Raw genomic sequence first — 922,746 nt, forward strand, 5'->3', positions numbered from 1 at the left:
GCAGCTACACAGCGATGTGATGCAAATCTCGAAAGCCGGTCTCAGTTCGGATTGGAGTCTGCAACTCGACTCTATGAAGCTGGAATCGCTAGTAATCGCGCATCAGCCATGGCGCGGTGAATACGTTCCCGGGCCTTGTACACACCGCCCGTCAAGCCATGGAAGTCTGGGGTACCTGAAGTCGGTGACCGTAAAAGGAGCTGCCTAGGGTAAAACAGGTAACTAGGGCTAAGTCGTAACAAGGTAGCCGTACCGGAAGGTGCGGCTGGAACATCTCATTTTAGAGCGTCTTTAAGACGATAAACAAAATTAGTACCGTAAGGTACATGCACTTACTTCAAAGTAAAGCTTTAGTTTTTTTATTGGTTGATTTATATTAAAAATACAAAACCCACTAGAAATTAGTATCAGGGAACAGAGAGACGGGGTACGAGTTAATGGATACGGATAACCCGGAACCAAAAACACGGAACTCGGAACACAAAGAGTCTCGTAGCTCAGCTGGTTAGAGCGCTACACTGATAATGTAGAGGTCGGCAGTTCGAGCCTGCCCGAGACTACTAATTAAAGCGGATAGCAATTAGCGACGAGCTTCTGGCCAAAAGCCAATAGCACTAAGCCAAAAGCTAAAAGCAACTAGAGGGGGAATTAGCTCAGCTGGCTAGAGCGCCTGCCTTGCACGCAGGAGGTCAAGGGTTCGACTCCCTTATTCTCCACCATCATGGATGGTTTAATTTTAAAAAAGCAGATAGAGCCAAAAACAATATTTGCGAATTAGATCAGAAATAGAAATAAGATCATTGACATTAACGGTAAAGACATCACAAAGAGAAAACCGAGCACTTATAAGTGCTTGAGTAACCTAAAAATAGGAAAGAAATCGTTAAGGGCGTATGGCGGATGCCTAGGCTTTCAGAGGCGAAGAAGGACGTGGTAAGCTGCGAAAAGCTCGGGGGATTGGCACACACGAATTGATCCCGAGATGTCCGAATGGGGCAACCCGGCATGTTGAAGACATGTCACCCAGCAATGGGAGCAAACCCGGAGAACTGAAACATCTAAGTACCCGGAGGAAAAGAAATCGAAGAGATTCCGTAAGTAGTGGCGAGCGAAAGCGGATTAGCCCAAAAGCTTTTATATGTTTAATAGAATGTTCTGGAAAGAACAGCCATAGAGGGTGATAGCCCCGTATATGAAAGGCATATTTAAGTGATAAATGAGTAGGGCGGGACACGTGAAATCCTGTCTGAATATGGGGGGACCATCCTCCAAGGCTAAATACTCCTGAAAGACCGATAGTGAACAAGTACTGTGAAGGAAAGGTGAAAAGCACTTCGAATAGAAGGGTGAAATAGAACCTGAAACCGTACGCCTACAAGCGGTCGGAGCAGATTAATTCTGTGACGGCGTGCCTTTTGCATAATGAGCCTACGAGTTAATTTTACTAGCGAGGTTAAGGACTTCAGGTCCGGAGCCGGAGCGAAAGCGAGTCTGAATAGGGCGCATAGTTAGTAGGATTAGACGCGAAACCTTGTGATCTACCCATGGGCAGGTTGAAGCTCTGGTAACACAGAGTGGAGGACCGAACCGGTTGACGTTGAAAAGTCTTCGGATGACCTGTGGGTAGGGGTGAAAGGCCAATCAAACTGGGAGATAGCTCGTACTCTCCGAAATGCATTTAGGTGCAGCGTCGTATATAAGTTTATTAGAGGTAGAGCTACTGATTGGATGCGGGGGTTTCATCGCCTACCAATTCCTGACAAACTCCGAATGCTAATAAATGTTCTACGGCAGTGAGGGCATGGGTGCTAAGGTCCATGTCCGAGAGGGAAAGAACCCAGACCAACAGCTAAGGTCCCCAAATATATGTTAAGTTGAAGCAACGCGGTTGGACTGCATTGACAGCTAGGATGTTGGCTTGGAAGCAGCCATTCATTTAAAGAGTGCGTAACAGCTCACTAGTCGAGCGGTCCGGCATGGATAATAATCGGGCATAAACATATTACCGAAGCTATGGATTTATAATTTTATTATATCTGGTAGGAGAGCATTCTGTTTGCGCCGAAGCAGTACCGTGAGGTATTGTGGAGCGGACAGAAAAGAAAATGTAGGCATAAGTAACGATAAAGGGGGCGAGAAACCCCCTCACCGAAAGACTAAGGTTTCCTCAGCCATGCTAATCAGCTGAGGGTTAGTCGGGACCTAACGCGAACCCGAAAGGGGTAGTGGATGGACAATGGGTTAATATTCCCATACTTGCTCACACTAAAAAGGGGACGGTTCGATGTAGCTACTAAAGACGGACGGAAGTGTCAAGGCCTAGCCTTCGGGCGAAGCTGCTGTAGTGTAATCGGATCCAAGAAAAGCCGAAGTGAAGCAACCCGTACCAAAACCGACACAGGTGGTCGAGGAGAGAATCCTAAGGTGCTCGAGTGAGTCGTGGCTAAGGAACTAGGCAAAATAGTCTCGTAACTTCGGAAGAAGAGACGCCATCAGCAATGGTGGCCGCAGTGAAGAGGCCCAGGCGACTGTTTATCAAAAACACAGGACTCTGCTAAATCGAAAGATGCTGTATAGGGTCTGACACCTGCCCGGTGCTGGAAGGTTAAGGAAGGGCGTTAGCGTAAGCGAAGCGTTTGACTGAAGCCCCAGTAAACGGCGGCCGTAACTATAACGGTCCTAAGGTAGCGAAATTCCTTGTCGGGTAAGTTCCGACCTGCACGAATGGTGTAACGATCTGGGCACTGTCTCAGCCACGAGCTCGGTGAAATTGTAGTATCGGTGAAGATGCCGATTACCCGCAATGGGACGAAAAGACCCTGTGAACCTTTACTATAACTTCGTATTGACTTTGAGTAAGTAATGTGTAGGATAGGTGGGAGGCTTTGAAGCAGGCACGCTAGTGTTTGTGGAGCCGACGTTGAAATACCACCCTTTACTTACTTGGAGCCTAACTTCCTTACGGAAGGACATTGCGTGGTGGGTAGTTTGACTGGGGTGGTCGCCTCCAAAAGAGTAACGGAGGCTTTCAAAGGTACCCTCAGCACGCTTGGTAACCGTGCGTAGAGTGTAATGGCATAAGGGTGCTTGACTGTGAGACCAACAAGTCGATCAGGTGCGAAAGCAGGACATAGTGATCCGGTGGTTCCGTATGGAAGGGCCATCGCTCATAGGATAAAAGGTACTCCGGGGATAACAGGCTAGTCTCCCCCAAGAGCTCACATCGACGGGGAGGTTCGGCACCTCGATGTCGGCTCGTCACATCCTGGGGCTGGAGAAGGTCCCAAGGGTTGGGCTGTTCGCCCATTAAAGTGGCACGCGAGCTGGGTTCAGAACGTCGTGAGACAGTTCGGTCTCTATCTATTGCGGGCGTTAGATGTTTGAGAGGGCTTGATTCTAGTACGAGAGGACCGAATTGAACAAACCTCTGGTGTATCAGTTGTACCGCCAGGTGCACCGCTGAGTAGCTATGTTTGGAAGAGATAAACACTGAAAGCATATAAGTGTGAAACTCGCCTCAAGATGAGACATCTTTTAAGGGTCGTGGGAGATGACCACGTTGATAGGCTACAGGTGTAAAGTTGGTAACAGCATAGCCGAGTAGTACTAATTACCCGTAGATTTATTGCCTATTGGTTCTCAATAAAGCCTTATAAGTGCAACCAAGGTTTTGCCTTTGTGATGAAATTTACCGATAAAAATGGTTCAAGGTTCAATGTTTAAGATTCAAGGTTAAAACTTTGAACATTAAACTGAAAAAACCTTAAACCTATATACAACCTTTAGGGTGGTTTTAGCGGTGGGGCTCACCTGTTCCCATTCCGAACACAGAAGTTAAGCCCACCAGCGCCGATGGTACTGCTAACGCGGGAGAGTAGGTCGCCGCCAGTTTTTTACAAACCTCATACAGCAATGTGTGAGGTTTTTTTCGTTTATAGCCATTCAACGTTCAACGTTCAAAGTTCAACGTTTAAAGTTTAAGGTTCAAAGTTCAGTGTTGAAGGTTCAGCGTTCAGGGTGCAAGATTCAAGGTTCAAGGTTCAGAATCTAGTTTAAGGGTTAGGTTTAGAGCCGTACCTGAAACACCAATCCTGATTTTATCCATGCTTTATCACTCATTACTCATTACTCATACTATAATAGGGCTACTGGCTCTCGTTACGACAACTGCCCTAGCCTCGATAGTAACGGTTACCCCGCAGTATGTATGAGCGCGTAATGGCCTAAAGTCAGGCCAAGGCTGGCACGAGGAGTAAAAGTGGATAGCGAGATGAAGCTCCTGAAGATATTCTAGAGTTTTATTTTGTACTTATCGAATGTTTCTGATCTTCTGATCCGTTTCGATAATTGTATGTGTTTAGGGGATATTCTTAGTTGCCTACAATAGGTGTTTTTTGGTATTTACTGAATGCTTTTGAAAATTAAAAAGAATATTTTTATATACGATTGGACAATAATAAAGTTATATTGATTTAATTTTGTTTGCTATTGTGGAGAATTAAAAAACCTTATACGATGGTATAAGGTTTATAAGATTAATTGCATGAATATATCATCAGCTCCAGTGCGGATCCGAAATTGAGGGTCTGCCGTTTTCCAGGCGACCTGCGAAATGCCAGATGTTTTCATCGGAAGTTATCTTAAGATCGTACCAGCCTTTAGTATTATTAAGATTGAGTTTTAATTTTTCAGTTGAATGTACAGTTATGTTTTTCTGAGTTTTTTCATATAAATCTTCTATCATAACAGAAACATTGATTTCGGAGGGCTTTTCAATCCATAATTCTACTAGATTTTTTGAAGGATTATGGATCAACGATATTTTCAGCTTCGGAATATCGTTGCCTTTGAACTTCCTGAAGAAACCGTTAGGACCAAAGATTTCATAGTCATAAGTCCCTGAACGTACAGAATGGGATAATTCCTGATGTGCATATAAGGCATACGAAAAATAAAAGTCATCTTCCTCGAATCTTGTTCTGTCATAAATAATAATCGGGACAGCTTTTTCTTTTAAATTTTTCATGCTGATTTTCCCGTTTTCGAAATTAACATGATAATGATAAGGAAGCGAGTGAGAAGGCTTAATGCCACGTTCCTGAATGGCAAGAAGGCCGGCATGCAGTTCGTTCTCCTTGTACCATTTTAAATTGGGTACGGGCTTATTTTTAGCGGCATTGATCGTTTTGGTATATTCTTTCTGATCCAGATAACGCATCTCCGGAATTTTTATATTAGGAGCATTGAATGCGGAAGTCAGATCACCGCAAATAGCCCTTCTCCAGTCGCTGATATTGTCTATGGTAACATCTTTATTAAATTTTTTATAAATAAAGTTTTCCAGGAACATCAGCACAGAAGTATGGTCTGAAACCTCGGAATTTACAAATCCGCCTTTTGTCCATGGTGATGCAATAATCATCGGTACTCTGTAGCCAAGACCAACGGTACCTTCTACTTTTTCGTGGTCTTTCAATGACGGAGAAGCCATATATTCCTGCTTGCTGCTCACATATTCAGCACCCTCTGGTCCGTTCATATTTACAGGCTGGCTTGGGTTTAAGGGTGGGGCAAAAGGCAGAACATGATCGAAATAACCATCATTCTCATCATAATTAATAATAAAGATTGTTTTTTTCCAGGTTTCAGGATCCTGCGTCAGGATATTCAGCACTTCGGAAATGTACCAGGCGCCATACCATGGAGAACCCGGATGATCTGAAAAATGCTCCGGAGCAATGAGCCATGATACCAAAGGAAGCGTTTTGTTTTCAACATCTTTTCTGAATTGGTGCAAGACGTCACCTTTCGGCACAACAAGCCTTTCTCCACTTTCATCATACCCGATTTCAAGACTATGGTAATCGGGATCATTTTTATTCGTAGTGAACGCTTTTTCGTGAAGCTTTTTTTCTTTCTTTGAAAGTTTTGAAAACTGGTCCGGATGATATTTTATCTGATCTTCCTCAAGTTCCGCGATCCTTTTCTCCAGGTTTTCTTTCTGATCCGGATTTTTTTCAATCTCTTTCTTCAGATAAGCAATGATGCTGGGAATATGCTCATGATATCCTTTAGAAAATTTTACGTTAAAATTTGCAAACCATTCAATAGGATTATCGGTAAAATTACTGAGCCAGGCTTCCTGTTCACCAGACATACCTTTTGGAAGACTTATTTCATTCTGATAAATTTTCCAGGAAATTTCCTGCTCTTCGAGTATTTCCGGAAAGCTCTTCCATCTTGCCTGGTGGTTTTTATCATAATCAATATTTTCATTATATACATTAGCCTTTACTTTACCGGTTTTCTGTTCACGTAATGTGCCTGACCAGTGGAAAAGCCTGTTGGGGGTAGTTCCTGTTAACGATGAACAAAAATACTGATCAAAGATTGTGAAGGCATCTGCCAGCTGATAATAAAAAGGCAGGTCTTCACGGTTATAGTATCCTAATGTTAATGGGATGTCTTTATAGTTTTTGTTGCCAGATGCTTTCGCCTGAAGCCAGCGGTCATATTTTCCCTTATTCAGTGCATGCTGCTGATTATCCCAGGAGTGGGGAAGCGAGCTCATCCAGGTAGATTTGGTATTTCTTAAATCCAGGCGGGCAGGGGCAGCATATTTCCCGTCATTGCTTTTCTGAAAAAAAACTGAATGACCGTCCTGTTTTTTGAAGGCTCTCCGGTCCAGAAAGCCCCGTACTCCTTTCAGGGCACCGAAGGCGTGATCGAAAGAACGGTTTTCCTGCATTAGGATAACAACATGTTCAGCATCATAAAAAGTAGACTGTGCGGCAGGTTCAATCATCAGTGCTTTCAGAATGGAAGGGTGTAAGACACTTGAAGTTCCAAGTCCGGCCAGTAAAATGCCTGATTTTTCCAAAAATTCTCTTCTGTTCATATGGATCGTAATAGAAAGAAACCGCAAGTTAATAGGTTTCCTGCGATTTCTTTGTTTTAATGTAAAAAATTAACTGTTTTACTTCAGCCACCATGGCTTTGCATTGATGTTGTCATTTCCACCGTATTGCGTAGCTAATGCAGCCTGAAGATTGGTATTGTTATAATTGTACTCCGACTGCGGATATCTGAAGCGGAGAGGAGCGGATACGCCAGCCTGTAAAGGGAAATTCGGGTATCCCGTTCTCAGATAATCATAATATGACGTCCATTGTGACTGATGAAACATGGTCATGTACTTTTGAGTCATTATTTTTTCCAGTTGCGTGGCCAGCGGCGCTGTACTGTCATAAATGACCAAAGGTGTCGCCAGATAACTGTTTACATTAAATCCTGTAAAATACTGACCCGGATTTTTTACATAAGTCTGATAAAACGTGAAGCTTGCTTTAATGGCACTATCGTAATGTGTTTTGGCAGAACCTGAGATCCATCCTCTGGCTGCAGCTTCGGCCAGAATAAATTCTAGTTCAGAATAACTGAGTATCGCGGAAGGCTCGTTGGTGGCGTCTTTATAGAACCTGTCGTTTACCTTGGAAATATTTTTTGAAGTGATCAGCGCCGCATTGTCTGAATACGGAGAAGTGGGATTTCCGCCGTTGTATCCTGTAAAATCAGTAATCGGTTTTCCTGCTTCTTTAGCTCCGGTAGTCTGTGCTGCAAAAGTAAACAGTCTCGGATCCTGTCTTTCTTTAAATAAATTGATAAAATAGTTGGCCATATAAAGACTGGAGCCATACCCGCTGTTGTTGAACATAGTATAACGGCTGTCTGCGGCATCTGCAAATTTCAATTCCCCGTTATCGGCAATGGAACCCATTAATGGCTGGCTTCCTGCAATAGATGCAAATTCTGTCGCAATATTGTAGCTTCCAACGGTTGTTTTTTTAGACAGGGTAATTAAAATTTTTAACCGGAAAGCATTGATTAATTTTTTCCATTTTGTGGCATCTCCGTTATAAATGATATCTCCTTCAATTTTGTCATTGGAATTAATTAAATCGTTGGCTTCCTTCAATTCTGTAAGAATTCCTGCCATTACAGTTTCCTGAGCATCATATTTCGGCTGGGTAATTCCCGCTTCCCCCTTTACCGCTTCCGAGTACGGAATACTTCCGAATTTTAAACTTAAATTGAAAAAATAATAGGCTCTGTAGAACTTCCCGATTGCCTGGTAATTTTTATTATTGATTTTCTCTGCTTCCTGCATCATTTTTACTGTATTGAGGAGCCCTTTTGAGTAGGTATCAAAGGATGCATCATTCCATTTCAGGTATTGATAAACATTTTCCCCGTCCGTACCGATCAGCATCCTGGAAGCGTACATATTATCTCCATTTACCTGGAAAGCATTTGAAGAAACATATGTAAGCAGATATTTCGGATCTACGCTGGCCTGGTCATTGGGATTTTCATTAATGGTATCAAGATTAGATTCACAGGATGTCAATGACACTATTCCTGCAATGAAGATCGATTTTATAATATTTTTCATAATGTACATTTTATTAAAATTTAAGATTAAACCCAACTCCGATCCATCTGCTTGAAGGATCCTGAATGTCATTTCCGGTCCCGATTTTATAATCAGGGTCAGAGTAAAGGTTTTTAGACTTTTTCCATACAGCGAGATTATAACCTGAAATGTTTGCTGTAAAGCTTTTTACCATTCCGTTCGGATTCAGTAAATAAGAGAAATCATACTCCAGAATTAAGGATCTCAGCTTTACGAATGTCCTGTCGAAAACATTGGCAAACAGCTCACTTTCATCTTCGGTTACTCTTGCCTGATAAGGATAGTTCTGTGCCCAGTCCTGGAAGCTGATAGCTTTGGTGTGCGGTGTGTATGTTCCTGTTGCAGCATTGTAATTCACGCCATCAGGTACGAAATAATAAGTTCCGGGATTGGCATATTCCAGATCTCTGTACGCGGTAGAATTAGGATGTTTGCCACCCCACCACATTTTTTCGACAACCTGGGATCGAATAACACCGCCTACACTTCCGTCGATTCCAATGTTTAAAGTGAACTTTTTATACTTAAAAATATTATTAAAACCAAAGGTCCAGTCCGGATTAAAATGCCCCAGATTGGTCGGGGTGTTTGCTCGGGTAGGCATTCCGGTATTGGCGTTCAGGATTACTTTTCCGTCCGGAGATTTTTGCCAGGTATAATCGTAGTAGCTGTCCATCCTCTCACCTAGTTTGATGTTGTTGTAATTGGGCATATCTGCGTAGATGGAAGTAAGTTTCTGCTCATAAGTACTCCAGTTGATCAATGATTTCCACATGAAATTTCCGGTTTTGAGGGGAGTAACCCCCAGTGAAATTTCCAATCCTTTCGTGGTATATTCATTTCCGTTGACATACTGCGAAGTGAAGCCTGAAGACTGAGCACTCGGGAACTGTAGAATATTGTTATAATCCAGTGTTCTGAAATAAGTTGCATCCAGCGTTATTCTGTTGTCAAACAATCCTGCACTCAACCCAAGCTCATATGATTTTGTCTGCTCCGGTTTTAGGGTATTTTCAACATTTAAAGTGGTAGGGTAGTAAAAGGTAGAATTTCCATTAAAAGTGATTCCGCTGTTGTTTGCATAATAATTGCGGATGGAATAAGGCTGAAAATCATACGCTACTTTTGCCCAGGAAGCAGATAATTTAAGCAAGCTGATGGATTCCGGCATTGTAACAAGGTTAGAAATCACTGCGCTTAAAGATGCGGAAGGATAGAAATACGATCTGTTGGCTTTCGGCAGGGTAGAAGACCAGTCATTACGACCGGAAACATTCAGGAAGAATGCATTGTACAACCCTACATCGATAGTGGTATAGGCACTGTAGATCAATTTTTCTTTTAAATAATCATAGTATTTTACAGCGCCGACAGAGTTGTCCAGCGTATACAGTTCAGGTATTTTCAATCCGTCCGTAGAAGCATTGTCTATATCATTTTTGTAGTAAAATGCAGATCCTCCGGCATTGACGGTAAAATCAAAATTTTCTGAAATTTTCTTTTTGTAAGTAGCAAGAACGTCATAATTTAGATTCCATGTTTTGGTATCATTCAGAATATAGCCGCCACTTCTAGGAGCGCTGTAATTGAAGTAGGAATATGGGCTCAGTATTTCCTGTTTGTTGTGGTTTTCAACAATGGAAATCTTGCCTTTCACCGAAAAATCTTTTGTTGCTTTATATTCTAAGCCGGTCTGCGCATTAATGATGTTTGTCCTGTTTTTATTCTTGTAAAATTGTGCTCCGAACCACGGGTTGTTGTACCATGCATAATTCCAGTTGGCCTGTGCAGTGCCTTCTTTTCCGGGAATCCATAGATGGTTTTTAAGATCCCTTCCGTCTACATCACCTCCCATCCAGATCAGGATCGTATACATGTGGCCACTCGGGTTGTAATCGTAGTTTGGGATATTCGGGGTAAATGTCTGATTAAAATTAAATTTTGTGTCGAAGATTAATTTTTCTCCCAGATGATTTTCTGAGGAGAAATTTACGCCGTAACGCTGAAGATAAGATTCCGGAACCCGGTCGTCATAATTCATGAAGTTCCCTGAAAGCCTGTAAACGTCTTTATTATTTTTATAGCTGATCGCAAAATTATTATTGTTAATAATCGCGGGCTTTAGAAAGATATCGAGGTTATCGTGGTATTTCCAGTCGATGGGTACTCTTTCGTATCTTGATTTATCGTCGTACTGGGTTCCGGTTACTGCGCCATACCATGGGACAATCTGTCCGGTCTGCTTATCACGGATTGGGCTGTTCCATTGGGCGATTTTTAATCCCGGAACAAATTTTGGTCCCCAGATCATGTCTCCGTCATTTACTCCTCCATCGGCACCGTCCCAGAACTCGTATTTTCCATGGGATCCGTTTCCATATTCCGTCTGTGTTTTGGGCAGATTGGTAAAACCTGCCGTCATCATTGTATTTTGAGAAAACTCTACGGTAAATCCTTTCTTTTTCGCACTCTTCGTAGTGATCAGAACGGCTCCGAATCTTCCTCTGGAGCCATACAGTGCGGATGCGGTTGCCCCTTTCAGTACGTTGATATTGTCAATATTATTAGGATCAAGGTTTTGGAAAACTTCTTTTTCAACAATAACGCCGTCAATCACAAAAACAAGATTGCTGTTTCCTCTTAATGTAAATTGGGGTGCCTGCTGCATTCCCGTAGGATTAGAAACATTTAAACCCGCTACCTGTCCCGAGAACAGGTTTCCGATACTTGGCGTGGTAATGGTTTCAAATTGTTTGGTCGCAACTTCCTGTGTAGCGTAACCGATTTTTTCTTTCTTTTTGGCAATCCCCAATGCAGTGATGACAACTCCTTCAATTTGCTTTTCATTAACTTTTTTTAAAACAACTGAATAAGTCCTTCTATTGGAAACTTCAATGTTGTAAGCGGTAAATTCCGGGGAATAGAATTCAAGAATATCTTTCGGATTGGCTGAAATAGTGAAATTACCGTTTTCGTCGGTAACTGCAGTTTTCCCTGTGTTTTTATCGGTAATGTTTACCCCAGAAACACTGGTTCCGTTTTCGGATTTTACGTTGCCCGAAATAGATATTTCCTGAGCTGTAAGGTAAAGAGGGAGCAGAAAAACCGCAAAAGTTGCTAAAGTCTTCTTCATTTTTTTTGAAGGCAAATTTAGACAGGCTTTGTTACCACAATTTTACGCGGATATTAAAATAAAAATATAATTTCAATGTGAGACAATGGTGAAATTTAATATATAAATAAAGTTTGAAAGTCCTCTTAATTCAGGAATTTTTACTTTTTTTTAATATATTATTTTAAGGTATGATGATGATTTTTTTTCTAAAATCTGCTTAAGATCCCCCAGTGGATTTTAATATCATTAAACTTAAAAGGATTTCCGAATTCATTACCGTTGGAAAGCTGAAAGCTCATGAGTCCGATCGGAATAAAGAAATTGAATCCTAGCCCGACACTGTAGAGCTTAGGTTTTACATTCAGAGATTTGTTATTGAGCTGCCCATATTGTCCGAAAACATCAAAAAAGGCCTGGCTTCCGATAAGATACCGGTATTCTAAACTTCCATAATAAAAGAAATCTGCTGCTAATGAATTTTCATTAAAACCGCGCATCGAGTTCCATCCGCCGAAACGGTATAATTCATTGGCGGAAAAATCAATCTTTGAATCCATCATGGCACCTTCTGCTTTGATGTTGAGGAAATGATTTCCGTTAATATGATAATTGTGTTCACCGAAAAAGTAAAACTGATTCTGCGGAGATGTAATATTGTCTTTGGTATATATTGTCGTAAGATAATCGTAGCCGGCGTTGATTCTTGTCTTGTACAGGAAAAGATCAATATCGGTAGGTTCTACCATTTCAAACCAGATCCCGATTCCTTTCTTGTTGTAATCTTTTCCCTGCACATATAGGGTATCAATAATGCTGGAGCTTTCAAAAGTTCCCCGGAGACCTATTTTGTTTCTCGCATTAAGATGATAATAAAAAGCGGGAAGCGCCTTTACATTGGCAAAAGTAGAATCCTGACGGAAAATATTGACCTTCATATTCAATCCTACATTAGATTTGAAAAGGTATGGAACGTCTGCCTGAAGATCAAAGGTCTGTCCTTTATCGGGGTTTCGCTGCCAGTAAAGATTAATGGTTTCAAAGCTGTTGAATATGTTTCTGAAATTCACATTCAGCGTACCATTCAGCGTAAATTTATCCGTTTTATCGTTTCCGAAACCAATAACACCGTCGAAACTGTTGGTTTTTTTCTTTTCCATGAAAAGGAAAATACTCGTTGAATCCTTCGTAAACATAGTCTGCGGAGGACGCTCAAGACTTATAAACGGTTGTCCCTGAAAGGATTTGTTAATTGCAAGAAGGTTTTTATCTTCATATGTTTTGCCTTTAAACTCTTTTTCAAGATTTTTGATGAATCTTTTGGGAACACTGGTGTAGCCTTTTACCACAAACCCGTCGATGGTTCTTTTATCATTTTTATTAATATCAAGCTCCACAACCGGATATCCGTTTTTCTGGCCCTTATATTTTGATTTTATTCTGCTGAATGCAAAACCGTCATCAATATAGGTTTTGTTGATACTCTTTTTAGTAGAGTCTAAGTTTTTGGTGAAAAACTCTTTTTTGACTTTTATTTTTGTAGATATTGAATCCGAAAGATTAACATAGGTCTGATTGAAGTTTTTTCCTTTATCATAAAATATTTCTGTGCTGTCGCCTTTTTTCTTTACCTCTTTCAATTGAGTGAAAAAATAATTATTCTGGGCCAGGGAATCCAGGAACTTTACTGCCGAAGCTGAATCTTTAACCTTTTTCCTAACCTTCGTTTCCGAATCAATCAGAAAATACGGTTTTTTCTGCGCCTGAATGAAAACGCAGAAGAGCATAAAAAATATTTTTAGAAATAATTTCAACGTTGATTTTTTTAAACCATTACGATCTTTTAAGTCATTAAGTCAAGTTAATATATTGTTCTGATATATTGGTATCTTAATAAGCTTAGATTCTTAAAATAAATCTTAATGGTTCAAAATGTATTTAATTTAAATTTTGTTCTAATAACTGAAACTAAGCAAGTTTATTGTATTTCTTCATCAGATTTTCATAAGTTCCCTGCGGAAGAATCCACTTCAGGGGCACACCGATCTTCTGTCCGAATTTTCCGAAATAGTAATGAGCTTTCCAGGTATTCTTCTGCAAAAGCCGGTCTACATATTCCGCAACTTCCAGAGGATCTGTTCCGTCTCCTACATGGCTGTTCATCAATGTATACACTTTATCAAAAACATTTTTATACGGTTCTGAAACTTTCGTTTTTACACGGTTTTCCGCAATATTGGTTTTAATATCACCAAGATGAAGAGAGCAGACGTGAATATTCCACGGATAGACTTCGTAGCGCATAGCTTCAGTCACTTTATCCAAAGCCGATTTCGATGCGGAATAAAATCCACGGAAAGGCAGCCCCATTTCACTTCCAATACTTGAAACATTGATGATCTGTCCAAATCTGTTTTCGCGCATTTTCGGCATTACGGCAGTCATCATCTGTACTGCACCAACCAAATTTAAATTAAATAACTTTAAAATGTCTTCCTTTGAAGAATCTTCCACGGCGCCTACCATTCCCATTCCGGCATTGTTGATTAAAACGTCAATTTTTGTCTCGGTTTTCAGTACTTCTGCAATGGCATTTTGTACCGCATCGTTATCCGTAACATCTGTTGGGATGGATGTGAAGTAACTGCTTTCAGTATGTTTTCGGCTGAGTCCATATACTTTATGGCCTTTTTTTCCGAAGTATTCTGCCAATACGAAACCTATTCCTGAGGAGGTTCCGGTGATGATTATTGTTTTTGTATTCATGAGTTTTCAGTTAAAATAATTTTTAAATCTTCCCAAAACATCGGGTAGGATTTTTCAACCACATCTTCCTCTTCGATCTCTAATTCCTGGATCAGGCAAAACGGTGCAAAGGCCATAGCCATCCTATGATCCTGATAGGTTTTAATGATGATGTTTTCTTCCGGTTTTCCAAAGCTGACAGATTGAATCGTAGAATCGGTGATTTCCGTTTTTGTTCCGAGTTTTAATAGCTCATTGAACAATGCCTGAAGCCGGTCGGTTTCCTTTACCCGTAAAGTTCCTAGTCCTGATATCTCAAAAGGAAGTTGTAACGCTGCTGCCGTCACGCAGAGTGTCTGCGCGATGTCAGGGCAATTGTTCATCTCTAAAATGATCTTTTCAGGGAAAGTAAATTCAGGATCCGGCTTTAGAGTGATAATATGCTCTGCATCGTTAAAAATAGTTTCAATTCCGAAATAGTCCTTATAAATTTTTACAATAGCAGAATCACCCTGGGTAGATTCCTGGTAAAAGCTCTTGAGATGGATGGTCCGTCTTCCCAACGCCGCAAAAGAGTAGAAGTATGAGGCAGAGCTCCAATCGCTTTCTACTTCATAATTAATGATTGTTGATTGATGATTGAAAGGTTTAACTTTGATCGTGTTTCCTACAAAGCTGTTTTTAATTCCGAATCGGGTTAAGATATTCAGAGTCATCCCGATATAAGACCTTGAGGTTACTTCGCCAACAAGGTTTATTTTCAGTCCGTTTTCCAATTTTCCGGCAATGAGCAGAAGAGACGTGATAAACTGGCTTGAAATATTTGCCGGAACATCCACTGTTTTTTGAGTGATCTTCTGACCATGAATTTTCAGTGGCGGAAAACCTTCATTCTCAAGATATTCTATTTTCACACCCAGGTTCTGTAAAGCCATGACAAGGTTCTTAATAGGCCTTTCTTTCATTCTTTTGGAGCCTGTCAAAACCGTTGTTTTTCCTACCTGAATGGAATAATATGAGGTCAGAAACCGCATTGCCGTTCCGGCGTGGTGAATGTCTACATTTCCGGTATTTTGTTCAGGAGATTCCTGATTTTTTTCAAGGTCTTCACGAACTTCTGACGAGGTTTCCGAAAGTGCTTTTTTCAACAGCTGTGTGTCCTGCGAATTAGACAGATTTCCGATTTTTATAGTATTGAACAGACTTTCTAAAATCAACAAACGATTCGAAATACTTTTCGAACCGCTGATCTGTATCGTCTGGTTTTCCTTTAACTCTGATTTTTTTAACTTCTTCATTATTTCTTCAGTAGCGAAGCTGGAGGCAGGAAGTTAAAGTCGTATTGATTTCTTGCTTCCTCATCCATCTTCCAGCATTATTTTAATTTTTCATTATTCTGATGCCGCTCTTTATCTCTGTCGGTTTTCAGTTTCATTTTTTTATCGAAAGCTTCCTGCAGATTGACGCCGGTTTGGTTGGCCAAGCATAATGTTACAAACAATACGTCTGCAAGTTCTTCGCCTAAATCTTTGCTTTTGTCGCTTTCTTTTTCACTTTGCTCACCATATCTTCTTGCGATGATTCTTGCGACTTCACCTACTTCTTCGGTCAGCATGGCCATATTGGTAAGCTCGTTAAAATAACGGACCCCAATTGTTTTGATCCATTCATCAACTTGCTGCTGCAGATTTGTAATTTCCATTAGAGTCTGGGATTGATCTGTTGTTCCAGATTGATGATCTTGGTATTCAATCTCTTAATTTCTTCTTGCATCTCTTCAGCCTGTCCATCAGGCTTTCCTATTCTTTCGGTAAAGTCAGCAAATTTGCTAAAAGCTTTTCTTATCACTACATATAATAAGATCAATACAATAAAGCCTCCTATTTTTACAATATTAAAATCCATTTTTCTATATATTACTGATATTGATAAGCGCCTAAAGTAGGATTTGAAGTTCTTGAATTACCTGCAATGTCTGTAGGAACCGTAGCTGCTACTGCTGCACTTCCTTTCCCGATAGCCGGCGAGTTCTGTTTAACTCTTAAATTCATGTGGGCTATAAAGTAATTAATAAACAGCGGGTCCTGATTTTTTACCAGTTGTATGACACTTGGTGCGGTATCCAGGAACCCTGCTTCCGATTGGTTAGAATATTTCAAAAGACAGTTTTCAAAAGTAAAATTGAACAGCTGTCCCGGAGTCTGCTCAAAGAACACCGAATTGTCGCGATCAGAGTACACGATACTGTTTCTGACGTTCATAATCAATGCACCTTGTTCGGTTTGGTTGGATTCGTTTTTCCATTCATTGGTTGCAAATATTCCGTTTCTGTTATAAGACTGCAGAAGATCAGAATAATTGGCAATCGTACAATGAGTAAGATTATAGGTTCCTCCTCTGAAGGCGCCTATTGCAGATTCTCCGCAGTTGTTCATCACAAGGTTTCTCGCTGTAATCGTTGACCCGATAGAATAAATCCCGTATTCCTGGAAAGTATGGATGAATGAATTGCTGATCGTTGCATTAGCCTGCTTCATTTCCAATCCTTTTGTTCCTCCGAAAAGTCTTGCATAATTCATATTTAAGGTAGAACCTGCTTCCATTTTAATAGAATTCCAGTTTTTAGGGATCGTATCGTATGCCGGATCGTTTCTGTCGCCGCGAAGCGTGACATTGTTGGCCAATGTTCCGTTGATATTTAGTGTAGCTCCTGAGAGTATTTTCATCCCGCTGTTCTTATGAAAATATACTTTTGTTCCCGGTTGTATATTCAGGATTCTGTTCTGGTCGACCGTCAGGTCACCGTAGATTATTTTCGCTTTATTATTTGTCCAGGTCGTATTAGAGCTGATAATATTTGGATTAGACGGAGTTTTAATAAAAAACTCAGCATCCTGAACTACGGAGAAGAGTACTACATTTTGCTGTCCGGCAGGACTTTCGAAAAGGATTTTATCTTCTGCAATCGCTTCAGGGCCTGTAGCTTCCGGAGCAATTTCCACAAAAATATAGAGGCTGTCTTTTTTTCTCAGGGCAACATCTTTAAAGTCATATCCCGGCTTTCCGTCTACATTGATTTTGTATAAAGATGAAGGTCCTTTTTCAAGATGTATTCTCGGGATCAGAATATCTTTATCTTCGTTATTATAGACTTTTACAGCATATGTTTCTGAACGTACCTGGTGATAAACCGTATCGCAAAAGACGGTGTCTTTCGAAAAACTTAATTTTTGCGAAGGAGCATCAAAGCTGATGTCATCTTTGTTACAAGATACAGCCATAACAAGCATCCAGAAAGAAAAAGCCAGTAGTAATTTGATTTTCATCGAGAGTAAAAGTTAAATAAATTTCAAATGTAACGAAAATACTTTGAATTTCTTATGAAGAAAAAAATATTGACAGGTGTTTGCAAATTCAAAAAAATATTGTACTTTTGCAACCTAAAATTAGCAGAGAAATATCCATTACTATTTCGGAAGCAAACTTTAATTTTTAACATTGTATTATGAAACCGCAAGGTTACATGTGACATTAACAAAAAAAGAAATTTACACATGAAAAACGGAATCCACCCAGAAAATTATAGACTTGTTGTTTTCAAAGATATGAGTAACGACGAAGTATTTCTTTGCAAGTCTACAGCAGAAACAAAAGACACGATCGAGTACGAAGGACAAGAGTATCCTTTGATCAAAATGGAAATCTCTTCAACCTCTCACCCTTTCTACACTGGTAAAGTGAAGTTAGTAGATACTGCAGGTAGAGTAGATAAATTCATGAACAAATACAAAAAATTCGCTAAGTAATTTTTTGAGATTAAAAATATTTAAAGCTTTTCAGGAAACTGAGAAGCTTTTTTTATTGTAATTTTGTTAGACTTTGAATTTTTAACATTAAACTTAAAACTGAACGATGCAACTAGTATTTTCAGATGCACAATATTGGGAAGATTTTCTTCCGCTTACTTTTACCCGTCCCGTTGCAGAAATGCGGTGCGGAATTCTCAAGTTTTCCGAAAGATGGCAGAAGATTTTAGAGAATACTGAAATTTCCTTTTTTACGGAAGCTTATTTACAGCAGAAATTTCCCGAACCTGAAAAAAAAGAAAGTCTTTTTCTGGTAACGAACTTTCTTCCGACTGAAAGCGTTATCCAACAGATTAAAGATCTTAAACAAGGAGAAGCTTTAGTATATGAAGATGAATTAATTGCCGCCAAAATCAATATGGATGGATTTTCCCTTCATCAGATTGAGAAGATGACTGATATTAAGGAAGATCTTGTGTTCTTTAAAAAGCCTTCGGATCTTTTCACGTATAATCAGAAAGCAATAGATTTTGATTTTGCTCTTCTTACAAAAGGAAGGGTTTCACAGGAGCTTTCCCCGACTAATGGATTTTTAGGGGATAAAAATGATCTTTTTATTGAAGAAGGTGCACAAATTGAATTTTCAACCCTTAATACCAAAACAGGAAAGATTTACATCGGGAAAAATGCTGAGGTAATGGAAGGGTGTAACCTTCGGGGCCCGATAGCGCTTTGTGAAGAATCCAAGTTTAATTTAGGCGCAAAAATTTATGGTGCCACAACGGTGGGTCCACATTCTAAAGTAGGAGGCGAGGTCAGCAATATCATTATTTTCGGATATTCTAATAAAGGGCATGATGGTTTTGTAGGAAATTCCGTAATCGGAGAATGGTGTAACCTGGGTGCCGATACCAATTCTTCCAACCTGAAAAATAATTACGGTAACGTAAAATTGTGGAATTACAGAACAAAAGCTTTTGAAGATACAGGACTTCAGTTTGCGGGCCTCATTATGGGTGATCATTCCAAAACGGCGATCAATACTCAGCTGAATACGGGAACGGTAATCGGTGTGGCATCCAATATCTTTAAAGAAGGATTTCCGCCGAACCTGATCGAAAATTTCTCATGGGGAGGCTTTAAAGGTGATGAAAAATTTAAGCTGGATAAGGCTTATGAAGTTGCAGAAAAAGTGATGGCACGAAGAAAATTGGCCTTAACTGATGAGGATAAAGCTATTTTTAAATATATTTTTGATACATATTAAATGCGATCAATAAAGGAAACTTCAAATTTTTTTGAAGTTTTTTCTTTTTGATGTAATAAAATGTAAAATCTGACTGTCTTACTTATAGAAACAAAACTTATGACCCAAGAAACTTTCAGAAGTACGGTATTCGTTCTCAAAAATGAGATGTATCGCTTTGCGAAAAGATTTGTCATGAGCAGTGATGAGGCGGAAGATGTAGTGCAGGACCTGATGATCAGGTTCTGGCAGAAGAAAGACGAGCTGGCGCAGTTTGGGAACTTAAAATCCTACGCATTGAAGGCGGTCCGCAACGAATGCCTGAACAGGCTGAAGCATCACGATGTAAAAATGGGATTTGCCGATATGCAGCTTCACCGGTCAGAACTTTACAGCATGGAAGTGAATAATCTGAAGGAACACATTATCGGTTTCATTAATCAGCTTCCTGAAAAACAAAAGATGGTTATCCATTTGAAAGATGTCGAAGAATATGAAGTTTCGGAAATAGCAGAAATGCTGGAAATGGAAGAAAACGCAGTAAGAGTAAATCTTATGAGAGCAAGACAGAAAGTAAAAGAGCAAATTTCACAATTGATGAGCTATGAGCAAAGACAAATTTCAAGATAAATATGATGAGATCTTCCAACATTTAAAGGAAGAAAAGATGGAGTGGGACTTTGAGGATTTCCTGAAGAAAGCGGAAGGTAAGGATGAGGTAAAAGAAGATCAGGCTCCCGTTATCCCGATCGACAGCAAAAATAAACCGGCTTTTCCAAAATGGTTCTGGATGGCGGCAAGCGCAGTAGTGCTTTTAACTGCAGGATTTATTTTTAATTATAATCACCAGAGTATTGAAGATCAGGCTCAGATGGTTGAAAATCAGATTAAACAACAGAAAAATAATTTCATCGAAGAAAATAGCGAGCAGCAGGCTCAGGTTGCAATAAACCAGACGTCAGATTCTGTTGCCGGAATAAAAAGCGATTCGGTATTTCAGGAAAATACAATCGCTGAAAAAGATTATTTAGATGAAATATTACCAAAAAGAGGAAGGCTTAAAAAAGAAAGAAAGCCGAGATATGTCCGTAACTCCTCTTATCCAAAAGCCATAAAAGATTCCACAGGCTACAAAGATTCTTACGTTATCGTAAACGGAAAAAGAATTGAAAATGTGGAAGAAGCCATTAATGTGACTAAGTATTCATTCCAGATATTTGCAAATAACGTCAGTGAAAAATTAGCAAAACCAACAGTCGTTGACGACAATTATTAATTCACCCTTAAAAAGATTATGCTCCTGATCAGGCAATAATAATCAAAAAAATAAAATTGACTCATGAAAAAAATATTCATCATATTCGCATTTGCCTTCTCACAGTTTTTTAATGTGTACGGGCAGGATAAATTAGACCAGCTTTTTGATAAATACCAGGAAGTGGAAGGTGTAACCTCTATTAAAATTGCAAAACCGATGTTCGGAATGCTCAGCAATCTGGACCTGGGAGATGCCGAACTCGATCAGATCAAACCTTTATTGTCAAAAATAAACGGATTAAAAGTTTTCATCGCTGAAAAACCTCAGGATGCAGGTTCTGTGAGCGGACAAAAACTGGCCCAGATCAACCGGGATATCAAATCATATTTGAGCAATCTCAATTACAGCGAGATTATGAGCATGAACAGCAATGGAGCAAAAATAAAATTCCTGTCTGCTGAAGAGAAAAATGGAATTCTCGATGATCTGCTATTGAGCATAGACAGCGGAGGCGAAGAAAGCATCCTGATAAAACTCGACGGAAGACTTTCTATGGATGATATCAATAAGATCATCAACTCTACCGAAACCAAAACAAATCCTGTTACCAATACCAAAAACAGTTTTGTTTCCCAGAATACCTCTTCTTATCTCAACGGAGAGTCCAGAAATGTAGGAGAATTTTCGGGAGTGCATGTAAGTACAGGTGTAATCGTAAACTTCAAACAGGAAAGTCCTACGACGGTAAAGGTAATTGCCGATGCAGACAAACTTCAGTATATCGTAACAAAAGTTGATAACGGTGTCCTGAAAGTATATGTTGATAACAAAGGACAGAGAAATTTAAAGTTCAAAAATATCAGCGTAAATGTTTCTTCGCCGAGAATAGACAATATTAAAACCTCTTCGGGTGCCATATTTAATGCCATCAATACAATTAATGAAAATGCCGTTTTGGTTGACCTTTCATCAGGATCTGTAGTGAACGGAAACTTTAATATCTCTGATAATGCGAAAGTGGAGCTGAGCTCCGGAGCCGTTATCAATTCTACCATTAACACGAAGCAGGCTAATATTAAAGCATCAAGCGGTGCGGTAGCCAACCTCAATGGAAGAGGTAATGCAGGCTTCATAGATGTAAGCAGTGGCGCAGTCTGTAATTCAGAAAAATTTCAGGTTAATGAGCTGGTGGCCGAGGCAACATCGGGTGGAATGATTACCAGCCATGCAGTAGACCGTTTAAAGGCAGCAGCGTCTTCGGGTGGAAGCATCAAGTACAAAGGAAATCCGAGAATAGAGTCGAACATCAGCAAAACGTCAGGCGGAAGCTTAAAACCAATTAATTAAAAACAAAAGCCATGAAAATAATAAAAAGCATTTTTCTGATCCTGTCCTTAATGTTCATTATGCAATCATGTGTAGTTTCAGAAAAACCCAATATTGCGTACTTTTCAGAATCCGGACGCAATTTTAAAGGGGCTAAATTCGTAAGCATCAATGTTCCGTTGTTTTTGGCTAAGCCTTACATCAAAAAAGCATTACGAGAAGACGGTGAAGATGAGGAGCTGATAAAACTGGTGAAAAAGGTTTCAAAAATAAGAGTACTGACCGTTGAAAATGGTGACCGCAATATGCTTCGAGATTTTGCGAGTTACCTGAACAAAAATAATTATGAAGAATGGGCAACCATAAGACACGATGGGGATAATGTCAATATTCGGGTAAAGCAGAAAGGAGATGCCATTAAAAATATGATGATCACGGTAAATTCAGATAAAGATCTCGTTTTTGTTGACATAAAAGGAAACTTTACGGCAGATGACATCTCCAGGATGATTTCTTCAGCAACAGATAAATAAGCATTCATATTCAAATCATATACTAAATTTTTATTTTGCAGAAAACCATTTCGTTTGAACGAAGTGGTTTTTTAATTTAAGTTATTGATTATTAAGTTTTATTTAAACTATGAAAATCGATTTTCGTAATTCATCAAAATACCTTAATTTTGCAAGAAAGTAAAGATGTCTATTCATAACAAAATTGTAGAGACAGCCATCACTTTCGATGACGTGCTTCTAGTTCCTTCTTATTCAGAAGTTTTACCTAATCAGGTTTCATTAAAATCAAGACTTACCGACAAAATTACGCTTAATGTTCCTATAGTTTCTGCGGCAATGGATACCGTAACGGAGGCTGAACTGGCCATTGCTTTGGCGAGAGTTGGCGGTTTAGGTTTTATTCATAAGAATATGACGATTGCCGAACAGGCCGCGCAGGTAAACCGTGTAAAGCGTTCCGAAAACGGAATGATCTCCGATCCTGTTACCCTTTCAAAAGATCATACCCTTGCTCAGGCTAAAGATACAATGGCCAAATATAAAATCTCCGGACTTCCTGTGGTTGATGCAGAAAATACCTTAATAGGAATCATCACCAACAGAGATGTAAAATACCAGGAAAATCTTGATATGAAAGTGGAGGAGATCATGACAAAAAATAATCTGATCACTTCCGACAAAAATACCAATCTTGAAAAAGCCAAAGAAATCCTTCTTAAAAACAGAGTGGAAAAACTTCCGATTGTTGATGCTGAGAATAAGCTTGTAGGCTTAATCACTATTAAAGATATCGATAATCAACTGGAATACCCTAACGCCAACAAAGATCAGAACGGCAGGTTAATCGTTGGAGCAGGCGTGGGTGTCGGCGAAGATACGCTGGAAAGAATTGAAGCATTGGTAAAAGCAGGTGTTGATATCATTGGTATTGATTCTGCACACGGACATTCTAAAGGGGTTCTGGATAAAATTTCAGAAATCAGAAGAACATACCCGGATCTTGATATCGTGGGCGGAAATATCGTAACTGCAGAAGCTGCAAAAGATCTTATCGAAGCTGGAGCGAATGTTCTGAAAGTAGGGGTCGGACCCGGTTCTATCTGTACTACAAGAGTGGTTGCAGGTGTCGGGGTTCCTCAGTTATCTGCTATATACAATGTTTACGAATATGCAAAAACCAAAAATGTCGCTGTAATTGCAGATGGTGGAATTAAACTTTCCGGGGATATTGTAAAAGCCATCGCGAGCGGAGCAGGAGCTGTAATGTTAGGATCTCTTTTAGCCGGAACTGATGAAGCACCGGGTGAGGAAATTATCTTCCAGGGAAGAAAATTCAAAACCTATCAGGGAATGGGAAGTCTTTCTGCCATGAAGAGAGGCGGAAAGGAAAGATATTTCCAGAGTGAGGCCAAAAAGTTCGTTCCGGAAGGAATTGAAGGAAGAGTTCCGAGCAAAGGTAAACTGGAAGACGTAATTTTCCAGCTGACAGGAGGTTTAAGAGCCGGTATGGGATACTGCGGCGCAAAAGATATTGAAGCGCTGCAAACGGAAACCAAAATGGTAATGATCACAGGAAGCGGATTGAAAGAATCTCACCCTCACGATGTGATTATCACTCAGGAAGCGCCAAACTATTCTTTATAAGAATTTATATAATATAAAATCAGGTTGTCTTTTAGACAGCCTGATTTTTATTTCGGGGACGCGGGCGAAGCCCGCGTCCCCGAAATAAAATAATCTGCCGCTATTCAATCTTTTTATATTTAAATTTCGGCTTAATCACATAGTTTAAAAACCTTCCTTTGGATTGCACTGTTTTAAAACGCTCAAAGATCTCTGGAGGCACCTGCAGGTAGTCATACACAGCTCCTGACTGATAGATAATTCTCAAAATCTCAGTCTCCGGGAAATACAGGTATTTATTGACTACTGATGAAGGCATGCGAAATACCGAACAAAAAATGTTCCTTTAACGATACAAAGCCATAAAAGCCTTGCGGATCAATATATCTGAGTTTCCGCGTCAGACTTCTTAATACATTAACTTACTTTTAGGTTTACGTAGTTTAAAAATAACTAACGCTCGCTTATACTAATGACGGCCTTTAAAAAAAGCAATAATACCTTCTGTGAAAAGTTTGTGGAGAGTTGCAGAGTTGTGTTTATATCATAATATTTTTTATCTTTGCCATTTAGAAAGTAATCTGGTATGGATTACTCAAAAAAAACACAAGATGAAAACATTTAGGACAAATCCCTTGCTTATTTTTCCTGTCTTTATACGTACAGATGGGGAATTTCCGGATACCTCTTAATATTCCGGTATTATTAATCTTATTATGCCTACCTATCCCGCATTTTATTTCCGAAGGCATATCCTCTATACCTAAGTTGGTCAATCTACAGCCAGACATCGCAACCGATCTTATACGTTAGCATAAAAAGCAAGTCAAATATAATTAAAGAGCTTTCTTAGTTTAAAGACCTTCCCATCATAAAGGATAAATATTAATAATCATAACAACATAAAACAGACAACAACACAATGACAAACTTAATTACCCTGGTAATGTCCTTATCTAGCTTTACTATTTTGAACAGGTTAGCATGAATAATGTTACTCCCAATATACTACTCGACATTAATGTCAATATCACATGCGAAACAATATAGTAACTTCTGCGCGTAAATAGACTGTCCACTTGCCTGCAAGTAGGGTGTCTGCCAGCATGCAAGCAGACGGTCTGTCAGGTAGCTGGCAGGGTATGTGTTAGCTGCCTGACAGGATGCATGTCCTTGAGACAAATCAGAATGAAGGGCCAAGAACTTCCTTACTGCTTTGTTTCAAACAAGAACAGATTATCATTAATTAAAATCAATAAAAACAAAACAACACAATGAAAAATTTTATTACCCTGGCTGTATCTTTGTTCAGCCTCAGTATTTTCGGGCAGGTAGGTATAAACAATGCTGCCCCGAATGCCACCCTTCACGTTAATGCTAAAACCACAGACGGAAGCAGGCCTGAAGGTTTTATAGCACCGCGATTAACGGGCGACCAGATTAAAGCAGGAGATGCGCAGTACGGAACGGCACAGAAAGGAGCAATAATTTATGCTACATCTGCAACCGCATCGCCCACTGCAAAAACCATCAATATTACTTCCGAAGGCTATTATTTCTTTGATGGAGTAACGTGGCAGAAGATTTCAGGAGCTGCTGCTGCGGATACTACCAATGATGCCTGGATCAATGATGACGCCAATTCAATGGTGAAGCTGGGAACCAACGCCAACGGTACGGCAAGAGCTACCGGAGCCGATTTTGTAGCCAGAGACAATGGCTCTGTAGGTATCGGAACCGGCAATCCTGATGCAAGTGCTGTTCTTGATATCAGTGCTTCCAACAAAGGAATGCTGATTCCCAGAGTAGCACTTACAAGCATAACAGATATAACGACAATACCTTCTCCGGCTACTGGGTTAATGGTGTATAATACCGGTACTGCCGCTCTTACCTACAAAGGATTCGTATTCTGGAATGGAACAGAATGGAGACAGATTGATGATAAAAGTTTAGTTAATCCTGTTATTACAGGATTAAACTGTAATACCGCTTCTGTCTCGCCGGCTGCATTTACTTCCGGTACACCTTATACCGGTACTTTAACAGTTTACTATTCCGGAGGAAACGGCGGTAGCTATTCTGGCGGTACAACATTTACCCAAAATGGATTGACATTTACACTGGATCAGGGAGTGCTTAATAAAGGCAATGGTTTTATTACATATTCTGTAACCGGTACACCCAACTTTTCATCACCTACTACGATTACAGTTCCTTTAAGTTTTTTAGGTTTTAGCTGCAATGCTACAATAGGTCTGAATTCCACCCCATTCGTGATCGGGGAAATCAGATCTGCAAGAATTATGGTTAATACGGCTTCTTTTACAGCCAACGGCGGATCAAGAAACGTAATGACCGGTAAGGCTGTAGGCAATACCTCCACAACAGATCGAAGAGCTGCTTATGAAGTGGCTGCTAATGATGAGAAAGTTAAATTCATTATAATTAATGGGTTGAGAATGGATTTTCTTGAAAGCGATGTAAATGGAAATGTTAGTCCGAAATTTTATAATACAACGGCTTCAGCGGTCAGTTATAATATAACCTCATTGTCTACTTTTGATCAGTACATTAGCGGGGTGGGAACTTCCATTGCTTCGGGACACTATAGTTATTTAATTGATGGTGATAATAATTTTAATGCTACTGTGGCAGATCAGGCCGAATATGTTAATGCAATGGTTACTTTTCCCAATGGCGAATGGTACAACTGCACTTGGCATGCCACAAGAGATGCCACTAACCATTATTTTTATATAACTGCACAACGTTTAAACTAACATCATTTACATTACACTTTACACAAAACATTGGATGTTAGACCTCGCATGGTATGAAGACCCTGCAGGGAATTCATTTGAGATCAGGTGAAGTATGGATGTAAATATTAATAAGAGAAAAGGCTGTATCATAATTTATGAAACAGCCTTTATTTTTTAGATGAAAGATCTTTTAGGATTATTTATTCAGATTATTTTTAAAATCATCGATCCTGAAATCGGTTAACGCATTTCCTTTTTCAATTTTCTCTTTTGAATAAAGCCGGAAATCGTTTTCTGTTTTTTCTAAGAGATAATCATAAGGACCCACGTGTGATATTAATTTAACCAAAACCGGAGAGATTTCAAGACAAATGAAAAGTCCCATGATGAAAGCGGCGGCCAGTCCGATAATGGCTGAATTTTTCCCCAGTTCATCAAGTGCCTGAAGTCTTGCCGCAAACCCGTTGAATTTATCTTCAAAAGTTTCGGTAGACTTTCTTTCTGTTTCTAAATTGGTGTACACTTTTGAAATCTCCTTATCAAGATATTCCAGTCTTGGAGCGACCTGCTTCTGGTAACTTTCCAAATCCTGGCGTCTTTGTTCCTTCAGTTCCTGTTTACGCTTCGCATTAGGTCCGAAGCCTTCTTTCCCGCTGGTCAGTCCGGACTGTTTTCCTAAGATTTCCTTTTCAAGTTCTACGGAAGCAGAATCATAGGATTTCTGGTAACCGGCAATTTTCTCGGTGATCTGTTTCTTTTCTGTTTCAAAAGGGCCGCTCTGCTGAAGAATCCTTCCGTTCATCTCGCCCTGCAGCTGCTTTTTATTTCTCTGGATAATGGTGTTCAGCTGTTTGTTGACTTCCTTTTCAAAGATTTTAAGCTCAAGTGGTTTTGAAATGATTATTCCCAGGAATGTCGCTAAAATAAGTCTTGGAACAGCCATTAATACCTGATTCCAGGTTCCTGTTTTTTTGATCGAAGAAACGATATAACGGTCAAGGTTAAAGATCATTAATCCCCATAAAACCCCGAAACCCATCGATGTCCAGATATTATCAAAGACGGTGTACATCGCGTATCCCGCAGAAAGTGTTGCAAAAACCGCGGTGAATAAAACAATTCCGCCGATCCCTGCAAACTTATTCCATTCGCTGGGGGTTTTCCTTAATATATGAATGTTTCCTCCGGAGCATACCATCAGAAATTTCTGGAACCAATTGATAGAATGATTCGCCTGATTTATAGTTTGTTGTTTGTTTTTCATGACAGAAAATTTATACAAATGTACTATTAAAAATCATACCAATGTAAAAGATAGTATTATGTTTTACCAAGTATGAATTGATGATTATTTATTTCATTGTGAATCAGGAGATTATTTATTTGCGAAAATATTTCTTATCTTTAGTATCAATCGCTTAAAAAATTTAATATGAAAAATGTAATCAGTCTTTCGGTGGTATGCCTTACACTGGCTTTAACTTCATGCAACAAAGAGAAAACGATAGATGATGATCTTAAAGAAGTTGCGGCCAATATCAACAAAACCACTCCTCAGAATTTAGCGGCCGGCGTGCGCCTGGACAGTGTATCTGCACAGCCGGGAAAAATCTTCCGGTACAATTATACGTTAACCGATGACGAAAAAGAAAGTGTAAGTTCTGAACAGATCGAAGCATTTAAAAAAACAGCGAAGGAAGGAGCATTACAGGTTATAAAAACTTCTCCGGAAATTAAGGAGTTTCGTGATAATGATGTAACTATGGTGTATACCTATTATGATAAAAACGGAAAGCCAACTGCCGACTTTAAAATTACTCCTGAAGAATACAAAACAAAATAACAGATTATTTCAGGCGACCGGGATTCTGCTTAAGGAAGCTTTCCCAGCCGGTATACGATTTTGTATCGGTAATGGTTCCTGAATTGAAATGATGACAAACCGCGACGGCCAGACCATCGGAAGCATCAAGATATTTTGTGGGAAATTCTTTTAGATTCAACAGGCTTTGCAGCATGCCGGCAACCTGCTCTTTACTGGCGTTCCCGTTTCCTGTGATGGCCATTTTTATTTTTTTTGGAGAGTATTCTGTGATCGGAATATTTCGGTGAAGGCTTGCAGCCATAGCAACGCCCTGCGCACGGCCCAACTTCAGCATACTCTGTACGTTTTTTCCGTAAAAAGGCGCTTCCAAAGCCACTTCATCAGGATGAAATTCATCAATCAGTGCTAAGGTTTTATCGAAAATGTATTTAAGCTTGGTTTCGTGGTTGGGGTATTTTTTAAGCAGCAATTCGTGAATGGATACCATTTCCATTTTCCCCTTTTTCACGGAAATAATACCAAAACCCATCACCGTAGTTCCCGGGTCAATTCCTAAAATTATTTTCTCGGCAATCATTGGCTCAAAGATATGATTTTATATGATGTTATCTTGTAAATCATCAAACATCCTATCATAATATAAGCTTTTTTTCTGCTATCGGAACCCAATGCTGATCATGTCGAAGTAAAATTATTTTATCAACTAAGAAATTAGTTTTATATTCTTTGTCTTTATAAACGTCCCATGCTTTGAGATAATTTTCCCATGTCAAATCTTTGTAACCTATTGTCATATGAGGATTAAAAGAATAATTCGTGAAATTAAATATGTCTTTTACTTTTTGATGCAGCATTCTTAATCGTTTATTGTCTTCGGGCTTTACGTAGATTACCGGGTTTTCAGGTTTTGCAAAACTCCCGAAGCCTTTGAGTGTGATTTCAAATGGCGCCATTTGCGTGTCTATTTTCTGAAAAGCATTGTGAATGTCTTCTTCCAAATCTACTTCTCGTGAAAAAGGAGGAAATAGAGTAACATGGGCTTCATTTTTCAATGCTTTTGAACTTGCGTAATTGAGAGCGAAATCCAGCTTGAATTTCTTTAGCTCATCAATAATTTGCTGAGGTGGATATATTGCTATGAAGTAAAGCTTTTTCATAGTGTTAAATTAAAAATATTAAAAGAAATATTTATGCATAAGAAAATTATGCATAAATTTGTTATGTATTAATTGCAGTGTATTGAAAAAGAACAGTCTTTATAAGGGAACTCTTCAGAATATTATTCTTAAGCTATTGGCTAAAGAAGTTAAAATGTATGGTTACCAAATCACGCAAAGGACAAAAGAACTTACGAAAGGAGAGCTAGAAATGACCGAAGGTGCTCTGTATCCTCTTTTGCATAAGCTGGAAGCTGAAGGAATGATTAGTTCCGAAATTCAAAAGACCAATGGAAGGGATCGGAAATATTATCTTTTAACAGATAAAGGAAAAAGAAAGCAGGCAGAACAGGAGGAAGAAATGAAAAGTTATTTATTTAATTTAAATACCATTTTTAATATATGATAACTAAAGCGCAGGAAAATCAGATTGATGTATATCTAAAGTCAAAAAAACTCTATTCACCGCTGCATCATGAAGTGAAGGATCATTTCATCTCCCAGATTTATCACCTTATGGAAGAGCAGTCTCTGAGTTTTCAGGAAGCTTTTCTGGCAACAAAAGTTAGCTGGAAAAACGAATTGAAAATGGTAAGGGCAGATATCTTTTCTTTCAAAAAAGTTGCAAGAATTGAAAAAATTATTTTACAACAGCAGTTTCATAAAATGACTGTTTTTTCTTTTATTTTTTCTGCTGTAGCGTTTGTATTTCTTATGTTAAATGAAGAGGCATTCACGACTTTGCAGATACTGCTGCTGCTAAGCTGGGTGTCGATACTCGGATATAGTTTTATAACCGGGAAAATGAAATTTTCAAATTATGCAATGTTAAGTTTTCATCCATTGCTGATCAGAAATATTCTGTTGGGAACCGCTGTGTTTTTTTTGGCGGGGACAATGAAATTTGGGTATTTAGAAATACAGAATTTAGCGATATCGAAAATATTTCTGGTTTATTGCTTAACCATCCAACTGCAGCTGATGTATTTTAATGCAAAGAAAATAAACGTTTTAATATAAAACTATACTCTGAAAATGATTGTAAAGGAAGAGGAACAGCAGGTTACCGATTATCTTATTTTTCACCGGCTGCCGCTGGATATCTTACTGGAAGTGAAGGATCATATGATTTCACAGATTTCAGATATTCAGCTTAATGAAAAGCTGAGCTTTGATGATGCTTTCCTTAAAACCAGAAAACTTTGGGAAGATGAGTTTAAAACAACAACCTATTATTTGCTTTACAGTGGAGAAATTCCAATGATTTTAAAAAAAATTGTCAAAGCAAAGTATAATAAAATCATCAGAAAATCTTTGCTGCTGGGAATTGTTGCTTCTCTCTTTAGTCTTTCTCTTGTGTTCCTATCTAAAGATCAGACAATGTATAATGATCTTTTCAGAATGTACAATCTTTTATTTATTTTGACTCCGTTTTTATTATGGGTTTTTAACAAAAAAATATGGAAACACGTCCGAAGAGATTTTAAATATGAGGGCAAGCTTTTCTTTACGATATATCAGCAAAACCTTGCCCTTTTTATTTCTTGTATCGGTTTAATGTTTCAGTTTGTGACAAGGGAAGATAAATATCTTTTCAGATTTTTCAGAACGGATGATCCGGTTTCTGCTTTTCCTTTAATGTTAACGTTTATTCTCCCTTATTCTATGTATTCCATGATAATTTTTATGATCGTCAACTTTTTAGAGCATAAAAAAACGCTGAATGGGTTGAAAGATTTCTTGGATATTTCTAAATAAAATTATTCTTTTGAATTTTCAGGAGGTATTTTTACAAAAACTATATAAATGCTTTCTACTTTTTCACTGTCGGTAAAGAACTTGGTAAAAGGTTTCGGAATATAATGTGTTTCATATTGATTACTGAATATAGAATAACTTTTATTATACAGCTTATAGTCCATTCTTTTTCCATGTAGAAAAACCAATGAATTTTCATTTGCATACGGCGGTCCGAAGCTTACTTCACCTAATTCTTTATATATTCCGTTATCCGGCAGCTTTATGATATTATTTTCCAGGAGCTCTTTCTTATTGAAAACCTTTAATTTCTGATCGATGTCATAAGAGAATGGCAGGAATTCTAATAAATAATTCTCTTCCTGAATCAGTTCTTCGGGGATTTCCAGCGAGTAAAAGCCGTTTATATCTGTTTCTGTTGAGTACACATTGTTTATTGTGATAAGGTTAACGTGTGCTTTTACTGGTTTTTCCTCTTCAGAGGTAATAATTCTTCCTGAAGTTATGAATTGATTATGTTCGTTTTTACTGTTCCCCTGCTGTCTTTCTACGGGTAAGTTTTTGTGAGTGAGGATCACCTCCGTTTTTGAAATGGTTTTTGTCTGCGCAGGAACAGTAATCATACTTGCCGTTAACGCAAATCCTGTTGCAACCTTAGTGATACTGATTTTTCCTGAAGAAATATTTTCGGTACGTTCAATACTTTTTTCAAAAGTTTTCTCCGGTTTTCTGTTAATAAGAATTCCACAAAAATGGCTGTCCTTATGATGTGTGATAACTTCTGAAATTTCAGAATGGGTGAGGTTGCTAAGATCATGTACCTTTTTTGAACACAGATCGCAAAATTTTCCTCCCGGAATATTGTGCATATTTTCTAATGATTCTCCGCAGGGCTTCTCAATTTTCAGATAAGGTCTCATAATTTTAGTATAACCGAAAAACGAAAACATTTAATAATTATTTTACAACCAGATCGCAGAACCAGAAAACGTATTCGCTGTCCTGAGTGTTTTCATCAGTTTTTGGTTTCGGATAGCCTTTCTTTATTGTTTCTCCGATATCAAATGAAATAGGATTTTTAAAAATCGGGCCGTCAAAAGTAAAGGTATGAAATTCTCCGTTTTCCCCGCAAGGATCTACATCTTCAGGTAAATCCTTTATAAAATCTTTATCAATGATTCTTCCCGCAAAACTTCTATCAAGATACGTTTCGTTGACGCAGGTTACGATCGTTTTGAATCCTAAATCCAGGAATTCGTGGATTAGAGCAGTGGTATTCTTTTCCCATAACGGGAAAACAGCTTTCATTCCGATGGTATCGAGTTGTTCTTCACGGTATTTTCTTAGGTCTTCCAGAAAAATATCTCCGAAAACTGAATGGGTAACGCCAGCAGATTTAATTTCACTCATGGTTTTTGCCATCATTTCGCGGTATTCTTCCATGGTCGGCTCTTTCGGAAGTTCCATTTTAATCAACGGAAATCCTAAACTTTCAGCCTGCTTTTCCAATAGAGAAACATGAACGCCATGCATAGAGATTCTCTGGAATTCTTTATTAATGCTTGTCAGTAAAGAAGAGATTTCATATTGGTCTTCTTTTAAAATTTTATACAGAGCCAAAGCAGAATCTTTTCCGCTGCTCCAGTTGAAGGTGGCTTTTGGCTTCATTAAAGGGATGATGTTAAAAATGGGTTTAAACCGTTCAATAGGATTTACTTATGATCCGGTTTTCCAAAGTTATTTTATGTAAATGATAAATCAAAAATAAGATCAGAAATTGATATAACTTCAATGGTTGATGATATTGATGAAGGTGAAATTCCTTTAGACGATTTTGTTAAAATTTCGGAAAAATTAATTTCAGAAATTTCATAATAGAAAAGCCGTAGATTGATTTCTACGGCTTTTTATTTAAATTGCCTGTCCGGCTACGGACTACATATTTCTTCGGTACTTCCCGCCCACTTCAAACAAAGCATTGGTAATTTGTCCCAAAGAACAGTACTTCACGGCATCCATCATTACTTCAAATAAATTTTGCTGATTGATTGCTGCGTGTTGTAAAGTTTTTAAGGCTTCTTCGGACTTTTCGTCATTAGACTTTTGGAAATTATGAAGCATTTCGATCTGGAACTGCTTTTCTTCCTCCGTTGAACGAATAACTTCTCCCGGACGCACCGTTGGCGAACCGTCTTTACCTAAGAACGTATTTACTCCGATAATCGGATATTCTCCGGTATGTTTCAGCCACTCATAATGCATTGATTCCTCCTGGATTTTTGAACGCTGATACATGGTTTCCATTGCTCCGAGAACACCGCCTCTTTCCGTAATTCTGTCAAATTCTGCATAAACGGCTTCTTCCACTAGATCCGTTAGTTCTTCAATAATAAATGAACCCTGAAGTGGATTTTCGTTTTTCGCCAATCCTAATTCTTTATTGATAATCAACTGAATGGCCATCGCTCTTCTTACAGACTGCTCAGTCGGAGTTGTAATAGCTTCGTCATAAGCGTTTGTGTGAAGAGAATTACAGTTATCATAGATTGCATAAAGCGCCTGTAAAGTTGTTCTGATATCGTTGAAATCAATTTCCTGAGCGTGCAGCGAACGTCCCGAAGTCTGAATGTGGTATTTCAGCATTTGGCTTCTTTCGTCGGCACCATATTTCAGTTTCATCGCTTTTGCCCAGATTCTTCTGGCGACACGTCCGATTACTGAATATTCAGGATCGATCCCGTTGGAGAAGAAGAATGATAAGTTCGGTGCAAAATCGTTGATGTCCATTCCTCTCGACAGATAATATTCAACATACGTGAAACCATTTGCTAAGGTAAATGCTAATTGAGAAACCGGATTTGCTCCCGCTTCTGCAATGTGATATCCTGAAATAGAAACCGAGTAGAAGTTTCTTACTTTTTCTTTGATGAAATATTCCTGAACGTCCCCCATCAGCCTCAAGGCAAATTCAGTGGAGAAAATGCAGGTATTCTGAGCCTGGTCTTCTTTTAAAATGTCTGCCTGAACAGTTCCCCGAACGGTTGCAATGGTTTTAGCTTTAATTTCGGCATATACATCGGCAGGAATCACTTCATCACCGGTAATTCCTAATAGTTTTAATCCTAAACCATTGTTGGAAGGGGGTAATTCTCCGTTATATTTTGGTCTTTTCAACCCTTTATCGTCGAATTTTGCCTTTAAAACGTCTTCAACTTTAGCCTCAAGATTATTTTCAAGAATATATTTTTCAACATTCTGATCGATCGCGGCATTCATAAAGAAGGCAAGCAACATCGGTGCAGGTCCGTTGATGGTCATTGAAACCGAAGTCAGTGCATTTACCAGATCAAATCCTGAATAAAGCTTTTTAGCATCATCCAATGTTGCAATAGAAACCCCCGCATTTCCGATTTTTCCGTAAATGTCCGGTGGCAGGGCAGGATCCTGTCCGTACAATGTTACAGAGTCAAACGCTGTAGATAAACGTTTTGCCGGCATTTCTGCAGAAACGTAGTGGAATCTCCTGTTGGTTCTTTCCGGGCCTCCTTCTCCAGCGAACATTCTCGTAGGATCTTCTCCGGTTCTTTTAAATGGATAAATCCCTGCTGTGTATGGGAAACTTCCCGGAAGATTTTCCTGGCCTTTCCATTTGATCAGGTCGCCCCAATCGTTGTATTTTGGTAATGCAATCTTTGGGATTCTCAAATGAGATAAAGATTCCGTTGAGGTTTCTACCTTAATTTCTTTCCCACGAACGAAGTAGGAATAGAATTCAGCTTTAAACGCCTCTTTTGTATCATCCCAGGTTTTAAGGAAATCGATATTTTCCTGCTGAAGTTCTTTTTCAGCTTTCTGGTATTCAGCATCTAGCGTTTCATTGGAGAGGAAATTTTTAACTCCTTCAATATGATACATTTTTCTTGCTAATTCAGCCTGTTTTTCAACATTCGCATCGTATTGTCTGTTGTTTTCAACAATTTCGGAAAGATAACGGACTCTTTTTGGAGGGATGATGGTTACTTCTTCCGTAATTTCCTGTTCAACAAAACCTTGAAATTGTGGTGCGTTGTCACCCTGAGTTTGTCGAAGGGTTTCATTAACTTTAGAAACCAGTCTGTTGTATAATTCTGTTGTTCCGTGATCATTGAACTGAGAAGCTTTTGTTGCATACACCGGCATTTCATCCAATGGCTGTTCCCACAACAAATGGTTTCTCTGGAATTGTTTTCTTACTGCCTGAAGAGCGTCAAGAGCACCTCTTTTATCGGATTTGTTTAGGGCAACCAAATCCGCATAATCCAGCATATCGATTTTTTCAAGCTGTGTGGAAGCTCCGTATTCAGGAGTCATCACATACATTGAAACGTCTGCAAAATCAGATACTTCCGAGCCGGATTGTCCGATGCCCGAAGTTTCAAGAATAATTACATCAGGATGTGCCAGTTTCAATACGTTCAAAGCAGACTGGATGAACGGGGAAACGGAAACGTTGTTCTCTCTTGTTGCCATTGAACGCATATAAACCCGTGGGTCATTGATGGCGTTCATACGGATTCTGTCTCCTAATAATGCTCCTCCTGTTTTCTTTTTGGAAGGATCAATAGAGATGATGGCAATCTTTTTATCGGTGTTGGAGCGTAAGAAACGTCTTACCAATTCGTCTGTTAATGATGATTTTCCGGCTCCTCCGGTTCCTGTGATCCCGATAATCGGAATGTGAAGGTCCTTTGATTTTTCGTCGATGGCAGCAACCAGTTCAGGGTTTTCATCTGAAAAATTTTCAACAGCTGAAATAATTTTCGCTATGCTTGTCGGATTTTCAAAACTAATTGAATCCAGATCATTAATGCTTACCTCTTTTCCTGTTGCAAAATCGGATTTTTGAACCAGATCATCAATCATTCCCTGAAGGCCAAGCTCACGGCCATCGTCCGGAGAATAAATTCTGTCGATCCCGTAATTCATTAAATCTTTAATTTCTTCAGGCAGAATTACACCGCCGCCACCGCCGAAAATTTTAATCTGCGGTGAATTTTTTTCTCTTAAAAGATCATAGATGTACTTGAAATATTCATTGTGGCCGCCCTGATAAGAGGTCAAAGCAATAGCATTGGCGTCTTCCTGAATGGCAGTATTTACAACTTCTTCAGCCGATTTGTCGTGACCAAGGTGAATGACTTCGCATCCTGTTCCCTGAATTACGCGGCGCATAATATTAATAGCAGCATCATGACCGTCGAATAACGACGCAGCGGTCACAATTCTGACTTTATTTTTTGGAGTATATTTTTGGGTTTCCATAAAAGATTTAGAAAATTTCTGAATTTCCAAATATAATAATAAAATAGGAACCTTTTGTCTGTGATTAATGGTTTGATTATTAATTGATTAAAGTGTACTGCTGTTTTAAGCAACCGCCGGATAGCAAACAGTTGTTAGTCCGGCGATACAGGTTTTCAGATTATAGGATTAATTCTCTACTTTTGTATTTTATTATATATGGTATGAAAAAAGCTTTGCTTTATTTTTTATTGGGAACTGTTCTGAGTTTTTTGATCAACTATTTTTTTTACAGTTCTGAAAACATCGGACTTGACATTTATTATGCAATTGCTTTCGGTTTCGCTTGGGGAATTGCTTATTATCTCGATACCCCAAATTTCACTTTAGCCAAAAAATTAGGGCTTTCTTTTGTGGCTATGGGAATTCTAGTTCTGGTGGGAACTTTGATTTTTAATCTTGAGCTGGCAATTCCTTCTATCTTGAAATTTTCCACTGTTTTCGTAGCGTATTATTTAATTGCAAGCTTCAGAGCCAATAAAACACTTCGTGATTAATGCATCATACGGAAACTTGCGTATACTAATAAAAGTAACATACACAAAAGCGCAAAGAAATTAATAATAAATAAAGATATTCCTTTAATTACGCTTATGCTTCTGGAATTTTCGTAGACCCTGTGATGGGCTATAAAGAAATAGATCAGCATGTACACTATAGCTGTTGTATAGATAAGAAAGTTCAATAGTTTAAAAATGGTGTGATCCGGGAGCAATGATAAGATTTCCGATGAAAATATCATCAGGAGGATTCCCAGCAGTAAGAATGAGAAATAATGGAGCGTGAAAATCCCGTTATCAAAAAACCACCATTTCTTTTTGTTATGGAAAATCCATAAGAAAAAAGCGAAAACCGGTAGGTAGATGAACAGCGCTTTAGGTAACGTATGCACAACGGTTTCGCTAAATTTCTCGAAAATCTGTTCTTTATTCAGTCCCTGTTCCTGTAAATGAAAGATCTTTTTTGCAACCGGCCTCATGAAATTAAACAAAGACTGTTTATTGGTGTTCTTAGCTGAAAGGGAATCAAACTGCTTCATATTTGAGGCTCCGAGAATACCTAGCTTTCCGTCTTCGGTTTCTTCGAAAGCATCTGTTTCAATATTATTTCCGTTGACCTCGGTTACTTTAAGATCCTTGATGACTTCAGGCTTTATGAGCATATTTTTATTCTCTTTATTGATGCTGTCGAGTAATTTTACGATTTTTTCTTTATTTGCTTTTTCCCTTTCTACTCTGTTTATATGGTAAACTTCCTTACTTTCCTGCTGTTCTTCTGAAGAGGAAAAAAGGGAAGGAAGAAAAAATGTAATGAAACTTATAAAAATATAGAGTTTAACCGGAGCTACATACGATTGTCTTTTTCCTGCAAGATATTCTTTGGTAAGCTTCCCCGGACGAAACAAGAGATATTTAATTGTTTTCCAGAACTGCCCGTCATAATGCGTGAAATCCTCAATAAAATGCGAGAATAAGTAATAGAAAGGCTGTTTGGGCTGAATATTTTCCTGTCCGCAGTGGGGGCAGAACCTTTCTTCAACCGTATGCCCGCAGTTCAGACAGGTTTTATCATCTCTTAGTTTACCGTGACTCATGATTAGTGACATTTTATTACCGCAAATATAAAAATTTAGTCGATACTATATATTTATTCATAAAATTTACTGTTAATATTTGAATAAAATTTAATACAGCCTAACAAAAAGCAGACTTTATGATTAAATTCGTCTTGAAAAATAATCAGCTTTAATATTTTATTGAGAATTTTACACAGTATGCTCTTTCGAGATGTATATGTTGCTTTTGTTATTCGAACTTATTTTCGTAAACATCTAAATATCTTAATTTTATGATTACAGAATAATTAATGCATGATATGTTTTTGGGATAAAAAAATAATTTGTACCTTTGCACACCCTTTTAGGGGAAAATTATGTTTAATCTTTAACTAAAACGTGTGAATACATTAAGTTACAAAACTGTTTCAGCGAACAAAGCTACTGCTAATAAAGAATGGGTTGTGGTAGACGCTGAAGGACAGCCGTTAGGTAGATTAGCTTCTACGGTTGCAAAGATTTTGAGAGGTAAGCACAAAACAAATTATACACCTCACGTAGATTGTGGTGATAACGTAATTGTTTTGAATGCTGGGAAAGTAACTCTTTCCGGAAACAAGTGGAACGACAAGACGTATATCTGGCATACAGGGTATCCTGGAGGACAGAAGTCTATGACTGCGGCTGAACTTCAAAAGAAAGATTCTTTAAAAGTATTGGAAAAATCAGTAAAAGGGATGTTGCCTAAAAACAGACTGGGAGCTGCTATCCTTAAGAATCTTTACTTATATGAAGGAACTGAGCACAAACATGAAGCTCAACAGCCTAAAACAATTAATGTTAACGAATTTAAATAATTAATATGTCTACAGTTCACAAAATCGGAAGAAGAAAAACTTCTGTAGCAAGAGTTTATGTGAAGCCAGGTTCTGGTAACATTACAGTAAACGGTAAAGATGCTAAAGAATACTTCTCTACAGATGTAATGGTTTACAAATTGAACCAACCATTTATCCTTTCTGAAACTGTTGGTCAGTACGACGTTACCGTAAACGTATTCGGTGGTGGAAATACAGGACAGGCAGAAGCTATCAGATTAGGTATTTCAAGAGCTTTATGCGAAATCAACGCTGAGTTCAGATTAGCTTTGAAACCAGCTGGTTTACTTACAAGAGACGCAAGAATGGTGGAAAGAAAGAAGCCAGGTCAGAAAAAAGCAAGAAAGAGATTCCAATTCTCAAAACGTTAAGATTTGCTGTTGGCGAATGGCTTATAGCTATTGGCTACAGAAATGTATTAAATTTTATTTAAACTTAATCTCGGCGCAAAGCCAATTGCCAAAAGCAAAAAGCAAACCGCCAATTGCCCGTTACGTTTAGCATCCAAACGCTTCTCCCATCTAAAGAAGTTGTTGATTGTTTAAAAGACGGAAAGTAAACTAACAAAAACAGAAAACATGGCAAAAGCAAATGTAAAAGACCTCCTAGAGGCTGGCGTACACTTCGGTCACATGACCAGAAAGTGGAACCCAAATATGGCTCCATACATTTTTATGGAGAAAAATGGTATTCACATTGTAGACTTACATAAAACAGCAGTTAAATTGGATGAAGCTTGCAGCGCTTTAGAAAAATTAACTTCTGCAGGTAAAAAAGTTCTTTTCGTAGCTACTAAAAAGCAGGCGAAAGAAGTTGTTGCAAAACACGCTTCTGAACTTAATATGCCTTATATTACAGAAAGATGGCCTGGAGGTATGTTAACGAACTTCGTTACAATCAGAAAGGCTGTTAAGAAAATGAACTCCATCGATAAAATGAAAAAAGATGGTACGTTCGAAACTTTATCTAAAAAAGAAAGATTACAGGTAGACAGACAAAGAGCTAACCTTGAGAAGAACTTAGGTTCTATCGCTGACATGGTAAGACTTCCCTCTGCTGTATTCGTAGTAGATATCATGAGAGAACACATCGCGGTAACTGAAGCTAAGAAATTAGGTATCCCAGTTTTCGGTATCGTTGATACAAACTCAGATCCTAGAAAAGTAGACTTCGTTATCCCAGGAAACGATGATGCTTCTAAATCTATCGACATGATCCTTAGCGTAGTTTCTGAAGCTATCAAAGAAGGTCAGTCTCAGAGAAAAGCTGATAAAGAAAAATCTAAAGAAGAAGGAGAAGTAGTATCTGCAGATAAAGATGCTGATTTCGACGGAGAATAATTGAGATTTTCTTACCATACAAAAACTGCTGAATCCTTGGATTCAGCAGTTTTATTTTTTCAGATGCTATGTCTATCTTTAAATTAGTTCGAAAGCTTTATTTCGTAAGGCCCTGATATAAATTTTGTTTTCTGGTAAACGGCATCGCAGATCATCCCGGAAAGATTGTAATTCTGGTTTTTAGGAACCATCACGGCTCCTATTTTACTGGCCGCGATAGGAACTTTCTTATAATAGTTGTTTCCGCTTATCGTAAGTACCATATTGCAGCGGGAATTATTTTCTACCGTAATAGAGGTTCTTGGATCGGCCGAAGAATCATTAAGTAAATAAGTTAGAACCTCCGCACTTTCAGATTTATAGGTTTTAATCAGCGCTTGATATTCTCTTTCAGCCTGTGCTGCAGAAATTGTACTGCTTCCCGTGATGGAAGGTTTCGCAACGGTTTTTCTGACCGGATATTTTCTTGTATTTACTGTGCTGCCACAACTGTTCAGAAGTAATATAACAGCTGCTGAAAATGAAATGTACTTCTTCATAACAATCATTATAAATACAAATGTAATCTTTTTTACTTTTTTCTTAATGTATTTCCCTGGGGAGGCCGGGGATTGCTAATCGTTAAAAATAGACTCTTGTTGATATCTTTTTTAGAAGAATACACCACGTCACAAACATTCCCCTGCAATGTGTACGTCCCCTTATTGATCACGATAAAGTTTTCGCCCTTAGCCGGAACAGCCATATTGTAAAAATCTTTCCCTTGAATCTTTAGAACGAGATTGCAATCAGACTGGTTCCTAAACAAAAGGATAATTTCCTTACTGTTGATATCTTCATTAAACATGGCGTTAAGCAGCTTTACCGTCTTTTCTTTATGTTCTGTTGAGGAGGAAGCAATCAGACGTTTAAACTCTTCTGCTTCGTCAGAATTAGGTTTTTTAAGGACTCCGTTAGGTATTTCGGAAATCACAGGTCTTGCTTCCATGGGTTTTGCATTCTTCTTGCCTTTAGTCCATTCAGCGTTTTTTAAAGCAATAAGTTTAGACTTCAGAATGTTTTTTTTAGGATCATCGGGGTGGATATTTTTTAGATAGTTTTCAATTTCATTAATATCCTTACTTTCTAAAATATGATGGAAAGTACTTGCTGTATTGGCGTTTTTGCATGCGAAAAATGAGAGCATCAAAACAAGTAAGATATTTTTTTTCATAAGCCGGACTTCAGATAATTTGTGTTATAGATACGATAAAAATATCAGAATGCAGTATAATTACATCCTTTGCTAGTTAAATACAATGTTATTCAGAAATGCTGGCTGGGTATTTTTTTCATCATGTGTGTGTTATTTAATTAATTTTAAATTTAATGTAAGTAATGGTTTTTCCTTTAGCAGAAAACAGTTCTTCATAATAAGTCCTGATATCTCTTAGATGCGGTGTACCAGGATCATATTCAGGAGCTCCGTAAATATCATGATGTGCAGTGATGATTTCATATCCTGCTCCCTGCAGAAAACCGAGCGTGTAACCGTGAAGAAATTCCGAGTCGGTTTTTAAATGAATAATTCCGCCGGGTTTCAGGAATTTTTTATATCTGTCTAAAAAATCAGGATGAGTAAGCCTGTGCTTTGTACGTTTGTATTTGATCTGAGGATCCGGGAATGTAATCCATATTTCATCAACTTCATTTTCCCCGAAAAAATAATCTACCAGTTCGATCTGGGTTCTCAGAAATGCGACATTCTGCATTCCGGTTTCATGAGCTTCCTTAGCACCAAACCAGAATCTTGCGCCCTTCACGTCGATGCCGATAAAGTTTCTGTCAGGAAACGCCTTTGCCAGTCCTACAGTGTATTCCCCTTTACCGCAGCCCAGTTCCAGTACGATAGGATTGTCATTCTTAAAGAATTCTGTTTTCCATTTTCCTTTAAGATTAAAGCCGTTCAGTGCCTCCTCTCTGGTTGGCTGAACAACGTTTGGCAATACCTTATTTTCCGCGAATCTTGCTAATTTATTTTTACCCATGAAACAGTTATAAAATCCTGCAAAAATAGCAAAATTTATAAAAGCTTTCCTTAAATCCTATGAATTTATTTCTTGGAAGAACTTCCGAGAGCGACCATTAGAGGCTTCTGTATTGTTTTTTGGGATGCATACTGCGCCCCGCAGACAATACTGGTGAAAAGATAATCTCCTTTCTGTACAACAACGGAGTTGTCTCCGTGGGCAGGAACGGGAAGCCTGTATTTTGTAATGCCGACGCCTTCCATTCTTACAATAATATTGCAGTCGGATTTATTTTCGATCATCACAATGCATTCTTTGGCGTTCGGATCGTTGTCGAAAAGTGAATTTAATATTTTTACGGTTTTATTTTTATGTTCTACGGGATTTTCCGCCATCAGCATATTAAACTCTGAAGCTTCAGTATCCGGTATTGCAGCGGCTGTTGTAGTAGCGGGAGTTGTAGGAGCTATGTAGACATTTTGCGGAGTACTTGGAGTATAAACAACCGCAGCCTGCCCAACCTGGAGTTCTTTCTGATATTTTGCAATCTGCTTTTTCTTGATGTTGGCATTCATCTCCTCGAAAGATATTTTGGTAGATGGCCGTCTTTTCAGCATTGCAAGCCAATCCTGCATCTGCTTTACCTTGGTATCACCTGGTTTTGCATTTTTAATATAATCTTTCATCATTTCCATAACCCTGGGCTTCAGTACTGATCTTCTGGGATCATCGGGGTGGGCATCTCTTAGAAAAGCATTGATTTCATATATGTTTTTGCTTTTTAAAATCTCACTGTAATCCTTGCCTTTTTTCTGGGCGGAAAAATTCACAAAAAGAATAGCGCTGAAAATCAGAAATATCTTCTTCATTCATTGATATTAAAACGTTGTTATTTTTTTAAGTGTCTTAATATGATAACGGAAACTAAATTACTTTCTGCTATAAGGCACTTTATTGTGATAAAAGTAAAAATAATCTGGCGAATACAAAAAAATGTATACTGAAACTTACAGTATACATTTTATAAATTATTTTACAATTTCCTGAAGGTGCGAATTTCTTAGCCTTCGCTGATAAATCGGGAGATATTTTTCAATCGGAATTTTTACCGCCTCAAAATTACCTGTCATAATATAAGGTTCAATATTTTCTGAAGTGTAAACAAACTGAAGGAAATTGTCAATAAGATTTTCAGGAATTTTAAACCGGGTAAAATAATCTTTTCCTAAATAATTCTTGATTTGTGTAACAGAATTGTTCATCCTTTCATATGCCATGTAGCGCTGCTTTTTCTTTCTTTCACCAGAAAGAATATCATAAATACTTTCCAGGCTAAAGGTTAAACCACCGTCCCGTAAGCCAGCAACAGGGAGCTGCGGCGGAGTGCCATCACCTTTAGGTTCGGGAAGTCCGATCACTTTTTTTATAGCAAGGGCTTTGTCTTCTTTCCTTAAAGCATTCACATCATACCTAAGATTTCCGGTAGGTTTGAATCTGTTGATCACCACTTCCTGAATATCGTGATAAGCGATTTTTAATTCAATCAAATTTCTTTGATCAATCATCTGTGGAGTTACTTTAATATCTTTCCTTTCCGTAACAATAGAAGTGAAGCGTATAACATCTCCTGTATTGGCAGAAATATTGAAATCACCATTGTAATCACTGAGAACGGTCTTCTGAGTAGTAAGATTGGTAACGTATACCTGGTTGAGATATAAAACAGAGTTGTCTCTTAAAAAAACTTCCCCGGAGTAAGACTGGGCGTTAATTTTTACCAGAAAAACCAACAGCGATAAGATAAATAGTTTCTTCATATAATAGGGCAAAATTACGCAGAATTGCATCAATTTATACCTATTTTAGTAGTGAAGGGTGGTTAAAATTATATTAAACTTTGAAATAAAATTGTTAACGAATGTTATAAATAATGTTTTTTTACTTAAAAACTAAGAAAAACATATGCGAATAATTTACAAATCAATAATTTTTTACCAGAAGCCAGCTTGTATATTTTACGGTAGTCGTTCCTTTAGATTCGGTCCAGCTTAAGAAATACCAGTAAGTTGCAGTATTTATCGGCCTTCCGCCTTGGATTTTTCCATCCCATATGAATTTGTTGGATTTTTCTCCCCTGAAAATTTCTGCGCCATACCGGTCGAAAATTCTGAAGACAATATTTTCTTTATTCATTAATGAAGAATAATCTATAGTGTCATTATAGCCATCAAAATTTGGTGTGATAGTGTTGATAAGATTAATGATGACAAAGGATTGTGTTACCTCATCACATCGGCTGGAATCCCGAACGTGAGCAATATAATTTCCGCGCGGTACATTGGTAAAAACGTTGGAATTTTGCCAGGTAACTCCGTCAATGGAATATTCATAAGGTGGTATACCGCCGGTTACGCCAATGGTTACTGTACTGCCATTTATTTCAATGGTGCTTATCACCGGAAGCACAGATTCCGTTACGGTTACATTCTGTCTGTAAGTACATCCGTCAAAGGTAAGATCCACCCAATAGTTACCCGGTCCAACATTGCTGATGGAAGGTGTCGTGGCGCCGGTGCTCCATAGATAGCCCGTAAAGCCTGGTCCTGCATCCAAAATCGTCTTTGTTTGCGGACAAATCACTTTGCTGACTAGTATATCAGAATGTTTAGGTGTTTTTACGTTGATGGTAATAGAAGCTATATTAGGACATATTCCGGGTTTTTCAAACCGTATATAAAGAGTTTGTACACCGGTAATATTGACAGGGTTTATAAGCGGAGAGGTATTATTCTGGGCGTCCAGCTGTGTAGCGAAGAAGGTAGGTGTTACCGCGGGATCTGCGGTAAACTGGCTGATATAAGGCAATAAATCAATTATTTTGGAACCGTCGAGATTATCATCACACATTGTTACAGAATGTGTAGCGTTATTCAGTGGAATTTTAGGTCCGATCGTAAAATTAATAGGCTTCACAACTGGTGCACATCCGTCCGGAGAATCCACTCTAATATAAATCGTTGTGGGAGCATTATAAGACCAGTTATTCGGAAGAGTATTGTTATTTCCGAGATTCGCATCCGCTATATTTGCATAGTATCTTACACCCGGAAAATAATTGGAATTTGATAAAACAATAGGGGTAATATTGGGTAAAATAACGTTAACAATGCCATCTAGATTATCATCACAGAAAGTTCCTGTATAATTATTGACAATTGTGGCAAAAGGATTAAGGTTAAGAGTAATCTGTGCAATACTTTTACATCCGATATTATTTTTTACCACTGCATAAACAATCGTTCCGTTTGCCGCAGTATAAGTGGCTGGCGTTGTTATCAGTGCTGCCGGAGTTTCATTCTGAGCATCTGATAGGGAGGGATAATAAGTAATCGTTACCGGAGAATTACCGGTGACATTGGCAGATGTTAAATTAAATACTCCCTGTCCGAAACCATTATTGCAAACGGTAAGGGTATCATTATTTACGGTCAGCGCCTGAATATTCACAGTTACGGTTACCGTTTCACAGTCGGTAAAGACAGGATCATTTCCACAGAATGTATAGCTGAATGTATCTGTTGCTGCTGCTCCCGGATTTGTAGCCGTATAGGTTATGGTTCCTGTTGCCGGGTTTACTGTTGCTGTTCCTAACGTTGGTGCCGTAACTATTGATACTGTTGAAGAAACAGGTGTCTGTGCTGAAGAGGTGAATAGAGGCGTAATTATTTTGGAGGTACAAATATCATAGGTTGCCGATGAAAGTTTCGTACAGTTCAGCACCTTAAATTGTTCTGTGATCAACGGAGCACAGCTTCCCATTGTAACCGAACATGTATAATATCCTGATTGAGTTGGAGATATTGAAGGTCCGGTAGCGCCTGGAATTAAAATTCCGTTGTTGTACCATTGGTAAGTGTCATAAATAACGGGATCAACCGTAAGAACAATACCGGGAGCACAGTCTCCACCTGTTTTAAGGATAACCGGTTGTGTCGGGAATCCTGCAAAAAATCCTCCGTAACCTACCGCATCACTTCCTGCTGTAATCCCAGCCGTAATGGCTTTTGAAGATACTACTGTTATGGTACCGGTTGTATTGGGAATACCATACGTCACCCAGTTTGTGGTACCGGTCATATTAAAAGGTCCGGTTGTAGCAGGCGGGGTCACCCCGTTTACAGTCACTACAGCGCCACGTTCCGTGATAAGGTTTAGTTTCGTGGGAATATTTAAAATTCCGGTTGGATTTCCATTTGAAAAAACAAAATTTTCATCAATGAGACCAAGTTCATTAATCTGCTTGGGAAGGTAACAGTTAAGAGAAGGAATAAAGTTGAATCCTCCGGTTGCAATTTCATTTCCTGCGTTGCTTGCTCCTGCAAGAACCTGGTAAACATAAGCATTTTTAGATGTTCTTATATACAGATTATAATGATCATTTCCCTGAAGCTGATATTTCGAACCTGGGATCATAAAATACTGACCTGTATTTAATGTTGCAATAGGCAATGTTTCATTGTTAACGCGGATTTCGGTGTTGTTTTCCGTAGCAATTACAAGAGCACCTTCCATATTTGAGGTGAGGCTTCCGTTACCTTTTACGAGGGCAAATTCGTTTCCGAGTCTTTCTACAGGAACAGCCTGATCCATAAGAATATCAGAACTGGTAGCAAAATTTCCTGCATACTGTCCGTTAAAGTTACCGTTTGTCACATTCACCGGCTTGTTGGATACAATTTTGGCACCAATAAAACCGTCAAAATTTCCGGGAATATTTCCTATCCCGTCAATAATGTATGATTGTCCTTTATTTAAGGTAAACGTCATGGTAGGATTTGTAATACCCGTTGTTCCGTTAGAAAACTGAACACCGGGCTTATATCCTGATACTGTTACGGTTGTATTGTCTTCTGTTGCCAGAACACTAGTCATGAAATTCAGGATGGTATTACTTACCGTAATTGGCGCATTTGCTGCGTAGAAAAGTTTTCCGGCAGAAGGGATTCCCTTTGAGGTTATGATTTCTGCATGATTAAAGACCGAAAATCTGAGGTTGGCATAAAATGGGAACTCTGCTTTCACATTCAGACCTTTAGTAGTGGTGGTAAAAAGATCGGCCTGTTGCGTAGTAATAATCATATCTCGAGGAATGTCTATTTTCTGAGGATTTCCTTTACTGATTGTTACGGTGGCGATTATAGTATTGTTGTTGTACACACTCACGGGAAACGGAGTAGTACGATTGGTAGAAAGATAGAGTTTTTGGTAAGGATTTGGGTTCGCGGTTCTATCTATCATGGGTGCAAACCAATGTTCTCTGTCAAGCTGGGAAAACACAGGGGTGAAGAAATAAAATATAAATAAAACAGATAGAAGTTTTTTCATTCAGTTATAGCCTTTATTACAAATTTAATAATAATATGTATTTGTTTTATTGAAAATACGCAAAAAAAGCAGCCTGTGATCATATTTTTTTAAGTTTTGGCTTGAATACAACAAAAAAAGACTGTCTGGCAAGACAGTCTTTTTAAACTTATAAAGTAATAGAGAGTTATTCCCTGTTTTTAACCATAATCCATCCGGAGTACTTAATCGGCGTATTTTTACTGTTAGGCTCATTCCAGCTGATGTCGAACCAGTAATTTCCTGTGGATACCTTTTTGCCTCCAATGGCTCCGTCCCATTTGTAGCTGTTGGCCTTATTTCCTTCATGGATTTTACTTCCGTACCGGTCATAAATATTAAAGGTAAAATTCTTTTTGTAGGCCAATGCCGAGTAATCAAGAATGTCATTTACTCCGTCTCCGTTAGGTGTGATGACATTAATTAAATTCGGAACGGTAACTTCTACGGTGATAGGATCGCATCCATAGTCATCTTTTACATAAAAAACCGTATTCCCTCTCGGTACGTTCGTGAATACATTTGAATCCTGCCAGTTAATATTATCTGTAGAGTATCTGTAAGGGGCAGTTCCTCCGATGGTATGTACGGTAACACTATTATTAGAAATTTCAATATTTGAAATAACCGGCTGTTCAGACGGATATACTTTTACGTTTTGTCTTGCTACACAGTCTCCTGTTTTAAGGTCTACCCAATAGGTTCCTACTGTTACATTGCTGATTGATTGAGTTGTTGCTCCGGTACTCCACTGATATCCGTCAAATCCTGTTCCGGCATCTAATGTTGTGGTGTCTTCCATACAGATGATTTTATCCTGAAGAACACTTGAGTACATCGGCGGCAATACGATTAAAGTAACTTTTGCTATTCTGAAACAGCCGTTAGTATTGCTGACTTTTATGAAAACAACACCGTTTGGCGCAATATACGTGTCAGGATTCTGGATTTCATTAGTGCCGTTCTGAGCATCGGTAGGAGATGGGTAATATTGTTTTACGACTCCGGTAGTCCCTGTTACAGGAGCGGTTGTAAGATTGAACAACGCGGTTGCGGGATTCGAAGCGATGAAACATGATCTTAAAGTAGCATCATTTACCGTAGGGCTTTCAGAAACAGTTAGCGTTAAAGTAACTTGTTCGCAGTCCGTAAATTCAGGATCGTTACCGCAGAATTTATAAACAATGGTATCAGTACCTGAGAATCCGAAATTAGGAGTATAAATAATTACCCCATTCGGGTCAATCACAGCTGTTCCGTTAGTTGGAGGGGTTACAATCGTTACCGTACTAGGAACATATGTCTGTGTTGAGCTGGTAAAATCCGGAATAATTGCCTTGAATCCTTCACAAACTGTCATATTGTTTGTTGTTTGCTGAAGGCATGTAAATACTTTGTATATGGGTGTTGTTGCCGGAGCACACGAACCGACCGTAATTCTTACGGTGTAGTTACCCGCCACCGTCGGTGTGTAACTATTGGAGTTAGCTCCTGCAATAGGATTTCCATTGAGGAACCATTGATAGGTCTCGTAGCTGTCATCCACTTCAAGTACAAGCCCTGGAATACAGTCCCCGGTTTGTTTTGCAATCAAGGGAATTGAAGAAAATCCAGCAAAGTATCCTCCGTATCCTGCCGTACTATACCCTCCGTTTACTCCTGCAGTTACCGCTTTGGTTGAAGTAACGGTTACATTTCCGGTAATTCCGGTAATAGCATAGGTTACCCATTGCGAATTTCCGGTAAGCGGATAAGGACCTTGTGCAGCAGTAGGAGTAACGCCGTTCACGGTAACAGCAGCTCCGGCTTCCGTTAAAATATTAAGCTTTAAATTGATAGCAGAAGTGATAGTAGGCATCAGGTGGATATTACCAATTTCATCAATTTTTCTGGGCAGGAAACAGTTTAACGGAGGTATATAATTGTATCCTCCGGTATTATTTGCAGAACCTGCACCCACCAGCTGGTATACATAAACATTTTTAGTAGTTTTTATATATAGGTTGGAATGGCCTCCGCCCTGATTTTTGTATTGATTGGCAAGAATTCTGTAATATTCTCCCTCATCAATTGTCGCAACAGGAGTTGTTGCATCATTCAGATAAATATCAGTTCCGTTTTCCGTACCGATTATAATTCCGCCTTCCATATTGTCGGGACTGGTGGAGATGCTTTTTACCATGGCGAATTCGTTTCCGAGACGGTCTGTAGGAACAGACTGGTCCATAATAAGATCGGAACCATCGTTGCTTCCGGTAGCATAGAAGCCGTTTGAATTTCCATTCGTTACAGAAATAGGTTTTGTGGCTTCTATTTTTGCACCGATAAAACCTTCTCTGTTAGCTACTGCATCGGCGTTTCCGGTAAGAATGTATGACTGGCCTTTATTTAAAGTAACAGTAAGTGTAAGCGGAGTTGGGGTAGGAATGTTGGTAAACACTATATTAGGATCATATCCGGATACGGTAACACTCGTGTTGTCTTCCGTTGCCATGATTCCTGTGGTAAAATTATACAGCGAACCGGTAGTGGTAATAGGTGTCGCTGCCGCATAGAATTTCGTGCCGATACCCGCCTTACCTTTAGAAGTGATAATCTCACCGTGTGAAGATATGGCAGCCCTCAGGGAAACAAAATAGGGTTTATCACCTTTGGTGTATACTCCCATATTGGTAGGGACACCTGCGCCTGAAGCATTTACAGTTCTTATTGCATTGGCATTAAGGGTAAAAACCTGCGGCGTCCCTTTGCTGATGGTCACGGTACCGATAACCGCGTTATTATTATATATCTTTACTTCAAATGGTGTTACAGAGTCTGTTGAGAAATATAAAGCATGGTTGTAATTTGAACTTGATATGTCAAAATAAGGAGCAAACCAGTGGTCTGTATCTCTTTGCGCAAAGATGGTATTAATGCTCAAAAACATTAATACGAAAGATAATAAAAATCTTTTCATAAATAGGAATTAGGATTGCTGCAAAAATAACAGAATATTTTAAAAGTTAATTATATTATTGTTAGAAAAAGATTATATAATAAACATATTGTTTAAAAAGCGGTCAATTACTTTTATAAAAGAATTAATTATTGCTGTCTTTTGGGCATATTCATAAAAAAAGTACTGTCTTTTGAGACAGCACTTTCGTTATTTTTTTCATTTCTATTAATCTATATTTTTAACTAATATCCAGCCGGTGTATCTGACCGGGGTATTCCTGTGGTTGGGTTCATTCCAGCTGATGTCGAACCAGTAGCTTCCTGTAGGAACTTTTCTGCCCACCATTGTTCCGTCCCATTTGTAGCTGTTGTCCTTATTTCCTTCATGAATTTTGCTTCCGTAGCGGTCAAAAATGTTAAATTTAAAATTCGGTTTGTAAGCTAACGCCGAATAATCAAGAACATCGTTTATTCCGTCTCCATTAGGCGTAATGACATTAATTAAATTAGGAACTGTAATTTCGACAGCAATGGGATTGCACCCATAATCGTCTTTTACATATACAATCATGCCTCCTCTGGGAACATTAGTAAATACATTAGAATCCTGCCAGGTGATATTATCTCTTGAATATTTGTAAGGAGCTGTTCCTCCGATCGTATAAACAGTAACGGTATTATTGGAAATTTCGATATTTGAAATAACCGGCTGTTCGGAGGGGTGTACTGTTACGTTTTGCCTTGTTACACATTCTCCTGTTTTAAGGTCTACCCAGTAAGTGCCTACTGTCACGTTGTTAATCGACTGCGTGGTTGCTCCGGTGCTCCATTGATATCCGTCAAATCCTGGTCCTGCATCTAATGTTGTTGTATTTTCCATACAGATAAATTTATCCTTTAGAATATCGGACTGAACCGGCGGCAGTACAACAAGTGTTATTTTCGCTATTTTGTAGCATAAGCTGGTTTTACTAACCCTCACAAAAACAACACCGTTTGGAGCAATATATGTTGCGGGATTTAAAATTTCATTAGTTCCGTTTTGTGCATCGGTAATAGATGGATAGTATTTTTTTATGACTCCTGTGCTCGTTGTTATAGGAGCAGTCGTCAGATTGAACGATGCAGTTGCAGGATTCGAGGCTATTGAGCATGATCTAAACATAACGTCAGTGACTGTAGGACTTTCAGAAACGTTTAGTGTTAGTGTAACTTCTTCACAGTCAGGGAATTCGGGGTCATTACCGCAGAACTTATATACAATAGTATCATTTCCTAAAAAGCCAGGATTGGGCGTATAGATAATAATTCCGTTCTGATTAATCGCTGTCGTTCCGTTAGCGGGAGGTGTTACAATCGTTAGTGTATTGGCCACATATGCCTGAGTAGAATTGGTAAATTCGGGAATAACGGGGTAGGAGGCTTCACACATAATTGCATTCTTTGTCGTTTTCTGAAGACATTTGTATACCTTGTATACTGGTGTTGTAGCAGGGATACATGTGCCCACCGAGACTCTGACGGTGTAATTTCCTGCAACAATGGGAGTATAGTTGTTAGAGTTAGCTCCTGCAATAGGATTTCCATTCAGAAACCATTGGTATGTCTCATAGCTGTCGGCAACTTCAAGTGAAAGACCGGGAATACATTCTCCTGACTTCTTTGTGATTACTGGTATTGAAGAAAAACCGGCAAAGTATCCTCCGTATCCTGCTGTGCCGTATCCTCCGTTTATTCCGGCAGTAACTGCTTTATTTGACGTTATAGTCACATTTCCGGTAATTCCGGTAATAGCATATGTTACCCATTGGGAATTACCGGTAAGAGGATAAGGGCCTTGTGCAACAGTCGGTGTAACGCCGTTTACGGTAACAGTGGCTCCAGTCTCAGTTAAAATATTAAGCTTCAATAATATGGGTGATGTGATATTGGGCATAAGGTTAATGTTGCCAATCTCATCAATTTTTCTTGGAAGAAAACAGTTTAAAGGTGGGATATAATTATATCCTCCGGTATAGTTTCCAGAGCCTGATCCAATAAGCTGATATAAGTAAACATTTTTGGAGGTTTTTACATAAATGTTAAAATGTCCTCCTCCCTGATTTTTATATTGATTGGCCAAAATTCTGTAATATTCTCCTTCATTAATGGTAGCAACTGGAGTTGTAGAATCATTCAAATAAATATCGGTACCATTTTCTGTCCCAATGATAATACCGCCTTCCATGTTATGAGGGCTTGTGGAGATACTTTTTACCATAGCAAATTCATTTCCAAGGCGTTCTGTGGGCACAGATTGGTCCATGATAAGATCCGAACCATCTACTGGTCCTGTGGCATAAAAGCCGTTAGAATTTCCATTAGTTACGGAAATGGGTTTTGTAGCTTCTATTTTTGCTCCTATAAAGCCTTCTTTATTTGCTGCAGTGCTGGCGTTTCCAGTAAGAATATATGACTGTCCTTTGTTTAGTGTCACATTAAGAACAAGAGGGGTAGGAGTGGGAATATTTTTAAACTTTACACCAGGATTATATCCGGATATAGTTACAGTTGTATTGTCTTCGGTTGCCATAATACCTGTAGTAAAATTATATATGGAACCCGAAGCCTTAATAGGTGCTGCGGCTGAAAAAAAATGAGTTCCAATCCCTGCTTTGCCTTTGGATGTTATTATTTCGCCATGGGCAATCAATGCTATTCTTAAAGATACAAAATAAGGACGTTCACCTTTTGTATATATTCCCATATTGTTAGGAACTCCGGCAGTGGCAGGGTTAGCTGTTCTTATAAAATTAGTACTCAGATTGAATATCTGTGGTGCGCCTTTACTGATTGTCACGGTACCAATAACCACATTGTTATTATAAATCTTTACTTCAAATGGATTGACAGAGTCTGTTGAGAAATATAATGCATGATTATAGTTAGAATTGGACGTGTCGAAATACGGGGCAAACCAATGCTCAGTATCTTTTTGAGCGAAGGTAATAGTAATGCCAAAAAGCAATACTAAAAAAGCAAATAATTTTTTTTTCATAACTCATGAATTAGTATTAATGCAAAAATAAATGATTATTTTGATATATTCCGCATAAAAAATAGAAAAAAACTATACAATAGATACCACATTCTCAATATGAATGTTAAATTAATTATTTGTAATAGATTGAACTAAATAATACTACATAAAAGTTAAATTCATTTTTGTATATTGCACGATTTTATAAAAAATTGCTGAGCGTATTTTCTTTTAAAAGTGTATAATATAAAAGGCTGCCCATTATAGGCAGCCTTTTATATTATACAGAACTTTGTATCAATTTATATTTTTCACTAATATCCAACCTGTATATTTGATCGGGGTTTTTTCTTTATTAGGCTCATTCCAATTGATATGATACCAGTAGGTTCCGGTTATCAGTTTTTTATCATAATGTTTCCCGTCCCATTTGTAGTTATTAAATTTATCACCTGTAAATATCTTATTTCCGTATCGATCGTAGACAACAAATGAAAGATTTTCTTTGTAAGCAAGCTCACTATAATCAATAAAGTCATTCTTATTATCACCATTAGGCGTAATTGCGTTAATAAGATTTGGTACAGTTACCTCAACAGAAACCGGGGTACAGTTGTAGGCATCTTTCACATAGAATACATGCTGTCCTCTGCTAAGTCCTGTAAATACATTAGAATCCTGCCAGTTATTAGGTGAATCTACGGCATATTGGTAAGGACCCTTGCCTCCTGTTACATGAACGGTTACGGTATTATTTGATATTTCAATCTCTTTAATGACCGGGGTGTCAGCTTTTTTCACCTTTACGGGCTGTTTTACAAAACATCCGTTATCTTCCAGAATTACCCAGTACTCTCCTACAGAAGCTCCTTCCAATACCTGTGTTGTGGCTCCCGTATTCCATTGATAAGAAGCATATCCCGGTCCGGCATCCAGATTGGTTCTTCCGTCAATACAAATAATCTTGTCGGTAAGTACCGCAGATCTTTTCGGAGGAATTACTTTTAGATTAACCTTAGCGATACTATAACACTGGTTGCTGTTGTATACTCTTATATAAGCAGTTCCGTCTCCGGATATATAGGAATCTGCATTTAAAATCTCATTGGTTCCGTTGCTGGCATCCACGAATGTCGGATAATACTTTTTCGTAACGGGATTTAATGTCGTTACATTTGCAATAGTAAGATTAAATTTTGCTTTGGTTTCATTATTTTCCAGGAAACATTCACTTAAAGTAGCTTCTGTTACAACCGGTGAAGGGTAGAATGATAATGTTATTTTTGCATTTCCTACGCATCCTTCATTAGTCGTTACTTTTACATAAACAAAGCCTTCTGCCGAAAAATAATTGGTAGGGTTATTTATTTGGTTTGTTCCTGCATTAAGGTCTGCTAAAGTAGGATAGAATTTCTTGATAACAGGGTCGTATAGTGTTACATTGGCTGTTGTAAGATCAAAAAATCCTTTTCCGTTATATTGGCATGTTTTAATAGTAGTATCTGTTAAAATGAAAGGAACGACATTTAAATTTAATGTTACATGCTCACAATCAACAAATTCCGGAGCATTGCCGCAGAACTGATAAACAATAGTATCAGGACCGATATATCCTGTATTCGGAATGTAAGTGATTTGCCCATTTGATGGGTTTAGTGTTGCTGTTCCGTGAGTAGGATATGTAAGAATAGTTACCGTGCTTGCTACAGGCGTTTGTGTAGTAGTGAATGAAAACGCTGGTGTGATAACCTTAGTAGCACATGCGCTAAGATTGGCTGTAGTATTCGTTATGCATGAAAATACTTTGTATATAGGAGTTGTTACCGGAGGGCACGTTCCCATTGTCACTTTTACGGTGTAATCTCCTGCCTGAGTAGGAGTGTATACGTTCTGTGTAGCGCCAGCGATGGCAACGCCATTTAAAAACCATTGATAGGTTTCAAAACTATCGTCCAATTCAAGAATAATTCCCGGAACACAGTCTCCTGTTTGCTTAGCAATTACCGGGACGGATGAGAAGCCTGCAAAATATCCCCCATAGCCTACAACTCCGCTTCCTCCCGCAATACCCGCGGTTACAGCTTTGGTAGAATTTACCGTAATATTACCCGATAACCCCGGAATAGAATATGATACCCAGTCGGTAGTTCCCTGAACCGGATATGGTCCTTGTGCTGCGGTTGGGGTAAAAGGTGCACCGCCGGTGTTGTAAGTAACAGTTGCTCCCGCTTCTGTCAGAATATTTAATTTAATATCATTTGTAACGCCATTCAGATCGTTGATTAAAGCAATCTCATCAATTTTTCTTGGTAAGAAACAGTTTAAAGGTGGGATGTAATTGTATCCTATGGTCGCAATACTTGTTGCAAGGCCCGCAAGAAGCTGATAGACATATACATTTTTAGACGTTTTAATATGCATATTATAATGTCCGTTACCCTGATCGATGTAATTGACATTATTGGCCGGGGCATTTACATTCGGCCCATTCACTCTGTAGAATTGTCCTTCGTTAAGGGTTGCTACAACGGGCCCTCCATTGATGCGTACTTCCGTATTATTTTCAGTGGCAATGATCAGGGCATCTTCCATCTTGGCATCTACATTACCATTTCCTTTTACCAAAACAAATTCATTTCCTAATCGCTCTACCGGTACAGACTGGTCCATAATGATGTCTGAGCTGCCTCCTACAGCTCCCCATGAAAACTGACCATTAAAATTACCGTTAGTAACCGATATAGGTTTGTCCGCTTCAATTTTAGCACCTATAAAACCTGTCGCATTTCCGGATTGGTTTCCTGCTCCTTCAATAATATAAGATTGGCCTTTGTTGAGTGTAAAAGACATAGATGGCGTAGACGCTCCGGTAACACCGTTTGAAAATATAACGCTGGGAGAATATCCTGAAACTGTAACAACGGTATTATTCTCCGTTGCAAGAATTCCTGTCGTAAAATTGTAAATGCCTCCTCCGCTGATATCTGTAATCGGTGCGGCAGCTGCATAAAACTTCTTACCGATTCCGGCTTTTCCTTTGGAGGTTATAACTTCACCGTGACTGGGAACCGAAATTCTGAAATTGGCATAATAAGGCTTGGAGCCTTTTGTATAAATTCCCTTTGTAATAGTTGTGAAGACATCAGTTTGTAATGATGTAACAAGGCTTGAGTTTCCAGTGTTTATAGGAAGATTGTATATTACCGGGCTTCCTTTAACAATATTCACGGTTTCAATTAAGGTGTTGTTATTATAAATCTCCACATCAAAAGGAACCGTGGAATCGGTAGAGAAATAAATAGACTGGCTGTTTGTACCACCGGTTAAACCTGTTTTGTTCTTCATCGGTGCGAACCAGTGTTCCGTATCTCTCTGTGCAAAAAGGGTATTAACAGCAAAAAGCATTAATACGAAAGATAATAGAAATCTTTTCATATGGTATGGATTATGATTTCTACAAAAATAAACTATTATTCAATATATTGTTAATAAAACATTAAAAAGTTGTTTTTATTCACGATTTTTAATTAAAAGCCATCCTGAATATGAAACCGGTAATTTGGTGTCAGGCTCAGTCCATTTTAATATATACCAGTATGTTCCCGTAGATAAGGGCCTTCCATCTATTTTCCCGTCCCAGATGTAGTTCTTATCTGTGGATTTGTAAACTGGAGCGCCATACCGGTCTACAACTTCTATAGAGACATTTTGTTTAATTTTTAGATCAGAATAATTCAGTACATCATTAATGCCGTCTCCGTTAGGCGTGATCGCATTAATTAAATTTAAAATTAAAAACTCTTTAATAACCGGAAAGCATCCGTCAGCACTTAAAACATAAACGCTGTGAAGTCCTCTGGATAAACCGGTAAAAACATTAGAGGTCTGATAATCAATTCCGTTTAATGAATATTTGTAAGGAGGCGTTCCGCCGGAAACAGAAACCGTGGCATTGTAGCCTGATACTTCAATTTTATTAATAACAGGAGATGTTGAAGTAGTAACATTTACAGACTGGCGGTAGATACATCCGTTGAACTCAAGATCGACATAATAACTTCCTGCTCCCACAGTGATAGTTTGAGTGGTTGCTCCCGTATTCCATTTATACGAGGTAAAGCCGGGGCCGGCATCCAGAATTGCTTTTTCGTTAGGACATACCGTCTGGTCTCTCAGAATATTAGATTTTTTCGGAGCTTTTAAATTAATCATTAAAACACCCGTGCTCGGACATTCCGATGCGCTTGTAAATCTTATATAAAAAGTAGTTAAAGGCGATGTAATAATCTGTGCAGGAGATATAGCATTGGTTCCTGCCTGTGCATTCGCCAGAGTATTATGAAAGATGAGCGTTACTCCCGCATTTGTGGTAAACTGATTTTTATAATCATTTAAGTTTATGCTTTCGGAGCCGTTGATATCATTATCACAGACATCAGCATTTACCGTTGAGGTTAGCAATGCAGTTCTGTTACCTATTTTAAAATTAATTTGTCCAAAAGCCGGGGGGCAGCTTCCTGTAAGTGCATCAACACGAACATAAACCGTTGTATTGGCAGTATAACTCCAGTTGGCTGGTAAGTTATTGGTATTTCCGGCATTGGCATCTGTCTGCAGAAGATAGTACCTTACATTAACGATAGCCGGATTAGGTACAATGGATGAAGTGACATTTTGAAAATTAACATTTACAATTCCGTCGAAATTATCATCGCAAAGAGTAGCATTGAAGTTGCCTGTATTTACAGACGGTGAGGGAGTTGTTGTTAATGTGATCTGTGCAGTTTTTGTACATCCATATTGAGAAGTAACATTAGCATAAACTGTTCCTGCAGGACCGTTATAAGCCGCAGTATTGGCAATAGGAGTACCGCTTAATGCAGCATTGGTGAAATACTGAACCGTAGTTCCGGAGTCGGGGGTAACATTTACTGAATTGAGATTGAATGTCCCGTTTCCGTTTTGATCCGTACATGATGTTAATGATCCGTTTACTGTTTGTAAAACATCTATATTGATAATGATTTTAAAGTATTCAAAATCAGCAGGGTTGCCGTTTCCTTCAGTGTAATAAATAAAAGTATCTGTAGCATCTGCCGTAAGACCGGGATTCGGAGTATAGGTGATTTGTCCTGTCGCAGGATTTACAGTTGCTGTTCCTGAGGTCGGCGCCAGAATAATGCTTGTATTGGCCGGCACAATGGATTGAGCGGATGTTGTAAAAGCTGGAGAAATAACTTTTGTATTACACGAGCCGATAGTATAAGTTGTAGTGGTAATGGGTGGACAAAGTGTGTAATTGTACCCGGTTGTCAGTTTCGATTCGCAGTTGTTTTTTGTAACAAGACAGGTATAAGTTCCGGCTCCGTACAATTCTGGATTAATTGAATATGAGGTTGCCCCCGGAATCGGGTTGCCGTTGAGGTACCACTGATAGGCGTCATAAGTATTGTCTACCTGCAGTAAAATTCCCAGATAACAGTCTCCGGTTTTTGAAATGACAGGGACTGATGAAAATCCTGCAAAATATCCGCCATATCCTACAGCGCCGCTTCCGGCTGCAATGCCGGCAGTAACAGGCTTGGTTGAATTTACCGTGATTGTCCCTGAAACGCTTGGGATAGAATATGTTACCCAGTTTGGGTTGCCGGTTACAGGAACCGGACCATTATTGGCAGCAATAGGATTTCCGTTTAAAGTAACTGTTGCGCCGGTTTGGGTGATGATATTAAGCCTGGTGCTGAACGTCTGGTTTCCAATTTTATTAATAAAGCCGATCTCGTCAATTTTATTCGGAAGAAAACAGCTGAGTGGCGGGATAAAATTCATTCCTCCCGTAGGATATTCGTTACCCCCTGAAACTCCTGCCAGAAACTGATATACGTATGCATTCTTATTGGTGGAAATCCCCATATTGTAGATCCCGTTTCCCTGGTTGATGTAATTGATGCTCGGAATCATATAATATTGCCCTTCATTCAGGGTAATTCCTGAATTGACCCCGTTGATTGTAATCTGGGTATTGTTTTCCGTAGCGATCACTAATGCAGATTCCATTTGTGAGGATACAGATCCATTACCTTTCACCAAAACAAAATCTTTCCCAAGCCTGTCTACAGGGACAGCCTGATCCATAAGAATATCGTTGTTGGTGAGGCCGTTTGCGGGATAATGCATCCCGTTAAAATTTCCATTGGTCACGGATATGGGTTTTGTTGCTACAATTTTAGCACCGATCAATCCATCCAGGTTGAAAGGGCTGTCTGCAGCGCGCATATCCATAATGTATGACTGTCCTTTATTTAACGTGAAATTTTTTGTAAGAGTTGAAGAACCGTCGGAAAAAATGACATTCGGATTATATCCTGAAACAATAACTGCTGTATTATCTTCAGTAGCCGTTACTCCAATTGTTGAATTGATAATCGGCGAACTTATATTCGGAGAATTGGCATTATTAGGAGCCATTGCCGCATAAAAAGTAGTGCCTAACCCTGCAAGACCTTTTGAAGTAATGATTTCTGCATGATTCTGCAGCGAGAATCGGTAGTTGGCAAAAAACTTTTTTGATCCTTTTACGTACATTCCCATAGAATTGGGGGTAAAAAGATCCTGCTGATCGGTACTGATCAGAAAAGAATTTGGGATGGCCACTTCTACGGGATTACCCTTACTTACCTGTACTGTTGTATATAATGTATTGTCATTAAAAATCTGAACACTGAATGGAGCTGTCTCATTCGTAGAAAGATATAGATATCCCTGCAATGCACTGTTTCCTACTCTTGATGACATGGGAGCAAACCAATGATCCGTATCCAGCTGGGCATTGAATAATAAACAAAAAAAAGTACAAATGGTTAGTAGAAGTTTTTTCATGTTTTTAGATAAGGGATGCAAATGTAAGTATTAAAAATCAATTATTTATATAAATTTAACAGATAAATTGTATAACCTTAACAATTATTGAATATTTAATATATTTTTAATGTGTCATAAGATCTCATAATTGTGAAATACAAAAAATCCCGGTGAAAGTCACCGGGATCTGTATTTTAAATTAAAAAAAAGATTATAAGCTTACTCTTACAAATCCGGTTACTTTAAGATCTGAATTTACAGATTTTACATAGTCAGCAACAGTCATGTTGGGGTCTTTAATGAAAGACTGGTGTACAAGAGTGTTGTCTTTGTAGAATCTCTGCATTTTACCTTTAAGGATGTTCTCAATAATATTTTCAGGTTTTCCTTCTTTAATAAGAAGTTCTCTTTCAATTTCCAATTCCTTATCAATTGTTGCCTGAGAAACAGAAGTTTCATCAAGAGCGATTGGGTTCATAGCAGCTACCTGCATAGAAACAGCCTTAGCAGCTTCAGAAGCTCCTTCTACATTAGCAGAAAGTGAAGTGATCGCAGCGATTTTGTTTCCAGCGTGGATATAAGCTCCTAAGAAAGGCCCTTCAATTCTTTCGAATGCACCGATCTCAATTTTTTCACCGATTACACCTGTCTGCTCAACTAATTTTTCAGCAACAGTAATTCCGTGGAAATCTGTAGCCAAAAGTTCTTCTTTTGTAGCAGCAAAGATCGCCATTTCAGCAAGTTCGTAAGCCAGTTCAATGAAAGCTTCGTTTTTACCAACAAAGTCAGTTTCGCAGTTTAATGAAATAACAGCACCTAAAGTGTTGTCTTCATTTACTCTTGCGATCACTGCTCCTTCAGTAGATTCTCTGTCTGCTCTGTTTGCAGCCACTTTCTGTCCTTTTTTTCTAAGGATATCTACCGCTTTTTCGAAATCTCCTTCAGCTTCTACTAAAGCTTTTTTGCAGTCCATCATACCTGCACCTGTTTGGTTTCTCAATTTTGCTACGTCTGCAGCAGCTGGTGTATAAGACATAATATCTATTATTTTTTTTATTTAGGATTCGTATTAATTTTTAGCTTACTTTTAAAGCTGTGCAAAGATAATGATTTTAATGATAAACTAAAAAATGACTTTTTGCGTTATTTATATATTTAATAAAATTTTAAATGTCTCTTTAATGAAAAAGATACTTCTCATTATATTTTTATGCGTATTCACCCTTGGTTTTTCACAGAAAAAGAAAAAAACAAAATCGAAAGCTATTGTAGAAAAGGAAACGGTAATTATTTACACCGAAAGTGATGCGGAAGCTACAGCTGAAGCCAGAGTTGTTGCAGGGTTTCTGAAACAGAACCCGGGGCATGCGAAGACCGATTATTTCAAAAGAAAACTCATGCAGATCGTTATGGCCAACAATTCTCCCGAAGCCAAGCCTACGATAAAAACGCTGAGTGAAGACAAGATCAAACAAATGGTTATTGATAACAATAATCTTAACAAAGGTAAAGCTATCGCTGCTAATGCAGGTAGTGCAACACCTGAAAGAACGGTAAACTACGCCAGTGTTGGCGGGGCAACAAGTAAAAAATCCGGAGCGAGCGAGCAGAATAAAAAAACTGCCGCAATGCTTACGCACTTGTTTAATAATGATCCGATGGATAAGGAAGCATACATTAATATCAAGAACAGATCAAAATGTAACCTGATTGTAAAGATCAACGGTAAAAAATATTATAATCTTGATGTTCCTGCCAACGGTCAGAATTTCCTGTTGGTAGAAAAGGGAGAATATATTCTTACAACAATGGTTTGTGATGCGAAATATTCATCTTTAAAGAAAATCAATAAAGATATTGAGATCGAGCTGAATTTAAGGGAAGATTAATAAGTTTTAGAATATATATAAAATAAAATCGGATGAGAAATTCTCACCCGATTTTTATTTTATCCTTTAAATTGCCCCATTGCAATGAATTTATCCTGTCTTTGGGTTTCAAGTTCCTGACCTGTAAATTTTGCGAAGGCTTTGATATTCTGTAAAATAGAAGTCTTCAGATTCTGAAAGGCACCCGCCGGATCATAGTGTGCTCCACCAAGAGGCTCTTCAATAATTCCGTCGATGAATTTCTCTCTTAAAGCATCTTTCGGGGTAAGGTTCAATGCATTGGCAGCATCTTCCTTATGATCCCAGTTTCTCCAGAGGATGGATGAGCAGCTTTCCGGAGCGATTACTGTGTACCAGGTATTTTCAAGCATGTATACTTTATTACCTACTCCGATTCCCAATGCGCCGCCACTAGCTCCTTCACCAATGATGTAAGTGAAGATTGGCGTTTTGAGCTGAACCATTTCAAAAATATTTCTGGCGATAGCTTCACCCTGGCCTCTTTCTTCAGCTTCCAGTCCCGGATATGCTCCCGGAGTGTCTACCAAAGTTACAACAGGGATCTGAAACTTTTCAGCAAGTTTCATTAATCGCAGGGCTTTTCTATATCCTTCAGGATTCGGCATTCCGAACCTTCTGTGCTGTCTTTCTTTTGTTGTTCTTCCTTTCTGAGTACCGATTACCATCACTTTTTGTCCGTCCAGTGTAAGTAAGCCGCCTACCATTGCAGGGTCATCAGCAAAGTTTCTGTCTCCGTGAAGTTCAAGGAAGCTGCCTTTATCTGCCATTCCGTTGATATAATCCAACGCGTAAGGACGATCCGGGTGACGGGAAAGTTGTACTCTTTGCCAAGGCGTAAGATTTGCGTAGATTTCTTTTTTCTTTTCTAAAATCTTATCCTCGATTTGGCTACATGCTAATTTTACATCAACACCACTTTCTTCTCCTACTAAAGAACAGGTCTGCAGTTGATCCATCAGGTCTTTGATAGGAAGTTCGAAACTTAAATATTCCATTTCTTGAAGTAAATTAAATCTTTCAAATTTATGAAAAATTATATGAATCTATTTAAAATTATTGATCGCATTGTTTATTCTGGAGATAGTTTCCTCTTTTCCAAGAAGTTCCATGATGTCAGGGACATCTGGTCCTTTTAGTTCGCCAACTAAAGATAAACGAAGTGGCATCATTACTTTACCCATTCCCAAACCTTTATTTTCCGCGAAATCATGAACAACATGCTTTAGATTTTCGGCACTGAAGTCAGCAGATGCTAAAGTCTGAGCTAATTCTCCTAAAATAGCCGAAGTCTGATCATTCCATGCTTTTTTTGAGGCTTTTTCATCATAAGAAACAGGTGCTTCGAAAAAGAATTTTCCTTTTTCGTTATCCAGTGTAAGATCTTTCACAAATGTCAGCCTTTCCTTCATTAATGAAATTATTTTCAGTAATTTTTCATCTGAAAGCGTTGTGTTAAAGTCTGAACTTTTTAAAATTTCAAGCAATTCTTCATCAGATTTCTGCTGAATATACTGATGGTTGAACCATTCTGCTTTTTCTTTACTGAATCTTGCCCCGGCTTTATGTACTTTATTTAAATCAAATTCTTTTGCCATTTCGTCCAGAGATAAAATTTCTTTATCGTCTGCAGGGGACCAACCTAAAAGGGCCACCATATTGATGAATGCTTCCGGAAGATACCCGCTTTCTCTGTAACCTTTGGAGACGTTTCCTGTTGCAGGATCCGTAAAATCTAATGGAAATACGGGGAATCCGAACTTATCACCATCTCTTTTACTAAGTTTACCTTTTCCTTCAGGTTTTAAAATTAAAGAAAGATGGGCAAACTGTGGTGCTTCCCAACCCATAGCTTCATACAACAAAGTGTGCAGACCTAAAGAAGGCAGCCATTCTTCACCACGAATTACGTGTGATATTTGCATTTCGTGATCATCGATAATATTGGCGAAATGGTAAGTCGGCATCCCGTCATTTTTTACCAGAACTTTGTCATCTAAGGTATTGGTATTTACAGAAAATTTTCCGCGGATAATATCTTCAAGGTTCAGCGTTCGGTCTACCGGCATTTTGAATCTTACTACATACGGCGTTTTTTCGTCGAGAAGATTCTGCACTTCTTCTTCAGAAAGAGCCAGGCTGTTTCGTAACTGGTTCCTTGTTTTGTTGTCGTAAGAGAAAACGTCACCTCTTGCTTCGTACTCTGCACGGATGGCGTCCAGTTCTTCGGCTGTATCAAAGGCAATGTAGGCATAATCCGTTTTCAGGATCTGTTCTGTATAACGATCGTAAATATCTCTTCTTTCAGATTGTCTGTACGGAGCAAATTTCCCTCCTTTTTTAGGGCTTTCATCGGCAATAATCCCGCACCATTCAAGGGCTTCCTCTATATACTCTTCTGCGCCTTCCACGTATCTGGCGGTATCGGTATCTTCAATTCTCAATACAAATTCACCACCCTGGTTTTTAGCAAAAAGATAATCATATAATGCGGTTCTTATGCCTCCCAAATGTAATGGTCCTGTAGGACTCGGAGCGAAACGTACTCTTACTTTCTCCATTGTAAATAATATTTGGTACAAATTTACTTAAAATTAAATGTTTTTAAGAATGTTTAATAGGCATTTCGCTTGGTTTTTTGTTCCGAATATTTACTTTTGTATAATATAAAAAGCAGTAAATTATGTTAGAAATAGGTGAAAGACCTTGGGGGAAATATTATGTTCTGGCAGATGAGCCGAATTATAAACTAAAGCGAATTGAAGTAAACCCTGGACAGAAATTATCATATCAGTATCATCACAAAAGACAGGAGCAATGGACCATTATAGAAGGTGACGCTACTATTGTTCTTGATGATAAGGAAATCAGCCTGAAATATGGTGAAAGTATTTTTATTCCGCTGGGAGCCAGACACCGAATGATGAACCTTTCCGACAAGCCTGTTGTTTTTATTGAAGTGCAGACAGGAACCTATTTCGGGGAAGATGATATTGTGAGGATCGAAGATGAATATGATAGAAATTAATTTTAAATAATAGTAAGCCGGAAAAGCTGTATGGATCACATATGGTTTTTTTTTATTTTTTAATTCCAAAAATTTTTAAAATTTTTTCAATTTTATATTTCATTGTTCTTTTGTAACCCAAAAGTTTTATTCTTTCCATCAGCTGATAGTTTTCATTCATTGAAGCTAAGAGATTTTGTTTGAAAAATTCTCTTAATATCTCTTTATCAGCAATAACTTCTTCTAGTTTTTTGATGGCTTTTGTTTTATTCTCATACATGAAGAACTCGTTGTTGGTCATCCCTGCAGAGCTCATACGGTAAGCAAGAAGGTATTCTTTAATAAAATATGTTTTCGGGTGATCTCCATATACCTGCAACCAGAAAATCCAGTCTTCTTTTGCTTTAAGATCTTCATTAAATCTGTATTTTTCTACAATATCACTTGAAAATAAGGCACAGTGAATCGGAATGGAAAATGTGTTGTCCCATTTCAGGAGAATATCTTTCTGATTAAAATAGCTGCTTTCCAGTGCACAGTGGGGAGGCAGGTCGGTCTTTGTTTGATTGTCAAAACGCTGGAAATCTGTAATAACAACAGTATTGACTGGCTGATTAATCTGATTTAAAGATTTTTCAAACTTTTCTTTATATAAAAAGTCATCGCAATCGAGAAACTGTACGAAATCTCCGGTTACGTTTTCTATGCCTTTATTTCTTGCAGAGCTTAGGCCTCCGTTGTGCTTTTTAATGTATTTTATTCTGCTGTCTTTTTTCTGCCATTCTAAAGCTTTTTCTTCAGTATCATCGGTGCTGCCATCATTCACAATAATGCATTCCCAGTTTTGATGGGTCTGGTCTATCAGTGAATTAATGCAGTCGTCTAAAAAGGATGCCTGGTTGTAGCAGGGAACAATAACGGAGATTTTTAAGGAGCTCTTCATTTTTAGGAATTATTTGCTTTTATAGATTTTCTTTCCATCTTGTATTCCTTTGATCATTTTGCTGATCAAAAGCTTTTTCTCTGAAAAAGAATACTCTTTTCCTGTCAGTACGGTCATTATTTTTGAAAAACAATTCTTATAGAGGGTGTTATAAAACATAGAGCTGAAACTTCCGGGAAAGTAAGGTTTAATATTTTTCCGCAATAAAAATATATTCCTGTATTCATAATAAGCCTGTAAAGGGCGGATTTTATCCGAAATGACTGTTCTCTTACGATACATAAGCGCCTTTTTAGTATACATAACGTTGGTATAAAAATTGGCAAGAATTCCGTATTCCGTATCATCTCCTGCGATAAAATATTCTGTTTTCGGAAATCCTATTTTTTCTACAATATCCCGATGAATCAGCATTCCTTCGAAACATGCTGTGTTGACATAGCAATAATCCTTGTTTTCAAGAGAAACATTATGCAGAATGATAGGCATACAAGTTCTGTGATCAAAATGATGTTCCCATTTAAAAACTTCATTATTGTCGCTAAAAATTCTTAGCGGATGTATGCATTTTGATTTTTCTTTAAATTGCAAAAGATTTTCAAGACAGTCACGGAAAGGTTCTACATCGTCATCCATCACCCAGATCCAGTCATAATTATATTCGTATGCCTTTTTGATACCGGTATGAAATCCACCGGCTCCGCCAAGATTTTCCTGAGTGATGATTTCTATCTGCGGCAAATTAATTGTTTCCAGATAAGCTCCGGTTCCATCTGTAGATCCGTTGTTTACAATAATAATTTTGTCAATAGGGCAGGACTGGTTCAGAATGCCTTGTATACATTCTTTTAAAAGCCCGAGCCTGTTATAAGTAACAACAACGGTACAAATGGTGTCAGAATTATTCATAAGCCTGAAATTAATTTTTGGATCCTCCCTACTGCTTTTTCGTAGCAGAGATTTTCAACAGCAAAATTATAAGCATTTTGTGTAATCTCATTATAATATTTTTCTCCCTGGTTTTCAGTAAACTGCATCTGTTCTATGAGGTCGGAAAGATCATTTTTTACAGGAATAAAATGTTTGTAAGGTTCCAGTTCAAAATGGTAATAAGATTTCCATTGCCTGTCCTGAATAAACAGAAGCCTTTTGGTGAATAGAAGCATCTTAATTCTTCCACTGTAGCCTCTTCCTTCAATATCAATCAGATATTTATATTTCGTATGATCTTTCAAAGAAATGTAAGGGATATCCTTTTTTCCGTCAACAGCCTGATCAACACACGTATCATACGCTTCAATAATGTCGGGGAATTCTTGAGAATACTGTATGATTTTATTTCTGGTATTATTGGTTTGTACATTACCAATCCACAACATCCTTTTATGGTCGTAGGTATTCTCAGCTGCCATAGAAATTTCTGAGACAGTCTTTTGGAAATCCGGAATGCCTGCCTGCTTCCAATGATCGAAAATAAAATCCGGAAACACAAAATCAAGATCTTCTTTTCTTTCACAGCAATAATAAAAGTTTCCCTTTACGAGCCTTTCTGTAGGAAAATCGCCGGTATGCAGGCTGAAACTAATTTCTTTTTCAGGAACTCCCATCGCGATGGCGTCCAAAACCTGTTTCAGAGAAGATTCTGCTCTTGTCTGGAAAGAGTTATGATTTTCAGCAAGCACAATCTGCCCATTGCGTATGGTTATATTTAATAATTCCTTTACCTGCTTTTCTGCTTTATTTTTTTTAAACCACATCTCAGACAAATTTTTTAGCAATTTCCAAAGCCTCTGCAATTACATGATGCATGTCCATGTAGCGATAAGTTGCAAGCCTACCAACAAATGTAATATCTGAAAGCTTATCTTTCTCCATTATATATTTTTCAAGCATTTCCATATCTCTCTGCAGTCTTTTAGGATAATAAGGAATGTCTGCTTCTTCTGTTTCTTTACTGAATTCTTTAAAATAGACAGTCTTTTCATGTTCTTCCCAAGGCGTAAAATGTTTATGCTCATGAACCCTTGTAAAAGGGATTTCCTGATCAGCATAGTTAATTACGGCGTTACCCTGATAATCGCCGTCTTCCGTATATTTCTCAAAATATACCGTTCTGTAGCCTAACTTTCCATACTTATAATCAAAATAAGCATCAATAGGGCCGGAGTAAAAAACATGATCATACTCTGAAAAATTGATCTCCTGAACAGAAATTTTCTTATTGAGTGTGACTGTAATATTGGGATGCTCAAGCATTTTCTCAAAAATCTCAGTATATCCGTGTCTGGGAATTCCCTGAAAAGGCATGGCATAATAGTTATCATTATAATTAAATCTCACGGGAAGCCTTTTGAGGATACTTGCCGGAAGCTCTGATGGTTCACATCCCCATTGCTTTTTGGTGTATCCGTAGAAAAAAGCTTGATAAAGATCCTTACCAACAAATTTTAGAGCCTGCTGTTCAAAGTTTTGCGGAATGTCTATGGAAGTGTCACTTAAAGAAACAATAAATTCTTTTGCTTCTTTTGGTGACAGGTTTTTTTGAAAAAACTGGTTGATGGTATGAAGATTAACCGGCATGGAATATACCTGTTTTTGGTAAACCGATTTTACACGGTTGATAAAAGGAACCATTTCGCAGAACTGCTGTATATAGTTCCACACCTCAATATTATCGGTATTGAAGATGTGAGGTCCGTATTTATGTACCGTAATTCCTGTTTCTTCATCCTTTTCCGTGTAGCAATTGCCGCCAATATGACTTCGTTCTTCCACAACGTGAACAATATGCTTTTTGCTGAGCTGCTCTGCAAGCACACTTCCTGAAAAACCGCTTCCTATAATTAAAAATTTTTTCATGTATTATTGTTTATGCTTTAATTTCAGCCTGTAATAACTTTTGTGATCCAACTGCTGAAACTATATTTTTTAACAATTTCTTCTGGCAGCTCGTGATAAGGCTGTTTTAAAAACGCGTCAATGTTTTTATAATTATTATTTTCTACGACAAAGATATTATCCGGATGATAAAAGTCATAATTTTTTACCGTGATATTATCGGTAATTACTTTTTTCTGATAATACAATCCTTCAAAAAACCTAATGGATAGTCCATTGTGTAAAGGGTCTACAAAATCTAAAAGAATATCTGCATTTTTTACAAGTTCCAGGTTTTCCGCAAAAGTAATCCGGTCTTTGATATAGGTAATTTTGCTGTTTTTCCGTTCCGGTTCTGTGAAGTACTGAATAAATATTGAAAGATTCACATTAAAGCAGGAAACCTCATCAATAAATGTATTAATCTTTTCTTCTCTGCTTTTCCAGTATAATCCGACAAAATAAAGTTTTGGATTTGTTGTATTATATTTTTTGTATAAAGGAGGAAGATGATCAAAGTAAAAATTGGTTATTTGCTTGATATTTTTGTGATTTTCTATCTTTTCGAAACATAAAAAAGTGTCAAAAAGATCAAAGTATTTTTTGATTTCTGGGAATTTTTCAATTCCGTCCCATTGATAGGCAATGAGTTTTGATGTTTTATCATTGAGTTTTTTAATAAAAGAGACGGGGAAATTATCGGGACGTATAACCAAAATATAATCCATCCGTTCTTTTATTGCAGAAAGTTTATGTTTCAGTTCCGCCTCAAAATGTTGGTTGATGAGGTTTTGCTTATAGTTTTTATTCCTGAAAATATTTTTTATGAAAAAGTTTGTAATGCTTTCAAATCCCTGGTATTTGAATTCAGTAACCTTATCTGTAATAAGAAAAGGCTCAAAGCCTGCTTTCTTAAGATTATCTACGAAAAGCTTTGGAAAATCGGAATAATCAGGCATTACCAAAAGAAATTTTTCCTTACTCATGATGGTGTTTTTGAATGAAAAAGACGGAACATGATGATTTTAAAATGCTTTCGCAGGCTGTTGACAGGACTGTTAAAATATTTTTTTCTTATAGTTTTGCTGTCCTGTAAACTGATTGTATTAATATACTTTAAGTAAGTTTTCTCAATATTCCTCAGGTTAATATGATCATTAAATTCAGGATTTACTTCTTGGAATGTCCTTTCCATTTCCAGCACCGCTTCATCGGAATAATTTGAATCATTTTTAAAGTTTCCTATAATTATTTTCTTCAAATAGGAAATGTAATACGCAATAACAGTTTTTTCTGGATATTTAAAATAATAGTTTTTGTAAACAGTTTTGATAACGCTTAAATATCCCAAAAGATTTTTGTCGCTTTTCTTTTTGGTTATCGACTGCGCATTGTCAACGGTATACAGATAAGTGATTTCAGGAATGAATGTTACAGTTTTTGCACTGAACATTGTTTCGAAAAACCATAATTCATCTTCATGGTAAATTCCGCTTAAAAATTTCAGATGATTTTCTTTTATAAAGTTTTTTTTATAAAGTTTATTCTGGGCAATCGGGCTTAAACCTTCAGTCATATTTTTAATAAGAACTTCAGAATGATTGTTTGTGATCATTTGCTTTTCCGAAGGATGAGGCAATGAAGAAATAATCTCTTTCTTATCCCATGAATAGGTGGCCGTCTTTCCAACAATGACATCTTCATTTCCGGTATAAGCCGAGACGAGGGTTTCAATAGCATTTGGCGAAAGCAGATCGTCACTGTCACAAAAAAGAATAAAATCTCCTTCAGCTTTTTCCAGTCCGAAATTTCTCGTGTCAGAAAGCCCTTTATTCTGCTGATCATATATTTCAAATCTTTTATCAGGAAAATTTTTAATAATTTCCAGCGTATTGTCCGTGCTTCCGTCATTGATCAGAATGGACTGAATGTTTTTATAAGTCTGATTCTGAATACTTAGAAGTACCTCCTGAATATACTGCGAAGCGTTGTAGCAAGGGACAATAATACTTACCAAAGGATTCATCTTAAATAATTTTTCAGAGTTTCACTTACTTCTCCGGTTGAAAAAGGCTTCAGGCTGTCCACTGAGTTTTCGCAGAGTGTATTCCATAGCTTTTCGTCATTATTCAGCCGGACAATGGCTTCTGCAAAGGATTTTTCATCATTGGCGATGAGAACGTTCTTTTCATTTACAAGCTGCATACCTTCGGCTCCGATTTCGGTAGTAATTACCGGCAGGAAATATTCAAAAGCCTGGCCTATTTTTCCTTTCACTCCCGCTCCGAAACGCAACGGGGCCACCATCAGTTTAGATTTCATAAAATGATCTTCAATACTTTCCACAAATCCTAAGAACTTAAATTTCGGATACTGTTTCAGATCAAGCTTTTCTGCTACGTTTCCGATTACGCTCACTTCTAGTTCCGGGTTTTCTTTCCACACCAGAGGCATTATTTTTTCATACAAAAACTTTACCGCATCGATGTTCGGCTCGTGAATGGATCCTATAAATATAATTCCGCTACTTGCTTCAAAGTCATTCCTTTCGGAGATATCAATTTTAGGATAGTGTATATTGGAAATGGTAAGGATTTTTTTTTCATCGGCATATTGTCGCATGATTTCCTTTTCCTTATCGGAAATAGCAATAATATAATCCAGCTGAGGAGCAACCACCGTTTCCAGATGATAAAAGTGCTTGTATTTTCGCTTTAATGAAATACGGTTCGGCTCTATCTCGATTGCTCTTTTATAGCGTAAAAAATGAATATCCACCATATCATAGATGAATTTCGCTGAAGGAAGAATATTTTTTATTTTCCGGTAAAATAAATTTAAAGCCAATGGACCGTTGAACCATACAAAGTCTACTTTTTTAAAGTCAGTAAGAAACTCGTAAATGTTTTTATATTTTGTGTTTTCTGCAAATACAATGATATCTTGCTTCTGGTAAAATTGTACATAAAAATTATCTTCAAAAACATGAGGCGCAAAAAGAATACAATTAAAGCCTGCCTTTTTATAAATCAGAATGATTTCTTTGAGCCTGTTGGACCCGGAATCCTTATCGTGGGAAGGAATATCTCTGGATACAAATAAAATAGTTCTTTTTGAAGAATCAAAAGATGTTATGTTAACAATCTCCTGTGTATTTAGAATTTTAAGCCTTTCCTTTCTTTCAAAGTGTTTTTTTATTTTCTTTATAATTCCCATTATTAAGTTTTTTTGTTGAGCCTGAACACTTTATCCGTCCAATGTTCCAGGGTGTAACTATAGTAAATCTCTTCCGGAACTTTTTCATACGGGGTTTCAAAAAAAGATTTTTCCAGGTTACTGCATGTTTCGTTTAAAACCAAAATATTCTGAGGGTTGTAAAAGTCATAGCCCTTAATCGATTCATTATCAGTAACAATTTTCTTTTCCAAAGCCATGGCTTCAAAAACCCTGAAACTCAGCCCATATTGGTTTTCACGGGTAAGATCAAGCAAAGCTCGCGAATTTTTATAATACTTCGGAAGCTTTTTATGATTTATTTTTTTTATACTGAAAGTAATGTGAAGGTTTTCGGGAATTTTGATAAAGACGTTTCTCAATTGATGTTTCCATGCTTTTTTCCCGATCACGATAATCTGAAATCTGGCCTGTATCTGGAATAATCTTTTAGAAAGCCGCTTGATGAATTCCACTCTTTTACTATCGTAGGAAGTGATATAAAAGAGATCTATTTCAGGCTGCTGTTTCTCTCCTGGGCAAAACGGAAGATATACATAGTTGGTAAGTTTTTCAAACCCGTATTTTTGTACATCGGCAACGTCAAATGAGAAAATTTTATCAAAAAGATGAAGCTTTTCTTCCTCCACCACTATGCGGTCGAGGCTGTCATAAAGATACGTAATAAGACAGTCTGTATATTTTCTGATTTCCTGAAGGGTAGAGAGATCAAAAGTATCAGGATTCATCACAAGAATCTGATCCTGGTGTCCCAGCTTTTCAAGAGAATCACTTACAAATCGCTGTCTTTTCTCTGTTTTCAGGTTTTTATTAAGAAAAATTTTGCTTACTGCATTCGTTGCCCTTTCACTAAAATTAGAATGGGTTACATCGCCTATTTTAATGTGATGGGCATCTATATTTTTAGAACGTAAAGCATCAACTATATAGTGGTCATATCCCCAGAAATCGAAACTAATTACACAAATTTTCATTCAGTCAGTTTTGCTCTTTTTTTAACGATTCATAAGTTTCAAAAACACTTAAGGACTGTAGATAGGAAAGCTGATAGCCTTCTTTTCCGTCAAGAATACCTAAACGCAAAATGTATGCCTTAAAAAATTTAAATACAGTTTTTGAATATTGTGCTACACGGCTGTATTTTTTTCCGAGGGCTGACATTTCCTGCCCTTTCAGTACTCCGTAGTGGAGCATTTTTGCCTTATAGGATTCGTAATCATTAACGGAGAAATGCAGGAGTTTATTTTTCATTTCTCCTATGGTGCCGTTTACGTGCAGGGTTTCGTGAACTTTTTTCCCGCTGATGTATCTGGCTTTAGACTTTCTGAAAAGCCTGAAATTCTTATCGGTTTGTGTTCCGGAGTAATGAATGGGTTTCCCGGCAAAATAGAATTTTCTGTAAAAATAATAAGCGTCTTTCTGAGCGGGCTTCTTTAATTCTTCTAAGATCTCCTTTTTTAAGGACGCAGTGATTCTTTCATCTCCGTCAAGAAATAATACCCAATCATTTGTTGCAGCGTCCAAAGCTATGTTTCTTTGCTTTGTAAAATCTTCAAACGCATTTTGAATTACTTTTACGTTAGAGAATTGCTGTGCGATTTCTAGCGTTTTGTCCGTACTGAATGAATCTACCACAATAATTTCTTCACAGAAATCAAAGCATTCCAATACCTCCCGAATGTTTTTTTCTTCGTTGTACGTTATGATTAAGCCGCTTACATTCATCATAACCTGTTCTGCCATTCCAATTAATTTATCTTCCTAAAACATTTTTAATCTTCCAAAGATAAGTTTTAATTTGAAATTTATCAGCGTGTCTTTACCCTTAATGTCAATTCTGCACAATTCATAAGGTTTCCGGGAAGGAAAAAAATTGATTTTATTTCCAATTCTTACGGCATAAAGAATATTAAGACGCTGTAAAACTGAAAAAACAGCCTGTTTCTCAGGATTCTTTTTAGGATACTTTCCGTAAGGGTAAGCCAGAACCTTAGAATATTCTATATTTTCTTCGTCAAGAATCTGCATATTTTTCTTAAGATCATTTTCTATAAAATCTGCAGAAACGGTTTTGAAGTTTTGATGAGAATGGCTGTGAAGACCTATCTCAAAATATTTTCTGTTCAGCCTGCGGATTTCTTCGAAAGACATCATCTGATTTTCTTTATATCCTTTACGGATAAATTCTGTAGGTATAAAAATGGTGGCTTTCAGATTATATTTTTCCAGCAATGAAGGAAGATATACTTCGTTGTTTTTGTAGCCGTCATCAAAGGTGATAACAACGCTTCGTCGCGATGGGATATTAAGTTCGCTGAAAAATTTTGAAGTATAATTTTTTCGCTGTAAATAGCTGAACTGTTCTTCAAGATTTTTCAGGCTTACCGTGAGATCATCATTACTTTCCTCCATGATCTGATGATACATTAAAATGATCAGCCGTTTTTTCGGAAAAAGGAAAAGATAAATCCGGAAATACAGAAACAGAAAGAGAATTATAATAATTATTAAATAAAATATCATAAAAAGTTGCCGTATTTCTGTTCCAGTTCTATCATCCGTATTTTTTCAAACAGTTTGATGTATTTAAGAAAAGTATAATAAGACATAGTTTTGGCTATATAGAAGCCCGGGAACCCATCCAGAAAACCAAGTTTAAAAATAAAAACTTTGATGAATACAAAAATAGGATTGATGATAATTTTGAAACGGTTGATCTTTTTGCCCCGCTCAAACATTTTTTCAGCCATCATATCAGAATACCTGTTGATTTTCGTAACGTGATGATGAATATTCTTATACGTGTAATGGTTGATTTTTCCTTCCAGAACGCCGGTTTTTTCCTGGGTTACTAAAAATTCGTGCACTTTGTCGTCAGAATATTTCGCAGAACCATTTCTGAAAAGTCTTTCCTTGCAGACATTTCCCCATCCTCCGAACTTGATCAGGTGAATGCCCAGATGATTATTGTACTTTGCCCGATAAACCGAAAATTCAGGATTTTGCTGAGATATTACTTTATGAACAGATTGTTTTAATTCTTCATCAGGAACTTCATCAGCATCCAGAAAAAGAATCCATTCGCCGGAACATAGCCCGAGCGCATGGTTTTTCTGCTCACCATATCCGTTAAATTTCTTTTCAAAAAACTGTACTTTAGGACACTGCTGCAGGCAGATCTCTTTGGTTCTGTCTGATGAATAACTGTCTACGACAATAATTTCATCAACAATTTCCGAAATTGAATTGAAAAGCCTTACAATATTATCCTGTTCATTGTAAGTAATGACTGCAAGTGAAAGTCTCATTTCTGCTGAAATGAAAGAATGGTTTTTTCAATAATTTTCACACAGTCTAGCAGTTGTTCTTCTGTAATCACCAATGGCGGTGCCAATCTGATGATATTTCCGTGGGTTGGTTTGGCCAGAAGCCCGTTTTCTTTTAATTGTAAACAGATATTCCATGCCGTCGAACTTTCCGGAGTATCGTTGATCAAAATAGCATTCAGCAATCCTTTTCCTCTTACTTTGGTAATAAGATCGCTCTTTCCGATTACTTTTTCAATTTCGGAACGGAATAATTTTCCAAGTTCTTCAGCTCTCTCAGATAGCTTTTCTTCCTTTACAACATCCAGTGCGGCAACAGCTACAGCACAGGCGATAGGATTTCCTCCAAATGTAGATCCGTGTTGGCCGGGTTTTATGACATTCATGATCTCATTATTAGCCAATACTGCCGAAACAGGATACATCCCACCAGAAAGGGCTTTTCCTAAAATTAAAATATCCGGCTGTACGTCTTCATGATGGCATGCAATTAATTTCCCTGTTCTTGCGATTCCTGTCTGAACTTCATCTGCAATAAAAAGAATATTATGTTTTTTACACAGTTCAGCAGCAGTTTTCAGATAGCCGTTATCAGGAACGTAAACTCCAGCTTCGCCTTGTATCGGTTCAACCAGAAATGCAGCAATATTATCTGACTCTCTGCTCAGAACTTCTTCCAGTGTAGCAACGTCATTGTATGGAATTTTAATGAATCCAGGTGTAAAAGGTCCGTAATTCTGCTTGGCATCAGGATCGTTTGAAAAGGAAACAATAGTGGTTGTTCTTCCGTGGAAGTTATTCTCACAAACAACAATTTTAGCAGCATTCTCTGAAATGCCTTTTACTTCATAGCTCCATTTTCTGGCCAATTTTACAGCGGTTTCCACAGCCTCAGCTCCGGAGTTCATCGGTAATACTTTATCAAAACCAAAAAGAGTAGTGATCTTTTGCTCATACTCGCCCAGTTTTGAGTTGTAAAAAGCTCTTGATGTTAAAGCCAGCTTTTTAGCCTGCTCTACTAAGGTTTCTACAATTTTTGGGTGTGAATGTCCTTGGTTTACAGCAGAATAAGCAGATAAGAAGTCGTAATATTTTTTACCTTCCACATCCCACACGAAAACACCTTCTCCTTTGTCTAATACAACGGGAAGAGGGTGGTAATTGTGTGCGCCGTGCTTGTCTTCAAGGTCGATAAAATATTGTGAATCTTTTACAATTTCTGCTGTTGACATATATTTGATTTTTCGCAAATGTAAACATTATAAATGAGATGGCTAAACAGAATTCTCATGCTGATAAAGTGCTTAATATAAGAGGTTTTAAGTCTATTGTAAAAATGAATCAGAAAATATTTCTTATACAGATAATCTGTTATAGGTATTCTATCTTTAAAGATATAAAATTAAATTTTCCTTAATTTAAAATTAAAATGTCAAATTTCAGCCAAACGTTGTTATAGCTCGGAACTTACAAAATTATTTAAGATCTGATGCATAAAAAAACCGCCTCTAAAAGGCGGTTACAAATTATATACAAATCAACCTAGTGATTGTCGTATTTTCTGTCCATTACAAAATCCTCCATGAATTTTGTAGTGTAGTTTCCTGAAAGATAAGCTTCGTTATCCATCAGCTGTCTGTGGAAAGGAATCGTAGTTTTCACCCCTTCAATATAAAATTCTTCCAATGCTCTTCTCATTTTTGCAATCGCTTCTTCACGGGTCTGTGCCGTTGTGATGAGTTTTGCAATCATGGAATCGTAATTAGAAGGAATCGTATATCCTGAATAAACATGGGTATCTACTCTTACACCATGTCCGCCAGGAATATTTAATCCTGTGATTTTTCCCGGAGAAGGTCTGAAATCCATGTAAGGGTCTTCTGCGTTGATTCTGCATTCGATGGAATGTAATTTCGGATAATAATTGATTCCTGAAATTGGAGTTCCCGCAGCCAGAAGGATTTGTTCTCTGATCAGGTCATAATCAATTACCTGCTCAGTGATCGGGTGTTCTACCTGAATTCTTGTATTCATTTCCATGAAATAGAAATTTCTGTGCTTGTCTACAAGGAATTCAATGGTTCCCACACCTTCATACCCGATGAATTCGGCAGCTTTTACAGCAGCTTCACCCATTTGCTCACGAAGCTCGTCAGTCATAAAAGGAGAAGGAGTTTCTTCCGTAAGCTTCTGGTTTCTTCTCTGAACGGAGCAGTCTCTTTCAGAAAGGTGACAAGCTTTACCAAACTGGTCTCCAGCAACCTGGATTTCAATATGTCTTGGCTCTTCTATCAGTTTTTCCATGTACATTCCTCCGTTTCCGAAGGCTGCAACAGCTTCCTGAATCGCAGATTCCCAGTGATCTTTAAGGTCTTCGGCTTTCCAGACTGCTCTCATTCCTTTACCACCACCACCGGCAGTAGCCTTTATCATTACAGGATAACCGATCTCTTCAGCCGTTTTGGCGGCAATTTCATAAGATTCGATTAATCCGTCAGAACCTGGTACACAAGGTACACCTGCGGCTTTCATGGTTGCCTTGGCATTTGCTTTGTCTCCCATTTTTTCAATCTGTTCAGGAGTAGCACCGATGAATTTGATGCCGTTTTTCTGGCAGATTCTGGAAAAGTTGGCGTTTTCTGATAAGAAACCGTAACCCGGGTGAATGGCGTCTGCATTGGTAATTTCTGCAGCAGCAATAATATTAGGAATTTTAAGATAGGAGTCTTTACTCATTGCAGGACCGATGCACACCGCTTCGTCTGCAAATCTTACATGAAGACTGTCTTTGTCTGCAGTTGAATAAACCGCTACGGTTTTGATCCCCATTTCTTTACAAGTACGTAAAATACGCATTGCAATTTCGCCACGATTGGCAATTAATATTTTTTTGAACATCTTAATGCTATTTTAAATTTGAAAATTTGAGAATTTGAAATTGATTTACAATCAATTGTCAATCATCATTAATCAATTATTATAATTAAGATGGATCTACTAAGAATAAAGGTTGGTCGTACTCTACAGGGGTAGCGTCATCCACTAAAATCTTAACGATTTTTCCGCTTACTTCAGATTCGATCTGGTTGAATAGTTTCATTGCTTCGATTACACAAACCGTTTTACCAACAGAAACTTCGTCACCTACGTTTACAAATACATCTTTATCGGGAGATGGTTTTCTGTAGAAAGTTCCGATCATTGGAGACTTTATGGTCACATATTTACTGTCATCAGATGCGGCTTCAGCTTTTTCGGCTGGGGCAGCTGCAGGGGCAAAAGCCGGCGCAGGAGCAGCAGCTACCTGCTGAGGAGCAGTGTGGTAAACTGCAGGTTGAGCATAAGCAACTTCGCTACCCGCTAATGGAGTTTTAATAGTGATTTCGAAATCTTTAGTTTTGTATTTTACTTCAGAAACTTCTGCTTTAGATACAAACTTGATAAGATTTTGTATGTCTTTAATGTCCATAAATTTGATATTTGATTTTGGGTCAAAGATACCAAAAAATCGTAAAAAACAACAAAAAACCGCCAAATTTTATAAAAATCGGGCGGTTTTTGTATTAAAACGAGTGTTTTCCGGGGAAAGCGACTCTTAGTTTTCTTCAGTAGCTGCTACTTCTTTTTCCAATACTACTTTACCTCTGTAGTAAAGTTTTCCTTCATGCCAGTGAGCTCTGTGGTATAGGTGAAGCTCTCCTGTTGTTGCATCTTTAGCTAATTGAGGAACTACAGCTTTGTAGTGAGTTCTTCTCTTATCTCTTCTTGTAGACGATTGTCTTCTCTTTGGATGTGCCATTTTCTAATAACTTTTTTAATTGATGAGCGATGAGATTCATCATCTCATCATTAAACTATTTAATTTTTATTCTTCAAATTTTTCAGTGCGTCCCATCTCGGGTCGATTTCATGCTCTTCTTCTTCATTTTCCTTCGGACTGAACTTCTCAAGTATTGCCAGATCTTCATCGCTTACATTCGGCGAAATCTTTTTCATCGGAATGGAGAGTGCAACGTTTTCATAAATTAATTGCGCAACGTTGAAAGCATGATCACTTGAAGGGATCGTAATTACATCTTCCTCGCTGTCGTCATACTCTTCCCCGAATTTCACCAATACCCTGATTTCATTTTCAATGGCATGGTCGAAATTTTCGTTTGTAATATCACAAACAAGCTCTACCGTACCCTTTACTTTTATCTCAAACTCCAGAAATGTAGAATGTTTGTCAAGTAAAACATCTACTGAGATTCTGGGATTTGTAAATTCCTGTTCAGTATCAAATAATTGAAAGAACTCTTTATCTATCTCAAACCTGAACACGTGCCTGCCGGTTTTCAACCCGGAAAAGCTTACGTCATAGTTTCTTAACTTGTCCATAAAATGAGTGTGCAAAAATATGCAATTTTTTTATAATAACAAATAATTTCTAAAACAAATTAACTTAAAATCCATATTAAAGATTTAGCCCTCAGATTCGTCCGGCAAATCTTCATCTATTCCGTTATCTACAGCCATTTTTCTCGGCTGCAGTCGGTTGGTCATCAAATCATTATATTCACTTCTGTTCCTGAAAATTTTAATCGCGGTAAAGATAGCTTCGGTAAAACTTTGCTCATCGGCTATATTTTTACCGGCAATATCATATGCTGTTCCGTGGTCAGGAGATGTTCTTATGAAAGGCAAGCCTGCTGTATAGTTTACCCCTTCTTCATAAGCTAATGTTTTAAACGGGGCGAGACCCTGATCGTGATACATAGCCAGAACCGCATCAAAACTTTTATATTTTCCCGGCTGGAAAAAACTGTCAGCAGGGAAGGGGCCAAATGCAAGAATTCCGTTGTCGGAAAGTTCTTTAATGGCCGGCGCAATGATTTCAATTTCCTCTTTTCCGATCACGCCTCCGTCACCGGCATGCGGATTCAGCCCAAGAACTGCAATTTTAGGTCTTGAAATATTAAAATCTTCAATTAAAGTCTGATTTAAAACTCTGATCTGCTTTTTGATTTTTTCTTTGGAAATATTTTCAGCAACTTCAGCAATCGGAATATGATGTGTAAGAACGGCTACCTTTAAATCTTCCGTTACCAGGAACATCAGTCCTTTTTTGTTAAACTTTTCTTCAAAATACCCGGTATGCCCGGCGTGTTTAAAGCCCATTTTTACCATTTCATCTTTATTGATCGGTGCTGTTACCAGTACGTCAATTTCTCCTTTTAATAAAGCTTCCGTGGCGGCTTCAAGAGAATCAATAGCCATTTTGGTAGATTCCTCCGTTGGGGTACCCAATTCTACTACAGAGTTTTCCTTTGCCAGATTCACCATATTCAGTTTTCCTGCCTGAGCCTGTGACGCTTCATTGATGTAGTTGAAATTCAGGTTCAGCTTAAAAATGTTTTTCTGATAGGTGAATAATTTTCCCGAACCAAAAATTACAGGGGTGAAAAAATCCGTAATGGTTTTGTCTGCAAGGGATTTCATGATGATTTCGGGACCAATGCCGTTGAAATCTCCTATTGAAATTCCTACTCGTACTTTATGGTTTTTTGGGCTCATTTTGATTATCTTTGAAGATTAATAAACTACAAATTTAGCAAAAAATAATATGTTCACAGGAATAATTGAAGCGGTGGGAGTAATTGAGAAGATTGAAGAAAACGGAAGCAATATTGATTTTACATTAACATGCCCTTTCACGAACGAATTGAAAATTGACCAGAGCTTGGCGCATAACGGCTGCTGTCTTACGGTTGTAAAGATTGAAGGAGATCAATATGTCGTAACTGCAATCAATGAAACGCTAGAAAAAACAAACCTCGGTAAATGGGAAGTGGGCACCGTGGTGAATCTGGAACGTTGTATGAAAATGGACGGGCGGCTGGACGGACACATTGTTCAGGGCCATGTTGATAAAACCGGTGAAGTAGTAAGCATTGAAAATAAAGACGGAAGTTATTTTATTACCATAGCATACGAAAGTAACGGTAGTTTTGTAACAGTTCCTCAGGGTTCCATTACCGTAAACGGGATCAGTCTTACGGTTGCAAAAAGTCAGGATAATCAGTTTTCCGTTGCTATTATTCCTTATACATGGGATTTTACCAACATGCAGTATTTAAAAAAAGGTGACAAAGTTAATTTAGAATTCGATATAATTGGTAAGTATATTGCTAGGTTAATTAATAAACAGAATGTCAATGATTATGTATAAAGGATATAGCTTAAGAAACCGTGTTTTTTTCGGATTCTTATTGGTATGTCTTTTAAGCGTAGTAGCTTCTTCGTTAGTTCCTTATTTTGTTTTAAGAGAAAATTCTATGACGAAAAGCAAAATTGATATGCGGGAAAAAACAGGAGCGGTGATCCGGTATCTGGATTATGCGGTGAGCATGAAGCATACCGAAACAAAAGATCTTCCCAGTCTTCTTGATAATAAGATTTTCGAAATCGCAGATATCAACCAGCACGACATAATTTTATACGATTTAAAAGGAAATTATTTACTTTCAAACAAAGAAGAAAGCCTTGTTGAGCAGAAAAAGGTTCCCATCACCATTGTAAACAGGATTCTTTCAACCAATGCAAGGGTAGACATAAGAGGCTACGACGCGTCTAAAGATGCAGTGCTTACATCGTCTTACCTGCTGTTAAAAAATAATGATCTTGAGCCTATTGCTATTGTGTATATTCCTTTATATCACAATGAATCTGCCTATCTGGATGTCCTTAATATTTATGTAAAATATATTCTCCTCGTTGATGTTTTTCTGATGCTGTTCAGCGTATGGTTCAGCTGGGTGATGTCAAATAGTCTTGCTAAAAATATCACGAAATTTTCTGATATGATAACCCGCATTACGCTATTTGAAAATGAAATGCGCCCGATCCGGTATTATAAAAACGACGAATTAAATGCTTTGGCAAGAGCCTATAACAGGATGATTCTTCAGATTCAGGATCAGAAGGAAAGACTCCGCTTTAAAGCTTCGGAAGAGGCATGGAGAGAAATGGCAAAACAGGTGGCCCACGAAGTGAAAAATCCGCTGACACCAATGAAACTTACCATCCAGAATTTTGAGAGAAAATTTGATCCTGAAGATCCGAATGTAAGGGAAAAAGTGAAGCAGATGAGCAAGACGATGGTGGATCAGATCGATCTTATCGCCACTGTAGCATCGGCGTTTTCTGAATTTGCCAAGCTTCCGGAAAAAAATAACGAGATCATTAACCTCAATAATGAAGTGGAAGATATTCTGCGCGTTTTCAATGACGACAGCATTTTTATACATTCCAATAAAAGTAATATTATGATTAATATGGACAGGATTTATCTGTCCAGAATCATTACCAATCTTGTTACCAACGCGAAACAGGCCGAAAGTGATGAGCGGAAATTAATTATTAATGTCGACGTAGAGCAGCATCAGAGAAGAGTGATGATCTCTGTTCAGGATAATGGAATAGGGATTCCCGAGAATGTATATGAAAGAATCTTTGAGCCTAATTTTACCTCTAAAAACAGCGGCATGGGCTTGGGATTATCCATGGTCAGAAAAATGGTAGAAGATTATAAAGGGGAAATTACCGTAAAATCTGAAGTTGGAAAGGGTTCTACATTTACCATTACTTTGCCTACAAACCTATAGTGAAACCTTTTAGCTTTAAACAATTTACCATTCAGCAGTCGAAAAATGTTTTTCGGGTGGGTACCGACGGTGTCCTGCTCGGTGTCCTTGCGGATGTTAAAAATGCCCTCAATGTTCTCGAAGTCGGAACAGGAACGGGGCTGATCTCTTTAATGCTTGCCCAGCGAAATCCTGAAGCGAAGTTCCTGGGAATTGACATTAATAAGAATGCTGCAGAGATTACAAAAGTTAATTTTCAAAATGCACCTTTTTTTTCAAGGTTAAAAAATATTCATCAGGATTTCAAAGATTTTGAAACGGGGCAGAAGTTTGATCTAATTGTTTCTAATCCTCCTTATTTTGAAGCTTCTGATTCTGAAAAGGACAAAATTGCCCGACAAACTGTAGAATTGAATTTTCTTCAGCTTATTGTAAAGTCTTCACAGATGCTTTCTGATGAAGGAATTTTGTCGGTAATTATTCCGGCTGAAGCGGGAAACGATTTCATAGCAATGGCTGATGAGAATAAAATGTTTCTGATCCGGAAAATCCACATAAAAGGAATTGAAAGCTCAAAAGTAAAAAGGCTGGTTCTTGAATTTTCCAAGTCTGAAAAAAGACTGGAAGAATCTGAATTGATTATAGAAAAAAGTCCGAGACAATACTCGGACCAATATCTTGAACTCACCAAAGAGTTTCATGTTTTTAAAAAAGAAAGTTAGATTTTAGGAATATCTTACTTTTTATTCAAATAGTTCTGCGGTATCAAGCACAGAAACTTTTCCGTCTTCACACCGGATCGCTTCACCCGGGAAGTTCTGTATCATGTGATAATCATGTGTTGCCATTACTACGGCTGCTCCGTTTTCAAGGGCGACCTGTTTTAAAAGGGTCATAATTTCATTAGATGTTTCCGGATCGAGGTTTCCGGTAGGCTCATCTGCCAAAATTAAGTCAGGATGATTAAGTAAAGCTCTTGCAATCGCCACACGCTGCTGCTCGCCACCCGAAAGTTCATGAGGCATCTTGTGTTTCTTGCTTTTCATGTTTACGCTTCCCAGCACCTCGTTGATACGGTCTTCCATTTTAATTTTGTCACTCCATCCTGTCGCTTCCAGTACGAATTTCAGGTTTTTTTCCACGGTTCTGTCGGAAAGCAGCTGGAAATCCTGGAAAACAATTCCTAATTTTCTTCTTAGGTTGGGAACGTCAGAAGCTCTGAGCTTGGCAAGATCAAAGCCAACCACAGCTCCGTGACCTGAAGCTAAAGGAATATGCCCGTACAAAGTTTTCAGCAGTGAACTTTTTCCTGAACCTGTTTTCCCGATAAGATAGCAGAAACGTCCTTTCTTAATGTTCAGATTTACATCGGAAAGCACCGTAAAATTTTTCTGTGCGATCTTGGCGTGCTGCAGGCTGATGATGTTGTCTCCGGCAATATTTGTATGTGGCATAATTCAGTTTTAAAAGTGCTTTTTCTAAAATTTTTTCAGATTTTAAAAATAGGAAAAAGAAGAATAAGGAACCTAAATTTTAGGAAATTTTAACAACAAAAAATGCCTGAAAAACTTCTTTTCAAGCATGATTTGTATATGATAATAAAAAAGATTATCTCTTAGCGCGTGATGCACTTACAGTTAAACTCTTTCTGCCTTTAGCTCTTCTCGCAGCCAAAACTCTTCTTCCATTTGGCGTAGACATTCTTTCTCTGAAACCGTGTTTGTTTCTTCTTTTTCTTTCTGATGGCTGGAATGTTCTTTTACTCATTACTATATGTTTAAATCGTAATTATCTATTAATTTTCAGGTTGCAAAGATATGCAATTTTTTAAAAGTTGCAAACTTTACTAATGTTTTTTTGAATTTTTTACCTTCCTTTCTTTGGAATTATTGCTAAGTCCCGCCAGATAAGAATTTATAAAGGTACAAAATAATAGGTAATGATTTATTTAAAAGCTCTATCTTTGGAAACTTAAATTTTAAAGAAAATAAAACATCCCATGTTTACACCCGCGGAACTTTTAGAAATCAATACGTTACTGACTCCGGAAAACAAAATCGTAATCCTTACCCATTACAATCCTGATGGGGATGCGATCGGTTCCAGCCTGGGCTTAAAACATTATCTGAAAGCAAGAGGAATTTTTGCGGAAGTGATCGTTCCGAACGATTTTCCGAAATTTCTGAAATGGATGCCGGAAGCTAAAAAAGTTCTGATAGGGGAGTACAAAAGAAAAGTAGCTTCTGACCTGATCAGTGAAGCGGATGTTATTTTCTGTCTTGATTTTAATGCCCATTCCAGGATTGGTCTGCTGGGTGACTGGCTGGCTCATGCAAAGGCAAAAAAAATTCTTATCGACCATCATCAGCAGCCTGAGCCGTTTGATTTTGTGTATTCAGACACGGTCATTCCCGCAACCTGTCAGATGGTTTATCATTTTATTGAAGCACTTGATGACGAAAATCTCGTTAATAAAGATATTGCTGAATGTCTTTATACAGGAATTATGACGGATACAGGAGGTTTCCGTTTCCGCTCTACCAGTTCGGCCACGCACAGGATTATTGCAAACCTTATTGAGCATGGAGCAGATCCTGCAATGATTACCTCGAATACCTGGGATACGAATACCGTTTCACGTCTTCATTTATTAGCCTTAATTTTAGGAAGAATCGAAGTGGTAAAAGACGGAAAAGTTGCTGTTCTTTATTTAACAAGGGAAGAATTAAAAGAATATGGTTTCCAGAAAGGAGATACCGAAGGTTTTGTAAACTACGGACTGAGTATTATGGGCGTGAAAATGGCGGCATTCTTCATGGAAGACCTGTATGAGAGTTTTATTAAAATCTCTTTCAGAAGCAAGGATGATATGGATGTTAATCAATTCTCAAGAAAATATTTTAACGGAGGAGGCCACATCAATGCAGCAGGAGGAAAATCTCATGAATCTCTGCCGGACACCATAGAAACGTTCAAAAATAAAATTGAAGCTGAAGAAAGTCTGTAATTAATATTTAGGTTAAGGTTTAGTCTAAGCAAATTGCGTTGGTTGTCATTCAGCGGCATCTCAGTGTTTAAATAATATACTCAGAATTCAAATTTTATTTGAGGATGCTTTGTCGTTTTGTTCCTCGCAACACACACTTTAACACACTAAACTCTCAAACTTTCAGTTTAGTTCTGAAACCGGGAGTATCCTTTTTCCTCAAGTTCTTTGCAGGTGTATTCATATACTTCCTGAAACATGATATCGAGGAATTTTTTGTTGAACAAACTGAACTTTGTCATTTTTGGCGGATCCAGAAAAATATCACAGGATTTTGCTTTGGAATAAACGGATTTTGCGATTGCTAAGTGTAAAATCCGGTCGAATTCCTTCATCAGGCTCATTTTTTCGAGGCTGTCATAGCTGATGGAATTAACGTGGGACGCAATGAGGAAATCACATTTATCTATGATAGGTTCAATGGGAAGGTTGTCTAAAACACCACCGTCTACATAGATTTTTTCACCCATTTTTACAGGGGGTAAAATAAAAGGCACGCTGGATGAAGCGAGTAGTGGCCCGAAAAGTTCGCCTTCCGAAAAGAAATCTACAATTCCATGAGTCATTTCGGTTGCTGCTACATATACCGGGATTTTTAAAATTTTAAAATCGTCTTCCGGAAAATGATCCATAAATAATTTCAGAATAAATTTCGAACTGAAAATTCCGTTTTTAGAAAGCTTTAAATACGATCTGGAGAAAAAAGTAGTCTGTTTTACAATTTCCATCATTTCGTCAGGCGATTTCCCCAGGGAATAAAATGCGCCTACAATAGATCCGGCGCTGGTTCCTGAGATGATATCCGGCTTAAGGTTGTATTCTTCCAGTGCTTTTAACACGGCAATGTGTGCAATGCCGCGCATTCCTCCTCCCGAAAGAGTAAGTCCGATGACCGGTTTCTTTTTTTTGAATAAGAAATCCAGCATATCAAAAAACTAAATGTTTCGGTAAATGATGGAGAAGCTCCGTATTGATGATTGCTGCACATATTTCAGGTTTCTCCCAATGACCGTTATGGCCGCAATCGAGAACATAAGACTTGATATTGGTTCGGTCCGGAAGATTCTTTATCATCGTTTCTGTTTTTACCGCATTGTCATGTTTTCCGGCCAAAACTAAAATCTTGCAGTCAAGGTTTTCGAGAATATGCTTTTTGTCTGTTCGTTCCACCATTCCTTTTACGGATGCCAGAGCGCCAAGGTTATTGGTAGAAAGGGCCACTTCAAGCGCTGTTTCTATTTTGCCTTCAAGAACATCTCTTTCATTCGGATTGAAAAGATTGGGAACTCCGGCTCTAACGTAGTGTGCAAAAGCATCTTCAATGATTCGGTAACTTTTGATGCGCTGCTCTTTTTTTTCAGCATCATCAGCAAGATAGGATGAGAAAAATAAGGTTACACTTTTCAGGTACTCAGGATATTTTTCAGCAAAACCGAGAGAAATATAGCCACCCATTGAATGTCCTAACAAATGAACTTTTTGTAAATTCTGATCGTCCAGAACTTTTTTTACCTCTTCTGCCATCAGTTCCATGGTCTGAACTTCCGCAATAATATCCGATTGCCCATGTCCCGGAAGGTCGATTTTCAGTAATGAAAAATTTTCGGAAAGATGAGGTTCCAAGTCACTCCAGATCGTAATGTTTTCCATAAAACCATGAAGTAAAACAAGTGTTTCCTTTCCGTTTCCTTTTCTCTTGAAGTTTAGCATAATTTCAGATTAAAAATGAATATCAATATGATCAACAAAACCCGAACCATTTACCATATTCTGAAGTCGGTATGTTTTGCCGCCGTCTTTAGACATGAATGTTTTGGTTCCCTTTCTGAGATCAGGCTTTCCATTTTCGTATTCGGAAATACTTTGTGAAATAGTTCCGGTAAAATTCATGTATTTATTGGAAACTACATCCATAAAACCTTTAATTTCAAGAGAATTTTTCGCTGATTTTATCTGACCGGAAACATTATAATGGTCTCTTTCACCATCAATTTTTTCGAATGAAATGGTTCCTGAGCTTTGTATGGAATTATGCGTGAGCTTGTGAGGTCCGCTGAAATCTTTGAAACGGTTGTTAGATTTAATGCTGTCGTTAATTTTTGTCCTTGCATCGTTAATGGAATCTACGATTTTTATGCTGTCGGTTTTATTTGATGCAGAAGTGGCTTCTTTTTTAGAGCAGGAAACAAACAAAGCCGTTGTCGCAAGAGCGGTTAAAAAGTTTTTCATTATATAAAATTATAGCCAAAAATAAATAAAAAAAGAGCATTTTGAAAATGCTCTTGGTTGTTATTGGGTTAATTCATCGTAAACTTTCTTTTCCCAGGGCTTGATGTCGGTAACGCCGTAACGTTCTTTTTTGGAGATCGCGATATTATCCAGAATATCGACGAAGTTTTTGTAATTGGCATCATCGGTAGGTTCGATGATAATGGTAAAGTTTTCTTTTTTAGGAGCGTTATTATACGCTTCGGAAATGATTTTAGTGATATTGATTCCGCTGAAATCGGTTTCTTTTAAATTGCTTTTGTCTAAATCTTCCTTCGTCTTCTGATGATAAAATACCCGGTCGTCTTTACCCAAAATAAATGTAATCTGATTATTAACATCTACAACATTTGTAGGGGGATTTGGTGATTTTCCAGGCAATCCCAGATCCATCACATTAGGTTTTGTGAAATTAGTGGTAAACATAAAGAAGGTAATTAAGAGAAATCCTAAATCTACCATTGGAGTCATGTCTACGCGGATCATTTTTTTTCTCTGCTTGCTGCCTCCCTGCTTTTCTTGTGCGATTACTTCAGCCATAGTTAATAGTTTTTAATTGTTAAACGGTTTTTAAATAAGCATGTCGAATTTGTACCTATTTGTAAATTTAATACAAATTGTATACCTTATTTTTAAATTAATTGTATATTTTATATTCTTCAAATAAGATATTTTGTATTTTTCTGCAAATCAGCATAATAAAAAAGCCTTACCAAGAATTGATAAGGCTTTACTCTATATTAATCGTACAATTATTTATTGTTCTTATAATAATTTACTCCGCATTCAAGGAATTTTTTGAAATCCTCTTTAGGCATGTATCCTGAAACGGGAGTATTGATTACTTTCCCGTCCGGAGTCAGTAAAACGTAATGTGGTTGAGAATTATTATTAAAATTCACCTGTTGGAATAAGCTCCATCGGTCACCGATTGTTTTTACCTTTTTTACCTGTCCGTCACCAAGATCAATTTTTGTTTTCTGATCTTCGGGAAGTTCTTCTTTGTCGTCTACATAAAGTGAAGCCAGGACGACATCATTCTGAAGAATCGGCAGGATATCATTTTCACTCCATACAAATTCTTCCATCTTTCTACAGTTCTCGCAACCATAACCAGTGAAGTCAATTAAGATCGGTTTGTCTTCTTTTTTAGCAAGTTCAACTGCTTTAAAGAAATCATGTTCCGGGTGCATTCCTAAAATTCCGTCTTTTTCATCATGGAAATAACTAACATTTAAAGGAGGTAAAATTCCACTTAATAATTGAAGCTTTGGACGCTCCGAAGGAATTAATCCCTGAATCAGGTAAATCACAAAACCTAATCCCAAAATACCGAGAATTTTTCGGGTAACGGAAATTTTCGGCTTTTTATCATCATGCGGAAATCTGATCACACCAAATAAATAGAGTGCTAAACCTAAAGCCACAAGAATCCAGATCAGAATGAAAAGTTCTCTTTTCAATAAGAATGTTTTGGAAACCAAATCTGCTTTTGATAAGAATTTTAACGCTAAAGCCAATTCTACGAAACCTAAAACAACTTTTACGGTATTCATCCATCCTCCGGATTTTGGAAGACTTTGCAGTGCCTGCGGGAATAAAGCCAGCAATCCGAAAATAATCGCCCACGCCAAACCAAAGCCAGCTAACGCAAAGGTCAGTAACATCGGAACATTAGCCGAACCTGTCACTGCACTTCCCAATAAGCTCCCTAAAATAGGACCCGTACAAGAGAATGAAACGATCACCAATGTTAAAGCCATAAAGAAAATCCCTACAATTCCGCCTGCTTCTTCCGCTTTTGAAGATTTGTTGGCAATGGCACTTGGTAAAGTGATGTCATAATATCCGAAGAAGCTTCCCGCAAAGAAAATGAATATGATGAAAAATGCGATGTTCAGCCATACACTGGTAGATATTTCGTTAAAAATATTTCCGGCAATGCCATCAATAATATGGAATGGAACACTCAGCAAAATAAAGATCAGGAAAATGAAAAATCCGTAGATAAAGGCATCTCTTTTTCCTTTGGCCTTATTCAGGCTGCCTTTCGTAAAGAAGGATACCGTAAGCGGAATCATCGGGAAAACGCATGGTGTAAGTAATGCAATCAGCCCTCCGATAAATCCTAGAAGTAAATACGTCCAGTAATTTTCAGATACTTTTTCAGCGGCAACTCCACAATCGGTGAGCGGTTTTTCAAAATTAATGGATTCTATTTTTAATTGTTTAGGGTCTAGTTTTGATGTTTCCGTTACAGTAGCGGCGCGTTTCGCAGGATTTTCCACCGGTGTTTCTGTTTTTACAGAATCTTTTATCGGTTCGGTAGTTTCTGCTGCTGTGTCTTCCGGAGCGCCTTTTGGTGTTACCTGTTTGTTGAATTCTAAAGTATTCGGTGCCAGGCAAACTCTGTCGTCACAGGTCTGATAAGTAATTTCTGCGACAACATCACCCGGTTTGGTACCGTCTTTAAGTTTAAACTTTTGCTTAAAACCTGCTGAATTAGAATAATACACAATCGTTCCTCCGAAAGCTTCTGAAAATTCTTCATGCTTTTTCCCAACTTCGGTAAATTTGCCGATCAGTTCAATATTTTTCCCGGAAACTTTATAATCAGTAGGAATTCCGGTATCTTCCGGAATGTCTTTTGAATAAATATGCCAGCCGCTTTCCATCGTAGCGTTTAGCACGGCTTCGTATTGATTGTCACCTAATTCGTTGATTGTAAATTTAAATTTTACAGGATTTTTGATTTGTGCATTAATTCCTGTTGCTAAAAACAGCAGAATTAATAAAAACCAGTTTTTAAATTTCATTTTGCTTCTTATTAAAAATTTTGAGAATGTGTCAGGACTTCTCACTCCCTGCGTGTTTCCGGTTCTGTCACTAGAATTATCCCGAATACAGAATCCACGATCGGCGCGCAACCGGATTTTTGTGTCGCTAAATTAGATATTTTTTCGTCCCTAAAAAACTTAGAAACTTTCTTTTTTTAAATAACAGTTATTTATAAAGCGTTATGGTAAGATTCAGGGTCTTAAAATCTATTCTATCTGTTATTTTTAATCATTAAAAATGATGTTATTAAAATTTAAAGCTGTACTCCAGATTGGCAATGAAGCTTCTCGTCAATCCGTCAGGCCGTGTGTCACGCACTAAAAACGGTACTCCGATATTAAGCTGCAAAGCATTGGTTTTGTTTAAGCTATAATCCAAAAATACATTTCCATTAATGGTTAAGCCGTCAGATCCGTCGATTTCCTGCTGAAAGCCGGCCGAATTGGTAAATTTATCTTTAGAAAGATGATAAATATTTAACAATCCAGGCGTTAATAATAGTTTTTCTGTGATTTTTACCGGATAAGAAGCCCTCAAAAGAACATCACCACTGCGTTTGAAATCTTTGGTACTCTGAAAATCTGCTAAAGCGGAATTGGCAGGGTAATTTTTGGCATTGAACTGGTTTTCATTTTGTGTTAAAGGCTGTTGTAAGGCTGCAACCAACTGTAGTCTTTTGATCTGATATCCAATTCCGGCAATAAGGTCAAAGGTTCCTAAGCTGGATTGATAATCCATGGGAAGAATGTTCCCGTTATCGGCTTTATTTCCGTTGTTCAGAGGAATTTTCGCGCCTAATGTGAATGTAAGGTTTTTGTTTGCCCGGTAATTTGAATTCAGGTAAATATCAGATAGTCCAAACACACTGATGCCATTTCCTGTTTGGGCAATAGAAGTAGCTTTGGCGCTAATGCCAAATTTAGAACTGATTTGTCTGTTATATTCCAGATATTGACCGTAAACCGTAACGGAATTATCAGCCTTTCCGAAAGAAAATCCTGCTTTCAGTTCATTTCTGTGACTATTAGCAGAGTCGGCAGCATTATGCGGCTTTAAACTGTTTACGGTACAAAAACCGGCGTCACTGCAACCCTGGGCATGTGAAATTCCGGGAATAGTCATCAAAAAAATGCTTAGAAAAGCGAAATAAAATGTTTTCATAAGGAGTGTTTTATTTTTATAATTGTTTTAAAATATCTTCTATTGATGCTCTTTCTTTATAATCCGGATTAAAATGTCGCCATGAGATGATTTTATTTTCATCCAGAATAAAAGTTGCGGAAACCGGAAGCCTCCCGGAATTATCAGATCTGCTAGTGGCAAAACCTTCTACCTTTGAATTGTAGAGATCCAGTATTTTTGCATCCGGAGTATAAAGTACATCAAACGCTTCGGCGATCTTGTAGTCTTCATCATATAAAACCGTATATGATGTTTTGGTTTTTTCGATGGTTTTTTCTATAAATTCAGGTTTCTCCGGAGATATAATCACCAGTTTTGCATTTTTAGCTTTTAATTCAGGAGAAATATTTTGAAGAGATTCTATATATCTGTTGCAGTAAGGACACCATTGCCCGCGAATGAAAACCACGACCAATTTTTCTTTTTGATTTGATAAAGAAAATGTATTTCCCAAATGATCTTTCGCAGAAAAGCCCGGAATTTTATCGCCTACCATCTTTCCTTTTACCGTATCAATTGTTTTCGGAACTGCAGAAGGTGAAATTTTATTTGCAACCGACATTCCTATGGCTGAGAATTGTGTGGCATTATAATAGCCAAAATCATACTGAACCAGTTTACCGCTTGCATCTAAAAACAAGAACGACGGGAAATTGACAATTTTAAACTCTTTTGCCAGTGCTACGCCTTCCTTTTCTGCATCTATGGCAAGATTCACAAAGTTTTTATTAAAAATTGCCCCAACTTTTGCATCAGTGAAAGTATTTTTCTGCATTAGCTTACAGGGACCGCACCATGTCGTGTAGAGGTCTATGAAGATGAGCTTGTTTTCTTTCTTTGCAATCTCTTTTGCTGTTTCTAAGTTGATCTTCTGAAAGTTAATTCCTTTTTTACCCTGTGCGTTTGCAACGATTGCTAATAAAAAGCACAGACTAAGTATTATTTTTTTTGTCATGATATTGTTACTTATTTATAAGTTCCAAAAACAAAAAAAAATCACCCGGTTTCGAATGATTTTTTATAACTATCAGTATTTCAGTGTTAAAAATTATCTTTGTCTTTAATTTTTCTGATTTGCTCTACACATTTATGCTTTTGGTTCTGTGCATTGTGCTTGCTGGAATATTTGTATTTGCTTTGAATTTCTTCAATGTTTTTATTATTCATAAAAATATCCTGGATCAAATTTTTGCAGTGCGAAGATATAGCATTCATATAATCATTAAGCTTATCCCAATAATCACGCTCATTTTCGATGGCGGTATTGATCTCTTCCTGATGGGTAATATAGTAATTGTCCGGGATTTCTGTTAAAAACTCTTTGTTTCTAAGCCTTTTTAGCCATAAATTTTTAGAAATTCCCGATAGATAATTGGCGAGGCAAGTATATGCTTTGAAATTATCGGCGTATAATTTTTCGTATAAAATAATAAGTGCGTCCTGAAAAATATCTTCAGCGTCTTCAAGGTTTCCGCTGTTGTTAAGAACAAACTTTTTTGTGTAGACAAAATATTTTTGATATAAAATAGCGAAAGCAACATTACTGTCCTTCCTGAAATCTTCTATTGCTAAAGTGTTTGTTGTTCTTTTATCCATCGTATTTGTAGTGTCTTCTGAGTGTGCTGCCCTGTGCAAAATCTCCTGTCCTGTCTATAAGGAAGTATTCCTAAAATCTGGTCTTTTGCGTCACACAGCAACCATGTGTTTTGTTTTTCTAAAATAGATAATTTTTCGTCCCGCAGGAATTTGGCGACCTTTTTTTTGCCTTTCATCCCAACAGGGAAAAATACGTCTCCTTCTTTTTTCTTTCTTAATTTTAATGGAAAGCTGATCTTTTCAGGATCTATAACCCAGTCGAACGGTTTTAAATCAATAAATTGATATTCCTTGTTTTCGTGGAGTAATATTTCATTATTATTGTTGTCCAAAATAATTTCTTCAGACTCTTTTAGAATATCTTCTTCAAGGCCTGTGATAACAAAAGCATTCCGGTCGACAGCTAACTGATACTCTTTCGAAAAAAATACACTTCCGTTTTCCGCTATAAAAATTTTTGCAATCTCTTCTTCGTGGGCAAAGCCGTACTTTCTTAAAATTTCAAATTTTACAAAATCGCTTTCCGCAGCAAGCTGTTCTTTCGATAATATTTTCTGGTACTGGTTAAAAACAGTAATGCTTTTTTCAATTTCTTCAATCTGCTGCTGAACAAAATGTCTTGTCCGGTTGAGGTATAATGAACTTTTTCTGAAATTTTCCAGGAAGTGTTCATTGGTTTCCATTAATTTAGGAACAATTTTATGTCGTATTTTATTTCTCAGATAATCATTTTTTGAGTTGGAAAGATCTTCCCGGTATTCAATATGATTTTCTTTGGCAAAAGCATAAATCTCTTCTTTTGAATAAGATAAAAACGGGCGTAAAATATTATTATCACTAGCCGGAATTCCACTGAGGCCATTGATACCTGCTGCTTTTGAAAGATTAATAATAAAGGTTTCAAGCTGGTCATTCAGATGATGGGCGGTTACCAGAAAATCAAGGTTTTCTTTTTCGCGGATTTCTTTAAAGAAATTATATCTCAGTTCTCGTGCCCACAGCTGAATGGAACCTGCAGGTTTATTATCCTTATCAGAAACTGTATATAGATGGAATTTGATATTGTTGTTCTGACAAAAATCCTGCACTACTTTTTGATCAAGGTCAGAGTCTTCACCACGCAGTCTATAATTGATATGAGCAACATGAAATGATGCTCCTAAATCATGAAAACAGCGGGCCAGGACCATAGAATCTGCGCCGCCGCTTACTGCCAGAAGATAAGTGCTTGTTTCGGAAGCCGGTACAAGGTTTTGCAATTGATTTTTTAGGTCAGACGTTTTCAATAGGTATGCTAAGAATTTCTTTGTGCAAAGATAATCGATATAATTAAAATGAATTTTGTTACCTTTGATCGTCTAAAAATGATTATTTATGAAAATTTTTAAAATCTTAGCAGTATCTGCAATGGTGTTGGGAATGACATCTTGTATCAGCAAAAAACAGTATGATGCACTGAGCTCAAATTACAAACAATGTATTGAGAACGTGGGAGAAAGACAGAGAGAAATTCAGGATCTGAAGTCTCAGAACTCTGCTTTGACGAGCGAAAACAACCTGTTGAAAAGTCAGCACGATGCTTTAAAATCTTCATTGGATGCATGTCTTTCCAATACAGGGAAAAGCTCTGCCAATATCGACAAGCTGGTGGGAGAGATCAACGCTTCAAACTCTTACATCAAGCAGCTGATCTCCAGCAATGCTAAAAATGACAGCCTTAATTTAGCTTTATCAAACAAGCTGAAGAGATCTTTGGATAATGTAGCAGACAGCGATGTTCAGGTGAAAGTTCTGAAAGGAGTGGTAATGATCTCTCTTTCTGACAAAATGCTTTACAAAACAGGAGATTACAACGTATTGCCTGCAGCACAGGAAGTATTAGGAAAAGTAGCGAAAGTAATCAACGATTACGACAAATATTCTGTACTAATCGAAGGTAATACCGACAATGCTCCTTTAAATTCTCCAAACCTGCCTAGAGACAACTGGGATCTTTCTGCATTGAGAGGTACTGCCGTTGCTAAAGTATTACAGACTCAGTTCGGAGTAGATCCAGCGAGAATCACAGCTGGTGGTAGATCAGAATACAATCCTAAAGCAACTAATATGAGCGTTTCCGGAAGAGCTGAAAACAGAAGAACGGAAATCATCATCATGCCGAAGCTGGATGAATTCATGAAATTAATGGACATAGCGCCTAAAAAATAATAAGAACAAACATTCAATCAATACAAATAAATCCCGAAGCAATTCGGGATTTATTTTTTTAATCAAATTAATTCTTCTTTTTTCAATAATGAAATAATTCGCTGTAAAAATGAATTGGATATTTCCGGCTTAGTTTTCTTCAGAGATTCTGTTCTGTCTTTAGATAGTGCATTCCTCTTTTTCTCCTGGTTAATTTGTTTTACTCCTGCATTCATTTTAGTTAGTGTTTTTACCCTGATCCAAAGGTATAGCTATTCCGAAAGCCAAAACATCCGTGTTTTTACGGTAATTTTTCCGGGGATTCTCCCATGACTCGGAATATTTGCGATTCGTTGGGCTTTTTGCTTATATTTAAGTAAATTTGAATCAACAAAATTTGTAGAATGAGCTTTTTTGAAGAAAAGAATCAGGAAATGGACCGCTATCTGGAAACCCATGCTTCATCGGAACCCGAAATACTGAAAAAGCTGAGAAGGGAAACCTATCAGAAAACAACTCAGCCCCACATGATTTCAGGATATCAGCAGGGAAGATTGCTGACAATTATTTCCCAAATGTTGCAGCCTGAAAATATTCTTGAAATAGGAACATTTACAGGATATGCGACGCTTTGCCTTGCATCAGGACTTAAAGAAAACGGCAGGATTACCACGCTTGACGTGAATGAGGATCTTGCTTATCTGCCTGAAAAGTATTTTGCAGAAAGCGGGCGTTCTTCTCAAATTGATTTTAGGCTTCAGGACGCAAAAGAATTTTTAAAAGAAACCGACCAGTTCTTCGATCTTGTTTTTATCGATGCAGACAAAGAAAATTACGCGGAATATTTCAGATTGATCAAGCCGCACACAAAATCCGGTTCTGTAGTAATGTTCGACAATGTTCTCTGGTACGGGAAAGTACTGGAAGAAAATCCCAAGCAGAAGTCTACACAGGCTATTAAAGAACTCAATGATCTGATCGCGAAAGATGATGATTTTGAAAATCTTATTTTACCTTTGCGGGATGGTGTAAATTTTTTACGCAGAAAATAAAATAAGGCTGAGTGTAAGGCTGAAATTTACTATGAATTTCTCAATCTTATCCTCATTCTAAACCTTTAATATAAATTAATGAATAAAGGAGTTTGTATTGTAACGGTGGCACCTGTGCGTGCGGAAAGTTCAGACAAGGCTGAAATTGTTACGGAAATACTTTTTGGCGAAAGCGCCGATATCCTCGAAGTGAATAAAAACTGGACCCGGATAAAAATGCATTATGACGGATATGAAGGCTGGATGGATACCAAACAGCTGAAACCCGTAACCGATGAAGAACTGGCGGCTCGAAAAGTAACAGTTGTAACCGAAGATTTCGCTTCCGTGATGATGAATGACGGCAAAACGCTGCTTTCTATGGGTTCTGAAGTGGAATTTCCGGTAGTAGCATCCAGAAGAAGCCACAATGTGCGGGAAAGTATAGCTTTAACAGCCAAGGAGTTTCTTAATGTTCCTTATTTGTGGGGAGGGAAAAGTTTTTTTGCGGTAGACTGTTCCGGATTTACACAATTGGTATACAAAATTCATAATATAAAATTACCGAGAGATACCTCGCAACAAGTAGAAGTGGGAGAGTCTTTAACCTTTGTTGAAGAAAGCCAGCCCGGAGATCTTGCTTTCTTTGAAAATCCTGAGGGCAAAATTATTCATGTGGGAATTATGCTTGATAATCAGAAAATCATTCATGCTTCCGGAAAAGTAAGAATTGATACGCTGGACTCTACCGGGATTTTCAATAAAGAAATGAATAAACATACCCACAAACTGAGAGTAATCAAAAGCATATTATAAATTTTTTAAACAAAATTGAAATGGAGAATATTCTGTTGCTGATTTTTGATATTTTAAATTTCGGGCTGCTTGTGTTTTTATGGTGGTTCAGTATTAAAAATTACAAAGCATTACCGAAGACCATTCCTATTCATTTTGATTTTGACGGAAAAGCAGATAATTTTGGAAATAAAAAATACTTTTATCTGATGCCTGGTGTACTCACGATTGTCTATTTTTTGTTTGCTTTTATTGTCCGAAGTCCGGAGTCTGCGAATTATCCTGTACAGATTACCGAAAAAAATGAAAATGCTCAGTTTCTCATTATGGGAATTTTCATAAGATGGCTTTTTCTTTTAGTAGCATTGATTTTTCTTAATAGTCAGGATTACATGCTCAGATATTCACTTAATGATAATGCAAAACCGCGGGTTGCATTTTCTACACTATTGTTTTCAATCATAGGCAGTCTGATTGCTCTGTTCATTTTTGTTGGTCTTTTTAAATGAAATTTAAGTAATGGCTTTTTTCTATAATGTATTTATCAGCTTAATGATCTTCGGAATGAAGGTTTTTTCTTTGTTTAACGAGAAAGCAAAAAAAGGAGTTCTCGGGAGAAAAGAATCGTTAAAAAAAATACAGTCGGCTTTTTCTGCAAATGATAAGGTAATCTGGATGCACGCCGCAAGTCTTGGCGAGTATGAACAGGGACTTCCGGTGCTGGAGCAGCTGAAGGAAAACTTTTCGGATCATAAGATTCTGGTTACTTTCTTTTCACCTTCCGGATATGAAAATGTTGTGAAAAAGAAAAATATTGCAGACGTTATTTGTTATCTGCCGTTCGATAAAAAGGCAGATGTTAACGAATTTGTCGTTCAGATCAACGTTACCTTGTTTTTCACCGTAAAATATGATTATTGGTATAACCTTTTAGAAGAGCTTAAACAAAAAGATATAAAAACGTATGTTATTTCGGCTCTCTTTTATGATACACAATCCTTCTTCACTTCGTACGGTAAATGGTTTGTAAAACAGCTGCAGAAAAATATTGACTGGTTCTTCCATCAGACAGAAATGTCATATGCATTGGCGAAAAGTGTGGGTCTTACTCAATCTTCCGTAACAGGAGATACACGTTTTGACCGCGTAAAGCAGCTCCGAAACCAGGATAATCATGTTGAATTTATTAAAGATTTCATAGGAAGGGATAAAGCTGTTGTTTTCGGAAGTTCCTGGCAGGCCGAAGAAAAAATGGCTGAAGAAGTCTTTCTGGGAACTCCGTATGCAAAACTGATTATTGCGCCTCACGATCTTAAAAGAGTCCAGCACCTGAAACAGATGTTTCCTGAAGCCATCTTGTACAGTACGATTAAAGATTCGGCAGAAAATTTTAACTCCAGAGTTTTAATCATCGATAGTATCGGTCTTCTTTCAAGATTGTATTCTTACGCAGATATTGCAGTAGTGGGAGGCGGTTTTCATGATGCGGGGCTGCACAACATCCTGGAAGCGGCAACTTTCGGTGTGCCTGTGATCTTCGGAAATCATTACCGCAAAAATCCGGAAGCCGACGAGCTGATCTCCGCAGATGGTGGTAAATCTTTTGAAAAAACAGGTTTGGCGGCAGATTTTGTGATGTTCCTGATCAATAATGAAGAAACCCTTCAGATGATGTCTTCAAATGCTAAAAAATTCGTTGATAATAAACCGGGTTCAACGGCATTGATTATCAATAAAATTTTATCGTAAAAATCCCTGACTTTTAATTTCTTTTATCACCTGATCAAAATTTTCCGGAATTTTATCGCTTTTAAGCCAGTTAAGGTCTATTCCGTTGTTAATGAAAAGTTTTGAGAGATAATGGTTCTGAAGAATTTTTCCTTTCAGTTCATCCAGATATTCATCAATTTCCATCCAGTAATCTACATCCAGCTTTTTGGTAAGAAGCAGAGCTTTTACGGTTTTATTAATAATATAGAGGTAAAGCTTATACACATTATCAAATCTCAGACGTCCAAGATCATCATTATAATTCAGGATTGTATTTATCAGCAAAAGATTAAGGCTTACTTCTCCGAATTTATCGGTCGTGATTTTTACATGTTCCGTGATTTCCGCACTTATTTTTCTGACGATGCTCAGGAAATATTTTTGATTGCTGATGTATTTTGAAGCAAGTATTACCTTCTCTTCAACAATATCTTCCATGGCGTCCCGCTTATTGTCAGTAGTTTCAGGATCAATAAGTTCGAAATATAATTTTTTGGATAAAAGTTTGTCTTTTTTCAATAACCTGAATATAAGCCTGTCCTTTTCTGCGGGAGAAAAGTTGCTTATTGCAGCTTTGAAATCTTTTGAATATTCCATTTTTTAAATTTAATTAAAAATTCTGGAATATTTTATAAATCCGTTTAATGCCCAATTCGCCGTATAATACAAAGATTTAATTGTAGAAAATCCCATAAAATCCTTATACACCAGATATTGATCTTTAATAATGTTTTGTTTCTTGCGGGAAACGCTGTTTTGTCGCATTCTGTATTTGGCAAGGGTCTTTTGTAAAGGATAGCCTTTCGGAATTTCCTTCAGAAGATTCAGCCACATTACATGATCTTCACGTTTGCTTTTTACTGGAAAGAAAAATTTGCCGACTCTCTTGGTATCGTACATCGTCGATACCGGCGCCAGTCTGCAGGTTTTAAGCAAATTTGAAAAAGTTACGATTTTATCTGCCTGGAAATCTTTTAATACAGGCTTCATGGTGTGTTCGTCACATCTCGAATAGTTACAGTAAACGAGTTCTGCATCATACTCTTTCATATAACGGATCATGGTTTCGAGATATTCCGGGTGCCAAAGATCATCGGAATCAAGAAAGGCAATATATCTTCCCTGAGCCCTTTCAAGGCTTTTATTTCTGGCATTGCCTGCTCCGCCATTCTGATCCAGAATGTGAAGCTGTATCCGCGGATCATTATATTTCTGCAAAATTTCGACAGTATTGTCCCGGGAAAGGTCATCCGTAATCAGCCATTCCCAGTTTTCGTAGGTCTGGCCAAGTACGCACTGTATTGTTTCCTCAATAAATTCTGCCGAATTGTATGAAGGTGTGATAATGGAAACAAGCTCTTTCATTTGTGTTTATTTTATAAAAATTTTTTCTCAAAAAAATGCCATGAGCAAATCCCTACTACAACAACAACAATCATACAGACTACCGCCATTACATAAGGATTGTAATCCTGAAAAAATCCCAATGTGGTAAAAACCCGGATAATGGGAAAATGAAAAATATAAATTCCGTAAGTGAAATCCCCGTATTTCCCAAAATTATTCAGGAATGAAAAAGAATAGGCAATATACAGTACAATAATGCCGATCATCATGGGAGAGAATAGTTTAAAATTAAAAAACAGATCAATCCAGATCGTGATTAAAGCAATAATAAACAGTGTGTTTTTATGTTTTATAAAATGATCAAAATTAAAATAGATCAGCATTCCCGGAATGAAATAAGAAAGTGATCCCGGGAGTTGCTTGGCTGCCGACATTTGATTTAAAGATTCAAAATAATTAAGATAAATTAGGGAAAAGAAGTAGATGATTACAAGGCTTATATTCCTGTACCTGTTATTTTTGCCGAACAACAGAAAAAGAAGCGGAACGCAGAAGTAATAGGACATTTCAACTTTCAGAGTCCACAACGCTCCGTTTACTGCCTGATTCCCGAAAACTCCGGGCAGCCATGGTGCTTTAAAATTCAGAAATAAAGAATTCCAGAAAAGATATTTATAAACCTGAGGATTGCTGAAATATTCAGCGAAAGAATAAGTGCTTACCAGACTCAGCAAAATAGCACACAGAAACACTACCAGCAGATACGCCGGAACAATTCGCCTGATTCTTTTTTCCAGATAGCTTTTTAAACCTGAAGAACGCTCATAGCTTCTTGCAATAAGAAAACCGCTTACAACAAAAAAACCGAAAACAGCTATTTCAATGGGACTGTATTGAAGGATTTTCAGCTCCGGAGAGACACTTAAAGTTCCAAGATGCCCCACAAAGACAATGAAGGCCAGGAGTACGCGGATAAAGTCGAAATTATTTTTCGTTATCATTTGTGTTGTTTTGTACAAAAATAACTTTTTCCTACAATATAGATACTTCTAAGCCCTAATATTTTTAAAAATATTAAGTTTACAATTATTTTTTGCAAAATATTATTAAATAAATCAAAAAAATTATAATTTTAGCACTTGAAAAATTTGATACATGAAGAAATTAGCATTACTATTTGCAGGTCTATCATTATTAGTAGCGACAGGATGTAATAACGACGACGATAACACAATAGAATATCCGATTGTGGGAACCTGGCAGCCCATGAAAGTGGTTGTTACCACTGTGCCAACAGCAGGAACTCCTGTTTCAGACGGAATTTCTTTTGATACCGACTGCCAGAAAACATCAAGATGGGTATTTGCAGCGGCAGGCTCAGGAAAAAGAACCGAAAACGGAGACGGATCTGCGCCGGGAACCTGCCAGCCAACTTTCGACAGAAATTTTACTTATACTTATGATAAAGATAGTAAGGCTATTCAGCTAAAATATCAGGGAATTGTTGAACCGGACAAAGGAAGCGTGGTTACCCTTAATGAAAATACTTTGAATATTAAGATAGAGGATACTTCAAACCCTACGAAATACCAGTCAAGAACTTATACCTTAAAGAGAATTCCTCAACAATAAAAGCTTTTTTCGCTAAAGCGTCAGGTCTCATCTTCGGATGAGATTTTTGTTTTATGAGATTTCATTTAAAATTAAATCCTATTTCTGTTAAAATCATTATTTTTGTGAATCTTGATTTTTAGAGTTAAACGAAATTTAATCTAAATATCGAAGTCTAACATCTAATCTAATTACAAAAAGTGTTTTACGATCATCAGCAGATAGAAAAAAAGTGGCAGAAATACTGGGAAGAAAACCAAACCTATAAAACTTCCGACAGCACTGATAAACCCAAGTTTTATGTTCTCGATATGTTTCCGTATCCTTCGGGCGCCGGGCTTCACGTAGGGCATCCTCTCGGATATATTGCGTCAGACATTTATGCGAGATATAAAAGACATCAGGGATTCAATGTGCTACATCCGGTAGGCTACGACAGTTTCGGGCTTCCTGCTGAACAGTATGCCATCCAGACCGGGCAGCATCCTGCCGTAACTACCGAACAGAATATTACCAGATACGAAGAGCAGCTTAGAAAAATAGGCTTTTCTTTTGACTGGAGCAGGGAAGTAAGAACTTCAGATCCTTCTTATTACAAATGGACCCAATGGATTTTTATTGAATTGTTTCATTCATGGTATAATAAAAATACAGATAAGGCAGAGCCGATTTCCACGCTGATCAAACATTTTGAAGATAAAGGAACGCAAGATTTACATGCGAACCAGACTGAAGAACTTCACTTTACAGCAGAAGAATGGAATACGGCTTCTGAAATAGATAAAGAAGATATTCTTTTAAATTATCGTTTGGCGTACAGAGCGGAAACTACCGTAAACTGGTGTCCTGCGCTTGGAACCGTACTGGCAAATGATGAGGTGAAAGACGGAAAATCCGAAAGAGGAGGTTTCCCGGTGTTTCAAAAGAAAATGATGCAGTGGAGCATGAGGATTTCCGCATACTCCGAGAGATTACTTCAAGGTCTTAAAAGTCTTGACTGGCCACAGCCTTTAAAAGATTCTCAGGAATACTGGATCGGAAAATCCCAGGGAGCACAGGTGAAATTTGAAATAGAAGGTTATCCTGATGAAGTTATTGAAGTATTCACCACAAGGCCCGATACCATTTTCGGGGCAACTTTTATGGTGTTGGCTCCGGAAAATCCTTTGGTAGAAACCATCACCACGCCGGATCAAAAAGCAGAAGTTGATAGCTATATTGAAGAAACCTCCAAGAAAACGGAAAGAGACAGGATGGCGGATGTGAAAAATGTTTCAGGAGCTTTCACGGGAAGTTATGCACTTAATCCGTTCAGCAATGAAAAAATGCCGGTCTATATTTCAGATTATGTATTGATGGGTTATGGAACAGGAGCCGTAATGGCAGTTCCGGCACATGATGAGCGTGATCACAGATTTGCGAAGAAATTTAATTTAGAAATAAAAAAGGTTGTAGAAACCGATGAAGATATTCAGGAAAAATCTTTCGATTCCAAAGATTCTGTATGCGTAAACTCTGATTTTTTAAATGGTTTAAAATATGACGAAGCAAAAGCTTTAATTATTTCCGCAATCGAAAAAAGAGGAATCGGGCACGGAACAACCAACTACCGACAACGCGACGCGATTTTCTCCAGACAAAGATATTGGGGGGAACCGGTTCCTATATATTATAAGGATGGAATGCCTTACACATTGCCGACTTCTGCGCTGCCTTTGGAACTTCCCGAAGTTGAAAAATATCTGCCTACTGAAGACGGAGATCCGCCATTAGGAAATGCAAAAACTTTTGCCTGGGACGAAGCGAATCAGAAAGTAGTTGATACAAATCTCATCGACGATAAAACAATTTTCCCTTTAGAATTATCTACGATGCCGGGTTGGGCGGGGAGTTCATGGTATTTCCTAAGATATATGGATCCTAAAAATAATGAGGTTTTTGCTAAAAAAGAACTTTCAGATTATTGGGGACAGGTAGATTTATATATCGGAGGAAGCGAACATGCAACCGGACATTTATTGTATTCGAGATTCTGGAACATGTTCTTAAAGGACAGAGAATACATCAATCATAATGAGCCTTTCCAAAAGCTGATCAATCAGGGGATGATTTTGGGGATGAGTGCGTTTGTGTATAGATTTAATTACATGTCGACTAGTGAATCTTTTTCCAAACCTATATTTGTTTCAAAGAGTATTGTTGAAAAAATTAACGAAGGAGAAAATTCAAAATTAATTTTCGATACTGTTTTGAAAAATTTTGGTTTAAATGATAACAGTAAAGTTATTTTGGCTAAAGAAAGTTTTCAACCAATCCACGTCGACGTTTCTTTATTAAAAGGGACATCCGACGAATTAGATATTAAAGCATTTAAAGCATGGAGACCAGATTTTGCGGAGGCGGAATTTATTTTTGAGAGCGGTAACAGCTCCCTCTCCCTTGGAGAGGGTTGGGGTGAGGAAAAATTCATCACGGAACGTGAAGTCGAAAAAATGTCCAAGTCAAAATACAATGTGGTAAACCCGGATGATATCTGTGAAGAATACGGAGCAGATGGATTAAGATTGTATGAAATGTTCCTGGGTCCGCTGGAGCAATCCAAGCCTTGGAATACACAAGGTCTAAGCGGAGTTTACGGTTTTCTTAAAAAATTCTGGAATTTATATTTTAATGGCGAAGTTTTTGAAGTGTCTGAGGAGGAACCGACAAAAGCAGAATATAAAGTATTGCACACCTTAATTAAAAAAGTAGTTTACGATATTGAAAACTTCTCTTTTAATACATCTGTTTCATCATTTATGATTGCAGTGAACGAACTGCAAAAAATAAAATGTAACAAACGCAATATTTTGGAACCTTTGTCCGTTATCATTTCTCCGTATGCGCCACACATTTGTGAGGAACTCTGGAGTTTGCTTGGCCATACAAATTCAATTGAATTTGAAAAATTCCCTGTGCTGAACGAGGATTATCTGGTAGAAGATGAATTTGCTTACCCGATCAGTATAAACGGAAAAACAAAGCATAAATTATCATTATCTGCGCAGCTTTCTCCTAAAGAAGTGGAAGATTTGGTATTGAAGGATGAAAAAGTTCAGCAGTTTCTGGAAGGTAAAACCCCGAAAAAAATCATTGTGGTGCCGGGAAGAATTGTGAACATTGTAATTTAAATAAAAATTAACATTGGCAAATTAAAAAAAATGAAGGCTGATATTTTTTAAATTTTTAATGTAATGCTAAAATTTAATGATTATTGCCAAAAAAAGAGAAAATAATTATAATATCGAAATCGTATTAAAATTTTATTGTCAAAAAAAACAGAAATGTTTATTTGAGACTCTTGCATTTTAATTAATTTTGCCTTTAATTTACACCTTGTAAAATTTTAAAACAATATAATTTAGTTAAATATGGAAATGAATGTTTCAAAAAATGATGAGCAAGTAGTTGCTAAAAAAGCGGGAGGTTTAAACCCAGCTGTAATTATTCCTATTATCTTAGCTATAGGAATTTGTATTTATTTATTCGTTTTGGGTAGCCCTGGAAACTTTAAAGATGCTGACAAATTAGGCGCAGGATCTGTAGCGTTTTCAGATGTTGAAGGAAAAGACATTCACCCAGATTCTTTCTTAGGTATTATCTACAAAGGAGGGGTTATCGTACCAATCTTGATTACTTTCATGCTTACCGTTATCGTGTTCTCAATTGAAAGAGCATTGGTTTTAGGAAGAGCAGCAGGAAAAGGAAATTTAGATAACTTCGTTGTACAGGTAAGAAGCTTACTAAACCAAAACAAAATTGATGAAGCTTTAGAAGAGTGCGACAGACAACAAGGTTCTGTTGGTAACGTAGTAAAAGAAGGTCTTACTACTTACAAAGCTTTATCTCATGATACTACGCTTAACAAAGAGCAAAAAATGGTAGCGCTTAACAAAGCAATCGAAGAAGCGACTACTCTTGAGATGCCAATGCTTGAGAAAAACATGATGATCCTTTCTACCTTAGGTACTGTTGCAACGTTAGTAGCACTTTTAGGTACGGTAATCGGGATGATCAAGGCGTTCTTCGCGTTAGGTTCAGGAGGAGGTACTCCGGATGCAGCTGCACTTTCTACAGGTATCTCTGAAGCTTTGATCAACACGGCTTTAGGTATTGGTACTTCAGCAATCGCTATCATCCTTTATAACTTCTTTACTTCTAAAATTGACGGATTAACTTATAAGATCGACGAGATCGCAATGAGTATCCAACAGTCTTTCGCTGAATTCAACTAAGAATTTTCAGCAAGGAATTTGCATTAAGTAAAAAGAAGTCTAATTAAAAATTATTAATAATAATGGCGAGAGTCAAACCAAAAAGACATGGAGTAGTAACGGATATGACGGCAATGTGTGACGTTGCGTTCCTGCTGCTTACATTCTTTATCTTGACCACTCAGTTTAAAAAACCTGACGTGGAGCAGATCAAACCGCCATCTTCAATATCAGAGAAGTTACTTCCTGATGCAAGTTTGATGACCATCAACGCTACTCCGGACGGAAAATTCTATTTCCAGCCCGTAGAAAATGCATCAGAGAGATTACAGCTTTTAGACAATATGGGTAAAAAGTATGGTATTACTTTTGACAATAAGGAAAAAGCTGCATTCCAGAAAGTACAGGCTATCGGGGTTCCTATGAACCAGCTGAAAAGCTATCTTGATTTGCCAGATGACGCGCAGAAGAATTTCAAGAGTCCTACGGGGATTCCTATGGATAGTACAAATAAGCAATTGGTAGACTGGGTAAAAGAAAGTCTTGCGGTTAATCCTGATTATAAATTGGCGATTAAAGGAGATGTTACTACAGAATATCCTAAAGTAAAAAGTTTATTTGAGGGTTTAAGAGATATGGATTTTCTTAAATTTTGGTTGATTACATCACAAGAAGGTAAACCTAACGAATAATATCGATTAGAAATGGCAGAAGTACAAGTACAGGAAAAAGGCGCCAAAGGCGGCAAGGTACGTTCCAAGAAACAAAGTACCAGAGTCGATATGACTCCGATGGTGGACTTGGGTTTTCTATTGATTACCTTCTTTATGTTCACAACCACATTCTCTAAACCGAATGTAATGGATTTGGGTCTTCCGGCAAAACCGAAAGATGAAACAAAAAAACCACCTCCAACAGAAATTAAACTTTCTAATTCAATCTCTTTATTATTAGGTAAAGACAATAAGATTTTCTGGCACCAACAGGATAATACTTCCTTAACAGATCAGAATCTTAATGAAACTAATTTTGATAGAGAAGGAATCAGAAAAGTAATTGAGCAGGCAAAAGCAAATGCAGCTGATAAATCCAAATTTACCGTGATTATCAAGCCTACTGACGATGCTGTATATAAAAACTTTGTAGATATTCTTGACGAAATGGCAATTACCAAAAGCGAACAGTACGGGGTTACCGATCTTAAGCCTTGGGAAAAAGCTATTTACGACAGAAAGGTTGGGAATTCAGGAGCTGCTGCAGCGCCGGCTACTAAGTAATTTAAACCATAAAATTGTAAATCTATGGCAAATGAAAATGTATACGATCAGAATCTTACTTTAGATGAGATTGTATTTGAAAATAGAAACAAGGAATATGGTGCATACGATTTAAGACATCAGTATCCAAAACTTCTGACAAAATCTTTCATCGTTGGAACAGCAATATTCCTGGTTCTGGCATTGTCTCCTTTTATTTATCTTACGATTAAGAGACTTACTGAACCACCTCCGCAAGAAGTAAAAGCAGATTTGATCAATATTCTTGAGGATGATCCGATCATTGAGCAGCCGAAAGAAGAAGAACCACCACCACCTCCGCCACCGAAAGAAGAGGAGAAAATTGAAATTATTCAGAACGTGGTTCCGGAACCTGTAAAAGCTCCGAAAATTGAAACACCGCCGCCGCCGATTTCTAAGCAGTTAGATACTCAGACAGGGTTGGAAAATCAAGCAGGTGTGAAAGTTCCAACTTACACACCGCCGCCGCCGCCGCCATCAACAGGTACAAAATCTTCAACAGCTGAAGTTAAGCCTCAGGTGAGTGATACCCAGGTTTATACAGAAGTAGAACAGACTGCTGAATTCCCTGGAGGTATCAATGCTTTCAGAAATAAAGTGGCAAGTAACTTCGACGGTTCTGCAATGAACGGAGACGAAGGTACTGTAAAAGCTGAAGTTACTTTCGTTGTAGAAAGAGACGGTAGTATTACAGACGTTAAAGCGAGCGGAGGAAATTCCGATTTCAATGCTGAAGCGATCAGAACTATTAAGTCTATTAAAAATAAATGGACTCCTGCCAAAATCAACGGACAATCTGTACGTTATAGATTCAGATTACCTCTGACTATGAATTTTGAAGGATAATTTATCTTTAAATAATAATTAAAAAAGAGAAGCATATGCTTCTCTTTTTATTTTTTTTGGTATTTTTGTTATATGATGTTCAACTGGTTATCCCTTGTAACGGGATTATTTTATATCGTTTTGGGAATTGTTGTCATTCTCTACAAATTCTTTTTTACTGTTCTGGAACCCGGCGTTGCGTATGCATTAGGAGGATTGCTCATTCTCTACGGTATTTTCAGAATCTACAGAGCCATTTCAAAAATTAAAAATACGGATCATGAGAAATAGTATTAAAATCATAATGCTGTCCTTTCTCAGTATAATAGCTATTGGCTGTAAAAAAGAAGAAAAATCTCCGTCTTATCACAAAGGAGAAATGACTATTCTTACCGACGAATCATTTAAAAGTGTTACTGAAGCACTTGCGGAGGGATATATGATCAATTATCCTGAAACCAAAATAAAAGTGGTTACAAAGAAGGAAGACCTGGGTTTTATTGATCTTCTCAATGACAAAGCCAGAATTGTAGTAATGTCAAGAGATTTGACTCCGGAAGAAATAAAGACTTATGAAGAGAGGGTAGATCTTAAATTTTTACCGGCTAGATTTGCGGCAGATGCAGTCGTTTTTGTTGTTCCTAAAGATTCACCTAAAGAAAGCATTTCCATGGAAGAAATTGAGCAGGGAATGCAGTCTGATGATAAAAAGTTTATCTTTGACGGTACCAACTCAAGCAATCTTAATTTTGTTGCCCAGAAACTAAAAAAACAGGCAAAAGATTTGAAATTTTCAATTATTCCCGGAAATGAAAATATTATTGAAGAGCTTACCAAATATCCTGACAAAATTGGCGTTATAGGTCTCAATACTTTCAGCCGTCCTTATGATAAAGAATCTGAAGCATTGAGGAATATGGTAAAGGTGCTTCCTGTAGAATATAACGGAAAGTTATACAATACCGATTTTGAAAATCTTCGCAAAATGAACTATCCTTTTACCAGAGTGATGTATTTCTTAACAAATGAAGGAAACTTTAATATTGCAAACGGCTTCATAAGATATTCCTGTACGCAACTCGGTCAGATGATTGTTCAAAAGGAAGGTTTACAGCCTTATAACATCTACAGAAGAGAAGTACAGATGCGTTAAAATATATTAAATAAGCATGTTACCCCAAAATAAATCCCTATTTTGGTCTGAAAATTGTGTACAATATAAATTGAAATTCGATTTGAAAATATAAAATGAGAGATATAATGAATATGAATGTAAAGAAGATTGCTTTTGGAGCAGCGGTGGTATTTTTTACCAATTTTGCCTTTGCGCAAACTGTACAGGATGGAATTAACAGTATGGACAGCGACAAATTTGCTCAAGCAAAAACTAATTTCACCAATATGATTGCATCGGCACCTACTGCCGAAAACTATTTCTATCTTGGAAATACATATTTAAAACAGGGAGAACCTGACTTTGCAGCAGCAACAGATAATTTTAACAAAGGTCTTGCAGCAGATAAAAAAAGTTATTTAAACAGACTTGGTCTGGCAACAGTAAAATTAGGAAAGGGAGATAAAAATGCAGTTGCAGAAATTCAGAATATTGTTTCGGATTCAAGAGAAAAAGATGCTGAAGTACTGTTCAGGGCTGCTGAAGCTTTAACTTTATTTGAAAAAAATAATTCCCCGGATTTAGCCATTCAATTCCTTAATAAAGCTATCGAAAGAGCTTCCAGAAAGGATGTTCCGGCACACTACTATTATACGCTGGGTGATGCCTACAGATTAAAGAGAATGCCGGGTGATGCAATGTCAGCTTATGACAAAGCACTTCCATTAGCCAAAAATAAAGCTTCCGTTTATACAAGAATAGGAACACTATGGATGGCTGCACAGCAATGGCAGCAAGCTAAAACAAGTATAGATAAAGCTATTGCTACGGATCCGACCTATGCACCGGCATACAAAGCGCTGGCTGCATATGATATCCGATATCAGCAAAATGCAAAAGCAACACAGGATTTGATCAACTATACCAAATATGCTGATGAAGATCCGTATACACAGTTAGAAATTTCTAAGCTTTACTTCACTAATGAAGATTATGCAAACTCGAAGCAGGTATTAGATAAGATTTTTGATAAAATCAATGATCCTATTAAATTTAAACTGAGAGCTTATCAATTGTATGCAGATGGCAAATATGCGGAAGCAAAACAAAATATTGATAATTTCGTTTCTCAGGCAGACAAATCAAGAGTACAGCCTGCCGACCAGGGATTAATGGGATTAATTGCTGCCGGACTAGCAAAAACGGAAACGGATGCAGCTAAAAAAACAGCTTTAACTACTGAAGCACAGCAGAAAATTGCTATTGCAAAAGCAGCTAAAGACGAAACAATGAAGTGGGATATGGAGCTCGCAAAAATCTCTGGTGGCGGAACTTCTCAGGCTGATGTTGATGCAGGACCTACAAACCCTGTAATTGAAGGTCTGAAGCAAAAAGTTGCCGCTAATGCTCAGGATACAGATTCTTTATTTAAGCTGGCCACTGCTTATCAGGAAGCCAAAAACTGGGGTGGTGCGATCCAGACATGGCAAAAAATGAATGCACTTCTTCCTGATTGGGCGCCGGGATTCTATAGCCTAGGATATTCTTACCAACAGGCGGGCAATAATGATGCTGCAAAAATTGCTTACGAGAAATTTATTACTACCGTAAAACCTGCAGATCAGGAAGCTAACAAGCAGACTCTTGCTTATGCTTATTTTGCTGTAGCTTATATGAGTAAAGATACTGATCTTGCAAAAGCTAAAGATTATGTTTCAAAATCAGTTCAGTTGGATCCTAGTTATCAGGATGCCGTTAAGCTGAATGCTGAAATCAATAAATAATTTAATTTTAAATAATAAAAAACTTCCCAATCATATAATGTTTGGGAAGTTTTTATTTAGATTTGTTAGGCTTTAATAATAGTTTCTATTAAAATTTGTACTTCATTTAGAAAAGAAAATGAGAGTGCTATTATTTTTATTAGAAATATTTAAGCTAACTCTCAAACAATGATCGAATTGTACTTTGAATTCATTATGATAAGGAGCTGTGAAATTTTATTATTAACTCAAAAGAGCCTTATCAATGTATTAAATACAATCTATTTCTTAATAATATTAGTGAATACTGTATTACCTTTTAAAACATAATGACCAGAAGGGATTCCCGCTAAATCGAGCAAGTTTTTTCCTTTGCTTAAAAACATATTCTTAATAATTCTGCCTGCGCTGTCATATAAATAAACTTTTTCATTTACAGTGGACTCAACAGTTATTAATCCTGTTGTAGGATTAGGATATGTTACTGTTTTTACTGCTTTTGGAACTTCTGTAGTCGCCAGATTACAGCTGGGATTGTAATTGTCACCAATAATATTAAAACCTTTATTAATTAGCTGAGCTCTCGCCACGATGGCTTGCGGGGTAGAATAAATAAGCCCTGTCGCATCTATGCTTCCCGATGTTATTGTTGAGATTGGCCATGTAGTATTATTGTTTAGTGCAATCAGAAATTTATTATAATTTGTACATGATAGACCTGAATTTTTGAAACCGAAACCTATTGAATTCCATGTGAAATTTTGAAGTTTGATATTCCAGTTTGAAATATCCTGGTCAAATAGCACAGCACCATTAAACATATTAAAACCTGCAAAATAACTAACTTTACTAACGTCCCAGTTTCCAATAGGCTGATTAAAAGATACCGCATTTTCAAACATATGTTCAAAATCTATTGCCTTGCCCGTATTCCAATTATTTAGGGGTTGATTGAAAGATGTTGCATTAGCAAATACATATCGAAAAGTTGTAGCATTAGAAGTATTCCATGAATTTAACGGTTGGTTGAACGTCACTGCATCTTTGAACATGCCCGTCAAATTGACTGCAGATGACATATTCCAGGCAGAAATATTTTGATTAAAAGAAGTTGCGCTATTGAACATACTGTCAAAATTTGTTACCTGCGCGGTATTCCAGTTCCCGATATTCTGATTAAACAGTGTTGCTCCCATAAACATTCCATTCATATTAGTAACGTTACTTGTGTTCCAATTGGAAAACGAACTATTACCAACCAGGGCCGGACAGTTATAGAACATCATTGATAAATCGGTTATTTGCGACAGATCAGGCGTATCTACAGCAGTCACGTTAAAATTAGGACAGTTTACAAACCCTTCGGTGAACTGCTGTAGCCAACTGGTTGCTCCCCATTGGCTAACTTCGAGGATTTCCTGATTAGGTTCAGTATAGTCTACGTTAGCTCTGAAGCCGTAAAAAAGGCCATTGCCATTTGACGCTTTTACTTTATAAGTTGCCTGAAGAGGATTTGGATTTAAAGATGTGCCAAAAGAAATCACCAGAGGGTTACTGCTCATGGATGTGACAGCATTTATAGCTCCGGCGTGTTGGGGATATCCCACTTCTTCCCATGTGATATTATAACTGGTGCCGGTACCTCCATACGCGATAGCATTATCAACGCTACCACTCACGTTGGGTTTCCATATAGTAATAAATTCAGTCTGAGCATAGGAGTTTAAGAATAGAGAAAGAAAAATGATTATTAGTTGTTTTTTGAACATAATTTAAAAATTTCACAAAAATAAGACTTATTTTTAAAAATTAATGATTTTATATTATTTATGAAAAAAAAATATATTATATCCTATAACTCAAATAAAAAGTAAAAATTATAGATTAAATTATAGCGTAAACGCTAACCTTTTTAGTTATTGATTATTTTAGAGAAACAATGTTTTATTTAACTATTTAATAGTAAAGTAGAACCATAAGGTTTTAAAAGTGTTTGATGCTGAGTTTTGATTTTTGTTTAATAGAAACTGGACAATAGTCTAATCGCCTATTATAATTAAATTTAATTAGTTTAATCAGATTTCATATCTTTGAATATATGAAAACAGATGTATTAGCTTTTGGTGCGCATCCTGACGATGTAGAATTGGGTTGCGGCGGAACAATCGTTAAAATGGTTTCTGAAGGTAAGATTTGTGCTATTGTTGATCTCACCAGGGGAGAACTCGGAACAAGAGGTACGGAAGAAACCAGAAAAGCGGAAGCCATGAATTCTGCAAAAATTTTAGGTGTTGCTGCAAGAGAAAATCTGGGAATGAAGGATGGTTTTCTGCAAAATTCAGAAGAATACCAGATGAAGATTGTAAAAATGATCCGTAAATACCGGCCCGAAATCGTTTTAGCCAATGCTATTGATGATAGGCATCCGGATCATGCAAAAGGAGCTAAATTAGTGTCTGATGCATGCTTTTTGGCAGGATTAAGGAAAATTGAAACAGTGCTGGAAGGAGAAAATCAGGAAGTGTGGCGGCCAAAGCATATTTTCCATTATATACAATGGAAAAATATAGAGCCGGAATTTGTAATTGATATTTCTGAGCATCTTGACAAGAAAATTGAGGCATGTATGGCATTTAAGACCCAGTTTTATGACCCTGAATCTAAAGAACCGGAAACACCAATTACTTCCAGAGATTTTTATGAGAGCTTAACATACAGGGCTCAAGATTTAGGAAGATTATCGGGAGTGACTTATGCTGAGGGATTTACGTCTGAGAAGCTGATTGCGATGAAAAATTTTGACGGAATTGTTTGGTAATTAAAAAATCTTTCCTATATTTGCACTCACAAAACGGTGATTGTAGCTCAGTTGGTTAGAGCGTCGGATTGTGGTTCCGAAGGTCGTGGGTTCGAGACCCATCATTCACCCAAAATACAGCATCCTGCTTACTGTAAGCAGGATGCTATTTTATTGCATATTCTCAGTTTAAATTATCAGGTAATACTATTTTTCATTCAGGCTTAAATTTATCTTCTTGGCAATATGCTTTTTGTAAGATTTTTTTATTGAAGTGGTTTCAAATGGTTTGATAAGACTGTTTCCTGAAGGATCGGAAAGATATTTATTAAATATCAATGTGTATTTTTTCTCTGTCCATGGTTTATCAGGTATAAAATACCACTCAGTGTCATCAGATCCGGGGATAATTTTTCCTCCAACGGCTGTATCAGTGTTAACGTTTTTAATGGAAATTCCGATCTGAGCAGAAAATAGCTCCATAGGTCTGTCGAAAACTATTTTCAGTTTATCCGAAGTATTCTTTTTAGGAATGTTTAATTTATCCTCTATGACTTTTGGACAAGTGTTAACAGGATTTATAATCTCAAATTCTTTTGTAAAACTCTTTAATTTAAAATTCCCGTGTAACGGTTTTATCATGTCGGTAATTTCCAGGTAATATTTCTTGCCTACCGTAAATATCTCTCCCAGCTCATCATAATAGGAAATATCTTTTTTTACTCTTCCGGGATGAATCATTAGCATCATAACTTTATCACTGATCCATCTGCTCTTATTATACCATACATGAGGAATGTTTTTTTTATTTTCATCAAGTAGATTAACATATCTGTAAGCAGACTCATTTTCGATCATTGGTTCAGAAAATTCGATATAGAAAGTGAGAATACTCTTAGGAATTTTAGTTGCCCGCGGGTAAATTGTACTTACGTTTACTATATTGGTAATTCTGGTGTCAATGGGTTTTGTTTTATGTGTTTTTTTTAAAGTATCATTTTTATAATAGAAGTTTGCCGTAAACTCCAGTCCGTCACCAAGTTCGAATTGAGGCTCAAAATATACAGTGTCTTCTTTTTTAGAATAAAACCCTAAAAGAGGTGTTTGGGATTCTTCACCATTCTGTATCATAAAGATTTTTAATAAATCTGGAAAATCCTTATTGTTTTCTATCGGAAAAGCTTTAAATATTGGCTTGTTTAAGTTTTCACAGTTGATACGAATTTCCTGAGGGAAACATAATGTGCACCATAAAATAAAGCCAATAATACAAAAATGCTCATGGCTTACATATTTTATTTTCTTCATCATAAGTATTAAATTAAAAATAATAATGTGCGGATAAAAGTCCGCACATTATGTCGTTTATATCATTGATATTATTTTTTGATGAATGATTTAGACATTAAATAATTACCTTTATTGCTGATCTTCAGTATGTAATTTCCTGCTTGTAAATTCAGAACCGAAATTTTCTTGCTTTTCGGATCAATTGTTTGCTTAAAGATTAACTTTCCGTCATAACTGTAAACTTCTGCCTCGGCGTTTTTATATAGATTTTCATTATAGGAAATGTTCAACACATCTGATGTTGGATTTGGAGACAGTTCAAAAGTATTGCTTTTTATATTTTGGTCATTGGTGCTTAAGACGGCGTCACAAACGCTTAATTTGCCGAGTGTTTGCTGATCCGCAGATAATGTAAGCATCTCACAGGTAGAATATAAGGCCATAGATGTGAAATTTCCGGGGAATTTTTTTATTTCATCCTCTGTAAGGCTGGGGTTGGGATCACCTGAAGAATTTCTAAGCTTAACAGAATTGCTGTTAAAAGTATTATTTGTAAACGGCGTTCCATTTAAATATTTCTTTCCGATTCTGTAAATATTGTTTTCGGGAAAATCTTGGTGTAGGTCAAGTAAATAAGCATCGTTGCCATTATTGATAGCAATGGTTTTTACAGGCTGATCAAATCTTACATCGAAAGCTTCCCTTACGGTAAATAAACCGGTATTATTTATTAAAGAAGATACTGTCTCAGAAAAACCTGGTGCGCAGGTGGTTAGCCCGCAAATGTATTCTGTGTTGTCTATTTTGATATAATTTAATTTTTCTAAAGGAGCGTTTGTCATATAATTTACAGCAAGGTTGGATTTAAACATGGTGGTAGCTCTTTTTGTAATCGTTGTATTGTGGGTAAACGGAGCGGATATGTATCCAAGTTCTCCGTTTAATAAATTGTTTCTGCTTGATACAAAAAGCCTGTTTCCTCCCCATGCTATATCCTGAAAAACGCTAGTAGTACTTGCAAAATTTAGAGCACAGTATGGCATGGTGTTGAAGTTTAATACAGTAATCGTGTTTCCTGCGTTGGTAAGTTTTACGATATAAGAGGTGGCACTTACCCAGACAATTGCATAAACTGAATTTGTAATAGGATTAACCTCAATGTTTCTTATAGAAACTGAATTAACATTTTGCCCTATTGCAGCTGCGATCCTGGTTCTTAAATTCGTGGATGTTGTAGCAATAGTATTGGCAGCTTTATCGGCAGGGTTGCTGTCGTTGATATCGACAATGAAAACTTTACCTGAAGCGTTATTAGTAGCCACCAAAGCAACACTGTTTCCATCGCTTATAAGGCTAAAACTGTTGATGACTCCTGAAGTAACCATGTTTCCGGTTTGAGGAGATACCATTAGAGAATTTTGGGCAAAGCAGAATGCAGATGCCAGGATAAAAAGGAGTAAATTTTTTTTCATTCTTTTTCTATTTAGGGTTAAAATTATTTTATAAAATATATTTTTATATTGTAATATTTTTGCCTTAATAATGTCAAAAGTGAAATTAATTAATTTTAAAATTATTAAATATCTAATTAAATTTCACTTTATCAGTAAAAATAATAAAAAATACCGTATGATTTTATAAAATAAATAATAAAAACTCTAAATAGAATTTATGCAATACATATAAACAGGATCAGTAATATAGTGTAATAGAATAATAGAATGATCGGGCAGAAATAAAAAAAGCATCTTTTTCCAGATGCTTGTGTTTTTTAATGTTGTAATTATTTTAAACTTCGTCGTCAGAATCAATAGTATAGGTTCTGCTTTTAAAGTCTTTGTCATGCTTTTCTGATATTACATCCTCACCCTTTTCGTTAATGATGAAATCTGTGGATTCATTAAACATCTCCTGAAAACTTTTAAAATCCTCTTTATAAAGATAAATTTTGTGTTTCTCGAATGTAGCTTCTCCATTCTCTCCGAAGTTTTTTTTACTTTCGGTAATCGTAAGATAATAATCTCCTGCTTTCGTCTCGCGCACATCAAAGAAATAAGTTCTTCTTCCTGCTTTTAACACCTTAGTGAAAATTTCATTTTCATGGCGTTCCTTGTATTCACTCATTGTTAGATATTTTTTAATCTTGTTAAGAACAAATATAAAAGTTTTCTTTTAATCACAAAATTTTTTTTATGATTTATTTAACATTTGTGAAAGAATGTGCTAAGCAGTTACGGAATTGCTAATTTCTGTCAGGTTAAGGATTTTATCTGCCCGTTGGGCGCTAGACTCTCTGTGTGTGATAATTATAGAAGTTGCATTATGGATTTTTCTATCGATATTTTCAAGGATATTCTGCTCGGTTTCTGTATCCAGTGCAGAGAGAGAATCATCAAAAATAATGATGTTGGGATCTTTAATCAGTGCTCTTGCAATACAGATTCTTTGTTTCTGGCCACCCGAAAGCATAACACCGCGTTCGCCTACCATGGTTTTGTACTGATCTTTAAACTCAACAATATTTTTATCGACATCAGCAATTTTTGCATATTCTACTACTTTTTCATGTGTAGGATGATCGATGGCAAAGCCGATATTATTTTCAATAGAATCAGAAAACAGGTAGCTTTCCTGAGGAATATATCCAATAGCTTTCCTGTAATTCTCCAGATTATGTTCTTTTAAATTTTTTCCGTCAATCAGAATTTCCCCTTCCGTTGGATCAATAAGTCTGCAGAGTAATAACGCAATAGTAGATTTTCCGCTTCCCGTTTTACCCATAATCGCAATAGATTCCCCAGCTTTCACTTTGAAGCTGAGATTTTCAAGTGCTTTAATTCCTGTATTCGGATAAACATAAGAAACATTTCTGAACTCAATATCTCCTTTAATGGGTTCATTTTCAAAATTCCGGCTGACGATTTCGGATTTCTTATCCATAAATTCATTGATCCTCTGCATCGATGCTTCAGCTCTCTGGTTTACCGAAGTTACCCAGCCTACCATTGAGAACGGGAATATAAGGGTATTGATATACATAAAGAAATCTGCAATTTTACCGATACTCAGTTCCCCTGCAATATATTTCTGACCGCCGACCCATATGATAGCCACATTCAGGAGGCCAATGACAAAAAGGATGATAGTAAAAAAATAAGCTTCTGTCTTTGCCAGATCAAGAGCTTTGTCCTGATAGTCGGTAACTTTTACGCCATAATTTTTTTCAATATATTTTTCGCGGGCAAAAAATTTCACGACCCTGATCCCTGAAAAGCTGTCCTGCACAAATGTGGAAATAGCAGACTGGCTTTTCTGCATGATCTTTGACTTCCTGTTGATAATTGAACTTACCTTATAAATAGCATAAGACAACAGCGGTAATGGAAGTAGGGTCCACAACGTCATGGAAACATCGGTCTTTACCATGTAAATTGCCGTAATAACTACCAGCACCACAAGATTGGCAACGTACATAACACCGGGTCCCAGATACATTCTTACTGCAACGACATCCTCACTCAGCCTGTTCATAAGATCTCCTATCGTGGTCTGTTTATAATCCGTTAAAGATAAATCCTGATAATGCCTGTAGATTTTATTTTTAAGCTCATATTCAATTCTCCTGGAGGCAACGATAATGGTCTGCCGCATCATAAATGTAAAAAATCCGGTAAGGAGAGAGCAGCCTACGATGATCGCAACGTAAATTAAGACCTGTCTGTTAAACCCTAGATTTCCGTTTCTTGTAAGCTCATCTACCGATTTTCCTACGTACTGAACTTTATATATATTGAAGAAATTACTGGCGATGATAAATAATACCCCCCAAAATAATAATATTTTGTGTTTCCAGAAGTAGGGGTTCAGAGTTTTTAAAGCTTTCATAAACTTTTACAAATTTACGAAAATGTCATCATACTACGAATTTCATAAATTTTAAATTTCGTATCTTTGCACCCATAAAAAGCTCTTTGAATGTTAGGAAGACGACAAATCCGTGAAAAAGTAGTACAGACTGTGTATTCGTATTACCAGAATCCCATAAAGTTTGATGTTTTAGAGAAAAACATGTTTACCGGAATAGAGAAAATCTATCATCTCTATATCTACGAACTTAATTTTCTGGTGGCCCTGAAAGAATTGGCAGAAAACCAGATAGAAATCGGTAAAAACAAGTTTATTAAAAGTGATGCTGACATTAATCCTAACCAAAAATTCATCAACAATAAGGTTTTGATTCAGTTGGAAGAAAATCCGGAAAGATTATTCTTCACCGGTCAGCATCAGCATCTTAAATGGGATCTGCATGACGACCTTCTGGTAAAAACTTTCCAGAGAATTACAGCTGGAAAAAGATATCAGGATTTCATGAAAGAAGAAGGCTATTCTTTTGAAGAAGATCAGAAATTTATCGGTAAGTTGTTTTTACGGTATATTGCTGAAAATGATGATTTTCATGATTATCTTGGTGATAAGGAGCTTTCATGGTATGATGATATTCACATTGCCAATTCCATGGTTCAGAAAACAATCGGTTTCCTGAAGGAGGATGAAGAAAGCAGGACCTTAATCAAAATGATTAAAGATGACGAAGATAAAACTTTTGCCATCAAGCTTTTGAGAAATACGCTGGACAGCTGGGAAAATAATGAAAAGAAACTGGCAGAAAGACTTGAAAACTGGGATCTTGAAAGAGTCTCTCTAATGGATAAAGTCATTTTATCGGCAGCTCTTACGGAACTTGATAATTTTCCTTTTACGCCTTCAAGAGTGATTATTAACGAATATATTGAGATTGCTAAAGTATTTGCTACAGACCGATCCAATATTTTCATTAACGGAATTTTAGATAAATACTGTAAAGATTTAAATAGAATATAAATATTTCAATATGAAAAAGACGTTATCAATTATCGCTTTATCAGTAATAGGCTTTGGGTTTGTTTCTTGTAAAAAAGAAAACAAAGAAGAAATTATTTTAGAACGCCCGGATGATAAAAGAAATGCTCCTGTGCACTCTGCAGATAATATTGCAGCAACTTCTCAGGCAGAAGCTCCGGCTCCCGTGTCTAATCAGCCACTAACGACCATTGCTCTTTCTGAAAGCAATTTCGATTTCGGAAAAATTAAAAAAGGGGATAAAGTGCAACACGTATATGAAATTACAAATACAGGAAGCAATCCTCTGGTGATTTCAGAAGTAAAACCGGGATGCGGATGTACGGCTCCTGATTTTACCAAAGAACCGATCATGCCGGGTAAAAAAGGAAAAATCACCTTACATTTTGATTCTACGAACTTTGACGGAAACGTAAACAAGTACGCAGATGTTTTTGCTAACGTAGAAAAGGCTCCTATCAAATTAACATTCACCGCGAATATTCAACCATAATATCATGAATTTACTATCAATTTTTTTACAGGCGCCTGCTCAGGGAGGTAATTCTTCCATGATGCTGATCATGATGGGGGTAATGTTTGTAGGGTTTTATTTCTTAATGATAAGACCGCAGATGAGAAAGCAGAAACAGGAGAAAAATTTCCAGGAAACGCTTAAAGTAGGAACAAGAGTAGTCCTTACATCTGGTCTTCACGGAAGAATTGCCCAGGTTCAGGATGATGGTTTTGTAATCGAAACATTATCGGGAAAGTTAAAGTTTGAAAAAGCTGCTGTTTCCAGAGAGTTTACGGAAGCACGTTTTGGAGATAAGGCTAAACCTGCTGAAAAAACAGAAGACAAAAAAGAAATCGAAGCCGACAAGAAATAATTTTCTCGGTTTTAAGATACTCGTTTCGGCGGGGTGAGCTTTGCTCACCCCGCCGAAACTTTTTTACCACTCATCGTACGGGGCAGACCTCTCTCATCGGGTGTGACATGGCATTCTCATCGCCCGTGAGATCCGATTCATCACGGGAGTGAGGGACCCATCTCATCGTTCTTCCCGCTTTTCTTTTTTGAGTAATAAATAATAATAAAATTATCTTTGCATTATGAATCAAAACACAAACAGAACTGTTCTCATTTTAGGTGCCAATTCGGACGTTGCGAAACAATGTATTCTGCAATACATTCAAAAAGGATTTTCTGTGATGGCAGCTTCCCGAAATACACACTCCCTGGAAGAATTTGTCTCGGTAAATAAGGTACATACAAAAGTCTCGGTTTTATCTTTCGATGCGGTGGATTTTGATTCTCATCACAAGTTCTACGATGAACTTCCTGTGAAACCTCATATTGTTGTTTATGCTGCCGGCTTTTTAGTGGATAATGAAAAAGCGTTGCACGATTTTAAAAGTGCACAGCAGATGATGCAGGTGAACTATATGGGAGCCGTTTCCATATTAAGCATTATTGCAATGGATAAAAGCAATAGAAACTTAGAAAGAATTATCGGATTATCTTCTCTTTCGGGTGTTCGTGGGCGAAAAAGCAATTTTGTATATGGCAGTACCAAGGCAGCTTTTACGACGTATCTCGCCGGCTTAAGGCAGGAGTTAAAACAGAGAAGTATTACGGTGAATGCTTTGGTAATTGGATATATTAATACAAAAATTAATCAGGGTTTAGAATTAAATAAAAACCTCGTCATGGAGCCTGATTACGTTGCAAAATTCATCGTCAGTGCAGGAAACTCATTTACCATTGTTCCGAATTTTAAATGGAAAATCATTTACCTGATTTTGAAAATGTTGCCGGAAAGTCTGGTGGCGAAGTTGCCATAATTATTCACTTTTAACAACCACACTTGGAAAACCTAATCTCTTCATTAAATCATTATAGTTTTCCATTAAAATGCTGTTGCTTCCGTAATGAGAAATTTTTAATTGATTTGAACTGTCTTCAACAGAAAAAGAATTTCCACTATTACCTAATTCATTTTCTATGAAATTGTAATGCATTAAATTATTAATATAATTCATCAAACCCACTTTTTGAGAAGTTGATAAAACCATCTTTTTTCTTACCTCTTCATTTTGTACAATTGATCCTTTATCATCCCTAACTCCACAATCGACTTTGTATTTAGTGTAAACCAATTTAGTTAGTTTGTTTTCAGAATAAATTTTAATTATTTCATTATGACCTCCCCATTCTCCACAGTCAGCGAATCTGGATTTTATTAATAAAGTATCCTTATAACTTAAAATATTATCAAAAGAATACTTAATATTTGAAGTCTTAGAACAACTTAAAATTAGAATCAATAGTAAAACTGAAAAGTAATTTTTCACGGTATAATTTTATCAAAAATAGCGAATTACTCAACATCCTGCAACAACTCCAGCGCCTTCATCATATCAATTCCTTTTCCTAATACGGGCTTAAACAAATCTCCTTTTTCTTTCATTCTTTCCAACGCATTATGAATATTGAAGTCGGTTGGTTTCATACCTGTTTTTACCTCATTCCATTCCAGCGGCATGGAAACAGATGCGCCTTCTTTCGGCCTTATGCTGTAGGCACTGGCCAGGGTTTGTCCGGTTCTGTTTTGGAGGTAGTCAAGGTAAATTTTATTTTCATCTCTTTTCTGAAGGCTTCTTTCTAATGTAGTGATTTCCGGAAGCTTTTCATGAACCTGCTTCATCAGAATGTGTGCAAAATCTTTCACCTGGTCAAAATCATACTTTCCGCCCATCGGAATATATACGTGAATTCCTGTACTTCCTGAAGTTTTGCAATACCCTTTAATTTTAATGGCATTTAAAACCTCGTTCACCTGTAAGGCTGTTTCAATAACATCATCAAATGTATTCTTTTTGGAAGGATCAAGATCTAAAACAAGAAAGTCCGGATGATCAAGATCGGGTAAGGAGGAATTCCAGGGGTTCATATCAATACACCCCAAATTATTCAGATAAGCAAGAGTCGCTTTGTCGTTGCAGTAAATATAATCAATGTATTTATCATTGGACTCTGAATATACCTGCGTGGTTTTAATCCAGTCCGGAATATTGTCGCTCGCGTCTTTCTGGTAAAAATTCTGCTCTTCGATACCGTTCGGAAAACGGTTCAGGGAAAGAGGCCGGTTTTTTAAGTGCGGCAGAATGTAATCTGAAACAGACTGATAATACTCAATAACATCTCCTTTAGTCACATTGTCTTTAGGAAAATAAATTTTATCCTGATTGGTAAGTTTTACCTTATGCTTATTCAGTGTGATTTCTTTTTCTTTTTCGGAGGAACGTGTTTTTTTATGGGGTGTAGTTTTCATAACTTTTATATTTTGGTTTACTTCATCTTCTTCACCGGCTGTATTTTTTACTTCTTCAGGTTCTTTATCCTCACGCAGTGCAACGAATACAGGGTGCCTGAAAATACCGTCTTCTGTAATTTCAGAATATTTGATTTCACATACCAGTTCTGGCTCAGTCCAGGTTACAGGCATATTGGTTTTAGGTCTGGTTTCAAACGGCGAGGTTTTTACCACCATTTTCTTTAGCCTTTCATGAAGTTCAAGGATAGATTCGCGGTTGAAACCGGTTCCCGTGTGTCCGGAATAAATCAGTTTTCCGTCTATATATTTTCCCAGGATCAGTGCCCCGAAACCTTCCCGTGATCCGCGCGGTTCAGTAAAGCCACAGATAATAGCTTCCTCTGTATTGGTAAATTTTATTTTGAGCCAGTCGGAAGTTCTGTGGTTCTCCGTGTATTCGCTGTCTGCTTTTTTGGCAATCATTCCTTCCAGCTTCATTTTTTTCATCTGGTCGAAAAAAGAAATGCCTTTTTCCTGAATATGATCGCAATACTTGATAACATCGGTCTCGACTAATGCTTCTTTCAGGAGCTCTTTTCGTTGAATTAAAGGGAGTTCTTCCGTGGAATGCCCGTTCAGCCAGAGGATATCAAAAACGTGATAGACCAGAGCCATATCCGGATTATCACCGATTTGCTGAAGCAGCTGGAAGTTCGGCTTTCCGTTTTCGTCGTATGCTACAATTTCACCGTCAAGGATCATTTTATGTTTCTGAAGACTGAAATCTTTGGTAACCTTTTTAAATTTCGATAAAAAGGAAATTCCATTCCGTGAATAGAATAGGGGTTCTTCGCTGAGATCGGCAATAGCACGGTAGCCATCCCATTTTATTTCAAAAATCCAGTCTTCATCGTCAAATGCTTCGGGATGCGGTTTGGCAAGCATAGGTTTGATAAAGCTTTCAAGCTTTTTTTCATCCACTAAAGAATTGAATCTTTGAAACCGCGGTTTTGTTTCAGCCTCTACGGCTTTTTTTTGCCGCCGTCCGGGCTTTTTTTTTCCTCTAAAAATTTTGTAACCAGTGAATTTTTCGCGGTATTTTCTTCCGCATCATAGTCGCTTTCTGCAAAATCATCTTTATGTTTGATCAGCAGCCATGAATTCTCTTCGGTATTTTTCATTTTTACCAGGGCAAATTCACCTTTCAGTTTTTTTCCGTGAAGGATGAATTTTAAAGAGCCTGCATGTAATTCTTTCAGCAATTCTTTTTCATCAGAAAGCTTTGAATTATTGTCCAAAGGTTCATACGTTCCGCTGTCCCAGACTTCAACCTGCCCCGCACCATAATTTCCTTCAGGGATATTCCCTTCAAAATCTTTATAATCATAAGGATGATCCTCAACCATCATTGCAAGGCGTTTGTCTTTAGGATCTAAAGAAGGACCTTTTGGAACTGCCCAGCTCTTCAAAACACCATCCATCTCAAGCCTGAAGTCATAATGAAGTCTTGATGCCGCATGGCGCTGAATCACAAAAATCAGCTTGTCTTTGCTTTTCTTTGTTTTTCCTTCCGGCTCAGTAGTTTCATCAAATTTTCTTTTCTCGTTGTAATCTTTTAAGGCCATTATGATGCGTTTTTAGATTTGGGACTTTGTAAACTTGCTTTCAGCTGAGCCATAAGGTCAATTACTTTTCCTTCTTTTGCAGGTTCAGCTTTTTTCGCTTTTATGTTTTTACCTTTGGCTTTCTGCTTAATAATTTTCATTAATGATTCAGAGTAGGTATCTTTATACATTTCCGGATCAAATTCCTGTGAAAGCTGTTCTATAAGACTGATTGCCATTTTTAGTTCCGCTGGTTTCGGTGGTTTTTTTGCCGGGACTTTCAGGTCGCTGTAATCTCTGATTTCCTGTGCAAACCTCAGCCGGTTAAGGACCAGGACGTCATCTTTGTAGGGACGGATCATCCCGATGGCTTCACTTTCACGAAGAACAAAAGTTCCTACTCCTACCATCTCTGTTTTGGCGAGTGCCTTTAAAAGAAGCCTGTAGGCATTTTCGCCGTTTTTCTGCGGTTCCAGATAATAAGGATTTTCGAAATAAACAGAATCTACTTCAGATTCTTTTACGAACTGGTCAATCGATAGTATTTTTGATTTTTCGGGGTTGGCCGCCTCGTAATCTTCTTCATCGAGAATAATGTATTTATCATCCATGAGATAACCTTTTACAATGTTTTCCCATTTTACTTCCTTTCCCGTACTTTCATTCACCCTTTTAAAGCGGATATTTGAAAAATCGGATTTATCAAGCATATCCAGATCCAGTTTGGTGGTCTCTGTTGCTGAATAAATTTTTACGGGGATATTTACTAAGCCAAAGCCGATGGCGCCGTTCCAGATTGCTTTCATTGTAATCTAATTTTGGATAAAGTGTACAATGATTGTGCCGTCCGGAATGAGGCTGCATGAATGTGGTATATTATTAAACGTTTTAAAATGACGTTATTAAGGTGAAATATTTGATTAAAAAATTTATTTATTAAAGTGAAATAAAAATCAATATGTAAATATTTTCTATATATTTGTTTTAATAAAAAAAATACAAATGAATGCAGAAAAAACAAGCTGCCTTTCCCCGGTGAAAGGTCGGTACCCGGATTCCCGAAGAGATTTCGCTTATACTAAAGCTGAAATTAATACACTGGCTTACTCAGAACCTTTCTTAGCAGATTCTTTGAACATTCAACATATAAAATAGAGACCGATGATTACCAGAATAGAGGAGGTAAGTGATCTCCAGGATCTTGGCATTGATCTTATCCGCTTTTATGTTTATCTGCAAGGGACGGACGGCAATGAAGTGACAAAGCCTTTGATTATTTATATGTGGGACCTCAAAAAATATATGAGTGTTAATGAGCCTCAGGCTTTTGCTTACCTGGTAAAAGTAAGTGAAAGCATAAGGTATTACGGGGCAAAAGACGGAAAAGTTCTAAAAGTATTGCACGATGACGGTTTTCCTGTTCATTCCTTTGTGGAGAAATATGTGAGAAATATCCCCGCAGATAAAATTTTGAATCATATTAAATGGTCACAAAGTATTGAAGAACCGTACACCGAAGATGAGAAAGAAAAATCTGATATTTTGCCACATCCCGAGCTTGCATCCATTAATTTCAGAAGAACCATCTTTGCAGAAACGATAGATGAGGCCGTGCAGAAAGAAGTAAGAAAGCTTTATCCCGACTTTTTTAACAATGCCGATGCTCATGCAATTTCGAAATATGATCATATCTTAATGAATGCGGTAAATAAATTAATTATGCAGATGGATGATTTCTTTTTCAGGGAATCTGAAGCCAAGAAATAGAAAAGCGGAGAACATTCTCCGCTTTCTTTATGTTTTAGACAGATCAATCAAAAACTCGAGATCCAGATAATAATTGGTAGGAATATATTTATCGAAATAGACTTTTGCAGATGTATGGATGTGGAAAATTTCTTTCAATGTCGCCGCATCAATATTGGTAAACGCTACTCTCTTTTATTTCTTTCCATTAATTTAAATCAAATTTGTGTTAAAACAAAAAAGCGAAGAAATTATCTCCGCTTGTAGTTTATGATTTTAAATTCAATTTCAGTTCCAGTTCGTCGAGCTGCTCATCAGCAATAGAAGCCGGTGCGTCAATCATTACATCTCGTCCCGAATTATTTTTAGGGAATGCGATATAATCTCTGATCACTTCATTTCCGTCAAGGATTGCCACCAGGCGGTCAAACCCGAAAGCCAGTCCACCATGAGGCGGAGCGCCATATTTGAAGGCATTCATCAGGAATCCGAACTGAGCTTCAGCTTCTTCCTTAGTAAAGCCTAAAAGATCAAACATTTTTGACTGTAAATCCTTATCAAAAATCCTGATTGAACCGCCGCCGATTTCGTTTCCATTCAACACCATGTCATAAGCATTGGCTCTTGCTTTCCCAGGGTCGGTTTCCAGTAGATGAATATCTTCGGGTTTCGGAGAGGTGAATGGATGGTGCATGGCATGGTAACGGCCGCTTTCTTCATCAAATTCAAGCAATGGGAAATCAACCACCCAAAGTGGTGCAAATTCGTTTCCTTTTCTTAATCCTAAACGGTTCCCAAGCTCCATTCTCAAAGCAGAAAGCTGCGTTCTTACTTTATTTTCGTTTCCGGAAAGAATCAACATAAGATCTCCTTCTTTGGCTCCGAATTGTTCAATGATTTTTGCTAAATCTTCTTCGTTATAGAATTTATTCACAGAAGAAGTTTTCACGCCGTCATTCTGGAATTTTACCCAAACCATTCCCGAAGCTCCGATCTGTGGTCTTTTTACCCAGTCTACAAGCTCGTCGATCTGTTTTCTTGTATAATCTGCACAACCTTCAACATTGATTCCGACAACCAGTTCTGCTTCATCAAATATTTTGAAATCTCTTCCTTTTACCAAATTATTCAGTTCCACGAACTCCATTCCGAAACGGATATCCGGTTTGTCGTTTCCGTATTTTTTCATGGCCTCCGCAAATGTCATTCTTGGGAAATCTCCGAATTCCTGACCGGTAATGTCTTTAAGTAAAGTTTTGGTCATTCCTTCAAAAACATTCATCACATCTTCCTGCTCTACAAAAGCCATTTCACAATCGATTTGTGTAAATTCCGGCTGTCTGTCGGCTCTTAAGTCCTCATCACGGAAACATTTTACAATCTGGAAATATTTATCCATTCCACCAACCATCAACAGCTGCTTGAAAGTTTGTGGAGACTGCGGCAAAGCGTAAAACTGTCCCGGATTCATTCTGCTCGGCACCACGAAATCTCTTGCTCCTTCCGGAGTAGACTTAATTAAAACAGGTGTTTCAACCTCTATAAATCCGTTGTCTGAAAGATAATTTCTTACTTTCTGTGCCATTTTGTGACGGAAGATCAGTTTGTCTTTTACCGGATTTCTTCTGATATCCAGGTAACGGTATTTCATTCTTAATTCTTCACCGCCGTCTGTTTCATCTTCAATGGTGAAAGGTGGAAGCTGAGATTCATTAAGGACCGTTAATTTTTCAACAAGAATTTCAATTTCTCCTGTTGGGATGTTGGGGTTTTTGCTTACTCTTTCGATCACTTTCCCTGTAACCTGGATCACAAATTCACGTCCCAGTTTTTTTGCGTTTTCCATCAGTTCTGCTGTAGAACGTTCCTGATCAAAGACTAATTGGGTAATTCCGTAACGATCCCGGAGATCTATCCAAATCATAAATCCTTTATCACGAATGGTTTGTACCCATCCTGAAAGTGTAACTTCTTCATTTAGATTTTTGAGAGATAATTCTCCGTTGTTGTGCGATCGAAACATAAATTATTTGTTTAAAGTTCAAGGTTTAAAGTTCAGATTCGAACTTTAAATTTTCCGTTGGCAAAGATAAGATTTTTAGAGGTTTTTAAAAGAAAAAAACTCCCTTTCGGAAGTTTTTGATCTGAGTTTTAATGGTTATGTGTTGTTTTTAGGGAAAATTTAAAAATTTCAATTCATTATGGAAATGATAAATGACTGCATCTTGGTTTTTAATCCATTCTACAGCTTTGTCCAGAACCTCATCTTTATTATTTTTAATGCCTTCCACGGTGGTATATCAGGAGTGATTCCTATTCTCTTGAATAAACTTCAAAATAAAACGCAAAAAAACCCTAAAAATCGAGTGCTATAAATGTCAGCGCTTCTCGAACAATAGGGTTTTTTAAGGTGGTTTGTTCTCATTTTTGTAAGAGTGCAAAAATGAGAACATTAGAATAATCTTCGATTTTTATGATCAACATTTATTTTTTGAAAATAAAATTTCTAGTTCAAAAAGCGTGATGCTTTTTTTGATTATTAATTTTTAATAATTTTTGTTGTTTTCACTTCATTACCACAAATTGCTTTTACTAAGTAGGTTCCTCTTGCTAAATTTGACGTATCAATTTTGGCATCTTTTGCATTAATTTCTTTAGTAAATAATTCCTGCCCTACTACATTATAAATGGCTACAGAAGTAATTTTTTTATTGTAAGAAAGATTCAAAATATCCTTTACTGGATTAGGATAGTATAATAAATCTTGTTGAGTAATAACTTCTTCAGCAGATAAGACAGAATTGCTTTTAAACTTTACTATAGCAGTTTTACTAGGTGAATTAGTTGTTGCATCTATAGAAGCACTTACATAGATTTCTGTCATATTAGAATTTGTTCCTACATCTGTAAAATTTTCATTAGCCATAGGATCAATATCATATATTACATAGCCATTTGTCCCGAATGTGTTGTCTAATGTGCCATTGGTATTGAAACGGGCTAACATTATTTCTTTATTCTGGGTAGTACTAGAATTTATATAGGTGGTGTTTCCTATCAATAAGATTTTACCGTCTGGCTGTACAAATATTCTCTGAAAATTAGTTTTATATGTGGTTATAGATGAAAAGGCTGCAGAAACATTCATATATCCTGAAAAATTACTACTGCCAAAATTGTAGTCTAGATTGCCAAACTTATCTGTTTTATAGATTCGGTAGTAGTAAAGTGATTCTCCACTATTATATTTATTATCTACTGCTAATGTGTAAACATTATCCTGTGCATCTAGATAATAATCTACACCACCATTGCTGCCACTACTCGAACCTTGAGAAGCGGTAAATGTAAAACTATTATCCTGATAACCCTGAGAATAATACTTTGATACAAATGACTTTGAACCCGTTATGCTACTAGCACCATTATTATTAATTGTTACTGCACGACCTCCAACAAAGTAATTTCCATCAGAAGATTTTAAAATTTTCCCTGCACTTGTGGCGACATGAATTCCTGTTCCTCCCGTTACTGCAGTAGTATACACTGGCGAAATACTAAAATTTGTAGTACCAGTTTCATTTTTTAAGATTACCACACCACGACTTCCCATATAATAACCATCATTGGCCAAAATAAAAAAAGTATCGTTGCTATTATTATTAGAAAGTTTAACTTTCGGGTCATATACACAAGGAGAGCAGCCTGAATTATTAAAGTCAACACTATTATTTGCTGAAGTACCAAAAGTAGTGTCTACACTGCCATCAGAATTCAGTCTTTTAACTCTTGATTGATATAAGTTAAGCGCTTCTTGTGTTAACAATTTTCCATTAGGATAAAGATTTATGCTCTTATAGGAGTTCGGATTCGAAAAAACTCCCATATTGCCAAAAGTAGTATCTAATGCACCGTTGTTTGTTAGTTTTTTTATTTGGTTATTAATCATTAAAAAAACTTTACCATCGTTTGTAGTTTGTATAGATGGAGTACCAGGAGCATCATAGCGCACTCCGTTATTGCCAAAAGTTAAGTCTACTTGTCCGTCTTGTGCAGATACAAATCTCGAAAAAAGCAGCAAAGCAAAAAGTAATTGTTTTTTCATTGTTTTTAATGTTATAAATTGAATATTTTTTTTAGTAATTACAGGAACTATAGAACTACTACGTTGTAAATAGTAATTGCTGAAATTGATCGCGGAAAACGAAGTAAGGATTTGTTGATGGTAAGGTTTTCCAAATGAGGAACGTTACTTGTTTTGGGTTTAATAATACGGTCGCCGTCATTAGCTGCCATAATGGCATCAGCTCTCCCGGCTCCCAGACCACGTACATAAAGGTCGGCTGCTTTAATTGTTCCAAGACTCATTATGCATAGTAATGCATAAAAAAAGTACTTTGTTTTCATGGTTTTTGTTTATTTTTTTAATTTATTTGGCGAAAATACATTAATTTTTTTATTGAAAAAAAATTAATGTATTGTAAACTCTAATTATTGTAAACTTTATGGTATCTATTATGAATATTAGAGGTTTTCTAAATAGAAATGTAGCTAATTGTTTGAATTTTTTAAAATTAATTCAGCACTTGTGATTGATAAGTTATTAAGGTCAGCTTTTAATCCATTCAAAGCCTTCCCCAGAACTTCATCGTTCTCTTTTTTTAATTTTAAAATCTTAAAGACTATTAATCTTTTACATATTCAAGGATGTCTCCGGGCTGACAATCCAGTGCCTTGCAGATCGCTTCCAGTGTTGAAAGCTTTACCGCTTTGGCTTTTCCGGTCTTGAGAATGGAAAGATTCGCCTGTGTAATGCCAATTTTCTCGGCAAGTTCCTGAGACTGCATTTTCCTTTTCGCCAACATGACGTCTACGTTGATGATTATGGGCATAACTTAAATTGTTAAATCATTTTCAGCTTTAAGATCGACAGCTTGTTTGTAAACCTGGGAAACAATATATATAATTGCAGATACCAAAAATAGCTGAAAATTTTGATTATCAATGCTCAGATTAAAAGTAACTTTATTTAGTAATGCTTCTGTAATTGTATCACTTATAACAGAAAAGCATCCTAAAGCTAAAGTGTAAATAGCAATTTTTGAAATAATCTTGTAGATTTCTAATGAAAACGGACTCTTGATCTGAATTTTATTTGCCAGATTTAAAACATTTGAAAAAAGTCTAGTTTGTAATATTACTATTATGATTGTCATAAAAATGATCACTATTGAAACTTCTTTTTTTAATGACTGAATATCCTCTACGTGTAATCTTTTACTGTCTATTTTTATTTTGCTTAAAACACCAACATCAATTCCAACTATTTTTGTAATCAATAAAATAGCAAGAACAAATATGGTTATATATGAAATGATTAAATAAAGCCATAAAAAAGTAGTGAGAATGCTCAGAATCGTGGAAGAATGATTTTTCATAGTCTTTTTTATTGCAAATGTATAATTAATTATCGTTTTACGATAATTTTTTATTGATTTTTTTATTTTAAAGCTTGAAAAAAGAATACTTCCGTCAACATGTTCAGATATTTTTACAAAACTTTCCCTATGCCAAGAAGTAATAATTTCTGAATCTCTATTTTTGCGGAATACAAAACCGAACCAATGTCAAAATATTTCAATTTTCTGAAGAAAGCTTTAAGCGGAGAAGACGTCGACTATACAAAGACAACCATAAGAAGCGCTGTTCTTCTTTTAGCCATTCCTATGATGCTGGAAATGGCGATGGAATCTGTATTTGCGTTGGTAGATCTGTATTTTGTAGGACATCTTAAAGAGAGCGGCTTTGCAATACAGACAGTCGGTCTCACAGAATCAGTGCTCTCTGTGATGTATTCTATCGCAATCGGGATGAGTATGGCTGCAACGGCGATGGTTGCAAGACGAATTGGCGAAAAAAATCCTGAATATGCTTCCAGAAGTGCAGCACAGGTTTTATTGGTTTCTTTTGCAGTGACTTTTATTTTAAGTGTATTCGGAGTGATTTATGCTGAAGAAATTTTAATTCTGATGGGCTCGAAACCTGAGGTAGCGGCTTATGGCAAAGAATTTACAAGAATTATGATGGGAAGCAGCGTGATCATTATGCTTTTATTTTTGATCAACGGAATTTTCCGGGGAGCAGGAAATGCTGCAGTTGCCATGAAATCTCTGTGGATTGCCAATATTGCGAATATTATTTTGTGTCCGGTTTTGATAAAAGGTTTCGGACCGGTTCCCGCAATGGGATTAACGGGAGCGGCTCTGGCTACGACCATCGGGAGAAGTGTTGGAGTGATTTACCAATTGTATCATCTCTTAATTGCAGATACGCAAATCAGAATCCACTCAAAATATTTTAAACCTGATTTTAAAATTATAAAATCTGTTATAAAAATTGCAACACCCGGAATTTTCCAGTTTGTAATTGCTTCCTGCAGCTGGATATTTCTGGCTCAGCTTGTGGCAACGACAGGCGGTGAAAATGCTTCTGCCGGATATCAGACCGCTTTACGGTTAATGATGTTCTTTATGTTGCCGGCGTGGGGACTCAGCAATGCAGCATCTACGCTTGTCGGACAAAATATGGGAGCCAATGAAATGTTGAGAGCAGAACAGTCTGTTATGAAAACCGTAAAATATAATGTGATTTTTATGGTGACCGTAAGTGTTGTTTTCTTTTTTCTGGGTGATTTTTTAGCTGGATTTTTTACCAATGAAGCCGAAATCAGAAATATAGCAACCAACGCACTGCATATTATGGCTGTAGGATTCATCTTTTATGGAATCGGGATGGTGATGATTAATGCTTTTAACGGAGCCGGAGATACATGGACGCCAACCTGGGTAAATCTTTGCGGTTTCTGGCTGTTTCAGATTCCACTGGCATATCTTCTTGCAAAATATTTTGAATGGGGACCGAAAGGAGTATTTATATCAATTCCCGTCGCTGAAGCTTTAATAACAATCGTCGCCTTTATATTGTTTAAAAGAGGAAAATGGAAAACGGTGAAAGTATAAGGAGAAAGAAGGTGAAATATAATAATAAACTAAATTTTCTTAGCTAAAAATTTACTTTCATAATCTATCCTTCAACCAAATATTATAAAAATTTTAACAGCTGAACTTTTGATTTTAAATTGGTATTCTCTAATTTCGTAAGAACAACTAAATTATATTTACTATGGGAAAAGGAGACAAAAAATCAAAGAGAGGCAAGATTAACAACGGAAGCTACGGAAAAAGAAGACCGAGAAAATCTTCAAAAACTGTTGCGACTTCTGAAGAGAAATCTAAAAGCTAAAAAGACCGGAAATATTTTCCGGTCTTTTTTATAGTATTAATCAAAATTTATTTTCCTCCAAAAATATTTCCCAAAATACTTCCGAGTCCGCCGCCATCTTTTTTCTGATCGTTATTGTTTCCTAAAACACTTCCCAGAATATCATTCAAAGGATTTGACTGTGTATTTTGCGCCTGGCTTGAAGCGGTGCCGAGAATGCTTTCAAGCAGGCCTCCCAAACCTCCGGCTCCTAAATTGTTCTGTTGTTTTTCTTTTCCGATGTATCCCATAATGATCGGTGCCAACATCGATAATACAGGGCCGATTTTATCAATGGAAATTCCTGTTTTCTGAGACAGCTGATTTTCTACGTTCTGTTTTTCGCCACCAAAAATATGGTTGAGAATAGAATTCCCTTCAGACTGTCTTGCCTCCGCCTGGCTTACATCATTAAGGATACTTCCGTCATGGTCTTTATCCAATGCTGTATTTAAAGATTCAGCTTCACCGGAAGACTGAGATTTTTTACTGAGATAAGAAATAATCAACGGTGCAGCTACTGCAAGTAATGCAAGCACCTGGTTTTTATTGATTCCGAATTTGCTTTCAGCCCGCTCTGCTACCTGATTGCCGGTATTTCCTGTAAGTAAATCAATTAAGCTCATAGTTTATGTTTTTTATTATTACACTAAACTCAAGTTATCAAAAAATATTCCTAACGTTTTTTGCGAATGACTGAAACAGGCTGAATCATTTACAATAATGTCAGTTTTTCAAGATGGGTACGTTTGAGCAGGCTTCGCCGAACATTAAGGATTTTACAATGGGCTTTAGCTGCTCAACAAGTTCAATATAGGCGTTTTCGGGAATTTCTTTATCCGAACAGCCTTTTACCAGAACTCTTTTACCACGCATTTCCCCGAAATCATGATTTCTAATGGCATTGTGCATCAGAATCACTTCCAGGTCTTCGCGGTTTCCGAAAACAATCTTTTTCGTAACATCGGTTAATCTGGCTGTAATTAAGAAATATGCCCACAGCGGAACAATAGCATCTGCAGAGTTGTAAATATATACATAAGCATCACGGTATTCTTCCAGATCAATTGCTGCGACTTTTTCCCGGAAATCTTTCTCCTTCAAAATCATCTCCATGAAAAGAAAATCTTTAAGATCTATGCCTTTTCTTGCTCCCTTCGGGACAAGATCGGTGAGATCAAAATTGATGAGGCCACTCTCTGCAACTTTATTTCGGATTTCAAATTCTTCTGACATTTTTATCATTATCTTTGAAACAAATTTACAAATTAAGATGCTATAAAGTCTTATTTTGTTCTCTATACTTGTCATAGAAACCTCCCATAACTTCGGTTGTAAATAGAAATTCAAAAGAGGTCACTGATGGCAATTAAAAATAAAAGATTTCAGAAATGAAGTATTACATCATAGCCGGAGAAGCTTCCGGAGATTTACACGGAAGCAATTTAATGAAAGCGCTTAAGCAGAAAGATCCTGACGCTAAGTTCAGGTTTTGGGGAGGCGATCTTATGACAAAGCAGGGCGGAATTATCGTAAAACATTACCGTGATCTTGCATTCATGGGTTTTCTGGAAGTTGCGATGAACCTTCGAACCATTCTTAATAATATTAAATTCTGTAAAGAAGATATTCAAAATAACAGACCGGATGTTCTTATTCTCGTAGATTATCCGGGTTTTAATTTAAGGATTTCCAGGTTTGCAAAAGAACTTGGGATAAAAGTAGTCTATTATATTTCTCCTCAGCTTTGGGCGTGGAAAGAAGGTAGGGTAGAAATCATTAAAAAGTACGTAGATGAAATGATGGTGATTCTTCCGTTTGAAGAAGATTTTTACAAGAAGCATGGTGTTCATTCTCATTTTGTAGGACATCCTTTACTGGACGCTATTTCTACCTTACAGGATGTTAATAATGAAGATTTTAAAAGAGATAATGGCTTAAACGAAAAGGAAATTATCGCATTGCTTCCAGGATCAAGAAAACAGGAAGTCGAAAAAATGCTGCAGATCATGCTTTCTGTAAGGCCTTATTTTAAGGAATATCAGTTTGTGATTGCCGGTGCGCCAAGTCTTCCTAAAGAATTTTATGAAAAATATGTAGATGATAATGTGCATTTTGTGTCTAATAAAACCTATGATCTGTTGAGGTGTTCCAGGGCAGCATTGGTAACTTCCGGAACAGCAACCCTTGAAACGGCTTTGCTTAATGTGCCGGAAGTAGTCTGCTACCGCGGAAGCAAGGTCTCTTATGCAATTGCCAAAAGACTGGTAAAAAATATAAAATATATTTCTCTGGTTAATCTTATTATGGATCGTGAGGTGGTAAAAGAATTGATTCAGAATGATTTAAACACCAATAATCTTGTAGAAGAGCTGACAAAAATACTCGCAACTGAAAAAAGATTTGAAGTATTCCGGGATTATGAGCTTTTACGGGAAAAGCTGGGCGGTAAAGGAGCAAGCGATAATGCCGCTGACGTCATTTTAAAAATGTAAAATTTAAATAAATAATAACTAATCGTAGAAATTTTTTCTGCGATTTTTCTTTTGTGTAAAGAATTTCGGTGTTTTTCTAAAGTTTTAAAATATTGCTGTGCAGATTTTTTCTGAAATATATATTTTTGGAAAAAACACAAACTGTTGAATAAGCAGCCTCTTCTCATTCTTGCCCTGTTTTTTATTCTTGGAATTCTTCTTCAGGATCGGTTTTCTTTGGATGAAATTTACATTTTTGCAATTATAGGTATAAGCATGATTGCTTTCGTTGCGACACTTTTTAAGAACTTTTTTCTGTATAGGTTAAAAAAATATTTACTGTGTGTAATGTTTTTTGGAGTCGGGGTTATCCTGCATTTTTTCAATACTCACAACAATCGTATTTCTGTTACCGGTAACCAGACGATAATCTTTAAAATATCGGGAAAGCTTAATTCTAACGAAAAGAACAGAAAATATGAGGCATTTGTACAATTAGATCAGGAAGTTTTTAAAGCCATCGTTTATATCCCGAAAAGTAAAAAAGCGCTGGACTTTAATCATTATTACAGAACCCAGGCTTTTATATTGATGCCCAAAACTCCGCAATATGATTTCCAATTTGATTATTCAAAATACTTGAAACGTAAAAATATTGACTTTCAATGTTATGCGAATGATGAGATCCAGACTGCAGTAAGAAATGATTTGAGCTGGAGCGAAAAATTTTCTCAGAAAAGACTTGAAGTTCTCCAAAATATTGACGAAACGCACATGTCTTTAAGGACTAAAGAATTTCTCAAAGGAATTATTCTTGCTGACCGCACGGAAATTGATGCACAAACGGTTCAGGATTTCAACAGGTCCGGGCTGGTACATTTTCTCGCTATTTCGGGAACCCATATTGTTGTGATTTTCGGATTGTTCTTTTTTTTATTAACGAAACTATTGCCGGTAAAATATAGAAAATACGCCATTATTGTAAGCCTCATTTTCATTTGGCTTTTCACCATTTTTATCGGTTTTGGGAGTTCTGTGGTCCGTTCAAGTCTGATGCTCAGTATTTATTTTATGTATATTCTTCTTCAAAGAAAACCTGATTTGCTGCATGCGCTGGCTTTATCGGCTTTTATCATTTTATTGTATGATACTCAGCAGTTATTCGACGTTGGATTTCAATTGAGCTTTCTTGCCGTTCTTGGGATATTCTGGCTGAATCAGCCTATTCTCAGTCATTTTCCGGCACAGGATAACTGGTTTAAAAAGATTATCTTCAATACCATTTCAATTTCCATTTCGGCTCAGCTGGCAACGCTCCCTTTGGTGCTGTATTATTTCCATCAGTTTTCATTTATTTCAATCGTAGCCAATTTTTTTATTGTTCCTTTTTCAGAAGTTATTATTGTATTTTCATTTTTAATGACTTTTTTAATAGCTTTCAATGCAGATTTAGAATTTGTAAACTTAATATATGGCTTTGTTATTGGTGTTTTGCTTAAAGTCATCCACTGGTTTGCCAGTTTCGATGCTGTATTTTATGAAAATATTCCAATGAATCTGCCCGAAGTGTTTTCTCTGTTTTTAATTGTTTATTTGCTGAGACGGGTAATTCTAAAATTCAATTTTAAAAATCTTACCGTATGTCTGATGGCTGCTGCTATATTTTTGATGCTAAAATTGGGTTTTGATCTTTACGAAAGCAGTAAACCTGAGGTTCTTATCCATAATTTCTCTAAAAATAAAGTTTTATCTGTTAAAAAAAATGACGAAGTATGTTTCTGGATTGAAGAAAATTCGGATAAATCTAAGATTATAAAATTCGTCGTAAACCCGTACTGCGCCTCCCGTCGTACAAAAAGAACAGAGATCAGAAGACTTCCTAATGCAGTTCGAAAAATTGTTTATAAACATAAAATTTATGAAATATATTAATTTCGTTACTTCATATTTTCCTTTATTTATAATATTTTAAGACTTATTTAGAAAGATTACAAACTGGCTATATGTGAGATTTCTCACTTTTTGTTGTAGTTAACATTTCTTAATTTTGTGGAAAATCAAATTTAAACTTATATGGCAGGTTTAACGAGTTCTACAATAGGTAGAAAATATGCTATGGCATTGTCGGCTATCTTTTTGCTGATATTTCTGGTAATGCACCTTTCTGTAAACCTTTTGTCGGTTTTTGGAGCAGATGCTTACAACAATGCTTCGCAGTTTATGGGGTATAATCCTCTTATTCAGTTTGTAATGCAGCCGGTATTGATATTTGCTGTGGTTTTCCATTTCGTAATGGGATTTGTTTTGGAAATTAAAAATCAAAAAGCACGTCCTGTTAAATACGAAGCTAATAATCCTTCTCACAATTCTACCTGGATGTCTAGAAATATGCTCATTTCAGGGGCTGTGGTGCTGGCTTTTATTTTTCTTCACATGTATGATTTCTGGTTTCACGAGATGAACTACAAGTACGTAGACGGGCTGCCGATTGAGGAATCACGCTTTTGGGGAGATCTGCACGCTAAATTTGCAGATGCGTGGAGAGTAATTCTTTACATTATTTCTTTCATTTTGCTGGGATTACACCTGGGACACGGTTTCCAGTCTTCTTTCCAGTCTATCGGTGCAAGGCATCCAAAATATACTCCTGTAATCATGGCATTAGGAAAATGGTATTCCATCCTGATTCCTGCAGGTTTTATTTTTATCGCAATTTATCACTTTGTAACTCAATAATATCAATATACTAATATGAGTAAATTAGATTCAAAAATTCCGGCGGGTCCTTTAAAGGATAAGTGGAAAAATCATAAGGACCATATGAACCTTGTTGCACCAAACAACAGAGACAAGATTGATATTATTGTTGTTGGAACAGGTTTGGCAGGAGGTTCTGCTGCTGCTACACTGGCAGAGCAGGGATATAATGTTAAAGCATTCTGCTATCAGGATTCTCCGAGAAGAGCACACTCTATTGCCGCTCAGGGAGGTATCAACGCAGCTAAAAATTATCAGGGAGACGGTGACTCTACCTACAGATTATTCTACGATACCATCAAAGGTGGTGACTATAGAGCAAGAGAGGCAAACGTATACCGATTGGCAGAAGTTTCCGCAAATATTATCGACCAGTGTGTTGCTCAGGGTGTTCCTTTCGGACGTGAGTACGGAGGCCAGCTTGACAACCGTTCATTTGGTGGAGTTCAGGTAAAAAGAACATTCTACGCAAAAGGACAAACCGGTCAGCAGTTATTATTAGGTGCTTATTCAGCCATGAGCCGTCAGATCGGTAAAGGAAGAATCAAGATGTACAACCGTCATGAAATGATGGATCTTGTAATTGTTGACGGAAAGGCAAGAGGGATTATCGCAAGAAACCTTGTAACAGGTGAGATTGAGAGACATTCTGCGCACGCCGTAGTAATTGCATCCGGAGGATACGGAAACGTATATTTCCTTTCTACAAATGCAATGGGTTCTAACGTTTCTGCAGCCTGGAAAATCCACAAAAAAGGAGCGTATTTCGCAAACCCTTGTTATGTGCAGATTCACCCGACCTGTATTCCGGTTCACGGAACACAGCAGTCTAAACTGACTTTGATGTCAGAATCTTTAAGAAACTCAGGAAGAATCTGGGTTCCTAAAAAGATTGAAGATGCACAGGCTATCAGGGAAGGAAAGTTAAGACCTGAAAACATTAAAGAAGAAGATAGAGACTATTATCTGGAAAGAAGATATCCGGCTTTCGGTAATCTTGTGCCGAGAGACGTTGCATCAAGAGCTGCTAAAGAAAGATGTGACGCCGGATATGGAATCGAAAATAATGATACACAGGAAGGAGTTTACCTTGATTTCTCTACAGAAATCATGAAAAAAGGTAGAGAAGCTGCTATCGAAAAGCATATTCATAATCCTACCGAACAGCAGATCTATGATTTAGGGAAAAGCTGGGTTGAAGAAAAATATGGTAACTTATTCGTAATGTATGAAAAAATTACGGCTGATGATCCATATAAGACACCAATGAAAATCTATCCTGCCGTTCACTACACGATGGGTGGTGTTTGGGTTGATTACAACCTTCAGTCTACCATTCCGGGCTGTTTCGTAATCGGAGAAGCTAATTTCTCGGATCACGGAGCTAACAGATTAGGGGCTTCTGCTCTGATGCAGGGACTTGCAGACGGATATTTTGTACTTCCTTACACGATTGCAGATTACCTTTCTGCTGATATCAGAACAGGATCTATTCCTACCAATTCTTCATCTTTTGATGAAGCAGAAAAAGGAATCAAAGAAAAAATAGATTTCTTCCTTAATAACAATGGAACACATTCTGTTGACCATTTCCATAAGAGATTAGGAAACATAATGTGGAATAAAGTAGGAATGGGAAGAACACCTGAAGGTTTAAGAGAAGCCATCAGAGAAATTGAAGAAGTAAGAAATGATTTCTGGAAAAATGTAAAGGTTCCCGGAGATAATGACGGAATGAATACTGAGCTTGAAAAAGCATTCAGAGTAGCAGATTTCTTAGAGCTTGGTCAGTTAATGGCTATTGATGCATTGCACAGAAATGAATCTTGTGGGGGACATTTCCGTGAAGATCACTCAACTCCGGACGGAGAAGCTGAGAGAGATGACGTAAACTTCAAATATGTAGGAGCCTGGGAATATCAGGGAGATGATATCAATACAGAAGTATTGCACAAGGAAGAGCTGATCTACGAAAATATTGAGGTAAAAACCAGAAGTTACAAATAACAGATATGAAGAGTTTAAAAAAAGTACTTTTGTTTTTTGTAATCCTCTCAGGATGTTCTGTTTTTGCTCAGAAAGTAACAACACAGGCTATTGATAAACCTGCTGAAGGAAAATCTCTGGTGTATATTTTAAAAACCGGAGCGGGTATGCTGCTTAACTTCAGGGTTTATGATAAAGATAAATTCCTTGGAGCTATTCCTAGCGGGAAATATTTAGTTTATGAGTGTGAACCTGGTGAACACTTATTTTGGGCTACGTCAGAAAACAGAGATTATGTTGAAGCCAACCTGGAACCCAATACGGTATATGTTATTAATGCGGAAGGCCAAATGGGAGCTTTCATAGCAAGTGTTAACCTTAGACCTTTGAAACCTACAGAATTCAGAGATAAAAAGCTTTTTTATCAGGTGGTAAAAAATGACACTAAGACAATATATCAGCCATCACAGGACGATAAAGCAGAGAATATCGCCAAAGCAATGGAAAAATATCAGGAGCTGAAAAGCAGAAATTCTAATAAAATTGCAGTTTTAAGTTCAGGTATGAAGTTTGAAAATGCAGACAAACCAACAAAATAATCTCCAACCTATAAATATAACATTATGAGTGCAAAAAAAGGCTTACATCTTACGCTGAAAATTTGGAGACAAAAAAATAATAAATCTAAAGGTCAGTTTGAGACTTATAAAATATCGGATGTTTCTACAGATTCCTCATTTTTGGAAATGTTGGACATCCTAAATGAAAATCTTATTAACGAAGGAAAAGAGCCTATCGCTTTTGATCACGACTGTCGTGAAGGAATCTGCGGAATGTGTTCTCTTTACATCAACGGTAGAGCGCACGGTCCGGATACCGGAATCACTACCTGCCAGCTTCACATGAGAATGTTTAAAGATGGCGAAACGATCGTTATCGAGCCATGGAGAAGTGCTGCTTTCCCGGTTATTAAAGATTTAATTGTAGACAGAAGCGCATTCGACAGAGTAATGGCTGCTGGTGGTTTCATTTCAGTTAACACTTCAGGAAATACTTTAGATGCCAACGCAATTCCGGTTCCGAAAGAAGATGCCGATAAAGCAATGGATGCTGCAGCATGTATCTCTTGCGGTGCCTGCGTAGCTTCATGTAAAAACGGTTCTGCAATGTTGTTCGTCGGCGCAAAAGTTTCTCAGTATGCTCTTTTACCTCAGGGTAGAGTAGAAGCTAAGAGAAGAGTACTGAATATGGTAAAAGCCATGGACGAAGAAGGATTCGGAAACTGTTCAAATACCGGTGCTTGTGAAGTAGAATGTCCGAAAGGAATTTCTCTGGAAAACATTGCCAGAATGAACAGAGAATATATGGCCGCATTTGTTGACAGAGGATAAAATTACCAAATTATATTAAAAAGCAGCTTTCAGTCGGAAGCTGCTTTTTTAATCTTTTAGAACTCTTGTAAATGGGACTTTTTTAAATGTGTAATTTCCTGTTTTAAGCTATAAATATGTTCTTTCAGATATTCTTTGTCAGACTTCAATTCTTTTATTTGATCTTCACATTTCTCTATTGTTTTTTTAGATAGATGCAGGGTGTAAGCATAAAGCTTGTTTGGAGTTCCGTTCAGGCTTTCATACTGTTGTGGTTCAGAACAAATTAAAGAAATAACCGTTGTTTCCAAGGCATCGGCAATTTTCTTTAGCTTTTCTAAATTTGGAGATACATCATCTCTTTCATATTTCCTATAAGTGGAAATATCAATACCCACTTTTTCGGCAATGTATTCTGCACTTAAATTTTTTTCGGTTCTCATTGATTTTAGTTTTTTTCCGACTAACATAATAGTAATATATAATGGTGTAAAAAATATAAATAATAACTGTAATGTATTAACTCAATTATAAAGTGAATTATTACATTATAAAGATGTTTTTTTTTCTCTTCCGGAGATTGCTAAAGTATTACTTTTGTAAAAGTTTACAAATATATAAACAAATAAACTTTTAATTATGAAAACAATTTTAAAGTCGGCGCTTCTATTATGCCTGCCCCTTATTTTCAATTCATGTCATAGCGATAGTGATTCATTGGTTGAAAAAGATCCTATTACTTTAAATTCTAAAATGCAATCAAGAGTTTCTGGTGAAAGCGCTGATGAATTATATGCATTGGTAGTTGATTCAAGAGACCAGTTTCAAACATATAATGCATTAGATGCTAATCAAAAATCCTTAGTTTGGCAAGGTAAATTAGATGACTTTATAACCAATTCGGAACTCAGCAATGAGGAACTGCGGTTTGTTAATGATCTTAAATCTATTTTAACGGATGACTTTTTTCGTGATATTGAAAGAAACTATAATACTGATGATATTAAATTACTAGAAATTGAGGCTAGCAGATTGTTTGGTACAGCAAGAGGATTGTCTTTATTTTATAGTATGGAAACAGTCTATAAGAATAAGAATACTGAAGCTCAGAAAAACTGCTTTTGGTGTAATAATTTACTAGTTTCTGTTGATGGACCTTGCGAATGGCAATATTTTAATGGAGTGCCACAATATGTAGAACCAGTAACGATTTCCAAAGTTAGATTTTGGATTACGACGCAAGAATTTACTTCAGTACAGCCATGTACACAGTAAAAAAATATAAAATAAATAATACCAGCCTGTTAAAGTTTCTTTTAATAGGCTTTTGGTTTTTTTTCGGTATTGTAAAGGCGCAAATCTATCAGCTGCAGAAAGATGCTGAGTTTATTAATAATTTTCAAATTGAATTAATTGGAGAAAAACACCTTTTATTTATTTCTGATGGAGGATTTGTAACAATACCAACACAAAACATTACGGACTCTGATAAAGTTATAATTATTGATAAAGACAGCAATACCAATTATAGTCTCAGCAAAGAAGAGCTGAGAATCAAAGATTCCATTCTGTACTTTTCAACAGGAAAACTGATTGAAGCAATTACTCTTACCAATAAGAAGAAAGAAGAAATGACGATCGGTATCGATGATAAAGGAAGCTCCTCAAAACTCTATATACAGCCGGATATAGCCAGAATTGTTGAAATACCCCAGAACAGTTTATATATAGGCAGAAAAATTAAGAAAATCAAATATTACTTTAGTGGAGGTAAGCATCCTGTTTCCGGAGAAAGAATCAATAAGAACGACACAGAAATTATTGCCTTAATGTACACCTGTGAAAAAGCAGATTGTAAAGACCCAAAGTTTATACTGTCGGAAACGGAGATCCACTTTACAGAAAATAACAAATACCTTGAAGTAGATCTCGGTCACCGGAATATAATAATTGATGAAAGCTTTAAAAATATATATGTCGGGTTTATATCTTTAGGAAATTTTGTGGTCAAACAGAAAAAGGCTGATAAAATAAATGATAATAAATGCTACAATACCGGTGCAAAATTAGAGTATTACAGATTAGCAACACATAAATGCCCTATAATATCTTTAGTAATTGAATAATCACGCAATATTTACATAATTTTAAAAATAATACTGATAAATTTAATTGTTTAATATGCAAAATCGAGGCTTCTATTTCTTTTAGTTAAATCTTTCATAAAATCCCATGAAATATGATATTTAGTTGAGATGAAAAACTTATTTTTGCGTAATTATAAAATTCGAAATGAAAAAATATCTTTTATTGTTTATCATCGCGGTTTTTGCGATGTCTTGCTCTAAAAAAGTAGAAGTAAAAGGAAAAATTACCGGCGGTTCTCCACTAGAGAGAATTGAATTTATTGAAGCATCAGGTGTTGCTACCTTACCACTGATTAATATCGGAATCAACAAAGACGGAACGTTCGCCGGAAGTTTTGAAGCCCCGAAAAGCGGAATGTATGTAATGTCGTATGGCGGAAAACAAAATCTGATCTACCTGAAAGGCGGACAAAAGCTTGAAATTACCGGAAACGGAATGAGCTTCCCTTCGGAATTCGTGGTTACCGGTGATGCCAAAAATAATAACGATTTCTTTACTGCCACCCAAAAATATCTTTCTACCTATGCTCAGACCGTAAACATGAATGAGCTGATGACAAAGGATGAAAAAACCTTCCTGAAAGGAATTGAAAAAGTTAAGGCAGATGTTACTAAAAACATTGAAGAAAACGTTAAAAAATTCAGTCCGGACAACGAACTGGTAGAGTGGAAAAAGAATGATCTGGCAAGTACTCTGCTTACGATTCTGAATCAGTACGAAATGAGCCACAAGCAAATGGGCAACCCTTCGTTCAAAGTGACAAAAGCTTTCACAGATTACGAAAACAAACTTCAGGAAAATAAAGATGTAATGGTAAAAGAAAACCCTTACTACAGACAATATCTTTTAACAAAAATGAGTCCTGATTTCCAGAAATATGCACAGGCGAACAGCGCCGGAAAAACAGATGTCACCACTTCTGAATTGTTTTCTGAATATTTAAAGAAAAATCAGAAAGATCTTTCACAAACCGCTAAAGATTATTTGCTTGCTTTTGTAATGGCTCAGTCGGATATTCATCCGGGATCTCCTGAAAAAACGATTGAAAAGATTAAAAAAATCATTGATACAGATATCAAAGATGCTAATATTAAAGAAGATTTAAAGAAAATTCAGTTTGCCATTAACGGTTTCAAAATTGGAGAGCAGGCCCCTGAAGCGTCTCTTATTAAAGCTGACGGTAAATCATACAATCTTTCTTCAAATAAAGGAAAACCATATATGATGATGTTCTACGCATCATGGAATCCATACATTGGTGAAGCGTCAATTCCTGTTTTAAAAGAAGTGGTGAATTTCTACAAATCAAAAATGAACTTTGTGTTTGTAAATGTAGACGATACCAAAGATCAGTTTGTGAAAACAAGCAATTCTCTTCTGAAAGGAATTACAGGAACTAATGTTTATGGTGAAGGAGGTTTGAATTCTGATATTGCTAAAAAATACGGTGTATACGGTTTCAAATTACCATGTTTCGTCGTTGTTGATAAAGACGGAAAAATCGCCAGCAAGCCATTCTTTAATCTTGGAGATCCTGAGTTGGTAACGGTTCTTGACAAACAGACAGGGCTTTCTGCCCCGAAGGTAAATCCTAACGTTCAACTGCAGCAGGGAACAGGGATGGATCCTGCAGCAGCACCACAGCCGGCACCTCAGCAACAGGCAAACCCGCAGCCTGCCCAAACAAAATAATTTAAATTCAATATAGATAAAACCTTGTCTTCGGATAAGGTTTTTTTTATTGTATTTTTGCAGACCGGAACATCTTGCTTTCCGGATACTTTGTCAAAGTTCGGATCTTTAACAAAGTTTAAACAGTAAAACAGAAAAAATTCTTAATGAAAAAGAGAAATAAGAAAAATATTATTCTTGAAAATATAGAACTCTTAAATGCAGGTGCAAAAGGGGTTGCCATAGGCAGAACCGAAGAAGGAAAAACAGTAATGGTTACAGGTGCGATCCCTGGAGATATTGTAAATGTAAAAGTAAAAAAAGCAAAATCCAGATATTATGAAGGAGAAGCGGTAGATTTACTTCAAAAGTCTCCCTACAGAACAGATCCCAAATGTATTCATTTCGGAGTTTGCGGAGGATGCAAATGGCAGAATATGAGCTATGAAAAACAGCTGGATTTCAAACAGGAAGAAGTATATAATAATATCAAAAGAATCGGAGGTATAGAACACTTTGAAACAATGCCGATCTTAGGCTCAGAAGAGCAATATTATTACAGAAATAAAATGGAATTTTCCTTTTCAAATGCTCGATGGCTTACGCAATATGAGATAAGTTCGGAAGAAAATTTCGGGAACAGAGATGCACTTGGCTTTCACATTCCCGGTATGTGGAGTAAAATCCTTGACCTTAAAGAGTGTTTCCTTCAGGAAGAGCCTTCCAATACGATCAGACTGGCTGTAAAAGAATATGCAGTAAAGAACGGTCTTGATTTTTTTGACGTTAAAAATCACGAAGGTTTTTTAAGAACTTTAATGATGAGACAAAACTCAAAAGGAGAATGGATGGTCCTTTTTCAGTTGTACAGGGAAGAAAAAGAAACCAGGGAGAAACTTTTCCAGTTTATGCTTGAAACATTTCCTCAGATTAAAACCCTGGTGTATGCCATCAATCCGAAAGCTAATGACTCTATCTACGATCTGGATATCAACATTTATTTCGGTGAAGGATATTTAATGGAAGAAATGGACGGTCTGAAATTCAAAATCGGTCCGAAGTCTTTCTTTCAGACCAATTATAAGCAAGCCCTGGAACTTTACAGAAAAACACTGGAATTTGCGGATTTAAAGGGAGATGAAGTAGTCTATGATCTATATACAGGAACCGGTACCATTGCCCAGTATGTTGCAAGAAAAGCAAAACAGGTTATTGGGATAGAATCTGTTCAGGAAGCAATTGATGCCGCCATAGAGCACGCACAACTCAACGGGCTTACCAATACAACATTTTATTGTGGTGATATGAAGGACATTTTTAACGATGAATTTCTTGAAACTCACCCCAAAGCAGATGTCCTGATCACTGATCCTCCAAGAGACGGGATGCATCAGAAGGTGGTAGAGCAGATTCTGAAACTTTCACCGGAAAAAGTAGTTTACGTAAGCTGTAACTCCGCAACACAAGCCCGTGACCTGGCTTTAATGAAAGAACATTATGACGTAGTGAAAATTTTACCGGTGGACATGTTCCCGCAGACCCACCATGTTGAAAATATTGCATTGCTGATTAAGAAATAATTTATTTAAATTTGAAAAAGATCACTATTCATATGAAATCTTTTAAAGTTCTATTTGCTCTATGTTTAATCAGTATGCTTTTTTCCTGCGGAGCTGACGATGATATCTGTGAAAGCGGAGAGGGAACTCCAAGAATGAAGGTCTCTTTCCTGAACGCAGAAACCGGTAAAGAAAAAAGCGTAGACTCTCTGTATGTTGCTGTTGATTACGGATCCGGAAAAGTTCAGCTGGGAGGGCAGGCTAAAATTACTTCGAGGATCATTCCTTTACGTGTAGACGATTCTCCGTATACCGATCTTTATTTCAGAACAACCAATCTGGGAACGGAATCAAGAGTTAGAGTGAATTATACTACAAAGGCTGTCTACGTTTCTCCGGGATGCGGAATCAAAAAAACATATGAAAATTTAAATTCGGTACTAACTACATCGGCAACAGCTCCTGTAAAAACGATCCAGGCCGGACAAAACTTTATTGAAAATGAAGACAAGACCAATCTTTACCTTCTTTTTTAGTGTAATAAGTATTCTGTGTTTTGCTCAGAATACCCAGGAAACAAAAAAAGAAAAATGGAAGTACGAACCCAATTTTATGGTGGGTGGCGATGTGTTAAACGCCGGAGTTTCTTTTTTTTCGGATCGAAAGCTCTATCAGGGCTTTATTTCCTCTAAGATAAAAAATAATCTTCATGCCACTGTAGATGCCGGATTCGAATCCAATATTTACCAGAAAAATAACTACGATGTGAAAGCAAACGGTCCCTTTCTGAAACTAGGAGCTTTCTATATGCTTGCAAAGGATCCGGAGAATGAGTTTAATGGTTTCTATGCCGGAGGAAAAATAGGAGGATCGTTTTATACCCAGGAATATATGGCGGTTCCTGTTCGCGGCTATGGTGGCAGCAATTCCTCTGTTTCTTTTCCATCTTCGTCACAATCTTCTTATTGGCTGGAAGGAACAATCGGAGGCAGGGTACAGTTATTTGAATCCAGTTTTTTCATCGATGTAAACCTTCAGCCGAGATATCTCGTAGCCACTACCAAACAGGACGATATACAACCAATGATTGTCCCGGGATTCGGAAAAAGCTCTTCCAAGTTCAATATGGGTTTTGCATGGAATATCGCTTATAAGTTTTAAAAATGTCTTTAAAATATTAATATAATCCTTCCTCAATGGGGAGGATTTTTTCATAGGTGTTAATGTAAAAATATTAATTTGTATATAATTATTAATTTAATAATGTTTTTTATTTTTTGTTGAATAATAGGAAATGTTTTTTTATTTATAAAATGTTTTTATTCTTAAAAATGTTAATTAATAATATTTTATTTATAAATAATATTAATAACTTTTTGTTTATTAACATTAAAACATTGCTGATAGTGCGTTTTTATTAGGTGAAAACACACAAATAATATATATTTGCAATTGATAAAATTATCCTTTTATGAAAAAACTTATTACTACTTTATTTTGTAGTTTGGTAGGAGGTACAATGTTTGCGCAATGGACTCCGGCTAATTATGAAGGAAGGTCAGAGAAATCTTCTAATGTGAGAAGTTACTATAAGCTGGATCTTAATAAAATAAGAACTCAGCTTAAAGATGCTCAGGAGACAGGTAAAAATGCAAGACCTGTAGAAATTTCTTTGCCGACAATGGATGGTAAAATAGAGAAATTTGCAGTTTATAGTCAGCCGGTTGTCGTAAAAGAACTGGCAGACCAATATCAACTGGGTTCTTATGTAGGAATCGGTATCGATGATCCTTCTAAGTATTTGAGATTCTCTGTAGCTCCTAATGATTTTCAGTCAATGATCATCAAAGATGGTGTTTATGAATTCATAGAGCCTCAGAACGCAGACAAAACGATCTATGGAGTACACCCTAAAACAGATAAATCAAAAAAAGGGGCATTTGTTTGTAGTACAGGCGAGGGCCCTTTAGCGAAACAGCAGATCAGCGAACTTTATTCAAAAGGGAAAACTTTCTACAAGAATCCGACAAATTTTGCAAAAAGTACAGATCAGAAATATAGAACCATGAGACTGGCAATGTCTGTTACCGGTGAGTATACGCAATTCTTTGGAGGAACGGTAGCAGGAGCTCTTGCAGCTATTAATGCTACAATGACGAGGGTGAATGGTGTTTTTGAAAAGGATTTTGCCTTACACCTGATCGTTCAAAGTTTCCCTGGAGTAATTTATACAAATCCTTCTACAGATCCTTATTCTCCAGCTTCTGCAGGTGCTGCAGGTGCTTGGAATCTTGAACTTCAAGGCGTATTGACTAATAACGTGGGTGATGTCAATTATGATATAGGGCATTTATTCGGTGCTTCCGGAGGTGGAGGTAATGCAGGATGTATAGGTTGTGTTTGTACAGATCCAACCGCTGCTGAACCGGAAGGCAAGGGCTCAGGATATACATCACCAGCTGATGCTATTCCTCAGGGAGATACATTTGATATCGATTATGTAGCTCATGAGATGGGACATCAATTAGGTGCAAACCATACTTTCTCACATAATATCGAAGGAAGCGGTGTGAATATGGAGCCGGGTTCAGGATCGACTATCATGGGATATGCCGGTATTGTTCCTGGAGCAAATGTTCAAAATCACTCAGATCCATACTTTCATGTGGCAAGCATTTTACAAGTATCTAATAATTTAGCAACTACAACATGTGATATTGAAACGAATATTACCAATAATCCTCCCATAATTGGTGCTCTTAATAATTATACAATACCGAAAGGAACTGCATTTGTATTAACCGGAACTGCGACAGATCCTGAGAATGATCCAATGACGTACACTTGGGAGCAGTTTGACAGTGCAAATACTCCAGTAACGAGTGTTACGGGTAATAATGCAACGGGGGCTTTATTCAGATCTATCGCGCCAACGTCTACTGGAAATACAAGATATTTTCCTAATTTTTCATCAGTATTGGAAGGAAATTTAACGATTCCTTTACTTTGGGAAACAGTGTCAAATGTTCCAAGGACAACAAACTTTGTATTGACGGTAAGAGACAATAATCCTGTTTCTACATCGCAGCAAACACAAAGCGATATTGTAACGGTAACCGTATCCAACGATGGTCCTTTTAAAATTAACTCAACACAGGTTTATCACAATGTACCGGGTGCCTTAATTTGGGAAGTTGCCGGAACAAATGGGGCTCCTTATAATGTCTCCAATGTAAAAATTGATTATACAACTGATAACGGTGCTACATGGACTGTACTTTCAGCTTCAACACCAAACGACGGTTCTGAAAATTATACTTTCCCATCAACATTAAACGGACAAAATATTAAAATAAGAATTTCTTCTATTGGAAATATTTTCTACACGATTAAGCAGGTAATGGTAACAGCTGTAGCACAGTGTACTTCAGCCGCAGTAACAAACCTTATGGCAAGTAGTATTACGGCCTCTTCTGCAAATATAAGCTGGACAGCTGCTTTAGGAGGTACTTATGTGGTTAGATACAAAAAAGTTACAGAGTCGATTTGGCAGCAAATTAACGTATCAGGAGGTTCGGTTGTTCTTTCAGGATTAGAATCTGCAACAAAATATGATCTACAGGTACTAACAATATGCTCAGGAATTACTGGAGCTTACAGTCAAAATACTCCATTCGTAACAGCTGCTTCACCAGCTTATTGTACTGCCTTTTCCTCAGACTCTTCTGATGAATATATCTCTAATGTATCTTTAGCAAATATCAATAATAACAGTGGTGCTTCAGTATACACAGATTACGGAGTAGATGGAACGAAAACAATTAACCTTGTAAGCGGATCTACCGGAAATACTGTTTCGGTTACCAAAGCATGGACAGGAACCCCATATTCAGAAGGGGTTAGAGTATGGATTGATTTCAACAGAAATGGTGCATTTGAAACATCCGAAATGGTGCTAAATTCAACACCAAATACAGCTCCCACTGTGACAGGTACATTTAATGTACCTACTTCTGCTGTTCAGAATAAAATGCTTAAAATGAGAGTAGCACTAAGATATAATGCTTCGCCAACTGCATGCGGATCATATGCTTACGGTGAAGTAGAAGATTATAATGTGTTAGTTACACCAACAGTTTTAGCAACTAATGATGTGACTGGACCTGACAATGGCATTCAGATCTATCCTAACCCGGTATCAGATATTTTAAATGTTACTAAAGTTTCTGATAAGGCGTCTTATAAAATTTACAGCGCTGCCGGCCAATTGGTGAGACAAGGAAATATCAACGACGGAAAAATCAATGTTTCCGAATTGGTTAAAGGCGGGTATGTTATCACTATTGAAGAAAAAGGAAAAGATTTACTCAATTCTAAATTCATCAAAAAATAATAAGATAATTTAAATGATTAATTACAATCCTCAGGGCAACCTGAGGATTTTTTTTATGCTACAAAGGGCTTAAGCAAAGTTTTTTAATAAATATAATATTATAGAATATGCATAGAAACAGGGGGATCAGGACTTTTTTATTCTAATACATGGGAAGAATGTTGTGAAATTTGTATGAAAAAATTGTATGTATTTTCATATTAATAATAAAAAATGATTAGATTTGTTTGATTAATATAATATTGAGAAAGTTATGAAGAAAAATTTTACTTCTTTCTTTTTCCTCTTTTTGTTTGCGATTACCAGTGCACAATGGAGTCCCACGACATTCAGGGGAGAAAAAACAAGAGCAGGCTCGGATATTAAGAGCTATTACACTCTGGACATTTCTTTACTAAAGTCTCAATTGGCAAAAGCGCAGGAAACGGGCAAAAATGCAAAGCCTGTAACGATTTCTTTGCCAACTTTAGAAGGAAAAATTGAAAAATTTGCCGTTTACAGCTTCCCCGTGGTAGTAAAAGAGCTGGCAGACCAGTATCAGCTGGGATCTTATGTAGGTGTCGGGATTGATGATCCCGGAAAATACCTGAGATTCAGCTTAGCGCCGGATGATTTTCAGTCGATGATTATCAAAAACGGTGTGTACGAATTTATAGAGCCCGCCGACAAGGGCAAAACGGTTTATGGTGTGCACCCAAAAACTGATAAAAGCAATGAAGGCTTTTTGTGCTCTATGAATGAAGATCGATTGACAAAAATGGAAGTCGACAAGCTTTACAAAGCAGGAAAAACATTCAACAACCAAACCACCGATTTCGCCAAGTCTTCTGACAAAAAATACAGAACAATGCGTCTTGCAATGTCTGTAACAGGTGAATACACCCAATATTTCGGAGGTACAGTAGCTAATGCACTTGTTGCAATAAATGCTTCTTTAACCAGAGTTAATGGTGTATTTGAAAAAGATTTTGCTTTACACCTTAATCTGCAAAACTATCCAGGTGTAATTTATACAAATCCTGCTACGGATCCTTATTCTCCTGCCGCAACTGGAGCAGCTGGAGCATGGAATCTGGAGTTGCAGCAAACCCTTACTGCTAATGTTGGAAATTCCAATTATGACATCGGACATTTATTCGGAGCTTCCGGAGGTGGAGGTAATGCAGGATGTATCGGATGTGTTTGTATAGATCCTACTTCAGCAGTACCAAGAGGTAAAGGTTCAGGATATACTTCTCCTGCTGATGGCATTCCTCAGGGAGACAATTTTGATATCGATTATGTTGCTCACGAAATGGGGCACCAGTTGGGGGCAAACCATACATTCTCCCATGGCCTGGAAACTGCAAATGTAAACGTAGAACCTGGTTCAGGATCTACTATTATGGGATATGCGGGAATTACAGGACCCAATACTGACGTTCAGGCACATTCTGACCCTTATTTCCATGCGGTAAGTATTACTCAGGTTCAGAATAATCTTACGAATAAAACATGTGACATTGAAACGGCAATTGCCAATAATCCGCCGGTAATTAATCCTTTACCAACCTATAATATCCCTAAAGGTACTGCATTCGTATTAACGGCCTCTGCAACAGACGCCGAAAACGATCCTATGACGTATTGTTGGGAACAGGTAGATAATGCTAATGTTACCATTAATAAAAATAATCTTGGGACAACTACCAGTGGAGCGGCGTTTAGGTCATTCAATCCCACAACGAGTCCTACGAGATATTTCCCTAAATTATCATCAGTATTAGCTGGGGTTTTAAATAATACCAATAATGGTTGGGAATCTGTTTCTACTGTTGCAAGAACTACAAATTTCAGAGTAACAGTAAGGGATAATAATCCTGTTCCTACTCAGCAGCAGACACAGTTTGCCAATCAACAGATTATTGTAGGAAATGACGGCCCATTTAAGGTTACTAGTACTACTGCTTATAACAATGCACCAACTGCTATTATGTGGGATGTTGTTAATACTACAGCAGCACCGTACAACGTAGCCAATGTAAAAATTGATTATACAACCGATAACGGAGTTACCTGGACAGTAGCATCTGCTTCTACCGCTAATGACGGTAATGAGTCTTTAACGCTTACAGGCCTTACTGTTGGAGGTAATGTGAAAATCAGAGTAAGTTCTATAGGAAATGTGTTCTATGCAATCGGAAGTGCTACGGTAACGAGTTTGGCAAGCTGTACAGGTGCGGCTCCTGCCGGCATTGCAGTATCTGCTATTACGCAAACCACCGCTACCGTAACATGGACAGCAGCAGCCAATGCAACGTATGTGATTCAATACCGTCCGGTAGGAAGTACGACATGGGCAACGGTTACCTCCAATGGGAACTCTGCGAACCTTACAGGTTTAAGTGACGGAGTTCAATATGAAGTACAGATTGCTACAGTATGTAACGGCGTTCAGGGCGCTTTCTCTGCCTCAACAAACTTTACGACTTTAGGTCTTAACTACTGTACGATGACGTCAAACAACTTTAATGACGAATATATCTCTAATGTTACAGTAACACCAAATGGGGCGGCAGTAATGAGTAATAACTCTGGAGGATCTACCTATACAGATTATACAGCCACACCAAGTGCTCTTGTGAATCTTGTTATAGGATCTGCAAACAACACGGTGTCTGTTACCAAATTCTGGACAGGTTTTACATTCAATGAAGCGGTAGGTGTTTGGATTGATTTCAACAGAAACGGTGTTTTTGAAACTTCCGAGCAGGTAATGAATTCTCCTGCTAATACGACAACTCCGGTTTCAGCGACCTTCACAGTCCCTGCAAATGCCTATAACGGTCCAGCCACCACAAGAATGAGAGTGGTAATGCAGTTTAATACTTCTCCTACAATGTGTACGAGCTTCAATTTTGGAGAGGTGGAAGATTATGCTGTAAAATTAATTCAGCCTATTCCTTGTACAAGTAATGCACCGTTGAACCTTACGGTTACCAATCTTACGGCGACTTCCGCTTATGTAATGTGGGATCCGGCAGTGGGAGCAACTTATGTATTACAGTACAGACCAGTTGGTTCTACAACATGGACTACCGTTCCTTTAACAGCGAACGCATATACAATCACTGGATTAACAGAGCAGACTTCTTATGAAGTTCAGGTTGCTTATGTATGTTCCGGCACTACGGGCACATTTACAGCTCCGTATCAGTTTACAACACCACAGGTAACTTATTGTACTATTACTTCAAATAACAATACCAATGGTTATATTTCTAATGTAACAGTTACTCCTACAAACTCATATGTGATGAGCAATGATTCAGGAGCAAATACTTATACAAACTATTCTGCAGATCCTGCTAAATTAGTTACATTAGTTCGTAATTCGACAAACAACAGTATCTCCGTTTCCAAATCCTGGTTAACGACCACGACTTCTTCATTAGCCGTCGGAGCATGGATCGATTTCAACAGAAATGGAATTTTTGAAACAACGGAAAGAGTAATCAGTACTACAGCGAATACAACCACTCCTATAAATGCTACATTTACTGTTCCGGGAACTTCGTATAACGGACCGCTGACCCTTAGAATGAGAGTTATCTTTTCTACAACGGCTATTACAGATCCTTGTGCAACGGTAGCTAATGGTGAAATCGAAGATTATGCTGTTAGGATCATTGATCTGGCACCTTGTACAACAGCAGCACCATCTCCGATTGTTGTTTCTAACATTACTGCGTCGACAGCCTTAGTTTCTTGGATTAATTCTACAGGCGCTACATATTCCTTAAGATATAGAACGGGTACCGGTGCATGGACAACTATTGCTCCAACCACAAACCCTTACACTATTATAAACCTTAATGGCTCTACTACTTATGAGGTACAGGTAGCTACTACATGTGGAGGCACTACAGGACCATGGTCTACTTCAGTGAACTTTACAACACCTGCTATATCATATTGTAATTCTGGTACAGCAACGGTTACCGATGGGTTTATTAATAATATTACGGTAACAGGTACGGCTACTCCAACAATGTCTAACAATTCAGGAGCGAGCACTTATACTGACTATTCTAATGATCTTACTAAAGTTATTACCTTAGCCAGAAACTCTACCAATAATGTACTTTCTGTAGGAAGAACGATATTGTCAAGTACCTATTCTACTAATGCCTGGATAGATTTTAACGGAGACGGAATATTCAATAATAATCCAACGACGGTTCCGGGAGGTGAAAGAATTATGAACCTTGGATATTCTTCAACAACACCGGTAACAGCAACATTCCCTGTTCCGGCAGGAGCATATGCAGGAACAAACGTAGTGAAAATGCGTGTTATTGTATATTTCCTTATACCAACAAATGCGTGTTCACCTCTTCCAAGTAATGGGGAGGTTGAGGATTATCGAGTGAGATTCGTAGATATTCAGCCATGTACAACGGCAGCTCCTACGGGAATTACTGTGTCAAACCTTTCGGCTACTACAGCTACTGTCTCCTGGATTTCATCTACAGGTGCTACTTATCTTGTAAGATGGAGAACAACAAACCCGGTAGGAGCATGGAATGTTTCTCCTTTACCAATCAACGGAAATAGCTTTAATATCACAGGTCTTACCGAGCAGACAGCTTATGAAGTACAGGTTGCTACGATTTGTGGTGGAACTCAAGGACCTTGGTCTCCTTCTACACCATTTACGACGCCACCGATTAGCTATTGTAATATGACGGGTACAGGCACAACTGATTTTATTTCTAATGTGACGGTAACTTCAGTGAATCCGGGTATTCCTCCAATGAGTAATACATCCGTTCAGACAAATTACATTAGTTATACAACTCCGGCTACTTTAATTAATCTTGAAATTGGATCTACCGGAAATCAGATTTCAGTATCCAAAGGAGCAACTCAAAATGATGCTGTATCTGCCTGGATTGATTTCAACAGAAACGGAGTCTTTGAAACTTCTGAACAAATCATGGCTTCTCCAGCGAGTACTACAAGTCCTGTAACAGCATTGTTTAACGTACCTGCAAACGCATATAGTGGAAATCTTACCACCACAATGAGAGTTGTGCTCAGACGAACAACTGCTCCTGTAATGTGTCAGAATGCAGTAAATGGAGAAGTTGAAGATTACGCAGTGAGATTGAGACCGTGTGCAACAACGGCTCCTACCAATATAACGTTTAACACAATTACGCATACATCTGCTAATGTTACCTGGACAGTACCTACCGGAGGTCTTACCTTTATTGTGAGATACAGAGTTGCCGGGACAGGTACATGGACACAGGTTGTAGCCTCTACATTAACGGCGAATCCTCCATTAGCACTTACAGGACTAACTCCTGCAACAACCTATGAAGTACAGATTGCGGCAAGCTGTGGGACAACGCCGGGAACATTTACGCCTGTTCAGACATTTACAACGAGATGTGATCCTACACCGCCGAATGTAACTATCGGTACAGTAACAGCAACCACTGCGGTAGTAAGCTGGTCTCCGATCGTAGCGAGTGCAACCTATGTATTAAGATACAGAATCACAGGAACAGGTACATGGACTACTGTAAATATTACAACAGCGCCGTTAAATACATATACGCTTACTGGTTTAACCCCGTATACGACATATGAGGTACAGGTTGCTAATAAATGTAATGGTGAGACAACAGTAAACACTTGGTCTAATCCTAAAGTATTTACCACTGAAAGAACGTGTGAATTACCACCTCCGGGATTAACGATTACCAACCTTACTCCTACAACAGCAGCTGTCGTATGGGATCCTTTCCCTGGAGCTACCTATATCCTGAGATATAGAAAAGTTGGTATTCCAAGCTGGACAACAGTGACTTCAAATACGAACAACATTACACTGACAGGTTTACTGGAATTAACACAATACGAAATGCAGGTTGCCAATGTATGTAGCGGAACACCTGGAACATATACGCTTCCGTATTTCTTCACAACTCCTACGATTGTGTACTGTCAGATGTCAGCGGCATCATCTACCGCGGCATATGTTTCGAAAGTTAAGGTTACTCCAAATGGTAAACCTGTGATGGAAAACCCATCAGGAGCTTCCAACTATACAGACTATACAGGTGTTCCTGCTAAGTTTATTGAATTGATTCAGGGTTCTTCAAACAACCAGATTACAATTGATAAAAAACTTTCCGGAAATACTGAAGCAGGAATAGCAGTTTGGATCGACTTCAACAGAAACGGTTATTTCGATATCAACGAAAGAGTAATGGCAGTAGCACCGAATACCGATCCTACCGTGAGTACAACATTTACAGTACCGGCAGATGCTTTCATCAGCTTAACGGACTATAAATATGTTGTAATGAGAGTGGCGTTGGCAAAAGATGCTATTCCGGTGAACTGTACCAATATCCCTAACGGAGAGGTAGAAGATTATACCGTAAGAATTTCTAAACTTCCTGTTCCTAACCCGATCAACCAGACGGATATATTAATTTATCCTAACCCGGTTAGCTCAGTATTGTATGTGAAAAATATCAGCAAAAAAGCGAATTATAAGATCTACAATGCAGCAGGACAGTTGGTATCAAGTGGAATTATTCTGAATAACAAAATCGATGTACATACCCTCATTAATGGTGTTTACTTAATCGATATTCAGGATGGAAATGAGATTACCGCTCAGAAGAAATTCATCAAAGAATAAATCATTTAATTATTAATCACTTCACAGGCTCTCAGTAATGGGGGCCTGTTTTTCTTTTGAAATTGATGATTGTTTTAAAGTAAGTAATTTATTCAGGCTTATTTATTTCATTAAATAATTGGAAAAAGCCAGCTTTAAATCAAACAAAATAATGTCTGCGTAGATAAATGTTAAGTTATAATTATTGACTTATCTCATCATAAAATAAAAGCCCGCTGAAATAGTCAGCGGGCTTTTATTTATTCAATGTCAAAAATGACCTTTTCAGTACGTTCTTTTAAATCTTCAAGATTGGTATTGTTGTAAATAATACAGTCTGCCAATTTGATTTTATCTTTTTCAGGCATTTGCTTTTCCATAATGGCCTGTACTTCTCTGTATGTTTTGCTGTCCCTGTCCATTACCCTTTTGATCCTGATATTATCTTCTGCAGTTACCAATACAGATTTATAACATTCTCTGTTGAGTTTTAGCTCAAATAATAAAGCGGTTTCTTTAAAAATTAAATACTTTGTCTGCTTTTTTACCCAATCGTCAAAATCAAGACGTACCACCGGGTGGATGATCTGATTTAGTTGTTCCAGCAGATCTGTGTTGTTGAAAACTTTATCAGCTACAAATTTTCTGTTATAAAGGCCATTTTCATCATATGCCTCTTCACCCAGAAGCTCTTTAATCTTTGATTTCAGTGCTTCATTTTCATTGACGATATCTTTTGCCCTCTCATCAGAATAATACACCGGGAATCCAAATTCCTCAATAAATTTTGCGACGGTAGTTTTTCCCGAGCCTATTCCCCCGGTAAGGCCGATAATTTTGGGTGAAGATAATGGTTCCGGCTCAGCCTTCTGAGTTTCTGAATGTAGTTCTTCCATAATTTATATTAATATCCGAAAACATCATTAAAACTAAATGTCTCATCAAGCCTCACTCCTTTTTCTGTCATTTTAAGACTTGCCAGTTCATTGTGGGCATCATGTTCAAAGAACAACAAATATTCGTTATCCACACACTGTTTTAAGAATTTTCCTTTCTCTTCAAGCGTGAGAAGAGGTCTTGTATCATATCCCATGACATAAACCTGGTTAATATGTCCTGCAGTAGGAATAAGATCCGCTGCAAAAACAATGGTTTTTTCCTGATACTGAATTACAGGAAGCATTTGTTTTTCTGTATGGCCGTCTACAAAGATGACATCCATTTTAAGATCCGGGGCAAAACCGTAGTTCCCGGTGGTAGGAAGAGGTAAGAAATTAAGCTGGCCGCTTTCCTGGATCGGAATGATATTTTCCTTTAAAAAACTCGCTTTCTCTCTGGCGTTGGGTTCTGTTGCCCATTGCCAGTGATTTTCATTGGTCCAGAACTGTGCATTTTTGAAAGCCGGTCGGTATCCGGTTCTGTCATCGTTCCACTCGATAGCGCCACCACAGTGGTCAAAGTGAAGATGCGTGAGAAATACATCCGTAATATCTTCTCTTACAAAACCGTATTTTTTTAAGTTTTTGTCTAAATTATCATCTCCCCAAAGCGAATAGTGGCTGAAGAATTTATCGTCCTGCTTATTACCCAGTCCGCAGTCGATCAGGATGAGCTTTTTGCCGTCCTCTACAAGCAGGGAACGGGTTCCCAGCTCAATCAGGTTTCTTTCGTCTGCAGGATTGGTTTTTTCCCACAGACTCTTCGGGACGACCCCGAACATGGCGCCGCCATCCAGTTTAAATTTTCCGCACTGTATTGGATATAGTTTCATATTAAGATTTATAATGTTTGTTTATTTCTGAAAAATAAGATTTTCACCCCAACCTAAAAAATAATTTAAGTAATTTTTTGTTGACGCATAAATAGGTCATAACCCGTGTACTTAAAAAAGTTCGCCCGGATTTTTTGGTCTGGAAATATTTAAATGTTTGTATGCTTTATCGGTTACTTCACGTCCCCTTGGCGTTCTGATAATAAATCCTTCCTGGATTAAAAAAGGCTCATAAACCTCTTCCAAGGTTTCCGGATTTTCCCCGATGGATGTTGCCAGTGCAGAAATACCTACAGGTTTTCCTTTAAAATTTTCAATCATGACGCGCATAATCTTGTTATCCATCTCATCGAGTCCGAACTCATCTACATTCAAAGAATCAAGAGCATATTTCGTAATGTTGATTTCAATCTCTCCGTTTCCTTTGATTTCTGCAAAATCACGTACCCTTCTCAAAAGTGCGTTGGCAATTCTTGGAGTTCCGCGGCTTCTGCGGGCAATTTCGATAGCAGCATCTTCATAAATCTTTACGCCTAAAACCCTGGAACTTCTCTGGATAATCATCGATAAAAGCTCGATGGTATAATATTCCAGCCTGCTTTGGATCCCGAATCTTGCCAGCATCGGTTTGGTAAGCATTCCGCTTCTTGTGGTGGCACCTACCAACGTAAAAGGATTTAAGCCAATCTGAACACTTCTCGCATTCGGACCCGTTTCGAGCATAATGTCGATTTTATAATCTTCCATTGCGGAATATAAATATTCTTCTACAACCGGAGAAAGCCTGTGAATTTCATCAATAAAAAGAACATCATTTTCTTCAAGATTGGTCAGCAATCCGGCAAGACTTCCCGGCTTGTCCAGAACGGGTCCTGAAGTAATTTTGCAGTTTACGCCAAGTTCATTGGCGATAATATTTGCTAATGTTGTTTTACCAAGTCCCGGCGGACCATGAAGCAAGACATGATCCAGTGCTCCGCCACGTTTTTTGGCAGCGGTTACAAAAACTTCGAGATTTTCAAGCGTTTTTCTTTGCCCTGCAAAATCTTTAAAACTCTGCGGGCGTATCTGTTCTTCCTGTGCAAGCTCTTCACGGGAATAATTATCTTTATCCGGGTGTAAAAAATCGGGCATTAATTCAATTTCATTTATTGTAAAGATAGGAAAATTGAGATTAAGAATAAAGGGTAAGTTAAGATTAAGGTTACAACATGAGGCATATGGAACGATCATGTATCAGATTGATTTATTTTAAGTATTTTTGAAAGAGAAATAAAACTGAAAAATCAAAGTTCGCTCCGATGTTTAATTTGTTTAGATCCGACGGAATAATAAGTATTCGCACAATTTATGATGGTGAAATCTTTAGGTTCGACAATAGTCAAAGCATCTTAAACTTTGCAAAGTTTTTAACATCAACTTTATAATAAATGAAACTAATTGGACCCTTTAAGCAAGTCGTAACTCTTGCCAATCTTCCTTTACGAGGAAAACTATCCGATGAGCAGCTGGAAATTATTGAAGCTGGCGGAATTATAGTCAGTCAAAATAAAATCCAGAAGATTGGAAATTTTGAAGCTTTACAATCCGAATATCCGAATATAGAAATTGAAAGAATAGAAGGGGAGCAAATTGTATTGCCGGCTTTTACGGATTCCCATACCCATATCTGTTTTGGGGGGAATCGTGCCAATGATTTTGCAATGCGTAACGCAGGCAAGACATATCTCGAAATTGCTGAAAGCGGAGGAGGGATCTGGAGTTCCGTTCAGCATACCAGAAAGGCATCTGAAGAAGAATTGCTAATAACTCTTCTGGAGAGAATTGATTTTTTAATAGCTCTCGGAATTACCACCATCGAAATAAAAAGCGGATATGGTCTTGATGTTGAAAACGAATTGAAAATGCTGCGAATCATTAAAAAAGCGCAGCAGAAAACAAAAGCGACACTTGTTCCTACCTGTCTTTCCGCGCACTTGAAACCAAGAGATTTTGAAGGAAGCAATCAGGATTATCTGCAATATATTTTAACAGAAATTTTGCCTAAAGTAAAAGAAGAGAATCTGGCGAAACGTGTTGATATTTTTATTGAGAAATCAGCATTTCAGCCGGATGAAAGTAAAGTGTTTTTACTAAAAACTAAAGATTTAGGTTTTGAAATAACGGTTCATGCAGACCAATTTACACCGGGAAGTTCCAGGATTGCCGTAGAGGTTGGTGCAAAATCTGCAGATCATCTGGAAGCAACTGTTGATGAAGATATTGAATTTTTAGCACAATCGGAAACGGTTGCAACTGCTTTACCGGGCGCAAGTCTGGGATTGGGAGAAAAGTTTACTCCTGCGAGAAAATTATTGGATGCAGGAGCTATCTTGGCTATCGCCAGCGACTGGAATCCGGGTTCGGCACCGATGGGCAACCTTATTACTCAGGCATCAATTTTAGCAACTTTTGAAAAGCTGACAACCGCTGAAGTTTTGGCAGGAATTACCTTTCGTTCGGCTTTTGCACTCGGACTGGAAGACAGGGGAAAACTGGAAAGCGGTTTAAAAGCAGACTTTGTTACGTTTAAAACCAATAATTTCCAGAATATTTTATATAATCAGGGGAGTTTAAAAGCGGATAATGTTTATGTTGATGGAATGAAAATTAAATAATTTATTATAATAAAGAATATGTTTAGGTGTTCTCAGAAGGAGATGACAATCTTGCATTTTTGCTCTGCGCGTATTGTCATGCTGAAAGCATCCAGACACAATCATAATACAGATGATAAAAAACAATGTTCGAATTGAATGAAGGAATTTATAAATTTTATGTTTATATCTTAACCAATAAAAGCAGAACAGTTTTATACACAGGAGTTACAGGAAATTTACATCAAAGATTATTTCAGCATGTACATAAAGTTAATCCGAATAGTTTTACTTCAAGGTATAATGCTTGTTTCTTAATTTATTATGAAAGCTTTGGCTGGATACAACAAGCTATTGAAAGAGAAAAAGAAATCAAACTTTTAAAAAGGAATAAAAAACTTGAATTAATAAGAACCACAAATCCTAATTTAGATTTTCTTAATTATCTTTTTGAATAAATGAGCTGAGATGCTTCCAGCATGACAAATACGAACCACACAAATTAATTATTGATAATGAACAATATTTGGCAAGGAAGATTAGACGGAGAAGAGTTGCTTTTCCACAGAATATTTCAGAGGGTTAAGGAAGAATCAAACTACGATCTTATTTCAACGAAGAATTTCGTTTTACACGGATTTGCTGTGGATGAAGGGGTTCGCAGAAATAAAGGAAGAGAAGGTGCAAAAGATGCTCCTGATATTATCAGAAAAAATATGTCAAATTTTCCCGTTATACGTCCTGATTTTGCTTTACTGGATTTCGGAAATGTTACCTGTGATGGAGAAAATCTGGAAGATGCTCAGAACAGCCTTGCAAAGAATGTATCTAAGGTACTGTTGAAGAACGGAAGATCTGTTGTTCTTGGTGGCGGACATGAAGTTACGTATGCTCATTATCTCGGTGTAAAAACCGCTTTTCCCGAACAAAAGATTGGGATTATTAATATTGATGCCCATTTTGACAACCGTGAGCCTGAAAATGAAGTAGGACCAACTTCTGGTACAGGATTCTGGCAGATCGCTCAGGAAGGGCCCATCAATTCTTTACATATCGGAATTCAGAGAAATTCCAATACGCTTAAATTATTTGATACAGCACACCAATACGGAATGAAGTACATATTGGCCGATGAAATCTTTTTTGAAAACCTTCCGTCAATTTATCAGAGAATTAATGATTTGGCAGAGAGTGTCGATTATCTTTATCTTACCATCTGTATGGATGTTTTCAATGCTTCAATAGCTCCCGGAGTTTCTGCTTCGGCATATAACGGGATTTTCGCGGATGCTGCATTTATGCATCTTTACAGGCATATTTTAAAAAGTGAAAAACTCTTGGCATTGGATGTGGCGGAAGTCAATCCGTTATATGATATTCAGGACAGAACCGCAAGGCTCGCAGCAACACTTGTTAACGAATGGTTTATGATTTAACATCAGCCTGATAGAGAGAATCATTATTTTATTGATATACAAGGAATATATTTTGCTCCTTTCATTACGCTTTTAAAGCAATAATAAATTCGTTTTGAATTTAAAACAGAGATTATTTTATGGAACAATTAATTGAAAATAAACTTATCAGAGCAGATAAGACATTTTCAGAATGGAAGAAAATTCCATTCGATCACCGGCAGAAACTCATTGCCAAGGCAGCTGAAATTTTAAAATCACGATCAGAAGAATTTGGGGCCATTATAACTTCGGAAATGAACAAGCCGATTTCACAGTCCATTGCAGAGATTGAGAAGTGTACTTTAATGATGAATTATTACGCAGATGCCGAAAACATTTTACAGCCTGAAAAAATACAGTCAGAATATTCTTACTCCGAAATACACTACGTTCCGAAAGGAGTAATTTTGGGAGTTATGCCATGGAATTTTCCTTTCTGGCAGGTTCTGAGATTTGCTATTCCGGCTATTCTTGCAGGTAATACCGTTGTCCTGAAACATGCATCAATCTGTTTCGGCAGCGGGAATGCTATTGAAAAGGTGCTTCTTGAAGCAGGTTTTCCTGAAGGGGTTTTCCAAAATCTTGAGATTGGGCACAAAGATGTAAAGGAAGTTCTTGAACACAAATCGATTTCCGGTGTGAGTCTTACGGGAAGTGAAAAAGCAGGAGCTGAGGTTGCTTCCATTGCCGGGCAGCATATTAAAAAATCCCTACTGGAATTAGGCGGCAGCGATGCATTCATTGTTTTGGATGATGCTGATCTGGATGAAGCGGCTAAAGTAGGAGCATTGGCGAGACTTCAGAATTGCGGGCAGACATGTGTGGCAGCAAAAAGATTTATTATTGACGAAAAAATTGAGGATGTTTTTCTTCCGAAGTTCATTGAAGAATATCAGAAATACATTCCTGCTGATCCCATGGATAAAGAAACGAAAATTGCCGGAATGGCAAGACCTGATCTTGCAGATGATTTAGAGAAACAGTTCCATAAAGCATTGGAAAACGGTGCTGAAATTATTCTTCCGCTGGAAAGAATTTCGGATAACGAATTCAAACCCGGTCTGATTCGTGTGCAGCGAGGAAATCCGATTCTGCAGGAAGAGCTATTCGGGCCACTGGGAATGGTAATGACTGCCAAAAATGATGATGGAGCATTACAGTTGGCCAATGATATTCCTTTCGGGCTTTCAAATTCTATATGGACAAAAGATAAGGACCGGCAATTATTTTTTATTGAAAATTTAGAATCGGGAACGGTAAATATCAACAGAATGACAAGTTCTGATCCTCGTTTTCCTTTTGGCGGTACTAAGTCTTCCGGATATGGAACCGAGCTTTCTTTATTGGCTTTAAAGGAATTTGTAAATGCAAAAACGATTTTAGGTCAGTAATAAAACTAATTTTAAATTGGATTTTATTAGTTTTGAAGAAAAGTGATAACTATGAAAAAACTTAGTATTCTTATAGGAATATTATTCTTACAAAATGTATTAGCTCAGGAAGAAAAATGTAATTTACAGAAATCGGAATTTAATATTTAAAAAGTTAATGCTGAAGATGTAAAGTGCTTAGCAAAAAATACGGATAAAAGAAATACTGTTCTTTTTACATTTGCCCGCTGGTGCGAGCCTTGCCTTTATCATCTTCCAAACTTTAAAAAGATAGAGAAGTTTTATAATGTTGATTCTTATGTGCTGTTAATAGATAATGAAGGCAGTAATATGACAAAATTAGCAGTTGATTATGTTTTAGAAAGCTATCCTAATGCAAACATTGTAGTTCTTAAAGACAAAGAAAAAAAGAACGGAAGAAAGTACAAGGATTTTCTGAAAGAAATTACTCCGAGTCAGTTTGAAGTGGTAACGGATATGTCTAAGTATATCGCTTTAAACAAATCAGGAGAAGTACAATTGGTCACTTCCTGGAAAGATAATAAAGAATATCCTCAATGGAAAGACGATAGCTCCACTATAAAAAGAATTGTTTTACCATTATTAGAAAAGAAATAAAATAAAAAACTCCCGATTATCCGGGAGTTTTGCTTTATGATAAACCATTCAAATTAAACGGTAGTTAATCTTAATGTATTTGTTTTTCCGCCTTCATAGGATGGAGTAGCGTTGATGTTGATCACAAAATCACCAGCCTCGATATATCCGTAGTTGTGCGTAAGCATATTTACCTGGATAATCGTTTCATCAGTAGATTTCTTCATATCGTAATAATAGGCGTGAACACCCCAAAGAAGGTTCAGCATGGTAATGACTCTTCTGTTTCCACTGTACACGATAATGTGGGAATTCGGTCTGTGTGCTGAAAGCTGGAATGCAGTATATCCTGAACTTGTTAAAGTAACGATAGCAGAAACGTTCGTTGTTTTTGCAATTCTTACCGCAGCCAGACAAACCCTGTTGGTGATGAATCTCTCATCGATACAATTGAAATCTTTTTCAATCGGCTCATTTTTATGCTGGTAGAAGTGTGTGGTCTCAATATTTTTTACAATTTTAGTCATGTTTTCCACAACCTGTACCGGGTATCTTCCTACGGAAGTTTCTCCTGAAAGCATTACCGCATCGGCACCGTCAAGTACGGAGTTGGCTACGTCGTTTACCTCTGCTCTTGTAGGCGTAAGGCTGTTGATCATTGTTTCCATCATCTGGGTAGCAATGATTACCGGTTTGGAATAGAATCTTGCTTTTTCTACAAGAGTCTTCTGGATAGCCGGAACTTCTTCCATTGGAACCTCAACTCCTAAATCTCCACGGGCAACCATTAATCCGTCGCATTCCAATAAGATTTCATCGATATTTTTTACTCCTTCCGGTTTTTCGATTTTAGCAATAATCGGTGTTTTGAATTTTCCGTTCGGGTGTTTGGCAATAAGTTCTTTCAGGTCAATAATATCCTGTGCATGACGAACGAAAGACAGTGCGATCCAGTCAACATCCTGGTCCAGCATAAAATTGGCATCCTGAATATCCTTTTCCGTTAAAGCAGGAAGAGAAACATTCGTATTTGGTAGATTAACACCTTTTTTGGAGCTTAATGGTCCCCCTTGAATGGTCTTTGCTTTTACAGTATCGATAAGGTTGGTTTCCATAACTTCCAACACCAGTTTACCGTCATCGATCAGGATTCTTTCCCCAACTTTTACATCCTGAGGAAATTGCTGATAAGTCATATAAACTTTTGTAGAATCTCCTTCGATCTTTTCATTGGTGAAAGTAAGGATATCGCCCGGATTAAGGTAAGAACCTTCCTTTACCACCCCAACTCTAAGTTTCGGGCCCTGCAGGTCTCCTAAAATACCAACAGAAAAGCCATACTCTTTATTAAGCTCTCTGATGATTTCAATATTTGAACGAACTAAATCGTAATCAGCGTGTGAAAAATTGATTCTGAAAATGTCAACACCTGCTTTCATTAACCCTAACATTACTTCCTTCGACGATGAAGCCGGACCAAGTGTTGCGATAATTTTTGTCTTCTTTAAATACTTATTCATAATACTGGATAATTTGATAAAGTTCTTCTTCAGAACCTAGTGTATAATCTTGAATAGGAAATACAAGATTTTCAGGGAGCAAAATTACGGAAAAATCAGGAAACTGTTCCGAACTATGCAAAATATATTGTACTTCTATCTGATTATTTAATAAAAATTTAATGTTTTCTTCTCCTGTAAAGAGCTCGGTCTGTAATTTTTTTTGTTTACTTTCCGAACATCGGTTGGAAATGAAAGTGAAGCAGGTTTTTGTAAACTTGTGATATGCTTCAAATCTTGGAAAATAATAATCATAATAAGACCCGTGATAGATGAGGTCATCAATCCGTTTAAAGTTCAGATCGTTTTTTTGATTAACAGTAAAGAAAAACTCATGATCAGGTACATTTTTGGCTAATCTTACCAATCCTATGGTAACATCTTCAAATTCTGTTTCGTCGAGATCATAAAGCTTTTGAATTTCCAAGTATGTTTTCTTTTTTGTTTAAAATATAAAATGCTCTCTGTGCTGCTTTTTCTTCCGCCTTTTTCTTAGAGGTTTCGGTAGCGTTCGCGATTTTTTCTTCCCCGAGCCAAACGTGGCAGCGGAACACAATCGATTTGTTTACCTGTATTTCTTCACAGGTTTCGTACTTTATATTTAATTTTTTCTTTTGGCTCCATTCGAGAAGGAGACCTTTATAGCTTACAATTTTATTTTCAAGCTTGTTCATCTCAGTGGGCGTGAGAAGCCTTTCTAAAATAATCCTCCTGCATGTTTCATACTGAAAATCCAGGTAAACGGCACCTATTAATGCCTCAAATAAATTTCCGGAAATATTTTCGCCTAATGCTACAGAGGTCTGCTTTTGCAAAAGGTCGGTAAGCTTTAGATCTTCTCCTAATTTATTAAGATTTTTCCTATTCACAATCTTGGACTTCATTTGCGTCAGGTAGCCTTCATTAGCCTGAGGATACGTCTGAAACAAGTGGCATGAAATGATTGTGCCCAAAACAGAATCTCCTAAAAATTCAAGTCTCTCGTAATTGCTGTCTTTATTTTTAGAAGAGTTTTTCACAGAAAAAGCTTCACGGTAAAGAGCAACATTTTGCACCTCAGTACCCAGAATTTTATTTAATTCAGTACTGAGAAAATAGTCTCTCTCCGTTAATTTTCTTTTTCTTTTTTTGAGAAGGAATTTAGAAAAGTATTTCTGTAACTCCATTCAGTAAATTTAGATTTTCTTAAATAGAACGCAGGCATTGTGCCCGCCAAATCCAAAAGTATTGCTCATGGCTACTTTTACATCTTTCTTCGCAGCTTCGTTGAATGTGAAATTCAGTCTGCTGTCGATATTTTCATCATCCGTAAAATGGTTGATGGTAGGAGGAACAATACCATGAATAATCGTTCCCAACGCAGCAATAGCTTCAATAACTCCTGCAGCACCCAACAGGTGGCCGGTCATTGATTTTGTAGAATTAATCTGAATGTCAAAAGCATGCTCTCCCAATAACTTTGAAATAGCATTGGATTCTGCGATGTCTCCTAATGGAGTAGAAGTACCGTGCATATTGATATGATCTACTTCATCAGCAGTTAGCCCTGCATCTTCCAGGCAATTTTTCATTACCAGATAAGCGCCTAATCCTTCAGGATGCGGTGCGGTCATGTGATGTGCATCTGCACTCAGACCTCCGCCTTTTAATTCTGCATAAATTGTTGCCCCACGTTTTACAGCGTGCTCATATTCTTCAAGAATGATACATCCTGCACCTTCGCCCAGTACAAAGCCATCTCTGTCTTTATCAAAAGGTCTTGAAGCTGTTTTAGGATCATCGTTTCTTGTAGATAATGCCATCATGGCATTAAATCCGCCGACACCGCTTGCCGTAACGGCTGCTTCGGACCCCCCACATACAATTACGTCTGCTTTACCCAGCTGGATAAGCATTTTGGAATCGATTAATGCATTGGCCGAAGAGGCGCATGCAGAAACCGTAGTGTAGTTGGGACCGTGGAAGCCATATTCGATGGAGATATGTCCTGGTGTGATATCAGCGATCATTTTAGGAATAAAGAAGGGGTTGAATCTCGGAATTTCCGTATTGGCCCATCCTAAAACTTCGGTTTCAAATGTTTCCAGACCTCCGATTCCGGAACCCCAGATCACGCCGACTCTGTTTTTGTCTACGCTGTCTTCAATAATTCTTGAATGTTGTACTGCTTCTCTTGCAGCTACCAGCCCGAGTTGTGTATTTCTATCCATCTTTTTGGCTTCTTTCTTATCGAAATGTTGCAGCGGATCGAAATTTTTTACTTCGCAGGCGAATTTTGTTTTAAAGTTTGTGGCATCAAAAAGAGTAATCGGAGCGGCACCGCTCTCACCTTTCACAAGATTTTCCCAGTATTCTTTTGCATTATTTCCAATCGGTGTTATTGCTCCAAAACCGGTTACAACTACTCTTTTTAATTCCATAAACTTAGTTTAATTTTCTTTTTTGTTGAAGAATATTATTTATTTACTACTTCTTCGATATAAGCGATAGCGTGTCCTACAGTAGTAATTTTTTCAGCCTGATCATCAGGGATTTGAATGTTGAATTCTTTTTCAAACTCCATGATTAGTTCAACTGTATCCAATGAATCAGCTCCTAAATCGTTAGTGAAGCTAGCTTCAGGAGTTACTTCTGTTTCTTCAACGTCAAGCTTATCAGCGATGATAGCTTTTACTCTTGATGCAATGTCTGACATAGTAAATTTTTTTTTAATTGTTAGATGGTGCAAATATATAAAATTCTTTACGATAAAACATTTTTTTCATGCTTTTTGTGGTGCATAGGGATGTATTTTGTTGTGTTGCGCGTTAGTCTTTTAGTTTTCAGAGCTTTAGATTTTGTTGTTTCGTGATGTTATTTAAGTATAAAAAATTGCCGTTATCTTCATGGGAATTTTCTTGGAAATTTCAATTAATAAGCAATCTGTTTTTAAAATGTAAGCACATTATTACTAGTTTTGCGCCTCATTCTACATTTAATGATAAAAATTATTTACGGTATATCCTTATTCGTTGCGGGATCTCTATCGGCGCAAATCAAAGGAAAGGTTATCAAAATAAAAGATGGTGATACAGTAGTGGTTTTATTGGCCGATAAAACCCAGCAAACCTTAAGACTCGCGGAAGTCGACTGCCCGGAAAACGGACAGGCCTTCGGGAGCAATGCTAGACAATTTACCGCCGGCCAGGTGTTTGGAAAAACGGTTGTTTTCTATACCATAGGGAAGGACCGCTACGGAAGGAGTGTTGCCGGGGTCTTCTATGACGGGGATAAATATCTGTCTAGGGAAATTGTGAAAGCCGGATTCGGGTGGTGGTATTTTAAGGCTTCTAAAAATACAGAACTGCAAAAGCTCCAGGATGAAGCGATGGAAAAGAGGCTGGGCTTGTGGAGTGATAAAAAAGCCGTTGCGCCCTGGGAATTCAGAAAAAATGAAAAGAACAAGACAAAATAAAATACACTCCAAATGTACTGGAGTGTATCATGTTGATAAAATCATCCCACCAAATCATTGGTGAAAATAAATAATATTTCAGATGACAGCAGTTTTTACGCTTTGCAGAATGCGTCCCATGTTGTCCAGAAGTGAGCATTGATGGCTCCCGGAGCCGGACTGGTGCTGTCTGCTACGATTCCTACCATAGAAGCACAGTTGGAGTTGCATCCGATCTGGTTTCTGCTTCCTTCCTGGGCCGGAATTTCTCTCCATGTTCCGGTAGAACCGCTTAACAATTCCACTTTAATATCAAAAATTCCTGAAAGTCCCGGGGTCTGAAGTTGTTTGGTTGGATTTTCACTGGAGATCATGTCTTTCCAGTTTCCTTGTGAAAAGGTTACTCTCCACTGTCCGATCATTTTTGCCGTGTCATTTTGTGGTGAAAGGTATACCCAAAATTGAGCACCTCCTCCTAATTTTAATTCTCCCGTAGAATTTGCGTTGTAGCTTGTGTTTGCTTCCATGATGTTTGTTTTTTTTAGGTTGTTTTGTATGTCAAAGTAACGTAGAAAAAAACATCCGGAATAGCGTGAAAATGACCAATTGGTGGGTTAGGTGTTTGTACGGTAGGGGTGTGGTAGGTTAAATGAGAACAAGAATATGTAGTACTTCGGGAATTGGTTGTACGAGATATAATAATTTACTTATCCATCGCTTGAATTTCTGGAGAAGTTGGAGGTAAATGTTGAAATTTATAAATATGCATCTTATCCTCAAAAACATCAAATTTACCTACTGGAATTGTATCTGTTATTGATTTTACAAAATGAAAAGTTTTAATATCAACAATATTCTTTAATTGATAAGTACTGTCTTTATAAAAACCCAAATCAAAAAATCGAGATTGATTATTTTGTGAATTTTTCTCGTTCATAATATCAATTTCTCTCTTTAAATAAATATTACCTTGCTGGTCTTTGTATAGTATATTATCTTTAATATCTTTCATCTTTCCCTGTTGGCTACATGAGCAAGCCATAAAAAAGATGAATAATCCAATAATTATTTTCATTTTCTTTTTTCTCAATACAATTTAAAACATAATCTTTAATGAAAATTATTTTTATCCAATGCTGATAAATTTTGGGGTGTAAAATAATCTTTCGTAGGGTGGATTCTGGAAGTTTTTTTCATTCAAACATTATGGAATAAAATACTTTACTTCTGTAGCATAAGAGTATTCGTTATTTTTTTTCTCTTCAGCTGTTGGTATTTCATTTTTAAAGATCATTATTTTTTCTTTTGAGCTATTTGTAACCAGATAAGAGTCGCATACTGATCATCATTATCAATTTCTAAGTTAAAAATAATTGTATTTAATCCTTTTTTTTCTACAAAAGTTTTAAAACTTTTTGGCATAGTAAATTTAGAACAATAGAAAGTTTCTTTTGCTTTATCGCGCCATCCTAATTCAAACTCAACAGGCAATTTTCTCTTAAATTTTTTCCATATACCTATTCTTTGTTCAAATGTTCCATCTAAAGAAGTAAAACTAAACCCGACCTCACGTTGATTAGGTTTGTTAAAATCAAAATACATATCGTACTCCTTTTCATTATTTGCCCAGGCTTCATATGGGATTCCATGATGTTGCCAGTAGTTTTTGTATTTTTTCCAATATTCAGATTTTTTATATCTAAATCCTTCTCCTAAGGTATTATCTTCTGTTCCTTTTAATCTTGCTTTTGCTACTTCAATTTGTTTATCAACCGTAGTAAACCATACCCGTGTCCAACCGCCTGGCGCCATTCCTACAACTAAATGGGCAAAATTTTTATCATTAATATTATATTTCTGGAATAAATCAAGTATCTTTTTCTGAGGAAGTTGTACTTTACCGTTATATTGTAAATTTTCAACAGCACTTATATAATGAATATAGACTTCATTAGGAATGTCTTTAAATTTTTCACCGGAACCAACCCTTCCATATTCTTCACCCCAGCCATTATCAAAATTAGTGAGACTTCCATGGCCTGCATTTCCAAAGTCTATTTTTACATCTCCAACAGGATAATATTTGGGGGCTGAAATGCCAGGTTCCCACTCAAATTTGGTTGTTAAAATTTCATCGGTTTTCTTTTCTTTGCTGCAGGAACTTACAAACAGGCTAATGAGAATTACTTTTATCCAATGATGACAAATTTGGGGTGTAAAATAATCTTTTGTAGGGTGGGTTCTGGAAGTTTTTTTCATCTGTGAGCTTTTTAAATATCTGTAAAGTAACAAAACAAAGACACGGGGGTGAACCGTGTCTTATATTTTTTCAAGAAAATTATTTAATAAAGTATTCTATCTCTTTAGAAAAATCACTGTTTCCTAAAATTTTATCTTTTGAAGGATATGTTTTAAAGCGCAATAACTTTTCTTTCTTATTGTTTGATGTTAAATACAAAATTCCATGTTGATCATCATTCTCTATTTCTAAAGTAATAACCACTTTTTTGAGCTTTCTATCTTCAATAATTTTTGAAAAGTTCTTGGGAAATGTTACATGAGTATCATAATACACATTACTGTTTTTGGATTTCCAAACAGCAACAAGATCAGCAGGAAGTTTTCTTTTTAGAAGGCTGTCAATAGGAGTTCTGTAATATAATGTCCCATCTAAGGAAGAATATTGAGGGTCTGTAACTTCATTTTTTGGATTAGGTTTATTAAAATCAAAATACATATCATACTCCTTTTCATTATTTGCCCATGCTTCATATGGGATTCCATGATGCTGCCAGTAATCTTTATATTTTTTCCAATATTCAGATTTTTTGTATCTAAATCCTTCTCCTAAAGAATTATCTCTTGTTCCTTTTAATTTTGCTTTTGCTACTTCAATTTGTTTATCAATCGTGGTAAACCAAACACGTATCCAGCCGCCCGGAGCCATACCTACTACTAAATGGGCTGAGTTTTTATTATTGATATTATACTCTTGGAATAAACGAGCTATTTTTTCCTGTGGAAGTTGTACTTTACCATTATATTGTAAATTTTCGGCAGCACTTATATAATGAATATAGACTTCGTTAGGAATGTCTTTAAATTTTTCACCGGAAACAACCCTTCCATATTCTTCACCCCAGCCATTATCAAAATTAGTGAGACTTCCATGGCCTGCATTTCCAAAGTCTATTTTTACATCTCCAACAGGATAATATTTGGGGGCTGAAATGCCAGGTTCCCACTCAAATTTGGTTGTTAAAATTTCATCGGTTTTCTTTTCTTTGCTGCAGGAACTTACAAACAGGCTAATGAGAATTACTTTTATCCAATGATGACAAATTTGGGGTGTAAAATAATCTTTTGTAGGGTGGGTTCTGGAAGTTTTTTTCATCTGTGAGCTTTTTAAATATCTGTAAAGTAACAAAACAAAGACACGGGGGTGAACCGTGTCTTATATTTTTTCAAGAAAATTATTTAATAAAGTATTCTATCTCTTTAGAAAAATCACTGTTTCCTAAAATTTTATCTTTTGAAGGATATGTTTTAAAACGCAATAATTTTTCTTTCTTATTGTTTGACGTTAAATACAAAATTCCATGTTGATCATCATTCTCTATTTCTAAAGTAATAACCACTTTTTTGAGCTTTCTATCTTCAATAATTTTTGAAAAGTTCTTGGGAAATGTTACATGAGTATCATAATACACATTACTGTTTTTGGATTTCCAAACAGCAACAAGATCAGCAGGAAGTTTTCTTTTTAGAAGGCTGTCAATAGGAGTTCTGTAATATAATGTTCCATCTAAGGAAGAATATTGAGGGTCTGTAACTTCATTTTTTGGATTAGATTTATTAAAATCAAAAATAATATCGTGTTCTTTTTCATTATTTGCCCAAGCTTCATAAGGAATCCCATGATGTTGCCAATAAATATATGTATTTCCCCATGTATTAAAATCTTTTGTTTTTAAGCCAATTCCTACATTATCGTTTTCATATCCTTTCAATTGTTCCTTGGCTATTTCAATATGGATGAGCTTGCTATTATTATAATAATTATTACCTGTCGTCATATTAAACCAAACCCTTATCCAGCCGCCTGGTGCCATTCCCACAGTGAGATGGGCAATGTCAGATTTTTGTTTACAATATTTGCGGAATATTTTCAACAGCTGTTGTTTTGGAAGGGTTACTTTTCCTTTAAAATCTTTGCTGTCTATTACACTATAATAATCTATATATACTTCATTTGGAATTTCTTTATATTTCTCTCCCGAAATAACTGCTCCATATTCTTCACCCCAGCCATTAGCAAAAGAAGTATTGCTCCCATGCCCTGCAATTCCAAAATCTATATTCCCTGCAATGGGATAAAACTTGGGAGCAGAAATGCCAGGTTCCCAACCAAATTTAGTTATTAAAATTTCATCTCTTTTCTTTTCTTTGCTGCAGGAACTTACAAACAGGCTAATGAGAATTACTTTTATCCAATGCTGATAAATTTGGGGTGTAAAATAATCTTTTGTAGGGTGGATTCTGGAAGTTTTTTTCATCTTTATTATTAAATTGAGGTACGTTGGTATAAGCAAACTGCTTACGATCCAGTAGACTAAAAACTGGTTTATTATAATTGGCAGATAAATGTACAAATTTATTTAAAATTAATTGATGTATTTCAGGATCTAGCTTGTAAGTCTTATTTTCAAAATCTAAAAAAAGGTCTCTGTACTCTTCTGGTTTTCCATCCGGTTTTTTCTTCCATCCGCTTTCTGCAATTTTTTTCATATGTTCTAAATACGTATTCAATTCTTCAGGCAATATATATTCTTCCGGATGCTTAGTTTTATCTTGAGAAATTTTAAACGGCACCTCTCCATAATTCTCGGCCATATGCTGCATTATTTTCATAGCAACCAAAGAAAGTTTATTGCTTAATACTCTGGTGGAATGGAGCTCATAATGTCTGGAAATAAGCTTATACGTAAAATCACCATCTACGATCTGCGTTTGATTTCCCATAAAACTAGAATCTACGGTCTTATAGCTGAATGAAGTAGAATTTTTCACCGTTACTAATATATCATGCTTTTCGATCCACTCGATTTCTTTTTGATTGTTATCATTTCTACAGTACTGATTATCTAAATACCACTGCTCTAATTTTTCACGAAAAACTGCCATTTTTTGTTTTACATCATCCGGAGTATCCAAAGGTACATCCATGAAATGTAAAATAGTTTTCTCAACAACTGTATCTGCATATCCTCCGCCAATATCACTATGTGCACCCGGCATTAAAAGCTCTTTAAAGTAATTTGCATCCGAAACAGCAGTTACCGGAAAGTTTTCTCTCCATTCACTATTTGCCATGATATGAAAAACCTTCTTAATCTGAGGGTAAGACAAAGAAGGATTTATCTTCGGGATATCATCAGGGTTTATGTTAGTTTCTTTTTGGATGATCTTTAATGCTTCTTCAATACTTAACTCAATAACCTTTTCTTTTATGATAAGCTTGGGCTTATTATAAAGTACAGCATTCATAGCGATCTCAGAGGCAGAATCATAAAATTTTTTTCTATCCTTTATCACATTTATTATTCCATATTTTTCAAGCATTTGTGAGATTACCGTATCAAAGATCCCGACAAATTCTATTGTCACTTTGTCAACAGGGTATTCCATTATCAAATTATTTTTTTCTGATTTAAATGAAATTTCCATATAACTGCCTGTACCTGTAGGATTAAGCATCTGGTTTCTTGGCTTTGCGACGGTAAGATTATCAATTTTGCTGGTATTGTAGTTTTTAATTTTTGCAGGAACATTAGCAGTTTTTGCATTCTGGTTTTTAATAGATAATTGTTCGGCGATTGATTTTCTTTTCAGTACTTCATTACAGAAATGTCTTGCTGCTGCTGCGCCCCTGCTAAACCCAAATACATCAAATTGAATGGATATAATTTCAAATTCCTTTCCTGATTTTATTCTATCTAAAGAAGCTTTAATGCTTTTCGCTATTTCATCACAAGCTTGCTTTACTCTTTCAACCACACCAAAATCCCCTTCTCCAAGAGCTAAACCCGGGCTATCATCTACTTTATTCTGAAAAGTACCTATTCCCTGAACATAGACTTTTAATTGTAAATATTGAAATTCAGGATTTTGTTCCTTACTTCGATCTTTTTTCTCCTCATACAAATCATGAAGAAGAGCTACATTAGAATAAGAGTTCCAATAACTGCTTCCTGATTCTATAACGAAACTTTTAAAGTCTTTAATTTTAGGTATTTCATCTTCTTTCAACGGAAGATCGCTATATTTTGTGTTATAATAAACACTGTCAGAATTATACCTGTTATTTCCTGTTCCATCAAAGAACACTCCAATACGCAGCTTTACTTTTTCTGTTTTTTCAAAAGCCTTATATTTCCTTTTATCTGTTCCATAGGGATCAATATCAGCAACACCAATATCGGCAAGATTCCTTATTCCTATATTTCCTGTTTTCATTTTTGTGAATTTTATAAATTAATTAAAAAATGAAAGCGGTGGTTTCCCACCACTTTCAAAACATAATAGCTCTATACTGTTATATAGGTTTAATAATAGTATTCGGCAATGTTGTTGCTCCATCACTATGAGAGAGTTGCGCTTTTTCATCCAAAGAGAAACTCGTTTCAAACTCCAGTTCTGCTGGGTTCTCACAATTTTTCGGATCATCTTCCGGGAAGATCGGAAGCGGATGCTCTACAGGTAATCCCGTAGACTTATCCTGAAGCATCGTAAGCGTTGTAGGAACTCTAGTGATCCAATATTTTCCCTGCGGAATTCCAGTTGGCTGTCTCATTTCATCTACAATACTCATGTACATTGGGTCTCCGATCACAGGAACGGCTCCGCCATTCCAGATGATGCCTGTTTCCAGGAAGAACTGTACGGCAGCCTCAAAGCCTGGTTTTACAGTGACAATAATTCTTGCCATACCTGCCTGAAGGAAACTTCTAAAAAGAGGATCCATACTTTCGGTAAGGTAGAATTCCTGCCAGCTTTTGCGGTTCGCCCAGTAATACGGATAGAAAGTATAATCCATGATTTCCCATTCGAATGCCTGTTCCATAAACTTCGCTAAAGCAGCATATTGGTCAAGGTTATCATTCAGATACACCTGGAAATTATCCATTTTGGTATTATCACTCAGCGCATTTGTGGTTTCCTGCCCAAGTGTATTCAGGTAATCCTGAAGCAGGTAAGCGATACAGTTGTGCTTTAACGTATCATGCTCCATATATCGGTAGAAGTTTCCTTCTTTTTCTTTCGCTTCGGCTTCTTTTTCCTTATGCTCGGCATCCAGTTTTGCCTGCTCTTCCTGGAATGTTTTGTAGGCTTCTTCATATGCTTTGATGATGGCGTTGAAGTTTTCAGCTTTCCACTGAAGCATATATTCGTCCGAAAGCTCACAATCAAACACAAAAGAAACATTAAAAGAATCTGCGCCACGCCCATGATAGTTGAAAGGATACGAACCGGTTATGTTTAATCCGTTTACAGTATAGTTTCCGTCATTGGAGCCACGTCCTACATCCGGAAGATCGAGCATTCCACCTTTGAAATTGTCCACAGTCATTCCCCGTCTGTCGTAGCCGTAGTTTACTTTTACCCTTTTTCCGGCATAGTTTTGAGGCATATCCAGCATCATTATTTTAGCACCCCAATCTCCGCTGAGCTTAATGTACTGCAACCCTATTACATGCTGGGTTTTCTCCTGCGGAAGGCTTGTAAGCGTTACGCCGTAAATTCCCGCCCAATACTGCAGCAATTCTTTAGTTGCTGTTTTGGGAGTGTTCATTGTATTAGGAGCCGGGGCTGTTCTCGGATCTATCGGAGCCGTAAGCACCTGGGCTTTTGACACAGCAAGCGCCAGGCGATGCAGTCTTGAAGGTTCGGGAACCATAAATTCAAACATGGTGCGTTTACCATAATTATAGATCTGGTTTTTGTACTTTATGTCAATCCATCGGTAGACACCGGTAATATGTTTTGGTTGGGTATCAGGATTATCCGTATTGGTTACTTTTCCACGGTTATCATATTCATGTACATTGGTTTCCGTATATTCCTTGATGATTTTCTGTACCCGTTCTTCAGAAACTTTGGTAAGAACTCTTTCCATTGCTCTTTCCGTAATTTCCTGGGATTTCATCATTGCCTGTCTTGTACTGTCGAACTGCGCCGTATTATTAGCATAATCGGCTCCCACTTCAAATTTCATGGCATCGGTTCCGTAGCTGTATCTTGTATATGCGGTAATACCTTGTTGCTTATTCAGCTCTTTGGCAACTTCTGTCTGCATATCTGTTCTGGACGTTTTGGAAGTGTCGGAAATTTTCTCGGTTTCCTGAGATTTGGAAGTAGTGTCCGTAATTTCCGAATAATCCCTTGCTACGGAAGATTTATGTCGCAGCTCGCTGGCCATGACGTTCTCAATATTCGAAACTTCTCCCGGAACGTAGGCATGGACACTTTGTACCACTTTAAGATAATCGGCAACCCCTAATCTTTTAATTCCGAAATTCTTACGCTTCTGAATTTTTACGGTTTCCGGATCGGCAGGGTTTTCAATGGCGGCTCTTTTCAGGGTGAGCATTCCGGTAAGATTCAGATCTCCTTTAATGTATTGCTGGCCGAGATCTGCGAATGCGGCACTGCCATTATCGAATATGATTTCGATTTTAAAAGCTAAACTTGTTCTGAATCTGTTGATTAAGCTTACAGGAAACGTAATTTTACGGTCTGTGACCGGGATATTGCTGTAATCTTCTTCAAAGCTTCCTGAAGTGTCTGTAGTGGCGGTGATTTTTGCATTGGCAACGCTCCATGAAACATCTTCTACTTCAAATGAGAAATTAACAAAACCTCCTGCTCCGGTAAGTCCGAGAGCACTGTGCGCAAAAAAGCTGTAGGCTAACGGAGTTCTTGCCGTAGTATTAACAACCGGAACGGATGCCCCGCCGATATTCACGTATTGCTGTTGTGAAAGAGAAGTGTTATCTAAAGCAGCCTGCATGGAAGTTGATATATTATTTCCGACGATATGTAAAGCATCCGCAAAAGTCTGAACCTCGTCATCAAGAACAATAGTCTGGGATCCTATGCTTACTATATTGTCAGAAATAATTCTGATTCTTTCCCTGGTTGTATCTTCAAAAGCTCTGGCTTCGTCAAATTCTGCGAAAAGTGTTACGAAGAGAGCAAAAGATTCCGGGGAAAGTTTTTGTATTAATTCTCTTAAATCAATTTCATTTTGATATGAAAATGCAAAAGGTTTAACTTCATATTGCCATAGTGATTCATAAAGACTAATTTTTTCTTGTTCCGGAGTTTCTTCTGTAATTTTGCTTTTAACCTCCGCCAATCGTATGGCGTAAATATCAAGCGCCTCTCTGTTTTCATCCTGATACTTTGCATACGATTCCTGGTAAGCCTCCTCACGGGATTTATGATATATCCGCTGAAGTTTCTCCAGCTCTGCATACAGTTTTTCCAAAGCTTCTTTTCGGTGTAAAGCTTTGTTGGCAGCTAATGACGCTTTCGCTTCAGACTCCAGTCTTTGTATTGTTTTGGATGTTAAGGAATTTGAACCGTTACCCGATATTCTCGAAGAAGCTGAACCTGCTGTTCCTGAATCGTCAGAAAACAGGTATTTGGGCAATACAATTTTAGCATCGAATGCTTTTTCCAGAGGCTTTGCTCCGTTTATCTTTATAATTTCCGGGTCTGCAAGATCCAGGCTTTGGGCAAAACCAACATGAATTGCCATTAAAATATGGCTGATTGCTTCTTTAACATAGAAATCTCCCTGCGTAACAATCTGGTAAATATAGTTTTCCCAAAGCTGAACAAAGATTTTTGTACCGGCAGCAGTAAGCTCTTTATTGGCATCAATAAGATTTTTGTAATAGTTTTTAACGAGAATTAATTCGGCACTGTCGAGAATTTCCTTTTTGGAAAGTTTTCTTCCGATGATAAGAAGTGTTCCGAAAGTGCCTTCTTCAATTTTCTTCTCGGTTTCGAACCCTGCATTACTGAAGTTTCCCGCAGTTTTTACCATTTCTCTAAGCTTCGAGGACCTTGAAGACATTCCTGTAATAGCGGTGTCAAAGATTCCTGTGGCTCCTTTCGGTCTGTGAATGAATCCTAAGTTTCTTTCTTTGGTTTCTGTCAGTTGCGGATTTCTTAAGCTTACGAATCTGAAAAGCGTCTGTGACGCGTTGTTGTGTGTAGACATTTGTGTTAATGGTTTAGTTTTATAAGATTATGATATGAAGGCTCTTTTTAGTCGAGTAGCTTCAGGGGTGAGTCTTTATTTTTTTAGGTGGTTTTAAGACTAAAATATCCACCTGCCGTTTTAAAATCCAATATCATCTCTGTATTTTCTATACCACAAATATCCATCAGCGAAGCGACAAAACTCGTCGTATTAAATTAATATTCAGGTGTTTTCATGAAAAAAATGTAACGTGTTGAAAGTCTGTGAAAAAAATTAAAATTGAAATGGAAGAATGAAAAAAATCTATATTGCGGATTGTGTGATATGGATTTTATGATGACTTAATGAGGATTATGCTAAAAAAATAAGGGAACAAGTTTAAAATATTCAAAATGATATTTAAAGATCTAAAGATTTAGAATCTTACAGTACATAATGCACATTTTTATAATTCCTCCTTCCGTATTATGTTTGGAAGATTAAATCATATCCTAACTCTTTAATAAGAAGTTAATGAATGATTATAAAAAGATGGATAAGAATTATCAAACTTGATTTTAAATATTTTTATTGAAAAAGAGATTTTTTTTAATGACTTAAACTCTGGAAATAGAAACTTTTGGGAAGATAATAGTTAATTATTTTATTCAATATAATTTAAAATATCATTCGTTATTAATTAAATTAATGTATTTAAGCATTTAAAAGATATATGGTTTTAGAAAAACCAAAAAGAGAAAATACAAACGTATTTTCTCTTTTTATTTAAGTGGAGTTGGAGGGATTCGAACCCTCGTCCAAACAAGCAATACATAAGCTTTCTACATGCTTATTCTGCTATTGGTTTTCGACTGAATGCAGAGAGCAGACACCCAACATTCAGCTTATCTTCTAAGGTTTTCGAGCTTTAGCCGAAGTAGCCAAAGCCTTATTTCCGCATTCCTATATCCCAGGATCAAACGCCGCAGAACAGAGCATTTGTGGAATATCTTGCTTCCCTACTAAAGTCTTCGGGAAAACGCTTGATCTACTATACTTCGATATTAAGCTGCAAGAGCGAACTCTTCGTTGCCAGTTAAAATTGTGTAGCAAGGGATTATAGAGATCGCGCTACGGTTCTCTGCATGCTTACTTACCCATTGGTCTTGCTGTCGAAACCAGTCAACCCCATGAATAGAGTATGCAAAAATAAGGCTTTTTATTCAAATATAATTAACATACGCTAATCTTTTTGAAGAAGCGCTGTTACTCCCTGTTCTTCAATAAGATCCAGCCGGATAATTGTACAGGCTGTTTCGTAATCTGGTCAGTCCACGATAGGCTGTACCAATACGTGTCGGTAGGTAAAGGCATTCCTACATATTTTCCGTTCCATACCGGGTTTTTTGAACTTACCTCGAAAACAACTTTACCGTATTTATCAAAAATACTTCCTTTAAAATCTCCGAACTTGCTGATGATGCTAAAGTCGATATTGTCGTTGATACCATCGCTGTTTGGGGTAATAGTGTTGTTCATTAAGAAAGTGTAGTATTCCGTATGGCTATCACACAAAACGCCTCTCTTTCTTACTCTGATAGAATACTGCGTATTTCTCAAAACATTTTTGAAAATATTATACGCCTGCCACGTTACGCCGCCATCAATAGAATATTCCAGAGGATCACCTGCCGGATTTTTAACGTTGATGGTCAAGAAGCCGTTTTCATACGTAATCCCTGTAATTTCAGGAGTTTTAATATAGGAAACCACGGCGGTAAGCACTTTAGAACAAGACCCGTTGTTGATGGTTACTGTATATGTTCCGGGAATTGCCGTGCTTATGGTTTGGGTAGTAGCTCCGGTATTCCAGCTGTAAGAATAATTCTGTCCGGCTCCGGCATCCAGAATTGCACTCTCTCCCTGACATACTTCAACATTCGGCAAAGAGGCTGAAATGGCAGGAACAACATTAATTGTAATTGAAGTGGTTGCCTGGGCAGGACAGCCATTGGTTCCGATTCCTGTTACCGTGTAAGTGGTAGTAGAGGTAGGGGAAACAGTTTGGGTATTTCCATTGCCTGAAAGTCCGGTCCAGGTATAACTTGCTGCACCTGAAGCAGTAAGCACAACAGAATCTCCTTTACAGATATTGATGGATGAAGCGTTTAGCGTAATCGTTGGAGGCGTAATATTTTTTACTACCGTTACCGAAGATTGTTTGGTACAACCGAACGGACTGGTGATTTTCAGGGTATACGTTCCGGCATTATTCACGACCGGAGTTAATGTATTCGCTCCTGAAACAATCGTTCCTCCGCCGGAAGCTGTCCATAAAAAGATTGAGCCAGTAGGATATATTGAACCTGAGGCATTTAGGGTGATTTGTGTATTGGCACAATTGATTTCAGCAGGAGCGGCAATATTTACCGAAATGGCGGGATCCATCGTAACTGTTGCAGAACTTTGGTATTGGCATCCTAACGGAGTGGTTACCGTAACCGTATAGGTTCCGGATGCAGTCACCGTATTGGTAGTTCCTGTTACACCGTTCGACCAGGAGAATGTGTTTCCGGTTCCTGTGGCAGAAGCTGTTAATACTGTTGAAGATCCTTCGCAGAAGGTTAAGTTTCCGGCAATCTGAACATTCGGGTTGGGACTGCTGCTGATCGTAACGGAGGCTGTGTCACTTGTACACAATCCGTTATTGTTGGTTAAAGTGTATACGCCGGGAGCGTTTACCGTAATGCTTGGTGTGGTTTGTCCGGTCGACCAGGTATTTCCTGTCGCGTAATTGGAAGTCAGCGTGATGCTTCCGTTATTACAGATAACTGTGGCGGAAGCAGTGATCACAGCAACCGGTTTTTGATTGACTGTCAATTGCAGGTTGGCCACTTTCGAACATGTGCTGGATTTTACCCGAACATACACCGTTACATTCCCGGAAACATGAGCTGCAGGATTAGAAATCGTATTCGTATTTCCGGCCACTGCATCAGCCTGGTTTAGGTAGTACTCAAAAGTTACTCCCGGCGTTGTGCTTATATTGTTTTGTGCTGAGGTTAAATTAAAAGTAGCGGTCGCCGTATCCGAGCAGATACTTAAACTTGCATTCTGCACGGCAGGAACAACGCCTTGTGTAACCGTAACCGATTTTTGATAGGTACAGTTGGCGGGTGTTGTAACGGTCACCGTATAGGTTCCCGGAGCCGCAACGGAAATGGTGTTTCCGGTAGCACCGTTAGACCAGGTGTAGAGATTTCCTGTTCCAGTAGACGTAGCGATGAGCTGTGTAGAAGTATCACACAGCACAAGGTTGCCGGTAATTTGTACATTTGGATTTGTAGCAGCGGTAATGGTTACGGATGCCGTAGGACTTGTACAGTTTCCATTCGTGGTTACAAGTGTATAGGTTCCTGGTGCTGTAACTGTAATAGACGGAGTCGTAGCGCCTGTAGACCAGGTGTTGCCGGTTGTATTGCTTGATGTTAAAGTAATATTTCCGCCGGGGCATAAAGTCATTGATGATGCGGTAATGGAAGCCGTTAAATTACTGACTTCAAAAATGAAGGAGCCGGTCTGTTTACAGGCATTCAGGCTGCTGCCCGGATTAGTGGGGTTGTTATAATTGATATTATAATAATAAATAGAGCCGGGTATTATAGCAGTAGGTGCCGTAATAGGGTTACTTCCTGTCGCGGCATCATTGGCATCATTGAAATAACTTACCGTAAAGTTGGTATTTCCATTAATAATTCCCGGAGATAAAGTGTTAAAATTAAAAGGAACACTGCTGTCGCAGACGGATATCACTCTCGGTGAATTCGGATTAGGCCCTGCCACACCCGGCGCGATAAAGGGATTGGTTGCAATTGTAGAACTGGAAAAAGGAGATACAAAAGTGGCTGTTCCACCCCATGTCAGGTTAAAAGTATACACGGTAGTAGACCAGTTGTCTATATATAGATAATAAGTTTCCCCGGCAACAACATCCATGTATTTACAATACGGGCTTGTATTTCCGCCGGCAGAACTTGTATTCGTGTTGGTCATGTTCATGCCCGTGCTTGAAAGCGTTCCGGATGCATTGCATCGTATCGGAAACCCAAGATTGCCGCATGATGTATTCGGACCGTAAATCGCCCAGTCGTAATCAACAGGTCCGGTAGGAGTAAGGTTAAAGGTAAGTGTCCCGCTGGTGGCAATGGTAAATTTATACCAAACAGAATGATGTTCACCGGAAGATAAGCATCCTCCCAGATCTTCAAAATCATTTCCGACTCCTGATGGGGTATAGTTAATATTGGAATTTCCGCATACTGTAATCGCTGAAACGCAGTCTTCCTGAGCAGAAAGGGAAATATAAAAAACGGAGAGTAAAAAAAACAGTAATCTTTTGATCATACTCTGGTTGCAAGTTTTAAAGGTGAATAGAGAAGTATAGTATAATATGAATAAGGCAGAAGACCTTATGTTTTGCCGGAGATGGGTCGTAATGAAAACATGTTCATTTTTAAATAATGTTAGTTTTTTGGCAAATTTAACTAAAATTTTATTATAAAATTCAATTAAATAATTGTAAAATGATTTTAATACCGTACTGATTTTGAATATTTATCAGCTTGCATGCATGTCTTTTTACAAATGATTGTCAAACAATTCAGCTAAAAGTTTGCAGATTTATAAAAAAATAGTATTTTTGCAATCCAAAATGAGATGTAAAATATGTTAATAATTCCAGTTAAGGATGGTGAATCCATCGACAGAGCATTAAAAAAATATAAAAGAAAATTTGATAAAACAGGTACCGTTCGTCAGCTTAGAGCAAGACAACAGTTTATCAAGCCTTCTGTAACGTTAAGACAAGCTAGATTGAAAGCTGCTCACAAACAAAGAGCGCTTAGCAAAGAAGAACAAGCTTAAGAAATTTTCTTAATTCGCATACTAAATTCACTCTTTAAATAGTTATATTTGAAGAGTGAATTTTTGTTTTTATACTTTAATGATGCTGGACAAATTCTTAGAATATTTAGAACTCGAAAAGAGGTATTCGCCTCATACGATTACAAGTTACAGAAAAGATCTTGAAGACTTTTACCGTTTCTACCTCAGAACGGAATCTTCGGAAGATATTACTAAAGCCGACAAAAAAATCATCCGCAATTTTATTGTTGAGCTTAGTGAAAACAATATATCCAAAAGAAGCATCAACCGGAAGCTCTCTTCCCTTCGCAGCTTTTATCTCTTTCTTCTAAAGATTGGTGATATCGAAGTTTCTCCCGCCGAAAATATTTCTTCCTTAAAATTTTATCCCGAAAAGCAGATCCCCATGTCTGAACAGGAGATGCAAAACCTCAGTGATCAGGTTTTTACAAACGTTCAGGATGTTCTCGAAAAATCGATCCTGGAAGTGCTTTATCAAACCGGAATACGGAAGGCAGAGCTTTGTGGTATGACTTTTGAAAATGTAAACCTGTCTGCCAATGAAATAAAGATTATCGGGAAAGGGAATAAGCAGAGAGTCATTCCGATCTCCGAAAATCTGGCGGCGGTTTTAAAAAGTTACGTACAAATCCGCAAACCGGCAACAGAATTTAAATCATACTTTTTTGTCAACAGGAAAGGTAAAAAACTCACCGAAAAATTTGTTTATGTGGTGGTTAATAAGTACCTTAGTCTTATAACAACAAAGGAAAAAAGAAGTCCTCATATCCTTCGTCACAGCTTTGCGACACACGTTTTGGATAATGGGGCAGAGATCTCTAAAGTAAAAAAAATATTAGGACATTCCAGCCTTGCAAGTACTCAAGTCTATACGAATGCCAATATCGAACAATTGAAAAAAGTTTTTAATCAGGCTCATCCAAGAGCTGCAAAAAATGACGAATTATGAAGATCACAGTACAATCAATTGGTTTAACTCCACACGAACCACTAGAATCACACATCGAGAAAAAAGTAAGCAAACTGGATACTTTTTATGATAAAATTCAGGATTGCAAAGTCTTTTTAAAAGTGGAAAATAACTCGGATAAGGCCAACAAAACGGCCGAGATTATTTTAGCGGTTCCGGGAGACGATATCGTGGTAAAAAAGACATCGACAAGTTTTGAAGAAAGCTTAGACCTATGCGTTGATGCTGCTAAAAAGCTACTAATCAAGAAAAAAGAAATGGCGTAATAAAAAAAGTCAAAAAAAATTATTAAAAAGTTTGAGAATTCAAAAAATCCGTTCTATATTTGCACTCGCAAAAAGGAATAGTGATCTTTTGAATTCTTTTTTATTAAATGCCTCCATAGCTCAGTTGGCCAGAGCACGTGATTTGTAATCTCGGGGTCGTGGGTTCGAATCCCTCTGGAGGCTCATTTACTATAAAATATCTGGGGAGATTCCAGAGTGGCTAAATGGGACTGACTGTAACTCAGTTGCTTCGGCTTCGTAGGTTCGAATCCTGCTCTCCCCACATTTATAGTAGAAAAAAAAGTTGCATGAATAAAGGATTTTCCTTAAGTTTGCACAGCGTTACCAATAATTTTGGAAACAAAATTGCGGAAGTAGCTCAGTTGGTAGAGCGTCAGCCTTCCAAGCTGAATGTCGCGGGTTCGACCCCCGTCTTCCGCTCAGAATAATCACACTTATTGCAGGGTGATTTTTTTTTAACTGCTGAAATGATGTAGAGTAGAGTTTTCTCACAGCCTTCAGTTCATTTGTTAAATGCCTCCATAGCTCAGCTGGCCAGAGCACGTGATTTGTAATCTCGGGGTCGTGGGTTCGAATCCCTCTGGAGGCTCATTTACTATAAAATATCTGGGGAGATTCCAGAGTGGCTAAATGGGACTGACTGTAACTCAGTTGCTTCGGCTTCGTAGGTTCGAATCCTGCTCTCCCCACATTTATAGTAGAAAAAAAAGTTGCATGAATAAAGGATTTTCCTTAAGTTTGCACAGCGTTACCAATAATTTTGGAAACAAAATTGCGGAAGTAGCTCAGTTGGTAGAGCGTCAGCCTTCCAAGCTGAATGTCGCGGGTTCGACCCCCGTCTTCCGCTCACATAAAATCACGCTTTCAGTGTGATTTTTTTGATTCATGCCGACTTAGCTCAGCGGTAGAGTGCTTCCTTGGTAAGGAAGAGGTCACGGGTTCAAGTCCCGTAGTTGGCTCTCGTTTCAATCCCGATTTTTTCGGGATTTTTTTATTCTTAATATTCTTTTAACGCTATCGCCGCTAGGAAAGCTTACCTTTAATTCTTCTAATTCCGTTTCAAAGACATTCCATTCATTAAATGAAGATATGCGATATTTAAGTTTTTAAAATTTAAAGATTTTAATTTTTACGAATTGCATTACCTGTTCTGATCGCTCAATTAAATGTTTATTCGGAATTTGTCGAAATATTTTTCCAAATTTATGATGTAGTGAAATTATATGTCTACTTAATACTACGTTTCTTTCTATAAAATATTCCAGAAATTAGTAAATATAATAGGTAATTTCAACGCGACTATCATTTGCTGAACGAAGTGTCTTGCGAAAGCAAATATTCAGTAGAATTCAAATATCTATTTCGTCCATAGCGTTTAAAATATTTTTAACCTTAAAATTCAATTAAAATACTTCCCGCAAATTTGAATTCCTTTACGGTCATAAAAATTTTCTTTACATTCGTATAAAATAATTTTCCATGCATATTCTTTTATTGGAAGACGATCTGATTCTTTCGGCGGAACTTTGTAAGTTTTTAGAATCGAATAATTTTACCTGTGATAAAATCTATGACGGAGAAACTTTTCTGCGCCAGATCAAGAACAGCTCTTACGACTTGTACCTGCTGGATATCAATGTTCCGAAGATCAACGGGCTGGATGTCTGCCAGACCATACGTTCTTTTGATAAGAATACCCCGATTATTATTATCTCGGCATACGGAGACCTTTCTGATAAAAAAGATGCTTTTACAAGGCTGGCAGATGATTATCTGGTAAAGCCATTTCAGTTTGAAGAACTGCTGCTGCGAATGAACTCGCTCCTGAGAAGAAAAGCGCCCTCCGAAAACAACGATCAGGATATTATAAGAATTGATGATCTTATTATCAATAAAACCGAGCAGAAAGTATACCGGGCAGGAAATGAGATCGCGCTTACCCTTAAAGAATTCCAGCTGCTGGTTTATCTGGCCGAGGCGCAGGGAAGAACGGTTTCGAAACAGCAGATCACGGAGCATGTGTGGGAACATAATTTTAACACCAATACCAATACGGTGGAAGTGTACATCAACTTTTTAAGAAAAAAAATAGATAAGGATTTTAAAGTTAAGCTTATTCATACACGTTCCGGATTCGGATATTATTTAAGCCCGCTGTAGAATGTCTTTAAAAAGAAAAATTGCCCTCAATCTCAGTATTGCTTTTTCATTGCTTTTCGGTATTGTGATGGCGGTTATTTACATGTCTTTTAATGATTTCAGGAAAGACGAATTTAAAGAAAGATTCAGGCAGAGACTGGAATTTACTTCTCATTTTATAGCAAAATCCAAAGACTTTGAGGAAGAGGCACCCGTCTTTTTTAATGAAAACTCAGATAATATTCTTTTAAACGAAACCATTCTAATCTTTAATGCTAATAAAGAACTAATCTACAGTACCATTAAGGATAGAAATGTAACCTGGGATGATGCCTTACTGAAAGAGCTGGATGAAAAGAAAATCATCTACTCTGAAAAAACGGTTCCTGAAATCTACGCTGCCCTGAAAAAAATCAATGGAGAAAACTACTATATTCTTACCAGTGCTTATGATACCAACGGAAATTCTAAACTGGAGTATCTCAAATATCTTCTGATTACAGCTTATGTCATGAGTACGCTGCTGATTGGGTTCTTCAGCTATTATTTTATGGGTCAGTTTTTAAAGCCTTTAGAAGATCTCAATAAAGAAATTTCAGAAGTCACGGCACACAAGCTTACTACAGAAATCCAGGTACGTGATTCCAACGATGAGATTGATGTTCTTGCCAAATCTTTCAACACCATGATCAAGAGGCTGGATGACGTATTTCAGTCGCAGAAAGATTTTACGGCAAGTGCTTCGCATGAAATCCGCACCCCGATTACGAGAATGGCTTTTCAGCTCGAAAATTTAATTAAGCTCGAACAACATTCACCGGAAACCTTAACTTCACTTCAGCAGATCCGGAGAGATGTGTATCAGTTGTCTGATCTCACCAATTCACTGCTGCTGCTAACGAAGTTTGACAAGGAAAACATCCAGAGTATATATGAGGAAGTAAGAATTGACGAGGTTATTTTTGAATCCTTTGAAGCAGTAGAAAAAAGCTACCCAAAGCTGAAGATGGATTTCCTGATCTCCGAAAATACTTCCGAAAGCGCATTACTTACCATAAAAGGGGTACAGTCTTTACTGGATATTGTATTTATTAATTTATTCAAAAATGCCGCGGTCTATTCTGATGATGCGGAAGTAGATGTTCTGATTACGGAAACGGAACACCAGCTTATTGTTGACGTCATTTCCCACGGAAATACTATTCCGAAAGAAGAACAGCCGAAACTTTTTCAAGCTTTCATGAGGGGGAATAATTCTCAGAATATTTCCGGTTCCGGACTGGGACTTCGAATCGTGAAACGGATTCTGGAATATCACGGCGCTGAAATTAACTACACAGCACCAGCTGATCTGATGAATAAATTCAGTGTTATTTTTCATAAATAGATTTATACTATATCTACACGTGCAATAATTGCCAATGTTTTCGCAGTTAAAGGATATCGTATGTGACCAATCAGTGTTTTAAGTCAAAATTCATTAAATCAATTCGTTATAAATAATTCCAAACCAAATTTAATTTTTTTTTAAGCATTCTTTAAGAGCATTTTAATAGCATAAAGGCAACTTTGTAGCATAAAATAATAAAATGAACAAAATTGCAGGGCTGTTGATTGTTGCCTCCTCACTCATGGCAGCACAACAGCAAATGTCACTTTCGGATTGCGAAGAAGCTTTTCAGAGGAACAATTTACAACTGCTCGCCGAACAGTACAACATTAACATAGCCGACGCAGATATTTTGCAGGCTAAAATCTGGGAGCTGCCGCAGCTAAGCGGACAAATCAATGCTTATAATCCTGAAGACCGGAGAGTTTTTGATGTCGGTCGTGCAAAAGGAGCAGAAATCACCCAGCTTATTTATATGGGCGGGAAAAAGAAAAATGAAATTGCCTTTGCGAAATCAAATAAGGAACTGGCTCAGCTTCAGTTTTCGCAATTGCTTGTCGATCTCAGGACACAGCTTCACACAACATATTATAATCTTTATTACGAAAGACTTAAACTTGAAAACACCAAAAGACAGCTTGGCTATATGAGTGATCTCCTTGCTGCTTATAAAGCACAGTCTGCAAAAGGAAACGTGTCGCTTAAAGACGAAGTAAGGCTTCAAAGTATTGTTATCCAGCTGAATAACGATAAAATGGCTATTAATAAAAATATTCTTGAATTTGAACAAAACCTTAAAGTTTTAACAGGAATCACAGACGATATAGAACCTAAACTTTCTGATTCAGAAGCTAAAGATATTCTTACAGCACAACCTTTCGGGGATGAAACAGAATTACAGAAAAAAGCGGTTGATAACAATGCCGATTATCAATATAATCTGAAATTAATCGACAACAGCAAGCTATATGCTCAATGGCAAAAATCTCTGAATATTCCCGACCTTAATCTGGGAGCGGGCTGGGACCAGAACGGAGGAACTTTTAAAAATGAGGTGAATCTTGTGATAGGTATTCCGCTGCCTTTATGGAAATCCAACAGGGGAAATGTTGAAAAAGCAAACTTTGCGATACAGCAAAACCAAAAAAATGCAGATTTTCAAAAGCTTAACCTTGAAACTAGAGTGCAGTCCGCCTATAAAACCTGGAAAATGCAATACGATCAGCTTTCCCAGATAAAATCCGAAGATCTTAGTAACATGGAGCTCGTTTACAACGGTATGCTGGCCAACTTTCGGAAAGGAAATATAAGCCTCATCGAATTTGTAGATTTTATGGATAGCTACAGAGAAACCGCGCTTCAGATCTATGATATGAAAAACGGAATCATGCAATCTGCAGAACAATTAAATCAACTCGTACAAACAAAAATTTTCTATTAAACATGAAAACATATATTATTCCCTTATTCATTGCAGTCTTACTTTTTTCTTGTTCAAAAAAACAAGAAGCACAACAGACTCAGGCAAAAAAAGGTTTTGAACTGAGCAATACCATGCTTCATTCCATTTCTCTTGCAAAAGTTGAAAAAAAATATATTGAAGATGATTATAACTTCTACGGTAAGATTTCTGCAGATAAAAACAGTTATATCGATGTATATCCGTTAGTTGGAGGAAATGTTTTGAGTGTAAATGTTGAACTGGGAGATTACGTAAGAAAAGGGCAGGTACTGGCAACTATAAGGAGCACTGAAATGGCTGAAGTTCAGAAAGATGTAAGCGATGCAAGAACAGACCTCGTAGTAGCGCAAAACAATCTCCGGGTAGCAAAAGAAATGTATGAAGGAAAGCTGAATACCGAAAGAGATGTTTTGGAAGCAAAAAGCGAATTGCAGAAAGCCCAGGACCAAATGCAACGGGCAAATGCCGTAAGCACGGTATACAATGTGAAAAAAGGAAATATTTACAGTGTCTTAGCACCGATCAGCGGATATATTGTTCAGAAAAATATCAATAAAGATATGCAGCTGAGAAGCGACAGAAGCGAAAACATCTTCGATGTCGCCAATACAACCAATGTATGGGCCATTATGAATGTTAATGAATCCGATATTGATAAAATCAGTCTCGGCATGAAAGCCCAGGTTTCCACTTTATCATATCCGGATAAAGTCTTTGACGGGAAAATCGACAAGATTTTTAAAATCATCGATCCCGAAACCAATGCCATGCAGGCCAGGGTAGTACTCGATAACCAAAGCGGGCTTCTGATCCCTGACAGCAAGGCCATTATTAAAGTATACAGCTCTGAAAATGCGACAGCACTTACTGTTCCGTCCAAAGCGGTAATTTTTGATGATAACAGAAGTTTTGTAATCATCTATAAATCAAGAACAGATGTAAAAATTCGTGAGATAAAAGTGCTGAAACAGGTCGGTGATGTTACCTATGTTTCAGAAGGACTATCAGAAGGAGAGCAGGTGGTTACCAATAATCAGTTGCTGATTTACCGCTCACTGAATAGTTGATTTATTTAAACCATTAAGACTTTTAATAATGTATAATTTAGAAGTTAAGTCTAATTAAGAAATATCTAAAGATATTATAAACATCGATTTTAAACTCGTTATGAGTCACTTAATAATTCTTAAGTCCTTAAATGTCCTTAATGGTTCAAAAATTCGGATTCTTTTTTAAGTGAAACGCCTTTTGCGAACTTAAAAACGTATAGTTTATCAAAAAAACTTTGCGCGCTTTGCGTTAAAGAAAATAATTCAACGGCTTTTTTAGGTCAAAAAAATCCATCATGAACAAATTCATTAAAAATATAATTGCCTTTTCATTAAAAAATAAAGCGTTTACCTTTATTTGGGTAGCCGTTCTGGCGGTGGCGGGATTCATCAGCTTTAAGAATATGCCCATCGAAGCCTTTCCCGATGTTACCAATACCCAGATCGTTATTATTACCCAATGGAACGGCCGAAGCGCAGAAGAAGTCGAACGTTTCGTCACCACACCTATTGAATTGGCAATGAGTCCGGTTCAGAAGAAAACCAGTGTGAGAAGTACTACCATGTTTGGGCTTTCTATTGTTAAAATTCTTTTTGACGACGGCGTAGACGATATTTTTGCCAGAAATCAGGTGAATAACCAGCTAAGAACGGTTAGTCTTCCTGATGAGGTTGATCCCGAAGTACAGCCACCATACGGACCGACCGGAGAAATCTTCAGATATACCTTACAAAGTAAAACCAAAGATTCCCGGGAATTGCTGACATTACAGAACTGGGTGATCGACCGTGCTTTAAGAGGAGTTCCCGGAGTGGCAGATATCAACGTTTTTGGAGGACAGGATAAAGTTTTTGAACTAAGTATTGATCCGAGAGCGTTGGATAAATATAATCTCACACCGCTTCAGGTCTATGATGCTGTTACCAAAAGCAATCTGAATGTTGGAGGAGATGTAATCGAAAAGAATGGTCAGGCGTACGTAGTTCGGGGAATCGGTTTGGTGAAATCGATACCGGATATAGGAAATATTACCATACAGAATGACAGTGGTAACCCGGTTTTGGTAAAGAATGTTGCCGAAGTTCACGAAAGTTCAATGCCGAGGGTCGGCCAGACAGGACTTAACCACCAGGAAGATACCGTGGAAGGAATCGTAGTGATGAGAAAAGGTGAAAATCCGCGCGACGTATTGATAGGTGTGAAGGCCAAAATTAAAGAATTAAACGAGAAAGTTCTTCCAAAAGATGTGAAGATGGTCACTTTTTACGATCGTGACAATCTGATGGATTTTACCACACACACTGTAATGCATAACCTTATCGAAGGAATTATTCTGGTAACAGTGATTGTTTTGATTTTTATGGCAGACTGGAGAACGACATTAATAGTCTCCATTATTATCCCCTTATCTTTATTGTTTGCTTTCTTATGTTTAAAACTGGCGGGAATGAGCGCCAACTTATTATCACTGGGAGCGGTCGATTTCGGAATTATCATCGACGGGGCTGTCGTCATGGTAGAAGGACTCTTTGTCATGCTCGACCACAAAGCCCATAAATACGGTAACGAAAAATTCAACAAATTAGCAAAAGCCGGCTGGATCAAACAAACCGGAACCGGACTTGGTAAAGCGATTTTCTTTTCAAAATTAATCATCATTACTTCCTTAATCCCTATTTTCTCATTTCAGAAAGTGGAAGGAAAAATGTTTTCGCCGCTGGCTTTTACTTTAGGTTTTGCCTTAATGGGGGCTTTAATCTTTACTTTAACTTTAGTTCCTGTACTTTCCCATATTTTGCTGAACAAAAACGTCAAAGAAAAAAATAATCCGTTTGTGAATTTCTGGGACCGAATTGTTTTAAAAGGATTTAATTTTACATTTAAACATAAAAAATTAAGCTTAATAGTTTCGCTGTCATTTTTAGCCGTAACCTTATTTTCAGGGAAATTTTTAGGTACAGAATTTTTACCGCAATTAAATGAAGGTTCATTATGGATCACTGCCGAGATGCCGATGAGCTCATCATTAAAAGAATCCCTGAAAACCGCCGATCTCCTCAAAAAAGATATTATGAGTTTCCCGGAAGTAACGAATGTTCTTGCGCAAACCGGAAGAAGCAACGATGGCACCGACCCGAATGGTTTCGGATTCGTACAGTTTGCCGTAAATCTAAAGCCGAAAGAAGATTGGAAAAGAAAGATTACCTACGAGGAACTCATTGAAGAGATTGATAAAAAGCTCAGAAATTATCAGGGAATTACCTTCAATTATTCCCAGCCTATTTCGGATAATGTAGCCGAAGCAGTTGCGGGGTTCAAGGCAGAAAACGGAATCAAAATCTACGGCGATAATCTTCAGACCCTGGATGTTCTGGCTGAAAAAGTTTTAAAACAGGTTAAAGATATTGAAGGGGTAAAAGATGCCGGAATCATTAAAAATATCGGGCAGCCTGAAGTAAGTGTGGTATTGGATAGAGATAAAATGGCAGCCTACGGCGTGATGCCTGATGATGCACAGTCTGTTCTCGAAATGGCTTTCGGTGGTAAAACTGCATCGGAAATGTTTGACGGAGAGAGGAAATTCCCGATCCGCCTCCGTTATTCTCAGGAGTACAGAAAAGACGAAAATGATATTGCTGCATTAATGGTTCCTACACAGGATGGTACGAAAATTCCGCTAAAAGAGATCAGTACGATTGAAAAAGACAACGGAGCCGCATTTATTTACAGAGATGACATTAAAAGATATATCGGAATTAAATTTTCCATCCGCGACCGTGATTTGGGAGGCACTATTGCTGATGCACAGAAGGCGGTTTCTAAAATTGATATTCCGGATGGCTATTCCATAGGATGGACCGGCCAGTTCGAAAATCAACAGAGGGCTTCAAAAAGGTTGACACAGGTTGTTCCGGTCAGTATTTTGGGAATTTTCTTCCTTTTATTTATCCTTTTTGGGAACATGAAAGATTCTTTACTGGTTTTGGCAAATGTTCCTTTTGCTTTAATTGGCGGAATTATCGCGCTTCACATCACCGGAATTAATTTCGGAATTTCAGCCGGAGTAGGAATGATCGCCCTTCTGGGAATTTGTATTCAGAACGGAGTGATCCTGATCACAGAATTTCATCAGAACGTTAAAAACGGGATGGACCTGGACAGTTCATTGCTCAATGGCGTAAAATCCAGAACGCGTCCTGTAATCATGACGGCGTTAATGGCATCCATCGGATTAATGCCTGCCGCATTGTCTACAGGTATCGGTTCAGAGTCTCAAAAACCGTTGGCTATTGTGATTATCGGAGGATTAATTACCGCAACTGTTTTAACCTTGCTGATTTTTCCGATTATTTTCTGGATTTTCAACAGAACTAAAAAGTCCCAGCAGATGTAATCATTTCTTTCATTTATATTTATATTAAAAGAATCGCGGAAAACGAAGTTTTCCGCGATTCCTGCTATTGAATAATTATTATGAGTTAAAATCCTGATCTCACGGCAAATCTTCTTATTGCATGAGAAGAAATGCAGTAGATGCCCATAATTCATTTACGACAAAATGAAAGTTATGGTTTTATATTCTTATTTTTTTTAATTAAGACTTATATGATTCAGAATTAAAGAGATAGTTTATAATTTAATGAAAAGCTTCAGAAGGATTTTTTCAATTAAGAAATTTGTGTAAATTTGCAATCTCAATACATTGAAATATAAGGTTTGTACTTCATTGGATTTGAATATTGAAACTTTTTTCAAGAAAAAGGTTTTGGTATTTAAAAATTCATTATATTTGCACACCGAAAATTTGAAAAACAATAAATAAATAATTTTAAATCATGGCAAAGGAAACGTTTAATCGTAACAAACCACACTTGAACATTGGTACTATTGGTCACGTTGACCATGGTAAAACTACTCTTACAGCTGCTATTTCTGCTGTATTAGCTAGCAAAGGTCTTGCTGAGAAAAAAGACTTCTCTGCAATTGACTCTGCTCCAGAAGAAAAAGAAAGAGGTATTACTATCAATACAGCTCACATCGAATACGAAACTGAAAAAAGACACTATGCTCACGTTGACTGTCCAGGTCACGCGGATTACGTAAAGAACATGGTAACAGGTGCTGCTCAGATGGACGGAGCTATCGTGGTATGTGCTGCGACTGACGGACCAATGCCTCAAACAAGAGAACACATTCTACTTTGCCGTCAGGTAAACGTACCAAGAATCGTTGTTTTCATGAATAAAGTTGACATGGTAGATGATGCTGAGTTATTAGAGCTTGTTGAAATGGAGCTTAGAGACTTATTATCTACTTATGAATTTGATGGTGATAACTCTCCTGTAATCCAAGGTTCTGCTCTTGGTGCACTTACTGCTGCTACTGAAGGTAACTCTGATGATAAGTGGTTTAAGTCTGTTGAGCAGTTGATGGATGCTGTTGATGAGTGGATCGAAGAGCCAATCAGAGATACAGATAAGCCATTCTTGATGCCAATCGAAGATGTATTCTCTATTACTGGTAGAGGTACTGTAGCAACTGGTAGAATCGAAGCTGGTATCATCAACACTGGTGATCCTGTAGATATCGTAGGTATGGGTGATGAAAAATTAACTTCTACAATTACAGGAGTTGAGATGTTCAGAAAAATCCTAGACAGAGGTGAAGCTGGTGATAACGTAGGTTTATTGTTGAGAGGTATTGAAAAAACTGACATCAAGAGAGGTATGGTAATCGCTAAGAAAGACTCTGTGAAGCCACACAAAAAATTCAAAGCATCAGTTTATATCCTTTCTAAAGAAGAAGGTGGACGTCATACTCCATTCCACAACAAATACCGTCCTCAGTTCTACGTAAGAACTACTGACGTTACAGGTGAGATCTTCTTACCAGAAGGTGTAGAAATGGTAATGCCTGGTGATAACTTAGAGATCACTGTAGAATTGTTACAGCCAATCGCTCTTAACGAGGGTCTTAGATTCGCGATCAGAGAAGGAGGTAGAACAGTTGGTTCAGGTCAGGTTACTGAAATCTTAGACTAATCATCTATTACAATATAAAGCTTCCGTAAGGAACTTCTTTACGGAAGCTTTTTTTAACTACGGGCATCGTCCAATGGTAGGATACCGGTCTCCAAAACCGTTGATCAGGGTTCGAATCCTTGTGCCCGTGCAAATAACAATTATGAGTTCATTTATCGATTTTTTAAAAGGTTCTTATAACGAATTCAGACATAAAGTTGAATGGCCAAAATGGTCTGATCTGCAGTCTTCTACAATTGTAGTTACGATTGCAACAGTAATTCTGGCGTTATTTACCTTTGGTGTTGATGAATTGTTTTCTAAAGCAATCAGCAACATAATAGGAATGCTTATCAACTTGTTCAATTAATAATAAAACTATTTTCCCATAATGAGCGAATTGAAATGGTATGTGCTGAAAGCAATCAGCGGACAGGAAAATAAAGTGAAAAACTATATTGAGACAGAAATCAAACGTTTAGGGTTTGAGCAGTACGTTACTCAGGTAGTTATTCCTATGGAAAAGGTTATTCAGATCAGAAACGGTAAAAAAGTTCCTAAAGAAAGACCTTACTATCCTGGATACCTGATGATTGAAGCTGATCTGATGGGAGAGATTCCTCACGTTATTAAAAACATTCCTGGAGTTATTTCTTTCTTGAGTTTAACAAAGGGAGGAGACCCTGTTCCGATGAGAAAATCTGAAGTGAACAGAATGCTAGGGAGAATGGATGAGCTTTCCGAATTTGCAAGCGATGTCGAAATTCCTTACATTGTGGGTGAAAACGTTAAAGTAATTGACGGACCATTCAATGGATTTAACGGAACGGTTGAAAAAATTCTTGAAGATAAAAAGAAAATTGAAGTTTCAGTTTTGATCTTCGGAAGAAAAACTCCAATGGAACTTAGCTATATGCAGGTAGAAAAAGTATAAATCATACTTAAAAATATTTTAAAAGCCACTTATTAAACAATAAGTGGTTTTTTTATTTAAAAATTATATAAAAATAAGAATATCAATTTGCTATTTCAAAAATATTTTATAATTTTGCAGTCCGAAAAGTAGGCTTATCTAATGTGAGAATGATAACCTGCTGAATAATAATGCTTCCAAACTCATTAATTATTCAAATTTAAAAAACAAACAATGGCTAAAAAAGTCTTTAAAATGGTAAAGCTTCAGGTGAAAGGTGGCGCAGCTAACCCTTCTCCACCAGTAGGTCCAGCTTTGGGTTCTGCAGGTGTGAACATCATGGAGTTTTGTAAGCAATTTAACGGAAGAACTCAAGATAAGCCGGGACAAGTTTTACCTGTAGTAATTACAGTATACGAAGACAAATCTTTTGAATTCGTAATTAAAACTCCTCCTGCAGCAATCCAGTTAATGGATGCGGCTAAAATCAAGGGTGGTTCCGGAGAACCAAACAGAAACAAAGTAGGTTCTGTATCTTGGGATCAGGTGAAGAAAATCGCTGAAGATAAAATGACTGACCTTAACTGCTTTACAATGGATTCTGCAGTTTCTATGGTTGCAGGTACTGCTAGATCTATGGGATTAAGAGTAACAGGAACTAAACCAACTTTTAACGCTTAATACTTAAAGAAATGGCAAAATTGACTAAAAAGCAAAAGGAAGCTTTAAGCAAAGTAGAAAAAGGAAGAATCTATAACCTTGAAGAAGGTTCAGCTCTTGTAAAAGAAGTGAACACTGCAAAGTTTGATGCTTCTGTAGATATCGCTGTAAGATTGGGTGTAGATCCAAGAAAAGCAAACCAAATGGTAAGAGGTGTAGTATCTCTTCCTCACGGAACCGGTAAGGATGTTAAAGTTTTGGCTTTGGTAACTCCGGATAAAGAAGCTGAAGCTAAAGAAGCTGGTGCTGATTATGTAGGTCTTGACGAATATTTACAAAAAATCAAAGAAGGTTGGACAGATGTTGACGTTATCGTTACCATGCCGGCTGTAATGGGTAAATTAGGACCATTAGGTAGAGTATTAGGACCAAGAGGTTTAATGCCGAACCCTAAATCAGGAACTGTAACTATGGAAATTGGTAAGGCAGTAACTGAAGTAAAAGCTGGTAAAATTGACTTTAAAGTAGACAAATACGGAATTATCCACGCTGGTATTGGCAAAGTATCTTTCGATGCTGCTAAAATCAAGGAAAATGCTCAGGAATTGATCTCTACTTTGATTAAAATGAAGCCAACTGCTGCTAAAGGTACTTATGTGAAATCTATCTATTTATCTTCTACAATGAGTCCGGGTATTGCAATCGATACTAAAGCTATTAACTAATACTAAATCCTAAGACAATGACAAAAGACCAAAAAGTTGTAGCGATACAAGAGATCAAAGATTTGCTTCAGGATGCTAAAGTAGTATATGTAGCTGATCTGGACGGTTTGAACGCTGCTAGATCTTCAGAATTCAGAAGACAGGCTTTCAAGCAAAATATCAAAGTTAAAGTGGTGAAAAATACACTTTTGCAAAAAGCAATGGAGCAGATTGACGGAGTGAACTTCTCTGAAATGTTCGAAACTTTCAAAGGAAACTCTGCATTAATGATTGCTGAAACAGCTAACGCTCCTGCAAAATTAATCAAAGACTTCAGAAAGAAAGAAGAAAAACCTGCATTGAAATCAGCTTTCGTACAGGAAACTTTCTATCTTGGTGACAATAACCTTGATACTTTAGTGAGCATCAAGTCTAGAGAAGAAATGATCGGTGAAATCATCGGATTACTTCAGTCTCCAATCCAGAGAGTTGTTTCTGCTCTTCAAAACAAATCTGAAACTACAGAAGCTCCGGCTGAAGAAGCAGCTCCTGCAGTAGAAGAAACACCGGCTTCTGAAACACCGGAAACTCCAGCTGCAGAAGGAGAAGCTCCAGCTGCTGAATAATTACACTCAAAAAATTAAATAAATAATCAACAAAAACATTACAACAATGTCAGATTTAAAAAATTTAGCTGAAACGCTAGTAAACTTAACAGTAAAAGACGTAAACGAATTAGCTGCTATCCTTAAGGATGAGTACGGAATTGAGCCAGCTGCTGCTGCAGTTGTAGTTGCAGGTGGAGGTGCTGCTGAAGCTGCTGAAGAAAAAACTGAATTCGACGTAATTCTTAAGTCTGCAGGTGCTTCTAAATTAGCGATCGTTAAATTGGTAAAAGATTTAACTGGTGCTGGTCTTAAAGAAGCTAAAGATATCGTAGATGGTGCTCCTGCTCCAATCAAAACTGGTATCTCTAAAGACGAAGCTGAAGCTCTTAAGAAGCAATTAGAAGAAGCTGGTGCTGAAGTAGAATTGAAATAATTTCAATTATCTATAAAATATAAAGCCTGGACATTTGTCCGGGCTTTTTTTGTTAAGAAGCTAAATCCCGCTATCCGCACTCGCTATTTTTTTTGGTTTCAGCGCGGCGGCGAAGCCGCCGCGCTGAAACCAAAAAAATGAGCTCAAACAAATGCTCCTATGGTAAGTTTGTATTAAGAAATATAGATTACTATTTTAGTTAAAAATAATAACAAAGAGAAAAGCAGCAGGATAAAGGTAAACGCTCAATTGATACTCCGATATCGCCCCTGATTTTATTCCCCTGCTGCTGTTTTCTTCCAAATCCGGATAGAACGTTGTTTTCGGTAAACTTTTACCATGGTGGATCAGAAGAAAACCTCTTTATAAAAAGATTGACGATGACAAAATTATCAAAAAAAGTGATTGGTGTGGATGTAGGAGCGAAGTTTTTAACTGTGAGCTTCAATGACAACAATAATCAGGACCAGGTGCAAAACATTGAAAACAGCCAGCGTTCGATTTTATCTTTTTTAAACAAATTTTCAACAGATGATTATTGCTGTGTTATCGAAGCTACGGGTAATTACAGCAGCAGAGTGCTTCATCTTTCTTTGGGTAAAGGCTTTGAGACGAGCCTGATTAATTGCATGTCGGTAAAGCACTTTGCCAGGATGAAGAATATTATCACTAAAACGGATTCTGAAGATGCTCGGCTCATAAGGCATTACGGGGAGATGTTTAGCCCTGAATGTTATCAACCCAAAAATATTGAGATTGAACATCTTGATCAGGAACTCAAATTGCTGAACGATTTGGAAGAAGAGAAACGCAGGTATAGTGTTAAACTTAAAGCTCTTCGCTTTCATCCTCACCTGAATCCCAATACAGAGAAGCATTATGAAAAAAGGCTTAAACAATTGGAAAAAGAGATCAGGGAGGTTGAACTACGTCTTCCTAAACTTCAGGATGATGAATTTAAGGAAGTAAAAGATTTAATACAAAGTGTCTCGGGAATCGGTGAGAAAACAACGCTTCAGTTAATGGCTGCCACTTCCGGTTTTAAGAATTTTGATTCTGCCAAATCATTGGTTAAATACTTTGGCTTGGCACCCCGGATTTACCAGTCCGGCAGGAAATCTTATTCACCGGGTAAATGCAGAACTTCTAAACCCCATATCCGCAGCCTTCTTTATGTTTGTTCTTGGACAGCAATAAAGCATAATGTACCTTGTAAAGAGCTTTACCTTCGTTTACTAGGAAAAGGGAAGCCCAAGAAATTAGCCTTAATTGCTGTTTGCAACAAGCTTCTAAGAATCTGTTTTGGTGTGGTGAAAAACAAAATGGCTTATCAAGCAGATTATCAAAAGAACTTGAAAATTTTAACTTAAATAATTTGCATATGAACATAGAACATCGGGGCTATGATGTTAGGACTGGTGGCTTCGGAGCCTCAGCCACCATATGAATAAAAGTTTTTTTCTATCAATATGAGATTGATTTTTACAGATGAGAATTTTTCTTTAAAGTATACTAGGAAATTTCAGGAATTTTTGACTAGCTTTTAAACAAGCATTCCGAATAAGTATAATCAATATTAAATTATTCAATAAAGTTGTAAATGTGGATAACTTTTCGTAAATTTGCAGTCTCTTTTGGCGCGAAAAATTGTTTATAATTCTATAAAATACTGTGAATCAACTCTTTCATTATATGAAAGGGCTTTGTTGTATATAGATATTATGGCCATTCTGCCTCAAAAGTAATAAAAATATTTTGCATTACGCTGTGAAAAGATATACCAGTGTTGCAGTTAGAAAGAGCCAAGTGCAAAGTTAAAGAATTCAAGGTCCTTCGTGAGCGCCAAAACACTTTTACCTTATTTTTTCTTTTCTTGTTCTTTTCTGATATTTTTTAATGAATCAAAATATTTTTTAACCCTTTCTTAAAAGTTTTATGAGTAAAACAACAGCAACAACTAAGGGAACGCCGAGAATTAATTTCTCATCAGCAAAAGGAAAAATTATCACTCCTGACTTCCTGGATATCCAGATCGAGTCTTTTAAAGAGTTTTTCCAGCTTGATACGCTTCCTGAAGACAGAACGAATGAAGGTCTTTACAAGACTTTTCAGGAAAACTTCCCGATTACGGATTCCAGAAACCAATTTGTGTTGGAATTCCTTGATTATCTGGTAGATTCTCCGCGTTATTCAATCGATGAGTGTGTGGAAAGAGGATTGACATATTCTGTCCCTCTTAAAGCAAGGCTTAAATTGTATTGTACAGACCCTGAGCACGAAGATTTCCAAACCGTAGTTCAGGATGTATACTTAGGTCCGGTTCCTTATATGACGCCTAGTGGATCTTTCATCATCAATGGTGCTGAAAGAGTTATCGTTACCCAGTTACACCGTTCACCAGGTGTATTCTTCGGGCAGACATACCACGCAAACGGAACCAAATTATACTATTCAAGAATTATCCCTTTCAAAGGATCTTGGATGGAATTTACAACCGATATCAACAGCGTAATGTACGCGTATATCGACCGTAAGAAAAAATTACCGTTAACAACTTTGTTAAGAGCAATTGGTTACGAATCTGATAAAGATATCCTTCAGATCTTTGACCTTGCCGAAGAAGTTAAAGTTTCTAAAGCTGCCCTTAAAAAAGTAGAAGGAAGAACATTAGCTGCGAGAGTTTTGAACACTTGGTTTGAAGATTTCGTAGACGAAGATACAGGTGAAGTAGTTTCTATTGAAAGAAACGAAATTATCCTGGATAGAGAAACAATTCTTGAAAAGGAACATTTAGATCTTATTCTTGATGCTGGTGTGAAGTCTATTTTGATCCACAAAGAAAACAGCAATGAATTCTCTATCATCCAGAATACACTACAAAAAGACCCTACCAACTCTGAAAAAGAAGCGGTAGAATATATCTACCGTCAGTTAAGAAACGCAGATCCACCAGATGAGGAAACAGCAAGAGGAATCATTGAAAAATTATTCTTCTCTGAGCAAAGATATTCTCTTGGTGAAGTTGGACGTTACAGACTGAACAAAAAATTAAGTCTAAACATTCCTACAACAACTGAGGTTCTTACAAAAGAAGATATCATTGCAATTGTAAGACACCTGATCGAATTGGTAAACTCAAAAACTGATGTTGATGATATCGATCACTTATCAAATAGAAGAATCAAAACTGTTGGTGAGCAATTGGCAGGACAGTTCGGGGTAGGTCTTTCAAGAATTGCGAGAACAATCAAGGAAAGAATGAACGTTAGAGATAACGAAATCTTTACACCGCTTGATCTTGTTAATGCGAAAACGTTAACATCTGTAATCAACTCATTCTTTGGTACCAACCAGCTTTCTCAGTTTATGGACCAGACCAACCCGCTTTCAGAAATCACGCACAAGCGTAGACTTTCTGCACTAGGACCTGGAGGTTTATCAAGAGAAAGAGCAGGTTTCGAGGTTCGAGACGTTCACCATACCCACTACGGAAGAATTTGTCCGATTGAAACTCCGGAAGGACCAAACATCGGTTTGATTTCATCTTTAGGTATTTATGCTAAGATTAACAGACTTGGTTTCATCGAAACTCCGTACAGAAAAGTAGCAGACAGCAAGATTGATCTTAATGCTGATCCTATCTACTTAAATGCTGAGGATGAAGAAGATAAAGTGATTGCTCAGGCAAACGTTGAATTGAGTGATAATGGTGACTTCTTAACAGACAGAATTATTGCAAGATTGGATGGTGACTATCCGGTAGTGGAACCTTCTCAGGTTAATCTTATCGATGTAGCGCCAAACCAGATTTCCGGTATTTCAGCTTCGTTAATTCCGTTCCTTGAGCATGATGATGCAAACCGTGCATTGATGGGATCCAACATGATGCGTCAGGCAGTTCCTTTATTGAAGCCACAGGCTCCGGTAGTGGGTACAGGTCTTGAACAGCAGGTAGCAAGAGATTCAAGAATTTTGATTAACGCTGAAGGCACAGGTACGGTAGAGTATGTGGATGCCGACAGAATCGTTATTAAATATGAAAGAAGCGAAGACGAAGATTTAGTACAATTTGAGTCTGCTACGAAAACATATAACTTAACTAAGTTCAGAAAAACCAACCAGAGTACAACCATTACCCTAAGACCAAACGTAAGAGTGGGTGATGTAGTGGAAAAAGGACAGGTACTTTGCGACGGTTATGCTACTGAAAAAGGAGAATTGGCTCTTGGTAGAAACTTAGTGGTTGCGTTCATGCCTTGGAAAGGATACAACTTCGAGGATGCGATCGTAATCAATGAAAAAGTGGTTCGTGAAGACTGGTTTACTTCAATTCACGTAGATGAATATTCTCTTGAAGTTCGTGATACCAAATTAGGTATGGAAGAATTGACAGCAGATATTCCAAACGTTTCTGAAGAAGCTACTAAAGATCTTGACGAGAACGGTATGATCAGAATCGGTGCTGAAGTGAAGCCTGGAGATATTATGATTGGTAAAATCACTCCAAAAGGTGAATCTGACCCAACGCCTGAAGAAAAACTTCTTAGAGCGATCTTCGGTGACAAAGCCGGTGATGTGAAAGATGCTTCATTGAAAGCAGACTCATCATTACGAGGTGTTGTTATCGACAAGAAATTGTTCTCTAGAAATATTAAAGACAAAAAGAAAAGAACTGAAGAAAAACTTAAGCTTGAAGAAATTGAAAACACTTACAAGGCTAAGTTTGATGATTTGAGAAACACTTTAATTGAAAAATTAAATACCCTGGTAAGCGGTAAAACTTCTCAAGGGGTTAAAAATGACCTTGATGAGGAAATTATCGGTAAAGGGGTGAAGTTCACTCACAAATTATTGACTTCAGTTGAAGATTATGTAAACGTTAGCGGTTCAGACTGGACTGTTGATAACGATAAAAATGAATTAATCAAGCAATTAATTCATAATTATAAAATCAAGTACAACGATATTCAAGGAGTTAAAAACCGTGAGAAATTTGCAATTTCAATCGGAGACGAGCTTCCTGCAGGTATCATGAAGTTGGCTAAAGTTTACATCGCTAAGAAACGTAAACTCAATGTTGGAGATAAAATGGCAGGACGTCACGGTAACAAAGGTATCGTTTCGAGAATCGTTCGTGAAGAAGATATGCCATTCCTTGAAGACGGAACACCGGTAGATATCGTACTGAATCCACTTGGGGTACCTTCTCGTATGAACATCGGTCAGATCTATGAAACAGTTCTTGGATGGGCTGGTCAGAAATTAGGATTGAAGTTCGCGACACCGATCTTCGACGGAGCAAGTCTTGATCAGATTACTGAATATACTGAGAAAGCAGGTCTTCCAAAATTCGGTCACACGTATCTTTATGATGGTGGTACCGGAGAAAGATTTACTCAGGCTGCAACAGTAGGGGTAATCTACATGTTGAAACTAGGTCACATGGTTGATGATAAAATGCACGCACGTTCTATCGGTCCATACTCATTGATTACTCAGCAGCCGTTAGGAGGTAAAGCTCAGTTCGGAGGTCAGAGATTCGGGGAGATGGAGGTTTGGGCTCTTGAAGCATTCGGAGCATCAAATATCCTTAGAGAGATCCTTACCGTGAAGTCGGATGACGTGATTGGTAGAGCGAAGACTTATGAAGCCATTGCAAAAGGTGAATCCATGCCTGAACCAGGTATTCCGGAATCATTCAATGTATTGCTTCACGAGTTGCAAGGTCTTGGATTAGACGTAAGATTGGAGGAGTAATTATTAATTTTTGTTAATTAATAATGTTCAATAGCGGCGGGCTTTAGCCCGTCCATATAAATAAAATTGACAATTTGGCTTTAGCCTAAATTTAATTTAAATGGTTTTGATTTTAAAGGGACATTACCTGAAACTTTAAACACTGAACCTTAAACCAAAAAAATTATGTCAAATAAAAATAAATCAAGTAGATTTAATAAAATAACCATCGGTTTAGCTTCTCCGGAATCGATTCTTCAGGAATCAAGAGGGGAGGTTCTTAAGCCGGAAACTATTAACTACAGAACGCATAAACCTGAAAGAGACGGTTTGTTCTGTGAAAAAATCTTCGGTCCTGTAAAGGATTACGAATGTGCTTGTGGTAAGTACAAGAGAATTCGTTACAAAGGGATCGTGTGTGACCGTTGTGGAGTAGAAGTTACAGAGAAAAAAGTACGTAGAGAAAGAATCGGGCATATCAACCTTGTTGTTCCAATTGCGCACATCTGGTATTTCCGTTCTTTACCCAACAAAATCGGTTACCTTTTAGGAATTCCTTCTAAGAAATTGGATATGATCATCTATTACGAAAGATATGTGGTGATTCAACAGGGTATTGCTAAAAAGTTAGACGGTTCCGATTTCGAAAATATGGAGTTCTTAACTGAAGAAGAGTACCTTGATATCATGGAAACTCTTCCAATCGAGAACCAGTATCTTGATGATTCCGATCCGAACAAATTCATCGCTAAAATGGGTGCTGAAGCGGTTGAGGAATTATTAAAAAGAATCGACCTTGATGCATTATCTTTCGACCTGAGACACAAAGCGCACAATGAAGGTTCAAAACAAAGAAGAACTGAAGCTCTTAAAAGATTGAACGTTGTAGAAGCATTGAGAGGTGCTAATACAAGAATGATCAACAAGCCTGAGTGGATGATCATGCGTGTGCTTCCAGTTATCCCGCCGGAATTAAGACCATTGGTTCCGTTGGATGGTGGACGTTTCGCTACTTCCGATTTGAATGACCTTTACAGAAGAGTTATTATCAGAAATAACCGTTTGAAGAGATTATTGGAGATCAAAGCTCCGGAAGTAATCTTAAGAAACGAGAAGCGTATGCTTCAGGAATCAGTAGATTCATTATTCGATAATACAAGAAAATCTTCAGCTGTAAAATCTGAATCAAACAGACCATTGAAATCACTTTCAGATTCATTGAAAGGTAAGCAGGGTCGTTTCCGTCAGAACTTATTAGGAAAAAGGGTAGATTACTCTGCGCGTTCGGTAATTGTTGTAGGTCCAAACTTACAACTTCACGAGTGTGGTATCCCTAAAGATATGGCTGCTGAGCTTTACAAACCATTCATCATCAGAAAACTGATTGAAAGAGGAATTGTAAAAACAGTAAAATCTGCAAAGAGAATCATCGACAGAAAAGAGCCTGTTGTATACGATATACTTGAAAACGTGATGAAAGGTCACCCGGTACTATTGAACAGGGCACCTACGCTTCACAGACTGGGTATTCAGGCATTCCAGCCTAAAATGATTGAAGGTAAAGCGATTCAGCTGCACCCGTTGGTAACAACGGCATTCAACGCCGATTTCGATGGTGACCAGATGGCGGTACATTTACCGTTAGGTCCTGAAGCAATCCTTGAAGCTCAGTTATTAATGCTAGGTTCTCAGAACATCTTGAACCCGGCAAACGGTTCTCCGATTACGGTACCTTCTCAGGACATGGTTCTTGGTCTTTATTTCATGACTAAAGAATTAAGCTCTACAGAAGATATGAAAGTGAAGGGTGAAGGTCTTGCATTCTATTCTCCTGAGGAAGCGGAAATCGCTTATGCAGAAGGAAGAGTATCTTTAAATGCTAAAGTAAGATGTAGACTGCCAATCAAAGAAAACGGAGAAATCGTTACAAGACTTATCGAAACTTCTGTAGGTAGAATTTTGTTCAACCAGATCGTGCCTAAGCAGGTAGGATATATTAATGAACTTCTTACGAAGAAATCATTAAGAAACGTTATCGGTAAGATCCTTGCTGATACGGATTTCCCTACAACCGTGAAGTTCCTTGATGCCATGAAAGACTTAGGGTATTCAAACGCATTCAAAGGAGGCCTTTCATTCTCATTAGGAGACATCGTGGTTCCTGTTGAGAAAAAACAGATGATTGCACAATCTATCGAAACTGTAGACGAAATCAGAGCCAACTATAACATGGGTCTTATTACCGATACAGAACGTTATAACCAGGTAATCGACGTTTGGACAAATACCAACGCCGGATTGACTGAAATGATCATGAGCAGAATGAAAGTTGATCAGGGTGGTTTCAACTCTGTATACATGATGCTTGACTCCGGAGCGAGGGGTTCTAAGGAACAGATCCGTCAGTTATCAGGGATGAGAGGTTTGATGGCAAAACCGCAGAAAGCCGGTTCTACCGGAGCGGAGATCATTGAAAACCCGATTCTTGCAAACTTTAAAGAAGGTCTTTCCATCCTAGAATACTTTATCTCTACCCACGGTGCCCGTAAAGGTCTTGCGGATACCGCTCTTAAGACTGCCGATGCAGGTTACTTAACGAGAAGATTGGTAGACGTTGCACAGGATGTTATCGTTACAGAAGACGACTGTGGAACTTTAAGAGGTACAGAAGTTACTGCACTTAAGAAAAATGACGAGATCGTTGAAAGAATCTCTGAAAGAATCTTAGGTAGAGTTTCTTTACATAATATTTATGATCCGGAATCAGACGAATTAATCACTGAGGCAGATCAGGTAATCTCTGAAGCTTTAGCTAAGAGAATAGAAGAAGCAGGATTAGAAGCTGTGGAAGTTCGTTCACCATTAACTTGTGAGGCTAAGAAAGGGATCTGTGCAAAATGTTACGGTAGAAACCTAGCAACAGGTAAGATGATCCACATGGGTGAAGCGGTTGGTGTAATTGCAGCACAATCCATCGGGGAACCGGGAACTCAGCTTACGTTAAGAACCTTCCACCAGGGGGGGACTGCAGGAAACGTATCAGAGAATCCTTCCATCGTTGCAAGAAGAGACGGTATCGTTGAAATGGATGAAGTAAGAACCATTACTTCTGAAGACGAAAACGGTAATACTGCTGAAGTTGTGGTTTCCCGTTCAACGGAATTCAGATTGGTTGCTGATAATGAGTCCAGAACTCCATTAATGGTTGCCAACGTACCTTACGGTTCCATATTATCAGTAAAACCTGGTGATAAAGTGAAAAAAGGAGACGTAATCTGTAGATGGGATCCGTATAACGCCGTTATTATTGCAGAAACTGCAGGTAAGGTTGAATACGAAGATATCATCCAAGGGGTTTCATTCCAGTTGGAAATTGACGAACAGACAGGATTTGAAGAGAAAGTAATCTCCGAATCAAGAAATAAGAAAGCCGTACCTACGCTGAAAGTGGTAGATTCTAAAGGAGTTGAGCAGAAAGCATACAACTTACCGGTAGGAGCCCACTTAATGGTAAACGATGGTGAAAAAATTAAGGCGGGTAAAGTCTTAATCAAAATCCCGAGAAAATCTGCAAAAGCCGGGGATATCACCGGAGGTCTTCCGAGAGTTACCGAATTATTCGAAGCAAGAAACCCTTCAAACCCAGCGGTGGTTACAGAAATCGACGGGGTAGTTTCTTACGGAAAAATTAAGAGAGGTAACCGTGAATTGATCGTTGAAGCTAAAACTGGTGAAAGAAAAATTTATTTGGTTAAATTATCCAACCAGATCCTGGTACAGGAGAATGACTTCGTAAGAGCTGGCTCGCCACTTTCTGACGGATCAATCACACCGGACGATATCTTAAGAATCAAAGGTCCAACAGCTGTTCAGGAATACTTAGTAAATGAAATTCAGGAAGTTTACCGTTTACAAGGGGTAAAAATCGACGACAAGCATTTCGAAATCATTGTAAGACAGATGATGACGAAAGTATCCATCGTTGATGGAGGTGATACTCAGTTCCTTGAAGGAGCTCTTGAACACAAATACGATTTCTTGGAAGAGAACAACAGAGTATTTGGCCTTAAAGTAGTTACTGAAGCGGGAGATTCCAAAATCTTCAAACCGGGACAGATGATTACGGCAAGAGAATTAAGAGATGAAAACTCTAAGTTGAAGCGTGAAGATCAGGCTTTAGTAGAAGTAAGAGATGCTTTACCTGCTACAGCAACACCTGTATTGCAGGGAATTACAAGAGCAGCGCTTCAGACGAAATCTTTCATGTCTGCAGCATCATTCCAGGAAACGACAAAGGTTCTTAACGAAGCTGCTGTTGCCGGGAAAGTAGACTATCTTGGTGGTCTTAAAGAAAATGTAATTGTAGGACACAGAATTCCTGCAGGTACAGGTCTTAAAGAATACCAGAATGTAATCGTTGGTTCTAAGAAAGAATTCGAAGATCTAAACTAAAATTCATAATTTGAAATTTGAGGTTTGAAATTATTTTTATACTTTCACAATCTCAAATTTCGAATTTTTTAAAATATAATTTATAACAAATGGACAACAATCAAAACCCACAAGACGGAAACATCAACATCGAATTAAACGAAATGGTAGCGGCTGGTATCTATGCTAATTTAGCTTTGGTAAACCATTCTCCATCTGAGTTTGTAGTAGATTTCATCCAGTTAATGCCGGGTGTACAGCAGGCGAAAGTAAGATCAAGAGTGATTCTTGCTCCGCTTCACGCAAAAAGAGTACTTTCTGCACTTCAACAGAATATTGCTAACTACGAGCAGCAATTCGGAGAGATCAAAGAAGTTGAACCTTTCGTATTAGGAGGAAACAACGTAAACGCTTAAGATTACTCATCTTCATAAAAGAAATGCTCCATTTTTATGGGGCATTTTTTTGTGGTTCCATGAGATTTTTATAAATCTTGGTTTTATATTTAAAAATAAAGTCTGTTTATTATAAATTTTAGGAATAGATTAAAAATATAGCATACGGAATACTCAATTTTATATCTTTGTGTGAGAATATGATAAGGATATGATAAACAATCAATTTATTCTCAATAAATTTGGCTTCTTAGGTGCGGAATTTTTAACTGAACTTGAAAAAAATGCAGTTATTACTGAAGTTAAATCAAAATCTGAAATCATCCGTGAAGGACAGAAAAATAAATTCGTTCCTTTTTTAATTAAAGGATGCATCAGGGTTTTTACCTTAAATGACGGCCGCGAACTTATTTATTATTATATCAGGGCCAATGACAGCTGTCTTATGACGTTCTCGTCCATTTTCACGGACTACATAAGCCGGGTTTATGCAGTAGCCGAGGAAGACTCGGAAGTCCTGCTCATTCCTGTGTCGGTTGTTCATGAATGGCTGATACAATTTCCTGAGATCAACAGGCTTTTTTACCATGAATACGATAAAAGATTTTCGGACGTTATGAATATGGTGAATGATGCCGTTTTCCACCGTCTGGACAAGAGAGTGCTGAATTATATCAGGCAACAGATTTCGCTTACCGGAAACAATCCTGTTAAGCTTACGCACAGAGAAATCGCCAGTAATCTGGGGACCTCCCGGGAAGTCGTAAGCCGCGTGCTGAAAAAAATTGAAAATGAGGGCGAAATTTCCCAGACAAAAGAAGGAATACAAGTTATTGTGAATGAAAATGTTATACAGGGTTAATAAATTATATATAGCTGATTGAACAATTCAATTGATAAAAACAATCCTATCGGTGACTTTTATCACCTAATTTTGAGAAGATAAGTATATAAGTTTGTCATATTAATTATAATATAAACTGTATGACAAAAACCCTACTTTTTTTGTCAGTATTTGTTTCAGGTTTCGCCTTTGCACAGGAAGATCTGCTAAAAGATATTGACACCATTCAAACAAAAAACACAGATAATTCCCAGCCAGCCTTTAAAGCGTTACAGATTGTTACGGGACAATCTACAAAACTTCCTGCCAAAAAGGAATGGTATATTGTTGTAGCACACCGTTTCGGAGATGTAAGTAAAGGATTTAAAGATTTTTTCGGGCTGGATGACGCCTCTACCAAACTGGGTGTAATTTATGGAGCTACAGACTGGCTTTCATTAAATTTATCCAGAGAAACCAATCAAAAAACCTTTGAAGGCGGAGCAAAATATAGATTAGTAAAGCAAAATGATAACTTCCCCGTTGACATTGTGGGATATAATGTGATGGCTGTAAATACGGATCTGAGTACGGATAATTATCCGCATCTTAAGTTCGGAGACAGGCTTTCCTATCTCACCCAAGCTTTAATTTCCAGAAGGTTTAATGATAACTTTTCTTTACAGCTTACCCCGTCTTACGTTCATAAAAATCTTTATGAGCCTGCAATAGAAGATAATAATCAGTTTCTGACAGGTCTTGGAGGAAGATATAAAATATCAAAGAGAGTATCCATCAACGCAGAATATTTCGTGAACTTCGATAACCACAGTTTCTATAAAAATCCTCTTTCCGTAGGAATGGACATTGAAACAGGAGGGCATGTTTTCCAGCTGTTGTTTACCAATTCACAAATCAATTCAGATATAGGATATCTTACGAACGCTACGGGAAAGTGGGAAAAAGGACAGATTTTTTTCGGGTTTAATCTTTATAGAGTTTTTTAATATGAAAAAGTTTATTTATATCATTTCAACGGCAGCGGTATGTATTGCCTGTGAAAGCAGAACCTATGAAGAAATTTCCGACAATACTCCTGTTCCGGAAACAGTAACTTACAATAAAGATGTTAAGGCAATTATTGATGGCAACTGTGTAAGCTGTCATTCTCCTGGTGCTCAGGCTTTAACCAATTATGCTCAGGTGAAAAATAATATTGACAATATTATAAACCGAATCAACAGACCCAACGGAGATCCGTTGAAAATGCCGCAGGGCGGAAGTTTGTCACCTACACAAATCAATATTATCACCAAATGGAAAGCCGATGGTCTTTCCGAAAACTAAATATTTATTATGAAAAAGCTGATTGTATTCATCATGTTAATGATAACGGGTAATCTGTTTTTTGCCCAAAAATACATGTCCAAAACAGGAAAAGTGACCTTTGAAGCGTCAGTTCCTCTTTTTGAAGACGTTTTTGCACAGGACGATGATAATGTTGTTGTGTTCAATGCAGATAACGGCGATATTGCTTCCGTTTCGGTAGTGAAAAATTTTCACTTTAAAACCAAGCTTATGGAAGAGCATTTCAATGAAAGCTATGCAGAAACAGCGAAATTTCCGAAGACCACTTTTAGCGGTAAAATTGTAAATTTTGATAAATCGAAACTTACGGCTTCACCTCAGAAATATACTGTTCAGGGAACTCTTAATTTCCATGGAGTGGCAAAGGCTTACACTTCAACTGCAGCAATATATGCCAAAGACGGAAAAATTTTTATGTCGGGAGGATTTACGGTAAAAGCTGCTGATCATAAAGTAACGATCCCTAAAATGGTATTGAAAAAAGTAGCGGAAACCGTGAATGTTGAATATAATTATGTATTGGTAAAACAATGAAAAAACTGATACTACTTTTAAGCATATTTCTGGGATTCACATTGACAACGGCCCAGGATAAGGCAAAATCAATTTTTGATGTTGCCCGTACAGGAACTGTTGCGGAAGTGAAAGAACTGATGAAGCAGAATCCGGATGTCATCAATCAAACCAATGATAGCGGGTTTACACCACTTATTCTTGCCTGTTATCGTGGCAATATTGAAGTTGCCAATTTTTTGATTGACAACGTGAAAGATGTAAATTATAAAAGCAGAGAAGGCACAGCTTTGTCCGGCCTTGCGGTAAAATACAACAAAGAACTTGTACAGCATATTTTGAAAAAAAATGCCGATCCTAATATTACAGATGCTAATGGTGCTACACCCTTATTTTGGGCTGTAAAGTTTGGAAATAAGGAATTAACGGAGCTACTGCTTAAATACAAGGCTGATAAGACGATAAAAGATTCACAGGGAATGACACCTTTTGAGTACGCCCTGCAAACCAACAATAAAGAAATCATTAATATCTTAAAAAATTAATCTATGAAAAAAATTTTACTTACTTTATCAATGGCTCTGGCATCTTCACTCGCAGCACAGTTTTTCTCAACAGGCACGGTGAATTTACCCACTGCCTCTATGACCGTAAAAATTGTTACCAATCCAACAACGGTTACCTTAACTTTAACGGGAGACAGCAGTTCAATGCTGGGAATAGGTTTCGGAAACAGTGGAATGGCATCAGGTGCAGATGGCTTTATTTACAATTCTACTGCAAACAGAGATTATTCATTTAACGGGATAGGCTTTACTCCAACTGCGGATCCTTCTCAGGACTGGACAGTTACTTCCAATACCGTATCCGGAAGCACAAGGACTATTATAGCAACAAGAAGCCTGTCTGGTGGTTCAGGAGATTTTGCAATCTCCAATGACAATACCAGTATTGATATTTTCTATGCAAGAAGAGCCGGAAATTTAGCCGTAGGAAATCACGGTGCTTTGAGAGATTATGCAACGTTAACCAGAACATCCGTATTGGCAACGGATGAAGTAACTGCGGAAAACAAAAATATTATTCTGTATCCAAATCCTGCAAAAGAAACGGTAAGCTTCAAAAATGCTGATAAAATAAAATCGGTTGACATTTTTGAGTCTACGGGAAGAAAAATCAGAAGTATGAAGATGGATAAAGAAATCAATGTTTCCGATCTGAAATCAGGGAATTACTATCTTGAAATTACTCTGAAAGACGGTTCAACAGCTTTTGAACAGCTTATCAAAGAATAATTAAAGTGCCTAAAAATAATTTCGGGGCGGCGGCAAAGCCGCCGCCCCGAAATTTAATAATGATCCACAAGATTCTCTTTTGCTGCATAACCAAAGGTAGAATCATTTACCATTTATAGAAGAAATTTTACCAGGCATCTTTTACATCTATCGAAAAAGAAATATCTTTCCGGTATGAAAACTTCTCAAATCACCACTGCGCAGAGAATCAAAGCTATTGTGGGAGGATCCGTCGGAAATCTCGTTGAATGGTACGATTGGTATGCTTATGCAGCATTTGCTATTTACTTTTCAAATTCATTCTTCCCTGATTCTGATATGACGGCACAGCTGCTGAATACCGCGGGAATTTTTGCCGTAGGATTTCTTATGCGCCCTGTAGGCGGATGGCTATTTGGAAGTATTGCAGACCGGATCGGCCGGAAAAAAGCGATGACGTTTTCGGTATTACTTATGTCTTTCGGATCACTCCTGATTGCGCTTACCCCGACTTATAATACAATAGGAGTCTTGGCTCCGTTACTTTTATTGATAGCGAGGCTTCTGCAGGGATTGAGTGTGGGAGGTGAGTACGGTGTTTCTGCAACCTACCTCAGCGAAATGGCAACTCCGGATCGTCGCGGATTTTACTCCAGCTTTCAGTATGTTACCCTCATTGGCGGACAACTAATCGCTTTGGGAATTCAGCTCGTTTTACAGAAAGTTCTACTTACCGAAAGTCAGCTTGAAAGCTGGGGCTGGAGAATTCCCTTTGTTGTCGGAGCGCTCCTTTCGGTCATTGCCTTGTATCTGCGGGCCAATCTTCATGAAACCGAAGCATTTGAAACTAAAAAAAGTGTGGATGAAAACAAAAAAGGAACCCTCAAAGAATTATTAAAGCACCCAAAAGCATTACTGACTGTTGTAGGGCTTACCTTAGGCGGAACACTTGCCTTTTATACTTATACCACTTACATGCAGAAATTTCTGGTAAACACGGTTCATCTTACAAAAGAGGAATCTACATTGATTTCCTTTATTTCTCTTTTTATTTTTGCTTGTCTGCAGCCTGTCTTTGGAGCTTTATCAGATAAAATAGGAAGAAGACCACTGTTGCTGAGCTTCGGGATTCTCGGTACTGTATTCACCTATCCATTACTGAATGCTCTAAGCACAACCACGTCTATTTGGGGAGCTTTTTTCCTGATCATGGCAGCATTACTTATTGTGAGCGGTTATACTTCTATTAATGCGGTGGTAAAGGCAGAACTTTTCCCGGCTGAAGTAAGAGCGTTGGGAGTAGGGCTTCCATATGCATTAACAGTAGCGATTTTCGGAGGAACGGCAGAATATCTGGCGTTGTGGTTTAAGCAGCAGCAGGTAGAGCATTATTTCTACTGGTACATTACAGCCTGTATTTTCTTTTCTTTTATTGTCTATTCAAGAATGAAAGAGACAAAGAAAACCTCTTCCCTTGATAAAGATTAATAAAATGATAGTGTATAAAAGACCCGCGACTCAGAGAATCTGAGCCGCGGGTTCTATTTAATGATAGGCTTGCTTAAATTTGGCGAGAATATTGTCCAGGTTATGTCGCTGAACATATACACTCTTTACGTCTTCATATCTTGGCGATTTGTAAAATACTTCGTGGAAATCCATACTTCCGTTTCCCACCTTCACTACTTTCTGAACTTCGATATTCAACTTTCTCAATTCATCTTTAAAAACCTGAAATTCGTCTTGGATATTTTTCATCTATATTTTTGGATTTTAATTAAAACTATGTTTTTATATCAAACACCCTACCAAAATTCAGGGGTGTATCTGAAATCTAACATAAAGATAATGAATTTTTGAAGACAAATGCAAGAAATTATTGGTGTTTTATCAAGAATTTCTTTGTTTTTGAATTATTTTAATAAAATTTTAAATCAATTGAATATTTTGTTATTGAATGAAAAAATTAAACAAAAATTTTAAACTAAGAAATCCCTGTAACAATAAGTATTGCGGAACAACTTATTGATGAAAAATTTCTGTGAGTTATTTAATAAAATTTAAAGATGATGCTGTTGACTTAATACGATTCATTACAAGGCCAAATGATGTTCAGTTGGATGCTACTGCCGGAAAAAAAGTTTCTTTAATATTCAATATGCTGGCTTTGGAAATTATTTTTTCACTGATATTTATATTTCCTTTACAATATGTCGTTGAAAAATTCATTGAGGTTGAAGAAAGTGAAATATTTAAAAATCTAACCTTATTGAATGCCGTATTCTTAACCGTTGTTATTGCACCGTTATCGGAAGAATTAATTTTCCGGTATTCTTTACGGTATAAAAAAATATTTTCAAGATTCATGAGAAGAGAAAAGTGGAACAAGATTTTCCCGTTTCTAGTCTACATATCCTCAATTTTATTCGGATTTGTTCACCTGAATAATTACGTTAATGATTCCTGGGAATTTTATGCCTTGTCACCTTTAATTATCGCATCACAGCTGTCAGGCGGCTTAATTCTTAGCTATATCAGAGTAAGGCTCAATATTTTGTACAGTATGCTGTATCATGCCATTTGGAATTTCCTTTTTGCCATTATTGTTCCTTCGGCTTACGTGCTTTTTACCCCTGCTTTTGTGGAGAATGCTTCAGAATATCAGATAAAGATCGAAGAAAAAGCTTTTGTCAGCACTGTTACAATTCATGCTCATATTGAAGGTGGTAAAATATATGAGATCACGGCCAGGCGGTATCAGTTTCAGGATTTATTAGACTATATATATGGAAAAGGAAAACTCCGCACTGATGAAGGTTTGATTGATATTAATTTTGAATCTAAAAAAGGAATTTCCAAAGAAGAGTTTTTGAAGATCCTACGGAAGAAATATGATATTGAATGAAAAAGTGTGTTTACTAATGTCAATTTAACCGTAAAAGAGATAGAAGTTATCTTATAAATTTAGATATAAGCTTTCAAAAATAAAGATCATAGATTTTTAAGACTTAGGTATTCCCTTTATCTTATAATGATAAGCTTTTAATTGTATTATTAAAATCTATGTGTTAAATAAAAATTAAAAAATAAGAGGTTAAAATATCTGTAATTCTAACCTCTTATTAATTATCTTAATTATTTGTCTTACTCTTCCTTCAGTTCCACTTCATGTCTCAGCTGCGCTTTGTATAAAGTAGCATAATATCCGTTCTTATCCAGAAGCTCCAGGTGTTTGCCTTCTTCAACAATTTTACCATGTTCCATAACGATTATTTTATCCGCCTTTTCAATCGTGGAAAGCCTGTGCGCAATGATAATCGATGTTCTGTTTTTCGTAATCTTTTCCGTGGCTCTCTGGATCAGCTTTTCACTTTCGTGGTCTATGGATGAGGTAGCTTCATCCAAGATAAGGATTTTCGGATCCGAAAGGTATGCTCTCAGGAAAGATAATAGCTGTCTCTGGCCAAGAGAAATAGAAGAGCCTCTTTCGCTTACTACATAATCATATCCTCCCGGCAGACTTTCTATAAATTCGTCGACCTCAATCTCCTTCGCTCCGGCTTTAATCTTTTCAAGCGTAATGGTATCATCACCAAAAGAAAGATTCTCAAAAATACTTCCGTGGAACAGGAAAACATCCTGCAGCACCACGCCTATATGGCTTCGGAGGCAGTAAAGTTCATAATCTTTAAGATCTACATCGTCAATAAGAATACTCCCGGAATTGATATCATAAAGTCTTGTAATCAGGCTGATAATGGTTGATTTCCCGGCTCCGGTTGCTCCTACAATGGCTACCGTTTCCCCCGGATTTACCTTAAAATCAATTCCCTTTAATACTTCCTGCTTTTCATCATAAGCAAAATGAACATTTCTGAATTCTATCTTTCCGTCAAAATGATCTTTCTGTACGGTTCCTGTATTCGGCATTGAATTTTCTTCATCCATCAGCCCCAATACTCTTTCGGCACCTACAATACCCCTCTGGATATTATTGAATCGGTCTGCAATCTGTCTCAAAGGACGTATCAGCATAGAAATATATTGGATAAATGCAATGACAACCCCGGCACTGATCGTGATATAACCTCCGTAAAAAAGAATAAATCCGATGAAAAGTGAAGAAATTAGTTCAACCACCGGAAAGAATAATGAGAAAATAAACACTGTTCTCAGCAATGCACCTTTTAATGTTATATTAATCTCGTCAAACTTTTTAAACTCAGATTCCTGCCTGTTGAATACCTGAATAATAGGCATTCCGGCAAGCCTTTCCTGAACAAAAGAGTTCTGGTTGGAAGTCCAGTTTCTTTCATCACCAAATGCTTTCTTTAGTCTCTTCTGGAAAAACCGTGTGATAACCACCATTAAAGGAAGAATAGCCAGCGTAATATAACTGAGATGAACGTTGGTGCTGAACATCATTACCAACACAAAAACAATCCTCAGCACATCCCCGAAAACCATCAGGAAACCGTCCGTATATACCGTAGCGATTGTTTCTACATCTCCTACCGCTCTGGTAACCAGCTGCCCGATCGGTGTTTTATCAAAGAAGGAAGTTTTAAAATAAATCAGTTTGTTATAAAGCCTCTGTCTGATATCCCTGATTACATTCTGTGAAATATAATTTGAAAAATAAACCAGGAAAAAGTTCAAAACAGTTTCTGCGAAAACCAAACCTACTAAAATGTAGATGTGCTTCATCATTAAAGCCTTATCCTGTAGCTTGGTGATATCATTATCCACCACCTGCATGGTAAGGTAAGGCCTGTAAGTAGAAACCATTGCCAGTATAAGGGAGATAATCAGGGTAAGGACGAACCAGGAACGGAATTTCATTCCGATGAAGAACAGCCTTTTGATTATGCCCCAGGTATCTTGTTTTTTCATTGTATGATTGACGAAAGAATGGTATTTAAATTCTATACAAAAATAAGACTTTAAAATTTGACAATCTTACCAACCGTACAAATAGTCATAGAAAATTTCAGATCATTATTATTTATGATATAGATTACTGTTCAGTGGAAAGTTCAGCCGATCGCAACCTTGAAGGTTTATTTATAAAGTTTTAAATTAATTGCTCAAAATCGTAGCCCACATCCACCAGGTACAACCCATGAGCCGGTGCAGAAGTACCCGCTGAATTCCTGTTCTTATTCTCAATGACTTTGCGGAGATCTTCAGGTTGTAATTTTCCGGCACCAATATCTACCATAGTTCCCACAATAGCTCTCACCATATTTCTCAGAAAACGGTTGGCCGAAACAGTGAATTTCAGTTCGCTTCCGTCTTGTTCCCATTCTGCTTTATAGATTTTGCAGAGGTTGGTTTTATTATCCGTATGAAGTTTGGCAAAGCTGGTAAAATCTTCATATTCGAAAAGGATTTTGCACGCTTCATTCATGGGTCTGATGTCAAGCGGCCTTCGCCAGTGTTGCCAGGCAGATTCTTCCGTGAAGGGATTTTTTTCTAGCGAAATATAATATTCATACGTCCTGAATGTAGCATCAAAACGGGCATGAAAATCATTCTTTACCCGAAAAATTCTTTTAACCGAAATATCCGGCGGCAGAAAGCTGTTCAGCTTTCTGGTAAGGTCCTGATCAAGAATTTTCTCCGTATCAAAATGCGCGAAAATTTTTTTGGCATGCACACCCGTATCCGTTCTTCCCGCACCGGTAGTTTTGATCTCTTCCCTTAATATCGTAGAAAGTGCTTTTTCCATTTCTTCCTGCACAGAAACAGCATTTGGCTGAATCTGATAGCCGAAATAATTTTTGCCGTTGTAGGAAAATTCTATAAAATACCTCACTGTAATAAAATAAGTCTACAAAATTACTTTAATTAAGTGATAAACATCAATACAATTTTTAAAATAAATCTCGAAAAGTAGGTACCATAGTGAGCTGAATCCATATGAAAATTCCTATTTTTGCAAGGTATGAAAAGATGGTACCTTTATCCCTTTTCTCTAGGTTATCGCATGGTAACGGGTGTCCGAAACACAATGTATGATCTGGGAATTTTTAAGTCGACAACATTCAGAACACCGATAATATGTGTCGGTAACCTTTCTGTGGGCGGAAGCGGAAAATCTCCTATGGTGATGTACCTTGCGCAGTTTTTGTCAAAACATTACAGAACAGGAGTTCTTTCCAGAGGCTATGGAAGACTCACCAAAGGTTATGCAGTGACAAATTATGAAAGCAACTACAAAATGGTGGGCGATGAAGCCATGCAGCTGTTTGAGCGTTTCAAAAACCGTTTCGTGATAGCTGTTTCTGAAGAAAGAGTTCCCGGCGCTAAAAAAGTAATCTCCGATATGGATCTCGATGTTCTCGTACTGGATGACGCGATGCAGCACAGAGCCATAAAACCAGGCTTTACCATTATGATGACCGATTTTAATGATCCTTATTTCAAAGATCATCTGCTTCCTGCAGGAGATTTAAGAGAATCAAGATCAGGATCCAAAAGAGCAGACATCATCATGGTCAGCAAATGCCCCGACGAACTTACCGAAGAAACCAAACAATATTATATTTCGAGAATCAGACCTTCCGGACGCCAGAAAGTATTCTTTTCATCCATAGGCTATGATGAAAATGTGTACGGAAAAGAAAAAATACTTCCCGACAATAACCTGAATTATTACGACATTCTCCTCATTACAGGAATTGCCAACCCAAAACCTTTAATCAGTCATCTTGCTAAATTTTCACAGAGAGTAAAGCATTTGAAATTCCGTGACCATCATAATTTTACGGAAGCAGATATTAAAAATATCGTAGCAGAATATAAAAAGCTTGGGGAGTACAAATTGATCTTAACAACAGAAAAAGATTACGTGCGGCTTAAAACATTTGATTACTTGAGAGATATTGTGTATTACTGGCCTATCAATGTGATTATTGACAGGAAAGAAGAATTTAACCAAATCATTCTGGATTATGTTAGAAAAAATTAAAAAAATAACGGGCTTCATACAAAACGTTGTCAATGATACTCCTGATTTTGCCATCGTTTTAGGTTCGGGATTAGGAAAACTACAGGATGAGGTAGAAATCATTCATACATTTGAATACGCTGAAATTCCTGACTTTCCTCAGACTACAGTTGCGGGCCACAGCGGAAAACTGATCTATGGAATGCTGGAGGGCAAAAGAGTACTCATGATGAGCGGCCGCTTTCACTATTACGAAGGCCATCCCATTGAAAATGTAGTGCTGCCGATCAGAGTTTTTCATTTGCTGGGAATAAAAAATCTTATTCTTTCCAATGCTTCAGGTGGGGTAAATTCTGCCTACAATATTGCAGATATTGCCATCATTAAAGATCATATCAATATGATGCCCGAACATCCGCTACGTGGAAGAAATATGGATGAGCTGGGTCCCCGTTTTGTAGATATGAGCGAACCATATAACAGAAATATGATTACTGTGGCACAAAAAGTTGCTTCCGATAATAATATTACTGTTCATCAGGGCGTTTATGTGGCGCTACAGGGTCCTACTTTTGAAACGCCAGCAGAATACGGAATGATTAAAGCCATCGGCGGCGATATGGTAGGAATGAGTACCGTTCCGGAAGTTATCGCAGCACGGCACATGGGAATGGACGTTTTTGGCATCTCGGTAATTACTGACCTTGGCGGTCCGGATATTGCCTTCTCTGTTTCCCATGAAGAAGTACTCAATGCTGCCAATAAGGCGATGCCCCATGTAATTACAGTGGTAAAAGGTCTCGTTAAAAGCTATCCGCAACCATTATAGAATTTTTCAATAGTACAAATTTCCGGCAGTTGCTTTCTAATAATTTTTCATTGTTTAGATTTGCAGAAAGATTTAAAAAAATGAAGAAGCTGTTTTTATTATTCATGATCGGAATTTTCGGTTTAAGCTGTTCACAGCAGGCTCCCGAAGTTCTTAAAACCAATTTTTCCAAAGAAGCGCTGCTTCAGAAACTGGAAGATGAAGAAGGAAAAACCATTACCATACAGCAAATTCTTGATCAGCATAAAGGGAAGGTTTTAGTGCTTGATTTCTGGGCAGGCTGGTGCAGAGATTGTCTAAAGGCACTTCCAAAAGCCAGGGAATTGGAAGAAAATAATAAAAATATAGATTTTGTTTTTCTTTCATTAGACCGTTCTAAAGAAGGTTTTAATAAAAGCCTGGAAAAATTTGAAATGAAAGATAAAGAAAATTATTGGTTCGCCTCCGGCTGGAAAAATGATTTCAATAACTATATTGATCTCAACTGGATCCCAAGATACATGGTAATCGACCAGAAATCTGCCATTGCTAAATATTACGCCATCTCACCCGAAGATCCCGATATTCAGGCAACCATTGATAAGCTTTTGAAATGATTTTTATTTTTGTCGCAAAGTAAAACAAAGTTTTTATCTTAATATGCTGTTTAATTTTTAAGTCATACAAAGGCGCTTCGCTTATTAAAGTAAGACGAATTTATTCAATTGTATATCGTAAATCAGTAAAACGGCATTGTTTATCTTAAAAGCATTTTATTTTATAAACTTTTGTCTGTCCTTGCGATTAAAGAATTCAAGACAAAGAAATTAATCTAAATTAAAGAATACAGGAATCCATATCTTTGCGGTATGGATTCTTCATTTCCTCTCCGTAAAATTATTCACGTCGATATGGATGCATTTTATGCTTCTGTAGAGCAGCATGATAACCCCGAATTGAAAGGTAAGGCAATTGCAGTAGGAGGAGAGCACCGCGGTGTTGTTGCAGCGGCAAGTTATGAAGCCAGAAAATTCGGGGTGCGGTCTGCCATGCCCAGCAAAACTGCGAAAGAAAAGTGTCCGCATCTTATTTTTGTTTCACCCAGATTTCAGCGGTATAAGGAGATTTCCAGGAAAATACGGGAAATTTTTTACGAATATACCGATCTGGTAGAACCTTTATCATTGGATGAAGCCTATCTTGATGTCACAGAAAATAAAAAAGAAATCGGGTCTGCCAACCAGATTGCCAGAGAGATTCGGCAGAAGATTTTCGAACAGACCGGATTGACAGCTTCCGCAGGTATTTCCATTAATAAATTCTTAGCAAAAGTAGCCTCGGATATTAATAAGCCGAACGGACAGAAAACCATTCATCCTGATAAAGTAGAAAGCTTTCTTGCAGAGTTGCCGGTCGAAAAATTTTACGGCGTAGGGAAAGTGACGGCGAATAAAATGTTTAGTTTAGGCATTTATAAGGGAAAAGATTTAAAGAAAAGATCGATAGAAGACTTAACAAGGCTGTTCGGGAAATCAGGTGCTTATTATTATAATGTCGTCCGTGGAATTCATCATTCCGAAGTGAAGCCTCACCGAATTCAGAAAAGCGTTGCAGTGGAAAGAACTTTTTTTGAAGACCTTTTCGACGAACAGCAGATTAACGAAAAGCTGAAGAGCCTGAGCGAAGAACTTCACAACCGCCTTCAGAAAAATAATATTCTCGGGCGAACCTTAACTCTTAAAATTAAATATAAAGATTTTTCCCTTTTTACGCGAAGCATTACCAAAGAAGAATATTTCTCTTCTGCAGAACAGTATTTCAATACGGGGAAACAGCTCTGGGAACTCCGTCCGTTCGATAAAGCCGTTCGGCTTCTGGGATTGTCTCTTTCCCAGCTTAATACCGAAGAGAAAAAACAAATATCGGTTCAACTAAAAATTCCGTTCAAAGAATTTGAAGATCAATAATCTCGAAAATTTTCACTACATTGTAGTAACCAAATTTACAATTTTATGAATGAAACGATGATTCAATACTTCCACTGGTACTCGGAAGGAGAAGGGAAACTGTGGAAAGAGGCAGAAGATAACGCACAATATCTGGCTGAATTAGGAATTACATCAGTATGGTTTCCGCCCGCTTACAAAGGAACGGGAGGCGGTCATTCTACCGGTTATGATGCCTACGATCTTTTTGATCTGGGAGAATTTGATCAGAAAGAAACCATCCCCACAAAATACGGAACAAAAGAAGATTATATAAAAGCTATAAAAGCTTTAAAGAAACACAACATTAAGGTTATTGTTGATATCGTTCTCGGGCACAAAGCCGGAGGAGATGAACTTGAAACCTTCAAGGCCCTGAAAGTAGATGAAGAAAACAGGGATAAAATTATTTCCGATGAAATCGAGATACAGTCGTATACAAAATTCACCTTTCCCGGGCGCGGAAAAAAATATTCCGATTTTGTATGGAATTTTACCTGCTTCAGCGGCGTAGATTATGCAGAAGGCATGGATTCCCATATTTTTAAGATTAAAAACGAATATGGTACCGATTGGGAAGAAATGATTGATGATGAAAAAGGAAACTATGACTACCTCATGTTCAATGATGTGGAACACCGGAATCCTTTTGTAAGGGAAGAACTCAATAACTGGGCAAAATGGTATTTTGATGAAACAGATTTTGACGGTGTAAGACTGGATGCCCTGAAACATATTTCATTTGATTTTTATAAAGAATGGCTTACGCTGCTTCGTTCCAACTCCGGTAAGAATATTTTTGCAGTAGGAGAATACTGGGCGCCGGGATATCTCAGTTTGCTTCAGAAATATATTGAAGTTACCGAAGGATGCATGAGCCTTTTCGACAGCTCTTTACAGAATAATTTTCATACTGCTTCCAATGAAGGCGATTCATACGATTTACGGAGAATTTTTGATGAAACGCTTACCCAGGCAGATCCTATGCACTCGGTAAGTCTGGTTGATAATCATGACACCCAGCCGCTTCAGGATCTTGAAGCACCGGTAGAACAGTGGTTCAAGCCTTTGGCGTATGCCTTAATTTTGCTTCGTCAGGAAGGATATCCTTGTGTATTTTATCCGGATTTATATGGTGCCCATTACGTAGATAAAGACCGTGAAGGCAATGACCAGGAAATATTTCTGGATAAGGTAGACGGTATCGAGGAAATGCTGAAGGCGAGGAGAGATCATGCTTACGGAGAACAGCGCGATTATTTTGAAGATGCCAATTGTCTGGGATGGGTTCGCGAAGGAGATGATGAACATTCGGGATGTGCGGTTGTTTTGAGTAATAAGGAGGCTTATGAAAAACCTATGGAAATGGGCGAAAGATATATCGGTAAAACTTTTTATGATGTATTAGGAAGATTTGAAGATAAAGTAACGATTGATGAAAATGGCTGGGGAAATTTCCCTGTTCCCGCAGGGAATGTAAGTGTCTGGATTGAGGAATAGTATAGTAGAGTTACAGAATCATAATATTTAAAAATAATCATCCGTAAGTCTTGTTACCTTCAGAAATCTGTAAAGTGACAAATCTTGCGGATATTTTTATGATGAATAATTCCTTTTAATTCTTAACTTTTTTAAGCTTAAGGATTTCAGGTCTTTCTGAATCTTCTGAGATTGATCCTGTTCTGGCAAACTCAGCCCAGAGCGCACGGAGCTTTTCCCCGTTTTCCCGGATATATTCCCACGGAACATCTTTTAGCAGCTCAGCTGATTTCCAGGCTTCTTTATTTTCAAATATTAAAGGTAAATCTACACAATGTGATGCGCCGATGTAATTATTTTTTAAGGTAGATTGAATAACAAACTGATAGATATTGCCACCGCCGGCTGAAAAATTTTCTGCAAAGATCTTGGCGGGCTTTTCATAGATTGATTCTGTCGTCTTTCTCACGATCTTATTCAGTATTTTATGGGGAAGAAAGGTGTAGACTCCTGTTTGGGCTGTCTTCACATAAAAAGCCGTTTCATCCTGATTGGAGCCTATTAAAACATCATATTTCCGTGCATTTTCTTTCCATTTATCCATGCTTTCGTCCTCTCTGCATAACGGCGGATGACCGTATTGAGTACAGAACGGCATCGATGTTTTCAACCCGTATTTTCTGAAAGAAGGTAAAAACCTGACGTAATCTGCAACCAACTTCAAAGCATCCGGCTCATCTTTCAAAGCATCCGTTTTCAGAAAAAATTCATTCGACATCTTTTGCCTGTTGATCCTGAATCCCAGCGGGGCACTATGGATAATGGCCCTCTGAAATAAACCGTCGGTGCCTTCAGAAATCATGAGGTGGGCAATGGCGTCGCCACCGGAAGACTGTCCGAACAAGGTAACGTTTTCAGGATCTCCGCCAAAATCCCGGATATTCTTTTTAATCCATTTCAAAGCAGCGATCATATCATACAATCCGAGGTTAGCGGGTCTTCCTTCATCACCTCCCAAGAATCCGAAAAGTCCTAATCGGTAAGAAATAGAAACAACAATGATATTCTGTTCTTTCACCCAAACGGAAGGGTCGGAAGTAGGCAGATCGCCACATCCGATTTCGTAAGAGCCTCCGTGAATCCACACAACCACCGTAAGTTTTTCATGATCGTTAAAATGCTCCGGACGTGTAATCGTAAGATATTGAGGAGATTCATCCGGTTCAAATTGTTCTACATCCGTTTTCTGAATCAGCCTGTCCAGCAGCGGACTTACATTTTGCGGACATACCGGAGTTTTGTCACGGCTCTCATGGTTTTCGCCATATTCTAAAAGATCAGGCTTTTTAAATCTTTGAGATCGCGCATACCGAATACTTTTTGCCCGGATAACACCGTTTTCCCTCAATGCTGAAATGGTTCCGAAAGAAGTATGAAAGATATGGATTCTCTTATGCAGCTGTGTTGTCATCAACAAAATTATGTTTTACATAAATGTAGTAAATTATCTTTTTTAAGCCAAATGCACACTCTCTTTTCATTATATCTTCGAAATAATTCGCTGAAAGGTTAAGCTGTGCCGCGAATAATTAACCATCGGAAACTAATGGTTTGGGACTTTTCCGAAGAGAGGTATTCATCCAGAAGCATTGCAAATTTACCGGTCAGGCCACGGTTGATGTGACTCAGGGTAATAAACTGACGGTCATAAAACGCGTACAGTTGTTGAGAAACAGCTTGATATTATTAACGATCAGAGATTTGCTGTGCTTGTCAATACATAATTGGTCATTCTGTTATATTGGGAAATACTGTTGATAAGCTCAGCCTGATTGTTATAATAAAAGTTCTTACTGAATCAAAATTACCACTTTAAGGCGCAGATTTTGCCGTTACAGTAAATTGGTACATCATTCTGTAATTATATAAGTTTACTTTATCATAAACTGACGATTTTTGCAGATAACAATTAATTTTATTATAAACTTAAATACAATATGAACACATTCACAGTAAAAGCGTTCGGTACAGAATCCAACACAGCAGATTTAGCCGAAATGAATATTGAAAGAAGAGAAGTAACATCTACTGATGTAGAGATTGAAATTCTCTACTGCGGCGTATGCCATTCTGATCTTCATACGGCAAGAAACGACTGGGGCGGATCTATGTATCCTGTGGTTCCCGGACATGAAATTGTAGGAAGGATAACCAATGTAGGAACCGAAGTTTCTAAATTTAAAGTGGGAGATCTTGCGGCAGTTGGCTGTATGGTTGACTCCTGCAAAGAATGCGAAAGCTGCAAACATGATCTGGAACAATACTGCCAGAAAGGATTTACCGGTACCTATAACGGAAAAGATAAGCATCTGGGCGGGCATACATTCGGAGGATATTCTCAGAAAGTTGTGGTAGACGAACATTTTGTTCTCAGTGTTCCGGAAAATCTTGATCTTGCCGCAGTGGCACCGCTTCTTTGTGCAGGAATTACAACCTGGTCTCCTCTGCGACACTGGAACGTAGGCCCGGATTCTAAAGTTGCCGTAGTAGGGCTTGGTGGTTTGGGGCATATGGCGATCAAGCTTGCCAAAGGTCTGGGTGCTGAGGTTACTTTATTTTCCCGTACACCCGGAAAAACAGAAGATGCTAAAAAATTGGGGGCCGATCATGTGGTGATTTCAACTGAACAGGAGCAGATGAATGCTGTTAAAGGTAAGTTCGATGTCATTATCGATACGGTGCCTTATGAGCATGATATTAATCCTTACATGCAGACGGTGGCATTGAACGGAACCTTAGTTCTTGTAGGTTTTGTAGGAGAATTTAAGGAAACTGAACCAAGCACCAGACCGCTGATCTTCCAACGCCGTTCCGTTGCCGGGTCATTGATTGGCGGTATTGCCGAAACTCAGGAATTACTGGATTTCTGCGGAGAGCATAATATCGTTTCAGACATTGAGCTTATCAAAATGAGTGAAATTAATGAAGCATATGAAAGAATGCTGAAGAGCGACGTGAAATACCGCTTTGTAATTGATATGCAGTCTCTGTAATCTGAATAAGATATTTTAACTAAAACTCTCTTCGGAGAGTTTTTTTATTGAATAACAGTAAGGTTTAATCATAAAGTAAGATATTTATAGTAGTCATTGCCGATTTTGTTGTCTCAATTATTTATTTATCTTTGTTTGTAAATCAAACTTGAGAGACTATTTACTAACACAAATGAAACACTTATGATGATTATTGCAGCTCACTATTTCCCGGCATTTCTGGAATATATCATATCCGTCATTAACTACTTAACAACAACTTTAATATAAAAATATGATGAAAAGTTTCATTACTATGGCTGTATCATTATTCAGTCTTACGATTTTAGCACAGGTAGGGATAAATAATAATACCCCTAAAGCTACCCTCGATATTACCGCCAAAACTACAGACGGCAGCAAGCCGGAAGGATTAATCGTCCCCAGACTCGCCGGAGATCAGATCAAGGCGGGAGATGCGCAGTATACTGCAGGGCAGAAAGGTCTTATTATTTACGCAACTTCTGCACCGGTTTCTCCATCCGGGAAAACAGCTAATATGACGGCAGAAGGATACTATTTCTTTGACGGTTCGGTATGGCAGAAGATTATTAATACTGCAGACGGAGATGCCAGCACAACGGCTAAAGGTATTATACAATTAGCAGGAGACCTGTCCGGTACAGCTGCTTCTCCTACTATTGCCGGTAATGCAGTAACGTCGGCTAAAATTTTAGACGGTACGATAGCGAATGCCGACCTGGCAACAGGCGCAGGTGGAATATATAAAGGCAGTGGCTCATTGTCCGGTAATACTATCGTTACACAAGGTGCCAGCACAATGGCTTTTACTTCTACGGCAACCAACGGGTTTTCAGTGGATGGTACTACGCTTTCCGTAGATGCTGCGAATGACAGAATAGGAATAGGAACCGCTTCTCCAGGTACAACATTAACAGTAAACGGTATTATCTCCAGCGGTTTGCAAAATATTTCAGTATCAGGAACTGTGGTCAACCGATCGGTTGTTTCAACAACTGCCAATTTTGTTCTCCCTTCGGCTGTAACAAATCCCGGGGCCATAATATATACCAGAAATATTAATGCTTCCGGTTTTGTTACGGTAACTACTTTAGGAGGGCTCATGTTCAATGGCGGCAGTAGTACAGGTACAAACAGCTACAATATGAACGGTGCCGATCAGACAAAAACAATTTTATGGATCAGTGACGGAATAAACTGGACAGCTCTTTCGGGTAATTACTAATGTATGTAAATCTCAAAGAAGAGAGGTGATCTCCGATATCGCCAATTTGCAATTTGCGACTTACATAGCAAGAAATCAATTAATCCCAAACCTCACAGGTTTTCAAAACCTGTGAGGTTTTAATAAAAATAATAATATATATAAGCAACCATTTAAAACAAATACCAATGGCAACCATTCTTCACAGGATCAAAGCGTATCTGTATGATAATGTTTTAACTAAAGATAAACCCAATGATTTTATTGCCCGTACCGTGAGTGAACGCTCGCTTTCGGTGGAAGATATATGTAATGCTGCAGTAAGACGTGGCGGGGCGGAGGTATCTGCTTCTGCAATGACGCATGCTACCGAACTCTTCCTGAGAGAAATGGCTTACCAGCTCTGCGACGGATATTCTGTAAACACGGGCTACTTCACCGCCAGCACTAAGATCCGCGGGGTATTCGACAGCCCCTCCGAAAGTTTTAATAAAGATAAGCACAGCATTATTTTTCAGTTCAACCAGGGAGAAAAGCTAAGAGCTGAAATACCTAATATCGAAATCGAGATCTTGGGTATCGCTGAATCTTCTGCCATCATTCTCCAGGTTACGGACGTGAAAAGCGGCTCGGTGAATAAGCTGCTCACCCCAGGCAAAAACTTAAAAATCACAGGAAGTAAAATTAAATTGGCAGGGGATAATCTTTCCAACGGAATATTTTTTATAGACATGGCCTCTCAGGTTAAAACTAAAGTTGAGCCTAATGATATTGTAACCAATAACCCATCGGAACTTATATTGGTCATTCCGCCTTTACCGCCAGGAGCTTATACCCTTGAAGTGGTAACGCAGTACGGAAGCGGAGCAATGCTGAAAAACCCGAGAGCAGCTACATTTGATAAGCCCCTTACCGCAGTATAAAAGAATAGCAGGGGTTTTGCAGTTTAGCTCTCATCGCCCGATGAGAGCTGATCTCATGGTTCGGGTGTATAATTCCGCATCGGGCGTCTTTGAACATTCTCATCGTCCGATGAGAAATTCTAAATCAGGGAGCCTTAGCCACCCCAATACTTATTTATCTTACTATTTGTTTCAGTGCTTTAAGTTTCCCGTCAACAGGCTGCGTTATTTTCAAATGTAAAATGTCGGCAACGAGAGGGTAGACGTTTACATTTTCAAATTCACCAACAGTCATATTGCTTTTGAATGCCGGTCCCCAAGCGAAGAATACGGCTTTCATCTCGGGAACTGTCGCGGGATTATAACCGTGTTTTCCTGCAGAGGGCTTTTTTCCTTTCTCAAGAAATATCTTGGGAGCTTTTGGAACCAGGAGAATCTGGCCGATTCTGCCGTAGTAATCATCTCTGGCGGAAAAGTGCAGGTATTTAGGGAATTTTTTATCCAGATATACCTCGTAATCTGAGGTTTTTTGAGCTTTTAATTGCTTATAAACATTTTTAATTTCTGCTTTGTTCTTAACATATATTCTTAGTAAAGTTTGGGAATTATAAATGTCAAATCGATTCTTATCAAGCAACAGCTGAGGAATTTCAAGAGGATTGTTGCCGTCTACTTTTATCATTCCGTGATCTGAAACGAAGACAAAATTTACATTTTTCAGGCCCAGTTCATTTACTTTCCGTACCAGATCGCCTATAGCAGTATCCACTTTATGTACTGCATCTTCCGTTTCTTTCGCATCGGGCCCGAAATGATGTCCGGCTGCATCAACTTCCGGAAAATAAAGGGATATAAAATGCGGCCTTTTATCCATTGGGAGTTTCAGCCAGTTGATTACTTTATCAACTTTTTCAGCCGGTGAAAATTTTTCATGGTAAGGATAATAATAGGTGGGTCTCATCCCTCCGGCATCACTTGCCGAGCCTACCCACATTAAAGAAGCAGAGAGCATTCCCTGCTGTTCTGCCATTCCCCAAAGCGGGAGACCGCCATACCAGCTTCCGTCTTCTGCGTTTGTTTTGTCGCTCATCGCATACGGTACTTTTCTTTTGTAATCATAAAAATAATTATCGATAAGCCCGTGGTGAGAAGGATAGAGGCCGGTAATTAACGTCCAGTGATTGGGGAAAGTAATGCTGGGATAGCTGGGAATCATCGCTTTGGCCTGAATGCCTGCTCCTGAAAAGTTCAATAGATTCCGGGCATTGTATTTCTTTGCGTAATCATAACGGAACCCGTCTGCAGAGATCATGATCACATAAGGTTTTGCCTGGGCTTCTGCACGATTATATCTGTTTGCTACGACGACCTGTGCGGTGTCTGTGCTTCCATGCTGGCTGAAAACAAATAGTGATAAAAACGTCATTACTATAGCCAATCCTTGCTTCATTATTTAAATTTTATGCAAAGTTATGTTCTGGGTTGGTTACAGAAAAGTTTCGCGGGTTAAAAAAATATTAAACTCGGGTTACGGAGGTGTTGTCATGTTTTTTTTGTCTCCCGAGGATCTTTCTCCTGCCAAATTATGAACACAAAGTACACCAGGTTTTTTTTATGGTGCGAATATCTGTTTCACAAAGCCGTCACTTAGAGAAGACCACAGAGGAATCTAAGATCGCTGCAGCGTAGTAACATGTCAGGATTCCCACGGAATGACAAAGAGTAGTATCACACTGGGGACTGAAGTTCTCGAAGTCCCGGCACTGGTGATAAAAAGAAAAGCAGAAGTCTGACTTCTGCTGTAGATTTCCATTCTGATATCATTTTTAAAACCTGTATCCGAGGGACAGTCCGGTTCTAAAACCGATCCAGGGACCGTCTATAATAACCCTTGCTCCACTGGTATTGGTTTCCACCGTGTAATTGACATAAGGAATATCAAGATTTTCAATTTCCCTTTTCAGCTCGGCCTGCATATCGGGTGTAAGAGGAATGTCACTGGTCATCGTAAAATCTCCTTTTCCTGATCCGTAGTGCGCTCCTGCAATCCAGAAATCGAGAACAAGGTTCCTGCTGGCTGTTAAGAAAAACTGTGTACCTACCATTACACCGCCGCTGTTTCCATTGGCACTTCCGAAACCTTTCAGGGGAATCTGAAAAGTTATTCCGCTGAAGGTATAATCATAATAAAAATCAAATGTATTGGAGGTTACCTTTGAGTAGCGGTAATACGGTGCGATATAAAATCCTTTTCCGTATCCGGCACCAAGATAAAAGCGCGGTTCTATGGTAAAGTTGAAAGCTTTGGCTTCCAGGTTCTTAAATCTTTTTTCATCACTTTCACTTAAAAAGGAATTGATAAAAGGAACTTTTCCTTCCGGCATGGTCCCAAAACCCATATTGACCGAGAACCATCGGTTAATGGCTCTTTCATAGGAGAGATTAATATTCCTGAAGACATAACCCGTCACATTGGTTTTAACGATATTCATTTTGTCTGAAGAAACAGGCATTTCCTGTGCCTGTAGCCACGAGAGCAAAAAACAGGGAATAGTAAGGAGGATTTTTTTCATGATTTTAATATTTATGGTTTGGTGTATTCAGGTAAAAGCAAAAAACGGGCAAAAAAATTAGCAGATATATACTTTATTGTTAAAAATTAAGTTTTTCTATGCAACCGGTTTATGTGGCTTGGATTATATTGGGAAGATAATATCCAGCCTTTCTGATGACTGTATATTAAAATCCGATCAGAATTTTCTGACCGGATGAATTATTAATAGTCGTGGTAAGATAAGTGTATAAGCTGTTATAGCATACATCTAATGTTTGATGAATTTTGACGCTTCCGGCTTCTTGTTATCTTTCCCTGAAACTTCAATGAAATACGAAGCAGAAGGAAGATCTGAAACCTGCACTTTCCCCGATTTTATTTCTGAAGTTTTCACGAGTCTGCCATCCAGGGTATAGATTTTCGCTGTTGTATAACTATTGGTTTGACCTTTTAATTCTATAAATTCCTGGGCCGGATTCGGATATACTTTTAATTTATCGTTTTGATAAACCTGGTCTTTCGTCGCCAGATTTAACGTATTTAGAGCCTGCGCTGCATCGGTAGTCTGGTTGTTAATGCCGGCCAGCGGAATATTGACCACCGTCTGAATGGTGGTGAATAATGGGAATTTGTAGGTACTGTTATAATATGAATAGGATGTATTTACAATAGAACCGATCGGGAAAAAGAAAGTGGTATCATTGGGAGAATATAAATTGAAGTTCTGAACCGATTTTATTCTAAGAACGTTAGTATACGTTAAAGAACCCAAAATAAGAGTTCCCGAGGCGTCTGCAGAAAGATTGATGGTCCCTTTGCACAGACCGCTTGCGGCAGTTGAACTGAATGTTCCCTGTGCCTGATCAGTCTCTGCATACCCAAAAGCTGCAGGATAAGAAATAAAAGTCCCGTTGTTAGCAGAAAGATTAAGTGTGGCACCACCCGTCACCAATCCTGTTATTTCCAGTTTGGAGGCCGATTGTTTATAATATACCGTATTTCCGCTACCTGCCATTTTCAGGGTAGAGTTGGGAAAGGTGGTTATTTCTGTTGATGTTGGGATAGAATAACTGGTAAGAGAAGCCGGGCCGAATGTCAAAGAAGCATTGTTAAAGGTTGTGCCGGCTCCCGTTGCCGAATTATTCGGGGTGCCCGTTACCGATAAATAGTTTGCCGTTTCTCCGGTTACAGGATCATTAAATGCTTTCGTAATTGTAGTTTGAGCTGAATAAATGCCTGAAGCCAACAGCAGAAAAAATAAAGTTTGTCGCATACGTAAATTTTGTACGAATATACTCAAAAAACACCTTCTCAAACATTATTTTTTTGAATGCCTAAAGCTTTTTTAATGAGAACTTTATCATTGGAAAAACCGTTCATGTTCTGAACGACTGATCGTACACTGACTGCGGTGCGTTACCTGCCTTTATCTGTATTTTTCGCATCAGATTAGTTAAGGTTTCTGTATTCAACAGGCGTGTGCCCCGTCTTTTGTTTAAAAAGTTTACTGAAATACTGTGGATATTCAAATCCGAGTGAATAGGCAATCTCGCTTACCGAATGGTCGGAGTGAAGCAGGATATTTTTAGCTTCTTCAATCAGGTAATAATGAATGTGATCCTGTGCATTCATTCCTGTTTCCTTTTTAAGCAGATCGCTTAAATAGCCGGGTGACAAATAAACTTTATCAGCCAGATATTTTACCGTAGGTAAACCTGATTCTTTTAGTTTATCTGATCTGAAATAATCTTTCAATACACTTTCTACCTGCGAAAGTGTATTGGAACCGCTGTTTTTTCGGGTAATAAATTGCCTTCCGTAATACCGTAAACAGTAATTCAGCAAAAGCTCAATATTGGTTACGATTAAATTCTGACTGTGGCTGTCTATGTTTTCCTGTAATTCGGTTTCTATTTTTTGGATGCAGTCATACAAAATTTGCTTCTCTTTTTCGGATAGATGCAGCGCTTCCGAAGTCTCATAAGAGAAGAAAGTGTAATCGCCCATTTTATTTCCTAAAGAGGTACCGCGAAGCAGATCAGGATGAAAAAACAATCCCCAACCCATCATATTTTCTTTTTTCTCTACATCATTATCCAGCGTGATGAGCTGCTTGGGAGCAATACAAATTAAACTTCCGTCCTGAAAATCAACCGACTGTCTTCCGTACTTCATGTGGTTGGAGCAGTAGTTTTTAAACATAATGGTATAAAAATCAGCACTCAGGCGGGTTCCTTCTTCAAGATATTCATCTGCCGTGCTGAAATCAATTACCGAAACAAGCGGATGTTGTGTTTTGTTCTGTACAAATCTGTTGATTTCCGAAATGGTTTTCAGATGGATTATTGGCTTCACTTTTTTAATAATTAATTAAAAATAATACTTTGATAAGTCTTTACAAATTCTTTTTTGAGAAACATAGTAGGATCAATGAAATCTAAATCTAATTTAATTTACCTGGCTCATTACAATTTTATCAAAAAGTTTGTCACCCAGATATATCCTCATCCAAACCATCGGTTTTGCCCACAGTCCGACTCTATATCGTGTTTTAGGCTGATCTGTATTTACAATTTTAGCAACAGTTTCTGAAATGACTGTCGTTTTTGAGCCCTTTCCGCTGTCATACATCTTTTTTGTAGCCGCTACCAGTTTATTGGTTAATGAAGAATATGCTCCCCGGGAAGAAAACTTGCTGATATTTTTCAGCATGACATCACTAAACTCAGTAACGATAATTCCGGGTTCCAGAACGACGACATTGATGTTAAACGGTTTAAGTTCCAGGCGCAAACAGTCACTGAATCCTTCAACGGCGTGCTTGCTTGCATGATACCATGCTCCCATCGGAGTGTACATTTTCCCGCCCATTGAGGAAGTGTTGATGATGGTACCGGCATTGGCTTTCCGCATATAAGGAAGTACTTTTTGGGTGATCGCCGCCAATCCGAAAAGATTTACCTCAAACTGTTGCCTGGCTTCATCTAGGGGAACGTCTTCAACCGAACCAAATAATCCGTAGCCGGCATTATTCCACAAAACATCTATTTTTCCTTCTTTTTCAATAATGACATCTACCACATTTTGAATGTCATTTTCACTGGTGATATCCATGTGAATCGGGTGACCGCCTAAAATTTTCAGATCCTGCATCTGGTCAATACGTCTTGCAACGGTATACACGGTGTGACCTTGCTTTATAAGTGTTTTCGCGGTTTCTTTACCCATTCCTGAACTTGCACCGGTAATTAAAACTACTTTCTTATTCATTTGTATGATTTAAATTAGAGTACAAATATCATCATGAAAGACATTTTATTGTTAATACAAATTCAGGATGGTTGTATACTTTTTCCTGATGATGATCCAGTAATTTTTTTTCGGAGCTTACAGTACTTTTAACAGCTGAAATGGAATATATAAATGCTCGATTGAATAAAATGGAAATACATCTTCCACCAGCTAAGATCTTTTAATTGATAATCTCTGCATCCGGATTTTCACGTAACTTCGCTATTCTTTCTTTCCAGTTTTGAAGTTCATCATCTGTCAGCCTGATCCAGTCGGTTATTTCGCCTACAATTTTCAGCGGTGCGGTGCTGCGGTAGGATCGGGTAGGGTTTCCCGGGAATTTTTTATCCGTTACATTCGGATCGTTTTCAAATGCTCCGGTGGGTTCCACCATATAGATCCGTTCTTTCCCATCACCTTTTGCCAGAGCGGCGGCAAGGCCGGCCCCGTTTTGTAAAGCTGTAAAATAGATGTGATTCATAATGATCTCGGGATAGTAATTTGACCCAAATCCGGCAGTGAGCAGATCTCCGATTTTCAAATCAGCTTTTGTTCCATGGTAAAATGGGCCATGATCAAGAATGTGTTCCTCTTTTTTGTTTTCCATTGTGGTGTGTTTTGAGTTTTGAACAACCTGTAAACTTATGAATTTGTTTTTACATGGAAAAATTGTAAGCATCTTGTGATGGACTCCTTGGAAATCTTAATCAGACCGTTCTTGCTTTATATAATTGTAATTGATATTTCCTTCAAATTCATTGGAAACCATATTTCCGAACCTATATTTAAAGCGTGTATGAAAATTACCGTTGAGACGAGGTTCAAAAACTGTAGCAATTTCATCAGGTTTAAAACAAAAAATTGATACCTGTTCCGAAGTGATATTGTGTTATAATTATTAATATGATTCAGTTTTCTCCCGGTTTTTTCCTGATAAGTTTTTAGGCTTAAAAATGATGATGGTCAATATTCCCCATATGGTAATAAGAAATCCCATGTAATTGCTGATATTCTTTTCTGCGAGGTCTGCTGTAAAAGCAATGTCAATCGTGGAGTGGAAAACAGCACAAGCCAATAGGCTGCCCCGTGAAGAGTTAAACAGCCAGGTCAGCAAGATACTGCCCGTCAAAAGACTGAAAACCCATCCTGAAATACCGGCAATATCCATGGAAGTGTAACCGGGTCTGTATAGGAAAAGCGGCCAATGCCAGATTGCCCAGAAGATCGTCAGAACAATACTCGACGTCAAAGCATTGAATTTTTGCTGAAATCTCGGCAGGGCAAAGCCGCGCCATCCAACCTCTTCGCCAAAACCAAAAAACAGCAGGTTGTACATGAAAAAAGTTAACAGTCCGAATTGTGGAAATTCTTTACTCTTAAGCAATCCTGCAAGATCTATTGATGTACGGTCTGCCAGATTACTGATGAGAGCTGCCAGGAGAGCAAGAAGAAAAGGGGAAAATAAGGCAACAGTCACGTAAATAAGCGGTTTGATCTTCAAAGATCTTTTTAACAGAATCAGTACGCCGTGCTTTCCTTGAAAGATCCATGTTGTCAAAAAAGAGGAAAGGAGTGGCCCAAATCCTCCGATGGCATGTTGATAGGGCAGTGCCGGCAAATTGTGAAAGCCAAAAGCAGGTCCGTACAATGGGAGCCAGATGATCCAGCTGATGAAATAGGCGAGGCTGAAGTAGGTTATTAGTTGTTTCATAATTCTGCTGATATTTGGTATTACCTTTCAGAAGATGAGTTTTACTGCTTAAAGATACAAAATATTCAATTTTTCACAGACAATTAGTTTTATGATATTTTCGTCTGTTCTGCTGGAAACGATGAGTTTTTTCGATACCTGAAGCAGCTTTATCCCGCTGAGCTTGCATCTCTACTGCGTTTTCAATGTTGTATTTCGATATCAATGTCGTGGAGTTTCCAGCGGGAGCCAAAGAGGTTGCCTGCCAAACCTCCTGTAAACTGATATTCTATAGATTGCTGTTCTAAGTAATCCAGCAGAATATGGATTGCTTTTCTATGGTTTCAGATATTATTTCATCATCATTGGATTCTCCATTATTGCTTTATAAAAATATAGCCTCTTTTAGCAGCGCCCCAGACCTGTTTTCCGGAAGCGTCAAAACCCTGGTCCCAGGATTCAAGCATTCCTTTTTTCAAAATAATTTTTGTGGTTGCGTATTTTGCACCGCGTAAATCGGACGGACATTTATCTGCATCGGTTCCTCCCAGATAAGTATCACCCTGCTTTTTGAGGGTTACGGTACAGCCGTCTTTCAGTTCGATGAGGTCAAAAGTGAGCTTGTCTTTTTTCATTTTATCATTCTGCAGACCTGCGAAAGCAAGAGGATCTTTAATCGTATAGATTTCGCTTGTAAAAGTGTCTTTTGACGGATGCTGCAGGTGGTAAACCCTTTGCCGGTAAGGTTTGCCTGCGTTGGCGGCTACGGCCTGCTCTACATAAAGCCATTTTCCGTCTTTTCTTTCGGTCCAGATTGGGGTCATTACCAGGCTGATGTTGAAATAAGTGCTGTCGGCTTTAGATTGCAGTTCACTGGAAAACTTTCCGGTCATTAAAGAAGCAAGATCTTCGAGTTTGCGGTCCTTTTTTACTGAATCGGTTTTGTGAGCAGCCGTACAGCCGGCAATGATCAGAATCGTGATAAGTGAAATTAAATTTTTTTTCATGCGTATTTTTTAGAATTGCTTCCTGGTGAAAGCGGTTGAATTTATGTTCTCTCGGCTGTTTTATGCCGTTAATCTTTTTGATATACGGAAAGAAATAAAGCAGGCTTTGATTTTGTTTCAAAAGCAGAGGGGTAACTGTCGCCTTTTAAATTGTACACGATGGTAAGTTGCTTGCCTTCCAGTTTGTATAATGCGGTGAAATGTTTGTTTTTATTCACGCCTTCCTTTCCATAAATATCCATTTGCCCGTTTTTATACGTCAGGGTTCCTGTATCTACACTTTCTGCGGTGAGTGAATAAACGGTATCCTGAATAATAAGCTTCTGGGTACGGAAATAATTTTCCGGTAATTCTTTACCACCCATTTCCTGTTTTACTGGAGTCCAGTTGCCGTTGAGCTGGCTGTAGGGGTGTCAGTTTTGGGTAGCTGTACAGCTAATGATGAGCATAAGCACTGGCAGAATAAGGTAGTAATGTAAATTTTTCATTGTAATGTTTTTTTATCAGTGACAATTAATATTTTTTTTGGGAAACAGTCTCTGTTTTTACGATGCTGCCTAATTCTTTCATTCCAAGACCGTTTACTTTTGTAACCTTGTGTCCGGCTCTTATTGCTTCAAATTCTTCGGCAACAGCGTCATAGCCTTCGGGCGTAAGATATTCTACGGCGACTATGTAATCCCAGTCGCTGCTTTCGGAACTTTTGTTTTCATAGAGTTCGTACTGGCTTAATAATCCTTGTTTAACTGCTATACGATCCATTGCAAACCAGTTTTTTTCAAGGTAGATTTTCAAATTGGCCTTTTGGTTCTCCTGCGCTTTTAGATAGGTAAATGTCCAGATGTGGTTTGAATTATTTTGCGGTCCGCTTTTATTTGAAAGGCATGACTGAAAGAAAACCGTCAGCATGACTACCGGAATGAGGATATATTTATTTTTCATGCGTTTTATCTTTGTGTTTGTTTACAATACTATGAATTAAATAAAAGTACTCTGATGCCGTATTTTACTATTCGTCAATTCCGGAATTTAAAATTGAATGTACCTCGTTTTCAATGTCTTTTTTTTCTAAAATTTTTTCATCGTAGATGGTTTCGATTTTTGTTTTTTTCCAGAACGGAAAAAAGATGATATTTGAAGTACCGATATTTACGAGTGTGGAATCCGGATATTCAATTTCAACGGTTGTTTTAAACAGGGTATTGCCTTTGATATAATTTGTTGTTTTGATTCTGTTGGTCAGAAGATCAAGTGCCAGCAATACGCCTTCATCTAAATTTTTTTGTTCTTCGCTGAAATGGGTATGATTTAAACCGTAGCCCACCACGAATTCTTCAAAAGTTGCGGAAATCCAGAAGTTTGTTTCTCTGATGTTTAAGTATTCCGTTCCGTCCTTCTCTCTTGCATAATCAACTCTGTATCCTATTTTATCAAGGAGCAGGTTTCTGATTTGGTCAAATTTTTCCTGATTCTGTTTCATTTGTGTAATTGTTAAAATTCAAATTTACACATTACTGCTTTAATAGCAAGAGAAATTTTGCAAGTCATTTTTAATGTTCATATTTTACGACTGTAATTCCTTGATATCAGGTTTACTTCACACACCAATCTACCATCTAAGATAGGAATGGTAAGCTTAGTCATTTTTTCTTCATCAATTTTAGCAACCTCTTTAAAATTCCCTTAGGTTTTTGGTTTTTGTCGTGCTTTTTTCTCCAATTAACATTAAATCTTCCATTTATTTCTGCTTTTAAATCATCTGGCGGTATTGCAACCTTTACGTGAAATGGAGGAACTCCCGGATGCATCAATTGATGTAATTTTCTTATGCATTGTAAATTTTTTAACTGTAATATAACTAAGACCCCAAGGTGGTTTTTATTTATTACGCCTTTTCTTGGATACTTCTATTCAAAACCTTTTCTAAATCGTCAATTGTAAGTAAATCTTCAATAGTCTTCTGGATGCATTCCCTTGTCAGTTCCTTCACAAATAAATCCGGCGGTTTTTGGTAAAGCCCGTTTAGATTTTGTCCAGTTTTTTTGTCTTCCCCAATGGCCGTTTCCAGAAACTTATAGGTCCATACATTCAGGGCATAATGTCTCCCGTCTTCCATATCAACATGGATATTGCAGAATTCATTTTCTGTATTCCAGTTTGCGGGATCAACTTCTTCAAATTCCAGCCACAAGGTAAATTTCTTGTTTTGTGTATCTCTGCTTTTTAGCTGGTCATAAAGTTTTTTTAACTCTTTATTGTTTGCCCAGCCTTCACTTTCAGTCATGGCAATAATGAGAAAGTCTTTTGCTTCCTCAATGGTGTTTGCTTTTCCTTTAACAATTGCAGGGTTCCAGGGACTTTGTTCTTTGGGCATCTGGTATTCAATTATGAGATTTTTGTCGCCTATGCTATAAACTGTTACATACCAATCATCTTCCCAATTGTCTGTTGCCTGAATGACAAGCCTGTCATGGGAAGTCACTCCATATAATATAGTTTTTGTAAACGTTTGGTTGACCATGGAAATAAATTTCAGCATTGTTTTTCCTGTTTCATTTTCAATGAAAGTTGAATCTTCACCCGTTAATTCCTGATAGAATTCTTCGAGGGTCTCGCTTTTTTGTCCTGAATATCTAATAATGGGCATACGGATATTTAATATTGTTGAGTATACAAAGTTTCAGTATCTTAAAATCAAAGACTGCAAAACTGCCTGTCGGTTTTATTTAAGTTTTACAATATTAAAAAAAAATTAGAGTAATTCATTCGGTAACGAAGATATTATTATAACCCGTTGGGCATTTTGAAAAATTTTTGATACTAGGTTCGTCAATTCGAGTGTTTTTTCGCAGCAAAGTGGAGAAAAAATGTATCGGGAATGGAAGCTGTCTTCAAAATTATCAACCTCTCGATACGATTTTTTTTCAAAAATCTACTTGAAGTGACGGAAATGAATCAAAAGGCACAATGGATATTATTATAATAAAAAAGCACCTGCTTAACAGGTGCTCAATTGTAAGTTTAAATGTACTTAAGGAGTCGTTTCCCATTCAAATGACTTCTCGATACCCATTCGTACAGTGGCTACTTTTCCGGTACTGCCTGCAACATTGCTGTTGTTCAAAAAAGAGGTATTGCTCTCGTCTTTTAGTTTTACAAAATCCTGCATTTTAGCTTTGGTATAACCTGGGAACTCGGGATTGTAATCGATCTTTGTTTTATCATTGAGATCAACTTTAACCGCTTTCCATAAGTCGTAATTTTTACCATCTGCCCGAAGATCAAGAATAGCTCCCGGAAGACCGAAAAATTTAAAAGGACCAACAGAATACGGTATTTCCTTTGTAAAAAAGGCGGTTACAGGTGAACCCCGGAAATTGGCAGTCGCTTTAATACAGTCGTAACCAAGTATTTTTTTTGTCGTTTCTTTATCAATTACCCATTCTGTATGCGGAACTTTATCGTGTACAAAATAATAATCGTCAGCATTATCTTTGACAAATGTTGTAAAGAAGAAGTTTCTGTCTTTTGCAGTAGTATCGATCGTGGAAATAAAGTAAAAATCCTGACCTTTTTTATTGTTTTTATTAAAGGAAGGATCTGTCCACATGATATTACCGTCCTGTTTAGACATGACCCTTTTTCCATCTGTGTAAAGATCTTCGTACACATTTGCAACGGGTGATCTCACATTGAGATATTGAATATGTACCTGTTTTTGAGCAGATATCCATACTGAGAAAAGGGTTACAAGAAAAAGAAACTTATTCATATTTAAATATTTTTTGATGATGGCTTGATGAGGTGATTACAACCATGCAACGATACGAAATGTTTTTTAATTACAGTTGCGGGAATTCTTTTTGCCATTTTATTTAAATAACTCCTGTTTTACCCTTCCGGAGGTCTCCGGAAGTCTCCCACAACTTGCAGGAAACCAACGGAGGTCTACGGAAGTCTCCCACAACTTGCGGGAAACCTTCGGAGGTCTCCGGAAGTCTCGCGTAATCTGCGGGAAACCTCCGGAGGTGTACGGAAGTCCCGCGCAACCCTGCGGGAAACCAACTGCAATTGCAGGAGGTTACAAACAGGTATGTTTATAATAAAATGCAGTTGCAGGAAGTTACAAACAGGTGTGTTTATAACAAAATGCAGTTGCAGGAGATCTTGCGCAACCTGCAGGAAACCAAATGCAGTTGCAGAAAGTCTCCCGCAACTTGCGGGAAACAAAATGCGGTTTTCAATGATGCTGTTTTGCCACAGTAATGGTGAGTTTGTTTTTCTTTTGCTGGATGTGTACCGTTTTTCCTTTCCCGAAACCCAGGGCATCAAGCCATTTTCCTTTGAGGCGGATTTCAGGGACGGTGATCAGGCGGTGGGTACTTTTCTGGTACCGGGTGTGAATTTTAATTTTTCTTGAATTCATCATGGTGCTGTTTTTTGTTTTTTACTGGCTGTAAAGGCGGAAGCCCCGATCATTTCTGAACTTCCTGCCTGTACAAACCAAGGTAATATATAGAATTTGTGTTTTATTCAAAGCTTAATTTATGTAGCAAATATAAAATAATTTTTCAATTTGTAGGTTAATTAACCTACAAACTTTTATTATAAACTTTCCAAATTGCTGCTACAACGATCATCACAATGGATAGAAATGAATTTCGAATAGCTTTTGGAAAAAGAGTTGAAGAATTTAGAAAGAAGTTAGGATTGAGCTATCGACAGTTAGCTCAAAAATGTGATGTTGACCATAGTAATATCAGCAAAATTGAAAAAGGAGAAGTTGATGTAAGAATTTCTACCATACAGGAATTGGCGAAAGGCTTGGAAGTTCATCCGCAGGAATTGTTTGATTTTGAAATGGGTGAGAAACTTTGAGTAGATTAAGATGATTTCTATTAAATATATTAGTTAATAAAAAACAATTTCACTCAGAGTGGTAGATTTCGGAATGCTAAAACTGTCATTACACCACAAAATTGATGCAAGGGAGAATGTTCAATTAACCACGTCACCCAGTTTTCCTTTAGAACCTGCTGTCAATTTCAACATCTCTATTGAGTCCATTTAATAGATTTTCAAATGCTTCATTTGGTGTTTTTCCACCAGTCAAACTATAAATCAAGCTCTTAATATTAAACTTAGAATAAACTCCTTTTCTTGGGTTGTATAAACCTGCAAATTTCCAATTTTCATTTCCGCTTACTTGTCTTAAAGCGATGTAAATAAATAGTTGTTTTAAATCACTTGATTTGAAATTTCTGTTTACTGTTTTTATTTCAAACAATGAATCTCCAATTGAAATGTCTGCATATAAATCAGGAATGAAGCTATATCCTTTTAACTTCGGCCTAAATAATACGTCTTGCCCGCCCAATTTTTCAATAAATTCAATTGTGTTGTCTGCGATTGATATGATTTCGTGTTTTTCAATCTTTGAAATTGTCAAATCATTTTTAGAGTAATTACCAGACCTCCAAATACTCCTTGCGGTTTCTTCAATAATTTTACTTTTTTCTTTTTCGGTGAATGCGTTCAAAGGAGTTACCTGATTCAGAAAGGCAAATTCAGAAAGGTTAAAAGCAGCTTCTGAAACTAAGTCATACCTTACTTCTTCAACAGCAATTATTTGTTTTGTATTTATAGCTGTAATTTGTGTGTCATTGAACACACGAATGAAATTTGGTGTAAGTAATGGAAAATGCTGTTTCCATATTGCACTGAATTTTTCAGATATATCTCTTTCGCTTATCATACTAAAATGTTTTGCTTAGCTTGTTTTCTCAAAGCACACCAGTCTCTAAAAAGAGTTTCTTCCTTACTGAATAGTTTTTTGTTATCACCTCTCCAATGATGTCCCTCGTCACCTAAAAAATATGATGCATATATAACTGCTCTTCTTTCCCAAGTGGTCAATGTTGTAAAGTTGTTTTTTATATCAACAAGCCAATAATGACAGTTCCAGTTTGACATTGCAACAATTATTTGTCTCTTGATAAAATGATTTATTGGCATTTCAAATAATTTGACGAATAAGTATTCCTTTTCAGCAGAGTGTCTTATAGATAATATTTGTATTATATAGCTGATATTCATTTCTATTTTAGTTAAAAAGCTTTCAATGTTGAATAAGTTAATTAATGAACTATCGACCAAATCTTTACCCTCATTAATCAAATCATCATAAACACTTCTCACAGACCGCATAATTGAAGTGAAAACCGGAGAAAGTGTCACCAAGTTGTTTTGGTCAAGTAAGATTTTCACTGCTTGAACCTGGTTTTCAGGCGTCAATGCTTTTATAGCGTTTATAGCTTGCTTTGTAACAGTTTGGTCAATTCTTGTTTTGTTAACCTCCCTAGATAAAATACCTATAATATCAATTTCTCTTACGGCTTCTTTAAGTTGTTCATAATCTTCAACTGCTGTTGTTGAATAAGGATCGAATCGTATTGAAATATTTAGTAGTTTTTGTTCATCTTCTGCAACTTCCGAATTTGGTTGCGGGTCAAGAAATAGGTGTATTTCTTTGAATTCTTCGGATGTCATAATTTTAGTTTTATCCTTTTGCAAACCAAGTTGGTCGTTAGATAACTTTTCAGAGAGCAGAATTAATTTTTTATAAGCATCTGATTCACTTTCACAAAATATTGTGTAATCGTCTGCATACCTGCAAAAAACAATTCCTTTTGATTTTAAATGCTTATCCGTATGATTAAGAGCAAGCTCTGCTAAAATTCTTGAAGCAGGTCCACCAACTGGAAGTCCATATGAAATTGTCCCCGAGAATTTGCTAAGTATTTTCATTATTTTATCTTGCACCCTATTGTTGGGGTCAATTCGTTTTAATTCATTCTCTAATTTATGATGGTTAATTCTTGGATAAAAATTTGATATGTCTGTTTGTAAAACATAGTTGTAATCTTTTGAATACTCAATGCACTGTCTTTTGTAATCTATCCAAGTTGTATCCTTGAATAATGAGCCAGTTACCTCATCCCATTGATAGCGATATGAGAATACATTTTTTTCTTCTTCTTTAAGTCTTAGGTTTTCAATGTCTTGAGCAATTGATATAACGAGTCCCAAGAAATATGCATTCCAAAAAGGTTCAATCAATGTTGCTTGTCTGAATCCGTAATAGCCAACTTGACTTAGTTCAACTATCGTCAATGGTGGGGATAGTGCAATTGCATCTTCTAAATTATTGTGATAAGTATCTAAAATATCTAGTACTTTTTCTAACTTTTGTTCAAAAAGGTATCGTTCAAATGGAAACGGAAAAATATCCGTGTCACCATGTCGAATTATGTTTGTCAACGCTTTTTTAAAATTGTTTCTCATTTATTTTGATGTATTGTAGTCGTCTTAAAATTGGTGCTAACATCTAGATTACGCATTGCGCCAAATTTATATTTATAAATACGCTAATACTTGTAAATATTCTTAGCTTAATATTATGCTTTAATTTAAAATACTTTCTTCTAAAAGAAAAATTGGGAAGGAAAAATAAGAATTTGGTTGAAGTGCTTCACGGTTTATTTAGTTTTTTCAAATATAATTAAAATAATACAAAATAAAACTGTTCTGAAAATCAGATCAGTTAATATATTAAATTGTCGTTTTGATTATTTAATAACTTTTTGTAAAATTAAAATATTCAAATAATACTTCCTTACGGGAAACCGTATTTTAAACAAAAAAACCGCTCTGAAAAATCAGAACGGTTAGTATATTAATTTGCCTCGGTCGCTGACCGCGCTGTTACATCATTCCTGGCATTCCTCCGCCCATTGGCATAGCCGGTTCGTCTTTTTTCACTTCAGTGATCACACATTCTGTGGTTAATAACATTCCGGATACGGAAGCTGCGTTTTCAAGGGCCACTCTTGTTACTTTCGTAGGGTCAATGATTCCTGCTTCAAGCATGTTTACATACTCATCGGTTTTTGCGTTGTACCCGAAGTCATGTAATATCGTATAGTTTAGAACCTCTATCGAGTGCGATAATTTTATTAAAAAATTAATCTCGTTCCATTATACGGTACCAATTTTTTTCTAATTTCCAATTATATTCAGGTTTTACTTTTATTAGTTCTTCGTATTGCTTTTGTGTCTCATTATCATTTGTGAATATAAAATAAGTTTGTGGTGATTCGAAAAAGCCACGAGAAATCCAAAATTTGATAGTTTTTGTGCCTTCTGTTTTATTTTGATAAATCCAAATATCATTTCCGCCATTTGAAATAATGGGGAAGTCAAATGAAAGTTTACAAATACCATTATTCATTTTTGTATTTGGTTTCAATTTTTCTGTTAAAACATCTTTTACTATTTGATTGCGCTTATTATAAGAAATATTCCAGTCAATTTTTTCAATAATTGACTTTGGGATTTTGTTGAAATTGTAAAACGTTAGAACAAATAAACTCAATGTTACTGAAAGATTTATTATTCTGTTTGCCTTTATGTTTTTCTTTTCTTTGATTAATTTTATGACTTGTCTTACTGTTAAAATAAGCATAATTATACACACTAAAAGCCAGGAAAATGGTTGAACAAAATAGGGGAGATAAAAGTAGTCAGCAAAAGCAAAAACTAACCAGGTTATTATCAAAACTGCTATTTTTTTTGTCATTCAATTCTTTATTAAATTTTGTATATCATTAGTTCATCGATTGCCGATAACATTCAAATTTACGTATTACGCCCATATATAATGTCTACAATTACAAATAACATTTCAAGTAGAAAGTCCATTGGATTTTCTATATTAAAAACCGCTCTGAAAAATCAGAACGGTTAGTATATTAATTGCCTCGGTCGCAGACCGCGCTGTTACATCATTCCTGGCATTCCTCCGCCCATTGGCATTGCCGGTTCGTCTTTTTTCACTTCAGTGATAATTAGGTTAACCATAGTTTTTTTCTCTTCGAACTTTGACAATATTTGGAATATATTTATTTTTATCTTCTCCATCCTTAAAGCCTAATCTATTATAAATATTTCCTCCAATACCAGGAATAACTTCTCCCTGTGCATTGACTTCGTTATCCTTAGCAAAATATAAATATTTAAATTTAGAACTAATTTGAGGGTCAAATTCTTTATTTAAAAATTCTTCAGCTTTATCATAAATTACCGGAGCAACAATAATGATTTTTTTTGGATTTATTTTATTTATCAAATAAGTTAAATTAGTTCTAACAACACATGAAGTGTAAATTATAGACTTACAGATAATGAGTGTATCACATTCTTCAATTTGTTCAATATATTGTTTAACTATTGGAGCAATGGTTAAATCTTTATCACCAAAAGCTTGAGTTCTATAATTCCAAAAAATAGCTAGTCTTATATTACTTTTTTGTTTAAGATTTTCTATAAAGGCTTTCCCTAAATAATCTGCATCTTCATTTGTACAGGAGAATACTACATTATCTGTGAAACTGACATAATTCCTAATATGTTTGGATAATTTTATTCCAATATTATACAATGCTTCAGAATATTCCTTTGGAGAAGAATTTCTATTTTCTAAGACATTGAAATCATTGATAATTTCATTGTCATTTTTTGCATATTTAGTATAAATTCTCATTACGAAATTATATTTTCTAAAGTTATAAAATCTTTTGGATTTATTTTAATAATTTCTTTTTCTATAATTTTAAATTCAGAGCTACCTAATTGATAGGGAATAACACCACTATCGCTTGATTTATATTGCCAAGTGAAATAATTGTTGTGAACCACAAATTTAAAATCAGGAATTGAACTTATTATTCTATGAACTTCATCACTAAGCTGATTGTTTTCTCGACTTTTAATAAAAGCATAACCTGTGTGTTCTATATTTTTATACAGATTTTCAATACAAATATTTTTTTTATTTGACGCATTCCAAACTCCTAAAATAGTAGCCGCTAAACTTTCTAATTTATCTACTGAAGGAGAATCGATAGCACATAATGCCAGTAATTCTTTTTTAAATAAAGTGTCATTAATAATTTGATTCTGTATACTATCGTTGTATGGGAACATTATAATATCAGTAGAGCTTCTTAGTTGTTTCGGCAATCTTTTTTTAAGATTATTCTTTAATATATCATTCGAAACAACAAGATATAAATTGTAAGAATTCTTTTTAAATTTTTCAATTCTGCTTTGAATTGAAAAATCGAAATTTAAAGTTTTCAGCTTCCTTGCCAGTCCCCAATCTAATTTTTTACTTGTCTTAAGTTGAAAAATATGACGATGATTTTTAATTGTTATAACCAAATCATCTACAAATGAATTTTCCTACGAAGAAAAGTATATTTGTTCATAGTCTGTTTTATAATTATTAAATGATTCTAATAATTTATATGTTGTATAAAAGTTTTCATACTTATTACCTCTTTCATTAATTTCTCCACCGCGTAATTTATTATCTAAATATTTCTGAATATTTTTTGTTAATCTCATTGTTTACAATAATTTAACATTATGACTAATAACCAAATATACAAATTTGTCTAGCAAAATTAATCGATTTCGAATTTATATTGCTTATAAGATTTCTGCAATTGTATCTCAAATTATCTTTTGAATAAAAAAAACCGCTCTGAAAAATCAGAACGGTTAGTATATTAAATTGCCTCGGTCGCTGACCGCGCTGTTACATCATTCCTGGCATTCCTCCGCCCATTGGCATAGCCGGTTCGTCTTTTTTCACTTCAGTGATCACACACTCAGTGGTTAATAACATTCCGGATACGGAAGCTGCGTTTTCAAGAGCTACTCTTGTTACTTTCGTAGGGTCAATAATTCCTGCTTCAAGCATGTTTACATACTCGTCGGTTTTTGCATTGTACCCGAAGTCACCTTGTCCTTCTGCTACTTTCGCAACGATTACAGAACCTTCACCACCTGCGTTGGCAACGATTTGTCTCAATGGCTCTTCGATCGCTCTTTTCACGATTTTGATACCGGTAGTTTCGTCAGAGTTGATACCTGTAAGGTTTTCCAACGCAGCAATGGCTCTTACCAAAGCAACACCACCTCCTGCAACGATACCTTCTTCAACGGCAGCTCTTGTAGCGTGAAGCGCATCATCCACTCTGTCTTTTTTCTCTTTCATTTCCACTTCAGAAGCAGCACCTACGTAAAGAACGGCAACACCTCCGGCTAATTTAGCCAGTCTTTCCTGAAGCTTTTCTCTGTCGTAATCGGAAGTTGTGGTTTCCATCTGCGCTTTGATCTGGTTTACTCTGCCTTTGATCTTGCTGTCTTCACCACCACCGTTTACGATCGTTGTGTTGTCTTTATCGATAGAAACTTTTTCAGCAGTTCCCAGCATATCCAAAGAGATGTTTTCCATAGTGAAACCTTGCTCTTCAGAGATTACCTGTCCGCCGGTTAAGATGGCGATATCTTCCAACATTGCTTTTCTTCTGTCCCCGAATCCAGGTGCTTTAACGGCAGCAATTTTAAGAGAACCTCTTAATTTGTTTACTACCAAAGTAGCTAAAGCTTCACCTTCCACTTCTTCAGAGATGATCAATAGAGACTTACCTCCCTGAGCAATCGGCTCAAGAACAGGAAGCAATTCTTTCATGGAAGAGATTTTTTTCTCAACCAGAAGGATGTATGGATTCTCCAGTTCAGCCAGCATTTTCTCAGGGTTGGTCACGAAATACGGTGACTGGTAACCTCTGTCAAACTGCATTCCTTCTACAACGTCTACGGTTGTATCGATTCCTTTTGCTTCTTCTACGGTGATTACTCCTTCTTTACCTACTTTTCCGAACGCTTCAGCGATCAAAGCACCGATGGTTTCGTCGTTGTTCGCAGATACGGAAGCCACCTGTTTTACTTTATCGGTAGAATCTCCCACTTCCTGAGACTGGGATTTCAGGTTTTCAACAACCGCTGTTACCGCTTTGTCGATTCCTCTTTTCAGATCCATCGGGTTAGCTCCTGCCGCTACGTTCTTAAGACCTTCTCTTACGATAGCCTGAGCCAATACAGTTGCGGTAGTAGTACCGTCACCTGCGATGTCATTGGTTTTGGAAGCTACTTCCTTCACCATCTGAGCACCCATATTTTCTACTTTGTCTTCAAGTTCGATTTCTTTAGCCACAGAAACCCCGTCTTTGGTAACGTGAGGCGCACCGAAAGATTTTTCGATTACCACGTTTCTCCCTTTTGGACCTAATGTTACTTTTACTGCATTAGCTAATGCATCAACCCCTCTTTTTAAAGCGTCTCTTGATTCAATATCGAATTTTATTTCTTTTGCCATTGTTTTAAGCTTTTGGCGATTTGCTTTTAGCTTTTGGCTTCAGCAATTCGCGGTTTATTTTATAATTTGATTTTAATTTCCGTTTAGCCTGTTCCAAAGGGTTACAAGCTTCTTTTTTAAGGTTGTTAATCCGGATAAAAGATTTTGATAATCATTTTCCTCAATGTAATCCAAATCTTTAGCAAGAATTAATTGGTTTTCTGCTTCGTTGGATGATCCCAGCGCAATATTGATGAAATTAGCAAACTCTTTATCTGAATTTCTTCCGCTTCCTTCCGAAATATTATAACCGATGGAAGCAAATGATCTTCTGATTTGAGAGGTCAACCCAAATATTTCTTCCTTTGGAAAATTTTTGGTTGAGGTATAAATTTTTAAAGTCAGTTGATGGCTTATTTGCCAAACTTCAAATTTCCTGAAATCTCTCATTTACTATTTTCAATGCTGGAAAGCCATCTGCCAGAAGCAAAAAGCTATTAGCCAATTATTCCTAGTAAGTCTCCCTCTTTTACAATTAAATAATCTTTTCCTTCCAGCTTTAATTCAGAACCTGAATATTTCCCGTAAAGAACTTTGTCACCTACCTGAACAGTTGTAGGCTCATCTTTTTTCCCGGGACCTACTGCCACCACAGTACCTTCCTGCGGCTTTTCTTTTGCGGTGTCCGGAATAATAATACCTGAAGCTGTTTTAGTTTCTGCAGCGATCGGCTCGATCAAAACTCTGTCTGCTAATGGTTTAAAGTTTACTGACATAATATATTTAATTTTTTAATTATTCTGTCTTGTAACTCGCTAATTGTATGCCAAGCGGGATAAAATAAAATTTTGGCAGACTTATTTTGGCGGAGCGGAAATTTTGGCAGAAAAACAAATTTTGCTCTAAATGAAATATATTTAAATAAAAGTGATTTGTGATTGAAAATAAATTATATTTTTGCGTAAAATTTATCAAAAATAGCTTTAAATGAAGAAAATTCTATTGATTGCGTCAATGAGTCTTTGCGGCATGGGTGTTTATGCGCAGACTACTGTTGAACCGGAATTTATTGGTGAGTGTATGGTACTGAAACCTGATCAGAGTACAGTGCTTTTAGAAAAACATATGACACAGACGCGTTCAGCAATGAACGCAGGAATGGTGATCACGGGTTTCGGAAGTATAAAATCTAAATTGCAAATTGAAGGTTGTTGTTCTGCTACAAAATTAAAAGCGGGTGATGATATCCAGTTTATTGTACGGGCGGTCGATAACAATACGGATCCAATGGCAATAATTAAGATTTTTGAATTCGATTCAAGCAAGAAATTCAGAAGGGCTGAGCTGGCATCTGTAAATACGTTTGGAACTACAAAAACAAATAAACTGCATTATCTGAACTTTACAGGAAAAAAATACGGACAAAGCTCATATCTTATTACTTTGAAAGATAAGCCTCCCGGAGAATACGGCATTACCGTAATGAATCCGAATTCACTGGATGAGAAAAGTACGATTATAGCAACCTTTTCAATTCTATAAAACAACGAGGCTGTTTCCGAATACACGAAACAGCCTCTTTTGTTATAAGTATCAATGTATTTATTTCATTCTCTCATTGTATGCGATGAAAAAACTGTAGCAGATCGTTTTATTGAAGTGTACCATTCAGCAGAAAAAAACCTCCGGAAATCTCCGGAGGTTCTTATATTATTTAAGACATTTTCTGTTATAGTCATCTACAAGATTTAAGTAAGGTTGCATTCCATATTCAGCATCAATTTTCATTTGTAAAAAATCTTCTTCAGCTTTATCTTTTGTATTTTTACGAATCTCTTTCTTTTTTTCTTCTTTATCGTAATACATTTGTTTTTGATCTTTGGTGAGTCGCTTTTCAAAAACTTTCATGATTTCATCAATATTTTCCTGGAACTGCGGACATTCTTTTGTTGATTCTTCCAAAGCTTTTTTAAATTTTCCTTCAAGTTTTCCCAAGTTAAAAAGATTCATCCTGTTAATATCAAAAGGAAGATATGCATACTCACTATCGGAATGTTTCAGATATGGAATAAATAACGTTGTCAGGTATCTTGTTGCAGGGCCTCTGGAATAAGGTGACTGCTGGCCAAAAGCAATAAGTGTAATTCCATATAAACTTAGCTTGCCTTCCTGTTCTAAAGGTAAGATGACGGTCTTATTCAAATCCACAACTTCATTCTTTGAGTTGATCGTTTTAAGTTTCATTTTATCATAAACAAGCCTTTCTGTACCATTTTTGTTTAGAATTACAATTCTTTTTACATCTGCAATATTTATTTTTTGAATTGCTGAATTTGATTCCTCTTTGAATTTAAAATCTTTAACTTCAAAAGCAAGCCTTTTTTCAATTGAAGTTATAGACTGAAGATCGGAAGTTGAAAATCTTCCAATCTTAAAATCCTGCAGAAATCCTGTTTTAATATCTCCGTTTTCTAAAATAATTTCGGCTGAAACAATAGGTTTTTTTCCAAAATAGATATCAGCCTGTCCAAATAAGAAATGAGATGTCAGGATTAAAACAAATAAAAAAAAGTTTTTCATGAGGATCTTTATTTAGTTTTTCTTTCCTGCAGCCTGCATCGGGTTTACTTTTCCGTTGGAAGCGCCTCTTGCATTTCCGCCTTCTTTTTGCTTGAACAATTCAAACTTAGAAACCTGGGCATTTCCGCCGTCGTTGCTCCATAAGTTATTGGAAGTGTCAATATCGGCAGTTTCCCTCATCGGGTCAAGCTGGATGGATTTCAGTTTCTTGTCAAAATAATATGTCTTGGAAACTTTCTGTTCGTTCAGTCTCCAGATTTGCGCGGAAGACTTATCAGTCAGTTTTGTGCCGTCTTCAAAGGTGAATTCAAGAATAATCGGCATCACCAATCCGCCTTTATTAGCGAAATCAATTTGGTAAGCGGTAAGATTTTTAAACTTGTCTTTTTCTTTTTGCGTTAAAGGTTCGGTTCCTTCAAATTTGAAAGAATATTCTTTGTTGTTATCTACTTTTTCCTGTCCGCGGTCGTATCGGTAATAGAAGTCCTGTGCATCTTTATCTTTCTCTACGTAGAACGTGATGTTTTTATCTTCCCTGTTTCTGATTTTAGAAATATCTTCAAATTCGTTCAGGGCAGGCTTATCTACCTTATACTTCGTTTCTTTGGCTTCTCTTGGAGGTGTATTCAGATCAGGAGTTGCAATGGTTACCTTGTCAATAGCAATATCTACAGGATCTGTTCCATAGAACCATCCTCTCCAGAACCAATCCAGGTCTTCACCGCTTGCGTCTTCCATTGTTCTGAAAAAATCTGCCGGTTCAGGATGTCTGAAAGCCCATCTTTTAGCATAGGTTTTAAATGCTTTGTCAAAAAGCTCTCTTCCCATGATGGTTTCACGGAGAATGTTTAATCCTGTTGCCGGTTTTGAATAGGCATTCGGACCAAACTGAACAATGTTTTCCGAATTCGACATGATCGGTTCCAGCTGGTCTTTCGGAAGCTTCATATAATCTACAATGGTCCATGCCGGACCTCTTTTTGACGGGAATTTATTATCCCATCTTTCTTCGGTAAGATATTCTACAAAAGTATTCAGCCCTTCATCCATCCAGCTCCATTGTCTTTCATCCGAATTGATGATCATCGGGAAGAAGTTGTGTCCTACTTCGTGAATCACTACGCCCAGCATTCCGTTTTTAATTCCCTCCGAATAGGTTCCGTCTTTTTCTGTTCTTCCGTAGTTGAAGCAGATCATTGGGTATTCCATCCCGTTGGCTGCTTCTACAGATTGTGCGACAGGATACGGATAAGGAATGGTAAACTCCGAATACGTTTTGATCGTGTGCGCTACTGCTTTAGTTGAGTATTTTCTGTATAAATTGTATGCTTCTTTCGGGTAGAAGCTCATCGCCATTACTTTGTTGTTATTTTCAGGAATAAGGACGCCCATTCCGTCCCAAACGAATTTTCTTGAAGAGGTCCATGCAAAATCTCTTACGTCATTGGCTTCAAACGTCCATGTTTTTCTCTGTTTTGAATGGTTTTTCTCTGCTTTTTTGGCTTCATCCAGCGTTACGATTTCTACAGGTTCTGCTGAAGTTTTGGATTTGTTATATCTTGCTAACTGCTCTGAAGTTAATACCTGGTCGTAGTTTTTACATTCTCCCGTTCCGCCTACGACATGATCAGCCGGTACATTCATCGAAACTTTAAAATTCCCGAAAACCAGTGCGAATTCACCTCTTCCCGTAAACTGATGATTCTGCCATCCGTGGAAATCGCTGTATACGCACATTCTAGGATACCATTGGGTCATCGTATAAAGGTCGTTCCCGTCTTCAGGGAAGTTTTCGTAACCTCCGCGACCGCCCATTTTCATTCTGTTCGGGATGTTGTAATTCCAGTCTATTTTGAAAACAAACTTTTCTCCTTTTTTAAGCACTTTCGGTAAATCAATACGCATCATGGTTTTGTTTACCGTATACTTTAAAGGATTTCCTGAAGCGTCTGTTACTTTTTCAAGATTCACGCCGTATCCGTTATCCGAAACAGGAAGTTCGGTAGGGCGTAATTGCTGATCGTTTGAAGCTTTCGGAAGGGTAGAGGAGTATGGAAAGTCTGCCTTTTTTACGCTTGACTGCTGGTTTTCATCCAGCTGCAGCCAGATGTAATCAAGATCATCAGGAGAATTGTTGTAATAGGTTATGGTTTCGGAACCTTTGAGATTTCTCTTGTCTTCATCGAGGTAAGCCGTAATGTCATAGTCGGCTTTGTTTTGCCAGTATCCGTGACCGGGCGCTCCTGAAGCGGTTCTGTAAATATTGGGGGTGGGAAGGATGGTCCCAAGCTGTTCGAATTTATTTCCGTGATTGCTCCCGGGATTATTCTGAATATTTTGTGCGGTGAAACCTGTATATGCAAATACAGAAAGGGAAAGTATGACAACTTTTAGTTTCATAACCGAAATTGTTTTAAAGATTTTCAAATATAATAATAAGTAGCTGAAAAACTGAAAATGTTTCAGCCTTAAAAAGGAATTCTTTCTAAAGTCATTTTTAAGGATAAGGCAAAGACTCCTGAAGACACGAAAAGAACCCAGTCTTTCTGATTGACCTTGAAAACTTTAAGTAAAATAAACAGAATCATTAAAATTCCAAAGACAATGGCAATTTGTCCCAGTTCCAGCCCAATATTGAACCCTAAAAGAGGAACGGCAATACTCTGGCTTTTGGCAATCATCACTCTTGCGGTATTCGCAAAGCCCATCCCGTGAATGAGTCCGAAAATTAATGCTAAGTAATAATTGGCGTTATTTTGAGACTTCTTTTTATTTCGGGTGAAAATATTATTCAGAGAAGTTAAAACAATCGTCAGCGGAATAAGAAATTCTACCCAGGCGGAATTGATTCTTATGATGTCAAAAGTACTTAACGCTAATGTAATAGAGTGTCCTATTGTAAAGGCGGTGACAAGAATCAAAATTTTCTTGAGATCGTTAAAAGAATAAACAGCAATTAAAGCTAAAACAAAAAGCTGATGATCGAGCGCATCCAGAGAAATAATATGTTCCCAGCCGAGATTCAGATAGAATAAAAAATCCTGCATTTTTTCCAATATTTTTTTGAAATGCGATGATACAAAATTTATTTTAACTTTGTGTAAAATTGAAGTGATGAACCTTACAATAGAAATAGATAACAAAGAAGATTATTTTTTCGTCAAACAACTTTTAGAAAGATTGAAAGGGGTAAGAATTGTTAAGAATGATTATGAAACGGTTGAAGGTCTGCCCTCTCATGTCTTTGAAGAGATCGAAAAATATGGAGAATCGCTGAAGAATGATGATATGATTTCAAAAAAAGATTTCTTTAAATTTATTGATGAAGAAATATGCAGGTTAAATTCTCAGAAATAGCTAAAAAGACTTTAACCGAAAATATAGAATTTCTTAGGAAGGTATGGACTAATCGTGAGATTATAATTTTTTTAGAAGATGTTAAAAGAATAACAAATGATCTGGAAAATGGGAAGTATTCTCAATTTCAAAATTCTTTTCAAAAAACTAAAAGTGTATTAATCGGCAAAAAGCATGTAAGAATGTTCTTCCGCAAAGAAAATGATACTCAAATCAAAGTTCTTCTGTTTTTCGATATGCGCCAAGATCCACAAAAAATCCTTGAATTATTACAATGAAAAAACTGTTTTTCTTTCTTTCCGTTCTCATTATATTTTTCTCTTTTACGGAGCTGAAACATCCTTATCATGTAGGTTCCGTAGAAATCAATTACAATCAGAAATCAAAAACTTTTGAAATTACAGGTCGTTTTTTTTTGGATGATCTGGAAAACGCACTTAATAATAAATATGGAAAGTCGCTGCATTTCAATGATCCCAAATTCAAATCCCAACTCAACGAATCTCTTAAAAATTACTCTTCAGAATACTTTAAGCTAAAAGGCAACAATAAATTCCTAAATGTAAACTTTGTAGGGTACGAAGAAGACCACGAATCAGTAAATGTTTACCTCGAATCCGAAAAGATAGACAATCCAAAAAAAGTAGAGGCTGCAGTGAGTTTTTTATATAATTTATTTGATGATCAGATCAATATTGTACACATTATCGTCAATGGAAACAGGAAAAGCGAGAAAGTGACCTACCCGAATCGCTACTTATTTCAACAGTTTTAAATTAATTTTCCAGCTGTAAAAGAGCGTTAATACCTTTTGCATGTTCCATGAGATCGGGAAAAAAGTCATCATAGCATTCCTGGAGGAAACTTTTATTCCTTAAAAAAGCATCATGGACAGGAATATCAGTTTCTAAATATTTTGCTTTGTTTAAAACGTTTCTCATGCTGTAACCGATGTTTTTCTCGAAACGGTAATTATACAGCCAGTCGCCTTCTTCCATTTTTTCAAGCATTCTTCTGAAATTTTCGGGAAGAAATTCATAGTTTTCATTCAGGACACCATACACTTTTCGGGAATGATTTTTCCAGCCTTCCAAAGAATTCAGACTTAGGTCATTGGCTACAAAATAATCCATCGAAACATCCACAAAAGCTCCGGCATACAATCTTACCAAAGGCGCAAAAACTTTTTTCGCTTCATGAATGGCGGGATGAGCATCTGTAAAAGTATCAATCGCGCGGTGTAAAGTGATCCCATCCTGAATATCTTTCGGAAAAGAATAACGGTCTCTGTTTTTAATAAAATCCTCCAAAAACTGACCGACAATCTGCCCGTCGGTGAAAGTAAGGAATGAATGAGCCAGGTAATTCATAGCGTGAAGATAAGAAATTTCCTGCAGAGCACTGTTAGAGCTCAAAGCTCTAACAGTGCTCTCTTCTGCTATCTTTCCAGCAAAGCTTTAATTGCGTCCAAAGAGATCAATGGATCATTAATTCCATTTTTAATACTAAATAATGACGAATAGCGATAATTTTCTGCATTCATGCTGATTCCGTGTTTTACCGGATTGTTATGGATGTAATGAATGGTATTGATTAATTGCTCATGAGTGTTTATCAATTTCCTTCTGAACGGCAATTCAAACAATTTTCCCGTTCTTTCATAATGTTTATTGATAGCCTGGGTATAGCTGTTAAACATATTAGAAAATTGCTGACTTATGATCTTAGACACTTCAATTGTGTCTTTGTGAGGGAATATTAGTCGGATTTCCTTTTCTGATTTAATCGCAACAAGAATGTGAAAATGATTTTGTAGCAAGCAATATGCATAGATATTGACAACTGAAGATATTTTAGATTCCATTAATTTGATAAAATAATGATAATTTCTATCATTAAAAAATATCTTTTGACTATTAATTCCTCTGTTGAAGATATGATAGAAGCATTCTGCCTCTAAAGGGTAAATGTTTTTTTTCATGCGTGTGTTTTTTAGTTTGGCAAAGGCCAAGGCTGTTAGAGCTTTAAGCTCTAACAGCCTTTAGAAAAGCCGTTCATGGAAGTCTTCAATTTTGCTTACTTCCTCAATTTTAATTCCGAATTTTTTCTTGGAAAGTTTATTTAAATTAGAAATAAAAATTTTCTCGTACCCTAATTTTTCAGCTTCTGTAATTCTCTGTTCCGCCTGTGCAATCGGACGAATTTCACCGCTTAAGCCTATTTCTCCTGCAAAACAGTAATGTTCGGAAATTGCAATGTCTTCATTGGACGAAAGAATAGAAGCGACAACCGCTAAATCCAAAGCCGGATCATCGGTTTTTATTCCGCCTGTAATATTTAAGAAAACGTCTTTTGCACCCAGCTGAAATCCCGCTCTTTTTTCGAGAACGGCAAGAAGCATGTTTAATCTTTTGGCATCAAAACCTGTGGAACTTCTTTGCGGGGTTCCATAAACGGCCGTACTTACCAAAGCCTGAATTTCCAACAGCATCGGGCGGTTTCCTTCTAAAGTCACAGCTACTGAATTTCCGGAAAGCTCTTCAAATTTTTTGGTAATCAGGATTTCAGAAGGATTTTTGATTTCTTTTAATCCCTGGGAAACCATTTCATAAATTCCAATTTCCGAAGTGGATCCGAAACGGTTTTTGTTTGCTCTCAATAATCTGAAAAGATGATTTCTGTCGCCATCGAAATTCAACACTACATCTACCATGTGTTCCAGAACTTTTGGACCGGCAATCTGTCCGTCTTTGGTAATATGACCCACTAAAAATACGGGAACATTGTTTTCTTTGGCGTATTTAATGATTTCATTCGAGCACTCCCGGATTTGTGAAACCGTTCCCGGCGAACTTTCAATCAGTTGTGACTGCAACGTCTGAATAGAATCGATGATTACAAAATCAGGTTCCAGTTTTTTGGCTTCGTGAAGAATCTTTTCAAGACTGGTTTCTGTAAAAAGGAAACAGTTAGGATTCTGAATATCCGTTAACCGATCTGCTCTCATTTTAATCTGGGAGGCACTTTCTTCACCCGAAACATAGAAGATTTTTTTCTTCATTTTCAGGGCGAGCTGTAACAGTAGAGTAGATTTACCGATTCCCGGTTCGCCTCCTATCAGGGTAACGGATCCTAAAACAATTCCGCCGCCCAAAACGCGGTTGAGTTCCTCTGAAGGAGTTTTGATTCTCGGTTCTTCGCTGGTCTCAACTTCTATGATATTGATGACGTGCTGTTTTGATTTTGAAAACGGAGGTGTTTTTGATGAGATTTTTTCCACTACTTCTTCCACCAGAGTATTCCACTGTCCGCAGTTCTTGCACTGTCCCATCCATTGGGAATATTGTGTTCCGCAGTTCTGACAGAAATATGCTGTTCTGAGTTTTGCCATACTGCGAAGTTCAAAATTTTTTTTGAATTTTTCTTTCGAATTTTAGTTAATTTTCAGGTATGAAAAATATTTTTTTGAGTTTGATGGTTTTTGTGGTAATGTCACTTTTGCATGCGCAATTGACGGACTGGGCTGTGAGATACCTGCGTTTACCCGGAGGAGAATATGGAATGTATTCGCTTTTAATTCTTTTTTTCTGCTCTGTTATTACTGCAATTGGTTTGGTAACGGTGATTATTTTCCGAAAACATTATTATTCAGTTCTACGGATTGCCATTTTGTTTGAAATTATTTATTTGGTGTTTTTAATAATTTCAGGAAATAATCCTTTCATTTATTCTTCAGATTCAAATAATGAAAATCTTCTGCAAATTTTCATGTTTGTAATTTCATTGGTCATCTTATTTATAATGTATCTCATTCACTTACTCCATTCCAAAATAATTTTAAAAAAAACTAAAAACTAACATACATCAATAATATTTTGTAATAACAAGCTTACCTTTGTCATATAATTTTAATCTAAAAAATAGATTCAATGAAAAAAGTATTTTTAACTTTTGTATTTGCACTTTTAAGTGTTGTAGGCTTTGCCCAGACAGGATGGCAGGTAGATCCGATGCATTCTTCCGTTAATTTTAATATCAAACATATGGGCATCAGCTTTGTTCAGGGAAGGTTTGATAAGTTTGACGGTAAGGCTGTTACCAAAGGAAATACCCTTGATAATGCGGAACTGAGCTTTAATGTGAATGTAAGCTCAATCAACACCGGTGTTGAGATGAGAGATAATCACCTGAAAAGTGCGGATTTCTTCGATGCAGAGAAATTTCCTTCCATGAGTTTTGTAACAAGTTCAGTTGTTAAAGAAAAAAACAATTCTTATGTGGTTAAAGGAAAATTAACAATAAAAGATGTTACCAAAGAAATAAGCGTTCCTGTTACTTTCGGTGGGGTTACCAAAAACCAGCAGGGTAAAGAAGTGATGGGCTTCCAGGCTTCATTTAAAGTAAACCGCCTGGATTACAATATTAAATATGATCCTACGGGAGCCGGTGTTGCAAAAGACGTTGATGTTAACTTATATTTTGAGTTAGTTAAGCAATAATTTTCATCTATAAATTTGATTTAGAAAAAGGTTTTCAGTTTGCTGGGAACCTTTTTTATTGATTTTCTGTGAGAAGATCAAGATAGGTTTTTCTAAACTGATGTATTCATTTTTCCAGTCCTGAGCGGTTTTATCCATTTTTTCAAACTTAACATTTGAAACTTCAATTTCTTCGAGATGGTCTACCGTATTTCTATCTTCAATATGGTCAAAATATTCAGCATACCAAACATTAAGAAGCTTGTCTGAAATTTCGATGTACAGTTGTTCTCCAATCAGGCTTTTAAAAGTCATATGGTAGTTTAAAACATTTTCTTTGAAATGAACAGAAATACATTCGTAATAATCATGATGACGATCTGTAAAATATGTGTTAAGATGATTATTTTTCCAGATTGATAGATTGTCGAATTTTAATAATAAACCATTTTCAGGTAAAAGTTCGACATTTTTCAGATAAACTAATTTATTAAGAATTTTCATTATTAAACTTTATAGTCCCTAAAATACATAATCAAATTTTAATACAAAATTGCTTTGTATTTCTTTTTCCCATAACTTTGCATAAACCTAATCTAATGAGTAAAAAGAATACTAAGTACATCTTTGTGACAGGAGGTGTAACTTCATCTTTGGGAAAGGGAATCGTTTCAGCTTCTCTTGGACTTCTGCTAAAATCACGTGGCTTCAATGTAACTATTCAAAAGCTTGATCCTTATATCAATATTGATCCGGGAACTTTGAATCCTTATGAACACGGAGAATGTTATGTAACCGAAGATGGTGCGGAGACGGATCTGGATTTAGGTCACTACGAGCGTTATCTTGATGCTCCTACTTCTCAAAACAACAATGTTACCACCGGGAAAATTTATCAGACAGTCATTGAAAAAGAAAGAAAAGGAGATTTCCTTGGAAAAACGGTTCAGGTAATTCCTCATATCACCAACGAAATTAAGCGAAGAATTAAAATTTTATCCAAGCAGAACTACGATATTATCATTACGGAAATCGGAGGAACTGTAGGAGATATTGAATCTTTGCCATATATCGAAACAGTTCGCCAGCTGAAATGGGAACTTGGTGAGAAAAATTCGATGGTAATTCACCTTACTTTGCTGCCTTATCTGGCTTCCAGCGGAGAATTAAAGACAAAACCTTCGCAGCATTCTGTTCGCCAGTTAATGGAAAGCGGAATTATGGCAGATGTTCTCGTTTGCAGAACAGAACATAAAATCCCGAAAGACCAGAGAGCAAAATTGGCTCAGTTCTGTAATGTTCCTTTGGATAATGTGATCGAATGTAAAGATTTGGAAACAATCTATGAAGTTCCGATGTATCTTCAGAAACAGAATTTTGACGATGTGGTTCTCAAAGAACTGGATCTTAAAAGTGATAAAGAAGCGGATCTAAAAGATTGGAAATCGTTCCTGAAAAAATTCCAGAATCCTAAAAAATCAGTGGAAATTGCTTTGGTTGGGAAATATGTATCTCTTCAGGATTCCTATATTTCCATTGCGGAAGCTTTTAAACACGCAGGGGCAGATCTGGAAACGGAAGTAAAAGTAAGATGGGTCTATAGTGGAGATTTAACCCAGGAAAATATTAAAGAAACATTAGCCGGCGTTTCGGGGATTCTTATTGCTCCGGGCTTCGGAGACAGGGGAATTGAAGGTAAGGTTCTTACCGCTCAGTATGCAAGAGAAAATAAAGTTCCTATGCTGGGAATTTGTTTAGGAATGCAGATTATGACCGTTGAATTTGCCAGAAATGTTTTAGGTTATACCAAAGCCAACTCCATGGAATTCGATACTTCTACCGAACATCCTGTAATTTCATTAATGGAAGAGCAGAAGAATGTGGTAGATAAAGGCGGGACCATGCGTCTGGGAGCATGGAAATGTTCTTTGAAAAATAGTTCTAAGCTAAATGATATTTACGGAACTAAAAACATCACGGAAAGACACCGTCACAGATATGAGTTCAATAGTGATTACATCGGTGAATTTGAAAAGAACGGCTTTCTGGCAACAGGTATAAATCCTGAAACAGGTTTGGTTGAAGCGCTTGAAATGCCTGGTCATCCTTTCTACGTTGGCGTACAGTATCATCCGGAATATAAGAGTACGGTAGCAACACCGCATCCTTTGTTTAGAGCTTTCATTAAGGCTTGTACATCGAAATAATAACTTGTCAGACAACCTTCAGGGTTTCAAAAATTTTGAAGGTCTGGAGAATATAAAGTAATTGAATACTTAAAACGTTATTATTAATAAACTCAGACTGATTATTCTCAGCCTGAGTTTATTATATAGTAACACAGTATTGTATAGAGGTTTGATAAAAAAACAGTATTTTTGTCGACTCAAAATATATTGCCGTATAATATATTTAAATAGGTAAAATTTTAATAAAAATAAAATGCAACAGAACAACGGACTCGATAAAAGTCAGATTATCAGTTTTGCGGTTTTATGTTTGGTACTCTTCGGATTTATGTTTTATTTCCAAAACAAACAATCTCAGGAGGAACAGGTAAAAGCTGAACAACAGAAGACCGAGCAGGTGAAGAATGCCGTAAAACCAACTCAGGCAAATAATATCAATCCTAATGTAACTCCTAATGCTATTCAGACAGCCAATCTTTCCAATAAAGAGCTGAAGGTAGAATTCAACAGTCTTGGAGGGCAGGTTTCGAAAGTAGAGCTTGCAGAGTATAAAGCATACGATCATAAAACAGATAAAGCAGATCTTCCGCTTTACCTGATCACAAAGAACAATTCGAATTACGGTTTTCAGTTTAAAGATAAAACGGGAAAAGTAATCAATACTAAAGACCTGGTTTTTTCTCCAACAGTCAATGGAAATGCTGTTACCATGACCGCAAACTACAACGGTGCGGTTATCCAGTTTATTTATACCTTACTTCCGAAATATACACTTGATTTTAAAGTAAGAACTCAGGGCCTTACTAAAATCACTTCAGATAACAAAGTAGATTTTATCTGGGATTATAATGTAAGGAATCTGGAAAAGGGCAGAGCTCAGGAACAGTCTCACTCAGAATTCTCTTATACTTTCAATAATTATAAAGACTATGATTATGACGGGAGAACTACCATGGAAGAAGAGAAGGAAACCCTCAACTGGATTGGTGTAAAGCAGCAGTTTTTTGCTTCTGTGATTGAATCTAAAGCAGGATTCACCCAAAGTAAAGGAAATCAGGAAACCATTGAAGAAGGCGAATATCTGAAAAAACTGAACTACGAAGGATTTGTTCAGATGACGGGAAGTGAATTGAATCAGGATTTCACATGGTATTTTATGCCGCTGGATTTACCATTGTTAAAGTCGTACGATAAAAACTTTGACGAGATTCTTCCGTTAGGATGGTCTTTTATCGGGGCAATGAACCGTTACTTCTTCATCCCGATGTACAATATTATTGCTGACTGGGGGATCACAGCCGGATGGGTAATTTTCCTGATGACGATTATTGTTAAATTGATCTTGTCACCAATCATGTACAAGCAGCATAAGCTGAGTGCGATGATGAGAGTGATTCGTCCTGAAATCGATGAGGTAAATGCCAAGCTGAAAGATGCTGACCCAATGAAAAAACAGCAGGCTACAATGGAAGTTTACCGTAAAGCCGGAGTTAATCAGATGGCAGGATGTTTGCCGGCGTTGGTTCAGATTCCTATTTTCTATGCGTTATTCCGTTTCTTCCCGAATTTTATTGATTTGAGAGGGCAGGGGTTCTGGTTTGCAAAAGATTTAACGGCTTATGATGATTTGATTAAATTACCGTTCAAAGTTCCTTTCCTAGGAGATCACTTGAGCGTTTTTGCAATTGCTTGTACTATTGTGATTTTAATTTATACCATCATGACTTCAGGAAATATGCAACAGCCTCAACAGGAAGGAATGCCGAATATGAAAGTACTGATGTATATTTTCCCTATTACGTTCTTATTCTTCCTTAATACTTCCGCTTCCGGTCTTTCATGGTATTATTTTGTATCGAATGCGATTAATATTCTCATCATCCTTGTTATTAAATATGTCATTCTGGATGAGAAAAAGATTCACGCGCAGATTCAGGCGAATAAAGAGAAGCCTAAAACTGAAGGTAAGTTCCAGAAAAGGATGAGAGAAATGATGGAAAAGGCTCAGGAACAACAAAAATACCAGGAGCAGCAAAAAAATAAAAAGAAATAATTCAATAAACTAAAAAAGAGAAGCATTTGCTTCTCTTTTTTTATTAATAAACTTAATCAAGACACTCATCCTGTATGCTGTAATCTAAACGAAATGATCTTCTATGGTATTTTGTCGGTCCGAATTCTATTAATGCCTGCTGGTGTTTTTTCGTTGCATAGCCGAAGTTTGTATTCCATCCATATTCCGGATGTTCATCATGAAGTTCAATCATTAATTTATCTCTGTAATTTTTAGCCAAGATAGAAGCCGCAGCAATAGATAAAATTTTCGAATCTCCTTTGATAATACATTGATGTGGAATATAATTATAAGGGTGAAATCTGTTTCCGTCTACCACGATGAACTCAGGGCGTATGGTTAATTTATCGAGAGCCTTATGCATGGCATGAATGCTTGCATTAAGAATATTATGCTCATCAATAAATCCGGGCGGCAGCTCTGCAATCGCGTAGTCTTTCACATTGTCTTTTATATACTGATCCAGATCCATTCTCGTCTTGAAATTCAGCTTTTTTGAATCATCAACCATATTTTGGTTGAAATTTTCATCCAAAATCACTGCCGCTGCAACCACAGGACCACTTAAACAGCCTCTGCCAACCTCATCGCATCCTGCTTCAGTATAAATAGACCATTTTTTTAGTAAATCCATTCTAAGAATATAAAGAAATTTAAAACTTGGTAAAATTAAAAAATTTTAAAGACATATTTTATTTTAATATTAAAGGTTTAAATCGAATCGAAAAATTAATATAAAGTCTTGAAATTAGATTTTAATTCATATCGTTTATTTGCTATGAAAACAGTAAATGTATAGATTATTTCGTATTCAAATTTTAACGGTATAAATGTTAAAATTTAAGAAATATTTTAAATAATTTATATGCACTGCATTATACCTGAATTTATTTTTTCTCACCAAATGGTGATATTTATAATCGTAACATGTTGTTTATCACTATTTATGGATATTTTTTTTACATAAAAATCAAATAGAAAAAAACAATTAGTAAAAATTGTTTTTTATGTAAATTAAAATTGTCAATTTTAACTATATTTTGTTAAAAATAACTCAATTAACTAAAATTTGTGATTATTTTAATGTTTTTATTTGTTTTTTTTGAAAACATGTTAATTTTTGCCGATTTTCTTTTGCTGTTTTAAGAAAGTTTTTCAACTTTGTTTAGCAAAATTTAATTAGATATGAAGAAACTAACAATGGGTGTACTTGCATCCGTACTGTCGTCATCTTTAGCTATAGCACAAGCACAGCAAAAAAATGATACAGTAAGGACGCAAGACATCGAAGGTGTGGTGGTGACCGCACTGGGAATCAAAAGAGAAAAAAAATCATTAGGCTACGCTTCACAAACCTTGGATGCCGAAAAAGTAAACTCAGTGCCTACAAACAACTTTATCAACAATCTTTCAGGTAAAGTCGCTGGTATGGAAATCAAGAATAACGGAAACTTCGGAGGATCAAGTAATATTGTTTTAAGAGGAACTAAAAGTATCACGGGTGATAATCAGGCGTTAATTGTACTCGATGGTGTACCAATCATCAGTGGGAATTTAAATTCAAGTGATGCTTCACGAGGAAGGGATGGCTTTGACTTTGGTAACGCAACTGCAGATATCGACCCCAATAATATTGAATCAATTAACGTACTCAAAGGTGCTGCAGCTACTGCTCTATATGGTAGTATGGCATCAAATGGAGCAGTAATCATTACTACAAAAAAAGGTAAAAGAAATAAAAGTCTTGGACTTTCATTAAGTTCAACAGTTTCTGTGGGAGAAATTGATAAAAAAACCTTCCCTAAATATCAGAATCAATATGGTGGAGGATACGGTGGCGAAGATAGTTTCCTCTCTGGTGATGTAAACTTAGATGGGGTAGACGATCTTATTGCACCAACTGGAGATGATGCTTCTTATGGTCCAAGATTTAATCCAAATTTGTTAGTATACCAATGGGATGCGTTTGTTCCCGGGGATCCGAATTATGGAAAGGCTACTCCTTGGGTAGCTCCAAAAAATAATCCAACCAAGTTTTTTCAAAATTCACTCTCATTTGTTAATAGTTTTAACTTAAATGGAGGAGATGAACTAAATACATATAACTTAACGATTACTAATAACTACGAAACTGGTGTATTGCCAAATAGTAGGCTAAATAAAAATATGTTGAGCGGGAGCTACAGCAGAAAATTCTCAGATAACTTCACGGCACGTACATTTTTAACGTTCAATGACCAGACAACTATAGGACGGAATTCCGTAGGATATGGAGACAATATCCTTACTGGTTTTAGACAGTGGTATCCTTTGAATGTTGATATTTTACAGCTTAGAGATACGTATTTCAGAACAAGACAGAATTATACGTGGAATATGAATGATGCTCTTGGAGGGGATCTTTCACCTGCATTTTGGAACAATCCTTATTGGGACAGATATGAAAATTATTCTTCTGACGATAAAACAAGACTAATTACGGGCGCTGAATTGTCATATGATGTTACAAGTAAGCTAAATATCCTCGGTAGGGCAACCATTGATTACACAGGTAGTAAGCAGGAAATCAGAAAAGCCGCAGGTAGCCATGCTGAAGAATTCGGTCTGTCACAAGCCGATGAAACTTCAGGGTACTGGGTATATGACGATACAATCATGAGACAGACCTATGATTTAATCGGAAGATATACATGGAATATTTCCGATAAAATGAATGCGTTATTCATTGCCGGGGGACAATTCATGGATCAGCACCAACGAAGTATGGAAAATTCTACAACAGGTGGATTAATCATTCCGGGATTATACAGTATTGCAAACTCAAGAGCTTATTTTCCCCCAATAGAAACAAATATCAGAGGCCAAAAAGCAGGGGTGTATGCACAAGCGTCATTTGATTTTGATAAGTTTTTATTCTTAGAAGGTACCATTCGTAATGATACATCTTCAGCACTTCCTAAAGCCAATAGAAATTATACGTATTATTCTCTTGGTTCAAGTTTTGTTTTTTCTGAACTTATTAAAAATAATTGGTTGAGCTTTGGAAAGGTAAGGCTAAGTTATGCAGAAGTTGGTAATGATATGCCTTTCGGTAGACCAGGCTTCTTTGCAAACAGAGGTACAACCGGTGGGCTTCCAATGGCTGATATAAATACAACGTATGTTGATTTTGATGCTTTAAAACCTGAAAGACAGAAAAGCTGGGAAGTTGGCTTAGAAGCTTCAATGTTCAAAAGAAGAGTTTCTTTAGATGTTTCATTATATAAAACCAATACACAGGATTTATTATTTAGTGTTCCGCAATCGCCGTCAAGCAAATACAGTTTTTCCTTAGTCAATGCCGGCGAAACAGAGAATAAAGGTATTGAAGTGGCTTTAGGCTTGGTTCCTTTAAAGAGTAAAGATTTTCAATGGGATATCAATCTAAACTGGGCTAGAAATCGGAATATGGTTGTTGCGTTAAATCAGGGAAGAGAAAATTTACAATTGGCAAGTTTTCAGGAAACCAGTTTAAATGCAACAGTAGGTGAGGCCTACGGTACATTCAGAGGAACAGGATATGTTTATGACGCAAATGGGAATAAAGTAGTAGACGAAGATGGTTACTATCTGGTAGCTACAGATAAAGTTCTAGGCAATATACAGCCCGACTGGATTGGAGGGGTATACAATACCTTTAGATATAAAAACTTCTCACTCGGATTTTTGATTGACGTACGAAAAGGAGGAAGTGTTTATTCTCTTGATCAATCCTATGGAAGTTATACAGGATTATACGAATATACTGCAGGGCTTAATGATTTAGGAAATCCGATAAGAAATTCATTAGCTACTGGAGGTGGTATTATTTTACCTGGTGTAAAACAAGATGGAACACCTAATGATGTCCGAATAGATGCATCTGTTGCAGGAGGAGCTTTTGGAACGGACGCAGGTCTACCACAAGAAGCATTTATTTATGACGCTTCATTTGTGAAGCTACGTGAAGCGAAAATTTCATACAGTTTGCCTTCAGACTTACTAAAGAATACCTTTATTAAAGGACTAACGTTTAGCTTACTTGGACAAAATTTATGGATTATTCATAAAAATCTTCCGGATGCAGATCCTGAAGCAGGTACTTCTTCAGGGAATATTCAGGGTTTCCAATCAGGAGTTATGCCGACCACTCGTATTTATTCATTCAATGTTAAATTAGATTTTTAAATCAATTAAAATGAAAAAGATATTTTCAATACTTACTATAGGTTCATTAATGTTGACAAGTTGTGTCAATGGGGACGATGATTTCAATAATAATAGAAGCCAGCCATATCAGGTTCCTGCAGAGCCATTATTAACAAATGCACAGAAGGAACTCATGGATCAGATGGAAACTCCAAGTGTTAACTTGAATGTTTTTAGGTTCTTCCAACATTATTTAGCAACAACAATTTATAGAAATGATGCACGATTTAATTTTACAGGGACAAGAAAGGTTCCTGATAATATGTGGCTTGCCTTATATACAGATGTATTGGGAAATTTAGATGAGGCTAAAAAAACTATTCCGGTAGAAGTGAAGCCCACTTTAGAGACTCAGACAGCATGGGATAAACAACAGGCTAACAAGTTGGCAATCATAAATCTAATGGAAGTATATACATTTCAAGTTTTAGTTGACAGTTTTGGAAATGTACCTTATTCTGAAGCCATAAAACCAGAAACGATTGTACTTCCCAAATATGATGATGCAAAAACGATTTATGCGGATTTAATCACAAGATTAAATTCAGCAATTGCAACGTTAGATCCAGCATATCCTAGTTTTACAACAGGAGATAATATTTATAATGGTAAAGTATCAGACTGGATTATATTCGCAAATAGTCTAAAATTAAAGATAGGTATTAATCTGGCCGATGTTAATCCTACCTTGGCAAAACAAACCGTTGAATCTGCTTTTGCAGGAGGTGTTATGCTCCAGAATTCTAAGAACTCATTGTTCCAATATGATTCTACATCTCCAAACTTTAATCGTGTATATGCTGAAGTAATTGCCAGCAATAGAAATGATTTTGTTGCAGAAGAAGGTATTGTTAATGCAATGAACACATTAAACGATCCGAGAAGACCATTTTATTTTACAACAGTCAACGGACAACAGTACATAGGTGGTACGGTAGGTTTATCCAATCTTTATTCTGACTACTCGCACATCGGTTCGAGTTTATTGGCTCCTAACAAACCTGGTGTATTGTTTGATGCATCAGAAGTTAATTTTTATCTAGCCGAAGCCGCAGCAAGAGGTTATAATGTTGGAGCTGCTGCACAGCAGTATTATAACAATGCAATTACAGCATCAATGGAACAGTGGGGGGTATCGGCTGCAGATATCGCAATTTATCTATCAAATCCTGCTGTTGCATTTTCTTCGGCCAACTGGAAACAAAGTATTGGTCAACAGGCTTGGATAGCAATGTTTAACCGAGGATTTGAATCCTGGAATTTCTACAGAAGATTAGATTACCCCGTACTTACGGCTCCTAATGCCGTAGCAGCAGCAGCAGGTAAAGTTCCTACACGATTAACGTATCCAATCAATGAACAGACTGTTAATGGTACAAACTGGTCACAGGCATCTACAGCTATCGGTGGCGATAAGCTAACCACTAAAGTATTCTGGGACATTAATTAAACTCAAACACATTAGTTAACATTCATATTTAATCCGCCTTTAGGGGCGGTTTTTTTATTTCCGTATATTTGCATGTCGGATAGAAACGACAGTTTTTTAAATAACATATAATGAATAATATTAAAAATATAATAGAAGAAAAGCTTCATGAAGTAATCCTCAATGTTTATCAGTTGAAAGGCATTGCTTTGGAAGTTCAGGAAAATAAAACAGAATTTGAGGGAGATTTTACGATCGTTACATTTCCTCTGGTGAAACAGCTGAAAAAAAATCCTGAAACCATTGGAGTAGAGTTGGGACATACTTTAACAGAGCAAACAGACCTTGTAGAAAGCTTCAATGTAGTAAAAGGTTTTTTAAATATTAAAGTAAAGAATCAGCTTTTTATAAATAACTTCAATTCCTTGGGGCAGAATTTTGAGGCTATAGAAAAGAAGAATGCTACAGTAATGGTAGAATATTCATCCCCAAATACCAATAAACCTCTTCACCTTGGGCATATCAGAAATAATCTGCTCGGATTTTCGGTTTCCCAGATCCTCGAAGAAGCAGGATATGATGTTATTAAAACACAGATTATTAACGACAGAGGAATTCACATCTGCAAATCAATGCTTGCCTGGGAAAAATTCGGAAACGGGGAAACACCGGATTCTACAGGAATTAAAGGAGATAAATTCGTGGGAAATTACTATGTGAAATTCGACCAGGAATATAAAAAAGAAATTGCCGAGCTTGTGGCTCAGGGCATTTCTGAAGATCAGGCTAAAAAAGACGCTCCTTTAATGAAAGAAGCACAAAAAATGTTGCTTGATTGGGAAAATGGTGATGAGCACGTACGAAATCTTTGGAATGAAATGAATTCGTGGGTGTATAAAGGATTTGCCGATACCTATAAAAGATTAGGAGTGAATTTTGACCAGGTTCAGTATGAAAGCAACACTTACATTTTAGGGAAGGACCTTATTCAGGAAGGATTGGATAAAGGTGTTTTGTATCAGAAAGAAGACGGTTCCGTATGGTGCGATCTTACAGATGAAGGTCTCGATCATAAATTACTGTTACGTTCAGACGGAACATCGGTGTATATGACTCAGGATTTGGGTACGGCGGTTGAACGTTTTAAACAAAACGATATTCAGAAATTAATTTATACTGTAGGGAACGAGCAGGATTATCATTTCCAGGTGTTATTTAAAATTTTAGGAAAGCTTGGATATTCGTGGGCAGATCAGCTGTATCACCTTTCATACGGAATGGTGGAGCTTCCGAACGGTAAAATGAAATCCCGCGAAGGAACGGTGGTAGATGCCGATGACCTGATGCAGGAAATGTATGAGGAAGCAAAATTAAAATCAACAGAGCAGGGCCGATTAGAAGGTCTTTCAGATGAAGAAAAAGAAAAATCTTATGAAAAAATAGGACAGGCTGCTCTGAAATATTTCATGCTGAAAGTGGATCCGAAGAAAAAAATGCTTTTCAATCCGGAAGAAAGTATTGACTTTAATGGAAATACCGGCCCTTTCATTCAGTATACGTACGCCCGTATTCAGTCATTGCTGGCTAAAGCAGATTTTGAGTATAAAGAAGTTCGGAATGTTTCATTGAACGAATATGAAAAGGCATTGGTCATGCAGCTGGCCAATTATAAAGTTGTCGTTCAAAAAGCGGCAGAGGTATTAAGCCCTGCGCTGATCGCCAATTATGTGTATGATCTGGTGAAGACCTACAACTCTTTTTATCAGAGCAATCCTATTATGATTCAGGAAGATGGAAACATAAAGCAGATCAGATTAAATCTGTCTGATTTTACCGCGAAAACAATAAGAAAATCCTTACGCTTGCTGGGAATAGAAACAGTAAACAGAATGTAAATTAATGTAATTTTCAACTAGTAATTTGGATTAAAAATAGTTTAGCAGATTCTATTTTTGTACTTAGATAAGAATAAAATTAAAAAGAGACCGTTTCACAACTGGTGAAACGGTCTCTTTTGTTGTGTAGGACAATTTTTTAACTGTTAAAAATTTGTGAAAATATCTTGAGTCACCCAATTTATACAATAATTTCATGTTAAAGCTTGTTCATTACAAACTCTCCTCTGGGCATCTCATTGAAAGGAGCACATTGTGAATCGTCTGTTACAATTGTTTGGTTTGTAATATACTTCCAGTACAATTGTGTCTTTTCATAATTAATAAAATGAATTAAGATATCTCCTTCTATACATTTATCTGTAAAAATCAAATATAGCTTTGTTTTATAATCAATAAAGCTTATACTTTTAACTTTCGATTTAGTAGGTGATAAATTGTAGGTAGAATATAATTCGTTACCATTACCGTCTAATAATTTATATCTTCCAACGATCATGTCTGAATAATAATTGCTTATTGTAAAATGATATTTAATTTTAGTAAAATTAATAACAAAGGTTTTTCCTTGAAAAGTTCCTTGCCAAGTTCCTAGAAAAGGATCAAGTTCATGATCTAAATCTTTATAATATGCACCTTCCATTCTTTCTCCTTTTGTTTCTAATGGTAGAATTTGTTCCTGTGCCTTAGGATAGGAACAAGAAATGCACAGTATAAATAGTAATAGTAAGCTTTTCATATTAAAGCTTGTTCATTACAAACTCTCCTCTGGGCATCTCATTGAAAGGAGCACATTGTGAATCGTCTGTTACAATTGTTTGGTTGGTAATATATTTCCAGTACAATTGTGTTTTTTCATCATTAGTAAAATGAATTAAGATATCTCCTTCTATGCATTTATCTGTAAATGAAAGCCAAAGCTTTGTTTTATAATCCATAAAGGCAATACTAGAAATTTTAGTTTTATTGCCTGCCAAATTATATGTAGAATATAATTCATTTCCACCCGAATCTAACATTTTGTATTTCCCTATTACTGTGTCCTTGTAATAATGACCTAGCGAATTAAATCTTTTAATCTTACTAAATGTAATAATAAATGTTTTTCCCTGAAAGATTCCTTGCCAAGTACCTAAAAAAGGATCAAGTTCATGATCTAAATCTTTATAATATGCTCCTTCAGCCGAAGCACCTTTAGTTTCTAATGGTAGAATTTGTTCCTGTGCCATAGGATAGGAACAAGAAATACATAATATAAATAGTAATAGTAAGCTTTTCATGTTAAAGCTTGTTCATTACAAACTCTCCTCTGGGCATCTCATTGAAAGGAGCACATTGTGAATCGTCTGTTACAATTGTTTGGTTGGTAATATACTTCCAATACAATTGTGTTTTTTCATAATTAGTAAAATGAATTAAGATATCTCCTTCTATGCATTTATCAGTGAATGAAAGCCATAGTTTTGTTTTATAGTCTTTAAAGCCTATACTTAAAATTTTTACTTTATTATCTGTAAGATTATATGTCGAGTATAATAAGTTTCCATTTGAATCCAACATTTTATATTTGCCGATTATTGAATCTTGGAAATAATCACTAAATGAACTGTAGTATTTAATTTTAGTAAATGTAATAATAAATGTTTTTCCCTGAAAGATTCCTTGCCAAGTTCCTAGAAAAGGATCAAGTTCATGATCTAAATCTTTATAATATGCACCTTCCATTCTTTCTCCTTTAGTTTCTAATGGTAGAATTTGTTCCTGTGCCTTAGGATAGGAACAAGAAATACATAATATAAATAGTAATAGTAAGCTTTTCATAATATATTTTTTTGAGTTTATGCACATGTTTCTTCTTTTGGGTCTCCATTTTCGTCCAGCGTTATCTTTTTTCTTATGCCATTTTTAATTTTAAACAGAACACAATTTTTAAGGTTTATTTGCTTTAATGTCTTGAAAAACAATTTTTGCATATTATAATGGCTAATATCAAAATCTTCTGTTAAATACCCTTCCGCTTCTTTTAGATACGCATTTTTGAAGGTTGTCTTTTGTTCCTCTGTTAACTCTGGAGGCAAATCTGTACCGTCACCATTGTATTGCAGCTGGTAGATAAAAAATTCTGTTCCGCTTCCATTATATTCTTCAGCCAGCAAGCCCCCAAAGATATTACCAAGAGAAGTATTATTTTGTTTGGCATTATGAAGATAAGCCAAGAAGGTATTAATATCTGCCGGAGAAAATATTTTTACAGCCAATTTTGGCTGTGCCTTTTCGATGTGGGTATGTACATAACCGAAGCTGGAAGGCTGCAGAAGTATTCTCATTCTATCCGGACTTACTGTATCCGGGTTTAGAGGTTCTGTTTGAGTGGTTGTGATACCGTTAGCAGAAATTACTTTAAAGCCATATCCGGTCTCTTGTGCATCCCTTGTATGACTTTTCAATAATTCGTACCGAGATTTTACAGCGGTATTATTATAGATTGTCTTTGCCTTATTACAATCAGAGTCGTTTTGCAACATCGGAGGTAAGTTCATATCAAAACCGTCATTTCCGTTTTCTGCACTTCCGCCTCCGCCGCCACTTTCCCCGTTTGTGGGATGATCCGGGCCCCCCACTGTACTGTCATCACACCAGATGGAAGTGGTATTCCAGTGCCAGCAATCTCCGCAGTCTCCGTCATTAGGATCGGTATGTCCTGCGTAGCAATGGAAGGCCGGGGTGGCAGAAAAACCGCAGATGTATGCCCTTGCTTGGGTGCCCGAAGGGTAAATTCGGGTAATATTCCCGTTAAAAGGGGCATTAGGCATTGCCTTTAGAGAAGAGAGCCATCCTTCGGAAATAATATACTGGTAGATTTCTTTTTGCCAAGTACCGTCTTTCTTTACAAAAGCCATATTGTAGAAGGTTTCTTTCCCGTCTTCTGTTTCTACTATGCTTTCGTTTTTGGGATGCACCCGGAAGGAGAAGGCTGTAACATTCTGGTTCCTTATGGTCTGCCTTATCGCCGTAGTATCGATTTCAAAATCTTCTGAAGACGTCCTTCCATATGCGGATGAGGTGGTGAAAACCTCTTTTTTGCTTACCCTGGTTATGGTAAGGAATTTCTGTAAGGAAACATAATATTGCGGATTATGCTTTCCCGGGGAATCGTTGGTGACTTCCATTTCGTTCCTACAGGAAAATAAGGTAAGGAACACCGTTAATAAAAACAGCCATGAGATCTTTCTCATCATTTGCATTTGTTGTTTATAGTTAATAATTCTTTTTATTTATAGATGCATGTTTTATAATAAAGGTTGGAAAGAGATAAAAACCAATCTATAGTTGTGCAGCAAATCTAAAGAAAAAAAATTCCTGACATCATTAATATTTTAATATTTTTGATTAAAATTTTAATATGATGAGCTTAGGAACTAAGGTGAGACAATACAGCGAAGCCAAAAGATTATCCCAGGACGATCTGGCATTGCGTTTAGACGTTACCCAAAGTACAATTTCTAATATAGAATCGGATAAAAGCATTCCTAATTCCATGTTATTAAGCAGAATTGCAAAAGAATTGGATGTAGATATGAATCAGTTATTTGATGATAAGGTAACCAATATTAGTAATATTGAAAAAAATGACGGTGTTGTAAATACAGGAAGTGGAACAATCAATATGCCATCACCGGAGCTTATCGAAAGCATCCTAAAAAACCAGGAACAGATAGCTCACCTCATCGATTCGCAAAACAAGCTCATAGAGAAGCTTTTGAATAAATAAAAGGACGCTTTATAAACCTCTCAAAAACAACTTACAAAAAGATACGGACGTTTTACATAAAACGTCCGCATCTTTTAACCAAAACGTCCGTATCTTTTTATTAAAACGTCCGTATGTTTTTTATTATATCAAAAAGCAGATTTTTTTTACAATATTTTTAACATCAAAAAGCATTTTAACACATAAGCCACATTAGATTAAACTATAAAGTGCTGCGCATATTTTTAGAACACATAAGTCTTAAAAATCTTTGATTTTTTTCTGATGTGTTCTGAAGTGTTTTCAGAGTTATGAATAACATCTTCTGTGACTCATGTGTAATAATCTCTGTGAAGATCTGTGCAATCCGTGGGAGATTTTAATCGCACAAGTAGCAAAGATATTCATGCTGAATAAAGAAGGTGAATGCCTGATGTTGAAAAAGCATACATAAGTTTTAAAAATCTCTGATTTTTTCTGATTTGTTCTGAAGTGTTTTCAAGGTTATAAAAATTCTTCTGTGACTCATGTGTAATAATTCTCTGTGAAGATCTGTGCAATCCGTGGGAGATTTTTAACCGCAAAAGTAGCAAAGATATTCATGCTGAATAAAGAGGTGAATGCCTGATGTTGGAAAAGCATACATAAGCTTTAAAAATCTCTGATTTTTTCTGATTTGTTCTGAAGTGTTTTCAAGGTTATAAAAATTCTTCTGTGACTCATGTGTAATAATTCTCTGTGAAGATCTGTGCAATCCGTGGGAGATTTTTAACCGCAAAAGTAGCAAAGATATTCATGCTGAATAAAGAGGTGAATGCCTGATGTTGGAAAAGCATACATAAGCTTTAAAAATCTCTGATTTTTTCTGATGTGTTCTGAAATGTTTTCAAGGTTATAAAAATTCTTCTGTGACTAATGTGTCAATTTCTCTTTGAAGATCTGTAAGAAAGCGGCTAAATCATAACTTCAAAGACTTTGTGTTAAAATAGGCATTATGATTAATAACGAATATTCAAATTTTTCTTAATTTAGTTTTGTTATTAAAATATTGTTTAACACAAATAATTAAAAAAAATGCCTATAACATTCAATGTTGTTCCTAAAAAGAACCCTCAACAGCCCAACAATCCTCCAAAGTATTATGCCAATATCATTGGCGACGGGAAAACTACTCTTGCAGATCTTGCAAAGCATGCCGCCTCAGTTTCTACGGTATCAAAAGCCGATATTCTTGCCGTTCTCGAAAGCACGTTTTCTAAAATTGCCGACGATGTAGCTGATGGTAAGATCGTCTATGTTGGTGAATATTTTACGCTACAGGCAGGCGGTTCCAGCGAGGGGAAAGATACAGCGGAGGAAGTAAATGCTTCCAGCATCAAAACCGTAAAAACCATCTTCCGGCCGGGTAAAATGATTAAAGATGCCCTGAAGCTCGCTGAATTCAAAAAGAAAGCGTAAATCAATAAAAATCCTCCTGAAAATTCGGGAGGATTTTTTTTATGTTTTACTGTGAAGACTGTCTTCATATAACTTGGCATCGCTCCATTTCGCATGTTTGGAAGGAATGATCTTGTAGCCTCTTTTATAGGCATATATTTTGGTAAATTCGGCTCCGAAGAAAACGAGCATACACGAATAATTAATCCACATCATGATCAGGATAACCGTTCCCGCAGCGCCGAAGGCCGAGGTTGGCTTTGCGGTCCCGAAATAAAGGCTCAGCAAGAATTTTCCCAGTGTAAATAAAATGGTGGTAAGGAAGGCGCCCCGCCATACGGGTTTCCAGCTAATCTGAACATCCGGAAGAACTTTAAACATTAATGCAAAAAGAATCATGATCACTATAAACCCGATGAGGTAATTCACCAGTTCTACCAACATATAGGTTTCCAGTCCGAAGTAGGTAGTGATCCAGTTATTGAGCAGGCTTATTAAAGAAGAAAGAACCATTGTGATCATCAGTAAAAATCCTAAAATAAGAATCATTCCCAATGAGTTGGCTCTGTCAAGAAGAAATTTAACGAAAGCCTTTTTAGGCGCCGGCTGCACATCCCAAAGATTATTCAGGGAACGCTGAAGCTGAAAAAATAAGGTCGTGGAACCAAATACCAGAGAACCGATACCTACCGCTTTCATAAATACGTTCTCCTTGTCGATGAGAGCGCCTGCAATCATATCCTGAACACTCTTTGCAGCATCCTGTCCCATAATCCCGCTGATCTGGCTTGTGATCTGTCCGCGTATCGCTTCTTCACCGAAAAAATTACCTGCTATCCAGATAATGATGATCAGCAGACCCGGAATAGAGAAAATAGCATAATAGGCAAGACTCGCCGAATCATTAGAGGCAGACGATTCATTCCACTTTTTAAAAGTTTCGCGCAGTGCTTCCCAGAAAAATTTTATTCTTTTTACCATGTATTAAAATTTAGAAAGGATACCCGATCGCAATATTCAGAATCAGATTATCTTTCCTCCAGCTTGCATCACCGAAATTAATCTTATCAAAAGTCCATCGGTCGCCTCTTTCATAATATGGCACTCTCAATGGCATTGCGAGATCGAGTCTCAGAATCAGGATAGAGAAATCAAGTCTCAGACCAACTCCGGCTCCCACGGCAATTTCACTTAAAAATTCTTTGGAAAACTTGGCACCGGGTCTTTGAGGATCATCATTAATCAGCCATACATTTCCTGCATCTGCAAAAACGGCAACATTTAAGAATTTATATAAATTAGCTCTGTATTCGGCATTCAGCTCAAGCTTTACATCTCCGGACTGGTCAAAATAAAATCCTTCCGGTATCGTTCTGGGATCAAAGCTTCCCGGTCCTAATGTTCTCGCCCTGAAAGCCCTCACACTGTTGCTCCCTCCGGAAAAGAACTGTCTTGAAAAAGGAATATGCTCAGAGTTTCCGTAAGGATAAGCAAGCCCTGCAATGGCCCGCGTCGCAAGAGATGTTTTTTCGTTGAATTTATGGTAGAACCTGAAGTCGTTTTCAATTTTTGCATACTGGCTGAATGGTACGCCGAAGATGGTTTTTTCCTTATCTTTTTTTACATTCGCCCCGGTGAGCAGGCCTGTAATATTTCCGGCAAGATCCAGTGTTCCTTTATAATACACCGTATTCGGCTTCTGCAGCATGGTGTTGGTATAGGTATAAGAATAGGTTGGTCCGAAAATCAGCTGTTTTTCTACAACTCTTTTCATCGCATCATTGCCCGCCGACCGCTCCATATATAAAGGCGTAATGTTAGCCGGAGAAACATAAGTGATATCTAGTATTTTCAGGTCATGTTCCTTTCTTGCATTTTCTTTCCATACATAGCCGAAGGAACCGCTGAACGTATTTAGGGTATAATATTCCGTACGGTTCTGGAATTCATAACCTAATGTAATATTCGTTCTCGGAACAAAAGCACTGGACGAATTAAACCTGAACGGCGCTACAATTCTCGGGATAGAAAGCTGTACATTAGATCCTGCCCTGAAAATATTTTTGGCATTTTCCGGACCCCCGATCTGCACATCAAAAGCACCATACACAGATGCCTTGAACTGCTCGGCACCTCTAAAGAAGTTTCTGTGGGTCCAGTTCAGATTCAGCTCGCTTCCGGCATAGTTGGCGGAGTTGGTTCTTCCTAAAGCTTCCAGGCGGAGCGACTGCAGCTCACGCGGAGTTAATAAATAATAGGCATCAAACTTATGCTGCAACGAATCTGAAACTACGAATTCATTTTTAACAAATTTAAATACACCTAGACTGATAAGCCTGTTCAACGTAAGATTATGATTGGTACGGTTGTAAAGATCTCCTCTTTTGAAATATAAAGCCCTGTCAAAGATCTTTGGTTTGAATTTATGTTCGGGATCGATGACGTAGATGTCTTCATGAGCATACTTCTGAAGAGAATCAGGATTCATCGGGACACTGTATTTTCCGTTTTTAACATCGCGTATATTGTAATTTGGAAATACAACCACCTTATCGATGCTGAACTGCTGCGTAGAAAGGTCCGGTGTGTTGTCTTTCAGTTTTACATTCAGCTCCACCTTGTGGTTTTTGCTAACGGTGCTGTCTGCCTGAACAATAAGGTTGTCGGGATGGAAATAATAAAAACCACGCTCCTTTAAGCTGTTATCAATTCGCTCTCTTTCGGATTTTATAACATCAAGGTCAAAAGGCTGTCCTTTTTTCAGGAAAGTTTTATCCGTAAGATTCTGGATTTCTCTGTTAACCAGTGTAGAATCCTGCTGAAATTTTACGTTGCTGATGAGGTATCTGGCGCCGGGGCGCAATGTGTAAATTACCTTTGCCTTTTTATTATGAGAAACCGTATCGTACGTGGCATCAGCATTAAAATATCCTTTATTCTCAGAATAATTTTCGATGATATCTTTATTGAATTCACGGTCTACATCACCAAGCAGTACGGGTTTTTCACCGACCTTATACTTCAGCCAGTAATTGAATCCTTTTTCTTTTTTAGGCTCTTTTGCAATGTTGTAGAAAAAAAGTTTAGGTCTTAATCCCAGGAAACTGGAATTGGGTTTGGGAGTAAGATTCGCTTCAAGGGCAGCTTTAAGATCATTTTTATCTTTCTTTGAAATCGTATCATTTTCGATATTGATCTCCGCTCCCGTATACAGCATTTCCCCTTCCTTCAGATATCTCGTGTTGCAGGAAACCACCGCAGAGGCCATCCCGAAAGTAAGTGCATATTTGAAGTATGTTTGATAATTTTTTCTCATTTATTTAAATTCTACGACTTGGTTTTGATTGTTCTTTCTCGTCTCCTTCTTCTTTTTATCCTTTCGTGATCTTTGGAAAATATCACGGAATTTATCATAATCCAGCGTAATGATAAATCCTAAACCTGTTTCCACGATCTGTCCCTGAAGCGCTACCTGGTATTCGTTTTTACGGTATGCCCGAAGCATATATCTGCCGTCTTTGGATAAGCTGTAATCTACGGTTACATCTCCGGCAATGTTGGTCATGTTTTCATTCTGGCGGGCTTCTCCTTCCAGTCCGAAATTACTGCCAACAGAAACCTTCAGACGGTCGTTCAGCAGTCTTTTACTGATGTCTACATTCAGGTCGGTTCTGGTATTCTGGATCCCTGTGGAATAATCTTCTGAAGATTCCAGGTCAAAATTAAGATCGACTCCTTTGATGAGATCCGAAGCGAGATTATTCAATTGTTGGGAAAGAATTTTACTTACACTTTGTCTGGCCATCATTTCTCCCGAAAGTCCTGCTCCCGATTCAAAAGGATTTTCACCGATAAACCGGTTTAATAACAGCAAGGCAAAAACCTGTTTGTTCATCTCGGATTCCTGGGTTCTCAGCTGTGAAAGTTTCTGATCCACAATGTCCGTAACTGTTGAAGAAACAGCGTTGTTTTTCTCATCGGTAGTAATATCAAACGTAATGACAGGCTTCAGCAGTTCGCCCTGCATTTTTAGTAAAGTATTAAAAGGAATTCTCTGCTTAAACTGATTCAGTGTTCCGGCATCTTCCCCGCTGATCTGCTGTTCTACAAGGTCAATTGGTGCGGCTTCCGTTTTATAGACGGCTGTAATATCAAGTGTCGCAGTAGTAGGTTCACCGGTCCAGGTAATCGTACTTCCTTTCTGGATATCAAATTTTCTTCTTAAAACACTTACGGTCATTTCATAGCTTCCCGATTCCACTTCATATACGCCGACGAGGGTGGTTTTTCCGGAAGGATCAATTCCGCCGGTCAATTCTGCTTCACCCTGAAGTTTTACAAAATCTCCGTTGGCTTTATCAATTAATAAAGATAATTTGGCTTCTTTGCTCAATTCTATATTGACGTTTACATCCATTCCTTTGATTCTGCTTTGAGAATCTAAAGAATCAGCCTTAATGGTTTTATTTAAAGCAATCTGATCCTGATCGATAAATTCCACAATTCCTTCTCTTTCCTGAAGGGTAGGAGAAGACTGCGGAAGGACAAAAGTGAAATCGGTATTGTCGGCAACGGCTAATCTTCCGTCCACTTTCGGTAAATCCAGATTTCCGCGAACCTGTAATGCGGCATCAATAGAAAGTACGCCGTACATGATGGCTTCATTTGATTTTTCTGAATTCACCACTTTGAAATCTTTGGCATTAAGATCTAGGTTAAAGGCAAAGTCTCTGTACGTCTCTGTAAGAACCTGCCCGTCAATATTCATAGAATTTCCGTCTCTGTCCTTGATTTTGAAATTGTTGAATTCAATTCCTCGGCTCGTAAAATCAATTTCATCATCAAGATTCCTGAAGTCACTGCCTGTTTTGGCAATTTCTAATCCGGCATTATTGAATTTTACTTTACCTAAAATGTTCGGTTGTGCAGTAGTTCCTGTAATTTTAAGGTTTCCCGAAATGTAGCCTTCTGTATTCGTGATTGCGTTCATCGAAAAGCCCTGTACGGATTTCATCTGAAGCTGGTTGATGGCCATATTCAGGTCAAAAGTACTGGAAGAAGTGTTGTAATCTCCAATAATTTTGACATCATTGTTATTTCCGGAAAGCGCAATATCTGCATTCAATATTTTCGGTGAGGTATTATTGACTTTCACGGCAAGATTTCCTACAGGATTTTCATAAACAATAAGATCCGAAATATTTAAATCTGAAGTAAACGTCATATTTTTGGTGAGATCCCGCAACTGAGCTGTTCCGTTGATGTTTCCTCTCGCCAGTAAGGTGTCTTTTTTAATAAGCTCGGTGATGGTTTCTATCTTGAAATCTTTTAGCGAAACATTCAGCGGCGCATTCGGAGACTGTCTTTCGGATTGTAACAAAATTTCACTGCCTCCGTTCGACAGCCTGAAATTATCAGCCAGAATACCTCCGCTGCTGATCTGTATTTTATTCCCTTCCGCTACAGTCCAGTCGGTATAATTGAGTTTTAATCCATTTGGGTTAAGTGAAATTTCCGTGATATCATTCATCGATTTTGCATTCCCCGCAATCAGGAATTGCGTTTCATCCTTTGCATCTTTTGTAGTAATGTTGTAATTGATGATATTATCGGCGATATTTCCCCCGATGTTTACTTTGTTTAAAGCAAAGCTTGAGCTTTTTAATGCGGCGACATTCAGGTTGTACTGTAAGGCCTGATTTTCATTGGTAACCTGCAATCTTGCATTTTCAATAGAATTATTTCCATAAAGAAGCTGTGGAATCTGTCCGTCAATTTCTATTTTCTGAGAATCGGCATCGTAATTTCCGGTAAGATTAATGGTTTCAAAACTCTTCAGCTCCGGAACAAATTTCCTGATGAGATCATCATTTTTGATTTTGGCATTAAAAGTAAAAAACTGTCCTGCTTCAATTTTTTGATTTTTCGCTGGCTTCTGGAACTGGTAATATTGGTTGATCGTCTGGCTTAGAGCTCCGAATATCTGGGTAAGTCGGTATTTTCCTCTTAATTCTACATCCGCAATCTGGGAACTGAAAATAATATTGGTAGAATCGGATGTCGATGATGCTTTCAGGTTAATTTCCTGAACAGGATAAATTTCTTTGGTATCCGAGAAAGCAAAATCTTTTAAATTCAAATATCCGTTTAGGTGGTCCGGATCTAAATTGGTGAAATCTCCGTTTATTTTCCCTGCAAGAATCATCGGATCTTTATAGAATCCCAGTTTATTAAGATCGAGTTTCAACACATTTCCGTTTACCTTTACCGTAGGATTTTTTTCATTATACACTCCGGATGCCGTAAGCTGCATGTTGGCATTAGGATCTTTGGAATTTAAAACAATATTGTAAGCGCCACGTCGTATTTTTCCGGTAAGATTCATATTCTGATAGCGGTATCCTTTGTACACGGCGGATGCAACATGTCCTCTCAGGTCTGCATTGGCATTTTTGAAATCGAAGCTTTCTCCTTTCGCGTAAATCTGTGCAGAGACAGAACCGATGTCTTTGTTTTTAATAATTCTACCGATCTGTAATCCCTGAAGATTGGCTTTTACATCATACAGTTCGCGGTTTTTCCTACGCATATCCACTTTGGCTACAACGGATGCATTTCCTGAAGTAGAGTAGAGGTTAAGGTTGGCATCCACCACTTTGGTTGTGCCTTTTGCCGTCCCTTTAATGCTCATATTGGAAGGCAGGGCAATATTGGAAGGGATGGTGTTTTTGGGAACCAGATTGTAAATTGTTCTCGCTGAAGAAGACAATTCCGCAATTCTCAGATCGTAATATAAATTGTTGGGATTGGTAGCATTTTTAATTCTTCCTGATGCTGCTACTCTCAGCTGATCGATGCCCGATACTTTAAGATTATTGATCAGAAGGTCATTTACATTGCCTTTTACGTTGGCATTAACATTTAATATAGCATTCGGGTACCTGTTAAAAGGTGCGGTATTTCTGAGGTTCGGCGCAAGGTTCAGGATATCTGCAAAACCTACTTTTGAATCTTTGATATTTGCTGAAATTTTTACGGCTCCCAGGTTGGAGCTGAGCTGCTCGATGGAATTGTAATTTAATATTACCTCGTCCCGAAGAATTGTTCTGGAAGTTTCCAGGTAAAGATCTTTTAGATAAGCTTCTTTTTCATTGTACACAAAATCGGTATTGAATTCGCGGATATCGAGTCCTCTTGCTTCCTGAATTTCAGCAGAATTTACCGATCCGGCAAACGTATTGTTCTGCATTTTGAATTTTTTCACCTCAAGATTTAATTTGGAAAAGTTCAGGTGGTTAAAATCCATTCCCTGTTTTGTAGGGGCAATCGCAGTATTGTTATAAGCTACTTTTACGTCATTCAGAACGAGTTTACCCAGTAAAAGACCAAGTGCTTTCTGCTGTTCGGACCTTTTAGAATCTTTAGAATCTTCATTTTTGGGATTGGCGTTATTAGCCGGAAGATAAAGATTCGCATTAATATTAGCGCCGGAAAGAAAAACATTGTCAACATCGTATGCATTGTTTTCGAGATCAAGTTTGTTGACTCTCGTGCTGAGCTCTTTAAATAAAACTTTAGCAAAAGTTCTGGTATTGTCATCACCGTAATCAATATCGAAATTGGTAAGCTTTACACCTCTCAATCCAAGCTGCATAGGCTTTTTATTGTTGAGAGAATCTACTTTCTTTTCAACTTTTTTGGAAACTTCTTCTACGAGGTCCTGCTTGAGTTTAAGTTTCAGCCCGTCAAGATTGATATCATTAACGGCATAAGAATTATTCTGAAGGTCAAAAGTTTTTACCCTCGTATCAAAAGATTTGAAATATACTTTAATATCATTGCGCGACTGCTGATCGTTGAAGGTAACACCGATATCTTTAAGCTTTATCTTATCCAAAGAAATAATGAAAGGTTTTGAGGGGCTTTCTTCTTTGTCAGTAGTAGCAAAGGCATCAAGAATATAATCGAAATTGAAAGTTCCGTCTGGCTTTCTCACTACGTTGGCCCGCGCACCTTCCAGGTCTACGGAGGTGATATCTGCGGTAGAACTGATCAGTTTGATCATATTCAGACCTATGTCAAGCTTTTTTACAGCCAGTAAGGTGTCGATATTCTGGCCTTTTAAATAAAGATTTTCCATAACAAGGCTGTTTGGAAATCCTATATAAACCCTTTCCAGGCTTACTTTTGTTTTGATTTTTTTTTCCAGGTAAACAACCAGCTTGTCTTTTACAAAGTTCTGAACGACGGGAAGTCTTAAGCTAAGGATCAGTAACACGAAAAATACCAAAATGAATATAATGGTAATAACAAAACGCCGAAAGAGTTTTCTTTTGTTGATTTTCAGTTTCAAGAGTGATTGGGTTTATAACAAATATAGCAATACTAATCGTACTGCTCATCTGTTGTGGTACCCTTTGCGTATGCAAAAATCCTGCCTTGACTGCCAATCTAATGGAATTTAGTTTAGTTGAGTGTCAAGTGAATAGTTGATGCTGACAGTCAAAGCTCGGATTTGTGTAATAAAAAGCCCCCTTTTTTTCCATTTTTTCTTTACTGAAAAGGTATTAGCAAAAATGAATTCAAGTATAAGTTAAGTTATCAAAGGGGGCTTGGCATGGTTTAAGATTATATTGAGATTATAGTTTTTAATCGTTTCCGTTTTCCCAGTGTACTTCCTGACCCTGTGGTGCTGCTCCTCCCTGAGCAGGAGTGATGGGTGCTGTTTCCTGGTTGATATGGTAAATATAGGCCGCGATTTTCTCGGCATCCCGTCCTGTGATGGTTCCTTCTTTAATCAGAGGACGCATGGTCGGGTTATTCGGAGATCCGTTTTCAAGCATCCAGAATACATTTTTGAACAGGCTTTTTTCTTTCACGTTGATCCAGTGTGAATCGGTAAGATTTGGGCCGATGCCTCCTTTTGCTCCTTCCCCGTGACAGGTTGCGCAGTTGGTTTTAAAAAGCTCCTTGCCCTCTGCTATATTATCTGCATTGTATTTTGCAGACTCAAGATTAATCTGCGGCGCGGTTTTTTCAAATTCTGCGATGGAAGCCAGCATGGTTTTGGTTTCGTGTGTCAATTCTGCTTCAGGGTGGGCATAATCTGTGAAAGAAAATGCTGTAAGATATACGGCGCAGAAGATACATCCGAACCAGAATAGGCCGATCCACCATTTTGGAAGTGAATTATCCAGCTCTGTAATTCCATCGAATCCATGATCAATAAGAATATCTTTTTCTTCTGTTGCAGATTGTTTTTTGAAAGCCGAATTCCAAAGTTTCTGGAAATAAGGCGTACTTTTTTCTTTCAGGTATAAAGCTTTCTCTTCATCCGAAAGCCTGCTGAAATTCTGATTTTCGATGAGGTCTCCGATGGAATTCATGATGAGAAGCAGTATAACCGCGATCAGCATCAGTCCCCAGAAAAAAGGAGAGGAAAAATATCCTGAATCGTGTGCGAACATTTCAAATGCCATGATCGTCAAACCTATAGTGACAAGGATGTATACTGAAATTGGGGTTCTTGTTTTCATTGCTAATTAATTTTAATTATCTGCACTTGCGGTTTGAATCTGAGTGGTTTTAATATCGGTTCCTAATCTTTGGAGATAAGCAATCATAGCTACGATTTCTCTGTCTTCAAGCGGAACGAAAGATCCTCCTTTTGCTATTCTGTCTTTTTCAACCTGCTGTTTTACATCTGCGGCTTCAAAATAAATTCTTTTAACAATACCTTTTGCCTGATTGTCTGCCCACTGATTCGCAGAATCGATCTGTGCTTTTGTATAAGGGACATCGAAATAATTTTTCATCAGTTTCATTTTGTCTACCATCTGCTTTTTATCCAGCTTGTTACTTATTAACCAAGGGAAACGCGGCATGATAGAACCTGCTGAAGTAATTCTTGGGTTATATATGTGTTTAAAGTGCCATGAATCAGGGTTTCTTCCGCCTTCTCTGTGAAGATCCGGTCCTGTTCTTTTTGATCCCCAAAGGAAAGGTCTGTCATAAACGAATTCACCTGCTTTGGAATATTGTCCGTTTTTACCTTCAAATCGTACGATTTCATCACGGAAAGGTCTGATCATCTGAGAGTGACAGGCATTACATCCTTCTCTTATGTATAGGTCTCTTCCTTCCAGTTCCAGCGGAGAGTACGGTTTTACAGCGGTGATCGTAGGGACACTTTGTTTTAATGTTAAAGTAGGAATAATTTCTACCAGACCACCGATTGCCACAGTAATGAAAGCCAGTATGGCCATAATTCTCGGAGTTCTCTCAATCCAAAGGTGCAGTCCTTCACCTTCTTTTCTGGCGCTTCCAATTTTGGCTAAAGCCGGAGCTTCTGCAGGAACATTTTTCTGGAATGAGCCGGCTCTGATCGTTTTGATGACGTTCACAACCATTAAAATGGCACCTGAGATATAGAATAAACCTCCTAAAAATCTCATTTTGTAGTATGGAATAATTGCTGTTACCGTATCCAGCCAGTTTTTCCAAACCAATGTTCCGTCCGGATTGAACTGCTTCCACATTAATCCTTGTGTGAAACCTGAGATGTACATTGGCACTGCATAGAAAATGATTCCCAATGTTCCCAGCCAGAAATGCCAGTTGGCAAGCTTTTTAGACCAAAGCGGTGTTCTCCACATTACCGGAATCAGGTAATATACAATCCCGAATGCCATGAAACCGTTCCATCCTAATGCTCCGATATGTACGTGACCGATTACCCAGTCGGTGTAGTGACCTATTTTATTTAAAGATTTTGTTGCCAATAACGGTCCTTCAAATGTTGCCATACCGTAACAGGTTACCGCTACAACGAAGAATTTAAGAATAGGATTTTCTCTTACTTTATCCCAGGCTCCTCTTAAAGTTAAAAGTCCATTTAACATACCTCCCCAGGATGGCGCGATAAGCATGATAGAGAATCCTGTTCCCACAGCTTGTGCCCAAGCTGGTAAAGCGGTATACTGAAGGTGGTGAGGGCCTGCCCAAAGATAAACGAAGATCAGTGACCAGAAGTGAATAATTGATAATTTATAAGAGAATACAGGTCTGTCTGCCGCTTTAGGTAAGAAATAATACATCAAACCTAAAACAGGAGTTGTCAGTACAAATGCAACTGCGTTATGACCATACCACCACTGTACTAAGGCATCTTTGGCGCCAGCATAAATAGAATATGATTTCCATGAAGTAAATGATAATGGTACTTCAAGATTATTGAAAATATGCAGCATCGCTACGGCAATCCAGGTTCCCAGATAGAACCAGATGGCTACATATAAATGCCTAACTCTTCTTTTGGCAATAGTTCCGAACATATTAATTCCGAAGATCACCCATGAAATGGTAATTAAAATATCAATTGGCCACTCGTGCTCTGCGTATTCTTTGGAAGTATTGATTCCCATAAGGAAAGTAATGACTACGGATACAATCATAATCTGCCACGTCCAGAAGTGGATCCAAGACAGGGTATCGCTGTACATTCTTGTTTTCAGCAGTCGCTGCATGCTGTAGTAAGCTCCGCAGAAAAACGAATTACATACGAAAGCGAAAATCACGGCACTTGTATGCAGCATTCTGATTCGTCCGAAGCCTAAAGCTCCCTGTGTGTTAATTAATCCCTGAATGTTTCCTGAAGCCAGACTTTTAATGGTAGTGTCGTCTGTTCCAAATAAAAATTCCGGAAGTTCGGGGTAAAAAAGCATCAGTGCAGCGGTAAGACCAAGTAAAAAACCAACCAGACCGAATGCAATTGTAGCATAGAGAAATGCTCTGACAATATTATTGTCATAATTAAATTTTTGCGTCTCCATAATTCCTAAAGTGTTGTCCTGAAGTGATATTCTTTTCTTTTAAAGCATAAGTTTTAATGTAAATTTTTAACTTAAGTCTCAATAAATAAAAATATCATGTAGCGTAATAATGTTTTGCCAAAGGTATTCACTAACTTTGTGTAAGTCTAATAGATATACTTCTAAATTATACTGAAAACTTCTAAAACGGCATGGTATGAAAATATGTGGTCAAAACATAAGGAAAATCCGCAGGAGCAAGGATTTTACCCAGGAATATATGGCTTTTGAGATGGGGATATCTCAGAAAGCATACTCTGATATTGAAAACTCTAAAGTGAAAATCAACCTGGAAATTCTTACTAAAATTTCCGATATTTTAGGGATCAAACCTTCCGAAATATGCAGTATTTCAGATAAGTGCGGGAGCAATGACTACGAAGAAAAATATCAGGGACTGCTGGAATATATGAAGAAAAAAGGAATATCCGTACCGGACGACCTTCAAAATTAAATAATTAAAATGGATCTGAGAAGAATAGGGATTATAGTACTAGGGGCTTTGGCAGTGACAGTTGTGCTGTTTTTTATTGACATTAATTTTTACAATGATGATGATTTTACCAAAGACAATGTCAATGAAATTTTGTTTTGGTCATTGGTAAGAGGTTTCGTGATTTCTATTGCCGTGAATATCGGAAATTATTACCGTTCGGTTCAGAAGAAATAAAAACAAATAAGTATCCCCGGTTTCTGTTTTCATTCAAGAGTTTGTGCAGAATATCTTTTTTCCGTTATGCAGTCAGCTTTTGCACACAATTAAATACCCTGCACTCTGTCCTCAACTTTTCGGTTTACGTTATATTATTCTAATTATTTTTTTAAAAAATTGAATATTTGCTCATTGACAAAGTCTGGCTTTTCTAATGGGACATTATGAGTGGTATTCGGCACCACCAGCAATACTGAATTTGGAATATTTTTGTGAATTAGTTTTGTGTCTTCGATCTTTACCAGGTCATTACTTCCCGCAATTACCAAAACAGGGTTTTCTATTTTTTCTAAATCATTTGAATGTATATTCGGATGATTGATCATTAAGTTTAATCGTCTTTTTTCCGAAAGGTCACCTGAATTGTCGTATCTCTTCCTGATAGAATCAATAAATGCATCATCAACACCTTTTGGATTGGTATTGGCGCCAATGACTACAAGTTTATTTACCATTATCGGGTTTTTGGCGCTAAATAGTAAACCTGTAATTCCACCATCACTCCAGCCCAGAATGTTTACTTTCCCAAGTTTTAGTTGATCTACAATCTGGAATAAATCATCAGCTAATTTTTCATAACCATAATCAGCTTTTGAAAGATCCTGGCTTTTACCCTGATTTCTGGTATCTATGGCAATCACGTGAAAATATTTTGAGAAATAAGAAATCTGATGATAGAAATCCGAAATAATTCCATTGTTTCCTTCTAATAAGATTAAAGGTTCACCGGTTCCGTATTCTTCGTAATAAATATTTGCATCAGGAAGCTTAATAAATTTACCTTCCGGATTTTTTCCATAAACAGTCTTTTTTGCATCTTCTCGTGCTTCGTAAAAAGTAACTAAATTTTTCTCTTCGTCTGTTAACTCAGAGTCATTTTTATCATCGCTCTTTTCAACAGTATTTATACCTTTATTATTGTAGCCGACATTAATATTTGAAAGAAAGGTTCCGTCACGGGTATCCCATTGCGACTGACTTTGGTGTCTGAACAATAAATTTTTCGAAAGAGACTTTTTCGCTGAAATTCCAAAAACAAAATCTGAATCTTTTAAGGGTTCATATTCCAACAGCTGTAAAGTGATCGCAATTTTATCTAAATTATTGAAGATTAGCCTGTAATTAGACAATTCTATATTTTGCCAGCCGGTTGTAGAAGTTTTAAAGATGATGTTTTCATTTAGAAGTGAGTGATTGGGCAGGCCATTTTTAACGTCATAAATATTCAGTTTTAGCGTTATATTTTCAAACCTGGAACTTGGCATGATATGAAAACTAAATGATTTTAACTTTGTTTTCTTATAAATATCAAAAATATTTCCCTGCTCAACTGTAAGCGTATTTTTATCAAACATTTTCGAGAAAGTTAAAATTGGATGTGATTTTTGTCCGATAGTTTTCTCTTTCAACTTTTTTCCTTCCAACACAACTTCCTGGATGTTTTTCATTTTTAAATCAAGATAAACATCAGCATTCTGCTGTAATTCAGATATTGTTTTAGTGTTTTCCGCATAGCCTTCTGCCTGGAAAACAATTGATTTGTCTTGAAATTCTTTTGGGACTGTGATCTTATAATCTCCGGATCTGTTCGTGAAAGAACCAATATCTGTATCTTTTATACCCATATTGCAATATGGTAAAGCTTCACCTTGAATATTTTTTACTTTACCCTGAATTGTAATTTGAGAGTAGAATAATATATGTAATAATAAACATATTAGTATAAAAGTCTTTTTTTTCATTTTTTAATCTGATGTAAATAAAGATTTTTCCAACAACAACTGTTTGATGGAATTTTATCAACTTTGGTGCAAAAAAAAGAGAAACAATCACATTGATCGTTTCTCCTTAAATGTAGACTCACAGGGATTCGAACCCCAGATGACTGAACCAAAATCAGTAGTGTTACCGCTACACCATGAGTCTATCTCTGTTTGAGTGGTGCAAATTTACAGCTTTTTTAATTATTTGCAAGAACTTTTTCAAGTTTTTTTTAAATTTACATTTCCTTTATTTGCGACCATTATGCTGATAGACTTCAAAAATCTCAATATGAATCAATTACCATCCGAAACCGAATTTGAAAAGAAAATCAGAGCTTTTCTGGAAAAATGGTTTTCAGATGAAAAAACGGTACAGGTGCAGACCTCAGGTTCTACCGGAACTCCGAAGATTTTTGAAATCGAAAAAGATAAAATGATCGCTTCTGCTGAAATGACCTGTAACTTTTTAGGATTGAAAGAAGGTGATACGGCTTTGCTATGCCTTCCGGTTGAGTATATCTCGGGAAAAATGATGACAGTACGCTCTATTGTAAAAAATCTTAAACTCATCATTACAAATCCTACAGTAAAACCCTTGGAGAATATCAGTGAAGAAATAGACTTTTGTGCCATGACGCCGCTTCAGGTAGAAAACTCCTTACATCAGTTACATTGGATAAAAAATATAATTATCGGAGGAGCTGCCGTTTCAGAAAGCTTAAAAAATAAAATTTTTGATACACTCGGATCGGGAGGAACTCAAAAGATTTTTGAGACCTACGGAATGTCAGAAACACTTTCCCATATCGCTCTGAAACAGATTTACCCTGTTTCAGAATCTTTTTTCACCGCTTTTGAAAATGTTGATATTTCCACGGATGAAAGAGGATGTTTAAAAATTTTTGCACCACATCTTAATGCGGAAGTATTGCAGACTAATGATTTAGTTGAAATTAAAAATAATAACCAGTTCAGGTTTTTAGGAAGAATTGACAACGTAATTAATTCCGGTGGGGCTAAAATTTTTCCGGAACAGCTGGAAGCTTTAGTAAAAAAAGAAATTCCGAATGAAGTAGTCTTTACAGCAAGAGAAGATGAAATTTTGGGACAAAAGTTGATACTGGTTATTGAAGGACAAGAATCCCGGGTTATTATTGATAAAATTGCAGCCATACCTTTTGAAAAAAGTTTTTACAGACCCAAAGAAATTATTTTTACAGAAAGGATTCCAAGAACACCAAACGGCAAGATTAACAGGGTAGAACTAAAAAACAGACTGTAGCCGATTAATACATTCGATAAATTATGAAAGATTTTTCAAAAGAGCTGACCTTTAAAACTTCCCGCAGCAGCGGAGCAGGAGGTCAGAACGTCAATAAGGTTGAAACTTCTGTAACGGTTCTCTGGAAAGTTTCCGAGTCGGGGTTTTTTAACGACGAACAGAAAGATCGTATCCATCATAAACTGAACAACAGGATCAATGCCGAAGGTTTTCTGTTTTTAACGGTATCCGAAACCAGAACCCAGCTGATGAATAAAACCAGAGCCATCGAAAAAATCCTTGAGCTTGTTGACAAAGCGCTGATTATTCCTAAAAAAAGGCTGGCTACAAAACCCTCAAAATCACAAAAACAAAAACGGCTGGATACCAAGAAGAAGCTGTCTGATAAAAAAGAGAACCGGAAATTCAGGTATTAACTGAACTGCAGTTGTATTTTGGCTGCGGTGGGTGTTAAAATTTTTCTTTTCTATTGATAATTCACTTTAATACTATATTTTTGCGCCAAAATAGTAAACTAATGATCAGAAAACTTTTTGCGGCCGCATTTGTTTCTATAGCGGCATTTTCATCTGCACAGAAATTTTCAATTATTCCATCGGTAGGTTATGCCTGGAGAACAGCCAAAACGGCTCCGGGTCTTTCCAGGGATGAAGAAGAATATGTAAAAGGACTAAAAAGCGGAATGAATTTCGATATTTCTGCATACTATCAGGTAAATCCTATTGTATCTGTCGGGCTAAAATATTCCAATTTCAGCGCTTCCAGTAACGGATATATTTCAGGGTATGTGAATAATATGCTTGTATCGGTTCCGGTAACCACAAAAGACCAGATTAATTTTTTCGGTCCTGCTATTATGATTTCCAATTTTACGGAGCAGACAAGGCATAAAATGTTTGTTGACGTAGGTTTGGGCGTAATTTCGTACAGCACTAAAACGGCAAATGTGAAAGGAACAGGGTCTAATTTAGGAGCCGAACTTAATTTTGCCTATCAGTACCAGATCACAAAAAATATTCTGATCGGGCCAAAGCTCGGGCTTACGGCAGGAACGCTTAATAAAATGAAAATTGACGGTGTGACCTATGATTTTGGTGAAGATCAAAAAGAAGGTTTACACAGAGTTTCTTTGAGTGCAGCGGCTACATTCCGTTTTTAAGTTTTATCTTTGCAAAAAATAATTAAATGAGCAAACCGATTACTGAATTCATAGAAAAGTATTATCTGCACTTTAATGCAGCGGCATTGGTAGATGCTTCAAAAGGATATGTGGCGCATCTTAAGGATGGCGGGAAAATGATGATTACACTGGCAGGGGCTATGTCTACGGCAGAATTAGGAAAAATTCTTGCAGAAATGATCCGTCAGGACAAGGTAGATTTTATCTCTTGTACAGGAGCCAATCTTGAAGAAGATCTGATGAATCTTGTAGCGCACTCTCACTACGAAAGAGTTCCTCATTACAGAGACCTTACGCCGCAGGAAGAATGGGGTCTTTTGGAAAGAGGGCTTAACAGGGTTACAGATACCTGTATTCCTGAAGAAGAAGCTTTCAGAAGACTGCAGAAACACATCTATGAAATCTGGAAAGATGCCGATACCAAAGGAGAGAGATATTTCCCTCACGAATATATGTACAAAATGATCCTTTCGGGAGTCCTTGAGCAGTATTACGAAATTCCTAGAGAAAACTCATGGATGATCGCTGCAGCAGAGAAAAACCTGCCGATCGTTGTTCCGGGATGGGAAGATTCTACTATGGGTAATATTTTTGCATCATACTGCATCAAAGGAGAACTTAAATTTTCTACCATGAAATCCGGGATCGAATACATGGCATATCTTGCAGACTGGTATACAAAGAACTCTTCAGGAAAAGGAGTAGGTTTCTTCCAGATCGGAGGAGGTATTGCTGGCGATTTCCCGATTTGTGTTGTGCCGATGCTGTATCAGGATATGGAAATGCATGATATACCTTTCTGGTCATATTTCTGCCAGATCTCAGATTCTACCACTTCTTACGGTTCATATTCCGGAGCGGTTCCTAATGAGAAAATTACTTGGGGTAAGCTTGATATCACTACACCGAAATTTATCGTTGAAAGTGATGCAACGATTTGTGCACCATTGATGTTCTCTTATATCTTAGAAAATTCATAAGCAGAGAAAAAGTTTAAAGCTTAATTTATATAAACGTTCCAATTTCTGGGACGTTTTTTTGTTTACTGTAATGAGGAAATCCATAATCAACGATATTATTTTAACAATGGCGTGACCTTCGCAGCACCAATGCAAAGGCTCAGGTCGGGCTTCTCCGGGCTCCACTTCGTTCCGGTCTCAAGAGACTGCTCGCTGCGCTCGCACCCTCCGTATCCCTCACGCAAATCAGTCCAGGGAATTTACCAGCACAAAATACCGGTAGGCTAAAATTCCTTTTTGGATCTTTGTCAGCTTATTGGGATCTTTATTGCTTAGTTTCGGAAGTACCGCTTTATTGACTTTGTTCAGCCAACGGAAAAATGATTTTTTCATAGCAGATATTTTTATGTTGATATTCAAAAATTATGCAATGATACACTATCAGTGTCAGCAAATAAAATCGCCCGCATTTCTGCAGGCAATTTTTAACACTTCATCACACTATGTACGGGTTTCCGTATATTTTTAAATTCACTTTGATTATGTAATAAATGTACAAAATAGAAATGAGTTGAATCTTGATCTATGATAAGTAATTACCTGAAGTAGTACAATTTTATTACTTTTGACTAATGATCCTTTATTATGAATGAAGTTTTTAAACAACAGGTCTGGGAAATTACAAAACTGGTTCCCAAAGGAAGAATAACCAGCTATGGCGCGATAGCCAAAGCAGTAGGATTTCCCAACCATTCGCGGCATGTGGGGAAAGCAATGGGAGGCTGTCCGCCGAATGTCCCTGCGCATCGTGTCATTTCAGGTTCAGGAAGGTTATCGGTCCCGGAATTTCAGCAAAGGCTGGAAGCCGAAGGAATTGTTGTCGAAAATTTGAGGATTAAGGATTTCAAGAAATTATTTTGGGACCCGATGCTGGAATTGTGATTTATTAAATCGGGAATTACTGTTTTCAGCAACCCGGAGCCACGAAGTGGCGATCTATATCAGGATTGGATGCGAATCCAATCACCTAAAATATTAATGCCATCCAAAAATAATAAAAAAGTTTCGGGGCGACTTTGTCGCCCCGAAACCAATTATAAAATCAAATTATTTTTCCAATTGTTTATAGCTTCGCTGGATAAAATCTGTCAATTCTTTTCCTTTCAATAAATTCTGGGAAAGTTTTGCCAGATCCAGAGCATGCTGAATCAGACCTGCTTTTTCTTCTGTATTTTCTGCTTTCAGAATTTGACCTGCAAATTCACTGTTGGAATTAACCACAAGATTATACATTTCCGGGAATCCTCCCATGCCGAACATTCCGCCGCCGCCGGTTGCCTGCATATCTTTCATCCTCCTCATGAATTCAGGCTGTGTAATGGTGAATGGGGCGTCCGTACTGTCGAGATCTTCAAGCTGAACGGTAAACTTCTTATCGGTGATCGATTCTTCAACAGATTTTTTTAATGATTCTTTTTCCGTTTCATTTAATTTAGCAATAACAGGCTCGTCTTTTTTGATCAGATTATTGATGTGATCAGCGTCTACTCTTGCAAAAGAAATTTTTTCTTTTGAAGTTTCCAGTTTCTGGATTACGTGAGGAATGATTGGTGAGTCTAAAAGAAGCACTTCATATCCTTTATCTTTTGCTGCCTGGATATAGCTGTGTTGTTCATCTGCATTGGAAGCGTAAAGAACGATGAGGTTACCGTCTTTATCGGTTTGATTAGGCTTAATTTTTTCTTCTAATTCATTCCATAAGAAATATTTTCCGTCCGTAGTTGGGTAAAGGGTAAATTTATCCGATTTTTCGGCAAATTTTTCTTCCGTAACGATTCCGTATTCAATAACGACTTTGATGTCATTCCATTTCTTTTCGTAATCTTCACGGTTCTCGTTGATCAGAGACGACATTTTGTCGGCCACTTTCTTAGTGATATAAGAAGAAATTTTCTTTACTGCACCGTCTGCCTGCAGGTATGAACGGGAAACATTCAACGGAATATCCGGAGAATCAATCACCCCACGAAGAAGCATTAAGAAATCCGGAACAATACCTTTTACCTCATCGGTTACAAAAACCTGGTTTTGGTACAGTTGGATCTTATCTTTTTCAATATTTAAATTGTTGCTCAGTTTAGGGAAGAATAAAATTCCGGTAAGGTTGAACGGGTAATCAACATTCAGATGGATGTTAAATAAAGGCTCCTCAAACTGCATCGGATACAATTCATGATAGAATTTCATGTAATCTTCGTTTGTCAGTTCGCTTGGAGCGATAGTCCATGCCGGAGTCGGATTGTTAATGATATTGTCGACTTCCTCTGTTTCTGCAACAGCATCTTCCGGCGCATCTTCCGGTAAAGGCAGCGTATGTGTTTTTGTTCCGAATTTAATAGGAACAGGCATGAATTTGTTATATTTCAACAACAGTTCACGGATTTTTGCTTCTTCAAGGAATTCAACAGAATCTTCAGCAATATGAAGGATGATTTCTGTTCCACGCTCTGTTTTATCTGTTGTTTCTTCTAAAGTAAATTCAGGACTTCCGTCGCAGATCCATCGAACTGCAGACTCATTCTTATAGGATTTTGTCAGAATTTCAACTTTTTCGGCCACCATAAACGCAGAATAGAATCCAAGTCCGAAATGTCCGATAATCCCGGAATCTTTTGCAGTGTCCTTATATTTTTCCAAAAACTCTTCAGCTCCCGAAAACGCTACCTGATTGATGTATTTTTCAACCTCCTCACCGGTCATCCCGATTCCCTGATCGATAATATGAAGCATCTTGTTCTCTTTATCGATCTTCACTTCAATTTTCGGATTCCCGTATTCAACCTTTGCTTCTCCGATGCTTGTTAAGTGCTTTAATTTCAAAGTCGCATCCGTTGCATTGGAGATCAATTCTCTTAAGAATATTTCGTGGTCACTGTAAAGAAATTTTTTAATTAAGGGAAAAATATTTTCCACTGATACATTAATATTTCCTTTAGTCATAATATTTAGTTTTGATTTTTGCTTTTATTTCTCAAAAAAAATACCGTTTGAGGAAAAACTGACATTTTGACATTTTTATATTGGAAATTAGTGAAAATGCTTATTTCCACACCTGCGGAAGAGTGTTTAAAATTCAATAGTTTTGAAGGGTGGTTCAATAAACAAGAACAATCATTATTCATCAGAAAGCATTTCACACTGACAGAATATTTTCCGCTTAAAACTAAAAAGACAGCCTTTTCAGACTGTCTTTTAATATTTAAAATCAAAAAATTATTTGTTTTTTAATTCTTCCTTGATTTTATTTTCAAGCTCTTCGGAAAGTTCAGGATTGTCTTTCAACACATCTTTCACTGCATCACGGCCCTGTCCAAGCTTTGTATCTTCATAGCTGAACCAGGATCCGCTTTTCTTTACGATTCCCTGTTCTACAGCCTGATCCAGGATTTCTCCGGTTTTGGAAACTCCTTCTCCGTACATGATGTCAAATTCTGCCTGTTTGAAAGGTGGAGCAACTTTATTTTTTACAATTTTCACTTTTACGCGGCTACCGACAGCTTCATCACCATTTTTAATCGGTGCGCTTGCTTTTCTGATATCTACTCTTACGGAAGCATAGAATTTCAAGGCATTACCACCGGTTGTTGTTTCAGGATTTCCGAACATCACCCCGATTTTTTCTCTCAGCTGGTTAATGAAAATTACGGTACATTTTGTTCTTGAAATCGTTGCCGTTAGTTTTCTCAAAGCCTGAGACATCAATCTTGCATGAAGACCCATTTTTGAATCTCCCATTTCGCCTTCAATTTCCGCTTTTGGTGTAAGTGCTGCAACCGAGTCAATAACTACGATATCAATAGCTCCGGAACGGATCAGGTTGTCGGCAATTTCCAAAGCCTGCTCCCCGTTATCCGGTTGGGAAATGATAAGATTTTCCAGATCGATTCCTAATTTTGCAGCATATGTTCTGTCGAAAGCATGCTCTGCATCGATAAAGGCAGCAATTCCGCCGGCTTTCTGAGCTTCTGCAATCGCATGAAGGGTTAATGTTGTTTTACCGGAAGATTCAGGACCGTAGATCTCAATGATTCTTCCTCTCGGATAACCGCCTACTCCAAGAGCGATATCCAATCCTAATGATCCGGAAGGAATTACTTCAATGGTATTGTCCACAGAGCTGTCGCCCAGGGTCATTACCGTTCCTTTTCCGTACGTTTTATCTAGCTTGTCAAGCACCAGTGCCAGTGCTTTTTTCTTGTCGTCTATATTACTCATCTGTTGTTTAAATAATTTATCAAAAATACAAAAAAATACACTGAAAAACTAATATTGCATACCATTAAAACTAGTTTTTATAGTTAAAAAAATGATAAAATTTTAATACGGCAATTCATTTTTTAATTTCCGGACAAAGTTGTTTTTTTTAATCTCTCCATATGTGAATCATCAAGACTATCAGATGTTTACTAATGAAAAACTGAATTGTCGGTAATGCTGAGATAGTCTTTCAGTACTTTCATCTGGTCTTTGTTTCCTTTCCGGATTCTGCGCTCCCGGCTCACTATTTTATTGTAAATTTTGTTAATCATTTTTTTTGTAACCGGAAAGGCATTTTTGTGTCTTATCTCAGGAATCTGCAGTCTTTTGCATATATCGTCATCCAGTAAAAACCAGGTGCAGGAAATATGGAGGTAACGGAGGTTTTTCCTTTGAAATTTATATTTTAAAATAGGGTTCTCAAGAGTTTCGTTTAATAAAGAATGGGCAAGAAGAACCGAGTCTTTATCTGCAGGCGGCTGAATGGAAGTCCACATATAGAAAAATTCGGCAGCCTGCTTTTTATTGTCCGGTAAAAGTTTTTCCGGAATTCCCAGAAGGTAACCTACATATTTCCACAGATGGAAAAGCCCTTCTTCCTCTTCTTGGGAAAACGTGTTCCCAAGCTTATGAAGGCTGTGCAGAAATACAAGGCTAAAACCGATATAGGTAGCCATCATATCCCACGAATTAATGGGTTCACCCCAATGTTCCGTATCCCAGTTTTTATAATGCTTCCTGATAGAAAGTCTTGCATAGGAATGGATTAACCTTGTTTTAATGGCGAATTCGTAACCTTTTTTATGAAGTTCCAGCGCATTGTATCGGGTAACATTTACCCAAAAATCAAGCGTTTCCGAAAGTCTTTTAACGGCACCTTTCTTTAAAGCTTCGGTTATAATAAGCGGTTTGTTCAGGTAAGCAAAATCATATCCTCCCATCAGGCAGTAATCCCGAAGGGAAATGAGAGAATCGAGGTTAGCCCTCATGCAGAGTTCGGCACCGCTTTTTAATAAGCTGTAATCCAGCCATTCGGGAATTGTTTCTGTCTGGGAAAACATTTGCCTGGCACTTTCCGGAATATCTTTACTTTTGGAAATGCCTTTTCGAATATATTCTTCTATTTCTTCCGATGCTTCACGAAAGCTTTTAGAAAAATAAACATCTTTTACAACCCGGTCTCCTGTTTCATCAACATGATAAAAATAAGGTGAAAATTTTTCAAATTCTTTAAAGTTTACTTCAGCGCCTGAAAAATCGATCAGCAGTTTTCCGTTGCCTTTTGTCCAGAAGTCTTTAAAATGCGGGGAGTCTTTAAAACGAGGCTGTATATTGGTGGTTTCCATTAACATAAAAGTACAAGTTTTACGCCGAAAAAGGAAGGTGAGATTTGTCATTCATCTAATCAGGCTTACTGAAAAATACCACAAACGGGTAATTTTTTTGTGTTCTTAAAATTCCAAAATTTGAAATTAAAAAACAATTAATCAGTGCCATATGCCTTTGCCTGACCTCTGTTCCGCAGTGAAACTTTTAACCTTAATAAATTATACAATCATGAAAACAAAACTATTAATACTTTGCATTCTGATTTTTCAGATAAAGTATGTTAATGCACAGGAAAATATAAATGATGAAAGAGTGTCAAGACTTGAAAAGAGTTTTGCTGAATCTAATAAAAAGCTTATAGATCTCAGGAAAGAGTTCGATGAACTGAAATCAGCAATCGCCTATGTATCACCTAAAAAGGAGTTTGACGATGTTCAGAAGAAGCAACAGGAAATTCAGGATCAGAAACAGAAAACTGATAGTATTTACCATGTGGCAATGAGCTTAAAATCTTATATGCAGAATTTTGAAAAAATAGATACCGTAAAGCTGGATAAGCTTTTTGTATTTATAAAAGAATACAAAACTGAAAACGGGTTATCCGAAGAGCAGGCTCCTTCTAAAACCTATCTTTATTTTGGGGAAAACAAAATTGTTGACGAAGACCTTTTTAAGAACAAGTCAACTGAAACGGAATTGCTAAAAAGTCTTTTGGCAGATATTGGGAAAGAAAATTATTTAGGGGATATTACAATCCCGAAAGACGGACAAAAATTCAGGTTTTATCGCGAGGATATGGAAGAGGTATCTGAAGATGAATATAAATTTAAAAAACTTGGAGTAGAAATCCGGGATGGCTATTTTCATGATATTGTGGTTTACGTTGAAGATATGAACGGAGACACCCATGTTTTTACAAATCAGATAGGTCTAAGTGTATTATTTTATTCTCAGTACGGAAAAAGTAAGTTTCTATATTATCTGTACTCTCTTAAAAAGAATGATGTGACGGAAGAGACGAGGTATCTGGATAAAAAAATGGGAACTCTATACGTAAAGGTAACCGACGTGATGGGATATAGTTATCAGGTGGGAAATCATTATATTCCGCAGGATTTAACGGTTGAATTGCCAAGGAATGATGTAGAAGGCCGGAAAACCAATGTCAGTACACAGGCTACATATCAGATAAAGCAAAAAACATACCTCGAAAAGATTGTAGAATTACGCGCTTATACCGATTTTTTAGCTTTATTTGGTGAAACACAGAACGGGCTGGCCCAAATAGAAGGGAAAGCTAAATTTTATCTTTTTCCTTATCCGTTGCGTTTATTTGGAAGCAGGAAGACGTTAGGGCAGGTAGAATTTTTTCCTACGATTTCTCCGAATGTCAGCTATGCAAGATTTGGTGATGCGGGAAGATATGTGCCGATTTACAATGTGAGTGGTACTGATGGTTATGAATTGGTAACAAAACTTGATCTTATAGAAAAACGCTTTTTAAGCATGGGTTTACAGGCTGATGTTTTTAAATGGCAGCATAAAAATGCTCCTGTAATTTTTAGTCTGTACGGGCTGATTAATTATAATCTTTCTGAAGTAAATATGGGAACAAAAGAACAGAAGGATCCCAAGAGCATCAAAGCTATGAGTTTTGGGGGTGGCGTCCAGTTATGTACCAATAGATTTAATAATTTCGGACTTTCTTATAAATTTGAGATTTCCAGTTTTGATTATCAGAATTTTAATTCTAATCTGAATGTTGCTTTACCTCATTACATCCCTGTTGTGAAAAACGAAGCTGAAATATTTTACCATCCTAATGGAAACCCGAATCAGGCGATATTTACAAGGTTAATCACTTATAATTATAAAGGAGGCGATAATAATCAGGCCTTTTACCAATTTCAGTTCGGTTATAAATTCTCCATAGGAAACAAAGCAATAAATAAATAATCTAAGTAAATGAAAAAACCTTCCCAACCGGGAAGGTTTTATATTACTCTGCTGATCGCTTATTACTTACGATAAAGAAGCAGCGTGTACCAACATATCTACCAATTTATTAGAATAACCCATTTCATTATCATACCATGAAACAAGTTTTACAAAATTAGGAGAAAGCATAATACCTGCATCCTTGTCGAAGATCGAAGTTCTCTTGTCTCCTACGAAATCCTGAGAAACTACCGCATCTTCAGTGTATCCTAAAATACCTTTCAATTCACCTTCAGAAGCAGCTTTGATAGCAGCACAGATTTCGTCGTAAGAAGTAGCTTTTTCCAATCTTACCGTTAAATCCACTACAGAAACGTCAACAGTAGGTACTCTGAAAGACATTCCTGTTAATTTTCCGTTTAATGATGGAATTACTTTTCCTACCGCTTTGGCAGCACCAGTAGAAGAAGGGATAATGTTATTAAGAGCAGCTCTACCACCTCTCCAGTCTTTCATGGAAGGGCCATCAACTGTTTTTTGAGTTGCTGTTGTAGCGTGTACGGTAGTCATCAAACCTTCTACGATTCCGAAGTTATCGTGGATTACTTTAGCCAAAGGTGCTAAACAGTTTGTTGTACAAGATGCGTTTGATAAAATTTTGATATCGTCAGTAAGTTCAGTATGGTTTACACCCATTACGAACATTGGTGTATCGTCCTTAGAAGGTGCAGAAAGGATTACTTTTTTAGCACCGGCGTTGATGTGCTTTGCAGCATTTTCTTTATCTAAGAATAAACCTGTAGATTCAACGATGTAGTCAGCACCGATTTCGTTCCATTTTAGGTTGTTCGGGTCTCTCTCTGCAGTTACTCTGATTTTTTTTCCGTTCACCACAAGGTCATTTCCTTCTACAGAAACTTCTCCAGGGAAGATACCGTGTACAGAGTCATACTTCAGCATATAAGCCATGTATTCTGCATTGATCAGGTCATTGATTCCTACTACTTCGATATTATCTCTCTCAGTCATTGCTCTGAACACAAGACGTCCGATTCTACCAAACCCGTTGATACCTACTTTAATTGTTGACATAATAGTTTGTTTTAAATTATATTAAAATATTAGATTGCTAAAATTTCTGAAATCAACAGAAGATCTTTATTGATTTCATTGTGTTTTTTAATGGCTTCTTCAATTGGTGTATATACCAGGTCATTAGAACGCATCCCTGCCATTACATTATTTTGTCCTTCCATCAGTCCTGTTACGGCACCATAGCCCAGTCGGCTTGCCAAAACCCTGTCGGCACAGCTTGGTGAGCCTCCTCTCTGCATGTGTCCCAAAACAGCAACACGAATATCATAATCCGGGAATTCCTGCTTGGTTTTTTCAGCAAGTTCATAAACGTTTGCTAATTTTTCACCTTCAGCTACCACCACAATACTGGATGCTTTTCCTGTTTTTTCAGCATTTCTGAAATTATTGAAGAGCTCATCAATGCTGTCTTTTCTTTCAGGGATTAAAATATCCAGTGCCCCTGTTGCCAATCCGCTGTTCAATGCAATAAACCCTGCATCGCGGCCCATTACTTCTACAAAGAAAACCCTGTTGTGGGAGGTCGCCGTATCACGGATTTTGTCAATCGCTTCCATGGCTGTATTTAAAGCAGTATCATAGCCGATCGTATTATCGGTTCCGAAGATATCATTATCAATGGTTCCCGGTATCCCGATTACTCTGATTCCGAATTCTTTATTAAAAATTTTGGCTCCCGTAAAGGTTCCGTCACCACCAATGCATACCAATCCGTCGATACCCAGCTTCACGCAATTGTCGTAAGCTTTCTGGCGGCCTTCTTTGGTTCTAAATTCCATGGATCTGGCAGATTTCAGAATCGTTCCGCCCTGATTGATTATATTTTTTACGGAACGGGGGCCCATTTTAAGGAAATCTCCGTTGATAAGACCGTTATAGCCTTCTCTAACTCCGTAGCATTCGATATTGTAATAATTTGCGGTTCTCACTACCGCCCTTAATGCTGCATTCATACCCGGAGAATCACCTCCAGAGGTAAGAACTGCAATTTTTTTTACAGCACTCTCTTTCATCTAGTAAAAAGTTTCGAACACAAATTTACAAAAACAAGTTCAGATAATAACAGTATGTTGAGAAGAGTTTTGGATATTCATTATTTAAAATGTCTAAAATTTGCTGATCTGAAAAGATATCTTGCCGTAGCAATTTCCGGCGCATCAACATCCAGCTGATACCATGGTGAAATTGTTTTCCGGAAAGGATTCGAAATAATATGAACAGATTGTGCAGGTGTGAAACCTTCTCCCAGGAGATATAGTTTTTCACCCTTCTTATTTGTGCATACTCCGGAAATGAAAACCACGTGGCCGGGACTTCCGGGTGTAATCAGGATATCTCCGGTTTTGAGCTTTCTGTTGTCAGTTACAGGCAGTGTTTCCTTGTTTAATGATATCGTTCCTGCATAGTTGAAAATCAGGTCCAGATAACTTCTAAAATTAGTATAGGAATCATCAAATCCAGCAGTTTTTCTGAAACTCACAGAGCTGCCGTTTACAAAAGCTCTTATCCCGTTTTTATAGTCATTCCAGGAAACGAGATCACCGCTGGTAAAATGAAACTGTATTGTATCAAATTTTTTGGTTTTAAATAAATATTCTGCTCTTAGCCGAATAACAGCATCAGCACACTGCTGAAGATCTCTGTTTCCGGTATCGAGATCAAAAACCGCTTCATGAAGGTGCTGTGTTCCGATTTTATTACCGTCATATCTCAGAATGGGACTTCTGTATGGCTTTAAGGGAAATTGTTCAATAAAATATCCGAAAGAACCAGGCCATTCTTCTACCCACTCGTAGCCTTCCGGAGCCGGAAATCTTTCTTTTATGGTGTTTTTGTTCTTATTGATTTTCAGTTGAATATATTGAGAATCTTCATTTATTTTGGTTGAATTTTTATTCTCTGCTTTTTTCTCGCTACAGCTGCTGATTAATAATAAGAAACTAATTCCCCAAATAATTTTTTTCATGGTTTATATTTGTCCGAAAGATATAAATAATTCTAAAATCAGATTTGCTGCGAGCTGAATGGTTACCACTTTTCCGTTAAATATTTCCAGTATCGCTTGGGCACATGCTGAACATGCAGTTTCAGATTCTTCCTTTCAACAATATTGGTTTTGGTAAAATACCGCTGCCACAACGTCTGATAGTTTTTTTCCTGATCATGAAATTTCTGCTCATATTTGTTGAGGTCAATTTTCTCATCAGGATAGAAGAAGTCGCAGGTTTCAAGATCATAAATAATCCCGTAATTTCTGCGCAAATCGTAAATCATCCATTTCTGATCCTGATAGCGGTCTTTAAAATGTTTGCGAATCAATGGGAGCACATTGAAATCGGGATCGATTTTAGCAAAAAACACATCGTCCTGCATTTTTTCAAAACGGACAAAAGCGGTCATCCTGTGCCGTTCCCGACTGACAGATTTGCAGATTTTAGCGATCTTTAAAATAGCTTCATCAGCGTAATTCTGAAGAATATTTTCATCAGGATATTTTATGGATTGCCTTACCGCGGATAAAATGAGCTGTTCGGCCTCAGGCTCTTCCGATAAATATACTTTCAGCAGCTCATGAATGCCCTGCTTGCCGATGTTTGCTTCGAGTTTATTTAAAACCCTTTCGGATTTATCATTCTGCGTAATCACTTCATGAATTTCAGCAAAGATATTTTCCTGATGAAACCGTTCCCTGCTGATAATTTCCACATCCTTATAACGGTACTCAAAAACCTCAAATACTGCGGTGAAAAGTCCGTCGAAACTTCCGTCGTAGAGTAGGGTGGTCATTTTTTAATATAACAATTTAGTAATTGAACAATGTAACAATTTGAAATGTATTTGTAATCTGAAACAAGGTTTAAAAATAGTTCGGGAGATCTCTGCTTCCATGCAGTACTCTTACAATATGTATATATTTATCCAAAATTCTGTAAAAAATAATATGATTATCTTTCGGAACACTATATAAACCTTCTTTTATTTCATTTCGTACTTTGCCTGATTCTGGATGTAGGATTAAAATTTGAAAAACTTCTTCGATCTCCAAAAGATATTTTTCATCCTGATTAAAACCAAAATTATTTAATGTGTAATCAAAAATGTTTTCCAGATCTTTATCCGCTGCTTCGGATAAGATGTAATTTTCAGGCATTATTTTTTCTTCTTAGATTCAATAATATCCTTTATAGATCGGGAACTTTTGTTATTCCAGCCTTTTTCAATTTCAGCTTTCAGCTCTTCTATGATTCGATGACGGTATACTTCGTGTAGTCGCAACGCATCCCGTACCACTTCACTGGCATTCTGAAAATCTCCCGATTGTATCTGTTCTGCAATATAATCTTCCTGCTTTTTTGTAAAACTGACATTCATTGTTAATCTTTTTTCGAAATTACAAAATATATCCATATTTAGCAAAATTGGACATGAATTTAAATATAGATGGCTTTAAAACAAAGTCAGTTGTTGCGAAAACTGATTATGAAATTTGGAAGAACTTCCGCCAATAAGCAACCTCCTGAAATTTTTATCCGTTAAATATTTTAGGTAAGCATTTCCGGCATTAAAGTCGATAAAATACCGGGCGCGGTTCACAGCAGCTCCCAGTTTGCTTAGATGATCCATCGTAAGAACCTGAAAACGTCTCGCGCTAACAATTTTTTTGGCTGTTTTCACACCAATCCCGGGAATTCTTAAAATCATCTGGTAATCGGCAGTCTGAAGATTAACAGGAAACTGATCGAGATGTCTTAACGCCCAGCTCATTTTGGGATCCATTTCAAGATCAAGGAAAGGCATGTTCGGATCCAGGATTTCTTCTGCTTTAAATCCGTAAAATCTCATGAGCCAGTCGGATTGATACAATCTGTTCTCGCGGAGCATCGGAACTTCTGTCGTTAAAGAGGGGAGCCGCTTATCTTCCAAAACCGGCACGTATCCCGAATAATACACTCTTTTCAGATTAAAATTTTTATAAAAATGATCCGCTACTTTAATGATCTGAAGATCATTTTCGTTGGTAGCGCCTACAATCATCTGTGTAGACTGTCCCGCCGGAGCAAATTTAGGAACCTTCCTGAAAATCTTTTTTTCATCCTTATACTGATCAATACCCTTCTGAATATACCGCATCGGGTTGATCATGTCCTGCCTGTTTTTTTCAGGAGCCAGAAGTTTTAGTCCGCTTTCCGTGGGGATTTCAAGATTAATGGATAATCGGTCTGCATACAATGCGGCTTCCTGCATCAGTTCATCACTTGCCCCGGGAATAGATTTTAAATGAATATAACCGTTGAAATTTTCTTCAAGACGAAGCTTTTTAGCTACTCTCACCAGACGTTCCATCGTGGTGTCTGCATTTTTGAAAATCCCTGAGCTAAGAAACAACCCTTCGATATAATTTCTTCTGTAAAAATTAATGGTAAGATCCACTACTTCCTCTACTGTAAAAGCTGCTCTTTTGATATCATTCGAACTTCTGGAAACACAATAGGCACAATCATAAATACAATGATTGGTAAGCAGAATTTTTAAAAGTGAAACACAACGACCGTCCTCGGTATAAGTATGGCAGATTCCACTTACGGAACTGTCTCCTAAAGCACCTTTTTTATTTTTTCTCGTACCTCCGCTTGAGGAGCAGGATACATCGTATTTCGCTGCGTCAGCAAGGATTTCAAGCTTTTCTTTCAGGCGGTCAAAATTCATATTGTTAATTGATTATCTTAAAGTTGAATAAGATGAATGGTTCAAATTTAGCTCCAAAATTGATAAATATCAATCTTTTTCGATTGAAGTTATCAACAACGGAAAGTTACAAAATCACTATATTTACATTTCTTTAAAGATATACTATGAATCATCAACCGGTTGAAGGTTTTTCCAAACTTTCCAAACAGCGAAAAATCGATTGGCTTATCTCAGAATACCTTAGTGACGATCGCAGTTACGAACAGATTTTACAGCAATACTGGAACAATAATGCCGAAATTCAGAAACTCCATGAAGAATTTTCTGAAAATACCATTTCCAACTTTTATATGCCGTACGGAATAGCCCCGAATTTTCTAATTGACGGAAAATTGCTGGCTTTGCCTATGGCTGTTGAAGAAAGTTCTGTGGTAGCGGCAGCATCTAAAGCAGCAAAATTCTGGATTGATAAAGGTGGCTTTAAAACAACCATTATCAACACCGAAAAACTTGGCCATACGCACTTTATATTTAACGTAGAATCCCATAAATTATTACATTTTTTCAACTTTAGGCTAAAGAAAAAACTTTTTGAAACTACGGAAGATATTACCGCGAATATGCGGAAACGCGGCGGCGGAATTTTAGATATCAAATTAATTGATAAAACCTCCGAAATGCCAAATTATTACCAGTTAAAGGCCAGCTTTGATACGGTAGACTCCATGGGTGCGAATTTTATCAATTCCTGCCTGGAGCAATTCGGGAAGACCTTGAAGCAGGAGGTTGCAGAAAATGAAGATTTTACCCGCGAAGAAAAAGATTCATTACAGATTGTGATGAATATTCTTTCCAATTTTACACCCGACTGTATCGTAAGAGCTGAGGTGTCATGCAGGATTGATGAACTGAAAGATGACAGCGGAATTTCCAATGAAGAATTTGCATGGAAGTTCAAACAGGCGGTTACGATTGCTGAAATTGAACCTTTCCGCGCTACCACCCACAATAAAGGAATCATGAACGGGGTAGATGCAGTAGTTATTGCGACAGGAAATGACTTTAGAGCAACGGAAGCCTGTGCACACGCTTATGCTGCGAGAAACGGGAAATATTCTTCTTTAACGCATTGTACAACAGATAACGGAATCTTCCGGTTCTGGATTGATCTTCCTATTTCAGTGGGAGTTGTAGGCGGCCTTACGAATCTTCATCCTTTGGTAAAATTTTCTTTGGCTTTGTTAGGAAAACCTTCTGCGCAGGAATTAATGAGTATTTTGGCGGTATCCGGACTGGCACAGAATTTTGGGGCATTACGCTCTCTGATCACCACGGGAATTCAGAAAGGACATATGAAAATGCATTTGCTGAATATTCTTAATCAAATGGGAGCTACAGAACAAGAAAAGCAGTATTTTGTTACCTATTTCAAAGATAAAACGGTAAGCCATCACGAGGTGATCTCTGAATTTAACAGGTTGAGAGCGCAATAATGTTTGGAATTATTGTCTCTGCATTGATGCTTGCTGTCGGAATATTTCTGAAAGTAACCAAAAATCCAGGTTTTGCCCAAAATAAAAAATTTGCCTGGATTTTTATAGGAATCGGACTCGTGTCATTAATATTCAAAATTTTAAATTATAAATGAAAACAATAACATTAATTTTTGGAGCGGTATACGGTATGCTTTCCGTAATCTTAGGTGCATTCGGAGCACACGCTCTAAAGAAAATCCTTTCTGTGGAAAGACTCGAAAGTTTTGAGACAGGCGTACGTTATCAAATGTATGCTGCTTTTTTCCTGTTAGTCGTAGGCTATATTTTAAAATTTGAAACGAAAACCGAAAACTGGATTTCATGGCTGATGATTTTCGGGACCATGCTTTTCTCGTTCAGCATTTACGGCTTGAGTATGCAGGATTATTTCGGAATGAATCTGAAATTTCTGGGACCGATCACTCCTCTTGGAGGGCTCTTAATGATCCTGAGCTGGGGCCTTCTTATTTTTTATTTTGCTAAAAACAGAATATAATTGTCTTCGGCAGGTTCAGACTGAATTAAAAATGAGGCGCGAACGAAGCGAGCGTCGAAACACTTAGTATTAGCAGTGCCATGCTGAGCCTGTCGAAGCATCTCTATACAATCCTGAAAACGAAGCTTTTTGTTTTTAAAGATTGATTCAGAAAGGTTTCAAATAGTCATTCTCATGACAACAAATGATGATTGTAATTTTAAAATTAATTAAAATGAAAATCAACAGAAGACGGCGTATTATAAGGACATTCAATCTTTTGGATCAGCCCATCCGGTTTAATCCGTTTGTATTCAGCCGTACTTTTTTTATGTGGGCCATCACAGGACTGGTTGGCGGGGTTATTGCCGGACTGTATTGGATTGTCCTTGAACATTTCACAGCGTTTTTAGCCGAATTCCAAGGTTGGATGGTTATTCCTACGATGGCAGTATGTGGTCTGCTGGCTGGTCTGGTTATTCATTTTATCGGTGATCCGGGAGAGATTCATCTTATTGTCAATAACATCCGTTTCAATAAAGGAAAGCTTGAACCCAAAAATAATCCTTCTATGATTTTGTCTTCACTATTTTGTGTTGCTTCGGGTGGAAGTTTAGGACCTGAAGCTCCTTTGGTACAGGTTACGGGTTCTACGGGAACTTTATTGGGCAAGATTTTCAGGCTGAAAGGTGAGGAACTGCGTTCTTTGAGTATTGCCGGAATGGCCTCCGGTTTTACGGCACTTTTCGGCGCTCCGCTGGGCGGAAGTCTTTTTTCTCTTGAAATCCTTCATCATAAGCATGCTGTCGAATATTACAAAGCGATTATTCCCGCTTTGGTAGCAAGCTGTTTCAGCTACCTCATGTTTGCACTTATTATTCATTTGGGAATAGGGGCCACCTGGAACCTGAAAGCGTATCATTATACAGGAGTCTATGATTTTGCCTATGCGACGGCTTTCGGGATTATCGGAACCATTTTCGGATGGATTTTTATTTTCATCGTTAAATTTTTCAAACGTGTTTTTGAATACAGGAAATTCCCGATTTATGTTAAAACTTTAACCGGAGGGGTTATTCTGGGTGCCATTGCTTTTTATTTTCCGATTACAAGATATTTCGGGCATAATGAGATCAACCAATTAATCAATGGCAATTTTGCATTAAGCTTTTTAATTGTTGTTTTGATTTTCAAAATTTTAGCCATTGCTGTTACCGTAACTTCCGGATGGAGAGGTGGTTTCATTATTCCGCTTTTCTTCGTGGGAACGACTTTAGGATTAATCATTCATCAATTGTTTCCGGCTGTTGATACTACGCTTGCCATTGTAAGCTGTATGGCGGCCATTAACGCATGTGTTACCAGAACACCGATGAGTACAACAATTATCTTGGGGACCTTAACGGGCTTTACCTATTTTGTCCCGATACTGTTTGCCAGTCTTACCGGTTATTTCCTGGCTCCGAAAATTCCGTTCATCGGATCTCAATCGGAAAAATTATCCGAAGAATAAGATCACTCTGAATATTTTTAATTAAACTGAAAGTTTTCTTTCATCCATTTTAGTTTGTTGTAGCTTTTCAGGAATTTATTGTTGAGAAGAATAAACTTTTCCTGTGCGTCGATCATCTTATTTTCCCTGGAATTAATCAGGAAAAGTGAGCTTTCACCATTGCTGAACCTTGTTTCTTCAGCCTGAAGAAGCCGCTGATAATTCGTAAGGTTGTTCCGCGCAATATCAATCTGTGAATGATAATTAATGACTTCATTTTTATACGTCAGGATTTTGGTTTCAAGTTCCCTTCTTTTCACCTGGGTGTCTAAAGTATTTTGTTGTATCTTAAGCTTGGCGATCTGGTAGTTGGCTCTTGCTTCTCTTTGAAAAACAGGAATTTCCAGCTTTAATCCATATTGGAAATTATTATCAAAAACCGGAAGATATTCTGCCCTGTAATTTTCTTTGTTAAAGAAATTATAGGTAAAATCAAGTTTAGGAAGAAAACTTTGCCATTTCAGCCTTCTTTCACTTTCCAGGATATTCTGTTTCTGAAAATAATACAGCAGCGAAAAATGATCATTCAGATTCTGACGGTCAATCTGCGCGATCAGCATGTCAAAATTACTGAAAGCTTCGCTGTCTGTCATTTTGTCTGAAGGATAAATCATAGCAGTGAGATCATACAGTTCTCTATTGTCTTTCCATAAAAAAAGCTGAAGATCCTGCGTGCTTTTTACAAAATTCAGAAAAGCATCTCTTTCCTGAAGACGGAAACTCTGCAGCTGCGATGCTGCTTCTACGGTGTCAATGGCAGGCCGTTCACCAAAATTTAAAGTCTTTTTGGTAAGTTCAAGTCGTTTTTCATTAATTAAAACAGCTTTGCGCTGAAGCTGATAAATTTCGAAATTTTTCACCCACTCCCAATAGGTATTTTCGGCTTCCAGAAGAAGATCGTTGGTGAGAACTGCCTGTTCTGCTTCAGTCATTTTCACGGCATACCTGGCCTGTTCCAGCATGGCTCTTCTTTTGTCATACAAAAGATTTTTAGCCAGTGGAATAGTGACCCCGAATTGGTAAAGCCCACCTTTGGTATCACTGTTATTGATTTTTTCTCCGTCCAGATAATTGTAACTTGCTGTCAGATCAATCCCGTACCAGGTAGGAATCCCGAGTTCAAGATTTTTCTGTCTGTAATATTGTACGCCATCGATATTTTTTTCTCCAAGTTTTCCACCCAAAACAGGGTCAAAGTTTCCTCTTGCGCGTGTGACTTCTGAAGCTGCAATTTTATTCTGAAGCTGATATTTTATAGCTAAAGGATGATAGTTTTTTACAATGGAAATAAATTCTCCTGCCGACATCTTCAGTGAATCCTGTGCTGAAAATATCCCACCGCAGAGCAGGACAAAGAGAAATATAATTTTATTTCTGTTTTTCATTCTGACCGGTTTTTTCAGTTTTAACTTCATAATAATCCGGCGGGAAGCCATTGATATTTCTCCACAGTTCATACCAGATAGGAACATCATTCAGAATAGCAATTCCCTGTACGCCGGTACCCATTCTGATTTTCGGGGGCCATCTTTTCTCGGTCTTATCTTCTACTACCAGTGCTTTGAAAAGACCGTTGGCACTGATGTTATTCTCTATAGCAATTACTTTTCCTGCAAAAGTTCCGTAGCTTGAATCCGGCCATCCCGAAAATACGATCGCGGGAAAACCATCAAAAATACACATCACGCGTTGTCCTTCTTTGATAAGCGGAAGATCAACCGGTTTAATATAAATTTCAACAGCGTAATCTACCGTTTTCGGCACAATAATCCCGATGCTTTCCGTTTCTTTAAGAATTTCCCCGATTCCTGCTTTATTCAGCTGCACAATCTGTCCGTCCTGGGAAGCGACGATATAATATAGTCCCTGACGGAATTTGTAATTGGCAACCTGATTTTCAAGCTTGGCGATATCTCCTTCGCTGCCTTCTATCTGCCCCATACTCTGAAACCTTTCACCTTCTGTTTTGCTGAGCTTTTCGGTATAATCCTGAATCACCGCATTCTGCTCGATTCCCATAGTCGAAATTTCCTGTCTGGTCTGGGCTACCTTATTCTCAGCTGAGGTTTTTTTGGCAATTGCATTCTGGTAAGAGATGCTTCGCTGCTGGAACTGCGTTAAAGAAACCAACCCTTCATCGTACATCTTTTTCTGTCTTGCATACTGGTCTTCAGAAAGCTTAAGCTCATTGCTTACAGCAGCGAGTTCAGCTTCTTCACCTGCAAGTTTGTTTTTCAGCTGACTTATTTTTATCTGAATCTGGCTCAGTTTAAGATCCTTAGCCGCGGCTAGAGCCTCAAGCTGGCTGTTGGTGGTTCCTACTTTGGCTTCATAATAATCCCTGACGCCCTTTTTGGCTTCCACCTGCTGCTGTGTTCTTTTTACAAGCAGAGGATCAAAGTAGTCATCTTTTACTTCTGAGAGCTGGAGAATGGTATCTCCTTTTTTAACATAATCTCCGTTTTTAACATACCATTTAATGATTTTCCCGGGAATTGGTGAATTGAGCTGTTGAGGACGCTGCTCCTGATACAGGGACGTTACATTTCCCATTACCTTAATATTTTGCGTCCAAGGCAGGAACAGTACAATGAAAGCCGTAAGAAAGATTAATAGAAACCATCTTTTTGCGTGCGATTCTTTGTCAATATTGTATATTTTATCAAAAGACTGAATTTTCATACCTGTATTTTTAAAATAAAGTTTTTAAAGTTCCGTTCTCCAGGTGCAGGTGCTGATCTGCATACTCCAGAATCTCGGAATTTTGAGAAACAATGACAATAGTGGTTTTATGGCTGATTTCCTTGAGGTATTGCAGCATTTTATGTTTAAAAACTTCGTTCATACCGTCGACAGGATCTTCAAGCAGCAGCAGTTTTTTCTCGCCGATCAATGCCCGCAGCAGCAGTATTTTTTTCTTGGAACTGAATGAGATTTCCGGATCCGTCTCGCTTACTTCGGTAAAGAAACCGCTGGTAAACTGGCTTGAAATATTCTCGGCGCCAATTCTTTCCGACAGTTCAAGGACATCTTCCATATTTATATTTTCGTTCCCCATAAGTATATTATCCTGAACGGTTCCCTGGATCATTCTCATATCTTCAAGGTATACCCCCATTTCTATCCTGAGTTTTTCTTTATCAATATTTTTCAATGGAATTTTATTAAAAAGAACGCTTCCGGCCGGCGGTTCATAAAATCCTGCCATCATATTCAGTAGCAATGATTTTCCTGAACCGAGTTCGCCCGATATTACGGTAATTGTATTTTCCCTGATGGTACAGTTAATATCCTGAAGAATATGGATATTGCTGTTAAAATAAAAGTCTACATTTTTAAATTCAATTTCAATACCTTCATTTTGGTTGGCAAAAACAATCTCTCCGTTTTTCTCTTCATCCAGCTCGGTCACTTTATTAAGTTTTGCAAGAGAAGCAATCACATCATAATAGCTTTCTAGGCTTATAATCAGTTTTTCTACAGCAGACATAATGCTTAATACAACGATTTCTGTAGCAATGAACGCACCGATATTGAGCTTCTGGTTTACCAGGAGATACGTACCGATAACCAGCATGGCCAATGTAATGATTACCTTAAAAGCAATAATGGTTTTATACTGAATTTCCAGAACCTTGAAATGCGAAGTTCTGTGCCCAAGATATCCGGTTACGCGTTCATCAATTCCTTTGAGGTGAATATCGGTTTCTGAATTGATCTTAAAAGATTTTACCGAGGCTGAAAGGTCTTCTATCCATGCTGCCGTCTCATATTTTTTATTGCTTTCCTCAAGACTGGATTTGATGCCGCTTTCCATAGTGAAATTAAAAATAATTACCACAGTCAGCACTACCAGAACACCGAAAATCAGAAACCACGGATGATAGAATGACAGCAGAAGAAGTCCAAAAAGAATTTGTATAAGAGCCGTGGGAATTTCCAGCAAGATTTTTGAAATTCCTTTCTGAAGATTCTGGGTGTCAAAAAAACGGTTTACAAGTTCCGGGAGATAGTATTTTCTGGTACTTGAAAGGTTAACTTTAGGAATCTTTTCGGTAAAAGCGATGGAAAACTCTACGAAAATTTTCTGCTGGATTTTTTCAATAATCTGCATTACTTTCAATCTGAAATATCCTACAAGCCATGTTCCTATCACCACAAAAAAGATAAGAATATAAATAGACGTTGCCATAGTAGCACCCATTACAAAGCTTATAATGGACTGAATTCCCAACGGAACGCTTAGCTGCACAAGACCGTTGAGAATGGCATAAAAATAAATATTGGTAACATCTTTTTTTTCTTTAGTAACGTATTTGAAAAGTTTGTAACCGTACTGTTTAGGAGTGGTTTCCATTTGTGCTTATTGTTTTATCAGATTAAAGGTAATGAAACGTAAATATTCCAGAACATATTTTTTGTGTTCTTTTCTTTTGATGTGATTATCTGTGAGTTTTGGGAGATGTTCGCTGAAAAACTGCTGATCGTGGGCCGTCTCAAGCAAAGTGCTTGCAAAGGATTTCGGGTAGGGGAAATCTGGTTTTGCCTGTGTAATAACTTCACCGAAAAAATTACACAGACTTTTCAGCGGGCTGAAAACCATTTCCTGATTGATTTCATCTACTTCTTTTACAAGATAAGATTTGCTGCTTTCTGCGATGACGATGCTGTGAAGTTTTGCAAGATCATAGTCTTCAATCCTGTCGTGGGTTTCATCATTATGGGTAATAATTTCAAGAATTTTTTCCATTTTCTCCAGAGGTTCCTTCATTTCCTCAAGTCTGAGCTTGGAAATAAATTCAATATAAGACCAGTACCAGTTTAAGATATAGGTCAATAATTTATGCTTGGAAGGAAAATATCGGTATACTGTAGCTTCGGTAGAATTAATCTTCTGCGCAAGCTTTTTAAAGGTAAAGCTCTCAAAACCGGTTTCATAAATCAGTTCAATAGAATTTTTTACAATAGACTTTCCTATTTCACTGTTTTCGGGATTTTTAAGATATAACGTTTCGTTGACTTTAAATTTTACTTGAAATTCCATTTTTAATTTTTTCTGGTTGTAGCAGTGTTGCTATTATATTTAGCAAAACCTATACCAAAAGTTATTTTAGTATAATTTATGATAGTATTACTATCTATTGGCATAGTATTTGTTTTATAATATTACTTAAATAAATTAAATTTTGTATATAATATCCTTATTTAAAGATTCTTATGAACCGATATAAAATATTTCGAAATGGAAAATTTGTGTTACGAAAGTAATTTTTAAATATTCTAATGTAAAAGTTGGGATTGAGAAAATTGTAATGGATATTATATCTCTTATTGAAATATCACATATTCACTTTTATTATAAATGTGGAAAAGATAATTTTAAATAAACGGACTAGCCGAACACCGTATTAAGAAGTAGGCCAAAAAACACTTAAAAATGAAAAGAATATTTGTTTTCCTCGTAGCTTTTTTTGCCTTCCAAACCCTGGCATTTGCACAGGTAAGAAAAACAGAAAAAAATAGAAACACTAAAATTGCCGATTCTGTAAGATGGCGTGCTGAACATTATATTGTTAATCGAGATTCTGCTTATGCAGATCCAAGAATAGGTCTTAAAAAACTGCAGGGTGGCAACAGGCGGTTTGTGGAAGGCAAAAGTATAAAGCCACGACAAAATTATGAAACCATTAAAAAGTTAGAAAACGGGCAGGCTCCTTTTGCTGTAATTGTAGGTTGCTCGGATAGCCGAGTGCCAAACGAAATGATTTTCGATCAGGGTTTGGGAGATCTGTTTATTATAAGAACCGCAGGCCAGGTTTCGGCGGCTGCATCATATGGAAGTATGGAATTTGCAGTACTGAAATTAAAAACCAAATTGGTTGTAGTACTGGGGCATACAGAATGCGGTGCTGTTGCAGCAGCGGTCGAAAGGCCGGAAAATGTTCCGGGGCACATTGTTACTTTAATTAATGATATAAAACATGCTGCCGCCAAAAGTTCTCACTTGCACGGAGATCCTGTAAACAATGCTGTTCGCCAGAATGTAATCGAGCAGGTAAATTCACTGCGTGATCTCGATCCTATTTTACACAAAAAATATACAGATGGCGAGATATTAATAGTAGGAGCTGTATATGACATACACACAGGAAAAGTAGAGTTTTTGGAAGAGACACTTGTAAATCTTCCAAAACCTAAAACTAAATAATTGAATTTAAGCGGGCTGGAGTTGGTTTTTTCATATTTAATTTTGCTTCTTATACATTTTAACAGCCCGCTTTTTTACTAAGATCGATAAAATGAAAACTTTTAGTCAATCTTTATTAATCTTTTGTTTTGTGCAAAATGATGAAATCACAGGAAAGATTTGAATTTAAAGCATTATTGTAATGAATGAAAATCCTCAAAGAAGTGTTAATACTTAATCCGGATTGTGAAATTGGCAGTTTAGAAAGAAGAATTGAAATAAGGTAAAACCAAGCAAAGCTAACTATAACCAAAAGTTCTTACTTACATGGAGATTTTGTAACAATGCCGTCCGTCATAATGTAATAGATAATTAATAAAAGAATTTTTTTTATTATAATATATAAACAATTTAAACATAACAATTATGAAAAAAGCGAGATTATTTCTAGGAAGCTTAGCATTAGTAACGTTGATGTATTCCTGTAACAAAGTAAACGAAAAAGCTCCGACGCAGCCTGCTAAGAGTACTGCTCAAACCAGCGAAAAAGTACAGAAAGTTATAGATGAATTAGGACTGGTATATGTAGAAGAAGGGGCGCAGGATATTATCACCTATGATGAAGTAAATGCTGCGCAGCAAGCTTGGTGCGACGCATTGGTGAAAATAGGACAAATAAAAGAAGAAGGTGGTGATTACAGAAAGTTTGCAGAGCAGGTATTGTCTGATGCGTATAATTATGATTATGGTAAAGTCTTCTTCAAACCGACTTTGGCTTATGGAGACCAGACTTTCAGAAACGACAAAAAGGGAGCTTTAGCTTATTTTGTAGGTGGGGATGCCAATTATCCTAATGATAAAGGCTTTGCATTAAAACCATGGGTAAAGGCAAGATATGATAATGCAGGAGATGCTAATCAGGGAATTCAGATTTATGGTTCTGTGGCGATTACGATGGGAAATGTATGGGTAACAGATAAAGAAGGCAATGAAGTAATGGTTGATAAAACTTGGGTTTTCAGAAAAGGTGAAGATGGAAAACTTAGAATTATTGTTCATAAATCTTCTTTGCCTTACAAACCGGAAGTAAAATAGATTTTAAATTCAAATCCGGCTGCGAAACTACTTTTCATGCCGGATTTTGAAAAAGAACTTGAGAATCAACCAAAATTAAAACTATTTAATGTGTTTAACAGTAAAAGAAATATCCAATGAAAACATTTACACTTTTATTCATTTTTTTGTATATAAGCATCTTTAATAGAGGTTTTTCACAAAATATAACGGCAGCACAGGACTCGGATACATATACTTCAATAAAAGAAGCACTTCGAAATCCTGAAAAAGTAAAAAAACTTGATCTCAGTAATCAGAAAATTAACTTTCCAAAAGGATTTTGGTCTAAATTCAAAAACCTGGAATATCTGAGTCTAAAAAATGAAGGCCTTGTATTTTTACCCGAAGGGATTTCCGAACTTACAAATCTGAAAATATTAGATCTCAGCGGTAATGATTTTAAGGTTTTGCCATCCGGCTTTACAAAACTTACCAAGCTGGAAGAACTTTTCCTGAACGACGAAAAGAATATTGATCTTTCACAAAATATTGATCTTCTCAGTAAAATGAAAAACTTAAGAGTGTTGCATATAGAAAATGACAGACTCAGAAAGCTGCCTGCAAATTTTTGGAAACTCAATTATCTGGAATCGGTATATCTGAATGACAATCAGCTTGAAGAATTTGACTTTCCTAAAGAAAAAATGAATAACCTTAAAAATATTGATCTCCGCAACAACCTTTTTATGCCAAGTGATATCGACAGGCTCAACTCTCAGTACGGAACACTTTTGAGGTTTTAAAGATCAGATTAATACCATTTGAACTACTCTAAAATGCTGAAATTAAATGTTATTACCCGGATAGTTTATTTATTGAGTGTTTTTGCGGTGTTCGCACAGTGTAATCCTAAAAAGGACAAGGCAAAAATCAATCCTGTCGTTTATTTTGAAATACCCGTCAAAAATCTCGAAAGAGCAACTGCATTTTATAAGAATGTGTTCGGATTTCATTTTGAATATACAAATATTGATCATAACGAAATGGCACTTTTCCCTTTTTCGGAAAAAAACAGCGGAATAAGCGGCGCGCTTGCAAAAGGCGAAATCTATAAGCCTACAAATGATGGTGTCTTAATTTATTTCGGAACTAAAAATATTGACGCAACATTAAAAAGTGCAGAAGATAACGGGGGCCGGATATTATATCCCAAAACAGATAATGTAATTGGTTTTGTTGCAGAATTTGAAGATCCTGAAGGAAACAGAATAGCATTATACCAATCCGTAGACCGATAAACTCTATTTTTCTCTTAAATAATCGGAATTTAATCCAACTAAAATAAAAATGATGAAAATAAATGTATTTAAATTGCAGTTTCTTGCAGCAATTTTCATTTCCGTTTTTGCTGCTGCGCAAAACAACAGGATCAATACCTCCGAAAACATTGGCTGGTATAATTTTTTCGGAACCATTAAGCTCAATGATCAATGGGGAATTCACACCGAATACCAATGGCGGAGAGATAACTTCATTACCGACTGGCAGCAGAGCCTTTTGAGAATCGGTGTAAACTATCAGCTCAATCCCAGGGTACTGCTTCGTGCAGGTTATGCATGGATCGAAACTTTTCCTTACGGTGAAATTCCGATCAACGGTATGGGAAGGGATTTTACAGAACACAGGATTTTTGAAATGGTACAGCTTTCCCACAAAGAAGGGCTGGTAGATTTTTCCCATCGCTTTATGCTGGAACAGCGTTTCGTGGGAAGATATACTTCCGCAAATGTAAATTCTGAAGACGACTTTCCTTTACTGCACAGGATGCGCTATATGATTCGTCTGCAGGTTCCGCTGAAAGGGAGAGAGATCAAAGATAAAACGCCGTACGCTGCGGTTTATGATGAGGTCTTTATCGGCTTCGGAAAAAATGTGAATGCCAATGTTTTTGATCAGAACCGTATCGGTGCGTTGTTGGGATATAGATTCAATAAAAACTTCAGGCTGGAAGCAGGATACCTTAATCAGACAGTTCAGTTCGGAAGACAGATCAACGGTAAGAACGTTTTCCAGAATAATCACGGGTTTATCGTCAACGCCAATGTGACGATAGATGCGGGCAAGAAAAAAGAGTAAAAATGTAAGGTGCTATAAGTTATATTTGTACAAATTATAAAGTAATGCAGAAAATTTTAGCCATTATAAGTTTACTTTTTCTCGCAGGACAATACAGCGCGCAGATTCCCAAAGTTGTCGGCGGCAGAATTGAAAGAATATCAGATTTCAGCTCACAGTATGTAACGCCGAGAAAGGTGGATGTCTGGCTTCCTGCAGATTATTCTGCCTCTAAAAAATATGCGGTGCTCTATATGCAGGACGGCCAGATGCTTTACGATCCGGAAATGACCTGGAATAAACAGTCTTGGAATGTAGATGATGTTATTTCCGCACTTATCAGAAATCAAAAAATACAGAACACCATAGTTGTAGGGATTTGGAATGATGCAAAACTTCGGCATTTTGATTATTTTCCTCAAAAACCTTTTGATAGCCTTACGGCAGCAGAAAAAGATACGGTTCGGACCCAATTGACAAAAGCGGGACGATCTGATCAGGTTTTTTATCCCAATTCAGATAATTATCTGAAATTTCTGGTACAAGAGCTCAAGCCTTTTATTGATAAAAAATATTCTACCTATAAAGACAGAGCCAATACCTTTATAGCAGGCAGCAGCATGGGAGGGCTTATTTCCATGTATGCCATCTGTGAATATCCCAAGGTTTTTGGCGGGGCAGCCTGTCTTTCAACACACTGGACGGGCACTTTTACAAATAAGAATAATCCTTTTCCGGAATCGGTTTTAAAATATCTTAATAAAAACCTTCCGGATTCCAAAACACACAAAATCTACTTCGACTGCGGAGATCAGACGCTGGATGCACTTTATCCGGAGATCCAGAAAAAGGTGGATATAATAATGAGAGAAGCAGGCTATACGGAAACCACCTGGAAAACCCTATATTTTCCGGGGGAAAAACATAGCGAAGAGGCGTGGAATAAAAGGCTCCATCTCCCGCTTGAATTCCTGCTGAAGAAAAAATAACAGATTTTGCAATAAAGTGACTTTAAACATTCATAAAATACTTTCCTGCCTTGTTCATTTTTATTAAATTTGTCAACCTTTAAATATTAAAATAAAATAATAAAAATAATATGAATCTTCACGAGTATCAATCAAAAGAGATTTTATCAAAGTATGGAGTAGCTATCCAACGTGGTTTCGTTGCAAACAACGTAGATGAAGCTGTAGCTGCTGCTGAAAAGCTAACTGCTGAAACCGGAGCTCAGGGATGGGTCGTAAAAGCACAGATTCACGCAGGAGGCCGTGGCAAAGGAGGCGGTGTAAAGTTTTCTCCGAATATGGATAAGCTTAAAGAAAACGCTCAGAACATCATCGGAATGCAGCTGATCACTCCACAGACTTCTGCCGAAGGTAAAAAAGTAAACTCTGTTTTGGTTGCGGAAGATGTATATTATCCGGGAGAATCTGAAACAAAAGAATTTTATGTTTCTATCCTTTTAGACAGAGCGGAAGGTAAAAATACCGTTGTGTACTCTACAGAAGGAGGGATGGATATTGAGCATGTTGCAGAAGTAACTCCTCATCTTATTCACAAAGAAATCATTGATCCAGCTTTAGGTCTTCAGGGATTCCAGGCAAGAAAAATTGCTTTCAACCTTGGTCTTGAAGGAAATGCTTTCAAAGAATTCGTTAAATTCATCACTTCTTTATACAATGCTTATACAGGAATCGATGCTTCTCTTTTCGAGATCAACCCTGTTTTGAAAACTTCTGACAATAAAATCATTGCAGTAGATGCTAAAGTAACTTTGGATGACAACTCATTGTTCCGTCACAAAGATTTAGCTGAACTTAGAGATACAAGAGAGGAAGATCCAATGGATGTGGAAGCAGGTGAAGCGGGGCTTAACTTCGTAAAATTAGACGGTAACGTTGCCTGTATGGTGAATGGTGCTGGTCTTGCAATGGCAACCATGGATATCATCAAATTATCTGGCGGTAACCCTGCCAACTTCCTTGACGTAGGAGGTACTGCTGATGCTCAGAGAGTGCAGACTGCTTTCGGAATCATATTAAGAGATCCGAACGTAAAAGCAATCTTAATCAACATCTTCGGAGGTATCGTAAGATGCGACAGAGTTGCTCAGGGGGTTGTAGATGCTTACAAAGCAATGGGAAGCCTTCCGGTTCCGTTGATCGTAAGATTACAGGGGACAAATGCTGTTGAAGCTAAGCAGTTGATTGATGATTCAGGACTTCCTGTACACTCTGCAATTACGCTTGAAGAAGCTGCAAACAAAGTAAAAGAAGTTTTGGCATAAGCTGAATTTCTCAATAGAATATAAAACCGTTTCAAAAAGAAACGGTTTTTTTGTGCGGTAATATTTGATAAAATTTCAAAAAAAAACTATAAAACATTCATGTTAATTTTATTATATTTACAGTAAAAGGATTTTAAAATGAGACGGTTAGTATACTTTTTTCTCTTTTTATTTCTTAGCTGTCAGTCTCAGGTCGGCGTAAATAAAGCAATGCGTCAAAAACAGATATCTTTCGAAGATAAAAATCATTATCCTTTTACACTAACTTCCGGAAATTTTTTAATTATCGACAGCCAGGAGAAAATGGATGAGGTTTTCAAGGTTATTCATCAGAAAAATAAGGGCACCCGGTTTTCACCGATTCCCGCCATAGTTGAGAATGAGACTTATCTTATATGTAAACCTCCATTAAAGAATTCTAATGACGTTTCGGTAGAGTCAATAGCTTTGCAGGGAAATAAATTGTATATAAAAGTCAGCGGTTTTCAGAATCCGGATTTTATTAAGACAAGCAGAATTTCACCCAATATATTATTAAAATTGAATGAAAAATTAAGCGTAAAAGAAGTCATCATCAAATACTAAACAAATGTGTTATGAAAAATAAAACTTTTATCTTCTTATGCCTCCTGATTGCAGCGCAGGTTTTTGGCCAGCAAAATTATTGGTCAAAACTTAAAGAACCCAGGATCAACAGAGAAAATCTTAATCCGAGATGGACTACTCCCAAGACTTTTTCTTTGTATCACGCTGATCTGGAAAAAATTAAAGACGATCTTAAAAAAGCCCCGGAGCGATTTTCCGGCGATGAAAGTCTTGTGATGCAGTTTCCTGATCCCGACGGTAAAATCCGGGATTATATCGTTCAGGAAGCTTCCGTAATGGAACCCGAACTTCAGGCGAAATTTCCTGATTTACGATCTTACACAGGATGGCAGAAAAATCATCCTGAAAATACGATCCGTTTCAGTGTAACCCCGTCAACGGGAATCAGCGTCATGTATTTTGATAACTGGGATATCAGTTATTTAGACAGTTACACAAAAGATAATTCTGCATTTATTTTATACAAAAGAAAAGATTTGCCTCCCAATAACCGTCTTTTCGAATGTCATGTTGACAATGAATTGGATCAGTTAAAAAATAGCGCATTTGCCGGAAAAGCTCCATTGGTTTCAGACGGGCAGTTCAGAAGATACCGACTGGCACTCTCCGCAACGGGAGAATACACTGCTTTTCACGGAGGAACGGTTGCCCTCGCAATGGCTGCAATGGTTACTACAATGACCAGAGTGAACGGAGTGTACGAAAAGACAATTTCCACAACCATGCTGATGGTAGCCAATAACAATCAGATTGTCTATACAAATGCTTCTACCGACCCATTTACAAATGGGGATCCGGGCACAATGATCAACGAAAATCAAAGCAATACAACAAGTATTATCGGTTCTGCGAATTATGATATTGGTCATGTTTTCGGTACCAACAGTGGCGGTCTGGCCGGGTTAGGAGTGGTATGTGTTTCATCTGCTAAAGCAAGAGGAGTTACAGGTTCCGGAGCGCCTGTGGGAGATCCTTTTGATATTGATTACGTAGCTCATGAAATGGGACATCAGTTTGGAGCAAATCATACCTTCAGAGCTTCAACTTCGTCCTGCAACGGTAACTTTAATAATGCCACAGCGTACGAACCGGGAAGCGGAAGTACCATTATGGCCTATGCAGGAATCTGCGGGCCGACTAATAATGTTCAGAATAACAGTGATGCTTATTTTCATGCAGCGAGTGTATTAGAAATGTATGCAGTTTTGCAAAGATCCACAGACTGCGCAAACAAAATATCCAATAACAATGGAGTTCCAACTGCCGATGCCGGACCAGATTACATCATTCCGAGAGGCACGGCATTTGTTTTAACAGGAACAGGAACAGATCCTAACGGAGATCCTTTAACGTACTTGTGGGAGCAGTACGATAATACAAGCAATACGCAGCCTCCGGTATCTACCGCAACAGTAGGACCGGTTTACCGATCTTTAACACCTGCAACTTCGCCTTCAAGGTATTTCCCTGCGTTGAGTTCTGTTGTAGTGAATAACCTGATTCCGAAGTGGGAAGTAACGCCAAGTGTGGCCAGAACACTTAATTTTTCACTTCTGGTGAATGATAATAAAGCAACTGGTAATCAGGCTGCCAGAGATGTTATGGTAGTAACAGTTACCAATGACGGACCATTTACGGTAACTTCACAGGGAGTGGCAGGAGCCAGTTTTACCGGGAATACCACTATTCCTGTAACATGGAATGTAGCCGGAACCAATACCGGAACAATTAATACGCAGAATGTGAGTATTTTACTATCTAAAGATGGCGGACTTACTTTCAATACAGTTTTAGCTGCAAGCGTTCCTAATAACGGTTCTGCCAATGTAACATTACCTAATGAAAATATTGCTTCAGCAAGAATCATGGTAAAAGCAGTTAATAACATTTATTATGCACTTAATACTTCGCCTTTTTCCATCGTACAGTTTTTGGCAACTGCTGAATCGGATGTAAAAAGTTTTTCTATCTACCCGAATCCTTCTCACGATGTGGTTCATATCAAACTAAAACGTTCTTCCCAAAAGGCAGATTACCAATTATTCGACGCGTCAGGTAGATTGTTGAAAACAGGAAATTTCAAAGGTACGACTGAGTTGAGTGTGAATGATCTGACGAACGGAAACTATATCATTTCACTCGTTTTGGAGAATGGTGAAAAAATATCTGAAAAATTAATAATTAAGAAATAATTGTTTTTCTATATATTATGAGGAGGCTGTCTCAAAAGTGAGACAGTCTTTTTTATTGATCATAAAAAAAGGAAAGTCTGAGACTTTCCTAATTGCAGCAATTTTCATAAATTGCTGTATGCATAGTAGATCAAAGGTAATCTTTAAAGATTATAATCCCAAACAAAACTTTTTGTTTCCGCCCAATTTATTAGATTTTATAGAAGAGAATCATCCGGTACGGTTGGTTTCTGAGGTTATAGACCGATTGGATATCCGCAACCTGATTAACGAATATAAATCAGGGGGAAGTTCCAGCTATCATCCTAAAATGCTTCTGAAGGTTCTGATTTTTGGATATCTCAATAATATTTATTCGAGCAGAAAACTGGAACAGGCATTAAAGGAAAATGTCTACTTCATGTGGCTTTCAGCAATGCAGAGACCTGACCATAACACGCTTAACCGCTTTAGGAGCGATAAACTCAAAGGTCAGATCAGGGATATTTTTACTCAGATTGTGATGCTGCTTCATAAAGAAGGACACGTTAGTTTAAAAACAACCTTTGTAGACGGAACCAAGATAGAAGCCAATGCAAACCGCTATACTTTTGTCTGGGGAAGAGCTTTGAAGAAAAGCAGGGAAAGAATAGAACACCAGCTGGAAGAATTATGGAATTATACGCAGCAGATTGCTCAGGAAGAACTTAGAGATACCGAACCTGTTATTTTTAAATCTATTGATAAAGAAAAAGTAAGTAAGGTCATTCAAACCATAGATTCTGTTTTAAAGAAAAAAGAAGATTTCCTCAAAAGTTCGCCAGAAGATTGGTTATGCCCGTAAAAACTGGCGTAACAATCTGGAGAAATATGAAGCATATGAAAAGATTCTGGCCGGAAGAAACAGCTTTAGTAAAACGGATCATGATGCTACTTTTATGAGGATGAAGGAAGACCATATGCGAAACGGACAGCTCAAACCCGCTTATAATCTGCAGCTTTCTACCGAGAATCAGTTTATTGTTCATTATACCCTCCATCCTAATCCTACTGATACCAAGACCCTGGCCTTGCATATAGAAAGCTTTGAAGAAAATTATGGACACCCACCTGGTGAAGTTGTTGCAGATGCAGGATACGGAAGCTATGAGAACTATGAATTTCTAAGACAGAAAAAAGTAAAAGCATATGTAAAATACAATTACTTTAATAAAGACCAAAAATCAAAACAAGTTACCCAGTCTGCATCAAATCCCAAACTTGCAAAACATAGGAACAGGATTTTCAGGCTTCTCAATACCAAACGGGGAATTGCCTTAAGAAAGCAACGATGTTACGACGTAGAACCTGTTTTCGCCCAAATCAAGCACAATAAAAGTTTTAAACGCTTTTTCTTACGAGGAAAGGTGAAAGTAGAAATTGAAACCGGTCTTCTCGCCATCGCCCATAACCTTAAAAAACTACAAAAAGCAGCATAAAACAACTGCTTTTTGTAGTTTTTTATAAAACATAGAAAATGTCCCGCTTTTTATAAACTTCAAAACTAAATAAAAAAAACAAAAGAGACTGCCTTTTGAGACAGCCTCTTTTTTATTCCTGATTTTTACTGATATTACTATTGACATCGGTAATGCTGATGCTGGTAGGAGTTACCAGCTGAATTCCTTCTGAATCCAGACGTTTTTTTATTTGAAAATAAGCAGTGCTTTTCAATAGCAGCATATCAGCGCCGATGACCATGGGAAATTTAACCTGAAGATTAAAAATACCCTGTTTTAAATCCGTTAGAATAGCGGTTGCTGTTTCCGGATGATCTACGTTTTCAAGGCTGCGTACTACTTCAAGAACAGATTGTTGAGCCTTTACGAGATCCTGGTCAGCAGGAATTTCAAAGTTCAGATATATTTTTCTTTGCGGCGATGCCGTGAAATTGTAAAACGGAGAGTTGAATATTACCTGGTTCGGAATATAAACCTTTTTTCCATCGTCAGCTATCACTTTTGTTGTGAGAAAACCAATCTCAGAAACAGTTCCGGAATTATTTCCGATCGTAACATAATCGCCTACTTTAAATGCTTTATCTATGCCGATCAGCATTCCTGAAAAAATGCTTGAAACAAGATCCTTTAAAGCGACACCAGCGATTACCCCCGCAACTCCCAGACTTCCGATGAATTTCCATAAGAATCCACTGAAACCCATAATTTCAAGGGCAATGAATGTGCCTATGATCATGATCAGAAACCTGAATACACCGATAAGGGTTACCAGAGAGCTTTCTTTCTTACTTTTAGGAAAAAGTTTATGAAATATCTTAACCGAAATCTTACTTAAATATTTACTGGTAAAAAGAAAAAATGAAAATATAATAATCCCAACAATTAGTTTCGGAGTGATTTCCGCGAACTTCAGGTACCAGTTTTGAAGAACATTATAAACAACATCAATATAGCTTAAACTGCTTTTCTGCATGAATAATTTTTTAAATAATTACATTTTTTTAAACAAAAATTTTGCCAGTCTCAAAAACTCTACTAAATTTGTAGACTAATAAGAACAAAATATTATGTCAATTAAACTAGGAGATACGGCACCAGACTTTCAGGCGGAAACGTCTTTGGGAGATATTAATTTTTATGAGTATTTAGGAGATTCCTGGGGTATATTGTTTTCTCATCCGGCAGATTACACCCCGGTGTGTACCACGGAACTCGGCTACACCTCAAAACTGAAATCAGAATTTGAGAAAAGAGCAACAAAAGTAATCGCTTTAAGTGTAGACGGAGTGGAAGATCATCAAAACTGGATCAGAGATATTAATGAAACTCAGGATACGGATGTTCAGTTTCCTATCATTGCAGATAAAGACCGTAAAATTTCCGAGCTGTACGATTTTATTCATCCGAATGCTTCAGCTACGGCTACTGTACGTTCTCTGCTGATTATTGACCCTGAAAAAAAAGTAAGGCTGATTATCACTTATCCGGCCTCAACGGGAAGAAATTTCAACGAGATTCTGAGAGTGCTTGATTCACTTCAGCTTGTAGATTCCTATAAAGTGGCTACTCCGGTAAACTGGCAGGAGGGAGACGATGTTATTGTTCCGCCCAATGTTTCCACGGAAGATGCAAGAAAGATATTTCCCAAAGGCGTTAAAGAGATAAAGCCATACCTGCGGTATACGCCTCAACCGAATACATGATTTATTTGATTTTTTATAGTTTAGTTTTAATTTGTACGAAAATCGCCGCGGAAGAATTTTCCGCGGCGATTTCATTTACGTGTATATAGTGTGTGTGAAGTGATTCTTATTGTGCAACGTCGTTAGCTACCTGCTTAGCTCTTGATGTTGGAATATAGATACTGAAACCTACATTGAAAGTAATGTTGGAATTAAGACCCTCGTTCCCGAAACCTGTTCTTCCTCTGTATTTTACTAAACCTTCAAGACCGATATTTGGTGTAATGAAGTAAGAGTAACCTGGTCCTACACCAAAGTCTAAACCTGTAGTAGAATCTCCGTTTTCAACAGATCTTCCTCCGATACCTACATTTCCTTCGAAGAACCAACGTCCGTGGTTAAGCAGATTGTCAACACCCTTTTCTCCAGGTGAAAGGAAATAGCGTCCCAATGCACCAACTCCGTAGGTAAATTCTGTAGGACTTCCGTTAGTAACCTTATTGAATCCTAAATCTACATATCCTCCCAAAGCAACGTTATCTTCAATGAAATATGCTCCTTTTGGCTGGATTGCAATATTGTATCCACCTCCTGTATTCAGTCCGAAGTTAGTTGATATCAAACTGCTTCCTACCATCCAGTTTCCTTTTTGGATTTGTGCATTCATGGTTGTAGCCAAACCTGCTACCGCTAGTATTCCTGATAAAATTAGCTTTTTCATAATTTATTATTTAAGTTTATGTTTATCATTTGTGCTTTCTGAAAAACAATAAATGTGCCAACTAATCAATGTTTGGTGAATTTGGCGGCATCAATTAAAATTTTATAAAATACCACAGTGTGGTATGTATTTTTTTCTAGTTATAATAAAAGCAATATAATGGATACCACAAGGCCGGCTATCGTAAAAATCATCCCGCGTTTGAAAGCTTTCGTTTTAGGATTAAACATCCAGAAGCTCGAAATAACGAAGAAAAATAATGAAATTCCGAAAAAAGTATTTAGAGGAGATAAGGTGTCTTTTGACTGTGCCTTGTGAAGTTTTGTCATTTTATCCAGAACAAATGGCAGTTCTTTTTTTGCGTATTTTGCCTCTCCGGTTGCAGTGTTATAAGTTCCCTGTTTAAATTTTAAAATGGTTCCTTCGGTTTTTTCAACCTCTAAATTTTTTATTCTTAATTCTTTGCCTAAGGCTTTTTCATCAAGGTTTTTCTCAATTACTTTGTCGTATTTTTTTTCTTTTTTAAGAAAATCGGTGTCTCGGTACACCAGCAAAACGCCGCTTACTGCATACACCGCCATGATGCCGGCCAGGAAATAGCCCAGATAACGGTGGGTAATCCTCATGAAACTTCTTGTGTCTTTAATCTTATCCATAATGTAGTTTTGTTTTTAAATTTCAAAGTGGAAACTGCAACAATGCAATTCCCACTTTCTATGAAAAATAGTATTTCTGTTAAAGCTTATACGTTAATGTGAAATAATAATTTCTTGGAGTAATCGGGTTTACCGAATAATTTTCGTGAACATTATAGTTCACTACATCAAACAGGTTTCCGACTCTTCCCTGGATCATGAATTTTTTCCATTCGTAGCCTGCCGATAGTGATACAGTTGTATAATCCTTCAGGTCAAACATTCTGCTGACACCGTTTCTTTGCTCTAAACTGTTGGAGCCTGTCTTGGTGTCATTCCATCCCGCGATCCTGTTACCAATATAATAGGTGCTGATCCCTAATTTAAGGCCTTTGGCAAAGTTTTGCATGGTATAAAATACAGATGCATTTGCGGTTGTGGCAGGAGTTCTCACAAGCCTTTGGTTTTCTACATATCCAAAAGTATCCGGAGTTTCTGTATAAACTGAATGATTGTAAGAAAAGCCTCCTATAATAGAAAGTCCTGCTATAGGATTTCCCGTAACATCTAGTTCCACACCACGGCTTCTCATTTTTCCCGCAAATTCTTTATAAAAAGAATCCGAGTTGGCGGTACCATTTGCTAAAAAAGGAGCGGTCTGATAATAATTGTTGTAAACAATCTGATAAGCAGTTAGATTTATGGCCAATGCGTTATTCCATATGTTTTTCTTCACACCTATTTCATATTGATCAATAGTGGTTGGTTTTAATGACTGATAATAAATGTCTTGTCCTGTATTTTGTACAAATGAATTGGTATAGGTTCCAAATACCGACAGGTTTTCATTTGGCATATATACAAGGCCGGCCTTAGGTGAAAAAGCCCGATCCGATACAGATGTATTAGGCTTATCTACATCGCCGTTATCATTTGAAAATATATTTACTGTATTGGTCATTGTTTCTACGTAAGACCATCTCAACCCTGCTAATACTTTCAATTGTTTTGTAAGGCTGATAAAGTCTTGGGCATAAATACCGAATCTCTGCGTAGGAATTCTGGTCCTGTCTTTTAAAGAAGCAGAAGGTTTTTCTCCTGAAGTCCAGCTAGAAGGATCATCCAAATATACGAAGCCTGAGGTAGTATTACCATTCGTCCCGTACTTTAAAGGATTTGTATAAGTGTAATTATTTTGAACGCCATAATCACCGTCAGTACCGATTAATACTTTGTGATTGATATTTCCTGTATTGAATTCTCCGTTAAGATTTATTTGAAGAGAAGTGTAATTTTGCTCATTAAATGTTTTATTTAATGGCCGGTCCCATCGCAAACGGTTATTAAAATATTCCCATTGTACTCTTTCTGTTGCGTAATAATCCTTAGTGTAGCTCTGAAAAGACGCCACTGAATTTAGCGACCATTTATCAGTAAACTGATGGTTGAATGTAGCATTTACTGATGTTTGCTGAACGTTTTGATACTGCCAGTCTGCTCCTAAAAATGCATTTCGGGGAAGAAGTTCGTTTAAGCTGTAGCTTTTATCAGGGTTGGTAATAGTTCCGATCCCGAAATCCGGAGTGAAATCATTCTTAAGATAATCGGCTTCAATAATCAGCTGTGATCTGTCACTGAGATTGAATAAAAATGACGGATTGAAATAATATTTTTCTGACTGAACAATATCTCTGAAACTTTCAGCATATTCATAAGTCCCATTCACCCGGAAAGCTATATTCTTAGAAAGGGGACCGTAGATATCAACCATTGGTTTATAAGAGTTCCAGCTTCCTGCATTCATTCCCACACTTCCTCCGAAATTGAATTTAGGTTTTTTCGTGATCATATTGATGACCCCGCCTGCAGCCGTATTCCCGTAAAGCATGGCGTTGGCACCTTTAAGAACTTCAACTCTTTCCAGACCGCTTACTTCAGGAAAAACACCACTGTTTACCCTGGTTCCGTTCTTGAAGATATTATCATTCCCCAAAATAAAACCACGTCCTCCAAAGCTGTCCTGAGAATTTCCTCGTGATGAAGTTATGTAGATACCGTTGACATTTTGAAGTACATCACTCAATTGCTTTGCCTGTTGCTGTTCAATAATTTCATGAGTTACGATCGCAATAGGCTGCGGTGTTTCCATCATCGTAAGATTTGACTTTGTAGATAACGGCCTGGCCTTGTTAGGGTTTCCTGTTTTATGAAGGTTTACGTCTTCAATGGTCTGGATCCTAATGGTATCAGCTTCCGTATTTCTCATTTGTGCACCTAAGGACAAGGCTGTGAATAATAATCCTAAGGTTACTAGCTGTTTATTCATGATAGCTTATTATTTAGAGTGATTTTAAATAAAGTGCAAATGTATATTATTATTTAGAATTAATAAAAACTAATAAATGATATTTGTCACTTTTTAGATAAACCTGAATGGTAATTTGGTGAATAATTTGCAGGGTAATGAATAACTTTGGTAAAAAATAAATTATGCAATTGGTAAAAACGGGACTTTGTGCATTCGGGATGAGCGGGAAAATATTTCATGCTCCCTTTTTAAAAGAACATCCGGGATTTTTCTTGTCGGCTGTAGTAGAACGGAGTAAGGAAGATTCTAAGGAAAAATATCCTGAAGCAGCCATCTGCCGTTCGGTAGAAGAGATGTTGCAGCAGGCAGATATTGAATTGGTTGTTGTGAATACGCCGGTTCAGACTCATTTTGAATACGCAAGAATGGCACTTGAAGCCGGGAAAAATGTAATCGTTGAAAAACCTTTTACGGTGAATGTGGCAGAAGCAGAAGAACTGGTAAGGCTGGCAGAAGAAAAAAGCCTTTTCTTGAGCGTTTACCAAAACAGAAGGTTTGACCGGGATTATCTGCAGGTTCAGAAAATTATGAATGCAGGTAAACTTGGTAGTATAAAAGAGGCTGAAATCCGTTTCGACAGATTCCGAACCGAACCGAGCGGAAAGGCTCATAAAGAAAATCCTGACGCTACAGGTTCCGGATCACTGCATGATCTCGGATCTCACCTGATCGATCAGGCTACTCAATATTTCGGATTCCCTGAAAAATTATTTGCCGATGTATTTTCCATGAAAGGACGGGATTTTGCCAATGATTATTTTGAAATCATTTTATTTTATCCTAACGAATTGAGGGTAAGGCTGAAATCTTCGGTGTTTACAAAAGAAGCACATTATGCTTATGCTATTCATGGTGAAAAGGGAAGTTTTCTCCAGGAAAGAACAGACAATCAGGAGAATGAATTAGGAGGCGGGGCTGTTCCGGAATACGGTAAAGATTGGACTCAGCCGCTTCAAGAACCTGACGGAATTCTAAATTTCTTAAATGAAAATAAAGAGCCTGAAAGAATCCTCACATTCAGTGAACCGGGAAATTATATGAATTATTACCAGCAGATTTACGAATTTATCGTATTCGGATATGCATTACCTTCCCCCGCACATGAGATCATCAGGAATATGAAGATTATTGATGCCGCGCTGGAGAGTGCAAATACTGAAAAAGTAGTTTACATATAATTTGGAGTTGTAGTGTTTTAGAGTGATAGTGTTATCTGTAAAAAACTTTTACTCTAAACGCTCTCACTCTCAAACCATTAGCCTTCTCCCAAAATTTCCTGTAACTCAAGCCATCTCATCTCATAATCTTCCAGTTTTTCTGAGATCTTTTCCAGATCGGCAGACAGTTTTGAGATCTTCTCATAATCAGACTCGTTATTAAGCTGATCGAGAATTTTTTTGCGTTGCTCTTCCAGTTCAGGCATTTCTTTTTCGATAGTCTCAAGTTCGCGTTGCTCTTTGAAAGAAAGCTTTTTCTTTTTTACTGCGCTCGGAGAAGATATGGCTGAAGAAATATTTTCTTTTGAAGGTTCCGGTTGTTTCTGTACTGCCGGTTTTTCCTGTGAGTCCTCTTTGCTTTTTGATTCCCTGTATTCTGAAAAGTTTCCTATAAAATCTTTAATTTTTCCTTCGCCTTCAAATGCCAGAATGTGATCCACAATCCGGTCCATAAAATATCTGTCGTGCGAAACAATGATCAGCGAACCCTGGAATTGCTGAAGAAAATTCTCCAAAACCGTGAGAGTTGGCAGGTCCAGATCGTTCGTCGGCTCATCAAAAATCAGGAAATTAGGATTCTGATATAAGATATACATCAGGTGCAGCCTTCTCTTTTCGCCACCCGAAAGCTTTGCGATAGGAGAGTACTGTGTCTGGTCGTCAAATAAAAACAGTCTTAAGAATTGTGATGCCGAAAGGCTTTTTCCGTTAGCGAGAGGATAATATTCCGCAACTTCTTTAATGAAATCAATCACTCTTTCATCTTCTTTATAGGTAAGTCCTTTTTGTGAAAAATACCCGAAATGAATGGTTTCTCCCGTTTCGATTTCTCCATGATCAGCTTTTTCAAATCCCTGGATTATGTTCAGAAGGGTAGATTTTCCGGCACCATTTTTTCCAACAATACCTACTTTCTCACCCCGCTGGAAAGAATAGCTGAAATCTTTCAGTAAAATTTTACTTCCGAAGCTTTTATCAATATGTTTAAGTTCAAGAATTTTATTTCCGAGCCTTTTCATCTCAAAATCAAGCTCAAGGCCTTGTTTAGAGGTGTCTGTTTTGGCTACCTTTTCAGTTTCGTAGAAGGCATCAATTCTGGATTTGGATTTGGTGGTTCTGGCTTTCGGCTGTCGGCGCATCCACTCCAGTTCTTTTCTGTAAAGGTTGTTGGCTTTGTCAATGGTCGCATTTAGGTTGTCTTCCCTGATCATTTTATTTTCCAGGTAGGTAGCATAAGAACCGTTATGAACGTAGAGGTTTCTGTCTTCCATTTCCCAGATCATGTCGCAGACACTGTCGAGGAAATATCTGTCGTGCGTTACCAGAAGAAGAGTAATTTTAGCTTTGTTAAGGTAATTTTCCAGCCATTCTACCATTTCCACGTCAAGGTGGTTGGTAGGTTCATCCATGATTAATAAAGTATGTCGGTGTTCGGCTCTTGTTTCCGTTAAAAGTTTTGCAAGAGCAACACGTTTGATCTGCCCCCCGGAAAGCGTTCCCATTTTAGCATCAAGATCGGTGATTTTAAGCTGCGAAAGGATCTGTTTCATTTCGTTCTCGAGGTCCCATGCTTTATGCGCTTCCATTCCGGCCAGTGCTTTTTCAATAAAATCATGGTCGTTGGAATGAAGTGACTCATGATAGTTTTTTAACGCTAAAATAGGTGCGGAATCCAATGCCATCATGAATTCGTCTATGGTGAGATCCGGATTAAAATCAATTTCCTGGTCAAAAAGTACCACCTGAATATCTTTATTGATGATAACCGTTCCGCTGTCTGCGATTTCCTTACCCATTAAAATTTTTAGCAGGGTTGATTTTCCGCTTCCGTTTTTGGCCACAATGGCAATTTTGTCGCCTTCGTTGATGTGAAAGGAAATATTTTCAAACAAAACTTTGATACCGTAAGATTTTGTGAGATTTTCTGCAGAAACGTAATTCATGAAATGATACTTTAATTAGCTAAAAATTGAGCAGCAAAAGTACAAAAATTAAAAGCATAAAGTTTTCAGAACCTTCGATAAACTTAAAGTGCATGATAAAGTTTAAATTAATAATTAAAAGCACGTTATTTTATATTATTTTTCGTTAAGTATGTTATTGTTTGATATATTTGTTTATTATGCTGTGTTTTTTTTGATCCACATATTGTTTTATTAATTTTTATTGTAAATTCATTATTGTAACTTAAAAAAAATAACAATGGTGCAAATTAACTTTTGGGCAGTTTTACTAGCCTCTATTATCCCTCTTTTTATAGGCTTTATATGGTATCACCCAAAGATTTTCGGAACTATCTGGATGAAAGAAGCCGGATTGTCTGAAGATAAAATGAAAGGTCAGATGGTAGGTGTATTTGTTTTTTCTATCATTTTGTCGTTATTCTTAGCCTATTTTCTACAGTTCGTCATCATTCATCAAATGGGTGCTTTAGGTATGATCGGAGGTGACGAAATTAATGCCAACGAATCGTATTATGCCTTTATGAAAGATTACGGTATGGCTTACAGATCCTTTGCTCATGGTGCATTACATTCTTTTATGACGGGCTTCATGTTTGTTTTCCCTCTCATCGCGATTAATGCAATGTTTGAAAGAAAGTCATGGAAATATACAATGATTAATACAGGATACTGGACGCTTGCTATCACCATTATGGGTGGGATTATCTGTGGATGGTATGCCGCAGACGGTTTTTATTGGGTGACCCAGAAATAATGATAAAGGATTAAAAATTAGGGTTACTTTTGTGTAGCCCTTTTATGTCATATAAATTTAAAATATATCTGTCAGACACAGACTTTCCCGATTCCTGGTCTTCAGCGGTAGGAAATCATAATATTATGATTTCTGCCGAATATTTTCGTGCACTTCAGATTTCTCTTCCTTCTAATATGCAATGTTTTATGGTGGGATTCTTTAAAGAAAACAATCTTATCGGCGGTGCTTTTTTCCAGTATCTTGATTTTATCGGCTATGAAAAATCTGTAAAAGATAAGCCTAAATGGAGCATAAGAAGCTTCTTAGCAAAAACTTTTATTAGAGATGTCATGATTCTTGGAAACAATATGCTGACGGGACAGAACGGGTTCTATTTTGATTTTTCTAAAATTTCAGCAGAAGATGTTTTGATGCTTTTAAATAAGGCTGCAGATACAATGCAGCATAAAATCAGAAAGACCTCACTGATCGTTTTTAAGGATTATAGTGAGGATTTCGTGAAGCAATTTACAGGAAGTGCATTTAAAGCATATTTCCGGTTTTCAGTGCAGCCCAATATGAAACTAAACATAAGGGAAAATTGGGAGACGTTTGAAGATTATATCAATGATTTTTCAAAAAAGTACAGGTCCAGAGCAAAGGCTGCAAAAAAGAAACTGCAGGAAGTCGAAAAGCGGGAATTGGCTTTAAATTCCGTAAAAACATATCAGCCGCAGATGAATGATCTTTATCATAATGTAGCTGACAACGCATCGTTCAATACATTCTTTCTGGCCGAAAACCATTTTGAAAAAATGAAAGAAAACTTAGCGGAAAATTTTAAAGTTTTCGGATATTTTTCAGGAGGAAAACTTGTTGGTTTTTATACCTTAATTGTAAATAATGATGATGTAGATACCTACTTTTTAGGCTATGATAAAGAGCTGCAGAAAGAAAGGCAGATCTATCTCAACATGCTTCTGGATATGGTAGAATTTGGGATTACACGGCGATTTAAGAGAATTGTTTTCGGAAGGACAGCTTTAGAAATAAAATCAACAGTCGGAGCTGAACCAACAGCGATTTTTGGTCTGCTTAAGCACAATAATTTTATCATTAATTCTTTTATGAAAATTCTTTTTCCTTCTATTTCCCCAAAAACGGAATGGGTTCAAAGGAAACCGTTTAAGTAGTAATTTAACGAATTTAAAGCTGTTTTTAAAATCAATGATTTACATGAATAGCAACGGGCTTTAGCCCGTTTATAAATGTAATATCTCCGATTGGCTTTAGCCAAACTTTAAAGAAGACAGACTAATCCAAAGCCAGCCTTTTTAAAGACCAAGAGCTTCCGTTGTAGATGTCCAGATCCACTTTTGTATTAATTCCATGAACAATTCCGTTCTCTGTAAACTGCCAGAAATCCCATTCCGAATCGGGTGAAGGAGCAGGGACCTCGTTGTAATTGGCCAGCCAGAGCGGATAACCGTCGAATTCGCCTTTCAGAAAATCTTTATAGTAGTGGTAATACGTATAGATAATGGGCTTTTTTCCATAAGCTTCCTCTACAATCCGGCACCATACTTTAAGGTCTTCAATAAGCTTTTCATTGGTCTTGCGCTTGGGGATCTTTTCAATATCCAGGATAGGAGGAAGGTCGCCGCTTTCCAGTTTTACATTTTCAAGAAAGTTATTCGCCTGCATTACCGGGTCTTCATCTGCCCTGTAAAAATGATACGCACCGCGAATAAGTTCCTGTTTTTTTGCCATTTCCCAGAAATCATCAAAATGCTTATCTGCATTACGGTTTCCCATAGTTGCACGCATCACCACGAATTCCAGCGGGATGGTTCTGTTTCCGATGCTCAGGCTGTCCCAGTTGATATCTTCTTTATTCTGATAATGAGAAATATCAAAACCGTAGGTCTTATCCAGGTTATCAGAGATAATTTTCTGTATTCTTACTGTTTCAGTTTCTGTATTGTGAAGCTTTCGGTGTACGAATTTATTAAAGTACATGGCATAATAGTAACTCACGGTCTTTTTCAGGTAAAAACCTGTTCCTATAAGTGCAATAAGAAGCACTGCCAAAAGGATCTTGCGCCGGAAAAAATAATTCTTCCGTCGGGCCGTATGAATCCTTTTGGCGGTTTTTTTGCTGTACTTTTTATGTGGCATAAAGTTTTGCAAAACTAACTTTTTTCGCTGCTAAATGCTAAAATAAATCAGTAAATTTGTGTACTATGGAAACACGCGAAAAGATCATCATTATAGGAGGAGGTTTTGCGGGGCTGCAACTTGCGAAAAGATTGAATAACAAAAACAAAAAAGTAATTGTTCTGGATCGGGTGAACCATCACATGTTTCAGCCTCTTTTTTATCAGGTAGCATGTGGAAGGATTGAACCTTCCAATATTTCTTTTCCCTTCAGAAAAATTTTTCAGCGTTCCAGAAATACCCAGTTCCGGCTTACGGAAGTTAAAGAAATCGATACGGTTAATAATAAAGTAATCACCGATGAAGCGGAATTCAGTTATGATAAACTGGTAATTGCTACCGGCTGCAAAACCAATTTTTTTGGAAATAAAGATCTTGAAGGCAAAGCTTTCGGAATGAAAAATACACAGGAGGCCATCAGTATCAGAAACCATATCCTGATGACTTTTGAAAAGCTTATTCTTGAAAAAAGCCGAAGTGACGACGGAAACTGGAATATCGTTATTGTAGGAAGCGGACCTACCGGAGTGGAACTTGCCGGCGCTTTTGCCGAAATGAAAAAAGAAATTCTTCCCAGGGATTATCCATACATGAATTTCGATCACCTGGAGATTATTTTAGTAAGCTCTACGGAAAAACCGCTTGCAGTAATGAGTACTGAAGCGCAGAATAAATCTGAAGAGTATTTAAAAGATCTCGGCGTAACGTTCTTAAGTCAGGAATATGTCACCGATTACGATGGCGATAAAGTGTACATGAAAAGCGGTAAAACAATTCCATCCAATAACGTCATTTGGGCAGCCGGTGTTACCGGAAATGTGGTGAATGGCTTTCCTCAGGAAAAACTCATCAGGAACCGATATATTACAGACCGATACAATAAAATAAAAGGCTACGACAATATTTTCGCCATCGGAGATATTTCTTATATGGAAACTCCAAAATATCCTCAGGGTCATCCTCAGGTGGCAAATGTAGCAATTACCCAGGCGAAAAATTTAGGTAAGAATCTCTTAAAGAAAAATACATCCGACTGGAAAGAATATGAATATGAAGATAAGGGTTCTCTTGCTACCATCGGGAAACACAGAGCGGTTGTAGATTTGCCTTTCATTAAATTTCAGGGATTTCTGGCGTGGTTTTTCTGGATGTTTTTACATTTAATGCTAATTTTGAGCGTCAGAAATAAGCTTGCCGTGTTCTTCAACTGGATGTGGAGCTATTTCAACAAAGATTCTTCTTTAAGATTAATCATTTCGCCTAACAAGAAAAACGAAACTTTACAATGAGAATTGACATTATAAGTGTGCTTCCGGAACTGATGGAAAGCCCTTTTAAGACATCTATTTTAAAAAGAGCAATGGATAAAGGACTGGTGGAAGTGCATTTTCATCACCTGAGAGACTGGGCGATCAATAAGCACAGGCAAATTGATGATGAGCCTTACGGAGGCGGGGCAGGAATGGTCATGATGGTGGAACCGCTGGATAAGTGTATTTCTGAGCTAAAAGCACAGAGAGAATATGATGAGGTTATTTATCTCACACCAGATGGTATTACCTTAAACCAGAAAATAGCCAATACGCTTTCCATTAAACAAAATCTTATCTTTTTATGCGGGCATTATAAAGGGATTGACCAGCGCGTAAGGGATTTGCATATTACAAAAGAAATTTCTATCGGGGACTATGTGCTTACCGGTGGGGAACTGGCAGCGTGTGTGCTTGCAGATTCAATTATCCGTCTGCTTCCCGGTGTGCTGAATGATGAGCAAAGTGCTTTGACAGACAGCTTTCAGGATGATCTTTTATCTCCTCCTATTTATACAAGGCCTGAAGTTTACAAAGGTCTGGAAGTGCCGAAAATTCTTCTAAGCGGAAATTTTGCAAAAATTGAAGAGTGGCGTCACGACGAGGCCGTAAGAATTACCAAAGAAAAACGTCCGGATTTACTTTAAAAAAACAAAATAGTAGAATTTATTACTCTCTTGACATTACTACAGGACTAGTATCGGAATATTTTTTGCTTTGTTTTTTTACTAAGGTTTAAAAAATTAATTATTTTAAATAAAATTGTGTATTTTATTCTGTTTTAATTTAATTTTGTTGATTGAATTATTTTAATGGACAGAGTAAAATATACTTTAATGTTAAAATTTTTAATTTTTACCCGTTCATTTATTTGATTTTTTCTGCCGGATTTCGTTATCCAAATATAAAATTCATCTAAAAAAATTATCAAATAATTAATGATTTATTAAATAAAGTAATAAATTTACATCCTGAAAGTTAAAATGAAAATTTTAATAATTAGAAAGCGTGTGGATGGAGCTGTTTAGTTTTTATAATGTTGAAAATTTATTTCTGCCAGATCCTGTGCCCAGGCATAAGCTTGATCCTACAATTTCAGGATTAAGGAATTGGGACGAGAGAAAATATAAAAACAAACTCCAGAAAATTGCACACGTTTTTCAGCTGATAAAGGAGCAGAATGGTATTCTACCCTTTGTTATCGGTCTTTCAGAAGTCTCCGGAAGGAAAGTGCTGGAAGATCTCATACAGTTGGAGCCGTTTAATTCAGAATATGGGATTGTACATTACAACTCCAGGGATGAAAGAAAAGTTGATGTGGCCCTGCTGTATGATAAAAATAAAGTTGAAATAATAGACTCTGAAGCTATTACCTTCTTCTTTGAAAATAAAAATAAAAACACAGAAAACTACGATACTACAAGAGATGTACTGTATTCAGTACTGAAGTATAAAGAAGAGATTATCAATGTCTTTACCGCTCATCTTCCCTCTAAGCGGGAAAAAGATATAAACAGGTCTAAAAGAATCTTTATACTCAATCAAATTAGAGATAAAATTCTTAATCTTGTAAATGCGGACGAACATGTAATTCTGTGTGGAGATTTTAATGAAAACCCAGATGATGAAAATTTAGTAAAAATTCTCTATGGCAATTCGCACGAAAAGGTATTGGAAAATCCTTTTCAGCAGTTGTTTTCTACAGGAAATTATTCTACTTTTCATTACAAATCCGGGCTGTTGTTTGATCAGATCTTATTGTCAGCATCTTTTTTTAAAGAGGATAATATGCTTTCTTTTCAAAGTGCCGGTATATTCCGGTCCGAAAAAATCAGCAGCCGTGACAAAAAATTTGAGGGAAGACCGTTCCGTACCTATTCCGGAACAAGGTACCTGGGTGGTTACAGCGATCATTTTCCGGTCTATGTAACACTCGGTAAAGTGTAAAACAAATGTGAAAACATAAATTTAAGTAGAGAATGAAAAATTCAGACAACACAAGCTATCAATTGGATTCGATCGACAAGGAAATTATTTATATGCTGATGGATAACTCCAAAACATCCCTGGCTCATATTTCCAAAGGAGTTGGTATTTCTACGACTGCCGTGCATCAAAGAATTAAAAAACTGGAGCAGGCAGGGGTAATCGAAAATTCAATTTCATTTCTTAATCCTAAAAAGATAGGATACAAAGTTATTTCGTACATAGGCGTTTTTCTCGACAAGCCCAGTCATTATCCCGACATGGTAAAAGCCTTAAAGGAAATTAATGAAGTGGTGGAAGCACACTATACCACAGGGAATTATACCATTTTCTTGAAAGTACTCTGCAAAGATAATGACCATCTCATGCAGATCCTCAGCAAACTTCAGAAACTGAAAGGCGTGACAAGAACAGAAACTTTCATATCTTTGGAACAGGGTATTTACAGACAACTAAAAGTATAAACAAAATGAACATTGCTCAATATTTGGATTCAACTTACCTGAAAACTCCTGAACAATCGGGGCTTTCGGCTGAAGAAACTTTACAGAAAGATAAAGATCTTACACAGGAGGCGATCGATAACGGAATTTTTGCCGTCATGATCCGGCCGGATTATGTTTCGGAAATTAAAAAGTATATTCAGGAAAGGAATTCAGATGTTGTAGTAGGAACGGTTATCGGTTTTCATGAAGGAACGTTTTCCGTAGATGAGAAACTCGCAGAAGCTAAAAAAGCAATAGCCGACGGAGCAGACGAACTGGATTTTGTTATCAATTACGATGCTTACCTGCAAGGAGATTTAAATCTGGTAAAAGATGAGTTTGTAAAGTGTACCACGCTATGCCTGCAAAATCATAAAGTGGTAAAATGGATCATCGAAATTGCCGCCTTAACAGATGCACAAATCGCCGACCTTACGCAAAATATTTCAGCTTGGGCAGAAGAAAACTTTTCGGAGAATGAGTGGACTAAAATTTTCGTAAAATCTTCTACAGGTTTCTATGAAACAAAAGACGGAAAGCCAAACGGTGCAACATTTGAAGGGATAAAGATCATGCTTGACAACGCTGGGAAATTACCTGTAAAGGCTGCCGGCGGTGTAAGAACCCCGGAAGATGCCGAAAAAATGATCAGCCTCGGGGTAAAAAGAATAGGGACTTCCTCCGCTTTGGCTTTAATTAAAAATCAGTCAGCCTCGGAAGGGTATTAATTCAAAAAAGAAACAGCAATAAAAAAACCATCAGCTTTTTATAGTGATGGTTTTTATTTTATGCCTGTTGCGCTAAATATTCTGTATAAAACTCCTGCGTCTCTTTTATGAGCGCGTCCATTTCTTCTAAAGTAAATACCTCTAAGAATTTCTTTCTGAAGTCTTTAAAATGAGGAACACCACGGAAATAATTGCTGTAATGCTGTCTCATTTCAACCAATCCTAATCGTTCTCCTTTCCATTCTGCGCTCCATTCAGCATGCTGACGAACAGCCAGTAATCTGTCTTCGATAGTTGGAGCAGGCAAATGTTCTCCCGTTTTAAAGAAATGTTTAATTTCATTAAAAATCCATGGATACCCGATAGCAGCCCTTCCGATCATAATTCCGTCGCAGGCGTACTTCTGTTTGTATTCCAACGCTTTTTCAGGAGAATCAATATCCCCGTTTCCAAAGATCGGAATCTCAATATTTGGATTTTGCTTGATTCTTGAAATATGCTCCCAGTCTGCCTCGCCTTTATACATCTGCGCACGCGTTCTTGCATGAATGGTTAATGCTTTGATTCCCGTTTCCTGCAGACGTTCCGCTACTTCATCAATATTGATGGAAGTACTGTCCCAGCCTAAACGTGTTTTGACGGTTACTGGCAAGCTGGTTGAGCGTACAACGGCTTTGGTAAGACGAACCATTAAATCAATATCTTTTAAAACTCCGGCTCCCGCGCCTTTGCAGACAACTTTTTTTACAGGACAGCCGAAATTGATATCCACAAGATCAGGATTTACCGTTTCTACAATTCTTGCCGACATGGCCATTGCTTCCTCATCGCCACCAAAGATCTGAATTCCCACAGGTCTCTCGTAATCGAAAATATCCAGTTTTTTTCTGCTTTTAATCGCATCACGAATTAACCCTTCTGAAGAGATGAATTCAGAATACATCAGGTCTGCACCGTGCATTTTGCATAATCTTCTGAATGGCGGATCGCTTACATCCTCCATCGGTGCCAATAAAAGCGGAAATTCCGGCAGTTCTATATTGCCAATTTTTATCATGCTGCAAATTTACAACTTTTTCAAAAAAATAAATCCTTTATTCTGAGTAAAGGATTTATGATCAACTGCTCAAGCCTGCGCTTTGTGTTTTGATTAAATTTATTTTTTAATAATCTTCGAAGAAAACCTTTGTTGGCCATCTGAAATCTCAACAGTATAAGTGCCTTTTTGCAGATAGGTAACATTAATATTCTCAGAATAACTTTCGTTAAAAATCTTTCTGCCTGCCGTATCGAAAATGGTAATAACGGTTTTCTTGCTGTTATAGCTTTTCGGTAATGCTATTTTCAGCGATCCATTTACAGGATTCTCCAGAATTTTAATATCTTTTTTATTCATTGCTTCGGATGTTCCCAGTACTACTGTGAACAGGTCACTGTACAATTTAGATGCTTTAAATGCTGTAATACTCGAAGTAGGAATCCCGGATGCGTTCGTTCTTAATTGAAACCGGTCCAGATTTAATGTGCTCCCAAAATCGTTTCCGCTGGAAATTGTAAGATCAGCTGCGGCAGGTTCTGCTGCAGAAGAAGGATTGAGATATACAGACATTACATCGTCTGTAGTACTTCCCGCATTGTGCGTATATTTTACTACGATCAGGTGAGTGGTGTTAAGCGGCAATACCGCGGCCGAATAGATAGTGGCACCGCTATTTTTTGATCCACCTACTTTGAAGCCACCTGTTGCATTTTGCAGTGCAATTCTGATTGCTGTATTGAAAGCACCGCCGCTCAGTATTCTGATAAAATCACTAGGTGATGTTGCCGGAACTGTACTCACATTTACCAAAAAAGAGAAGTAAAAGGTACTGCCGTCTGCAGGCATGGCCATAGGTGTGAAATTTCTGCCTACAGCATCCTGGTTAGGGACGGTCCTTGCGGAATTTACAACAGAACTGTAATTAGGGTAGCTTTGTGTAAAAGCTGCTACTTGTGTATTGGTGCATCCGAATCCGGCACATGCACCTCCGCCGTAAGTACTTGAGTTATTCGTCCAGCTTCCCTGTCCGCTTAATTGCGTTGCAGTGTAGGAGCTGAAATCCTCGTTCAAAAGTAATTGTGCGTTTATGCTGTGTGCCAGCAAAGCGCAAGCAAGAAATAAAATTTTTCTCATGTGTTTTTAATTTAATTATTATACGAAAATATAAAATAATTATAAATAAACAATACGAAATTTATTACTTTAATAAATGTATATAACTGATTATTAAATGGTTGGTTGAATTTATTAATTCAAATAAAAGATTTATAATCTCCATCTTGTTATTAATAAAAAAACGATTAAAAATATTAATCTAAATATTGTTTTAGGTTAATAAAAACAAAAGTGAATTAAAAGCTTGCTTTCACCTGCATACTTCCTATATGGATCGTTCTGTCCCCGGAATTTCTTCCTTCATAGTTTAAATTAAGCTGGAGAAAGGAATTAAGAGCCTGCTGAATAAATACGCTCCATACCTGGTTTTTTCCAGGTTTCAGTCCGTCGAGCATCTGGTTGCCCACAATACTGAAATTGTTTCCGTTAAAATTATTATTGATAAAAGAGAAGTTTCCTCTGATAGAGGTCTTTCTGCGTTCCCATTGTATGGTTCCGGTAATATCAAATGCTTTCAGAAGTTCTTCGCCGTCAATCCGGTCTTTTTGACGAAATGCCGAGGAAAGTTCAGCCTGGATAGCATCTGTAAATTTATAGGTGGCTTTGGGTTTTGTTTCAAAGTTATTCAGGCGGTAATCCCGGGTTGCAAATAGTTGTGAAGAATTCCGGATATCATGTACCGAATTTTCCCAGTCAATCCTGAATTCTTTATTGAACCAATACCCGATATTTAGGAAGTGAGAAATCTGTTCACGTTCTTCATTGCTGAAATTGGCATTGATGAGGTTGTCATTGGAGATGAAACGATAGTTTCCGTTCCAGCCGGATTTTTCCGTAGGGCTGAATTGCGCGGATGCCAGAATATTCTGATTTTTTAGAATCTGATCATCATTTTTTTCGAATGGATTGATCACAAGAACCTTATCTTTTTTGTAAAATGAATTTTGGGAATTCAGTGAAATATTAAAATTCCAGCGCTTCAGGAATCTGTTTTCAGAATTAAAGACAACTGAAGGGTTTACAAATAATGCCAGCTGAATTTTATTTTTATTGGAAGGAATGTACCTTACAGAATTGGTGTAAATCCTGATATATTGTGCCAGATCCGAATATTCTGCAATTTCAAATTCATCAAGCTGCTGAATGCCATCGCCGTTGTAGTCTGTCCATTTATAAATACCCTGCCCGTCCGTTACTTTTATATATTGGAATTCTCTCTGTGCTTCCTGTCCGTTCCCTAATTCATAGAAAGCCTGTAGCCTCATCCCGTTTCTGAAAAGCTGCTGATTGTACAGAATATTTCCGACCACAAAATCATTGTTCCGGGAAGCATCTACATCCTGGTTCTGGTAGAAAAACTTACGGTAGTGAAGAAGGGCATTTAATGTTGTTTTTTCTGTTTTAATAAGCTGGCTTTCAGCCATGAATCCTAAAATATTATTCATGCTTTGCAATCTATTGTCGCGCACCGAGTCATTGTCCCTCATATAAACCTTTGTAAGCAGTTTTGTACGGGAGCTGTCCCCAATTTTTTTCTGCACAAAAATTTCTCTCCAGCTGAAGCTCGTGACATCCATCAGCTGAGTGTCATTGTATTTCTTTTCATTATGCTCCATGCTTCCGCCGATCGCCCAGCTTCCTTTTTTGCCTGTATACTCAGTAGAAGCGCCACCCCTGATGAATTTTGTATCCTGCAGTATAGCGTTGGTATTCAGGTAAGATAAATTTCCTTTGGTAAAAAACTTACCGCTGATCCACCCAAAGTCCAGATCATTTTTTATGCCTTTGTAAGAATCCTGTTCATCAAGATAATTGATTCTGTAATTGAGGGTTGATTTATTATTCCATTTATTTAAGAAGCTGAAGATAAACCTGTTCTGCGTTCGTCCGCTAAACTCCTGAGCAAGGTTGAAATCCCTGGAGAATTCCACATCATTGATTCTGTCTAATATGTGAAATTGTCTGTCGATGTATTGGTACTCAAAATTGGGTGTACCTTTCCAGTTATTCTTAGTGAAAGTCTTATTTCCGAAAACTCTCCAGGCGTATCCTATATTCTGGTCAGAATCTTTAGAGGAAAACAGGTTGACATCGTAATTGCTCAATGAAATATCTGCCCCTATTTTTCCATCCTTTAAAAGATACTCGGAATTGAATGAATATACCTGCGATTTTTCAGGCGAAGGAAGCTTTCGTACGGCACGATAGTCTCCCATGTTCGGACCTACATATTGGAAAACTCTCCCGTTATTGGTTGTCTGTGTTATTTTATAGTCTCCAAGATTTGCTCCGAAATATGTAAATGAGACAGTATAAAGGGTTTGGGTAGCATCTGTTGAAAATTCATAATAATTTCCCGAAGGATTCTGAATAAGCCGGTAAAGAATTTTATTGACATCATATTCGGCAATAACTCCGGAAGGAGCATACATCAGGTTCGGATTGTTTCCTGCATCGGCTAAAATTTGCTGGTCTTCGGTAGAAAGATTCAGCGCCAGCGGTGCATTTTTATTGTCATTTTCCATAAACCAGTTGAGTCCGAGCCTTAATTTCTCTCTTTTATGCTCAACTTTTCCGGTAAAAAGATATCTTGAATAATTCCTGTTGGTGTAATTATAGGAAATGGTAATAAAGTTTTGCTGAAAAATAGGGCGGAAGCTGGTAAAGGTGACTTCTCCGGTGTTATAATTGATGATATAATCCTGATTTTCTCCGCGTTTCATCAGAATACCATCAATAAAGACCTGTTCCGATCCCGAGATCAGGGTAATAAACTGTTCTCCGTTTTTTCCTGTCAGCCGGTAAGGTCCCTGGTTCCCTTCAACACCCTGAAAACGGATTCTGTGGAATTCACTTCGTGCAACTCCCATTGAGACATCTACAAATGTTTTGTTATCTTTCCCGAATTCCGTCTGAAATTCAAGGCCCATGCTTCGTCTCTGGTATTTGGCAAAATAATTTTTGGCTTCCACAAGATCAAGATGTCCGGCTCTGAGGATGGATTTATCCTTGATATTAAGCTGCATGTAAATTTTGTCAAATTCTTCAAGCGTCTGAGTATATCCGTCTGCCTGAATCGGTAAATTATGATCAGAAATACTCGCAAGAATCGTCACATCTTTAGAAAGTCTTCCTGAGATCTGCAGATCCATAGAACTCTGTACCGACTGCCCCTGGTTATTACCGAATGTTATCCCCCGGATAATGGAACCTTTGGAATTGAGTTCTCCTAAAAATCTTTTTTTATCATTCCGTGCAAGAACAGCTTCATCAACAATAATCCGGTTGCTGGTTTTCACGAAATCCATCGTGTCTTTGGCAAAAATATCCTGCTCGAATCTGGCTGCAAGAATGCTGTCCTGTTTAATGCTATCCTGCTTGATACTATCTTGTGGAAGATTGGGGTTTTTCCAGGTGAATATTTGCGCATTTCCTGAGAAAATGCCCATATAGAACAATGTGAATATCAGAATATAATTCCGCAAGCCTCTAAAAATAATCCGTAAAAATACTCAAAAATTGTTTATAGAAAGGGTATTAGTATTATTAACAAAAAATTAATCCTATTATTATATCATGATGAAAAAATGATGTAATTTTGGGCTGTAAATTATTAATAATTAAATTTTAAAGACATGAAAAAAATTTATTCTTTATTTGCTACAGTAATGTTAAGCATCAGTTTGTTTGCGCAAACTACAATCTACTCAGAAAATTTCGGAACTACAACTACATTACCTTCAGGGTGGACGAGTACAAGTACTACTGCTGGATGGAATGCCAATACGGCCTCTGCATCAAGCGGATATGCTGGAGCATCTGGAGGTAGTAACGCTGTATTTTCAGGAACGGGTGCGAACGGTGTGACACATACATTGACTTATTCTAATTTGTCAACTGTCGGTTACAATACAATAAATATCATCTGGGGCGGTAGAGGAACAGCGGCTTTTGCTCAGAACGTTGATTTTCAATGGAGCGTAGATGGTACAACTTGGAATAATGTAACTTATACTTACAGTAAAAATAGTGGAAGCTGGGCACTTGTAAATGGAGGTGTTGCTATTCAACTTCCTCCTCAAGCAGAAAATACTCCGACTTTAAGTCTTAGATGGTCTTCAGTTACAAGTAATACTGGTAATTACAGAATTGATGATGTTAAAGTTGTAGGTACTTCAAATGGTTCTTTGGGAACAAATGAAATAAAATCAAATAAAAATTTATTCGTAAAAAATACTTTGGTAGATTCTGAACTCAACTTCGGAATGACAGGAAATGTGAAAATTTATAATCTTTCAGGACAGGTTCTAAAAGCTTTCTCGGTAAAAGAAAATGAAGCAGTTGATGTATCAGATTTATTAAAAGGTAATTATATTGTTACTGGCTTTGTAAACGGGAAAAACATTTCGCAGAAGATTATTAAAAAATAACTTTAACAAATTATTAAATATGAGCATTATTTTAACCAAATAATGCTTTTTTTGTATCTTTATGCTGTATTTTTAAAATTATATAGTATGAAAAAAATTTTTACTGTTTTGACAGTTGTAGCTGTAGGTGCATTTACAAATGCTCAAAATTTGATTTCAAACGGAGATCTTGAAACATGGACGGATGCTGCTGTTAAACCAGACGGTTGGTTCAGCATGGGCGGTGGTGCTAAAGAAACGGCACTTGTTCACGGAGGAAGTAATTCAGCTAAAATTTCACCAGTATCGGTAAGTACTAATGGAAATTTAGATTATATTGATGTACCTGCAACAGGAAATACCAATTACACAGTTTCTTACTGGGTGTTAGATAATGATCCTAATGCAAGAGCCAGACACTGGATTCAGTTCAGAACAGCCAGCAGTAACATATCCGTTAGCGGAAGTCCTTTTCAGCCTTCAACATATACATCGGATAATGCGAGTTGGGTAAATGTAACTGCTACAGCAACAAGTCCGGCAACAACCGAATTTCTAAGGCTTAGTTTGAGAGTATATGCTCAAAATAGTGTGACAACAGGCGCGATTTATTTTGATGATATTGTATTGGCTCAATCTTCTTCTTTAGGTGTAGCTAATCCTGAAATTATCAAAAATAGCGTGAAATTATCAAGTACATTAGTGAAAAATTCATTTGATATTTATTTAAAAGGAAACGCAGAAGTAAAAATTGTATCTGCTTCTGGACAAATTTTTGAAAATAAAAAGGTAACTGACTTTGCTAGCATTGATGCATCAAAATTACCGGTAGGTGTAAATTTCGTACAGATTAATCAAAACGGAAATATTATTGTTAAAAAAGTAATCAAGCAATAATTACTCTACTTTTAGAACTTCAAAAGAAAAAAGCCGCTTTTTTTTAAGTGGCTTTTTTTTGTTAAATTAATTGGATAAAATTGAATAATTCGTAAAAAATGTGGTATATGTTTGATTTTTTGGCATTAATGTTGTTTGTATTTTGTTAACATATAAATCACTTGATTATGAAAAAAGCATTTACTTTTATCGGGCTTGTCTCGATGACAGCGTTTTCTTACGCACAGATTGTCATTAATGAAATTTACACGGGAGGTGGAATTTTAGGTGCCACTTTAACAAACGATTTTGTGGAGCTGAAGAACATTGGAAACACCACGCAAACATTAACAGGAGCAACCATACAGTACGGGCCCGTCTCAGGAGCCTTTACCCAGTATCACACTTTGCCTACCATAAGTTTACTTCCGGGGCAGACGTACCTTATTCAGGAAGGTGGTGATGGTGGAGGAATTATCAATCTTGTAAATCCAAACCTTGTCGTGAATCTTGTTTTGAATTTTAACGGGTCAGGACCTGTAGTAGGAGCAGGATTAGGTCTCGCCCTCACATCTGGAAAAATTGCTCTTGCAAGCAATACAACCCAGGTCACAGGTCCTACTGCTTCAAATGTTTTAGATTTTGTAGGGTACGGACTTGCCAATCAGTATGAAGGAGCCGGTGCAGCGCCATCTCCTTCGATCCTGAATTCCATTACAAGGGTTTCAGGGGATACCAACAACAATAATGTGGATTTCACCGTCACATTGCCTACCCCGCAGGGAGGAACTTTAGCGGTTAGTGACATATCCTCAAATGGTATACGTGCCAATTTCATTAAAAACACTTTTGTTAAAGACAATGAAATTGTTTTTGGCACTGATGTAAAAGATGTGAAAGTCTACAATATGATGGGACAGGTTGTAAAGACTGCGTCTGTAAGAGAAAATGAATCATTAAATATTGATGAGCTTCAAAAAGGGAATTATATCGTAACAGGTACTATTAATAATGAGCCTGTTTCCCAAAAAATACTTAAAGATTAAATTTCATACCATCTAAAATACTAATGTCTCAGGATAATTTCTGAGGCATTTTTTATTAAATAGAAGATCTTATTAATACCAGCCCCGTCTTGCCGCATTAATAATGGAACTGAGATTAAGAATTAAGGTATAACGGATACGCTTTCCGTAATCTTTAAATCCTGGCTCGAACCCTAATGATGATTGTACAGGAAAGTAAATTTCAAGAAAATCAGGAATCACCCGAACTTTTATACCACTGTCCCAAATAAATTTTGTAGGCTGGTTTTTATTGTCATACAACCCTGCATCTGCATATACATGGAAGATTTTCCATACACTGGTGTCTACATTTACCGAAGTAATCCATTTGTTGACAGTTCCCGGAATAAAAGATTTAAAGCCTCCGTCTGCCAAAACGTACTGCTGCGAAAGAATTCCTCCCGTTGCACTCTGACCTAATAGATTATAGGAAAAAGAGTAATCCGAAACTCTTGAAATCCCATAATTGAAGATATTATTCCTTGCATTATTTTTGATAAAATACCCGGCAAAGAGCCTTACGCTGAGCTTTTGTCTCGGTGCGAATTCCCAGCGGTAAAAAGCTTCTGCATTTACTTTATGGAAATCTTCCATCCATTGAGTATTGATGCCAAGACTTTTTTCATGAATGCTCTGGCTGTCGTTGTATCCGTAGCCTATGCTCCACAGATTGTATTTGTCATAATCATTATTGGCGATCATTAAAGGGCTGAGATCTCTTTCAAAATAATTGTAAGAAATACCAAGGCTCCTGCCTACGGTGCTTCTAGGGTTTTTTCTGAAGCTAAAATTAGAATAAACAGAACCTTTACGGTATGCAAGATCGTAATCATAATGGAAATAAGATCCTGAAACACCGAAGGTCAAACTTCTGAAAATACTTTCGGCAGGAAGAAAAGAATAGGCAACCGCACCTGAACCCGTAAGTTTCCCCGTACCCGTGCTGTAAGAGGGGGTAAAGGAATATAAAAATTTCTGGTCAAAAAAAGACTGATTCTTAAAGTTAAACCCGATCAGAAATTTATCATAAGTATTGCTGAAACGAATTCTCGGGCTGATATAAACTTCATTGAATTCAGGATTCGGTATATCCTTAATCAGTTTAAGCTTAATTTTCCGCATGTTGGAAAAAAAACCTTTCGCATACAGGAAATTATCTCTGTAATTGGCTTCCGGGAAAATATAATCGTCGTTTAGTGTAATTTTATTGACGTTTTCGGCAGGAATGGAAAAAGTTCTGGTTTTTTCGTTTTCTTCCGTTTCCACCCAATATTCTTTTATATTGCCATCTTTTGATTCGGTCTGCAGTTTTACCGGAATATTGGAGAGTGTGTTTTTATTGATTTTTATGTGAAGAGAATCGCCTTCCTTCCGAAATCTTTTAAGTTTAAAATTAATTCTGTTTTTATGCTTCAAAAATTCAGAGAGATAAGCCGTTCTTTTGTCTTTTTCTGCTAGCTCTTTGATGAAATCATTGGGATTGATCTCTTTATCCGTGTTTTTTGCAATGAAATTTTGTACCAGGCTGTCAAAATTTTCATATCCCATTTTATCAGCTGAATAATTAAATAAGGTGCCGGTCTCAAAACTGCTGATGGCCATATCGTTAAAATTACTCAGAACCGCATATTTCTCGTTGATTTTCTGATCAAGGTTCTGCGACATAATGTACTGATAAGTAAGTCCGTACCGTTCGATAAGCTTTACATCGGAAGCATAAAAAAGTTTTAATGGCTTCATCCCGAAAATTCTGGTTTCCGGCAGACTGCCTAATAATTTGGTATCACTATAAAATTTCTTCAGGTACTGAATTTCAAGATAAGATTTTAATCCGTTTTTAAACCAGTGGTAATTCTGTTTATCAGTAATAATGCTTTCATCTAAAATTTTCTTGGCTACAATCCCGAAATAATCAAGATCTGTTTTCTGGGCATCCGTAAAGAGCTGAAATCTGAATTTCCAGAAGGTAATATCATTATTTCCGAAGAAATCTTCTTTCGCCCTGAATTTCTCTGAAATAAAAATCCTGTCGGGAATCCTGCCGATCCTGTCTTTGATAAATTTCAGGTGAAGCGGCAGATAAAATTCCAGGCTCTGTTTTTCTTCAGGCGTGAGATTATAACCGAATTTTACTTCAGTTCTGATGTCATCGCTGTTTACGGTAATTGATGGATATTCATTCTGCGAAATAAGGAATTCGGGGTCAGAATCAAGATATCCTCTGAATGAGTTCATCTGAAACTGCTGAAGATTACTTTCAATAAAATAATTAACCGGAAGATCAAAATTAACCGTCCAGTAAGTATTGAAGCTTACCGATTCCTCAATATCATGGTAATCTCTTTTGGTAATATTGTCCGGATCAAAGCGATCCGGAACAATAAAGAAATATTTTAATGCTGCATTTTTATCTGAAGTTCCGTATCCTGTGAACTTTTTGTCAGGAAGCTGAATTTCGTACCGCAGTTTTAATTTTACCTGTTCGCCGGGCTGCAGGGCTTTTTTTAATGGGAGAAAAAAGTTCTCATCAGAAATATTGCTTACCGGAATTTCCTCGTCGGAACTCTGGATCTGTAAGTTGATTAATTTCCCCAGCTCATTTTTTTGGGCGAAGTGAAGATCTGTATTCCGGTCTTCCAGCTTTCGGTATACAAGAGAGGTATTTCTTTTATTGTAAGCAGATACCCAGTTCAGAAGCTTCACCGTATTGAGGGTATGCTCAGAATTGTTGTGGTAAACCATTTCCTGGTTTACGCTTAATATTTTTTTATCAGAAGACAATTTTGCCTCAATATAAATACTATCCTTCTGTGCAGCAATTTCTACAACACCCAAAAACAAAGCAAAACCAATGCAAATATTTCTCAATTACCCGTGATTAAGTTCAAATATAACTTATTTTACAGAAGTCTGCCAAAAATAAATTTAACTTTGAGTCAGATTTTTTTCCAAAGATTTCAGATAAGCATTCCAGCCTGAATTTTTATAAGTAATAGCCGCTTCTGTTGGATTTTCAGATTTATATATTCCTCTTCCTACAATAATGAAATCGGTATGAAGTGTTTTAAATACATGTTCCGGAGTATTGTACTGTTGCCCTTTTCCGTCACCTGAATCGGCAAGATTGACGCCCGGGGTAAACAACAGCATCTCTTCTGGAAGTGGGTTCTGAGAAACTCCCCCGATTACATTGGGATGTGAAGCCGCCACTTTTAAGGCTTCTTCTCTGTAAGCACTTGTTGTTAAAGCGCCTTTCGAAGACATTCCTATAATTGCTACAACACCTACATTCTTAAAGCAGTCTAACGATTCAAAACCTCCGATCACCTGAGAGGTTACGAAATCTGCCCAGTCCGTAATTTTAAATACCCCACTCGTAAACTGAAGTTCCTGAGTATTCCCGATGTCAGCAAATTTTCTGTCTTCCATAAGCAGGAAATTGTGTTTTGCAGCCAAGGCTTTCAGGGGCACAATTGTTTTTTCGTATTCGAAATCAGATATAATGTCGATGTGTGTTTTTAAAGCAATTACATGAGGACCTACCTTTTCGGCAAGATCCAATAATTCCCTGGTGGTGGTAACATCGGCAGAAGCAATGAGGTTTGATTGTTTTGCCAGTGCTGTTTCTAATAGTTTTTTAGAAACGGAATGCTGTGCCGTATGAAGTTTCTGTTCATAGGAAGCTCTTGTTTTTTCTTCAAACTGAATATGGTTTCCAAGTAAGAAATCCTGGATTCTTTTTACCTCATCATCAGATAATTCTCCGTTTTCCCATAGAATATAACATACTTCCGATATATTGAAAAGTGTATGAACTCTGTACCCTTTGCTTTCCAGAAGTTGTTTTCCGCCCTGTTCTCTGTCCAGAACCACCACGATATCAGCTACTTTAATGTCTTCCTGCTCAACCTCTGCAATAGTTTCGATCAAAGATTTCCCTGAAGTGATGACATCTTCCACCAAAAGGCAGTTTTGCCCTTTCTGGTAAATTCCTTCAATCAGTTTTTTGGTACCGTAATTTTTAGCTTCTTTTCTTTTGATAATTAATGGAATATAGCTTTCGAGAGACATTGCTGTGGCCATCGGAAGCGCGGCATAAGGAACTCCGCAGATCAGATCAAAATTATCTAAAGGAAGCATATCCAGTAAATAATTGGCTAAGTTTTTTAAGATTTTCGGATCTGAAGCCAAAGGTCTTAAATCTACATAAAACGGACTTTCGATACCGCTTTTTAATGTAAATCTTCCGAATTTGATGATGCCCAGCTTATAACACTCTAAAAAGAATTCTTTTTTACTTTCCATTATTTTTTATTAGATGTTTGCAAATTTAAGGAAATGATGTTGAAAGTCAATTGTGAATTTTAGTTCGTAGGTAAATAGTGAAAATTTTTACAGAATTTTTTATTTTCTTAGAAGGCCAAAAAAAACATCCTCTAAGGATGTTTTATTATTTAATGATTTCAGCGTTGATTACTTTCGTACTATCAGTATTGTATTTACGCTCAGCTTCCCATAGTAAGAATTTATCGACTTCTTTAATGAGTTTCGGAATTGTAAGTGATAAAACTGCAAGATCATCCAGCACGCCAATCACAGGAACAGCAACTTCGGGAAGAATATCAATTGGTGAGATAATGTACAGCACTCCCAAAAGCGGCAAAATAATATCGATGGACCGCATAGGGTATTCTCCCTTTCTCCACATTCTTACCATTCTGAAGATGTCGGGAATTTTTTTCACAAATCCTTTGTGATTGATGGCTTCTTTTGCCAGACTTAATTTTGAATATTTCATTTTGTGTTTCATTTTAATAATTCTACAACGGTACTTAATTGACAAATTCTGTACCAATAGCCTGTTACTGAACGTTAAAAAATTATTTGATAATGTTATCGATAAACTGATGTACGGTTTCTGTGTTCCAGTCTCTTGAGGCATCTTCTTTAATGATGATTCTTCCGTTCTTATCAAGAAGGTAAGTGGTAGGGAACACCTTTGGAAGTATTTTTTCAGAAATAGGACTTTGAGCGATATAAACGGGAGCCGTGTAATTGTTTTCTTTGAGGAATTTTCTTACGGCATCCTCCTGGTCATTCATTGCGATAAGAACAAAATCCACATTGTTTTTCCGGGTATCGTACAATTTCTGGATGGATGGCCATTCTTTTCTGCACGGCGGACACCAGGTGCCCCAGAAATTCAGAAATACGGCTTTGTCTTTAAAAGCTTTCAGGTTGGTGCTCGGAACATTGATTCCCTGAAGATCAATATCGTAATCTTCTTCACTTACATGCACTGCATTTTCAATGGCAGCAATAGGGAAGAAGGTATCCTGCAGTTTTTCCTTTACACCGGGAACGAAAGCAATTACAGCAATAATGACGATTAAGACCAGATAGATTAGATTTTTCTTCATTTTAAATTTTAATAAAATTAATCAGGCTTTTGTCATACCGCAGCAATCTCAATAAATATTTAAATAATTTAGCTAAGTTTCCGACGGAAGGACAAATTGAGTGTATAAAATTAGCGATTAAAATTATAACATTTCCAAAATTTCCTGAACGGCATCTTTTCCTCTGTTTTTAGCATAATATACCTGTAGATCGTTATAGAAATGATCTTTGGTATACACTTCAGGATTTGCTTTGTATTTCATTAATAGTTCTGTACCGAATTTCGGACGCGGTCCCCATGAATTTTTAACCTGAAAATCTTTATCCAGAATAATCACTTTCGGGATTGATTCTGTTCCGTTTGTTAAAAACTGATTGATTAAACTTTTATCGCTGTCTCTCAGGAAAATCCTTACTTCATTTTTACCTTCGAAAAATTTAACCAATGCCGGAACAGTAGCGCTTGCGTCGCCACACCATACCTCAGAAATAATTAAAATCTTCCCGTCAAAATTCTTGGATTCCAGTTCTTTTAACTGCTCTTCATCCGGTACGTACTTTTTCAAAGTTCTGTCGATTCTCTGCAGGCCTAGTTCATAATACTGTTTATAATCGGCTTCCTGCTGATTGGCAGGATTTGCCAGTCGCTGTTTTCCTATTTCAAGATACTCTTCAAAAGAGATGGCTTTTTCCCAGTAATTTTCCATTACTAAAAATTTTTATGTTTTAAAATTGATTGATATTTCTTGTTTTGTTAATCAGAAACAGATCTGCAAGAACAAAAGCAGCCAAACTTTCCACTACGGGAACGGCTCTCGGAAGTACACACGGATCATGGCGTCCTTTTCCTTCTACAATAACAGCATTTCCATCTTTATCTACGCTTTCCTGAGGTCTTAAGATCGTGGCGACAGGTTTGAAGGCTACCCGGAAGTAAATATCCATTCCGTTGGAAATTCCGCCCTGAATTCCTCCCGAAAGATTGGATTTTGTGGTAAAATCTTCATTAAAAAGGTCGTTGTGCTCTTTTCCTGTCATTTTCGCACCGCAGAAGCCGCTTCCGTATTCAAAACCTTTTGCGGCGTTGATGTTCAGCATTGCTTTGGCAAGCTCTGCCTGAAGTTTCGAAAAAACCGGCTCTCCGATTCCTGCCGGAACATTTTTAATAACACAGGTAATGGTTCCGCCGATGGTATTTCCTTCCTTTTTAATCTCTTTAATTCTTTCGATCATTTTTTCTGCAGTTTCTGCATCCGGACAACGTACTTCATTACTTTCTGTTTTAGAAAAATCCAGCGCCTGATAAGGTTTTTCACAGAAAATGTCGCCCACGGAGGAAACGTAAGCGTTAATCTCAATATCCGATAGAAGCTGTTTTGCCAAAGCTCCTGCCACCACCCAGTTTATGGTTTCCCTGGCAGAGGATTTTCCGCCCCCGCGATAATCTCTTAATCCGTACTTTTGGTCGTATGTAAAATCGGCATGGCTTGGTCGGTACGAATTGGCAATGTGATCATAATCTTTTGATTTCTGATTTTCATTTTCAATGATGAAGCCAATAGGAGTTCCTGTTGTTTTTCCTTCAAAGATTCCTGAAAGAAATTTCACGGTATCGCTTTCTTTTCTTTGGGTTACAATGGCAGACTGGCCTGGTTTTCTGCGGTCCAGTTCATGCTGGATTTTATCAAAATCTACCGTTAATCCTGCCGGGAAATTATTAATGATTCCACCGTAAGCCGGGCCGTGACTCTCACCGAATGTTGTAAGGCTGAGAAGATTACCTAAAGTATTTAACATACTACAAATTTACAGCTTTTTCTTCAGATAAAAATGATCCGGGATTACTTCTGTTTATACGAATTGTTGATAGAACTGATGATGCTTCCGGCGTTTTTTTTCTCATGCTCATTTAATGTTTTCCAGACGAATCCTTTCTTTATGTTTTTTTCGTCGATAAGCTGGGGGAAAATTCCGGCTTTTACATCATCATACAGGTAACTTTCTGAAATTGCAGGAAGCGGAGTATCAAAACTGAACGGATATTTTTTAGAGACATTGAACTGTAAATTTCCGATTTTGTAAGATTGAAATTTATTATAATGATATTCGGACGGCTTGTATAATTGCTTCATTTCAAATTTCCCCATGAAACTTCCCGGCCGGAAGCTTGGAATATAAGTCTGGAGTAAAGTTGGCACAGAAAGAAAACTAATAACGGCAATGCTTAAAACAGAAAATATGACCATTGATTTTTTTTTGTTGAAATAATCCATAAACAGGATAAAGAATATTGCGAAAAATACATCCGTGAAAAATCTGTACTGGGCTGAAAAGAGCAGAACCAGAATGCTTTTAATAATAAGTGAAATACAGATCAAAGTAATAATTCTGTTCTTTTTATATAGGGTGAAAATAGTAAATGCCGCCAGGCTTATTATAAAAAGAATGTTGATTTTTGACTTGATCCCTCTGAGCAAGAGCCAGTTTTTAATATAATCAAATGATGAAAATTTTTGAATTTCCTCAAATGAATATTGCATGTCATATGTTTTCTGGATGGCAAACCGGGAAGATATTTTTAAAACTTCAGGATTCGGTTTCCAGAATATACCAAAATCCAGTATTGAAACGGGGAAAATTGGGTAACCAAAAGTATATATATTCTTGATAAAGAAAAGGAAAGCAACAGCAATTCCCGGAATCAGTTTTTTTAAATTTGATCTTATAATAAAAACGGAATACAAAAGGCTGAGGACCGGAAGCCAGATCATGGTGGGCTTAATGGTAAAAACAAAAACCGATAAGCAAAATAGGAAAGGAGCTGGTGCGGTTTTCTTTATAATTTCATTTAAAATGATTAATGAAAAAACAATCACCGGCAGATCCGGACTGGGCGACTGTGAAAATAATAACAAGATTGGAATAAACGCCAATTGTATCCAACTTTTTTTTTCGACAATATATAATGTATAAATGATCAGCAGTATTGCATTCATTCTCAAAAAAGGGTCTGCAAGATTGGAAAATCCTGCCTGAAATATATGCCATACAGACATTTGTCCTAATGTAAGATCAAGATTTGAAATGCCTTTTACAATTCCCAACTCGGTAAGCCATTTTATTGTTGGGATGTAATAGCCGTAATGATCTAAAATAAAAGGATAAAAAGATGCGCCGAATACGACAATCACTAAAATAATAATGATGATCCCAAAATCTTTAGAAAAACAACCAAATTCTTTATATGAATCATCTTTAAAAAAAAATAAAAGACCTGTTAATAATACAGGGATTTCTATATAGATATTCAATGGCTGAAAAAATGCCAGAACAGTAAAAATAATGCTGATGCCTAATATTCCTGACAATATTTTTCCGGCAATTCCGCTTATACAGGGTCTTAATACTGTATGAGTTATCTTCCCCCAACCCATCAGAACCGGAATCAGAATAACAGCAGAAAGAAGAATCGTCATCATACGAAAAGATTGCTTAAAAATAAGCAATCTTTTCTAAGTTATCGTGAAAAATAATTAATTAACGTGGCTGTACTCTTCCGCTTTTTCTGTCCTGTGCTCTACCTAATGTATATCCTGTAGCACCACCGATTACACCACCAATGGCAGCACCTGCACCCGGACTTTTCTTATTAACAATTGCTCCCAGTGCAGCCCCGCCGACAGCTCCAATGATAGTACCTTTGGCAGCCTCGCTCATCCCTTTTTTCTGGGTAGTACCCTGAGAGGCGGTGGTTCCGCTGTTGGCAGAAGTGCCGTTGCTTGAACTAGAGCTCGGTCTGTCTCTGTATACGGTATGCGTTTCTTTAATTACCTGAGGTTTTGAATTCGCTGCAGCCGTTTTAGCCTGCTGAACTTCAGCAATACTGTCAGATTTTTTCTGAGCTTCATATGCTATCTTCTCCTTTTCAATAGCCAATTTCTGCTTTTCTATTTCCAGCTGTCTCATCTGGAATTCCATTTTTTGCTGTTCCAGAGATTTTTCGGCTACCTGATCGTCTTTTTTACAGGCTGTCAGTACAAAAACTGATAATAATCCTGTTAACACTATACTTTTCATAATTCAAATTTTAATAGGGTCCAAAGACCAGCATGATAATATGGTATTTTCAATTATGGCGCCAATATTCAGTTAAGTAATGTTAAAATTTTAGAAAAATTATTAAAGATATTTTAAAATAATTACAAAAGCTGCATTAATAAAGGCATAACTGATGTAACTTTTAATTAATTTTCTCTTGGTGTTGAATTAATATAAAATAGTTAATTTTACCATTACCAAATTATATTAATATGAAAACCACAACATGTAAACTGCTCCTTCTGCCAATATTGATGGCGGTAATTACAGGATGCTCATCGAACGACGATTTAATGATACAGGATACCAAAGTTCCTGCAGAAAAAAAAGAAGTTTCTAAAAGCCAGACCTATACAATCCGTTACGGACTGGTATCGCAGAACGGAACCAAAACGCTATCCGGAAACTATGATGTCGGAAGTTTTGTTGCCACCAATACCGTTACAGGCGAATCTTTTGAAACCTACGCAGGGGGAGGCTTCCAGTCTTTGCCTAAATACTATGAAGGAATTCCTGCCGGAACGTACACTTTTACAGCCATGCAGGGACAGGGCGGCTGGGTAGGATATGGCTCAGTGACAGGTGTTGTTTCTGAAGATCAGGTGGATGATGACGGTTATATTACGGTATATATTCCTATTGTGTGGGAAGAATAACTGTTTACAGTATATGCGAAAAAATGTAAGAATTTTAAATAATTCATGATAATATGATCTCACTCATATTATTGTTCGTCTTTTGTGTATAATTTTGGCTCAACATCATACACCAAAAATTATCATATGAAAAAAATAATGCTATTAATGCTAGGAGCAAGTCTTTTTGCTGTAAGCTGCAAGAAGGAACAGACGCAGAATGAAAACAACTCAATGAGTGATTCTGCTACTACAGGAACTATGTCTGCTGACAATACAACGACCGGAACGTCGATGGATACTACGGCAAGTGTAAGAGACAGTGCAATGAACCAAGGAAGCGGAACCGCCAGTCCTAACCAGAATACAGGATCTAACCGAGGAACTCAGAGTTCTTCAGGAACAAGAGCTGATTCTGCAAGATAAGACACTTTTTTAGACCCCATATACCCTTTTTAAAAACTCCTCACGACCCTTGAGGAGTTTTGCTTTTATATGATGTCGACAGTTTTGTAATTTTTCGACAATTATAAATGTATTGAAATGTGATTTCAGTCATAAAATGTAGGCAAATGCCTATTTAATTTTACTGAAGAATTAAATTAATTGATTCGATAAAAATTTTTTTTCATCATTTGTGTTTTTAAGGTCTTCATTGTGGAGACCTTTTTTTATCTGAGTCATTCCTTACAATACGGATTATAATTCTACTTTAATTATAATAAAAGTTTGAATAGAGCGTTAGCTTTAAAGTAAAATAATTATTTTTGATAAATTCTCTATTGATTACACAGATTTTTACAAAAAACATTCTGCGTTATGCTTTATATTATCAAAAAACGAATTAGATTTGCAATGAATAATATTAAATGATAACTTATGAAGAAAATTTCTACTTTTATAGTACTTCTTCTGTGTTTGTTAAATTTAGGCGCCATACCGGATGTCTACGGACAAACACCTGCCACATTACCGTATTCACAAGACTTTAATACCGCTAACGATTTTACCCTCCTCAACGGGACGGCTACAAATAAGTGGTTTTATGGTGCTGTTACCGGAAATCCAGGCAATTCTATTTACATCTCAGATAATAATGGGACTGCTAACAACTACAATACCAGCTCGTCGAGTGTGGTACATGCTTACAGGGATATTGCAATACCTGCAGGATCTTCTATTGCCAACTTTTCATTTGACTGGAAAGGCGAAGGGGAGTCAGGTTGGGACTACCTGAGAGTATGGTTGGTTCCTGCCACATTTACACCTACTGTAGGTACTCAGATTACCGCCGGAACCGGAAGGTTTCAGGTAGGAGAGTTTAACCAGCAGTCTACATGGCAGACATTCAGCTCGCCCAGTCTGAATATCGCGAGTTATTCGGGCACAAATATGAGACTTGTGTTTGAATGGAGAAACGATGGTATTTTTGGAACTCAGCCGCCGATCGCAGTTGATAATATTAATATCAGCATACCTACCTGTATTATGCCGTCTGGTATGGCTGTTCCTACGGTAGGAACTACTACTGCTACTTTAACCTGGAATGCTCCTGCACCTGCTCCGGGATTAGGATACGAATATTACCTAAGTACAACGAATACAGCACCTACTCCTGCTACAATAGGAGTTGCCAACACCGGAACTTCAGTAAGTCCGGGCGGATTAACTACTTCTACGACCTACTACTGGTGGGTACGTTCTGTTTGCAGCGCCAGTGATAAAAGTGTATGGGTAGCAGGACCTTCCTTCTCTACCACTCAGGTACCGGCTACAATTCCTTACACGCAGAATTTCTCTACGGCAAACGACCTTCAGCTTTCCAACGGAACTCAGGTTAACAAATGGGTTTACGGTTCTGCAACCGGAAATCCGGCCAACTCATTATATATTTCCAATACCAATGGAACAACGAATGCTTATAACACAGGTTCTTCAAGTGTTGTACATGCATTCAGAGATATCATTGTTCCTGCCGGAACAACGGATGCTACATTAATGTTCGACTGGAAAGGAGATGGTGAATCTAGCTGGGATTATCTAAGAGTATGGATGGTACCTGCAAGCTTCACACCTACTGTAGGAACTCAAATCACTGCAGGAGGGGGAAGAATTCAGGTTGGCGGAAATATGAACCAACAGACAACATGGCAAAATTATTTCAACACAGGACTAAACCTTAGCTCATTTGCCGGAGGTGTTATGCGTCTTGTTTTTGAATGGAGAAACGACTCTTCAGGGGGAACGCAGCCTCCTATTGCTATAGACAATATCAATTTAAGTATTCCTACATGTAAAGTTCCGGTAAACGTACAGGTAACAAGTGTAGGCTCCAATACAGCATCAATAAGCTGGACAGCGCCGTCACCGGCTCCTGTAGGAGGATATCAGATTTGTCTTACTACAACGAATGTGCCTCCTGTAGCAGCGACTGCACCAACTTCAACTTCTGCTACAACTACCGCAACGCTGTCTCCTCTTACGCCGAATACAACCTATTTTTTCTGGGTACGTTCGGTATGTGCAGGGTCGGATAGAAGTTTCTGGGTAGCTGGACCAAGTTTTACCACAACACAGATTCCGGCTAACTTACCTTACATACAGCAGTTTACCAGCGGAAGTGATATGGGGTACACCAACGGAACTCAGGTTAATAAATGGGTGTATGGTTCTGCAACAGGAAATACAGGGAACTCACTGTATATTTCCAATACCAACGGAACTACCAATGCTTATAATACAGGATCATCAAGTGTGGTTCATGCGTACAGAGATATTACGATTCCTACCGGTACTACTACCGCTACCTTCTCTTTCGACTGGAAAGCAGACGGGGAGTCAAGCTGGGATTATCTGAGAGTGTGGCTGGTACCGGCTACATTTATGCCAACCTCGGGAACGCAGATCACTGCCGGAACAGGAAGAATACAAGTAGGAGGGAATTACAATCAGCAGACGACATGGCAGACTGTTCTTAACCCGGCTCAGAATATTTCAAGTTTTGCAGGAACGACAATGCGTCTTGTGTTTGAATGGAGAAACGACTCATCGGGAGGAAATCAGCCTCCTGTAGCAATTGATAATATTAATATACGGGTATGCAGCACGGCAACTCCGGTTGTAACGTTAGGAACCCCAACCCATAATTCAATTGTATTAACGTGGCCGCAGGATACCGGTGGTGCAAGTTATATCATCAATTACAGACCACAGGGAGCGGGTGCGCCATGGCAATCGACAAGTGTTGCAGCAGCTCCTTATCCGCAGCCTACCAATACAACGACATTAACGAACCTTTTATCTGCAACATTATATGAAGTACAGGTAATTGCAGTTTGTAACGGTAATCAGGGTACACCTTCCAACAATACATTCACTACGAGATGTGATCCTACACCTCCGAATGTAACGATCAGTAATATTACTACAACTTCGGCATTGGTTACATGGTCTCCGTTGGCAGCAAGTTCACATTATTTCATCAGATACAGAATCGTAGGAAGCGGAAACGGTGGCTGGAGTGCAAACATTCCTTTGCCTGCAGCTCCTGCCAATACATTCCCTCTTACAGGATTGAATGTATATACTTCTTATGAAGTACAGATTGCCAATATGTGTGATAATGAAAGTACACTGAATCCATGGTCTAATCCTAAAGTATTCACTACATTAAGAACGTGTCAAGTTGCTCCTCCGGGATTAACGATTACCAATCTTACGACTACTACGGCTCAGGTTACCTGGGAACCTTTCCCTGGCGCGACGTATATACTGAAATATAGAAAAGTAGGGATTCCGAGCTGGACGACGGTTACTTCCAACACCAACACCATTACTTTGACAGGTCTTCTTGAGCTGACTCAGTATGAAATGCAGGTAGCGAATATCTGTAGCGGAACGGCAGGAAACTATACGTTGCCTTACTTATTCACGACACCAACAATAGTGTATTGCCAGATGGCGGCTACCACTTCATCTTCTGAATATATTTCAAAAGTAACGGTAACACCAAACGGCAAACCTGAAATGATCAATCAGTCGGTAGCATCAAACTACAGTGATTATACAGGAGTAACTGCCAAATTCATCGAATTGATCCAGGGATCTTCTGATAATAAACTGACCATTGAGAAAAAAATCTCAGGAAATACCAACGCAGGAGTAGCTGTATGGATCGATTTTAACAGAAACGGATATTTTGATATTAATGAAAGGGTTTTCGTTTCAGGACCGAATAGCGAGCAAACCGTAAGCGGTACATTCTCTGTGCCTGTAGATGCATTTATCAGCCTTACAGACTTTAAATATGTTGTAATGAGGGTAGCACTTCAGAAAGACGGTATTCCTGTAAACTGTACAACGGTTCCGAATGGTGAAGTGGAAGACTATACTGTAAGAATTTCGAAACCTATAGTTCCGAATCCGGTAAATCAGGACGAAATTCTGATTTATCCAAACCCTGTAAAAACAGTTCTGAATGTGAAAAACATCAGCAGCAGGGCAAACTATAAAATCTATAATTCTACAGGGCAAATAGTTTCTACAGGAATTATCCTGAATAATAAGATTGATGTACATACACTCATCAATGGTGTATATGTAATTGATATTGATGACGCCAAGGGTACTGCCCAAAAGAAATTCATCAAGGAATAAAATGTTATAAATGATCAAAGCTCTCAGAAATGAGAGCTTTTTTTATGTTTAATTTTAACATTTATTAAATGATTGTTTAATTTTTTATTGCCGTCTTTACGCTGTCTGATGAGGTCTAAGTCCTTGTTTTAAGAGCTTTTAATAATAAGTTAAAATCATAAAGCTTTTTTAAATATTTGATAAAATTTGTTAATTGCTAAAATAAATTGGGTAAAAGACTTTTTATAAGTAAGACATTTCTTAAATTTGCAGTCACTCATGTTTAATTTGAGTTTTCATGGTTATTAGTTTTTATCCTCGTAGCAATACGGGGATTTTTTATTAACTGCCGCAACGGTCTCTATATCATCCTGGTCAACACAGGCGTTTAAGTATGACTTTTGCAGTACAGATATATTTTAAAACGGGAATTGCTGCTGTAAGGCTTACAGCTTTCGTCTGTAAATGACAATGGAGATTGTTTGAAATCATCAAGATATTTTTTACCCTCTTCTTCTATAGCAGGTATGATAACATAGTCATACAGAGTTTTGGTAAAAGCACTTGAATTCTTAAGAATTAGTTTTTTGTGTTTTAAGGCGTTCGGGAATGTCATGGCATTAGGTTTTTACAAATGTAAAAAAAAAATTAAACGCATAAAAAATAATTAATAGATTATAATCATCATTTTTAATAAAAATTATCTATACATTTGCACTGATTCTCATGTTTAATTGAGTTTTCATGGTTATTAGTTTTTTAGCCCCTGTTTATTCAGGGGCTTTTCTTATTTTATTGTAAAATTAATCGTGAATCAGATTATATTATAATTTTAAATTTTTCATTATTCCTGGCATAATACTTGAATAGTTAACCGCAACTATTAAAAAATCTTTTAGAGGAACTTACAATATTCTCGGAGTGATCTGAGAATATTTTTAAAGAAAACACCATCACTTAAATATTAATTTTTTCATTTAATCCTCCGCCGTGGCTGGGGATTTTTTGCTTTCTTTAAAATGCGTATCTTTACATAAAATTATTTACGTGTCTTATATAATTAAAACAACAGCAGAAGGCTTAATATACGTAAAAGCATCCAACATTATCAATGTAAAGAAGCCGAACTCTATTGAAGGAGCGAAGGTATTGGGAAAGCCGTTGGTGATCAACGTGAATCATATTGGTTTCCTTAGTTTTAATATGGATGGGAATGTTACTTTTTTTATGGCAAGCGGCTTTGAAATATCAGTCAATATATTGTATGAAGAAGCAGAAGAAGCTTTCAACAGTGCAAAAGCTAATGTAGAAAAGATTATACGTTAATATTAGGTTATCATTAAAAATCATAATAGCTCCTGAAGAGGGAGCTATTGTTGTTTAATTTTTTTTCTATTTAGAAAAAACCGTATTCATCAATTCCTCGTATATAATTACAAAGCAAATTTATCTGCTATAAAAGAAGGTTTTAAATGATTAAATATAGCTCATCAATTTGAGTTTTTCATGGTTATTAGTTTTTAGTCCCCGGCTAAGTCCGGGGATTTTTTATGGGAACTTTTTAATGTTTCATTGAGATCTCGGATATATGGAAAACAAAAAACCTCTCTGAGATTAGAGAGGTTTGAGGTACCTAGCGGATTCGAACCGCTGTAGATGGTGTTGCAGACCACTGCCTAGCCGCTCGGCCAAAGTACCATGTCTTTACCATTTTTAGGTGTGCAAATATAACAAAATATCTGATTCAACAAAAATTTTTCAAGCGATTTCTTTTGTGCCCAGGCTTTCGATCTCGCTTTTCATCTGGGTTTCAGTCTCATAATTTTTAATATTAATCACGCGGGTTTCACTCCAGCTGTCGTGCCATCCGTTTTCGCCCAGAAAAGATAGGGCATCAAAAGGCACCACTCTTGAAAATGTCCGTCCCAGAATTTGCATGAAGGTTGGCTTCTTACCATCTATACTAATTACTTTTGTTCCGGTAATATATTTTGCGAGTGTTCTTCCCAAATAGTATTCCATAAGGCAGTAATAGGCAAATATGTAGGTAAGATAAATGAGTACAAAAATAAACCCTAGTCCTGCATCATCTTCTTCAAAAGTTTCATCTATATTTTCATTAAAAATCATGGCATTTAATATCCCAAAGATAAATAGGGCACCGTAAAAAATAATCTGTATAAATATTCTGTCCAGAATGTATTCTGCAAACCTTTGCCATTTTGTAGCCCTGTTATTATCAACTACACGTAAGTATTTTCTCATGTTGGTATTAGTTTTAAATTCCGTTTAATATAAGTTTTAAAGTTGCTTTGGTATCGATCACGGCAGTAATTCCTGACGGATTCATCAGGATGCTGCCCGGCTGTAAGGTGAATACTGTTCCGGACATTTTCAGTCCTTTATAGTATTCTTTGTTAAAGGCTTCTTCTATACTCTTCTTTGAGCTGTTCTCAAGATCCTGCGTGGGAATGCCGTATTCTTCCTCAATCATTTTTACAATTCTTCCGCGGAAAAGAAGGGTTGCCGTTTTCTGTAATATATTTGAAGTTTTCAGTTTAAATTTGGTATCGGAAAGCACGATTTTCTTCTTGAGCTCATCATATACAGGAATCCCTGAAATAAATGCGGTTCCGTTGACATATCCTTCGGTTTCGGCCTCAATCATGACGCGGTTGTCTTCACCATACACTTTAATGTCTTTAATTTTTACCGAAGAACCTCGTATATCATATTCTTTATTCAGGAACATATTCCGTGCAATGGCGGTCGCTTCCGTAAAAGGAACATTAGCGGTAGTCTGAAGCAGAAACTGATCTGCCAGTGAAGAAACAAACCCGAAGTCGGAAGCCGATTTTACAGGTTCAGAAGATTCAGGTTTATTACCGGTATAGGTTTCGGAGTAGATATCTATTCCCAGATTGGTATTGATCTGGTTGCCGTAAAACTGTAACGGTGTAATATGAACGCTGATCGGTGTAATCTTAAGCCAGGTATTATACTCTTCAGAAATCTGAAAAGGATTGGCAAAAACATTCCACGCCATTACTGCATAATTCTGGAAATTCAGCTGAGTGGCCATTTGCTGATCAATGGTGGTACAGAATTTCTTCTGCTGTTCTACCAGGCTTTTTTCTACCAGTGAGGTAATAGGAATCTGTATTTTTCCAAAATCAAGGACAGGTTTTGTTACCCATCTGAATCCATTGGTACGCGTTTGGGTAAGAATAGTCCAGTTATTCTTTACGCTGATTGATGTGTTGAAAGACATCACTGTTTCAAAAGTCGTACTTTGATACGTGTACAGTCCAAGAGTTCCGATTCCTTTTTCTGCCCAAATTTTTAAAGGTACCTCAATCAGTATATTTTGATTGGTGCCGCCAACGAGCCGTATAGGGCGCGTTTTCCATACTTTTACTTTAAACTGATCGTTGTTATTGTCGGTATAAGAATCATCCTGATAAATAAGGTCTTTTACAGAAGCATTGATCATGTTGCTGATCTCAGAAAGAGGGATGGTTACCGGCATCGTAATGCTGGATTTTACTTTTGGAAAATTGTAAACAGGAGTTTCACTAACGGTGTTCGTCTGTCCGTAGATACCGATAAAAGTCAATAGGAAAAATATCTTAATGAATTTCAAGTTGCAATGATTTGTTAACTAAAATAATGAATTTTAATGATCGGGCTTAAAACTTTTTTCCAGTTCGATGCTTGCTCCTTTCATTTCACCTTTCATCGGCGGAGCGGTCTTCGTAATTTTCAGCCTTATGTATGAGATTTCCGGAAATTTTTCGTGAATTTTTGAAATGATTCGCCCTGCTACATGTTCCAGCAGCTTAGATTTTATCTTCATTTCATTATGAATAATTTCGTTAATATCTGCATAGCTGATGGTATCATTAAGATCATCCGATTCTGCTGCCTTCCACAGATCAGTATGGATTTCCGCATTCAGAATATAGTAGGTCCCAATGATATTTTCCTCAGGTAAAACACCATGATAGGCATAGATTTTTACGTCTTCAAGATATATTTTACTCATTCCCTTAATTTTAGGCAAAAATCGTTTTAATTCTTCAGAATTATAGTGTATCCCGATACTTTTTTATCTTTTTTTTAATATTTAAAACTTTAATCCCAATTTATAGTAAAGGATTTCCAACTTTGATCGCCCGCACATTTTGGATAGCAAATATTTTTGTTAATTATTTCCAAGTTGGTTAGGAGGTATCAGAAATAATATTAAATTTATAAAATTAACCAAATCAATTTATTATGAAAAATTTAAAAAAATTAAACAGAAGAATCTTAGAACAGATTAACGGTGGTGCAGGTCCTAAGAATTGTAATGAATGCCCTGCCAGTTCTACTCTTACCTGTGATGAATATTGGGCACTTTCCGAGTTTTGCAGAAACTGTGTCCTTATCAATTCAGAATGTTATGTTCCTGGTCCAAATGATCTTTAAGTAACGAACGGAATAATAAAAAATGCCCTAAAGTTAATTTTGGGGCATTTTTAATTTATTTTATGCTTTTAGAAAGATCAAGCATCGCTTCAATGGGTTTTAATGCTTTCAATCTCAACTCTTCATCAATGATGATTTCCGGAAGCTCGTATTTCATGCACAAATAGAGTTTTTCCATTGTGTTTCGTTTCATGTAAAAACATTCTGAACAATTGCAGGTTTCATCGAAAACCAATGCCGGAATCAGTTCTTTATGAGGTGCACGTTTTTTCATTTCATGAAGAATTCCTTCTTCTGTAGCAATGATGAATTTCTGGCAGTCTTCTTTTTCCACATAATTAAGCAGGGCAGAAGTAGAGCCGATAAAATGAGCCAGTTTTAAAACGGCTTCTTCACTTTCCGGATGGGCAATAAGTTTGGCATCAGGATGATCAGCCAGCTGCTGGGCAATTCTTTCCATAGAGAACGCTTCATGTACGATGCAGCTTCCGTCCCAAAGGATCATGTCGCGACCTGTTTTCTGGGATAAATATCGTCCCAGGTTTTTATCCGGGGCGAAAATAATCGGACGGTCTTTTGGTAGCGCTTCTATGACCGTTTCCGCATTGGAACTGGTGACAATAATGTCGCTTTCAGCTTTTGTTTCCGCATTACAGTTGATATAGGTTGCGATTAATGCATTCGGATGCTGCTCGCGCATTTTTCTCAAGCCTTCTCCCGAACATCCGTCAGCTAAAGAACAGCCCGCCATCGTATCCGGAAGGACTACTTTTTTCGTTGGGTTAAGGATTTTCGCTGCTTCTGCCATAAAATGCACCCCACAGAATACGATCATATCTGCATCAGTATCTTTTGCCTGTCTTGCCAACTGAAGCGAATCGCCCAGGAAATCAGCAATATCCTGAATTTCACCTGGCTGGTAATAATGCGCCAAAATCACCGCATTTTTCTCTTCTTTCAATGCAAGAACGGCTTTTACAAGCTCTTCTCCCTGAGGAATTGCTATATCTTTGATATCCAGAAATCCTCTTACCGGAATTGCGGATTTGGCTTTTTCTAATGTTTCGGTACTCATATTTACCTCTATGTTTTAAATCAGAATTAAAAAATCAGATGTGTGAATGAGAATTTGACGTTTATATCAGTCTTCCCGCTTCTATCACCAGCCTTTTAACTTCCAATAAAATTTTTTATTAAACTTTCTATTTCACTTTTTGCTTCGTCAAGATCTTTATTGATCACAATTTTGTCAAAATCTTTTGCATAAGACATTTCTTCCTCCGCTTTTGCAACACGGGTCCTGATGGTTTCTGCATCATCCGTGTTTCTGGTGATCAATCTGCGTTCCAGTTCTTCAATGGAAGGTGGTTCAATGAAAATCGAGAGGGCCTGTTCACCGAAATATTTTTTAAGGGAAATTCCGCCTTTTACATCGACGTCAAAAATCACCACTTTCCCCTGATTCCATATTTTTTCCACTTCGGATTTTAAGGTTCCGTAATATTTATCGGTGTACACCTCTTCAAATTCCACGAAGGCATCTTCCGTAATTTTTTGCCTGAATTCATCAGGGGTTAAGAAGTGATAATCTACGGCATGAACTTCACTTCCTCTAGGCTGCCTTGTTGTGCAGGAAATTGAGAACTGAAGTTCGCTAAATACTTCCAGCGAATGTTTTACCAATGTTGTTTTCCCGCTTCCCGAAGGTGCCGAAAATATGATAACTTTATTCATATTGTTGTGGTTAATGGTTGTTCGTTGATGGCGCAGAAATCCAACAACCATCAACTAAAAACAATCAACTAATTATAATACGTTTAACGTTTGTTCTTTAATTTTTTCTAAATCATCTTTCATCATTACTACCAGCTTCTGGATCTGGGCATGGTTGGCTTTTGATCCTAAAGTATTGATTTCACGGCCAATTTCCTGAGAAATAAATCCCAGTTTTTTTCCGTTGAAATCTTCATTATCCATCACTTCTTTATAATATTTAAGGTGCTGCGAAAGCCTTACTTTCTCTTCAGAAATATCAAGTTTTTCCGTAAAATATGCCATTTCCTGGTAGAAACGCGTTTCATCTACGTTTTCAAACTCCTTTAAAGATTTTTGATAACGCTCTTTTACGGCAGTGATTCGCTCTTCCTCAAAAGGAATCACCTCAGAAAGGCTTTTTTCAATATTCACCAGGTTTCTCTCAAGTTCTTCATGCAGGATCTTACCTTCCGTCTTTCTAAACTCTTCGAAACGGTTAACGGCAGCATGTACAATTTTAGCCAAAGCTTCCCATTCTCCTTCCGAAAGTTCATCCGGTCTTGAAGTAATGGCATCCGGCAGTCGCACCGCCATTTTCAGGTATTCGAAGTCGGGGCCGTCTGAAGCGATATTACGAAGCTCGCTGATGTAGGATTCAATTAAATTTTTATTAATTTTCACATCTGTAGATTCCTCAAGATTCTCAAGATTGATATAGCAGTCTACTTTGCCACGGATAATCCTGTCGTTGAGAATTTTTCTGATCTCGAATTCTTTTTCTTTATACCGTAAAGGAATTTTAATATTCAAATCAAAGCTTTTGCTGTTCAGTGACTTAATATCTATGGTAATCTTTTTTCCTTCAAAAACATCTTCGGCTCTACCGAAGCCGGTCATTGATAAAATCATAGTTTTTTATTGTTGTACAAAGATAAACATTTAAGCGTATGTATTAACTATATTCCGTTTTAACCGCAAAAGGAGCAAAAGATTTTTAGTGTACTTTAAATATTCAAAAGTTTGCAAATTTTTATTCTGCTTGTGAACTTTTGCCAAACTAAATATTTTCACGATTTTCTTTTGTGTGTTTTGCGATAAAATACAATTCACCCATTTTCGTAAATTAGCGGCGTGAAAAAGAAAAACTTAATTTCTGTTGTAGGACCTACCGGTATTGGAAAAACAAGGTTGGCTATTGATCTGGCCAAACATTTCGATACAGAAATTGTTTCCTGCGATTCCCGCCAGTTTTTTAAAGAAATGAAAATCGGAACCGCGTCGCCTTCTGAAGAAGAGCTGGCGGAAGCTCCACATCATTTCATCGGTAATCTTTCTGTGGAAGAATATTATTCGATCGGGCAATATGAAGAAGATGCATTAAAAAAACTCAATGAACTTTTTGAAAATCATGATGTTGTCATTTTGGTTGGCGGAAGCATGATGTATGAAAAAGCGGTAATCGAAGGTCTGAATGATCTGCCGGAAGCTGATGAAGAACATCAGAAGGAATTACAGGAGATTTTCGAAAATGAAGGAATTGAAAAGCTTCAGGATATGCTCAAAGAACTCGATCCTGAATATTTTTCAGTCGTAGATATTCACAATCACAGAAGGCTTTTGCGCGCTATTGACGTGATCTGGCAGACCGGAAAAAAATATTCTGAATTAATTGCGGTTTCACAGGATTCCAGAGATTTTAATACGATCCGAATCGGAATTGAATCGCCGAGAGAAGAATTGTACGACCGAATTAACAGGAGAGTGGATATCATGATGGAGAAAGGTTTATTGGAAGAAGCAAAAAGTTTAGAAAAATTTAAACATCTGACAGCTTTAAATACAGTTGGTTATGCTGAATTATTCAAATATTTTGATGGAGAATGGGATCTTGATTTTGCCGTTTCCGAAATTAAGAAGAACAGCAGGAGATACGCCAAACGCCAACTGACCTGGTACCGGAAAGCGGATGATATTCATTATTTACCGTTGGGATATTCGCAGGAGGATTTTAATGGATTGATTGGATATATTGGTCAACAGACTTTGAAGTAACTTTTTTATTTCCCACAGATTTCGCAGATCTGCAAAGATTTTTGGAATATTTTAATGTAAAGATTTGCTGATTGTCATTCTGACGAAGGAAGAATCTCCATAAATATTTTATAGATTCTTCACTTCACGTTGTTCCGTTCAGAATGACAGCGTGAGTGTTTTTTAATTTAAAAACAAAAAATGCAGCCCCGAAAGACCGCATTCCATTAACAATATAATTTAAATTTACTACTTCCAACCGCCACCTAACGCCCGGTACAAGTCTACAATGCTGCTTAATCGTTGTCTTTTTACGGACGCTAAATTCAGCTCTGCCTGCAGAGAATTTCCCTGAGCGGTTATCACTTCTAAATAGTTTGCCATACCGCCTTTGTAGAGCATTTCGGCACTTTTAATTCCGTTTTTTAACGTTGCTGCCTGTTCGGCTGCCTTTTGTTCCTGAACCTTCAGACTTTCATTAGAAACCAAAGCATCTGAAACTTCACCTACCGCATTCAAAACAGATTGACGAAACGCCAGTACATTTTTTTCTCGCTGAATTTTAGCAACATTCAAATCCGTTTTCAACTGTCTTTTCTGGAAAATAGGCTGGGTAATTCCTCCTAATACAGAACCGAACAATGAAGCCGGAATCTGGAACCAGTTATCAATTTTAAAGGAATTTACCCCTCCGTTGGCGGTAATTTTTAAAGAAGGATACATATTCGCCTGAGCAATCCCGACGATTGAATTTGATTCCAATAAAACCAGCTCCTGCTGACGGACATCCGGACGACGGCTTACCATTGCTGCCGGAAGCCCTGCAGAAATTTCCTGCGGCAGGGAGGTTTCAGACATTTCAATCGTTCTGCTGATTTTTCCCGGGTTTTCACCCACCAAAATACTCAGGGCATTTTCCTGAATCGCAATATTTTGTTCCAGTTGAGTGATCAGCAGTTCTGTGGATTGCTTTTGTGCTGTTGCCTGCTGAACTCCCAGTGAAGTCGTGTCACCGCTTTGCCACAGCTTTTCCGTGAGAGAAAGGGTGTTACTGCTCAATTCTAAATTAGCTTTTGCAATCTGCAATTGTTTATCAAGCATCAATAAATTATAATATCCCTGTGCAATGGCTGCAACCACTTGTGTCTGAATCGCTTTTGTCGCTTCATAAGTCTGCAGGTACTGCATTCTGGAAACCTCCTGCTGGTTTTTAATTTTTCCCCAAATATCTGCTTCCCAGGATAAATTGAAGGCCGCGTTGTAGTCTTCAACATGACTTTGTCCTAAAAATAAATTAAGGCTTTGTCCGTTCATGCTGTTTTTTGAAGGCCTGGAAATCTGCGCAGCAACTCCGAAACCTACATCGGGATACTGCAGGTATTTTGCCTGTTTGAGCTTTTCCTGGGAAGAGGCCACCTGTTTTAGAGCAATCTGCAGATCGTAGTTGTTTTTAATTCCTTTTTCAATCAGAGTCTGCAGCATCGGGTCATTGAAAAACTGTCTCCATTCTAAATTGGCAACGCTTGCTGTATCGGCAGTTGCGGTATATTTGAACGTTTCGGGAAGATCAAGTTCTGGTTCCGTATATGCCAGTTTCGACACGCAGGACACCGAACCCAGAGCCAGCCCGAAAGCAATGATGATATTTTTTATTCTTTTCATAAAGGTTTAAATTTTTAATGGATTACAAAACTTTGAGAAATTGTTTCAGAAATTATTTTATTATACCTTTTTTAAATTTTTTCAACGCAAAGAAATATTTAATGTGGAATATTTGTGTGAGCAAAGTTTAATCAATTTAAAATTGATTTGAATAAGCGTACTTTAATCTTAGCTTCATCAGCGACTTGTCGCTTCCTTTGCTCTTTAAAATATTTGGTGTTAATAATTAAATCTTTGCGTTTAAAATCTTAGTCTAATTTTTCTCAAAGCTTTGTTAAGCATATTATTAATGTGCAGCAGCTAAAAGTTCCGCTTCCAGTTTCTGTCTCTGAAGTCTTTTCTTTTTTCTGCTTGGCATTTTTTCATGTAAATACTGGAAGATCACAAACATCACCGGAATAATGAAAATCCCGAATACAACCCCTGTCAACATTCCGCCAACGGTACTGAATCCAATTGAATGATTTCCTTTTGCAGAAGCTCCCTGCGTGAATACAAGCGGCAACATTCCGACGATGAATGCAAATGAGGTCATTAAGATCGGTCTTAAACGCAGTCTTGACGCTTGTAATGCAGACTCCAGTAAGGATCTCCCCGCATTTCTTCTCTGTACCGCAAATTCTACAATCAGAATGGCATTTTTCGCTAATAATCCGACCAGCATAATCAAACCAACCTGAACATAAATGTTATTATCAATTCCAGCCAGTCCGGTGAAAGCAAATACCCCGAAAATCCCCGTCGGAATCGTTAAAATAACGGCAAACGGAAGAATGTAGCTTTCATATTGAGCTGCTAAAAGGAAATACACAAACAAAATACTTAGCATAAAGATGAATGCAGTCTGTCCGCCGGTTTTAATCTCTTCACGGGTAATCCCTGTCCATTCGTAACCGAAACCTCTCGGAAGCGATTTTTCTGCCACTTCTTCAACTGCTTTAATAGCATCTCCGGTACTGTAACCCGGTTTTGGAGTTCCGTTGATCGTTACTGCATTGAAAAGGTTGTTTCTTGTCACCGTTTCAGGGCCGAAAGCTCTTTTTAAAGTCACTAATGTTTTCACAGGAACCATTTCTCCGGATTTATTTTTAACATAAATTCCTTCTAAAGAATTCGCGTCCGTTCTGTAAGGAATATCAGCCTGAGCCATTACCCGGTAATATTTTCCGAACCTGTTGAAATCTGAAACAAAGCTGCTTCCATAATAAATCTGCATCGTCTGCATCAATTCTGTGATGGAAACACCAAGCTGATTGGCTTTATCATTATCAACCTCGATCGTAAATTGCGGGTTTCCGGCTGCATAGGTTGTGAAAGCGAATGCGATTTCCGGACGTTTCATCAATTCCCCGATGAAAGCCTGTGTAGTTGTCCCTAAATTTTCCAGAGAACCGTTGGTTTTATCCTGAAGCATAAACTCAAAACCGGAAACGTTACCAAATCCCTGAACGGTAGGGAAGTTGAAGAAAAATGCATTGGCATCTTTAACCTGGGAAACTTTCCCTGTTAATCCTGCAGCAATCTGATCAGGATCTGTTATTTCGCCACGCTGGTCGTGATCTTTTAATTTAATAAAACCTGCAGAATAAGGAGATGCATTGGCATTGCTGATGAAGTTCAGTCCGTCTGCAACCCAAAGGTGATTTTTAGCTTTTTCACCGTTGATGATCTGGTCAATCTGCTCAGTTGCTCTGTGCGTCCTGTCTAATGAACTTCCCGGAGGAGTATTTACGGCATATAAAATAAATCCCTGGTCTTCTGTAGGAATAAATCCGGATGGTGCTTTTTTAATTAAGAAAATACTTGCAGCGGTAATCAGTGCCAATCCACCTACGGCCACCCATTTGTTTTTAATTAAAAATTTAAGGCTGTAAATGTATTTTTTGGTTAAATTATTAAAGCTTACATTAAATGCGTTAAAGAATCTTGCTCCGAAACCTGTTTTTTTACCGTGTTCTCCATGATCACCCTGAGGATCATTTAGGAACATCGCGCATAAAGCCGGACTTAAGGTTAAGGCATTCACCGCAGAAATCATGATCGCAATAGCCAGTGTAAAGGCAAACTGTCTGTAGAAAACTCCCGCAGGACCCTGCATGAAACCAACCGGAATAAATACGGCACACATCACCAGTGTTATGGAAATGATAGCACCGGAAATTTCATTCATTGAACTCATTGTTGCATGTTCCACAGGCATTCCTGTGTGTTCCATTTTGGAATGGACGGCTTCCACTACCACGATGGCGTCATCCACCACAATACCGATCGCGAGTACCAGAGCGAATAAGGTCAACATATTGATACTGAATCCGAATAATTGCAGGAAAAAGAATGTACCGATAATCGCTACCGGAACGGCAATCGCCGGAATTAAGGTCGACCTGAAATCCTGAAGGAAAATATACACTACTATAAATACCAGAATAAAGGCAATGACCAACGTCTCAACAACTTGATGAATAGAAGCGTCCAAAAAGTCTTTGGAATTGTACATGATGATGGGCTCAACGCCTTTTGGAAGAGTCGTTTTAAACTGGTCAACCTGTTTTTCAATTTCAGTTAAGATTTCATTGGCATTAGATCCAGCGGTCTGCATAATCGCAAAACCTGAAACCGGCTTACCGTCAACTCTGTTGGCTGCGGTATACGTGTACGAACCGAATTCTACTCTTGCCACATCTTTCAGTCTCAGGAAAGAACCGTCGCTGTTGGCTTTGATGGCTATGTTTTCGTAGTCTTCGTTTTTGTTTAATTTACCTTTATACTTTAAAATATATTCATAAGTTTCCTTGCTTCCCTGTCCCAAACGTCCCGGAGCAGCTTCCAAATTGTGATCTTTTACTGCATTCAGAACTTCCTGAGGCGAAAGTCCGTTGGCTGCCAATCGGTCTGGCTTCAGCCAGAGTCTCATGGAGTAATCTCTCGTTCCGAAAACCTGCGCCTGGGCAACTCCCGGAATACGCTGAATCTGTGGAATGATGTTGATTTTCAAATAATTCTGTAAGAAAAGTTCATCATATTGCTTAGGGTCATTACTCGTTAATCCCATGAACATGATCATACTATTCTGAACTTTCTGTGTGGAAATTCCGGCCTGTACCACCTCCTGAGGAAGCTGGCTCATGGCTTTTGACACCCGGTTCTGAACGTTTACGGCAGCATTATCCGGATCAGATCCCTGTTTGAAAAATACGCTTAGCGTCATCGTACCGTCGTTACTTGAGTTCGAAGTCATGTAAGTCATGTTTTCCACTCCGTTCACGGCTTCTTCAATAGGAGTTGCTACCGAGCGGGCCACAACTTCCGCATTCGCACCCGGATAAAAAGCGGTCACCTGAACACTCGGCGGTGCAATATCCGGAAAGAGGGCGATGGGTAAATTAAAGAGCGACAAAGCACCCAATAATAATAGTATGATGGAAATAACCGTTGAAAGTACCGGTCTTTCTATAAATTGTTTTAACATAAGAAGTTTATTTTTTAATGTTGTTTAAACTTTTCTTTATTAAAAAGAACAAAGTGTTAAACACATAAGTCACATTAAGTTTTGATTATTGCTTAAAAAAGAACACATTAGTTTTAAAAATCTTCGATTTTCATTTTTTGTGTACTTTAAATTATTAGTAATTGTAACTTTTAAAACAGAGAAAATCTTTTGTGACTTTTGTGGTTAAAGAAATTTAAACAGTTATAAAGGTCTTGCTTTAAGCAAGCTATCAGAGGAAATAACTTTTGGCTGAATGGCAACACCATCTTTTAAGGCTCCGATTCCTGTGAATACAATTTTGTCTCCTACGGAAAGTCCTTCAGAAATAAAGTAATAGCTGTCTGTTTTTCCGGATATAGTTACCGGTTTTCCCGTCACTTTTTTATCTTTTCCAACAACATAAACGTATGTTTTATCCTGGATTTCGTAAGTAGATTCCTGTGGAATAACCATTGTTTTGTCGAACAACTGCGGCATGCGCACTCTACCGGTATTTCCGGTTCTCAATACTCCGTTTGAATTTGGGAATACGGCACGAACACTGATGGCTCCGGTTGTTTTATCAAACTGTCCGTCAACAATGCTCATTCTTCCTTTTTGAGGATAAATGCTGTTGTCTGCGATGATTAGATCTACCATCGGCATGTTTTTCAGTTTTTCATTTAAAGTAGCTCCCGGATATTTATTTTGAAAAGCAATAAAATCCAGTTCGCTTAAAGAAAAGTAAGCGTAAATTTCACTGATGTCCGATAATAAAGTCAATGGACTAGGGTCGGTTCTGGAAATCAGACTTCCTTTTTTGTAGGGGATCCTTCCGATGTATCCGCTTACAGGAGCTGTAATTGTGGTAAATCCTACATTGATTTTTGCACTTCCAACAGAAGCTCTTGCTTGTGAAGCAGCTGCAACTGCGGCTGCGTAGTTGGCTTTTGCGGTTCTCAGCTGTACTTCTGAAACCACTTTTGCGGCAACAAGAGGCTGAAGCCGGTCGACTTCTACTTTCGCTTTCTGGATGTTGGCGTTGGCAACCTGCAAATTGGCTGTTGCCATATTCATCTGTTCGCCGTAGCTTCTGGAATCTATTTTGAATAAAGGCTGCCCGGCTCTCACATAGGCACCTTCTTCCACATAAATTTTATCTAAATAACCATCCACCTGAGCTCTGATTTCTACATTGTTTTTTCCTTCCAGAGCGGTCGGAAATTCCTGATAAACAGTGGCAGGAGAGGTAATCACGGTATATACCGGAAGTTCAGGAGCGGGAGGCGCTGCATTAGATCCTTCTGCTGCTTTTGTGCAATTTTGTAAAAGGATAATACTCGAGATAAGTACGATGATCCTCGTTTTTCCAAATATTTTCATTTTGAGTTTAAATTTTTAATGAAGTGTTAAATAAATAAGATAGTTTTTAATTTAATATCCGTTATATTTCCTAACAGTGTTAATGATTTGTTTAAAAAAATATGCAGAATTTTTAATATTAACTTTTAAGTGACTTTCCATAATAATGTGGTATGGTTGATAATTTAATCTAAAGTGTGTTATTTTTTCTAACGGTGTTAATTTAATTGATAAAAAAAACTAAGAATAATTCATAATTTTACATAATTGTTTTAATTTTTAATTGTTTTTAAATGAATAATTTATATTAATTAGGTGTTAATATTCCTAACGCTGTTAATTTTTAATTCAAAAAAAAATTATAAAGACTTAATGAAAGCAGAAACTGTTTCATCCAAAGTCGTTTTATTCATCGTTGAAGGGATATCATCATTACGCATCATCATGATGGAGATCAATCCATGTACCGCTGAAAATAAAGCGTGGGACATGTGACAGGCATTTTCCGTTTTTGATCCGTTTTTCTTAATAATTTCATACGTGCAGTCATACAGCATATCCTGAAATGAAGAAAATTCTTCTTTCATCATTCCTTTTCCGCTGCACTGCATTCCCAATCCGAACATCAGCTGGTAATACTCTTTGTTCTTAAAAGCAAACTTCCAGTATGCATCCACAATAGCTTTTAACTGATCTTCCGGATTGTCGTGTGCTCTCTGAGCTTTCAGCAATTCGATGTGCAGACAATGGAAGCCATTCAGCGAAATCTCGTATAAAATAGCCTCTTTGTTTTCAAAGTGATCGTATACTACCGGTGCGCTGTACTCAATGGCATCGGCAATTTTTCTCATGGAAAGGGATGCCCAGCCTTCGGTTTTAGCCAAAGAAAAAGCCGCATCCAGGATACTGGTACGAATGTTTTCTTTCTCTCTTTGTCGGCGTTCATGTAAACCCATGATATTTTGTTACTAACAGTGTTAGCAAAACTACAAACTTTTTGATATTACTTCCAAACAAATTTTACAGTTTAACTTTTCCAGACCGCTTTAAATATGTTGAAAAATTGAATGGAAGCCGGAGGAATGGGAGCTGGGGGATCATTAATTTAATCATTTTTAAATTATTGTAAAATAAATGAAAAGTATAGTCAGGCTCAATTAAGACCTTGATCTTCCCGCATCCATCTTCCTTAATGAGATAATCAATAAAATCTTTATCTTTGTGATCAAATAAAAAAAGTTATGAATACTCCTTCAAATATGATCGCTTTGGGCACAAAAGCACCTTTTTTTGAATTGCCAAACCCTTCAAAAAGCAACGAAATTCAGTCACTGGATGATTTGAAAGGTGAGAAAGGTACGTTGGTAATCTTTATGTGCAACCATTGTCCGTTTGTACTGCATGTTATTGATAAGTTAAATGAACTGTACGAAGATTATAATGAACGAGGGATCGAATTTATCGCCATCAATTCGAACGATGTTGAGAAATATCCTGCAGATGCTCCGGAAAAAATGATTGAATTCCAGATTGAAAGGAATTTTGACTTTCCTTATTTATATGATGAAAGCCAGGCGATTGCAAAAGCATACGATGCCGCGTGTACGCCGGATTTCTTTTTCTTTGATGAAAAGCTGGATCTTATCTACAGAGGGCAGATGGATGACTCAAGACCGGGGAATAATAAAGATGTAACGGGCGAAGATCTCATCATTGCTTTTGAAAATCTTCTGGCAGGCGAGCCTCAGGAAGAAATTCAAAGACCAAGTATGGGATGCAATATCAAATGGAAATAATTGTGTTGATTTCAAATGAAACTGTTTCAACGTAATAATGATACAAGCTGTTCTTCTGAACGGCTTTTTTTATGAACTATAGTTGCGCTAACCCGATAGGATCCTTAATTACTTTGTATTATACGGAGTATTTCCTGTTTATCTCTAAAATATCAATCAGGTTACTGGTACCCAATTTCTGAAAAATCCTTCTTTTATAAGTGCTGATGGTGGCGACATGTATTTTAAGTTCATTAGCAATCTCCAGATTTCCATAGCCTTTAATCAAAAAATGATAAACCGTTTTCTCTCTCCCGGAAAGATTGTCCAGCGGATTTGTTTTTTTTCTGAAAATGGAATGCTGAATCAGTGCATCTGTAATTTCCTTTGAGTAATATTTGCCGGTGTTTAAAACTTCTGAAACGGCCCTGGCAATTTCATCTTCGTGAGAAAGTTTATTCAGGTAGCCGTCTGCACCTTCCTGGATGCTTTGTATTGCTCCGGATGGCTGATATATTGAAAAGATAAGGATCTTAAGTTGAGGAGCTTTGCTTTTAAACTCAGAAATCATACCCTTTTTATTTCCCTGTATATTAACATCTAAAATAAGGAGCGTATAATCTTTGTTTTTGAATAGCTTTTCTACAATCTCATCATAATTTTCAGCGTATTCTACGCTAATGTTCTTAAAGTAATTTTTCAGAATCATTTTTACGCCTGTCCTGATGACGAAATAATCATCGGCAATAAGTATTTTTTTATTCATATCATTTGTATTTATAGAACTGAAATCGCTTATCAGCTTTGTATTTATCTGTGTTTCTGTAAAATGTGTTTTTTATTTAATCATTCAGGTTCGGTTCACTTAAAATATATCTTTTTTCATTGTAGCTAACATATATCCTATGCCATCCTGCGCACTTTGATTTCAATAATAAAGATAAAAAAAATATTTATTTAATTAATCTCAAATTTATAAACAGTATTGCTTAAACAATTCACTGTAATTATTTTCATTTTTACTGAATACCATAAAGCCAGTGATATTTTATTTAAATTCTTACAGTTTCCGCTTATTAAACGTTCTGCTTTGTAATTAAATTATTACAAATATATAATTATTTTATTACAGTAAACCATATTGTTAATCAATGTCTTGAATGTAGATTTGTAAAGGCAAAATAAACGTAATTATTAGAGTTATTTTTTTTGAAAGATAATTGAAAATTACCGGAATATTGATAAGTCGGAAAATTAAAATTAGAATAAAATAGACAGAATTCTTTTTACACATGGGGGTGAATTAAAATAAATTAAAATAAAATTTTAGATTTAAAAATTTAAGCTTTAAATGATATTAGACCCCTCAGAAAAACACAAAAAGTGGACATATTATCAATAAGTCTAACAAGGTGCTACGAAACATTTTCACTTAGAAAATACAAGTAATGAAAACACGAATGATGAAATCCTGCAAACTGATGGCCTTTCGCTTTTCCGAAAGGTTTGTTAGCTTTTTTTTCATCATTGCTTCGATATTCCACTACGGCCAGTCATTATCAGCAGAAAAGGCGGGGGTATATATTCATGAAGATGCTGTAATAATATACAATTCCGAATTAAAAGACGAAAAAACAGGAAGAAGCAAAGAAGTCAGTCCGAAAGTTGAAGTTACCGGTACAGAGTATTTATATATTAAAGGAGGAACTGTTGTTTCCGGCATAGAAAATATCCAGGTCCGCAAAACAAAGAAAAGTTCATCTTCCCGCCAACAAAAAGTCATAGCCAAAAGAGAAGTATCTCCACGAAAAGTTAAGAAAAACAATCTTTCAGGCTCTACACAAACCATCACAGCACGACCGGAGCAAAACAGCGTATACGCTACCTCATTATCAGCGCAATCAGTATGTGTAGCACCGGGCAGTCATCAGAATTTCATACTCCATTATACGGCAGAATATATTTCCAGAACAAGATATAATGAATATATCAATCAGGATTATCACTATCGCTACTCTGTTCTTTTAAAAAATATTATAGACGGAGGAGGGATACGCCCGCCACCCTTTCATTGTTAAAAGACTTTTATCAGAATTCCACAGGATAACGTATTCTTTCCGCTTATTAAGATAACATTTCATGATCTTATATTTGGGAGAAATGTTCCTGCTTACCAGCTGTTTATTGTATTACAGTACATGCTCCTTGGTTCAGATAAAAGCAGTGAAAAAAAGAAAATTTCTTATTTATACACATACAACAATGATTAAAAAAATCTTATTACTTTTATATGGCCTGCTTTCCGTCTCATGGATCGTGGCACAAAGCCCGGGGGGCGTCTCCGGAGCAAGCCTTTGGCTCAGGGCAGATGCAGGTATCGCATCATATTTTGATGTTCCTGCCGCTAATAGGACCGCGAGCAGCAACTTTTCCGGTCTCGGTCCGGCAAATTCTACTCTAACTTCCACTTCTTCATGGTCTGCGGCTACCAACACTACAGGAGACTTTCTTACATTAGATTTGGGTTCAGTACAGACCATTCGCGGCGTGGTAACCAGGGGAAGGGCAGATGCCGCACAATGGGTAACCGCTTATACGGTGAGTTATTCCACAGATAATATAAGTTATACTTCCCTAGGAAGCTTTTCCGGGAATACAGACCAAAATACCGCAGTAATTAATTTATTTACTTCATCCGTTAATGCAAGATACGTGAGGTTTACGGTGAATGCTGTATCCGCCTGGCCTTCCATGAGGGCAGATGTGGTGCAGCCGTTAGCGGGTGCTGATAATATCCCGGCAGCTTTTTGGGGAGACAGTAACTCTTCAGGAAATAATGTTGCCCAGGCAGCAGCTGCAAACCGTCCGGTATACCTTAACAGCAGTTCAAACAATATCAACTTTAACCCCACCCTTCGTTTTGACGGAAGTGATGATTTTCTTGCCAACAACTTAAATACGGTAGTCAATAATGCCGGAAACTATACCATGTTTGGCGTTTCCTCAAGCGGGTCGGCACTGCTTACCCAGTACAGTAATTCTAGCGGTGTTGACAGGATTGCTCCAAAGTTAGACTATGGGCAGGCGGTAATTAGTGATACAAGGCCTACCGGCATTAGCTTTACTGCATTTACGGCAACACCGCCATCGGATGCTCCCAATTACGGCTTAACGACGTTTAGGAAAAATGGAAGCTCAATTTATTTAGGGCTTAATCAGCAGGTTAGTACAAGTACTTTAGGCCAGACACCGGTTGCTTCCAATATTGCTGGTTTTGATATTGGTTCAAGAAGGAGAGATATTTCTCAGGAAAGGTTTAACGGAAATATGTCGGAAATAATCACATATCCGTCTGCTTTAACTGATGCTGAAAGAAACCGCGTAGAAACCTATTTATCTGTTAAATACGGAACTACAAAAGCAGGAGACTATGTTTCTTCAGGGAATATTACTGTTTGGGATGCAGCTACGGCCAATGTAGGCTACAATAACAATATCGCCGGGATCGGGCGTGATGATATGGGAGGAGCTCCCAATACAGGCCTTCTTCAAAAGCAGTCCCGAAGTGTGAACAGCGGCATTCAGCCGGTTGTCGGGAATGCCAATACTATTTCGGGTACCAATTCTGCCAATAACAGTACTTTTGGTAATGGCAGCTTTCTGGTTTGGGGTTCCAATACCGATCCTGCGACGTTTACAACCGCAATTAATTTTTCAGGGTTAAATAACCGTTTGGAAAGAATATGGAAAGTACAGGAAACCGGTACCGTAGGTTCGGTACGGGTGGCACTGCGCAGTTCGGATCTTCCGGGTAATGTAAGCAGTCCTGCCTTGATCGTAAGCAGCGATGCTGTATTTAACAGCTCGGATAATATCATACCAATGACCCAGGCAAATTTAGGCGGGGTAAACTACTGGTATGCAGATGTTGATCTAAGCAGCGGACAGTTCTTTACTTTTGGTGCCTTCGTAACAGCTCCCGGAGGAGTATCAGGAGCAAGTCTTTGGTTAAAAGCAGATGGAGGAACATCTGCCAATACGGACGGAGCTTCCATTTCTCAATGGAGTAACCAGAACGGAGGAACGATCAATGCTACACAGGCTACGGTTTCAGACCAGCCTTTTTTCAGAAACAATGCAACAGATAATATTAATTTTAATCCTGTTGTTTCTTTCAACGGTACCAGTTCTGGATTTAATATTCCGACTTCGCTTATTCCTACTGGAGGCAATTACGGATTTGCATACTTCGGAGTGTCGAACTATGCTTCAGGCTCGGGACCCGTATTTGCAGTAGATGTAGGAAGCGCTACTAATGACCCTCAGAATTTTATAGTTAATGGGACTACAAATCAGGTGCAATGGCATAGTTGTAATAGTGGCAGTGCATGTTTTGTAGATACGCCTGCGCTGACATCTTTTAATGTCAATGCAATGGAAGTATACAGAGCCTCCGGGTCGTCTACTGTATTTGCAACTAATAACAGGTTGCCGGCGGTAAGCAATACACTATCTGCCTTCACAGGAAATCCATTGGCAATTTACATAGGCTACAGAAATTTTTCAGGAGGCCAGTTTTTTGGAGGAAGAATCCCCGAGATTATTCTTTACCCTTCCGATTTAACGAATCTGCAACGTTTGCGCATAAAGAGCTATATCGCTTTAAAATACGGAGTAACTTTAGGCAATTCTTCAAATGTTGTTAATTACCTCGCATCAGACGGCTCAACAGTGTGGGCGGGTGATACCACTTATCAGAACAATATTGCGGGGATCGGCCGTGATAACGCTTCTGCGCTCCACCAGAAGCAGAGCCGCAGCCAAAATACAGGCAGCCAGGTGGTGGTGAGTTTAGGAACCATTGCAGCCGACAACCAGGCCAATTCTGGCACTCTTACAAATGGGCAGTTCTTTATCTGGGGGAATGATAACGGTTTATTAACTACGTTTGTCCCGACAGGCAATACCAGTTATCCCAACCGTTTTGCAAGGATATGGAAAACCCAGAACACCGGCTCTTTTGCACAGAATATTACGGTGTATTATCCGGTAAGTGCCTTTGGAAATGCAGCACCAGGTACCGTAGCATTATTGTATGGAGCGTCTGCCGCATCACTGGATAGCGGCCCTTCGGCTATTGCCCAAAGCGGTACCACTACCATCAACGGGGTAAGTCATTACATCTTTACCGTACCCGCAGCAGCGATCGCCAATATGCAGTTCTTTTCGTTCTCTGCTCTGCAGAGTACTCCGGGAGGGGTTGCGGGAGCAAGTCTTTGGCTAAAGGCAGATGCAGGGACTTCTACTACAACAGACGGCGGTGCTGTTTCGCAATGGAATGACGTATCCGGTAATTTAAATCACTTCTCTCAGGGAACGGCAGCCAGCCAGCCATTGTTCAGAAACAATACCACGGCGAATGTGAACTTTAACCCTGTTCTTGACTTTGACGGAACCAATGACTTCCTGGATGCGGTTTCCTTCTCTGTAAATCCTGCCAACAATACGATCTTTTCAGCCGTTAGGCCGGATGCTTTTTCGGGCCCAAGAACGGTGGTAGGATCTGGTCAGCTGAATAGTAATTTTGGAGGAGAGTTCCGATTCAATAATGATATCTTAGAATACAGGCAAATAGCCGGAGCCGGTGTTCAGGGCTCCGTAACCAGTGGAAATCTACCTGCCGCAGGAATTCCATTGCTGTTCTCATCTTCCATGGTATCGGGTACTAATGGGGCTAATATTTATTATAACCAGAACCGGGTGGCTTTCAATACGATCTCTGCAATTCCTGCTGCATTTAATCTGGTAAGCGTTGGTTCCAGAACAGTAGTGTCACGTAATTTTTACTTTGACGGTTCTGTACCGGAGGTGGTGATCTACAACCAGCAGTTAACCGCATTACAACGTTTGCAGGTAGACAGTTATTTAGCCTTAAAGTACGGGGTCACATTAACAAGAGATAATGATAACGATCTTAATCCGGGTGAGCTGATTTCAGGAAGTGTTTTAGAAGGTGACTATGTAGCATCTAATGGTGCGCGTATCTGGAACAGCGATGCCACCTATCAGAACAACATTGCCGGGATCGGACGTGATGATGCTTCTGCACTGCACCAGAAGCAGTCCCGAAGTATGAACAGCGGTTCACAGGTGGTGGTGAGCTTAGGAACCATTGCAGCCGACAACCAGTTCAACAGCAATATCATCCTAACGGATAGGCAGTTCTTTATCTGGGGCGATGATGCGGCGTCTATTACCCGAGTGGTAAAAACTGGCAATGGCACGTATCCTTTTCGTTTAACAAGAGTGTGGCGTACCCAGAATACCAACAGCTTTGCGCAGGATATGACGGTGTATTATCCCGTTAGTGCCTTTAGCAATGCGCCTTCTTCTACAGTAAGCTTATTGTACGGGGCCAATGCAGGCTCTTTGAGTAATGGTACGGCAAGTACCATAGCACAGAGTGGAGTTACTTCAATCAATGGGATCAGCCTTTATATCTTTACCGTTCCGGCCGCTCAGGTTGCCAACATGCAGTTTTTCTCCTTTACCGGAACGATCACCGGTCCGGGTGGGGTAACCGAAGATGCACTCTGGCTGAAAGCAGATGCAGGAACTTCTGTCACAACAGATGCTGCTGCCGTAACCACCTGGAGTGACCAGAGTGGCAACACGAATGACGTGACGCAGGCCACTGCAGCCAACCGACCTTTATATAGAAACAGCAGTTCCTTAAATATCAATTTCAACCCGGTATTGAGTTTCGATGGTTCCAATGATGATTTGAGGGATGCCAACGGAATATTAGGAACGGCTTCCTACACAGATGCCGCTGCTTTTGTAGTGAGCAATGTAAGCACCATAACCGCCAGTTCTATTTTTAGTGAGGCACTTGGTACCGGGACCCAGTTCAATATGCATGCTCCATGGACCAATAACGAGGTATACTGGGATGCAGGGCTAAGCAACAGGCTGAATGTAGCCTGGGGAGGTGCTACAGGGGTCCCATACCTATGGACAGGCTGGAACAACGGCAGTCTTACCCCTGCCCGCGTCCTGCGTCGAAACGGCTTGCAGATAAATTCAGGAACAGGTATCACCTCGTTTACGGGGAACAATAATGTCATGTATATCGGTTCCAACAATTCCGGATATTATAACGGGCAGATTGGTGAGATCGTTCTGTATGCCACGGCATTATCTGCTGCTGACCGTAACAAGGCTGAATCTTATATGGCCATTAAATATGGTCTTACCTTAGATCAGACCGCTGCCCAAAACTACACCGCCGCGGATAATACGGTAATCTGGAATGCATCGGCAAATACAGGCTACAATAACAATATTGCCGGTATCGGAAGAGACGATGCTTCAGCATTGTACCAAAAGCAGTCCAGGAGTATAAACAGCGGTCTGCAGCCGGTAATTGGGAATGCCAATACAATAGCAGCCGCCAATACCGATAACAGCAGCACTTTTGCCGCAGATGGCAGCTTCCTGGTTTGGGGTTCCAATGCGAATCCTTCTACGTTTACCACTGTGATTAATTATTCAGGGTTAAACAGGCTGATGGAAAGAATCTGGAGGGTACAGGAAGCCGGTACCGTAGGTTCGGTACGGGTGGCACTGCGCAGTTCGGATCTTCCGGGTAATTTGGGAAGCCCGGCATTGATTGTAAGCAGCGATGCTGCAATTAGCAGCTCAGACAATATCATCCCGATGACCCAGGCAGTATTGGGTGGCGTAAGCTACTGGTATGCCGATATTAACCTGAACAATGGCGAGTTCTTTACTTTCGGAGCACTGATTACAGCTCCGGGTGGGGTTACTGGCAATTTACAGATGTGGCTTAAAGCCGATGCCGGGGTTGCTGCTTCAGGAAACAATGTAAGCACATGGAACGATATCAGCGGTAATCCTGCTATTACCACTCAGGCCTCCATAACACCGAGTTCCGATATCACCCTTTCGCAGGGAGCATTCAATTTCAACCCGGCACTTAATTTTACGGGTGTTGATGGGAAGAGATTGGTGGGTAATACCACAGGTTCAGGCAACTTTAGCGGAAGCCTTACCGTGTATGGGGTGTCACAGTTAACTTCATCACTGTCAGATATTGCCGCTGTGTTTAATACCAATTGGAAAGGATTGCAGGTAAGTAATTCAGCTTATGTTGCTGATGGCGCAGCTGCAGGAACGGTAGAATCTGCAAATACACCATTGGGTACCCTTTTTAATCCTCAGATAGCTTCCGTACAGTATACCGCAGATAATACAAACAATTCTTCTGCTTACTACAACGGCGGTCTCTCGGAGCTGTATACCGGAACTGGTGTAGCCAGTACACCGATTGCAGGTTTCGAAATCGGAGGACGTACAGCATTTCAGGATTTTTCTCGTACGTATAGAATATTCAGAGGATTGATTCCTGAGGTAATCAATTATAAATCTTCAACACAGACTCCGCTTGAAAGATTGCGTATCAATACGTATTTAGCCGTTAAGTACGGGATCACCTTATCAAGAGATAACGACGGAGACGCTGCACAGGGCGAAGTAATTAGCGGAGGTATTTTAGAAGGTGATTATGTAGCATCTGATGGTACTACCCGCATCTGGAACAGCGATGCCATTTACCAGAACAACATTGCCGGGATCGGCCGTGATGATGTATCGACATTGCAACAAAAGATATCACGATCTGTAAATACAGGCAGCATACTCACATTGGCTACCAATAACAATTTTGTTTTGCCAAATACGGATGTAAGCCGCACAGGAATTACCAATGATCTGAGCTTCCTTGTGATCGGAAACAATAACGGTTCTGCTACGGCAAGGGCTGCTACAAATTTGGCGTCAGGCTTTAATACAAGAATTGCAAGATTATGGAAAGTTCAGGCAACGAACTATACCCAGGCTGTGAGCATGCAGTTCAGCGGGTTAGATCATGCCAACTTTACCTGGAATGTGGTATGGAAATCTTCGGACGATAACTTTACTACAGGTTCCACAACGTTGGGAACACTCAACAACAGCGGACAAATAACGCTTCCTGCAGGTCTTGCTTCGGGATACTTATCCTTACAGAGTGCTGCTTTAGACAGTGATGGAGACAGCGTAATCGACTTCGATGACCTGGATGATGATAATGACGGTATTTTGGATATAAATGAAAGTAGTAATGCATCAGTGCAGATAGCTGGAACAGGAAACCAAATTATCAATGGGGTTACCTTGAGTAAAGTTTTAGGAACAGGAATTACTGCTAATATTGCTTCATTGGGATCAACTTGCTCAACCGCAATGGTATCATCGTCTGGCTACAGATTTCAAACAACTACATCGACTGCGTTAACATTCAATTTTAGTTCTCCGGTTTCAGGAAATATTGATGTGGTTATGAATTCTGTGTATTTGGATGAAATATTTACGGTAACGTCTACAGGAGGTCCGGTTTCAGTTTCAACATTAGGTACAGGAACATGTGTAACGGTATCGGGTAATACTTATCGTGGGGTATCGGGTAGTTCTTCTATTAATGATTCTGGCAGCGTACGTCTTTCATTCAATACTCCTGTCACTTCAATTACCATTACGGCGACAGGTCCAGATTTGCTTTCATTTCATGATTTCTTTTTAAATACAGTAATTGATATCGACACTGACAATGACGGGATACCCAACCGTTTAGACTTAGACAGCGATAATGACGGCTGTGTGGATGCCATAGAAGGCGCAGCGGGCATTACGCCTTCCCAGCTGGTAACGGCCTCAGGAACAGTAACGGTGGGCACAGGTTCTACAGCCTCTAACCAGAACTTAGGAACCAGCGTGAATGCACAGGGTGTACCGCAGTTTGCAATCCTGCCTTCAGGATACAGCAATACCACTGGGCAGGCATTGGGAACCTCACAGACGGTTAATACCGTAGTAGTGGGTACGGCCTCTTCAAACCAGACCATTAGTGCCAATACGGCGCCGGCAGCTCTAGCCCTAACCGGCAGCACTGGGGGTACGGGATTCCAGTGGCAGGTATCTTCAGATAATATTGCATTTACGGATATTCCTGCTGCAACCTCTGCAACGTATTCACCGGGAACGCTTACCGCTACCCGCTACTACAGGGTGAATGTTACCAGTCCGGGCGGTTGCGTGTTTACTTCCAATACAGTAACGATTACCGTAAACGCATTCTGTTACAAGCCTGCCGCTACGGTAGGTACCACGCTGGATGCAAAGCAGGGAATTACCGCATTAGGCAGGGCAGGAACCAATAATGAGAACTGGCCGATGGTTCGCAAAGGTGCCTGGACGGTGCTGGAAGCCAAAACGAAAGGCTTTGTGATCAACAGGCTTACCGCAGCACAAATTGCGGCCATACCGCCTGCCAACCTTGTAGAAGGAATGATGGTGTATGACACCACGGCCAGCTGTATGAAAGTGTATACCAGCACAGACGGCGGTACTACTTTCGGTTGGCAGTGTATCACGACACAGACCTGTCCGGATTAAAATTAATGTTTAATTGTTAACTGAACTCGGGGAGCCTGTACCCGTACAGCTCCCTTCGGTTCAGGAACGGTGAAAAAAGTTTTTATTATGAAAAAGTTTATTATACTATGTTCTTTGCTTACCGCCGTGCTGGGAACAGCCCAGGTAGCAATAGGAAAATCTTCGGTGACCAATGCTTCGGTCTCCCTGGAGTTTGGGAATGATAACCGGGGTATTGTTCTTCCCTGGGTTACATCCTCGGCATCGGTTACGGGAGCGGTAGACGGCACGTTCATTTACGATATTTCGGATAAAAAGGTGAAATACAGGAACAGCGGCAGCTGGGTTGATTTAAGCGTTGATGCAACAGGGGTGGTAAATACTTCCCTGCAGGACACTAAAACCGATCGGCCTTCAGCAAAGGCAGCCATTGGCAGTACTGCTGCAACGGACACTACACCGGGTATCCTGGTGCTCACCGATACAGATAAAGCGATGGTGCTTCCCAAAGTGGCCAGTCCGCACCTTAATATCATCAACCCTTCACCGGGAATGATGGCCTATGATACGGTAAGCAGACAGCTGGCGGTCTTTAACGGTACTGTCTGGTCGTTCTGGAAACCTTAATTAATATTTATGTATTGCCACTGCTCCTTTCATAGAAGCAGTGGTATTTTTTAGATGTCAGATCAAAACCAAATTAACAGGAAAATGAAAATTTTTGAATTGTATCCCCACCCGCCTCCGAAATTAAGGCTATTGCGATAGATTTTGGAAACATTATAAATAGCAAAAAATGTAATATTAACCTTTTACTAAAACCTTATAGTAAGATGCTATTTATCATGAAAATGTTATTTTTTTTATCATTTAAACAATAATTAATAAATTTTCTTATTTTTGCCATCATGAAAAAAAATTTGTTCACATTAGTATTTGTGTCAGTAATTAGCCTTTTTCAGGCTCAGGAAGACAAAAAAACACTCACTTATGGCGCTAAAGCCGGCCTTACACTCTCTACATGGACGGGCAGTTCAGTAGATGGTATCGGTTCCCGAGCCGGTATCTATGCAGGAGGTTTCGTTAATTACAAATTTTCACAGCGTTTCGCACTACAGCCCGAACTGCTATATTCCATGCAGGGAGCAGGGGAGACTCCCATTGTAAATAATGTCCGGGTAGATTATACCGTAGACTACATTACCCTTCCTGTCATGCTGAAATTTTATGCTGCTCCCAGGCTGAATCTTGAATTCGGACCTCAGCTGGCATTGAAAGTTAACGATAAAGTTAAAGCAAAAAATACCGTAACCGGTGTCTCAGCAACCTCCGATATTGATGTCCGTAATGTTGATTTTGGCCTTAATGCAGGACTTGGTTACGAATTCTCAATGGGACTTGGTATAGATGCACGCTACAATTTCGGTCTTAGCGAAGTGCTGGAGGGAAGCAATGCACGAACTTCTGTTTTTTCCTTTGGCCTGAGCTACAGGTTTAAATAATGACGTGCTCTTGTAATGATCTAAAAATCAGATTTTCAGAGAACTGAAGGATTATATATAATGCTTTCTCATGATCTGTTAAATATTTCAGACTTCACTTTCATATGAAAGTGGAGTCTTTAAACAATAACGAGTAATATATTATCAACATTAAAAAACAACGATGAAAAAAACAATTTCTTTAATGCTTATTGCAGTGTGTTCTTTATGCTATGCGCAGGAAAAAGAACAGTCTTCAGAAAAAACTTTTTTTGGAGTGCAGGCCGGTCTCCTCGGCACCAATGTGTATAATGAGTATAATCTTTCTAAAAAGTTTGCCATCAGAACAGATTTTAACCTGGAAGCATCCTTTTTCTCCCGGGGAGATCTCACCAGCAAATCAGGGTTTGCTTTAGTGCCGGATATTTCAGTAACCCCCAAATGGTATTACAACATTACAAAAAGAGACCAGGAAGGCAAAAACACCAGGCATAATGCAGCCAACTATATTTCTGCCAGGGTGGGGTTTATTCCCGATTGGTTTGTGATTTCTAATATCGACGGCTTATATACAAATCCAATGATTTATGTGGCACCTACATGGGGATTCAGGAGAAACTTTGCAAAAAATTTCAACTATGAGTTCCAGGTAGGGATGGGAGTAGGTAAAATCCTGAAAGATAATTACCCGTTGCAGGCCGTTCCCAATCTGAGCTTCAGGATCGGGTACGATTTTTAAAATCTTTACAGTACAGCCGATACCACCACCGTATAATTTGTTTATACCAAATGGGCTGTACTGATTTTATTTAGAGATACGGACAGTTTAATGCAAACCGTTTTGCATTGAATATAGGTCAATTAAATAACTATTAAATTTCACAAAATGACAACAATCTTACACAAAATCAAGGCGTATCTGTATGATAACGTTTTAACCAAAGACAATCCCAATGACTTCACAGCTCGTACCGTGAGCGAGCGTTCCCTTTCCGTAGAGGATATCTGTAATGCGGCGGCAGGCCGGGGCGGGGCAGATATTTCCGCTTCTGCAATGGCACATGCCACCGAACTTTTCCTCAAAGAGATGGCCTACCAGCTTTGCGACGGATATTCTGTAAACACAGGCTATTTTACCGCCGCCACCACCATTCGCGGAGTTTTCGACAGCCCCGCAGAAACGTATAACCCCGATAAGCACAGCATCCTGTTCCAGTTTAATCAGGGTGAAAAGCTCCGCGCGGAAATTCCCGGGATAGAAGTAAATATCTTAGGCGTGGCAGGTGCATCTTCTGCCATACTCCAGGTAACCGATGTGAAAACAGGATCTGTAAACGATCTGCTTACACCGGGAAGAAACCTGAAAATTACAGGCTCTAAGATAAAAATTGCAGGCGAAGAGCCGGGCAATGGCATCTATTTTATCAATACGGCAACGCTCGCTAGAACTGCTGTAGATGCCACGGATATCGTTACCAATAATCCTTCTGAACTCATGATTATAGTTCCTGCTTCTTTAGTGGCAGGCACCTACACCCTGGAGGTGGTTACGCAGTTTTCAGGAAGCCAGAACCTGAAAACAGCAAGAGCCGCCCAGTTCGATAAAGTTCTTACCGTTGCATAAAAACATACCGCCTGCCAGCATGCTGACAGAGTGTCTGCCTGCATGCTGACAGGGGGTCTGCCTGCATGCTCGCAGAGGGTCTGCCTGTGTGCTGGCAGGGCAGGCATACAGCAGATGCAGGGTAGGGTCCCCGGAATGTGGCCCGAACCCCAGCCTGCGCTATGTCCGTATCAATTTTTTTATTTTATAAGCTTGGGAAAACACAGGGCAAGAACACATAGTCCTGTGTTTATTCCCATTAATAAATTATTTCTTAACATTCTGAATACAAATAGTGAAAAAACTTTATTACACACAAACAATGAAAAAAAATCTTTTTTTAATCCTGTCTTTATTTTCTATCTCATGGATGGTCGCACAAAGCCCCGGAGGGGTTTCGGCTAATCTTAGCTTATGGCTTAGGCCGGATGCAGGTACCAATACAACAATCAATGGCGCAACGTTAACTTCATGGGCCAACCAGGCACCCGGAGGCGTAGCTTCCGCTTCAGGAAGTGCTACTTATATAGCCAATAATATCAACTTTAATCCCGGAGTTCAGTTTAATGGAAGTAATCAGGCATTTATTTTCAGCTCAGGCAATAGCTTCGGAATGAGCGGAAATAATAGTTTTGATCTGTTTACCTTACAAAGAAAGTTTTCAGCAGCAGAATCTATGTACCTTTCGGGAAATGCTTCCAATCATATACAGTTTACGATAAAAGGACAACGAAACATGCTTAATAGGCTAAACGTTACAGATCCTATTATACAAGGAAACATATTCAGTCCGATGGTTCCGAAAATAATGGATTTCAGGAGATCCGGATCTCTGAATCAGTTTTATATGGATGGAATTTCTGACGGAGCAGCTGTGAATAGTTCGGTATCCTTTGTGGGAGGAAACATCGCTATCGGGTATTGGTATGCTTATAATAACGGCTATTACGATGGAAACATCAATGAAGTAATTGTTTACGGAAATGGCGGCTTACCCAATATTGAAGACCGGAATAAAGTAGATACCTATCTTGCTGTTAAGTACGGAATTACCATGGGAAATACCTCAAGTACGGTAAACTATACCAGCAGTACGGGAGTACAGATCTGGACGGGCGACACTACTTATCAGAACAATATTGCCGGTATAGGAAGAGACGATATGGGAGGCGCTGCCAATACTGGCCTTATTCAAAAGCAGTCCCGAAGTGTCAATAGCGGCATTCAGCCGGTGATTGGTAATGGGAATGCCATTATGAGCACCAATACAAGAAATGCTACCACTATGGCCAATGGCAGCTTCCTTGTTTGGGGTTCAGATACGGGGCGCACCAGTTTTGCAACACCGTTTGCTTTCGCAGGGCTGAACAGCCGTATGACAAGGGTCTGGAAAGTACAGGAAACAGGTAGCATAAGTTCAGTAAGGGTGGCACTCCGAAGCGCAGATCTTCCTGGGAATTTAGTAACCCCCCATTTGTTAATAAGTTCCGGTAATGCCATATTTGATGGCGGCGATACCAGAATACCTATGACATTAGGCAGTCTGGATGGTGTAAGCTACTGGTATGCAGATGTTGATCTAAACAATGGACACTTCTTTACCTTTGCGGGGTTTGCTACAGCTCCCGGTGGGGTCATTACAGATCTTGGAGCCTGGTGGAAAGCAGATTTTTCGGCTTCGGGTTCAGCATGGGCAGATGCCTCAGGAAACGGGCGTGATGCCGGATTGTCAGCAGGTACAATTACCTATAATGCCTCGGGTGGAAGGGCGGCTAACTTCAATCCGCAGCTCACCACCGGTAACGGATATATGAGCTACAGCAGCCCGGTATATCCTGGCACGGCCAATTACGACAATATGAACGTATTTGCAGCCATACAGCCATTGTCCGGACAAAACTGTATCCCTTGGGGAGAGCGGTCAAACAATGTTGGTGTTAATTCAGCGGCATTGTTTCATTTTTCCGATAACAGCACCTACTTCGATGCGCCGTTCGGCTATCGTGCTACATCAGGATTCGCTGCAAATGGAGGCAATTACGGAGTTTCCAACATCCTCGAAGGCTGGAAAAGCGGAACTTCCATGCGTATTCATCTCCAGTCGAGACAAATTGCAAGCATTACCACAGCGGGAGGGAATTACTTCTCCAACACCAATAATGGCAATCACCTTTTTGCCTATCCGGGCCAGGTAACCTCCGGAGGTTCCGGGATAAGTGAGGTATTTGCCTATAATACCCCTCTAAGTACTACAGACCGGGCAAGGGTAAACTCCTACTTAGCCGTTAAATATGGGGTAACACTGGATCAGACTACACCGCAGAACTATATTTCTTCATCCGGAGCAACTATTTGGGATGCTGTTAATGGCAATTTGGGCTTTAATAACAACATTGCCGGGATCGGCCGTGACGAGGCTTCAGCACTCTATCAAAAACAGGCGGGTTCCGTAAATCCGGGTATACAGCCGGTAATCGGCAATGGAAACAGTATTATGTCTTCCAATGCTTCAAACAATAGTACTTTTGCCAATGACCTTAATTTCCTGGTGTGGGGCTCGAATACAGAAAGTACAAGCTTTTCCACCCCATTTGCTTTTTCAGGATTAAACAACCGGATGGCCCGAATCTGGAAAGTACAGGAAACCGGTACCGTAGGTTCGGTACGGGTGGCCTTGCGAAGTGCAGATCTGCCATCTAATGTAACGTATCCTTACCTGCTAATAAGCACGGGCAATGCCACATTTGATGGCAATGATACCAGAATACAGATGACCCAGGCAGATTTAGACGGTGTAAGCTATTGGTATGCAGATGTAGATCTTGCCAACGGGCAGTTCTTTACGTTTGCAGGCGTGGTCACAGCGCCCGGAGGGGTAACTGGTCCCATCCTTTGGGTAAAAGCAGATGCGGGAACCGGTACTGCTATTGATGGGGCCACTGTTTCGCAATGGGACAATCAGGCTATAAATACTAACCATCCAACGCAAGGCACTTCAAGAAATCAGCCATTATACAGGAATAACGTTTCGGCTAATATTAACTTTAATCCTGTTTTATCTTTTAACGGAAACAGTTCCTTTTTTAATATTCCTGTGTCGCTCATTCCTACAGGAGGAAATTACGGATTTGCATATTTCGGGGTCTCCAGCTATGCTTCCGGCGCAGGTCCCGTTTTTGCCGTAGACAACGGGAATGCTGCCAATGATCCACAGAATCCTTTAATTGGCTCTAACATTGTGCATTGGCATAGCTGTGCCAGCGATGTGGGCAGTAACTGCTTTCAAACGAATGTTTTACCGTTGTTTGGTGTAAATGCCACTGAAGTCTACAGGGCGCCTGGCTCAGGTAGTATATTTGCGGCCAACAACAGGATTTCGGCAGTGGGCAGTACATTATCTGCATTCTCAGGAAATACGCTGGCTATTTATATGGGATTCAGGAATTTTGCGGGAGGCCAGTTTTTTGGAGGAAGAATCCCGGAAGTTATTCTTTACTCATCTGATTTAAACAGTACGAAGCGTTTGCAGGTGAACAGTTATTTGGCTATTAAGTATGGTGTGACCCTGGGGAATCCTGCAAATGTACTTAACTATCTGTCTTCGGATGGCTCATCAATCTGGACAGGAGATGCGGCATACCAGAATAATATCTTTGGTATCGCAAGGGACAATACTTCTGCGTTACATCAGCGAATATCCAGATCGGTGAACACCGGAAGCGTATTGACCATTTCTACCGACACCAATTTTACGAATGAGAACAGAACGCATGCGCCTATCGGCAAAGATATGCAGGCGTTAGTATTGGGAGAAACCACTGGTGCGTACGCCTTCACCGGTACTGCCATTTCCGCTTCGGGAGTTACCTTCGGTACTACGGAGATAATGGCAAAACGTTGGAAAGCACAGGATACAGGAGGCTTAGAATGTGTGAATTTACGTTTTGATGCCACTTCATTAGCTGCATTATCAGGAAATGAAAAGTATTATATGTTGATAAGCGATACTTCCGATTTTACTTCTGGAGTAACATTTAAAGAAGTGACAAGGGTAGGCAATAGCATAGAGGTAAGTGTAAATTTCAGGGACAACAATGTTTCTTATTTTACACTGGCTAAAAAAGATCTTGGCCTCTCAGCGGGAGATCTTACAGATGCTAAATTAGGAATCAGTACCATTCCTGAAGTTTCGTGGAAGCCTTCCCAGCCTAATACCTACCTGGAGATCAATTCTAACGCCAAAGGGCTGGTGATAAGCCGTATAGCCAATACTGCTGCGATCCTTAACCCGATCGAAGGGATGATCATTTATGATCTGAGCGATAACACAATGAAAGTCTACACAGGTACCATTTGGAGAAAATTAGGAGAGTACAGTACAGAGCCCTCTATAAGCAGATTCTGTAACTAAACTTTACTTTATTACCTATTCAGGAGCTGTAATGTGTACAGCTCCTGAATTAAAAAGGAATACAGATAAAACTCATTACAATTATATATAGATAAGATTCAACTTAAACAAAACAATATTAACAGATGAAAAAAATGATGATTTTAACATTACTTTCTGTAGCAGGCTTTCTTAATGCTCAGGTTGCTATAGGAAAGACTACGATAACCAACAGTTCCGTAGCACTTGAATTCGGCAGCGATGCCCGTGGCATTTGTCTTCCGGTGGTAGATGATGCTGAAGCGATTACCGCAACAAACGGAAGCCTGGTTTTTGATGGTGCTACGGGAAGCTTCCGCTTCTATGCCAACAATACATGGAGCACCGCTACGGCAGGTGGCCAGACCGGTGGTGCCCCGGCAGGGGCAGACACGGCAAGAGGCGTTATTATAGGTGCCAATTCCAGCAGTGCCAAGGGCGCATTGATCATAGAATCTTCCAGCCGCGCTCTGGTACTTCCTTATGTACCATTGGTGGAACAGCGTACCATAACCGGCGTGAAAGGACTCGTCTTATGGGACTCTGCTCTGAAGGCCGTTGCCGTGTACGACGGAACAAAGTGGAATTACTACTAAGTTTCGCAATAGCAAATGTATGACACGGTAAAAAGACAGGTCGCCGTTTTCAACGTTACTGTCTGGTCGTTCTGGAAACCTTAATTATCATGTATTACCACTGCTTCTTTCATAGAAGTGGTGGTATTTTTTAACTGCAAATATTGTTTAAAATCAATATCTGACTATCTTTTAACAACTATAATAATTCAACTTTACTTATTATTGATTAAATGAGTAAAGATTTATTAGCCCTTCGGTGGTTTATAATCTGAAATAAAACTTCCTTAGGACAGCGAATTCTTAAATAAGATAAGTTGCAGAAAGTGAATAATATTCCAAAGGTAGACTATAGTATTTCGCCTTATATTTTTATTGCTCATAACAATTTCCAACCTTTCCAGGTTTTATGCATCTGTATAAATAGAAACAGTTGAAACAAAAACTATGAAAAGGCTATATACAAAATTTCTGTTATTTTTCCCGGTTTTCTTTCTGGCTCAGATTCCGGTTATTGAAAGTCCGGACGGAAAAGGAAAATACAAAAAAGACGAGCAGGTGGTTCTTCAGAAACTGCAGATCGAAACGAAAATTGCCGGGAGAATTTCTACCAATACGATAACGATGGTTCTCAGGAACAATTCCGCACGGCTCAGAGAAGGTAGGGTTACGTTTCCGCTTCCCGAAGGAGTAAACGCAAGCGGCTATGCTTTAGATATCAACGGGAAACTCAGGAATGCGGTTCCCGTGGAAAAAGAAAAAGCCAAAGAGATTTACGAAACCATTAAAAAAAGAAATGTAGATCCCGGAATCCTGGAAAAAACGGAAGGAAACAATTTCCGCACAACCGTATATCCCATTGCACCCAATGGCGGGGAAAGAACGGTGCAGATTACCTATCATTATGAACTTAAGAAGTCAGGGAATTCTTTTCAATATTTTCTACCGCTGAATTCTACGGCTGAAATTCCTGAATTCGATATTAAAACAATTGTTTTTCAAAACGAAAATTCGCCGGAGCTTAAAGAGAGACCCGATGGAAGTTTTGATTTTGTTAAAAACGGAAATGTATGGACTGCCGAAACACACAAAATAAATTACAGACCCGGCAACAATATTATAATAAACTTTCCGGTACATCAGGAAGGGCAAAGTGTTTTGATTCAAAAAGCATCGGGTAATGCTTCTTATTTTCTGGCTGATATTGCTGTAGATTCAGGCGAAAGGGCTAAAAAACTTCCCAATGTGCTGGCAATAGTCTGGGATAATTCCCTAGGCGGGCAGAAACGGGACCATCAGAAAGAACTGGCTTTACTGCAACACTATTTTAATATAAACAGAAACCTTACGGTAAACATTTATTTCATTAACAATACTTTCGAAGAAGGGCAGGCTTTTAAAATTGATAATGGAAACTGGAGCGAACTAAAGACTTACCTTTTAAAAACGACCTATGACGGCGGAACAGATTTCGGGAAATTAACAACATTACGCGAAGCTGAAATTTTATTTTTCACGGACGGTCTATCATCTTTCGGAAATCTTAATATGACCTGGAAACAGCCGGTTTACACGATTGCATCCTCTAATAATGTAAATTTTGACCAATTGAAATTCATGAGCAATACAACCGGAGGCGAATTTTTAAATCTTAATGAAAATGATCCCGGAAAAGAAGTGCGTAAATTATTGTATCAGCCAAAGAAGTTTTTAGGCATTGAAAATAACGGGAAGCTTTCGGAAGTATATCCATCTTTGAAAGAGACCGTTGCAGATAATTTTGTCTTAACAGGAATTATAAACGGAAATAAGTCTGCAGTTAAAGTAAAATTCGGGTATGGAAATGAAGTTACTGAAACCAAAACAATTAGTTTAAATACAGATGAACAGGCAGTTAAAGACTGGGAGGTTTCAAAATTCTGGGCTCAGAAAAAGCTTAATGAACTGGAAATTTCCGGAAAAGAAAATAAGAAAGAGATTAAAAATATCAGCACGCAATTCGGGCTTGTAAGCAGCAATATGAGCTTAATGGTATTGGAAAACATAGAAGACTATGTTCGATATGATATTGCTCCGCCCGCAGAATTAAAAACAAAGTTCGATGAAATCATTAAGGGCAATCTGGCAAAAAAAGACGAGCGTGTAAAAGATCTCATGACCAATGCCGAAAGAATGGCTGAAAATCTTAAAAAATGGTGGGATACAGACTATGAGCAAAAGAAAAAATCAAAACGTTATCCCGAACCTACATCTTACTGGGCTTTAAGCGATACGATAAGCAGAGATCAGCAAATAGAAGAAGTTGTTGTAACAGGATACAATAGCAGGCAAGACAATGATGAAGAGTCTGAAGTTTCCGAACCAAGACGCGAGCGGCAACAGATGAGCGTCCGTAAAATGTCAGCTGTGGCATCGACTACAGTGCTTAGTGCACTCTCAGGATCTGTCCCAGGGGTTATTGTAAAAACTGCAACTCCTACAGAAAGGGCGTCAGATATTATGAATTCCGGAAGAATTCTTACCGTTGATATCGATTCCAAAGCGCAATATATGAAGCTCTTCAAAGACATGAATAATCCTGAATCGATATATGAAATTTATCTCCAAAACCGTAAAGAGCATGGTGAAACACCACAGTATTACTTCGACGTTGCTCAGCTTTTATTTAAAAATAACGATAAAAAGCGCGGACTTAAAGTATTGAGTGCTGTTGCCGATCTTGAGTTTGAAAATGAGGAGCTGTACAAATTACTAGTTTATAAACTGAAGCAGGCTGAAGTGTATGATAAAGAGCTTTTTGCCACAGAAAAGGTGCTGGAATGGCGACCGTTTGATCCGCAAAGTTACAGGGATTTTGCACTTGCCCTGGAAGATAACGGCCAGTATCAGGATGCTTTGGATAATTTATACAAGGTTCTCACACAATCCTATACAAAAGAGCTTTCGGATCGGGATAACGGTATTGAAGAAACCATCATTATGGAGATCAATCAGCTTATTGCGAATCATGGGGATCAGCTTGACCTTACCAATATCAATCCTAAAATTATAGCAGATCTGCCGGTAAACATCCGTGTGGTTATCAACTGGAATAAAGACGACACCGATATTGACCTGTGGGTAACCGATCCTAATAATGAACGCTGCTATTATTCGCACAAGGAGACGGAAATCGGAGGACGGCTGAGTGACGATTTTACGGGAGGTTTCGGACCGGAACAGTTTTTACTGAAAAAAGCGGTGAAAGGTAAATATAAGATCCGGACCAATTTCTTCGGTGAACAGCAGGTGGGAATTGCCGGGCCTACCGCAATTATGGCAGAAATTTATATCAATTATGCCACCGGCAGGCAGGAAAGAAAGATCGTGGTATTTCAAAATCAAAAAGAAAATGACCGGAAAGAGGACGGTATTCTTATCGGAGAATTTGAATTTTAGAAAAAAGCTTTTGAGATGTCAGTGATGATAGTCTTTTAAAAGATATCTTCTGTTAAAATATAGGTAAACACAATAAATTAAATGAGATGATGTTAATATAATGATCAATGTGTAATGAAGAAGTTTGAGTTTGAGTACCTGCAGCAATGCAGGTGCTTTTGTTTTATATCAGATTCTAATTGAAGTCGTCTTTTAACTTCATTAACTAATATTTTGTACTATTGAATTGACATTGAATTAACAAAAATAGCAGAGAAATTTTTATACAATTTTAACAGGTTCTAATTGTTTTATTTTTATTACTTTTGAAAACTGACTTAACTGATATAATTATGGTTACCGTTAAAAATTCTCTTGTCGGGTTCATTTGTGCAATCGGTTGCATGAATTTAAATGTGGTGTATTCTCAAAAAATAATTGAGGTTAATAATACACTTGGTTTTTCCAGACAAGAAGTAGTTGCCGTCCCGGTTTCTCAATTAAGATCATTTTTAGATAAAAACAAAGAAGCAGATCTTAGTATAAAAGATGCAGCCGGTACTCCGGTACTCCTTCAGTGGATTGATAATGACGGTGACGGAAACAATGACCAATTGCTTTTCCAGGCGAATGTTGAAGGCCATCAAAAAGCGGTGTATACGATCTCAGCTGAACCGGCAATACCAATTCTCAAAACTGAAATTTCAACGTACTCCCGGCTGGTTCCGGAGCGCGTGGATGATTATGCATGGGAAAATGATAAGGTAGCATTCAGAATGTATGGTCCTAAAGGCCAGCAGGAAGCGTTACAGGGCGTAAAAAGCAGCACTCTTTCCAGTGGTGTTGATATCTGGCTTAAAAGAACACGATTACCGGTTATCAATAAATGGTACAAAGGCTATCTTACGGATCCGATGTATTATCATAAAGATACAAGAGGGGAGGGCTATGATCCTTACCATGTAGGAAACAGCCGCGGAACCGGAGGCATCGGAATATGGATTGATGGTAAACTGCAGGTTTCACAGAATTTTGTGACCGCCAGAACCATTGCAGAAGGTCCTCTACGTACGGTTTTTGAATTAACCTATCATCCATGGAGCGAATTCGGAGTAAAGGAAACCAAAAGGATTTCACTGGATCTGGGATCAAATTTTTCAAGATTTGAGTCAGGTTTCGAATCAAAAAAACAGGTTCCCAATTACGCCGTAGGAATTAGCTTGCATAAAAATGAAGGCGAAGTAAAGCTGAATGACAAAAACGGATATTATCTTCATTGGGAAAAAATCGATGATGCTTTCGTAGGGGAAGGAATTGTTATTGATCCGCGAATTGTTGAAAAATCAATAGCTTTCCGGTCGGATGTTCCGGATGAGAGCAATCTTTATGTCATCACAAAGCCTCAGGACAAGCTGGTTTATTATGCAGGATTTGCATGGCAGAAAAGCGGCGATATCCAGACCCGGCAGGACTGGGAAAATATGCTGAAAAGACAGTCTCAAATTATTAAAAATCCTCTACTTATAAAAATTAAATAAATGATGAAATTCAATATCTGTACAATTGCTCTGGGATTAGTTACCTTAAATATTTCCGCTCAGGTAAAAAAAGATACCCTGGCGGAAAAGATTCTCCTGTATCAGCTTCCTGTCGGAGGTTGGGGAAAACAGCTGGAAGACAAATCGGTTGTTAATTACGATCTGCCCGTAGACAAAAATCTTTTAAGAAAAATAAAATCGACAGGCGATGATCATGCAACCATAGATAATAACGCGACATCAAGAGAAATCAACGCTTTAATGAAAGCCTATTCCGAAACAAAAAACCCGGATTACCTGAAAGCAGCGGAAAAAGGAATCCGTTATTTGCTTGCCATGCAGTACGAAAATGGCGGTTTTCCTCAATATTATCCTAACAAAGGATTATACCGAAAGCAGATTACCTTTAATGACAATGCCATGATTAATGCATTAACGGTTCTCTACAACACCGCAGAAGGGAAAAACGATTTTATCGCAGTAGATCAAAAACTGAAAGAACAATCTAAAAAGGCTGTAAAAAAGGGAATTGAATGCATCTTAAAAGCACAGGTTCTTCAGAACGGAAAACCGACGATCTGGGCAGATCAGTATAATGAAATTACCCTGCAGCCAGATAAGGCAAGGGCTTTTGAACCAATTTCACTGGCAACTGCAGAATCGGTAGGAATTGTACGGTTTCTGATGTTGCAGCCTGTAACGCCTGAAATTGAAAAATCCGTAAGGTCTTCCGTAAAATGGTTTACAGAAAATGATATCGAAGGCTACAGCTATAATGTAGTTAAGCAGAACGGAAAAACGGTACGGGTACTGGCGGAAGATAAAAACTCCGTGATCTGGGCAAGATTTTATGATATTCATGATAACCGCCCTTTATTCGGCGACCGCGACGGAAGTGTAAAATACAACTATAACGAAGTTTCCGAAGAACGGAGAAACGGCTATAGCTGGTTTGGTGATTTTGCAAAAAAATTGATTGATAAAGAATATCCGAAATGGCTGGATAAAAATAAACTTTCCCAGTAAATTTTACTGTATTTAAAAAGAACTGCGCGGGCTGAGAATCAGCCCGCGCAGTTTTTCATTTAGCATTTAAATTCCTAAAAAGTATCGCATATATTTCCGCTTAAAGTGGCACCGGCTTTTGCCATTACATCAGCTTTTACATCAGCTACATTAAGCTTATTGATGGTATAGGACGGGGTGAAAGCCGTTCCGCTTCCGGAAGTATTTCCCGTTACGTTCACAAAGCTGTTTCCGGTTTGGGTTACGGCGGTATATCCGCTCATCAGGTTGATGGGTTCTTTTACGTTTTCAAAAACATTTCTTTCCACCAGAATATTGGCCTGAACGCCCGCTGCAATACATTTGTTGCTTACAGAACTGTTGAAATAGCTGTTAAGAATATGAATTTTTCCGTATCTTACTCTTGGCATGCGTTCTCTGCATCCGGTTCCCCACCAGCATCTTACAAAGGTTACGTTCAGTTTGCCCGCATCTGCAGTAGCACCGTCACTTGAGCCGATAAGATTGGAAAAACGGTGGTCATCGGTTCCTCCCGAACCTCCGGGCTTAGGAGCTTTCAGGTAATGAAATTTGGTATAGGAAACGGTAACAAAATCCGATTTGTTTTTAATGTCGAAATTTCCGTCTACACCATCACGAAATTCACAATGGTCAATCCATACGTTGCGGCAATCATCAAGAATGGCATTGTCCCATCCGTCGGTGTCATACGCTCCCGGACCTTCAAAAATAATATTTCGGATAACGATATTATTGCATCTTTTAATATTGATGATTCCCGAGCCGTCTTTGGTCTGATTGGTAGAAACCAGTTTAGCGCCGCTTGTTCCGTAGATTGTTTTTCCAGTTTGATCCTGAAGAGATAATCGGGTGGTGATAGTAATCGTTCCGGTTACTTTGATCACTTTTACCGATGCATTTTCGATGGCAGATTTTAGTTGGGCATATGTGGATACGGTAGTTTCCGCAGCCATTCCGCCACCGGTAGTTCCGCCGTTCAGGGAAGCCCATCCCGGAGCTACGCAGCTTGCCAGAGGAACAATGGCATTTACTGCCATTTCACCTTTAAGCATAAGTTCGTTCGGGTTGTTTGTCAGGTCAGATTTAAGATCTTCCTGCCCGCAGCCGGTAAAAGCAAAAACTGAACTTAATGCTGCCGTAAGAAAGACTGCTTTTGTTGTTGTTTTCATAGTAATAATTATTTTTTGTTGATTCAAAAATAAAATTACGTATTTATTATTAATATGTTTTATATTTTAAACTATTAATATTTATATAATTATAATGTTGATTATTTTATTTGTTCAATCGGTTGCATATTGTGTAATTAAAAATAAAATGTATTACAGATTCAAATCGGGTAAAATAAGGTGAACAACAAATGAATTAATCCATGAACGATTCCAGGAGTGTCTGGTTTATTTAATAAAATCTTCTCTGAAAGGAGCGAAAGCATCAATCAATTGTCCTTCTTCAAGACATTTTACCCCATGGAAAATATTGGGCTGCGCAAAGAATCCGTCCCCGGCTTTCAGTATTTTTGTTTCACCGTCGACAGTAACTTCAAATATTCCCGAAGCAACATACGTGATTTGCGAGTGAAAATGCTGATGTACAGCTCCTACAGCGTCCTTTTCAAATTTTACAATCACCATCATGATCTGCGAATTGTAGCCTACAAACTGTCTTGAAACACCGGCTCCCAGATCTTCCCAATCAGAATTTCCGTCGAAAAAGGCTTCTTTTTTAAAATTCATTTCAGATTTTTTTTTATTGATATTATTTGATAAATTTTTCCAGTCCGGTTTTCAGTTTTTTCAAAGATTCAGCGGCAAGTTTCGCTTCCAGATCCGCTCCAAGTTTGGATAAATGGGTGTCGTCGTCTTTTCCTTTGGGATAGTAAGGCTCTTCACCTTCCTTAAAATGGAGATGCAGCTTTTTTGAATTTTCGGGACCGTAGGCAATTTCAAGCTGTTCGGTAAGCAGCTGCATGTCTACGAAAGGAACGTTCATGTTATCGGCAACCATTCTTACAACCAAAGGATATTCTTTGTGGGTATCTATCAATACGCCGTTTTCGTTAAAATTTCTTCGTACAATCGAGGTCATTAAAATAGGAATGGCTCCTTTTGCTCTTGTTTCCTTTACGTATCTCTCCAGATTGGCCCTGTATTGCGTGTACGGATTGGTAAATTTGGTAGAATCTTTCATTTTCTGATCATTATGACCAAACTGAATGATGACAAAATCTCCCTTTTTCAGCTGCTTTTCAACGGTATTCCATCTGCCTTCCGTCCTGAAACTTTTAGAACTTCTTCCGTTCATCGCATGATTCTGAATTTCAATCCCTGCTGTAAAAAACTGGTTTAAGACCTGTCCCCATCCGTGTTCCGGATTTTTGTCCGGATTTTCTTTATTAGCCATCGTAGAATCACCGATAAGAAATAAAGTCGGCTTTTTCTGGGCCAGGATGAATGTTGAAATGACGATGCTAAACAGTAAAAATATTTTTTTCATTTTTTAATAATTTAATTAATTGTGTCGATTCAGAAATAGATTTCCATTACTTGTATTCATTGCCAATTACTCATAATTTATAACTTACAACTCATAACTTATGTTAGGATTCCAGCCAGCAAAAATCTTTTCCAGTGTGTAATTTTTCATATCTTTTTTAGTCAGCTGATGCGACCAGCTCACCCGATTTGCAATATTACCGCCTGTGCCTTTGCTTCCGAACTCTGCATAATAAGCTGTTTTTTCTTTATCGGGAAACATCTTGTCGCCTTTCCACGGATTCCAGCCTTCGGAAACAATATGGCCTCCCATTTCGGTATTGATGAAAACTGTTTTGGCGTAAGGTCTCCAGGGTCTTCCCAGAAAAACTTTTGTAACACCTTCTTTTGCAATCAGTCTGCAATCCAAGAAAACAAAACCATATTTCCTGTCTTTTTCCGTTGCAGCAGCCGTGATGTAAGAATCGGCTAAACTTTTAATGGTACAGTTTTTAAAAACCGCAGTTGCCTGCCCGAAAATAAAATCGGTAGTACCTTCTATAAAACAGTTTTCAAAATACTGCCTGCTGTGATTGGTTGCACAATATACCGTGTCCTGACACCCCAGAATATTTGAATTTTTAATGATAAAACGGTCGCCTTCCACATGGAGTGCAACTGCCTGTCCTTCATTGCATGAAGAATTTTGGATCGTTATATTGCTTATTTGTATGTCATCACCCATCACCAGCAAGGTGTAAGAATTGAATGTCGTCATTTTTTCATTGAAAGCATCCGGTTTTCCTGAGAAATCATTGTTGGTGATCATGGTGTTCTCCTTATTTTCACCTTCCAGCGTTATTTTATGTTTTGATGAAGGGATAATAACTTTCTCATGATAGGTTCCTGATTTTATGTAGATCAATGCTTCCGCAGGGCCTAAATCCCTCACAGAATTGATGGCTTTCTGAATGGATGTAAAATCGCCGCTTCCGTCTTTGGCGACGGTGATTTTTATATAAGGATCATTTCCGGCAAAAAGAAAATTTGCCATTGAGACAAGGAGAATTAAAAATAATTTTTTCATAAACTGATTTATTATTTTCTGACGAAGATTTTTTTATATTACCTGATTTTTAGATAGCAAAGACAAATACATTTGCTTCGTGAAGCGATGATGATGATAGCTTCATAAAATCAACTTGTTTATTCGTTTTTGCTCACTAAAATATTTTTAATTAAATTAATTCCTTTGTGTTAAAAAATTATTATTTCAAAACTTTATCTAAAAAAGCAGCGGTAAGATTAAGTGTTTCCGTAAACCAGGGTTCTGCCGACCAGAAAGAGTGCGGCGAATCCTTAATCTCATGGAATTCTGTCTGAATATTATACTGTCTTAATTTATTCATCATATCGTCTCTGCCAGCATGAAACCTCGGTTGTGAGCTGTTAATAAAAAGGGTAGGAGGTGTATTTTTGTCAACAAACTCTAAAGGTGAAGCTTCCGTCCAGTTTTTCAGATTGACATCGCGGTTGCCATCCAGCCAGTACGCTGCATAGGTACTTTCTTCGGCTTCAGGATGAATAAAAGAAACGATTCCGTCTACATTCACGATGGCCTGGATTTTATTCTTTGATTTTACACCGACCAAAGTGGCCATTTGTGCTCCCGCAGACTCTCCGTACACGGCTATTTTCCTTTTATCTAAAGCATATTTTTTATGATTGTTCTTCAGCCATTGGATTCCGGTTTCGATATCTTCCACGCCGGCAGGAAATTTGGCAACATCTGCCAAACGGTAGCCAATCGCAATCACAACGTATCCTTTTGAGGCGAGTTCCATGGCCATGTATTTTTCATTTTCCTTACTTCCGGAAATCCATCCGCCGCCATGAACCATTGCTATTCCGGGATATTTTTCAGACTGATCTTTGGGATAATAAATATCTGCTTTTAAAGAAATTCCGTTGATATTTTTATATTCTACGTCTTTATCAATGATGATATTTTGAGGAACCGGTCTTTCAATCGGGGTTAAAAAAGGATATTTCTTTTTTAGTTTTTCAAATGTAATTTCGTTGGTATAAGGAGTGGCATTCGGTCGTTTTACCTGCCCGAATGCCATGGTCCCCATTAAAAAAATAGAAATATAAGTATGTTTGATGCTAAAAATCATCCGCTTGTGGAGTTTTTATACTATTTAATCAATTATTTAACTGCATTTTTCGATACATCTGCACCCACAGAAAGTAAGCTCTTGTCAGACCCAATTTCTTTCGGCAGCACGACTGTTCCTGTTTTATTTCCTAACACTTTTACGTAAGGTTTGTTTGCTGATTCAAATTTCACCGTTGAAAGGTTGATATTTTTACTGTTATAAATGGTTGCACCCGTTCCTTCGGTGTATTTCAGCTTTACATTTTTAAGTTGGATTCCGTCTGCGTCAGCAATGGTTAATGCTTTCCGGGTGTCAAACTGTGAATCTTCAATCACAATATTTTTAAGGTTCATTTCCGCAAGCCCGAATAAAGTTATGGCTTCATCAGAATTCACGGCATTGATATTTTTAAAGAAAATATTTCTGAATACCGGTGTTTTTTCCGTTACGGGAAAAACTTTTTCAGGGGTCTTGTTTTCTTCTTTTTTCTGTCCGTCTTCCAGCACAGGAGATGCGCCTTCGTAGAACATATTGAAGCCGATCGTCTGAGTAGGAATATTGATCATATCGATATTTTTAATGTAAATATTTTCCACAATTCCGCCTCTTCCACGGGTTGTTTTGAAACGCAGGCCGATATCGGTACCGATGAAAGTACAGTCAGAAACATGAATATTTCTTGCTCCTCCGGACATCTCGCTTCCTATCACAAACCCTCCGTGGCCGTGGTACACAACATTATTTTTAATAATAACATTTTCAGTAGGCATTCCTCTTTTTCTTCCGTCTTCGTCTTTTCCGGATTTGATGCAGATGGCATCATCGCCAACATCAAATGTATTATCGTAAATTAAAACATTTTTACATGATTCCAAATCTACACCATCTCCGTTCTGGGAAAACCACGGATTTCTTACCGTAAGGTTTCTTAAAATAATATTGGAACACATCAATGGATGCAGGTTCCAGGCAGGAGAATTCTGGAAAGTCGGCCCGTCCAGCAGGACTTTGTCGCAGCCAACCAAGCTTACCATTACGGGACGAAGAAAATCTTTAACCGTAACCAGTTCATTTTTGGAAATTTTATCGGGAACATTAAAATTAGAGCTGCTTTCCAGACCTTTTTTATAGCTTTCCGAAGGATACCAGTTTTTGCCATCCGCAGATACGATTCCTCCTGATTTTACGATGTCTTTCCATTGAGATTCGGAAACTTTGCTTTTTTTAATAGCTCTCCATGCGTCACCGCTTCCGTCAATCACCCCTTTTCCTGTAATGGCGATGTTCGTCGCATTTTTTGCTGAAATAGGAGACTGGCAGCGAATGGTATTAAGCCCTTCAAAGCTTACGTCCACCAAAGGATAATCATTTTTATCTTTACTGAAAATAATGAATGCACCTTCTTCTACGTGAAGATTGATATTACTTTTCAATACAATAGGACCAGTAAGCCACATTCCTCTCGGTACAACTAATTTACCGCCGCCTTTTTTGCTTAATTCATCAATAGCTTTTCTGAAAGCCTCCGTATTTTTTACATTTCCTCCGGAAATTCCTCCGAACTGGGTAACAGAAACCGTATTGGCAGGAAATGAGGTTTCCGTTACCTGAGGCATTTTAAACTCAATATTTTTATAAATATCCAGGTTTTGGGCAGATATCTGGCCTGAAAATAGTAAGGCTGCCGCCAAACCGATCATTTTTAAAGACTTCTTCATTTTATTTTTTTTGAGTTGTAACTATTTTTTTAAATTCCTGATAAACCAGCGAAGCAACCGCTTTCGCACCTTCCGGCTGAAAATGGGTATTGTCTTTCTGTCCTTTCGGATAAGCTTCATAGGTATTTTCAGGGAAATTCATAAAGTAATGATTCGTGGTGAAATCTTCTCCTTTACGGGTAAAGTATTCCATAGACAATTTATTTAAATCGATATACGAAACGTTCATTTCCTGCGCTACATCAATCGGAGCCTGCCAGTATTCACCGTGAACATTCTGCAGTTTTCCATCTTTCCACGGATAATTTCTGGCAACCGGGGTCAAAATAATGGGATTGGCCCCTTTTTGTTTTGTCTGACTAACAAATAATCTTAAAAATTCTTTATATCCTTCAATATTCACATATCGCTGCGTATGCTTTTCGGAGCTGTCGTTGTGGCCAAACTGCATTAGGACGTAATCTCCGGGCTTCAGGTGTTCATAGACGTATCGCCATCTTCCTTCCTGGAAAAAAGTTCTTGTACTTCTTCCGCCATGCGCTCTGTCGATCACTGCTACGGAATCTGTTGCAATACCGGGTTTCATATTGGTCAGGCTGTCTTTTGCGAAGAAAGGCTGAAACACCTGTCCCCAACCGGTAATCGGATACCGCACTTTCATATAGTCTTTTCCCGGTTCGTAATCTCCCGTATAATCTGCCATGGTAGAATCGCCGATGAGGTAAAGATGGGTAACTTTTTTATCGCGTTTTGCCGTTGTTTTCTGAACGCTGCTCTGTGAACTGCATCCTGACAACAGCAAAACGACTAATAAAAATGAAACTATATAAAAAATTTTGTTATTCATTGATTATAAAATATTTATATTGTAAATCCAAGGGCGCAAAATCAAAGATTTTTCGACAAATTTCCAGGGCGATTTAACAATTTTAATTTTTAGTTATTCTGAACCAGTCGAAATCGGCATAGCCACCGCGTGGTGTTTTTGACGTGCTTACACTGTACAAGCCAACTTTCGCACCTATCCATTTTCCGGGTTTGGCTTGGAAAATATCTCCTATTTTCGTAAAGTTTTTTCCATTTTCACTATAGCTGAACTGGCATAAACCATTCGGTTCGCTCACATGTACTTTTAAATAGGCTTCGTTTCCGTTTAACTTTGTTTCAGATAAAATCTTTTCCTCACCGCCTTTCTCTGCCTTTTCTGCTTTTCTCAGTTGGATATAAAATCCATCCGGTTTATTGGTGATAACAAGTGACGCATGATCGGTTCCCATTACCAATAATCCGGCAACTTTTCCTTCTTTGGCTTCTTCCGGAATTAATTTCACTTTTGTTGATGCCGTAAAATTAGGAGCCGGAAATTTTTGAGTTAATAAATTCGGAACATTCCAGAGATTTTTTTCTCTTTCGGGAACTTTTATGGAAAATAATCTTAAAAATTTCTGTCCCGGAAGTTTTGAAGACCATACAATGTTTTGATTGGCGCTCCATTGCCATTGCAGACCTAATTTTTCACCATCAAATTCATCCGTTTCCGATGGCGTAACGGCAGGATAGGATTGCCCTACATTGGGTTTTTTATAGGTTAAAACCGGTTCGCCGATTCCGTTTTTATTGGTATCTATTCCCATTACAGGCCAGTCTTTTTCCCATTTCATAGGCTGGAGATGAACGATTCTTCCATAGGTATCCACATCCTGAAAATGATAAAACCAATCTTCTCCGGAAGGCGTATCTACCCAAGCTCCCTGATGAGGCCCATTGATTTTTGAAGATCCCTGTTCAAGAACAATTTTTTCTTCGTAAGGACCGTAAATACTTTTTGACCTTAACACCAACTGCCATCCGGTAGCCACCCCGCCGGCCGGAGCAAAAACGTAGTAATAACCGTTTCTTTTGTACATTTTCGGACCTTCTACGGTTGGATGGTTTTCGTGGCCGTCAAAGATATGAGTCCCTTTGTCCAATACTTTTGTACCTTCCGGATTCATAGTATTTAAGGTTAATATGCTTTTCACTCCGGCACGGCTTCCCGCCCATCCGTGAACCAGATAAGCATTGCCATCTTCGTCCCAGAACGGACAGGCGTCAATCAGGCCTTTTCCTTCCATAACCAAAACAGGTTTTTCCCATTTTTTCAGCGGATCTTTGGTTTTAACCATATAAATCCCGAAATCCGGATCGCCCCAGTAAATATAAAATTCACCTTTATGAAAACGTATGCTTGGTGCCCAGATTCCATCACCTCGTTTCGGAACGGAAAAATGTTCGGCGGGCAAAACATCTTCAACGGCATAATTGACCAGATTCCAGTTGACCATATCCTTGGAATGAAGAATGGGTAATCCTGGGGCTTCGTTAAAGCTTGAAGCGGTCATATAATAATCATTACCGACACGGATCACATCCGGATCTGAGTAATCTGCATAGAGAATCGGGTTTCTATAGTTTTTCCCCAAGTCGGCGGTCCACACTTCGGAAACGTAGTTTTTTTCCTGGGCATTCAGATAATTCGATGCTATCGAAAAAACAGTGACTGAAAGTATATTTAAAATTTTTTTTGTATTCATAATCAGATTTAATCTGTCTTTATTCAACACAGGGAGTGCAACTGTTTAATAAATTACTTTTCAAATTCCAGACTTGCCAGAATGAATGGTCCGGTTCCTTTCGGATCGTTGGACCGGATTTCTTCGTTAATATAATATTCGTAGGAACCGCTTCGATAGGGGTTTCCTCCAAGACCGGCCACGGCGCAGCATCTATTCAGATTTACCATTCCGTTTTCATCAACAGTAATTAAATTTTTAAGAATGCCATCGTACCCTTTTTCAGCAAATTTTTTATAGGATTTCGGAAGATAATTTTTATTAACGGATTTCATCATGGTGTAAACAAACATCGATGAACCTGTGGCTTCCAGATAATTTCCTTTTTCGCCGCCTTTATCCAAAACCTGATACCACAATCCTGTTTCGCGATCCTGAACCTTGATGACGGCTTCACAATATGATTTCAGATAAGAAAGCAATCTTGCTCTTCCCGGATGATTTTGTGGAAGGTAATCTAATACATCAACGATTGCCATTCCGTACCAGCCCATGGCTCTGGACCAGAAGTTCGGTGAAAGTCCGGTTTTTTTGTCGGCCCACTGTTGTTCTCTGCTTTCATCCCATGCATGATAGAGTAGTCCTGTTTTTTTGTCGAGCAGATGTTTCTGGATAAGATCAAACTGATGCACGATGTCGTCATACGCTTTTTCTGCATCCGCACCTTTGCTGAATATACTGGTATAGTGAGTATAGAATGGTTCTCCCATATACAATCCATCCAGCCACATCTGATTGGGATAAATTTTCTTGTGCCAGAAACCTCCTTCCGAAGTTCTCGGCTGTCCGTCAATCTGTGAACGGAGTGTTTGTAACGCTGTCAGATATTTCTCTTTTTTTTCTTTCTGATATAAATACAAAAGAACGTTGCCGCAGTTCAGCATGTCGATATTGTATTTTGAAAGATCATATGAAAGAATACTTCCGTCTTTTTTTACCATGGTTTCGCCGAACGTAGAAATGTACTGGTAATATTCTTTATTGCCGGTCTGTTCAAATAGTCTTTCGGCGCCTTCCAGAACGATAGCGGTAGGATAGCTCCATTTCGGAGTTTTGTTATAATCAAGCATCCAGGCTTCGGGAAATCTTTTCATTTCGGAAAGAAGCATTCGCTGTGACCACGGAAGATCAACCGGGATTTTTTCTTTTACGGTTACAGTTTTTTCTTCACCGGAATTGTGCAGAGGTTTTTGGGCGCAGGAAAAAAATATTCCTGAACATAAAGCGGTAATGGCGTAAATTTTAATATGATTCTGAATATAATTCATTATTTTTTAATACTTTAAATTGATTAGGCTTTAGCTTCGATAACCTTTTTAGCTGTCATGGACATTAATTTTGTGCATCAGTTATGCTTTGTACAATACCATTAAAATACATTTCAATATTATCGTAGTTTTTATCTAAATCTCTTCCGTTGGCATTGTATTTCTTTGGATCTAAATTGTTTCTGATTTCCCATTCGTCGGGCATTCCGTCCATATCTGAATCTGGGAGAGACTGTCCGGTTTTCAGATCCGGAAATCCGCCTGCATCTTTCTGGGAATCAATAATTCCGTTTGTACTTCCTTTAGATCCCTGATGTGTAAAACTTCCGTTTTTAATATCTTTTAGAATCTGAAGATCAATAATATCTCTTACAAGACTCGCTCCTCCAATTTTCAAGATCCTGTCATAAGCTTCTTTTGAAGAGTGGGTTTTTACATTATTCGATATATTATGTGGACGGATTATTCTGATTGTATTTTTGTCTTCGTCTGTTAAGTTGTAACGGTTCATCTGATTGAATACGCCTTCTCCCCAATTGTCATTGGTGACTTCAGGGCTTCCTTCCATCACATTTCCATTTATATAGTATTTTCCCCAGATATTATACACTTCTGCTTCCGGCTTTTCATTTTTATCGATGGCAGCAATTCTTTTTCTCGTCATTGTGGCCGGACCTGGCTTGTAATAGTTATTGACGATATTGACATTCATTCCTTCGCCGCCGTAAACACTGTTGTGTCCCCAGTTATAAATGACATTATTTCTGAAATCGGTAAGGTCTGTTAAAGCAAATTTGCTTCCGGCGTATTCTCCTAACCTGGGATTTCTGCTGTCGTGATGGGCATAAACATTATGATGAAAAGACGCAAATTTCCCGCCTGCAATACCGCCATATCCGTGAGCACCTTTCTGATGAACCGAATTTCGAAGGCTTTCTGCAATAATGCACCACTGAAGCGTTGTATTTTCATTGGCATATATAGAAACCGTTTCGTCGGTAGACCAGCTCATAGAGCAGTGGTCAACGATTAAGTTTTTAATAAACCTTGCGCCTAAAGCATCTCCTTCATAGTTTTTCAGATCGCCCATTCTGAAACGCATATACCGGATAATGACGTTGTCTGCTGCTACAAAAGTTTCGTAGTTGGCTATTGTGATGCCTTCTCCCGGAGCGGTTTGCCCTGCGATGGTTACATTTCCTTCCCGTACTTTTAACGGAGATTCCAGATAAATGGTTCCTCCGGTTCTGAAAATAATATATCTCGGGCCTTTTTGATCCAGAGCATATCTTAAAGTTCCTTCGGAGCCGTCGTCCGTTAATTTTGTTACGAAATAAACTTTACCGCCGCGTCCTCCGTTGGTATATCTTCCGAAACCTTCAGCACCCGGAAAGCTAATAACATTCTGGGCTTCTGCAACATTTGAAATGCTGCAAAAAATAGCTGTTAGTAAAAGTATGCGGAAGTTTTTTGTCATACTGAGCATATTTGCTGATGAGCGGCTGAAAATTATTTTAAAGTTTTTCTGAAATTCCAGTTGTCTTTTCCTTTCAGGATATTGCCTGCAGTGTATTCTTTGGCTTCGGCCTGTTTGAGCTGATGTGACCAGCCGACTCTTGAAGCACTGTTAGCTCCTGAACCTTTTGAATGATATTCTGCGTAAAAAGCCGTTTTTTCGGCATCCGGTTTATTCCAGTTGTGCCATCCTTCGGGTTTTATGGTTGAATTAAGATCACAATTGATATAAACCGTTTTGGCAAAAGGTCTCCACGGTCTGCCGAGATAGACGGAATGTTCTTTAGCATTACCTGTAATTTTACAATGAATGAAAACAAATCCGAAGCTGTTTTCTTTTGGGGTAGACGCCGCAGTTATATAGCTTGCCGTCTCTTTGGAATAAATAGTACAGTCCTCAAAAACGGCTGTTCCGGCTCCGAAGATATAATCGGTAGTCCCTTCGATGTAGCAATTTTTAAAATAGTTTCTGGAAGGTTGGCTTTTATCTTCAAGATCCTGTGCTCCTTTCAAGTACAGGGTGTCCTGATTGCCAAGGAACCTGCAGTTATCAAAAACAATTCTGTCACCAGCAGTTAAAACTGCAACAGCCTGGCCGACTCTTCCTGCACTGTTTTCAAATGAAATATTTCTGGCGGTGAAGTCATCAGCGTAAATAAAAAGGGTTGCAGAGCCTGTGGTGCCAATGTCTTTTCCTTCCTGATTTTTTTTAGAAGCAAAATCATCAAAAGTTATTACTGTTTTTTCAGGATTTTCCCCTTCTAAAGTAATGGGTCCTTTTGTTTGGGGAATAAAGATTTTTTCTTTATATATCCCTTGTATAATAAAGATTTTCGTTCTTTGGGAAGACTCATTTTCAACGGCATCCACAGCTTGCTGAATGGTGGTGAAATCACCTTTTCCGTCTTTTGAAACTACGATCAGTCTGTCGGCAGTTTTAAAAGAAAGAAAATTGAATATTGCTGTGAGAATAATTAAAAATGCTTTCAGATCTTTTAAAAATAAGGAGTTTTTCATTAAATCATTTTTGAGTTAAAATACAGACTTCCGCTTTTGACAGAAGCCTGTATTTCTGATATGAATGTGAAACTTTTTCTAGTATCCGTAATCCTGTGTAAGATTATAGTTGGAGTTGATAACATCCGCTGCAATCGGCAGAAGTTCTTTCCTGTTGGGCTGGAAATAATAGGCATAACTTTTCACCGGATCTCCGCTGATATAAGGTTGCGTCATCGCCAGTCTCCAGTTTACCTTTGTATATCCCGAAGGGGTTGCAACACTTTGGTTAGGACTGTAGAAGACGTCTGCTTTCGCAATTCCGTTCAGATAGAAATCAATGTCCAGAACGTTTTGCTGTGCTGTTTTTGAAGGAACATAATTGGCAACCCCGGAAGCAGTTTTTTTATAGAAAATATATTCCGGTACATTGGCGTAGGCTCCTGTTCCGTTCATAAACTGTGTAAGTTTCTGTCTCGTTTCATTAATTTTTGTTTCCAGAAGATTCCAACGGATAAGGTCGTATTTTCTTAATCCTTCACCACCGAATTCCAACAATCTTTCTTTTACAAGATAATTGAAGAACCCTGGTTTGTCGGTAGGAATAGTACCTATCTGCCCTAAATTTCCAGCATAAGCCCTTTGTCTTACGGCCATCACAGCGTTGATTGCTTCCTGAGACGGACCGTTATGCAGCTCATTATCAGCTTCAGCAAACATCAGGAGAATATCGGCATATCTTAACAGCGGCCAGTCGATCCCAAGGTTTTGGGAAGTTCCTGTGATGGAAGTCCATGATTTTCTGAATTTACCGTCATTCCAGTTGATTGAAGTCTGAAGTTCTTCCTGCTTAGAAGTGTTTACCCTGAAAATGGCAATATTAACATCTCTTCTTACGTCATACTTGGTAAACTCATAAAAGTAAACCGGAATGGCATTGATCCCTCCTGAAGATTTCCAGTCTGTGTCATCATGTCTTAAACCATTATAATACCCGATTTTACTGTCAGTTCTTGAGTTCCCTCCGAATGCTCCGATCGCATAAATGATTTCATTGGTAGCATCCGGAGTATTGGTATGCAGTGATCTGAATAATCCTTCATAGCTTGGGTTAAGCTGATGCTGTCCGGAATTGATGATGTCTTTACACTCATCGTATGCGATCTGATAATATTTTTGAGGATTTGATCCCCGCATCATCATTTGCGGATTTCTTCTTAAGGAATATCCGGCTCTTGCTAATGCGATTCTTGCTCTTAATCCTTTTACGGCAGCCTTAGAAATTCTCTGTGCAGTCGTATTACCTTCGGATCTCCACGGAACCAGGCTTTCAGCTTTCAGCAGATCATCCAGAATTTTATCATAAATAACATCCCGGTCTGTTTTAGCCAGATATAGATCAGGAAGGTCTGCAGAAGGAATATCCTGAAAAGGTACATCGCCCCAGTTTTTGATAAGGTCATGATAAAAATGAGCTCTTAGGGTAAGCGCTTCTCCCAGGTACCTGTTCATCATTTTTTTATCGGCTTCAGAACCTGTCTGGAAAACAGGGGAAAGCGGAATATTTTTAATGACAAGATTAGCTCTTTCAATACCGGTATAAGTATCTAAAAAAGGTCTGAGAAGTTCGGTATTGGTAGGGATGGCGCCGAAACAGCTGATACCTCTTCTGTCGTTGGCATTATAATCTCCGGAGGTTCTCATATCGTCTCCTGATTGTGAGAGGATAAGGTTCATTCTCTGTCCGTATGTATTGTCACCCATGGTGCTGTTGTATACTCCCACCAAAGCGGAGAAAGTATCTGAAACGGAATCAAACTGTTGCTTTTCAGCAGTATTGGATAAGCTTTCTACATCCAGATACTCTTCGCAGGAATTAAAGGATAAAAGTCCTGCAATAGAAAAAACAAGTATTAAAAATTTATTTTTTTTCATGATAGTAAGGTTAAAAAGTGATATCAACTCCTGATAAAATGAATCTGCTTCGCGGATAAGCGGCATAATCTACACCGGGTGTCAAAGGATTTCTTCTTGTATTGGCTTCCGGATCATATCCCGAGTATCCTGTAATGGTAAACACATTATTCATGGTGAAATACAATCTGAAATTGGAGAGCCCGAGTTGTTTGGTAAAGTCTTTTCCGAGAGAATACCCGATGGTCAGGTTATTCAGACGAAGAAAAGAACCGTCCTCAATAGCATACGAATGAAGGAAATAAGCACCTGCCGGCGGAGTCCACATAGTAGTATTGGCATTCAATGCGGCTAAGGCATTGGGATCATTCACTTTCACACCGTTATCATCAAACCATCTCCATCGGTCAGCCACTTCTGCAAGCATGTTGTTGTCCCTGTAAAGATATTGGGTAGAGTACTCAATTTTGTTGGCATTGTAGACTTTATTTCCAACTGAGAAATTAAACATTACGCTCATATCCCAGTTTTTGTAACGGAAAGTCTGGTTGAATCCACCATAGAACTTCGGCTGTGCACTTCCCAGATCGGTCATATCATTATTATCAATGACGCCGTCTCCGTTTCTGTCTTCCAGTTTCAGGTCTCCCGGTTGTACGGGTCTTGCTCCGTTCGCAGCAGCAGCAGAACTTGGGATGCCTGCTTTCAGGGTATAAACCTGTGTTGTCAGATTATAATCAAAATCATTGATTTCGTATCTTCCGGCTGTTACATATCCCCAATACGTACCAACGGGTTTTCCCACTTGCACTAAGAAGTCATTCAGATTGTTTTGCCATCCGGACGGAAACAGGTAATAGTTTGCACTTGCAGAGGCACTGTTTCCTAAGCTTTTAATGGTATTTCTGTTGGAAGAGATGTTGGCATCGATTTTCCAGGTGAAATTATCATTGCTGATAATGGTGCTTCCTACTGAAACCTCTATCCCTTTATTGGTTGTACTCCCTGAATTCTGATATTGATATTCATAACCTGTGGTCTGTGGAATTTTCGCCAGCAATAGAAGGTCTTTTGTATCGGTTTGATAGACATCAACCGAGCCGTATACTTTTCCTTTAAACAATCCGAAATCCAATCCTGCATTTGCTGAAGCTGCGGATTCCCACTTTACATTTCTGTTGGACATGATGTTACCCGTCGTTGCTCCCGGGGTTACATTTGTTCCGAAAGCATAGCCGTAATCTGAGGATGTGGTGAAAAAAGTATCATATAAGAACGCTTTAATTCTGTTATTTCCGGACAGACCGTACCCCGCTCTCAATTTTAGTTCGCTGATTACCCTGCTTTCCTTTAAGAAATTTTCTTCATTAATCTTCCATGCAACCGAAGCCGCCGGGAAATATCCCCATCGGTTTCCGGGACCGAATGTACTTGATCCGTCTGCTCTCATGGAGGCTGTTACAATATATTTATTTTTGAAAATATAGTTTGCTCTTCCGAAAAAGGATACGATCCTGTCTGGCAATACATCTGCTTTAGGATTATCCTGAACTAAGCCTGAAGGCGGATTGGCCGACTGGATATTGGCAAATGCTTCCTGAGCGCTGATAGATTTCGGAAGCCATTTGATATTCATGGTTAATGATTCGGCATCAGTTTTCACCGTTTCCTGTCCCAACAGGAAATCTACTTTATGATTGCCGTAAGTTTTCCTGAAATTCAGTGTATTGGTGTTGGTAATCCTTCTCGATTGGGTTTTGCTTAAAAAGACTACCGGCTGATCGTTATTCTGTCTTGCAAGACTGGTAACGACTCCTGAGAACTGATTTACAAATTCATCTCTCTGCACATATCCGATTACACTTCTAAAAGTAAAATCTTTATTGATCTTATATTCAATAACACCATTCAGCAGGAGATCATTTCTCCCGTTTTCTTTCACTTCATTATCAGCAAGGATAATAGGGTTTACAAGATTGGTTTCATTGGCAAATAAAGGATCGAATTCATCAATATTCTGGGCTGGTCCTCCTTCAAAAGGTTGATACCGTACAGCATTCCTCAATCGGTTGGTACTTTGTGAACCTGTCGCTGAAGTTCCTGCACCAAAAATGGTCTGTCTGCTGTATCTTGCATTCAGCGTCATGCTCAGTTTTTTGGAAATATCATAGTCATATTTGAAATTGGCCATGTTTCTTTTAAACCCTGAACCGATCATGATACCATCTTCCTGAACATTGTTTAATGATAATGAGAACGAAGAATTTTCTGATCCCCCCGTAACGGCTACATTGTGTGTGAAGTTGAAGGCTTCTCTTCCGAAAACTTCATCCTGCCAGTCAATTTTCTTAATATTACCATAATTTTTTCTGATATCCTGAAAGCTGCCGTATCTTGTATTAAAGGCATCGATGTCTGTCTGAACACCGCCTTTGTTGTAGATTTCATACTGATACAATACGTATTGATACGGATCAAGAACATCAATTGTATTCTGGATTGATCTTACTCCTAAAAATCCGTTGTAATTGATTGACGTTTTAGCCCTTTTACGCCCGCCTTTCGTTGTGATCAAAACCACACCGTTGGCACCTCTGGCTCCGTAAATACTGGTAGAAGACGCATCTTTGAGCACCTCGATAGATTCGATTTCTTTTGGTGATAAAACGGTCAGTGCATTATCCATTTGAACCCCGTCCACAATATAAAGTGGAGCATTGCTGCCGGTAATGGAGTTTCCTCCTCTGATCACGATATCTACATCTGCACCCGGAGATCCTTCACTCAGGGAAACCTGTACACCGGCAAGCCTTCCCTGGATGGCTTCTGCAGCATTGGTAGAAGGCATATCCTTTATAGCATCCGCCTTTACAGACGACACGGCATTGGTGACATCCTTTTTAGAAACCTTGGTATAGCCTACCAAAACTACCTCGTCAATCTTGGTCTCCTTTTCCTTTCGGGTTTCTTTCTCTTGAGCCATAGCAAGGACAGGAAGTAGAAAGGCAGTTAGGTATAACCACTTTACTGATTGTACTTTTTTATCCATTTTGTATCCTTATAGTTTTAATTTTTGGTTGAAAGTTTTTTTTCAATCTTTGTTTGTTGGTGGATTTTAAGTATTCTAATTTTTAGTGGAAAATATTTTCAAAAAATTGACGCTTATCATTGTGCAATCGATTGCGTAATTTTTCGTAACAAATATCTTGGCTTCTAAACTAATATTATTTTCCAATATGCAAAGAAAAAAATATTATTTTTTCATTAATTCGATTCGGAATTTTATGTGCATTAAAGAAATATTACTTAATTTACAGTATTTAAATTGCTGAAATTCAAATAAATATAAGTTTAATGTAAAATATAAATATAATATAAAAAATAACAAAAAAATAATTTTGTTTGGGAATTTAATCTTAAAATTTAATTAAAATAACAGTTTTTTTAAAAGAAAAAATTACCAAAATTAACGGCTGGAAATAAAATTTTAGGCCTTTTACTGATTTTTATCATCTTTTCTCTGCAATTTTTTATGCGGTTCTTTTATATGCATATAAAATCAATTATTTGTAGGATAATGAAAATATTTTTATAGTTTTATTAAAGATCAGGAACCATACTCTACAATAATTTTTCTCTTAAATTTTAATGACTGCTAATTAATTTTGGGTAGTATCTTTAATCTAAAAACTTGATGGATTTTTAAATTAAGTAGGAAAAAGTTATTTTAATATTTTATAAATCAGTGGTTTGTAAATTTAAATTAAATTTTTGTTAAGGATTTAAAGAATAGTTATATATTTATCCCCATAAGTATTTCTACTAATTTTAGTGTAATTTATGCAATCGATTACGCAATGTTTAACTGGTTTTGATAAAACCGCAAAAAATAAGAAGTATGCAAAAATCAGAATTTCGCTACGCCCATCACCCTGAAGATGTAAAAAAATATACAACAGAAGATCTCAGGAGGGAGTTTCTGATCGATGATCTATTCAATGAAGACGAGATAAAATTAGTCTATTCAATGTACGACAGACTTATTGTAGGCGGTATTATGCCTACAACAAAAGCTTTGAAACTGGAACCGACCGACGATCTGAAAGCCCCCTATTTTCTGGACAGAAGAGAGTTGGGGATCATTAACGTAGGAGGATCCGGAAAAATAACGGTAGACGGTGAAGTGTTTGAGCTTGACAACAAAGAAGCTTTATATATAGGAAAAGGCGCAAAAAAAGTGATTTTTGAAAAAACTGGTGATGCACAACCATATTTTTACATCAATTCAGCTCCGGCGCATCACACGTATCCGAATAAAAAGATCACAAAAAACGAAGCGGAAATTGTAGAGTTGGGTGAAGAAAAATATGCTAATAAACGCACCATCAATAAATTGATTGTGAATTCCGTGCTGGAAACCTGCCAGCTGCAGATGGGAATGACGGAACTTCACCCGGGAAGCGTTTGGAACACGATGCCTGCACATACTCATGCAAGAAGAATGGAAGCTTATTTCTACTTTGATCTTGAAGAAGGACAGACGGTGAGCCATTTTATGGGGCAGCCACACGAAACCCGTCATATTTTTATGACCAACAGACAGGCTGTTTTGTCCCCGGAATGGTCTATCCATTCAGGCGTGGGAACTTCCAACTATACTTTTATCTGGGGAATGGCGGGTGAAAATATGGATTATGGTGACATGGACGGTATCAAAACTAACGAACTAAAGTAATTTTTCTAATGAATTTATTTGATTTATCCGGTAAAGTAGCGGTTGTTACAGGCGGTACTCACGGATTGGGTATGGCAATGGCAGAAGGTCTTGCAGCCGCAGGTGCCGAACTGGCAATTACAAGTACAACTCCGTCCAAATTGGAAGAAGCTTTAGACTATTATCATTCAAAAGGATACAAAGCAACCGGTTACATTTTTGATGTAACGGACGAATTGGAAGCTGCACAGAAAGTAGCTCTGATGGAAGCTACCCATGGAAAAATAGACATCCTTGTCAATAATGCAGGAATCATCAAACGTATTCCGGCAATTGATATGGAAGTAGAAGACTTTAGAAAAGTAATCGACGTAGATCTTACAGGTCCTTTTATCATGTCCAAACTGGTTGGAAAATACATGATCAAAAGAAAATCCGGAAAGATCATCAATATCTGCTCAATGATGAGTGAGCTGGGCCGTGACAATGTAGTAGCATATGCTTCTGCAAAAGGCGGTCTGAAAATGCTTACCAAAAACCTGGCAACAGAATGGGCAAAACACAATATTCAGGTGAACGGTATCGGTCCCGGATATTTTGCAACATCACAAACAGAACCCATCAGAGTGGACGGACATCCATTCAACGATTTTATCATCAGCAGAACCCCGGAAGGAAGATGGGGGAATCCTGAAGATCTTGCAGGAACAGCTATTTTCCTGGCATCGGATGCAAGCAAATTCATCAATGGACAGATCATTTACGTTGATGGAGGGATTCTCGCAACCATCGGGAAACCTGCTAATGAATAACAACAGAATTACACGAGAATGAAACCTTTTATAACAGACAATTTTTTATTACAAAATAAATACGCTGAAGAATTATATTTCAGATTTGCAGAAAAACAACCGATCATTGATTATCACAATCACCTGATCCCGAAAGATATTGCAGAAGACACCGTTTTTGAAAATATTTCTAAAGTATGGATTGCCGGCGACCATTACAAATGGAGAGCCATGCGTACCTTAGGGGTGAACGAAAAATTCATTACGGGAGATTCTTCAGATAAAGAAAAATTCGAGGCGTGGGCAAAAACGGTTCCTTACACCCTGAGAAATCCTTTATATCACTGGACGCACCTGGAGTTAAAAAGATACTTTGGAATTGATGAATTGCTGAATGAAAACAATGCCTCAGAAATTTACGACAATATTACGGCACAGCTTCAGACTCCCGAAAAGTCCACCAGAGGATTATTGAAAATGATGAACGTGGAATCTCTGTGTACAACAGAAGATCCTACCGATACTCTCAATTATCATCAGGATTTGGCGAAAAGTGATTTTTCTATCAAAGTAAGCACGGCCTTTCGTCCTGATAAAGCTATTTTGATCGAAAATCACAATTTTGCAGATTATATCTCAAAATTAGGAGCATCTGCCGGAATTGAAATTAATTCTTACCAGACCTTATGTGATGCTTTATTGAAAAGAATTGAATACTTCCATGAAAACGGATGCAGGCTTTGCGACCACGGATTAAACAATATTTCTTACGAGGAAGCTACGGAAGCAGAAGTAAATGCTATTTTTAATGATAAGCTAAGCGGAAAAGTTATCGCTGAAAAGCAGGTAAATCAATTCAAGACGGCCATTTTATTATTCTTGGGTGAAGCCTATCATCAATTCGGATGGGTACAGCAGTTTCACTTGGGAGCGTTGCGAAATAATAACGAAAGAATGCACAGAATTCTTGGTCCGGATACTGGCTGGGATTCTATCGGGGATTTTGTACAGGCAGAAAATTTATCTAAATTTCTAAATGCACTGGACGGAAAAGATAAATTAACAAAAACCATTTTATACAATTTAAATCCGGCCGATAACGAAATTTTCGCAACCATGATCGGAAATTTCAATGATGGAAGCATCAAAGGAAAAGTACAGTTCGGTTCGGGATGGTGGTTCCTTGACCAGAAAGACGGAATGATCAAGCAGATGAATGCCCTTTCCAATATGGGATTAATCAGCTGCTTCGTCGGAATGCTTACGGATTCCAGAAGTTTCCTTTCCTATCCGAGACACGAATATTTCAGAAGGGTATTGTGCAACCTTTTCGGTGAAGAAATGAAAAACGGTGAATTACCGGATGATATGGAACATGTCGGAAAAATCATCTCGGACATCTGTTACCATAATGCTAAAAATTATTTTGATTTTTAAAATTTAAATAAAGAAGTCTCCTGCAGAGTAGCAAGCTCTCAAATTTACGTAATCAGCTAAATCTGCGAGAAGTAAAAAATAAATGTAAACCATTAAGAAGTTAAGTGTAATTAAGGGAAATCATAGATTTATTCAGCTAAAAAGCTTAACTCCTTAATAGATCTTAATGGTTTAATAAAATATATCTGAACCTACTTTGTGATCTTAGATAATTGAAATCGAAGATTCAACGTAGTCAGCATCTGGCGATCTTAAAATATATATTAGGTTTAAAAGAAATCTCTATACCGGAGCGTTAAACAGATATTTAAAGTTAATTAAAATAATGAGTAACAAAATAGTCACTTTCGGAGAAATCATCATGCGTCTCTCTCCACCCGGAAACAGAACGATGAAGCAGAGCCACGAAATGGAATTCTTTTTCGGCGGAACAGAACTTAACGTCGCATCTTCATTGGCGACAATGGGTTGTGAAGTAAGCCATGTAAGTGCTGTTTCAGATGATTTTGTGGGAGAATCGGCACTGTCTTTTGTGAAAAGCTTCGGAATTGATACCCGTTTTATCGCTAAAAATGAGCATCCTCTCGGGTTATACTTTCTGGAAGTAGGCTCATCAGTCCGGGCGAGCAGAATTGCTTACAACAGATTAAACGGCTCTTTTGCCAATATTAAGCCAGAAGAAATCGACTGGAATAAAGCCCTGGAAGGATGCGGATATTTTCACTGGACAGGCATCAGTCCCGGAATTTCAGAAGCAGCATATGAAGCACTGAAGAAAGGTCTTGAAACTGCCCGTGAAATGGGAATCGAGATTACAACGGATCCTGCTTATCGTTCCAATCTTTGGAAATACGGTAAAAAAGGAAATGAAGTGTTGAAAGAACTGGTATCGTATTCAACGGTTTTTATCGGTGGAGTTAATGAAATCAATGAAATTCTGGGAACTCAGTTTTCATCAGATCAAAACGGATTTCTGGAAGCATGTGAAGAATTAAAAAAACAGTGTCCTTCCATTCATAAAATTTTCGATAAAATAAGAATCGGTGTTACAGCGAGTTCTCAGCAGACTCAGGGAAGAGCTCTGGTTAACGGAAATTATTTTGAAACAGAATTGCTGGAAGTAAATCCTGTAGTCGACAGAATCGGGACAGGTGACGCTTTTGCAGCGGGCTTAATTTATGGCTTACAAAATTTCGATGACGAAAAAGCACTGAATTTTGCCAACGCCGCATGTGCTATCAAACATACTATTTTGGGTGATATCAATTACTCCAGCGCAGAAGATATTCTGGAAGTAATGGGTGGAAATTCAGGAGGAAGAATAAAAAGGTAAGAACCCCAGCCGTGTTAGAGCTCTAAGCTCTAACACGGCTCCCAACTTTACACTTTTGCATTAAAAATAAAAAATAAAATGACAAAAATACAAACCGTTACCAACGCCATCATTAATCAGGGGATTTTACCGCTGTATTACAATGCTGATGAAACGGTAACTATAGAAATACTGAGATCACTTTACAAAGCCGGAATCCGCGCAGTGGAATACACAAGTCGTGGAGAAGCAGCGTTAAGCAATTTTACCAAAATGGTAGAAATTCGTAATGCTGAAATGCCCGAAATGCTTTTAGGAATCGGAACCATTAAAAATCTTCAGCAGGCAGAAGAATATGAAAAAGTCGGAGCTGATTTTTTTATCAGTCCCGGTTTTGTACCTGACGTTGCCGCATTCCTGATTCCGAAAGATATATTATACAGCCCGGGTTGTATGACCCCTACGGAAATCATTGAAGCGGAGAATGCTGGCGTTACGTTCATTAAACTATTTCCGGGCAATGCGTTTGGGACAGGTTTTATGAGTGCCATAAAAGATGTGTTCCCGAATCTTAAATTTATGCCGACGGGCGGGGTAGATACAACCAAAGAGAGTATTGAAAGCTGGTTCAGAGCCGGCGTTTCTGCAGTGGGAATGGGAAGTAAGCTGGTTAGCAAAGAACTTATGGCAGCTAAAGAGTATGCAGCCATTGAAAATGAAACAAAGAAAGTTCTGGATATTATTCAGGCTTTAAATAATGATTAATAAGCTAAATACTTTGCGATCTTAGCTGAGCAGAGCGCCTTTGCCTCAATTTATAATTGATTCAGTAGAATCGGCGAAACTTTGTTTTGCGAACTTAAAAATAGTTAGTAGTCAAAAAAAACTTCGCGGACTTTGCGTTAAAACAAATACCATCATTAATAAAAAACAAAAAATAACTAATTCAAAAAAACTAATATGAGTTCAGTTAAATCTCTTAAACCGAGTAAATTCAGATGGACGATTTGTACATTGCTGTTCATTGCTACAACCATCAACTATCTGGATCGTCAGGTTTTATCATTAACGTGGAAAGATTTCATCGCCCCGGAATTTCACTGGAACAATAACGATTATGGAAATATTACTGCATTATTCTCTATTTTCTATGCTGTGGGAATGCTTTTCGCAGGAAAATTTGTCGACTGGATGGATACCAAGAAAGGATTTCTCTGGGCCATTGGAATATGGTCTGTAGGAGCCGTTTTACACGCTTTCTGCGGTATCGCTACATCGGGAATTCTTACCGGAAACTGGCTGGCAGGTTTTCACGGATCGAAAGAACTTATTGCAACCGTTTCAAATACCTCAGCCATTATCAGTACCAGTGTAACCCTGTTTATATTTGCCCGTTTCGTATTGGCCATCGGGGAGGCAGGAAATTTTCCGGCAGCTATTAAAACTACGGCAGAATATTTTCCTAAAAAAGACAGAGCTTTATCCACCAGTATCTGGAATGCAGGTGCAACGGTGGGTGCCTTGGCTGCGCCAATTACTATTCCGTTTATTGCAAAATCGATGGGTTGGGAATGGGCATTCATCATTATTGGTGCCTTAGGATTTGTATGGATGGGGCTTTGGGTTTTTCATTATAAAAAACCGCATGAGCATCATAAAGTAAACGAACACGAGCTTACCTATATCAATCAGGATCAGGAAGATGTGCCTGTGGAAGAAAATACCGTGCGGGCAGATGAAAGAAAATTCACCTTCAAAGAATGCTTCAGCTACAGACAGACCTGGGCATTTGCTTTCGGAAAATTCATGACAGACGGCGTTTGGTGGTTCTTTTTATTCTGGACTCCGGCCTATTTAAGCTCGGTGTATCAGATGGATTCCACACAGAGTGCATTCCCGTTATTTGTATTGTATATGATCACCTTGCTGTCCATTATCGGTGGATGGCTTCCAAAATATTTTGTAGAAAGAAAAGGAATGAATGCCTATAACGGAAGAATGAAAGCGATGCTGATCTTCGCATTTTTCCCGTTGTTAGCTTTGCTGGCTCAGCCATTAGGATCTGCAACCTATTGGATTCCGGTATTAATTATAGGCATAGCAGGCGCAGCACATCAGGCTTGGTCAGCAAATATTTTCTCGACAGTTGGAGACATGTTCCCGAAAAAAGCCATTGCAACCATCACAGGAATCGGCGGAATGGCAGGAGGAATCGGATCTTTTTTAATCAATAAATCTTCAGGGCTTTTATTTGATCACGCTCATAAAGCATGGTCAACCGTAGACGGTGTTCCGTTGCTGGAAAAATATCCTCAATATGTAAACGAAAGATTACCGGACGGCTTCTTCGAGCAACTCCAAAAATCAGGAGCAGTTGTAGTCGACGGAATTGATAAAGGATACATGATCATTTTCTCAATCTGTGCGGTAGCTTACTTAATCGCCTGGGCAGTAATGAAAACATTAGTACCAAAATATAAAGTGATTAGTAACAGAAACTAAACCTGCAAGATTTTAAAACCTTATAGGTTTGGCAAAAGTAGTATTTAAACAAATTCTTAAGTCAAAATAAAAACTTTGAGTTCTTTGCTAAGTAGAACGCCTTTGCCTCAATTTATAATTGATTCAGTAGAATCGGCATAACTTTGTTTTGTGAACTTAAAAATATACATCAAGCATTAAAAAAATCTTTGCGGACTTTGCGTTAAAAAACATCCTGCACCAAGATTTAGCAGAATTAAAAACACAATTTAATTCAAATTAGAAAAATGGAAAATCAGATAAAACAAAAATTAAATCGTGAATTAAATAATTCTCAGGAAAAGCTTCCCGTTAAAATTGTACAGTTTGGCGGCGGAAATTTCATGAGAGGATTTACCGATTATATCATTGATACATTAAATAAAGAAGCAGGATTCAATGCAGGAATCGTAAACGTTCAGCCTACACCTAACGGATCGGTTCATAAGCTGGAAGAGCAGGACAATCTTTACACGCTTTTCACGAGAGGAATTAAAAAAGGCGAAACTATTGATCAGAAACAGGTCATTTCTGCCATTCAGAAATCCATAAATCCTTACACCGATTACGATCAGTTCTTAATCCTGGCAAAAGAAGAAGAACTGGAATTTGTATTTTCAAATACCACGGAAACCGGAATTGCTTACGATGAAACCGAAAATTCATATGACGGTCCGCACAAAAATTTCCCTGCGAAAGTAGCGGTTTTGCTTCATGAAAGATTTATACATTTCAATGGGGCGGCGGATAAAGGATTGAGAATTATTCCCTGTGAACTCATTGAAGACAATGCATTTGCATTAAGAGATATCGTCATTAAATATGCCCGGCTGTGGAACCTGGAAGACAGCTTTGTACAATGGGTAAATGAAAACAACTATTTCCACAATACACTGGTCGACAGGATTGTTCCCGGTTACCCGAAAGATGATGTGGAAACATACGAAGATCAGCTGGATTATGAAGACCGGATGATGGTGGTTTCAGAATGTTTCCTTCTTTTTGTCATTCAGGATGCCGGAAATCTTATGGAGAGAATTCCATTTAATAAAATCAATGAGCAGATTTTGGTCGTTGATGATATTCAGCCGTACCGTTTAAGAAAAGTAAGAATCCTGAATGGCGGCCATACTTTGATGCTGGCTCCGGCGATCTTATCCGGAAAAGAAACGGTAAAGGAAGCTATCGACAATCCGTTTGTCGGAAAGTTTTTGAGTGATGCCATTTTTAATGAAGTCAACCCAACCTTAGGCTTGGATGAAACCGAACTGAAAGATTTTGCTGAAGAAGTTTTCGACCGTTTCAGAAATCCGTTTATCAAACATTATCTGGCAAGTATCGCGCTGTATTTTGTTTCCAAATTTAAAGTAAGGGTATTACCAAGCTTATTGACATATGTTGAAAATAACGCAAAATTGCCGCTACATCTTACCTTTTCTTTGGCCTGTTTAATCAGGTTCTACCAGGGAAGCTTTGGCGAAAAAGCCCTTCCGTTGAATGACGAAGAGGCAATCATCGCTAAATTCAGAGAGATCTGGAAAAATGAAGACTATGAGAAAGTCGCAGAATCAGCGCTTTCTGAAACTTCATTCTGGGACATCAATCTTACTCAGGTTGAAGGATTGAAAACAGCGGTTGCCAAAGCATTGTATGAGATTGATCACAATGACATAGAAACGGCTTATAACAATTTTGTAGCATTCAATTCTTAAAATCATGCAGAAGAAAGTACTGAAAGTAAATCCCAAAGACAACGTTATTGTAGCGCTGCTGGATTTGCCTGCCGGAGAATCGGTACATCTTGACGGAGCAGATTATACCGTAGTAAAAGATATTAAGGCTAAACATAAATTTGCAGCCACCGATTTTGAAGACGGAGATCACATCATCATGTACGGAGTTATCGTTGGAAAGGCAAATCAATCCATCAAAAAAGGAGAAGTTATTACAACGGAAAATGTAAAGCATCAAAGCGCAAAAGTAGAAGGTAAAACCGAAACTTTGGGCTGGATTCCGCCGAATGTAGACAAATGGAAAGACCGTACTTTCATGGGTTACCACCGTGAGGACGGACAGGTCGGGACGGAAAATGTATGGCTGTTCTTCCCTCTGGTATTCTGCGAAAACAAGAATATCGAAACCCTGAAAGACATATTTGAAAAAGAATTGCTTCACGAAAAAGCAAGCAAGCACCAGCTGTTGTTAAGGTCATTATTAAATGGCGGAGCAGAGACTGATGTAGCTGTGGAACAGGAAGAGCAGGATACAAGAGTATTTAAAAATATCGACGTAAGATTCATTACCCATCAGGGTGGCTGTGGCGGAATCCGTCAGGATGCCGAAGCATTGGGGAGACTGTTTGCAGGATACGTCAACAACCCGAATGTTGCGGGCGCTACCGTTCTCAGTTTAGGATGCCAGAATCTTCAGGTGCAGATCTTTATGGATGCCCTTCATGCGTTGGCTCCGGATAACAAAAAGCCGATCGTGGTTTACGAACAGCAGAAATCTGGAACCATTGACGAAATGCTGACCGGCGTGATTAAAGATTCTTACGAAGGAATAAAGAAAGCCAATAATATTGAAAGAAGACCTGCTCCTATCACCAAACTGAATATCGGTCTGGAATGTGGCGGTTCAGATGGTTTTTCGGGAATTTCAGCCAATCCTGTTTTGGGAGAAGTTTCCGATATTATGGCAGCTGTTGGCGGAACCACCATGCTTGCAGAATTCCCTGAATTGTGTGGAGTAGAGCAGGAGTTAGTAAACCGTTGTATGAACGATGAAGATGGCGTGAAGTTCCTTCAGCTGATGAAAGATTTTGAAAAATCCGTAGTCGCTGCAGGATCAGGTTTTGATATGAACCCGTCACCCGGAAATATCAAAGACGGACTGATTACTGACGCCATGAAATCGGCAGGTGCAGCCAAAAAAGGCGGTGCCGCACCTATCGTAGAAGTGCTGGATTTTACGGAATACGCCACAAAGCCAGGCCTTAATCTCCTTTGTACTCCCGGAAATGATGCCGAATGTACGACCGCGTTAGTGGGATCAGGAGCAACAGTCGTTCTTTTTACAACAGGTCTCGGAACGCCCATGGGAAATCCTATTGCCCCGGTGGTAAAGATTTCTTCCAACACGGCGTTGGCAGAAAAAATGCCGGATATCATTGATTTTAACGCAGGAACTGTCATTAGCGGAGATAAAACCATTCCCGAAGCGGCAGACGAGCTGTTAGAATACATCATCAGAATAGCAAGCGGCGAGGTCAAAACCAAAGCCGACCTATTGAATCAGAATGATTTCATTCCATGGAGACGAGGGGTCTCTTTGTAATGGGTTAATTATATTAAATATTAGGGTTGAAAATGCTTCCTGCTTCGGTGGGGAGCATTTTCTTTTGTTTTTTGATAATATCATGTGAACTTTGTCATTCTGTAAGAATCTCGACATGTCGAAATATTGGGTTGAGATTCCTATGGAATAACAAAAAGATGTTAAAGTTTAAAAGAGCACTTTATTTCTCCGTCCAGTATTTCTTTTTCAAATGTTCCGTTTTCAGAATATCACAGCCTAAAACAAATACTCTGTACACCGGTCTTTCAATACCATAATACGGAATTTTGTCTTCAAAGTATTCGATGTTCATTTGGTCTAATTTATTTTTCAGGTCGGTGATTTTACCAATGTCCGCTGAAAAACCGATACAATGTGTTTTCGCCCATTTGTCCGACTTAATCTGATGAAAAGCATACGCTGTGATTTCTCCTTCAGTCTTAAAAGTCTCCAAAATTTGCTTTTGCCCGCGTTCCGTATAATACCAGATAAAAACGCCGTCTGTATGGTCAATTCCCAACCCTTCATAAATAGGATTTCCGTTGATGGAATAACTGTTGAAATTGAAACAGTGTTCTTTCATCCAGTGTTCAAGTTCAGGTATCGTTTTTGGTGTATCGTTATCCATTTCTATATTTTTTAATATCTGACATTAGCAAGATCATCATGCTTATGACAACAATAGCAGTTAGGCTATACTTTCATAAAGCTATAAAAATAAACCACCCCGTCAAAAATTCTTTCGAATTTTCACCACCCCTCCATGGGGTGGAATTTAAAGCATATCCACACACGAAGAAATTCCCCTCCCTCGGAGGGGTGGATTAATTTTCAGCAAAAATTAAGACGGGGTGGTTAATTGAATCATTAAAAAATTTAATCTAAAACAGACGGCGACATCGGGTGAATCACCTCTCCACTCGCTCCAACCAATTTGAGCAGTAGTATTTTCACTCTCCCGATTCTGTTTCGTTGTCAACGGTGATGATGATTTTATTTTTCTCATGTCGAACAGTTACATTTTGCCCACACTCGAAACCTATGTCCTGAAGCCATTTTCCACAAAGTCGAATTTCGGGGAATACAACATTCCGATAATATGGCCTCGAAATGTACTTTCCGTACACTTTCAGCTGTCTTTCTCCTAATTGTTGAATTTTTTTTTCTTGTTTCACGACAATGATTTCTTGCTTCAATATTATAATAAATAATATTATTGTGCAAATAATACTGCATTAAAATATAATTTATTGTAGTTTGTCTATGATTTTCAGGTCTTTATAATTTTACGATATTTGCAGCAGAAGTCAATAAACAAGCATGGTGTCGAAAGTAAACTTAAATAGAATAAAATCTGCTCTGGCTGAAAAGAACAAAAGCAGCAAGGATTTAGCCAGTCATTTGGGTAAAACCGAATCAACGGTTTCTCGTTGGTGTACCAATGAAGTTCAGCCGTCTATTGAAACGCTTTACGAAATATCGAAATTTTTGGAAGTGGATATTCGGGAATTGTTGGTATCAACTGCCAGATAAATTATTCGTTTTTCGGTTTGTTTTTTTTAAAAACACAATTGATACTATTATTTTCACGGATGAACACGATGTTGGCATCAATAAGAACGGGCTTTAGCCCGTTTTCTGTGAAGTATAAGGATTGGCTTTAGCCGAATTTATAATAAATGATAATGTGGATTTGCAATATGTGCTTAGAAGAGTGTTGATAGAAACACAGATTGCAAATCCGCAACATCGGTTTATTTTAAATCATTCAGTTTTCCAAGAATGTGGAGTTTTATCAGGGTTGAATTTTACTTCTTTACCGATTAACTTAAAATATAATTTTTCTAGCTCATCTATGTATTGCAAATCTTTAGAAATGAAATCTCGGTAAAGAACTTTAAATCTATTGTTAGTTTGAACAATAAAAACATCATTTTTATCTTTAAAATATAATGATGCATAAGGAAATAAGTCCTTTTTATTAGTAAATAAATCTTTAATTTCTTTAGGGTTTAGTAATATAAATCCAAAATCTTCGGGACAGCTAACATATAATGGTACAGAAGTGATTTTTTTACTCAAAATTTGCATTTTGGTATATATTTCTATGCTATTATCCTTGATGTTTTTCACTATAAATTGATTATTATCAATACATTTAATCTCGGAAAATTTATTGTTAAAAAGTATAAGTAACCTTTCATTTATTTGTAATTTCATATAATAAAATTACAAAATTAATATTATATGATCCTTGTATATAGCAGATTGTAATAAGCCATTACAATATTATTTTTGTAGAAAGTCACGGATGCAGATCCGCAAGATAGGTTATTCATAATTTAGTAAGTAGTAAAATATTTCCATTATTATCTTGGCGAACTCTATATATAATAATTTTCTGGCCTGATGCTGTATATCCTTTAAGATACACAGTAGATCTAATTTCTAATATAGTTTTATCATTATTTTTACTTAGTATTTTAATTTTTTCAATATTATTTTTAATACTTTTATTATTTGTATATATATCTTTCTTTAGCTTCTCAAGTTCTTTTGTAAATCTTAAAAGTAGATTTTTCCTACCTTCATTATTTGAATCAAAAACAATATTGTCTGAGTATAAAGCTACGTATTCTTCCGTTTGTTTTTTATATCCCCAGTCAAATACATTTGATCCATAAAGTCTGGTTTCAATTCCTTTTTTTACAACATTAATTTCATGCTGTTTTTTATTTATTTCATGTTGTATAACTCTATTACTCTCTTTTAATTTATTTATATTTTCAAAGATAATAGCTTGTTGCTTAACTATTTTCGTTATTGTATCATGCGATACTCTCTTTATTGAATTGATCTCAAAATCTTTATAATTATTAATTAAGATAAATTTGTTAAAATGTTTTTTAATCTTATTATCCATATTGCTAATACAACTAATTGTAGATAGCAATAAGAAAAAAAGAGAAGTATTAAAAATTCTTTTCATATTACATTTAAATAAATGAATTTGTAATCTGGGTTTATATTATAAATAAGGAATTATAAATTTTACATATCAAAAAATTACATTACACCTAAAATTTTTCTAAATTCATTTTCCAATTCTTCAAGAGATTTTGTAAAATCTTTATCAACAGTCTCGGTTATTTTTTGTGAATCTTCAACCATTTTTTTGTAAAAATCATTTGAAACTTGATTTTGTCTGAACATTCTTAATATTGTAGCATAATCCCAATTTTTGCTTAAATATTCATTTGCAATATTATCTAATCTATCAGATAATTTTTTTTCAAAGAAAATTTTATTAACTAAATAATACTTATTGAATTCGTTAAGTGTATTATTGACATTTTCCAATCTTTGCTTTTCTTCTTTCTCTGCATCTTCAATAATAGGATGAATTCGTCTAGTCAATGTTACTGTTGCAGAATGAAGCTCTATTAAACGTTTATAAAGTTCCTTAATAACATTTGCTCTTTCTTCATGTAATTTAGAAAACCTTACATTGAATTCATTTAGTTTTATATCTAAAGAATATTGAAAACTTCTACTCTGTTGTTCAAGGAGTGATTTATGATTTTCAAGGTTTTGTGAAAGTTCCTTTTTTTTTAATTCTATTGTTTCACTAAAAAAGTATTCAATCGCGTTTTTCCCAAAAAAAATTAATATTAATAATATTAAGACAGAGGGGCCTGAATACATTAATAGCTTTATTAAGTCTGCCATGGTTTTATTTTTATAATGTAATATATAAAATTAACAAAATAAAAAACATCATCCAATTTTAATTCATCCAAAACAAGAAGTCCCCCGCTAGCGCGAGCGTCTCGCTCGTGCTAATATTGGACACGAGCGAAACGCTCGCGCCAACAAAAAGAAGACTTGCACTCCATTATTCACAAATTCCCCGTCCAAAACCTATCTCGACACGTTCCTAACCCCATCGGACACGTTCCAACACCCCTCCCGCCACGTCCGTCACAAGTCCGGCGCGGTTGTTCATGCCTCCGATGACGTCGTGAATGCCTCCGGATACGTTATACAACCTGTCCGGACACGTAAAAGACCTATCCCGACAGGTTGAAAGACCACTCCGAACCCGTCCGGAACCTGTTGCGACTCCTTGCACCACCTCGCCCGACCATTAAACAACGTCTCCGGATGGGTAAAAGAGCCCTCCGAACCTGTGATCAACGTATCGGGAACTGTAAACAACGTCTCCGGATGATGGCACAACCTCTTTAGGGAAGTACAAAAGTTTAAGTAAAATCATAAAAATACCCCTCCGTGAATGGAAGGGGCGATTTTTGGTTGCTGTTTTATTTTTTCTCTTCAGGCGGATCTGCAGGACCCGTACTTTTTACAAAGAACTGTTTCAGGTCTTTATATTTGTTCTCAAATCCCGGTACCGTAGTTCCCGCTTTGTAAGCGGTATACGAATAATCCATCAATGCCGACTGGTAATTGTCGAAATCATGCAGCGTTTTCGCATTGTTGAGCCGGGTGATAATGTTTTCAAGCTTGCTGATCAGCGCTTCCATAGCATTGCGGGAGCTGTGGTCCTTGTTGAATTCGTTCCAGTCAACCTCCGGCGAACTTAAATTAAGCTGGCTCTTGTTGTAATCAAAGACTTTGTTTACAAAAAGCTTGTTCTGCTCGTTGATGCTTCCGTAGCGTTTACGGTCATCAGGTGAAAGGTTGATTGTGATTTCAGCAAGCGCTGTTTCCAGGGCCGCGATGGCTTCCTGTGCAGCAGTGATCTTGGCACTGCTCAAATGGGTCGAGTTCAAATTTGTTAATCCCATCATTTTTGATTTTAATGTTAATATATATAGATAAAATAAAATCGTGTGTTTTTTTAGAGAAACGAAGGTAACAAAAAAATTTAAAAAGAGAAAAATGAAATGAAATCACAGCTGCACTTGCGAAAATATACCAAGAGATACCTATAGCAAAAAGCTGATGGAAATATCAATAATAATATTTCTATCAGCTGTTTTAAAAAGATATAGGAGAACGCTGTATTACCCCATCGAATGAAACCCCACCTTGTTTCCTTCTGTGTCGATAAAAAGTGCAATAAAGCCATTGTTACCAATAGAAGTTTTCGGCAGAATAACGGTTCCGCCGGCACTTTCTACTCTGCTTAAGGGAACAGAAAGATCATTTCCGCCATCCAGGTATACGGTTGTGCCGGTCATGGCAGGAGCAAAGTTTTCGCCGCTGGCAATTGCGCCGCCGAATCCTCCTTTTTGGGGATCAGACGGTAAATAGGCATATTGCATATTAGGATTGGGGTCGGCATGAATCTGAGCATCTAAAACTTTTGCATAAAAAGTCACTGCTCTTTCGAAATCTGTAGCTGGTATTTCAAACCAATTGAGAGTATTTACCATTTTTATTGAATTTTAATTAAGTGTTTATTGTTTTTGTTCGTTAAGGAATCATCACAATTTTTTACCTGTTGTTTTCCTGTTTTCCATTTGCCTGTGTACTTAGTCAGCATCTTTTAAAGGAAGGTTTTGTCCGAAAATGACAGCATTTCCGAAGATGCCTTTTAGGATTTAGCCATTAAGAAATCATGCAAATACAGGCATCACCAACTGATCGATCTGATTCTTTGCAGTGCTTATTTTCTCCTCAGCGTCAGACAAAAGCCCTGAAGCATCGATAATCTGCACATCCTGAATACCCAATGTCCGCCACAAATGCGTCACATACGGAGTTGCGAAATCCTTCTCGCTGCCTATGGCGGTTCCCCCGCTGGTAAAGAGGATGTAAACGCTGCGGGCGCGGACTAAGCCTCGCGAGACGCCGTCAACATATTCAAAGGTGACACCGAGACGGCTGACATGGTCAACGTATGCCTTAAAAGTAGAGGGAATAGTCCAGTTATAGACCGGCATGCCGAGTACCACTATATCAGCGGCTAACAGTTCGGCCACCATTTCGTTGGAAAGCTGTATCGCGGCCTGCATAGCCGGGGTTGGATCTTGCATGGAATACAGACTGCCATTAACGAATCCCTCCGTTGGGAGCGGGAGGTCTGCCGCTAAATCCCGGGTCGTGACCTTAGCCTCAGGATATTCCCGCAACAGGCGATCCACCAGGTGGTCGGTCAGGTTTCGGGATACTGAATCGGCATGACGCGAGCTGCTGTCTATACGCAGAATTTCAAGCGGGCGGATGTGAGCGTTATTAATCATGATAAAAAGAATTTAAATGAAATAATTAATTTTTTATTATTTGTTAGTTTTAATTAATTTTGTAGTGCAAATATTCAGAGTTAAAATAAATAAAACAAGTAGGGCGTTTAAAATGTGTAAGTATGAAAAATGATACTAATATTGATAATCAGCTAAATAAAAATGAAAAAAAATTTGTTTTTGATGAAGAATCCTGTCCGGTAACTGCAACAATGCAGGTTTTAGGTGGAAAATGGAAAGCCATCTTAATTAATGCGATCTATCATACCTCACCTGCAAGGTTTGGGGAACTGAAGCGGAGTGTAAAGGGCATTACCCAATCAATGCTTACTCAGCAGTTGAGAGAATTGGAAGATGATGGGCTGATAAGCAGGAAAATTTATGCTGAAATCCCACCACGGGTTGAATATACATTAACCGATTTTGGGCTTACCCTGTCGCCGATAATGCAATCAATGGCAGATTGGGGGAAAGAATACAGAATAAAAAAACAAAATGCGTGATAGGCTAAAGTTTCTTAGGCGTTAAGTTGTCCGCATAACTGTAATCATATCTTCATATTCAAAAAAAATTGCCTCAACATCGTCAAAATCTTTCGAATTTTCGCCACCAATGCCTCATTGTTTTATAAACAGTAAAGAATCGGCGAATCTTATTTCTAGATTTCCGGAGTAGGGAATTTAAAAATACAATTCCATCACACAGAAATTCCCCTCCCCTGGAGGGGTGGATTAATTTTCAGGGAAAATTAAGACGGGGTGGTTAAATAGAATCATGAAGATTTCAGGCTAAAACAAATTATGTTTGCCAGAAAGTTCCGGATCATAAATCCGACACATTTAAAAAAGAAAAAATAAAAGAATTACAGCATCGCCCCAAAAAAAGATTGTAGATTCGCAGTATTGAATTTTATTTCAAAAGATTATGAAACTCAATTTCAAAAATAATAGAGTCAGAAGAATGTTAATCCCATTGGTTGTTATTGCCGCATTGGTGCTTGCCTTTGTATTTTATCAGAAAAAAGTACGGTATAATCTGGTAACGATTTCAGAAAACAAGGTTTACAATTCGGGGGCTGTTCCTCCGGAAAAGCTGGCGGATTTCGTAAGCGATCATAAAATAAAGACCATCGTCGATTTACGCGACGGTCTGGTACGGACCGCTTTAAACCCCGAAACAAAAAAGCAGGTCAATGCCGAGGAATTTGCAGCCGATAAAATTACCGGTCTTCATTATTTTAATTTACCCACCGACCAGATCCCTCAGGACAGCACGGTGCAGAAATTTCTTAAAATTATGGACGATCCCGACAATTATCCTGTTCTGATCCACTGTCACCACGGGGTAGGGCGGTCCCGTTTATTCAGTTCTATTTACAGAATCGAATACGAAAACTTCACCAACGAAAAAGCCAGGGAAAATGCGCGCCTGTTCTGGGAATTCGGAACCAATTTTTCGAAAAATTCTGAGAAAGGAATTTATCTTACCAACTATAAGAAAAGGGAAATACAGAACCATCAGTAAGAATGGACTTTTCTCCAAAGTATCATCTGAAAATAAACGGTTTACAGGCCAGGTTTAAAAATTTAGAAAGGAATCTAACGTAACCACCCCGTCAAAAATTCTTTCGAATTTTCGCCACCCCTCCAAAGGAGGGGAATCTCTCGTGTTTAAATGTATGGGAGAGGGGTGGATTAATTTTCAGGGAAATTAAGACGGGGTGGTCAGCTGGAATCATCAAAGATTTCACCCTAAATCAATCGCGGATTTGTATCTTTGTCCCATTGAAAATAAAAGTATGAGTATTCACATCAGTGCCAATAAAGGAGAAATAGCCAAAGTCGTATTGCAGCCGGGAGATCCGCTCAGGGCGCAGTTTATCGCCCAAAAATATCTTGAAAATGCAGAACTGGTAAGCAAGACAAGAGGCATATTCTATTATACAGGTTTTTATAAAGGAAAAGAAATCACCGTAGGAGCCAGCGGAATGGGCTTTCCGAGCATCGGGATCTATTCTTTCGAGCTGTTCACGGAATATGACGTAGATACGATTATCAGAATCGGGACCTGCGGAGCATACAGCACCGATCTCCAGCTTTTTGATATTCTAAATGTGGAAAATGCCGCCAGTGAAAGTACCTATGCCAGGTACGCCTGGGAAATAGAAGACGAGATCCTTCCGCATCAGGGCAGTATTTACAATACCATTAACCAGACGGCAGAAGAACTTTCTCTGAAAACAAAATCCATCAACGTGCACAGCAGCGATATTTTCTACAGAAAAGATCCTGCCGTACCGGCCATTGCTGCAAAATACAACTGTCCGGCTGTGGAAATGGAAGCATTTGGGTTATTTGCCAACGCTCAGTATTTAGGGAAAAATGCGGCAACGGTCCTTACGGTGACAGACATTATTCCGACCCACGAGAAAATTTCTGCAGACGAAAGAGAAAGAGCACTGAAGCCTATGATGGAGCTTGCTTTGGAATCTGCATTGAAAAGTTTATAAAACAGATCAGCAGACAATATTCTGAGATAATGCCCAGAATGGTAGAAGCGGTCTCAATAATTAAAATAATTTACATTTGTCATTCTGAGGAACGAAGGATCTTTCAAAATTAATTTGTCTGGATTTTTCATTTTTTAGGATGACACTTTTTTTAGGCTAAAGAAAACTGAATGATATTGGCATTAAGATTTTTATTGTCAATAAGGTATCTGAGCAGGTTGAACCACTTTTTACAGTGATCCAGAATCCATGCATCCGAAGAAATAACGATCTCTTCGCGTTCAGCCAGAAACTGATCGGGGTTAAATTCCAGTGAGGCTTCCCAATCAAGCTTTCTTTCCTGTGCAAATTCCGCGATAAACTGACAGATTCGTCCGCTGTTGGATACCGGTCTGTCAAAGATCCAGCAAAGCTTCCCGACACCGCAATGTTGAAAAAAAGAAGCAGCCAGCTCTAAAGAAGGCAGGGTTTGGTTTACCCTTTTGTAGGTGCCGTGAACCCCTGAAAGATCACGAAAACATCCGTCCAGCCCTTCAAAGATATAAGCTCCGGAAAGCATGCTTTCCAAAAGGATTAATACATTAAAGCCATCCATATAAAGGGTTTCACCTTTCAGGTCTCCTGCTTCATATTCTTTTGATTTCCGGTTCAGGATCTGATCCTGCGATGCAGAAGCACCTCTGATCGCCTGAATCTGTCTTGTTTTCAGCCGGTAACGGTTTCCTGCCAGTTCAGAAGATGCTTTTTCGGGATACCCTCGCGAAAGCAAATAATGCATATCCTGAACAGCCGTTTTCAGTGTGTCAATCTGCTTTTCTGATCCGAATAAACTGTCGTCGGATGTATTTTTACCGCGGTTTCTATGGTTCATGTTCAAATGTAATATAAAATGCTTACATTTCCTTTCTGATAGACAGAATTTGATTAAATTTACGTCATTAATCCGCATTCGTTTAGAGACATAACTAAAAACAGGTATGAATAAAAAAAATGCCACCATCTATGATATTTCGAAGAAGCTTAACGTAAGTGTGGCAACTGTTTCGAGAGCGCTGAACAACCATCCCCGAATAAGCCAGGCAACAAAAGACCTGGTGAACAAGACGGCCAAGGAGATGAACTATAAGCAGAACAATCTGGCCAAAGCTTTAAAGAGCGGGGAAACCAAAAATGTCGGCATCATTGTTCCGTTTGTCAATACCAACTTTTTTTCCTCCGTAATCCGCGGAATTGAAGAGGAGCTTTCCCCTTTCGGATATCATGTGATCATCTGCCAGAGCCACGAAGATGTCAATATCGAGAAGAAGCATCTTAATACCTTACTCAATGCACAGGTTGACGGGATCTTTATGTCGGTTTCCAGAACAACCATCGATACGGCACATATCAGGAATATACTGGATACTACAAATACTCCCATCATTTTTTTCGACCGTAAAAAAGACATTTCCGGAATCAGTACTGTAACCATAGACGATTACCGTGGCGGATATATGGCAACCGAACACCTCATCAAAGAAGGATATAAAAACATCTGCCATTTTTCAGGGGATCTTAATCTTGAGATTTACCAGAACCGTTTAAATGGCTACAAACAGGCCTTAACCGATCATAATTTTCAGGTAAAGGAAGAAAATATCATCATGACCGGCAGTTCTATAGAAGCCGGAATCGAGGCGATTAAAACACTTTGGGACAGAAAATCTATCCCCGACGCAATCTTTTCGGCCAGTGATTTTGCGGCATTAGGAGCCTGTCAGGAACTGAAAAAGAAAAAAATTAAAATTCCACAGGAAGTTGCGGTAATTGGTTTTTCCAATGAACCTTTTACCCAGTTTATGGAGCTGCCGATAAGTTCTGTTGATCAGACTCCGGTGATGATGGGAAAAATGGCGGGCCAGGTTTTCATTGAAAGCGTAAAAGAGAACGGAACCGGTATTTCCATTGAAAAGAAAGTTGTTCTGGCTCCTCAGCTGTATATCAGAAAATCTTCCAAAAGAAAATAATTTCTGTTTTTATTTCCCAATTATTATTCAACGACATGATGCAACCCAGATTCCCTTTTTTAGATACTTTATTTCTTCTCCGTAACGATGAATGCATCACTATTTTTACAGATATTCATGAAATATCAGCAAAAGAAATCAGCGATACGGCAGATTATCTGGAATCCGAATTCGAAAAAGAAAGACTTGAATTTCAGTCCAACCAAATCGACTTTAACAAGGAAGCTGCTGTCTGGGCTGCAAAAGTGCTGTACCACAGTGCGCAATTGTATCTCATAAGAAAAGATACTTCCAAAGACCTCCGGAAGCTGATCCCCGAGTATACAGGCAAAAGAGATGTTTCTTCCCTGTTATCCGCAGATTTATCCTTACGGTTTTTGCCGCAGATCATTACTGCTTTATATGATGCAGATCCGGAAGATCCGTTAATCAGGATGCTGGAGAATATCCTTCAACAATTTCATTATTCAGCCGTAGGATTTGATGCGGAACTGGGCAATATCAATTGGGAAGAAGAATTAAAGGATAAAACGTACCGAAAATTATATCTGGAAAGAATTGTAGAAAAAAGATCTTATAAACTTGCAGAGATTCCCTATATCAATCAATTGTTAATTGCTGAATTTGGCATTTATAAAGATATTTATTGGAAAGAATTAAAAATCATAGAAAACTAACTTCTGTATTTCTTTAATAATTGAAAAAGTTTATGGAGCCTGCCAAAGTAAATTTACGAACTTAAAAACAGTTAGTAGTTAAAATAAACTTTGTGAAATTTGCGTTAAAAAAAGCAGATTAAAAAATAATAATTTTCGTCAAAAAGAAAAATAACACAAAAAACAAATGACCCAGAATATAGAAAAATTAAACACCGTCCTAGCCTATATTAAAAACACTTTTGTCGGAAAAAACGATGTGGTGGATTTATTGGGAATATGCCTTCTGGCAAGAGAAAATGCCTTTTTATATGGCCCTCCCGGAACGGCAAAATCAGCCATTGTGAGAACATTGGCGCAGACCGTAAAAGACGGGAAAAACTTCGAGTATCTGCTCACCCGTTTTACTGAGCCGAATGAAATTTTCGGGCCTTTCGATATCAGAAAATTAAAAGAAGGCGAACTGCTTACCAATACCGAAGGCATGATGCCCGAAGCGTCGATGGTTTTTCTTGATGAAATTTTCAATGCGAATTCTGCCATTCTGAATTCCCTTTTAATGGCTTTAAATGAAAAGATCTTTAAAAGAGGAAAAGAAACAAAACATCTTCCCGCGCTTATGTTTGTGGGCGCAAGCAATGTTCTTCCCGAAGATGAAGCGCTGAATGCATTGTTCGACCGTTTCCTGATCAGGATCAATGTAGATTATGTACATCCCGACCTTCTTCATCAGGTGCTTTTAGCCGGAAGAAAACTGGAAAATACCACTGAAACGGATGTGCCGGAAATTCTTTCCCACGAAATAAAAGAACTTCAGGATCTCTGTAAAACAGTTGATTTAAGGCCAATTTATGAAGTGTACCTCAACACCATATTAAGTCTGCGAAATACAGGAATTGCCATATCCGACCGAAGAGCTGTTAAAATACAGAATCTTATTGCTGCCAGTGCTCTGATCTGCGGAAGGAATGAAGCCATTCTTTCCGACCTTTGGGTATTGAAGCATATCTGGGATACGGAAGAACAGGTTGAAATTCTGGAAGGCATCATCAACAGGACTATTGAAAAAGATGAAAATCCGAAATCTCATCCGCAGGCCCTTCAGAACAAAACACCGAATCCGGAAGAAGTGATGAAAGATGTCAAAATACTGGCCGAAAAATGGAACAGCGGAACATTGAGCTTTGAAGAACAGAATGTCATTAAAGATAAGCTGCGCTACCTTCAGAGCCGTTGCGACTGGATCAGAAATCCTGAACAGAAACAATATATTCAACAGGAAATCGAAAGTCTATGGCAAAAGATCCTTCAGAGCATATAAAAGAATTCTGGGCAGAAATTCCGCGCGGGGATGAAGACTATTTAGGCTCCATCCGCAACTGGAAAAATGTTCAGATTGCGTTGGAAGAAGAGGTCATCTGGCTGAAAGGCTTCACGGAAGAACAGGCTGCCTCACCGGAAATCCAGCAGCTGCCTGATTTTTTATTGTACGAGTTGAGAGATGCGCTTCTCTTCAGGAGAAATGCCTTAGTTCCAAGTAAAAAAGTGAGAACAGCTTTACTCTGGACGCCAATTGATAAGGCATTACGGTTAACATTTCCTTTATCCAACAATAATTTCTTCGGAATTGATGAAAAAATTGAAGTTACCTTAATGCCCTGTGAAGAAGAACGTGCTGCAGTTGCATTATTAAGTTCTATTGCAGAAATTAAGGACTTCATCATCACCCAGCCGAAATTCAGACTTGAGAAAATAAACTGGATTGTTCTTGATGACAACGCATTATTCCTGGGAACTCCATTGTTAAGCTTTCCAGGGGAAACTTTTTGGGAAAAAGACGGACATCTGCTGCCAACGGGTTTTGATTTTGAATTTAAAAATATGAGCTCTTTGCTGCAGAAAAAATACAATGCAGGCCTTGATCAATGGCTTCTGTGGGATAAACACGGAACTGTTTTGGCAATTCATAAAAACGATTTCAGGAAATTATCCGTAAGCTCGTTTCGCCTGACTGAAAAAGCACAAGAATGGAACTGAACGAATACTTCCAATCATACGAAAATTATTTCTGGGAATGGACAACGGATGAAGATGTCCCGGATCCGTCAGGCTATCATGAATTCAACCTCATTTCTATCCCGAATGTGGGGCCAATCGCTTACAGGGCATATGTTATTGAAGTCCTGAAAGAATTGCAGCCCTTCGGTTTCCCGCCCTTCGGATCGCTGCTGTTGGTGCTGTATGCTTCACAGGACGGCTATCTTAACTTAGACGGTATTTCCTTTTATTTAAAAAAGATTGAAAAAAACTCAAGGCTCAGGAATACAGATCAGGTTGCAGAGCTTTTAGAAAACATTAATAGATTACCACGGATTTATAAAACAGGGCAGAATAAAATCAATCTGCTTCAGACACTTTTTAAAAGTTCTCATAACCAGACTTCATCCGGAAGTGCAGATTTAATCCTGAAAAGATTCGCCAAAAGACCGTATAAAATTGCGGAATGTGCCCAAAAAATAACTTATCGTTCAATGCTTTTTGCAGTGGATGACATTGGGAATTTAATCAATATAAGCGAAAAATTTCGTACTACTGAGTCTATTATTCAGGCAATGAAAGGAATTGTGGAAGTTCCGGATCTGGAAGATAAGGTGTTGGAAGAAGAAACAACGGTGGAAACCGGAAAAGATTTCATTCAGGAATTGATTGAAGACCCCAAAACCTTTCAGATAGGAAGCTTAATCAAAAGAATCTGGAGCGGCCTGAAAATCCCGATGCGCCATCTCTCGCCCGGTGAGCAGCCTATCGGAGGGATTTCTGATATGAGCAATAAAGGCGATTTTAACCGGATGCTTCTCTCTGAATTTGCCAATGAAGATGAGGTGTTTATGAACCGTGTCGCCAATAATGAAGCTCTTTATATTCAGCGTGAAATTCCGCCTGAAGAAAATGTTTTTGAAAGAATCATTCTCATTGATACTTCCCTGAAAAATTGGGGAACTCCTAAAGTATTGGCTTTTGCATCGGCAATTGCAGTGATCAGGCATCCGAAAGCGCATTCGAAATGTAAAGTGCTGATATTGGGACAGACAGGGCTGGAAATCTCCCTGAATAAAGTAGAGCATGTTATCGGAAATCTCAACCAGGTAAGTCCGGTGCTGGAGGTTTCCCAGGCTTTGGAAAAGTTTTTTGAAGAAAATCATAAAGAAAAAGATCTTGAAGTTTTTTTTATCACCCACCAGGACAATTTAGCAGATCAGAAATTGCAGAAAGTCATCCATTCAAACAGGGATCGGCTGAAATTTCTCGTGACAACTTCAGCTGATGGAGAACTCAATTTCTACAAGCATCATAAGGGAACGAGAAAGCATATTCAGAAAATCATGCTTCCTTTACAGGAATTGTGGGCAAATCCGCCTGAAGGAAAGAGAAATGGAGGAAATAGTTCTTCACCAAACGGGAAAAAAGCTGCTGTTCCATTAAATTATCCGATTCTGTTTCCAACGCCTGCCAATAAAATTGCTACTTTTCTGTATGAAGGGGAATTTTTTATTTTAAGCAATAAAAGGCAATTGTTAAAAACCTATTTATCTGATAATTATTATAACAGAGAACATTACAATAATCATAAAATCCAGCATGGATCTGAAGTTCTTATTGAAGATATTTCTGTAAAGCCAAAAGGGCAGTTTGCGCTGGCAAGAAACAAAAAGCAGGAATTTATTTTGTGCCAGTATCAGCCTGATAAAAAAATTATTTCCAAATTAAATTTAAATACGAAAGAATATGCTGAACTGAATGTTACTGGAAAAAAAATTCCGGATGGACACAGACTTATTTATTTTGGAAAGTATTTTTACTTATTTCATGAAGAAAGTGAGATGATTCCTCTCATTAATATAGAAGGTCATATTTCATTAGAATATGTTTTAAACGATAAATTAATTTATAAAAGTCATGGAAAGGTAGAATCCGAAATTAAAAAACTGTATAACAGTGAAATTAAAATTTTTAATAATTTTAGCAAAATAGGAATAAACAAGGCTGAAGAACTGGTCATTTCAAAAAATGCTTTCATAAGATATGATAACAATCTTTATGCTTTTGCAAAAAACCTTACGGATATCGAAGTAATGGCCAGTCAGAATAAAAATGTGTTCAGCTTTGAGGACGGAAGTGAAATTATCACCGATTCCCGCGGAATGCTTACCTTCAAAAGCAGCAACAAAAATATACCTGTTTTTTATATGCCTTCCACAGATTACGGGTACCTGGCCTTAGGAACAGAGACTGATTTCGGAGGGTCGGAATATTACCTACCTAAAGAAAATAAACTAAAAATAAAGGAAATGGAAGAAATGTATTCTCAATACATGGAAGCTTTTATAAAACATGTTTTGGAATATGGAACTTAGAATTAAACCTTTTCCGAAAAACAATTATCCTAAAAAAGGGCTTCTCATTAAAGAAGCTTCACCATTGATATGGTTGTATGAAATGGAACTGTTGGAAATAGATTTAAATGAAGTTCGGTCGTTTCCCATTCCTTCCAATGAACCAAATGTTCTGTATGGCTGCTTTCTTATTTTTAAGGATCTCGCACCGAATGAAATTGGCAAAAATTCTTATTTTCAGAGTGTAGATAATCAACTTTTCATTCCTGAAAATACAGACTTTTATCCCAGAGTAAATCCGGAAGACTGGCAAAATATAGATGCAGAATTTCTAATCATGCACCCCGATTTCGGCTTGGTAAAATTGAACGAAGAAATTGACTGGATCTCCATAATCAGCAATCCAAAGTCGTCCGGAAATACAGTCAGAAAACCATCGAAGGGTGTCAAAGTTCCTCAAAAAATCGAGAGCTACACCGTAGAAATGGATGACGAAAAGATCCTTGAATCCCTCCAAAATCCTAAAACGGAAGAAGAATGGATGAAAGATCTGCCTTTCAACCTTCAAAAAGTAATGAAAGGAAATAAAAAGGAGATCGAAAAATATTTAAGATATATCGAAAAATATCCTGACAGAGCGGTGGATTTAGGCGTCCCGCTTGATGTCATGGGAACTTCCAGAGGAGATGGTTTTGCCAGATTCAAATTTGGAAATACCTGGCTCGGGAAATTGTTTGGAGGGAATATGTCGGACGGAAATTCCACGTATTCAGAAAATTACCGCTGGGTATTCTGGGTGGTTCTGATTGTAATGGGACTGGTAAGGCTGTTCGTATATCTTAATAAGGAAGAACCTGCAAAAGATCAGGCTGTTGTATCCTCAGGGAAAATTTCCGGGGTCAATAAAGATTTGATGAAACCTGCCGTAGCCTATCAGTCGGGAGTAACGGATATTGATATGAAAATTGATTCCATGTACGGCAAGGACAGGCGCAGGCTAATGGACGAACATATGAAGGCACTCCTTCGGTATAATGATACAAAAGATAAAAACAGCTACGAAGAATATCTTAAAAACGGAGGAAAACCCATCAATGAGATTTATAAAGAGATTACCGATCATCAAACAAAGGTTAAAACTTCTGAAGATTCTTTAAAAAAAGTATACAGTAAAAAAATTGTAAAGTATTTAGCACAAAATGAAGAAAAATATAAAAAGAAAATCCAGGATTCATTACAGAAAATAAGTTCGGGTAAGCCTGCAGAAAGCGGAATCGTGAAAAGCATCTGGAAAAAGAAACAGGTTCTTATTGAAGATTCATTAGGCAGATTGTACGGAACAAAAGAATATCCTGAACCGCCTTCTGTTGCAGATCCGGATCAAAAAGCAACAACTTATGACAAGGAAGAGTCTTATACAAAAAATGACACTTCTTTCTCGGAAATCATCTGGCTGATCATCTTTATGACAGGTGTTGTCGGACTGTATAATTTTATTGTAAAAAGAAAATCCTTAGATGTTGGTGGGCAAAACGTTCCGGGTGGGATTAAAATTTTTCTCATCATTCTGCTTATCGCCATGTTAGCTTATATCTTCTATCCGCTGATTGAGATGTTCGGCTACAACTGGTTTGTATGGATTTTAATTATCTGTGTTGTTGTACTGCTTTACCGCTTGTTCAGCGAAGATAAAACCATTTTAAAAACGGATAAGGATGAATAATCAGAAATTTATCAACAAATTCAGCGCAGCATTTTTTATCCTGGTGGTTATTAAAGTTATCGCGCTATTAGCACAGCTGTTTCATCAGAGTTTCTGGAGCGTCGTAGGAACTCTCCTGATTTTTATTATCATAGCTTTTATTATTTTCATTGTCATTACCCGCCTTGAAGACAAGGAAAAAGAAAAGAATATACAAGGAAAAAGAGGTGCGGCATCCGGCGGAAATTTTTATGTGGAAAGCACTCTTTTTGATAAAATCAGGAATAAATACGAAGATCTTGCCCAAAGCTATATCCGTGAAAAAGATTATAGAAAGGCGGCCAAAGTTTACATCAATCTCCTGCGGGACAATTACCGCGGAGCTAAAATTCTCGAGGAAGGAGGATTTTACAACGAGGCGGCTGTTATCTACCTGAACAAACTGAAAAATAAATCCGAGGCTGCCCATTGTTATGAAAAAGCAAAACAATACAGGAAAGCAATAGAGCTTTACAAAGAGCTGGAGCACAAAGAAAAAGTAGGTGATCTTTACCGGGAGATCAATGATCCTAAAAATGCTAATACCTATTACCAGATGGTTGTGGACGATTATGTAAAAAATAATCAGATGGTAAAAGGCTCATTGATTTACCGTAAGAAAATGGAGATGCCTGAAGAAGCCCAGCAAATTTTACTGAAAGGATGGGAAACAGATAAAGATGCGTTCAATTGTCTTAATAATTATTTTGCCAATATCTATGATGTGAAGAATCTTGAGCATGAAATTCAGGAGATATATCAGAAAACGCCTTCAGAGAAAAAGATCACGTATCTTGAAGCCCTGAAATACGAATTTAAAAAAGATTCATATCTTCAGGGAACAACCAGAAATATTGCCTACGAAATTATTGCCGAGAAAATAGGTACCCATTCGGAAATTGTCAATGAATTAAAATATTTCAATCCGCACGATGATGTGATTTTAAAAGATATTTCAAGATATAAAACGGGTAGAAATAAAATGTTTAGAAATTAAAAACTTCCTTACTGAACCGGCCTTATCACTTCATCTTCTCTAATGGCAGATTAAATTTCCGGGAAAAACCTTTATCTTTGCATCAATAAAAATATGACAATACAAAGAGCACATATCAGTTTAAATCTATGCGATCGCCCTGTAGTAAAGGGATCGTTTGGATATGAATGGATGATATTGAATGAGGCGAAATGTGCTTGCTTTGAAAATTGTTTACCGTAAACCGTAAAAATTTTATCAAAATATTGCAAAAACGCCTCGAAAATTGAGGCGTTTTTTGTGTTTTTAACCAAGAAATTATTTAGAACGAAAAAAAATAACCATAAAAGTGAAAATTTTTTAATCAGCAATGAACAACAAATAAGAAAATAAAGCGTGATCAATAACCCGATGAGAGACAGTCATTTAGGTAAAAGAAGAATCTGCAATCCGTTGCGGACAGGAATTTCCTATTTTAAAAATGAGTGTTAAATTATTGATTTTCAATGTTTTAAATCAAAAATAAATTTGCGGATTAAAAAAAATCATATTTACTTTGCAACCGAAAATTGAAAGCAACAGGTTTTCAGCTTTTCAAAACTTTTAGACAAAAAATAAAATGAAACAATTACATAACATATCTAATTTATTTTCAGGACAATGCGGTACAGAACCAATGCAGCACAGATGTGCTTTCGTTGCTCTTCCTGAGAGTGGATTTTGGAATAAAAGGTGCTTATATACATGGGTCAGCTAATGAACTGACACGTCTTAATACATAAAGCGCCTCCCGAAAAGAGGCGCTTTTTTTATGGTTTCTCTAGCTTATTTGGTAAAGCACCGGTTTGTGGCACCGGAGAATAGGGTTCGATCCCCGGAGATACCCAAAATGTGAATAGAAAATTGTCAATAGTGAATTCGTTTCACAAGTGAATTTTAAATTGACCGGCAAAGCGAGTTGACCTGACCATTGATCGTTTGCATTAAAAAGATTTCGTAGCTCAATTGGATAGAGTATGGGTTTTCTAAACCCACGGTTACAGGTTCAAGCCCTGTCGGAATCACAAAAGGAGAGTAGGCAAATATTGGTTTGTTGCGGCTTACTGCTAATGAGTTCTACGACAGTAGTGAAGGTTCGATTCCTTTGCTCTCCGCAAGATCTATTGAGGTAACGGTGGCTTTCCCCACTGGTTCCCGGGACCATGAGTTCGCAATGCCTGCATTGGTGAATTCAATTGGAAAATATATGCGATCGTAAATAATCTCGCATAAACCAAAAGATTCATGGAAATTTCTGATCCGACTGTCTCTCGGAAAAGAAGTTGAAGTGAATCTGCAAACTGGAAAGATAACGGTGGTTGTTTACCCGCCTTGGACGCGGGAGGTCGCAGGATCGAATCCTGCTTTCCAGACAGTTTGCTCCATTAGCATAGCGGTTAGTGCATTCGGCTTTCTACCGAACGACAAGGGTTCGATTCCCTTATGGATTGCAAAAAATGTGAATTTTTCACAGATGATTATAACAAAAACGGTTTCGTAGCTCAAATGGTTAGAGTATCGGTTTCATACGCCGAAGGCTGAAGGTTCGAATCCTTCCGAAACTACAGAAAAAGATTTCGTAGCTCAATGGTAGAGCGCTGGTCTGTTAAACCAGAAGTTGAAAGTTCGAGTCTTTCCGAAATCGCAAATAACTAAATGTTAATTGTTTCAAAAGAGAAAAGAAAAGGCTTGTCGAGAGCAGAAGATCTTTAGCCAAAAACACGATATTATATAGACAGGCTTTTTCTCAACTCGGTTTGAAGCGCGATAATGAAAGTTTTAAACATAATATAAATTTTAGATCAAATAAAGTTTGTCAAAGCGCAGAAGTTCTTACATCAAACAAAAATTAAGACAGGCTTTATTTTTTAGAAAATTTAATTGAAAGAATAATCACAATATGGGAAATCACTCATTGCCCATTACTGATTACTCATAAAATGATGGTTCGCCGAAGTGGAAGAGTCGGGGCGGTCTGCAAAACCGTTGCGTAAGCTGAGTGGGTTTGACTCCCATAACCATCTCAAATAACTAAAATGAGATTAGTTACGAAGAAAGAAAAGCTTGTCGAGCGCAGAAGTTCTTATATCAAACTAAAAATTAAGACAGGCTTTGTTTTCTTCAAATAATAAGCTGCTGGTGAATTACTCATTACCGATTGCTTAATCTGCGGGAATGGTGGAAATGGCAGACATACTTGATTTAGGCTTAAGATTTTGGGGGTTCGAATCCCTCTTCCCGTACAAAATATGAGTATCAATAATGTGTAATTATAAAGCATGATTTTAATATTACCAATTGCTTATTACTCATTATTAATGAAACTGATTCATAGTGTAATTGGCAGCACACAAGACTTTGACTCTTGTTGTTCAGGTTCGAAATGCGGAGCATTCGTGAATTCATTAAATATAAAATTCATGAACAACCCTGATGAATCAACGAAGATTTGTATTGAAAAAACTCTGTTTTCTTAGCTGAGTATAACTGAAGGTTGACGGATGTAGTTCTGCCTTTGCGAACTTAAAAACAGATAGTAAGTAAAAATACTTTGCGCACTTTGCGTTAAAGTAAATATTTAAACAAAAACAAAACAAAAAAACATGTAGAAAAAATGGAAACGCAACAACAAATATGGCAGAATATGACCGGAAAGATCTTCCGGAACTCTATCACACAGCTGGTAGAAGAAGCCATCATCCGCGAACAGGCAAATGGACACCGACTGAAAGTATGCGTGGGCTCAGACTCCCATGTTTACGGAGATGCCATTAATTATGCTACGGCAGTTGTCTTTATTCGTGAGGGAAAAGGAGCGTTTACCTTTATCAGAAAAGAAAGAGAATTCCAGCGCATCAGTATTAAAGAACGAATGCTGAATGAAGTGAACAAATCCGTAGAAATTGCGTACGCTATCTGTTCCGTTCTGGATGCTTACGGAGTGGAAATGGAGGTACACGCAGATATTAATACAGATCCGGATTTCAAATCCAATATCGCTTTGAAAGATGCGATGGGATATATTCTCGGCATGGGATATGTGTTTAAAGCAAAACCTTACGCATTCGCAAGCTCCAACTGTGCGGATATGATGGTGTGATAGCTGAAGCAGCGCAAATAATATTACTAATAATTTAAACCTGCATTTTAGTAAGGAAACCTCACAGGTTTTCAAAACCTGTGAGGTTTGAATAAAAATATTAAAATATTAAAATGGAACTAACTAAAAGATTATTGTTTCTGGACGATATAAGATATCCGATTGATGCCTATCATTATACCAGACAAGATATTTTTCTTAGGAACGACTGGTATATTGTTCGGAATTACAAGCAGTTTATCAACAGAATTTTGGAAAACGGCTTACCGGATATGATCTCTTTTGACCACGATCTTGCCGATCAACATTATTTAAAATCAAATTCTGGCGAATTTATTGAAAAAACAGGCTATGACTGTGCAAAATGGCTCACGGAATATTGCATGGATAATTACCTGAGCTTACCAGATTTCTTTTGCCATTCTATGAATCCCGTAGGAAAGGAAAATATTGAAAGCCTTTTGAAAAATTTCGCTGGCAGAGAAAACCTGTGAGGTTTAAGTAAAAACAATTAAAATTTAAAACAATGAAACTCAATATATTTTTTACAGCAGACCATCATTTTGGTCATGAAAATATTATAAAATTCTCCGAAAGGCCTTTTGAGTCTTTGGAGCATATGAATGAAGAACTCGTCAAAAGATGGAATGAAAAAGTCGGGACAAATGACACTGTCTATCATTTAGGAGATATCAGTTTGGGCAAACCGGACTTTACCAAAGAAATTCTGGATCGTCTCAACGGAAATATTCATTTGATAAAAGGAAATCATGAGGGCGCGGCACTAACCTATCCTAAAAGATTCGAATCTATAAGAGATTACCATGAATTGAGAATTGATGAACCCGCGAACACCAACGGCAAACAAAAAATAATTCTTTTTCATTACTCCCTCCGAACTTGGAACGGCTCGCATCGCGGTGTCTGGCAACTGTACGGCCATTCCCATGGAACACTGCCGGATGATGAACTGGCATTAAGCTTCGATGTAGGAGTAGATTGTCATAATTTTTACCCTGTTTCGTACGAAGAAGTAAAGGAGATTATGAAGAAGAAAAGATGGACTCCGCCTTTTGCGCCAAGAAATTAGAAAGTTGGAAGGCTGATTCAGGATCTGGAAGTATTTTATGTATTGTAAAATGTTCATTTTCCTAACAGTTCTTCCATCGTAAAATCAAAATTATGAAAACAACCAATGAAATCGTAATCATTGATCTGGAGGCTACATGTTGGGAAAACGACAGAATTCCTGCCGGACAGAAAACCGATATTATAGAAATAGGAATTTGTGAATTAGACAGAACTACCAAAGCAATTTCCAAAAAACAAAGCATTTATGTCATTCCGGAAAGATCTAAAATCAATAAATTTTGTACGGATCTTACAGGAATAACGCCTAAACTGATCGCAGAAAAAGGAATCTATTTTGAGGAAGCCTGCGAAAAAATAAGGTATGAATATCACTCAGCTCAACTTAACTGGGCAGGGTTTGGAGACTTTGATAAAGAGCAGATCATGGAGCAGTGTGATTATCTCGGTATCGAAAATCCTTTTTCCGGAAATTATATCAACATCATGCACCGTTTCAAAGCTTACAACGGACTATATAAAATGATGGGCCTGAAAAGAGCGTTGAAAGCCCTGAATATGGATTTTGAAGGCAGCCATCACAACGGAGCAGATGATGCTTACAATGCAGCCAGAATTTTAAGAAAAATTTTGGAATAATCTTGGGGCCGGAAGCCGGGAACTGCTAGCTGGAAGTATTTTTCTTACGGTAGAACTTCCATCTTCCCGCAGTCATCTTCCGTCCATTAACAATTAAATTTTTTAAACAAATGAAAATAACAGACAATATATTAATTATAGACCTCGAGGCCACATGTTGGGAAGACCGGCCGCCGAGAGGTCAGGAAAGTGAAATCATCGAAATCGGAGTGTGCATTATGGATGCGAAAACCGGTAAGATTTCGCAAAATGAAGGGATTTTGGTAAAGCCTCAGTATTCAAAAGTCAGTTCTTTCTGTACCGAACTTACGTCTATTACCCAGCAAATGCTGGATGATGAAGGTATTTTACTGGAAGATGCTTTGGATATCCTGAGAGCAGAATATGATTCTGAAAATCTGACGTGGGCAAGCTACGGAAATTATGATCTGAATATGCTTCAGAATCAGGCAAGAAGGTTTCAGGCAGATTATCCGTTAAGTGATGATCACATCAATGTAAAAACTTTATTTGGAGAACTGCATCCTACAGTCCGGAAAAGTGTGGGTATGGCCAGAGCTTTGAGCGAACTGAACCTTACGCTGGAAGGTACCCATCACAGAGGGGTAGACGATGCAAAAAATATTGCTAAGATTTTATATTGGTGCTTACAGCAATAATTTACATTAAATAAAAGTAATTATTATGTGCGCAAAAACATTGCGTAATGGCGTTTTTACTTTGCATCATTAAATACAACAAACTAAAATTTTGAAAGACAGATTTTAGTCAAAATATCAGGCAGGTCCTGTTGAGTGTTTCGGTATAGCACCATTGCAGAAGAATTTGTTGAGGAACATGATTTCTTCCTGTTCAGCTTGACCTGAAGGTTTTAGGAGTTTCCAAAAACTCTGTCATTTTTCTATGTATGGAGGTTCGAGTCCTCTCTGTGATTGACACAGTAGCTAAATGGTATAGCAATGGAGATTTTATGATCGCGTGGGTTCGAATCCCACTCTCGTTTTGTACGGGATAGCTCAGCCTGGTAAGAGCACTACATTTCGGTTGTAGGTTAATATCAAAATAGACTCAAAATCTATTTTTTGAGAGTTTCGGGTATTCTCATCAAAAATATCCGCACTGGAAAATCCGGGATGTTTTCGGTTGTTGAATCAACATTCTGAAAAAGCCTGTAAGCAAAGACATTTTTCCAAAATGAAATGAAACTAAAAGCTCATCATTTTTGATAAGATTTCTGAAATGACGGTTTTCTGCGTGAGCGATGGTAACGGATATCCTTTTTTGTTAGCAAAAAAGATAGAAGTGAACGTAGCGACCCGTGCTGCTGGTAATGCCGTGGCAAGGGACACGCCCAACATCTGAATTCAGGATGGATCTAAAAAATTGAGCTGAAAGTCAATGGATTTTTTGCAGAACACTTGCTTCCGCATTTTTTGGAAGAAGAGATCACGGATTTCCTTTTATTAAAAAAAATTAATAACTATTAAAAATAAAGTCATGATAAAAAATCTACAGATTAGAGCATATGAAAGAGGTCTGGTCTTCAAAAACGGAAACTTAATCGACATCCTGAAAGAAGGAAATTTCTGGATTTTCGGGAATAAATCTGTTGAGGTTTACGATATGAAATATTTGTTTAAAAGTAATGTTGATCTTAATCTCTTACTGAAAAATGAAGCACTGAAATCTATGCTGGAAGTGGTTGAAGTAAAAGATGGTGAAATTGTGCTTGTTTACGAAAACGGGATTTTCAAAGAAGTTTTGAATGTGGGGCAGTATGCCTTTTGGAAGGGTGTTTTCAACAGAGAATTCCAAAAGGTCGATCTGACGAAGGTAGAAATTACCGAAAATATTTCTAAAACAATCCTTGAAAATGTAAAGCTCAAGAGCTTTATAAGAAAGTTTGTCATCACCAGCCAGTATAAAGGTCTTTTGCTGATCGACGGAAAGCTGAGCCGGGTTTTAGAGGCTGGAACATACTATTTTTGGAATAATGAAATTTCTATAGAGGTAAAAGCCATTGATACAAGGATGCAGCAAATGGAAATTGCAGGTCAGGAGCTTCTTACGAAAGACAAAGCGATGCTCAGAATTAACTTTTATGTGCGTTTCCAGGTGGAAAATATTGTGAAGGCATTAATGGGGAATAAAGAATACGATAAACAATTGTATATCCTGATGCAGTTGGCATTAAGAGAATTCGTAGGTGCCTTAACTCTTGATGAATTGCTGGTAAAGAAAGATTCCGTTGGTAAAGAAATCCTTCAGAATCTCGGAAGTAAGGCGGAAGCGTTGGGTCTAAAAGCTTCAGATGCCGGAATCCGGGATGTAATTTTAACGGGAGAAATGAAAGAAATCATGAACCAGGTTTAATTGCCGAGAAAAAAGCCCAAGCCAACACCATCATGAGACGTGAAGAAACTGCTTTCACGAGAAGTTTGCTGAACACTGCAAAATTAATGGAAGAAAATGAAGTTCTCTGGAAGCTGAAGGAAATGGAATATATGGAGAAGATTGCCGATAAAATCGGAGATATTACCGTATCCGGAAATAATAATATTGTTTCCCAGCTGAAGGAAATTTTCACACGATAAACTAATACCCATCTTTATAGATTCCGGCTTTGCGAATGCAAAGCCGGAATCATTTGTATCATGAAATTTTCTCCAGCCATTCTTCATAAGAAAGAATGCCGAGTTCGGGTTTGGCATTACCTTCCAGAATAGAAATCAACTCCAGCTGGTTTCCGTCGGGATCATTAAAATAAATGGCTAAAGCCGGCATCCACGCAAAAACCATCGGTTTTTCATTTCCGTTTTTAAGAAAGTTATAGGGATTTAAATTTTTGCTTTTTAGAAATGCAGCAGACTTATTCAGAATATCTTCTTTATGAGCTGTGAAGGCAAAATGCCGTGTTTGCAGATTTTCTTTCTGCTCCCACAGACCAAGCATGAACTCTTTTTCTTTTCCCACCCATAGAAAAGCAATTCTTCGGTTTTCATCTTGATGGGCGAGTTTCAGTCCTAAAATTTCCGTGTAGAAAATTACGGCATTTTCCAGGCTGCTGACCTGAATATGTGTTTCGTATAATCCTTTAATCATGATTGTAATTTAATTTTAACAAAGCTAAAAAACAAATACAGGGAATCTCAATATCATTCATTTCTTAATCTGAAACTACCGATAGATAAATTTAATTCTTATCAAAATCAATGATAGCATAATATTGGATAGTGCCTTTCTTGTTCATACCTTTGCTGCCAAATGAAAAATACCACCGCTTTATTCGATTTCTCGCAGAAAATAAATTATAAAAACGAACTGCTAGCCGGCTTCACGGTTGCTATGACTATGATTCCTGAGTCGCTTTCTTTTGCTATTCTGGCAGGGCTTTCACCGCTTACAGGGCTTTATGCTGCGTTTATGATGGGATTGGTGACTGCTGTTTTCGGCGGCCGTCCCGGAATGGTTTCCGGTGGAGCGGGGGCTACCATTGTTGTTCTTATTGCCTTAATAAAAACGCACGGTGTGGAGTATCTCTTCGCCACCGTAGTTCTAGCCGGGATATTTCAGTTACTGGTAGGTGTTTTTAAATGGGGTAAATTTGTACGGCTGATTCCGCAGCCCGTGATGTACGGTTTTCTGAATGGTTTAGCTGTTATCATTTTTATGGCTCAGGTGGAGCAGTTTAAAATCGTGAATGAAAACGGAATAACCGGCTGGCTTCAGGGTACGGCATTATATCTTATGTTGGGTCTGACATTACTTACCATTGCCATTGTTTATTTTTTTCCAAAAATTACAAAGGTGGTACCGGCTTCTCTTGTTGCCATTCTCATTGTGTTCGGAATTGTTGTAGGTTTTGGAATTCATACAAAGACCGTTGCAGATATAGCAAGCATCAGCGGAACGCTGCCGAGCTTTCATATCCCCGATCTTCCTTTTTCACTGGAAACATTACAGATTATTTTCCCTTATGCTCTTGTAATGGCGGGAGTAGGACTCATTGAATCACTGCTGACCTTATCCATGGTAGATGAAATTACCAATACCAAAGGAAATACGAATAGAGAATCTGTTGCACAGGGTCTGGCCAATATGACCAACGGATTTTTCGGAGGAATGGGCGGCTGTGCCATGGTCGCGCAAACGCTTGTAAATCTTAATGCCGGCTCCCGGACAAGACTTTCCGGGATTATAGCTTCTGTAACGATCTTGGTGATTATTCTGATAGGAGCACCTTTTATTGAAAGAATTCCGATGGCGGCGCTTGTAGGGGTGATGATGATGGTGGCGATCAGTACTTTTCAGTGGGTTTCCATAAGAATTGTCAACAAAATGCCGAAATCTGATATTTTTGTAGGAATTACAGTAGCTTTAATTACTATTATTCTTCATAATCTTGCTTTGGCAGTTTTAGTCGGAGTAATAATTTCTGCTTTGGTCTTTGCATGGGATAATGCCAAAAGAATCCGCGCAAGAAAGCATACGGATGAAAATGGGGTAAAATATTACGAAATTTTAGGACCTTTGTTTTTCGGTTCGGTTACAGCCTTTATTGATAAATTTGATCCCGTGAACGATCCTGATCAGATAGTAATCGATTTTAAAGAAAGCAGAATTGTCGATATGAGTGCCATTGATGCCTTAGACAAACTCTCTAAAAAGTACACGGAACAACAAAAAACTTTACATTTAAAACATCTCAGCGAAGACTGTCGCAAAATGCTGAAAAACGCTGAAGCAGTGATTGAAGTTAATATCCAGGATGATCCTACTTATAAAGTGATGCCGGAGAAATAGAGGATGAATTGGAGGGTTTGAGTGTTTGAGAATGTTTGTGTGTTATTTTGAACAGAATGAAGGTCTGCGAATGTAGTTCAGAAGCGACGAAGCAATTTTAAAAAATGCGGGATACGTGAGAACTAATAATAGCAAAATGTCATAGCTGAGTGAAACGCCCTTGCGAACGAAGAAAATATTTGCAATCATTTCAAAAATCTTTGCGATCATCGCGTTAAATAAAATTCTCTTTCACTAAATATTAAATTCGATTACGGAAAATCATAAAAAATTCTTAAAACACATTACAACATTTACACATTAATTTAAAAATTTTATCTTTGGGTTAAATTGACATCAGAAGAAGAATTGATGATAAGAATTAATGAAACTTACTGAACATCTTTTTCAAGAAAATAAGCTGAATAACTTTTGACTAAACTATTTTGAAAACAGATATTGACATCCATAATCACTCACATTTTTCCTTTGATTTATGGCTTACTTTAATAAAATCTCATCCCCAATTTAAAGCAAAAAGAGTTGAGCTGTTTGCCTCTTTTTTTGATATTAAAAAGCCAATTGATGAAGTTGCGGAAACTGTAAAATATTACGATGATCTTTGCAATTCCATTAATGAAGTTATTGGTGGGAATGTAGATACTTTTGAAATATATCTTCTAATTTTACATGCTTTGGACGTAGATGTAAGACAGGTAAATAAAGACGAGCTGCACCAGTTCTATCAAAAAAGTGAAGATCTTTTCCTGGAATATAAGCCAGTTGTGATTTTCGAAAATTTGCACCAGCTTTTTGATGAAATTAAAAATCAGGGAAAGACGATTAATATTCTCAGCAATACCGGTTTTATCAAAGGAACAACCATGCGAAAGTTCTTGATCAGTGAAAATCTTGATCAGTACATCGATTTCCACATTTATTCTGATGAAACCAACTGCTCCAAACCCGATCCGAAAATATTCCAGGAAGTGAAAAACCTGCTTAAAAATCAGGATCTGGATTCCCGGCAGATATTACACATCGGAGATAATCCCATTGCAGATTACAAAGGCGCAAAGGATTTTGGATTCAACGCACACTTACTCACACCCAAAATATAAATGTATGAACAAAAGATACAGCTTGCATCACATCCATTCTGCTGATGAATTTACTTTTTCACCCGCAGAATACAGCTATTTTAAATATGGCGACACATCGTACGCTGCAAAATTTGCCAGAGAATTATTCGAAGGATTTATTTTGACGCACCAAAATATCCTTGATACCGATAAAGAGATTGTCGTTCTGCCAAGTCCGTACATGGCAATTCCTACTGCATCTAATTTTTTATGTTTTTATTTTAAAAAGCATCTTGATTTTTATCTGTTTCAAAAAGGTAAAAAATCAAGCATTCTCTCAAAAATCAACAGAAATCATACATACACGACGGATTATGGAAATTTGAGCTTCGAAGATCGTAAAAATCTGATTGCCAATGATACTTATTACCTTGATAAAGATTTTCTTAGAGGAAAACTTTGTATTTTTATAGACGATATCAAAATAACAGGAAGTCATGAATTTACCGTGAATAAAATTCTTAATGAATATGATGTAGAGGCAGATTTTTTATTTATGTATTATGCCGAACTGATGAATTTTGAACTTGACCCGAAAATTGAAAACTATTTTAATTATTATGCTGTAAAAAATGTGGAACATATTGCAGAAGTCATGATGAAACCAAGTTTTCAGTTCAATACAAGGATTGTAAAATATATTTTAGGCCTGGATTCAGGTAATTTTGATTATCTTTCGTCTAAAGTAAAAAAAGAACAGATGGATCACCTGCTGGAACTGGCGATCAGCAACAATTATCATTTAATAAAAGAATACGAAAACAATATTAATACATTAACACAAACTGAACTATATTATGGCAATTAACTTACAGAAAGGACAAAGAGAAAATATAAACGCACCAAAATTCACCGTAGGCTTAGGATGGGATATCAATAATACCTCTACGGGAACAGCTTTTGACCTCGACGCCTCTTTATTTTTATTGGGAGAAGATAAAAAACTGGTTTCCGATAACCATTTTATTTTCTATAATAACCTGGAGTCTCCGGACAAAGCAGTGATTCACTCCGGTGATAATTTAACGGGAGACGGTGCAGGAGATGATGAGCAGATTAAAATTGATCTTACAAAAATTGATCCTGCCGTGAAAGAAATCACCGTTGTGGTAACTATTCACGAGGCAGATTCCAGAAGACAGAACTTCGGACAGGTTAGAAATTCTTTTATCAGAATTTTTAATACAGATACCAACGAAGAAATATTGAAATATGAACTGGACGAAGATTTCTCAATCGAAACGGCGGTGGAATTCGGAAGAATCTATAACAGAAACGGCGAATGGAAATTTGAAGCCGTAGGAAGCGGTCAGAGAGAAGGTCTCGAAAAATTTGTAGAAATCTATCAATAATCTTATCATGGATAACCAACCTAATCAACCCATAGATCCGCTTGGATCAATTGAACCTTTAAAAACATTTGAGCCGACTCCGATGGATCCTCCACCGGGACAGGTGCCAAATACACCTCCGGCTCCGGTGGTAGACAGGGAAGGGAATGTAAACCTTACCCAGTTACCATCTGAAGAACGCCAGAAATACGAAGTTCTTGCAGACTCTATTGATGAAACCAATCCGGGTTCCATTGTGAACTTTGGGGCAGATCTTCAGAGAACATTATCAAACCAGAGTGACAGTTTCTTAGGAAATGTAAGGCGGTCCAACTCCGGAGAAGTCGGCGAGCTGATCAATAATTTATTGGTTGAGCTGAATTACGTTGATGTAGAAGAACTTAATCAGAATAAATTCAAGAGTTTTTTAAGCAAATTACCTTTCATGAAGAGTGTAATGACGCAGATTGAGAATTTATTTGCCAAATACGATAAGATCATCAACAATATCGATCAGATTTCCTACAAGGTAAACGCAGGAATTATTACTTCCACAAAAGATAATGCGGTATTGCAGACCATCTTTGAAAGTAATATCAATGCCATAAAGCAGATCGAGGAACTCGTTATTGCCGGAAATCTCAGAATGGAAAAAGCCTCAACAGAGCTTGCTGCGATGGAAGCTGCACCGCAGAATTATCAGGATTACCAGATCGCCGATAAAAGGGATTTTATTGCACGTTTAGACCGAAGACTGGCCGATCTTAAAGTCGTTCGTCTGATCATGATGCAGTCGCTTCCGCAGATCAGACTGGTTCAGAACAATAACGTTTCAATTGCCGAAAAAGCGCAGACTATTCTTACGACAACGCTTCCGCTTTGGAAAAATCAGCTTTCTTTGGCAGTAGCCATGTACAGACAGCAGCAGAACATAGAAATTCAGCAGAAAGTTTCTTCGACAACCGAAGAAATTTTAAGAAAAAATGCAGAACGTCTCGGTCAGAATTCAATCAATGTTGCAAGAGCCAACGAACAGACGGTAGTTTCCATCGAAACATTAAGAGAAACGACATCGAAACTGATCAATACGTTAAACGAAGTAAAACAGATCCAGAAGCAGGGAGCAGAAGGCAGAAGAAAGCTGGATCAGGATCTGATGACTTTGGAGCACGAACTTAAAGCAAACGTAAGAGGATAATAGCATTGCAATAAGGTGAATGATGAAGCCGTAAACATACTGTCCCAAAGCAAAAGAAGATTAACGAAACTTAAACTTCTTGCTGATTTTTTTGAAAATGTTGATATCATCTCCATCTACATTAAGACGGATAGTATCCATACTCTTTTTCTGGAAAATAAGACATTGGATTACAGTAAATTAGAGCTTTTTCATCTTCAGTACACCGATAGTCTCATTGAGCTTCTGACCAAAATAAAAAGACAGAAGGAAAATGATATGCTTGCGGTGATCAACGAAATAGAAATCAACAGGAAATATATTTCGGGGTTTGAAGAAAAACAATCGGACGGCTTTGAGACAGACCGGAAAATATACAGTGGTAATTTTTCCCGTCATCTGAAGAATCTTTATCAAGATCTTACAGAAAGCAAATTAACGATCAACTGGGATGACGTTCTGTATTTCCATAAAAAATATGCAGCAGAATTCTACAGATCGGAAGCTGATGAAGAACTGCTGACGGCGGATGCTTTTCCTGCGTACCAATATCAGGACTACCAGATTGAAAGAAAACTGTTGGGAAGACTCAATATCCGGAACTTTAAAGTCCGTTTTGTATGTGGGTATGCTATTTCAGGAAATGAATATGAGCTGTTTAAGATTTTTCAGTCAGAGGATTTTTTTATCTTTGATATCGAAGGGCGAAAAATGTATTTAACAGATCCAACAAAAATGGAAAAGCTGAATATCGCGCCCAACGAATCGAATAAGACGGTCATTGTCAACCAGCTGAAAAAGAAAAACGAAGATCTTGAAGAAGCGATGGCTGAGAGGAAAAAAATATTGCCGGAGCAGGTAACCGCTGTACTGAAAGATTATATTAAAAATCTTGAAAATACCGATGTCATGAGCAGAATATTTGATATCAATGAAGAGACCAACATCCTTCGTGCAATGCTGAATTTAAATTTAAACAATTAAGTAAACTGTAAAGTCGTGAAACACAAATCACTCGTTGTGATAACGAATTGGTGATTTATAAGCTGCCGATTTTACTATTTCAAAAAATATAAACAACTAAACATAAAAAGATGGCTATTAACTTACAAAAAGGTCAACGTATAAACCTTACCAAGCAAAATGGAACGACACTTACCCAGGCTTGTGTAGGAATAAACTGGGGTGCAATTGAGAAAAAAAGTTTCTTTGGAGGAACCTCACGCGAGGCAGTAGATTTGGATGGAAGCTGTATTTTATACGATTCCAACAAGAACGCTACCGAAGTGATCTATTTCGGAAACCTAAAGTCTAAAAACGGAGCTGTACGCCACAGCGGCGATGATCTTACAGGAGATGTCAACGGGGATGATGGGCTGGATAATGAAGTAATTACCATAGATTTCAGCAGTCTTGATGCAAATGTAGAGCATGTTGCCCTGGTTCTGAACAGCTATAAAGGCCAGGATTTCGGTACGATTCCTTTTGCTTCCATCAGGATTTATGAAGGAACGCCTACCAATGTACGAGAAGTTTTTGCAAAATACGATATCGCCAATGACGCTTCTTTCAAAGGTCACATTGCGATGGTAATGGGCGTTTTCTACCGAAGAAACAACGAATGGAAATTCAACGCAATCGGAGATCCTACAAAAGACAGAAAATTGCAGGAAACCATTGAAACGGTAAAACAAAGTTATTTGTAAGGATTAAGGTTCAACAGGGGCGGGCTTTAGCCCGCTTAATAAACAGATTTCAATTCGGCTTTAGCCAAAACCCGTTGAATTTCAATTCGAAAAAATATAATAAAACTAACAGCAATATTTGTATTCGTACAGCTATTGCTTTTATCATTTAACAACAACACACATTAAAAGTGGGACAAAATACTAGCATTTTAGATCTTCATCCCGGTCTGGTTTGGGGATTTGCGGTAACCGTAGTTATCATGTTGCTCCTGGATTTAGGAGTTTTCAACAAAAAAAGTCATGAGGTTTCTTCCAAAGAAGCCACCATCTGGTCAATTGTCTGGATCTCGCTGTCTATGGTGTTTTCGGGAGTAGTGTACTGGGTGTACAATTCAGATTTGGGTCCCGGAAGCCATGAGCTTGCCATAGAAAAATTTACACAGTATCAGGCTGCTTACTGGATTGAGAAAGCCCTGTCGGTGGATAATTTATTTGTATTCATCCTCGTTTTCGGTTTCTTTAAAGTTCCGAAATACCTTCACCACAAAGTGCTGTTCTGGGGAATTATCGGAGCACTGATCTTCAGGGCGATCTTCATTTTTGCCGGAGTAGGGTTGATCAATCTTACCTACCTTCCTGAAATGAATATTTTCGGACATCCTGTGAAAATCAATATTGTGATGACTCTATTCGGATTATTTCTTGTGTATGCAGGGATCAAATCCTGGGGAGATGGAGACGATGATGATGAAGAAGACTACAGCAATACAGCCGGAGCAAGGTTAATTAAGCGATTTTGGAAGGTTTCTGACAATTATGTGGGAGATAAATTTTTCACGATTCAGAATGGTGTGAAAATGGCAACTCCGCTTTTAGTGGTAGTAGCCGTAATCGAATTTACCGATGTGCTTTTTGCCGTAGATTCCATTCCAGCGATATTTGCTATTTCCAACGATCCGTTTATCCTTTATACATCGAATATTTTCGCGATTTTAGGATTAAGGTCACTCTATTTCCTGTTGGCAAATTTTATCCATATGTTCAGCAAACTGCCTTACGGACTGGCTATTATTCTGTCATTTATCGGAGTTAAAATGTTAATTGCACCGTGGATTCATATTCCTTCTCCCGTTTCTTTAGGAATTGTAGGAGGCGTTTTAGTAATCTCGGTTATTTTATCCGTGATTTTCCCGGATAAAAAAGAAGAAGAAAAAGGAGAAATCGAAGAATAGTCCTTATATCATTAAAACTTAAGAAGGCTTTACATTGTGTAGAGCCTTTTTTATTTAAATTTATTTTTATTGGGAGCTTTTTCGTGCTTTCGCTACTCGCTTTTTACAGATTTCGGCGGCGAAGCCGCCGCCGAAATCTGTAAAAGAGCTCAGACAGGCCGCTCAATCACGGCTAGGGTGGAAGTCATTTTTTCAATACAAGTTATAATATTGCCATTCAGGACTTACGCTTCACTGCAAAGCAAATCTGTTCACCGATTATATTTCAGCAGTTTATTGATCTTATTCCTTGTTGTCATGGAAACTTTATACGCCTCTTCCCTCAGCTTTTGAATTTTACCCACAGGCTGAAAAAATAATTTGCTTTCATAAGGATTAAAAGATAGAAGCTCATTTTCGCAGGAATTTGGGTCGAGAAGGCCGTTTCTTTCAATTTTTACTTCCCCGATTCTAATGTAAGGCGAATTTTTCCATTCTACATTCAGCTTATTGATCGGTTGATTTTCCAGGTCATAGCAAAGCCGTATATAGACATCGGCAGTGAAAGCCTCTAATTTAAAATAATCCTCGATCGCTTCTTTAGACTTTTTGTTTTTACTGAATTTTTTGTCTACAGACTGAGGACTCAGCCTGATCTTCATCATCTGATCTCCCAGGCGATAGGCGCCAACGGAATGAAAATCGAAGGAAAGAATGAAATCATTTCTTTTATTCCAGAGTTTGATAACATTTTTTATAAAAGAAGCTGTAAGTGTAGAAGGAATCATTTTTGCAATTTGAGCGATTAAAGAAAAGCTGCTCCATTTTTTCACATAAAACTGATTCACGGAAGTAAACAGTTTCAGAAAAGTACTTACAGAATTGATAGGAAACAACGGGAAATTCACTAGTGGATAATTAGCCAGAAGATCTCCTTTTTCATCTTTTATTTTTACGGCAAAACCATAAGCGGGAATCTCTTTTTTGCCCCTGCTGATTTTAAGATGAGCATTGGAAAAACGGATGGTAAGATCATACTCCTCTTTATCAAAGAACTGCTGAAGTTCTTCAGGAATATCCTTACTGATGAAAAGTTTACCGCTTGCCACAGCATACGTCTTGGCGTGGGCATTTCTGGTAGCATAATTAACATCGCTTAAAGACGCAGACTGTTCTACAAAATCGGAGATGCTTTTCTTGTTGATTTCAAAAAGCGTTCGTTCCTCGTCAGTCAGCTTGTCAAAGTTCTTATTATATTTCAATGGATCTGGCATCAGTTTTTAAATCCAATTATAGCGCCAACTTTCGGAAATGCTGTTAACACAGTATTAAAAATATCTGAACTTTTTAAACCTAAACTTCTCGCAACATACTTCAGCTTCCAGCAGTAAAACCCTATCTTTGTAAAAAATATCAATTATGGGAGTAGCAGATATGTTATTTAAAAGAAAAAAAGAGCAGGCAGAAAAAAACCTGAATGATGGTAAAGAATATATGGAAGAATACGGAAAGAGAGAAACCGTTGTTCAGTTGCCAAGCGGTTTGCAGTACGAAATTATAAAAGAAGGTGACGGTGAAAAGCCCGGTCCCAGATCTACCGTAAAATGTCATTATCATGGAACAACGATTACAGGAAAAGTTTTCGACAGCTCTGTAAAAAGAGGAACTCCTGCTTCATTTCCACTGAATAAAGTCATTAAAGGATGGACGGAAGCACTTCAGCTTATGCCCGTAGGAAGCAAATGGAGATTGATTATCCCTCCACATTTGGCTTACGGAGATCAGCAGATCAGTAAGGAAATCGGACCAAACAGCACACTGATTTTCGAAGTGGAGCTGCTGGAGATTAAATAATTTCTTTAAAATAAGCTTAAAATTTACCTGTTATTCGGGTAAATTTTTTTATTTCCGTATCTTAGTATTGGTAGTTTTTTATTTATCCAATAACTAAACAAAAATGAGGAAGTTACTTTATTTTTTAGCTTTTTTCTTTATTTTAACTTCATGTGTTTCAAAGAAAAATCAGGCGATCAGGCAAAATATTCTGACACTTAAAGACAGTTATTGCAAAGCACCTTTCAAATACAATTATGCCAATAAACTTCCTTCTTATAATTCGGATTCTATCATTAATGCGAATAAAGATCTGAAGAATAATTTTTCAGACCAAAGCATCTTAATTCTGAATGCTTTGGATAACATCGATGAGGTTCACGAAATCATGGAGCTGAAGAAAGACAACTCATTAGAATCGCAGGTGAAAGTGCTTCAGCTCAAAAGCAAGATTAACAGTAAAATAACCATCGCATTAACGGAACTGGATGCCGTGGCTGCAGAATTTGATTGCGAAGGAGAAAGAGTGGCACAAATCGGAAATTACGTCGATAACCTAAACGATTCCAAAAACAATAAACTTATTCTGCTTTCGATCGTAACGGGAGCTGCAGCTTCGGTCGCAGGAGGAATTGTGAAAGATAATGGCTGGAGCAATGCGATAGACATCGGTGGTGGTGTCCTTGGAGCAGGTTTTGGTTTAGCTACATTGAATCCAAAAGGAAAAAAAGTAGAATTTATTCACCAAAGAAATCTTTTGAGAGACGTTTGGCGCGGAAAATTAGAATCACCGAATTTTCCTCCTTTTGTATGGTATATGTACACAGAAAAGAAATTCTCCAATAAAGAAAAGCATTCCATCATCACCAGCATGAAAGAAAGATGGCTGCATTATCAGTTTGATGACAATTTGAACGCTGCTAATGAATCAGTTATTTTTAGCGATGGCGGTTATTACAGATCAAATGACCTTCACAATCGAGCAGCGATGCTTAACCAAATGCAGTCCGCAACAAGAACCATCAATCAGAATATCAATTATTTGTTGTTAGACTTAGATAAATTGATTTTATAATTTCTAAACTGTACATTTGTTTTATTTACTATATTTTACATGTCGGCTTTAAAAAGAATTAGAGAAACAAAGAATCTTACTCAGGAAGAATTAGCTCAGAAGTCAGGGCTTTCTGTGAGGACCATTCAACGGATCGAAGCAGGAATGCAGCCGAAAGGATATACCTTGAAGACACTTTCAAAAAGTCTGGATATTCCCGAAGAGGATTTGTTAAATATTAAAATTGTACAGCAGGAAATTGAGACGGTAGAATTACCTTTAACAATTACAGAAAATAACTCTGCTGATCTTGCTTTAACCAAAATTATCAATCTTTCCTCAATTCCGGTTGCATGGTTACCGATTGCCAATTTTATGGTGCCCTTGTTAATTATGTTTTTCACAAAAGAGAAATCCCGTATTATAAAACAGATCATATCTCTTCAGATACTTTTGTCCATTGTTTGTCCAGTTATTTTTATGATTGTTGCCCTTTTGAAATTGGGATCTCAGTCTGTAATGGTAACGATGGTTCTGCTGGTTCTCTCAAATATTTACATCATATTGAGAAATGCTTACGAAATAGATAAGAAGAATAGCTTATACTATAAGCTGAATTTCAGCTTTTTATAAACCTGTCATAGCATTGTCACGTTTTTGTCGGGTCTTTTTTTCGGTCAGAATTTAATTATTCCAAACCTTTGTCAAAAAATTAAACCATGACAAAAAAATTCTTCCCGTATTTTCTGGCCCTTCTGTTTTTCTGTCAGAATATAAACGCTCAGATCGATAAAAATTCAGAATTGTTTTTAGAATTAAAAAAGCAGGACAGTGTTTTTTTCGAGAGAGGCTTCAATCGTTGTGACATGGAATACCTCGAAAAGTTTGTGGATAATAATTTAAAGTTTTATCACGATAAAGGAGGCTTCCAGGATAAAAAACTGTTTCTACAGAGAACAAAAGAAAATATATGTTCAGATCCCCTCAAAAAGCCGATTCGAAAAGTTATTCCGGAAAGTCTTGAAGTTTTTCCCCTGTACAATAATGGTAATTTGTATGGTGCCATACAGTCTGGAGAACATGAGTTTTACATTCGTGAACCGAACAAAAAAGATGTTTTGGGAGGAAGGGCAAAATTTACTTCGGTGTGGACAAAAAAGGATGGAAATTGGTTAATGAGCGAAGTTCTAAGCTATGATCATGGTGAAACGGGTCGTCAGGAGATATCAGATCCTGTAGAACAGTTATTGAAAGACAATAATATTCCGACATTAGGACTAGGAATCATCGAAAACGGGAAACTTACGCAGATAAAAGTGTACGGTACTCTTGATGGGAAAACTACGGCATCTTACAACAGTCTTTTCAATGTGGCTTCTCTTGCCAAACCGGTAACCGTAATAACGGCTTTACGTTTAGTAAGCTTAGGGAAATTAAACCTTGATGAACCTTTGGATAAATATTGGATCGATCCTGATATTGCAAAAGATCCTAGACACAAAAATTTAACGGCCAGAATAATTTTAAGTCATCAGACGGGCTTTCCAAACTGGCGATGGCAGAAAGATGATCATCGGTTAAGCTTTGAGTTTGATCCGGGATCAAAATATCAGTATTCAGGTGAAGGCTACGAATATCTGCGGAAAGCCCTTGAGAATAAATTCCACAAAAGCCTGGAAGTATTGGCGAAAGAAATGGTTTTTCAGCCTTTAAACATGAATGATACCAGCTATATATGGAATGAAAAGAAAGATTCCGGTAAAATTGTTATCGGCTATGACCCAAATGGAAAACCTTACGAAATCGTGAAAAACACTCAACCTAACGCTGCTGATGATCTTATAACTACGGTAGAGGATTACGGAAAGTTTTTGGTCGCAATAATGAATAACGATTTACTTTCGAAAACGATGTCTGAAGAGCTGAAAACCAGACAGGTTGAAACTAAAAAAAATAAATATTTCGGGTTGGGTTTTGAAATATATGGCCTTGGAAACGGAGAAATTGCTCTTTCCCACGGCGGATCGGATAACGGGGTAAATACACTTTTCGTAATATTACCGGAGACAAAACGAGGACTTTTAATTTTTACCAACGTTGATGATGGCTATAAAATCTACGAATCGCTGCTGAAATATTATCTCGGTGAGTCAGGAAGAAAAATCGTTAAAATTGAAACAGAATAATTTAATTGTAATAAAATTTGTTACATTTAAAAATTTCTTTATATTTGTATAATAATTACGATGAACAATACAAGATTTGCTACGGCAATACATATAATGACCCTATTGGCGGAAAGTCCGCAGGACTGGCTTACTTCAGAATGGCTGGCCGGAAGTATTAATATTAATCCTGTAGTTGTCCGTAAAGAATTGAGTGTTTTGAGAGAAGCCGGATTAATCAGCAGCAGACAGGGGAAAGAAGGGGGAAGCCGGCTTACAAAAAATGCAGATGCAATAAAAATTTCTGAAATTTATCTGGCTGTAAAGAATACGGAAGTTTTAGGAAAAAAAAACAATAACCCCAATCCTGCCTGTCCGGTAGGAAAAGAAATTAATCAGCATCTGGATGCATTATTTTCAGAAACAGATCAATTGGTTCTTAATTTTTTAGGTGATAAAAGCCTGAAGGAATTCAGTGATCGTTTTAAATAAAAAAATTTACACATTAATGTAACAAAATATATTACAGTTTAATTTAAAAATAAAATAGTATGAAAAAAGTAGCAGTAATCGGTGCGACAGGATTTGTAGGAACTCAGGTTGTAAAGGAATTATCAGAGAGAGGATACGAAGTCGAAGCGATCGTAAGAGACGCATCAAAAGTTCAGCAGAATGATAATGTAAAAGCAAAAAGTGTTGATGTAAATAATATAGACGAACTGGCAGAAGCCCTGAAAGGGAATGATGCGGTAATCAGTGCATTTAACGCCGGATGGACAAATCCGAATTTATATGATGATTTCCTGAACGGATCCATCAATATCGAAAAAGCGGTTGAAAAGTCAGGAGTAAACAGATTTATTACCGTAGGAGGAGCCGGAAGCTTATATATTGATGGAAAACAGCTTGTAGATGGTCCGGATTTTCCTGCGGAAATCAAACCGGGAGCCACCGCTGCAAGAGATTATTTAAACAAAATCAAAGAAAATAATACCCTCGACTGGACTTTCTTCAGCCCTGCCATCGAAATGCATCAGGGAACTGCCGGTGTAAGAACGGGAAAATACAGAACTGCACTGGAAAATCCTGTATTTGATGAAAACGGAAGAAGTGTTCTTTCGGTAGAAGATGTAGCAGTAGTTCTTGCAGATGAACTTGAACAGGGAAATCACATCAGGCAGCGTTTTACAGCAGCATACTAGTAAAACAATAAAATAAGCAAAAAAATTTCGGCGGCACCAAAGGTGCCGCCGAAATCCTATCAATATAATTAACCATAAATTATAGATTCATGAACAGCTTCGGGTTTACCGGGCTGTTGTTTTTGTGTACCTCATAATGAAGATGAGGTCCTGTAGAACGGCCGGAATTTCCGGACTTGGCAATAACCTGTCCTACTTTTACTTTATCATTTACTTTAGCAACAAGCTGGGATAAATGCCCGTAAAGCGTTGCCAAACCATTTCCATGGGAAACAATAACGCAATTTCCGTAACCACCCTTCTGACCCGAGAAAATAACGGTTCCTGCAGCAGTAGCCACCACATCGGAACCAAAAGGAACGGCAATATCCAATCCTTTATGAAACTGCATCTGGTCTGCTTCAGCAGGAGGATTATTTTTCTCCGCAGGTTTTGTATTTGTTGCAACGGCGGCAGTTGATGAAGTTGGAGCAGCTGCAGGAGTGGCTTTTGGAGTTACCATTACCTTTACCTGTCTTTTCTCACCATAGCTGTCGGTCACTTCGATAATTTTTTCTACAGGTTCTGCTTTCACTTCAGGCGCTGCAGCAGCTGCCGGCTTTGCCGTATTGCTTTTCACGGAAGCAAAAACGGTTTTAAAAGGAATAGGATTTTTTCTGATTCCGAAATTAGACGAAATATATCCTTCCGTAGGCATTCCCAAAGGAACCTGCATCAGTTTTTTCTGAATATCCATCAGGTACTGGCTGTATCGGTTGGCCTGTTTCGCAAGATAAACGGAGTTGGAAATGCTGTCTTTCCGAAGGATCTCCAGCTTTACATTCGGCACGTCTTTTGATTTCAGGAAAGAGTTGAGCTGTGCTACAGTCTGATCTACCAATGTAAGATCCGTTTTCATTTTTAAGTAATCTACACTGTCTTTTTCAGTGTTTATTTTCACAAGGTTCACCTCATAGTTCTTGTCGTCCTTTTCGGAGTACAATTTGGCAATGAAGATCCCTTGCGCAAAAACGACAAATAAAAGGCCTCCTAAAAGTACATTTACGTTCTTTTTGCTGCTTAGAAATTTTTTCATTTTTTTCTTCTCTTAGTATAATTACAAAACGATTTTAAGCCTGCAAATTTAATTAAAAATAAATTTTGGAACTTATTTTTAACAAAAAATTAAATATTTATCTAAATAACGCAGAATTAAACATTTCATTGTCCTGATATATTAAATTTAAAATAAAATGGATTTTATCATACCCTGAAAATGCCTCATCATTCTTTGTTTTAATATATTTGCAGTTCACATTTCTATTATGGCTAAAAAGAAAACGAATACAGAATCGAACCCGAAAAAAAGCAAAAACGATGTGGCTGTTGGTGTGGTGGGAAGCGGAAGTTTTGCAACGGCTATCGTAAAAATGCTGGTTGAGAACTGTAAAACAGTACATTGGTGCGTAAGAAACGAATATGTAAAAGGCGCCATTGAGCAGAGAGGGCATAACCCGACCTATCTTACTGCAGTTAATTTTAACCTGAAAAATCTGAAGCTTACCACTGATATCAACGAGCTTGTCACTGCCTGTGAAACCATTGTTCTGGCGACACCTTCGATTTACCTGTCTGATACACTGGATAAAATGACTTGTGATTACAAAAACAAAATTTTTGTTTCCGCCATTAAAGGAATCATTCCTAAAGTAAATGATGTTGTAGCCCATTATTTAAGAGAAGAATTTAAAATAGGATTCCGCAATCAGGCCGTCATTGCAGGTCCATGTCACGCTGAAGAAGTAGCGATGGAAAGATTATCTTACCTTACCGTAGCAACGGTGGAAGATGAAGTTTCCGAAAAGCTGGTGAATATATTTAATTCGGATTTCATTAAAGTTCACTCAAGCAAAGATATTTTAGGGAATGAATACAGTGCGATCCTTAAAAATATTTTTGCAATTGGAGCCGGTATTGCCAGCGGATTAGGGTATGGAGACAATTTTACCGCCGTTTTCGTATCCAATGCCATCCGCGAAATGGAAACGTTCCTGGACTCTATTTATGAAGCACCGAGAGATGTCAATGAAAGCGCTTATCTCGGAGATTTACTCGTAACCGCCTATTCATTATTCTCAAGAAACAGAAACCTGGGAAATCTTATCGGGAAAGGATACACCGTAAAATCAGCGATTCAGTCGATGAACATGATTGCAGAAGGGTATTATGCAGCAGATTCCATTTATAAAACATCAAAAGATAAAGGCTTAAAACTTCCTATTGTCGATACCATTTACGGTATTCTTTACGAAGGCAAAAATGCTGAAAAACAGTTTAAAAAACTGACGGCAAAACTTAATTAGTATTTTACTTAAATAATTTTAGCGTGATATTGTTCCGGGTAGTATTAATTTATCTGAATAATATCACGCTTCTTTTTTGGCATTACCTCAAACGGAATCATTTATTTCAACTTTAAAAATCATGTTAAAGTCTATAAACCGGCCATGATTTTAATAACTTTTCCCGAACTTTGAGATAATAAAATTTAAATTATGTCACAATCGCTTACAGGCAGAACGCCGAAACCCAAATACGACGTTGTTCTCATAGGTGGCGGAATTATGAGTGCCACTTTAGCTACCTTATTACACGAATTTGATCCGGGTCTTGAAATTGCTATTTTCGAAAGGCTTGGCAGATTTGCCAAAGAAAGCACCGCTGCATGGAACAATGCCGGAACAGGTCACTCCGCGTTTTGTGAGCTTAATTATACCCCGCAAAAAACAGATGGGACCATCGATATCTCCAAAGCTGAAAGTATAGCCGAACAGTTTGAAATTTCAAAACAGTTCTGGTCTTATCTCCTGACTAAAGGTTACATCGAGCAACCAAAAGATTTTATAAATTCGTGTCCTCATATGAGTCTGGTATTTGGAGAAAAAGATGCCGAATACCTGAAGAAAAGACATCAGAAAATGTCAGAATCTGTTCTTTTTAAAGGAATGGAATTCACCACGGATCACGAAAAACTGAAAGAATGGATTCCTCTTGTCATGAGCAAAAGAAACGGTTCCGAAGTGATGGCTGCCACTAAAATGGATCTGGGAACCGATGTTAATTTTGGTACCCTCACCAGAAAAATGGGAAGACATTTGCTGGAAGATTCAAACGTTGAAGTATTTCTGTATCATGAAGTTAAAGATATCGATCCTAAAGAAGACGGAACCTGGGAAATGAAAGTGAAAGACAGAATTCATAACCATAAGCAGGAAGTGGAGGCAGATTTTCTATTCATTGGAGCAGGAGGATATGCTTTACCTTTATTGGATAGCTCGGATATTAAAGAAAGTGAAGGCTATGGCGGCTTTCCGGTTTCCGGAGAATGGCTCGTAAGCCATAATCAGGAATTAGTAGAAAAACACCACGCAAAAGTGTATACACAGGCAACGGTGGATGCTCCGCCAATGTCGGTTCCTCACCTTGATCTTAGAATTATAGATGGCGAAAAAGCTTTGCTTTTCGGACCTTTCGCAGGATTCTCAACCAAATTTCTTAAAGAAGGAAGCTATCTTGATCTTCCGGAAAGTGTTAATACAAAAAATCTGCGATCCCTTTTCGGAGCCTGGTGGCACAATATTCCCTTAACGAAATATCTTATTCAGCAGGTCGCTATGACCAAAGCTCAGAGAATGCAGCATTTGAGAGAGTTCATCAAAGATGCTAAAGAAGAAGACTGGGAGCTTAAAGTGGCCGGACAAAGGGTACAGATCATTAAAAAAGACGAAAAAGATGGTGGGAAACTGGAATTCGGGACGGAAGTAGTGGTTAACAAAAAGGGAACTATCGCTTCATTGTTGGGAGCTTCGCCAGGTGCCTCAACAGCCGTTTACGCCATGCTGAATGTATTGGAAAGATGTTTCCCGGAAAAACTGAACGGAGAATGGAAAGATAAGCTGATGGAAATGATCCCGTCATATGGACAAAAATTAGGTGCAAACCCCGAACTTACCGAAAAAGTAAGAAATTATACAAAAGAAAAATTAGAACTTAAATATTAATTATAAGCATGAGCAATTGGTGATGAGTAATGATAAGTCTTACAAAATTACTCATTACTTATTGCTCATTATTCATCACTATGTCAGAAACCATTGCAAAGCCGGTTATCGTCAAAGAATTACTGGAATCCCTTCAGACAGAAGTTCAGGAAGAGCAGCAGGTCATCGTACACTGTTGTTTTCCCGCTTCGCCCTTTCTGGGAAACCTGATCAGAATCTGGCATTCAACCTATCTTTTCGATAACCAGTCGGATCATAAAAGCAGACTCATTCATGCAGAAAATATCACCATTTATCCGAACTGGACTGCGGTTCCTTTTATGAAAGACTTTTGGTTTACCCTTGTTTTTTCAGGGCTCCCGAAAGACTGTAAAAGTTTCGACCTTAAAGAAGTCATTCCTGAAGAAGGCGGCTTTTTTGTAGAATCGATCAAAAGAAATTCGTCAGATATTTACCGGGTGAAAATTTCAGAATCCTACATATAGTAAACTGTTAAGAGGAAATTTATTCTTAATTCATTCTTAATGGTTAAATATTTATCATGAAAAATTATATACTCATACTCCTAATTTTGCCTGTGCTGATTTTCTCCCAAAAAAACGCCAAAGAAGAAGCCTTGGTGAAAAAATTTCAGAAAGAGCTGAATGAAGAATACCTCAATCCCAAAGAAACACCTTTGAGAGGAGACAACTTTAAAAATTTCAGACAACATCCTTTCTTCCCGATTGATATAAAATACAGAATTACCGCAAAATTTACCAGAACGGAAAATGCGGAACCATTTGATCTTCCCACATCTTCCGGAAAAACAAAATCATACAGAGAATATGGTAAAGCGACTTTTGATCTTAATGGAAAATCATATACGTTAAATATTTACCAAAGTTTGGATTTACTCAAACAAAAAAAATACAAAGACTATCTGTTTTTACCATTCCGGGATGCCACCAACGGAATAGAAACGTACGGCGGCGGAAAATATATGGATCTCAAAATTCCTGAAGGCAATACCATTATTCTGGATTTTAATACGTCTTATCAGCCTTACTGTGCTTACAATGCGTACGATTATAATTGCCCGATTGTTCCGGAAGAAAACAAATTGCCCGTAGAGATCCGCGCCGGAGTTATGTACGAAGACATTTATCATCACTAAAATATGGTACACTTAAAATTTTATGAACCAAAGGATTTTCCCGGAGTAAATTATACGCTGGATGAAAATCAGTTGCAATATACGGCCACTGCAGAGCAGGCATTGCAAAGAATTGAGGAAAGGGAAGATACCCTTGCATTCCCGATAACCATTCTTAAAGATGAAGATCCCTGCGGATTTTTTGTGCTGGATTTTGGAGATGACAAGCTTGAACTTACTGATAATAAAGACGCGATGTTGCTGCGTTCATTTTCCATAAATCCCGAAATGCAGGGAAAAGGCATCGGAAAACAGGCGATGATTCAGCTTGATGAATTTGTCCGTGAGAATTTTAAAGATTGTGACGAAATCGTTCTGGCCGTAAACCAGAACAATGCCTCTGCTTATCACTTATACCGAAGAACCGGCTACCGGGATGAGGGAAAAACCAGAATAGGAAGAAGCGGGCCACAACATATCCTGTACAAAAAACTTTAAGAATTTTTTAAGTGAAATTTTTATGTTTGGCGTGATCCTTTCAGCTAAATTTAAGTAACATCAAATAATAAAACATGGAAATTTCTCTCAGAAACCAGGTCGCTATTGTCACCGGAGCCTCCAGCGGAATAGGCTCAGGAATTGCAAAATCTCTTGCTGCAGCCGGAGCCACCGTCATCGTAAATCATTCGTCAGAACATTCTACAGATGAAGCCAATAAAGTTTTAAAAGAAATAACAGACGCCGGAGGAAACGGGATTATTTATCAATGTGATGTTTCCAGTGAAGAGCAGGTAATCAGAATGTTCCGGGATGTCATTTCCCAATTTGGGACGGTTGATATTCTCATCAACAATGCGGGTGTTCAGAAAGATGCTAAATTCACGGAAATGACCCTTGATCAATGGAATACGGTCATCAATATCAATCTTACGGGTCAGTTTTTATGTGCAAGGGAAGCAATTAAAGAATTTCTCCGCCGGGGTATTGATGCATCGCGGTCTGTTGCCTGTGGTAAAATCATTCATATCAGTTCGGTTCATGAAGTCATTCCGTGGGCAGGACATGCCAATTATGCAGCCAGCAAAGGAGCAATCCGAATGCTGATGCAGACGCTTGCCCAGGAATACGGAGCCGATAAAATCCGTGTCAATTCCATTTGTCCCGGAGCAATCCAGACACCGATAAATAAAGATGCGTGGAGCACCCCTGAAGCCCTGAATTCTTTAATGAATCTTGTTCCTTACAACAGAATCGGTAAACCGGAAGATATCGGTAATCTCGCCGTATTTCTGGCCAGTGATCTCGCAGATTATATTTCGGGAGCAAGCATCTTTGTAGACGGAGCCATGACCACTTTTGAAAGCTTTTCCACAGGAGGTTAAAATTGGGGCGCACATTTCCGGCTTTCACTACTCGCTTTTTTCTGTTTTTTTCGGCGTCGGCTTTGCCGCCGCCGAAAAAAACAGAAAAAGAGCTCAAACAGGCCGTTCAATCCGGGGCGCATGTTCGGCAAAGTATAAAAGAAAGCCATTTCAATGTGAATAAACAAGCTCTTTTGGTCAATTTAAATAAAGCTCTACAATGTCCCCTGTATTTCGAATAAGTGAAACGGCCTTGTTTATCTAATATGGAAGGATGATAAATAATTTGTGTAGCATTGCGGTTCATAAAGAATATAATGCACTTCAATGCTTTCAGAACGAAAAACATCATTAATCCATCAGCTATCAATCATCATTAATCAATCATAAACAGCAGTATGAAAGAAAAAGAAAGACTTACCGATATCGCCTGGAAAAAGTGGGGTCCTTACGTCAGCAACCGTGAGTGGGGACTGGTGCGTGAAGATTACAGTGCAGACGGCGATGCCTGGAACTATACGACACACGATGATGCAGAAGCAAAAACCTACCGTTGGGGAGAAGAAGGTATCTGCGGAATCTGTGATGATTTTCAGAAGCTGGTATTTTCTTTCGGTTTTTGGAACAAGAAAGATAAAATGGTCAAAGAAAGGTTCTTTGGTCTTACCAATGGGCAGGGTAATCACGGAGAAGATGTGAAGGAATATTATTACTATCTCGATTCCACGCCCACACATTCTTACATGAAGATGCTGTACAAATATCCTCAAAATGAATTTCCATACGAAGACCTCATTAAAACAAATGCCGAAAGAGGTAAGCAAGACTCTGAATATGAGCTGATTGATACCGGTATTTTTGATAAAAATGAATATTTCGACATTTTCGTGGAGTATGCAAAAGCCAACTCTCAGGATATTCTGATCAAATTAACGATTATCAATAAATCAGATAACAATGCTCCTTTGGTTATCCTTCCGACTTTATGGTTCCGAAATACGTGGCGCTGGGGCTATGATGACTATATTCCTCAAATGAATGCTGAAGAAGCAGACTCCGTTAAAATTTTTCACAAGGATTTAGAAGTCAAAAATTTCTATGCAGATCACCCGGAAAAAGTTTTGTTTTGTGATAATGAGACCAATAACGAAAAACTATATCAGTACCCGAAAGAAACACATTACACCAAGGATGGGATCAATGATTTTATAATCAACGAAAATTCACGGTCGGTGAATCCGAAACACTTTGGTACCAAAGCGGCATTCCTGATTGATGAAATTTTTAATCCTAAAGAAGAAAAAGTTTTTGAATTCAGACTGTCGGATAAAGATTTAAAAAAGCCTTTTTCAAACTTTGATGAAATTTTCAGACTTAGAAAACAGGAAGCCGACGAATTTTATCAAGAAATCCAGAAAGGAATTGCTACAGAAGATGAAAAATTAATACAGCGACAGGCATTCGCAGGTATGCTCTGGAGCAAAATGTTTTATCATTACAATGTTGAAAAGTGGATGAAAGGCGATCCTGCACAGCCGCAACCGCCAAAATTACGCGAGAAGATCCGGAACTTCCAGTGGAAGCACCTCAACAATGAACATATTATTTCCATGCCTGATAAATGGGAATACCCATGGTATGCGACATGGGATCTTGCTTTTCATACCATAAGCTTTTCATTGATTGACCCTGACTTTGCAAAGCAACAGCTGAAACTATTTCTTTTCGAATGGTATATGCATCCTAACGGACAGCTTCCTGCCTATGAATGGAATTTTAATGATGTTAATCCCCCGGTTCACGCATGGGCCGTTTTCAGGGTTTTTAAAATTGATGAATATCTGACAGGAAAACCCGACCTGCAGTTTCTGGAAAGTGCGTTTCAAAAACTGCTGATGAATTTTACGTGGTGGGTCAACAAAAAAGATAACAACGGCAATAATATCTTTGAAGGCGGATTTTTAGGACTTGATAACATCGGAGTTTTCGACAGAAATACACCGCTTCCCCACGGGGAACATCTGGAACAATCAGATGGTACAAGCTGGATGGCCATGTTTGCCCTGAATATGATGAGAATTGCTCTTGAATTGGCCGTATACAACAATGTCTACGAGGAAATGGCCATAAAATTCTTTGAACATTTTCTCGCCATTGCAAATTCTCTTGACAATATGGGAGACGAATGCTTCAGTCTCTGGGATGAAGAGGATGAGTTCTTTTATGATGCTCTTTCTTTGGGTGAGAATAATCATATGTATTTAAAAATGAGAACCATCGTGGGGCTTATTCCCATGTTTGCAGTAGAGGTTATTGATGATGAAATGATTGAAAATCTTCCGAACTTTAAAAAAAGAATGCAGTGGGTTTTGGATAATAAACCGGAGCTGGCGGCTTTGGTTTCTCATTGGGAAGTAAAAGGAGAAGATTCAAAACATTTGCTTTCTCTTCTTCGGGGACATCGCTTAAAAAGGCTTCTCCACAGAATGCTGAATCCTGATGAGTTTCTTAGTGAATTCGGCGTTCGTGCTCTTTCTAAGGAATATGAAAATAATCCGTTTAGCCTTCATCTGAATGGTACAGACTACACCGTAAAGTATACACCAGCGGAGAGTGATAGCCGGCTCTTCGGGGGAAACAGCAATTGGCGCGGTCCGGTATGGTTTCCCATTAATTTTTTAATTATTGAAAGCCTGCAGCGTTTTTTCTTTTATTACAGTCCGGATTTTCTTGTAGAATATCCTACAGGAAGCGGAAATTTCTTAAATCTTGATCAGATTGCAGACGAACTGAGCAAGAGGCTGGCAAAGATATTTTTAAAAGACGAAAACGGAAACCGTCCGTTTAACGGGCAATACCCAAGATTTCAGACTGATCCGGATTTTAAGGATTATATTCTTTTTTACGAATATTTCCACGGAGACAACGGGCGTGGAGTAGGTGCTTCACACCAGACAGGCTGGACTGGCCTGATTGCAAAAATCCTTATGCCTCGTTTTTCAAAAAAAGAAATTGCAGAATCTGAAACCGAAATGCCGGAAGAAAATAGCTGAACATTAAATTTTTAACCTAAATCAATACAATAAGAATTTACATCATGTTTATTCAAAGATCTGCTGAATGACCTCCAGCGATGCAGGAATTCTGAAGTCTGTAATGTGGTAATGATAATACACCAAAATGCTATCAAGAAAATCTTTTCTGTAAGACGATGGTATCTTGATCCGGTAAGGATGTTCTGCGGCAAGAACTGCCTGCCATATGGAGGAAATATCTTCATTAAAAATCTGATGCATGCTTTCGGATGAAAATGTTCCTGTTTCGGGATCCAGAAACTGCCGGCCGTTCAAAAGAGGAGCTACTCCCTGAATTTTCAGAATTTTAATCAGGAAAATCAAATGAGACTGATAGTTTCCGTTTTCCAGCTCATCAATTAACTCTTCAAGGCAAAAGAAAATGTGATGGTTTTTGTTTTCATGCCTTAGATTCTGGTTCAGAAAATCCGAAATAAAAAACACAACCGAGTTACACCGTATATCCGTATAAATATCGTTGCTTTTTATCATCTCGAACCGGAAAATAGTCTGTATTCCGTTCCCTCTTACGGGGAGCAGAGAAAAGTTAAGTTTACTTAAGGGAAGAAGCAGGGCTTTTTTCTTATTCTTCCGGGTATAGATACCCTTCAGAAAATAAGACTGAAACCCCTCGTCTTCTGTAAAACAATGCAGTACTGCATCGTTTTCACCGTATTTTATATATGATAATAAAAATCCTTTTTGTGAATTCATTAATTAACTACCGCAATTTTTGCCGTTGCTTTATCGGAACCATCTTCATTCGTCATCAGGACAAAATATATTCCGGAAGCTACTCTTACGCCTCTCTGGTTATTGAGATCCCATTCATAGTATCCGCCTCTTGCTACAGCAGAGTGTACTACATTACCTGCTGCATCAGCAATTCTGATATTTGTAACTTCGGCAAGACCTTTTATGGTAACCTTTCCTTTAAAGTTAGAATATACCACGGGATTCGGGTACACAAGTACATTTCCGAAGCCTGAAGTAACATCTGCTACATCTCCCTGATAGGTTACAATGCCGTCATAAGATGCAAAGTATACTTTCCCTGTTTTTCTGTCAACCTTTATATCGGTAATACTGTTGGTAGGTAAAGGAGAGTTTTCTTTAGTAAAACGCTTTATGGTGCGCTGTCCGTCAGCGGATAAGTAATATACGCCTCCGCCATCAACGGAAACCCATTTTTGATCTCCGGCATCAACTTCAATCTGTAAAATCTGGGAATCTCTGAAAAGCTCTTCCCCAATACCATTCTGTTCAATAACAATAGGTTCTACAGTTGCACTGGCCGGAGTTTTAACAGCTGAAGTGGCGTTAGGTAAAACCCGCAGTCCTAAATCTCCTCCTATCCAGGCATCTCCTGATTTGTCTAATGCTACGGAAATATTTCCGCCTGAGTTGGAGTCGAAACCATTCGACTGATTCAAAATATAGGCAGTATCATCAGAAGTATTTACCGTCTTTTTTGCGTCATAAGCAATAAGTGCACTCAGCCTCGGAATAGGAATCCATAATAATCCTTCATAAAACAAAGGCTTCTGTGCGGCGCCTAATGATGTCGTATTTTTTATAAGGAAATCATCGGTTGCTCTGTCATACGCTCCAATTGCTGTAAGCTGCCCGACATCCGGTCCGTCACTGGAAAAAGCAATGGTTACAAAAAGATTGTTAGCATCATCAAACGTCATTCCTACAGCACGTCTTGCAGAAAAATTATCAGTTCCTAAATTATAGTTTTTAGTAAAAGTGAAATCTTTGGTTGCCGAATTATATTTCATTTTATATACCCCTCTTCCCGGTGCAGTAACATAATTGGTAAAGAAAATGTCATCCGGACTTGCAGGATCTGATACCACATCGAGCACATTAAACCTGGTGGTATTTCCTATAAAGTAGGAAGGATAGATCCATTCCATACCATTGAAATAATAAAAACCAGGATTTTTAGGGTTACTGACCGCGGTATTAAACCTGTTTTCCCTTCCTCCTGTAGATACCAGAAGCTGATTTTCACCATACAGGCTCAGTTTGTAAGCATAGTTGAAGTACGGTCCGTCTGGTTTGAAGGAATTATTACTTTCATTTTTTATTCCTGATAACACTGTACCGCCATAAACACTGCTGCCAACCGTAGTTGCTGTGTTACATTCTTCCCCAAAGCTTACGGTATTATTGAAATTTCCGCTGGTATTGAAAGTATAAACCCTATTTACATCTGTTACAATAATGTTGTTGCTGTTCACTACAACATCCCGTACATTGCCAAAAGTTTGTGATAGAGGAGTGGAAATTCCGCTGTTGTAAAGATAGGCTGTTGTAGCTGATGAAAAGCTCAAAACGCCTTCAGAATCAATATGTTTGAATGCTCCTGCCATTTCGGTTGTCCAGGTATTGAAAACAGGAAACGTTGTATTCATTTCGTGGCTTTTAAGACCTGTGTTGGTTACCGAGAATACTTTATTTCCAAAAATTGTAGCTTCATTACTTGCTTCATATACCCCTCCGGATAAAAAGAAAGCAGAATCTTTAAACTCTTTTTTCTTAAGATCAAAAATAGAAACGCCATAGCCTGCTGAAATAACAGCCAGATCGCCGGTTATTGAGATATGATTGATTCTTTTGCTTCCGTTGTATCCTGTAGCAATAGGAATATCTACAACATAGGTTATTCCGTCGGGAGCAATAACATCCAGAGATCCGTTCTGATAGCCTACGAGGGCAATTTTATTCTGCGGGTTGTAATCGAATGCTGAAATTTTAACCTCATGCAAGCCGTTTGCTTTAGACAGCTTGGTAATTTCGCCTGATGAAATTGTATAATAAAAGATCCCGTTTTCTGCTGCTGCAACTATTTTTCCGTTATCTTCTTTCATAGCGGTAACGTTATTATAAGAAAACAGGTCTGCCCATTTTTTTGAAGAAATAGTCTGTGCATTTGCAACGTGCAGGGATGCCAAAATACCAAGAGAAATTAAAGAGAGTTTTTTCATGCTTATGCTATTATACTGCTGTCTATTACCTGATTATTCCAGGCAATATGTTTTATGTTTTTATTTGTATCAAAAAAGAAATCTATTCTTCCCAACAGAAGTCCTGCCCACCCTACCTGGTTGACAAGCACATTTTTACCTTGGCGGTTGACAAAAGTCTGAGGCTCGGGAAGGAAAGTATGTGTATGACCGCCTAAGATAAGGTCAATATTTTCAGTTTTGGCAGCCAGAATCTTATCGCTTATTTTATCCGGCTCGTCCTTGTAGTCGTACCCGATGTGCGAAAGACAGATCACAAGATCACACTTCTCTTCATTCTTAAGGAAGTTAGAGTAGTGTTGCGCTACATCTACGGGATCAGAATACACCGTTTCACCATACTGCTTCTTGCCTACAAGGCCGTCCAGCTGAATTCCGACTCCGAAAATCCCTACTTTGATCCCGTTTTTATTAAAGATTTTATAAGGTGAAGTTTTCCCGTCCAGAACGGTATTTTTAAAATCGTAATTGGAACATATAAAAGGAAACTTTGCATTTGGCAAAACCTTTAAAAATCCGTCCAGACCGTTATCAAAATCATGATTTCCCATGGTGGAAGCATCATATTTCATCATAGACATTAATCTGAATTCCAGTTCACCACCGAAAAAATTGAAATAAGGTGTTCCCTGAAAAATATCTCCCGAATCAAGAAGCAGTACATTAGATTCCTGACTCCTGATTTGCTGTATAAGGCTTGCCCTTCTTGCAAAACCTCCCTGATTAGGATTTTTGGTGTAGCTTGCATCAAAAGGTTCTATTCTGCTGTGCTGATCGTTGGTGTGGAGAATGGTCAGTTTAGTTGCTAATTTCACATCAGCAATCTTCAGTTCTTCTGCCATCATCATATTTGGAGCTAAAGCCATTGCCAAAGTCCCGCCGCCTATTGCTTTTAAAAAACTCTTTCTGTCCATTATTTCTTGCCGATAAAATTTAAACGAATATCTGTAGCGGGATTTACTTCAGGATTTTTTTTAAAATAATCAATAAAAAGATCTCTGAGTTTTATTCCGGTAGGGATCATTTGCCCCTTTGAAAAAAATTTCATGTTATCACCTCCCAAAGCCAGATAATCTGAGGTGGCAATATAATATTCCTGATCAGCATTTACCTTTTTTCCGTTAATGAGAGACTTTGTAAGCTGTCCGTTGTTGGTTTCAATGTATAAATGCGAAACGGGATTATTTACCTGTGTTTTTGCATAATAATCAAAAAGTCCCTGAACATCTGAACCTTTCATTTTTACGATGATCACTTCATTTTCAAAAGGCATTACTTCAAACACACTTTTGAGCAGGATATCTCCTTTACCGATGCTTGTGCGGATGCCTCCGATATTGATAAGGGCAGCGTCGATATTTTTATTGAGATTTTTTTGGGCCCACGCCTGAGCGCCGTCAAAAGTATAGTCTGCTAAAAGATTTCCCAGATTGCTGTTGTCTCCCTGTTTGTTAAGATCTACTGCGGTATAAGAGATTTTTTGGTTCATCTCTTTATCCAGCTTTTGTTTATAGGGTTCAATAACTTTTACAAACTCCTCATCATTTTTTAGCTCATTATTAATAGAAATATTCTTTTGGGTCTGTACATCCGTTACCTGCAACGGAGAAGCCGTCTTACAGGCGGAAAGCGCAGCCAGAGCCATTCCTAATAACAAGAATTTATTTTTCATATGCAGCAATTATTTTTATAAAGGTCTTATGTCGCCGGTATTGTATTTTTTTGAAACAATTTAATAAATAGCGGATTCATAATATCTTTTAGTATATGCAAATATAATTATATGTATTTATAATACTATGAATCAAATAAAAAAACCGCAGAGATTTTCTGCGGTCTGTTTATTTTAGCTTTTTGTAAATTTTATAAATAAAATAGCACAATATGATAATTAATTCTATTGTTGCAATTTTTTTAGCCTTTTATAATTATTCGCAGTTCCAAAATTAGTTTTATTTTATTTTTTGTTTTTAGTACTTGAATATTTATTAATCTTTCCCCAATAGATATTATAGAATGTTTTATCATCGCTAAGCTGTTGTATGCCTTCTGAAAAATATTTGATTACCTTTTCTTTATAAGGGCTTTCTTCATGCAGACAGTCTTCATTTTTCTCATTAAGAACTAATACAGCCGCATAAATCTCATCATGACCTTCTTCTCCATAAACAAATACGTTATATAGGGAATTATCATCGTCAAAAAGTTTTCTTTTTTCCCAAAAAAGAATCAGATTATTTTTTTCTGTAGGACGAATTTCTTTATCCCACATTCCGAATTTGTCAAACATAAATTTCTTGGTATATAGGGAAGAAAAGACCCTATTAAATTTCAGTACATTGACTGGTTTGTTAATAATTGAGGACGATTGCACTATACTATAATCAAAATATCCCTTAATGTATATATATGGAATTTTAGGATTCAAAGTTTTATTTGCTTTTCCTACTGGTTTAATTTTTTGAATATCTTGAGCGCTAATACTCAATGCAATTAATAACATAAAAAATATCGATACTTTTTTCATATTTGTTTTATAATAATTATTTTAATTGTTTTAAATTTTTCTAGCATTTTAAGCTATTTTATCTTTTGGAAATATAACGTATATTAATAATCTCTATCATCCGGAGATTTTAAACGAATGTAGAAATATACTTTTCTCCTTTTTTAAATCCATTTGTAAAACCCATATATTGCAAGCCATCAGGATAATTTTTGAAAATCAATATATTTTTATGAATAGGGTATGTCGTAAATTTACCAGCGAAATTTTCTGTTTTAATAGCTCTATCATGGTAAAAATAATTGAATACAAATGTTGAATCACTTTTAATTTCTAATTTCAAAGTATCTCCCTGTTTAAGATTAAGATATCTATAATCATCTATCCCATATTCAGTATTTTGATATGGAATATGCACATACTCACCTGCAGCTTCTTTAAAGGAATATAATAATCTGGAAGATCATCTGGAAACTCTTTATATTCACAATTACATAAAAACCAACTAGCAAATAGGAGTGTTAAAATATTATAATTTCTTTCCATGTGTATGTATTTATTAAATTGTCACCTAAAAATGTAAACCTTCTCCTATTTCTTAATCTGATTAAAATAATATCTATACTTATTATGGTCAGGATCACCTGTAAAAAAACAAAATATAAAACTGCTGTCACTTATCTTCATCTGCATTTCTTGTATTTCTAAAAATTTATTATTTTTATTTAAATACTTATCATATTTGTTATATTTATCATATATGCCAGTATATTCCATGATTATTGATGTTGAGTAATCATTTTCTTTTGAACTAATAGGATTCTTTACCAAGCTCCATTTTCCTTCTGCGTAAGGAATGAATTCAAAATTATTGTTATAGTCATTACTGTCTAAGCTTAAAAAATTTCTGACTTTAAATTTACCGTTTGCATTTAGAACTAAAATTATTGAGTCACTTGTTAATTTATCTTTTTCGTGAAACTGTCTATCTAATAAGTAAGTTCCCGCAAGTTCTTTAGTTTTAGGCAGCCAGTAAACATTCGTGTACTCCTTCTTATTATCACTTAAACAAGAAGTGATAATGAGTGGTAATAAAAGTGTTAATAAATTATTGTTTCTTCCCATGTAAATGTGTTAATTAAATTACCTCCTAAGTGAAGCCCTTCTCCTATTTCTTTGTCTGGTACAATACCTATTGTTTTTGGTCCATTCTGTACAAATCTAGTTGCTGAATCCCAGCCTAAAACATTATATATATAAAACTGTACTACAGCAACACCATTGCTTTTAGATATTATTTTTGCTCTAATAGGATATGAACCTAACATTTGTATCCCTATATTTTGATTTGATAAAGTAGCATAGTATTGTGCAAAATCATATTTAAAATACCCATTTAGTATAGTGCCGACACCAATACTATTGTTAGAAAGAGATGCTTTTAATTTATTAATTAAAGGAGTTTTGTTGTGCGTTACAGGATCTTCATAATCTCCTTTCGGAAATGTATATACCGCATTAGTAGTAGAGTTATATAAATTATTACCATTTATAACATTAGAATTCCATGTAAAATTAATACTGCTATAAGGGTTTGGCATTAACTCAAATAGCCATATGTTAAATAAATCCTGCCAATTCATTGTATCTTTATTCATATTGGTAGTTTGCTTTATTTCATTTCTCAGAGCATCAATATACATATTTAATACGACTCTTGTTGCAGCATTGTTAGTATATGGATTGCTGCTTACTTCATCATAATAAGTCTTTACAACTTTTGCTGTTTGATGAACACCTTGCGCGATAGAATTTTTAATATTTTGCTTGATTTTTCCCCAATTAGGCCAATTTGTTTGCAACTGAGTTAATGTATTATTTTGATTTGCAAGTAGTAAATCATGTGATAATGTTGATAAATTTCCTGCAAATTCGACATCTGAACTATTCTGATAATCGAGTTGGCCACTTATAAACCAACTTTCAAACTGCTGCCAAGTCGTATCTGGATTCTCCATCATGAAATTAACCATCCACTTTATAAAGGCATTTACCTGCACATAATCATAGCTGTAATTTTCCAGAGAAAGGTCGTATGTATTTACAAAAAAGGTCATATTACTGTTGGCCCACTGTTTTTGTGCCGGGGTAAGAGCATTGTACATCTGTATAAACTCCGGGCTTGCATTATCCATTGGGATAACAATTGTTCCGCCACCGCCTGCTCCGCTTCCGTTGATTGGGATATGATAAGGAAGGTTGGGGTCAGGGTAATATCCTGTGCCGCCACTGCTGCCTTCACCACCACAGTTATCGATCTTTAAAATTACCCATCCGCTTCCTTGGCAGTGCGCATCATCATGATAATATCCGTATTCACACGGAAGGTAAATGTACTGTTCGCAGTTTTCGGTCTTTCCCTGCGTTGCTGCCGGAGCTGCTTCCTTATAGACCAGCTGTATTTTCCCTTTGTAAGGCTCAGTTTCATTGTTTCGATATTTTATCGCCCAGTCCATATCCGGGATGTACTTGTAAATGGTTTTATGAATGGCTCCGTTATCCTTTTCAATAATCAGATTATAGAAGCCGTACTCTTTATCTTCTTGTACAGGTTTTACTGCCATTGAAAAGCTTGTATAGGAAGAAGAGTGGTCTATCTGTACAATTTTTTCGGGATCTATAATGAAATCTGAAAGTGAATTTTTAGAAAGCTGGTTGGGAACAGATATTTGCGAGGTAAAACTATTTCCCATCACAGCAGTGAGCTGTTCAAGGGAAATATTTCTGGATTTTCCATGATCTATATCTCTTTCGGCAGAGATGTTTTCTATTTCGCTTCTGCATCCGGACAGAAAGAACACTAATGCCAACAGCATTAGGAAATAAGTTTTTTTCATTTTTTGGGTTTTATTTTTAAAGATGTAAATTATAATTTTTTTTAATATTTCAATACCGGGAAAACCCTATATTTTTATTCGTTGTTTTACGGTTTTATTTATTCCGACCGGTTATTTTATTTTTATTACTACATTTTGAGAGTTTATTTTTACTGCGCTATTCTTTAGATTATTAATACTGTGTGTTGTATTTAGCTTAGTATTTATATGAAACAGCTTATTGTTTATAATAATCTTTACGTTTTCCTGTGATTTAATGCTGGTATTTAGTATTTTTTATCCAGTAACCCATATCATTACTTTACTGTTGTAGATTTTTATTTTACTGTAGTATATTTTTATTTCAGTATTGAAGATTCAGAAGTAATATTAAGATAAAAAAAATAACGAATAAATAAAAAGTTCTTCCTGTAAATCATTAAATTTGAAAAAAATTATTCTAACAGATGAGCATTTTAAAAGGAGTAGGTGTTGCGCTGGTAACACCCTTTAATGAAGATTTATCCGTAGATTTCGAAAGTCTTGCCAAATTGGTGGATTTCAATATCGAAAACGGAACCAATTATTTAGTTGTTTTGGGAACTACAGCCGAGGCTGCAACGCTTTCTGCTGAGGAGAAGAAACAGGTGGTTGAGCATATCATTAAAGTTACTGATAAACGCGTTCCGCTTGTGCTTGGAATTGGCGGTAATAATACTCTTGAAGTCAAGAAACAGATTGAAGAAACAGATCTTTCGGCATTTGAAGCTGTACTTTCTGTTTCTCCTTATTACAATAAACCAAATCAGGAAGGGCTTTATCAGCATTATAAGATGCTGGCTTCTACCGGAAAAAATATTATTATTTATAATGTTCCTTCGAGAACCGGACAGAATGTTGAAGCGGAAACCACGTTACGTCTGGCAAAACAATTTCCGAATCTGTTTATGATTAAAGAAGCGGCACCTAACATTCTTCAGTATTTTGATATTTTAAGGAAAAAACCTGAAGGTTTTAATCTTGTTTCCGGAGATGACGAGTTTACCCTTCCTGTTACGCTTGCTGGAGGAAACGGTGTAATTTCCGTAATCGGACAGGCTTACCCAAAAGAGTTTTCTACCATGGTGCAGCTGGCATTTGACAGAAAAGTAGATGAAGCTTATGAAATTCACAATAAGCTTGTAGAAATTACCAGGCTGATCTTTGCTGAAGGAAATCCTTGCGGAATAAAAGCAGTTCTCGCAGAAAAAGGAATTGTGAAAAATTATGTAAGACTTCCTCTGGTTACTGCATCAGAAGGCTTATGTGCTAAAATCAAAGCTGAAATGGCGAATATTTAAAAAGCAAACTTTAAAAAGTGAATAGCCAATGGTGAATTTTAGGTTTAGCATTCAGTTCACTTTATACAATAAATGGTGAAAGGTTTATAGCTTTTCACCATTTTTATTACTTCTTATTTACTTAGCTAAAGACTACACAAAAATTATATAAATGAAATTTATAAAAGCAACGGAAAAGGATATTCCATTGATTCAGGATCTGGCGAGAAGATCTTGGGAGACAGCTTACGCAGAGATACTTTCACCGGAACAGATAAAATATATGCTTGAAACCATGTATTCTCACAATGAAATTATGGCGCAGATGCAAACTCCTGATTACCATTATTATCTGATATTTGATGAAATCGGCAATTCATTTGATGGTTTTATAGGTTATGAACAAGGTTATGAGGAATATACTACAAAGCTCCACAGGATTTATCTGGTTCCGGAAAGTAAAGGTAAAGGAGTAGGAAAAGCTGCAGTTAATTTTTTAAAAGAAAAAGTTTCCGAAGGTAATGACAGGAGGATCATCCTTAATGTCAATAAAAACAATAGTGCAAAGAATTTCTATGAATCTCAGGGATTTACGGTGCATAATGAAGTGGTTCTGGATATTGGTAATGGTTTCGTAATGGATGATTATGAAATGGAATTTTTATTTCACTGATATTTGACTTAAAATTATATAACAATTAATGGTAATTCTATAAAATGTGATGTATTTTTTTTTTCATCTTTGTAAAAGAATCAAGCCACTTATAACAAATACATTATAACCTGGTTTTAAGCTTATTTAGCTTTGATCAGTATATTTTTTTTCATCCTTAGTGTTTAAATTCCTGTGTTTTATCAATGCAGGAATTTTTCTGTTTTTAAGGTAAAAGTTTGTATTTTAATTATATCACTTTTAATTGATTTAAAAGTATTATATTTACCATTATCATTAAATACATATAATAAGGATGAAAATGTATGTAAAATTTGATTTCAATACACTCTGTATGAAGGTACTGGAAGAGAAACTAAGAGATCAGGGGCTGAAATACAGGCTTCTTAATTTCGGAGAAGTAGAATTGTATGAATCGCTTAGTCAGGAGCAATGCAATACCTTCAAAAAAAAACTGGAAGATTACGGGATTGAAGTTATAGAAAGCCAGAAAACCGCACTGGTACAAAAAATAAAAGATGCGATTACGGAATTTATAGGTTCTGATGAAGTTATTCCTGTAAAGGCTTCTATTTATATTGCTGAAAAACTGAATCACAGCTACGGATACCTGTCTAATGTCTTTTCTGAGGTAGCCAATACCTCGATTGAGAACTTTATTATGATTCAGAAAATAGAATACGCAAAGGAGCTGATCATCAGTAAAAGGCATAATCTTACAGAAATTGCCCAGATCCTTAATTACTCCAGTGTTGCCCATCTCAGCACACAGTTTAAAAACATGACGGGAATTACCCCATCTTATTTCCAGAAAATAATGACAATGAGGAGAGAAGCCCATCGTCCTGATAAACAGTATTCCAAAGCAATATGAATAAAGAATACCTTAATGTGATCCTGGCAGATCATGATGAAGGCAATCTGGTCCTTTTCAGAAATATATTACAGGAATTTAAAATTCAGGTGAAAGTAAAAACCTTCTTTAACGGGAGAGAGCTGATGGATCATCTTAATCAGCATATTCTGGTTCCGGAAGTAGTCTTTATGAACTATCATCTGCCGATGAAAAATGCTTTGCAATGTCTGGGTGAAATTAAAGCTGACCAGAAATTCGATCCCATGACCACTATTGTTTATGCCGAAAGTTTATCTGCTGAGGAGGAAGAGTACGTTTTTGTAACCGGAGCCAACATATTTATGAAAAAACCTGATAATTATACTGATATGAAAAAAAATGTCACTGATGTAATTTCTGTGACGTGGCAGTATCATACTTCAGGATTGAATAAAAATAATTTTATCATGAAGGTGTGAAAAAAAGTTAATATTTATTTTGGAATTAAAATTAAAGTTCTATATTTGTACCTCAAGATTCACATAAAGGTGAAAACAATCAGGCCTGAAATTTGGTTTTCGTACCTGGGTATCAAGAGGATATAATCCGAATTAACGGATGAATCTAAGCTGAACGTAAATTTTGAGAATAAAACTAAATTATATAATTACAATGTATTTAAACAAAATGAATTATATTAATTTCCAATTAGAAAGCGCAGAAGATCTTTAAACAAAACGGTACAATCATGAAAACTTTAAAGGTAAAGAATAATTGTTTCATCCGTTCTTTATCAAGCCAAGTTAGTTTTTATAAATAAGCAGATTGGGAAGGTAATTCATTTTGTTTTTACTTTATTATCAATGAAACATCATCACATCACACACCTATATTTAACACACACCACATCACAAAATAGTAAGATGATAAAGTAATTTCTTCAAATAACAGTTTTATAAGGGGAAACCGCGTAAGGATTTATTTCTTTTCGCGGTTTTTTTATGAAATTTTACTCCATTTGTTTTTGCCTTTGTACTGTCGCAGATAATAATTTTTCAGGATCTGGTTATCCGGATTTGATAGCAGAGGATCTGTTTTAAGAATTTTTTCCACTGTATTTTTAGTAACTTTAATGATAGCCGAATCATTTACGAGGTCCAGCCTTTTAAAATCCACAACACCGCTCTGCTGGGTACCAAGAATATCACCCGGACCCCGAAGCTGCATATCGACCTCGGAAATTTTAAATCCGTCATTGGTTTCTACCATGGTTTTAATACGTGTCCTGCTGTCACTGGATAGTTTGTCGGAGGTCATCAGGATACAGTAGCTTTGTTCTGCGCCCCGTCCCACACGTCCGCGAAGCTGGTGGAGCTGCGAAAGGCCGAATCGCTCAGCGCTTTCAATAACCATTACCGAGGCATTCGGAACATTTACGCCCACTTCAATAACCGTTGTCGCAACCATAATTTCAGCTTTTCCGGAGGCAAAATAGCTCATGGCTGCATCTTTTTCGTCAGGCCTCATCTTACCGTGAAGCATGGTTACATTATATTTTGAGAAGTTATCCATTACATTTTCAAGCCCGGTCATCAGGTTTTTGTAATCTAAAGTCTCGGATTCTTCAATCAGAGGATAAACAAAATATACCTGTCTTCCTTTCTGGATCTCTTCACGGCAGAAATTATACACATATGCTCTGTCCTTTTCACGTCTATGAGCGGTAACAATAGGTTTTCTTCCCACAGGCATCTCATCAATTACCGAAACATCCAGATCAGAATAAAAGCTCATCGCCAGCGTTCTGGGAATAGGTGTAGCCGTCATTACCAGAATATGCGGCGGAATTTTATTTTTTGCCCATAATTTTGCCCTTTGTGCCACCCCGAATCTGTGCTGCTCATCAATAATAGCCAGTCCCAGATTTTTAAATTTCACTTTATCTTCCAGTACGGCATGAGTGCCGACGAGAATGGAAAGTTCACCGTTTTCAAGCTCTTCATGAATAATTTTACGGTCAGATTTTTTTGTAGATCCCGTTAAAAGTTTAACATTAACTTCCGTGTTTTCCAGAAGTTCTTTGATACCATTGTAATGCTGCTGGGCAAGAATTTCCGTTGGAGCCATGATGCAGCTCTGAAAGCCATTATCTTTTGCAATAAGCATCGTGAGTAAAGCAACCATTGTTTTTCCTGAACCTACATCTCCCTGCAGGAGCCTGTTCATCTGTATCGGACGTTTCATATCCTGTCGGATTTCTTTTAACACTCTTTTTTGAGCACCCGTTAAATCAAAAGGAAGATGGTGTTGGTAAAAATCATTAAAATAATCACCTACGATCGGGAAAGGATTTCCTGCGGTATGACTTTTATGATGAATTTTTTTTAAGCCGTAACCCAGCTGAAAAAAGAATGATTCTTCAAATCTCAGGCGGTAATCTGCTTTCCTGAAATGTTCTGCATCTTTTGGAAAATGAATGTTAAGATACGTATGTTGCCTGGAAAGAAATTTAAAAGCTTTCATCAGGTAATCCGGAAAATTTTCCTGAATAAGATTAGGAATTTCACGGCAGATATTCTTTAATACATTTTGGAAGAACTTTTGGTTCAGTCCTCTTTTGGTTAATTTTTCCGAACTCGGATAGATAGGCTTCAGCCGGTTATCACCCTCTTTTCTTTCATCAATTTCTATCTCCGGATGCGGCATGGAAAACTGATGGTTAAAAACATTGATCTTCCCGAAAATATAGATTTCCTTATTAATGGGAAGCTGCTCTTTCATCCATTTGGAATATTGGAACCATACGAGGTCCATCATTCCCGTATCATCATTAAATTTTGCGGTAAGCCTTTTGATTTTGCCGGTCTGCACTTCCTGTACACTTGTAATTTTCCCTTTAAGCTGTACGTCTGTAGACACTTCGTGAAGCTGCGCGATTTTATGAATTTTGCTTTTATCCAGATACCGGAGCGGGAAAAAATTCAGAAAGTCTTCCACCGTGGAAATTCCCAGCACATTCCTGATGAGCTTGGCTTTTTCCGGACCGACTCCTTTCACGTATTCTATGGAAGTTTCTAATGTCATTAAGAGCCCACGAATTTCGGTAAAAATTAGAAATTAAAAAAGACTTTCAAAGCTGAAAGTCCTGTATTTATTATTCTTTTATTTTAGATTTAAATTTTGTCTGGTAATCTTCCCATTGTTGCCTTGAACGGATTTTTTTAAACAGATCCTTTGAAATAAATCCCAGGTAAGGCTCCAGCTCTTTTGCAGATAATTCTCCCTGAAGAATCGTGATAGGGCCTCCTTTTTCATCCAGAAATACCGTGCTGGGTACGGCTCCTACATTCATATACTGGGTAAACTCGTGAAGAGAGTTTCTTCCTTTTTTATGTTCTGTATTAGGATTGGAAAACTTTCTGCCAAAAATCTGAATCGTACTTTTTTCTTCTGCATTAAATTTTACCGCGTAATAATTCTGATTTAGGATATCAGCAATGATGGGATTTCCGTACGTTTTTTTATCCATGATTTTACATGGCCCGCACCAGTCTGCATAAAAATCGATCAGGATTTTTTTAGGATGTTCTTTCTGAGCCTTCAGGGCTTCATCTATAGTCATCCATTTTACCTGTGCAAAATTTAGAGTGATTACGAAAAGACAAATTATGCTTATAATTTTCTTCATGATTTGATATTTATGTAAAAATAAGCATAATAGTTATGCATTACCTCACCTCCTGCATTAATTTTTTAACGAAAGGCGAGATCAAAATTAATACAACTCCGGCAATTACCGCATACAAACCTAATTGTTTATATCCATCAGTATAAGTGATCAAAGCATCATAATTGGTAGACCCCGTTTTTGCGGTAGCTAAGCCGGCGCCGATGATCCCGGCAACATACTGTCCGTACGCTGAAGCCAGGAACCACATTCCCATCATCATTCCCTGGAGATTTTTCGTTGAAAGCTTCGTCATGATGGATAGTCCGATAGGAGAGAGGCATAATTCCCCCAAGGTAATAACCAGCAATGCAATGGTAAAGAAATTCAGTGAAGTAATTCCCTGCAGATTGGCGAATAATCTTGTGGCAAATAAAATATAATACCCTAATCCTAAGAATATAAACCCTAACCCGAATTTAATAATAGTATTGGGTTCAATTTTTCTTTTGTTTAGCCAGATCCAAAGCAATCCGATTAACGGTGCCAGGAAAATAATGAAAAAGGCACCTCCGGAATTATTAACGCCATTCGGATCAAGTCCCAATAAATCATTATTCAGGTTTTTAGCGGCAAAAATGCTTAAAGAACCTCCGCTTTGCTCGTAGATTCCCCAGAATAAGATTGAAAATAAAATAAACACCAAAGCAGCTAAAAGTTTATTGCGTTCGGCAGGTGTTACTTTTGTCATTTCATAGAAAAGATAGATCAAAGTCAGCGGTCCGATGGTCCACATAAAGTAATCGGTATATTCTGTTTTAGCAACCATGACCATAATAATCGGGACAAAAATCAGCGATAATATATAGACACCATATTCCTGCCATTTTGGAATAGGTGCAGATTTTATTTCATTCTGTGGATGTCCCGGCTGCAGACCAATTGATCCCAAGCTTCTTTGTGTGAAAACAAAATTAATAAGACTGATTACCATCACAACAGCTGCCAATCCGAAAGCGATATTCCATCTTAATCCTTCAGAAATTATATTGGCAAACATTTCTCCTTTTCCAATCGCAATACAAAAGTAGCCTCCCAGTAAAGCTCCGAGATTAATTCCTGCGTAGAATAAAGAAAATCCTGCATCTGCGCGGGAATCATTCGGTTTGTAAAGCTGTCCCACCATGGAAGAGATGTTCGGTTTGAAAAATCCTGTTCCCACTACAGTAAAGGCAATTCCCAAAAAGAAAAATTTGTGGGGATCTGCTGCCAGAATCAAGCTCCCGACAATCATTAAAAGTCCGCCCCAGAACAAGGATTTTCTGAAACCTAAAATTTTATCTGCAAATAATCCTCCGATAAAAGTAAAAGCGTACACGAAAGCCTGAGTAGCACCATATTGAAGATTCGCTTCTTTTTCGTGAAAATTAAGCTGTGAGATCATGAAGAAAACCAGCATTCCCCGCATTCCATAGAAACAGAACCGCTCCCACATTTCGGAGAAGAAAAGACTCCAGATCTGTCTCGGATATTTTCCTTTAAAATTTTGTATTTCGTCTAAAGTTAAACTCATGATATATGATTAAGTTTTAATTAAGGGATTTATTAAAAATGATGACCGATTTTAAAGTGCTAATGAAAAACGTATAAGCGAATGATTGGCTCCCTCGGATAAAGGGTGTAATTCAGTAAGAACGAAGCTTGATGTTTTCATAGTTGCTAACTTACAAATTTCTTATGAATGTAAATATAAGACGCGGTAAAAATTGTAAACCGGAACTCATAATTTCTTTCGGATTTCAAATTTTTAAAATCTTGATAAAAATATAGATGCTGAAAACGTGATGATTATCCTTTTTGGCCAATAAAAAAGAAATTATTTTCACAAACAGCTGTAAGGATTCATTAAGAATTCTGTCTAAGCCTGTAATTAACAATTAAAAAAATGATAAAAAGAATTTCAATTTTAAGTATCAGCGTTTTGCTTTTAAGTTTATTTTTAGTTTCATGTTCAGATGATAACGATACGATCGCTCCCACGCCGGAAAAAGACATGGGATATGTTTTCACGATGACTAATTCCAACACATCCAATGATCTTTTGGTGTATTCCAGAGATGAGAATGGTAATCTTTCATTAAAATCTAACGTTGCAACCAATGGAGTAGGATCAGGTGGCGGATTAGGAAGCCAGGGCGCTTTAACATTAAGTACGGACAGAAAATTTCTTTTCGTAGTGAATGCGGGAGACAATTCCATTTCTTCTTTTACCGTTGCACCAAACAATGTAACGTTGGTTGGTAAATATAATCTTGTGGGGCAGAGACCTGTAAGTGTGGCACAAAGAGGAAATCTTGTTTATGTGCTGAACAGTGCCGGTGCTACGGGTGCTGCTTCTGTTGAAGGCTTTACTTTAAATGGCTCAACGGGTTCATTAAGTCCTATCGCCAATTCTTCTACACCATTATCGATGAATACCAATGCAGCACAGATTTCATTTGTATATGACAATGTTATTGTGATTGCTGAAAGAGCAACTAATCTTCTGACTTCCTATGTATTAAATGCATCTTTTATCCCGACCAATAAACAGTCATTTCCGTCGCAGGCTCCGCAGCCTTTCGGATTTGCAGTGGGTTCCGGTGGGAAGATTTATGTTACTGAAGCGAGTGCGAGCAGTTCCGTGTCCAGCTATTCTGTTTCAAATACAGGAGGTATTACCAATATCAGTACTTTGACCAATAATCAGGGAGGAGCATGCTGGGCAGTTTTGAACAAGTCAGAATCGATCGTATATTCTACAAATGCAGGAGGCAATACGATATCTTCATTTAATATTACCTCTTCCGGAATGCTTTCCGCAACACAGATTGCATTTAATATGGGTGCCGGTAACGGGCCTAATGATGCCGGATTAAGCATTAACGGAAATTATCTGTATGTTTTGGCTGCGGGAAGTGATAAAATTTACGGATATAAAGCAGAAGCTAATTCTCTGACTTCAGTTCCGGGTGCTACCATGTTTGTTCCGGGTGCTGCATTTGGATTGGCTGCCTACTAATATTAAATTTTCAACTAATTAAGATTTGAAAACCTTGAATACTTACTTCATACTTATTAAATTAGATTTAGCAGGTTCTCATATCTTACTTTAATTTCTATTTTTATTTATTTTCTAAGGTGAATTAATCAGAAATTTGATTAATTAATCAACAAAAAAACCTCTGACACGTGTCAGAGGTTTTATTATCTTTATTTGATACGGATTAGTTCACACCGTGCATCATTTTCTTTAATATCGGTGAAATCAAAGCAAGGATAACTGCTGCAATACCACACAATACCACGAATACCATGAAGAATTCGAATAAATTGTGAATTTCAAATCCTGCAAAAGTAGGATTCTGTAAAGGCAACTGGGCTTTTTCAAACGCTGCAGCCTGCTCAGCTGTTAAGGTTACTTTTTTATCCAAAACATCCTGAAGGTTTACCCCGATTTCCTGAGCTTTAGTAAATTTATCTCCTGTAGCAGGAATTAGTGCTCCCAAAGAACCCGCCAAAGCATAACCAGCAGCATTGGAGATAAAGAAAACACCATACAATAATGAAGCAAATCTTTTCGGAGCCAGCTTACCTACCAAAGATAAACCAATTGGAGAAAGGCAAAGCTCACCACAAGTCTGGATGAAATATAAAAGCATTAACCATTTGATTGCCAATAATTCTGAATTTCCAAGATCTTTTACGTTATGGGCAATGATAAAATAACTTAAAGCAATTAATGCAAGACCCATTGCCTGCTTCATCGGAGAAACCGGCTCTTTGCCTCTTGCTCTTAGTTTATCCCAGCATAAACTGAAAGGAACGGCAAGCAATACCACGAAAATTCCGTTGAAAATCTGTACCATGGAAGGCGGCATATTCCATCCGAAGATATTTCTGTCCGTCTGGTTGTCTGCAATAAATGTTAATGAAGAACCTGCCTGCTCGAAAGCTGCCCAGAAGAAAATAATAAAGAAGGATACGATATAGATTACCCAGATTCTTTGTCTTTCTACTTTGTTTTCTGCAGAAGACATGATTAAGAATGCTAAGGAAATCCCTGCTGCATAAATGAAAGGATAAATAATTCCTTTTATTAATTGTCCCATTTCAACTGCCTTGAATCCGAATTCGCCAACAAGAAGATATCGGAAAACAAAGAACAGAACAATAAATAATGCTCCTGTAATTCCTAGTGCTGCACCAGAGAATTTTGCAGTCTGCGTTTCGCCTTCTTCAAAATCTGCGCTGGTATTATGTTTTGGTAACCCTCCGATTGGTCTTCCTTCCGGAGTTACCACATATTTGTTTTTAAGGATAAAGAAGGTTACCGTGCCAATTACCATCGCGATGGAAGCTGCAAGGAATCCCCATTTGAATGCAAAGATATCTCTTACTCCTGTAGTAGCATCTTTTACATCCCCTAAATAAGGACAGATAAACTGACCTAAAAACGCTCCGATATTGATTCCCATGTAGAAGATCGTGAAAGCAGAGTCCAGTTTTGATTTTTCCTGTTTCGGGTAAAGGCTTCCCACCATGGAGGAAATGTTCGGCTTAAAGAAACCGTTTCCGAAAATAATGATGAAAAGGGCAAGCCACATAAACATTTTTGCGCTGTCAATGCTTCCTGAGAAAGTAGAGGCACTAATGAACAGTAAAAACTGACCGATGGCCATTAATGATCCACCAATTAAGATGGCATTTCTGTTACCGATATACTTATCTGCAATGAAACCACCCAAAAGAGGAGTAAGGTAACATAAAGCTAAAAATCCACCATAGATGATTGCTGCATCAGCTTCTTTTATTAATAAGGAATTTACCATGAAGAGCGTCAAAAGTGCTCTCATTCCATAAAAGTTGAAACGCTCCCACATTTCTGTTCCGAATAAAACCCACAATCCCTTCGGATGTCTGGATCCTTTATTCTCTACAAATTCATCCTGTTTCGGACTTAATGCTTCAATATTATCCATTTTTTATTGTTAATTTTTGTTAAGACTGACAAATATAGTTTTTTTTGTGTTTTCGGCAAGGTTTTAATTTTATATTTAAATAAAAAAGCTGCAGAGCAACTCTACAGCTTGTTTTCGTATTGTTGAATAGAATCAATGTCCTTGTTCCTTCATGATTTTGTTTAATCTTTTTAGCATGGATAATCCTAAAAGCGTGGCAAATATTAATAAAGCAAAATTGACCAGGAAGTAATTCATTTTATTATCATAGCTATACCAGGTACTTGCTAAAATTCCTGAAAGTTTGTTTCCGACTGAATTTGCCAGGAAGAAACCTCCCATCATTAAAGCCGTAATTCTCGCAGGGGAAAGTTTCGATACGAATGAAAGTCCCATTGGTGAAAGACAAAGCTCTCCGACTGTAATGACTCCGTAACTTGCGACCAGCCACCAAGGCGAAACCTTTATGGCTCCGTTATGTCCGTCCCAAACTGCCAGAACCATTACAAGACATGATAATGCTGAAATAAATAATCCCAAAACAATTTTCGTAGGTGTTAACGGTTCCTTTCCGCGTTTTCTTAAAAAAGCCCAGAAGGCAACAATAACTGGAGTTAAAGCAATGACCCAAAACGGATTGATGGATTGAAATAATTCCGTGTTATATAAATACACTTCATTCGGGCCTTTCCCTCCCAGAGATTTGCGATCTAAATCTGAAATATTTTTAAAATACACATCTTTTCCCTGTACCTTTATCGTGTTTCCATCCTTATCTTTTTGGGATTGGAACTGGTCATCATAAACAGGAACTTCTTTATCATCATAACTTTTTCGTTCGACCATATAAATGCTTTCCAAAGGCTTTTCCATGACGGCAGGAACGCTTCGGTCTGTGTAATAATTGGCCCATCTTGTTAAAGCCGTTCCGTTTTGCTTGAAAACTGCCCAGAAGAACATACTGATTAAGAAAACCGATAACAATGCTCCGATAGACGACTTTTCATTAGGTTTAGCTTTAAAATAGAGCGAAGCATAAAAATAAATGACAGGAACACAGGCGAAAATAAAGGCATCTGTACTGTCGCTTCCGAAAATATTTCCGGGAATGACCCAACCGATTACTCCGGCAATAATTGCAGGTAAGAATACTTTAACCAAAATTTCAGAAAGTTTAGTGTCGCCTTCCTGAACAGGCTTCATCTGAGCTGCATGGATATAATGTTTCCTGCCAATGGTAAAAATAATTAATCCTACAAGCATTCCGACTCCGGCAGTGATGAAAGCTTCACCCCAACCGAATTTATTCCGCATGAATGCCGCAATGATATTACAGATAAATGCACCGATGTTGATTCCCATGTAGAAAATATTATAGCCGGAATCTTTGTTGGCTTTGTAAGGTTCTTCAGAATATAAATTTCCAAGCAATGTTGAAATTGTTGGTTTAAAGAAACCGTTTCCGATAATAATTAACGCTAAAGAAGAATAGAATAAAGTAAGATCTTTAAAAACACCCATCCCGATATAACCGGCAGCCATTAAAATTCCTCCAAGATAAATGGATTTGATATATCCTAAAACCCGGTCCGCAAGGAATCCTCCAATGAAAGGTGTCAGATAAGTAAGAGCAATATAAGTCCCGAAAATATCGTCTGCTGTTTTGTCGGGAAGTCCGAGACCGCCTTTTGCGCCGGTTGGTTCAATCACATATAATACAAAAATTCCGAGGATAAGATAGTATCCGAAACGTTCCCACATTTCCGTAAAGAAGAGGAAAGGCAATCCCTTAGGATGTTTAGTCTTCATAGCTGATAAATTTCAAATTTTACAAATATAGAATTTTAAAAATAATAATTGAATTTTATTAACTTTGGATAAAATAAGATGAAAATGGAAATTACATTGAAAGATTTAGAAAATAATATCAGAACACTCCCTGAAAATTTTTACGGGGAAGTAAATGATTTTATTGATTTTTTAAAAACAAAATACACCAAAACTAATTCTCAGGATTGGTCAGAAAATTTATCTGAAATCCAGAGAGAGTCTATAAATAAAGGATTGGATGATATACAAAGTGGAAGGACGACAAGCCATGAATCTGCTCAAAGGAACATCAAGGATTATATTAATTCAAAGAAATAATAATGGAAATTATTTGGTCTGATGAAGCTTTAAAGAATTATTTAAAGGTAATTGATTATTTGTTTGAAAACTGGACAATTAAAGAAATTGAAAGATTTGAATATAATTTTAACAGGTTAATTGATGATTTAAAAGATCATGTTGGGATTTGTCCCAAATCTAAAATTCTGAACTTAAGAAAATGTGTTATTGACAAAAATAATTCATTAATTTATCAAAAAATCAATAATAAAATTTTTCTTGTGACTATTATTGATAACCGAAGCTTTCATTCTTACTGATAAAAAAACTCCGAATCTAAAATTTTAGATTCGGAGTTTTTTATGATTAAATTATATCTGAATTACAAATTCTCCAAAATAAAATCAGTCATTTTCTGGTACAGCTGAGGTCTTGTCTGGCCGCCGTAAATCCCATGGTTTTTGTCGGGATAAGCCATAAAATCGAATTGTTTTTTATTCTGAATCAAAGCTTCTGAGAATTCCATAGAGTTTTGGAAATGTACGTTATCGTCTGCCGTTCCGTGGATTAATAAGAACTTTCCTTTCAGTAAATTAGCATATTCGGTTGGGGAGTTTTTATCATATCCGTCAGGATTTTCCTGCGGTGTTCTCAAGAACCTTTCTGTATAAACGGAATCATAAAATCTCCAGTTGGTAACTGGTGCTACAGCAATTCCCATTTTGAAAACATCGGCACCTTTGGTCATGGCCAAGCTGGTCATGTAACCCCCGAAACTCCATCCGAACATTCCGATTCTCGATTTATCGATATAAGACTGATTTCCAAACCATTTAGCCGCCGCAATCTGATCTTCAATCTCATATTTGCCTAAGTTCATGTAAGTTACTTTCTTGAATTTCGCTCCTTTATAACCTGTACCACGGCCGTCTACACAAGCAACAATATAACCTTTTTGTGCAAGCATTTCAAACCACAAAGCATTTCCATTATCCCAGGAATTGGCAACCTGCTGAGATCCCGGACCGGAATACTGGAACATAAATAATGGGTATTTTTTATTTTTATCAAAATTTTTAGGCTTAATAATCCATGCATTCATCTGATCTCCGGCTTCGTTGGGAATCGTCATGAATTCTTTTTCAACAAAGTTATCTGCTTTAAGCTTCTGAAGCTGCGCTTCATTATTCTGAAGTTCTTTTACTACTTTCCCGTTGCCGTCTTTTAAGACAAAAGTGTAAGGTCTTGAAGCCGTAGAAGATGTTTCAATAAAATAATTGTAGTTTTTGCTGAAGCTTGCAGAATTATTGCCTTCCGCATTGGAGATGAGCTGTGATTTTCCGTTTTCGATGTTTATTTTGGAAACCACTTTATTGATGCTTCCTTTCTCTGTAGTCTGAACGTGAATTTCTTTTGATTTGGGATTATATCCGTAATAATCAGTTACTTCCCAGTTCCCTTTTGTCACCTGCTTTTTCAGCTTTCCGTCTTTGTCGTACCAGTACAGATGGCGGTTGCCGTCTCTTTCTGATCCCCAAAGGAAAGAATCATCCTCTAAAAATTCCAATGTAGGACTGTCTGTATCGATCCATTTTTCATCCGTTTCGGTGAACAGTTTCTGTACGGTTCCGGTTTTGGTGTTTACTTTCAGAACATCAGATGCATTTTGAATTCTTTCGGAAGTTATCAAAACAATTTCATCCGGTTTTGCTGTCTGAATAACATTTGGAATATAATAATTTTTAAACGAGCTTAAATTTAAAGAAGTTGTTTTTCCATTATCCAAACGATACAGCTGCGCTGAAACTTTGGAATTTTTTTCTCCTGCTTTCGGATATTTGTAACGCATTTCAGACGGATAAAGCGTTTTGCCGTAAATCGGAATATAAATTTCCGGCACTTCACTTTCGTCTGACTTTACAAAAACGATAGCATCTGAATTTTTCGTCCATTCATATTGTCTTGCATGTCCGAATTCCTCCTCGTACACCCAGTCTGCAAGTCCGTTGATGATTGAATTCTTTTTACCGTCTGTGGTAATCTGCGTAATTTTTTCCGAATTTAAATCCTGATAGAATAAATTGTTATCAGCGATAAATGCAACTTTAGTGGCATCAGGAGAAAACCTCGGCTCCTGAACAAAATTTCCTTCGTTTAAGGCAACTGTTTTTCCTGATTTCAAATCTTTTACTTCAAATTTTCCAAGAAAAGAATGTCTGTAAATCGGCTCACTTTCTTTCAGCAAAAGAATTTTAGATTCATCATCAGAAAATTCATAGCTTTCAAACTGTCCGTCAACAATATTTCCTTCTTTTTGGGACGTTTTGTAAGAGTATTTTGCAATTCCTCCCTGTTCGATAACCAGGTAGTTTTCCCCGTTTTTCATGGAAGTGATCCCGGCAATGCCTTTTCCACGGTAATATCCTGAATAAATCTTATCTAAAGTGATTTCCTGTGCGGCTAAACTCTGAAATGCAGCAGCTATGGTAAGTGTTAATATGAATCTTTTCATTTTTTATTTTAAAGATTTCAAATATAACAATTTTATGAATGGTAAAAAAAGCATTTAAAAGCAGCCTTTGGCAAAAAAATTGAATAGTAAAACATAATCAATACATCACAGAATAATTATGGAAACGAATGCTTTTGACCAAAAACTAAACCGCTACGAATTCGATAACACCATTGTATATACAGGATTTTCAAGCTATCAGGATGCTGAAGAATATGCTCAGAAAAAAAATGGCGAACTGGTGGAAGTAGCTTTCAAAGACGGTAACGATAACCCCGAAATAGGCAATGAAGCGAATCTGATCGATAAAAAACTTCATTATGTTGTAGATGCCGGCGACGAATATAAGTTTATACATTCATCCGATCCCGCATTTAAAGAATATGCAGACGAATTGCAGAAGATAAAAGCAAAATTGCTTGAATCTCCGCCGGATGAAAGATATTTGGCCAATTTTGAAATAGAAAATACGGAAGATCCGATTGTTGTAATCAAAAATGATCATTTTGAATCGGTGACTTCAAGAGAAAGGTCAAAATACCTGAAACACGCTAATGTGTATGAAATAGGAGTCTCTGTACCAATATCTTAAATATAAACGATGAGCAAGACAAAATATTCAGAAAAAGCTCAGGACAAAGTAGAAAAAGTAATGCACGAGTTCAAGGAAGGAAAACTGAAATCTTCGTCCGGAGATAAAGTGACAAGCAGAAAGCAGGCAGTTGCCATAGGAATTTCTGAAGCAAGAGAAGAAGGCCTGAAAGTGCCTAAAGAGAAAAAGAAAAAAGATTAATTATAAATATCCCGGGTTGAAATTTTCAATCCGGGATTATTTTTATAAGATATGTAATCGTCAGTTCGAGTGTTTTTCGTAATGAAATGAAGAAAAATGTATCGAGAACTGAACACAATGAAAGTAGGTAACAGTCGAAACTATCCTTTATAATTATAAAGAATCTGATAATATTCATCTGCCATTCGGTCACTGTTGAACTGATCTTTCACATCATTCATGGAGTTATACTGAATTTTTCTCCACTTATTAGGATTATCATAATAAGCAGGAAGAATTTCATTTTCCAGCAGTTCATACAGCTTATTCATATCGTAATTATCCTGCTCATAAATGCTCATATTGTCATAATCTCCTTTTGGTACAACGAAAGAGTTTTCTCCATGTTTTGCAAATTCCGGGATCCATCCGTCGTCGGTAGAAAGATTTACTGAACCATTCATGGCGGCAGTCATTCCTGACGTTCCTGAAGCTTCTCTCGGAACCCTTGGGTTGTTTAGCCAAAGATCGGAACCCTGTTTCAGCAATTTGCTTAATGCTAGTTCATATCCCGTAAGAACGGCCATATTTTTATTGTTTTTGCTCTCTTCTACCAGTAAATTGAAAATAGAAATTGCAGAATAATCCATAGGATAGGGTTTCCCGGCAAAAATGATCTGTACCGGATGTGTCGGATTATTCAGAAGTTTATAAAACCTTTCCTTATCCTGCAAAAGAAGATCAGCTCTTTTGTAGCCGGCAAATCTCCTTGCCCATACAATGGTGAAGATATTGGGGTTAAAAAGATCGCCTGTCTGATCTGCAACAACTTTAAAAAGTCTCTTCTTAAGATGTTTTTTACGATAATCAAAAACTGTTTCATCATTTTCATCTTTAGCATTATATAAAGGCTTGTCTGACCAGTACTTGAATTCCTGGGCATTGGTAATAGAAGTGATTTTACAGATTCCGTCATATTTGCTCCACATGGCTCTGGAAACATCGCCATGAAGCTGAGAAACACCATTGGCAATATGTGCCATTTTTAGTGCGCACAGGGAGTGATTGAAACGATCATCGTTCGAACCTTCTATTCTCTTCACATCTTCCATGCTGAACCCCGAAAAATAAGACATTTCATAACAAAGCCTCAGACTATGTTTTTCATTACCGGCCTCTTCGGGAGTATGAGTAGTGAACACCAGCTTTTCTTTTACCCTGTTGAGATCTCCGTTGTATTTTTTTAGCAGATGAAATGCTGCGGGAAGTCCGTGAGCTTCATTCAGATGATAAATATCTCTTTCCAGCTTCATTTCATCCAGCAGCTTGGCCCCGCCTTTTCCTAAAAGGATGTACTGGGCAAGCTTGGTAGACTCATTGGCGTCGTACAACTTGTGGCAGATGGTTTTTGAAATATGGTCATTTTCAGGAACATCGGTGGAAAGAAAAAACATCGGTGCCGTCTGGAAAATATCCGGATCAAGATACCATACCTTTACCCAAACCGGTGCGCTGTGGATTTCGATTTGAAATTTCAGACCTGTATCTTCAAGGAAACTGTACATTTTTTTGGTCCAGACCGGCTGTAAGGTCTGATCATGATTTCTTGCCTGGTCATAATATCCGAATTTCCACAGAATCCCGATGCCTACAAGATCCTGTTTCAGATTGTATGCACTCCTCATGTGAGATCCTGCTAAAAACCCGAGACCTCCGGAATATATTTTAAGAACCTGCTCTATGGCAAATTCCATTGAAAAATAAGCTACTTTTTTAGAGTATTTGGGATTAGCGCCAAAAGGCATTTTAAAGTTTCTAAAATCCATCACAGTTTTATATTTGAAAGCCAAAGGTATTAAATAAGAAAGTAAACTATATGTTAATTATTGAATAAATTGTTTTAAAATAATTTTCAGCATTGATATTTTACTTACCTTTAATATGTAAATTTTTGATAATCAAAACTTCATGACATGAAACCGGAAGTTTTATGTGTTCCATAACAATAAAAAATAAGCACATGAAAAAGGCATTTTCTGATGAAGATTTAATTAAAAATCTAAGCTTATATTACCTCAACCGGCATTTGAAGAAAAAGCCGATAGAAAAATACCACCGTACGATAGATCAGTCTCCGCTGCATGACCGTGAAAAATACAAGAAAAAGACAGAAATCCTGCTTCTCAATTCTTTTATGCACCATTTTCCGGAAGTTAAATTTGAAGATTTAACCTGTGAAAGCCCTGATTTTATCGCAAAATTTAATGACAAGAAGATTGGGATAGAGCTCACCGAAGTGATCAATCATCTTGAAATGAAAAAAATCGAAAGCAGCTTAAACAAAATTTTCCGACAGGCAGAAATATTATTGGAACAGGAAGACACTACGAAATATCGTGGTGTTTATTTTTTGGAATTTCACTCAAATATCCGGCCCGATACGCTGGAAAATCAGCAGGAAATTATCCTCAATATTTACAAAAGTATAAAACGTGGAAAAGCATACGGCTGTGTAAAAAGCTTAAGAAAATCCTTTCACCGGAGAAATGTTTTCATTACTCATGAATACAATATGAATCTTTTTGACGAACTGTGTTCAGAGAAAATCCTTGAACTTATCGAAAAAAAGAATGAAAAATTTCCTTATTACGATACTTCTGTAGACGAATGCTGGCTCGTAATTGTTTCCGACATGAATTCTATCGCTTCCCGGTATACTTTTATTCAGGATAAAGAACATCTGCATCAGGTAAAAAGCCCGTTTCATAAGATATTTCACATCGAAAACCTTTGCGGAAATATTACGAGTATAAAGTAATTTTTTGAATTTGTTGTATTGTTTTTCAATTTATAATGAATTATGTTAAGTAAAAATGACATAATTACTGTGAAATGTTTATATTTGATATAAACAAATCGAATCACTGAAACATAACCAAATTGAAAAGCATGAAGAAATATTTACTCCTTTTTTTACTCTTATTATCCAGAGCACTTTTTTCCCAGGCTGACTGCTCTACAGCGCTCTCTGTTTGCGGAAATTCGGATATTACCTATTCTCCCTCGGGAATTGGTGCACTCAATGAAAACCTTGGAGGATGTCTCACCACCGGCGAACATAACTCTATCTGGTACAAAATTACTATAGCAACCGGCGGAACGCTTAGTTTTGATCTTGTTCCCGGTGATCAGGATGCCGATTACGACTGGGCAATATACGGACCCAACGTTACCTGCGGAAACCTTGGAGCACCCATACGCTGTAACGCTGCAACGGTAGTTGGTGTAGGTGCCTCTACCGGACTGAATATGACCAGTACTATACTCTCTGCGGCAGGCGGATCTCTTACACCGTACTGCAGATATCTGGATGTATTGCCGGGACAGACTTATTATCTGTATATTGATAACTGGGTAGACGTGTTTAATCCTACTATGGCTCCTTTTTCACTCACCTGGGGCGGAACGGCAACTCTTGCTTCACCGTTTACCAATCCCAATATTCAGACGCAGCCTTTTACTCCGCCAGGAGTTCCTGCGGCAAATCCTGCAGATCCCAGAGAAATTATTATCTGCCAGAACCCACCTGTTTTTGATTTCAGTACATTAACAGCAGGTATCCTGAACGGGAATTCCAATTTCCAGATTACGTATCATACTTCCCAGAATAATGCGCTTTCGGGAGCTAACCCGATCCTGACGCCGCAAACGGTGAATATGACTTCAACGTATTATTACAGTATTCATTATCAGGATCCTGCAGATCCCAATAATCCGATAAACTCATGCCGGCAGGTGGGAGCATTCAAATTTAAGCAGGGAACTATTACAGGAAACAATGTGACCTTGTACAGCTGCAACAACAATAATGCGGGTACGGCTACTTTTAATCTTACAGCAGCAGCAGTATTTGCAGATCCTACCGCAACAAAAAAATATTATAATACCCTGAGTGATCTCAATGCAGGAATCAATGAAATTACCAATCCTGCAGCATTTGTTTCTGCTGAAGGAATTGTATACGTGAAAATTACTTCTCAATACGGCTGTATAGGTATTGCACAGATTACTTTAAAATTTTATCCTGTTGTTATTGTAACTGAAGCAACATTAAGGTCATGTTTTATAGAATCCAATCCTTCCACTGCTTCATTTAATTTAACAACGGCTCCGGTTACCACTCAACCGGGAACAAAAACGTATTTCCCTTCTCTTACCGATGCACAAAATAATACCAATGCAATCGCAAATCCCGCAAATTATATTGCATCCAATGGCGCCGTCTTTATAAAAGTAACAAATGGAAACGGCTGCTATGCAGTGGCCAAAGTTAATCTGATTGTTCTTCCGCCGGTATATTCCAGTGTTTTGCAGGATAAAATTATTTGTATGGAAGATAAAACAACCTTGGATGCCGGTCCGGGTTTTACTGCTTATGAATGGAGTACCGGGGCAACTACCCAAACTGTTTCGGGTATAGGAGTAGGAACGTACTGGGTAAAACTGAAAACAGGAGATTGTACTGCGTTGCAGACAGTGAAAGTCTATGCTTCCGAACAGCCTGTAATTTCATCCGTGGATATTGCGAACACTACGGTAACGGTAAATATTACAGGCGGGACAGGTCCGTACAGCTATTCTACAGATGGTGTCAACTGGCAGGATTCCAATATATTTAACAATATTCCACGGGGTGATCATCAGATTTATGTGAAAGATGTATATGACTGTGAACCTATCAGTATTACGATTGTTGTTCCGAATTTAGTGAATGTCATTACACCGAACGGAGATGGCGTAAACGATATGATCGATTATTCTGCATTAGGGAATAAACAAAATCTTGTGTTTAATATTTTCGACCGGTACGGAAATAAAATTTTCCAGGCAGATAAACTTCACGGTTATCAATGGAACGGAACAACGGGCGGCAAAAAAGTCCCAACCGGTACTTACTGGTATTCCGTAACCTGGAATGAAAATGATAAGAAAAATACATTAATCAAATATTCAGGCTGGGTAATGGTAAAAAACAGAGATTGATCAGTATAATTTTTAAAAACCGCTTTGAAAAAGGCGGTTTTTTATTTTAGAACGTTGTTTCAGAAGATTTTAACCATATTATTCTTACATTTAGGTATACATTTTTGAAATATGAAAGATTTATTCATAAAACGTTTTGCCTATTACAAAATGCTGGGAGACAAGTCGTTTGATCAACTGTCCGGAGAGCAGGTTTTCTGGCAGTTTAACGAAGAAAGTAATTCAATTGCAGTTATTGTGAAACATATTGCAGGAAATATGCTTTCAAGATGGACAGATTTTTTAACGGAAGACGGAGAAAAGCCCTGGCGTAACCGGGATGAAGAATTTGTTAATACTTTTCTCACCAAAGATGAGGTGCTGAACTATTGGGAGGCGGGCTGGAAGTGTCTTTTCGGAGCACTGGAGCAGATCAGTGATGAAAATTTACAATCAACCATTTATATCAGAAACGAACCGCATACGGTAATTGATGCGATTTTGCGGCAGCTCGCTCATTATCCTTATCACATCGGGCAGATGGTCTATATCGCCAAAATGATGAAAAACGCAGACTGGAAAACGCTTTCGATTGCAAGAAACCGTTCAGAGGAATTTAATTCGGATATGAAAATTAAATTTACCGAAAATAATTTGCATCAAAATGCTTCAGCGGTATGCTATCAAAGCAGCCCGGAAATAAGAGATGAATTCAAACAATAGACTGAATCAATTTACAGTTTGTATTAAATTGATTATCTTTGCACCCACAAAATTCAGGATTAATAAATGTCTCAATTTCACAGAACTGCCGCATTTCATACCTTAGGCTGTAAATTAAATTTTGCAGAAACGTCTACTATTGCCCGTCAACTGACAGATGCAGGATACGAAAAGGTGAACTTTGATGAAAAAGCGAATATTTATGTAATTAATACTTGTTCAGTTACAGAAAATGCCGATCGGGAATGTAAACTTCACGTGAAAAGAGCGATGAAAGCTAATCCGGAAGGACTTGTGGTCATTGTGGGATGCTATGCACAGCTGAAGCCTGAAGAAATTTCACAGATTGAAGGAGTAGATCTTGTATTGGGTGCCAAGGAAAAGTTCAATATCCTTAGCTATCTTGATGACCTTGAAAAGTCTGAAAACGAAGGAATTGTTCACTCCTGCGAAATTGAAGAAACCGATTTTTTCATCGGAAGCTATTCTATCGGAGACAGAACCAGGGCTTTCCTCAAGGTTCAGGACGGCTGCGATTATAAATGTACCTACTGTACGATTCCTTTGGCGAGAGGAATTTCCCGTTCCGATACCATTGAAAATGTATTGAAAAATGCCAGGGAAATTTCCCGGAAAGATATTAAGGAAATTGTTTTGACTGGAGTTAATATCGGTGATTACGGAAAAGGAGAATTCGGAAACAAAAGACACGAACATACGTTTTTAGACCTAATCTCAGAATTGGATCAGGTAGAAGGAATCGAAAGAATCCGCATCTCTTCCATTGAGCCTAATCTTTTAAAAGATGAAAGCATTGATCTGGTTTCCAGAAGCAGAAGCTTTGTTCCGCATTTCCATATTCCGCTGCAGTCCGGAAGCGATGAACTTCTTAAAAAAATGAAGCGTCGTTATCTGACCAAGCTGTATAAAGACAGGGTTTCTAAAATCCGTGAAGTAATGCCAGACGCTGCAATCGGTGTCGATGTGATCGTAGGATTTCCCGGAGAAACAGAAGAATTGTTCATGGAAACGTATAATTTCCTGAATGAGCTTCCGATTACCTATCTTCACGTTTTTACGTATTCAGAAAGAGAAAATACAGAAGCTGCCGCAATGGAAGATATCGTCCCGATTCCTGAAAGAAAGAGACGCAACAAGATGCTGAGAATTCTTTCCGAAAAGAAAAAGATGGCATTCTACCAGACCCAGCTCGGAAAAACGCTTCCCGTACTTTGGGAACACGAAAACAAAGACGGAAAAATGTTCGGTTTCACGGAAAATTATGTGAGGGTACAGAAAGATTATGATGCAGCCTCCGTCAACCAGATTGAATTTCTGAAACTGGACAGAATAGAAGCTGATGGTACTGTTTCCGTGCAATATTCCTTTGAGAAATTTTTAGAGAAATTGTAACATACTTTTTAGATTTCGGAAAACTTTAGCTTTAGTATTTTTTCGATCAATAAATCAATGTAAGGTCAATAATAAGAGTGTGTTAAAAAACACATCTGACACTCTTTATACAAAAAAAGGGGCAAAATGCCCCTGTTATCATTCTTGCCTTTGGGCAATTATTTTGGTTTTATAGTTTTCTGGCAGGGCTTCCGATATAAACTCCTTCTTCACGGATATCTTTAACAACAATTGCACCCATCCCGATGGTTACATTATCACAAACTTTTATTCCTTGTTTTATAGATGAACTTGTTCCGAAATAAACATTGTCTCCAATTTCACAATTTCCGCTGATATTGGTTGAAGGTGCTGTCGTAAAATAATCCCCGATTTTACAGTCATGTCCAATGGTCGTAAGCAAATTTAAATGGGCATGCTTGCCAATCTTAATGTCTGTAGTAATAATTGTTCCTGCTGTGATTATACTACCTTCACCGATTTCAGCATACTTGGAAATTATTGCTGAAGGATGAATCAATGTAGTATATTTTGTTTCCTTTGGAAGTCTTTCAACGACTGTTTTTCGAATTTTGGGATCTCCTATGGCGATCACGACATCGTAGTCAGCTGGATTAAATTGGTCCTCGGTAATTACAGAAATTCCATGAACTGTTTTTGTGTCATTACAAAATTCATCCGTTTCCATAAAGCAGGTTATATCTTCTAATTTTAAATCTGTACCGGCAATACAGTCACTTAAACACATAAGTGTTTCCTTACCAAACCCGCTCGCGCCAACAATTAGAACTTTGTTGTCAAATTTTATCATATCTCTATTTTGATTTTCCATCGATGGTAACAAACGCTCAAATTTACGCAATTATTTTTTTATGAATTAAAATTATTTTGTTTTAATTACCACAAGAATTCATTTTTTTAATTCATAATTGTAATCTGGAAAAATTTTTGTATTTATAAATAACTGAAAATTAAGCTAATGCATTTGTTTTCTTTAAGACATTAAGAAAGTCTGCGGAATATTAGATTATTATATTTAAAAATTAAATCTTTTATAATCTTTATCTTTATAGAAAAATAGTAGAAATGAGAGATAAGTTTTTATCTTGGGGATTGGTATTGGTGATCGTTACCTGGGTTGTGGCATTACTGATCAGGGCGCATTATTGGATACCTATTCTCCTGACCGCCGTTTATTCGCTAGGAGTTTATAATACCTATCAGACCAAACATGCGATTCTGAGAAACTTTCCGGTATTGGGATATTTCAGGTATTTCTTCGAAAGCATTTCACCGGAGATGCAGCAATATTTTATTGAAAGAGAAACAGACGGCAAACCTTTTCCCAGAAATCAGCGTTCTGCAGTGTACCGAAGAGCCAAAAATTTAGGCGATACCGTTGCTTTCGGAACCCAGCTGGAAGTTAACCACCGGAAATATGAGGGAATCAAGCATTCCATTTACGCAAAGTCGCCTTCTGAAGAACTTCCGAGGGTTTGGGTAGGAGGGGAACAGTGTACGCAGTCTTATCATGCTTCTTTGTTGAATATTTCAGCAATGAGTTTCGGGTCTTTGAGTGACCGTGCCCAGATTTCACTGAACAGAGGTGCCAAAAAAGGAAATTTTTACCATAATACGGGAGAAGGAGGGATTTCTCCTTATCATCTTGAAGGAGGTGATCTCTGCTGGCAGATCGGGACCGGATACTTCGGCTGCCGGAATGATGAAGGAAAATTTAATCCTGAACTGTTCGCAAAATACTCCAAACTTCCGAATGTGAAAATGATCGAAATTAAACTTTCCCAGGGAGCAAAGCCTGGGCACGGCGGTGTTTTACCTGGAGTGAAAAATACTCCGGAGATTGCAAAGATTCGTCACGTTACACCGGGAATGACAATTATCTCTCCGCCATCCCATTCTTCATTTTCTGACGCAGCAGGATTATTAAAATTTGTACAGCAGCTTCGTGAGCTTTCCGGAGGAAAGCCTGTCGGATTTAAGCTGTGCATAGGCGATACAAAAGAGTTTGAGGACATCTGTGTTCAGATGAATGTATTAAAGATTTATCCTGATTTCATTACCGTGGACGGCGCAGAAGGAGGAACCGGAGCAGCACCGCCTGAATTTTCAGACGGAGTAGGAATGCCGTTGGAACCGGCCCTGATTTTCGTAAACAGGACATTGAAAACATACAACCTGCGAAATAAGCTGCGCGTTATTGCCAGCGGAAAGGTTTTAACAAGTCTGGATATTCTGCGGGCGGTAGCTATGGGAGCGGATATGTGCAACAATGCAAGAGGTTTTATGTTCTCGCTGGGTTGTATTCAGGCATTAAGATGTAATTCTAACAACTGTCCTACCGGTGTTGCCACTCAGGATAAAATGCTGATAAAAGGCCTCGATGTTACCGATAAAGCTGAGAGGGTATATCATTTCCATAAAAATACGCTTCATACGTGTAATGAGCTTATTGCTGCAGCGGGGCGAAGTTCTTATGAGGAAGTTGACGCGACAATGTTTATGAGAGGTGATGAGTTTGATCATCTTTCAGATCATTACTTCCCGGATATTTTAGGAAACGTAAAAAATAACTCATGATTATAAATCATAAAAAAACGCTTCAAAATCTGAAGCGTTTTTTTATTTATTTCTCAAGCTCTGGTCTCACATTGGCTTTATAAATTTCAAAATTGAAAACAAAGCAATTGTTTTTGAGCGAAAATCCAGTATAATTGTAATGCGCATCCCTTGCAAATGCAGCTCTTGACGGTACAATAATTACACCCTGCAAATTGTAAGGATCACCATCGTTTTTATTGGCATATCCTTTAAAGTATTTTAATCCTTCCTGAAGACCTTCAATTTCATAATAGTTTCTCTGTTTTGCAGCATTGGTAGTAGCGTTGTCAAGAACGTTCTTTTTTACATAATAATATGGCGGATCGGTTGTTGGAGATCCGGAACCGTTTACAGTATTTAAAAGAGTTCCTTCAGCACCAAAAGAAACATTTCCGTCATTTTCTGATGCAAGATAGTAGTTTGCTCTCATCATCACCCTGATCTGTGTTGCGTTAGTTGCTTCGGAGTTAGTTTCAAGGATTACTCCGGGAGATGGCTGCGCTCCGTTTCTGACGATGTAAATTACTCCTGAAGGAAGTTTTACCGGGTTAAGCTCAGACAGTTTCTTCTCATTGTCATCAGAAGCGTCTGTTGAGCTGAACGCTTTTATATTTCCCTGCGCATCAAGATAATTATTTTCCATGAATTTCTGTATGGCCTGGTCGTCATAAGAATTTCTTACTGCTACGTCTTCAGGCTCCACAAAAGTTTCAACCTCATCATCCTTTTTACATGCAGAGAAACAGAGAGATCCCGCAAGGATATATAAAAATATTTTTTTCATTTCAAAAACTTTAATTACTTTACAGATAATATAACGGCAAAAGTATAAAAAATTATGAGAATAGATAAATTTTTATGGAGCATTCGTTTTTATAAGACCAGAACCATCGCTACGGAGGAAATTAAAAAGAATCGGGTTTCCATTGGTGAATCGGTGGTGAAGTCTTCTAAAGAGGTAAAAGAAGGAGATGTAATAAAGATCCGTAAAAATCAGATTGATTATAAAATAAAGGTCATCCAAATTCCTAAAAGCAGGATAGGAGCCAAACTGGTTCCGCTTCACATCAAGGATGTGACGGATAAAGAGCAGTACGAACTTCTGAAAATGCGCAAAATATCCCAGGATTATTACCGAATCAAAGGGGAGGGAAGACCTACGAAAAAAGACAGAAGAGATATGGATGATTATGTAGAAAATGATATTTCTTCCGACTTTACCGATTGGGACGATTTTTTCGGGGAAAAGAATGACGACGGCACTGAAGATAAAGAATGAAGATAAAGCTCTAGAGATAGAGCTTTTCTATTATTTCTGTCACAATTTCTTCTGGTTCTCTGGAATCAGTATTTACCTGAAACTGTGCCTTGCCATAAAAAGCATTTCTCTCAAATAAATGCTTGGCAATAAATTCCGGGAGGTCTTCATCTGAAATGTTGGCAATGAGCGGGCGTTTCTCCTTCTGCTTAGATAATCTTTCGGCTAAAGTTCCTACGGAAGCCCGTAAAAAAACACTCTTTGAATTACTGTTAATAATTTCCATGTTATTGTAGTATACAGGAGTACCTCCGCCCAGGCTCAGAACGAGATTCTCTTCAGTGGCCAGAATTTCTTCCAGTGCCTCCCTTTCAAGCTTTCTAAAGTAGATTTCTCCCTTTTTTGCGAATATTTCAGGAATGGTTAATTTATTTCGCTTAGAAATCTCTTTATCGAGGTCAATAAGTCTGAAATTTAGTTTTTCGCTTAATATTTTGGAAATGTGAGATTTGCCACTTCCCATGTATCCGACCAGTGAAATTATCATGAATTTTTTTTAAACAAATTTGCAAAAAAGTTTTGAGAAATAAAAAAAAGCTATATCTTTGCACCACTTAAAACAAGGGACATTATTCAAATGAAAACTTGATAATAAAGTGGCCGACTCGGTAGCTCAGCTGGTAGAGCAATACACTTTTAATGTATGGGTCCTGGGTTCGAATCCCAGCCGGGTCACTAGCAAAAAATTACTGGATTTTTGTAATTTTATTTGCCTGTGTGGTGAAATTGGTAGACACGCCATCTTGAGGGGGTGGTTTCCTAAGGATGTGCTGGTTCGAGTCCAGTCGCAGGCACAATGCAGAAATTGAAATAATTAATACTGAGAATAAAAATTTTATTTATATTTATCATTATTAATTGTGGCCGACTCGGTAGCTCAGCTGGTAGAGCAATACACTTTTAATGTATGGGTCCTGGGTTCGAATCCCAGCCGGGTCACAAGTTTACTGAAAAGTAAATTTTTTTCATATTAATATTTTGTGATTTGGTGTTTCAAAGGCTTCCCTCAGGAGGCCTTTGATTTTTTATTTTCTTTATTCTTAATATTCTTTAAATCAAAAAGAGCGCCACTTAAAAAAGCAACGCTGTATTTGATATTCGAATTTTAAATTAAATAAACCTAAATCTTAATCCAGATGTATATTATCAATCAGCCGTATTCCGTCTACCACCACCACAATGAATGCTCTGAAATTTCTGTCTTTATAGAAAAAATCCGTTTCTTTTAATGTTTCTTCATCGGCAATCAGAAAGTATTCAAGCTGCATTCCTCTCTGATGATCAAAAACGTCCTGTACACGCTGTTTGATTTCGTCAATTGTTAATACACGAAACCATTCATTTACTTTTTTCAGGGTTTCATAGATGATTTTAGAGGCTTCTCTGCGGTCTTTATCAAGTCTTTGATTCCTGGAACTCAAAGCAAGTCCGCTTTCTGCTCTGAAAATAGGTACACCTTTTATTTTAATCGGAAGTTTTTTCTTCTCAGTCATTTTTTTGATAATGGCAAGCTGCTGAAAATCTTTTTCACCAAAATACGCATTATCCGGCTTTACCTGTCTGAAAAGTTCTTCTACCACTGTTCCCACCCCGTCAAAATGCCCCGGTCTGGACTTTCCTTCCATTTCAGCTTCCAGTCCATCGAAATCATAATGGAGACTTTCTGTCTTTTCAGGATAAATATCAGTGACTTCCGGGATGTAAACAGCATCTACGAGTTCTGATTTTTCGAGAATTGAAATATCCCGGTTGATGTCTCTCGGGTATTTTTCAAGATCTTCAGGATTGTTGAATTGAGTTGGATTAACAAAAATTGATGAAACCACTAAATCATTCTCATCCCTTGCCATTTTATAGAGCGAAAGATGGCCATCGTGAAGGGCTCCCATAGTGGGCGCAAAACCTATTTTCTTCCCCATTTCTTTCTGTCTTTCAATGAAATCCTGAAGAATCTTCTTGCTTTTTAAAACTTCCATAGTTTATTTTAATAGTAATTCAAAAATACTAAAAATATCATATAGTTATGATACCCTTAAACGTAGTTTTCGTAATTTCAGATGGTGAATTATCGTAAAAAAATGTTAATTAAACTAATGTTGAATGTTTTTTCGTAATTTTGCGCATTAAAGCATTTTTACAAAAATTAGATAGAAGTTTATGCCGAATCAAAAAATACTGTACATTACTACAGAGATGTATCCATATCAGGAAGATACAAATATGGCTGCAGTGGTAAACAAAATGGCACTTAAGATGCACAATGAAGGCAATGATGTAAGAGTTTTTATGCCAAGATTTGGACAAATAAGTGAAAGGAAATTCCAGCTTCATGAGGTGATCCGTCTGTCGGGAATGAATATCATTATCAATGATCTTGACCAGCCTCTTATTATTAAAGTAGCGTCTCTTCCGGGAGAAAGACTTCAGGTGTACTTTATCGATAATGAAGAGTATTTCAAAAGAAAGCAATATTATTTTGATGATGAAGGAACCCCTTTTGACGATAACGATGAAAGAGCTATTTTCTTTGCCAGAGGCGTAATCGAAACCATCAAGAAACTCAACTGGGTGCCCGATGTTATTCATCTCAACGGATGGATGTCTTCTTTCGTTCCAATCTACCTTAAAACATATTACGAATCCGATACTTACTTCAAAGATGCTAAGATCGTTCTTTCTTTATATAATGAAAAGGATGCTCCTTTGGCTTCAAATATTGACGAAAAGCTGAAATTCGATAATATTTCGGGCCTTAAAGCGTTAAATAATCCAAGCGTAAAAACTTTTGTTGCCGAAAGTATGAGCTATGTAGATATGGTCGTAAAAGGCGATGAATTTTTGGATGAAGATCTGGATCAGGCTTTCAACGAAACTTCAACCCCGAAATCGGAATATCTGGACGTGGATTCTATTAATCAACTTTATTAAAAAACACATTTTTAATGATTCATACTATTAAAAAGTCAATCACCGCAATTTCTATGGTGGTTTTGGGAAGTATATTACTTTATAACTGTGAACCGGATGCAGATACGTTGGGCGAGCAGCTTTTTTTAGACGGTGCTGCACAGGGTAATGTGGAGGACTTTGATGTTATTGCCTATAACATCAACAATAATGATACCATCCGTACCGATGCTGCAAAACTCACTTATGGTGTTCTGGGTGCTTTTAATGAAAGTCAATTCGGAATGCAGAAGGCATCGTATCTTACTCAGGTTAAGTTATCAACATACGATCCGGACTTCGGAACCAATGCTGTTGTAGATTCTGTAGTATTGGTTGTAAAACCGAGGTTTGCTTCAGATTCTGTTACAACAAATACTGTAGATGACAATTATACTTACACTACAGCAGCTGATGGTGCTGTTAATGCTAAAAAAGTTGTAAATACATATCCTGTTTTAAAGTTCGGGAAAGCAAAAAGAAATTTAACCATAAACGTGAATGAAGTAAAAACTTTCCTAAAATCAGCATCTGATACGGTAAAGTCTAACGATGTTTTTGATTTTGATATTAATGTATTGGGCTCTAAAGTATTTAATGGAAATGTAAGTTCTGTAGTCATTACAAAAGATGACGGCGGAGCAGCTTTATTTACAGCTTCGACACCTGGAATAAGGATTCCATTGGATAAAACTTTCTTCCAGAATAAAATTATTGCTAAAAAAGATCAGCCAGAGCTTCAGGATGCTTCCAACTTTATCCGACATTTTAGAGGATTAAGAGTTTCTGTAACTGAATCAGACGGATATCTCTTCCAGTTTTCTCCTAATGATATGGAGATGATCATGTATTATAAATATGATAAAACGGAAAACGGTACCACAACAAGACCCCAGACTTCTTACTCATTTGTATTAGGGGCAGGAAATGCCCACATAGGTCAATATCAATATGGAAGAACGGGTTCTGCAGTAGAAAGTGCCGGATATAACAGTGTAACTGGTGATGCAAAACTTTATACTCAAGCAATGGGAGGGAATTCTATTGGTGTTAAAATCCCTGAAACTACTATTACTAAACTTAAAGATAAAGTATCAAAAGAAAAGGTAGGAATCATCAGCGCTAAAATAAGAATGTATGTAGATCCCGTTTGGAACAATGCAAAATATAAAAAACCTACAGAATTCACATTACTCCGAAGATATGTCGATCCAAGCTCTAGTACTAAAGTTAAATCAAACTTTACAAACGATTTGTTAAAACTGGCAGGAGCACCCGGATATACAATTTTTAGAGCTTACGATGTAGACAAAGATATTACGTATTATGATTTTGTAGTAACACAGTCTATAAAAGAGATGATTGAACCGGAAAGCAAACCGTCAACGGATAAAACCGAAACCAAATATTTCAAAATTGATTTAGGATCATTTGAAAGAAATTCAGACGGGACAAGTTATATAGGGTATAAATCTACCACTTCTTCTTATGATACCAGAAGAGCGGTATTTACAGGTACAAATACAACAGACCCTAACAAGGTAAAGTTGATGGTTACTTACGGAAAAAAATAAAAATTAACAGCAATACACTTACACTTAAACACACTTAAACACTTGATATAATTATGTGCGGAATCGTTGGATACACAGGTTTTCAGGACGCTTACGATATAGTAATTAACGGTCTTAGAAGATTAGAATACAGAGGGTACGACAGTGCCGGGATCGTTTTGGAAGACGGAAACAATAAACTTGAAGTTGAAAAAACAAAAGGTAAAGTTGAAGATCTGGTGAATATTTCCAGTCAGCTGAAAGGAAAGGCTAAAATCGGGATGGGACATACGCGTTGGGCAACTCATGGAGTTCCTAGTGACAGAAATTCTCACCCTCACTTATCTAATAACGGCAAGCTTGCTATTATTCATAATGGAATCATCGAAAATTATGATACCATTAAAACAATGCTTACCGGAAAAGGATTCACTTTCAAATCTGAGACAGATACAGAAGTTTTAGTAAACCTGATTCAGTATTTCATGGATCTTAATGCTGAAACGGATTTCCCTACTGCTGTAAGGTATGCTTTAAATGAAGTATACGGAGCTTATGCAATTACTGTTATGCATGAAGATTATCCCGGTGTACTTGTTGTTGGAAGACTGGGGTCTCCATTAGCCATCGGTATTGGTGATAAAGAATATTTTATCGCTTCAGATGCTTCTCCATTTGTAGAATTCACAAAAGAAGCTATCTATCTGGAAGAAGGTCACATGGCTACAATTTCATTGGAAAACGGAGTAGATATCAGAACAATTACTGAGAACTCCAAAATTATTCCTGAAATTCAGAAACTTAAACTAAGTCTTGAACAGATTGAGAAAAGCGGATATGAACACTTTATGCTGAAAGAAATCTTCGAACAGCCAAAATCTGTGCACGATACGATGAGAGGAAGACTTTTGGTAGACGAAGGTGTTATCAAAATGGCCGGAATCTGGGATCATATCGAAAAATTCAAAAATGCTAACAGAATCATCATTATTGCATGTGGAACTTCATGGCATGCAGGACTTATAGGAGAATATCTTATAGAAGAATATGCAAGAATTCCTGTTGAAGTAGAATATGCATCCGAATTCAGATACAGAAATCCTATCATTACAGATAAAGATGTTGTTATTGCAATTTCCCAGTCCGGAGAAACTGCAGATACCATGGCTGCACTGAAACTCGCAAAAGAAAGAGGCGCATTTATTTACGGGATCTGTAACGTTGTAGACTCATCTATTGCAAGAATCACCGATGCAGGATCATACACGCATGCAGGTCCGGAAATCGGAGTAGCTTCCACAAAGGCTTTCACAGCACAGCTTACAATTCTTTCTTTAATTGCTCTTAAACTAGGTAAACATAACGGAAATTTAGGAAATGCAGATTTTATGAGCTTAATTGCTGAACTTGATGCTATTCCTAAAAAAATCGAGGATGTACTAAGTTCTACCCACGAGCTCGTACAAGATATCGCAAAAGACTTTGTTCAGGCAACAAATTTCTTATATTTAGGAAGAGGCTACAATTATCCTGCAGCACTGGAAGGAGCTTTAAAGCTTAAGGAAATTTCTTATATCCACGCAGAAGGATATCCGGCAGCTGAAATGAAACATGGTCCTATTGCTTTGATCGACGAAAATATGCCTATTGTTATTATCGCTCCGAAAAAAGGACATTATGATAAAATTGTAAGCAACGTTCAGGAAATTAAGGCAAGAAAAGGAAAAGTAATCGCTGTTGTAAACCGCGGGGATACTCAGGTAAGCGAGATGTCAGACTATGTTATCGAGATTCCTGAAACGTCAGAATGTTTCTCACCTATTATTGCGTCTGTGCCTTTACAGCTGTTGGCATATTATATTGCAGTATACAGAGGAGCCAATGTTGACCAGCCGAGAAACCTTGCAAAATCTGTAACTGTGGAATAAAAAATACTTGTAAATAAAATAAATTTAGATTTCTTTCGTTATTTCAAAAAAAATCTTAAAAGTTTCTTAAAAAAATTATATATTTACGGCTTAATTATAAAAATTAACATGAAAAGGATATTTCTTTTATTATTGTCTGCGTCAGTAGCGTCGGTATCTTGTTCAGGTGGTGGTACTTCTTCTGTGGGGAAACCAGGAACAAAAGGAGAGTTGATACCAAGAGAAAAAACAAAATCATTTGTTGCAGAAAGACCATACGGCATGGTTGCAATTCCTGCAGGATCATTTGTTGCGGGGCTAACTGATCAGGACTTTACAAACAGTCCTGAAAAAGCTCAGGCAAAAACAGTTACTGTTTCTTCTTTCTTCATGGATGAAGCAGAAACTACCAATGCTGAGTATAGAGTATTTATCAATTATGTAAGAGATTCTATCGCAAGAACCCTTCTTGCTGAAGCTGCCGGAGAAGGCGGGGAAGGTAAAGGAAGAGGAACAAGCATAGGAGATTACGCATATCTTGCTCAAAAAGAAGAAAACTTAACACCATATCAGGAATATTTAGAAGCACAGGGAGGCGGAGACGAAAGTACTTTCGATCCTACCAAAAAAATTGACTGGAAAGTTCCATTGCATTGGAATACGTCTAAATATCCAGACGTAGAATATGCAGAAGTTCTTGAATCAATGTATTTACCTGCTTCTTCAAGAGTTGGTAATGAAAGAATCCTTGACGTTAGTAAGCTTAAATATACTTACAGATGGGGAGATATGGATGTTGCAATGGCTGAAAAAGAAAGAGGTGTAAATTACCTGAGAAGCGAAAGCATTGCTATCTATCCTGATACAACAGTTTGGGTAAAAGATTTCCATTTTGCTTATAACGAGCCATTGTTTGAACAATATTTCTGGCACAAAGCTTACAAAGATTATCCTGTTGTAGGGGTTACCTGGGATCAGGCAAGAGCTTACTGTAATTTCAGATCTAAATTGAAATCTGACTATAACGAAAGTTTAAAAAGAAAAAAACAAAGACCATTGCAGTTCAGACTTCCAACCGAAATCGAATGGGAATATGCTGCAAGAGGCGGACTACAAAATGCTACCTATCCTTGGGGTGGTCCTTATCTAATGGACGACAGAGGCTGCTACCTGGCAAACTTCAAACCAAAGAGAGGAGATTACATGGAAGACAACAAAAAAGGTACTTATACATATACTGCTCCGGTGAAGAAATTTAAGAAGAATGGATATGGTTTATATGATATGGCCGGAAACGTTTCTGAATGGACGGCATCTGCTTATAACAATTCTTCATACGGATTCTCATCTACTTTAAACCCTTCTACAAAAGACCTTGTTGATACAAAAAGATCAGTAAGAGGTGGTTCTTGGAAAGATGTAGGATACATGTTGATGAATGGTACAAGAGATTGGGAAAGAAAAGATTCCGCAAGAAGCTACATCGGTTTCAGAACCGTACAGGATATTCCGGAAGCTGCTGTTAAGCCAAGAAAAATTAACAGATAATTCTCAAACCATTTTTATTTTCAATAACAATTTATTTAACACTAAAAAAACTAACTTATATGTTTAAGACTAAAGATGCTTGGATGAATTTCTTCTATTCATTCGGTGCTGCAATTGTAATTCTTGGAGCTTGGCTTAAAATTACTCACATTACCTTAGGACCAATCAACGGAAACATAGCCCTTACAGTGGGACTTATCACAGAAGCGATCATCTTTATTATTTTCGCCTTCGACCCGCCAAAATCTGAGGAGTCTTATGCTTGGGAAAATGTTTATCCTGAATTATTAGATAAGCACGCAAACCCTAATCCATTACACTCAAATGTATCCAAAAGCAATTCTGCTCAGTTTGCTGAATTAGAAAACTCTCTTTCAACTAAATTAGATAAAATGCTTGCAGATGCTAAACTTGATGTTCAGTTATTTGAAAGATTAAGAACAGGAATCGATAAATTTTCAAGTTCAGTAGATCAGATCAACCAGACTGTTGACGTTTCTGCTTCTACTCATAAATATAACGAGCAGTTGAATAAAGCAGCTCAGCATATGGAAAGCATGAACGCACTATATGTAATGCAGATGGAAAGCACTAAAAAACAATCTGAGTTTGCTAATAAATACGTAGCGGATATGCAGAAGTCTGCTGAACAATCAGAAAAATTCAATCAAGAACTACAAGGTTTAACTTCAAACTTAAACAATTTAAACAGAGTTTATGGCGGTATGTTGACTGCTATGAAGTCTTAATTTCCCAAACCATTTTAATTTAACTACTTAATAAAAAACAAAGAAAAGAGAATGGCAGCAGGAAAACAGACACCTCGTCAGAAGATGATCAACCTGATGTATTTGGTGTTCATCGCTATGATGGCCCTAAATATTGATGCGGAAATCATCAGATCATACTATGACTCTACTAAAGCTCTTAATGAAACAAGAACTTTAACTGAAAGAAAAAACGAAAAGATTTTTGAAAAAACTCTTGAAGCGAAAGCCCAGCAGGTTCCGGATACCTATGCTCAACCATGGGCACAGTATCAGGTTCTTAGAGATAAGATCAATGTTTTGGTAAAATCTGCACAGGATATTAAAAATGCTCTTAAAAAGAAATCAGAGTTTCATGATAAAGATGCGCAAGGAAAAGATGTAGATGTAAGTGAGAACTTTGCAGCGCTTAATAATAATGAAGCAACAACTGAATATTTTTTCAAAGAAGGAGATGAAAACACGCCGTCAAAAGGTGCGTTGGACTTAAAAGCTAAAATTGATGATGTGAGAAATTACATTAATGCAACTTTTGGAAACAATCCTCAATTGAAAGACTTAGTTGAAAGAGCTAATAAATCATTAATTGCTGAATATCCAAAAGGAAAATCTCCAAATGACAAAACCTGGTTCCAAAACAAGTTTTATCACCAGCCGCTAATTGCTGCAATTTCTAACTTAGAAATTATCCAGAATGATGCAAGAAACGTTCAGTCTGATGCATTGGCATTAATGCTACAGGAAAAAGTAGATGCAAGTATCAAATTTACAAGCTATGAAGCTATCGTTTCTGCGCCTGTTGATGTAGTTGCAGGAAAACCGGCTGAAGCAGTTGTAATGTTAGGAAACTATTCAAACAGCAATAAGATCAGCATTTCTGGAGTAGGCAGACAGGAAAACGGAAAAGGTTATGCAAATCTTAATACTAGCGGAATCGGACAGAAAACTTTTAGCGGAAATATTACATTAACTGATGCGACAGGAAAAGCTCAAAACTTCCCTTTCACACATACTTATAATGTAATTGCCGGTCCTCAGGAAGTTAAACTTCAAAAAGGCTTATTGCTTTCAGCGGATAAAATGAACGTAATGTACAGAGGTCTTGAGAATCCTGTTTCAGGTTCTATCTTAGGTGCCGACAATGCAAAACTTTCATTATCTGCTCCGGGAGCTACAGTTAAGAGTACAGGACCTGGTAAATGGAATGTAAAACCTGGTGCGGGAAATGTTCTTAAACTTACATTATCAGGAACTGATCCTTACGGAAAATCAATTTCGCAGGTATTTGAATACAGAATCAAGAATATTCCACCTCCACAAGGTCAGATTAGAGGTAAAAATTCATTACCGATGCCTGCAACTTCAGTTGCTAATCAACAACTTCAGGCAGTTATTCCTGATTTTGATTTCCCGGTAACATTTAATGTAACTTCGTTCATGGTGAGAATTCCGGGTAGAGCTGCATTACAGGTACAGGGTAACTCACTGCAGGACGCTGCTGGATTATTCAGAAATTTAAGACCTGGTGACGGTGTGTATATCTTTGATATTAAAGCTACGGCTGTTGGCTTAGGAGAGTATAAAGTTGGAAATATTTCACCTGTATTAATTAACGTTCAATAATAAAGAATTATGAAAAAATATATTAGCAGTTTTTTAGTATTAGTTTCGGGATTCGCATTTTCCCAGACTATCCTGAACGCTTCTTCTCCTGAAGAATTCAGAAAATTGAGAGCTGAGAACAAAATGAAAGTTGGAGATACTGTTATCGACAAAAAAGTTAAACCTTTGGAATACGGGTTTGTTGATGATAAAGATGTCCTGAAAAGCATGTTTGTTTGGGAGGTTATTGATATGAATGACAAAATCAATCAGCCTTTCTATTATAATAATCCGGATGGATTACTATCTTCAGAGACAAAATCTTTGTATAAGCTTTTACTTGATGGTGCCATGAACGGCGACATCACTGAAGTGTATGATGATGAAAACTTTGTTGTAAGACTTACTCCTCAACAGATCAAAGACAGATTGGTGAGTGTACGTGTTGATGATGAAGCGGTGAATATTCTCAATAGTGGGCGTCAATTGACCGAGCAGGAGAAAAAAGAACTTACCGACATTTATGAAACTACAACTGATAAAGTTAAAGTTTTAAAAGTTTTCGGTATGTGGTTTATTGACAAGAGAGACGGACAGTTAAAATACAGACCTTTAGGAATCGCTGCAATGGGACCAGATCCGCAAATGATTGGTAGAGTAGGTCCTGACGGACAACCTATTGAAGGTGCTAATGATCTTATCGACCTTTTCTGGGTATACTATCCAAACGCAAGAGATATTTTAGCTAACAACTATGTGTATAACAGAAAAAATACCTCTGCAGATCTTTCTTTCGACGACTTGATCAATGCAAGAAGATTTTCTTCTGTAATTTTCAAATCTTCAACAGGACTTGGTGATGGAGTTATCAAAGACTATATCCCAAGAGATGCTGATGAGCAGCTGGAAGAAAGTGACAGAATCAAGTCACAAATCCTGCAAATGGAAAATGATATGTGGAATTACTAAGATTTCACTTGATAATTATAGAAAACCTGAGTATTTTTACTCAGGTTTTTTTGTTATGGAAAATGTAGACTATATTATTGTGGGAGACGGCTATGCTGCTCTTTTCTTTGCTCATCAGCTTATCAGAAATAATAAATCGTTCGTTCTTTTCTCGGAGGGTAAGCAAAGTGCCTCCCGGGTTTCGGCAGGTATTGTGAACCCGGTGGTGCTGAAAAAGTTTACCACATTTTGGAAAGCGCAGGAACAGATTAATTTCTTAAAAGAAACATTAGAGGAGATCGAAAAATATACAGGACACAACTATTTGATTAATGCGCCGATTCACAGAATTTTCCATGATGAAAACGAACAGCAGCTTTGGCTTAAAAAATCATCAAATGATGACCTGATAAATTTTTTAGATCAAAATTTCGCTCGTTTAAAAGGGGTAAAAAATGATTTTAATTCTGGAAAGGTTAAACAGTCCACCAGACTCGATGTTAACGGATTTTTTACCGGTTTATTCGCTTTTTTAGAAAACCATAAATATTTTATCAAAGAAAAATTTATTTATTCAGATCTTAATACTGCCGATCAGACCTATAAAAATTATAGGTTTAAAAATATTTTATTTTGCGAAGGTATGGGAGTCAAAGAAAATCCTTTCTTTTCAGATATTCCTGTTAATCCTAACAAAGGACATCAGATTAAGGTTAACCTTTCTCAGCCGCTACCGGAAAATATTACCATTAAGAAAAAGCACTTTCTCTTTCCGATTCAGGAGAGTACTTATTTCTATGGCGGTACTTATGACCGGGAACAGCTTCATTATGAAATAGATTCTTCAGCAGTAGATCAGCTCACCAAAGGACTAAAGGAATTTTATCCGTTTGATTTCAGCATTGAAGAAGTTAATTTCGGATTCAGGCCGACAGTAAAAGACAGACGTCCGATTATCGGGAAGCATAACGATCATGCAAACATGTATGTTTTTAACGGGCTTGGTGCGAGAGGAATTCTGAATGGCTGTTATTTTTCAAAAAGTTTATATGATTATATTGAAAAAGATATTCCTCTTCACCACGAGGTTTCTCTTGAAAGATTCGGTTCCAGATAATTCATAACGGTACAGAATTTTCTTATCATGAATAAAGATAAAATATGGACGAAAATACTTTGGGTATTATTGCAGGAATTCTGACATCGGTATCTATGATCCCGCAGTTAATTAAAGTTTTAAAAGAAAAGAATGCTGAAGATCTCTCGTGGACCATGATTCTGGTTCTCATTTCCGGACTTTCTCTTTGGGTATGGTACGGATTTATAAAAGATGAGCTTCCTATTATACTTTCTAACGCTTTTGCAGTTATTGTCAACATCGTTCTGCTTATCTGCTGTACGATCTACAAAAAGAAATAAAAAAGAAACACTTCCGTCTGGCAAAAGTGTCTCTTTTATGATATAATGATGATGATCAATTAATACGAAGCCATCTTAGTGCCGGAAGAAGATGGTTTGTCTTTTTTGTGATGAAACAGCACGATATTGTAGCCTTTTCTCATGAAAGTTACCTCCCCGCGTATATCAGAATATTGGTAATCTGCATTTCCGGCAGTATATTCCGGCTGTTCGTCACTTTTTTTCATTTCGTAGATCTTGCCGTCATGCCGCACAATTACCGTATTTTGGGTTTCATTAAGGGTAACTTCGAGTTTGTCACCATAAGCGTCCGTAAAAATATCTTTTGTGATTTTATCTTGGTCTATAGGTTCTGAATCAGTAAGATTCTGCATATTAACTTCTTCTTCCTTAGCCTGATGCTTACATGAGCTCAATGTGAATATGGCTAAAACAATGCTTATTCGAAAGATATTTTTCATAATATTTTGTTTTTGTGGATATATTGATTATGGTGTTAAATGATTATAAATTTACGGTTTTATTAAAGAAAATGTGTTAATTTTTTATAAAATATTAATAATTATATTTTAAATATAAATAACTCAAACTTTCTGCATTTTTGTTTTAGGCTGTTGATAGAAAGGGATTTTGTATGATCTGCTTTCAATAGAGCCATTCCGAAGATACCTGATAAATTATGCATAAATAATTCACCATAGCTTAATAAGTATATAGAGGATTAACCAATACATTATCAACAATCCAGCTTTGTGACTTTATGAAAAATTAACATTTTAACGTAATATTTAATGTTTCAACTTTAAGCAAATACGATGCCATAAAAATTAATATTAAAAATGATCTTTTGCAAAATATTGAAAACTAAATTTTTATAATTTTTTCAATAATAAAAAATGCTACTGATATGGGCAATTCAGCGAATTTAAAGAAGTGTTAAATATTGTTAACATTTTAAATAAATATTGGTTTTCTCTTGAGAGATAATCAACCTAAAACCTACATTTGTGCATTGAAATTATGAGAAATTATATCGTATACTTTTTGACAACACTTTTTCTGCTGTTTGTAGTGGAAAGTAAAATTAATGTCAGAACATTACGTAATGATTATACGCATACCTCTCAGAATTTACCCAAAAAAGCCAACCGTTTAAACCAGACCTACGAAAAACGGTCTATGCAGCAGACTTCTGATGATATAAGCAATACTTACTCATTAGAACTCGCGGAAGATAACTTTCAGCTGTCGGATACCTTTGAGGCTGTAATGGTCTTTGCCAGTGTTTTTACATTGGTTTATATTTTCGGTTTAAAAAGCTTTAAAAAATTAAAGCCTACCATTCACGGCTACCTATCAGAGTTTGCTACTATTAAAAAATTCATTCTGATCCGTTCTATCAGAATTTAAAATCACATTTCCGATTATTTTTTTTCTGCTGATTATTTAGCAGAAATAACCTGCGTTGTGTTTGCCGGTAATCATCACATCGCTAAACTCCTATTGCCAATTTTCCTATTTAAAACATTAACGATTTATATAAACTCTAGAATTATGATCAAAAGAGTTGTCGCAGGCATTGCGCTAAGCAGTATTTTATTGTTCACAGGTTGTAACAACAAAAAAGAAGAAAAAGAAGAAGCCGCAGTTTATCCCGTAACCTCACCCGTGGTGATGGATACGGTGATTGACAAAGAATATGTGGCGCAGATCAGATCTGTAAAGAACATCGAAGTTCGTGCACAGGAAAAAGGTTTTCTCGAGAAAATCTTTGTAGACGAAGGTCAGTTCGTCCGTCAGGGACAGACTTTATTCAGAATTATGCCCAAATTATATCAGGCAGAATTACTGAAAGCCCAGGCAGAAGTTGCCCAGGCTACGATTGAACTGAAAAACGCAAGTACATTGGCAAGCAATAACATTGTTTCCAAAAACGAAAGAGCGATGGCCAAAGCTAAATTAGATGCAGCCAATGCAGAAGCAAAGTTAGCACAGATTCACCTGTCATTTACCGACATTAAAGCGCCGTTTTCAGGAATTATCGACAGAATTCCTTTGAAACTGGGAAGCCTGGTAGATGAAGGTGACCTTTTGACTTCACTTTCCGATAACAATGATATCTATACGTATTTCAACGTTTCCGAACCGGAATATCTTAACTACCAGAGAAATGTAGCTTCCAGAGGGAGCAATTCGGTAGATCTTGTAATGGCAAACGGAGATATTTTTCCTCAAAAAGGCCAGGTTCAGACCATTGAAGGAGAATTCGACAGTGAAACGGGAAATATTGCATTCAGAGCAAAATTTCCTAATCCGGATAAACTTCTGAGAAACGGAGAAACAGGAAAAGTAAGAATGACTTTACCCTTAAAAAATGCTTTAATCATTCCTCAGAAAGCAACCTACGAAATTCAGGATCAGAAATACGTTTTCGTGGTGGATAAAAACGGCGTGGCAAGGTCTAAAAATATTAAGATCGCTTATGAGCTGCCTGATGTTTATGTAGTGGCTTCAGGACTTTCAACCGGAGATAAAATCTTATTGGAAGGAGTTCAGAAGGTAAAAGACGATCAGAAAGTTAAAACAAAAGTTCAGGATCCGAAAAAAGTTCTTCAATCATTAAAATTAAAAGCTGAGTAGAACTCTCAATGAAGTAAGTAATTATGTTTAAGAAATTTATTCGCAGACCTGTTCTGTCTATCGTAATCTCTTTGATTATCGTATTTATGGGAGTTTTGTCCCTTGTGAAATTACCGGTTACCCAGTTTCCTTCCATTTCTCCGCCAAAAGTAAATATTACAGCGGATTACCCGGGAGCTAACAACGAATTGCTCATCAAATCTGTTGTAATTCCTTTGGAGAGAGGATTAAATGGGGTGCCGGGTATGAAATATATGACTTCCGACGCCGGAAACGACGGGGAAGCATCCATTCAGGTGGTTTTTGATTTAGGAACCGACCCGAATGTAGCAGCAGTAAACGTACAAAACCGTGTTTCTTCAGTAGTAAACAAGCTTCCGCCTCTTGTAGTGCGTGAAGGGGTGAAAATTACCCGTGAAGAACCTAACATGTTGATGTACATTAACCTGTATAGTGATGACCCTAAAGCCGATCAGAAATTCCTTTTCAACTATGCAGACATCAATGTAATGTCTGAATTGAGAAGGGTAGGTGGTGTAGGTTTCGCAGATATACTCGGTACCAGAGAATATGCAATGCGTATCTGGCTGAAGCCGGACAGATTAACAGCGTACAGCATCTCTGCAGACGAAGTAATGGAGTCGCTCAATCAGCAGAGTTTGGAAGCTTCTCCTGGGAAAACCGGGGAAAGTTCCGGGAAAAGATCGCAGTCATTTGAATATATTCTAAAATATCCTGGTCGTTTTAATAATGAAAAGGATTACGGAAATATCATTCTTAAAGCAAAACCAGACGGAGAGTTTATCAGACTGAAGGATGTTGCCGATATAGAATTCGGTTCTTCGATGTATGATATTTACTCCACATTGAATGGTAAACCTTCTGCGGCGATTACAGTAAAACAATCCTACGGTTCCAATGCAAGTGATGTTATCAAGAATGTAAAATCTTTGATGGAGGAATTGCAGAAAACCACTTTCCCAAAAGGAATGCATTATGACATCAGTTACGACGTATCAAAATTCCTTGATGCATCTATTGAAAAAGTAGTTCACACGCTTTTTGAAGCTTTTATTTTAGTGGCAATTGTAGTATTCTTATTTTTAGGAGACTGGCGCTCTACGTTGATTCCTGCATTAGCGGTTCCGGTTTCGTTGGTCGGTACTTTCGCAGTCATGTCCGCTTTCGGAATTACATTAAATATGATCTCCTTATTTGCTCTTGTAATGGCGATCGGGGTTGTGGTAGACGACGCGATTGTGGTTATTGAAGCGGTTCACGCGAAGATGGAGGAGAAGCATTTATCTCCGTTAAAAGCTACAGAAGAAGCCATGCATGAAATCAGTGGAGCGATTATCGCAATTACTCTCGTAATGGCATCTGTATTTATTCCGATTGCGTTCATGTCTGGTCCGGTTGGGGTATTTTACCGTCAGTTTTCCATCACGATGGCTTCTGCAATCATTCTTTCAGGAGTTGTAGCTTTAACCTTAACTCCGGCTTTGTGTGCTTTAATCTTAAAAAACAACCACGGAAAAGCAAAAAGAAGAACTCCGGTTACTATTTTCCTTGATAAATTCAACGGATTATTTAATAAAGGAGCAGGAAAGTATGAGAAAATGCTGAACAAAACGGTGAAGAAAAAAACAATCACTTTGCCTTTATTATTGGCATTTTGTGCTTGTACGTTCTTTTTAAGCAACTCATTGCCTTCCGGATTTATTCCGGCAGAAGATCAGGGGATGATCTATGCAATTATCCAGACGCCTCCGGGTTCTACGTTGGAAAGAACCAATCAGATTGCCAAAGAATTATTGAGAGAGTCTGAAGATATTGATGGCGTACAGTCTGTTTCTTCACTGGCAGGTTACGAAATTCTTACAGAAGGTACAGGCTCGAATTCAGGGACATGTCTGATCAACCTTAAAAGCTGGGAAGACCGTAAAGAATCTGCTGCCGAAATTATAGAAAAGCTTGAAGAAAAAGCGAAAAATATTCCCGGTGCAAATATAGAATTCTTCCAGCCGCCTTCCATTCCCGGTTATGGTGCAGCAGGTGGTTTTGAACTTCGTCTGCTTGATAAAGCGGGAAGCGGGGATTACCAGAAAATGGAACAGGTAAGTAACGACTTTGTAAGAGAACTGAAAAAACGTCCTGAACTGGGGTCAGCATTTACCTTCTATTCCGCGAGTTTCCCCCAGTACATGTTAAGAGTGGATAATGATCTTGCCGAACAGAAAGGGGTAACGATTGAAAACGCAATGGATAATTTATCGACGTTAATTGGTTCCAATTATGAGACAAGTTTCATCCGTTTCGACAGACCTTATAAAGTAATTGTACAGGCAGGTCCGCAATATCGTGCATTGCCGAGTGATCTATTAAAGCTTTATGTTAAAAATGATAAAGAACAGATGGTTCCGTATTCAGATTTTATGCATCTGGAAAAAGTGTACGGTCTTTCGGAGATCACCAGACACAATATGTATAATTCTGCCGAGGTGAGTGGTACTCCAGCTCCGGGTTACAGTTCAGGACAGGCTATTGCAGCGATCAAAGAAGTGGCGGATAAGACCCTTCCGAGAGGTTTCGGGATCGACTGGGCGGGTATTTCCAAAGACGAGGTTAGCCGTGGCAATGAAGCTATTTTCATCTTCCTGGTGTGTTTAGGATTCGTTTATTTAATACTTTCTGCACAGTATGAAAGTTTCATTCTTCCGTTACCTGTAATTTTATCATTGCCGACAGGTATTTTCGGAGCTTTCCTATGTCTGAAATTATTAGGACTGGAAAACAACATTTACGCTCAGGTAGCAATGGTCATGCTGATTGGTCTTCTCGGTAAAAATGCCGTGTTGATCGTAGAATTTGCCGTTCAGAAAAAGGCAGAAGAAGGAATTCCTGTAGCGCAGGCTGCGATTGAAGGAGCGGCAATACGTTTCCGTCCGATTTTGATGACATCATTTGCATTCATCGCAGGTTTGATTCCGTTGGTAATGGCGACCGGACCTGGTGCAATTGGTAACCGCACCATCGGTACAGCCGCAGCAGGAGGCATGTTAATCGGAACTATTTTCGGATTAATGATTATCCCGGGATTGTATTACATCTTCGGAACCATCGCCGATAAATCGAGACTTGCAAGATATGAAGAGGAAAATCCTTTGACAGAACAAACAGAACCGTACCAACACGACGACAAACATGAAGATTTATAATAAAAGATATATAGCAGCCATTGCCTTATCGCTTGTTTTAACAGGCTGTAAAGCGCCAATGGCAACCGTAGTGAAAGACGAGGTGAAAGAAAATATTCCTCAGAATTTTAATAAGGAAGATCTTGGTGACGCCACCAATAACAGCGGAACAACACCGTGGAGACAATTTTTTACAGATCCTAATTTAGTGGCTTTAATTGAAACCGCTTTAAAAAACAATCAGGAGCTGATGATCACTTTGCAGGAGATTGAAATCGCAAAGAGTGGAGTTTTAGCTAAAAAAGGAAGGTTAACACCAACTGTTTCTGCAGGTGGCGGAGCGGGAGTAAGTAAAGTCGGACGTTACACTAGCGAAGGAGCCGGTGATGCCTCCACAGAAATTGAGCCCGGAAAAGAAGTTCCTGATCCACTTGGTAATTTTGAAGGAGGCCTGACCGCCAACTGGGAAATCGATATCTGGAAAAAGCTGAGAACGGAAAAAGAATCTGCAATCGCACATTATTTCTCAACGGTAGAAGGCAAGAATTTCGTTCTTTCTAATTTAATTGAAGAAGTTGCCGACAGTTATTATGAACTTTTGGCTTTAGATAATCAGCTTGATATTATTCAGCAGTACACGAAGTTACAGCAAAAAGCACTGGAAATTTCAAAAATCCAGAAAGAAGCCGCTGCGGCTACCGAACTGGCGGTTAAAAAATTTGAAGCGGAGCTTGCCAAATCAAAAGCCACAGAATATACCATCCGGCAGCAGATTATCGAAAAAGAGAATCAGATCAATGCACTTTGTGGGCGTTATCCGCAAACTATTGTACGCTCAAAAGGTGATTTTATGTCTATGATTCCGCAAACGGTGTATACAGGAATTCCTTCTCAGCTTCTGGCAAACCGCCCCGACATTAAACAGGCAGAGCTCGAGCTGAAAGCAGCAAAACTTGATGTTGAAGCAGCAAGAAAAGAATTTTATCCGACATTGGAAATTTCCGCAACACTGGGATTGGAGGCCTTTAAGCCTTCCTATCTTGTAAAATTACCGGAGTCGATGGCTGCAAGTCTTGCTGGTGAACTGGCAGGCCCGCTTATTAACAAAAGCGCGATCAAAGCCAATTTTCAGACTGCTGATGCACGACAGATCCAGTCGCTGTACGAATATGATAAAACCATTCTGAATGCGTATCTGGATGTTGCCAATCTGATGTCGAAAGTAAAAAATATAGATCAGTATTATAAGCTGAAGTCTGATGAAACCCAGGCTTTGGAACAATCAATAGATATAGCGAACCAGCTGTTCAGGAATTCGCGGGCCGATTATCTGGAAGTTCTTCTTAATCAGAGAGACGCCCTGGATGCAAAAATGGAGCTGGTGGAAGCTAAACAAAAACAGCTGAGTACAGTTGTGGATATTTATAAGAGCTTAGGCGGAGGCTGGAAGTAATTGTAAATCCTTAATGTTTTAAAAAGAAAAGAGACTGCCCGAAAGGGACCAGTCTCTTTTCGATTAAAACTGAAAACTTCAATAAAAAAGATTCTAAGAACCTTTTTTGCTAATTTACTGCCGGTACGAAGCAGCTAAATTATCCGGTTAGCTTTTATAAAAATGGTATTAGTTTAGAAAAATTAAATTTTAAAAAAACCAGCCTCCCAAACAAAGTAATTTCCCTGCTATGGGAGGTGGTAAGATTATTGAATCATCATGTTTTCCGGTTATTGATTTTCACCCCTGAGTGTAGGTATGGTTTTTAGTTTATGAGTTTTTATGGTTAGGATATTTCTTTTTATTTTCTGCTGTTTCTGAGTTCAAAATTATCAGGTTGAATCCAGATATGAAAGTAGTTGTTGTCTCTATTCATAAATTATGACGTATTTATTCAAAAACATAATTTATTTAATAGATTGATTATCAGTTTTTATATTTGTAAAATAGAAATAGTTCTATAGTGTATATTAATTCAAACTTGTTTGAGAAAAACCACCCATTTTTCGTAATTTTGACCGCTATTTGTAAAGAACAATACTAAGGTGACCTCAAAACTACTTCTTTTATTTTGTGCCGTCTGTTTTCAATTCTGCTTCTCGCAGGTAAACAGTGGGTACGATGAATTGAGGAGGAAGTATGAAAACTTTGAAGAAAATGATATTAAAGCATTCCCTTACATTCGTCCGTACATCAGTAAGGCAAAAAAAGAAAAAAACTATGAAAAATTAGTTCAGGGGTATAAGGACGGGATATTCTTCTCTTCTCTGGATGAAGAAAAACTGAAATATGCAGACAGCATGGTCTGGGCAGCAAACCTTTCACGTGATAAAGACCTTCTGATTATTGCTCATATTGATAAAGGAGTTATTTACTATTACAATTACAAAAAGTTCCAGCTTGCTCTCAATGAATATCTGGAAGCTTACGAGTATTCAAAAAACACAAAAAACGAATTCCTGAAACACCAAAACCTTTATCATATCGGTGTCGTTAAAAGTTATTTGGGATACTATGATGAAGCAGCTGATCTTTTCAGTGTATGTCTTGTGTTTTACAAGGAAAAGTTAAAACCCGATCTCCATCCGAATGAAATTTACAACTACAAAAAGGGATATCTCAACAGCCTTCACCAGCTGATTATCTGCTATCGCCATCTGGGAAAATATAATAAAATGGATGCGGCTATAGAAAAAGGACTTTCCGAAGCTGGCAACGATCGCGATTATGCTCAGGAAAAAGGATATTTTCTTCTCTCAAAAGGTATTTCCGAGTATAGGGAAAAGCAATATAAAACAGCCTTGTCAGACCTTAACCGCTCTCTTCCTGCCATCCGTAACAGCCGGGATTTTGCAAGACTTTCCGTCAATTATTTTTTTATAGGTAAAAGTTACCTTGCGATGAAAGACGCTAAAAAATCCGTTGATTATTTCAGAAAGATCGATTCAATTTTTAATAAGCATCAGTTTATTCTTCCCGAACTCAGAGAAAATTACGAGATTCTCATCAACTACAGCAAAAAAAATAAAGACCAGGAGCGGCAGCTTTATTATACGGGACAATTGCTGAAAGCAGACAGCATTATGTCCAAAGACTTCAGTTATCTGTCTCCTAAGATCCATAAAGATTATGATACCAGAACATTGCTGGAAGAAAAGAATAAGCTGCAGAAAATCAATTATCTGGTTATTGTAATCGTTATCCTTTTAATTATCTGGGCAATCGGCCTGATCATGCTTTTTACCAAAAAACAGAAAAAAGCAAAAGAAATTAAACAACAATATATTCTGCTTGAAGAAAAGTTTGTAAACGAAAATACGGCTGAAGAAATTCCGCAAAATCCCATAGAAGAGAAGAGGATAAACCTTCATGAAAGTAAGGTGGAAGAACTGCTCCGTAAACTGCAGGTTTTTGAAAACAAGAAAGGCTTTATCCAGAAAGGACTTACCATCAGCAAACTGGCTTCACAACTGGGAACCAACTCCAGCTATCTCTCTCAGGTCATCAATGAGCATAAAGGCGGAAATTTTAATAAATATCTCAGTCAGCTCCGGATCAATTACATTACCACTCTCTTATTCGAAGACAAAAAATACTTAAAATACAATATCGAGACCCTCGCCAGAGAGTGCGGAATTGCTTCCCGGCAAAACTTTTCCGATCTTTTTTATGAAATCAACGGAATCCGGCCTACGGATTTTATTAAAAAGAGGATGCAGGAGATTGGGAGTAACTGATAATATCTTTTTAATCACACCTTAAATTGGTATATTAATGAATGATAATATCAACAAGTTTTCTATTTGGTTATTTTTATAACAAACTATTACTAATGAAAACTATACCTTTTATTCATTCTACATTTACAAAAATATTTTTTCAATTAAAGTATAATACGACAAGTTTTGTCGTGTCATATAGTCAAATTTGCAAATCACTATTTATAGATACCACTAAGAGGTGACAAATTTCATACTTTGATTTTCTTTAAATCTTTTTGTGGTGAAGTAAAAACAGTACTTTTTGCAAAAAAATAATTTTAACATTTTATTAACTTTTATGAAAACAAAACTATTAACGTTAGCTATTTTAGCTTCAACATTAACTTTTGGACAAACCTGGAATTTGAGTGGGAATTCAGGTACCAACCCTGCCAGCAATTTTTTAGGAACAACAGATAATCAGTCTTTAATTCTAAAAGCAAATAACACTGAAGGATTGAGAGTTCTTCCCGATGGAGGTGTCAGGATAGGAGCGAATACGGATGCCGGGTTTAATAATGGTGTATCCTTCAGGGTTTATAAAAATGAAAATACCCTTATTGAAATGGCGAATGCCTTAGGTCAATTTCAGATGTTTAAATCTTCGTGTAATAATTGTGGTGGAAGTGGTGTTTTAGCCGGAGATACTGTTTTAAGAAACCTCGGAACTACCCATAACATAATACTTTCGATGCCAAATAATGGCAATGATGGTGCGACCTATATTGGAATTAATGATGGTGCTCATGGTACCTGGGTTAAATTTTTAAATAATGCCGTAGCAAGATTTGACGGGAAAATATATGCTAAAGAAATCGAAGTTAAAGCTAATGTCTGGGCAGACTACGTATTCAGGGGAGATTATAAACTAAGAACATTAGAAGAAGTTGAAAAACATATTCAGGAAAAAGGGCATTTACCCAACATCCCTTCAGCTGCTGATGTAGAAAAGAACGGAATTAATCTTGGTGAAATGAATGCTAAGTTTCTTGAGAAAATTGAAGAACTCACACTTTATTCAATAGAGCAAAATAAGCAACTACAGCAACAGTCGGATGAAATTGCAGAACTCAAAAAACAGGTTCAGCAATTAATTTCTACAAAAAAATAATGCCATGAAAAGAAAAATATTATCGCTCCTTTCTTTGATAATAGGATTTTTAGGATTTTCACAAACGCAGGTTTACTTTAAGTATGATGAAGCCGGAAACCAAAGATACCGCGGAACCAATTCGGCAGCTAAAACAGCCCCGGAAGAAGTAAAAAAAGTTGAAGAAGTAAAAGCAACAGCTGTAGAACAGGAAAATGTCATTGATGAAAAGGCTTTCTGGAAGCAGGTAAGACTATATCCTGTGCCGGTGAATGACTATCTTACCATAGATTGGACTGAAGAGGTGGACGGCCTTATAGCATCCGTTTCTTTATACCAGCACAGTACGGTACACTGGAAGTTCCAGCAGCAGAATATCCCGGATCTTAATAGGAAGCTGAAAATCAATATGACTGGCTATGATTGGGGAGTCTATGTAATACGCTTTACGCTAAAAGACGGAAGAGCATTCAGTAAAAACATTACAAAAAGATAAAAAACTTTTAACTACAATAATTATTACGAACAATGAAAATGAAATTATTTTCATCATTTATATTGTCTTTGTGTGCAGTCATGGGCTTTTCACAGACCATTCTGTACCAGGCAGAAACTACCACCAGAACGGTACAGGATCCGCAGACGGTAGTCCTGGCTCAGGGATTTCAAGTGTCGGGAAGTGTATCAAACCCCTTTGTCGCAAAGATTGGCCCTGGAACGGAAAACCCGGGTGGAGGGCCGGCTGATTCGAATGCGGGAGCAAACAATCCCTCAGGAACTACAACATCCTCAGCAGATCAAAAATTTCACGATACCAAAGGTAATATTGAAGTAAACGGAGCAGGGCAACTGCAGTTTACCTTGCCGATTGCTTTACCGCCGGGAGTGAAGAGTGTTGCCCCACAAGTGAACCTTATATATACCAGTGGATCTTCAAATGGCATTGCGGGATATGGCTGGAATATTTCGGGAATCACATCTGTCTCAAGAATCGGGAAAACTATTGAAAAAGATGGAGAGGTAAGGGGTATTCAATTGGACTATTCAGATTATTATCAGTTTAATGGACAACGACTAATTTTAAAGTCGGGAGAATATGGAAAGGATGGAGCTGAATATGTAACGGAAAAATATTCAAATATCAAAATCAAATCTTTTGGAGCAATTACCGGACAATCATGGCAAGGCCCTGAATATTGGGAGGTAACATTCGAAGACGGGTCCCAAGCATGGTACGGAGGTATAAGCTCAGGGGCAAATTCAGCAAGAACTCCAATAGAATACAATATTGTAAAATGGAAAGATCCCCAAGGAAATTATATCATATATAATTATACGCAAAACAGTTCTGATAATGTAGCGATAATTTCAACCATTACTTGGGGAGGAAATGAAAATTTGAGTAAACCTCATTTCAATGTTATTGAATTCAATTACTTTAATGAAAGAACATTAAAAGAAATTAATTATTTAAATGGAGTGCCGTTTATACAAAATAAGTTATTAAAAGAAGTTATTGTAAAAACAAACGGAAGCCAATTTAAAAGATATGGTATAGAATATATTAATAATGGAACGAGCTATCAGCTTGCTAATAAAATTACAGAATACAATGCTTTGAATGAGCCTTCAAATCCTGTAATTATAGAATATGAATCTCAGCAGGCAGCAAACGAGGAAACTATCAAGGAAAATGATATAGCCACTACAAATACAAAGAAGTACGGCGATTTTGATATGGATGGAATCACAGATTATCTGGAGTACATACCCAATCCAGGAACATCTCCATCCGGTCCTGTAGGAGTCATTTTTTTTAGAAATTCTGTTTACAAAGATGCTCCGCTTATGCCATTGCAATATGAGCTTAACAAATTTACATCTGAAGAATTTGCAAAAGCTACGGCTATAACCTTTAAAAAAGACGGCTATGTAAAAAATAAAGTAGGAATTGTAATACCACATAAAGTAGCTACCTCTGATGCCAGTAAGCCAAATTTTGAACTGCTGGTTTATACAGTAGATATTTCGGATTTTAAATTTAAACTGGAATACTCGAAGATAATACCTTATAGCGTTTATAATCCCGGCGGTGAGTTAAGCGGGGGTTCGGAATGTACTGCACAGCTGGCTCTTAATGTGGGCTATCTGGAAAGTTATGATTATGATGGAGACGGTATCTCAGAACTGATGATGGGCTTCAACAGAAGAAACAGATGTACGAGTGTACCATCTTCTACTACATCCACCGCTGTTACAAATTCCGGCACTACAGATTCTCAGTCGTCTACTCTGAAGCCCGGCATTAACACTAATAATGTTGAATTGGGAGCCGATATTTCTTCACAGGAGGAATTCCAGGATCCTTCGAATATCATCCCGCCTGGTGGTGGAACAATAGATACTTTCACGTACTATTCGTCATTTTTAATAGATATTGATGAAAATGCAGATATTACCAACGGTATCTATAAGTATGACGAAGGAGTAAACATGAATAACTCAACGGATAATAATAAAAATAAACGTTTTGCTGATTTAAATGGGGACGGTTTGCAGGATATTATTGAAGTAGGAGTTGATGGAACAATAATTAATGCTTACAACTACCGTAAACAACCTGCTGGAACTTATATAAAATCAAGTATTGGAAACTTTTCAGGACAAAAATTCGAGGGAGTTTCTTCAGCTGCATTATACGGAGATTTTAACGGAGATAGTAAAATTGATGTTTTAGTGCCTCAGGCAAATAAATCATATAACTGGAATTTATACATTTCCGATGGCAAAAAGTTTAACAAGTCTACAATAAATAACTTTATCTACTATAGCTCGGGCAATGAAGTATTAATGGAGAGTAGCCACCATGTACTCGAAGCGGGAGGAGGCTGCTCATTTTCTGACAGCAGATATTTTCAGTACAATGTTGCGGATCTGGACGCAGATGGTAAATCAGATATTATTGTCAGCTATGTCTTTATTACTAATCATGAATGGAACGCACACCATGATCAGGAAAAAACCGTCTTACGGACCTTCGTTTATTCAGTTAATAAAACAACAACAGATACTACTGCCGGCTATGCTAAAGGATTTTATTCAACAGCAGGGGGAGATAGTGCGTTTTTACAGAATTCACCGATACAGACAACTGGTGATCTGAATTTTTACAGAGTAAGAGATTGGAGAAGGGAATACGCTGAAAAAGTTATTCCTTTCGGAACATTAAGCTTAAACAGAACTAATCAGCAGATTATATCTATAGGAAGGCCGGATGACTGTAATGGCGTGATAGGCTGTGCCTATAACTACGTTACACAATACGGATATACGTATACTCCTCTTCTGGCAAGAGTAAAGTCCATAAAACAAGGCAGCATCATAACAGATATTACTTACCAGGATCTTGATTCGAAATCCAGTCCTTCCTTCTACAAGCCAATTAAAAAAGAATTGTTTCCTTATTTTGAGTTGGAACAAATTCCTTTATCTGTAGCTGTATCGAGACTTAAACAGACAAGCATCAATGGCATACTGATTCAGGACTTTAGATATAGAGGTTTAATAAACCAATTTATAGGCAAGGGTATGATAGGCTTCCGCCAAATAGCCCATTCATCATGGTATGCTGACGGATTCGAAAATACTAAAATTTGGACCGGAGGTGAAACTGATCCGTTAAACGATGGAATGCCGGTAAAAGAATGGTCAATTAGAACCAATGATGAAACCAAGATTTTCCCTGCAGATATTTCTGAAAATAATACGCAGTTATTAAGTTTCAAATCTACTGTATACAAGACTGAAGAACTTGTAAACGGACAGGTTGTAACGACTGTTACAGATGCAGACAGGCCCAAAGTAGTTAAAGCCGTTTTTCCTGTAAGTACAAAAACAAAAGATTTTTTAACAGGTACTTATACCACCGGAAATATTACATACGGAGATTACTATCTGCCGTCACAGAGTATTTCAAATATTAATAACGGATACGCAATAGCGACTTCCAATTTTGAGTATATTCATAACCCTTCGGGAATCGGAGCGAATTATTACATAGGCCGCTCAAAAACTAAGACAGATGTTATACAGGCTTATGGGGATATCAAATCTGCAAAAGAAGAATATACCTATGAAGATAATCTTTTAAAAACAGTTAAAAACTGGAACAGAGATAATAGCGGTTACTTATTAGAAACATATAATTATGGAGATTTTGGAAACATTACTCAAAAGATAATCAGTAATAGTGTAGATTCTCAAACTCAGACCACTGGAGCGTTATATGATCCTAAAGGAAGATTTGTCGTAAAGAAAACGGATAATCTGGGATTAGAAACAGATATTGAATACAATGACTGGGGCCAGATTAAAAAGCAAACCGATCCGTCAGGAAATACCATTTTAAATACCTATGATGGTTGGGGAAAACTCCTTGCTTCAAAAAGCAACTTAGAGGGCACAACAACTTACCAGTATGATAAGGATAGCAACTCCAATATTAAAATTACTCAGAATAACGCGGATGGTAATATTATAAAAAAATATACCAATCCCTTAGGACACGAGTATAAAGTTTCAACTAAGGCATTCGGACAAGATCAATTTGTTTCAAAAGATATTCTATATGATGTTTTAGGTAGAAAAATCAAAGAGAGTGAGCCTTATTTTGAAGGGCAAAGTTCCAACCAATCGAATCTCATTGTCTATGACGATTCTGTTTTTCCTGCCAAAGTAACAACAATAGCATTCAACGGAAAACAGATGGAAACCAGTGTTTCCGGATTAATAACCACATTGAAGGAAATTAATGGGAATGCCCGAACTACCACGAAAACAACAGATGCCTTAGGCAATGTAGTTTCTTCAACAGATAAAGGAGGTACGATTACATTTGCATACAATGCGGCCGGAGAACAGATCAAAGCCCAATATGCAGAAAATATTGTAACCACCAAATATGACACCTGGGGAAGAAGATCAGAATTCAGTGATCCTTCCAACGGAACCTACAAATATGAATATGATGGATTTGGTCAGCCTAAGAAAATTATTAGTCCAAAAGGAACAAAAGAGTATACCTATAACAATCTGGGACAATTAATCTCTCAAAAAGAGCTTTCGACTACAGATGGCGGGCAGGCCACCAACAAAATGATCACCTTTACTTATGATGAAAAAGGAAGGGTCATTTCAAAAGCAGGTACGTCTAAGGGTAAGGGCTACAGCTCAAATATCTTATACGATCCTCAGGGAAGAATATTATCATCTTCGGAAAGCAGCAATGGTAAATACTTTATTCAGAAAGGTACTACCTATGACGATAAAGGAAGGGTGATCTCATACGAAAAGCAATTATATTCTTCCGGTACGGTTACTAAAGTACAGATTGAAAATATATACAATAGCTGGAACGGAGAACTGTATCAGATCAAAGATAAGACTTCGGGAAAAGTATTATGGACGCTTCTGGAAACAAATGCCAGAGGACAAATCTCAAAAGCTAATCTCGGAAGATCCAGAGTTTTCAACAGCTACGACGATAATGGCTTCTTAACAAGCGTAGATCATCAGTACTGGTATCAACTGCAGGGAGCTCAAAGTATTCTAAAGATTAATTATGTATTTGATGCCATTAAAAATGAGCTGAAATCTAGAAAAACAGAAGGTAATTTCGGAATTGAAGAATTCTTTGATTATGACGATAATAACAGGTTGGTCAGCTGGACAGATCCTGTTACCGGTACTAAGCCGATGAATAGAAACATCTATGATGCTAAGGGGAGAATCACCGAAAATGATCAGGTAGGAACCATTAAATATGAAAATTCTGCAAAAATCTATCAGCCGACAGGTATGACCTTAAACGCGGCCGGGGAGCAGAATTATAACAATGATCTCATTCAAAGCATTGCTTACAATGAAAACAATGATCCTGTATTCATTGATGGAATGAAAGGAGATGTGGCTTTCCAGTACGGATTGTCTAGTATGAGACAGCGTGTAACCTATGGAGGAAACTTCAGCATAGATGGAGATGGTAAGTTCACTAAATTTTACAGTGAAGATGGAAGTTTTGAAGTATTGAAAGACAATATTACCGGAAAAGAAAAGCATATTTTATATATAGGCGGAAATCCTTATGACAGTAATATTGTATATTTAAAAAACTTTGATGAGACTGGCGGTTCATATAAATTCTTGCACAAAGATTATATTGGCAGTATTTTAGCGATTAGTGATGAGGCCGGAAATAAGCTGGAACAAAGACATTTTGATGCCTGGGGAAATTTCACCCATCTTCAAATTGGAAACGGTGCTGTTATAACGGATAAGAATATTATTGCCAATTCTTCGTTATTAGTAGACAGGGGCTATACAAGCCATGAGCATTTTGCGGAAGTAGGAATCATCCACATGAACGGAAGGTTATACGATCCGTTATTAAGAAGATTCTTAAATGCAGATGAAAATATTCAGGATCCTTACAATACCCAGAATTACAATAAATACGGGTATGTATTAAATAATCCGCTGATGTTTAATGATCCTAGCGGAGAATTTTTTGGACTGCCAGAACTTGTATCCACAATGATTATAGCTACTATAATAGCAGGATTTAGCTACACTGTTATGACAGCTGTTACTGGCGCTAATTGGGATTTAGGGCAATTTTTGAAAGCTAACTTATTTGCTGCTGCATCTGCTGCAGTGACGTATGGTATAGGAAGTATATTTGTCAATTCGGTAGGCACGGCTACGCAGATTGCACAAGAGCTTGGGAAATTGGGAACTATTTTTGTGCAGGGAACAGCACATGCTTTAGCACAGGGAATATTGTCTTTAGTACAGGGCCAGGGTTTTGGCAGTGCTTTTGTTTCAGGGTTTTTAGCAAGTATAGGTGCTTCTGCATTTACAGCTGCTGCAGGAAAGTTTGCAAGCAGTGCGGTAGGAACTATTGCTTCCGGAGCTGTTATGGGAGGTGTAGGATCTGAACTTACCGGAGGTAATTTCTGGCAGGGTGCCTTAATAGGAGGTGTGGTTGCTGGATTTAACCATGTGATGCATGAAATGACCGGATTCGGAGATGATGACAAGAATAAAATTCAAAAAAAGAAAGTGCGAATAAAGTTGTTGAAGGATAATATAGAAAGCCTTAAAGAGATCGATAGTTGGCTATACGAACCCATAAAAGGGAGCTCTTTTATTGGCAAATATGGTACTCCCCTTGACTTTATAGAAGCTGGTGGAGAAATATATTTAACTCATTTAGAATATAAAGATGGTACTTTAACAAAAGCGGCTTATGAATTTAAAATGACAAAAACAGTGGTGAAATCATATGCAACAATTGGAGCAGGTTTAGGTTTAGCCACAGGAGCAAATCTTGGAAGATTTGGAGGTGCTATAGGTGTTGTAGTCGGAGCAGCTGTTGGCGGTATGGTTGATGGAGCATTTTATATATCTTCGGAGGGTGAAAAATGGTTGAATAGATGGGGAACACATATTAGGAACAAAGCATATAACGCTACTAAAGCTTGGTGAAAATTATGGTAAAAAGAAGCATATTAGAAAAGATGTCTAATGTTGAACTTGAAAAGTATATTAGACCAGATTCTCCTTTTGTTTACGAAGCAATTGAGATAGCATACGATATTTTAAAACAAAGAAAATATAATTTTTCAGATACTGATAAAAATAGGATTAATGAATTAATAAGAATAAAAAAAGAAGAAGATTTAAAATTTGTGAAAATAAATACTTGGGATATTAATGCTGAAGTTGAGGATGCTAGCGTTGAGTTATATTCTCAAAAATCAATTTGGTACTTTAGTATATTTTTTGGAATACATATTGGCTCTATATTACTTGCAATAAATTTTTTTAAAATTTATAAAGACAAAAAAGCATTTATTGTTACTTTATTCGGTTTTATATATATGGTTTTAATATATTTTGTTTATAGAATTGCTAAAATTTATATACCTGATTATTATATCCTAATACTTATTTTTATGACAGCTGGTGGAGCTTCAATTCTCCAATTTTACTTTTGGGATAAGTATCTGTCTAATATTAAATATAAAAGAAAAAATGTCATAGCACCCATGGTAATCTGTATTATGATATATTTATTAGTTATATTTTTTTTAATATAAAATAAGATTTGTGCTTCCGAAGTTGGAGCAAGTTCTCACATGTTAATTAAAGCCACTGCAAAAAATGCAGTGGTTTTTCATTTCCATTACAACACGATACCACAAACCAGAACAAAACAAAAATAATCTATATTTGTAATTCCCGTAAGACTTACAAAAATTAAAACCAACCAAATCCACCATGAAAAAACTCCTCTTCATCCTCATAAGCCTTCTCATTCTCCTGATCGTTATTGTTGTAATTAAAACGTTCACTTATCCTTTTAAAAAAGCAAATACCAAAACTGCTGAAGGCTGGAAAATGGTAAAAGACGATTCCGCCATTCAAAGGCTGTCGGGCGGACTGAAAATTCCATCAGTTTCCTCCGGCGAACTTGGAAAATTTAATTATTCAACATTTGATACTATCAAAGAATATCTTAAAACTTCTTATCCGCTTGTTTATCAGAATACAGAATTTGTCGAGATCAATACCTACGGTTTGGTATTCCGTTTAAAGGGCAGCAATCCTTCCCTTGATCCTATCTTATTCCTCTCGCACACCGATGTGGTTCCTGCGGGAGATGCTGAGGTGAAAGACAAAAGTGAAAATATTTTTAGTCCGGATGACAGGCCTTTGCCTGCCGTATCTGAAGTTTCGGAAGACTGGGATTTCGGACCGTTTTCCGGGGCTGTAGCGAATGGAAGAATTTACGGAAGAGGCTCTATCGATATGAAAGGAATGCTGTTTTCCCTGCTGGAATCCATGAATAACTTAATAAAAACAAAACATATTCCGCAACGGGACATTTATCTTGCCTTGGGATTTGATGAAGAAGTGGGCGGACAACAAGGCGCCGTAAAGATTGCAGAATATTTTAAGACTAAAAATATACAGTTCGATGCCGTGTACGATGAAGGCGGTTTAATTCTTGAAAAGGGAAGTGTTGCGGGAATCGATTCAGATGTTGCAGTGATTGGATGTGCCGAAAAAGGGTTTCTTTCCGTTAAAATAAAAGTAAAAGGTCTTGGCGGACATTCCTCTATGCCTCCTTCAGAAAGTGCCATCGGCAAAGCAGCGATTATCATGCAGCGTCTTGAGAAGAACCAAATGAAACCTGTCATGACACCGCTCATCAGGCAGTTTTTTACCAATGTTGGCGGCTCCATGCCTTTTGTGAACAGAATGGCTATCGCTAATCAATGGCTTTTAAAGCCTGTATTGCTTTCACAGCTTACAAAAAATAACTCTACCAATGCGCTGGTTCGTACAACGACTGCTTTAACCATGATGAAAGGAAGCGACGCTCCTAATGTCCTTTCTCCCGAAGTGGAATTCGTGGTCAATTTCAGGCTTCTTCCCGGCAATACCGTAAACGATGTTAAAAAGCACATTGCAGATGTCGCCAAAGGATTTGATGTGGAAATCGAAGAAATCGACACCGTAAAAGAGGCTTCCGCTGTTTCTCCTTCAAACACAAAAGCTTTTAAACTGATAGAAGCAGCTATTAAAGAAATTCATCCGACGGCAATAGCGACACCTTACTTAACGGTCGGTGCGACAGATGCTTACAAATACCAGATCGTAAGCAAAAACATCTACCGCTTCATGCCGATAAAAATCAACAACGCCGAAAAGCAGTCTATTCACAGCACCAATGAATATCTCAGCATTGAAAACTACATGAAGATGATCCATTATTTTGAATACATCATGAGAAATTATGATTAATAATGAGTAAGCCTTTGTGAATGAAATATCGCAAAAACCATACGAACTTAGCATTAATTTAATTCAAATCAAAAAAGAAAAATAACACGTCAAGTTTTGTCGCATTACCCTATTAGCTTTGTCACATCAAAAACAACGAAGCTATGGAACTGCCATTATATTTAAGTTTTAACGAATTTGAAAGCCGATATTACGACAATCTTGAAAAATGGTTCGAAGAATACCGCAACACCTCCGAAACCGATTACCTGAAAGCTCTTGCAGAACTTTACAGTCCTTATTTATATTACAATTTCGGCAATGACAGGCTGCAGGCTGATGCTTCCATTCAGATTAAAGAATGTTCTTTTCCGTATCATGATAAAATAGGGCTCGCTTTCTGTACCGGATGCGAAAATACAACACCCAAAAGCACAAAGAATATGAATCATATTTTCGAGTGGAAAACGATCAGCATGATGGAATATGCCCAGCATATTTTAGATAAAATCAACAGGCACCTTCTGGACAATAAAGATAAAGCCGATAAAAATATACTGAACTATATCAACGATTATGACATTATTACTGCCGGAAATGGAGCCGGATATTGTGTAAACTACAGCCGGCATCAGTCTACACTGCCATTTTTGAGAGCCTATCTTCCTGTGTATGGTCAGACGGTGAACATATCAGTCTACCGGGATTTTATTTTTTCAGTAGTTCATATTGCGGAATTCATTGATAAAAAATTAAAAGAAGTGTATGCTTTTGAAAATACAATTTACACAAAGCTGAAATCTGATGCTAAATTCAGGGTACAGATGAGCCATCATTTCCTCACCATTTGCAACTAAAACTAATACCAAACATTCATATAGCTAGATTATAGTTTGAGAAGAGGTTGAGACTTTTCAAACACACCGCCTGATCTATTTTGGATCAGGCGGTTTCTATAGATTTTTTTAATTCCCGATTACAATCCAGTCTTTGCCATCGCTTTGGATCTGGTAACGCTGACCGGAAGATATGGTACTGATCGTGCTGTTTGAAACATCATCATAGATGACGGCTCCTCCGCTTACTGTTATTGTTTTTGTTGCAATTCCGTTACTTCCTATTAAAATATATATTCTGCCTTTACAGGTATTCGGATTTGGGAGATTTATAGACGAAATTTGGTTAAAGATCCGTACCGTATAATTATTATCAGTTAAGTTATAAACGCCGGTGGCGGTACCGGTAGCATCATATTTCATAGACAGGGAACCTTCGGTCTGGAGGTTGGAATGCGGAATGTTGGTTCCCACACCAATTCTTCCAGTACCCGTAATTACAACATCTTTAGTATTGGTATTATCCCCATCGTAAAAAAAGGCAAATCGGTTGGATGCTGTTCCTATATTAGGCTGGTAGAATCCGTAATAATTCGTATATCCTGAAAGGCTGCTGTGAATACCCGAATAAAATCCGTAATAATTGGTAATCGTCCCGTTGATCTGTCCTGTAAATTCATTGGAAAATCCCATCATCTCAGTGGTGTTGGAGCCTGCCCTGAAATCATAGGTATTGGTAAATCCCTTAAAACTGCTTATTGCTGTTACTTCTCCGCGATATTCATTTAAGGTTCCCACAACATTGGGATAGTTGGCTGTCTGTACATTCCAGAGCCTGTTTCTCAGGGCCCTGAAAGTATTTGAAATTGTGGATCCGTTTCTCAAATACAGTAAATTTTCGATTCCGAAAACGTTGGCAGCTGAAGACCCGCTTTGCACGTCGAGTGTATTATTCATAGAAACAATGGAGCCTGTATAAGATGAAGAAGGACTCAGGCTCATACTGATGTTGGTAAATGAGCTGCCGGGAACTTCACTTCCAATCCTCATTCTTGTAATATTATTGGTACGGAAAGCAAGGCTTTTATTATCGGTATTTCCTAAAAAATCTGTAACCTCGGAAGTACCTGTATTACCGTTGATATTCCATATATTATTGTTTTCAAGTCTTTTCCATGTACTGCCGGTAAAGTAATAAAATCCCTCCGAATATACTGAGGTATCCGTATTCCATACTAAAAGTGACTTTTGAGGATTAGGTATGGGATTGGCGGATAAATTAATTCGAGGAATCAAAAGACCTTTGTTTAATGCCTGAATATCCAAAACAGAAGACGGATCAGGATTTGTTGTTCCTATTCCTACCTGAGAATAAACTATTGCAGCTTTTAAGCTAAATAAAAGAATAATTTTTTTCATATCTGCATTTTTTAATTGTGAAATTATCATCATTAATGATAATTTTGTTTAAATTTAATAATTATTAAATTAATGCAATAAAAAATATCCTGAAAATATATATTCCTTGAAACAGCGATATATGAATTGTGAACTATCAATCAGGGAAATAAAAAAACGCTGATTAAAAATCAACGTTTTTTTGCAGAGAGGAAGGGATTCGAACCCTCGATACAGTTACCCGTATACTACCTTTCCAGGGTAGCTCCTTCAACCACTCGGACACCTCTCTATTTGAGACTGCAAAAATAAGGGAATTTATTGAATATCCAAATTATTATTGCAATTATTGCGAAATTTCTCCACAAAGACTTTTTGAAAAGTTATCCCCGAAGCTCCCATTATAATTTGGATTATCTATAAGGTGCATCGCTTTTGTAATAGCGCTTTCAGCAGTCATATCTCTTCCGCTTATGGCTCCGATTTTTGAAAAGATATTGCTGTTTTCATATTTCCCGAATGAGATTCCTCCTGAAATACACTGGCTTACCACTACGATTTCGGTTCCGTTGTCTCGGATCTGCTGCAAAGTTTCTACCGTTTTGTCACTGCTGAAGATGGTTCCCGAACCAAAAACCTGAAGGATCAGTACTTTCATTTTCGGAATTTCTTTAAAATGATTAAGATTCATACCCGGAAAAATTCTCCAGAAAATAATATCTTCCGAAATGTGATCGTCTACATGGAACTCAATTCCGGGATCGCATCGGTGAAGATTTTCTTTAATGATGTTAAGATGCACCCCAGACTGTCCTAGAATAGGGTAGTTCGGACTCGAGTATGCATCAAAGTACTCGGCAGAATATTTCAGCGTTCGGTTTCCGCGAAGTAATTTGTATTCAAAATAAATGGCCACTTCCTGGATGACTGCTTCGTCATTTTCATATAAACTTGCGTAATAAAGGCTGGTCAGGAGATTTTCCTTAGCATCTGTTCTGAGGTCGCCTATCGGGAGTTGGGAGCCTGTGAGAATAACCGGCTTCTTCAATCCTTTCAGCATAAAGCTCAGTGCTGAAGCTGTGTAGGACATTGTATCCGTTCCGTGAAGAACCAAAAAACCGTCATAATTATCGTAATTTTTATGGATATAATGGGCGATGATTTTCCATTCCTCCGGACCCATATCAGACGAATCCAATGGTTTTGAGAAGGGGTGAACGAAAACTTCACATTCCATCAGCGTCATTTCCGGCATTTTTTCGAAAATATTTCCGAAATCAAATGCACGGAGGCTTCCGGTTTCATAATCTTTCTCCATACCGATGGTTCCGCCGGTATAGATCAAAAGGACTTTTCGTTTCATAGATGATTTTATTAGATTTTTATTTCCCCTTCAGAATGATTCCTCAAAATTACGTTAATTTGCAAAGATTTGAAAATGAATGAAAGATTTAGTACAGACTTTTGAATATTTAAAGCAGTTTCTAACGGAAGAAAGACTCACGAAAATAGAACATTTCTCGAAGGAAAGTTCAGATTTTGTATTGCCGGTGGTAGAAGATATTTATCAGTTCCGCAATGCGGCGGCAATTGTAAGATCGGTAGAAGCCTGCGGTTTTCATAAAGTAGTGGCTTTGCAGGAAGAATACAGTTTTGAACCAAATCTTCGCGTTACAAAAGGTGCGGATACCTGGGTTGAGGTAGAAAAACTTCCCCGGAATATGGAGTCTTTTCAAAAAATAAAAGACAGAGGATATAAAATACTCGCTGTTTCTTTAGAGAATAATGCCGTGATGCTTCCTGATTATCAGATAACCGAACCTGTAGCTCTTGTTTTCGGAACCGAAATGGAAGGTGTTTCTCAGGAGATTCTTGATTTTGCCGATGAAACTTTAGCCATTCCTATGTATGGATTTACCAGAAGTTTTAATGTTTCTGTAGCAGCTTCAATCTGCATGTATGAACTGAAACAAAAATTAATTAAATCAGATATCAATTACAAGCTGAATGAAGAAAAACTCTTAAAAATGAAAATCCGCTGGGCCGTGAATTCTATACGAAGCGGGCAGCAGATTTTTGAAAAATATCTAACAGACAACCAGCTTTCTGAAGCTTTTAAATAAATTTTCTTATTTTCTAAAACTTTGGAACTTTCATTCACGTTTTAGAGTTACTGTGCAAAGCTATACTGAAATTCTCACCTTAATCACTGATCGAAAAATGATCGGCTTTGATGTTTTTACAGTTTCGGATGTACTTTCTTTGGATTTTCTTCGGATCACCTTCGGGTCGGCTTCGGAAAAACGGTACTTTTTCCGAGGAGTTCCCGAACAACACCCGAAGAGTTGTCGAAGGTATCTGATTATCTCTTAAAAATTCCGTAATTTTTTTTCATTAATTTATTTTTATTAAAATGGCTTTATGGAAGATTAATTTTTCTTAAAATCAATTGAGGCAGGAATAAAAACAATCTGCTGATACTAAGCTGTAAATATTATTCATAGGAGGTGTTTCCAGCATTTTTTTCATCAGATTAAATTCATTTCATTTTCTTTGTCCGTTACATATCTTCTAAATTTCACACCGGATTTTGGAGAATATTTCTGGTCTGGAAATAAAGTGTGTCATCATTAAATAACACGACACCTTTTGTCGCATGTCCACAATATCTTTGTTCAATAATTTTAAAGATTATAGTGATAAATTAATTACTATGATAATATTCACATACAATTGACATTATATATCTTTTACGGGAGAAATAAAAAGAATATTTTTGCAGCGATTTAAAAATTAATAATCAACAACTCGAAATAAACATTGAGAATGAATAAAATCTACTCAGGAGCACTTTTCTTATGCTCCGTTCTGGGCATTTCTGCCCAGGAAGTAGTCTGGCAGAAAGACATCAAATCCTCCACCCAGGATTTTCTTTCCCAGGTTACCACAACCATTGACCAGCAATATCTGATAACCGGCAGTTCTATTAGGGCTGAAAGTGAAATTTCGAAAGCCGGAGGCAAAAGCAATATGCCAGTAGCCAACAGCCAGCAGCCGAATAACGGTTACGATTTCCATCTGATCAAACTCAATCAACAGGGAGAAGAAGTCTGGGAAAAATATTTCTCGGGACAGAACCACGATTTTTTATCCGCTACAGTGAATACGCAGGAAGGAGGTTTTCTTCTTGCCGGAACGTCATTCAGCGGTAAAGGGTTGGATAAAAAAGATGATTCCAAAGGCGGAAGCGATTTTTGGCTGATCCGGATCAATGAGTTCGGGGATGAACTCTGGCAGAAAACCATAGGCAATACAGCAGATGAAGAAGCAAGAGCAGTGATTCAGACGACCGATATGGGATTCTTTGTGGCGGGGAATAGAACGACAGGTTCCCTTCCTTTGAATGATCCAGGAACAGCAGATCAGCGTTCCCTGAGGCTCTCGAAGGGAACGGTTGGTTATGGATCGAAAGATGTCCTGATTGTTAGACTCGATAAAAACGGAAAAGAATTATCCCAGCTGATTCTAGGCGGAAAAGGTTTGGATGAAGTAGAGAAAATGATTCCTACGAAAGACGGCGGGGCATTGGTTGGAGTGTATTCCAGAAGCGGAGCGGTAGCAGGAAACGGGATGCACCCTTCGACAGGCTCAGGGTCCGCCACTTCGAAATCTATTAGCCAAATGCCAAAAGCCAGCGGCAATTTCGGGGAAGGCGATTACTGGATCATTAAGCTCAATAAGGAAGGCAAAGTAGAATGGGAAAAGAATTTCGGCGGAAAGGGGGACGATCATTTAAGAACATTGGCCTTGACTTCCACAGGATACTTAGTTGGTGGAGAATCAAGATCGGAAAGATCCGGAAACAAAACAGTGGGAATTGAAGAAGGAACGGACCTGTGGCTGATTTCTTTAAACGAAAGAGGAGAGGAAATCTGGCAGAAATCCTACAACTTCAGGAACCGGGATGTGCTGATGGGAATGAGCGTAATATCCTCCCCTAACCCCTCCAAGGGAGGGGGATCCGAGAACGTCAAAGGAATTCTGCTGGGAGGTTATACCCAGGCGGAAGGAAGGATAGAAAGTGATGATGAGACATTCTGGATGCTGTATTTGGATGAAAATGGAAATGAGCAGTGGAGAAAGCATGTAAAAGGAGAATCCAGAAAAAGAGAGGAAAGGCTTTCGGATATTAAGCTGAACAGGGATGGTTCCATAATTCTAGCCGGAACCAGTGCAGAAGAGCTTGGAAAGGAAAACTGGAAGATTGTGAAACTTGGAGATAAGCAGATTGACCAGCTTATTGAAAAGCAGGATATTAAAATTTACCCGAACCCGGTAACAGATTACGCCTATGTCGAAATCGGGTTCCCTTCGACAAGCTCAAGACAGGGATTTGAGGCAGAAATTGTTTTCTATGATATGAGTGGAAGACAGCTTCAAAGCCTGAAAACTAAAAATAAAGTGACCAAGATCAATACGCAGAACCTGGTTCAGGGAGCGTATCTGGTGACCGTGAAAACCAATGATAACAAAACAGCGAGTGCTAAACTGATTAAGAAATAATGAGAACAATATTTTTACTATTATCTTTATTCGCGGCCCAGGTATTGATGAGCCAGAGTATAGATGCCGGATTTTCAAAACCTGAAGCATCAGTATCATCCTTATCTTCTTATGCCAATGCTGCGGTATCCTATGCCACCGGAGTTCCTGACATCTCCTTTCCGGTTGTCTCACTTCCTACCAATACAAAAGATTTTTCAGTAGGAATGTTCATTAGCTATCATCCCCAAAACCTGCTGAGCAGCGAAAAAGCATCAGATGTAGGATCAGGCTGGTCTTTACTGGGTAACGGGGTAATATCCCGGCAGCTTACCGGCGATATTGATGAAAAGTATGATGAGATAAGTGATTCCCATTATTATAAAAATCCTTTTGATGATTATTACTACTATAATATGGGGGGATATTCCGGGAAGTTTAAGGTATTAAGGGATACGGAGAACAATACCTTTCAGATTGTAAAACTCACACCATCCAACCTAAAAATTGAATATGTAAGAGAAAATAATAATGCCACCCTTATTTTTAAGAGTTTTAAAATTACAGACGACAAAGGCTATGTATATGTTTTCGATAAGTTTTCCGTAGCAGAATTTAAAGAGGTCGGCACCACTTGGGGGAAAGCGTACAGAAGTGCATTTTATCTTACCAAAATCTACAATTATAAGATGCAGGAACTTGTATCTTACAATTATCAGCAGGATACCTATACCTCTGCAACTATGCTGTCAGGAATTCCTGTTCAGACCCAGAAACTGAACCAAATTGTTACAGCAGATAATGGTTCGATAGATATTGTATACAATTTTAGTCCCACCTACAGAAGATCTTTGAACGACCCGTTTGAAATAAGCCGTATTGAAGTGAAGGATAAAGCAGGAAATCTTAATTCCAAAGTAGAATTTACCTATGTTTACTTTCCGTTTACCAATCCCGCCAATTTCTATGAAACCATTTCCAAAAGGATGCTGACTAAAATCAAGAAATACAGTAAAGATCTGGCTAAAAGTGAAACCACAGAGTTTACGTACAATGAAAATGGTTCGTCTAAGGAATACAGTCCGGTATTAGGGCAGTTTAAGGACTATTCCCTCTGTTCCATGCATCAGCATGCCCTGATGAATGAGATTGAAAACCCCAAATATTTCCCTGTGGGCTCATTAAAGAGGGTAAAACTGCCTACAGGCGGTGCCGTAGAATATAATTTTGAAGCGAATGAATATGCGGTAGACAATATTTCACAATACATCAGCGATCTTGGGTATAGAGGCTTTGTAGATCCGCAGTTTCAGTATCTTAAGCCGCTTTACTCGCAGAACTTTGATACCAGGCAATCTAAGGTGTTTAATTATACGGTAAGCGGAAGTGCTGCAACCCCTAAAGCAATCTATGTCGTTTTTAATGTATTTGAAAAGTTTGCACCGGACCCCAGGCTGGATCCCGGGACACCACTGGAAGTAGACTATACCATTCCCGAACCAGGCTACTGGACAAACATTACAGACATTTGTTCTGAACCTTCGACTAATATGTCTGTCCGAAAATTTATCATTACAGGAGGAGCAAATACCATTACCATTACCGGAACAGGGGGAAGGGGGTATTTTGAAATTTTTGAAATAGCGATTAAAGATGACCCTTATAAAAATGCCATTCCTACAGAAGGCCTTAGAATAGAAAGCATTAAGTATTATGACAATTTTTATTCCCAGAGCCCGGTAAAGTCTCAGAAGTTTGTATACGATATGTTTGACAACAGCAACAGCTCCAGTGGTATCCTGTTTTCCGAAGGGACGTACATGGGCCAGGGACCGGAAACAATTGTTTATAAAAATGTAAAGATATTAAACGGAGACAACGGCGGATATACCAAATACTATTACAAATCGCCGGCTGCTTATCCTCAATACAGCATTGGAGAAGCTTATAATTTTTGGCCCAACATCAATATTACCAAAAGCGGATTACTGGAAAAGAAAGAAATCTATGATAATAGCCATCACCGGCTGGCTGATGAAAGCTATGAATATACGATTGAAGAAACTGCGGATCCCAAATACGTGTTGGTTCCCGGAAGTTCAGGTCCTACTTATTACACCAAAACAGCCTGGATAAAGGAACAGCGTTCTGTCTCCAAAGCATATGACCCCAACGGAAGATCGGTAACCACCAGTTCCGAAAGCCTGAGAGAATCCGGAAGCTATAACCTGGTCAAAGAAAAAACGACAGCCTCTGACGGTATGATCCAGGAAGTAACCTACCGCTATGCCGCAGACAAGAACCATACCGCACTTATTAATGCTCATATCGTTGGCATCCCGCTGGAAACGGAAGTCAGTAAGAACGGAACCCCCGTATCGAAAAGTGAAGTTCGATTTGATAATCCTTCAAACCTGTACCCCACTTCTGTGCTGGCCTATACTCCTGATAATCTGGCCAACAGTTATCCCCTGGTAAAATACGATGTATACGACGCAAAAGGACATGTCATTCAATATTCCACAATGCCGGATTCTCCCACAGGAACGGGAACTCCCGCTACCATCATTTGGGGATATAACAATACCGTTCCGATCGCTAAGATAGACGGGGCAAAATTGTCCGACATTCCCCAGAGCTTAATCGACAGCATTGTTAATGCATCCAACGAAGACGCCAATGCCACGCCTTCCACAGCACAGGCAAAAGAAGAGGCCCTGCTGGCGCAGCTCGAAAGCTTTAAGAATCACTCCGCACTGGCAGGCTTTACCGTTACCGCTTATACTTATGATCCTCTCGCAGGCGTTACCAATGTACTGCCTCCCAACGGAATAAGAGAAATCTATAGCTACGACAGCTTCAACAGGCTTGAAAAAGTAAAAGATGTTAACGGAAAAACCCTGAAGGAATATCAGTATAACTATAAACAATAACCTGCATAACCATCTTACGACATGAAAAGACTAATCATATTATCCGCCATCGTACTGGGGTTGGGAATCTTCCGCGCCCAGGCTCCTACGGCTTCGGAAAATTATATTTACTCCCGGATCTATCTTTCGGAGGACGGCTCCAAAAAAGCTGAATCGGTACAGTATTTCGACGGGTTGGGAAGGCTGAAGCAAACGGTTTCCGTGAAATCTACCCCTTCAGGCAAAGATCTCGTCGTTCCTTCCTATTATGACGAGCTGGGCAGGCAGGCCAAAGATTACCTGCCATTACCCATGACCACTGCCAACTCGGGAATCCAGACCCTGTCGGAAACGGATATCAATACCTATTACGGAGTTTCCAATGCGTATTCCGAAAAGATTTTTGAAAACTCCCCACTGGATCGGGTGGTAGAAGTTGCCGCTCCGGGAGATGCCTGGAAGAAAGCATCCGGCCACACCATCCGATCAAGCTACGAAACCAATATTTCTTCCGATCAGGTAAAAAAATACACCATTACCTCTTCCTGGGCCAACGCCACCCTGTCATTTTCAATCCCTGCCGTAGGCTGGTTTGGCGACAACCAGCTCATGAAAAATGTAACCCGGGATGAAGACGGAAACCTCAGCATCCAGTTCAAAAATTCTCAGGGACAGCTCCTTTTAGCAAGAAAGATGGACGGCTCTGTCCCGATCGATACGTATTATGTGTACAACCTTTATAACCAGCTTGTGCTGGTTATTCCCCCGAAAGCCAATGCAGAGATCACACAAAACAACAATGTGGTTACCCAGGAAATCCTGGACCAGCTTTGTTACCAGTATAAATATGACCATAAAAACAGGCTGGTGGAGAAAAGACTTCCCGGCAAGGACTTCTGGGAATACCTTGTATATGACAGGCAAAACAGGCTCGTGCTTTCCCAGGATGCCAATCAGCACCTTAAGGAGTGGTCTTTTATCAAATACGACCGGCTGGGAAGAACGGCATACACCGGGCTATTCGCCAGCACTTCAGACCGGATTGCCCTGCAGAATGCTCTTAATACAGCCCCTGTACTGAACAATGAAACCAGAACAACGGCTTCACTGGCAGTAAACGGGGAAAATATGCACTATACCAACACCGCATTTCCTACGGATCGTCTTACCATTCTTACCATTAATTATTACGACGAATATGCTCCGGAAGCACCATCAAAACCCATCGCCATTTTTGGCAAAGCCACACTGGGAAGCACCCCGGCCCAGTTCAGCTCCGCAGGAATCGTAAGCTATAGAAGCACCAAAGGAATGCCCACTTCCTCCTCCGTTAAAAATATGGACGAAGATGCATGGACGAAGACGCATATCTGGTACGATACCATGGGAAGAAGTATCGGCTCGCACACGATCAACCATTTGGGAGGCTACACCAAAACAGAGACCGAACTGGATTTTGCAGGGGTAATGCTGCAGACCAGAACCCTGCACAAAAGACTGGCAGGCGATCCCGAAAAAACCATCCTGCAGAATTTTGAATACGACAGCCAGAACCGACTGAAAAAACAGTGGCATAAAGTGGGCAGCCTGCCGCAGGAATTATTGGCAGAATATACGTATAACGACCTTTCCCGGCCGACCAACAAAAAAGTGGGAAACAACCTGCAAAGCATCGATTATACCTACGATATCCATGGCACCGTTACCAAAGTGAACAATCCGGCTAACCTGGGAACGCAGCTCTTCGGATACGAGCTGAAATACTTCAATCCCCAGAACACCAATAGCGCTACCGGGCTGTATAATGGAAATATAACCGAAATAGACTGGAAAACAGCTTCCGATAATGTCCTGAGAAGGTATAATTACCAGTATGATGCCTTAAACCGGTTGAAAAAAGGAATCTACTCCGAGCCCGGCACGTCTGTTCCGCAGAATGATTTTTATAACGAAACGGTAAGTTATGATGGAGCAGGCAATATCTCTTCCCTGCAGAGAACCGGAAAAGGAGGTTCCGGAATGAAAGAGCAGATCGACGACCTTAGCTATACCTACCTCGGAAACAGGCTGCAGACGGTAACAGACGACTCTGCCCACTACGGAGGATATCCCGATACCTCAGGAGCTTCTATAGCTTATGACAACAACGGGAACATGACCAGCCATGAAGACAAGGGCATCGTCAATATCAGATACAACCACCTGAACCTTCCCGGAGAGATAAAATTCAATGTTACCTACACCGTCAGAAACACCGCCACAGGCCAGAGTGAGATAAGGAATGTAAGGACCAACTACACCTATAGTGCAGATGGAACCAAGCTCAGAAAGAAATACACCAATTACTTTATCAAGTTTGCATCGGAGCGTACCACTACTACCGACTATTTGGACGGCTTTCAGTATACGGTCAATTACCTGGGTGCGGTTACTTTAGATTTTGTTCCCACTTCGGAAGGGTATTACGATTTTAAAAATAATCGTTATATTTACAGCTATACCGACCATCTGGGAAATGTACGGGTAAGCTACTTTAAAAATACCAGTGGCAGCGCAGAAGTTCTTGAAGAAAACAACTATTACCCTTTCGGGATGAAACACACCGGCTACAATGCACTGGCAGGAAACCCTTCGTACTTATACCAGTACAACGGCAAAGAGCTGCAGGAGGAAACCGGCTGGAACGATTACGGCGCAAGGATGTATATGTCTGATATCGCAAGATGGGGCGTGATTGATCCTATGGCGGAAAGCTACAGAAGATGGTCACCGTATACCTATGCTATGAACAACCCGGTCAGGTTCATTGATCCGGACGGGATGATGACCTATGACTGGACCGCGCATAACAATGGTAATGAAGGCCAATACCTGGATGATAACGGCAGCGTAATGTCATCCTCAGCGGTAGCCAATTATTTTGATTTTACAAGGTCTCTGTCTTCGGGGAGCATAGGTGGTAATGGTGGAGGAAGTAGCACTGGAACATCAGTTACTTATGATCAAGCAATAGCCTTTCTTTATTTTGGTAATATTAATTTTTCTCAGTTTACAGAGGGTGATCCGCCGGGCAATGCTTTAAGCAGATTTAGAGATAGAACATCCAATTGGGTACAGGATAATATTAGAGAACCTTTATCCGGATGGTTTGATAATAACACCCGAAATACTTTTACTCTTGATGCAGCCGGACAGGCAAGAATGGATGACATGAGAGGTCAAATGTCAGATTATATGAATAGTACCGTTGGCGGAGGAATTAGATGGGGCGCGGAACATGGTTTAGTTGGTTCGGGATTAAGTACAGGGAATATTGGAGCTTTTAGGCAGTTAAATCCTAATAGAGTTCCTTTCAAGGCTTTTTCAGAAATGACAGAGCTTGATATAAAAAGTTTTCAACATGCTATATCTAGACATGGAAAAGATTTTGGTTTAAATTGGAGTAGAAAAAATATTTCTACATTAGTTGATAGTTTTAATACAGCGGCATCTGAAATCCGGAAAAAAGGTGCTTTCACAGGCTATCAAAGTATCCAATATGGAGTAAGAGGTTCAGGGAAATCCGGAACTTTTATTGAAGCAAGAACATTTGAAATGGTTAAAAACGGACGAACTTATTACTATTACGAAACAAAAGGAGGGAGATTTATTAGTGCGGGACTAAAAGCAACACAGTAATTATGGAATTAGTTGATTTATATATACATATTGATAAAATTAATAGTCAAATCGTTTTTGACTTTATTAGGAATTGGTTAGATGATTTAAAGCCTGAATATGAGAGCTTTGAATATCCTCCATATTTTGGAGAAATTGAATATGAAACAGAAGATTATAAAGAAATGCTTTCTTTTATTTTAGAAAAAGAAGGTAGAGAGTATAGATTTTATTTTGAAAATGAACATGACCTTAAAAGACCAAAAGGAATGATTTTCATTAATAAAAATCATTCTGCATATTTGGGAATAGGTGTAAATCCAAGTGAAGAAAAATATTTTGTGGAGCAATTCATAGAGAAGTACAAAGTTTCGCCTATTGCTTATTATAATGGAGCAGTCCCAAATTAAAATGGATTATGGAGTTACGACCTTGCACCGTGAGCAATAATAAAACCCACATTTTTCGGTGGATTTAAAAATTTGAAAACTGATATATTTGCAACCATATTGCCATGTAGGAAATGTAACAGCAATCAATTTCCACAATGGCAGCGCAGAAGTTCTTGAAGGAATCGACGAAGGCGATTCGCCGATTCCATAAAAAATAAAGTTAAGAGGCAAAACAACTATTATCCTTTCGGGATGAAACACACCGGCTACAATGCACTGGCAGGAAATTTATCGTATAATTACCAGTATAAGGGTAAGGAATTACAGAAAGACATAGGCTGGAGTGACTATGGCGCAAGGATGTATATGTCTGATATCGCAAGATGAAATGGTATGGATCAACTGGCGGAAGAATACCAATCAACAAGCCCGTATGCATATGTTAAGAACAATCCGGTGATGTTTACTGACCCTGACGGAAGATATATTACATTTTTTGATCAAGGAACAGAATATAGATATTCATTAGCGGGAGTACAGCATCAGGTTAACGGAAAATGGCTGAATGTAGACTCAAGTGTCGAATTTTCTGATTTTGCAATCGGTATTTTAACATCTCTCGTTCAATTGGGAAATGGAGGAAGTGCTGGCGGTGCATTGATCGGATATTTTGATAATTTACTGAATAATATTAAGATTGAACAAACCTCCGGCGAAAATCATTATGATAATGGTGTTGCATATATCAATACAACAAATACATTTCAGGCATATACTGTTAATGGTATGGAAAACATTCCCTTATTTATAGCTTTAGGACACGAAATGGCGCACGGTATGGATCCACAAAAGAAATCTGATTTTTTTGGATCATGGATTGACACTAGGACATCCCAAGAAAAAAATGAGGGAAAAAAATGTGAAACATGTATCAGTCATAGTGAAAAATATGCTTCTCATATTGAGAATCAAATACGAGCAGAATGGGGCATGTCATTAAGGGCTTCATATAGAATTACTGATAGTAAGGGAATGGATCCTGCTACTATGTTAGTAGATAAGTTTGGAAATAGTGCATATTACAATAGAAGAAATGAAAGACTGCCTGGAATTACAGGATCGGAAAAATATGATTCATTTGAGTCAATTAGATCAAATACTAATACGCCGCTTAAAAACAGATATAAATATTATGAAAATAGAGTACAACCGGATTTTTTACGCTTATTTTTGCTGTATCATTATAGGTATAGCGTTCCTAAATAGTTGTAAAGCACAAACTAATGAATCCATTTTAGAAAAAGCTGATGCATATTTTGAAAATTTAAACAGAGAAAGTATTCAGCATTGTATCGATAGAGAATCAGACTTGTTTCAAGTAATAAAGCAAAGAAAAAATAAAAGGATGTATGAGGATTTAACGAAGAGCTGTGAGCAAGAAGGGAGTCATTTTAAACTATATAGATCCGATACAGAAAAATTGTTATCTACATTATATAAAAATGAAAGTTCAGATTTTATTATTGTAAATATGATAAACCCTTATAACAATCGTATATTAGTTAGTGCTTCAACCTTAACTTTTTCAAGGAAAAGAAATGATCAAAAGATTAATATTATTAACAATAAATATAAATTCAATCAAGGTAAGCAGCGGTATGAGTTGGTAAAAGACTCCTCAATATCTGGATTTGATGCGGAAAAAAAAATGAAATTAATAGAAGATTATTTTTACAATAATAAAGAAGATTCTATTTCTAATAAAAAAAGAAATCAAACTTCATCTAGATTATATTATATTGTTGCTAAGGTAAATGGTGAATGTTTAATAAAAACAGTCTATGATTATTCAACAGAAGATTAAATTAATTTTTTTTCGACTTCATTTGCTAAGCTAAAAAGTTAGACTGCCTCAGAACAGTCGTTTTATTACAAGTTTGTAGTATACCTCCTTTATAGATCAATGAACCCACCATCATGCGGTGGGTTTATATATTGAAAAACAATAAGTATATTTACAGCTATACCGACCATCTGGATAGACAAGTAAAAGGGAAGCTTTAACGCAGGCTACGAACGTAGTTCAGTACGGGTAAGCTACTTTAAAAATCCCAATGGCAGCGCAGAAGTTCTTGAAGAATCGACGAAGGCGATTCGCCGATTCCATAAAAATCAAGTTAAGAGACAAAACAATTATTATCCTTTCGGGTTGAAGCATGAAGGATACAATGCACTGGCAGGAAATCCTTCTTATCAGTATAAGTACAACGGAAAGGAGTTGCAGACGGAAACAGGAATGTATGATTATGGAGCTAGATTTTATATGCCGGACTTGGGTAGATGGGGTGTGGTAGATCCAAGAAGTCAGTATACTCATGAAGCTTACAGCTATGTCTGGAATAATCCTATCAATTTTTGGGATCCAACTGGAATGGAGGGTGAAGATCCTGATCCTAAAAAAATATATGGTCCTAAAAGGGGGTATCCTATTGAAGAAGTAGTCATGACCAAAACTAAGGCGATAAAAACAAATATGGCGGGGCTTTCATTTACACATCAAGCTTTTATTCCTGCATTACCAGTCGCATATGCCCTTCTTGAAACATTATATTACGTATTGGTGGGGTATGCAGCTTATGATATTGCAGATAAAACTGCTGATGCCATTAAAAATAGAGACCTCTATGAGCAAGAAAACCATGAAGAAACCGATTCTGGAACACCTGGTGTATTTCCTGATACAGAGGAAGAAACAGATATTAATGGTGTTCCTGTGCCTGTGGATGATAGTGGTATAGATAAACCTGAGGATATGTCTATTCCTGATGCTATTAATAGAAAAGGTGGTGGAAAGAATGGACAACATGCAAATCTTAAAGCTAAACAAAGTGCTGGAGAAAAATATGAAGAAGCTAAAAAAGCACACGATAGTTTAAGATCGAAACCAAATAAAACGAAAGAAGAATCACAACTAGTTGAAAAACTAAAAAAACAGGTTGAACATTGGAGGAAAAAAGCACAAGAAACCGAAGAAAACCATAGTAGAAATGCAAAAGGAAATAGATAAGAATAGTTTATATAGTATAATTATGTACTATCAAGGAGGAACTTATATAAGTCAGATAAAAGCTAAAGAAATTAAAGACGCATTGATTATTTGGATAAATAATCTAGATATCTCTGTAATAGAGAATTTTAGTAATGAAAATAAAAAAGAATTGCAAAATTTGGCTATCGAAGAGGTACCTATTCTAATTGATGGAACAGAAAATATTTGGTATACAGATTTTCTTTTAGGAAAAAATTATATGTATGCTCATATAATTAAAACTGAAAGTTCACAAAATTATTAAAACAAAAGAAGATAATAAGTTAAAAACACAATTAGAAAAACAGGTAAAACATTGGAAGAAAAAGGCAGACGAAACAGGAGAAAATCACAGTAGAAATGCAAAAGGAAGCAGATAAATTATGAAAACATACACATTTATATTACAATACTCTGAAGGAACTTATATCTCTCAAATTTCCGCTTCAGATAAGCAAAACGCAATGAGAGAATGGTTGAGAAATTTAGATACAAAAGAGTATAAAGGATTAACAAGTAAAAGAAAACAAAAACTTATAGAAGAAGATTTTGAGGATGAAGAACCAATCTTAATACAAGGATGTATAAATGTTTGGGTGTTTTGGGATGAGAATTGGAAAAGAACTTGCATTAATAAATTTTATTCAAACAGAGATTCAATAGCTCCCCCCCGATTACTCCCCCCCCCGCTCTGCGAAGTTTGCAACTTCGCAGCAGATAAATAAAAACCCTCACAATTTTGCGAGGGTTTTGTGTTATAAAGCTGCAATATTTTCCCGCTACGCAAATCTCACGACTTGGGAGCAGATAAATAAATAACCTCTCGCAATTGCGAGGGTTTTTGTTTTATAAAGCAGCTACGTTTTTGTTAAAGAAATCTCTAAATTTTTTGGATGCTCACATTTACAATAGAAGATTTCACCCATTGAATATAATTATTTAAATTTACCGAAGAAGATCACTCAAAACTCCCCGCTGCGCAAAGTCTCACGACTTTGAGCTAGTTAAATAAACATAAAACCCACTGCAATTGCGGTGGGTTTTGTTTTATAATGCAGCTACGTTTTTATTAAATAAGCCTGCTCTTTAAAGTTTGTAACCTCGCTGCGCAAAGCCTCCTGACTTTGAGAGAGAATATTTTTTCTTCGTTATCAAGTTCATTAATTAGTTTTAGCTGATCCAGAACTGCAGTATCTTCCATAGAAACCTCATTGGTAACATTGTTTTTTCATTGAAGAAAATAATATCATCTATGGCAATCCCAAAATGTTTAGTGACAAAAAAATATCCTGTTCTGTGCGTGTGCATCAAATCAGCCATATCCTGCTGTGTTAAACCTTTACTCTCACGGAGCTTTTTTAAGTTGTCGTCTATCATTCATAATGAAAGAATTATACAGCATCCTTATTTCATATTAAGCCATTATAATTCCACGCCGCTACAAAAATTCCCGCCGTTTCCGTTCTTAATCGCTGATTGCCTAAAGAAACAGCCTTTACCTGATGATCAGCTAATAATTTGATCTCCTTTTCAGAAAAGTCACCTTCCGGACCGATGAGAAAAGTCAGCTGGTCAAGTTTCGGAATCTCGTTTAAAGCAATCCGGTTAAGGTTTTCGTGACAGTGAGCCACAAAGGTATGTTCGGGATGAATCGTTTTTAAAAAATCCTGAAGCTTAATGCTGTCATTAATAATCGGAAAATGAAATCTCAGGCTTTGCTTGGATGCAGCGATGGCCTGTTTTCTCAGTTTGTCGATATTCAGGTTTTTACGTTCCGTTTTTTCGGTTTGCAAAATTGTAATTTCAGAAATTCCCATTTCTACGGCCTTCTCTACGAAAAACTCAATACGGTCAATATTTTTCGTGGGAGCAATCGCAATATGTAATTTCGGATGAAAATCAGGCAGGCCGGTTTTAATTTCATCAACCGAAATCATTGCTTTTTTGCCTTCAATCAGTAACTTTCCGGAGGCCAGATTTCCTTTTCCGTCGGTTATATGGATGTCTTCACCTTCCTTCATCCGCAATACCTTTACAATGTGCTGCTGTTCTTCATCGTTAATCGTTACGTTGTTTCCTTCAATTTCTCCGTAGAATAGTTTCATAGATCTTGCGTTAAAAAGGCAACTCCTGTTTTTATGGTCGTGTAAATATCTGTATCACAATTTCGGTAAGAACAGATGTATATTTCTTCTATCCAGTTGTTATTAAGGTAAATCAGATTTAAATATTCCTGTTTTCTTAAGTTATTTTTAATAGACAGATAATCTCCTTCCTTAGGTTCGTAGGGAAAGCTGAAAATATTTTCAGCATTGAGTTTTTCTATAATTTCATCTTTTACATCCTGAATATATCCCTTTTCAGAGCTGGATGGAAAATAATCTGTGTAAAGCTCAGAGGCATCATTTTTTCCCGTAACAGTTTCTAAGATCCAGTAATATTTTGAATTTTTCTTAGACTGTGTCCCTAATATTTTTTCTTCTAAAAGAATTTTCATAAATCGTATTTCGCGGTTGCACTGGTTCTTAAATCCGTAAATTCTCCTCTTTCAAACTTCAGCTGTGCTACCATTGCAATCATCGCAGCGTTGTCGGTGGTGTACTCAAATTTAGGGATATAAATATTCCAGCCCAGTTTCTCATGATTATCCTGCATTGCTTTTCTCAATGCCGAATTGGCAGAAACACCGCCTGCAATGGCCACTTCATTAATTTCTAAATCTTTCGCTGCCTTCTCAAGCTTATTCATCAGGATTTCAATGATGCTTTTCTGCACCGAAGCACAAAGATCATTAATATTATTTTTAATAAAATCAGGATCTTTTTTTACTTCTTTCTGAATAAAATACAATACCGAAGTTTTTATACCGCTGAAAGAATAATCGTAATGATCCAGTTTTGGCTTATTAAATGTAAAAGCATTAGGATTACCCTCTTTGGCAAGCTTGTCGATGATGGGTCCTGCAGGATAATCGAGGTCGAAAATTTTTCCGATTTTATCGAAAGCCTCACCGGCGGCATCGTCGGTTGTTTTGCCTATAATTTCCATATCAAAATAATCTTTTACCAGTACGATCATGGTGTGTCCACCGCTCACTGTAAGGCATAAAAACGGGAATTTAGGCGGCATAGGATTTGCATCCTCAATGAAATGCGCTAAAATATGTGCCTGAAGGTGGTTTACTTCGATCAGCGGAACGTCTAAGCTCATTGCCAAAGACTTAGCGAAGGAAGTTCCCACAAGAAGAGATCCTAAAAGGCCGGGACCTCGGGTAAATCCTATCGCGGAAATTGCATTTTGTTGTATATTTGCTTTAGTTAGAGATTTTTCAACAACCGGGATTATATTTTGCTGGTGAGCACGCGAGGCAAGCTCAGGAACAACGCCGCCATATTCTTTATGGACCGCCTGATTTGCAGCAATGTTCGACAGAATAGAATTTCCCTTGATGATAGCTGCTGATGTGTCGTCGCAAGACGATTCAATACCTAAAATTATAGAGTCGCTCATAATAATGGCAAAGTTAGAGAATAATAACGAGAATGAGAACAAAAAATCAGTAGCTGAAAACTTAGGTAATCAGGTACAAAAAGCCGTTGAAAACGCCGGAGATAAAGTAAAGGAGACTGTGAAAGGAGCTTCTGAGCTGGCTTCCGACGCGATCAAGCATCCGGTGGAAACCGCTGAAGAGTTCGGAAAACAGGCAGTGAAAGACGTTACCAGCTACTCATGGTGGGCGCGGCTGCTTTTGATACTTTTCTGGCTCGGACTCGGACTTGTAGTCTCTATTTTTATTGCAATTAATCTTCCCGTTACCAAACAATGGGCGGCAGACCAGGCGCTGCAGGTCGTAAACAGGGATTTCAAAGCCCAGATGTCAACAGAAAGTGTTGAAGTGAATTTTTTTGGAAATGTTAAAATTAAAGGGTTAAAAATCAAAGACTATAAAGGCTACGATTTCATTCAGTCTAAAGAGTTCATTGCCAATTCAAACTGGCTTTCTTTATTTAAAAACATTACTAAAAACAATTCGCTAAGCTTTAATTCTTTAACCTTAAAAAACGCCGATGTAAAAGTAATTACCTATAAAGGCGACAGCATTTCAAATTTTATCCGCTTCACCCAATTGTTTGACAGCGGTAAAAAAAGAGATCCCAACAAACCTCCTTTTCAGCTGGATTCAAGACTGCAGATTCTGGATTCAAAAGTTTCAATTGTGAATTTAAATTCTCCGGGAGAAAAAGGAAAGTGGCTAACTGCGACCAACTTTAATCTGAAAGCACCAAATGTAAAGGTTAACGGAAGAAATATTTCGGCACTCATCAATAACATGTCCTTTACAACAACGAGATGGGGCAAATCACATTTTGTGGATACTTTTTCTACGGAGCTTTCAATGACGCCGGATTACCTTTCGTTAAAAGACCTTACGCTGAACACAGATCATTCGCTTCTGCAGGGAGATATTAAGTTTAATCTTCATGATGACGGCTCCTGGGCAGACTTTGCTGATAAAGTAAAATGGGAAATGAATCTCTCGCAGGGAAGCCAGTTAAGTGGTTACGACATCAGTTATTTTGTGACCAATTGGGATAATTTCAAGCCGTTTAATATTTCCGGGAAAATGGCTGGTCCGCTGAATGATTTTAAGCTTAATAATTTCCTGATCAGAAATCCCGATGTTAATATAGCAACCAAATCGATGAAGGTCAACAGGCTGTTAAAAGGTAACTTTTTAATTGAAACCAATGATCTTTCAGCCGATTTTACGTACAAAGATCTCAAAGCCATGATGCCTTCATTCATTGCTACAAAAATGAAAAACTTCGCAGATGATTTCGGGAAACTAAAATATAACGGAACGGCCAGTGTAAATCCGAACCGTGTATATGTAGCCGGTGGAAATCTAATCACAGGAATAGGGCAGGCGAAAATCACTCAGTTTTCATTAACGGAATACAGCTCTTCAATGCCGAAATATGTCGGGATTGCTGATGTTAAAGACTTAAACACTTCCGTAATTACCAAAAATAAATCAGTAGGCTTAATTTCAGGAAGATTTGATGTCAATGGGCAGAGTTTTGACGTCAACACCATGAGACTGACGACCAAATCAAGAATTTCCAGTGTTGAAATCATGAATAAAGAAATCAACAATCTTTATCTGGAAGGTATTCTTGATCATAAAAAATACAACGGGCTCATCACGGTGAATGATGAGCAGGCAAAAGCCAATATCAAAGGATTAATTGATTTCAGTACTTCAAGAATTTCGATGAATGTAAATGCTGATGTCAATTATTTGAATATGAATTATTTTACCAACACTCCCGGAACGCAGATCGTAAGCGGAAAAGTAAACGGTAAAATGGCCATGTCTTCAATCAATGATCTTACTTTAGATGTAGAAGCAAATGCAATCAATTTCGCTACAGCCAGTCAGAAATACTATATTCCGACAGCAAAACTGAAAACATTTATAGAAGGCGGAGGCCGTGTAATCGATGTAGACGCACCGGGAGCTGTCAACGGAAAAATATCAGGCAGGTACAACCTGGGAGACCTCGCAGGTATGGTAGAAAATGGCTTAAACAGAATTCTTGTGGGGCCTGCGCCGAGAAAAATGTACAGAGGACAAAGTTTTGCCATGAATTTTGATGTTCAGCAGGGCTTGGTAAGTTATTTCCTGCCGGATCTTAAATTACCGCAGGGAGCAAAGGTAGAAGGCCAGTATGACGGGAATTCCAATAATTTAATCTTAAACCTTGATGCGGCTTCTTTAAAGTACATTATGACTAAAACCCGTGAAATCACGGAAGCCGACAGAGCACTTGCAGCAGCCAATCCTGCTTATACCATTAATGAAAGAGACAATGTCACGAGGGACAGTGCGATGGTAGATAGTGTAATGGTAAGAATCAATACGGCCAATCTTGATGAGCAGATTTTTGCCAGAATCAATAGACTGCAATACAACAAAAACATTCTGAAAGATGTCACCCTAAGCGGTAGAAACGAAAACAATACGCTTCTTCATCTGGCTGCCAAATTTAAGCATGGAAGCCCTGAAGATGAGCTTGATGACACTATGAAAGATTATGCCATCAATGTCAATCAGTCTACGAATGGTGCAGGAGATTTTATATTCAGGTTTGAACCGACGGAAGTGAAATTCAACGATGTGACATGGGCAATTGATACTAGTCCGGAGCTGGATCATTCCATAACTTATCGGAAAAAAGAAAAGGATTTTGATATCCGGAACCTGAGAATCTATTCGGATAACAGCGCCTTATTTATAAAAGAAGCCCAATTTAAATCTGCTAAAGATTTTTACCTGGATGCCGAGGTAAATGATTTCTCCATAGAAAAGCTGATGGAAATGCAGCCCGGAGGAAATTCCATGAATATTAAAGGTCTGGCTAACGGTAGTGTGAAAATCCGTATGGATAAAAGTACCCTTCAGCCTTTAGTGGATATGACGATTGATGATATCATGATGAATGGAAATGATATGGGAGATATCACGATTTCTGCAACAAACGGATTCTCGTTAAATGTCTACGACGTAGATATCAGGGTGAATTCTGCCGGAGTAATAGGAAACAACAGTCTTCATGTTACAGGAACCGTAAATAATAATACTTCTTCACCTACCATAGATCTTACCGCAGAAATGCGGGATTTTGATATTGCTTTTGCCCAGCAGTTCGTGACAACTGTTTTTGGTAATCTAAGAGGAAAAGCCACAGGTGACCTTAAGATCAGCGGGAAATTCAGTGATCTGGATTACAGCGGCGATATTGCCTTAAAAGGATTCGGGCTTAAGCTTTTATTTACCGGTGTTGATTATTCGTTTGATGACACCGTAATTCCGCTTACCAAAGGTCTTGCCATACTTAACAATATCGGTGTTCGTGACGGGAGAACAAACTCCAGCGGAAATATATCAGGAGCGATTCAGTTTGAAACCCTTTCATCGATGGGAGTCAACCTGGTAATGCGGGCAGATAATTTATTGGTTCTCAATACAACCCAAAAAGATTATGATCTGTTTTGGGGAAGGGTGTACGGACAGGGAGATATGTATGTTGACGGCCCTGTATCCGGTCTTAGCCTTTCCACGCCCAATATGAAAGCGTTGAGCGGGAGTACATTTACATTTAATTCAGGATCTACTTCCAATGTGGAGGAGTTTAAAATGCTGAGGTTCCTTAAAGAAGGAAAAAATGGTCTTGTAACATTAGAAGAAAAGAAAAAATCCGGGGCCAATATGAATATTGATTTTGCGCTGGATGTCGATAAAGGTACTACAGTGAATGTACTGATAGGCGACGAGGTAGGAAACATAACGGTAAAAGGTGCCGCCGAAAAGCTGCGCTTCCAGATGAGCAGACAGGGAAATATCGCCATGAACGGAACTTATAAAGTAGATAACGGAACATTTGTTTCCAAAGCGATCCTGAATAAGACCTTCCAGATCGAAAAAGGCAGCAGCATCCGTTGGGATGGTGATGCCATGAAACCGGCGCTGGACATTACCGCCAACTACGTAAGAATGGTTTCCAACGCGGGAGAATATCTGAATATGGGAAGTCTTCAGCCGATCAGTATTTTGCTTCAGGCGAATATCACGCAGTCTCTTGTTGATCCTAAAGTCGATCTTAACGTTACCGCACTGGATGTTTCCAGCCAGGTAAAGGAAACACTGGCTGCCAAAATGAGTCAGGAAGGGGAGAAGGTACTGCAGTTCGGGTCTGTATTGCTGCTGAACAGTTTCAATGTTTCAAAAACCGGAGGGGTAGATGTGGATGTGGCAGGCGTTGCAGAATCTTCAGGATATAATCTTCTTTTAAAGCAGCTTGGGTCCGTACTTAATACCATGAGTAATGAATTCCAGATTGACCTTAATTACGTAAAAGGAGATCAGTATTCCAATATAGGAGACCGGGCGAATGCCGGCGTGAGTTTCGCACTTTCACCAAGAATAAAAGTAAAAACGGGACTTGGAATTCCTCTCACGAAAACAGAAAATACGGAAGCCAATTATCTTTCGGGAGAAGGAACCATTGAATACGATATTTCCAAAAAGAACGACGGAAGCCTGATCTTAAGAGGTTATTCAAAACCTTCCAATATCGGTGTTATTAACGGCGCCGGATCAAATGGTACTGCCAATCAGGCGTATGGTGGAGGGATTGTATGGAGCAAGAGCTTCAATTCTTTATTCAAAAAGAAGAAAAAAGATAAAAAACAACCTGACGATAAAACCGAAATAAAAACAGATTCTACAAAATCAACTACAAAATAATTCTAAATATATAATGATTTTTCTCATATGTGTTAATTATTGTTAATATTTAATATAATTTTTTTAGTTAAATTATTTTTTATAAATTTGCAAAAAATACATTGTTTTTTTAAGAAAATTGTAATTTAACTAATATGAACTATCAACTGGACGAAATAGACAAGAAAATTCTTGATTTCTTAGTAGAAAACACAAGAATGCCTTTTACAGAAATTGCTAAACAGATGGATGTTTCCGCTGGTACAATTCACGTAAGAGTGAAAAAGATGGAGGATGCAGGTATTATTTTGGGATCATCTCTTAACATTGATTACGGAAAACTGGACTATCATTTTACAGCTTTCATCGGAATCCTTCTGACAAAATCAAACAGAACTCAGGAAGTTTTGAAAGAATTGTCAACAATTCCAAATGTAATCGAAGCAAGCGTTATTTCAGGGAAATATAATATTTTCTGTAAAGTAAGAGCTAAGAATACAGATGACGCAAAAAGAATCATCTATCAAATTGATGACATTCAGGATGTAATGAGAACGGAGAGTATGATTTCTATGGAAGAATACTTAAGCGACAAAAACAGACTGATCAACGCGATTTCTGTATAATCGGTTTTTTAAAGAAATTATATATAAGAACTTATGAAATCTCTCATAAGTTCTTTATTTTTGTACCTATGGAAGAATACAGCTATTTTGACGAAGATCCTAAAAAAGGATGGGGCTTCATCCTTGCTTTTGCAGCATTGCTTTTGTTTACCATTATGGGATTCGGGATCGATCTTGATGAGTATTTACAGCATGAATATCTTAATATACCGAGATGGTATTTTTTTATAATCTTTGCCGTTGATGCATTAATGGCCGTAAGTCTCGTTCTGATGTTCTTTTACAGGAAAATCGGGATTTTTGCCTTTCCGGCACTGCTGGTATTACACTTTTTTATGCATAACTATTACCTGTCTACATTCCTGTATACGGACGTGACCAATCTTTTCCTGTTTACGGGTTTCGGAATGCTGGCCATTATTCCGAAATGGAAGTTTTTCAGATGATTTTTGTAAGAAGATAAAAGATAAAACAGATTAATAAATATTAATAATTCTGAGCTTGTAAGGAAGCCCGCTTTCTTATTTAGTATGAGAGCTCGGCTTTAGCCGAAACTTATTATAATATCGGTCCATAAAACAAAAAGTCCTCAGTAATGAGGACTTTTTCAACATGATATTTATATTTAAGCTAAAATTCTTTTCACTGCTTCTTTCACCGCAGTTGAATCAATCTTATATTTCTTCATCAATTCCGCCGGGGTTGCAGACTCTCCAAAGGTATCATTCACTGCCACGAATTCCTGTCTGGTTGGTCTTCTTCTCGCAAGCATTCCTGCAATAGATTCTCCCATTCCTCCAAGGTAATTGTGCTCTTCAGCAGTTACAATTTTTCCAGTTTTTTCAACCGATTTCAGGATGATTTCTTCGTCTAAAGGTTTAATCGTGTGAATATTGATCACCTCGCAAGAGATTCCTTCTTTTTCAAGCTCATCTGCAGCAACCAGGGATTCCCAAACCAGGTGGCCTGTAGCAACGATGGTTACATCAGTCCCTTCCTGAAGCATAATTCCTTTTCCAATCTCGAAAGGCATATCTTCAGGCATAAAAACAGGAACGGTAGGTCTTCCGAATCTCAGGTAAACGGGACCTTCGTGTTCTGCAATCGCAAGGGTAGCTGCTTTTGTCTGGTTGTAATCGCAAGGATTAATGACCGTCATTCCGGGAAGCATCTTCATCATTCCGATGTCTTCCAGAACCTGGTGCGTAGCGCCGTCTTCTCCTAAAGTAAGACCTGCGTGAGAAGCACAAATTTTTACATTTTTATTGGAGTAAGCGATAGACTGACGAATCTGGTCATACACTCTCGAAGTCGAAAAGTTGGCGAAAGTTCCCGTAAAAGGAATTTTTCCCGTGATGCTTAATCCTGCAGCCATACCCATCATATTGGCTTCCGCAATACCCACCTGGAAGAATCTTTCAGGAGCTTTTTCAATGAATTTCTCCATTTTCAGAGATCCGATAAGGTCTGCACAAAGTGCCACAACATTTGGGTTTTTATCTGCAAGCTCAGCCAATCCGGCTCCGAATCCTGAACGTGTATCTTTTTTTTCTGTATATGTAAATTTCATTTTTCTAATTATTAATTAAGATTACTTATTACCAATTACTCATTACTTATAATTAATAATCAGTCGGAGCTTCTAAATACAATTGTTTGAAAGCAGTATCCAATTGTTCGTCATTAGGTGCTTTACCATGCCATGCGTGAGATCCCATCATGAAGTCTACGCCGTTCCCCATTTGAGTATGAAGGATGATAGCAACAGGTTTTTCTTTTCCCGTTTCGGTTTTTGCTTTCTCCAGAATAGCGATTACCGCTTCAAGATCATTACCGTTTTTCTCTTCAAGCACGGTCCATCCGAAAGCCTCCAGTTTAGCATGAAGATTTCCTAATGATAATACATTGTCTGTACTTCCGTCAATTTGCTGCCCGTTATAATCAATTGTAGAAATAATATTGTCAACTTTTTTGGAAGCGGCATACATGAAAGCCTCCCAGTTTTGGCCCTCCTGTAATTCTCCATCTCCCTGTAAGGTATACACCAAAGAGTTATCACCATCTAATTTTTTGCCCTGAGCCGCACCTAAAGCAACAGAAAGTCCCTGTCCTAAAGAACCGGAAGCTACTCTGATCCCCGGAAGTCCTTCGTGAGTGGTAGGGTGCCCCTGCAATCTTGAATCCAGTTTTCTGAAAGTTCTCAGTTCATCTACCGGGAAAAATCCGAATCTCGCTAAAGTAGAATAGAATACCGGAGAAATATGCCCGTTCGAAAGATAGAAATGATCTTCATTTTTACCTTCCATGGTGAAAGGAAGTTTATAGTTCATTACCTGTCCGTACAGTGCTGTGAAAAATTCGGTACAGCCTAAGCTTCCACCCGGGTGACCGGAATTCACAGCATGAACCATTCTTAGAATGTCTCTTCTGATTTGCGTAGTAAGAGATTTTAGCTCTTCGATGCTTTTACTCATTATATAAGATTTATTTATAAAGCGAATTTACAATTTTTTAATGGCTTACGGAAATGCAAAAACCCGGATTTGTGTCCGGGGTTTTATCTTTTAACGTATTTTTAATGATAAGTATTTTTTAGTAAGAGTAAAGTATTTTATTTTAAATAAACTAATAAAGCGGGAATCATAGGAATATCAGAACTTTATAATTATTTTATTTTTTATCTGAAAATGATAAGTAAATGCTGATAAATATGAATAAAATGAAATTATTTTTTCCTGATCAGCCACAGTCCGATGAAAGTAAGCAGACCATTAATAATTAACAGTTCCAGGCCAATTTTAAATTCCCCGAAAAGTTGTTCCTGATATTTGTCGATGAAGAACGAAATTACCGGTGCGGCAACACATACAAATGGAACAAGCTTATCTTTTACTTTATATTTAGTGAAAATCCCGAAAGCAAATAATCCCAGAAGAGGTCCGTAGGTAAATCCGGCAAGTTTTAGGATCAGTCCGATCATCGAATTGTCATTAATTACCTTAAAGATAATGACCATTATTAAAAATGATACCGCAACCAGAAGATGGATGTTTTTTCTGAATTTCTCTTTCTTGCCATCGTCCCAATGTGTTCTTTCTCTCATTCCGAAAATATCAATGCAAAGTGATGAGGTTAGCGCCGTCATCGCACCGTCCGCACTTGGAAACAACGCCGAAATAAGGGCAATGATAAAGATGATGGAAATAAACGGAGGCATATGATTCAGAGCGATATCCGGAAACAGCTGGTCGCCTGCGCTGGAAACACTTTCCTGAGCACCGTAAAGATGGAGAAGGCCTCCCATATAAAGGAATAATGAAATAACGCCCAACAGAATAAAACCTAAAGTTACCATATTCTTCTGAGAATCCTTCAGTCTGGTTACGGAAAGGCTTTTCTGCATCATTTCCTGGTCTATTCCTGTCATGGTAATGGTAATAAAAGCTCCCGCGAGAATCTGCTTAATAAAGAAACTTTTCTGATTCGGATCAAAATCAAAAATTTTGGTATAACCTTTTTCATTCATTGCCGTAAAACTGTCGCCGATACTTAATCCCAGATGATTTAGCATATAAACCGTGCAGATAATAAGACCCAAAAGCATACAGGAAGTCTGTAGGGTATCTGTCCACACAATGGTTTTTACACCGCCTTCATACGTATAAAGGATAATCATTCCTAAGATAATAAGAGTAGTAACAATGAAAGGAACCCCAAGGCTATCAAGAATGGAGACCTGAAGGATATTCACAACAAGGTATAATCTCGCTGTTGCGCCTACCAGTCTTGAAACAATGAAGATCCATGCACCGGATTTATAAGAAAGCTGTCCCATTCTCTGCTGAAGATAGCCGTAAATAGATGTCAGTTTCAGCCTGTAGTACAAAGGAAGAAGAACATACGCAACCACAATGTATCCGATGAGGTATCCTAACGTAATCTGCAGGTAAGAAAATTTGTCATTTCCTACTGCTCCCGGAACACTCACAAAGGTAACTCCCGACAAAGAAGTTCCGATCATTCCGAAGGCAACAAGCATCCAGTTACTTTTACGGTTTCCTATGAAGAAACTTTCATTATCACTTCCTTTTCCGGTTCTGTATGCTACCCAGAGTAGTAATGCGAAGTATATGATGATAATGGATAATAAAATAATCGGAGACATGTTCTGTTTAAATTAAAATTTTAGCAAATATAGTTTTTTTATATTCTGCTCAAAAAAATAAAAACCTTCCGGATTTGTTCCGAAAGGTGGCATCTTTTTAAATTAAGGTCGGGGCTAAATAGCTGAGGTTACTTTAGCTTTAACCTCAACCTTAATCTTATCCTATGCCTGTGTTTTGTTCACCAGGACATCCTGAAGCTCTTCGTGTTTCTGGAAAGTAGCTTTTGCAAAAGGACACAGCGGAATAATATTTTTACCGTTTTTTCTTGCAAAGTCCACCGCAGCCATGAGCATTTCTTTACCAACGCCTTTTCCGTTGTATGCTTCTTCAACTTCGGTATGATCAATGATGAATCTTTCTTCTCCCGCCCAGGTATACGTCATCAAACCTGCATGGTTTCCGTCGATGAACGCTTCAAAATTTCCGTTTTTCTCGTTGTTACTTTGTTTTACTTCAATCATATTATGAAAATTTGGTTAATATTTCGATATCGTTAGTTAGTATTTTATGAACAGGGCATGCGTCTGCAATGGTACGCAGTCTTTTCATCTGCTCCTCATCAGGGATTATGCCTTCAAAAGTGATATCACGTTTAAAAATGGCTCTTTTGGTTAAAGGAAAATTTTCCAGCTCCACTTCTACATGGATGGTATCAATATTCCATTCTTTTCTGTCAATGTACATTCTCAGAGTAGCTGCTGTACAGCTTGCCAGCGAGGTTGCCAGAATTTCAAACGGATTGAAACCTTTGTTTCCCCCGCCTTTATCTACAGGCTCATCCGTAATGAGAATGTTTTCGCCGGCGACAACTTCGGTGTAGTATTTTTCTTTGCCTAAGCTTGCTTTTACTGTTATAGACATTATATTGCTGTGTTGAATTTATAACTTAATGCTCCGGAAGGGCAAAGGTCAATTTGGTTTCTAAGTTCCTCTGCTGTCGCATTTTCAGGCTTCAGCCAGGGTCTTTCTTTAGGATTGTAAACCTGAGGAAGTGTCTTCACACAAACTGCTGCGTGAATACATTTTTTAGGCTGCCAGATAACTGTTATTTCTCCTGCTGTATATTCGTGTGTTTCCATATAGTTTTTGTTAAATATTTTTTATTCTTCTGTCTTGAATCAGCTATACCAATCACTGAAAGCTTCTAAGCTTTCTTTGGACATCAGTTTCTGATCTGATTTTTAAAATTGAATATTTTATCTTTCAGGTCTTTCAGCATCTCAGGATCAATGACACCGGTTTCCATATCGAAATTCTCGTAGAACTTTGGCAGTGAAAATGTTTCCTTAAGATCGGCCCCGAACTGCGGGAAAAAAGTTTTTGCCGTATTCATTACATTTCCGCCGCCATAACCTCCCGGAGAGGTTGACATCAGAAGCATCGGCTTATTTTGAAAAACTTTTACGTTGATTCTCGAAGCCCAGTCGAACACGTTTTTAAAAGCGGCACTGTACGATCTGTTATGCTCGGCCAGGGAACAGATAATCGCATCAGATTCTTCAATAACTTTTAAAAAATGATGGGCCTCGTCCGGAAAACCTTTCTTTTCGCGGTCCACGGAAAAAACGGGCATGTCGAAATCATTTAAATCAATTAAATTAATCTCGTCATCCTGAAAATCTTTCAACACAAACTTTACAAGCTCTTTGTTGATAGAGGTGGAAGAAGTGCTTCCTGCAAATGCTAATATTTTCATAGTTTATTTTTCTTCCTACGGTTTTCTGTTTAATATTGCTTTTGGAAGCGGGACATAATCATTTTCGTCTCCCGGAACCAAAGGAAAAGCTTCATGGTTTTGGTCATTCCAGTTTACTTTTGCCTGTTCAATCAATTCTTTGTCGGAATTTACAAAATTCCAGAATATAAAACGTTCCTCATCGAAAGGTTCGCCTCCGAAAAGATAAACCGTTCCGTTTTCGCTCATACCAAATTCGCATAGTTTTGTGTCTTTAGCAATCATCAGCTGCTTAGAGCCGTAGGAATTTCCGTCTGTAGAAACCGTTCCGTCCAGCACATACATGGCTGCTTCTCCGTAAAGATCTTTTCCGATACTTATCTTTTTAGCGTCTTTTGTTTTAATTTCAATAAAAAACAATTTACTGTGAACGGGAACAGGAGATTTTCTGCCGAAAGCTTCTCCTGCGATCAGTTTATATTGTATTCCGTCCTCCTCCCAAGCCGGGATTTCATCCGCTTCAATATGATGGAATGTAGGTTCGGATTGTTCGAGATGTTTTGGTAAGCCTACCCAGATCTGGAACCCGTGAAGTCTCTTGTCGGAATTTCTCAAATATTCCGGTGTCCTCTCAGAATGCACAACCCCTTTTCCTGCGGTCATCCAGTTTACGGCTCCCGGCTGGATTTCAATAGCGCTTCCTACACTGTCCCTGTGAAAAATTGAACCTTCCAGAAGGTATGTCAAGGTTGAAAGTCCGATATGGGGATGCGGCGGGACATCTAAGTTTTGATAATCTTTTAATTCGGCAGGTCCCATGTGATCGATAAAAACAAAAGGTCCGACTGCTCTCTTTTCGCGGAAAGGTAAAAGTCTTCCCACCAGGAAATTTCCTATATCTGCAGATTTTTCTTCTATAATAAGGCCGATATTTGACATGATGATTATTTTTTTAGCTAATGTATTTAAAGTTAAATGTTGAAAGTATTTAGAACTCAATTCTGAAATTCAGTTTCTGTTTTCATCATAAAGATGACAGAATTCCATACACATTTTCCATAAAAGTATGAAAAATAATAAATTGGTTTTTAGATTTAAATTAAATTAATCTTCGAGGTAGCCAAATCTCCCGAGATTGTAATCTTCAAAAGCCTGCATGATTTCCTCTCTTGAATTCATCACAAAAGGACCGTGTGCATAGATAGGTTCATTTAATGGCATGCCGCTTATAATAAGGATGATGCTGTCTTCTTGCGCTTCAACCGTAAATGTTTCTCCTTCATTTTTAAATAAAACAAAATGATTTGCAGGTATTTTCCCGCTATTATTTATGGTGACACTTCCTTCGATAACTAATGCTGCTGTATTAAAATCTGCTGGAAAACTAAAGGTTGCCTTTCCGTCTTTCTTAAGTTTTGCATTCATCATATGAACAGGGCTGAATGTAGAAGCCGGACCTTTCTGGTCTCCATACGTTCCTGCAATGATTTCCACAAAGCCGTTTTCTCCGAGATCAGCTTTTGTCATGTCTGCATTACGGATTGCCTGGTATTTCGGGCAGCTCATTTTGTATGCCGACGGAAGATTAATCCAAAGCTGAACCATTTGAAAGATCCCGCCTGTCCTGGCCCATTCCTTTTCATGATATTCTTTATGAAGAACTCCTTTTGCCGCTGTCATCCATTGTACATCACCTTCACCGATGATTCCGCCGCCGCCGGCACTGTCGTGATGCTGTACTTGTCCTTTATAAGCGATGGTAACGGTTTCAAAACCTCTGTGAGGATGCACGCCAACCCCTCGTGGATGGTCTGTTCCGTTGAAATGAAACTTTGAATTGTAATCCAGCATAATGAAAGGATCCATTCTTTTCATGTCTAATCCTTGTGTGCCCGGAATAAAATTATGTACCCGGAAGCCATCACCCACAAAATGCGCAGGCTTCGGAGCTATGATCTTTTCTATTTGTTTGGTTGACATAATTGTTGGTGTTTAAGGCAAAGGTAAAACAAGTGAAAAGGAGGTGCATTGACCTGTGGTAATATTTGATTAAGCTGATACGAATAACTGCTGATCTCTGAAGACGGTATTTTAACAGCCCTTAACGTCTCCTTTGCATTATTCTTGTTAATCATATTGTATCACTAAAATATTAAATTATGTCAGAAAAAAAATTAGCCGGGATCTGGATGGATAAAGAGAAAGCGATTATCGTAAAAAATCATGATGCGCAGAATGCTTTTAAATTTTTTCTATGCAATCCTGTAGAAGCCGAAATTCAGCATGGGAACTCTAGTGAAAATGCCGGGAATAATGCAGAGCAAACAAACAAGATGAAGTACTTCAAAGAAATTGAACATTTGCTCATCAATTCGCAGGAAGCCTATATCATGGGTCCCGGGACGATCCAGGAGGAATTTAAACATTATCTTGAAGATACTCCACAGTTTAAGAACCTGAAAATTCAACTTGATACCACTCAGCAGATGAGTGATGAGCAGGTGCTGGAAAAGGTAAAACATCATTTTAATGCCTGAATTTTATTATTATCAGAATCAGACCTCCGATGTTAACAGCAATCGGAGTTTTTTATAGCTTCTGGTTAACCAATAACCGAAAAACTCCATCTAAATTTTTAGTCTTCCTTCGATTTCATATTTTTCCCATCCGAAATATGCAGCCTTCTGAAAACAAAACCGGAAATAATAGTAAGGATACCGATGGTAAGAAATGTATAGCGAAAAGCGTTGTGTGGTTCGCCGTGAATAAGATCAGTGTTTTCAAAAATCTTCAGGACAATCAGACCGAACGCAATCCCAAAACCAATCGCCAGCTGCTGGTTCACGGATAAGAGCGAATTTCCGCTGCTGGTCTGAAAATTCCGGAGGTCTGCAATGGAAATCGTGTTCATCGAGGTAAACTGTATTGAATTAAAGAATCCTAATACTGCAATAATCGGTACAAAACAATACAGGGAAGTATTAATATCAGGAATAGCGAGCAAGCATATGAGCGTACCGATAATAAAAGTATTGATCATAAGCGTCTGACGGTAACCGAACTTATTTAATATTTTAATGACATATGACTTTCCAAAGATCGCTGTAAGCGCCATCGGAGCAATAATCCATCCGGAAGTAACAGCTGATTGTCCGTAAGCAATCTGGATCATTAATGGCAATAAGAGTGGAACGGAGCTGATGCCCAGCCTGGTTGCCAGATTTCCTACAATTCCTACTCTGAAAGTTCTTACCTTGAATAAATTTAACGGAAAAATGGGACTTTCGTCTTTTTTTGCATGACGGTAATAATAATACATGAAAAGGAATCCCAGAATAAAGACGACAAGAACAGGAGTAGTATTCTGAAGATCTCCGAAAAGTTCAAGTGAAATGGATAGCAGGAGGGAAGCCGCTGCAAAAATTAAAAACCCCTTCAGGTCAAAATCCACATCTGCAGATTTGTAATTGGGCATAAATTTCAATCCTAACGTCACGCCAAGAATTCCGATCGGTATATTGATGAGAAAAATCCAGTGCCACGAAAGGTAATCTACCATATATCCTCCAACGAGCGGACCAAGAACCGGACCGATAAGAGCGGGGATAATAGCGAAATTCATGGCTTTAAGTAATTCGTTTTTATCAAATGTTTTGATGAGCGCCAGTTTTCCGACCGGTGTCATGAGACTCCCGCCGATTCCCTGTACTACCCGCGAGATAACAAGATGGGTCAGGTTTTGTGAAAGGGCACAGAAAAGTGAACCAATACTGAATAATACAATAGAAAAAATGAAGATTTTTTTTGTTCCGAACCTATCTGCCAGAAATCCGCTGGCCGGCATAAATACCGCCAAAGTTAAAACATAGCTGATGATGGCATTCTGCATGTTCAGTGGTGATTCTTTAAGGTCTCTTGCAATGGCAGGAAGTGAGGTGTTGAGAACGGTAGAATCCAGCATCTGCATAAAGATCGCAGTTGCTAAGATCAGCGGTAATATTTTTTTAATCGAATTTGGTTGCGAAACTGCTTCTGACATTTTTCTGCTTACTGGTTGTTTCCAGATTTGTTTGGTTCAAAGAATAGAATGGTGTTGTTACAGCAATATTTATTCCTTTGGCCGTATTTTATTTTAAAAAGCTTTTGAATGATGAGCGAGACTGTTGTTTTTCAGACAATCAAAAAGTCCCGCAGATTCTGCAGGACTTCTTATTTATTTTCTTGGTTTTTCAACCCCTTTCCATTCGTCGCCGGCTTTTCTGTACTGGCTCAGTTCGAAGGTTTTGAAATCTTTCGTTTTGTACTCTATGTTATCCGTATTCTGCTCAAACGGCATGATGTAATAAAAATCTGCATCCGTTCTGTCTGTTTTTGTACCTTTTTTTACGGAAGGAACATATTTTGTAAACTTATAGCTTGGAAGATACTGCTTTAATCGTGCATAGAAAGCTTTATTCTCTTTCTCATCAGGAATGATATTCACGATGTTGAAGTCGTCTTTCTTTTTATCGATCCACAGGTAATATGTGGTGTCTTCTCCTGTATTTCTGTTGTTAGAGTTGAAGGCAAAAAGTTCTTTTGGTACCAGTTCCTTGATTTTTTCAGCATCAACCTTCGTATAATATTGTCCTTTGGAAGGATCTACATAGGTTTCAAGGTTGTACATCAGAACGGAATTGTTATCAAGGTTTTTATTTTTGAAGTACTGATTCAAAGATAATTCTGCAGTTTCTCTCAGCTCTTTTCCTCTGTCATCAAGCTTTTTGGTAAGATTCTGAGGATTTACTTTCTTTACAAATTCGTATAAAACCTTCGGCTTTATTTCTTTCAGGTGGGGGTATGTTTTCAGCTGCTCAGCTTTTACCAGCCAGTAGTATTGTTGATAAAAGTCTTCTTTATCAGCATCCTTCACACTTTTATACACCATTGCAAGTTTTTTGGAGCTAAGATATTTGCCGTATTTCCCCTGTCCGAAAGCCAAAGTCATGGATAATAAAGCAAATAAGATAGTAATGTTTCTTCTCATTTTATTATAATTGATATTTTCGTTTTCCAAATATAATTATTTATTAGATAATATTTTTGATTAACGGTTAAATTCTGACATTATTATTAAGGTTAATTCAAAAGAAAATCCTGTATTGCTACAGGATTGATAAATTTTTATTTGAGTTGCACGTTTTTAGAGTATAGAATTTAGTTTTAAAATTGATGCTCTTGCATTTATTAATCAAGATATTTAAGAATCAAATCATTTTAAAAACTCAAAAAAACTCTTATACTCTCTCACCCTTCAAACTTATTCGCCATAAGATGTTTCGTGTACTTTCACGGCTCTTCCGCTTGGATCGTTCATATTTTTAAAAGCTTCATCCCATTCCAGTGCAATTGGGGTAGAGCAGGCCACGGAAGGCACGGACGGCACTGTGGCGGCGGCAGTTTCACTTGGAAAATGTTCTTCAAAAATAGACCGGTAGCGGTATTCTTCTTTATTCTGAGGCGTATTCAAAGGAAATCTGAATCGTGCATTTGCCATCATTTCATCGGTTACTTCTTTTTCGGCAACCGCTTTCAGACTATCAATCCAGGAATAACCGACCCCATCTGAAAACTGTTCTTTCTGTCTCCATGCAATAGATTCCGGAAGAATATCCTCGAAAGCTTTCCTTAATACCCATTTTTCTATTTTTCCTTCAGCGGCATTTACCATCTTATCTTTAGGGTTGATGGTCATTGCAATATCCATAAATTCTTTATCCAAAAAAGGAACACGGCCCTCAATACCCCAGCTCATTAATGCTTTGTTGGCACGCAGACAATCGTAAAGGTGAAGTTTACCAAGTTTTCTCACGGTTTCATCATGGAATTCCTTTGCATTCGGGGCTTTATGGAAATATAAATATCCGCCGAACAATTCATCCGAACCTTCTCCTGAAAGTACCATTTTGATTCCCATAGATTTAATAACTCTTGCCAGCAAATACATCGGAGTGGATGCTCTTACGGTGGTAACGTCATAGGTTTCAAGGTGATAAATTACATCACGTATGGCATCAAGCCCTTCCTGCACGGTAAAGTGAACTTCATGATGAACAGACCCGATGTGTTCAGCTGCTTTTTGCGCAGCTGTCAGATCGGGAGAACCGACTAAACCTACGGCAAAACTGTGCAGTCTTGGATACCAAGCTTCCTGAGTGTCACCGCTTTCTACTCTCTGTCTTGCAAATTTTGCTGTTACCGCAGAAATCACTGAAGAATCAAGACCACCGGAAAGCAGCACGCCATAAGGAACGTCGCTCATCAGTTGGCGGTGTACAGCGTCCTCCAATCCTTTTCTTAATGCAGCAATATCTGTTTCTTTATCTTTAACAGCATCATAGCTTTCCCAGTCTCTTTTGTACCATTGCTGGAGTTCGCTGCCATCTTTGCTGTATACCAAATGTCCGGGTAAAAATGTTTCAATTTTTTTACAGATGCCTTCCAGTGCTTTCAGCTCAGAAGCCACATAATAGTTTCCGTTTCGGTCCCATCCCTGATATAACGGGCATATCCCCATATGATCCCGGGCGATGAGGTAAATATCATTTTCGGTATCGTATAAGGAAAAAGCAAAAATACCGTTCAGTTTTTCTAAAAAATCCTTACCGTATTTTTTGTACAGGGCTAAAATGACTTCACAGTCAGACTGTGTCTGAAATTCGTAATCAGGAAATTCTTCCTTTAATTCGCTATGGTTATAGATCTCCCCGTTTACAGCAAGAACAACTTTCCCGTCTTTGGTAAAAAGCGGCTGCTTTCCCGATGTAGGATCTACAATGGCGAGCCTCTCGTGGGAGAAGACTACTTTTTCATCCTGGAAAACCCCACTCCAGTCAGGACCGCGGTGACGGATTTTCTTAGACATTTCGAGAACCTGGGGTCTTAATATTTCAGTTTTTTGTTTAGCGTCAAAGAGACATACAATTCCACACATTGTTTTATCATTTAATTTTAAAACAAAAGTATCGGTGTGGTTGATAATAAACAATAAAAAAAATCATTAAGTGTATATTTTTAACTTAATGATTTGTTATTAGGAAAAATTTTAATTATAATTAAAATTTGATATGATTTTAGTTAATTTTTTTCACGACCGATATGTTGCTAAACATATACAAAATAAAAATTTAATATTTATTAATCTATGATAATTAATTCCAAAAAATTTTACCATTACTTTGTGGCTCGAAATAATTTTTTTTCATCATTTGTGTTTTTACCTTCTTGCAGAGTCAATTTGCGAGAAGGTTTTTTTTTATTCATTACCCAACAACACTCCTGAAACATTCCATGAACTGAAACTGTTTCCTTCCGTAGGACCCTGAGGAATTTTCACCTGAATCGTATGTTTTCCTGCTTTCAGATCTCCGAGAGAAATGAAATTCGGATTCGTAACGGTTCCGGGACACCAGTTGGAGCGGCTTAAGTCGGATGAAGAAAGTCCATCGCCGAAATTTCCGGATGCCGGATTGTAAAGACGGTAAGAACCGCAATCTGATCTCCAGGGAATGAAAGAGAATACCATTTTTCCATCTAATAATATAAAATTGATTTTCGGTACAAATTCATCACCGTTTTCCCAGCCTCCATGTCCTGTGGTAATATATCTCAATTGTGCGTTCTTAAGGTCTTTTGGTAAGGTGAATTCCACCAGCAAACCTTTATCCTTATTGAACATGGTAGAATAGTCCTGTCCCGCCATTTCCATAATGTTCAGACTGTTGAATAAAGGAATTACGGTATTGTTTTTATAAATGGTCTGATCGCTTTTGTGAATGGTGATTTCCAGGCTTACTTTGTGGCCGCCCTTATCATAGTTTCCAATAAAAGTGCCGATCCATAATTCTTTTTCACTTAAAGCAGGTTTTAGTTCCGTAATATCCTGACGATACGGACTGATTGTCTGCCACGTTTTGTCTTTAAGCTGAATATGATTAAATTTATTAATTCCGAAAGCCGTAAAGAAACGCATCATTTCAACGGCAGGGTTATAATTTTCTGTTGCTGTTATGCCGAAGTACTCCTTTCCGTTTCCGTTATTGTATACCGGAAGGGTTTTCACACCGTTTTCCAGTCCGTTCAGAAAAGATTCTTTTTTATCCTGCGGAATAAAGAATACCGTGCCTGTTCTGTCGTAGGCATCACCATTGGACTGCTGTTTCAGCTCAACAAAAATATTATCGCCGTTCTTTATTGTCGGGAATTTAATTTTTTTCAGAATAATCGTTCCGTTGGCAAATCTTTTAATTTCGTTCTCTGATTTCGAATCACCGGAGAAATTGATGGTTTCGTCTTCAAAAATTTTTAGAGTGGTGAATCTGCTTTTCCATACCCGGTCTTTATAACCCAGCTGATCGGTGGAAGTAACATGACTGCTGAGAATTTTATCAATATCAGTTTTTTTGACTTTTTTAATTGAATTTGCTGTAACCAGAGAATTTTTATTTCTTTCAATTTCCAACACAAAGCCTAGACTTTGTCCCAAAACAGATGGTCCTCCGTTGATCTTCAAATCAGTAGTATACCAGATTTCGATGGTGTTGGAATTGATTTTAGTCACTGCTTTTTTGCAGTTGTAGCCTAAAATTTTCTTTGTTTCATTGGTGAATTCAAAGGTTTGCTTGCCTATAGATTCTGCATCGGAAGTCGATATGATTTCATCAGGTTTCAGAAAAGCATAAGAAATTACGGTATTGGAAGGTTTTTCAATTTTGGTAATCTCAAATGGAAATTCCGCTTTCTGTTCCCTGATTTTCGTATTCAGAATAAAATTTTCTTTTTTATTGGCCCAGACTAAAGTAGGAGACTGGTCGGGAGTTATTTTTCCATTATATGAACTTATGTACTGAACCTCATAGGTTTGCGAAAAGGAAAATAGTGATAATAGAATAAAAAAGCTGAGTAAAATTTTTTGAAGCATGTGGATTGATAGTTTTCACAAAGATAAATTTTAAATCTTTTGCAGGTGTGCCCAAATAAAAAACTACTCTAAAATAGAGTAGTTTTAATAATATATATTTAAAATTCGTTTAAGAAATTCTTTCGATCAAAGCCATGTAAAAGCCGTCGTATCCTTCGCTTGGCATTACTTTTTCATCTTTGATCATTTTGAAATTCGGATTGTTTTTCAGGAATTCTTTTACCTGTTCATTATTTTCGGAAGGCAAAATAGAACATGTCGCATATACCATTTTTCCTCCTGTTTTCAGCATTTTGGAATAATCCTGAAGAATCTGCTGCTGTTCTTTTTTAATTCGGTCTATAAAATCCTGGTCGATTTTCCATTTGCTGTCCGGATTTCTTTTTAAAACACCAAGTCCTGAGCACGGCGCGTCAATCAATAGACGATCTGCTTTATCATGGAGTCTTTTGATGACCTTATTGTCGGAAATCAATCGGGTCTCGATATTATGAGCACCGGCTCTTTTGGCGCGTCGCTTTAGTTCTGCCAGTTTCCATTCGTAAATATCCAGTGCAATGATCTGTCCTTTATTTCCCATTAAAGCGGCAAGGTGAAGGGTTTTTCCGCCGGCTCCGGCACATGCATCAACCACACGTTGGCCTTCTTTTACATCCAGGAAATATCCTATTTTTTGTGAAGAAGCATCCTGAACTTCAAAAAGCCCTTCTTTAAAAGCTGTAGTAAGAAAAACATTCTTTTTCTCTTCGAGCTGTACCGCATCCGGGTAATTTCTTACCGGGTAAGAGGTAACGTTTTCATCGGCAAGATCAGAAATGAGTTCTTTGGTAGTCGTTCTTAATGAGTTGGCTCTCAGTACAGTTGGGGCCTGCTCGTTTAACGCATGCATTTCTTTCTCCCATTTCTCGCCCAATTCCTTTTCAAGGGTTTCTGCGAGCCAGTCGGGGATAGAATGTTCAATAGCCTTTGTAGGAACGGTGTTTTTTTTGAGTTTGGTAAGGATGTCAGCGATTTTTATCCCGTCAAATTCCTCGAATTTCTTATAATTGGTTTTGCTCCATAAAAGGTAGGCAATCATCAGTTTGTAAATGTTGTTGGGTTTCACTCCTTCGCCCATATAGTATTCAAGGCGCTTTTTCCAACGGATGATATTGTAGAAAATTTCAGAAACAACGGCTCTGTCCTGGCTTCCCCATTTTTTGTTTGCTTTTAAAAGTCTTTCGATCACTTTATCGGCATATTTGTTTTTCTCAAAAAATGTTTCCTGTAAAGCATCGTGGATACCGATGGCTAAGTTTCTGTGAATAAGTTCCATAAAATTGGGTTCTGCTATTTTGAATCTGCAAAAATACGAATTTAAGTTGAGACTTTAGGTGTTTAAGGTTTCGTTATGTATTTGATCTGCTGCCCTTGTGTACTGAAAAGTGAATGATTTACGTATGTCTAAATTAATTGTTTCTTGAGTGTAGTCTAGCTCGTTTCGGGTATATTTCATGTTTTTAGATTTTAATTAAAAATATTAAAGAATTACCTTTGCAAAAAAATTAATACAATGAGTGATTCTGTACTTTGTCCGAAATGCAGCTCCGAATTTACCTATCCGAGCGATGATTTAATGGTGTGTTCCCAGTGTTTTTACGAATGGAATCCTGAGGAAACAGCTGCCGGAGCAGCAGATTCGGGAAAGATTTTAGATTCAAACGGGAACGAACTACAGGACGGAGATTCGGTAGTGGTTATTAAAGATCTCCCTGTAAAAGGAGCACCCAAGCCGGTGAAAGCCGGAACAAAAGTGAAAAACATACGCCTCAGACCGGACAGTGATCATAATATTGACTGTAAAATCGATGGTTTCGGTTCAATGGCCCTGAAATCCGAATTTGTGAAAAAGGCATAAAAAAAGGAAAGAATTGGACAGTGTAATCTTTCAAAAAAACTAGATTGCAGAACTGCTAATTTTCGTTTTAGGAGGCAGAAAGAGAATTAACCAAAAATTTCCTTATGCTGTGGAAGTACAAATGTAAGAAAAAGTTTTAAACGTGTTCTTTCATTTGTACTTTTTTTATGAACAAATCCACAATAAGTATTGGAAAATGTGCTTATTATAAAAGTGTTTTGATCGTAGACAGATGCAGACATCCTTTTTTCAGGAGCTTTTTCCCGCTCTCGCTACTCGCTTTTCCCGGATGATGGTTGCGGCGGCCTGTTACTACTTTTCAAATATAAATATTAATAAGCTTACCATTATCCGGGGCGTTTTCATTTATCGACACAAAAAAACCGATCCCAGGATCGGTTATTATCATTTCAATGAACTTACTTTTTATCCTGTAAGGCATTGTATATATTATGGATCAATCCGTCTGCAACAGATATTTTAGGCACGAAAATCCTATTGATCTCAGACCACGACATTACGTTGTTGAAAACCTTTAGGGCATGTACCAGAACGTCAGCTCTGTCTTCACGGAGGTTGTATTTTGTCATTCTCTCATCTACGGTGAGATCATTAAACTCTTTAAAAACTTTTTTCAGGTGAGTCAGGGACATGGGTTTGCCGTCCTTAGTTTTACTCATTGAAAAAACTTTATTGATATTTCCTCCCGAACCGATCGCAACGATAGGCTTTTTGCTGTTGATGTTCTTTCTGATCTCTTCCTTCATATCTTTCCAGTTGTCCGGAGTTACCAGGTCGTTCAGTAAACGGATGGTTCCGATATTAAAAGACCTTTCGTAGATCATTTTGCCGTTTTCATAGAAAGTAAGCTCTGTAGAGCCGCCGCCTACATCAATATAAAGATAGGCAAAATCTTTGTCCAGTCCTTCTGCTATGTGATTTTCAAAAACTAATGATGCTTCTTCATCTCCTGAAATAATCTCAATATTAATTCCCGAAGTCTTTTTCACCTCGTCAATGATTTCTTGTCCGTTAGTGGCGTCACGCATGGCACTTGTAGCACACGCTCTGTAATGTTCCACCTTATAGATCTTCATCAGATCACTGAAAATCTTCATGGCGTCAATTACCATTTTCTCGCGCTCTTCACCTATTTTCCCGTAGGTGAATACATCCATTCCAAGCCTTAGGGGAATTCTTAAAAGATTAAGTTTGATGAATTCCGCCTGGTTATTATTGATTTTAACTTCATTAATCAGCAGTCGGGCTGCGTTACTTCCTATATCTATGGCTGCAATCTTCATTTTTTAGTCGTTTTGGAATGTAAATATCGATAGGTTTCAATCTGAGAACGGCATTCTTCCTTGTCATTATGAATATACTCATTGCTCAATTTTTTGTCTAAAATACGAGCTTTTACATTATCTTTCAACTGGATGTCAAGAATATCTTTCAGTTCTTTTTTCAGGTTTTTATCAGTAACTTTTGCTGCGGCCTCAATTCTGTAGTCAAGGTTTCTTGTCATCCAATCGGCAGATGAGATATAGATATCTTCAGCACCTTTATTGTAAAAATACATCACCCTCGCATGCTCCAGATATTCGTCTACAATACTGATTGCTTTTATTTTTTCTTTAAATTCTTTCTGGTTAACAGCACAATAGATCCCTCTTACAATCATCCGGATGTGAACTCCTGCTTTGGCTGCTTCATAAAGTTTCTCAATCAGGGATCTGTCACTCAGAGAATTGGCTTTAATGATCATTTCTGCGTGTCTTCCTGCTTTGGCTTCCTCTATTTCCTTATCAATATGGTGAACAATTTTTTCCCGCATAAACTGTGGACACACCAAAAGATTTTTGCAGGTTTTAAGGACAGGAAGAAAATCGTCTTTCGGCTTTTTAAGCACATTGAAAACTTTATTGATATCAGCCATTATCCCGCGGTCTGCAGTCATCAGCAGATGGTCTCCGTAAATTCTTGCCGTTTTTTCGTTGAAGTTTCCCGTACTTACAAATCCATACTGAATGGTTTTGTTGTGGGATCTTTTCTTGATTATACACAGCTTGGCGTGAACTTTTTTATTAGGAATACCGATCAGTACCGTAATTCCCTCCGGTTCCAGCATTTCTTTCCATTCCAGGTTAGACTCTTCGTCAAACCTCGCCTGAAGCTCAAGCATTACCGTCACTTCTTTGCCGTTTCGGGCCGCATAAATCAGCGCATTGATAATTTTTGAGCTGCTTGCCAAACGATATGCTGTAATCTGAATTGATTTCACATCAGGATCCATCGCAGCTTCACGAAGAAGGTCAATAACCGGATTATATTTATGATAAGGAAACGTTAGAAGAACATCATTCTTTAAAATTACGTCCGTCACGCGTTCCGTGTTTTCAAAAGCAGGATGGGTAAAAGAAGTTCTTTCAACCGGCTTTTCATATTTTTCGAAAACATCCGGAAAATCCATGAAATGTTTGAAGTTATGAATTTTTCCACCCGGAATGATGCTGTCTTTCTTCGTTAAATTCAATTTTCGGATCAGCATTTCGAGAAGCGCTTTATCCATATCTTTATCAAAAACGAAACGGGTTGGTTTTCCCTTTCTTCTGTTTTTTAATCCTTTTTCAATTTTTTCGGCAAAATTGGTCCTTATATCGTTATCAAGATCGAGTTCTGCGTCCTTGGTTACTTTAAAAGCATTCGCCGAAAATTCATCATATCCGAAATAGGAAAAAATATGCGGCAGGTTAAAGGTAATTACGTCTTCGAGAAGCATGACATCTTTTTCCTGCGGATCATCAGTCGGAAGCAGGACAAATCTTCCTACAAAACGCGACGGAATTTCTATAATGGCATAATTGCTGGAATACTGCCAGTCTTTTTTTCTCATGGCAACCCCCAGATATAGACTTTTGTCCCTCATGTAAGGCATGGGCGTATTTTCATGAAGAAGAATAGGAATTACATTCGATTCAACCACTTCATCAAAATAATTCCTTACGAACTCTTTCTGTTTTACCGTTAGGTTTTTTGAAGTTTTAATGAATACATGATGGTCTGCCATTTCTGCCTGGATTTTCTTCCAGGTTTTATCAAAATTCTGCTGCTGCCGGATTACGATATCATTAATTTTCTGCAGAATTTTTGAAGGAGGTTGATAGAAAGATTCTGAAATTATCTTCTCTTTAAAATCCATGGCACGTTTTAATCCTGCGACACGCACTCTGAAAAATTCATCTAAATTATTTGAAAAAATCCCTAAAAAACGGATTCTCAAATGCAAAGGAACTTTCTCGTCCATTGCTTCCTGTAGCACCCTCTCATTGAAGGCAAGCCAGGTAATATCTCTCGGATTAAAATGTAATGACATTCGTTGTTTATTTTTATCAAAAATAATAATTCACCTTTTTACTGAAGGTTTTTTACGTTAAGCTTTATTCATTTAACATCAAAACTCCTGAAAATTATTTTTGCAGTGATTAAAGTTATCAAAAATCCTCTTAATGGAAACAGATGTTTGAATTTTATTCATTATAAACTGAAAAGTGACATGTTGAACAGAACGGCTCAATTAATCTGTGTCAAAAATCAGCATTATAGTTACATTAATATACACTGAGATGTCTTTTGGATGGTGCTTGCGATGTTGTATGTCAATTTGTCACAAAAAAACATATGGTATAAATATTGAGAAATACAGAATGTAAATTAAAAATAGAAAAAATAAAAATATTATGAGTAAAATAATCGGAATCGACTTAGGAACAACCAACTCTTGTGTTGCTGTAATGGAGGGAAAAGACCCTGTTGTTATCCCTAACGCAGAAGGTAAAAGAACAACTCCGTCTATCGTTGCATTTACAGAAGATGGTGAAAGAAAAGTAGGAGATCCTGCAAAAAGACAGGCGGTAACCAATCCTACAAAAACGGTTTACTCTATTAAAAGATTTATCGGAACACACTTTAAAGATGATGCTTCTGAAATCTCCAGAGTACCTTATAAAGTAGTATCCGGACCAAACGATACCGTAAAAGTAAAAATCGACGACAGAGAATATACGCCACAGGAAATTTCTGCAATGACGCTTCAGAAAATGAAGAAAACTGCTGAAGATTATCTTGGTCAGGAAGTTACAAGAGCGGTAATCACTGTTCCTGCATATTTCAATGATGCTCAGAGACAGGCTACAAAAGAAGCCGGTGAAATTGCTGGCCTTAAAGTGGAAAGAATCATCAACGAACCAACAGCTGCAGCGTTAGCATACGGTTTGGATAAAAACCACAAAGATCAGAAAATCGCAGTATACGATTTAGGAGGTGGTACTTTTGATATCTCTATCCTTGATTTGGGAGATGGTGTATTCGAAGTATTGTCTACTAACGGAGATACGCACTTAGGAGGTGATGACTTCGATGATGTGATCATCAACTGGATGGCAGATGAATTCAAATCTGAAGAAGGTGTTGATTTAAAATCAGATGCTATTGCATTACAGAGATTGAAAGAAGCAGCTGAAAAAGCAAAAATCGAGTTATCTTCTTCTCCACAAACAGAAATCAATCTTCCATATATTACCGCTACTGCTACAGGTCCTAAACACTTAGTGAAGACTTTAACGAAAGCTAAATTCGAGCAGTTATCTGCAGATCTTGTAAGAAGATCTATGGAGCCGGTTGCTAAAGCATTGAAAGACGCAGGTTTATCAACTTCAGATATTGATGAAGTAATCCTGGTAGGTGGTTCTACAAGAATCCCGATCATTCAGGAAGAAGTAGAAAAATTCTTCGGTAAAAAACCTTCAAAAGGAGTTAACCCGGATGAGGTTGTAGCAATTGGTGCAGCGATCCAGGGAGGTGTATTGACAGGAGATGTAAAAGACGTTCTTCTATTAGACGTTACACCGCTTTCTCTAGGTATCGAAACAATGGGTTCTGTTTTCACTAAATTAATTGAAGCAAACACGACTATCCCAACTAAAAAATCTGAGGTATTCTCTACAGCTTCCGACAACCAGCCGGCTGTAAGCATCAGAGTAGGACAGGGAGAGAGACCAATGTTCAACGATAACAAAGAAATCGGTAGATTCGACCTTACAGACATTCCACCGGCACCAAGAGGAGTTCCTCAGATCGAAGTAACATTCGATATCGATGCCAACGGTATCCTAAGTGTTTCTGCTAAAGATAAAGGAACCGGTAAAGAGCAGTCTATCAAAATTCAGGCATCTTCAGGTCTTTCTGACGAAGAAATCGAAAGAATGAAGAAAGAAGCTCAGGAAAATGCTTCTGCGGATGCTAAGAAAAAAGAAGAAGTTGAAATCTTCAATAAAGCAGACGGATTGATCTTCCAGACTGAAAAGCAACTGAAAGAGTTTGGTGATAAGTTATCTGCAGATAAAAAAGCAGCAATCGAAACTGCTCACGGAGAATTGAAAACTGCTTTTGAAGCTAAAAATGCAGATGATGTAAAAGCTAAAACAGAAGCTCTGGATGCAGCATGGATGGCAGCTTCAGAAGAATTGTACGCAGCAGGACAGCAGCCGGGTGCCGATGCAGGTGCACAAAACCCTGGAGGTAACAATGCAGGTGCTGATGATGTACAGGATGCAGACTTCGAAGAAGTAAAATAAGCATAACTTCATAAAAATAAAGACCGCTTTAAACGTAAGTTTAAAGCGGTTTTTTTATTGCCGTTCATTATAAAAGCCTACTGATGTAAGTTCATCATCTGTAAAATTAAAAGTCGGATAAGTTTAGAAGATTCAACAAAAAAAATACAACCGTAATCGTTAGTATTGCTGCAAAATTTTATTCAAATTCAGTATAAATACTTAATTCCGATAATGCTGTAATGTCTAATTTTATCAGGAAATAATTGGTGAATCAGATTGTCTTAAATATGAGGAAAATTTAGAAATAATAAATTATTAACTAATTTTTATTAACAAATAGCAATTATATTAATAATAAAATTAAATTTGTAATAAAATGTGTTTGCTGTAGAAACAGTTTTATTGCAGATAAAAACTAAATAATATAATCATGAAAATCATTGTAAACTATTCTTTTTTCAAGTTAATGTCACTATTTGGTGACTGACAGAAGTGTAAAATACATTCTCAGCTTGGGTTTTGTATTTGTCTGTATGGATGCTTTTCTTCAATCCAATATCTAACGACTTATCAATTTATTCAGATTGGGATTCATTTATCGTTCTTCTGAGTAGGTTGCATTTTAATAAATATTCATTTTTAAAAACAATAATTATGGACGGAACAATTGGAGAAATCCGACTTTTTGCCGCAAACTTTGCTCCCAAATCATGGCAGTATTGTAATGGCGCCTTATTGGCCATCAGGTCAAATACGGCTTTATTTTCACTTTTAGGAAATACCTATGGTGGAGATGGTATAACGACTTTCGGTCTTCCGAACCTTGCCGGGAGGTCGGCTGTAGGAGCGGGGCAGGGACCTGGTTTATCTTATTACAGTTTGGGAGAAATGACAGGTACAAACTCTGTAACCCTTACCATGTCAAATTTACCTGCCCATACCCACAACTTATCAGGGAATGTTGTAATTCCTGCTTATTCGGATGAAGGAGATTCGGGAACTCCGGCAAACAATATCCTTGCATCAAAGGCATCAATGTACAGCAATCAGGGTACCGACTCTACTACAAAAGCAGTTCCGCTGGCATTGCAGGTAGGTGTTTCGGGAGGGAATAACGCACTCACTATTGTTCAGCCTTCACTTGGAATGAATTATATTATTTGCCTTTACGGGACTTTTCCTCCAAGAGGATAATTACTGGAATTTAAAATAAAATTAATAACAATTAAAGATATCATTATGGAAGGTTATATAGGAGAAGTACGTTTATTTGGTGGAAATTTCGCTCCATTGGGATGGGCTTTCTGCGACGGAACACTTTACAGTATCTCACAATTTGAGGCAGTATACACAATATTAGGAACTACTTTCGGTGGCGATGGCCGCAATACGTTCGGTGTTCCTGATCTTCGTGGAAGAATTGCCGTAGGAACAGGCCAGGGAGCCGGTCTTACTCCTATAGATTTAGGAGAGGTAGGCGGAACTGAAACGGTCACCATGACTACAGCACAAATGCCTGCGCACAGCCATACCGCAGCAGCAACAATTGCATTTCCATGTTTTTCAGATGAAGGTAATACAGGTTCGCCGGCAGGGAATGTGCTCGCAGGTTCAGCCGCAGCTTACTCTACTCAGGCACCAGATACTTTTATTGCACCGGCTACCACAACGGGTTCCATATCCGCTGTAGGAAGTAATATTCCATTTAGTATTGTACAGCCTGTGCTCGCAACCAATTATATTATTTGTCTTGAAGGATATTATCCGCCAAGACAGGATTAATTCATTTAAATTTTTAATAGAAAAACGATTATTATGGAAGGAACCATGTCAGAAATAAGAATGTTTGCCGGAAATTTTGCTCCCAAGTATTGGGCGTTTTGTCAGGGGCAGACAATATCGATTAGTACTAACCAGGCACTTTTTGCGCTTTTGGGTACCATGTACGGAGGTAACGGGACAACAACCTTCATGCTGCCGAATTTTGCAGGAAGAACAGCTGTGGGAACCGGTACCGGAGCAGGAACCAAAGTATTTCAATTAGGAATGACAGCAGGTACTGAAACGGTAACCTGCGATATACAGCACATGCCAACGCATACACACACTGCAGGGTCTGAAACAGTTTCAATAAAAACATTTTCAGATGAAGGAAATACAGGTTCTCCGGCAGGCAGTACACTTGCATCATTACAAGGTTTGTATTCTAATCAGCAGCCAGACAGCACCATGAAAGCAATACCTAATGCATTCGCGTTAAGTGTTTCAGGAGCGGGGCAGCCGATGAGTATTCGTCAGCCTTATCTGGGAATGAATTACATCATCTGTATGTACGGGATTTTTCCGTCAAGATCTTAATTAGCATTTATTTATTCAATCTGCGGCATAAATATTTTGCCGCAGACTGACATTATTAAGAATATGAAAATAGCTTTACTTTTACCGCGGTCTGTTATTTATCCTTCCATTTCATTTGATATTATGGACGGTTTCAAACAATCCTTTAAGAATATGGGACTGGAAGGATACCATGAAATCGTTTCGGCAGGAATTGGGGTTGCTGCTAAAAACGAGGAAATTTATGATCATTGCGAACAGTTTTTGCTGGCAGGAACAGATATCGTAATAGGATATATGAATCCTTTTTCAGCAGAATTTGTACATCCTCTTTTTGAATCTTCGGGAAAAACCCTCATCGTTCTTGATAGTGGTTATCATTTTCCTAAATTCAGCAAAAAGCTTTCAAATGCATGGTTTATCTCTCTTCAGGGTAGCCTTTGTACACGTGTAATAACACATAAAGCCATTGAAGACGGATTCAGGAATTTTGCATTCAGCTGTTCTTTTTATGATGCAGGATACCGTCCTTCTTATGTATATGCAGCTGCTGCTGAAGAAAAAGGAGGATCTATAGTTTTTAACCACATTACTTCTTTAAAGCGTTCAGATTTTACATTGAAACCACTTACGGAATTTCTTGAAAAAGAACGGGATACCGCAGTACTTGCCACTTTTTGTGGTGATATGGCTGAAGACTTTTTTGCAGGAAGCAGCGAAATGTCCGGCCATTATAAAGTATATGGTACGGGATTTACTGCGGATGAAATCTGGTTGGGAAAAATACCATATCCCGGATATGATTGGAATACAGCAATAGCCTGGTCAAGAAATTTGAAGATTCCTGAAAATGAAAATTTTGTAAATATAATGGATGGAATTAAATATGGTAAAGCCAATCTTTTCTCTTTATTAGGATGGGAAGCTGCACAGTTCATAGGGCTTGAAAATAAAGAGTTTGATGGAATGACCATTCATTCACCACGTGGGAAAGTGTACATGAATCAGGAAAACGGATTTTCTGAGGCGAAAATTTATTACGCTACCGTTTCAAAAGATCAAGAAACAGGAAACTGTCTTTTAAAGGATGTTCATACTGCTACTGTTACAGAACAGGAACGCGCAGCCTTAGAAAAGAATATTGAATATATCAGGACTGTGGAAGCCAATACATGGCTTAATGCTTATGCGTGTTTAGAATCATGACAGATCTATTAAAAATAGCAGTCTTATGTAACAACCGGATGGCATTTCCGGCTTTGCAGGCTTTACATGCTGCAGGCCGGCTTTGTGCAATGGGGGTACCTGATAAGAATGCGGAAGTCATCGAATTTTGCTCCATGCTTTCAAACCAGTCAGGAATACCTCTTTTTATTATGACGTCCGAAAGCTGCACCGGTCAGATAAAAAATATGATGGAGATTTCCGGCGCCAATACCGTTTTTACAATGACTTTTCCATGGAAAATTTCTTCTGAAATTCTCTCCCTTTATTCTGGTAAATTCTACAACTTCCATTATGGGCTTCTACCCGAAATGAGAGGGGCTGATCCTGTTTTTGAAACGATAAGAAGTCGTTCAGGGCAATCGGGGATTACCGTTCATCTTATCGATAAATATATTGATAAAGGAGCTGTTATTCTTAAAAAAAATATTCCTGTTAATGCTGATATGACACATGGGGCATTATGTACTCATTTGTCGTGGTTAGGAGCCAATCTTTTAAATGAACTTTTAAATCTTTTGCAAAGAAATTTTCAGGGAACGGAACAGAGCGAACAAAAGGCACGCTATTATTCCAAACCAGGTGCTTCTGATGTCTGTATTTCCTGGGAAAAGCAGGATGCCGAGACCATTGAAGCATTGGTCAGAGCATGCAACCCCTGGAATAAAGGAGCCTATACCCAATGGAACGGATGGAATATCAGGGTAGTGGAAGCTACACCCATTCATAATGCAGATCTTCAAACAGGGCTTCCCGGGACCATCGTTTCTTTAAATAAGGAAAACGGATTAATTGTAAAATGTAATCATAATTCACATCTAAGATTAGATATAATCTACACCGAAGAAGGCTTCATGAGCGGGCATAAATTATCTGCTTTTGGACTTAGAACAGGTGGTAAATTCCAAAACTTATAACTTAAATATAATTAAAAATGAAAAATTTTTATTCTACAATCAAAACGCTGGCGAAAACAGTCGTCACAACGGGAGCGTTGTTGCTGGGATATGCCCAGGCGCAGACGACGCTCTCACCCGGAGGGATCGCGTTTACCTCTTACGATTCCAGTTCTACTTCGGTAGATGTATTTTCATTTGTTTTGCTTGCCCCTATTTCAAGCGGAACACAAATAAGCTTTACCGATCGGGGGTATCAGGGAAGCAATGCATGGCAGGCAGCCGGATCGACAGAATCTGCAATTACATGGACCAGTGGTACCGCATTGCCGGCCGGCACTGAAGTGTATATTTCTGCCTTATCAGCCTCTGTTTATAATCCTGCAACAAGCACATCGATACCTAATGGTACCGTAGCGCTTACCGACGGAACATCTTCCAATGGATTGGTATTATCGTCTGTTGGAGATCAGATCATTGCTTTTCAGGGAGGAAACGGTAGTGTTACAGGAGCCAACGTGACCTGTATTGCCGGTATCAATTATTTTTATACAGCAGGCTCTACAACAGCTGCATGGAATAGCGATGCTGTTGGAAGTCCCAATGCTTCATTAATGCCACCGGGACTTACAGGAGGAACGAATGCGTTCTATACAGGACCGGTATCGGGTGTTACCGTAGCTAGATCAGGAAAGTTTAACTGTACCGGTGTTCCAACATCAACAGTTGCCAATATAAGAACAGCGGTCATGAACAATGCCAACTGGACGCTCAGCACTGCTGCAGGATCGCAGTATTCAGGGTGTACGTTTCTGGCCAGTAATCCTGTAATTACGGCAAGTCCGGCAAACAGAACTATATGTGCAGGAGGTACCACTACCTTTACGGTTACTGCTTCAGGAGCTAGTTCTTACCAGTGGTATCAGAATTCTGGCAGTGGATTTATTGCTTTGACTAACACCGCTCCTTATTCAGGAGTTACAACCAATACTTTAACAATCACAGGGGCTACTTCAGCAATGAACGGTTATCAGTACCGTGCCGTGGCTATCGGTTCAGGCTCTGCTACTTCTAATGCTGCTACATTAACGGTTGTAAGCATTAGTACAACCGGTAGTAAAACGGATGTTTCTTGTAATGGCGGGTCCAATGGTGTGGCTACGGTAGTACCATCAGGTGGTGTTGCACCTTATACATATTCTTGGGCACCTTTTGGTGGCACCGCTGCAACGGCAACAGGTTTATCTGCCGGAACTTATACTGTAACGGTAACGGATAATTTGGGATGCCAAGCGACAAGAACGTTTACGATTAATGAGCCTGCCAGTGCAGTAAGCGGAACAACAGTAGTAACGAATGTAGCATGTAACGGTGCTTCTAACGGAGCAATTAACTTAACACCAGTAGGAGGAACAGCTCCTTATACCTTCAACTGGGGTGGAGGAATCACAACAGAAGACAGAACAGGGTTAGCTGCCGGAACCTATACAGTAACCATCACTGATGCCAACGGATGTACCGCAACAGTTAACGCAACTGTAACGCAGCCTGCCAGTGCAGTAAGCGGAACAACAGTAGTAACGAACGTAGCTTGTAACGGCGCTTCCAACGGCGCAATTAACTTAACACCAGCGGGAGGGACTGCACCTTACACATTCAATTGGGGTGGTGGAATCACGACAGAAGACAGAACAGGGTTAGCTGCCGGAACATACACGGTGACCATTACTGATGCTAACGGGTGTACAGCCACGGTTAATGCAACTGTAACGCAGCCTGCAAGTGCAGTAAGCGGAACAACAGTAGTAACGAACGTAGCATGTAACGGAGCTTCTAATGGAGCAATCAATTTAACTCCAGCAGGAGGAACAGCACCTTACACATTCAATTGGGGTGGTGGTATTACAACAGAAGACAGAACAGGGTTAGCTGCCGGAACATACACGGTGACCATTACTGATGCTAACGGGTGTACAGCCACGGTTAATGCAACTGTAACGCAGCCAGCAAGTGCAGTAAGCGGAACAACAGTAGTAACGAACGTAGCTTGTAACGGTGCTTCCAACGGAGCAATCAATTTAACTCCAGCAGGAGGAACAGCTCCTTATACCTTCAACTGGGGTGGAGGAATCACAACCGAAGACAGAACAGGCTTAGCTGCGGGAACATACACGGTAACTATCACCGATGCCAACGGATGTACAGCAACAGTAAGCAGAACGGTAACACAGCCTACAGCTCTTAGTGCTACTACTTCCCAGACGAATATCGCATGTAATGGCGGATCTACAGGAGTAGCAACAATTAACGTTTCAGGAGGAACAGCGCCTTATACGTATTCATGGTCTCCATCAGGAGGTACGGCTGCAACAGCTACAGGCTTATCTGCCGGAACCTACACCGTGACTGTTACTGATGCTAATGCATGTACTTTAACCAGAACATTCACTATTACTCAGCCTACAGCTCTTAGTGCCACTACTTCCCAAACGAATATCGCATGTAATGGCGGATCTACAGGAGTAGCAACAATTAACGTTTCAGGAGGAACAGCACCTTATACGTATTCATGGTCTCCATCAGGAGGTACCGCTGCAACGGCTACAGGCCTGTCTGCCGGAATTTATACAGTGACTGTTACTGATGCTAACGCATGTACGTTAACCAGAACATTCACTATTACCCAGCCAACGGCTCTAAGTGCTACTACTTCCCAGACGAATATCGCATGTAATGGCGGATCTACAGGAGTAGCAACAATTAACGTTTCAGGAGGAACAGCACCTTATACGTATTCATGGTCTCCATCAGGAGGTACGGCTGCAACAGCTACAGGCTTATCTGCCGGAACCTACACCGTGACTGTTACTGATGCTAATGCATGTACATTAACAAGAACATTCACTATTACCCAGCCTACAGCTCTTAGTGCCACTACTTCCCAGACGAATATCGCATGTAATGGCGGATCTACAGGAGTGGCGACTATTAACGTTTCAGGAGGAACAGCACCTTATACGTATTCATGGTCTCCATCAGGAGGTACGGCTGCAACAGCTACAGGCTTATCAGCTGGAACCTATACTGTGACTGTTACTAGTGCAAATGGATGTACATTAACAAGAACATTCACTATTACGCAGCCTGCCAGTGCAGTAAGCGGAACAACAGTAGTAACAAACGTAGCCTGTAACGGAGCTTCCAACGGAGCTATCAACTTAACACCAGCCGGAGGAACAGCACCTTACACATTCAACTGGGGTGGAGGAATCACAACAGAAGACAGAACAGGACTAGCGGCCGGAACGTATACAGTAACTATCACTGATGCTAACGGATGTACTGCTACAGTTAACGCAACCGTAACGCAACCAACAGCTCTTAGTGCTACTACTTCCCAAACGAATATCGCATGTAATGGCGGATCTACAGGAGTAGCAACAATCAACGTTTCAGGAGGAACAGCGCCTTATACGTATTCATGGTCTCCATCAGGAGGTACCGCTGCAACGGCTACGGGCTTATCTGCCGGAACTTATACAGTGACTGTTACTGATGCTAACGCATGTACGTTAACAAGAACATTCACTATTACCCAGCCAACGGCTCTAAGTGCTACTACTTCCCAGACGAATATCGCATGTAATGGCGGATCTACAGGGGTAGCAACTGTTAACGTTTCAGGAGGAACAGCACCTTATACGTATTCATGGTCACCATCAGGAGGTACCGCTGCAACGGCTACAGGATTATCAGCTGGAACCTATACTGTGACTGTTACTGATGCTAACGCATGTACGTTAACAAGAACATTCACTATTACCCAGCCAACGGCTCTAAGTGCTACTACTTCTCAAACTAATATCGCATGTAATGGCGGATCTACAGGAGTAGCAACAATCAACGTTTCAGGAGGAACAGCGCCTTATACGTATTCATGGTCTCCATCAGGAGGTACCGCTGCAACGGCTACGGGCTTATCTGCCGGAACCTATACTGTGACTGTTACTAGTGCAAATGGATGTACATTAACAAGAACATTCACTATTACGCAGCCTGCCAGTGCAGTAAGCGGAACAACAGTAGTAACAAACGTAGCCTGTAACGTAGCTTCCAACGGAGCTATCAACTTAACACCAGCCGGAGGAATAGCACCTTACACATTCAACTGGGGTGGAGGAATCACAACAGAAGACAGAACAGGACTAGCGGCCGGAACGTATACAGTAACTATCACTGATGCTAACGGATGTACTGCAACAGTTAACGCAACTGTAACGCAGCCTACAGCTCTTAGTGCCACTACTTCCCAGACGAACATCGCATGTAATGGCGGATCTACAGGCGTAGCAACAATTAACGTTTCAGGAGGAACAGCGCCTTATACGTATTCATGGTCTCCATCAGGAGGTACAGCTGCAACGGCTACAGGCTTATCTGCTGGAACTTATACCGTGACTGTTACTGATGCTAACGCATGTACATTAACAAGAACATTCACTATTACTCAATCAGCTCCGGTAGCTGCTCCAACAGGAGTCGCAGTGCAGAATTTTGCTCCGGGAAGTACATTGAGTGCTCTAGTAGTAACAGGCCAGAATATCAAATGGTATTCTTCATCTGTAAACGCACAGAACCATGTAAACAGCCTGCCGCTAAGCACAGCTTTGGTAAACAATACCACTTACTATGCTACGCAAACGGTAGGATCTTGTGAATCAACGGCTTCTTTGGCGGTATTGGCTATCAATAGTACGCTTGGTGTTGCTGATAACACAAAATCAAAATCTCAGCTTCAGATTTATCCTAATCCGGTAAGAGATATTTTGAATTTCAGCGGACAAGAAGTTATTACCAGAGCTATAATTATTGCTGCTGATGGTAGAAAAGTAACTGAAAAGAAAATGCAGTCAGGAGAAAGAAGCATTGATGTTCATGCATTGCCTCAGGGTATGTATCTGATTCAGGTATTTACAGATAATGGTATGCAAACTTTTAAGTTCATTAAGAAATAATTTTAAAACTTTTTTTAATAGATCTTATTACAGGGACTGTCTAATTTAGACGGTCCCTGTTTTTATTTACAGTTTAATTCCAAAAGATAACTGACGATACGATATAACAGTGAATAATCTTGCTCCGTACAAAAAACAATTGCTAACTTTAATCATCTATTCATTTGATATGACTTACAATATACCTGAAAACTTAAAAGGACTTACGGAAGCTGAAGTTGAAATTTCCAGAAAAAAATACGGATACAACACTTTGGGAGATGTTCGGAAAGAGACATGGATCAATCTGCTTATTGGTATTTTGAAGGAACCGATGCTTATTTTATTGATCTGCGTCTCTTTTATTTACATTCTGATAGGTGATTATGGGGAAGCCCTGTTTATGTTTGCGGCTATTGTTGCTGTGACAGCTGTCTCTTTTTATCAGGACAACCGCAGTAAGAAAGCACTCAAAGAACTGGAAAAGCTTAATGAACCTTTAAGTAAAGTAATCAGAAATTCAAAAATTATAGAAATTCCGACCTCTGAAATCGCTGTGGGAGATTTATGCATTACTGAAGAAGGAAGCCTGATTAATGCAGACGGAAAAATAGTGCACAGCAATGATTTTTCGGTCAATGAATCTTCACTCACCGGGGAAAGCTACTCCGTATTTAAAGACAGCAGCTCGGGAGATAATGAAGTCTACAGCGGAACGGTCACCATTTCCGGTCTTGCAGTCTATAGGGCAGAACGTATCGGTAAAGAAACTAAAGTAGGAAAGATAGGGCAGTCTATCATTGATATTAAAGAAGAAGAATCACCGCTGCAGATCCAGATCAGGAACTTTGTAAAAGGGATGGCGATCATTGGGGTCATTATTTTTCTGGGGGTCTGTATCTTCAGTTTCATTAAAACGGGAAATTTTCTCAGCAGTCTTCTGAACGGCCTTACTCTGGCTATGTCTGTACTTCCTGAAGAAATTCCGGTTGCCTTCACGACTTTTATGGCGCTGGGAGCCTGGAAGCTGATGCGGAGCGGCATTATTATCAAACGCAGCAGTATTGTGGAAACACTGGGAAGTGTAACGGTAATCTGCACGGATAAAACAGGAACAATCACCGAAAATACCATGCAGCTCAAATACCTGTATGATTATCAGTCAGACACAGTGTACGATCAGGACGGGTTTAATTCGGAAAAATTAAGCCGGCTCATTAATTATGCAATGTGGAGCAGCGAACCTGTCCCGTTTGATCCAATGGAAATCACACTCCATAAAACCTATGAGCAAACCCAATCTACTGATGAAAGAAAAAACTATAAACTGTTTCACGAATACCCGTTGGAAGGCAAACCACCGATGATGACGCATCTTTTTGAAAATGAAAACAAAGAACGGATTGTTGCTGCTAAAGGAGCGCCCGAAGCCATCATCAGCGTTTCCACCCTTTCAGAATCCGAAAAAGATAAAATGCGCGAAGTGGTTAAGAAATTCGGAGAGCAGGGATATCGGGTTCTTGGGGTAGCCATGTCGTGCTTTGAGGGAAATGATTTCCCCGACAAACAGCAGGATTTTATCTTTAGTTTCCTGGGACTAACCGTATTTTACGATCCTCCTAAAAAAGAAATAAAAAATGTGCTCAAACACATTTACGACGCCGGCATAGAAGTAAAAGTAATCACCGGAGATAATGCTGATACAACGCGGGCCATTGCCTTGCAGGCCGGAATAAGAAACAGCACTGCCACAATCAATGGAAGTGATATTGCAGCAGTTCCGGAAGAAGATTTAATAAAAATTTCTGAAAAGACAACCCTATTTACAAGGATGTTCCCCGAAGCAAAACTAAAAGTAATCACAGCACTGAAAAAACAAGGGCATATTGTTGCTATGCTCGGAGATGGCGTAAATGACGGGCCTGCCTTAAAAGCTGCCCACATTGGTGTAGCGATGGGTAATAAAGGAACGGAAATTGCAAAATCTGCCGCAGCATTGGTGATAATGAACGACGACCTGGAAAAGCTGGTCATCGGGATTGCCGCCGGACGAAGGATTTATGCCAATATTAAAAAAGCAGTTCAGTATATCATTTCCATTCATATTCCTATCATACTTACCGTTTCCCTTCCTCTGTTCCTCGGGTGGGCATTTCCTTATATCTTCACTCCCGTGCACGTTATCTTTCTCGAATTGGTGATGGGACCCACATGTTCTATTGTTTACGAAAACGAGCCGATGGAAAAAAATACCATGAAAAAACCGCCTAGACAGCTTACAGACACCTTCCTGAACTGGAAAGAACTTGCCATAAGCATTATCCAGGGATTGGCAATAATGGCCGGAATAATATGGATCTATCAGTATTCCGTATATCTTGGGAATGATGAGATAAAAACCCGCGCACTTGTTTTCAGCACCCTGATTTTTGCCAATATACTGCTCAGCCTCGTGAACAGGTCTTTCTATTACAGCCTCATAGAAAGCTTTAAAAACCGGAATTTACTCCTTACCGGAATTTCCATATTGGTATTAGTGCTGCTGGCCGTTATTTTATATATAAATCCTGTTTCCGTGTTTTTTAAGGTGACAGATCTTACCATTCATGAACTTGGTTTGGCAATATGTACAGCTGCGGTTTCAGTACTTTGGTTTGAAATCTATAAGCTTTTTAAAAGAAAGTCTGATAATTTCTAAACACCATATTTGTTTGGTTAAAATTTAATACTAAAAGATGATAATGTTCAGATGTAAATCTTTGGCTTATTGATATTTATTGCAGAAATTTGATATATGAAATTCTGATGGTAAAGAGTAATCGAAAGGTTATGCAATAAGGACATCAGTTTAAAATCATCTGCTCTCATTAATAAAAATACCCGTTACAGGTTTTGATGCTGATATTTTTATAGAGAAGTGTGCTCAACGTAATTAATAAATAATCATATCATGAGAACAATTGTTGTGCCTACAGACTATTCCGAACCTGCAAAAAATGCTGCTTTGTACGCTCTTCATCTTGCAAACGCACTCAAATCTGATCTTCACCTTTGTCATGCTTTCGGAATACCGATTGAAAGTCCGTTGTTGGGCCAGACAGCATGGGCCCTGTACGAATATCCTGCCCTTCAGGAGGAAAACAGCAAACAACTGAAAAAACTGGGAGCAATGCTCGAACATCAATCTAAACTTCTTTGGGGTGATGAAGCCTTTCCGTTTCATCCGGGCATACATTACGTATGTGAAGGCCGGGATGTTGTTCAGGTAGTTAATGATACGGCGGAAGAACACAATGCTCTGCTTATTGTCATGGGAATGCATGGTACCGCGCCGCTGACCCGTTTTTTCTTTGGGAGCAACAGCATTGCGATGATGAAAAGTGCAAAACACCCTCTTCTTCTTATTCCTCAGAAACATCAGTATAAAGGTCTCAGAAAGATCGCTTTTGCAACAGAACTTGACAGGAAAGATATCAAAACGGCTCAGGCATTGTTGAATTTTGCCGCATATTTTGATGCTGAACTTCTGATTACCCATATTATCCAAAGCAATAATGACGTAATACAGGACCAAAAATATGAACATAAAAAAGAAACATTTCTAAAAGACCTTAACGGCAGGTTCTGTTATGACTGCATCTACAGCGAAAATGTCGATTACGGGCTTGATATACTTAAAAATAAAGATATTGATATGCTGATTATGGGGCATCATTACCGCAGTTTTTTTGAAAGTTTCACTACAAGCAGCCATGCTGTAAGACAGGCTGGGGAAATAGAAGTCCCGTTAATGATTATTCCTGAAAACGGATTGGTTAACTTTTAAGCTGTTATTAATGTATGCTTTATCTGAATAAGCTTTTGATTAATTAATCTTTACTAATATAAATATTCGGGCGGAACCAAAGGTTCCGCCCGAATATTCTGAGAAATTTTATTTCCCGAAAAATATTTTGTCCTGTTTCCGCTGATCATCGTAGATCTGCTGAAAACTTACCGGCATATACTGATAAAGAAGTTTCCAATGCTGTATTTTAGCATGTTTCTTAAAACTTTCAAAAGAACGTACAAAAAGATTTTCAATAATATCCCTTACATAAGAATTGCCGTTTCGGTAAATCAGGTGCATAAGTTTCATATGGTGGGAAATGATGTTTATTTTCGCCTCCAGCAGAAGACTTTTCAGATAATTGATAGTCGCCTGAATAATGCCTGCGAAATTATCCTGTCCGGAAAGTTGCAATATTTCAGTGCGCAAACGCGGGTAAAAAAACTTTAAATATTCAACAGCTATTTTTTGATCAATAGTTTGCATTTTTGCATTCATCATAATTAATATGTAGTGTTTTTGCTTACGCGAAAACCGTACCAAAGTTTACAAATATGCGGCAAAAATAAATACGCCGATAATCACAGCGATGTGAGTTGCTAAAATCTCAATATTCTGCCTTTTAGCCGTAGTTTCACAGGCGTTCCAGTCAGACTTTTTTCTTATTTTTGATTTCATAAATAGCTGATTTTTAAGTACATGTTTTTAAGTAATTTTAATTATTTTGTAATGAAACGGCCTGAAAATGTAATAAAATCAGATATTATGACTGTAAATCTGACGTACATACACTTCCTGAAGCTCCGGCGAAAGATGACTGAAGATCAGGTCCCGGTATTCCTGACCGGAAAAGGCGGTGCAGCTGTCTAATGAATATACAAAAGAATTTTCAATCGCATTTTTTATCATTTCATCACCGTTGCTGTATAATTCATTCATTTTTTCGAGACATTTAAATAAGCACGTCGTATTATCCTGGCGAATCATGGTTTTCACCTTGTCAGTTAAAAAACCGATGATATGATACGAGTTCTGTATTCTCGTCTGCTCTAGATCGTTGCAGATTTCCGGAAGTGCAACAGATATTTCCTGGGTAGCTTGTAAATAGTTCATATAATTAGTAATTTGGTGTGTGTTACTTTGATTAATACATTTAAGTCCTCTGCTTCTGACTCTCCTCAATCTATTAATTCGATTAAGGTTTTAAGTCCACGTCTGTCTGTTAATATTCACAACCATAATGCCAAATTCTGTTCCCGTGTGGGGTGTGGGTTATTATATTTTTGGCTATCAGTATTTTATTTAAAAGCTTCCGATAATTCAGAAAGAAAAATCATCTCATATTGATATACTATTTATCAGAATGAAAGCGGTTGATTGTCTGATATAATTAATATCTTTGCAGTCCAAAAATATTCAGGAGATGTTTTCAAAAATTGTAGTACACAGAGTAGGAAATAAAATCAACGGAGAATCATTAATGCTTTCTCAGGAAGAGCTGCAGCTGGATGAAGGAATGGCAGAGCTGTTGGAAAATTATTTTCTGGGATCTTTCAAATCAGAAGAAACATTCCATTTTTACAGCGATTCTTATCTGGTAAACAATCCTGTGTACAGCTCCGTATCGGAAATTTTTGATGATAAGGCCAAATTTCTATGGGAAGCGGAAAATATTGCCAAACATCTTTTTGAAGCAGCCGAAAATCCAAGAGTTCAGGGAGGAGAATTATTTATCGTTTATTTTGAAGACGAAAGAGAAGGTACCGAGAAAGTAGATAAAATCGGGATATTCAAAATGGAAAAAAGAGAATCTTTCCTTAAAATTTCTCCTCAGGATGACAGTTTCATAATCGAAAAAGATCAGGGAATCGGCCTCTCCAAAATAGATAAAGCAGCTCTGATTTACAATAACGATAAAGAAACCGGGTATGTGCTTTCAGTAGTCGACAACAATAAAAATGGCGATATGTACTACTGGTTTGAAGATTTTCTGAAGGTAAAGCAGCGTGACGACGAATATTTTCACACCCAGGAAGCTCTGATGGTATACAAAGATTATATCACCAAACAGCTTCCCCAGGAATTTGAAGTCTCAAGAGCGGATCAGGCAGATTTCCTGAATAAATCCATCAATTTCTTCAAAGAAAAAGAAGAATTTAATCTTGATGATTTTAATAAAGAAGTGCTTCAAGACGAGCATGTTATTGAAAGCTTCGTAAATTTTAAAACCGATTACGAGCAGGATATGCAGATCAATATTGCTGAAGAATTCCCGATCAATGAAACGGCCGTAAAGAAAACCCAAAGGCATTTTAAAAGCATCATTAAATTAGATAAGAACTTCCATATCTATATCCACGGTGACCGCCAGAAATTGGCACAGGGAGAAGACGAAAAAGGAAAGTATTATATGCTGTACTTCGAAAAAGAAGTTTAATTTTAAGCCAGGAATTAATATAAACCACATTTTATGCACGCTAAAATCGTAGATCTTTCAAAACCGATTCAGTATAATGTAGGAGATCCGTGGTTTATGAAAGTAAAAATAAAGCACAAATCCCATAAAAAATCGCATTGGCTGATCCGTCTGGCATTAGGACTTCCGGCCAGACTGTTTCCAAAAAACTGGACGGGCTGGGCAGACGACAAAATCACAGGCATGGGCCTTCATGCAACAACGCACATTGATGCACCGTGGCATTTCGGTCCGGTCGTAGAAGGCAAACCTGCCAAAACTATTGATCAGATCCCACTGGACTGGTGTTACGGAGAAGGGATCGTAATCAACTGTAGCCATAAGGAAGATTTTGTAGCCATTACCATTGATGATCTTAAAAATGATCTGGACAAAAACGGCATTTCCATTAAACCCGGAAATATTGTGCTGATAAGAACGGACCGCGATAAACTCATGGGCACCCCGGATTTTCCCAATAAAGGTACCGGGATGAGCCGGGAAGCCACAGAATGGCTGATTAATCAGGGAGTGAAAGTAATGGGAATCCGACCAGTGGGGATGGGATCTTCCGTTAAAATTTATGGCCAAAAAAGCCAAAGAGCATAACGATCCGGACTATTTCTGGGAAGCACACCGTGTAGGAATTGAGAAAGAATACCTCCACATTGAGCAGCTCACAAACCTTGCTGCACTACCTCCTTCAGGATTTGACGTATGTGTTTTTCCTTTAAAAATTGTCGGAGGATCTGCTGCACCGGCGCGTGTAGTAGCTATTTTTAAATAAGTTAAATAAAAAAAGCCTAATACGGCTATAAGTAAATCGATTATATTAAACATAGAGATTTTTTTTGTTTTTGCATTTTTTTGAATGTTTTTTTTATTTCAAAAATTCAAGAACTTTTATGTGGTATTTGTTTCCTCCGAAAAAATACCACAACTTTAAAATTTTCTTTATATTTGATTGATCAAAGTATAATATGAATTTTGTAGAGTGTCATGAAGAGCCTATCCATATTCCGGGCTACATACAAAGTTTTGGGTATCTGATTGGCATTGACGCAGAATCTCATTCCATCACTTTTTTCAGCAGGAATATTGAGGATATTTTTACAATCGAAAACCTTGAACAGCTTTTCGGTCACAAGCTTACGGATTTTACGCAGGCTTTCAGCAGTGTTATCAGTTCTGATATTTATAAGTCTTTAGCCAGTTTTACAAAAAGAGAAAACGAAACTTTTTTTGATAAAATATTCATCGGAAAAGAACAGTATCATCTATCCGCATTCAGAAATAAAGGCAATATTTTCCTCGAATTTGAAAAAGTTCTGATAAATCCCAATAAGCAGATTTCTAATAAATATGATAATTTTTACATCGTAGAAAACGAGCGGGAAATCTGGGACCAGCTTCTGAATATTTTATCGAAAATCGTGAATTACGACCGTATGATGATTTATAAATTCATGATGGACGGTTCCGGAAAAGTAATTGCCGAAAAAAACAACGATAATCTGGAAAGTTATCTGGGACTTCATTATCCCGAGTCGGACATCCCGATTCAGGCCAGAGAGCTTTACCTTAAAAAAAGAAAAAGAATTTTCAGCAATGTGTATGCAGAAACAATACCCCTGCTAAGCAAAACGCTTGAAAATATTGATCTTACATATTCAACTTCGCGCGGAATGTCACCTATTCACGGGCAGTACATCAAAAATTCCGGGGCTTCTTCAAGTTTCAGCGTTTCCATTATCATTGATGATTATCTGTGGGGTCTGGTAACCTGCCAGAATGCCGAACCGAAGCATATTGATCTGGAAGACCGTGTACAGGCCGGGATCTTTACCGCTTTGGCGTCCAACGCTTTTTCGTCTTTCAAGGCCAAAAATGAACTGAATTACCGACTTCAGCTTAATGAAGATACTTTACGATTAAAGGCCGAATTTTTAAAATATGATAGTCTGCTTGAATCTCTCACTGAAAACAAAACAGAGATTAGAAGTTTTCTTGATGCCGACGGGCTTGCTGTGGTGGCGGAAGAGCAAACCATAACGGACGGAAGTACACCCGATATATCTACTATTGAAAAGATCACGAAATGGGCCCACGAAAATATTGAGGATCATATTTACCTCAGCAGAAGTTTTCTGAAAGACCACGGTAAAGAACTGGGACTGGATGAAAGGGCGGCAGGTGTTGTCATCTATTTCATGGAAAGAAACAAAAACAATATTCTGATCTGGTTCAGGAGAGAGTTTGATGAGCACATCAACTGGGCAGGAAATCCGGAGAAGAAAGTTGAAGTGGTAAATGACCATGGAGAAGAAAAAATGATGGTTTCACCAAGAACTTCTTTCAAAATATTTACGGAAGATATTAAAGGGAATTCCAGGAGATGGAACACCAGAAATATCTTGGCTCTTCAGGCAGTACGGGATCTTATTTTGGAAGCATTACACAAAGATTATAATACAATTAAAAGGCTCAATGACGAGCTTAAAAAGGTAAATGAAGAACTCGACAGTTTTTCGTACACCATTTCTCACGATCTCGGAACTCCGCTTACGGTAATGAAACTGAATGCACAGATGCTCCTGAAAACTCTTATCGATGAATCTGAGAAAAGCCGAAATAAAATCAATTCCATTATCGAAGAAATAGATAATATGGCGGAAATGATGCATGACGTTTTACAGCTGAGCCGTGCCAAGCACAGTGAAATTCAGCTTGAAAGACTTGAAACGGCACAGACTATCGAGAAAATTTGTGAAAATGCAAAAATTACTTTCGGTACTCCAACAAGTGAAGTCATCATCAAAGAATGTCCGGCGGTTCTCGCAGATAAAACCATGCTTCATCAGGTATTTTTAAATATCATCAACAATGCGATCAAGTATTCTTCCAAGCAGGAAAAACCTGTAGTGGAGATCGAAGGAAATGCGAAAGGAGATGTGGTTGTCTACAGAATTTCAGATAACGGAATCGGTATTCCTGTAGAAAATAAACATAAAATGTTTAAAATTTTCAACAGAATGGATAATGCCAAAAAATTCAAAGGAAATGGAGTAGGGTTATCAATTGTACACAGAATTATGAAAAGAATTGGCGGAAATGTAGACTACGAGAGTTCCACAGAAGGCACTTCATTTATCCTAACCTTTAAAAAACCTTAATTATTTTAGGGGAATATCAAATCCTTATGACGGTATCAGAATATCTTAAACAAAATACGGCAGTGTATCATGATGCTGCAGAAAAACTCTTCAACTCAGGGAAAATTTTTAATAAAACATTTACCCTTGAAGATTACAAAAAAATTATCCATACCAATTACCTCATGCTTCTGCATTCTGAAGACAAAATCTTCCATAAGCTTGACAGGTACTCGGAAAAACTTCAGCTCAACGACAGGAAAAAGCTTCCTTTAATCGAAAAAGACCTTAAAAGCCTTTTATTGGAAAAAACGGCAGCAGGCCATGAACTGGAGTTGCTCAGTCATCATGAAGCATTGGGAGCCATGTATGTGATCGAAGGTTCTACTTTAGGCGGAAACGTCATTGCCAAACAACTTTCCAGGACAGAGGGCTTTGATGATGTTACATTCAATTTTTTCGGATGTTACCATGAAAATACGGGAGCGATGTGGAAAAATTTCAAAGAAATCCTGGATGCCGAAGTTCATAAAAACAAGTATGATGAGGTATTATCCGGAGCCAAAAAACTCTATACTTTCCTGCTAAATGTCAATTAAGCAGCTTTTATATTCTAAATAACATTTTTAAAGATAATTAATTCCTGAAAGATTGCTCAATTTTTCAGGAATTGTTAAATTTGGGAGTTTTCAATTTTAAACTAAACAAATAAATTTAAAAGTTATATTATGAAACGGTAAAGTTCCATAATATCTTTAAAAACAATAAATAAATATAAAAATATTATGAAAGTAACTGTAGTAGGTGCAGGCGCTGTAGGAGCAAGCTGTGCAGAATACATCGCTATGAAGAACTTCTGTTCAGAAGTGGTTTTGGTAGACATTAAAGAAGGATTTGCCGAAGGTAAGGCAATGGATTTGATGCAGACGGCATCTCTTAACGGATTCGATACGAAAATTACCGGAACAACAGGAGATTACAGCAAAACTGCAGGTTCCCACGTAGCCGTTATTACTTCAGGTATTCCAAGAAAGCCGGGGATGACGAGAGAAGAACTGATCGGTATCAATGCAGGAATCGTAAAAGAAGTTACCGAAAACTTAGTGAAACATTCTCCGGAGGTCATCATCATCGTAGTTTCTAACCCGATGGATACAATGGCTTATCTCGTACACAAGACTTCAGGTCTTCCTAAGCACAAAATCATCGGAATGGGTGGTGCGCTGGATTCTGCAAGATTCAAATACAGATTGGCTGAAGCTTTAGAAGCTCCTATTTCCGATGTAGACGGAATGGTAATCGCTGCTCACAGTGACACCGGAATGCTTCCTTTATTGAGCAAAGCTACAAGAAATGGGGTTCCTGTAACCGAATTCCTTGATGCTGAACAACAGAAATATGTAATCGAAGAAACTAAAGTTGGCGGTGCGACACTTACAAAATTATTAGGAACTTCTGCCTGGTACGCTCCAGGTGCAGCTGTTTCTGTAATGGTTCAGGCAATCGCTTGTGACCAGAAAAAAATGATCCCTTGTTCATTAATGCTTGAAGGTGAGTATGGGCAAAATGATATCTGCCTTGGTGTTCCTGCAATTATCGGAGCAAACGGTGTGGAAAAAATCGTAAACGTAACGCTTACCGCTGAAGAGCAATTGAAATTCGCTGAAGCTGCAAATGCGGTGAGAGAGGTGAATGGAGATTTGAAGTTTTAATTAAACTTTATATCTGATATATGAACTCCGCGCCCGAAGGGCGCGGAGTTTTTTTATTTATAGGAATTAATTTTTTTTTAAATATATCAAATTACTGATGAGGAGCCAGAACTCGGTCTGGGAAAAGCTCAATTGTATTTTCTAAAGTAGTGTATCAATCTGCAAAGTTATCATATTCAGCTTTATGATCGCTTTCCGAATTATTTTCAGAAGTCAAAGAAGATAGCAGCTCGATATTAATAGGAAGGATATGTTGGCTCTGCTTTCATCCCTTCTTCGTACAATTTTATAGCAGTGTAATGATATTTTTATCAGATTCATACATTACTTCTTTCTCAAGATCTAACCGTCTTAATTCGGAAACTTTTTCAGTCCTGCATAAGTAGCCATTGCCTTTTTAGGATAAAACCGCCTTTGAACAATAAATTAGTTCCCAAAAGTTAAAGCGTTTCAGGCTAACAAAGAAATTGTTGTATGAGTCCTATATTTCCTATACGGATTCATTAATTAAGAGAATTCAATACTCTTTCAAACTCAAGATCCCGGTTATCTAGGATATCCTGGTCCTTATATTTGATCAATTCATTGATTCTGATCCCTATTTGCTGGGTTTGTGTATTATCAGGATAAAAGATTCCATTTCCGGTAAATTCCAGAAGGTAGTCTCCGGGAAGATTTATTTTAACCACATCTCCATCTGCACCTGAAGTTTGCTGTCCAATTGTTATAGATTGCGGAAAAATTTTCTGCAGGCTCATAGAATACCATTCACTAGCACTGCGCGTATCGGGATTTACAAGTATGAAGACTTTGCCTGAGTAGGAATGTACGGTTTTATCTTTAATTTCAGGATAATTATATTTTGGGTCCCTGAGACTAAAGGTTCCTAAATTTTTCAAATTAGGTTCATAATATTTATAAAAATAATTTTCGACAGGCGAGAAGTATTTATAAACATAATGAAAAATAAAGCCGCCCCAATCGGGATAACCGCGCATATCAAATACAATAGCCTTATTACGGGAGGCATCTTCTAAAATACTGTCCATTTTGGCATCTAATTTATCATCATCAACATTCTCCATGAAATCCATAGTTGCATCAGTTTTAAAATAGGCAATATCCTTATTAATTAAACGCCGGTTTTTTATTTTATTATATTTATTGTTGACATATTCAGAAATTACAGAAACTAATGATTTATCTGTAGCATTAATCAATTCAATTTCAGTGGAAAATCGTTTGGAACCGGACTGTACAGTTAACGTTTTTTTTGGAAGATTATCCGGCCAGATTAAATTGTATTCGTAGGTTGACAGAACATATATGAGCTTTTGATGATTGGAAACCGAGATCAGTTTACTTTTTTCCTTAATAATTTCAGAAATGCTTTTTCCATTGATTTCCGTTATTTTATCTCCTGTTTTTATATTGGCCTTACCACATATCTCAGGAAAAATGAGATTCGTCACCAAAAGATGATCGTCTACAATCTGAAAATCAAATGGTGAATAATATGAAACGTTGAAAAATATTTTGTCTTTGTAATTCAGCTGACGGTAAAAAGAAAAAGCGTGACTGTCCTGAAATTGTGAAACTGCTTTGACAAGAACAGTCTCAAAATCCTTTCTTGTCGGTGATTTTACAGCTTCCTCCAGTAAAGTATTAAAATAAGAATCAAAATTTTTATCCATTAAATATTTGTGTGGGAAAAGATAATCAACAGTGCCCTGTATTTTTGCCATTGTCAGTAACCTGTATTTCAGCGGAAGATTTTCTTCTTTTGAAAACGAATATTTTTTCTCATCATTTACTGATTTTCCTTCTTCTAAAAGCCCGTAATCAAAACGGGTTTTATAGATGTTATTCAGTAATTTCTTATTTTCCGGGCTGATTTTCTTATTTTTTTGAAACCAGTCAAAATTTTGATTGACGGAAAGTATATCTTTCTGGGTTTCAATAATAGGTGGCGAAGAAAATTTAGTATTTAAATTCTGTGTTATTAAAGTAATGATTTCGTTGAAGTTTTGTTTAGGACTTACTTTCTCTATATTGATTAAGAACAAACTATCAGCATCCATTTTTCTGCCGGCAAGATCAGGATGATAATATTTAATGAAATTCCATGTCTTTATGAAATCCGCATATTGATGTTTTTGAGCGAAAATAAATTGCTGAATTGTAATAAATAGTGTAAAAAGGGTGATTTTTTTCATGATAATAAGTATTTTATAAATATAACACATATATTTTGATTAAAAATATTATTACCATTATGGGCTGATTATTCTTATATTAATAGATCAAAACTCATAAAAATTGCCGTTTCAGTAGAATCATTGTATAGTTTTGTGTTGATACCGGTTATTGAAAATCCGGCTTTATGAAAGAATTTGATTGCGTGGTAATTGGTATTCTGGGTTTCAACTTCTACCATTCGGCACTGAAGCTCCCGCGCTTCACGATTAACTGCTTTAATGAGCAATCTTCATATATTCTGCCCTCTGAATGTCTCATCTACGAAAAGATCCTCAATAAAAAGACTGTTGTTCCATGATCTGAAATCACAAACCGCCCAGGCTATAAGTTCAGCATTATAAAACGCGCCAAAAGAATGTCCTTGGCTGATAAGCGAATGCAGCCTGTCAAAATTATTCTCACTGTTATTAGGGATTTTACGGTAATGCTGTCTTTTTTCTCTTAAACTGAATTCAAAAGTACTTCCTGCTTCAATTGCAGAGACTACAAATATTTTATCAGTGGTATAGCTTAATCCAGAATGCAGAATAAGATTACCCGGAAGATTTTTAAGTTTTCGGATTTCCATTTGAAACAATAAGAATTTTGAGATAATGCCTTATCTGAGGGTATTTGAGCGCGTAGGTTTTGTACTGAACATATTGCCGCCCGTTGCATAAAGCAAAATCTGTAAAATAATGAGAACCGAAATAACAGCGACCCTGATCATCGCATTTTCAGCAAACCTGTTTCTGATGGTTTCCATGTAATTGATCTTTTCGATTGCAAATTCTTTAAGACGGCTGATCTCTGTAAACTCATTCACCTTTTTGATTTCTGAGCTGATTTCCGCTTCATTAAGCGTAGTGGCCACATTAATCAGATTGATATTGCTGATAAAAAGCCATCCGAATAAAATGATGGAGACTAATAAAAGAAAAGGGCGGAGAAGTTTAATTTTTCTGTCCATTAATAAGGATTTGATATTTTTCAAATTTAATTAATTTGAAACAAATTCCATACAAATAGTATACCTTATAGTTTTTTAAAACAATAATTTACGCTTTCAGAGGTCAGCAAGAATAAACCATCACGCAATATTAAATGATTCGGGATGAAATTTAAATAAAATTTCACATGCCAAAAAATCAAAACCCGTAAATTTGCTCACAATAAAATGTTACTCAATGCTTAGGAAAATTTCGATTGCAGCAGCAGCTATTCTGTCTGTTACGGCAATCAACGCGCAGAAGATTAAAAATTCCCGACTGGAAAGACCGAAATTGGTAGTAGGACTGGTAGTAGACCAGATGAGATGGGATTACCTGTACCGTTTTTACGATAAATACGGCAATGATGGTTTTAAAAGATTATTAAACACAGGCTATTCCCTGAATAATGTTCATATACCGTATGTGCCTACCGTTACGGCGTTGGGACACACCTGTATCTATACAGGCTCCGTTCCTGCCATTCACGGGATTGCAGGGAATGACTGGACGGATAAGGAAACCGGTAAAAACGTATATTGTACAACAGATGAGTCCGTAAGACCGGTAGGAACCACCAATGCAAAAGTGGGAAGCCACTCTCCGAAAAATCTTTGGTCGACAACGATTACCGACGAACTCAGGATGGCCACTAATTTTCAGGGAAAAGTAATTGGTGTATCTCTTAAAGACAGAGCTTCTATCTTACCTGCAGGTCATACCCCGAACGGAGCCTTCTGGTTTGATGATTCTTCGGGAGATTTTATCACAAGCAGCTGGTATATGAATGAGCTTCCGCAATGGGTAAAATCTTTCAATGCACAGAAAATGCCGGAAAAGCTGGTTGCCAACGGATGGTCTACACTGCTCCCGATTGATCAGTATACAGAAAGTTCGCCGGACAATTCAGCGTGGGAAGGATTACTGGGAAGTGCAAAAACTCCTGTTTTCCCATACAGTAATTTAGCCGCAGATTATAAAGATAAAAAAGATAATATCCGTTATACGCCTTTCGGAAATACACTGACCCTGAAGCTTGCCGAAGCAGCTGTGGAAGGTGAAAAGCTGGGAGGCGACGATGTGGTGGATATGCTTGCGGTCAATCTGGCTTCAACAGATTATGCCGGACATAAATTCGGGCCCAATTCTATTGAGGTTGAAGATGTGTATTTGAGGCTGGATCAGGATCTCGCTCAGTTTTTCAGTTTTCTGGATACAAAAGTGGGAAAGGGACAATATACTGTTTTTCTTTCTGCAGATCATGGTGGGGCACATTCTGTAGGCTTTTTACAGGAGCATAAAATTACCACGGGCTTTTTCGGCGAAGGAATGGCGAAAAATATGAATGAAAAACTGAAAGAAAAATTCGGGGTTGATAAGCTTATTAATGCCATTGATAACTATCAGATCTATTTTGACAGAAAGCTTCTGAAAGAAAACAATCTTGATCTTGATGCTGTAAGAGATTTTACCGTTAAAGAAATTGAGAATGATCCTAATGATCTGTATGCTGTTTCGGTAGTAAAAGTACAGGAATCTACCATTCCGGAACCTATTAAACAAAGAATCATCAACGGAATCAACAGACAGAGAAGCGGTGATATCCAGCTGATTTCACATGACTCCATGCTGCCGCCTTATTCCAAAACAGGGACTACGCATAGTGTATGGAATTCCTATGATTCGCATATTCCTTTGATTTTTATGGGATGGGGAATTCAGCACGGTGAGAGCAACAAGCCATACTCCATGGCAGATATTGCTCCTACGGTTTCTTCTTTGCTGAAAATACAGTTCCCGAGCGGAAATATAGGAAATCCAATAACAGAGGCCATCGGGAAATAATTTTTTTGAAAAACTGTCTAAGCTTTTTACCGCAAAAGGTACAAAAGAATAATATAGTTTTAAAGCTTATCATTACGTAAGATTAAAAGAATCTCAAAGTCTTAAAATCTTTGATTTATTCTTTTGAAAGCTTTATTAACGAGATTTGCAATAACTTTTGTCTCTTTTGCGGTTAAAAATAAATTAGCATAAAAAATCCTTAGCATTTTTGTTAAGGATTTTTAATTCAGACAAATATTTTAGTGCCATCTATTTTCAGCATATTCTGTTTTTCCATCTTTTTAATAGCGCGGATGACGGTTTCTATCCGCATTCCCGTGAGTGAAGCCAGCTGTTGCCGGGTATAGGGAATATGAAACGAAAATTTATCGTTAAATCCGAAATGATTCTTTACGTGATTCAGGATAAGGTGAAGCTTCGTCACAGGATCCTGAAAAGAAAAAGGAGCAGAGGTAATGTGTTTGTACCGCATGCGGTCTGCCGTATAAGAATACATATTAAAAATGAGCTGTGGCTTTTTCAGGAGAAGCTCGATCAGTTTATTCTTTTCCAGTTTTATAATTTCACAGTCGGTAACGGCAATTGCGCTTACCGCATATTTCCTGTCCTGAAAAAGGTAAGTCTCGGCTAGGCAATGACCATCGAAAGGGATCCCGTGGATAAACTCTTTGCCATCTTCCAGGAAGCTGCTTATTTTTACGGTACCGGTTTTTATCTGCAAATAATACTTCGGAGTACTCTCTTCTTCAAAGATATAATCACCGGAATTATAATTTTGTTGTTCAGCGCCATGGGAAAACAAGAGGTTTTCGCATATGATCATAATCTAACTGTTATTTGTTTGAGATAAAATTAACAAATAAACATGTTGATTAAAAATTTATTAATACCACATACATGCCTTATACAGGGAGATACAGAGAATAACTCTAAAATTTACGACAATGATTATTAACGGTATGATAACAGGCTGTTTACCCTTATTACTGAAATGGTAATGAATATGTAAAAATGGCAGCATACAAAATGCTTTGAAATTTGTACACTGCCGTTTATATCTAGAATCTGTAAATATTAATGGATTCTATAATTATTCATCATCCTCTTCATCGTCATACTGTTCCAGGAAATATGTAAAAGTAAAATCATCCATTTCATCTTCCGCATCTTCCAGTACCGTAAGAAGATCTTCAAAAATTTCAAGCTGATCTACCGTCATATTGACAAATTCAATATGCAGCGGCATTTCGAGCCCGCCGGTAATCACGTCCGAAAGAGCATCCAGATTATCCCCGAAATGATCCGGGAGCGGCAGCTTTTCTTTTAGCTGTGCATAGAAGTCCTCATAATCTCCTATGTCTGTAAAATCAATATATATTGTTTTCATATTCAACTGAATTTCCAGTTTTTATTAATTAAAATTTGCTTGCATTTTTCACAAAAATCAGTTTCTTCATCCGTGGGGTTTTTGCCTTCTGCACTTCTCATAAAACACTTTTTTTCAGGGCAATGCTTCAGCCCTTGTGTATGCCCAAGTTCATGTATTGCAACTTTAAACAGCTGTTCATTGCTTTTATTTTTATCCAATCTGAAGCTTGAAGCAACGCAGGCCGTGCCCGGCCTGAAACCCAATCCCATAATGCCGAAATCTTTTATATTTCCCTTCGTGGTACTGATGTCTTTTGTTGTTAGCCCGATAGTTACAAAGCCTTTCCTCGTATTTTTGCTTAAAAAAGAAATGATAGAATCTGCCCGGTAGCGATTTCTTGGCTTGTAATAGCTTTTTGTAGGTAAATCAACAGGCTCAAGTATTTTTACTTTCGGATAAAGTTTTCTGATTTCTTTTACCACCTCGGCCACATCTCCGGAATTTATATCTTTAAAAGGCTGAACCAATATCGTAACTGCTTCTCTATCCTTTATTGTTTCTTCTTTTTTTTCTGAGCACGAAGATAAAACATATATAACCAACAGATAAATTAAAATAATCTTAAACCTGAGAAATCGATTAATGTTGTTCGTCATTTCTATTTGCAAAGTTTACTGCTTTTCAAAACTTCTGTAATGGTTCTTTGTAAGATAAACATCACCGTTTTCTGTAAAAATAATGCGATCCGCATTTCTGTTTCCGCAACGATAATTCACATCGGCTTCAAAATAGACTTGTCCTTCAGGCAATGCTTTTTCCCTGTTTCCGAATCGGTCTCCGCCAATTGCTTTTCCCGGTAATACTTCGCAGAGGTTTCCTTCAGAAGGATTCCAGCCCATTTTTCGGGCTTCATTTTTTGTAATATAATACTCGGGAAGTTGGTGATTTTGTTTTACGAAACGAATCACGGTACTTTGTTCTGTGAGTTGATCTATAGACTGCTGCTGAACGGAAGATCCGTTCAGTGAAGATGATTCAGCACTGCTATATTCAATGACAGGCTTTGAAGCGTCTGCTTTTTTATCTTCAATAAAATTCCGGTAAACGTACATCACAGACATGCCGAAAAGAAGCCCGAGACAGATAAAAAACAGAGATCTTGTTTTACTGTTCATAGTTTTAATTTAAAAAATATAACAATCTAAGAATGTAACAATGTAACAATTAAAAGAGCTAATAATATTTAATAAAATCACTAAATATCGTCAGAGTTTGAAACTCACTTTATTACATTGGTAAACTGCTATATTGTTACATTATCAAATTGTTACATTAAATTATCCTCTCCATTCTTCCGGAATGTCACAGATCGGGATAGGCGTCATTTTATGTTTCGCCGCCTTGTGCATTCTGTCGAAAATCATAAATACTTCCTTATCGCGGCCTTCATAATCTTCCGCTGTTTTTGTTCCGTATTCTTTCTGGATTTTTTCCAGTTCAGGATATGTGGCTCCAATTTGGTCTTCATCGGTTCTGTCTGCATCCCAAAGTCCGTCCGTAGGAATAGCATTCTGAATGCTTTCGATGAGGTTCAGGCCTCTTGCCAGCTCATACACTTCCGTTTTATAAAGATCGGCAATCGGCGAAACATCTACACCGCCGTCTCCGTATTTTGTATAAAACCCGATTCCGAAATCCTCCACTTTATTTCCGGTGCCGCAGACTAAAAGTCCGTGAAGCTGCCCGAAATAATAAAGCGTAAGCATTCTGAAACGTGATCTTGTATTAGCGAGAGCCAGGTTATTGCTCCATCTTCCTTCTACATGATCGTGAACAATTCCTTCAAAACTTTCAAAAACTGGAGTCAGGTTAATGGTTTTTCCCTGCACGTTAGGAAATTTTTTCTTTAGATCTTCAATATGATCCTGTGCACGGTTTACCTGATCTTCTTTCTGTCGGATCGGCATTTCAAGGAGTAAAACTTCCAGGCCTGTCATGGCGCAAAGGGTAGAAACCACTCCGGAATCCACCCCTCCAGAAACACCGATTACATATCCTTTTACATTGGCTTTTTCCGCATAATCTTTCAGCCAGCTGACAATATGGTCTATTACTTTTTGTGTCTGCATTGTTATATTTTTTAATCTGTTTATTTAAGAATTTTCAAAATTAAATGTTTTGAAAATATTATTGAAAATAATCTTTACGATTCAACTCATACCAGAAGCAGATTCCGTCAGGTTCGGTAAATTCTCCTGTTCTCCTGAAGCCAAGTTTCTCCAAAATATGATTGGAAGCCCGGTTTTCGGAATGAGCATGAGCATAAATAATATCAATTTTTAAACCATTAAAACCAAAGTCTATCGAAGCCTTTGCAGATTCTGAAGCATAGCCTTTTCCCCAGTATTCAGGCAGGAAACGATAACCGAGGTCATAAACGTTTTTATAGCCGTTTATTTCCTGGGTGAGCAATTTCAGTCCGCTCCATCCGATCAGCAGTCCGCTTTCCTTTTCGATTACGGCAAGTCTTCCGGTGCCGTATTCTGCGTATTGCTGCCGGATAATTTTGATATTGTTTTCAGTCTCGTGAATGTCGGAAAGTGGAGGAACTCCGATGTATTTCATTACTTTAGGATGAGAATCCATAAGAAACATACGTTCCGCATCGGTTTCTTCAAATTTTCTGAGGATTAGTCTTTCGGTTTCGAGGTGCATGTTTTATTGTTGCTGAAATCCAAAAATGGTGACGTCTTTAGCTCCTTTTTTAATGTCGGTTTCCCGGATGGGATTTTGCTTTACATTTAAAGTTTCTAAATTTTGATTTTGAGAAATGTCCAGTTTTCGGATCTGATTATGTTCCAGGTTTACATGTTTAAGATTCTTAAGTCCGCTTATATCAATGGCTTTAATTTTATTTAAAGATACGGTTAATTGATTAATTGCAGGAGTAGATTTCAGCGAAATATTTTCAATATTGTTATTATCGAGGTATAGGGAAGTGAGATTTTTGAGGTTTTCGGCAGTAAAGGTTGAAATTTTACAGTTGGTACAAGAAAAGAGTTGGAGGCGATCTGTATTTTTCACGGAAACTGCAGGGATATTGTTGTCGTCCAGAACAATTATTTTCGCATTTTTAAAATACCGGAGATCATCTGTTGCTCTGATGCCTTTCCCGACCAGGAAAAGGTTTTCTACACGGTCGGCTTCAGATTGAATGATGTTCCCGTCTTTGTTGAGGTCAAAATTTTCAATAACGGCTTTCTCAAAATTTTTGTCTTTGAATACAAGTTGTTGGGCATTAAGATGCAGGATTCCCGAAAAGAAAACCACAGAGGATATTATTTTATTTTTCATCATCATATTATGTTTAAATCACTATTTTTGTAGACTTAATTTCATGTAAAAATATGAAGATTTTCAGAATTATTGCATTTTCATTAGTATTCATTTTAGGATTGGATTCCTGTAAAAAAGAGCCTGAAAATAAATGGAAGATTGAAGTGAAAAATCCTGCGGAAAAAGTGGAAATTACTGATATTTCCAAAAAGTTTTATGATCAGAATTTCCCTTTGGCACAGTTTCAGTCAGAATTTCCATGGTTCCAGGGAACGGTAAGTGATGCTGATTTTGTTAAGCGAAGAGCAGATAAGGAAGAAATAAAAATTTATAAAGAAGCGATTGCTAAAATAGATGAGAAAAAGCTTCAGGCAGATCTTCAGGATCTTTTTTCTCATATAAAATATTATTTCCCGGCATTTAAAAGTCCTAAGATTTTTCTGTTTTCATCAGCCTTACAGATGGTTCAGGATCCCATTTTTTATGATCCGAAAGGAAATCTTCTGTTCATTGATGTTACCGGTTTTATGGGAGAAGGAAATCCTAATTATAAAGGACTTGAAATGTATTTCCAGAAATCGATGAATCCCAACAATATCGTTCCGAAAGTGGCGCAGATTTTTGCCGAAGGTTTTGTAAAAGAATCTCCGGATCATCAGAAATTTATCGATATGATCATCCTCAACGGGAAAATTATGATCCTGAAAGATGCCTTTCTGCCAACCTATCCGGATTATCTGAAAATGAACTATACCCAAAAGCAATATGAATGGGCGGCAGCCAATGAAGCCAATATCTGGAACTATTTTGTGGAGAACAATCTTATTTTCGGGGACGATCACCGGCTGGAAGACCGTTTTATTGCTCCCGGACCATTCTCGAAGTTTTATACGGAAATTGATAATGAATCTTCACCACAGATCGGGATTTTTACAGGATGGAAAATATGTAAGGAATATCTGAAACAAAAACCGGACGTGAAGCTTCAGGATTTCCTGAACACCGATGCTACGGTTATTTTTAATCAGTCCGGATATAAACCGAAATTATAAAAAAGCAACATAAACGAAGCCGGCAGATATTCGGCGCATCAATATAAATTTTAGAAAAATAGAACGTTATGAGAAAAACTCAGATTACCATAGATGTTGAACTGGATGAAAACCATATCCCTGAAAATATCACATGGAATGCTCAGGATGGAGGAATTGAAAAAGAAGCAACAAAAGCAACCATGATTTCAGTGTGGGATGATAAAACAATGGAAGCATTAAGAATCGATCTCTGGACCAAAGAAATGCCGGTAGACCAGATGAAAATGTTTATCCATCAGATTTTAGTTTCTCTTGGAAATACCTATCAGAGAGCAACAGGTGAGGAAGACGTAGCACAATGGATGGAGGAAATAGCAGAAGAATTTGCTGTAAAATCGGCGATAAAAATGTAAGAAAGCTATTAGCATTTGGCAATCGGCAATTGACTTTACTAAATGCATTATAAGATAATTATAAATTTTTGGTATTTGGTTTAATGCTAAATGCCAAAAGCAATAAGCTAAAAGCAAAATTATTATGAATTTCAATACAAAAGTAATACACGGTGGGCAACACCACGAATCTGCAACGGGATCTGTAAACGTTCCTGTATTTTTAACATCCACTTTTGCACAGAAAAGTCCGGGTGTACATTCGGGATACGAATATTCAAGAGCAGCGAACCCTACAAGACAGGCCTTGGAAGATTCTCTGGCAAGCATAGAAAACGGCGCCAGAGGTCTTGCTTTCGGGTCAGGTTTAGCCGCAATCGACTGTGTTTTAAAATTATTAAATCCGGGAGATGAGGTTATTGCTGTAGACGACTTATACGGCGGAACATACAGAATGTTTACAAAGCTTTTCGAAAAATATCAGCTTAAATTCACTTTCGTGAGTTTTGATGATGCTTCAAAAATTGCCGATATCATCACCGATAATACAAAGTTAATCTGGGTTGAAACGCCAACCAACCCTTTGATGAAGCTGGTTGACATCAAAGCGGTGGTTGAGGTGGTTAAAGGAAAAGATATCCTTGTTGCGGTTGACAATACCTTTGCCACGCCTTATCTTCAGAGGCCGATTGACCTGGGCGCTGATATTGTAATGCACTCTGCGACAAAATATCTGGGAGGACATTCTGACGTTATTGCAGGTGCTTTGGTGGCGAAAGATGCTGAATTAGGTGAAAAACTTCACTTTATCCAGTTTGCGAGTGGTGGCATTTTGGGACCTCATGATTCATACCTTGTACTTAGAGGAATTAAAACATTGGCGTTAAGAGTTCAGAGACATTCAGAAAACGGAATGGCTGTTGCTCAATATCTTGAATCTCATCCTGCTGTAGATAAGGTGATCTATCCGGGGCTGGAATCTCACCCGCAATATGAGCTTGCCAAATCTCAAATGAAAGATTTCGGAGGAATGGTTTCTTTCACCTTCAAATCGGGCAAAAAAGAAGATGCGATTAAATTTTTAGAAAAAGTAAGAGTGTTCACATTAGCTGAATCATTGGGTGGAGTAGAATCTCTGGCTAATCATCCTGCCCTAATGACCCACGCTTCCATCCCAGCCGAAAAACGTGCAGAACTGGGAATAACCGATGACCTGGTACGTTTAAGTGTCGGAATCGAAGATGCGGAAGATCTTATCTCAGACCTGGAAAGAGCTTTTTCGTAAATTAAATTTTGTAACCACAGAACTTTGTCATCCTGAAAGATTTAATCCAGTGTTTGCACTGAATTTCTTCAGGATGGCAAAGTTTTTTAATTAAAAAAATGACAAGAAAAGCAACCATTCAGGATGTAATGCAATTATCTGAATTGTTCGATCAATACAGAGTATTTTACCATAAAGAATCTGATATTCCTGCAGCCGAAAAATTCATAACGGAAAGAATCGAAAATAAAGATTCAGAAATTTTTGTTGCCGAACATGAAGGAGAATTGATAGGTTTTGTACAGCTGTATCCTTTGTTTTCATCTACAAGAATGAAACGGTACTGGCTGCTGAATGATTTATATGTGAACGAAAATCATCGTGGAAAAGGTTATTCTAAGCAATTAATTGAAGAAGCGAAGAAAATGGCTAGATCAACCGATGCTTGCGGAATTCTTCTTGAAACCGGGAAATCCAACGACATCGGAAATCAATTATACCCGGCCTGCGGATTTAAAATCTACGATGAAGTGAATTTTTACGAGTGGACGAATGAATGAATTATGCAACAATGAAATAATGTAGCAGTCTAACAATAATTAATTCTACACTATTAAATTGCTACATTGTTAACTGTTAAATTGCTCCATTATTAAATCATAAACAATGACTGATTTTCAAAAATACATACAACGATATTTAGATTTAATTCCCTCCGAAAAATGGTTGGAAGAATTAAAAAAAACCGGCGAAGAAACGATTGAACTTTACGCGCAGCTTTCGGAAGAACAGTCTTCGTTTGCTTATGCAGAAGGAAAATGGACACTGAAAGAAATGCTTTTGCATTTATCAGACACCGAAAGGGTATTTCAATACCGGATTCTGGCGTTTTTAAGAGGTGATCAAAATGAGTTGCCGGGATTCGATGAAGAACTATATGCGAGCCAGTCTTTTGCCAATGAAAGAACCATAAGCTCACTGTTGGAAGAATATCAGCTGATCAGAAAATCTTCCCAGATTTTACTGGAAACCGCTCATTTATCGGCATTGAAAAATGTAGGTACGGCAAATGGAAACCAAATTTCCGCAGAAACCATCGGAAAATTAATCGTGGGACATAATGTGCATCACCTGAATATTATTAAAGAAAGGTATTGGCCGGGATTATGAGAAAGTTTTCACCAAAAGATATAGCCATTCTCATAACCCTGATCGTTTTTATATCTTCTCTTTTCTTTACCGCATTTAAAGTTATAGAACCTAAAGAAATTAGAGATTATCATTCTTTAGAACTTTTATTAGTGGGCAGTATTAGTTTTTTAGGCGGCGGGATTTTAGAATTTTTTATTTGGTCTGCAAACATCTGGTTTATCCTGTCACTAACTTTTACCTTCTTTAATAAATTTTTTATTTCAATTATTACAGGAACAACTGCATTATGTATTTCGGGATCTTTTATATTCTGGAATACAGTATTGGTATCAGAAAGTGGTAGAGAAGCTGAGATTTATAGCTTCGAAATGGGTTATTTTCTATGGTTAGCTTCAATTTTATTTTTAACTATTTCATCAGTCTATTTCAAAATTAAAAATAACAAGCCTAAGAACATCAATAGGGCCGGGCTTTAGCCCGTTTTCATTTTTAGTACAATTCTAAATCGGCTTTAGCCTAAACTTAAAATAAATTTTTATTTTTGGCAAAACAACACAAATGCCTTTTATTAAAGTTTATATCCACGTCGTTTTCGCAACAAAAAACAGAATTCCCTATTTAGATACTTCAGTATTAAGAGTAAAAGTATGGAAAAATATTAAAGAAAATTCTTCAGAAAAAAGAATCTTTGTTGATGTTGTCAACGGTTATTCTGATCATTGTCACTGTTTAATTTCTTTAGGTTCAGATCAAAATATCGGAAAAGTTATCCAGCTCCTGAAAGGAGAATCTTCTTTTTGGATCAATAAAAACCAACTTACAAAAACTAAATTTTCCTGGCAGGAAGAGTATTTTGCTGTTTCCGTTTCGGAATCAATGGTTGATACGGTACGGAATTATATTATACATCAGGAAAAGTATCATCAAAAGAAAACATTTGCTGAAGAACGTCAGGAATTTTTAGACAAATTTAATTTTAAATAAGCTTTGGCTGAAGCCAACTGAATTTTTTATCTTTGAAAGACGGGCTAAAGCCCGCCCCTATTCATTATGGAAAACATTATACAAATACTAAAATCAGGCGGTACTATTTTATATCCTACCGATACTATTTGGGGAATCGGTTGTGACGCCACCAATATAGAAGCAGTCAATAAAATTTTTGACATTAAAAAACGGGAAAAGAACAAATCCATGATTATCCTGGTAGAATCTGAAAAGAGGCTGCAGGATCTCGTTGATGTACCGGAAATGGCTTGGGAAATTATCGATTTGAGCGAAAAACCGGTTACGATCGTCTATGAAAATCCGAGAGGTCTGCCAAAAGAACTGTTGGCAGAAGATGGCAGCATCGGGATTCGTCTGGTAAAAAATGATTTTTGTAAGAAACTCATCACCAAACTCAATAAGCCATTGGTTTCCACCTCTGCTAATTTCAGTGGTGAAAAAAGCCCTTTAAAGTTTTCGGACATTTCACAGGAGATTATTGATCTGGTAGATTATGCGGTGGAAGAAGACAGGGAAAAAGTGTCTCAGTATTCAGGCTCTTCAGTTATCAAAATCTGGAGCGACAACAGAATAAAAGTACTTCGCGAATAAGAAAAAAGATTTAATTATCTTTGCAAAATCATTCAACCATTAAGAAGTCGGAAATTTAGTTTTACACTAAAATCTGATTTCTTAGTGGTTTTAAGTTAAATAATAGTTGAGCTTTAATCTATTATTGACCAGTATCATCTAACATCTATAAAAATGTTCATTAACCTTAATCAAAATAAAAACCTTAAACTTTTTAAAATAATTTCTGAAGTCGCAGCAGGAAACGGACAGTCGGTGTACATCGTTGGCGGTTATGTCCGTGATTTGCTGATGAAAAGAAAAGCTTCTACCGATATTGATTTTGTAACTGAACAGAGCGGCATCGAGCTGGCCCAAAACGTAGGAAAAGAAATTGATCCGAAGATGAAAGTTTCCGTCTTTAAAACGTATGGTACGGCAATGATCAGGTACAAAGACCTTGAGCTTGAATTTGTAGGCGCCAGAAAAGAAAGTTATACGGAAGACAGCCGAAAGCCGGAAGTGGAAGGCGGTACCATTGAAGACGACCAGAAGCGAAGGGATTTTACCATCAATGCAATGGCAATTTCTCTGAATAAAGACAATTTTGGCGAATTAATCGATCCTTTCAACGGGATAGAAGATTTAGAAAACGGAATTCTGCGAACACCGTTGGAACCTGCGCAGACATATTCTGATGATCCGTTACGAATGATGAGAGCCATTCGTTTTGCTTCTACTTTGCAATTCAGAATCGAAGAAAAATCACTGGAAGCCATTAAACAGGAAGCCGAAAGAATAAAAATCGTTTCAATGGAAAGAATTATGGTAGAATTTAACAAAATCATGCTTTCCCAAAAACCTTCCGTAGGACTCAGACTGATGGAAGAAACCGGTTTAATGAAACTGATTATCCCCGAACTGATCAATCTGAAAGGAATTGAAGAAGTAGAAGGACAGACCCACAAAGATAATTTTTACCATACCCTGGAAGTCGTAGATAATATTTCAGAACATACCGACAAGCTATGGCTTCGCTGGGCGGCCTTGCTTCACGATATCGGAAAGGCACCGACGAAAAAGTTTGTGGAAGGAACGGGCTGGACATTCCACGGACATGAGTTTTTAGGTTCAAAAATGGTGAAAACTTTATTTCAGAGACTGAAACTGCCTTTAGGCCCGGATATGAAATATGTTCAGAAGATGGTAAAGCTTTCTTCACGTCCCATTGCGCTGATTACCGATGATGCTTCAGATTCTGCGTTAAGAAGGCTCTTGTTTGATTCCGGGGAAGACCTGGAAGATCTTTTCACCCTTTGTAAGGCAGATATCACTACGAAAAATTCTAAAAAGCAGGAGAAATTCAAAAAGAATTTTGAATATGTAGCTGTAAAAATCAAAGAAGTGGAAGAAAAAGATCAGGTAAGAAATTTTCAGCCGCCGATTTCCGGAGAAGAAATTATGGCCCTGTTTAACCTGAAACCCGGCCGTGAGATCGGAATTTTAAAAGAAAAAGTAAAAGAAGCCATTCTGGAGGGCGAAATTGAAAATGACAGCGAAAAGGCAAAACAATTCGTCATTGCAGAGGGAGAAAAATTAGGCTTAACACTTGTTTAAAATGTTCTTTGGACTGTTTGATTATATCACACTGATAACCATTGTGATTTTCAACATTATAGTTTGGAAATATGAAATCATAAAGAAACGCAATTGGGTATTCTACCTGATTTCGTTTTTGCTTTTCAGCTTTATTATTCCTGTTTTTTCTATTTATTTCGAAGTTCAGAGAGCGATAAAAGGCCAGCCGTTTGTTGATAATTTTACATTATTATATACATATTTCAGATTTCCCATTTGGTGGATGATAGGATTGCTTGAGGTAATTTGGTTAAAATATTATCTTAAAATAAAAATCCGGGCGGTTTCGAAGAAACCGCCCGGAAAAAAACACAAATGATGAAAAAATAAATTGTATTAGTATATCAATACAAAGTTGTTAGTTCCAGTATGCTCCGTTCGTGCCTTTACCGGCAGTAAATGTTTTCAGAAGAGAGCCGCTGGTAGAATATACGCTGATTTTACTGTCCTGAGTAAATCCGTTGGCATCAGAAACAAAAATTCTGTCGTTTACAACGCTGAACCCGTACAGATTAGAATATTGATCAACACTGTTGCTTACCGTAAACAGTGGAGTAGTAGGCACCGTAGAAGCCGTTAAATCCATCGCGTATACTTTTAGCCCTGAAGTAAAGTAAAATTTACCTTTTTCAATTTCAAGATTCGTAGCATCGGTAATTCCTGTTAAAGTAAATGTTTTGGTGATATTTCCTGTATTGGAAATCTGGTAGATATAAGAATCTGCAGTTCCTGCGGCGATAGCATATACCGTTCCGTTGCTGGCAATCATTTTATTGATGTTTCCGTTTGGTATTGTGATCGTAGACTGTATTTCGTTATTAGATGTCGTAATATAAGTAATCTTATTTCCGAAACCGAAAGAAGCATTCTGTACGAAAATATTATTTCCGGCTTCAACGATTCTTTCAACATTATCCGTAAAGTTGATTTTTTTTACGAAAGATAAATCGGATGTTTTATAAATGCTTACATATTTGTCACCTCCGTATTTGTCATTGGTTACGTAGATATTATTGTTGGCAAATGTCATAAAACGCGGCGAATTCAGCTGAGCGGTAATTTCTCCCGTTTTCTTAAAGTTCGATCTGTTGACGATCTGAATTTTGTTTGAATTATTCAGCAACAGGTAAGCATGATCTCCATTAAAGCTGATCATCTGCAAAACATCACCAAGATTAGAACCTCCGTTGTTGGAAGAGAAAATATTATCCTGTTTCATATTGAGATCAGAAGATATGTACGTTACATCAGCATTGGGTTTTCCGAAATTTCCCTCATTGCTTAATAAAAATGCGTTTCCGTAATACATTTCCTCGCTTACATCATCATCACTGCTACACGAAATATTGAACAGTAATGCAAAAGCAAAAACAAGGGTCAGAAGTTTAGTTATTTTCATAATATGTTAAATGTTAAAAATTAATATTGATATAAACACTGTAATTTCTTTTGGGCAAAGGATAATAAGAAACGGTTTGATAAACAACGTCTGTAATATTATTTATCTTAAATCCTAAAGTGTAATGATTTAAAAATTTTGCGGAAATTCCAGTGTTTAAAACGAAATAAGGATCAATGGCGTCAGCGCTTTTTTCGTCAGTAGTGGTATACGTAAGTCCATTAAAAAGCCCCTGAACATAAACATTCAGGAAACGGTAGCGGTAATCGATATTTCCGGTAGCCTTATGAAGCGGAACATACATCATCTGCATTCCTGTAAGCTTATTGGTAGATCTGGAATACGTATATCCGCCGTTAAACGTAAGATGATGATTTTCTAAATTTTTACGATAGGTAATTTGTGAATCAACCCCGTAAATTTCAACACTGTACGTGTTGAAAGCAGCCCAGTATCCTGCAGCCGTCGGAAGCCAGTTGATGTAGTTTTTAATATCCATATAATACGGACTTACCGTCAGTCTGAGATCCCCGAATGTAAACGCATGATCCATATCAATATTCATGGAAGTCTCAGGAACCAGATCAGGATTTCCTCCCTGCCGCCAGTATAAATCGTTAAATGTAGGAAACTTAAAGTTTCTTGAAAAACTTGCGCCCGCCTGGTACCATTTTACCGGTTGCCATTTTCCTGAAAAGGAATATAATAAAGGAGAAGACAGATTTTCCACAAAATCTTTTTTAATGCCTGCTTCAAAGCGGAGATCAGAAGTCACGAAATATCGTACAAGCCCTGCTGCAGATCCTATATTTCTGCTGATATCACCAATTCCGGACTGATAGCCAATTCCTTTATTTACCTGAAATTCGCCAATGGCATTGACATTGAGCTTCGGAGTAATGAAATAATTAAAATCATTTCTGAAAATATAATTCTTACCCTGCGCACCGCTTTCTTTCGGCTTTTCAATATCTCCGAAGTATTGGAAATTATCTTCTGTGTAAGCCGCTTTCAGACTATTGGAGAAATCGTTTCTGGTGATATCCCATGAAATAAGGCTGCGTAATGTTTGGGCTTTATATTTTGTTTTGTTACCGTTCTCCGTAAAAATCGGATAATGCTGGGAGCCGTCAAATACCTGGTTTTGCCAAGAAACCGTCTGGTGCGGTGCAATTTTATACGAAGCTCCGATGTTGATCGACGAATTGTAAAACCTGCCGTTTCTGTTAATGTACTCCTTCTCTGGAACTTCATAATCGTTCTGGCTGATGACATAATTTCCCGAAACCTTCACGCTGAATTTATCATTACTGAAAGACGTTCTCAGAAAATTATTAAAGGTCCCGAACGATGCTGCTTCCGAATAAAGAAAAGCATGAGCACCCTTGTTAAACTCCAGATTATTATTAAGATGAATACTCCCTCCGATGGCAGAACTTCCGTACTGTACACTTCCGCCGCCGGCTTTCACCTCAAGTTCATCATACCCGAAAAGTGGAATATTATTCACATCACCCTGTCCCAGAAAAGTGGAGTTAATATTGATGCCGTTCCATACAAAAGCAGTGTGTCCCGCGCTTGTTCCCCGGAAAGAAGGAGATGAAACTGCACCACGGCCATTTTCTTTAATATAAAGCTGGGATTGGAAACGCAAAAGCTCAGAAAGATTGGTGGCGTTTTTTTCGAAATCTTTCGGACGGATGGTATTGACGTTGTGAAAAAGCTTCACTTTATTCATTTGGTTGTCAAAGATGTAAACCGTGTCAATGGCTTTCTCCTGGGCAGAAAGAAAGCAGCCGTAAGCCGAAAAAATCAGTACTAAAGATTTTTTTATATCCATTCTATTGTTACTTTTCCTCCGAAAGCAATGTATTTAGTTACAATTCTGGCAGGTCTCCTGACTTTCGCTTTTCTACACCTTCCCGTTTGCACAGTGGTTTGTCGTAGAAATTTCTTGTTTGCGATCTACAGTTGCGGGGACAGTCCGGGATTTACACCCGATTCCCTTTTCATTCCAAATGATTGGAAACCAAAATTTTTTTGCAAAGATAAACTTATTCGTCAGAAATGCAAAAACAGAGAAATAATTAAAGTAAGATGACGATTTTGTAAAGGTTGTTTTATTTTCAGGAGCCGGGAACCTGCTTTCCACTGCAATTCCTCATTCCGCGGCTTCGCCGCTCCATTCCGGGATTTTCGTTTCAATCAGGGCTAGGTAGCAGGTAAGGTGGCTTCGGCATGCTCAGCCACCACACAAATACCAGTCATTTTATGGTAATAGTTTACGGCAAATTCTCCTCACTTGGAGGGGTGGATTAATTTCCAGAGAAAATTAAGACGGGGTGTTTTAAAAAGCTAATTCAAAGTCAATTGTGAACTGTGAATTTGCTTTGCTTGTCAATTTTTTAAAATTCATCATTCACCCAAAACATCTACAAAAACGTCCCGTCAAAATAAAACGGCAGCAGATCCTTAATCGAATGTACCTTCACCACCTCCTCATTCATGCTTGAGAAATAAAGATCAATGTTTTCATTTTGCTTGGTCTCAAATTCAATCAAACTTTGCCTGCAGGCTCCGCAGGGCGGAATAGGAGGATTTTTCTCAGGAAATTCCCTGTGGCCTCCCACAATGAAAATTTTTTTAATTTTTACAGCCGGAAAATTAGCAGCTACCCAGAACATGGTCGTTCTTTCCGCACAAAGCCCTGAAGGAAATGCCGCATTCTCCTGGTTGTTCCCGGAATACATCTCACCGTTTTCAAGAAGCACAGAACATCCTACCAGAAAGTTGGAATAGGGAGCGTATGCATTTTCGCGCGCCTGTTTTGCTTTTTCAAATAATTCTTTTTCTATATCGTGCAGCTCGCTGCTATTCTTAAAATACTCGTAACTGATCTGAGTTTCTTTTTTCATATATTGTGGGTTAAAAAAAGGGGAATAAAATTACTTTTTTTTCACGAGGTGGGCAATAAAGGCCTGCTCTTTGCAATTCTCAATTTTTAAAAAATAAAAATAACATGTTGTATACTCCAGTTACCTTCAGAAATGTTGAATTAAAAAACCGTTGGGTGATGTCGCCAATGTGCATGTATTCCAGTGAAGATGGACTTCCGAACGATTTCCATTTTGTTCATTACGGAAGCAGGGCACAGGGCGGAGCAGGGCTTCTTATTGTAGAAGCAACCGGTGTGGAACCCCGCGGCAGAATCACCAATCACTGTATGGGAATATGGAATGATGAGCAGACGAAACAGCTTCAGAGAATTGTAGAATTTGTTCATAAACATTCAGAAAGCAAAATAGGAATCCAGCTTTCACATTCCGGCAGAAAAGGATCAACCTGGAATACCAAACAAATTTCCGTTGAAGAAGGATGGGAAACCATCGCGCCAAGTCCTATTCCGTATCATCCGACAGAGAGAATTCCGCATGTGTTAACCCTGGAAGAAATTAAGGAACAGGTACAAAACTTTAGAGAAGCTGCCAGAAGAGCGGTAGAGGCGGGTTTTGATGTCATTGAAATTCATGCAGCTCATGGCTACCTGATTCACCAGTTTTTATCTCCGCTTTCAAACATCAGGACCGATGAATACGGCGGAAGCTTTGAAAACAGAATTCGTTTTTTAGTTGAGATTGTAGATGCAGTAAATGAAGAACTGAATGACAATGTTGCCCTGTTTGTAAGAATTTCAGGCACTGAATATGCAGAAAACGGCTGGGAGATTACCGACAGTGTTGAATTGGCAAAAATCTTAAAAAATCACTCTGTTGATCTGGTTGATGTTTCCAGCGGCGGAAATATTCACGGTGTAAAGATTCCCCTTTTCGATGGCTACCAGGTTCCGTTAGCTTCTCAGGTCAGAAATGAAGCAGGTGTAAAAACAGGAGCAGTAGGGCTGATTAAAAAAGTTTCCCATGCAGAAGAGATTCTTCAGAAAGGAGACGCCGATCTTATTTTTATTGCCAGGGAAATGTTGAGAAACCCTTATCTTGCAGTTCAGGGATCATTTGAAATGAATGAAGAATGCTTTTTCCCACATCAGTATCTGAGAGCGAAAATATAATCTTAATTTTTATATATTTGATCTACAAAAAATAAAATATGAAAGCAGAAGATTTCATGCTGCCTTGCCCTATCAAGAAATTCTTTGGTATCGAATGTTTCGGATGCGGTACCCAGAGAGCTATTGTAATGGTTTTTGAAGGCAGATTTGCTGAAGCTTTTCATATGTTTCCTGCGGTTTATACCGTGCTGCTGTTTTTTGCGGCAGTGATTCTTAACTTTGTTGATAAAAAAAGGAATTACAGTAATATTTTGGTTTTTTTAGCAATAACAAATGCTATTATTATGGTAATTTCATACTTTTATAAACATTTATTTTTAAACATAACTTAAACTAAAATTATAAACTATGGATCAACAAAAACTGCCAAATGCAACCGCAGTATTAATTCTTGGAATTGTATCAATCGTAGGTTGCTGCTGCTATGGCCTTCCAGGACTTATATCCGGAATTATTGCTCTTGTTCTTGCTAAGAAAGATGGACAACTTTACAGACAAAATCCAACAATGTATTCAAATTACAGCCAGCTAAATGCCGGTAAAATTATGGCGATTATTGGGATTTCGTTAAGTGTATTGTATTTTATCTATGTCATTGTATTGTTATCGACAGTTGGTTGGGAGGCCATGAAAGACCCTCAACTAATGCAGGAGAGAATGAGAGATTTGTTCGGGCAGTAATCTGCTGACAGTAATTAATAATAAATAAAGCCTTCATCACTTGAGACGAAGGCTTTGTTTATTATTTAAGATAATTTTACCTTACGATAAACTTCAATGTCGCACCATCCATTTTCAAAATATAAACTCCTGAAGGAAGATTTTTTATCCTGATAGAATTTCTGCTGTTCCTGAATGGCTGATCAAAAGACTGCATCATTTTCCCCTGAAGATTATAAATTTCAGCTTTTGTAATGTTTTTTATTTCACCTTTTACAAAAATTTCATTGTTCGAAATCGGGTTCGGAGAAATCTGCAGCTGGTTTTGATGAGAAATTGGTTCCGAAGAAGGATTCTGAATCTGCCTCGATGTTCCGGAATAACAGGTCCAGCTTAGGTTGTCGATTGCTACTCTGTTGCTGGCTGAGTTGTTTTCCAGCTCTACAACTACGTTTCCTGAAATGTTGATATTATTAATCGTGGTAGTTGTTACGTTGCTATTGTAAGGCACTGTTCCAACTGTTGTTCCGTTTACTTTTACTGTTAAAGTTCCATTTGATCCGGTAAACTTCAATTGTGTAGTCACGGTTAATGATCCGATTCCGTTGGCTGAGCTTTCGGATGTTAAAGCACCGTCTCTGACCGTAATGGCTTTTGTCGAAATGGTTTGATCGGTTCTGGCGTCAGTTGCCGTCCATGAAATTCCGCCGTTGCTCCAGGTTCTCGTTAAATAAGAAGCGGAACTTGCTGTCGGAATAGTTTCGAAAGTTTCATTCGCGCAGTCTGCTGATGTCGGAGGAGGAGTTGTTGTTCCTCCACCTCCTGTGGAAGATCCTGATCCCCAGATTAAATTTACATAATTAGGATTGTCAATAAACGGATTTCTGTTTCCCTGAAAAGCATAGGAAGCATTGTTCCTGTTGATTTCCGCCTGCGATACCGGATCCTGGTTATGCCATGCCAGCAAAACATTCAGCTCCCATGTCTGTAATCCTGGGAAGATAGAGCTTCCCAGCATATTTCCCGTAGAAAAAGTAGAAAGCTTGCTTTGATAGCGCGTTACAAAATAAAATATCATTCTCGCGACATCCCCTTTAAATTCATCAATCGGCTCAAAAACAGTTCCCGAATATCCGGAAGAAACAGAATTTCCAAGTTTAGAACCGTTTTTAGAAGTAAAGGTTGCCGTGCCTACTTTTCCAAATGGATAATTAGAGCGCATACCGTTTACCTTTCCGTCTGTTGCCCTTATAAAATGAATATCGGAAACCATGGGTGATGACTCATTAAATAAGCTTTGAGGAACAATGTGTTCTCTATTGTAGCAGTTGCCTTCTACGGAATACGTTCCGCATTGGTTTGTGCCGGGAGTGTATTTGTAAGGATCCGTACCGGTCGGCTTTTCGGAATAAATATCCAGAATTGAACCGTCGTTTTCATAGTTTTTGTCAATGTCCGTTGTCTTGTAGCCGGTCCACAGTCCGTTATAACCTTTGTCCTGATGACCGTTGGTAATAATTGTACTTAAAGCTGTTTTTAGTGAAGCTCCCGATAATCCGTTGGCCGAATTGTAATAGCCGGAAGGTGCCTGGGCATTTGCCAAAAGAGACAAAAATGCAAAGATGATTAGTGGTTTTTTCATTTTAATATTTTAGGTGATAAGATTACTATAAAATTACGAATAAGAAATTACGGTATTATTAATTTTAAATCAATAGTTATTTTACCACTGTATTTCAAAAAACGGCAAGGATAGATCATTTAAGACAATCAAAGATTAGTTAATTTCATTATTGCTAAATCTTCAGAAAGTATAGCTGAGTTCTTGGAGAAAGTGCGTTCATAACAGCAGAAAACAACATCGTATGTTACCTTGGCTTTTTATGAGAAAATAATCTTCCAAGATCATGTACAAGTGCTTTGAAATCTTTTTGCTGGTCGCTTTTGCAAATCTTTTTAATATCCGCAAAGTGATTATAATTGATCATTTCCGCTTCTTCCTGCTTTTTTCCGATAAGTTGAATAAGGGAGTCTTTTTCTACTGCATTTTCATTCAGAAGTGTTTTATATAATGCCGATTTTAATGTCATCATTTCCTCTTCATTTTGCTGTATATCTTTTCTGTGTTGGTCAATCAGCAGTTCATATTCATCAATTTGTCTCTGATCAAAATGCAGTCTTTCAATAATAATGTTTTTCGGACCTTCAGGGCGGGGCGGCTTTCTCAGAAAAATAAAGAGAACGAGCAGGATATTTGAGATGACCAGCAGTATAATAATAAGCTGTAGATATTTTAAATTCTTCATTTTAGTTATATAAAGAATTGTTCGGAATAATATTCATATTTTCGGCCAGCTGACTGATTTTACTTTCAGTCTCAAACTGATGAAATACCGTGCCTACACTCAGCACAAATGCAAATCCTGCAGCAATTCCGTATGTCCATAACAGGCGAACGGAAGGCTCATTCTTTTTCCGGCTGTCAATCACGGCTAAAATATTTTCATATACAGCATCAGAAACTTCCGTTTTCTGAATGGATGAAAGGAGGTCGAGACTATTTTGTGAGTGTTTCATATTCAGTTAGACGACAATTTTAATAATTTCCTTTGGTTCTGATATTATTTTTTGCTCGCTGAACCAGCGATTCTACTGCTTTCGGCGATAAATCCATTATTTCAGCTGTTTCTGAAATGGACTTTTCTTCTATTTTGGTAAGGATGATAACGGTTTTTTGTTTCTCATTAAGGATATTTATAATACGGAAAAGTTCCTGTAACGACTCTTTATGTTCCAGCAATACGCCGGGATGATCAAAATTCACCGGTTCGCCTTTCGGAAAATCCGGTTTTTCATCCCACCATGACGTAATGAAACCGAAACGCTTCTTTGCTTTTTTAGCCTTGATAAAATCTAAACACTTGTGAATAGTAATTTTATAGATCCAGGTTGAAACTTTTGATTTATTTTGAAACGTATCAAGCTTTTCATAAACGCTTAGAAAAACATCCTGCGTAATCTCTTCCGCGTCCTCAATATTCTGCACATATTGTAATGCAAGATTGTAGACAAGGTTCTTGTTGGATTGATATATTTTTTCAAAAGTCAACTTGTGTATTAGCACTTATTTATTAATTGCAAATTTGAAAATAATTTACGAAAAAACTATTCTTTATAGTAATTTTATATAAAATCATTTATTTTTATGAATTAAAGATATAATAAATGTAAATGGGTTCAATGCTTTGCCGTTTAAATACTTGATAATTTCTTTTTAGAAGAGGATATTTGATAACTTTGTACAGCAAATTAAATAACTATGAGAAAACAATTTTTTTATTATTTTGGTCTGATTTCTTTAATTATTGTAACATTCGGGGTTATTAAATTCATAAAAAACAGTAATGACCATAAAGAATGCGATACCATAACACATTCATTTACAAAAAATAATGTGGAAATAAGAGAAGTAAAACATATTTGTCACGAAAAGTATAGTTTTTAATCAGCAAGAAATTTTAAAAACAATTCCGAAATTCTTTGAATATAAAAAAGCCGATGCAAAATGTGCATCGGCTTTCATATATAATGATTAATTTAAATCTTATTTTCTTTGAGGAGGATAATTCTTCATGATTTCCCCCATAATCTCAGGGATTTGTCTCTGCTTGGCTTGCGGACGGTCTACCGAAATTCCGCTTCCGATTCCCTGCCAAACCAGTTTATTGGTTCTTGCATCCACCATGTCTACAATAATCGCACCTTCATTATAATTGCTGGTCCAGGTTCTGTTCATCCCGATTCCCCATCCAAATGGTCCGCCCCATCCCCAGGCTCCGTAAGGGGAGCTCGTGGTAATGTCAGTGATTTTCTTATGATTGGCTTTCACATTGATGATCACATCAGGGTTCTCTCCCGACTGAAGACCTTTCATCTGAAGCTGTTTCGATAATTCGTTCAATACTCTGTCTTTGTCGATGTCGTTCAGTTTCAGATCATCGATTCTGAGTTTGTACGTTTTGTAAGTAGTAAAGTTTGCAGTATCTGCATAATCAGAACGTACATTAAAAGGACTGCAGGATGTTAATCCCAAGGTAGCCGAGGCTAACAAAATAAAAATATATTTTTTCATTTTATTTATTTTTTTTATCGTTTTTAATAAATGTGTCCGTCTTTTTATCGTATCCGTAAGGACAATGTCTACAGCCACTTTTACAGCAATGCCCTCTTTTAAGATGGAACTTTTCTGTAAAAACCTTATACCCCTGCTCGTTGTAGTAAAAATCTTCACCTTCTTTGATGTCAAAAAGTGCCATAGGTTAAATCGCTAAGTCAAAAAACTTTATATTTGTTATCATGATAATTGTATGCCAGAAACCTTTAAAAATATTAAAAATCAGCGGCATTACGCTTTTTCCCTTTATCTTCATAAGGAACTCCGAAGATAAGAAAAATAAAATATTGATTAATCATGAAAAGATCCATTTAAGACAGCAAATGGAAATGTTAGTGATTTTCTTTTATATTTTATATATAATCGAATACTATTATTGGTTATTGAAAATAAAAAATCCTTATCAGGCCTACAGAAGAATTTCTTTTGAACGGGAAGCGTATGGTAACGAACGTGATCTTAATTATCTTAAAAAAAGAAAATTCTGGAGCTTCAGAAAGTATTTATGAAACGAGTTAGGGTGCTGTCTTAAATCTTCTCCTTTGAAGAGTGGCAAATTCTTTGAATTTTTATCGGGATTGTTACATATATCATAAATTTCGGTGAAGGAATCTAACTAAAAAACTTAAAAGCAGTACTTTTGTACAATCATATTCACGCTAAAATGGTATTACAGGTTCCCAAAGAAAAGATCCCGATTCAGGAAATTCCCATTGATAAAAAGATAAGGCTTTTCATTAAAAGAGAAGACCTTATTCATCCGCAGATTTCAGGGAATAAATACTGGAAACTGTTTTTTAATATTAATAAGTATTTAGCCCAAAACCCGGAAAAACCGTATGTCATTACTTTCGGAGGCGCTTTTTCCAATCATATAGCTGCCGTTTCTGCAGTAGGAAGTCTGGCCCGCATCCCAACCCTGGGTATCATCAGAGGGGAAGAGCTTAAAGACAAATGGCGCGAAAACCCCACTTTACTTTTTGCGAAAAAGAACGGAATGAATCTCCGCTTTGTCAGCCGCGAAGAATACCGCCACAAGGAAAAGCTTACCGAATTCTTAAAGACTGAATTTCCTCATGCCCTTGTCGTTCCCGAAGGCGGAACCAATGAAGATGCGGTAGAAGGGATAAAAATGATGCTCAATGACGATACAAAAGATTTTGATTATCTTTGCACCGCAGTAGGAACCGGAGGAACCATTTCCGGAATCTCAAAATTTTGTGAAGATAATCAGAAGGTTATCGGTTTCAAGGCTGTGAAGGATATTTCGTTAGAAGATACCATAGCAAAATTAACAAGGAGAACAAATTTTCATCTAATAGATTCTTCCTTTGGAGGATATGGTAAAATAAATGATGAAAATATCGGTTTTATCAATGATTTTAAACTGAACTACGGAATTCCGCTGGAACCGATTTATACAGGAAAAATGATGCAGAAGATTTTCGAGTTGATCGAAGAGGGGTATTTTCCTGAGAACAGTAAAGTTTTGTGCTTCCACACCGGTGGACTGCAAGGTATTGAAGGCGCAAATTTACTGTTGGAAAAACAGAACAGAAATTTAATTATATAAGTAAATTGAAAACATGAAACACTAAGTGTTCCATCTTTCATTTTAAAACAATAAAAATTATAAGATGAAAAGACTTTTCTTACTCGTAAGCCTTTTAGTTTTATCAAAATTCTCGGCTCAGACCTGGGCAACTGAAGATCAATACATCCAGAAATTTGCCAGATACGCTGTAGAAGAAATGGAAAAATATAAAATTCCTGCTTCTATTACCCTCGCTCAGGGACTTCTGGAAACGGGTGGCGGACAAAGCCGGCTGGCGCTGGAAGGCAAAAACCACTTCGGAATCAAATGTAAAGAAGACTGGACCGGAAAAACCATGAAGCACACCGATGATGCCCCCAATGAATGCTTCCGGGTGTACGACGATCCCCGTCAGTCTTACGAAGACCACTCCATATTTTTGTCAACACGGAAATACTACGCCAATCTTTTTAACCTCGATATGAAAGATTACAAAGCGTGGGCTACCGGACTTAAAAAAGCGGGATACGCAACCAATCCAAGGTACGCTTCCATATTAATCGGTAAAATTGAAAAGTACAGATTATACGAATTCGATAATACAAGTTCTAAAGAAGTACTTTACGCAGTGCTGAAAATGTATCCGAATCTTAAGGACGACAGAACTTTCATGGCACAGCTGGAAACGGAAAAATATACCAGAAAAGTAAAAGATCCTGTGACGGTTGAAGTACCCTACAAGCAAACTTCTTACGCGCAGCAGCAGAAAAGAGTGGAAAGAATCAGAACAAAAGCAGAAGTGCTTAATTCTATTCTTATCAAAACCCATCCGAACGACGGGCTGAAATATATTGTCATTCCTGAAGATACCAATGTAGAATATATTGCTAAAAAATTTAGAATAAGCGAAAGTAAACTTATTAAATGGAATGAGCTGGAAGGTGAGCTTTTACACAAAAACGATATCGTCTTTCTTGAATCTAAAAATTCTGACGGGAATACCGCAACCTATAAAGCCGAAGAAGGCGAAAATATGCATGATATTGCCCAGAAATTCGGAATTAAATTAAATAAATTGTACGCTAAAAACAGAATGGATGAAGGACAGAAGCCTTCCGCCGGACAATTGATTTATTTAATTGATAAAAAACCCAGAAACTAATCGTTGACGGTTGATAGTTGTTGGTGATTGTTAAACCGGCAACTATCAACTGTCAGCCAACAACTATATATGAAATACCAAAGAAGTTCAGCTTTATTTGATGAAGCATACCAATACATTCCGGGAGGGGTAAACTCTCCGGTCCGGGCATTCAAATCAGTAGGAGGAGTGCCTGTTTTTATGAAATCTGCAAAAGGTGCTTACCTTACCGATGCCGACGACAATACTTATGTTGATTATATCAATTCCTGGGGGCCGGCTATTTTAGGCCATACGCATCCTGAAGTTTTAGAGGAATTAAAAATACAGGCAGAGAAAGGATTTTCTTTCGGGGCACCTACAGAACTGGAAACCGAAATTGCAAAATTCATCGTGGAAAATGTTCCGAATATCGATCAGATCAGAATGGTTTCTTCGGGAACGGAGGCATGTATGAGCGCCGTAAGACTCGCGCGAGGCTTTACGGGAAGAGATAAAATCGTGAAATTTGAAGGCTGTTATCACGGGCATTCAGATTCATTTTTAATAAAAGCAGGCAGTGGTGCTGCCACTTTCGGAAACCCGAATTCTCCGGGAGTAACAGCGGGAACGGCAAAAGACACCTTACTGGCAAGATATAATGATTTTGAACAGGTAGAAGATTTATTCAGGCATAATCAGGGTGAAATTGCTGCGGTAATTATTGAGCCTGTAGCCGGAAATATGGGTTGTGTACTTCCTGAAAACGAATTTCTTCAGAAACTGAGAACCATCTGTGATGAAAACGGAGCTTTATTAATCTTTGATGAGGTAATGACGGGTTTCAGGCTTGCTTTTGGAGGCGCCCAAGAGCTTTTTAATGTAAAAGCAGATTTGGTAACGTACGGAAAAGTAATCGGCGGCGGGCTTCCGGTTGGAGCTTTTGCAGGAAGAAACGAAATTATGGATCACCTGGCACCGAAAGGGGGAGTCTATCAGGCAGGAACGCTCAGCGGAAATCCTCTGGCGATGAGAGCAGGGTTAAAAACTCTTCAGTTGATTAAAAATGATCCTGAGTTTTTCAGCAGATTGGCAAAGACAACCGAAACGCTGGATTTTGAAATCGGAAAGATCTTGAATGAAAAAGGTATTGCCCATAAAATCAACCGTAAAGGATCGATGATGTCTGTATTTTTCCACACCAACAGGGTTTCTAATTTTGATGAAGCACAAGGAGCCAATCATGCCTTATTTAATAATTTCTTCCATCAGATGCTGACGAACGGAATTTACCTTCCTCCAAGCGGCTATGAAACCTATTTCATCAGTGACGCCATTAAAGATAAAGAAATCGATATGACACTGGAAGCAGTAAGAAAATTTGAGTATTCTTAAGTTTTATAAAAATATAATTAAAAAAGGGTGAGGTATACTTCATCCTTTTTATTTTAGCTAAAGATCTTACTATAGCAATAGTTCTAATCATAATTCTTTTTTAACACCTCTCTTTTAAAGTATTGTATGGATTCCGATAGGTTAATGAACCTATATTTTGACGTCCGGAACGTCACGGTTGGGGATAATCACCACTGCGAAGGGGTTTCTTACGTATCCGGATGCATAAATGATAGATCCGGATAGGTTTATTATGGATGCAACGGCGTGCAGAACCTCACTGATGAGGTGTGCTATGGGTTTCTATACGTCATTCAACGTGTATTTTGCCGTCCGGAACTTCACGCTTGGGGATAATCACCACTGCGAAGAGGTTTCTTACGTATCCGGATGGATAAATGATAGATCCGGATAGGTTTATTATAGATGCAACGGGGTGCAGAACCTCACTGATGAGGTGTGCTATGGTTTTCTATACGTCATTCAACGTATATTTTGCCGTCCGGAACGTCACCGTCTGGGTTCATCACCGCAGCGAAGTGGTGTTTTACGTCTTGAGAGGGTTAAATCATAGGTTCGGATCATTGTTTTAAAGATCTGGTGGAGTTTATTACGGCTAAACCGGCGTTCTTAACGGATTCCGAGAGGTTAATCTACCTATATTTTGACGTTAGAAACGTCCCGGTTGGCATTCCTTACCTCTTCGGTCAGCTGTTTCACGTATCCGGAGGGGTAAATTATAGGTCTGGTGTGGTCTATTACGTGTCGGATGGCGTATATCACCCGTTTCGAAAGGATATTTAAAACAGCGGTACCGGATTTTCCGATGCCGCTGCTGTCACAAGTAAATAATATTTTGAAAGGAAAGAGTTCGGTACTGTATCAGACTCTTTCCTTTTAAGTTGAGTCTTATTCTGTCATTATTATAGTAATTGATATTCTTTTATTCCTTTTTCAAGTCCTTAATTGTTTTAAATTTTTTAGTATAGAACCTTTCGGATTTTAAAGTTCCAAAGAAGTTTTCGATGATGCCATTGTCCAGGCAATTTCCTTGCGGGACATATTCTGGATGATTCTTTTTTCTTTCAAAGTATCTGATAGGTTTTCATCTGATATTGCCAGCCTTGCTCCGAGTTGAGAATGATATTTTTCGTATTCTTTATTTTTCTGACTCTTTTTCAGCATCTTCACAATCTGAGCAAAAATTCCTCTCAGAAAGTTCATAACTAATGATCTCTCATTGAAAAGATCGATATGGGAGATAAATATAGATTGTTTCCTCCGTAACATCAGTTGCCCACTTCTGTTTGGTCGATTTGCTCTGAAATTTCTTCCCAAAATATTTGGTACTGTACTACAATTTCTCTACGATAGGATCTGTATCTTTTCACCCTGATAATGCTTTTAAGACTTAAGGTTTCATTAATCTCAAAACCTTTTTGTGATTAATAACAATACCTTTTTGCCTCATCGCTAAGGTGCCAACTTTTTTAGATTTGCAATCTCGGCGCGCAATCTTTCGTTTCCAAAAGCAGTTCTTCCTCACGGGTCAACGCAACGGCTTGTCCGATTTTCTTTTCATATGTTTGTAGTCACTCATTATTTTGGGTTTTCCTCTAGGTTTATTTTCCAGACCTAAATACCACTTTTTTCATAAGCAATCTATCAACTAATAGTACTTGATTCATCTGCAAGATTGAACTTTAAAGCTGATTCTTTTTATTGGAAATCTTCCTGTCCTGATGTTTTCCAAAACCTTTCATTTGAGTTGACGTCATATTTGTTCTTCCATCCGCATTGCAACCCTGCGATCCCGTAAAGCCCAAAATTACCCATCTTCGAACCATTGTCACTTCTAATTCCAGCTCATCTGCCACTGATTTGGTAGAACGAACCTCGGATAATTGTTTCTACACAATTTTTCTTAAATTCTAAACTGTATTTTGATATTCCCATAAATAAAATGCCCCTAAAAAGTGTCTAACTTTTTGGGGGCAGTCCAATCCTGAAAAGCTCTTTTTCTTATTTATTTTTCAGTTCTTTTAAAATCTCTTCGCCTACACTTTTTGCAGACTGGGGATTTTGTCCGGTAATCACTCTCTGATCGCTTACCACAAAATTCTGCCAGGGTTGTGACTTTTCAAATCTTGCTCCTCTTTCTTTCAGTTGATCTTCCAATAAGAAAGGAACAACGTTGGTTAGTTTCACTTCAGCTTCTTCTTCATTGGTAAATGCATTAATCTTTTTTCCGTCTACCAAATATTTTCCGTTGGGAAGCCTGATGTTGACCAAACCGGCCGGGCCATGACAAACTCCTGCAACGAAGCCTCCGTTTTCATAAATTTTTGAAGCAATGGTTGCTAATTCAGTATTGTCTGCAAAATCCCACATTGCACCATGGCCTCCTGCATAAAATATGGCAGAATATTTTTCAGGATTTACTTCTGATGGCTTCATGGAATGATCGATTTTGTTTTTATATTCTTTATTTTCCCAAAACTCTTTATTTATCGGATCATTAAGGTCGAAACCATCAACCGGAGGAGTTCCGCCTTTCGGGCTTACAAAGTCTATTTCGTAGCCTGCTTTGTGAAGAACTTCCCAAGGGTGAGCAACTTCACCAAGATAATAGCCGGTGCTTTCTCCTGTATTGCCTTTTTTGTCATGACTTGTTACGACAAATAAAATTTTCTTTTTAGCTTGGGATTTCATCATTCCTATAGCAAAGACTGAAAGGACCCAATACATTAATTTTTTCATACTATATAATTTCGGTTTTATAAATCTGCGGTTTTTCCTGGAGCTTTTCATCGATCAAATCTCCGAAAACCTTAATATATGGCTGCTCATTATGCTTTTTCAAACCTTCTTCATTTTTCCAGATTTCGTAGAAAATAAAATGGTTTTGATCATCTGTACTTTGATGAAGCCTGTATAATTCATTAGCTTCCTCGCTTACGGTTTCTTTTGCCATATGCTGAAGAACTTCCAAAACTTCCGTTCTGTATTCTTCTTTTGCTTTAATAATAGCAGTTAAATATATTTTCATGATGCTAATTCCGGTTTTAATTCTTTTTCGAAAACTTTAAAAAGATGCTCTTTGTATCGTTTCATATCGCGCTCCACGTCGGCATTTTTCTCTACATCATGAAAATGGAAGCTCTCCAGCTTTTCAAGGGAAACAAAAGCGTTCATTCTATGGAATCCGAATAAAGGTCCGCTGTCTACGCTCGTTTCGTTGAAAAATTCTCCGGGAATTGTAAAAGCTGTTTCCGGGGCATTCCAGCTTGTGGTGACCATATATTTTCTTCCGCCAAGCATTCCTCCGGTTCCGTAGTTGATTTCCGGGTTTTCCGAAGTTCTTCCGTCGTTCATATATATTCCTTTCGCATGTCCTGCCGTAAAAACTTCATCGATATATTTCTTTAAACCATTCGGAAGCTGGAACCACCAAATCGGGGTGTGGTAGATGATGTAATCTGCCCATACAAATTTTGCAACCTCTTCATTTTTATCATAACCTTCATTCACATTAGTGATTTTTATAGCCACATTATCAAAGTTTCTGAGTACTTCCTGCGTGTTTTCTGCAATGGTCTGATTATACCTTCCTCCTGAATGTCCGAAGTTTTGTCCGCCGTTAATAATTAATACTTTTTTCATTGTTTTTGATTGTTAAAATTTAACGGGACAAAGGTACAAGCTAATTTGCCATAAGAAAAATAATAAAAATCATACGTAACTATCATTTAAATAATATTTGATTTAAAAGATTGATAAGCAATTAATTAAATTAACGATAGGTGCGGGCTAAGCTATTCATTGACGTTGAAAATATTATAATGATGATTATTTAGATAACTTTGCATTATAAAAGTAATACCTATGGTTAATTTGGAATGGTACAGAACTTTTAAGGCCATCTATAAAACAGGGACGCTTACCGAAGCTGCAGATACGTTATTTATTTCCCAGCCGGGAGTAAGTCTGCACCTTAGTTCATTGGAAGCTTATGTGGGATATAAGTTATTCGACAGAACCGGTAGAAGAATGATTCCCACCGAAAGAGGAAAGGTACTGTTTAACGCTATTTCCGAACCGTTGTCAAAACTGGAAGAAGTAGAAAAGAACTTTCAGAAATCTACAGAGAAGCTTACGCCCACCATCAGTGTCGGCATGTGTTTTGAAACGTTCCAGACAACTCTGGAGCAGTATGTTTCAAGTTTGCCTTTCAATCTTATTATCAGCTTCGGAGAATATCGTGAAATGTTGGATCAGCTGGATAAAGGAATTTTAGATTTAATTATTACACCAAAGAAAGGAGTTTCACCGAATATCGAACATGAAGCATTTTCTTTTGAACAGATCATTCTCGTCGGTGGAAAAGACGTTGATAAGGAAGATTTTAAAAATATTTTAAATATTAAAGGCATTGAACACGCAGAAGAATGGCTGAAAAATGAAAAGTGGTACGGCACGGCCGGAGATATGGAACATCTTTTTCAGTTCTGGATCCTTAATTTTGGCCATAAGCCGAATTTCCGTCCGAATTATATTGTTCCGAACCTCAATTCGATTGTGCGCTGCCTGAAAGGAGGAAACGGATTGGCGGTAGTTCCGGATTTTCTCTGTCAAAAAGAAATCGAAAACGGAGAAATTCAACTGATCTGGGAAGGCGAAAAGCAACTGAAAAACACATTGTATTTTGGTTGCCGCAAGAAAACAAATTATCACAAGGAGATTGATCATATTAAAGGTTTATTCAGGCAGATGATAGGAAAAGAAATTAATTAATGTCTAACAATATAAAATATAAGTAACAATTATGGAAAAGAAAACATACACAGGACAGCCTGTGATTACCTTAAATAACGGGATTGATATTCCGGCGTTAGGGTTTGGAGTTTGGCAGATGGAAGATATGAAAGAATGCCAAAATGCAGTTATCAAAGCCATACAGACAGGATACAGAATGATTGATACCGCTTCTATTTATCAGAACGAAACTGCCGTTGGTGCTGCCATTAAAAACAGCGGAGCAGACCGTGAACAGCTTTTTGTAACTTCAAAGCTATGGGTTCAGGATACGTCGTATGAGAAAGCAAAAAGTGCTTTCCATAGAACACTGGACAGATTGCAGCTGGATTATCTGGATATGTATCTTATTCACTGGCCATACGCAGATTTCCTGGGAGCATGGAAGGCGATGGAAGAGCTGTATGAGGAAGGAAAGATCAAAGCCATTGGAGTATGTAATTTTACAGTTGAAAAATTAGAAGAATTAAAAGCTAATGCCAAAGTTCTTCCGGTAATCAACCAGATTGAGCTGCATCCTATCTTCCAGCAGAAAGAACTTCAGGTGTACAACAGGGAAAACAATATTGTTACGCAGCCTTGGAGCCCGCTCGGAAACGGAAATGCTGGTCTTTTAGACAATGCCGAGTTAAAAGCTATAGGCGAAAAATATGGAAAAACCGTAGCGCAGGTTATTTTAAGATGGCATCTTCAGGAAGGTTTCTGTGTGATTCCGAAATCGGTAACGCCTTCAAGAATCGAAGAAAACTTTAATGTATTTGATTTTGAGCTGACTGAAGATGAAATGAATACGGTTCGCTCTTTAGACACTGGTAAAAGATTATTTTTCGACCCGAAAGATCCTGCCTGGGAAGAAAAAATGCTGAATGCGGTAGCGGATATCTAAGAGATATACCAATTAATATAAAAGAAGTAATAAACATTTATTGCTTCTTTTTTTTATTAAAAATATCATTTAACTTTACCATTAAACTTAATAACTACAATTATGAATACGAAAGTAAATGAGCAGATTACGGATGCCGTAACGCAAAGTAATGTAAAAGTAGTGGGAGAAGCTCCTGCTATAGCAATGGGAAGCATTTATCAGGCTGCCGCCCATTCTACAGGAATATTGTTTCAAAATGCAGTCAGTGCCCAGAATCAGCAGAATATTCTGGCGCAGGCAGCAACTAATCAGGGTGTTATGCAGATTTATAACTTAGATACTGCTTCAGATGCAATTGCTATTGCAAAAATGTTAAATGGCAATGTTGCTAAGGATTGAAAAATATTTAAATAAAGAATACTGAGAAATCTCATTCGAACCCGATGTAAAGCAGCATAAATTCGTTCTATTTTTGCTGGCTTAAAGTTTATATAATCATGAAAAGAATAATTTTATCCTTTGTCCTGTTTTCAATTATTTCCTGCAATGGTAATGATGAAGATCAGGAGATTGGCAATAAAGCCTCCATTATCGGAGAATGGTATATTGAAAAAGCTGAGATATACAGGTCTTTAAATCAGCAGATCCAGACGTCATTCTCAACGGATTGCGAAAAAAAAAGCACTTATGAGTTTACTTCTTCCCATCTTCTTTCGATTATTTATGCTCAAAATAATATTGCCTGTATAAAAACGGATGCTGGAGCAAAGAAGTATACGTTTGATAAAGGAAATGGTAAATTCTGGTTTGAGAATGAAGAAAATTATCCATATTTCGTGACAAAGCTTACTGCAACCGATATGGTGGTGGAAGACCGGAGCCAGGATTTTGACGGTGACGGTACAAAGGACGTATTAAGGCGTTTTTATAAAAGAATTAAGTAAACAAAAACTCCTTTCGGTTTGAAAGGAGTTTTGCTTTATATTCAATAAAGTTATTTCGTCAGATCGAGTCCCCCAAAATTCCCGGAGCTCATCATGAGGTAAACCCCCTGGGATTTATCCAGTGTATTCCAGTAGGAGTGAAGTTCTTCAGCATTGGTAAACACTTTCAGATTTTCATTTTTAAACTTTTCTTTAATAAGATCCGGAGAAATAGGATCCATTCTTTTAATTTTCAGTGCATCTTCAGAATAGAAAACCACAGCCTCGTCCAGACCATCCATTGCATGATCATACTGTTCAAGAAAAACAGGATTTAAACTTGAATAAGTGTGAAGCTCCAGAAAACCATGTTTCTTTTCATTTTTAAATTGCTCACAGAATGCCTTTACTGCTGCTTTCACTTTACTTGGAGCATGTGCAAAATCTTTATAAAGTGTTCCTTTATCTTCTCTGTCTACTTTTTCCAGGCGTTTTGAAGCTCCTTTAAAACTCATGATGGCCTCGTAGAAATCTTCGTCCATTATCCCTAACGTATGGCAGATATATCTTGCCCCTTCAAGGTTTAATAAATTATGAGCTCCGAAAACGGAAAGCGGAACATCTCCCATCTCGGTTTTAAGGTGAACTTTTCCGTTGATGATTTCGTATTCCGGAGTTTTATAAGGTATTTTTCTGAAATAATTTTCCGCGTTTTCCACTACTTTCACTACTTCAGCATCTTCTTCATTATAGACAAGAATTCCGCCCGGCGTAATGCTTGCCACGAACTTCCTGAACTGATCTACATAATCATCAAAAGTTTTGAATACATTGATATGGTCCCAGGCAATTCCGCTCATTAAGGCAATATTAGGCTTGTAAAGAAGAAACTTAGAGCGCAGGTCGATAGGAGAAGAGAGGTATTCATCACCTTCCAGCACCATGAAGTCATTGTCCCGGGTTAGCTTCACCATACAGTCGAAACCTTCCAGCTGTGCTCCCACCATATAATCTACATCTTTCTGATGGAAATTCAGGACATGAAGGATCATGGAAGTAATGGTTGTTTTTCCATGAGAACCTGCAATTACAACTCTTGTTTTATTTTTTGACTGCTCATAAAGAAATTCGGGATAAGAATATATTTTTAATCCTAATTCTTTGGCTTTTGCCAGTTCGGGATTATCCTGATGAGCATGCATTCCGAGAATAACTGCATCTATGTCAGAAGTTATTTTTTCGGGAAACCAACCTTGTTCTTCAGGCAGAATTCCTTTTTTCTCAAGTCTTGTTCGAGAGGGCTCGAAAATGGCGTCATCCGAACCTGTAACCTGATATCCTTTATCCTTTAATGCAATGGCAAGATTGTGCATGGCACTTCCGCCGATAGCGATGAAATGGGTCTTCAAAATTTGTTACTGTTTTTTAACATTAGCATTAATGATCTCCTGAAAAACACTGGTGATGTTTGTCCAGTTGGTTTTGTAATTCGGCATTATCGCGCTTGCGTCTGTCTTGCTGCCGGAATTAGGACCTTTCTTTACATTAATAGAAGTTGATATAAAATCGTATATCTTTTTATGGTCTTCCTCTATTCTTCTGAAATGGTTCTGTGAAAGGGTAAGCTGAAGCTTATTCAGATTCTCATCTGATAATTTAAAATTCTGCTTTGTCTTTTTACCCTGGCCTTCAAACGAATAATAGGCTGTATTTCCTTTGATCAGAAGATTTTCGTAAATCGGCGACAGACCTCCGCTTTTGGAGTAGCTGATGTCGAAATCCGAATATATTTTCTGACTGTTGCATGAAACTAATACTATGATTGCGAATAAGATTCCTAATATTCTGTTCATAATTTTTACTTTAATGTTCTGAATCTTTTTGTTCTGATTTTTTAGCTTTTAGTTCTTCATCATAATTATGCAGTACATTGAAATCTTCTGTCTGCTCAATGGCGGTCATGATTTTATGTAAAATTTCATGAGCGTTTTCTTTGTCGTAATCAATATCCAATGGCGGCTTGAATTCCATGGTTGGCTTTACCCCCGTTACCTTTACACGAAGACCTTTTTTGTCAAAAGCCCTGCGGAAACCGTTTATCTTTATAGGAATAACAATCGGGCGCTGATTTTTGACCAATTTTGCAGTTCCCCTTCTTCCCTGTGCGAAAGCAGAAGTCGTTCCCTGCGGAAAAGTGGCGACCCAGCCGTTATCAAGGGCTTTCATAATATTATCCACTTCGCTCATGTCAACCATTCGGTTCACATTTTTTCCTTCGGCCCTCCATGTTCTCTTTACCGTTACCGCACCCGCGATCTTAAAGATTTTTGGCAAAATTCCTTTATTCATCGTTTCTTCAGCAGCAACATAATAGAAGTCTATTTTAGGATTCAGAAGGTAGATCGGATTTTTTATTGTATTCAGGTAGCCGTTGTTTACAGAGCAGAAAGCATGGTACATTGCGGCAACATCCGCAAAATACGTCTGATGGTTAGACACAAATAAAACGTTAGAATCCGGTAAATCCACAAGATTTTCGGCCCCCGTAATTTTAAGCTTATTAAATCCGTTGAATCTTCTGTACGATATGATTCCCAGTATGAAAATAATCAACCTTTTTAAAAAATAAGGAGTTCCGAACGCATCGGTGAAAATATTTTTCTTCGCCATCTTTCAATTAAACACAATGGTGCAAAGTTACATTTTTTTCAGCAACTGGCTGAATTCGCTTAATATCATCGCTGTTGCGCCCCAGATGATATATCCGTTAAAGTTAATTACGGGTACTTCACTTCCTCCTGCGGTGGGAAGCGCCATGATTTCAGGCTCATCAGGAAGGCCTAGGAAGCAGGTAATCGGAAACTCTATAACTTCCACTGCTTCGCTCTGCTGTAAAATAAATTCAGGATTTTTCTTTGTGTATGATATATAAGGATAGACATAAAAGTTACTCGGCGGGATGTAAATCGGGGACATATCACGGATTACTCTTACATAATGTTTTTCAATACCTATTTCCTCCGATGTTTCCCGAACGGCGGTTTCTGCAAAATCCCTGTCCATTTCCTCGCGCTTTCCGCCAGGCAGGGAAATTTGTCCGCTGTGCCGGTCATGCTCATTCACTGTTCTTTGGATAAGTGGGAAATGCCATTCATCATTCTTAAGATATAAAATGATATTTACGGCAGCAAACTTAGGATTTTTCGATAAAACTTCCTCGTAGGTAAAAACGGGACGGTAGGGCGGCGAAAAAACGCCATGAGCATTCTCTCCCGGCAGTTCAGCGCTTTTGATTTTCCTTAATAAATCTTTTCCAAAACTCATATCCAAATTTAATAATATATTTTGAAGAAAGGAAGCAGTACGCCGTTTTTAAATAAATATCATATAAACATTATAATGAATAAGTATTGGTACTTGTTCATATTACCTTACACTCTTTTCACCTCCTACACTAGATCCTCAAACTCTCAAACCTCTCACTCGTCTGCTGTTTATCAGGAGCTTATTCCGGCTCTCGCTACTCGCTTTTTCTGTTTTATGGGTTGCGGCAGCTTTGCTGCCGCAACCCATAAAACAGAAAAGAGCTCAGACAGGCCGCTTGATCCGGGCTAGGGCAGGGCGTCCCAAAGAGAAAGATGCTCGGGATACCAGTAGCAGCCATCCTAAATAAAACCATCTTTACTATACCATTCCTATCTAATCCATCCATGCCTCTATCATCTATCTATCTATCTATCTATCTATCTATCTATCTTATCATCCATACTATTGCCTTCTTTCCAACCTTCAAGGTTTCCAAAACTCCACCATCAGACATTATTTTATATATTTCTTACAGCCCTGTCTATTGCCATTTCGGCCAAATGATAACTGTGGATAAGTACAGGTAGTAATTTAATCATAAACAAATCAGGAAGTTAAATAAAATACTATCCACAATAGGCAAATTTATCACCTGTAAACTTGTTTTGCATTACAAATACGCCCTATCTTTGCCCCACTGAAAACGGAAGGAAGTAGGTAGCGCAGGAGAGGCCTTAGGGGGCCGGGAATTAAGAGCTCTTTTATAGAGATATGGGTCAGGAAAACAATTACAAATTTTATCAGATAAAACTTGTGAGGAATAAAAAGATTTGTATCTTTGCAGTCCGGTAAACGGAAAGCGCAGGAGAGAGTTGACAGAGTAGGATGAAGGGTTAAGGTTACTAAAAAAAACTTTAAAATTTTCTTCAGAAACATTTGGTCAGATAAAAATAATTTTTTACTTTTGCACTCGCAAATACGGAGTAACACTGACAGAAGATTGCTACGTTAAAAAAGCGGAAGATATAAAGATCATTGACATACAATATAACAACCAAGTAAGGAAAAACTAAAGCGTTAAAAAACTTTGAGTGAGTCAGACAAACATACAATGGAGAGTTTGATCCTGGCTCAGGATGAACGCTAGCGGGAGGCCTAACACATGCAAGCTGAGCGGTAGAGATCTTTCGGGATCTTGAGAGCGGCGTACGGGTGCGGAACACGTGTGCAACCTGCCTTTATCAGGGGGATAGCCTTTCGAAAGGAAGATTAATACCCCATAATATATTGATTGGCATCAATTGATATTGAAAACTCCGGTGGATAAAGATGGGCACGCGCAAGATTAGATAGTTGGTGAGGTAACGGCTCACCAAGTCGATGATCTTTAGGGGGCCTGAGAGGGTGATCCCCCACACTGGTACTGAGACACGGACCAGACTCCTACGGGAGGCAGCAGTGAGGAATATTGGACAATGGGTTAGCGCCTGATCCAGCCATCCCGCGTGAAGGACGACGGCCCTATGGGTTGTAAACTTCTTTTGTACAGGGATAAACCTTTCCACGTGTGGAAAGCTGAAGGTACTGTACGAATAAGCACCGGCTAACTCCGTGCCAGCAGCCGCGGTAATACGGAGGGTGCAAGCGTTATCCGGATTTATTGGGTTTAAAGGGTCCGTAGGCGGATCTGTAAGTCAGTGGTGAAATCTCACAGCTTAACTGTGAAACTGCCATTGATACTGCAGGTCTTGAGTAAGGTAGAAGTGGCTGGAATAAGTAGTGTAGCGGTGAAATGCATAGATATTACTTAGAACACCAATTGCGAAGGCAGGTCACTATGTCTTAACTGACGCTGATGGACGAAAGCGTGGGGAGCGAACAGGATTAGATACCCTGGTAGTCCACGCTGTAAACGATGCTAACTCGTTTTTGGGTTTTCGGATTCAGAGACTAAGCGAAAGTGATAAGTTAGCCACCTGGGGAGTACGAACGCAAGTTTGAAACTCAAAGGAATTGACGGGGGCCCGCACAAGCGGTGGATTATGTGGTTTAATTCGATGATACGCGAGGAACCTTACCAAGGCTTAAATGGGAATTGATCGGTTTAGAAATAGACCTTCCTTCGGGCAATTTTCAAGGTGCTGCATGGTTGTCGTCAGCTCGTGCCGTGAGGTGTTAGGTTAAGTCCTGCAACGAGCGCAACCCCTGTCACTAGTTGCCATCATTAAGTTGGGGACTCTAGTGAGACTGCCTACGCAAGTAGAGAGGAAGGTGGGGATGACGTCAAATCATCACGGCCCTTACGCCTTGGGCCACACACGTAATACAATGGCCGGTACAGAGGGCAGCTACACAGCGATGTGATGCAAATCTCGAAAGCCGGTCTCAGTTCGGATTGGAGTCTGCAACTCGACTCTATGAAGCTGGAATCGCTAGTAATCGCGCATCAGCCATGGCGCGGTGAATACGTTCCCGGGCCTTGTACACACCGCCCGTCAAGCCATGGAAGTCTGGGGTACCTGAAGTCGGTGACCGTAAAAGGAGCTGCCTAGGGTAAAACAGGTAACTAGGGCTAAGTCGTAACAAGGTAGCCGTACCGGAAGGTGCGGCTGGAACATCTCATTTTAGAGCGTCTTTAAGACGATAAACAAAATTAGTACCGTAAGGTACATGCACTTACTTCAAAGTAAAGCTTTAGTTTTTTTATTGGTTGATTTATATTAAAAATACAAAACCCACTAGAAATTAGTATCAGGGAACAGAGAGACGGGGTACGAGTTAATGGATACGGATAACCCGGAACCAAAAACACGGAACTCGGAACACAAAGAGTCTCGTAGCTCAGCTGGTTAGAGCGCTACACTGATAATGTAGAGGTCGGCAGTTCGAGCCTGCCCGAGACTACTAATTAAAGCGGATAGCAATTAGCGACGAGCTTCTGGCCAAAAGCCAATAGCACTAAGCCAAAAGCTAAAAGCAACTAGAGGGGGAATTAGCTCAGCTGGCTAGAGCGCCTGCCTTGCACGCAGGAGGTCAAGGGTTCGACTCCCTTATTCTCCACCATCATGGATGGTTTAATTTTAAAAAAGCAGATAGAGCCAAAAACAATATTTGCGAATTAGATCAGAAATAGAAATAAGATCATTGACATTAACGGTAAAGACATCACAAAGAGAAAACCGAGCACTTATAAGTGCTTGAGTAACCTAAAAATAGGAAAGAAATCGTTAAGGGCGTATGGCGGATGCCTAGGCTTTCAGAGGCGAAGAAGGACGTGGTAAGCTGCGAAAAGCTCGGGGGATTGGCACACACGAATTGATCCCGAGATGTCCGAATGGGGCAACCCGGCATGTTGAAGACATGTCACCCAGCAATGGGAGCAAACCCGGAGAACTGAAACATCTAAGTACCCGGAGGAAAAGAAATCGAAGAGATTCCGTAAGTAGTGGCGAGCGAAAGCGGATTAGCCCAAAAGCTTTTATATGTTTAATAGAATGTTCTGGAAAGAACAGCCATAGAGGGTGATAGCCCCGTATATGAAAGGCATATTTAAGTGATAAATGAGTAGGGCGGGACACGTGAAATCCTGTCTGAATATGGGGGGACCATCCTCCAAGGCTAAATACTCCTGAAAGACCGATAGTGAACAAGTACTGTGAAGGAAAGGTGAAAAGCACTTCGAATAGAAGGGTGAAATAGAACCTGAAACCGTACGCCTACAAGCGGTCGGAGCAGATTAATTCTGTGACGGCGTGCCTTTTGCATAATGAGCCTACGAGTTAATTTTACTAGCGAGGTTAAGGACTTCAGGTCCGGAGCCGGAGCGAAAGCGAGTCTGAATAGGGCGCATAGTTAGTAGGATTAGACGCGAAACCTTGTGATCTACCCATGGGCAGGTTGAAGCTCTGGTAACACAGAGTGGAGGACCGAACCGGTTGACGTTGAAAAGTCTTCGGATGACCTGTGGGTAGGGGTGAAAGGCCAATCAAACTGGGAGATAGCTCGTACTCTCCGAAATGCATTTAGGTGCAGCGTCGTATATAAGTTTATTAGAGGTAGAGCTACTGATTGGATGCGGGGGTTTCATCGCCTACCAATTCCTGACAAACTCCGAATGCTAATAAATGTTCTACGGCAGTGAGGGCATGGGTGCTAAGGTCCATGTCCGAGAGGGAAAGAACCCAGACCAACAGCTAAGGTCCCCAAATATATGTTAAGTTGAAGCAACGCGGTTGGACTGCATTGACAGCTAGGATGTTGGCTTGGAAGCAGCCATTCATTTAAAGAGTGCGTAACAGCTCACTAGTCGAGCGGTCCGGCATGGATAATAATCGGGCATAAACATATTACCGAAGCTATGGATTTATAATTTTATTATATCTGGTAGGAGAGCATTCTGTTTGCGCCGAAGCAGTACCGTGAGGTATTGTGGAGCGGACAGAAAAGAAAATGTAGGCATAAGTAACGATAAAGGGGGCGAGAAACCCCCTCACCGAAAGACTAAGGTTTCCTCAGCCATGCTAATCAGCTGAGGGTTAGTCGGGACCTAACGCGAACCCGAAAGGGGTAGTGGATGGACAATGGGTTAATATTCCCATACTTGCTCACACTAAAAAGGGGACGGTTCGATGTAGCTACTAAAGACGGACGGAAGTGTCAAGGCCTAGCCTTCGGGCGAAGCTGCTGTAGTGTAATCGGATCCAAGAAAAGCCGAAGTGAAGCAACCCGTACCAAAACCGACACAGGTGGTCGAGGAGAGAATCCTAAGGTGCTCGAGTGAGTCGTGGCTAAGGAACTAGGCAAAATAGTCTCGTAACTTCGGAAGAAGAGACGCCATCAGCAATGGTGGCCGCAGTGAAGAGGCCCAGGCGACTGTTTATCAAAAACACAGGACTCTGCTAAATCGAAAGATGCTGTATAGGGTCTGACACCTGCCCGGTGCTGGAAGGTTAAGGAAGGGCGTTAGCGTAAGCGAAGCGTTTGACTGAAGCCCCAGTAAACGGCGGCCGTAACTATAACGGTCCTAAGGTAGCGAAATTCCTTGTCGGGTAAGTTCCGACCTGCACGAATGGTGTAACGATCTGGGCACTGTCTCAGCCACGAGCTCGGTGAAATTGTAGTATCGGTGAAGATGCCGATTACCCGCAATGGGACGAAAAGACCCTGTGAACCTTTACTATAACTTCGTATTGACTTTGAGTAAGTAATGTGTAGGATAGGTGGGAGGCTTTGAAGCAGGCACGCTAGTGTTTGTGGAGCCGACGTTGAAATACCACCCTTTACTTACTTGGAGCCTAACTTCCTTACGGAAGGACATTGCGTGGTGGGTAGTTTGACTGGGGTGGTCGCCTCCAAAAGAGTAACGGAGGCTTTCAAAGGTACCCTCAGCACGCTTGGTAACCGTGCGTAGAGTGTAATGGCATAAGGGTGCTTGACTGTGAGACCAACAAGTCGATCAGGTGCGAAAGCAGGACATAGTGATCCGGTGGTTCCGTATGGAAGGGCCATCGCTCATAGGATAAAAGGTACTCCGGGGATAACAGGCTAGTCTCCCCCAAGAGCTCACATCGACGGGGAGGTTCGGCACCTCGATGTCGGCTCGTCACATCCTGGGGCTGGAGAAGGTCCCAAGGGTTGGGCTGTTCGCCCATTAAAGTGGCACGCGAGCTGGGTTCAGAACGTCGTGAGACAGTTCGGTCTCTATCTATTGCGGGCGTTAGATGTTTGAGAGGGCTTGATTCTAGTACGAGAGGACCGAATTGAACAAACCTCTGGTGTATCAGTTGTACCGCCAGGTGCACCGCTGAGTAGCTATGTTTGGAAGAGATAAACACTGAAAGCATATAAGTGTGAAACTCGCCTCAAGATGAGACATCTTTTAAGGGTCGTGGGAGATGACCACGTTGATAGGCTACAGGTGTAAAGTTGGTAACAGCATAGCCGAGTAGTACTAATTACCCGTAGATTTATTGCCTATTGGTTCTCAATAAAGCCTTATAAGTGCAACCAAGGTTTTGCCTTTGTGATGAAATTTACCGATAAAAATGGTTCAAGGTTCAATGTTTAAGATTCAAGGTTAAAACTTTGAACATTAAACTGAAAAAACCTTAAACCTATATACAACCTTTAGGGTGGTTTTAGCGGTGGGGCTCACCTGTTCCCATTCCGAACACAGAAGTTAAGCCCACCAGCGCCGATGGTACTGCTAACGCGGGAGAGTAGGTCGCCGCCAGTTTTTTACAAACCTCATACAGCAATGTGTGAGGTTTTTTTCGTTTATAGCCATTCAACGTTCAAAGTTCAACGTTTAAAGTTTAAGGTTCAAAGTTCAGTGTTGAAGGTTCAGCGTTCAGGGTGTAAGATTCAAAGTTTAAAGAGTTTATTTAAATATCATATCCTGCTTTTATCTATACTTTATTACGCATTACCAATTACTCATTACTCATTACTCATACTATAATAGGGCTACTGGCTCTCGTTACGACAACTGCCCTAGCCTCGATAGTAACGGTTACCCCGCAGTATGCATGAGTGCGTAATGGACTAAAGTCAGGCCAAGGCTGGCACGAGGAGTAAAAGTGGATAGCGAGATGAAGCTCCTGAAAGTATTTTAGAGTTTTTGTTAAGTATTAATGACTCGTAGATGTTATTTTGAAGGCTTATATTTGAAGTTTGTATGGTTTGTAAGAGCTTTGCGTTTATTATGTAAGCTTAATGCAATAAAAAACCTCCGGCAGAAAACCGGAGGCTGTAAGTTTTTTTAATTAGAATATCCTATCAATTCTTCTTTTTTTGAATTGTAAATTCTGTATTCTAAGTATTTAAAAGAGTCTCTTGGAACGACGATTACCCATTTTTTGTATTTCATAAACCATTTCATCTGTATGCTGTTGAATCCTTTGGTAAGGTAAGCTTCCACGAAAGGATGTACATGCAGGTAAAGCTTTCCTTTTTCCTTCTGCATGATGGTTCTGAGGGTTTCTCCCATTCTTTCCACGATAACGATAGGAGCAACGATTTCTCCGTCTTTATTCGGGTTCTCTTCTTTGGTCTCGATCTGTTTTTCCGGACGGTTTCTTTGTCTGGTAATCTGGATCAGTCCGAATTTGCTTGGAGGAAGTATTTTGTGCCGTGCTTTATCACGTTTCATTTCTTCCTTGAGATGTTCATAAAGATCTCTTCTGTGTTCAGGATTGGTCATATCAATGAAATCGATCACGATAATACCACCCATATCTCGGAGACGTAGCTGTCTTGCAATTTCGGTAGCAGCCATTTTATTGACTCTCAGCGCGTGTTCTTTGTTTACGGCTGCTCCGGTAGTAATATTATTTCCGGAGTTTACGTCTACCACATGCAGGGCTTCTGTGTGTTCTATGACAAGATAAGCGCCTTTTGAGCTTGGAATGTTCACATGTTTTCCAAAGCTTTGCTTGAGCTGTTTTTCTACATTATAATATTCCAGAAGAGGAATATGGGCGTCGTAGAAATGGACAATGTTTTTTCTTTCCGGAGCGATTACTTCCAGATAGTTTTTCATTTCGCTAACCATTTGTTCGTCATCACAGGTGATGCTTACAAAATCCTGGTTGAAATTGTCCCTCAAAATAGCTGAAGCTTTATCATCTTCGCTTAAGACTCTGGACGGAACTTTGTTTTTCTGGATATTTTTGAAGGCGGTTTCCCATTTCTGGATCAGCTGATTCATGTCGTTGTGCAGATCGGCAACTTTTTTTCCTTCTGCTACAGTTCTGATGATCACGCCAAAACCTTCCGGCTTAATGCTTTCGATAAGGGTTCTCAGCCTTTCTTTTTCTTCGGAGCTTTTTACTTTTTTAGAAATTGACACTTTGTTGTCGAAAGGTATAAGAACCAAAAAACGCCCTGTGAGCGAAATCTGGGTAGATATACGGGGCCCTTTTGTAGAAATAGGCTCTTTGGTAATCTGCAGCAAAACAACGTCATCTTTGGCTATTACTTTGTCTACAGTTCCGTTTTTATCTATTTCGGGTTGTATCTCGAAATTTTTTAAGCTTGAAATGTTCTGTTTTTTGGAAACCGTATCCCTCAGAAATTTTCTGTAGGTAAGATACTGGGGTCCCAGATCCTGATAATGAAGGAAAGCATCCTTTTCGTAGCCGATATTTACAAAGGCTGCATTCAGGTTGGGGGCCAGCTTTTTTACTTTCCCGATAAACAAATCTCCAACTATAAAGTCACTTTTGTCCTCTTGCTCATGAAGTTCACATAGTCTTCCGTCTTCCAGCAGTGCAATCTTTGTAAGATCATCTTCATGCGAAACTATTAGTTCTTTCTTCATTTTATTGTAAGATAAAAATTATTAAGAAGGTAGAAAACAGATGTATATTTCATCGTATAAATTTATCCTTAAGTTAAGAATTAGTATTGAATGATTGATAATTTTTTTTAACAAAATATAAAACCCTTATCCATTGGCCTCTTAATAGTTGCAAAAACAAAATATAGTCGGTGAACCTTTAAAAATTTAAAATCACCAACTATATTATATATTATAAATCTCAGGAAATGAGATTATTTTTTCTTATGTCTGTTTGCTCTTCTTCTCTTTTTTCTTTTGTGAGTTGCAACCTTGTGTCTTTTTCTTTTCTTTCCGCTTGGCATAATTATAATTTTTTAGTAACTAGTTAATATTCAGTTAATTTTCTATTTTACAGTAACTTTCGTTTTTACTTTCTCCACAAAAGATTTTGATGGCTTGAAAGCAGGAATGTTATGAGCAGGGATTTCAATTGCAGTGTTCTTGGAGATGTTTCTTCCCGTCTTCGCTGCCCTTGTTTTAATGATAAAAGATCCAAAACCTCTCAAATAAACATTATCTCCATTATACATAGAAGTTCTGATTTCTTGCATAAAAGCTTCTACAACTTTCTGTGTTTCATTCTTTTCGGTTCCCAACTTATTTGAGATGGTGTTTACCAATTCTGCCTTTGTCATTTCCTTATTTTAATTTTAAATTTTAGGTGTGCAAATTTAGTTAAAAAAATTGAATATTAGCAAATTAGTGGTAAAATATTTTTCGGTAAGCGATTGAAAACTGACTGTTTACTTACCGTTAAGTTATTATTAAATCACCATTACATACTGGAATTGTAGTACCCGTTCTCTACACAGAAGCGGATAAGGTGGAGTTTTGTCTTCAGTCCCAGTTTTTCTGTAAGACGGTTGATATAGGTATCTATGGTTCTTGTACTGAGATTAAGTTTTTCGCCAATTTCTTTATTGCTGAAGCCTTCATAGCAGAATTTCATAAGCTGGATTTCCGTAGGCGAAAGCTCTTCCTGGCTCTTTTTCTGTCTTTCCATATAATCCATTACGGCCAGCGGCTGCTGTTCCCATAAATGGGTGTATGCTTCATAATCGAAGCTATCGCCCGTTATTTTTCCTTTGATAATATCTTTAATGACACTGCTTTTTTTCTGGCAGTAATATAAATTGGGAATTTTGGAAAGAATTTCCGCCATATCTTCCTGGTAGGTTCCGGAATATGTAATGATAGGCGTTTCGGTATTGCTTTTTCGGATGTATTTTATGGCTTCAAGTCCGCTTAGCACGGGCATAAAAAGCTCTACAATAAATACATCTTCCTGCCTTCTGTAATTCCTGCTGATCAGCTCGTGACCATTATTACAATCGTTTAGAAGTATATAGAAAGGATTTTCCGTAAGCATCTTGATCAGGATTTTTTTAAAATAAAAATCACTGTCTGCAATGGAAAACCGCACAGTATTGGTCAATAATTTGCTCACGTTAATATCGATTTGGTGAATGATGATATAATCAGATCACTAAATTATGAAAATTAGCTGAAAGTGAAAATTAAACTTAATTTAATTGAGATAATAATATTATTTCATTAAAATTCGTAAATTTTGTGAATAAATTATTTTTTTATAATTTCACCAAACCAAACAAATCACAAACATATGTCTTCGAACCGGGAGAAAAAACTAAACAAAGCAGACGTCAGGATAGGCATTTGGAAATTTGTTCTATCATTTATCGTCTTATCAGGTGTTTCCTTCATCTGTGTATTTTTCTTTTTTAAAAGCTATGACATCCAGAGACAGGGAATCAGAAAAGAAGCAGATGATTACCGTTATCTCCTCACCAGAAGCGATCTTCTGAGAACCCATGTAGACAGCATCCTTTACCGTATGGATCAGCTCGATATCAACAAGGTGGAAAACGATATCTTCCTCAGGAATTCCATTATGGATGATGTAAGAAACGCTAAAAACGTTATGGGCAAAGACAGCGCAGATAACTTTAAGCATTATTCCATTCTTATGAAACAGATAGAGCCGATGCTGGCCCTGAAAAAGCAGATCATAGAAGTTTCCTACAAAGAGCAGGTTGCATTGAGAAACCTCAGCGAATGCAAGGGAAAAATCGGGGTGATTAATAACGAACTCAGGGTAGATCCTACCCGAAAGTTTTCAGGAATAAGACGAAGAAGATAAAGACATAACAGTATGCAAGCACAAGTCACACTATCCAAAAAAGAAAGGCATTATCAGTTTTTATATCTGATTTTAATGCTTTTCGCAGCCCTTATTTTTCTTGGAATTATTTTCCTTAAAGGATATGATTCTCCCTTTTCCGATGAAGACATCGTTTCTGTACAAAGTCTTGAGGAGAAAGCGAAATTCGATCAGAAGCAGAAACAGTCTTTCAAAGTCTTAGACAGCACTTTTTCCATGATCAATAGACTTACCGATGAAGGGCCGCAGCCTTTTGAGGAAAATAATATTGTTTACGGGATTAATGACGTCGTCAGCTTTTTTCAGAACGGAGAAAACATCAATGATATCAGAAAAGACGCTTATCCTCAGATTGCAAAGTTTTACAAAATGTATTTCAATGATAAAAAAGTTGTTTCCAGCAAAACTGAAAACATTAAAAGCTTTGAAAAACAGTTTGATGAATGCTCCATCGGTTTTAAAGAAAAGAAAAGTCAGCTCTTCCAGCGTGAAACCGCTTTAAAATCAAGATCACAGTAAACTTTCTATTACGCCAAAAATTTTACACTAAGCACAATACACATCACACAATCATTAACTATGAATTACTTTCAGAAAAACAAGAAGAACATTATTATCGGTGTTATTGCAACTTTGCTGATTGCTGCACTGGTTGCATTATGGCTGCAGAAGAAAGTGATACACTCTTCCGACGATATTGTCGGGGTTGTATACCCGTCTACCCTGAAAGTGGGCGATACACTTTCATTTGAAGACAAAACACAGTTTGCCAAGACCAAAAGATGGAATTTCGGAGACGGCACCAGCAGTGACAAAAGCAGCGGTATTCATTTTTACAATAAACCGGGGTATTATCAGGTAACATTAATTATTGATAATAAATATTCTAAATCTTTCCCAATTATGGTTTCCGCGAGAAATGTTCCGAAGCCGAAAGATTCCGTAAAAACAACAACACTTATTGATGCGCCATCACAAGCTATGCAGTTTGAAAACGTACAGTTCCGTGCTATTTCAGACGGAAGGCAGTTTACCTGGAAATTCGGTGAAACCGGAAATATTGATTCCAAGGACAAAATGGCTATTTATTCCTACAAAAAACCGGGTGATTATGTGGTGACACTGTATACCGATGAAAGCGTAGAGCCTGTTCTCCATCAGATTAAAATTTTGCCGGCATACGATGCTCTTGAAGAAGAAGTAAGCGTGGAAGACAGCTATGCTAAAATTGATAATGATTTTAAATACCATCTTCAGCAGATCGCCAACGGAAACAGTTTCAATATGCATTACAATTATCTCCTAAGAACTTACCTGTGTAACAACGAAAATACCGTCGTGAAAGTAAATGACAGCAAAGTCAATAACTTCTATATGTATTGCGCGGGACTTCAGTTTGATAAAAATAATGTCATTCAGACCGTTAAAGTAAATTTTGATGATGCACAAAACTGTGTTACGAAAGTAGAAATCAACCAAAGCAAATAACCAGGTCCTTTTTAGGACATCACACCAATCATAAAAGATAAAAGGATGAAAAACAAACTTCCTCTCGCAGCATATTACATAGGAATATCGGTATTACTGACAGCATGCCAGGTAAAATTACCGTCAAAACGAACACCGGAGCCTTCGCAATATGGCCAGGTCGATAATTCACCTGTAATAAATGGTTTTCCCAAAAAAGCAGTTCCGTGGATAGCTATTTCAGACCGTTCAAAAAATACCGCCTACCTCGACAAAAGCGATGAAAAGTCGTATAAGGAAGTTAAATTCCTGGAGCCGCTTATGGTTCTCAAGCACAGGGATGGCATGGTAAAAGTCGCGGAGTATATTCCGGATGCCTTAATGAAAAAAGTCTCATCCAAGCAGGTAAAAACCTACGGCTGGATTCCGGAATCTGACCTCCTTTTATGGAGCAACTCGCTGAAAAGCGAAAAAACAGGCTTCCCGGTAAGGGTTGCAGTAGTTCCGAGCAACAGTGAAGTCATCAGAAACTCTGAACGCTATTATAAAAATGATTCCATCATGGTGTTTAATTCACCGAGTCTTATTGAGCAGGCGAATGTTAAAATTCCCAACGGGCAGATGGTGTATGTCTACAAACAGGCAGAAAACAATAAGAGATTTTTGGTAGGAAAAAAACCAAGTATTGATATAGACAGCATAGGCACCAGTCTTTACGGATGGGTAAGTTCAAACGTTATCTCAAGCTGGGGAGAACGTTCTGCCGTGAAAATGAAAAATACAACAGGAATTACGGAGACTACTTTAGGAATCCATGAAGGAGCTCCGGGAGGAAATGATGCGGAAAACCGCACTGCCGTTCTTCTCACCGATGTCAATAAAAGAACGCCTCTTGAAAATATTTTCCCGGTTACTCTGCCGCTGAACGAAACACCGACTCCGGACTCTAAAACCAAATATTTTACCAATATCCTGGATTACAGTAAAAACTATGTGTTCAATGTGTTGGGAGAACCTATTTACTTTGACCGGTACCGGGAAATTACCGAGAAAAATAAAAAAATCAATATTGTATTTACCCTTGATATCAGTGCGCCCAATGCACCGTATGCACCGATTGTGAAATCTTTGTTGCAGGATTTGCAGCTCAGGTTCGAAAAGCCTTCTTATTTTAATCAGATAAGATATGGTGTAGTTTTGTATAAAAATAATCCTTGCGGTGATAATGTGGCGGTTTCTCCTCTGAATACGGATTACAGTAAAATCACAACATTCATCGACCAGAAAACCAACGAAATGAACTGTGCCAGCAACAGCGGTTACCAACCTGTAAATGAAGGGTTGATGGCAGCCGGAAATCTTCTGTCGAATTTCCCTGATGAAACTAATATTGTGGTTACTGTAGGAACTTCAGCCAGCCAGAGCGGAAATATGTATGGCGTAATCAATTCGCTTACACAGGCCCAGGCAAGATTAATTATGTTCCAGACGAGCGCGCGATCTTCAGATACCTATAATGATTTTGTTCTCATGTCAGAAAATGTGGTAACGAACACGGCCAAAAATATTGCCGAGCTCAAAAAGCAGAAGATCATCAATCAGAATGATGTTTTAACGAAAAATAATTTTAACCTGGTTGAGGGAGACGAAGGTTTCTTCTCTTTAGATTACCCTAAACAAAGCATGGCTCAGGGATTTGTGATCTTTCCTAAAAAAGGAGATATTTCCACTCCCGGATATCTTAAAAAATCTGTAGACAGCCTTATTGCTCAGGTTACCCTCGATAATACAACTTTGGATAAATCTTTAAATGATTACTTCCATTCATCGGTAGGAGCAGGAAGAACAGATGTGGACCTAAAGTATAAATACCTCTATCCGGGACTTACAAATCCTGTTCCTGCAGGTATTGCTGCACAGCTTATCAATTACGGAAATCCATTTCTCGTAAAAGGATACATTCCTAAAGAGCTTAAAGACTACAAACCTGGACTTGAAAAAGGTATTCTTATCTCTGAAACAGAATATGATAATTTAAAATCATTCTACACCGAAGTGTATCAGAAAACCGGTGCGGAAAGAGCAGATTTCAGCCAGGCGAGAGCCGTTAGAGAATACGTAAAATTGCTGAAGAAATACAATCCCACCTTAAAATTCCTGGATAAAGGTGACCTTTACAAGCAGCCGATGTCTTATGCTGTGGGGGTAACTACCGGGTTTGATAATTCAGAAGAAGAACTCATGTCAAAATACATGCTGAAAGGCTGGAAGAAATCTAAAATCGTCACCAATGAAACCGCGAGAAACTACTTCCGGCACTACAAAGATCTTGCAGAAAGAATGCTTTCACACAGAAACGATCCGGCGGTAAAGATCGAGCAGAACGGGCAGACCTTTTATTGGCTCAATGAATATTTTATGCCGGCTATGCAGCCCACGGAACAACCGGAGTATACTAAACATTAATCACTTATAATATAAAAAGCGGAATTAAATTTCCGCTTTTTTAATTTTTTAATGTAATTTTTTTTATCTTTGGTCTTACCCAAATCATAAATATTATGTCCCAGCAATCATCTCCTCATGACGGCAAGCATTTCGTCATTCAGAAAGGTAAAGCCCAGTGCAATCAGGGTGATCAGTTCCCACAGCATAAAGTAACTTCCCATCAGAAACATTTTTGGAATGATTCAGATGGAAATAATGATTTTTTGGCAGTTACAGAAGATGATCTTCAGTTCAACCCTCCGGGGCCAAGCTTCGGAAAATGCAAACTGAAGCCAAGCTCCGGAGGAAATCTTCCCTGTTCCTATGCTCCGGCCGGAAAATGGCAGAAAACATATGACAAAGTGAAAATTTTAGATAAAAAAATCGTAACGGAAGTATCTGAACTGCAATGTGTAATAGGAGGAAAAATTACGATTAAGGATCATGGCCAAAGAGGGCAGATGAGCAAAAAGAATGTAAAAAGTGCCGACAATAAAACGGTACAGCATATTAATCCGCTTGTAAAGATGCAGGACTATAAAGAAACCGTCCTGGAAAGTGAAATTGATGCTTACTAATTAATCTTACAAATACACTTTCTATGTCTAAAAAAGGAGTTTCAAAAATCTCAGGAAATCCTACCCCTACCATTGGGGAAAAGACCACCTATATCGTTACAGACTGGTATCCTTCTACACCTGCCGGTGAAAGAAATCCTGCTGCAGTAACCTGGGAGCTTTTTAAGAAAAGAGCTAACGGAAGTTTTACCTCAACCAATATCAAAAAGCTAGGCGACGGAAGCTTTACATTCGGCGAAGTTGCTGCAAAAAATACCTACCGCCTGGAGGCTTATCTTCATGAGCCGGAAGGCAGAGGTCCTACGACTATTGATATTACTCCGCAACCTGCGGGAACTCCCGAGATCAGTAAAGTGGAACTCAGGTATGCTGATGATACCCCGGGAACCGTTTTCAGCTATGCCGAAAACCTTATTGCGAAAGCGCTCTGCGTGAATCTTACGGGAAAGAAGCTGGTATTTACGCTTTGGGAAGATGATGCGTCAGGAAATGGTCATAATTCAGGTAATCTTTTTGTAGATAAAAAAGATGTGATTGTTGACAGAACCGGAACTGCAACGGCTGAATTTGTATTAACAAAAGCTTTAATGCAGAAAGCAGCTCAGGGTGAAACAGATCCACAGAAACTTGAATTCTATGTTACCGTAGAATATTACAGCAACAGAAAACATGCTACCGGTAACGTTGCGGTTCAGAATCCGGAATATAAAGAACCTGCTCAGCAGACACAGCAATCAGGTCCGTCGCGGCAAAATTCGGAGGCCTCGGAGCCTCCTCAGCAACCTGTTTCAAGAAGACAGGAAAGCGGATCGGAAGAAAATACTGATGCACCTGATGCTTCTAATGAAACCACAGGAACTATAGAACCGGAGCAGCAGCCAACTCCTCAACAGCCTGAAGGGAATACTACAAGTGTTGTCCAGGAACCAAAAGCTGAAAGTCTTCTCGATGCGTATTTTGCGAAAGAAGAATTCACAAAAGAAACCGATGAAACCGACGGCAATTACACCTACACATTTGCATCTAACAACAATAATATCAATAAAGATACTGTTGCACAGATTATTAAAGGTAAAGTAGATCCGGCAGTAAAAAAAGATAAGAAATATGCAAAGTTTGAGACCATTAAAAATGCGCTCACAAAAACTTCCTATGCAAAGGGTGAAACCATTTCTTTTGCTCTGTATAAACTCGGGCCTGTATTTGTAAAAATAAGCAATGCACCGCTGGAAGAAGAAGTATATGTAGTGGCAGCCACCTTGCTTCTTGATGGCAAAGAAGTAAGTATAAATATTAAAGAAAAAGAAGCAATATTAATTGAGAAAGACGCCAATCTACCTGTATTGGAAGCCAAAGAGAACGGAGCTGAAATAACTACCCTGAAAGCGGTTGCACAAAACGGAATCGCTAAAGTTAAAATAAAACTTCGCCCGAAATCCGATGATACGCTGAAAGAATGGAAGGAAAAATTAACAGGGATAAAAGACGGGACTTATACCTATAAATTCGGAGGAAACGGAAATAATACAGCCACGGCGCAGCAAAAGAAAAGAATTGCAGGGGTTATCATTAATAAAATAAAAACCGAACTGGCAGAACAAAAAAAATTTGCAAAAAGTGAGGCTATAGAAAAGGCGCTCACTAAGGAAGTCTATAACAAAGACGAGCAGATTACCTTTGATGTTTACAAAAGCGTAACCGAATATTTGTGGCTTAAAGCAGAATGTACAGGAGATTTGCAAAAGCATGAAGGCGAATTCCTGAAAAAAGACGGAGCCTATTTCGAGATTGGCAAAAAGTGTCCGAGATGTACCGAAAAAATCACCATTGAGCAAATTGAAGAGCTGTATGGTGCTTTACCTGCTCATAAAGCGTTCAGGCAGGAAGTGGTTGATAATCTGAATAAATATATTTTTGATTCCGGGAAAGATATTCATATTAACACCTGTCTCAGAAAAGCCCATTTCTTTGCGCAGGTAGGTGCCGAAACATTAGGCATCAACCCGGACTGGATGGTGGAAACAGATAAATTCCGGTACTCGAAATCAAGAAGTTTGAGTATTTTCGGACAAAGGGCAGCCAACCTGAATGCTGCAGGGCTACTGGAAACCTATTGCAGCGAAAATCCGCAGAAAAGACTGATGAATTATATGTATGCCGCAGAAAACGGCTTTGGAAACGGAAACGGTAATGAAGCCAGCGGCGATGGCTATCTGTTCAGGGGAAGAGGATTGAAGCAGCTTACCGGACGGGGAAATTACAGAAGCGCTGCCAATTATATCAGAGAAATTTTCCCTGATGAGTACACAGATCTGGAAGCTGATCCGGATAAAGTAAAAGAGGCTAAATATGCTGTTTTAACGGCAATTGCCTTCTGGGAAAAACATGAAATCTGGAAAACGGCAGATACTGTAAAAGTCTCTACACTTGATAATGTCAAGAAAGTAAGAAGGCTTGTCAACCCGGGACTGGCAGGATTGGGCGATGCCAAATCGTATTTTGATAAAGGAATCAATGTATTTAAAGTAAATTCATGCTCTCCTGTTGAAGGAGGTGATTCTGAATGGCATGATCCGATAGACAATCCGCAAAGGACATATTATAATTCAAGCGGTGCGCATAAAGAGCAAAACGGAGCTTTTGGACCGGTGAGAACAAAAATTGTCAATGGACAGGCAGTTCCGAAAAACCATCAGGGACTGGATATCTTTGCTGACATTGATACTCCATGCAAAGCTTGTCTGGACGGAACTATTGTAAGCTATATGAATGAAGGGAGCGCAGGGTACGGAAATGTACTCGTTCTGGAAGTCAGCGGGGAAGATTTAAGAAAAGCCAAAAGAAATTATACGCACGAATTTACCGCAGAGGTAGAAAGTGGATCAGGTTTTGATATTAATGCTGATAAATTTTATCTTCGTTATGCGCATTTGAAATCGGCAGTTAAAACAAGCGGAGAAGTAACGGCTGGTGAAACTATCTGCTATTCAGGTGATTCGGGGAATGCAAGCGGGGTTCCGAATCCGCATCTCCACTTTGAAGTTGCCATGAATGCAACCGGGAACGGAACAGGTCTGCAAAACAGATACAATCCTGCTTATTTTGTAAGGCTTACAGCAATCGATCAGCCGGCGCAGCAGACTGTAAAGGAAGCCAGATCTTAATGTTAATAAAAAATGTATGTACAAATCGCTTTTTAAAATATCAATTTTACTGTTCGGGCTTACCTTTTTCAGCTGTAAAGAAAACCGACAGCAGGTTGCAGATGACAAAAAGGTAACAGCGCCAGCAGTTATTCAGGCTGCTAATCTCAACGTTACAGAAAGTAGCAAAAGAATGCCGGAAAGCGCAGATCAAGAAATTTCTTTTGATATTGTAAATCCTTTCAGGAAAGATAACTATGAAAACTGTTACGTTCATGGAGCTACAAGGCTTATCCATAAAACAGACAACAGTTTTATGCTTACAAAAAAGGATTTTGCCATTACGGATGTCGATTTTTCTGATAGTAATTATGAAGGGCCGGGATATACCATCTATTCTTATCAGTCTTCATCAAATAAAAACATCGAGATTATTATTATTGAAGGTCAGGCGGATATCGGTACAGCATGGTATTATGTAGTAGTTCTGGATGGTGAAGATCTCGTAGACAAATTTTATGTAAAAGAGCCGAGGGCCAATTCAGAAAATACGGATATGAAAGATTTTATTAACGTTGCACTGAAAGATAAAGATCTTATACTGAAGTTTAGAAAAGATAAGATTGCCCAATATTCAAAGCCTCCGGCAGATCTGAGAAAGGAGGGAGGTTATTTATGTTTGGATAAAAAGATCAAATAATTCTGTTACAAAAATAATATAAAGAGGTATACTTCGTGTATAGCCTCTTTTTTGTTGAAAAGTGCATTTATAATTTACATTAAATATTTCAGACGGAAAAATATGTATTTTTGATGTATCAATCACATAAAAATAGACTTTTATGATCAGTAAAAACTTTTCCGTTATATGTCTTCTTGCGGCACTCTGTTTGGTTTCATGCAAAAAAAATCAGGACCGGCACGAAAAAAACACCAAAGATTCTACAACTGTTTCAGAGGTAAAAAGGCAAGCTTCACAGCCTATCCTTAATCGTAAAACGGAAAAAACAGATTCTGCTGCCGGAGACGGTCAGAGTCAGGATAAAGCAACAATGCCGGTGTCAAAAAAAACTTTAGACGGAGTTTTTGTAGCCGGTAGCTGCGATGGCGGAAGATTCTCAATAGAATTTAAAAATACAGGCGGACAGTCCACATTCAAAATATTCGATAAAAAGAAAATCATTGCAGCAGGAAATGTGTCGGCTGAAGCAGATGAAAAAACAGGAGAAATTACCAACCTTGAAATGGGCGAAATCGGAGGTCTGTATGACGGTGATAAAATTGTTATCCAGAACTACGGAAATTCTATGAACGAATTTGATCATTTTACACAGTGCGGAGACAAATATCTGGAATTCACCAGACAGAAATAATAGATAAAATTGCCTGGCCAGCTATTTTGTAAACTAAAATTTTTACGCTAAATTAGGTAAAGCCAAAAACAGAATATATGATCGTTCATTTTATACTTTCCGGGGAAACGCTGGAGAGCATATCTGAAGAAATTCATCTTGAAAATCCCGTATATCTTAAAGAATTTCACAATAAACATTGTGCAAGAGAAGATTTTATACAGGATCAGCTCATCCCCGGAAAAAAGCTGCTGATTCCCGGCATCAACAAAGTGCGTGATTACAACAGTCTTAACGATGCTCCCTTTAAAAATCCAAAGCTGAATCCGGAAATTTCGTTTAATCCGGAAAATTTCAGCAGAATATATTCTGTGGTTAATAAAGAAATTTACGAAAACGAGCTTGAAAGACGACATGCTGTTCTTACCTATACGGTTTCTGTAAAATGGATGCGAAACGAAAACGGGTCTCATATTTTTCATCTCTTTAAAAATAATTTTTCCGACGGGCAGGGAAGCATGATGACAGATTTGGCTTCAGAATCCATCCGCTCGCTTAATCCGCTCGAAATTAAAACCGATCTCAAAGGAAATTTGTTGAGCATACATCTCACTCAGCACACAATTGATAATTTTGGAAAAATTACAGAACGTCTATCAGATCTTTTTCCTGATCAGTATGCCGGTATTTATCTTGACGAATTTGAAAGGGCTGTGAGGAACAGAAGTGTTTTTAATTCAAGAATGAAAAATGATGTTTTTATTAAAAACTATTTTGCATCGGTAAGAAACAGATTTCAGAACGGAAAATCATTCCTTCATCAATCGGTTGGAGAAGAAAATACATCAATAACGCTTCGGCAGAAAATTGAAGATCCGGATTATGAAAAAGAAATGGTCATATTTCAGACCGTTGAAGATTCCGAAAATGAAATTGAATTTTCAGGAAAATATTCTTTGGATACCAAAACAGGATTGGTTAAAAATATAGACATACACTACATTATTTCTCAATTTGGTGTTAGAAATTCCAGTTTTTTTACGGTAACAGAGTTGTCTTAATCATTTATTAATACGATGATGTTAAAGATAGGTTAAATCATTTGTAGTAGAATTACTACATGAAGTCGTAGAATTACTACAAAATATCAGATAGTGGTGAAAAAACTTTTTTTAGAAAGCGTATGCTCCTACCTTTGTTACACAATCACCGAATCACAAAATATTATTAACGATTAAAATTTACCATCATGGCAGCAAATTCAAGAGGAATTCTTAAATTCAATGGAGGAGAAGGTCAGAAACTGTTAAAGCTGAACTACAGTGTGTCAAGATCAACAGACGTATCGGGCAGAGTAGCTTCAGATCCTTCCAACGCAATCATCAAAGTAACTGTAGAAGCAACTGAAAAATCAGATATTCTTGAAAGTTTACTTAACGGAAAATATAAGCCTACAACAGGTGAAATCACATTCAACAAATCTCACGAAGAAGGTACATTAATTACACTGAACTGGGAAAACGGATATGTAATTCAGCACGAAGTAGACTTTGACGCCGTAGACGAAAACAGCATGCTGGTCAGCTTCATCATCAGTGCAGAAACGATTGATTACGGAAACTCCAAGTATGAAGGACTTTGGCCTTCAAGCTAAAAAAACTACACGTAATTTAATATTCATAAGGGAAAGACCGTCACACGAGGCGGTCTTTTTTACCATTAACGGCAGTGGCTTATTATGTTTTAAATAATATTTGCTGCCGCTTCAAAAACAGATATTTTTTCCTCTAAAAAAAACTGATATATTAGTAAAAGGTAAAAGATTCAGTAGGTTATGGATTAATTTTTGCTGCTGTTTAGCGAAACATAACCGATGGAAAATTACCGCACCATAAGAAAATATTAATTTGAGAAAAAATACATAATGGGAGTACTAGTAACCAACGAGACCGTAAAACAGCTATTTCATATTGCGCAGTCTATTGCGAAGGAAAATTATAACGGAACCTATGGCGGGCCGCATATTCTGCAGGCTTTGATGCACAAAGATATCGGTATTTCCGATTTTCTGAAAAGCATTGATAAAGATCCGGGATATTTCTACGAATGGGCAGATGTGCGAATTGAAGACTATCCCAAGACAACCCATCTTCCCGATGAGGTAAAAGAGGACGAATCGGTAGATACCATCGTGGAAGAAGCAGATGATATCCGTTTAAAGCTTGGTTTGGATGAGATCACTCCGATTTGCATTCTGACAGCAATTGTAAAACCGCAGGTGGCATTTTCGCTCCAGCAGCTGAAATCGTTGCCTCTCAGAGAACATGAAATTTTCAACCTGTATAGAAAAGACACACCGTATGAAAGTTTAGGTGATCAGGAATTTTCTTCTCTGTTTTCAAATGGATCAGATTATTCGGATCATTCTTTTCCTTCCATTAAAAATTATTGTATAGACCGAACGGCGCAGGCCAGAAAGGGGGAGCTTGAAAATATTATCGGAAGAGATAAAGAACTCAGAATGCTGGTCGAAATACTCTGCCGGAGAAGCAAACCGAATGTAATTATCATCGGAGAACCGGGCGTAGGGAAGACTGCTCTCGTAGAAGGTTTTGCGATCGAAATCACCAAAGGCAACGTTCCTGAAATGCTTAAAAACGGAACATTGCTTGAGCTGGATACCGGTGCTCTATTAGCCGGAACTTCTTACAAAGGCGAAATTGAAGATCGTTTGAAAAAAATAATCAACGAATGCAAAAAGATAGAGAAAGCCATTCTTTTCATTGATGAAATTCATACCCTTCTTGATCCTAAAGGCAGCATCGGAAATGTAGCCAATTTACTGAAGCCGGAACTGGCGAGAGGCGAAATCACCGTAATTGGTGCAACAACACAGGAAGAATACAGAAAAATTATTGAACCGGAACAAGCGTTTAACAGGCGTTTCGAAGTACTCACTGTACATGAGCCGGATGAGAAAACCTGCGTTAAAATGATCGACGTTCTTCTCGAAGGCTACAAAAAACATCACGGAATAGAAGTTGAAAAAACAGCTCTGCCCGAATGTGTGCGCCTTGCTAAACGTTATGCTAAAGGTAAAAAATTACCGGATGCTGCTATCGATTTGCTTGATAGAACAATGGCCGCCATCAAAATGCTTGATGAACTTTCTGAAAAAGAACTTGAAAGCTGGAAAACAAAGTATGACGAAATTCTCAAAGAAGAATATTTCGATGAAAAAGATAAAGCAGATGAACTGATCTGGACCTATAATTTACTGAGGGATAAAATCAGCCCGATTTTATGGGGATCGCTCAGCGAACAACCGCAGATCGACAATTCCATGCCGGTGGAGCAAATCAGGAAAACAATTGAAGATACCTATGCCGAATTGTTGCAGCATGCCGCCAAAAAGAGAGAAAAAGTTGACCGACTTGAGCTGGCAGCAGTAATGGCTGCAAAAACCAATATTCCGATAGGGAAAATCCAGGCACAGGAAAAAGAAAAGCTGCTGAATATGGAATCTCTTCTCATGAACAGAGTTGTAGGGCAGGATCATGCCCTGAAAATCCTTTCTGATGCGATTGTGGAAAACCGAAGCGGACTCAATAAACCGGGACAGCCAATAGGATCTTTCTTCCTCCTCGGACCTACCGGAACAGGGAAAACGGAACTGGCAAAATCAATGGCCGAATTGCTTTTTAATGATGAGAAAGCGATGGTTCGTTTTGATATGTCGGAATTTAAAGAAGAACATTCTGCAGCACTTCTGTATGGCGCACCTCCGGGATATGTTGGGTACGAAGAGGGCGGTATGCTTGTAAATAAAATCCGTCAGCAGCCCTACACCGTGGTTTTATTTGATGAAATTGAAAAAGCGCACCACTCGGTTTTTGATGTCTTCTTACAGATCATGGATGAAGGAAAAGTACATGATAAACTGGGGAAAGAAGGAGACTTCAGCAATGCATTGATATTATTTACCTCCAATATCGGAAGTGAAGAAATTGTAAAGCAGTTTGAAGAAGGCAAAGTTCCGGAATCATCTTCTCTGATGCAGATTATGTCGAACTCAGGACGTTTCAGACCGGAGTTTTTGGCAAGAATTACGGAGATTATTCCTTTTGCACCAATCACCGAATCTATTGCTGAAAGAATTTTCAATATTCAGTTGAAATCCCTTCACACATCATTGACGAGATTGGGAATTGCCCTTAAAATTTCAGATGAAGCCGTGAAAAATCTTGCACTGGGCGGATTCAGCAGTAAATATGGAGCAAGACAGATTTCAGGGGTAATCAGATCCCAGCTTGCACGGCCGATCTCCAAAATGATTGTCAGGGAAGAAGTAAAAGCCGGGCAGACCATTCATATAGATTGGAATACAGAGGAGGAAAAATTGACCTGGAAAGTAGAATAAACAAACGATATACGTTAAATTTCTTATTTACGTTTAATAAGTATATGAAACCAAATCTCAAAAATATCATCCTGACAGGATTATTGCTGTTGTGCCCACATATCGTGGATGCACAGTTTCTTTCCGCTTCAGATACTTCGGAAAACAGTGTGAGAAAATATAAAAGTATCATCAGTTCCAATAAAGAAATTGTTGAATTTATAGAATATTCCCTTGCAAAAAAAGGTCTTCCGAAACACCTCAGAAATTTGGCTTTAATTGAATCGCATTTCAACAGGAATATCACTTCCGGGGCCGGAGCAGTGGGTGTCTGGCAGTTTATGACTTCTCATGCGAACCAGTATGGCCTTACCCAACAGAACAGAAATGATCTGTATAAAAGTACGAAGACGGCCGTCATCTCACTTACCAGTCTTTACAAGAAATACAATAACTGGATTACGGTGGTAGCGGCCTATAATTGTGGCGAAGGAAATATCGCAAAGGCTATGGCTGCAGCCAACTCATCTCAATATCATGTATTTTATAAATTTTTGCCGGAAGAAACCATTAATCATGTAAAAAAATATCTGAATGCCTGCTATGCTACCGGAGAGCTTCAGAGCGTTTTAAGCAATTACAATTCTTCCAGGATGAACACCGTATTTTTTGTAAACGGAGGAAGCAAAATGAATAATGAATTCCTCGCAGAAACAGACATCAATGCAGGGTTTAATTTAAATGTAATAGCCGATGAACTTGATATGGATGTCACTAAGCTCCTTTCCTGGAACCCTGAAATTTCTAGGCAGCTTCAGGATAAGGGTGAAGGAACATTGTATCTCCCGAAAGATATTATGCCGGATTTTCTATTGAGAAAGAACAAAATTCTCTCCCGGTCTATAAAAGAAATCAATACATCAAACACCAAATAGCAGAACACCAAGCGATCATGTTTAACCTTTCAAATCACAGGTAATATGAAAACAGAACCTCAAAACATACTTAAAAGCCCTTCATTTCGTCCATCTCAGAATGCTGACGGAATTTCGGAGAATCATCATGCAGGTATCAACAGGCTGGTGAAACTGTCCATCGTTATTGAAGGAAAAGTTATTAAATACTATAAACATTTCAAGCTTACACAGAGTACAGGGAGACATCATGAATTTAGTCTTACGCTGGCGCATGATGCACTGGGCGACCGGCAGACCCACACTCTTGAAGAAGCCAACAAATTTCTTGGCAAAAGACTCACTGTTGTTATTTCCTATAAAGATATTGATAACAGCCCGGAAAGAACGTTTGTAGGTGTTATCACAGGAGTGGGTTTCAGCCAGGAAAAAATGAGTCTCGGGAATATTGTTTTAACAGGCTATAGCCCGACCATTCTATTAGACGGTGCACCACATATCCAGAGTTTCGGAGGCGGATCTCCTGTGAATATGGGAATTATTGCCAACGAAGTCATCAAACAAGGCATCGATTCCAGCCGTTTCGATGTAAGGGTAGATACCAATGACTATTCACAGATTATTTACAGCAGCCAGTACGACGAGACCCATTATAACTATTTGGCAAGAATGGCTGAAGCGTACGGTGAACAGTTTTATTACGACGGAGAGGTGCTTCATTTCGGTAAATTGCCGCCTCAGAATAAGCCTATTAAATTAACCTACGGTAGCAGCGCCAATGATATAAAGGTGGAATTAAAGGCAGTTCATACCAAGCCTCAGTTTTACGGTTACAACAGCAGTAAAAATGAAAAGCTCAAATCTGGCGATACACCTGTTCAGCATGTGGGAGATTTGGCCAAAACCGCATATGCACACAATGAAAAAATTTACAAAACTCCCGCTCTTCAGGTTGCTCCTATAAAAGCTTCAACACATCTCGATGTAGAATATTCACAGAAGAGTACATCCGGAAGCCAGGCAGTGAATGTATTTTCTTTATCCGGAAATACTACAGTACCTTTCCTGCATCCCGGTTGTGTAGTAGATGTCCAGATGCGTAAAATAGATACCAATGAATCTTCATACTTTACAAGAATCATGGTTACTGAAGTTTCCCATGAAGTGGATACAAGAGGACATTACACCGGAACTTTTGAAGGTATTGCTTCCGATACCGGTTTTCTCCCAAAACCTGAATTTAAAGTTCCTAAAGCAGAACCGCAGATTGCAACCGTAATTTCTAATGCAGATCCTGAAGGACAGGGAAGAGTACAGGTGCGGTTCGACTGGCAGAACAATGATACAACCCATTTTATCAGGATGATGAGTCCCGATGCGGGAGGAACAGACAAAATTACTCAGAATAGAGGGTACGTTGCTATTCCGGAAGTCGGAGACCAGGTTATGGTAAATTTCGTACACAGCCATCCAGACAGACCTTTTGTCATGGGAGGAATGTTTCACGGTGGAGTCGGACTGGGCGGCGGAGCCGACAACAGGGTAAAATCAATCCAGACCAGAAGTGGCCACAGAATTGTTTTTACCGAAGATGAAAGCATTATTATTACGGATAAATCAGGAAATGAAATTCATCTCGATACTATGGGAAGCAATATTACCATCACTGCTCCCGAAACCATGACCTTGAATTGCAAGAATATGAATATCAATGTCGGAATGAACATGACAACCAATGTCGGAATGAATAAATCCGATACCATTATGGTGAATCATACCGAAAGTGTGGGATCTATGAAATATCTTTCCACCGGTGCCGATTTCATGACCAACGTAGTGGGAAAAATGAGTCATTACGTAAAAGGAGATATGGAAGTATACGGAGAAAAAGAACATAAACTGACCTCTATGAAAGGTATTCAGGTCAGTAGTGAAGGAAAAGTAGAACATCATTCGGAAAAAGAAGTTCAGAATAATAGCGGAGAGAAATCTAAAAATTATTAATCATGAGCATCGAATATTTTGTAGAAGGCAAAACAGTTACCCAGACAGGCGGTAACTACAAAGCCTACGCTAAAGAAGGCATCAGCCACAGCAGCGCAGTTTCGGTGGAGCAGAAAGGAAAACAGACAGGTGTGAGCTACAACCCCGCCCAGAAAATCAATCCTTACGACAAGCCTGTTAATACGATTGATGTAAGTCTTAATCTGTTTTTTGACGGAACGCTTAATAATAAAACAAATACGCAGGCGGGAGCAAAGCAGAACAAGCCGAAAGGAAGCTACGCCAATGATTTCAGTAACGTGGCAAGAGGGTATGATTGCATTGATCCGAATGCACAAAATCAGGTTGCCTATTATGTTGAAGGAATTGGAACCGTTGATAATAAATCCGATAATGATACCTTATGGCTTTTCCCGGCTAAAGGCGCAGGAATGGGAATAAGTGCGAGAGGAGTAAAGGCCAAAGCAACAAAAGGCTGCGTAAAAGGTGCCGAAGCAATTCAAAAAAAATTTCAGGGTAAAAAAATTGATGTACTTACAGTGAATGTTTACGGGTTCAGCAGGGGAGCTGCAGCCGCCCGCCATTTTTTACACATCGCCGGTACAACAGTCAACTCCCAAAAGATTTCAGATAAACAAATCCTTGTATATCCGCCCGAAGATTACGAAAAATCGGATGCCGAACCTAAGCCGAATCAATATATTATTGTTAACGAACCGGATTTTCCATTACTCAAGTATGGATATTTCGGAGCCTGTCTCATCCAGCAGAAGCTTCAGGTTAAAACCGTACGGTTTAATTTTGTAGGTCTCTATGATACGGTGGCCTCATTTGGGGTTAATCATAAAGGCACTTCATTATTCGGTTTCAGCATTATCGATGACGATTCCAAGCAACTCGGGCTCAATGCTGTGAGAAACGCATCATTTGTGCTGCAGCTCGCCTCATCCGACGAATACCGTGACAATTTCAGCCTTACCAATATAGACAGTGCCGGAATCAGGGGGTTACAACTTACCTTACCCGGAGTACACTCAGATATTGGCGGCGGTTACGTAAACAATGATAAGGAAGACGTTTTATTGCACGAGGAAATTAATTCCAGCAAAGAATGTGAGAGATTCAGGAAGATACTCATTGATGAAGGATGGTACAATCCGGAACAGATCACGATCGCATCCAGTATCATTCCGTCCCGTACCGCAGCCATAAAATATAAGCTTTGGGGAAAAAGAAAAGAAGTTTCAAATGAATATGATAAAATACCGCTTCACAATATGTTTTATTACTCAAAAGAGTTTGATGTAAAATATAATGAAGGCTTGGTAGCAGATCATAAGATTAAAGATAGTTTTATCATAGGCGTCAGCAACAAACTTACTGCAAAATATATTGCTTCCTGCAATAATTTAAGAAATCAGTATGTAAAAGAATATAATGCCGGAAAACATCCTTCAGCAGGGGAATATATAAGCAGGGCAGGAAGCTATTCTTATACGGATTCCGAAATCGATATTAAAAAATTGAGGAATGTTTATTTACACTGGTCTGCCAATCTCGATTCATTTGGTATGGGACCGAGATTTTCAGGCGCAAAAACGGCAGCAGAACGCAAAAGATATATATTAAATGGATAAATGGAAAGCCCTTATTATTGGTCTGGGGATGCTCCAGCTCATGAACTGTCAGGATATAAAGAAAAAAGATATACCTATGCCAACTTATGATGTACAGATTTCACATCCGTGGAACAATTATCTTATCACTCCTGTAGAAGATAAAATCATTACACTCGAAGGGGTACCTGCTGGTTTGCCGTATGGCAGTTCGTCCGGAACCTGGGGAGATTCGGGGAAAGGTTTTACAGAACAATCCGGAACGCCGATCGGTGCAGATATTATCTACTTCTCCAGGTACGAAGATGCTTTTTATCATCTAAAGGCAGATTTTCCGAAAGATAAAGTGACAGAATTGGTTCAGCGCGCTTATGCCAATAATGAATCCGATTCTTCAGACGAGCCGTTAAAAGAGTTTATCAGCATCAAAAAAGAACCCGATTATTACGAAAAGTATAATAAAGCAGGGATGTCTTACTATAAATTCGGAACACTTGTATTTGGCTTTGCTCCGAAGGGCATGGTGGTGGTTTGGTTCAAATTCGGATATGTCTCCGTACAGCTTGGGGAATTTAAGGCTGAGGTTGTAAACGACGACAGGGAATATGCGGATAAGCTGTTCTCAAAAATTTCGCAGACCCGGGAAGAGATCAAAAAAAATATGTTCATTCCTGATGCGTCACCCAAAGAATGGGAAAATTATCAGAAAAGGTATTCCTGGTCTCCTTATATCATTTCAGATAATAAAGCATTTCGCTTATTTAAAATACAATCGGAATATTTTAACGGAGAAAGAGAAATTATGCTCCGTCCGTGGGTAATGAAACCACCAATTAAAGAAAGGGCGGTTCCGAAAGAAATCACTTTCTTTTGGGAAACTGGGAAAGGACAGGCTTATGAAGGCCGTGCATTCTTTAATTGGGAAAACGCTAATGAGGTTTTGGAAAAAGCCGGGAAAGATTTTAAACTCAATATTAAAGTAGCGCCCGACAACAGCAATATGGAGATCATGATTAATGATCAGAAGGTTCCTGCAGACAGCACAAGAATTTATCCAAGCGATCTCAAATTTAAAGAATCATACTGATAACAGATATTTTCAGGATCTGAAAATTAAATAAAATAGTAAGATATCCGGCAGTGAATTTTCTCTGCCGGATTTTTAATAAGTATAGGTTAAAATAATTTTAAAAACATATTAAATTAACCTTAATATTTCCCTTTTTTGTAGTGAATTATTAATTTTAATGACGTTATTGTAATCTTATTGTATTGATTGGTAACTATTTATGTGGTATTTTATTTCTTGTGTAGTAGAATTACGACATCAAATCGTAGAATTACGACAAAAAATAAAATTAATATTACAAAACTTTCAGAATAAAAATTTGTGCTATATCTTTGACTCAACAAATCACAGAAACCAACCAAATCACAAAATATTATTAACGATTAAAATTTACAAATCATGGCAACAAATTCAAGAGGAATTCTAAAATTCAACGGAGGCGAAGGTCAAAAATTGTTAAAGCTGAACTACAGCGTTTCCAGATCAACAGACGTATCGGGCAGAGTAGCTTCAGATCCCTCAAATGCATTGATCAAAGTTACAGTGGAAGCCACTGAAAAATCAGACATCCTTGAAAGCTTACTCAACGGAAAATACAAGCCTACAACCGGCGAGATCACATTCAACAAATCCCACGAAGAAGGTACTCTTATTACACTGAACTGGGAAAACGGATATGTCATTCAGCACGAAGTAGACTTTGACGCCGTAGACGAAAACAGCATGCTGATCAGTTTTGTCGTAAGTGCTGAAACAATTGATTACGGAAATTCCAAATATGAAGGTCTTTGGCCAAGTAGCGGTAACTAATCCCGAAAATCATCTTAGTAAAAATAAAATTGGTTACAGAATAGCAGCTCCTCAGAGTAGCTATTCTGTTTTTTTTCGAAAGTCATTACCAAACTTTCCCTAATATAGAATACTATATAAAAACATCCGGACTTCAGTGCGTATTTTGCACAGCTGATAATCCTCCGGACGACAATTTACAAAGCCTGAAAATACATTTTAAAGGTTCTGTTAAATTATTCCGACTTTAATAATCTCAAAAGTTAATAAATGTTATAAAATTTCTGGCAAGCCGGAAATTCATTATCTTTAATATTAATTAAAAATTAACAAAGTATGGACGCCTACAATTTTGAAAATACGATTAAACCCTTTTTTTGGGTAGCCTCAGAAAAGACTTTTTCAGTATGTTTAAATGCAGGAACTTACAAGCCGGAAATCTTTGAGTGGCGAAAAGATGAAGGTTTTGAAGGAAACGGATACGACTGGACCTCACTCGCAAAAGTTTTCATGGAAGAAAAAAAACCGCATCTGTCAGAGCATGTCAAATTTGATCCCGAAGCAGATATGTTCTGCGCCTATTCCTCAGATCCGGACAGCCTGAAAGAATTTGTCACAGACTTTAAAAAAACCTGCGAAGATGAAGTTCAGATCCAGGATCTCTTCCTGAAAGCAGAAATAGATTAAAAAACAAAGGCCTCAATGAGGTCTTTTTTACTGTAATAGTTCTTACTTTGAATAAATAGATATTAAAAATTTTTTATACCTGCTTAACGCCAAAACATTTGTAAACATCCGAATAAATTCAATATGTTTGCACCAGCTTTTCCCAAAAATACCACCATGTCCGGAAACATTCTCATCATCGATGACGAGATCAAACTCCTCAAATTATTAGGAATGATTCTCTCCCAGGAAAATTTTACCGTAAAAGAAGCTTCTACCGCACGATCTGCCATGACAATGCTTGAACAATACGAATTTGACGTCGTATTAAGTGATGTAAGGCTTCCCGATGCATTCGGGGTAGATCTCGTAAAATCAATCAAAACAAAATATCCTCATCTGGAAATCATTCTGATGACAGCCTTCGGAAATATCACCGATGCAGTTCAGGCCATGAAAAACGGGGCATACGATTATCTCGTAAAAGGTGACGACAACGAAAAAATCATTCCGCTGGTATACAAAGCTTTAGAGAAGGCCAAAGACAACACCTTACGAAAAGCACAGAAAAGCAATTCTCAAAAGGGATTTGAATCCATTATCGGAAAATCACCGCTCATCTTTCATGCTAAAAAGCTGGCAGAAAAAGTAGCCGTTACCGATGCCACCGTTCTGCTCACCGGGGAAACAGGAACAGGGAAAGAGGTTTTTGCCAATGCCATTCATCACGAAAGTGAAAGAAAGAAAAATAATTTTGTAGCCATCAATTGTTCTGCTTTCAGCCGCGAAATTCTGGAAAGTGAGCTCTTCGGACATAAAGCCGGATCATTCACCGGAGCGGTAAAAGATAAAAAAGGTCTGGTGGAAGAAGCCAATGGCGGAACTTTATTCCTTGATGAAATCGGTGAAATGCCCATTGAGCTGCAGGCCAAATTACTGCGTGTTCTCGAAACCGGGGAATTTATAAAAATGGGTGAAACCAAAGTTTCAAAATCTGACTTTAGGTTAATTGCCGCAACAAACCGGAATCTTGAAGAAGAAATAAAGCAGGGAAATTTCCGTGAAGATCTGTATTTCCGGCTCAATATTTTTGAAATCAGGCTTCCGTCACTTCGTGAAAGAAAGGAGGATTTAAAAGCTCTGGCTAAAAATTTTGTAGATGTTTTTTCTTATAAACTGCACTTATCCAATATTCAGATTACTCCCGAATATTATAAAACATTGGAAAAGAACAACTGGAAAGGAAATATCCGAGAATTGAGGAATACAATTGAAAGAAGCTTAATCCTGATGAACGAAAATACTCTTGATGTGGATAGTCTTCCGCATTATTCCGAAGATGTTTCTTCTGAAAACGATTCTTTCAGCATAAAATCTCTGGAGAAGGAACATATCCAAAAAGTCCTTCAGTACACAAAAGGAAATAAGGCCGAAGCTGCCAGATTGCTGGAAATCGGTATTGCCACATTGTACCGCAAACTGGAAGAGTATCATTTGAGATAAATGTTAATTAAAATCAACGCTGTAGATGCCAGAATTCTTGTATTTCTAAAATAAGTGAAACGCCTTTGTTTATCTTATTTTCAGGTTGTTAAAATTAATTTTTGTCTTTCTTTGCGTTTCAATTATCACTACGTTGTACAAAGTTTTTATAAAAAATGGTCTTTAGTATAGAGAATGAAGAGCATTTTATTAAAAATAATAAACAATTGATTATCATTTAATTATAACTAATTTTAAAATACATTGAAAATTAAACCATTAAGTTTTAGTTTAGAAGTTAAGAATATATAAGAGAAGCTTTGCTTTAAACTAAAAAATGCCTTAAAAATACAGGAACATAATTTTAGTCTTTTTTTAAGAAAGAACATATTAGTTAAAAAATAAAACCTATCATTTTAATAACGAGTCTATCATTTTGATAGGCTTTTTTGTTTTTTGACATATGAATAAAATTGATTAAAACATTTATTTACAATCAATTAAATCAATCCAAACAACAATGGACTTTCTTTTGGCATTGTCAGTCTGAATAAAATATTTATAAAATGACAATTTCAAGAAAAACGTTCAGAGAACGGAAATGTTCAAAGTTTAGTCTGCTTATCGTAGCCTATGTACTGTTCACTTTATTAACCCTAATTGTTGCCGTATGATGTTGCTGATTTTAATTGTTCTGAGTGCCGTATTATTCTGGATCTCTTACAAATCTGTTGAATTTTTTGATAAAATATAAAAATTATGTGGAGTTTATTTTTCCTATCCGTCATTGCTTTTGTGTACATCTGCTATGTATTAATAAAACCTGAAAAATTTTAACCCAAAATGATGAACACAGAAATTTTAGGCATTATTGCCATGTTCACGGTTACCTTAGTCATCGGTATTTTTCTCGGGAAATATATTGCTGATGTTTACGGCTACAAAAAAACCTTTTTAGACAAAATTTTTCAGCCTGCTGAAAATCTGATCTATAAAATCTCGGGTATCAATCCGAACAGGCAAATGACCTGGAAACAGAATATGTTTGCGATGTTAACCATCAATTTTGTATGGTTTATTCTTGCCTTTTTTATTCTGCTGAATCAATCCTGGCTTCCTTTAAATCCGGACGGAAATCCGGATATGTCCCCAGACTTAGCCTTCAATACCGCCATCTCTTTTTTAGTCAATTGTAATTTGCAGCATTATTCGGGTGAAACGGGCGTCAGCTATTTCAGTCAGTTGTACTTAATGTTCCTTCAGTTTGTCTCTGCTGCAATAGGAATGGCTGCAATTGCGGTTCTTTTCAAGGCTTTTAAAGATAAAACGACAACAGAGCTGGGCAATTTTTACGATTTTTTTACAAAATCTGTGATCCGTATTCTACTGCCCTTAAGCATCATTATTGCGTTTATCCTTTCATCCAACGGAAGTCCGATGACTTTTGAAGGAAAAGACCATATCACTACTCTGGAAGGCGATAAAATGGAGGTTTCACGAGGTCCGGTTGCAGCTTTTGTAGCCATCAAACATTTAGGAACAAACGGGGGTGGATTTTTCGGGACAAACTCGGCTCATCCACTGGAAAACCCGAATTATACCACCAATATGACGGAGATGATTGTACAGATGATTATTCCTTTCGCCCTGGTCTTTGCCTTAGGATTTTATCTGAAGAAAAGAAAACTTTCCTGGACAATTTTTGCCGTCATGACGATTGGTTTTCTGGCCTTAACCGTTCCGAATGTTATTAACGAAACCAACGGAAATCCTCTCATTACTCAAATGGGAACAGATTCTCATCTCGGAGCCATGGAAGGCAAAGAGATCCGTTTCGGAAGTGCTGCTTCAGCGTATTGGAGCATTGCCACAACCGTTATTTCAACAGGATCTGTCAATTCAATGCACGACAGTACAATGCCGCTTTCGGGAATGAATGAGCTTCTGGCCATGATGATTAACTGTTTCTACGGCGGATGCGGAGTCGGTATTCTCAACTATTTCATCTTCATTATTCTTGCCGTATTCATCAGTGGATTAATGGTGGGAAGAACCCCTGAATTTTTAGGAAAAAAAATTGAAGCCAAGGAAATGAAGATCGCGATGATCGTTGCATTATTTCACCCATTCCTAATTCTCGTCGGAACCGCTTTAACAGCTTATCTTCCTGAATTTGGAACAAAAACCCTGAATAATCCCGGTTTTCATGGTTTCAGTGAAATGCTGTATGAATTCACTTCATCATCCGCAAACAACGGTTCCGGTTTTGAAGGCTTGGGCGACAATACTCCATGGTGGAACATTTCCACAGGAATTGTGCTTTTACTGTCAAGATTTATCCCGATCATCGGTCCGGTAGCCATTGCAGGATTACTCGCTCAGAAAAAATATATCCCTGAGAGTGCAGGAACCCTGAAAACAGATACCGCAACTTTTGGATTTATGACGTTAGCCGTTATTCTTCTGATCGCAGCGCTGTCCTTCTTCCCGGCTCTTACTTTAGGCCCGATAGCAGAACAGCTTCAGTATTTTTCAAAATAAAATTTTCACAAAATTAAAATCAATAGTCAACCATTAAGCGAATTGGATTTTGAAAAAACATCACTTTTCATACTTTAATAATATTATCCATTTTAAATTTTCAAGATTTGGTTTGTCTTAATGGTCATATTGGTTTCCAATGATATAACACTTTCAAAACAAAATGAAAAATCAATCTCAGACATTGTTTCAAAAAGATCTGGTTAACGAAGCCATACAACAGTCTTTCGTTAAGCTGAATCCGAAAATTATGTTTAAAAATCCGGTCATGTTCCTCGTAGAGATCGGAACTGTCGTTATGCTTATTGTAAGCATATTCAGCTTAGCCGGGGATAAGTCTCAAGGCAGTTTCAGTTATAATTTTTTAGTATTCATCATCTTATTTTTTACGGTTTTATTCGCCAATTTTGCCGAAGCCATTGCCGAAGCAAGAGGAAAAGCGCAAGCAGATACTTTACGAAAAACTCGTGAGGAAACGCCCGCAAAAGTTGTCGTAAGCAACAAGCAGGGATTTCAGGTGGAAACCGTGATGAAAAAATCTGCCGAAATGAAACTGGGCGATATTTTCCTTTGCGAAGCCGGAGATCAGATCCCGATGGACGGAGAAATTATCGAAGGGCTTGCAACCATTGACGAATCTGCCATCACCGGAGAAAGCGCACCCGTAATCCGTGAAGCAGGAGGTGATAAAAGTTCCGTAACAGGAGGTACAAAAGTACTTTCCGACAGAATAAAAGTAAAAGTTACCACAAAACCGGGAGAATCTTTTTTGGATAAAATGATTGCTCTTGTAGAAGGAGCTTCCCGGCAGAAAACACCCAACGAAATCGCACTCACTATATTATTAGCAGGTTTTACGCTGACTTTTATTATCGTTACCGTTACCCTGAAACCTTTTGCAGATTATGCGCAGACGCCGATTACCATTGCGGCATTTATCTCACTTTTCGTTTGTTTGATTCCCACAACGATTGGCGGTCTGCTTTCTGCAATCGGGATCGCGGGAATGGACAGAGCTTTGAGAGTCAATGTGATCACCAAAAGTGGTAAAGCCGTTGAAACTGCGGGAGATATTGATGTTTTGCTTCTGGATAAAACAGGGACCATTACCATCGGAAACCGGAAAGCAACACAATTTCATCCATCAAATGGAATTCAGCTTGATGAGTTCATAAAAGCTTCTGCATTAAGTTCCGTTGCGGATGAAACGCCTGAAGGAAAATCGATCATCGAATTAAGCGGGTTAAAATCTGAAGACTTACTCGTTCCCAATCCGGCTTACATTGATTTTACAGCGGAAACCCGAACTTCAGGAATTGATTTTGAGAATACGAGAATCCGTAAAGGTGCTTATGACACCATTAAAAAACTGACAGAAAAAGCAGGAAATATTTTTCCTCCCGAAACACAGGAAGCCGTTACCAGAATTTCCGAAAACGGAGGAACTCCTTTGGTGGTTTCTGTGAATGAAAAAGTATGGGGCGTTATTGAGCTTCAGGATATTATCAAGACAGGAATTCAGGAGCGTTTCCAGAGATTAAGAAAAATGGGCGTGAAAACGGTAATGGTAACCGGAGATAATCCTTTAACGGCAAAATTTATCGCTGAAAAAGCAGGCGTGGATGATTTTATCGCTGAAGCAAAACCGGAAGACAAGATGAACTACATCAAAAAAGAGCAGCAGGAAGGAAAATTGGTTGCGATGATGGGCGACGGAACCAACGATGCTCCGGCACTTGCACAGGCCGATGTAGGGGTAGCCATGAACAGCGGGACCCAGGCTGCCAAAGAAGCAGGAAACATGGTGGATTTAGACAATGATCCTACGAAACTGATTGAAATTGTGGAAATCGGAAAACAGCTGCTGATGACACGCGGAACATTAACCACTTTTAGTATCGCGAATGATGTAGCCAAGTATTTTGCCATAATTCCGGCATTGTTCATTACTTTTATTCCAGCACTTCAAAAGCTGAATATTATGAATCTTCACAGCCCTGAATCGGCCATTCTATCAGCGATTATTTTTAATGCCATCATTATCCCGATTCTGATTCCGTTAGCGTTAAAAGGCGTTGCCTACAAACCCATCGGAGCCAGTGCATTGTTGAGAAGAAATCTTTTAATCTATGGTCTGGGTGGAATCATTGCTCCGTTTATCGGAATTAAACTCATTGATTTAGTTATAAGTCTTTTTTATTAGGCTAAAAGTTTGAAACTGGAAATGAAACGTAATATTTTAACTTCCGTCATCCTTCTTCCATCTTCCATCCATTCAACTCAAAAATTTAATTCAAATGAAAAATCATATTATATCCGCATTAAAGCTCACACTGGTAATGCTTGTAATCGTCGGGATTTACTTAGGAATCGTTTATGCAGGTTCTCAATTTTTGCCTACCCGGGGAAATGCAGAAATCATCAATTTTAAAGGACAGAAATTTTACGCTAATATCGGACAGAATTTTACATCTCCGAAATATTTTCACGGCCGTCCTTCTGCGGTAGATTATAATGCAGCTGGAAGTGCCGGAAGCAATAAAGGACCCAGCAACGAAGAGTATCTTCAGGCCGTACAGAAAAGAATTGATACTTTAAAAATAATGAACCCTGAAATGCAAGACGCCAAAGTACCTGTAGAATTGGTAACGGCAAGCGGAAGCGGCCTCGATCCTGATATTTCTCCGGAAGGCGCTCTGTATCAGGTTAAAAGAGTTGCGAAAAACAGAAATGTAAGTTCAGAAAAACTGGAACAGCTTATCAAAAATCAAACAGAAACCTCTTTTTTCGGTCCGTCAAAAGTAAATGTATTACAACTAAACATTGCTCTGGACCAGCTTAAATAAATTTTTATGAAAAAATATATTGTGGCATTCATCCTTTCAGGACTTTTTTTACCAAAGGCACAAAATACAGATTCTGCCAGGCTAAAGATCTCCGCTTACGCTGAAGTTTTTTATACCTATGATTTCAATGAACCTTCCGGAAGGAGCAGACAAAACTTTTTGTACAGCTACAACAGGCACAATGAAGTTAACCTCAATTTAGGCCTGATTAAAGCCAATTATGAAACCGACAGGATGCGCGCCAATCTCGCTCTGATGGCAGGAACGTATGCACACGATAATCTGGCTGCGGAACAGTACGCTCTGAAATATGTAAATGAAGCCAATATCGGGATTAAAATTTCCAATACAAAAGATCTGTGGATTGATGCAGGAATTATGCCGTCACACATTGGCTGGGAAAGCGCAATCGGGAAAGATAATATCAATCTTACCAGAAGCCTCGCTGCAGAAAATTCCCCGTATTTCGAAACCGGAGCTAAAGTTTCTTACACTTCGGATAACGGAAAATGGTTTCTGAGCGGTCTTGTTTTAAACGGATGGCAGAGGATTGCAAAAGCAGAAGGAAATAAAAGTCTTTCGTTCGGGCATCAGCTAACCTTTAAACCCAATGTCAAGATTACACTGAACAGCAGTTCATTTATAGGGAACGATAAACCGCAGGATGATAAAAGAATGCGCTACTTCCACGATCTCTATGGAAATTTTCAACTGACGGATCACTTCTCAACGACTTTGGGTTTTGATATCGGAGCTGAACAGAAAGACAAAGGAAGTGAAAGCTATAACATTTGGTATTCTCCAAACGTATTGATGAAGTATCAGTTTGACAATCAATGGAGTCTTGCGGGACGGGTGGAGTATTTCAGCGACAGGAACGGAGTGATTATCGCTACGGAAACGCCTAATGGATTTCAGACTTTCGGATATTCTCTGAATGTAGATTATCAGATCGTGAAAAATGTTGTTTTTCGAACAGAAGCCAGAGGGTTTACTTCCAAAGATGCTATTTTTATAAAGAATGATAATTTCAGAAAAGGAAATTTCTTCATCGCAACCAGTTTAGCTGCCTGGTTCTGAGAGAAGTATTAAGTCTAAGGCCGGAAACCTCACAGGTTTTTAAAACCTGTGAGGTTTGTAAAGATTTTAAAAACTCAGATTATCCTTCAAAAAATAAAATTAAAAACAATAAAAGCCATGTCTTCTTCAGCGAAAGATTTTTTAGAACTCATCCAGAAATCACGAAAAGGGAAATTTAAAATCTACATCGGAATGAGCGCAGGTGTAGGAAAAACCTTCCGTATGCTACAGGAGGCGCAAGCACTTTTGCGAAATGGAATTGACGTGAAAATCGGCTATATTGAAACTCACGGAAGAGAAGAAACTGTCGCTTTAACAGAAGGAATTCCTGAAATACCGAGAAGATCTTCTTTTTACAAAGGCAAAAACCTGGAGGAAATGGATCTTCAGACCATTATTAATATGCATCCTGAAGTTGTTTTGGTAGACGAATTGGCGCATACCAACATCGAAGGTTCCAAAAATAACAAACGATGGCAGGATGTTCTGGAAATTCTTGATAACGGAATTAATGTGATCAGTGCGATGAATATTCAGCATATTGAAAGCCTGAATGAAGAAGTAAAGAAAATAACCGGAATAGAAGTCTCGGAAAGGGTTCCCGATAAAATTCTCGCATTGGCGGATGAAGTTGTAAATATCGATTTAACGGCCGATGAACTTCTTACACGTCTGAAAGAAGGAAAAATTTACAAAAAAGAGAAAATCCAAACAGCTTTAAGCAATTTTTTCCAAAGCGGACATATTCTACAGCTTCGTGAGCTGGCCTTAAAAGAAGTGGCCACCCATGTTGAAAAAAAAGTTGAAACGGAGATCAAAACGGAAAACTTTAAGCCGGTAAAATTCCTGGCATGCATCAGCAGTAACGGAAAAACTGCAAAGAATATCATCCGAAAAACTGCAAGACTGGCAAGCTATTACAACAGTCCGTGGACAGTTCTTTACATCCAGAAACCATCCGAAAGCCTTGAAAAAATCGCACTGGATAAGCAGCGTTATTTGATTAATAATTTTAATTTAGCAGAGGAATTGGGCGCTAAAGTAATTCGCCTGAAAAACAACAGTGTACACAAAGGAATCCTGGATTATGTGGTTGAACACAATATTACCACGGTGTGTATGGGAAAGCCGCGTGCAAAATTATGGCAGAGAATTTTCGGGTACAGCTGGATCTACACCCTGATGAACCACCTTAATGAACGGCAGACCGATATTATTATTTTATCCTGAAATCGATGAAACTAAAAACAAAACTTACCTTAGGCGTCGGTCTTCTTTTTCTGCTGATTGTCCTGCTTTCAGTAATGGGATCGGTCTACATCAATAAACTGAAATCCGATACCGAGAAAATTCTGAATGCCAATTACAACAGTATCGAATTTTCAAAAAATATGCTTCTCGCTCTGGATCGCATCGGTACCGATAGTGCCGTAGCCGTGCAGGCGTTTAAGAAAAACAACCAGCTTCAGGAAGAAAACCTTACGGAATTCGGGGAGAAAGAGGCCACCCAAAGTCTCAATATTCATTTCAACAGCTATCTTAATAGTCCGGATGCCGAAAAAGAAAAACTCATCCGAGAAGACCTTGTAAAGATCATGACCCTCAATATGAAAGGTATTGAACGGAAAAGTGATATGGCAATTATCACTGCAGAAAATGCAACATTCTGGATCGTAAGTCTGGGAACGGTATGTTTCCTGATTGCTTTTGTGTTGTTGTTTAATCTTCCGCAAACCATCGCGGAGCCGATTAGCCAGCTCACTTTCAGTATCAGGCAGATTGCCAATAAAAATTACAGCGAAAGAGTCTATTTTAAGGGCAGTGAAGAATTCAGCGATCTTGCCCAGTCATTTAACATAATGGCTGAAAAGCTTCAGGAATATGAAAGCAGCACCCTTTCTAAACAGCTGATGGATAAAAAGCGTATTGAGACCCTCGTCAACAATATGCATGATGCCGTAATCGGTCTGGATGAAAATCACTTCATCTACATGATCAATGATGAAGCTTTGAAAATCACGAATTTAAATAAAAATGAAATTATCGGGAAAACCGTTCATGAAGTGGCGGTGAATAATGATCTGATAAGGGAACTGCTGAAAAATATGGATCATCCTCAAAAAGATCTAATCAAAATTGTTTCCGAGCGTAAAGAAAATTATTTTGAGCAGGAGGTTATTCCGATTAATATTGTAAAAACGGGTGAAAAAGAAAAAAGATACATCGGAAGAGTGATTCTACTGAGAAATATTACGCCTTTCAAGGAGCTTGATTTTGCCAAAACCAATTTTATCGCCACGATCTCTCATGAACTTAAAACTCCGATTTCTGCTATTAAAATGGGGGTTCAGCTGCTGGAAAATCAAAAATTCGGATCACTGAATGAACAGCAGAGAGAACTGGTGAAAGGCATCAGCGAAGACGGCCAGCGCCTTTTGGATATTACCGGGGAACTGCTGAATTTATCGCAGGTGGAAACCGGAAATATCCGCCTGAATATTGAGCGTTGTTCACCGAAAGATATGGTTCAGGCAGCAATAAAAAATGTGGAAAAACTTGCGGAACAAAAAAATATTTCTCTGAAAACGGATTATGAGATTGAGGATACGGATCTTGTGGCTGCTGATTTTGATAAAACAGTCTGGGTTATTAATAATTTTCTGAGCAATGCGATTAAATATTCTTTTCAGGATGAAAGTATTTCTGTACATGTTGAAAGAAAGGAGTCATCAATACAGTTCAGCATTACAGATACCGGGAAAGGAATTGATGAAAAATACCACCGCCAGATTTTCGACCGTTATTTTCAGGTTCCGGGCGAACATCAGAATGGTACCGGTCTGGGACTCGCCATTTCCAAGAATTTCATTGAAAAGCAACATGGGGAAATTGGAGTGAAAAGCGCACCGAATCAGGGAAGTACTTTTTATTTTACACTGCCGATGGTTTAGAGATTTTTTTCTACATTTGGTATAAATTCAAATAGATGAATACATCAGATTTAAAAATTGATTTAATAAAGAGAATCACTCAACTGAAAGAGCCCAGAATTATTGAAGAACTTCAGAAGCTTTTGGATTTTGAATTGAGTACCAATGAGTATATTCTTACTGATTCTCAAAAAGAAAGGATTGCAGAAGCTCAGCAGGAATATAGAAAATCTGAGGTTATTACCGATGAACAAGCTAGTCAGGATATTGAGCAATGGCTAAAAGAAAAATAGTTTGGACTCAGAAAGCCCAAGCTGAAAGAAAAGATATTCTTCAATATTGGATTGTCAGAAATAAATCAAAGACATTTAGTGTAAAGCTCAATAATTTGATTTTGAATACTCTTCAGTTATTAGCAGAACATCCTACCGTAGGAAGAAAAACAGAGCTTCTTAATGTAAGGGTCAAAATTGTTCGTGATTATTTGATTTTGTATGAATTCTCCGATACTGAGCTAATTGTTCTTTCAATTTGGGATGGAAGAAGGCTGGAACCGGTCTAAACACTGTTAATTTAATGTTTCACCTAAGGTAATGGTATTATAATTAAGATAGGGTTTCGGGCGGGAGCGAAGCTCCCGCCCGAAACTTTTCACCATAACTCAGATATCAGTAAAATAAGTAATTTAGAGCAAACTAAAAAAAATGAAACCTACCTTTTTTTCCACTCCGCAGGAATTCAGAAAATGGCTTGAAGAATATCATCAGGCTGAAAAGGAACTGTTGGTTGGATTTTACAAAGTCGGAACCGGAAAACCATCTATAACGTGGCCGGAATCGGTGGATCAGGCTTTATGTTTCGGATGGATCGACGGCGTAAGGAGATCGATTGATGAGGAAAGCTACAGCATCCGTTTTACGCCAAGAAAACCGACAAGTATCTGGAGTGCCGTCAATATCAAAAAAATGGAGGAACTTACAAAAGCAGGCCTCATGACGGAGGCCGGAGAAAAAGCTTTTCAACTCAGAAAAGAGCACAAATCGGCGGTCTATTCGCATGAAAATGAAACGGCTACACTGAGTCCGGAATTTGAAAAACAGTTTAAAGCCAACAAAAAAGCATGGGAATTTTTCAACAATCAGGCGCCGTCTTACAGAAAGGTAATGCTGCACTGGATCATGAGGGCAAAACAGGAAAAAACAAGATTATCGAGGTTAGAAAAGACGATTAAGGAAAGTGAAGCGGGAAATAGAATTTCATTTTATGGCTGAATCGGCAGTCTAATACTTAATAATCTATTTTAAACATCTGCAAATAAAATCCTAACTTTGAAGCCTTAAACAAGAAAAGATTAACAATGCATACAGACACATTAGATTTTTGGGTAGGAAATTTCAACAGTGAAGAAGATTTTTATGATTTTGTGGAAGAAGACGAAAGCTATTATCTCCTTGAAGAATCTGATGATACCCATATTTCAAAATTTGCCGCTTCTCAGGGTGTAGTTTGGCTTGATCACGATTTCGTAGAATATGGTTTTGAAGGCGGAAACAGAACGATTTACGAAAAATTTGCGGAATATTCTTTTGCCGAACAATGGCTTCCGATACTCGTGAACAGACTTAATGAAATCAATCTGAAATTTGAAGTGAATGCCATCATCTTTCTCAGTCAGGGCCAGGTTCCGAAGCCTGTTTCTATAGAAAACGACTTTTTCTCGTTGACGTATGTGGGCGGTATTGAATTTAGTGCGTAAGCTTATCGCTACAAACATATAATTTAAACTAACCATGAATATTCACTCTGTTCTCCAGATTGGTGATTACCATATCAATCACTGCGAAGATTTTTTGATCACAAAGAAAATCGGAAGCAATAAAACCTTGTGTGCCGTAATGGACGGATGCTCAACAGCCATGGAAAGTCAGTTTGCATCTGCTTTGTTTGGCAAGATTTTGCGAAAAATAGGTGTTGAAAAGGGATACAAAGAATTATATGAACCCAATCATACAGATGATATTGAAGAAGAACTGAAAACTATTATAAAAGAGCTTTTTAAAGAAATCATTGCGCTCAAAAATCATCTTATGCTTGATGAAAAGGAGCTTCTTACCACCTTGATGATCCTACTTTACGATATAAAAAAAGAAGAGGGGATTATTTTAAGTATTGGAGACGGCTTGGTTTGTATTGATGGGAAAATTACTGAATTTGAAAGAAATAACAAACCCGATTATCTCGCCTATCATTTTAAAGAAAACTTTGAAGACTGGTATCTTAACCAGACCCAGAAGATTTTTGTCAGTCAGATTAAAGATGTTTCCATTGCAACAGACGGAATTTCCTCATTTGAAGCAATTAAAAAAACTGATCACGATGAGAAGATTGATCCTATTAATTATCTTCTTGTAGACACAGACAATATCGGTTCCGAAGAAATGCTTTCCAAAAAATTAAAAAGACTGGAACATTATTACGGATTGAAGCCTACTGATGATCTCGCTGTTATCAGAATGACAAAATAAAACTAAACCATGAAACAATTTAAACTTACAGGCGGTGCCAAAATTGGCAGAGTAAATACCAGTTATCCCTTTGCAACTCTTTACGCAGACGAAAATACGCTCAAAATAGATGCTTCACTTGCCGGAAATGTTATTTTCCAGCCGCAGGATATTATTTCAATTAAGCCTTACAAAGCCATTCCTTTAATCGGACAGGGGATTAAAATCTTACATCGGGTAGAAAATTACAAACAGAACGTGATTTTCTGGACCATGAAAGACCCTGAATTTGTGATCAGCCAGATTAAACAGACCGGATTTTTGGAGAAAGCTAATTTTCCACTTGCCGAAAAAGATCCGCAGATCATCCGTCAGCAGAGACAGGGCGGATTCCCATTAAAATCTTTTGTACCTGTTGTTTTTATTCTCCTTTTGAACGGTCTCTTTTCGTATGATATGGTTCCTTTGTTCTTCGGTCACTATTCCGGCAATAATTTTGGATTTGGAATCTGCACCGCACTGGGTTTGCTTTTCCTTACTGCTTTAATGACGCTCATTTCCGGAGGATTTAGAAAGCTTATTCTGAAAGATGGCAGAGAATTGGAAGATGTTAAGAAGTTTGCCATCTTTATTTTGCTGATTAGCGGAATAATGTTTGCCGCGTTTCTTACCTTAGCATTATCTAATTAAAATCATGGTTTCCAGAAAGCTGCTCATTATCACTGTGATTGTTGTACTGTTGCTTATTACAGCGCATATTTTAGGCGGATATCTGATTATGTATCCCATAAAACCTGACTTTTGGACGGTTGTGTCGGAAAGCAGTCCGCAATACCTTTTAATCGCTTTAGCTTTATTTGCCTTGATTGCATGGCTGATTAGTCATCTGAAAATTAAAAATCTAAAGCCTGAAAATAGATTTCTTTTAGTATTTACCGTACTCTGCGGTATATTGTTAACATTCATTGTATATTTTGATGCAGCTACTTACATCTCAACCCGAAAAGAAATCAGAGAATCTGAAGATGAATATATACAGCAGGCTAAAGAAGATATCAAAAAAGATAACGTTATGTATCGATATGCAGGTGGACTTTCTATTCCGGGATATGATGTGAAAACGCAGAATAAAATCGACAGTATCCGGAAAAAATTCGGGATAAGTTATTTCAATACAGGCTGTATTGTTGATGTAATTGATGGTGAAGGACAACAAAAATATGAAGAAACGGTAAAACCTTACCTCGAAAAAAGAAATGGTAGAGGCTGGGAAGAAAAGATGAATAAGGAAATTGAAAATTTGAACAAATAAACCTGCTGCATTCTTACAACAGATAAATGAAAAATGTTTCGACTGGCTCAATATGACATTTACTAAAAATTCACCGTTTAAACAGACAGTTAGTATTAGCGTTGTCATGCTGAGCCTGTCGAAGCATCTATATTTTAAAAAATCAATGCGCTTCCAGCCAGTTATTCCCGATACCCACTTCTACCAATAACGGAACCTGCGTTTCAATCGCATTTTCCATTTCCATTTTAATGATGTTGGTGGCAACTTCAATTTCATCAGCCGGAGCTTCAAAAACCAATTCGTCATGTACCTGAAGCAGCATTTTAGTTTTTAATTTTTCTTTTTCCAGTTCTTTCTGAATTTTAATCATCGCTACCTTTACCACATCGGCTGCACTTCCCTGGATTGGAGCATTGACGGCATTTCTTTCAGCATGTCCGCGAACTACAAAATTGTTCGAATTGATATCTTTCAAATGACGCTTTCTTCCCAGAATGGTTTCCACATAACCGATTTCACGGGCTCTTTTCACCTGTTCTGCCATATATTCCTTCAGTTTCGGATAGGAGGCATAATAGGCATCGATCATCTGTTTGGCTTCGCTTCTGGACAATCCGGTCTGCTCGGCAAGAGCAAAAGCGCCCTGTCCATATAAAATTCCGAAGTTCACGGTTTTAGCCTGGCTTCTCTGGATTTTTGAAACCTCTTCCAGCGGAATATTAAATAATCTCGCCGCTGTTGAGGCGTGGATATCTTCTCCGTCCTGGAAAGCCTTGATCATATTGTCTTCTCCTGAAATTTCAGCAATCAGCCGAAGCTCAATCTGTGAATAATCGGCAGAAATAATCTTTTTATCTTCTCCTGCCACAAAAGCACCACGGATCTGCTGACCTCTCAACGTTCTGATCGGAATATTCTGAAGATTCGGATTGACACTTGCCAGACGGCCCGTTGCTGCGGTGGTCTGTGAGAAATTCGTATGGACACGGTTATCCGATTTATCAATCTGCGATGGCAATGCATCCACGTATGTTGATTTTAATTTCTGATACGTCCTGTATTCAAGAATATGCTGAATAATCTCATGTTTAGACGCAAGCTTCTGCAGAATATCTTCCGAAGTAGCATATTGTCCGGTTTTGGTCTTCTTGGCCTTCGGGTCCAGCTGAAGCTTTTCAAAAAGAATATCTCCCAGCTGTTTTGGGGAATTGACATTGAATTCTTCCCCGGAAAGTTCAAAAATCTTCGCTTCCAGCTGTTTCAGGTCGTTTTCCAGATCTATACTTTCCTGGGCGAGCCATTTCTCATCGAGTGAAATTCCGGACAGTTCCATTTTAGCCAAAACTTCCATCAGAGGCATTTCTATATTGAAGAACAGATCTTCTAAATTTTCTTTTTTAAGCTGCGGGGCAAAAAGCTCATACAGCTGAAAAGTTACGTCGGCATCTTCGGCTGCGTAATCGGTCTGTGTTCTGAGATCTGCATCACGAAAATTTCCCTGTTTTTTTCCTTTTTTACCGATAATGGTTTCAATGGAAACCGGCTTATAACCCAGGTACATTTCGGAAAGATAGTCCATTCCGTGTCTTCCGTCAGGATTCAGGAGGTAATGTGCGATCATCGTGTCGAACATCGCGCCTTTCACCGTGATATTGTATCTTCTGAGGATTTTATAATCAAACTTCAAATTGTGCGCTACTTTGACGACATCTTCCTTTTCGAAAAAAGGCCTGAAAATTTCCAGCGTCTGCAATACTTCACCCTGATCTTCCGAAAGGGGAACATAATACGCCAATCCTTTTTTGTAGCTGAAACTCATTCCTACAAGCTCGGCCTCGAGTTCGTTAAGAGAAGTGGTTTCAGTGTCGAAGCAGACTACACGCTGTTTTAATAAATTGTCGACAAGAATTTTCTGGGCTTTGGGATTACTGATAAACTGATACAGGTGATCATTCTGCTCAATCGTAGCCTTCGTTGAGGTAGCCTGATCCAGCTCTTCATAAGTGGCAAAAAGATCGAGCTGTCCCACTGCCTGCGCTACTTTTTGCTGTGGTGTTTCGGCAACGGTAATATCAATCTCTGCAACGACAACAGTTCCTGTTGATGATGGGGCAAACGCACGGTAAAGATTTTCGTACAGCCTTCTGAATTCTATTTCGTCGAAAACTTCTTTTACTTTTTCAAAATCCGGAGTTTCCAGGTCATATTGTTCCTGGTGGAATTCAATAGGTGCATCACAGATAATGGTGGCCAGCTTTTTAGATAAAATTCCTCTTTCTGCTGAAGCTTCCACTTTTTCTTTTAATTTACCCTTTAGCTTGTCGGTGTTGGCCAGCAGGGTTTCAATATTTCCGAATTCTTTCAGGAATTTCATGGCTGTTTTTTCACCTACGCCCTCAAGGCCGGGAATATTATCCACAGAATCTCCCATCATCGCCAGGAAATCGATCACCTGTTTAGGATCTTCAATTTCGTATTTGGCTTTAACTTCTTCTACACCTAAAATCTCAATATCGCTGCCTTTTAGTCCCGGCTTGTAAATTTTTATTTTATCTGTGACAAGCTGTGCAAAATCTTTGTCGGGAGTTACCATAAACGTGGTATAGCCTTCTTTTTCTGCTTTACAGGCGATGGTTCCGATCACATCATCTGCTTCATATCCCGGAACGCCCAGGATAGGAATATGCATGGCCTGCAGAATTCTGTGTATATACGGAATAGCATTTTGTATGGCTTCCGGTGTTTCGCTTCTGTTGGCTTTATATTCAGAAAAATCTCCCGTTCTTATGCTGGCTTCACCCACATCAAAAACCACTGCAAGATGAGTAGGCCGTTCCCTTCTGATCAATTCGATCAGGGAATTGGTAAATCCGAAAATAGCTGAAGTATCCAGACCTTTGCTGGTGAGTCTCGGATTTCTGATCAGAGCATAATATCCTCTGAAAATCATTGCATAAGCATCGATCAGGAATAATCTTTTATCTTGTGTTGCGTCCATATTGTCCATAAAAAACAAATATAAGAAAAAGAGTTCTTTTAATAGGGAAATGTGCAAAGGATTAACCTGAGATGTTATCGGTTATTTTTCAACAATATACTTTTATAAACCACCCTTTTTCCTTCAATTTTGAACCTTACAGGCTGGTTTTTGAGCCTCTGAGGTTCGCCGTTGAACCTTTTTGCCTCGTTATCGAGTCTTTTAGGCTGGTTTTTCATTCTTTTAGACTCGTCGGAGAGTGTTTTTGATTCATCATTGAGTCTTGTAGACTGGTTTTTCAGTCTTTCTGATTCATGGTCGCGTCTTTTTTGCTCAACATTGAGCTTGTTAGAGTCGACAGAATCAAATCTTCAAATTCAGACTTAATCTATTTTTATATCAAGCGTGTTGTACATGAATGTTTATGTCTTTAATAACGTACGTTAATCTGGTAAAACATAGAGAGTTCATTTTCTATTCCTTACATTTGTATAGCATTCTGATTTGAGAATGAAAATGATTGATATGACAGATAAAAAATACAATGAGACGATTCATAAAGATAAAAATTACGAATACATTACCATTTCCAATGACGAAAACAACGTAAGAATCTATACTTTGAAAAACGGCCTGAAGGTTTTTCTTGCCCAAAATTTTGATGCCCCCAGAATCCAGACCTATATTCCGGTACGTACAGGAAGCAATAATGACCCTGCTGATAATACCGGACTGGCACATTATCTTGAGCATATGATGTTTAAAGGGACTTCAAAACTCGGGACTCAGAACTGGGAAAAAGAAAGTGAATTGCTGAACCGGATTTCAGATTTGTACGAAGAACATAAAGCAACTTCTGATCCTGAAAAAAAGAAAGAAATTTACCGCAAAATAGATGAGCTGTCCCAGAAAGCAAGCCAGTATGCTATTGCCAATGAATATGACAAGGCAATTTCTTCATTAGGCGCTACGGGAACCAATGCTCACACATGGTTTGATGAAACGGTTTACAAAAACAATATTCCCAATAATGAACTTGAAAAATGGCTTAAGATCGAAAAAGAAAGATTTTCGGAATTGGTATTAAGACTTTTTCATACCGAACTGGAATCGGTGTATGAGGAGTTCAACAGGGCACAGGATAATGATTCCAGGCTGGTTCAGTATGAGCTGATGGATGCTCTGTTCCCAAACCATCCGAACGGACAGCAAACCACCCTTGGAAAGGCCGAACACCTGAAAAACCCTTCGATGAGGGCTATTCATAAATATTTTGATGAATACTACGTCCCGAATAATTATGCAATGGTTTTGGTGGGAGATCTTGATTTTGATGACACTATTAAACTTATCGATCAGTATTTCGGCACGATTCCTTACCGCGAATTACCTGAGAAATATCCAGTTGTCGAACAACCGATTACAGGAATAGTGGAAAGAACCGTGAAGAGTCCTACTACGCCGAGAGTTCAGCTCGCCTGGAGGACCGAAAGTTACGGAACAAGGGAAGCGATGCTTGCCGATATCGTCGCCAATATTTTAAGCAACAGGGGAGAAGCGGGATTGATAGACCTGAACATTAATCAGACCCAGAAACTGCTTTGGGGACAGGCGTATTCAGTGGGATTAAAACAATACGGGTATTTCTCCATTGTTGCCGTTCCGAAAGAAACACAGACCCTGGATGAAGCAAAAAACCTCGTGATGGAACAGCTCGAATTGGTGAAAAAAGGAGATTTCCCGGACTGGATGCTTACCGCAATCATCAATGATTTCAAAGTTCAGAGGATGAAAGCGCTGGAAACCGCAGACGGGCTTGCCACCAATCTCTATGATACCTACATCAAAGGCAGAACCTGGGAACAGGAACTGAATGAAATGGATGAATATGCCGCTATTACAAAAGAAGATGTGGTAGCTTTCGCCAATGAGTTCTTCAAAGATAATTATGTAATTGTTAATAAAGAAAAAGGAACTAATGATAAGCTGATCCGTGTAGAAAATCCTGGAATTACCCCGGTAAAAATCAACCGTGAAGCACAATCTGAATTTCTCAAGCAGATCTTAGCGGAAAAAACAGAGGATATACAGCCTGAATTTATCGACTATCAGAAAGAAATCCTTACCGACACGATTAAAGATAAAAAACTGAGCTTTGTGGAAAATAAAAGCAATGATATTGCCCAGGTGCATTTTATTTTTCCTTTCGGAAGCGATCATGACCGTGATCTTGGTATTTCAACACAGGTTCTTCAATATTTAGGTACGGAAAAATTTTCGCCGGATGATCTTAAAAAAGAGTTTTTCAAAATCGGGATTACCAATGATTTTAAAACCGCCAACGACCAGCTTACCATTTCACTACATGGTCTTGAAGAAAATATCCCGAAAGGAATTGAGCTTCTGCAACACTGGTTGAAAGAAGTACAGCCTGATCAGGAAATTTATAACCAGTTTGTGGAAACGGTACTAGAAAACCGCGCAGCCATAAAAAAAGACAAAGCCCGTATCATGACGGCTTTAACGAATTATACTAAGCTTGGTGCGTTTTCCAGATTTACGGATATCATTTCAAAAGAAGAACTTGAAAGCAGCAATGTTGAGATCTTTACGGAAAGGATGAAGAATCTGTTTAGCTTTCCGTATCAGATTTTCTTTTACGGAAAGAATTTTGAAAGTTTTAAAGACTATATCGGGAAATATATCGAGCCGGAAAGCCTTGCTGTTCCGAAACCTAAAAAATATCCTGAACCTGAAACGCTCGGGAATGTTTATTTTACAAACTATGACATGGTGCAGATGGAAATGAGCAGGATCGGCAGAGGTCAAATGGTTAATACAGAAAATTTCGGAAAAATTAATGTATTCAACGAATATTTTGGGAGAGGTCTTTCTTCCATTGTTTTTCAGGAAATCCGTGAGAGCAAAAGTCTTGCCTATTCAGCCTACGTTTCTTATGCTGCCAATTCCGAGTTGAACCATCCGGATTATATCACCACGTATATCGGGACACAGCCGGACAAGTTACAAATTGCTGTCGATACATTAGCTGAGCTGATGGCCGAACTTCCTGAAGTTCCGGCACAGTTTGAAAACGCAAGAAATGCAGCACTGAAACAGATTGCCTCCGCAAGAATTACCAGAACCAATATTTTCTTTAATACCCTAAGACTTAAAAAGCTGAATATTTTCCACGACTTCAGGAAAGATATTTACCAGCAGATTGAAAGCTTAACCTTTGAAGACGTGAAGATGTTTTATAATAATTACATTAAAACGGTTCAGTTTAATACGGCCCTTATCGGAAAAAGAGAAAACCTGAATATGGATGCGGTGAACCAGATGGGCAGCTTCAAAGAAGTGACCTTAAAGGATATTTTCGGGCATTAAACCGGCTACACTTTTAAATTATTTATAAGCTACCGCGCGATTCCATCGCGTGGTATTTTGTTTATTTTTATCTTTATCAAAACATACATTGATGAGTAGAAATTACAAATTCAATAATCCCGAAGGGCTGTATTTCGTAAGCTTTGCTGTTGTCGGCTGGCTGAATGTCTTTATAAAAGATGAATATATAGAGCTGCTGTTGAAAAGTTTAAGATTCTGTCAGAAAAATAAAGGAATGGAAATACATGCCTGGTGTATTATGCCCAATCATGTACATTTGATTTTCCGAAGTGTGAATGGCCAAAAACCTGAGCTTTTGCTAGGTGATTTCAAAAGGTTTACCAGCAAGGCTATTGTGGCAGTAATAAAAGAAAACGCAGAAGAAAGCAGAAATAAATTTTTATTAAACTTTTTCCTGAAAGAAGGTTTAAAAACATCTAACGTCAATCAGTATCAATTTTGGAGACATGATAATCATCCAATTGAGTTATGGAGCAACAGAGTAATCTGGCAAAAGATTAATTATACCCATCAAAATCCTGTAAAAGCAGGGCTGGTAACAAGTGCGGAAGAGTACCGATACAGTAGTGCTATAGATTATGCCGACGAGAAAGGGCTTTTGGAGGATATTGTGGTTTTTAGAATATTTTAATTTTTTTTAACCACGCGATGGAATCGCGCGGTATGCTACTTGAATAAGCGTAGGGTTGCAATAAAATTCTTAACATTTTTTATAATTTAGTCAAAACAAAAATCCCGAAAAAACTTTCGGGACTTTGATATTACTTTATTAAAAACTATTTCACAATTTTCATTTCATTAATCAGCCATTTGGAATCGGCAAATTTATCAATGATGAAAAGAATGTATTTTGTGTCGACCATGATATTTCTGCTGAATCGCGGATCATAGTTGATGTCACTCATCGTTCCTTCCCACTGTCTGTCGAAGTTCAGTCCCACAAGGTTTCCGTAGGCATCCAGTGCCGGACTTCCTGAATTTCCTCCTGTTGTATGGTTGGTGGCAGTGAATCCTACAGGAACATCTCCGGTTTTATCTTTATATTGGCCGAAATCTTTTTTATCGTAAAGGTCGATCAGCTTTTTAGGGACATCAAATTCATAGTCTCCCGGAACGTATTTTTCCATTACTCCGGACAAATGCGTCTGATAATTGTAAGAAACGGCATCTCTTGGCGAAGAACCTTTTACTTTTCCATACGTTACACGAAGGGTAGAGTTGGCATCCGGGAAGAATTTTCGGTCTTTATCCGTTGCCATTTGTTGAGCCATATAGGTTTTCTGCAGCGCATCAATTTTTGTCTGAAGAGACATAAACTGAGGATCAGCTTTGGTCATGTACGTGTCTCTTATCGACAGATAAATCTGGTAAACAGGATCTTTTTTCAGGGTTTTGATTAATTTATCCTGATTGGAAAAAGCTTTTTCTATATCCTTGCTTAAAGAAGCACCATTCACCTCATTTCTTCCTGTGATGATAGAATTTTTAGAGGCATCCTCAATAACCTGAATATTTTGCGCTTCATTTTTGTACTTTTCAAATCCGGCTGGTAAAAACTGCGCATCTGTTTTGTTGGCATATAAAGCCAGCAGTTTCGCTGTTACTTTTGCGTCAAGCTCTGCATTGTAATCTTTATAAAAAGCAGTCAGCTTATTTTTAAGAGCGGTTGTCCCTTTTTCATCCATTCTTCCTGCTTCGACGGCAGCAATATAATTGTAATAAAGGCTCGCAAGCATTAAAGTCTCTGCATTTTTGATGGTCTCAGAATAGTATGCATTGTTTAAAGCATAAGGCGCCTGATCGTTATATAATTTGGTAAGTTGATCCAGAGTTGCTTTAATTTCAGGGTTTTTAGCAGCCAGTGAAGCCTCATACTTCATTTTTTTCTCTACGGCATTCGATTTTTTCAAACCTTCCACTTCGCCGATCCATTTTTTCCAGTAATTGGCTACGGATGCATATTTTGAAGCATACTGAATCCTTGTGGCGTCATCGGTACGCATTTTTTCATCCAATGTTTTTAGTGCCACATCTCTCACAGCAATTCTTGCAGGATCAATTTCCTTCATGATTTTTTCAACAGCAATACCCGGAAGATATTCTGTGGTTCTTCCCGGGAAACCGAAAACAAAGGTGAAATCATTTTCATTCTTATCTTTAATAGAAACAGGAAGATAATGTTTAGGAACGTATGGAACGTTATCTTTTGAATATTCTGCCGGCTTGTTGTTTTTGTCAGCATAAATCCTGAACATAGAGAAATCTCCGGTATGTCTCGGCCAAACCCAGTTGTCGGTATCGGAACCGAATTTTCCTATGCTTTGCGGCGGTGCTCCTACCAAACGGATATCTTTGTATGTTTCAATAGTATAAGCATAAAATTTATTCCCGTAGTACATTGATTTTACAGAGATCGATTGATAAGGCTCAATTTTCTGTGAATTTTTGTAAATCTCAATATTTTTAGCAATCTGCTTAGAAAGTTCAGGTTCCGTAAGATTGTCTGTTCCCTGTAAAATTTGTCCGGTCACTTCTTTAATATCAACGATAAAATCAACCTTTACCCCCGGATTGGGAAGTTCGCCTTCCGTATTTTTAGCCCAGAAGCCATTAGATAAAAGGTCATTCTGAACGGTAGAGTGTGCCTGGATTTGTCCGTAGCCGCAGTGATGGTTGGTAAGCAGAAGGCCTTTCGGAGAGATGATTTCTGCGGTACATCCGCCGTTAAACTGTACTACCGCGTCCTTAATGCTTGCTTTCTGAGGATTGAAGATGTCTTTTGCAGAGATTTTCATTCCCAGATCTTTCATTTCCTTTTCATTCAGCTCTGTCGGGATCCACATTCCTCCGTATTGCTGTGCAAATGTCATTACAGCCGGCAAAAGAAATACGGATAAGAGTATCTTTTTTGTCATAATCAAAATTTTGCTCCAATTTACGAAGAAATTATGAGTTTGAATTTTTGAGGTATCTTCTTGTCTTATGTTTGAAAATGAGTGCTTTATACATGTGTGCTAATAGCTATTGCGTGTAATACTGATGATATGGCGATAAAAATTTTCACTGAAAAATTAAAAATTGCGAAAAAAATACACTGCTTTTTTTGAGCAATCTAAATTTAACTGCAAAAGAGTCAAAAGATCTATTATTAGATGTTTCATAAAGTAATAAAAAGCTTTCAAAAATCAAAGATTAAGAACTAATGTGTTCTAAAATAATCGTGAGGCTCTATCTTTTATCTGATGTTGTCTTATGTTCAAAAATCTTTTGTAGCTTTGATACCGTCGAAACTTCGGTTTGTGGTTAAAAATATCCCACGGATTGCACAGATTTTCATGGAGAAATTATCACATGAGTTTTAGAAGAATTTAAAATACTGAAAACATTTTCAGAACACCTTAAAAAAATCAAAGATTAAGAACTAAATATGTTCTAAATAATTGTAAGGCTTTATCCTTTATCTAATGTGTCTCATGTGTCAAAATGCTTTTGTTCCTTTTGCGGTTAAATAAAAAATTCTGAAACAGTTATTGCTAAAACTGATAGGCGATAATGCGCTCATCTTCCATCAGGCTTTTCATCAAAGCTTCGTGGTTGATGTTTTTTCCTGTTATAATCCATGAGGTAGAAAGATTCCCCTGGGTATACTGCTGTTTAGAAACAGCATACCTCAGATTATGTTTCCTGAAAATCCCTTCACAGTATGGCACATCGTGATAATTGTTAACCGCGATTTTATATTCCCTGATTTTATGTTCCCTGTCAATCAGTTTTTCGAAGCTGGTAAGCGAACTGAGTATCAACAGTACTAAGATGGTTCCTAAAACGGCAAGATAAACGTATCCCGATCCAACGGCCATCCCGAGAGATGCTGTTGCCCATATCGTGGTGGCTGTCGTAATCCCGTCGATTTTATTGTCTCCTTTAAAAATAACCCCGGCTCCAAGGAAGCCGATTCCCGTAATGATATTAGCGGCAATACGGTCCGGATCATCTACCCCGATTTTTATAGAGAGAATAGTAAACAAACATGAACCGAAACAGATCAGGATGAAAGTTCGCAGTCCGGCAGATTTATTACGATATTCACGTTCCGCACCAATGAGGATCCCAAGAACTACAGATATAAAAATAAGCAGAAGCTCATTTTGGATGGAGTGATCTTTTAGAAATTCCATGAGTAATTATTTTAATAGCAGAATAAATTTAGATAAAATCTTCCTTACAGAATATGAATGAAATCAGTTTTGATTAATAAAAAAGCTGTCCGAAGACAGCTTTTATAAATTATTTTTTCTCAACCATATCCAGAAACTGCTGTTCATCCAGAATTTCAATCGTTCCGATATCCTGGGCTTTTTTCAGCTTGCTGCCGGCTTTTTCGCCTACGACGAGGTAATTCAGGTTTTTAGAAACCGCTGAAATATTCTTTCCGCCATGTTTTTCCACCATTTCTTCCGCCGCCTCTCTCGTAAATAAGGATAATTTACCTGTGAAAAGGAATGTTTTTCCGTCCAGAACATTAGATAAAACCTCGTTTGTACTTTCGCCTTTTTCAAGCTGAACGCCGTACGATTTCAGCCTTTCAATCATCAGGATATTTTCCGGATTAGCGAAGAAATCTACAATGCTTACCGCGATTTTAGTCCCGATATCTTCTACCTGGCAAAGCTCTTCTACCGTAGCATTTTTGAGTTCTTCTATGGAAGGGAAATTCTTAACCAGTTTCTTGGCAACGGTTTCTCCCACGTGCTTGATGCCGATTCCGTACAATACTTTTTCAAAAGGAATTTCTTTAGATTTTTCAATTCCGGAGATGATATTCTGGGCAGATTTTTCAGCCATTCTTTCCAACGGAAGAAGCTGTTCTTTTTTCAACACATAAAAATCTGCAGGATTTTCTATTAATCTCTCTCTGTAAAGCTGTTCAATGGTTTCACTACCAAGATTATCAATATTTAAAGCTTTTCTGGATACATAATGAATCATTCTTCCTACTACCTGTGGCGGACAGTGCAGTTCGTTCGGGCAGAAATGAATGGCCTGATCTTCAATTTTCACCAGCTCCGTTCCGCATTCCGGACAGTTCTTTATGTATTCTATTTCCTTACTTTCGGAAGTTCTTTTTTCTGTATTTACGCCGACAATCTTGGGAATGATTTCACCGCCTTTTTCTACATAAACGAAGTCATGTTCGTGAAGATCGAGCTTTTTAATAATATCTTCATTGTGGAGAGAAGCTCTTTTAACAATGGTTCCTGCCAACAGTACAGGCTTAAGATTGGCTACCGGAGTAATAGCGCCGGTTCTTCCTACCTGGTAAGAAACGGTCTGTAATTCGGTTTCTACTTTTTCCGCTTTGAATTTATAAGCCATTGCCCAGCGTGGAGATTTTGCAGTGTAGCCCAGTTGACGCTGATGTTTTAAGGAATTTACTTTTAAAACGATCCCGTCTATTTCAAAAGGAAGATTATGTCTTTCGATATCCCAGTATGTAATAAATTCTTTTACCTCAGCAAGTGTTTTGCAAAGTTTTGCCTGCTGAGATGTTTTGAAACCCCAGGATTTTGCTTTTTCCAAAAGTTGCCAGTGCGATTCTGCAGGAATTTCTTCGGAAATATATTGATATAAAACTGATGATAGTCCGCGTTTTCTTACTTCACCGCTGTCCTGCATTTTAAGGCTTCCGCTGGCTGTATTCCTTGGGTTCATGAACGGATCGAGACCGTCTTCTTCACGCTGCTTATTGATTTTATCAAAATTTTTCCGGGTTAAATAAATTTCGCCCCGCATGAAAAATTGAGCAGGAAAATCATCCTTCAGCTTTAATGGAATATCAGAAATAGTACGGACATTCGCTGTAATCTCATCACCCTGGAAGCCGTCGCCCCGTGTAACTGCCTGAACAAGTTTTCCGTTCTCATACAAAATAGAAATAGAAGCTCCGTCGTATTTCAGTTCGGCTACAAATTCTACGGGCTCATCAATCGCCTTAATAATTCTTTTTTCCCAGTCCTCCAAATCGTCGAAATCATAAGAATTATCGAGAGAATACATTCTGAATTTATGCTGAACCGTAGGAAATACTTTTGTAATTCCGCCGCCTACCCTCATAGTGGGAGAGTTTTCGTCATAGAACTCAGGATATTTTGCTTCCAGATCCCGGAGTTCTTCAAGCAGCATATCGAAATCGTAGTCTGTGATCGTAGGTGTGTCAAGAAGATAATAGTTTTCGTTGTGCTGGTGAAGTTCTTTTCTAAGATCTTCTATTTTTTGTTGTATAGTTTCGATATTGTCAGGCATGAGATTCTGTCTTTCCAGCAAAAATAATAAGTATTATGGAGATTTTGATGATTAGAATTAATATTAATTTTATATCGGGGTTAAGGCATTATCAGAAATGTCTTTCTAAATTTGCTTATTATTTTGTCCGGATTTTCGTCAGATAATGAGATTGGCGGAAATTCAATAAAGAATTATTATTTATATTATGAAAAAAGTTATCTTAGGGTTAGCAGTTGTAAGCACCGTTTTCATGAAGGCACAAACCCAGATTATCGCGCACAGAGGATATTGGCAAACCCAGCCTCCGACTACAGAAAATTCTCTGAAATCACTCGAAAATGCTCAGAATCTGAAGATTTATGGTTCCGAATTCGATGTACGGATGACCAAGGATGGAGTTTTGGTTGTAAATCACGATGAGCATCACGCAAAAATGGAAATTTCCGAAACAGATTTTAAAGAGCTTAAAAAAGTAAAGCTTTCGAATGGTGAAAACTTTCCTACACTGAAAGACTACCTTAAACAGGGAAGGAAGGATAAAGCCTTAAAGCTTATTGTTGAAATTAAACCCGATAAAACGAAAGAAAAGGAAGATGAGCTCACGGCAAAAACCCTTACAATGATCAAGGATATGAAGCTGGATACACAGTGTGAATTTATCTCGTTCAGCTTAAACATCTGCAAAGAAATTAAAAGACTGGAACCGCAATTCAAGGTGCAGTATCTGAAAGGAGAGCTTTCACCGCAGCAGATCAAAGAAGAAGGACTGGACGGGATGGATTATCACTACAGTGTTTTCCAGAAGAATCCGACGTGGATCTCTGAAGCAAAATCATTAGGATTGATAACCAATGCATGGACAGTAAACGATATTACGGTTTCGGATGAGCTGAAAAAGCAAGGTATCGGTTTTATTACAACCAATATTCCGGATCAGCTGAAATAAAAAACAAAACATATATAACTTTTAAAGTCTGTCTTTCGGGGCAGACTTTTTATTTACCGTATGGGAATTAATTAGAGAAAACTCAGTATTTATGGTAGGTATATGGTGTAATCTTATTTTCTCAAGAAAAGACAATAAAGGTATGCAAATAGTATTAAAATTTAGTATTAAAAATGCTTAATCAGTTTAAAGGGTTATAAACCAAAGTAATGTGAGTTTTTGTTAAAAATAAATTAATATAGTGTTTAATAATTCTTTAATAAACGTTAAAATAAGGTTAAAACCTTAACCATAATGTCGGTTTAATTTTGCGCAAACAAAAAGGATATGCGTAAAGAGACACAAAAAGTACTGCTATTATCATTACTAGGATTAGTTAGTATAAATGTGATGGCCCAGCAAAAGGCAAAACGAGATACCATTAAGAATATTGATGAGGTTGTAGTAACTGCTTTAGGAATTAAGAGACAAAATAAAGCGTTAGGATATTCCACCGAGACCATCAATTCTGATCAGATCTTAAGAACACAGAATACACATTGGACCAGTGCCCTGGAAGGTAAGGTAGCCGGACTGAAAATACAGACAGCCGGAGCAGGGCCGTTATCTACCCCAAGAATTACCCTGAGAGGAGATGTTTCCATGAGTAGCATGGGAGACAATCAGGCACTTATTGTTTTAGATGGCGTTCCGCTGAATTCCCGAACAGTTGGCACAGGAACTCCCGCTTACGGAGCAGGTGCAGGGGGCGATGTACCGATTGACTACGGAAATGATCTCAGCAGCATCAATCCGGATGATATTGAAAGCATTACCGTTCTCAAAGGCCCGAGCGCATCTGCTTTATACGGCTCAAGAGGTGCCATGGGAGCAATCATGATTACAACAAAATCCGGTAAAACTAAAAACGGCAAAATCCAGGTATCTTTAAATTCTTATACCAGTTTTGAATCTGTTTTAAAATGGCCGGATTATCAGTATGAATACGGACAGGGTACGCTTCAGAAAGATAAAAGCGGAAATTACTTTTATTCATACGGCCTTTCTCCTGACGGTATAAACACGGGATCTACCAGCAGCGCCTTCGGACCGAAGTTTGACGGCCAGTATTTTTTTCAGTATGATCCAAACGAACAGGGGCAGAGTAAAGAAAGACAGCTTTGGAGACCCTATAAAAATAATATAAAAGATTTCTGGGATGTAGGAACTACTTTTTCCAACAACCTTGCTATCGAAAGTTCTAACGACAAAACCGCATTTCGGGCTTCCCTTTCTTATCTTAAAAATGAATGGATGATGCCGAATACCGGTCTTGAAAAATGGGGCGCCGCGATTTCTGTAGATCACAAAATTAATGACAGGTTTAAAGCTAATATAAAATTGTCTTACAACCAGACAAAAAGCGATAACCTTCCTGCAACAGGATATAATAACCAGTCGATTTCCTATTTCATGATTTTCCAGAATCCGAATGTTGATCTGGCATGGTATAAACCGATCTGGAAAGCAGGGCAGGAGCAGGTTGACCAGATCCACCCGTTCAGTTCTTATATCGATAATCCTTACCTCATCGCCTATGAAATGACAAACAGTTTAGATAAAAAAAATATTGTCGGAAACGTGAGTCTTAGCTATCAGATTGATAAACATTTTGATGTATTGTTAAGATCGGGAATGGCTGTAAATGATGAACTTCGTACTCAGAAAAGACCTTGGAGTTCTGCCAATTTTCCTCAGGGATATTACAGGGAACAGTATGTGAACGGATTCAATTTTAATAATGATTTGATGGTCAATTATAAAAATACATTCGGTGCATTCAACTTTTCGGCAACAGCAGGTGGATCTACACAGTATTTTGAACAGCTTACCAAAGACTATTACGCATTAGGGCTAAAAAAAGCAGGAGTGTACAGCATTACCAATGCGATCTCCCAGCGTTTTGATCTTCCGCAGCCCGACGATAAAATGGTAAGCAGTGTATACGGTTTGGCATCACTAAGCTACAAAGACAAAGTATTTCTTGATGTCACAGCGCGTAATGACTGGAGTAGTACGCTGCCTAAAGCAAACCGTTCTTATTTTTACCCTTCCGTTTCCTCTTCATTTATCCTTTCCGATATTTTCGGGCTCAAGAGCAACAAATTTAATTTCTGGAAATTAAGGGCTTCATGGTCGCAGACCGGTAACGATACAGTGCCTTATCAGCTCCTGAATTATTATAATCCAAGTCTCGCATTTCCGGGATCTGTTGAAGTTTCCAGCCGGTATCTTAATCCTGACCTAAGACCGGAAATGATTACCAATACAGAAGGTGGGATGGATTTCAGTCTGTTCAATAACAGGCTTACCTATAATATTACTGCCTATCAAAGTAATTCTGTAGACCAGATCATCAGGAATGTCCCTGTTTTATGGGAAACAGGATATACCCAGAGAGTTATCAACTCAGGAGAAATCAGGAACAGGGGTATTGAAATGATGTTGAATGCATTCCCCATAAAAAATCAGAAATTCTCATGGAATGTGTCAGCAAACTGGTCTATGAACAGGAACAAAATTTTGTCGCTTCCTGAAGAATTTAATGGCGAGCCATATACCTATGCCAGCGTAGGAGGCGCGGTTTATTACAATGCAGTAGTCGGAGGGTCGCTCGGAGATCTTTACGGGTACGGGTTAATGTATTCACCCGACGGCCAGGTGGTTTACGGAACCGATGGATTAACTGCGAAACCTTCACAGATGAAAAAAATAGGAAATGCGTATCCTAAGTGGAGAGCAGGTATCCAGAATGAATTCAGGTATAAAAATATTTCCGTGAGTTTCTCATTCGACGGACAGTACAAAGGGATGGCTTATTCGCAGTCTCATCATAAAATGTCTGAGCAGGGCAAACTGCAGCATACGCTCGAAGGAAGGGATAATCCGGGAGGTCTTATCGTTGGTCAGGGTGTAGTACAGAATCCTGATGGTTCTTATTCAAGCAATACGAAGGGAATTCTTGTATCAACCTATTATGGTGATTATTATAGACGGGCAAATGTGGAAACAAACACTTTTGACACTTCATTTATTAAGCTCAGAGACGCCAGAATTGCATATTCTTTCCCGAAATCCGTTACTGGTCCTTTAAAAATCACAGATCTTACACTCGCACTTTTCGGAAAAAATCTTTGGATGTGGACGAAATTTCCACTGTTTGATCCTGAAGCCGCAACATTAGATAATGCCACCATTACTCCGGGGGTTGAGATGGGCCAATTGCCCTCATCTCGTACCATCGGTTTCCAGCTTAATGTAAAATTTTAAATCTTAAAACATGAAAAAAATAATATTCAAATATATCCTTCTGGTCGGGCTTGCATTTACAGCGGCTTCTTGCGACAGAAATTTTGATGAAATAAATGTAGATGACAGCAAAATCTACGAGCCTGAAGTTTCCAGTTTCCTGGCTCCTCTTCAATACAATCTTGCTTCGGTGGGATATTCAAGAGCCAACGATTTTACTTTCGACATCATGCAGGTTTCCCTGGATTTTCCTAATGAAGGAAATACCCTGAGCCGCTATAACATCACCGAAAATACCGGTGCTGGTTACTGGAACAACAGTTACAAATGGATCAAGCAGATCTATGAAATGAAAAAAGCAGCAGTAAACAGCAACGATAAAAACTATGAAGCTATTGCTCTTGTTTTAAATGCTTGGGCATATTCCAACCTTACCGATACCTATGGTGATGTTCCTTTTACGGAGGCTTCAAAACTGGACGAAGGAATCAGTCAGCCAAAATTTGATCAGCAGAAAGATATTTATGTTCAGCTTCTTGATGATCTCAAAAGAGCAAATTCTCTTTTTGTAACCACAAAAGTACTCACAGGAACAGATCTTTTTTATAACGCCAATAACGACCTGAACGGCATCACCAGCTGGAAGAAATTCTGTAATTCCCTGTCATTGAGGCTTCTTACCAGAATTCTGAAACGAAATGGTGAAGTAAATGTATATGAAAGAATTCAGGAGATTGTAAGCAACCCTACAGTTTACCCTGTCTTTCAGGGAAATTCGGAAACGGTAAAGGTTAACATTACGGGGGTTGCCCCATTGATGCCGCCTATCGCAAGACCGCAGGATTTCACCACAGGGCGTGCCGCTTCTGATTTTTTTGTTGAAACCCTAAAAGGCAATAATGACCCAAGAATGTCTCTGTTTTTTAGTCAGGCTAAAAACCTTACAGGAACAAACATCGGATATAAAGGAGCTCCGTCGGGCTATGCGTACGGAACAGTATTCGATTATCAGCCTTCCAATATGAACCAGAATCTGGCAAAAGCACCAATGAATATTTTGGTATATCCTTATGCCGAGCTGCAGTTTACCCTTGCTGAACTTGCTTTCAGAGGTATCATCCCGGGAAATGCGCAGACTTATTACGAAAACGGAGTAAAAGCAGCCATTGAACAGTGGGGAGCAACAGTACCTGCCAATTATTTCACCAATCCGAATGTCGCCTACAACGGAACACTGGAAAGAATCATGCTCCAGAAATATGTCGCATTATTCTTTGTAGATCAGCAGCAGTGGTTTGAAAAAAGAAGAACCGGGTTTCCGGTACTGCCAAATAACGGCGGATTGCTGAATAACGGAGAAATGCCTTCAAGACTTATGTATCCGCCAAATCCGAGAATATTGAATACATCAAATTACCAGTCCGCGGTTCAGCAGATGGGAGGTGATAATATTAATGTAAAAATGTGGTGGAATAAACCGTAAAATTTATTCCCAAGAACGGGCTTTAGCCCGATCCTTAGAAAAAATAGTCAGATTGGCTTCAGCCAAAACTTAGTTTAAATATCAATACAATGAATATAAAATTTTTAATGCCGTGTCTGCTCGTTTCAGCGATGGCATTCTCACAGGCTTCTGTTTCAGGATATGTATATGAAGACAGCAACAGGAACCAGAAAAAAGAAAACAGAGAAAAAGGAATTGAAGGAGTAGCTGTTTCAAACGGAATTCAGGTAGTGCTTACCGATAAAAACGGACGATACAGTCTCCCGATCGAGGAAGGTCAGTCGGTTTTTGTGATCAAGCCTTCAGGATATATGACACCGGTGAACGCCAACAATTTGCCTCAATATTATTATCAGTACAAGCCGAAGGGTTCACCTGCAGATTTTAAATACAAAGGATCTGCACCAACAGGAGAACTTCCGAAAGAGATCAATTTTGCCTTACATAAACAAAACGAAAGCAAAAATTTTGACATCCTTGTTTTCGGAGATCCTCAGCCTTACACCGAAAAGCAACTGGATTATTTTAAAAGAGCCATTGTCAACGAAGTAAAAAGCACCAAGAAAAGTGCGGTATTGGGAATCAGTCTGGGAGATTTGGTAGGAGATAACCTTAGCCTCCAGAAACCTTATGCTGATGTAATGAAAGAAATCGGATTGCCATGGTACAACGTGATGGGGAATCATGACATGAATTACGAGGCCAAAGAAGATCTTCTTTCTGATGAAACTTTTGAATCTAATTTCGGACCGGCCAATTATTCATTCAACTACGGAAATGTTCACTTTATTATTCTGGATGACATTTTGTACCCGGATCCGAGAGACGGAAAAGGATATTGGGGAGGCTTCCGTGAAGACCAGATGAAATTCATTGAAAATGACCTGAAACTGGTTGATAAAAACAAATTAATCGTTGTTTCTTTCCATATCCCGTTAGAACACAAAAATGAAGATAATTTCAGGAACTCGGATCGTCAGAAATTATTTGATTTTTTAACACCATTTAAAAATGCTTTGGTTTTATCTGCACATACCCACATTCAGCAACAGCTTTTCTATGGAAAAGAAGCCGGATGGAACGGTACTAAAGAGCTTCATGAATACAATGTAGGAACTACCTGCGGAGACTGGTGGTCCGGGACATCAGACGATTTGGGACTGCCAACTTCTACCATGAGAGACGGTACGGCGAAAGGTTATTCTTTCATCAGTTTCAGCGGCAATGAATATAAAGTTAAATACAAAACGGCAGGTAAGCCGGAAGATTACCAGATCAACCTGTATGTTCCTAAAGTAATACCTTTCCCTTCAAAAACATCTGCAAAAGTATTGGCAAATTTCTTCATGGGAAGCAAAAAAGATAAGGTTGAATACAGAATAGACGGCGAAAAGTGGGAAGAAATGCAGTACGATGAAACAGTAGATCCTAGTTTTGCCATGTCGGTTTTCAAATGGGATACCACCACAAACATTTTCCCCGGAAGAAGACCTTCAAACCCTGAAACATCAAAACATATCTGGACGGGAGATTTTTCCAAAAAACTCACCCTCGGAAAGCATAAAGTTGAGGTAAGAGCGACGGATATGTACGGAAATCAATTCTCGGCTTCAGAAGATTTTGAAGTTCAGAATCAGATTGTAATTCCTTAATTTTTTATTTTTATTACTATACTTTCAAAGAAGCCGGCCCTTTTGGGCCGGTTTTAATTTTTTTTAATATTCTTAACCTTAACTTAACCTTCAAGGTTTAGAATCTATTATTTAATGATAAAACATTTATTATATCAATCATCACAATTAGACGGTATATTTCTCTGTCCAAATCATCTTTCGTAAATTTGCCTAACGAATAAAAATAAATTCTAAAAAAATGAATATTAACGGAAAAAATGCCATCATTACCGGTGGAGGAAGAGGATTAGGTAAAGCAGTAGCCCTTGCGCTTGCCGCTGAGGGTGTAAATATCGGAATCACAGGAAGAAACGAAGAAAACCTGAAAATGACGGTCGACGAAATCCGTAAACTTGGAGTAAAGGCTGGATACGCCGTTTTCAGCATCGACAATGAAATACATGTAAAGGCAGGCATCGAATCTTTAGCAGAACAATTGGGAGGAATCGATATCCTGATCAATAACGCGGGGATCGGTGACTTCGGATCTATTGAAGAAATGCCTTCCGAAACCTGGGAGCAGGTTATTAAAACCAACCTTTTCGGGGTGTATTACGCTGCAAAAGCTGTATATCCTTTTATGAAATCAAAAGGAGAAGGCGATATTATTAATGTTGCCTCAACAGCAGGTTTAAAAGGCGGTCCCAATATGTCTGCGTATGCCGCTTCAAAAGCAGCGGTTGTTTCCCTTTCGCAATCGATGATGGCAGAATGGAGAAAGCAGAATATCCGTGTGGTTACTCTTACGCCAAGCACGATTGCTTCAGATATGTCGATTCAGGGAGGTCTTACAGACGGAAACCCGGAAAAAGTGCTTCAGCCGGAAGATTTTGCAGAGTGGGTAAGGGATATTTTAAAAATGAACAGAAGAGCATTGATCGCTAACGGCTCGATTTTCTCTACAAATCCTTAAACAGTTGAAATTTAAAGTTTAATGTTTTAGGTTTAAAGTTTTTTTACTTAATCAAAAATAATTATAAGCGGACTAAGGTTCGCTTTTTTTATGACAAGGTTGTCATTCTGAATGGATTTTACGAACGTCGTTCAGTTTTGCACATGAAAATATTCTCAACAATTTCAAAGATCTTTGTGTTTCTTCGGGTTAAAAAACAAAAGAACAATATTTCAATAAAATCAAAAAAGTAGTTTTATTTTTGTAACAAATTATTCACATGCAAAATTATTTAGAATTCAATTTCAAAATTTCTCCGCTTCAACCTTGGAACGAAATATTAATGGCAGAACTTATTGAGATCGGTTTCGACAGCTTTACGGAAGAAATTGACGGCATTTTGGGATATATTCAGAAAGAATTATTTAAAGAAGAAGAGTTAAAAACGCTTCCGCTTCTTCAGAATGAAGAGGTGAAAATAGAATATACGTTTCAGGAAATGCCAAATATCAACTGGAATGAAGAATGGGAAAAAAACTTTGAACCGATTAATATCGATGATAAAGTTCTGATCCGCGCCGAATTTCATGGATCGGTTCCGGGAATGCATGAAATTGTTATTCAACCTAAAATGTCCTTCGGAACAGGGCATCATCCCACCACCCATCTCATGATTCAGCAGATGATGGATATGGATTTTAAAGATAAAAAAGTTCTCGATATGGGTTGCGGAACATCGGTTCTGGCTATTTATGCAAAACAGATCGGAGCCGGAGACACAAAAGCAATCGATATTGATGAATGGTCAGTAGAGAATTCAAAAGAAAATGCAGCAAGAAATAATGTGGAGCTGGATATCGAATTGGGAACGGCAGAAAATTTAGGCCAAGAAAATTATGATATTATTCTGGCTAATATCAACAGGAATATTTTGATTTCAGACATCCCGACTTATGTTTCAGTATTGAATGACGGCGGAAAATTATTGCTTTCCGGATTATGCTTCTTTGACGTAGATGATATTCTGGAAGTTTGCAGAGAAAACGGTCTTGAGCTTAAAAAACAGCTTCAGCGCGAAGAATGGGTAAGTTTATTGCTTGAAAAATAAACACCACAAAATATTAATATGAAAACCTTACTCACTGTTGTATTCTTATTCACTGTTCATATTTTTTCTGCGCAGGAAGAGGATTATGATTATGCAAACGGAGTTTTTCAGTTTGAAGAAAACAAAACACAGAAAATATTTACCGATTGGACGAGAATCCGGCAATCTCCCAACATCAATGCTCCGGTTTTGGATTCTTTACAGACGAACTGGCAGGTTTTGGTTCTTAAAAAAAATGAAACGATCCTGAAACTCGGCGAAAGAAGAGCCAATTGGTACAAAATATCATATCAGAAAGGTGATAAGACTTCCGAAGGCTACGTTTGGGGCGGAAATTTAGCAGTAGGATATCGAAATAAGAACGGCTACGATTTTCTTTTTGGATTAACGAAAACGATCAATAAAAAGGATAAGCAATATCCTGAAATCAATATTCAGCAGAATATTGCAGCTGTAAAAGTGGCAAAAGGAAATGCTTTGATTGATGAGGTTTCCTTTGAGACAGGTTCCGGTGAAAGTTTAAGTTATGGAACGTTTACTATTGAAAGTAACCACAAACTTCAAAACGTAGAATTAACTTTAAAAGCGACCGTTTCCGGAGAGGCATGCGGAATTCCGAGTTATGATCAATATATTCTGTTTTCGAATAAAAAATTGATTCCCTTACCGCAGTTAATGAATGTCGGTGATGCCGACGTGTATTATCATTCCGAAGAATTCATTTTTCCAAACGATAAAGCGGGAATTCCCAATGCTTTCATTTTTAAGATGGAGGAAATGGAAAAAGATGACAATGAGCGTGAAAAGAAGAAACATGCATCAGCAATTTATCTCTGGAACGGTAATTCTTACAGAAAGAAATAATTACCTGTTTCCTAAAAGTACTTTTTTGAGATCTCCGCCTTCTTTAAAAAGCAAATATAGAACATAAGACGCAAATACCATGATGCCGATAATTGCGGCAACAACTCCCAAAATAATGGATCCTGCTGAAAATTTATTTCTCCACATGATCCATAATCCGGAAAGGATAAGGTAGCAGGTAAAGTCAAGATTGAACTGCGCGTTCCATCCGGGAATAAGTATGTTTCCAATGAATACCCCAAACAGATCTGCTCCTTCTTTCTGAAAAGCCAGAACAGAGAATACCATTAATACAATGACTTGGGAAAGCAATAATAATTTGAACGCAAAATATTTTTTCATAAGATAATAATTTAAGATTGAGCTGACTTCCAAAGCGGGCCTGTAGCGATAATGAGAACAATAATATTGATAAAAGCATTGCTGGTGTTTCCTGAAACTGCAGAACCGGCGCTGTCCAATAGAAACCATGCGATGAGACCTGCCAGTACAGCCTTTCTTACTTCATTCGGCGCCTTGTCATACACCCATTTTTGCAGAAACCATATACAAATTCCCCATCCAAAGAGAAATCCTCCGGTAAGTGCAGATAAAAATCTAGTCGTAGCAGCTTCGTAGTTTTGTAAACCGTCGAGTGGCAAACTTAGGAAATCCAGTGTCCATCTTGCGGGTTCTGAGGTTTCCGGCATAGATCCCAGAAAGAAAACCAGACCAAATGAACCGACTGTAATTGCTGTTATTTTAAGATAAAACTTATGGAATTGTTCCGTCATCTGTTAATTTTTATGCAAAATTAATCAGCAGATGATTACAAGTTTAGACGCTTCCGTACAATATTATTCGAAATTTTTGGCAATTTTTGCAAGATTTTCAAAATAAGAAGACAGCCATGCAGCGGTTATATTTTCATTGTTAATTCTTAAGAAAAAGTTCTCCAAAGCAAGTTCAAAAAGACCTTCCATTTGTTTTTGATTTAAAGTAAGTCTAAGATCTTCTGCCCAGATCCTTACGAAGTCTGTTCCGATAATCTGATTAGATTTGTCAAGCACTGTTTTATAATTTTCCCGCTCCTGATTGAAACGCAGCTGTCTGTTAAATAATAAGTCGGTCTTATGTTCGGTCAAAATATTTATTAACTCAGGATTGATTTTTTTTACAGTCTTTTCTTTATCTGCAATAATCCTGCACTGAAAAAGATGAAATGCAAAAAGCTGATCCAGAAATAATTCGGTATCAGCGAAGTGATGATAGAAGGAAGATTTACTGATTCCTGTTATTTTAGCCAGCTTTTCTATTTTCAGACCGTTTTCGCCAGACAATGCAAAGTTTGTGTAGCCTGCAAGAATCCAGACTTGTTGTCCGGGATTGATTTCTTTATGAATTTGTTTTTCTGCCATTTAAAATTGTTAACAAATGTCCGTCCTAAATATCGTACTGACAGGCATTCTAGTGATCCAATGTGTAATGTACGGTAATTTTTGTATTCAACAATCTGGAAACTGGGCAGTTTGCTTCGGCATCTTTTACCAGTTCGTCGAATTTTGCAGGATCTATGCCTGCAACTTTTGCGAAAAGCGTAAGGTTGGATTGTGTAATGCTGCTGTCTTCCAGTACAATTTCACATTCTGTTTTTAGCTCATCTGCGGCAAAGCCTGCTGCCTGAATGTTAAAGGCCAGTTTCATACTGAAACAACCTGCGTGCGCCGTTGCAATAAGTTCTTCTGGATTAGTGCCGATGCCATCTGCAAAACGGGAATTAAAGCCATATTGTGTATCATTTAATACGGTGCTTTGGGTGCTTAAACTTCCTTTTCCTTCCTTACCTGTTCCGCTCCATACGGCGGTTGATTTTCTTTTAATCTGCATACTATTCGTGTTTTTTATTTATTTTTTAATTAAATTAATTTATTTTGAAGCAAACCTCGAAATGATGATTCCCACGACAGCTACCATGTAAAACTGTCCTGCCATTCCGAAAAATGCTACAACCAGCCTGCTCATATCCGTTATCGGATAAATGTCACCAAAGCCAATACTGGTAAGCGTTATGAAGCTAAAATAAGATAATTCGTTATATACCTGAGAAATATTATTTTGCGTAATCCCATGAAAAGACCCGCGAAAATTAAGCTCTATAAAAAGATAGGAAAACAGTGCGACCAGGCTTAGTATCATATAGCCACAAAAGGATCCTATAATCACGTTAATACGAATTTCCCTTGCCTTGGTAATCTGCCGCATCACTTCTATAAAAATAAACGCATAATACAGAATGAAAAATACGGTAAGAAACTCTATAAACCATAACTTTTGGCTGAGAAATAAAAATCCTATGGGCATCAGAATGCTGATGAAACTAAAAATATTCTTGAGAACATTAATTCTTTTGCTTCTTTCTTTAAAGACTCCAAAGCATGCTGCTGCAATGAGAATCATATTGACCGGCCAGACATATTTCAGGAAAATCGTATTGTCGGGAAAAAGAATTTTATCAAAAAGTAAAAAAAGTAGGGCAGTTAACAAAAATTCGAACCTGTAATCACTGAGTCTCTGATGTATTCTTTTATTGTGCATTTCTATAGCTCTCTATGGATCATACTGTTTCACTATGACTATTAAAAACCATAATAAAAACAGTGTTAATCAACTGTAACTGATAAATTTTAATGAATTACTCGCCTAATGCGGCTATAATGATTTTCGCTGTTTCACTGCCGCTGAAATTTTGTTGTCCGGTTACCAGATTCCCGTCTCTTACTGCAAAACCTTTCCATAAACCCGCTTGGATGTAATTGGCACCGATTGCTTTCATTTCATCTTCAATTCTCCAGGGCATAAGATGCTGATCTCTTGACAGGAGATTATAATCCCATACGGCGTTATCTGCAAAATCTTCTTCCACATTGGCAAATCCGGTTACAGTTTTGCCTTTTGCAAGATATTCTCCATTGCTAAGCCTGGCATACTTAAGGATGGCAACACCATGACACAGTGCTGCAGCTATTTTGCCGGCTTCGTAAAACGACACAAATTTATGATGGAGGTCTGTTGCTTCAGCAAAGTTAAACATAGGAGCCTGTCCTCCGGCTACAACGATAGCATCAAATTCCGAAACGTCGATGTCAGAAACTTTTTTGGTATTTTCAACCAGGCTTTTTAAAGAAGGTGTGTGAATAAATCCCTGACTTATAAGGTCTGTTGCAGAATAACCGCTAGGATCATTAGGGTCGCTCATAGAATCAGCTTCACATCTGCCTCCATTGGGAGAGAAGATCTCTATATGATAGCCTTTCTCTGAAAATTCATAATAAGGGTGGGTAAGCTCACTCCACCAAAAGCCAACCGGCCATCCGGTAGTTGTTGAAATGGCTGGATTGGCAATTACGATAGCAATTTTTTTCGGGCTCTCAGGACGAACCGCATTTGTATTTTTTAGGCTCATTTTGTTTTTTTACAGATACAAATTAATTACTTATCCGAATCAAAACCAACAAGTGGCTCTTTTTGTAATAAGCTAACATTTTTGTAAGTAACCGGATCTCCAGAAAAAAATATTGTTGTAGTCTTGTAAAGGTGTAAATTGGTTTCTATGTTAATGTGAAGAACCGTACTTACTATCAATAAATTTATTCTGGTTTCCTTTGTTTTCATAAAAGAAACTATGAGTTTATGTGAGCGCGAAAGGATTCGAACCTTTGACCGTCCCGATAAATCGGGATGCTCTATTCAGCTGAGCTTTCAATGAGTTCTTTAATTTTAAATTTACTCTTCCATGATTTTATTTCTCGTTCTCTTTGATATGCTTGCAGTTTAGAATCATACTTTTCACTGTAAACAACAATCCAGTCTTTGGCATTAGAGGTAAATCCTCTATGATCGGAGAGATGTTTTCGTACTCTTTCTTGTAAGTTTTCACAAGAATGTCCGATATAATATTTATTTAGTGATTGAGAAAAAAGGATATAACAATAACACATGGGAACTAATATAAACAAAAAACCTCATAACGAAAGCTATGAGGTTCTGTGAGCGCGAAAGGATTCGAACCTTTGACCGTCTGCTTAGAAGGCAGATGCTCTATCCAGCTGAGCTACGCACCCTAAAAAATAAAATTTAAAGTCGGGGCGGCAGGATTCGAACCTGCGACCTCCTGGTCCCAAACCAGGCGCGATGACCGGACTACGCTACGCCCCGATGAGGTCATCTAAAACAGGTATATTACCTTGTTTTTTGTGGGTGCAAATATAGATACTTTTTTTGAATTATAAAAATAAAATCAGAATAATTTTTTAACAAAATCATTCCAGTAAATTTACATGATTAATAACCATTGTTTTATAGAAAATAATAATGAGAAAAATTTCACTTTCATTTTTCTACCGGCAATGCTTTCTGTTGCTTTTGATTTCTATCCGGATAAAATCAGCAAATACTTTTTAAAAAATAAAAACAGAACATATATATTTAGAACATTATTCTAAGTATGTATATGAAATTGAAAATACAGGTAAAATTTACGGCAGCATTGCTTAAAATGAATGTAAATGGAGGGATGAAAAAGATTCTTTTCCACTTTTTTCCAAGTAAGTATTTAAATCAATAAATGATTGTAAATTATAAGTTCATTAATCTGTCTTCAGTATACGGGATTTCAAGCTGTAATTAAATTTGTAAACAAAAAAACCTCATAGCAAAAGCTATGAGGTTCTGTGAGCGCGAAAGGATTCGAACCTTTGACCGTCTGCTTAGAAGGCAGATGCTCTATCCAGCTGAGCTACGCACCCATTATAAAGTTGATTCCGCTTAGTAAATAAGCTTGTAAAAAGTCGGGGCGGCAGGATTCGAACCTGCGACCTCCTGGTCCCAAACCAGGCGCGATGACCGGACTACGCTACGCCCCGAAAAAGATATATAGAAAAGCGGAGGGTAAGGGATTCGAACCCTTGCGACACTTTCGCGTCGACAGTTTAGCAAACTGCTCCGTTAACCACTCCGGCAACCCTCCTGTTTATCTTCGTTTTTTAATGATCGTTGTTCCTTTATTGCGAGTGCAAATATAGAATAGATTTCTTTATTTACCAAATATTTTTCAAGAAAAATTTGCGTATTTTTGAGCTGATAAACTGCTATAAAAAATAAACAAATGCGTAAAACATTATATATCATCGGATTAAGTACAGTCGTTTTTTCCTGTACTTCACAGCAAAATGCCAAAAAAAGGCAGTACATCCCAAGAACCCCGTCAGTACAGCCTAAAACCACTGCTAATACCACAGCCGAAAAGCCAAAACCAAAGGTTTCTACAGAACATGGAGTCGACTTTTTTACAACCAATATTGCTAATGCGGCAAATAATGATAATACCGCAAGTTATGGGTCTATTGTTTCTGCAAAACCGGCGGGTTATAAAGTTGTAAAAGATTACTTTCCGGCTGTTGCACAAAATTTCAGACAGAGATACCTTATCCTGCATTATACGGCTTTACCTGATGATAAATCCATTACGGTTCTTACCCAGCAGGCTGTAAGTGCACATTACCTTGTAAACAATACAGGAGATAACGAAATTTACCAGCTGGTTGACGAAAATAAGCGTGCTTATCATGCCGGTGTAAGCGCATGGAGGGCAGATAAAAACCTTAACGACACTTCAATCGGAATTGAAATTGTGAATACCGGTTATACAACCGATGCCTCCGGCAAAAGAATATTTGCTCCTTTTGACGAAGCGCAGATCAAAAAAGTAGCGGCCCTGGTAAAAGATATTGCAAACCGGTATCAGATTCCGGCCACCAATATTCTTGCGCACTCCGATATTGCTCCGACAAGAAAACAGGATCCGGGTCCTACATTTCCCTGGAAAAGACTGTATGATGAATATCAGATCGGGATGTGGTATGATGAAACTGCAAAACAAAGTTTCTACGACCTTGCCGTATCTACGGATTTTCAAACGAAATATAACGATCCAACGTTTATTTTCAACGTTCAGACACAATTACAGAAATTCGGTTACGGACTGGATTTCAGCGGAAAATGGGATGATGCTACCAAGAAAACCATTGAAGCTTTTCAGTATCACTTCAGACCGCAGAATTATGACGGAATCATGGATCCTGAAACCTATGCAATATTGCAGGCTTTAATACTCAAATATCCGTTAAAATAAATATAATAATGTATTTTTATCAGTGTATATAATTTAAATTTTAAAGATTTCACTTACTTTTTTATTGTTAAATTGATACATTGCTAAACTGTTACATTAATCTATACACTATGGAAAATTTCAGAAAAGAAAGCGATTTACTGGGCGAATTAAATGTTCCGATAAATGCTTATTATGGAGTACAGACGCAGAGAGCAATTAATAATTTTAAAATTTCGGGGCAGCTTTTGTCCTCCTATCCTCAGTTTATCCGAGGGTTAGCATACGTGAAAAAAGCGGCAGCAAAAACAAACTGCGAACTTGGACTTCTCGATGAGACAATGTATTTCAATATTGCTGAAGTTTGTGATGAAATCATCAACGGTGAGCTCCACGAGCAGTTTCCTGTAGATATGATCCAGGGAGGAGCCGGGACTTCAATCAATATGAACGCCAATGAAGTGATCGCCAACAGGGTTCTGGAAAAATTAGGCAAAAATAAAGGGGAATATCTGTTCTGTTCACCAAATGACCACGTCAATCTTTCACAATCTACCAATGATGCTTATCCTACAGCCATCAAAATGGGATTGCTGCAGATGAATGCAATTCTTGTGGAAAAGCTTGAAAAAATTGTGGAAGCATTCAGAGAAAAGGGAAAAGAATTCCATGACATCATCAAGATGGGCCGTACACAGCTTCAGGATGCTGTTCCGATGACCTTGGGGCAGGAGTTTGAAGCATTCGCTGCGACTCTGGAAGAAGATATTTCAAAATTAAACAATAACGCCAGTCTCTTCGTAGAAGTGAATATGGGAGCCACCGCCATCGGAACTGGATTAAATGCTCCGATAGGATATGCTGCTCTTTGCGCAAAAAATCTTGCGCAAATTTCAGGGTTTCCGGTAGTCTCAGCGCCCGATTTGGTAGAAGCAACACCTGATACAGGATCTTATGTTATTTACTCTTCTGCAATGAAACGGCTCGCCGTAAAACTGTCAAAAATATGCAACGATCTGAGGCTGCTTTCTTCAGGACCGAGAGCCGGACTTTTCGAGATCAATCTTCCACCGATGCAGCCGGGGTCTTCCATTATGCCGGGTAAAGTCAATCCTGTGATTCCGGAAGTAGTCAACCAGGTTTGTTTTAAAGTTTTCGGGAACGATCTTACCGTTACTTTTGCTGCAGAGGCAGGGCAGTTGCAGCTCAATGTGATGGAGCCTGTACTTTCACACGTTATCATGGAAAATATTCATTTTCTTTGCAATGCGATCGACACCCTTCGGGAAAAATGTGTAGTAGGAATTACTGCAAACCGTGAAGTATGCCTAAATATGGTAAAACACAGCATAGGAATCGTAACCGCTCTGAACCCGTATATTGGCTACAAATATTCTACCGAAATTGCAAAAGAAGCGCTGGAAACCGGAAAAAGTGTTTATAATCTGATATTGGAAAAAGGGATTCTTTCCCAGGAAAAACTGGATGAAATTCTTGATCCAAGAAACATGCTGAAACCGCATAACAAATAAAATAAACGATAAGTGATGACTGATCGATTCAAGCTAAATTCTGTTAATCATTTATCACTTATCAATCATCATTTATAAATTAAAAGTGAGGTTTTTAATCATAATTCCTGCACATAACGAAGAGAATAATCTTCCTTTTACACTGGATTCTTTACAGCAGCAAAGCTTTAAGGATTTTAAAGCAGTAATTGTAAACGACGGTTCTACGGATAATACTTCAGAAGTAATCAGAAAATATACAGATCATGACTCCAGGTTTGAAACCGTAAATCTGCAGAAATCTTTACACCAGCCAGGTTCAAAAGTTGTTAATGCTTTTAAGAAAGGACTGGAAACGCAGGATGTAAATATGTTTGACATCATTTGTAAATTTGATTCTGATGTCATATTTCCTGAAAATTATCTGGAAAAAATAGAAAAAGCGTTTCGCGATAATCTGAAGTATGGATTGGTTGGCGGACTTTTATACGTCGAGAAAGACGGAGATTGGGTGTACGAAGGAAACTCTAATAAACATCATGTACGGGGTCCGGTAAAGGCATATCGTAAAGAAAGTTTTATACAGATGAACGGGATCAGAGAGACCTTGGGCTGGGATAATATTGATGCGATCCTGCTTCAGAACCTGGGCTGGAAAGAAGTTGTCTTACCCGAACTGCATGTGCATTTAATCAAAGTAAAAGGCGCAGATTACACCATAAAGCCTGCTGAATATTACGGTAAATATTTCTATTTTCTGGGGCTAAACAGGTTTTTAGCTTATATAGCTTCTTTTAAGGAGGCCGCAAAAAGCAAGTCTGTTTCTTTCTTTTTTAAGATTACCGGCTCCTATGAAAATTGCCGCAGGAAAAAATTGGAATTGAAAATTTCTAAAGAGGAAAGAAAAGTCATCAATCGCCAACGCTGGGAAATGCTTAAGCAAAAATGGCTCAAAATGTAGTTCAGTATGAGCTTATCGCTTAAAATACAAATGTTATTTAAGAACATCACTTGAAAAGAATAGCCTACATAGAAATTGATACCCACGCAGAAATTGCCCAGTCTTTCATGGAGATCATGAAGGGATCAGAGGCTTTTTCGGTGGACTATTATTTTTCAAAAAAAATTAAAGATCAGATTACTGATAATGCTGAATCCGTCTATCTTTCCGACAGTTCGATGATTTTCGATCAGCTGAAATCGAGGAAATATGACCTGGTTATTATAGGGACTGCTCACCGGTATTTCAATACATTTTCTGCCATTGCTGAAAAATACAATACAGCGGTTATTGTTCACAATATTAACTTTATCAGTGCTTCAAATTTCAGTCTGTTCAAAAGCATATTCAAAAAAGACAGCATTTACCGGTTAAAACTTTTATGGAAAGAAGGATTGCTGTATTCATCAAAAATTTACGGGAAAGCAAAAAGCCTCTTGGTTCTTGATGAGGCGCTTGTCTCGGAACGCTTCAGATTTTTACCGCTTTTCTATACAAAACAGTCGGTGAAAGTTGATGGCGAGATCCTGACAATCGTTATTCCCGGCGGAGTAAGCCAGAAGAGGAGAGATTATGAAAAGATATTTTCTGAGATCAAAAAAATTGAACAGCTGTATACTGATTCAGACATTCAGAAAAAGCAGGTAGAATTTGTGTTTCTGGGTAAGGCTGATCATTCCGAATTAAAGAAACTTACAGATCTGGAACGGTCTTTACAATATGTTGATATTACGTATTTTCCGGAGAGAGTTTCCCAGGCAGACTTTGAGCAGTGGATGGAGAAAGCAGACGTTTTATGGTGCCCGATTCAACAGGAAACAGAGTTTTTTAGCCAAAAAGAAATATATGGAAGGACAAAAATGACTGGAAATATTGGCGATGCCATAAAATTTGGAAAGCTGGCTGTGTTTCCGGAAAACTATCGGTCTTCACTGGATTTCATTATTCCCGAGCAGCCCGATCTTATTCGACAGTTTGAAGAACTCAGAGACTTCCATTTTGACTTTCAGAAAGATTACAGTAAGCAGGCCGTAAGGCAAAACCTTGAAGATCTTTTAAACAGTCTCAGTTCTACTTAAATTTAAAAATACTTTTAATAAAATTCCTGTTTAAATAATCTTCAATCGGGAAGACTTTCGTAAAATAATTACCGATAAAAATCAAAAGCAAGACCACTGCAGGTTTGTAAATCAGATTGATGAAATTATTGCTGAAATTCGGCAGCACAATTGCCACGGTAATGGCCAGCGTACAGATAATCGAAACAAAAATCATCTCAATCGTAAGCGGCGAAACTTTAAATACAAAATAATTAAAAACGATCTTCACTACATTATAAGTGGTTAGTGAAATGGCTGTCGACAGCGCAATACCGATCAGTTTCAAATCTGTATTTTTCAAAAAATATAAATTTAAAGAAATAGTGAGCCCTGCAAGCAGAAGCATTACCAGAATATTGAATTTGTAATATTTTGAAAGAGAAATGATATTCCCGTTGAAACCTGTTGCCAGATCAATTAAAACAGCCGAACCCCAGATCCAGACTACCGGCTCATATTCTCTCAGTAACATTCCGTTTTTAGGCATAAAATAAGTCAGATAAGGAAATCCCACCATAATGCAGGAGAACAAAACTGCTCCTAAAAAATACAGGGTAAGCGAGGTTTTCTTATGGAATTTATCTAGTCCTTCCATATCGCCGTCTAAAAGATGCTTACTGATAATCGGAGCTGAAATATTAAACAATCCCAGCTGCGGAATCGAAATCAGGGAAATCAAAGCATATAAAGTTGAATAAATCCCGTTTTCCTCCATTCCCATATATTCGCCGATCATAAAGCTGTTGATGGCAAGATAATTCCCGAAAGTGCCTAGGAAACCGAAAAAACTGTAATTCATAAATTCTTTCCAGAAGCCGTCTTTCTTAAAATAATCGGTGCTGAAATCAAGGTTGATTTTATCCAGCTTATTCGTGTAATAAATATATCCAGAGAGCATCAGTGCAAAGATCCCGAAGAAAAAAGCCAGTGCCGTTTTCTGTGAAAGTGCAAAATAAAAAAAAAGGCAGAAAGCGCCAAGATTAGCTATTTTAGGAAAAAGATTGTCAAAAATATTGGAGACAACGATCCGTTTATAATTGGAGGTGTATTTATTGAATATAGCACACAAAGACAAAACCAGTATCAGTGGCAGAATAATTTCCTTGATGTTCCATGCCTGGGTTTTTAAAAACTGGGGGTAAAAGTAGGGGAGTATTAAAAATACGCCGCAGAAGATCAGGAAATTAATACAGATCGTAAGCAATGACAGGGAAAGCATATTCTGGTTTTTGCCGTCTTTCTGTACATTGTGGAAAAATTTCACGTTTGCATAGGAGATCCCGAAAACAACAAAAGGAACCAGCATTTCTGCGGTCTGCATGCTGTATCTCAGTTTGCCATAAAACTCAAAATCGTTCGGGAAGATAAAAATTGCGGAAACGGTACCCAGCAGAAAACCTACATAGCCAATGATAGAATACTTAAACCCTTGTCTTGCAACTACACTCATTTTTGTGGGCTTTTGGGGATGAAGATAATATTATTGATGTATTCTTTTTTATTTTTTTCGTCACTTATGTTTTTCAGCAAAATTTCTTCTGTTAATTTTTCGAGCTCAAAAGTAGACCGGTTTAAATAATTGGCATCATATCCCCAGGATTCTACTTCGGAAATTTCATGCCAGATCGGGGTGTTATGATGTCTCTGTTCCATTTCTACCATAAGAACAGGCAGGAATTTGCAGATTACTTCGCGGGCGCCGGAAAGCGTTTTGATCTCGTTGCCCTCAACATCTATTTTGATAAAATCCAGTCGGTGGAAATTTTCAATAGCAGCCCAGTCGTCGAGGCGTATTACTTTCACCTTTTCGGTATAGCTCCTTTCTTCGCCTCTTTCTTTGTAGGAAGTATTCAGTGTCCCTCGCGAAGCAATCGTTCTTCCATTAATCACCGGAACCTTAAACTCAGCTGTGGTATTTTCATCCGAAAGAGCCAGAGGGAAGACCCGCATTGCCGGAAAAAGTCTTTTAAGCCGTCTGTATAATTTTTTGTTAGGTTCAAAAGCATAGATTTGTTCATGATCCAGCTTGTTTTCAAGTTGGTACAAAAATGTTCCTACATTGGCCCCGATGTCCAAAATCACAGATTTTTTATTCAGGAATTCCTTAATCCATACCAATTCCGGTTCTACATTTCTTGCAGAGAAATTGTCTTTACTAAGATTATTTAAACTCTTAAAAAATCTTTTTTTGTAAAAACCGGGACTTATATATTGCAGATTTTCAGCGATTCTTTGGTATAGAGACATTCTTTTGCTTTTGACAAGAGCAAATATACATAAAAATGTTAAATTAATGTTAAAACAGCTAAATTATAAGTGTCTGGCTATCAATTAATATGATTTTAAACTATAAAAAAGGTGCATTCAGAAAATCATTCAACGGCTTCATCGCTTTGAAGATTTTCGCAAGGTTTTTTGAAGCATTTTTATCCGAAACTTCCTTATCCGAAAGATTATAAACTACAATAAAGCTTTTCAGTTTCAGGTAGTCAGCCATGGGATCTTCTTTTTCAAATCCCTGCGGAACTTTTTTAAGTTGATTATCCTGGTCCAGCTCCGGAAAATACTTTTTGAACTCCTTATCATTTAAAATATTTAAAAATTCCTGTCCATACAGTGAAATTTCTTTTCTCAGGATTTTCAGAACAGAAGATTCCGGCATGTAGATTCCTCCGGCAATAAAAGATTTTCCCGGCTCCAGATGCAGGTAATATCCGCCTTTCTGGCTGCCTTTGCCCATTCCGAGAGAGGCGCCGATGTTGGTTTTATACGGTGTTTTATCTTTTGAAAAACGAGTATCCCTGTAAATTCTGAATAGAGATTTTTTAGCATCAATTTTTCCCAGTTCAGAATCAAATTCAGACATCTCTGCAATCAGATCTTCAAGAAATGCTGCAATATTTTCCTGAGATTCGGTATAAAGATTTTTATTCTCTGTAAACCATTCACGGTTGTTATTTTCGGCAAGTTGTCTTAAAAAATCAAAAACTTTTGGTGAAACTGCTGCTGGCATATTTTTTTATTTTCATTCAAAATTAATCAAAATCGGGCAATACCGGAAATACATTTTTCGTGCCTACCAGAGAGTGTGCCAGATAAAGCGATTAAATTAATATTAAAAATATGGCGTTTTTTCTGCGGAAATTATAAAAGCATTATCACTTTTAAATATTAAATTATTGTTTCTGTAATAATAGTTAAAATGTAATTCAAATAATAATCGTATCTTTGCAAAAATTTTAAAATATTTAATGAATTTATTTACGGAAACCAATTTAAGTCCTGATATTCTTAAGGCTATTGGCGAACTGGGTTACGAAAGCCCGACAGAAATCCAAAAACAGACTATCCCTTTTATTCTTTCAGATATTCGCGACTTGATCGCACTTGCGCAGACAGGGACAGGCAAAACAGCAGCGTTTTCGCTTCCGATTTTGGATATGATTGACGATACGAGTCGCAAAATCCAACTTTTGGTGCTTTGTCCGACACGGGAATTATGTCTTCAGATTACGAAAGACATTAAAAATTACTCCAAATACATGAAAGACATCAAAACGACAGCCGTTTATGGTGGAAGCAGTATTATGGATCAGATCAGATCGCTCAAGGATAAACCGCAAATCATTGTGGGAACTCCCGGAAGAGTAATCGACCTTATCAACAGAAAAGCATTAGACTTCTCCGCGATCCACTGGCTGGTTCTGGATGAAGCCGACGAAATGCTTTCTATGGGTTTCAAAGATGAGCTGGAAACAATTCTCAGCGAAACTCCTGAAACCAAGCAGACTTTCCTTTTCTCTGCTACAATGAGCAAAGAAGTGGAAAGAATTTCAAAAAATTATCTTACTAAGCCGCACAGAATTTCTGTTGGTTCTATTAACGAAGTTAAGAAGAACATCAAACATGAATATTATGTGATCGGATATCGCCAGAAAAAAGAAGCTTTAAAGCGTCTTATTGATTCCAACCCGAATCAGTATTCCATTATTTTCTGCAGAACGAGAATGGAAACCCAGGAGGTTGCAGATTTCTTAATGCAGAACGGGTACGCAGCAGATGCGCTTCACGGAGATCTTTCTCAGGCGCAGAGAGATACGGTAATGAAGAAATTCAGACTGAAAAATATCGATATTTTGGTGGCAACTGATGTTGCGGCGAGAGGATTGGATGTTAACTCCCTGACTCACGTTATTCACTACTCTTTACCGGATGATCCGGAAGTATTCGTTCACCGAAGCGGAAGAACCGGAAGAGCAGGAAAAGACGGTATTTCTATTGCCCTGATCAAACCTGAAGAAAGCAGAAAGCTGAAGCAGATCAAATCGGTGACGAAAATTGAAATGCATGAAGGCAAAATTCCTACCGGAGAAGATATTATCAAAGCCCAGGTTGGAGGTGTTTTCGAAAGTCTTTTCGAGATTCACGAAGATTTCTTTGAATTTGATGACTCCCTGATTCCTGATTTATCAGCTTTTACAAAAGAGGAGCTTGCTCATAAACTGCTTCAGTTCCAGCTGAAAGATCTTGCCCTTTATTACAAAGACAGACATGATCTTATGGACCAAAAGCTGAGCAGCAGAGATGATGACAGTGGTTCCAGAAGAGACAGAAGGGACCGCGACAGAGATAGAGGTAGAGATCGTGACCGTGATCGCGGCGACAGAGATCGTGGCGGAAAACCAAGAAGAAAGAACGAAGATATGGTAAGATTCTTCTTTAATCTTGGTAAAAAAGATCAGCTGAAAAAGCTTGACGTATTGGATATTATTAATAAAGCAACGTCCGGCAAGAGCAAGAAAAGAGCAGAAATCGGTGACATCGAGATTCTTGAGAAATTCTCATTCTTCGAGGTTGAAAAGTCATTCAAAGACAATGTTTTGAGCAACATCGGATCTATGAAGTTCAAAGGAAAGGAAATGAGAGCGGAAGTAGCAAACTAAGCTCCCGAAAAATATACTGAAACCGGCCATACAGCCGGTTTTTTTATTTGATAGTCAGATCATCACGCAATGTTAACAAAACTTAATGTTGTACTCTTTCAGGTAAGGGTGTTTTTTAAGAAATTTGCACTCGAATTATAAATACTTAAAAATGGGAATTGGTAATATTTTCCACGCTTTTCAACCAAAAGATAAAATCTTCTTCGTACTGTTCGAAAAAGTAACCGAGAACCTTGTCGCAATGTCTGAGGAATTCAATACAGGAATCAAGGATTTCGATCTTAATGACGATTCCATGCTGAAAAAAATGAGTGACTTCGAACATAAAAATGACGAGCTTACTCACGAGATCTTCGTAGAACTGGGAAAAAATTTCATTACACCTTTCGACAGAGAAGATATTCATACCCTGGCAACAGGTCTGGATGATATTGCGGATTACATTTATGCTTCCACAAAATATATTTTCCTGTATAAATCTCCTGAAATGAAGGCATATTCAGATTTCTCATTGTTAATCCACAAAGCTTGTCTTGAGATCCAGAATGCCATGAAGAACCTGAAAGGCTTCAAAAATATGGAACAGGTAAAAGAAGCTTGTATTAAAGTGAACTCTATTGAAAATATAGCAGACGACCTTCTTTCCAATTCAATGGTGGAATTATTCGAAACGAATGACGCCATCAATATCATCAAAGTTTCATCTGTACTTAATTATCTTGAAGTCGTAACCGATAAAGCAGAAGATGTTGCCAATACAATTGAGAACATCATGATTAAATACGCTTAATTAATAATTATAATTAAACAATGGAATTTCCGATTTTACTTATAGTTATTATTGCCTTGGCTCTGATTTTCGATTACATCAATGGTTTTCATGATGCGGCCAACTCAATTGCGACTATTGTTTCTACAAAAGTTTTAACACCTTTCCAGGCTGTACTTTGGGCAGCACTATGGAATTTTGCAGCGTTCTTTATCGCTGCCTATATTATTGGCGAATTTAAGATCGGTAACACGATTGCCAAAACCGTCAATGAAAATTTTATCACCCTTGAAGTGATATTTTCCGGGCTTGTAGCCGCTATCGCATGGAATCTGCTTACATGGTGGTTTGGTATTCCTTCTTCTTCTTCGCATACCCTGATCGGAGGATTTTTGGGAGCAGCCTTAATGCATGCTTTCATGATGGATTACCATAGTGTTGTAGCAGCTCATCCGGAATTAGGGATGTGGGATACCATCAAAGAAGCGGCAAGCCAGGTAACGCAACAAAGTGTTGTGAAATTTGATAAGGTAATTCCTATTTTCTTATTTATTTTCATGGCTCCGATTATCGGGATGATTATTTCAATCATTATTACGTTGATTATTGTTCATCTTTATAAAAAATCAAATCCACATAAGGCAGACCAGTCCTTCAAAAGACTGCAGCTGGCTTCTTCGGCACTTTTCAGCTTAGGACACGGTCTGAATGATGCCCAGAAAGTAATGGGAATCATCGGTGCTGCATTGATCTACTATCACGTGCAGATGCTGCAGGACCCTGTTTACCTTGCTATACCTGCTGCAGGGCGTTTCGATTACTTTGCAGAACACTATATCTGGGTTCCTTTAGTTTCATTTATTGCCATCGCTTTAGGTACAATGAGCGGAGGATGGAAGATCATCAAAACAATGGGAACTAAAATTACAAAGGTAACTTCGCTGGAAGGGGTAAGTGCGGAAACTGCAGGGGCAATTACTTTATTCATCACCGATCACTTCGGAATCCCTGTTTCTACAACACACACCATTACAGGATCCATTATCGGGGTTGGTCTTACCAAAAGAATATCTGCCGTACGATGGGGAATTACCGTAAGCTTACTATGGGCCTGGGTTCTTACCATTCCTATTTCGGCAATAGTTGCAGGAATTACCTATCTCGTGGTAACATTTTTATCTTAAAAAATAACTTTATAGTATAATAAAAAACTTTGCTCATCCGGGCAAAGTTTTTTTGTTTTAACCTCGGGATATATTAATAATTTGATTACATTAAAAAATAAGATTTATTATTTATTTGGAGCTTTTTCCTGCTTTCCGCACTCGCTATTTTTTGATTTCGGCGGCGCGGCTCTGCCGCGCCGCCGAAATCAAAAAATGAGCTCAAACAAAGCTTCAATCAGGGCTAGGATGTTGTCTTAACCTGAATTTTTCAGATACTTAAGCTTGTTGTCATATTAAGAATTTAAATGTAAAGTATGCATATAAGAGATCTTATGCATGAAGCAGTTGAGATGCTTCCAGCATGACAACTTAGCTCAACAGTTCAATCAAATCAAATAAAACTTTAAGAATATTTATCACTTTTAAATAAAGAAATAAATTTCCTTCAGGATTAAACGGTAAGGATTTTTACTTTAAAAAGCCCCGAAAAAATTGTATTTTTGTTCAAACTATTAGAATTTATGGAATTTTTAGACAGATACCAGCAGATTGTTGCGGATGCTATTGCCAAATATACCTTTAAAGACAAGCCGGCAGAGTTGTATGAGCCGATGAATTATATCATTTCACACGGCGGAAAACGACTTCGCCCGATCATGGTGCTTATGGCTTGCGATCTGTTTGGCGGTAATCTTAACGAAGCAATCAAGCCTGCACTGGCAATCGAGTTTTTCCATAATTTCACACTGATTCATGACGATATCATGGATGAGGCTCCACTGAGAAGAAATAAGCCCACCATTCATACCTTACACGGAATTAACGTCGGTATTCTTTCGGGAGACGGATTAATGCTGAAAGCATATAAGTTTTTTGAAGATCTTGAGCCTGAAATCTTTAAGGCATGTATCAGAATTTTTACACACACAGGACTGCTTTTATGTGAAGGACAGCAATACGATATTAATTTTGAAACCCAGGAAAATGTAACGTTTGATGATTACATCAGAATGATTACCTATAAAACAGGAGTTTTAAGTGCTTCTTCATTCGAAATCGGAGCGTTGATCGCCAAAGCCAACTTTAAAGATGCCAAAGCCATATTCAATTTTGGAAAACACATAGGTATTGCCTTCCAGATAATGGATGACTACCTTGATGTATTCGGAGATCAGGCACAGTTTGGTAAAAAACATGCCGGAGATATTTATGAAAATAAAAAGACCGTTCTTTATCTGATGGCTAGGGAACATGCTACAGAAGAAGAAAGAAAAGAGCTTGATTACTGGTACTCCAAGAAGACCGATAATATCGATAAAGTATACGGCGTTGAGAAAATCTTTAGAAGAACGAAAGTAGACGAGAAAGCATTACGACTGATAGAAAAGCACAATGAAATCGGACAGAGCTATCTTCAGAAAATTGATATTCCGGAAGAGAAGAAAAAGCCTTTTGCAGAGCTGGCTAATTATTTATTGAGAAGAGAAAGTTAATCTCAAGTCTTTCAAATTTAGTTAATGAAATTCAGGACAGAAGTTGAAATTAAAGAATCGGAGAAGAAAATAGAGCTTGAAGATAAAATATTTTCAATCGGGTCTTGCTTTGCTTCTGAAATGTCAGATCTTTTCCGTCAGGGACAGCTGCAAACGCTGAATAATCCGTTTGGGACCGTTTTTAACCCTTTTTCCATTGGTAATGCTGTAAAAAGGCTCCATGATGCGGAATTTTATAATGAAGAAGAATTAATCACCTTTAACGACGAATTCATTTCACTCGATCACCATACCAGTTTTGATACGAGGTATATTCACCAGACGTTAGCAAAGATTAATGCTAAACTAGAAGAAGGAAATTCTTTTCTGCAAGGAACTGATTGGGTTATTATCACGTATGGAACCTCTTTTATCTATGAGTTTTTTCCTAAAGAGAAACTTGTTGCCAACTGTCATAAAATTCCGCAGAAATTCTTTGAAAAAAGACTGCTGAGCCATCAGGAAATTACGGATTCTATTTATAACACAATATTGAACCTGAATGACATCTGTAAAGATAACGTGCAGATACTCTTTACTGTTTCTCCCGTTCGGCATACGAAAGACGGGATGACAGAAAACCAGTTAAGCAAGTCTAAGCTGATCACGGCTGTTCATGAAGCCATTCATCAGTTTGAAAACTGTCATTATCTTCCCGTCTACGAAATTCTGATGGACGATTTAAGGGATTACCGGTTTTACAAAGAAGACATGATACATCCGAATGCTCAAGCAGTGAATTATATCTTTGAGAAATTCGGGAATGCTTATTTTGCTGATGAAACCAAAGACTTTATCAAAGAGAATTTCAAGATCAACAAAGCTCTGGAACACAGAACCGACGATGAGAAAGACCCGAAATATATAGAATTTAAAGAAAAATTAAATCAAAAAATTGAAGTACAGCAGCAAAAAGTAAAGCATAAAATATTTTAAAAACTAATGGCAATAATTAAAAACACAGAAGGATTATCAACAGATGAAATTAACGATGAACTAAGGAAAGGTGGAAGATTTGTGGTTTTTTCCTACACAATTTCGATCATCATTCTTACATTCAGAAGAGGAAGTGACATTTATTTTGTAAAATCGGATGAATCAACAGTCAAATATAGCTGGAAGTATTCATTGTTGACGTTTTTTCTTGGATGGTGGGGTTTTCCTTTCGGCCCGATTTTCAGCATTGTATCATTTTATAAAAATTTTACAGGAGGTAAAGATATAACACAGGAGGTTCTCAATCATGTAAATGCACAGGCTTAATGAAATTGTATAATGATCGACTTTACAACAATTGAATATTTGAAATCAGGAAATGAAAAGCAAAGAAGGACGTACGAGGTTCTTTCAAAACATCATCTTTTTGAAAAGCTAAAAGAATATTCTCCTGTTCTGGCCGGAACAATCCCGATAGAAATAGATATTGAAGACAGTGATCTGGATATCATTTGCGAGGTTGATCTTAGGTTTGAAGAAGATTTTTTGAAAGATTTAATATTTAGCAGATTTATACCTCACGATGCAGAAGTTAAAATTGAATATTCAGTTTTGGATGGTGAAAAGTGTATCACTATAAATTTCATGCTGGAAGAATTTCCCATCGAAATTTTCGGGCAGAACAAGCCCGTAAAAGAGCAGAATGCCTACCGCCACATGATCGCTGAATACAAAGTATTACAGGAAAAAGGAGAAAATTTTAAACAAAAAATAATAGAACTTAAAAAACAGGGAATTAAAACCGAGCCAGCCTTCGGGATGCTTTTGGGGCTTGAAAACCCTTATGAAGACCTGTTAAAATTATAAAGAAATGATTGATACGCATACACATTTATACGCAGAAGAATTTGATGAAGACAGAAAAGAAGCGATCCGGAGAGCGGTAGATAAAGGAATTACCCAATTTTATCTTCCTGCCATTGATTCTGAATCGCATGGAAAAATGCTTCAGCTCGAAGCAGAATATCCGGGCCAGATCTTTTCCATGATGGGACTGCATCCTTGCTACGTAAAGCCCGAAAACTGGGAAAAAGAGCTCGAAATTGTAAAAAATTATCTTGATGAAAGAGACTTTCCAGCGATCGGAGAAATTGGAATCGATCTGTATTGGGACAAAACAACATTAGATATTCAGGTGAAAGCTTTTGAACAGCAGATTGACTGGGCTATCGAAAAAGATCTGCCTATTGTTATTCACACGCGGGAAAGTTTTGATGAGACATTTGACGTTCTCGAAAGAAAAAAACACCCGAAGCTGAGAGGGATCTTCCATTGTTTTTCCGGAAACCTTGAGCAGGCAAAACATGCCATTGATCTCAATTTTATCTTGGGAATCGGTGGGGTAGTGACCTTTAAAAATGGGAAAATAGACCAGTTTCTAAACGAAATTCCGTTGGAAAAGATTGTTCTGGAAACAGATTCTCCGTATCTCGCACCCGTTCCGCACCGTGGAAAAAGAAATGAAAGTGCCTATCTTGATCTGGTAGCCGGAAAACTGGTTAATATCTATGGAAAAGACTTTTCGGAGATTGACAGGATAACCACAGAAAATGCCAGGAATTTATTTAAATAATATTTTCAATAGAAACGGACTTTAGTCCGTTTTTTCAAGTCAAAAGGTTCATCGGCTTCAGCCAAAACATAAAAAGTCTTCCCTATCGGAAGACTTTTCATTATTTTTTTCTTGTAAAGTTTTTATTCTTTGGCTTTTTAAATCCCGTAGGCGCAGCCGAAGAATCCGGTTTATTCCTGTTTTTCGATCTCGGAGCACCGCTGCCGGATCTTGCAGGTTTTGGCTTGTCTGAACCGGGGTTAAAAGGTTTGTTGTTAGAATCCCTTTTCTGAACCACAAGATCATCGGTATGAAACGGATGGTCCTTGATGATAGGGATTTTTTTCCCGATCAGTTTTTCCGTGTTTTTCAGGTTTAAAAGATCCAGGCCGTCTACAAAAGAAATAGAAGTTCCTTCTGCGCCGGCTCTTCCCGTTCTTCCGATTCGGTGAACATACGTTTCGGATACATCTGAAAGTTCAAAATTAATCACGAATTTCAGCTCATCAATATCAATTCCCCGCGCCGCAATATCAGTCGCAACCAAAACCCTTGTTTTACCGGATTTGAAATTATTTAATGCATTCTGACGTGCATTCTGCGATTTATTTCCGTGGATCGCTTCCGTGGTAATCTGATCTTTCTGCAGTTTTCTGGCGATTTTGTCGGCTCCGTGTTTCGTTCTCGAAAAAACGAGAACAGAATCGGAAATATCATTTTTCAGAATATGCGTTAAAAGATTCAGCTTATTGTCCTTTTCTACAAAATAAACCGACTGCTTTATCGTATCGGCAGTTGAGGAAACCGGTGTCACCTCTACCTTTACAGGATTGTTCAGAATGGAATCAGCCAGTTTCTGGATTTCTGCAGGCATGGTAGCAGAGAAAAACAGCGTCTGTCTTTTCTGAGGCAACAGCTTTATGATTCTCTTCACATCATGTACAAAGCCCATATCAAGCATTCTGTCGGCTTCGTCAAGTACGAAGATTTCAAGGTTTTTTAAGCTGATGATTCCCTGGGATATAAAGTCCAGCAATCTTCCCGGAGTGGCAACAAGAATGTCAACACCCTTTTTCAGGGCAGTTTCCTGGTTTCCCTGTTTTACACCTCCGAAAATAACAAGATGCTTTAGCGGCAAATATTTTCCGTAAGCCTTGATGTTTTCTTCAATCTGAATGGCAAGTTCTCTTGTCGGTGTTAAAATTAAAGCCTTGATATGTTTGTTCGGAAATTTATTCTGAGCGAGATTCTGAAGGATGGGGATGGCAAAAGCAGCCGTTTTCCCTGTTCCTGTCTGTGCGCATCCTAAGAAATCTTTCCCTTTCGTAATTTCCGGAATCGATTTTTCCTGAATGGGGGTAGGATTGGTATATCCTTGTTCCTGAATTGCTTTGGCAATAGGTTCTATTAAGTTTAAATCTGTAAAATTCAAATGAACTGTTTTTTTATAATTACAACAAAAATTCCTTCATTTTGAAGGAATTATATTTTGCAAAGGTAGTTTAAATATTTTTAAGTAGCTTAATTCACTTTTGTCCACTGCTGGTTCTTTCTCAGATCCTCAAAAAATTTGTACAGTTCCGAAAGTTTTTCGCTTCCTCTTTTACCGTAATCTTCCACATGTTTTGAAGTTCCGTCCGCAAACTTAACTCTCAAATGGGAAGAAGGAAGGTCGGTTACATTCTTTTCTCCGTAATTGTCATTCAGGTTTTTTACATCCAGTCCGTCAAGTAAAGAAATCAGTTTATTGTAATCTTCCTGTTTGATGGTTCCTTTAAAAGTTCCTTCCCGCGGTTTCGAAAATTCATCTTTCGATGGTCTGTCACTGAAATTAAAATGTTCCGCTTCAAAAACAGCCGTTCGGTCGGCATTAATGGTCATTTTAAAAACCGGACAAAATCCGAAACAGGGCGTTGCCTCATATTCAATGGTAGAATATTTTGAACTCATTTTCTGGGAATTGCATGAAAATAAAAAGATAAAAGCAAAAAGGCCGAATATATATTTCATAATTTTAAAATTTGGATTGAATTATTCAATAATTATTCCGAAATACAAGTATTGAAAGGGGTAACAAATATTTAACAAAGAAAAATATTCAGAATTAAATTTTATTTAAATATAACCAATCGAATAAGATTTAATTAGCACTTATATTCTAAAAAGCTAAACCTCGGGTTTAATTCCCAAGGTTCTATTATTCTGAAAATACCAGATAAAGTATTAAGAAATTTCTTATCCGTGAAGCTGTTTCCAGATGGCATCTTTCAGTTCGGTAAGACCTTCACCCGTAACACCGGAGAAAAACAATGGTTGCTTGTTCTCAGGAAATTCCGCAGCGATTTCCTTTTTCAGCTCATCATCCAGAAGATCAGACTTTGAAATGGAGATAATGAAATCTTTGTCCAAAAGTTCAGGGTTGTATTCTTTCAACTCATTTTCCAATATCTTAAACTCCTGGAAATGATCTTCAGAATCGGCAGGAATTAAAAATAATAAAATGGAATTTCTTTCAATATGCCGTAAAAACCGGTGTCCCAATCCTTTACCTTCTGCTGCACCTTCAATAATTCCCGGAATATCTGCCATTACAAAAGACTTGTAATTTCTGTAATCAACAATTCCCAGGTTCGGGGTCAGTGTTGTAAACGCATAATTGGCGATTTTTGGCTTGGCTGCAGAAACAGAAGCCAGGAGGGTAGATTTTCCCGCATTTGGAAATCCTACCAGTCCTACATCAGCCAGGATTTTAAGTTCGAAAACCACATAGCCTTCCTGTCCTTCCATTCCGGGCTGTGCAAATCTCGGCGTCTGATTGGTAGACGATTTGAAATGTTCGTTTCCTTTTCCGCCCATTCCGCCTTCCATCAGGATGATTTCCTGTCCGTCTTCGAGAATTTCCCCGATGATTTCGCCGTCTTCATTCTTCGCAATCGTCCCGATAGGAACTTCGATATATACATCAGCTCCATAAGCTCCGGTCAGCTGGTTTTTCCCTCCGTTTTCACCGCGTTCCGCTTTTACGTGACGGGTATAACGAAGAGGAAGTAAAGTCCACTCATTGGCATTTCCTTTCATGATGACGTGGCCTCCGCGACCGCCGTCTCCGCCGTCAGGTCCGCCTTTAGGAATATATTTTTCACGGCGAAGATGCGCAGAACCTGCACCTCCGTGGCCGCTTTTACAATGAATCTTTACGTAATCTACAAAATTTGACATAATTTTAATTCAAGGTTTAATGTTGAAGGTTCAAAGTTTTAACCTTGAATTTGGAACTTTGAACCTTGAATCAAAAATTTTTATTTTTGAACCTTTTCTACTTCAGCAAAAAGTTTCTCAGAAATCTCGTCGATATCTCCGACACCGTTGATCTCCACATATTTGCCCTGCTGCTTGTACAGTTCGGCTACTTCTGCTGTTTTTGCGTAGTATTCTTTTATTCTGTTTTCGATGATCTCTACATTGCTGTCGTCTGATCTTCCGCTTATTTCTCCTCTTTTAAGAAGTCTTTCCACCAAAATTTTATCTTCAACGACCAATGAAAGACAGATATCTATCTCATCATTCAGTTCTTCTTTTACGATTTTTTCCAGTGCTTCCGTCTGAACGGCAGTTCTCGGATACCCGTCAAAAATAAATCCTGCCGCATCGGTGGGCTTTCTGATCTCATCAATCAACATATCGGTTGTTACCTGATCCGGAACCAGCTCTCCTTTGTCGATATAAGATTTTGCCAGTTTCCCCAGTTCGGTATCATTTTTCATATTGAATCTGAAAAGGTCACCTGTTGAGATCTGTTTTAAATTGAATTTCTTAATCAGGTTCTGAGCCTGAGTTCCTTTTCCACTTCCCGGAGGGCCGAACAGAACAATGTTTATCATAATGCGGTTTCGCTGTTGGCAATTGGCGGTTGGCTTCTTGCTTTTAGCATTTTTAAATTAATAATTACTTTTTATTTAGATATAATTTTTAAAAGCTAATAGCCAAAAGCTAGAAGCTAATAGCAATTTAGTGGTTGATTTGTCCCTCTTCCAGTTGATAAAGATTAGGTAAATTTCTTCCCAATTCATCGTAATCCAGTCCGTAGCCAAGAACAAATTTGTTCGGGATTTCCTTTCCGATATAATCCAGCTTGAAATCTTTCTTATATACTTCCGGTTTCAGTAAGAATGAAGCCAGCTTTACCGATTTCGGGCGTTGTGTTTCCTTGAAGTATTTGAAAAGGCTCTCCACTGTGTTTCCGGTATCTACAATATCTTCCACCAAAATGATATGACGGTCTTTTACGTCTTTGGTAAGCTCCATTTTCTGGTAAACGATTCCTGTAGATTCTGTTCCTGCGTAAGAGCTCATTTGGATAAAAGCGATCTCACACGGACCCGGATAATGTTTCAGCAGGTCTGAGAAGAACATAATCACGCCGTTCAGTACCCCGATGAATACAGGAACTTCATCCTTGTAATCTTCATAAATTTTTAAAGCGGTTGCTTTTACAATCTCCTGAATTTCGGCGTCCTCCAGATAAGGAACGAAAGTTTTGTCGTGAACTTTAATACTTTCCATAAAAATTTTAGTAGGCTGCAAAGTTAAGGATTTTTGATGAAAGTTTTTAATAGATGGAGGAGTGATTGTTTGTAGCGCGGAGATGTGGTAAACTTTACGGGTTTTTTAAACCTGTAAGGTTTGATGCTTTCTGGTATACGGCCGCTTAAACCTTCAAGGTCTTTTATTTAATATCTACTAACCAATACTGTTTTTCAAGATTATATTTTTTTAAAACATTTATATTAGGAATGGTCCAGCCAAAATCTTGTTTATATTGATCCGTAAAAATCAGCGTATATGTTTTATTCTTTTCGAAAAAGTTTTCTCCGAAAAATTCAGGACATCTTACAATAATTGGAATTTGCTTATCCTCATAATTTTTTAAGGAATCATGATTGATTTCGAACTCTAAAACAACAGCATAAGCAATATAACCACAATTTCCTGGCATTTTAGAATCGTTAACAATTTTTCCTGTAATCTGATATTGATTTTTTTTGAGCTTCTTATTTTGTGCGCCTGCTGATGTGCTAATGAACAGTAATAAGAAAATGAGTGTAATGGTTGTTCTTTGCATTGATTAAAATTCAAATATGCTTTTCAGAATGATTATTTTAATTTGACGTCAGGCAATTGATAGTTTCCGACAGATTCAACCATTCTTATGGAGTCTTTCTTTAGGCTTTTAAAAAATGCATCAATGTTTTCCTGATATCCCCTTTCGCTTACGCCAAAAAGTAAAATCCCACTGTTATTTTTATCGGAGATTAATTTATAGCGGTAAACATTTCTTTCAGCAATTAAGATTTCTTTTCCATCATCTGAATTTTTGCTAATCAGGAAGTCCAGAATATACTCTCCATTGTTCTCGTACTTCGTATAATTGATAACAGGATTTGACTGCTTCATCTTCTCCAGTTCATGGATTTTTTGATTAATGGCATCTTCCACTTTAAAATCTCCTTTTACAAAATCAATCATGATAAGAGTTTTGTATTTTTCGATATTGTCATTGGAAGCTAAATATTCCTGTTTGTAATAATTGTTATTCGGGTGAGAGCTCCATACTAAATAATAGGTTTTGGAATCAATCGTGATGGGTCCGGGAATATTTAAATATTCTGTCACTTTACTTTGTGCTGTTAACGATAAAATAGGGATGAGAAGAAAAATAAGGGATTTTAATTGTTTATACATAATTATTTTAGTTGAAATTTATTCGTAAGTCTAATGTTTGTAGAAACAAAGCTAATATTTCTTCGTTAATAGAATTTGATTATTATATTTATTGTTTTCCAAACGTTTTGGTAGAATGAGGTAAGATTTTAAAATTTTTTAAACTTATGTTTTGGCCTTCAAAGTTTCACATTGCATAAAAGATACTTGCACACCAAAAAACGAGTGCCATTTGGCACCCGTTCATTTAGATTAAAAGATTATCTAGTGTTTTTCTTTGTCCAGTCAATATAATAGTTGAAAACCGGATTAAACAAAGGTCTGTCTAAACCACCCCAATTAAAAGCCTGATGTTTGATGTCAAGAACAGTTTCGGTAGTTGCAGGGTTTGTAATTTTAAATGTAAACTGATAGTTATAGCCTCCTAAAAATTCAATATTGCTTTCGCAAACTAAGAAGTTGCCCACTTGTTTCTGAAGGTTTAATAATCCTATATTATCTGAAATGCTTGTTACTTTATCAGTAAGATTATTCTGGATTACATATTGTTCTAATTCAGCCTGGGTATAAACCTTCTTAAAACCACCAACGTTTTTTAAGGTTTGCGTGATATAACTTTCGTATTTTTCCATATTTACACCGCTCTTCTTAATATATAAGAACTGATTGTAATTATTCAGATCAATATTTTTTTCAGCCAGAACTTCATTAGGCATTATTTTAGTTTCCGTTGGAAGCTGTCCTGTTTTTTCATCAAGCTGTTTAACTTTAAGAGTAGGACTGCAGGAAATCAGAGCCAGACCGGAAGCAAAAGCTAAGAATGGTGTTTTAAAATTCATGTTTAAGTTTTAATTTTTTCGGCACAAAAATATTAAAGTTCATCAAGAATTATTAAGATCAGAAATAATTTTAATTTAATTCTGTTTTTCCTCTCAACCACATGATTTCCACACCTACCCAAAAATAAATTCCACACAAATTTGCCCACCCAATTTTTTAAAAGTAATTTTGCATGAATCTAAAATAAAAGTAAAATATGTCAACTTACGTAGTTGTAGGTCTTCAGTACGGGGACGAAGGGAAAGGAAAAATCACGGATGTTTTATCGGCGAAATCGGATTATGTGGTGCGCTTCCAGGGCGGAGACAACGCAGGGCATACCGTATATGTAGGCGATGAAAAATTCGTATTGCACCTTCTTCCGTCGGGAGTTCTTCAGTGCAAAGGGAAATGTATCATTGCCAACGGAGTAGTGGTAAACCCTAAATCTTTCATTAAGGAGGTGAATCAGATCGAAAGCAAAGGCTTGAGAACGGATCATATTTTCATCAGCAGAAGAGCGCATGTCATCATGCCTTACCACATTCTTTTGGATACCTACCGTGAAGAAGAACACGGAGGAACGCAGATCGGTACCACCAAAAAAGGGATCGGACCTTGCTACGAAGATAAAATCGCAAGAGTGGGAATCAGAATGGTAGACCTTCTGAACCCTGAGATTTTAAGAGAAAAAATTGAGAAAAACTTAAAAATTAAGAACTCTCTTTTCGAAAAATATTTCGATAAACCTACACTGGATGTTGAAGAAATCTACAACGAATATTTGGAGATCGGAAAACAGCTTCAGGACAGAATCGTTGATACGGAACTGGAATTGAACGAAGCCATCCAGGAAGGTAAAAACGTATTGTTTGAAGGAGCGCAGGCTTTGATGTTGGATATCGATTTCGGAACCTATCCGTACGTAACATCCTCTTCACCATCAACCGGAGGAGTTTGTACCGGAGCAGGAGTTCCGCCGACTTCCCTTCAAAACTTAATCGGTGTTGCTAAAGCATATTGTACAAGAGTTGGAAACGGACCTTTTCCATCAGAATTAGACAATGAATTAGGAGAAAAGATCAGACAAATTGGTGGCGAATTCGGGGCTACAACAGGAAGACCGAGAAGAACAGGCTGGTTAGATCTTGTTTCTTTAAAGCACGCTTGTATGATTAACGGAATCAATAACCTGGTAATTACCAAATTGGACGTTCTTACCGGAATTGATACGATTAAAATCGCTACACATTATAAAACGGAAGACGGAAAGATCATTGATTATTTCACCTCTTCTACTACAAAATTATACGACTACGAAGCCATCTACCAAGATCTTCCGGGTTGGACAGAAGACATCACAAAAGCAAGAAGCTATGATGAACTTCCTGACAATGCACAGAAATACATCGAGTTTATCGAAAACTATTTGGGAATCAATGTGTACCTTGTTTCTGTAGGTCCTGAAAGAAGTCAGAACATCATTAGAAAAGAATTATTCTAAATAATAGCACAACAATAATTGAAAAGACTGTCAGAAGACGGTCTTTTTTTATTTATTCTAATTAATTGATAATCAAAAAATTGAAAATCTTGATAAAAAGGGTTGTTATTTGAAGCATGGTTAAATTTTAATATTGATAGGTATTTTTTAAAAATGTTGATTTTTTAACAAACAATTGGCAGAAATTTTGATGTTAGGTTAATAACCATGGATTAAAGGTAATAACCTGATAATCTCAATTAACAATTTAAATATCAAAAAGGATGAAACACATGCATCAGAATCAGGAATTTCGTTTTAACGAAGTTCTTTTCGAGCACCGCAACAAGCAATACGGTGCCTATGTCTTAAGAAATGAATCAGACAGAATTTTAACAAAAGCCCTTTTTATTGGGGTGAGCGTTTTAGCGGCAGTTTCTTTGACGCCTTTAATTGCAAACGCTTTTAAATCAGAAGGTGAGAGTACAATTATTTGTAAGTATCCAGGGCCAATAAAATTAGAGAATGTTGATACTCCGGAAATTCCAGTTACAGTAACGCCGGTTCAACCTTTAAAACCTGAAGTTAGAACTTTTGATAGCACTGTTAAAACTCCTTCCAGAAATGCTCCGGATACAAATACTGAGGAAGTTCCGGATGACGCTGTAGCTGGATTGGTAAATAATTTCAAGGCAGATCCTGCTCCTCCACATTATGTTCCAACAGCACCTACTATTAATACGGGCCCTGTATCAGTACCTGCTCCGCCGAGACCAGAAGTTAAACCGTTAGATGGTAATGGTATTCCTACTGTTGTAGACGTAGAAGCAAGTTTTGTAGGAGGTCTGGATTCTTTCAGAAATAAAGTAATGAATAACTTCGACGGGTCAGGATTTGATTCCGGGGAAGTAATGAAAACAATGGTTACTTTTATTGTTGAAAAAGACGGTACTATTTCAGGAATTAAAGCTGACGGAAAAGACGCGGATTTTAACAGCGAAGCAATGAGGACTATTAAAAGTATTAAAGGAAAATGGGTGCCTGCAAAAGTAAACGGACAACCGGTAAGAAGCTACTTTAAATTCCCGATTTCCATGAAGTTCGATAATTAAAAATAAAAACAGATCTTGAACAGTTATCCACAAATATTTTTTTTTGTGGATAATTTTTTTTAGTGTTAAAAGGCTTATTAACAATATTTTAACTCATTTTTCGTTTTATCGGTTCATTAATAGCAAGGAAAAATGTGTATTTTTGAAACTTAAAGTTCTAAGAATGGCAAAAATCATAGGTATCGCTAATCAAAAAGGAGGTGTTGGAAAAACAACAACAGCTGTTAATTTAGCCGCAGCATTAGGGGTATTGGAAAAGAAAATATTAATCATTGATGCTGATCCTCAGGCCAATGCAACCTCCGGTTTAGGAGTGGATGATGTTCAGTATTCTACATACAATTTATTGGAGCACAGTGTTGAAACAGAAAAATGCATCAAGCAGACGGCTACGCCGAATCTCGACATCGTGCCTTCGCATATTGATCTTGTAGCAGCAGAAATTGAACTCGTTGACAAAGAAGACAGAGAATATATGCTGAAAAAAGCCCTGCAAAGTGTTAGGGACAATTATGACTATATTATCATCGACTGCGCGCCGAGTTTAGGTTTGATTACCGTAAATGCGCTTACAGCAGCAGATTCTGTAATCATCCCGATCCAGTGTGAGTATTTCGCATTGGAAGGATTGGGAAAACTTCTGAACACCATCAAAAACGTACAGAAAATTCATAATAAAGATCTTGATATTGAAGGGCTGCTGCTTACCATGTACGATAGCAGACTGAGACTGTCTAATCAGGTAGTGGAAGAAGTGAATGCACATTTTCCTGAAATGGTTTTTGAAACCATCATCAGCAGAAATGTACGTTTAAGCGAGGCGCCAAGCTTCGGGGAAAGTATCCTGAATTACGATGCAGAAAGCAAAGGAGCAGTTCAGTATATCCAGCTGGCAGAAGAAGTTCTGCTGAAAAATGAAAAATTAGTAAAGAATTAAAAGGCCAATAGCCGTAAAGCTAAAAGCTAAGAACATATGAAGGATAAAAAAAGAGCGATGGGACGTGGATTGGGCGCTATTCTGAGTGCAGAATCCAAAGCAACGATCAATTCTGCCACTGATGAAGGAGCAGACAAGTTTGTAGGAAATATCGTTGAAATTTCAATAGAAGATATTTATCCGAACGCGACCCAACCGAGAACGTATTTTGACGAAAAAGCATTAAATGAGCTCGCCCAGTCTATCAGGAACTTAGGGGTAATCCAGCCGATTACGTTAAGGAAAGATGGAGAGAAGTTTGAAATCATATCGGGAGAAAGACGTTACAGGGCCAGCAAATTAGCCGGTCTGGAAACAATTCCTGCCTATATCCGTCTCGTTAATGACCAGGAACTTCTTGAAATGGCTCTTGTTGAAAACATCCAGAGAGAAGATCTTGATGCCATAGAAATTGCATTAACCTATCAAAGATTAATGGATGAGATTGGTCTCACGCAGGAAAATCTCAGCCAGAGAGTCGGGAAAGACAGAAGTACGATTACCAACTCTATCAGGTTGTTAAGGTTAAATCCTGATATTCAGAACGCCATCAGAAGCGGAGAAATTTCTGCAGGGCACGGAAGAGCAATTATCAGTCTTGAAAATGAAGAACATCAGCAGATTCTTTTTGATCTTATCATCAAGGAGAAACTTAATGTCCGTCAGGCTGAGCAGGCTGCTACAGCTTTAAAAAATCCAAAGTCGCCTGCGGCAAAAAGGGCAAAGGCAGAACTTTCTAACAATTATAAGAGAGCTCAGAAAACGATCTCGGATATACTGGATGTAAAAGTGGAAATCAAAACCTCCGGAAACGGTAAAAAAGGTAAAATTGTTCTGGACTTCAAAAATGAAGACGAACTGGAGTACATTTTATCCCATATTAAATAAATGAAAAAATTACTTTTCACATTTTTTCTGTGTCTTTCTTTGGCGGTTTTTGCTCAGGTGAATCCTAATGATACCATCAGAGTAGAATATCATCCGAAAGACAGTGTCTCCGTAGAAAAAAATAATACGAAAACAGCAGAAAATGTTGTCTCTGATCTCGAAAAGGCAAATGGTCCGACCAATAAAACGTTAAAACTTAACCCTACAAAAGCAGGACTCTATTCCGCTGTCTTTCCGGGATTAGGCCAGTTTTACAATAAAAAATACTGGAAAATTCCCATTGTGTGGGGAGCCGTAGGAGCCGGAGTCGGAATTGCCGTCTGGAATGATAATCAATACAGAAAATACAGGGAGTATTATATCGCAAAGCTCAACGGGACACCCAATGAGTTTGTCGATACGCATCCCTGGCTGGATAAAGTAGCGCTGGGGAATGCCCAGGACCGCGCTAAAAGACAGCGGGATTATGCTATTGCTATCACAGGCTTAATTTATATTCTGAATATTGTAGATGCCGTTGTAGATGCCCATCTCTACGAAAGCCGCCACGATCCGGACCTGTCATTCACGCCTGCTGTTATTCAGGATCAGTTCGGAATTGCATCTCCCAAAACAGGCATCAGTTTAAGTTATAAGTTTTAGATAATTAACAGATAAAGGTAAATAAAACCTGTGTTTAGGATCATTGCGTACTTTACTGATTAGAAGGTTTTGTGAATTTTAACAATTAGTAGTTAAAAAAAATCTTTGCGACCTTTGCGTTAAAAAGAATTTAGAAATAGAAAAATTATGAAAATAGCATTAGTTGGATATGGTAAAATGGGTAATATCATTGATGAAATTGCCACTAAAAGAGGACATGAAGTTGTTGCCAGGCTGAAAGAAACACCAACTGCTGAAAATCTCAATAATCCGGATGTTGTCATTGAATTTTCCCTTCCGGAAGTGGCCTATGAAAACATCAAAGCCTGTCTTCAAAACCAAATTCCTGTAATCTGCGGAACAACGGGCTGGCTGGAAAAAAAAGCGGAAATTGAGCAACTTGCTGTTCAGAATGAAACAGCATTTTTATATGGCTCCAACTTCAGTTTGGGAGTGAATTTATTTTTTGCCCTAAATGAAAAGCTTGCAGATCTGATGAAAAACGTAGATGAATATTCCTGTCAGTTAGAGGAAATTCACCACGTTCACAAAAAAGACGCACCCAGCGGAACAGCCATTTCCATTGCAGAAGGTATTTTTAAAAATAATCAGAAATTCAATTCCTGGAAGCTGGAAGAAACCGAAGGAAGCCAATTAGGTATTTTTGCCGTTCGTCAAGATGAAGTTCCCGGAACACACAGCGTATTCTACAGAAGCGAAGTGGATGAAATTGAGATCAAGCATACTGCTTTTAACCGAAATGGTTTTGCTCTCGGAGCAGTAGTCGCTGCAGAATGGATTAAAGATAAAAAAGGAAATTTCACGATGAAGGATGTTTTGGGACTTTAATTTGTAACAAAATTCCTACATTGCAAACTAATTAGCAGTAATGGTCTGCAATAAAAGTTACTCTTTGCCCATTACTCATTACTTATATTATAGATTAGGCACAAAAATTTATGAATTATTTTTTAACTTATACAGTTTACGTTCTCATTTTGTCTGTACTGATGGGAGTTTCAACCTGGAAGCTGTTCAAAAAGCTGGGGTACAATCCGCTCTTCGCTTTTATCCCTTTTTACAATTATTTTATCATTTTAAAAGAAACCAAGCATCCGAAATGGTGGGCTATTCTGTCGTATTTACCGATCGTAGGACCAATCATGATGTCTGTGTTTCATTTGTATTTGATGAAAAAATTCGGAAAAACGCTTTTCAAAGATCAGTTTCTTACTGTAATTCTTCCCTTTATCTACATGGCAACTGTTAATTACAGTAAAGATGTAGAGTTGGAAGATGAGAATGAATTATTCCTTACAGACGAAGAAAAAAATGAAAAAAAGAAAGACTCTTTCCTGGGGTCTGTGACATTTGCGGTGGTTTTTGCAACCATTATCCACGTTTTTGTAACACAGCCTTTCGGGATTCCTACAGGATCTATGGAAAGAACTTTACTTGTGGGAGATTTTCTTTTTGTTAATAAATGGAGTTATGGGTACAGACTCCCGATGCGTCCTCTGGCAATACCGTTCCTGCAGGGAACAATCTTCGATGCCGGTAAAAAAGGAAATCCTAAAGATGACCCGAAATCATATGTTGAAGCCGTAAAACTTCCTTACGAAAGAATATTGCAGTTCAACAAGCCACAGAAACATGACGTGGTTGTTTTCAACTATCCTCAGGATTCGGTACATACGGCGATCGACAGAAAAGATCCTTATGTAAAAAGATGTGTGGCAGTAGCAGGAGATACTTTTGAAATGCGAGCAGGAAGATTGTTTGTCAACGGAAAACCGGAAACCATTTTAGGAGATCAGGAAATTCAGCACAGATATATTGTGACTACGGGTAGTCAATTGGATATTCCTTCTTTATATAATACTTTTGGTTTTCTTCCTGTTGTAGAGCAGCAAACAAATAGTGGTTTTATTTACGGTTTCCAGGGACTAACAGACAGAATGGCTGCCGAAATAAAAAAACTTCCTCAGGTAATTGATATAAAAGAAGAAGTTCAGGAAAAAGGATATAGTGGTGTTGCTTACAGAGATGAAAATAAAAAGAAAATCGACACTACCCAATCTATTTTCCCGATCAACAAACCATGGAACCAGGATTGGTACGGCCCGCTGAAAATTCCTAAAAAAGGGGATGTAGTTACGATCAATCAGGAAACTTTGCCGGAATATCAATGGATTATTTCCCAATATGAACACAACAGGCTGGAAAACAAAAACGGTAAGATATTCATCAACGGGACAGAAAGCAATCAGTATACGATTAAGCAGGATTACTATATGATGGTCGGCGACAACAGGGATGCTTCCTTAGATGCAAGATTCTTCGGTTTTGTTCCTGAAGAAAATATTGTAGGGAAACCGATGTTCACCTGGATGAGCCTTCAGGGCGCTTTTGCAGATAATTCTTCTTCATACCAGGCTCCGTTTAAAGTTCGTTGGGACAGGATGTTCAAAGCAACAAACACGGGAGAAGCCAACAAAACTTCTTACTGGTGGATTGCAGCAATGATTCTTATCCTATTCTTCGGATGGGAGTATTTTGTAAAATTATTCAGAAAGAAAAAAGAGGACGACTTATAGCCACTTTGTCAAAGTTGAAAATCTTTGACAAAGTTTAAATAAAGTCAACATAAAAATAAACTAATAAACAGAATGAAGTATTTTAAGAAATACTTCATTTTTGCAATATAGATATGAACAACGTATTACTTCCGGTATTTTATTTACCGCCGATCTCATGGTTTTCAGTATTTCTTAATCCTGAAAACGAAATTTTATGTGAACAGTTTGAAAGTTTTCCGAAGCAGACTTACAGGAACAGAGCCAATATTTACGGGGCAAACGGTAAACTATCGTTAATTATTCCTATTGCTCATAACGGCAAAAGAGAATTTAAAGATATCGAAATCTCTTACCGTGAAAACTGGCAGAATCTTCATTGGAAGTCCATTAAGACAGCTTACCAAAGTTCTCCTTATTTCGAATTTTATGAAGACAAGCTGAAGAAAATTTTTGATATTAAAGAAAAGAACCTGCTGGATTTTAACCTGAAAGCACTCGAAATCATTCAGCAGATCCTTAAAACAGAAAAGGCATACTCTTTGAATACAGAATACATCAAAAATCCGATGGAGATTAATTTCAGGGAAAAGTTTTCAGCAAAAGATCCTTCAGAATTTGAGATGGAAGAATATTATCAGACGTTTTCTGATAAGCTAGGTTTCTTGAAAGATCTGTCAATTTTAGATCTTATCTGTAACAAAGGACCCGAATCTCTTACTTATATTAAAAATATTAAACAATCATACTAACATGAAAAAGATATTATTAGCCGCTGTTTTTTTTGCGGGATTCGGCTTCTCGCATGCGCAGGAAGCTAAAGCGGACTCTGATCCAATGAAAGATAAGGATCTTATGACATGGTATCATAAAGATTTTGCTGCTACAAAAGTTTATGGAGTTAATACAAACAATGCTTATAAATATTTAGAATCCAAAGGTCTTAAACCTAAAACGGTTGTAGTGGGAGTTTTAGACAGTGGAGTTCAGGTAGATCATCCGGGATTGGTGAAAAATATCTGGACAAATCCTAATGAAGTTCCGGGCAACGGAAAAGATGACGACGGAAACGGATATATCGATGATGTTCACGGATGGAATTTCATCGGTGGAAAAAACGGCGATATTGATGTTGATAATATGGAAGTAACCCGTGTGGTTGCCAAATATAAGCCAATTTTTGAAGGTGATGATTCTACAAAAAACAAGGCAAATCAGGCAAAAATGCCGGAAGAATTTGCAATGTATATGAAATCAAAAGATCTTTTTGCTAAAAAAAGTATTGAGGCGAAACAAGGGGCTCAAACTTATACAATGATTAACGAGCTGATCCCGAATATGGTGAAGCTATTAAATGGCAAAAATGTAACACCTGAGAATGTAGCTGCCATCAAACCTTCTGAGCAGAAAGATGCTATCGCTGCGCAGATTTTGGCTCAGGTTGCTCAAAGCCCTGAATTCAAAGGGAAAACTGCTGCTGAATTTGAAAAGACAATGAGAGAGCAAATGAAAGAAGCTCTTGATGAAGTAGGTCCTCAGGCGAAACAATACGATCTTACTTATGATCCAAGAAAAGAAATTGTAGGCGATAACTATGACGATTATTCTGAGAAAAACTACGGCAATAATCATTATGAAGGACCTGATGCAATGCACGGAACACACGTTGCAGGAATTATTGCAGGACTTCCCAACGGATCTGAAATACAATATGGTATAGCTTCGAAAGTTGCTAAAATCATGTCGGTAAGAACGGTTCCTAACGGCGATGAAAGAGATAAGGATGTCGCCAATGCCATCCGATATGCAGTGGATAACGGTGCTAAAGTTCTAAATATGAGCTTCGGAAAACCGGTTTCTCCCGGAAAAAATGTAGTCTGGGATGCTTTTAAATATGCCCAGGATAAAGGTGTTTTATTAGTTAAAGCGGCAGGTAATGAAAATGAAGATGTTGCGGAACACCTTGCATATCCTACAAATTTCAAAAATGCGACAGACGAAAAACCTTTTGTCGATAACGTTTTAGTAGTAGGAGCAAGCACCAATGATAATGATGCGTTAAGAGCTGGTTTTTCCAATTACAATAAAAAGATGGTAAACGTATTTGCACCAGGTCAGGAAATTTATTCTACAGTTCCTCACAGTGAGTACAAATACCTTCAGGGAACATCCATGGCATCTCCGGTAGTGGCCGGAGCAGCAGCGGTTTTATTAGCTTATATGCCTAAGCTTACGCCTGCTCAGATTATTGAATCTTTAGTTAAATCAAGCAACCCGAGTACTACAAATGAGTTTGGCACTTACTCGCAAGCAGGAGGAGTTATCGACCTGAAAAAAGCTGCGGAGTATGCATATTCTAATTTCTATAACGGGAAATCAGGTTCATCTAAAAAAGCTACAAAATCCGTAAAAAAGACTGTTAAAAAATAGTTTATCTGCTTGTATTTAAGCCGTAATCATATAAAGTCCGAAATTTTCGGACTTTTTTTATTGCTATTTTATATTTTTGGCACGGTTTTTTGTAACTTTATTTTAACAAAAATAATAAACTACAATATGAAAAAGTTACTATTTGCAGGGATGCTGGGAGCTACAGTTTTTGCAGTATCTTGTTCCGGAGTTAAAAATGCGAAGACAGCACAAAATCAAAGATCAGAATTTCTTAAAATGAAAGGAGACTGGCAGATTGTCAGCGTAAACTATGATAAACAGTTCAAGGTAAAACCATTTGACGATGGCATGGATGCTCAATGTTTCGTGGGAAGCCACTGGAGATTGATTCCTAATAACTGGACTGGTGCTTATACTGTTAACGGTGGAGGAACTTGTGGAGCAGGCTTTACACAGCCGATTAAAATCGATGTGGTAAGCGGAAATACTTTTAACTTTAAAAAGATCGCCGAAGGGACTAAAGCAAAACAAAATACTGCAGGATATACCCTAACCCTTACCAATCAGACTACAGATCAGTTTTCACTGGAACAGAATATTCCTTTAGACGGAGAAAATATAAAAGTAGTCTATAATTTTGAAAGAACCGGAATGAAATAATCATGACCCCGGAATTAAATAATTAACATTAAAATTAAAAAGAAATGAAATTTACAAAAACATATATAGGAGGTCTTTTTTTATCATCAGCTTTATTGCTTACAAGCTGTGAAGCCGTAAAAAACTCTAATCATCAGCAAAGAGGTACTGCAGTAGGTGTAGCATCAGGAGCTGTGATAGGTGGGATTTTAGGAAACAATGTAGGAAGAGGAGGAAATGGAGCAATTGGTGCAGTTCTAGGTGGCGTGATCGGTGGTGTAGCCGGTAATGTCATTGGTTCTAAAATGGATAAGCAGGCCAGAGAGATTAAAGAAACGTTACCGGGAGCTCAGGTTGAAAGAGTAGGAGACGGTATTAAAATTACCTTAAATGAAAGTATCGTAAACTTTGATTTTGATTCTTCTGCGCTTACAGCTACTGCTAAAACTAATCTTGATAAACTGGCAGAAGTGCTTGTCAATAATCCGGATACCAACATCAATATTTATGGACATACCGACAGCAAAGGTTCCGATTCTTACAATATGTCACTTTCCGAAAGAAGAGCAAATTCTGTAAAATCTTATTTAATGGGAAAAGGAATTGCTTCCGGCAGATTATTTGCTAAGGGAGAAGGTGAGGCAATGCCAGTAGCTTCGAATGATACGGATGCGGGAAGAGCAAAAAACAGAAGAGTTGAGTTTGCGATCACTGCCAATGAGAAAATGATCAACGACGCACAGAACGGACAATAGTAATTACATATAAATATTTTCTTTAATAACCGCTTTTGCGGTTATTTTTGTATTTTTATGGTGGTCTTCTGTAAAATTATTATTTTTGTATTTGAAATAACATAAATGAAGAAATATTTGAAACTGCTCCGTATAGAGCAATGGGTAAAAAACCTGTTTGTTTTTGTTCCGTTATTTTTCTCCGGCAATATTAAAAACATCGATTTACTTTCCAAAAGTATTGTCGCTTTTATCATTTTCTCTCTTGCAGCAAGCGCAGTTTATATTCTGAATGATTATAATGACATTGAAGCAGACAGTAAGCATCCTGAAAAAAGAAGAAGGCCTCTCGCCAGTGGTGCTGTTTCAAAATCAAAGGCAATAGCTATTTTTATAGGACTTATTGCAGCAGATGTCGCACTTGTATTTCTTGCACAGGCATATTTTCAGGAAAATCTATGGAAATTTGCCACCATCATCGGTGCTTATTTCGTGATGAATATTGCGTATACTTTCAGGCTGAAGCATGTTCCTATTATTGATATTTCCATTATTGCACTGGGTTTTGTACTCAGGGTTTTAGCGGGAGGCTACACCACCGGAATCAGCATTTCACAATGGGCTATTTTACTGACTTTCGTTCTTGCTTTAGTACTGGCTATCGGAAAAAGAAGAGGAGAGCTTATCAATGCACAGGTTTCAGGTAAAACAAGAAAAGCTTTGGACGGATACAATGTTCAGTTTGCAGACATTGCACTTTCCATTTCTGTTACTCTGGCTATTGTTTGTTACTTAATGTTTACCCTTTCCCCTGAAGTACAGGCGAGGTTTCATCAGCGGGTTTTTTATACGGTGATTTTTGTTGTTTTTGCTTTTTTAAGATATTTACAGCAGACACTGGTTTACAACAGAACAGAATCTCCAACCAAGATTGTATATCGTGACAGATACATTCAGGTTACACTATTATTGTGGGTCGCTGCATTTTTAATTCAAATTTATTTTAAAAAATGAAACTGAATTTTATACAGAAAGTGACCAATTGGGGAAATTACCCTATTGTGGAAAAGGAAATGCGGTCTGAAGACAGCTTTCAAAAAATAAAAGAGTTTGTACTTACCCACAATGAAGTGATCGCAAGAGGCAACGGAAGATGCTACGGAGATGCTTCACTGGGAGAACATATATTTTCAACCAAAAAGCTTAATAAATTTATAAGCTTTGACCGATTGAACGGAACTATTGAATGCGAATCCGGGGTCTTGCTTTCTGATGTCCTCGAAATTGCGGTACCGCAGGGGTATTTCCTGTATGTAACTCCCGGAACGAAATTTGTCTCGGTGGGTGGGGCAATTGCTTCAGATATTCACGGTAAAAATCATCATACCGAAGGATGTTTTTCAGAATATGTCATTGAATTTAAATTAATGATTGAAACGGGTGAGATCATCACCTGCTCCCGGCAGGAAAATTCAGAAAAATTCTGGGCAACGATCGGAGGAATGGGACTCACAGGAATTATTCTTACGGCAAAGTTCAGACTTAAAAATATTCAGACAGCTTACATTCGTCAGGAGAGCATTAAAGCAGAAAATCTCGATGAAATTTTCAGGCTTTTCGAAGAAAGCGAAAGCTGGACGTACAATGTTGCCTGGATCGACTGTCTCCAGAAAGGCAAAAACATAGGAAGAAGTATCCTCATGAGAGGAGAACATGCTTTCCAGCACGAATTGCCTCAAAAATTCAGAGATCAGCCTCTCAGACTGAAAAAAAAGTTTGAACCCAAAGTCCCTTTTTACTTTCCGGGATTTGTTTTAAATGCTTTTACTGTTAAGATTTTTAATTATTTTTACTTTAAGAAACAGTCGAAAAAAGAAGTAACGGATTTTATCGATTACGAAACCTTTTTTTATCCGCTTGATTTTGTAAAAGACTGGAATAAAATCTACGGAAAATCCGGATTTATTCAATACCAGATGATGATCCCGAAAGAGAAAGGCAAAGAAGGAATGAGAAAAATCCTTGAAACAATCGCCAATAGTGGAAACGGTTCTTTTCTGGCCGTTTTAAAACTGTATGGGAAAGAAAATCCTGAAGCCTACAATTCTTTTCCTTTTGAAGGATATTCTCTTGCCTTGGATTTTAAGGTAAATTCAAAACTAAAGAAACTTATTGACAGGCTTGATGATATTGTAGAAGAGTACAACGGAAAGATTTATCTTACCAAAGACAGCATGAGCAGATCATCGCTTACCAATTACTTAAAAAATGTTCAGAGTTCAAAGTTTGTGTCATTACAGCACAAAAGAATCATAAATAATAGTTAGCCGGATGATTGTTTTAGGAAGTACATCGGAAGTAGCACAGGCATTTGTAGAAGAAGCTCTGAAGCAGGGAGAAAAATTTGAAAAAATTTATCTCATCACCTCAAACGTAGAAACAACCGAAAGATTTGCAAGGCATATTGATGTGAAATTTCTTCAGCAGGCCGAAGTTATCGAACTTGATCTGATGAAAGAAACAGACTACAGCAGATTCGAGCGCGTTAATTCAAACCTATTGTTTTGTGCTACAGGATATTTAGGAGACGGTACGGAAGAAGGGTTGTATGATAATAAAAACACAGAAAAGATTATCGACATCAACTATGCGAGACTGGTTCCGGTCCTCAATTATTTTGTACAGAAATTTGAAAGCAGGAGATCAGGAACCATTATTGGGCTTTCATCCGTTGCAGGAGATCGCGGACGGCAAAGTAATTTTATCTACGGAAGTGCGAAGGCAGCCTTTACGGCTTATCTGAGCGGTCTCCGGAATTATCTTTCAGATAAAAAAGTTCACGTCCTTACCGTAAAACCTGGTTTTATGGCTACGAAAATGACAGAAGGACTTCCTTTGAATCCAAAACTGACGGCGAGCCCGAGCCAGGCTGCGGAACATATTTTCCAGGCATATAAGAGGAAAAAAAACGTGGTGTATGTACTGCCAATATGGGGATTAATTATGCTTATCATCAGAAGTATTCCTGAATTTATATTTAAAAAGCTGAAGCTCTAATTTATATATTTAAGAACATTTAAATTTATTTACTAAATAGTCCTAAAAATATCTTTCCGACATTTGCGTTAATATAGATTAAAGAAAAATCAATGAAGAAATTGTATTGTTTTGATTTCGACGGGACCCTTACGTACAAAGACACCATGTTTATGTACCTGCGGTTTTACGACCCTGTAAAATTCAGATTACAGTTTCTGAAACATATTCCGCTTTTTGTTTTACTTAAATTAAAACTTGCAGACGCCGAAAAGGTGAAGAAAAGCTTTATCGGTTCTATTCTTAAAGGCCAGACACAGGAAAAAATAGAAAAGAAATCCAGACAGTTTTTTGAGCACTGTTATCCCAAAATTATTCGGGAGAATGCATTGGATTTTATTCAGAATATTGACAGGGAAAACACCGAAAGCCTTTTGGTTACCGCTTCGCTCGATATCTGGGCAAAACCCTTTGCTGAAGCATTCCAAATGCAGCTAGTAGCAACAAAAGCAGAATTTAAAAACGGAATTTTTACCGGTAACTTTGTAGGCAGAAACTGCAACGGAAAAGAAAAACTCATCCGTATACAGGCAGAAACCATCAACCGTAAATATGATAAAATCATTGCTTTCGGAGATACCTCGGGAGACAGACCTATGCTTCAATGGGCAAATGAAGGTCATTATCAATTTTTTCACTAATTTTGGGAAATGAAATTCAGGATGAAGATTTGGCTTTCACAGCTGAAAAATAAATCTTTATGCTGTGTTTTTCGGTAATAAACTGATTCCGTAGAAATAAAATCTTCAAAGTAAAATGAATAAAATATACTTAGATAACGCTGCCACAACGCCTCTTGCAGAAGAAGTTATCGATGCAATGGTTGATACCATGAAAATGAATTTCGGAAATCCGTCTTCAACGCACAGTTTTGGGCAGGAAGCTAAAATTCTTATCGAGAACGTAAGAAGACAGGTTGCAGAATATCTTCACGTAACCCCGGCCGAGATCATATTTACCTCTTGCGGTACCGAATCCAATAACATGATTATCAAATCTGCTGTTGAACATCTTGGAGTACAGAGGATTATAAGTTCGCCTCTGGAACATAAATGTGTTTCTGAAAGTATTCTGGATATGAAAAGCAGAAAAGGGGTAGAAGTAAACTATATACGTCCTGACGGAAAAGGAGACATTGATCTGGCAAAACTGGAAGAACTGCTGAAATCTTCAGATAAAAAAACACTGGTTAGCCTGATGCATGCCAATAATGAAATCGGAAATCTCACGGATATTAAAAAGGTAGCAGAGCTTTGTAAGGCTAATAATGCACTTTTTCATTCCGATACGGTACAGACTATGGCTCATATGAAGTTGGATTTTTCTGATATTCAGGTTGATTTTGCATCTTGCAGCGCTCATAAATTTCACGGGCCGAAAGGAGTAGGCTTTGCTTTTATCAGAAAATCAAGCGGATTAAAAGGAATTATTACCGGAGGTCCTCAGGAAAGAAGCCTACGGGCAGGAACTGAAAATGTGGCGGGAATTGTAGGTTTAGGTAAAGCCCTTGAACTTTCTCTAAATCACCTTGAAGAATATGCGCTTCACATGCAGAATATTAAAGAATATGCGGTAAAAACGCTTACAGAAGCTGTTCCCGGTATTAAGTTCAATGGCAGAAGTTCGGAAAAATACGCAAGTTTATATACGGTTTTAAGCGCTTTGCTTCCCTATAAAAATCCTTTGATCGGTCTTCAGCTGGATATGAAAGGCATAGCCATTTCCCAAGGCAGCGCATGTTCTTCCGGAGCTTCAAAACCCTCAATGGTAATGATGATGGTTTTATCTGAAGATGAGATGGATCACTGTACACCTTTGCGTATCTCATTCAGCCATATGACTACTACACAAGATATAGATGCTCTGGCCGATGCTCTGCACGAAATTTCTAAAGATTTTGTTATAGAAAATACAAATGTTGAGCATAGATAGCTATATTGCTTAAATGGCGTAATTTTGGGTATCAGTTTACAGTAAACAAGAATATAATATTAATTAAATAAAAGAAATTAAAATGGCTTTAGAAATTACAGACAGCTCATTTCAGGAAACGGTTTTAAAATCAGATAAGCCGGTATTGGTAGACTTCTGGGCAGTATGGTGCGGGCCTTGCAGAACGCTGGGACCAATCATCGAGGAAGTTGCTACAGACTTTGAAGGAAAAGCAGTAGTAGGAAAAGTAGACGTAGACAACAATCAGGAAATTTCAATGCAATATGGTATCAGAAATATCCCTACGGTTCTTATTTTTAAGAATGGTGAAGTGGTTGACAAATTAGTTGGTGTAGCTCCAAAACATGTAATCGCTGAAAAACTAAGCGCACACTTATAAAATAATAAGTTTGATAATGAATGCCTTCCACTCTTGGGAGGCTTTTTTTTCTAAAATAATTTGCAGGTAAGGAAAAAAGTTGTAGTTTTGCAATCACAAAAAAGAAACAACGTTCTTTAAAAAATTGATCCGGTAGTTCAGCTGGTTAGAATGCCGCCCTGTCACGGCGGAGGTCGCGGGTTCGAGTCCCGTCCGGATCGCAGAAGTTTTATCAATTTCTTTAAAAAATTGATCCGGTAGTTCAGTTGGTTAGAATGCCGCCCTGTCACGGCGGAGGTCGCGGGTTCGAGTCCCGTCCGGATCGCAGAAGTTTTATCAGTTTCTTTAAAAAATTGATCCGGTAGTTCAGCTGGTTAGAATGCCGCCCTGTCACGGCGGAGGTCGCGGGTTCGAGTCCCGTCCGGATCGCAGCAATTGTAAAGTCATCAATTAATTTGATGACTTTTTTTATTTATATCCGTACACTAATTTTAAACATAGAACAACTGCCTAATTTTGAACAGCAATCTTAAAGTTTTTCTATTATATTTGTGGTATCTAAACAGAACAAATGATGAAAAACAGAAATTCCGGTTTAGCGCCCGAAGAGTGGGTGGATGCATTTGCCGATTTTCTTTACAGCTATGCCATAACCAGAGTAAATTCCAAAGAAGATGCAGAAGATATTGTACAGGATACTTTTTTGGCAGCCTTTAAAAATGCCGCAACGTTTGAAGAAAGATCGTCGGTGAAGACATGGCTTACCAGCATTCTGAAAAATAAAATCATCGATTATTACAGGAAAAAAAGCAACAGCAGCCAAAGCTACGATGCTTATCTGGATGAAACGGAAGATTCATTCGAAAATGCCTTTTTCAATCAGGGGAATTATGGCAGATGGAAACAGGATATTAATAAAAATTATCTGTCGGAGAGTACTGATGATTATATTTTAAGCAAAGAATTCTATAAAATAATGGATCTGTGCCTGCAGAAATTGCCATCAAAACTAAGGCCGGTCTTTGTTGCCAATTACATGCTGGATGAAGATGCTGAAAAAATTTGTAAGGAATTCAATATTACGTCGTCTAATTACTGGGTGCTTCTTTTTCGGGCTAAAACACTCCTGAGAAGCTGTCTTGAAAAAAATGAAATTACTTTGTAACGTATGGAATTTATCAACAACCTTTTACACAACTGCGAAGAGACTTCTCTTAACATTGTCAAATCTGAAGAAACTTCTTTGTCTGTTTCCGAATGGCTGAAGATGAAGTTTCATATCGCTTTCTGCAAATGCTGCAGAAATTTCGGAAAACAGACAAAGGTGATGGATAAAGCGCTGCACCATCACTTTCATGCAGATTTTTCGGAAAAAGCAACTAAAGCATCACCGGAATTGAAGGACAGAATAAAAGAAAATTTAAAAAAATTGTAAACTGATGTAAGGAATACGATTTTGTTTCGTCTAAGCTTAAAAATTAAAAAAAGCAATGAAAACAAAATTCTTAATTCCTGTTCTGCTGTTTATAAGTAGTTTAGGCTTTGCACAATCAGCAAAGAATATCAACCAACAAAACGGAGTAGCCAACTACGGTTATGATGTGGTAAGTTATTTTTCGGGAAGTCCTCAGCAGGGTTCATCTAAAAATTCCGTAAAATACCAGGATACTGAATACTATTTTGCAAATCCCGGAAACAAAGCTAAATTTCAGAAAGAGCCCGGGAAATATCTGCCGCAGTATGGGGGATATTGTGCTTTTGCTATGGGAGATTACGGGGAGAAAGTTGATATTAATCCTAAAACCTACAAAATAACAAATGGCAAACTGTATCTTTTTTATAATAAATTCTTCAACAATACACTGACCAGCTGGAACAAAGATGAAAAGAATCTTATCATAAAAGCAGATAAGAACTGGAAAAAATTTACAACAAAATAAACAAATGATGAAAAAAATTATCCTAATTCTTGCAGCAGGCTTTTTTCTTCAAAGCTGTGTAAGAGAAAACACTTCCACAGAAGATCTTATGGAAATGGCGCCGGAAAACGCAAAGCTTATTTCCTCCGGAGAATTTATGAAAGGACCGTACGGAAACAATATTGGCGGTAAGGCAGAGATTTATGAAAAAGACGGTGTTTATACACTGGCTTTTGATAAAGATTTTTCAGTAAGCAACGGACCGGATCTTTATGTATATGTAAGTACTGAGCAACAGCCCAACAATTTTATTTCACTGGGAAAACTAAAATCGGTGAATGGAGGTCAGGTGTATACTTTTGCAACCAAACCTGATTTAGATAATTATAAATACGCTGTAGTACACTGTCAGCAATACAATCATATGTTCTCATACGCATTACTTCAAAAAAATTAAACATGAAAAAAATTGTAAACTGGGTATTCAGGTTAGTGCCCGTAATCATTATGCTGCAAACACTTTATTTTAAATTTTCGGCGGCACCTGAATCCGTATATATATTCTCAAAAATAGGCATGGAACCTTACGGAAGAATAGGAATCGGGATTTTAGAGCTTATTGCTTCCATTCTTATTTTAATACCGCGAACAACTGTTTACGGAGCGGGCCTGGGATTAGGACTGATGCTGGGTGCTATTAAATTTCATGTGACAGAATTAGGCATCAATGTGCAGCATGACGGCGGAAAACTTTTTTATCTGGCCGTAACAGTAGCTGTATTTTGTACATTGTTAATTATACTTCATAGAAAACAGATTTTATCAATATTTTCTAAAAATAAAATGGCTGTCACCAAATGATAAAAAGTATTGAAAATAATCTTTATGAATTGTCACAGATATTGAGTCCTGTTTCAGTTCAGTTATATACAAGAGAAAGCAAATATCTTTTTGGAAGCTCGATAGGACAACACGTAAGGCATATTCTTGAAATGTATGAAGTGCTGCTGGCCGGCTATTCTTCCGGAAGATTTTCCTTCGAAAACAGAAAAAGAAATCAGACCCTTGAAGAAAGTGTGAGAGAAATGCTCTGTACTGTTGAAAAAGTCGCTGCTGAAATCGATAAAAAAGATAAAGAGCTGATTTGCATACTGCACGATCATGCAAACAACGAACAGGAACTTAAAACGACCTATTTTCGTGAATTGCTGTATTGTTTTGAACATGGAATTCATCATCAGGCACTAATTAAAGTGGCGCTTAAAGAATTTGAATGGGAAAATATACCGGAAAATTTCGGCGTGGCGCCTTCAACGATTAAATTCAGACTTGCATGTGCACAGTAAGCTACTTTAAAACTAAAGACGTCATCATCTTTACCTCAAACAGGGACGAAAAAAAAGACCGTGAGAAAGCCATATTTCCAAATATTCTGGCGCTGGAGAATGATCATGTCCTGTATTTTCCTAAAGATAAGAAAGCATCAGGAACATGGTTTGCCGCTGATGAAAAAGGAAATGCAGCCATTCTTCTAAACGGGGCTTTTAAAAAACACACAAGCAATCCGCCATATAAAAAAAGCAGAGGAATCGTACTTTTGGATATTGTTAAAAGCAGGAATTTTTTGCAGGCTTTCCGGGAATATGACTTGTCGGGAATAGAACCTTTTCAGTTATTGGTTTTCTTTGATAGAAAATTAATGCGACTGCTTTGGGACGGAACAGTTAAACATGAAATTTTCTTAAATCAGAATGAAAGCCATCTGCTTTCTTCCAAAACATTATACAATGACAATATTGAACATGACAGGGAAAAAGATTTCAGAAGATTTCAGATTAATAGAAATATAGAATCCGGGGAAATACTTAATTTTCACAAAAGACATAAGATAGAAAAAGAGCCTGAAATAGATTTATCAATAAAAGAAGAATTTCTTACCGTAAGTATCACACAGCTCATTATTAAACAAGATAAGATTCACTTTGCATATCACGATCTTACAGAAAACACAATACAACATAAAAAAATTGAAAAGAGAAGCTTTGTTTAAGTTACGATACAAATGGTACCGGCTTACTCACTGGGAATTCTGGCCCATGTGGGCTGTATATCTTCCGTGTATCTTCTATTATTTTTGGATCAGTCTGAAGTCCCGTTCTTTCGGTTTTTTTAAAGCGGTGAATCCAGCAATCGTTCATGGAGGAATGACGCTGGAAGATAAACATTTCGTCAATCAGCTTTTACCGCAAAGGTACAGGGCGAAATCTTTCCTTGTAACAAGCGGGACAACTCATGATGCACTTGAAAATATTATTAAGGAAAATGAGTTGAATTACCCTGTTATTTTAAAACCTAACAATGGATGCAGAGGTAGAAATGTCGAATTAATAAGAACCCGGGAAAATGGAAAAAGATATCTTCGGGATTATGGAAATGAAGATTTACTTTTGGAAGAATATATTGATTTTCCGAATGAAATTGGAGTGTTCTACATCAGATTTCCTCATGAGAAAAAAGGTTTTATCAGCGGCATTGTAGAAAAAAAGGGCATCATGGTTACAGGAGATGGCAGGCAAACTTTAAAGGAGCTTATAAAATATAATCTCCGGTATCATGCATTTTATTCCGAAATTTTTCTTGACGGTGAGCGTAACGGAAACTGTATTCCCAACGAAAATGAACAATTACTCGTAAGCAGTATCGGGAATCACGCCAGAGGTGCGACTTTTTACGATGCATCATGCAAAATATCATCAAAGTTAACGGAATTGTTTAATGAAATCTGCTCATCGGTAAAAGGGTTTCATTACGGACGATTTGATGTAAAATTTAATACGTGGGAAGAACTTGAAAAAGGAGAAAATTTTAAAATTATAGAATTAAACGGAGCAGCATCTGAACCTACTTTTATCTATGATCCCGGACACTCTTATTTTTTCGCGGTAAAAGAAATTATGAAGCACTGGGATTATATGTATAGAATTGCAAAGTTTAACAAAAAAAGGGGCCATCATTTTACCAATATTGAAGAATGCTGGAAAATACTAAAAGAGTTTAATCCGTTTCTGACATCATAAAAGGCTGAATATTCCTGAAAGAATGATGGCTGTGCATCTTTAATAAAAGACATGGAGATATTTTTCGTAAAGGCTCCGTTTTTTTACGGTATTTTATATCCGGATTTTTATTATTCGGATTTAGGTCTGATATTTGTACTGAATAGCAAAACTATTCGGGTACTTTTATTTATGAAAAACATACTGAAAAAAAAATCATTTCTTTATACATTATTTATAGCTCTAACAGTGGTTTCCTGTAAAAAAGAAATCGAAAAAGTCAGCGACAAAATCAATGATACAGCTTCATCCATAACTGAAGATTCTGAGAAAAAAGATTCTTTAACGGAAAAAAAAGACTCTGTTGTACAGAAAGAGTCATTACCTCCTGCAATGCAGGAATACGGCTTTTACAATGCCTATATCTTTCCTAAAGATAAAAAAGTGAGAGATTCGCTTTTCGTTTTATTCAATAAAAAATATACTGAAAAAGAACGTTATGCTATTCTTGCCTTAAACAGGCTTGATTCTAAAAACAAGTGGAATGCAGACACGCTTGTTGTTCCGGCGAAAGTTGATACTACGTTAATGGAATATTCTCCGTTTCCCATGCAAATTGATGTTTTAAGTCCGGTGAAAAAATTCGTTGTTTTTTCTTATCCCATCCAGGCATATGGTGTTTACTCCAACGGGAGTCTTGTAAAATGGGGTCCTACAAGTATGGGAAAAAAATCGGCCAAAACAAAAACAGGACTTACTTTTGCCAACTGGAAAAAACAGCTTGCTATTTCTACCGTAAGCAGTGAGTGGAAGCTGCCTTATAATTTTAATATTTTCAATCTTGATGGGATAGGGTGGCACCAATATGATCTGCCGGGATATCCTGCCTCGCATTCCTGTTTACGATTACTGATGAATGATGCAAAATGGCTGTATGGCTATGCAGACACCTGGGTTCTGAATCCGGGGGGAGCAACCACCAAAGCAAAAGGAACACCTGTTTTGGTATACGGGGATTATCCGTGGGGAAAGCGTAAGCCTTGGAGAAAGCTGCTTAATGATCCCAATTCCAACAATGTTTCTGTTGAAGAAATGACAAAAATGATCGAACCCAATATTGAAAAGATATTGAAAGAGCAGGACAACAGGGAAAAGGTGGTAGACTCCATCAAAGCAGCCAAGGCCGTGCTGCAGCAAATGCCTCAAACCACCAGAACCGTGGAGCCCTAATCTTTTTTTTCAAACTGTAAAGTAGACTCTTCAGCAAATCTCCTGAGTTTTAACATTTCATCTTTAGCTTTATGCTGCCCGAATCTTGCTGCGGCATAGGTAATGACAATACACAGCAGCATGAGGAAAGAAGCATTGAGTGCCCACGGAAATTCATGGCTATTGATTTGATTTTCTACATAATACATAGAAAAAAACACCATCCAGAGAATGGAAAAAGAAAAATAAAGAAACATGAAAAATGTCCAGACGGCGGAACTCGGGCCGAAAATACCCCGTATCGAAGTCTGGTCATCTTCTGTTTCCACGCGGAGGGAAAGCCGTGGTTTCCAGTAGCCTTCATATTCGGTCTCTACACAAATAGTAGCGACTTCCTTATTGATGTTTCCCGAAAACTCATCTTTATGTTCAGCAAGGTATTTCTTAAGGTTTTCCGCATATTCTTCTTTAGTAAGATGCGTAAACATCGTAAATCGCGGCCTTGTTCGTATTTTGTCTATTGTTGTTTCTTCTGTATTCATATATTATTCTTGATAAGGGATAGGATCTTCCAAAGTAAAACGCAGTGACAGTTCTTTGTTTTTCCGTACAATGACCATCTCTATCGTTCTTCCTTCTTCAGACTTCATAATTTCTAAAATCTTATGTAAGGTCATATCTGCAGTTTTCTTGCCATTAATGCTGATAAGGCGGTCGTCTTTCTGTAATCCAGCTTTTGCTCCGGGCGAATCTTTCCGTACCCCGGCAATTGAAAAGATCGGTTTCAGGATAAAATTGTATTGCAGGCTGCTGCTGAACACTTCAGTTCCACCTGAAAGATTACTTTGACTTTTGGTTGGCAGGTTTACTACATCTTTCGTCCATTCCATTCCGTCCTGTCTGAAATCCAGTCCGCTCATATTGAAGTGAAAAGGATCGTCATAGTTCCGGTTTTTTTTAAGATAAATTTTTCCGCCAGGATAATCAAAAGCTACCGTAAAGCGTCTCATGATATCACCTCCGACAGAGCCTTTCCTGTTTTCAACCAGACTCACATGCTGGATAGAATATTCATCGGGCATTGCCGTAAGAGGTTTTTCAAATTTAAAATCACCAAGATAAAAATTGTGAATCCGGCTTCTTTTTCCGTAAATATCCCCATTAAAACCTCTTCCCAGAAAATCATCAATATTAGGACGGTTATAGACAAAATCCTTTATCAGTTTCGGGAAAAGCCAGATCGGATCACTATTTCCAAGGTCGATCAAAAGCTTTGAGCTTTTCCTTTCCGTTGTCATTTCAATATCAGCAAAAACATAAGGTTTATTTTTTTCAATACTGATGTCAAACTCACTGAAGTTTCTTGTCTTTTTTCTAAAAAGATTTTCATCCTTATAAATGGTGATTTTTCTAGATATATAGTCGATCATAACCGGATGATTCTTAAAAAAATGATAGCCTATGATACCGTTGACGGGAATTCCGACATGGGAAGAAATATTGAAGTCCTGATCCATAATAATATATACGGTCATAGAGTCATTCACAAAGTTTTTTCCGATTATCCCAATATTATTCTCCGATCGGAATCCGTCGATATTTCTGTCTCCCCCTAATCCTGAGAACTTTATTTTTTCGATGTTTATGAGTTTTAATTCTTTATTTTCAAGACTGAAAATGGATGTTTCGGCAACTCCTGTGTCCAATAAGAATGTAAGTTCCGCACCGTTGATATTGATCGGAATAAATATAAGATTGTTAATTAATTTAAAAGGAATGACGATTTTTTTTCCGTCCTGAATTTCAAAAGAGTTTTGGGCGTTGATAAAAATGCCCATGAAAAAAATCAATAAAAAACGCAACAGTTTCATGTATTGAATTTAATCATTTTATCTGAATGATAATGAAAAAGCATTCTTAATTTTAAGAATGCTTGAGTATTTTTTAAATAATTAATCCGATAGATGAATTATTGTGAAATTATTTGGAGAAAAAATCCATAAGGTCCATGTAATTTTTCTGATTTACTCCGTGGCCGCTCATATATTCTCTGAAAGAAAAGTAGCAGCCCAGATCATACAGTAGATCAGCAGCTTTTCTTCCCCATTCCAAAGGAATCACAGCATCATCGGTACCATGTGAAATGAAAAAGCGCAATCTTTCCAGTTTTTTCTTATCCTTTACAATATCGTGCAGGAGCTTTTCTTCCGGATAGCTGCTTAAGCAGGCAACAAGATTAAACATTTCAGGATATTTCAGGGCTAGAGCATAACACAGGATTCCACCCTGGCTGAAGCCGCACAGATGCGTTTTTCCCTCGGTAATACCATAACGGTTGACAATGCCGAGAATACTCTCCAAGAGGCTGTTGAGCGATTCGTTGGCCTGCTGTACCTCTACGAAAAGTTCGGGATTATTAAAATCTATATCGTACCATGAGTATCCTTCAAACTGTGTTGTTTTCGGTGCTCTGAAGCTTACGATGATCCAGTCTGCAGGAAGTGTTTCCCTGAAGCTGAAAAGATCCTGCTCATTGCTTCCGTATCCGTGAAGCATAAAAAGAATGGTTGTAGCTGAAGTGATATGTTCGGGTTCTCTTACAATGTAATCTAAGTTCATTATGCAAAGATAATTAATAAAGGTTTATGATGATTTAATAACATAAAAATGGGACCATCTGTAATGGGGTGACAAACTGTCTTCTCTTTGCCGCAAGAGTTTTTCCGGAGGAAGTAAGAAAAAAGAAATGGTATTTATTAAATCGATATTTTTTAGAAATTTTTGTTGGAAAATTTTCATGAAACCTATTTTTATATTGATAAAAAACCTATATTTGAAACATTAAAAATCTATTTGGAAAAAATGAAGCAATTTTACAAATCAAAAAGTTTACTCAAGCTTTCTTTTTTATTCGCCGTATTATTTTCGGTAATTTCTGTTCTTAACTCCTGTAAGGAGGATGACGATGAGGAATTCACAGATCACATTATTAAATTTGAAGCAAAAATAATTGTTAACGGACCAAGTACGCCACCTACTTCGCCACCAGCTGCAAATTTTAAAACTGTTGTAACCCAGATAGGAACAAGTCCAAGTACTACTTTCAATCCTACCGGAATTACATGGACGTCAGGTGACCAGTTTGTAAGCTCAAGCCAGTCTCAACTTAACCTTGCTGCCAATGCTGTTCTTCCGTATGCTGACTCAGAATTGATCGTAAACATCTATGTTGACGGGGAGCTTGCCAAAACAAAGAAAGCAGTGGGATCAGGAGAGAAAAATGCTGCTACCTATTACAGTTTCTTAGAATTATAGAATATATTCAATAAGATATAAAGACCGCGTGAGCGGTCTTTTTTTGAAAAAAAGGTGATTAATTGTTGCCTTAAAACGCATTGGGCATGGGATTGAAAATCCCGCGCCAAATAGATAATTATATTAAGAAAGAACTTAAATAGCTTTTACGATAAACTGATTCCTTTTACCTTTTTGCAAGAGAAGGAATTTACCATCAACAAAATCGTTTTCACTAATAGAAAAAGAAGCATTTACTTTTTGTTTGTTTACAGAGATTGCATTTCCTTTTAATTCTCTCTGAGCTTCGCTTTTAGATTTTAAAAATTTTGATTCAGAAAGCAAATCAACTATATTTAAACCTATGATATTAGCTTTTTGCATTTCAGCATTAGGAATTCCGTCAAAAATTTCTGTAAATATTTGTTCACTCATATCATCCATTCCCTTACTGAATAAAATTTCAGAAGCTCTCAATGCCTTTTCATATTCTTCTCTCCCGTGAACCCAAACTGTAACTTCTTCAGCAAGTTTTTTCTGAAGTTTTCTTTCATTAGGAGCAATTTTGTGATCCTCAATCAGTGATTCTATTTCTTCTTTTCCAAGGAATGTATAGAATTTGATAAATCGTTCAGCATCATCATCCGTTGCATTCAGCCAGAACTGGTAGAATTTGTACGGAGAAGTTTTCTTCTTATCCAGCCAGTAATTTTCTCCGCTTTCCGATTTTCCGAATTTAGATCCATCTGCTTTGGTGATCAAAGGAACCGTCAATGCGAATGCTTCACCCTGGGCTTTTCTGCGGATCAGTTCCGTTCCGGTAGTGATATTTCCCCACTGGTCAGAGCCTCCCATCTGAAGCTTTACGTTATTGTTCTGGTACAAATGAAGGAAATCGTATCCCTGGATCAGCTGGTACGTAAACTCCGTAAAGCTCATTCCTTCGGCCCCGGCTTCTCCCGAAAACCTTTTCTTTACAGAATCCTTTGCCATCATATAATTGACGGTGATATTTTTCCCTACATTTTTAGCAAAATCAAGGAAAGAAATATTCTTCATCCAGTCATAATTATTGACAAGCTCAGCTTTATTAGGCTCACTTCCTGAGAAGTCAAGAAATCTTGACAGCTGATTTTTCAGGCAGTCTACATAATGAAGAAGTGTTTCCTCATCCAAAAGATTTCTTTCTGAAGATTTTCCCGAAGGATCTCCAATCATTCCTGTAGCACCTCCTACCAAAGCAATGGGCTTATGACCGTGCTGCTGAAAGTGGGCAAGGATTTTTATCTGAATAAGACTTCCAATATGCAAAGAATCTGCAGTAGGATCAAAACCGATATAGGCAGTTGTCATTTCCTTATCCAGTTGTTCATCCGTTCCGGGCATCATGTCTGCAAAAAGACCGCGCCATTTCAATTCTTCAATAAAAGAGTTCATTATTTCTAACTTTAAAATTAAGGTGCAAAGATAATCATTTCAACGAAATAAGGACAGGCGAACCATCTGTCATTTAATGCTGATAAGTCTGTCATTTATTTTTTAAGAGCACTTTGATCCCATATAAAGACTGTATTTATTTTTTAGAAGCTTTTTCCTGCTCTCCGCACTCGCTATTTTTTGTTTTCGGCGCGGCAGCTTCGCTGCCGCGCCGAAAACAAAAAATGAGCTCAAACAATTGCTGCGATCAGGGCTAAACCTCGATCGGCGATGTAAATTTTGTGTAATAATTCATTGTTTCGAGCCGTTGTATTTTAAGCCAGAATCAATTATATTTGTTAATAATGAATGACGAACAATTATTCCAGCTTATTACAAAAGCAAAGGAAAAGGATCAGAAAGCCCAAACCAGGCTCATCAATATTTTTTGGGTTGATGTTTTCTCTTTTGTGATGAAAAAAGTTCATGATGAAAATGATGCAGATGAGATAACAGTGAATGTTTTTTCAAAAGTATTGTCGAAGCTGGATATGTATGATCCGCACTTTCAGTTTAAAACCTGGGTACTGACCATTGCACAGAATACCATCATCGATTTCTGGAGAAGAAAAAGCCGTGAAAATCAGGATCCTACCGAAAACCTGGAAGAAGTGAAAAACCAGTATGCAAAATCTCCGGAAGAGTTGATGATTTCTGAGGAAGAGCAGAAAAAGATTATTAAAACCATAGAATCGCTGGATGCCAATTACCAGGATATTATCAAGCTGCGTTTTTTTGAAGAAAAAAGCATTAAAGAAATTGCAGAAGAACTGGGTATTTCCGTTGCCAATACCAAAGTCCGAGTAATGCGTGCAAAAAAAGTATTGGCTGAATTGTTGAAAAACAATGAATTTGAAGATAATTAAATGTATTCATAAAATTATTCATTCAGATTGCTATTCTGTAACAATCTAAACAATGCTTAACGTCAAAATAGGATAATTACCTTTCACAGTTACAAATAAACTTTCTCCTTTGTCTTCGGAAGTAAGATTTCTCTTTGTTTTTCCTGATTTCTGTTTTGCAAATTTATTTTCATTCCTTTTTTAATGAAAACTTCTCTTTTAGAATTTCCGTATTCTTCAGTATTTTCAACTTCCTTATCAAAAATCAGTTTTCCTGTAGACAGATTAAAGTCTATATCAACCCAGTATTCTTCGGGTTTTCCACTGTCGGATGAATACCCGACGAGCTCAAAATGCCCGTTCTGAAATCGGTATTTATCTGTATAGCCCCATTTCCAGCTGCTTCCTCCGGCCTGGGTAATCATTAAAATTCCATTTTTAATTTCGGTGCTCTGATAAGGATCGCCCATCATACCGCCGTCTTTGCTTTTTAGAATAGCATTCCTTGACTTTTCCAGGATAGTCCATTTTTGATTGACCTTCTTCAGTATATGGATTTCACGGATATTTCCAAAATCCGTAGTGTCTTTTGTATTATAAACAATTACTTTCTCAGAAATATGGTCACCATCAAGGTCTCCGTCAACAGTTTCAATAACTGTAGCACCTTGCGGCTGAAATTCTTTTTGAGCAAAACATAATATATTCAATATAAGGGTTAAAAAACATAAGATAGATTTCATGAGATGATAATTATATTTAAAAATACAAAATTATGTGTTTCATCAATCTCTGTCTTTGATTGTTTCGATAAAAAAATCACTAACTTTGACCCTCAATTTGAGATGTACATGGAGGATTTAATTCAAAATACAACCGTTCAGAAACCAAAATGGATCCGTGTAAAACTTCCTACCGGTAAGAATTACAGAGAGCTGAGAACTTTGGTTGATAAATATAAATTAAATACAATCTGCCAAAGCGGAAGCTGCCCGAATATGGGCGAATGCTGGGGCGAAGGTACGGCAACCTTTATGATTCTCGGAAATATCTGCACCAGAAGCTGCGGATTCTGTGGAGTGAAAACCGGAAAACCACTTGATGTAAACTGGGACGAACCTGAAAAAGTTGCCCGCTCCATCAAATTAATGAAGATCAAACATGCTGTACTTACTTCGGTAGACCGTGATGATCTGAAAGATATGGGATCAATTCTTTGGGCGGAAACTGTAAATGCCGTAAGAAGAATTTCTCCGGGAACTACTATGGAAACGCTGATTCCGGACTTTCAGGGGATCACGAAACATATTGACCGTTTGGTAGATGTGGCACCTGAAGTAATTTCCCATAATATGGAAACCGTAAAGCGCCTTACCAGAGAAGTAAGAATCCAGGCAAAATACGAAAGAAGCCTTGATGTGCTGAGATATCTTAAAGAAGCAGGGCAGAGAAGAACCAAAACCGGAGTAATGCTTGGCCTGGGGGAAACCAAAGATGAGGTTTTCCAGACGATTGAAGACATCAGAAATGCAAATGTAGATGTTATTACTTTAGGACAGTATCTGCAGCCGACCAAAAAACATCTTCCTGTAAAAAGATTTATTACCCCTGAAGAGTTCGATGAGTTGGGAGATTTTGCAAGAAGCCTCGGATTCAGGCATGTGGAAAGTTCACCGTTAGTGAGAAGTTCTTATCACGCAGAAAAACATATTCATTAAAACATACATCGCTTCAGTTTTGAAGCGATTTTTTTAAGCTGTCGTTCGCCTATTTATTAAAGAGAACTGCAGCAGTAAAAACCTGTGCTTAATTCAGAGTAATCCCTGTTTTTAATTCCATCTGTAATTAGGAATAATTACAGTTTATTACAAATTCAAAATTACTTTTATGTACTCATATTAAGTTTTAAATTATGAAATAGGTTAATATAGAAGAAATTTATGTCATTTTGGTTAAAGCATAAATGATTATTTGTGCCGAATTTTGCACGTTTAAAGAAGGATAATGAAATTAGATAAAAAAATAATACCTCTTGCCGTTGGAGGATTGGGAATAGGGACAACGGAGTTTACGATTATGGGGCTGCTTCCGGATATGGCAAAAAGTTTACAGATCAGTATTCCTGAAGCAGGACATCTCATTTCTGCTTATGCATTTGGAGTGGTGGTTGGTGCACCCATCCTGATCGGATATTCAGTAAAGTTTTCTCCTAAAAAAGTATTGATGGCATTAATGGTGATTTTTACTTTGTTTAATGCTCTTTCTGCTATGGCGCCCGACTATACGACGATGATGATCATCCGTTTTCTTTCAGGACTTCCTCACGGAGCGTTTTTCGGAGTGGGAACTGTAGTTGCGGCAAGAATGGCTGAAAAAGGAAAAGAGGCATTCAATATTTCATTGATGTTCACGGGACTCACTATTGCCAATCTTGCTATGGTTCCTCTTGTAACTTATATAGGTCATACCTTTCACTGGAGGTGGTATTTTGCCATTGTTTCTGTAATCGGTCTATTAGCGCTTTTATTTATCAAACTCTGGCTCCCCGCTGTGCAGGCTGACAAAGAAACCCATTTTATGGAAGAACTCAAGTTTCTTAAGAAAAGACAGGTGTGGCTGGTTTTAATGATTACGGCAATCGGATTTGGCGGACTGTTTACCTGGTTCAGTTATATCACGCCGCTGATGACTATTGTTTCAGGAATACCGGAAAGTTATATGGCGTATGTTATGATTCTTGCCGGTGCCGGAATGGTGGTCGGAAATCTTGTGGGCGGGTATTTATCCGATAGATTAAGCCCTGAAAAAACATGTTCCTTACTGTTGCTGTTGATGATGATCTCGCTCGGAGGCGTATTTTTCTTATCAGAATACCGTACTGTGTCACTCATTCTTACTTTTATATGCGGGGCGTTGTCGATGTCTGTTGCGGCGCCTATTAATATCATGATGATGAAAGCCGCACCGAAAAGCGAAATGATGGCAGCTGCGTTTATGCAGGCAGCTTTTAATATTGCCAATGCCATGGGAGCCTTCCTTGGCGGTATTCCTTTACAAAAAGGTTATGAATTCAATTATCCTTCACTGGTGGGAGTGGGGATGACGCTGATAGGACTTATCATTAGTGTACGTTACAAATATCTTTATTCATCAGAAGATCAGCAAGCGGTAGCGGATTGTATTTCGTGTGAAAAATAGCAAAATAAAAGAGGCTGTCTCAAAAGGCAGTCTCTTTTGTTTTTTTTATTTAGTTTTGAAGTTTATAAAAAGCGGGACATTTTCTATGTTTTATAAAAAACTACAAAAAGCAGTTGTTTTATGCTGCTTTTTGTAGTTTTTTAAGGTTATGGGCGATGGCGAGAAGACCGGTTTCAATTTCTACTTTCACCTTTCCTCGTAAGAAAAAGCGTTTAAAACTTTTATTGTGCTTGATTTGGGCGAAAACAGGTTCTACGTCGTAACATCGTTGCTTTCTTAAGGCAATTCCCCGTTTGGTATTGAGAAGCCTGAAAATCCTGTTCCTATGTTTTGCAAGTTTGGGATTTGATGCAGACTGGGTAACTTGTTTTGATTTTTGGTCTTTATTAAAGTAATTGTATTTTACATATGCTTTTACTTTTTTCTGTCTTAGAAATTCATAGTTCTCATAGCTTCCGTATCCTGCATCTGCAACAACTTCACCAGGTGGGTGTCCATAATTTTCTTCAAAGCTTTCTATATGCAAGGCCAGGGTCTGGGTATCAGTAGGATTAGGATGGAGGGTATAATGAACAATAAACTGATTCTCGGTAGAAAGCTGCAGATTATAAGCGGGTTTGAGCTGTCCGTTTCGCATATGGTCTTCCTTCATCCTCATAAAAGTAGCATCATGATCCGTTTTACTAAAGCTGTTTCTTCCGGCCAGAATCTTTTCATATGCTTCATATTTCTCCAGATTGTTACGCCAGTTTTTACGGGCATAACCAATCTTCTGGCGAACTTTTGAGGAAATCTTCTTTTTCTTTAAAACAGAATCTATGGTTTGAATGACCTTACTTACTTTTTCTTTATCAATAGATTTAAAAATAACAGGTTCGGTATCTCTAAGTTCTTCCTGAGCAATCTGCTGCGTATAATTCCATAATTCTTCCAGCTGGTGTTCTATTCTTTCCCTGCTTTTCTTCAAAGCTCTTCCCCAGACAAAAGTATAGCGGTTTGCATTGGCTTCTATCTTGGTTCCGTCTACAAAGGTTGTTTTTAAACTAACGTGTCCTTCTTTATGAAGCAGCATCACAATCTGAGTAAAAATATCCCTGATCTGACCTTTGAGTTTATCGCTCCTAAAGCGGTTAAGCGTGTTATGGTCAGGTCTCTGCATTGCTGAAAGCCACATGAAGTAGACATTTTCCTTTAATGCCTGTTCCAGTTTTCTGCTCGAATAAATATTATTGAGATATCCAAAAATCAGAACCTTCAGAAGCATTTTAGGATGATAGCTGGAACTTCCCCCTGATTTATATTCGTTAATCAGGTTGCGGATATCCAATCGGTCTATAACCTCAGAAACCAACCGTACCGGATGATTCTCTTCTATAAAATCTAATAAATTGGGCGGAAACAAAAAGTTTTGTTTGGGATTATAATCTTTAAAGATTACCTTTGATCTACTATGCATACAGCAATTTATGAAAATTGCTGCAATTAGGAAAGTCTCAGACTTTCCTTTTTTTATGATCAATAAAAAAGACTGTCTCACTTTTGAGACAGCCTCTTCTGTTGTTTTTATAATAAGCTTATTACGCTTCGACTTCATTGCCGTTTTTACACCAGTAAAGAGCATTGTAAAGATTCCCTTTAGGAAAAGATTTAAACTCTCCCGGCATCAATACACTGAAAATATCAGTAAAATTCTGTACCCCTTCTTTATCGGTAACAATAGCGGTTCTGTTCCACTTTGTTAGGTTTTTTAATCCTAAAAGCGCATCCTGCAGCCAGGCTCCCATGGTAAAATTATCCAGATCCGTATCCAGATACAGCAGATAGTTCAGTTCATTAAACTGATCGACCTTTTGCTTTACTCTTGGGATTACCAGGTTTTCAAAATCTTCTTTTGTTACTTCTCCCGTTGCATTGAAAGCCGCAACATTTTCCGGAGCTTCTGGAATAATCGTTATCATATTGTAATATTTTATTGTGGTTTAGATTTTAAGTTGATAACAAAAAGTAAACCATTATTTAATATTTGGTTAATAAAATATTCAATTAGTGGTGATTTAATATAATATTTATAAAAGCTTACCTTTCCTAAAAACCCCTGCAATCTGCAGGGGTTCACACAAAATATACTGTGACTTTCAGTAGTTACGTCACATTTTTATCAATATATTTTCATGGTATTAGTTTATCAATTATCACTTTAAAATATTATAAATTCCGAAATAAATTGGTGATTAAAAGCTGTATCCGTTTTTCTTTGCCAGTTCAATAACCGATCTTTCAATGGCTTTTCCCAAATCATCAGCATCAGCATTTCCGCGTTTTTTCATTTCTATGTCAATATATTCCTGACGTTTCTTTGAAAGTTCTTCAATCTCTTTCTGAATTTTTTCCCTTTGAGCAGACTTTTGAGACACCGCTTTTTTGATTTCTTCCCTGCTTTTGCCTTTCAGTTCTGCAGGAAGTTCAGATTCTTTTACTTCCGATATAAAATCTTTATCCTTCTCCGTGCGGTCTACCAGGTCCCAATGCTCATTGTTGTACGCATTTTTCTTGGATTTTGCTACCGTTCTTTCCACAGCGTTGGGTGCAGACTGTACTTCCGCATTTTTATCCTGCAGCATTTGTTTGGACTTAAACTCCGAGCCGTGGCTTCCGTAATAGATATAGGTATCATTCAGTTTTGCATTGCACTCGGAAATTCTTACGTCATAAGGAGTTTCAATATAAATGACCTTCTGATCGCTGTCGATATTGAAATATCTGCCGTCTCCCAGTGATGCTCCGTTTTGCCAGAAAGTACGGATTCCTTCATCCCGGTTTCCACAAAAAATAGTGTTGGTGTAAATCTTTTTCCTCTTCGCATCTGAAATTACATTTTTATAGCTGACTTTTCCCTGATCGAACGGTTCGTTTCCGGCGATATAGATCAGCTTCATGCTTTTTTCATTGCTGTCCCAGTTTAAGTTCATTGAAGCATCCCGGATTACCGCTCCGCAAAATTCATTTCCGCCGTTGGTTCTCAAGGCAAAAAGCTTTTCAGAAACCAGATCCAGGTCCTGGGTGAGAGGAGTGACCTGACGGATATAATTTTCGTCACTGATTCCGTCATTTCCGTATTCGTACAACGCGATTTCCACTTCCGGCGCTTTTCCGTTATACTTTAACGTGGTCAGCGTATTCACGATATTCCAAAGCCTTGATTTTGTCTGGTCAATCAGTCCGTCCATACTGTTGGAAGTATCAAGAAGCAACGCTACCTGAATTTTATTTTCCTTAGCTGCAATTATTTTTGAAGGCTCACTTACAGCCAATCTTTTTTCAGTGGGAGGAACCTGTCTGCCTTTGCTGCAGGTTAAGTTTTCTCCGGAATTCTGTGTACTCAGAAGAGCCAAAGTTCCTATCGTCAGTGTTAAAATTTTAAAAGCTGTCATGATTTATCTGTTTAGAGAATTTCGTATTTTGTTTTGATGCTGTATTTCAGCTTAATGTTATCGATGTTTTCAAAAGAATAGTCTACATTAGCATCGGCAGCTTCAAGCTGAATATTGGATACTTTGGCTCTGAAGTTCATCGGCATAATCATATCGCTGGTGTAATCTTCAATTTCAACGATCTCAAGCGGAGTTCCGGTTCTTTTGCCCATACTTTCCAACAGATAGTCTGCTTTTTCCTTTGCCGCTTTCAACGCATTGATTTTTACAGTTTTTCTGAAATCTGTGATCTTCGTATTCTTAATTTCCGAAATGTTGATGCTGGTGATCCATTTCTGGTTCAGACTTTCAAAAAGATTTCCCATATCGGTTTTCTTTGTCACTTTAAACTGAAGATTCTTAGTGAAAATTTTCGTTTTGGAATAGATATTCTGGTACATCGATTTGAATTTGATGTCTTCGTTTTTTACACCATTACTTTTAAGGATTTCAAACAACTGTTTTTCATTGTCGGCAAGCTGGTTTTTGTTGTCGCCTTTAATTCCTACATTGAAAATAATTTCATCCGGCTCCACTTCCATTTCTGCAATTCCGGTTACTTCAATGAAATTTTTCTTTGTTTCCTGCGCGTTGATCAGTCCTGCTATAAAAAATAACCCGATCAGTAAAAAATGTCTCAGTTTCATAATTTCTTTTTTTAATTTTAAACTTCTGAAGTAAAATTACCCAGATTTAAAACTGAAAATCGGGAGACTTGGTGAAATGAAGGTTTGACTTGGTGAGTTGGGGAAATTATTTAAATGAATGACTAACATCCTAGCCCCGATTGCAACGACATCCTTTTTGGTTTGGCGTAGGCTTCGACAGGCTCAGCCTGCGTGTTGGAAAAACCAAAAAGATACAGTGGAAAGCGGGATTAGCTTCAAATAAAAAGAACAGTCCTGAGAAGAACTGTTTATCTGTTGGTCAGGATGATTGATTTTCCGTTTCGGGTGACGATTTTTGTTACCTCACAAAAAAGTTTGGTGCGGATAATGAGTTCGTCATTCTTTTCTGAAATGGTATACGTTTCGGAAGTTGCAAGCGCATCGTCGAGATCATGTTCGAAAAGTTTGGTAGAACCCGACTGATCCACCGAGTAAAAATCTACTTTGTAATCATGAAGCCCCGTCTGATAGAATTTGTAAACAATTTTTTCATTGAGATCGCTGGAAATGATCTTGGTTTCAATGAAGTTGTTTTGTTCAAGAAATGAACAACTCTGCAGGAATAATACAGGCAAAAGAAAAATGTAAAGCTGTTTTTTCATAGTTATGTTTGGTTTTAACAAATGTAATAAATGCTAAATGATTGACTGTTAACGGAATTTCAATTTTCATGTTACCATTTTTTCATATAAAATGTGATAAAAAATTGAGGTAGCCTGAAGCTTTACTCATAAGACTTTGCATTTTGTCTTGGTGAATATTGTAAAGCAATATCATAAATTCTCCTCAAGTCTTCGTCTTTTTTATCGCAGAACGACTGATAATAATTGATGATGTCCTGCATGGATTTTCTGGTATTTCCGATATTCGTCTGTGAAAAATCCTTCGCTGCTTTTTTGAGTTCCGTAGCCATTTTAGCAATCTGAAAATTTTTCTTTAACTCCTGTTGCGTTGTTTCCGTCATTGCATCATATTCTTTTTTTGCCGAAATATTTTTTAATTTATCATTCTTTTCATAAACTAATGAAGCTGAAATTGAAGAGCTTTCCAGGTCATTTTTTTCAACTTCCATCAGGAAAATTTGGGTTTGTCCGCAATCCAGATTTTCAAGTTCTACTTCAATCTGATGATTGGAAATATAAGTAGGCTGATATCCGTAAAATTTATTGATTCTCATGCCTTCAGGAAGGTTGATCGTTAGTTTCGGCTTTTTCCCAATATTATATAAAAGGCTTTCTGATTCGTCCTTAAATGTTTTTTGAATGTCTTTTTCAGCATCTCCTATAAAATAATTGGAACCTCTTCCGTACGTTGCAATTCTTCTTAATAAATCAAAATCCAGCTGCTGTCCGACTCCGATGGTGCTGATGTCAATGCCTTTATCGTTGAATTCCTTTGATTGTCTTAAAATCGTCTCAGGATCTGTAATTCCTGAATTCGTCATTCCGTCGGTAAGGAGAATTACCTTACTGTTGTAGTCTTTGGTATTGTGTTTTTGTGCTTCTAAATATCCCATCATCATGCCCGAATGAATATTGGTGGAGCCTGCCGGATAAATACTTTCGATAATCGGATCCAGATTTCCGGCAACATCTTTTATTTTTGATGATTTTAAAACCAGATTGGCCGTATCATCAAATTTTATAATTGAAATGATATCTTCAGGTTTTAATCCTTTTACAAAAACTTTAAGTGCATTTTTTACTTTATCAAGTTTACCGCCACCCATAGAGCCGCTGTTGTCGATAACCAGAGAAACATTTACTTTGTTTGAATGTTGCCTGTCTGAAACATTCTGTGTTGCAAGACCGATTTGAAGTAAAAAACTGTCGTCCGAGTTAAGAATGGTATTGTCATAATCAATGCTCAATGCCACTTCATTTTTCTTTGGAATTTTAATCTGATGTTTGTGGTAGTTCATAAAATCTTCTACGATTATCGTGTTTTCATTAAGAAATCCACGCTCATTTGCACTCGTAAGTCCATTGCTTACCGTATGTGAAACAGAACCTGACGAAACTCCGAACTGAGCTTTTGAGATATTAAAGATAAATATTGAAGAGAACAGGTAAATTAAGGTGCTTTTGTTTAAGTCTGATAGATTTTTCATGATGATTTATTTGAATTATATTGCAAACTTAATCCTGTAAACTCTGTAGAAAATACTAAACTTGGTGAATGACGAATTCCACTTGGTGAATAGTTTTTGCCTGATTATATATATGTATATCTTTGTTTTATGAAAATGATAAAGGCTTTTATGCTTTTTGCAGCAATGCTTTTCGGGAATATGGTATATTCCCAGAGTAAGGTTGTGGAAGATGTTCAGGTGCAGAGCAAAAAGCTGAAGAAAGCAGTTGATAGAAAGGATGAATCGGCACAGGCAGAATCTTATTACAATATCGGTGAGACTTTTTTTAATGACGGAAATTTTCAGAAAAGTGAGGAGTATTATACTAAAGCAAAAAATATCTACGAAAAACTCAACGACAAACCGAATATTGAAAAAGCAAGCCGGAAACTGGCCCAGTCCCAGGAAAAGCAGAATAAAATAACTCCGGCAATCAGCAATTACAGCCGGGCTGCAGAAGTTGCGCCCTCAAAAAGCCGCGCGCTTAATACCAATGATGTCACCAGGCTTTCCGTCAATTCTCCCGAAGCAAAGGAAGAGGCGATCCAGAACAATATTCAGCTTAATGAAAAAGATAATGATAAAGGAGATCTTGCGGCAAGTTACAGCCAGATGGCAGATGTGAATATCCAACAGAATGATATTCCTAAAGCGGAAGCAAATCTTAAAAATGCCTATAAAATTTCTAAAAAGGAAGCGCCGCAACAGGCATTGGAAATTAATCAGAAATTAACGGACTTTTATGTTGAAAATAAAAACTACGATAAAGCCATTGAAGCTAAAAAGACCGTTTTAAAAGAGGATTTTGTTAAAGATAATTCTAAAAAAGAGGTTGAGCAGATTCAGGAGCTGGCAGATATTTATATTAAAAAAGATGATATCGGAGAAGCCATCAGCCTATTAAAAAAATCGTACGGAATCGCTCTGGAAAAAGGCCACACGCTTGAAGCACAGAAAAGTGTAAAAAAGCTCGACAGCCTCTACAATGTTTCTGAAAACACCAATGCTTCGGTACAATTGTACCGCGACTTTTTAGGAAAACTGCCGGATCTGGTGTCAAAAGATAAAAGCCTGGCTGATGAAAAAATCCTTGAAGATACCGAACAGCGGATTGCCCAGCTGGAAAAAGAAAAACAGCTGAAAGATGAACTTATTCGCAAAAAAAATGTATTTAATTACAGTTTAATCGGAGTTTTACTGGTTTTAACCGCACTCATCATCTTTATTTTCAGGACCCTGAAAAAAGTTCAGATAAAAAATAAAAAAATTGCACTGCAGTCGCTGCGCCGTGAAATGAATCCGCATTTTATTTTTAACAGCTTAAATTCGGTCAATCATTTCATTGCCACGAACAATGAACTGGAAGCCAACCAGTATTTAACCAAATTTTCAAAATTAATGCGCGGGGTGATGGAAAATTCCACCGAAGATTTCATTCCGTTTCAGCAGGAGCTGGATCTGTTGCAGAATTATCTTGCGTTAGAAAAAACACGTTTTGCAGATAAATTTGATTACGATATTGAAGTAGATGAAAGCCTCAATACCCAAAGCCTGAAAGTTCCCGGAATGCTGGTGCAGCCGTTCCTTGAGAACGCCATCTGGCACGGACTTCGTTACAGAACCACAAAAGGATTTTTAAAGCTGCAATTTGAAAAGGAAAACCAGCATTTAAAAATCATCATTGAAGATAATGGTATCGGGATCGAAGAAAGCAAAAAACAAAAAACAGAACATCAGAAAGCAAGAAAAGGCCGTGGAATGAAAAATACTCTGGAAAGAATTGCTCTGCTGAATGATCTCTATCATCAGGAAATTCAGTGCAATATTACAGATAAACAAAATGCACAGGGTGTTCTTGTGCAAATCAGATATAAATTGGTAAACCAATGAAAATAAAAGCCGTCATCGTAGACGATGAAGTTATCGCAAGAGAAGTTTTGAAGAATTACCTCAACAAATATTGTCCGCAGGTAGAGATTTTGGGCGAAGCGGAAAATATTAAGGAAGCCGTTCCGGTGATTGCCGAAAAGCAGCCGCAACTTGTTTTTCTGGATGTCGAAATGCCTTTCGGAAATGCCTTTGACGTGTTGGAAGCAACGAAAGAATTTTCCTACGAAACAATTTTCATTACCGCGTTTTCACAATACTCACTGCAGGCGCTCAACAAGTCTGCGAGTTATTATATTTTAAAACCGATCGATATTCAGGAGCTGATTCTGGCGGTCAACAAAGTAGCGGAAAGCATCGAGAAAAAAGAAGATTTTAACCGCAATAAAATTCTCCTTGAAAACTTAAAGTTAAAACCCGAAAAACAACAGCTGATTCTCCCGACATTACAGGGATTTGATGTCGTGAAAACGGAAGATATTGTAAGGCTTCAGGCAGACGGAAACTTTACCCAGGTCTTTCTTACGGATGGTTCCAAAAAAATGGTATGCCGGTTCCTGAAACATTTCGATGATCTTCTGGAACATCCTTTTGTAAGGGTTCACCGTTCCCATATCATCAATATCAATTTCGTAAAATCTTATCACAAAAGTGGTACAGCAACACTTTCCGACAACACCGAAATTGAAATTTCCGGAAGTTTTAAAGATAATTTCCTGAAAGTTTTTTCTTAATTTTTGGGGCAGCTTTTTCCGCCTTCCGCTCCCGCTTTTTTGTTCACAAAAAGAGCTCCGCTCAAGTCGGGCTGCAACAATCTATGGCATAAGTACAATTTCAGGGAGTTTTTTAGCTATTTGATTTAATGCTTAATGTAATCAAGACAATTTACCACAATCATATATCTTTTGAATTACCTTGATAAACGAAGTGGCTTTGTATAATTAAAGTTGTTTAGCTAAAACTTAGAAAAACTCTATAGAGTTTTATCTGTGTAGGTGTTATATTCGCAATAAAATCGGCGTTCCGTAGGAACGCTATCTTTTGTTTTTCTTTTCGATAAAATAATTTGATTTTTAAACAAAAGATTTAAAACTAATTCCTTATACCAGCTTCACATCAAAAAAACAAATTCATCCAATAAATTTCAGGCATTATTTTTGAAGAATTTAGATACCACAAAAAAAATGATTATGAAGACTTTTCAGAAAATTGCCATCCCGGTTTCGTTAGGTGTTTTAGGATTTCTTGTTTTAAGTTCATGCTCCGTGGGTATTCCGAAAGGCACCACAGCAGTTCAGAATTTCAACGCCGACAGATACCTTGGGACATGGTACGAAATGGCACGTTTCGATTATAAATTTGAGAAAAATATGGATAACGTGACGGCAACTTACTCCAAAAATCCGGACGGAACGATTAAAGTAGATAATAAAGGCTACAATTACGTAAAAAAAGAATGGAAAGAGTCTGTAGGAGAGGCCCGATTCGTGAATAAAGAAACAGAGGCCCGTTTAAAAGTTTCTTTCTTTAAACCCATCTGGGCAGGTTACAACGTGGTGGATATTGATGATAATTACCAATATGCCTTAGTGATGGGAAATAATTTGAAATATCTCTGGATTCTTTCCCGCACCAAAGAACTTCCCGAAATCATAAGACAGCGATTCCTGGAGAAAGCTAAAAGAGTAGGGTATAATACTGATGAATTAATCTGGGTTAAGCACAATTAATTATGATAAACCTTAAAATATAAACCTCACAGGTTTTCAAAACCTGTGAGGTTTTTTTGTATCAGTCTAAATTTTATACTCTTTCCATTCCTCGAAACGATAATCAATAATCTGCTTCATCAGATCATAGTTTTCGTAAGTATCTTCTATATGATAGAATGTTTCATATTCATAATCATTTTCTTCTGCTTTGGTGTCAAAAAGATTGACATAATCATCAGCAAATGAACTGTAGCGGTTTCCGAAATCCGTTTCATCCTTATAATAATCCTGCGCAAAGGCATTTCCTGTAGCATTTAGGTCATATTCTGAGAATTTTCCGTCCATTACTTCCATAAGAAATTCTGCTCCCGTACTTTCACGGCGCTTTAATTTTTTTATTTCTTCGGCAGCGCCTTCTCTCAGTTCATCAGAAATAAGATCATTGTGTATACACCAGTTCAGGAACATCCCGGTGTGGGTGGCACCGTTCTTTTCAGGAAGTTCATCAGGAAAATCACCGCCGTAATGCCATGAAGCATCATCATATTTAGACATAGTTTTTAATTATAGTTTTAAACAATTTCATCCAAAAATAGAAAAAATCAATTTATATTGTCGGGAACAGAGAATTTTCCGTCATTTGTGTAAAAATTTTTTCGACCATTATTATATGAAAAATGCCGTTCTGATTACCATTGGTGACGAAATCCTTTCCGGAAACACCGTGGATACCAATTCTAATTTTATTGCTGCCGAACTTAAAAATATAGGGATAAAGGTTTCTCAGATCTTTACGATTTCAGATGAAATTGAAACCATCAAAAGTACCATTCAGTCTGCTTTTGAGGTAGGAGATATCATTATTACAACCGGAGGACTGGGACCTACAAGGGATGATAAAACCAAGAAAGCCATCGCAGAATTTTTTAATGACGAAATTGCGCTGGATGAGGTGACATTTAATCATCTGAAAGCGTATATGGAAAGGCGGGGGCGACTGGAAATTCTTGAAAGAAACCGCGAACAGGCTTTTGTTCCGACCAGATCAACGGTTTTTCAGAACCATTATGGAACGGCGCCCTGCACGATGATGGAGGAGAAAGGAAAATTGCTCTTCAGCCTTCCGGGAGTGCCTTACGAGGTAAAACCATTAATTAAAGACCAGATTGTGCCATATTTGCAGGAAAAATTCAGCCTGAATTATATTACCACAAGAATTGTTTCCGTAGTGGGAATTCCCGAAAGCATTTTAGCTGACCTGATAGAAGACTGGGAATTGTCATTACCTGAAAATTTAGCATTGTCTTATCTTCCGGTTGGAACACGTGTAAAACTTCGGCTGACAGCGACCGGGGAAAATGAACCAGCTCTTCAGCAGCAGCTGGAGGAAGAAATCCAAAAACTGCTGCCTTTAATTAAAGACCATGTCATTGCCACTTCCGAAGATAAAATTGAAAAAATTCTTGCCGAAATTTTAACGGAAAGAAAACTGACTATTTCAGTTGCGGAAAGCTGTACGGGAGGAGAATTGGCTAAATTGATTACTTCTGTTTCAGGAAGCTCCAGGTATTTTCTTGGCGGAATGATCGCTTATGCTACGGAAAAAAAGATTGAAATCTTGAAAGTTAAAAAAGAAACGGTGGAAGAGTTCACTGTGGTCAGCGAACAGGTTGCTGCCGAAATGGCAGACGGATGCCAAAAGTTATTTAATACCGACATCGCCGTGTCAACAACCGGAGTGGCAGGCCCGGGAAAAGGAGAGGACGGGAAAGAGGTAGGAACCGTTTTCTATACTATAAAAGTGGGAGAAAACGCTGTTACGTCAAAATTATATATGCCGCATCTGGAAAGGCTGGATTTTATGCATTTCGTGTCGCAGAAAATCATTCAGGATATTGTGGGAATTTTAATTTCCGACAAAAACTGAGCTTTTGAGTCCAAAATTTTATTAATAAAAAATAGTAAAATTTTAAGTAACAAATTTTAAATATAACATACTTATTGTATAAATTGTAATTATAATGAAAAAATTAACGCTTTCTCTACTTTTATTAGGAGGAATTTGTTCACAGATGGTGAACGCTCAGGCGGCAGATAAAGGCCTTGACCTTAGCCTGATGGATAAATCGGTACGTCCTCAGGACGATTTTTACAGCTATGTGAGCGGTACATGGATGAAAACCGCTAAAATTCCTTCCGATAAACCAACTTGGGGAAGTTTCAACAAGCTGGCGGAAGATACGGATAACAACTCAATGACTATTCTGAACTCTCTTTTGAAAGATAAATTTGCAGACGGTACCGAAGGTAAAAAAATTCAGGACCTGTATGCTACCTATATGAATATCCAGAAGAGAAATGCAGACGGAATCAAGCCAATACAGGCAAACATTAAGAAGATCGACGCGATTAAAAATCTTAAAGATCTTCAAAATTATTTAACTTCCGTAACCAAGGAAGGTGAAAACACTTTGTACGGTTGGGGAGTTGATGCAGATCTGAAAGACTCTAAAATGAACGCCGTTTATTTAGGAAATGCATCCCTTGGATTAGGTAGAGATTATTATCAGAAAGTAAATGATAAAAACACGGAAGCTCTTGCAGAATACACAAAATATGTAGCTTCTATGTTGAAAGAATTAGGCTACAAAAATGCTGATGCAGCTGCAAAAAGTATTGTAGACTACGAAAAAAGCATAGCTAAAACTTATCTTACCAACGAGCAGAGCCGTGACAATACGCTACAGTATAATCCAAGAACAATGGCTGAGCTTAAGACATTGGTAAAAGATGTGGATCTTCCTGCTTATCTTAAAGCAGTTGGTGTAAATACAGATAAAGTAATCATCGGAGAAATCGGTTATTATAAAGATTTCGATAAACTGGTAAATGAGAAAAACCTTCCTGTAATCAAAGATTATCTTAAATTCCACATGATCAACGGAAGTGCTTCTTATCTAAGCGAAAAGCTGGGAGATATGAGATTTGCTTTCTATGGTAAATACTTAAGAGGTCAGCAGGAACAGAGAGCATTGAACAAAAGAGGATATGAGCTGATCAACGGGACTTTAGGAGAGGCTTTCGGAAAATTATATGTTGAAAAATATTTCCCTGCAGAGGCTAAAGCTCAAATGGTGGAGCTGATCGATTATCTGAAGAAAAGCTTTGCCGTACACATCAACAATTTAGCATGGATGTCTTCTACTACCAAGGAAAAGGCAATGCAGAAATTAAATAAATTCACGGTAAAAGTTGCTTATCCTGATAAATGGAAAGATTACTCTAAATTAACGATCATTCCTGAATCAAAAGGAGGAAATCTATATTCAAATCTTCAGAACATTACAGAATGGCAGTACAGCAAAGACCTTGCTAAAATCGGGAAACCGGTGGATAAATCAGAGTGGGGAATGACTCCGCAAACGGTGAACGCTTACTACAATCCTGTAAACAACGAGATTGTATTCCCGGCAGCCATTCTTCAGCCGCCTTTCTTTAATCCTAATGCAGATGCAGCGGTGAATTTCGGTGGAATCGGTGCTGTTATCGGTCACGAAATGAGCCACGGATTTGATGACTCGGGAGCACAGTTCGATGCAGACGGAAACCTTGTAGACTGGTGGACTCCGGAAGATAAAGCCAACTTCGAAAAAGCTACGAAAGCGCTTGCCGCACAGTATGATAAATACGAGCCGGTAAAAGGAACTTTCGTAAACGGAACCTTTACAAACGGTGAAAACATCGCCGATTTAGGTGGAGTAAATATCGCCTATGATGCATTGCAAATGTATCTTAAAGACAAAGGAAATCCTGGACCTATCAGTGGTTACACGCAGGATCAGAGATTCTTCCTGAGCTGGGCAACCGTTTGGAGAACATTATCCAGCGAAAAATACATGATCAATCAGGTGAAAACAGACCCACACTCTCCCGGATATTTCAGAAGTTTCGGACCTCTTACCAATGTTGACGCTTTCTACAAAGCATTTGACGTGAAAGAAGGCGACAAACTTTACAAAAAACCGGAAGAAAGAATTAAAATCTGGTAACAGCATTCATCCAAAATAGAAACCGTTCAGCAATGAGCGGTTTTTTTTGTTTTTAGATTTTTTTGGAGCTGTTTCGCGCTTTCCGCACTCGCTATTTTTTAGGTTTCGGCGCGGCAGCGAAGCTGCCGCGCCGAAACCTAAAAAATGAGCTCAGACAAATGCTGCAATCACGGCTAAGATGTCAGTCAATTTTTTCAATATCATAAAGATAGAAATTATCCCTGGTTCAGAAACCCCTCTATTATTTGTTGAGTGAATAGTTTATGCTGATCTTATCAAAATATCTTTACGAACAAAAAAAATCAACGGAAAAATTTTGAAAGAAAAACTTCGTACTCTTTGCATTAAATAGTAAGAATTTGTTGTTTCAGTCAGTCAAACTCAAATAGTAAGAATATAAAATCTTTATTTACAAGCTTTTATCAATTATTATTTATCACTTATCATTTATAATCAAAATTCGTATATTTGATAAGTTTGTGTAAAATCAAAAAATATTTTTAATGAAAAAGCTAAATATCGGAATACTTGCCTTTTCGGGGTTGGTATTTTTAAATTCTTGTGGTACGGCTAAAACTGCAGATGCTCAGAAACCAGAAACTATGAAGGAGGTTGCTGCAGAACCGGTGAAAAAAGAAGAAATAAAAGAAGAGGGGATCAATTTGTCGTATATGGATAAATCGGTTCGTCCGCAGGATGATTTTTTTAGCTATGTAAACGGAAATTGGGTGAAAAGCACTCAGATACCGTCCGACAAAGCGAGTTGGGGGTCTTTTAATGCCCTGAGAGAAAATGTGGATGATGCTTCTTTAGACATTTTAAATACCATCTTATCAGAATCTTATACCGCAGGAACAGAAGGTGAAAAAATACAGAATCTATACGCTTCATTTATGGATACCGGTAAAAGAAATGCTGAAGGACTGGCGCCCATTAAAGGAGATCTGGCTAAAATAGATGCTATAAAAAACCTGAATGACCTTCAGAAATACCTTCTCGAAGCCACAAAACTAGGTGATAATTCTTTCTATGGCTGGAGAGTAGGAGCAGACATGAAGAATTCTAAGATGAATGCCGTGTATCTCGGCGGCCCTGATCTGGGTCTGGGGAGAGACTACTATCAGAAAGTAAACGAAGCCAATACCAAAACACTTGCAGAGTATCAATCATATGTTGGGAAACTGTTCGGGGTTTTAGGCTATAAAAATTCAGAGGCATCTGCAAAAAATGTAGTTGATTTTGAAAAGCAGCTGGCTAATTATTTATTAACCCTGGAACAAAACAGAGATGCAAATCTAAGATACAATCCTAAAAATGTTTCCGAGCTTCCGGCCCTTGTTAAAAACGTAAATCTTCAGAAATATCTTAAAGATGCAGGAGTCAATACAGACAGGGTAATTGTCGCTGAGCTGAAATATTACCAGAATATGGATTCTTTCCTGACTCAGAAAAATCTTCCTTTGGTAAAAGATTATCTGAAATATCATTTAATTAACGGAAATGCCAGCAATTTAGATGAAAATCTGGAACAGATCAGATTTGATTTCTATTCAAAATATCTTCAGGGACAGAAAGAACAGCGCCCTATGAACAAGCGCGGACTTTCTCTTGTAAACGGAGTTCTGGGTGAGGCATTCGGAAAACTGTATGTTGAGAAATATTTCACCCCGGAATCCAAAGCGCAGATGGAAACATATATTGATTATATCTTAAAATCATTTAAGCAGCATATCAATGATATGGACTGGATGTCACCGGCTACAAAAGTAAAAGCCCAGGAAAAATTGTCCAAATTTACAGTCAAAATTGCCTATCCTGACAAATGGAAAGATTATTCCCAACTGAAAGTAGAATCTCCCAAAGGCGGTGCTACTCTTTATTCCAACCTTCAGAAAGTTTCTGCATGGCAGTATCAAAGAAGTCTTGACAAAATCGGGAAACCGGTTGATAAAACAGAATGGGGAATGACTCCTCAAACAGTAAACGCATACTATAACGGTTCCAATAACGAAATCGTTTTCCCTGCAGCAATTCTTCAACCGCCTTTCTATAATCCTAAAGCAGATGCAGCGGTAAACTTCGGGGGAATAGGTGCCGTAATCGGACACGAAATTTCCCACGGATTTGATGACAGCGGTTCCAGATTCGACGGTGACGGAAACCTTAATAACTGGTGGACAGATGAGGACCGAAAAAACTTTGACGCAAAAGTAGCGCAGCTGGCAGCCCAGTACAGTGCTTATGAACCGGTAAAAGGAAGCTTTGTGAATGGTAAGTTTACAAGCGGCGAAAATATCGGGGATCTTGGCGGTGTAGCTGTAGCTTATGATGCTCTTCAGATGTATCTTAAAGATAACGGAAATCCGGGACTCATCAGCGGTTTCACACAGGATCAGCGGTTTTTTATGAGCTGGGCAACGGTTTGGAGAACAAAATCTACGGATCAGTATATGACCAATCAGGTGAAAACAGACCCGCACTCTCCGGGTGTTTTCAGGGCGTTTGGTCCTTTGGTAAACCAAGATGCTTTCATTAAGGCATTTGATGTAAAGCCAGGCGACAAAATGTATAAAGCTCCGGAAGACAGAATAAAAATTTGGTAAACAGCCAAAAATTGTTAGAAAAAGAGAAACGCATCAGAAATGATGCGTTTTTTTATTTATTTTTTCATAGATTAGTGATATCGTAAATGTTGATTTTTGATTAATATTTGTTTATTTAAATTAAATATTAAAGAAAATTCTTAACAAAATTTTGTATGTTACAGTTTTTTTTTAAATTTAAACATTGGATTGGTCAGCTATTTGATGCTGATAAATACGATTCACACCAAAATAAAAAATCTCAAAATAACAATAATATGGCAATGTTTAATTATGGCGTTGGCGGAAACGAAGTAAAAGTGGATGCCAATGAAGCTATTCAGAACATACAGGAGAATAAGTCATTGATTGTGAGCCAGCTTACTACAGACGAGCCTTACATTCCTGAAATTGTAACAGGATTAAAGACTGTGGAAGACGTCTTCAAACATTTTCAGCCTTCTGTAAACGTACAGCACGAAACAGAAGACGGCAATGTAGTCGAAGAAGAATTCCGTTTTCAGAATCTTGCGGACTTTACCCCCAAAAATCTTACCCAGAAATCAGCGTATCTCCAGCAGCTCAGCATGGAGCAGGAGCAGTACAACAAAATCGTACGCCAGCTGAAAACCAACAAAATTCTGCGTAATATGCTGGAAAACGATCAGACAAGAGCTGCGTTTATCGAGGTATTGAAGGAAGTGGCACAGGAACTTGAAAAATAATCTAAAGACTTTACACTAATCATGGATAGTAAATTACAGGCAGCTGAAAACCAACAACAGGAGCAGCAGCAACACGCAGGTCAGCCGAAAGGTAATCCGCTTGCCGAACTCAATAAAATAGGAGGTTTCGGTTTTGTAGAATCCGTTGTAGACGGTATCGCCAATATGAACCCCACCCGAAAAGCAAGGAAAGAAATATTCCTTACCGACAGCAACAAAGAAGAAGAAAGAAAGGAGCTTCTTCAGAAAATAAATCTCTGGGTAAACCTGCTCGAAAGCAATGATTCTGCTGATAAAATGGCTGAAACATGCAAATCAAAGGCGCAGGCAGCGGACCATAGTTTAAGATCCAATCTAAAAAATACACTGGATGCTGTTCGTCAGCTGGAAACCAACTACAGAACGGTAGCTCAGTTCTACAAAAATACCGAGCTTGATAAAGTAGACAATGTAAGTATCGTTAATGCAAGTTTAGACCAGGTTTCCGATCTTGATAATCCTTTATTCATCGATGCTATTGCAGAAGAATTCAAGAATTATTATGACCGTCTCGATCTTCGCGACAACTATTCGATTTTGGCAATTCCGGGATATCTGGGATCCAATAAAGTAATCGAAAAATGGGCGAAAATCTGTAATGAGAACAAAGTCATGATGGTGACTGATTTTGCCAACCTCGACAAACCGGATGATGTTGTAGATCTTTTCCATTCTGCAAATCTTACAGGAGGCGAGCTGCACAGAAGTAATGTGATCATGACCTGTAACTGGCTTGTAGGCCGTGGAAAGGCCGAAGAAGTAGGAGAAGAAGAAAATGTAGAACTTCCGCCTTCAACTTCATTGGCAGGAAAAATCCACAAAACATTGATGTCACAGGTGGCAGCAGGAAAAAAGCACGGAAATATCAATGAAGTGGATGCCGTAAAATTTGAATTGAAAAAGAGCGAGATTTCCCAGCTTGAAAAAATGGGTCTTGTTCCGATGGTCAATGAATACGGAAAAATCATGGCATTCTCCGCAAAAACTCTTTTCACGGGAGATAATATCGGGCTTCAGACTTATTCTGTTGTTCGTGTTTTCGATTATGTAACCAAAGTTTTACTGGATTTCCTGAACAGAAGAGCGTTCGAAAACTGGAATGCCAAAAATGAAGATGATTTGAGAAGACAAATTGTTCAATTCCTGGATAACATCAAAGGTCCGGACAAGCTGATTGAAAAGTTTAAGATCGTTCGTTTTGAGCAGGACAGGGTCAATAAAGACAGGGTTTGGCTGGACATCCGCCTTACGCCGTATTTCCCTACGAAAAGTTTTGTGATCAAATTAGACGGTCATAAAGGAGACGACGGAAATGAATGGGATGCAGAATATTCCCAGGAATAAAATATTATCATAATAAAACCGGTGCTTATACATCGGTTTTTTTCTATCAAATCATTAAAATATTTCATCATGAAAGGCAGATTTTTTTACTTTTTGCCATTAATACTGTTGGTTTTCAGTTGTGAAGAGAAAAAACTTCAGAACGAGCATACTATTGATCTTTTTGCAGATGAAAGACAGGAGGGGAAAGCATATATCATGAAGCCTCAGGAATGTTTTGACGAAAGTGATATGGTTGTTTCTTCAGGTAATGTGAAGTTGATTGATCAGTCGTCAGGGCGTGGAAAATCTATTTTTATTTACAGGGTAACTTCGGGCGAAGTACTGAAGACAACAAGAGATTCGGTGGTGAATTTTCCGGTTCAGTTCCTTTCTAATCAGCGGCTGATGTTTAAAAAAGATTCCATCTCATATATTTATCTCAAAAAGCTTGAGGGCTATCGCTTTATTGCAAAAGAAATGAATCTGAAATATCAATGGCTTAAAGCGGCTCCCGTATATTCAGCGAAACAGGAAAATTAGATTATCTTTGTAATGCAGATTCATACCTGTCAGGTTTTGATACAAGCATCAAAAATGAAGACGAACTTTTGGAAAAAATAGAAAAAACAGATTTTAAGTATATCGGTAATAAATTGCTGGGATGGTACAAAACAAATGCCCGGGACCTTCCGTTCCGTCAGACAAAAGATCCTTACAAAATCTGGATCTGTGAGATTGTTTTTCAGCAGACAAGAATTAACCAGGGGCTGAATCATTACAATAATTTTATTGAAAGATTTCCCGACGTAAAAACGCTTGCAGAAGCTGAAGAAAATGAAGTTTTACTGTACTGGAAAGGGCTTGGATATTATTCTAGAGCAATCAACGTTCATAAGGCGGCACAGCAAATCATGAACGATTATCATGGCGTTTTTCCGCATGAATACGAAGAGATTCTCAAGCTGAAAGGTGTAGGAAAATATACTGCAGCAGCAGTTTCAAGCATCTGTTTCAATGGCAGAATTCCGGCTGTGGACGGTAATTTTTATCGGGTTCTGAGCCGGGTTTTTGCGGATGATTTTGATATTTCCAATTCTGGAGCTTTTAATTATTTTTCTGAGCTGGCTCATTTAATTTTACCCGATAATGTGGGAGATTTTAATCAGGCCATGATGGATCTGGGTTCGGAGATCTGCAAGCCAAGAAATCCATTGTGTGGAGAATGTCCTTTAAATAAAGACTGTATCGCATTTCTTACCCATAAAGTTTCAGATTTTCCCGTTAAAACAAAAAAAGTGAAAGCTTCAGGCCTCGAACTGAAATATTACTTCGTACACAGGAACGGAAAATTTTTAATTCAGCAGAGAAAAGATGATTTTATCTGGAAGAAGCTGTTTGAATTTCCTCCTGAGATTTCTGATGAGCTGGTTCCTTTTATTAAAAGTGTAAAAACAGTACAGCACAAACTGACCCACAAAAACCTCAGTATTGAAATTTATAATATAGAAGTAGATTCGGAAGAAGCCTGGAATAATTTCCTTTCTGAAAATGATTATATCATCAGCGATTACGAAAGTTCACACCAGAAATCTTTCCCGAAACCTCTGGAAAATTATATCGAAAATTATCATACGGCGTACAGGATTTTATAGCTGATTTAAATTCCTGTATTTTATCCTTCTGTAACTATAGCATCCCGGTTTCCGTCTTCTTCTTTTCCTTCTTCAATCATTTCCTCGGCTTCAGCCTTTTCCTCTTTTGAAGCGTGGTCAATGCGTTCTTCCTGTTTTTTCTCCTGAATATGGTCTATAAAAAATTCGCAGTATACAGGAAGGTGATCCGAACCGAAATTTTCAAGGGTTTTCATGTCTTCAATAAAGATTTCTTCACTGTGAAACATCAGGTCGATCGGAAGTCTCAGCAGGCGGTATCTTGCATGAAAAGTTGAAACAAACGAACGCCCGATTCTGGGATCAATCAGGTGGCTTGTTTTTCTGAACAGAATAGAAGATTTCGACCATGCTACATTATTAAAATCTCCTACAACAATAAGGGGCTTTTTAATTTCTCTTACTCTTTTGGCTGTGCACAGTAAATCGCCGTCTCTTTCCTTGGAAGTTTCTTCTTCCGTAGGACTTGGCGGCGGCGGGTGAACTCCGAAAAATACAAACGAAAATCCGTCTTCCGTTTTTAAATGGGCTTCAATACTTGGGATGTCATCGGCCACAAAATAATGTGTCTGCGCACTTTCTACTTTTATTTTTGAATAAAAATGCATTCCGTAGGTGTTTTCCAGCGTTACTTTATGCTGATACGGATACTCTTTTTCTATAGATCTCAGTGCTTTCTCCCAATCACCGTTACTTTCCATGGTCAGGAAGACATCGGGCCGGTATTTTTCTATCAGCTGAATGAAACGGTTATATTCTTTATTAAACTGATAGACATTTGCCGATATAAAACGCAGTTTTTCCGAAGACTGGTTCTTTTGAGTATATTTTCTTACAGGATACAGAGGTGTATACTTGATAAGGATGATGCTGTGATGGATCAGCATAACCAGCAAAAGCCCTTGCGAATACCAGAAATATTGCGGCTTGCCAGCAGCGGTAAAACCGAGAATTAAGGTAAAGAGTATGAATACGGTGATCTGTATTTTACCGAACTCCGGGACCCGGAATATCCAGTGAGAATGTTGAATTTTCGGCAGTATGGTTAGAATCAACAACAATACTGTCAGAATCAGATAGGCTATCCACATATATTAAAATAATTCTATAAATTTAAATTATTTTTTATTATTGCTCAAATCAAATTATCTTTAAAGCATATCTTAACAACAATTAAACCATTCCAAATACATATTTTTTACCATGAATAAAATTTTTGCAGGCGCGTTACTTTTAGGAAGCTTTTGTTTCGGGCAAAATCAGCAGGAAATAGAAAAGCCCGTGAGAACTTTATTTACCGCAATGAAAAACGCAGATGCAGAATTGCTGAAGTCGGTTTTTTCAGAAACAGCCATTCTTCAGACCATTACCAAAGATGGTGTGAAAAATGAAGATATCAATGATTTTATAGCCTCGGTTTCAAAGATGCAGAAAAATGATCTTGATGAAAGATTTACTATTGAAGCGATCCATACCGATGGAGGCCTGGCGAGTGTGTTTACGCCGTACTCTTTTTATTTTAAAGATAAATTTTCTCATTGCGGGGCAAACAGTTTTCAGCTGGTAAAACAGAACGGGGAATGGAAAATCCAGTATTTAATTGATACCAGAAGAAAAGATAACTGTAAGGAAATACAATAAATTTTAAAATGAAAATCCATCATATTGCCATAATCTGTTCAGATTACGAAATTTCAAAAAAATTCTATACGGAAATTTTAGGATTGAACATCGTCCGTGAGGTGTACCGCGAAGAAAGGCAGTCTTTTAAGCTGGATCTTGCCATCGGAGATCATTATGTGATTGAGCTGTTTTCGTTTCCCGATCCTCCTGAAAGGCCTTCACACCCCGAAGCCTGCGGTTTACGGCATCTGGCTTTTTCAGTGGAAAATGTTAATGAAAAACGGGAAGAATTAATACGGAAAGGTGTAAACTGTGAAGAAATCAGGATTGATGAGTTCACCGAAAAAGAATTTTTCTTTACGCAGGATCCGGACCAATTGCCGCTAGAATTCTATGAAATTTAAAAAGTAATATCATGAAAAAATATATTATAATCTTGGGACTGCTAATGGCGGTTCCGTTTACTGCACAAGTTGTAAAGGAGCCCAAAAAACCCGAAGAATGGTCGCGACCGTATGAGCCGTTTCGCATTGCAGGAAATCTTTATTATGTAGGAACTTATGATCTCGCCTCTTATCTTATTGTTACGGATAAAGGAAATATTCTCATTAATACAGGACTGGCAGATTCGTTTCCGATTATCAAAAGTAATATTCAGAGACTGGGTTTCAGGTATAAGGATACCAAAATTTTGCTGCTCACCCAAGCGCATTTCGATCACTTAGGTGCAATGGCAGACATAAAAAGGGAAACGGGAGCGAAATTATACGTTGATGCCGCCGATGCCGAAGTTTTAAGAACCGGAGGTAAAACAGATTATGAAATGGGAAAATATGGCATAACCTTTAAACCGGTTACCCCAGATTATACATTGAAAGACAAAGGTTTAATTCAGCTCGGAAATACTAAACTTACCATGCTTCATCATCCCGGACATACGAAAGGTTCCTGCAGTTTTATATTTGAAACTAAAGATAATAAAAGAAGTTATAAGGTTTTAATTGCCAATATGCCGACCATTATTATTGATAAAAAATTCTCGGAACTTGCTGCTTATCCCAATATTGAAAAAGATTATCAATATACCTTACAGGCAATGAAGAAGCTGGATTTTGATATCTGGGTGGCTTCCCACGCAAGCCAGTTTGATCTCCATGAAAAACGTAAGCCGAAAGATCCTTATAATCCGGGCGCATTTATGAACAAAAAAGAATATTTTGATCAGCTTGATGAGCTGGAGAAAGATTATCTTGAAAAAAAATCAGAAAAGCTTAATGGGCATAACCTGTAAAGAAGCTGATCGCCATGATAACCAGAACGATGGAAGAAATGACTACATAAACGTAGTCTTTTTCTTTTAAATACCCGATCAGTGCAAAAATAATCCTCATTAAAGGGGTAAAGATCAGAAGCAGTATTCCCAGCTGAATGATTGCCATCCCTTCACCTTTGCAGAGTGAATTCCAGAAATGTCCCCAAACTTTTTCCGAGGAACTTCCCATCTCTAAAGACGTATATTTTTTTGGCATTTTAAAACCTTCCGTAAAAAGCTTTACAAAACCGATCAGTGAAGTAATGACGGAAAGAATAACGCCGAGTCTCAATAAATTACCGACAGAACGGTTCAGATCTACATCCGTGAAGTTCTTTTTCATTATCTGAAGCTTTTATTGATACCGTTATACATCATATAAACAGAAAGGATGGTAATGACAATGGCAAAAAATACCTTTAGTTTTTTTGTTTTCGAAACCATCAGTGTTTTTGATCCTATAAAGCTGCCTACCACAACCCCGATCAGAACAGGCGCTACAATCACAGGAACAATTTCTCCCCTCTGGAAATAGATCAAAGCACTGGCAACCGCCGTAACACCGATCATAAAGTTACTCGTGGTGGTAGAAACCTTAAACGGAAGTTTCATCATATTATCCATGGCCAACACTTTCAGGGCTCCCGAGCCGATTCCTAATAATCCGGACATAGCTCCGGCGAACATCATCATTAGAAATCCAGGAACGGTGTTTCTTGCAGAATAACTTTTTACCACACCTTTATCCGGAAAAGTTCCGTACAGTTTCAGCTTCTCCTCAAGGCTTCCTTTAATAATAGGCTCCTGATGGTCAGGTTTTCCTTTTAAATTTAAAATAACCGTTAAAAGAAGAATACTGGCGAAAATAATTCCGATGGTATTGGGATTAAGCATTCCGGATACCAAAGCTCCAACGATAGCGCCCGCTGTTGTGGCAATCTCCAGAAACATTCCGATTCTCATATTGGTGAATCCTTCTTTCACAAAAGCAACTGCTGCACCGGATGAAGTTCCGATCACGGAAATGAGAGAAGCGCCAATGGCATAATGCATAGGAACGCCGAAACCCAGCGTTAATAAAGGAATAATAATGACTCCTCCTCCCAAGCCGGTCAGTGACCCAAGAAGTCCTGCCGAAATTGCTCCAAGGAAGAGAATAATGATTTCTGACATGCTACAAATATAAAACTATTGCGTTAGTCTGCCAAACGTTTAAAAAAGATAAATTTGATGTATTTTTGCGTAAACAAAATTGAATATGAAACTTTTTTATGTCATCCTGGGAGCTACGCCACCCGGCAGAAACATTGAGCAGCACGATGTATTTTTCGGAATTGCCGAGAGCCTGAAAGATCTTGTGGAAGATATGAAAGCTTTCTGGAAAGAAGCAAAAGGAAAAATTCATATCGACTGTTATCAGGAAGTGAAATTTGTAGACGGATACGAAGTGAAGATTGTTGAAAGAGGGCAGGAGACCTCTGGAGAACAGTTGTATTTCATTAATCTCGGAGGCTACAAAAAAGGATTTTTTGAAGAGTTTCATGAGCAGCATCTTGTCGTGGGAACGTCAATGGCAGAAGCTGTAAAAAGAGCAAAAGCAACAGAATTTTACAAAACTATGGGTTTCAAGGGAGCAACCAGCCATATTGATGAAAAACTCGGTGTGGATATCGATGATATTTTCCCGGTAAAGGAAATCCTGCCTTCGGAAATGAAACAGAAATATGCAATATCACTGGTAAAATCGGATGCTGAAAATCAGGAGAATTTTGTGAGCCTGGGTTATCTGAAGATTGATAAAATTCAGTAAAAAATATATTCTTTAAAAAGTTTATTTAAATATTCATTAAAAATAAAATATAACAGAAAAAATAAAAGTAAAAATGAAAATAGGAATTTTAGGTGGCGGGCAGCTTGGAAGAATGCTGATTCAGGAAGCGCTGAAATACGACGATGAATTTTATACACTTGATCCGGCGCCTGATGCACCATGCCACAATATTTCTTACTTTACACAAGGAAATTTCAACGATTATCAAACGGTACTCAATTTTGGTAAAGACAAAGACGTGGTAACCATTGAAATCGAGCATGTGAATGCAGATGCATTGTCCGAACTGGAAAACCAGGGAATAAAAGTAGTTCCGAATTCCAATATCATTAAAACTATTCAGCAGAAAATTCTTCAGAAACAATTTTATAAAGCTCACGATATTCCAAGCCCGGAATTTGAAGTGATGGACGGAAGTTCCGACGAAATAATAATGCCGCTGCCTTTCGTACAAAAAATGAATACAGGCGGTTACGACGGAAAAGGAGTACAAGTGATCCGTACAGCAGAGGATATGAAAAATCTCTGGACACAGGATTCGGTCATTGAGAAACTGGTGGATATCGATAAAGAACTTTCCGTTATTGTTGCAAGAAATGAAAGCGGGGAAACCAAAACCTTTCCTGTAACGGAAATGGTGGCAGACCCCAAACTGAATCTGCTGGATTTCAATATCTGTCCGGTTTTATTATCAGAGGAAATTGAAGAACAGATCAATTCCATCACCGAAAAATTTCTTAATGCCATCAATTCTCCAGGACTTTTCGCTATTGAACTATTTTTGGATAAAGAAGGAAAAGTATGGGTAAATGAAACGGCGCCAAGACTTCATAATTCAGGTCATCAAAGCCAGGAAGGAAACGCCAATTCGCAGTTTGAGCAAATGTACCGTGTTGTGAAAAATTTACCCTTGGCCGATACTGATGCCATTATTTACAGCGGAATGCTCAATCTTGTAGGGACAGAGGGCTACTCCGGAAAAGTAGTATACGAAGGAATGGAGAATGTCTTAAGACTTCCTGAAACATACATCCACCTGTACGGAAAAACAGAAACCAAACCAGGAAGAAAAATGGGACACATCAATGTTCTGGCGGAATCCAGAGAGGAACTGATGGAAAAGCTGGTGATGGTAAAAGGAATGGTAAAGGTGATTGCAGAGTAACCAACTAAGCCCTGACAGAGTTCCAAACTCTGTCAGGGCTTCGCAGCATTTTATTTAAAAATTTTCTTAATCACATTCCCGATTTCCATAAAATCATCACTGTTTCCCACGGATCTTTTTTCAGAATTATTTTTATCGTATTCAGAATAAGGGAAAATTAACAAATAATTTTTATCAGGCAGACTTTTGTTGAGCAGTTCCGGGATGAGTCTCATTCTTGGAATGTAGGAATGCATTCCGCGTTTTGCCATAAAAAGGATCAGTGCCTCATCATCTTTCAGCTGGGAAGCGGTTTCTTCGCCGTCTTTCCAGGTTTTCATAATGATAAATTCGGCTTCGATATTAGCTTTCTTAATAATTCGCTGAAGGATATTCAGAATATTTTCATCGGCATAAAAAACAACCGTAGCGCCTGAATTTCTGGCAATGTTCCATACCCTTAAAAGCGCATGGAAAAATCCGGCTTCCTTGTGCGCATTTTCAGGAATCATGACGGCGTATTTCTTAATGGTTGATAAAGGTTGTGCAGCGTGGTAGACAAGCACATTGACGTCGTCGTTTTGAAGATAGCCGTTGTAAAGGTTATACACAAAAGCGGGAGAGAAGCCTTTTTCATCTTCCAACCCGATAATAAGATCTGTAATATTCTGTTCTTTGATAACATTATTAATTCCGTTCACCACATCATTATCATATCTTTTTAATGACTGCATTTTCACATCTGCTGCGGCTGCAGTATCCGTGGCCTGATGAAGAAGTTTCTCGGCGTTTTTTACTGAAGATTCATTTTTATCTTCATTAATAACATTTAAAGCAAACAGATCTTCCGTATTAGAATGTGCCTTGATCATAATGCCCAGGTTCACCATTCTTTCCACTGTTGCTTCATAATTTAAGGCTAAAAGAATATTTTCTTCTTCATGGTTTTTACCGGAAACCGTGTCTTCATTATCCTGTTCCGCAATCTTTTGCGCACTCGACATGGAAATAAAAGATGAAATCGTACAGGAAATAAGAATCAGAAGAATACTGCCGTTCAGAACATGTTCATTGAGTAAACGAATAGGTTCGCCGGTCTCAGTTTCAGAAAGGATTATATTGTAACCTACCATTACCGTCGCCAGAGTGGCCGCAGCAGATGCGGAGCTGAGTCCGAATATAAGTCTGCCTTCGTCTCTAGTAAACCTGAATGTTTTCTGCGCTATAATTGATGAAATATATTTTCCGCCAATAGATGCTACAAGCATAATGGAAGCGACCTTTAATGTTTCAAAACTGCTGAAGAAAACTTTAAAATCAATCAACATTCCGACACTGATCAGGAAAAACGGAATGAAGATCGCATTTCCCACAAATTCTACACGGTTCATCAGTGATGAGGTGTGCGGAATGAGCCTGTTTAAAGCCAGACCGGCAAAGAAAGCCCCGATAATCGCTTCCACACCGGCTAGCTCTGCTAAAACTGCGGCAAAGTAAATCATTACCAAAACAAAGATATACTGTGATATTTTATCATTAATTTTTTTAAAAAACCAACGTCCTATCAATGGAAAAATCATTAATACAATAAGCGCAAAAACAATAAAAGAAACCGATAGTTTTACCCAGAAAGAAACACCGACATCGCCCTGAACCATTCCTACAACTATGGCAAGAACAAGTAATGTGGCTACATCCGTTATCATGGTTCCGCCTACTGTAATATTAACGGCCTGATTCTTCGCCAGTCCCAGTTTACTAACTAGTGGGTAAGTAATTAGGGTTTGTGAAGAAAAAAGACTGGCAAAAAGTACAGAAGTGAGTACAGAAAAATCAAGTAGATAATAAGATCCTAAATAACCTAATATAAAAGGAAATATAAATGCATATCCGCCATATCCAAGGCTTTTCCATTTGTTTTTTTTGAAATCGCCCATATCAATTTCCAGGCCTGCAAGAAACATGATATACAGAAGTCCTGTGGTTCCGGTAACGACAATACTGCTGTCTCTTGCCAGGATATTGAATCCGTTAGGTCCTATTACAGCTCCGGCGATAATGAGCCCAAGCAGATGCGGAACCTTTATTTTGTTCAGCAGCAGGGGAGCGGCCAGAATGATAATCAGTACCAGCAGAAACTTCAGAACGGGGTCTTCAATAGGAAAACTCAGGTTATGTATACTCAATAAATTCATAAGTGTTTATTTGGTTGAACGGATAAGTTCTACAGAGAATTTTGCCATACAGTTGTCTATGGTAATGGTTCTTGTTCCTCTGATTTTACTTGGTGAAATCTCATTAAGCAAGACATTCATTTCCACCTTTTTTTTTGCAGTTGAATCTGTTTTATAATTAAGTTTTATCTCATTGTTTTCAAATTTCCCGGAATAAGTTCTTACAAGATTGTTATTGTTGATGATTTTTGTTGAAAGCTGTAAAGAATCACTGTCGAATTCCCAGGTGTCGGTACGCTGGTCACCCACGACGTAATCATTGCAGTTGGATTCTGTACAGATTACTTTTCCTGTCCATAGACCGGCCACTTCTTCCGGCCAGACTGCAATTTTCACCGAATCTTTTTTTGAGAAAATACTGTCTCTCATTTTTAATAATGCCTGATATTCAGATTCTTTCTGTGCGAATAGCTTTTCTTTTTCCAGCAACTGTTTTTCTCTCATCATAAGATCAGTTTCCTTTTTTTTATCGTTGCATGCAATTAAAAGAAATGAAATGGTAATGATAATAAATAGTACGTTTTTAAGCATATTGTAATTTTGGATTAAACAATATAATAAAAAATGAGGCAAATAAGAAATTATACGGGCTTAAAATCCTCCTCCGGATGCACAGCATGAGCTTAATTTATTAGATTTTGTGTCTTTTAAACATCTCACGGTTGTAATTGATGACAAAAACGCCGAGAATAATCAGAAGAGCAGCAATGATAAATTTTGCAGAAATATCTTCATCAAGAATCAGCCAGCTTAAGAATATGGAAATAATAGTATTCACATACGCCAAAATGGAAACCTGAACCGGGGAAACTCTCGTTAAGGCATAATGATAGGCAAAAAATGCAGCTACAGAACCGAATAATGATAAATATAACATGGCAGAAACACTTTTCGCCGACCAGTTTCCGAAATTATAATCTTCCGTAAACAAAAAAGCAAAAATGATCTGAATGATTCCCGCAAAGGCAAACTGATAAAACAGGTTTAATGAAATATTTTTACTCTGAATATTCATTTTTTTTGTGAAAATAGTTCCGGAAGCCCATCCGAAAATCCCGCAAAAGAGGAGTAATATGCCGAATCTGTAATCGGGATTAGCCAGATCATGGATGCCATTCCAGAAGATGAATGTTATCCCTCCGAAACATAATAAAACACCAATTAGTGCACGGATCGTGAATTTCTGTAAACCTAATCCCACGCTTCCGAGGAAAACGATAATAGGCGAAGTGGCACTGATCAATGAGGTAAGGCTGCTGGTAAGCGTTTCTTCAGCTACAGTTGTTAATCCGTTGGCAATAATCAGCATTAATGAAGAAAATACGAGCTGATACCCCAGATTTTTCCATCCGATCCATTGAAACTGCCCTTTGTACAAAAGAATCATAAGCATAATAAGGGAAGCGAGAAACTGACGGATTCCCGCTACAAACCAAGCAGGAATTGTTTCTACGGCAACCCTGATGGATAAAAATGTGGTTCCCCAGACAATAGCAACAGTAAGAATAGCAAGCGTAAGTTTATAATCTTTCAAAATGGCGGTATATGGTTAACAAAAATACTTAATTTAAACTGGCTGTAGTCTAAAGCCGGTGTATACGCCATGGATGAGAACAACTTTTGCGCCTTTTTGCATGTCGCTTATTAATTTTTTATCTTTGGGCATCTAATAAACAGAAGAATGGTAGGAATTATTATGGGAAGTCAGAGCGACTTGCCGATCATGGAACAGGCTGCAAACTTTTTAAAGTCTCTTGATATTCCGTATGAATTGACGGTGGTTTCCGCGCACAGAACGCCGGAAAGAATGTTTGATTATGCCAAAACGGCTAAAGAAAGAGGTCTGAAAGTAATCGTGGCCGGAGCAGGCGGTGCCGCACATCTTCCGGGAATGGTGGCTAGCTGTACCACGTTACCTGTAATCGGGGTTCCTATTTTGTCAAGCAATTCTATCGACGGATGGGATTCTGTCTTGTCAATTCTCCAGATGCCGGGCGGAATTCCCGTAGCAACCGTAGCGCTAAACGGTGCCTTGAATGCCGGAATTTTAGCGGCTAAAATTATAGGCAGTGCAGATGAACTGATAGCTGAAAATCTTCAGAAATATCAGAATTCCCTGAAAGATAAGGTTTTGGGAACTGTTGATGATATTAAAACACAGCATCCTAATCATTTCGATCAGTAGTATGATACTACATAAAAAGTTTCGCGGCTCACGATTTTCGTGAGCTGCGAAACTTTTTATTGTTTGATGAATTTAAAGTTTTTACTTTCATCCTTCACGAGAAGCTTCAGAATATAATTTCCGGATTCTAACCGTTGTATATTAATTTTTCCGGCACTTATAGTTCCTTTTTCAATGATTCTTCCACTCATGTCGATAATCATAAAATATGCTCCCCCGGAATTTTCCACGTAAATAAAATCAGTGGCAGGATTGGGATATATAGATATTGCGTTTTTCGTTTTTACATCCGAAGTTCCCAGGAAAGACTGGCATTCGCCGTCGTAAGTGTCTCCTGCAATTGTCCAGTTTTTAGTCGTTATCAATTGGTTTCTTGCGTTTACAGCAGCCGGATGTGAGTATGTAAGGGGTGATGCGGAGGCAAGATTGATATTATTCGGTGTTGACGGACTGATGCTCCAGCCCAATAATGTACTGTCGTAATTCTGACAATTCAGACCTGAATTTAAAAACATTCCATTAGCATACATTAAAGATGCGAGTTGCCACTCTCCAAGATTCTGGTTAAATTTCACGGCATCTGTAAACATATTGCTCATATTTTTAACATGGTTTACATTCCAGCTACCGATATTCTGATTGAAATTCTGAGTATTTCTAAACATATTATGCATATACTGTACACTGCTTACATCCCAGGCTGATAGGTCAGCATTGAAATTTTGGGCGCCGTTAAACATGTCACTCATCGATTCGACATTACTGACTTCCCAATTCCCTATATTCTGATTAAAAGCCAACGCATTGGCAAACATTCCTTCCATGATCGTGACGTTTCCTGTATTCCAGTTGCTGATATCCTGATTAAAAGCCTTTGCATTGCTGAACATCCTGTCCATTTCAATTGCTTTTGAGGTATTCCAGTTCCCGATCGGCTGATTAAATTTGTGAGCGTTTGAAAACATAAATTCGAAGTCAAGGTTTTTGGAAGTGTCCCAGTTTCCGATAGGTTGGTTGAATTCCCGGGCATTGTTGAACATAGCCGTCATACTTTCAACTTTAGAGGTGTTCCAATTTGCCAATGGCTGATTAAAAACCTGGGCCATTAAGAAAGTGGTTGCCATGATCGTCACATTTGATGTGTTCCAGCTTCCTACAGGCTGATTAAAAAGATAACATCCCGAAAATGTATCTAACAGGGTAGTGACGCTGGAGATATCCCATGCATCGATAGTTGGATTTCCCACGAAAGAATAGCATCCGGCAAACATAAATGACATATCTGTTACGTCCGAAAGATCGGGGATATCAGTCGCGGTTACATCTAAAAATTTACACATATGAAATGCCTGTTCCATAGATGACCAGCTGATATTTCCCCATTGTTCAACTTTCAATATTTTATGAACGTCCCCTACAATTCCATCGAAACTAAACATGTCCCAATCCGAAAATCTTATCTGATGAAAATTGCCGTTTCCATTGCTTACTTTTACTCTGTAAGTTGCTTCTGCCGGGATGGGATTTAATGAGGTTCCGAAGTCGATCAGGATCTGATAATTTGAACTTACATTAGAAAGCGTGGCATTATGAGAGGGATAGCCTATTTCTTCCCAATATATCTGATAGTTTGTACCTCTTCCCGGAAACCATATTTGGTTGTTATTTGAATTTACAGAAATTCCGGCATAGGCCATTGTATGGGCCTTACCTGGCTTCCAGATCGTAATAAATTCATTTTGTGCTTCTACGGTCTGACAGAAAATTAGACATAAAAAAGTAACGATATATCTTAACATAAGTAATATTCAGTGTTTTTTTTATTCTTTAATGAATTTATAAGTTTGAATTTTATCTTTTGTCACGATCTGTAAAATGTAATTTCCTTTTGGTAAAGTGCTGATGTTGATGAGTTCATTGTCTATCTTCCCTTCCTTGAGTAATCTTCCGGATGCATCAACGATCCTGTATTTTTCAGCGCCGTGTACGTGTTCTGTATGGATATTATCTTTTGCCGGGTTAGGATAAATTGAAGTTTCTTTTGTGGTTTTAATATCAGAGGTTGCAAGAAAACAGCTTCCAACGGAGTCTCCTGAAATGATCCAGTTTTTGTTGTTAATGAGAAAGTCTCTTTGGCTGGCAATATTTGAGGCGTATTTTGCTGGCGTCGTAGACCCAAGGTTGACATTGTTTGCCGTATTGGGATTGTTTGCCCAGGCTACCAGTGTTTTACTGTAATTGTTGCAATCGATAGCGGTATTTATGATCATACTTGAAGCATTGCTAACTGATGCTAAATTCCAGTTTTCAAATGATTGATTATAGCTTGATGCACCCGTTAAAAAAGTATTTAGTGTTGTAACGTTACTTACATTCCAGGAGTTTAAGTTTTGATTAAATGAAATACAGCCATGAAATACGTGTCCCATATCTGTAACATTTGCTGTGTTCCACATATTTAAAGGCTGATTAAATACGGGGATCATATGAAACATAAAATGCATATCCTGAAGGCTTGAGGTATTCCAATTGTCCAATCGCTGATTGAAGCTCAGACATTGACCAAACATCCAGGCCATATTGGTAACTTTTGAAACGTCCCAATTGTTGACACTTTGATTGAATACTGCTCTTCCGGCCAGCATATAGCTCATGTCTGTAGCTGAAGAAGTATCCCAGTTTCCTATGAAAGGTGAATTGAACTGATGAGGAATATTGGAAGTGCTTGTAAGACAGGAAAACATAAAACTGAAATTTTTAACTCGGGAAGTATTCCAGTTTTGCATAGAAGGAGCTCCTGTAAATTGCGGAGTTCCATGAAACATAAAAGATATATCCGTTACAGCGTTAAGGTTCGGGCTGTCCGTTGCAGTAAGCTGTAGGGATAGACAATTGGTAAAAGCAGAATTCATAGAGATCCATGAGATGTCTCCCCATTGCTCTACTTCCAGTATTTTATCAGCACTACCAAACATTTGCCAGATCGGTATAAGCATTTCTGCAGCGGGAAATAATTGTGCTGTTCCAAATTTTATTTGCCTGAAAACACCGTTTCCGTTGGAGACTTTTACCCTGTAAGTTGCACCGGAAGCATCTCCGCTTGATGCTCCGAAATCAACTAGCACCTGATTGGTAGAGGTTACATTCGTCATAATTCCGTTGTGGAGCGGATACCCAATTTCTTCCCACTCAATTGTATAATTTTCTCCGTTACCGGGAAACCAGATCTGATTTGAATTGGCCTGAAAAGGAGCGTCCACTGTTACACCAGGATTTGAAACAAGACCAGGTTGCCAGATAGTGATAAACTCATTCTGTGCCTTTGCCATCTGAAATAAAAAAATACAGAGCGTAATGAGTAATAATTTTTTCATGGTTATATAATTTGGTATAAGAAATAAGAGTAATTTTATTAATCTAAAATATCTTTGGTTTATTTTTAAGATTAATATATTATTATTCAATATTCTTTATTAAAAGCAAATATAGTATTTTTATATAAATATCTCTATAATTTGTGAATTAATACTGTTAAAATAAAAATGCTCATCACCTCTGATGAGCATCGTATGATTGAATGGATAGACTGCTTAATCTTCCATCATATTGTCCCTTGTATTCTTTTGTACGGCAATAGCACCGAAAAGGGCGAGCAAAAAAGCAAATGCGTAGAACCCTTTTTCACTTGGTAAAATGGTTGCATTAAATAAACCAACCGTCAGTAAAACAATTGATGATAAGGTCGCAAACCAACATATTCCGTAATAAATGTCGGTCACTTTAATGTTTTCCATTCTGTCACGAACGGCTTTCTGTAAAGAAACTACAGCAAATAAACCATAGAGAAGAATAGTGAAATAATATCCTTTCTCATTAAGTTCCATCTCTGCCCTTACAAGACCTGTAATATAGCCGATCATTCCTGCGCCTAAAGCAACCCATGATGCCGCTACAAAGGCGGTCGATACATTTTGTTTTTTCATGTTAATGTTTTAATAAAGCGCTAAAGATATTAATTTTAATTCAATGAAAACCATAACTGAATTGATGAAATTTTATTGCTCTAATATCAACACAGCCGATTTGATATTTCATTTTTTTAGGTTTCAGCGGCGGCTTAGCCGCCGCTGAAACCTAAAAAACTCTCCCGAAGGGAGAGTTTTTTAAATATCTAAAAGCTGATCAGCTATTAATATCTGTAATATTCCGGTTTGAAAGGACCTTCAACGTTTACCCCGATATAATCAGCCTGCTCCTGAGAAAGAGTTTCAAGTTCAACGCTTAATTTTTTAAGGTGAAGAGCAGCCACTTTTTCGTCGAGATGCTTCGGAAGCATATATACTTCATTTTTGTAAGCTGCAGAATTATTCCAAAGTTCGATCTGAGCCAGTGTCTGGTTAGAGAAAGAGTTTGACATTACAAAACTTGGGTGTCCTGTAGCACATCCTAAGTTTACCAGTCTTCCTTCCGCAAGAATGATTACTTCTTTACCTTCAATCGTATAAATATCCACCTGAGGTTTCACTTCAGATTTTGTATGGCCGTAGTTTTCATTCAGCCAGGCCATATCGATTTCGTTGTCGAAGTGTCCGATGTTACAAACGATCGCTTTATCCTTTAATTTTAGGAAATGTTCTTTTCTTACGATGTTAAAGTTACCTGTAGTCGTGATTACGATATCTGCGTTATCAACCACAGTATCTAATCTTTTTACTTCGTAACCATCCATCGCAGCCTGAAGCGCACAGATCGGGTCGATTTCAGTTACGGTAACGATAGATCCTGCTCCTCTGAAAGATGCAGCAGTACCTTTACCAACGTCTCCGTATCCGCAAACTACGACTCTCTTACCAGCCAACATAATATCTGTAGCTCTTCTTACAGCATCTACTGCAGATTCCTTACATCCGTATTTGTTGTCGAATTTAGATTTGGTTACAGAATCATTTACGTTAATCGCAGGCATTACTAATGTTCCGTTCTTCATTCTCTCGTAAAGTCTGTGAACACCTGTTGTGGTTTCTTCAGAAAGTCCTTTGATTTCTTTGGTTAATTCAGGATATTTATCAAAAACCATATTTGTTAAATCTCCACCGTCATCAAGGATCATATTTAATGGTTTTCTGTCTTCACCAAAAAATAAAGTCTGCTCGATACACCAGTCAAATTCTTCCGCATTCATTCCTTTCCATGCATACACCGGAATTCCGGCAGCAGCAATAGCAGCAGCAGCGTGATCCTGGGTAGAGAAAATATTACAAGAAGACCAGGTAACTTCAGCTCCTAAAGCAACCAGTGTCTCAATAAGCACAGCTGTCTGGATGGTCATGTGAAGACATCCCGCAATTCTTGCTCCTTTTAACGGCTGAGATGGTCCGTATTCTTCACGGATGGCCATAAGACCAGGCATTTCAGCTTCTGCAAGATTAATTTCTTTTCTTCCCCATTCTGCCAGGGAGATATCCTTAACTTTATAAGGAAGGTATTGTGTTGTAGTACTCATATGTCAATGAATAAGTTTAAATTCAATAATAATATGCAAAATTACAACTAATAATTAAGATATAAAAACATCATCTTTTTACAAGGCATATGATATTAAGCATGATAATTAATTTGCGATACTCATAATGTCAGGACAATCAGATGCCAAGACGGATCTTTCCTATACATAGGTGAACAGCTACATCCTCTTTTTAATACAGTTTTCGGAATATCTTAATTGCCAAACGCATCATCGATTTTATACAGCCGGAAGTATTTATCTTAATAATTTACTTTAAGATAAGGGAGAATCAGTAAAACTTTATCTAAACAGCCGGCAGCGTATAACAATTCTAATTTTTTTCTAATCTTTTTATTAATTAAATGATAAATGACATCTCTAATTTTGTATGTAAAACTATATCTGATGAAAATATCCTTACTTGTTGTCTGCTATAACGCAGCAGAGTACATTAAAGAATGTATAGAAAGTATTCTGGCCCAAGATTACCCCGATTTTGAAATTATTATTCTGGATGATGGATCTACAGACCCCAGTGTGGATGTTATCAAAAAGTACAGTGCAGCATATCCTAATATAAAATATTTTATAAATACTTCTAATAAAGGAGTAGGGTTCTCAAAAAAACGTGCTATTGAGGAAGCTACAGGAGAGATCTGCGGTTTTGTAGATGCAGATGATACTTTGGAACCGACATGTCTTAGAAAAGTAGCTGCAGGTTTTCGCTCATCATCAGAAAATATCGATGTAGTGTATACTCAGTATCATGTCTGTAACACAGAAATGCAGGTAATCGAGATTTGCAGGAGAGCTTCAAGGGTACCCCATCAGGATATGATGTTTTTTAATATAAATTTTGAGGTTTCCCATTTTTTCTGCTTTAAAAAAAGTTCTTACCTGAAAACCTCGGGAATCGAGCCTTCACTGCTTTCTGCCGTAGATCAGGATCTGCACCTGAAATTGTATGATATTGGCAGATTTAAGTTTATAAAGGAACCACTTTACAACTACAGATTACATGCCGGAGGCATTTCGCAGGATAAAAACAAAAAGAAAAATCTCTATGAAAACTGGCATTTTGTGCTTAAAGATACTCTTAAGCGAAGAAATATTAAAGTTCTTTACGAAAAAAATGTAGAAGAGATCCCAAATCTTCCTAACTTTATATGGGAAAAACAAAATACTTTTTTAAAAAAAGCAATTAAAAAAATCTCCGGACTGTTACATGAGTTCTAAAATATTTTTGATCGAAGATGATAAACGTGTTTCGGATGTAATTTCCCGGGGATTGCAAAAGATCGGATTTGAAGTGGAAACTGCTTTTGATGGAAAAAAGGCATACGAAATGGCCGTGCAAAACAAGTATGACCTGATTTTACTCGATATTAATATTCCTTATATTAACGGACATCAGCTTGCTGTTTTGCTAAGACAGGAAAACATACAGATTCCCATTATTTTTGTATCTGCACTGGGAGATATAGATAATAAATTAGAGGCATTCGAAAAAGGAGCCGACGATTATATATGCAAACCGTTTGACTTTCGGGAGCTTGTTGCAAGAATAGAAAATTTATTAAAAAGAACCCAGGGTAAAACAAATAATAATACATTTGTAGTATATGATTTGGAATTAGATACTAAAAATAAAATTGTAAAAAGAGGCTCTCAGGTTATAGATCTCACAATGAGAGAATTTTTTCTGCTAGAATATCTTGTGAAAAATAAAGGCAGAATCTTATCTAAAACCGAACTCCTGGAAAATGTATGGGAACTTAATTTTGATACGGGAACAAATATAGTGGAAGTTTATATTAACTATCTGAGAAATAAAATAGACAAAAACTTCTTCCCCAAACTGATCCATACAAAACCCGGACAAGGTTATATTTTTTCTTAAACACATACACGATGAAAATAAAATATAGAATTTTAATACAGTTTACCAGTCTTATATCATCTATATTAATTATTTTTTCGCTTGTTATCTATTTTTTTTCCAAATCCGAGAAGCAAAACAATTTTTTATTAAGAATAGAAAAAAGGTCTGCTACTGCAGCAACGCTGCTTGTAAATTATAAGGCCTATACTGCGCCGTCCTTATTGAATGTTATTTATCAAAATTCACTCAGCCGGCTTCCTCAGGAAGATATTGCAATCTATACTGCTGATGGAAAACTTGTTTTTACCAGTTCAAAAGCATACGCTTCAAAAATTAGCAATACGTTTCTTTCGCAAATCAGACAGAATGGTAAAATACACACCTACAAAAATTATTATGCTACATCAGGCTACGTCTATACAGATAAACAGTATAGCTTTCTCATTATTACCTCTGCATTAGATCTTATAAGCAAAGGAGACAACAGCAATCTACTCAAGACCCTTATATTTGCAAACTGTCTGGGCATCTTATTAACCTTTATCGCAGGATATTTTTTTGCCTCAAAAATGTTGAGTCCTATAAAAGATATCAATAATAAAGTAAAAAACATAAGAACCTATAACGAACATCAAAGATTACCGGTTTCTAAAAATAAAGACGAAATAAATGAATTGGCTGTTAATTTCAATCTGATGCTGGAAAGATTAGAATACAGCTTTTATCAGCAGAGAGATTTTATTTCTCATGCCTCACACGAGCTTCGGACACCTTTGTCTGCAATGAAAACAGAAATCCAGCTCGGTCTCTGGGAAAATCACACCAATCAGGAATACAGGGAGATATTAGAAAATCTGCTTATTGATACCGACAGGTTAATAGATCTTTCTAGTGCCATACTGAGTTTAAGTAAGCCTTACGATTCTATTTATTCAATTGAAGTTGATGAGATCGATATAGAGGATATTATTGCTGAAATTCAGAAAGAATACAGACTGCAGGGTTTCAGGATAGATGTAAAGACCAATAAATTACCAGGCTATAAAATAAAAGGAAACAGGATATTGCTTAAAAACCTTTTATTCAATCTTCTGGATAACGCTTTGAAATACAGTGATTCGAATGTTGATGTAAATATAGAATATACCAAAAACGAGTGTTCAATAGAAGTACACGATAAAGGAATAGGAATCCCGAAAGAAGATATTTCTAAAATTTTCAATCCTTTTTACAGATCAGATAATGTCTATAATTATAAAGGATTTGGAATTGGTTTATCTTTGTGTAAAAGTATTGCGGAGTTTCATCAGGGAGAGATATTCGTATCAAGTACAAAGGAGGGGACCTCTTTCACGGTTATTTTACCGAATGCTTAGTCATTTTTAAAATATTAATGATATTTTTGTGACAGTTCACTTATAAATAAGCAGCAACAATTCAATAAGATTACCAATGCCACTTTATCGCGACTTTTCTGATGACAATGCCACTATTCTCGTATGGAAATACGATGAATCGGAAGATCTTGATATTCATCAGCTTCTGGAACCTGAAAATGCCGAAAAAGTAAAAGATTATCATCCCAAAAAGCTGCTTGAAGTTTTAATGGTCCGTAAACTGCTTAAAGGCCTTAAACCTCACTCGAAAATTTTATATAAGGAAAGAGAACCGTTTCTCTCTCCTAAGGATGCCGAGATCTCCATTACTCATTCTTTTCCTTTTGCGGCCATAGCTCTATCAAAGAATAAAATAGGAATAGATATTGAAAAATTTAACCATAAAATTCTCAGGGTAATTGATAAATTTACCTATGAAAACGAAAGAGGTTTTATTCCGTTTGATCATGAAGTAACCTTTTACACCATTATCTGGAGCGTAAAGGAAAGCATGTACAAAATACACCACTCCAAGCATTGGTCGCTTAAAAAGCATTATGAGGTGAAACCTTTTGAACTGAAGCATCTCCGTAACATCAGATGCCGGGTACACGATGACACCATGTCTGACGAATTCAAGGCAAGAGTGGAATTTTTTGACGAATACTGCTTTACGATTGTTGAGGAATAGCCTTCATCGGCTCCTCGATCGGCTTCTCATTCTGGTATTTTTCAATGACCTTTCGCTGCTCTTTGGCAACATCATAAATCAGTTCCAGAATATCATGAATGTTCTTTAATTCCGTAAGATGCGAGATTTTATCAGGATCTCTCAGGTCATAAGTCTCATTTTCGATAAGTTCTGTTTTTCTTTTCATGATCAGGTCGTCAAGAGAAGAATCTTCAGGCTCAATGCGGCTCTCCATATTCAGGGTTTCCGTTATTTTATCGCCGTTTAAAAGGTGGCAGACTTTCTGCATTTCCGCTTCAATTTTGCGGCTCCAGCCTTCAGCGTCTATTTCAGGATATTTTTCGTCATCCTTTACATACTGCGAAAGAGAAGCGGTGTACGCCGTAATAAGATGAGACGTGGCAACAAACTGATGAACAACCTCCAGTTTTTTCTGCTGGTTTTTGGGTTCGGAAATCATCCTCTGAAAATTGTCGGAAAGATTGGCCAGCGAAATAATAGCGTTTTTACGTTTTACTTTATAATCTTCAATATCAAAGTCTTCTTCAAGAAATTTTGAGATCACGCTCTGGAAATAAGTAAGGTTACATTCTGCTGATTTTTTCATCAAATCCAGATTCTGGGTGTGTTCCCAAACCGGTAGCACAACGTAGGCCACGAGTGAAGTAATCACCGCCGCAACCATGGTATCTACAATCCGGTCTCTGAAAATAATATTTACCTTACCCGGGCTCAGGAAATTGAAGCTTAGAAAAACATAGATCGTCATAAACAAAACGGCCCAGAAATATTTGCCCTTCAGAAAGCTGAAACACATAATCATGCTTAATAAAAGGATGGAAAAAAGTAGCTCATTAATCTGAATATAATGCAGAATAGCGTAAGCAATTACAGCACCGGCAATGGTTCCGTACATCCTCAATAAATTTCTTTTTTTGGTAATAGAGTAGGCCGGCTTCAAAATCGCCACTATGGTAATCAAAATCCAGTAGGTATGCCCGATTCCAAGAAACTGAAACAGGGAAAACAGATAGCCTATCAGCAAAGCAATCGTAATCCTCAGCGCATGCCTGAAATGGGAAGATGAAAAAGAAATATTATTTTTTAAAACTTTTATATTGAGCTTTTCTTCATTGGGCATAAACTTTTTGAGATCCAGCCCGGTAGAAAGGCTCTTTGCCAGTTTTACATTCTGGGAAAAGACTTTATAGATTTCATTGATTTCTTTAGTAATCTCATTGATACGCATCAGGATTTGCCTGAGAACCATGAAGTTTTCAAAATTCTCTGGTGAGATGCGTTTATTTCTAAGTTCGAAATAGTCGTTATTAAGATATTTCAGTTCTTCCTCCAGATTAGCAGTAGGTTTTGCTCTCGTTCCTATCTGTAATGATATCCCAATATTGGTGATCTCTTCAGAAAGAAGATTAAGATAATCATGAATTTTTACTAAAATAGTGGTGTCTTCAAAGCTCTGCTGTAATTTCTGATAATCACTTTCCGAAGTCATCAGCTTTTCATGAAGATCCATAGAATTCAGGAACATCAGCATTAGAAGACGGCTGGTCGTGGTAGACTCATTGACAATGGTCCTGGTTTTGAAAACGGTTTCCCTGGTTTCTTCCTGAAGGTTTTTGATCTCAATCTGTTTGGCGATAACCTGCGTGGTGAGTTTATCAAAATCAGGGGTTTTCTGGTAATAATTAGCCTTAATCTTTAAAAATTCTGCCAGTTGCAGATAGTTTTCTCCGATCATCTGGCTGGCCAGCTTATACGGCTGAATGGTTGTTACAATTAAAAAAATCAGTAAAAACCAGATGCATCCCGATGCAAAAATCAGCAGGCTTTTGAAAATATTGGCTCCGGTTAAATGTCCGTCGATAAAAATCGCCAGTACAACCAATGATAGTGAACCCACTGCTGCAAGCCTCTGCCCGTACACTCCGATTAACGAAAAAAACATTCCAAATACAATGATCTCGGCAAAGACCAGTATTTTGATATTCATAACAAGACTTGCTATCAGAGCCACAAATACGAAGCAGATAATAGCAAATGTCAAGGCATTTCTGCGTCTGATAAAAGGGCCCGGCTGATCTGTAAGCGCTACAAAGCTTGTTCCTAGAGGAAAGAGAAAATATTCTTTAAGAATCCCAAAATGAGCGAGAACAAGACACGGAAGCACAGTAGCCAGTGTAATCCTGATGGCAGAATATACATATTGACTGGTAACAAATTTTTTGAGTTCCGCAGAATAGTTCATGCTACAAAAATAAGAGTTAAATGTGAATTGCAGGTTTTAGTTGATAACAGAAATGCTAATTTTTTATTAACGAAGAACCGAATTGCTTATTGGTCCCGTTAAAACCCAACTGCGTTTCTCGAACGAGTGGGTTTTTCATTATAATTATACTGGTTTTAGTTTATATTATCCAAATCTTTTGAGCCTTTTGCGGTAAGTTTTATTTTAGTCTTGTCGGTTATCAGATTTTTCTTTTCAGAATTATAAATATTTTCAAAATAATTACCCAGAGACATCAGCTTTTCATGATCTACCGGATTTATGTATTTCAGGAACATTTGTTCGCTGCTATGACCTGTGGCATGCATGAGAAGCGGGGTGGGAATCTTACCGTAAAAATTGGTCGCAAAACTACGTCTTCCGATGTGTGATGAGATGGTTTTCCACTTCTCAATTTTAGTTTCCATGCTTCTGAATCCTGTTCTTTTCCTTGTATAAACCAATTGGTTTATTTTAGATTTTTTTGCTATTTCTTTTATATGCTCATTATACATTTGCATAGAAAGAGGTTTAGGAAAACGATTATTATTCTTTAAAAGAATTTCATTTACCACAGGATGCAGAGGCAGTTGAATAGGTTTACGGGTTTTTTGCTGAATGAAAAAAATAAAAGGCTTACTGTTGATATGAACAATCTTATCTGTTGAAAAGTGAATAAAATCAGAAAACCGCTGCCCGGTATAGCAGCTGATCAGAAGCCAGTCTTTGGCAATTTCCAGATCTTGGGGAACCCGGGTATTCCTGATCCGGAGAATTTCCTCTTCACTAAGCGTGATTATTTCTTTATACTGCTTCTCACGGCCAATTTCAAGTTCTTTAACATTAGTTTTTAAACCTTTACGTTCCGCAAAATTGAGAATGGTCTTAACAAACTTTATGGTTCTGTAGATGGTACTCGTACTGTAATTTTCCTTAGTTCCGAACTTCAGAAATTCCGTAGTGAAGTTACTATCGATATTTTTAATATATATATGTTTGCAAACTTCTCCCTGAAACTGTTCGACAAGACTGTAAAAAACCATGTATCTTTTGTAGGTAGAATCACTTATGATGTCCCTTTTAGAATTGATATATTGCATCATAAATTTTAAAAGAGAATCAGGTGGCAATAATTCCGGGCCATTACTACAGATTTTGCTGATAAAATCTGTGACTTCTTTTTTGCTGATTATACTGTTTTTCTTTTTACACGCCAGGATATAATCTGAAACATACAATTTAATGGCATTAAGGTTTCGATTAAGCTTTTTGTTGTTTTTTTTGTAGATATTTACAGGCCTTTGCAGAGAAGCATCCCATTCTTCGGGAACAATCTCTAAGGGTGTGCACACATTAATTTTTTTTCCTGACTCAGCAATAATATTAAGACAGATATTGGTTTTATTATTAATGGGTAATAAATAAAATTTACATATCATCAGTAGTTTTTTTTTTTAGATTTTTTAACAAATCTAAATACAATTATTAGTCCTAACAAGACTAATTTCCTCTGCAAATTTAAACAAAGTTTTGTAATGACCAAATAAAATAAAATACTATTAATCAGTATTTTATATATGTACTTGTAAAGCTTTTTTTGTGTTTTATTTTTGGCATAAATTGATTATAGTTGAATAGTTAATAAAAAAATATACGCTTAAATTTTTACTGTGTTATGAATTGATTGCAAAATTAGTCTTGTTAGGACTAATGTTAAAAAATGATAAGCTTAAAAGATGTTGATAAAAACATGAATGAAGATTAGGTTATGCTTAAATAAACAAGTTCCTTATCATAGTCTTCTTTAGGACTTTAACTTGATTCAATTAATAAATGAGAACACAAGTGATGATAAATACAAAGCCTCAGCCTGGTGGATTTCCCAAAAGGCTGAGTTGCTTTTTTTTCGATATTGCGCCAATATTCCATTATTGCCGATCATTAACTTCAGATGCCTCTGCCGCATATATTTGGAATCGCATTGCAGTAATAAAACATGAACTTATAAAAACAAATCATGAAAAAAAACACTTTTTTTACCCTGAGCTTTATAGCCTCTTTTGCTCAGCGCAGAAGCAGGAAATTCCCACAAAGAAAAGCTTTTTTGGCGTACTGGCCGGGCTGCTCGGTGTCAACGTATACAACATATATAATGAATATAACTTTTCTAAAAGTTTCGCTCTGAGAACAGAGTTTAACCTGGAAAGAGATCTGTTCTCCAGAATAGATCTCACCAATAAATCAGGATTGGCTTTAACGCCGGATATATCCTTAGCCCTAAGATGGTATTATAACATCAATAAAATAGAGAAAGAAGGTAACAGCATGAGATTCAATTCCGCAAACTATGTCTCCGCAAAAATAGGCTTTGCCCCGGATTGGTTCGTGATTTCCAATATAGACGGGCTGAACACTAATCCCACAGCTATGTAGTCCCTATATGGAGAATCAGGAGGAATTACAAAGAACAAGGGTGTCTGTTCCTTACGAGGCAGGATGAATACACGCTGTTGTTTTTATGACTCTGGCAAACCGCTGTTATCCTCATAGTGGAAGCATTTTGAAACCAATTCAGTAATAGGATTCGATAAATGCCAAAAGCCGGATATACAAAAATCTGTTCATAACTCAGTGAAAGGGTGCGAAGTCTGAAGGCAGCACTTTTAATATTGCTGCTTCTTATCATTTGTGTTTTTTTGTTTGCAGGCGGCTTAGGTTGGTAATTGCCGCCTGCTTTTTTAAAAAACACAGGCGATTGTCGGATGATAATCACTGCTGCATCAACGGATTTTACAAACTTCTCAATTAGGGATAAAAAAGATAAAAACAAATTAAACAATGAAAAACAATGAAAGTACATGAAAAAATCTATTAGTTTGATTGTATGCCTGCTCTCCGTCTTATGGATGCAGGCACAAAGCCCGGGGGGCGTCTCCGGAGCAAGTCTTTGGCTAAAGGCAGATTCGGGCGCTTCAGGCGTTACCTATTTTAATGTGCCGTCCGCCAATAGGACTGCAAGCAGTAACTTTGCCGGTCTCGGCCCGGCAAATTCTACATTAACTTCCACTTCTTCATGGTCCGCGGCTACCAACACTACAGGAGACTTTCTAACGTTAGATCTGGGTTCTGCCCAGACCGTACGCGGCGTGGTAACCAGAGGAAGAGGAGATGCTGCACAATGGGTAACCGCTTATACGGTGAGTTATTCTACAGATAATGTGAGTTATATTTCCCTGGGAAGCTTTTCCGGGAATACAGACCAGAATACCGAAGTAATTAACTTATTTCCTTCATCCGTCAATGCAAGATATGTGAGGTTTACGGTGAATGCTGTCTCAGGATACCCTTCCATGAGGGCAGACGTGATACAGTCGGTATCTCCTGTTTCGGATAATACGGCCGTTACGGCATGGATCGATAGCAGTCCGTCTGGTAATAATGTTTCTCAGGGAGAGAATACCTTTCGTCCTGTATACCGTAACAGCAGCACAGATAATATTAATTTTAACCCGGTAGTGCAATTCAATGGCAGCTCCCAGCGAATGGATGCTGCTTCTTTTGCAATAAACCCTGCCACTGCGACATTATTCTCTGTAGCAACAGCGAACAATATCACAGGGAATATCAGGACGATTATGGCTTCTCACAGCACCAGTGATGCGAATCATCATGTTCGGATGAATATAGAAAATGCACAGCTCAGGTTCTTCAAATCTGTGGTTACGGCTTCTTCGGAGACCGCTAATTCTACAAATCTTTTTGCGCCTGCTGTTCCTTTTGTGTATAGTATCAATGCCTCACAGCCGGGTAATAATACGACAGTATTGTATAATGGTTTGGTGCAGGTATCTTCAGCCAATACCCTGTTTCCCAATACAGTAAATCGTTTTACCCTTGGCTGTGCAGGCGTTTCCGCATTTCAATTCTGGAACGGCTCTATTCCGGAGGCCATAGTTTATAATGGGATGATACTGAACGCAGGCCAGAGAAACAGGATAGAGTCTTATCTTGCACTCAAATATGGTGCTACCTTAGGCACAACGGCTTCACCGGTGAGTTACCTTGCTTCGGATGGTTTAACAACCTTTTGGACAGCTGATGCCACTTACCAGAACAACATTGCCGGAATCGGGCTAGATAATGGTTCTGCACTGCACCAAAAGCAAAGCCGCAGCCAAAACACAGGCAGCCAGGTGGTAGTGAGCTTAGGAACCATTGCAGCCGATAATCTCACGAATGGCGGTACTGTTGCAACGGATAGACAGTTCTTTGTGTGGGGAGATAATAACGGTTTATTAACTACGTTTGTCCCAACAGGCAATACTACTTATCCCAACCGTTTTGAAAGGATATGGAAAACCCAGAATACCGGCTCTTTTGCACAGAATATCACGGTGTATTATCCGGTAAGTGCATTTGGGAATGCTTCTTCCAATACCATAGCACTGCTGCATGGCAGTTCTGCCGCATCACTGAATAGTGGACCTGCGGCTATTGCTCAAAGCGGTACCACTACCATCAACGGAGTAAGTCATTATATCTTCACGGTACCCGCTGCAGCGATCGCCAATATGCAGTTTTTCTCGTTTTCTGCTTTGCAGAGTGCTCCGGGAGGAGTGTTTACGGGTCTTGGCGCATGGTGGAAAGCTGATTTTTCGGCTTCGGGATCGGCCTGGGCCGATGCTTCAGGCAATGGGCGAAATGCCACTTTGGCTTCGGGTACCATTACCTATAATGCTAATGGCGGAACAGCAGCCAACTTCAATCCTCAGCTTACAACTACTGACGGATATATGAGCTACACCAATCCGGTATATCCAAGCACTGCCAATTATGACAATATGAATGTGTTTGCTGCCATACAGCCATTGTCCGGGCAGAACTGTATCCCTTGGGGAGAAGCTGCTAATAACGGACAAAGCGCAGCATTGTTTCACTTCAATAACAATGATGCATATTTCGATGCGCCATTTGGTTATCGTGCTACGTCAGGATTTATTGCTAATGGAGGTAATTACGGGGTTTCCAACATCCTTGAGGGGTGGAAGAACGGAACTTCTATGCGTCTTCATCTACAGACGAGACAGATTGCAACCTTTGCTACAGCAGGAGGAAATTTCTTTTCAAATACCAATAATGCCAATTACCTGTTTGCGTATCCTGGTCAGGTAACATCAGGAGGTGCAGGGGTGAGTGAGGTATTTGCTTATAACACCCCTTTAAGTACTACGGACCGGGCAAGGGTTAACTCTTACTTAGGAATCAAATATGGGATAACGCTGGATCAGACTACGCCTCAAAACTATATTTCTTCGGTCGGCAGTAGTATCTGGGACGCTGCAACAGCTAATTTGGGCTACAATAACAATATTGCCGGCATAGGAAGAGATGATGCTTCTGCTTTGCTTCAAAAACAGTCGCGAAGTGTGAACAGCGGCATCCAACCGGTTATTGGGAACGGAAATACAATTATGGCTGCTAATGCTGCCAACGGAAGCTCGTTTACGAATAATCTAAGCTTCCTGGTTTGGGGTTCCAATGCCAATCCTGCTACGTTTACCACTGCGATTAATTATTCAGGGCTAAACAGGCTGATGGAAAGAATCTGGAAAGTACAGGAAACCGGCACGGTAGGTTCGGTACGGGTGGCGCTTCGCAGTTCGGATCTTCCGTTTAACATAAGCAATCCTGCCTTAATCGTAAGCAGCGATGCTGCAATTAACAGTTCAGATAATATCATCCCGATGATCCAGGCAGTGCTGGGTGGGGTAAGCTACTGGTATGCCGATATTAACCTGAATAATGGTGAATTCTTTACTTTTGGCGGCGTACTTGCTTCACCGGGTGGGGTAAGCACGGGTTTACAGCTTTGGCTAAAAGCCGATACTGGTTTAAACGGCAGCCAATGGCCTGATTCATCTGGAAACCGTACAGTAAGCACGGGTTCTGGTACACCAGCATTGCAAACCGGGAATATAAACTTTAACAACAGCATTCTGTTTAACAATGCTGCAATGACCGTAAGTGGTACATTTACTCAGAACAGCCACTATGCGTTCACGGTTGCCAACTCTCCAATAACGGCTAGCGCTTTCCGGGTGTTTTTAGGGTGCCGTCAGTTGTCAAGTAGTGGTACACCTTATCCTTATTATATGGGAAGACAGGGTGCAAGTGATATATCTTATGTAACTGCTTTCCAAGATGGTACAGCTATTGGGCGAGTTAGCGGAAGTGTAAGCCAAACTACAAATATTCACCACAGTTTATTGTCGGCTGCCAATGGTTTGGCGCATGGCTTTAACGGTGTTTTTACGACTTCAACGCCACATACCGCACCACATACTTTTGAACATGTGCTGGGTTCTAATCGATTTAATACTGGAGGTTACGTTACGCTATCTCCTGATGTAAATATCGGTGAAGTAGTGGTGTACAATGGTGCCATCTTAGCCGATGTAGAACAAAACCGTATATTATCTTATTTATCGGTAAAGTATGGGACTACCTTGGGTACAACTGTTGCACCAGTAAGTTATCTGGCGTCAAATGGTTTAACTACGATTTGGGCAGCAGACGCTATCTACCAAAACAATATCGGAGGTATAGGCCGTGATAATTTGTCGGCACTGCACCAAAAGCAGAGCCGCAGCCAAAATACAGGCAGCCAGGTGGTGGTGAGTTTAGGAACCATTGCAGCCGACAACCAGGCCAATTCTGGCACTCTTACAAATGGGCAGTTCTTTATCTGGGGGGATAATAACGGTTTATTAACTACGTTTGTCCCAACAGGCAATACCAGTTATCCCAACCGTTTTGCAAGGATATGGAAAACCCAGAACACCGGCTCTTTTGCACAGAATATCACCGTGTATTACCCGGTAAGTGCCTTTGGAAATGCAGCAGCTGGTACCATAGCATTATTGTACGGAGCGTCTGCCGCATCACTAGATAGCGGGCCTTCGGCTATTGCCCAAAGCGGTACCACTACCATCAACGGGGTAAGTCATTACATCTTTACCGTACCAGCAGCACAGGTTGCCAATATGCAGTTCTTCTCTTTTTCTGCTTTACAGGCATCGCCTGGAGGGGTTACGGGAGCAAGTCTTTGGCTAAAGGCCGATGCAGGTACCTCTTCTGTAACTGATGGTACAGGCATTTCATCTTGGCAGGACCAGTCTGGTGTGGCGAATAATGCGACTCAGGGCACAGCTTCCAGCCAACCGGTATACAGAAATAATACTACAGATAATATTAACTTCAACCCGGTAGTTAATTTTGACGGAACGAATCATTTAATGAATTTGAACCTGTCTTTATTGCCGACCGGAACTACCGCACGTTCTTTGTTTGCCACTTATTTTTATAACGGAACAAATAGTGCGGCTAACCAGATAATTTCGTGGGGTGGTACCAGCACCGTTACAGGTTCAGTATATGGGATGCGTGCCAATTCTCTAAATATGGACTGGGGTAATATTCCTCAATTCGCAACTCCTTCAGCGAATGCTCTTCGTATAGCCTCCAACATTTGGCAAGGCTCGGGGAATGCTTCCAGGATTTGGTCTTCCTCCTCCTTAGTGGCAGGTCCTACGAACATTACTGCAAATACCAGCAACACCGGAACTGCGCGTTTAGGAGCCAATAACTGGAGCGGACTGGATAATGAACGTTTCGGAGGTCGTCTGCCTGAGGTAATTGTATATCCTTCGGCACTTAATGATACGCAGCGTTTACAGGTTGAAAGTTATTTAGCGATCAAATATGGTGCTACCTTAGGCACAACGGCTTCACCGGTGAGTTACCTCGCATCAGACGGCTCAACAGTGTGGGCGGGTGATACCACTTATCAGAACAATATTGCGGGGATCGGCCGTGATAATTTGTCTGCACTTCATCAGAAGCAAAGCCGCAGCCAAAACGCAGGCAGCCAGGTGGTAGTGAGTTTAGGAACGGTTGCAGCTACAAATCAGGATAACGCAGGCAGCCTTGCAAATGGGCAGTTTTTTATCTGGGGAGATGACAACGGTTCATTAAGCAATTTTGTATCAACAGGAAATGCTGCGTATCCAAACCGTTTTACACGCATTTGGAAAACCCAGAACACCGGTTCTTTTGCACAGAATATTACAGTATATTATCCGGTGAGTGCGTTTGGTAATGCCTCTGCGATTACCATAGCATTATTGTACGGTACATCTGCAGCCTCGTTAAGCAACGGTACTGCGGCAGCTATTACACAAAGCGGTACCACTACCATCAACGGGGTAAGTCATTACATCTTTACCGTACCAGCAGCACAGGTTGCTAATATGCAGTTCTTCTCTTTTTCTGCTGTACAGGCATCGCCTGGAGGGGTTACGGGTGCAAGCCTTTGGCTGAAAGCCGATACGGGGGTTTCAAATACTTCCGGAAATGTTACTGCATGGCAGGATTTAACGAATACCAACAATTTTACCATTACAGGAGTACCGGTTACAAATACTAATCAATTAAACTTTAATAATGTTGTTACTTTTGATGGTAATGATTTTCTAACAGGAAATACTGCTATTTCTTTTAAAAACGGTTATGGTGTTTATGACTTTACTAACGGGTCTGCCACTTTTACCAATACTTTGCTGTCAGGTACAATACCAAATTTCAGCAATGAAAGTTACTTTTTTAAAGGGCAGAGAATGGCGGCAGGTGACAATTCAGCCGATGGGGGGCTTACTTTTGTAAGAACAGCGTCAGATATTGGTTTTAATCCATTAATTGCTAATATGGATATAGTGGCAGGTCAGCCTGCGTCCTCCACTTTGGCATTTTTAAATGGAGGAAGGCTTTCAACTCAATTATTTTCAGGTTCAGGGAATATGTCTAATCACAATTCCATACCTTATATAGGCAGGTCTTCTGCTAATAGTGAACCAGACAGGTTTACTGGTGATTTGGGTGAGATGATCATGTATCCGGTTACCCATACTTCTCTCCAGCGACTTCAAATCAATACATATTTAGCTGTTAAATACGGGATTACCTTATCAAGAGATAACGACGGAGACGCTGTACCGGGAGAAGTAATTAGCGGAGGTATTTTAGAAGGCGATTATGTAGCTTCAGACGGAACCACGAGAATATGGAATTCTGATGCAGCATACCAGAACAACGTCGCCGGTATCGGCCGTGATGATGCTTCAGCTTTGGTGCAAAGAGTATCCCGATCTGTAGAAAGTGGCAGCATACTCACATTGGCTACCAATAACAATTTTGTTTTGGCAAATACGGATGTAAGCCGCACAGGAATTACCAATAATCTGAGCTTCCTTGTGATCGGAAACAATAACGGTTCTGCTACGGCAAGGGCTGCTACAAATTTGGCGTCAGGCTTTAATACAAGAATTGCAAGATTATGGAAAGTTCAGGCAACGAACTATACCCAGGCTGTGAGCATGCAGTTCAGCGGGTTAGATCATGCCAACTTTACCTGGAATGTGGTATGGAAATCTTCGGACGATAACTTTACTACAGGTTCCACAACGTTGGGAACACTCAACAACAGCGGACAAATAACGCTTCCTGCAGGTCTTGCTTCGGGATACTTATCCTTACAGAGTGCTGCTTTAGACAGTGATGGAGACAGCGTAATCGACTTCGATGACCTGGATGATGATAATGACGGTATTTTGGATATAAATGAAAGTAGTAATGCATCAGTGCAGATAGCTGGAACAGGAAACCAAATTATCAATGGGGTTACCTTGAGTAAAGTTTTAGGAACAGGAATTACTGCTAATATTGCTTCATTGGGATCAACTTGCTCAACCGCAATGGTATCATCGTCTGGCTACAGATTTCAAACAACTACATCGACTGCGTTAACATTCAATTTTAGTTCTCCGGTTTCAGGAAATATTGATGTGGTTATGAATTCTGTGTATTTGGATGAAATATTTACGGTAACGTCTACAGGAGGTCCGGTTTCAGTTTCAACATTAGGTACAGGAACATGTGTAACGGTATCGGGTAATACTTATCGTGGGGTATCGGGTAGTTCTTCTATTAATGATTCTGGCAGCGTACGTCTTTCATTCAATACTCCTGTCACTTCAATTACCATTACGGCGACAGGTCCAGATTTGCTTTCATTTCATGATTTCTTTTTAAATACAGTAATTGATATCGACACTGACAATGACGGGATACCCAACCGTTTAGACTTAGACAGCGATAATGACGGCTGTGTGGATGCCATAGAAGGCGCAGCGGGCATTACGCCTTCCCAGCTGGTAACGGCCTCAGGAACAGTAACGGTGGGCACAGGTTCTACAGCCTCTAACCAGAACTTAGGAACCAGCGTGAATGCACAGGGTGTACCGCAGTTTGCAATCCTGCCTTCAGGATACAGCAATACCACTGGGCAGGCATTGGGAACCTCACAGACGGTTAATACCGTAGTAGTGGGTACGGCCTCTTCAAACCAGACCATTAGTGCCAATACGGCGCCGGCAGCTCTAGCCCTAACCGGCAGCACTGGGGGTACGGGATTCCAGTGGCAGGTATCTTCAGATAATATTGCATTTACGGATATTCCTGCTGCAACCTCTGCAACGTATTCACCGGGAACGCTTACCGCTACCCGCTACTACAGGGTGAATGTTACCAGTCCGGGCGGTTGCGTGTTTACTTCCAATACAGTAACGATTACCGTAAACGCATTCTGTTACAAGCCTGCCGCTACGGTAGGTACCACGCTGGATGCAAAGCAGGGAATTACCGCATTAGGCAGGGCAGGAACCAATAATGAGAACTGGCCGATGGTTCGCAAAGGTGCCTGGACGGTGCTGGAAGCCAAAACGAAAGGCTTTGTGATCAACAGGCTTACCGCAGCACAAATTGCGGCCATACCGCCTGCCAACCTTGTAGAAGGAATGATGGTGTATGACACCACGGCCAGCTGTATGAAAGTGTATACCAGCACAGACGGCGGTACTACTTTCGGTTGGCAGTGTATCACGACACAGACCTGTCCGGATTAAAATTAATGTTTAATTGTTAACTGAACTCGGGGAGCCTGTACCCGTACAGCTCCCTTCGGTTCAGGAACGGTGAAAAAAGTTTTTATTATGAAAAAGTTTATTATACTATGTTCTTTGCTTACCGCCGTGCTGGGAACAGCCCAGGTAGCAATAGGAAAATCTTCGGTGACCAATGCTTCGGTCTCCCTGGAGTTTGGGAATGATAACCGGGGTATTGTTCTTCCCTGGGTTACATCCTCGGCATCGGTTACGGGAGCGGTAGACGGCACGTTCATTTACGATATTTCGGATAAAAAGGTGAAATACAGGAACAGCGGCAGCTGGGTTGATTTAAGCGTTGATGCAACAGGGGTGGTAAATACTTCCCTGCAGGACACTAAAACCGATCGGCCTTCAGCAAAGGCAGCCATTGGCAGTACTGCTGCAACGGACACTACACCGGGTATCCTGGTGCTCACCGATACAGATAAAGCGATGGTGCTTCCCAAAGTGGCCAGTCCGCACCTTAATATCATCAACCCTTCACCGGGAATGATGGCCTATGATACGGTAAGCAGACAGCTGGCGGTCTTTAACGGTACTGTCTGGTCGTTCTGGAAACCTTAATTAATATTTATGTATTGCCACGGATGCTGTAAAGTGGAAGTGGCAATTTTAAAATCAATAAATATGGCAAAAACAAGCGGATGTGAGGAAGTTCTTACTACATAATAAAAACAGCCCTCTTACCAGGTGGCAAGCAGACACCCTGCCTGCTACCTGGTATAGTGTCTGCCAGGCAGCAGGCAGGGTGTCTGTCAAGCGGCACCTCTGGTAAAAAGGTAACTTTTAATATATCCTAATAGATTCTTCAGACACTTTTGATGACTACACCCGGGTGCATTTATGTACAGAAATAGATGAATAGAGAAACATTCTTCGAAATCTGGTATTAAAAACTATGATCATTAGCCCTGATCGCAGCGATTGTCTGAGCTCATTTCGGGGTTAGGGGAAGCGGCTTCGCCGCTTCCCCTAACCCCGAAATAGCGAGTGCGGAGAGCAGGAAAAAGCTCCTAATATCTTCAGCTATAAAAAATAAAAGTCTCATAAGTTATGAGACTTTTTATTGATATGTAAAATTTCTTAATAATCTACATTTGAGGTTTCTTCACCAATATTCCAGGTAAGTCCAAAACGTAGTGTGTTGTCCAGTGCAGTATTGATTTTCGACATATTGATAAGATAAGAGATGTCAAGACCGAAAGAACGGTATTTTAATCCGATACCTGCCGTGGCAAACTGTCTTGCTCCCTGTTCTTCACTTTCGTGGAAATAACCGGTTCTTACAGAGAATGCGTTGTCATAAGAATACTCCAGCGCACCGCTGTACATGATGGAATTTTTGTTTTTGAAAGATTTTCCGATACCGGACATTACGCCTACATTCGGAACCTCATAGATCGGCTGTCTTGTATTCGGGTCTGTTCCTACGAATTCTGAACCGGGAACTAAAATTTTAGAACCTTCAACGCTGATGCCTACTCTGTTCATATCATCAAGATACATGTCATAACCAACCCCTAATCTTGCCATTGTCGGAAGATAAGATCTTGATTCTTCGTTTCCGGTATAATCTAATTTAGGTCCCAGATTCTGTAATGCAAAACCGGCGTTCAGTTTCCCGTCCATATTTCCTAAACCTGAAAATCTCGGAGAGGTGTAGTATCCGGAAACATCCACTGCAAAGCTGTTGGCTGGTTTCAGGGTAGTGTCCGTATTGAATCCTCCGGCTAAGTCTGAACGAATAAATCTCCCGGTAACAGCCATAGAGTAAGAATCTGAGAGCTTAAGGCCGTACGCCACGTCGATAGAGAATTCGTTTGGCTTGGAAGTACCCAGTGAAGTTACTTCGTTTCCTACTAACTGAGTAAGATCTACTTCACCCATATTGAAGTAATAAATACTTGCCGAAATGGTAGACCGCTCTTCCTGCCCTAAAAATTTATGGAACGCGCCATATAATAAAAATACATCATTGGTAAGTTTTCCCATGTAAGGAGTGTAGTTTAATCCCACAGAAGAACTCGTTCTGCTGAAAGGATATTTTGCAGCATTCCAGAATTGAGAAAAAGCGTCAGGAGAGGTAACGACACCCTGGTCTCCCATACCTCCAGCTCTTGCATCTGGCGCGATTCTTAAGAAAGGAGCTCCGGTTAATACAGGTCTTACAAGGCTTAAATCCTGAGAGTAGCCTAAAAAGCCAGCACTTAACCCAATTCCTAAAAGCAGTTTAGTAGTTAAATTCATATGTTGTCTTTTATATATTATCAGTTTTTTGTTGATATTGTTATTGTTAATGTTTTAAATTTATTTCAAAAGTACCATTTTTTCTACAGCTGTAGCACTTCCTTTGCATTTTTCTTGATTCTGACTTTTTGCAAATATCTTAAAAATATACGTACCTTTTGCTACTGTGGCACCAAAATCATCTCTTCCGTCCCATTCTATAGCCTGACGTGGCGTTCTAAAGCCCTGTAGAAAGGGTTCTGCAACCACAGGCTGGGATAAAGTTCTTACCAGTTTTCCGGTAATGGTATAGATCTGAACATTTACCTCTAAAATATCGTCACAATTATGTTCAAACTGAATATACGTTTTGTTGGTAAAAGGATTTGGCCAGTTTAACGGTCTGTTGATTATCAGGTGCTGGTCGGCTTCATCCTTAACTTCAAAATTTAACGTTGCAGTTGTAGAATTATTGTTTATATCCCAAACTTTAAATGTCAGTTGATGCTGTCCTATTGAAAGATTCCTGAAAGGGTAGGTTACATTCCCTTTTTGGTAGTCTGCCAAAGTTGGGTTAAGGCAGCCGTTTCCTTCTCCTGAAGCAAAAAAGTCATTCAGAACAACGGTATTGATAATTTGGCCGTCCAAATATACAGTAATATCATGACCGATACCAGATCCCGTAGAATTTATTCCTGTGTCATCCGTAATACAAGCCAGGAGCATAGGATTCTGATCTGTAATACCACCATCGGCAAAGTTGGTGTTGTTCATATACAATTTTACTTTTGGCGGCTCATTATCATTAATCCCGTTCGGATTGATATCTCCCACCTGGACTGCCTGATTATTGAATACGTCACTTGCTTTATTATCTGCGTAGCCTAGAATTCTTCCCTGACCTACAGCATAATTAATATCTTTCGGTACATAAAATTCTACCGTGAATACACCATTTACTGCAGTTCCTGAAGCTTTTACAATGGCACTCCCTTCCTCTGTATATTGTAGAACAGGAGTAAGTACGCCGTCATTATTTAATGTGTTCTTATTTAATCTTTTATCAAAAATGTTGATGACAACGCGTCCGTTGAAGGTTGTATTAATGGTTCCGTTAGGGTTATTGATGTGTCCCTTTACTTTCACAAAATCCAATCCTCTGATGAGTCCCGGAACAGGTGTTTCGATATTATCAATAATCAGTAATCTTTTTGGTCTGCTCAGTTTCATCGCAGGATCTCCGAGGAAATTAACTTTAAGATGATCTGTGGCCGCACCCTTTTGCTTCTTGGCATTCAGATGGGCGATTCCCAAGGTCTGAAAATCATCATTATTCAGCTTAAAAATATTCTGGGTATAAAGATTGGTAAAATCTACCCCGTATCCTACATCAATAGCGCGGCTTGAAGTAATCATGGTTGCGGGACCCCCCTGTTTCATTTTCAGGAACTGTTCTCCTGCCGAAGATGTATCAGGTTCATCCCAAAGCGTAAATTCGCAGGTAATAGTCGATACGAAAGGAAATCTGCTGTATACATTGGAGAAATTGTTGGCATTCTGAACTTCAGATAAGGTTAAAACTCTTTCCTGAGCCCATCCGTTGATTCCTCCATGCCCGAAATAGAACATATACAAGCTGTTTCCGATATCATTCGAAATAGCCTGGTTTACTTGAGGATATCTTTGTCCGCCCGCTGTACTCTGTGCCTGAAAAGCATCCAGATACAATTTTCTCACATTGTATTCTTTAAGCACTGAGGAAGGCTGTTCAAAAACAGTTGCCAAAGAATTATTCATTACCGTATGGAAAGGTGTTCCGCCATCATTATCATCATCTACAATGAAATCAAGCTTCATTTTCCATTCTCCGAATGGACTTGACTGCCCCGACAAGCTGTTGTAATAGGCCAGGGTTTTGTCCATCATATTTGCTGCTTCCGTCACATTGGCGGCAGGAATTCTTCCGACAGGAAGATCCGGCAGGTTATTGGTGATAAATTCTGTAGTCTGAGGCTTTGTCATGACAATATAATCGTCTGTCACGAAAGATCTTATCACATCAGAAGATTCCTCACTCTGATAGCTTATCACAACATTAGAGTTGTTGGAGATTCTGTTTTTAAAATCATAAGATGTATCTCCTAAAATGAATACATATTTCAATGTGCCTAAAGGAGTATTCAGTTTTGTTACAAAGTCTCTGATTGCTGTAAGATCTCTGCTTCCGCTTCCGAATTCATTGAATATCTTATCGGTGTCTACAATCTGAACATTATAATTGTTGGTCGTCTGATGGTAATTGGCAAGTCTCTGCGCCTGTCCCATCATTTCCGGAACTGTAATAATAAGATAATCTACATTTTGAAGAGCAGAAAGATTTTGGTTATTAATACGCCCTACAAACTGGGGAGCATACGCAGCATCGGCTCTGAAAGCTACAAACTCATTATTGAAATTCTGATCTGCTGCAGTATATGCAAAATTAAATGTTGTATTGCCGGCCGCTTTATTTACCCTTCTGTTGGCATTGGTAATGTCTGTTACGTCCCAGATCTGCTCTGCAGAAGAGGCATTGGATACACTGAAGCCGTACGTAGTATTGCTTCCGCTTACCAGTGAAAAGTCTCTGAAGTTCATTTGCGTTCCGTTGAAGTTCAGATTGTCTTTATATTGTACCTCCAGATAATCTACATAAAAATTTCCGTTGGGATTAACCGTAATGTTAGGTTTTAAGTTGAATGTAATCTGGTTTCCGCTTAATCCTGAAATCGTCCCGGAATATCTTAGCGGGAAAAACTCATTGGTTCCTCCGGAATTTGCGGCAGGAATAACAGCTGTTACAGGATTTTGCGTATTAATATCAAATGACATGCTGTTTTGCTGCGACTTGTATCCGATTACTTGGACTCTGTATTGTATCACGTCACCACCCTGAACGGCTGATGCGGTCGTAAAAGTTACTGCCTTATCAGTAGTAAAAGGAGTGTCTTCCACCCACAATCTTCCTACCTTCATCAGGTTTTTTTGGTCTTTATTAATGACCTGGTAGTTATCAAACCTTGTAATAAGTGGGGTAGCAGGCAGATTGACATCTACCGTTGCAACTCTTTTTCCGGGACCTTTGTCAAAGTTGATATAATAATAAGAAAAGTCTTCGTAAATGTTTTTTACATTCTCGCTTCTGTCACTTCTGGTATCGGTTCTTTTAAATCCGTTTCCGTTGGAGGTGTTGTAAAGATTATATCCATCCGGACCTTGGGCATAAAACAGTGCATAATCATTATCATTCCACACGCCGTCATCTTCGCCGATTACCTGGATCGCATTTTCCTGAAGTGCACTATATTTCACATCCTGATTAAATTCAGGAAGCATGATGCCTCCGTTTCCGTAGATTCTGAAGTTTTTGGGATTTACAGATGACGGATTGATCCCGTTGTCCTGCAGAAACTGTTTCGTAATCTTGAAAATACCGGATTTATCAACTTTGATTTTATAAAAATTCCCTGTTGATAAAGGATTGGCAGTAGATCCTACTTTTAATGTACTTCCGAAACTGTTGGGTGCACTGGTTTCAGAAATTTCAAATGAAGACAATCTCTGTATCCGCCCTTTCTCTTTCTTAAATAAAGCCACGTTAATGCCTGCATAGCGCTCTCCTTCATAATTGTAATAGGTAACATCTTTAATTTCGTAGTCGGGAAGGAGATCTTTGCTTAATTCAAATAAATCTTTTGCAGAGATGCTTTCCCAAACAGGATTAGAAACTTTTAGCTGCTTTTCGCCAACCTGTTGTTTGGTTGTTATAAAAATGTTATTTTGGCTGAATGAAAATCCCAGATTTTTAAAATTGGGAAGATTGAGTTTTGTGTCACCATAATCCCGGATCTTAGAGCCGTCCCATTCTATGGAAATTCTCTGGGCCCAGAGTGTCGATACAAAGCTTAATAAAAATAAAAGAGAAATTTTTTGTTTCATATTTATTATTGAAATTTCTGAATTACAAAATAAATGAAAATTTTATAATTAAATTGTGATACAATAAAATTAATTTGTTAACGTTTTTCAAAAAAATCAACTCTTTACTTGATTTATTGAATAATTTATTTTTTCTTTGTACTTTGAAAATATTTATATCGACTATGAAAAAACTAAAGTTGTTTTCATTAATAGCATTAAGTTCTACACTTGCATTAACCAGTTGCGGAGGATCTAATAATGGCGGCGGTACTAAAAAGTTTGTCAGCAAAACAGGTTGGAAACCAAACGAAAAACAAGGTTGGTTTTTTGCAGGAAAGCAACAAAAGCAGAAAGGTTGGCCGGGAATGGTATATGTAGAAGGTGGAACTTTTACAATGGGATTAGTGAAAGATGATGTTATGCACGATTGGAATAACTCACCACGCAGAATGCAGGTAAGTTCGTTCTTTATCGGGGAAACTGAAATTACTAACTACGAATACCGCGAATACCTTACATGGTTGAAGTATGTATTCCCTCCAAGTGATCCCAGCTTTAAGGAAATCTATAACGGTGCTTTGCCGGATACCTTATTGTGGGACAACAAATTATCTAGAAATGATTACAACGAGACGTATTTCCGTTCTCCGGAGTTTGATTACTACCCAGTAGTGGGAGTATCCTGGACTCAGGCTAACAGATATTGCGAATGGTTGTCTGACAGAGCTAATGAAAAAGCTTTGATGCAGGCCGGTATTATCGCTAAAGATTTGTACATCAACGAATCGAATAACCAGGGCGGAACTGCTTTCAATATGGATAAGTTCAAATCGAATGATCCTGAAATGCAGGGGTATATCAACGAAAAAAGAATGCAGCAGAAAACAGGTTTGAAAACAACCAACCAGAGATTGCTTGCTGCAAACAGAGCTCCGAATGCTGCTATGGTAACGAAATTCAGACTTCCTACAGAAGTAGAATGGGAATACGCAGCTTTAGGATTGGCTAAGAACAGAGAGTACAACCAATATATGGGTAAAACACCTCAGATTGAAAAATTAAGAGGTACCAAAGGAAGAGAAAGAGGAATGTTCCTTGAAAACTTCAAAATGGGTGCTGGTGATTACTCCGGTATTCCAGGCTGGAAAAATGATGGATCTGCACAGACATCTGACGTTAGACAGTTTCCTTCCAATGATCTTGGAATCTATGGTATGTACGGAAACGTTGCAGAATGGACGGCTGATGTATACAGACCGATCATTGATGAAGATTTCAGCGATTTCAACTATTACAGAGGTAATATGCCTCAGGCTATCGTAAGAAACGGAGACGGGACGTATAAGATGGTAGATGAAAACAGCATTAAATACGATACCTTAGCTGACGGAAGATTGGTTTACAAAAACCTGCCGGGTCATTTTGAAAGAGAAACGATTGCTGATTACAGAAACTTCAGAGATGGCGACAGAATGTCTTCTTTAGATTACAGAAGTGCTTCTGATTCTGCTTCTGCATACGACATGTACAATTCTCCTAAATCAAAATTTATTGTAGATGGTAATGGTAGAGTTATATTACAGAAAGACAGAAAAGAAAGAACTTCTGGAATTTCAAACGATATCAGAGTTGTAAAAGGAGGTTCTTGGCAGGATACGGCTTATTGGCTGGATCCGGGACAAAGAAGATATAAAAATGAAAATAAAGCATACGGATGGATTGGATTCCGTGTAGCTCAGGATGCGAGAGCAAACGATAAGAGTAGAACAAGAAGATAATATTTATCAAAATAATTTTCAAAAAACCTTCCGGAATTCTGGAAGGTTTTTTATTTTTGAACCATGAATACAGAACAGTTTTATCCTTTGTTTTTACAAGCTGCACAAGTTGTTATCGACAGCAGAAAAATCGGAAAGAATGATATTTTCTTTGCCTTTTCAGGAGAAAATTTCAATGCGGCTACTTTGGCTGAGCAGGCAGTGGGCAAGGGAGCATTGGCTGTGATTGTAGAACAACAGGCGTATGAAAATATAGAAAAGAATATTTTCTATGTTCCTTCAACGTTGGAATTTTTACAGGAACTCGCCATATACCATAGAAAAAAGCTTCAGATTCCTGTCATCGGCTTAACCGGCAGTAATGGAAAGACCACTACGAAAGAAATTATCCATGCCGTACTTTCTGAGAAATTCAACGTTCAGTATACCCGCGGCAATCTGAATAACCATATCGGGGTACCTTTAACCATACTTTCTATTAAACCGGAACATGAGATGGCAGTAATTGAGATGGGAGCCAATCATCAGAAAGAAATTGAGTTTCTCTGCACGATCTCCCTGCCTGATTTCGGATATATAACCAATTTTGGAAAGGCGCATCTGGATGGATTCGGTGGAGTGGAAGGCGTTATCAAAGGAAAGTCTGAACTGTACGATTATCTTAAATATAACCACAAGACAATTGTTGTTAATGAAAATGATCCTATTCAGGTTGAAAAAACTAAGGATTATTCGCCTACAATTACTTTCGGAAATACAGGATCAGATTATCAGTTTGAATTGTTTTCGGAACAACATTTTGTAGGACTGAAGTATAACGATCAAAAAGCCGTTTCAAAACTTACAGGTGAATATAATTTTACGAACCTGTGCGCAGCGGCAAGCCTTGGCCTTCACTTCGGAATTGATCTTAAGAATATCATTCACGCTATTGAAAATTATACGCCCAACAACATGCGATCTCAGATCGTGGAAAAAGGTGATAAAACATTGGTTTTAGATACCTATAATGCAAATCCGAGCTCAATGGCTGCTTCCATCAAAAACTTTGTTACATTTGAAGGTTCAAAAACAATCATCATTGGCGACATGCTGGAGCTTGGTGATGAAAGCGAAAAAGAACACCTTGATATTCTAGCACTTGCCCAGAAGTTAGGTTTTGATGAAATCATCACCGTTGGCAAAATTTTCAAAACAGTAAACCATTCGCAGTTAAGTTTTGACGATACAGCATCCCTAACCGAATATCTTAAAGTACATAAAATACCATCCAAAAATATCCTGCTGAAAGGTTCAAGAGGTATTGCTCTGGAAAAAGCAATAGATTTTATTTAAGTTTTTTATTCCAGAATTCTCGGATGATGAGTCTGATATTTTTGAAGGTGCTTGGAAAGACTTCTTCTTCAATCTGAAGAGTGTTTTTCCAGGCAACTTCCGTAATCCCTTCTTCAATCTGTGGTTTTGAAGTATCTTCACCATCAAATTTCATTTCGAACCAATGGGTGCATTTCAGTACTTTGTCACCGTTTCTTTCAATATAAATATGATAAGTAGTGTTGATGAAGCTTAGCAGTTCTACATTCTGCAATCCTGTTTCTTCTTCAATTTCTCTTACGGCAGATTCTTCACGGGATTCTCCTTTTTCCATTTTTCCCTTCGGGAGGTCCCATTTTCCAAGTCTTTTGATAAAAAGAATATCTCCATTGGGATTACTTACAATACCGCCGGCCGCTTCTATAATTCTGAAAAGTTTCTGAAACTCCTGCCATATCTCATCGATATTCTCTCCGAAAACATTTAATTCTTTTACAGATGTATTTTCAAGAAGATCAAGAGCGATCTCAAGGCTTGTGACGTTTTCATATCCAAGCGTTTTTTCTAAGTTTCCGGATTGCTTAGACAACAGTAATTTTTTTTCGTTCACAAAAACTTTATACATATATTTGTAAGAATTAAGAATTTAATACAAAAATAAAAAATGAATTTAGAAGGACGAAAGATTATTGTGAATAAATCATCTAAAGACCTGGTAGAAATACTGAAATCTCCTGAAAATTACAAAGATTTCATGCCGGATGGTTTACAGAAGTTTGAAACGAGAGAAGACGGATTTAAATTCGGATTGCAGGGGATGCCGGAAATTGCCCTGAAAATTGACGAAGTAACCGATGAAAAGGCAGTTTTGAAGTCTGCAAGTTCCAGCCTTGATTTTTCACTGACTGCTGCTTTGCATCCTCTTAATGAAAATCAGACAGAAGTACAGATGTTGTTTGAAGGAAAGTTTAATCCGTTTATCAAAATGATGGTGGAAAAGCCTCTGCAGAACTTTATCAACACCCTTACTGATAAGATTGAAGCTTATAAATAATAAAAAGTCCTGAATAATCGGGACTTTTATTTTGTGTTTAAAGTATTAATAACGCTTTGCAATTGTTCAATCATTTTGTCCTTATCTTTTAGTCTTTCTTCATACAAACTCTCAATCTTTTCAGTCTTATCTTTATTTTCTTGATAAAGATTTTGAACTTCTTGATGTCCTATAGATGTATCATAAAAGTTTTGCTGATTGTAAATATTATTAGGTGTAACATCCAGCAGATCATAAACAGGAGTTTCAAGAATTTCAGCAATCTGATACAATCTGTCTACGGTAAGTTTTGTTTCATTTTTTTCTATTTTGCTATAAGCAGCCTGGCTAATGTTTAATTCATCGGCCATATTTTCGTGGGAAAACCCTTTCTTTTTGCGGTATTCTTTTATTTTGTCTATAATAACTTCCATTTTGTCCATAACTATAAGTTGTATTTTTAAAGTCAAAAGTAATATTTTTTTTGGAAAAGTTTTGTTTCTATTAGAAAAAAAATATTATTATTGCATAAATAATTAATCAACAAACGATGAAAAAAACTTATTTCCTAATGCTTGTAGCATTAGTTTTCTTCCTGTCCGGATGTCGAAGCGAAAACCTTGCAGACACCCAGGATAAATCCACAGCACATTCTTCCAAAAATTACGCATCCCTCAACAAATTTTTACGGGTAACAGGAATATCCAAAGAAGAACTTTACAAAGACATCTCTTCCGCCAAAGGAAAATCTTCCCCGGAAGACTTTGAGATCAACACAGACAGAATACTTGAAACCATAAAGAACCAGCAGATAACAGCCTTTTCCTTTATTGTTCATCCTAAAAACGGAAGCATCGTAGAAATAGAAAACGGCAATGAAATTTTCTACAATATGGCTTTTGTAAAGGTGGATAATGTGTGGCAGAAAAGTGTTTATAAATATACTGTTCCTGCGGGTTGGCTTTCTTCCCTTCAAACTAAACCCAGTGCTCCATTCAACGGAAATATTACACGAGTATACCCTTCTTCAGAAAGCGCAAGGGCATATATCTGTGGCTTTTCAGCAACTCCTGCTTTTCACTGTTGGGCAGGACATACCGACCCTAACGATGGAGACTGCGGAGACTGTTGGCACTGGAATACGACTTCCATCTGGTGCGATGACACTACAGCTGGAGGCCCTGATTATCCCACCAACGGTGGAACTATTGGTATTGGCGACGGAGGAAGTAATGAATCCGGATTTCAGACCAACCTGCCGATGGCAGACGAGCAGGCGATGATGATACAGAAATACGCTGCTTTTGTGAGTAGCTTTAACCTGAATTCTTATGGATTTTCTACGGAACTGAAAACGAAGCTTTTCCATTTATATCTTACGGTATGGGAAGATGATTATGTTATCAACCAACTGCTATCTGCCTCTCCGTCTGGTTCACCGCAAAAAGCAAATCTGCTTAACTGGGCAATTGATCATTTTAACGAAAATCTATCTACCACGCCTGTTGATGAATTAACAACCTCTATTAAGAGCTTTTTGACTTGGGGAAGTAATTTCTTTATGCAGAATCCTCAATACAATTCTTATTTTTCTATATATCCGAATGATATAGAGAAAATTAATTTACAAGGTGCAGATTACACAAAAGCTGATCAAGCAGAAATGGCAAACAAACTTGCACCTATATTTACAGAATTAATAATAGCGGAACGAAATAATACCATAAGCCAAATTAATGTGCAGAACCCAATATGGAAAGCTGCAAAAGATTATATGATTTACCTTATTAAAAGTAATGCTCCTAAGGCTGTAGAATATGGACGGATTATCTATGAACATGCAAACAAATATTTTAAATCTAATCCTGATTCATTACAAAAAGTTAATGATTTTATCGAATTTATGAAGCTTGGAGTTATGGTAGAAGTTCCCGTTATCACGAATCCTCATTATATGAAATGGACAGATGTTTTATTATGCTGGCTATTTGAAATAGGAGATTTCCCAGTGAATGATTCTGCAGGATACGGAGCTCTTCCAACCATAGGCTTTTCAGGATCTGATTATACGATTAGCGGGCAGCCTGCACCAAATGTGTTGCCTATGAGATATCTTGCTGCACATAAAATTAAGAATGGTATTCCGGATCCTAATTCAGTTGCTGGTATTAGAAAAGAAGCTATTGATAAAATTAAAATTGGAATTTACATACCAATTGAAAAAAATTGGATTTTTGGTTCTGATGCTACTGTTGATACTGTTACAAAACTGGACGGGATGCAATTTTGCATAGGTTCTTATCAGCCTATTGTATATATTACTCCATTAGGAAACAATCAGTATAAGTTAACATTTATTGTCAAGAATAAAACAGGATGGCAATCGGGAACCAGAGGATTGAACGACTATAATGGTAACCCTACAGATGATAGTGTTGTGAATGATCAGCCAAGAGGTACAGGTGTGCATCTGGGAGGAACTATTGCTGAAACATTCGGATGGTATGAAATAGTAACAGTGCCTTAAATCATAAAAAAATGAAAAAAATACTATTAATAATATTGTCAATATTGCTTATGAGCTGTCAGGACGGTCCAAGAGCAGTATTCAACGAAGAGTTTGTACAGTTAGATCCCAAAAAAGAATTTCCATTTGAAAATCTTGTAGGAGAGTATAATTTAGATAAGGACTCAAAGCTAAGATATAAGGTAAAGTATGATGATAGCATGAAAATAACAATCAAAAAAGACTCTACTTTTATTGCTGAAAATTATTTAGATTATAAGAATGATAGTTTACTGTTAAAGAAATTTAAAGGAAAGTTATTATACAGGAATAACTTTAAAGAGTCTCTTATGTATCTACAACTAAGAGATGGTAAATTTAATGGTTGGGGTGGAATTGATATTTACTATCGCAGGAAAGACAGTGTAATTGCTCTATATGTATATACTCCGTTTATTCCTGCAACTAAAGAAAATAATATGAAATATAGAGAGGGGGATTATTTACGTTATATAAAAATAAAATAAGTAAACTACCGATTTCAGTTTTTAAATAAATAGCTATGGTCGTATTATTTTTACTTTTAATTATTATCATATCAATTATAGTTTTTGGTATTGCCTTTATTCTTTTATCAACAATCATTATTTCAATTAGACAATATATAAAAGGTGATAAATCCCTTGCTTATTTTCTTTTGGGAATGCTTTTGTTGTTCGCATTATTTTTTGTCTATATATACATCTTTAAAGTTTCATCATGAAATGAAATATCCTGTAATGTTTGATCACAGAATATCTTTTTAATTCGGAAATGAATTTGAACTAATTCTTGCTTCGCTTTTAGTGAAGATAAAGAAATAGTTTCAGAAAATTAAAAAAATGAAATTGAAAGGAACAATATCACAGGAATTGAATATAAAACTATAGTTTGGATGGGACTACAGGGTACTATTGCTTGGAATTTGTTGCAATAATCTGAAAGAGATTTATATATTAGCACTTGGAATACAAAATATTGGTTATGGGAATTATGAGACAAAAATTATTATTACAGTATCTATTATTGACCTTTTCATTAATTAACTCTCAGATTATAAAAATAGAAAAAAAGACACTTTTAAATTAATTAAAAAGGAAGAATTTAAAGAAGATGGTCTTATGTTTTATAAGGATGAGTATAATCCTGTGATTTACAATAAGGATAATATAAAATATAATAAACAAAACTGTTACAAACCCCAGATTTTGGCTGGAGGCTTAGAAATTGGTGATAAATGTAAAAAAGAAGTATATTACTTTTCAATAAAAAAGATAAAAGACAAGCCGCAAAAACCACTTAATTTTTATTCAATAAGAGAACTATTTAAAAAATTAAAGAATTATTCTTTGGGAGGAGGCTATTTTTTTATTAACAATACCTATTATAAAATTAGGAATGCCTATTGAATAGTTTCATTTAACAATAGATGCATTACAGAATAAAGTGGATATATGTTGTTTTGACGGAATATCCACTTTTCATTTTTTTAATAAATTTTATGCAATAATTCCCGAACTGTGATCGTACGGGCTTCCGGTTGCTGAGGACAGTACATTAATACTATTGTTTAGCCGGAGAACCCCCATCAACGCAAAGATCAACGCTTCTTTGAAATCGATGATTTCTTTTCCCGGGATAATAATTTCTGCCTCTGTTTTAGACCGGATTTTTTCAATTAAATATTGATTATATGTTCCGCCACCGGTAAAAAGGATATTTTTCAGCCGGTTTTTATTGATGACCTCAGCAATTTGGTGGGCTGCATGTTCTGTAAATGTTGCTAATGCATCAAAACGGTCTGCTTTTTCAAGCAATGGAAATATATTTTGGTTACACCATTCGACGCCCAAAGATTTTGGATTTGGCTGATGATAAAAAGGTAATGAGTTTAATTCATAAAGAAGATTTCTATTAATATTTCCATTTCTGGCCAGAGATCCGTTTTCATCAAACTCTTTATCGAAATGTTGAGCCAGTTTATTAAGGATAATATTTACCGGTGCAATGTCGAAAGCAATTCTTTTGCCTTCGGATTGTAATGAAATATTTGAAAAACCGCCAAGATTAAGACAGGCATCATATTCTGAAAAAAGAAGCTGATCACCAATCGGTACTAGAGGTGCTCCATTGCCACCCATTAAAACATCCTGGCTCCGGAAATCATAGACAACAGAAAGTCCGGTTTCTAACTTTATGACTCTGCCATCACCGATTTGAAGGGTGAATTTTTTTTCGGGTTGGTGATAAACGGTGTGACCATGCGAAGCAATGAGATCTATATTTTTCAGTTTATGTTTTTCAATAAAGCTTTTTACGGTTTGTCCTAAAAAAAATCCGTATGCAGAATGTAATTCCAGCAGCTGTTCTGCGGAAAAGTCTATCGCATGCTTTAAGTCATAGTAAAGGTTTTCAGAATAAGAAACCGTTTCAGCCTTAATAATTTCAAAACTCCAGGAATCTACCTTTTCAAATCTTACAAAACAAATATCCAGGCCGTCTAAGCTTGTTCCGGACATTAATCCTATCGCATGCCAGGTCATATAGGCTATTTTTGATTTTCAGAAAGTTTATCGGTTGTAAAATCTCCCGAGTTCTGATAAAATACGTACTCGGAAAAATCATCTTTCGCCGTCATCCCATGTGCTCCGATAAGTGTAGATCCGTCTTTCATGGTCACATAAACCGTATCGCGGGTATAAATTCTTTTCTTGCGCTGATCCCAGAATACAGTCTGCATGGCAAACCGGTCATTTTCGTTCGTTGTAATTCTTACATCACCTCTTGCCTCGTAGAATTGTTTGTAATCGTAGAACTTGGCATATTTGGCTTTAATCGTCCCCGGGGTTTTAGGCTTCTTTTTATCGAAAAAGAGAATGTCAATTCCTTTTCTTGCCACGGTATAAGGACTGTCGATAAGCTCATATTTTTCAATGATCGGAGCCTTCGCGCGCATGGTCACGAAACCTGAATCCCGCTGGATGATATTGGCGTTATTAATGATTTGTGATGCAAAGTTTTTATTGTTTTTACCTTTATTATTGGTAAGATCTTCTTCACATGATGTCACCATAAAAAATATAGCACAACTAAAAAGGTATGCTATATTTTTTTTATATGATATGTTTCTGAAGAACTTCATGTTAGTTGTATAGAGTCTTTCTGAACCATTTATCTGCAAAATTGAATCCAACTTTAAGGTTGATATAATTCTGGTTAATGAGGTTGTTTTTAAGTGTTCCTCTCTTTCCTACCTCAAGGCCAATTTCAAGACCGCTCATTCTTGTTATGCTGCTGTTTTTGAATGGTAGAAGAACCCCTCCTGAAACCCCGAATTTGTTAATATTCTGTCCCGCAATCTGCAAGCTTCCCTTTTCATAAAAAGCTCCGTAACGGTATACGATTCTTGAAAAATAACTTCTGAAGTTATTGTAATTAGGTAAATACCAACCTCCGGCAGAAATTCTGTAAGAATCCTGAAGATCCAGGGACTGCCCGAAATAAGCAATGCTTTCTCCTTTTTTATAATCTCCCTGAAGAGATAAGAACCATTTGTTCTCTTCACCATATCCAACCCCTACAGAAGCCTGAAGAGGCATCAGGTTTTTAGAATCCGTACTTCTTTTCTCGATAATACTTTCATTGGCTTTTACAGTTTGCCCGGCATCAGAATAGAAATATGTGCTGTTTACATAATCGGTGGTCATGTTACTGGTATTACCAAAAGTAGTAGTTGCACCAATTGTAAGCTTTCTGTCGGTACTCGTATTTAGGTTCTGGTAGCTTGCTCCCAGCGTAAAGTTGAAGTTTTTGATGCTGTTCTTGGTTTCGTAACCATTGATAAGCTCTGCATTTGAATAAGTAAGTTCATTCATGTCATACAAATTCCCAAAGTAATAATTAGCTCTGGCTCCTACTGCAAATTTGTCATTAACTTTATAGCCTAATGCGATCTGAGCGGTATTCAACGTTCCGCTTCCTTTAAATCTGTTGGCTCTTCTAGCATATACTACACCATTTGCGTCGGCAATATCATCAATATGCACGATTTCATAACTCTTAGAACTATACGGCTGGTAAGAAAGCCCCATCTTCAGTTTCGGAGATAATGGGAAAGCCAATGAAATATTAGATAAATACGTAGAATGTTTGGTAGACTTCGTATTGTTATAATCTGTTTTGAAGTAATTGTTTTCGTTGGTAGCTTCCAGCTTGATACTGGTCAGCTCGAAATTAGCATTGTTTGCAGGGTTTGCAAAGTTAAAATTACTGGTAAAATCGCTTATAAAAGCAGTAGATATACCTCCCATAGAGGACGTTTCGATCGTATTATCATATTTTACATCTCCGATTCCATACGTCGCATAAGGTGAATTACTCAGATTCTGCGCGTTTAGGAAATAGCCGACTGATATTAATGATAGTACAAAGATTTTTTTCATTCTTTATTTTTAAAATAATGCGCAAATATCTTAAATATTAATGAATTGTAAAAATTATAAGAGGTTAAAGTTTGTTAAGGACGATTAATAGACATAATTAAGGTGAATTCCTAAGCGTAAAGTCGCTTTGCTTGAATATTTTTTATACATTATCTAAATATTACATGATAAAATTCACAGTTGATCTGTAACGCAAAATTCACCTACGAAGTAAAAACCACCTCTGGAAATTACAAATTTCTTTATCTTTGAGCCATGAATTGGGAGAACATTGCCGGACAGGAAAATCTGAAAAAACTTCTGAGAGAAAGTATTGCCGAAAACAGAGTAAGCCATGCCCAGCTTTTCGTAGGGAAAGAGGGGTACGGAACATTGCCCATGGCTCTTGCATATGCAAAAGAGATTTTAAGCAGTGAAAATGAGCATGCTGCTTCAAAAGTAGAACATCTCAACCACCTAGATCTTCATTTCAGCTTTCCTGTTTTTACCGATAACAGAAATTCTTTAAGCAAAAATAAATTTGAAGAATTCCGGGAGATGATCATGCATTCTCCGTATTCGAGCTATGATGACTGGACTGCCTTTCTGGAATCGGAAAATAAGCAGCTTTTTATTTCTGCTGATGAAGTTGATGACCAGAACCAGAAATTTTCGTTAAAAAGTTTCGAAGGAGGAACCAAAATTCTCATTGTCTGGCGTGCTGATAAGATGAATGTTGCGGCAGCCAACAAATTCCTGAAGTTTTTAGAAGAACCTCCTGCAAAAACAGTTATTATTCTTACCGCAGAAAGCACCAATGATATTCTTCCGACCATTCTTTCCAGAACCCAGATTGTGGAAGTTCCGAGAATCAATGATGAAGATCTCGAAGCATATCTGAAAACAAATTTCAATGTTTCTCAGGATAAAACAGGGGAGATTATCCATCAGGCACAGGGAGATCTTAATGCAGCCCTGAAGCTGATGCAGTCGGAAAATAAGAGTGATGAGTTTGAAAAGCTTTTTATTCAGTGGGTAAGGGATGCTTTTATGGTTAAGAAAAAACCGGAATTCCTGAAAAGTATTATTTTGTGGGCCAGGGAAATTGCCGGCTGGAACCGGGAAAAACAAAAGAATTTTCTCAATTACTGTTCAGAAATTTTCAGACTTGCCCTGTTGCAGAATTACCAGTCGGAGGATCTGGTATACAAAAAAATTGATGCCAATGGCTTTAACTGGCTCGGATTTTCAAAATTTATCAGCGGTGCTAATATCGAAAGTATCCTGGAAGAAATAAGTACTGCTGATCTTCACCTTACCCGAAACGGAAACCCGAAAATCGTGTGGACCGATCTGGGAATAAAATTATCACGGTATATTCATAAAAACGCATAAAAAATCCGACTTTAAGGTCGGATTTACTTTTACAGTTAAGCGGTTTTCTTTGCTTTTTTCTCTTTAGTATTCTTTGCTTTGGCATTATTCTGTGCCGTTGATTCCTTTTTTTCACATCCTTTATGATATTGGGCATTGGCTTTCTTGTCTGTTGCAGAACAATGCTTTTTATCTTTGCCTGCACAGCATCCTTCTTTTTCCTGTGCAAAATTGAAAGTAAACACACTTAATAAAGCTAAAATTGAAATGATTTTTTTCATCTTGAATTTTTTTAACACTCAAATATAATAAATTCAGGGTATTAGATTAACCAATATTAAAAATAAATTAAATTTAACATAAAAATCAATCAATCGTTTGATTTATTAAAAAACGGTTGTACATTTGCACCGTCAAAATGAGAACATAAGAATGATTTCAAAAGAAGAAAATATACTGTTTGCTGCCGAGAAGCTTTTTGCTGAAAAGGGATTCGAGGGAACTTCCATCCGGGAGATTGCCAAAGCAGCCAATGTAAATATTTCTATGATCTCTTATTATTTCGGTTCAAAAGAAAAGCTGTACGAAAAACTTGTGGAATACAGGATGAACGAAGGGCAGTTTTTCTCAAAAGATATCCTGGAAAGAACAGATATTAATGAATGGGAAAAAATTGAGAAGATTGTAGATCAGTTTGCAGGAAGAGTAAGACATCAGAAATGTTTCTATAGAATCATGCAGAGAGAGCAGCTGCACACACAGAATCCTCATATTGTGGAGTTTTTGAAACAAACAAAAATGGGATTTATCTCCATGTATTCAAAAATATTGGAAAGCGGACTGAAGAACGGAATTTTCACTAAAAATCCACCAATTTATCTTCTCCATTCCACGGTGAGCGGGACTTTATTCTACGCATCCAATGCAAAAGAAATGTACAAGGAATTTCTTAACAATACAGATGAAGAGGAAGTTTTTGACGAAACCTATTACACAGAGCTTAATACACATATAAAATACTTATTAAAAGACCTTCTAGGGTATGAAGAAAATAAATAACTCAGTTATTGCACTGGCATTATTCATAGGGATTGCACAGGCAAATGCACAGGAGAAAAGAACACTGACTCTTGATGAAGCTGTGCAGTTGGGTATTCAGAACAGCAAAAATCTGAAGATTGATGCGGCTAAGATCGAAGAGGCTACCGCAGACCTTCTGGAAGCAAAAAACAGACAGCTTCCGGAACTGAAGGTTTCAGGAAGTTATATGTATCTTCCGCTAAAGCCGAATATTAACATCAAACTTCCGGGAGTTTCCGGGGATGGTGGACCTGAAGTACATCAGGTAGCCTACGGTTCTGCCAATCTCAGCGTACCCATCTACAGCGGAGGAAGAATAAAATACGGGATTGAATCGGCAAAATATCTGGTGGAAGCATCAAAATTAAGCACTGAAAATGATAAAGTAGCTATTGCCTACAATGTTGCACAGGCTTACAATAATCTTTTTAAGGCTAATCAGTCTATTAAAGTATTGGAAGAAAATCTTTCTGCTTCCCAAAAAAGGGATGAGACTTTCCTTAAAATGGAAAATAATGGCCTTATCGCGAGAAACGACAGGTTAAAAGCCAATCTTCAGACCTCAAACATAGAATTGCAGTTGCTTGAAGCTAAAAATAATTACAACATTGCCAATATCAATATGGATCTGTTACTGGGTATTCCGGAAACAACGCAAATTGAAGTAGATGAAAACTATATTGAAGAAGGAGAGGACATAAGAACAGTAGATTATTATATCAATACGGCAAGAGAAAACCGTAAAGACCTTCAGGCTTTAGACAAACAAAGACAGGCTGCAGCACTGGGAACAAAATCAGCAAAAGCTGAAAATCTTCCTTCTATCGCCTTCACCGGTGGATATGTGGCAGCAGATATTCCTAAATTTTTAACGATTTATAATGCAGTGAATGTCGGAGTAGGAATTTCCTATAATTTATCAAATCTCTGGAAAGAAAATTCTTCACTGAGACAGTCCAGAGCAAGAGAAATGCAGCTTTCCGCCACCAATGAGCTGTTGAATGATAATATCAAGCTGGACGTAAACAGAGAATATCAGAATACGGATTATTCCAAAAAAAGAATTGCTGTTTTCGAAAAATCTGCAGAACAGGCAAATGAAAATTACAGAATTACCAAAAACAAGTATGATAACGGTCTCGCTACAATGACCGAACTCCTCGACGCCGATGCAGCCCAGATTACAGCCAATGTAGGAGTCATTAATGCGAAGGCAGACGCCGCACTGGCATACAGAAAACTATTACAGACTACAGGAACTTTAACAACAAAATAAATTAAGAGCGATACCGAAAATGGAAAATAATACTACACAAGTAACTGAAACTAAAAAGAAAAAAAGTTTAGTTTTTCCTATTATTTTAGCCGTTGTTTTAATCGGCGGCGGAATCTATGGATACAGAACCTATTCTTATGGACAGGTGCATGAAGAAACAGACGACGCACAGATCACTTCCAATATGGCTCCCGTAATTTCAAAAATTTCAGGGTATGTAAAAGAAGTAAAAGTAAAGGATAATGAGTTCGTAAAAAAAGGAGATACGCTGGTTATTTTAGATAACAGGGACCAGAAAATGGCGCTTGAACAGGCAGAAGCAGCTTTGGCTACGGCAAAAAGCAATATTTCCAATGCTCAGGCTTCTACTACTGCAACCTCTAAAAATATCGGTTCATCACAGGCTGCCGTTACTACAGCCAACGCACAGATTGAAGCAGCAAAAGTAAACGTCTGGAAAACTACCCAGGACTTAAAAAGATATGCCAATCTTGTAAAAGACCATTCCATTACCGAACAACAATACGAACAGGCATTAGCAGCAAAACAGACTGCCGACAAACAGCTGCAGGTATTGATTGACCAGAGAAACCAGATTGCGCAGCAAACCAATATTGCCTCTTCTCAGACGGCTGCAAGCTCCCAGCAGATCAGTGTTGCCGGTTCTGTGGCCAAACAGAGAGAAGTAGATGTGGAAAATGCAAGATTAAACCTTTCTTATACGGTAATTGTTGCTCCTGAAGACGGATATGTAGGTAAAGTGCCTATTCAGGCGGGACAATATTTACAGGCCGGATCACAGTTGTTTGCTTTGGTTAAAAACGATCAGAAATGGGTAGTGGCCAACTTCAAAGAAACCCAGGTTGATAAAATGGTAGAAGGCCAGAAAGTGAAAATTGAAATCGATGCCTTCCCGGACAGAGAGTTTGAAGGTGTTGTAAGCTCTTTCTCTCCTGCAACCGGTGCTACATTCTCTATCCTTCCTCCGGATAATGCTAGCGGTAACTTCGTGAAAGTAGTACAGAGACTTCCTGTAAAGATCGATTTTGTAAATCTTGATAAAGATGTTGCCAAAAGATTAAGAACCGGAATGAACGTAAAAGCAGAAGTTTCACTGAAATAAAATATAAAGTGGATTGTCAATAATCGCGGGGCAGCCGGAACGGAGAAGATATGAAGAAGCTGCCGATCATGATAGGAATGCATGAAGAGGATCGGCGATGTTGAGGAAATGAAGGTGCAGGCAATGATGAAGACGGACGGTTGACAATTCACTTTTCAAAAAACAATATAAGAGAATTGTCAATATACGAGGAGAAGTCAGTAATGAGGAGGTAATGAAGAAGCTTTGATCGTAATGTTGACCGGAGTTTGCATATGAAAATCAGCCTTATGTGGAAATGTTGTTCAGGCTGATCATGAAGTTGTCTTACGATGAAGAGATCAAAATGAAATGGTAAATGAAGCCTTACCGACATAATGAAGATGACTATTGACAATTCACTTTTTTAATTAAGATTTTTTGAGATTCAGATTACTGTCAGTGAACGATAAAGATTGTTCATTCACAGGAAATTAATCAGTAAGAATTAAGTTAGTTCGTAAAAAACTTGTTCTGGTTTCAAAAAAGTTCTGAATCTCATAATCTCTTAATTTTTTTAATACTATTAAACAAACATGCAAGATTCATTAGTAGAATATGGAGCGCGAAGAGTAATCATTACGATTACAGCCATTCTTTGTGCTTTGCTTGAAATTGTGGATTCCACGATTGTAAATGTTGCCCTCAATGAAATGAAGGGTAACCTCGGAGCCACACTTTCCGAGGTGGGATGGGTCATTACGGCATATGCCATCGGGAACGTGATCATTGTACCGATGACGAGCTGGCTTTCGCAGCAGTTCGGGCGTAGAAATTATTTTGCGGCATCCATCATTATATTTACAGTATTCTCTTTCCTCTGCGGAAATGCTACCAATATCTGGGAGCTGGTATTCTTCAGGCTGATGCAGGGAATTGGCGGTGGTGCACTGCTGGTAACTTCACAAACCATCATCACAGAATCTTATCCTATAGAAAAAAGAAGTATGGCACAGGCCATTTACGGTCTGGGAGTAATTATAGGTCCCACCTTGGGTCCGCCTCTGGGAGGATATATTGTAGATAACTTCAGCTGGCCTTATATTTTTTATATTAATATTCCAATCGGGATTGCTGCAACACTAATGACGCTACAGTTTGTAAGAAGTCCGAAATATGCCGAAAAGCGTAAAGCTTCGGATGTCGATTGGGTCGGGATCGCTCGATTGGCTGTTACCGTTGGGTCGTTACAGTATATTTTGGAAAGAGGGCATGAAGAAGACTGGTTTGCAAGCGGATGGATTGTACTCTTTACCGTATCAGCAGTTTTAGGGTTTATACTATTCCTCTGGCGGGAACTTACCTTCAAATATCCTATTGTAGAATTAAGGGTTTTGAAAAACAGCAACCTAAGGATCGGTACAGTCATGTCCTTTGTACTAGGATTCGGTTTATATGGCTCTACCTTTATCGTTCCGCTGTATACACAAAGCATTTTGGGCTGGACGGCACTTCAATCAGGAGCATTAATGATTCCTGCGGCACTTACCACCGCTTTTATGATGCCGATTATCGGAAGGTTATTATCGAAAGGGGCGAAACAGCAGATTTTGGTTTCTTTAGGATTATTCATCTTCTTTGTCTACAGTTTCTGGGGATACAAAATATTAACGCCGGATACCAGTAAAGACGCCTTTTTCTGGATGCTTATTGTGAGAGGAGCCGGTCTAGGATTATTATTTATCCCGATTACATCACTCTCTTTAAGTACGCTGAAAGGACAGGAAATCGGACAGGGAGCAGCTTTCACCGGAATGATGAGGCAGCTGGGAGGTTCTTTCGGGATTGCAGCGATAACGACTTTCATTGCCAATGCCGGACAAAAATACAGACTGAACCTGATTTCGCATCTTGATGAAAATGATTTTGCCGTTCAGCAGAGACTTCAGGCTTTAAAAGGCAGTTTCATGGCAAAAGGAATGACTCCTGATGCCGCCATGAATGCCGCCTATAAAATGCTGGACCTCACGGTAACGAAACAGGCTACGGTACTTTCCTACATGGATGTATTCCTCTATCTCGGAGTCATCTTCTTAATCTGTATTCCGTTTATTCTTTTCATTAAAGAAAGAAAAAGCAAAGAGAAGATTGATCTGAGTGAAGCGATGCATTGATATAAAATGTTGAAAAATTTTATTATAACATTATAAAAACCGCAGAATTTTCTGCGGTTTAAATCTTACTTAGTTCATTTTTAATCTGTCTCTTCTTTCAAAACATTTTGTATCGTCTGAGTTTAAAAAGCAAGAGTAGAAAGTAAATTCTACCCTTGTTTTGATAATTAATCTTTTATATACTGGTTTTTAGCATTTAAAATCATTTTAGGTGGATAACTTTTGAAATAAATTGTAAACATGTTTTTTTCTATTTTCTTAGTAATCTCAACATAATATCTTATTTGTCGCTTTTTCTCGTATTCTATAATTAAATAATAAGCAGGATTATTACTAACAACTTGTTTATTATAAATTTGCTTCATATATGTTACATGCCTTATATCATAATATTTTAAAATATTATCAATATCACTTCCTCCACCACCTCCAATAATCTTATTATTCATAAAAGAAGTTGTTATATAAAAGGTTTTTGATACATTCTTATTATTCTTGTTCTCTAAAAAAAATGTGTATGTGTAATCTTTTACATTATTTGGTTTATTTGTTTTATCAAATGTGCTATCTAAAAAAATTTTACCACTACCATAAAGCTTAGCTTCCATAAAAAATTGCTCAAATTTTTGATATTGATATTGATGATAAACGTATGTAACTATATTATATAATATTATTATAGACAATAGTATTATTATTTTTCTTTTCATAATTTATTTCTTTTTAATTTGATAATTATAATCTATCGGGTTTATGGGTACTCCATTAAATTGTTTAGGTATTAATGGTATTTCCCAAATCCCTTCTGCAATTTTAAGTGCATTTAGATTATAAGATTGGTAATTAATGGAACGTCCAAACTGCAAAGATGTTTTTCCTTTAATTTCTACAACATTGAAGGGATATGAGACCGTCATTAAGGCAGTGTGAGAATTTTTTACGTTTACACTAAAATCTTGTTCTTTTATTTTTCCTTTCAATGCCTGTTCTTTATTGCTAATCTGAAATGTAATATTCAAATATCCTTTTCCATTGCCTATGTATTGAATTTTGGCTGTACCATCTGCATTAGCATCATACGCACTACTATTATATACAGGCGGATTTTCACTGGTACTAATATTATATTCCCCATTTTTAAGTTTTATAATAGTGATGCTTATATTAAGCCCTGCAATTAAATTGTTTACTTTCCTATCGGGTTTGCTGTTAAAATACTTTGCACTGTAAGGGTCATTATCCATTAAAACTTCAGAGAAGAATTCGGCTCCTTTTGTACCCTTCATCATACCTTGTTTTTCCGTATAAATATAATCCCATTCTCCAAATTGAAAAATATAGTTTAGGGTTGTAATAGGGTCTTGCCCCTGAAACATATCAAGTATATCCCCCATGGTAATACCAGATCCACCTGAGCCATCATTTTGATTTATTCTAAAAAATCTGATTTATAGTTTTTGATATTAGAGTTTGTGAAATCCCATGTCGCAGGAGTTTCGCCTATACTTCCGTCTTCATAGATCCATCTTCCATCCGGATCTGTATTTGATACAGGATTGTTGGCTACATATGTATACGGGCTTATTGAATGATAGGTTTCTGCTAGCTGGTCGATGCCATTCCATCTTCCCAGATCCGGCATATATTCTCTCCAGCCGTAGCTGTACATCCCACTTTCCTGAAGTTCTTTGCTACTATATTTATGGTTCTTGTAGCTTCACTGTCCAAAGAATGAGGTTTCAATCAAAATCGGAAAATATTATGGCAAGAGTATTGAAACCATACTCTTGCCATAGGTTAATACTAATTAAAATGTATTTTTTAAAGATCCTACATAAATAGCAAAAAATATAAAACCAAAAAATGATATGGCAGAGTACATTAATACTAAAATATCAGCAATTGCTTTTTTTGTTTTGCTAAAACTCTCTACTCTTTTTTTAATTTCTTCATAAGAAGTAAACTTCCAATATCTTAAGCCTATTAATAAAATTAAAGGTAAACAATATGTTAATATAAGATATTTATTTGATGGTAAAATATTATTGCCATCAAAGTGGTCTAAAATCATTAATATAAACACTACATTCAAGAATGGCAATCCACAAGTTATTACAATCCCATATCCTTTCTCAGCTCCATCACTATTGAAATGTTTATAAAAGTTTGTTATTTGGTAATATAAATAATCAATGAGTATCATATCTAAATTTTAATAGCCCATAGCTGCGTTAAATTTCCTTTGTTCTTCTGCTCTCACACCGTCATTATAGTACTTATTCACGGCTCCTTCAATATGTTGTCCTATGTCTTTTCCAGTAATAAATGTTGTAATTCCATTGGCTATAAAATATGTTCCCGCAACAGCCTGACCCCATCCTGTTGGTGAAACAGCTAAAACAGACATTACAAGATCTAAAGAATTAGATGTAGTTATACCATTATTTTTAATATCATTTCCGGCTAAAGCTATACCTGCAATTCCTAAGGCTGTTCCTGCAACTTTTGCTCTTCCAGCCCATTTTAAAGCACTATTTGCATTTATTTGTCTAAACGGTAATTTTAAAGAAAGTACTTTTTTACCTAAAATGCTTTTTTCAAAATATACAGATGTAGTAGTATATGCAGGAGGTTTTCCGTATAAAGAAGCATGCTCATATCCTGCCTGAAGCATTTTACTTAAAGTAAAACCATATCCCGCGTAAGTCCTAAGATCTTGTGAAATCTTATGCATTTCTGTATCATATTCATAAGGGTTTGCTTTCCACATATTAAAAGTGCCTACCAATCCTTCATCTTCATGTCCCAAATCTGTCCACCATTTTGCTAATCCGTTTTCGAATGTAATCCCACTCATATTTCCACCATTGGCAAAATATTCGAACATAGAAACCGCTGCATTGCCGGTAAAGGTGTAACCACCGCCGCCACCGCCGCCATTATTTCCAAACCCATCTGACATGCTGAATGAAAGGCGAGACTTATACTTAGGACCAACTAAATCCCATGTAGCAGGAGCCTGCCCTATACTTCCGTCTTCGTAGATCCATCTTCCATCTCGGTTACAAATCAGCGAGATCAGTATTTTAGATTAATTGTTTTTTATTGATTTATTTTAAAATTTTCTGTTTTAATGTTAGTCAATAAAGAATATTAACACAATCTGTAACATAACCATTACCTAATCATTTTAATAAGATTCTAATTAACATCCCAATTACAAAAATTAGAAGGCTAATAAATACAAAAATCTTTACATAAAAATTTATTCTGCTTTCCATGTTTTTGTTATTTTCTACCTCTGAAATGTTAATTTTTCCTAAAAATAGTAATTTGAAATACTCTTTGAACGTAAGATTTTTTTTAATATTTGGTAAATCTATAACTTTTACAATTTCATCCATATTTTTATAATAAAGTCCCATAATTTTAAACCTTGTAATATTATTTCTATCTACAAGATACAAAACCTTATAGCTTCCTGCTGTTCCTGTTTCTGTTGTCTCGTACTTTCCAATGTAATCCATAAAATACAATTTTTTCCCGAGGGGAAATAAAATTGAATAATACCGTAAACATTCTTTTTGATTGTTTATAATAATGTACTTAATATCTTTTAAGTGAGCTATAGCAATATAAATGATAACCAAAAAGAAAGATATAAAGATAAAATCTATTAATTTAAAACCTCTAATTGATATTTTAATAAAAATTTTAATTGTGAAAATAAAAATTACTAAAACTCCAAATAGTATTAACAAAATATTAAATAATCTGGATAGTTTAAATTGACTTTTCATAACAACATAGTACTAATATAATCCGTCATATAATTCAAGAGTTCCATATTCATTTGCAACAGATTCATCAATTACATCAGAAAGAGTTTTAAATCCATTACCGTTTAAATAGTTAATGGCTCCTGTTCCCATATCTGCTACAAACCAAGCTCCTGCTACTACTGAACCAAAACCTGAAAATGAAATACCTACCATAAAGGCATTAATAGCATGAGAAGGCTTAATCTGTCCTGACATTGCAATATCCGCTGCTATTAAAGCTCCACCGGCAACCGTTAATTTAGTTGATAAATTTCTTGCGCCTTGAAAAGATTTTATTTGCTGGCCTCTCCAGAACTTTGCTCCGGGGTTTTTCCATTTGTTTTGCCCTGCAAAAGATACTCCTCTTGTCTTTGTCTGATGCCATAATTCATTATACTTGAAGAAACCTGTTCTTGGTAAGTTTGCTGTAGATGCAGCTCCTACTGCTGTGTTTATCCACCACAAAGTATTAGAAGCTGTTTTGGAAAAATCAATATCCTCATAATAAGGGTTGAATTTCCACATATTAAAAGTGCCTACTAATCCTTCATCTTCATGTCCCAGATCTGTCCACCATTTTGCTAATCCGTTTTCGAATGTAATCCCATTGATATTTCCACCATTGGCAAAATAATCGAACATAGAAACCGCTGCATTGCCGGTAAAGGTGTAACCACCGCCACCACCGCCGCCATTATCATGAAACCCACCTGAGGTACTGAATGAATACGTAGGTTTGTATGAACCCGGCATATAATCAAATGTTGTAGACGGGCGAATACTTCCATCTTCGTTAATCCATCTTCCATCGGGGTCCGTATTGGAAATCGGGTTATTGGCTACATAAGCATACGTACTGGTAGAAGTATAGTTTTCCGCAAGCTGGTGTAATTGCTGACACTGCTATCATCTCCAGGTTTATTTTTAATTTCATACTAAAACTATTGTAAGTAATCTTAATAAAATTAACACCAATTCTATTTTCAAATAATTTTTATTAGTATATTTTTGATAATGGAAAAAAACTCAAAACAAAAAATGCTAAAATTCCTGTTATAATTGCAAAACTTATCCAATTCCATTTATTTCTCACTCTTTTAGATTCTTTATCAAATTCATTAAAATATTTAAGATATTTATCATTTTTAAACAATAATTTTTCATTTAGAATCCATGGCATCACTAATAATGCTATTATAAATAGCCATTTATACAAACTCCCTGGTTGCCAAAAAAATTGTATTAGTGGTTTCCCTACTATTGTCTGAAAAATATTAAACATTCCATATTCTAAGAGAATTATTAAGCCGCCCATTTGAATTCCTGCCCAAATACTATGTATACCAGATATTTTATTGTTAAAAATAACCTCATCTGTAAACTCATTCATGTCTTCAATTCCTCCTTTAGCATAAAATTTTTTCACAGCAGGAATTTTATAAATTAACCTAAAAGGATCTATATAAGATAATAATTTATAAATTTTTTTATAAAAGTTAAAAATTGTGTAATGTACATGATTCCAAACTCTTTCCATAAATTTTAACATTTACTATTTAATATTTTGTTTAATATAAAATAAAGAACAAATATATTTTTTTAATAATCGGCTTTATTTAAATATTCACTAGCTAAACCCTCTGCATAATCACCCCCATAATAACCCCCAACAATTCCTCCAATAATACCCCCAATGGCGGCTCCAATAGCTGCTCCTGGTGCTGCTCCAACTCCAAAAAAAGCCGTTCCTATTGCTCCTCCGATAGGAGCAAATATTTTTGCACCTAACCATGCTCCAGCTGCTGCTCCAGCCATGCCTCCAGCTACGCCAGCTGTTGCCACTTGAGCTCTAACACCAAACTTTCCACCGTCTTTATAAACTCCGTAACCTATTTGGCCAGCATTAATAGCATAGCCTACATATCCGGCTCTTTTTGCATATTTTCCAAACATAGCAGTATTTCTAACATAGCTGCTTCGTAATCCAATTTGAGAATCAGCCGCTCTGCCTGCATAAGCGGTACTTCTTACTGTTCTTAAATTATCAATCCAATATCCGCTGTTATAATAAGAGGTACGCTGATCTGCAATATATTTAAAACCACCTCCTGCAGCAGTTGCACCCCAGTCTGTAAAGTTTTTATAAACAGCCCATGAAGGATCTTGAACCGGCACGCTATGCATAATCATGTTAGCGGATGATACTTGAAGCAGACCACTACCATTACTATACATCGAATCTTGCCCATCTAATGTATACCAATTAGCGTATCCATTGTTAAAAGAAATCCCGCTCATATTTCCACCATTGGCAAAATATTCGAACATAGAAACCGCTGCATTGCTGGTAAAGGTGTAGCCATTCTCACCACATATTCCAACGTCTGCTCTGTTTCTTAAAAAAAGCTTTAAAATATAGCGTTGATATTCAACGCTATATTTATTACCAACATATTTGGAACATTACCTTTCTTTTTTTAGTAATTCTTTCTTGGCACTACCATTAACATTAAAATTATAGTTATTATAAATAATATTATTAATATTAAATATCCTTTATAATTCTCTTTAAATTCATATTCTAAAAACCTTTCATTTTTAACGAAAAAGTAATAAATCAAAAACATTACAACTGGAATCATTAAGAAAAAGACATATTTATAGCGTAAATGTAAATAGTTGCCTAAAAAAACATTATCAATACTTGAAATATTTAAATTAATAAAAATGGAAATAACTACTACTAACCAAAATTTTTCCGTTCCTCTATCTTTATATTTAAATTTATCCATTCTTTTATAAAGGCAATCTAAATGGAAAATTAAATAATCAATAAACTTTATCATATAGTATTACTTTTTAGGACCAAGTCCCATATCATTAAAAATGCTTCTGCCAGTTACCGCTTGATATCCTCCTGTAACCACTCCATAAACTAAAGCGGCCCCAATTGTCCATGGTGTAGGGATTAATCCTACTCCTGTCATCATATGATTCATTATTCTTTCAGTATCTCCAATTTGTCCATCTGCATATTGAAGTTCAGTGGCTACAACTGAAACGGCAGCTAATCCGTATCCTCCATATTTAGCTACTTTACTTAATGTAGCGGCCGTAGCAGGTTTAACTTTAATACCTGCCATCGTTGTAATTCTGTAAGGCTTGGCAGCATCATCCAATACGGTATAATTTACAGAATAATCTGGTTTTAAAGCTTTGCTTAAAGAATATGCACCAAATCTTGAAACAGACTCACTTGCGATTAAATGACCAGCACTGAAATATCTGTCATTAGCAACTTCAGTGGCTTTCATCTTCCACATATTAAAAGTGCCTACTAATCCTTCATCTTCATGTCCCAAATCTGTCCACCATTTTGCTAATCCGTTTTCGAATGTAATCCCGCTCATATTTCCACCATTGGCAAAATATTCGAACATAGAAACCGCTGCATTGCCTGTAAAGGTGTAACCACCGCCACCACCGCCGCCATTATCATGGAACCCTCCTGATGTACTGAATGAATACGTAGGTTTGTATGAACCCGGTATATAATCAAATGTTGTAGACGGGCGTATGCTTCCATCTTCGTTAATCCATCTTCCATCGGGGTCTGTATTGGAAATCGGGTTATTGGCTACATAAGCATACGTACTGGTAGAAGTATAGTTTTCCGCAAGCTGGTCGATGCCGTTCCATCTTCCCAGATCCGGCATGTATTCTCTCCAGCCGTAGCTGTACATCCCGGTTTCCTGAAGTTCTTTGCCATTGTATTTATGGTTCTTGTAGCTTCCCTGTCCAAAGAATGCCGTTCCGGATTTCAGATGATTCATACCGAAAGGATAGTAATCATTATTATCAACAATTTCAAGAGCGCCTGTACTGTTTCTTGCATAAGAAACCCTTACATTTCCCAAATGGTCTTTGTGCTGGTAAATATACTGATCTTTTGTATAATCGTAAAATCCTTCTGCTGTAGGGAAGAACTGCAGATCGGGAGTTTTGGCGGGAGGCAGTGGCTTTCGTCCGTCAATTGAGAAAGTCTGCGGCTGCATGGCACGGGCCGACATCGATCCTATTCCTCCGTCTTGTAGACTGCCAGAAGAAAAATACTGGAAGCCATCCAGGTAATCTGTAATTCCGGTAGTTGTTGTATTACCGTTAACTCCTGTGATGATGGTTGTATTTTCTTTTCTCAGCCTGGTTCCGTCTGCTCTGTATTTGGTAGTGATGGTAAGATCTTCATTACCGAACCTGTTTAGATTCAGATAATTTGGAAGGTTCAGGTAATTGTATTTGATGGAAGTTATTCCTTTGTCCGGCATAGTAGTCATATTGCCGTTCTGGTCATAAGCAATGGTATTTCCGCCGCCTTCATAGCCTGCAAAGTTTTGGGAGCTGTCATTTATATTGGTTGCATGGTTCCCTGTGTATGCATAGCTCAGGTTATCAATAACCGTTGCGGTATTGCTGCCGTATTCCGTTACGGAAGTTCTGTACAGAGTGGTGATATTTCCGTTCTGGTCATACGATAGTGATTCTGTGTTTTCTTTGCTGTACGGGTTATTAGGACTCTGGTAATATCCTGCCGTAACCCTGTTTAAAGAATCATAGGCATAGCCATATCTTTTGGGAGTAAGGGAAGGGTTTACGCCTACAGTTTCTACCGCACGCCAGTCTACCTCGGCAATATTTCCGTTATACCTTGGCGTTACGTTTTTTCCTGTAAACTGTGCGGGATCAGGATTGGTGGTGCCATCCTTTTGGTTGTATTTGATGCGGTAAGAAAACAATTTTCCTCCCATATCTGCCGCAGCCATCTCATTTTTATTAACTTCCGTGAGCCAACCCCGGATATTGTATGTATAGTCAATACTCTGAAGATTATTTCCTACTTTTTTGTTAACCAGCTGGGAAAGTTCATTATATATATTTTCCGATAATAATTCCTCTGATTTATTATCAACCTGATGATAATGCTGTAACAACCTGTTCTGAGAATCATATACATAACGTTGTTTTATCGTTAATCCGGGTTCGCCGAGCCTTCTTATATGGTATACATTGTTTTTAAGAGGAACTCCTGCAAAATCAAGATCAGATTCTGTTTTGGTATACCCTCCCAAATAGTTGACAGAATAGGTCCCTATAATTCTTCCTTTGATATCATAATAGACATAATTTTTCGTCCAGTTATCATCTTCAATATTTTTCACCAAGTTCATTACCGGCAGATTTTTGGTACTGACGGCATTGGCTGTGGAATTATCAGACAGCAGGCTTTTCCCCATAATGGAAGAAGGAAAAGCGGGGTTAAAACTGTATGCAGGATATGTATCGTAATAATTAACACTTAAGATCTTCATACTTCCTGTAGGAAAAGCAGTTTTAGTATAATACACATCCATCCCGTTTAAAGTAAACGGCGTTGCGCTTCTTGTCTCATTATTGGCTGCATTGGCCGCCATATTGTTTAGAGCCGTTTGCATGGCCGCCCTCGTAGCCGTATTGGAAAAGAAACCGGTATATACAACCCTTCCAAACTGATCGTATTTGGTAAACATCCAGCCTTTGGCTGCAAAATTATTAGTGGTCGTTCTTAAATTGGCATCCTGTGCCAGAACCAGCCTGTCCTGCTTATCATACACCATAAATTCCCATCCTTTCCCGGGGATTTTCTTTTCTACCAGCCTTCCCCAGCCATCATAACGGTATTGGTAACAAAGGTTGTCGAGTATGGAAGTTGTAAGTGCAGGCGAAGCTGAAGCCAACGGGGGAATGGTGTAAGCCAGCTGACCGTATTCGTTATACACATAATACGTGTCAACATTCTGGGTTCCGTCTTTTTTTCTTGTTAAAACCGTTTGTCCCTTTTTATTCTTGAATACTGTAGTTGTATTACCGTCTTCATCCGTAACGGCAGATTTATATAAAGTGCCTGTAGTATACGTACCGGAAAGATTCAAAAGGCTGTTTGTTCTTCCTTCCAGCCAGTTCGTAGGTGCCGTATATTTTTTTACTTCGTCTGAAGTGGTATTTGAGGCATATGAAAACTCTACGGGATGTGAAGCCCAGTCATTACCGATCTGTTTTTGCTGCTGTATCCTTCCTAACGGAGAGGCTTCCGGCACTTTTTCGGTATAGATTTTTTCTGCACCATACTGCGAAGAAGCATTGGAGAGCGGAGTGCTATAAATAGCTCCGTTCTGTGTTCCTGTTTGCGGAATCGGGAGATAGCTTTTCAGCTGTCTTCCATAGCTGTCATACTCTACAGGAACTGCAATATCCTTACCGGATGGAGTTGTTTTTACAATGACATTTTGTTTTGCCCGCCCTAATCCGTCAAAATATTGTACAGATTCGGTTTTTTTGGAACAGTCTTCCGTTAAGCAGCTTTTTTCGTAAATATAATTTTCTGTTGTGGTAAGATTGGTTTGTGCAAAGGTAAGAGCGACCACAAACAAATTGAGTAGTACTATTATTTTCTTCATGTGTTTAGTTTTTGTAATTATACTGATACTCCTTCAAAGTCACCCCGTTCATATCAACGATTTTCATCAGCCTGTTGTCGGCATCATACACATATATTGCTCTAATGCCGTTTGAAGGAGTAGTAGTTGTCATTCCTATAAGCGGATCATAGGTATAAGTTGTGATCCGGAAATTCTGTAATGCAGAGGTTTTCCTGAAATTATCCAATGCGATAAGAAGAGCCGGTTCATTAGCCGGATTTGCCGCATCTGCATTAGAAGCATCTATAATAGGCTGTATATAAGGTAACACTTGCGCATAGGTCGCACCTTCTATTTTAGCAATAGGCTGTGTTTTATCATATCCGTAAACAATAGCGGTAGAAACTCCCACGGATGACGTGAACTGAAGCAGATTACCTTTTTCATCATAGAGATCAAATTTTATAGAAGTCTTCGTCGTACCGTCACTGATATTGGTAACAACCACAGATGTAGGATAAGTAGAAGATGGATTATCAAACTTTGTTTCAGTTTTACTGAGCGTTTTGCCATTATCTTTAGTTTCTTCAACTACAGGTATTCCAATGACATTGTTAGAAATAAGCTGGGTATAGCCTCCTCCTTGGAAGGTTGGATATGTAAATTTCTTTTCGGTAATCACATCGTCGTTTATCTTCCTCACTACGGAAGGTTCAAGATTTTCAGAATTGAATTCTGTCTCTGTTTTTTCTTCAACGATTTGGTTATCAAAATAGCTTTTGGAAGTTCCAGTCATTTTTTTATAATAAGCGGCTCTTGAATATGTCTGGTCACCTATCAAGGGATAATTTTCAGATCCCGGTATATTATCAAATACATATTCGTTATGTTCGGAAACCAAAAGCTGGTTTTGGGAATTGTAGATTTCTTTTTTATCCAGAATACCATCCTTTGTAAGATTAAAATATGACCAGAACTGCACGCTGTTTCCTGCTATGGAAGAATTGTAGGCAGGATAATCATCCGGGTTTTTGTAATAATACCTGATGTATCCTAAGGCATCATCGCTATTGGAAACCTTAACATTTTTATATAAAGTGAAATTGGAAGCTGCCATATCTCCAAAGTCATCTTCAGGGCTAAAACTATAACCGCTGGAATTATTACTGTTTGCAAAGCTGTCATAGCTATATTGAATAGTTTTTACCGGATTGGAAGCTGATGCATTTTCATAGTATTTGATATTGGCTATTCTTACACCATTAGTTACATCCTTATTTTTGAAAGGGGTAGGGATATGTGCTATATCATACATATATACTTTACCTTTTCCTCCTGAACCTGAAAATTTAATTACATAATTTCCGGGAAGAAGATCGTAGGTTACCACTCGGTAAGTATTATTAAAAATTGGATTCGGGCAGATTTCACTATTAAAGATTACTTCATTACCCTGCTTGATATTAAAATCAACATATGGAGGGGTATTTCCATCCCAATATGGAGGCGTGTATACATCATCCACCTGAAATTCCACATAAACCTTTTTATTGACTCCTGGTGTTCCTGTAACAGAAAACAGGTAATCGGTATTCTGGTTGGTATCATAAATAATTTCTTTAAATTGTTGCAGATACTGTAACTGCGGATTTACAAAATTTTCGCCATTCAAAATAGGATTTAGATATTCAGGAGTGCTCTTATCAATATAAATTTCCTGTGGTTCAAAATTATATTCTATGGCACCGCCGGTAGGATTAATGATCTTTTTTAACACTCCTAATCCTGCTTTTCTTGGATTACCTGTAATATCTGCCTGAGGACAGAAATAAGTGAGATTATGTCCATTAAGCGTAAAAGATTCTCCGGGAAATTGATCGTACTCCTGGTTGTTATATTGGAATTCCGTTTTCTCCGAAACAATATTATTTCTGTTAATTTTTTTAAGTTTGGTTAATATTCTTTTATTGTTGTATACTGTACTGATTCCATTAAAAAATAAATAAGGATAGTCAGAGTATTCAAAGGTGTATCTGGAGATCACATGATTGTAATTGTCTTTTAACTGAACATTGTCAATACTGTAAGGATCATTCATGGTGTTTTCCATAGAACTGTTATAAACATAATTGAGCTCTATTTTTCCATGGAACGGAGAGCTGATAGTTTTTAGCTTACAGGTCTGATATTGAATAAAGGTATTGCTGTTATTTTTATACTTGATATCTTTTTGATAAGAAAAATTGGCAATCTCTATATTATTGGCGTCTTTAATCTGGCTTAAAAAGAAAGCAGATTTATAAACTCTTCCTCCAAGAATAAACGAATTTTGCTCAGAATTGCTTCGGCTGTAATCATTAAATATATATTTAATACCTTTAGTATCGGTAATAGTAAAGGAATCCAAAATAAGTGTAGCCGTATTGCTTTCTCTTGTATATTCTATCTTCACAAGATTTGAAGATAAATTAACAACGCGGAAGGTATTTGAAGGAATATCCCTTATAATTTTAAACTTACCTGACACTCCGGGAAGATTGTAATAATAGATATCATCAAATGCATTTTTAATATAGTGTGTATTGCCTGCATCGTTATATTTTTCGTCAAGCTCTCCAATGATTCTTCTTGAAATAACACCACCCATAAATAACGACCATCCAGTTCCTACATCACTTGCCACCTCGCCGGGAGCCACGTTCATTGGGTTATAAGAAAGTGTTAAATTAAGATTGATATTTTTATTATTGGTAGGCAACCCAAATAAAGGAACAGAAATATCCGGAATTCCTGAAGCATAAGACACAGGAGCATTGCTGTAAGCTGCCAGTGAAGAAACGGAAGGAACCGGTTTTGAAAAATCCCCGAAATTTATTTCTTGTTGAGCATGATAGGAAGTATACATACTGCAAAGTATTATACCTCCCAATATTCTGTTTTTTATATTCATCATTTATATTATTTCTTAATCAATTTAGCACTCGCTGTTTTATCATTCGTTTTCACGGTCACCAGATATGCTCCCTGAATAAGGTTCTGCGTATTGATCTTGGTTACTTTATTCTTCGTTTTTAAGCTTTGCAGCTGCCTTCCACCCATATCGTAAAGTACAATATCCGCTTCCTTAAAATCGAATCCGATCTCCACATAGGCGTAATCTGTTACCGGATTCGGGTAAATCTTAATATCTTGCTTTTCAATCAGCTGGTCAATCTGTTTATCTCCAAGTTTCACAATCTTCCAGTTCTCTTTCCCCAATTCCTCTGCGCTGGTTCCCGCTAGAATTATGGATCCGTCTCTGTTCAGCTTAATATCAGAAAGTCGCTCCTCTCTTTTCCTGGATTCTCCTTTGACATGTTTTCTCCACTGTTCTTCTCCCTTTTCATTCAGATACAGCATCCAGAACGTTTCATCATCACTTTCTATTCTTCCTTCAGCCTGGGTATAACCTCCTAAGAGAATTCCTTTTGATGATTTATCATCTGAAGCATGCAGTACGCTCATTCCCATCAGAACATCCCGGTTCCTGAAGTTGTAAGATTTCTGCCAGATTTCCTCTCCTCTTTCGTTTAAAGAAATCAGCCACAGGTCCGTTCCTTCTTCAATGCCCACGGTTTTATTTCCCGATCTCTCCGATCTTGATTCTCCACCAACTAAATAGCCTGTCGATGTTAAAGCCAGTGTTCTTAAATGGTCATCACCTTTCCCTCCGAAATTCTTTTCCCATTCTACTTTGCCGTCTTTAGAAAGTTTAATAATCCAGTAATCACCCTCACCGAAGTTTTCTGTCTTCTTAGACCCTCCGGCATTACTTCTTGAATAGATTCCAAGCAATGCTCCGCCGTCTTTGGTAGGGATCATTTTCTCTACTTCATCCAAACCTTTTCCGCCTATAATGAGTTGCGATAATTCCTTCCCGTTTTTATCCAGTTTTACAATCAACACGTCTTTGGAACCGTAACCTTTTGAAGAATTCTGAACGTTACCCGATACAAAGAATCCCATATCCGTCGTCTGAATCACCGCTCTCACTTCTTCATCCGAAGCGCTACCTATGGTTTTCTGCCACAATTCATCACCAAATTCATTAATTCTGATCAACCAAAAATCAGATCCGCCTTTGGAATCTTCCTTTTTATCTAAACCCTTACCACTGAAAGAAGTTCCTGAAAGAATGAATCCGCCATCCTGCGTACTTACCGTAGAAGACAGAAAATCATGATTATTACCCGAGAAATATTTCTCCCAGACTTCTTCTCCCTGTTGGTTGAGTTTGATCAGATGGAAATCGTAACCGTTGTTTTGTGTACCCTGAGCCTGTCGAGGGGTAGTCTCTGAACCTCTTGAAAGAGCGGACCCTGAGCCTGTCGAAGGGTGGATGCTGCTTCCGGTGATCAAATATTGCTGGTCAATGGTAGTGGTAACCTGGGAAAGAAAATCCTGAGTGGAGGATTTAATGTCTTTCTGCCAGACTACTTCCTGGGCGGAAATTCCCAGAACGGAGCACAACAAAATTGCCCCGGAATAAATTTTATTCATATTACTTTAGTTTAAAGTTGCCAAATATACTGTTCTTGATTTTTTTTAACTATCCGTAAAAACCCCATATTTTGAGATCATTTTTATTTATATTAAATATTCTTTTTTGCCTCATCCATCTATATTGCGAGCTAAATGTTTATTTATAAATTATTTCCTTTCGCAAAGCTACTCTCCACAAACGACAAAACCTGTCGTGTTACCATTAGAGGTGCATTTTTTTTTAAGATTGAAAATGATGAAAAAAAGCATAGAATTAAATTTACTGTAAGAGAGGTACTGCGAAGAACCCGACAATCCAGAAAGACTTAGCCTGTATCAGTTATAGAGACACGGCTTAAGTCTATCATCATTTGGTTGATATAAAAATTCGCAGTTCTAATACCTGAATATAACTTACGATTGTTTCGTAAAAATTATGGTGTTAAAAAATATTTCGATATAAATCCTCAGATTTTACTTTCTTATTCCTTATTTTAATTTTCGTCAGCAGGTTTGTTTTTTCTTGAAGAATTCACCAAAGCAATAAGATTTTCCAAAGTATATTCCGAAGCTTTCTGCTCTCCCTGGAAAATAATTTTTCCCATTCTTGCCACTTCACTTATATACCCATACAGTTCTTTATAAACACCTTTATTGGCAGAAGTAAAAGCTTTCCGCTGCTGTTGGTAAGCGCTTTGCTCATTGCTTTTTGCGGTAATCGCATCAAAAGTATTCTGGATCAATGTTTCCGTGTCCGGTTTCATTCCGCTGGATATCAGCAGGGGAGATTGCGATGCAATGACATCCTTTAAGGAACCAAGACTGCTTAATACTCCTTCGAAATTTCTTTTGTTCACTTTTTTAATGACATCGCTGGGTAAGGTAGTTTTTATTTTGGCTTTGTCAAATACAATATTTAAAAGCTTCATTGGTTTCGACAATTCGCTGCCCAGCGTGTAAAGTTCCTGAGTTGTTTTTTTCTGTAAGAGCAATACTGCATCGCCAGTTTCTTTTGCCCGCACTTCATTCGTTTTGTTTTGCATTGCAGAAAGGTAGGCTGCATTGTATAAATGATTTTCTGCTTCAAACAGGTTCAAATCTCTACTAAAGCTATTTAATAGTGCATCAGCAATTGGCACATATTCTTCTTTTAAAATTCCCATAATATTTTGTTTTAAAATTAATCGGATAAATATATCATTTTGTTATGATTTATAATGCGCTTAAAACCAAATATTTATGTAGTGGAATTTTTTCATAGTAATGTCTGATTTTATTAAAATGTATCACATAAATTCATCAGAGTATTAAATTTTTTCTATTCTGTAAGAGTTGTTTTGGAAAGTGTAAAAATTGTTTATTATACTTTACTGTTTTTTTACCTCACTGTAGTGCATTTTTATTCTGCTGTAGTAGATTTTTAGCCTAGTATAATATATTTTTAGCTTTTATATTTCTCCTGCCATACAGTTGTCATCATTCCCGTTTATATTTGTAATATAAAAGCAAAAAGATTAAATTTCACAAAAAATACTATTATGAGTTATTGCGCAGCCATTGACAGAATGCAGCCGGAAAGCAGAAGAGAACTGCATAAAAATTACCACGATTATCATTACGGTTTCCCGATTCATGATGATAATGAACTATTCGGAAGGTTGGTAATGGAAATTAACCAGGCGGGACTGAGCTGGGAAACAATCCTGAAAAAAGAAGAAGGTTTCAGGAAAGCATACGACAATTTTGATATTCAAAAAGTGGCGGCTTATGATGAAACTGACCGTGAAAGGCTGCTGACCGACCCCGGAATTATCAGGAATAAATTAAAGGTAAACGCAGCCATAGAAAACGCAAAAACCATTATCGAATTACAAAAAGAATTTGGTTCATTTGAAAAATGGCTGGAACATCATCATCCGAAAACACTGCCGGAATGGATGAAGCTTTTTAAGAAAACTTTCAAATTTACAGGTGGCGAAATCGTGAATGAATTCTTGATGAGTATTGGATATTTAAAAGGTTCTCACACGGAAGAATGTTCGGTTTATGAAAAAGTACTACAGCAAAATCCGAAGTGGCTGGAATGAGAATTTAACTTCTTCATAAAACCTTAATGGTTTAAATAAATGTTTGCATAACGTCGTTTCGAGTAGCTTTTGAAAAAAGCATATCGAGAAATTAAAGCACCAATCCGAGGTTCTCCATACATTTTTCTCCGCTGCGCTGCGAAAAACACTCCTTTAGATTTGTAAAAAGAAATTAATACATTTATTAACAAGAGAAAAGTGTTTAAGTAAACTAATATCTACTCAGAGAAAAACTCATAGTTCGATTGAGACTTAAACACTTTCTTATCAAAAACTCAGATAGAAATTAGGGATTGGAGCCCATTATTAAGGAGTTGAGATGATGATAAGTTTCTCTTTATTAATCAAAACAAATTTATGGAAAAAGTTTTTATTGGAATTGACATTAGTAAGCTAACTCTGGATGTTTTTGTTAACAGTTGCTCTAAAACACAACATTATCAAATTGAAAATTGTTCAAAAGCGATTAAAAAGTTTTTTAAAAGCTTCTCCAATGATGCAAATACCGTTGTAGGCATGGAAAATACCGGAAGATACAATTTTGAACTTTACGAAGTTTTAAGTAGTACGAACATACCGGTTTTTGTTATAAACCCACTTCATTTAAAGAAAAGCATCGGTCTTTTAAGAGGTAAAAACGATAAATTAGACAGTCAAAGAATCTGTGCGTTTTTGGAAAAAAATTACATGGATCTACAACCTTGGGTTCCTAAATCCTTGGATATTCAAAAAATAAGCTTACTTAATACGGAACGCAGACACAGAGTGAAAATAAGAGCAGGTTTATTGAGACAGATGAAAGATTTAAGCTTTCTTAAAAATCATGCAGATAAAGAAATTATAAAGCTTAACAAGCAATTGATTTTACTTTTAGATAAACAGATTAAAACAATTGAAAAAAAGATGGTAGAGATCATTGAGTCAAATACAGAACTGAAGGATCAATATATAAGAATCCAGACCGTTCCAGGTGTTGGGAAAGTGTTGGCTACTATGCTCATTGTTAAGACCAATGGTTTTACAGAAATTCAATCGGCAAGGAAGATGGCTTGCTATTCTGGTGTTGTTCCATTTGATCATCGCTCCGGTTCGTCAATTTATTATAAACCCAGGGTCTCTACAATGGCTGATAAAGAACTAAAAAAGATCTTACACTTAGCTGCTCTGAGTTCCATAAGATTAAAGAATGATCTCGCTTTATATTTTCAAAGAAAAGTTTTAGAAGGGAAGAATAAGATGTCTGTTTTAAATGCAATTAGAAATAAAATCATACACAGAGTTTATGCTTTGATAAAAAATAATTCTGTGTATGAAAATAATTTGCAGATGTCATAGAAATCGAACTGACGTTACATCAATTCCATTTGACTTTTCAGCCGTTCGGTGAGCATCGTGATAATTCTTTTGTTAAAAACATTCTTGTCTAAAATATAGACTTCCATCTCTTCAGCAGTCAGCATTCCGATGGTCATTCCGATAAATATATTTTTCAATGCATGATCCTTCCGCAGGCTTCGTTCAATAAAATTCAGCTTTTTTTCTATTGTTAAATAATTAAAATCTGGTATTTTGGACACTGCATAATCTTTAAACAACATAACGTAAATTTCATTCTGTAATTTCAGGATCGGGCGTACGGTTTGGTTCTGAAATACTTCGATCTGGCCTGCATCGCCTGATACGGGAATTGATAAGTTTTCTCTGAGATCTGTTTTGTTAAGCATCATCGGGAATTTTTATGAAACGCAAAATTACTTTAATTTTATCACTGATTTAATACAAAATCAATTCTCTTTTCAGCTTCTTCTCTTGAAATTCCAAGATAAAAATCATTTACAAAAGGGTGATTATGACTTTCATGAGGATATACAAACGGTCGTCCTATTTTATTATTTACAATAACATCTGTTGGAATGGGTTCTTCAAATGAATAATCCGGCAGATTATTGGAAAGCCAGCCAAAAAAGCCGCTTTCAAATGCTTCATTATGATAATTCTCAACATATTCAGTATAACTTTTCTCGCTTAAGGAAACCCATATTCCGTACTCAAGATCCTGGCAGTTTTCATTCACTTCCTGTACAAGTACTGCTCTTATAAAATAACAGGTCTCATCGGAATATCTGATGATACATAAATCTGCAGATAATTCTGAATTTGCTATTTCCTCATCAGATAAATTAAAATAAGGATAAGGTGCTGAATACGCTATGGCAGGCCAATCCTCCCTTTCTTCTCCACAGCATTGACAAATGTATTTCATGATTTTTATTTTATTTGAGATTAAATTTTAGCGGTCTTTTAGATCAAACTAATATCAACAGAATTTCTTCTCAGTTTATTTCTATTATTTTTACCCAACTGTTTTCGTATCCTCTTCCTTCAGAATTTTTTTCTCCTTCATTGAAAGCATCATGCGTTCGCATTTATATTTTTCCCAGTCGAAATTGCTGAGAAAATCGAGGGCAGCCTGGAAACCGCGGTTGAATAGCTCTTCTTTTTCATCCTTTTTCATAAAGAAATTTAGCCAGCTGCTGCTTCCGCAATTCACGGTCTGAATGCTGTACAGGTGATAGAACGTATGTTTCGTAAGAAATGTTTTATCATTAAAACCTTTTAAAGTACTGATGATATTTCCGGAATAGGTGAGGGGAGATTTCAGTACCTCTGCTGCTGTTTTTCCTTTTTCTGAAAGCAGATCAGAGTCGCTGGTAAGCTGTACCCCAAATAAAGGCATCCTTGGATAAAAAATATCAGTAGCATGAAAAAGGTCAATCGGGAAATTGGAAATACTTCCGCCATCAATAAATACACCGGCGGGATTAATATTTTCGGGAACGGTGTTCATCCAGAATTTCCAGGCATATTTAACGGAATCATCATTCCTATTGATCGCTTTCTGCATTGGCTCAAAAAAGAAAGGTACCGACATGGAGGCCCGAACAAATTCTGCCGGACTGATGTGCTTCAGTTCCTCTTCAGACCAGTACAGATTGGCCATTGTAGGCAGCTCAACCTTTATTTTAGCATTAATATCGGTAGTAATGACAATATATTCTGATTTCAGAAGATAGAACGGGTCTTTTTTATAGTATTCGTTGTTAACAGTGCTGTCGTAAAAAATCTTATAGCGGATCTTATCAATATGTTCATTATTATTAATTCTGATCTCCTCTATACTTTCCAGGGCTTTATCGTAATACTGCATTTCGTTTCCGTAACGGTAGCTGAGGTTAAGGTCTTTCCCTTTTTTAACAAACTTTTCATTAAGATCAGCCACAGTTGTAATTCCAAATGTATTTAAGGCCTCTTTCATTGCGTTGAGAAAAGTATGTCCCGGATTCAGTCCCGAATTTCTTTTCTTAAGATCAAAATAGAGCTTTAGTAAAAATAAGATGCCTATAATCACCAACAGCATGGGAATAGAGAAGAGTACTTTTGTCTGCCATATCTTATCTGTCGGATATACAAAGGCCAAAACTCCGAAAAAAGCCAGAATTCCGATAGCAAGATAAGCATTGATTTTCAGGAAGTTTTTATTGTTCAGCATAGCGTGAATGGTTGTTTTTACGTATGCTTTTCCGTCCATAAAATCGGCAAAATTCCAGTTGAAGAGGATGTCTTTAATGGTTTCGCTTTTTGCGTCTTCCTTCGTTTTGCAGGCGGCAATCAATATTGTATTAATAGCTCCGGCACTGGTTCCCGCTACTTTAAGAAAACGAATCCCGAATATTTCCAGTCCGTATAAATAACCCACCAGCGCGCTTCCCCAGACACCGCCGCCTTCCTGCACAAATTCTACATATTGATTTCCTTCGGCATCTAAAAGATCAGAAAATTCCTTTGCCGAAATACGGTCATGTAAGGCGGCCAGCTTTTCTTTGGACTCTTTTGAAAGAACATCTTCTTTCAGTAATTTTTTAAGTATTTCCGGTTTCATGGTTATGATCTGGTTTAGTGTTAAAGTGCGATGATCTCGCGAATGATGTTAAAATTAATAATAATCATGAAAACTTTGATACCGTATTTTCACGAGATTTGAAACCGTAGACTTACCATTGTTTTCTTCTGGCATAAATAAAAGTGCAGATCACTACGATAGCCATAAGGCCGATTGTCAGGAAGTAGCCGTATTTGGTATGAAGTTCCGGCATATTATCGAAATTCATTCCGTAGAGGCCGGCAATAAAGGTGATGGGCAAAAAATAAACGGAGTAGATGGCAAGAACTTTCATGACCTGGTTAGCTTTCTGATCCGACAAGGCCAGAAACATAGAAATCAGGTTGGTGATCTGGATATTCAGATGTTCAAAATCTGCCACTACATCTTTATGCTTATCTTTCAGGTCGTATATTTCCGAATCCTGCAGGTCTAATAGTTTAAATTTATCAATAGCATCAGCGGAAATGGTAAGAACCCTGGAATTCAGCCCCGATTTTCTTTTCAGTTTGTATAATCTTTTAATCTGATTGGTATGATTGGTATTTTTAAGGAAAATTTCAGTTTCGATATTATCCATCGTTTCAAAAAGGCTCACCGATTCATCATCAAAGCTTTTCATAATGAGTAAGGCTATCTTCAGAGCAATCTGGTCAGCCGTAACTTCTGTTGTAATTGCAGAAAGATGTTTTTTTGTGTCAGACAGACTTTTGGTTTTCAGGCGGTGAACGGTAATGATCGTTCTGCCTAACAGGAAAATCCCTATTTTGGTACTGATGTCACTGATCGTGTTGAGGTTTTTACGCTCCAGTTCGGTGCTTTCACGAAGCAGGAAAAATTTCACATCGCCGTCTTCTTCATATTTGGGAAGGTGATTAGGGTCGAGAGTATCTTCCAGCAAAAGATTATTGATCTCATATCTCTCATGTAAAAATTTAAGGTCCTCCGCTGACGGAGCTTCCACATCTACCCATTCGCACTGGGAATCTCTGTAAATTGTCTCAATTGGCATAAAGTAAAAATAGTAATATTTTGAAAAACTATGTGTTAAATAAGTTTTATCTTTACCAAAATTAAAAAACTATATGATTAAAAGTACAATAAAGGGTATCGGATTCCATGTTCCGGATAACATTGTTACGAATGATGATCTAGCACAATTAATGACGACCAATGACGAATGGATTACAGAAAGAACCGGCATAAAAGAAAGAAGACACAGAAAAAACAGAAATGATTCTCAGGAAACTACAGCTTATCTTGGTTTCAAAGCTTCGGAAAAGGCCATTGCCAACGCCGGACTTACTTCAAAAGATATCGACTATATAATTTTTGCTACCCTTTCTCCGGATTATTATTTTCCGGGATGCGGGGTTTTGCTGCAGGACATGCTGGGATGCGATACCATTGGTGCTTTAGATGTAAGAAACCAGTGTTCGGGATTTGTATATGCAATGAGTGTTGCCAATGCTTTTATTAAGGCCGGAAATTATAAAAATATCCTGGTGGTAGGTGCAGAAATTCATTCTTTCGGGCTTGATTTTTCGGATGAGGGAAGAGGCGTTTCCGTAATTTTCGGTGATGGGGCAGGAGCGATTGTTCTTTCAGCAACCGAAGATGAAAATGCAGGAGATATTTTGGCCGTAAATATGCATTCTGAAGGGAAATTTGCGGATGAGCTTTGTACGCAGTTCCCAGGTTCCAAATTCGGCTGGAGCGACAGGATGAGAAAAGAACCTGAAAATGTAACCAACAAAGAAGTATACCCGATCATGAACGGAAACTTCGTTTTCAAGCATGCGGTTACAAGATTCCCTGAAACCATGCAGGAAGCACTTGATAAAGCAGGAAAAACCATTGAAGATCTTGATATGTTTATTCCGCATCAGGCTAATCTTAGAATTGCCCAGTTTGTACAGCAGAAATTCGGGCTTCCGGATGAGAAAGTTCACAACAATATCCAAAAGTACGGAAACACAACGGCAGCGTCTATTCCTATTGCGTTAAGCGAAGCGATTGAAAAAGGAAAGATCAAAAGAGGAGATCTTGTACTACTTTCCGCTTTTGGAAGCGGCTTTACGTGGGGAAGTGTTTTATTTGAGTATTAAATAGAATTAAAAAAAATCGGCGCGGAAAATTTATTTTCCGCGCCGATTTTTATGCTTAAATTCCTTAAAGGCTGTTCAGCAACTTTTCTGTGTCCGAATAATCTTCGTCTGATTTTTTTGCCAGTTCGATAGATTTTTCAGCCCAAAGTCTGGCATTTTTCTTATCACCTATTTTATTGTAAAGATTGGCTAGCGTATCAGTGTTTGCATAGTTTTCACTTTTCTTAACCGATTCCAGAGCCCATGCCACTGCTTTTTCAAGGGATGCCTTATTGGTGACATTTTCAAAGAAATTCCAGGCAATAGAATTCAGATCTTCTGAACTGGAAGCCGAAGGATCTTTGTAGAGTTCTAGTGTTAATTTTTCGTAAGTGGCAATATCTTTATCCTTCAATGCTCTGCTTGCTTTCGCTCTTTTCAGGATTTTTTCTGCTTCTTCTTTGGTTAAAAACTTCTGAGCTTCCGTTATGAAAGCGCCATCATTCCATTTCTTAGTATCGGGGTTATAAGCTTTTCTGATAGCCGTATTCACTTTTATGTTTTTATCGAAAGCATCATATCTTTCCAGAGGAAGAACTTTGGTGATTTCCGCTTTTTTCGCTAAAAATGTTTTGTATAGCGGACTTTCCGTGCTTTGTGTTGCCGATAAAAGCATCTGTATATCCTCTCTGTCCAGCTCCGATTTTCCGTTGAAATAGCGTTCCATAACCCGCGCTGAAAATTCTGCATCATTATACATGGTAAGTCCGGCAAGATTTTTTAGGAATTCAGGATCTTTTTCTCCGTTTTCGAACTTCTGTTTTAATGCTCCTAATCTTTTATTCGGATCTCCCGCATCTTTTGCAAACTGGATGAAATCGTTTTCCTCAACATATCCCAGGGTTCTGTGAACTACTTCGCCGTTTCCGTCTACAAAAAGATAAGTAGGGAATGCTTTTACGTTGTATTTTTTGGCAAGTTCTACTCCTTCCCCTTTTTCCATGTCAATTTTCGCATTCACGAAATGGGAATTGTAATAATCTCCTACGGCTGGCTGCGGAAAAACATTTTTTACCATCAGCTTACAAGGTCCGCACCATGAGGCATAAGCGTCAATGAATACAAGTTTGTTTTCTTTTTTTGCTTTTGCGAGAATGGTGCTGAAGTTGGTGTCTTCAAATTTGATTCCCTGTGCCAAAGCCAGCGCTCCAATGAAAAGAGCTGAGAATATTGATAATTTTTTCATAATACTTTATATTGATTGCAAATGTAATAATTATGTTAACAAATCAGTCTTTGCCACATAAAAATTGTTACAGCTTTCGTTTGATTATTTTCCCGGATCAAGGTTAAAGCATTTAATGTATTAAAAAAGCGTTATTTCTCTGTACGGTAACAAGGAACGGTAAACAAAAACCGCAGGAAATCCTGCGGCTGTATTATTTTGTTGTTGATGAATCAGATTTTATTTTTAAGCTGTCGGGAGCAGCCATTTCAGAATTTGAAGCAGCAGTGTCACCCATACTGTTTCTCATATATTCTTTGTTCCTTTCATCTTTAAATTCTTCCCTGTTTTCTTTTTTCTGTGCGCAGCTCCCTAAAAACAGTGATGCAAAAACTGCTGCTGTGAATAATTTTCTCATAGAATATTTTTTAATGTTTAGATATAATCAAATATAGTTATTAAAGATAAAAGGATAGTAAGCCTCTTTAAACTTTTCTGAATTTTATGTTTCAAAAGAGTGCTTCTTTCGCAATCTAAAATTAAAAATCCCCAGAATTATCTGAGGACTGTTCATTGCAAGTTAAACTCTTATTATTTAACAGTAGTCGCTGAATCCATTTTCATTGCTGTGCTGTCAGGAGTAGTTGTCGTAGTAGACATCGTATCCGTTGTAGCAGGCGCTGCATTTGTCGTTGTGTTATCTACCGCTGTAGAATCGGTATTGCTGTTTGACATAGAAGATTCTTTTGTTCCGCAACTTACCGCTATTACTCCTAGCGCTGCGATTAACATTAATTTTTTCATAATACTTTATTTTTTTTGGTATCGGAATTAGAGCTAGCAATAATTATTCCGAAATCAAAATAAACGGTATTTTTTTAATAAAAAATTAAATGTTAACTAATAAAAAAGCTCCGGAAATAAATCCGAAGCTGTATTTAATATGACAATAAATTACTTATTATTAATCATTTATTGTTTATAATTCATCATACATATTATCCTAAATAAGGATATTTATAATCTTTAGGCGAAACAAAAGTCTCCTTTACAGATCGTACAGAGGTCCATCTTAATAAGTTCATCTTAGAACCTGCTTTGTCATTGGTTCCGGAAGCTCTTCCGCCTCCGAAAGGCTGCTGACCGACAACAGCGCCAGTCGGTTTGTCATTGATGTAGAAGTTTCCTGATGCATTTTCCAATGCTTTGAAAGCTTCATTGATTGCATATCTGTCCTGTGCAAAAATAGAACCCGTCAATGAATAAGGAGAAGATGAGTCAACCAGCTCCAGTGTTTCTGCCCATTTTGCATCTTCGTATACGTAAATGGATAAAATAGGACCGAAGATTTCCTCAACCATACTCTCATATTGAGGATTTGTTGTTTCGATCACTGTTGGATGCACAAACCATCCTTTAGAATCATCACATTTTCCGCCAATAACCACTTCTGCTTCGGTTGAAGCGTTTGCTCTGTCGATATATCCTTTACATTTTTCAAAAGAATTCTTATCAATTACAGCGTTTACAAAGTTGGATGGATCTTCAGGAGAACCTATTTTAATAGAATTGATCTGGCTTTCCATTACCTTTTTCACGTCAGCCCAAAGAGACTGAGGAATATAAGCTCTTGATGCTGCAGAACATTTTTGCCCCTGATATTCGAAGGCGCCTCTTACTAAAGCCGTTGCCACAGCTTCAACATTAGCTGAAGGATGCGCAATGACAAAGTCTTTTCCGCCGGTCTCACCCACGATTCTTGGGTACGTTCTGTAATTGTGAATATTGTCCCCGATCATTTTCCACATTCCCTGGAAAACCTTCGTGGAACCTGTAAAGTGAAGTCCTGCAAAATCTCTGTGCGCCAACACTTTTTCTGCAGTTTCTTTACCGTCTGTGAAAATCATGTTGATGACTCCTGCAGGAAGTCCCGCTTCGGTTAGAACATCCATGATCACTTTAGCGGAATAAATCTGCTTATCAGAAGGCTTCCAAACCACTACGTTTCCAAGCATTGCCATACAAGTTGGTAAGTTTCCTGAAATTGCTGTAAAGTTAAAAGGCGTTACCGCAAAACAAAATCCTTCCAGTGGTCTGTATTCTACTCTGTTCCAGATTCCTGCATCGGAAACCGGCTGTTCAGAATACATTTCCGTCATAAATTCTACGTTGAATCGTAAGAAGTCAATAAATTCACAAGCGGCATCAATTTCAGCCTGGTGAACATTTTTAGACTGGCCGATCATAGTGGCTGCATTGATGACATCTCTGTAAGGTCCTGCTAAAAGATCAGCAGCTTTTAAGAAAATGGCAGCGCGGTGTTCCCAGCCAAGTTCGTTCCATTGCTTTTTTGCAGCCAGCGCAGCATTGATTGCATCGTCTACATGCTGCATGGTACCTCTGTGATAAAAACCAAAATCATGTGTGTGATCCTGAGGCGACTGAAGCTGAACTTTATCGTCTGTTCTTACTTCTTTGCCGTTAATGACCATTGGGATTTCTATCTTTTCAGCCCACATTTTTTTATATTGAGCGATAAGGCTTTTTACTTCCGGGGTTCCCGGTGCATAAGAATTTACCGGTTCGTTTACCGCAAAGGGTACTTGCGAAATTGCTTTAGACATATTAGTTGTATATTTTTTATTTGCTATGATACAAATTTACAACAATTATTCGGGTCGGAGATAATGTGTCAATGGTCAATTTTGCTTCGCAAATGGATGATTAATTTAAGAGTTATTAAAGAGTGTAGCGGATTACAATTCCCATCCTCACATCTTCTCATTTTCCAAGATTTTCAGTACCAGCTTTTCTTCATGGGTAAGTCCTGCTTTGCCATCATTTTTCTCTATTTCTTCCAGTTCGTCAAGATATTTTTTGATGGTATTGTTTTCATAAAGATTAATAACAAGCGGATGAACATAATATTTTCTGCACACCGTGCTTGTATTTCCGAGGTGTGAAGCAACCATTTCCAAAGCTTCTTTTACTTTTTTCTTATATTCCGTATGAGTTTCCGCATAACCAATTTCTTTGAATGCGATCAGGGCACTTACCGTTCCGGACCATGTTCTAAAATCTTTTGCCGTAAAATCTTCGCCGCTGATTTCTTTAATGTAATCATTCACCATTCCTGAATCTACAGTATGGCGGTTACCTTCATCATCAATATACTGGAAAAGCTCTTTGCCCGGAATATCTTTACATTTCTGTATCAGTTTAGACAGCCTCCTGCTTTTTAAATCAATATCGTGAATAACACCTTTTTTACCTTTAAAGTGAAAAGAAATTTTCTGTCCCTGCACTTTTACGTGCTTTCCTTTTAGCGTTGTCAATCCGAAAGAACCGTACAGCTTTTCATAGGCATTATTTCCTATCCTGATATTGGTTCGCTGCATCAGACTTACAATTAAGGCGAGAATTTTTCTCTTTTCGAAATTTTTTAAGGCTAAATCTTTTTCTACCTGGAGACGTATATCCGGTAATGCATACCCAAACTGCAGCATCCTGTAAAACTTTGTATGGTTTCGAAGGGCGCTCCATAAAGGATGATAGCGGTACTGTTTTCTTTTCTTTACATCAAATCCGGTCGCCTGGAGATGTCCGTTATCAAGAGCGCAGATCCATACGTTTTCCCAAGCCGGTGGAATTACCAGTTTGTTGATTCGTGAAATTTCGTCTTTGTCTCTGATTTTTTCGCCGTCTTTGTAGTAAGAATATTTTTTTCCGGTCTTTTTGCGCGTGATACCGGCTGTCTCTGCATCGGAGGTATATATAAGATGTACCGCCTTTGCAGATGCTACCGGATCTTTCATAATTTTTACAATCTTAGAAGGCTTCAGATGGGAAATGATTTCTAAGTCTGAATTTTCCATAAAATCTGGTTAAGAGTTCCTACCCCTTGAAAATAGCCATAATATGATAGCTATCACGCCAACTACTAATATAATTCCCCACCACATTCCTGCCTTGAAGATTGTTTCTACTGCTTCGCAGCTCGTAAGTGACAGTAATGTCAATATTGCAATACTGTAAAAGCTCCATTTTTTCATGATAATATTATTTTAGTGTTTATTATTTTAAATTCTGTGATGATCGGCTCTCCAGGTGTTTATAGATTTTTTGATCTGGTCACCTGTCATATTTTCTTTCAGCGCTTTTTCAAGAAATACCTTGAATTCCTCATCATAAGCGAACCGTAAAGCTGCAATCTGTCCGAATGAAAGTTTTTCCTCAACTTCGTCGGATCTCAACCCGAAAATTTCGAAGTACCGCTGTTTAAATTCAAGCCTCACGATACGGTTTTGAAGACCCAGCGCATAATGCTGACGCAGCATTATAGCCAGATAAAAAATCAGAAAGATAACTGTTGAAAATAAAATCCATGAAAGCTGGTTTTCCTCATCATTGAAAGCTTTATAGATTCCGAATCCATCCAAAACAATAAGTAACGGAAGGAAAATAAAATGATGCGGAGCGTAAAACTTCCTGTGGTTTTTATAATTCTGACTTTCCATTTCACGTATATTGCAATAATCTTTCCAAAATGTTTAATATCGGATCTGAATTTAATTTTGGCTAAAGAATGGTGGTTTAGAGTTAATTATCCTATTTCGTAATGTATTGCGAAAAATCTGAAATAATTCTCATGTATGTTGCTATATTTAAGTATATTAACATTTTACTTCTAATATCCATACAAATGCTCAGAAAAACAATATTTATAGTCACTATTTTGACTTCACTGTTGAGTTTTAGTCAAAAATATAATTTTACTTATCAGTACATTTTTAAGCCCGACTCATTACATTTAGAGAAAACAGAAACCGAACTAATGGGATTGTTTATCGATAAAAACGGATCCACTTACTTCAGCCTGGCAAAAGTAAAAAGAGATTCTGCAATCGCGCAGAACATGAATTCAGATGGAATGCCCTTTAAAAGGCCCGTTTCATTAAATACCTTTCCACAAGAAAAAGTTCGTGGTATCATTCAAAAGGACTGGCGATCCAATGAAGTAATATCTTACCTGTCTGTGAACACTGATCGATTTAAAATCATTCAGCAGATTACCTTCAATTGGCACATCGAAACAGAAACTGCCCTGATACAAGGTAAGAAATGCCAGTTGGCAACGGTAGAATATAAAGGCAGAAAGTATAACGCGTGGTTTACTAATGAAATTCCTATTTCTGAAGGACCATATAAATTTGGCGGACTTCCGGGATTAATCGTCAAGATCGAAGACACAAAAAAACAACATATCTGGGAATTACAAGGAATCGAAAAGTTCAGACATATAAAACTTAATTTGTCTGCCTATATTCCTGTGACCGAAAGCCAGTATAAAAAAGCTGTTGAGGATTATATCAGAGATCCCATGAACAGAATGAGAGAGCTTAAGCGAAGATATGGAATTACCAGCTTTACATCAACTTTGCCTGATGGGAAATCGTACTCAGATGCTGAATATGAAAAAATGAGAACTAAGAAAATACAAGAGAGTTTTAAGGAAAACAATAATTCCATAGAGCTTTATTAAACATTTTAGACTTAACTTAGGATTGAATTAATTAAAATTATTTTAAAAAATCCTTACTTTAAAGAATATATTATTGAAATTATGGATAAAAAATTAAAAATATTTCTGATCAAATCCGTTATTGTTTTAAGCGTAATACATTTGGTTTATTTTATCTATGGATACTTTAAGTTTGAAGGAATTGGTAAAGTTGATACTTACACGGAGTTTTACAGATTCAAATTTTATGATGACGTTTCTATTTCACACTTTTTTATTACCGGTCTGTTTCTGTTTTGCTTTCTTGTCTTATTATTGAGGAATCATTCCAAAAAGAAATATAGTGTCACTAATACTCTAAAAATTGGTGCTTCTTTATTACTGATTTCCTTTCTCTCACTGACTTTTTTCGTAAGCTACAGTTTTGGATTAAATGCCAAAATGAGACAGGAGCTTCCTGAAAAAGATTTTAATAAAGACAAAATTTTGCTGAATGTATTATACCCATTTTTGTACAATTATACTTCCTATAGTTCTGATAAATTATTCAATCCGGAGAATATTTTATATCCTAAACCTTATCCGGTGATCGCAGAAACAGACACCACTTATTATAATCCTAATGATACGGAATATTATTCCGTTGAAACAAACTATTATAGTATAGATACGTTGAAAGTACTAAGTTCTGATTATAAAAATATAAGTTCTAAAGTAATTTCAGGAATGGCTGATCTGGGACTTGAACCTAAAGAGTTTACCAAAAAAATTATTTCTAAAAAAGCGATCGGAGACAGTACGGAAATTATATTCAAAGGTGTTGAGGTAGATCCGGAATATGATGAAGATATCTGTATCTTTTTGGAAAATAAGATTTTATATAGCCCAGTCCATAACGTTTCTGAAGCTACACAACAATATCAAAATGCCGTAACGAGATATAAATTGCTTTACAAATATAATCAGGATTCACTGCTTCATTCGTTCCAGCGTCTGGACACTTTGTTTAAGAAGTATAAGATAGAATCACAAATAGTTCCCAAGGATTTGGAGCATGATGTCTTTTATTTTCGTGATCATAGCAGGGAACCTCTCAATGAAATCCGGAATACTTTTGACAGAACTAAACTAAAGGAAAGGTTTACAACCGTTGAACGTTTATTTTATAAGCCAAATTATCTTCATCAGTCGATACAGTCTATTTTTATCGTAGTGGTCCTGAGCGTTTGGATCACTTTATTTCTACTGTATCTGATTTGGAATTATAGGAACACAAGAAAGTATCGGCTATCTACAGAAAAAAATAAACCAAAACAATAACCTGAAAATCTTATATTTCAATATATTATCTGCTGACTCCGTTGCTGCGGTACGTGCCATTGCATCAACTGCCCTTTGTCGTCGCGTAAGCGCCCATTTTTGCATCCGCTCACTGAAACTCCGGAAGAAATAAGAATAACAGAAGCTCCTTCTGCTAAAAAATTATCGATACATTGGCTGATTTGGAACTGAACATCGAAAAGTAATTGTTGGAAAATAAAAAGCTATTTTGCGTATAGATAACTACTCGCCGAACTAATGTTAATGACGCTGTATAATATCCTGTAATAAAAATCACTAAAATAGGATTAACCTCTGTCAGGTAACCTTTAAATTCGTAACTTCACATTTTTAAAATTATTCAAAAAATGACTTCAAAGGAAAAAATAGCTGCACTTCGTAGGGAAATGCAGGAAAATAATGTTGATGCATTTATCGTATATTCTGCAGATCCGCATATGAGCGAATATCTACCTGAAGAATGGCAGGAGAGAGCCTGGCTATCGGGATTTTTGGGATCTGCCGGTTTCGTGGTGGTTACAAAAGATAAAGCGGGCTTGTGGACGGACGGAAGATATTTCACACAAGCTGCATTAGAACTGGAAGGATCGGGAATCGATCTTTTCAAAGAAGGAATGGAGGGAACGCCAAATTATATCGACTGGATTATTTCTGAAATTCCCGCAGAAGGAAGGGTGGCCGTTAATGCGCTGGCTACTTCCCATGCGAACTGGGAACTCCTTACAGAGAAATTAAATGCCAAAAATATTACGTTAGTTGATCTTCCTCTTCTGGATAATATCTGGAAAGAAAGGGGAATGCCTTCTAAAAATCCGATCTTCGTTCATCCGATGGAAAGAGCGGGGAAATCCGTAGCTGAAAAAATCGCGGCTATCCGCCAGAAAATGGAATCACTAGAAGCTACGGTACATGTTATATCGAGCCTTGATGATGTAGCGTGGACTCTCAACCTCAGAGGAAGTGATGTGCAGAGCAATCCTGTTTTCCTTGGTTATATTGTTATTACGAAAAATGATGCAAAATTGTTCACTGATCTCGAAAAACTGGAAGTGGAAGCCCGTAAACAGCTGGATGATGCCTGGGTAAAAATGATGCCTTATGAAGAATTTTATAATTGTCTTAAAGCATTCAGCAATGAAAAGGTATTGATTTCCCCGAACAGCAACCAGTCTATTTTTGAAGCATTAAAACCTGATAATAAGATGATCAAAGCTCCGGTTCCGGGTAATCTGATGAAAGCCCAGAAAAACGATACGGAACTTGAGGGCTTCAGGAAAGTAATGGTAAGAGATGGTGTTGCCATGGTAAAGTTCCTGTACTGGCTTACCCATAATGCAGGAAAAGAGCCAATGACAGAATATTCTATCGGGGAAAAGCTGAGAGACTTCCGTGCGGAAGGAGAAAACTTCGTAGGGGAAAGTTTCGGAAGCATTGTAGGGTATAAGGATAATGGTGCTATCATGCATTATTCCGCGAAAAGTGAAGGCAGCAAGGAGGTTACTAATGATGCAAGTATCCTTGTGGATTCCGGAGGCCAGTATCTTGAAGGAACAACCGATATTACGAGAACTTTTGCATTGGGAGCTGTTTCTGAAGAGTTTAAAATAAATTCTACGCTTGTTTTGCAGGGAATGATCCGTCTTTCTATGGTAAAGTTTCCCAAAGGAACAAGAGGTGTTCAGCTTGATGCGATTGCAAGGCTTCCGCTTTGGATGCATGGAAAAGATTTCAATCATGGAACCGGGCACGGAGTGGGTAGTTTTATGAATGTTCACGAAGGTCCTCAGAATATCCGGAAAGATATGAATCCGCAGGAGCTGTTGCCGGGAATGGTCTGCTCTAATGAACCGGGATATTATGTAGAAGGGGAATACGGCATCCGTCACGAAAATCTGATCGCTGTGAGGGAATCTGAGACAACAGATTCGGGAACTTTCTACGAGTTTGAAACATTAACGTTCTGTCCGTTCTTTAAAGATACTATTGTAAAAGAAATTCTTTCTGAAGAAGAAATTTTATGGCTTAATAATTATCATGAAACCTGCGCTGAAAAAATAGGCCCACATCTGGAAGGGCAGGTGAAAGAATGGTTTGATGAACTGGTAAGTCCGCTTTAATAACAGTTCACTTAAAAAATCTGAATTTCAGATATAATAATAAAGAACCCGCCCGGCAGGAACTTCCGGGCGGGTTCTTTATATGCAACCGTATTTTTACGGTATTAATTGCAGGGATTTTCCTGTGGTGCGGAAAAATGATCTGTTCTATCTTTGTAGCAGGAAAACAAACATCATTCATCTTCATATAACTTAGTAAATTCAAAGCGATAATCACTTCAGTCCTTGAAGTGGTTTTTTTTGATCCAGTATTCTGATTGCGACCGGTTGAAAAATCGTCTTGGTTTCAACGAAAGTCCTCCACCATAGCCCGGATTGCAGCAATTGTCTGAGCTCATTTTATGTTTCGGCGCGGCGGCTTCGCCGCCGCGCCGAAACATAAAATAGCGAGTGCGGAAAGCCGGAAAAGCTCCTGATATTAATTGTTGGAGTTATAGTTTAGTGTCTGGGTTTAGGGTGAGTTTGATGAATAACGGCGATAGATAAAGGAAATTTTTGTTTGCGGTGAAAAAATGTAAATTTGCAGCATGAATAACGATACCATTTGTGCACTGGCTACAGCCAACGGAGTAGGAGCTTTGGGCATTATCCGGGTTTCCGGAAATGATGCTTTACCTGTCGTTCAGAAAAGTTTTCCCGGTAAAAATCTGGAAAAGCAGAAATCACATACGATCCATTACGGATATTTTATGGATGGCGAGGAAGCGATTGATGAGGTAATGCTTTCTATTTTCCTGGCACCTAAAAGCTTTACAACGGAAAATTCGGTGGAAATTGCATTTCACGGATCTCCGCACATCGGGAAACGTATTCTGGAAACGCTGATCAAGAACGGCGCGAGAATGGCAAAAGCCGGGGAGTTTACCCTGCGTGCTTTTATCAATGGAAGAATAGATCTTTCCCAGGCTGAAGCTATTGCCGATGTAATTGCTTCCGAAAATGAGGCTTCGAGAAAAGTAGCAATCAGTCAGCTGAAGGGTGGAATCACCAATGAAATTTCCCTGCTGAGAACGGATCTCCTGAATTTTGTTTCGCTTATTGAGCTGGAGCTGGATTTTGCTGAGGAAGATGTGGAGTTTGCAGACCGGTCTGCACTGACCCAACTGCTGAATAGAATAGAGGTAAAACTGCATTCACTGATTGAAAGTTTTCAGTATGGAAACGCCATCAAAAACGGAACCGCAGTAGCCATCATCGGAAAACCCAATGCCGGAAAATCAACTCTTCTGAATGCATTATTGAAAGAAGAACGTGCGATTGTAAGCAATATCGCCGGAACGACCCGTGACACAATTGAAGAAATCCTGCATATCAAAGGACATGCGTTCCGTCTTATCGATACGGCGGGACTGAGGGAAACCGTGGACGAGATCGAAGCCATCGGTGTGAAAAAGGCAAAGGAAAAAGTAGGAAATGCCAATATTCTGGTTTACCTTGCAGATGCCGGAACAGAAGATTTCTCAGAAGATATTGAAATGATTAAGTCTTTGCTAAGAGACGACCTGAAGCTGATCATTTGTGCGACGAAAATTGACGAAGTGATGCCGTATCAGTACGAAAAAGTGGAAGAAGTTTTCAGAAAAGAAATTACCCATGAGTTCGATTTTATTATGATTTCGGCGGTAGAAAATCAGAATATGCAGGATCTGAAAAATGAGCTGTCCTCATATGTTGAGCAGTTAAAAGCTTCGGAAAATAATGTAGTGATTACCAATCAGCGTCACTTTGAAGCGTTACAGAAATCCCTGAACGCAGTTCATAAAGTAAACGAAGCCATCTCCTTCCGGATCTCCACCGAACTTCTTGCCTACGAGTTAAGAAATGCCTTGGAACATCTCGGCGAAATTTCGGGTGAGGTAACGAATGATGAAGTGCTTGGGAATATTTTTTCTAAGTTTTGCATTGGGAAATAATTTAGCTTTTCTTTGATTTCTTTTTCTTTCTTTTATTTGATTATCAGTTATTTATAAAAATTTTATTTTCTCTTTTTGGAGTTTATTTATATATTTGTACACCTGTTGTACACCTCGAACTACAAAAAGTAGCACAAAGGTGTACAAATGTACACCTTAAATAAAAGATATGAATATTACTTTAAAACAGAAAAATTTAGCTGATGGAAGGATTAGTCTTTTCATTGAGTATTACAAAGGTTCTTCTACTAATGCACAAGGAAGAAGAGTTCACCTGCGAAATTTTGAGTATTTGAAACTGTATTTGCATCCCGACCCAAAGTCGGCTAAGGAGAAAAAAGAAAATAAAGAAACTATGGCTCTTGCCGAAAGTATTTTGGCAATCAAAAAAGCTGAATATGTCCAAGGTCGCTACGATTTGAAAGATACCGTAAAAAGTAAAAGAACTTTTTTAACATATTTTGAAGAGTTGACAGATGAAAAACGATTGCAAGATACTTCTAACAATTACGGTAACTGGTTTTCTACGCTGCAACATCTCAAAAAGATTGTTCCAAAAAATATGACTTTCGATGAAATTGATGAAAGCTTCGTCAAGAAAGTTCACCGATATTTCGAAAAAGATGCTCTCACAAAAAGTGAGCTGCCACTTTCTCAGAACTCAAAATATTCATATTTCAACAAGTTTAAAGCTGCTCTAAGAAGTGCTTTCGATAATGGATATTTAACGATTAATTATGCGTCAAAAGTCAAATCTTTTGAACAAGCGGAAAGCCAAAGGGAGTATCTCATTTTTGATGAATTGCAACGTTTAGCAAAAGCGGAATGCAAATACCCGGTTTTGAAAAAAGCTTTTCTTTTTTCGTGTTTATCAGGTTTACGTTGGTCGGATATTAATACATTGACCTGGAAAGAAGTTCGTGATGAAGGTGATGTTTCCAGAGTCAATTTCAGACAAGAAAAAACTGAGGGTGTAGAATATCTTTATATTTCAAAACAAGCCAGAGAATTGCTGGGCGAAAGACAAGATCCGCAAGAAAGAGTTTTCAAAGGTTTAAAATATGGAATGACCTACAATACTGAAATTATCCGTTGGTGCAATCGTGCTGCGGTTCCCAAACATATTACTTTTCATTCAGCAAGACATACGAATGCTGTCTTACTTCTGGAAAATGGCGCTGATATTTACACAGTTTCAAAAAGACTGGGACATCGGGAATTAAGAACAACACAGATTTATGCAAAAATTGTGGATAGCAAAATGAAAGAAGCTGCTGAGATTATTCCGGAATTAAATATTGAGTTATGAAAACTCCGCTTTCTTTTTAAACTCAGTGCAAATCGCTCTATAATTCGGTTGAATCCAGAATAATCTTTTTTAATCTTTTTACTTTTAAAATTAATCCAAAGTATTCTTATTTAATCCACAAGCTTTTGATAGTCTTTTATTTATGGTTTTTATTGTTGACTTTTGTTTCTATAAATCAATTAAAAGAAACAGATGGAAAATAACGAAATCATCATTCATAAACTGAACCGAATTGAAAAGCATATTTTCGGATTAAAAACAATTCTTAATGTAGAAGAGCTTTCAGATTATACAGGGTTCAAGAAATCCTATATCTACAAATTGGTTCATACCAACTCTATCCCATTCTCAAAACCTTCCGGAAAAATTCTATTCTTTGAACGAAAAAAAATTGACGAATGGTTGCTGAAAAACAGCCATAAATCAAATGACGAGATCCAGCAGGAAGCAATAGAATTTTCTTTACGCAAAAAATAAAACCTAACTACTGCCATAGTTAGGTTTAAATGTTTGTTTTACTGGAAGTAAAGAGCAAATATAAAAATTATTTGTGACTTCTTCCAAAATCAAAAAATGTTTTATGGAAGAAAATAAAATTCTGTATCAAATCGAGACAGAAACGAAAACCATATTCGACAGAGCGATTAATTATTTGAATTCAAAATATTCAATAAGATTCAATACGATCTCTCTTGAACTTGAAATTAAACTTGTTTCGGATAAAAAATGGTCAGCACTCAATTTGAATTCTTTATTTATAGAACTTGTCAGATCCGGAATTGATATTCCGATTAATAAATTGGAGATTCTGGTCAGAAGTCATTTGATCCAGCAGTACAATCCGATTCGGGAATATTTCGAAAACTTGGAAAATTGGGACAACGAGAACCATATCGGTAAGCTTTGCAGTTATGTAAAGACGACCGATGATAAATCTTTCCAAAAGTATTTCGAGAAGTGGATAACCAGGACTGTAATTTGTGCCTTGAAACCTGGCTACATCAACAAACAGTGTTTTGTGCTGTTCAATACTAAGCAGAATAGTGGAAAGACGAGTTTTCTGCGATTTCTCATTCCTGCAAATCTTGAACAGTATTATACAGAAGACATTGGTGTTGATAAAGACGGCTTAATTTCTTTATGCAAAAATCTTCTGGTCAATATTGATGAGCTTTCGGTAATGTCAAAAACAGATGTTAATATTCTTAAATCCTTCATTTCAAAAAATACCGTCAATGCACGTTTGCCTTACGATCGAAAATCATCATTGATGTACAGGACGGCTTCATTTTGTGGCTCTACCAACCGGTCGGATTTTTTAACTGATGAAACCGGAAGTGTGCGGTGGCAGATTTTTGAAGTTTTGGAGATTGATTTCAATTATTCAAAGGAAATCAATATTGAAAAAGTTTGGTCACAAGCATACTATAATGCTTTTGAAAGGAAAAATTACAATCCGGAACTCACGGCTGAAGATATCCAGGAAAATGAAAAGCGGAATGAAAAATTCAAACAGGTATCCCTGGAACAGGAAATTATCCTTAGTCATTTCGAAAAATCCAAACTGCAAAGTGAATTTATGACGCCTTCGGACATTATGCTTGCTATGAACAATGCTCTTGGTGTACGGCTGAACATTATAAAAATTGGTAAAGCCTTGACCGCAATGAACTATGAAAGAATTAAACATCCGAAAAGACAAGTCTATGGATATTTGATCCGAAGGAAAATTGACGAATGAAATAATCTAGAATTACTTACCACTTATCTGAAAATTCCGGAAACCATCATTTACACAAAGTTTAAGATAAGGTAAGTGAAAAAAAGTAAGCTTACCTAATTACCTGAAATAAATAAAGGTAAGCAGGTAATGAAAGGTAGAATGTAAAAATCCTTAAAACACTCGATTAATAAAGGCATAGGTAATAAGGTAGGCGAACTAATAAAAAGCTTTATAAACAAAACACAAAAAATAAAATTCTATGAACTGTAGACAATTCAACAGCATATCGTTGGAAGAAGTCCTCCTTTCTCTCGGACACCTTCCCACGAAGCAAAATGAAAAAGAAGCTTGGTATCTCAACCCATTTGCCAGCGAATCCCAAGCCTCTTTTAAAATCAATAAAAGCCTAAACTATTGGTACCTCTTTTCAGAAGGAATTGGTGGTAATAATACCGATTTTATGAGGAAATATCTGAATGCTTCAGTAAGTGAAGTTTTAGTTTGGGTAGAGAATCATAATTTTTCTTCTTTTCAAAAGCAAAATGTTCCTTATCAGAAATTTGAGAATCTTCCGAAAAATTACGAGATAAGTGAAATTAAAAATGTCCAGCATCCGGCACTCCTGGAATATTTGAGAGAAAGAAAAGTACAAAATCAAACCGAATTTTTAAAGCAAATCCATTATCAGAATAACAATAAAAACTATTTTGGAATTGGTTTCAAAAACGATTCAGGCGGTTACGAAATCCGCAATAAATATTCAAAAATCTGCTTAGGTAAAAAAGATGTCACAACCATTAAAAACGGTTCTGATTCACTTCGGATTTTCGAGGGCTTTTTCGACTTTCTTTCCTTTAAAGCTCTTGAAAATGAATTGCAAAAGCAACCCTCCGATTATCTTATCTTGAATTCTGTTTCGATGATTCATAATATTAAAAATTCACTTGGAAAATATGATAAAGTGGAGCTTTATTTTGATAATGATGAAGCAGGAAATCGCGCTGTAGAAATCATTCGAAATAAAACAAAAAAAATAGAAGATTGCCGGGTTCTGTATTCAGATTTCAAGGACTTGAATGAATATCTTAGTAAGAAAACCGAAGAAGTTCAAAAACAATATAAATCTGTATTTAAGAGATGAGAAATTCAAAAACTTTTGATGGGAACTTATTTGAGAAAATGTTTGATTTAAATTCAAAAAATAAGATCGGTGCAAATACTATAGCTGTTTTTACTTTCATCCTCTACAAATGTGAAGATCCTCGAAAAGAAATTGTTTTATCAGACTATCAAATGGCAAGAGAGCTTGGTCTTTCCAGGCAAACGGTCATCACTGCAAAAAATAAGCTCAAACTTTTAGGACTGTTAGATTACAATAGAAATCCGGGTTTTCCAAATCGTTTTATTTTAAATGGAAACCCAATGCTAAAAATAACACCAAAAACCTATGAAATAATAGATAAGCCTATTGATGGATTAAAAACCATTGTGGAATCGGAAAATAATACCAAAAGTTTATTTTCAAAATATCCGAACTTAAAACAGTTTATGGATTTTGCAAAAACTTTAAAAGACTATTCAGAAAAGCTGGATGATTTATTGATTCAAAAATTTCAAAAATGGGAGCAAGCAGATTGGAAAAATTCAATTGGAAGACCTATTTTGAATTGGCAAGCTACTCTTGAAAAAAATATGAATACGCTTGATGTTTCACACTTTAATGGTAATTCTTCGTTATCTAATCTTCCAAAAATTAAAAGACCGAAACTAGATTAAAATCAACTACTCCGACTGGTCTAAATTAAGGCAGACTAAATTAAATTTCTGACTTATGAAAACTCTATAGCAAGATGTGTCTTTGTATATACAAAATTTACATTTTGTACCTCCAAAGACTCTCTTGCCTTTTCTGCGAAAAGGGTGAAAAAACTTCGGAACTCGTTTTTTATTTTGGAACTCGTTTTTTTTTGAGCATAAACAATAGTAATTTTACGCAAATCAATAGAATAAATTGCTTTTGAAAAAAAATGAAATTTTGACTTTTAAATTGAAATATGTTCATTCACTAGCAATTAAATTATCAAATAAATTTTATATTAGCGGTATTGATAATTTTTTGAAAATTATTGTCAACTTATCTACTTCATATGCACGTGTTGATATAATCATAAAAATAACTCTATGTCACAAATTGAAAAATTTAGAACTGCTTTAGAAAAATTAAATGAAATTGAATACGAATCGAGATGGCCACTTTATGACAGAAAGAATGGAAAAAATCAAAAGATTCGTGCTGATGCAGAAAGAGATTTAGGTTACCAAATTGATATAGCTAAATATGTGATTAAGGAATTCGATTTATTGACTTTAAAGTTTGGCGAAACTCGGAGTGATATGGATAAAGGTATGTGGATGTCAGAGTTTAGCAGATATTTCGCAGACGATATTAAAGAGTTTATAAGATTAGTTAAATTAAAAATTGAAGAATTAGAGCAAAAACAGAAGCACGATGGAATGGATTAATATTAAACACGAGAAACCAGAAATGTCGCAACCATATTTAATAAGCATAAGCTCTATTGATAGTAATAAAAATACATTCATATATAATTATTATGCTTATTACGATGTAGAAACAGGAAAATTCTTTGAGTATGATAGTCAAACAGCAAAAGTTGGAGAACCTATAAATAAAAATGTACTCGGCTGGCTTAAAGGATTGACAAATTATTTAGAATAAAAGCACTAAAGCTAACTTGAGTTTTGTGAATGTAGGGATTTTGTAAGATTTTAAATTCTTCTCAACTATTTTTAAATTTTTTAGTAATTACAATTGGTGACCTCTGACTAGTTAATTTTAAGCCATAAATATTTTCTATAATTTAAAGGATCATTGAATATGTTCATAAAGAAATTACAAATAAAAAATTTTCGACTCTTTCCATCGGACAAATTTATTGATATTGATAATATAAGTGTTCCCAATGCTAAGGATGACGGTAGTGGTTTAACTATCTTCGTTGGTGAAAATGGTTGCGGAAAATCAACTATTTTAGATTCTTTTGCTTTACCATATGTTTCTTACAAAGCTGATTCGTTTAGTGTTGATGATGTAAACAATCTCAAACAAAAGGTCGAAATAAACATATATTTAGATGAAAATTTCACATTTAAAGGTACGATTCCCAAAACAGAATATAAAGGAAAAGGATTTTCGTTCATAGGCGGAATTCGATCAAAATCTTCAAACAGTTATCTATCATCAATAATAGTAACTGACCAAAAATATATTAGGGCTGACGGAGAAACTAAACCATTAGATAACTCTCCTGATTTGAGACTTTCTGTTAATAACCCGTGGAGTGGAACTCGCTTCAATGAATTGGATTTTTTAATTTTAGATAGGAATAGAATATTTCAAACTAGAAAAGGAACTTATAATGACACTCGTTTTGACAGAATAATGGATGATTTAAACTATCGTTATCTGTTAAAAGATGAAAATCCAATAGATTGTAATGAAAAGCTAAAAGAAGTTAAAAATGTAGGGAATAAAGGCGTTATTACTGAATTAAGCGAAGCTCTTGATAAATTCAGTGAAATTAGTGGCAATGCAGTACGTCTAAAATTAATTGATAATTTAAAACCATTTTCAAATGCATTTTTTGCCGTCGATAAAGAAAATAATCAGTCTATTTCTATTAGTCAACTTGGTTCTGGTTATGAAATGATTTTTGCTCTTATTTATTCTTATTATTTATCAAAAAAGAATAACAAAAAGTTAATTATATTAATTGATGAGCCCGAACTTCACTTACATCCAAAATTACAATCGGATTTTATAAATCTATTATTAGAGTTTTCAATTGATTCTCAAATTATATTATCAACTCACTCTCCCTTGTTTATAAAGCAAGCAATGGTAAGTGCAAACGTAGAAATAAAAATTATTAATAAGGATAATGCGGAAGTAAAAATCGTTAATCCAGAAAATTGTGCATTATCTTATCCTTCATCTAATGAAATAAATTTTATAGCATTTAATCTTGCTACTGAAGAGTATCACAATGAATTATATGAGCAACTCCATTTAAACAATGGAGGTGATAAGATAAAAAAATTTGACAATGATTTTTTTATAAAAGAAAAAGGAGAATTAAAAAATTCTCCTTGGATGGGATATCCAAATGAAGTCTCAATTCATACCTTTATAAGAAACCAGATTCATCATAGAAGTGAGAACGGAATTGCAGAGTACGAACAACTTAAGAATTCAATTACTACACTAAGGACATATTTACTTGAAAGTAAAAACGCTACAGTTAACTTCTAATTGTTTATAGTACGATGCTCATTTGTGTTTTATATTTTATTATTGGACATACTAATGACAAATATAGTGGTATGTAATCTTCCAGCTCACAATAATTCATTGAGGAAAAAGAAGCCCACGCCGTTGTATATACTTTAAGTATTTAGTGAATGTTCAAGACCTCACCCTGCGGGTGTACAAGCACCCTCGTTTTTTCTATCCAATGATTAATTCAATTCCGGCTTTTTCAGCCTTGTATTTTATTTTGGTCTGCAATTCATAATAGCTCCAGTTGCGAATTACAAACTCCTGTTCTTTTGCAATCCCAATTTTGTTCTCCTGATTTTTGAGAACAAGTGTGCCTGCTTGTTGTTTGATACAGAAATCAATAAGCTTCCGACTATACAGGTGAAGCCGATGACTTACATACTTGCTTTCCAGATTCTCTGTTTTATAGAATGCTTTCCGTTTCCTTTTTGCTCCATTTCCCGAACGGGCATAGGCTATTCCGTCTTGAATCCTTTTTAGACTTGCCTGAATCGCCAACCTGCGATACAAAAACTCTTCTTTTGAACCAATATTGATTCGCACATTGTTGGCTTTTGCCACTATTGGATGTTCCAGAGACAATGAAGCTTCAGCGATGATCTCGGGTTTTAAATAATGCTCCTCCTTTTCGAATTCAAAAACAGCAAGCCAGAAAATTTTCCGATCTTTCAGTTGGATCTGCGAGGTGCAAAGCTTGATATCTCTTTTAAGCAAGCGTTCCATTATTACTCGCTTATCAGTATAGTCTTTTCCTAAATATGTTTTGACAGGAATCGCAAACATATTGAAGCAAAAAGCTTTCGTTTCTTCGTTATATCTCATTTTGCTGATGCATTTGACCGGAAGCGGGATCGGAATGTCTCTTTTGTAATTCCTCACTGATTTTGTTCCCTGCCAATAATCAGCTTTGTTTTTTGAGAAAGTTGATTGAATTGTATTGTTGAGGCTTCCCAGAATATCTGTAGGTATTTCCCCTTTGAAACGGTCAAACACCATTCGTGCCGTAGTGCCAGTTTTCGAACGGTCAAACATTCCCATCTCATCTTTTTTTTCATCAGCTAGCTTGTATTGGATTTCTTCGGTGAGGTAAAAGAAATCCTTGATCATTTCCTGTACATACAGATGGGAAGCGATTAAGTTTGCCGCTCGGAAACAGCGGTTCTGATACCGATAAAGTTTTTCCCACATTTCATTCTTTTGATCCGATGGAACATCGATCAGCAACTGAATTTTTCGGGTGAGTATCATTGTGGATTTTTCCATATCAAACAAGTATTTCAGAGTTTTTCAAATTCTGTAAATATTGATAGGCACAAAGAAACTCTTGATGAACTTCTTTTTCAGAAAGTTTGAGTTCTCGTGCAATAACTGCAAATGAAGATTTCTGTTCAAATCTTCTTTTTATGATTTCAATTTGTTGACTGCTGAGTTCATATTGTTGAACCTTGTTTTTCTGAGATTCAATCGCTAGATTCCCATTAGAATTTGTCTTTAAGATGTTCTTTAGATCATTTATTGCCCCAGCTACTTCATTGCTTATATCTTTAACACTGCTTCCCATTGCTTCTGCAATAGGTTTGTACTGAAAGCCATATTGGAG

Annotated in this window: 792 protein-coding genes, 36 tRNA genes, 6 rRNA genes, 1 other RNA gene, 3 pseudogenes and 1 riboswitch (2 of these 839 only partly in view); of the genes and pseudogenes, 464 read left to right on the forward strand and 374 right to left on the reverse strand. The window is 37.7% G+C overall.

Annotation, left to right across the window (positions count from 1 at the left end):
• The 5 genes from ACYT6F_RS07275 to rrf (ACYT6F_RS07295) form a co-directional block, all read left to right on the forward strand.
• A 16S ribosomal RNA gene (locus ACYT6F_RS07275) occupies nt 1-281 on the forward strand; it begins 1,236 nt to the left of the window's first position.
• Between the two features lie 205 nt (nt 282-486).
• A tRNA-Ile gene (locus ACYT6F_RS07280) sits at nt 487-560 on the forward strand.
• Nucleotides 561-642: 82 nt separating this feature from the next.
• Nucleotides 643-719, forward strand: a tRNA-Ala gene (locus ACYT6F_RS07285).
• Between the two features lie 154 nt (nt 720-873).
• Nucleotides 874-3,630 (forward strand): 23S ribosomal RNA (locus ACYT6F_RS07290).
• Nucleotides 3,631-3,783: 153 nt separating this feature from the next.
• Nucleotides 3,784-3,891 (forward strand): 5S ribosomal RNA (gene rrf / locus ACYT6F_RS07295).
• The 16S, 23S and 5S rRNA genes sit together here with 2 tRNA genes alongside, the layout of an rRNA operon.
• A 664-nt stretch (nt 3,892-4,555) precedes the next feature.
• Here rrf (ACYT6F_RS07295) and ACYT6F_RS07300 read toward each other — a convergent pair.
• The 9 genes from ACYT6F_RS07300 to ACYT6F_RS07340 all read right to left on the reverse strand — a co-directional run bounded on the left by ACYT6F_RS07300 (nt 4,556) and on the right by ACYT6F_RS07340 (nt 17,656).
• On the reverse strand, nt 4,556-6,898 hold the full coding sequence (locus ACYT6F_RS07300) for a phosphocholine-specific phospholipase C (RefSeq protein ID WP_472600564.1): 2,343 nt from the start codon (nt 6,896-6,898) through the stop codon (nt 4,556-4,558).
• A gap of 78 nt (nt 6,899-6,976) precedes the next feature.
• The gene (locus ACYT6F_RS07305; protein WP_472600565.1) at nt 6,977-8,452 is read right to left on the reverse strand and encodes a SusD/RagB family nutrient-binding outer membrane lipoprotein; all 1,476 of its coding nucleotides are present in this window, start codon (nt 8,450-8,452) and stop codon (nt 6,977-6,979) included.
• Nucleotides 8,453-8,465: 13 nt separating this feature from the next.
• Nucleotides 8,466-11,606 carry a SusC/RagA family TonB-linked outer membrane protein gene (locus ACYT6F_RS07310; RefSeq protein ID WP_472600566.1) on the reverse strand — a complete coding sequence of 1,047 codons (3,141 nt, stop codon included), beginning with the start codon at nt 11,604-11,606 and terminating at the stop codon, nt 8,466-8,468.
• Nucleotides 11,607-11,794: 188 nt separating this feature from the next.
• Nucleotides 11,795-13,372: a BamA/TamA family outer membrane protein gene (locus ACYT6F_RS07315; RefSeq protein ID WP_472600567.1), complete on the reverse strand. Its 1,578-nt coding sequence runs from the start codon at nt 13,370-13,372 to the stop codon at nt 11,795-11,797.
• A 181-nt stretch (nt 13,373-13,553) separates the two neighbouring features.
• On the reverse strand, nt 13,554-14,351 hold the full coding sequence (locus ACYT6F_RS07320; RefSeq protein ID WP_472600568.1) for an SDR family oxidoreductase: 798 nt from the start codon (nt 14,349-14,351) through the stop codon (nt 13,554-13,556).
• Nucleotides 14,348-15,628, reverse strand: a complete 1,281-nt coding sequence (gene aroA, locus ACYT6F_RS07325) for a 3-phosphoshikimate 1-carboxyvinyltransferase (protein WP_472600569.1) — start codon at nt 15,626-15,628, stop codon at nt 14,348-14,350. Before aroA ends, ACYT6F_RS07320 begins: the two co-directional genes overlap by 4 nt.
• A 77-nt stretch (nt 15,629-15,705) precedes the next feature.
• Nucleotides 15,706-16,032 carry a nucleotide pyrophosphohydrolase gene (locus ACYT6F_RS07330; protein WP_169231995.1) on the reverse strand — a complete coding sequence of 109 codons (327 nt, stop codon included), beginning with the start codon at nt 16,030-16,032 and terminating at the stop codon, nt 15,706-15,708.
• Nucleotides 16,032-16,235, reverse strand: coding sequence for a hypothetical protein (locus tag ACYT6F_RS07335; protein WP_472600570.1), 204 nt, complete (start codon nt 16,233-16,235; stop codon nt 16,032-16,034). The genes ACYT6F_RS07330 and ACYT6F_RS07335 overlap by 1 nt, the downstream gene beginning before the upstream one ends.
• 11 nt (nt 16,236-16,246) lie before the next feature.
• Nucleotides 16,247-17,656: a hypothetical protein gene (locus ACYT6F_RS07340; RefSeq protein WP_472600571.1), complete on the reverse strand. Its 1,410-nt coding sequence runs from the start codon at nt 17,654-17,656 to the stop codon at nt 16,247-16,249.
• Nucleotides 17,657-17,884: 228 nt separating this feature from the next.
• Here ACYT6F_RS07340 and ACYT6F_RS07345 point away from each other — a divergent pair, with 228 nt between their 5' ends.
• The 7 genes from ACYT6F_RS07345 (at nt 17,885) to guaB (ending at nt 24,125) form a co-directional block, all read left to right on the forward strand.
• On the forward strand, nt 17,885-18,136 hold the full coding sequence (locus ACYT6F_RS07345) for a type B 50S ribosomal protein L31 (protein ID WP_002976190.1): 252 nt from the start codon (nt 17,885-17,887) through the stop codon (nt 18,134-18,136).
• A 106-nt stretch (nt 18,137-18,242) separates the two neighbouring features.
• Nucleotides 18,243-19,403: a GlmU family protein gene (locus ACYT6F_RS07350; protein WP_472600572.1), complete on the forward strand. Its 1,161-nt coding sequence runs from the start codon at nt 18,243-18,245 to the stop codon at nt 19,401-19,403.
• A gap of 99 nt (nt 19,404-19,502) precedes the next feature.
• On the forward strand, nt 19,503-20,012 hold the full coding sequence (locus ACYT6F_RS07355; protein ID WP_472600573.1) for an RNA polymerase sigma factor: 510 nt from the start codon (nt 19,503-19,505) through the stop codon (nt 20,010-20,012).
• A complete protein-coding gene (locus tag ACYT6F_RS07360; protein ID WP_472600574.1) occupies nt 19,987-20,658 on the forward strand; it encodes a hypothetical protein in 672 nt (223 codons plus the stop codon). The genes ACYT6F_RS07355 and ACYT6F_RS07360 overlap by 26 nt, the downstream gene beginning before the upstream one ends.
• 63 nt (nt 20,659-20,721) lie before the next feature.
• The gene (locus ACYT6F_RS07365; RefSeq protein WP_472600575.1) at nt 20,722-21,987 is read left to right on the forward strand and encodes a DUF4252 domain-containing protein; all 1,266 of its coding nucleotides are present in this window, start codon (nt 20,722-20,724) and stop codon (nt 21,985-21,987) included.
• An 11-nt stretch (nt 21,988-21,998) separates the two neighbouring features.
• Nucleotides 21,999-22,499, forward strand: coding sequence for a DUF4252 domain-containing protein (locus ACYT6F_RS07370; protein WP_472600576.1), 501 nt, complete (start codon nt 21,999-22,001; stop codon nt 22,497-22,499).
• 165 nt (nt 22,500-22,664) lie between these two features.
• Entirely contained in the window at nt 22,665-24,125 is a 1,461-nt protein-coding gene (guaB, locus tag ACYT6F_RS07375; RefSeq protein WP_472600577.1) for an IMP dehydrogenase, read from the forward strand.
• Nucleotides 24,126-24,225: 100 nt separating this feature from the next.
• Here guaB and ACYT6F_RS07380 read toward each other — a convergent pair whose 3' ends face one another.
• Nucleotides 24,226-24,423, reverse strand: a complete 198-nt coding sequence (locus ACYT6F_RS07380) for a KTSC domain-containing protein (RefSeq protein WP_472600578.1) — start codon at nt 24,421-24,423, stop codon at nt 24,226-24,228.
• A 955-nt stretch (nt 24,424-25,378) separates the two neighbouring features.
• On the opposite strand from ACYT6F_RS07380, the gene ACYT6F_RS07385 reads away from it, so the two are divergent.
• A complete protein-coding gene (locus ACYT6F_RS07385) occupies nt 25,379-26,887 on the forward strand; it encodes a hypothetical protein (RefSeq protein WP_472600579.1) in 1,509 nt (502 codons plus the stop codon).
• A 178-nt stretch (nt 26,888-27,065) separates the two neighbouring features.
• Here ACYT6F_RS07385 and ACYT6F_RS07390 read toward each other — a convergent pair whose 3' ends face one another.
• Nucleotides 27,066-28,133, reverse strand: a complete 1,068-nt coding sequence (locus tag ACYT6F_RS07390) for a DUF4407 domain-containing protein (RefSeq protein WP_472600580.1) — start codon at nt 28,131-28,133, stop codon at nt 27,066-27,068.
• Nucleotides 28,134-28,301: 168 nt separating this feature from the next.
• Between ACYT6F_RS07390 and ACYT6F_RS07395 the strand changes: the two genes are divergently transcribed.
• Nucleotides 28,302-28,712: a hypothetical protein gene (locus tag ACYT6F_RS07395; RefSeq protein ID WP_472600581.1), complete on the forward strand. Its 411-nt coding sequence runs from the start codon at nt 28,302-28,304 to the stop codon at nt 28,710-28,712.
• Nucleotides 28,713-28,716: 4 nt separating this feature from the next.
• Here the strand turns inward: ACYT6F_RS07395 and ruvC are convergent, their stop codons facing one another.
• Nucleotides 28,717-29,271 carry a crossover junction endodeoxyribonuclease RuvC gene (gene ruvC, locus ACYT6F_RS07400; RefSeq protein ID WP_472600582.1) on the reverse strand — a complete coding sequence of 185 codons (555 nt, stop codon included), beginning with the start codon at nt 29,269-29,271 and terminating at the stop codon, nt 28,717-28,719.
• 55 nt (nt 29,272-29,326) lie between these two features.
• Complete coding sequence (locus tag ACYT6F_RS07405) at nt 29,327-29,851, reverse strand: 2'-5' RNA ligase family protein (protein WP_472600583.1); 525 nt, start codon at nt 29,849-29,851, stop codon at nt 29,327-29,329.
• A gap of 82 nt (nt 29,852-29,933) precedes the next feature.
• Here ACYT6F_RS07405 and ACYT6F_RS07410 point away from each other — a divergent pair, with 82 nt between their 5' ends.
• Genes ACYT6F_RS07410 through ACYT6F_RS07420 form a run of 3 tightly spaced genes read left to right on the forward strand, consistent with a single transcriptional unit; the run spans nt 29,934 to nt 31,609 of the window.
• Complete coding sequence (locus tag ACYT6F_RS07410; protein WP_169232017.1) at nt 29,934-30,257, forward strand: PadR family transcriptional regulator; 324 nt, start codon at nt 29,934-29,936, stop codon at nt 30,255-30,257.
• Nucleotides 30,254-30,871 carry a hypothetical protein gene (locus ACYT6F_RS07415; protein ID WP_472600584.1) on the forward strand — a complete coding sequence of 206 codons (618 nt, stop codon included), beginning with the start codon at nt 30,254-30,256 and terminating at the stop codon, nt 30,869-30,871. Before ACYT6F_RS07410 ends, ACYT6F_RS07415 begins: the two co-directional genes overlap by 4 nt.
• A 15-nt stretch (nt 30,872-30,886) precedes the next feature.
• Nucleotides 30,887-31,609 carry a hypothetical protein gene (locus ACYT6F_RS07420; protein WP_472600585.1) on the forward strand — a complete coding sequence of 241 codons (723 nt, stop codon included), beginning with the start codon at nt 30,887-30,889 and terminating at the stop codon, nt 31,607-31,609.
• Nucleotides 31,610-31,611: 2 nt separating this feature from the next.
• On the opposite strand, the gene ACYT6F_RS07425 is transcribed toward ACYT6F_RS07420, so the two are convergent.
• The 3 genes from ACYT6F_RS07425 to ACYT6F_RS07435 form a co-directional block, all read right to left on the reverse strand.
• Nucleotides 31,612-32,559, reverse strand: a complete 948-nt coding sequence (locus ACYT6F_RS07425) for a hypothetical protein (RefSeq protein ID WP_472600586.1) — start codon at nt 32,557-32,559, stop codon at nt 31,612-31,614.
• A gap of 7 nt (nt 32,560-32,566) precedes the next feature.
• Nucleotides 32,567-33,277: a Dph6-related ATP pyrophosphatase gene (locus ACYT6F_RS07430; protein WP_472600588.1), complete on the reverse strand. Its 711-nt coding sequence runs from the start codon at nt 33,275-33,277 to the stop codon at nt 32,567-32,569.
• Between the two features lie 267 nt (nt 33,278-33,544).
• Nucleotides 33,545-36,910 carry a methylmalonyl-CoA mutase family protein gene (locus ACYT6F_RS07435; RefSeq protein ID WP_472600589.1) on the reverse strand — a complete coding sequence of 1,122 codons (3,366 nt, stop codon included), beginning with the start codon at nt 36,908-36,910 and terminating at the stop codon, nt 33,545-33,547.
• Between the two features lie 203 nt (nt 36,911-37,113).
• Between ACYT6F_RS07435 and ACYT6F_RS07440 the strand changes: the two genes are divergently transcribed.
• Nucleotides 37,114-37,446: a hypothetical protein gene (locus tag ACYT6F_RS07440; protein ID WP_472600590.1), complete on the forward strand. Its 333-nt coding sequence runs from the start codon at nt 37,114-37,116 to the stop codon at nt 37,444-37,446.
• On the opposite strand, the gene ACYT6F_RS07445 is transcribed toward ACYT6F_RS07440, so the two are convergent.
• Complete coding sequence (locus ACYT6F_RS07445) at nt 37,443-38,543, reverse strand: DUF3667 domain-containing protein (protein WP_472600591.1); 1,101 nt, start codon at nt 38,541-38,543, stop codon at nt 37,443-37,445. The genes ACYT6F_RS07440 and ACYT6F_RS07445 overlap by 4 nt on opposite strands.
• Nucleotides 38,544-38,905: 362 nt before the next feature.
• Between ACYT6F_RS07445 and rplM the strand changes: the two genes are divergently transcribed.
• The 3 genes from rplM to rpsB all read left to right on the forward strand — a co-directional run bounded on the left by rplM (nt 38,906) and on the right by rpsB (nt 40,722).
• Nucleotides 38,906-39,361, forward strand: a complete 456-nt coding sequence (gene rplM, locus ACYT6F_RS07450; protein WP_027381190.1) for a 50S ribosomal protein L13 — start codon at nt 38,906-38,908, stop codon at nt 39,359-39,361.
• Between the two features lie 5 nt (nt 39,362-39,366).
• Nucleotides 39,367-39,753, forward strand: coding sequence for a 30S ribosomal protein S9 (gene rpsI / locus ACYT6F_RS07455; RefSeq protein WP_029295345.1), 387 nt, complete (start codon nt 39,367-39,369; stop codon nt 39,751-39,753).
• Nucleotides 39,754-39,960: 207 nt separating this feature from the next.
• The gene (rpsB, locus tag ACYT6F_RS07460; protein ID WP_169232023.1) at nt 39,961-40,722 is read left to right on the forward strand and encodes a 30S ribosomal protein S2; all 762 of its coding nucleotides are present in this window, start codon (nt 39,961-39,963) and stop codon (nt 40,720-40,722) included.
• 83 nt (nt 40,723-40,805) lie between these two features.
• On the opposite strand, the gene ACYT6F_RS07465 is transcribed toward rpsB, so the two are convergent.
• The 11 genes from ACYT6F_RS07465 to tsf form a co-directional block, all read right to left on the reverse strand.
• Nucleotides 40,806-41,261, reverse strand: a complete 456-nt coding sequence (locus ACYT6F_RS07465) for a DUF6759 domain-containing protein (protein WP_472600592.1) — start codon at nt 41,259-41,261, stop codon at nt 40,806-40,808.
• 32 nt (nt 41,262-41,293) lie between these two features.
• Nucleotides 41,294-41,935, reverse strand: a complete 642-nt coding sequence (locus ACYT6F_RS07470) for a DUF6759 domain-containing protein (protein ID WP_472600593.1) — start codon at nt 41,933-41,935, stop codon at nt 41,294-41,296.
• Between the two features lie 136 nt (nt 41,936-42,071).
• Entirely contained in the window at nt 42,072-42,749 is a 678-nt protein-coding gene (trmB, locus tag ACYT6F_RS07475) for a tRNA (guanosine(46)-N7)-methyltransferase TrmB (RefSeq protein ID WP_472600594.1), read from the reverse strand.
• 65 nt (nt 42,750-42,814) lie between these two features.
• The gene (locus ACYT6F_RS07480; protein ID WP_472600595.1) at nt 42,815-43,600 is read right to left on the reverse strand and encodes a DUF6759 domain-containing protein; all 786 of its coding nucleotides are present in this window, start codon (nt 43,598-43,600) and stop codon (nt 42,815-42,817) included.
• A gap of 159 nt (nt 43,601-43,759) precedes the next feature.
• Nucleotides 43,760-44,548 (reverse strand): hypothetical protein, encoded by a 789-nt coding sequence (locus tag ACYT6F_RS07485; RefSeq protein ID WP_472600596.1) that lies wholly within the window; start codon nt 44,546-44,548, stop codon nt 43,760-43,762.
• 163 nt (nt 44,549-44,711) lie between these two features.
• Complete coding sequence (locus ACYT6F_RS07490) at nt 44,712-48,116, reverse strand: T9SS type B sorting domain-containing protein (RefSeq protein WP_472600597.1); 3,405 nt, start codon at nt 48,114-48,116, stop codon at nt 44,712-44,714.
• A 166-nt stretch (nt 48,117-48,282) separates the two neighbouring features.
• Nucleotides 48,283-51,093, reverse strand: a complete 2,811-nt coding sequence (locus ACYT6F_RS07495) for a T9SS type B sorting domain-containing protein (RefSeq protein WP_472600598.1) — start codon at nt 51,091-51,093, stop codon at nt 48,283-48,285.
• Between the two features lie 207 nt (nt 51,094-51,300).
• Nucleotides 51,301-54,111, reverse strand: a complete 2,811-nt coding sequence (locus ACYT6F_RS07500) for a T9SS type B sorting domain-containing protein (RefSeq protein ID WP_472600599.1) — start codon at nt 54,109-54,111, stop codon at nt 51,301-51,303.
• A gap of 279 nt (nt 54,112-54,390) precedes the next feature.
• Complete coding sequence (locus ACYT6F_RS07505; protein ID WP_472600600.1) at nt 54,391-57,528, reverse strand: T9SS type B sorting domain-containing protein; 3,138 nt, start codon at nt 57,526-57,528, stop codon at nt 54,391-54,393.
• A gap of 75 nt (nt 57,529-57,603) precedes the next feature.
• Nucleotides 57,604-60,972, reverse strand: coding sequence for a T9SS type B sorting domain-containing protein (locus ACYT6F_RS07510; protein ID WP_472600601.1), 3,369 nt, complete (start codon nt 60,970-60,972; stop codon nt 57,604-57,606).
• Nucleotides 60,973-61,165: 193 nt separating this feature from the next.
• On the reverse strand, nt 61,166-61,990 hold the full coding sequence (gene tsf / locus ACYT6F_RS07515) for a translation elongation factor Ts (RefSeq protein ID WP_472600602.1): 825 nt from the start codon (nt 61,988-61,990) through the stop codon (nt 61,166-61,168).
• A gap of 145 nt (nt 61,991-62,135) precedes the next feature.
• Between tsf and ACYT6F_RS07520 the strand changes: the two genes are divergently transcribed.
• The gene (locus ACYT6F_RS07520; protein WP_472600603.1) at nt 62,136-62,843 is read left to right on the forward strand and encodes a DUF6759 domain-containing protein; all 708 of its coding nucleotides are present in this window, start codon (nt 62,136-62,138) and stop codon (nt 62,841-62,843) included.
• Between the two features lie 59 nt (nt 62,844-62,902).
• Here the strand turns inward: ACYT6F_RS07520 and ACYT6F_RS07525 are convergent, their stop codons facing one another.
• Both ACYT6F_RS07525 and gltX read right to left on the reverse strand, forming a co-directional pair.
• The gene (locus ACYT6F_RS07525) at nt 62,903-63,859 is read right to left on the reverse strand and encodes an acetyl-CoA carboxylase carboxyltransferase subunit alpha (protein WP_472600604.1); all 957 of its coding nucleotides are present in this window, start codon (nt 63,857-63,859) and stop codon (nt 62,903-62,905) included.
• A gap of 48 nt (nt 63,860-63,907) precedes the next feature.
• Nucleotides 63,908-65,422 carry a glutamate--tRNA ligase gene (gene gltX / locus ACYT6F_RS07530; protein WP_472600605.1) on the reverse strand — a complete coding sequence of 505 codons (1,515 nt, stop codon included), beginning with the start codon at nt 65,420-65,422 and terminating at the stop codon, nt 63,908-63,910.
• 122 nt (nt 65,423-65,544) lie between these two features.
• Here gltX and ACYT6F_RS07535 point away from each other — a divergent pair, with 122 nt between their 5' ends.
• The gene (locus ACYT6F_RS07535; protein ID WP_472600606.1) at nt 65,545-65,889 is read left to right on the forward strand and encodes a phosphomannose isomerase type II C-terminal cupin domain; all 345 of its coding nucleotides are present in this window, start codon (nt 65,545-65,547) and stop codon (nt 65,887-65,889) included.
• Nucleotides 65,890-65,941: 52 nt separating this feature from the next.
• Here ACYT6F_RS07535 and ACYT6F_RS07540 read toward each other — a convergent pair whose 3' ends face one another.
• From ACYT6F_RS07540 to pdxA, 17 genes are all read right to left on the reverse strand, one after another.
• The gene (locus tag ACYT6F_RS07540) at nt 65,942-66,811 is read right to left on the reverse strand and encodes a glycosyltransferase family 2 protein (RefSeq protein WP_472600607.1); all 870 of its coding nucleotides are present in this window, start codon (nt 66,809-66,811) and stop codon (nt 65,942-65,944) included.
• 9 nt (nt 66,812-66,820) lie between these two features.
• On the reverse strand, nt 66,821-67,720 hold the full coding sequence (locus tag ACYT6F_RS07545; RefSeq protein WP_472600608.1) for a glycosyltransferase family 2 protein: 900 nt from the start codon (nt 67,718-67,720) through the stop codon (nt 66,821-66,823).
• Entirely contained in the window at nt 67,717-68,568 is an 852-nt protein-coding gene (locus tag ACYT6F_RS07550; protein ID WP_472600609.1) for a glycosyl transferase family 90, read from the reverse strand. Before ACYT6F_RS07550 ends, ACYT6F_RS07545 begins: the two co-directional genes overlap by 4 nt.
• A gap of 1 nt (nt 68,569) precedes the next feature.
• On the reverse strand, nt 68,570-69,670 hold the full coding sequence (glf, locus tag ACYT6F_RS07555) for a UDP-galactopyranose mutase (protein WP_472600610.1): 1,101 nt from the start codon (nt 69,668-69,670) through the stop codon (nt 68,570-68,572).
• Nucleotides 69,671-69,693: 23 nt separating this feature from the next.
• The gene (locus ACYT6F_RS07560) at nt 69,694-70,674 is read right to left on the reverse strand and encodes a WaaS/CpsH family glycosyltransferase (RefSeq protein ID WP_472600611.1); all 981 of its coding nucleotides are present in this window, start codon (nt 70,672-70,674) and stop codon (nt 69,694-69,696) included.
• Entirely contained in the window at nt 70,671-71,714 is a 1,044-nt protein-coding gene (locus ACYT6F_RS07565) for a glycosyltransferase (RefSeq protein ID WP_472600612.1), read from the reverse strand. Before ACYT6F_RS07565 ends, ACYT6F_RS07560 begins: the two co-directional genes overlap by 4 nt.
• Entirely contained in the window at nt 71,711-72,904 is a 1,194-nt protein-coding gene (locus ACYT6F_RS07570) for a glycosyltransferase (RefSeq protein ID WP_472600613.1), read from the reverse strand. Before ACYT6F_RS07570 ends, ACYT6F_RS07565 begins: the two co-directional genes overlap by 4 nt.
• A 2-nt stretch (nt 72,905-72,906) precedes the next feature.
• On the reverse strand, nt 72,907-73,896 hold the full coding sequence (locus ACYT6F_RS07575; protein WP_472600614.1) for a WaaS/CpsH family glycosyltransferase: 990 nt from the start codon (nt 73,894-73,896) through the stop codon (nt 72,907-72,909).
• Nucleotides 73,897-73,900: 4 nt separating this feature from the next.
• A complete protein-coding gene (locus ACYT6F_RS07580) occupies nt 73,901-74,665 on the reverse strand; it encodes a glycosyltransferase family 2 protein (protein WP_472600615.1) in 765 nt (254 codons plus the stop codon).
• An 18-nt stretch (nt 74,666-74,683) separates the two neighbouring features.
• Nucleotides 74,684-75,349, reverse strand: coding sequence for a polysaccharide deacetylase family protein (locus ACYT6F_RS07585; protein ID WP_472600616.1), 666 nt, complete (start codon nt 75,347-75,349; stop codon nt 74,684-74,686).
• 92 nt (nt 75,350-75,441) lie between these two features.
• Nucleotides 75,442-76,230, reverse strand: coding sequence for a glycosyltransferase family 2 protein (locus ACYT6F_RS07590; protein ID WP_472600617.1), 789 nt, complete (start codon nt 76,228-76,230; stop codon nt 75,442-75,444).
• Nucleotides 76,227-77,480: an ornithine--oxo-acid transaminase gene (rocD, locus tag ACYT6F_RS07595; protein ID WP_472600618.1), complete on the reverse strand. Its 1,254-nt coding sequence runs from the start codon at nt 77,478-77,480 to the stop codon at nt 76,227-76,229. Before rocD ends, ACYT6F_RS07590 begins: the two co-directional genes overlap by 4 nt.
• A 310-nt stretch (nt 77,481-77,790) precedes the next feature.
• Complete coding sequence (accC, locus tag ACYT6F_RS07600; RefSeq protein WP_472600619.1) at nt 77,791-79,146, reverse strand: acetyl-CoA carboxylase biotin carboxylase subunit; 1,356 nt, start codon at nt 79,144-79,146, stop codon at nt 77,791-77,793.
• Between the two features lie 85 nt (nt 79,147-79,231).
• The gene (gene accB, locus ACYT6F_RS07605; protein ID WP_472600620.1) at nt 79,232-79,717 is read right to left on the reverse strand and encodes an acetyl-CoA carboxylase biotin carboxyl carrier protein; all 486 of its coding nucleotides are present in this window, start codon (nt 79,715-79,717) and stop codon (nt 79,232-79,234) included.
• Nucleotides 79,718-79,843: 126 nt separating this feature from the next.
• A complete protein-coding gene (gene rpmF / locus ACYT6F_RS07610) occupies nt 79,844-80,047 on the reverse strand; it encodes a 50S ribosomal protein L32 (protein ID WP_002976251.1) in 204 nt (67 codons plus the stop codon).
• Nucleotides 80,048-80,106: 59 nt separating this feature from the next.
• On the reverse strand, nt 80,107-80,628 hold the full coding sequence (locus ACYT6F_RS07615) for a YceD family protein (RefSeq protein ID WP_472600621.1): 522 nt from the start codon (nt 80,626-80,628) through the stop codon (nt 80,107-80,109).
• Nucleotides 80,629-80,712: 84 nt separating this feature from the next.
• The gene (gene pdxA, locus ACYT6F_RS07620; protein ID WP_472600622.1) at nt 80,713-81,804 is read right to left on the reverse strand and encodes a 4-hydroxythreonine-4-phosphate dehydrogenase PdxA; all 1,092 of its coding nucleotides are present in this window, start codon (nt 81,802-81,804) and stop codon (nt 80,713-80,715) included.
• A gap of 49 nt (nt 81,805-81,853) precedes the next feature.
• Here pdxA and ACYT6F_RS07625 point away from each other — a divergent pair, with 49 nt between their 5' ends.
• Genes ACYT6F_RS07625 through ACYT6F_RS07635 form a run of 3 tightly spaced genes read left to right on the forward strand, consistent with a single transcriptional unit; the run spans nt 81,854 to nt 84,595 of the window.
• Nucleotides 81,854-82,459, forward strand: a complete 606-nt coding sequence (locus ACYT6F_RS07625) for a riboflavin synthase (protein WP_472600623.1) — start codon at nt 81,854-81,856, stop codon at nt 82,457-82,459.
• The gene (locus tag ACYT6F_RS07630; RefSeq protein ID WP_472600624.1) at nt 82,440-83,894 is read left to right on the forward strand and encodes a sensor histidine kinase; all 1,455 of its coding nucleotides are present in this window, start codon (nt 82,440-82,442) and stop codon (nt 83,892-83,894) included. Before ACYT6F_RS07625 ends, ACYT6F_RS07630 begins: the two co-directional genes overlap by 20 nt.
• Nucleotides 83,894-84,595 carry a tRNA1(Val) (adenine(37)-N6)-methyltransferase gene (locus tag ACYT6F_RS07635; protein WP_472600625.1) on the forward strand — a complete coding sequence of 234 codons (702 nt, stop codon included), beginning with the start codon at nt 83,894-83,896 and terminating at the stop codon, nt 84,593-84,595. The genes ACYT6F_RS07630 and ACYT6F_RS07635 overlap by 1 nt, the downstream gene beginning before the upstream one ends.
• Before the next feature lie 21 nt (nt 84,596-84,616).
• On the opposite strand, the gene ACYT6F_RS07640 is transcribed toward ACYT6F_RS07635, so the two are convergent.
• Nucleotides 84,617-85,327 (reverse strand): cell division ATP-binding protein FtsE, encoded by a 711-nt coding sequence (locus ACYT6F_RS07640; protein WP_169232055.1) that lies wholly within the window; start codon nt 85,325-85,327, stop codon nt 84,617-84,619.
• A 154-nt stretch (nt 85,328-85,481) separates the two neighbouring features.
• The gene (gene rpmH, locus ACYT6F_RS07645) at nt 85,482-85,640 is read right to left on the reverse strand and encodes a 50S ribosomal protein L34 (protein ID WP_007843334.1); all 159 of its coding nucleotides are present in this window, start codon (nt 85,638-85,640) and stop codon (nt 85,482-85,484) included.
• Between the two features lie 232 nt (nt 85,641-85,872).
• Between rpmH and ACYT6F_RS07650 the strand changes: the two genes are divergently transcribed.
• Nucleotides 85,873-86,880 carry a DHH family phosphoesterase gene (locus ACYT6F_RS07650; protein WP_472600626.1) on the forward strand — a complete coding sequence of 336 codons (1,008 nt, stop codon included), beginning with the start codon at nt 85,873-85,875 and terminating at the stop codon, nt 86,878-86,880.
• Between the two features lie 167 nt (nt 86,881-87,047).
• On the opposite strand, the gene ACYT6F_RS07655 is transcribed toward ACYT6F_RS07650, so the two are convergent.
• The 9 genes from ACYT6F_RS07655 to tilS form a co-directional block, all read right to left on the reverse strand.
• Nucleotides 87,048-87,845: a patatin-like phospholipase family protein gene (locus ACYT6F_RS07655; RefSeq protein WP_472600627.1), complete on the reverse strand. Its 798-nt coding sequence runs from the start codon at nt 87,843-87,845 to the stop codon at nt 87,048-87,050.
• Between the two features lies 1 nt (nt 87,846).
• Nucleotides 87,847-88,629: an alpha/beta fold hydrolase gene (locus tag ACYT6F_RS07660; protein WP_472600628.1), complete on the reverse strand. Its 783-nt coding sequence runs from the start codon at nt 88,627-88,629 to the stop codon at nt 87,847-87,849.
• 9 nt (nt 88,630-88,638) lie between these two features.
• Nucleotides 88,639-89,148 (reverse strand): hypothetical protein, encoded by a 510-nt coding sequence (locus ACYT6F_RS07665; RefSeq protein WP_472600629.1) that lies wholly within the window; start codon nt 89,146-89,148, stop codon nt 88,639-88,641.
• Nucleotides 89,149-89,208: 60 nt separating this feature from the next.
• Nucleotides 89,209-89,727, reverse strand: coding sequence for an ExbD/TolR family protein (locus tag ACYT6F_RS07670; RefSeq protein WP_472600630.1), 519 nt, complete (start codon nt 89,725-89,727; stop codon nt 89,209-89,211).
• A gap of 212 nt (nt 89,728-89,939) precedes the next feature.
• Entirely contained in the window at nt 89,940-92,003 is a 2,064-nt protein-coding gene (locus ACYT6F_RS07675) for a protein-disulfide reductase DsbD family protein (protein WP_472600631.1), read from the reverse strand.
• A gap of 268 nt (nt 92,004-92,271) precedes the next feature.
• Nucleotides 92,272-93,186: a hypothetical protein gene (locus ACYT6F_RS07680; RefSeq protein ID WP_472600632.1), complete on the reverse strand. Its 915-nt coding sequence runs from the start codon at nt 93,184-93,186 to the stop codon at nt 92,272-92,274.
• 16 nt (nt 93,187-93,202) lie between these two features.
• A complete protein-coding gene (locus ACYT6F_RS07685) occupies nt 93,203-94,162 on the reverse strand; it encodes a redoxin domain-containing protein (protein WP_472600633.1) in 960 nt (319 codons plus the stop codon).
• Between the two features lie 86 nt (nt 94,163-94,248).
• Complete coding sequence (locus tag ACYT6F_RS07690; protein WP_472600634.1) at nt 94,249-94,803, reverse strand: RNA polymerase sigma factor; 555 nt, start codon at nt 94,801-94,803, stop codon at nt 94,249-94,251.
• Complete coding sequence (tilS, locus tag ACYT6F_RS07695) at nt 94,776-96,062, reverse strand: tRNA lysidine(34) synthetase TilS (protein ID WP_472600635.1); 1,287 nt, start codon at nt 96,060-96,062, stop codon at nt 94,776-94,778. The genes ACYT6F_RS07690 and tilS overlap by 28 nt, the downstream gene beginning before the upstream one ends.
• 115 nt (nt 96,063-96,177) lie before the next feature.
• Between tilS and ACYT6F_RS07700 the strand changes: the two genes are divergently transcribed.
• The 5 genes from ACYT6F_RS07700 to ACYT6F_RS07720 all read left to right on the forward strand — a co-directional run bounded on the left by ACYT6F_RS07700 (nt 96,178) and on the right by ACYT6F_RS07720 (nt 100,565).
• A complete protein-coding gene (locus ACYT6F_RS07700) occupies nt 96,178-97,011 on the forward strand; it encodes an OmpA family protein (RefSeq protein ID WP_066440732.1) in 834 nt (277 codons plus the stop codon).
• Nucleotides 97,012-97,394: 383 nt separating this feature from the next.
• A complete protein-coding gene (locus ACYT6F_RS07705) occupies nt 97,395-98,042 on the forward strand; it encodes an O-methyltransferase (protein ID WP_472600636.1) in 648 nt (215 codons plus the stop codon).
• A 78-nt stretch (nt 98,043-98,120) separates the two neighbouring features.
• Nucleotides 98,121-98,837, forward strand: coding sequence for a C40 family peptidase (locus ACYT6F_RS07710; RefSeq protein ID WP_472600637.1), 717 nt, complete (start codon nt 98,121-98,123; stop codon nt 98,835-98,837).
• Nucleotides 98,838-98,857: 20 nt separating this feature from the next.
• Nucleotides 98,858-99,325 (forward strand): DUF1648 domain-containing protein, encoded by a 468-nt coding sequence (locus ACYT6F_RS07715; RefSeq protein ID WP_472600638.1) that lies wholly within the window; start codon nt 98,858-98,860, stop codon nt 99,323-99,325.
• A 10-nt stretch (nt 99,326-99,335) separates the two neighbouring features.
• The gene (locus ACYT6F_RS07720; RefSeq protein ID WP_472600639.1) at nt 99,336-100,565 is read left to right on the forward strand and encodes a 3-deoxy-D-manno-octulosonic acid transferase; all 1,230 of its coding nucleotides are present in this window, start codon (nt 99,336-99,338) and stop codon (nt 100,563-100,565) included.
• Here the strand turns inward: ACYT6F_RS07720 and ACYT6F_RS07725 are convergent.
• The 3 genes from ACYT6F_RS07725 to ACYT6F_RS07735 are packed head-to-tail and all read right to left on the reverse strand — an operon-like array spanning nt 100,557 to nt 102,934.
• Entirely contained in the window at nt 100,557-101,183 is a 627-nt protein-coding gene (locus ACYT6F_RS07725) for a deoxyuridine 5'-triphosphate nucleotidohydrolase (RefSeq protein WP_472600640.1), read from the reverse strand. The two genes, ACYT6F_RS07720 and ACYT6F_RS07725, sit on opposite strands and share 9 nt — an antisense overlap.
• A gap of 9 nt (nt 101,184-101,192) precedes the next feature.
• A complete protein-coding gene (locus ACYT6F_RS07730; protein WP_472600641.1) occupies nt 101,193-101,951 on the reverse strand; it encodes a glycosyltransferase family 2 protein in 759 nt (252 codons plus the stop codon).
• Between the two features lie 11 nt (nt 101,952-101,962).
• A complete protein-coding gene (locus ACYT6F_RS07735; protein ID WP_472600642.1) occupies nt 101,963-102,934 on the reverse strand; it encodes an acyltransferase family protein in 972 nt (323 codons plus the stop codon).
• Between the two features lie 154 nt (nt 102,935-103,088).
• On the opposite strand from ACYT6F_RS07735, the gene ACYT6F_RS07740 reads away from it, so the two are divergent.
• From ACYT6F_RS07740 to ACYT6F_RS07780, 9 genes are all read left to right on the forward strand, one after another.
• On the forward strand, nt 103,089-103,565 hold the full coding sequence (locus ACYT6F_RS07740; RefSeq protein WP_472600643.1) for a lipocalin-like domain-containing protein: 477 nt from the start codon (nt 103,089-103,091) through the stop codon (nt 103,563-103,565).
• A gap of 179 nt (nt 103,566-103,744) precedes the next feature.
• Nucleotides 103,745-106,714, forward strand: coding sequence for a leucine--tRNA ligase (locus ACYT6F_RS07745; RefSeq protein WP_472600644.1), 2,970 nt, complete (start codon nt 103,745-103,747; stop codon nt 106,712-106,714).
• Nucleotides 106,715-106,954: 240 nt separating this feature from the next.
• Nucleotides 106,955-107,818, forward strand: coding sequence for a MotA/TolQ/ExbB proton channel family protein (locus tag ACYT6F_RS07750; protein WP_169232076.1), 864 nt, complete (start codon nt 106,955-106,957; stop codon nt 107,816-107,818).
• Between the two features lie 62 nt (nt 107,819-107,880).
• Nucleotides 107,881-108,489, forward strand: a complete 609-nt coding sequence (locus tag ACYT6F_RS07755; protein ID WP_472600645.1) for an ExbD/TolR family protein — start codon at nt 107,881-107,883, stop codon at nt 108,487-108,489.
• Nucleotides 108,490-108,501: 12 nt separating this feature from the next.
• Nucleotides 108,502-109,074 (forward strand): ExbD/TolR family protein, encoded by a 573-nt coding sequence (locus ACYT6F_RS07760; RefSeq protein ID WP_472600646.1) that lies wholly within the window; start codon nt 108,502-108,504, stop codon nt 109,072-109,074.
• Nucleotides 109,075-109,098: 24 nt separating this feature from the next.
• A complete protein-coding gene (locus ACYT6F_RS07765; RefSeq protein ID WP_472600647.1) occupies nt 109,099-109,941 on the forward strand; it encodes an energy transducer TonB in 843 nt (280 codons plus the stop codon).
• Between the two features lie 72 nt (nt 109,942-110,013).
• A complete protein-coding gene (locus ACYT6F_RS07770; protein WP_472600648.1) occupies nt 110,014-110,211 on the forward strand; it encodes a C4-dicarboxylate ABC transporter in 198 nt (65 codons plus the stop codon).
• Nucleotides 110,201-111,073 (forward strand): PstS family phosphate ABC transporter substrate-binding protein, encoded by an 873-nt coding sequence (locus ACYT6F_RS07775; protein WP_472600649.1) that lies wholly within the window; start codon nt 110,201-110,203, stop codon nt 111,071-111,073. The genes ACYT6F_RS07770 and ACYT6F_RS07775 overlap by 11 nt, the downstream gene beginning before the upstream one ends.
• A gap of 95 nt (nt 111,074-111,168) precedes the next feature.
• A complete protein-coding gene (locus ACYT6F_RS07780; RefSeq protein ID WP_472600650.1) occupies nt 111,169-112,818 on the forward strand; it encodes a tetratricopeptide repeat protein in 1,650 nt (549 codons plus the stop codon).
• 260 nt (nt 112,819-113,078) lie between these two features.
• Here ACYT6F_RS07780 and ACYT6F_RS07785 read toward each other — a convergent pair whose 3' ends face one another.
• Nucleotides 113,079-114,476, reverse strand: coding sequence for a BspA family leucine-rich repeat surface protein (locus ACYT6F_RS07785; RefSeq protein ID WP_472600651.1), 1,398 nt, complete (start codon nt 114,474-114,476; stop codon nt 113,079-113,081).
• Nucleotides 114,477-114,895: 419 nt separating this feature from the next.
• Here ACYT6F_RS07785 and bshB1 point away from each other — a divergent pair, with 419 nt between their 5' ends.
• Both bshB1 and ACYT6F_RS07795 read left to right on the forward strand, forming a co-directional pair.
• Nucleotides 114,896-115,615: a bacillithiol biosynthesis deacetylase BshB1 gene (gene bshB1, locus ACYT6F_RS07790; protein ID WP_472600652.1), complete on the forward strand. Its 720-nt coding sequence runs from the start codon at nt 114,896-114,898 to the stop codon at nt 115,613-115,615.
• Nucleotides 115,616-115,650: 35 nt separating this feature from the next.
• Nucleotides 115,651-115,726, forward strand: a tRNA-His gene (locus ACYT6F_RS07795).
• Nucleotides 115,727-115,801: 75 nt separating this feature from the next.
• On the opposite strand, the gene ACYT6F_RS07800 is transcribed toward ACYT6F_RS07795, so the two are convergent.
• From ACYT6F_RS07800 to ACYT6F_RS07815, 4 genes are all read right to left on the reverse strand, one after another.
• The gene (locus ACYT6F_RS07800) at nt 115,802-116,725 is read right to left on the reverse strand and encodes a hypothetical protein (protein WP_472600653.1); all 924 of its coding nucleotides are present in this window, start codon (nt 116,723-116,725) and stop codon (nt 115,802-115,804) included.
• A gap of 248 nt (nt 116,726-116,973) precedes the next feature.
• A complete protein-coding gene (locus tag ACYT6F_RS07805) occupies nt 116,974-118,356 on the reverse strand; it encodes a T9SS type A sorting domain-containing protein (protein ID WP_472600654.1) in 1,383 nt (460 codons plus the stop codon).
• Between the two features lie 316 nt (nt 118,357-118,672).
• Nucleotides 118,673-119,008 (reverse strand): DUF3276 family protein, encoded by a 336-nt coding sequence (locus ACYT6F_RS07810; protein ID WP_029295477.1) that lies wholly within the window; start codon nt 119,006-119,008, stop codon nt 118,673-118,675.
• Between the two features lie 99 nt (nt 119,009-119,107).
• Nucleotides 119,108-120,769 (reverse strand): ABC transporter ATP-binding protein, encoded by a 1,662-nt coding sequence (locus ACYT6F_RS07815; RefSeq protein WP_472600655.1) that lies wholly within the window; start codon nt 120,767-120,769, stop codon nt 119,108-119,110.
• Nucleotides 120,770-120,859: 90 nt separating this feature from the next.
• Here ACYT6F_RS07815 and ACYT6F_RS07820 point away from each other — a divergent pair, with 90 nt between their 5' ends.
• The 4 genes from ACYT6F_RS07820 to ACYT6F_RS07835 all read left to right on the forward strand — a co-directional run bounded on the left by ACYT6F_RS07820 (nt 120,860) and on the right by ACYT6F_RS07835 (nt 123,607).
• Complete coding sequence (locus ACYT6F_RS07820) at nt 120,860-121,765, forward strand: transcription antitermination protein NusB (RefSeq protein ID WP_472600656.1); 906 nt, start codon at nt 120,860-120,862, stop codon at nt 121,763-121,765.
• A 10-nt stretch (nt 121,766-121,775) separates the two neighbouring features.
• Nucleotides 121,776-122,276, forward strand: a complete 501-nt coding sequence (locus ACYT6F_RS07825; protein ID WP_472600657.1) for a DUF1573 domain-containing protein — start codon at nt 121,776-121,778, stop codon at nt 122,274-122,276.
• A gap of 4 nt (nt 122,277-122,280) precedes the next feature.
• On the forward strand, nt 122,281-122,652 hold the full coding sequence (gene yajC / locus ACYT6F_RS07830) for a preprotein translocase subunit YajC (RefSeq protein ID WP_472600658.1): 372 nt from the start codon (nt 122,281-122,283) through the stop codon (nt 122,650-122,652).
• A 223-nt stretch (nt 122,653-122,875) separates the two neighbouring features.
• The gene (locus tag ACYT6F_RS07835; RefSeq protein WP_472600659.1) at nt 122,876-123,607 is read left to right on the forward strand and encodes an SDR family NAD(P)-dependent oxidoreductase; all 732 of its coding nucleotides are present in this window, start codon (nt 122,876-122,878) and stop codon (nt 123,605-123,607) included.
• Here ACYT6F_RS07835 and ACYT6F_RS07840 read toward each other — a convergent pair whose 3' ends face one another.
• The 4 genes from ACYT6F_RS07840 to ku are packed head-to-tail and all read right to left on the reverse strand — an operon-like array spanning nt 123,608 to nt 127,489.
• A complete protein-coding gene (locus ACYT6F_RS07840) occupies nt 123,608-124,117 on the reverse strand; it encodes a hypothetical protein (RefSeq protein WP_472600660.1) in 510 nt (169 codons plus the stop codon). It lies immediately after the preceding gene.
• 26 nt (nt 124,118-124,143) lie between these two features.
• Nucleotides 124,144-126,060 (reverse strand): DNA ligase D, encoded by a 1,917-nt coding sequence (gene ligD, locus ACYT6F_RS07845; protein WP_472600661.1) that lies wholly within the window; start codon nt 126,058-126,060, stop codon nt 124,144-124,146.
• Between the two features lie 41 nt (nt 126,061-126,101).
• Nucleotides 126,102-126,704 (reverse strand): DNA polymerase ligase N-terminal domain-containing protein, encoded by a 603-nt coding sequence (locus ACYT6F_RS07850; RefSeq protein ID WP_472600662.1) that lies wholly within the window; start codon nt 126,702-126,704, stop codon nt 126,102-126,104.
• The gene (gene ku / locus ACYT6F_RS07855) at nt 126,704-127,489 is read right to left on the reverse strand and encodes a non-homologous end joining protein Ku (protein ID WP_472600663.1); all 786 of its coding nucleotides are present in this window, start codon (nt 127,487-127,489) and stop codon (nt 126,704-126,706) included. The genes ACYT6F_RS07850 and ku overlap by 1 nt, the downstream gene beginning before the upstream one ends.
• A 355-nt stretch (nt 127,490-127,844) precedes the next feature.
• Here ku and ACYT6F_RS07860 point away from each other — a divergent pair, with 355 nt between their 5' ends.
• Nucleotides 127,845-128,450, forward strand: a complete 606-nt coding sequence (locus ACYT6F_RS07860) for a hypothetical protein (RefSeq protein ID WP_472600664.1) — start codon at nt 127,845-127,847, stop codon at nt 128,448-128,450.
• A gap of 247 nt (nt 128,451-128,697) precedes the next feature.
• Here ACYT6F_RS07860 and aspS read toward each other — a convergent pair whose 3' ends face one another.
• The 5 genes from aspS to ACYT6F_RS07885 form a co-directional block, all read right to left on the reverse strand.
• Nucleotides 128,698-130,452, reverse strand: a complete 1,755-nt coding sequence (gene aspS, locus ACYT6F_RS07865; RefSeq protein ID WP_472600665.1) for an aspartate--tRNA ligase — start codon at nt 130,450-130,452, stop codon at nt 128,698-128,700.
• Between the two features lie 516 nt (nt 130,453-130,968).
• A complete protein-coding gene (locus ACYT6F_RS07870; protein WP_472600666.1) occupies nt 130,969-132,534 on the reverse strand; it encodes a T9SS type A sorting domain-containing protein in 1,566 nt (521 codons plus the stop codon).
• Nucleotides 132,535-132,581: 47 nt separating this feature from the next.
• Complete coding sequence (locus tag ACYT6F_RS07875; RefSeq protein WP_472600667.1) at nt 132,582-132,836, reverse strand: hypothetical protein; 255 nt, start codon at nt 132,834-132,836, stop codon at nt 132,582-132,584.
• A 278-nt stretch (nt 132,837-133,114) separates the two neighbouring features.
• A complete protein-coding gene (locus ACYT6F_RS07880) occupies nt 133,115-133,321 on the reverse strand; it encodes a helix-turn-helix domain-containing protein (RefSeq protein WP_039365153.1) in 207 nt (68 codons plus the stop codon).
• Between the two features lie 3 nt (nt 133,322-133,324).
• Nucleotides 133,325-133,867, reverse strand: a complete 543-nt coding sequence (locus tag ACYT6F_RS07885; RefSeq protein ID WP_472600668.1) for a hypothetical protein — start codon at nt 133,865-133,867, stop codon at nt 133,325-133,327.
• Nucleotides 133,868-134,053: 186 nt separating this feature from the next.
• Here ACYT6F_RS07885 and ACYT6F_RS07890 point away from each other — a divergent pair, with 186 nt between their 5' ends.
• Together ACYT6F_RS07890 and ACYT6F_RS07895 are read left to right on the forward strand one after the other, a co-directional pair.
• Nucleotides 134,054-135,448 (forward strand): MATE family efflux transporter, encoded by a 1,395-nt coding sequence (locus tag ACYT6F_RS07890; RefSeq protein WP_472600669.1) that lies wholly within the window; start codon nt 134,054-134,056, stop codon nt 135,446-135,448.
• Between the two features lie 163 nt (nt 135,449-135,611).
• Complete coding sequence (locus ACYT6F_RS07895; RefSeq protein WP_472600670.1) at nt 135,612-135,731, forward strand: 30S ribosomal protein THX; 120 nt, start codon at nt 135,612-135,614, stop codon at nt 135,729-135,731.
• A gap of 47 nt (nt 135,732-135,778) precedes the next feature.
• Here ACYT6F_RS07895 and ACYT6F_RS07900 read toward each other — a convergent pair whose 3' ends face one another.
• Nucleotides 135,779-136,375: a DUF937 domain-containing protein gene (locus tag ACYT6F_RS07900; protein WP_472600671.1), complete on the reverse strand. Its 597-nt coding sequence runs from the start codon at nt 136,373-136,375 to the stop codon at nt 135,779-135,781.
• Nucleotides 136,376-136,475: 100 nt separating this feature from the next.
• Nucleotides 136,476-136,985 (reverse strand): DUF2480 family protein, encoded by a 510-nt coding sequence (locus ACYT6F_RS07905; RefSeq protein ID WP_472600672.1) that lies wholly within the window; start codon nt 136,983-136,985, stop codon nt 136,476-136,478.
• Nucleotides 136,986-137,140: 155 nt separating this feature from the next.
• Here ACYT6F_RS07905 and lpxB point away from each other — a divergent pair, with 155 nt between their 5' ends.
• The 6 genes from lpxB to ACYT6F_RS07935 all read left to right on the forward strand — a co-directional run bounded on the left by lpxB (nt 137,141) and on the right by ACYT6F_RS07935 (nt 144,357).
• On the forward strand, nt 137,141-138,244 hold the full coding sequence (gene lpxB, locus ACYT6F_RS07910) for a lipid-A-disaccharide synthase (protein WP_472600673.1): 1,104 nt from the start codon (nt 137,141-137,143) through the stop codon (nt 138,242-138,244).
• A 144-nt stretch (nt 138,245-138,388) separates the two neighbouring features.
• Nucleotides 138,389-140,155: a ComEC/Rec2 family competence protein gene (locus tag ACYT6F_RS07915; protein WP_472600674.1), complete on the forward strand. Its 1,767-nt coding sequence runs from the start codon at nt 138,389-138,391 to the stop codon at nt 140,153-140,155.
• Between the two features lie 141 nt (nt 140,156-140,296).
• Nucleotides 140,297-140,959 (forward strand): succinate dehydrogenase cytochrome b subunit, encoded by a 663-nt coding sequence (locus ACYT6F_RS07920; RefSeq protein ID WP_472600675.1) that lies wholly within the window; start codon nt 140,297-140,299, stop codon nt 140,957-140,959.
• A gap of 15 nt (nt 140,960-140,974) precedes the next feature.
• Nucleotides 140,975-142,987: a fumarate reductase/succinate dehydrogenase flavoprotein subunit gene (locus ACYT6F_RS07925; RefSeq protein WP_472600676.1), complete on the forward strand. Its 2,013-nt coding sequence runs from the start codon at nt 140,975-140,977 to the stop codon at nt 142,985-142,987.
• A 5-nt stretch (nt 142,988-142,992) separates the two neighbouring features.
• Nucleotides 142,993-143,565, forward strand: a complete 573-nt coding sequence (locus ACYT6F_RS07930) for a hypothetical protein (protein WP_472600677.1) — start codon at nt 142,993-142,995, stop codon at nt 143,563-143,565.
• 24 nt (nt 143,566-143,589) lie between these two features.
• Nucleotides 143,590-144,357, forward strand: a complete 768-nt coding sequence (locus ACYT6F_RS07935) for a succinate dehydrogenase/fumarate reductase iron-sulfur subunit (RefSeq protein ID WP_072883500.1) — start codon at nt 143,590-143,592, stop codon at nt 144,355-144,357.
• A gap of 56 nt (nt 144,358-144,413) precedes the next feature.
• Here the strand turns inward: ACYT6F_RS07935 and ACYT6F_RS07940 are convergent, their stop codons facing one another.
• Nucleotides 144,414-144,806: a helix-turn-helix domain-containing protein gene (locus ACYT6F_RS07940; RefSeq protein ID WP_472600678.1), complete on the reverse strand. Its 393-nt coding sequence runs from the start codon at nt 144,804-144,806 to the stop codon at nt 144,414-144,416.
• 169 nt (nt 144,807-144,975) lie between these two features.
• On the opposite strand from ACYT6F_RS07940, the gene ACYT6F_RS07945 reads away from it, so the two are divergent.
• The 8 genes from ACYT6F_RS07945 to ACYT6F_RS07980 all read left to right on the forward strand — a co-directional run bounded on the left by ACYT6F_RS07945 (nt 144,976) and on the right by ACYT6F_RS07980 (nt 160,810).
• Complete coding sequence (locus tag ACYT6F_RS07945; RefSeq protein ID WP_472600679.1) at nt 144,976-145,611, forward strand: bacteriocin fulvocin C-related protein; 636 nt, start codon at nt 144,976-144,978, stop codon at nt 145,609-145,611.
• Nucleotides 145,563-146,462: a hypothetical protein gene (locus ACYT6F_RS07950; RefSeq protein ID WP_472600680.1), complete on the forward strand. Its 900-nt coding sequence runs from the start codon at nt 145,563-145,565 to the stop codon at nt 146,460-146,462. Before ACYT6F_RS07945 ends, ACYT6F_RS07950 begins: the two co-directional genes overlap by 49 nt.
• 166 nt (nt 146,463-146,628) lie before the next feature.
• Nucleotides 146,629-148,176: a TlpA family protein disulfide reductase gene (locus ACYT6F_RS07955; RefSeq protein ID WP_472600681.1), complete on the forward strand. Its 1,548-nt coding sequence runs from the start codon at nt 146,629-146,631 to the stop codon at nt 148,174-148,176.
• A 146-nt stretch (nt 148,177-148,322) separates the two neighbouring features.
• Nucleotides 148,323-149,735 carry a 23S rRNA (uracil(1939)-C(5))-methyltransferase RlmD gene (rlmD, locus tag ACYT6F_RS07960; protein WP_472600682.1) on the forward strand — a complete coding sequence of 471 codons (1,413 nt, stop codon included), beginning with the start codon at nt 148,323-148,325 and terminating at the stop codon, nt 149,733-149,735.
• 32 nt (nt 149,736-149,767) lie between these two features.
• Complete coding sequence (locus ACYT6F_RS07965) at nt 149,768-150,250, forward strand: DUF6452 family protein (RefSeq protein WP_472600683.1); 483 nt, start codon at nt 149,768-149,770, stop codon at nt 150,248-150,250.
• Nucleotides 150,216-150,875 carry a DUF6048 family protein gene (locus ACYT6F_RS07970; RefSeq protein ID WP_472600684.1) on the forward strand — a complete coding sequence of 220 codons (660 nt, stop codon included), beginning with the start codon at nt 150,216-150,218 and terminating at the stop codon, nt 150,873-150,875. Before ACYT6F_RS07965 ends, ACYT6F_RS07970 begins: the two co-directional genes overlap by 35 nt.
• Nucleotides 150,876-151,185: 310 nt before the next feature.
• Complete coding sequence (locus ACYT6F_RS07975) at nt 151,186-154,107, forward strand: reprolysin-like metallopeptidase (RefSeq protein ID WP_472600685.1); 2,922 nt, start codon at nt 151,186-151,188, stop codon at nt 154,105-154,107.
• Nucleotides 154,108-154,360: 253 nt separating this feature from the next.
• Nucleotides 154,361-160,810 carry a GEVED domain-containing protein gene (locus ACYT6F_RS07980; protein ID WP_472600686.1) on the forward strand — a complete coding sequence of 2,150 codons (6,450 nt, stop codon included), beginning with the start codon at nt 154,361-154,363 and terminating at the stop codon, nt 160,808-160,810.
• 239 nt (nt 160,811-161,049) lie between these two features.
• Here ACYT6F_RS07980 and coaE read toward each other — a convergent pair whose 3' ends face one another.
• From coaE to ruvB, 3 genes are all read right to left on the reverse strand, one after another.
• Nucleotides 161,050-161,685, reverse strand: a complete 636-nt coding sequence (gene coaE, locus ACYT6F_RS07985) for a dephospho-CoA kinase (RefSeq protein WP_472600687.1) — start codon at nt 161,683-161,685, stop codon at nt 161,050-161,052.
• An 8-nt stretch (nt 161,686-161,693) separates the two neighbouring features.
• Nucleotides 161,694-162,560 (reverse strand): MBL fold metallo-hydrolase, encoded by an 867-nt coding sequence (locus ACYT6F_RS07990; RefSeq protein WP_472600688.1) that lies wholly within the window; start codon nt 162,558-162,560, stop codon nt 161,694-161,696.
• Nucleotides 162,561-162,671: 111 nt separating this feature from the next.
• On the reverse strand, nt 162,672-163,694 hold the full coding sequence (ruvB, locus tag ACYT6F_RS07995) for a Holliday junction branch migration DNA helicase RuvB (protein WP_472600689.1): 1,023 nt from the start codon (nt 163,692-163,694) through the stop codon (nt 162,672-162,674).
• 296 nt (nt 163,695-163,990) lie between these two features.
• Here ruvB and hutI point away from each other — a divergent pair, with 296 nt between their 5' ends.
• The 5 genes from hutI to ACYT6F_RS08020 all read left to right on the forward strand — a co-directional run bounded on the left by hutI (nt 163,991) and on the right by ACYT6F_RS08020 (nt 168,662).
• A complete protein-coding gene (gene hutI / locus ACYT6F_RS08000) occupies nt 163,991-165,217 on the forward strand; it encodes an imidazolonepropionase (protein WP_472600690.1) in 1,227 nt (408 codons plus the stop codon).
• Between the two features lie 125 nt (nt 165,218-165,342).
• On the forward strand, nt 165,343-165,654 hold the full coding sequence (locus ACYT6F_RS08005; protein WP_283422791.1) for a GIY-YIG nuclease family protein: 312 nt from the start codon (nt 165,343-165,345) through the stop codon (nt 165,652-165,654).
• 57 nt (nt 165,655-165,711) lie between these two features.
• Nucleotides 165,712-166,632 carry a formimidoylglutamase gene (gene hutG / locus ACYT6F_RS08010; protein ID WP_472600691.1) on the forward strand — a complete coding sequence of 307 codons (921 nt, stop codon included), beginning with the start codon at nt 165,712-165,714 and terminating at the stop codon, nt 166,630-166,632.
• A gap of 119 nt (nt 166,633-166,751) precedes the next feature.
• Nucleotides 166,752-168,044 carry an NAD-dependent succinate-semialdehyde dehydrogenase gene (locus ACYT6F_RS08015; RefSeq protein WP_472600692.1) on the forward strand — a complete coding sequence of 431 codons (1,293 nt, stop codon included), beginning with the start codon at nt 166,752-166,754 and terminating at the stop codon, nt 168,042-168,044.
• Between the two features lie 330 nt (nt 168,045-168,374).
• The gene (locus ACYT6F_RS08020; RefSeq protein ID WP_472600693.1) at nt 168,375-168,662 is read left to right on the forward strand and encodes a hypothetical protein; all 288 of its coding nucleotides are present in this window, start codon (nt 168,375-168,377) and stop codon (nt 168,660-168,662) included.
• Between the two features lie 53 nt (nt 168,663-168,715).
• Here the strand turns inward: ACYT6F_RS08020 and pyk are convergent, their stop codons facing one another.
• The 5 genes from pyk to ACYT6F_RS08045 are packed head-to-tail and all read right to left on the reverse strand — an operon-like array spanning nt 168,716 to nt 172,895.
• Nucleotides 168,716-170,161: a pyruvate kinase gene (gene pyk / locus ACYT6F_RS08025; RefSeq protein ID WP_169232115.1), complete on the reverse strand. Its 1,446-nt coding sequence runs from the start codon at nt 170,159-170,161 to the stop codon at nt 168,716-168,718.
• Entirely contained in the window at nt 170,154-170,627 is a 474-nt protein-coding gene (locus tag ACYT6F_RS08030) for an IPExxxVDY family protein (RefSeq protein WP_472600694.1), read from the reverse strand. Before ACYT6F_RS08030 ends, pyk begins: the two co-directional genes overlap by 8 nt.
• On the reverse strand, nt 170,605-171,366 hold the full coding sequence (rnc, locus tag ACYT6F_RS08035) for a ribonuclease III (protein ID WP_472600695.1): 762 nt from the start codon (nt 171,364-171,366) through the stop codon (nt 170,605-170,607). Before rnc ends, ACYT6F_RS08030 begins: the two co-directional genes overlap by 23 nt.
• 9 nt (nt 171,367-171,375) lie before the next feature.
• Nucleotides 171,376-172,620, reverse strand: a complete 1,245-nt coding sequence (fabF, locus tag ACYT6F_RS08040) for a beta-ketoacyl-ACP synthase II (protein ID WP_029295536.1) — start codon at nt 172,618-172,620, stop codon at nt 171,376-171,378.
• 35 nt (nt 172,621-172,655) lie between these two features.
• Complete coding sequence (locus ACYT6F_RS08045) at nt 172,656-172,895, reverse strand: acyl carrier protein (RefSeq protein ID WP_002976354.1); 240 nt, start codon at nt 172,893-172,895, stop codon at nt 172,656-172,658.
• A 282-nt stretch (nt 172,896-173,177) separates the two neighbouring features.
• Here ACYT6F_RS08045 and ACYT6F_RS08050 point away from each other — a divergent pair, with 282 nt between their 5' ends.
• Nucleotides 173,178-173,654 carry a thermonuclease family protein gene (locus ACYT6F_RS08050; RefSeq protein ID WP_472600696.1) on the forward strand — a complete coding sequence of 159 codons (477 nt, stop codon included), beginning with the start codon at nt 173,178-173,180 and terminating at the stop codon, nt 173,652-173,654.
• A 95-nt stretch (nt 173,655-173,749) separates the two neighbouring features.
• On the opposite strand, the gene ACYT6F_RS08055 is transcribed toward ACYT6F_RS08050, so the two are convergent.
• From ACYT6F_RS08055 to ACYT6F_RS08095, 9 genes are all read right to left on the reverse strand, one after another.
• Entirely contained in the window at nt 173,750-174,160 is a 411-nt protein-coding gene (locus ACYT6F_RS08055; RefSeq protein ID WP_169232119.1) for a hypothetical protein, read from the reverse strand.
• A 176-nt stretch (nt 174,161-174,336) separates the two neighbouring features.
• Nucleotides 174,337-174,708, reverse strand: a complete 372-nt coding sequence (locus ACYT6F_RS08060; protein WP_472600697.1) for a hypothetical protein — start codon at nt 174,706-174,708, stop codon at nt 174,337-174,339.
• Between the two features lie 218 nt (nt 174,709-174,926).
• Nucleotides 174,927-175,892 (reverse strand): DUF2931 family protein, encoded by a 966-nt coding sequence (locus ACYT6F_RS08065; RefSeq protein WP_472600698.1) that lies wholly within the window; start codon nt 175,890-175,892, stop codon nt 174,927-174,929.
• A gap of 79 nt (nt 175,893-175,971) precedes the next feature.
• Nucleotides 175,972-177,027 (reverse strand): DUF2931 family protein, encoded by a 1,056-nt coding sequence (locus ACYT6F_RS08070; protein ID WP_472600699.1) that lies wholly within the window; start codon nt 177,025-177,027, stop codon nt 175,972-175,974.
• A gap of 79 nt (nt 177,028-177,106) precedes the next feature.
• Complete coding sequence (locus ACYT6F_RS08075; protein ID WP_472600700.1) at nt 177,107-178,189, reverse strand: DUF2931 family protein; 1,083 nt, start codon at nt 178,187-178,189, stop codon at nt 177,107-177,109.
• On the reverse strand, nt 178,104-180,149 hold the full coding sequence (locus ACYT6F_RS08080; RefSeq protein WP_472600701.1) for a phospholipase effector Tle1 domain-containing protein: 2,046 nt from the start codon (nt 180,147-180,149) through the stop codon (nt 178,104-178,106). Before ACYT6F_RS08080 ends, ACYT6F_RS08075 begins: the two co-directional genes overlap by 86 nt.
• A gap of 79 nt (nt 180,150-180,228) precedes the next feature.
• Nucleotides 180,229-183,924: a hypothetical protein gene (locus ACYT6F_RS08085; protein ID WP_472600702.1), complete on the reverse strand. Its 3,696-nt coding sequence runs from the start codon at nt 183,922-183,924 to the stop codon at nt 180,229-180,231.
• A gap of 749 nt (nt 183,925-184,673) precedes the next feature.
• Nucleotides 184,674-185,075: a transfer-messenger RNA gene (gene ssrA, locus ACYT6F_RS08090) on the reverse strand.
• Between the two features lie 76 nt (nt 185,076-185,151).
• The gene (locus ACYT6F_RS08095) at nt 185,152-188,289 is read right to left on the reverse strand and encodes a T9SS type B sorting domain-containing protein (protein WP_472600703.1); all 3,138 of its coding nucleotides are present in this window, start codon (nt 188,287-188,289) and stop codon (nt 185,152-185,154) included.
• A 321-nt stretch (nt 188,290-188,610) separates the two neighbouring features.
• Here ACYT6F_RS08095 and rpsU point away from each other — a divergent pair, with 321 nt between their 5' ends.
• From rpsU to ACYT6F_RS08265, 34 genes are all read left to right on the forward strand, one after another.
• On the forward strand, nt 188,611-188,808 hold the full coding sequence (gene rpsU, locus ACYT6F_RS08100) for a 30S ribosomal protein S21 (RefSeq protein ID WP_007846872.1): 198 nt from the start codon (nt 188,611-188,613) through the stop codon (nt 188,806-188,808).
• 82 nt (nt 188,809-188,890) lie between these two features.
• Entirely contained in the window at nt 188,891-189,778 is an 888-nt protein-coding gene (locus ACYT6F_RS08105) for a tyrosine-type recombinase/integrase (RefSeq protein WP_472601107.1), read from the forward strand.
• Nucleotides 189,775-190,065 carry an HPF/RaiA family ribosome-associated protein gene (locus tag ACYT6F_RS08110; protein WP_169232137.1) on the forward strand — a complete coding sequence of 97 codons (291 nt, stop codon included), beginning with the start codon at nt 189,775-189,777 and terminating at the stop codon, nt 190,063-190,065. The genes ACYT6F_RS08105 and ACYT6F_RS08110 overlap by 4 nt, the downstream gene beginning before the upstream one ends.
• Before the next feature lie 109 nt (nt 190,066-190,174).
• Nucleotides 190,175-190,248: transfer RNA gene (locus ACYT6F_RS08115), tRNA-Thr, on the forward strand.
• 19 nt (nt 190,249-190,267) lie between these two features.
• A tRNA-Tyr gene (locus ACYT6F_RS08120) sits at nt 190,268-190,348 on the forward strand.
• An 85-nt stretch (nt 190,349-190,433) separates the two neighbouring features.
• Nucleotides 190,434-190,506, forward strand: a tRNA-Gly gene (locus tag ACYT6F_RS08125).
• A gap of 95 nt (nt 190,507-190,601) precedes the next feature.
• Nucleotides 190,602-190,675: transfer RNA gene (locus tag ACYT6F_RS08130), tRNA-Thr, on the forward strand.
• 19 nt (nt 190,676-190,694) lie between these two features.
• Nucleotides 190,695-190,775 (forward strand) — tRNA-Tyr (locus ACYT6F_RS08135).
• Nucleotides 190,776-190,860: 85 nt separating this feature from the next.
• Nucleotides 190,861-190,933 (forward strand) — tRNA-Gly (locus ACYT6F_RS08140).
• Nucleotides 190,934-190,973: 40 nt separating this feature from the next.
• A tRNA-Thr gene (locus ACYT6F_RS08145) sits at nt 190,974-191,045 on the forward strand.
• Between the two features lie 520 nt (nt 191,046-191,565).
• Nucleotides 191,566-192,246: a response regulator transcription factor gene (locus ACYT6F_RS08150; RefSeq protein ID WP_472600704.1), complete on the forward strand. Its 681-nt coding sequence runs from the start codon at nt 191,566-191,568 to the stop codon at nt 192,244-192,246.
• Between the two features lies 1 nt (nt 192,247).
• Complete coding sequence (locus tag ACYT6F_RS08155) at nt 192,248-193,612, forward strand: ATP-binding protein (RefSeq protein ID WP_472600705.1); 1,365 nt, start codon at nt 192,248-192,250, stop codon at nt 193,610-193,612.
• 202 nt (nt 193,613-193,814) lie between these two features.
• Nucleotides 193,815-195,056, forward strand: coding sequence for a TolC family protein (locus ACYT6F_RS08160; RefSeq protein WP_472600706.1), 1,242 nt, complete (start codon nt 193,815-193,817; stop codon nt 195,054-195,056).
• Nucleotides 195,057-195,058: 2 nt separating this feature from the next.
• Nucleotides 195,059-196,144, forward strand: coding sequence for an efflux RND transporter periplasmic adaptor subunit (locus ACYT6F_RS08165; RefSeq protein ID WP_472600707.1), 1,086 nt, complete (start codon nt 195,059-195,061; stop codon nt 196,142-196,144).
• A gap of 278 nt (nt 196,145-196,422) precedes the next feature.
• Nucleotides 196,423-199,521, forward strand: coding sequence for an efflux RND transporter permease subunit (locus ACYT6F_RS08170; RefSeq protein WP_472600708.1), 3,099 nt, complete (start codon nt 196,423-196,425; stop codon nt 199,519-199,521).
• A gap of 442 nt (nt 199,522-199,963) precedes the next feature.
• Complete coding sequence (gene tuf, locus ACYT6F_RS08175; protein ID WP_042721320.1) at nt 199,964-201,169, forward strand: elongation factor Tu; 1,206 nt, start codon at nt 199,964-199,966, stop codon at nt 201,167-201,169.
• 59 nt (nt 201,170-201,228) lie between these two features.
• A tRNA-Trp gene (locus tag ACYT6F_RS08180) sits at nt 201,229-201,299 on the forward strand.
• Nucleotides 201,300-201,311: 12 nt separating this feature from the next.
• The gene (gene secE, locus ACYT6F_RS08185; RefSeq protein WP_029295580.1) at nt 201,312-201,518 is read left to right on the forward strand and encodes a preprotein translocase subunit SecE; all 207 of its coding nucleotides are present in this window, start codon (nt 201,312-201,314) and stop codon (nt 201,516-201,518) included.
• A gap of 21 nt (nt 201,519-201,539) precedes the next feature.
• The gene (gene nusG / locus ACYT6F_RS08190; RefSeq protein WP_047435411.1) at nt 201,540-202,082 is read left to right on the forward strand and encodes a transcription termination/antitermination protein NusG; all 543 of its coding nucleotides are present in this window, start codon (nt 201,540-201,542) and stop codon (nt 202,080-202,082) included.
• A gap of 213 nt (nt 202,083-202,295) precedes the next feature.
• Complete coding sequence (gene rplK, locus ACYT6F_RS08195) at nt 202,296-202,742, forward strand: 50S ribosomal protein L11 (RefSeq protein WP_034702033.1); 447 nt, start codon at nt 202,296-202,298, stop codon at nt 202,740-202,742.
• An 11-nt stretch (nt 202,743-202,753) separates the two neighbouring features.
• Nucleotides 202,754-203,446 (forward strand): 50S ribosomal protein L1, encoded by a 693-nt coding sequence (gene rplA / locus ACYT6F_RS08200; protein WP_169232142.1) that lies wholly within the window; start codon nt 202,754-202,756, stop codon nt 203,444-203,446.
• A gap of 17 nt (nt 203,447-203,463) precedes the next feature.
• On the forward strand, nt 203,464-204,051 hold the full coding sequence (gene rplJ / locus ACYT6F_RS08205; RefSeq protein WP_472600709.1) for a 50S ribosomal protein L10: 588 nt from the start codon (nt 203,464-203,466) through the stop codon (nt 204,049-204,051).
• 46 nt (nt 204,052-204,097) lie between these two features.
• On the forward strand, nt 204,098-204,466 hold the full coding sequence (gene rplL / locus ACYT6F_RS08210) for a 50S ribosomal protein L7/L12 (protein WP_029295588.1): 369 nt from the start codon (nt 204,098-204,100) through the stop codon (nt 204,464-204,466).
• A 380-nt stretch (nt 204,467-204,846) separates the two neighbouring features.
• Complete coding sequence (locus tag ACYT6F_RS08215; RefSeq protein WP_472597994.1) at nt 204,847-205,836, forward strand: IS110 family RNA-guided transposase; 990 nt, start codon at nt 204,847-204,849, stop codon at nt 205,834-205,836.
• Between the two features lie 565 nt (nt 205,837-206,401).
• Nucleotides 206,402-210,223 carry a DNA-directed RNA polymerase subunit beta gene (gene rpoB, locus ACYT6F_RS08220; RefSeq protein ID WP_472600710.1) on the forward strand — a complete coding sequence of 1,274 codons (3,822 nt, stop codon included), beginning with the start codon at nt 206,402-206,404 and terminating at the stop codon, nt 210,221-210,223.
• A gap of 165 nt (nt 210,224-210,388) precedes the next feature.
• Entirely contained in the window at nt 210,389-214,654 is a 4,266-nt protein-coding gene (rpoC, locus tag ACYT6F_RS08225; protein ID WP_472600711.1) for a DNA-directed RNA polymerase subunit beta', read from the forward strand.
• Nucleotides 214,655-214,743: 89 nt separating this feature from the next.
• On the forward strand, nt 214,744-215,049 hold the full coding sequence (locus ACYT6F_RS08230) for a DUF3467 domain-containing protein (RefSeq protein WP_029295596.1): 306 nt from the start codon (nt 214,744-214,746) through the stop codon (nt 215,047-215,049).
• Nucleotides 215,050-215,239: 190 nt separating this feature from the next.
• The gene (locus ACYT6F_RS08235; RefSeq protein ID WP_472600712.1) at nt 215,240-215,890 is read left to right on the forward strand and encodes a Crp/Fnr family transcriptional regulator; all 651 of its coding nucleotides are present in this window, start codon (nt 215,240-215,242) and stop codon (nt 215,888-215,890) included.
• A gap of 122 nt (nt 215,891-216,012) precedes the next feature.
• A complete protein-coding gene (locus ACYT6F_RS08240) occupies nt 216,013-216,858 on the forward strand; it encodes a DUF5777 family beta-barrel protein (protein ID WP_472600713.1) in 846 nt (281 codons plus the stop codon).
• A 1-nt stretch (nt 216,859) separates the two neighbouring features.
• A complete protein-coding gene (locus ACYT6F_RS08245; protein WP_472600714.1) occupies nt 216,860-217,198 on the forward strand; it encodes a hypothetical protein in 339 nt (112 codons plus the stop codon).
• Between the two features lie 9 nt (nt 217,199-217,207).
• Nucleotides 217,208-217,753, forward strand: coding sequence for a YceI family protein (locus tag ACYT6F_RS08250; protein ID WP_472600715.1), 546 nt, complete (start codon nt 217,208-217,210; stop codon nt 217,751-217,753).
• Entirely contained in the window at nt 217,750-218,277 is a 528-nt protein-coding gene (locus tag ACYT6F_RS08255) for an ankyrin repeat domain-containing protein (RefSeq protein WP_472600716.1), read from the forward strand. The genes ACYT6F_RS08250 and ACYT6F_RS08255 overlap by 4 nt, the downstream gene beginning before the upstream one ends.
• A gap of 3 nt (nt 218,278-218,280) precedes the next feature.
• Nucleotides 218,281-219,027 (forward strand): T9SS type A sorting domain-containing protein, encoded by a 747-nt coding sequence (locus tag ACYT6F_RS08260; protein ID WP_472600717.1) that lies wholly within the window; start codon nt 218,281-218,283, stop codon nt 219,025-219,027.
• A 174-nt stretch (nt 219,028-219,201) separates the two neighbouring features.
• The gene (locus tag ACYT6F_RS08265) at nt 219,202-220,494 is read left to right on the forward strand and encodes an MFS transporter (RefSeq protein ID WP_472600718.1); all 1,293 of its coding nucleotides are present in this window, start codon (nt 219,202-219,204) and stop codon (nt 220,492-220,494) included.
• 57 nt (nt 220,495-220,551) lie between these two features.
• On the opposite strand, the gene ACYT6F_RS08270 is transcribed toward ACYT6F_RS08265, so the two are convergent.
• Entirely contained in the window at nt 220,552-220,764 is a 213-nt protein-coding gene (locus ACYT6F_RS08270) for a hypothetical protein (RefSeq protein ID WP_072955399.1), read from the reverse strand.
• A gap of 283 nt (nt 220,765-221,047) precedes the next feature.
• Here ACYT6F_RS08270 and ACYT6F_RS08275 point away from each other — a divergent pair, with 283 nt between their 5' ends.
• Nucleotides 221,048-221,911, forward strand: coding sequence for a lysostaphin resistance A-like protein (locus ACYT6F_RS08275; RefSeq protein ID WP_472600719.1), 864 nt, complete (start codon nt 221,048-221,050; stop codon nt 221,909-221,911).
• 239 nt (nt 221,912-222,150) lie between these two features.
• Here ACYT6F_RS08275 and ACYT6F_RS08280 read toward each other — a convergent pair whose 3' ends face one another.
• Nucleotides 222,151-223,899, reverse strand: coding sequence for an ABC transporter ATP-binding protein (locus ACYT6F_RS08280; protein ID WP_472600720.1), 1,749 nt, complete (start codon nt 223,897-223,899; stop codon nt 222,151-222,153).
• A gap of 181 nt (nt 223,900-224,080) precedes the next feature.
• The gene (truA, locus tag ACYT6F_RS08285) at nt 224,081-224,824 is read right to left on the reverse strand and encodes a tRNA pseudouridine(38-40) synthase TruA (protein ID WP_472600721.1); all 744 of its coding nucleotides are present in this window, start codon (nt 224,822-224,824) and stop codon (nt 224,081-224,083) included.
• Nucleotides 224,825-224,953: 129 nt separating this feature from the next.
• On the opposite strand from truA, the gene lpxK reads away from it, so the two are divergent.
• From lpxK to ACYT6F_RS08310, 5 genes are all read left to right on the forward strand, one after another.
• Nucleotides 224,954-225,979: a tetraacyldisaccharide 4'-kinase gene (gene lpxK, locus ACYT6F_RS08290; RefSeq protein ID WP_472600722.1), complete on the forward strand. Its 1,026-nt coding sequence runs from the start codon at nt 224,954-224,956 to the stop codon at nt 225,977-225,979.
• A complete protein-coding gene (locus ACYT6F_RS08295) occupies nt 225,963-226,787 on the forward strand; it encodes a purine-nucleoside phosphorylase (RefSeq protein ID WP_472600723.1) in 825 nt (274 codons plus the stop codon). Before lpxK ends, ACYT6F_RS08295 begins: the two co-directional genes overlap by 17 nt.
• An 80-nt stretch (nt 226,788-226,867) precedes the next feature.
• Nucleotides 226,868-227,383 (forward strand): TlpA family protein disulfide reductase, encoded by a 516-nt coding sequence (locus ACYT6F_RS08300; protein WP_472600724.1) that lies wholly within the window; start codon nt 226,868-226,870, stop codon nt 227,381-227,383.
• Between the two features lie 252 nt (nt 227,384-227,635).
• A complete protein-coding gene (gene dinB / locus ACYT6F_RS08305; RefSeq protein WP_472600725.1) occupies nt 227,636-228,733 on the forward strand; it encodes a DNA polymerase IV in 1,098 nt (365 codons plus the stop codon).
• A 45-nt stretch (nt 228,734-228,778) separates the two neighbouring features.
• Nucleotides 228,779-230,251, forward strand: coding sequence for an alpha-amylase (locus ACYT6F_RS08310; protein ID WP_169232160.1), 1,473 nt, complete (start codon nt 228,779-228,781; stop codon nt 230,249-230,251).
• Nucleotides 230,252-230,366: 115 nt separating this feature from the next.
• Here ACYT6F_RS08310 and ACYT6F_RS08315 read toward each other — a convergent pair whose 3' ends face one another.
• Nucleotides 230,367-231,701, reverse strand: a complete 1,335-nt coding sequence (locus ACYT6F_RS08315; protein WP_472600726.1) for a carboxylesterase family protein — start codon at nt 231,699-231,701, stop codon at nt 230,367-230,369.
• A 526-nt stretch (nt 231,702-232,227) separates the two neighbouring features.
• On the opposite strand from ACYT6F_RS08315, the gene ACYT6F_RS08320 reads away from it, so the two are divergent.
• The 3 genes from ACYT6F_RS08320 to ACYT6F_RS08330 all read left to right on the forward strand — a co-directional run bounded on the left by ACYT6F_RS08320 (nt 232,228) and on the right by ACYT6F_RS08330 (nt 235,431).
• A complete protein-coding gene (locus ACYT6F_RS08320; RefSeq protein WP_472600727.1) occupies nt 232,228-233,283 on the forward strand; it encodes an NAD(P)-dependent alcohol dehydrogenase in 1,056 nt (351 codons plus the stop codon).
• Nucleotides 233,284-233,557: 274 nt separating this feature from the next.
• The gene (locus ACYT6F_RS08325; protein ID WP_472600728.1) at nt 233,558-234,529 is read left to right on the forward strand and encodes a hypothetical protein; all 972 of its coding nucleotides are present in this window, start codon (nt 233,558-233,560) and stop codon (nt 234,527-234,529) included.
• A gap of 167 nt (nt 234,530-234,696) precedes the next feature.
• Nucleotides 234,697-235,431 carry a DNA-binding domain-containing protein gene (locus ACYT6F_RS08330; RefSeq protein ID WP_472600729.1) on the forward strand — a complete coding sequence of 245 codons (735 nt, stop codon included), beginning with the start codon at nt 234,697-234,699 and terminating at the stop codon, nt 235,429-235,431.
• Between the two features lie 154 nt (nt 235,432-235,585).
• Here ACYT6F_RS08330 and ACYT6F_RS08335 read toward each other — a convergent pair whose 3' ends face one another.
• The 14 genes from ACYT6F_RS08335 to ACYT6F_RS08400 form a co-directional block, all read right to left on the reverse strand.
• Complete coding sequence (locus ACYT6F_RS08335; RefSeq protein ID WP_472600730.1) at nt 235,586-236,860, reverse strand: alkaline phosphatase family protein; 1,275 nt, start codon at nt 236,858-236,860, stop codon at nt 235,586-235,588.
• A 376-nt stretch (nt 236,861-237,236) separates the two neighbouring features.
• Nucleotides 237,237-237,983, reverse strand: coding sequence for a DUF3575 domain-containing protein (locus ACYT6F_RS08340; protein WP_472600731.1), 747 nt, complete (start codon nt 237,981-237,983; stop codon nt 237,237-237,239).
• A 249-nt stretch (nt 237,984-238,232) separates the two neighbouring features.
• Nucleotides 238,233-239,237, reverse strand: coding sequence for a T9SS type A sorting domain-containing protein (locus tag ACYT6F_RS08345; protein ID WP_472600732.1), 1,005 nt, complete (start codon nt 239,235-239,237; stop codon nt 238,233-238,235).
• Between the two features lie 176 nt (nt 239,238-239,413).
• A complete protein-coding gene (locus tag ACYT6F_RS08350) occupies nt 239,414-240,319 on the reverse strand; it encodes a helix-turn-helix domain-containing protein (RefSeq protein ID WP_472600733.1) in 906 nt (301 codons plus the stop codon).
• Nucleotides 240,320-240,412: 93 nt separating this feature from the next.
• The gene (locus ACYT6F_RS08355) at nt 240,413-241,234 is read right to left on the reverse strand and encodes an oxidoreductase (RefSeq protein WP_472600734.1); all 822 of its coding nucleotides are present in this window, start codon (nt 241,232-241,234) and stop codon (nt 240,413-240,415) included.
• 202 nt (nt 241,235-241,436) lie between these two features.
• Nucleotides 241,437-241,862, reverse strand: coding sequence for an NAD(+)--rifampin ADP-ribosyltransferase (arr, locus tag ACYT6F_RS08360; RefSeq protein WP_169232172.1), 426 nt, complete (start codon nt 241,860-241,862; stop codon nt 241,437-241,439).
• Between the two features lie 291 nt (nt 241,863-242,153).
• Nucleotides 242,154-242,966, reverse strand: coding sequence for a CPBP family intramembrane glutamic endopeptidase (locus ACYT6F_RS08365; protein WP_472600735.1), 813 nt, complete (start codon nt 242,964-242,966; stop codon nt 242,154-242,156).
• 356 nt (nt 242,967-243,322) lie between these two features.
• A complete protein-coding gene (locus tag ACYT6F_RS08370; protein ID WP_472600736.1) occupies nt 243,323-243,952 on the reverse strand; it encodes a chromophore lyase CpcT/CpeT in 630 nt (209 codons plus the stop codon).
• Nucleotides 243,953-244,020: 68 nt separating this feature from the next.
• Nucleotides 244,021-244,317: a hypothetical protein gene (locus ACYT6F_RS08375; RefSeq protein ID WP_472600737.1), complete on the reverse strand. Its 297-nt coding sequence runs from the start codon at nt 244,315-244,317 to the stop codon at nt 244,021-244,023.
• Nucleotides 244,318-244,465: 148 nt separating this feature from the next.
• Nucleotides 244,466-244,894 (reverse strand): hypothetical protein, encoded by a 429-nt coding sequence (locus ACYT6F_RS08380; RefSeq protein ID WP_472600738.1) that lies wholly within the window; start codon nt 244,892-244,894, stop codon nt 244,466-244,468.
• Nucleotides 244,895-244,961: 67 nt separating this feature from the next.
• Entirely contained in the window at nt 244,962-245,432 is a 471-nt protein-coding gene (locus ACYT6F_RS08385) for a hypothetical protein (RefSeq protein ID WP_472600739.1), read from the reverse strand.
• 160 nt (nt 245,433-245,592) lie between these two features.
• Nucleotides 245,593-245,763 (reverse strand): hypothetical protein, encoded by a 171-nt coding sequence (locus ACYT6F_RS08390; protein WP_472600740.1) that lies wholly within the window; start codon nt 245,761-245,763, stop codon nt 245,593-245,595.
• Between the two features lie 74 nt (nt 245,764-245,837).
• Nucleotides 245,838-246,599 (reverse strand): hypothetical protein, encoded by a 762-nt coding sequence (locus tag ACYT6F_RS08395; protein ID WP_472600741.1) that lies wholly within the window; start codon nt 246,597-246,599, stop codon nt 245,838-245,840.
• Nucleotides 246,600-246,983: 384 nt separating this feature from the next.
• Nucleotides 246,984-247,724: a GLPGLI family protein gene (locus ACYT6F_RS08400; protein ID WP_472600742.1), complete on the reverse strand. Its 741-nt coding sequence runs from the start codon at nt 247,722-247,724 to the stop codon at nt 246,984-246,986.
• 91 nt (nt 247,725-247,815) lie between these two features.
• Here ACYT6F_RS08400 and ACYT6F_RS08405 point away from each other — a divergent pair, with 91 nt between their 5' ends.
• Nucleotides 247,816-248,055 (forward strand): hypothetical protein, encoded by a 240-nt coding sequence (locus ACYT6F_RS08405; protein WP_472600743.1) that lies wholly within the window; start codon nt 247,816-247,818, stop codon nt 248,053-248,055.
• Between the two features lie 137 nt (nt 248,056-248,192).
• On the opposite strand, the gene ACYT6F_RS08410 is transcribed toward ACYT6F_RS08405, so the two are convergent.
• The gene (locus ACYT6F_RS08410) at nt 248,193-248,381 is read right to left on the reverse strand and encodes a SymE family type I addiction module toxin (RefSeq protein WP_472600744.1); all 189 of its coding nucleotides are present in this window, start codon (nt 248,379-248,381) and stop codon (nt 248,193-248,195) included.
• Between the two features lie 215 nt (nt 248,382-248,596).
• Here ACYT6F_RS08410 and ACYT6F_RS08415 point away from each other — a divergent pair, with 215 nt between their 5' ends.
• Entirely contained in the window at nt 248,597-248,830 is a 234-nt protein-coding gene (locus ACYT6F_RS08415) for a helix-turn-helix domain-containing protein (protein ID WP_472600745.1), read from the forward strand.
• 148 nt (nt 248,831-248,978) lie between these two features.
• Here the strand turns inward: ACYT6F_RS08415 and ACYT6F_RS08420 are convergent, their stop codons facing one another.
• From ACYT6F_RS08420 to ACYT6F_RS08460, 9 genes and pseudogenes are all read right to left on the reverse strand, one after another.
• On the reverse strand, nt 248,979-249,707 hold the full coding sequence (locus ACYT6F_RS08420; RefSeq protein WP_472600746.1) for a hypothetical protein: 729 nt from the start codon (nt 249,705-249,707) through the stop codon (nt 248,979-248,981).
• Entirely contained in the window at nt 249,704-251,296 is a 1,593-nt protein-coding gene (locus ACYT6F_RS08425) for a reverse transcriptase domain-containing protein (protein ID WP_472600747.1), read from the reverse strand. The genes ACYT6F_RS08420 and ACYT6F_RS08425 overlap by 4 nt, the downstream gene beginning before the upstream one ends.
• Before the next feature lie 420 nt (nt 251,297-251,716).
• Nucleotides 251,717-251,923: pseudogene (gene groEL, locus ACYT6F_RS08430) on the reverse strand (chaperonin GroEL); the annotation flags it as partial.
• Nucleotides 251,924-251,975: 52 nt separating this feature from the next.
• Nucleotides 251,976-252,590 (reverse strand): hypothetical protein, encoded by a 615-nt coding sequence (locus ACYT6F_RS08435; RefSeq protein ID WP_472600748.1) that lies wholly within the window; start codon nt 252,588-252,590, stop codon nt 251,976-251,978.
• 273 nt (nt 252,591-252,863) lie between these two features.
• The gene (locus tag ACYT6F_RS08440) at nt 252,864-253,553 is read right to left on the reverse strand and encodes a hypothetical protein (protein ID WP_472600749.1); all 690 of its coding nucleotides are present in this window, start codon (nt 253,551-253,553) and stop codon (nt 252,864-252,866) included.
• Nucleotides 253,553-254,233: a hypothetical protein gene (locus tag ACYT6F_RS08445; RefSeq protein WP_472600750.1), complete on the reverse strand. Its 681-nt coding sequence runs from the start codon at nt 254,231-254,233 to the stop codon at nt 253,553-253,555. The genes ACYT6F_RS08440 and ACYT6F_RS08445 overlap by 1 nt, the downstream gene beginning before the upstream one ends.
• 379 nt (nt 254,234-254,612) lie before the next feature.
• The gene (groL, locus tag ACYT6F_RS08450; RefSeq protein WP_472600751.1) at nt 254,613-256,238 is read right to left on the reverse strand and encodes a chaperonin GroEL; all 1,626 of its coding nucleotides are present in this window, start codon (nt 256,236-256,238) and stop codon (nt 254,613-254,615) included.
• A gap of 72 nt (nt 256,239-256,310) precedes the next feature.
• Complete coding sequence (locus ACYT6F_RS08455) at nt 256,311-256,667, reverse strand: four helix bundle protein (protein WP_472600752.1); 357 nt, start codon at nt 256,665-256,667, stop codon at nt 256,311-256,313.
• Nucleotides 256,668-256,714: 47 nt separating this feature from the next.
• Entirely contained in the window at nt 256,715-256,993 is a 279-nt protein-coding gene (locus ACYT6F_RS08460) for a co-chaperone GroES (protein ID WP_040997294.1), read from the reverse strand.
• Between the two features lie 211 nt (nt 256,994-257,204).
• On the opposite strand from ACYT6F_RS08460, the gene ACYT6F_RS08465 reads away from it, so the two are divergent.
• Nucleotides 257,205-257,759 carry a hypothetical protein gene (locus ACYT6F_RS08465; protein ID WP_472600753.1) on the forward strand — a complete coding sequence of 185 codons (555 nt, stop codon included), beginning with the start codon at nt 257,205-257,207 and terminating at the stop codon, nt 257,757-257,759.
• Between the two features lie 168 nt (nt 257,760-257,927).
• On the opposite strand, the gene ACYT6F_RS08470 is transcribed toward ACYT6F_RS08465, so the two are convergent.
• From ACYT6F_RS08470 to ACYT6F_RS08480, 3 genes are all read right to left on the reverse strand, one after another.
• On the reverse strand, nt 257,928-258,797 hold the full coding sequence (locus ACYT6F_RS08470; protein ID WP_472600754.1) for a hypothetical protein: 870 nt from the start codon (nt 258,795-258,797) through the stop codon (nt 257,928-257,930).
• Between the two features lie 12 nt (nt 258,798-258,809).
• Nucleotides 258,810-261,197 carry a M1 family metallopeptidase gene (locus tag ACYT6F_RS08475; RefSeq protein ID WP_472600755.1) on the reverse strand — a complete coding sequence of 796 codons (2,388 nt, stop codon included), beginning with the start codon at nt 261,195-261,197 and terminating at the stop codon, nt 258,810-258,812.
• 68 nt (nt 261,198-261,265) lie between these two features.
• Complete coding sequence (locus ACYT6F_RS08480; protein WP_472600756.1) at nt 261,266-261,844, reverse strand: HupE/UreJ family protein; 579 nt, start codon at nt 261,842-261,844, stop codon at nt 261,266-261,268.
• A gap of 67 nt (nt 261,845-261,911) precedes the next feature.
• Here ACYT6F_RS08480 and ACYT6F_RS08485 point away from each other — a divergent pair, with 67 nt between their 5' ends.
• Genes ACYT6F_RS08485 through ACYT6F_RS08495 form a run of 3 tightly spaced genes read left to right on the forward strand, consistent with a single transcriptional unit; the run spans nt 261,912 to nt 262,929 of the window.
• A complete protein-coding gene (locus ACYT6F_RS08485; RefSeq protein WP_472600757.1) occupies nt 261,912-262,154 on the forward strand; it encodes a hypothetical protein in 243 nt (80 codons plus the stop codon).
• A complete protein-coding gene (locus ACYT6F_RS08490; protein ID WP_472600758.1) occupies nt 262,130-262,432 on the forward strand; it encodes a hypothetical protein in 303 nt (100 codons plus the stop codon). Before ACYT6F_RS08485 ends, ACYT6F_RS08490 begins: the two co-directional genes overlap by 25 nt.
• Entirely contained in the window at nt 262,429-262,929 is a 501-nt protein-coding gene (locus ACYT6F_RS08495) for a DUF6702 family protein (RefSeq protein ID WP_472600759.1), read from the forward strand. The genes ACYT6F_RS08490 and ACYT6F_RS08495 overlap by 4 nt, the downstream gene beginning before the upstream one ends.
• A 1-nt stretch (nt 262,930) precedes the next feature.
• Here ACYT6F_RS08495 and ACYT6F_RS08500 read toward each other — a convergent pair whose 3' ends face one another.
• From ACYT6F_RS08500 to radA, 3 genes are read right to left on the reverse strand one after another with little or no spacing between them, the layout of a single operon-like run.
• The gene (locus ACYT6F_RS08500) at nt 262,931-263,569 is read right to left on the reverse strand and encodes an acyl carrier protein phosphodiesterase (RefSeq protein WP_472600760.1); all 639 of its coding nucleotides are present in this window, start codon (nt 263,567-263,569) and stop codon (nt 262,931-262,933) included.
• A gap of 23 nt (nt 263,570-263,592) precedes the next feature.
• Nucleotides 263,593-264,135 (reverse strand): transposase, encoded by a 543-nt coding sequence (locus tag ACYT6F_RS08505; protein ID WP_472600761.1) that lies wholly within the window; start codon nt 264,133-264,135, stop codon nt 263,593-263,595.
• A gap of 60 nt (nt 264,136-264,195) precedes the next feature.
• Nucleotides 264,196-265,545: a DNA repair protein RadA gene (gene radA, locus ACYT6F_RS08510; protein WP_472600762.1), complete on the reverse strand. Its 1,350-nt coding sequence runs from the start codon at nt 265,543-265,545 to the stop codon at nt 264,196-264,198.
• 59 nt (nt 265,546-265,604) lie between these two features.
• On the opposite strand from radA, the gene ACYT6F_RS08515 reads away from it, so the two are divergent.
• Nucleotides 265,605-266,012, forward strand: coding sequence for a hypothetical protein (locus ACYT6F_RS08515; RefSeq protein WP_472600763.1), 408 nt, complete (start codon nt 265,605-265,607; stop codon nt 266,010-266,012).
• Nucleotides 266,013-266,083: 71 nt separating this feature from the next.
• On the forward strand, nt 266,084-266,653 hold the full coding sequence (locus tag ACYT6F_RS08520) for a YceI family protein (protein ID WP_472600764.1): 570 nt from the start codon (nt 266,084-266,086) through the stop codon (nt 266,651-266,653).
• Between the two features lie 3 nt (nt 266,654-266,656).
• On the opposite strand, the gene ACYT6F_RS08525 is transcribed toward ACYT6F_RS08520, so the two are convergent.
• Nucleotides 266,657-267,136: a hypothetical protein gene (locus tag ACYT6F_RS08525; RefSeq protein ID WP_472600765.1), complete on the reverse strand. Its 480-nt coding sequence runs from the start codon at nt 267,134-267,136 to the stop codon at nt 266,657-266,659.
• A gap of 95 nt (nt 267,137-267,231) precedes the next feature.
• On the opposite strand from ACYT6F_RS08525, the gene ACYT6F_RS08530 reads away from it, so the two are divergent.
• Nucleotides 267,232-268,839 (forward strand): CTP synthase, encoded by a 1,608-nt coding sequence (locus tag ACYT6F_RS08530; RefSeq protein WP_472600766.1) that lies wholly within the window; start codon nt 267,232-267,234, stop codon nt 268,837-268,839.
• A 235-nt stretch (nt 268,840-269,074) separates the two neighbouring features.
• Nucleotides 269,075-270,874 (forward strand): membrane protein insertase YidC, encoded by a 1,800-nt coding sequence (yidC, locus tag ACYT6F_RS08535; RefSeq protein WP_472600767.1) that lies wholly within the window; start codon nt 269,075-269,077, stop codon nt 270,872-270,874.
• Nucleotides 270,875-270,926: 52 nt separating this feature from the next.
• Here the strand turns inward: yidC and ACYT6F_RS08540 are convergent, their stop codons facing one another.
• Entirely contained in the window at nt 270,927-271,529 is a 603-nt protein-coding gene (locus ACYT6F_RS08540) for a ribonuclease HII (protein ID WP_472600768.1), read from the reverse strand.
• Between the two features lie 659 nt (nt 271,530-272,188).
• Between ACYT6F_RS08540 and ACYT6F_RS08545 the strand changes: the two genes are divergently transcribed.
• From ACYT6F_RS08545 to argS, 3 genes are all read left to right on the forward strand, one after another.
• Complete coding sequence (locus ACYT6F_RS08545) at nt 272,189-275,101, forward strand: SusC/RagA family TonB-linked outer membrane protein (protein ID WP_472600769.1); 2,913 nt, start codon at nt 272,189-272,191, stop codon at nt 275,099-275,101.
• Nucleotides 275,102-275,111: 10 nt separating this feature from the next.
• Nucleotides 275,112-276,572, forward strand: a complete 1,461-nt coding sequence (locus ACYT6F_RS08550) for a SusD/RagB family nutrient-binding outer membrane lipoprotein (protein WP_472600770.1) — start codon at nt 275,112-275,114, stop codon at nt 276,570-276,572.
• A 110-nt stretch (nt 276,573-276,682) separates the two neighbouring features.
• On the forward strand, nt 276,683-278,446 hold the full coding sequence (gene argS / locus ACYT6F_RS08555) for an arginine--tRNA ligase (protein WP_472600771.1): 1,764 nt from the start codon (nt 276,683-276,685) through the stop codon (nt 278,444-278,446).
• Nucleotides 278,447-278,645: 199 nt separating this feature from the next.
• On the opposite strand, the gene ACYT6F_RS08560 is transcribed toward argS, so the two are convergent.
• The 4 genes from ACYT6F_RS08560 to ACYT6F_RS08575 are packed head-to-tail and all read right to left on the reverse strand — an operon-like array spanning nt 278,646 to nt 281,685.
• On the reverse strand, nt 278,646-279,185 hold the full coding sequence (locus ACYT6F_RS08560; protein WP_472600772.1) for a DUF6705 family protein: 540 nt from the start codon (nt 279,183-279,185) through the stop codon (nt 278,646-278,648).
• Between the two features lies 1 nt (nt 279,186).
• On the reverse strand, nt 279,187-279,726 hold the full coding sequence (locus ACYT6F_RS08565) for a DUF6705 family protein (RefSeq protein ID WP_472600773.1): 540 nt from the start codon (nt 279,724-279,726) through the stop codon (nt 279,187-279,189).
• 1 nt (nt 279,727) lies between these two features.
• Nucleotides 279,728-280,267, reverse strand: coding sequence for a DUF6705 family protein (locus tag ACYT6F_RS08570; protein WP_472600774.1), 540 nt, complete (start codon nt 280,265-280,267; stop codon nt 279,728-279,730).
• Between the two features lie 17 nt (nt 280,268-280,284).
• A complete protein-coding gene (locus ACYT6F_RS08575) occupies nt 280,285-281,685 on the reverse strand; it encodes a hypothetical protein (RefSeq protein WP_472600775.1) in 1,401 nt (466 codons plus the stop codon).
• Nucleotides 281,686-281,849: 164 nt separating this feature from the next.
• Here ACYT6F_RS08575 and ACYT6F_RS08580 point away from each other — a divergent pair, with 164 nt between their 5' ends.
• Together ACYT6F_RS08580 and ACYT6F_RS08585 are read left to right on the forward strand one after the other, a co-directional pair.
• A complete protein-coding gene (locus ACYT6F_RS08580) occupies nt 281,850-282,218 on the forward strand; it encodes a helix-turn-helix domain-containing protein (protein WP_472600776.1) in 369 nt (122 codons plus the stop codon).
• A 1,053-nt stretch (nt 282,219-283,271) separates the two neighbouring features.
• The gene (locus ACYT6F_RS08585; RefSeq protein WP_472600777.1) at nt 283,272-283,655 is read left to right on the forward strand and encodes an HU family DNA-binding protein; all 384 of its coding nucleotides are present in this window, start codon (nt 283,272-283,274) and stop codon (nt 283,653-283,655) included.
• Nucleotides 283,656-283,694: 39 nt separating this feature from the next.
• On the opposite strand, the gene ACYT6F_RS08590 is transcribed toward ACYT6F_RS08585, so the two are convergent.
• The 5 genes from ACYT6F_RS08590 to ccoN all read right to left on the reverse strand — a co-directional run bounded on the left by ACYT6F_RS08590 (nt 283,695) and on the right by ccoN (nt 295,465).
• Entirely contained in the window at nt 283,695-284,615 is a 921-nt protein-coding gene (locus ACYT6F_RS08590; protein WP_472600778.1) for a YihY/virulence factor BrkB family protein, read from the reverse strand.
• Nucleotides 284,616-284,625: 10 nt separating this feature from the next.
• On the reverse strand, nt 284,626-286,950 hold the full coding sequence (tamL, locus tag ACYT6F_RS08595) for a translocation and assembly module lipoprotein TamL (RefSeq protein WP_472600779.1): 2,325 nt from the start codon (nt 286,948-286,950) through the stop codon (nt 284,626-284,628).
• Nucleotides 286,951-291,987, reverse strand: a complete 5,037-nt coding sequence (locus ACYT6F_RS08600) for a translocation/assembly module TamB domain-containing protein (RefSeq protein ID WP_472600780.1) — start codon at nt 291,985-291,987, stop codon at nt 286,951-286,953.
• 295 nt (nt 291,988-292,282) lie between these two features.
• Nucleotides 292,283-293,170, reverse strand: a complete 888-nt coding sequence (locus ACYT6F_RS08605; RefSeq protein WP_472600781.1) for a cbb3-type cytochrome c oxidase N-terminal domain-containing protein — start codon at nt 293,168-293,170, stop codon at nt 292,283-292,285.
• A 12-nt stretch (nt 293,171-293,182) separates the two neighbouring features.
• Nucleotides 293,183-295,465: a cytochrome-c oxidase, cbb3-type subunit I gene (gene ccoN, locus ACYT6F_RS08610; protein WP_472600782.1), complete on the reverse strand. Its 2,283-nt coding sequence runs from the start codon at nt 295,463-295,465 to the stop codon at nt 293,183-293,185.
• 196 nt (nt 295,466-295,661) lie between these two features.
• Between ccoN and ACYT6F_RS08615 the strand changes: the two genes are divergently transcribed.
• A complete protein-coding gene (locus tag ACYT6F_RS08615; RefSeq protein WP_472600783.1) occupies nt 295,662-295,958 on the forward strand; it encodes a helix-turn-helix domain-containing protein in 297 nt (98 codons plus the stop codon).
• A gap of 9 nt (nt 295,959-295,967) precedes the next feature.
• Nucleotides 295,968-296,174 (forward strand): hypothetical protein, encoded by a 207-nt coding sequence (locus ACYT6F_RS08620; protein WP_472600784.1) that lies wholly within the window; start codon nt 295,968-295,970, stop codon nt 296,172-296,174.
• Nucleotides 296,175-296,317: 143 nt separating this feature from the next.
• Here the strand turns inward: ACYT6F_RS08620 and ACYT6F_RS08625 are convergent, their stop codons facing one another.
• Nucleotides 296,318-297,841: an alpha/beta fold hydrolase gene (locus ACYT6F_RS08625; RefSeq protein WP_472600785.1), complete on the reverse strand. Its 1,524-nt coding sequence runs from the start codon at nt 297,839-297,841 to the stop codon at nt 296,318-296,320.
• Between the two features lie 230 nt (nt 297,842-298,071).
• A tRNA-Gln gene (locus ACYT6F_RS08630) sits at nt 298,072-298,142 on the reverse strand.
• Nucleotides 298,143-298,241: 99 nt separating this feature from the next.
• On the opposite strand from ACYT6F_RS08630, the gene ACYT6F_RS08635 reads away from it, so the two are divergent.
• From ACYT6F_RS08635 to ACYT6F_RS08650, 4 genes are all read left to right on the forward strand, one after another.
• Complete coding sequence (locus tag ACYT6F_RS08635) at nt 298,242-299,261, forward strand: AMP-binding protein (RefSeq protein ID WP_472600786.1); 1,020 nt, start codon at nt 298,242-298,244, stop codon at nt 299,259-299,261.
• Between the two features lie 23 nt (nt 299,262-299,284).
• Complete coding sequence (arfB, locus tag ACYT6F_RS08640; protein WP_472600787.1) at nt 299,285-299,677, forward strand: alternative ribosome rescue aminoacyl-tRNA hydrolase ArfB; 393 nt, start codon at nt 299,285-299,287, stop codon at nt 299,675-299,677.
• 101 nt (nt 299,678-299,778) lie between these two features.
• Entirely contained in the window at nt 299,779-300,420 is a 642-nt protein-coding gene (locus tag ACYT6F_RS08645; protein WP_472600788.1) for a hypothetical protein, read from the forward strand.
• A 26-nt stretch (nt 300,421-300,446) separates the two neighbouring features.
• Nucleotides 300,447-301,421 carry a deoxyhypusine synthase family protein gene (locus ACYT6F_RS08650; RefSeq protein WP_283421813.1) on the forward strand — a complete coding sequence of 325 codons (975 nt, stop codon included), beginning with the start codon at nt 300,447-300,449 and terminating at the stop codon, nt 301,419-301,421.
• A gap of 225 nt (nt 301,422-301,646) precedes the next feature.
• Here the strand turns inward: ACYT6F_RS08650 and ACYT6F_RS08655 are convergent, their stop codons facing one another.
• On the reverse strand, nt 301,647-301,793 hold the full coding sequence (locus tag ACYT6F_RS08655) for a hypothetical protein (protein WP_472600789.1): 147 nt from the start codon (nt 301,791-301,793) through the stop codon (nt 301,647-301,649).
• A 252-nt stretch (nt 301,794-302,045) separates the two neighbouring features.
• On the opposite strand from ACYT6F_RS08655, the gene ACYT6F_RS08660 reads away from it, so the two are divergent.
• A complete protein-coding gene (locus ACYT6F_RS08660; RefSeq protein WP_472600790.1) occupies nt 302,046-302,342 on the forward strand; it encodes an MGMT family protein in 297 nt (98 codons plus the stop codon).
• A 165-nt stretch (nt 302,343-302,507) separates the two neighbouring features.
• Here the strand turns inward: ACYT6F_RS08660 and htpG are convergent, their stop codons facing one another.
• From htpG to ACYT6F_RS08675, 3 genes are all read right to left on the reverse strand, one after another.
• Nucleotides 302,508-304,400: a molecular chaperone HtpG gene (gene htpG, locus ACYT6F_RS08665; RefSeq protein ID WP_472600791.1), complete on the reverse strand. Its 1,893-nt coding sequence runs from the start codon at nt 304,398-304,400 to the stop codon at nt 302,508-302,510.
• A 273-nt stretch (nt 304,401-304,673) separates the two neighbouring features.
• Entirely contained in the window at nt 304,674-305,675 is a 1,002-nt protein-coding gene (gene recA, locus ACYT6F_RS08670; RefSeq protein WP_169232226.1) for a recombinase RecA, read from the reverse strand.
• Between the two features lie 191 nt (nt 305,676-305,866).
• Nucleotides 305,867-307,069 (reverse strand): oxygenase MpaB family protein, encoded by a 1,203-nt coding sequence (locus ACYT6F_RS08675; protein WP_472600792.1) that lies wholly within the window; start codon nt 307,067-307,069, stop codon nt 305,867-305,869.
• Between the two features lie 205 nt (nt 307,070-307,274).
• Here ACYT6F_RS08675 and ACYT6F_RS08680 point away from each other — a divergent pair, with 205 nt between their 5' ends.
• Entirely contained in the window at nt 307,275-309,002 is a 1,728-nt protein-coding gene (locus ACYT6F_RS08680; protein ID WP_472600793.1) for a hypothetical protein, read from the forward strand.
• Between the two features lie 66 nt (nt 309,003-309,068).
• Here the strand turns inward: ACYT6F_RS08680 and gap are convergent, their stop codons facing one another.
• From gap to ACYT6F_RS08715, 7 genes are all read right to left on the reverse strand, one after another.
• Nucleotides 309,069-310,076: a type I glyceraldehyde-3-phosphate dehydrogenase gene (gene gap / locus ACYT6F_RS08685; RefSeq protein WP_472600794.1), complete on the reverse strand. Its 1,008-nt coding sequence runs from the start codon at nt 310,074-310,076 to the stop codon at nt 309,069-309,071.
• 29 nt (nt 310,077-310,105) lie between these two features.
• Nucleotides 310,106-311,092: a 6-phosphofructokinase gene (gene pfkA / locus ACYT6F_RS08690; RefSeq protein ID WP_472600795.1), complete on the reverse strand. Its 987-nt coding sequence runs from the start codon at nt 311,090-311,092 to the stop codon at nt 310,106-310,108.
• 80 nt (nt 311,093-311,172) lie between these two features.
• Nucleotides 311,173-312,045 (reverse strand): DUF4846 domain-containing protein, encoded by an 873-nt coding sequence (locus ACYT6F_RS08695; protein ID WP_472600796.1) that lies wholly within the window; start codon nt 312,043-312,045, stop codon nt 311,173-311,175.
• 62 nt (nt 312,046-312,107) lie between these two features.
• Nucleotides 312,108-312,866: a TIGR03915 family putative DNA repair protein gene (locus tag ACYT6F_RS08700; RefSeq protein ID WP_472600797.1), complete on the reverse strand. Its 759-nt coding sequence runs from the start codon at nt 312,864-312,866 to the stop codon at nt 312,108-312,110.
• 70 nt (nt 312,867-312,936) lie between these two features.
• Nucleotides 312,937-313,230 carry a type II toxin-antitoxin system RelE/ParE family toxin gene (locus ACYT6F_RS08705; protein WP_472600798.1) on the reverse strand — a complete coding sequence of 98 codons (294 nt, stop codon included), beginning with the start codon at nt 313,228-313,230 and terminating at the stop codon, nt 312,937-312,939.
• Nucleotides 313,230-313,451, reverse strand: a complete 222-nt coding sequence (locus ACYT6F_RS08710; protein WP_472600799.1) for a type II toxin-antitoxin system ParD family antitoxin — start codon at nt 313,449-313,451, stop codon at nt 313,230-313,232. Before ACYT6F_RS08710 ends, ACYT6F_RS08705 begins: the two co-directional genes overlap by 1 nt.
• Nucleotides 313,452-313,526: 75 nt before the next feature.
• Nucleotides 313,527-314,786 carry a putative DNA modification/repair radical SAM protein gene (locus ACYT6F_RS08715; protein WP_472600800.1) on the reverse strand — a complete coding sequence of 420 codons (1,260 nt, stop codon included), beginning with the start codon at nt 314,784-314,786 and terminating at the stop codon, nt 313,527-313,529.
• A 146-nt stretch (nt 314,787-314,932) separates the two neighbouring features.
• On the opposite strand from ACYT6F_RS08715, the gene ACYT6F_RS08720 reads away from it, so the two are divergent.
• From ACYT6F_RS08720 to ACYT6F_RS08730, 3 genes are all read left to right on the forward strand, one after another.
• A complete protein-coding gene (locus ACYT6F_RS08720; protein ID WP_248394886.1) occupies nt 314,933-316,261 on the forward strand; it encodes a hydroxymethylglutaryl-CoA reductase, degradative in 1,329 nt (442 codons plus the stop codon).
• A gap of 151 nt (nt 316,262-316,412) precedes the next feature.
• Nucleotides 316,413-316,799 carry a DUF423 domain-containing protein gene (locus ACYT6F_RS08725; RefSeq protein ID WP_472600801.1) on the forward strand — a complete coding sequence of 129 codons (387 nt, stop codon included), beginning with the start codon at nt 316,413-316,415 and terminating at the stop codon, nt 316,797-316,799.
• A 214-nt stretch (nt 316,800-317,013) separates the two neighbouring features.
• Nucleotides 317,014-318,291 (forward strand): chloride channel protein, encoded by a 1,278-nt coding sequence (locus ACYT6F_RS08730; RefSeq protein WP_472600802.1) that lies wholly within the window; start codon nt 317,014-317,016, stop codon nt 318,289-318,291.
• Nucleotides 318,292-318,308: 17 nt separating this feature from the next.
• Here the strand turns inward: ACYT6F_RS08730 and ACYT6F_RS08735 are convergent, their stop codons facing one another.
• Genes ACYT6F_RS08735 through ACYT6F_RS08750 form a run of 4 tightly spaced genes read right to left on the reverse strand, consistent with a single transcriptional unit; the run spans nt 318,309 to nt 323,374 of the window.
• Nucleotides 318,309-319,715: a TolC family protein gene (locus ACYT6F_RS08735; protein WP_472600803.1), complete on the reverse strand. Its 1,407-nt coding sequence runs from the start codon at nt 319,713-319,715 to the stop codon at nt 318,309-318,311.
• Nucleotides 319,699-321,012 carry an HlyD family secretion protein gene (locus ACYT6F_RS08740; protein ID WP_472600804.1) on the reverse strand — a complete coding sequence of 438 codons (1,314 nt, stop codon included), beginning with the start codon at nt 321,010-321,012 and terminating at the stop codon, nt 319,699-319,701. Before ACYT6F_RS08740 ends, ACYT6F_RS08735 begins: the two co-directional genes overlap by 17 nt.
• A 10-nt stretch (nt 321,013-321,022) precedes the next feature.
• The gene (locus ACYT6F_RS08745) at nt 321,023-322,687 is read right to left on the reverse strand and encodes a peptidase domain-containing ABC transporter (RefSeq protein WP_472600805.1); all 1,665 of its coding nucleotides are present in this window, start codon (nt 322,685-322,687) and stop codon (nt 321,023-321,025) included.
• 6 nt (nt 322,688-322,693) lie between these two features.
• Nucleotides 322,694-323,374: a TetR/AcrR family transcriptional regulator gene (locus ACYT6F_RS08750; protein ID WP_472600806.1), complete on the reverse strand. Its 681-nt coding sequence runs from the start codon at nt 323,372-323,374 to the stop codon at nt 322,694-322,696.
• Between the two features lie 393 nt (nt 323,375-323,767).
• Here ACYT6F_RS08750 and ACYT6F_RS08755 point away from each other — a divergent pair, with 393 nt between their 5' ends.
• The 10 genes and pseudogenes from ACYT6F_RS08755 to ACYT6F_RS08800 all read left to right on the forward strand — a co-directional run bounded on the left by ACYT6F_RS08755 (nt 323,768) and on the right by ACYT6F_RS08800 (nt 334,233).
• Entirely contained in the window at nt 323,768-324,538 is a 771-nt protein-coding gene (locus tag ACYT6F_RS08755; RefSeq protein WP_472600807.1) for a carbonic anhydrase, read from the forward strand.
• A gap of 405 nt (nt 324,539-324,943) precedes the next feature.
• Entirely contained in the window at nt 324,944-325,612 is a 669-nt protein-coding gene (locus tag ACYT6F_RS08760; RefSeq protein WP_472600808.1) for a hypothetical protein, read from the forward strand.
• Between the two features lie 116 nt (nt 325,613-325,728).
• Nucleotides 325,729-326,376, forward strand: coding sequence for a leucine-rich repeat domain-containing protein (locus tag ACYT6F_RS08765; RefSeq protein WP_472600809.1), 648 nt, complete (start codon nt 325,729-325,731; stop codon nt 326,374-326,376).
• A gap of 33 nt (nt 326,377-326,409) precedes the next feature.
• Nucleotides 326,410-326,871, forward strand: a complete 462-nt coding sequence (locus ACYT6F_RS08770; protein WP_472600810.1) for a VOC family protein — start codon at nt 326,410-326,412, stop codon at nt 326,869-326,871.
• A gap of 49 nt (nt 326,872-326,920) precedes the next feature.
• Complete coding sequence (locus ACYT6F_RS08775; RefSeq protein WP_472600811.1) at nt 326,921-327,709, forward strand: DUF2490 domain-containing protein; 789 nt, start codon at nt 326,921-326,923, stop codon at nt 327,707-327,709.
• 44 nt (nt 327,710-327,753) lie between these two features.
• Nucleotides 327,754-328,677, forward strand: coding sequence for an alpha/beta hydrolase (locus tag ACYT6F_RS08780; protein ID WP_472600812.1), 924 nt, complete (start codon nt 327,754-327,756; stop codon nt 328,675-328,677).
• Nucleotides 328,678-328,787: 110 nt separating this feature from the next.
• Nucleotides 328,788-329,978 carry an ADP-forming succinate--CoA ligase subunit beta gene (sucC, locus tag ACYT6F_RS08785; protein WP_066437020.1) on the forward strand — a complete coding sequence of 397 codons (1,191 nt, stop codon included), beginning with the start codon at nt 328,788-328,790 and terminating at the stop codon, nt 329,976-329,978.
• Between the two features lie 210 nt (nt 329,979-330,188).
• Complete coding sequence (locus tag ACYT6F_RS08790; protein ID WP_472600813.1) at nt 330,189-330,563, forward strand: hypothetical protein; 375 nt, start codon at nt 330,189-330,191, stop codon at nt 330,561-330,563.
• An 11-nt stretch (nt 330,564-330,574) separates the two neighbouring features.
• Nucleotides 330,575-332,776 carry a reprolysin-like metallopeptidase gene (locus ACYT6F_RS08795; RefSeq protein WP_472600814.1) on the forward strand — a complete coding sequence of 734 codons (2,202 nt, stop codon included), beginning with the start codon at nt 330,575-330,577 and terminating at the stop codon, nt 332,774-332,776.
• A 118-nt stretch (nt 332,777-332,894) separates the two neighbouring features.
• Nucleotides 332,895-334,233 (forward strand): annotated as a pseudogene (locus ACYT6F_RS08800) (IS1182 family transposase).
• A gap of 112 nt (nt 334,234-334,345) precedes the next feature.
• Here ACYT6F_RS08800 and ACYT6F_RS08805 read toward each other — a convergent pair.
• A complete protein-coding gene (locus ACYT6F_RS08805) occupies nt 334,346-335,227 on the reverse strand; it encodes a mechanosensitive ion channel family protein (protein ID WP_472600815.1) in 882 nt (293 codons plus the stop codon).
• A gap of 94 nt (nt 335,228-335,321) precedes the next feature.
• Between ACYT6F_RS08805 and ACYT6F_RS08810 the strand changes: the two genes are divergently transcribed.
• Nucleotides 335,322-335,957: a peroxiredoxin gene (locus ACYT6F_RS08810; RefSeq protein WP_472600816.1), complete on the forward strand. Its 636-nt coding sequence runs from the start codon at nt 335,322-335,324 to the stop codon at nt 335,955-335,957.
• Between the two features lie 106 nt (nt 335,958-336,063).
• Here the strand turns inward: ACYT6F_RS08810 and ACYT6F_RS08815 are convergent, their stop codons facing one another.
• The 3 genes from ACYT6F_RS08815 to ACYT6F_RS08825 form a co-directional block, all read right to left on the reverse strand.
• Nucleotides 336,064-336,657: a hypothetical protein gene (locus ACYT6F_RS08815; RefSeq protein WP_472600817.1), complete on the reverse strand. Its 594-nt coding sequence runs from the start codon at nt 336,655-336,657 to the stop codon at nt 336,064-336,066.
• 140 nt (nt 336,658-336,797) lie between these two features.
• On the reverse strand, nt 336,798-337,313 hold the full coding sequence (locus ACYT6F_RS08820) for a hypothetical protein (RefSeq protein WP_472600818.1): 516 nt from the start codon (nt 337,311-337,313) through the stop codon (nt 336,798-336,800).
• 79 nt (nt 337,314-337,392) lie between these two features.
• Nucleotides 337,393-339,618 (reverse strand): TonB-dependent siderophore receptor, encoded by a 2,226-nt coding sequence (locus ACYT6F_RS08825; RefSeq protein WP_472600819.1) that lies wholly within the window; start codon nt 339,616-339,618, stop codon nt 337,393-337,395.
• A 164-nt stretch (nt 339,619-339,782) separates the two neighbouring features.
• Between ACYT6F_RS08825 and ACYT6F_RS08830 the strand changes: the two genes are divergently transcribed.
• Entirely contained in the window at nt 339,783-340,838 is a 1,056-nt protein-coding gene (locus ACYT6F_RS08830; protein WP_472600820.1) for a Gfo/Idh/MocA family oxidoreductase, read from the forward strand.
• A 77-nt stretch (nt 340,839-340,915) separates the two neighbouring features.
• Here the strand turns inward: ACYT6F_RS08830 and ACYT6F_RS08835 are convergent, their stop codons facing one another.
• The gene (locus ACYT6F_RS08835) at nt 340,916-342,820 is read right to left on the reverse strand and encodes an ABC-F family ATP-binding cassette domain-containing protein (RefSeq protein ID WP_472600821.1); all 1,905 of its coding nucleotides are present in this window, start codon (nt 342,818-342,820) and stop codon (nt 340,916-340,918) included.
• A 259-nt stretch (nt 342,821-343,079) separates the two neighbouring features.
• Between ACYT6F_RS08835 and ACYT6F_RS08840 the strand changes: the two genes are divergently transcribed.
• Nucleotides 343,080-343,595, forward strand: coding sequence for a DUF1761 domain-containing protein (locus tag ACYT6F_RS08840; RefSeq protein ID WP_472600822.1), 516 nt, complete (start codon nt 343,080-343,082; stop codon nt 343,593-343,595).
• A 44-nt stretch (nt 343,596-343,639) separates the two neighbouring features.
• Entirely contained in the window at nt 343,640-344,770 is a 1,131-nt protein-coding gene (locus tag ACYT6F_RS08845) for an 8-amino-7-oxononanoate synthase (protein ID WP_472600823.1), read from the forward strand.
• A gap of 121 nt (nt 344,771-344,891) precedes the next feature.
• Here ACYT6F_RS08845 and ACYT6F_RS08850 read toward each other — a convergent pair whose 3' ends face one another.
• Nucleotides 344,892-345,755: a glycoside hydrolase family 25 protein gene (locus tag ACYT6F_RS08850; protein WP_472600824.1), complete on the reverse strand. Its 864-nt coding sequence runs from the start codon at nt 345,753-345,755 to the stop codon at nt 344,892-344,894.
• A 65-nt stretch (nt 345,756-345,820) separates the two neighbouring features.
• On the opposite strand from ACYT6F_RS08850, the gene ACYT6F_RS08855 reads away from it, so the two are divergent.
• The 5 genes from ACYT6F_RS08855 to deoC all read left to right on the forward strand — a co-directional run bounded on the left by ACYT6F_RS08855 (nt 345,821) and on the right by deoC (nt 350,303).
• The gene (locus ACYT6F_RS08855) at nt 345,821-347,083 is read left to right on the forward strand and encodes an NAD(P)/FAD-dependent oxidoreductase (RefSeq protein WP_472600825.1); all 1,263 of its coding nucleotides are present in this window, start codon (nt 345,821-345,823) and stop codon (nt 347,081-347,083) included.
• Complete coding sequence (gene trmD, locus ACYT6F_RS08860) at nt 347,080-347,751, forward strand: tRNA (guanosine(37)-N1)-methyltransferase TrmD (protein ID WP_472600826.1); 672 nt, start codon at nt 347,080-347,082, stop codon at nt 347,749-347,751. The genes ACYT6F_RS08855 and trmD overlap by 4 nt, the downstream gene beginning before the upstream one ends.
• Before the next feature lie 367 nt (nt 347,752-348,118).
• Nucleotides 348,119-349,051 carry an endonuclease/exonuclease/phosphatase family protein gene (locus ACYT6F_RS08865; RefSeq protein WP_472600827.1) on the forward strand — a complete coding sequence of 311 codons (933 nt, stop codon included), beginning with the start codon at nt 348,119-348,121 and terminating at the stop codon, nt 349,049-349,051.
• A 32-nt stretch (nt 349,052-349,083) separates the two neighbouring features.
• Nucleotides 349,084-349,554, forward strand: a complete 471-nt coding sequence (locus ACYT6F_RS08870; protein ID WP_029295841.1) for an Lrp/AsnC ligand binding domain-containing protein — start codon at nt 349,084-349,086, stop codon at nt 349,552-349,554.
• Between the two features lie 5 nt (nt 349,555-349,559).
• Complete coding sequence (deoC, locus tag ACYT6F_RS08875) at nt 349,560-350,303, forward strand: deoxyribose-phosphate aldolase (protein WP_472600828.1); 744 nt, start codon at nt 349,560-349,562, stop codon at nt 350,301-350,303.
• A gap of 58 nt (nt 350,304-350,361) precedes the next feature.
• On the opposite strand, the gene dusB is transcribed toward deoC, so the two are convergent.
• From dusB to ACYT6F_RS08890, 3 genes are all read right to left on the reverse strand, one after another.
• The gene (gene dusB, locus ACYT6F_RS08880) at nt 350,362-351,360 is read right to left on the reverse strand and encodes a tRNA dihydrouridine synthase DusB (RefSeq protein ID WP_169232260.1); all 999 of its coding nucleotides are present in this window, start codon (nt 351,358-351,360) and stop codon (nt 350,362-350,364) included.
• Between the two features lie 99 nt (nt 351,361-351,459).
• Nucleotides 351,460-352,476 carry a T9SS type A sorting domain-containing protein gene (locus tag ACYT6F_RS08885; protein ID WP_472600829.1) on the reverse strand — a complete coding sequence of 339 codons (1,017 nt, stop codon included), beginning with the start codon at nt 352,474-352,476 and terminating at the stop codon, nt 351,460-351,462.
• A 218-nt stretch (nt 352,477-352,694) separates the two neighbouring features.
• On the reverse strand, nt 352,695-355,907 hold the full coding sequence (locus tag ACYT6F_RS08890) for a hypothetical protein (protein WP_472600830.1): 3,213 nt from the start codon (nt 355,905-355,907) through the stop codon (nt 352,695-352,697).
• Nucleotides 355,908-356,093: 186 nt separating this feature from the next.
• On the opposite strand from ACYT6F_RS08890, the gene ACYT6F_RS08895 reads away from it, so the two are divergent.
• From ACYT6F_RS08895 to ACYT6F_RS08905, 3 genes are all read left to right on the forward strand, one after another.
• Complete coding sequence (locus tag ACYT6F_RS08895) at nt 356,094-356,888, forward strand: T9SS type A sorting domain-containing protein (protein ID WP_472600831.1); 795 nt, start codon at nt 356,094-356,096, stop codon at nt 356,886-356,888.
• 87 nt (nt 356,889-356,975) lie between these two features.
• Nucleotides 356,976-357,764 (forward strand): T9SS type A sorting domain-containing protein, encoded by a 789-nt coding sequence (locus ACYT6F_RS08900; protein WP_472600832.1) that lies wholly within the window; start codon nt 356,976-356,978, stop codon nt 357,762-357,764.
• Nucleotides 357,765-357,931: 167 nt separating this feature from the next.
• On the forward strand, nt 357,932-358,789 hold the full coding sequence (locus ACYT6F_RS08905; RefSeq protein WP_472600833.1) for a T9SS type A sorting domain-containing protein: 858 nt from the start codon (nt 357,932-357,934) through the stop codon (nt 358,787-358,789).
• 72 nt (nt 358,790-358,861) lie between these two features.
• Here ACYT6F_RS08905 and ACYT6F_RS08910 read toward each other — a convergent pair whose 3' ends face one another.
• The 8 genes from ACYT6F_RS08910 to ACYT6F_RS08945 all read right to left on the reverse strand — a co-directional run bounded on the left by ACYT6F_RS08910 (nt 358,862) and on the right by ACYT6F_RS08945 (nt 368,287).
• Entirely contained in the window at nt 358,862-361,678 is a 2,817-nt protein-coding gene (locus ACYT6F_RS08910; RefSeq protein WP_472600834.1) for a gluzincin family metallopeptidase, read from the reverse strand.
• A 57-nt stretch (nt 361,679-361,735) separates the two neighbouring features.
• A complete protein-coding gene (pyrF, locus tag ACYT6F_RS08915) occupies nt 361,736-363,115 on the reverse strand; it encodes an orotidine-5'-phosphate decarboxylase (protein ID WP_472600835.1) in 1,380 nt (459 codons plus the stop codon).
• Between the two features lie 145 nt (nt 363,116-363,260).
• Nucleotides 363,261-363,608, reverse strand: a complete 348-nt coding sequence (locus ACYT6F_RS08920; protein ID WP_472600836.1) for a YkvA family protein — start codon at nt 363,606-363,608, stop codon at nt 363,261-363,263.
• An 82-nt stretch (nt 363,609-363,690) separates the two neighbouring features.
• The gene (locus ACYT6F_RS08925) at nt 363,691-364,230 is read right to left on the reverse strand and encodes a TlpA family protein disulfide reductase (protein WP_472600837.1); all 540 of its coding nucleotides are present in this window, start codon (nt 364,228-364,230) and stop codon (nt 363,691-363,693) included.
• A gap of 123 nt (nt 364,231-364,353) precedes the next feature.
• Nucleotides 364,354-364,917 carry a thioredoxin family protein gene (locus ACYT6F_RS08930; protein WP_472600838.1) on the reverse strand — a complete coding sequence of 188 codons (564 nt, stop codon included), beginning with the start codon at nt 364,915-364,917 and terminating at the stop codon, nt 364,354-364,356.
• Nucleotides 364,918-364,936: 19 nt separating this feature from the next.
• Nucleotides 364,937-366,007 (reverse strand): chorismate synthase, encoded by a 1,071-nt coding sequence (aroC, locus tag ACYT6F_RS08935; RefSeq protein WP_472600839.1) that lies wholly within the window; start codon nt 366,005-366,007, stop codon nt 364,937-364,939.
• A 44-nt stretch (nt 366,008-366,051) separates the two neighbouring features.
• The gene (locus ACYT6F_RS08940; protein WP_472600840.1) at nt 366,052-367,689 is read right to left on the reverse strand and encodes an LIC_10190 family membrane protein; all 1,638 of its coding nucleotides are present in this window, start codon (nt 367,687-367,689) and stop codon (nt 366,052-366,054) included.
• Nucleotides 367,690-367,747: 58 nt separating this feature from the next.
• Nucleotides 367,748-368,287, reverse strand: coding sequence for a YMGG-like glycine zipper-containing protein (locus ACYT6F_RS08945; RefSeq protein ID WP_472600841.1), 540 nt, complete (start codon nt 368,285-368,287; stop codon nt 367,748-367,750).
• Nucleotides 368,288-368,520: 233 nt separating this feature from the next.
• On the opposite strand from ACYT6F_RS08945, the gene ACYT6F_RS08950 reads away from it, so the two are divergent.
• From ACYT6F_RS08950 to ACYT6F_RS08960, 3 genes are all read left to right on the forward strand, one after another.
• Nucleotides 368,521-368,964, forward strand: a complete 444-nt coding sequence (locus ACYT6F_RS08950) for a hypothetical protein (RefSeq protein WP_472600842.1) — start codon at nt 368,521-368,523, stop codon at nt 368,962-368,964.
• Between the two features lie 126 nt (nt 368,965-369,090).
• Nucleotides 369,091-369,369 (forward strand): hypothetical protein, encoded by a 279-nt coding sequence (locus ACYT6F_RS08955; protein ID WP_472600843.1) that lies wholly within the window; start codon nt 369,091-369,093, stop codon nt 369,367-369,369.
• A gap of 453 nt (nt 369,370-369,822) precedes the next feature.
• Entirely contained in the window at nt 369,823-373,599 is a 3,777-nt protein-coding gene (locus tag ACYT6F_RS08960) for a fibronectin type III domain-containing protein (protein WP_472600844.1), read from the forward strand.
• 367 nt (nt 373,600-373,966) lie between these two features.
• On the opposite strand, the gene ACYT6F_RS08965 is transcribed toward ACYT6F_RS08960, so the two are convergent.
• Nucleotides 373,967-374,194, reverse strand: a complete 228-nt coding sequence (locus tag ACYT6F_RS08965; RefSeq protein ID WP_472600845.1) for a hypothetical protein — start codon at nt 374,192-374,194, stop codon at nt 373,967-373,969.
• Between the two features lie 431 nt (nt 374,195-374,625).
• On the opposite strand from ACYT6F_RS08965, the gene ACYT6F_RS08970 reads away from it, so the two are divergent.
• A complete protein-coding gene (locus ACYT6F_RS08970) occupies nt 374,626-374,904 on the forward strand; it encodes a hypothetical protein (protein ID WP_472600846.1) in 279 nt (92 codons plus the stop codon).
• A gap of 301 nt (nt 374,905-375,205) precedes the next feature.
• On the opposite strand, the gene ACYT6F_RS08975 is transcribed toward ACYT6F_RS08970, so the two are convergent.
• The 4 genes from ACYT6F_RS08975 to folB form a co-directional block, all read right to left on the reverse strand.
• Nucleotides 375,206-375,276 (reverse strand) — tRNA-Cys (locus ACYT6F_RS08975).
• Nucleotides 375,277-375,336: 60 nt separating this feature from the next.
• Entirely contained in the window at nt 375,337-375,843 is a 507-nt protein-coding gene (locus ACYT6F_RS08980; RefSeq protein ID WP_472600847.1) for an RDD family protein, read from the reverse strand.
• A 13-nt stretch (nt 375,844-375,856) separates the two neighbouring features.
• Nucleotides 375,857-377,221 (reverse strand): DUF4403 family protein, encoded by a 1,365-nt coding sequence (locus ACYT6F_RS08985; protein ID WP_472600848.1) that lies wholly within the window; start codon nt 377,219-377,221, stop codon nt 375,857-375,859.
• A gap of 33 nt (nt 377,222-377,254) precedes the next feature.
• Complete coding sequence (gene folB / locus ACYT6F_RS08990) at nt 377,255-377,623, reverse strand: dihydroneopterin aldolase (RefSeq protein ID WP_472600849.1); 369 nt, start codon at nt 377,621-377,623, stop codon at nt 377,255-377,257.
• A 233-nt stretch (nt 377,624-377,856) separates the two neighbouring features.
• On the opposite strand from folB, the gene ACYT6F_RS08995 reads away from it, so the two are divergent.
• On the forward strand, nt 377,857-378,048 hold the full coding sequence (locus tag ACYT6F_RS08995) for a hypothetical protein (RefSeq protein ID WP_472600850.1): 192 nt from the start codon (nt 377,857-377,859) through the stop codon (nt 378,046-378,048).
• Nucleotides 378,049-378,103: 55 nt separating this feature from the next.
• Here ACYT6F_RS08995 and nadA read toward each other — a convergent pair whose 3' ends face one another.
• From nadA to ACYT6F_RS09010, 3 genes are all read right to left on the reverse strand, one after another.
• Nucleotides 378,104-379,123, reverse strand: a complete 1,020-nt coding sequence (gene nadA, locus ACYT6F_RS09000) for a quinolinate synthase NadA (protein WP_472600851.1) — start codon at nt 379,121-379,123, stop codon at nt 378,104-378,106.
• Between the two features lie 95 nt (nt 379,124-379,218).
• Entirely contained in the window at nt 379,219-379,782 is a 564-nt protein-coding gene (gene gmk / locus ACYT6F_RS09005; protein WP_472600852.1) for a guanylate kinase, read from the reverse strand.
• A gap of 72 nt (nt 379,783-379,854) precedes the next feature.
• On the reverse strand, nt 379,855-380,712 hold the full coding sequence (locus ACYT6F_RS09010) for a YicC/YloC family endoribonuclease (RefSeq protein WP_472600853.1): 858 nt from the start codon (nt 380,710-380,712) through the stop codon (nt 379,855-379,857).
• A 222-nt stretch (nt 380,713-380,934) separates the two neighbouring features.
• On the opposite strand from ACYT6F_RS09010, the gene miaA reads away from it, so the two are divergent.
• A complete protein-coding gene (miaA, locus tag ACYT6F_RS09015; RefSeq protein ID WP_472600854.1) occupies nt 380,935-381,855 on the forward strand; it encodes a tRNA (adenosine(37)-N6)-dimethylallyltransferase MiaA in 921 nt (306 codons plus the stop codon).
• 228 nt (nt 381,856-382,083) lie between these two features.
• Here miaA and ACYT6F_RS09020 read toward each other — a convergent pair whose 3' ends face one another.
• The 4 genes from ACYT6F_RS09020 to ACYT6F_RS09035 all read right to left on the reverse strand — a co-directional run bounded on the left by ACYT6F_RS09020 (nt 382,084) and on the right by ACYT6F_RS09035 (nt 389,283).
• A complete protein-coding gene (locus ACYT6F_RS09020) occupies nt 382,084-383,496 on the reverse strand; it encodes an efflux transporter outer membrane subunit (RefSeq protein WP_472600855.1) in 1,413 nt (470 codons plus the stop codon).
• Nucleotides 383,497-383,782: 286 nt separating this feature from the next.
• Nucleotides 383,783-386,965 carry an efflux RND transporter permease subunit gene (locus tag ACYT6F_RS09025; protein WP_472600856.1) on the reverse strand — a complete coding sequence of 1,061 codons (3,183 nt, stop codon included), beginning with the start codon at nt 386,963-386,965 and terminating at the stop codon, nt 383,783-383,785.
• Between the two features lie 222 nt (nt 386,966-387,187).
• Nucleotides 387,188-388,348, reverse strand: a complete 1,161-nt coding sequence (locus tag ACYT6F_RS09030; RefSeq protein ID WP_472600857.1) for an efflux RND transporter periplasmic adaptor subunit — start codon at nt 388,346-388,348, stop codon at nt 387,188-387,190.
• A 338-nt stretch (nt 388,349-388,686) separates the two neighbouring features.
• A complete protein-coding gene (locus tag ACYT6F_RS09035; RefSeq protein ID WP_472600858.1) occupies nt 388,687-389,283 on the reverse strand; it encodes a TetR/AcrR family transcriptional regulator in 597 nt (198 codons plus the stop codon).
• Between the two features lie 285 nt (nt 389,284-389,568).
• On the opposite strand from ACYT6F_RS09035, the gene ACYT6F_RS09040 reads away from it, so the two are divergent.
• Nucleotides 389,569-390,123, forward strand: a complete 555-nt coding sequence (locus ACYT6F_RS09040; RefSeq protein ID WP_472600859.1) for a thioredoxin family protein — start codon at nt 389,569-389,571, stop codon at nt 390,121-390,123.
• A gap of 118 nt (nt 390,124-390,241) precedes the next feature.
• On the opposite strand, the gene ACYT6F_RS09045 is transcribed toward ACYT6F_RS09040, so the two are convergent.
• A complete protein-coding gene (locus ACYT6F_RS09045; protein ID WP_472600860.1) occupies nt 390,242-390,868 on the reverse strand; it encodes a response regulator transcription factor in 627 nt (208 codons plus the stop codon).
• Nucleotides 390,869-391,550: 682 nt separating this feature from the next.
• On the opposite strand from ACYT6F_RS09045, the gene ACYT6F_RS09050 reads away from it, so the two are divergent.
• From ACYT6F_RS09050 to pelA, 11 genes are all read left to right on the forward strand, one after another.
• On the forward strand, nt 391,551-392,180 hold the full coding sequence (locus ACYT6F_RS09050) for a hypothetical protein (protein WP_472600861.1): 630 nt from the start codon (nt 391,551-391,553) through the stop codon (nt 392,178-392,180).
• A gap of 184 nt (nt 392,181-392,364) precedes the next feature.
• Nucleotides 392,365-400,617 (forward strand): DUF8202 domain-containing protein, encoded by an 8,253-nt coding sequence (locus tag ACYT6F_RS09055; protein WP_472600862.1) that lies wholly within the window; start codon nt 392,365-392,367, stop codon nt 400,615-400,617.
• An 87-nt stretch (nt 400,618-400,704) separates the two neighbouring features.
• Nucleotides 400,705-401,223, forward strand: a complete 519-nt coding sequence (locus ACYT6F_RS09060; protein ID WP_472597751.1) for a hypothetical protein — start codon at nt 400,705-400,707, stop codon at nt 401,221-401,223.
• Between the two features lie 311 nt (nt 401,224-401,534).
• A complete protein-coding gene (locus ACYT6F_RS09065; protein WP_472600863.1) occupies nt 401,535-402,098 on the forward strand; it encodes a porin family protein in 564 nt (187 codons plus the stop codon).
• Nucleotides 402,099-402,261: 163 nt separating this feature from the next.
• Nucleotides 402,262-402,816, forward strand: coding sequence for a hypothetical protein (locus ACYT6F_RS09070; protein WP_472600864.1), 555 nt, complete (start codon nt 402,262-402,264; stop codon nt 402,814-402,816).
• 147 nt (nt 402,817-402,963) lie between these two features.
• Nucleotides 402,964-403,701 (forward strand): DNA-binding domain-containing protein, encoded by a 738-nt coding sequence (locus ACYT6F_RS09075; protein ID WP_472600865.1) that lies wholly within the window; start codon nt 402,964-402,966, stop codon nt 403,699-403,701.
• Between the two features lie 301 nt (nt 403,702-404,002).
• Nucleotides 404,003-408,091: a beta strand repeat-containing protein gene (locus ACYT6F_RS09080; protein WP_472600866.1), complete on the forward strand. Its 4,089-nt coding sequence runs from the start codon at nt 404,003-404,005 to the stop codon at nt 408,089-408,091.
• Between the two features lie 134 nt (nt 408,092-408,225).
• Complete coding sequence (locus ACYT6F_RS09085) at nt 408,226-408,705, forward strand: hypothetical protein (protein WP_472600867.1); 480 nt, start codon at nt 408,226-408,228, stop codon at nt 408,703-408,705.
• A 426-nt stretch (nt 408,706-409,131) separates the two neighbouring features.
• The gene (locus ACYT6F_RS09090; RefSeq protein WP_472600868.1) at nt 409,132-412,122 is read left to right on the forward strand and encodes a VIT domain-containing protein; all 2,991 of its coding nucleotides are present in this window, start codon (nt 409,132-409,134) and stop codon (nt 412,120-412,122) included.
• 332 nt (nt 412,123-412,454) lie between these two features.
• Nucleotides 412,455-413,639: a DUF4861 family protein gene (locus ACYT6F_RS09095; protein WP_472600869.1), complete on the forward strand. Its 1,185-nt coding sequence runs from the start codon at nt 412,455-412,457 to the stop codon at nt 413,637-413,639.
• Nucleotides 413,640-414,665, forward strand: coding sequence for a pectate lyase (gene pelA, locus ACYT6F_RS09100; RefSeq protein WP_472600870.1), 1,026 nt, complete (start codon nt 413,640-413,642; stop codon nt 414,663-414,665).
• A gap of 74 nt (nt 414,666-414,739) precedes the next feature.
• Here pelA and ACYT6F_RS09105 read toward each other — a convergent pair whose 3' ends face one another.
• From ACYT6F_RS09105 to ACYT6F_RS09165, 13 genes are all read right to left on the reverse strand, one after another.
• A complete protein-coding gene (locus ACYT6F_RS09105) occupies nt 414,740-415,855 on the reverse strand; it encodes a pectate lyase family protein (RefSeq protein ID WP_472600871.1) in 1,116 nt (371 codons plus the stop codon).
• 228 nt (nt 415,856-416,083) lie between these two features.
• Nucleotides 416,084-416,422, reverse strand: coding sequence for a cupin domain-containing protein (locus ACYT6F_RS09110; RefSeq protein ID WP_472600872.1), 339 nt, complete (start codon nt 416,420-416,422; stop codon nt 416,084-416,086).
• Nucleotides 416,423-416,444: 22 nt separating this feature from the next.
• Nucleotides 416,445-417,182 carry a rhamnogalacturonan acetylesterase gene (locus ACYT6F_RS09115; protein ID WP_472600873.1) on the reverse strand — a complete coding sequence of 246 codons (738 nt, stop codon included), beginning with the start codon at nt 417,180-417,182 and terminating at the stop codon, nt 416,445-416,447.
• A gap of 84 nt (nt 417,183-417,266) precedes the next feature.
• On the reverse strand, nt 417,267-418,247 hold the full coding sequence (locus ACYT6F_RS09120) for a pectinesterase family protein (RefSeq protein WP_472600874.1): 981 nt from the start codon (nt 418,245-418,247) through the stop codon (nt 417,267-417,269).
• A gap of 181 nt (nt 418,248-418,428) precedes the next feature.
• Entirely contained in the window at nt 418,429-419,337 is a 909-nt protein-coding gene (locus tag ACYT6F_RS09125) for an alpha/beta hydrolase (RefSeq protein WP_472600875.1), read from the reverse strand.
• Between the two features lie 32 nt (nt 419,338-419,369).
• Nucleotides 419,370-421,037: a glycoside hydrolase family 28 protein gene (locus ACYT6F_RS09130; protein WP_472600876.1), complete on the reverse strand. Its 1,668-nt coding sequence runs from the start codon at nt 421,035-421,037 to the stop codon at nt 419,370-419,372.
• Between the two features lies 1 nt (nt 421,038).
• A complete protein-coding gene (locus ACYT6F_RS09135; RefSeq protein ID WP_472600877.1) occupies nt 421,039-421,884 on the reverse strand; it encodes a rhamnogalacturonan acetylesterase in 846 nt (281 codons plus the stop codon).
• Nucleotides 421,885-421,966: 82 nt separating this feature from the next.
• Complete coding sequence (locus tag ACYT6F_RS09140; protein WP_472600878.1) at nt 421,967-423,610, reverse strand: glycoside hydrolase family 43 protein; 1,644 nt, start codon at nt 423,608-423,610, stop codon at nt 421,967-421,969.
• Nucleotides 423,611-423,663: 53 nt separating this feature from the next.
• Nucleotides 423,664-424,917 carry a glycoside hydrolase family 88/105 protein gene (locus ACYT6F_RS09145; RefSeq protein WP_472600879.1) on the reverse strand — a complete coding sequence of 418 codons (1,254 nt, stop codon included), beginning with the start codon at nt 424,915-424,917 and terminating at the stop codon, nt 423,664-423,666.
• Between the two features lie 64 nt (nt 424,918-424,981).
• The gene (locus tag ACYT6F_RS09150) at nt 424,982-426,394 is read right to left on the reverse strand and encodes a pectate lyase family protein (protein WP_472600880.1); all 1,413 of its coding nucleotides are present in this window, start codon (nt 426,392-426,394) and stop codon (nt 424,982-424,984) included.
• A 32-nt stretch (nt 426,395-426,426) separates the two neighbouring features.
• Entirely contained in the window at nt 426,427-427,449 is a 1,023-nt protein-coding gene (locus ACYT6F_RS09155; RefSeq protein ID WP_472600881.1) for a pectinesterase family protein, read from the reverse strand.
• A 78-nt stretch (nt 427,450-427,527) separates the two neighbouring features.
• Complete coding sequence (locus ACYT6F_RS09160; protein WP_472600882.1) at nt 427,528-429,363, reverse strand: RagB/SusD family nutrient uptake outer membrane protein; 1,836 nt, start codon at nt 429,361-429,363, stop codon at nt 427,528-427,530.
• Between the two features lie 10 nt (nt 429,364-429,373).
• The gene (locus ACYT6F_RS09165; RefSeq protein ID WP_472600883.1) at nt 429,374-432,391 is read right to left on the reverse strand and encodes a SusC/RagA family TonB-linked outer membrane protein; all 3,018 of its coding nucleotides are present in this window, start codon (nt 432,389-432,391) and stop codon (nt 429,374-429,376) included.
• Between the two features lie 849 nt (nt 432,392-433,240).
• Here ACYT6F_RS09165 and kduI point away from each other — a divergent pair.
• The 8 genes from kduI to ACYT6F_RS09205 all read left to right on the forward strand — a co-directional run bounded on the left by kduI (nt 433,241) and on the right by ACYT6F_RS09205 (nt 443,452).
• A complete protein-coding gene (gene kduI, locus ACYT6F_RS09170) occupies nt 433,241-434,077 on the forward strand; it encodes a 5-dehydro-4-deoxy-D-glucuronate isomerase (protein WP_472600884.1) in 837 nt (278 codons plus the stop codon).
• 8 nt (nt 434,078-434,085) lie between these two features.
• Nucleotides 434,086-434,868 carry a gluconate 5-dehydrogenase gene (locus ACYT6F_RS09175; protein ID WP_472600885.1) on the forward strand — a complete coding sequence of 261 codons (783 nt, stop codon included), beginning with the start codon at nt 434,086-434,088 and terminating at the stop codon, nt 434,866-434,868.
• An 18-nt stretch (nt 434,869-434,886) separates the two neighbouring features.
• Nucleotides 434,887-436,284, forward strand: coding sequence for a glucuronate isomerase (gene uxaC, locus ACYT6F_RS09180; RefSeq protein WP_472600886.1), 1,398 nt, complete (start codon nt 434,887-434,889; stop codon nt 436,282-436,284).
• A gap of 325 nt (nt 436,285-436,609) precedes the next feature.
• Nucleotides 436,610-437,617, forward strand: coding sequence for a sugar kinase (locus tag ACYT6F_RS09185; RefSeq protein WP_472600887.1), 1,008 nt, complete (start codon nt 436,610-436,612; stop codon nt 437,615-437,617).
• Between the two features lie 78 nt (nt 437,618-437,695).
• On the forward strand, nt 437,696-438,361 hold the full coding sequence (locus tag ACYT6F_RS09190) for a beta/alpha barrel domain-containing protein (RefSeq protein WP_472600888.1): 666 nt from the start codon (nt 437,696-437,698) through the stop codon (nt 438,359-438,361).
• A 195-nt stretch (nt 438,362-438,556) separates the two neighbouring features.
• Nucleotides 438,557-440,098 (forward strand): MFS transporter, encoded by a 1,542-nt coding sequence (locus ACYT6F_RS09195; RefSeq protein ID WP_472600889.1) that lies wholly within the window; start codon nt 438,557-438,559, stop codon nt 440,096-440,098.
• 266 nt (nt 440,099-440,364) lie between these two features.
• Nucleotides 440,365-441,828: a tagaturonate reductase gene (locus ACYT6F_RS09200; protein WP_472600890.1), complete on the forward strand. Its 1,464-nt coding sequence runs from the start codon at nt 440,365-440,367 to the stop codon at nt 441,826-441,828.
• A 4-nt stretch (nt 441,829-441,832) separates the two neighbouring features.
• Nucleotides 441,833-443,452, forward strand: coding sequence for a UxaA family hydrolase (locus ACYT6F_RS09205; protein WP_472600891.1), 1,620 nt, complete (start codon nt 441,833-441,835; stop codon nt 443,450-443,452).
• A 181-nt stretch (nt 443,453-443,633) separates the two neighbouring features.
• Here the strand turns inward: ACYT6F_RS09205 and ACYT6F_RS09210 are convergent, their stop codons facing one another.
• A complete protein-coding gene (locus ACYT6F_RS09210; protein ID WP_472600892.1) occupies nt 443,634-444,080 on the reverse strand; it encodes a hypothetical protein in 447 nt (148 codons plus the stop codon).
• A gap of 322 nt (nt 444,081-444,402) precedes the next feature.
• Complete coding sequence (locus ACYT6F_RS09215; protein ID WP_472600893.1) at nt 444,403-444,627, reverse strand: SymE family type I addiction module toxin; 225 nt, start codon at nt 444,625-444,627, stop codon at nt 444,403-444,405.
• 145 nt (nt 444,628-444,772) lie between these two features.
• On the opposite strand from ACYT6F_RS09215, the gene ACYT6F_RS09220 reads away from it, so the two are divergent.
• The gene (locus ACYT6F_RS09220) at nt 444,773-444,985 is read left to right on the forward strand and encodes a helix-turn-helix transcriptional regulator (protein WP_472600894.1); all 213 of its coding nucleotides are present in this window, start codon (nt 444,773-444,775) and stop codon (nt 444,983-444,985) included.
• A 231-nt stretch (nt 444,986-445,216) separates the two neighbouring features.
• Here ACYT6F_RS09220 and ACYT6F_RS09225 read toward each other — a convergent pair whose 3' ends face one another.
• From ACYT6F_RS09225 to ACYT6F_RS09250, 6 genes are all read right to left on the reverse strand, one after another.
• A complete protein-coding gene (locus tag ACYT6F_RS09225) occupies nt 445,217-445,672 on the reverse strand; it encodes a hypothetical protein (protein WP_472600895.1) in 456 nt (151 codons plus the stop codon).
• Between the two features lie 115 nt (nt 445,673-445,787).
• On the reverse strand, nt 445,788-446,441 hold the full coding sequence (locus ACYT6F_RS09230; protein ID WP_472600896.1) for a hypothetical protein: 654 nt from the start codon (nt 446,439-446,441) through the stop codon (nt 445,788-445,790).
• A 77-nt stretch (nt 446,442-446,518) separates the two neighbouring features.
• Entirely contained in the window at nt 446,519-447,181 is a 663-nt protein-coding gene (locus tag ACYT6F_RS09235; RefSeq protein ID WP_472600897.1) for a hypothetical protein, read from the reverse strand.
• A gap of 593 nt (nt 447,182-447,774) precedes the next feature.
• Nucleotides 447,775-448,263, reverse strand: a complete 489-nt coding sequence (locus ACYT6F_RS09240; RefSeq protein ID WP_472600898.1) for a hypothetical protein — start codon at nt 448,261-448,263, stop codon at nt 447,775-447,777.
• A 216-nt stretch (nt 448,264-448,479) separates the two neighbouring features.
• On the reverse strand, nt 448,480-448,851 hold the full coding sequence (locus tag ACYT6F_RS09245; RefSeq protein WP_472600899.1) for a VOC family protein: 372 nt from the start codon (nt 448,849-448,851) through the stop codon (nt 448,480-448,482).
• Nucleotides 448,852-449,034: 183 nt separating this feature from the next.
• On the reverse strand, nt 449,035-449,661 hold the full coding sequence (locus tag ACYT6F_RS09250) for an FMN-dependent NADH-azoreductase (protein WP_472600900.1): 627 nt from the start codon (nt 449,659-449,661) through the stop codon (nt 449,035-449,037).
• Between the two features lie 122 nt (nt 449,662-449,783).
• On the opposite strand from ACYT6F_RS09250, the gene ACYT6F_RS09255 reads away from it, so the two are divergent.
• The 3 genes from ACYT6F_RS09255 to deoD all read left to right on the forward strand — a co-directional run bounded on the left by ACYT6F_RS09255 (nt 449,784) and on the right by deoD (nt 452,170).
• Nucleotides 449,784-450,164, forward strand: a complete 381-nt coding sequence (locus ACYT6F_RS09255) for a winged helix-turn-helix transcriptional regulator (RefSeq protein WP_472600901.1) — start codon at nt 449,784-449,786, stop codon at nt 450,162-450,164.
• Between the two features lie 421 nt (nt 450,165-450,585).
• The gene (locus ACYT6F_RS09260; protein ID WP_472600902.1) at nt 450,586-451,185 is read left to right on the forward strand and encodes a dual specificity protein phosphatase family protein; all 600 of its coding nucleotides are present in this window, start codon (nt 450,586-450,588) and stop codon (nt 451,183-451,185) included.
• 274 nt (nt 451,186-451,459) lie between these two features.
• A complete protein-coding gene (gene deoD, locus ACYT6F_RS09265; protein WP_472600903.1) occupies nt 451,460-452,170 on the forward strand; it encodes a purine-nucleoside phosphorylase in 711 nt (236 codons plus the stop codon).
• Nucleotides 452,171-452,321: 151 nt separating this feature from the next.
• Here the strand turns inward: deoD and ACYT6F_RS09270 are convergent, their stop codons facing one another.
• Nucleotides 452,322-453,041 (reverse strand): DUF434 domain-containing protein, encoded by a 720-nt coding sequence (locus ACYT6F_RS09270; RefSeq protein WP_472600904.1) that lies wholly within the window; start codon nt 453,039-453,041, stop codon nt 452,322-452,324.
• Between the two features lie 106 nt (nt 453,042-453,147).
• On the opposite strand from ACYT6F_RS09270, the gene ACYT6F_RS09275 reads away from it, so the two are divergent.
• The 23 genes from ACYT6F_RS09275 (at nt 453,148) to ACYT6F_RS09385 (ending at nt 469,404) form a co-directional block, all read left to right on the forward strand.
• The gene (locus ACYT6F_RS09275; RefSeq protein ID WP_472600905.1) at nt 453,148-454,176 is read left to right on the forward strand and encodes a LacI family DNA-binding transcriptional regulator; all 1,029 of its coding nucleotides are present in this window, start codon (nt 453,148-453,150) and stop codon (nt 454,174-454,176) included.
• Between the two features lie 35 nt (nt 454,177-454,211).
• On the forward strand, nt 454,212-454,853 hold the full coding sequence (locus ACYT6F_RS09280) for a hypothetical protein (protein WP_472600906.1): 642 nt from the start codon (nt 454,212-454,214) through the stop codon (nt 454,851-454,853).
• A 166-nt stretch (nt 454,854-455,019) separates the two neighbouring features.
• Nucleotides 455,020-456,153, forward strand: a complete 1,134-nt coding sequence (locus ACYT6F_RS09285; RefSeq protein WP_472600907.1) for an AAA family ATPase — start codon at nt 455,020-455,022, stop codon at nt 456,151-456,153.
• Nucleotides 456,126-456,869, forward strand: a complete 744-nt coding sequence (locus tag ACYT6F_RS09290; protein ID WP_472600908.1) for a hypothetical protein — start codon at nt 456,126-456,128, stop codon at nt 456,867-456,869. The genes ACYT6F_RS09285 and ACYT6F_RS09290 overlap by 28 nt, the downstream gene beginning before the upstream one ends.
• On the forward strand, nt 456,860-459,247 hold the full coding sequence (locus ACYT6F_RS09295; RefSeq protein WP_472600909.1) for a hypothetical protein: 2,388 nt from the start codon (nt 456,860-456,862) through the stop codon (nt 459,245-459,247). Before ACYT6F_RS09290 ends, ACYT6F_RS09295 begins: the two co-directional genes overlap by 10 nt.
• The gene (locus ACYT6F_RS09300; protein WP_472600910.1) at nt 459,237-460,949 is read left to right on the forward strand and encodes an APC family permease; all 1,713 of its coding nucleotides are present in this window, start codon (nt 459,237-459,239) and stop codon (nt 460,947-460,949) included. Before ACYT6F_RS09295 ends, ACYT6F_RS09300 begins: the two co-directional genes overlap by 11 nt.
• Nucleotides 460,942-461,964 (forward strand): tetratricopeptide repeat protein, encoded by a 1,023-nt coding sequence (locus tag ACYT6F_RS09305; protein WP_472600911.1) that lies wholly within the window; start codon nt 460,942-460,944, stop codon nt 461,962-461,964. The genes ACYT6F_RS09300 and ACYT6F_RS09305 overlap by 8 nt, the downstream gene beginning before the upstream one ends.
• A gap of 792 nt (nt 461,965-462,756) precedes the next feature.
• Nucleotides 462,757-462,829, forward strand: a tRNA-His gene (locus ACYT6F_RS09310).
• Between the two features lie 104 nt (nt 462,830-462,933).
• A tRNA-Arg gene (locus ACYT6F_RS09315) sits at nt 462,934-463,007 on the forward strand.
• Between the two features lie 5 nt (nt 463,008-463,012).
• Nucleotides 463,013-463,097: transfer RNA gene (locus ACYT6F_RS09320), tRNA-Ser, on the forward strand.
• Between the two features lie 186 nt (nt 463,098-463,283).
• Nucleotides 463,284-463,355, forward strand: a tRNA-Pro gene (locus ACYT6F_RS09325).
• 6 nt (nt 463,356-463,361) lie between these two features.
• A tRNA-Glu gene (locus ACYT6F_RS09330) sits at nt 463,362-463,433 on the forward strand.
• A gap of 40 nt (nt 463,434-463,473) precedes the next feature.
• Nucleotides 463,474-463,547 (forward strand) — tRNA-Met (locus ACYT6F_RS09335).
• A gap of 8 nt (nt 463,548-463,555) precedes the next feature.
• Nucleotides 463,556-463,627: transfer RNA gene (locus tag ACYT6F_RS09340), tRNA-Asn, on the forward strand.
• A gap of 297 nt (nt 463,628-463,924) precedes the next feature.
• Nucleotides 463,925-464,006, forward strand: a tRNA-Cys gene (locus ACYT6F_RS09345).
• A 145-nt stretch (nt 464,007-464,151) separates the two neighbouring features.
• Nucleotides 464,152-464,225 (forward strand) — tRNA-Leu (locus ACYT6F_RS09350).
• Between the two features lie 371 nt (nt 464,226-464,596).
• On the forward strand, nt 464,597-465,082 hold the full coding sequence (locus ACYT6F_RS09355) for a ribonuclease H-like YkuK family protein (protein ID WP_472600912.1): 486 nt from the start codon (nt 464,597-464,599) through the stop codon (nt 465,080-465,082).
• Nucleotides 465,083-465,195: 113 nt separating this feature from the next.
• Nucleotides 465,196-465,576 carry a cyclic-phosphate processing receiver domain-containing protein gene (locus tag ACYT6F_RS09360; RefSeq protein ID WP_472600913.1) on the forward strand — a complete coding sequence of 127 codons (381 nt, stop codon included), beginning with the start codon at nt 465,196-465,198 and terminating at the stop codon, nt 465,574-465,576.
• A 32-nt stretch (nt 465,577-465,608) separates the two neighbouring features.
• Nucleotides 465,609-466,172 carry a metallophosphoesterase family protein gene (locus ACYT6F_RS09365; protein WP_472600914.1) on the forward strand — a complete coding sequence of 188 codons (564 nt, stop codon included), beginning with the start codon at nt 465,609-465,611 and terminating at the stop codon, nt 466,170-466,172.
• 92 nt (nt 466,173-466,264) lie between these two features.
• Nucleotides 466,265-466,810, forward strand: a complete 546-nt coding sequence (locus ACYT6F_RS09370; protein WP_472600915.1) for a 3'-5' exonuclease — start codon at nt 466,265-466,267, stop codon at nt 466,808-466,810.
• 110 nt (nt 466,811-466,920) lie between these two features.
• Entirely contained in the window at nt 466,921-467,469 is a 549-nt protein-coding gene (locus ACYT6F_RS09375; RefSeq protein ID WP_472600916.1) for a 3'-5' exonuclease, read from the forward strand.
• A gap of 838 nt (nt 467,470-468,307) precedes the next feature.
• Nucleotides 468,308-469,183, forward strand: a complete 876-nt coding sequence (locus ACYT6F_RS09380; protein ID WP_472600917.1) for a slipin family protein — start codon at nt 468,308-468,310, stop codon at nt 469,181-469,183.
• Between the two features lie 32 nt (nt 469,184-469,215).
• Complete coding sequence (locus ACYT6F_RS09385; RefSeq protein WP_472600918.1) at nt 469,216-469,404, forward strand: hypothetical protein; 189 nt, start codon at nt 469,216-469,218, stop codon at nt 469,402-469,404.
• 58 nt (nt 469,405-469,462) lie between these two features.
• Here the strand turns inward: ACYT6F_RS09385 and ACYT6F_RS09390 are convergent, their stop codons facing one another.
• Nucleotides 469,463-469,912 carry a VOC family protein gene (locus tag ACYT6F_RS09390; RefSeq protein WP_472600919.1) on the reverse strand — a complete coding sequence of 150 codons (450 nt, stop codon included), beginning with the start codon at nt 469,910-469,912 and terminating at the stop codon, nt 469,463-469,465.
• Nucleotides 469,913-470,074: 162 nt separating this feature from the next.
• Here ACYT6F_RS09390 and ACYT6F_RS09395 point away from each other — a divergent pair, with 162 nt between their 5' ends.
• From ACYT6F_RS09395 to ACYT6F_RS09430, 8 genes are all read left to right on the forward strand, one after another.
• On the forward strand, nt 470,075-471,613 hold the full coding sequence (locus ACYT6F_RS09395) for a SulP family inorganic anion transporter (RefSeq protein WP_472600920.1): 1,539 nt from the start codon (nt 470,075-470,077) through the stop codon (nt 471,611-471,613).
• Between the two features lie 425 nt (nt 471,614-472,038).
• Complete coding sequence (locus ACYT6F_RS09400) at nt 472,039-472,713, forward strand: HAD family hydrolase (protein WP_472600921.1); 675 nt, start codon at nt 472,039-472,041, stop codon at nt 472,711-472,713.
• Nucleotides 472,714-472,717: 4 nt separating this feature from the next.
• Entirely contained in the window at nt 472,718-473,542 is an 825-nt protein-coding gene (locus ACYT6F_RS09405; protein WP_472600922.1) for a phosphoribosyltransferase family protein, read from the forward strand.
• Nucleotides 473,532-474,086: a TerD family protein gene (locus tag ACYT6F_RS09410; RefSeq protein ID WP_472600923.1), complete on the forward strand. Its 555-nt coding sequence runs from the start codon at nt 473,532-473,534 to the stop codon at nt 474,084-474,086. The genes ACYT6F_RS09405 and ACYT6F_RS09410 overlap by 11 nt, the downstream gene beginning before the upstream one ends.
• 7 nt (nt 474,087-474,093) lie before the next feature.
• A complete protein-coding gene (locus ACYT6F_RS09415; RefSeq protein WP_472600924.1) occupies nt 474,094-475,263 on the forward strand; it encodes a toxic anion resistance protein in 1,170 nt (389 codons plus the stop codon).
• A gap of 15 nt (nt 475,264-475,278) precedes the next feature.
• Nucleotides 475,279-476,226: a hypothetical protein gene (locus tag ACYT6F_RS09420; RefSeq protein WP_472600925.1), complete on the forward strand. Its 948-nt coding sequence runs from the start codon at nt 475,279-475,281 to the stop codon at nt 476,224-476,226.
• Between the two features lie 110 nt (nt 476,227-476,336).
• A complete protein-coding gene (locus ACYT6F_RS09425; RefSeq protein WP_472600926.1) occupies nt 476,337-476,948 on the forward strand; it encodes a TerD family protein in 612 nt (203 codons plus the stop codon).
• 242 nt (nt 476,949-477,190) lie between these two features.
• Nucleotides 477,191-478,162, forward strand: a complete 972-nt coding sequence (locus tag ACYT6F_RS09430; RefSeq protein ID WP_472601108.1) for a TerC/Alx family metal homeostasis membrane protein — start codon at nt 477,191-477,193, stop codon at nt 478,160-478,162.
• Between the two features lie 251 nt (nt 478,163-478,413).
• Here ACYT6F_RS09430 and ACYT6F_RS09435 read toward each other — a convergent pair whose 3' ends face one another.
• Nucleotides 478,414-479,415, reverse strand: a complete 1,002-nt coding sequence (locus ACYT6F_RS09435; RefSeq protein WP_472600927.1) for a catalase family protein — start codon at nt 479,413-479,415, stop codon at nt 478,414-478,416.
• A gap of 145 nt (nt 479,416-479,560) precedes the next feature.
• On the opposite strand from ACYT6F_RS09435, the gene ACYT6F_RS09440 reads away from it, so the two are divergent.
• The 6 genes from ACYT6F_RS09440 (at nt 479,561) to ACYT6F_RS09465 (ending at nt 484,395) form a co-directional block, all read left to right on the forward strand.
• Nucleotides 479,561-479,995, forward strand: a complete 435-nt coding sequence (locus tag ACYT6F_RS09440) for an FKBP-type peptidyl-prolyl cis-trans isomerase (protein ID WP_472600928.1) — start codon at nt 479,561-479,563, stop codon at nt 479,993-479,995.
• Nucleotides 479,996-480,098: 103 nt separating this feature from the next.
• The gene (locus ACYT6F_RS09445) at nt 480,099-481,049 is read left to right on the forward strand and encodes a hypothetical protein (protein ID WP_472600929.1); all 951 of its coding nucleotides are present in this window, start codon (nt 480,099-480,101) and stop codon (nt 481,047-481,049) included.
• Between the two features lie 39 nt (nt 481,050-481,088).
• Nucleotides 481,089-481,661 (forward strand): helix-turn-helix domain-containing protein, encoded by a 573-nt coding sequence (locus tag ACYT6F_RS09450; protein ID WP_472600930.1) that lies wholly within the window; start codon nt 481,089-481,091, stop codon nt 481,659-481,661.
• Nucleotides 481,662-481,747: 86 nt separating this feature from the next.
• A complete protein-coding gene (locus tag ACYT6F_RS09455; RefSeq protein WP_472600931.1) occupies nt 481,748-483,214 on the forward strand; it encodes a serine hydrolase in 1,467 nt (488 codons plus the stop codon).
• Nucleotides 483,215-483,274: 60 nt separating this feature from the next.
• Nucleotides 483,275-483,685: an Rrf2 family transcriptional regulator gene (locus ACYT6F_RS09460; protein ID WP_472600932.1), complete on the forward strand. Its 411-nt coding sequence runs from the start codon at nt 483,275-483,277 to the stop codon at nt 483,683-483,685.
• Nucleotides 483,686-483,744: 59 nt separating this feature from the next.
• The gene (locus ACYT6F_RS09465) at nt 483,745-484,395 is read left to right on the forward strand and encodes an NAD(P)-dependent oxidoreductase (RefSeq protein WP_472600933.1); all 651 of its coding nucleotides are present in this window, start codon (nt 483,745-483,747) and stop codon (nt 484,393-484,395) included.
• Nucleotides 484,396-484,474: 79 nt separating this feature from the next.
• Here ACYT6F_RS09465 and ACYT6F_RS09470 read toward each other — a convergent pair whose 3' ends face one another.
• Nucleotides 484,475-485,470, reverse strand: a complete 996-nt coding sequence (locus ACYT6F_RS09470) for a M23 family metallopeptidase (RefSeq protein ID WP_472600934.1) — start codon at nt 485,468-485,470, stop codon at nt 484,475-484,477.
• 229 nt (nt 485,471-485,699) lie between these two features.
• Between ACYT6F_RS09470 and ACYT6F_RS09475 the strand changes: the two genes are divergently transcribed.
• From ACYT6F_RS09475 to ACYT6F_RS09505, 7 genes are all read left to right on the forward strand, one after another.
• Nucleotides 485,700-486,737 (forward strand): NAD(P)H-dependent glycerol-3-phosphate dehydrogenase, encoded by a 1,038-nt coding sequence (locus ACYT6F_RS09475; protein ID WP_472600935.1) that lies wholly within the window; start codon nt 485,700-485,702, stop codon nt 486,735-486,737.
• Between the two features lie 192 nt (nt 486,738-486,929).
• The gene (mqo, locus tag ACYT6F_RS09480) at nt 486,930-488,435 is read left to right on the forward strand and encodes a malate dehydrogenase (quinone) (protein WP_472600936.1); all 1,506 of its coding nucleotides are present in this window, start codon (nt 486,930-486,932) and stop codon (nt 488,433-488,435) included.
• Nucleotides 488,436-488,515: 80 nt separating this feature from the next.
• Nucleotides 488,516-488,920, forward strand: a complete 405-nt coding sequence (locus ACYT6F_RS09485; RefSeq protein ID WP_066436821.1) for a hypothetical protein — start codon at nt 488,516-488,518, stop codon at nt 488,918-488,920.
• Nucleotides 488,921-488,976: 56 nt separating this feature from the next.
• Complete coding sequence (locus tag ACYT6F_RS09490; protein ID WP_472600937.1) at nt 488,977-489,591, forward strand: DUF1684 domain-containing protein; 615 nt, start codon at nt 488,977-488,979, stop codon at nt 489,589-489,591.
• 3 nt (nt 489,592-489,594) lie between these two features.
• Nucleotides 489,595-490,068 (forward strand): GNAT family N-acetyltransferase, encoded by a 474-nt coding sequence (locus tag ACYT6F_RS09495; RefSeq protein ID WP_472600938.1) that lies wholly within the window; start codon nt 489,595-489,597, stop codon nt 490,066-490,068.
• Between the two features lie 74 nt (nt 490,069-490,142).
• A complete protein-coding gene (locus ACYT6F_RS09500; protein ID WP_472600939.1) occupies nt 490,143-490,952 on the forward strand; it encodes a glucose 1-dehydrogenase in 810 nt (269 codons plus the stop codon).
• Between the two features lie 377 nt (nt 490,953-491,329).
• Nucleotides 491,330-493,984 (forward strand): MGH1-like glycoside hydrolase domain-containing protein, encoded by a 2,655-nt coding sequence (locus tag ACYT6F_RS09505; protein WP_472600940.1) that lies wholly within the window; start codon nt 491,330-491,332, stop codon nt 493,982-493,984.
• A 48-nt stretch (nt 493,985-494,032) separates the two neighbouring features.
• Here ACYT6F_RS09505 and recO read toward each other — a convergent pair whose 3' ends face one another.
• The 7 genes from recO to ACYT6F_RS09540 all read right to left on the reverse strand — a co-directional run bounded on the left by recO (nt 494,033) and on the right by ACYT6F_RS09540 (nt 502,443).
• Nucleotides 494,033-494,719 carry a DNA repair protein RecO gene (gene recO, locus ACYT6F_RS09510; RefSeq protein ID WP_472600941.1) on the reverse strand — a complete coding sequence of 229 codons (687 nt, stop codon included), beginning with the start codon at nt 494,717-494,719 and terminating at the stop codon, nt 494,033-494,035.
• The gene (gene porZ, locus ACYT6F_RS09515; protein ID WP_472600942.1) at nt 494,719-497,001 is read right to left on the reverse strand and encodes a type IX secretion system anionic LPS delivery protein PorZ; all 2,283 of its coding nucleotides are present in this window, start codon (nt 496,999-497,001) and stop codon (nt 494,719-494,721) included. Before porZ ends, recO begins: the two co-directional genes overlap by 1 nt.
• Before the next feature lie 2 nt (nt 497,002-497,003).
• Nucleotides 497,004-497,954 carry a bifunctional metallophosphatase/5'-nucleotidase gene (locus tag ACYT6F_RS09520; RefSeq protein ID WP_472600943.1) on the reverse strand — a complete coding sequence of 317 codons (951 nt, stop codon included), beginning with the start codon at nt 497,952-497,954 and terminating at the stop codon, nt 497,004-497,006.
• Entirely contained in the window at nt 497,954-498,712 is a 759-nt protein-coding gene (locus ACYT6F_RS09525) for a 5'-nucleotidase C-terminal domain-containing protein (protein WP_472600944.1), read from the reverse strand. Before ACYT6F_RS09525 ends, ACYT6F_RS09520 begins: the two co-directional genes overlap by 1 nt.
• 285 nt (nt 498,713-498,997) lie before the next feature.
• Nucleotides 498,998-499,567 (reverse strand): hypothetical protein, encoded by a 570-nt coding sequence (locus ACYT6F_RS09530; RefSeq protein ID WP_472600945.1) that lies wholly within the window; start codon nt 499,565-499,567, stop codon nt 498,998-499,000.
• A gap of 570 nt (nt 499,568-500,137) precedes the next feature.
• On the reverse strand, nt 500,138-500,671 hold the full coding sequence (locus tag ACYT6F_RS09535; RefSeq protein WP_472600946.1) for a hypothetical protein: 534 nt from the start codon (nt 500,669-500,671) through the stop codon (nt 500,138-500,140).
• Nucleotides 500,647-502,443 (reverse strand): hypothetical protein, encoded by a 1,797-nt coding sequence (locus ACYT6F_RS09540; RefSeq protein ID WP_472600947.1) that lies wholly within the window; start codon nt 502,441-502,443, stop codon nt 500,647-500,649. Before ACYT6F_RS09540 ends, ACYT6F_RS09535 begins: the two co-directional genes overlap by 25 nt.
• 446 nt (nt 502,444-502,889) lie before the next feature.
• Between ACYT6F_RS09540 and dapA the strand changes: the two genes are divergently transcribed.
• The 4 genes from dapA to ACYT6F_RS09560 all read left to right on the forward strand — a co-directional run bounded on the left by dapA (nt 502,890) and on the right by ACYT6F_RS09560 (nt 505,728).
• A complete protein-coding gene (gene dapA / locus ACYT6F_RS09545; RefSeq protein WP_472600948.1) occupies nt 502,890-503,762 on the forward strand; it encodes a 4-hydroxy-tetrahydrodipicolinate synthase in 873 nt (290 codons plus the stop codon).
• A 151-nt stretch (nt 503,763-503,913) separates the two neighbouring features.
• Entirely contained in the window at nt 503,914-504,414 is a 501-nt protein-coding gene (locus tag ACYT6F_RS09550) for a GNAT family N-acetyltransferase (protein WP_472600949.1), read from the forward strand.
• Nucleotides 504,415-504,709: 295 nt separating this feature from the next.
• The gene (locus ACYT6F_RS09555) at nt 504,710-505,288 is read left to right on the forward strand and encodes a helix-turn-helix domain-containing protein (RefSeq protein WP_472600950.1); all 579 of its coding nucleotides are present in this window, start codon (nt 504,710-504,712) and stop codon (nt 505,286-505,288) included.
• Nucleotides 505,285-505,728, forward strand: coding sequence for a response regulator (locus ACYT6F_RS09560; RefSeq protein WP_472600951.1), 444 nt, complete (start codon nt 505,285-505,287; stop codon nt 505,726-505,728). Before ACYT6F_RS09555 ends, ACYT6F_RS09560 begins: the two co-directional genes overlap by 4 nt.
• 520 nt (nt 505,729-506,248) lie before the next feature.
• Here ACYT6F_RS09560 and recG read toward each other — a convergent pair.
• The 3 genes from recG to ACYT6F_RS09575 all read right to left on the reverse strand — a co-directional run bounded on the left by recG (nt 506,249) and on the right by ACYT6F_RS09575 (nt 510,489).
• Complete coding sequence (gene recG / locus ACYT6F_RS09565) at nt 506,249-508,333, reverse strand: ATP-dependent DNA helicase RecG (RefSeq protein ID WP_472600952.1); 2,085 nt, start codon at nt 508,331-508,333, stop codon at nt 506,249-506,251.
• Nucleotides 508,334-508,403: 70 nt separating this feature from the next.
• A complete protein-coding gene (locus ACYT6F_RS09570) occupies nt 508,404-508,937 on the reverse strand; it encodes a thioredoxin family protein (protein WP_472600953.1) in 534 nt (177 codons plus the stop codon).
• A 40-nt stretch (nt 508,938-508,977) separates the two neighbouring features.
• Nucleotides 508,978-510,489 (reverse strand): peptide MFS transporter, encoded by a 1,512-nt coding sequence (locus ACYT6F_RS09575; RefSeq protein ID WP_472600954.1) that lies wholly within the window; start codon nt 510,487-510,489, stop codon nt 508,978-508,980.
• Nucleotides 510,490-510,861: 372 nt separating this feature from the next.
• Between ACYT6F_RS09575 and ACYT6F_RS09580 the strand changes: the two genes are divergently transcribed.
• A complete protein-coding gene (locus tag ACYT6F_RS09580; protein WP_472600955.1) occupies nt 510,862-511,977 on the forward strand; it encodes a beta-propeller fold lactonase family protein in 1,116 nt (371 codons plus the stop codon).
• A gap of 205 nt (nt 511,978-512,182) precedes the next feature.
• Here the strand turns inward: ACYT6F_RS09580 and ACYT6F_RS09585 are convergent, their stop codons facing one another.
• Entirely contained in the window at nt 512,183-513,937 is a 1,755-nt protein-coding gene (locus ACYT6F_RS09585) for a peptide MFS transporter (RefSeq protein ID WP_472600956.1), read from the reverse strand.
• A 132-nt stretch (nt 513,938-514,069) separates the two neighbouring features.
• Complete coding sequence (locus ACYT6F_RS09590; RefSeq protein ID WP_472600957.1) at nt 514,070-515,725, reverse strand: peptide MFS transporter; 1,656 nt, start codon at nt 515,723-515,725, stop codon at nt 514,070-514,072.
• Nucleotides 515,726-515,809: 84 nt separating this feature from the next.
• Here ACYT6F_RS09590 and ACYT6F_RS09595 point away from each other — a divergent pair, with 84 nt between their 5' ends.
• Both ACYT6F_RS09595 and ACYT6F_RS09600 read left to right on the forward strand, forming a co-directional pair.
• Nucleotides 515,810-516,064 (forward strand): DUF2281 domain-containing protein, encoded by a 255-nt coding sequence (locus tag ACYT6F_RS09595; RefSeq protein ID WP_472600958.1) that lies wholly within the window; start codon nt 515,810-515,812, stop codon nt 516,062-516,064.
• Between the two features lie 2 nt (nt 516,065-516,066).
• Nucleotides 516,067-516,345, forward strand: coding sequence for a type II toxin-antitoxin system RelE/ParE family toxin (locus ACYT6F_RS09600; RefSeq protein WP_472600959.1), 279 nt, complete (start codon nt 516,067-516,069; stop codon nt 516,343-516,345).
• A 62-nt stretch (nt 516,346-516,407) separates the two neighbouring features.
• Here the strand turns inward: ACYT6F_RS09600 and ACYT6F_RS09605 are convergent, their stop codons facing one another.
• A complete protein-coding gene (locus ACYT6F_RS09605; RefSeq protein ID WP_472600960.1) occupies nt 516,408-518,537 on the reverse strand; it encodes a S9 family peptidase in 2,130 nt (709 codons plus the stop codon).
• A gap of 118 nt (nt 518,538-518,655) precedes the next feature.
• On the opposite strand from ACYT6F_RS09605, the gene ACYT6F_RS09610 reads away from it, so the two are divergent.
• Together ACYT6F_RS09610 and ACYT6F_RS09615 are read left to right on the forward strand one after the other, a co-directional pair.
• Entirely contained in the window at nt 518,656-519,129 is a 474-nt protein-coding gene (locus ACYT6F_RS09610; RefSeq protein WP_472600961.1) for a hypothetical protein, read from the forward strand.
• A gap of 9 nt (nt 519,130-519,138) precedes the next feature.
• Complete coding sequence (locus ACYT6F_RS09615) at nt 519,139-519,330, forward strand: DUF6496 domain-containing protein (protein ID WP_472600962.1); 192 nt, start codon at nt 519,139-519,141, stop codon at nt 519,328-519,330.
• A 140-nt stretch (nt 519,331-519,470) separates the two neighbouring features.
• On the opposite strand, the gene glgP is transcribed toward ACYT6F_RS09615, so the two are convergent.
• Nucleotides 519,471-521,135, reverse strand: coding sequence for an alpha-glucan family phosphorylase (gene glgP / locus ACYT6F_RS09620; RefSeq protein WP_472600963.1), 1,665 nt, complete (start codon nt 521,133-521,135; stop codon nt 519,471-519,473).
• Between the two features lie 194 nt (nt 521,136-521,329).
• On the opposite strand from glgP, the gene ACYT6F_RS09625 reads away from it, so the two are divergent.
• The 4 genes from ACYT6F_RS09625 to mtaB all read left to right on the forward strand — a co-directional run bounded on the left by ACYT6F_RS09625 (nt 521,330) and on the right by mtaB (nt 526,467).
• Nucleotides 521,330-522,127 (forward strand): hypothetical protein, encoded by a 798-nt coding sequence (locus ACYT6F_RS09625; protein WP_472600964.1) that lies wholly within the window; start codon nt 521,330-521,332, stop codon nt 522,125-522,127.
• Between the two features lie 131 nt (nt 522,128-522,258).
• Nucleotides 522,259-524,352, forward strand: coding sequence for a T9SS type B sorting domain-containing protein (locus tag ACYT6F_RS09630; protein WP_472600965.1), 2,094 nt, complete (start codon nt 522,259-522,261; stop codon nt 524,350-524,352).
• A gap of 111 nt (nt 524,353-524,463) precedes the next feature.
• Nucleotides 524,464-525,054, forward strand: a complete 591-nt coding sequence (locus tag ACYT6F_RS09635; RefSeq protein ID WP_472600966.1) for a DUF1572 domain-containing protein — start codon at nt 524,464-524,466, stop codon at nt 525,052-525,054.
• A gap of 66 nt (nt 525,055-525,120) precedes the next feature.
• Nucleotides 525,121-526,467, forward strand: a complete 1,347-nt coding sequence (gene mtaB, locus ACYT6F_RS09640) for a tRNA (N(6)-L-threonylcarbamoyladenosine(37)-C(2))-methylthiotransferase MtaB (protein ID WP_472600967.1) — start codon at nt 525,121-525,123, stop codon at nt 526,465-526,467.
• 169 nt (nt 526,468-526,636) lie between these two features.
• On the opposite strand, the gene ACYT6F_RS09645 is transcribed toward mtaB, so the two are convergent.
• Nucleotides 526,637-527,278, reverse strand: a complete 642-nt coding sequence (locus tag ACYT6F_RS09645) for a NeuD/PglB/VioB family sugar acetyltransferase (RefSeq protein ID WP_472600968.1) — start codon at nt 527,276-527,278, stop codon at nt 526,637-526,639.
• A gap of 275 nt (nt 527,279-527,553) precedes the next feature.
• On the opposite strand from ACYT6F_RS09645, the gene ACYT6F_RS09650 reads away from it, so the two are divergent.
• Nucleotides 527,554-529,065, forward strand: coding sequence for an FMN-binding glutamate synthase family protein (locus ACYT6F_RS09650; protein ID WP_472600969.1), 1,512 nt, complete (start codon nt 527,554-527,556; stop codon nt 529,063-529,065).
• Nucleotides 529,066-529,111: 46 nt separating this feature from the next.
• On the opposite strand, the gene ACYT6F_RS09655 is transcribed toward ACYT6F_RS09650, so the two are convergent.
• Nucleotides 529,112-529,870 carry a hypothetical protein gene (locus ACYT6F_RS09655; protein ID WP_472600970.1) on the reverse strand — a complete coding sequence of 253 codons (759 nt, stop codon included), beginning with the start codon at nt 529,868-529,870 and terminating at the stop codon, nt 529,112-529,114.
• Between the two features lie 54 nt (nt 529,871-529,924).
• Here ACYT6F_RS09655 and ACYT6F_RS09660 point away from each other — a divergent pair, with 54 nt between their 5' ends.
• Entirely contained in the window at nt 529,925-530,365 is a 441-nt protein-coding gene (locus ACYT6F_RS09660; RefSeq protein WP_472600971.1) for an RNA-binding S4 domain-containing protein, read from the forward strand.
• 10 nt (nt 530,366-530,375) lie between these two features.
• On the opposite strand, the gene ACYT6F_RS09665 is transcribed toward ACYT6F_RS09660, so the two are convergent.
• A complete protein-coding gene (locus tag ACYT6F_RS09665; protein WP_472600972.1) occupies nt 530,376-530,891 on the reverse strand; it encodes a shikimate kinase in 516 nt (171 codons plus the stop codon).
• 115 nt (nt 530,892-531,006) lie between these two features.
• Here ACYT6F_RS09665 and ACYT6F_RS09670 point away from each other — a divergent pair.
• From ACYT6F_RS09670 to ACYT6F_RS09680, 3 genes are all read left to right on the forward strand, one after another.
• Nucleotides 531,007-531,079, forward strand: a tRNA-Lys gene (locus tag ACYT6F_RS09670).
• Between the two features lie 36 nt (nt 531,080-531,115).
• Nucleotides 531,116-531,198: transfer RNA gene (locus ACYT6F_RS09675), tRNA-Leu, on the forward strand.
• Between the two features lie 72 nt (nt 531,199-531,270).
• Nucleotides 531,271-531,343, forward strand: a tRNA-Lys gene (locus ACYT6F_RS09680).
• 188 nt (nt 531,344-531,531) lie between these two features.
• Here the strand turns inward: ACYT6F_RS09680 and panC are convergent.
• Nucleotides 531,532-532,380: a pantoate--beta-alanine ligase gene (gene panC, locus ACYT6F_RS09685; RefSeq protein ID WP_472600973.1), complete on the reverse strand. Its 849-nt coding sequence runs from the start codon at nt 532,378-532,380 to the stop codon at nt 531,532-531,534.
• A 181-nt stretch (nt 532,381-532,561) separates the two neighbouring features.
• Between panC and ACYT6F_RS09690 the strand changes: the two genes are divergently transcribed.
• From ACYT6F_RS09690 to ACYT6F_RS09730, 9 genes are all read left to right on the forward strand, one after another.
• A complete protein-coding gene (locus ACYT6F_RS09690; protein WP_472600974.1) occupies nt 532,562-533,332 on the forward strand; it encodes a glycogen/starch synthase in 771 nt (256 codons plus the stop codon).
• A gap of 14 nt (nt 533,333-533,346) precedes the next feature.
• A complete protein-coding gene (locus tag ACYT6F_RS09695; RefSeq protein ID WP_472600975.1) occupies nt 533,347-534,924 on the forward strand; it encodes a DUF4270 family protein in 1,578 nt (525 codons plus the stop codon).
• A gap of 53 nt (nt 534,925-534,977) precedes the next feature.
• Complete coding sequence (glmS, locus tag ACYT6F_RS09700; protein ID WP_472600976.1) at nt 534,978-536,831, forward strand: glutamine--fructose-6-phosphate transaminase (isomerizing); 1,854 nt, start codon at nt 534,978-534,980, stop codon at nt 536,829-536,831.
• A 108-nt stretch (nt 536,832-536,939) separates the two neighbouring features.
• Nucleotides 536,940-538,358, forward strand: coding sequence for a T9SS ring complex lipoprotein PorK/GldK (gene porK / locus ACYT6F_RS09705; protein WP_472600977.1), 1,419 nt, complete (start codon nt 536,940-536,942; stop codon nt 538,356-538,358).
• A gap of 59 nt (nt 538,359-538,417) precedes the next feature.
• Nucleotides 538,418-539,107 carry a type IX secretion system motor protein PorL/GldL gene (gene porL, locus ACYT6F_RS09710; protein ID WP_472600978.1) on the forward strand — a complete coding sequence of 230 codons (690 nt, stop codon included), beginning with the start codon at nt 538,418-538,420 and terminating at the stop codon, nt 539,105-539,107.
• A 51-nt stretch (nt 539,108-539,158) separates the two neighbouring features.
• Nucleotides 539,159-540,748: a type IX secretion system motor protein PorM/GldM gene (gene porM / locus ACYT6F_RS09715; RefSeq protein WP_472600979.1), complete on the forward strand. Its 1,590-nt coding sequence runs from the start codon at nt 539,159-539,161 to the stop codon at nt 540,746-540,748.
• A 9-nt stretch (nt 540,749-540,757) separates the two neighbouring features.
• Nucleotides 540,758-541,696 (forward strand): type IX secretion system ring subunit PorN/GldN, encoded by a 939-nt coding sequence (gene porN / locus ACYT6F_RS09720; RefSeq protein ID WP_472600980.1) that lies wholly within the window; start codon nt 540,758-540,760, stop codon nt 541,694-541,696.
• Nucleotides 541,697-541,751: 55 nt separating this feature from the next.
• Nucleotides 541,752-542,792: an NAD(P)/FAD-dependent oxidoreductase gene (locus ACYT6F_RS09725; protein WP_472600981.1), complete on the forward strand. Its 1,041-nt coding sequence runs from the start codon at nt 541,752-541,754 to the stop codon at nt 542,790-542,792.
• 44 nt (nt 542,793-542,836) lie between these two features.
• Nucleotides 542,837-543,094: a SemiSWEET transporter gene (locus ACYT6F_RS09730; RefSeq protein ID WP_472600982.1), complete on the forward strand. Its 258-nt coding sequence runs from the start codon at nt 542,837-542,839 to the stop codon at nt 543,092-543,094.
• A 59-nt stretch (nt 543,095-543,153) separates the two neighbouring features.
• Here ACYT6F_RS09730 and ACYT6F_RS09735 read toward each other — a convergent pair whose 3' ends face one another.
• Nucleotides 543,154-543,555: a hypothetical protein gene (locus ACYT6F_RS09735; RefSeq protein WP_472600983.1), complete on the reverse strand. Its 402-nt coding sequence runs from the start codon at nt 543,553-543,555 to the stop codon at nt 543,154-543,156.
• Nucleotides 543,556-544,114: 559 nt separating this feature from the next.
• Between ACYT6F_RS09735 and ACYT6F_RS09740 the strand changes: the two genes are divergently transcribed.
• From ACYT6F_RS09740 to ACYT6F_RS09790, 11 genes are all read left to right on the forward strand, one after another.
• Complete coding sequence (locus ACYT6F_RS09740) at nt 544,115-544,504, forward strand: hypothetical protein (RefSeq protein WP_472600985.1); 390 nt, start codon at nt 544,115-544,117, stop codon at nt 544,502-544,504.
• A 147-nt stretch (nt 544,505-544,651) separates the two neighbouring features.
• Nucleotides 544,652-545,734, forward strand: coding sequence for an efflux RND transporter periplasmic adaptor subunit (locus ACYT6F_RS09745; protein WP_472601109.1), 1,083 nt, complete (start codon nt 544,652-544,654; stop codon nt 545,732-545,734).
• 23 nt (nt 545,735-545,757) lie between these two features.
• A complete protein-coding gene (locus ACYT6F_RS09750; RefSeq protein ID WP_472600986.1) occupies nt 545,758-548,952 on the forward strand; it encodes an efflux RND transporter permease subunit in 3,195 nt (1,064 codons plus the stop codon).
• Entirely contained in the window at nt 548,939-550,384 is a 1,446-nt protein-coding gene (locus ACYT6F_RS09755; RefSeq protein WP_472600987.1) for a TolC family protein, read from the forward strand. Before ACYT6F_RS09750 ends, ACYT6F_RS09755 begins: the two co-directional genes overlap by 14 nt.
• A gap of 584 nt (nt 550,385-550,968) precedes the next feature.
• Complete coding sequence (locus ACYT6F_RS09760; protein WP_472600989.1) at nt 550,969-552,660, forward strand: helix-turn-helix domain-containing protein; 1,692 nt, start codon at nt 550,969-550,971, stop codon at nt 552,658-552,660.
• 322 nt (nt 552,661-552,982) lie between these two features.
• On the forward strand, nt 552,983-553,795 hold the full coding sequence (locus ACYT6F_RS09765) for a cell wall anchor protein (protein WP_472600990.1): 813 nt from the start codon (nt 552,983-552,985) through the stop codon (nt 553,793-553,795).
• Between the two features lie 4 nt (nt 553,796-553,799).
• Nucleotides 553,800-554,270 (forward strand): hypothetical protein, encoded by a 471-nt coding sequence (locus ACYT6F_RS09770; RefSeq protein WP_472600991.1) that lies wholly within the window; start codon nt 553,800-553,802, stop codon nt 554,268-554,270.
• A gap of 32 nt (nt 554,271-554,302) precedes the next feature.
• Nucleotides 554,303-561,319, forward strand: coding sequence for an RHS repeat-associated core domain-containing protein (locus ACYT6F_RS09775; RefSeq protein ID WP_472600992.1), 7,017 nt, complete (start codon nt 554,303-554,305; stop codon nt 561,317-561,319).
• Nucleotides 561,320-561,324: 5 nt separating this feature from the next.
• Complete coding sequence (locus ACYT6F_RS09780) at nt 561,325-561,933, forward strand: hypothetical protein (RefSeq protein WP_472600993.1); 609 nt, start codon at nt 561,325-561,327, stop codon at nt 561,931-561,933.
• A gap of 181 nt (nt 561,934-562,114) precedes the next feature.
• Nucleotides 562,115-563,644, forward strand: a complete 1,530-nt coding sequence (locus ACYT6F_RS09785) for a M20/M25/M40 family metallo-hydrolase (protein ID WP_472600994.1) — start codon at nt 562,115-562,117, stop codon at nt 563,642-563,644.
• A 143-nt stretch (nt 563,645-563,787) separates the two neighbouring features.
• Nucleotides 563,788-564,480 carry a hypothetical protein gene (locus ACYT6F_RS09790; protein ID WP_472600995.1) on the forward strand — a complete coding sequence of 231 codons (693 nt, stop codon included), beginning with the start codon at nt 563,788-563,790 and terminating at the stop codon, nt 564,478-564,480.
• 108 nt (nt 564,481-564,588) lie between these two features.
• Here the strand turns inward: ACYT6F_RS09790 and ACYT6F_RS09795 are convergent, their stop codons facing one another.
• The 3 genes from ACYT6F_RS09795 to ACYT6F_RS09805 form a co-directional block, all read right to left on the reverse strand.
• Nucleotides 564,589-565,878 carry a hypothetical protein gene (locus ACYT6F_RS09795; RefSeq protein ID WP_472600996.1) on the reverse strand — a complete coding sequence of 430 codons (1,290 nt, stop codon included), beginning with the start codon at nt 565,876-565,878 and terminating at the stop codon, nt 564,589-564,591.
• A 184-nt stretch (nt 565,879-566,062) separates the two neighbouring features.
• Nucleotides 566,063-566,149: transfer RNA gene (locus ACYT6F_RS09800), tRNA-Ser, on the reverse strand.
• 54 nt (nt 566,150-566,203) lie between these two features.
• A complete protein-coding gene (locus ACYT6F_RS09805) occupies nt 566,204-567,220 on the reverse strand; it encodes an asparaginase (protein ID WP_472600997.1) in 1,017 nt (338 codons plus the stop codon).
• A gap of 79 nt (nt 567,221-567,299) precedes the next feature.
• Here ACYT6F_RS09805 and ACYT6F_RS09810 point away from each other — a divergent pair, with 79 nt between their 5' ends.
• The 11 genes from ACYT6F_RS09810 to ACYT6F_RS09860 all read left to right on the forward strand — a co-directional run bounded on the left by ACYT6F_RS09810 (nt 567,300) and on the right by ACYT6F_RS09860 (nt 581,173).
• Nucleotides 567,300-567,980 carry a TrmH family RNA methyltransferase gene (locus ACYT6F_RS09810; RefSeq protein WP_472600998.1) on the forward strand — a complete coding sequence of 227 codons (681 nt, stop codon included), beginning with the start codon at nt 567,300-567,302 and terminating at the stop codon, nt 567,978-567,980.
• Nucleotides 567,981-568,683: 703 nt separating this feature from the next.
• Nucleotides 568,684-570,420 (forward strand): T9SS type A sorting domain-containing protein, encoded by a 1,737-nt coding sequence (locus ACYT6F_RS09815; protein WP_472600999.1) that lies wholly within the window; start codon nt 568,684-568,686, stop codon nt 570,418-570,420.
• Nucleotides 570,420-573,332 (forward strand): hypothetical protein, encoded by a 2,913-nt coding sequence (locus ACYT6F_RS09820; protein WP_472601000.1) that lies wholly within the window; start codon nt 570,420-570,422, stop codon nt 573,330-573,332. Before ACYT6F_RS09815 ends, ACYT6F_RS09820 begins: the two co-directional genes overlap by 1 nt.
• Nucleotides 573,333-573,353: 21 nt before the next feature.
• Nucleotides 573,354-576,989 carry a DUF6443 domain-containing protein gene (locus ACYT6F_RS09825; RefSeq protein ID WP_472601001.1) on the forward strand — a complete coding sequence of 1,212 codons (3,636 nt, stop codon included), beginning with the start codon at nt 573,354-573,356 and terminating at the stop codon, nt 576,987-576,989.
• 2 nt (nt 576,990-576,991) lie between these two features.
• Nucleotides 576,992-577,378: a hypothetical protein gene (locus ACYT6F_RS09830; RefSeq protein WP_472601002.1), complete on the forward strand. Its 387-nt coding sequence runs from the start codon at nt 576,992-576,994 to the stop codon at nt 577,376-577,378.
• Between the two features lie 234 nt (nt 577,379-577,612).
• Nucleotides 577,613-577,747, forward strand: a complete 135-nt coding sequence (locus ACYT6F_RS09835; protein ID WP_472601003.1) for a hypothetical protein — start codon at nt 577,613-577,615, stop codon at nt 577,745-577,747.
• Between the two features lie 6 nt (nt 577,748-577,753).
• Complete coding sequence (locus ACYT6F_RS09840; protein ID WP_472601004.1) at nt 577,754-578,626, forward strand: type III secretion system effector protein; 873 nt, start codon at nt 577,754-577,756, stop codon at nt 578,624-578,626.
• Complete coding sequence (locus ACYT6F_RS09845; protein WP_472601005.1) at nt 578,553-579,224, forward strand: hypothetical protein; 672 nt, start codon at nt 578,553-578,555, stop codon at nt 579,222-579,224. The genes ACYT6F_RS09840 and ACYT6F_RS09845 overlap by 74 nt, the downstream gene beginning before the upstream one ends.
• A gap of 345 nt (nt 579,225-579,569) precedes the next feature.
• A complete protein-coding gene (locus ACYT6F_RS09850) occupies nt 579,570-580,427 on the forward strand; it encodes an RHS repeat-associated core domain-containing protein (protein WP_472601006.1) in 858 nt (285 codons plus the stop codon).
• Nucleotides 580,408-580,713, forward strand: a complete 306-nt coding sequence (locus ACYT6F_RS09855; protein ID WP_472601007.1) for a hypothetical protein — start codon at nt 580,408-580,410, stop codon at nt 580,711-580,713. Before ACYT6F_RS09850 ends, ACYT6F_RS09855 begins: the two co-directional genes overlap by 20 nt.
• Nucleotides 580,714-580,831: 118 nt before the next feature.
• Nucleotides 580,832-581,173, forward strand: a complete 342-nt coding sequence (locus ACYT6F_RS09860; RefSeq protein WP_472601008.1) for a hypothetical protein — start codon at nt 580,832-580,834, stop codon at nt 581,171-581,173.
• A 445-nt stretch (nt 581,174-581,618) separates the two neighbouring features.
• On the opposite strand, the gene ACYT6F_RS09865 is transcribed toward ACYT6F_RS09860, so the two are convergent.
• The 4 genes from ACYT6F_RS09865 to tsaD are packed head-to-tail and all read right to left on the reverse strand — an operon-like array spanning nt 581,619 to nt 583,958.
• Nucleotides 581,619-581,825, reverse strand: a complete 207-nt coding sequence (locus ACYT6F_RS09865) for a hypothetical protein (protein WP_472601009.1) — start codon at nt 581,823-581,825, stop codon at nt 581,619-581,621.
• A 32-nt stretch (nt 581,826-581,857) separates the two neighbouring features.
• Nucleotides 581,858-582,553 carry an RsmE family RNA methyltransferase gene (locus tag ACYT6F_RS09870; protein ID WP_472601010.1) on the reverse strand — a complete coding sequence of 232 codons (696 nt, stop codon included), beginning with the start codon at nt 582,551-582,553 and terminating at the stop codon, nt 581,858-581,860.
• Entirely contained in the window at nt 582,550-582,945 is a 396-nt protein-coding gene (locus ACYT6F_RS09875; protein ID WP_472601011.1) for a hypothetical protein, read from the reverse strand. The genes ACYT6F_RS09870 and ACYT6F_RS09875 overlap by 4 nt, the downstream gene beginning before the upstream one ends.
• Nucleotides 582,942-583,958 carry a tRNA (adenosine(37)-N6)-threonylcarbamoyltransferase complex transferase subunit TsaD gene (gene tsaD / locus ACYT6F_RS09880; protein WP_472601012.1) on the reverse strand — a complete coding sequence of 339 codons (1,017 nt, stop codon included), beginning with the start codon at nt 583,956-583,958 and terminating at the stop codon, nt 582,942-582,944. The genes ACYT6F_RS09875 and tsaD overlap by 4 nt, the downstream gene beginning before the upstream one ends.
• 4 nt (nt 583,959-583,962) lie before the next feature.
• Here tsaD and ACYT6F_RS09885 point away from each other — a divergent pair, with 4 nt between their 5' ends.
• The 3 genes from ACYT6F_RS09885 (at nt 583,963) to ACYT6F_RS09895 (ending at nt 589,810) form a co-directional block, all read left to right on the forward strand.
• Nucleotides 583,963-588,759 (forward strand): translocation/assembly module TamB domain-containing protein, encoded by a 4,797-nt coding sequence (locus ACYT6F_RS09885; RefSeq protein WP_472601013.1) that lies wholly within the window; start codon nt 583,963-583,965, stop codon nt 588,757-588,759.
• A gap of 134 nt (nt 588,760-588,893) precedes the next feature.
• Nucleotides 588,894-589,364, forward strand: a complete 471-nt coding sequence (locus tag ACYT6F_RS09890; RefSeq protein ID WP_029298841.1) for an Lrp/AsnC family transcriptional regulator — start codon at nt 588,894-588,896, stop codon at nt 589,362-589,364.
• 68 nt (nt 589,365-589,432) lie between these two features.
• Nucleotides 589,433-589,810, forward strand: a complete 378-nt coding sequence (locus ACYT6F_RS09895; protein WP_472601014.1) for a hypothetical protein — start codon at nt 589,433-589,435, stop codon at nt 589,808-589,810.
• A gap of 179 nt (nt 589,811-589,989) precedes the next feature.
• Here the strand turns inward: ACYT6F_RS09895 and ACYT6F_RS09900 are convergent, their stop codons facing one another.
• The 9 genes from ACYT6F_RS09900 to ACYT6F_RS09940 all read right to left on the reverse strand — a co-directional run bounded on the left by ACYT6F_RS09900 (nt 589,990) and on the right by ACYT6F_RS09940 (nt 597,185).
• Complete coding sequence (locus ACYT6F_RS09900; RefSeq protein ID WP_169232435.1) at nt 589,990-590,934, reverse strand: transketolase family protein; 945 nt, start codon at nt 590,932-590,934, stop codon at nt 589,990-589,992.
• Nucleotides 590,935-590,986: 52 nt separating this feature from the next.
• Complete coding sequence (locus ACYT6F_RS09905) at nt 590,987-591,838, reverse strand: transketolase (protein WP_472601015.1); 852 nt, start codon at nt 591,836-591,838, stop codon at nt 590,987-590,989.
• 251 nt (nt 591,839-592,089) lie between these two features.
• A complete protein-coding gene (locus tag ACYT6F_RS09910; protein WP_472601016.1) occupies nt 592,090-593,529 on the reverse strand; it encodes a sodium:solute symporter in 1,440 nt (479 codons plus the stop codon).
• 162 nt (nt 593,530-593,691) lie between these two features.
• On the reverse strand, nt 593,692-593,991 hold the full coding sequence (locus ACYT6F_RS09915) for a GNAT family N-acetyltransferase (protein WP_472601017.1): 300 nt from the start codon (nt 593,989-593,991) through the stop codon (nt 593,692-593,694).
• 1 nt (nt 593,992) lies between these two features.
• Nucleotides 593,993-594,391: an OsmC family protein gene (locus ACYT6F_RS09920; RefSeq protein ID WP_472601018.1), complete on the reverse strand. Its 399-nt coding sequence runs from the start codon at nt 594,389-594,391 to the stop codon at nt 593,993-593,995.
• Nucleotides 594,391-594,609, reverse strand: coding sequence for a (4Fe-4S)-binding protein (locus ACYT6F_RS09925; protein ID WP_472601019.1), 219 nt, complete (start codon nt 594,607-594,609; stop codon nt 594,391-594,393). The genes ACYT6F_RS09920 and ACYT6F_RS09925 overlap by 1 nt, the downstream gene beginning before the upstream one ends.
• Nucleotides 594,610-594,692: 83 nt before the next feature.
• Nucleotides 594,693-595,226 carry an NADPH-dependent FMN reductase gene (locus ACYT6F_RS09930; RefSeq protein WP_472601020.1) on the reverse strand — a complete coding sequence of 178 codons (534 nt, stop codon included), beginning with the start codon at nt 595,224-595,226 and terminating at the stop codon, nt 594,693-594,695.
• 15 nt (nt 595,227-595,241) lie between these two features.
• Nucleotides 595,242-596,144: a pirin family protein gene (locus ACYT6F_RS09935; protein ID WP_472601021.1), complete on the reverse strand. Its 903-nt coding sequence runs from the start codon at nt 596,142-596,144 to the stop codon at nt 595,242-595,244.
• 165 nt (nt 596,145-596,309) lie between these two features.
• A complete protein-coding gene (locus ACYT6F_RS09940; RefSeq protein WP_472601022.1) occupies nt 596,310-597,185 on the reverse strand; it encodes a pirin family protein in 876 nt (291 codons plus the stop codon).
• Nucleotides 597,186-597,364: 179 nt separating this feature from the next.
• Here ACYT6F_RS09940 and ACYT6F_RS09945 point away from each other — a divergent pair, with 179 nt between their 5' ends.
• Nucleotides 597,365-597,742 carry a hypothetical protein gene (locus ACYT6F_RS09945; protein WP_472601023.1) on the forward strand — a complete coding sequence of 126 codons (378 nt, stop codon included), beginning with the start codon at nt 597,365-597,367 and terminating at the stop codon, nt 597,740-597,742.
• A gap of 98 nt (nt 597,743-597,840) precedes the next feature.
• On the opposite strand, the gene ACYT6F_RS09950 is transcribed toward ACYT6F_RS09945, so the two are convergent.
• The 5 genes from ACYT6F_RS09950 to ACYT6F_RS09970 all read right to left on the reverse strand — a co-directional run bounded on the left by ACYT6F_RS09950 (nt 597,841) and on the right by ACYT6F_RS09970 (nt 605,479).
• Nucleotides 597,841-599,244 (reverse strand): MFS transporter, encoded by a 1,404-nt coding sequence (locus ACYT6F_RS09950; protein WP_472601024.1) that lies wholly within the window; start codon nt 599,242-599,244, stop codon nt 597,841-597,843.
• Between the two features lie 174 nt (nt 599,245-599,418).
• A complete protein-coding gene (locus ACYT6F_RS09955; RefSeq protein ID WP_472601025.1) occupies nt 599,419-600,261 on the reverse strand; it encodes a hypothetical protein in 843 nt (280 codons plus the stop codon).
• Between the two features lie 243 nt (nt 600,262-600,504).
• Nucleotides 600,505-602,178, reverse strand: coding sequence for an asparagine synthase B (gene asnB / locus ACYT6F_RS09960; RefSeq protein WP_472601026.1), 1,674 nt, complete (start codon nt 602,176-602,178; stop codon nt 600,505-600,507).
• A 321-nt stretch (nt 602,179-602,499) separates the two neighbouring features.
• The gene (locus ACYT6F_RS09965; RefSeq protein WP_472601027.1) at nt 602,500-604,164 is read right to left on the reverse strand and encodes a GLPGLI family protein; all 1,665 of its coding nucleotides are present in this window, start codon (nt 604,162-604,164) and stop codon (nt 602,500-602,502) included.
• 109 nt (nt 604,165-604,273) lie between these two features.
• Nucleotides 604,274-605,479 (reverse strand): RsmB/NOP family class I SAM-dependent RNA methyltransferase, encoded by a 1,206-nt coding sequence (locus ACYT6F_RS09970; RefSeq protein WP_472601028.1) that lies wholly within the window; start codon nt 605,477-605,479, stop codon nt 604,274-604,276.
• Between the two features lie 237 nt (nt 605,480-605,716).
• Between ACYT6F_RS09970 and ACYT6F_RS09975 the strand changes: the two genes are divergently transcribed.
• Nucleotides 605,717-606,061, forward strand: a complete 345-nt coding sequence (locus tag ACYT6F_RS09975; protein WP_472601029.1) for a zinc ribbon domain-containing protein YjdM — start codon at nt 605,717-605,719, stop codon at nt 606,059-606,061.
• A 419-nt stretch (nt 606,062-606,480) separates the two neighbouring features.
• Here ACYT6F_RS09975 and ACYT6F_RS09980 read toward each other — a convergent pair whose 3' ends face one another.
• Nucleotides 606,481-607,365, reverse strand: coding sequence for a Ppx/GppA phosphatase family protein (locus ACYT6F_RS09980; protein WP_472601030.1), 885 nt, complete (start codon nt 607,363-607,365; stop codon nt 606,481-606,483).
• Nucleotides 607,362-609,434 (reverse strand): polyphosphate kinase 1, encoded by a 2,073-nt coding sequence (gene ppk1, locus ACYT6F_RS09985; RefSeq protein ID WP_472601031.1) that lies wholly within the window; start codon nt 609,432-609,434, stop codon nt 607,362-607,364. Before ppk1 ends, ACYT6F_RS09980 begins: the two co-directional genes overlap by 4 nt.
• 364 nt (nt 609,435-609,798) lie before the next feature.
• Between ppk1 and dnaK the strand changes: the two genes are divergently transcribed.
• The 9 genes from dnaK (at nt 609,799) to ACYT6F_RS10030 (ending at nt 624,953) form a co-directional block, all read left to right on the forward strand.
• Nucleotides 609,799-611,694, forward strand: coding sequence for a molecular chaperone DnaK (dnaK, locus tag ACYT6F_RS09990; protein ID WP_472601032.1), 1,896 nt, complete (start codon nt 609,799-609,801; stop codon nt 611,692-611,694).
• Between the two features lie 636 nt (nt 611,695-612,330).
• Complete coding sequence (locus tag ACYT6F_RS09995) at nt 612,331-612,870, forward strand: phage tail protein (RefSeq protein ID WP_169229476.1); 540 nt, start codon at nt 612,331-612,333, stop codon at nt 612,868-612,870.
• A 45-nt stretch (nt 612,871-612,915) separates the two neighbouring features.
• Nucleotides 612,916-613,458, forward strand: a complete 543-nt coding sequence (locus ACYT6F_RS10000; RefSeq protein ID WP_472601033.1) for a phage tail protein — start codon at nt 612,916-612,918, stop codon at nt 613,456-613,458.
• A 33-nt stretch (nt 613,459-613,491) separates the two neighbouring features.
• On the forward strand, nt 613,492-614,034 hold the full coding sequence (locus ACYT6F_RS10005) for a phage tail protein (RefSeq protein WP_169229477.1): 543 nt from the start codon (nt 613,492-613,494) through the stop codon (nt 614,032-614,034).
• A 63-nt stretch (nt 614,035-614,097) separates the two neighbouring features.
• The gene (locus ACYT6F_RS10010) at nt 614,098-615,219 is read left to right on the forward strand and encodes a type 1 periplasmic-binding domain-containing protein (protein WP_472601034.1); all 1,122 of its coding nucleotides are present in this window, start codon (nt 614,098-614,100) and stop codon (nt 615,217-615,219) included.
• A complete protein-coding gene (locus tag ACYT6F_RS10015; RefSeq protein ID WP_472601035.1) occupies nt 615,216-616,154 on the forward strand; it encodes a formyltransferase family protein in 939 nt (312 codons plus the stop codon). Before ACYT6F_RS10010 ends, ACYT6F_RS10015 begins: the two co-directional genes overlap by 4 nt.
• Nucleotides 616,155-616,171: 17 nt before the next feature.
• Nucleotides 616,172-621,148, forward strand: a complete 4,977-nt coding sequence (locus ACYT6F_RS10020; RefSeq protein ID WP_472601036.1) for a T9SS type A sorting domain-containing protein — start codon at nt 616,172-616,174, stop codon at nt 621,146-621,148.
• A 169-nt stretch (nt 621,149-621,317) separates the two neighbouring features.
• Entirely contained in the window at nt 621,318-623,825 is a 2,508-nt protein-coding gene (locus ACYT6F_RS10025) for a cation-translocating P-type ATPase (protein ID WP_472601037.1), read from the forward strand.
• A gap of 252 nt (nt 623,826-624,077) precedes the next feature.
• A complete protein-coding gene (locus ACYT6F_RS10030; protein ID WP_472601038.1) occupies nt 624,078-624,953 on the forward strand; it encodes a universal stress protein in 876 nt (291 codons plus the stop codon).
• Nucleotides 624,954-625,061: 108 nt separating this feature from the next.
• Here the strand turns inward: ACYT6F_RS10030 and ACYT6F_RS10035 are convergent, their stop codons facing one another.
• The 3 genes from ACYT6F_RS10035 to ACYT6F_RS10045 form a co-directional block, all read right to left on the reverse strand.
• On the reverse strand, nt 625,062-625,457 hold the full coding sequence (locus ACYT6F_RS10035) for a DUF7674 family protein (protein ID WP_472601039.1): 396 nt from the start codon (nt 625,455-625,457) through the stop codon (nt 625,062-625,064).
• A gap of 45 nt (nt 625,458-625,502) precedes the next feature.
• Nucleotides 625,503-625,634, reverse strand: coding sequence for a hypothetical protein (locus ACYT6F_RS10040; protein WP_472601040.1), 132 nt, complete (start codon nt 625,632-625,634; stop codon nt 625,503-625,505).
• Nucleotides 625,635-625,712: 78 nt separating this feature from the next.
• Nucleotides 625,713-626,069, reverse strand: a complete 357-nt coding sequence (locus tag ACYT6F_RS10045) for a DUF7674 family protein (RefSeq protein WP_472601041.1) — start codon at nt 626,067-626,069, stop codon at nt 625,713-625,715.
• A gap of 310 nt (nt 626,070-626,379) precedes the next feature.
• Here ACYT6F_RS10045 and ACYT6F_RS10050 point away from each other — a divergent pair, with 310 nt between their 5' ends.
• From ACYT6F_RS10050 to ACYT6F_RS10075, 6 genes are all read left to right on the forward strand, one after another.
• Nucleotides 626,380-627,393, forward strand: coding sequence for a nucleoid-associated protein (locus ACYT6F_RS10050; RefSeq protein ID WP_169229484.1), 1,014 nt, complete (start codon nt 626,380-626,382; stop codon nt 627,391-627,393).
• 33 nt (nt 627,394-627,426) lie between these two features.
• Entirely contained in the window at nt 627,427-628,020 is a 594-nt protein-coding gene (locus ACYT6F_RS10055) for a cyclase family protein (protein ID WP_472601042.1), read from the forward strand.
• Nucleotides 627,995-628,198: a hypothetical protein gene (locus ACYT6F_RS10060; RefSeq protein WP_472601043.1), complete on the forward strand. Its 204-nt coding sequence runs from the start codon at nt 627,995-627,997 to the stop codon at nt 628,196-628,198. The genes ACYT6F_RS10055 and ACYT6F_RS10060 overlap by 26 nt, the downstream gene beginning before the upstream one ends.
• Nucleotides 628,199-628,391: 193 nt before the next feature.
• A complete protein-coding gene (locus ACYT6F_RS10065) occupies nt 628,392-630,584 on the forward strand; it encodes an ATP-binding protein (protein WP_472601044.1) in 2,193 nt (730 codons plus the stop codon).
• 26 nt (nt 630,585-630,610) lie between these two features.
• On the forward strand, nt 630,611-631,162 hold the full coding sequence (locus ACYT6F_RS10070) for a biliverdin-producing heme oxygenase (protein WP_472601045.1): 552 nt from the start codon (nt 630,611-630,613) through the stop codon (nt 631,160-631,162).
• 186 nt (nt 631,163-631,348) lie between these two features.
• Nucleotides 631,349-632,275, forward strand: a complete 927-nt coding sequence (locus ACYT6F_RS10075; RefSeq protein ID WP_029294870.1) for a malate dehydrogenase — start codon at nt 631,349-631,351, stop codon at nt 632,273-632,275.
• Nucleotides 632,276-632,778: 503 nt separating this feature from the next.
• Here the strand turns inward: ACYT6F_RS10075 and ACYT6F_RS10080 are convergent.
• From ACYT6F_RS10080 to ACYT6F_RS10090, 3 genes and pseudogenes are all read right to left on the reverse strand, one after another.
• Nucleotides 632,779-634,491, reverse strand: a complete 1,713-nt coding sequence (locus tag ACYT6F_RS10080; protein WP_472601046.1) for a S41 family peptidase — start codon at nt 634,489-634,491, stop codon at nt 632,779-632,781.
• 74 nt (nt 634,492-634,565) lie between these two features.
• Nucleotides 634,566-635,102, reverse strand: a pseudogene (locus ACYT6F_RS10085) (GNAT family N-acetyltransferase).
• A 30-nt stretch (nt 635,103-635,132) separates the two neighbouring features.
• The gene (locus ACYT6F_RS10090) at nt 635,133-635,483 is read right to left on the reverse strand and encodes a hypothetical protein (RefSeq protein WP_472601047.1); all 351 of its coding nucleotides are present in this window, start codon (nt 635,481-635,483) and stop codon (nt 635,133-635,135) included.
• A 217-nt stretch (nt 635,484-635,700) separates the two neighbouring features.
• Between ACYT6F_RS10090 and pafA the strand changes: the two genes are divergently transcribed.
• Nucleotides 635,701-637,347: an alkaline phosphatase PafA gene (gene pafA, locus ACYT6F_RS10095; RefSeq protein WP_472601048.1), complete on the forward strand. Its 1,647-nt coding sequence runs from the start codon at nt 635,701-635,703 to the stop codon at nt 637,345-637,347.
• A gap of 226 nt (nt 637,348-637,573) precedes the next feature.
• Here the strand turns inward: pafA and ACYT6F_RS10100 are convergent, their stop codons facing one another.
• From ACYT6F_RS10100 to ACYT6F_RS10130, 7 genes are all read right to left on the reverse strand, one after another.
• A complete protein-coding gene (locus tag ACYT6F_RS10100; protein ID WP_169229493.1) occupies nt 637,574-638,170 on the reverse strand; it encodes a Crp/Fnr family transcriptional regulator in 597 nt (198 codons plus the stop codon).
• 267 nt (nt 638,171-638,437) lie between these two features.
• A complete protein-coding gene (locus ACYT6F_RS10105) occupies nt 638,438-638,734 on the reverse strand; it encodes a barstar family protein (protein WP_472601049.1) in 297 nt (98 codons plus the stop codon).
• Between the two features lie 2 nt (nt 638,735-638,736).
• Nucleotides 638,737-639,372, reverse strand: coding sequence for a matrixin family metalloprotease (locus ACYT6F_RS10110; protein WP_472601050.1), 636 nt, complete (start codon nt 639,370-639,372; stop codon nt 638,737-638,739).
• A 15-nt stretch (nt 639,373-639,387) separates the two neighbouring features.
• On the reverse strand, nt 639,388-639,891 hold the full coding sequence (locus tag ACYT6F_RS10115) for a ribonuclease domain-containing protein (protein WP_472601051.1): 504 nt from the start codon (nt 639,889-639,891) through the stop codon (nt 639,388-639,390).
• Nucleotides 639,892-640,053: 162 nt separating this feature from the next.
• Nucleotides 640,054-640,845: an NAD(+) synthase gene (gene nadE / locus ACYT6F_RS10120; RefSeq protein ID WP_472601052.1), complete on the reverse strand. Its 792-nt coding sequence runs from the start codon at nt 640,843-640,845 to the stop codon at nt 640,054-640,056.
• 58 nt (nt 640,846-640,903) lie between these two features.
• A complete protein-coding gene (locus ACYT6F_RS10125; protein ID WP_472601053.1) occupies nt 640,904-641,431 on the reverse strand; it encodes a GNAT family N-acetyltransferase in 528 nt (175 codons plus the stop codon).
• Nucleotides 641,432-641,434: 3 nt separating this feature from the next.
• Nucleotides 641,435-642,070, reverse strand: a complete 636-nt coding sequence (locus ACYT6F_RS10130) for a leucine-rich repeat domain-containing protein (protein WP_472601054.1) — start codon at nt 642,068-642,070, stop codon at nt 641,435-641,437.
• A 53-nt stretch (nt 642,071-642,123) separates the two neighbouring features.
• On the opposite strand from ACYT6F_RS10130, the gene gldB reads away from it, so the two are divergent.
• The 9 genes from gldB (at nt 642,124) to ACYT6F_RS10175 (ending at nt 649,068) form a co-directional block, all read left to right on the forward strand.
• The gene (gene gldB, locus ACYT6F_RS10135) at nt 642,124-643,104 is read left to right on the forward strand and encodes a gliding motility lipoprotein GldB (protein ID WP_472601055.1); all 981 of its coding nucleotides are present in this window, start codon (nt 642,124-642,126) and stop codon (nt 643,102-643,104) included.
• Nucleotides 643,105-643,172: 68 nt separating this feature from the next.
• The gene (gene gldC, locus ACYT6F_RS10140) at nt 643,173-643,499 is read left to right on the forward strand and encodes a gliding motility protein GldC (protein ID WP_169229500.1); all 327 of its coding nucleotides are present in this window, start codon (nt 643,173-643,175) and stop codon (nt 643,497-643,499) included.
• Between the two features lie 124 nt (nt 643,500-643,623).
• The gene (locus ACYT6F_RS10145) at nt 643,624-644,763 is read left to right on the forward strand and encodes a cystathionine gamma-synthase (RefSeq protein ID WP_472601056.1); all 1,140 of its coding nucleotides are present in this window, start codon (nt 643,624-643,626) and stop codon (nt 644,761-644,763) included.
• A 98-nt stretch (nt 644,764-644,861) separates the two neighbouring features.
• Complete coding sequence (locus ACYT6F_RS10150) at nt 644,862-645,302, forward strand: GNAT family N-acetyltransferase (protein WP_472601057.1); 441 nt, start codon at nt 644,862-644,864, stop codon at nt 645,300-645,302.
• A gap of 106 nt (nt 645,303-645,408) precedes the next feature.
• A complete protein-coding gene (locus ACYT6F_RS10155) occupies nt 645,409-645,912 on the forward strand; it encodes a DinB family protein (RefSeq protein WP_472601058.1) in 504 nt (167 codons plus the stop codon).
• Nucleotides 645,909-646,370, forward strand: a complete 462-nt coding sequence (locus ACYT6F_RS10160) for a hypothetical protein (protein ID WP_472601059.1) — start codon at nt 645,909-645,911, stop codon at nt 646,368-646,370. Before ACYT6F_RS10155 ends, ACYT6F_RS10160 begins: the two co-directional genes overlap by 4 nt.
• 82 nt (nt 646,371-646,452) lie before the next feature.
• Nucleotides 646,453-646,878 (forward strand): IS200/IS605 family transposase, encoded by a 426-nt coding sequence (gene tnpA / locus ACYT6F_RS10165; protein WP_472601060.1) that lies wholly within the window; start codon nt 646,453-646,455, stop codon nt 646,876-646,878.
• Nucleotides 646,879-646,944: 66 nt separating this feature from the next.
• Complete coding sequence (locus ACYT6F_RS10170) at nt 646,945-647,493, forward strand: L-threonylcarbamoyladenylate synthase (protein ID WP_472601061.1); 549 nt, start codon at nt 646,945-646,947, stop codon at nt 647,491-647,493.
• A 153-nt stretch (nt 647,494-647,646) separates the two neighbouring features.
• Nucleotides 647,647-649,068, forward strand: a complete 1,422-nt coding sequence (locus ACYT6F_RS10175) for a CCA tRNA nucleotidyltransferase (RefSeq protein ID WP_472601062.1) — start codon at nt 647,647-647,649, stop codon at nt 649,066-649,068.
• 379 nt (nt 649,069-649,447) lie between these two features.
• On the opposite strand, the gene ACYT6F_RS10180 is transcribed toward ACYT6F_RS10175, so the two are convergent.
• The 3 genes from ACYT6F_RS10180 to ACYT6F_RS10190 form a co-directional block, all read right to left on the reverse strand.
• Nucleotides 649,448-650,488, reverse strand: a complete 1,041-nt coding sequence (locus tag ACYT6F_RS10180; RefSeq protein WP_472601063.1) for an LVIVD repeat-containing protein — start codon at nt 650,486-650,488, stop codon at nt 649,448-649,450.
• A 13-nt stretch (nt 650,489-650,501) separates the two neighbouring features.
• On the reverse strand, nt 650,502-652,328 hold the full coding sequence (locus ACYT6F_RS10185) for a TonB-dependent receptor plug domain-containing protein (protein WP_472601065.1): 1,827 nt from the start codon (nt 652,326-652,328) through the stop codon (nt 650,502-650,504).
• Between the two features lie 30 nt (nt 652,329-652,358).
• Nucleotides 652,359-652,537, reverse strand: a riboswitch (cobalamin riboswitch).
• Nucleotides 652,538-652,920: 383 nt separating this feature from the next.
• Nucleotides 652,921-653,403: a cytidine deaminase gene (locus ACYT6F_RS10190; RefSeq protein WP_472601066.1), complete on the reverse strand. Its 483-nt coding sequence runs from the start codon at nt 653,401-653,403 to the stop codon at nt 652,921-652,923.
• Nucleotides 653,404-653,507: 104 nt separating this feature from the next.
• Between ACYT6F_RS10190 and namA the strand changes: the two genes are divergently transcribed.
• The 3 genes from namA to ACYT6F_RS10205 are packed head-to-tail and all read left to right on the forward strand — an operon-like array spanning nt 653,508 to nt 655,235.
• Nucleotides 653,508-654,554, forward strand: coding sequence for an NADPH dehydrogenase NamA (gene namA / locus ACYT6F_RS10195; RefSeq protein WP_472601067.1), 1,047 nt, complete (start codon nt 653,508-653,510; stop codon nt 654,552-654,554).
• 38 nt (nt 654,555-654,592) lie between these two features.
• The gene (locus ACYT6F_RS10200) at nt 654,593-654,886 is read left to right on the forward strand and encodes a DUF2752 domain-containing protein (protein WP_472601068.1); all 294 of its coding nucleotides are present in this window, start codon (nt 654,593-654,595) and stop codon (nt 654,884-654,886) included.
• Nucleotides 654,887-654,902: 16 nt separating this feature from the next.
• Nucleotides 654,903-655,235 carry a CCC motif membrane protein gene (locus tag ACYT6F_RS10205; protein WP_472601069.1) on the forward strand — a complete coding sequence of 111 codons (333 nt, stop codon included), beginning with the start codon at nt 654,903-654,905 and terminating at the stop codon, nt 655,233-655,235.
• Between the two features lie 76 nt (nt 655,236-655,311).
• On the opposite strand, the gene ACYT6F_RS10210 is transcribed toward ACYT6F_RS10205, so the two are convergent.
• From ACYT6F_RS10210 to ACYT6F_RS10235, 6 genes are all read right to left on the reverse strand, one after another.
• Entirely contained in the window at nt 655,312-656,856 is a 1,545-nt protein-coding gene (locus ACYT6F_RS10210; protein ID WP_472601070.1) for an endonuclease, read from the reverse strand.
• Nucleotides 656,857-657,082: 226 nt separating this feature from the next.
• Entirely contained in the window at nt 657,083-657,520 is a 438-nt protein-coding gene (locus ACYT6F_RS10215) for a hypothetical protein (protein WP_472601071.1), read from the reverse strand.
• Between the two features lies 1 nt (nt 657,521).
• On the reverse strand, nt 657,522-657,791 hold the full coding sequence (locus ACYT6F_RS10220; protein ID WP_472601072.1) for a hypothetical protein: 270 nt from the start codon (nt 657,789-657,791) through the stop codon (nt 657,522-657,524).
• A gap of 19 nt (nt 657,792-657,810) precedes the next feature.
• Complete coding sequence (locus ACYT6F_RS10225; RefSeq protein WP_472601073.1) at nt 657,811-658,338, reverse strand: RNA polymerase sigma factor; 528 nt, start codon at nt 658,336-658,338, stop codon at nt 657,811-657,813.
• A 480-nt stretch (nt 658,339-658,818) separates the two neighbouring features.
• Nucleotides 658,819-659,346 carry a DUF4136 domain-containing protein gene (locus ACYT6F_RS10230; protein ID WP_472601074.1) on the reverse strand — a complete coding sequence of 176 codons (528 nt, stop codon included), beginning with the start codon at nt 659,344-659,346 and terminating at the stop codon, nt 658,819-658,821.
• 1 nt (nt 659,347) lies between these two features.
• Nucleotides 659,348-659,530, reverse strand: coding sequence for a DUF5522 domain-containing protein (locus ACYT6F_RS10235; RefSeq protein ID WP_029294953.1), 183 nt, complete (start codon nt 659,528-659,530; stop codon nt 659,348-659,350).
• Between the two features lie 40 nt (nt 659,531-659,570).
• Here ACYT6F_RS10235 and ACYT6F_RS10240 point away from each other — a divergent pair, with 40 nt between their 5' ends.
• The 4 genes from ACYT6F_RS10240 to hemL all read left to right on the forward strand — a co-directional run bounded on the left by ACYT6F_RS10240 (nt 659,571) and on the right by hemL (nt 663,437).
• Nucleotides 659,571-659,897: a hypothetical protein gene (locus ACYT6F_RS10240; RefSeq protein ID WP_472601075.1), complete on the forward strand. Its 327-nt coding sequence runs from the start codon at nt 659,571-659,573 to the stop codon at nt 659,895-659,897.
• Nucleotides 659,898-660,052: 155 nt separating this feature from the next.
• Nucleotides 660,053-660,961 (forward strand): 1-aminocyclopropane-1-carboxylate deaminase/D-cysteine desulfhydrase, encoded by a 909-nt coding sequence (locus ACYT6F_RS10245; protein WP_472601110.1) that lies wholly within the window; start codon nt 660,053-660,055, stop codon nt 660,959-660,961.
• Between the two features lie 64 nt (nt 660,962-661,025).
• Nucleotides 661,026-662,084 carry a glucosaminidase domain-containing protein gene (locus ACYT6F_RS10250; RefSeq protein ID WP_472601076.1) on the forward strand — a complete coding sequence of 353 codons (1,059 nt, stop codon included), beginning with the start codon at nt 661,026-661,028 and terminating at the stop codon, nt 662,082-662,084.
• A gap of 69 nt (nt 662,085-662,153) precedes the next feature.
• The gene (hemL, locus tag ACYT6F_RS10255) at nt 662,154-663,437 is read left to right on the forward strand and encodes a glutamate-1-semialdehyde 2,1-aminomutase (protein WP_472601077.1); all 1,284 of its coding nucleotides are present in this window, start codon (nt 662,154-662,156) and stop codon (nt 663,435-663,437) included.
• A 943-nt stretch (nt 663,438-664,380) separates the two neighbouring features.
• Here hemL and ACYT6F_RS10260 read toward each other — a convergent pair.
• From ACYT6F_RS10260 to ACYT6F_RS10285, 6 genes are all read right to left on the reverse strand, one after another.
• Nucleotides 664,381-664,479, reverse strand: a complete 99-nt coding sequence (locus tag ACYT6F_RS10260) for an IS3 family transposase (RefSeq protein ID WP_472601111.1) — start codon at nt 664,477-664,479, stop codon at nt 664,381-664,383.
• Entirely contained in the window at nt 664,440-664,661 is a 222-nt protein-coding gene (locus ACYT6F_RS10265) for a hypothetical protein (RefSeq protein ID WP_472601078.1), read from the reverse strand. The genes ACYT6F_RS10260 and ACYT6F_RS10265 overlap by 40 nt, the downstream gene beginning before the upstream one ends.
• A gap of 479 nt (nt 664,662-665,140) precedes the next feature.
• A complete protein-coding gene (locus ACYT6F_RS10270) occupies nt 665,141-665,314 on the reverse strand; it encodes a hypothetical protein (protein WP_472601079.1) in 174 nt (57 codons plus the stop codon).
• Nucleotides 665,315-665,459: 145 nt separating this feature from the next.
• Nucleotides 665,460-666,197, reverse strand: coding sequence for a type 1 glutamine amidotransferase domain-containing protein (locus ACYT6F_RS10275; protein ID WP_472601080.1), 738 nt, complete (start codon nt 666,195-666,197; stop codon nt 665,460-665,462).
• 1 nt (nt 666,198) lies between these two features.
• Complete coding sequence (locus ACYT6F_RS10280) at nt 666,199-666,486, reverse strand: putative quinol monooxygenase (RefSeq protein ID WP_472601081.1); 288 nt, start codon at nt 666,484-666,486, stop codon at nt 666,199-666,201.
• Nucleotides 666,483-667,100 (reverse strand): NAD(P)H-dependent oxidoreductase, encoded by a 618-nt coding sequence (locus tag ACYT6F_RS10285; protein WP_472601082.1) that lies wholly within the window; start codon nt 667,098-667,100, stop codon nt 666,483-666,485. The genes ACYT6F_RS10280 and ACYT6F_RS10285 overlap by 4 nt, the downstream gene beginning before the upstream one ends.
• Before the next feature lie 222 nt (nt 667,101-667,322).
• Between ACYT6F_RS10285 and ACYT6F_RS10290 the strand changes: the two genes are divergently transcribed.
• The 4 genes from ACYT6F_RS10290 to ACYT6F_RS10305 all read left to right on the forward strand — a co-directional run bounded on the left by ACYT6F_RS10290 (nt 667,323) and on the right by ACYT6F_RS10305 (nt 670,064).
• Nucleotides 667,323-668,231 (forward strand): LysR family transcriptional regulator, encoded by a 909-nt coding sequence (locus ACYT6F_RS10290; RefSeq protein WP_472601083.1) that lies wholly within the window; start codon nt 667,323-667,325, stop codon nt 668,229-668,231.
• 31 nt (nt 668,232-668,262) lie between these two features.
• Complete coding sequence (locus ACYT6F_RS10295) at nt 668,263-669,138, forward strand: aldo/keto reductase (RefSeq protein WP_472601084.1); 876 nt, start codon at nt 668,263-668,265, stop codon at nt 669,136-669,138.
• A gap of 102 nt (nt 669,139-669,240) precedes the next feature.
• Entirely contained in the window at nt 669,241-669,519 is a 279-nt protein-coding gene (locus ACYT6F_RS10300; RefSeq protein WP_472601085.1) for a RebB family R body protein, read from the forward strand.
• Between the two features lie 98 nt (nt 669,520-669,617).
• Nucleotides 669,618-670,064: a lipocalin family protein gene (locus tag ACYT6F_RS10305; RefSeq protein WP_472601086.1), complete on the forward strand. Its 447-nt coding sequence runs from the start codon at nt 669,618-669,620 to the stop codon at nt 670,062-670,064.
• A 50-nt stretch (nt 670,065-670,114) separates the two neighbouring features.
• Here the strand turns inward: ACYT6F_RS10305 and ACYT6F_RS10310 are convergent, their stop codons facing one another.
• From ACYT6F_RS10310 to ACYT6F_RS10325, 4 genes are read right to left on the reverse strand one after another with little or no spacing between them, the layout of a single operon-like run.
• The gene (locus tag ACYT6F_RS10310) at nt 670,115-671,452 is read right to left on the reverse strand and encodes a UDP-N-acetylmuramate--L-alanine ligase (RefSeq protein ID WP_472601087.1); all 1,338 of its coding nucleotides are present in this window, start codon (nt 671,450-671,452) and stop codon (nt 670,115-670,117) included.
• Between the two features lie 6 nt (nt 671,453-671,458).
• Entirely contained in the window at nt 671,459-671,896 is a 438-nt protein-coding gene (locus ACYT6F_RS10315; RefSeq protein ID WP_472601088.1) for a hypothetical protein, read from the reverse strand.
• Between the two features lie 10 nt (nt 671,897-671,906).
• On the reverse strand, nt 671,907-672,713 hold the full coding sequence (locus tag ACYT6F_RS10320) for a lysophospholipid acyltransferase family protein (RefSeq protein WP_472601089.1): 807 nt from the start codon (nt 672,711-672,713) through the stop codon (nt 671,907-671,909).
• A 27-nt stretch (nt 672,714-672,740) separates the two neighbouring features.
• Nucleotides 672,741-673,367: an NUDIX hydrolase gene (locus ACYT6F_RS10325; RefSeq protein WP_169232505.1), complete on the reverse strand. Its 627-nt coding sequence runs from the start codon at nt 673,365-673,367 to the stop codon at nt 672,741-672,743.
• 1,090 nt (nt 673,368-674,457) lie between these two features.
• Between ACYT6F_RS10325 and ACYT6F_RS10330 the strand changes: the two genes are divergently transcribed.
• From ACYT6F_RS10330 to rrf (ACYT6F_RS10350), 5 genes are all read left to right on the forward strand, one after another.
• Nucleotides 674,458-675,974, forward strand: a 16S ribosomal RNA gene (locus ACYT6F_RS10330).
• Between the two features lie 205 nt (nt 675,975-676,179).
• Nucleotides 676,180-676,253 (forward strand) — tRNA-Ile (locus tag ACYT6F_RS10335).
• Between the two features lie 82 nt (nt 676,254-676,335).
• Nucleotides 676,336-676,412, forward strand: a tRNA-Ala gene (locus ACYT6F_RS10340).
• Between the two features lie 154 nt (nt 676,413-676,566).
• Nucleotides 676,567-679,323, forward strand: a 23S ribosomal RNA gene (locus ACYT6F_RS10345).
• Between the two features lie 153 nt (nt 679,324-679,476).
• A 5S ribosomal RNA gene (gene rrf / locus ACYT6F_RS10350) occupies nt 679,477-679,584 on the forward strand.
• 525 nt (nt 679,585-680,109) lie between these two features.
• Here the strand turns inward: rrf (ACYT6F_RS10350) and ACYT6F_RS10355 are convergent.
• The 3 genes from ACYT6F_RS10355 to ACYT6F_RS10365 form a co-directional block, all read right to left on the reverse strand.
• Nucleotides 680,110-681,669 (reverse strand): Rne/Rng family ribonuclease, encoded by a 1,560-nt coding sequence (locus ACYT6F_RS10355; protein WP_472597617.1) that lies wholly within the window; start codon nt 681,667-681,669, stop codon nt 680,110-680,112.
• A 365-nt stretch (nt 681,670-682,034) separates the two neighbouring features.
• Nucleotides 682,035-682,325: an HU family DNA-binding protein gene (locus ACYT6F_RS10360; RefSeq protein WP_027388329.1), complete on the reverse strand. Its 291-nt coding sequence runs from the start codon at nt 682,323-682,325 to the stop codon at nt 682,035-682,037.
• 140 nt (nt 682,326-682,465) lie between these two features.
• Nucleotides 682,466-683,137: a response regulator transcription factor gene (locus ACYT6F_RS10365; RefSeq protein ID WP_169232529.1), complete on the reverse strand. Its 672-nt coding sequence runs from the start codon at nt 683,135-683,137 to the stop codon at nt 682,466-682,468.
• A 177-nt stretch (nt 683,138-683,314) separates the two neighbouring features.
• Between ACYT6F_RS10365 and tssO the strand changes: the two genes are divergently transcribed.
• The 31 genes from tssO to ACYT6F_RS10520 all read left to right on the forward strand — a co-directional run bounded on the left by tssO (nt 683,315) and on the right by ACYT6F_RS10520 (nt 719,051).
• Nucleotides 683,315-683,851: a type VI secretion system TssO gene (tssO, locus tag ACYT6F_RS10370; RefSeq protein ID WP_472597618.1), complete on the forward strand. Its 537-nt coding sequence runs from the start codon at nt 683,315-683,317 to the stop codon at nt 683,849-683,851.
• A gap of 12 nt (nt 683,852-683,863) precedes the next feature.
• The gene (locus tag ACYT6F_RS10375; protein WP_472597619.1) at nt 683,864-684,391 is read left to right on the forward strand and encodes a type VI secretion system transmembrane protein TssO; all 528 of its coding nucleotides are present in this window, start codon (nt 683,864-683,866) and stop codon (nt 684,389-684,391) included.
• A gap of 60 nt (nt 684,392-684,451) precedes the next feature.
• Nucleotides 684,452-685,360, forward strand: coding sequence for a PKD domain-containing protein (locus tag ACYT6F_RS10380; protein WP_472597620.1), 909 nt, complete (start codon nt 684,452-684,454; stop codon nt 685,358-685,360).
• A gap of 45 nt (nt 685,361-685,405) precedes the next feature.
• A complete protein-coding gene (gene tssR, locus ACYT6F_RS10385; protein ID WP_472597621.1) occupies nt 685,406-687,805 on the forward strand; it encodes a type VI secretion system protein TssR domain-containing protein in 2,400 nt (799 codons plus the stop codon).
• A gap of 95 nt (nt 687,806-687,900) precedes the next feature.
• Nucleotides 687,901-688,404 (forward strand): DUF4280 domain-containing protein, encoded by a 504-nt coding sequence (locus tag ACYT6F_RS10390; protein ID WP_472597622.1) that lies wholly within the window; start codon nt 687,901-687,903, stop codon nt 688,402-688,404.
• Between the two features lie 23 nt (nt 688,405-688,427).
• Nucleotides 688,428-691,568, forward strand: a complete 3,141-nt coding sequence (locus tag ACYT6F_RS10395; protein ID WP_472597623.1) for a peptidoglycan DD-metalloendopeptidase family protein — start codon at nt 688,428-688,430, stop codon at nt 691,566-691,568.
• 16 nt (nt 691,569-691,584) lie between these two features.
• Nucleotides 691,585-692,247, forward strand: a complete 663-nt coding sequence (locus tag ACYT6F_RS10400) for a hypothetical protein (protein WP_472597624.1) — start codon at nt 691,585-691,587, stop codon at nt 692,245-692,247.
• Between the two features lie 142 nt (nt 692,248-692,389).
• Nucleotides 692,390-692,920, forward strand: a complete 531-nt coding sequence (locus tag ACYT6F_RS10405) for a hypothetical protein (RefSeq protein ID WP_472597625.1) — start codon at nt 692,390-692,392, stop codon at nt 692,918-692,920.
• A gap of 77 nt (nt 692,921-692,997) precedes the next feature.
• The gene (locus ACYT6F_RS10410; RefSeq protein WP_472597626.1) at nt 692,998-693,960 is read left to right on the forward strand and encodes a hypothetical protein; all 963 of its coding nucleotides are present in this window, start codon (nt 692,998-693,000) and stop codon (nt 693,958-693,960) included.
• Nucleotides 693,961-694,148: 188 nt separating this feature from the next.
• Entirely contained in the window at nt 694,149-694,553 is a 405-nt protein-coding gene (tssD, locus tag ACYT6F_RS10415) for a type VI secretion system tube protein TssD (RefSeq protein WP_042720532.1), read from the forward strand.
• 270 nt (nt 694,554-694,823) lie between these two features.
• Complete coding sequence (locus tag ACYT6F_RS10420) at nt 694,824-697,319, forward strand: ATP-dependent Clp protease ATP-binding subunit (protein ID WP_472597627.1); 2,496 nt, start codon at nt 694,824-694,826, stop codon at nt 697,317-697,319.
• 44 nt (nt 697,320-697,363) lie between these two features.
• Entirely contained in the window at nt 697,364-698,233 is an 870-nt protein-coding gene (locus tag ACYT6F_RS10425) for a lytic transglycosylase domain-containing protein (protein WP_472597628.1), read from the forward strand.
• Between the two features lie 45 nt (nt 698,234-698,278).
• Nucleotides 698,279-700,216, forward strand: coding sequence for a type VI secretion system Vgr family protein (locus ACYT6F_RS10430; RefSeq protein ID WP_472597629.1), 1,938 nt, complete (start codon nt 698,279-698,281; stop codon nt 700,214-700,216).
• A 2-nt stretch (nt 700,217-700,218) separates the two neighbouring features.
• Nucleotides 700,219-701,853 (forward strand): T6SS phospholipase effector Tle1-like catalytic domain-containing protein, encoded by a 1,635-nt coding sequence (locus ACYT6F_RS10435; RefSeq protein ID WP_472597630.1) that lies wholly within the window; start codon nt 700,219-700,221, stop codon nt 701,851-701,853.
• Nucleotides 701,846-702,919, forward strand: a complete 1,074-nt coding sequence (locus tag ACYT6F_RS10440) for a DUF2931 family protein (RefSeq protein WP_472597631.1) — start codon at nt 701,846-701,848, stop codon at nt 702,917-702,919. Before ACYT6F_RS10435 ends, ACYT6F_RS10440 begins: the two co-directional genes overlap by 8 nt.
• 381 nt (nt 702,920-703,300) lie before the next feature.
• Nucleotides 703,301-703,711, forward strand: coding sequence for a type VI secretion system tube protein TssD (tssD, locus tag ACYT6F_RS10445; protein WP_029296847.1), 411 nt, complete (start codon nt 703,301-703,303; stop codon nt 703,709-703,711).
• A gap of 315 nt (nt 703,712-704,026) precedes the next feature.
• Entirely contained in the window at nt 704,027-704,377 is a 351-nt protein-coding gene (locus ACYT6F_RS10450; RefSeq protein ID WP_472597632.1) for an immunity 51 family protein, read from the forward strand.
• Between the two features lie 156 nt (nt 704,378-704,533).
• The gene (locus tag ACYT6F_RS10455; protein WP_472601112.1) at nt 704,534-705,859 is read left to right on the forward strand and encodes a sigma-54-dependent transcriptional regulator; all 1,326 of its coding nucleotides are present in this window, start codon (nt 704,534-704,536) and stop codon (nt 705,857-705,859) included.
• An 825-nt stretch (nt 705,860-706,684) separates the two neighbouring features.
• Nucleotides 706,685-708,379 carry a potassium-transporting ATPase subunit KdpA gene (kdpA, locus tag ACYT6F_RS10460; RefSeq protein ID WP_472601113.1) on the forward strand — a complete coding sequence of 565 codons (1,695 nt, stop codon included), beginning with the start codon at nt 706,685-706,687 and terminating at the stop codon, nt 708,377-708,379.
• 163 nt (nt 708,380-708,542) lie between these two features.
• The gene (gene kdpB, locus ACYT6F_RS10465) at nt 708,543-710,582 is read left to right on the forward strand and encodes a potassium-transporting ATPase subunit KdpB (protein ID WP_472597633.1); all 2,040 of its coding nucleotides are present in this window, start codon (nt 708,543-708,545) and stop codon (nt 710,580-710,582) included.
• A gap of 94 nt (nt 710,583-710,676) precedes the next feature.
• Nucleotides 710,677-711,225 carry a K(+)-transporting ATPase subunit C gene (gene kdpC / locus ACYT6F_RS10470; protein WP_472597634.1) on the forward strand — a complete coding sequence of 183 codons (549 nt, stop codon included), beginning with the start codon at nt 710,677-710,679 and terminating at the stop codon, nt 711,223-711,225.
• Between the two features lie 6 nt (nt 711,226-711,231).
• Nucleotides 711,232-712,305 (forward strand): porin, encoded by a 1,074-nt coding sequence (locus tag ACYT6F_RS10475; RefSeq protein WP_472597635.1) that lies wholly within the window; start codon nt 711,232-711,234, stop codon nt 712,303-712,305.
• A gap of 117 nt (nt 712,306-712,422) precedes the next feature.
• The gene (locus tag ACYT6F_RS10480) at nt 712,423-713,535 is read left to right on the forward strand and encodes a sensor protein KdpD (RefSeq protein ID WP_472597636.1); all 1,113 of its coding nucleotides are present in this window, start codon (nt 712,423-712,425) and stop codon (nt 713,533-713,535) included.
• Between the two features lie 5 nt (nt 713,536-713,540).
• Entirely contained in the window at nt 713,541-715,256 is a 1,716-nt protein-coding gene (locus tag ACYT6F_RS10485) for a HAMP domain-containing sensor histidine kinase (RefSeq protein WP_472597637.1), read from the forward strand.
• A 35-nt stretch (nt 715,257-715,291) separates the two neighbouring features.
• Complete coding sequence (locus tag ACYT6F_RS10490) at nt 715,292-715,528, forward strand: hypothetical protein (protein WP_472597638.1); 237 nt, start codon at nt 715,292-715,294, stop codon at nt 715,526-715,528.
• The gene (locus ACYT6F_RS10495) at nt 715,510-715,797 is read left to right on the forward strand and encodes a type II toxin-antitoxin system RelE/ParE family toxin (RefSeq protein WP_472597639.1); all 288 of its coding nucleotides are present in this window, start codon (nt 715,510-715,512) and stop codon (nt 715,795-715,797) included. Before ACYT6F_RS10490 ends, ACYT6F_RS10495 begins: the two co-directional genes overlap by 19 nt.
• Before the next feature lie 142 nt (nt 715,798-715,939).
• The gene (locus ACYT6F_RS10500; protein ID WP_472597640.1) at nt 715,940-716,506 is read left to right on the forward strand and encodes a YdeI/OmpD-associated family protein; all 567 of its coding nucleotides are present in this window, start codon (nt 715,940-715,942) and stop codon (nt 716,504-716,506) included.
• Nucleotides 716,507-716,592: 86 nt separating this feature from the next.
• Nucleotides 716,593-716,991 (forward strand): immunity 22 family protein, encoded by a 399-nt coding sequence (locus tag ACYT6F_RS10505; RefSeq protein WP_472597641.1) that lies wholly within the window; start codon nt 716,593-716,595, stop codon nt 716,989-716,991.
• Nucleotides 716,992-717,025: 34 nt separating this feature from the next.
• The gene (locus ACYT6F_RS10510; protein ID WP_472597642.1) at nt 717,026-717,760 is read left to right on the forward strand and encodes a protein phosphatase 2C domain-containing protein; all 735 of its coding nucleotides are present in this window, start codon (nt 717,026-717,028) and stop codon (nt 717,758-717,760) included.
• A 9-nt stretch (nt 717,761-717,769) separates the two neighbouring features.
• Nucleotides 717,770-718,429: a hypothetical protein gene (locus ACYT6F_RS10515; RefSeq protein ID WP_472597643.1), complete on the forward strand. Its 660-nt coding sequence runs from the start codon at nt 717,770-717,772 to the stop codon at nt 718,427-718,429.
• Nucleotides 718,430-718,433: 4 nt separating this feature from the next.
• Nucleotides 718,434-719,051, forward strand: a complete 618-nt coding sequence (locus ACYT6F_RS10520) for an FEKKY domain-containing protein (protein WP_472597644.1) — start codon at nt 718,434-718,436, stop codon at nt 719,049-719,051.
• A 142-nt stretch (nt 719,052-719,193) separates the two neighbouring features.
• Here ACYT6F_RS10520 and polA read toward each other — a convergent pair whose 3' ends face one another.
• Nucleotides 719,194-722,031, reverse strand: coding sequence for a DNA polymerase I (gene polA / locus ACYT6F_RS10525; protein ID WP_472601114.1), 2,838 nt, complete (start codon nt 722,029-722,031; stop codon nt 719,194-719,196).
• A gap of 504 nt (nt 722,032-722,535) precedes the next feature.
• On the opposite strand from polA, the gene ACYT6F_RS10530 reads away from it, so the two are divergent.
• Both ACYT6F_RS10530 and ACYT6F_RS10535 read left to right on the forward strand, forming a co-directional pair.
• Nucleotides 722,536-725,400 (forward strand): M16 family metallopeptidase, encoded by a 2,865-nt coding sequence (locus ACYT6F_RS10530; RefSeq protein WP_472597645.1) that lies wholly within the window; start codon nt 722,536-722,538, stop codon nt 725,398-725,400.
• Nucleotides 725,401-725,491: 91 nt separating this feature from the next.
• Nucleotides 725,492-726,052 (forward strand): REP-associated tyrosine transposase, encoded by a 561-nt coding sequence (locus ACYT6F_RS10535; protein WP_472597646.1) that lies wholly within the window; start codon nt 725,492-725,494, stop codon nt 726,050-726,052.
• A 145-nt stretch (nt 726,053-726,197) separates the two neighbouring features.
• Here the strand turns inward: ACYT6F_RS10535 and ACYT6F_RS10540 are convergent, their stop codons facing one another.
• The 3 genes from ACYT6F_RS10540 to ligA all read right to left on the reverse strand — a co-directional run bounded on the left by ACYT6F_RS10540 (nt 726,198) and on the right by ligA (nt 731,724).
• Nucleotides 726,198-728,336, reverse strand: a complete 2,139-nt coding sequence (locus tag ACYT6F_RS10540) for a S46 family peptidase (protein ID WP_472597647.1) — start codon at nt 728,334-728,336, stop codon at nt 726,198-726,200.
• A 618-nt stretch (nt 728,337-728,954) separates the two neighbouring features.
• A complete protein-coding gene (locus ACYT6F_RS10545) occupies nt 728,955-729,599 on the reverse strand; it encodes an MgtC/SapB family protein (RefSeq protein ID WP_472597648.1) in 645 nt (214 codons plus the stop codon).
• 109 nt (nt 729,600-729,708) lie between these two features.
• Entirely contained in the window at nt 729,709-731,724 is a 2,016-nt protein-coding gene (gene ligA, locus ACYT6F_RS10550; RefSeq protein WP_472597649.1) for an NAD-dependent DNA ligase LigA, read from the reverse strand.
• A gap of 187 nt (nt 731,725-731,911) precedes the next feature.
• On the opposite strand from ligA, the gene ACYT6F_RS10555 reads away from it, so the two are divergent.
• From ACYT6F_RS10555 to ACYT6F_RS10585, 7 genes are all read left to right on the forward strand, one after another.
• Nucleotides 731,912-732,652, forward strand: a complete 741-nt coding sequence (locus ACYT6F_RS10555; protein ID WP_472597650.1) for a glycerophosphodiester phosphodiesterase family protein — start codon at nt 731,912-731,914, stop codon at nt 732,650-732,652.
• Nucleotides 732,653-732,979: 327 nt separating this feature from the next.
• Complete coding sequence (locus ACYT6F_RS10560; protein ID WP_472597651.1) at nt 732,980-735,961, forward strand: SusC/RagA family TonB-linked outer membrane protein; 2,982 nt, start codon at nt 732,980-732,982, stop codon at nt 735,959-735,961.
• Between the two features lie 10 nt (nt 735,962-735,971).
• The gene (locus tag ACYT6F_RS10565) at nt 735,972-737,423 is read left to right on the forward strand and encodes a SusD/RagB family nutrient-binding outer membrane lipoprotein (protein ID WP_472597652.1); all 1,452 of its coding nucleotides are present in this window, start codon (nt 735,972-735,974) and stop codon (nt 737,421-737,423) included.
• 89 nt (nt 737,424-737,512) lie between these two features.
• Nucleotides 737,513-739,096, forward strand: coding sequence for a calcineurin-like phosphoesterase C-terminal domain-containing protein (locus ACYT6F_RS10570; protein WP_472597653.1), 1,584 nt, complete (start codon nt 737,513-737,515; stop codon nt 739,094-739,096).
• A gap of 220 nt (nt 739,097-739,316) precedes the next feature.
• The gene (locus ACYT6F_RS10575; RefSeq protein ID WP_169232570.1) at nt 739,317-740,030 is read left to right on the forward strand and encodes a 3-ketoacyl-ACP reductase; all 714 of its coding nucleotides are present in this window, start codon (nt 739,317-739,319) and stop codon (nt 740,028-740,030) included.
• A gap of 259 nt (nt 740,031-740,289) precedes the next feature.
• On the forward strand, nt 740,290-741,117 hold the full coding sequence (prmA, locus tag ACYT6F_RS10580) for a 50S ribosomal protein L11 methyltransferase (RefSeq protein ID WP_472597654.1): 828 nt from the start codon (nt 740,290-740,292) through the stop codon (nt 741,115-741,117).
• A gap of 18 nt (nt 741,118-741,135) precedes the next feature.
• Nucleotides 741,136-741,981, forward strand: a complete 846-nt coding sequence (locus ACYT6F_RS10585; protein WP_472597655.1) for an SH3 domain-containing protein — start codon at nt 741,136-741,138, stop codon at nt 741,979-741,981.
• On the opposite strand, the gene ACYT6F_RS10590 is transcribed toward ACYT6F_RS10585, so the two are convergent.
• The 12 genes from ACYT6F_RS10590 to ACYT6F_RS10645 all read right to left on the reverse strand — a co-directional run bounded on the left by ACYT6F_RS10590 (nt 741,982) and on the right by ACYT6F_RS10645 (nt 746,986).
• Nucleotides 741,982-742,323, reverse strand: coding sequence for a hypothetical protein (locus ACYT6F_RS10590; protein WP_472597656.1), 342 nt, complete (start codon nt 742,321-742,323; stop codon nt 741,982-741,984).
• 11 nt (nt 742,324-742,334) lie between these two features.
• On the reverse strand, nt 742,335-742,754 hold the full coding sequence (locus ACYT6F_RS10595) for a hypothetical protein (RefSeq protein WP_472597657.1): 420 nt from the start codon (nt 742,752-742,754) through the stop codon (nt 742,335-742,337).
• Between the two features lie 63 nt (nt 742,755-742,817).
• Nucleotides 742,818-743,378, reverse strand: coding sequence for a TetR/AcrR family transcriptional regulator (locus tag ACYT6F_RS10600; RefSeq protein ID WP_472597658.1), 561 nt, complete (start codon nt 743,376-743,378; stop codon nt 742,818-742,820).
• 49 nt (nt 743,379-743,427) lie between these two features.
• Nucleotides 743,428-743,847, reverse strand: a complete 420-nt coding sequence (locus tag ACYT6F_RS10605; RefSeq protein WP_472597659.1) for an OsmC family protein — start codon at nt 743,845-743,847, stop codon at nt 743,428-743,430.
• 39 nt (nt 743,848-743,886) lie between these two features.
• Nucleotides 743,887-744,555 (reverse strand): potassium channel family protein, encoded by a 669-nt coding sequence (locus ACYT6F_RS10610; protein ID WP_472597660.1) that lies wholly within the window; start codon nt 744,553-744,555, stop codon nt 743,887-743,889.
• 97 nt (nt 744,556-744,652) lie between these two features.
• Entirely contained in the window at nt 744,653-745,423 is a 771-nt protein-coding gene (locus ACYT6F_RS10615) for a type 1 glutamine amidotransferase domain-containing protein (RefSeq protein ID WP_472597661.1), read from the reverse strand.
• A gap of 280 nt (nt 745,424-745,703) precedes the next feature.
• Nucleotides 745,704-745,958, reverse strand: a complete 255-nt coding sequence (locus ACYT6F_RS10620) for a GIY-YIG nuclease family protein (RefSeq protein ID WP_472601115.1) — start codon at nt 745,956-745,958, stop codon at nt 745,704-745,706.
• 49 nt (nt 745,959-746,007) lie between these two features.
• Nucleotides 746,008-746,081: transfer RNA gene (locus ACYT6F_RS10625), tRNA-Arg, on the reverse strand.
• A 19-nt stretch (nt 746,082-746,100) separates the two neighbouring features.
• Nucleotides 746,101-746,175 (reverse strand) — tRNA-Pro (locus ACYT6F_RS10630).
• A gap of 516 nt (nt 746,176-746,691) precedes the next feature.
• Nucleotides 746,692-746,765 (reverse strand) — tRNA-Arg (locus ACYT6F_RS10635).
• A 42-nt stretch (nt 746,766-746,807) separates the two neighbouring features.
• Nucleotides 746,808-746,882 (reverse strand) — tRNA-Pro (locus ACYT6F_RS10640).
• A gap of 19 nt (nt 746,883-746,901) precedes the next feature.
• Nucleotides 746,902-746,986: transfer RNA gene (locus tag ACYT6F_RS10645), tRNA-Ser, on the reverse strand.
• A gap of 138 nt (nt 746,987-747,124) precedes the next feature.
• Between ACYT6F_RS10645 and ACYT6F_RS10650 the strand changes: the two genes are divergently transcribed.
• From ACYT6F_RS10650 to ACYT6F_RS10665, 4 genes are all read left to right on the forward strand, one after another.
• A complete protein-coding gene (locus ACYT6F_RS10650; protein WP_472597662.1) occupies nt 747,125-748,150 on the forward strand; it encodes an N-acetylmuramoyl-L-alanine amidase in 1,026 nt (341 codons plus the stop codon).
• A 110-nt stretch (nt 748,151-748,260) separates the two neighbouring features.
• Complete coding sequence (gene aspA / locus ACYT6F_RS10655; RefSeq protein ID WP_472597663.1) at nt 748,261-749,661, forward strand: aspartate ammonia-lyase; 1,401 nt, start codon at nt 748,261-748,263, stop codon at nt 749,659-749,661.
• Nucleotides 749,662-749,746: 85 nt separating this feature from the next.
• Nucleotides 749,747-750,601, forward strand: coding sequence for a glycosyltransferase family 2 protein (locus ACYT6F_RS10660; RefSeq protein WP_472597664.1), 855 nt, complete (start codon nt 749,747-749,749; stop codon nt 750,599-750,601).
• Between the two features lie 50 nt (nt 750,602-750,651).
• The gene (locus ACYT6F_RS10665; protein WP_472597665.1) at nt 750,652-751,719 is read left to right on the forward strand and encodes a hypothetical protein; all 1,068 of its coding nucleotides are present in this window, start codon (nt 750,652-750,654) and stop codon (nt 751,717-751,719) included.
• Here the strand turns inward: ACYT6F_RS10665 and ACYT6F_RS10670 are convergent.
• From ACYT6F_RS10670 to ACYT6F_RS10680, 3 genes are all read right to left on the reverse strand, one after another.
• The gene (locus ACYT6F_RS10670; RefSeq protein ID WP_472597666.1) at nt 751,712-753,190 is read right to left on the reverse strand and encodes a lipopolysaccharide biosynthesis protein; all 1,479 of its coding nucleotides are present in this window, start codon (nt 753,188-753,190) and stop codon (nt 751,712-751,714) included. The two genes, ACYT6F_RS10665 and ACYT6F_RS10670, sit on opposite strands and share 8 nt — an antisense overlap.
• A complete protein-coding gene (locus tag ACYT6F_RS10675; protein WP_472597667.1) occupies nt 753,187-753,987 on the reverse strand; it encodes an FkbM family methyltransferase in 801 nt (266 codons plus the stop codon). The genes ACYT6F_RS10670 and ACYT6F_RS10675 overlap by 4 nt, the downstream gene beginning before the upstream one ends.
• Before the next feature lie 100 nt (nt 753,988-754,087).
• Nucleotides 754,088-754,753, reverse strand: a complete 666-nt coding sequence (locus ACYT6F_RS10680; RefSeq protein WP_472597668.1) for a DUF2461 domain-containing protein — start codon at nt 754,751-754,753, stop codon at nt 754,088-754,090.
• Nucleotides 754,754-754,991: 238 nt separating this feature from the next.
• Between ACYT6F_RS10680 and ACYT6F_RS10685 the strand changes: the two genes are divergently transcribed.
• The 8 genes from ACYT6F_RS10685 (at nt 754,992) to ACYT6F_RS10720 (ending at nt 762,719) form a co-directional block, all read left to right on the forward strand.
• Nucleotides 754,992-756,683, forward strand: a complete 1,692-nt coding sequence (locus ACYT6F_RS10685; RefSeq protein WP_472597669.1) for a DEAD/DEAH box helicase — start codon at nt 754,992-754,994, stop codon at nt 756,681-756,683.
• Nucleotides 756,684-756,834: 151 nt separating this feature from the next.
• Nucleotides 756,835-757,473, forward strand: coding sequence for a DUF47 domain-containing protein (locus ACYT6F_RS10690; protein ID WP_002981301.1), 639 nt, complete (start codon nt 756,835-756,837; stop codon nt 757,471-757,473).
• Nucleotides 757,474-757,493: 20 nt separating this feature from the next.
• Nucleotides 757,494-758,636, forward strand: coding sequence for an inorganic phosphate transporter (locus tag ACYT6F_RS10695; RefSeq protein ID WP_472597670.1), 1,143 nt, complete (start codon nt 757,494-757,496; stop codon nt 758,634-758,636).
• Between the two features lie 503 nt (nt 758,637-759,139).
• Complete coding sequence (locus ACYT6F_RS10700) at nt 759,140-760,111, forward strand: polyprenyl synthetase family protein (protein ID WP_472601116.1); 972 nt, start codon at nt 759,140-759,142, stop codon at nt 760,109-760,111.
• Between the two features lie 24 nt (nt 760,112-760,135).
• Nucleotides 760,136-761,086 (forward strand): GSCFA domain-containing protein, encoded by a 951-nt coding sequence (locus tag ACYT6F_RS10705; RefSeq protein ID WP_472597671.1) that lies wholly within the window; start codon nt 760,136-760,138, stop codon nt 761,084-761,086.
• Nucleotides 761,087-761,092: 6 nt separating this feature from the next.
• Complete coding sequence (locus ACYT6F_RS10710) at nt 761,093-761,413, forward strand: hypothetical protein (protein WP_472597672.1); 321 nt, start codon at nt 761,093-761,095, stop codon at nt 761,411-761,413.
• 12 nt (nt 761,414-761,425) lie between these two features.
• Nucleotides 761,426-761,953, forward strand: coding sequence for a DUF4269 domain-containing protein (locus tag ACYT6F_RS10715; protein WP_472597673.1), 528 nt, complete (start codon nt 761,426-761,428; stop codon nt 761,951-761,953).
• Between the two features lie 4 nt (nt 761,954-761,957).
• Nucleotides 761,958-762,719, forward strand: coding sequence for a TatD family hydrolase (locus tag ACYT6F_RS10720; protein ID WP_472597674.1), 762 nt, complete (start codon nt 761,958-761,960; stop codon nt 762,717-762,719).
• A gap of 100 nt (nt 762,720-762,819) precedes the next feature.
• Here the strand turns inward: ACYT6F_RS10720 and ACYT6F_RS10725 are convergent, their stop codons facing one another.
• The 8 genes from ACYT6F_RS10725 to ACYT6F_RS10760 form a co-directional block, all read right to left on the reverse strand.
• Nucleotides 762,820-764,130 (reverse strand): DEAD/DEAH box helicase, encoded by a 1,311-nt coding sequence (locus tag ACYT6F_RS10725; RefSeq protein ID WP_169232612.1) that lies wholly within the window; start codon nt 764,128-764,130, stop codon nt 762,820-762,822.
• A gap of 89 nt (nt 764,131-764,219) precedes the next feature.
• Complete coding sequence (locus ACYT6F_RS10730) at nt 764,220-764,708, reverse strand: DUF6438 domain-containing protein (protein ID WP_472597675.1); 489 nt, start codon at nt 764,706-764,708, stop codon at nt 764,220-764,222.
• 225 nt (nt 764,709-764,933) lie between these two features.
• Nucleotides 764,934-765,917 carry a GTPase ObgE gene (gene obgE, locus ACYT6F_RS10735; RefSeq protein ID WP_472597676.1) on the reverse strand — a complete coding sequence of 328 codons (984 nt, stop codon included), beginning with the start codon at nt 765,915-765,917 and terminating at the stop codon, nt 764,934-764,936.
• 80 nt (nt 765,918-765,997) lie between these two features.
• On the reverse strand, nt 765,998-766,579 hold the full coding sequence (locus ACYT6F_RS10740; RefSeq protein WP_072884751.1) for an adenylate kinase: 582 nt from the start codon (nt 766,577-766,579) through the stop codon (nt 765,998-766,000).
• A 127-nt stretch (nt 766,580-766,706) separates the two neighbouring features.
• Nucleotides 766,707-767,261: a hypoxanthine phosphoribosyltransferase gene (hpt, locus tag ACYT6F_RS10745; protein WP_472597677.1), complete on the reverse strand. Its 555-nt coding sequence runs from the start codon at nt 767,259-767,261 to the stop codon at nt 766,707-766,709.
• Nucleotides 767,262-767,424: 163 nt separating this feature from the next.
• On the reverse strand, nt 767,425-767,820 hold the full coding sequence (locus tag ACYT6F_RS10750) for a hypothetical protein (protein WP_472597678.1): 396 nt from the start codon (nt 767,818-767,820) through the stop codon (nt 767,425-767,427).
• 32 nt (nt 767,821-767,852) lie between these two features.
• Nucleotides 767,853-768,440: a hypothetical protein gene (locus ACYT6F_RS10755; protein WP_472597679.1), complete on the reverse strand. Its 588-nt coding sequence runs from the start codon at nt 768,438-768,440 to the stop codon at nt 767,853-767,855.
• A gap of 239 nt (nt 768,441-768,679) precedes the next feature.
• Nucleotides 768,680-769,258, reverse strand: coding sequence for a hypothetical protein (locus ACYT6F_RS10760; RefSeq protein ID WP_472597680.1), 579 nt, complete (start codon nt 769,256-769,258; stop codon nt 768,680-768,682).
• A 197-nt stretch (nt 769,259-769,455) separates the two neighbouring features.
• Between ACYT6F_RS10760 and ACYT6F_RS10765 the strand changes: the two genes are divergently transcribed.
• The 29 genes from ACYT6F_RS10765 (at nt 769,456) to ACYT6F_RS10905 (ending at nt 792,291) form a co-directional block, all read left to right on the forward strand.
• Nucleotides 769,456-770,742 (forward strand): adenylosuccinate synthase, encoded by a 1,287-nt coding sequence (locus ACYT6F_RS10765; RefSeq protein ID WP_029296742.1) that lies wholly within the window; start codon nt 769,456-769,458, stop codon nt 770,740-770,742.
• 263 nt (nt 770,743-771,005) lie between these two features.
• Nucleotides 771,006-771,833 carry an energy transducer TonB gene (locus ACYT6F_RS10770; protein ID WP_472597681.1) on the forward strand — a complete coding sequence of 276 codons (828 nt, stop codon included), beginning with the start codon at nt 771,006-771,008 and terminating at the stop codon, nt 771,831-771,833.
• 163 nt (nt 771,834-771,996) lie between these two features.
• Nucleotides 771,997-772,770 (forward strand): ParA family protein, encoded by a 774-nt coding sequence (locus ACYT6F_RS10775; RefSeq protein ID WP_169232622.1) that lies wholly within the window; start codon nt 771,997-771,999, stop codon nt 772,768-772,770.
• 36 nt (nt 772,771-772,806) lie between these two features.
• Nucleotides 772,807-773,697, forward strand: a complete 891-nt coding sequence (locus ACYT6F_RS10780; RefSeq protein WP_472597682.1) for a ParB/RepB/Spo0J family partition protein — start codon at nt 772,807-772,809, stop codon at nt 773,695-773,697.
• Entirely contained in the window at nt 773,698-774,339 is a 642-nt protein-coding gene (locus ACYT6F_RS10785; protein WP_472597683.1) for a DUF5683 domain-containing protein, read from the forward strand.
• A 147-nt stretch (nt 774,340-774,486) separates the two neighbouring features.
• Nucleotides 774,487-775,188, forward strand: a complete 702-nt coding sequence (gene dapB / locus ACYT6F_RS10790; RefSeq protein WP_472597684.1) for a 4-hydroxy-tetrahydrodipicolinate reductase — start codon at nt 774,487-774,489, stop codon at nt 775,186-775,188.
• Nucleotides 775,189-775,298: 110 nt separating this feature from the next.
• A complete protein-coding gene (lepB, locus tag ACYT6F_RS10795; RefSeq protein ID WP_472597685.1) occupies nt 775,299-776,936 on the forward strand; it encodes a signal peptidase I in 1,638 nt (545 codons plus the stop codon).
• Nucleotides 776,937-777,049: 113 nt separating this feature from the next.
• A complete protein-coding gene (locus ACYT6F_RS10800) occupies nt 777,050-777,667 on the forward strand; it encodes a WbqC family protein (protein WP_472597686.1) in 618 nt (205 codons plus the stop codon).
• 1 nt (nt 777,668) lies between these two features.
• A complete protein-coding gene (locus ACYT6F_RS10805; protein WP_472597687.1) occupies nt 777,669-779,345 on the forward strand; it encodes a S8 family serine peptidase in 1,677 nt (558 codons plus the stop codon).
• Nucleotides 779,346-779,471: 126 nt separating this feature from the next.
• Complete coding sequence (locus ACYT6F_RS10810) at nt 779,472-779,966, forward strand: hypothetical protein (protein WP_472597688.1); 495 nt, start codon at nt 779,472-779,474, stop codon at nt 779,964-779,966.
• 44 nt (nt 779,967-780,010) lie between these two features.
• Entirely contained in the window at nt 780,011-780,700 is a 690-nt protein-coding gene (locus ACYT6F_RS10815; RefSeq protein ID WP_472597689.1) for a YiaD family glycine zipper/OmpA-like lipoprotein, read from the forward strand.
• A gap of 105 nt (nt 780,701-780,805) precedes the next feature.
• Nucleotides 780,806-781,693, forward strand: a complete 888-nt coding sequence (locus tag ACYT6F_RS10820; RefSeq protein WP_472597690.1) for a decaprenyl-phosphate phosphoribosyltransferase — start codon at nt 780,806-780,808, stop codon at nt 781,691-781,693.
• Nucleotides 781,690-783,006 carry an FAD-binding oxidoreductase gene (locus ACYT6F_RS10825; RefSeq protein WP_472597691.1) on the forward strand — a complete coding sequence of 439 codons (1,317 nt, stop codon included), beginning with the start codon at nt 781,690-781,692 and terminating at the stop codon, nt 783,004-783,006. Before ACYT6F_RS10820 ends, ACYT6F_RS10825 begins: the two co-directional genes overlap by 4 nt.
• Before the next feature lie 4 nt (nt 783,007-783,010).
• Nucleotides 783,011-783,736 (forward strand): SDR family NAD(P)-dependent oxidoreductase, encoded by a 726-nt coding sequence (locus ACYT6F_RS10830; RefSeq protein WP_472597692.1) that lies wholly within the window; start codon nt 783,011-783,013, stop codon nt 783,734-783,736.
• 92 nt (nt 783,737-783,828) lie between these two features.
• Nucleotides 783,829-784,416 carry an HAD family hydrolase gene (locus tag ACYT6F_RS10835; RefSeq protein ID WP_472597693.1) on the forward strand — a complete coding sequence of 196 codons (588 nt, stop codon included), beginning with the start codon at nt 783,829-783,831 and terminating at the stop codon, nt 784,414-784,416.
• A 115-nt stretch (nt 784,417-784,531) separates the two neighbouring features.
• Nucleotides 784,532-785,707: a cysteine desulfurase family protein gene (locus ACYT6F_RS10840; protein ID WP_472597694.1), complete on the forward strand. Its 1,176-nt coding sequence runs from the start codon at nt 784,532-784,534 to the stop codon at nt 785,705-785,707.
• Nucleotides 785,708-785,789: 82 nt separating this feature from the next.
• The gene (gene trxA / locus ACYT6F_RS10845) at nt 785,790-786,107 is read left to right on the forward strand and encodes a thioredoxin (protein ID WP_472597695.1); all 318 of its coding nucleotides are present in this window, start codon (nt 785,790-785,792) and stop codon (nt 786,105-786,107) included.
• Between the two features lie 126 nt (nt 786,108-786,233).
• Nucleotides 786,234-786,307 (forward strand) — tRNA-Asp (locus ACYT6F_RS10850).
• Nucleotides 786,308-786,337: 30 nt separating this feature from the next.
• Nucleotides 786,338-786,411 (forward strand) — tRNA-Asp (locus ACYT6F_RS10855).
• 30 nt (nt 786,412-786,441) lie between these two features.
• A tRNA-Asp gene (locus ACYT6F_RS10860) sits at nt 786,442-786,515 on the forward strand.
• A 142-nt stretch (nt 786,516-786,657) separates the two neighbouring features.
• A complete protein-coding gene (locus tag ACYT6F_RS10865; RefSeq protein WP_472597696.1) occupies nt 786,658-787,251 on the forward strand; it encodes a sigma-70 family RNA polymerase sigma factor in 594 nt (197 codons plus the stop codon).
• Nucleotides 787,252-787,254: 3 nt separating this feature from the next.
• Nucleotides 787,255-787,521 (forward strand): hypothetical protein, encoded by a 267-nt coding sequence (locus tag ACYT6F_RS10870; RefSeq protein WP_472597697.1) that lies wholly within the window; start codon nt 787,255-787,257, stop codon nt 787,519-787,521.
• Between the two features lie 55 nt (nt 787,522-787,576).
• Nucleotides 787,577-788,026: a YHS domain-containing (seleno)protein gene (locus ACYT6F_RS10875; RefSeq protein ID WP_472597698.1), complete on the forward strand. Its 450-nt coding sequence runs from the start codon at nt 787,577-787,579 to the stop codon at nt 788,024-788,026.
• A 4-nt stretch (nt 788,027-788,030) separates the two neighbouring features.
• Nucleotides 788,031-788,462, forward strand: coding sequence for a DM13 domain-containing protein (locus ACYT6F_RS10880; protein ID WP_472597699.1), 432 nt, complete (start codon nt 788,031-788,033; stop codon nt 788,460-788,462).
• A 2-nt stretch (nt 788,463-788,464) separates the two neighbouring features.
• Nucleotides 788,465-788,866 carry a DoxX family protein gene (locus tag ACYT6F_RS10885; RefSeq protein ID WP_472597700.1) on the forward strand — a complete coding sequence of 134 codons (402 nt, stop codon included), beginning with the start codon at nt 788,465-788,467 and terminating at the stop codon, nt 788,864-788,866.
• A complete protein-coding gene (locus ACYT6F_RS10890; protein WP_472597701.1) occupies nt 788,863-789,351 on the forward strand; it encodes a DinB family protein in 489 nt (162 codons plus the stop codon). The genes ACYT6F_RS10885 and ACYT6F_RS10890 overlap by 4 nt, the downstream gene beginning before the upstream one ends.
• Nucleotides 789,339-790,055, forward strand: a complete 717-nt coding sequence (locus tag ACYT6F_RS10895; RefSeq protein WP_472597702.1) for an NRDE family protein — start codon at nt 789,339-789,341, stop codon at nt 790,053-790,055. The genes ACYT6F_RS10890 and ACYT6F_RS10895 overlap by 13 nt, the downstream gene beginning before the upstream one ends.
• Nucleotides 790,048-791,082, forward strand: a complete 1,035-nt coding sequence (locus ACYT6F_RS10900; RefSeq protein WP_472597703.1) for a D-alanine--D-alanine ligase — start codon at nt 790,048-790,050, stop codon at nt 791,080-791,082. The genes ACYT6F_RS10895 and ACYT6F_RS10900 overlap by 8 nt, the downstream gene beginning before the upstream one ends.
• 171 nt (nt 791,083-791,253) lie before the next feature.
• Complete coding sequence (locus tag ACYT6F_RS10905; protein WP_472597704.1) at nt 791,254-792,291, forward strand: L,D-transpeptidase; 1,038 nt, start codon at nt 791,254-791,256, stop codon at nt 792,289-792,291.
• On the opposite strand, the gene ACYT6F_RS10910 is transcribed toward ACYT6F_RS10905, so the two are convergent.
• The 3 genes from ACYT6F_RS10910 to ACYT6F_RS10920 form a co-directional block, all read right to left on the reverse strand.
• Nucleotides 792,288-792,812 carry a hypothetical protein gene (locus ACYT6F_RS10910; RefSeq protein WP_472597705.1) on the reverse strand — a complete coding sequence of 175 codons (525 nt, stop codon included), beginning with the start codon at nt 792,810-792,812 and terminating at the stop codon, nt 792,288-792,290. The two genes, ACYT6F_RS10905 and ACYT6F_RS10910, sit on opposite strands and share 4 nt — an antisense overlap.
• A gap of 3 nt (nt 792,813-792,815) precedes the next feature.
• The gene (locus tag ACYT6F_RS10915; RefSeq protein ID WP_472597706.1) at nt 792,816-794,141 is read right to left on the reverse strand and encodes a PDZ domain-containing protein; all 1,326 of its coding nucleotides are present in this window, start codon (nt 794,139-794,141) and stop codon (nt 792,816-792,818) included.
• A gap of 109 nt (nt 794,142-794,250) precedes the next feature.
• A complete protein-coding gene (locus ACYT6F_RS10920; RefSeq protein WP_472597707.1) occupies nt 794,251-794,889 on the reverse strand; it encodes an alpha/beta hydrolase in 639 nt (212 codons plus the stop codon).
• A 243-nt stretch (nt 794,890-795,132) separates the two neighbouring features.
• Here ACYT6F_RS10920 and ACYT6F_RS10925 point away from each other — a divergent pair, with 243 nt between their 5' ends.
• Complete coding sequence (locus ACYT6F_RS10925; RefSeq protein ID WP_472597708.1) at nt 795,133-795,585, forward strand: hypothetical protein; 453 nt, start codon at nt 795,133-795,135, stop codon at nt 795,583-795,585.
• 135 nt (nt 795,586-795,720) lie between these two features.
• On the opposite strand, the gene tyrS is transcribed toward ACYT6F_RS10925, so the two are convergent.
• Complete coding sequence (gene tyrS, locus ACYT6F_RS10930; protein WP_472597709.1) at nt 795,721-797,001, reverse strand: tyrosine--tRNA ligase; 1,281 nt, start codon at nt 796,999-797,001, stop codon at nt 795,721-795,723.
• A 344-nt stretch (nt 797,002-797,345) separates the two neighbouring features.
• Here tyrS and ACYT6F_RS10935 point away from each other — a divergent pair, with 344 nt between their 5' ends.
• Complete coding sequence (locus ACYT6F_RS10935) at nt 797,346-797,906, forward strand: RNA polymerase sigma factor (RefSeq protein ID WP_169232649.1); 561 nt, start codon at nt 797,346-797,348, stop codon at nt 797,904-797,906.
• Between the two features lie 89 nt (nt 797,907-797,995).
• Here ACYT6F_RS10935 and ACYT6F_RS10940 read toward each other — a convergent pair whose 3' ends face one another.
• Nucleotides 797,996-798,628 (reverse strand): hypothetical protein, encoded by a 633-nt coding sequence (locus ACYT6F_RS10940; protein ID WP_472597710.1) that lies wholly within the window; start codon nt 798,626-798,628, stop codon nt 797,996-797,998.
• A gap of 108 nt (nt 798,629-798,736) precedes the next feature.
• On the opposite strand from ACYT6F_RS10940, the gene lipA reads away from it, so the two are divergent.
• Together lipA and ACYT6F_RS10950 are read left to right on the forward strand one after the other, a co-directional pair.
• On the forward strand, nt 798,737-799,603 hold the full coding sequence (gene lipA, locus ACYT6F_RS10945) for a lipoyl synthase (protein ID WP_472597711.1): 867 nt from the start codon (nt 798,737-798,739) through the stop codon (nt 799,601-799,603).
• Between the two features lie 286 nt (nt 799,604-799,889).
• Nucleotides 799,890-801,083 (forward strand): MFS transporter, encoded by a 1,194-nt coding sequence (locus ACYT6F_RS10950; protein ID WP_472597712.1) that lies wholly within the window; start codon nt 799,890-799,892, stop codon nt 801,081-801,083.
• 118 nt (nt 801,084-801,201) lie between these two features.
• On the opposite strand, the gene ACYT6F_RS10955 is transcribed toward ACYT6F_RS10950, so the two are convergent.
• The 6 genes from ACYT6F_RS10955 to ACYT6F_RS10980 form a co-directional block, all read right to left on the reverse strand.
• Nucleotides 801,202-802,539 (reverse strand): IS1182 family transposase, encoded by a 1,338-nt coding sequence (locus ACYT6F_RS10955; protein ID WP_472597713.1) that lies wholly within the window; start codon nt 802,537-802,539, stop codon nt 801,202-801,204.
• 121 nt (nt 802,540-802,660) lie between these two features.
• Entirely contained in the window at nt 802,661-803,041 is a 381-nt protein-coding gene (locus ACYT6F_RS10960; protein ID WP_029296622.1) for a SpoIIAA family protein, read from the reverse strand.
• 273 nt (nt 803,042-803,314) lie between these two features.
• Nucleotides 803,315-804,514, reverse strand: a complete 1,200-nt coding sequence (locus ACYT6F_RS10965) for a VWA domain-containing protein (protein WP_472597715.1) — start codon at nt 804,512-804,514, stop codon at nt 803,315-803,317.
• 11 nt (nt 804,515-804,525) lie between these two features.
• Nucleotides 804,526-805,200 (reverse strand): SIMPL domain-containing protein, encoded by a 675-nt coding sequence (locus ACYT6F_RS10970; protein WP_472597716.1) that lies wholly within the window; start codon nt 805,198-805,200, stop codon nt 804,526-804,528.
• Nucleotides 805,201-805,469: 269 nt separating this feature from the next.
• Nucleotides 805,470-805,823, reverse strand: a complete 354-nt coding sequence (locus ACYT6F_RS10975; protein WP_472597717.1) for a hypothetical protein — start codon at nt 805,821-805,823, stop codon at nt 805,470-805,472.
• Between the two features lie 122 nt (nt 805,824-805,945).
• Nucleotides 805,946-807,331 carry a vWA domain-containing protein gene (locus ACYT6F_RS10980; RefSeq protein WP_472597718.1) on the reverse strand — a complete coding sequence of 462 codons (1,386 nt, stop codon included), beginning with the start codon at nt 807,329-807,331 and terminating at the stop codon, nt 805,946-805,948.
• Between the two features lie 129 nt (nt 807,332-807,460).
• On the opposite strand from ACYT6F_RS10980, the gene ACYT6F_RS10985 reads away from it, so the two are divergent.
• The 3 genes from ACYT6F_RS10985 (at nt 807,461) to ACYT6F_RS10995 (ending at nt 810,969) form a co-directional block, all read left to right on the forward strand.
• Nucleotides 807,461-809,242, forward strand: coding sequence for a tetratricopeptide repeat-containing sensor histidine kinase (locus ACYT6F_RS10985; protein ID WP_472597719.1), 1,782 nt, complete (start codon nt 807,461-807,463; stop codon nt 809,240-809,242).
• A complete protein-coding gene (locus ACYT6F_RS10990; protein ID WP_472597720.1) occupies nt 809,239-809,973 on the forward strand; it encodes a LytR/AlgR family response regulator transcription factor in 735 nt (244 codons plus the stop codon). The genes ACYT6F_RS10985 and ACYT6F_RS10990 overlap by 4 nt, the downstream gene beginning before the upstream one ends.
• 456 nt (nt 809,974-810,429) lie before the next feature.
• Complete coding sequence (locus tag ACYT6F_RS10995; RefSeq protein WP_472597721.1) at nt 810,430-810,969, forward strand: lipocalin family protein; 540 nt, start codon at nt 810,430-810,432, stop codon at nt 810,967-810,969.
• A 66-nt stretch (nt 810,970-811,035) separates the two neighbouring features.
• On the opposite strand, the gene ACYT6F_RS11000 is transcribed toward ACYT6F_RS10995, so the two are convergent.
• Complete coding sequence (locus ACYT6F_RS11000; RefSeq protein ID WP_472597722.1) at nt 811,036-811,506, reverse strand: DUF7832 domain-containing protein; 471 nt, start codon at nt 811,504-811,506, stop codon at nt 811,036-811,038.
• A 115-nt stretch (nt 811,507-811,621) separates the two neighbouring features.
• Between ACYT6F_RS11000 and ACYT6F_RS11005 the strand changes: the two genes are divergently transcribed.
• The 7 genes from ACYT6F_RS11005 to mutY all read left to right on the forward strand — a co-directional run bounded on the left by ACYT6F_RS11005 (nt 811,622) and on the right by mutY (nt 821,324).
• Nucleotides 811,622-812,878: a CinA family nicotinamide mononucleotide deamidase-related protein gene (locus ACYT6F_RS11005; protein ID WP_472597723.1), complete on the forward strand. Its 1,257-nt coding sequence runs from the start codon at nt 811,622-811,624 to the stop codon at nt 812,876-812,878.
• Between the two features lie 94 nt (nt 812,879-812,972).
• Nucleotides 812,973-815,000 (forward strand): M13 family metallopeptidase, encoded by a 2,028-nt coding sequence (locus ACYT6F_RS11010; protein ID WP_472597724.1) that lies wholly within the window; start codon nt 812,973-812,975, stop codon nt 814,998-815,000.
• A gap of 503 nt (nt 815,001-815,503) precedes the next feature.
• Complete coding sequence (locus tag ACYT6F_RS11015; RefSeq protein ID WP_472597725.1) at nt 815,504-817,603, forward strand: M13 family metallopeptidase; 2,100 nt, start codon at nt 815,504-815,506, stop codon at nt 817,601-817,603.
• A gap of 257 nt (nt 817,604-817,860) precedes the next feature.
• Complete coding sequence (locus tag ACYT6F_RS11020) at nt 817,861-818,307, forward strand: hypothetical protein (RefSeq protein ID WP_472597726.1); 447 nt, start codon at nt 817,861-817,863, stop codon at nt 818,305-818,307.
• Between the two features lie 21 nt (nt 818,308-818,328).
• Nucleotides 818,329-819,690: a DUF5458 family protein gene (locus tag ACYT6F_RS11025; protein ID WP_472597727.1), complete on the forward strand. Its 1,362-nt coding sequence runs from the start codon at nt 818,329-818,331 to the stop codon at nt 819,688-819,690.
• 69 nt (nt 819,691-819,759) lie between these two features.
• A complete protein-coding gene (locus tag ACYT6F_RS11030) occupies nt 819,760-820,212 on the forward strand; it encodes a hypothetical protein (RefSeq protein ID WP_472597728.1) in 453 nt (150 codons plus the stop codon).
• Nucleotides 820,213-820,280: 68 nt separating this feature from the next.
• Nucleotides 820,281-821,324, forward strand: a complete 1,044-nt coding sequence (mutY, locus tag ACYT6F_RS11035) for an A/G-specific adenine glycosylase (protein ID WP_472597729.1) — start codon at nt 820,281-820,283, stop codon at nt 821,322-821,324.
• Nucleotides 821,325-821,344: 20 nt separating this feature from the next.
• On the opposite strand, the gene ACYT6F_RS11040 is transcribed toward mutY, so the two are convergent.
• Nucleotides 821,345-822,433, reverse strand: a complete 1,089-nt coding sequence (locus ACYT6F_RS11040) for an endonuclease/exonuclease/phosphatase family protein (protein WP_472597730.1) — start codon at nt 822,431-822,433, stop codon at nt 821,345-821,347.
• 112 nt (nt 822,434-822,545) lie between these two features.
• Here ACYT6F_RS11040 and ACYT6F_RS11045 point away from each other — a divergent pair, with 112 nt between their 5' ends.
• Genes ACYT6F_RS11045 through bla form a run of 3 tightly spaced genes read left to right on the forward strand, consistent with a single transcriptional unit; the run spans nt 822,546 to nt 824,256 of the window.
• A complete protein-coding gene (locus ACYT6F_RS11045) occupies nt 822,546-822,983 on the forward strand; it encodes a nuclear transport factor 2 family protein (RefSeq protein WP_472597731.1) in 438 nt (145 codons plus the stop codon).
• Nucleotides 822,984-822,991: 8 nt separating this feature from the next.
• Nucleotides 822,992-823,369, forward strand: coding sequence for an SMU1112c/YaeR family gloxylase I-like metalloprotein (gene gloA2 / locus ACYT6F_RS11050; RefSeq protein ID WP_472597732.1), 378 nt, complete (start codon nt 822,992-822,994; stop codon nt 823,367-823,369).
• 11 nt (nt 823,370-823,380) lie between these two features.
• Nucleotides 823,381-824,256 (forward strand): subclass B3 metallo-beta-lactamase, encoded by an 876-nt coding sequence (gene bla / locus ACYT6F_RS11055; RefSeq protein ID WP_472597733.1) that lies wholly within the window; start codon nt 823,381-823,383, stop codon nt 824,254-824,256.
• Here the strand turns inward: bla and ACYT6F_RS11060 are convergent.
• Both ACYT6F_RS11060 and ACYT6F_RS11065 read right to left on the reverse strand, forming a co-directional pair.
• Nucleotides 824,237-824,620, reverse strand: a complete 384-nt coding sequence (locus ACYT6F_RS11060; protein ID WP_472597734.1) for a DUF1634 domain-containing protein — start codon at nt 824,618-824,620, stop codon at nt 824,237-824,239. The genes bla and ACYT6F_RS11060 overlap by 20 nt on opposite strands.
• Nucleotides 824,620-825,450: a sulfite exporter TauE/SafE family protein gene (locus ACYT6F_RS11065; RefSeq protein ID WP_169232673.1), complete on the reverse strand. Its 831-nt coding sequence runs from the start codon at nt 825,448-825,450 to the stop codon at nt 824,620-824,622. The genes ACYT6F_RS11060 and ACYT6F_RS11065 overlap by 1 nt, the downstream gene beginning before the upstream one ends.
• Nucleotides 825,451-825,535: 85 nt before the next feature.
• Here ACYT6F_RS11065 and ACYT6F_RS11070 point away from each other — a divergent pair, with 85 nt between their 5' ends.
• Nucleotides 825,536-826,087: a DUF1543 domain-containing protein gene (locus ACYT6F_RS11070; RefSeq protein WP_472597735.1), complete on the forward strand. Its 552-nt coding sequence runs from the start codon at nt 825,536-825,538 to the stop codon at nt 826,085-826,087.
• A gap of 73 nt (nt 826,088-826,160) precedes the next feature.
• Nucleotides 826,161-827,273, forward strand: a complete 1,113-nt coding sequence (locus ACYT6F_RS11075) for a 5-(carboxyamino)imidazole ribonucleotide synthase (RefSeq protein WP_472597736.1) — start codon at nt 826,161-826,163, stop codon at nt 827,271-827,273.
• 50 nt (nt 827,274-827,323) lie between these two features.
• On the opposite strand, the gene ACYT6F_RS11080 is transcribed toward ACYT6F_RS11075, so the two are convergent.
• From ACYT6F_RS11080 to ACYT6F_RS11090, 3 genes are all read right to left on the reverse strand, one after another.
• Complete coding sequence (locus tag ACYT6F_RS11080; RefSeq protein WP_472597737.1) at nt 827,324-829,447, reverse strand: cation:proton antiporter; 2,124 nt, start codon at nt 829,445-829,447, stop codon at nt 827,324-827,326.
• Nucleotides 829,448-829,453: 6 nt separating this feature from the next.
• A complete protein-coding gene (locus ACYT6F_RS11085) occupies nt 829,454-830,017 on the reverse strand; it encodes a hypothetical protein (protein WP_472597738.1) in 564 nt (187 codons plus the stop codon).
• A 100-nt stretch (nt 830,018-830,117) separates the two neighbouring features.
• Nucleotides 830,118-831,020 carry a DMT family transporter gene (locus tag ACYT6F_RS11090; RefSeq protein WP_472597739.1) on the reverse strand — a complete coding sequence of 301 codons (903 nt, stop codon included), beginning with the start codon at nt 831,018-831,020 and terminating at the stop codon, nt 830,118-830,120.
• A gap of 147 nt (nt 831,021-831,167) precedes the next feature.
• On the opposite strand from ACYT6F_RS11090, the gene purE reads away from it, so the two are divergent.
• On the forward strand, nt 831,168-831,671 hold the full coding sequence (gene purE, locus ACYT6F_RS11095) for a 5-(carboxyamino)imidazole ribonucleotide mutase (protein WP_472597740.1): 504 nt from the start codon (nt 831,168-831,170) through the stop codon (nt 831,669-831,671).
• A gap of 56 nt (nt 831,672-831,727) precedes the next feature.
• Here the strand turns inward: purE and ACYT6F_RS11100 are convergent, their stop codons facing one another.
• The 4 genes from ACYT6F_RS11100 to ahcY form a co-directional block, all read right to left on the reverse strand.
• Nucleotides 831,728-833,470, reverse strand: a complete 1,743-nt coding sequence (locus tag ACYT6F_RS11100; RefSeq protein WP_472597741.1) for a BspA family leucine-rich repeat surface protein — start codon at nt 833,468-833,470, stop codon at nt 831,728-831,730.
• 21 nt (nt 833,471-833,491) lie between these two features.
• Nucleotides 833,492-835,045: a BspA family leucine-rich repeat surface protein gene (locus tag ACYT6F_RS11105; protein WP_472597742.1), complete on the reverse strand. Its 1,554-nt coding sequence runs from the start codon at nt 835,043-835,045 to the stop codon at nt 833,492-833,494.
• 216 nt (nt 835,046-835,261) lie between these two features.
• Nucleotides 835,262-835,654, reverse strand: a complete 393-nt coding sequence (yiaA, locus tag ACYT6F_RS11110) for an inner membrane protein YiaA (protein ID WP_169232683.1) — start codon at nt 835,652-835,654, stop codon at nt 835,262-835,264.
• Nucleotides 835,655-835,860: 206 nt separating this feature from the next.
• Nucleotides 835,861-837,174 carry an adenosylhomocysteinase gene (gene ahcY, locus ACYT6F_RS11115; protein WP_169232684.1) on the reverse strand — a complete coding sequence of 438 codons (1,314 nt, stop codon included), beginning with the start codon at nt 837,172-837,174 and terminating at the stop codon, nt 835,861-835,863.
• A gap of 408 nt (nt 837,175-837,582) precedes the next feature.
• Here ahcY and ACYT6F_RS11120 point away from each other — a divergent pair, with 408 nt between their 5' ends.
• The 4 genes from ACYT6F_RS11120 to ACYT6F_RS11135 all read left to right on the forward strand — a co-directional run bounded on the left by ACYT6F_RS11120 (nt 837,583) and on the right by ACYT6F_RS11135 (nt 841,126).
• Nucleotides 837,583-838,413 carry a glycosyltransferase family 2 protein gene (locus ACYT6F_RS11120; RefSeq protein ID WP_472597743.1) on the forward strand — a complete coding sequence of 277 codons (831 nt, stop codon included), beginning with the start codon at nt 837,583-837,585 and terminating at the stop codon, nt 838,411-838,413.
• Nucleotides 838,403-839,077 (forward strand): response regulator transcription factor, encoded by a 675-nt coding sequence (locus ACYT6F_RS11125; protein WP_472597744.1) that lies wholly within the window; start codon nt 838,403-838,405, stop codon nt 839,075-839,077. Before ACYT6F_RS11120 ends, ACYT6F_RS11125 begins: the two co-directional genes overlap by 11 nt.
• 11 nt (nt 839,078-839,088) lie before the next feature.
• Nucleotides 839,089-840,435, forward strand: coding sequence for a HAMP domain-containing sensor histidine kinase (locus tag ACYT6F_RS11130; RefSeq protein WP_472597745.1), 1,347 nt, complete (start codon nt 839,089-839,091; stop codon nt 840,433-840,435).
• Nucleotides 840,436-840,511: 76 nt separating this feature from the next.
• On the forward strand, nt 840,512-841,126 hold the full coding sequence (locus ACYT6F_RS11135) for a 4'-phosphopantetheinyl transferase family protein (RefSeq protein WP_472597746.1): 615 nt from the start codon (nt 840,512-840,514) through the stop codon (nt 841,124-841,126).
• On the opposite strand, the gene ACYT6F_RS11140 is transcribed toward ACYT6F_RS11135, so the two are convergent.
• Complete coding sequence (locus tag ACYT6F_RS11140) at nt 841,107-843,389, reverse strand: FUSC family protein (protein WP_472597747.1); 2,283 nt, start codon at nt 843,387-843,389, stop codon at nt 841,107-841,109. The genes ACYT6F_RS11135 and ACYT6F_RS11140 overlap by 20 nt on opposite strands.
• 155 nt (nt 843,390-843,544) lie before the next feature.
• Nucleotides 843,545-844,759: a phage integrase SAM-like domain-containing protein gene (locus ACYT6F_RS11145; protein ID WP_472597748.1), complete on the reverse strand. Its 1,215-nt coding sequence runs from the start codon at nt 844,757-844,759 to the stop codon at nt 843,545-843,547.
• A 496-nt stretch (nt 844,760-845,255) separates the two neighbouring features.
• On the opposite strand from ACYT6F_RS11145, the gene ACYT6F_RS11150 reads away from it, so the two are divergent.
• The 3 genes from ACYT6F_RS11150 (at nt 845,256) to ACYT6F_RS11160 (ending at nt 855,031) form a co-directional block, all read left to right on the forward strand.
• Nucleotides 845,256-845,840 carry a hypothetical protein gene (locus tag ACYT6F_RS11150; protein WP_472597749.1) on the forward strand — a complete coding sequence of 195 codons (585 nt, stop codon included), beginning with the start codon at nt 845,256-845,258 and terminating at the stop codon, nt 845,838-845,840.
• Nucleotides 845,841-846,265: 425 nt separating this feature from the next.
• On the forward strand, nt 846,266-854,425 hold the full coding sequence (locus ACYT6F_RS11155; RefSeq protein ID WP_472597750.1) for a DUF8202 domain-containing protein: 8,160 nt from the start codon (nt 846,266-846,268) through the stop codon (nt 854,423-854,425).
• An 87-nt stretch (nt 854,426-854,512) separates the two neighbouring features.
• Entirely contained in the window at nt 854,513-855,031 is a 519-nt protein-coding gene (locus ACYT6F_RS11160; protein ID WP_472597751.1) for a hypothetical protein, read from the forward strand.
• Nucleotides 855,032-855,550: 519 nt separating this feature from the next.
• Here the strand turns inward: ACYT6F_RS11160 and porV are convergent.
• Nucleotides 855,551-856,714 (reverse strand): type IX secretion system outer membrane channel protein PorV, encoded by a 1,164-nt coding sequence (gene porV, locus ACYT6F_RS11165; protein WP_472597752.1) that lies wholly within the window; start codon nt 856,712-856,714, stop codon nt 855,551-855,553.
• A 60-nt stretch (nt 856,715-856,774) separates the two neighbouring features.
• Entirely contained in the window at nt 856,775-860,671 is a 3,897-nt protein-coding gene (gene porU / locus ACYT6F_RS11170; RefSeq protein ID WP_472597753.1) for a type IX secretion system sortase PorU, read from the reverse strand.
• A gap of 164 nt (nt 860,672-860,835) precedes the next feature.
• Here porU and gldJ point away from each other — a divergent pair, with 164 nt between their 5' ends.
• Together gldJ and ACYT6F_RS11180 are read left to right on the forward strand one after the other, a co-directional pair.
• Complete coding sequence (gene gldJ, locus ACYT6F_RS11175) at nt 860,836-862,431, forward strand: gliding motility lipoprotein GldJ (protein WP_472597754.1); 1,596 nt, start codon at nt 860,836-860,838, stop codon at nt 862,429-862,431.
• A 63-nt stretch (nt 862,432-862,494) separates the two neighbouring features.
• A complete protein-coding gene (locus ACYT6F_RS11180) occupies nt 862,495-863,766 on the forward strand; it encodes a UDP-N-acetylmuramoyl-tripeptide--D-alanyl-D-alanine ligase (protein WP_472597755.1) in 1,272 nt (423 codons plus the stop codon).
• Here ACYT6F_RS11180 and ACYT6F_RS11185 read toward each other — a convergent pair.
• The gene (locus ACYT6F_RS11185) at nt 863,759-864,370 is read right to left on the reverse strand and encodes an NUDIX hydrolase (RefSeq protein WP_472597756.1); all 612 of its coding nucleotides are present in this window, start codon (nt 864,368-864,370) and stop codon (nt 863,759-863,761) included. The two genes, ACYT6F_RS11180 and ACYT6F_RS11185, sit on opposite strands and share 8 nt — an antisense overlap.
• 39 nt (nt 864,371-864,409) lie before the next feature.
• Between ACYT6F_RS11185 and ACYT6F_RS11190 the strand changes: the two genes are divergently transcribed.
• Complete coding sequence (locus ACYT6F_RS11190) at nt 864,410-864,799, forward strand: SRPBCC family protein (protein WP_123855335.1); 390 nt, start codon at nt 864,410-864,412, stop codon at nt 864,797-864,799.
• 26 nt (nt 864,800-864,825) lie between these two features.
• Here the strand turns inward: ACYT6F_RS11190 and ACYT6F_RS11195 are convergent, their stop codons facing one another.
• Nucleotides 864,826-865,221 (reverse strand): helix-turn-helix domain-containing protein, encoded by a 396-nt coding sequence (locus tag ACYT6F_RS11195; protein ID WP_472597757.1) that lies wholly within the window; start codon nt 865,219-865,221, stop codon nt 864,826-864,828.
• A 107-nt stretch (nt 865,222-865,328) separates the two neighbouring features.
• Between ACYT6F_RS11195 and ACYT6F_RS11200 the strand changes: the two genes are divergently transcribed.
• From ACYT6F_RS11200 to ACYT6F_RS11210, 3 genes are all read left to right on the forward strand, one after another.
• Entirely contained in the window at nt 865,329-867,305 is a 1,977-nt protein-coding gene (locus ACYT6F_RS11200) for a hypothetical protein (protein ID WP_472597758.1), read from the forward strand.
• Between the two features lie 11 nt (nt 867,306-867,316).
• The gene (locus ACYT6F_RS11205) at nt 867,317-867,811 is read left to right on the forward strand and encodes a hypothetical protein (protein WP_472597759.1); all 495 of its coding nucleotides are present in this window, start codon (nt 867,317-867,319) and stop codon (nt 867,809-867,811) included.
• A 633-nt stretch (nt 867,812-868,444) separates the two neighbouring features.
• Nucleotides 868,445-868,732, forward strand: coding sequence for a hypothetical protein (locus ACYT6F_RS11210; RefSeq protein WP_472597760.1), 288 nt, complete (start codon nt 868,445-868,447; stop codon nt 868,730-868,732).
• A 90-nt stretch (nt 868,733-868,822) separates the two neighbouring features.
• Here the strand turns inward: ACYT6F_RS11210 and ACYT6F_RS11215 are convergent, their stop codons facing one another.
• The 3 genes from ACYT6F_RS11215 to ACYT6F_RS11225 are packed head-to-tail and all read right to left on the reverse strand — an operon-like array spanning nt 868,823 to nt 871,765.
• Nucleotides 868,823-869,866 carry an anhydro-N-acetylmuramic acid kinase gene (locus ACYT6F_RS11215; protein ID WP_472597761.1) on the reverse strand — a complete coding sequence of 348 codons (1,044 nt, stop codon included), beginning with the start codon at nt 869,864-869,866 and terminating at the stop codon, nt 868,823-868,825.
• Nucleotides 869,867-869,871: 5 nt separating this feature from the next.
• Nucleotides 869,872-870,465: an LPS export ABC transporter periplasmic protein LptC gene (gene lptC / locus ACYT6F_RS11220; RefSeq protein ID WP_472597762.1), complete on the reverse strand. Its 594-nt coding sequence runs from the start codon at nt 870,463-870,465 to the stop codon at nt 869,872-869,874.
• Between the two features lies 1 nt (nt 870,466).
• Nucleotides 870,467-871,765: a hypothetical protein gene (locus ACYT6F_RS11225; protein WP_472597763.1), complete on the reverse strand. Its 1,299-nt coding sequence runs from the start codon at nt 871,763-871,765 to the stop codon at nt 870,467-870,469.
• A 255-nt stretch (nt 871,766-872,020) separates the two neighbouring features.
• On the opposite strand from ACYT6F_RS11225, the gene ACYT6F_RS11230 reads away from it, so the two are divergent.
• Nucleotides 872,021-873,139 (forward strand): DNA polymerase III subunit, encoded by a 1,119-nt coding sequence (locus ACYT6F_RS11230; protein WP_472597764.1) that lies wholly within the window; start codon nt 872,021-872,023, stop codon nt 873,137-873,139.
• Nucleotides 873,140-873,174: 35 nt separating this feature from the next.
• Here ACYT6F_RS11230 and ACYT6F_RS11235 read toward each other — a convergent pair whose 3' ends face one another.
• On the reverse strand, nt 873,175-873,399 hold the full coding sequence (locus tag ACYT6F_RS11235; protein ID WP_472597765.1) for a hypothetical protein: 225 nt from the start codon (nt 873,397-873,399) through the stop codon (nt 873,175-873,177).
• A gap of 151 nt (nt 873,400-873,550) precedes the next feature.
• On the opposite strand from ACYT6F_RS11235, the gene ACYT6F_RS11240 reads away from it, so the two are divergent.
• From ACYT6F_RS11240 to ACYT6F_RS11255, 4 genes are all read left to right on the forward strand, one after another.
• Entirely contained in the window at nt 873,551-874,177 is a 627-nt protein-coding gene (locus ACYT6F_RS11240; RefSeq protein ID WP_472597766.1) for a TetR/AcrR family transcriptional regulator, read from the forward strand.
• Entirely contained in the window at nt 874,161-875,474 is a 1,314-nt protein-coding gene (locus ACYT6F_RS11245; RefSeq protein ID WP_472597767.1) for a TolC family protein, read from the forward strand. Before ACYT6F_RS11240 ends, ACYT6F_RS11245 begins: the two co-directional genes overlap by 17 nt.
• A 19-nt stretch (nt 875,475-875,493) precedes the next feature.
• Nucleotides 875,494-876,597, forward strand: coding sequence for an HlyD family secretion protein (locus ACYT6F_RS11250; RefSeq protein WP_472597768.1), 1,104 nt, complete (start codon nt 875,494-875,496; stop codon nt 876,595-876,597).
• 554 nt (nt 876,598-877,151) lie between these two features.
• Nucleotides 877,152-878,729: a DHA2 family efflux MFS transporter permease subunit gene (locus tag ACYT6F_RS11255; protein ID WP_472597769.1), complete on the forward strand. Its 1,578-nt coding sequence runs from the start codon at nt 877,152-877,154 to the stop codon at nt 878,727-878,729.
• Nucleotides 878,730-878,896: 167 nt separating this feature from the next.
• Here ACYT6F_RS11255 and ACYT6F_RS11260 read toward each other — a convergent pair whose 3' ends face one another.
• From ACYT6F_RS11260 to ACYT6F_RS11325, 14 genes are all read right to left on the reverse strand, one after another.
• The gene (locus ACYT6F_RS11260; protein ID WP_472597770.1) at nt 878,897-879,439 is read right to left on the reverse strand and encodes a hypothetical protein; all 543 of its coding nucleotides are present in this window, start codon (nt 879,437-879,439) and stop codon (nt 878,897-878,899) included.
• 3 nt (nt 879,440-879,442) lie between these two features.
• Complete coding sequence (locus ACYT6F_RS11265) at nt 879,443-880,123, reverse strand: hypothetical protein (RefSeq protein ID WP_472597771.1); 681 nt, start codon at nt 880,121-880,123, stop codon at nt 879,443-879,445.
• 35 nt (nt 880,124-880,158) lie between these two features.
• Nucleotides 880,159-880,398, reverse strand: coding sequence for an RHS repeat-associated core domain-containing protein (locus ACYT6F_RS11270; protein ID WP_472597772.1), 240 nt, complete (start codon nt 880,396-880,398; stop codon nt 880,159-880,161).
• Between the two features lie 138 nt (nt 880,399-880,536).
• The gene (locus tag ACYT6F_RS11275) at nt 880,537-880,932 is read right to left on the reverse strand and encodes a hypothetical protein (RefSeq protein WP_472597773.1); all 396 of its coding nucleotides are present in this window, start codon (nt 880,930-880,932) and stop codon (nt 880,537-880,539) included.
• A gap of 9 nt (nt 880,933-880,941) precedes the next feature.
• Nucleotides 880,942-881,691 (reverse strand): hypothetical protein, encoded by a 750-nt coding sequence (locus ACYT6F_RS11280; protein WP_472597774.1) that lies wholly within the window; start codon nt 881,689-881,691, stop codon nt 880,942-880,944.
• A gap of 223 nt (nt 881,692-881,914) precedes the next feature.
• Nucleotides 881,915-882,256 (reverse strand): hypothetical protein, encoded by a 342-nt coding sequence (locus tag ACYT6F_RS11285; RefSeq protein ID WP_472597775.1) that lies wholly within the window; start codon nt 882,254-882,256, stop codon nt 881,915-881,917.
• Between the two features lie 285 nt (nt 882,257-882,541).
• Nucleotides 882,542-883,303, reverse strand: coding sequence for a hypothetical protein (locus ACYT6F_RS11290; protein WP_472597776.1), 762 nt, complete (start codon nt 883,301-883,303; stop codon nt 882,542-882,544).
• A 244-nt stretch (nt 883,304-883,547) separates the two neighbouring features.
• Nucleotides 883,548-884,087 (reverse strand): hypothetical protein, encoded by a 540-nt coding sequence (locus tag ACYT6F_RS11295; RefSeq protein WP_472597777.1) that lies wholly within the window; start codon nt 884,085-884,087, stop codon nt 883,548-883,550.
• 62 nt (nt 884,088-884,149) lie between these two features.
• On the reverse strand, nt 884,150-884,878 hold the full coding sequence (locus ACYT6F_RS11300; RefSeq protein ID WP_472597778.1) for a hypothetical protein: 729 nt from the start codon (nt 884,876-884,878) through the stop codon (nt 884,150-884,152).
• Nucleotides 884,879-885,027: 149 nt separating this feature from the next.
• On the reverse strand, nt 885,028-885,396 hold the full coding sequence (locus tag ACYT6F_RS11305; RefSeq protein WP_472597779.1) for a hypothetical protein: 369 nt from the start codon (nt 885,394-885,396) through the stop codon (nt 885,028-885,030).
• 6 nt (nt 885,397-885,402) lie between these two features.
• Nucleotides 885,403-889,041 (reverse strand): DUF6443 domain-containing protein, encoded by a 3,639-nt coding sequence (locus ACYT6F_RS11310; protein ID WP_472597780.1) that lies wholly within the window; start codon nt 889,039-889,041, stop codon nt 885,403-885,405.
• A 4-nt stretch (nt 889,042-889,045) separates the two neighbouring features.
• On the reverse strand, nt 889,046-891,955 hold the full coding sequence (locus ACYT6F_RS11315) for a hypothetical protein (protein WP_472597781.1): 2,910 nt from the start codon (nt 891,953-891,955) through the stop codon (nt 889,046-889,048).
• Nucleotides 891,956-891,960: 5 nt separating this feature from the next.
• Nucleotides 891,961-893,541 (reverse strand): T9SS type A sorting domain-containing protein, encoded by a 1,581-nt coding sequence (locus ACYT6F_RS11320; protein ID WP_472597782.1) that lies wholly within the window; start codon nt 893,539-893,541, stop codon nt 891,961-891,963.
• Nucleotides 893,542-894,017: 476 nt separating this feature from the next.
• A complete protein-coding gene (locus ACYT6F_RS11325) occupies nt 894,018-894,686 on the reverse strand; it encodes a hypothetical protein (RefSeq protein ID WP_472597783.1) in 669 nt (222 codons plus the stop codon).
• Nucleotides 894,687-895,061: 375 nt separating this feature from the next.
• Here ACYT6F_RS11325 and ACYT6F_RS11330 point away from each other — a divergent pair, with 375 nt between their 5' ends.
• Together ACYT6F_RS11330 and ACYT6F_RS11335 are read left to right on the forward strand one after the other, a co-directional pair.
• Nucleotides 895,062-895,610 (forward strand): DNA-3-methyladenine glycosylase I, encoded by a 549-nt coding sequence (locus ACYT6F_RS11330; RefSeq protein ID WP_472597784.1) that lies wholly within the window; start codon nt 895,062-895,064, stop codon nt 895,608-895,610.
• Nucleotides 895,611-895,967: 357 nt separating this feature from the next.
• A complete protein-coding gene (locus ACYT6F_RS11335; RefSeq protein WP_472597785.1) occupies nt 895,968-896,945 on the forward strand; it encodes an IS110 family RNA-guided transposase in 978 nt (325 codons plus the stop codon).
• 14 nt (nt 896,946-896,959) lie between these two features.
• Here the strand turns inward: ACYT6F_RS11335 and ACYT6F_RS11340 are convergent, their stop codons facing one another.
• The 4 genes from ACYT6F_RS11340 to ACYT6F_RS11355 all read right to left on the reverse strand — a co-directional run bounded on the left by ACYT6F_RS11340 (nt 896,960) and on the right by ACYT6F_RS11355 (nt 900,562).
• Nucleotides 896,960-897,337 carry a glyoxalase gene (locus ACYT6F_RS11340; protein ID WP_472597786.1) on the reverse strand — a complete coding sequence of 126 codons (378 nt, stop codon included), beginning with the start codon at nt 897,335-897,337 and terminating at the stop codon, nt 896,960-896,962.
• A gap of 38 nt (nt 897,338-897,375) precedes the next feature.
• Complete coding sequence (locus ACYT6F_RS11345) at nt 897,376-897,873, reverse strand: DUF2199 domain-containing protein (RefSeq protein ID WP_472597787.1); 498 nt, start codon at nt 897,871-897,873, stop codon at nt 897,376-897,378.
• Between the two features lie 90 nt (nt 897,874-897,963).
• Nucleotides 897,964-899,550, reverse strand: coding sequence for a patatin-like phospholipase family protein (locus ACYT6F_RS11350; protein WP_472597788.1), 1,587 nt, complete (start codon nt 899,548-899,550; stop codon nt 897,964-897,966).
• Between the two features lie 112 nt (nt 899,551-899,662).
• On the reverse strand, nt 899,663-900,562 hold the full coding sequence (locus tag ACYT6F_RS11355; protein WP_472597789.1) for a magnesium transporter CorA family protein: 900 nt from the start codon (nt 900,560-900,562) through the stop codon (nt 899,663-899,665).
• 73 nt (nt 900,563-900,635) lie between these two features.
• On the opposite strand from ACYT6F_RS11355, the gene ACYT6F_RS11360 reads away from it, so the two are divergent.
• The gene (locus tag ACYT6F_RS11360) at nt 900,636-901,658 is read left to right on the forward strand and encodes a 3-oxoacyl-ACP synthase III family protein (RefSeq protein WP_472597790.1); all 1,023 of its coding nucleotides are present in this window, start codon (nt 900,636-900,638) and stop codon (nt 901,656-901,658) included.
• Between the two features lie 64 nt (nt 901,659-901,722).
• Here the strand turns inward: ACYT6F_RS11360 and ACYT6F_RS11365 are convergent, their stop codons facing one another.
• From ACYT6F_RS11365 to ACYT6F_RS11390, 6 genes are all read right to left on the reverse strand, one after another.
• Nucleotides 901,723-902,883 (reverse strand): thioredoxin family protein, encoded by a 1,161-nt coding sequence (locus tag ACYT6F_RS11365; protein WP_472597791.1) that lies wholly within the window; start codon nt 902,881-902,883, stop codon nt 901,723-901,725.
• Between the two features lie 193 nt (nt 902,884-903,076).
• Nucleotides 903,077-903,280 carry a hypothetical protein gene (locus ACYT6F_RS11370; RefSeq protein WP_472597792.1) on the reverse strand — a complete coding sequence of 68 codons (204 nt, stop codon included), beginning with the start codon at nt 903,278-903,280 and terminating at the stop codon, nt 903,077-903,079.
• Between the two features lie 173 nt (nt 903,281-903,453).
• A complete protein-coding gene (locus ACYT6F_RS11375; protein WP_169232793.1) occupies nt 903,454-903,666 on the reverse strand; it encodes a cytochrome C551 in 213 nt (70 codons plus the stop codon).
• 194 nt (nt 903,667-903,860) lie between these two features.
• Nucleotides 903,861-905,486, reverse strand: coding sequence for an L-glutamate gamma-semialdehyde dehydrogenase (gene pruA / locus ACYT6F_RS11380; protein WP_472597793.1), 1,626 nt, complete (start codon nt 905,484-905,486; stop codon nt 903,861-903,863).
• Nucleotides 905,487-905,633: 147 nt separating this feature from the next.
• Complete coding sequence (locus tag ACYT6F_RS11385) at nt 905,634-906,737, reverse strand: DNA topoisomerase IB (protein ID WP_472597794.1); 1,104 nt, start codon at nt 906,735-906,737, stop codon at nt 905,634-905,636.
• Between the two features lie 204 nt (nt 906,738-906,941).
• A complete protein-coding gene (locus tag ACYT6F_RS11390; RefSeq protein WP_472597795.1) occupies nt 906,942-907,379 on the reverse strand; it encodes a DUF6526 family protein in 438 nt (145 codons plus the stop codon).
• Nucleotides 907,380-907,564: 185 nt separating this feature from the next.
• Between ACYT6F_RS11390 and ACYT6F_RS11395 the strand changes: the two genes are divergently transcribed.
• The 12 genes from ACYT6F_RS11395 to ACYT6F_RS11450 all read left to right on the forward strand — a co-directional run bounded on the left by ACYT6F_RS11395 (nt 907,565) and on the right by ACYT6F_RS11450 (nt 921,119).
• Complete coding sequence (locus ACYT6F_RS11395) at nt 907,565-908,404, forward strand: GLPGLI family protein (protein ID WP_472597796.1); 840 nt, start codon at nt 907,565-907,567, stop codon at nt 908,402-908,404.
• Between the two features lie 81 nt (nt 908,405-908,485).
• Entirely contained in the window at nt 908,486-909,703 is a 1,218-nt protein-coding gene (locus tag ACYT6F_RS11400; RefSeq protein ID WP_472597797.1) for a hypothetical protein, read from the forward strand.
• 368 nt (nt 909,704-910,071) lie between these two features.
• Nucleotides 910,072-911,841, forward strand: a complete 1,770-nt coding sequence (locus tag ACYT6F_RS11405) for an aminopeptidase P family protein (protein ID WP_472597798.1) — start codon at nt 910,072-910,074, stop codon at nt 911,839-911,841.
• Between the two features lie 527 nt (nt 911,842-912,368).
• A complete protein-coding gene (gene mnmE, locus ACYT6F_RS11410; protein WP_472597799.1) occupies nt 912,369-913,754 on the forward strand; it encodes a tRNA uridine-5-carboxymethylaminomethyl(34) synthesis GTPase MnmE in 1,386 nt (461 codons plus the stop codon).
• 169 nt (nt 913,755-913,923) lie between these two features.
• A complete protein-coding gene (locus ACYT6F_RS11415) occupies nt 913,924-915,063 on the forward strand; it encodes a site-specific integrase (protein ID WP_472597800.1) in 1,140 nt (379 codons plus the stop codon).
• A gap of 192 nt (nt 915,064-915,255) precedes the next feature.
• Nucleotides 915,256-915,540, forward strand: a complete 285-nt coding sequence (locus ACYT6F_RS11420) for a helix-turn-helix transcriptional regulator (protein ID WP_213189205.1) — start codon at nt 915,256-915,258, stop codon at nt 915,538-915,540.
• 103 nt (nt 915,541-915,643) lie between these two features.
• Nucleotides 915,644-916,804, forward strand: a complete 1,161-nt coding sequence (locus ACYT6F_RS11425; protein WP_472597801.1) for a VapE domain-containing protein — start codon at nt 915,644-915,646, stop codon at nt 916,802-916,804.
• A 241-nt stretch (nt 916,805-917,045) separates the two neighbouring features.
• The gene (locus tag ACYT6F_RS11430; RefSeq protein ID WP_472597802.1) at nt 917,046-917,927 is read left to right on the forward strand and encodes a toprim domain-containing protein; all 882 of its coding nucleotides are present in this window, start codon (nt 917,046-917,048) and stop codon (nt 917,925-917,927) included.
• A complete protein-coding gene (locus ACYT6F_RS11435) occupies nt 917,924-918,562 on the forward strand; it encodes a hypothetical protein (RefSeq protein WP_472597803.1) in 639 nt (212 codons plus the stop codon). Before ACYT6F_RS11430 ends, ACYT6F_RS11435 begins: the two co-directional genes overlap by 4 nt.
• Before the next feature lie 405 nt (nt 918,563-918,967).
• Complete coding sequence (locus tag ACYT6F_RS11440) at nt 918,968-919,309, forward strand: hypothetical protein (RefSeq protein WP_472597804.1); 342 nt, start codon at nt 918,968-918,970, stop codon at nt 919,307-919,309.
• The gene (locus tag ACYT6F_RS11445; protein ID WP_472597805.1) at nt 919,296-919,526 is read left to right on the forward strand and encodes a hypothetical protein; all 231 of its coding nucleotides are present in this window, start codon (nt 919,296-919,298) and stop codon (nt 919,524-919,526) included. The genes ACYT6F_RS11440 and ACYT6F_RS11445 overlap by 14 nt, the downstream gene beginning before the upstream one ends.
• Nucleotides 919,527-919,685: 159 nt before the next feature.
• On the forward strand, nt 919,686-921,119 hold the full coding sequence (locus ACYT6F_RS11450) for an AAA family ATPase (RefSeq protein WP_472597806.1): 1,434 nt from the start codon (nt 919,686-919,688) through the stop codon (nt 921,117-921,119).
• A gap of 195 nt (nt 921,120-921,314) precedes the next feature.
• Here the strand turns inward: ACYT6F_RS11450 and ACYT6F_RS11455 are convergent, their stop codons facing one another.
• Nucleotides 921,315-922,409: a nuclease/transposase family protein gene (locus ACYT6F_RS11455; RefSeq protein WP_472601117.1), complete on the reverse strand. Its 1,095-nt coding sequence runs from the start codon at nt 922,407-922,409 to the stop codon at nt 921,315-921,317.
• 1 nt (nt 922,410) lies between these two features.
• Nucleotides 922,411-922,746: the 3' portion of an RNA polymerase sigma factor gene (locus tag ACYT6F_RS11460; protein ID WP_472597807.1), read on the reverse strand. It continues 480 nt past the right edge of the window; the window shows 336 of its 816 coding nt (coding positions 481-816); its start codon lies beyond the right edge, outside the window; the stop codon is at nt 922,411-922,413.

It is taken from the genome of Chryseobacterium sp. NG-CE01 (genome assembly GCF_055695505.1).

Bases quoted from the DNA above. Each gene is read 5' to 3' on its own strand.
- ACYT6F_RS07300 (WP_472600564.1), bottom strand. From the start codon at position 6,898: ATGAACAGAAGAGAATTTTTGGAAAAATCAGGCATTTTACTGGCCGGA.
- ACYT6F_RS07305 (WP_472600565.1), bottom strand. From the start codon at position 8,452: ATGAAAAATATTATAAAATCGATCTTCATTGCAGGAATAGTGTCATTG.
- ACYT6F_RS07310 (WP_472600566.1), bottom strand. From the start codon at position 11,606: ATGAAGAAGACTTTAGCAACTTTTGCGGTTTTTCTGCTCCCTCTTTAC.
- ACYT6F_RS07315 (WP_472600567.1), bottom strand. From the start codon at position 13,372: ATGCTCTTCTGCGTTTTCATTCAGGCGCAGAAAAAACCGTATTTTCTG.
- ACYT6F_RS07320 (WP_472600568.1), bottom strand. From the start codon at position 14,351: ATGAATACAAAAACAATAATCATCACCGGAACCTCCTCAGGAATAGGT.
- aroA (WP_472600569.1), bottom strand. From the start codon at position 15,628: ATGAAGAAGTTAAAAAAATCAGAGTTAAAGGAAAACCAGACGATACAG.
- ACYT6F_RS07330 (WP_169231995.1), bottom strand. From the start codon at position 16,032: ATGGAAATTACAAATCTGCAGCAGCAAGTTGATGAATGGATCAAAACA.
- ACYT6F_RS07335 (WP_472600570.1), bottom strand. From the start codon at position 16,235: ATGGATTTTAATATTGTAAAAATAGGAGGCTTTATTGTATTGATCTTA.
- ACYT6F_RS07340 (WP_472600571.1), bottom strand. From the start codon at position 17,656: ATGAAAATCAAATTACTACTGGCTTTTTCTTTCTGGATGCTTGTTATG.
- ACYT6F_RS07345 (WP_002976190.1), top strand. From the start codon at position 17,885: ATGAAAAACGGAATCCACCCAGAAAATTATAGACTTGTTGTTTTCAAA.
- ACYT6F_RS07350 (WP_472600572.1), top strand. From the start codon at position 18,243: ATGCAACTAGTATTTTCAGATGCACAATATTGGGAAGATTTTCTTCCG.
- ACYT6F_RS07355 (WP_472600573.1), top strand. From the start codon at position 19,503: ATGACCCAAGAAACTTTCAGAAGTACGGTATTCGTTCTCAAAAATGAG.
- ACYT6F_RS07360 (WP_472600574.1), top strand. From the start codon at position 19,987: ATGAGCAAAGACAAATTTCAAGATAAATATGATGAGATCTTCCAACAT.
- ACYT6F_RS07365 (WP_472600575.1), top strand. From the start codon at position 20,722: ATGAAAAAAATATTCATCATATTCGCATTTGCCTTCTCACAGTTTTTT.
- ACYT6F_RS07370 (WP_472600576.1), top strand. From the start codon at position 21,999: ATGAAAATAATAAAAAGCATTTTTCTGATCCTGTCCTTAATGTTCATT.
- guaB (WP_472600577.1), top strand. From the start codon at position 22,665: ATGTCTATTCATAACAAAATTGTAGAGACAGCCATCACTTTCGATGAC.
- ACYT6F_RS07380 (WP_472600578.1), bottom strand. From the start codon at position 24,423: ATGCCTTCATCAGTAGTCAATAAATACCTGTATTTCCCGGAGACTGAG.
- ACYT6F_RS07385 (WP_472600579.1), top strand. From the start codon at position 25,379: ATGAAAAATTTTATTACCCTGGCTGTATCTTTGTTCAGCCTCAGTATT.
- ACYT6F_RS07390 (WP_472600580.1), bottom strand. From the start codon at position 28,133: ATGAAAAACAAACAACAAACTATAAATCAGGCGAATCATTCTATCAAT.
- ACYT6F_RS07395 (WP_472600581.1), top strand. From the start codon at position 28,302: ATGAAAAATGTAATCAGTCTTTCGGTGGTATGCCTTACACTGGCTTTA.
- ruvC (WP_472600582.1), bottom strand. From the start codon at position 29,271: ATGATTGCCGAGAAAATAATTTTAGGAATTGACCCGGGAACTACGGTG.
- ACYT6F_RS07405 (WP_472600583.1), bottom strand. From the start codon at position 29,851: ATGAAAAAGCTTTACTTCATAGCAATATATCCACCTCAGCAAATTATT.
- ACYT6F_RS07415 (WP_472600584.1), top strand. From the start codon at position 30,254: ATGATAACTAAAGCGCAGGAAAATCAGATTGATGTATATCTAAAGTCA.
- ACYT6F_RS07420 (WP_472600585.1), top strand. From the start codon at position 30,887: ATGATTGTAAAGGAAGAGGAACAGCAGGTTACCGATTATCTTATTTTT.
- ACYT6F_RS07425 (WP_472600586.1), bottom strand. From the start codon at position 32,559: ATGTTTTCGTTTTTCGGTTATACTAAAATTATGAGACCTTATCTGAAA.
- ACYT6F_RS07430 (WP_472600588.1), bottom strand. From the start codon at position 33,277: ATGAAGCCAAAAGCCACCTTCAACTGGAGCAGCGGAAAAGATTCTGCT.
- ACYT6F_RS07435 (WP_472600589.1), bottom strand. From the start codon at position 36,910: ATGGAAACCCAAAAATATACTCCAAAAAATAAAGTCAGAATTGTGACC.
- ACYT6F_RS07440 (WP_472600590.1), top strand. From the start codon at position 37,114: ATGAAAAAAGCTTTGCTTTATTTTTTATTGGGAACTGTTCTGAGTTTT.
- ACYT6F_RS07445 (WP_472600591.1), bottom strand. From the start codon at position 38,543: ATGAGTCACGGTAAACTAAGAGATGATAAAACCTGTCTGAACTGCGGG.
- rpsI (WP_029295345.1), top strand. From the start codon at position 39,367: ATGTCTACAGTTCACAAAATCGGAAGAAGAAAAACTTCTGTAGCAAGA.
- rpsB (WP_169232023.1), top strand. From the start codon at position 39,961: ATGGCAAAAGCAAATGTAAAAGACCTCCTAGAGGCTGGCGTACACTTC.
- ACYT6F_RS07465 (WP_472600592.1), bottom strand. From the start codon at position 41,261: ATGAAGAAGTACATTTCATTTTCAGCAGCTGTTATATTACTTCTGAAC.
- ACYT6F_RS07470 (WP_472600593.1), bottom strand. From the start codon at position 41,935: ATGAAAAAAAATATCTTACTTGTTTTGATGCTCTCATTTTTCGCATGC.
- trmB (WP_472600594.1), bottom strand. From the start codon at position 42,749: ATGGGTAAAAATAAATTAGCAAGATTCGCGGAAAATAAGGTATTGCCA.
- ACYT6F_RS07480 (WP_472600595.1), bottom strand. From the start codon at position 43,600: ATGAAGAAGATATTTCTGATTTTCAGCGCTATTCTTTTTGTGAATTTT.
- ACYT6F_RS07485 (WP_472600596.1), bottom strand. From the start codon at position 44,548: ATGAAGAAACTATTTATCTTATCGCTGTTGGTTTTTCTGGTAAAAATT.
- ACYT6F_RS07490 (WP_472600597.1), bottom strand. From the start codon at position 48,116: ATGAAAAAACTTCTATCTGTTTTATTTATATTTTATTTCTTCACCCCT.
- ACYT6F_RS07495 (WP_472600598.1), bottom strand. From the start codon at position 51,093: ATGAAAAGATTTTTATTATCTTTCGTATTAATGTTTTTGAGCATTAAT.
- ACYT6F_RS07500 (WP_472600599.1), bottom strand. From the start codon at position 54,111: ATGAAAAAAAAATTATTTGCTTTTTTAGTATTGCTTTTTGGCATTACT.
- ACYT6F_RS07505 (WP_472600600.1), bottom strand. From the start codon at position 57,528: ATGAAAAGATTTCTATTATCTTTCGTATTAATGCTTTTTGCTGTTAAT.
- ACYT6F_RS07510 (WP_472600601.1), bottom strand. From the start codon at position 60,972: ATGAAAAAACTTCTACTAACCATTTGTACTTTTTTTTGTTTATTATTC.
- tsf (WP_472600602.1), bottom strand. From the start codon at position 61,990: ATGTCTTATACACCAGCTGCTGCAGACGTAGCAAAATTGAGAAACCAA.
- ACYT6F_RS07520 (WP_472600603.1), top strand. From the start codon at position 62,136: ATGAAAAAGATACTTCTCATTATATTTTTATGCGTATTCACCCTTGGT.
- ACYT6F_RS07525 (WP_472600604.1), bottom strand. From the start codon at position 63,859: ATGGAATATTTAAGTTTCGAACTTCCTATCAAAGACCTGATGGATCAA.
- gltX (WP_472600605.1), bottom strand. From the start codon at position 65,422: ATGGAGAAAGTAAGAGTACGTTTCGCTCCGAGTCCTACAGGACCATTA.
- ACYT6F_RS07535 (WP_472600606.1), top strand. From the start codon at position 65,545: ATGTTAGAAATAGGTGAAAGACCTTGGGGGAAATATTATGTTCTGGCA.
- ACYT6F_RS07540 (WP_472600607.1), bottom strand. From the start codon at position 66,811: ATGAAGAGCTCCTTAAAAATCTCCGTTATTGTTCCCTGCTACAACCAG.
- ACYT6F_RS07545 (WP_472600608.1), bottom strand. From the start codon at position 67,720: ATGAATAATTCTGACACCATTTGTACCGTTGTTGTTACTTATAACAGG.
- ACYT6F_RS07550 (WP_472600609.1), bottom strand. From the start codon at position 68,568: ATGTGGTTTAAAAAAAATAAAGCAGAAAAGCAGGTAAAGGAATTATTA.
- glf (WP_472600610.1), bottom strand. From the start codon at position 69,670: ATGAAAAAATTTTTAATTATAGGAAGCGGTTTTTCAGGAAGTGTGCTT.
- ACYT6F_RS07560 (WP_472600611.1), bottom strand. From the start codon at position 70,674: ATGAGTAAGGAAAAATTTCTTTTGGTAATGCCTGATTATTCCGATTTT.
- ACYT6F_RS07565 (WP_472600612.1), bottom strand. From the start codon at position 71,714: ATGAATCCTTTGGTAAGTATTATTGTCCCTTGCTACAACGCTTCGCAG.
- ACYT6F_RS07570 (WP_472600613.1), bottom strand. From the start codon at position 72,904: ATGGGAATTATAAAGAAAATAAAAAAACACTTTGAAAGAAAGGAAAGG.
- ACYT6F_RS07575 (WP_472600614.1), bottom strand. From the start codon at position 73,896: ATGAAAATTTGTGTAATTAGTTTCGATTTCTGGGGATATGACCACTAT.
- ACYT6F_RS07580 (WP_472600615.1), bottom strand. From the start codon at position 74,665: ATGGCAGAACAGGTTATGATGAATGTAAGCGGCTTAATCATAACGTAC.
- ACYT6F_RS07585 (WP_472600616.1), bottom strand. From the start codon at position 75,349: ATGTATCATCAGATCATGGAGGAAAGTAATGATGATCTCACGGTAAGC.
- ACYT6F_RS07590 (WP_472600617.1), bottom strand. From the start codon at position 76,230: ATGAGACTTTCACTTGCAGTCATTACTTACAATGAACAGGATAATATT.
- rocD (WP_472600618.1), bottom strand. From the start codon at position 77,480: ATGTCAACAGCAGAAATTGTAAAAGATTCACAATATTTTATCGACCTT.
- accC (WP_472600619.1), bottom strand. From the start codon at position 79,146: ATGTTCAAAAAAATATTAATTGCCAATCGTGGCGAAATTGCAATGCGT.
- accB (WP_472600620.1), bottom strand. From the start codon at position 79,717: ATGGACATTAAAGACATACAAAATCTTATCAAGTTTGTATCTAAAGCA.
- rpmF (WP_002976251.1), bottom strand. From the start codon at position 80,047: ATGGCACATCCAAAGAGAAGACAATCGTCTACAAGAAGAGATAAGAGA.
- ACYT6F_RS07615 (WP_472600621.1), bottom strand. From the start codon at position 80,628: ATGGACAAGTTAAGAAACTATGACGTAAGCTTTTCCGGGTTGAAAACC.
- pdxA (WP_472600622.1), bottom strand. From the start codon at position 81,804: ATGAGCCCAAAAAACCATAAAGTACGAGTAGGAATTTCAATAGGAGAT.
- ACYT6F_RS07625 (WP_472600623.1), top strand. From the start codon at position 81,854: ATGTTCACAGGAATAATTGAAGCGGTGGGAGTAATTGAGAAGATTGAA.
- ACYT6F_RS07630 (WP_472600624.1), top strand. From the start codon at position 82,440: ATGTCAATGATTATGTATAAAGGATATAGCTTAAGAAACCGTGTTTTT.
- ACYT6F_RS07640 (WP_169232055.1), bottom strand. From the start codon at position 85,327: ATGCCACATACAAATATTGCCGGAGACAACATCATCAGCCTGCAGCAC.
- rpmH (WP_007843334.1), bottom strand. From the start codon at position 85,640: ATGAGTAAAAGAACATTCCAGCCATCAGAAAGAAAAAGAAGAAACAAA.
- ACYT6F_RS07650 (WP_472600626.1), top strand. From the start codon at position 85,873: ATGTTTACACCCGCGGAACTTTTAGAAATCAATACGTTACTGACTCCG.
- ACYT6F_RS07655 (WP_472600627.1), bottom strand. From the start codon at position 87,845: ATGCTGGATTTCTTATTCAAAAAAAAGAAACCGGTCATCGGACTTACT.
- ACYT6F_RS07660 (WP_472600628.1), bottom strand. From the start codon at position 88,629: ATGCTAAACTTCAAGAGAAAAGGAAACGGAAAGGAAACACTTGTTTTA.
- ACYT6F_RS07665 (WP_472600629.1), bottom strand. From the start codon at position 89,148: ATGAAAAACTTTTTAACCGCTCTTGCGACAACGGCTTTGTTTGTTTCC.
- ACYT6F_RS07670 (WP_472600630.1), bottom strand. From the start codon at position 89,727: ATGGCTGAAGTAATCGCACAAGAAAAGCAGGGAGGCAGCAAGCAGAGA.
- ACYT6F_RS07675 (WP_472600631.1), bottom strand. From the start codon at position 92,003: ATGAAATTTAAAAACTGGTTTTTATTAATTCTGCTGTTTTTAGCAACA.
- ACYT6F_RS07680 (WP_472600632.1), bottom strand. From the start codon at position 93,186: ATGAAAACATTTTATTTCGCTTTTCTAAGCATTTTTTTGATGACTATT.
- ACYT6F_RS07685 (WP_472600633.1), bottom strand. From the start codon at position 94,162: ATGACAAAAAAAATAATACTTAGTCTGTGCTTTTTATTAGCAATCGTT.
- ACYT6F_RS07690 (WP_472600634.1), bottom strand. From the start codon at position 94,803: ATGGATAAAAGAACAACAAACACTTTAGCAATAGAAGATTTCAGGAAG.
- ACYT6F_RS07700 (WP_066440732.1), top strand. From the start codon at position 96,178: ATGAAAATTTTTAAAATCTTAGCAGTATCTGCAATGGTGTTGGGAATG.
- ACYT6F_RS07705 (WP_472600636.1), top strand. From the start codon at position 97,395: ATGAGCTTTTTTGAAGAAAAGAATCAGGAAATGGACCGCTATCTGGAA.
- ACYT6F_RS07710 (WP_472600637.1), top strand. From the start codon at position 98,121: ATGAATAAAGGAGTTTGTATTGTAACGGTGGCACCTGTGCGTGCGGAA.
- ACYT6F_RS07715 (WP_472600638.1), top strand. From the start codon at position 98,858: ATGGAGAATATTCTGTTGCTGATTTTTGATATTTTAAATTTCGGGCTG.
- ACYT6F_RS07720 (WP_472600639.1), top strand. From the start codon at position 99,336: ATGGCTTTTTTCTATAATGTATTTATCAGCTTAATGATCTTCGGAATG.
- ACYT6F_RS07725 (WP_472600640.1), bottom strand. From the start codon at position 101,183: ATGGAATATTCAAAAGATTTCAAAGCTGCAATAAGCAACTTTTCTCCC.
- ACYT6F_RS07730 (WP_472600641.1), bottom strand. From the start codon at position 101,951: ATGAAAGAGCTTGTTTCCATTATCACACCTTCATACAATTCGGCAGAA.
- ACYT6F_RS07735 (WP_472600642.1), bottom strand. From the start codon at position 102,934: ATGATAACGAAAAATAATTTCGACTTTATCCGCGTACTCCTGGCCTTC.
- ACYT6F_RS07740 (WP_472600643.1), top strand. From the start codon at position 103,089: ATGAAGAAATTAGCATTACTATTTGCAGGTCTATCATTATTAGTAGCG.
- ACYT6F_RS07750 (WP_169232076.1), top strand. From the start codon at position 106,955: ATGGAAATGAATGTTTCAAAAAATGATGAGCAAGTAGTTGCTAAAAAA.
- ACYT6F_RS07755 (WP_472600645.1), top strand. From the start codon at position 107,881: ATGGCGAGAGTCAAACCAAAAAGACATGGAGTAGTAACGGATATGACG.
- ACYT6F_RS07760 (WP_472600646.1), top strand. From the start codon at position 108,502: ATGGCAGAAGTACAAGTACAGGAAAAAGGCGCCAAAGGCGGCAAGGTA.
- ACYT6F_RS07765 (WP_472600647.1), top strand. From the start codon at position 109,099: ATGGCAAATGAAAATGTATACGATCAGAATCTTACTTTAGATGAGATT.
- ACYT6F_RS07770 (WP_472600648.1), top strand. From the start codon at position 110,014: ATGATGTTCAACTGGTTATCCCTTGTAACGGGATTATTTTATATCGTT.
- ACYT6F_RS07775 (WP_472600649.1), top strand. From the start codon at position 110,201: ATGAGAAATAGTATTAAAATCATAATGCTGTCCTTTCTCAGTATAATA.
- ACYT6F_RS07780 (WP_472600650.1), top strand. From the start codon at position 111,169: ATGAGAGATATAATGAATATGAATGTAAAGAAGATTGCTTTTGGAGCA.
- bshB1 (WP_472600652.1), top strand. From the start codon at position 114,896: ATGAAAACAGATGTATTAGCTTTTGGTGCGCATCCTGACGATGTAGAA.
- ACYT6F_RS07800 (WP_472600653.1), bottom strand. From the start codon at position 116,725: ATGATACAGAATGGTGAAGAATCCCAAACACCTCTTTTAGGGTTTTAT.
- ACYT6F_RS07805 (WP_472600654.1), bottom strand. From the start codon at position 118,356: ATGAAAAAAAATTTACTCCTTTTTATCCTGGCATCTGCATTCTGCTTT.
- ACYT6F_RS07810 (WP_029295477.1), bottom strand. From the start codon at position 119,008: ATGAGTGAATACAAGGAACGCCATGAAAATGAAATTTTCACTAAGGTG.
- ACYT6F_RS07815 (WP_472600655.1), bottom strand. From the start codon at position 120,769: ATGAAAGCTTTAAAAACTCTGAACCCCTACTTCTGGAAACACAAAATA.
- ACYT6F_RS07820 (WP_472600656.1), top strand. From the start codon at position 120,860: ATGTTAGGAAGACGACAAATCCGTGAAAAAGTAGTACAGACTGTGTAT.
- ACYT6F_RS07825 (WP_472600657.1), top strand. From the start codon at position 121,776: ATGAAAAAGACGTTATCAATTATCGCTTTATCAGTAATAGGCTTTGGG.
- yajC (WP_472600658.1), top strand. From the start codon at position 122,281: ATGAATTTACTATCAATTTTTTTACAGGCGCCTGCTCAGGGAGGTAAT.
- ACYT6F_RS07835 (WP_472600659.1), top strand. From the start codon at position 122,876: ATGAATCAAAACACAAACAGAACTGTTCTCATTTTAGGTGCCAATTCG.
- ACYT6F_RS07850 (WP_472600662.1), bottom strand. From the start codon at position 126,704: ATGGCCTTAAAAGATTACAACGAGAAAAGAAAATTTGATGAAACTACT.
- ku (WP_472600663.1), bottom strand. From the start codon at position 127,489: ATGAAAGCAATCTGGAACGGCGCCATCGGCTTTGGCTTAGTAAATATC.
- ACYT6F_RS07860 (WP_472600664.1), top strand. From the start codon at position 127,845: ATGATTACCAGAATAGAGGAGGTAAGTGATCTCCAGGATCTTGGCATT.
- aspS (WP_472600665.1), bottom strand. From the start codon at position 130,452: ATGTTTCGATCGCACAACAACGGAGAATTATCTCTCAAAAATCTAAAT.
- ACYT6F_RS07870 (WP_472600666.1), bottom strand. From the start codon at position 132,534: ATGAAAAAACAATTACTTTTTGCTTTGCTGCTTTTTTCGAGATTTGTA.
- ACYT6F_RS07875 (WP_472600667.1), bottom strand. From the start codon at position 132,836: ATGAAAACAAAGTACTTTTTTTATGCATTACTATGCATAATGAGTCTT.
- ACYT6F_RS07880 (WP_039365153.1), bottom strand. From the start codon at position 133,321: ATGCCCATAATCATCAACGTAGACGTCATGTTGGCGAAAAGGAAAATG.
- ACYT6F_RS07885 (WP_472600668.1), bottom strand. From the start codon at position 133,867: ATGAAAAATCATTCTTCCACGATTCTGAGCATTCTCACTACTTTTTTA.
- ACYT6F_RS07890 (WP_472600669.1), top strand. From the start codon at position 134,054: ATGTCAAAATATTTCAATTTTCTGAAGAAAGCTTTAAGCGGAGAAGAC.
- ACYT6F_RS07895 (WP_472600670.1), top strand. From the start codon at position 135,612: ATGGGAAAAGGAGACAAAAAATCAAAGAGAGGCAAGATTAACAACGGA.
- ACYT6F_RS07900 (WP_472600671.1), bottom strand. From the start codon at position 136,375: ATGAGCTTAATTGATTTACTTACAGGAAATACCGGCAATCAGGTAGCA.
- ACYT6F_RS07905 (WP_472600672.1), bottom strand. From the start codon at position 136,985: ATGTCAGAAGAATTTGAAATCCGAAATAAAGTTGCAGAGAGTGGCCTC.
- lpxB (WP_472600673.1), top strand. From the start codon at position 137,141: ATGAAGTATTACATCATAGCCGGAGAAGCTTCCGGAGATTTACACGGA.
- ACYT6F_RS07920 (WP_472600675.1), top strand. From the start codon at position 140,297: ATGGCAGGTTTAACGAGTTCTACAATAGGTAGAAAATATGCTATGGCA.
- ACYT6F_RS07925 (WP_472600676.1), top strand. From the start codon at position 140,975: ATGAGTAAATTAGATTCAAAAATTCCGGCGGGTCCTTTAAAGGATAAG.
- ACYT6F_RS07930 (WP_472600677.1), top strand. From the start codon at position 142,993: ATGAAGAGTTTAAAAAAAGTACTTTTGTTTTTTGTAATCCTCTCAGGA.
- ACYT6F_RS07935 (WP_072883500.1), top strand. From the start codon at position 143,590: ATGAGTGCAAAAAAAGGCTTACATCTTACGCTGAAAATTTGGAGACAA.
- ACYT6F_RS07940 (WP_472600678.1), bottom strand. From the start codon at position 144,806: ATGTTAGTCGGAAAAAAACTAAAATCAATGAGAACCGAAAAAAATTTA.
- ACYT6F_RS07945 (WP_472600679.1), top strand. From the start codon at position 144,976: ATGAAAACAATTTTAAAGTCGGCGCTTCTATTATGCCTGCCCCTTATT.
- ACYT6F_RS07955 (WP_472600681.1), top strand. From the start codon at position 146,629: ATGAAAAAATATCTTTTATTGTTTATCATCGCGGTTTTTGCGATGTCT.
- rlmD (WP_472600682.1), top strand. From the start codon at position 148,323: ATGAAAAAGAGAAATAAGAAAAATATTATTCTTGAAAATATAGAACTC.
- ACYT6F_RS07965 (WP_472600683.1), top strand. From the start codon at position 149,768: ATGAAATCTTTTAAAGTTCTATTTGCTCTATGTTTAATCAGTATGCTT.
- ACYT6F_RS07970 (WP_472600684.1), top strand. From the start codon at position 150,216: ATGAAGACAAGACCAATCTTTACCTTCTTTTTTAGTGTAATAAGTATT.
- ACYT6F_RS07975 (WP_472600685.1), top strand. From the start codon at position 151,186: ATGAAAAAACTTATTACTACTTTATTTTGTAGTTTGGTAGGAGGTACA.
- ACYT6F_RS07980 (WP_472600686.1), top strand. From the start codon at position 154,361: ATGAAGAAAAATTTTACTTCTTTCTTTTTCCTCTTTTTGTTTGCGATT.
- coaE (WP_472600687.1), bottom strand. From the start codon at position 161,685: ATGGAAGAACTACATTCAGAAACTCAGAAGGCTGAGCCGGAACCATTA.
- ACYT6F_RS07990 (WP_472600688.1), bottom strand. From the start codon at position 162,560: ATGAAACTATATCCAATACAGTGCGGAAAATTTAAACTGGATGGCGGC.
- ruvB (WP_472600689.1), bottom strand. From the start codon at position 163,694: ATGCCCGATTTTTTACACCCGGATAAAGATAATTATTCCCGTGAAGAG.
- hutI (WP_472600690.1), top strand. From the start codon at position 163,991: ATGAAACTAATTGGACCCTTTAAGCAAGTCGTAACTCTTGCCAATCTT.
- ACYT6F_RS08005 (WP_283422791.1), top strand. From the start codon at position 165,343: ATGTTCGAATTGAATGAAGGAATTTATAAATTTTATGTTTATATCTTA.
- hutG (WP_472600691.1), top strand. From the start codon at position 165,712: ATGAACAATATTTGGCAAGGAAGATTAGACGGAGAAGAGTTGCTTTTC.
- ACYT6F_RS08015 (WP_472600692.1), top strand. From the start codon at position 166,752: ATGGAACAATTAATTGAAAATAAACTTATCAGAGCAGATAAGACATTT.
- ACYT6F_RS08020 (WP_472600693.1), top strand. From the start codon at position 168,375: ATGACAAAATTAGCAGTTGATTATGTTTTAGAAAGCTATCCTAATGCA.
- pyk (WP_169232115.1), bottom strand. From the start codon at position 170,161: ATGAATAAGTATTTAAAGAAGACAAAAATTATCGCAACACTTGGTCCG.
- rnc (WP_472600695.1), bottom strand. From the start codon at position 171,366: ATGGAGTTACAGAAATACTTTTCTAAATTCCTTCTCAAAAAAAGAAAA.
- fabF (WP_029295536.1), bottom strand. From the start codon at position 172,620: ATGGAATTAAAAAGAGTAGTTGTAACCGGTTTTGGAGCAATAACACCG.
- ACYT6F_RS08045 (WP_002976354.1), bottom strand. From the start codon at position 172,895: ATGTCAGACATTGCATCAAGAGTAAAAGCTATCATCGCTGATAAGCTT.
- ACYT6F_RS08050 (WP_472600696.1), top strand. From the start codon at position 173,178: ATGATAAAAATTATTTACGGTATATCCTTATTCGTTGCGGGATCTCTA.
- ACYT6F_RS08055 (WP_169232119.1), bottom strand. From the start codon at position 174,160: ATGGAAGCAAACACAAGCTACAACGCAAATTCTACGGGAGAATTAAAA.
- ACYT6F_RS08060 (WP_472600697.1), bottom strand. From the start codon at position 174,708: ATGAAAATAATTATTGGATTATTCATCTTTTTTATGGCTTGCTCATGT.
- ACYT6F_RS08065 (WP_472600698.1), bottom strand. From the start codon at position 175,892: ATGAAAAAAACTTCCAGAACCCACCCTACAAAAGATTATTTTACACCC.
- ACYT6F_RS08070 (WP_472600699.1), bottom strand. From the start codon at position 177,027: ATGAAAAAAACTTCCAGAACCCACCCTACAAAAGATTATTTTACACCC.
- ACYT6F_RS08075 (WP_472600700.1), bottom strand. From the start codon at position 178,189: ATGAAAAAAACTTCCAGAATCCACCCTACAAAAGATTATTTTACACCC.
- ACYT6F_RS08080 (WP_472600701.1), bottom strand. From the start codon at position 180,149: ATGAAAACAGGAAATATAGGAATAAGGAATCTTGCCGATATTGGTGTT.
- ACYT6F_RS08085 (WP_472600702.1), bottom strand. From the start codon at position 183,924: ATGTCTACACACAACAACGCGTCACAGACGCTTTTCAGATTCGTAAGC.
- ACYT6F_RS08095 (WP_472600703.1), bottom strand. From the start codon at position 188,289: ATGATCAAAAGATTACTGTTTTTTTTACTCTCCGTTTTTTATATTTCC.
- rpsU (WP_007846872.1), top strand. From the start codon at position 188,611: ATGTTAATAATTCCAGTTAAGGATGGTGAATCCATCGACAGAGCATTA.
- ACYT6F_RS08105 (WP_472601107.1), top strand. From the start codon at position 188,891: ATGCTGGACAAATTCTTAGAATATTTAGAACTCGAAAAGAGGTATTCG.
- ACYT6F_RS08110 (WP_169232137.1), top strand. From the start codon at position 189,775: ATGAAGATCACAGTACAATCAATTGGTTTAACTCCACACGAACCACTA.
- ACYT6F_RS08150 (WP_472600704.1), top strand. From the start codon at position 191,566: ATGCATATTCTTTTATTGGAAGACGATCTGATTCTTTCGGCGGAACTT.
- ACYT6F_RS08155 (WP_472600705.1), top strand. From the start codon at position 192,248: ATGTCTTTAAAAAGAAAAATTGCCCTCAATCTCAGTATTGCTTTTTCA.
- ACYT6F_RS08160 (WP_472600706.1), top strand. From the start codon at position 193,815: ATGAACAAAATTGCAGGGCTGTTGATTGTTGCCTCCTCACTCATGGCA.
- ACYT6F_RS08165 (WP_472600707.1), top strand. From the start codon at position 195,059: ATGAAAACATATATTATTCCCTTATTCATTGCAGTCTTACTTTTTTCT.
- ACYT6F_RS08170 (WP_472600708.1), top strand. From the start codon at position 196,423: ATGAACAAATTCATTAAAAATATAATTGCCTTTTCATTAAAAAATAAA.
- tuf (WP_042721320.1), top strand. From the start codon at position 199,964: ATGGCAAAGGAAACGTTTAATCGTAACAAACCACACTTGAACATTGGT.
- secE (WP_029295580.1), top strand. From the start codon at position 201,312: ATGAGTTCATTTATCGATTTTTTAAAAGGTTCTTATAACGAATTCAGA.
- nusG (WP_047435411.1), top strand. From the start codon at position 201,540: ATGAGCGAATTGAAATGGTATGTGCTGAAAGCAATCAGCGGACAGGAA.
- rplK (WP_034702033.1), top strand. From the start codon at position 202,296: ATGGCTAAAAAAGTCTTTAAAATGGTAAAGCTTCAGGTGAAAGGTGGC.
- rplA (WP_169232142.1), top strand. From the start codon at position 202,754: ATGGCAAAATTGACTAAAAAGCAAAAGGAAGCTTTAAGCAAAGTAGAA.
- rplJ (WP_472600709.1), top strand. From the start codon at position 203,464: ATGACAAAAGACCAAAAAGTTGTAGCGATACAAGAGATCAAAGATTTG.
- rplL (WP_029295588.1), top strand. From the start codon at position 204,098: ATGTCAGATTTAAAAAATTTAGCTGAAACGCTAGTAAACTTAACAGTA.
- ACYT6F_RS08215 (WP_472597994.1), top strand. From the start codon at position 204,847: ATGACAAAATTATCAAAAAAAGTGATTGGTGTGGATGTAGGAGCGAAG.
- rpoB (WP_472600710.1), top strand. From the start codon at position 206,402: ATGAGTAAAACAACAGCAACAACTAAGGGAACGCCGAGAATTAATTTC.
- rpoC (WP_472600711.1), top strand. From the start codon at position 210,389: ATGTCAAATAAAAATAAATCAAGTAGATTTAATAAAATAACCATCGGT.
- ACYT6F_RS08230 (WP_029295596.1), top strand. From the start codon at position 214,744: ATGGACAACAATCAAAACCCACAAGACGGAAACATCAACATCGAATTA.
- ACYT6F_RS08235 (WP_472600712.1), top strand. From the start codon at position 215,240: ATGATAAACAATCAATTTATTCTCAATAAATTTGGCTTCTTAGGTGCG.
- ACYT6F_RS08240 (WP_472600713.1), top strand. From the start codon at position 216,013: ATGACAAAAACCCTACTTTTTTTGTCAGTATTTGTTTCAGGTTTCGCC.
- ACYT6F_RS08245 (WP_472600714.1), top strand. From the start codon at position 216,860: ATGAAAAAGTTTATTTATATCATTTCAACGGCAGCGGTATGTATTGCC.
- ACYT6F_RS08250 (WP_472600715.1), top strand. From the start codon at position 217,208: ATGAAAAAGCTGATTGTATTCATCATGTTAATGATAACGGGTAATCTG.
- ACYT6F_RS08255 (WP_472600716.1), top strand. From the start codon at position 217,750: ATGAAAAAACTGATACTACTTTTAAGCATATTTCTGGGATTCACATTG.
- ACYT6F_RS08260 (WP_472600717.1), top strand. From the start codon at position 218,281: ATGAAAAAAATTTTACTTACTTTATCAATGGCTCTGGCATCTTCACTC.
- ACYT6F_RS08265 (WP_472600718.1), top strand. From the start codon at position 219,202: ATGAAAACTTCTCAAATCACCACTGCGCAGAGAATCAAAGCTATTGTG.
- ACYT6F_RS08270 (WP_072955399.1), bottom strand. From the start codon at position 220,764: ATGAAAAATATCCAAGACGAATTTCAGGTTTTTAAAGATGAATTGAGA.
- ACYT6F_RS08280 (WP_472600720.1), bottom strand. From the start codon at position 223,899: ATGAAAAAACAAGATACCTGGGGCATAATCAAAAGGCTGTTCTTCATC.
- lpxK (WP_472600722.1), top strand. From the start codon at position 224,954: ATGAAAAGATGGTACCTTTATCCCTTTTCTCTAGGTTATCGCATGGTA.
- ACYT6F_RS08295 (WP_472600723.1), top strand. From the start codon at position 225,963: ATGTTAGAAAAAATTAAAAAAATAACGGGCTTCATACAAAACGTTGTC.
- ACYT6F_RS08300 (WP_472600724.1), top strand. From the start codon at position 226,868: ATGAAGAAGCTGTTTTTATTATTCATGATCGGAATTTTCGGTTTAAGC.
- dinB (WP_472600725.1), top strand. From the start codon at position 227,636: ATGGATTCTTCATTTCCTCTCCGTAAAATTATTCACGTCGATATGGAT.
- ACYT6F_RS08310 (WP_169232160.1), top strand. From the start codon at position 228,779: ATGAATGAAACGATGATTCAATACTTCCACTGGTACTCGGAAGGAGAA.
- ACYT6F_RS08315 (WP_472600726.1), bottom strand. From the start codon at position 231,701: ATGACAACACAGCTGCATAAGAGAATCCATATCTTTCATACTTCTTTC.
- ACYT6F_RS08320 (WP_472600727.1), top strand. From the start codon at position 232,228: ATGAACACATTCACAGTAAAAGCGTTCGGTACAGAATCCAACACAGCA.
- ACYT6F_RS08325 (WP_472600728.1), top strand. From the start codon at position 233,558: ATGATGAAAAGTTTCATTACTATGGCTGTATCATTATTCAGTCTTACG.
- ACYT6F_RS08330 (WP_472600729.1), top strand. From the start codon at position 234,697: ATGGCAACCATTCTTCACAGGATCAAAGCGTATCTGTATGATAATGTT.
- ACYT6F_RS08335 (WP_472600730.1), bottom strand. From the start codon at position 236,860: ATGAAGCAAGGATTGGCTATAGTAATGACGTTTTTATCACTATTTGTT.
- ACYT6F_RS08340 (WP_472600731.1), bottom strand. From the start codon at position 237,983: ATGAAAAAAATCCTCCTTACTATTCCCTGTTTTTTGCTCTCGTGGCTA.
- ACYT6F_RS08345 (WP_472600732.1), bottom strand. From the start codon at position 239,237: ATGCGACAAACTTTATTTTTTCTGCTGTTGGCTTCAGGCATTTATTCA.
- ACYT6F_RS08355 (WP_472600734.1), bottom strand. From the start codon at position 241,234: ATGAATAAGAAAGTAGTTTTAATTACCGGTGCAAGTTCAGGAATGGGT.
- arr (WP_169232172.1), bottom strand. From the start codon at position 241,862: ATGGAAAACAAAAAAGAGGAACACATTCTTGATCATGGCCCATTTTAC.
- ACYT6F_RS08365 (WP_472600735.1), bottom strand. From the start codon at position 242,966: ATGAAACAACTAATAACCTACTTCAGCCTCGCCTATTTCATCAGCTGG.
- ACYT6F_RS08370 (WP_472600736.1), bottom strand. From the start codon at position 243,952: ATGAAAAAAAATTTAATTTCACTTATCACGATTCTGATCATTGCCGGC.
- ACYT6F_RS08375 (WP_472600737.1), bottom strand. From the start codon at position 244,317: ATGGGTGGTAAAGAATTACCGGAAAATTATTTCCGTACCCAGAAGCTT.
- ACYT6F_RS08380 (WP_472600738.1), bottom strand. From the start codon at position 244,894: ATGAAAAATAAATATATCCTCATTCCGGTAGTCATGCTGACGGTTTTC.
- ACYT6F_RS08385 (WP_472600739.1), bottom strand. From the start codon at position 245,432: ATGAAACAGAATCAGGAAAAATTTGACCAAATCAGAAACCTGCTCCTT.
- ACYT6F_RS08395 (WP_472600741.1), bottom strand. From the start codon at position 246,599: ATGCCCATTATTAGATATTCAGGACAAAAAAGCGAGACCCTCGAAGAA.
- ACYT6F_RS08400 (WP_472600742.1), bottom strand. From the start codon at position 247,724: ATGAATAAGTTTCTTTTTCTTGTAACCCTTTTCTCAGTATGGATATCT.
- ACYT6F_RS08410 (WP_472600744.1), bottom strand. From the start codon at position 248,381: ATGATGAATTCAAGAAAAATTAAAATTCACACCCGGTACCAGAAAAGT.
- ACYT6F_RS08415 (WP_472600745.1), top strand. From the start codon at position 248,597: ATGGATAGAAATGAATTTCGAATAGCTTTTGGAAAAAGAGTTGAAGAA.
- ACYT6F_RS08420 (WP_472600746.1), bottom strand. From the start codon at position 249,707: ATGATAAGCGAAAGAGATATATCTGAAAAATTCAGTGCAATATGGAAA.
- ACYT6F_RS08425 (WP_472600747.1), bottom strand. From the start codon at position 251,296: ATGAGAAACAATTTTAAAAAAGCGTTGACAAACATAATTCGACATGGT.
- ACYT6F_RS08435 (WP_472600748.1), bottom strand. From the start codon at position 252,590: ATGACAAAAAAAATAGCAGTTTTGATAATAACCTGGTTAGTTTTTGCT.
- ACYT6F_RS08440 (WP_472600749.1), bottom strand. From the start codon at position 253,553: ATGAGAATTTATACTAAATATGCAAAAAATGACAATGAAATTATCAAT.
- groL (WP_472600751.1), bottom strand. From the start codon at position 256,238: ATGGCAAAAGAAATAAAATTCGATATTGAATCAAGAGACGCTTTAAAA.
- ACYT6F_RS08455 (WP_472600752.1), bottom strand. From the start codon at position 256,667: ATGAGAGATTTCAGGAAATTTGAAGTTTGGCAAATAAGCCATCAACTG.
- ACYT6F_RS08460 (WP_040997294.1), bottom strand. From the start codon at position 256,993: ATGTCAGTAAACTTTAAACCATTAGCAGACAGAGTTTTGATCGAGCCG.
- ACYT6F_RS08465 (WP_472600753.1), top strand. From the start codon at position 257,205: ATGAAGAAAATTCTATTGATTGCGTCAATGAGTCTTTGCGGCATGGGT.
- ACYT6F_RS08470 (WP_472600754.1), bottom strand. From the start codon at position 258,797: ATGAAAAACTTTTTTTTATTTGTTTTAATCCTGACATCTCATTTCTTA.
- ACYT6F_RS08475 (WP_472600755.1), bottom strand. From the start codon at position 261,197: ATGAAACTAAAAGTTGTCATACTTTCCCTTTCTGTATTTGCATATACA.
- ACYT6F_RS08480 (WP_472600756.1), bottom strand. From the start codon at position 261,844: ATGCAGGATTTTTTATTCTATCTGAATCTCGGCTGGGAACATATTATT.
- ACYT6F_RS08485 (WP_472600757.1), top strand. From the start codon at position 261,912: ATGAACCTTACAATAGAAATAGATAACAAAGAAGATTATTTTTTCGTC.
- ACYT6F_RS08490 (WP_472600758.1), top strand. From the start codon at position 262,130: ATGCAGGTTAAATTCTCAGAAATAGCTAAAAAGACTTTAACCGAAAAT.
- ACYT6F_RS08495 (WP_472600759.1), top strand. From the start codon at position 262,429: ATGAAAAAACTGTTTTTCTTTCTTTCCGTTCTCATTATATTTTTCTCT.
- ACYT6F_RS08505 (WP_472600761.1), bottom strand. From the start codon at position 264,135: ATGAAAAAAAACATTTACCCTTTAGAGGCAGAATGCTTCTATCATATC.
- radA (WP_472600762.1), bottom strand. From the start codon at position 265,545: ATGGCAAAACTCAGAACAGCATATTTCTGTCAGAACTGCGGAACACAA.
- ACYT6F_RS08515 (WP_472600763.1), top strand. From the start codon at position 265,605: ATGAAAAATATTTTTTTGAGTTTGATGGTTTTTGTGGTAATGTCACTT.
- ACYT6F_RS08520 (WP_472600764.1), top strand. From the start codon at position 266,084: ATGAAAAAAGTATTTTTAACTTTTGTATTTGCACTTTTAAGTGTTGTA.
- ACYT6F_RS08525 (WP_472600765.1), bottom strand. From the start codon at position 267,136: ATGAAAATTCTTAATAAATTAGTTTATCTGAAAAATGTCGAACTTTTA.
- ACYT6F_RS08530 (WP_472600766.1), top strand. From the start codon at position 267,232: ATGAGTAAAAAGAATACTAAGTACATCTTTGTGACAGGAGGTGTAACT.
- yidC (WP_472600767.1), top strand. From the start codon at position 269,075: ATGCAACAGAACAACGGACTCGATAAAAGTCAGATTATCAGTTTTGCG.
- ACYT6F_RS08540 (WP_472600768.1), bottom strand. From the start codon at position 271,529: ATGGATTTACTAAAAAAATGGTCTATTTATACTGAAGCAGGATGCGAT.
- ACYT6F_RS08550 (WP_472600770.1), top strand. From the start codon at position 275,112: ATGAAAAAGATATTTTCAATACTTACTATAGGTTCATTAATGTTGACA.
- argS (WP_472600771.1), top strand. From the start codon at position 276,683: ATGAATAATATTAAAAATATAATAGAAGAAAAGCTTCATGAAGTAATC.
- ACYT6F_RS08560 (WP_472600772.1), bottom strand. From the start codon at position 279,185: ATGAAAAGCTTACTATTACTATTTATACTGTGCATTTCTTGTTCCTAT.
- ACYT6F_RS08565 (WP_472600773.1), bottom strand. From the start codon at position 279,726: ATGAAAAGCTTACTATTACTATTTATATTATGTATTTCTTGTTCCTAT.
- ACYT6F_RS08570 (WP_472600774.1), bottom strand. From the start codon at position 280,267: ATGAAAAGCTTACTATTACTATTTATATTATGTATTTCTTGTTCCTAT.
- ACYT6F_RS08575 (WP_472600775.1), bottom strand. From the start codon at position 281,685: ATGATGAGAAAGATCTCATGGCTGTTTTTATTAACGGTGTTCCTTACC.
- ACYT6F_RS08580 (WP_472600776.1), top strand. From the start codon at position 281,850: ATGATGAGCTTAGGAACTAAGGTGAGACAATACAGCGAAGCCAAAAGA.
- ACYT6F_RS08585 (WP_472600777.1), top strand. From the start codon at position 283,272: ATGCCTATAACATTCAATGTTGTTCCTAAAAAGAACCCTCAACAGCCC.
- ACYT6F_RS08590 (WP_472600778.1), bottom strand. From the start codon at position 284,615: ATGGTAAAAAGAATAAAATTTTTCTGGGAAGCACTGCGCGAAACTTTT.
- tamL (WP_472600779.1), bottom strand. From the start codon at position 286,950: ATGAGAAAAAATTATCAAACATACTTCAAATATGCACTTACTTTCGGG.
- ACYT6F_RS08605 (WP_472600781.1), bottom strand. From the start codon at position 293,170: ATGAAAACAAGAACCCCAATTTCAGTATACATCCTTGTCACTATAGGT.
- ccoN (WP_472600782.1), bottom strand. From the start codon at position 295,465: ATGGAGACGCAAAAATTTAATTATGACAATAATATTGTCAGAGCATTT.
- ACYT6F_RS08615 (WP_472600783.1), top strand. From the start codon at position 295,662: ATGAAAATATGTGGTCAAAACATAAGGAAAATCCGCAGGAGCAAGGAT.
- ACYT6F_RS08620 (WP_472600784.1), top strand. From the start codon at position 295,968: ATGGATCTGAGAAGAATAGGGATTATAGTACTAGGGGCTTTGGCAGTG.
- ACYT6F_RS08625 (WP_472600785.1), bottom strand. From the start codon at position 297,841: ATGGGTATAAAAGATACAGATATTGGTTCTTTCACGAACAGATCCGGA.
- ACYT6F_RS08635 (WP_472600786.1), top strand. From the start codon at position 298,242: ATGCTGATAGACTTCAAAAATCTCAATATGAATCAATTACCATCCGAA.
- arfB (WP_472600787.1), top strand. From the start codon at position 299,285: ATGAAAGATTTTTCAAAAGAGCTGACCTTTAAAACTTCCCGCAGCAGC.
- ACYT6F_RS08645 (WP_472600788.1), top strand. From the start codon at position 299,779: ATGATCAGAAAACTTTTTGCGGCCGCATTTGTTTCTATAGCGGCATTT.
- ACYT6F_RS08650 (WP_283421813.1), top strand. From the start codon at position 300,447: ATGAGCAAACCGATTACTGAATTCATAGAAAAGTATTATCTGCACTTT.
- ACYT6F_RS08655 (WP_472600789.1), bottom strand. From the start codon at position 301,793: ATGAAAAAATCATTTTTCCGTTGGCTGAACAAAGTCAATAAAGCGGTA.
- ACYT6F_RS08660 (WP_472600790.1), top strand. From the start codon at position 302,046: ATGAATGAAGTTTTTAAACAACAGGTCTGGGAAATTACAAAACTGGTT.
- htpG (WP_472600791.1), bottom strand. From the start codon at position 304,400: ATGACTAAAGGAAATATTAATGTATCAGTGGAAAATATTTTTCCCTTA.
- recA (WP_169232226.1), bottom strand. From the start codon at position 305,675: ATGAGTAATATAGACGACAAGAAAAAAGCACTGGCACTGGTGCTTGAC.
- ACYT6F_RS08675 (WP_472600792.1), bottom strand. From the start codon at position 307,069: ATGTTAATGGAAACCACCAATATACAGCCTCGTTTTAAAGACTCCCCG.
- ACYT6F_RS08680 (WP_472600793.1), top strand. From the start codon at position 307,275: ATGAAAACAAAACTATTAATACTTTGCATTCTGATTTTTCAGATAAAG.
- gap (WP_472600794.1), bottom strand. From the start codon at position 310,076: ATGTCAACAATTAAAGTAGGTATCAACGGGTTTGGTAGAATCGGACGT.
- pfkA (WP_472600795.1), bottom strand. From the start codon at position 311,092: ATGAAAGAGAGTGCTGTAAAAAAAATTGCAGTTCTTACCTCTGGAGGT.
- ACYT6F_RS08695 (WP_472600796.1), bottom strand. From the start codon at position 312,045: ATGAAAAAAATTATTTGGGGAATTAGTTTCTTATTATTAATCAGCAGC.
- ACYT6F_RS08700 (WP_472600797.1), bottom strand. From the start codon at position 312,866: ATGACCACCCTACTCTACGACGGAAGTTTCGACGGACTTTTCACCGCA.
- ACYT6F_RS08705 (WP_472600798.1), bottom strand. From the start codon at position 313,230: ATGCCTGAAAATTACATCTTATCCGAAGCAGCGGATAAAGATCTGGAA.
- ACYT6F_RS08710 (WP_472600799.1), bottom strand. From the start codon at position 313,451: ATGAATGTCAGTTTTACAAAAAAGCAGGAAGATTATATTGCAGAACAG.
- ACYT6F_RS08715 (WP_472600800.1), bottom strand. From the start codon at position 314,786: ATGAATTTTGACCGCCTGAAAGAAAAGCTTGAAATCCTTGCTGACGCA.
- ACYT6F_RS08720 (WP_248394886.1), top strand. From the start codon at position 314,933: ATGAATCATCAACCGGTTGAAGGTTTTTCCAAACTTTCCAAACAGCGA.
- ACYT6F_RS08725 (WP_472600801.1), top strand. From the start codon at position 316,413: ATGAAAACAATAACATTAATTTTTGGAGCGGTATACGGTATGCTTTCC.
- ACYT6F_RS08730 (WP_472600802.1), top strand. From the start codon at position 317,014: ATGAAAATCAACAGAAGACGGCGTATTATAAGGACATTCAATCTTTTG.
- ACYT6F_RS08735 (WP_472600803.1), bottom strand. From the start codon at position 319,715: ATGAAAAACAGAAATAAAATTATATTTCTCTTTGTCCTGCTCTGCGGT.
- ACYT6F_RS08740 (WP_472600804.1), bottom strand. From the start codon at position 321,012: ATGAAAATTCAGTCTTTTGATAAAATATACAATATTGACAAAGAATCG.
- ACYT6F_RS08745 (WP_472600805.1), bottom strand. From the start codon at position 322,687: ATGGAAACCACTCCTAAACAGTACGGTTACAAACTTTTCAAATACGTT.
- ACYT6F_RS08750 (WP_472600806.1), bottom strand. From the start codon at position 323,374: ATGGAATTTCAAGTAAAATTTAAAGTCAACGAAACGTTATATCTTAAA.
- ACYT6F_RS08755 (WP_472600807.1), top strand. From the start codon at position 323,768: ATGAAAAGAATATTTGTTTTCCTCGTAGCTTTTTTTGCCTTCCAAACC.
- ACYT6F_RS08760 (WP_472600808.1), top strand. From the start codon at position 324,944: ATGAAAAAAGCGAGATTATTTCTAGGAAGCTTAGCATTAGTAACGTTG.
- ACYT6F_RS08765 (WP_472600809.1), top strand. From the start codon at position 325,729: ATGAAAACATTTACACTTTTATTCATTTTTTTGTATATAAGCATCTTT.
- ACYT6F_RS08770 (WP_472600810.1), top strand. From the start codon at position 326,410: ATGCTGAAATTAAATGTTATTACCCGGATAGTTTATTTATTGAGTGTT.
- ACYT6F_RS08775 (WP_472600811.1), top strand. From the start codon at position 326,921: ATGATGAAAATAAATGTATTTAAATTGCAGTTTCTTGCAGCAATTTTC.
- ACYT6F_RS08780 (WP_472600812.1), top strand. From the start codon at position 327,754: ATGCAGAAAATTTTAGCCATTATAAGTTTACTTTTTCTCGCAGGACAA.
- sucC (WP_066437020.1), top strand. From the start codon at position 328,788: ATGAATCTTCACGAGTATCAATCAAAAGAGATTTTATCAAAGTATGGA.
- ACYT6F_RS08790 (WP_472600813.1), top strand. From the start codon at position 330,189: ATGCGTCAAAAACAGATATCTTTCGAAGATAAAAATCATTATCCTTTT.
- ACYT6F_RS08795 (WP_472600814.1), top strand. From the start codon at position 330,575: ATGAAAAATAAAACTTTTATCTTCTTATGCCTCCTGATTGCAGCGCAG.
- ACYT6F_RS08805 (WP_472600815.1), bottom strand. From the start codon at position 335,227: ATGCAGAAAAGCAGTTTAAGCTATATTGATGTTGTTTATAATGTTCTT.
- ACYT6F_RS08810 (WP_472600816.1), top strand. From the start codon at position 335,322: ATGTCAATTAAACTAGGAGATACGGCACCAGACTTTCAGGCGGAAACG.
- ACYT6F_RS08815 (WP_472600817.1), bottom strand. From the start codon at position 336,657: ATGAAAAAGCTAATTTTATCAGGAATACTAGCGGTAGCAGGTTTGGCT.
- ACYT6F_RS08820 (WP_472600818.1), bottom strand. From the start codon at position 337,313: ATGGATAAGATTAAAGACACAAGAAGTTTCATGAGGATTACCCACCGT.
- ACYT6F_RS08825 (WP_472600819.1), bottom strand. From the start codon at position 339,618: ATGAATAAACAGCTAGTAACCTTAGGATTATTATTCACAGCCTTGTCC.
- ACYT6F_RS08830 (WP_472600820.1), top strand. From the start codon at position 339,783: ATGCAATTGGTAAAAACGGGACTTTGTGCATTCGGGATGAGCGGGAAA.
- ACYT6F_RS08835 (WP_472600821.1), bottom strand. From the start codon at position 342,820: ATGAATTACGTTTCTGCAGAAAATCTCACAAAATCTTACGGTATCAAA.
- ACYT6F_RS08840 (WP_472600822.1), top strand. From the start codon at position 343,080: ATGGTGCAAATTAACTTTTGGGCAGTTTTACTAGCCTCTATTATCCCT.
- ACYT6F_RS08845 (WP_472600823.1), top strand. From the start codon at position 343,640: ATGTCATATAAATTTAAAATATATCTGTCAGACACAGACTTTCCCGAT.
- ACYT6F_RS08850 (WP_472600824.1), bottom strand. From the start codon at position 345,755: ATGCCACATAAAAAGTACAGCAAAAAAACCGCCAAAAGGATTCATACG.
- ACYT6F_RS08855 (WP_472600825.1), top strand. From the start codon at position 345,821: ATGGAAACACGCGAAAAGATCATCATTATAGGAGGAGGTTTTGCGGGG.
- trmD (WP_472600826.1), top strand. From the start codon at position 347,080: ATGAGAATTGACATTATAAGTGTGCTTCCGGAACTGATGGAAAGCCCT.
- ACYT6F_RS08865 (WP_472600827.1), top strand. From the start codon at position 348,119: ATGGAGCTGTTTAGTTTTTATAATGTTGAAAATTTATTTCTGCCAGAT.
- ACYT6F_RS08870 (WP_029295841.1), top strand. From the start codon at position 349,084: ATGAAAAATTCAGACAACACAAGCTATCAATTGGATTCGATCGACAAG.
- deoC (WP_472600828.1), top strand. From the start codon at position 349,560: ATGAACATTGCTCAATATTTGGATTCAACTTACCTGAAAACTCCTGAA.
- dusB (WP_169232260.1), bottom strand. From the start codon at position 351,360: ATGATAAAAATTGGCAATATAGAACTGCCGGAATTTCCGCTTTTATTG.
- ACYT6F_RS08885 (WP_472600829.1), bottom strand. From the start codon at position 352,476: ATGAGAAAAATTTTATTTCTTGCTTGCGCTTTGCTGGCACACAGCATA.
- ACYT6F_RS08890 (WP_472600830.1), bottom strand. From the start codon at position 355,907: ATGGGCATTTTCTCAGGAAATGCGCAAATATTCACCTGGAAAAACCCC.
- ACYT6F_RS08895 (WP_472600831.1), top strand. From the start codon at position 356,094: ATGAAAAAAATTTATTCTTTATTTGCTACAGTAATGTTAAGCATCAGT.
- ACYT6F_RS08900 (WP_472600832.1), top strand. From the start codon at position 356,976: ATGAAAAAAATTTTTACTGTTTTGACAGTTGTAGCTGTAGGTGCATTT.
- ACYT6F_RS08905 (WP_472600833.1), top strand. From the start codon at position 357,932: ATGAAAAAAGCATTTACTTTTATCGGGCTTGTCTCGATGACAGCGTTT.
- pyrF (WP_472600835.1), bottom strand. From the start codon at position 363,115: ATGGAAAGTAAAAAAGAATTCTTTTTAGAGTGTTATAAGCTGGGCATC.
- ACYT6F_RS08920 (WP_472600836.1), bottom strand. From the start codon at position 363,608: ATGAAATATTCAAAATTAAGTCTGGCAAAAGAAGCCATCAATCACAAA.
- ACYT6F_RS08925 (WP_472600837.1), bottom strand. From the start codon at position 364,230: ATGAAGAAAAATCTAATCTATCTGGTCTTAATCGTCATTATTGCTGTA.
- ACYT6F_RS08930 (WP_472600838.1), bottom strand. From the start codon at position 364,917: ATGGAAAATTACTGGGAAAAAGCCATCTCTTTTGAAGAGTATCTTGAA.
- aroC (WP_472600839.1), bottom strand. From the start codon at position 366,007: ATGTTAAATACTTTAGGTAATCTTCTCAGCCTTACAACATTCGGTGAG.
- ACYT6F_RS08940 (WP_472600840.1), bottom strand. From the start codon at position 367,689: ATGATGACGATTCTTCTTTCTGCTGTTATTCTGATTCCGGTTCTGATG.
- ACYT6F_RS08945 (WP_472600841.1), bottom strand. From the start codon at position 368,287: ATGAAAAGTATAGTGTTAACAGGATTATTATCAGTTTTTGTACTGACA.
- ACYT6F_RS08950 (WP_472600842.1), top strand. From the start codon at position 368,521: ATGAAAACCACAACATGTAAACTGCTCCTTCTGCCAATATTGATGGCG.
- ACYT6F_RS08955 (WP_472600843.1), top strand. From the start codon at position 369,091: ATGAAAAAAATAATGCTATTAATGCTAGGAGCAAGTCTTTTTGCTGTA.
- ACYT6F_RS08960 (WP_472600844.1), top strand. From the start codon at position 369,823: ATGAAGAAAATTTCTACTTTTATAGTACTTCTTCTGTGTTTGTTAAAT.
- ACYT6F_RS08965 (WP_472600845.1), bottom strand. From the start codon at position 374,194: ATGACATTCCCGAACGCCTTAAAACACAAAAAACTAATTCTTAAGAAT.
- ACYT6F_RS08980 (WP_472600847.1), bottom strand. From the start codon at position 375,843: ATGAGAAAATACTTACGTGTAGTTGATAATAACAGGGCTACAAAATGG.
- folB (WP_472600849.1), bottom strand. From the start codon at position 377,623: ATGAGTAAAATATATCTTGAAGACGTAAAAATCTATGCCTATCATGGT.
- ACYT6F_RS08995 (WP_472600850.1), top strand. From the start codon at position 377,857: ATGAAAAATTTAAAAAAATTAAACAGAAGAATCTTAGAACAGATTAAC.
- nadA (WP_472600851.1), bottom strand. From the start codon at position 379,123: ATGAGTACCGAAACATTAGAAAAAGCCAAATCCGCAATTCCGGTAAGA.
- gmk (WP_472600852.1), bottom strand. From the start codon at position 379,782: ATGAATAAAGTTATCATATTTTCGGCACCTTCGGGAAGCGGGAAAACA.
- ACYT6F_RS09010 (WP_472600853.1), bottom strand. From the start codon at position 380,712: ATGATTTTATCAATGACCGGCTTCGGTAGAGCCGAAGATGTTTTTGAA.
- ACYT6F_RS09020 (WP_472600855.1), bottom strand. From the start codon at position 383,496: ATGAAAAGAATAAAAAATATCATCATTGCTTTCGGGCTGGCTCTGGGT.
- ACYT6F_RS09025 (WP_472600856.1), bottom strand. From the start codon at position 386,965: ATGTTAAAACAATTTATAGAAAGACCGGTACTTTCAACGGTTATTTCC.
- ACYT6F_RS09030 (WP_472600857.1), bottom strand. From the start codon at position 388,348: ATGAAAATATTTGGAAAAACGAGGATCATCGTACTTATCTCGAGTATT.
- ACYT6F_RS09035 (WP_472600858.1), bottom strand. From the start codon at position 389,283: ATGGGTTTACATGAACGCCGACAAAGAGAGAAAGAAAACATTCGTACC.
- ACYT6F_RS09040 (WP_472600859.1), top strand. From the start codon at position 389,569: ATGAATACTCCTTCAAATATGATCGCTTTGGGCACAAAAGCACCTTTT.
- ACYT6F_RS09045 (WP_472600860.1), bottom strand. From the start codon at position 390,868: ATGAATAAAAAAATACTTATTGCCGATGATTATTTCGTCATCAGGACA.
- ACYT6F_RS09050 (WP_472600861.1), top strand. From the start codon at position 391,551: ATGAAAACACGAATGATGAAATCCTGCAAACTGATGGCCTTTCGCTTT.
- ACYT6F_RS09055 (WP_472600862.1), top strand. From the start codon at position 392,365: ATGATTAAAAAAATCTTATTACTTTTATATGGCCTGCTTTCCGTCTCA.
- ACYT6F_RS09060 (WP_472597751.1), top strand. From the start codon at position 400,705: ATGAAAAAGTTTATTATACTATGTTCTTTGCTTACCGCCGTGCTGGGA.
- ACYT6F_RS09070 (WP_472600864.1), top strand. From the start codon at position 402,262: ATGAAAAAAACAATTTCTTTAATGCTTATTGCAGTGTGTTCTTTATGC.
- ACYT6F_RS09075 (WP_472600865.1), top strand. From the start codon at position 402,964: ATGACAACAATCTTACACAAAATCAAGGCGTATCTGTATGATAACGTT.
- ACYT6F_RS09080 (WP_472600866.1), top strand. From the start codon at position 404,003: ATGAAAAAAAATCTTTTTTTAATCCTGTCTTTATTTTCTATCTCATGG.
- ACYT6F_RS09085 (WP_472600867.1), top strand. From the start codon at position 408,226: ATGATGATTTTAACATTACTTTCTGTAGCAGGCTTTCTTAATGCTCAG.
- ACYT6F_RS09090 (WP_472600868.1), top strand. From the start codon at position 409,132: ATGAAAAGGCTATATACAAAATTTCTGTTATTTTTCCCGGTTTTCTTT.
- ACYT6F_RS09095 (WP_472600869.1), top strand. From the start codon at position 412,455: ATGGTTACCGTTAAAAATTCTCTTGTCGGGTTCATTTGTGCAATCGGT.
- pelA (WP_472600870.1), top strand. From the start codon at position 413,640: ATGATGAAATTCAATATCTGTACAATTGCTCTGGGATTAGTTACCTTA.
- ACYT6F_RS09105 (WP_472600871.1), bottom strand. From the start codon at position 415,855: ATGAAAACAACAACAAAAGCAGTCTTTCTTACGGCAGCATTAAGTTCA.
- ACYT6F_RS09110 (WP_472600872.1), bottom strand. From the start codon at position 416,422: ATGAATTTTAAAAAAGAAGCCTTTTTCGACGGAAATTCTGATTGGGAA.
- ACYT6F_RS09115 (WP_472600873.1), bottom strand. From the start codon at position 417,182: ATGAAAAAAATATTTTTACTGTTTAGCATCGTCATTTCAACATTCATC.
- ACYT6F_RS09120 (WP_472600874.1), bottom strand. From the start codon at position 418,247: ATGAAAAAATTATTTTTAATTCTCCTTGTCTCAATGGCAAATTTTCTT.
- ACYT6F_RS09125 (WP_472600875.1), bottom strand. From the start codon at position 419,337: ATGATTTTTAGCATCAAACATACTTATATTTCTATTTTTTTAATGGGG.
- ACYT6F_RS09130 (WP_472600876.1), bottom strand. From the start codon at position 421,037: ATGAAGAAGTCTTTAAAAATGATCGGTTTGGCGGCAGCCTTACTATTT.
- ACYT6F_RS09135 (WP_472600877.1), bottom strand. From the start codon at position 421,884: ATGAATAACAAAATTTTTTATATAGTTTCATTTTTATTAGTCGTTTTG.
- ACYT6F_RS09140 (WP_472600878.1), bottom strand. From the start codon at position 423,610: ATGAATACAAAAAAAATTTTAAATATACTTTCAGTCACTGTTTTTTCG.
- ACYT6F_RS09145 (WP_472600879.1), bottom strand. From the start codon at position 424,917: ATGAATTATATTCAGAATCATATTAAAATTTACGCCATTACCGCTTTA.
- ACYT6F_RS09150 (WP_472600880.1), bottom strand. From the start codon at position 426,394: ATGACAAAAAACTTCCGCATACTTTTACTAACAGCTATTTTTTGCAGC.
- ACYT6F_RS09155 (WP_472600881.1), bottom strand. From the start codon at position 427,449: ATGAAAAACTCCTTATTTTTAAAAGATCTGAAAGCATTTTTAATTATT.
- ACYT6F_RS09160 (WP_472600882.1), bottom strand. From the start codon at position 429,363: ATGAAAAAAAATAAATTTTTAATACTTGTTTTTTCTATTGCAGGACTT.
- ACYT6F_RS09165 (WP_472600883.1), bottom strand. From the start codon at position 432,391: ATGGATAAAAAAGTACAATCAGTAAAGTGGTTATACCTAACTGCCTTT.
- kduI (WP_472600884.1), top strand. From the start codon at position 433,241: ATGCAAAAATCAGAATTTCGCTACGCCCATCACCCTGAAGATGTAAAA.
- ACYT6F_RS09175 (WP_472600885.1), top strand. From the start codon at position 434,086: ATGAATTTATTTGATTTATCCGGTAAAGTAGCGGTTGTTACAGGCGGT.
- uxaC (WP_472600886.1), top strand. From the start codon at position 434,887: ATGAAACCTTTTATAACAGACAATTTTTTATTACAAAATAAATACGCT.
- ACYT6F_RS09185 (WP_472600887.1), top strand. From the start codon at position 436,610: ATGAGTAACAAAATAGTCACTTTCGGAGAAATCATCATGCGTCTCTCT.
- ACYT6F_RS09190 (WP_472600888.1), top strand. From the start codon at position 437,696: ATGACAAAAATACAAACCGTTACCAACGCCATCATTAATCAGGGGATT.
- ACYT6F_RS09195 (WP_472600889.1), top strand. From the start codon at position 438,557: ATGAGTTCAGTTAAATCTCTTAAACCGAGTAAATTCAGATGGACGATT.
- ACYT6F_RS09200 (WP_472600890.1), top strand. From the start codon at position 440,365: ATGGAAAATCAGATAAAACAAAAATTAAATCGTGAATTAAATAATTCT.
- ACYT6F_RS09205 (WP_472600891.1), top strand. From the start codon at position 441,833: ATGCAGAAGAAAGTACTGAAAGTAAATCCCAAAGACAACGTTATTGTA.
- ACYT6F_RS09210 (WP_472600892.1), bottom strand. From the start codon at position 444,080: ATGGATAACGATACACCAAAAACGATACCTGAACTTGAACACTGGATG.
- ACYT6F_RS09220 (WP_472600894.1), top strand. From the start codon at position 444,773: ATGGTGTCGAAAGTAAACTTAAATAGAATAAAATCTGCTCTGGCTGAA.
- ACYT6F_RS09225 (WP_472600895.1), bottom strand. From the start codon at position 445,672: ATGAAATTACAAATAAATGAAAGGTTACTTATACTTTTTAACAATAAA.
- ACYT6F_RS09230 (WP_472600896.1), bottom strand. From the start codon at position 446,441: ATGAAAAGAATTTTTAATACTTCTCTTTTTTTCTTATTGCTATCTACA.
- ACYT6F_RS09235 (WP_472600897.1), bottom strand. From the start codon at position 447,181: ATGGCAGACTTAATAAAGCTATTAATGTATTCAGGCCCCTCTGTCTTA.
- ACYT6F_RS09240 (WP_472600898.1), bottom strand. From the start codon at position 448,263: ATGATGGGATTAACAAATTTGAACTCGACCCATTTGAGCAGTGCCAAG.
- ACYT6F_RS09245 (WP_472600899.1), bottom strand. From the start codon at position 448,851: ATGGTAAATACTCTCAATTGGTTTGAAATACCAGCTACAGATTTCGAA.
- ACYT6F_RS09250 (WP_472600900.1), bottom strand. From the start codon at position 449,661: ATGATTAATAACGCTCACATCCGCCCGCTTGAAATTCTGCGTATAGAC.
- ACYT6F_RS09255 (WP_472600901.1), top strand. From the start codon at position 449,784: ATGAAAAATGATACTAATATTGATAATCAGCTAAATAAAAATGAAAAA.
- ACYT6F_RS09260 (WP_472600902.1), top strand. From the start codon at position 450,586: ATGAAACTCAATTTCAAAAATAATAGAGTCAGAAGAATGTTAATCCCA.
- deoD (WP_472600903.1), top strand. From the start codon at position 451,460: ATGAGTATTCACATCAGTGCCAATAAAGGAGAAATAGCCAAAGTCGTA.
- ACYT6F_RS09270 (WP_472600904.1), bottom strand. From the start codon at position 453,041: ATGAACCATAGAAACCGCGGTAAAAATACATCCGACGACAGTTTATTC.
- ACYT6F_RS09275 (WP_472600905.1), top strand. From the start codon at position 453,148: ATGAATAAAAAAAATGCCACCATCTATGATATTTCGAAGAAGCTTAAC.
- ACYT6F_RS09280 (WP_472600906.1), top strand. From the start codon at position 454,212: ATGATGCAACCCAGATTCCCTTTTTTAGATACTTTATTTCTTCTCCGT.
- ACYT6F_RS09285 (WP_472600907.1), top strand. From the start codon at position 455,020: ATGACCCAGAATATAGAAAAATTAAACACCGTCCTAGCCTATATTAAA.
- ACYT6F_RS09290 (WP_472600908.1), top strand. From the start codon at position 456,126: ATGGCAAAAGATCCTTCAGAGCATATAAAAGAATTCTGGGCAGAAATT.
- ACYT6F_RS09295 (WP_472600909.1), top strand. From the start codon at position 456,860: ATGGAACTGAACGAATACTTCCAATCATACGAAAATTATTTCTGGGAA.
- ACYT6F_RS09300 (WP_472600910.1), top strand. From the start codon at position 459,237: ATGGAACTTAGAATTAAACCTTTTCCGAAAAACAATTATCCTAAAAAA.
- ACYT6F_RS09305 (WP_472600911.1), top strand. From the start codon at position 460,942: ATGAATAATCAGAAATTTATCAACAAATTCAGCGCAGCATTTTTTATC.
- ACYT6F_RS09355 (WP_472600912.1), top strand. From the start codon at position 464,597: ATGGAAACGCAACAACAAATATGGCAGAATATGACCGGAAAGATCTTC.
- ACYT6F_RS09360 (WP_472600913.1), top strand. From the start codon at position 465,196: ATGGAACTAACTAAAAGATTATTGTTTCTGGACGATATAAGATATCCG.
- ACYT6F_RS09365 (WP_472600914.1), top strand. From the start codon at position 465,609: ATGAAACTCAATATATTTTTTACAGCAGACCATCATTTTGGTCATGAA.
- ACYT6F_RS09370 (WP_472600915.1), top strand. From the start codon at position 466,265: ATGAAAACAACCAATGAAATCGTAATCATTGATCTGGAGGCTACATGT.
- ACYT6F_RS09375 (WP_472600916.1), top strand. From the start codon at position 466,921: ATGAAAATAACAGACAATATATTAATTATAGACCTCGAGGCCACATGT.
- ACYT6F_RS09380 (WP_472600917.1), top strand. From the start codon at position 468,308: ATGATAAAAAATCTACAGATTAGAGCATATGAAAGAGGTCTGGTCTTC.
- ACYT6F_RS09385 (WP_472600918.1), top strand. From the start codon at position 469,216: ATGAGACGTGAAGAAACTGCTTTCACGAGAAGTTTGCTGAACACTGCA.
- ACYT6F_RS09390 (WP_472600919.1), bottom strand. From the start codon at position 469,912: ATGATTAAAGGATTATACGAAACACATATTCAGGTCAGCAGCCTGGAA.
- ACYT6F_RS09395 (WP_472600920.1), top strand. From the start codon at position 470,075: ATGAAAAATACCACCGCTTTATTCGATTTCTCGCAGAAAATAAATTAT.
- ACYT6F_RS09405 (WP_472600922.1), top strand. From the start codon at position 472,718: ATGAACAAAAGATACAGCTTGCATCACATCCATTCTGCTGATGAATTT.
- ACYT6F_RS09410 (WP_472600923.1), top strand. From the start codon at position 473,532: ATGGCAATTAACTTACAGAAAGGACAAAGAGAAAATATAAACGCACCA.
- ACYT6F_RS09415 (WP_472600924.1), top strand. From the start codon at position 474,094: ATGGATAACCAACCTAATCAACCCATAGATCCGCTTGGATCAATTGAA.
- ACYT6F_RS09425 (WP_472600926.1), top strand. From the start codon at position 476,337: ATGGCTATTAACTTACAAAAAGGTCAACGTATAAACCTTACCAAGCAA.
- ACYT6F_RS09430 (WP_472601108.1), top strand. From the start codon at position 477,191: ATGTTGCTCCTGGATTTAGGAGTTTTCAACAAAAAAAGTCATGAGGTT.
- ACYT6F_RS09435 (WP_472600927.1), bottom strand. From the start codon at position 479,415: ATGCCAGATCCATTGAAATATAATAAGAACTTTGACAAGCTGACTGAC.
- ACYT6F_RS09440 (WP_472600928.1), top strand. From the start codon at position 479,561: ATGGGAGTAGCAGATATGTTATTTAAAAGAAAAAAAGAGCAGGCAGAA.
- ACYT6F_RS09445 (WP_472600929.1), top strand. From the start codon at position 480,099: ATGAGGAAGTTACTTTATTTTTTAGCTTTTTTCTTTATTTTAACTTCA.
- ACYT6F_RS09450 (WP_472600930.1), top strand. From the start codon at position 481,089: ATGTCGGCTTTAAAAAGAATTAGAGAAACAAAGAATCTTACTCAGGAA.
- ACYT6F_RS09455 (WP_472600931.1), top strand. From the start codon at position 481,748: ATGACAAAAAAATTCTTCCCGTATTTTCTGGCCCTTCTGTTTTTCTGT.
- ACYT6F_RS09460 (WP_472600932.1), top strand. From the start codon at position 483,275: ATGAACAATACAAGATTTGCTACGGCAATACATATAATGACCCTATTG.
- ACYT6F_RS09465 (WP_472600933.1), top strand. From the start codon at position 483,745: ATGAAAAAAGTAGCAGTAATCGGTGCGACAGGATTTGTAGGAACTCAG.
- ACYT6F_RS09470 (WP_472600934.1), bottom strand. From the start codon at position 485,470: ATGAAAAAATTTCTAAGCAGCAAAAAGAACGTAAATGTACTTTTAGGA.
- ACYT6F_RS09475 (WP_472600935.1), top strand. From the start codon at position 485,700: ATGGCTAAAAAGAAAACGAATACAGAATCGAACCCGAAAAAAAGCAAA.
- mqo (WP_472600936.1), top strand. From the start codon at position 486,930: ATGTCACAATCGCTTACAGGCAGAACGCCGAAACCCAAATACGACGTT.
- ACYT6F_RS09485 (WP_066436821.1), top strand. From the start codon at position 488,516: ATGTCAGAAACCATTGCAAAGCCGGTTATCGTCAAAGAATTACTGGAA.
- ACYT6F_RS09490 (WP_472600937.1), top strand. From the start codon at position 488,977: ATGAAAAATTATATACTCATACTCCTAATTTTGCCTGTGCTGATTTTC.
- ACYT6F_RS09495 (WP_472600938.1), top strand. From the start codon at position 489,595: ATGGTACACTTAAAATTTTATGAACCAAAGGATTTTCCCGGAGTAAAT.
- ACYT6F_RS09500 (WP_472600939.1), top strand. From the start codon at position 490,143: ATGGAAATTTCTCTCAGAAACCAGGTCGCTATTGTCACCGGAGCCTCC.
- ACYT6F_RS09505 (WP_472600940.1), top strand. From the start codon at position 491,330: ATGAAAGAAAAAGAAAGACTTACCGATATCGCCTGGAAAAAGTGGGGT.
- recO (WP_472600941.1), bottom strand. From the start codon at position 494,719: ATGAATTCACAAAAAGGATTTTTATTATCATATATAAAATACGGTGAA.
- porZ (WP_472600942.1), bottom strand. From the start codon at position 497,001: ATGAAAAAACTCTCTTTAATTTCTCTTGGTATTTTGGCATCCCTGCAC.
- ACYT6F_RS09520 (WP_472600943.1), bottom strand. From the start codon at position 497,954: ATGGACAGAAAGAGTTTTTTAAAAGCAATAGGCGGCGGGACTTTGGCA.
- ACYT6F_RS09525 (WP_472600944.1), bottom strand. From the start codon at position 498,712: ATGAAAAATAAATTCTTGTTATTAGGAATGGCTCTGGCTGCGCTTTCC.
- ACYT6F_RS09530 (WP_472600945.1), bottom strand. From the start codon at position 499,567: ATGAAAAAAGTATCGATATTTTTTATGTTATTAATTGCATTGAGTATT.
- ACYT6F_RS09535 (WP_472600946.1), bottom strand. From the start codon at position 500,671: ATGGGAAGAAACAATAATTTATTAACACTTTTATTACCACTCATTATC.
- ACYT6F_RS09540 (WP_472600947.1), bottom strand. From the start codon at position 502,443: ATGAAAAAAACTTATTTCCTAATGCTGTTGGCATTAGTGTTCTTTCTG.
- dapA (WP_472600948.1), top strand. From the start codon at position 502,890: ATGAGCATTTTAAAAGGAGTAGGTGTTGCGCTGGTAACACCCTTTAAT.
- ACYT6F_RS09550 (WP_472600949.1), top strand. From the start codon at position 503,914: ATGAAATTTATAAAAGCAACGGAAAAGGATATTCCATTGATTCAGGAT.
- ACYT6F_RS09555 (WP_472600950.1), top strand. From the start codon at position 504,710: ATGAAAATGTATGTAAAATTTGATTTCAATACACTCTGTATGAAGGTA.
- ACYT6F_RS09560 (WP_472600951.1), top strand. From the start codon at position 505,285: ATGAATAAAGAATACCTTAATGTGATCCTGGCAGATCATGATGAAGGC.
- recG (WP_472600952.1), bottom strand. From the start codon at position 508,333: ATGACATTAGAAACTTCCATAGAATACGTGAAAGGAGTCGGTCCGGAA.
- ACYT6F_RS09570 (WP_472600953.1), bottom strand. From the start codon at position 508,937: ATGAAGAAAATTATAAGCATAATTTGTCTTTTCGTAATCACTCTAAAT.
- ACYT6F_RS09575 (WP_472600954.1), bottom strand. From the start codon at position 510,489: ATGAGTTTAACTTTAGACGAAATACAAAATTTTAAAGGAAAATATCCG.
- ACYT6F_RS09580 (WP_472600955.1), top strand. From the start codon at position 510,862: ATGATAAAAAGAATTTCAATTTTAAGTATCAGCGTTTTGCTTTTAAGT.
- ACYT6F_RS09585 (WP_472600956.1), bottom strand. From the start codon at position 513,937: ATGGATAATATTGAAGCATTAAGTCCGAAACAGGATGAATTTGTAGAG.
- ACYT6F_RS09590 (WP_472600957.1), bottom strand. From the start codon at position 515,725: ATGAAGACTAAACATCCTAAGGGATTGCCTTTCCTCTTCTTTACGGAA.
- ACYT6F_RS09595 (WP_472600958.1), top strand. From the start codon at position 515,810: ATGGAAATTACATTGAAAGATTTAGAAAATAATATCAGAACACTCCCT.
- ACYT6F_RS09600 (WP_472600959.1), top strand. From the start codon at position 516,067: ATGGAAATTATTTGGTCTGATGAAGCTTTAAAGAATTATTTAAAGGTA.
- ACYT6F_RS09605 (WP_472600960.1), bottom strand. From the start codon at position 518,537: ATGAAAAGATTCATATTAACACTTACCATAGCTGCTGCATTTCAGAGT.
- ACYT6F_RS09610 (WP_472600961.1), top strand. From the start codon at position 518,656: ATGGAAACGAATGCTTTTGACCAAAAACTAAACCGCTACGAATTCGAT.
- ACYT6F_RS09615 (WP_472600962.1), top strand. From the start codon at position 519,139: ATGAGCAAGACAAAATATTCAGAAAAAGCTCAGGACAAAGTAGAAAAA.
- glgP (WP_472600963.1), bottom strand. From the start codon at position 521,135: ATGGATTTTAGAAACTTTAAAATGCCTTTTGGCGCTAATCCCAAATAC.
- ACYT6F_RS09625 (WP_472600964.1), top strand. From the start codon at position 521,330: ATGAAAAAGGCATTTTCTGATGAAGATTTAATTAAAAATCTAAGCTTA.
- ACYT6F_RS09630 (WP_472600965.1), top strand. From the start codon at position 522,259: ATGAAGAAATATTTACTCCTTTTTTTACTCTTATTATCCAGAGCACTT.
- ACYT6F_RS09635 (WP_472600966.1), top strand. From the start codon at position 524,464: ATGAAAGATTTATTCATAAAACGTTTTGCCTATTACAAAATGCTGGGA.
- mtaB (WP_472600967.1), top strand. From the start codon at position 525,121: ATGTCTCAATTTCACAGAACTGCCGCATTTCATACCTTAGGCTGTAAA.
- ACYT6F_RS09645 (WP_472600968.1), bottom strand. From the start codon at position 527,278: ATGATAAAATTTGACAACAAAGTTCTAATTGTTGGCGCGAGCGGGTTT.
- ACYT6F_RS09650 (WP_472600969.1), top strand. From the start codon at position 527,554: ATGAGAGATAAGTTTTTATCTTGGGGATTGGTATTGGTGATCGTTACC.
- ACYT6F_RS09655 (WP_472600970.1), bottom strand. From the start codon at position 529,870: ATGAAAAAAATATTTTTATATATCCTTGCGGGATCTCTCTGTTTCTCT.
- ACYT6F_RS09660 (WP_472600971.1), top strand. From the start codon at position 529,925: ATGAGAATAGATAAATTTTTATGGAGCATTCGTTTTTATAAGACCAGA.
- ACYT6F_RS09665 (WP_472600972.1), bottom strand. From the start codon at position 530,891: ATGATAATTTCACTGGTCGGATACATGGGAAGTGGCAAATCTCACATT.
- panC (WP_472600973.1), bottom strand. From the start codon at position 532,380: ATGGAAGTTTTAAAAAGCAAGAAGATTCTTCAGGATTTCATTGAAAGA.
- ACYT6F_RS09690 (WP_472600974.1), top strand. From the start codon at position 532,562: ATGCCGAATCAAAAAATACTGTACATTACTACAGAGATGTATCCATAT.
- ACYT6F_RS09695 (WP_472600975.1), top strand. From the start codon at position 533,347: ATGATTCATACTATTAAAAAGTCAATCACCGCAATTTCTATGGTGGTT.
- glmS (WP_472600976.1), top strand. From the start codon at position 534,978: ATGTGCGGAATCGTTGGATACACAGGTTTTCAGGACGCTTACGATATA.
- porK (WP_472600977.1), top strand. From the start codon at position 536,940: ATGAAAAGGATATTTCTTTTATTATTGTCTGCGTCAGTAGCGTCGGTA.
- porL (WP_472600978.1), top strand. From the start codon at position 538,418: ATGTTTAAGACTAAAGATGCTTGGATGAATTTCTTCTATTCATTCGGT.
- porM (WP_472600979.1), top strand. From the start codon at position 539,159: ATGGCAGCAGGAAAACAGACACCTCGTCAGAAGATGATCAACCTGATG.
- porN (WP_472600980.1), top strand. From the start codon at position 540,758: ATGAAAAAATATATTAGCAGTTTTTTAGTATTAGTTTCGGGATTCGCA.
- ACYT6F_RS09725 (WP_472600981.1), top strand. From the start codon at position 541,752: ATGGAAAATGTAGACTATATTATTGTGGGAGACGGCTATGCTGCTCTT.
- ACYT6F_RS09730 (WP_472600982.1), top strand. From the start codon at position 542,837: ATGGACGAAAATACTTTGGGTATTATTGCAGGAATTCTGACATCGGTA.
- ACYT6F_RS09735 (WP_472600983.1), bottom strand. From the start codon at position 543,555: ATGAAAAATATCTTTCGAATAAGCATTGTTTTAGCCATATTCACATTG.
- ACYT6F_RS09740 (WP_472600985.1), top strand. From the start codon at position 544,115: ATGAGAAATTATATCGTATACTTTTTGACAACACTTTTTCTGCTGTTT.
- ACYT6F_RS09750 (WP_472600986.1), top strand. From the start codon at position 545,758: ATGTTTAAGAAATTTATTCGCAGACCTGTTCTGTCTATCGTAATCTCT.
- ACYT6F_RS09755 (WP_472600987.1), top strand. From the start codon at position 548,939: ATGAAGATTTATAATAAAAGATATATAGCAGCCATTGCCTTATCGCTT.
- ACYT6F_RS09765 (WP_472600990.1), top strand. From the start codon at position 552,983: ATGAAAACAAAACTATTAACGTTAGCTATTTTAGCTTCAACATTAACT.
- ACYT6F_RS09770 (WP_472600991.1), top strand. From the start codon at position 553,800: ATGAAAAGAAAAATATTATCGCTCCTTTCTTTGATAATAGGATTTTTA.
- ACYT6F_RS09775 (WP_472600992.1), top strand. From the start codon at position 554,303: ATGAAAATGAAATTATTTTCATCATTTATATTGTCTTTGTGTGCAGTC.
- ACYT6F_RS09780 (WP_472600993.1), top strand. From the start codon at position 561,325: ATGGTAAAAAGAAGCATATTAGAAAAGATGTCTAATGTTGAACTTGAA.
- ACYT6F_RS09785 (WP_472600994.1), top strand. From the start codon at position 562,115: ATGAAAAAACTCCTCTTCATCCTCATAAGCCTTCTCATTCTCCTGATC.
- ACYT6F_RS09790 (WP_472600995.1), top strand. From the start codon at position 563,788: ATGGAACTGCCATTATATTTAAGTTTTAACGAATTTGAAAGCCGATAT.
- ACYT6F_RS09795 (WP_472600996.1), bottom strand. From the start codon at position 565,878: ATGAAAAAAATTATTCTTTTATTTAGCTTAAAAGCTGCAATAGTTTAT.
- ACYT6F_RS09805 (WP_472600997.1), bottom strand. From the start codon at position 567,220: ATGAAACGAAAAGTCCTTTTGATCTATACCGGCGGAACCATCGGTATG.
- ACYT6F_RS09810 (WP_472600998.1), top strand. From the start codon at position 567,300: ATGAAAGATTTAGTACAGACTTTTGAATATTTAAAGCAGTTTCTAACG.
- ACYT6F_RS09815 (WP_472600999.1), top strand. From the start codon at position 568,684: ATGAATAAAATCTACTCAGGAGCACTTTTCTTATGCTCCGTTCTGGGC.
- ACYT6F_RS09820 (WP_472601000.1), top strand. From the start codon at position 570,420: ATGAGAACAATATTTTTACTATTATCTTTATTCGCGGCCCAGGTATTG.
- ACYT6F_RS09825 (WP_472601001.1), top strand. From the start codon at position 573,354: ATGAAAAGACTAATCATATTATCCGCCATCGTACTGGGGTTGGGAATC.
- ACYT6F_RS09830 (WP_472601002.1), top strand. From the start codon at position 576,992: ATGGAATTAGTTGATTTATATATACATATTGATAAAATTAATAGTCAA.
- ACYT6F_RS09835 (WP_472601003.1), top strand. From the start codon at position 577,613: ATGAAACACACCGGCTACAATGCACTGGCAGGAAATTTATCGTATAAT.
- ACYT6F_RS09840 (WP_472601004.1), top strand. From the start codon at position 577,754: ATGGATCAACTGGCGGAAGAATACCAATCAACAAGCCCGTATGCATAT.
- ACYT6F_RS09845 (WP_472601005.1), top strand. From the start codon at position 578,553: ATGAAAATAGAGTACAACCGGATTTTTTACGCTTATTTTTGCTGTATC.
- ACYT6F_RS09855 (WP_472601007.1), top strand. From the start codon at position 580,408: ATGCAAAAGGAAATAGATAAGAATAGTTTATATAGTATAATTATGTAC.
- ACYT6F_RS09860 (WP_472601008.1), top strand. From the start codon at position 580,832: ATGAAAACATACACATTTATATTACAATACTCTGAAGGAACTTATATC.
- ACYT6F_RS09865 (WP_472601009.1), bottom strand. From the start codon at position 581,825: ATGATAGACGACAACTTAAAAAAGCTCCGTGAGAGTAAAGGTTTAACA.
- ACYT6F_RS09870 (WP_472601010.1), bottom strand. From the start codon at position 582,553: ATGAAACTATTCTACGGAGAAATTGAAGGAAACAACGTAACGATTAAC.
- ACYT6F_RS09875 (WP_472601011.1), bottom strand. From the start codon at position 582,945: ATGAAAATTCTTTTAGAAGAAAAAATATTAGGGACACAGTCTAAGAAA.
- tsaD (WP_472601012.1), bottom strand. From the start codon at position 583,958: ATGAGCGACTCTATAATTTTAGGTATTGAATCGTCTTGCGACGACACA.
- ACYT6F_RS09885 (WP_472601013.1), top strand. From the start codon at position 583,963: ATGGCAAAGTTAGAGAATAATAACGAGAATGAGAACAAAAAATCAGTA.
- ACYT6F_RS09890 (WP_029298841.1), top strand. From the start codon at position 588,894: ATGAACTATCAACTGGACGAAATAGACAAGAAAATTCTTGATTTCTTA.
- ACYT6F_RS09895 (WP_472601014.1), top strand. From the start codon at position 589,433: ATGGAAGAATACAGCTATTTTGACGAAGATCCTAAAAAAGGATGGGGC.
- ACYT6F_RS09900 (WP_169232435.1), bottom strand. From the start codon at position 590,934: ATGAAATTTACATATACAGAAAAAAAAGATACACGTTCAGGATTCGGA.
- ACYT6F_RS09905 (WP_472601015.1), bottom strand. From the start codon at position 591,838: ATGAGTAAAAGCATCGAAGAGCTAAAATCTCTTACTACGCAAATCAGA.
- ACYT6F_RS09910 (WP_472601016.1), bottom strand. From the start codon at position 593,529: ATGTCTCCGATTATTTTATTATCCATTATCATCATATACTTCGCATTA.
- ACYT6F_RS09915 (WP_472601017.1), bottom strand. From the start codon at position 593,991: ATGATTGAAGTAAAACAAAGTAACAACGAGAAAAACGGAAATTTTGAA.
- ACYT6F_RS09920 (WP_472601018.1), bottom strand. From the start codon at position 594,391: ATGTCTATAACAGTAAAAGCAAGCTTAGGCAAAGAAAAATACTACACC.
- ACYT6F_RS09925 (WP_472601019.1), bottom strand. From the start codon at position 594,609: ATGGAAACACACGAATATACAGCAGGAGAAATAACAGTTATCTGGCAG.
- ACYT6F_RS09930 (WP_472601020.1), bottom strand. From the start codon at position 595,226: ATGAAAATATTAGCATTTGCAGGAAGCACTTCTTCCACCTCTATCAAC.
- ACYT6F_RS09935 (WP_472601021.1), bottom strand. From the start codon at position 596,144: ATGTCAAATATCGGCCTTATTATAGAAGAAAAATCTGCAGATATAGGA.
- ACYT6F_RS09940 (WP_472601022.1), bottom strand. From the start codon at position 597,185: ATGTCAACCAAACAAATAGAAAAGATCATAGCTCCGAAGCCTGCGCAT.
- ACYT6F_RS09945 (WP_472601023.1), top strand. From the start codon at position 597,365: ATGTCAGAAAAAAAATTAGCCGGGATCTGGATGGATAAAGAGAAAGCG.
- ACYT6F_RS09950 (WP_472601024.1), bottom strand. From the start codon at position 599,244: ATGTCAGAAGCAGTTTCGCAACCAAATTCGATTAAAAAAATATTACCG.
- asnB (WP_472601026.1), bottom strand. From the start codon at position 602,178: ATGTGTGGAATTGTATGTCTCTTTGACGCTAAACAAAAAACTGAAATA.
- ACYT6F_RS09965 (WP_472601027.1), bottom strand. From the start codon at position 604,164: ATGCTTCAAAAAATTTTACTCAGCTTTTTTATTCTATTATCACTATTT.
- ACYT6F_RS09970 (WP_472601028.1), bottom strand. From the start codon at position 605,479: ATGGAACTTATTCACAGAAACTTAGCCATCGGTATCCACGATGCTTTA.
- ACYT6F_RS09975 (WP_472601029.1), top strand. From the start codon at position 605,717: ATGAGTGATTCTGTACTTTGTCCGAAATGCAGCTCCGAATTTACCTAT.
- ACYT6F_RS09980 (WP_472601030.1), bottom strand. From the start codon at position 607,365: ATGAAGATTGCAGCCATAGATATAGGAAGTAACGCAGCCCGACTGCTG.
- ppk1 (WP_472601031.1), bottom strand. From the start codon at position 609,434: ATGTCATTACATTTTAATCCGAGAGATATTACCTGGCTTGCCTTCAAT.
- dnaK (WP_472601032.1), top strand. From the start codon at position 609,799: ATGAGTAAAATAATCGGAATCGACTTAGGAACAACCAACTCTTGTGTT.
- ACYT6F_RS09995 (WP_169229476.1), top strand. From the start codon at position 612,331: ATGGACGGAACAATTGGAGAAATCCGACTTTTTGCCGCAAACTTTGCT.
- ACYT6F_RS10000 (WP_472601033.1), top strand. From the start codon at position 612,916: ATGGAAGGTTATATAGGAGAAGTACGTTTATTTGGTGGAAATTTCGCT.
- ACYT6F_RS10005 (WP_169229477.1), top strand. From the start codon at position 613,492: ATGGAAGGAACCATGTCAGAAATAAGAATGTTTGCCGGAAATTTTGCT.
- ACYT6F_RS10010 (WP_472601034.1), top strand. From the start codon at position 614,098: ATGAAAATAGCTTTACTTTTACCGCGGTCTGTTATTTATCCTTCCATT.
- ACYT6F_RS10015 (WP_472601035.1), top strand. From the start codon at position 615,216: ATGACAGATCTATTAAAAATAGCAGTCTTATGTAACAACCGGATGGCA.
- ACYT6F_RS10020 (WP_472601036.1), top strand. From the start codon at position 616,172: ATGAAAAATTTTTATTCTACAATCAAAACGCTGGCGAAAACAGTCGTC.
- ACYT6F_RS10025 (WP_472601037.1), top strand. From the start codon at position 621,318: ATGACTTACAATATACCTGAAAACTTAAAAGGACTTACGGAAGCTGAA.
- ACYT6F_RS10030 (WP_472601038.1), top strand. From the start codon at position 624,078: ATGAGAACAATTGTTGTGCCTACAGACTATTCCGAACCTGCAAAAAAT.
- ACYT6F_RS10035 (WP_472601039.1), bottom strand. From the start codon at position 625,457: ATGATGAATGCAAAAATGCAAACTATTGATCAAAAAATAGCTGTTGAA.
- ACYT6F_RS10040 (WP_472601040.1), bottom strand. From the start codon at position 625,634: ATGAAATCAAAAATAAGAAAAAAGTCTGACTGGAACGCCTGTGAAACT.
- ACYT6F_RS10045 (WP_472601041.1), bottom strand. From the start codon at position 626,069: ATGAACTATTTACAAGCTACCCAGGAAATATCTGTTGCACTTCCGGAA.
- ACYT6F_RS10050 (WP_169229484.1), top strand. From the start codon at position 626,380: ATGTTTTCAAAAATTGTAGTACACAGAGTAGGAAATAAAATCAACGGA.
- ACYT6F_RS10055 (WP_472601042.1), top strand. From the start codon at position 627,427: ATGCACGCTAAAATCGTAGATCTTTCAAAACCGATTCAGTATAATGTA.
- ACYT6F_RS10060 (WP_472601043.1), top strand. From the start codon at position 627,995: ATGGCCAAAAAAGCCAAAGAGCATAACGATCCGGACTATTTCTGGGAA.
- ACYT6F_RS10065 (WP_472601044.1), top strand. From the start codon at position 628,392: ATGAATTTTGTAGAGTGTCATGAAGAGCCTATCCATATTCCGGGCTAC.
- ACYT6F_RS10070 (WP_472601045.1), top strand. From the start codon at position 630,611: ATGACGGTATCAGAATATCTTAAACAAAATACGGCAGTGTATCATGAT.
- ACYT6F_RS10075 (WP_029294870.1), top strand. From the start codon at position 631,349: ATGAAAGTAACTGTAGTAGGTGCAGGCGCTGTAGGAGCAAGCTGTGCA.
- ACYT6F_RS10080 (WP_472601046.1), bottom strand. From the start codon at position 634,491: ATGAAAAAAATCACCCTTTTTACACTATTTATTACAATTCAGCAATTT.
- ACYT6F_RS10090 (WP_472601047.1), bottom strand. From the start codon at position 635,483: ATGGACAGAAAAATTAAACTTCTCCGCCCTTTTCTTTTATTAGTCTCC.
- pafA (WP_472601048.1), top strand. From the start codon at position 635,701: ATGCTTAGGAAAATTTCGATTGCAGCAGCAGCTATTCTGTCTGTTACG.
- ACYT6F_RS10100 (WP_169229493.1), bottom strand. From the start codon at position 638,170: ATGATCATATGCGAAAACCTCTTGTTTTCCCATGGCGCTGAACAACAA.
- ACYT6F_RS10105 (WP_472601049.1), bottom strand. From the start codon at position 638,734: ATGAAAACAATATATATTGATTTTACAGACATAGGAGATTATGAGGAC.
- ACYT6F_RS10110 (WP_472601050.1), bottom strand. From the start codon at position 639,372: ATGACGAACAACATTAATCGATTTCTCAGGTTTAAGATTATTTTAATT.
- ACYT6F_RS10115 (WP_472601051.1), bottom strand. From the start codon at position 639,891: ATGAACAGTAAAACAAGATCTCTGTTTTTTATCTGTCTCGGGCTTCTT.
- nadE (WP_472601052.1), bottom strand. From the start codon at position 640,845: ATGCAGACACAAAAAGTAATAGACCATATTGTCAGCTGGCTGAAAGAT.
- ACYT6F_RS10125 (WP_472601053.1), bottom strand. From the start codon at position 641,431: ATGCACCTCGAAACCGAAAGACTAATCCTCAGAAAATTTGAAGAAACC.
- ACYT6F_RS10130 (WP_472601054.1), bottom strand. From the start codon at position 642,070: ATGAAAAATAAAATAATATCCTCTGTGGTTTTCTTTTCGGGAATCCTG.
- gldB (WP_472601055.1), top strand. From the start codon at position 642,124: ATGAAGATTTTCAGAATTATTGCATTTTCATTAGTATTCATTTTAGGA.
- gldC (WP_169229500.1), top strand. From the start codon at position 643,173: ATGAGAAAAACTCAGATTACCATAGATGTTGAACTGGATGAAAACCAT.
- ACYT6F_RS10145 (WP_472601056.1), top strand. From the start codon at position 643,624: ATGAATTTCAATACAAAAGTAATACACGGTGGGCAACACCACGAATCT.
- ACYT6F_RS10150 (WP_472601057.1), top strand. From the start codon at position 644,862: ATGACAAGAAAAGCAACCATTCAGGATGTAATGCAATTATCTGAATTG.
- ACYT6F_RS10155 (WP_472601058.1), top strand. From the start codon at position 645,409: ATGACTGATTTTCAAAAATACATACAACGATATTTAGATTTAATTCCC.
- ACYT6F_RS10160 (WP_472601059.1), top strand. From the start codon at position 645,909: ATGAGAAAGTTTTCACCAAAAGATATAGCCATTCTCATAACCCTGATC.
- tnpA (WP_472601060.1), top strand. From the start codon at position 646,453: ATGCCTTTTATTAAAGTTTATATCCACGTCGTTTTCGCAACAAAAAAC.
- ACYT6F_RS10170 (WP_472601061.1), top strand. From the start codon at position 646,945: ATGGAAAACATTATACAAATACTAAAATCAGGCGGTACTATTTTATAT.
- ACYT6F_RS10175 (WP_472601062.1), top strand. From the start codon at position 647,647: ATGTTCATTAACCTTAATCAAAATAAAAACCTTAAACTTTTTAAAATA.
- ACYT6F_RS10180 (WP_472601063.1), bottom strand. From the start codon at position 650,488: ATGAAAATAACTAAACTTCTGACCCTTGTTTTTGCTTTTGCATTACTG.
- ACYT6F_RS10185 (WP_472601065.1), bottom strand. From the start codon at position 652,328: ATGGATATAAAAAAATCTTTAGTACTGATTTTTTCGGCTTACGGCTGC.
- ACYT6F_RS10190 (WP_472601066.1), bottom strand. From the start codon at position 653,403: ATGAAAAAAGAAACTCAGATCAGTTACGAGTATTTTAAGAATAGCAGC.
- namA (WP_472601067.1), top strand. From the start codon at position 653,508: ATGTTGTATACTCCAGTTACCTTCAGAAATGTTGAATTAAAAAACCGT.
- ACYT6F_RS10200 (WP_472601068.1), top strand. From the start codon at position 654,593: ATGAAAGCAGAAGATTTCATGCTGCCTTGCCCTATCAAGAAATTCTTT.
- ACYT6F_RS10205 (WP_472601069.1), top strand. From the start codon at position 654,903: ATGGATCAACAAAAACTGCCAAATGCAACCGCAGTATTAATTCTTGGA.
- ACYT6F_RS10210 (WP_472601070.1), bottom strand. From the start codon at position 656,856: ATGAAAAAACCACTAATCATCTTTGCATTTTTGTCTCTTTTGGCAAAT.
- ACYT6F_RS10215 (WP_472601071.1), bottom strand. From the start codon at position 657,520: ATGAAGAATTTAAAATATCTACAGCTTATTATTATACTGCTGGTCATC.
- ACYT6F_RS10220 (WP_472601072.1), bottom strand. From the start codon at position 657,791: ATGAAACACTCACAAAATAGTCTCGACCTCCTTTCATCCATTCAGAAA.
- ACYT6F_RS10230 (WP_472601074.1), bottom strand. From the start codon at position 659,346: ATGAAAAAATATATTTTTATTTTGTTAGCCTCGGCTACCTTGGGATTA.
- ACYT6F_RS10235 (WP_029294953.1), bottom strand. From the start codon at position 659,530: ATGGCACTTTTTGACATCAAAGAAGGTGAAGATTTTTACTACAACGAG.
- ACYT6F_RS10240 (WP_472601075.1), top strand. From the start codon at position 659,571: ATGATAATTGTATGCCAGAAACCTTTAAAAATATTAAAAATCAGCGGC.
- ACYT6F_RS10245 (WP_472601110.1), top strand. From the start codon at position 660,053: ATGGTATTACAGGTTCCCAAAGAAAAGATCCCGATTCAGGAAATTCCC.
- ACYT6F_RS10250 (WP_472601076.1), top strand. From the start codon at position 661,026: ATGAAAAGACTTTTCTTACTCGTAAGCCTTTTAGTTTTATCAAAATTC.
- hemL (WP_472601077.1), top strand. From the start codon at position 662,154: ATGAAATACCAAAGAAGTTCAGCTTTATTTGATGAAGCATACCAATAC.
- ACYT6F_RS10265 (WP_472601078.1), bottom strand. From the start codon at position 664,661: ATGAACTTTCTGAGAGGAATTTTTGCTCAGATTGTGAAGATGCTGAAA.
- ACYT6F_RS10275 (WP_472601080.1), bottom strand. From the start codon at position 666,197: ATGAAAAAATTAATGTATTGGGTCCTTTCAGTCTTTGCTATAGGAATG.
- ACYT6F_RS10280 (WP_472601081.1), bottom strand. From the start codon at position 666,486: ATGAAAATATATTTAACTGCTATTATTAAAGCAAAAGAAGAATACAGA.
- ACYT6F_RS10285 (WP_472601082.1), bottom strand. From the start codon at position 667,100: ATGAAAAAAGTATTAATTATTAACGGCGGACAAAACTTCGGACATTCA.
- ACYT6F_RS10290 (WP_472601083.1), top strand. From the start codon at position 667,323: ATGGTTAATTTGGAATGGTACAGAACTTTTAAGGCCATCTATAAAACA.
- ACYT6F_RS10295 (WP_472601084.1), top strand. From the start codon at position 668,263: ATGGAAAAGAAAACATACACAGGACAGCCTGTGATTACCTTAAATAAC.
- ACYT6F_RS10300 (WP_472601085.1), top strand. From the start codon at position 669,241: ATGAATACGAAAGTAAATGAGCAGATTACGGATGCCGTAACGCAAAGT.
- ACYT6F_RS10305 (WP_472601086.1), top strand. From the start codon at position 669,618: ATGAAAAGAATAATTTTATCCTTTGTCCTGTTTTCAATTATTTCCTGC.
- ACYT6F_RS10315 (WP_472601088.1), bottom strand. From the start codon at position 671,896: ATGAACAGAATATTAGGAATCTTATTCGCAATCATAGTATTAGTTTCA.
- ACYT6F_RS10320 (WP_472601089.1), bottom strand. From the start codon at position 672,713: ATGGCGAAGAAAAATATTTTCACCGATGCGTTCGGAACTCCTTATTTT.
- ACYT6F_RS10325 (WP_169232505.1), bottom strand. From the start codon at position 673,367: ATGAGTTTTGGAAAAGATTTATTAAGGAAAATCAAAAGCGCTGAACTG.
- ACYT6F_RS10355 (WP_472597617.1), bottom strand. From the start codon at position 681,669: ATGAAGAAAGAACTAATAGTTTCGCATGAAGATGATCTTACAAAGATT.
- ACYT6F_RS10360 (WP_027388329.1), bottom strand. From the start codon at position 682,325: ATGACAAAGGCAGAATTGGTAAACACCATCTCAAATAAGTTGGGAACC.
- tssO (WP_472597618.1), top strand. From the start codon at position 683,315: ATGTCTTCGAACCGGGAGAAAAAACTAAACAAAGCAGACGTCAGGATA.
- ACYT6F_RS10375 (WP_472597619.1), top strand. From the start codon at position 683,864: ATGCAAGCACAAGTCACACTATCCAAAAAAGAAAGGCATTATCAGTTT.
- ACYT6F_RS10380 (WP_472597620.1), top strand. From the start codon at position 684,452: ATGAATTACTTTCAGAAAAACAAGAAGAACATTATTATCGGTGTTATT.
- tssR (WP_472597621.1), top strand. From the start codon at position 685,406: ATGAAAAACAAACTTCCTCTCGCAGCATATTACATAGGAATATCGGTA.
- ACYT6F_RS10390 (WP_472597622.1), top strand. From the start codon at position 687,901: ATGTCCCAGCAATCATCTCCTCATGACGGCAAGCATTTCGTCATTCAG.
- ACYT6F_RS10395 (WP_472597623.1), top strand. From the start codon at position 688,428: ATGTCTAAAAAAGGAGTTTCAAAAATCTCAGGAAATCCTACCCCTACC.
- ACYT6F_RS10400 (WP_472597624.1), top strand. From the start codon at position 691,585: ATGTACAAATCGCTTTTTAAAATATCAATTTTACTGTTCGGGCTTACC.
- ACYT6F_RS10405 (WP_472597625.1), top strand. From the start codon at position 692,390: ATGATCAGTAAAAACTTTTCCGTTATATGTCTTCTTGCGGCACTCTGT.
- ACYT6F_RS10410 (WP_472597626.1), top strand. From the start codon at position 692,998: ATGATCGTTCATTTTATACTTTCCGGGGAAACGCTGGAGAGCATATCT.
- tssD (WP_042720532.1), top strand. From the start codon at position 694,149: ATGGCAGCAAATTCAAGAGGAATTCTTAAATTCAATGGAGGAGAAGGT.
- ACYT6F_RS10420 (WP_472597627.1), top strand. From the start codon at position 694,824: ATGGGAGTACTAGTAACCAACGAGACCGTAAAACAGCTATTTCATATT.
- ACYT6F_RS10425 (WP_472597628.1), top strand. From the start codon at position 697,364: ATGAAACCAAATCTCAAAAATATCATCCTGACAGGATTATTGCTGTTG.
- ACYT6F_RS10430 (WP_472597629.1), top strand. From the start codon at position 698,279: ATGAAAACAGAACCTCAAAACATACTTAAAAGCCCTTCATTTCGTCCA.
- ACYT6F_RS10435 (WP_472597630.1), top strand. From the start codon at position 700,219: ATGAGCATCGAATATTTTGTAGAAGGCAAAACAGTTACCCAGACAGGC.
- ACYT6F_RS10440 (WP_472597631.1), top strand. From the start codon at position 701,846: ATGGATAAATGGAAAGCCCTTATTATTGGTCTGGGGATGCTCCAGCTC.
- tssD (WP_029296847.1), top strand. From the start codon at position 703,301: ATGGCAACAAATTCAAGAGGAATTCTAAAATTCAACGGAGGCGAAGGT.
- ACYT6F_RS10450 (WP_472597632.1), top strand. From the start codon at position 704,027: ATGGACGCCTACAATTTTGAAAATACGATTAAACCCTTTTTTTGGGTA.
- ACYT6F_RS10455 (WP_472601112.1), top strand. From the start codon at position 704,534: ATGTCCGGAAACATTCTCATCATCGATGACGAGATCAAACTCCTCAAA.
- kdpA (WP_472601113.1), top strand. From the start codon at position 706,685: ATGAACACAGAAATTTTAGGCATTATTGCCATGTTCACGGTTACCTTA.
- kdpB (WP_472597633.1), top strand. From the start codon at position 708,543: ATGAAAAATCAATCTCAGACATTGTTTCAAAAAGATCTGGTTAACGAA.
- kdpC (WP_472597634.1), top strand. From the start codon at position 710,677: ATGAAAAATCATATTATATCCGCATTAAAGCTCACACTGGTAATGCTT.
- ACYT6F_RS10475 (WP_472597635.1), top strand. From the start codon at position 711,232: ATGAAAAAATATATTGTGGCATTCATCCTTTCAGGACTTTTTTTACCA.
- ACYT6F_RS10480 (WP_472597636.1), top strand. From the start codon at position 712,423: ATGTCTTCTTCAGCGAAAGATTTTTTAGAACTCATCCAGAAATCACGA.
- ACYT6F_RS10485 (WP_472597637.1), top strand. From the start codon at position 713,541: ATGAAACTAAAAACAAAACTTACCTTAGGCGTCGGTCTTCTTTTTCTG.
- ACYT6F_RS10490 (WP_472597638.1), top strand. From the start codon at position 715,292: ATGAATACATCAGATTTAAAAATTGATTTAATAAAGAGAATCACTCAA.
- ACYT6F_RS10495 (WP_472597639.1), top strand. From the start codon at position 715,510: ATGGCTAAAAGAAAAATAGTTTGGACTCAGAAAGCCCAAGCTGAAAGA.
- ACYT6F_RS10500 (WP_472597640.1), top strand. From the start codon at position 715,940: ATGAAACCTACCTTTTTTTCCACTCCGCAGGAATTCAGAAAATGGCTT.
- ACYT6F_RS10505 (WP_472597641.1), top strand. From the start codon at position 716,593: ATGCATACAGACACATTAGATTTTTGGGTAGGAAATTTCAACAGTGAA.
- ACYT6F_RS10510 (WP_472597642.1), top strand. From the start codon at position 717,026: ATGAATATTCACTCTGTTCTCCAGATTGGTGATTACCATATCAATCAC.
- ACYT6F_RS10515 (WP_472597643.1), top strand. From the start codon at position 717,770: ATGAAACAATTTAAACTTACAGGCGGTGCCAAAATTGGCAGAGTAAAT.
- ACYT6F_RS10520 (WP_472597644.1), top strand. From the start codon at position 718,434: ATGGTTTCCAGAAAGCTGCTCATTATCACTGTGATTGTTGTACTGTTG.
- polA (WP_472601114.1), bottom strand. From the start codon at position 722,031: ATGGACGCAACACAAGATAAAAGATTATTCCTGATCGATGCTTATGCA.
- ACYT6F_RS10530 (WP_472597645.1), top strand. From the start codon at position 722,536: ATGACAGATAAAAAATACAATGAGACGATTCATAAAGATAAAAATTAC.
- ACYT6F_RS10535 (WP_472597646.1), top strand. From the start codon at position 725,492: ATGAGTAGAAATTACAAATTCAATAATCCCGAAGGGCTGTATTTCGTA.
- ACYT6F_RS10540 (WP_472597647.1), bottom strand. From the start codon at position 728,336: ATGACAAAAAAGATACTCTTATCCGTATTTCTTTTGCCGGCTGTAATG.
- ACYT6F_RS10545 (WP_472597648.1), bottom strand. From the start codon at position 729,599: ATGGAATTTCTAAAAGATCACTCCATCCAAAATGAGCTTCTGCTTATT.
- ligA (WP_472597649.1), bottom strand. From the start codon at position 731,724: ATGCCTGACAATATCGAAACTATACAACAAAAAATAGAAGATCTTAGA.
- ACYT6F_RS10555 (WP_472597650.1), top strand. From the start codon at position 731,912: ATGAAAAAAGTTATCTTAGGGTTAGCAGTTGTAAGCACCGTTTTCATG.
- ACYT6F_RS10560 (WP_472597651.1), top strand. From the start codon at position 732,980: ATGCGTAAAGAGACACAAAAAGTACTGCTATTATCATTACTAGGATTA.
- ACYT6F_RS10565 (WP_472597652.1), top strand. From the start codon at position 735,972: ATGAAAAAAATAATATTCAAATATATCCTTCTGGTCGGGCTTGCATTT.
- ACYT6F_RS10570 (WP_472597653.1), top strand. From the start codon at position 737,513: ATGAATATAAAATTTTTAATGCCGTGTCTGCTCGTTTCAGCGATGGCA.
- ACYT6F_RS10575 (WP_169232570.1), top strand. From the start codon at position 739,317: ATGAATATTAACGGAAAAAATGCCATCATTACCGGTGGAGGAAGAGGA.
- prmA (WP_472597654.1), top strand. From the start codon at position 740,290: ATGCAAAATTATTTAGAATTCAATTTCAAAATTTCTCCGCTTCAACCT.
- ACYT6F_RS10585 (WP_472597655.1), top strand. From the start codon at position 741,136: ATGAAAACCTTACTCACTGTTGTATTCTTATTCACTGTTCATATTTTT.
- ACYT6F_RS10590 (WP_472597656.1), bottom strand. From the start codon at position 742,323: ATGAAAAAATATTTTGCGTTCAAATTATTATTGCTTTCCCAAGTCATT.
- ACYT6F_RS10595 (WP_472597657.1), bottom strand. From the start codon at position 742,754: ATGACGGAACAATTCCATAAGTTTTATCTTAAAATAACAGCAATTACA.
- ACYT6F_RS10600 (WP_472597658.1), bottom strand. From the start codon at position 743,378: ATGGCAGAAAAACAAATTCATAAAGAAATCAATCCCGGACAACAAGTC.
- ACYT6F_RS10605 (WP_472597659.1), bottom strand. From the start codon at position 743,847: ATGCAGATTAAAAGAAAATCAACCGCCGTATGGAGCGGAACAGGTAAG.
- ACYT6F_RS10610 (WP_472597660.1), bottom strand. From the start codon at position 744,555: ATGCACAATAAAAGAATACATCAGAGACTCAGTGATTACAGGTTCGAA.
- ACYT6F_RS10615 (WP_472597661.1), bottom strand. From the start codon at position 745,423: ATGAGCCTAAAAAATACAAATGCGGTTCGTCCTGAGAGCCCGAAAAAA.
- ACYT6F_RS10620 (WP_472601115.1), bottom strand. From the start codon at position 745,958: ATGTGTTATTGTTATATCCTTTTTTCTCAATCACTAAATAAATATTAT.
- ACYT6F_RS10650 (WP_472597662.1), top strand. From the start codon at position 747,125: ATGCGTAAAACATTATATATCATCGGATTAAGTACAGTCGTTTTTTCC.
- aspA (WP_472597663.1), top strand. From the start codon at position 748,261: ATGGAAAATTTCAGAAAAGAAAGCGATTTACTGGGCGAATTAAATGTT.
- ACYT6F_RS10670 (WP_472597666.1), bottom strand. From the start codon at position 753,190: ATGAGTGTAGTTGCAAGACAAGGGTTTAAGTATTCTATCATTGGCTAT.
- ACYT6F_RS10675 (WP_472597667.1), bottom strand. From the start codon at position 753,987: ATGTCTCTATACCAAAGAATCGCTGAAAATCTGCAATATATAAGTCCC.
- ACYT6F_RS10680 (WP_472597668.1), bottom strand. From the start codon at position 754,753: ATGCCAGCAGCAGTTTCACCAAAAGTTTTTGATTTTTTAAGACAACTT.
- ACYT6F_RS10685 (WP_472597669.1), top strand. From the start codon at position 754,992: ATGAATTTATTTACGGAAACCAATTTAAGTCCTGATATTCTTAAGGCT.
- ACYT6F_RS10690 (WP_002981301.1), top strand. From the start codon at position 756,835: ATGGGAATTGGTAATATTTTCCACGCTTTTCAACCAAAAGATAAAATC.
- ACYT6F_RS10695 (WP_472597670.1), top strand. From the start codon at position 757,494: ATGGAATTTCCGATTTTACTTATAGTTATTATTGCCTTGGCTCTGATT.
- ACYT6F_RS10700 (WP_472601116.1), top strand. From the start codon at position 759,140: ATGGAATTTTTAGACAGATACCAGCAGATTGTTGCGGATGCTATTGCC.
- ACYT6F_RS10705 (WP_472597671.1), top strand. From the start codon at position 760,136: ATGAAATTCAGGACAGAAGTTGAAATTAAAGAATCGGAGAAGAAAATA.
- ACYT6F_RS10710 (WP_472597672.1), top strand. From the start codon at position 761,093: ATGGCAATAATTAAAAACACAGAAGGATTATCAACAGATGAAATTAAC.
- ACYT6F_RS10715 (WP_472597673.1), top strand. From the start codon at position 761,426: ATGATCGACTTTACAACAATTGAATATTTGAAATCAGGAAATGAAAAG.
- ACYT6F_RS10720 (WP_472597674.1), top strand. From the start codon at position 761,958: ATGATTGATACGCATACACATTTATACGCAGAAGAATTTGATGAAGAC.
- ACYT6F_RS10730 (WP_472597675.1), bottom strand. From the start codon at position 764,708: ATGAAATATATATTCGGCCTTTTTGCTTTTATCTTTTTATTTTCATGC.
- obgE (WP_472597676.1), bottom strand. From the start codon at position 765,917: ATGTCAAATTTTGTAGATTACGTAAAGATTCATTGTAAAAGCGGCCAC.
- ACYT6F_RS10740 (WP_072884751.1), bottom strand. From the start codon at position 766,579: ATGATAAACATTGTTCTGTTCGGCCCTCCGGGAAGTGGAAAAGGAACT.
- hpt (WP_472597677.1), bottom strand. From the start codon at position 767,261: ATGGAAAGTATTAAAGTTCACGACAAAACTTTCGTTCCTTATCTGGAG.
- ACYT6F_RS10750 (WP_472597678.1), bottom strand. From the start codon at position 767,820: ATGCAAAGAACAACCATTACACTCATTTTCTTATTACTGTTCATTAGC.
- ACYT6F_RS10755 (WP_472597679.1), bottom strand. From the start codon at position 768,440: ATGTATAAACAATTAAAATCCCTTATTTTTCTTCTCATCCCTATTTTA.
- ACYT6F_RS10760 (WP_472597680.1), bottom strand. From the start codon at position 769,258: ATGAATTTTAAAACACCATTCTTAGCTTTTGCTTCCGGTCTGGCTCTG.
- ACYT6F_RS10765 (WP_029296742.1), top strand. From the start codon at position 769,456: ATGTCAACTTACGTAGTTGTAGGTCTTCAGTACGGGGACGAAGGGAAA.
- ACYT6F_RS10770 (WP_472597681.1), top strand. From the start codon at position 771,006: ATGAAACACATGCATCAGAATCAGGAATTTCGTTTTAACGAAGTTCTT.
- ACYT6F_RS10775 (WP_169232622.1), top strand. From the start codon at position 771,997: ATGGCAAAAATCATAGGTATCGCTAATCAAAAAGGAGGTGTTGGAAAA.
- ACYT6F_RS10780 (WP_472597682.1), top strand. From the start codon at position 772,807: ATGAAGGATAAAAAAAGAGCGATGGGACGTGGATTGGGCGCTATTCTG.
- ACYT6F_RS10785 (WP_472597683.1), top strand. From the start codon at position 773,698: ATGAAAAAATTACTTTTCACATTTTTTCTGTGTCTTTCTTTGGCGGTT.
- dapB (WP_472597684.1), top strand. From the start codon at position 774,487: ATGAAAATAGCATTAGTTGGATATGGTAAAATGGGTAATATCATTGAT.
- lepB (WP_472597685.1), top strand. From the start codon at position 775,299: ATGAATTATTTTTTAACTTATACAGTTTACGTTCTCATTTTGTCTGTA.
- ACYT6F_RS10800 (WP_472597686.1), top strand. From the start codon at position 777,050: ATGAACAACGTATTACTTCCGGTATTTTATTTACCGCCGATCTCATGG.
- ACYT6F_RS10805 (WP_472597687.1), top strand. From the start codon at position 777,669: ATGAAAAAGATATTATTAGCCGCTGTTTTTTTTGCGGGATTCGGCTTC.
- ACYT6F_RS10810 (WP_472597688.1), top strand. From the start codon at position 779,472: ATGAAAAAGTTACTATTTGCAGGGATGCTGGGAGCTACAGTTTTTGCA.
- ACYT6F_RS10815 (WP_472597689.1), top strand. From the start codon at position 780,011: ATGAAATTTACAAAAACATATATAGGAGGTCTTTTTTTATCATCAGCT.
- ACYT6F_RS10820 (WP_472597690.1), top strand. From the start codon at position 780,806: ATGAAGAAATATTTGAAACTGCTCCGTATAGAGCAATGGGTAAAAAAC.
- ACYT6F_RS10825 (WP_472597691.1), top strand. From the start codon at position 781,690: ATGAAACTGAATTTTATACAGAAAGTGACCAATTGGGGAAATTACCCT.
- ACYT6F_RS10830 (WP_472597692.1), top strand. From the start codon at position 783,011: ATGATTGTTTTAGGAAGTACATCGGAAGTAGCACAGGCATTTGTAGAA.
- ACYT6F_RS10835 (WP_472597693.1), top strand. From the start codon at position 783,829: ATGAAGAAATTGTATTGTTTTGATTTCGACGGGACCCTTACGTACAAA.
- ACYT6F_RS10840 (WP_472597694.1), top strand. From the start codon at position 784,532: ATGAATAAAATATACTTAGATAACGCTGCCACAACGCCTCTTGCAGAA.
- trxA (WP_472597695.1), top strand. From the start codon at position 785,790: ATGGCTTTAGAAATTACAGACAGCTCATTTCAGGAAACGGTTTTAAAA.
- ACYT6F_RS10865 (WP_472597696.1), top strand. From the start codon at position 786,658: ATGATGAAAAACAGAAATTCCGGTTTAGCGCCCGAAGAGTGGGTGGAT.
- ACYT6F_RS10870 (WP_472597697.1), top strand. From the start codon at position 787,255: ATGGAATTTATCAACAACCTTTTACACAACTGCGAAGAGACTTCTCTT.
- ACYT6F_RS10875 (WP_472597698.1), top strand. From the start codon at position 787,577: ATGAAAACAAAATTCTTAATTCCTGTTCTGCTGTTTATAAGTAGTTTA.
- ACYT6F_RS10880 (WP_472597699.1), top strand. From the start codon at position 788,031: ATGATGAAAAAAATTATCCTAATTCTTGCAGCAGGCTTTTTTCTTCAA.
- ACYT6F_RS10885 (WP_472597700.1), top strand. From the start codon at position 788,465: ATGAAAAAAATTGTAAACTGGGTATTCAGGTTAGTGCCCGTAATCATT.
- ACYT6F_RS10890 (WP_472597701.1), top strand. From the start codon at position 788,863: ATGATAAAAAGTATTGAAAATAATCTTTATGAATTGTCACAGATATTG.
- ACYT6F_RS10895 (WP_472597702.1), top strand. From the start codon at position 789,339: ATGTGCACAGTAAGCTACTTTAAAACTAAAGACGTCATCATCTTTACC.
- ACYT6F_RS10905 (WP_472597704.1), top strand. From the start codon at position 791,254: ATGAAAAACATACTGAAAAAAAAATCATTTCTTTATACATTATTTATA.
- ACYT6F_RS10910 (WP_472597705.1), bottom strand. From the start codon at position 792,812: ATGAATACAGAAGAAACAACAATAGACAAAATACGAACAAGGCCGCGA.
- ACYT6F_RS10915 (WP_472597706.1), bottom strand. From the start codon at position 794,141: ATGAAACTGTTGCGTTTTTTATTGATTTTTTTCATGGGCATTTTTATC.
- ACYT6F_RS10920 (WP_472597707.1), bottom strand. From the start codon at position 794,889: ATGAACTTAGATTACATTGTAAGAGAACCCGAACATATCACTTCAGCT.
- ACYT6F_RS10925 (WP_472597708.1), top strand. From the start codon at position 795,133: ATGAAGCAATTTTACAAATCAAAAAGTTTACTCAAGCTTTCTTTTTTA.
- tyrS (WP_472597709.1), bottom strand. From the start codon at position 797,001: ATGAACTCTTTTATTGAAGAATTGAAATGGCGCGGTCTTTTTGCAGAC.
- ACYT6F_RS10935 (WP_169232649.1), top strand. From the start codon at position 797,346: ATGAATGACGAACAATTATTCCAGCTTATTACAAAAGCAAAGGAAAAG.
- ACYT6F_RS10940 (WP_472597710.1), bottom strand. From the start codon at position 798,628: ATGAAATCTATCTTATGTTTTTTAACCCTTATATTGAATATATTATGT.
- lipA (WP_472597711.1), top strand. From the start codon at position 798,737: ATGGAGGATTTAATTCAAAATACAACCGTTCAGAAACCAAAATGGATC.
- ACYT6F_RS10950 (WP_472597712.1), top strand. From the start codon at position 799,890: ATGAAATTAGATAAAAAAATAATACCTCTTGCCGTTGGAGGATTGGGA.
- ACYT6F_RS10955 (WP_472597713.1), bottom strand. From the start codon at position 802,539: ATGCATAGTAGATCAAAGGTAATCTTTAAAGATTATAATCCCAAACAA.
- ACYT6F_RS10960 (WP_029296622.1), bottom strand. From the start codon at position 803,041: ATGATAACGATTATTCCAGAAGCTCCGGAAAATGTTGCGGCTTTCAAT.
- ACYT6F_RS10965 (WP_472597715.1), bottom strand. From the start codon at position 804,514: ATGACAGCTTTTAAAATTTTAACACTGACGATAGGAACTTTGGCTCTT.
- ACYT6F_RS10970 (WP_472597716.1), bottom strand. From the start codon at position 805,200: ATGAAACTGAGACATTTTTTACTGATCGGGTTATTTTTTATAGCAGGA.
- ACYT6F_RS10975 (WP_472597717.1), bottom strand. From the start codon at position 805,823: ATGAAAAAACAGCTTTACATTTTTCTTTTGCCTGTATTATTCCTGCAG.
- ACYT6F_RS10980 (WP_472597718.1), bottom strand. From the start codon at position 807,331: ATGAAAAATCTATCAGACTTAAACAAAAGCACCTTAATTTACCTGTTC.
- ACYT6F_RS10985 (WP_472597719.1), top strand. From the start codon at position 807,461: ATGAAAATGATAAAGGCTTTTATGCTTTTTGCAGCAATGCTTTTCGGG.
- ACYT6F_RS10990 (WP_472597720.1), top strand. From the start codon at position 809,239: ATGAAAATAAAAGCCGTCATCGTAGACGATGAAGTTATCGCAAGAGAA.
- ACYT6F_RS10995 (WP_472597721.1), top strand. From the start codon at position 810,430: ATGAAGACTTTTCAGAAAATTGCCATCCCGGTTTCGTTAGGTGTTTTA.
- ACYT6F_RS11000 (WP_472597722.1), bottom strand. From the start codon at position 811,506: ATGTCTAAATATGATGATGCTTCATGGCATTACGGCGGTGATTTTCCT.
- ACYT6F_RS11005 (WP_472597723.1), top strand. From the start codon at position 811,622: ATGAAAAATGCCGTTCTGATTACCATTGGTGACGAAATCCTTTCCGGA.
- ACYT6F_RS11010 (WP_472597724.1), top strand. From the start codon at position 812,973: ATGAAAAAATTAACGCTTTCTCTACTTTTATTAGGAGGAATTTGTTCA.
- ACYT6F_RS11015 (WP_472597725.1), top strand. From the start codon at position 815,504: ATGAAAAAGCTAAATATCGGAATACTTGCCTTTTCGGGGTTGGTATTT.
- ACYT6F_RS11020 (WP_472597726.1), top strand. From the start codon at position 817,861: ATGGCAATGTTTAATTATGGCGTTGGCGGAAACGAAGTAAAAGTGGAT.
- ACYT6F_RS11025 (WP_472597727.1), top strand. From the start codon at position 818,329: ATGGATAGTAAATTACAGGCAGCTGAAAACCAACAACAGGAGCAGCAG.
- ACYT6F_RS11030 (WP_472597728.1), top strand. From the start codon at position 819,760: ATGAAAGGCAGATTTTTTTACTTTTTGCCATTAATACTGTTGGTTTTC.
- ACYT6F_RS11040 (WP_472597730.1), bottom strand. From the start codon at position 822,433: ATGTGGATAGCCTATCTGATTCTGACAGTATTGTTGTTGATTCTAACC.
- ACYT6F_RS11045 (WP_472597731.1), top strand. From the start codon at position 822,546: ATGAATAAAATTTTTGCAGGCGCGTTACTTTTAGGAAGCTTTTGTTTC.
- gloA2 (WP_472597732.1), top strand. From the start codon at position 822,992: ATGAAAATCCATCATATTGCCATAATCTGTTCAGATTACGAAATTTCA.
- bla (WP_472597733.1), top strand. From the start codon at position 823,381: ATGAAAAAATATATTATAATCTTGGGACTGCTAATGGCGGTTCCGTTT.
- ACYT6F_RS11060 (WP_472597734.1), bottom strand. From the start codon at position 824,620: ATGAAAAAGAACTTCACGGATGTAGATCTGAACCGTTCTGTCGGTAAT.
- ACYT6F_RS11065 (WP_169232673.1), bottom strand. From the start codon at position 825,450: ATGTCAGAAATCATTATTCTCTTCCTTGGAGCAATTTCGGCAGGACTT.
- ACYT6F_RS11070 (WP_472597735.1), top strand. From the start codon at position 825,536: ATGAAACTTTTTTATGTCATCCTGGGAGCTACGCCACCCGGCAGAAAC.
- ACYT6F_RS11075 (WP_472597736.1), top strand. From the start codon at position 826,161: ATGAAAATAGGAATTTTAGGTGGCGGGCAGCTTGGAAGAATGCTGATT.
- ACYT6F_RS11080 (WP_472597737.1), bottom strand. From the start codon at position 829,447: ATGAATTTATTGAGTATACATAACCTGAGTTTTCCTATTGAAGACCCC.
- ACYT6F_RS11085 (WP_472597738.1), bottom strand. From the start codon at position 830,017: ATGCTTAAAAACGTACTATTTATTATCATTACCATTTCATTTCTTTTA.
- purE (WP_472597740.1), top strand. From the start codon at position 831,168: ATGGTAGGAATTATTATGGGAAGTCAGAGCGACTTGCCGATCATGGAA.
- ACYT6F_RS11100 (WP_472597741.1), bottom strand. From the start codon at position 833,470: ATGTTAAGATATATCGTTACTTTTTTATGTCTAATTTTCTGTCAGACC.
- ACYT6F_RS11105 (WP_472597742.1), bottom strand. From the start codon at position 835,045: ATGAAAAAATTATTACTCATTACGCTCTGTATTTTTTTATTTCAGATG.
- yiaA (WP_169232683.1), bottom strand. From the start codon at position 835,654: ATGAAAAAACAAAATGTATCGACCGCCTTTGTAGCGGCATCATGGGTT.
- ahcY (WP_169232684.1), bottom strand. From the start codon at position 837,174: ATGAGTACTACAACACAATACCTTCCTTATAAAGTTAAGGATATCTCC.
- ACYT6F_RS11120 (WP_472597743.1), top strand. From the start codon at position 837,583: ATGAAAATATCCTTACTTGTTGTCTGCTATAACGCAGCAGAGTACATT.
- ACYT6F_RS11125 (WP_472597744.1), top strand. From the start codon at position 838,403: ATGAGTTCTAAAATATTTTTGATCGAAGATGATAAACGTGTTTCGGAT.
- ACYT6F_RS11130 (WP_472597745.1), top strand. From the start codon at position 839,089: ATGAAAATAAAATATAGAATTTTAATACAGTTTACCAGTCTTATATCA.
- ACYT6F_RS11135 (WP_472597746.1), top strand. From the start codon at position 840,512: ATGCCACTTTATCGCGACTTTTCTGATGACAATGCCACTATTCTCGTA.
- ACYT6F_RS11140 (WP_472597747.1), bottom strand. From the start codon at position 843,389: ATGAACTATTCTGCGGAACTCAAAAAATTTGTTACCAGTCAATATGTA.
- ACYT6F_RS11150 (WP_472597749.1), top strand. From the start codon at position 845,256: ATGATAAATACAAAGCCTCAGCCTGGTGGATTTCCCAAAAGGCTGAGT.
- ACYT6F_RS11155 (WP_472597750.1), top strand. From the start codon at position 846,266: ATGAAAAAATCTATTAGTTTGATTGTATGCCTGCTCTCCGTCTTATGG.
- ACYT6F_RS11160 (WP_472597751.1), top strand. From the start codon at position 854,513: ATGAAAAAGTTTATTATACTATGTTCTTTGCTTACCGCCGTGCTGGGA.
- porV (WP_472597752.1), bottom strand. From the start codon at position 856,714: ATGAATTTAACTACTAAACTGCTTTTAGGAATTGGGTTAAGTGCTGGC.
- porU (WP_472597753.1), bottom strand. From the start codon at position 860,671: ATGAAACAAAAAATTTCTCTTTTATTTTTATTAAGCTTTGTATCGACA.
- gldJ (WP_472597754.1), top strand. From the start codon at position 860,836: ATGAAAAAACTAAAGTTGTTTTCATTAATAGCATTAAGTTCTACACTT.
- ACYT6F_RS11180 (WP_472597755.1), top strand. From the start codon at position 862,495: ATGAATACAGAACAGTTTTATCCTTTGTTTTTACAAGCTGCACAAGTT.
- ACYT6F_RS11185 (WP_472597756.1), bottom strand. From the start codon at position 864,370: ATGTATAAAGTTTTTGTGAACGAAAAAAAATTACTGTTGTCTAAGCAA.
- ACYT6F_RS11190 (WP_123855335.1), top strand. From the start codon at position 864,410: ATGAATTTAGAAGGACGAAAGATTATTGTGAATAAATCATCTAAAGAC.
- ACYT6F_RS11195 (WP_472597757.1), bottom strand. From the start codon at position 865,221: ATGGACAAAATGGAAGTTATTATAGACAAAATAAAAGAATACCGCAAA.
- ACYT6F_RS11200 (WP_472597758.1), top strand. From the start codon at position 865,329: ATGAAAAAAACTTATTTCCTAATGCTTGTAGCATTAGTTTTCTTCCTG.
- ACYT6F_RS11205 (WP_472597759.1), top strand. From the start codon at position 867,317: ATGAAAAAAATACTATTAATAATATTGTCAATATTGCTTATGAGCTGT.
- ACYT6F_RS11210 (WP_472597760.1), top strand. From the start codon at position 868,445: ATGTTTTATAAGGATGAGTATAATCCTGTGATTTACAATAAGGATAAT.
- ACYT6F_RS11215 (WP_472597761.1), bottom strand. From the start codon at position 869,866: ATGACCTGGCATGCGATAGGATTAATGTCCGGAACAAGCTTAGACGGC.
- lptC (WP_472597762.1), bottom strand. From the start codon at position 870,465: ATGAAGTTCTTCAGAAACATATCATATAAAAAAAATATAGCATACCTT.
- ACYT6F_RS11225 (WP_472597763.1), bottom strand. From the start codon at position 871,765: ATGAAAAAAATCTTTGTACTATCATTAATATCAGTCGGCTATTTCCTA.
- ACYT6F_RS11230 (WP_472597764.1), top strand. From the start codon at position 872,021: ATGAATTGGGAGAACATTGCCGGACAGGAAAATCTGAAAAAACTTCTG.
- ACYT6F_RS11235 (WP_472597765.1), bottom strand. From the start codon at position 873,399: ATGAAAAAAATCATTTCAATTTTAGCTTTATTAAGTGTGTTTACTTTC.
- ACYT6F_RS11240 (WP_472597766.1), top strand. From the start codon at position 873,551: ATGATTTCAAAAGAAGAAAATATACTGTTTGCTGCCGAGAAGCTTTTT.
- ACYT6F_RS11245 (WP_472597767.1), top strand. From the start codon at position 874,161: ATGAAGAAAATAAATAACTCAGTTATTGCACTGGCATTATTCATAGGG.
- ACYT6F_RS11250 (WP_472597768.1), top strand. From the start codon at position 875,494: ATGGAAAATAATACTACACAAGTAACTGAAACTAAAAAGAAAAAAAGT.
- ACYT6F_RS11255 (WP_472597769.1), top strand. From the start codon at position 877,152: ATGCAAGATTCATTAGTAGAATATGGAGCGCGAAGAGTAATCATTACG.
- ACYT6F_RS11260 (WP_472597770.1), bottom strand. From the start codon at position 879,439: ATGAAAAGAAAAATAATAATACTATTGTCTATAATAATATTATATAAT.
- ACYT6F_RS11265 (WP_472597771.1), bottom strand. From the start codon at position 880,123: ATGGGGGATATACTTGATATGTTTCAGGGGCAAGACCCTATTACAACC.
- ACYT6F_RS11270 (WP_472597772.1), bottom strand. From the start codon at position 880,398: ATGTACAGCTACGGCTGGAGAGAATATATGCCGGATCTGGGAAGATGG.
- ACYT6F_RS11275 (WP_472597773.1), bottom strand. From the start codon at position 880,932: ATGATACTCATTGATTATTTATATTACCAAATAACAAACTTTTATAAA.
- ACYT6F_RS11280 (WP_472597774.1), bottom strand. From the start codon at position 881,691: ATGTCAGATGGGTTTGGAAATAATGGCGGCGGTGGCGGCGGTGGTTAC.
- ACYT6F_RS11285 (WP_472597775.1), bottom strand. From the start codon at position 882,256: ATGGATTACATTGGAAAGTACGAGACAACAGAAACAGGAACAGCAGGA.
- ACYT6F_RS11290 (WP_472597776.1), bottom strand. From the start codon at position 883,303: ATGCCGGGTTCATACAAACCTACGTATTCATTCAGTACCTCAGGTGGG.
- ACYT6F_RS11295 (WP_472597777.1), bottom strand. From the start codon at position 884,087: ATGGAAAGAGTTTGGAATCATGTACATTACACAATTTTTAACTTTTAT.
- ACYT6F_RS11300 (WP_472597778.1), bottom strand. From the start codon at position 884,878: ATGTTCGAATATTTTGCCAATGGTGGAAATATGAGCGGGATTTCTTTT.
- ACYT6F_RS11305 (WP_472597779.1), bottom strand. From the start codon at position 885,396: ATGATAAAGTTTATTGATTATTTAATTTTCCATTTAGATTGCCTTTAT.
- ACYT6F_RS11310 (WP_472597780.1), bottom strand. From the start codon at position 889,041: ATGAAGAAAATAATAGTACTACTCAATTTGTTTGTGGTCGCTCTTACC.
- ACYT6F_RS11315 (WP_472597781.1), bottom strand. From the start codon at position 891,955: ATGATGAATATAAAAAACAGAATATTGGGAGGTATAATACTTTGCAGT.
- ACYT6F_RS11320 (WP_472597782.1), bottom strand. From the start codon at position 893,541: ATGAATAAAATTTATTCCGGGGCAATTTTGTTGTGCTCCGTTCTGGGA.
- ACYT6F_RS11325 (WP_472597783.1), bottom strand. From the start codon at position 894,686: ATGGGAATTTTAAAAGAAGAATATGTGCCAATTGCTGATGCACTATTA.
- ACYT6F_RS11330 (WP_472597784.1), top strand. From the start codon at position 895,062: ATGAGTTATTGCGCAGCCATTGACAGAATGCAGCCGGAAAGCAGAAGA.
- ACYT6F_RS11335 (WP_472597785.1), top strand. From the start codon at position 895,968: ATGGAAAAAGTTTTTATTGGAATTGACATTAGTAAGCTAACTCTGGAT.
- ACYT6F_RS11340 (WP_472597786.1), bottom strand. From the start codon at position 897,337: ATGATGCTTAACAAAACAGATCTCAGAGAAAACTTATCAATTCCCGTA.
- ACYT6F_RS11345 (WP_472597787.1), bottom strand. From the start codon at position 897,873: ATGAAATACATTTGTCAATGCTGTGGAGAAGAAAGGGAGGATTGGCCT.
- ACYT6F_RS11350 (WP_472597788.1), bottom strand. From the start codon at position 899,550: ATGAAACCGGAAATACTTAAAAAATTACTGAAAGAAGATGTTCTTTCA.
- ACYT6F_RS11355 (WP_472597789.1), bottom strand. From the start codon at position 900,562: ATGCCAATTGAGACAATTTACAGAGATTCCCAGTGCGAATGGGTAGAT.
- ACYT6F_RS11360 (WP_472597790.1), top strand. From the start codon at position 900,636: ATGATTAAAAGTACAATAAAGGGTATCGGATTCCATGTTCCGGATAAC.
- ACYT6F_RS11365 (WP_472597791.1), bottom strand. From the start codon at position 902,883: ATGAAAAAATTATCAATATTCTCAGCTCTTTTCATTGGAGCGCTGGCT.
- ACYT6F_RS11370 (WP_472597792.1), bottom strand. From the start codon at position 903,280: ATGAGAAAATTATTCACAGCAGCAGTTTTTGCATCACTGTTTTTAGGG.
- ACYT6F_RS11375 (WP_169232793.1), bottom strand. From the start codon at position 903,666: ATGAAAAAATTAATGTTAATCGCAGCGCTAGGAGTAATAGCGGTAAGT.
- pruA (WP_472597793.1), bottom strand. From the start codon at position 905,486: ATGTCTAAAGCAATTTCGCAAGTACCCTTTGCGGTAAACGAACCGGTA.
- ACYT6F_RS11385 (WP_472597794.1), bottom strand. From the start codon at position 906,737: ATGGAAAATTCAGACTTAGAAATCATTTCCCATCTGAAGCCTTCTAAG.
- ACYT6F_RS11390 (WP_472597795.1), bottom strand. From the start codon at position 907,379: ATGGAAAGTCAGAATTATAAAAACCACAGGAAGTTTTACGCTCCGCAT.
- ACYT6F_RS11395 (WP_472597796.1), top strand. From the start codon at position 907,565: ATGCTCAGAAAAACAATATTTATAGTCACTATTTTGACTTCACTGTTG.
- ACYT6F_RS11400 (WP_472597797.1), top strand. From the start codon at position 908,486: ATGGATAAAAAATTAAAAATATTTCTGATCAAATCCGTTATTGTTTTA.
- ACYT6F_RS11405 (WP_472597798.1), top strand. From the start codon at position 910,072: ATGACTTCAAAGGAAAAAATAGCTGCACTTCGTAGGGAAATGCAGGAA.
- mnmE (WP_472597799.1), top strand. From the start codon at position 912,369: ATGAATAACGATACCATTTGTGCACTGGCTACAGCCAACGGAGTAGGA.
- ACYT6F_RS11415 (WP_472597800.1), top strand. From the start codon at position 913,924: ATGAATATTACTTTAAAACAGAAAAATTTAGCTGATGGAAGGATTAGT.
- ACYT6F_RS11420 (WP_213189205.1), top strand. From the start codon at position 915,256: ATGGAAAATAACGAAATCATCATTCATAAACTGAACCGAATTGAAAAG.
- ACYT6F_RS11425 (WP_472597801.1), top strand. From the start codon at position 915,644: ATGGAAGAAAATAAAATTCTGTATCAAATCGAGACAGAAACGAAAACC.
- ACYT6F_RS11430 (WP_472597802.1), top strand. From the start codon at position 917,046: ATGAACTGTAGACAATTCAACAGCATATCGTTGGAAGAAGTCCTCCTT.
- ACYT6F_RS11435 (WP_472597803.1), top strand. From the start codon at position 917,924: ATGAGAAATTCAAAAACTTTTGATGGGAACTTATTTGAGAAAATGTTT.
- ACYT6F_RS11440 (WP_472597804.1), top strand. From the start codon at position 918,968: ATGTCACAAATTGAAAAATTTAGAACTGCTTTAGAAAAATTAAATGAA.
- ACYT6F_RS11445 (WP_472597805.1), top strand. From the start codon at position 919,296: ATGGAATGGATTAATATTAAACACGAGAAACCAGAAATGTCGCAACCA.
- ACYT6F_RS11450 (WP_472597806.1), top strand. From the start codon at position 919,686: ATGTTCATAAAGAAATTACAAATAAAAAATTTTCGACTCTTTCCATCG.
- ACYT6F_RS11455 (WP_472601117.1), bottom strand. From the start codon at position 922,409: ATGGAAAAATCCACAATGATACTCACCCGAAAAATTCAGTTGCTGATC.